Here is a 916,518-nt window from a genome sequence, read left to right on the forward strand (position 1 = left end):
CACCGTCAGCGATTGCGTACCGGCATTGCCGCCCATGGAGGCCACGATGGGCATCAGCACCGCCAGCGCCACAAATTCGGCAATCGTCGCCTCAAACTGGGCGATCACCAGCGAGGCCAGAATTGCGGTGGCGAGGTTCACCGCCAGCCAGGGAAAGCGCTGCTTGGTCGTGGCCATAACGCGGTCAGCAAGGCTGCCCTCGCCCACACCGGCCAGGCGCAGGATGTCTTCTTCGTGTTCTTCGTCCAGAACCACCATCGCGTCATCCATTGTGATGACACCCACCAGCCGTCCCTCATCGTCGACCACGGGGGCCGAAATCAGGTGGTATTGGTTGAAAGCATAGGCCACGTCTTCCTCGTCCTGATCGGCGGGAATGATCTGAAACGTTTCCTCGACGATATCACCCAGCGGCACCTCGCGTTTGGAGGACATGATGCGGCCAAGCGTGACATTGCCCACCGGATGTAACCGTGGGTCGACCAGAACGACATGGTAGAACTGATCCGGCAGATGATCCGATTCCCGCATGAAATCAATCGCCTGTCCCACCGTCCAGTGATCCGGGGCCATCACCACCTCGCGCTGCATCAGACGGCCGGCGGAATTCTCAGGATAGCTCAGCGATTGTTCGACCGCGACCCGGTCCGCATCTTCCAGCGTGTTGAGGATGGCCTCTTGCTGCGGCTCTTCCAGATCCTCCAGCAGGTCAACGACATCATCGCTTTCCAGATCACGCACCGCCTCAGCCAGAACCTGCGGCGCCAGCAGAGAAATAACCTCTTCGCGGATGCTCTCGTCCAGTTCCGACAGGATCTCGCCGTCGAATTCCCGGCCATAGAGGTGTATCAGCCGCCCTCGCTCAGAGGCGCTGATCTGTTCCAGAAGGTCAGCGATGTCGGCCGCATGCAGTGGCTCCATCAGCGCGGTCAGCTGCGCCTGATCCTCCGCCTCCACCGCATCCAAGATCTGGGTGACCCGTTTGCGGTCCAGCTCGTAAGCATCCTCAGACGTGGACTCAACTGGCTCCTGGTGGTCATCTGCAATCATCTGAGGCCCCTTTTCGCGCTTGCTTCTGGAATAAAAGAAGCAGTTACCGAAAAACAATGACAATGACGTAATTTACCGCCGATGATGCTGCGCGTATCCTGTGGACCGCAGTTTGGCAAGAAAGGACCGCGTCTTATGCAGGCAGACTATATCTTACGAGGACAGGTTCTTTCGTTTACAGACACCCCCTTTGAGGGTGACAGCCCTGAGGCGGCGGCTGAGCTGCATGAGGCGGTCGCCATCGGTGGTGGCAAGGTGCTGGAATTGGGCACATGGGAGGGCCTGCGCAAGGCCCATCCGGCGGCAGAGTTGGTGGACCACGGCGACCGGCTTATCCTGGCGGGGTTTGTCGATGCTCATGTGCATTTCCCCCAGACCGCGATTATTGCCAGTTGGGGCAAGCGGCTGATTGACTGGCTGAACAGCTATACCTTTCCCGAGGAGATGCGGTTTGGTGATCGGTCTTATGCAGATGAGATCGCCGGACGATATCTGGATCTGACCCGCGCCAATGGCACCACCACGATGTGCAGCTATTGCACCATCCATCCCGAAAGCGTGGATGCGTTTTTCACCGCCGCGCAGGCACGTGGGCAACGGGTTGTTGCGGGCAAGACCTGCATGGATCGCAACGCCCCCGACGGGCTGCGCGACACCGCGCAATCGGCCCATGACGACAGTGCCGCGCTGATTGGCCGCTGGCACGGGGTCGACCGGTTGTCCTATGCGATCACGCCACGGTTCTCTCCCACCTCGACACCCGAACAGCTGGAGGCGATGGGCGCGCTTTGGGCCGATCATCCGGACTGCCTGATGCAGACCCATCTGAGCGAGCAGACGGATGAGATTGCCTGGGTGAAATCGCTGTTTCCCGAGGCGCGGGATTATCTGGACACCTATGAGCAATTTGGCCTGCTGGGCGCACGCGGTCTTTATGGGCACGCCATCCATCTGGAAGACCGCGAGCGCGCCCGGCTGCACGAGGTTGGCGCGGCGCTGGTGCATTGCCCGACCTCCAACACCTTCATCGGGTCTGGGCTGTTCGACATGGCCGGGCTGATGGCTGAGGGGCAACGCATTGGTCTCGCCACAGATACCGGTGGCGGCTCCAGTTTCTCGATGCTGCGCACCATGGCGGCGGCCTATGAGGTTGGTCAGCTGCGCGGCACGCCGCTGCATGCGGCACAATTGCTGTGGCTGGCCACGCAGGGCTCGGCCCGCGCGCTGCATATGGGAGACCAGATTGGCAATATCGCCCCAGGCATGGAGGCAGATCTGGTGGTGCTGGATCTGGCCTCAACCCCTGCCATTGCGCAGCGCAACGCCGGGGCGAAAGACCTCTGGGAGGCGGTTTTTGCCACCATCATGATGGGCGATGACCGGGCGGTTGCCGAGGTCTGGATCAATGGCGCGCGCGGCTGAACCGTGCAGCAACAGGACGTCAAAGCGACGGAGGCGCTGACGCGCCTCTGCCTCCGGCTGGGATCTTTGTGCCTGAAGATAGGGGCCGCCCTGTCGCCGATTTGGTCAGCTGCGTAAGGCCAGTACCGTCAGGCCAGTAGCATCAGCCGTGTGGTGGCTTTTTGGTGCCGTTCCAGGAGCCCCGGCAGATCCATGGTCGCCAAGTTGCTATCGCGGATGATCTGACGCCCCTCGACGAAGAGATGTTTCACCTGTGCAGGCCCTGCCAGCAACAGTGCTGCCGGATCCCAGCTGCCGCTTGAGGCAACGCCGGTTACGTCCCAGATGGCGATATCGGCGCGTTTGCCCACCGCAAGCTGTCCCACATCGGGCCGACCCAGCACCTCTGCCCCGCCGCGCGTGGCGATTTCCAACGCTTCATAGGCGCTCATGGCATCGGCGCCCTGCGCGACCCGTTGCAAAAGCATGGCCTGACGCGCCTCACTGATCAGGCTGGCCATATCATTGCTGGCCGATCCATCCACGCCCAGTCCGACCGGCACCCGCGCATCGCGCATGGCGCGCAGTGGCGCGATACCGCTGCCAAGACGGCAGTTGGAACAGGGGCAATGGGCCACGCCGGTCCGGGTCCGGGCAAAGAGGTCAATCTCCTCAGCATCCAGTTTCACACAATGGGCATGCCAGACATCGGGGCCAGTCCAGCCCAGATCCTCGGCGTATTGGCCAGGGCGACAGCCGAACTGCGCCAGCGAATAGGCGATATCCTCGTCGTTTTCGGCCAGATGGGTGTGCAGCATCACCCCCTTGTCCCGCGCCAGAAGCGCGCTGTCGCGCATCAGTTCGCGGCTGACGGAAAATGGAGAACAGGGCGCCAGCGCCACCCGGCACATGGATCCTTCGGCGGGGTCGTGGAACCGGTCAACCACCCGGATCATATCGTCGAGAATGGCGCGCTCATCCTCGACCAGGCTGTCCGGCGGCAGGCCACCCGCGCTTTCGCCGATGCTCATGGCGCCACGGGTCGGCTGGAAACGCAGGCCAATGTCACCTGCGGCCTCAATCGTGTCCTCAAGCCTGCTGCCATTGGGATAAAGGTAGAGATGATCAGACGTGAGCGTGCAGCCCGAGAAGGCCAGCTCCACCAAACCCAGCTGGGCGGAGACATGGATGTCATCCGGCGTGAAGGCGGACCAGATCGGATAGAGCCGTTTCAGCCAGCCAAACAGCAACGCATCCTGCGCACCCGGCACCGCGCGGGTCAGGTTCTGATAGAGATGGTGGTGGGTGTTCACCAGACCGGGCGTCACCACACAGCCCTTGCCGCTGATCACCTCGCCACTTGTGGTCAGATCGCTGCCAATCTCAGCAATCACCCCATTGCGAATGCGCAGATCCGCATGGATCAGCTTGCGCCGCTGATCATCCATAGTCAGCGCAATATCAATATCTTGGATCAGAATTTCAGGCACAGGTCACACTCCATCAGGCTGCCCATTTCGGTGAAGTGTGAAGACGCGCCGACAGAATAAGGGCAAAGGACTCGGCGCGTTGGAATTGTTTAACTGATTATTTGCAGGCAGTTCAAGCGGTTTGCTGGATGAGTGCAAGCGCTGCGGCATGCAGCTCTGGCGTGGCGGCTGCAAGCACCTGTCCGCCCTCATGCGCCGGGTGACCCTGCCAGTTGGTCACCACCCCGCCCGCCGCCTGTATAACCGCAATTGGCGCCTGAATGTCATAGGCGTTGAGACCTGCCTCAATCACCAGATCACATTGCCCGGCCGCCAGCAGCGCATAGGCGTAACAATCCATACCGTAGCGGGTGAGGCGCACCTGAGATGAAACCCGCTGGAAGGCGGCGCGTTCGGCCTCGGTGCCGACTTCTGGGAATGTGGTGAACAGCGTTGCCTCGGACAGGCTGCGGGTGGCGCGCGTGACAAGTGCGCTGTGACCGAGCGGACCAGTCAGACTGGCTCCTTCTGGCGTGCCGATAAAGCGCTCGCCGATATAAGGCTGATCGACGATACCCAGAAACGGACCATCTGCATCCCCCAGCGCGATCAGCACCCCCCAAGTTGGGGTACCACTGATAAAGCCGCGGGTGCCGTCAATCGGATCAAGAACCCAGGTACGACCAGACTGGCCGTGTGTTTCGCCAAATTCCTCGCCAAGGATGCTGTCCTCGGGGCGCAGTTCGGCAAGTACGGACCGCATCGCCTGTTCGGCAGCGCGATCAGCAATGGTGACAGGATCAAAACCAGCGTCCAGCTTATTGTCGGATTGCAGCCCGGCTGAACGAAAATGTGGCAAGATGGCCTGGCGTGCAGCATCGGCCATCCGATGGGCAACCTCCAGATCTGAAAACGCGGCTGAAGTCATACCCAGATGGGTGACATTCAACCGCGCATATTTCAAGCCCCAAGCCCCCACTTGGGGCCGGAATATCAGGCTGCGTCGCTGAGCACGCGCGCCAGCTCAAACAGGCGGCGGCGCTGGTTCTCAGGGATAGCATAGTAGGAGCGCACCAGATCCAGCGCTTCCTTGTCGCCCATCAGATCATCCGGCACCTGAGATTTGCCCGAGGCCGCATCCGCAGCACCCTCGTCCTGCAGACCTTCGAAAAAGAAGCTGACAGGCACGCCAAGCGCGTCCGAGATATCCCAGAGCCGGGAGGCGCTGACCCGGTTTGCACCGGTTTCGTATTTCTGAATTTGCTGGAATTTGATTCCAACCAGCTCTGCGAGCTGTTGTTGCGTCATGCCGATGAGCCACCGGCGATGCCGGATACGTTTCCCCACGTGCACGTCCACTGGATGAGCCATGCGTTTCTCCTAAAGATTTAAAAACTGGGCGCCACCCTGGCCGTTTTTTTCAACCCCCGCTCCCTCGGCAGATGCCGCATGAGCCCAATGTTGCAAAAAACCCGAAAGTCCCCCTCAAAACGAACAAGGCGTTCCCATTGGCGTCGAGTGTACGACCTTAACGGTTGAATTCAAGCCATCGCTCTCGCCGTGCTGCGTGTCTACAGAGCAAACGCATGATTTCATACGCCAAATTTATTTCACTTTTTTGCATGTTTTACTGATGTTCCGCACCTCCCCATAAATAGTGAGGTGCTTCTCATGCGAATCTGGCATGGTTTCAAGGTCTCGAATCATCTTACCCCATGCCACATATGGAAAAATAATATGCGCGCCTACCGTGTTAACGAATTCAATATTGCTCCGACTATCGCGCTAGTTGACATGGCTTCACCCAAGCGCGGGGAAGTTGCAGTGGAAATACACGCCTGCGGGTTGAACTTTGCCGATCTCCTTCTGCTTTCTGGTCGTTATCAGGATACCCCTGCCCTCCCCTTTACGCCGGGCCTGGAATTGGCAGGCGTAATACAGGCGATAGGCCCTGATGTTGACGGGTTGGCAATTGGCGACCGGGTGGCCGTATTTTCTGGTCAGGGCGGGTTGGCCGAAGCCGGCGTGTTTCCAGCAGATCGTGTGGCACGGATCCCGGACGAGATGTCCTTTGTCGATGCGGCGGCGTTTCAGATCGCCTATGGCACGGGCCTGGTTGCGCTGGACCATTGCGCGCGGTTGCAACCGGAAGAGACACTGTTGGTCACAGGAGCCGCCGGCGGCGTTGGACTGACGGCGGTAGAAATCGGCAAACGGATGGGGGCGCGGGTCATTGCCCATGCACGCGGCGCTGAAAAGCTGGCTGTCGCCCAAGCTGCTGGCGCTGATCATCTGATCGATGCCAGCGAAGATCTGCGTCAGGCAGTCAAAGATCTGGGGGGCGCTGATGTGGTCTATGACGCCATTGGCGGCGAGGTCTGGAAAGCCGCTTTTCGCGCCACCAACCCCGGCGGGCGACTGCTGCCTATTGGCTTTGCCGGAGGTGAGGTGCCACAGATCCCGGCCAATCACTTACTGGTCAAAAACCTCAGTGTGATCGGATTCTATTTTGGCGGCTACCTGAAGAGCCACCCGTTGGTGGTGCGGGGTGCAATTGAACGGCTGATTGGTTGGTACAAGGACGGATCACTTCGTCCACATGTCAGCCATGTTTTGCCACTGGACCAGACCGACGCGGCCCTTGAGTTGCTGCGCAGTCGCAAGGCCACAGGTAAGGTAGTGATCACCCTACGGGCGTGAACGGGGCGAGGTGCCAGATCGCCACGCCAGACTTATCGCCACTCAGGGATTACACAAGCATATAGGCGGCGATCTCTGTGCCCCCGCCTCTTTATCCGTCGGGATCGGCGCCAACCCCCGCGGCTGGGGTTAAGCAGCCGTCCAATGTGACTGAGCAGCTGCCAGCGGAGCGCTGATATTCTGAAAGGCCTTGCGTACCAGAAAGGCCAGCTCGCTCACCATAGGCGACCCCGAGGTCTCTGCGCCATAGAGATTGATCAGCTGCACCGGCAGTTCGGGCAGGTTGCCCGCGTGGTCGATCTGCACCAGATGCGGCGGCTCGGTGCCCTCTATCATGGTGTGGATCGCCAAATCCGCGCTCACCGTCGCTTCGATGGTGCGGTCGCTGTCGGTCTCGACCACCATGTCCCAGGCAATTCCAGCGACATCCAGCGCCCCAACCACCTTGGGGCGGAAGGTGCAGTAGCGGCCAAACGCCAGTTTAAGCGGACGTTGCCGCCAGGCCGACCCATTCGGGGCACCAATCCAGCACAGCGGACGTTCGGCCAGCGTTTCTCCATTTTCAGAGGTGGTGGTTTCGGTGGTCAGGATCAGATCACATTCGCCGCGCGAAAACTGTTCCTTCAACGAGCGGGTAAAGCTTGAGATCAACTGCACCTTCACCCGTGGAAAAGACGCGTTGAAACGTTGCAGCACCTGCGGGATGGCCGGGTAGACAATATCATGTGGCACACCAAGGACGATTTCGCCTTCATAGGCCTGATCCGTCAGACGCCCAATCACCTCGTCATTCAGGGCAACCATGCGTCGCGCATAGGCCAAGAGCTGCTCTCCAGAGGCGGTAAGCGCAATGGTGCGGCCAGAGCGGTCCAGCAGTTGCAGGCCAAGCAACTCTTCCAGACGCTTAAGCTGCATCGACACCGCAGATTGGGTCAGATGCAGAAACCCAGCAGCGCGGGTAACACCGCCATTGTCAGCGACCGCCACAAACGACCGCAGCGTGGTGATATCCAAATTTCGCATCATCACACTCCTTGATGATTGAGATCATAAACATTCGTTTTCAATATCAAACACAGCAAGGCATATATATCAACATAATTGATAGCAAAGCGATCCATCATCAGCGATCCAGAAAAGGACACAAAATATGACCTATATGGACAACAGCCTCTGCTCCAGCGCCTGCAGCACCCCCACCCCGCGCCGTTCAGTTTTTGCCGCCATTGGACAGCGCCTGGCAATTCGCCGCGAACGTCGGATGCTGGCGCAGCTAGACCAGAGCGCCCTCAACGACATGGGTATTAGCAAGGATGCGGCAGACGTCGAATCCCGGCGCAAAATTTGGGACGCACCAAGCAACTGGAGTCGCTAAACAAAACGGCACCAAAAAAATCTTGCGCCTTGTGCAAGCTACCAAAAAGGTCCGCTAAGCGGGCCTTTTTTGGATGCGCCCCCCTTCCCGAGGTCGGGCCATTGGCCTGGCGATTGCTGCGGCACAACAGGGTCGCCCGGTATCTCTTTAATCTCCCGCTCTAACATCCGACCGATAGCCCCTCGTGAAATCTACGGTCTGAAGATTTCGCGCACATAGAATTCTTTGAAGTTAAAGCGATAGCGATGCTATTGGACAATAGATTTTCACATTTGCGTCAGCGGATTACACATGCAGCCCCGAAGATTTTTCTCGCACTGGTTCTTACTCTCGTGTCCACGACGGCTTCAACAGCGCAAAACAAGTATGATGCTTTCTGGGGCCAGTTCATGGCGGCAGCCTTGATTGCAGATACTTGCAGGGGTGTACAAAGGTCTTCAGGCCATGGTGCTGTATCCATCGGTGTCGCCAGTGATGGTTTGCGCGAGCAGCGGCTACTGCGTGTACTCTACTACGGAAACGAAAAAAAGCTGACACACTTGGGGCATACAACCCTGGCCATGAGCAACGTAAGCACTGACGAACCGCAAAACCTGTGCCGCTTTGCGCGCAAAGTTGCACGCACGGATGACAAAATCGGCCGTTTTCTGAGAGTGAATTGAAAACACAGCCGTCGATTCACGCCGGGATACAACCGAAAGTTCCAGCGGCCTGCCGCTCATACAATTTGAACCAAGAAAATCCGCTCTGCTTAAGAGCCGCGTGGGTATTCACCCCTTTTGAAAACGCGCGGCCCTGCCGCTTACTCTCGCGGAACGTCAGCCGGGTTTGGCCCGTAGCCGAAGGCAGACCCAACCTTAAGGCATATTTGTCGACAACCGTGCCAAATCTTTGATCTTCAGCCCAGACTTGCCGCGCCCCTTACAGGCCCTCTTGGCTTTCCCAGTCGATTTCTGGCTGTTGACCGATAAGGCCATACGGGTTGTGATCACCGTCATTGATGTAATAGCCAAACCGGATCTCATCAAAATCAACCGTCTGGCGGATGCCCGGCATTTGAAAGATACGACGGGTAAATTGCCACAAGTTTGGATACTCCACCAATCTTTTGCGTGTGCAGCGAAAATGTGTTGCGTAGACAGTGTCAAACCGTACGAGCGTTGCAAAAAGCCTGATATCAGCTTGCGTGAGCGCGTCTCCGAATAGGAACGGCTGCCCATCCAGCCGGGTTTCCAACTGATCGAGCGTGTCAAACACAGTGTTGACCGCCTGATCATACTCATCCTGTCTCTGCGATTTTCCAGCCCGATAGACCGCATTGGACAACCCATCAAAGATATACTGTTTCAGCTCGGTGATTTCGGAGTGCAGCTGTGCTGGGCAGAGGTCAATATGCGCGCTTAATACATCGAATGCCGCCATGATATCTGCGGAGGAGTTTGAAAGAATGTTGCCCAGTTTTGCATCCCACAGCACGGGAACCGTTGAACGGCCCGTATAAGTGGCGATCGTTGATGTATAGAACTGATGCACATGTTGAAATTCGGAACGATTGGGAAGTGGTCCACCGGGCAAAAGCCCATATCCTTCGCGTCGCGGCCCACCGGCCCATTGAATATCCACGGTATCCATCAGCCCGCCAAGAACCAGCGCTATAACCGCACCATGTGACCACGGGCAGCTTGCTGACGCGATCAGAAAGAATCGGTCACGTTCTGTGCCAATCTGCTCCAGGACCTGCGCGTCAATCGACGTCGGGAGGGCACTTTGCTCGCGACGGTACATGCCTAACACCATAGATTGATCGGCAGCATCGTCCCATTTTCCGTCGATCAACATGCCCATATGTCTAAATACCCCTGTATGTTTCGGTGCACGTTATCAGTGCGTCGTTGCGACTGAAAGCAGCCGTCCGCACAGCCGCAGCGCCATGCCGTATTATCTGCACAACCGGCCCGGCCAATTGCGATCACAAACATCCTGCACATATCTGAGCCCATTCCAGCCGGGCACGTCGCTGATGACACCAGCCCGCATCATCGGTGATTGTGGCCTTCGGCGGCCAACATCCTCCCCATCCGACATTTTTTGTCGATAATAGCGCCGAAACTTCAATCTACAGGCTTGAACCGCGCCCCTGTTCACCCGATATTTGCAGGGAACGGCAGTTCTCTGCACCCAGTGGGGCAACTGCGCGAGGGAGCTTTCAAGACGGAGACCATGATACATGGCACAGTTTGACACCATCCGGTCCGCAGCAGGCGCACGCTCTGCCGAGATCGATGCGGGCCTGCGCGCCCACATGAACAAGGTCTACGGCACCATGGCCGTGGGCACATTCATCACCTTTCTGGCAGCCTGGGCCATCTCCGGCCTGGCCGTCACCACCGACCCTGCGAATGCCGCCGCTCAGCTGAGCGCTGACAAATATCTGACAAGCCTTGGCTACGCGCTCTATGGGTCGCCCCTGAAATGGGTGATCATGTTCGCGCCGCTGGCCTTTGTGTTCGGCATCAGTGCAGGCATCAACCGCATGTCTGCCGCCACCGCTCAACTGGTGTTCTATGTCTTTGCCACCGTGATGGGGCTGTCGATCAGCTCCATCTTCCTGGTGTTCACAGGGCAGTCGATTATTCAGGTGTTCCTGATCACCTCTATTGCCTTTGCGGGTCTGTCACTGGTTGGTTACACCACCAAGAAAGACCTCTCCGGCATGGGCACCTTCTTGATCATGGGGCTGATCGGTCTGATCGTAGCCTCGATCGTCAATATGTTCCTGGCGTCTTCTGCCATGGCATTTGCGATTTCGGTTATCGGCGTGCTGATCTTTGCCGGTCTCACCGCCTATGACACCCAGCGGATCAAGAATGAGTATCTGCAGCACGCCCACATGGGCGACCAGGAATGGCTTGGCAAAGCTGCCATCATGGGCGCACTGAGCCTCTATCTGGACTTCATCAATATGTTCATGATGCTGCTCCAACTGCTTGGAAACCGCGAATAACGCACCTTTTTCCAAACTTAAGCACGACCGGGGCGGATCATCACGATCCGCCCTTTTTCTTTGTGCAGTGTCAGCCTTCGATGCGCCACACTGCACAACACCCATGTTATTGATTTGAGACCCTTATGGATTTGATCGACATTCCCCCAACCGACGCCCATCGCCTGGTGCCGCTGCTGCAAAAGCTGCAGGCGCTGCATGTGACCCACCAGCCAGGCCGCTATGCAGCCAACCCCAGCGATGCCGCCCTGACCAACTGGCTGGGGGATTGGCTCACAGACGAGAGCCTGACCGCACGCGCTGCTGTCAGCCCGACAGGCGCTATCATGGGCTACATCATCTATGGGATCGAAGAGCGCCCAGCCCTCCCCGTGCGCCGCGCTGAGACCCGCGCCATGCTGCATCATATCGCTGTCGCGGACAGCTGGCAGCGAATGGGGGTGGGAACAGCCCTGATTGCGGAAATGAAGCGCGCTGTAAACGCGCAGGGCATCAACATTATTGCCACCACATACGCGCCGTTTAATACCGCCTCGGCCGCACTGATGGCGCGCATGGGGTTACGGCCAGTCATGACAACGGCAGAGTGGCGCGGCGAGTCATAGCACTGAGCAGGGCTGTCGCACGCCCTGACACCCCCAACCGAGAACAGCTCAACAGGGTGCCAGCCCAGTTCCTGAATATCCTATAGAAAAGCAGGAGGCAGCCCCACCGCTGCCTCCTGCCCTGGCGGCTCCCCCGAGCCAGCCGACGGTGCTGTAAGAACCTGAGACCAGCGCTTCTGGCTTGGCGTCTCGGGCCCACTCTCACCCACTTCTAAGGACCCTATGTCGGGGTCAAATGTGGCAATTTCAGGCCGCAACGACGCTGTGCAGGTGATTTCGTTTACCAAATTTTCATAAAATTTGCATGTTCAACACAGCACAGCCCCACAAAATACAGCCCCAGCCAAACGAAAAAGGGCCGCACTATGGTGCGACCCTTCTAGTCAACTGTCCCGAATACCGGGTGATATCGCGGCGCAAGGCTGCGCGATATCGAGAGGCTTATTTGATTTTGCCTTCTTTGTACTCAACGTGCTTGCGCACGACCGGGTCATACTTACGCACAACCATTTTCTCGGTCATGGTGCGTGCGTTTTTCTTGGTCACGTAGAAGTGGCCCGTGCCCGCGGTCGAGTTCAGGCGGATCTTGATTGTGGTCGGCTTCGCCATGGTATTCTCCTGCGTCCGAAAAGGCAGGGGCCTCTCGGTAAATTCCTATATGAGGGTGCGCTTTTACCTGCACCACCCCGCGAGTCAATAGGATTCGAGGGGTTAATTTGCGCAGAGGGCCTGTAAGCCGGATTTTGTTCCAGGGCCAAGGCCCCTTCGACGACCATTCATCTAGGATGCACATTGCTGCGCACCTCCAGCTGCCAACCCGACCCCTCTTGGCCAAAACATGCCTAGCGGCGGTATCGGCTTGCGCCGACCGGCCCGCGCGGGGGTCCTATTTGGCATTGCTCCCGGTGGGGCTTGCCATGCCGCCCCTGTTGCCAGCGGCGCGGTGGGCTCTTACCCCACCGTTTCACCCTTACCCGCATGGGATCACCTGACAGGCAGGCGCACGCGGGCGGTCTGTTTTCTGTGGCGCTCTCCGTCAGATCGCTCTGCCCGGGCGTTACCCGGCACCGTCGTTTTGTAGAGTCCGGACTTTCCTCGTGACGCCTTGCGGCCTCCCGCGGCCATCCAGCCCTCTGCGCCCTGATCGCCTAGAAACAACCGCGTCCCGCGTCAAGCAGATTGTGCCCCGTAAGAACGAAGATGGAGCGTTGCCCCTCTTGCCCCCCTCAGGGGCGGGACCAAGTCACCCCAGGATATTTTCGCCAGAAGATGGCCAGAAGATGGGCGGAGCAAGAATTACCTTTAGGGGTTGTCAGGCCAGAGCAGTTGCACATCCGCCTCGCTCAATGGTCCACGTTGCCAGGCGCGAAACCTCAGACGCACCGCTTGCAGCAATGTGTTGTCATCGACATCTGCAGTAAAGCCGCGTGCCCGCGCAAGGGTGCGAAAGCGGTCCATCCGCGCGCCGGACGCCTGCGCGATGGGAGGCGCAGCCCCCGTGACCTCCGGCACAGGCGCCGCCAGTCCTTGCCGCGCCAGACGCGCCCAGTCAAAACGCGGGCCGGGATCAGATTTGCGGCCGGGCGCCATGCAGGAATGACCGATCACCCCTGTCGGTGAGATATTCCAACGTTGCAGGATAGCGCTCAGGAGCGTTTCCAATCGGGTCATCTGCGGCGCGGAGAACGGATGATTGCCACGATTGTCGAGTTCGATACCGATGGAGCGGGAGTTGATATCTGTCTGCCCACACCATTCGCCCGCACCCGCGTGCCAGGCGCGGTCGGCCTCGCGTACCATTTGCCAAAGCGTACCATCGCCGCCAATCAGATAATGGGCCGAAACCTCCCACTGAGGATCACACAGACGCCCGAGCGCGGCTGCGGAGCTGTCCATCGCGGTGTAGTGCAGCACAACAAGATGCGGTCTCAGCCCATCGCGACGTGCACCGAAATTTGGGCTGGGATGCCAGATGGCGCCCTGCCTTTTTTGATGTTTTGGAGATGCCTGGGACATGAGGCGGCTCTGGCCTCAGTTCTGCACAGCCAGTCGATAAGGGGCCGGATCCCAGCCACAGGCATAGCCGTCGCCATCCGGGTCCAGCGCCTTGCGGTCGCGTTTGGGGCCACCGGCCTCAAGAAAGGCAATTTGGGCCAATTCAGGCGATGCATACCCTGCGCAATTGCGCGACGACCGTGCGGCCAGATTGATGCCCGAGCGGGAATAGATGCGCTGTCCGCGCGGGTTGGAAGTGCTCAGCGCGTAACGCACGATATTGGGGTCCTGGCTGCCGCTGCGGGTGGGCACCGCGGTCGGGTTGACCACCTGATACTGGGACCGTTGACGCGCCAAACGCTCGGCGTCGCTTTCGATGCTTTGACGCGAGGCGACGGCATCAAAATCATTCTCATCCGAAATGCCTGGATTGCCGACAATTGCTGGGGCCGGATTCGATGGGCTGGCCTCAATCGGGGCGCTGCCGGAATTGCCGCTTGCCGCTGCCAGAGCTGCCGCCGTTTCACGGGCGATGTCATCACCGCTGCCAGAGGTGACAGGCGATGAACTGCCAAAGTTCCCCGCCCCAGTGGTACGGGCTGCCACACGCGGTGCAGGTTGCACGCTGCGTGGCAATGGTTCACTGGCGACGCGCGCCGGTGGCACAAGCGGATCGCCGTTGATTGTGGTGCCCGATGCGGGGGCACCATCAAAGGGGCTGGAGCCAAATCCCGCTTCAGGCCCGCTTTCGGGAACCTGTGGCTGGCACGCGGCCAGCAGAACAAGGCTGCTGGTCGCCAAGATGGACCGAAATACACGCATGATCACCACCTGTTGGTTCTGCTCAGATCAGAACTGGGTCTACCACCATTGACCGGGCTTGGCCACAAAGCCAGCCGCCCCTTCCAGCGCATAGGCCGTATTCAGCAGATCGCCCTCTTCCCACGGACGACCAATCAGCTGAAGACCCAGCGGCAGCCCCTTGGCGTCGATACCAGTCGGGACCGAAATGCCGGGCAGACCGGCGAGGTTCACGGTGACGGTAAAGACGTCATTGAGATACATCTGCACCGGGTCAGCATCGGTCATCTCACCCAGACCAAAGGCCGAAGACGGTGTCGCAGGTGTCAGGATGGCATCGATACCCTGGGCGAACACATTTTCGAAGTCTTTCTTGATCAGGGTACGTACCTTGCGCGCGCGATTGTAGTAGGCGTCGTAGAACCCCGCAGACAGCACATAGGTGCCGACCATCACGCGGCGCTGCACCTCATGGCCGAACCCAGCCGCGCGGGTCTTTTCATACATTTCGGTGATGCCATCGCCACCTTCCAGCGTTGCGCGCTGACCGTAGCGCACGCCGTCGTAGCGTGCGAGATTCGACGAGGCCTCCGCCGGGGCGATCACGTAATAAGCGGGCAGCGCGTATTTGGTATGCGGTAGAGAGATATCAATGATCTCGGCACCGGCAGCGCGCAGCATCTCGGCGCCTTCTGACCACAGCTTCTCGATCTCACCCGGCATACCATCCATGCGGTATTCGCGGGGGATGCCGATTTTCTTGCCCTTGACGTCGCCTGTCAGCATCGCCTCAAAATTCGACACAGCCAGATCGGCGCTGGTGCTGTCCTTGGGGTCATGACCACACATGGTTTCCAGCATCATCGCTGCATCGCGCACCGATTTGGTCATCGGACCGGCCTGATCCAGTGAGGAGGCAAAGGCCACCACACCCCAGCGCGAGCAGCGACCGTAGGTGGGTTTGATGCCGGTGATGCCGGTAAAGGCCGCAGGCTGGCGAATCGAACCACCGGTGTCGGTGCCGGTTGCCGCCAGACAGAGATCCGCCGCAACAGCCGCAGCAGACCCGCCGGACGACCCGCCGGGTGTCAGTGCCGAGTCGTCATTGCCGCGCCGCCAGGGGCTGACAACATCGCCGTAGGCCGATGTCTCATTCGATGAGCCCATGGCAAATTCATCCATGTTCAGCTTGCCCAGCATGACCGAACCCGCATCCGCCAGCTGCTGCGAAACAGTGGATTCATATTCGGGCTTGAATCCGTCTAGGATCTTGGACGCCGCCTGCGAGGGTACTCCCTTGGTACAAAACAGATCCTTGATCCCAATCGGCAGGCCACACATAGCAGGCGCGTCACCGGCCTGAATGCGGACATCCGCAGCCTTGGCGCGTTCCATCGCCAGCTCAGGTGTCTTGTGCACAAATGCATTGAGCGCATCTGCCGCGTCAATCGCCTTGAGACAGGCTTCGGTCAGCTCAACCGATGTGGTTTCGCCCTTGCGCAGCGCATCGCGGGCTTCGGACAATGTGAGTTTGTTCAGTTCAGTCATGTCTTATTCAACCACCTTGGGCACTGCAAAAAAGCCTTCGCGGGCATCGGGGGCATTGGCCAGGATTTTGTCCTGCTGGCCGCCATCCGTAACCTCATCTACCCGGCGTTTAAGACGTTGGGGCGTGACCGAGGTCATCGGCTCCACGCCGTCTACGTCCACCTCATTCAGCTGTTCAATAAAGCCAAGGATCGTGTTGAACTCATCTGCCAGTGCAGGCAGCGCGTCCTCTTCGACCTTGATACGGGCCAGTTTGGCCACTTTGGCGGCGGTGCTTTGGTCAATCGACATGGAAACCCTCATCTCGTGTTAGCACGCATTTACCGCTGCACTGCCGTCGCCGCAAGCCTATGGGCGCGCTAATCACAGTTTGCAGAGGTCAACCTGTAGATTTTCCCCGATGCTGCGCTAGGCTATAGCAAAGAACAAAAGCAGCGAAGCAGGAGAGACACACGATGCGGATCATCTGGCTGGGACACGGCAGTTTTCGTATTGAGACGGAGGAGCAGGTGCTACTGATCGACCCATGGTTAACCGGCAACCCGATGCTGGACTATGGCCAACAGGACGCTGCTGTAACAGGTGCAACGCATATCGTCCTCACGCATGCGCATTTTGATCACGTCATCGACGTATTGGCGCTGGCGCGGCGGCTGGATGTGCCGATCGTTGGTCAATATGATCTGATGGGCGTCTGGGGTGAGACTGAAGATGTGACCACCATCGGTTTCAACAAGGGGGGCACGGTCAATTTGGACGGGCCACGCCTGGCCATGGTGCCTGCATCACATAGTTCGACCTTTACCACGCAGGAAGGATTGCGCACCGGCGGCACCGAGGTGGGGTATATGCTGATGAGCGAGGGGCGCATTCTGTATATTTCAGGCGACACCGGGATAATGGCCGATATGGACTGGATGGGGGATTACTACAAACCGGATATCGGCATTATCAGCGCAGGCGGGCATTTCACCATGGATATGGCGCAGGTTGCCTATGCAGCGAAACGCTACTTCGACTTTAAGACACTGATCCCGTGCCATTACCGCACCTTCCCGATCCTGGAGCAAAGCGCGGCCAGCCTGGCAGAGGCGCTGCCTGATGTGCAAGTGATCGAACCGCAGGTATTGGAAGCCATCACCCTTTAATCGAGTGCGTCGGCCTAGTCCATAAACTGCCACGCAGATCCGGTCTGGCCGGGTGCCGCGCTGCCGCTAAATGGCGGTGCGGTTAGGCGGTGCGGTTAGCATGAGTAAAATCAATATGCCGTGGAGATCCCCCGTCAGCCAACTGCGGGCGAGGTGAAACCGGCACGGGCCTCGGCGGCCTTGATCCGGCAGATGCAGCCAGTCGCGTGATCATTGACCAACCCCATGGCCTGCATGAAAGCGAACATGGTAGTGGGGCCGACAAATTTCCAGCCGCGTTTCTTCAGCTCTTTTGACAGGGCGATTGACTGCGGCGTGACAGATGCCGTTTGCGGCGGCACTTGTTCATCCGGTCCGGGTTCATAGCGCCAGAAAAACGCCGCCAGAGATCCTTCGACCTCGACCATCTCGGCGGCGCGTTTTGCGTTATTGATCACCGCTTCGATCTTTCCACGGTGGCGTATGATGCCTGCATCTTGCAGCAGACGGTCCACATCCTGCGCGCCAAATTCAGCTATGCGGCTCCAGTCGAAGCCGTGAAAAGCGACTCGGAAATTCTCGCGTTTGGCCAGGATGGTTCGCCAGCTGAGACCGGACTGAAAACTCTCCAGACAGATCTTCTCAAATAGGCGCTTATCATCTGCTACGGGATAGCCCCATTCGTCATCGTGATACGGTAAAAATTCCGGGACAGACCCGGCCCAACCACAGCGCAACTGCCCGTCGGGTGCCAAAAACTCCGTGCTCATGACCGACCGTCCTCATCTCATTATGGTGCCAGACCGTCACGCTACGGGCGAGACCATAACCGGGTCAAGCACCACCGGAGCGGCGCGTGCCAAAGAAGTCCTTGAGCAGGGTTTCGGCTGCACTGGCGCTGATCCCCTCATAGACCTCGGGCGTGTGATGGGCTTGCGGATGGGAGAACACACAGGCCCCATGGGCGACACCGCCGGATTTCGGATCCGAGGCACCGTAGTAAACGCGGCCAATGCGGGCGGCGGCAAGGGCGGCGGCACACATCGCGCAGGGTTCCAGCGTCACATAAAGATCATAGCCAGTCAGCCGCTCCGATCCCGCAGCGGCACAGGCCTCACGGATCACCAACACCTCGGCATGGGCAGTCGGGTCGCTCAGCTCGCGGGTGCGATTTCCAGCCCTGGCAGCGATTTGACCGTCCGGGGCGATCAGTACGGCACCCACGGGCACCTCGCCACGCGCGGCGGCGGCGCGGGCCTCGGTAAGGGCTATATCCATGTATGAACGAAATGGCATGCTCTCTCCCTGCCCCAGAATGGGAGCTTTCGCAACTGCGTGGAATGATCTATGGCCTCAGTATGAGCAAAACACCATCTTCCCCCAAAGGCCAGCGCCCCGGCACGGCCAAACCAGCCCGCAACACACGCCCTGCTTCGGCAAAGGCAGGCAAGACGTCGGCTGACACGCCCGCCACCGGTGATGGCCCCGAAGGCGACCGCATCGCCAAGGTTCTGTCGCGCGCAGGCGTTGCGTCGCGGCGCGAGGCCGAGCGGATGATCGCCGAAGGGCGCGTTGCGGTGAACGGCAAGGTCATCGACAGCCCGGCGCTGAACGTGGTGCTGGGCAAGGATCGGATCGTGGTGGATGGCAACCCGATGCAGGATCCCGAACCGCCGCGCCTATGGATGTACCACAAACCCTCAGGTCTGGTGACCACGACAAATGATGAGCTGGACCGCCGGACAATCTTTGACGCCCTGCCGGAGGATATGCCGCGCGTGATGACTGTAGGTCGGCTTGACCTCAATTCAGAGGGACTGCTGCTTCTGACCAACGATGGCGGCATCAAGCGCCAGCTCGAGCTGCCGTCTACTGGCTGGCTGCGCCGCTACCGCGTGCGTATCAACGGCCGCCCAAAAGACACCGATTTCGAGCCATTGCGTCAGGGTTTGGTGATCGAGGGAGAGCGCTTTCAGCCGATGACCGTGGCGCTGGATCGCCAGCAAGGCGCAAACGCCTGGCTGACAATTGGCCTGCGCGAAGGCAAAAACCGCGAGATCCGCCGCGCCATCGAAGACATTGGTTTTACCGTGAACCGCCTGCTGCGCCTGTCTTACGGCCCCTTCCAGCTGGGCAATCTGAAGCCGGGCGAGGTCGAAGAACTGCGCCCACGCGTGGTGCGGGATCAGCTCGGACTTGCCGCCCCAGAAACTGAAGAAGACGAAAAACCCAAGCGCCCTGTGCGTCAACGCCCCGGTGCGGGCAAACCCGGCCCGAAGCCAGGTGCCAAACCAGATTTCAAATCAGGCGGTAAGCCGGGCGGAAAACCAAGTGGGAAACCGTCAGGTCGCTCCTTTGGCTCCGCTGATAGGTCGAGCGAGAAGCCCGGCGACCGGTCTGGAGCCCGCCCTGCTGGCAAACCCGGCGGAAAATTTGCAGGCAAAGGTAAAGCATCTGATCGGTTTGCCGGAAAATCCGAAGGTAAGCCCACGGGCCGGACCGCTGATCGCACGTCAGACAGACCTGGTGGCAAACCCGCAGGCAAATTCGGAAGCAAACCGGGTGGCAAACCCGGCAGCAAGTTCGGCGGCAAACCCTCTGGTGGCGGCACGGGTCGCGATGGCGGTCGGGACACGGGTCGAGGACCCACGCCACGCAGTGGTGGTAAACCGCCGCGCCGCTAAGCCGCTCGCGACACGAAGTTGCGTCCACGATTTCAGAGTTCCCCCTAGCAAGATGACGCTGCATATCCTAAGTTTCCAATTGCTTGCAGCGCTCATATTGGGGGAACAGACGTGCAGAAACTCGCCTTTGTGGCCTTGTTGATCCTGATGATTGGCCTGGCAACCGGCTGGCTGGTCGGAGGCTGACCCCATGGCACAACGTTTTGGCGGCAAATACAGCCCTGATGGCCGCGACACCGGGGCAGATGAATCTCCCACCTCCGGGAACACCACCTCCAGCGCCAACAGCTATCGCAGCGCCAAAGTTGATCCAGTCGGCATGCGCGCCAATCTGATGGCACTGCCTGCGGGGCTGGTGGCCCTGATGTCTGTCTTCTCGGATGCGGCTGGTCTGGCGTTTGGCTTGCTTGCCGCAGCGACGTGGGCCGGATCAGCCTATCTGCTGCGCGATGGCCTGCGGGCTGAAGCCGCCTATAATGATCGCAAAGTTGCCCGCCGCCCTGCCCTGCCACGCAAGATCCTGGCGGCGTTACTCTGCGGTACCGGTGCCTTGTTTGCTGTCTGGCGGCAGGACCCCGGCGCACTCAGCGCGCTGATTTATGCCGCTGCGGCGATTGGCCTGCATCTGGCGGCCTTTGGCCTTGATCCCCTGCGGGGCAAGGGCACTGAAGGCATTGATGATTTCCAGCGTGACCGCGTTGCCCGTGTTGTGGACGAAGCCGAAACCTATCTCTCCGCAATGCAGGATGCCGCCCTGCGCGCCCGCGACCGCAAAGTCGAGCAGCAGGTTGAGGCCTTTCAGGAGGTGGCACGCGACCTCTTTCGTACAGTTGAGGAAGACCCCCGCGATCTGACCGGCGCGCGGCGCTACCTCACCATCTATTTGATGGGCGCGCGCGATGCGACCATCAAATTCGCCGATATTTATACCCGCAGTGGCGACACTCAGGCCCGGCAGGATTTTCTAGCCCTGCTGACTGACCTGGAACAGAACTTCGCCGCCCGCACCCGTAAGATGCTGATGGAGGATCGCACCGATCTAACCGTTGAAATCGACGTGCTGCGGGATCGTTTGCAGCGCGAGGGCGTTCATCTGGACACCCGCTGACACAGCCATAAGGAATTTGCACATGTCCGAGACCATTCAGAAAAAGGCCGCCAAAGAGACCCAGCTGATCTCAGAGGTCACCGCCATCACCCTTCCCGAACCGATGGCCGAAGTCCAGCCGCTGGAACAGGCCGATGCGGCGACCAGTGCCGATATCCGCGAGCGGATGGCGCAGATTGACATGTCAGACAGCAACTCGATCATCAACTTCGGTTCTGGCGCACAGACCGAATTGCAAGTGATCAGCCAAGCAATGCTGACCGATGTACGCAACAAGGATGTCGGCCCCGCCGGTGACAGCCTGCGCAATATTGTGACCACCATCCGCGGTTTTTCCGTGTCGGAACTGGATGTGCGCCGCAAGCGCAGTTTCTGGGAGCGTCTGCTGGGTCGCGCCGCGCCTTTCGCCAAATTCACCGCCCGATTTGAGGATGTGCAGGGCCAGATCGACCGGATTACCGATAATCTCCTTAGTCATGAGCATCAGCTGCTCAAGGATATCAAATCGCTGGATCTGCTCTATGCCAAAACGCTGAGCTTCTATGATGAGCTGGCGCTTTATATCGCCGCTGGTGAGGCCAAGCTGGCCGAGCTGGATGCCAATGAGATCCCCGCCCTGGAAGCCGCTGTCGCCGCCGCGGCTGAGAGCGACCAGGTGATGCGCGCGCAGGAGTTGCGCGACATGCGCGCCGCCCGCGACGATCTGGAGCGCCGGGTGCATGATCTGAAACTGACCCGTCAGGTCACCATGCAGTCGCTGCCCTCAATCCGTCTGGTGCAGGAAAACGACAAATCCCTGGTGACCAAGATCAACTCAACGCTGGTGAACACCGTGCCACTTTGGGAGACCCAGCTGGCGCAGGCTGTCACCATCCAGCGCTCTGCCGAGGCGGCGGCTGCCGTGCGCGATGCCAATGACCTGACAAATGAGCTGTTGACCTCCAACGCCGCCAACCTGCGCGAAACCAACAAGGTGATCCGTCAGGAAATGGAGCGCGGCGTTTTCGACATCGAAGCAGTGAAGCAGGCCAATGCCGATCTGATCGGCACCATTCAGGAAAGCCTGCAAATCGCCGATGACGGCAAGGCCAAACGCGCCGCAGCTGAGGTAGACCTGAAGAAGATGGAAGCAGAATTGCGCGACACGCTGGCCGCAGCCAAGGCGCGTCGAGACGGTGTTGGCGATACAGCAGCTACGGCGGTCCCCGGCACCGCATGAGCAAGGCCCACACAATATCGCAGCATCGCCCCCGGCGGCGGCTGATCCCGGCGCTGGTCGGCCCCCTCATCGGGGCCGCCCTGCTTATGGGGTGTGATCCATTGGCAGAACGCACGTCGCTGGTGCCGCCAACGCGCCCTGCCAACCTGCCCCCGCAGCCCAAACCGCCCTCTGACGAGAGCCAGCGCTTGGCTCGCTACTACGGCGCCTTACAGCAGGATCTGCTGACCCGTGGGCTATTGCGGACGGATGGTGGCGGACCCGAGACCCCCTATGATGCAGATGATCTGCGCAGGAACTTTGAGCAGATCGCCTTTTATGACGAATACGGCAGCGGCAATCTGCGCACCTCCGGCGCGCTGGGACGGTGGGACGGGCCGGTACGACTGAGGGCCGACTTCGGCCCCTCGGTCGGCGCCGAACAGCAGCAGAAAGACCGCTCAACGTTGGAGGCATATGCCGCCCGTCTGACCCGTATCACCGGTCATCCGATCAGTACGACAACCAGCCGCGCACGCGCCAATTTCAACGTGATCTTCGCTGGTGCTGATGACAGTGCCTATGTTGCCGGGCGGGTGCGGGACATCCTGCCGTCGATCAGCGACGCCGACCTTCAGGTCTTCTCCAACCCGCCGCAAAGCTATTATTGTCTGGTGCGCGCTGGCGGGCTGCAAGCGGATCCCTCCTCCTATATGCGCGGAGTGGCTCTTATCCGCGCGGAACACCCCGATCTGGCCCGCCGGAGCTGTATCCACGAGGAAATCGCTCAGGGCCTTGGCCTGCGCAACGACAGTCCGCACGCGCGTCCCTCAATCTTCAACGATGACGACGAATTTGCGCTGCTCACCAGCCAGGACGAAAAGCTTCTGCAGATCCTGTATGATCCACGTCTGCGCCCCGGCATGTCCGCCGATGAGGCCCGCCCGATCGTGCAAACAATCGCCTATGATATCATGGGGGAACCGCAGTAGCGGCCCCGCATTTGCCGACCCTGATGCTCTGGCATCGCCGAACAAGGATGAAGACAATGGGTATTTTTGACTTTCTCAAGGGAGAGTTCATCGACGTCATCCACTGGACCGACGACACCAATGACACGCTGGTCTGGCGCTTTGAGCGCGAAGGCCATGCGATCAAATACGGCGCCAAGCTGACGGTCCGCGAAGGTCAGGCGGCGGTCTTTGTCCATGAGGGTCAGCTGGCGGATGTCTTCACCCCCGGTCTCTACATGCTGGAGACCAACAATATGCCGATCATGACGACGTTGCAGCATTGGGACCACGGGTTTCAGTCGCCGTTCAAATCCGAGATCTATTTCGTCGACACCACCCGGTTCAATGATCTGAAATGGGGTACCAAGAACCCGATCATGGCGCGGGACCCGGAGTTCGGTCCCGTTCGCTTGCGTGCCTTTGGCACCTATAGCATCCGGGTGGTGGACCCGGCCCGGTTCCTGACCGAGATCGTCGGCACCGATGGTGAATTCACCATGGATGAAATCTCCTTCCAGATCCGCAACATTATCGTTCAACAGGCGAGCCGGGTGCTGGCAGGGTCCGGCATCCCGGTGCTGGACATGGCGGCGAATACTGCGGATCTGGGCAAGCTGGTCGCAGCAGAGATTTCCGCAACGGTTGCAGACTACGGCATCGCGATCCCGGAGCTTTATATCGAGAACATCTCGCTGCCCGCCGCGGTCGAACAGGCGCTGGACAAGCGCACCCAGATGGGGATCGTCGGTGATCTTGGCCGCTACACGCAGTTCTCTGCCGCCGAGGCGATGACCGCCGCAGCCCAGACGCCCAACAGCGGCATGGGGGCTGGTATGGGCATGGGAATGGGCATGGCGATGGCCCAACAGATGGCGCAGATGGCGCAGATGGCGCAACCGGGTGCCGCCGGTCAGGCAGCGGGTCAGCCCGCCGGTCCTTGGGGCGCACGCCCCGCACCCGCTGCCCCGCAAACCGCACCGATGACCGCCCCGGTGGCCCCGCCGCCGCCGCCGGTGGAACACGTCTGGCACATCGCCGAGAATGGACAGACCACCGGCCCCTTCTCCAAAGCACGCCTTGGTCGGATGGCGCAGGAGGGCGGGTTGCGCCGGGACAGCCTGGTTTGGACCCCGGGTCAGGACGGCTGGAAGACAGCTGGCGATGTGCTGGAACTGGCGCAGCTCTTTACCATCCTGCCCCCACCACCGCCTCCGCCCCCTCCTGCGGGTTGACATGAAACCGACCCAAGGGCGCTGTGATCATCGGCGCCCTTTCTCACGACCGACGCAGCCTCCTTGCCACGAAGGATTAAGCAGTCATGATCCGACGCAGTGCGCTCAAATGGCTCCGCTGGCTGAGCCTCGCTCTTATTGCCTACTTCTACCTGGTGGAGCCGGAGGAAAACAGCGCAGCCCCTGGGCTGGCGTTGGCCACCTATGCCGGGGTTGGGTTGATCCTAGCGCTGGTCGTGCTGATCTTGATCGCAATCTATCTGCGCAATGGGTTGGCCGGGCGCGCCGGTCCCAAACTGCCCGGCTGGGCCAAGCGGTTCCATGGGCTGAACCATCGTGTTCTGCAAATCGGCCTGCCGATTATGGTTGCAACCGGCGCGCTGGCCGGGATGCTGGCGTCCTTTGCGATCCGTGCTTTTGGGGTTGTGCCGATCAACCCTGCGGCGGGCAGCCGCAACCTGCATGAACTGGCTGAAGACCTGCATGAAATCGCCTTTGATGCGCTGCTCATCGTCATTGTGCTGCACGGGGTCTTTCATCTTTGGCGTCATTTCCTGTTGAAGGACAACGCCCGGCGCATCATGGTGCCGAAACTGCTACACAAGTATCTCTGAGGCTCCCCCGTGACCCAACCCCCACCGCCGCCACCCGGCCCGCTCACTGCCGTGCCCCCTGCGTCCTCCGGCGCCCACGCTCAGTCGGCAGAACACCGGTTCCCTTGCGAACAATGCGGCGCAGACTATCGTTATGACCCGCAGAACGGCACGCTGACCTGCGATCATTGCGGCCATCAGGAAACCATACGTTCCGGTCCCTGGCGCGGTGGCAGTCTGCGCGAGTTGGATTTCGATACCGCGCTATCATCCGGTCTGGCCGAGGCCGACATGGAAGAAACCCGTGTTCTGCGCTGCCCCAATTGCGCCGCACAGGTGGAGCTGGACCCAAAGGACCACGCCGGCGAATGTCCCTTCTGCGCCACGCCCATGGTCACGGATACCGGCACCCATCGCCATATCAAGCCGAAGGGTGTCCTTCCCTTCGCTTTTGACGAGCGCAGCGCCCATAAGGCCATGTCAGACTGGCTGGGTCAGCTGTGGTTCGCCCCAAACGGCCTGCAACAATACGCCCGCAAGGGGCGGCGCATGGACGGAATTTATGTGCCTTATTGGACCTTCGATGCCGAAACCCGATCACAATATCGCGGTCAGCGTGGCACGGTCTACTATGTCACCGAAACTGTCGTGGTTGATGGCAAACGCCAGTCCCGGCAGGTGCCCAAAGTGCGTTGGCGACCAGTCTCAGGGCGGGTACAGCGGTTTTTCGATGATGTGCTGGTGCTGGCCTCCAAAAGCCTGCCGAAAAAGAACACCGACGCGCTGGAACCCTGGGATCTGTCCGCGCTGGAACCTTATCAGCCGCAGTATCTGGCCGGGTTCCGGGCCGAGGCCTACGCGGTGGAGCTGGCCGATGGTTACAGCGAGGCAAACGCGCGGATGAGCCGGGTGATCGAACGCGATGTGCGTTTTGACATCGGCGGTGACCGGCAACGCATTGAATTTATTGACAGCAATTTCTCCGACATCACGTTCAAACATGTGCTGCTGCCCGTCTGGCTCGCGGCCTATAAGTATCGGGGCAAAACCTACCGGTTTGTGGTCAACGGACAATCGGGCCGGGTGCAGGGGGAACGTCCTTATTCCGCGTGGAAGATTGCAACAGCCGTTATCCTGGCACTGATCCTTGGCGGCGCTGTGGCGTATTTCGGATCACGTTGACAGCCAAGGCTCGCCCTCATTTCCACTTACTGATGTCAGAAACCAAGGATCTGCCATGACCACTCTGCCCGCGCTTGATGCCCTGTTCAGTCAGCGCCACAGCTGTCGTGCCTTTCGACCCGACCCGGTGCCACGCGCGGTGATCGAGGATATTCTGCGCTGTGCACAGAAAGTCCCGTCCTGGTGCAATGCCCAGCCCTGGCAGGTGACCCTGTTCAGCGGTGCGGCCACCAACGCGCTGCGCTCCGCTTTGATGGAGGCGGTCATGAAAGACCCCGTTGCACCGGATCTGCCCTTTCCTGAACGCTACAGCGACGAATACAAAACCCGCCGTCAGGCTTGCGGTTGGGCCTTATATGAGGCCGTAGGTGTCGAACGCGGTGATCGCGCCGCATCTCACCAGCAGATTATGCGCAATTTCACCCTGTTTGACGCCCCCCATTGTGCCATTCTGACCAGTCCCAAGGAGCTTGGCCCTTATGGCGCGCTGGATTGCGGCGGGTTCGTCACTGGCTTCACGCTGGCCGCAACAGCTGCCGGTGTGGCCACCATCGCGCAGGCTGCGGTCGCCACATATGCGCCGATGCTGCATCAGTTCTGCGATATACCGGAGGATCGCAATATCCTTTGTGCGCTGTCCTTCGGCTACGGCGATCCTGATCACCTTACCAATCAGTTTCGGACGGAGCGCGCTGAGTTAGATGAGTTTATCAGCTGGCGTAACTGACGCGGCTGACCACCGAATAGGAGAGATCATGCGGGCCTTGATACAACGCGTTTCTGAAGCCTCTGTCAGTGTTGACGGTGAGACCACCGGCGATATCGGCCCCGGTCTATTGATCCTGATCTGCGCCATGGAGGGTGACAGCGAGGCACAGGCGGATCAGATGGCGACCAAGATCAGCAAGCTGCGGATTTTTCGTGATGAGGCGGGCAAGATGAACCGCTCGGTCAAGGATATTGGCGGCAGCGCGCTGGTGGTGAGCCAGTTCACCCTTGCTGCCGACACCCGTCGGGGCAACCGCCCCGGATTTTCCAATGCCGCCGCGCCTGAACTGGGCCGTGCGCTTTATACCCGGTTTGCCGATCAGCTTGCCGCGCTGGACGTACCGGTGGCGCGCGGATCGTTTGGTGCGGATATGCAGGTTGCCCTGGTCAATTCCGGCCCAGTGACCATCTGGATGGATAGCGCCGACTGGTGATCTTGCGCAGGCTGTTGATGTCGCGTTTCGTCAGGTCTTAAACAGTACTTTCGACCCGATCTCCGCCACCCAAATCGCGGCGAAGGTCTAAAAATCCGACATTGTGTCGTCTGCCCGTCCCGGCCGACAAACCCGATACACGCACAGGTTTTGGCCAAAAATATGCTGATTTCTGCTAGCCATTGGCGAATACTTCGCTGTGAGCGGGATAATATTTGGTCTCTGATCCGGGAGGCTTTTTTCCACATATTGTCCCGCCAAGCATTCACTTCCCACCAAATACGACATAGCAGTCGCAAAAGACGACGGGATCGCCGTCTCTTGATGACTTTGCCGCCCCCGCTGGTGCCAAAAAGGACGCTAATAAGGGTTGCGAGGTCGCATCAAATGCGCAAACCTTGAATGACAATTCAAGAAATGACGTGTTCAGCGTCTAAATACGACAGGGAGTCCGCAATGAAAGACCAACTTGATTTCATGACGCAAAGCGTCACCTCCGGTAAAATGACCCGGCGTGAATTCATGGGCAAAACCGCAGCACTGGGGATCAGCGCCGCTGTTGCAGGCAGCATGTTTGCCCGCGCAGCTGAGGCCGCAGGCCCGGTCAAAGGGGGCACGCTGAAGCTGGGTTCCATCGGCGGTGGCAGCACCGACTCGCTGGATCCGGCCGTGGCCGCCAGCCAGGTGCCTTACCACAATCTCTATCAATTTGGTGAGAACCTGGTGAATGTGACGCCTGAGGGCGGTATTGAAAACCGCGTCGCTGAAAGCGTTGAAGCCAGCGCCGACGCCAAGACCTGGACCTTCAAGATCCGCAAGGGCGTTGAGTTCCACAACGGCAAGCCGGTGACGGCTGAGGATGTGATGCGCACCATGGAGCGCCACTCCAACGAGGACAGTAAATCCGGTGCCCTGGGCATTATGCGCGGTATCGAAAGCATGAAGGCAGATGGTGACAACTTCATCGTTGAGCTGACCACACCTAATGCGGACCTGCCCTATCTGATGGCCGATTATCACCTGATGATCCAGCCCGATGGCGGCTTTGACAACCCGGCGGCAGGAATCGGCTCTGGCGCCTATATGCTGGAAGCGAATGAGCCCGGCGTGCGCCACATGTGGAAGAAAAACCCCAACTACTGGGATGACACCCGCGGCCACGTTGATGAGGTCGAGATCGTTGTGATCAACGATGCAACCGCCCGTATGGCGGCGCTGCAGTCTGGTCAGGTCCACATCGTCAACCGTGTTGAACCAAAGGTTGCAGGTCTGCTGGACCGCGCGCCGAACCTCACCGTGCGCAATGCCGCAGGTCCGGGTCACTATGTGTTCATCATGCATTGCGACACAGCGCCGTTCGACAACAACGAACTGCGCCTGGCACTGAAATACGCTATCAACCGCGAAGAAATGGTCGACAAAGTGCTGCGCGGCTACGGCTCTGTCGGCAACGACATGCCTGTCAACGCAGCCTACCCGCTGTTTGACGACAGCATTCCGCAGCGCCCGTTTGATCCGGCCAAGGCGGCTGAGCACTACAAGAAATCCGGGCACGACGGCAGCCCGATCACCCTGCGGGTGTCAGATGTTGCCTTTCCCGGTGCTCTGGACGCAGCACAGCTGTTCCAGCAGTCGGCCAATGCCGCCGGTATCCCGCTGGAACTGAAACGCGAGCCCGGTGATGGCTACTGGTCGGAAGTCTGGAATGCACAGCCCTTCTGCGCCTCCTACTGGGGTGGCCGTCCCGTGCAGGATCAAATGTATTCGACCGCTTATCTGTCGACCGCAGACTGGAACGACACCCGCTTCAAGCGCGAAGACTTTGACAAGCTGTTGTTTGCCGCCCGCGGCGAGCTGGACGAAGCCAAGCGCAAAGCGCTCTACAGCCAGATGGGCATGATGGTGCGCGACGAAGGTGGTCTGATCTGCCCGATGTTCAACGACTTCATCGAAGCGACCAGCAGCAAGGTTCAGGGTTGGGTGGTGGATTCCACCGGCGACACCATGGCCGGCAAGTGGTCGCATAAGTGCTGGTTGGCCTGATAGAGGTCTATGCCATGCACCCCGTCGTAAAACTTGTGTCCCAGCGCCTAGCGCTGGGATTAATACTCTTGATTGCCGCATCCGTGCTCATTTTTATGGGCACATTGATCCTGCCCGGCGATGTGGCGCAGTCCATTCTGGGCCAGTCGGCCACCCCTGAGGCGCTCGCCAATCTGCGCGAAGAGCTGGGCCTGAATGAACCTGCGATACTGCGCTATTTCGACTGGCTGTTCGGCGCCCTGCAGGGCGATTTGGGCACCGCTCTGACCAATGGTCAGGACATTGCAACCAGCATCGGTCGCCGCCTTGGCAATACCCTGTTTCTGGCATTCTGGGCCGCCGTGATCTCGGTTCCGCTGGCAATCTTTCTGGGCCTTCTGGCGGTGCGCTACCGCGACCGTTGGCCTGACAAACTGATCTCGGCCGTGACTCTGGCCTCGATCTCTATCCCGGAATTCCTGATTGGCTATCTGCTGATCTATTTCGTTGCCGTGCAGTTGGGTTGGTTCAGCTCAGTCGCGATGATCAATGATTCCATGAGCTTGCTGGAAAAACTCAACGCCATTGCCCTGCCCGTCGCGGTTCTGACGCTGGTGGTTCTGGCGCATATGATGCGCATGACGCGGGCCGCGATCCTCAATGTGATGCAATCGGCCTATATTGAGACCGCAGAACTGAAGGGCCTCAGCACATTTAAGGTGATTGCCCGCCATGCGTTCCCTAACGCCATTGCACCAATCGTCAACGTGGTGATGCTGAACCTCGCCTATCTGGTGGTGGGCGTCGTGGTGATCGAAGTGGTCTTTGTCTACCCCGGTATGGGGCAGTATCTGGTCGACCATGTGTCCAAGCGTGACGTGCCGGTGGTGCAGGCCTGCGGTCTGATTTTTGCGGCGGTCTATATCGTTCTGAACATGATCGCCGATATTGTGGCCATCCTGTCCAACCCGCGTCTGAGGCATCCGAAATGAAGAATATCCCTATCTCTGCAATGATTGGGCTGTTGTTCACGGCCCTCTATTTTCTCATGGCGATCTTTGCCCCGCTGCTGGCCCCCTATGGCGTCGGCGAGGTGGTCGGAGATGTGTGGGAAATTTCCGCACTTAGCTATTATCTTTCTCCAGTCTCTTACTTCTTTTCGGAAGTTTGGTACTTCATCTCGACTTGGCCCTGGAACTGGGCCCACTTTCCGCTGCAACACTTTGCGGAGAACACCTTTATTGGAACGCCCGGTGATTATTGGCTGGGCACCGATAACATCGGTCGCGATCTTCTCAGCCGAATGATCTACGGCGGGCGGACGACCATCTTCATCGCGACAGCGGCCACCATTCTGTCCTTTACCACGGGATCAATCCTGGGTTTCTTTGCTGCCGTCTCCGGCGGCTGGGTGGATCAGGTGATGTCGCGGCTGGTCGATCTGGTGATGTCGATCCCAACGCTGATTTTTGCCCTTGTGGTGCTGTCAGTGATGCCAGTCACCGTGCCAGTGCTGATCGTGGTCATGGGGCTGCTGGACTCCACGCGTGTCTATCGTCTCGCCCGTGCGGTTGCGGTCGATATTGAGGTGATGGACTACGTCGAGGCGGCCCGTCTGCGTGGTGAGAAAACCGTCTGGATCATCTTCCGTGAGATCCTGCCCAATGCATTGTCACCACTGGTGGCCGAAATGGGTCTGCGGTTCATCTTTATGGTGCTGTTTGTCTCGACCCTGTCGTTCCTTGGCCTTGGCGTGCAACCTCCCGAAGCAGACTGGGGCGGGATCGTGAAGGAAAACAAGGAAGGCATTGTCTATGGAATCCCGGCGGCTCTGCTGCCTGCCATCGCCATCGCCACCCTTGCGATCTCGGTCAACCTTGTCGCGGACTGGGTCCTGAACCGCACAACATCACTGAAAGGAGGCCGCGGATGAGCGAACCTCTCGTGAAAGTGCGCGATCTCAAGATCGGCGCAACTGTCTACCCGCCGGGTGAAAAGCCCCACGACATCGAGATCGTGCATGGTGTCAGTTTTGATCTGCAACCGGGCAAGGTGCTGGGGCTGATCGGGGAATCCGGCGCGGGTAAATCCACCATCGGTCTGGCCTCCATGGCCTATGGCCGCGGTGGAGTCAAAATCACCGGCGGCGAGGTCTGGGTGAACGGTCGCGATATCCTGCAATCCAAACTGCGCGATATCCGCCGTCTGCGCGGCGGCGAGGTCACCTATGTCTCGCAATCGGCGGCGGCCTCGTTCAACCCAGCCAAGAAAATCATGGAACAAGTGATCGAAGCAGCGGTTGAGCAGGGCAAGTTCTCCAAAAAGGACGCCGAGGCGCGCGCGCGCGCGCTCTTTGCCAAGCTGGGTCTGCCTGATCCTGACAATATCGGCGAGCGGTACCCGCATCAGGTCTCCGGCGGGCAGCTGCAACGCTGCATGACCGCGCTGGCGCTCTGCCCGGAGCCGGATCTGGTGGTGTTTGACGAACCGACCACGGCGCTGGATGTGACCACACAGATCGAGGTGCTGATGGCGATCAAGGAAGCCATCCGCGACACCGGTGTCGCCGCGCTCTATATCACCCACGACCTCGCGGTTGTGGCGCAGGTGAGCGACGACATCATGGTGCTGCGCCATGGCAATATGGTGGAATACGGCCCCGTTGATCAGATCATCAACGCACCGCAGGAGGAGTATACTCAGGCCCTGGTCTCGGTCCGCTCCATCACCCATGAGGAGAAGGCCCCCACCCCGGAGCCGGTGCTCAGCGTGCGCAATATCACCGCGCGCTACAAGGGCACCAAATTCGACGTGCTGCACAATGTGAACGTTGATCTGCACCCTGGTCAGACACTGGCCGTGGTCGGGGAATCCGGCTCTGGGAAATCGACACTCGCACGGGTGATCACCGGCCTCTTGCCGCCGCGCGAGGGCGAGATCGAGTTCGCAGGGCGTACCCTGTCCTCCGATCTGGCGGGGCGCAGCCGCGAAGACCTGCGCGAGTTGCAGATGATCTACCAGATGGCAGATGTGGCCATGAACCCGCGCCAGACCGTCGGCACCATCATCGGGCGCCCGCTGGAGTTCTACTTCGGCATGAAAGGTGCGGAGAAGCGCAAGCGGATCATTGAGCTGCTGGATGAGATCGAACTGGGCGAAAGCTTCATGGATCGCTACCCGGCAGAGCTGTCGGGTGGGCAGAAACAGCGTGTCTGCATTGCCCGCGCTCTGGCCGCCAAACCGAAGATGATCATCTGCGACGAGGTCACCTCGGCGCTGGATCCGCTGGTGGCAGACGGCATCCTCAAGCTGTTGCTGGAACTGCAGAAGATCGAGAATGTCGCCTTCCTGTTCATCACCCATGACCTCGCCACAGTGCGGGCGATTTCGGACAATATCGCGGTGATGTATCAGGGCCGCGTGCAACGCTATGGCGGCAAGACCGAGGTGCTGTCGCCGCCCTTCGACGATTACACCGATCTGTTGCTTAGCTCGGTACCGGAAATGCGTCTGGGCTGGCTGGAAGAGGTCATCGCCAACCGCAAGATGGAAAGCGCCGGCAACTAGCAAGCAGGCAGCGCATATCATCCCCCGTCGCAGGCGACTGCGACGGAACGCTCTCAAAGGCGGTCGCAGGAACACTCCTCACGACCGCCTTTTTAACTCACCTTTACAAGACCCTGGGTTCTGCGATGGACAACAAACTTCTCCTCATCATCTTGGACGGCGTCCCCTGGCGCAATTTCCGTCGGCTGTTTGGCAATCTCGAAGGCTGGGTTGACAGCGGCGAGGCATGGGTCTGGAAACATCGGGCGGTGCTGCCGTCGATTTCCGCCAGCTGCTATGCCTCGATCCACACCGGCGTGGTCCCGGCCGAGCATGGCTGCACCGGCAATGGCAATGTCTTTCGTCTGGGGCACAAGGATGTATTCAGTCAGGTGCGCGACGGCGGCGGCGTGACCGGTGCGGTCGCGCATAGCTTCTGGTCCTCGTTCTTCAATCGCCATCCCTATGATCCGGTGCGCGATGTGGAATATGACGAACCCGAAAGCGCCACCATCAATCATGGGCGGTTTCATTCCATGACCGGCTACGGATTGGTGAACCAGATGACGCCGTCCGATGTGGATCTGTTTGGCACGCTGACCAATCTTTGCCTGCGCTTTGGCCTCAACTACGGCATGCTGCACACCTGCACGCTGGATTGCATGGGGCACCGGTTCTTTCACGACTGTCAGGAGATGGATCACGCCTGTTTCGTGATGGACGAGATGCTGGCCCCGTTCATTATAAAATGGCGCGAAATGGGCTATGAGATCATCGTTACCGCAGATCATGGCCAGGATGAGCGCGGGCACCACGGCGGGCGCAGCCCCCTGCAACAGGAAACCGCGCTCTATTATTTTGGCGATGCGACAGGCCCCGCAGAGGATGTGGTAATTGATCAGCTGCAACTGGCCCCCACCATTCTCAGCCGTCTCGGTGCGCCAATTGCCGACACGATGAAGGCAAAATCTTTCCTCAGCTGAGGATCCGTGGCAGGCTTCTTTGGGTGATCAATATATCCGCCCGACAGGAGCCTGCCATGACCCGACGTTGCCTTGCCCTGATACTGCTGCTTCTGCCACTGCCTGCATTGGCGCAGGACGGCTGCGACGATCTATGGTTTACCCGAAACCTGATCATGGACCGGGCGGGCTATTGCTTTGGGTCGACACTGGGGCAAAGCGTCTTTGACAATAGCGACTGTCTGGGAAAATCGGTTGTGCTTGATCCACACAGCAATCGACAGGTGCAGGAAATCCGGGGGCTAGAGCAATTTCACGGCTGCAAGGTCAATACCAAGCGCCGTCAACTGACGCTTAATGACACCCACCTGCGCCGCCTGCTTGTCGATCTGCCGATCCGGGATGAGTTTGAAAGCGCCTGCCTCGGCTGGCTGGGGACGCCGGTCCCGCTTTACTCGGGTCACAGCGCGGGGACCGCCCGCATTGGACTGATCCAACCCGGCGATGTCATTGGTTATTCCCATCTTCCGGTGGGTAACTGGTCCTATGTGACCACCCACACGAGCAACTGGCGCGTCAAGAGCGGGGGATGGTATGATCGCAGTGCCGCACCCGAACAATGCCGTGACTTTGCAGGCTAGGGCTGGCGTCACTCATAAGGCCAGAGCCCCTGCCCCAACGCTTCCACGGCCACGGAAATCCGCTCAAAACTGTCGCGGGCGCGGCCAACGCTGTGGCGGGCGCGTAGGTAGCCATGGACCAGCCCTGGCTCATTGATCCAATGCGCCTTGCCCCCTGCAGCCAAAATCTTGTCGCGGTAGTGGCGGGAGTCATCCCGCACCGGATCGCAATCAGCGGTGACCAGCACCGTGGCGGGCAGCCCGGCGAAATCACTGTCCGACAGCGGGGCCATGGTCGGGTCTGGTACATCGCCCGCGCCATCAGGACGGCGAATATCACCATAGAACAGAAGATCATCCCGCGTCAGCATCGGGGCTTGGGCGTGCTCAAGATACGAGCCTTCGTCTATATCACCGCCAAAGGCCCCATAGATCAGCACCTGACCGACCAGCCCCGTGAGCCGTCCACGGGCATGATGTGCCACCGCAGCGCAGAGATTAGCACCGGCGCTGTCCCCGGCCAGGACCAGATCGCCATCGAAGCTGGCAGAGATCCACTGACAGACTGCCCAGGCATCTTCAAAGGCCGCAGGATGCAGGTGTTCGGGAGACAGCCGGTAGTCCACAGCGACCACGCGATAACCGGTTTGCGCGCAAAGCTCGGCACAGACATCATCATGGCTGTCCAGCCCGCCAACCACGAACCCGCCGCCATGACAGAACATTACCGTACAGCTGGGCTCTCCAGCGGTGTAAATGCGCACCGGGACGGCACCGACCAGACGATCCTCGCAGCTGACACTATCAGGACGCGCGGCGCGAAACTCAGCGGCCATGGCGTTGTAGACCTCTCGCTGCTGTTCGATAGTCAGATCAACGGCATCATCTGGATAACACTCACCTGTTTTTTTGATAAAGGCCCAGGTTTCTTCGTCGATCAGCCGTTCGTAATTCATCTTGCCCGTTCCCTGTGTCGTAGTGCGTCGGATGAGCCTAGCAGCGCGGCGGTCAAAAACCATGCCCCACAATTGAAAAAAGCGCCCCAGTAGGGCGCTTTCCTAGTCTCGCTGAACAGCCAAGGCCGAGGGCATGTGATCATGCCTTGGGCATAGGTTCCCATGGACGGGTAAAGACGCCCAGTACATCGGAAATGTCCGAGGCCTTGGCGCCGTTTTCTTCAACCTGCGCGACCAGTCCACGGCCCTTGTCATCGACCACATGTTCGACACGGGCGGGCAAACCAGCCTTCAGCAGTGCGTCGTTATAGATCCGGGTAATCGCATTCTTGCGCAGATCCGGTTTGAAGACCTTGCCCACAGCCGTTTTCGGGAGCTCGTCCATCACAGTTACATGTTTGGGGATCGCAGCCCGCTCATGTACGTGAATTTGGCAATAAGCCAGAAGCTCGTCAGGCGTCACAGTTGCGCCGTCCACCAGTTCGACAAAGGCGCAGGGCACCTCGCCTGCATGGGCATCCGGCTGGCCGATAGCGCCGGCAAAGGCCACGGCCTCATGCCCCAATAGCGCCTCTTCGATCTCGGCCGGGTCGATATTGTGACCACCGCGAATGATCAGATCCTTGGCACGACCGGTGATCCAGAGATACCCGTCGCTGTCCAGCTTCCCAAGGTCGCCGGTGCGCAGATGCGTGCCTTGATAGAACAACCCTTCGTTCTTCTCGACCTCTGTATAGGTATGACCGGCATAGACACCGGGGCTGGAGATGCAGATCTCGCCGATCTCATCCACGCCCAGTTCTACGGTTCCCTCGTCGGTGCCCTTGACGATTTTCACATCGGTATAGGGCAGTGGAATGCCGATGGATCCAATTTTCTTTTCACCCAACACCGGGTTGCAGGACACCAGACATGTGGCCTCGGTCAGGCCATAGCCCTCAACGATTTTCACACCCGTTGCTTCTTCGAACCGCCTGAACAGTTCCACCGGCAGCGGCGCGGACCCGGAAAAGGCGGTTTTCACGGTTGAGACATCCGCATCAACGGGCCGCTGCATCTTGGCAGAGATCGCCGTGGGCACTGTAATGATAAAGGAAATCTTCCACCGTTCGACCAGCTTCCAGAAATTGTCGAACACCCCCTCGCCGCGATATCCCTGTGGGGTCGGGAACACCACATGCGCGCCAGACGCAACAGCCGCCATCAGGATCACATGGCAGGCAAAGACATGGAACAGCGGCAACGGACACATGATGTTGTCTTCGGCAGTGAACAGCAGTTTGCTGCCCAACCAGCCGTTGTAGTTCATGCCAGAATAGGTGTGCTGCGCCACCTTGGGCATGCCGGTGGTGCCGCCGGTGTGGAAATAGCAGGCCACCCGGTCGCTGTCGGAATCCGCAAAGGTCAGCTCGGTGGGATGTTTGCGCAGCTCGCGGTTGAAGTTTTTGTAATTCGCATGTGCCAGTTTGTCCTTGCCCTCAAGCTTGGGGCGGATCAGGGGCACAATCCAGGATTTTGGCGGTGTCAGATAACGGTTGAGGTCGATTTCCAGAACCGTATGCACCTTGGGCGCATGGCGCACGGCTTCAGCGACCTTTTGTGCCACATCGGTCTTGGGAAAGGGTTTCAGCGTCACCACGACCTTCGCCCCGGTTTCGCGCAGGATCGAGGCGATCTGTTCTGGCTCAAGCAATGGGTTAATAGGATTGGCAATACCCGCAACGGCGCCGCCCAGAAGGGTCACAACCGTTTCGTTGCAGTTGGGCAGAATATAGGCCACCACATCCTTTTCGCCGATGCCCATTGAACGGAACATATTCGCCGCTTGGGTCACCTTGTCTTTCAACTGGCGCCAGGTCAGGGTCTCAGCCTTATCGGTCGGACCGGAAAAGATCTGATAACTTATTGCCTTGTTGTCGGGAAACTTCCCGGCCGTACGGGACAACAGCCCGTATAGCGTTGTCGGCATATTCCGTTGCCCGAAAGGCATCTCATTCACTAGTGCCAAGCAGTCCGCGGCCGTGGCAAATCCCATTGGTTTCCTCCCCTAGTCCCCTTGTGCCGGGGAATTTCAGTTAACACAAAATGATTTGAAACGGCCCGTCGTGCAAGCGCGCCGACAGGGTCACGTCAAGGAAGCCTGCGCTTTGACGCAGCGACATTTGACAGTTTTCAACCTTGAAGCCGAATTTCTGAGCGTTTGAGGCCGGTATTGCCTATTCTGCCGCCATTCCGTCGGTGAACTGCAAACGCGCCAAGCGGGCGTAAAGACCGTCCTCGGCAACCAGCTGATCATGGGTGCCGGTGGCGATGATGCGCCCCTCTTCCATGACCACGATGCGGTCAGCCTTTTTCACGGTCGCCAGACGATGCGCCACGATGAGTGTGGTCCGGCCTTGGCTCAGCTCGTCCACGGCGGCCTGCACCAGACGTTCGCTTTCGGCGTCAAGCGCAGAGGTCGCCTCGTCCAGCAGCAGCACCGGCGCGTCACGCAGGATGGCACGCGCGATGGCGATCCGCTGTTTCTGGCCACCCGACAGCATCACACCGCGCTCGCCAACCTGGCTGTCATAGCCTTCGGGTAGCGCAGAAATGAAGTCATGGGCGGCAGCGGCCCTGGCAGCGGCCTCAACCTCGGCATCACTGGCACCGGGACGGCCAAAGCGAATGTTGTCACGCGCGGACAGCGCAAAGATCACCGGATCCTGCGGCACCAGCGCGATATGCTGGCGGAAGTCATCCCGTTGCAGATCCCGCAGCGGCCTACCATCCAGGCAAACAGCACCAGACGTCGGATCGTAAAACCGCTGGATCATCTGAATTATTGTTGTCTTGCCTGCACCAGACGGCCCGACAAAGGCAACTGTTTCACCTGGCTGCACGGTAAGCGAAACATCCACCAACGCCGGGATCTGTGGGCGTGCGGGATAGCGGAACGACACATCGTCAAAGCGGATTTCGCCGCGCACCGGGGCTGCCAATGCGCGTGGGGCATAAGGGTCCTGAACCTGATCCACCGCTGTCAGCAACTCAACCAAACGCTCAGTCGCGCCTGCGGCCCGTTGCAATTCACTCCAGATCTCAGACAGCGCGGCCACGGATCCTGCCACCAGCACCGCATAGATCACGAATTGCACCAATGTGCCTTCGCTCATGATACCGGCACGCACGTCATTGGCGCCCATCCACAACACACCAACCACCCCGGAGAACACTAGGAAGATCACGATGACGGTCAGAAAGGCGCGCGTCTGGATACGTCGCATCGACACGTCAAAGGCGGTTTCGGTCATACGCGCAAACTCACCCCGGCTTGCGGTCTCATGGGTGTAGGCTTGTACGGTCTGCACCGCGCCCAGCGCCTCGCCCGCCTTGCCGGACGAGGCGGCGATCCAGTCCTGGTTTTCCTTGCTGATGACACGAAGGCGTCGGCCGAGAAGCAAGATCGGCACAATCACCGCAGGTACGATCAACAGCACAAGGCTGGTCAATTTGGCCGAGGTCAGAAGCATCAGCACCAAACCACCACTGAAGATCAGCATATTGCGTAGCGCGATTGACACCGATGAGCCAAGCACCGACTGTATCAAGGTGGTGTCAGTGGTGATCCGGCTCAGCACTTCGCCGGTCATAACCTGTTCAAAAAAGGCAGGGCTCATGCCGATGACACGGTCAAACACCGCCTTGCGGATATCCGCAACCACCCGTTCACCCAACCGGGTCACCAGCGCATATCGCAGACCAGTGCCCAGGGCGAGCAGCGCCGCAATCACAAGAGCCGCCCCAAAATACTGGTTAAGCAAAGCGGTTTCGGAGATGCGGAAATTATCAACCACCCGGCGCACAGCGAGCGGCAATGTCAGCGACAGCGCAGCAGTCAGCACCAGCGCCAGCGTGGCCGAAGCCATCAGCAGGCGATAGGGGCGCATGAATGGCCAAAGGGCGGAGAGAACACTTATCTTACGTGATGTCTTACGCTCTTCATCCGCAGTCGGGACCGCTTGATTGCCCGCCATATCAGCTCCTTCGATCTTGCTATTCCGCAAGATCATCGCCCTGCGCATCGCCAAGGTTCATGACTGGGCAAACCTTTGGCGTCAAGCGCACAGGCACCACAGCGCCCCAGTCAAACCGCCGCATTGCATGCGCTTTGTACTGGCTCGCAACCCAGGACCTGGGCAACAGAGCGTTAAACTGGAGATATCCCTGAGCGGGCAGCAGGGGTCCGGCCCAACACTTAAGTAACTGATATTTAATATAATTAAATCGTGTGGCGTTTTGTGTGGCGACGTATTTTCTGAGCTTTGCTATATTCCGTAGCACTGATCTCTGGACGAAACTTGAGAACAGCTCGCGACATGCGCGAGACGAACTCGGCTTCCGCTCGAAATCCGGGTAATCCTAAGATAGCAGTTCCTGCTCGTCACGCCACTCAACCAATTGTTTTTGTATCGTTTTTCCACCCCAAGACGCGTCATCAGTTCAGCCAAAGCGTATGTCTTCAATCTGACCCAGACGCCCGCAAACTGTGCATCGCGCGCGGGCACAAAGAGGGGCAGGATCAGCTGTGTAAGACACCTCTATCGTCCCAACATGACCGCAGACACACCACATATGCATAACCTCTGGCATCCCATCACCTCCATTGGAGGTTAGGAACATAGCGCGAACATGTTGTAAAATTCAAGCTTTGGCCTATCGTGTTGCACTGACCCCATTTTGGTAAGAGGTACATGCTTCATGTGCGGAAGATTTGGCAGACCAGATCTGGCGTGGCGACAGTTGTACTAGATGGAGCGCCGTTTTTCTCGGCCCGCCTATACCGGTGCGCGATCCAAATGCGATTGAGCTATCAGCGAGCTGGAATGTAAAGCCCACCCAAGTGGTGGACATCGCCTATCTGAACGGCGACCAGCTGTTCAGTACAACAGCCCGCTGGTGGTTCGTGCCAAGCTGGCACCGCGGCGGTGTAAAGGGTTGGAAACGCACCGCCCTTAACGCCAAGATTGAGACAGCGGCCAGCCTGCCGAATTTTCGCAATGCATGGAAGTCACAGCAAAGAATCATCCCGGCTGCAGGTTACTATGAATGGACTGGACCCAAAGGGTCCAAAAAACTGGACCTGTCGCGGTTTGATGGCGGCCCGGGTGCTCGTTTAAGCCACCTTTTGTTCGAATGCGACCGGGCTTTTCCGGCCCAGTGCTGAGTATCGGCGTCGCGGATTGTAGAAGCCGTTGATGTATTCAAAGATCGCCATCTCGGCTTGCCTGCGGGTGTCCCATGATCTTCGCCAGATCAATTCTGCCTTGATGGTTTTGAAGAACGTCTCGACCACTGCTCGGCAGGCGATTTGCAGTGCAAATCTGCCGAGAGGGGCCGCATTATCGTAGCAGTTTCCTGTCCCGCTCATCGATACCTTGAACCCGTTTTGGCGCAGGATCTTCTGATCGTCGTGAGAACAGTATTGCGATCCACGATCCGTGTGGTGAATGCAGCCTTTTGGCGGTGACCGGAATGCGATGGCCATCCACCGCCCGGCAGTGGTTTGCCTGCAAACCATGAGAGGGATCAGCGCCCGGATCGCCAGATCCCGTTTCATTCGATTACTCACCGCCCAGCCGATGACTTGCCTGGAATGCAGGTCCAGAATCACTGCGAGATACAGCCAGCCTTCACGGGGCCAGATATAGCTGATGTCACCGGCCCATTTCTGGTTCGGCTGATCAGCCGTGACGTCCCGATCCAGCAGGTTGGGCGCGATATTGAATTTATGATCACTATCCCCTCTCGGCAGATTGCTTTGCAATCGCCTTCTGGGCAATGGTCGTCACCTTGTGTTTGCGCGTTCTGACAACAGATATGCCGTTCTGGCGCATTAGGCGGCCCACCACTGCCCGGCAGGCGATTGCAAAGCATTCTGCCGAGAGGGGCGACGGTGCCCGATATCCAGACCTATCTCTTTCAGCTCCTCCGTCATCCGTGGCCTGCCACAGCTGCCCAAGCTGAGGCGCAACTGTTCCTTGATATGCGCCAGTGCCACCAAAGCACTGCGCTGTCTGCAGCTGGTCGGACGGCTGCGGAAGGCCCGCAAACCGCGCGGACCAACATCCATGACATCACACAGCCGGTGGGCGGGAAAGCTGTCGCGGTGTTCCTCCCCTTCCGGGACATTGCTACGCAATGCCCTGCCGGGCAGTGGATGAACCTGAACCTCATGGCCTTTGGCCCGCGAAGAACTGCGTTGCCTTCATCGGGAAAACAGTCCCCCGGACTGTTTTCTGGTCCTCTTCAGTTTAAGATCTCCCTCTCCTCCTTGAGAATGCGGTTCTCACGTCGAAGCCGGTCATTCTCTTGGACCAGGCTCAAATCCTCGTGCGACACTACATCCGTGTCCCGGTGTGCCGTGATCCATTTGTTAAGCGTTGACAGGCCAACACCAGGATCATCAGCAACCTGCTTGCGGTTAAGCCCGCTGGTCAGCGCTCTTCGCAACCGCATCAGCTCGGAATTCGTCCGTCCGGTTCGTGCCCATACCTCGTCTCCTTTGGTGCAGTAAATGCGATCAAAGGGCCGGCATCAAACCGCGACAGGTACAGACCTGCCTGGGACGCAATCGAAGCCAACCTCAAAAACCTGCCGGGCAACAGGCGTGGCGCTTTGCCCCAGACACGACGGAGCGTTTCGAGGGTGAGAATGATTTTACAGCCCGCGCTTTGAAAGATACGCAATACCTGTCGCGTATCGCTCGCGGTTATCTTGATGCGCTCTATGACGGGGTAGACGGCAAAAGCCACGTCTGGGTTGTGCCCGGCCGCCTGACCGAAAGGCTGCGCCGCCATTGGGGGTTGAACAGCCTGCTGCCCGACAAGGATGGCGCGGTCAAATCCAAGAACCGCACCGATCACCGCCACCATGCAATCGATGCCGCCGTTGTTGCGGCCACGGATCGCTCCTTGATCAAGCGGATCAGCCAGATGGCGCAAAAAGACGAAGTGAACGGCGCCGAAGATGTCGCCCGCTCCGTTCGCCCCCCATGGGAGGGATTCCGTGCCGATATAGAAGCGCAACTGAACCGCATCATCGTTAGCCACCGCGCCGATCACGGGCGCATCGATCTGGCAGCACGCAAGGCCGGACGGGACAGTACTTCGGGGCAGCTGCACAACGATACCGCCTATGGGGTGGGCGAAGGCAGTTCAGTCGTCAGCCGCAAACCGCTCCTGTCGCTTAGCTTGCCCCGATTCTCGCCAAGCCTTTAGGCCATCGTTTTTATTGGGGCAGGCATCGCGATGCCTGCCCCAAGTCTATTAGGCAGCTTCGGTTCTTGAGGAAGCTTTGGCACGCGCCAAAATGCCCAACACGACCACAGATCCGACAGCAATCGCGATCAGGTTGTTGGAAATCAAAACAAGCCCTGCCATTGTCAGCAGCACCTTTTCGAAAAGGACCAGCTCCCGCTTCCAGAACCCGATGTAAGCCGCCGACAACGCAAGGATCGCGAGGATACCGCTGGTCAGGGCCAAGACAAATTCCAGCGGTGAGAAATCGACAAACAGCAGGCTTGGTGCATAGATGAACATGAAAGGCACCAGGGCCTTGCCCATCGACAGCCTGAACGCTGTTGTGCCTGTACGCATGGGATCTGCGCGTGAAAGGCCCGCGGCGGCATAGGCTGCAAGGGCAACAGGTGGCGTCACATCCGCAAGCACGCCGAAGTAGAACACAAAGAAGTGGGTTGCGATCAGCGGCACATCGAACTCTGTCAGGGCGGGGGCCGCGATGGAGGCCAGAATGATGTAGGTTGGCGTGGTCGGAATGCCCGCCCCCATCAAGATACAGGCGATGGCTACGAAGAAGAGCCCGAAGAACAGCGCGATGGATTTTTCCGACAGCAGCCCCGTAAAGTCGAGCGCGGTAACAAACGCGGCCAGATCATAAGCCAGCTGCACAACCGCGGCCGAGAACTTGAACCCCAGTCCAGTGAGCGTCGTGACCCCCAGAAGGAAGCCGACGCAGGCACAGGCGGCGCCGATGGCCAGGGCGAATTTGGCGCCGTCCTCGAAACCGATAACCAGCCGTTTCGGCGTCAGCACGGTGTCCAGATCCATATCACGGTTGCCCATCTTATGCGCCACCAGCGGGATATAGGAGAAGCCGATGGTCAGCAGAATGCCCCAGAAGGCAGCCAGAAACGGGGTGTACTGCATCAGCAACAGTGCCACCATGACCCCTAATGGAACCAGCAGGTGCCAGGACCGCTTTAGGACCTGAGCCATTTGCGGGATTTTGTCGGCAGACATGCCCGCCAGACCCAGCCGTTTGGATTCCAGATGCACCATCAGCAGGATGGCCAGATAGTGAAAGGCCGCCGGAATGATCGCGATCAGAATGATCTCGTTATAGGGCACGCCCAGCATTTCGGTCATGACAAATGCCGAAGCGCCCATGATCGGCGGCGTGACCTGCCCGCCACAGGATGCCGAGGCCTCGACAGCACCGGCAAAGCGGCCCGAGAACCCCATTTTCTTCATCAGCGGAATGGTGAAGGCGCCGGTTGTGACCGTATTGGCAATCGGCGAGCCTGAAATCATGCCAAAGAAACCGGACGACACGACCGAGACTTTTGCGCTGCCGCCCGAATGCCGGCCTGCGATGATCGTTGCCAGATCGATGAACAGCTGTCCCAGGCCGCTCATCTGGGCGAGAATGCCAAACAGGACGAAGTGGAACACATAGGTCGCAACCACACCAACGGCTACACCGTAGATGCCCTCGGTACCGACAAAGAGGTGATTGATAATGCGATCAATCCCATAACCGCGGTGCGCCAGAATGCCAGGCATATAGGGGCCGAACATGGCGTACAGAATGCAAAATGCGCCGATATAGGCCAGTGTCGGACCCATGGTGCGGCGGGTGGCTTCGAGCGTCATAACGATGGCAATCAGGCCCATCATGTATTCCTGTGGGCGCGGATCGCCTACATTCACGATGAAGATGTCCTTGAAAAACACCGCCAGATAGGCCGAGAACCCCGCCCCGAGCGCGGCAAACAGCCAGTCGCGCAGCGCAATCCGGCCCGGTTTTGCCCCCTTGCCGTTTATGGGTAGAGTCAGGGCCGCCAGCGCGACCATCCCGGCGCTGAAAATATAGGTCGACGGGGTTGGCGGCAGTTGATCAAACAGATCAAAGATCAGGAACAGATAGAACGCGGCGAAAACGATAGATGTCCGCCACATGGCCGGGGTCGGCGCGGCGCGTTTGCGCGGGAACACCAGAAACACCAGGCCCATCACGAATGCAAGGTGGACGGTACGGTGCATGACCTCGTTCAGCAGGCCAAAGCCAGCTGTATAAAGGTGGAACAGAGAAAGGACGACAGAGGTGACTGTCACAAGAACTGCGATGGGGCCGGCAATGTCGCGGAAATTTGACTCCGAGTCGAACTCCTTGATCATCGCCTCGATTTCGTCGGGCGACAGGGCTTGCTCGGCGTCAGCCTGCACTGTTTTCCCATGTTGTTGTGACATAAACTAGTCTCCCCGCTTCCCGCAGATTTGGAGGCCAATCGATTTGGCATCTAAATCAGCAAGTGTGATTGTCTGATCCGCTATGTGCAGCGTATTGAGATATTCGCGCTGTATCCGCAGCTGTATCCGATCAAACTGCCTGTCCATTTCCAGAACGAACTTGCCGTTTTCAAAACGCCAGCCGGTTTCGCCGACATCGCCTGCAAATGATGGAAGCCCGGCGCCATGCGCTTCGAAAACTTCCGCAACCTGATGAATTCCGGCCGGTCTTAATTCGTAAATATCAACGACCGGTGTGAGTGACACCGAATGCAGAAACGATAACGAAAAAGCCCCGGATTGGCCCGGTGCATATCTTGCCAGTTCTGTATCGGTATAGCCCTTGTAGATGCACAGATTATCACCGGCTGCTTCACTCGCGGCCGCATGCGGCAACAGGAGAAGGCCCGCTGCGAAAGCGAGCCTCCAGGTGCCAAGTGTATGAGCGTTACTGCCCAACACCGATTTCTTGATAGTATTTGGCCGCACCGGGGTGGACCGGGATGGACACACTCTGCAGTGCAGTCTCAGCAGCGATTTCGCGGCCTTTCGGGTGCACTTTGCCCAGTGTCTCGGTGTTTTCATACAGAGCTTTGGTGACGGCATAAATAATGTCTTCGGACACATCCGCGTGGGTCGCCCAGATTGCGCGGACCGCCAGTGTTTCCACATCAGTGTCCACCCCTTTGTACGATCCGGCAGGCAGGATCGAGCTGACATAATAGGGCTGTGTTTCCTGAAGCTTGGCAATGGCAGGCCCGGTCAGCGGCACGATGCGGATCTCATGGCCATTGGCCAATTCGGTCACCGAAGAGGTCGGCGCACCGGCGGTGATCAGCGAAGCGTCCAGGTTGCCGTCTTTGATCTTCTCAACCGATTGCGAGAAAGAGGAATAATCTTCGGACACATCTTCACGCGACATGCCATGGGCCTCGATCAGATCGCCCAGCAGCTGCCACTGGCCAGAACCCGGCGAACCGGAAGAAATCGACTTTCCGACCAGATCTTCGAACTTTTCAATGCCGGAATCCGCGCGCACAACCAGCTGCACGGTTTCCGGATACAGGGCGCCGATCGCGCGGATGTTCTCGATTTTGCCATCTTCAAACTGGCCGGTGCCTTTGTAGGCCGCGTCCAGAATGTCTGCGGCGGCGAAGGCGCTTTCGATTTCACCGCGGCTCAGCAGTTTGGTGTTTGCAACAGACGCGTTGCCGGTTTCCGCGGTTGCCGACAGCTTGGTATCCGGCAGTTCAGCGGTGTTCGAGATCAGCTGAGCAAGCATGCCGCCAAGCGGATAATAGGTGCCGCCGGTACCGCCGGTCGCAATGCCGAAGAAAGAGCGCGACTGCGCCATGGCTGCCTGACCGGAAAGCCCAGCCAAGGGCAACGCAGCTGCTGAAAGCATAAGAGTTCTGCGAGTGAGCATATTGTCCTCCTGTTGATGCCAACCGGGATTCATCTCGCGACCCGGCATGCAGATCATTGACTCAATCAGTTTTAAATGTCAAAGATGATTTTCAATATTAAAAAGAGTGGGCCATGGCGACTCCAGATCTGATGACATTCGTAGCGGGATCCACGCCTGTTTTGCTGAATGTGCCGCATGCCGGAACATTGCTGCCTGGCGAGGTCAAAAGCCGGTTGCGAGAAGACGCGCTGGAGTTGAAGGACACGGATTGGCATATGGATCAGCTGGCGCTGCCCTGCGCCGATCTGGGCGTCAGCATCCTGGCAGCGGATTATTCACGTTATGTTGTGGATCTGAACCGCTCCGCCGAAGACATGCCTCTTTATTCAGGGCCGACAACCGGTCTGGTGTCGCAAATCGACTTTGATGGCTGCCCGCTGTATCTGGAAGGCCAGGAACCGGACACAGATGATACGGAGGCGCGCATCCAGTCCTACTGGGCGCCTTATCATCAGGCATTGAATGCCGAGATTCAGCGGATCAAGGCGCAGTTCGGCATATGTGTTCTGGTTGACCTGCATTCCATCCGGTCACAGGTTCCCAGACTGTTTGACGGCGTACTACCGGACTTCAATCTGGGAACCAACAGCGGCGCCAGCACCGCCGCCCGCTTTGAATCCTGCGCTGAAAAATTCCTTCAGTCAGCCAGCTACAGCTTTGTGAAAAACGGCCGCTTCAAAGGCGGTTACATTACCAGGCATTACGGGCGGCCCAGCCAGAATGTTCACGCTTTGCAACTTGAGATCGCGCAGGCGACATATATGCGGGAGTACGCTCCGTGGGATCTGGTGGACAACAAGGCGAACAAACTGAAGATCGCGATCAAGGGCCTGGTTTCCGCGTTACTGCACGAGCTTGACACCACCGCCTGACCGCTGCCCGAGTCAGCCCTGACGCGGCCGCCCTGCGCAGAGACACACAGCCCACTGCTCCGGCACTGGAACAAAGGAAGACAAATGATGACGGGTTTTCATTTCAAGCAAGCGCTGACAGACCAGGGCTGGAAAAAGAACGTATCAGCAACGGTTTCGGGCGTCGGCACATTCGAAACGCTGGTTCAGGATGACAACCCGAACGGCTATCCGGTGATTGAAAACCCGGTTGTGCCCGGGATGCCGAACCTGCACAGCCACTCCTTCCAGTACGCCATGGCCGGTCTGTCCGAGGTGCGCCGCAATCCGGTCGACAGCTTCTGGTCCTGGCGCGAGATGATGTATCGTTTTGCGCATAGCGTATCGCCGGAAGATTTGCAGGCCATCACAGCAAAGCTGTACATGGACCTGCTGAAGGGCGGCTATACCGAAGTCGTTGAATTCCACTATCTGCACAACGATCTGGATGGCAGCTTTTACGCGCGACCAGAGGAACTCTCTGCCGCGGTGATATCCGCAGCAGAACAGACCGGGCTTGGCCTGACACATCTTCCGGTATTTTACGCGCATGCGAACTTCGGCGGTGTTTCCCCGCAGGATGCGCAGCGGCGCTTTATCAACTCGCGCGATCAATACGCCCTGCTGATCGAGTCCTTGAAACTGCAGCAGGAAAATCACAACCTAGGTATTGCACCGCATTCGCTGCGGGCTGTCACCGAAGAGGAAATGACCTGGCTGATGGAGCTTCGGCGGGATCTACTGCCGGGCTGCCCGGTTCACATCCATGTCGCGGAACAGACCAAGGAAGTAGACGACAGCCTCGCCCATAGCGGCAAACGCTCTGTGACTGCCCTCATGGATCAGGCGCCGGTGGATGAGGCATGGTGCCTGATCCACTCTACCCATCTTGATGACAGCGAAGTTGCGGCTATCGCCGCTTCCGGGGCAACCGTGGGCCTGTGCCCACTGACCGAATCGAACCTTGGCGATGGAATTTTCCGTGCTGTCGATTTTCTGACCGCGGATGGCCACTTTGGCATTGGGTCCGACAGCAATATTTGCACCCAACCCATGCAGGAGCTGCGCACACTGGAATACAGCCAGCGACTGTTGCACCGCCAACGCAATATCCTTTGCTCTGAACACCTGCCGAATGTCGGCAGCTATCTATGGCAAAAGGCAGCCCATGGTGGGGCGCGGGCCGCCGGGCGCGCTATTGGTCGCATTACTGAGGGCTGCCGCGCAGATTTTGTAGAACTTGGCTACAGCATCGACGGTATTATGGCAGCGGTGACACCAGAAGCGGTGCTGGACTTCCATATGTTTGCGGGGCAACAGGCCGAAATCTCAGGCGTGTATGTGGCGGGTCGTCAGATTATCCGCGATGGGCACCACCCCCACCAGGCCGCGATTGACGCCAGCTATGTTTCCACTATGCAGCGGCTGGCGCAAAAACTATGACTGGGGCATGACGAAAGACAAAAAATACCAATCGAACTCGCTGCTTCGGGGGTTGAAAATCCTCGAAGCCTTTGGCGCAGGCAGAGCGGAAATGACCCTCTCTCAGATTGCTGAGGAAATATCTGTCACCAGCTCCGCGGCCTTTCGATTTGTCCACACGTTGGAACAAGAGGGGTTTTTGATAAAAGATGAGAAATCCCGCAATTTCCGACTTGCTCCGCGCGTGATGGAGCTGGGCTACAGCTATATCAAATCCCTTGACCTGGGCGATGTGGCGGCGTTGCATGCACGTTCCCTGCGCGACATTTCGGGATTTTCCGTACATGTTGCGGTGCTTGAAAATACTGAAGCGGTCTACATTTACCGGGCGATGTCACCCAGCCCAATGGTTTCAAACATCCCCGTCGGCTCCCGCCTTCCGGCGTTTGCGACCTCTATGGGCCGCATCATGTTGGCAGACCTCAGCGATGCCGAACTGGATCGCAGGTATGAAGGCTATGCGTTTGAGAAGTTCACGGATGACACGATAGAAACTCTGTCGGAATTGAAGACCGCCCTAGCAGCAGATCGCAAGCGTGGCTACGTAGCACAAGCGTCGCAACTCGCAGAAGGTACGGTTGCCATTGCTGCGCCTATTTTTGACCGGTCAAAGCATGTAATCGGGGCAATTAACATTTCCGGGCACCGCAATCAGCTGCTTCCAACAGAGGGTCGGATCGAACAAGTGCGCAGTTGCGCATTGCGGATTTCAGAAATGCAATGAAGCGTTACCGAGAGCAGCCGTCTTCGCCGTAGCGTTCCCGTGCACGAAAACTCCTGTTTGCCGAACTTGCAAGAGCACATTTTGATGTATTCTCTTTTCGTGACCGAAGATGAAGCAGCCATTTGAGAAGACCGCAGCATTGGTCGACATTGGTCGAAATGGGCTCGCAGTCAGGTTTCGGTGTAGACCGTCGCCATCGCATCAAGCGCGAGACGTTTGGACAACCGGCATGACGCCCGCGCCGTGTTCGGTGATCAGCGCCGCGAGACGCACACGCTGAAAGACAAATCCAGCAAGGGCGGCAGCCGCGAACTGATCATCGACCCGGATGTACTGATGGACTTTCGGGACACTCCCTTTCCGTCCGAGACGTTCAGCCTGGTGGTTTTCGACCCACCGCACCTAATCGACTGCGGGCCAAAAAGCTGGCTTGCGCTGAAATACGAGAAGCTGCGCAACGACTGGCGCGATGACCTACGGCCGGGTTTGTGCGCGTACATTATCATGTTCGGATCACCAAACTGAAGAAGGTGCTCATGCAGCATGAGGGTGGCCGTCCGGCGAAGGCGCTCTGGTGTGGTTCCGATGCTGCCTGCTACGCTGCGATAGCAGCGTAGCGCCATGGCATGAGCTCGTTCAGGCGCGTGATCTTATGATCCGCGATCTGGGCCAGAACCCAGGCCATCCAGGCCTGCGGATCTACGCTGTTCATCTTGGCGGCTTTGCCTCGGCGACCAGCAGATCTGGCGCCTTTAGTGAGATATCGACCTCATTCCGCGGCTTGACCTCAGGAAACATCTTTGGACGCGCATTCTGAACCGATAGGTTCTGCCAACCAGCTTTACCCGCGTCATCACGCTCTCCAAACGCCCTTTGTGTGGCGATTTGCGGGGTGTTTCAATGCCTCATTGCGAGGCAACATTCTGACACTATGTTTTGCAACGATTTTAAATCCACAAAGGGAGGTTCACTGGAGCGGGTAGCGGGAATCGAACCCGCACCTTAAGCTTGGAAGGCTCTTATGATACCATTTCACCATACCCGCTCAGAGAATTTGGTCTATAAATCGGTGCTTTCCGAGCGTCAAGCGGTCGCGGATGGATTTTCCCATTTTTTCGCGCAAGGTCGGCCTCCGCCTGATTTCCGAATCGTCAGACATTCCTATCAACTGCCCAGAACGCGCCCGATCCAACTCTTGCGTGGCGCAGCATCGTTGTCCTCGCTTGCGACAGGTTCGTCTGCATCGTCGCTCGCGTCGTGCACAGTCTCGCCCTCGACCTCGCTCTGGAAACGTTCAAAAAACTGATCTGCCATTTTTTTGGCAAACCCGTCGATAATACGGCTGCCAAGCTGGGCCAACTTGCCACCGACCTTTGCCTCGACCTCGTAGGACAACAGGGTCTTACCGTCTTCAGCATCGCTCAGCGTCACATGGGCGTCCCCTTTGGCAAAGCCGGCAGCACCGCCTTTGCCCTCGCCACGCAGGGTCAGGCTATTGGGCGCGTCGAGATCAGACAGGGTGACGACGCCCCGAAATGTTGCTTTCACCGGGCCAACTTTCTGCACCACCACGGCGGAAAAGCCCTCCTCGGCTGAACCTTCCATCTCTTGGCAGCCTGGCACGGCATTCTTCAAAGTCTCGGCGTCCAACAACGCCTCCCAGACATCACTGCGTGGGGCATCTATTGTGCGGGTATCTGCAAGTTTCATCAGCGTGTCTTCCTTCTGCTGGCAGAGATAGTGGCGCTCTCTTGGCGAGCAACTTGGGTCTAAATTGCCCTACCCCGGCTGCTCTGGATATGCGACATTGGTTGCAGGCGCCAGGAACCGCAAGAGAGTCGACAGGACGGTCGCCGATCCAGGACGGCTCATCGTCTTAGACCTTTCGCCTATTGGCGCCAACGTATCTGCCCTGTTAGCATTGTTTAGGCAACTGGTCGTCCGAAATGCTCATACCCCTGTTGTTGTCGCACAAATGAACCTTTCGCAGGCGCAGGATCGACCTATGGCAAGTCTTTAGGAGTTTGATGTCACATCTGCCCACCCGCCCTCGCGATCCGCAAAACGCAGCTGTACGGTTTGTCAGCGCACTGATTGTCGAAGATCATCCGTTGTTTTGTGATGCTTTGGCGATGACATTGCGCGCAACCGTCGGGATTAGCAGTATTGCCACGGCCTCCTCGTTAGAGGCGGCCACTGTTGAAATCACAGAGAACCCGGCGCCAGATGTTGTAGTGCTGGATCTGAACCTGCCTGACGTACAGGGGCTGGACGGGCTGGTGCGGCTGCATACAGCAACGCCTGCGCCGATCCTTGTGGTGTCTTCCATGGCAGACAATCGCATCATCAGCGCTGCAATCCACGCAGGGGCTGCCGGATTTGTGCCCAAACATAGCCAGCGCGAGATCTATGCTTCTGCGTTCGAAGCCATTGCTCGGGATATCCCGTTTGTACCACCTGGCTATGATCTGCTGCAACAGGATACCGACGTGAATGATGCCGCAAGCCGCCTCTCGAAACTGACCAATCAACAGGGGCGGATCCTGCAACTGATCTGCGAGGGTAAGCTGAACAAGCAAATCGCCTATGATCTGTCGATTGCCGAAACGACGGTTAAGGCCCATGTCACTGCGATCATGCGCAAGCTAGGAGTTCAGAGCCGGACCCAAGCGGTTCTGATCGCAAAAGAAACCAGCTTTGCAAACGTCTTGCAAGACCTCGGCTGACCCGCCTACCATCCGGTATGAACGACGCAAAACGTCCCACCCAAGCCGACCCCATGCCTGCACCCGTCGGCGCATCCCCGAAAATGCGTGGATCAGCTATTGCGACGGCATTGAAACATGCGGATCGGATCACCCGCACCGGGTTTGCCGATGCACAGGATTTTGGTGCCCTCGACAGGCTGGCCGAAATGCTGGCGCCCCTGGACGAGCTGGAGCTGGTGATCCTGTTTGTCTCGCCGCTGGCTGACATAGACACACTCAGCGCCAATGCGGCGCGACAGCTTGCTCCGGCGCAGGTGGTCGGTTGCACCACGGCAGGCGAGATCGGGTCGAATGGGTATACCGACGGGGAAATCGTTGCCATTGGCCTGCCCCGCAGCCATTTCTGTGCCCGTGTCCTGCGCATTGACGATCTGGATCACTATGACGGTCAACAGCAGATCGACCAAATCATTCGCAATCGCAACGACATGGCACGGGAAACACCAGATTGGACGTCGGAATTTGCCTTTCTCCTCGTCGATGGGCTGTCGGTCAAAGAAGACGCACTGACAGCTGATCTGGCCCCCGGCCTCGGCCCGGTGCCGCTGTTTGGCGGGTCCGCGGGGGACGGGACCGATTTTGGGGCCACCTATGTGCTCTGCAATGGTATCGCCCGCCGGAACGCGGCTGTACTGTTACAGATCCGCAGCAACTGTCCGATCAAGGTTTTTAACACCGATCATCTGGTGCCCAGCACCCAGCGTATGGTTGTAACCGGTGCCAATCCGGCGCGGCGACTGGTGCATGAGATCAACGCCGAACCCGCAGCCCGTGAATATGCCCGGTTGCTGGGCAAAGACCCCGAGCAGTTGACCAGCTTTACCTTTGCTGCCCATCCACTGGTCGTGCGCATCGGCGGTCAGCACCATGTACGTGCGATCCAGCAGGTCGCCGAAAATGGCGATTTGGTGTTCTTTTCCGCCATTGACGAAGGCGTGGTGCTCACCCTTGCCGAGCCACTCGATATGATTGCGCATCTGGACCACGCCCTGACCGGGCTGAGCGCGCAACAAACCCCAGATGTGATCCTGGCCTGTGACTGCCTGCTCCGCCGAATGGAGGCCCAGCAAAAGCAGCTGACACCACAGATTTCAGCCCTACTGGCGGCACATCGGACTGTCGGATTTTGCACATACGGTGAACAGGTGAATTCCATCCACGTAAACCAGACCCTGACGGGTGTCGCGATCTATCCGCCCAGCGCGACAGACACGGGGCAACGGTCATGACGCAGGGCCTGATTGATCCAAACGACACGCTGGAACGGCAGAACGAAAAACTGCTGAAGATCGCCGCAACCCTGATGCGGCGCGTGGAACAAGACACCGATGCATCGGGCCTTGCCTATGCACAGTTTGAACGCGCCGTCCTGCTGGAAGAGGAAATCCGCACACGCACACGCGATCTGGAGCGGACGCTGGATTTGCTCAACCTATCCAATGCCAGACTTGCCGAGGCCAACCGAGAAACAGAAGCGGCCCGCGCCAATCTTGCCAATGCGATTGAGACCGTGCAGGAAGGCTTTGCCCTGTTTAGCCCGGCAGAGATTCTGGTGATGTGCAACAGCCGCTTTGGCATGCATATGGCCGATATCCGTGCAAAGCTTCGCCCTGGTCTGGCATTCGGCGCCTACGTAAAGTTGATCAGCAGTAGCAACGCCTTATCCCTGCCGACGGGCACAAACCCGGCCGATTGGGCCGCCCGGCGTATGGCGCGGCACCAGGATCGCAGCGTGATGTTCAATGTGCGCATGACAGGCAATCGTTGGGTCCAGGTCAGCGAACACCGCACGCCCGATGGCGGCACTGTCGTATTGCAGACCGATGTCACCGACATCATGCGTCTGCAACATCAAGAGCGCGAGCGGATCCTTGACGATCAGGCCCGACTGATCCGCGCCACACTGGAACATCTGAATCAGGGGGTCTGCATCTTTGATCGCGAAGCCCGTCTGGTTGGCTGGAACCGGCTGATGGGCGATCTGCTATCGATCCCGATTGGGCGATTTCATCTGGGTAGCCGTTTCCGAACAATCTTTGAGCGTCTGCGCAGCGATTTCACCTTTCACAGCCCTGAGATGGCCGACAGGGTGGAACATTGGGCGCGTGGCCAGACTTCAGAGCCACAAGACGGCCACACCCCCACGGCACGCGCGCCCTTGACCTTTGACATCCTACAAGGGGCGCAGCGCGTTCTGACCGTGTTTATGCAGGACATGCCCGACGGTGGTTTTGTCATCAGCTTTACGGATGTCACTGCCGAACGCCACGCCGCGCGTGCGATGAGCGAGGCTCGCGATACGCTGGAACAGCGAGTGCAGGAGCGCACCCTGGAACTGGAAGATGCTCTCCAAGCCGCCGAACGAGCCAATGCCTCCAAATCGCGCTTTGTAGCAGCCGCCTCTCACGACCTGTTACAGCCGCTGTCAGCCGCCAAGCTGTTTGTCGCGGCATTGGACGCAGAGCTGCCATCCGGCACCCCCCGTGACACCCTGTCGAAGGCCGCCAATGCTCTGGACAGCGTAGAGACCCTGCTGGCGGCGCTTCTTGATATCTCACGGTTGGATTCCGGCCGCGCCGAGGTCCATGTGGCACCAGTCGACCTAGATAAGCTGTTGGGGCAGCTGTACGACGAAATGCGCCCCATCGCCGAGGCAAAAGGTCTGTCCTTCCGGCTGCGGCGTAGCGGAACCACGGTGCTGAGCGATGTGACCTATCTCCGACGCATTCTGCAAAATCTGATTTCCAACGCGCTACGCTATACGACACGTGGCACTGTGTTGGTTGGGTTGCGCAAGCGCGCAGGCTCCGTCCGGGTTGAGGTCTGGGACAGCGGCCCCGGCATCGCCGAGGCTGATCGTGCTCGCATCTTTGCAGAGTTTCAACGTCTCAATGCCTCCGCCAGCGCCGCTGATGGTATGGGGCTGGGCCTTGCCATCGTCGAACGCGCCTGTGCGCTCTTGGGGCATCCGCTTACGCTGCGATCCCACGTCGGGCGTGGCACGGTTTTTGCCATTGATGTGCCGCGCACCACCGCCAGCGCGACAGTCACCGACACTGCGGCTGGGTCAATGTCCACACTGGTAAGACGCTCCGGCCAACACATGTCGCCACACATGCAACCTGACGACAACCTCCCTGCACGCCATCAGACCGCATCAGAACAGACCGATTTGAGGCAACTGATCGTGCTGATGATCATAAGTGATGCCGATCTTTGTCACGCCCTTACACTCACCCTGGAGCATTGGGGCATTGATGTTCTCCCCTGCAACACTGAAGATGAGGCCCGCGCGTTGCTGACAGAAATCGACGTCGCCCCCGATCTGGTCATGACCGATCTACACCTCAGCAATACTCACGGCGGTGCCACTGCCATTGTCAATCTGCGCCGCGACCTTGGTCCCCTGCCCGCCTGCCTGATCTCGGCCGACCGCAGTCCGAAAATCGCCAATCTGGCCGCAGATCTTGACGTCGCATTGTTCTACAAGCCTCTAGATCCCGATGATCTGTATGGTTTTCTGCAGGCCCGGCGAATGTCGTCCTTATGATCCGCGCATGGCATGAAATCATGAAACAGATCCGAGTTCTGCGGCCCTCCTAATGCTGCCCGGTGCAAAAGTGATCCATCGCTTATGGCCATTCGTAACGATATCGCATCCAAATGCACGATACGTGTCACCCTTCCATCTCTGCACTGCGCTGCCTCCATAGACTGAAAGCCGCCAAGTATGACCTATTCCAACCCTTCCCTTGGCCCGCGTCCTATCGCTGTGATCACCGCCCACGGGCAGCCCTCTGATCCAGAGCCACAGGAAATCGCCCTGGCAGATCTCGCGGTCGCAGTTGCAGAGCGGCTGCCCGATTGGGACATCCGTTCCGCCACTCTTGCGAGCCCTGGCCGGTTGGAGCAGATGACAGAACCCGGCGCGCTCATCTATCCGTTTTTCATGGCCCGTGGCTGGTTCACCGGCACCGTGCTGCCCCGCCGTTTGCAAGGGCATACTGCGCATGTGCTCATGCCCTTCGGCTTGGATCCCAATTTACCACAGCTGGCCTGCGATGCGCTGGAGGTTGCCTGCAAAGCCCGAGGTTGGTCACTGGCAGAGACCCGTATTCTGCTGGCGGCCCATGGGTCTGCACGCGGCCCCAAAGCCGCCGAGGCCGCTGAGTCGTTCGCCACTGATATGCGCCAACGCCTACCCGGCACATATTTGGCCACAGGCTATGTCGAAGAGGATCCCCGCATCGCCGATACCGCCCGCCTGTTCGAAGCCAAAGCACCACGGCTGCCAAGCCTATGCCTGCCCTTCTTTGCCCAAGCCGGCGAACATGTCCGCGATGACATCCCCGAGGCCCTCAATGAGGCGCACTTCACCGGAGAGACCCTACCCGTGCTCGGCGCCCTTCCCCGCGTACCTCAGCTGATCGCAAACGCTCTCATGACCACGGTGCGTGGGTCTAACATCGCTGCGACCAAACCGTCACACTAGCGATGACAGAGCGTACCAAACAACAACCAGCCCAATGACCTTTGCCAAAGTATCTTTGTTCAAACGGAGGTTGCGCCGAACGCAGCACCCACCAAGAGCACCACATACGGTGTCGGAAATTTTTCCGACTTTCCCGCCTGCTCCACGCAAGACACCTCTTGCGCCTCTCCCCCGCATGTGATTAATCACGCTCATACCACCAGGACGGCGAGTTGGCGGAGTGGTGACGCAGCGGATTGCAAATCCGTGTACACCGGTTCGATTCCGGTACTCGCCTCCACAAACCCCCCACCCACTTTCAACACATTGAAACAGTTGATTTTGTTGAGTTTATGCATACACTCAACTGCATGATGGACTATATTTCGGACACTACGACTGGTCTAGTTCGGCCAGAATACCATGCACCGACGCTTGTAAAGCTCAACGGCAAGGGTGGCATCTGGTATGTGTCTGTCACTATGCCCAAAGCCCTCCAAAAGGGAGCAATGCGGCAGGAAAAACGCTCTACTGGCACGACCGATAAACGGGCAGCTAAGACCAAAATTGCACCCTTAACCAATGAAATATATGCGAAATTTGATCGTGGCTTGGCTGCACTACACAACAGCTATGTCCAGGAGACGAACCAACCTGCATACACAAACACTATCGGTGACTTCACGAAGGTGTTTACGGCCGCCCCGTTCTTGATAAAGCAGCATGGCTTGGACAAAGACCCCGACCGAAAAATTACTAACCTGCTTCCTAGCTGGATCGTCTACCTGGAAGATACCAATCAAGGAAACCACAAGGAACGTACCTCGCGAAGGAGCAAACTCTTGGAGTTTGTTAGTGTTGTGGGAAACCTCCACGTCGAGGACATCAAGAAGCAGCACGGCTACCAGTACGAGAAGTGGTTGAATGACGAAGGTAAGGCGAACAGCACGGTGAGATCGCTGATAACGAAGGTTGGTGCATTTCTCACATGGTGCGAACAAGAGGACTTCATTGAAAACAACCCCTTCTACAACCTCAAACTTTCCCACTACGGCAAAGAGAGCCTTCCCTATTTGCCCTTCGATCTCGATGAACTTACCGCAATATTTGCTCAGGAAATGAACGATGCAGACCGACTGTGCCTGAGCATACTTGCTGTGACGGGTGCGAGGTTGGACGAAATTGCCCTCCTGGATTGGTCTCAGGTCAAGACCGAGTTTGGCATCACATTTATCGATCTAAGACCCGAAGAAGTGATCGTGAAGACTGATGGCTCACATCGCGTTGTCCCCATCCACCCAGCAGTTGCCGAAACTTTATGGTCAACGAAGAAATCCGAAACGGGGCGCATCTTCGACTACAAGATCGATGTGAACGGGAAGTCTCAGAATGACGCCAGCAAGACTCTGATGCCTTACATCAGGAACGTCACAAAGCATGATCGAAAAGTCGTGCATTCCTTACGCGGCACTTTCAAACAGATGTTGGAAAATGCGGGTATCACGCAAAGCATGGTCGAAAAGCTAGAATCGGGAGAGATTTCGCTGACGGAGATTGACCTCGCAATCCGAGAGAACAAGGTGGACAAACGTGTGAATGACAAGATCACTGGTCACTCCGCCCGTGATACAGCAGGGAAATACGGCTTCGGACCACTGCTGATCCCACGTGCCAACGCCGTATCGAAGATTGATGTTAGCTTCCTAGGCCCACATCATTGAGGCTCAGTTCGATAGTGACAGGAGTTCGACACTATCGAAAGCGAACGATTGTCGTATTGGATGTCTGAGTTCCTTTATCCAACACCTCGTATCGACATGTAACAGTCAGCACATTTGCCAGTGTTGTCGTGCAGGTCCAAGCGATCACCGATACAAAATCACTCTGCTGGTGCCAGCGTCGGTTGCGGTCTAGCACGACTCTTTCGTTTCTCACCCAGCATCAACGTGCCAGGGGTCACCACCAGTGTCAGGATCGTCGCAATCACAAGCCCACCTGCAATTGCCGATGACGGTTCGGTCCACCACTGCGTTGATGGTGCGCCGTAAACAACGTCACGTGTGAAGAAGTTCAGGTTCACCCCGATCACTATTGGAATGAGACCTAGTGCGGTCGTGACGGATGTCAGGATGACGGGACGTAGACGTTGTGCGCCTGTGCGTAAGCACGGATGGTCAAAGCATGAAGGATGTCGCAGACTTGTGCTGGCAAACTCGGAGAAGCAGGAGGCTATTCTTTGGAAGATTTCTTTAAGCCCAACGAAAAAATCCTGTGCGTAGAGCAAGAAACAGAGCGTGGGATCACGGGTTTTTTCAGATACTCACCAGACAGCATTGAGACCCAACTCACATCTTTTGATGGCTTTTTTCATCTCCCTGATCACGGCTGCATAACACTGCTGGCAGAAGACCTTCAATTCATCACTCTGTTCAACAGCTTTTCCAGTCCAGGGACTCGAACAAAGCACTCAGAACCTGAACAGCACAGTTATACTCAAAGGGTTCATTCGAACCTGGCGCTGGTCGGTCATAGCCCTTGGACGGAAGAGATGACGGTTAAGCAAGTTAGCTTCGAAGTGCCACACGCTCAGCGCATTCTTGAGAACAGTGAGTTCATTGAATTACTTGCAGGTCAAGAACGATACAGTGATATGGACCGTCGAGTTGTGCATACATCAGTGAATGGCGTCACCATATCGGTTTGGTATGCTGCACGTTATGGGTCGACTGGTGAATTTCCAACCGAGTGGGGGCCAAGGATCGAAGTCACATTCGATGAACCCAAGTCAGTGTATGATTTCACAGATGCATTGTTCTTTGTTACGTCATTCCTTTCATTCAACCTTGGCACTGATTTGCAATGGCAGGAAGCCAGCATCTCTCACATGGATGACGATGAGATCGACGCCGCAATCGCTGCCCAGTCATATGTTGGGCGACATCAAGCTATCTTTCTTTTGGGCGACAATGACCCTGAGATGCAGGGTAGCGGCAACTGGGGCAGCCCATGCCTCTGCTACAATGACAACGAGCGGGCAGTCTTTGGGGATTGCCTGAACAAATGGGTAGCACGTGCGCCCGAATGGAAGACCGCATATGGCCTCATGATGAACTTTCTTAGGCACAAAGGTACGATTGGGGCTGATCGGTTACTTGCGGCTTGCAAGTGTCTGGAACAGATTCCTGATACTCAAAGTCTGAAGGTTCTCGATGATAGCGACATTGACCAAGTGATCTCGGCAGCAGTAACTAAGGCCAACGATCTGGGGCATGGGAAATTAGGCGGACGAATCAGGTCATCCCTTCAACGAGTTGGCACCGAAGATCATGATGCGAGGTTTAGAAGGCTATACGCTGGCGCTCTGAACGGTCACAGGACTGTAAGGCCGTTCGACTCAGTCATATCGGACCTCAAGAACGCCATGCGCCTTCGCGGCCATGCAGCACATCGTGCCTTACACACCGATACTGACGCAGAATTTCAAACGTTGGCACGGGCGATCAGTTCAGTTGAGTGTCTGTGCTTTCTTCTGCTGGCAAAGGATTTGCCTCTATCTGCTGAGGGCAAGGAGCGAATGTTCCGCAATCCACTGGTCTCGGACTACATCACGTCGTTCTGATGGCAGTCTTGGTCTTGAGACATGATGTTGATATTGTGCCAAAGAGGCAGAAGCACACAATAATTGGGTACGAGTTTGACAGAAGAAGAACGACGACAGTATTTCCCTGGATTGTCAATGAGCGTTCAAAGTTGACCCGGTTTCAGCATTTAAAATTGACCCACCCCATGTGGCGCAAAGCCCCCAGGCGGGCCGCCCTCATATAGCGAGTCCGTCTGGGGGCTTTGCTTTCGGGACGGTTACTTTTCTCTGCGGCTTTTGCTCTGAGCAAAGCGATAGGACGTGTTGCCGGTTTCGATGATTGCGCAATGGTGGGTGACGCGATCCAGCAGCGCGGTGGTCATCTTGGCATCGCCAAAGACCGAGACCCACTCTCCGAACTCCAGGTTGGTGGTGATGATGACGCTGGTTTTCTCGTAGAGCTTGCTGATCAGATGGAACAGCAATGCTCCGCCAGACTTGGGGAACGGGATGTAGCCCAGCTCGTCGATGATGACGCAATCCAGAGCCGAGAGTTGCCGGATGATCTTCCCGGCATTGCCCTCGGCCTGTTCCTTGATCAGGGCGTTGATCAGATCGACGGCGTTGAAGAAGCGTGCCTTCTTGCCGTTGGTGATCAGGGTGGTGCCCAAAGCGATGGCGATATGGGTTTTGCCGGTGCCGGTTCCGCCCACCAGGATGAGGTTGTGCGCCTCTTGGGTGAACTGCCCTGTGCAGAACGGTTCGATCTGGGTCTGGGTGATGGCGGCAGCACCATAATCGAAGGTGGCGAAGTCCTTATGATGGGGGAACTTCGCGATCCTCATTTGATACTGGATAGAGCGCGCCCGCCGCTCTACAGTCTCCGCGTCGATCAGTTGCTTTATCGCTGTGGTCAGACTTGGTGGCTTGCGCGCGGACAGCAAATCATGTGCGCAAGCTGCCATTCCGTGCAACCTCAGGGCGGTCAGTTGGTCGATCAGGGCGTTCATGCGGCAACCTCCTCAGTCGAGCACAGGATCTCATAGCGCTTGCAGTCGGCCTCGGGTCGCAGGGTCAGTTGCGGATAGGCATAGGCTTCGCTGAGCGGCGTGATGACCGGCTCCACCAACTGGTTAATCAGGTTGATGATGGCGGGCAGGCGGAGGGTGTTTTGTGCCACGGCCAGTTCACAAGCCATCTCGACAACCTCGATCCCGTGATCCTGGACGAGCAGAAGCAGATCAACGAACTCCCGATCCCCGCCCTTGTCTGCCATGTAATGTTCCCTGATCTGGTGCATGGCCTCAGGCAGTTGCCAGTCCACGAAGGGTGCGCCATTGCGTAGGGCGCCGGGCTTGCGATCCAGCAGAGGAACATAGTGCCAGGGTTCAAAGTAGCTGACGTTGCGGGTGAAGCGGCGCTTATGCTCGGCGATGATATCCTGGCCCGACACCAGCATAATCCGGCCCGCATAAGCGCGCAGCGACACATGTTGACCGGCAAAGTGGGACGGGACGCTGTAGCGGTTGCTGGCATATTGAACCAGGCAAGTGGATCGGACACGAACCGTCTTCTCAACATAGCCGTCAAAAGGCCGACCCAAGGGGCGCAGCTCGGCGCGTTCGTCTTCGAACACCTCGGCAATCGTGCGATCCTGCTGTTCGGGATGGGGACGATTGGCCAGTTCTTCACAGCGCAGGCGCAACCAGTTGTTCAGCGCATCAAGATCTTCAAAGGCAGGCTTGGGCACAAACAACCGGCCGCGCAAAAACTGGACCTGGTTCTCGACCTGCCCCTTCTCCCAACCCGCTGCGGGCGTGCAGGCAACAGGTTCCATCACATAGTGGTTCATCAGAGCCAGGAACCGGGGATGGAATATCCGGTCCTTCGAGCGGGACACATAGGTCACCATGGTCTTGGGGTTATCAATGATCACCCGTCGTGGAACCCCGCCATAGAAAGACAGTGCCTGCACAAAAGCATCCAGAACCATCTCCTGGGCTTCGCCGGGATAGGCGATCACCAAAGGCTTGCGGCTGTGGCACAGGCGGAAATGGGCAACCTAGATCTTTTGTTCAACGCCGCCCAGGACAACCCGTTCTTCGCTCCAGTCAAACTGAAGGGCGTCACCAGCAGCAAAATGCAGGGGGATAAAAGCATCGCCAGAACCGGCGCCAGCCCGCTTCAGATCGCGGACAAATCGCTGAACTGGAGAATAGGACCCGGTGTAGCCTTCCACCACGAGCTGCTCATAAAGCTTCTGGGCCGTTCGCCGCTCCCGACGTGGTCGCTTCTGGTCCTGATCGAACAGTTCCTGAAGCCGGAGATCAAACCCGTTGCACAGTTTGTGCCGAACCGGTGGAGCCTGGCGCTGGTAGCTCGGCGGGCTCTCATCCTTCAAATACTTCTTGATCGTGTTGCGCGATAATCCCGTCGCCCGCGCAACAGACCGGATACTGCGCCCTTCAACCAGCACCCACAGACGGATCTTCGATACACTTTCCATCAATAACACCTGCTCTTTCCTCCGCACTTGAAGCGCGGATGTTAACGAAACAGGTGGGTCAATTTTACTCGCTCATAACCCACCTAAGTGGGTCAATTTCGCATGCCGATTCACAGCCTGGACGATCTGGAATGGCCTTGTTGCACAAATCGGTTTGGGGATTCACTGCGTGAATTCAGTGTGATAGCTGAAACAGCATGAGCAGTTGGGCCCCTACGAAATACAAGACCAGGAACTGGCCTTCGTAAAACACAGCACTAAAGCGGCGCGGATCGCTTTCGATTGGTTTGATCCCGAGATGGTCTGGGTGCCGCTGCCGAGCGGCAAGCGGGGCCGACAGCAGCAATTCAGCGACGCTGCGATCCAGACCTGCCTGACCTTGAAGATGTTGTTCGGCATGCCGCTGCGACAGACGACCGGATTTGGCGAAAGTCTGCTGCGGCTCGTTGGACTGGATTGGGCAGTGCCCGATTTCAGCACACTTTGCCGCCGTCAGAAGACACTGAACGTGAGCCTGCCGTATCGCGGTGGAACCGGCCCGCTGAACCTTCTTATCGATAGCACCGGCATCAAGGCCGAGGGTGAAGGGGAATGGAACGCCCGCAAGCATGGTGGCGCCAAATGCCGGATTTGGCGTAAGACACCCATGGGGATCGACAAAGTAACGCTGGAAGTTCGGGCGGCCGAGGTCACCACCAGTAATGTTGGTGATGCGCCGATGCTGCCGGAACTGCTCGCGCAAATGCCCCGACGCGATTGCTGCCCGTGGTGCCGGCGCCGTCATTCCGCCCCGCAAGAACGCCAAACTCTGAAAGCCCACAAGCGCCGGGGCCGCTGCCCGGAACGAAGCGGTCAACGCGTCGCGAGACCTGGCTCGCGCCCTGTGGCGGCGATGGAGCGGATACCACCGTAGAAGCCGTGTCGAGAGCAAGATGAACTGTGTGAAACTTCTTGGCCAGTCACTCATGGCACGCGACTTTGACAGACAAGTCGCGGAAGTCCAAATCCGCGGCGCCGCGCTCAATCGCTACACCGCTCCGGGCATACCAGTCACAGAGCCCGTAGGATAAGTCCGTCCGGGGAAAGGGTAAGCCTGCCCATCAACGGATTTGCGCAACAAAGCCCATAGCCGCCGTAACACAAGCCCGAAAACGCCCCGCGGGCTCTGGAAAAGCTACGGTCCAGCCAGATCCTGCTCAACCCGTTCATCAGTTTTCATAAGTATTTCCACTGCCAACTGCGGTTGGGAATATGCGATTGTCAGCAATCTCTAGTCGGTCATCATCGCGTTCTCAGGGTTCATTTCACCGGACCGCCGCTTATCGCTGCGGCGTCGTATGGCCTCATGACCGTGCTCGGTCGCCCCGTGTTATACTTACAGATCGGTCGGTTCTTGATCAAGCCCACCTACGCCGGATCTTCTTTGAGCCGAAACCGCTGAATCTTGCCAGTTTCGGTCTTGGGCAGTGCTTGGGTGAACTGGATGTCGCGCGGGTACTTATAGGGCGCAATAGCGGCCTTCACGTGATCCTGCAACAGATTGATCAATTCCGGCGACGCCGATTGCCCTTCGGCCAGAACGATATGGGCCTGAACGATTTCGCCACGTGCCTCATCTGCGGCGCCAATGACGGCGCATTCCGCGACGGCCGGATGAGCAAGCAGAGCTGCCTCCACCTCGGGACCAGCGATATTATACCCAGCAGAAACGATCATATCGTCATTGCGGGCGGCGAAATGCAGATAACCCTCTGCGTCCATCATGAAGCTATCGCCAGTGATGTTCCAGCCGTCCTGAACGTACTCTGTCTGACGCGCATCTGCCAGATAGCGGCAGCCTGTCGGCCCCTTCACCGCAAGCCTGCCGACCTCACCACGCGGCGTCTCAACGCCGTCCACATCCTGAACCCGCACCTGATAACCACGCACAGGTTTGCCGGTACAAGCCGGTCGGTGATCGTCGAACCGGTTAGAGATAAAGATATGCAGCATCTCGGTCGCTCCGATGCCGTCCAGCATCGGCTTACCGGTCTTTGCGATCCAGTCTTCATAAACTGGCGCAGGCAATGTCTCGCCCGCTGAAACCGCGGCACGCAGGGACGAAAGATCTGCCCCCTCTTCCATTGCATGCAACATGACGCGATAGGCAGTTGGCGCAGTCAAACAGACGGTGGCACGGTATTTCTCAATGATCTCAATCAGATTGGGCGGCGACGCATTCTCCAACAACGTTGCAGCCGCCCCAAACCGCAGCGGAAAGATCGCCAGTCCCCCCAGCCCAAAGGTAAAGGCCAGCGGCGGTGAGCCGACAAAAATATCCTGCGGCGTCACTCCCAGAACCGCGGCGGCATAGCCATCGGCAATCATCAACAGATCGCGATGAAAATGCATTGTCGCCTTGGGTGACCCTGTGGTGCCAGAAGTAAACCCCAACAGCGCCACATCATCCCGCCCGGTGGAGACGGCCTCATAGCTCACCGGTTTCTCCAGCGCCAGGCGATCCAGCTCGGCGTCATGATTGGACGTGCCGTCAAACCCGACAACAGAGGTCAGATAGGCGGATGTCTTGGCGCAAGACACCAGCGCATCCATCAGGCGGCTGTCACACAGCGCGTGGCTGATTTCGCCCTTATCGATGATCTTTGACAGCTCACCTGCACGCAGCATTGGCATGGTATTGACCACCACCGCCCCCGCCTTGGTCGCAGCAAGCCAGCAGGCCACCATCGCCGGGTTGTTGGCCGATCTGATCAGCACCCGGTTGCCCGGCTTCACGCCCATATCCTCGGTCAACACATGGGCCAGCCGGTTTGTCCAGTCACTCAGTTCCTTGTAGGTACGTCGACGACCATTGCCGATCAGCGCGGTGTTGTCGCCAAACCCTTTGGCAACCATGGCGTCGGTAAGCTCCACCGCCGCATTCAGGTGCTCGGGATAGTCGAACCCCTCCAGCAGGAACTCTGGCCACTGGTCTGTCGGCGGCAGGTTATCGCGGGTGAAACTGTCGATATGTGCGGTTGGACCCAACATGCTCTCAGTCTCCCTTTTGAAAAGCATTCAGCGCCTGGCGCGCGATGACAACGCGCTGCACATCCGACGCCCCCTCATAGATGCGCAGGGCACGAATATCGCGGTACAGTTCTTCCACTTTTTGCCCTCGACGGACACCATCCCCGCCATGTAGCTGCACCGCCCGATCAATGACTTTCTGCGCCTGATCGGTGGAAAACAGCTTGGCCATTGCAGCCTCACGAGTGATGCGGGCGGCGCCGCTGTCCTTGGCCCAGGCCGCGCGGTAAACAAGCAGCGCACTTGCATCCACATCCAGGGCCATATCGGCGATATGGCCCTGCACCATCTGCAAATCCGCCAAGGACGCGCCCTGCACATGGCGCTGTGTCACCCGCGCCAACGCCTCATCCAATGCCCGGCGTGCAAACCCCAACGCTGCTGCCGCCACGGTAGAACGGAACACATCCAGCACCGACATGGCTATTTTAAAGCCATCACCCGCCCCACCCAACCGGGCACTGCGCGGAATGCGACAATCGCTAAACCGCAAACGGGCCAGCGGGTGCGGCGCGATAGTCTCAAGCCGCTCCACCACCTCAAACCCCGGCAGCCCCGCAGGCACAACAAAAGCCGACAACCCCCTTGCCCCCGGCTCCTCGCCGGTACGGGCAAAGACGGTATAGACATCAGCGATTCCACCGTTGGAGATCCACGTCTTTTCACCGTTTAGCACATAGGTATCGCCGTCCAACTTTGCCGTCATGGTGGAATTGGCAACATCCGATCCCGATTGTGGCTCGGTCAGCGCAAAGGCGGCAATCGCCTTACCGCTGCGGGTCAGTGGCAACCACTCTGCCTGCTGCGCCTCATTGCCAAAGAGCGAGATCGCTCCAGTCCCAAGCCCCTGCATGGCAAAAGCAAAATCGGCGAGCCCATCATGGCGTGCCAGAGTCTCACGGATCAAACACAGCGTGCGCACATCCAGGCGCTCGCCCTGCGGGGCACCTGAATGTTGTGTCCAACCAACCTCACCCAACGCGGCAACCAGCCCCCGGCAGGCAGCATCGGTGTCGCTATGATCGACGTCTGCCAGCGCGCCTGCGGCCCAGATTTCAAGATCTGCGGCCAATGCGCGGTGGCGGTCCTCGAAAAATGGCCAGCTCAAAAACGTTCTATCCGCCATCTCGTTCCTCCCGGTATCAGGGCTGACCACCCTGTCATCTTTCCTCAAATACTCCCGCCGGAGGCTTCTGCGCCCTCCTCCGACGCACCGGCCCCCAAGGCGCGACTCAATCGCCCTCAAACAGCGGTTTTTCCTTTTTGACGAAGGCCTGATAGGCACGTTCGAAATCCGCCGTCTGCATACAGATGGCCTGCGCCTGCGCCTCGGCCTCAATGGCCTGCTCAATCGACATGGACCATTCCTGCACCAGCATTGTCTTAGTCATCATATGGCCAAAGTTCGGTCCCGCCGCGATCCGCTCGGCCCAGTTGTGCGCCTCGCCCATCAGCTCCGCAGATGAGACGAGCTTGTTATGGAACCCCCAGGCCACGCCTTCATCAGCGCTCATCGACCGTCCCGTATACAGCAGCTCAGCCGCCCGCCCCTGACCGATGATGCGGGGCAGAATAGCGCAGGCCCCCATGTCACAGCCCGCCAGACCCACGCGGGTGAACAAAAATGCCGTCTTGGTCTCAGGTGTCGCGATGCGCAGATCCGATGCCATGGCGATGATGGCGCCTGCGCCAACACAGACACCATCCAGTGCAGCAATAATCGGTTTGCCGCAATTGACCATCGCCTTTACCAGATCGCCGGTCATCCGGGTAAAGGCCAGCAGGTCCTTCATCGACATCTTGGTCAAAGGGCCAATGATATCATGTACATCGCCACCAGAACTGAAGTTGCCACCGTTGGGGGCAAAAATCACTGCCTTTACGTCATCATCATAATGAAGCGCGCGAAACCAGTCGCGCAACTCGGCGTAGCTGTCAAAGCTCAGAGGGTTCTTGCGGTCTGGCCGGTCCAGCGACACGGTCGCCACCCCGTCCTCAATGCTACACAGAAAGTACTTGGTATCCGTCGAAATCATCCGTCACGTCCTTCACTCTCAAGTTGCTTTGCCACCTTGTCCAGCGCATCAGACAAGGTCTGAACCTGCTCTTGCGGGACGGTGTCAAACATCTGGTCGATCCAACCCTCATGTGCGGCGGCCTGCCGGGCAAATTCCTCCACGCCCTCGTCCGTCAGCCGCACGCGGCTGGCGCGCCGGTCGCCTGGAACCTTTTCACGCTGCACATGACCATCATCGACTAGCCGCTCGACGATCCCCGTCACATTACCATTTGAAACTTTCAATACACCGGAGAGCTGGCTCATCTTCAGCCCATCTCGATGTTGGTTCAGGGCGGCCATCACGTCGAAACGCGGCAAAGTCGTGGTAAAGTCCTGACGCAAGCTCTCGCGGATTTCGCTTTCAACAGCACGGGTGGCCTTCAGGACTTTCAGCCACAGCCGCAGCCGGTCCTTGGAGCTGTCGGATTGCATCAGATCTCACCTCCGGTAATGGGCAGCGCGCTGCCGTTGATGGACGCCGCCGCAGATCCCGCCAGATACAGCGCCGCCTCGGCCACTTCTTCGGGCTGAATAAATCGGCCTTGCGGGTTGCCTGCACGCAGCGACTTTGCCGCCTGCTCCTCGCTCATGCCAGTGGTGCTGACTATGGTCCTGATCGACCGCTCCAGCAGCGGCGTATCTATAAAACCGGGGCACAGCGCATTCACCGTGATGCCCGTGCACGCCAGTTCCTGCGCCAATGCCCGGGTCAGCCCCAGCACCCCGTGTTTGGCTGCACAATAGCCCGAGACATACGGATACCCCTTCAATCCGGCGGTTGAGGCCACCGCGATCATCCGCCCCCAGCCCGCCGTCTTCATATCCGGCAGTACTGCTTGCCACAGGTTGAACACTCCCGACAGGTTGACCGACAGCGCGGCCTCAAAATCCGCCAGATCCATCTTGGCAAAGGGTTTGGACGGCGCCGCCCCCGCATTGGCAATCGCCACCGCAACCGGCCCGTTCTGCACCCGCGCTTGGTTCAACGCATCCTGAACAACCTTCGCATCCGTGACATCACAGATCAGCGGGGTCGCGCCTGTTTCGGCAGCGATTTCCTCCAGCGGATCCAACCGACGACCCAGCAGGCTAAGGTGCGCACCACGCGCAGCAAAGACCCGTGCCAGTGCGGCCCCAACGCCAGAGCCGCCGCCGGTAATCACCACATGTTTTCCCAATAGATCCTTTGACGGGCTCATGCGCGGATCACCTCTGCATCTCGATCGGCCAATCGCCAGGCCTGATCGCGCCCGGCCTGATAGGGCAGTGGCCATTCTGCATCACGATCACCAACACGGGTCGCCTCATGCAGCGTCCAGTAAGGATCCGCCAGATGTGGGCGCCCGATACACACCAGATCCGCGCGGCCTGCCATCAGGATGGAATTCGCGTGATCCGCCTCGTAGATATTGCCCACCGCCATGGTCGCGATTCCGGCATCATTGCGGATGCGGTCGGAGAACGGCGTCTGAAACATCCGCCCATAGACCGGTTTCGCCTCAACTGAAGTCTGACCGGCGGACACATCAATGATATCGGCTCCGACCGCCGTAAACGCCTGCGCGATCTCAACCGCCTCTTCCGGTGTGACGCCATCCTCTGCCACCCAATCGGTCGCAGAGATCCGCACTGACATCGGTTTTTGCGCGGGCCAGACCGCGCGCATTGCCTCGAACACCTCCAGCGGGTAGCGCAGCCGGTTTTCCAGGCTTCCGCCATAGGCGTCATCCCGAATGTTGGATTTAGGCGAAATAAAGGATGAAATCAGATAGCCATGCGCGGCATGAAGTTCGACCATGTCAAATCCAGCGCGATCAGCCATCTGCGCGGCTGCGACAAATTCCGCCTTGATCGCCGCCATTTCATCCCGCGTGATCTCTCGCGGAGCCGGGTTGTCCGGCGACCACGCAATGGCGGAGGCTGACACGGTCGGCCAGTTCCCATCAAGCAGTGGCGCGTCCATGGTTTCCCAGCCCAGTTGCGTCGATCCTTTACGTCCCGAATGGCCAATCTGGCAGCAGATCTTGGCCTCTGTCTCGGCATGAACAAAATCGGTCAACCGCGCCCAGGCAGCTTCATGCTCGGGCGCGTATAGCCCCGGACAGCCAAGGGTAATCCGTCCTTCGGCGCTGACGCAGGTCATTTCCGTATAAACCAGCCCTGCCCCGCCTTTGGCCCGTTCGCCATAGTGGATCAGATGCCAATCCGTCGGACTGCCATTCTTGGCCTTATATTGCGCCATCGGGGACACCACGATACGGTTCTTCAGCGCCATATCGCGCAGACGATAAGGCGCAAACATTGGCGCACGTACCGGCGCATCATGGCTGACACCCGCCCGCATTTGAAACCATTTTTCGGCTGATGCCAACCAGTCCGCGTCCCGCAAGCGTAGGTTTTCGTGGGAAATTCTCTGCGAGCGCGTCAGCAGCGAGTAGTTGAATTGTACCGGATCCATATCCAGATAGCGCTCAACGTCCTCAAACCACTCCAGCGAATTGCGCGCAGCGGATTGCAGGCGTAGCACATCCAGGCGGCGCTCTTCCTGATAGCGGGCAAAGGCCCGTTCCAGCGATGGTTCCGTGCTGATGAACTCGGCCAGTGCAATCGCGCTGTCAAAAGCCAACCGGGTACCTGACCCGATGGAAAAATGCGCCGTCGCCGACGCATCACCGAGCAACACGACGTTCTGATGATACCAGGTCTCGCAGAGCACCCGCGGGAAGTTGATCCAGACCGCCGAACCGCGCAGGTGGTCCGCATTGGAAATCAACGCATTTCCATCCAGATGATCGACAAAGATCTCCTCGCAGGTGCGCAGAATTTTGTCCTTGCTCATCCCTTCAAAGCCCCAGTTATTCCAGGTCTCGGCAGAGCATTCGACAATCACTGTCGCCGTGTCGGCATCAAATTGATAGGCATGGATCCACATCCAGCCATGCTGTGTTTTTTCAAAGATAAAGGTAAAGGCATCGTCGAATTTCTGCTTTGTGCCTAACCAGATGAACTTGCAGGGGCGTACATCGACATTGGGCTTGAAATGCTCGGCAAACTCGGACCGGACCGCAGAATTCAAACCATCACAAGCGACGACAAGATCGTAATCGCCCTGATAGGACGCAGCTGGACCGACGTTGGTTTCAAATTGCAGATCAATGCCCAGCTCACGGGCACGATCCTGCAAGATCACCAGCATCGCCTTGCGCCCGATCCCTGCAAACCCATGCCCACCTGAGACGGTCCGCGCGCCGCCATGCACCACGGCGATATCATCCCAATAGGCAAATTTATCGCGGATCTGCCCGGCACTGACGGGGTCGTTGCGCGATAGGTTATCAAGCGCGTCATCCGACAGCACGACCCCCCAGCCAAAGGTGTCATCGGGTTTGTTCCGCTCAAACACCGTGATCTCGGCGTCAGGCTGTCGCAATTTGGTCGAAATTGCAAAATAGAGGCCAGCCGGGCCGCCTCCTAAACAGGCGATTTTCATGATGCCGCTCCCCTATTGCTATCAGACCTGAGAACAGGATAATCCGATGCGCATAAACTTCAAGCTTAAAATTTTATACTTGAAGCTTTTACCAATATGCCTGATTTTCTCCGTTAAGGGAATATTCACCGAAACCTGAAAAACTGCGATCTGTGTCAGGATCCCCCCGGTTTCTCGGCGCCTATCGGTGCGCGGGCGACAAACCTGCTGATATACCAGCGCGTATTCTCTCTATATTTCAGATATCTAGGCGTCATAGTTGATGTTGAGAACTTATTAAACCCGCCCCATCCCCTCGCGAACAAGACCCCACTTAGTTAAATAATATCAATAACATACGTGTATTTCTAATACATCGTAACGCCTGTGGATAAGTCAGGGGGTAACCTAAGAACTCTCAACCATTACGCGACCGGACCACAAACCTCGCGAAATGTGAAATATTATCAGCATCCTGCAAGGGAATGTACGATTTTCGAAATTTTTACTAGATATTTTCAGGAGGAAAATCGCTATCCGTCAAACATGGGGTGCGATGATTTCGACAATTCGTCCACAGCCAACCACTCAAGGACGCCCATAGGCTGCAGTCCGCAGGCAGAGACAGCCGTAAAAAAACCGCGCGGAATAGGCCGCGCGGTCTTTGAATTCTGACCCTCGCTGTCTTGCGATATGTTCAGAGCTCTCGCAGATACTGCATCACCGCTGGGCGTACGGTTTGAACCCCGCGATGGCGTGCATCGGTGATGATTTTGCGCAACTCATTCAGGTCCACACGCATCAGCAGCGACTTTACCGGACCAACAGAAGCCGGACGCATCGACAGAACCCGAAGCCCCATGGCAGCAAGGCAGACGGCCTCAATCGGGCGCCCCGCATCCTCGCCACAAAAGCTGAGAGGTGTCCTGGAATTGTCGCAGCGTTCAACAATTTGCGCAATAAAGCTCAGGTAGCTGACATTCAGCGTGTCATAGCGTTTGCGCACCCGTTCATTCTCGCGGTCAGCGGCAAAAAAGAACTGCTTCAGATCATTGCCGCCAATGGACAGAAACTCCACCTCGTCAAAGAACTTTTGCGGCGCAAAGGCAAGTGATGGGGTCTCTAGCATCGCCCCCACCTCCAGCTTGGAGGGCAGCGCGTGACCAAGACGGCGCTCGCGTTCCAGCGTTTTTTCGACCTCAGCCTTGGCATCGCGGAACTCTTCGAACTGGGCCACAAAGGGGAACATCACCGTCAAGGGACGTCCGTTGGCGGCCCGGATCAACGCCTGCAACTGCATGCGCATCACACCAGGCTTGTCCAGTCCGACCCGGATTGCCCGCCAGCCAAGGGCTGGATTGGGTTCATCCGTGGGTTTCATATAGGGCAGCACCTTGTCCGAGCCGATGTCCAGCGTGCGAAACACCACCCGCTTGCCGCCCGCTGCATCCAGCACGCGCTGATACAACGCCACCAACTCTGAGCGTTTCGGCATCTGATTGCGAACCAGGAATTGCAATTCGGTGCGAAACAGGCCCACACCTTCGGCGCCGGAATTCTCCAGCGAAGGCAGATCCGCCATTAGCCCAGCATTCATCACCAAGTGGACGCGGGTGCCATCGCGGGTCAAAGCCTGCTTATCCCGAATTGACGCATACCGCTCCTGCGCTTTGGCCTGCATCGCGATTTTGTCACGAAAGGCGCTGACGACGGTATCATCGGGTCGCAAATGCACAACACCCTGTTCGCCATCCACCATGATGTGATCGCCATTCAGCGCCTCTGTGGTGATGCGTTTGGTATGGACGACCAGCGGAATGGCCAAGGCGCGGGCGATGATCGCGGCATGTGAGCCGACAGAGCCCTCCTCCAGCACGATGCCACGCAGATTGCGGCCATATTCCAGCAGCTCTCCCGGTCCGATGTTACGCGCGATCAGCACCGGATCTTCTGGCAGCTCGGCACCAGTTTCACTGCCCTGCCCGGTCAGAATGCGCAGCAGGCGGTTCGACAGATCATCAAGATCGCTAAGACGTTCGCGCAGATAGGCATCCTGCACCTGGCCCATCCGGGCACGCGCTTGGGATTGTTCTTTCTCCACAGCGGCTTCTGCACTCAAACCCCGGCCAATGTCCTCTTCCATCCGGCGCATCCAGCCCTTGGAATTGGCAAACATCCGGTAGGCTTCCAGCACCTGCAACTGTTCCTTGTCACCGGTCTGGGTAACCTCCAGCATTTTGTCCACACCGACGCGCAGCTCTTCAACCGCCTCATGCAGGCGCTCCAGCTCGCGGTGCGGGTCATCCGCAATTGGATTGGTGACCACAACGCGCGGTTCATGCAGCCAGACATGGCCCTCAACCGCGCCTTCCTGGGCGATTGTACCGCGCATCAGAACGGGCTGTTGGTGCAGCGGCGACAGGGCCGCGCCCTCGCCGACAAAGGCGCCAAGCTCGGTCATCTCAGCGATGACCATGGCAACCACCTCAAGTGCGTAAACCGCATCGGAAGAGAATTCGCGCCCCTCTTTTGATTGTACTACCAAAACGCCCAGCATTTCGCCAAGGCGCTGGATCGGCACTCCGAGGAAAGACGCATAGCGCTCTTCCCCGGTTTCCGGCATGTAACGGAACCCCTTGGCATTGGGGGCGTCAGGCGTGTTCACCACCTTGCCATAGCGCGCCACGCGGCCCACCAGCCCCTCGCCGATACGCATACGTGTCTGGTGAACGGACTCAAGGTTCAGACCCTGCGTCGCGCATAGCTCAAGCGTCTCGTCATCTCGAAACAGATAGACCGAACAGACCTCGCAGCGCATGCTGTCCGCAATAAGCTGGGTAATCTTGTCCAGCCGGGCCTGACCAGCATCATCGCCAGCCATCGCCTCGCGCAACCGCATCAATAGGTTGCGACTTTCGGATTCGCTTGTCTTCGCCATGGGGGCCGTTCACACAGGTTGTCGGTGTCAGGCGGTCAGGACCAGATCAGGCCGCCTTGTCCAATTCAAACGCATCATGCAGTGCTTGCACCGCAAGTTCCATGTATTTCCGGTCGATAAGCACCGAAATCTTGATTTCAGAGGTGGTGATGACTTTGATGTTAATGCCCTCATCCGACAGCACTTTGAACATCTTCGCCGCAACTCCAGATTGCGAACGCATGCCAATACCAACCACGGAGACCTTGGCAACGTCGCGGTCGGCCAGCAGTTCCGCGTAGTTCAGCTCGCCCTTCTCCTTGACCGCCTGCAATGCCTGTTCTGCACGCACAACCTGATCGGTCGGGCAGGAGAAGGTCATATCGGTGCGGCCTTCATCTGAGATATCCTGCACGATCATATCCACATTCACGCCCGCTTCGCTCAGCGCGGTGAAGATATGCGCCGCAATACCGGGACGGTCGGCAACCGATTGGACGGTCAGCTTGGCTTCGTCACGGGAATAGGCCACACCGGCCACAACATTGGATTCCATGATTTCCTCCTCGTCGCAGACCAGGGTTCCGGCCTCGTCCGATTGTTCCTCGAAACTGGACAGCACGCGCAGTTTCACCTTGTAACGCATCGCCAGCTCAACCGAGCGGGTCTGCAAAACCTTGGCGCCCAGCGACGCCAGCTCCAGCATTTCCTCAAAAGCGATCTTATCCAGTTTGCGCGCCTTGTCGCAAATCCGCGGGTCGGTGGTATAGACCCCGTCCACATCGGTGTAGATATCGCAGCGCTCAGCCTCAAACGCCGCGGCAAAGGCCACGGCAGTGGTGTCCGATCCCCCCCGGCCCAGCGTGGTGATGCGCCCCTCAGGGCTGATCCCCTGAAAACCCGCAACAACGGCCACACGCATACCTTCGCCGAACTTGGCGTTGATGTTTTCCGGCGGGATTTCCTCAATCCGCGCCTGGCTATGGGCGCTCGTGGTCTTCAGCGGCACCTGCCAGCCCTGCCAGCTGCGCGCCGGGATATCCATTTCCTGCAGGGTCAACGCCATCAGCCCGGCGGTGACATTCTCGCCAGAGGACACAACGGCATCATATTCGCGCGCATCAAACAGTGGCGAGGTCTCATTGACCCAGCCGACCAGCTCGTTGGTCTTGCCCGACATGGCAGAGACAATAACGATCACGTTATAGCCCTTGGCCACCTCGACGCCGACGCGTTTCGCCGCGCGGCGGATGCGGTCAGGATTGGCGACAGATGTGCCGCCGAATTTCATCACAAGAACGGGCATGGGGCAAAACTCTCCGTGCGCTTGCGGGTTTCAACTCCCCGCCTCTTATGCGAGCGGCCCCACAAGGGCAAGCCTGCGGATTGTAGCGATACATATAGATACGCCGGGGAAACACGCACTATTGATGCGTCAAAGCGGCGCGTTACAGACAATCTGCCTAGTTGCGCCAGAAACGGATGGTCAGAATGGCATAAACAGCCATCAGTTCCAGCCGACCGATCAGCATCGCCGCACTCAGGATCCACTTCGCCCCGTCGTTCAGCGTCGAGAAATTGCCCGAAGGCCCGATCCGGTCGCCCAGACCGGGACCGATATTGGCAACTGCCGTTGCCGCGCCTGACACAGCGGTCACAAAATCCAGTCCCGTCAGCGCCAGCGCCCAGGCCACAATGCCGAGCGTGACAACAAAGAACATAAAGAATGAGATCACCGAGCTCAGTACCTCGGTATCCACCGCCCGCCCCTGATAGCGCGGCACAAACACGCCATGCGGCGAATGAATACGCTGAATCTGCACCCGGATCGAAGCAAAGAGCAGCTGATAGCGGAAAATCTTGACCGAACAGGCAGTTGATCCCGCGCACCCGCCGATCAGCCCGACAAAGAAGAACAACGTCACAAGGAAACTGCCCCAGGTCATGTAGTCAACACTGGCATAGCCGGTGCCGGAAATGATGGAGGTGATATTGAACAGGGCTTCGCGCACCGCTTGTTCAGGATGGTGCGGAAAGATATAGACCAGCACGCAGGAGGTCACGATCACCAGAACAGCAATTGTCGCCAGAAACGCCTTGATCTGACTGTCGCGAAACAAGGGCTTGGATTGACCGTTTATCAGTTGCACATAGCGCACAAACGGCAATGCGGCGAGGATCATAAAAATGGATGCGGCATATTCCGGCGCGCCAGAGAATGCCCCGAACGAGGCGTCATAATTGGAAAACCCACCCGTTGAACTGGTGGTCAACGCGTGCACCAGCGCATCGAACGGTTCCAGTCCCAACAACATGTAAACCACCATGCACGCGATCGTCAGCCCCACATAGATCAACGAAATCTGCTTGGCGATCGCCTGGGCGCGAGGCAGAATTTTCCCCATGGTATCAAACGCTTCAGATCTGAAAATCTGCATGCCGCCGACCCGCAGCTCGGGCAAGAACACCATGGCGACAACAATAATGCCGATACCGCCCAGCCATTGCAGGATCCCCCTCCACAGCAACAAGCCGCGCGGCAAATCGTCAAGGCCGGAAATAACAGTAGACCCAGTGGTTGTGAGGCCGGACATGGCCTCGAAAAACGCATCGACAAAACGCAATTCAGTCCCGCCAAGCATTAAAGGGATCGCGCCAAACAACGGCAGCGCAACCCAGACAAGCGTGGTCAACAGAAATGTCTGTTGAATCGTCAGCCCTTCACGTACCCCATTGGCACAGCTCAACGCGATCAATCCACCGCCAAGAATGGTGATGACCCCGCTTTCCAGAAAGACAGGCCATTCCCCCTGCCCGTCGTATAAATCGACAGCCAGAGGAAACACCATGGTTGCCCCAAGAATGGCCACCAAAAGGCCAATGACATATCCAACCGGACGTAGATCCAACATTTGCGCAGCGTTGGCCTCCACCGGACGCGGTGTCAAGAGAGCGCGCGCGCTAGATGTTCTGCCGTTATTGTTTTGTCGGCTTCTTTGGCGTGGTCTTGGCGGTATCTGTGGCAGATTTGGCTGTGGCAGTCCCGCCACCCTGCCCGACCATCAGCGCCTGACTGCTGGTGCTGCTGGCCTGTTTGGCCCCCATCGACGAGGCCGCTTTCGATGCTGGTTTGGCGGTTTCTGCCTTGGGAGCTGCGGACTTGGGCTCCGCGCCCTGTTTAACTGGCATGGCCGCAGGCGTTGCCGGAGCACGGGTATTTTTTCGGGTCGAGGTCGCAGCCGTGGTCTCAGCATCGCCCGGGGTGCGTTTGCTCGCAAAATCAGATGCCGCAGCCGCGCTGGCCTTGGCTTGCCCCCTTGTGGATGCAGGTGTCGACTTGGCCGCTGACACCTGTGCGGAACGGGCGGGTTTGCGCGGCGCTTTACGACGGGGGGCTGGGGTTGTTTTGGCAGCAGCTGCCGGCGCGGGTTTGGCTGCTGGGGTAACACGCGTTTCTGGGCGGCTTGCGGGCATCATTTGGGCTCCGACCAAGTTCACACCAGACGACTTTGCCCCGGCGGCGAGCACCTGGCCCGCCAGTGTTATCTGCGCAGACGGCATCGCGCCCATCAAGGCAATTGCGCCGCGCCAGAACCGCATCTGTCGCCCAACAATCGTCCCTGCCAATTCCGCAGGTGTCCGGGGAAGGTCAGTGAAGTCAAGTAGAGGGATCATCAAAATCTCCTGTAAGGCGGATCGAACCGCCACGATATTGCCGCGCCCAGCATTGGGCCAAACCTGAACAACGGCCCAGATGCGCCGAGAACCAAAAAAGCACCGGCTGGTCATCCACCGTGCCAGACGCTCAATGCGCCTTGGCCAAGACCTCCGTTGCCTTTTGGATAGGGGCAATGCATATGCAATCACCCCTTCTGGTTGCAAGTTTACTTGATTCCTGCGGCATTGCAGCAAAAAAATGCCGCACCGCAGAAGTGTCCGTCAGACATAGAAAAACCGCCGCCCAAACGGGCGACGGTTTCTTATTTCATTCAATGTCCAGCACGTCTGCAGAGTCCGATTCTCAGCCTTGATGGATCAGGGTGGAAAACAGCTTGGGATCAATACTCCGCGTGGCAAAGGTCGCCCCCTGCGTCAGCACGCTAATCGCATCATGGCTGTGGAGGCTTTCCTGATGGCTGGCCACAACGCGAAAGTCACCGACCCGAGGATCCGATTGCAGCGCCTCACAGAACAGCCGCGCAGCATCTTCAACAAAGATCGGATTGGCGGCGTTTAACTCGGCAAAGGCCTGCTCGTCCTCGCGCTTGACCATGACCTGGGTTTCGGTCGGCACCGCGCAGCGACAATGGTCGATGACATCCTCAAACCACAGCACTGGCGCGCCCGGTTCCTGCACCAGAGAAATCCGTGCCACGGATCGCTGCGAATGCGGCGTGGCCAACTGCCCCCGTGAACTGCGCGCGTGTTCGCTCAACTCCAGCGAGCAGGGACAGGTCGAAGAATAAACATAATCGAGATGGATAATCTTCGTCCGCTCGCCGTCGTGATCCACAATTTCCAATGCGATGTCATAGTATTGATAGCCCGACAGTCCCGAGCGCAGGCTCTCAATCTTGACCGGAAACGAGAACCGCATCTGCAAACGGGCATCGACGCTTTCGAGATCGGTCAGATAGTCATCCAGCGCCGCTTCCATCACCTCAAAGCTAAAGGTCCGCTCGGCGTGTTTGTAGAACGACCGCATAATTCGGGACATGTTGATGCCCTTCTTGTCCGCCTCAAGGCTGACGGTGCCGGTCACGCTGGTTTCCAGCGTCAAATCTCCATTGTCACGGGTGTGAAAGCGAATCGGCAGGCGAAAGTTGGAAATCCCAACATGCTGGATCTGCTCATGCGCACCACGGATCAGACTAGAGGGACCGTTCTGCAGGTCCGGCAGGGTTGCGCGATAGTTGCTGTCAGCCACAAACCCCTCGGGGTAGTGCCGCGACAGATCGGGATAATTGCCGGCAGGTGCATCCGGGAGCAGCCGTGCAACCGCCGGGTTCAACTGGGCAATTTCGGTCTCGGTGGCCGCGCTGGCCCATTGGCGCAACAGGTCGAGCGCCTCTTCTGCATCCGCTCGATCAGGCGCCTTGGTCATACTACGCGAGTGAGAGTTCATGAAACAGAGACCTCCGCTGGCGCTGCCCATTATCAAGCAGCAGGTTTGGTTTTAGTCTGTTACGCAGCAGATCGCAAAACGGATCATTCAAAAGCGTCGTGTTATGCGCGAATACGGCGATTGACGCAGCAACATCCGGCGCATCAGGCAGAGAGGGGGCAAACCCTGCCCCTTCACCTTCGTTGATGCACCGAAACCGATTTATGATTCTGCCGCAGACAGCGCCTGGGTCAGATCCGCAATCAGATCCTCGGCATCCTCCAACCCGACGGAGAAACGCACCAGACCGGGCGTAATGCCCAACTCGTCCTTCAGGGCCTCTGACAGACGTTGATGGGTGGTGGTCGCCGGATGGGTGGCGATAGATTTCGCATCGCCGAGATTGTTGGAAATCACCGGAATGGTCAGCGCGTTCAGGAAGCGAAAGGCTGCATCCTTGCCGCCCTTCAGATCCAGCGAGAGCACAGTGCCGCCTTTGCCGCCCAGTTGCCGCTGCACCAGCGCGTGCTGGGCATGATCTTCCAGACCCGGGTACATCAGCCGACTGAGCGCCGGATGACCGCTCAGCGCCTGCGCCAGTTCCAGCGCGGTCTCCGCCTGGGCATTTACCCGCAGGGAAATCGTCTCCAGCCCCTTTAGCAGGGTCCAGGCGCTGAATGGGCTGAGGCTGCCGCCGGTGTGTTTCATGTAGGGTTCGACGGTGCCTCGGATGAAGTCACGCGTACCCAGAATGACACCGCCCAAGACCCGGCCCTGCCCGTCGATATGTTTGGTCGCAGAGTATATCACCACATCCGCGCCCTGTTCTATCGCGTTGGAGAAAACCGGTGTCGAGAACACATTGTCCACCACCACAGTGGCGCCGACCGCATGGGCCAGCTCTGCCACGGCAGCAATATCGATCACTTCCAACGTCGGATTGGACATGGATTCGAAAAACACCGCCTTGGTGTCCGACCGCAGCGCCGCCCGCCAAGCGTCAAGATCGGTGCCGTCAACAAATGTTACTTCAACCCCATAGCGGGTCAGGATATTCTCAAGGATATAGAGACAGGAGCCAAACAGCGCCTTGGCCGAAACCACATGGTCACCCGCCTTCAGCATCGAAGTAAGCGCGCCGTTGACCGCCGCCATGCCCGATGCGGTGGCAAAGGCATCTTCCGCCCCCTCCAGCGCGGCAATACGCTCTTCGAACATGGCCACCGTTGGGTTGCCGTAGCGGGCATAGATGAATTCATCCGGGCCGGTCTCGATGAACCGGGCCTCGGCCTGTTCGGCAGTGTCATAGACAAAACCCTGGGTCAGGTAGATCGCTTCGCTGACCTCATTGTACTGGCTGCGCCGGGTGCCGCTATGGACCAGTTTGGTGCGCTTGTTCCAGGTCTCGCTCATCTCATGTCTCCTTGCGCGTATTGCGCATTAAAAAACCCCCGTTCGGCCAAGCGAAAGGGGGTCCTTCACATCCTGACCTCTTTAGCGGGATTGTTTTACGTGGCCCGCAATCCGGTAACAAATCGCCACGATATATATGTCTCGGATACGCCCAAACCGCCTTTCGGTCAAGACCACAGCACCCCAGGAACGCGGTTGGCGTTCGCTTTCACATCACGTCCGCGTGCGCAGTTATCAAAGGCGACAGCATGCTTGCGACATGCGACATCGGTGGTCCGCATGGGGCGCAGGCCGCCGCTCACTCGGCGTCGTCAACCTCGGCATCCGGCAGCGCATAGGCCTGAAACACCCGCGCCTGCGTCATGAAGAAGGCAAACATCGCCAGCGACAGGCCAAAGGTTTTGAAGTAGACCCAAGTGTCGGTGCTCTGAGTACGCCAAATCAGCTCGTTCGCGACTGCCAGCGCAAAGAAGAATACGCAGAGCCTGCGAGTCAGGATCATCCAACCTGCGTCCTGCAACGGCATAAGCTCTTCAATCATCAGCTTGAGATAGCTCTGCCCCTTTAGCAGACCAACCCCCAGCGCACTGCCAAGCGTCACATAGAGGATTGTCGGCTTCATCTTGAAAAACCGCTCATCATTGAACCAAACCGACAGTCCGCCGAACAGGATCACGATCACCAGCGTGCCGATCTGCATCTTGGAGATATGGCCAGTGAGCCGCCACAGAGCCAGGCTGGACAGCACCATCAGCGGAATGAACGCGGCCGTCACAACAATAAAGCCTTTGTATTCCTGCCCGCCGATCATCAACAACTCATCGCGCAGCCGCAGATACCCGACGAAGAACAGCACCAAGGGGCCAAATTCCAGCACCATCTTGAGGGTTGGGTTGATCGGTTGTCCCGCCATTTCTAATCCTGCCGTTCCTGTCTGTTGCCAGCGGTTCCCGCCAGCGCCTGTTGCGCGAAATCTGCGACCTAGCCGCCGATCTCCACTATCACGGCCCCCAGCGCGATCAAAGCCATCAGCGCAATCCGGCGTGGACCAACCGTTTCCTTTAGCACCAGCCAGCCGATCAGGGCGGCAAAGACGGTCGAGGTTTCGCGCAGCACCGCCGCCTCGCCCACCTTGTCCAGCCGGGTGGCAAGCATCACGGCACCAAAGGAGCCAAAGGCGATCACACCGCCGAGCAGACCCTTCGCCATCAAAGGCCCGGGGTCAGGGCGCGGCGTCATCGTCCGCCAGCGCATATAGGCATAAGGCGGCATCGCCAGCCCGTCGATGAAGAAGAACCACGCAAGAAAAGTAAAAGGATCCGCGGTCGCCCGTATGCCATAGGCATCATAGGTGGTGTAGAGAGCCACCAATACGCCGGTGGCCACCGCCAGCGCCAACGCGCTGCCAAGAGTGTCGCGATTGTGGGTCAGGTTGCGAAAGTTATAGAGCGCCAGACCAAAGATACCTGCCAGCAAAACTGCAACTCCAAACCACTGCACGGGCAAGAACCGCTCGTCAAACAGCACAGTGGCGCCAATCACCGTGAACAAGGGCCCGGTGCCGCGCACCACCGGATAGACCACAGTATAGCTGCCCTTACTGTAGGCCAGCCCCTGAAGAATTTTGTAAACCACATGGATCAACCAGACGGCAGCAAAGATTGGCCACATGTGCGGTTCCGGCCAGGGCACGACGAACAACGCCAGTGGCATCGCCATCATCCCGTAGGAAAAATCAATTGCCCCGCGCGACAGCCAAGGGTCATATCGCCCCTTCTGCAAGGCGCCAAACACCGCGTGCAGCACCGCCGCCAGCACTGCCAGCACCAACGCGGCATGATGCCCCGCCTCCGTGCCTTCCAATGAGATCAGCCAATCGCTCACACAAATAACCTTTGTACAATGACGAAAGGCCGGGGGGCGCCCCTGAACCCCCGAGGGTTATGCGTAAGATATTGCCTCTATTTTCTTCTCTGACAGAATGCAAGCCGTCGGTTTCTCTGGACGGCCATCCGGGAGCTGGTGGCGGGCGGGCCTCCCCGAGGGATCACCCAATCTGCGGTCGCAAGATATCTTTCTACCTGTCAGATCTGCCCGGCCATCCAAACGGTAGAAGGGCCTTCGCTGCGTAATGCGTGAGCTGGCAAGACACGGAACAAGCTGCCCTTCGTAATCTTCAGCTAAATGACTGGTTTCACTAGATGAAAGTAACCGCAGACCCCGTGACTTCACTTATGATACTGCCAGTGCTCACTGCTGAGTATCGAGACCGAGGCGGTCGCGTAAGTTCGTCAATTTGACGGCACACCCAATTTCTCGCTTCCAAAGTTTTTAACGACTGCGACAAGGCGCGATCCGTTATCGGTGCAAGGTCTCGTTTGATCTCTATAAAGTGGCGCGGGGTGTGAAGTGATGCCAAAACGGGAAGCGTCCACGAACGACGAAGCAGGCCTTGATCTTCTTCTTTCGAAACGCGGTTGATTTGGCTGGCGAGTTTGGCGGCAGATATTCCCATTTGGGTAAGCCGGAACTCTGGACGCAATGGATGGCCATGGCCAGGGTTTCGTTCGACCAATCCTATTGTGATCAGATGATCCATACTTTGTACGAAAGCGGTCCTGCCAGCACCGGTTGCGGCCAGCAGTGAGGCTTGCCGACCTGGAATGCCAGCGTGAAGATGCGCAAGGATTGGTAAAGCCCAAGCTCTTGAAGTGATGTTGACAAACAAACCAATGTACATAAAGTATAGTTACTATACATTGAAATATAAGGGAAGCCTATGTCACTCATTTCAGTAGATAAAACGATTACCATTGCGATGTCGGTGAAAGATCGGCACGCCAGCGCGAAGTGGTACCAACGCATGTTAGGTTTTGCGCTGCTTTACCATGCTGATGAGGCAGGATGGTCCGAGATGCAGACAAACACACCCGGTGTTGCAATCGGTTTTGGTGAACATACCAAACCCGTGCCGGGAAATTGTGTTCCCGTTTTTGGGATCGCCGATTTGGATACTGCAAGGCAAAAGCTGGAACAGGCCGAAGTAAAGTTCGATGGTGACACTGACATTGTCGAAGGCATGGTCAAAACCGCAACATTTTACGATCCAGACGGCAATGCGCTGATGCTTGCTGAGGATTTGACTGGCTAGGCCGCATAATGCGCGGATTGATTGTCGCTGCTACGTCTCATGTGCTTATGGCCAGGCTGCAGTTACCGAACCTTTCAGGGAGGTCACCATTGCAGTTCCCGTGATGTCCATTGACGATGCGGAACCTTGGTATTTCAATTTATTTGGCTCGGGTGTTGAGGTTTTTCACCCGGTTCCTGGCGTTGTAGAGTTGTTTCAAATCTATGAAGCCGGCGAACAGCAAGCAGCTGGAAACATCGTGCGGTTTTTTAGTCGGTGACATCGAAGAAACTCAGCGCGCAGGATCCGATGCATTTGACGCTCGCAGCCTGATTTTGCCACGCGCGGCATGACGGGCCGCTTTGATGAATCCGCAAGGGCATTGAGCAGTCCAATACTTAAGGTCTCCACGGGCAATGCCCTTGCTACCGCAGCATGAAAGTGTTGACCGGACTCACACGTTAAATATCTTCAGCCAGAAGGCGCCATCATAGATTGGGGATCAGGATTTCTCCAGACCGGTCAGCGCGGCGGCGAATTCGTCGGGATCGAAGGGAGCCAGATCGTCGATCTGCTCACCTACGCCAATGGCATGGATTGGCAGGCCAAAGCGGTCTGCCAGCGCCACCAGAACACCCCCTTTGGCAGTGCCGTCCAGTTTGGTCATCACCAACCCCGACACATCAGCCAGTTTCTGGAAGGTATCGACCTGATTCAGCGCGTTTTGTCCGGTGGTGGCATCCAGAACCAAGAGCGTATTATGCGGCGCGCTGGGGTCTTTTTTCTGGATCACCCGCACGATTTTTGCCAGTTCTTCCATCAGATCCGCGCGATTTTGCAGACGCCCTGCGGTGTCGATCATCAACAGATCTGCGCCGTCCTCCTGGGCACGCGTCATCGCATCAAAGGCCAGGCTAGCCGGGTCAGACCCCTCGGGCGCGGTCAGCACCGGCACCCCTGCACGGTCCCCCCAGACCTGTAGCTGTTCAACGGCGGCCGCACGAAAGGTGTCGCCCGCCGCGATCACAACCTTCTTGCCTGCCGCCTTGAACTGACTGGCCAATTTGCCGATAGTCGTGGTCTTGCCAGATCCGTTGACGCCAACCACCAGCACCACTTGCGGACGTTTCTCATAGATCGGCATCGGGCGTGCGACAGGTTCCATGATCCGGGCCACCTCGGCGGCCAGAAGTTCCTTGATCTCGCGGGTAGAAAGACGTTTTCCAAAACGCCCCTCCGCCATATTGGCGGTGACGCGCAACGCGGTGTTCACGCCCATATCGGCACCAACCAACAGATCCTCCAGCTGTTCCAGCATCTCGTCATCCAAGGCCCGACGTGGTTCATCAACCTTGCCGCGCCCGATCAAACGCCCAAGGAGTCCGGGCGATGCGGGGGCCGGAGCAGGCTCTGCCGCGGCGACGGGCTTCAGAGCAGGTTTGGCGATGGGTTGGGCCGGGCTGGTGGAGGGGGTCGGCGCCTCTTTGGCTTGTTCGGCAGGCTGTGTGATCGGCGTGTCAGCAGGCGCATCGTTTGGCGCGGATTCTGGTGTCGGCGTGGGTTCGGGGGCCAGATCCGGCGTGAGTTCAGGCTCTGCCGCGGCTGTCGCAGCGGCCTCCTCGACGATGGCATCCAGCCCTTCCTCAAGCTTTGTTGACGACTTGAACAGCCGATCCTTCAGTTTTGAGAAAAACGCCATCTCGGCCTCCGCATACAGGTTCTTCGCGAGTTATCACGCGGACACCTAATGCGGTTTTACGGCAAGTGCAAAGCACCTGACGTGCGGATTCCCTGAGAACAGCGCTCAGCCTCCGTAAAATGCCAGCAAAAACCCCACCTGTGCCCCCCAATAGAGCGGCCAAACCACATATGGTGTAATCCGGCGTGCGGGATGGTCCTGATCCAGCACAAAGGTTTCAAATGCGAGCACTATGTCCGAGGCCATAAACGCAATCGCCGCAGGCAGAACCAGCGCCAGCCCCACAACAGCGCCCCCCAATGGCAAAGTCAGTGCCGCCAGCCCCATGCCGATGATAATCGGCACATAGGCCAGCATCGGCGTCTTAAGCGCACCTGCACGCGGTGCCAGCAGCCGAACCATCGCCAGACCGGCCAACACCAGCACCGCCACCCCAAAGATCTGCGGCATCTGCGTTAGCCGCGCAACGTCGCTCAGGTTCTGACCAAGAAACAGCCAAATATAGACCAGATGCCCCGCAGCAAAGGCACCGACCCCCCCCATGAACGCGCCCTCTCCATCGCGCGAGAGACAGAAATCCCCCACCGCACAAAGGCCAAGCGCCACGACCAGCAGCACTGGCCCACCACCCAGCCAGGCAACAATCGCCAAAAGAAACACCGCTCCGGTCTTGGTCACGCTGCGCAGTGGGCCGGGCGCACGCGCGGTCAATCCAAGATAAACCAGTGCAAACAGAGCCGCGATCAGGATCAAGATATCCCCGAATGGGCTGCCACCAATATCAATCATGCTGCTCTCTCCCCCGCATAGGGCGCTGGTCTGTGCCAGGTCCCATGCGCAGTGTTGCCCGCACGCGCCTGCGTGGTCAAAGGTGACGCCGCGAGAGGCAGAGCAACAGCGCGAGAGGCAGAGCAACAGACTGCCACGTGCCCGCCGCTTTGCGGTCCGTTGTCGGCACCGCAGTCACACTCGGAAACATTGGTCACAGCCGCGCTGCTCTGGCACAATTGGCATATGCAGATTTTTGGGTCGATTCTTATTGTGGTCCTATCCGGTGGTCTGGTCCAGGCCGGGGCGCCGCTTACGGCAGATCAGTTTGATCGCTACACGCAGGGGCGCACGCTATTTTATGGCTTTGACGGGGTGCCCTACGGGGTGGAGCGCTACCTGCCGGGCCGCCGGGTGATCTGGTCGTTTCTGGACGGGCAATGCCAGGATGGCGAATGGTACCCTCAGGCCGATCAGATCTGCTTTGTCTATGATGAGATCGGCACGCCACAATGCTGGCAGTTTTCCGTAGGAGACAGCGGGTTGATTGCCCAGTTTGACGGAGACCCCGAGGCAACTGAACTGTATGAGGCCGAAGAACTGGGCGAAGAGATGCTCTGCCTTGGTCCGAAAATTGGTGTCTGAACGGATAAACTGGACAGGGCCAGATCTGCTATAGGATCGGCCCTATCTGCCACCTGTCCGCAGCTTCGGTATTAGAACAGAGATCCCTGATCGTCGGCACTTGGCTTTGCGTTATCTGGCGTGTTTTCCTGCGGCTTTGCCGCCTGTGCCTTGCGTCTGGGCCGCGCGTCAGCACCTGCATCCATTGGGGTGACATCAATCTTTGCATCGGCAAATTCAATTTGCAGGTGGCTTTGCGATGCCGCATCAGCGGCGCAGGTAATCACCCCGTCCGCACCATGGACCACCGCATAGCCACGATCCAAAGTCGCCTTGTAGCTGAGAATCTCAAGCTGACGGCCACTGGACTCAAGCGATTTTCGATAGCGGTCCAACCGTTGTGTCTGTCCGTTGTCCAACCGTTGCGCCAATTGCGCCAGCCGATCCTGCTGCCTAGCAAGCCCTTGTTGTATGGGGCGAATGTTCAGACGCGATGACAAGTTGCGCAGCTGGTCGCCGCGTGCCTGTACCAATTGTCGCAGAGTCGCCGGGCGCAGACTGGCGGCGGTTTCGCTCAGCCGCAGACGACGGCGATCGACACCCCGGATCAGCGCATCCGGCAGCCGGTCGGCAATCCGGTCCAATCGTTGCCGCGGGGTCTCTAGCAATGTGTCAGGCCGTGGCAGCGCGCGCGACAGATCATTCAACCGTTGGCGACGCATCTGTACGGCCTGCCCTGCCGAGCGCACCAACCGTGCCCCCTGCCCCTCGGTCCAGCCCAGCAGCTCCAGCCGCACAGGTACCGCCAGTTCTGCCGCCGCCGTAGGGGTCGGCGCGCGCCGGTCAGAGACGAAATCAATCAACGTGGTATCCGTTTCATGTCCCACTGCCGAGATCAGCGGAATGTCCGAAGCCGCCACAGCGCGGGCCACGATTTCCTCATTGAACCCCCAGAGATCCTCAATCGAGCCACCGCCACGGGCGACGATGATCAGATCAGGGCGCGGCAGCGCACCGCCCGGCGTCAGCGCATTAAAGCCGTTGATGGCGCGGGACACCTCGGCCGCAGAGCTTTGCCCCTGAACCGCGACCGGCCAGACCAGAACCTTGCGCGGGAAGCGGTCGCGCAGACGATGCAGAATATCGCGGATCACCGCCCCTGAGGGCGAGGTCACGACACCAACGATCTGCGGCAGGTAGGGCAGCGGTTTCTTGCGTTCAGACGCAAACAACCCCTCGGCTTCCAGCTGCTTCTTGCGTTTTTCCAACAGCGCCATCAGCGCGCCCTGCCCCGCAACCGCGACCTCTTCGACGTTCATATTGTATTTCGACTGCGCCGGGAACGCGGTCAGGCGGCCGGTGACAACCACCTCCAGACCTTCCTCCGGCACCACGGACAATCCGGCGATCTGCCCTTTCCAGGTGGTGCAGGCCAGAACCGACCGGTCGTCCTTGATGTCGTAGTAAAGATGGCCGGAGCGCGCCTTGAACACGCGGCCCACCTCGCCTTTTACCCGGATCCGTCCAAAACTACCCTCCAACGTGCGTTTCACCTCTCCCGAGATCTCTGAAACGGTGAATTCAGGAGCATTCTGCCCCGGCTGATTGTCCGGGGTTGGATCGTCAAACAGGTCGGACATTGCGGGGCTGCTCTCCTGCGGCTTGAGGCTGGTCTTGTTTTGAAGTCGCGCGCAGCATAGAACCCGCCGCAAGCAAGGCAAGCCCCGGCATTTCATGCGGGCTGCTGTGGCGCAGGCAGATCGGAGAATACGGACATGAACATCCTCATCCTCGGCAGCGGCGGGCGGGAACATGCGCTCGCATGGGCCGTGATGCAAAACCCCAAATGCGACAAACTGATTGTGGCACCGGGCAATGCAGGCATCGCGCAGATCGCTGATTGCGCAACGTTGGATATCGAAAACGGCGGGGCGGTGGCCAACTTCGCAGAAGAAAACGCCATCGACTTTGTGATCGTCGGCCCAGAGGCTCCGTTGGCATCAGGCGTGGCGGATCGCCTGCGCGAGGCGGGTCTGCTGGTCTTTGGCCCTTCGGAAGCGGCAGCGCGGCTGGAAGCGTCCAAAAGCTTTACCAAGGAAGTCTGCGACGCGGCCAATGCCCCCACCGCAGGTTACGGCCATTTTACCGACGCCGGGGCCGCCAAAGCCCATGTGCGCAAACACGGCGCCCCAACGGTGGTAAAGGCGGACGGTCTGGCCGCGGGCAAAGGCGTGATCATCGCCATGAGCGAAGATGAGGCCATCGCGGCCATCGACGACATGTTTGGCGGCGCCTTTGGCGGTGCCGGCGCCGAGGTGGTGATCGAAGAGTTCATGGAAGGGGAAGAGGCCTCGCTTTTTGTGCTGGTCGATGGCGAAGATGTGCTGGCAATCGGTTCAGCCCAGGATCACAAACGTGTCGGCGAAGGCGACACCGGCCCCAATACCGGCGGCATGGGGGCCTATTCCCCCGCCCCGGTTCTGACAGCCGAAATTGAGGCCCGCGCGATGGAAGAGATCGTAAAGCCGACGATGAAGGTGATGTCAGACCGCGGCATGCCCTATCAGGGCGTGCTATATGCCGGTCTGATGATCAAGGATGGTTTGCCGCGACTGGTGGAATACAACGTCCGCTTTGGCGACCCGGAATGCCAGGTGCTGATGATGCGACTGGGTGCGCAGGCGCTGGACCTGATGCAGGCCGCCGCCGAAGGTCGCCTGGCAGAGGCACAGGTGAACTGGGCGGATGATCATGCGATCACCGTTGTGATGGCGGCCAATGGCTATCCCGGTGCTTATGAAAAAGGCACCGAGATCAAGGGCCTGAACAGCCTGCCTGAGGACAGCAGCAATATGGTGTTCCATGCCGGCACCAAACGCGAGACCGGCAAAGTACTGGCCACCGGGGGCCGCGTGTTGAATGTGACTGCCCGTGGGGACACCCTGCAAGAGGCCCGCAACCGCGCCTACGCGATGGTTGATCAGATCGACTGGTCTGAAGGGTTTCACCGCCGCGATATCGGCTGGCGCGCACTGGATTGACACGGCGACATCGCTGGGAATGCCACAACAGCAGGCGGCGGCTCCCGCCTGCTTGCCCTCCATCAATGATAGAGCCGTGCAGTTGGGCATGGCCGCGCGCTGCGCGCCCGGCCGTGGCTCTGCGTTCAGCCGCCCATAGGTCAGAGCCGCTCAAGGCCAGAAACTCTGTGTGATAGGGATCCGAATGCGTCATAGATTATGGCGCGAGCGCGACCAAGCTGCCGTTTTCGGCCACGCGATGCCCCCGGATCACCGTTAGGCTGTCCCTGCCACCTTCAAGAACGGAGCCAACCTCGATGATCCTGCGCGACAAACCCGGCCTGATGCAGCTGCTCTTTGCGCTGCGTGGCTCTGTGCTTCCGCGTATCCTGCCACGTATCCTTGGGCTGTCTGCGCTCTCCGCCGTTGTGCTTTGGATTGATGTCAGCGTAATACGCCTGCCCCATACCAACGCCGCGCCATTCGCAGTCTTTGGCATCGCACTTTCGCTGTTTCTGGGGTTTCGCAACAACGCAGCCTATGATCGTTGGTGGGAGGGGCGCAAGCTCTGGGGGCAATTGGTTGCGGATCTGCGCAGCCTCAGCCGCGAGGTCGACCTGTTTGTCGGCGACGCCAATAGCCGCCAACGGATCCTACGGCTGGCACTGGGCTTTTTGCATCTGCACCGGATCAGCCTGCGCAAGGTGGACGACACCTCAGCTGTGATCAATTGGACAGGCACAGATTTCTCTACCGCACCCCACCCGCCCTGCGCCGCCCTGGATGCGCTGACAGCAAAGGTCGCGGACAAGTCCGACGACGGCTTTGCCCGCAAGGCGCTTGGCGAACGTATTGCCAGCATCACCTTGGCACAGGCCGGTTGCGAACGCATCGCCACCACGCCATTGCCATACGTCTATTCGCTGTTGGTGTTCCGCACGACCTATCTCTATTGCTTGCTGTTGCCCTTTGCGCTGATCGACGGGGCTGGCTGGTTGACGCCGATTTTTGTTGGCATCGTGGCCTATGTGTTCTTTGGCCTTGCCGAGGTCACGGAAGAACTGTCGCACCCTTTTGCTGAGACAGGCAACGGTCTGCCGTTGGATGCCATATGCCGCACAGTAGAACGCGCCATCGCCCCCAAGCTGGGACTGGAGGCCCCGCCGCCGTTGCACCCCGTGGACTATTACCTTTCATAGGGTTGGAGCCACTGGAGCATCTTTCTCTCTCACCTGACGTACGACAGCGAGCCCGTTAGAACAGGGCAAAAATCGGATCAGAGAACCCCGTTGCCGTCAGATCACTATTCAATTCGCTCAGCAGTAGGAAACGATTGCGGAATTCATCCAGCTTATCTGCCTCTAGCAGGTCGGCAGGGTGGGTCGTGCCAAAAGAGGCAAAAGCGCGGTCTTTCATCTCGGTCACCTGGCGGTCCACGCTCAGCTGCCCAAAACTGGATGGCAACCCAAGCGCGGTCTCAAAAAACGACTTAAGCGGCGGCGACCCAATGATACCGAACCAATGGGCGTCTTCACTGCCACCGGCATCCGCGATCGATTGCAGCTCGCGTTCGAAGGCGAGAGCAAGGCGCATGTTCGGATCACTTTCTCCGATGGCGATTTCAAAATTCTGATCCTTGTAGAGGCCCGCAATTTCCTCGGCAAAGCCTGGCGGATAGGTCCGGTCACTGCCGCCTGGGTTAAAGGCAAAAGCACTCGCCATCGCCTTAAGCTTTGGATCGCGGTGCAAATTCGCATAGGATATTTCAGACGACAGATCCGATTCAAAGGCCCGGATCATCACATTGAAATCCAGGGCGCGTTCATTGATGTTAAATACATCAAGTCCAGCCTCAAATGCATCAAAATCAAAGACATACTGACGCGGATTTTCATAGCCTGCCAGTTTTCCATCGACTTCATCTGCCAGCACCTTCATCTTGCTTGGCGCTGTCGGCCATTCATTCTGAAAAGCCTCGGCAAAGTCGTAATACGCAAGATTGCTGGGCTGGTTCACAAAGGAATTCGGGTCCGACAGGTCCGATTCCAGCACCTGACGCAGATAATCCTCGCCTGGATTGCTGACATTGAACTGATCCAAGGCCTCTTCCAGCAATTCTGAATGCTCAAACAGCTCTTCCGGGGTCGAGAAACCATCGATGTCAGGCACACCAAAGCCAAAGGCCCGCGACATAGCCAGATACCGGGGATCTTCCTGCTGATTCACAGGCGATGCCGCGTCATAGGGGTTGGATTCCAGCATCCGCTTTAGAAAAATAGGGTTGGTGTAAGTCAGATCGAAGCTCTCGATCATCGCATTCAGCAGGTCATCATTTCCCAGCAGCTCATCCGCGTTGGCCGGGCCTTCGCCATCGTTCAAGGCTTTGAATTCCCCGACCAGTGCCTCCATGCTGCTGGTGTATTCCGGGGGCTGGTTAAATTTGAATTGGCTGGCAAAATCCGCAAGGCGCGTATCGCTCAGACGGTTCACAAAAGAATCCTGATCGGTCAGATCTGATTCCAGAACCCGCATCAAAAAGAACTCGTTGCCGGCGTATTTTTGCAAGCCAAATTCATTCAGCGCCTGGTTCAACAGCGTGGGTTTCGACAGCAGATCCTCAGCGCTGGTCACATCGGCATAGGGTTTTTCTGCACTTGCACTTGGCAGTTGAGGGCCGTCTTCACTGCCAAAACCAAAGGTCTGCGCCATGCCAAGGTAGCGGCTGTCATTCAGTCGGTTGGCAAAGGACGTCGGCTCAGACAGATCCGACTCCAGCACTTTTTTGATAAAGGCACGGTTGCCGATATCCTCTTCCAGGCCAAAAGCCCCAAGCGCGACCTTCAGGACATTGTAGTTGTCCAGCAGTTGATCGGCGGTCTCGATGCTTTCGATCTTCTGCGAAAAATCCTTCACAGCCCGGTCAAGTATCGGAGACTTATCGAAAATCTTCTGTTGCTGGTCGCGGGTCCGATCCAGAAAATTCCATCCGGCAATCCCGGTTCCCAGCACATAGGGTGAAAAGGTCACGCGCCTGTCTCCTGCTTGCAAACGGGTCCCGCCGGGGCAATCCGGGCGGAGTCTCTGACAAGAGCATACGGCCAAAGTGGTGAACAAATCTCCAACACACGCAGGTTACACCACTGCGTTTAGACAGAAAATGAGCGCAAATTTATCTATGGATGCATACACCAGCGCCCGACGGGACGTAGCGCGCAATCCGGTCGGGCTGTTCATCGCGCAGGATGGCATCAACCCCCGCGTGACGCAGGGAGCGGGGCCAGGCAGGCGTCATCAGACACCGCGCAGCCCCACTCAACCCTCATCAGATCTGTTTTTCGGGCATATGCACCACCAGACCGTTCAGATCATCGCTAACCTTGATCTGGCAGGTCAGACGCGAGCGGGCGGGATCCGGCTCATAGGCGAAGTCAAGCATATCCTCTTCCATGTCGTCCTTCGCCGGCAGTTTCTCAACCCATGCGGCATCGACATAGACATGGCAGGTCGAACAGGCGCAGGCGCCGCCGCAATCTGCCTCGATCCCCGGAATATTGTTGTCCCGCGCGCCTTCCATCACGGTCAGACCGTTGGCCACGTCCACAACGTGTTCGGCACCATTGTGTTCGACATATGTGATCTTTGCCATCTTCAGCTGCATCCTTTTTCGCGTTGCGTCCGAGGTTGTAGCCAACCACTGTCAACCGCGCCAGTCCGAAACTGCCGACCCCGGAAAACTCGTCGAAAAAGACCCGTCAAAACTGCATTTGTACCACTTCAGACGTATGTTGCGCCAACTTGAGCAGGCAACGGGGGTTCGCGCGTCTTCTTTCCACGGTCGCATCTTGGCGCGCCTACAACTGGGCTTTGCGCCAGACCGCGAATTGCAGTACCCTGATGCAGGATTGTGCGCCTTTGGAGGCATATGTCGCGGCATCACGGCTGCCAATACGACGACACGGGGACTTTGTTCATGGATGAGCTTTTGCGCCTTCGACGGGCCTGGCTTGCGCTGGGGTGTCTGGCGGTGCTGTCGGCCTGCATTGAGCCGCAATCTGGGCCCGCCGCACAGGTCTCGCGCGCGCAATCCGCACCTGCGGCTCCCCCCGGCGCACCACCCGGCAGTTGCTGGAGCACCCATACAACGCCCGCCGTGATCGAAACCGTCACCGTGCAGGTGATGACGCGCCCCGCCATGACCGCCGCAGACGGCACGGTCCTGCGGCCAGCGCGCTTTCGCCGCGAGACCCGGCAGAATATCGTGCGCCCGCGCCGGGAGAGCTGGTTTGAAACGCCCTGCCCCGTCGATATGACACCGCAATTTGTCGGCTCAGTTCAGCGCGCCTTAGCGGTGCGCGGTCATTACGATGGCGAAATCACCGGTGTTTTGGACGCGCCCACCCGTACCGCGGTGCGGAAATTTCAGGAACAGGATGGCTTTGCCAATGACGACTTGTCGCTGGTCAGCGCCCGCAAACTGGGGTTGGTCGCCATTGAACACTGAAACACACCGCTATCGCCGCAACCAGATTGCAGGCCTGACATGAGCCCGCTGCCACCGGCCTCCGGCACGCCTATCAGGGCTTCTGGCGTTGCCCCTGGTACCGCGCGTTCCGCTGCCCGGCGCAAATGGTTGCTGCCGGATCGCGGTTTCCTCTCCGGCGCCTCTGATCGTTTGCTGGAAATGTTGGACAGCCAGGCCAGCGAGGTGCTCTTGCAGGCCGGCGAAGAGCTGTTTGAACAGGGGGACGAGGGCGACGCACTTTATGCAATTGTCAGCGGCGCGGTGGAATTTTCCACGCTGTCAGCAGCGGGGCGGAAACTATCGCTCGACATTATGCGCCCCGGTGCAGTTTTTGGCGAGATTGCGCTGTTTGATCCTGGCCCGCGGACAGCCACCGCAACGGCGCTGGAACCCAGCCGCCTGCGCCGCTTGCGCAGCGGCGATGTGCTGGCAAAACTCCAGCACCACCCCGCCTTGGCGGGCGACCTGTTGCGACTTGCAGGTCAGCGGATGCGCTGGATGAACACACAGTATAGCGAACAGGTTTTCCTGCCAATGCCGGTGCGACTGGCGCGTAAATTGCTGTACCTTACCACCGATGGCGGCGATGGCCGGTTGTCCCTGTCCCAAAGCGAGCTGGCCGAATTTGTCGGCGCCACCCGCGAGGCGGTTTCAAAAACCTTGTCGCAATGGAAACGCAGCGATGTGATCGACATCAGCCGCGGCGGTCTCACGATCCGCGACCGCGCCGCGCTGCGTCTGCTGGCGGATCCAGATCTCGGCTGATCCCGACTGTTGGGAAACGTCAGGCCGACGCAAATGCGGATAAACCCACCTCAATTGTGAACTGGGTTACAGACCCGCTCCATCGCAGTGGGGCATGATCGACACAGGCCGCCGTTATCCGTTCCATCCCAACGGTTGCCTGTCCCATCCAGAGCCATGTGTCACGGCACATGGCTCGACGGGACCCTGGAAATCCGCCGGGTGCAACCGGGGATCATCTGCGCCATCTGGGGCGGCGGAAATCTGTGAACAGCTCGTTGGATCGAACAGAAGGTGCCTGGAGGTGCCTGGGGTCATTGGACCCATGTATTGACGCCTCCCGTCGGCGTGAGTCCGTGACACGCCGAACCAAAGGCTGGGGGCAATTTGGCCGCCCTGTCCGATCCACGCAAAAGGGCCGGGCATCCAGCCCGGCCCTTTTGTTATGGCTTCATAGTGTCATGGCGGCATCTCTGTCGGACAGATCAGACCAAGACTACAGGTTGCGCAGCGTTCAAGTGCATAGGCCGCCGGCTGTCCCGGCAGCCCTGCCTTCACTCACCCAGATTCAGCGCCACAAAGCGCGGCTCACCGCCACGACGTACAAGCAGCAGCAATGACTTGCGGCCTGCTTCCTTGGCGTCTGAAATCCGCGACTCCAGCTCACTGATCGAGGTCAGTTTCTGCTGGCCTGCTTCGGTGATCAGATCGCCTGCACGCATGCCTTTTTCCCAAGCTTCCGACGTGTCATCCACCGAGGTGATCACCAGACCATCCATGCCATCCGGCACGTTCAGATCGCTGCGCTGATCGTCATTCAGACGGCTGACCGTCAGGCCCAGCAGCTCTTTTTCGCTGGTTTCCGGCGCTTTGTCATCGCCACCTCCAGGTGTGCTCTGACGCTGTGCATCTTCGCGACGACCCAAAGTCACGCGCAGAGTTTCGGTCTTGCCCTCACGAAAAACCCGCACGCGCACTGCTTTGCCAACTTCGGTATTGCCGACCTGCCGTACCAATGCACGGGTGTCTTTTACGTCGACCCCGTCAAAGGACAGGATCACATCGCCTGCCAGCAGACCAGCGGCCTTGGCCGGGCCTTCGGGCACATCAGTGACCAACGCGCCTTTGGCACTGTCCAGACCCATCGCCTCTGCCACGTCTTTGGTCACGTCCTGAATGCGCACGCCTAACCAGCCGCGGCGGGTTTCACCGAATTCCTTCAGCTGCGTCACAACTTTGCTGACCACATTGGACGCCATGGAAAACCCAATCCCGATGGAGCCGCCATTGGGCGACAGGATCGCAGTGTTCACACCAACAACCTGACCATCCATGTTGAACAGCGGCCCGCCAGAATTACCCCGGTTGATCGCTGCATCGGTCTGGATGTAATCGTCATAAGACCCCGACAATTCGCGGTTGCGCGCCGAGACGATCCCGGCGGAGAGCGAAAACCCCTGTCCCAATGGATTGCCCATCGCAACAACCCAGTCGCCTACACGGGCCAGATCGCTGTCGCCAAACTTGACAAATGTCAGCGGCATCGGGGCTTCGACCTTCAGAAGCGCAATGTCGGTGTTGGGATCGGTGCCCACGACCTTGGCCGGCAGCGGCACTGCGGGCTGGCCTTCACCGGGGAAAAACTCAATCTCGATCTCATCCGCTTCTTCGATGACGTGATTGTTTGTGACGATATAGCCGTCCTCCGAGATCACAAAACCGGATCCCAACGCCGAGGACCGGCGCGGACGGTCACCCTGATCACCGTTGCGATCCTGAAATTCGCGAAAGAAATCCTCAAACGGCGAGCCTTCAGGCACGATGCCCTGCGGACCAGAGCGCCCTTCGACCACCGTAGTCGTGGTGATATTCACCACCGCGCGGCTGACTTTGTCGGCCAGTGGGGCCAGACTCTCGGGGCGGGCCTGCGCAATGGCCACCTGCGCCAGCACCATCAGGGTGCTGACCATGGCCAGCCAGAACAGACGCCACTGCGTTGTCTGGCGCACGGGTTGCCGCGCGAGCGCTGGGGCGCTGCTGATTTTATTTTTCATTGCCTGTGGCTGCACGAAACTACTCCTTAGTTGTCGCCATATTCCATGTCCTGAGGCGGGGCCTGCGCGGGCGGGCATCTCAGAAACCGCTGAGGACGATGTGCTGTAATGTAGTCTTTCCAATTCGCGTCACAACAAATGTTGCACGTATTCAATTCGAAGTGAAACCCGGTGAGCGGCCGCTTAGGAACACGTCGACAAGAAAGGGGCCGGCACAATGGCCAGCCCCCCGTCTGTTTTTACTCAGACACACACGCAGAAGATCTGCGGCGAGGATCATTGCTGCGCAGCCGCCGCCGGTTTGCCGTTCGAGGATTTCAGGTAGTTGAAAAACTCATTGTCGGGCGACAGAACCATTGTGGAGTTGCCAGCCTTCAACGCAGTCGCATAAGCATTCAGCGAGCGGTAAAATTCAAAGAACTCCGGGTCCGCGCCATAAGCTTCGGCAAAGATCGCGTTGCGTTCCGCATCCGATTCACCACGGATGATCTCTGCTTCACGCTGCGCTTCGGACACCAGCTCGACCACAGTCCGGTCAGCTTGCGCCCGGATCCGCTGGGCCGCCTCATTACCACGGGCACGCTCGTCGGTGGCTTCACGCACACGTTCAGCCCGCATCCGCTGGAAGGTTGCATCAAGGTTTTCCGTCGGCAGGTCGGTCCGCTTCAGGCGCACGTCAATAACCGTGATGCCCAGTGCTAGGGCATCTGCAATGGCGCCATTGCGGATCCGCAACATCAGCGCGGCCCGGTCCGACGACAGGATGTCATTGGAGCTGACGGAGCCGAGAATCTCACGCGTTTGCGCGCGCAGAATCGAGTCAAGACGATTTTCCGCCGTTGCGATACCGCCTGCACCAACAGCCTGACGGAACCGGTTCACATCCGTGATCCGGTAGCGGGCAAAGGCGTCGACCACCAGACGGCGATCGTCCGACGGGGTGATTTCCAGCGGGTCAATATCACGGCTCAGGATACGGTCATCATACCGGACAACTTCCTGAATCAGCGGAATTTTGAACGCCAGACCCGGATCTTCCTTAACGGAAACAACCCGACCGAACTGCAGAACCAGCGCTTTTTCGCGCTCATCAACGATGAACACTGATGACAGTGCCGTAATGGCGACGATCACCAGCGCGGGCAGCAAAAGAGTTGTCTTACGCATCAGTTGCTTCCTCCACGGCGCAGTTCATTCAGCGGCAGGTATGGTACCACGCCCTGACCTTCGCCCGATTGCTCATCGAGGATGATCTTGTCAACGCGGCCAAGCACCTCTTCCATTGTCTCCAGATAGAGACGTTTGCGGGTCACTTCTGGGGCCTTTTGGTATTCTGTCAGAACCGCGCTGAAACGGCTGGCTTCACCCTGGGCTCCGTTCACGACACGTGCGCGATACCCTTCGGCTTTTTCCAGCAATTCAGCCGCCTGGCCACGGGCCTCAGCCAAGGCATTGTTGGCATAGGCGTCGGCTTCGTTCTGGCGGCGGTCACGTTCTTGCTCAGCGGCCTGAACATCACGGAAAGCCGCGATCACCGATGCCGGCGGATCCGCCTTGTCAAAGTTCACACGGATGATGTTGATACCGCTGTCATAATCATCCAGCGTGAACTGGATCAGATCCTGCAACCGCGAGGCAATGGCACCGCGATCCCGGTTCAGGATCGGCGCCAGTTCGGATTGGGCAATAATTTCGCGCATAGCCGATTCCGACACCGCACGAATGGTGGTCCGCGCATCACGAAGGTTGAACAGGAACTGCGCCGGATCATTGATGTTCCACACAACCTGAAAGTCGATATCGACAATATTCTCGTCACCCGTCAGCATCAGACCAGCGTCTGAACTCAGACCGCCACCAACACCGATGTCTTCAGTCTGTTCACGGGTCACCGGCAGGATTTCCTTGGTCACCAAGGGCCAAGGCGCAAAGTTGAGGCCCGGCTGCCCGGTGGAGGAATATTCGCCCAGGAACAGCTCGACCGACTGTTCTTCCGGCTTTACTGTGTAAAAGCTGGCAAAAGCCCAGAAGCCGACCGCAACCAACGCGGCCAGACCAACAGTGCCCTTAGTCAGCTGTGGACCGCCACCGCCGCCCCCAGAACCACCACGGCCACCGCCACCAGTGCCACCACCGCGACCGCCCATCAGCACCCGCAGCTGTTCCTGGCCTTTTTTCACCAGTTCGTCGATCTCAGGGATCTGACCATCATCCGGGCGACGTCCGCCCCCCCGGTTGTCATCACCGCCCTGGTTGTTGTTGCCTCTGTCGCCTGAGCCGCCAGAAGAGCCACCGCCCCCCCAGGGGCCACCATTATTGCCCGCCATATGTGTCCAATCCCTATCCTGCCGCCCATCGCGGCTTGTTGTTGCTACCTGTGGTTTCTTGCTGAAAAATCAAGCCGTCCGCACAGGTGTCTTCATCGTGACCAGCTCTTCCGACATGGTCGGATGCACCGCCACGGTGCGATCAAAGTCTTCTTTTGTTGCGCCCATTTTTACAGCGATACCCGCAAGCTGGATCATTTCGCCCGCACCAGGGGCGACAATATGACATCCCAGAACCTTGCGCGTCGCCTTGGAGACGATCAGCTTCATCAACACCCGCTGTGCGCGCCCCGCAAAAGCCTGCTGCATCGGCTTGAAGGAGGTCGCATAGACCTCGATCTCTTCCTGCTCCGCCGCGGCTTCTTCGCTGAGACCTACAGTGCCCATCTCAGGCTGGGTAAAGATCGCAGTCGGGATCAGTTCATGATCGGGGCTGGTCGGGTTGCCCGCAAACACCGTCTCGACAAAGGCCATCCCTTCGCGAATGGCAACCGGCGTCAGGTTCACCCGGTTGGTCACATCCCCCACCGCATAGACCGACGGCACGCCGGTCTGGCTGTACTGATCCACTACAATGGCCCCAGCGCGGTCGCGCTCAATGCCCAGTTCCTCAAGGCCGAGGCCATCGGCATTGGGGCTGCGACCGGTGGCGAACATCACCTGATCGAACAGGTTTTCATCCCCATTGGTGGCCTTCACCCAGATCTTGTCGCCCTCTTTACGCATCTCCAGCACATTGGTGCCCAGATGTAGATCCACACCGGATTGGCACATCTCCTCAGAGATCAGCCCACGCGCCTCATCGTCGAAACCGCGCAGGATCTGCGCACCGCGATAATACTGCGTGGTCTTGACCCCCAACCCGTTCATGATGCCGGCAAATTCACAGGCGATATAGCCGCCGCCGACAATCAGCATGGTCTCGGGCAGTTTTTCCAGATGGAAGATCTCATTGGAGGTGATGGCCAGTTCCGAGCCGGGAAACTCCGGCGTCACCGGCCAGCCGCCGGTTGCGATCAGGATATGTTTCGCGGTCTTGCGGGTGCCATCGGCCAGTTCAACCGTATGGGCATCCGCCAGTTTGGCACGCTGATCAAAGGTCTCAACCGAATTGTTCTCCAGAATGCCGCGATAGATACCTTCCAGCCGGTCCAGCTCGGCGTGCAGCTTGGTCTTGAAGCGGTCCCAGTCAAAGCTGCCGGGCGACAGATCCCAGCCATAGGCCTGCGCGTCCTCAACCATACCTGCGTATTCGCTGGCAAACACCATGAGCTTTTTCGGCACGCAGCCCCGGATCACGCAGGTGCCGCCATAGCGGTCTTCCTCCGCCAGCGCCACCTTGACGCCGCGCTGTGCTGCCACCCGCGCCGCACGCACCCCACCGGAACCGCCGCCGATGACAAAGAGATCGTAATCAAAGCTCATGTTAGTCGCCCTTCTCATATCTTGCGCGAGGTATCACATAGCGCAGAGGTAATTGCCAGTCTCGCAGGTGGGGGTGCGGTGGCCGGTTTATAATGCCAAGCGTGGTTTAGTCGCGAAACCGTGAAGGGCGCGTGAAGAAGCAAGGGCGGGATCACTCTGCTGCCCCATGTACCACGAGCGTGAACCCTTCCTGTTCAGTAGGATAGGTAAAATGCTTGCTGAACGCGTGAAACTGCGCTTCGGTTGCCGCAAAGGGATGCACGCCCCCGGCGTTGCGCAGGCGGAGCCGCGCCAGACATAGATCATCTGGCACATCCAAGACATGCAGCTGATGCGCTGCGCCGGTCTGGTCAATCAAACTGCGCATCCACACACGGGTTTCGACAGTATTCGCGGGAAAGTCCAGGACAACCGAAACTCCGGCCTGCAAAAGCGATGCAACATGCGGCGCCATGATCCCGCGCAGCTTTGCCGCGCAGCGTACGTAATCCTGAGGCGACGACATCTGATCGGCAAACAAAGCATGCAGCCAGTCATCCTCGACCAGCTGGATTGTCCCTTGATCCGCAGCCAACCGCGCGGCCAGCGTGGATTTCCCGGCGGCAATTTTCCCGCACAGCATGTGCAAGGTCGGTGTCGAAGACGTGGGTTGGAATGGAGACATGGGCACCTCAAGCAAGGCTAAGGCGGGCTAGCCCACCTCAATCATTCAGATCCGTGAACAGGTTTTCGGTCTCGACAAAATCCAGCTGGTCGGTTTCCACCGTGCCCTCATTGATGTCGCGCACCTCAACCTTGCCATCGCCATAGCCCACCACAACGGTGTCACAGATGTCGATGAACAGCCCGTTCTCTACCACACCGGGGATCTGGTTCAGCACCAGCGCCATCTGCCGGACATTGCCGATGCGGTTGAGATGCAGATCCAGAATGTGGTTGCCTTCATCGGTCACCAGTGCTGCATCGCCGTTCATCCGCAGCGTGGTCTTGCGGCCCATGACCTCCATCGCCACCAAAGTCTCCTCCAGCAGCGCCTGCGTGGTCTGCCAGCCAAAGGGGATCACCTCTACCGGCAGCGGGAAGGCCCCCAGGCTCTCGACCTCCTTGGCCTTGTCGGCAATCACCACCATCCGGTCCGAGGCTGTGGCAACAATTTTCTCCTGCAACAGCGCCCCACCGCCGCCCTTGATCAGATTCAGGTCGCGGTCAAATTCATCCGCACCATCAATGGTCAGATCCAGCCATTTCGCCTCATCCAGCGTTTGAATTTCAATCCCCACCTCGCGGGCCAACTCTGCCGTGCGGCTAGACGTCGGCACGCCTTTGATGCGCAGCCCGTCGTTTTGCACCATCTCGCCCAGGCAGCGCACCAGCCAGGCAGCGGTGGATCCGGTCCCCAACCCTACCCGCATGCCATCTTCGACCATGTCTGCGGCGCGTTTGGCGGCAACAAATTTAGCCCTGTCGATGGGTGACAATTCCCCTGCCATGGTGGTGACTCCCTGCTCATGTTCAGTATGGTATAAGCCTATTCATCCGCCGGCGCGAGGGGCAGACCTCATCTGCTGGGGGGATTTTACGGCCTGGTCTTATCATTGCCGTTACTTGCGTTTCACCACCTCGGCAGGATCCACTGGGCGATGCGCTGCCACCGTTTGCGCAAACTGCGTGTTTCCTATTGGAAACGTCGGAAACGGGCGTTACCCATGCCCGTACAGCCCCTATATGCTAAGTCCATGACAGATCTTTATCGCCTGCACTACGCCCCAGACAACGCCTCGTTGGTGATCCGGCTCGCGTTGGAAGAGATGGGCCTACCCTATGAAACCGCGCTGGTGGATCGCCGCGCTGGTGCGCAGCATGGAGCCGCCTATCGTGCGCTCAATCCCGGCGGTTTGATTCCGGTGCTGGAAACGCCCGATGGTGCAATCTTTGAAACCGCCGCGATCCTGTTGTGGCTGGGCGACCGCCACCCGGACACAGGTCTGGTTTCTACGGTAACCTCCCCGCTGCGCGCCGCCTTTCTGAAATGGCTGTTCTTCGCCTCAAACACGCTGCACGCCGATCTGCGAATGCTGTTCTATCCGCGAAAATACATCGGTGACAATCTGACCCAGCAAGGCCAGCTCCAGGCCACCCTGCGCGACCGGCTCCAAACCCATCTGCACAGTCTGGAGACCGCAGCTGCGGATCAACCTGAACTGTTTATAGCGGCTGCAGACAGTCACGATACCAATCGACCAACCGCGCTGACGCTTTACCTAGCTTGTATGATGCGCTGGATGGCACTTTATCCCAGCAACAGCGATCGCAGCTGGTTCCGCCTCGCCGATACACCGCATCTGGCCCGCCTGCTGGCCCAGCTGGAGACCCGCGCCAGCACCAGCAGCGCCTGTCAGGCCGAAGGTCTGGGCACAACCCCGTTCACACAGCCACATCTCGCCTATCCGCCAGAAGGATCAGCCATCTAATGTTTCTCTCCGTCTTCGACATGTTCAAAGTGGGCATTGGCCCGTCCTCCTCGCACACCATGGGGCCGATGGTGGCCGCCGCAAAGTTCCTCGATATGATGCGCGCATCACCCTTCGAATTTCACGGTTTGCGCGCCTCGCTGCATGGCTCGCTCGCCTTTACCGGCGTTGGCCACGCCACTGACCGCGCCACCATTCTGGGCCTCGCAGGCTATGTGCCGGAAACCTATGACGACGCCAAAGCGCAGGTCACCCTTGCTGAGATCGAGGCCAGCGGCACTGTCAGCCCCGAGGGGCTGGGCACGCTGACCTTTGTGCCAAAAACCGATCTGGTATTCGACTACGATCACACGCTGGACGGTCACGCAAATGGCATGATTTTGATGGCAACCGATGCGCAGGGCGACGTCATTCTGCGGCAGGTCTATTACTCGATCGGTGGTGGTTTTGTCGTGACAGAGGAAGAGCTGGCTGCCGGCAAGGCAACCGACGAAGGCGACCCTGTGCCCTTCCCATTCAAATCTGCCAATGAAATGCTCGAAATGGCGAAATCCAGCGGTAAGAACATCGCGCAGATGAAACGCGCCAATGAAATCGCCCGCGGTTGCGAGGTTAGCCTCTCCAAAGGCACCGCCCGTATCTGGCAGGTGATGAACGACTGTATCAACCGCGGGCTGGAGCGTGACGGCATCCTGCCGGGTGGCCTGAATGTGCGCCGCCGGGCTAAGGGCATCCACGACGCTCTGCTTGCTGAGCGCGGCATGAACCTGAATGCGCCCCACACCATCAACGACTGGATGAGCGTTTATGCGATGGCGGTGAACGAAGAAAACGCTGCCGGTGGTCAGGTGGTAACCGCGCCAACCAATGGCGCTGCCGGCACTCTGCCCGCAGTGATTCGTTACTATCTCGACCATGTGCCGGGCGCATCGGAAAGCCACGTCGAGGATTTCCTGCTGACCGCGGCCGCCATCGCGGGTCTTGTGAAATACAACGCGTCAATTTCGGGTGCCGAGGCTGGTTGTCAGGCTGAAGTTGGATCAGCCGCCGCCATGTCCGCTGCGGGTCTCTGCGCGGTGATGGGCGGCACGCCTGAACAGGTGGAAAACGCCGCCGAAATCGCGCTGGAGCATCACCTCGGCATGACCTGCGATCCGGTCAAGGGCCTGGTGCAGGTCCCCTGCATCGAGCGCAACGGCCTGGCGGCGATCAAGGCCGTCTCCGCCGCATCACTGGCCCTGCGCGGCGATGGCCAGCATTTCGTGCCACTGGATGCCTGCATTGAAACCATGCGCCAGACTGGTGCTGATATGCACGACAAATACAAAGAAACCTCGCTCGGCGGTCTGGCAGTCAACGTGCCGAACTGCTGAGCACACGGCTCTTCTCTCTGGCGGGGCGTACGGCACACACGTCCCGCCAAATCCCAATCGCAACCCCTGCTTGCATCCCCCTGCCCCCGCGCCTAGCGTGGCGGCATGACACATGACCGCCCCTCTCTTGGTATCCTGCTCATGCTTGGATTCTGCATCGTCGCCCCCCTGGGTGATGCCGTGGCCAAGCTGTTGGGCGCACATATTCCCCTCGGACAGATGCTGTTTGTCCGCTTTGCCGCGCAGGTTCTGCTGCTGGCACCGCTCATCTGGGCCACCGGGCGGCTATGGCGGATGCAGGGACGGGTGCTCTGGCTGACCTTCCTGCGCACATTGCTGCATATTGCTGGTATCGGTGCGATGTTCACCGGACTCAAATATCTGCCGCTGGCGGATGCGGTGGCGATTGCCTTTGTCATGCCCTTCATCATGCTGCTGTTGGGCAAATATGTCCTTAAGGAAGAGGTCGGTCTGGTGCGGCTGTTGGCCTGTATCGTCGGCTTTGGCGGCACGCTTCTGGTCATTCAGCCCAGCTTTGCGGCCGTCGGCCTGCACGCGCTCTGGCCGCTGATGGTGGCAGTGGTCTTTGCGCTGTTCATGTTGGTCACCCGCCAAATCGCCAAGGACACCGACCCGGTTGGCCTGCAGGCGGTCTCTGGCACCATGGCCTGTGTGATGCTGGCACCGGTGCTGCTGCTTGGTCAGATCGTCGATATCCCGGCGCTTTCACTGGTGACACCGACGCCGGATCAATGGGCGTTGCTTGTTGCGATTGGCAGTCTTGGCACTGCAGCCCATCTGTTGATGACCTGGAGCCTGCGCTACGCCCCCGCCGCCACGCTGGCCTCAATGCAGTACCTGGAAATCCCGGTGGCCGCGCTTATTGGTTGGTGGATCTTTGCGGATCTGCCAAATGGCATTGCCGCGATTGGCATCGTGATCACCATGACGGCTGGCCTGTTTGTGATCCTGCGTGAACGGCAGATCCAATCCCGCAAGGCAGCCCAGGATCGGGCCAGCCTGTTGACCGAAGAGCCGCCTTTGGCACCGGAACAGGCCCCGGTCTAACGCTTCCGGTCTAACAGCCGCGTCGGCTCAGCGTTACGCCATCAAGGCCGCAACAACCATCCCCAACCGCGCGCGCGGCAGAAGAACCAGCATCCCCGGCCCGTCAGCGCGCAGCCGCACCGGCCCTGTCGCACGGTTTGACGTCCCGATCCGCGCCATCGGATCCAGATGCAGGCCTTTAATGGGCCATTCCAACCCCTCTGACCAGCCGGTCACGGGCTGCATCGGAAACAGCGACACCAGCTCGCCCGCGTCCAGCGACAGTCCAACCTCGCCGCGCAGATGAAACACTACCTCTTGTGGCCCTAGCAGCACACAGGGGCTGGGATGGGGTTGAACCAAAGTGTTGAACGCGGCCAGCTGATGATCCAGCCGCCCACCCAAAAAGCCAACGCCCAACACCACCGGCGCCGCTATCATCCGCAGCGCCTTGTCAAAATCCGTGGTCGTTTGTTCGGTCACGTGATGCAACACATTGGGCGGCAATTCGGCCTGCACATCCGGCGCCAGACTGTCCAGATCCCCAATGACCGCAACTGGGCTATGCCCGCCCTCCAGCGCCACCCGCGCGCCACCATCCGCCGCCACCAATGTGGGCGCCAATGCCAGCGACATCTCCAGATCGCCGGGATCAATCGCCCCTGCGCCAACCAATGTCACCGGCTTAAGTCGTTCAACAATCAGTTCTTTCATGCCAAGATTACTCGCAGAAAAGGAAACAGACCACAATCTGAACACAAAATGATACGATCAATGGCACGGATTCGGGCGGAATTTGACCCCCTACGCCATCAGTGTGCATGGCAATGACTTTGGCGAGGACACCTATCCGATGGTACAAAATAACAAGGTTCTGACGGTCTCATACGGGACTTTTTCCTGCACATTGGAAGGGTTCGACGATTCATTTGGCACGATGAAGGCGATTGCAGAGTATTTCCGTGATCTGGCTTCGGATGACCGGTATTTCGGGGCCGAACCACCGCAGCCCGACGCAGAGATGCTGGCCCGCATCGCCCAGCGCGAAGTCGCCCGCCAAGTCGAGGCCCGCACTAGCGCCGATGGTATCCACCTGCGGGCGGCCACCTTGTCAGCGCCAGATTCGACGCCAGAGACCGTGCAGCCACGGCAACCAACCCCCGGCACACCGGAGCGCCACCGCGCAACAGGCGCGTTGTCCTCGCCCGAAGCCGCCGCCCCGGTGTCCGCCGCAGAACCGACAGAAACTGTGGCACCTGCCGCCGAACCCGCGCAGTCCCCCGCCCCCAAACCGCTGGCCCAGGTTGCACTGCAGCCGATCCGCCAGTCCGCCCCCGCCGCGATCAAAGCTCCCAAACATTTTGTGGTGCCAGCACCGGGCACGGCACCCGACACCACCGAAACAACGACCCAGCCGATTGCCAAGCCGACAGAAACCACCCCCCCTGTTGCGGAGGTGGCAGCGCAGCGCGACGAGAAATCCGCAACAGCCGAGAGCATCGCCGCCAAGCTGCGCCGGATCCGCGCTGTTGTGGCTCAAACCCCAACCGATGAATTCAACGAAGATCAGCATGCCGAACAGGTGCGCGAAGACGCCGTAAAAGAGATCACCAACGCATTGTCTGCGGATCACGACGCGGTCGGGGTCGATCAGCAGGATCTTGACGAAGATCAGCGCGACAGTGATGAGGCGATTGCCGATGCATTGAACCGCCTCGACCTTGGCGGCAGTGCACCCGCCCCGGTTCCAAATGTTCCCGAAGGAGCTGTGGAGTTCTTTGCCGACAGTGCCGCGCCAAAGACCAAGGAAGACGCCCTCGACGACCAGCCTGATCAGGACGAAACAGCGGACCGGCTCACCGAGGTCGCCGCGGACGACGACAGTTCGCAACTCGCCCCCCAATCCGACGACGCACAATCTGATGATCCGGTACAGGACACCGCCGCAGCCCTACCAAAAGACGAGGATCCACAACCGCGCAAGCGTGGTCGGGTGCTGCGTGTCAAACGCCGCGAGTTTGATGCCGCCATGGCCAAAGGCAACCTGGAAGAAGTGAGTGACACTGCCCAGGGCGCGACAAAGGCCAGCACCACCGAAGAGGCAACTCCCCAGCAAGACGTCACAAAAGACAGCCCCCTCACCGAGACTGCTCCGCGTCAGCCCGCGGTCAAAAGCAGCCTGTCCCCCGATGACGAGGCAGAACTGCTGGCAGAGCTGGCCGCCGTCGAGGCCGATTTGCTCGGCACCGATCATTATGACGAGATGGCCGACGATTTCGACGATGACGACGACCTGCAGCTTGACGCCGAAACCGCGCCGGCAGCTGCCGCTCTCCACGCACCAGTCCAGACGCCCGCGCCGGCTTCCCAGGCCACCAAACCAATCAGCACCCCAGCCGAGGCTGCGGCCTCTGTCGCGCCGCAAGCCCGCGACAAACGCGGGGCCACCAGCACCGCAGACAGTGATATCGCCCGGTTGATGGCTGCCACCGACGAACGTTTGGATGATCCGGAAAATACCACCTCTCGCGAAACCTACAGCCAATTGCGCGCCGTCATGGCCGCAGCCTCGGCGGAACGTTCGGCCGGTGGCGCCTTGGAAAACAACGACGACGCACAGGTCTACCGCGATGATCTGGCCAGCGTCGTGCGCCCGCGCCGCCCCGAAGCCCGTGCGGCGTCGGCAGAAGGCGCGGATCAGCGCCCTGCCAAACCCGCTAGCCGCCCGGCGCCTCTGAAACTGGTGCAGGAACAGCGCATTGACGACGCCGATACCGGGTCCGCAACCCCGGTTCGCCCGCGCCGGGTCTCTGCCGCCATATTGGCCGAGGACACCCCCCGCGACGCCGACGGCGAGGGTGGTTTCACCGCCTATGTCGAAAAGACAGGGGCCGTCGAACTGTCGGAATTATTGGAAGCCGCCGCCGCATATATGAGTTTTGTGGAACGCCGCGATCATTTCTCGCGCCCGCAACTGATGAACAAGGTGCGCGGTGTCGACGGGGCCGAGTTCAACCGCGAAGACGGGCTGCGCAGCTTTGGCCAGCTGCTGCGCGAAGGCAAGATCGAGCGCGCCGACAACGGCCGCTTTACCGCCTCAGGTCAGATTGGTTTTCAGCCCGGCAATCGCGCCGCAGGCTAAGCTCAATCAAAATCGACAAAAAAAGGCGGCCCGGCGAGGCCGCCTTTTTTGTCATGTGCAGACCAGACCGGTCGTCACCTTTCCAGAAATACTCCGGGGTGAATTGACCGCCAGGTCAAGAGGGGCAGCGCCCCTCCTTCCTTAGCCCTGATCCTGATCCGGGTCGTTCGGATCCGCCTTGCCGACACCGCGAAAGACAAATTTGAACGGCAGCACCCAAAGCACCCCCAGAACAATATAGACCAGCAGCTCCACCAGCAGTGACGGGCGATCCAGCCAGCTGATGACTGTCACCGCCGCAACAATGTACAGCGGCATCCCAATCAGCAGGATCACCAGCGCCCAGCGCCGCCGGGCTTTGTAGCTCAGGCCACCTTCGTCAGACATCAGTCGGCAAAGGGATCGGTCACCAGAATGGTGTCGTCCCGCTCCGGGCTGGTGGACAAAAGCGCAACCGGGCAGTCGATCAGCTCTTCCACCCGTTTGACATATTTGATCGCATTGGCCGGCAGATCATTCCAGCTGCGCGCGCCTTCGGTGCTCTCGCTCCAGCCCGGCATCTCTTCATAGATGGGGGTGCAGCGCGACTGCTGGTCAGCCGCAGTGGGCAGATAGTCCAGACGGGTGCCATCCAGCTCATAGCCGACACAGATCTTCAGCGTTTCAAACCCATCCAACACGTCTAGCTTGGTCAGCGAGATACCTGTAATGCCAGAGGTCGCACAGGTCTGGCGCACAAGGCAGGCATCAAACCAGCCACAGCGCCGCTGACGGCCGGTGGTGGTGCCAAATTCATGGCCCCGCGTGCCCAGACGCTCGCCATCAACATCCGGGGTGCCATCCGCATTCAGCAGCTCGGTCGGGAACGGGCCTTCACCGACGCGGGTGGTATAGGCCTTCACGATGCCCAGCACATAGTCAATGGAGCCGGGACCAATACCAACACCCGTGGCCGCCTGACCGGCAATCACGTTAGAGGAGGTCACAAACGGATAGGTGCCGAAATCAATATCCAAGAGCGCGCCCTGCGCGCCTTCGAACAGGATCCGCTTACCGGCTTTGCGTTTCTCATTCAGCACTTTCCACACCGGCGCGGCAAATGGCAGAATCTCGGTGGCAATGCCTTTCAGCTGTTCAATCAGCCCATCACGGTCCACGGCTTCGATGCCCAGACCTTTGCGCAGCGGATCATGGTGCTGCAGCGCACGATCAACACGGGCGATAAGCGTCGCCTCGTCGGCCAGATCCGCGACGCGGATCGCGCGGCGGCCGACTTTGTCCTCATAGGCCGGGCCGATGCCGCGACCGGTGGTGCCGATCTTGGTGCCCTTAGAGGCCGCTTCTTCGCGGGCGCGGTCCAGCTCGCCGTGCAGCGGCAGGATCAGCGGTGTGTTTTCTGCAATCATCAGCGTTGCAGGCGAGATATCAACGCCCTGCGCCTGAACGGTCGCGATCTCTTTCATCAGGTGCCAAGGGTCCAGAACCACGCCATTGCCAATGACCGAAAGCTTGCCACCGCGCACCACACCCGAAGGCAGCGCATGCAGTTTGTAGACCTTGCTGTCAATCACCAGCGTATGACCGGCGTTATGGCCACCTTGGAAACGTGCAATGATATCAGCGCGTTCGCTGAGCCAATCCACAATCTTGCCTTTACCTTCGTCACCCCATTGGGCGCCGACTACCACGACATTGGCCATCTCAGGTCCTCTGTATGCTGGTTGAAACCGACGCTCCGTATAACGAGACCGCGCAGACAGGGGAACCGGTTTTTCGCCGCAGGGGCGGGAATCCACGGCAAAGACCCACACTATTCGTCGAAAATGAGCGATCCAGCCCGCCACTCCACGCCGCCTCGCTTGGCTGTCCTGCACCACTGGCCAGCGCAGAGCCGTTGCGGCCCCTCCGCACGCCGTCTTCACCCGTTCCGGCCCAGGATATGGCAGTCTGGCAGCTGATCGATCATCCCCGCGCGCCGGGTTACTTAAGCCTTTCGCGCCCAAGACCACAGGAGACCGGCCCCGATCCAACCGGGGGCGCGTCAGGATATCCTGCCTGCGCAGGCCCCTTTGGCCTGTCCACCTCCCCGGCGGCGCCGCCCCCTTGTCTTAGGCTCCCGCATTGCAGTCGTAAAAAAGGATAAAACGAGCCAAGCCAGATCTAAAACAGACAGATTTATGAGACAAAAACCATGCGCCTCACCGCGTCTCTGCGCCTAGCCGTCGTCGTGCAAATGCACCGGGGCGCCATGGGGCGTGGACAAATAGGCCGCCTCCCAGCGCGCACGCATGGCCTCGGCATCGGCAGGCGCAACCCGCCCGGTGTCCGCCAGAAACATCTCCAGCGTTTCCAGCCAGGCGGCAAAGTAATCCGCGCCGCCGTTCAGATCCTTCGCCAACCCGTGACGGCGCAGGGTTGTTGAAAACCGCCCCACCCAGTCGCCCCAGGAAAACGCCCCGTTTTCATTCAGATGCACCGTCAGCGCAAAGACCTGCGCGTGCCAGGGCTGATCAAAGGCCGGTTCCGGGCGCTTTGCCGTCGGTGTGTCGAATGCGCTCATACCGGCTCCAGATAGCTTTGCCAGAGATCAAGCACCACCTCATCGCGCGGATGCTCCGGCGCGCTCCACAGCTCCATTGCCGGGAAAACCACCGCATAAAGCGGCTCGGGTGCCTCCCCCAACCCATGCGCGGCACTGTCCGGCAGAACATGACTGCCATGCAGCCGCAGGATTTGCCCCTTGGCCCCCACCGCATAAGTTGGCAGCCGGGTGTGCCCCCCTGCCACCAGCCGGTTGCCACCGGGGCGACGACAGCGCACCGCATCACCGGGGGCAAAGTTGGGCATGATTGTGCTGGGTCGATCCGCCGGACCACCTCTGGCCAGCGCTGCGGCGACCTCCTGTGCTTGCAGCGCGCGGGCCGCGAGCGGGTGCGGGGCCGCCACCTCTGCGCCCGTGCCTTCTTTTTGACGGCCACCCCCTGCCTCAGCCGCAACCAGATCCGCGCGGCTCAGCACCCCCTTTTCCACCAACAGCGTCACCAGACCCGCCAGCCATTTCTCGTAGTAGGAAAATCGCGTGTAATCCAATGGCGCCAAGCGCTCGCGGGCATGACGCGAGGTGTCGATATTCCACTGTCCCAACGCGCCGCTGGTGAGCGTTATCGCCAGCGCACGCGCATGCCAATCTTCGGCAAAAACCGGGGCATCCTGCGGTTCAGGCTTCACCGGCCCATCGCCGAATCGTCCCCCCATGTCATGGAGCCGGCTCATCTTGGCACCTCTGGGATATCTGTGCCGATCATACTGTCGCGGCTGACCAATGCCGCCAGCGCATCCTCGCTCAGCCCTTCGCTGCCTTTGGGCCGCATTGGCAGTACCAGATAGCGCACTTCGGCGGTCGAATCCCAAACCCGCACAGATGTGCCTTCGGGCAGGATAACGCCGAACTCCGCCAGCACCCGGCGCGGCTCGCGCACGGCGCGGGACCGATAGGCGTCCGATTTATACCACCCCGGCGGAATGCCGAGCAGCGGCCACGGATAACAGCTGCACAAGGTACAAACGACCATATTGTGCTGCTCGGGCGTGTTCTCGACCACCACCATATGCTCACCCTGGCGCCCGTAGTAGCCAAGCCCTGCCAGCACCGGATCGGCATCGGCCAGCAGCGCGGCCTTGAATTCTGGATCGCTCCACGCCCGTGCCACCACACGCGCGCCATTCGCAGGACCGATGCGGTTTTGATAGGTGTCGATGATCTCGTCCAGGGCGGCGGGATCAATCAGCCCCTTCTGGGTCAGAACCGTCTCCAGCGCCTTCACGCGCAAGGCAGGGTCCGGGGGCAAGAGGCTATGCGGGGCGTCAGCATGATCATGGGGCATGGCGCGAGACTGCCCGCAGCCACACAGATCTGTCCAGTCAAAATCCGTCACGCATGCGATCAGCAGATCTGATGCTATTTGTCGGCATCCCTTCCCGATTATTGGCACCCTTGCTGACGTCTCTCTTCGCGCGTGTGAGTCCTGCGCTGTTTTTCGCAGATTTAATACGCCCCGAATGGTCGCATTTCCGCGTTCTCCGTGCTTCGGCAAACTGAGCCCTTGCCCCCCAGAGCAATCTTCCCTATTTACCGCCCGATACTCAGCCAACCGCCGTAGGATCCTATGGAAAACGTCGTACTTATTATCCATCTTCTTCTGGCCCTGGGGCTGATCGCCGTTGTTCTGTTGCAGCGCTCCGAAGGCGGAGGTCTGGGCATGGGCGGCGGTGGTGGCGGTGCCATGTCCGGTCGTGCGGCAGCCACCGCAATGAGCAAGATCACTTGGGTCCTGGCTGTGGCTTTTATCGGCACCTCGATCACCCTCACCATCCTGTCGGCACAGAAATCCGCAGGTTCTTCGGTTGCTGATCGCCTGAGCGCCCCTGCGGCCGACGGTGCGGCAGATACCCCCGACGCCCCGCTGGGCAGCGACCTGCTGCCGCCGGTTCAGGGTGACAATGCGCCGCTGGTTCCCAGCGCGGACTAAATCTGGCCAATAGGTCGGGACAGATAGGTCCCACCCGGCACATCCAATACGTCCGGGCAGATCCACCTAAGACAACTGCGTCTGACGCAGGATTCGCAAGAATCCACAACACTTAGAATGAACAAAAGCAGCCGTAACAGCATCTTGCGGCTTGCTTGCGCATTTTGCGCGAATCCTTTATACGTAAAGCCCCGTGATGCTGCGGTTTCTGCAACCGTCGGGCAGCTGAATTCTGACTTCTCACGGGGGCAGCCGAACACTCATGGCGCGTTTCATTTTCATTACTGGCGGTGTTGTATCATCACTGGGCAAAGGGCTGGCATCCGCCGCTCTCGGGGCACTTTTGCAGGCCCGCGGCTATTCCGTCCGCCTGCGCAAACTGGACCCCTATCTGAACGTCGATCCGGGCACGATGAGCCCGTTCGAACATGGCGAGGTCTTTGTCACCGATGATGGTGCCGAAACCGATCTCGATCTTGGGCATTACGAACGCTTTACCGGCGTTGCGGCCCGCAAAACCGACTCGGTCTCCTCTGGGCGGATCTACTCCAACGTGCTGGAGAAAGAACGCCGCGGGGACTACCTTGGCAAGACCATTCAGGTCATCCCGCATGTGACCAACGAAATCAAAGACTTCATCTCAATCGAAGAGGATGAGGTGGATTTCATGCTCTGCGAGATTGGCGGCACCGTTGGCGATATCGAAGGTCTGCCCTTCTTTGAAGCCATTCGCCAATTTGCCAATGACAAGGCGCGTGGTCAGTGTATTTTCATGCATCTCACCCTGCTGCCCTATATCAAGGCCTCCGGCGAGCTGAAGACCAAACCGACCCAGCACTCGGTCAAAGAGCTGCGCTCCATCGGGCTGGCACCGGATATTCTGGTCTGCCGTTCCGAAGGACCGATCCCCGTCAAGGAACGCGAAAAACTGGCGCTGTTCTGCAATGTGCGCGCCGATAGCGTGATTGCCGCACAGGATCTGAAATCCATCTACGAGGCCCCTCTGGCCTATCACCGCGAAGGTCTCGATCAGGCGGTTCTGGATGCCTTTGGCATCGCCCCCGCCCCCAAACCCAAACTGACCCGCTGGGAAGATGTGGCCGACCGTATCTATAACCCCGAAGGCGAAGTCAAAATCGCCATCGTGGGCAAATACACCCAGCTGGAAGACGCCTACAAATCCATCGCCGAGGCGCTGACCCATGGCGGCATGTCGAACCGCGTGAAGGTCAAGATCGAATGGGTCGACGCCGAGCTGTTCGACAAGGAAGATGCCGCCCCCTACCTGCAGGGCTATAACGCCATTCTGGTCCCCGGCGGCTTTGGCGAGCGCGGCACCGAAGGCAAGATCAAAGCCGCACAATATGCCCGTGAGCAAAAGCTGCCCTATCTGGGCATCTGCCTGGGCATGCAAATGGCGGTGATTGAGGCGGCGCGCAATGTTGCTGGCATCGCCGAAGCTGGCTCCGAAGAGTTTGACCACGAGGCGGGCAAGAAACGCTTTGAACCGGTGGTCTATCACCTGAAAGAATGGGTGCAGGGCAACCACAAGGTCAGCCGCAAGGCAGATGACGACAAGGGCGGCACCATGCGTCTGGGGTCGTACAACGCCACTCTGACCGAAGGTTCCAAAGTGGCCGAGGTCTATGGCACCACCCAAATCGAAGAACGCCATCGTCACCGCTATGAGGTCGACACCAAATACCGCGAACAGCTCGAGGCCTGCGGCCTCAAGTTCTCCGGTATGTCTCCCGATGGCCGCCTGCCCGAGATCGTCGAATGGTCTGATCATCCCTGGTTCATCGGTGTGCAGTTCCACCCGGAACTGAAATCGAAACCGTTTGATCCGCACCCGCTGTTCGACGATTTTGTCCGCGCCGCCAAGGAAGCCTCGCGTCTGGTCTGACACCCGACATTTCAGGCGCCACATATCATTACACCTTCAAAAGGCGGGCCCACACGGCCTGCCTTTTTTCCTGCCCACGCGCCACAGCGTGCTCTTGGCAATCGCAGCGTCCACCCACCTGCACAGATTTGCTCAGGACCGCAGCTTCTGACCATTGTTAGCGTAGGCGTTAGCGCAACCACCTGATGCTAATAGTTGTTTCCTGCCACAGGCGCGGTATAGACGGGGCCAGACAGACAATCCCTTTTCGTGGAGACCCGACATATGGCGCAAGAAACCTCGACCCAGACCGCACAGCTTGATCGTATCGCAAACGGCAAGGGCTTCATCGCGGCGCTTGATCAGTCCGGCGGCTCCACCCCCAAAGCGCTGGCGCTTTATGGTGTGACCGAAGACGCCTATGGCAATGATGACGAGATGTTCGGCGAGATCCAGAAAATGCGCGCCCGCATCATCACTGCGCCCGATTTCAACAGCGACAAGATCCTTGGCGCGATCCTGTTTGAAAAAACCATGGATGCGGCGATCGACGGCACGCCTGTCCCTGCCTACCTGTGGGACAACTGCGGCGTTGTGCCCTTCCTCAAGGTGGACAAGGGTCTCGCGGACGAGGCCGACGACGCCCAGACCATGAAACCGATGCCTGATCTCGATGCGCTGCTGTCGCGCGCCGTTCAGGCCGGGATCTTTGGCACCAAAATGCGTTCGGTCATCAAAGGCGCCAATGCCACCGGTATCAACAATGTTGTCAGCCAGCAGTTCATCGTTGGCCGCCAGATTGCCGCCGCCGACCTGTTGCCGATCATCGAGCCGGAGGTGGACATCAATTCCGCCACCAAAGCCGAAGCCGAAGCGCTGCTGAAAGACGCGATTCTGGCCGAGCTGAACGCCCTGCCCGCAGACACCAAAGTGGCGCTAAAGCTGACCATCCCGACCGAGGCCGGTCTTTATGACGATCTTGCGGCCCATGCCAATGTGGTGCGCGTCGTGGCCCTGTCCGGCGGCTACACCACCGATGATGCCTGCGAAAAGCTGGCGAAGAACAGCACCATGATCGCCTCTTTCAGCCGTGCCCTGACCGAAGGCCTGAATGTCGCCATGAGCGATGACGATTATAATGGTGCACTTGGCTCCAACATCGACAAGATCTATCGCGCCTCTATTCAAGGCGCGCTATCCAAGACATAAGGGGTGGGGCGTTTTGCGCCCTGCCCTTTTTTATGCCCTACGCTTACTCAGGCCCCCAGGGTGCCCGCGTCTTGAATAGACTGGTGGATGATCCCAAAAGCCTTAGCTGCCGCGTTTGTCTCCATCCCGCCAAAGGCAAGTCTCAGCGCCTGGGGCACTGCTGCGGTGGTGGCAAAAGCATCCGCACCGGACAGTGACAGCCCTTGTGATTTGAGCCGCGTTACAATCGGCTCTGCCCTGCCTCCCGCCGACAGGGGTACCCAGGCAAAGCCTGCATTGGGATGTGACAGAACCAGCATCGTGCCGAAGGCGGCGCGCAGCAGCTGCTGACGCGCGGCCCCGTCCTGCCGCCGGGTGTCCTGAGACTGCGCCAGCGTACCGTCGGTAATCCAGCCCGTGACCAGCGCGGAAATCAGCGCAGGTGCGTTCCAGGTGGTGGCCCGGATCGCCTCGATCAACCGCGGGCAGTGGCGGGCCGCCGCGATGACATACCCCAGCCGTAGCCCGGTCGCGAGGCTCTTGGAAAAGCCGCCAATATGCACCGTACGCTCGGGGGCGAGTGCGCAGAGACTGGGCGGCGGATCACATTCCAGAAACGCATAGGCCGCGTCTTCGATGATCAGCAGATCATGTTTTCGCGCGACCTCAATGATCCGCAGGCGGGTCGGCAGATCCATCACCGTGCCCAGCGGGTTCTGGACCGTCGGCATCAGATAGACCGCGCGGACTGGCCGGGTTTTGCAAGCGGCGTCCAGCCTGTCCGGGTCCATCACGCCCCCCGCCCCGTCGACCGCCAGCAGATCAATCCCCTGAAGCGCCGCCAGTGATTTGAACCCCGGATAGGTCAGCGGATCAGCCGCGACAATATCCCCGTGTTTCAATAGGCCAAGCAGCGTGACTGTCAGACCGTGCTGGCCACCGGATGTCACCAACAGGTGGTCTGGGTCAATCGCGCCCAACGTCCCTTCCAGCCAACCGGCCATGATCCGGCGTTCATGGGGGCGGCCACCATGGGGCTGATAGCGCAGCATCGCCTCAATATCACCCGTCAAGGCCAATCGCCGCAAACCAGCGCGCAGCATCTCTGCGTCCCCGGTGGCAGAGGGCATGTTGAACACCAGATCAACCTGCCCGTCCGGTGCCGTCTGCTGCATCCCAATCGTCAGCGGGATTTCCATGTCGCGCACAAAGGTGCCGCGCCCCGCCTCCCCCACCACGATGCCCCGGCGCTCCAGCTCACCATAGGTGCGCGTTGCGGTGGCAAGGGCCACACCAAACTGCGTCGCAAAGGCGCGGTGCGTCGGCAGCCGTGTACCGGGGGCCAGCTTGCCGTTTTCTATCGCTGCCGCAATTTGGTCCGCAAGGGCCAGGTAACGGGGTTTGGCCATCGTGCAACTGTACCTATGACAATATTAAAATTGTGATGTGCAATATGTCATGACATTTCGGGTCAAAGTCAATCTTTGAGGTCCCGCAATGATCCCAACCCTTTCCGCCGCCCTGCTTGCCTTGGGTCTGTTCACCGTGACATTTGCTGTGAACTTGCAAGCGCCGCTTTATGATGCCTATGCCGCCGAAAGCGGGGTCGGTGCGACAGCGGTGACCATCGCCTTTGCCGCCTATGCTGGGGGGCTGATGCCAACGCTGGTATTTCTGGGCGGGCTGTCGGATCGTATCGGGCGGCGTCTGCCGATTGCGGTCGCACTGTTGCTTGGCGTTGTGGCGACCGGTGTTCTGGTGCTCTGGCCCAGCTGGAGCAGCCTTGTCCTTGCGCGCGTGCTGCTAGGCGTGGGCACTGGTCTCGCCACCACGGCCGGTACCGCTTACATGGCCGAAATTCTGGGCAGCCAGCGGGCCAGAACCGCAGCGCTGATCACCACATCTGCAACCTCGCTTGGCTTTGGGGGCGGTGCCTTGGCAACCGGCGTCAGTCTTGGCCTTCAGGGGCCAACACCGCTGCCCGCCAGCTACATTGCGCTGTTTATCCTTGCCCCGCTGCTGGCGGTGATCGCGTTCAGGCTGCCACCTGTGGATCAGCCAAAATTGGTCTCGCTGCTGCGGTTGCCCGCCTTTCCACAAAACACGTGGGTGTTTGGGGTGGCCATGGCGCTGGCATGGTCAACCACAGGCATGACCATAGCCGTGGTCCCGCTGGAGCTGGCAGCAAATGATCTGGGCAGCTGGACCGGTCTTGTAATCTTTCTGGCGATTTTTGTCGGCTTTCTCTGTCAGCCGCTTGCCAGGCGTTTGACCAATCCGCAGTCGCTTGCGGTTGGGTTCGCGCTGATCCCGCTTGGCTTTGCCGTGCTTCTGGCGGGCGTTTGGTTCAAATTTCTGGCACTTGTACTGATCGGCACCTGCATCACCAGCGCGGCCAGCTATGGGTTTACCTATCTCGCTGCGCTGGCCGAAGTGTCGCTGCACGCGCCGGATGATCGCGCCCGGGCCACCGCCGGGCTGTTTGTCTACGCCTATTGCGGGTTCTCACTGCCCGTGATCGCAAGTGGGGCCTTGGCCGATCTGATTGGCCTGCCCTATGCCATGCTGATTTTCGGCGCGATACAGATCCTGGCGACGGTCATCATAGTGACCCTATGGTGGCGCCAGTCGATTGCGCAACAGCGCCGCGCAATGCGATCATGCGGCAGCGCCGGCGACCGATTGGCACCAGGTGCCTGAGAACCAGAACAAGTAGAACGCGATGTACGACCCCAAAGGAAATGCCAAGGATAAGGCTGTTCAGCCGGTTGAGTTTGTCGAGGCGGAGCCGCCCGCGCATCTGCGTGGCATTGTGCACCGGTTTCTGGAGCTGAAAACCACGGACCTGCTGGACGACGACTACCGCTTTCATGCGCTGCCCGATGCCTGCGCCTATGTGGTCTTTGATCAGTTGAACCGCGACATAACCGGCGTCTCCAAGCTGCGGGCAGAATCCGAGGAATTCAACCTCGGGCGTCAGTTTCACTTTGTGAATATCCGTTTTCTGCCCGGCGTCTGGCAGTCCAATCAAGCAGAGCCGTCTTATGGAATGGTGAACGCACCGTACCTCGGTGAGCTGCCGTTGGCCGTGTTGAACCGGGGTCTGGCCGGGCTCTCCTTTGCCGAACAACAGCCGCTGCTTGTGGGGCTGGTAGAGCAGCTGGTCGACCAGCGCATTGTTCAGGTAAACCCGGTCACCGACAGGATCTTTCAACATCTGGATCAGATCAACTCTGTCGCTGAGATGGCCGACGTCTGTGGTCTCTCTGCGCGGCAATTGCAACGGACGCTGAAACGCAGCACCGGCTTTGCGCCACATGATTTCCTGAAAGTGCTGCGGCTTCAGCAATCACTGAACGGCAGCGACACCTGGTCCTATGCTGATCAGTCCCATTTCATCCACTCGTTCCGCAAGGCCACCGGATATACCCCCGGACGTTACGCGCGCAAATTCGATGTCTGATATCTACAATACCCGTATCCTGCGGCCTGCTAAACCAGTGGCATAACGACAGCCAGAGGAATGCAGCATGACCAAGATGAACGCAGTTGGATGGTTTGATATCTATGTGGATGACATGGATCGGGCGGTAGCCTTTTATGAAACCGTGCTTGGCACCAAGCTGGAAGCGATGGGCGACCCGACGGGTGAGGCGCAGATGATGAGCTTTCCGACCGAGATGAACGCCTATGGCGCAGGCGGGGCACTGAACAAATCACCCCATGCAGGGCCGGGGATGGGCGGAACTGTGATTTATTTCCTGGCCCAGGATTGCGCCGAGGAGGAATCGCGCGTGGCCGGGGCGGGCGGCGCGGTGATACAGCCGAAATTCTCAATCGGGGAATATGGCTTTGTCACCCTGTGCAAGGACACCGAAGGCAACCTGTTTGGCATCAGTTCGATGTCATAAGATTGATGTGTGCCTGGGCCGGTCTTGCTATGGACCGGCCCCAGGCTGCGCGCGCCTGGTTAAACACTGGCTTGCTTAAAGACCGGCCTACTTGAAGACTGGCGCGCGTTTCTGCATCTGGGCGGCGACCACCTCCATCTGCTCGGGCTTGCCGATCAGGCCAACCTGTACGCGGGATTCCTCCAGCAGCACCTCGGCGCGGTCCGTGCTGGTCTCGGCTGTCTCAATCAGCGATTTCGCCGCGCGGATAGCGGCGGGGCTTTGGCCTGCAATCACGGTCGCCAGCTCATGGGCGCGGGCGATGGGATCTTCGGCCAGCTCCGTAACCAGCCCCCAGTCCAGCGCCTGCGGCGCTGACACTTTCTCCGCCGTGTAGGTCAGCCGCCGCAGCACATCGGACCGCAACAGTTGCGGCAGCAGCACCATGCCGCCCATATCCGGCACAATCCCCCATTTCATCTCCATCACTGAAAACCGCGCATCGGGCGCAGCAATGCGGATATCTGCGCCCAGCGCCAGTTGCAGCCCGCCGCCAAAGGCGACGCCATTGATCGCCGCAATCACCGGCATCGGCAGGCGACGCCAGACCATTGCCACCTGCTGCACCTGATTGGCATCACCGTGAGAGCGGCTCATCAGCCACTCTTCGGGGTTTTTCAGCCCCATCTGGGCAAAGCTCATCAGATCCAGCCCGGCGCAGAACGCCTTGCCCTCTCCCGAGAGCACAACCACCCGCGCCTTGCTGTCCATCAGGCTTTCGCCTGCGGCGATGATCTCTTCGATCATCTGACTGTCCAGCGCGTTCATCTTGTCGCCGCGGGTCAGCGTCACCCGTGCGATGTGGTCTTCGATCTCTACCGATACCCGTGCCATGTCGGCCCCCTCTTTCTCGGACATTCTCTTGGCCGCAGACTGCCCCGGATCCCCGGCCCGCGCCAGCGTAACGCCGGGGCAAAGCGGCAGGCTGTCACCTGCGCTTGCCCGAGAGGGTCCGATCACGTTATCTGCCCCCATGACACAGCCACGCTACACCCCGCTTGCCCAATCCCTCCCCGCTTCGGTTCCCTTTGTCGGGCCGGAAACCCAGGAACGCCAGCGCGGCGCGCCGTTTGCCGCACGGTTGGGCGCAAATGAGAATATCTTTGGCCCCTCACCCAAGGCGATTGCGGCCATGCAGGGCTCGCTGGGCGAAATCTGGAAATACGGCGACGCCGAGAGCCACGACCTGCGCGCGGCACTGGCAGCGCACCACAGCGTTGCACCGGAAAACATCATGATTGGCGAGGGCATCGACGGGCTGCTGGGCTATCTGGTGCGGCTGCTGATTGGCGACGGCGATGCGGTGGTCACCTCGCTTGGCGCCTATCCGACCTTCAACTACCATGTCGCGGGCTTTGGCGGCGTGTTGCATACCGTCCCCTACAAGGACGACCACGAAGACCCCGCCGCGCTCTTTGCCAGGGCGGCGGAGGTGGACGCCAAACTGGTCTACCTCGCCAATCCCGACAATCCGATGGGCAGCTGGCACAGCGGCGCCGATCTGCTGGCGGCGATGGATGCCCTGCCAGAGGGCTGCCTGCTGCTGCTGGACGAGGCCTATATCGACTGCGCCCCCGACCGCACCGCCCTGCCCATCGACATCAGTGATCCGCGCGTGATTCGTACGCGGACGTTTTCCAAGGCCTATGGCATGGCCGGGGCGCGGGTGGGCTACGTGCTGGCAGAGGCGGAACTGATCGCCGCCTTTAACAAAGTGCGCAACCATTTCGGCATGAACCGCACCGCCCAGATCGGCGCACTTGCAGCCCTGCAGGATCAGGCGTGGCTGGCTGAGGTTCTGGACCGCATCAGCACCGCGCGCGACCGGATTGCGCAGATTGCCCGCGACAACGGGCTAACGCCCCTGCCCTCGGCCACCAATTTCGTGGCCATCGACTGTGGCAGCGACGGCGCGTTTGCCAAATCGGTGCTGGAGGATCTGGTGGACCAGGGCGTATTCGTGCGGATGCCTTTTGCTGCGCCGCAAAACCGTTGCATCCGCGTCAGCTGCGGGCCGGAGGATCAACTGGACGCCTTTGCCCGCGCGCTGCCCATCGCGCTGGAGCGGGCGCGCAACGGCTGAGACGGAGCGCAAGGCCTGCTGCGGATCACCCGCAGCAGCTCCCTCTCTCTGATGTTTCTGCAACAGATGCCGCGCCAGCCCCGGCGATCACCTGTGAGGCCGCCTCTAGCGCGCCGGATCCATGCGGGATCTCCAGCGCCTTCAACCCGGCATCAACCCCGCCCAGCAACCCCATGATCATCTGACCGCTCACATGGCCCATATGGCCCAGCCGCAAAAACCCATGCCACTCCGGGCTGTTCGGCGGCGCCATGCCAAGGCCAATGCCCAGCGTCAGACCCAGGGTCTGCTCCACCCACGTGCGCAGTCGGGTGGCGTCATCCCCGCCCAGATGCAACGAGGTCACCGCGTTGGAGCGTAAAGCCACATCCTGCACATTCATCCGAAGCGGACCGCCCGCGCCCCAAGCGTCACAGGCCGCCCAGATCGCGCGCGCCAGATGATGATGCCGCGCCCAGACGGCCTCCATCCCCTCCGCGTGGATCAGATCCAGCGCCGCCCGCAGACCATAAAGGTGATGCGTCGGCGCGGTGCCGCCAAAATACTGGTAGAATTCTTCGGGGTTGGCGCGCGGCTCCCAGTCCCAATAGCGGCTGACCCGTGGCAGGCGGGCACGCGCCTCGGCGGCCTTGGGGCTGAAGAACACAAACCCCATGCCGGCAGGGACCATCAGCCCCTTTTGGCAGGCGGCGACCATTACATCGACGCCCCAGGCGTCCATCTCAAACCGGTCACAGCCCAGCGAGGCGATGCAATCGGCCATCAACAATGCGGGGTGATCGCAGGCATCCAGCGCTGCACGCATCGCGGCCACATCGTTGCGGATAGAGCTGGAGGTATCGACATGCACCGCCAGCACCGCCTTGATCCGATGCGCGGTATCTGCCGCCAGATGGCTGGCGATCTGGTCCATGTCCCAGGGCGCGCCGGTGCCGAAATCCAATAGCTCAACTTTGATCCCCAGCGCCTCGGCCATTTCAGACCAGCCAATGGCAAAGCGCCCCGAGGACGCCACCAGCACGGTGTCGCCGGGCTGCAAAGTGTTCTGCAACGCCGCCTCCCAGGCGCCATGGCCGTTGGAGATATAGATCGCCACATGATGCTCCGTCCGCGCAACACGGCGCAGATCGGGAATCAGCGTGGCGGTCATCTCGACCAGCTCGCCCGCGTATATATTGGGAGAGGGACGGTGCATGGCCTGCAACACAGCGTCCGGAATGACCGAAGGTCCGGGGATCGCCAGATATCCGCGCCCGGCGGCAAGGGAAACATCCGCTGTCATTCTGCACTCCTGTGTTGAGGCTCTGCCCTGATGTTGGTGGACTGTGGCGCGGGCACGCCGGGGCCGCAACCCCTTGCAAAGCCTGCCTTGTAGGATTTGATGCATGCTGCGCAACGGCTGTCGTTCCGACGCCGAGCATGGCAGCAAAAGCGGCGCTACGCTTGCACCTTGGGTCCCAGCTGCTTAAATGGCGCAGGCCTGACGCGGATGTCAGTGCCAGAAAAAACCACATCGGTTGTGCCCCTTGCCCAAGACTGACCCCAAGACGACGCCTCACTCCCCTTCGCAGGCTGCCCCTGTTGAAGGCGCGGAAACTATGCCCGCCTCTGCCGCTGCTGCGATGCCCCCAGTGATGGGACCATCCCCGGAAGCCACGCCAAAACCCAAGCCGGAACATATGTCATCGCGCGAGTTGCTGGGATGGCTGTGGCGGGGATATCTGCGCCACTACATGGGCCTGTTGGGGCTGGCGGTTATGTTCATGTTGATCGAGGGTGGCACCGTTGGTGGCCTCAGCTACATGATGCAGCCAATGTTCGATCTGGTGTTTGTCGCAGGCAATACCACTGCGCTGTTCTGGGTCAGCCTGGCGTTTCTGATCATCTTTTCCATGCGGGGGCTGTCCAGTGTCTGCCAGAAGGTGATCCTCAGCAAGATTTCCCAGACCTCTGCTGCGCATATGCGCAAAGATATGCTGGCGCGGCTGATCCGGCAGGACCCCTCGTTTCATCAGGTGAACCCGCCCGGTTTTCTGATCCAGCGGGTCCAAAGCGATGTGATGGCGATCAATTCGGTCTGGCAGGCGCTGATCACCGGTGCTGGCCGCGATGTCACGCAGATGGTGGCCGTTCTGGCAGTGGCGATCAGCGTTGACTGGCGCTGGACCGCGATCATGTTGATTGGCCTGCCGATGCTGCTGTTGCCGCTGGCCGCCGTACAGCGCTATGTGCGGCGCAAGGCCTCGCAGGCACGGGATCTGGGCGCGTCGCTCTCCACCCGGCTGGATGAGATTTTTCACGGCATCGTGCCGATCAAACTGAACAATCTTGAAGACTATCAGACCGACCGGTTTGGCAATCACATGGACCAATTTGTCCGCTCCGAAGTGCGTGCGTCCTTTGGCGTGGCCTCCACCACCGGCATGATCGACATTATGGCCGGGTTGGGCGTGATGGGTGTGGTGCTTTATGGCGGTGCCGAGATCATCGAAGGCACCAAAACCGTGGGCGAGTTCATGAGCTTTTTCACCGCCATCGGTCTGGCGTTTGATCCGATGCGCCGGTTGGCCTCGATCAGCGGCACCTGGCAGGCGGCTGCGGCGGCCATGGAACGCATCAAAGAGCTGATGGACGCCCCGATCAAGCTGGTGTCGCCCGCGAACCCGGTGGCCGCCCCCATCGGTCTGCCTGAGGTGGCACTGACGGATGTGACCCTGCGCTATGGCGACTCGGATGTGTTGCGCCAGCTGTCGCTGGTGGCAGAGGCCGGCAAGACCACAGCATTGGTAGGCGCCTCCGGTGCCGGAAAGTCCACCATTTTCAACCTGCTGACCCGGTTGGTGGACCCGCAGGAGGGATCTGTCACCGTCGGTGGTGTTGCGGTGCGGGAACTGGATCTGGACGATCTGCGTGGATTGTTTTCCGTGGTGACTCAAGAGGCGCTGCTGTTCGACGAGACCCTGCGCGAGAATGTTCTGCTGGGGCGTACCGACGTCAGCGAAGAGCGGCTGCAAGAGGTTTTGGACGCCTCGCATGTTGCGGACTTCCTGCCGAAACTGGCCAATGGGCTGGACACGCTGGTGGGTCCGCGTGGCTCGGCCCTGTCCGGTGGCCAGCGCCAGCGGGTGGTGATTGCCCGCGCGTTGCTGCGCGACACACCGATCCTGCTGCTGGACGAGGCGACCTCGGCGCTGGATGCGCAATCTGAAAAGGTGGTGCAACAGGCGCTGGAGAAACTCTCTGGCGGGCGCACCACGCTGGTGATCGCGCACCGGCTGTCGACCATCCGCAACGCAGACAAAATCGTGGTGATGGAACGCGGTCAGGTGATGGACCACGGCACCCATGAAGAGCTGCTGGAACGCGGCGGCATCTATGCCGATCTCTACCGGCTGCAGTTTCAGGACGGTAAGACACTGGTGGACCGCCAGGGTGTTGCTGCACAGGCGCCCAGACAGTTCAGCGAAGGGGGCGACCAGCCCCGTTGGTTCCAGAAACTGGCCCGCCGCATGTTTGGCTAAGCCTTGCCCACCTCGCGACCTACATTGCCTAAGAGATCCTTCAGGAGCCTGACCTATGAGCAACCGCCGCATTTTGCGCCTCTCCGGGGCTGATACCCGCGATTTCCTTCAGGGGCTGATCACCAATGATGTCGCCAAGGTCGATCAAGGGCTGGTCTATGCCGCGATGCTGACCCCCCAAGGCAAATATCTGGCGGATTTTTTTGTCGCCGCTGATGGCGATGATCTGCTGGTGGACGTGGACGAAAGCCTGGCCGCCAGTCTGGCCAAACGGCTGACCATGTACCGGCTGCGCGCCAAAGTGACCATTGCAGAGACCGATCTGGCCGTCCGCCGGGGCACCGGACCTGCGCCTGAGGGCGCGCTGGCGGATCCGCGCCACCCGGATCTGGGCTGGCGGATGTATGATGCACAGCCGGGGGATGACGGCAGCGACTGGGACGCCATCCGCGTGGCGCATTGCATCCCCGAAACCGGCATCGAACTTGGACCGGACAGCTACATCTTGGAGGCCGGGTTTGAACGCTTGAACGGCGTCGATTTCCGCAAAGGCTGCTATGTCGGCCAAGAGGTCACCGCCCGGATGAAGCACAAGACCACCCTGCGCAAGGGGCTGGCCACCGTCACTGTTGCGGGTGAGGCCCCCATCGGAACCGAGATCCGCCGCGCCGACAAACCCGTCGGCACGCTGTTCACCCAAGCCGGAGATCAGGCCATCGCCTATCTGCGATTCGACCGCGCCGGGGCGGATATGTGTGCGCAAAACGCGCGGATTGACTGGCAGGTTAAGACCTGAGGCAATCCTGTGGCGGCACCCTCGATTTGTGACGCGACGTCACTGCGGGTGACGACGGCGGCTCCGGTATGTCTGAGGCATCATTTTCACGAGGATTTTCAGATGCGACTGCTTCCCTGCCTTACGCTCATGCTGCTGCCCCTGCCCGCTCTCGCCAGTGATTATTGGGAATATCAAAACTGGTCCGTAGCCGCCAATATCCGCGTTACCGAGCAGCATGATTGGCGTGATTGCACCGCCTGGACCGGTGGTGACGGGCAGCCTCTTTTGCGTATGTCAGTCACCCAAGGCGACGTCGGCCCGCCGGAAACCTACCCGCAGCTGGAACTGTTTGAGAGCGCCCCGCGCCACTATCCGACACAGGTACAGAATGGTCAGGCGATCGGATTTGTGATCGACCGGGAAGCCGTGTTCTACGGTGTTGCCAATGGTGAGATCAACGATGAAGGCCTCGCTGAGGCCAGCGCGCAAGTCCGCTGGATGGACGCGCTGAACAGCATTCTGTGGATGCAGAACGGTCAGCGGATGGAGGTGCGCACGGTGGTGCCCTACGCTGCGGGCGAGATGGTTCTGGACGCGTCTCTGGCCGGATTTACTGCCGCCTACGGCAAGATGATGGATGAATGCGGCCACAGTCTGGAACTGCGGCAGCTCGAAATCGACTACAACTGAGCGGTTTCCCATCCTCTATACAGCAACAAAAAACCCCCGCAGCCTGACTGCGGGGGTTTTTCGTATTTGGATATGTTGGCGCTAACTACTTATGCGCGCTCAGAATATTCCATGGTCTCGGTGTTGACGATGATCATCTCGTCCTGACCAACGAAGGGCGGCACCATGACCTTCACGCCATTATCAAGGATCGCCGGCTTGAAAGAGTTGGCCGCAGTCTGACCTTTGACGACCGGCTCGGTTTCGACAATCTTGCAGGTGACTTTCTGTGGCACGGTGGCGTTCAACGCTTCGTCGTCATGGAATTCCACAACGATGGTCATGCCATCCTGCAGGAACGGACGGCGGTCGCCCAGAAGCTCTGCGGGCAGTTCAATCTGCTCGTAGGTTTCAGCATCCATGAATACCAGCATGCCGTCGCTCTCGTAGAGGAACTGCTGATCTTTCTGCTCCAGACGGACCTTCTCGACCTTGTCGGCGGAGCGGAAACGCTCGTTCAGTTTGGAGCCGTTGCGCAGGTTGCGCATCTCGACCTGAGCAAAGGCGCCGCCCTTGCCGGGCTTGACGTGATCGACTTTTACAGCGGCCCACAGACCGCCATTGTGCTCGAGAACATTGCCGGGGCGGATCTCGTTACCGTTGATTTTGGGCATGACAAAAATCCCTCTCGGGTGGTTGATGAACTGTTAACCGCCCCTATATCTGGCAGGAAGTTGGCTGGCAAGGCAACGATATGTCGTGTGACGGGCCGAAGAGCTATGCAAATTGCGCATAAAAGATATGCACAAGCAGGCTATCCGAATCGTCACAATTCCGCCATAAGGAGCGCCACGCCGAAATTGCAATAGCAAGAACATAAAGGAAGCAGGATGCGAGATTTCGTTGACGGCACCGCATACAATAACGAGCAAGGCAACCGGGCACGCAAGCTGTTTGCTGCGGTGGTATTGGCCGCGCTGGACGATGCGATTGCTGATGACAAGAAATACGGTAACGGCCCCGAGCAAATCGCCCGGTGGGCACGGTCGCGCGATGGGCGCGAGGTGTTGAGCTGTGCAGGCATCGACCCCAACGAACGTGTGGTCGGCGGCCTGATGGATTTTGTTGGCCGGGGTGTGCGCACCTCTGTTGCACTGTCGCGCGAAGAGAGCGAACGTCGCAATGCGGCGCAGGCTGAAGCGGCCTGATCAGACCTGCCAGTCTGATTGACAGCATACCGTTTAAGAAAAGCGCGTCCTGGGGGGCGCGTTTTTTCTTTTTGAGATGGCGGTTTCTGCGCCGAATAGGCCGCTCGCCGGGCTTTTCAGAGCGGGAAAAATCCGCCATGGCTGAGAATTGAGAGACCAAACCACCTATAGCGGGAAAGAGGTGCCATGACAGCACGGGCGATCATGATCCAGGGCACCGGCAGCAATGTCGGCAAATCAATGATCGTCGCCGGGTTGGCGCGCGCTTTTGTGCGGCGCGGTCTGTCGGTTGCCCCGTTCAAGCCGCAGAACATGTCCAATAATGCGGCCGTGACGCCCGAAGGCGGCGAGATTGGCCGTGCGCAGGCGTTGCAGGCGCGAGCAGCCATGCGCCCGCCCCATACAGATATGAATCCTGTTCTGCTGAAGCCCGAGAGCGAGACCGGCGCGCAGGTGATAGTACAGGGCAAGCGTCGTGGCACCCAGGCGGCAGGATCCTTCATGCGCGATAAGACCGGCCTGTTGGAAGCGGCATTGGAGAGTTTTCACAGGCTGGCCGCGGATGTGGATCTGGTCCTGATCGAAGGTGCAGGCTCCCCCGCCGAGACCAACCTGCGCAAGAATGACATCGCCAATATGGGATTTGCCTGTGCGGCAGAGGTGCCGGTGGTGCTGGTGGGTGATATCCACCGTGGCGGTGTGATTGCGCAGATCGTCGGCACCCACACCGTGCTGGAGTCGCAGGATCTGGCGCGGATCAAGGGCTTTGCCGTCAACCGCTTTCGCGGCGACCGCAGCCTGTTTGATGCCGGTCGGGATGATATCGCAGCGCGTACTGGCTGGCCATCGATGGGGGTGATCCCGTGGTTCTGGGATGCCTGGAAGCTGCCGGCTGAGGATATGATGGATATCGCCTCTCGTCCCGGTGGTGGCTGCAAAATCGTGGTGCCGCAGCTGGAGCGGATGGCGAATTTCGACGATCTCGACCCACTGGCAGCTGAGCCCAATGTCACGGTGGACATCGTGCCCGCGGGTCGTGCCCTGCCCGGCAATGCGGATTTGGTGCTGATCCCCGGCAGCAAATCCACCATTGGTGATCTGACGTATTTGCGGGCCCAAGGCTGGGACATTGATATCCTCGCCCATCACCGGCGCGGTGGCCATGTCATCGGGCTGTGCGGCGGCTATCAGATGCTGGGGCAGACCATTGATGATCCTGAGGGTGTAGATGGCCGACCTGGTAAGGTGGCCGGACTGGGCCTACTGGATGTGCATACGGTGATGGCGGGCCAAAAACGGGTGACGCTGACCGACGCCGTGACCCGCGATGGCAATCTGCCGGTCAGCGGTTACGAGATCCACATGGGCCGCACCAGCGGTGTCGATTGTGATCGGGCCTGGCTGCGCATCGATGGGCGTCTTGAGGGCGCAGTGTCGCCGGATGGGCGCGTGCGGGGATCATACCTGCATGGGGTGTTCAGCTCGGATGCCTTCCGGGCGTCGGTCCTCTCCGAACTGGGGCACGAGAGCGTCGCAGGCTATGACGACGGGGTAGAGGCGACGCTGGATGCGCTAGCAGATCACCTTGAGGACTGTATGGATCTGGATTCGTTGTTGGCGCTGGCAGAGCCTGTGAAGGGTACAGCAGAGACCTGAACTGCCCCTGTTGGGGCAATGGGCCCGCTTCTGGATGGGGGCACCCTACCTGAGAAAAGTCCCCCTTCACCCAGCCGTCACAACAGGTTCAGAGCAGATCCCGTGCGGATAAGGCGCGGTGGATTTCGCGGCGCACCAGTTTGCGGACATTGCGGGTGATCCGTTCCCCAAGCGCACCCTGCAATTCTTCGCGCACGATTTCAGAAACCAGCTCGCGCAGGCTGTCCTCGTCCAGAAAACTATCGTCGCCGCTCAGGGTCTCTAGCACCGTGTCAGTTACCGGACTATTGGCCATATCGGCCACGGCATCCGCTGCTGTCTCTGCGAGGCTGTTACGTGCGCGTGATGTTTCGACCTCTGGCGTCTCATTGGATGACACCTCCGGGGCGGTCATCCGCTCATTCTCGTCGGTGGCAGGCGTTGCCACAGCCGCACCGGGCTGTTCAACGGCTATCGCATCACCTGTTGGTTCCGCATCCGCAGACATCTGTGGGGCGCTATGACTGGGTGCCTCAGCGATTTGCTCCGCCGCAGCCTCAGGAGCCGTGTCCCCGGCTTCGCCCATGTCTTCCGGGTGGTCGTCCTCCCAGGCGAGGGTTTCAAGATCGCTGCCGGCATAAGGCGTATCGCGGGAACCGTCCGGCTCCCAAAGCATGGGACGCGCGGCGTTTGCAGCCTCCATTTCAGCCAGTTTTTGCACCACGGCCCCGACTTTAGGATTAAGCTGTGACACCACCCTGGAGGGCGGAACAACAGTGTCAGCGGTTTGCCCCTCCGGCGCTACGACGGAGGCGGCTTCATAGAGCGTCGCGTCTGGGTTGGTCCACGGCGCATCGCCGTTCTGCGCAACCTCTGGAGACGCAGGAACAGTGTCGGCAGCTGTCGCGTTCTGCTTATCCGGCGCGATGTCTGCGGGACACTCGACCGCAATGGCCTGCGCAGGGGCGTCCGCCGACGCGGCATCCGCAGCGGTGGATGCTGCAAGACCGTTGAAAAAGGCCAGATCCTCATGCCCCGGATCATTGTCATGCAAGGCAATACCCTGTGCGATCCGGTCCTCAGGATCGTCCCAGAATTCAATAGCATCTGCAGCCAACAAAGCTTCGAACTGCGTCTTGGCCGTGGTCAGCGAAGTTTCATTCGTATTGGGACCCAGGTCAGCGGATCGGCCATCAACTGGGGCCTCCGCCGGGGTGACAGCTGGCATATCCGAATGCCGGGAATTTGACGCCTGCGCCTGCTCGTGTGGTGCCTGATCAACTGCGGTCTGGTCAATTTCGGTCTGGTCAACAGGCACCAGCTTACTCTCAGGCACCCGCAGTGCCGGTGTCAGCACAAGCCGTGTCACCGGCTGGGTGCCTTTTGTTATGCCATTACGGGTGCTGGGGCTGGCGTGTCGGGGTTGGCCGATCTGCGCGGCCAATGCCGCCTGAACGTCCGTGCCGGACTGTGCGGATGCCACACGGCTGTCTTCGCTCACCAGACGGCGAATCGACGACAGGACGTCTTCAATTTCAGCTTGGGTCACCGGTTCGGACATTTTTCTTATCACTCTTGCCTCTGGCGAAGAGTGTAGCGATCTGTCTGCCTCCAGACAACCGTGTGAATTAAGTGGTTTTTAAGGAGGCCCACGCAGGCGGACCCCCTAGAACTGTCTGTGCGAGGCCTTAATTTTTGCCAAGCGCGCGCATGACCCGATCCAGATCCTTGCTGCGCTTGCTCACATGGGCGGGCGCATCTTTGACCAGATTGTAGTAGAGCGTCGGATCATAGATTTCCACAGCCAGACCAAGATGTTCTGCAGTCAAAAGACCTTGTGACTGTAGCAGCGCATAGGCGGCCAAAGCCTGATTTGCGCGCGACTGGACACGTGCGGTCTGGGCGTTCAGCAGCTCCTGCTCTGCCTCCAGCACATCCAGCGTGGTGCGGGCCCCCAAGGTGGCTTCCTCCCGGATACCATCAAAGGCGACGCGGGCTGCGCGAACCTGTTCGTTGGACGACACGAGGCTGGCACGTGCGGTTTCCAAGGCCACAAAGGCGGCGGAGACATCCTGTGTCACCGCACGTTGAGTGGTGATCAACTGACCGCGTTCAGCCTGCAACCGTGCAATGCTGGCACGCCGCGCCGAAGCCAGAGATCCACCCGAATACAAGCGCTGCGACAGGGTCACACTTGCGCCGGAGGTGTCCCGCGTGCCGGGCCCGCTGGCATCCGACGCATGGGTGGCATTGGCCCGTAGGGTAACCGACGGCCCGAGATTGCGACTGTTGCTTTGGGAAGCAAAATCCGCAGCCTTTACCGCATGTTGCTGAGACAACAGGCTTGGATGATTGCGCATGGCAATGGATTCGGCTGACTGCAATGAGGCCACGCGCTGCGGCAGTGGTGGCTGGCCTGCGATGGGCCCCGGCGCGCTGCCGACAGCCTGAATATAGGTTGCTCTGGCGTTGCGCAGATCACCTTGGCTCTCGATCAGGTTGGCCTGCGCCCCGGCGACCCGGCTTTCGGCGAGCGCCACATCCGTGCGGGTAACCTCACCCACCTCAAAGCGGTCATTGGCAGCACGCAGTTCCTCGCGCAGGAGACGCAGGTTGTTGCTGCGCAATGCGACGGTGTCTTGCTGCAGCAGGACGTTGACATAGGCCTGAACGGCGGAAAACAGCACCTGCTGCTCGATATCGATCAATGCCTGACGCGTGGCCAGTACAGTTTCCTGTGCCGCCAATTGGCTGAGCCGGGAAACACCGTTGTCAAACAGCAGCCAAGACACATCAATTCCGGTGGACAACGTCGAATCGTGGTTCGACGTCGCAATCGTTCCGTTGCCGTTGCGCACATATTGGCGTTCTGCCCGCGCGACCCAGTCCACGACAGGGCGCAACCGCGCCACTGCGGCGGCAACGTTTTCGTCCTGCGCCCTTAGCAAAGCCCGGTTCTGTTCCAGCAGTCCGCTCGTCTTGTAGGCGCCGATCATGGCATCGGAGAGATTGTCGGCAGCCGCCTGTTTCGCCCCCCCCAGCAGCATCGCTGCGCTGCCGGCGAAGACGAAGGCCTTGAACAGGTTTGCCGTCAGTTTTTTGCGCATCTTTAGCCTCATGTGGTCCGGCCCACCGACGCGGCAGTGCCGTTCTGCTCTTTGGCGCTGCGTTTCTTCAGGCGCCTGTCTGTTACGACCCGTCCCATCAGAAACGGTACGGGTCAATGTCTCGCGCTCTTGTCGATCAGAGCGCAAATTCTGCGGCGGCGTTGAAGCCGGGCAGTACGGGCGCGCCAGCATTGAACGCCAGCCGCCAGGAGATATGCCCGTCGTTCTTATAGCCGACTTTGACCTCTCCAAGCGCGCCGGACATGAAGATCGCAACCACACGGCCGCCATCCTTCAGCTGTGCCAGCAGCGCATCCGGCAGGGTTTCCACCCCGCCTTCGATCATCATGACATCATAGGGGCCATGTTCTGCCGCACCCTCAGTCAGCGGGCCGATGTGAACAATCGCATTGTCGGCGGCAACCGCTGAGAGCTGTTCCTGCGCATCAGCCGCCAGAGACTCGTCTTCCTCAACCCCGATCACCATCTGCGCGACACGTGCAACAACTGCGGTAGAGTAGCCAAGCCCGCAAGCCACATCCAGCACCAGCTCATCCGGCTGCACGTCAATGGCATCCAGGATTTTGGCCAAGGTGCGCGGCTCTAGCAGGACGCGGTTGGGCGCGATATCCAGATTGCCATCCGCATAAGCGGCCTCCCGCTGCGCATCGGCAACAAAGGCCTCTCGCGGCACAGCAAGCATGGCTTCGATGATCGGAAACTTGGTGACATCCGATGGGCGGATCTGCGTGTCGACCATCATGCGGCGACGTTCGGCAAAGTCAGTCATATGCTAAACTCATCTGTTCAGTCTGTTGGCTTGGTTGTGCCACATCCAAGACAGGGCGGCAACGGGCGCAAGTGCATTTCTGTGTCAGCTGTGGCGGCTGAGCCGGCTATTTCTTTTTCACAAATTTGGTGAGGATCACGATGCGCTGCCCGTCGACCCGGCCTTCGATGTGGTCGGAGTTGTCCGCTACCAGTGAGATATTGCGCACAGCCGTGCCGCGTTTGGCGGTAAATCCAGCGCCCTTGACCGGCAGATCCTTGATCAGCACCACGGAATCGCCAGATGCCAGCGGCGCACCATTGCTGTCGCGATGATCGCTGATGGTCGGCGCAGCATCGACCCAGGCGCGGGTCTCATCATCCAGCCACAGCTGGTCCCACAGATCGCGCGCCCAGTCGTGGTCCGACAACCGGGCCAACAGTCGCGCTGCCAGCACCTGCACCGCAGGCGTTTCAGACCACATGGCCGACGACAGGCAGCGCATGTGGTTGGGATCAGGCCTGCCTGCAACCTGATCGGTGCAGACACTGCACAATGCGATCTCGGTCGCCGCATCAAGACCCGCAGGGGCACCGGTCACCTCATAAGGGGTTAGCGGCGTTTCGGCGGCACAAAGGGCGCAGGACATCGGCAAAGCTCCATCAGGACAGGGTTGCCCCTGCTTTAGGGGAGCGGACCGACAAAGAAAAGCGCCCGCGTGGAGGACGCGGGCGAGTTGGGGCGCAACATGGAGACGTGCTGCGGGTCCACAGGGGTCTCTGGATAGGGTTTAAGCGGCGCAACAAGGTCAGGGTCGGCTTGGAGGGTGTTTAAACCCCTGCCCTGCGTTCATGTGCCTGCTGAGAGCAGGGCCAGACTAGCCCGAACAGGATGCACAGAATGGCGTGGTTGGATGGTCAGACAGATGGCTGTCGGTGATCCGATCGCCGCAGATCTGGCAATAGCCATAGGATCCTTCGTCGACACGGGCGAGCGCGCAGTCGATATCGCGGCGCAATTCCAGCCACTTGCGGTTCAATGCCGCGTCGCTGGGCTGCGCGATGACGCGGGCCTCTGTCGGTTGTGCAACAACAAGAGCACTGCGACGGGATTTCAGCGGCACGATATTGGCGGCAGCCCCGGCAGACGGCCGGGCAGCGGGCAGGCCGTTGCGAAGATGCGTCAGAATGTCTTTGTGAGCGGCGTGGTTCATTGAGAGGTCCTCCCCGGATCTGCGACACGTTCCGCTGACGCGCCATTTGGCAGGGCACGTCAGGTCCGACTCAACCTATGAGGTTTTCAAACGGGGCGAAACTCGCTGGATATGGGGGATGGGGTCGGTGCGGGCGGTGGTCTGCCGGGGCGATGGCGGGTCGTGAAAATGCCGCCGATATATCGCCCCGCAAACCACTGGAACGCGCGCCGCGCGCTTGCTATCTGTCGGGCAAGATCGACCACGGGAGACATGAGATGATCCGAACCGCCCTCACCACGCTTGCCCTGACCGGCGCATTGTTTGGCCTGACCGCCTGCGAAACCACCAAAGGCGCCGGCCGCGACATTTCCAAAGCCGGCCAGGCGATCAGCGGCGCCGCACAGGACGTGCAGAACAGCCTCTGACCTTGTTACGGTTGTGGGGAAGAGAGGAACCGTCTGGCCCGAGGGGCTGGGCGGTTTTTTGTTGGCTCGCCGGGGTCGTGTGACATCGCAAAGGGGGCGTATCTGGCGCTTGGGGGGGTGGTGCGAAGCGCCCTCCCCCGTTTGCCAAAGGCAAACCTGCGCTGTGTTCGAGTGATTTCCTCGGACCAGAGTGAAAACCACAAAGGGTAGCGCCTGACCCTGGGTGGGTGCAAACCGCCCTCCCGTGGGGAGGGTCGGGCGCTGCCCGGTCTCGCGACCGGGCGGTACGCAAGCAGTCACAAAGAACCCGTTCGCAGAAAACCTTCCACACTTGCAAAACATACGCTTTTTACACCGATCCTTTCCTTCACTTTTTGTGCGAGCTTTGAGATGCCCTTAATACATGCGTCAATTTTTTCCTCGTCAGAAAGATCAATAGACATGGAGACCAAAGTGCCCTTTATGTTGCACTCAAATTCCTCGAAGGTGTTTGGCTTAATTAATAATGCATGCCCTTCCGACGCCAAGAAAAAGTGGCCCAACTCGCCGAAAAGTTGGTGAGCAAAGAAAAGTCCAAACCCAGCGTTATCCCACACCGACTTTTGATGTGCTTTCTTCTTCTTGTGACGCCAGGCCTTAGACGAAATCCCAGGCATCAAGCTATAGTACAAGGCCTCTCGGTTGTTTTCTGGATGTGTGTACTTGCTAGCACCCAAGGATTTTTCGATCCCCACCCCTCTGTCAGCGATACAAATTTCTACTATGTCCCTCTGGCGCCAATATTGCGCACAAAAAACAGCAGAATCTGCCTCGCCGTGCTCGAAAGTGTTTCGAAAAATCTCACAAAACGATCTCGCAACAACTGACCTCAGACTGTCACTCTTCCCTTGGGACACGATTTGCGCAATATCTTCACAGCGCTCCTGAATTGCGTCACCTAGCGCGAAATCCATATCAACTGCGCGATCTTCAAGAGCTTCGCGAGTCATTACGCTCATTGGAATGTAAGTCTGCCCGCCGAACGCTCCTTTAGGATAAGGCCGCCCTTTTAAGCTGAGTGCATCCGAAAAGCCGAGGTTATTCGCGTAGTCATGTCCCGCCAATCCGGTATAAAGCACCTTTTCGTCGGAGTGTTTTCTTGCGCGCTGCCGACACACTTTTGCGAGAAATATCATAGCCGTAGGCGTAAAGAACCTTACAGGGCGTGTATCTATGCGAAAGTTCTCGCCGTACCCCAACGCGTCGATTTGGCAAGAAAACTCAGCGAGTGCCTTTGGATTACACTCACGCGGAAATCTGATCGAAAAGGTCACGCAGAAGAACTCCAGAAGGAGAAAGAGAAAATTTCTCCCCGCACTCAACCACCACCAGTGACGCTCTTCAAGGGGTTACGCCTTGCCAGAAATTTCTCACGAAGCATTTTCTTCACTTTGTGTGGAAGAAATTTAACAAATCGCATCGCCCGTGGGGGCGGATCGGACGCTGCCCGGCCTTTCGGCCGGGCGGGGCATTGGATAGGCCGGAAACAGAAAACGGGGCCGAGGCCCCGTGTTGCTAGCGTTTGAATAGGTCGCGTTTCCGGCGCAGAACGCCGGGGTGCGGGCACGCAATTGGCTGCGCCAACCGCTTTCGCCCGCGCGCCTTGAAAATGGCCAGCTTTAGCTGTCCATTTTGAGGGCGGAAATAAACGCCTCTTGCGGAATATCAACCTTGCCGAACTGGCGCATCTTCTTCTTGCCCGCTTTCTGCTTGTCCAGCAGTTTCCGCTTACGTGTGGCGTCGCCGCCGTAGCATTTGGCGGTCACGTCCTTGCGCAGGGCAGAGAGGGTTTCGCGCGCGATCACCTTGCCGCCGATGGCGGCCTGGATCGGGATCTTGAACATGTGGCGCGGGATCAGGTCCTTGAGCTTTTCGCACATGGCACGGCCACGCATCTCGGCCCGGTCGCGGTGCACCATCATCGACAGCGCATCCACCGGCTCGTCATTGACCAGCACCGACATTTTGACCAGCGCATCCTCGCGGTAGCCGGTCATCTGGTAGTCGAAGGAGGCATAGCCCTTGGTCACCGATTTCAGACGGTCGTAGAAGTCAAACACCACCTCGTTCAGCGGCAGGTCATAGACCACCATGGCGCGGGAGCCGGCGTAGGTCAGGTCTTCCTGAATGCCGCGACGATCCTGACACAGCTTCAGCACGTCGCCGAGATATTCATCCGGCACCAGAATGGTCGCCTTGATGCGGGGTTCCTGCAGGTGGTCGACCTTGGACATATCGGGCATGTCAGCAGGGTTGTGCAGCTCAATCATTTCGTCCGCTTCGCCGTCCTTGCCCTTCATATAGACGTGGTAGACCACGGAGGGCGCGGTGGTGATGAGTTCGATGTTATATTCGCGCTCAATCCGGTCGCGGATCACCTCAAGGTGCAAGAGGCCGAGGAAGCCGCAGCGGAAACCAAAGCCAAGTGCGGCGGAGGTTTCCATTTCAAAGGAGAACGACGCGTCATTCAACGCCAGCTTGTCGATGGCGTCGCGCAGGTCTTCAAATTCGGCCGAGTCCACCGGGAAGAGGCCACAGAACACCACCGGTTGCGCAGGTTTAAAGCCCGGCAGCGCGACCTCGGTGCCGTTGCGGTCATTGGTAATGGTGTCGCCGACGCGGGTGTCGCGCACCTGTTTGATGGACGCAGTGAGGAAGCCGATTTCGCCCGGTTCCAGCTGGTCCACCACCTGCATGGCAGGGCGGAACACACCGATACGGTCCACGTGGTGCAGGGTGTTGTTCGACATGAACTTCACCCGCATACCCTTTTTCAAGACGCCATCCATAATCCGCACCAGAACGATCACGCCGAGATAGGCGTCATACCAACTGTCCACCAGCATCGCCTTCAGCGGTGCGTCGCGGGTGCCGGTTGGGGCCGGAAGGGTCTTGACAATAGCCTCCAGCGTCTCGCGGATGCCCTGCCCGGTTTTGGCGGAGACCCGGATCGCCTCGGAGGCGTCGATGCCGATCACATCCTCGATCTGTTCGGCGACGCGGTCACAGTCGGAGGCCGGCAGGTCGATCTTGTTCAGGACGGGCACGATTTCATGGTCCGCGTCCAGCGCGTGATAGACATTGGCCAGCGTCTGCGCCTCCACCCCTTGCGAGCTGTCGACCACCAGAAGCGAGCCTTCGACCGCGCGCATGGAGCGGGAGACCTCATAGGCGAAATCGACGTGACCGGGGGTGTCGATCAGGTTCAGGACATAGGTCTCACCATCATCGGCGGTGTAGTCGATGCGGACGGTGTTGGCCTTGATGGTGATGCCGCGCTCGCGCTCGATATCCATGGAGTCGAGCAGCTGCTCCTTCATATCGCGGTCCTCCACCGTTCCGGTCTCCTGGATGAGCCGGTCAGCGAGGGTGGATTTGCCATGGTCGATATGGGCGACGATGGAGAAATTGCGGATGTGAGCGAGGTCTGTCATGCAAGGGGATATGATTTGGTTTTAGGGTTTGGTCAAGGTGGGATAGCTTCTGATGCAAAAGGTACATTTTGGAATGGCAGCTCCAACACATGCGTGACTTGAAACAGGCAGACGCAGAACTTTGGGAGACAATTCCTGAAGATACTATGGCAGTTATCGCGGCTCGAACCGCACTACGATTGTTGCCTAATACTTCCTTCGGAAAACTCTCCCGAAATCCGGCGCTCAATATTACCCACGATTTTCGACAGGTGTTGATCCAAGTAGTGAGCTTAGTAAAAGAATCGGGAGCCACCGCTAGCAAGGCACAACTAGAATTGGTGCGTGCCACCTTGCGAGGCACCATCGATGTGGTCGATGAGCTTAAGCACAAAGCCCCATACTACGCAGCAAAGTCTGCGGCAGCAGTAACGGTCGCTGATGCCGCCCATTTTGCCGTAAGCGCACAGCAGGCGGCCAAGGCAGCCGACATCTCAGAACAGGTCAGCAGCTCTATTGTTGACCTCGCTCTCGAGGACGGCAGAGTGGAACAACAGAAGGGGCTAACGGATTGTTTTGCAAAACCCTTGCTTCCTTCTACTGCCACATATTTATTGAATTTCTGGGAAGAAACTCGAGCCAGTATTTCGGGCTCATCCACGGCCTTCTCTTTCTGGCGCGACTGGTACCAAGGTTTCCTCGACGGCAAACCCCTTGACTGGGACCTCCAGCACCGCGTTGCCCTGATTGACGATACGTTCTGGGACGCAGGCCCCGAAGCCGTTGCCGCCGAGATCGAGCGGATCAGGGCTGAATTCAGCAGACAGCCATCGGGTGAGGACAGGTTCCCCAAGCACGAACCCAAATCGGTAAGCCACTTATTCGATAACCGGGTTATTGCCTCCGCAAGTCTGCAAGGCCTCGCCGAGCAGGTCACTCATAGTATCGAACGCTTTCACGCAGAAACCGGTGCCAACGCGCTTCCTGAAGCGCTGGAACCTCTGACAGCTTTGCCCGCTTTGCTGCTCGCAGTGAACTCGACAATTCAAAAGGCCCCGCACGAGGGAATCATTCCGAGCGAAACGGAGGATCAGCTGCGGGCAGAGATTGGCCGCCTGAATGCAAAAGTCGCTCAACTTCAAGAAGAACTACGGCAAGCGAGCGATTCAAAACCCTCAGTTTTTTCCGATGCCTTCAAGAAACAACTGGGCACAAGCTTGGGCGACTGGAAACTGTATGCGGCACTTTGCACGGGCATCTGGTTCGTGAGTGGAGACATCGAAGGCATGCAGCGGCGTCTGGAGGACATCTCTCATTATCGGGACATGATTTTTGGAGAGGTTTCTTCACCTAGCGGAGCCGCTCTAACTCACTCAACGGCAGAAATAGAAGCCGCCATAGAAATCTAGCCACCTGCCGACCGCAAGGCCAAACCGCGCTTGCCCTCCCCGCACCGCCAAAACGCCGCAAATTCGTCTGGCCTCCTGCGGGAAGGCTAAAAATACGCTATACTGCGACCATTCCGCGAGACGCGCGCCCCCGCTGCGGGGGATCTCACTGCTCAGGAGGACACCGAAATGGATACCATCAGAACTGCCGAATATGCCCGTGCGCTTTACTCGGCGCATGGGGACAAGGCCGAGGCCGAAGTGGCGCAGAAGATGCGGCGCTGTCAGAAGGCTGGCAAAACCGCCGAGGCGGAGGACTGGAAGTCCGTGCGCCAGATGATCCTGTCCCTGCGCGGGCCAAATCAGTCCTGACGCCCGCCGCGGCCTGCCCTCCCTTTGCGCCCGTCCCCGGCACCTGGCACTACGCCCGCCCCTGCGGGGCGCAGGACGGGCCAGTGCTGCGCGGCTCTGTCTGGCTGCGGCAAACGCCTATTGGCGGGTTTCCGCCGAGGGTAAAACAAGCGTTTACCTAGATTGAAAGCTCCCGCCGCTTGCGCCATAGTCCCGGCAATCGCGGGCAACAGACCCGCTGAGATCAGAGCACTTGCAGACTACTAGGGACAATGACGATGAAGCTATTGCTGACCGCCACGCTTTGCGCCGTGATGATCACCGGGGCAATGCCCGCAGCAGCCGGGGCTGGCGTGATCGAGAAAGCCTGCCGCCAATCGGACCGCACCGCCGCCTCACCCTCGCTCTGCCGCTGTATCCAATCGGTGGCCAATGCCAGCCTGAACCGCAGCGAGCGCAAGACCGTGTCGAAATGGTTCAGCGATCCGCATCAGGCCCAAGTGGTGCGCCAGTCGAGCCGCAGCGCGGACGAACGGCTGTGGAAGCGTTACAAATCCTTTGGCGAGAATGCCGCACGCGTTTGCAGCTGATCAGGAGACCGGCGGGCTGGTGCGATAGCGCCCCCTCTTTGCCCGGATGAAATCGCATATAACACCAACGCGGACCGCAGCTGAGTAGACGATCCGCATCGCCCCTCCTCTTTCCCATCGACGGGACGCAGACCCGCGCCCGCAACATCAGGCAGGACCGCAGATATGTTGATGAAAGGGGTGACGCTGCGCGGGCTTGAGGTGTTCGAAGCGCTGGCCAAAACCGGATCTGTAGCGCAAACCGCCGCGCTCACCGGGCTGAGCCAGCCTGCGGTCAGCCAGCAGCTGCGCAATCTGGAAAGCGCACTGGGGGCGGAACTGGTCAACCATGGTCGCCGCCCGATGGTGCTGACGCCTGCCGGGCGCAATTTTCTGGCCAGAACAGAGGCGGTGCTGACCGAGCTGCGGCTGGCGCAGAGCGAATTGAGCGTGGTTGATCTCAACCACCTGTCGACGCTGTCAATCGGGCTGATTGACGATTTCGACAATGATCTGACCCCGCGTCTGGCGACCACTCTGGCCGAGAGCCTGGTCAATTGCCGCTTCAAGATGATCACCGCCTCCAGCCACGACATTCTGGACGCGCTGGACGCGCGCGAGCTGCATATCGCGGTGGCGGCCACCTCTGGCGCCCTGCGCGAGGGGATCACCGAATACCCGCTGGTGCAGGATCCCTTCATGCTGGTGGCACCGCGCGGCATGTTACGCAAACCAGAGGCGGAGATGGATATTCTCAATGCACTGCCGTTCCTGCGGTATGAGGGCAGCCAGTTGATTTCGCAGCAGATCGAGGCGCATCTGGCGCGGCAGAAACTGCTGTTTGAGGAACGGTTTGAGATCGGCTCCCATCTGTCACTGATGGCGCTGGTGGCCCGCCGGATCGGCTGGGCGATCACCACGCCGCTGGGCTATATGCGGGCGGCGCGGTTCCATGACGAGATTGAGGCCTTCCCGCTGCCCTTTGGCGCGTTTTCGCGGCGGATTTCGCTGTTTTCCAGCGCCGATTGGGCCGACCGGGTGCCGCGCGATGTGGCGCAGACCATGCGGCGGCTGGTACAGGGGCATATGATTGATCCTGCCGTACAGCGCCTGCCCTGGCTGGCGGGCGATCTGAAAGTGCTGGAAGATCAAAGCCCCGGCTGACGTCAGCGCCTAGCGCAGCGTCTTGGCCAGACCACCCGCGGCGGCTTCGATCAGATCAAGGCAACCATCGAAATCGCGGGTATAATAGGGATCCGGCACGTGATCGGCGCCCTGCCCCGGCGCGTAATCGGTGAACAGCTTGACTGGCGTCGTGGCCCCCTCCGGGCGCTGCGCTTCGATATTCGCCAGATTTTCCCCATCCATTGCGATGATCAGATCAAAGCGGGCGAAATCCTGCGGGGTGAACTGGCGCGCGCGCAGGTCTGAGAGGTCTAGTCCGCGCGCCTTAGCTGCGGCCTGCATCGCACCATAGGGCGGTGACCCCACATGATAGCTGGCAGTACCGGCGCTGTCGGTTTCCACCTCCGGGCACAGCGCACGGAAAACGCCTTCAGCCGCCGGAGAGCGGCAGATATTGCCGAGACAGACAAAGAGGATGTTTTGCGCCATGATCAGTGCCTTTCGAGATCGCGCCGCCATCCGGCGCCAATTGAGAGATGTACCGTAACGCGGCTGCGGCAAAAGAAAATGGCCAACCCGTGCAGCAGATATGCGCGGATTGGCCAAAGGTTAACTAATCTGGTTGCAGATCAGATGGACGATCAGTGGGAGTGTTTCATCGCGCCGTGATCGGGCTTGCGCTCCAGATCGACGGGGACGGTCACGGTGACCTCACCGGCCTTCTCGAACACCAGCGTCAGGTCGATGGCGTCACCATGGTCCAGCGATTTGGTCAGCCCCATCAGCATCACGTGGTCGCCGCCACGCTGCAGCATATGGGTGTCGCCTGCGGGAATGGCAAAGCCTTCCTCGACGTGCAGCATCTGCATGACACCGTTTTCGCCTTCTTTATGGGTGTGCAGCTGCACCATCTTGGCTGCATCGCTGCGCGCGTCGACTAGCCGGTCATCACTGTCGGTGGCGTTTTCGATCATCATGAAGGCAGCGCCGCTCTTGGCCGCCTTGGAGGACACGCGCGCATAGGAATCCGTCACGGTGACGTCAGCGGCAAAGCCCGCAGTGGCAAAGCTGAGGGCGGCGAAGGTGGCGGCGATCGTGGTCTTGAAGGTCATGGTCTTTGATCCTTGATACGTAGACTTTGGAATTTGGGTAAGAAACAGCGCGGTCATACCGCGCGGGAACGTCCCAGTTCCGGCGGCCCACGGGCAAAGGCGGCCAGCCGCACCACGGGCCGGATCTCAGTGCGCTGCGCTATGTATCGCGGCAGCTGTTGCGGCAGGGTGCTGTGCCCCAAGACAGGCAACGCCAGACCCAGGTCCGAGACGAAGGTCAGACACTCGTGACACTCCATCGGCGGCGACACCGGCTGGCCGTCGCTGTCGATATAGACCATCACCGGACCAGTGCCGGTGCAGATCACCATCTGCCCCGCAGCATCGCGCATACCCGCCTGAGCGCTGATACCCGTGAGGGCCATCAGCACGGTCAGGGCAAGCGCCAGATATGACCGAAGAAAATTCATCCTAGGGCGAGATATGCGCCTGTGGCCACGCCGCCGCAAGGCGAAAAAGCGACGCAGGCAAAGGCACATGCAACGGTCAGTTCCGCCCCTGCCCCATCGACAAAAAGAAAACGCCGCGCATGAGGTCATGCACGACGTTTTTAAATTCTGAACCCTACCCTTCGTGGGCCGGGTTTGGCGATCAGGCCTCGGCGGCTTGTGCCTTAGCGATCTCTTTCTTGACCTTCAGCGCGGTGTTGGACAGCTCGTCGTCTTTGGCTTTGGCCAGAAACGCGTCCAGACCACCACGGTGATCAACGGTGCGCAGCGCGGCGGCCGAGATGCGCAGCTTGATGCCACGGTTCAGAGTCTCGGACTGCAGCGTAACGTCGTTCAGGTTCGGCAGAAAGCGACGCTTGGTTTTGTTGTTGGCGTGGCTGACATTGTTGCCAGTCATCGGGCCTTTTCCGGTCAATTCGCAACGGCGCGACATAGGTTCATCCTTCGTATCTGGGGCGCCCGTTGATCATGGTTCGAAACGAGCACCAAATTACAAGGGGCGCGGCCATTGGCTGCGCCCGAAAACTGGTTGGATGCGTTTAGGAGGAATCGCGTGCAGGGTCAAGCCATATGAAACGGATTTATGGGACAACCTGTGCACAACCCCCTAACGGGCTATTTCCGCATCCAAGGTTCGCGCCCTTTTAGCCTGTTGGCTGGTCGAAATCCAGCACCGATCGGGCGTTATTTACAAGGGGGCCCTGCGATCCAGATGATCCGCCCCACCTGTGCCGTGCGATCAGCCTACCCCCAGCCCCGCCAACATGTCCTGTGCCGCAGCGGCTGGGGTCAGGCGGCCTGCGGCGACGTCTTCGGACAGATCGGCCATGCGGCTTTGCGCCCAGCGCGTCTCCAGCCGGGCCAGTAGCGCCTGACGCACGTCTTCCCCAAACCAGTAGCGGGCCTGTTCGCCGCGCCGCCGCTGCCAGTGGCCGTTTTCACGCCGCCAGTCGGCCAGCGTCTGCATGTCGTCCCAGGCGGTTTCCAACCCGTCACGGGTGGCGGCGGAAACCATCAGCGCCTTGGGGTAGCCATCGGGGTCCTGCGGGCGTTTGCGCAGCAGCCGCAGAGCGCCGGCATAATCGGCGCAGGTGCGGGTTGCGGCGGGCTTCAGATCGCCATCGGCCTTGTTCACCAGAATGATGTCGGCCATCTCCATGATGCCCCGTTTGACGCCCTGCAATTCATCGCCACCCGCCGGGGCCAGCAGCAAGAGAAACAGATCGGACATTTCCGAGACCACGGTTTCGGACTGGCCGACGCCCACAGTTTCAATCAGCACCACGTCAAATCCCGCCGCCTCGCACAGCGTCACCGCCTCGCGCGAGCGGCGCCCGACGCCGCCCAGATGGGTCTGGCTTGGCGAGGGGCGGATAAAGGCGTTTTTTTCGCGGCTGAGGTGTTCCATCCGGGTCTTATCGCCCAGAATCGACCCGCCAGAGCGCGTCGAACTGGGATCCACCGCCAGCACCGCAACACGCAAACCCGCCGCGATCAGCATCATGCCAAAGCTTTCTATAAAGGTGGATTTCCCCACCCCCGGCGTGCCGGACAGGCCGATGCGCAGCGATTGGCGGTTCTCGCGGGCCAGCAAGTCCAACAGGCGGGTGGTGGCCGCGCGGTGATCGGCGCGCCCGCTTTCGACCAGGGTGATGGCGCGGGCAAGCGCCCGGCGTTCGCCATTCAGGATGCGGGTGGCCAGATCGTCAATATCCGGCACGGCACCCCGCGCGGCACCTGTGGGTTTGTCTGCTGCTGACATATCGGCCTCTCCCGCTCCCATCTGCCTGTCGCGCATTGATGGCGCAGCCGGACGGCGATTGTCCAGAGAGCATACGTCGCAGGTGAACAAAGCCGATGCGGTCGGCGCTGGACCAGACCCGCGCCATTGGCGATAAGGCGGCATGACCAGATTGCCCATTGATGACGCCCTGCCCGAATTGATTGCTGCTCTGCAACGCCAGAAACGCGCCGTGTTGCAGGCCCCGCCGGGGGCAGGCAAGACCACGCGGGTGCCTTTGGCGATGCTGGAGGCGGGGCTGTTTGCAGGCCGTATCCTCATGCTGGAGCCGCGCCGACTGGCCGCGCGCGCCGCTGCCGAACGCATGGCCGACACATTGGGCGAGCCGGTCGGGCAGACCGTGGGCTACCGGATCAGGGGTGAGGCGAAGGTCAGCGCCGAGACGCGGATCGAGGTTGTCACCGAAGGTATCCTGACGCGGATACTGCAATCGGACCCCGACCTGCCCGGCGTTGGCGCAGTGATTTTTGATGAATTCCACGAACGGTCTCTTAATGCCGATTTTGGTCTGGCGCTCTGTCTGGAGGTGGCCGGCGCCCTGCGCGACGATCTGATCCTGCTGGCCATGTCCGCCACGTTGGACGCCGCCCCAGTCGCCGAATTGATGGAGGCGCCACTGGTAACCTCCGAGGGGCGCAGCTACCCGGTTGAGACCCGCTGGCTGGACACTCCCCTGCCCGCCGACAGCCGAAGCGGGCGCGGCCCAAGGCGGCTGGATGCGCTGGTCGATCTGGTGCTGCGCGCCGAAGCCGAAAGCCGCCCCGCAGGATCGGGCGGCAGAGGCGGGTCCGAGGCCAAGGGCGGCGGCATTCTGGTGTTCCTCCCCGGCGAGGGCGAAATCCGCAAGGCGGCCGCCGCACTGGCTGGCCGGTTGCCGGGGGATTGCGTGGTCCGCCCACTGTTTGGTGCCCTGCCCTTTGCTGAGCAGCGCGCGGCGATCCAGCCGGACCCTGTGGCGCGCAAAATCGTGCTGGCGACCTCCATTGCGGAAACCTCGCTCACCATTCAGGACATTCGCGTGGTGGTGGATATGGGGCTGGCAAGGCGCAGCCGGTTCGACCCCGGTTCCGGCATGTCGCGGCTGGTCACCGAACGTGTGACCCGCGCCGAGGCCACCCAGCGACAGGGCCGTGCCGGCCGGGTGGCAGCGGGGGTCGGCTACCGGCTGTGGACCAAGGGCGAAGACGGGGCGCTGGCTGCGTTTCCGCCACCGGAAATTCAGGCCGCTGACCTCACATCACTGGCGCTGGAACTGGCGCTTTGGGGGGCGGGTCCGGATGATCTGCCGTTTCTGACGCCACCGCCCGAAGGCGCGCTAAAGGAGGCGCAGGCGTTGCTGCGGATGCTGGGCGCACTGGATGGCGAGGCGCGGATCACCTCCCATGGCAAGGCGCTGGCCAAATTGCCCCTGCACCCGCGTCTGGGGCATATGCTGGCGCGATTTGGCACCGATGCAGCACCGCTGGCGGCCCTGCTGGCGGAACGCGATCCCTTGCGTGGCGCGCCGGTGGAACTGGCGCTGCGACTGGAGGCCCTGCGGGACGCAAAGGGGTTTCAGCGCCGCCGGAGGTATCAGCTGAATGTCCCCACGCTGGAGCGTATCAAGGGAGAGGCCAAGCGACTGGCGCGACAGGCCCCTCGTGGCACCCCCTCAGTTTCAGCGAGTGCTGCTGTGATGGCCGCCGCCGCCTACCCCGACAGGATCGGACAGCGCCGCAAGGGCGATGCGCCGCGCTATGTGCTGTCCGGTGGCAAGGGCGCGGTGCTGCCGCCAGAGGACAGCCTGGCCGCCACGCCGTTTCTGGTGGGGCTCGACAGTGACGGCAACCCGCGTGAGGCGCGGTTGCGGCTGGCCACGCCGATCACCCTGTCAGAGCTGCGCAGCGAATTTTCCGATCAGATCAAACCACAGCTGACCTGTACCTGGTCCAAACGTGACCGCCGTGTTGTGGCGCGTCGCCAGAAGTGTCTGGGCGCCATCGTGCTGGAAGATCACATATGGAAGGATGTCCCGGCCGAGACCGTGGCCACCGCCATGCTGGAGGGGGTGCGCGAGCTGGGTCTGCGGCTGGGCGGCGCCGCTGCACGGTTTGTCGCGCGGGTGCGATTGTTGCAGGCGGACGGCGAGGATCTGCCAGATTTCAGCGAAGAGGCTTTGTTGGCGTCACTGGAAGATTGGCTGCTGCCGATGCTGGACGGGGTGCGCAGCGCCGAGGATTGGAAACGCTTTGACCTGCTGCCCGCGCTGCGCACGGCGCTCAGCTGGGAGCAGACGCAGCGGCTGGATCAGCTGGCGCCGCCGCATTTTACCACGCCGCTGGGGCGCAAAGTGCCGATTGACTACGCAGAGGAAGTGCCGGAGATTTCCGTCAGGTTGCAAGAGATGTTTGGGGTCACCCGCCATCCGACGGTAGGTGGCGTGGCGCTGAAGGTCTCCTTGCTGTCGCCGGCGCAGCGACCGATCCAGATCACCCGCGATCTGCCCGGTTTCTGGTCCGGATCATATGCCGATGTGCGCAAGGATATGCGCGCCCAATACCCCAAACACCCCTGGCCCGAAGACCCCACGCAGGCGGATCCCACATTGCGGGCGAAACCACGCAAATAGCCCAGAACGACGCCAAACCGCATAATTTCCCCGCAAAATCACGGTTTTTTGCGCAAAAATGGTCATATCCGGCCATCTTCATAGGCGGCCCCCTCTTGTATTCCTGCCATGACATGCCAAAATTATACCAAAGCAAAAATGCGCCCGGCATTCATGATCGGCGCTAGAAAGCTGAGCAGCAATGAAACATATCATGTCCAGTGCCTGGGAGGAGTATCTCCGGCCAATGTTCTTTCGTCCCAAACGGCTGCAAGTCGCCGTGATGTGCTATCGCAATGGCACTGAGGGGAAAGACGTTCTCATGATCACCAGTCGCGGCACCGGTCGCTGGATTGTGCCCAAGGGCTGGCCCATCAAGGGCAAAAACGGCCCGCAGTCGGCACTGCAGGAAGCCTGGGAAGAGGCCGGCGTGCGCGATGCCCGGATTGAGGGCGAACCGGTCGGCACCTATGAATACGTGAAATTGCAGGACAATGGCACCAAAGAGGTGGTTCACACTCTGGTCTATAAGGCCGAAGTAACGGAATTGGCCGACGACTACCCCGAGCAGGCCGAACGAACACGGAAATGGATGTCACCCAAGGCCGCGGCAGAACTGGTTGCGGAACCGGAACTGGGCGATTTACTGCGCCAATTGTAACAGATTCATGATGAAAATATGACAAACCCCTTGCATGGCGGCAGAGGGGGAGCTAGGCGCGTGCGCAACTTTTGAATCGGGATCGATACAATGAGCGACGCACCGCAGCGACCGCAGTGGAAGACACTGGACCGGGATCTTAACCGGATTTCTCAACTTGAACTGGCGACATCCTATGTGTCACGCCCGCTGGTTGCCCCCGGCATCGCGCTGGTCTTCATCGCCCTCGCCGGTGTTGGTGCTGCAGTGTTCCTAGGCTCGGCGCCGTCAAACTTCGTGGTGATCGCCGCGGCGGCATTTGGCGCATACATGGCGCTGAACATCGGTGCCAATGACGTGGCCAACAACATGGGTCCTGCGGTGGGTGCCAATGCGCTGACCATGGGCGGGGCCATCGTGATTGCTGCCTTGGCCGAAAGTGCCGGTGCGCTGCTGGCGGGCGGCGATGTGGTCTCCACCATCTCCAAGGGCATCATTGATCCTGCAGGCGTTGCCAGCTCCGAAGTGTTCATCTGGGCCATGATGGCGGCGCTGATTTCTTCGGCGCTGTGGGTGAACCTCGCGACATGGATCGGCGCGCCTGTCTCAACCACCCATTCGGTTGTGGGCGGTGTCATGGGGGCAGGCATTGCCGCTGCCGGGTTTGGTGCTGTGAACTGGCCCACGATGAGCAAAATCGCCGCCAGCTGGGTCATCTCCCCCGTGCTGGGCGGGCTGATCGCGGCTGGATTCCTCGCCTTTATCAAGGCTAAAATCATCTATCAGGATGACAAGATCGCCGCCGCGCGCCGCTGGGTGCCGGTGCTGGTCGGCATCATGGCAGGGGCGTTTGCATCTTATCTGGCGCTAAAGGGCCTGAAGCGGATCATCAAGATTGACCTGGAAATTGCGCTGCTGATCGGTGCCGCGGTTGGCGGGCTATCCTATGTGGTGACCGCGCCGCTGATCAAGCGTCAATCCGAGGGTATGGAGAACCGCAACAAATCGCTGAAAGTGCTGTTCTCGATCCCACTGGTGATTTCTGCCGCGCTTCTGTCGTTTGCTCATGGCGCCAATGATGTGGCCAATGCGGTGGGTCCGCTGGCAGCGATTGTGCATACCACCGAGTTTGGCGATATCGCCTCCAAGGTGGCGATCCCGACCTGGGTCATGGTGATCGGGGCCTTTGGCATCTCATTCGGCCTGTTCCTGTTCGGCCCCAAGCTGATCCGCATGGTTGGCAGCCAGATCACCAAACTGAACCCCATGCGCGCCTATTGTGTGTCGCTGTCCGCCGCGATCACCGTGATTGTGGCAAGCTGGCTGGGTCTGCCCGTGTCCTCCACCCATATTGCGGTGGGGGCTGTGTTTGGCGTGGGCTTCTTCCGTGAATGGCATATGGAGCGCCGCCTGAAGCGCAGCTCGGCTACGCAGCCTGAAACCAAGCGGATTGCACCGGAAGAGCGCCGTCGTCGCAAGCTGGTGCGCCGCAGCCATTTCATGACAATTGCTGCTGCCTGGGTGATCACCGTGCCAGCCGCCGCCTTGCTGTCGGGCTGTGTCTTCTTAGCGTTGACCGCGATCGCCATGTGATCCCGGCCCCGCCCTGAAGCCCTGTCCTGAAATAGAAAAACCGCCGCATCCTGACCGGGTGCGGCGGTTTTTTGTTGGCCTACTCGCGGGCTGAGGAGGGTGGTTCAGGCGCCGAGGCAGTAGCGCATGATTGCCTTTTGCGCATGCAGACGGTTTTCCGCCTCGTCAAAGATCACCGACTGCGGGCCGTCCATCACGGCGGAGGTGACCTCTTCCTCGCGGTGGGCCGGCAGGCAGTGCATGAAAAGCGCGTCGGGTTTGGCGTGAGCCATCAGCGCGTCATTCACCTGATAGCCGCGCAGCATGTTGTGGCGGCGCTCCTTGGAGGACTGGCTGTCGTGCATTGAAACCCATGTATCGGCCACCACCAGATCAGCGCCCTCAACCGCTTTGGCAGCGTCGCGTTCGATGATCACCTGTGAACCTGCCTTGCGCGCAAGACCGATGAACTCAGGCTCCGGATCGAGCTGCGCCGGGCCGGTGAAGGTGAGATCAAAGCCAAACTGCGCGGCGGCATGCAGAAAAGAGGCGCAGACATTGTTACCATCCCCGCACCAGACGACTTTCTTGCCCTTGATGGGGCCGCGATGTTCCTCATAGGTGAGGACATCGGCCATGATCTGACAGGGATGGGTGCGATCGGTCAGGCCGTTGATCACCGGCACTGAGGCATATTCGGCCATCTCAGTCAGCACGGTTTCATCAAAAGTTCGGATCATGATCATGTCGACATAACGGCTGAGCACGCGGGCGGTGTCGGCGATGGTTTCGCCATGGCCCAGCTGCATGTCATTTCCCGACAGCACCATGGTCTGGCCGCCCATCTGGCGCACGCCGACGTCAAAGGACACGCGGGTCCGGGTGGAGGGTTTTTCAAAAATCAACGCCACCATGCGGTCTTTCAGCGGCTGGTCGTCATCAAGCGCGGCCTTGGGGCGGCCAAAGCGGGCCTGTTTGGTGGCGCTGGCCTGATCAATGATCGCCCGCAGATCGGTGGCATCGGTTTTATGGATATCGAGGAAATGGTTCATATCGAACGTCGCTTTCGTTGTACTTGTGTCGTGCCGAAGGCTGTTGCCGTTAAGCGCGCGCGGGGGCCAGCCCCCGCACCCCCGGAGTATTTCTGGAAAGATGACGCCTCAGGCGTCCGCTTTGGCCTCCAGCAATGTGGCGGCCTGATCTAGCCGGGTGAAGGCCTCGGCGATATCCTCATCGGTGAGGGTCAGCGGCGGCAGCAGGCGGACCACATTGTCGGCGGCGGGCACGGTGACCACTTCGGCCTCATAGCCTGCGGCAACCACATCGGTATTTGCAGCGGCACATTTCAGGCCCAGCATCAGGCCAGACCCACGCACCGCCTCAAAGACCTGCGGATGAGCGGCCACCAGCCCTTCGAGTTTCTGGCGCAGGAGACCGGCCTTGCGGCTCACCTCCGCAAGGAACTCCGGGTCGGTGACATGATCCATCACCGCGCAGCCCACCGCACAGCCCAAGGGGTTGCCGCCATAGGTGGAGCCATGGGTGCCGGCGGTCATGCCAGAGGCGGCGTCTTCGGTGGCAAGCACTGCCCCCAGAGGAAAACCACCGCCAATGCCCTTGGCCACCATCATAATGTCCGGCGTGATGCCTGCCCATTCATGAGCAAACAGCTTGCCGGTCCTGCCCACCCCGCATTGCACCTCATCAAGGATCAGCAACAGGCCGTGCTCATCGCAGATCTGGCGCAGCGCCTTCAGTTCTGCATCGGGCACCGGGCGGATGCCGCCCTCGCCCTGCACCGGCTCAATCAGGATGGCGGCAGTCTGGTCACTGATGGCATCGGTCACACCGTCCAGATCGCCGAACATCAGATGTTTGAACCCCGGCAGCATGGGTCCAAAGCCAGCGGTCATTTTTTCAGAGCCGGCGGCAGAGATCCCGGCCGAGGAGCGACCGTGGAATGAGCCGGAGAAGGTCAGGATCTCCACCCGCTCGGGCTGGCCTTTGTCGTGGAAATACTTCCGCGCCATCTTCACCGCCAGTTCGCAGGACTCTGTGCCGGAGTTGGTGAAAAACACCGTATCGGCAAAGCTGTGCTCCACCAGCCGATCCGCCAGCGCCTGTTGCTGCGGGATGTGGTAGAGATTGGAGACATGCCAGAGGGTTTCGGCCTGATCGGTCAGCGCCTTCACCAGGGTCGGATGGGCATGACCCAACGCATTCACCGCAATGCCCGCTGCCAGATCCAGAAAACGTCGCCCGTCAGCCTCGATCAGCCAGGCGCCTTCGCCCTTCACGAAACTGAGGGGCGCACGATTATAAGTGGGCAGAACGGACGGGATCATCGGGATCTTCCTTTTGGACATGTTGGGCCAAGCAGTGACGCAGCCGGGCCGCAGGGTCAACGATATTGGAGAAGTTGGAGGTGCCGCAACAGGGCACAGGTGATCGGGGCCGGATTACGCGTTGTGGCGTCGGCGTCGCAGCAGGGTGAGATGTGCAGCGGTGATCATGCTTGCGTCCATAACGGAGGTTTTGGGAAAAGAAAAGACCGTTTGTCGGAATGGTTGGTCAATTCGAAGGTGTCAGCTGTTGTAATCGCCAGATGCGCCAGCCAGTTCATACACGATGCCCCCTCTGGTGGCTTGCTTTTGGTGGCAGCAACGGGCAGTGCTGGCAGGATGATCAATACCCGTCAGAACCCCGCCCTCGCCGCTGCGCTGATCCTGCTTGCTACGGTATTTATCGCAGGCACCACGCTGGTCGCCAAAGCGCTTGGCACAGAGGCTCTGGGGGCCCCGCTGCATCCGCTGCAGATCAGTTTTGGCCGGTTCGTTTTTGCGTTTTTGGCGATCAGCACCCTGGTTGCGCTGCGGCGCCCCCGGTTTACCGCGCCGCATTGGGGGCTGCATCTGGGGCGCACCAGTTTTGGCTGGATGGGGGTGACGCTGATGTTTGCCGCCGTTGCCTATATCCCGCTGGCCGATGCCACCGCGATCACCTTTCTGAACCCGGTCTTTGGCATGCTGCTGGCGATCCCCCTGCTGGGCGAAACGGTTGGGCGCTGGCGTTGGGCGGCGGCGGCGATTGCGCTTCTGGGGGCGATGGTTCTGCTGCGTCCCACCCCTGCCAGTTTTCAGCCCGCAAGCCTGCTGGCGCTGGCGGCGGCTGCGGTGATGGGGCTGGAGCTGATTTTTATCAAACGGTTGGCCGGGCGGGAGAAGCCGTTGCAGATCCTGTGGTTCAACAATCTGCTTGGGTCAGTGATTGCCAGCGTTGCGGTGATGGCAGTCTGGCAGTCACCGACAGCCGAGCAATGGGCGCTGATGGTCGCACTGGGTTCCATGATGGCCTGTGCGCAGGGCTGTTTCATCAATGGAATGGCGCGGGCGGATGCGTCTTTTGTTGCGCCGTTCAGCTACGCAACACTGATTTTTGCGGCCCTGTATGATTTTGCCATATTTGCCGAAGCACCAGATGGGATCACTGCCACCGGGGCAGCAATCATTCTGGCTGGGGCGGCGCTATTGGCCTGGCGTGAGGGGCGGCAGCGACCGCCAACCCTGCATGTGGATCCGGGCGCGCAAGCGGATCAGGATTTGAGCCGATAGCCGCTGCGCAGCATCAGCCAGGCCAACAGGCAGATGGCAAGGCTGGACAGGCTACAGATCACCAAACCCAGAACCGGGGAGCTGTCAGAGGTGCCGATCACCCCGAATCGCACCCCGTCGATCAGGTAAAAGACCGGATTCAAATGCGACAGCAGCCGTAGCACCGGCGGCAAGGCGTCGACCGAATAGAACGTGCCCGACAGAAATGCGAGCGGGGTCACGATGAAATTTGTGATCGCCGCCATCTGGTCAAATTTCTCCGCAAAGACACCAGCAACAATGCCCAGCCCGCCCAGAAACAACGCGCCCAGCACAACAAACAACAGCACCAGCAACGGGTGTTCCGGCACCACGCCAAGCACCAGCATAAGGCCCGTGCCGATCCCCAAAGCAACCAGCACACCACGTGCAACCGCCCCTGCAAGATAGCCCAACAGGATTTCAAACCCCGACAGAGGCGGCATCAATGTATCAACGATATTGCCCTGCACCTTGGTGATGACAATTGACGAGGAGGTATTGGCAAACGCGTTCTGAATAACGGTCATCATCATGATACCTGGTGCCAGAAAAACGATAAATGGCACGCCCATAACGGCACCACGGCCCGGACCTATGGCAATATTGAAGATCATCAGAAACAGTGCAGCAGTCACCATGGGCGCCAGAAGTGTCTGGGTCCAGACCACCAGAAAGCGGGTGATCTCGCGTCGTGCCAGGGTCTGCAGTCCCAGCCAATTCACCCGTCCAAAACGCCGTTGACCCAAGGCGACGCCGCCTGGGTTCTGAGCCATGTGCCGTGGGGTATCCTGTGCCATGTCGCGCCTCTTTGACGATGTTGCTGAACAAAACCATTGCAGATGCCTGGTGCTTGTTTCGCCTCAAACCATGGCCGTCCGTGCGGGGCAAGCAGCTTTCGCCGCGGAAGCTCTGCTGTCAGCAAGCGCAAGACGCTCTTGTAACTCGGCACGCAGTGATTAGAATAGGGGCTTGTTACGGAATTCGATGGCGGCCGCAGGATCCTGGGGCCGCTTTTAGCTTGGAAAGGCAACAGATGTCCTGGACAGACGAGCGCGTCGAACTGCTCAAGAAAATGTGGGGCGAAGGGCAATCAGCAAGCCAGATCGCCAAAGAACTGGGCGGCGTGACCCGGAACGCCGTTATTGGCAAGGTGCATCGCCTGGGACTGTCCAACCGCAATAGCGGTACGGCCAAACCCGCAGCCGAGCCCAAGGAAAAACCCGCGGCGGCGCCAAAACCAACGCCAGCCGCTGCAGCGGCTCCGGCCAAGCCCAAACCGCAGCCCAAAACCGAACCGGCCCGCCCGGTGACGCCTGAGCCTGCGGCCTCTGCCGAAGGTCGTCCGGCCACGCCTGCGCGCCGCCAGATCATTCCTGCCGGCCAGCCGCTGCCGCCGCAGCCCTCGGCCAATGAAATCAGCCCCGAAGCGCTGGCCAAGGTCAATGAAATCGAGAAAAAGGCCAAGCGGCTTACATTGATGGAGCTGACAGAACGGACCTGCAAATGGCCCGTGGGTGACCCCGCGACCGAGGATTTCTGGTTCTGCGGCCTGCCCGTTCAGCAAGGCAAACCCTATTGCGACGCGCATGTCGGCGTGGCTTTCCAGCCAATGAGCGCGCGGCGCGACCGCAAACGGTAATCTGCACTCGCCAGCTATTGCGACGACCCGAAGTATTTCGATCATAGAAAACAGCGCCACGGATTACTCCGGGGCGCTGTTCTCATGTGGAACTGCGCCGATATCAGCGTTGAGTTCTTAGAGGCGGGAACCGGTACAGGAGGACGCGTTGGCAAAACCGCCCTCCCCCATTTCAATTGTGCTCAGCCCCTTGGGCCCAGTAGTTCACGATCAGCCTTTTTCTGGGGCTGTAGAGGTAAAATTCGGGATCGGGCTGTCAGACGCATTCGCAGGCTCAATCTCGGGCCAGTTGCCCTCGGCCAGGTTGAGATTGCCAGGGATGTCTTCTTCCCAGAAGCCGACAACGTTCTTGGTGATGTTCAAATACAGTTTGTCGTCAACGATACGCCACAGGTTGGGATTGCCCGGAACCTTGCCACCTTTGGAAACCCCATAGGCGCAGTGGCCATCATATTGTGGTGCGTAAAAATCAGGGTTGGCCGCAAATTTATCGCGGTTCTCAGCGCTGGAGAAGGCAAAGGTTGAGCCGTTGAAATCGGCGGTGAAATCCGCGTTGCCCGGAACTGCGGCGGGCTGAGCGGTGCCGACCGGGTTCTGCGCCAGATCACGGTAAGCCACAACATCATAGCCGGAAACGGCAAAGCCGGTGGTATCGACATATTGATCCCCGGCAAATGCGGGCAGACCAAAGGAGGCGGCAGCAAGGGCGGCGAAGAGAACGCGTTTCATAGACTATCCTTTTTATAGAACCGAGAGACACACACTCGGGGGAGGGGCTGGCACGGCCGTATGGGTCGGGCTGGCTAAACAATATGCAGATCTGCCACAAAGCGAAGAGGGTCTCACGGGGCTGTGTCCAATGCTGAGCAGCTGTGATCTGAGGCCCGGGTTTGTTACAAGGGACAGCATCTCGCGCACGGTGGTCAAGAAAAAGTGTATGCCGCAGACCTTCCAGTCATTGGAATTTTGCGCAGCCCGCTTATGTTTTGCAGGATACCGCGTTGCCTCCCAGCCTGGAGTGGTGCGCCATTGTCGCCCGACACATTCAAAAACCCTTTAAAAATAAGGCCAACAGATGAGTGACACAACCTACACCCCGCCGAAAGTCTGGACCTGGGAACAGGAAAGCGGCGGCCGCTTTGCCGCGATCAACCGCCCTATCGCCGGTGCAACCCAAGACAAAGAGCTGCCAGTGGGTGCGCATCCCTATCAGCTTTATTCGCTGGCCACACCCAATGGGGTGAAGGTCACGGTGATGCTGGAAGAGCTGCTGGCCGCAGGTCACACGGGCGCAGAATATGACGCCTGGCTGATCAATATCGGTGAGGGCGACCAGTTTGGTTCTGGCTTTGTGGATGTGAATCCCAATTCCAAGATCCCGGCGCTGATGGACCGCAGCGGCGACGCGCCGGTGCGGGTGTTTGAATCCGGCTCCATCTTGCTGCATCTGGCCGAGAAATTTGACGCCTTCCTGCCCAAGGAAGGTGCCGCCCGCACCGAAGTGATGAACTGGCTGTTCTGGCAGATGGGCAGCGCGCCTTATCTGGGCGGCGGGTTTGGCCATTTCTATGCCTATGCGCCAGAGAAATACGAATATCCGATCAATCGTTTTTCGATGGAGGCCAAACGTCAGCTGGACGTGCTGGACCGGCAGCTGGCCGAGACCCGCTTTATCGCTGGTGAGGAATACTCCATCGCCGATATGGCAATCTGGGCCTGGTATGGTCAGCTGGTTCTGGGGCGTCTTTACGAGGCGGCGGAATTCCTGGACGTCGAGAGCTACACCCATGTGGTTCGTTGGGCGACGGAAATTGATGCCCGTCCGGCCGTGTCGCGGGGTCGTATGGTGAATCGCGCCTTTGGCGAGCTGCACACACAGCTGCGCGAACGTCATGATGCGTCCGATTTCGAGACCAAGACACAGGACAAGCTGGAACCGGCCGAAGCCGACAGCTAATCCGGTTTAGGCCAATTCATACGGTCCAAATCCATGCACATCGCGGCTTAGGTCAGGTCGCGATGTTGCGTTTTGCAAGGCCCGCTACAGCGCTTAAATCAGCCGTGGGGGCTTGTCAGGGTCGCGTCCTGGGGCAGATGGCCCCTGCCCCAGCTGCTCGGACGGTTGTGGCAAATCGAAGCGAAGCCCGGCCTGTGCCAAACGCGCAGCAATCGCGTCGCTGCTGGCAAAGAACCCCACGTCCAATGCCCCTGCTTCGACGCCGGAAAAGGTCAGCGCCTCGCCCACCGCCTTGGCCAATGCGGGTTGCGCGGCGTCTTTTGCGCCAACAAACCCTAATAGATGCCCCTGACCGCCACCGCGATAATGCAGCGCAACCAGATAGGCCGATTGAGCCAGCCCCACTGCGGTCGCAAGTTTGGTGTCCAGTGCGGTGATCAGCACCTCTGGCAAGCCCTTAGGCGCGGTGACGGCTTCGATGTCGGCATCAACCTCATCCGGGGTATGCCCCAATGTCTGGTGCAGCCAGACAAGTGCCTCTGCCGGGATCAGAATCGCCGATGGGGCCACATCAAGGTTTACGCCGAGACCGATGGTCTGCCCCGTGTCCTGCCCCGCAAGCATCTGCACTACCACCCGGCCCGACAGCGCCGCATAAGGCACACTGCGACCTGCAAACTCGGCCAGCCTGTCCTCGCGGTCGAAAACCAGCGCAAAAACACCATCCGGTGTGTCAAACAGTTCCGGCGAAATGTGATCCCCCTCCGCCTCTTTGGCGAGCAGAAGGAACAATTCGCTATCAGCCAGCCGCTCGTAGAACCGCAACCGGGCGGCATCGTCGTGCGGGGCCGCCAGCATCGCGGCATGGCTGGTATCAAGTGGCGTCATCTCGGTCATGTGATCAGCTCCTGAACCCGGGCGCGCAAAACCGGCAGCAGGTCGGTCTCAAACCAGGGGTTGCGTTTCAGCCATGCGGTATTGCGCCAGGACGGATGTGGCAAGGGAAAGTCCTGCGGCGCGTGGTCCTGCCACCCCTCGACCCGCGCCTGAACCGGCATTTTGCCACCCAGATGATACGTCTGCGCATAGGCGCCGACCAGCACCCGCAGGCGAATATTCGGCAGTCCGGGCATAATTTGACCATGCCATGTCGTGCGACAGATCGCAGGCGGCGGCAGATCTGCCTTTTTCGGGGAATACCCCGGAAAACAGAAGGCCATCGGTACGATGGCTACCAGGGACTGGTCGTAAAATTGCGCCTCACTCAGGCCCAGCCAATCGCGCAGGCGATCCCCGGACGGATCGGTAAAGGGACGACCGCTGTCGTGAACACGCGCGCCCGGCGCCTGCCCAGCAATCAGAATGCGGGCCGGGCTGTCAAACCAGACAACGGGGCGCGGCGCATGACCGGTCACCGTCGCGGCAAATCGGTCAGCACAGAGGCGACAAGCCCTGATCCGCTGCTTCAGATCACCGGCACTGGTCATATCTGGCTCCTGCCTCCTGTCTTTTCTGGCCATCGCGAGACCTTAGTTTCCAACCGCACTCTGCCCGTTGAGGCCCAATCTGCCGTTTTTCGGCAGATCACAACCCGGTCAAAGCAACGTCATATGGTTACGGCACCGTTGATAAAGCCTATAACATTTGGACATAATATGGTCCAAATAGCCGCCTAAGTTGTTAACACAAATCTGTTAGTGCAGACATAAGGCCGTCGGGATCAGCCTGGCGCATCATGAGGATCACAGGCCCCCGAACGGGGTCGAGAGCAGCACCGGAACCCGCGATGCTTGAGTTTGAAAATGTGAGCAAGTCCTTCTGGACCGGCACCCAACGCAAGGTGATCCTTGATCGGGTGTCCTTTCGCGTTGAACTGGGAAAATCTATGGGCGTGCTGGCCCCCAATGGCACCGGAAAAACCACGCTGATCAATATGATGGCAGGACTCGAAAAACCCGATGAGGGCGAAATTCGCCGCACCAGCCGTATCTCATTTCCGCTGGGGTTCATGGGCGGCGTTATCAATCGGCTGTCGGCCTTGGCGAATGCACGCTACATTGCGAATCTCTATGGCCTGGACCCCGACTATGTCGAGGCTTACTGCCGCTGGCTCTGTGGCTTGGGGGAATATTTTGACCAGCCTGTTGGCACCTATTCGTCGGGCATGCGGGCGCGGTTCAGTTTTTCGCTGATGCTGGCGCTGGACTTTGACATCTTCCTCATCGATGAGGGGATGCCGAGCACCACGGATGTGGAGTTCAACCGCAAAGCCGGGTCCATTCTGGAGGAGCGGTTGCAAACCACAACGATCATCATGGTCTCGCACCAACCTAAGACACTGGAAAAATTTGTACGCTCGGCAGCGGTGCTGGTAGACGGCCAGTTGCAAATGTTTGAAACCTTGGAAGAAGCGAAGCAGCTCTATGACTACCAAACCCAAGGCTAAGAAGTTTCGTGTTCGGCGCAGCGGTGGCGCAGCGGCCCAGCCCGCAGCCGCACGCCCCGTGCCACCGCCAAGCGCCGCTGATGCGTCTCTTGCCGCCCCGACCACGGAGACTGCGACAGCCGCAGAGAAGGCTGATACCGTAGGGACTGTTTCCGAGGCGGCTGGGAACCGCAGGACGCCACCTGCCAATGAAGCCATTTCCATCAAGGAACCCCCAAAATCAAAGACCAGCAAACTCTCCACCGATCTGGATGAAATCCGCAAGGAAGGGCTGACTGGTCGCCAGCTACGTCTGGCCCGCCGGGTCGCCCAAAAACACAACCTGGCCGCCACATCGGATTTCGACGCCGTGCGCCAACTGCGACGGAAGGGCATTGATCCGTTTCAGCGCGCCAATATGCTGGAACTGGTGGTACAACCCAACACGGCCCAGCCGGAGGGTGCCCCCCCTGCGCCGGGCGGCGTACAGCTGCCGCAGACAGTGCCGGTCGACAAGGTTTCTCTGCCCTCGACAGAGTTGAGCCCCACAGAACGGCGCAACCGTGAAATTCGGGAAATCCAACGCGATATCGCACGCCGTCGGCGCCGCAAACTGGTGCTTCTTGCGGCACGGCTTGCGTTTTTCGTCATGATGCCAACCACACTGGCCGGATATTATTTTTATGCTGTCGCCACACCCATGTATGCTGCCAAGTCTGAGTTTCTTGTGCTCAAGGCCGACAGCTCGGGCGGCGGCGGTGGCCTCGGCGGGTTGCTCAGCGGCACCCAGTTTGCAACCAGCCAGGATTCCATCGCAGTACAAAGCTATCTTCAATCAAAGGAGGCCATGCTGCGCCTGGACCAGGAAATCGGCTTCAAATCGCATTTCACCCAAGAGTGGATCGACCCAATCCAGCGGTTGAATGAAAACCCGACCAATGAAGAAGCCTATAAGACCTATTCCCGCAACGTGAAGATCGGATATGATCCAACCGAAGGTGTGGTCCGCATGGAGGTCTCCGCCGCAGACCCCGAGGTCTCGGCACAATTTTCGCGCAGGCTGATTAGCTATGCGCAGGAAAAGGTCAATCATCTCTCTGAACAGAAACGGGACGACCAAGTGGGCGACGCTGAAATCGCGCTGGAAATGGCCGAAGGAAAACGCCGCAGTGCTCAGGAGAAACTGGTCGAACTGCAACAACGTGGCACCGTTCTTGACCCCGAAGGCGTGATCCTCTCGCTGCGTTCGCAGATAAGCACCTTTGAAATCCAGCGTCAGGAAAAAGAGCTGGAGCTGGCCGCTTTACAGGACAACACTCGCCCCAATCAGGCCAAGGTGGACGGTGCAAAGGCGGACATAGCTCGACTGAACAGTCTTATTCAGCGACTGAACGACCGCATGGTGGACGCCTCGGCAGGCGAAAACTCGCTGGCCAGCCTCACGGTACAGATTCAGATGGCGCAGGCTGATCTGGCGACCCGTGACCTGATGTTGCAATCGGCGCTGCAACAGGTCGAACAGACCCGGATGGAAGCCAACCGCCAAGTACGCTACCTGACCACAGCGGTGGAACCTGTTCCCAGCCAAGAAGCGACCTATCCCCGCCGATTTGAAAATACGATTTTGGCATTCCTGATCTTTTCCGGTATCTACCTGATGTGCTCGCTTACTGCGTCCATCCTCCGAGAACAGGTTTCGTCATAACGCCATGAAAAATATCTCCGTCGCCGACCTCAGCATCGGCAATGACCGCCCGCTGACCCTCATCGCTGGCCCTTGCCAGCTGGAAAGCCTGGATCACGCACGTATGATCGCGGGTCAGATGAAAGAGGCCTGCGCCCAATTTGGTGCGCAATATGTCTTCAAGGCGTCCTACGATAAGGCCAATCGCACCTCTCTCTCCGGCAAACGTGGGCTGGGCGTGGACGAGGGGCTGAAGGTCCTCCAAACCATTGCCAAGGAATTCGATGTTCCGGTTCTGACAGATGTCCACACCGAGGCGCAATGTGCAGTCGCGGCTGAGGCCGTGGATATCCTGCAGATCCCCGCCTTTCTGTGCCGCCAGACCGATATGCTGCTGGCCGCAGGCAACACCGGCAAGGCCGTGAACATCAAGAAAGGTCAGTTTTTGGCGCCTTGGGACATGGCCAATGTGGTCGCCAAGGTGGAAAGCACCGGCAATCAAAACATCCTGCTGACCGAACGTGGCACCTCCTTTGGCTATAACACGCTGGTGGCGGACATGCGGTCCCTGCCGCAGATGGCCCAAGATGGCTATCCGGTGGTGATGGATGCAACCCATTCCGTGCAGCAGCCCGGCGGCAAGGGCGGCTCCACCGGTGGACAGCGCGAATTTGCGCCGCTGATGGCGCGTGCGGCGGTGTCGCTTGGTATCGCCTCGGTCTTCATTGAAACCCACGAAGATCCGGACAATGCCCCCAGCGACGGGCCGAACATGATCTATCTGGACCAGATGCCAAAACTGATCGAGAGCCTGATGCGCTTTGATGCGCTGGCCAAGGCCGACCCTATCCGCATCTGATCGACAAGAGAGCGTAATCCCATGACCAAACCCATCCCCGAGGTGCGCCCGAACACCTGGAGCTTTCTGCGCGATCCGATGATCACGCCCACCGGTTTTCGCGAATATGACGCGCGCTGGAAATACCCTGAGGAAATCAACCTGCCCGGCATGACCGCGCTGGGGCTGGGACTGGGCACCCAGATGCACAAGCGTGGCATCCCGCCGGTGATCGCAGTGGCGAATGATTACCGCGACTATTCGGTTGCCATCAAACACGCGCTGATCATCGGCCTGATGCAGGCGGGTATCGAAGTGCGCGATATCGGCCCGGCCCTGTCACCCATGGCCTATTTCGCCCAGTTCCATCTGGATGTGCCTGCCGTCGCCATGGTCACCGCCAGCCACAACCCCAACGGCTGGACCGGGGTCAAGATGGGCTTTGAACGCCCGCTGACCCACGGCCCGGACGAAATGGGCGAGCTGCGGGACATTGTCCTGAATGGTGAGGGCGTGGCCCGTCCTGGCGGTTCCTATCAGTTCGTGGATGGAGTGAAAGAGGCCTATCTGGATGATCTGGTTGGCGATTTCAAAATGTCCCGCCCGCTGAAGGTGGTCTGCGCCACCGGCAATGGCACCGCCTCAGCCTTTGCGCCGGAGCTGTTCGCACGCATGGGCGTTGAGGTGGTCGATAGCCACAACGCGCTGGACTATACCTTCCCGCACTACAACCCGAACCCCGAAGCCATGGAAATGCTGCACGATATGTCCGACAGCGTGAAGGCCTCGGGCGCAGATATGGCGCTAGGCTTTGATGGCGATGGCGATCGCTGCGGCGTGGTGGATGATGAGGGCGAAGAGATCTTTGCCGATAAGGTTGGCGTCATCATGGCGCGGGATCTGAGCAAGCTTTACCCGAATTCGACCTTTGTCGCGGATGTGAAATCTACCGGGCTGTTTGCCTCGGATCCCGAGCTGAAGGCCAATGGCGTGACGGCGGATTACTGGAAAACCGGTCACAGCCACATGAAACGACGGGTAAAAGAAATCGGTGCGCTGGCAGGGTTTGAAAAATCCGGACATTATTTCCTCGCTGAACCTGTAGGCCGTGGCTACGACTGTGGCATGCGCGTGGCGGTCGAGATCTGCAAACTGATGGACCGCAACCCCCACAAGAGCATGTCCGACCTGAGGAAAGCGCTGCCCAAGACCTGGGCGACCCCGACCATGTCGCCCTATTGTGCCGATACCGAGAAATACACCGTGCTGGAGCGCCTGGTGGCAAAGCTGGTCGCCAAGGCTAAGGCTGGCGAGACGCTGGCAGGTCGCCCCATTAAGGAGGTCGTCACAGTGAATGGTGCGCGTGTGATCCTCGACAACGGCTCCTGGGGGCTGGTGCGGGCCTCGTCCAATACGCCCAACCTCGTGGTGGTCTGCGAAAGCAGCGAGAGCGAGGCGGAACTGCGTGAGATCTTTGCCGAGATTGACGCGGTGATCCGCACCGAACCGCTGGTTGGTGACTACGATCAGACCTTCTGATCATTCCGACTGTTGACGTAGAAACGCCCGCCATTGGCGGGCGTTTTCTGTTGTAGCGCACTGTGGGATCTGGCCACTAGAGTCTGGCGGCTGGATCAATCGCCGCCGAGAAGCCGCAGCAGCTGATCCTTGGCCTCTTTCTCAATCCGGTCGCGGATGGCCTCATTGATGTCCTGCTCTGGCGCGATCTCTGTATCCAGCTCTTCGCTCAACTTCTCGCGCAGGCGATCTTTGGCCTGTTGTTCCACCGCGTCGATTTCCGGCTCCAGCGCGCGTTTCAGGTCCGGACGGATCTTAGGATCGTTCCATGGGCCGGTGATCACCACGGGGATCGACAGACGGGTGCTGCCATCGCCACGTTGCAGGCTGGGGGTAAAGAGATAGTCCAGATCCTGCGCCCCAAGCCCGATGCGTCCCTCCCCCTCGGCGCGCAAGCCGCGCAGGGTCAGGAGCAGATCATTATTGGTCAGATTGCCGCCTGCCATCGTGTAGCTGGCGGTCAGCTGATCAAACACCGTGCTGCCACCATTACCACTGCCGCTGCGCATCAGCTGCTCCAGATCAAACCCGGTAAAGAAGCCCTTGCCGACCTCCAGCCACCCTTTGCCGCTAAGCGAAGACATGATCTCTGCCACCGAATTGCCGACACCCAGATACTCCAGCTCGCCCAAAGCCTCGCCATTGAGGCGATCATATCCCATGGTCTGCCCCAGCGCCTGTTCCAGCCGGATGTTCTGAAAGCTCAGCTTGCCACCGACCGACAGTCCATTGCGGTTATTGACCACCAATTGCCCCTGCAGCTGACCGTCGAACACGGTTGCAGGTTGCAATTTCAGAACCGCACGGGAATTGTCCAGTGACAGGTCCAGCTTGCTGGGCCCCAACCGGACCGATCCGGTTTCGACTGCCTGCACATCCAAGGCAATCTCGGTGTTCAAGGCAGCCAGCCAGCCAAAGTCCATACGCTCACGCGACCAGCCATCGCTGACCGGATCGTCCCCAGTCCCAGCCGCTGCAGCGGAGGGCAGATCAGCGTCACCGGATGGCAGCAACGCCGACAGATCCAGCTGGTCACCGCTCAGCCGCGCGGTCACTTTGGGCACATCACCAAGGGTGACATCCGCAGCTCCACGCAGCTTGTTGGAATCGGCCTCAAGCGTCAGATCGCGCAGCGCCAAACGTCCATCGGTGGTGTAAGTGAGGTCAGACCCAATCAGCCAGGTCTTCACCGCAGGGACATCAGTTCCCTGCGCTGCACCTAGAACTGCCAGACTGCGCGCCAGATTGGTGCTTTGGCCGGTGATCCGTCCGGTTGCAGCACCGGCGGTATTCGCCCGGCCGTCAAAACGCAGGACTGTATCCGCTGCTGTCACAGATGCCCCAACAGAGGAAACCTGCCCTGCCAGAAACGCCTCGAACGTGCCAATCTCCGCTTCGATCTGCACCGGATCGCCTGCCGGTCGCAGGGTGATATCGGCAACCACAGTGCCTGTGGGATCCGGCCACTGCAGCGCCAGGTCGACCTGTTTCATTTCAACCGGTGTCTCGCCATGGGGGGCGTAGCGCAATGTGGCTCCGGTGAGGTTCAGCGCCTCGATGCTGATCGGCAAGCTGTCCATGCCCCCGGATGTGGGCGCGGTCGATGCAACCTCTGACGCTGCGTCCGCAGGCTCCAGCACCCAGTTGCCCGTACCGTCGGCGCGAGTACTAAGGCTCAGTTGCGGCAACACCGCCGACAACTCTGTTACCCGCACCTTGCCTTGCAACAGATCCGCCGCTGCCACACCAATGGTCAGCCGTTCTGCGGTCAACATCGGCTCTGGTCCAGCCCAAGGGGCGTTGGACAGGGCAACACGATCAGCCTTGACCCCCAGCGTCGGCCAAAGCGTATAGCCGACACGACCACCAAAGGTAATTTTCCGCCCGGTCTGGGCTTCAATCTGCGTGGCCGCAAGCTGCGCCAGTTTTTCCCCCGGCAGCAACAGCAAGCCCGCCACGAGCAAAACCACCGCCACCACCAGCGCCATCCCAATCCGCATCAGCAACCGCATCTATCGTCTCCCTGCTCATACCCGTCGCCGGTCCGGCGGGGCACCCCAATCCCTGCGAACCCTTCTTCAGGCCCTGTTTCCCGGCAGATTAACGCCCCTGCGGCGGCGTGCAATGCGCAAACGGGCTAGGCAGCGCCCCTTGCGCGTACTATATGCCCGGCCATGACACAGACACCCGGTTCCACCAATCCGCCCAGCCTTCGCCCCGATCTTGCGCCCAAGCCCCGGCTTGGCGATGCGCCCCGTGACGGGCAGCCAACCCTTGGCATGGTGTCACTGGGCTGTCCCAAGGCGCTGGTCGATAGCGAGCGGATCCTGACGCGCCTGCGCGCCGAGGGCTATGGCGTGTCACCCGATTATGCCGGAGCCGATGCGGTGATCGTCAACACCTGCGGCTTTCTCGACAGTGCCAAAGCCGAGAGCCTGGAGGCCATTGGCGAGGCGCTGAAGGAAAACGGCAAGGTGATTGTCACCGGCTGTCTGGGCGCTGAACCGGACTATATCCGCGCGCATCATCCGCGTATTCTAGCGGTGACCGGCCCGCATCAATATGAGCAGGTGCTGGATGCGGTGCATGCCGCTGTGCCGCCCTCGCCCAACCCCTACGTAGATCTGCTGCCCGCTGCGGGCGTCAAGCTGACGCCGCGCCATTTCAGCTATCTAAAGATCTCCGAGGGCTGCAATCACAAGTGCAAATTCTGCATCATCCCCGACATGCGCGGCAAACTGGCGTCCCGGCCCGCCCATGCGATTTTGCGCGAGGCGGAGAAACTGGTGGATGCCGGCGTGCGCGAGTTGTTGGTGATTTCGCAGGATACCTCTGCCTATGGGCTGGATCGCAAATATGATGTGAATCCTTGGAAAGACGGCGACGTGCGCAGCCACATTCAGGATCTCAGCCGTGAGCTGGGCCGATTGGCCCCCGCGGATGAGCTGTGGGTGCGGCTGCACTATGTCTATCCCTACCCTTATGTGCGCGATCTAATCCCGTTGATGGCGGACCCGAACAATGCGCTGCTGCCCTATCTGGACATCCCGTTTCAACACGCTCACCCCGATGTGCTGCGCCGCATGGCACGGCCTGCCGCTGCAGCCAAAACACTGGATGAAATCCGCGCCTGGCGCGCGACCTGCCCCGATATCACCCTGCGCTCTACCTTTATCGTTGGTTTTCCCGGCGAGACGGAGGCCGAGTTCCAGCATCTGCTCGACTGGATGGACGAGGCGCAGCTGGATCGCGTTGGCTGTTTTAAATATGAGAACGTCGATGGTGCTCGGTCGAACGATCTGGCCGATCACGTGCCGGAAGAGATCAAGCAACAGCGCTGGGAGCGCTTTATGGAAAAGGCACAGGCGATTTCCGAAGCGAAGCTAGAGGCCAAAGTCGGCCAGACCCTTCAGGTGATCGTGGATGACATCGACGAAGACGGCATCGCCACCTGCCGCACCAAAGCCGACGCGCCAGAGATCGACGGCAACCTGTTCATTGACGAAAGCACCGACGGGTTGCAGGTCGGCGAGTTGGTCACCGTTGAAGTTGATGAGGCGGGGGAGTATGATTTGTGGGGAAAACGTACTTAACCCACTAGGATCGTAATTGAAAAAGCTCTTTGAAGGCCTTCTGAGAAATCCGGCCGCGACCGCATTCTTCGGTTGCATGATAGGAATCTCTTTCATGAGTTTGTTAGGGTCTAGCTTTGACGAGAATATAGTCAGATATGGAACCTATGGCCTTTCCATCCTTGTAGCATTGTTCGCATCAGCAGTCGCACTGGCTGGGGTTTTTGCAAATATCGACAGCCAAGCAACCCGGTTTTCAATTGAAAGAAGTGCCACGCAGAAGGCTGCTAAAGCGTTATTGCCAATTGCTCTTTCTCGTTTTGACGAAGTTTGCGAAAAGGCAGTCGACATAGCTCTAAGCGACGATACGGTTTTTGCCGATCCAAAGAATGCTGTTGAAGTCCGAGAGGCCTTGGAGATCGGCGACGAGACCGTTCGAATATTGAAAGAGTGCATCGAATACTCTGATGAGGTCACTCAAGAATGGCTCACAATTATTTTTGCACGCTATCAAGTTGCCAGTTCTCGCCTGTTAGGTAGTGTAGCCGACCCAAGCAGAGTAATCACAAATCATACGCGAGGGAGCCATGCATACGATTGGGAGGTCATTCGTGCGATCCTAAATCACTTGTTTTCATTCGCACGTGGGCAAGAAGACGCCCCAAGCGACAAGATAGATCTTGAAACTATTGCGATTTCCTCACTTCATCCCATGTTGGGAACATCAAGATGTAATGCTGCACAGGAGAGAATACGTCATTTTAGAGCTCGCCTGAATGACGGCAATCTTGAGGACTTTCGTAGTTTGAATTAGTGGAAATCGAATAGCGTACTGTGCGCCTTCGTCCCCCCCAAAAATAATCCCCCCTAGTAATCCAGGTAGTGGCTTTGGATGGTTGCGGGGTATGTGTCCTTCTCGCCGTTCTTTTGAACCACATAGAACAGAAACTGTGGGCTGTCGTAGCGGTGTTCGGCGCCGCGGCGGTTGACTGCGGGGTCGGTGATGTCTCGCGGGGCCTCCCGGCTGGTTCGGTTGAACGTACAGCATTTTAGCACGTCATAGCCCAGCGTCGCCGACCAGTAGCGCCAGGGGATATCGGGGCCGACCTGATAGAACCCATGGCCAAACCAGCCGTCCGTTCCCACACAGGAAATAAAGATCCCGTCATCTTTGAGCATATGGTGGATGTTGCGAAAAGAGGACGCGATATCAAAGACGTGCTCGGTGGTGCCCCCGTCATAGATGACGTCGAACTTTTTGCGCAGGGACCCGTCAATTGGTTCTGACAGGTCATGGATATATTGCGCGCCCTCAATGGCCGAGAAATCCAGGCTTTCCAGCGCGGGCCAGCCGATGGTCTTGAGAAAGGACTCGCAGAACTGATCGTCCTGAAAAAGGTCGTCCTCACTCGCGACAATGCCCTGTTTTGCAAGCTGCTCTATCAGTCGGCTTTTCCAGTTCGGGCGAAAGTGCATTTTCTGCCGTCCCAACATGATGCCATTCTTTTTACCTTCCAGAAATGGCGTGGACCGTGCCATTTGGATGGCGATATTAATGCTGATGCCCATGTTGGTGCTGTGCCTCCTGCCCGGGGGAGCCTCTTTGAAGCCGGGTTAATCCCGCCTCTTTGCTGCCGGTATTCCTGTCAGGTTGAGCTATGCATGCCCGCAGGCACGTTGACAAGCGCGGCGCCGAATGTGCCGTCAGGCGCAGCGGAAAGAACCGCCTGGATTGCCCCGGCTTGCCGATCGTCGGATTCAATCGCGCAGCTGCACCAGCGCTGCGGCGTTGCGACAATCCGGCATTGGGCCGACGGCTGCACCCCCATTCTGGGTCTCTTGCTGTGGCAATTCAGATTTGGCCAGAAACTGCTGACAACGCAGCATCTCGGCACAGCCACGGCAACGGGTGATCATGGCGGCCCATTCCGGTTGGCCAATCCGACCCGTGGCAAAGGCACAGGTAAGATCAACGCCAGACGCCTGCCCCATCCGTGCCATCAGCCGCATATGCTGAAGCGGATCCCCCAATCGCTGCATGTCGCCCCCCCCCTTGTCTGTTACCAGAAGTTTTTCAGTGCTGTTCTTCGTTCAGGTAGGATAGCAAATCACGGTTACGGCAGAAATCCGGTGCCTCAGAACCTGGGCGCAGGCCTTTGGCCAACCATTTGTGACAGGCCGCGACACCGCCACAGCGGGTGCAGCGCAGCACCGCTTCGCCGATTTCATCGACCCGCAAACGACCCGAAATCGCCTCGTCCTGAAGGTCCAGACCAACGGTTTCGGCCATGCGGTCAAACAGAGCGGCGTGGGTTTTCAGATCGGCTTGGCTGGTCATCGCGCTATCCCTTTTTTGAATCATTCATTCTGGGGACAGCTTAGTCGCAGGTTGGGAATACAGATTTGATGCAGGTCAAACGGCAGGCAATCAGGCAGGGTGCTGGCCGCCCGCCCCAAGGTAGGCGCGTACGGCGTCCTGAACCCGGCGAAAACGGTCGCCGCCCAGTTTCTTGTTACCATACCAGCGAGTAACAATGATCACGTGATCTCGCAGGCCTTCGCGCTCCATCATGCGCAGGATCACCATGCCAGCCCCGCTTTCGCCATCATCCGCCTTGAGCCCGCCTGTCGGCAATTGCGCAGCCCAAGTGTTGTGGGTTGCCTTGGCATAAGCGCGGTCAGATTTCAGAGCCGCCAGCACGGCGTCGATCTGTTGTCTACTTGTGACCTCTGCGCCGCTTACTGCATAGCGCGAGCCACGGTCGGTCAGAACCACGCCCATCTGCCGGAGCGAGGCAACAGCTTGATCTGTACCGCTCAATTCAGATTGTATTTCTGAATGGTCTGGCTCACCACCCGCACCCGATCCGGGTTGGCGGGATGGCTGCCCAGGAACTTGTCGCCTGGATCAGGCAGACGGTTGAAGAACTTCACCCCGACACTGGGGCGGTAGCCAGCCTTATGGGTGATGATCGTGCCCAGTTCATCCGCTTCCAGCTCAAAATTCTTAGAATAGGTGCGCGCGCCAACGATCGCGCCCAGATCCTGCGCCCGGCCAATATCCGCAGCACTTGCACCGGACACACTGGCCAAGCCGGCCAATAGGATGGACCCCGCAACTGCGCTTTGCTGTTTGCGTGCCAAATGACCGCGAATGTGATGGGCAGCCTCATGCGACATGACAAAGGCGAGCTCGTCCCGGTTGGCAATCTGTCCCAGCATCCGCTGCGTAAAGGTGATCACCGGGCGGCCAGAGCGGTCCTGGCTTTGGTAGGCATTGGGCGGGGCATTGGGGTTCGGATCAACGCGGATCAGAAAATCGCAGTTCAATCCGGGCGCCCGCGCGCGACATTCGCGTTCAGATACCGGTTCCACCACACGCGTGACCGCCGCGAAGGCGCTGCGACCTTGCGCCGGGGTCATGCCTTGGACCGCAGGACCCGTAGGCCGTGGCGGCGTAGCGGAACCCGTCTCAACCGCGACATCGCACGCCGCCAGACCCGTGGTGACCGAAAATCCCATCAACAGCAACAACCGACGCATGACATCTCCTCTGCTTTGCGACCGCAACCCTACCGCGACAGCATATGCAGGATCAATCGCATGAAGCACAGATGGCTGCAATGTGTCGCAAGAATACGTGATGCGACAAACCCTTGTCAGTGACAGCCCGCGAGTGGCAAGCTGAGATCATGTTTACCATCGAGCATGAATTTGACGCCACTGTCGTAACCCTTGTCGATGACGAGGCCGCCCCGTTGATGGAAGATGTTGCCATCAATCTTTTTGCAGAATGTGTTACGGTCGAACAATTGGACCCACGCACCGATCAAGTGCTGAGGATCACCCTGTCCCACAGTCAGGTGCGCGACCTAGCCGCCGCACTAGACCTTCCCGAGGGGATCTATCGTTTTGCCCGCGAGGATGAGCCTGTGGCAAAGACCTAACACTCATCCAACACAGATGGGCCATGGGTGATGATGGTCTGGCCTCCAGAGCGGCAGTCAGTCAGCACCGATAGGCAAAGACCTTGTCGCGCCCGGTGGCCCCGCGCAGCAATGTAAGGTCCGACGGCGCAATCCGCATCGCTGTGGCCAAAAGCGCGCGAACGGCGGCATTTGCCTTGCCGTTTTCCGGCGCGACCGTCACCGTGATCTTCAGCACCATGCTGTTCTGCACGTCCGCAGCTGATGGGGCTGCAAAGACAATCGCATTGCGCGCCGCTTTGGGGGTGACCCGGACGGTGATTTCGGTCCCCGCAACCGCCAGATGTCTCAGATCAGGGAGGTCTCTATTCTTTGGCTTGCCCATTTGCATAGTGATGGCCGGGATCTGATACGAAATCCATAGACTCTACCGGTCTGGGCGGGATATTTCCTGCAAAACACCTCGCACGTGGATCGTGTTGCCGCCAGCCAGTCTGCCAGCAAACAACATTGCCGGTTCCATGCCCCCTTGAAAATCGGCGCCTCTCTGCCGAAATTGACGGTAGATGTAAAAAGGTTTCACATATGCCCCTTCGCAATGATGCTGCCCTCGAGTTTCTTTTGTCGCGCCGGTCTCGCCCAGCCAAAACGCTGATGGCCCCTGCCCCCAGCCGTGACGAGCTGATGCCGCTGCTCACCGCCGCTGCGCGCACACCCGATCACGGCAAACTGGAACCCTGGAGGTTCATCGTGATCGAGACACCCGCGATGGTGCGATTGGCTGAACTGACCACCAAAGCGGGTGAACGCCTGAGCAAATCGCCCGAAGATATCGCCAAGGGGCGCAGCCAGTTTAAGCTGGGCCAATTGGCTGTCGCCGTAGTCGAGGTCCAGAAGGACAGTCCCAAGGTCCCCGCAATCGAACAGACCTATTCTGCGGGGGCCGTCTGCCTGGCTTTGTTGAATGCGGCACTGGCGGCAGGCTGGGGGGCAAACTGGCTGTCTGGATGGGTCAGCCACGATGCAGAGTTCTGCGCCGAAGCCTTTGGTCTGGCTTCCCATGAACGCATCGCTGGCCTGATCCATATCGCAACTGAGGCCAGCCCCCCGCCAGAACGTCCCCGCCCCGACCTAGCCGCCCTGACAACATGGATGGCGACATGATCCTGAATGATTTCCTAAAGGCGCTAGGCCAGACCGGAGACCCCCGGTTTCGCAAGGTGCTGTTGCTGGGCATTGGCCTGACCCTCGCCCTGCTGGTGGTCACCTATGCGGCATTTTTGGCGTTGATCCAATGGCTGGTTGGTCCCGATGCAATACTGCCCCTGATCGGCCCGGTGACCTGGATTGACGACCTCCTGTCGATCACCTCGCTGCTGCTGATGATTGTTCTGTCAGTGTTTCTGATGGTGCCCGTCGCCTCTGCCATCACCTCTATGTTCCTGGATGAGGTGGCACAGGCCGTGGAGGATCGCCATTATCCCGGTCTGCCGTTGGCGTCCAAAACTCCGTTCTGGGAAGGGGTCCGCGACACTGTGAATTTTCTTGGGGTTCTGGTTGCCGCCAATGTTCTGGCGCTGGTGCTATATGTGGTGTTTGCCCCCTTTGCGCTGTTTATCTTCTGGGGGCTGAACGGGTTTTTGCTTGGGCGGGAATATTTCACCCTTGCCGCCGCGCGTCGGGTGGGCCTGCCCGAGGCAAAGCGCCTGCGCCGCAAGCATCTTGTCACCATCTGGCTGGCTGGGGTGTTGATGGCGATGCCGCTGTCTATCCCGCTTGTGAATCTGGTGATCCCCATTATGGGGGCGGCGACCTTTACCCATCTGTTTCACCGGCTGACCCAACAGCAAATGCCCGTCAGATAACCGACCCATCGTCAGAATAAAAACAGGCGGTGCATATGCGCCGCCTGTTCCAAAATCAAAGTGGTTGTCGCGCCCGCGCTTACTCCGGGTCGGGCAGCCGATCAAGCCAGTCGAAATCATTGACCGAAATCCAGCCGCCGAGGATGATCGTGGCGATGATCCCCCAGATGACTGCTGCGGCAATGGTGGTGATCACGGCCTTCTGCTTTAGATAGTGCTGTTCTGGCGCGCCCGCGTGGGTGCCGGGGACGATTTCGCCACGGTCGCCCTGGGTTTGAATTCTGATCGGGATCACGATCAGAAAGGTCATGAACCAGATCACCGCATAAAGTACCAAACCGGATGTAACGCCCATGATGCCTGTCCTTCTAGTGCCCTTGCCCCACAAGTGCGGGATAGAGGGCAGATAGCGTCAAACCTGTTCCAATTCCACCAGGCAGCCGTTGAAATCCTTTGGATGCAGGAAAAGAACTGGTTTGCCGTGGGCACCGATCTTGGGCTCGCCCGAGCCAAGCACCCGTGCGCCTTCGGCCTTCATCCGGTCGCGGGCTGCAAGGATATCGTCGACCTCATAGCAGATGTGGTGAATACCACCAGCTGGGTTCTTTTCCAGAAACCCCATGATCGGAGAGTTTTCACCCAACGGATAGAGCAGTTCAATTTTGGTGTTGGGCAGGTCGATGAACACCACCGTAACGCCGTGGTCTGGCTCATCCTGGGGTGCCCCAACCGTCGCACCCAAGGTGTTACGATACTGCGCAGATGCGGCATCAAGGTCGGGTACGGCGATTGCGACGTGGTTGAGGCGGCCAATCATTTTTGCAGTCTCCTGAGTGATCTGTTGGTGATGACTTATCAAAGACTCGAACCGTGCGGGCAAGTGCGCCAATCCGCGCGGCAGAAAATTCCCGGTGAAAACGCTTCGTTTCATAGATTTATCAAAGTTATTTCGATTCAACCTATAGGCGCCATCGGCCGTTAACCGCCTGTTAGCCCCGTTTCCCTAGCGTTGAGTCGTATCCAGTCAGGAGCCTTAGCCATGGACGATTCGGAACTGTTTGCTGCCGCCCACCGCCTGCCCACCACCAAACGACCTTTGTTGGGGCTGACGATCCTTGTGGTGGAAGACAGCCGATACGCCTGCGAGGCGATGCGATTGCTTTGCCTGCGCAGCGGGGCACGGATCCGGCGCGCGGATTGTCTGAAGTCCGCACACCGCCACCTGAAGGTCTATCGTCCGTCTGTAGTCATCGCCGACCTTGGCCTGCCAGATGGATCCGGTGCGGATCTGATTCGTGCGATGGCCGAAGCCTCCCCGCGTGTTGGTGTTATCCTTGGCATATCCGGAGATGAGGCCGGCGAAACAAGGGCGATGGAGGCTGGCGCTGATGGTTTTCTGGCCAAGCCGATCACCTCGCTGGCCGCGTTTCAATCGGCAATCTTGTCCCGCCTGCCCGCCGACCGGCAATTGTCCGGCCCAAATGAGCTGAGCGATGAGGTGATCGAACCTGATCTTTTGGCATTCCAGGATGACATGTCCCACGCCGCCGAGGTCTTGAACGAGGCCGAAGAAGGACAGACGTTAGACTATGTGGCGCAATTTCTAGGCGGTGTCGCCCGCAGCGTTGGCGATTCCCTCCTGGCCGGCGCGGCCGCAGAACTTGCAGATGCGCGGAACTCTGGACGACCCGTTGCCGCCGTTGCGGCCCGGGTAGCCGGTCTGGTGCAGGAACGTTTAAAACAGAAGGTCGCTATCTGAGATGATCGAAGTTGTTCTTGTCGCCTCTGCCACGCTGGGGATTGTGCTGTATCTTCAGGCCCGGTTTTCTGCCCGTGAAATTCGCCGCAACCGCGACCGCAGCATAGCATCTATGGTGATCTTGGATCGCAGCAGCCGCTAATCACGATCGCGGATTGCACCTTTGATGGGGGCCGAGATTTTACACGGACACCTCTCTCTGTCGCCGTCTGCCGTGTCACAGGCGTAGCAAGCCGGGGTCAGTGGTCATCTCGACCCCAGGGAAAATCACATTCGCGATGTCCTGATGTCTAACGCCAATCATGCCCCGCATGATCCACCCCACCTGCGCCCGCACATCACCCGTCGGCATCAGATCACGGCGATCAAACAGCGCGGCCTCGTCCAGCCCAGGCCAGTGACCATGGACCCGGCCACCCCGGATCGCCCCGCCCGCCAGCACCATCGCCCCCCCAGTACCGTGGTCAGTTCCCCCAGTGCCATTCTCCCGCGCGGTGCGGCCAAATTCCGTCATCGCCACCACAGCGGTCTTATCCCAGATCCCCGCCCCCAGCCCGGCCTTCAGTGTCAGGATTGTATCGGAGAGCCGCCCTAGCGCCCGTGTCAGCGCCCCGGTCTGGCGATTGTGGGTATCCCAGCCATTGATGGAGAAGGCCGCAATTCTGGTATCACCTCGCAGTTGCGTCGCGGCATAATCCGCGATCCGCTGGTGAGGACGCGATCGTTTCCCGCGGCGCGCCGCATTTGCAGCATTGTCTCTTGCGTCACGCGCCAGATCCAGCGCCTCGCCCAACGCGGCATGAAATAGCGGATCCTGTTCCATCATCAGACCTGCCAGACGCTCAGCCTGCGGGCTGAGCGCAATCTGTGCATCCGGCGACCAATCCGAGACCGGAGCAGAGCCCTGCAAAAGTTTCATATCGCCCTGCCCAATGGCAAAGGCCGTTCTGGCCTCGACTCCCGGCGTGACCTGCAGAAGTCTGTTCAACCAGCCATCACGGCGCTCATGCAGGCCCGGCGTGCCTGCTTCCAGCAAATCCTGACCGTCAAAGTGGCTGCGTTTGTTCCGGTAAGGCGTCGACACCGCATGCACAAAGCCCAGCTGTTGCGCCTGCCAGAGCGGCATCAGCGGTGCCAAGGCCGGATGCAGTGCGAAATACCCGTCAAGGTCCAACGCCCCGTTTTGCGGCCCGCCAAGAAGGCTGGATCGTAGACCAGCATAGGCAGGGTCGCCATAGGGCTGCACCACGTCAAGCGCGTCCATCCCGCCGCGCAGAATAATCACCACCAACCTGCTGTCCCACGGGGCCGCAGCAAAGCTGACCGGAGTCAGGAGCGGGCTGGCCGCCAAGGAACAGCCCACAAGCCCGGAGCGGGTCAGAAAGCTGCGCCTAGAATAGGCTTTGGCGCTGGATGAGGCGTGCTTGGTCATCATCATATCCTCTCAACGGCGCTGGAAGGTCGGTGAGGCCAGGATCAAACCCACGGCCTCTCGCTCGGTTTCGGCGGCTGTTGCGACAAAACGCAGCTGTGCATTGGACCGGGTGCCCAGCGCAGTCTCCAGCATCGCCAGCGGCGCTGGGAGCCGCTCCATAAGACGCGCAGGCACAGCCATGCACCAGCGCATGCGTTCGGCCAGTGCCTGCGGCGTGATCCAGTCGCCATCCGCCTCGGACCAGCCATCAGGGCCATTGGAGAACTCCCAGCGCTGCCCCATCCGCTGCATCGGACGCAGGAATAAGCGATGCACCTGTTTACGATTTAGCCCGCGCAGCGCCGCAGCGGGCACCCCAAGTGCGCGACAGGCGGAGGCCAGATAGGCAAAGGGCGGTTTGACGTTGCGCAGCTCAAAGACCCAGGCGGCGGGGTGCTCCAGCAGAGCAGCATAGACCTGCATCAGATCACCCGAGGTTTCGCGGTACCGGGCAGTCAGATGCGCCACCAGATCAGGGTCCGGCGTATCGCTGGTGAAATGAACAGCCAGTTTATACGCAAGGTGGCTGGCGGTTGCAGGATGTCGCGCCAAATCGCGCAGGGCATCTTGGATAGCCTCGAACCCCGCATCGTCACCACCGTAGCTTTGGCCCATCACTGTCTCTGGGCCGGGTTCAGCATGGCCGGATGAAAATCTGAACCCATCCTTCAGATTGTAGGTCATGCCCGTGAACAGCTCGGCCAGTTGACGAACGTCCTGTTGTGTATAGGGGCCATCGACCCCCAATGTGTGCAACTCCAGCACTTCGCGGGCAAGGTTTTCATTCAGGCCAACCTCCAGGCCACGGCGGCTGGCTAGCCGTTTGGCGCGACGGCTGTTTGGCCCGGTGGAACGGTGCTGATCAAGATAATGCAGCATCAGCGGGTTGGTGACCGCAGCAATCAGCAGGTCCTCAAACCGCGCCGCGATATTAGGGCGAACGGCAGTTTCCACATAGGGCGTCGCACCATAGCGCAGCGCGGCGATCTTGCCCTGCGCGGTAAAGTGATCAGCCCAGAACAGCGTCACCCGTTCGCGAAACCCATCGGGCGTGGTCACACAGCGCAGCAAACGTTGGATGAACCAGTCCGCCTGATGATCGCGCATCAACGCACGCTGCTGGTTCAGCGCCTTGTCCCGCGCCGCAAACTGCGGGGTGTCAACCGCCTGCTTGCGCGCCCGCCGGGCCGCCGAATAGGCACGCGCATCGGCAAACACGCCGTCGAATCCTGGGATCGGCCAGTCCTGCGCCGCCTGATCAACCTTCAGCAAGCCGTTCAACATAGCTGTCGCGTCGCGCATGGGCACATGGCTTGGGGACAGCCCGCAGCCAAATCGGATTTCTGCCAACTGGGGATCAAATGCCATCGTCTCGGACCCTTTGAATGCCACAATTACCCGCAGCAGGGGCAATCTGGGGACACTTTGGCATATGACCATTGCCCCGGCCACGAGGCAAGAGCATGGCGGCTTCCCCCAAGGTGCCAGACAGATAATACGCGGCAACCCGCCTGCTCCGGTGCCAGCGGCAAAAAACCCGAGGCGGTCCGCCCCGGGTTTTCATTCGTTTCTTCAGAGATGCAATGACGACCTTTGCTTACTAGTCCTGCGGGATCACGCGCAGCCCCAGCTCCATCAGCTGATCGCTCATCGGCTCGGACGGCGCTGACATCATCAGATCTTCGGCGCGCTGGTTCATCGGGAACATGATCACCTCGCGGATGTTGGCCTCGTCGGCCAAGAGCATCACCATACGGTCGATGCCGGCCGCGCAGCCCCCGTGCGGCGGGGCGCCGTATTGGAACGCATTGACCATGCCACCAAAACGCTTTTCAACTTCTTCCTTGCCGTAGCCCGCAATTTCAAAGGCCTTGAACATAATCTCCGGCTTGTGGTTCCGGATCGCGCCCGAGACCAGCTCATAGCCGTTGCAAGCCAGATCGTACTGATAGCCTTTGACCGCCAGCGGATCGGACAGCAGCGCGTCCATGCCACCCTGCGGCATCGAGAACGGGTTGTGCTCGAAATCGATCTTGCCGGTTTCCTCGTCCTTCTCGTAGATCGGGAAATCCACGATCCAGCAGAAGGCAAAGCGGTCTTTGTCGGTCAGACCCAGCTCTTCGCCAATCACGGTGCGGGCGCGGCCTGCAACGCTTTCGAAGGTCTTTGGCTTACCACCGAGGAAGAACGCCGCATCGCCCACGCCGAGACCCAGCTGCTGGCGAATGGCTTCGGTGCGCTCGGGGCCGATATTCTTGGCCAGCGGACCTGCCGCTTCCATGCCTTCGCCCTGATCACGCCAGAAGATATAGCCCATGCCCGGCAGGCCTTCGCCCTGAGCGAATTTGTTCATCCGGTCGCAGAACTTGCGGCTGCCACCTTTGGGGGCCGGGATCGCGCGGATTTCAGTACCTTCGTTTTCCAGAAGATTCGCAAAGATCGCAAAACCAGACCCACGGAAATGCTCGGAGCAGTCCTGCATCTTGATCGGGTTGCGCAGGTCCGGCTTGTCGGTGCCGTACCATTTGGCGGCATCCTTATAGGAGATCTGCGGCCATTCACTGTCGACCTTGCGGCCTTTCCCGAACTCCTCAAACACGCCCTGCATCACCGGCTGGATGGTGTCGAACACATCCTGCTGGGTGACAAAGGACATCTCCAGGTCGAGCTGGTAGAAATCGGTGGGCGAGCGGTCGGCGCGCGGATCTTCATCGCGGAAACAGGGCGCGATCTGGAAGTATTTATCAAAACCCGAGACCATCATCAGCTGTTTGAACTGCTGCGGCGCCTGCGGCAGGGCGTAGAACTTGCCCGGATGCAGACGCGACGGCACCAGGAAGTCACGCGCGCCTTCGGGGCTGGAGGCTGTGATGATCGGGGTCTGAAATTCGTTGAACCCCTTGTCCCACATACGCTTGCGGATCGAAGCGACCATGTTGGAGCGCAAGAGCATGTTCTTCTGCATCTTCTCACGACGCAGGTCGAGATAGCGATAGCGCAGACGGGTTTCTTCCGGGTATTCCTGTTCGCCGAACACCATCAGCGGCAGCTCTTCGGATTTGCCGAGCACTTCGATGTCACGGATGAAGACTTCGATCTCACCGGTGGGGATCTTGTCGTTCACAAGGCTCTCGTCGCGCGCCTTCACGTTGCCATCAATGCGGATACACCATTCGGAGCGCACCTTCTCGATCTCGGCAAACACCGGGCTGTCCGGGTCAGCCATGACCTGGGTGACGCCGTAATGATCACGCAGGTCGATGAACAGAAGGCCGCCGTGATCGCGCACCCGGTGGACCCAGCCCGACAGGCGGACGGTCTCACCGACGTTGGATTTGTTGAGTTCGGCGCAGGTATGGCTGCGATAGTCGTGCATGGGGTGACCTTTCGTTATACCGGTCACATGACCGGGCGGGCCGTCAATCAGGAGATGCGCCAGAACGGCGCGGAATTCGTCCGGGGTGGTACACTAGGTTGCGGCGGCGTTGTCAAGCAAACTGGGTGATTTCCACGTGGTCTGACGCCTGAAACCCCCAGTTCCCCGCTATACCAGCCGTGCCGGGATCAGCCCCCGCAGGGAGTTGCCCATATGGATGGCTTTTGCCTCCATCAGGTCCTCAAGCCGCAGCACCGCTTCTTTACAGTGACCGTTTTCCAGCATCCCCTGCCGCAGGATCCCCGGCAGCAAACCGCAGCTGAGCCGCGGCGTCACCACCTGCCCGTCCGCGCGGGTCACGAAAATATTGGTGATGGTGCCCTCGCAAATCGCGCCGTGCTCATTCAGGAACAGCAGTTCATCCACGCCTTCCGGCAGGTTTGCCCGAGCGGCATCGTAGAGCGCGCGGCGGGTAGTTTTGTGCTGCAGCCAAATATCTCCCGCATCCAGCTGGGTCTTCGCAATGCCCATACGCCATTGCGACGGTGACGGACCAAGCAGCGCTTTGACCAGCGCCAGCTGCCCATCCACGCCCAACGTGAGCCGACAGCGCAGCGGTGCTGTGCCCGTCACCTCAGCCAATATACGCGCGGCCTCCTCAGCATCGAAGGCAAGGTCAAACGCTGCCGCGCTGCGCGCCATCCGGGCCAGATGCTGCGACAGATGCCGGAACCCCTGCCCCGGATGCCAGCCCAGCGTCTCGATCAGGCGGAAAGCGGGATCGTTCTGGATGGCGTCACGTGGGCGAACCGGGCTTTCCATAGCGCTTCCTCATATTCGGATTCTGCGGTGCTGTCCCAGACCACGCCGCCGCCCACATTGAGCGTCGCGCGGCTGTCTTCCAGCATCAGCGTGCGGATGGCCACGTTGAATTCGGACGATCCATCCGGTGCCGCCCAGCCGATAGTACCGCAGTAGATATCACGCGCCCAGGGTTCCAGGTCCGCCAAAATCTCCATCGAACGAATTTTCGGCGCGCCGGTGATGGACCCGCAAGGGAACAGCGCCGAAAATATCTCTGCCAACCCGACGTCGGGGCGCAATCTGGCGCGCACCATGGAAACCATCTGATGCACCGTCGCGTAGCTCTCGACCGCAAACAGTTCGGGCACATGGACCGAGCCGGTCTGTGCCACGCGGGAAATGTCATTGCGCAAGAGATCAACGATCATCAGGTTTTCAGCGCGGTTTTTCTCATCCTGGCGCAGGAAGTCGCGGCGGCGGGCGTCCTCCACCGGATCGGCGCTGCGCGGCTGGGTGCCTTTCATCGGGCGGGTTTCAATCACGCCGTCAGAATCGGTGCGGAAGAACAGCTCGGGCGAGCGCGATAACAGATCCGGCAACCCGTCCTGTTCGATCAGGGCGCCGTAGCCAACGGCCTGTCTGGCTTCCAATACGGCATAGAGGTTTTCAGTGGCGCCATAGGCACCAGCATCAATCGGAAAGGTCAGATTGGCCTGATAGATGTCGCCCTTGCCGATGTTGTGGTTAACCTCGGCGAAGGCCTGAGCGTAACGTTCATAGGTCCAGCGGGGGGTGGTGCCCTCAAGACCCGCATCGCCTGCAGGCAGATCCGGCGACGCCCACCCGCCCCCGCAGGAGGGCGCTTCGTAAACCCCGAAACAGATCAGCGGCAGCCGCCGCGCCTTTGGCATTCGGCTCGCCAGTTTTGGCTCCAGTGCATAGCCCAGCTCATACGATGCATAGCCGGCCAGCCAATGGCCCGCGTCGCGCACCATATCCAGTGCAGCCAAGGCGGCGGGCACGTCGTCCGGCCCGTCCGCGCGAATGATGCGCAGCGGGGTATCAAAACATGTACCGGCCCCCTTTGGCCCCTGATCAAAGCGAATCCGCACGTCTGCCTGCTCCGTATCTCTAGCCTCTCCACATATATCCGTTCGCTATGCGAACAAAAGGCATGGATGCGGCATTTCCAATTCGGTTTCCGATCCCCCTTGAACCTTTCGGTGCGGTGCCTATAACGCAGGACAATTTGGGCGCACGGGGGTGCCCATGACTCGCGCAAATCAGAGGGATTCAGGCCATGCCGAAAAGAACCGATATCCAATCGATCATGATCATTGGTGCGGGGCCGATCATCATTGGCCAAGCCTGTGAGTTTGACTACTCCGGCGCGCAGGCCTGCAAGGCACTTCGCGAAGAGGGCTACCGGGTCATTCTGGTGAATTCGAACCCGGCGACGATCATGACTGATCCGGGTCTGGCGGATGCCACCTACATCGAGCCGATCACACCGGAAGTGGTTGCCAAGATCATCGAAAAAGAACGCCCCGACGCGCTGCTGCCGACGATGGGCGGGCAGACCGGCCTGAACACCGCGCTGGCGCTGGAAGAGATGGGCGTGCTGGCCAAATTCGACGTTGAGATGATCGGTGCGAAGCGCGAAGCCATTGAAATGGCAGAAGACCGCAAGCTGTTCCGCGAAGCGATGGATCGGCTTGGACTGGAGAACCCCCGCGCCACAATCATTACTGCGCCGAAGAAAGATAACGGCAATGCCGATCTGGACGCAGGTGTTCAGATGGCGCTGGACGAGTTGGAAGACATCGGCCTGCCCGCAATCATTCGCCCGGCCTTTACCCTTGGCGGGACCGGCGGTGGGGTCGCGTATAATCGCGAAGACTACATCCACTTCTGCCGCACTGGCATGGATGCATCGCCGGTCAATCAGATCCTTGTGGATGAGAGCCTGCTGGGTTGGAAAGAGTACGAAATGGAGGTGGTGCGCGACACCGCCGACAACGCGATTATCGTCTGCTCGATCGAGAACATTGACCCGATGGGCGTCCATACCGGTGATTCGATCACCGTGGCCCCCGCGCTGACCCTGACCGATAAAGAATACCAGATGATGCGTTCGGCCTCGATTGCGGTGCTGCGCGAGATTGGCGTGGAAACCGGCGGGTCCAACGTGCAATGGGCCGTAAACCCTGCCGATGGCCGTATGGTGGTGATCGAGATGAACCCGCGCGTCAGCCGCTCCTCGGCGCTGGCCTCCAAGGCGACCGGCTTCCCGATTGCCAAGATCGCCGCCAAGCTGGCGGTTGGTTTCACACTGGACGAGCTGGACAATGACATCACCGGCGTGACCCCGGCGTCGTTTGAGCCGACGATTGACTATGTCGTCACCAAGATCCCGCGCTTTGCCTTTGAGAAATTTGCAGGCTCAGAGCCCTATCTGACAACGGCGATGAAATCCGTGGGCGAAACCATGGCCATTGGCCGCACCATCCATGAGAGCCTGCAAAAAGCACTGGCGTCGATGGAAACTGGGCTCACCGGCTTTGACGAGGTCGCTATTCCCGGCGCCGAAGATGGCACCGATGGCAAGGCTGCGGTGATCAAGGCGATCAGCAAACAAACCCCGGACCGGATGCGCACCATTGCCCAGGCAATGCGTCACGGCCTGTCCGACGAAGACATCCACGCGGTCACCAAATTTGATCCGTGGTTTCTGGCCCGTATCCGCGAAATCGTTGAGGCAGAGACAAAGATCCGCGCCGAAGGCCTGCCGCAGGACGAACATGGTCTGCGCGCGATCAAGATGCTGGGCTTTACCGACGCGCGTCTTGCCATGCTCACCGATCAGCGTGAAGGCGATATCCGCGCCGCCCGCCGTGCGCTGGGTGTCAATGCCGTATTCAAACGCATCGACACCTGTGCCGCCGAGTTTGAGGCGCAGACCCCCTATATGTATTCCACCTACGAGGCTCCAGCCTTTGGCGATGTGGAATGTGAAGCGCGCCCTTCGGACAAGAAAAAAGTCGTCATCCTCGGCGGCGGCCCGAATCGGATTGGTCAGGGGATCGAGTTTGACTATTGCTGCTGTCATGCCTGTTTTGCGCTGACGGACGCGGGTTATGAAACCATCATGATCAACTGTAACCCGGAAACAGTGTCGACTGACTATGACACCTCTGACCGGCTGTATTTCGAACCGCTGACGTTTGAACATGTGATGGAAATCCTGCGCGTGGAGCTGGAAAACGGCACCCTGCACGGCGTGATCGTACAGTTTGGTGGCCAGACCCCGCTGAAGCTGGCCAATGCGCTGGAACAGGAAGGCATCCCGATCCTCGGCACCTCGCCCGACGCGATCGATCTGGCCGAAGACCGCGAACGGTTCCAGGCGCTGGTCAACCAGCTGGGCCTCAAGCAGCCGCATAACGGCATTGCCTCCACAGATGCGCAAGCGCTTGAAATTGCGGAAGAGATCGGCTTCCCTCTGGTGATCCGCCCGTCTTACGTTCTGGGTGGCCGCGCGATGGAGATCGTGCGCGATATGGACCAGCTGAGGCGCTATATCGCCGAGGCGGTTGTGGTCTCCGGGGACAGTCCGGTTCTGCTCGACAGCTATCTCTCTGGCGCGGTGGAACTGGACGTAGACGCTATCTGCGACGGCACTGATGTGCATGTGGCAGGCATCATGCAGCATATTGAAGAAGCTGGCGTTCACTCTGGTGACAGCGCCTGCTCGCTGCCGCCCTATTCGCTGTCGAAAGAGGTAATTGCAGAGGTCAAAACCCAGACCAACGCATTAGCCAAGGCGCTCAACGTGGTCGGCCTGATGAACATCCAGTTCGCGGTTAAACCCGATGCCGACGGCAAGGATGTGATCTATCTGATCGAAGTGAACCCGCGCGCCTCGCGTACGGTTCCGTTTGTGGCGAAATCCACCGACAGCGCCATCGCCTCCATCGCCGCGCGTGTCATGGCGGGTGAGCCATTGTCGAATTTCCCGACGCGCGCGCCCTATGAGCCAGACGCAGGCTACGATGTGAACACACCAATGGCAGATCCGATGACGCTCGCGGACCCGGATATGCCCTGGTTCTCGGTCAAAGAGGCGGTGCTGCCCTTCGCCCGGTTCCCGGGTGTTGACACGCTGCTGGGGCCGGAGATGCGCTCCACCGGCGAGGTCATGGGCTGGGATCGCAGCTTTGCCCGCGCCTTCCTGAAGGCACAGATGGGCGCCGGGATGGTGCTGCCCTCCGAAGGGCGCGCGTTTATCTCGATCAAGGATGCTGACAAAGGCACGTTGATGCTGGAAGCTGCAAATATACTGGTTGAACAGGGCTTTACTCTGGTGGCCACGCGCGGCACCCAGAGCTGGCTAGAAGAGCACAATGTGCCCTGCGAGCTGGTCAACAAGGTCTATGAAGGGCGTCCACATGTTGTCGACATGCTAAAAGACGGCCATGTGCAGCTCTTGATGAACACCACCGAGGGTGCACAGGCGGTCGAGGACAGCAAAGAGATGCGCTCTGTCGCGCTATACGACAAGATCCCCTATTTCACCACGGCTGCGGGCTCCAACGCCGCCGCACGCGCGATCAAGGCACAGGCCGAGGGCGACGTCGAGGTGAAGAGCCTCCAGGGGTAAGGCATCTCAGTTTTCTTGACGGGTGGACCAATGAACGACAGGCCTCGGCGTATTGCCGGGGCCTGTCTTTTTATCGACATCAGAAATCGCGGCATCAACCCGAGCAGAGCAGGTCCGCAATGGCGCTGTGGTCATTCGACCGGCGTGATGTTGGCGGCTGGAACAGGATGAGAGCCTTACCTGTGTCACAGCAAAGATCCTGATAGGGGCGCACCAGTCGATGTGCCGCCAGCGCGTCAGCCACCAGGCTGTGATGCCCCATCAAAACGCCCGCGCCAGCCTCAGCCTCCTGCATCGCAAGACTGTAGAGAGAATAGCGCGGCCCGCCCTGAGCATCATCCAGCGCCACACCTGCGGCCGTGGCCCAATTTGACCAATCCAAAGCCCAGGATTGATCTTGTAACAATGCGACGTCATTCAAATCCCGAGGTGTATTCAGCTGCTCTGCCAAGCACGGTGCACAGACCGGATAGATCGTGTCAGATCCAAGGTTGATACACTCGGCATCGCTGCAATCGTGAGGCGCAAAGAATAGCGCGAAATCAAACAGTTCTCGCGCCAGGTTGGGTGGCGTTTCCAGAGCTGTAACTGAGATTTTCAAATCAGGCATCAGGCCCCGGAGCCGCCTCAGCCGCGACGGCAACCACAGCTGCGCAATGCACGGCAGCGTAGCGATATGCAGGGTCCGACTGGGACGCAAGCTGTGCAGGATCTGGGTTGCCGCACCCATTGCATCAAAAGCAGCGATAAAGCTGGGCAGCAATGCACGCCCTGCCGCCGTCAGCACCACCCCTTGTGGGTTGCGTCGAAAAAGCGGTGTACCGACCCAGCCCTCCAGAGCCTTGACCTGCTGTGACACCGCCCCCGCGCTAACACCAAGTTCATCAGCGGCGGCAACAAAACTCTGAAGCCGGGCGGCGGCCTCAAACGCCCGCATGGCGGTCATCGGTGGCCCTTTTGGTCTGCTCGGGGCAACTGCCATGATCGATCTCCTTCGGCGCCAAGGCTTAGGTTTTCTAACCCAAGTTTTAGCAAATCTGATTTGTCGCGCCACTCCGAATGATCGCAAACTGTCTTTAGACAAGGGAGAAAACCATGACTATTGCCCATAAAACCTGGCTTCCCGAGCCTTGCGCCCAGCGCGTCTCGCAGATCGAAGACGACATCGCCTCGGCCAGCTCAGATATATTACTAGGCCGGATCCAGCATCTGACCGAAACCAATCGTGTGATTCACGAAGAAGAGTGCTTCAACCTCAACCCTGCGACCAACGTCATGAACCCCAAGGCAGAGGCGCTTTTGGCGTCCGGGCTCGGCTCCCGCCCGTCGCTGGGGTATCCGGGTGATAAATACGAAATGGGACTGGAAGCGATTGAAGAGATAGAGGTGATTGCCGCACAGCTGGCCGGTGAGATCTTTGATGCAGATTATGCCGAAATTCGCGTCCCCTCCGGGGCCTTGGCCAATCTCTATGGGTTTATGGCGACCTGCCAACCGGGCGACACCATCATTGCACCGCCAGCCTCAATCGGGGGGCATGTGACCCACCATGCCACAGGCTGTGCCGGGTTGTATGGCTTGCGCTGTCTCGAAGCGCCAGTACTGGCAGATGGCTACACCGTGGATATGGGCGGGTTGCGGCAGCTGGCGCGACAGGAACGCCCCAAGTTGATCACAATTGGTGGTAGCCTCAATCTGTTTGAACATCCCGTCGCCGGGGTGCGCGCCATCGCGGATGAAGTGGGTGCCAAGGTGATGTTCGACGCCGCACATCAATGCGGTATTATTGCGGGCAAAGCCTGGTCGGATCCGCTCGCGGAAGGGGCTCACTTCATGACCATGAGCACCTACAAGAGCCTTGGCGGCCCTGCCGGTGGCCTGATCGTGACCAATGATGCCAGCATGGCCAAAGCGCTGGACGCAATCGCCTTTCCCGGCATGACGGCGAACTTCGACGTAGCAAAATCCGCGGCACTTGCCGTGACCATGCTGGACTGGCGTGATTTTGGTCGCGCCTATGCGGTCGAGATGATCGCTATGGCACAGGCCCTGTCTGCGGCTCTTGAAGGCGAAGGTGTGAAGCTGTTCAAAACCGCTGAAGGCGTCACCAATTCGCATCAGTTTGCGGTGCTTGCAGCCCCCTACGGCGGCGGTCAGGCGGCGTCCAAACTATTGCGCAAAGGCGGCTTTCTCGCCAGTGGCATCGGCCTGCCGCTGGAATCAGTTGCCGGTGACATGAATGGGTTGCGACTTGGCACACCAGAACTGGTCCGCTGGGGCATGACTGCTAAGGATGCAGCCCCTCTGGCAAGTCTGATTGCACAAGCGCTGCAGGGAAAGCCGGTCACCGCCGAAGTTGCCAACTGGCGCAGATCTTTTGACCGGCTGCATTTTGTCCACTGACATCCGGGTAAGCGCACCGGCAAAACAAAAGCCCCGGAGTCTATCCTCCGGGGCTTCTTGCTGATCAGGCCATGCCCGCCCCCCGGAACGCTTTTGTGGGAAACGGAGCGGGAGCTGGGCAGGCCGTTTTCAGCCCGCGCGGCGCATCAGCGACCGCAGCGTTCGATCAAAGGTTGCGGCCAGCGACACCCGCTTGCGGCCGATCTGGGCCTTGGCCGAGATCACAGAAACCAACATTGGTGCCTGTCCCGGACGCATTTGCAGGACCGGAGAGCCAGAGGCCCCGAATTCGACGCGACAAGACGTTACAAGCGTTTCACTTCTGGTTGACAGTATCCGGCACCCTTTTTCACGAGCAGGACGGGTTGACTGGTTTACGCTATAAGACAGCACATCTACGCTTTCGCCAGGTGTTGGTGCTGCGGCCAGCGCAAAGGGGCGGATCTGACTGCCAGCAATTGGACGATCCAACCGCAAGACTGCAATATCGCTGCCCGCTTCGCTGCGGCTGGACCATTTGTGTTGGTAGCCGGGGTGAATCACTGCCTTGACCACACGGCGAGATGCTTTGGAGCGGCGGCCATTCAAGCCCGCTTCAAACTTAATGTTGCGCGGATTGACGGCCTGTCCTGTTTGCGGATTGAACAGACAATGTGCAGCGGTCAACACCAGGTTGGGTGCAATAAGACTGCCGGTGCACATATTGCGCCCCGCGATATTGAGTCGTCCGACGGCTTCCCAGCCCTGCACCGCCCTGACCCCGGCAGATTGCGCCTCAACAGGCATGCTAGAGGTTGTACTTAAGATAAAGGCGGCGGCGATAATTCCGATAATGCGTTTCATGGTTCACTCCATTTTTCCCACATCTCCATCATCGGGGTCAGCTGCGGCTGGAATGCGGCTTGGAGTAGTACGGGTCTGTCAGAAACACGGGCAGAATGTGACGTGATTAACATTGGGTTAACACCAGCCGGTCTCGCTGCCTCGCAAAAGACAAACCTCTATATTTTCCTTAACAGGTCTGAACGTTTTTAGAAAAAATCACCTTAAACACCTGAAAAAATGTCTCTTTTCCAGCAAGTATTTGAACGGATATTTTCCTTACCACAGTGGATCTCGGCCCAATTCTGGCAAGAAACATGGATGATTAAGGCGGAATTGGGTCCATGATATCCGCGAATTAGGCGAATCCGGGAGATTGAATACGGCGCTAAATCTTAAGGCCTGCAGACATGTCTATGGCTTGGCATCTCTCAGGAGATCCGCGCCGTCAATTCCTATTTCGACCTTAACCTGTGCGTGGCATCTCAAAGCTAAGCGCGGAATTTTACAACCTTAGCATTATCACCTCTGTAGCATTGTCTCTGTGGCGCACAAAAAAAGCCCCGGCTTTGAAACCGGGGCTTTCTTCAGATCAAGTAGCGATAGGTTCAGGCAACGATGGCCTGTTCGCGTTTCTCTTCCCGACCAAAAAAGATCAGGTAGAAGACCGGTGCAGCCACCAATGTCAGCACGGTTGCAAAGGCCAGACCGCCCATGATGGTGATTGCCATCGACACAAAGAACGCATCCGTCAGCAACGGCGCCATCCCCAAAATGGTTGTGACCGCCGCCAACATCACTGGGCGCAAACGCGAAACTGAGGCTTCGACGATGGCTTCCCGCAGCGGCCTGCCTTCGGCACGGACCAGGTCAATCTCCTCGACCAGCACAATGCCGTTCTTGATGAGCATCCCGGAAAGGCTGAGAAGGCCCAGAAGCGCTGTAAAGGTAAACGGCATCCCTGTCCCCAGCAAACCAATCACCACACCATTCACAGACATCGGCACGAGGAGCCAGATGATGATCGGCTGGCGGATCGCGTTGAACAGCAGAACAGAAATCAGCACCATGATGAGGATTGTCACCGGCAGCTGCTTGCCCAGGCTTGCGTTGGCATCGGCAGAGTTTTCATGCTCGCCTCCCCATTCCATCGTGTAGCCCGGCGGCATCTGCATCTCTTCGATGCTGGATTTCACCTTGGAGAAGACACTGGCCGCCGTAAGATCCGCCGGGATATCGGCCCCCACGGTCAATGTTGGGACCCGATCCCGGCGATGGACAAGGGTGTTCTCCAACACCACATCAACACCATCAATCATCTGCTCCAGCGGCACGAACTTTCCGGCCGCTTCAGAAAAGACCAACTGATCCATCATGTTATAGTCGCCGTCCTCGGCCCGGCGAATGATGATCGGGATCAGGCGATCCCGTTCACGGAACACCCCCGCCCGCAAACCATCGGTCGAAAACAGCAACGCATCAGCAATGGATTCGCGGGTGACACCGGCTGTTTGGGCGCGGTCTGTGGCGTAGATGGGCTTCAGGGTAATCTCCTGCTCGCGCCAATCCTGACGCACGCTCAGGATATCGGGCGTGGCATCGCGCAGGCGCTGCATCGCCTCTTCGCCCAATTGGCGTAGAACCTGCGGATCAGGCCCGGCAAACCGCACCTCAATTGGAGCCCCCCCACCGGGACCAAAGACCAACCGCTTGGTGCGGAACTCGCCCTCAGGAAAGCGACCCTGGCCAAAGATTTCCAGATCTGACTGAAGCGCCGGGATCTCTTCTAGGCTCGTCGCCCGGATGATGAGATGGCCGTAGCTGGGGTTTGGATCCTCGGAATCATAGGTCAGCATGAAACGCGTGGCCCCCTGTCCGACAAATGTAGCGACCGTTTCCACGTCGCTCCGTTCGGCCAGCCAATCCTCGAAGACACGCATGTGCTCGGCTGTCGTGGTAATCGATGTACCCTGAGGCAGCTTATAGTTTACAAAGAACAGCGGCGTGTTGGAGTTAGGGAAGAACTGCTGTTTCACTTGCCCAAACCCAATGAAGCACAGCACCGTGACCGCCAGAAGGCCCGGCACTACAAACCACCGCAGCTTGAGCGAGAGGCGCAGGATGCTGCCATACGTGCGGAACAGCAGCCCGGAATAGGCATCGTGATCATCGCCGCTGCCCTGCTTAAAGAAGTAATGTCCCAACAGTGGCGTTGCCGTCAACGCCAGCAACCAGCTGAGCAACAGTGAAATGGCAATCACTGCAAACAGCGAGAACATGAATTCACCCGTGGAATCCGGGCTAAGCCCGATACCGGCGAAGGCCATGATACCGATAACCGTCGCACCCAAGAGCGGGATCTGAGTCTTGGCGGCAGCCTCATGCGCAGCCTCGCGCGATGTTCGCCCGCGGGCCATAGAGATCTGCATCCCCTCGGCAACCACGATTGCATTGTCCACCAGCATCCCCATAGCGATGATCAGCGCCCCAAGGGAAATTCGTTCCATCTCAATGGAGAAAAAGTTCATGAACATCAGCGTGCCGACAACGGTCAGCAAAAGTGTGGCACCGACAACTATGGCGGCACGCCAGCCCATAAAGATTGCAAGCACAAGCACAACGATGCTAACCGACATTGCAAGGTTCAGCAGGAATGCGTTAGAAGCCTCATCCACAACAACGTGCTGTTGATATATCGGCTTCAGCTCCACACCATAGGGGATCTGGCTGTCCAGTTCAGCAAGACGGGCATCAACCCGCTGGCCAACCTCAACGATGTTCTCGGTCGCAAGACCAGCGATCCCCATGGTGAAGGCCTCAATCCCATCAAAGCGAATGATCTGAGACGGATTATCCGTGCGCCCGCGGTGCACATCGGCCATGTCGATAACGTTGACCACCTCGCCCTGCGATCCAACGGTCAGGCCCGCAATCTCTGTTACCGAGTCCGAGCCCTCAGGCGCGCTGAGCCGGGTCTGTGCTGGCCCGCTGTCGAGCTGACCGGCAGAGCGTACCGAGTTGGCCGTAGCAAGCGCATTCGCTACGGCATTGATCGGGATGTTCTGATTGACCGTGATCGCCATCTTCGGCTCAACAAAGATCGCTTCTTCTGGCAAGCCCGCAATTTCGACGTCAGCGACGCCGTCTACCGCAAGGAGTTCACGACGCAGGAACGTGGCCAACTCATGGCGTTCGGCATCGGTGTAGCCCTCTGCGGTCACTGCGTAGAACACACCAAACACATCGCCAAACCCGTCGTTCACAAAGGGGGTGCTGACCCCGTCGGGCAGATTGCGCGCAGCATCGTCAATCTTGGTGCGCAATTTGGTCCAGAGGGCCGGTAGCTCGGTGCCATCAAAAGTGTCCTGCATCTCGACATCGATGCGCGACAGCCCCGGTTGGTTCATGGAGGTGATCTGCTTCACCTCACCCATTTTCTGAATCGCAGATTCCAGCGGTTCAGACACTTCCAATGCCACCTGTTCAGCACTGGCGCCGGGGTATTGGGTAATGACCACTGCTTGTTTGATGGTGAAGGCCGGATCTTCGAGCCGTCCAAGGTTCAGGAATCCCCAGATCCCGCCAAACAAGGCGGCAAGCATGATGATCCACGTATAAAGCGGTCGATTGATCGACCCGCGTGCAATGTCCATGAGATCCGCCCTCAGTTGGTAAAGCCGGTGAAGCGGCGCACGGCCTCTCCGTCCGAAAGTGCGCCACCACCTGTCAGAACGATTTCTTCGCCGCCCTCAAGGCCCGCGGTGATTTCGATCTCGCCACTATCGGTGGGTGTGACGTCCACCTTGGTCCAAGTGATCGTGCCCTCGTCCGCGCCCTTGGGCGTGAACAGCATAACACCGGTGTCGCCATTGGTGGCCGGGACGATCGCCGTGGTCGGCACTACAATTGCTGACATGCCGGTATCGACAGTGACCCGCACGGTGGTCGAGGCCCCGGGAAAGATCTGGCGGTCTTTGGGCGGGTCCAGGCGGAAAGTCACGCGGTAAGTCTGGCCGACGCTGCTGGCCTCCGCGTCGAATTCCAAAATTTCCAGCGGGTAGGAACTTTGACTACCCGGAAAGGTTGCCGCAATGGTGAGCGCGTCGTTGTCTTCGCCTTGTTGAAAGAGCACCTCGGGCACATCAACCTCAATATGCAGCTCAGACATATCATGCAGACGCACGATAGGCGCGCCCGCACTGACGGTGCTGAACACAGCCACCTCGCGGCTGGACACCAACGCGTCAAACGGCGCGTTCAGCGTTGCGTGTTCCAGCGCGTAATCGGCATCACGCAGCGCAATCCGGGTCAGCCCAGCCTGTGTTTCGGCATCGTCGATGGAAACTTGGCTGACGGTCCCCGTCAATTTTTCCAGACGGGTCACAGTGCGATCAGCTTGCTCTTTTTGCAGGCGTGCCTGGTCCAGCTTCAACTCAAACGGTTCCAGATCGAGTTCTGCAATCAATGCCCCCTGAGGCACAATAGCCCCTTCGGTCACTGGGAATTTGACCACCTGGCCCCCAACCTGAAATGCCAGATCGACGGTTTCCTTGGCCGCAACCTGACCATAGAATTCACGGTGTATCGGCTTGGCACCGGATTGGGTTTCCATTAGTTTGACCGGCTTCAGAACATCCTGCGCAACGGCAGGCGTCGCTCCCAAAGCAAGCGCGGCAATCATGGCCAGCACTCTCGAACTCAGCTGCATAAGTTACTCCTTCCGAAGCGGATCCGCGTCCGCCCTTAACACATTGTCATGGATTTTGGCCGACAGGGCCGCAAATTGTTGAATTTCTTCTGGGTCGAGACCAGAAATCCGCTGAAACAGCTCTGACATAGCCTCGACCAGCCGGTCACGTTTGGCATCACCCTCTGGTGTCAGGGTCAGCAACCAGGCCCGCCTGTCCTGAGGATCGCGGCGGCGTGTGATCAAGCCCTGCGTCTCTAGCCGATCTGCAGCGGTCGTCACCGATGATGGCACCGTCTGCAACATGCGGGCGAGCTCTCCCATCCGGCAAGGCGTGCGAAGCCGCGCCAGCAGATGGCATTCAAGGCGGCTCAGTTCTGGCAGGTTGACGGTGTCCTCGATGCAGGCATCGACGCGCCAATAGAGCGCAAAAACACCCATCATCGCGCAAACCTCTGGGCGTGGTGCTGTCTGTTCCCTGTCGGGATCACTATCGGGATTTCGAATCATATAGCCACCGTCTTTGATGCGGATATATTTCAAAATCCGAACTATTCAAGCAGGGAAGGATTTTTATCCGCCGCCATATATCCCGCACTGCTTGACGTAAGGGCGACCCAGGGCCTGCGGACAGGGCGCGGACTTGACCTTGCGGGGCGAAGATGCCCACATATGCGGCACTTTGAAAACCACCCGAAGGTCCAGCTCATGCATATACCAGCCATCACAGGCACGGGCGTCTTTACCCCGTCACAGACGATCACAAACGCAGAGCTGGTCATAGCCTTTAATGCCTATGCTGATAAGGTAAATGCCGAAAACGCAGAGGCGATTGCAGCGGGCGATATGGATCCTCTGGCGCATTCTTCGGAAGACTTCATCCTGAAGGCCTCTGGCATCGAGCAGCGTTACGTGATGGACAAAAGCGGTGTTCTGGATCCTGAGGTGATGCACCCGCTGCTGCGCCAGCGCGGTGATGATGAGCCTTCGATCATGGCAGAGATGGCGCTGGATGCCGCGAAAAAGGCACTGGCGCAGGCGGGAAAGACCGCTGCGGACGTGGATGCAGTGATCTGCGCGGCCTCTAATATGGAACGCGCCTACCCTGCGCTGGCAATCGAAATTCAGGACCTGCTTGGCATCAAGGGCTTTGCCTTCGACATGAACGTCGCTTGCTCGTCGGCCACTTTTGGCATTCAGGCGGCAGCCGATATGGTGCGCTCGGGTTCCATCCGTTCGGCGCTGGTGGTGAACCCCGAAATCTGTTCGGGCCATCTGGAGTGGCGCGACCGCGATTGTCATTTCATCTTTGGCGATGTGGCGACGGCGGCCCTGATCGAGCGCAGCGAAGACGCAACCGGGCCGTCTTTTGAAATCCTCTCAACCCGCTGTGCCACCAGCTTCTCCAACAATATCCGCAACAACAATGGATACCTGCGGCGCTCTCGCCCGGATGGTGTTGAGGATCGCCGCGACATGCAGTTCATGCAGAACGGGCGCAAAGTGTTCAAGGAGGTGCTGCCGATGGTCAGCCAGCATATCGCTGAGCATATGGAGGCTGAAGGGGTTTCAAACACAGATCTGAAACGGCTTTGGCTGCATCAAGCCAACAAGACGATGAATGATTTTATCGGCAAAAAAGTGTTGGGGCGTACGCCGGAGGCTGGTGAACAGCCCAACATCCTGCAGGACTATGCCAATACATCCTCAGCCGGGTCGATCATCGCCTTCTCCAAGTACTCCGATGATCTGTCGACCGGGGATCTCGGACTGATCTGCTCGTTTGGGGCGGGCTATTCCGTGGGTTCGGTGATCCTGCGCCGCGTTGCCTGAGGCTTCGCAGTCTCGCCTGAGTACAGAACATGAGCCATAGAAAAGGGCCTGCCGAGTGTGGCAGGCCCAGTTTTATAACGGAGAGTCTGACGGTCCGGGCTATTTCTGTGATACCCGCTGATGCACGGCCTCAACGTCCTCAACCCGTTCTGAATAGCGGTCGACCAGATAGTCCTTGCGGCCACGGGTCAGCCAGGTGAATTTCACCAGCTCTTCCATCACGTCGACAACGCGGCGATAGAACGGCCCGTCAGGCAGTCGCTCACCTTCGCCAAATTCCAGCCAGGCTCTGGGAATGGAGGACTGATTGGGAATGGTGATCATCCGCATCCAGCGCCCCAGAATCCGCATCTGATTGACCGCGTTGAAGGATTGCGACCCGCCGGAAACCTGCATCACCGCCAGCGTCTTGCCCTGGGTGGTGCGAATACCGCCCTTAAGCGACAGCGGCAGCCAATCAATCTGTGTCTTCATGATGCCGGTCATCGCACCGTGGCGTTCCGGGCTGGACCAGACCATGCCTTCGCACCAGACAGCCAGATCGCGCAGTTCGCTCACCTTAGGGTGGTCCTCGGATCCGGCGTCATCAGGCAGCGGCAGGCCGCTGGGGTCAAAAATCCGCGTCTCACAGCCCAATGCGCGCAGGATCCGCGCAGCCTCCTCGGCCGCCTTGCGTGAATAGCTCACCGACCGCAACGACCCGTAAAGGAGCAGAATGCGCGGCGGATGTTGAGGATCGTCGATTGCCGCGAGGCTGATAACGTCGATCTGTGGCAGTGACACAGCAATAAGGGCCGGCATCTCGTCAGTCCCGCCCCCTGTTGATCCAAATGAACCAGTCATCGGTTTCTTAGCAACTCTCTTCTTCCAGATGCAGCTTCATGTCGAGCAACACCTGCTGTAACAAAACGGTTTCCCGCAGCAAACGCTTGGCTTCGTTGATGGTGATGATCCCATCCGCCATCGCTTCCTGATATTCGCTCATCAAGGTGGCGAAGCGCTGGCTCAGCGCAATCACGTCGGCATTGACACCTCCTGTCCGTGCCACAGATGCGGCACTGGCCTCACAATACGACAAGGTGATGTTCTTCAGATCCGCCAGCCCCGAAGTCACATGCGGATATGAGGCTGCGGCCTCCAGTTTGGCGACGGCATCGACCGGCATGAACCGATCGGTGTGTTCAGCATTATCGGAGTAATACCGCCCCAATGTCGCCTTGGATTTTCCTGTGATCTGGCATGCAGCCTCGATCCCCACATCCTTGACCAGCGCCTCGGTGTGTTTTTTTAGATAAGTACCTATGTCTGCCATATATTTCTACCTGCATATGACCGCTGCCCCACTGGGGAAGAAACGCGTTAATTTCCCATTCACGACTATTAAAGGAAATGAGATGCTATTTCTATCCCTTAAGGTTTTTGGGGACTTACAATGCTTAGCCTTGTCACTGACCTGTGCGATGCGTTGGGAGTGGAGGCGTGTTCCGTAAGTCTTCACTGGCGGGCAATTATGGTCCAGTTTGCGCCCTGCCGCCGTTGTCGTTTGGTTCGTTTCTCGGGTTGTTTCGCCTCGAACCGGCATCGGCGTGCAGGGGGCTTCATTTGTGATACACAGCAAACCTATACCACGTATGACGTCGGGTGGATTCCCTACGCGACACTGCGAAAAAACCATTTCCTCCGCCGCCTGCTGCGGCTACATCAGCCCCATGGCTAAGCTTTACTTTCATTATTCGACTATGAACGCCGGCAAATCGACGGTGCTTTTGCAAGCCTCGCATAACTACCGCGAGAACGACATGGACACCTATCTTCTGACGGCAGCGCTAGATGATCGCGCGGGTCAGGGTCGGATCGCCTCACGGATCGGCATCGGTGCCGAGGCAGACATGTTCGGCCCAAGCGAAGATCTCTTTGCCAAGGTCTCTGCGCGACTAGACAAAGGCGACGTTGCCAGCATCTTTGTGGATGAGGCGCAGTTCCTGTCTCCCGATCAGGTCTGGCAACTGGCGCGGGTCGTCGATGATCTGCGAGTGCCGGTTCTCTGCTACGGACTGCGGGTAGATTTTCAGGGCAAACTGTTTCCCGGCTCTGCCACATTGCTGGCGTTGGCCGATGAAATGCGCGAAGTGCGGACCATCTGCCACTGCGGAAAAAAGGCAACCATGGTGATCCGTCAGGATGAAAGCGGACAGACCATCAAAGAGGGCGCACAGGTGCAGATCGGCGGCAATGAAACCTATCTGTCCCTCTGCCGTCGCCATTGGCGCAAAGCCATGGGCGATGTGCCTACCGACCCGTCGTCCTGATCCGGGCATGGTGTTCTCCGCACCCGTTTCAAGGTCACGACAGGACAGGCCATGACCCATCTGTCGTAGTACGAACCGTTCAAACCGGCGAAATCAGTGGTTTCCCAGCTAGGAAGGCGGTCACATTGTCCAGCGCGAGATGGCCCATATTGCTGCGCACTTCCTCTGTCGCGGTGCCAAGATGCGGCAACAGTGTGACCTGCTCCATATGTCGCAGGGCGTCGGGCACTTTGGGTTCGCATTCATAGACATCAAGGCCCGCGCCTGCGATTTCACGCTTCTCAAGTGCCGCAATCAATGCCGCCTCGTCCACGACTTCCCCACGGGCAATATTGATCAGCAGTGCACTCGGGCGCATTGCAGCCAGCACATCCCGATTGATCAGGTGCCGGGTGTCCGCACCGCCGGGTACTGCCAGGACCAGCACATCAACCGCGGCAGCAAGCGCTGTCAGGCTCTGGGCACGTTGCACTGGAAAGCCCGGCGATTTGTCGCCGCGCGCTAGGTAACTGACTGACATGCCAAACCCATAATGACAGCGCCGCGCAATGGCCGCGCCGATACGGCCAAACCCCACAACACCCACATGTTTGCCGGTCAGATGCATTCCCAGCATCTGCGTCGGATGCCAGCCCTGCCAGGCCCCTGAGCGCACCAGGCGCTCTCCTTCGCCGGCGCGACGGGCGGTCATCAGCATCAGTGTCAGCGCGATATCTGCCGTCGCATCCGTCACAGCACCAGGAGTATTGCTGACAGCAAGCCCTGCGGACCGGGCGACCGCCACGTCGATATGGTTGAAGCCAACACCAAAATTGGCCAGCAGTTTGCATCGGGGTGCTGTCACGCTGACAAAGGTTGCCGCATCAAACTGGTCGCCAAGCGTCGGCACAACGACATCAAACTCTGCCAGTGCCCGGTGGCGTTCCTCTGCGGTCAGCGGCGAGGTGTCATCGCGGATTTCCACGTCGAACTCAGCGCGCGCGCGGCTCTCCACCTCTGCCGTCATAGGGCGGGTGATCCAGAGCTTCCCGCTCAATGCATCCGCCCCCCAAGTGGCACGGCACCGTCCGGACCGATCAATACGATCTCGCCGCTATCATCCGGCAGACCAAGGACCAGGACCTCGGACATGAACTTGCCAATCTGGCGAGGTGGAAAATTCACCACCGCCATCACCTGTTTGCCGATCAAGCGTTCGGGGATGTAATGCGCCGTCACTTGAGCCGATGTTTTCTTGATGCCAATTTCATCGCCGAAATCCACCCACATCTTGATCGCAGGTTTGCGGGCTTCGGGATAATCCTCAGCACGCACGACTTCGCCCACGCGCACATCGACTTTCAGAAAATCATCAAAACTGATGTCAGCCACGAGAGAGTTCCTTTGATCTATTGGTTGCCGCTGCAACAGCGCGGCGCATCAACGCAGGGAAACCCTCTGCCTCATCCATCAGGACTTCAAGCGCGGCCTGAGTGGTGCCGTTCGGGCTGGTAACATTAACACGCAACTGCGACGGCGTTTCCTCTGCTTCCTCGGCCAGCGCGCCGGCACCTGCAACGGTGGCCTTGGCCAGCTGCATAGCCAGATCAGCGGGCAGACCTTCGGCTTCTCCGGCGGCAGCCAGTGCCTCTATCAAGTGAAAAACATATGCGGGGCCGGACCCGCTAACACCCGTCACGGCATCCATCTGCGCCTCGCGTTCCAGACGCACAGTCTGGCCGATGGCCTGCAACAGCGCGTCGGCCCGTGTCACATGCGCATCTGACGCGATCCGATTACCAATGATTGCGGTGATCCCACGCCCCACGGCGGCAGGTGTGTTGGGCATTGCGCGTATGATCGGCGTCTTTGCTCCCAAAAGCGTCTCGTAGGTTGCGATTGACGTGCCAGCGGCAACTGAGATGAACAGCGTCTCCCCATTGCCAAGACGCTGCAATTGCGGCAGTGCCTCGCCCATCATTTGCGGTTTTACCGCGATCAGGACAATACCCGGCGCCTCACCTGGTGTTTCCGGCAGCGGAACGTTGATCTTTACACCAGTCTGGCGCACCCAATCGGATGGGTTCGGGTCAATGACCCAGACTAAACCGGGCGGCACGCCCTGATCCAGCCAACCAGCCAGCATCGCTGACCCCATCTTTCCACACCCTAGCAGCGCTATGCCGCGTGCGGCAATCTCGGATACCAGCATCCCTCTCCCCTACCCTGAATGAAATCGGTTCGGGGAGAAGGTTTACGCGCGCCCGTAGGCCTCTGCAATGGCGACCTGAAGCGCATCACGCGGGGATTGCCCGCCCCACACCATCAACTGGATGGCCGGATAGTAGCGCTCGCAATTGGCGACGGCGGAATTGATCATCGTGTCGATCTGCTCCGGGCTTGCGACCTGCCCACCGGTAAGCACCAGCCCATAGCGAAACAGCATCAGCTTGTGGTCAGGCCAGAAGGTAAAGCCACCGGCCCAGCACTGATCATTCATCTCGTTGATCAGCTCATAAAGCCGCGGCAGCTGTTCCTTTGGCGGTTCCATCTCAAAGCTGCATACCATGCGCAGAGTTTCTTCATAGCCGGACCACGCAAGTGTCAGCGAATAGGTTCGCCATTGGCCCTCAACTGCCATGGCGATCTGATCGTCGCCAATCCGGTCAAAGTCCCAATCGTGGTCCGAGGCCAGATGTTCAACGATATCGATAGGGTGAATTTCGTCTTCCAGAAAGTGTTCGGAAAGAGCCATGTTGCCACCTCTCTGATCTCTAGCAAAAGAGCTGCGGGACAGCCCCAATTGCTAGCGGCCTGCTCAATAAGGAGAGGAGAGTTCCCTCATCTCCTACTAGATATGGTGGCGGCACCAAGCCAGTCTGGCAACCCTTTATTTGGGGATAACTGCAATAAGTTGTGGACGAACGGCAATGAGCCTCAAAATATCGTGATACTGCGGCGAGCAGCGTCAGAGCCCGGCGACGGCCCACAAACATCCTTCACGGGCACGACGTGAATGCAAAACGGCCCGCTGTCCAAACAGGACAACAGGCCGTTGCATGTTGCAAAATTGATAGGTTGACCCCAGATCTTTAGCCTATCGACCTGACCGTTCCGTTCACGACGTCTTGCTGGCATCCATTGCGTCAAGCCGGGCTTTTAGGGCCTCATTCTCTTCGCGGGCCTTCTGGGCCATGGCACGTACGGCGTCAAATTCTTCGCGGGTGACAAAGTCGCGATCAGCCAGCCAGCGGTCGATCAAACCTTTCATCGCGGTCTCAGCTTCTTCTCGCGCCCCGTGGGCGACCCCCATGGCGTTGGTCATCAGCTGAGAAATATCATCCATGATCTTGTTGCGCGTCTGCATTGTCTTCTCCATGTCTGCCTTGCCCCCTATATGGGCATCAACACGTACGGCGGCAAGCCGTTGACACCGCAGCCCCAGCAAAGGCATTGACGGCATATGCACGCATTCCTCATCCAGTTTCCCGATCTGTCACCCGAAATCTTTGCCATCAGTCTGTTTGGCAATCAATTCGCCCTGCGCTGGTATGCGCTGGCGTATATTGTCGGCATCATCATTGCCTGGCGTCTTGCCGTCGCCGCATTGCGCCGCGCCCCATTATGGCCTGATGCGCAACCACCGATGAAGGCGGTGCAGGTCGAGGATCTGCTGACCTGGATCATTCTGGGTGTCATTCTGGGCGGACGGCTGGGCTATGTGATGTTCTATCAGCCCGGCTACTACCTGCAAAACCCGTCCGAGATCCTGCGGATCTGGCAGGGCGGCATGGCGTTTCATGGTGGGCTTCTGGGGGTTATCGTAGCAACTTGGATCTACGCGCTGCGCCACCAGATCCCGCGTTTGCAGATTGCCGATCTGGTCGCCCATTCGGTGCCGCCGGGGTTGCTATTGGGGCGGCTGGCCAATTTCAACAACGCCGAGTTATGGGGGCGGTCAACAGATCTGCCTTGGGGCGTGGCGTTCCCCGGTCAGGCGGCCCAATCCTGCGGCCAAGCGCTAGGAGAGCTCTGCGCGCGCCATCCTTCGCAGCTATATGAGGCGATGCTGGAGGGGGTAGCCTTGGGGGCTGTGATCCTGTGGCTGGTCTATAGGCGCGGAGCATTGCGCCACCCCGGACGTGTCACCGGCGTATTCCTGGCAGGCTATGGCGTCGCGCGTTTCCTGGTGGAGTTTGTCCGCCAGCCGGATGCGCAATTTGTGAGCATCGACAACCCCTTGGGGCTCGCTTGGCATATCGGTGGCTACGGCCTGACCATGGGGCAGATGCTGTCACTACCGATGTTGGCGATTGGTCTGTTTCTGGTTCTGCGCAGTCGCCGCCTGGCTGGGGTTCTGGCATGAGCATAAGCAACCACATCATCGCCCGCATCCGGGCTGAGGGGCCGATTTCTGTTGCGGATTACATGGCCGATGCGCTGCTGCATCCGACCTATGGCTACTACACCACCCGCGATCCGCTGGGGGTAAAAGGTGATTTCACCACCGCTCCGGAAATCAGCCAGATGTTTGGCGAATTGATTGGCCTGTCGCTGGCGCAATGCTGGCTGGACCAGGGTACACCACCGACATTCACACTGGCAGAGCTAGGCCCCGGGCGCGGCACGCTAATGTCGGATATCCTGCGCGCCACCAGACAGGTACCCGGGTTTCACGACGCGATGCAGATCTCGTTGCTGGAAGCCTCTCCCACCTTGCGCGCCAAACAGGCAGAGCTACTTAAGGATCACGCCCCGGTTTGGCACGATGACATTACAGACTTGCCCGAACACCCGCTCTATCTGGTGGCGAATGAGTTTTTTGATGCGCTCCCCGTTCGGCAATTTCTGAGGGATGGCGCAGGCTGGCGAGAGAAATCGGTCGGGCTGGAGGGTGATGTCCTGAAGTTCGGTCTTGGTCCTGCAATGCCGCAGCCTGCCCTTGCCCACCGGCTAGAGGACACCAAGGACGGTGATCTGGTCGAACTTTGCGAAACGGCGCAACCATTGATCGCGACGATTGCCCAGCGCATCGCAACCCATGGCGGCGCGGCGCTGATCGTAGATTATGGCGATTGGCGGTCCCTTGGGGACACCTTACAGGCGCTGCGTGCCCATGCGCAAAGCGATCCGCTACAAGATCCAGGCACCGCAGATCTGACAACCCATGTAGATTTCGAAGCCCTGGCACTGGCGGCAAAAGCCACTGGCTGCGCCTATAGTCGGCTAACCCCGCAGGGCGTGTTCCTCGAACGGCTTGGCATCACTAATCGGGCACAGACACTTGCCGCAACACTGGAAGGCGATGCACTACAATCCTTGATTGAAGCACATCGACGGTTGACGCATCCTGAGGAAATGGGAAACCTGTTCAAAGTCCTTGCGCTTTTCCCAGCGCAGATCCAACCGCCACCGGGATTGAACGCATGACGCTGGAAATTCTTACCTCTGATCTTCTCAGCCCCGTACGTCACGGTTTTTTCACCAGACGAGGCGGCGCATCTTCCGGTATTTTTGCCGGGCTGAACTGCGGGCTTGGCTCGTCTGACCAGCGCGAGGCAGTGCAAATCAACCGCGCACGTGTCGCCACGGCGATGGAGGTGCCACAGACAGCATTGGCCCGCGTCAATCAGGTACATTCCGCCGATGTATTGACCATCAGCGATCCAGACCAGGCGGATATTCAGGGGGATCTTCGCGCCGATGCCATGGTCACAAATGCCCCAGACGTGGCGCTGTCGATCCTGACAGCAGACTGCCAGCCTGTGCTATTCAGCGACCCAGAGGCGCAGGTAATTGGTGCGGCACATGCAGGCTGGCGCGGCGCGCTCGACGGGGTCCTAGAGACAACGTTGGCGGCGATGGAATCCTTGGGTGCCAACCGTCAGAACATCTGCGCCGTTATCGGCCCTTCGATTTCGCAGCGCGCGTATGAAGTTGGACCAGAGTTCTTTGACGATTTTATGACGCAGGACACGAAGAACGCCCGTTTCTTTGCCAATGGTGAAGGCGATCGCTATCTGTTCGACCTGCCTGCACTGGGCCTGCACAAGCTGCGCAGCGCCGGCGTGGGCAAAGCAACATGGACAGGGCATTGCACGTATTCCGACCCGGATCGGTTCTATTCCTTCCGGCGGGCGACGCATCAGAAACAGGCTGACTATGGCCGCTTGATTTCCTGTATCCGTCTATAGAAATTGTATAATTCGACCTGCCAAGCTGTTTTAGTCCGGATCGGGTAGGTGCCAAACGCGCGACGCACTGCGTCGCATTAAAGCCCGCCTCCCAGTGAATTTCACAGATCGGCCACATTGGTGGCGCATTGCCACGCGACAAATGACGGGAACACGGTGCAGACAACAGGATGTTGCCCCACCCCGACAGGAGACGCCTCATGAAATCGAAATCGCGCTTCATAAAATCCATTGTGGCCGCCGCCAAGACAGAAGAGGTCCACCTGCCCTGGACCCGTGGCACCCAGCGGAAAACTGCACTCCTGATCCGCCACAACACAGCCCCGCGTCAGGTGCAGGCAAAAAGCGCCTGATATATATCCGCACCCCCGGGCAACCTGCGGACCATTAGGGACCTGTCTGACATCATCCACCAATGTTGCGGCTTGATGGGGGGCCTCTGCCCAGGACCACACCCCGCCCGAATGCCCCCTGTGGCCACAGGGCCCTGACACCGTGCGTCGTACGGCGGCAGAGCCTAACAGGGAACCAATCCGCTCCGGCGCGCTTTCTGCTCATCGCGTTGTTTGGGGCTTTGTGACAGTACAGTTATGAAAGAGGCAAGGTAGCCATGACCATACCACAGTCGTTGCAACGCGCAGCTGCCAATGCGATTGAAGCCAACGCTCTGCTAAAAGACCCCGCCGACCGGCGCAGCGAGGTACGTCCGCAATTGCGTCGCTACGACGTGACCAGCTTGTTGCCCAACGGCAATATCGTCGATACCCGTCACGTCGCCCCGTCACTGCCCCTGTTCGAAGAGGCGTTTACCGCCTTTTGCCGCGGATCTCTGGTTGAAACATCTAGTGGCCCTATAGCCATCGAAGACCTGTTGCCCGGTGACGCATTGATCACCGCCGAAGGTGAGGCCCTGCCGCTTCTGTGGAAAGGGTGTACCAGCCTTGTGCCCGCTCGCGCGACCCAGAACGGGCGCAGCCATCGGCTGACCAGCTTCACCGCCGACAGCCTGGGCGAAGCCAAACCGATGTCCTCGGTGGTCGCAGGCCCGTCCGCGCGGGTGCTGCAACGCGCGCCCTTGCCGGGTATCCAGCTTGAACACGAGGCGGCCCTTGTGCCGGTGCAGCAGTATCAAGACGGGATGAGCATTGTCGAGACCGCGCCACCCACCGCCGTTAATCTCTATCACCTTTGCCTGTCGCGCCATGCGGTGATCAACGTCGGAGGCCTGCCATTTGAAACCTACCACCCCGGCCCAGATGCGCTGAAACTGGTCAGCCATGCAATCCGCACGCTCTATCTGAATCTGTTTTCGCATGTCGATTCGGTGGCGGGCTTTGGCCCGTTGACCTATCCGCGCATCGAATTGCAGGATCCCGATCTGCTCTGAGCTGACCCAGACGGGGCAGCGCCCAGCCCTCCGTCGAACATAAACCAGCCAAATGAAAAAGGCGCCCACATCACGCGGCGCCTTTGTCATTTTTTGGGGGAATGGTCTAAACCTTGGTCAGGCCTCACGGGCCAGCCGTTGTTCCAGTACGTCAAACGGCACTCCCGGTTCATCCTTAGCCCCGCGGATCACCAATGAGGTCTTGACGCTGGCCACATTGGGCGTGGTCAGCAGATCACTGGTCAGAAAACTTTGAAAGGTGCTCAGATCAGGAGAAACGCACTTCAGGATGAAATCCACTTCGCCATTCAGCATATGACACTCCCGCACCAGCGGCCATTCGCGGCACTTCGCCTCAAATGCGCTGAGTTCTGACTCGGCTTGGCTCTCCAGACCAACCATGGCAAAAACCTGCACTTCAAACCCCAACTCGCGGGCATTGACCTCAGCATGATACCCACGGATCAACCCCGCCTCTTCCAGCGAGCGCACTCGGCGTAGACAGGGAGGGGCAGAGATGCCCACGCGCTTGGCCAGTTCGACATTGGTCATGCGACCGTCGGCCTGCAATTCCGACAAAATCTTGCGATCAATCGGATCAAGGCGTGTTGTGACCATCTGGGAACTCCTGTTGAAATTTGCGTTTGTTATACCAGTATCCGCGAGGCGCGCAATATTGTTTCATACCTGCGCAACAATCTTTGCAATCCACGGCGTCGTGCCTCAGCATCTTAGCTGAGCGGGTCACAATTCACGGTAATGGTGTTTGCCCAACGCAGGGCTTTAAGACGTCGCCGGGTGCAGTTATATGCATTGCATGACGGCGGCAAGACCGCCCTTTCATCGACTGGGGATATGAGATGAGCGATACGCGCCACACCAAGGTTCTGATCATCGGGTCCGGCCCGGCCGGCTACACCGCAGGCGTTTATGCCAGCCGCGCTATGCTGGAACCCATCCTGGTTCAGGGCATTGAGCCGGGCGGCCAGCTGACCACCACCACCGAGGTTGAAAACTGGCCCGGCGATACCGAGGTTCAGGGCCCGGATCTCATGGTACGGATGCAGGATCATGCCAAGGCCATGGGATGCGAGATCATCGGTGATATCATTACGTCGCTCGACACCAGCACGCGGCCCTTTGTCGCCAAGGCTGACAGCGGCACCACCTTTACCGCAGATGCCGTCATTCTTGCGACCGGTGCCCGCGCCAAATGGCTTGGGTTGCCCTCGGAAGAGAAATTCAAGGGCTTTGGCGTTTCAGCCTGCGCAACATGCGACGGCTTTTTCTACCGCGGCCAAGAGATCGTCGTGATCGGTGGCGGCAACACCGCCGTTGAGGAGGCGCTGTTTCTGACCAATTTTGCGTCGAAAGTCACCCTGATCCATCGCCGTGATGAGCTGCGCGCAGAAAAGATCCTTCAAGATCGGCTGATGAAAAACGAAAAGATCGAAACGCTGTGGTTCCACCAGCTGGAAGAGGTGGTCGGCACCGAAAATCCTCTGGGCGTCGAAGGCGTCCGGGTCAAGAATGTCAAAACCGGTGAGATCAATGAAATCGCCTGTAAAGGCGTGTTTGTCGCCATCGGCCATGCCCCGGCAAACGAACTGGTGAAGGACGTGTTGGAGCTGCATAACGGAGGCTATGTCTCTGTGAACCCCGGCACCACGGAAACCTCGATCCCCGGTATCTTTGCTGCGGGCGACCTGACCGATCACAAATACCGTCAGGCCGTCACCTCTGCCGGTATGGGCTGCATGGCGGCCCTCGACGCAGAGCGTTTTCTCGCCGAACAGGACTAGTTGGCGAACAGCGCCAATACCCTCAACATTTCAATATCGACGGGCGGCCAAACAGGTCGCCCGTTCGCATTTGGACGACGGCAGAAACCCCGCCCACCAGAATTCTGCGAATACCCGCATTTGCGGTCCATTGGGCCACAGTCAGGCGGATAATTGGCACGAATGATCCTTTTTGCGCTCATCACCTGGCGCAAACCTAGACAAGCTGCGCAAGCCCGCGCTATTGCGCCGCCTAAATGCGCCCGCTCCTGGGTGTTTTGCGCAAGCAACGAGAGATTTGACATGACAATGCTGAGCAATTTGGCTCCGATCCCGGAGCTCTATGTATCTTATGACTCCGCCCAGAAGCTGAAAATCGAAGCTGGTAATCTTAAAAGCCACGACCTGAGCCCACGCCAGATCTGTGATCTGGAGCTATTGATGAACGGTGGTTTTAATCCGCTCAAGGGATTCCTGTCGGAAGCGGATTACAACGGTGTTGTTGAGAACATGCGGATGGCCGATGGGTCGCTCTGGCCGATGCCGATTACGCTGGATGTGTCCGAAGATTTTGCCGCCTCGCTGGAAATCGGCGAAGACATCGCGCTGCGTGATCAGGAGGGCGTGATCCTCGGGACCATGACAGTGACCGACCGTTGGGAGCCGAACAAATCCCGCGAAGCGGAAAAGGTATTCGGTGCTGATGACGACGCGCATCCGGCAGTCAACTACCTGCACAATCAGGCAGGCAAGATCTACCTGGGTGGCCCGGTCACCGGCATTCAGCAGCCCGTACACTATGATTTCCGTGGTCGTCGCGACACCCCGAACGAACTGCGCGCTTATTTCCGCAAGCTGGGCTGGCGCCGTATCGTGGCCTTCCAGACCCGTAACCCGCTGCACCGTGCGCATCAGGAACTGACCTTCCGCGCCGCGCGTGAGGCTCAGGCCAACCTGCTGATCCACCCGGTCGTTGGCATGACCAAACCCGGCGATGTTGATCACTTCACCCGCGTGCGCTGCTATGAGGCGGTGCTGGACAAATACCCGGCCGCCACCACCTCTATGTCGCTGCTCAATCTGGCGATGCGCATGGCAGGCCCACGCGAAGCGGTCTGGCACGGCTTGATCCGCAAGAACCATGGCTGCACCCACTTCATCGTTGGGCGTGACCACGCAGGCCCCGGCAAGAATTCGGCTGGTGAGGATTTCTACGGCGCCTATGACGCGCAGGACCTGTTCCGTGAGCATCAGGAAGAAATCGGCATTGAAATGGTCGACTTCAAACATATGGTCTATGTGCAAGAGCGCGCCCAATATGAACCGAATGACGAGATCGAAGATCGTGACAACGTCACCATCCTGAATATCTCCGGCACAGAACTGCGCCGCCGTCTGGCCGAAGGCCTGGAAATCCCTGAGTGGTTCTCCTTCCCCGAGGTGGTGAATGAGCTGCGCAAGACCAAGCCGCCGCGCTCCAAGCAGGGTTTCACCGTGTTCTTTACCGGCTTCTCCGGCTCCGGCAAATCCACCATCGCGAACGCGCTGATGGTTAAGCTGATGGAAATGGGCGGCCGCCCTGTCACACTTCTGGACGGTGATATCGTGCGGAAAAACCTCAGCTCGGAGCTGGGCTTCTCGAAAGAGCACCGCGATCTGAACATCCGCCGCATCGGCTATGTGGCGTCCGAGATCACCAAGAACGGTGGTATCGCCATCTGTGCCCCGATCGCGCCCTATGCCACCACCCGCCGCGCCGTGCGTGAGGATGTGGAAGAGTTTGGCGCCTTTCTTGAGGTCCATGTTGCCACCTCCATCGAGGAATGCGAACGCCGTGACCGGAAGGGTCTATATAAACTGGCTCGTGAAGGTAAGATTAAGGAATTCACCGGCATCTCTGACCCCTATGATGTTCCGGCTGACCCTGAATTGCGGGTCGAGACCGAGAATGTCGACGTAGACAACTGCGCGCATCAGGTTCTGCTGAAGCTGGAAAACATGGGCCTGATTGCAGGCTGATACGTTTCAGATCAAAAAATAAAGAAAGGCCGCCAAATGTAAGGGCGGCCTTTTTCGTTGTCGTGCGCAAGTCGCCAATGAGCTACGATCAAAGCGTCGTCAATAAAATTTCTACGGCACGCTGTTCAAGCTGGCCTAGGTACGCGGCCTGTTCCTTGATCGCGCGCAACCCAGGCAGACGCAACGCGTAGTCCTCAGCCGAGATCTGAGCGATTGCCGCATGGATCTCATCTTCACTACCACACGTCATCATCGCGCCGGGAGCGAGGAAATCACCTATGTTCGGACATCCCCAGTAGATTGGTACGGTTTCACAGAGGATTGCGTCGATCAGCTTTTCAGAAAAGTAATTTCGCTCGCGCACATTCTCGATCACCACGCTATAGCGGTAAGGTGCCAAACCGTCGGCCTTGGCCTGAAATGGACGATACCCGCGCCCCAGGATATCTACCTCTGGCCTGTTGGCCTGAAGATGAGCAGCGATCTCATGGCGCAGCTTGTGGCCCGGGTGGTCTCGCTTGGCCGACGCAATGAGCGACAGATCGGCCTGTTTCTGAGGTCTGAGCGCGGCCCAGTCCTGCACCCAGGTCGTACCAAAGGGTAGGAACGCCCCATTTCCAATTCGGATCAGAAGGTTCTCATCATAGCTGAAAACACGGTGAAACCGGCGCCAGGTCCAAGGCAACAGCCGATGGTGCACTGCCGACATGATCTTAGGCTCCATTACCATGATGGAAATCCGGGCACGGCATGGCCAACGCCATTGCACATGCATTCCGGTCTTTGCCCAGACAATCAAATGGTCCTGCACGCCAAGATCTGCGATACGCCCGCCTGCCAGTTCCGGTGGGCAGCCCAAAGGCCAATGCAACGTAGAGAGGCTTTGGTTGGCGAAATCGCGGTTCAGCTTGGCACCATAGGGTGCAACCGCAATTGCAGGTTCACGCATCACTCCCAAGCCTTCTTCAGTCGGCGTTTGGCAAATCAACTGTGCCGCGCATCAGGACAAAACCCTTGCCTGCAACACGAATTCCGCTGGGAGCCTCAGCAGGCCCCACTCGGCTGACAACTGCCTGACCCGGACGCCCCATCCCATGGCCCTGTTCCGCGATGAAGGTCTCTGTGTTCATCAGACCATGGCGCCACAGATAAGCGGCCATTGCTCCGGTTGCCGATCCGGTAAAAGGATCTTCTGGTGGGCTGGGTGGTGCCATCAACAGGCGTGAAAACGTATCGCCCTCCTCTGTCGCACCACCAAGCGTGACAATAAACGGCTCCATCACGTCGATCCCGTCGGCATCCAATACCGTTCCCAGGTCCGCAAGCGCCGTCAGGTCCAGGGTTGCGGCCTCCAACGCGGCGCGATCCTTTAGAACGGTGATGCAGAATGGTAGCCCTGTTGAAACCAGCTGTGGTTGCCCCAGTATCGCCTCTACCGGCAAAGAGATGGCCGCCGCGACAAGCGCAGGATCGGGCCTGGCCCCGAACGTCGGGGCGACCTGCGTCATCTCAATCATGTCACCTGCAACCGTCACCCGAACCAGTCCCGCTCCGGTTTCAAGTGTGATCGCGTTCCCTGTCATCAGCCCGCGATCGCGCAATGCCGCAACGGTTGCAATAGTCGGGTGACCTGCAAATGGAATCTCACGACTGGCTAGAAAATAACGCACGCGCAGATCAGCGGTTTCAGACGAGCCGGTAAAGGTACATTCGACCAGAGAGGTTTCGCGCACATAGGCCATACACACCTCATCCGAGAGCTCTGCCCCCCCGTGAACGACGGCACAGCCATTCCCACCAAAGGCGCGAGCCGAGAACGCATCCACCCAGTCAAAGTCATACCGCATCGCGCGCGCTCCCACACAGCATAGTTACCTTGAGTGATAGGGAAACCATGCCATGCGACACATCGCAAGGGTCATTGCCTTGAGAGATAAATGTTATCTTTGTCTGCGGCGCGGCGACCATCCTGTCAGATCATCGGATCCAAGCACGCGGTCCTCACAGGGACAGGGGCGCCGTCATGGGCGCCCCTGGAATAAATTTCGTACATCAGTCATGAGATGCAGCCCAGAAATGGCGTCGCATCTTGGCACAGGGATGTTAATGAACCGCGACCGGCGCGTAATCATGCTGGCGCGCCAGAACAAACGCCATCTTGCGGTCACTGACCAGCGCGAGCTGTTCTCCGGCGGCGTCATGCACTGCATATAGCTGCTTGCGCCCGTCGGCCCCGGCCTGCACTTCGGCGGGGAGATCGGCAACATCAACCGCTTTGACGTACACAATGCGGCTGTTCGCATCGTTGAACTGATAGGCTGTATGCATATGTCTTACCCCTTTTTGATATTGATCGTCTGAACAACAGTTTCCGGCCGCGAACGGGTCAGATCGACGTGCAACAAGCCATTTTCCATAATCGCCTCGCCCACCTCGACACCATCTGCCAATACAAACATGCGCTGAAACTGGCGCGCGGCAATGCCCCGGTGCAAAAACACCCGACCATCGCTGTCATCGCTTTGGCGCCCCCGGATGACCAACTGCCGGTCCTCAACGGTGATTGCCAGATCCGCCTCACCAAACCCCGCAACCGCAAGGGTGATACGGTAGGAATGATCAGAGGTTTGTTCAATATTATAAGGAGGATAGCCTTCGTTCCCGGATTTGGCCGAGCGTTCCAATAGGCGTTCCAATTGCTCAAATCCCAACATATGCGGATATGAGCCAAGCGTGAGTTTAGACACAGGTTTCGTCCTTGATTCTAAAGCGACGTATGGTAGCGGCCCCATTATGGCGACCGCTTTCCTAAGAATATGGGTGTTTTATGTGTTTTCACAAGTCCAACACACGGCAGTGCTGGCGTGAAAGCCTCTAAAAGCGTAATATTCGCCAAGTCTTAACCCGCCAGCTGACGAGTCGCCAATGAACGCACCAACCGATATCTCCATGAAAAATGATGACGTTTTGCAGGTGGAGCTGGAGGTATTTCGCAGGCAGCACCGTGATCTGGACGAGGCGATCACTGCGCTGCAAGAGCGCGGCACCAGCGATCAGCTGACCATAAGACGGTTGAAAAAGCAAAAGCTGACCCTCAAGGACAAGATTGCGCTGATTGAGGACCGGTTGACCCCGGATATCATCGCCTGATCCCCAATCACAACCATCGCGCCCCACAGCTCCAATGCCGCATTGCGTGATGCGGATGGTGCTCTATATTGCGCGCTTCCTCCAACCCAGCGGGTTCGCAGGCCCGCGGCATGACAGGATCTGAGCCTATGCCAGAGCATTTCGCCGACATCAAAGTTGGCATCATCATGGGCAGCCAGTCAGACTGGCCCACCCTGAAAGAGGCCGCCACCCTATTGGATGAATTGGGTGTCCCCTATGAGGCCAAGATTGTTTCGGCCCACCGAACCCCCGATCGACTGTGGAGCTACGGCAAATCCGCCGCTGGGCGTGGTTTGCAGGTGATCATCGCTGGCGCCGGCGGGGCCGCACATTTACCCGGTATGGTTGCCTCCAAGACACGTGTACCAGTGGTTGGCGTGCCGGTTCAGACACGCGCGCTGTCAGGTGTTGATTCACTATATTCGATTGTCCAGATGCCCAAAGGTTTCCCTGTGGCGACCATGGCGATCGGTGCCGCGGGTGCCGCCAACGCGGGCCTGATGGCGGCGGGCATTCTGGCGCTACAGGATCCGGCACTTGCACAACGACTGGACGATTGGCGCGCGGCGCTGTCGGCCTCTATCCCAGAGGAACCTATTGATGACTAATGCGCTCTCTTCAGGTGCCACCATCGGCATTCTTGGCGGCGGTCAGTTGGGGCGGATGCTCTCTGTCGCGGCGTCACGTCTGGGGTTCAAAACACATATCTTTGAGCCAAGCGCCAATCCCCCTGCCGCAGATGTCGCGCATCAGGTAACGACCGCCAGCTACGAGAATGCCGACGCCCTGGCGGCCTTTGCCGCCTCCGTCGATGTGATTACCTATGAGTTCGAGAACATCCCGACCTCGGCGCTGGACGTGCTGGAACAACACAAGCCGATCCGCCCTGGTCGCGAGGCGCTGCGCATCAGTCAGGACCGGTTGACCGAAAAAACGTTTCTGCAGGATCTGGGACTAAAGACCGCCCCCTTTGCCGATATTTCGGATCAAGCCAGCCTGGATGCTGCGATCGAGACCATTGGGGCAGCTTCAATCCTGAAAACCCGCCGTTTTGGGTATGATGGCAAAGGGCAGGCCCGGATTAAGGCGCGCGAGGATGCCGCACAGGCGCTTAGCGAAATGGCGGGTGCGCCTGCGTTGCTGGAGGGGTTTGTCACTTTCAGTCATGAGATTTCAGTGATTGCCGCCCGTGGCATCAGCGGAGAAATCGCCTGTTTCGATCCCGGTGAAAATATCCATCGTGACGGGATCCTGCACACCACTACCGTTCCAGCCCGGCTCAGCGCCGGTCAGCGCATGGACGCAGTGCTCATGGCAGGCAAGATATTGAATGCACTGGAGTATGTCGGTGTGTTGGGCGTGGAGCTGTTTGTGACACCCCAAGGGCTAGTTGTGAATGAAATCGCACCGCGCGTTCACAACTCGGGTCACTGGACCCAAAACGGTTGCGCGGTAGATCAGTTCGAACAACACATTCGCGCGGTCGCCGGCTGGGGGCTTGGCGATGGTCAGCGGCACTCGGATGTGGTGATGGAGAATCTGATCGGCAATGATATGGAGCGTGTTGCCAGCCTTGCCGCCGAACGAAACACCGCGCTGCATCTCTATGGCAAGGCGGAGGCCAAGCCAGGCCGCAAGATGGGGCATGTGAACCGGGTGCAACAACCGCAGAGTTGAGAGAATGAAGCTCTGCCCCAAACCCCGGAATATTTTCAACCAGAAGATGCGGCAGAGCAGAAAAAGCGGCCCTACCTGTTGTGCTGCTCTGCCAAGAAAACCATTTGACCTGATGTGCGGAGCGATATGTGCTGTCAGTTGATATCGCGCTACGGCCTCAGCCTAGAAACCGCGCCGCCACGTCACCATTCATATAACTGACCCGCCCGGCCGAGAGTGTCGCCGCTACCCGGTCATCTGCATCAAGAACCACCACATCAGCCCTTTTGCCCGGCTCCAGCCTGCCGCGATCCGTCAGCCCCAACACGCGGGCGGGGCCGTCGGAGACCAGCCCCCAGGCCTGTTCGATAGGCAGCAGCCCCGATTTTGCAAGCATCAGAGCGGCACGGCGCGGGCTTGGATAATGATAGTCTGAGGCCAGCGCGTCACAGAGGCCCATTGCAATCAGGTCAAGCGCCGAGGCATTGCCCTTGTGCGAGCCACCACGCACCACATTGGGCGAGCCAAGGATCACATGATCCCCCGCCCCCTGTGCCGCCTCTGCCGCCTTAAGTGTTTCGGGAAATTCGGAAATTCGCACGCCACGATTGCGCCAGATCGCACGCCCGTCACCCGTCTGATCGTCATGACTACCGAGGCGTACCCCGGCCTCTGTCAGGACCGCCGCCAGCTGGTCCAGCAATTCCGGGACTTCGGTACGCCGGGCGTGCATGTCCTTCAGCATCTGCCAGTGCGCCTCAGGGTTGCGGCCTGCCTTCAGTGCCTGTCCCGTCAGGCGGGGCGGCTTTTTACCCGCAGCCAGCCGGTCATGCGGCAAATGGTCATTGAACACCACATAGGGCACTTGCCACGCCGCAATCTGCGCGGGCAGTGTCTCGTAGGCCTCTGTCAGGTGGATTTCAAAACGGAGCTGTGGGATGAGATCCGTCACCACACGTGATCGCGCCGATTTGATCCCATCGAACACCTTGGCGGCAAACTCCGGTCCGCGCAGCCCGCCTTCCCACGAGATGAACTGCGCCAAAACGCCTGTGGTGATCCCATTGGCTGCAAGCTCGGCCTCAGCGGCAATGATGCCCTCGCCCATCTGTTTCATGGCGCCACGCCGGGGGGCCAGATGCCGCTCGAACCCGTCGCCGTGGCAATCAATTATTCCCGGCATCACACGATAGCCTGACAGATCAATCTGGCGGCCGCTTTCGAAGGGCTGGATATCCCCGCCACCTAGCGCCAGCGCCCCGCCAATCTCAACCCCATCGGGACGCAGAATGTCGGCGCCAACCAGTGTCATCTCCAGAGAACTCATTCCTGTGCCTCGCCTGCTGTCTGGCCCGAATCCTGACGGCATCGCCCATTCGCGCAGGCCTCGTCAATACTGCCGGTCACCGAATCCAGCCACGTGATCGACGGATCAAACCGCCCCGTCTCAAAAAAATGCAACACCTGGGCGATGACCTGCGGATTGTTCATCATGAATGTATGAGTCACTGGCAGCGTAATATGCGCCTGCATGCCCATAACCTTGGTGCTCTCAACCGAAACTTTGCCGTCATCAGCCCCTGGAATAAGCGCTGAAAACACCGGGTTCAGCGACAGGTCCCCTGCAATGACACCAACCGGATAACTGACGGGCGGCAACCTGTTTGGCAGGCTGTCCTCGCCCGTGCCAAGTTGCAGCCCGGCCGGCCCGTTCAGCAGGCCAAAGACCTCCCAATCCCCCAGTTCATCCACCAATTCACTGCCGTGATTGGGCGGCGCAAGCATAACGATACGGCCCAACGCCTCGGGTCGTGCGTCCTGCAACCAGTGGCGCAATAATATGCCCCCCATAGAATGGGTTACGAAATGTATGTGGTCCTCTGGCCCCATTGCAGCCCGGCACTGCGTGATGGCAGGGGGCAGCGTTTCTGTCGCAAGATCCGCAACAGGCTTGTCCGTCGAAGGATAGCCCGGCATCACAACATCGACGCCGCGCGCCTCCAACACCTGTCCAAGCACAGCGAGCGAAGTTTCACTGCGGGCCAAGCCATGCAGCAGAATGGCGCAATCCGCCTGAGCCAGCCCGGGAAGTGCAACCAAACCAATGAGCCAGAAAACGCGTCGCAAATATCTATGAAGTATCTTTTTCATAGCGCAGAGATAGTCCCAAATTGCAATCACCGGAACCCCTGACGCCGCCGGAGCTCTGCCAGACAGATCCAACCAACCGACGCCTGGCGTCAGCTGTTCCGGGCTACCGCAACGCGCTGGCGTGTCGGCGCCGACTGAACCACAACCGCAATCCCGCCAAGTACCGCAATGGACCCGATCATTAGACGCAGGCCTATCGCCTCGCCCAAGATGACGGCACCGGCAAGGATTGCAATGATTGGCACGCTCAGCTGGATCGTGGCGGCCACCGCAGGGGTCAGCTGGGGCAGCACCCGGTACCATAGCGCATAGCCAAGACCGGATGTAACCGCACCGGAAAGCACCGCCAGAGCAATTCCGGGCTTCGTAACAAGGGTTCCACCGCCAAGGATCAGAACGACCGGCATCATCATCAGCGTCGCGGCGGCAAAGTTGACAGCCGTGGCGGCCACCGGGGCTTTGGCTCCGCGCCCAAGCAGGCTGTACGCCGCCCAGCCAAGCCCGCCCAGCGCCATCAACAGCGACGCCCCCAAAGGTGCTGTGGTGTCGCCGTCAGGCCAAACCACAACCGCCAACCCAATCAGCGCAACCGTGGCACCGCCAATCTGCCCCGCGGCGATCGGACTACCGCGCAGGCTGCCCCATAGAAACATTGACACCTGTACCACACCGAACAGGATCAACGCGCCCAGTCCGGCATCGAGATCCTGATAGGCCACCGAAAATCCGACCATATAGACCGTGAGGGCAAAGCCACCCCACAACGTCTGCAACAGGTCCCGGCGCAGCGACACCTGGCGCAGCACACATAAGGCGATCAGCGTCACAGCGCCTGAAAACAATCGCAATATGCCGAACCCGGTGGCGTCCATATAGCCCAGCCCAATGGCCCAGCGCCCCAGAATGGAATTCGCCGCAAAGGCCAGCATGGTGAGAGAGACAAGAAAAATCAAACGCATAGGGGCCAGATACCCTGCCTCATTGCAACCTGCTAATGAATTCTTTGTGTCAAGAATGGCACCAAGGGTATCATGACAAAGCGAAAAGGGGCCACCCGAAGGCAGCCCCAATGTCGTGTCGTCATTAGCGGTGTGGTTATCGGCAGATCGACATGAATGCCAAATCGCCGGTCACCTCATCACAAATCCCGATGGGATTTGTGATTACATCATGCCGCCCATGCCGCCCATGCCGCCCATGTCGGGCATGCCGCCGCCGGCAGCTGCGCCGTCTTTGGCGGGCTTGTCGGCAACCATGGCTTCTGTGGTGATCAGCAGACCGGCAACCGAAGCTGCGTCTTCCAGAGCGGTACGCGCCACTTTGGCCGGATCGATCACACCAAAGGCGAACATATCGCCATATTCTTCGGTCTGAGCGTTGAAGCCAAAGTTGTTGTCGGAGCTTTCGCGGACCTTGCCGGCCACAACAGCACCGTCGACACCGGCGTTCTCAGCGATCTGGCGCAGAGGCGCTTCGATTGCTTTACGCACGATCACGATACCAGCGTTCTGGTCTGCGTTGGCGCCTTCGAGGCCTTCCAGCGCTTTGCCGGCCTGAACCAGAGCAACACCACCGCCAACGATCACGCCTTCCTGCACAGCTGCGCGGGTTGCGTTCAGAGCATCGTCAACACGGTCTTTGCGCTCTTTCACTTCAACTTCGGTCATGCCGCCAACGCGGATTACAGCAACACCACCTGCCAGTTTGGCAACGCGCTCTTGCAGCTTTTCACGGTCGTAGTCAGACGTGGTCTCTTCGATCTGAGCGCGGATCTGGGATACGCGTGCTTCGATCTCTGCTTTTTCGCCTGCACCGTCGACGATGGTGGTTTCGTCTTTGGTGATTTCGATCTTCTTGGCAGTGCCCAGCATGTCCATGGTCACGGACTCAAGCTTCATACCCAGATCTTCGGAGATCACCTGGCCACCGGTCAGGATTGCGATGTCCTGCAGCATGGCCTTACGACGGTCGCCAAAACCAGGTGCCTTGACAGCAGCAATTTTCAGGCCGCCGCGCAGTTTGTTGACAACCAGAGTTGCCAGCGCTTCGCCTTCAACGTCTTCTGCAATGATCAGAAGCGGCTTCTGCGACTGGATCACCTGCTCCAGCAGCGGCACCATGGCCTGCAGCGAGGAGAGTTTCTTTTCGTGCAGCAGGATCATGCAGTCTTCGAGATCTGCAATCATCTTGTCGGCGTTGGTCACGAAATAGGGCGACAGGTAGCCGCGGTCGAACTGCATGCCTTCGACAACAGTGGTCTCGGTTTCCAGACCCTTGTTTTCTTCGACGGTGATCACGCCTTCGTTGCCGACTTTCTGCATCGCGTCAGCAATCTGCTGGCCGATTTCAGCTTCGCCGTTGGCAGAAATGGTGCCGACCTGTGCGACTTCAGCGGAGTCTTTGACTTCGCGGGCCATTGCCTTGATGCTTTCGACCACTTTGGCCGTTGCCAGGTCGATGCCGCGCTTCAGATCCATCGGGTTCAGGCCAGCAGCAACCTGCTTCAGGCCTTCTTTAACGATCGCCTGTGCCAGAACGGTGGCAGTGGTGGTACCGTCACCGGCTTCGTCGTTGGTGCGGGAAGCAACTTCCTTCACCATCTGGGCGCCCATGTTTTCGAACTTGTCTTCCAGTTCGATTTCTTTGGCAACCGATACACCGTCTTTGGTGATGCGCGGTGCGCCAAAGGATTTGTCCAGAACCACGTTGCGGCCTTTGGGGCCCAGAGTCACTTTCACAGCATCAGCCAGAATGTTGACGCCGTTCAGCATACGGTTGCGGGCATCGGTGTCGAATTTGACGTCCTTAGCAGCCATTGTTTACTCTCCTAGAGAAATTCGTGTGTTTAAGCGAGGGATGGGATCAGAGTAGAGCTCAAGAAAAATCCTGATGCTTACTCGATGATGCCCATGATGTCGCTTTCTTTCATCATCAGCAGCTCTTCGCCGTCGACGGTGACCTCAGTGCCGGACCATTTGCCAAACAGGATCTTGTCGCCTGCAGAAACAGCCATCGCGATCAGCTCGCCGCTGTCCTTGCGTGCGCCTTCGCCGGTTGCGACCACTTGGCCTTCGCTTGGCTTTTCCTTGGCGGAATCAGGGATGATCAGACCACCAGCGGTTTTTTCTTCGCTTTCGGTGCGACGGACCAGCACGCGGTCATGAAGCGGTTTCAATGCCATCTTTGTAGCTCCTTAAAGGCTCAAAGGTTGTTGTCTCGCCCTCCACTCCCCGCGGAGGGTGTTAGCACTCAAGACTACTGAGTGCTAACGATGGAATAGCTAGGCAGACCATCGGGCTCTGTCAACAGGTTGGTTGGGAAATTTTGCGGCAATATTTTACCCACAGCGGTCTGTCGACTGAGATCAGATGGCAGCAAGATCGTCTGGTGGCAAACTGGCCGATGCAGCGGGTTCCCAGCTGTAGGCCCAATGGGTCAGCCCGGCCTGCCCTGTCTCGGTCAGTTGATAGATCCCTGTCGCAACCCTCTCGAACCAACCATAGTGATTGCTAGACATGATTCGTGTCGCCTGCGGCACCTGTGCGCCCTTCGCCACCATTGCCCCTTTGGTTGCGCCATGGTCAGCCAGGTAAGCTGCACAGCGCAGTGCATCCTGACGATAAGCCGTGACAATACCGTGCCGCGTGGCACCACCGGCATTCGGGTCGCCCTGAAGCCGCTGAAACTCGCGCAGCAGCCGCGTCTGTTTTTTTGCCGACTTGCGCGGTGCATAAGGACCCGGATCGCAATGCACCTCAGTACGGCCATCCGGCAGCACAGTGATCAACCCCAGTCCTAACCGGCGACAAAGCGACAGATTGTCCTTGAGCATCCGTCGGGCCTGCCGCCCCTCAGGACGAGACACCGCAACATAGACAAGGTCACTGATCCCCAGCCGTGTTATGGCCTGGTGAAACAAAGACAGGGAAAACCGCAGCTTCAGCTCGACAATCACCGGCGGCTCATCTCCGCGACAGGCAACAACGTCGGCTGCACCGACCTCGCCTTTGACTGTATATCCCTGTGCTTCCAGCAACATCTTCACAGGAGGGTAGAGCTGATCTTCACGGTTCATGGTCAAAGCATATCGTGCAGCGTTAATGAGTGAAACCAACAAGCAGAAGCGGAAGAGACGTTGAACGCAGAAACACGCCCGTGACCGATATTGAGCATCCCTCGCTGAACCGTGCTCATCACCTGTCGCAAGACAGGTCTGCGCAGTTCACATAGCTGGGGGTTCAGCGACATCGGGCCGGGGTGACAAGCCCTGCAGCCCCGCCTATAAGACGCGCAAAATGCCTGCTATGCATAGGACTGTACTAATGACGACCTTCGTTTTCGGCCATAAATCCCCTGACACTGACTCGACCGGCTCTGCCATCGTCTGGGCTTGGTATCTGACCAACATCAAAGGCATCGACGCCGCCCCCAAACTGCTGGGTGAGCCGAATACCGAAGCCGCTTTCATGCTGCAACATTGGGGTTTGGACAAACCTGAAATCATCGCCGACGTTGCCAATGATCAACCAGTTGTGATCGTGGACACCAACAATCCGGCCGAGCTGCCCGCCAATATCAACGGTGCGGACATCCAAGCGATCATCGACCACCACAAGCTGGTCGGCGGCCTGGAGACGAAAGGCCCGATCGATATCCGCATCGAGCCTTTGGCCTGTACTGCAACCATCATGTGGAAGATGATCGGCAAGGATCTGGCCCAAGCTCCGCGTGACATAAAAGGCGCGATGCTGACCTGCATCCTGAGCGACACGCTGGAATTCCGCTCGCCCACCACCACCGATGAGGACAAAGCCATCGCTTACAGCCTGGCCGAGGATCTGGGCATTGATATCGCGGCATATGCTGCGGATATGTTCGCGGCGAAATCAGATGTTTCCGCATTTTCCGACGCCGAGCTGCTACGGATGGATTCCAAGGAATACGCCGTAGACGGCACCAAATTTCGGGTGTCCGTCCTGGAAACCACGGCTCCTGCCGTTGTTCTGGACCGCAAGGCATCACTGATGGACACGATGACCACCGTCGCAAGTGAAGACGGTGTTGATCAGGTTCTGCTGTTTGTTGTCGATATCCTGAAGGAAGAGGCAACGCTGCTCGTGCCCAACGATCTGGTCAAAACCCTCGCGGCAAAGAGCTTTGACGCAACCGCCGAAGGCGACACCGTGGTGCTGCCCGGCGTGATGAGCCGAAAGAAGCAAATCATCCCCAACCTAAAGGTCTAAGGCAGGCGTTCTGTACACCCGTCTGGGGCAATTGACAGCGGGCCTCTCCTGAGGCCCGCTATTCGTTTATAACGAAAACATATGTGCATCTTCCAAGGCAGCACGGATCCAGTTCAGGCTGAATCATCTCACGCTTAAGCAAAGTTTGCGAGCGCCTTGTCTTCTAGCCAGTTTTCATCTTCTGCGGCGCGACCTCCAGCAGCCGATGCCTTGGGACTAGCCGTTCCATGGTGGTCCCACTCGTCAATGCCGTCACCTCCGGCAGAACCATGGGCAGTGACCTCATTATAGTCCTCCCAACGCTCCTCACCCGAAACATCTGTCACTGCATCCATTGCGGCCTCCTGCGCGGGCGAAGGTTCTGATATGCCCTCCCCCGATAGCAGCACAAATTGACTGACGATCTGGTTCAACCCGTATGTTTCACTGTTCATTTTGACGATGGCGGAACCGGATTCTTCAACCATAGCAGCGTTCTGCTGCGTCACGGTGTCCAGCTGTGCGACACCGATGTTGATCTCGCTGAGCCCCTGAGCCTGCTCGCCGGATTCCGACGAAATCCCGGAAACCAGCGTGGCGATATTGACCACCTCGCCAACAACCTGAGTCAGGGCTTTACCTGCGCTATCGACTTTCTCGACACCCTCTTCCACGGTCTTGGTGCTTGCGGAGATCAGGGATTTGATCTCATTAGCGGCATCAGATGACCGCTGCGCAAGCGCGCGCACTTCGGACGCGACAACTGCGAAACCACGTCCGACCTCACCCGCGCGCGCGGCCTCGACCCCGGCGTTCAGCGCCAATAGATTTGTCTGGAACGCGATGTCGTCAATCACGCCAATGATCTGTGAAATCTGACCCGAGGAGCGTTCGATCTCATTCATGGCCTCAATCGCGCCTTCGACAACACGCCCACTATTTTCGACATCTGCACGAGCTGACGCCACAGCATTCTCGACTTCTTTCGCGTTCTTGGCCGAATTGCTCACGCTAACGGTCATTTCTTCAAGAGCAGCAGCTGTCTCTTCCAGTGTCGCGGCCTGGGATTCGGTGCGGGCAGACATATCGTCTGAGCCGGTGCGGATCTCATCGGATTGCTTTTGGATCGCTCCACTCGCTTTGACCACCTGTGCCATGACTTCGTTCAGCTTATCAACGGTCTCATTGTAGTTTAGCCGCAGTGGATCATAGTCTTCGCCAAAGCTCTCGGAGATAAGATCACTAAAATCGCCGGACGCAAGCCGCTGCAAACCCTGACGCAGACGGTCGATCACTTGCTCGCTTTCGGCGCGCAATGCGTTCTGTTTTTCCAGTTCGTTCAGAACGCGCCCCGACACCCGGTCAATATCGCGCGCGATCTCGCCAAAATCATCTCCACGCATCCGCGCTTCGACCTTCAGGTCGAAATCGCCCGCAGCGACTTCACTCAATGCTTCGCGCATCCGGCCAATCGGACGGACAATGTTAAGTGTCATTTTGCGGGCATTGTAGAGAGTAACCAGTACCAGCAGCGCAGATGTGCCAAGCAGGGTGTAGAGCAACGCCATATCATGCGCCCGCGCCGCCTCCGCCGTTTCAACCGCAGCCTTTTCAATCCAGTCACTCAACGGATGCAGTTTTTTATTGAGCGCCATGTAGCTATTTTGAAATGCACCGAGCTCCACCTCCGCGGCGACCGGATCAGTGATTCCCAGTTCCGCCAGCGCAGCGCTTTGCGTTAGAAATGCGTCCACTTCAGGTACCATCCCCTGAACCTGGGCCAATGCTTGCGGCGGCAGCGCGTCGCCTTTCAGCAATTCCAGGTTTGACCGGAGCTCTTCGCCCGCCTCAGAAATCCTTAGTCGTAGCTTTTCCTTTTCGGCGGCGGTCGCTCTGTCCCCTCTAAGAACAAGATAGACGATCTCTGCGTGTATTTCTTCATGTAGCAGGTCGACCTTTAGTTCATGGCGCACGGTCTTTGTTATATCAATCTGGCGCTCCAGTTCCAGTTCGCTCTGCCACAGACTGTAAACCGATATCAAAGCAAGTACCAAAATCGTAAATACTGATACTGCACCCGAAATAACAAATCGGGTTTTTGTGGACATAGTTCGAAACATTATCGCACACCTCAAGGTTGAAACTCTCCTTTGTTCTACGCCTCGGTTGTTAAAAAACTGGAAATAGGCGGATCTGGCCAAATCTCACCGGCTCTGGCATAGCTTGGGCAACCGAAATCCTATGCGAAAGACCAGCCCATGACCCAGATCATTTCATCCCTCGCAGAGGTCTCAAATCAGTACAAAGCCCTGTTCGTTGATTTGTGGGGCTGCGTCCACAATGGCATCACTGCCTATCCCGAAGCCGTCTCTGCCCTACAGGAGTATCGCGCAACGGGTGGCATTGTCGTGCTGCTGACCAATTCCCCCAAGCCACGCGCCGGGGTTGCTGACCAGTTGGGTGATTTTGGTGTGCCAACCGATGCCTATGACACAATCGCCACTTCTGGCGACTCTGCGCGGGCCGCAATGTTCAGCGGCGCTGTCGGGCGCAAGGTCTACTTCATAGGAGAATGGGAGCGCGACGCCGGGTTCTTTGAACCGCTCAAGATGATCCAAGACCCGCTTAATATTACTCGCGTCCCTCTTAAGGAAGCCGAGGGCATCGTCTGCTGTGGGCCTTTTGACACGATGGCCGATCCGGATGTGAACCGGCCGGATTTTCTGTACGCTAAGCAGATGGGGCTGAAACTGCTCTGCGCAAACCCCGATATTGTCGTCGACCGGGGCGAAACCCGTGAATGGTGTGCCGGTGCGCTGGCGCGACTTTACACTGAGATGGGCGGAGAGAGTCTCTATTTTGGCAAACCGCATCCGCCGATCTATGATCTTGCACGGCGCCGTCTGGCAGAACTGGGCCAGGACATCGCCGACCGCGACATTCTGGCGATTGGCGATGGCCCCCATACGGATATCTCCGGTGCCATGGGCGAGGGTCTGGACTCACTCTTCATCACAGGTGGACTTGCAGCAAAAGAGACGAAAACGGCTCTCCAACCGGACGAAAGCGCGCTAAACATCTATCTTGAAAAGGAAAAATCGACGCCAACCTATGCTATCGGCAAATTGCGGTAACACAGAAAAGGCTTGCTTTTCTGCGATTGCGAAGTAATAAAGTTGCCGTAACAAGTTATGATTTGTCCGATTATTTCCTCGCCGCGCGCTTCTTGGCCAGTGGCGGGAAGCATTCACTGCAAGTCAATGGCAACTGGGAGAGGCACATGTTGGACAATTTTCCACGCGGCACCATCTGCATCGAAGACATCGAGATGGGGATGGTGCGCTACCTTCGCAAAGTGGTGACGGACAAGGACATCGAGATGTTCGCCGAGGTCTCAACCGACCACAATCCAGTGCATCTGGATGAGGATTACGCTCGGGACACCATGTTTCAGGGGCGCATCGCCCATGGGATGCTGACAGCCGGGCTGATCTCTGCGGTGATCGGCGAACAGCTGCCCGGCCATGGCACGATATACATGAGCCAGTCGCTGAAATTCCTAGCCCCTGTGCGTCCCGGCGATCTGGTCCTGGCCGAGGTCGAAGTCACTGGTATTGAAATCGACAAACGCCGGGTCAGACTGGACTGCCGTTGCATGGTGGATGGCAAGAAGGTTCTTGTTGGCGAGGCAACGGTCATGGCCCCCTCGCGCAAGTTCGACTGAGCATCTGACGCCAAGCCTTGGCATGGCTCTTGCAAGCGCGCCCCGGCGCGGCTAGGCAGTGGCCATGCGCATTATCCGTGACTTTCAATTCGTAGATCCAAACGATCGTGGGGCCTCAGTCGCCATCGGCAATTTCGATGGGGTCCACCGCGGCCATCAATCGGTGATCGATCTGGCCCGAGATGCAATGCCTGATGCGCCCTTGGGTGTCATGACCTTTGAGCCACATCCACGGGAATTCTTTGCCCCTGACGCCCCGCCCTTCCGGCTGATGTCAGCGGAAGCGCGCGCTTCGCGGCTGGAAAAATTGGGAGTCGAACAGCTCTACCAGCTGAACTTCAACGCAGCATTGTCCGGGCTTCCGCCCGAGGGATTTGCCCGTAAGGTGATCGCCGATGGTCTGGGTCTGCGCCATGTTGTTGTGGGTTCCGATTTCTGCTTTGGCAAAGGACGGGCCGGCACTGCAGAAGATCTGCGCCGCTTTGGCGCTGAAATGGGATTTGGCGTGACCATCGCACCGCTGATGGAATATTCAGAGGACACCGTGTCTTCTACCGCAATCCGCAGCGCGCTTAGCGACGGTCGTCCGCGCGACGCGGCAAATATGCTCGGCCATTGGCATCGGATCGAAGGCGAGGTCATCGGTGGCGAACAGCGAGGTCGCGAGTTGGGCTATCCCACTGCAAACATGTCCATCGACGGGCTGCATCAACCTGCGTTTGGTGTCTATGCGGTGCTGGTGGACATATTGGATGGCCCACATCAGGGCAGCTACCAAGGCGCGGCCTCCATAGGGGTCCGCCCGATGTTTGACGGCAGCCACCCCAATATCGAGACCTTCCTGTTTGATTTCACCGGCAATCTCTACGGCGCGACGTTGTCGGTTGGGCTCGTCGAGTACCTGCGCCCGGAACTGAAATTTGACGGGCTGGACGGGCTGCTGGAACAGATGGATACCGATTGCAACCAAGCCCGCAGTATTCTGGGTGCGCTATGAGCGATGGGATCAATCGCAATGGGTTGGCCAATCGGTTCTGGGACAAGAAACCCCTGACCAAGCTGAGCAATCGCGAGTGGGAAGCGCTCTGTGACGGCTGTGGCAAATGCTGCCTCAACAAGCTGGAAGACGAGGATAGCGGCGAGGTTGCCCTCACCCGTGTTGCCTGCCGCCTTCTGGATGATGCCACCTGCCGCTGTGCCCACTACGAGAACCGCCATCAATTTGTGCCAGAATGTATTGTGCTGAAGCCGGACAATCTGGACACGCACGCCTATTGGATGCCGCAGACCTGCGCCTATCGGCTGTTGTGGGAAGGAAAGCCCCTGCCCGACTGGCACCCGTTAATCACCGGTGATCCTGCTAGCGTGCATACTGCTGGCGTCTCGGTGCGTGGTTGGACAGTATCGGAATTCGACACGCCCGAAGAAGAATGGGAAGAGCATATTATCGAGGAGCCGCTTTAAATGCATTTTGCCTCTGACAACTCCGGCCCGGCCAATCCTGAAATCCTCGCGGCCCTTGCGGCGGCGAATACAGGCTATGCCATGGGTTATGGTGCGGATCTTGAAATGGCAAAGGTCACCGCCCGCATTCGCGAGATCTTTGAAGCACCGGAAGCCGCGGTCTATCTGGTCGCCACGGGCACCGCGGCCAATGTGCTGGCGCTGTCAACACTGTCGCAACCGTGGCAGACACTGTTTTGCAGCGCCCCCGCCCATATCAATATGGACGAATGCAACGCGCCGGAGTTCTACACCGGCGGCGCAAAGCTGACACTGGTCACCGGCAACGACAAAATGACCCCGGATGATCTGCGCGCGGCAGTCGAGGGCGAGGAAACCCGTGGTGTGCACGGTCCCCAGCGCGGCCCGGTGTCGATCACCCAGGTTACGGAATTCGGCACGATCTATTCGCTGGACGAACTCCGCGCGCTTTGTGACGTGGCAAAATCCTACGGGCTGCCTGTTCATCTGGATGGAGCCCGCTTTACCAATGCCATGGTTTCGCTCGCCTGCACTCCGGCGGAGATGACCTGGAAGGCTGGCGTGGATGCGGTGTCCTTTGGCGGCACAAAAAATGGCTGCTTGGGGGTTGAGGCGGTGATCTTCTTTGATCCGGCCAAGGCACAGGAATTTGAGTACCGCCGCAAACGTGGCGCGCATCTGTTCTCTAAACACCGGTACCTGTCGGCGCAGATGTTCGCCTATCTCAGTGATGATCTCTGGCTGAGCAATGCCCGCACAGCCAATGCCAAAGCCGCACGTCTGGCCGAGGGGTTGCACAGTGCGGGGGCCACGTTCAGTCATACGCCACAGGCAAATATGATCTTTGCAGCGCTGCCCCGAGCCACCCATCAGAAGCTGTTTGATGCGGGCGCGATCTACCATCTTTGGGATGGCGGCCTTGAGGGACCGCCTGAAGAAGAAATCACAGCACGGTTTGTCTGTGACTGGTCGATCAGCAACGATGAGATCGACGCCTTTGTGGCGCTAATCTAAGCACATCGTGAGTGCACTGCGGCCCGTGTCGCCGTTAAAAGGCACCGGCCGCAACGGGCGCGGTGGTGAGTATCGTATCTCGGCTCAAGAAATGCCGAGCTATACCGGCCGCAAAATCTGTTTTGCGAAAGCCCACACCAACGATCCGCGTCACAGAGTCGATACCCGCCACATCCCGCAAAATGACACCACGGTGGACGTCAGCATGTGACATTGGCATCAGCGCGATGCCCAAACCCGCCGCCACCAAATCCATCAGCTGCGCATCATGTGTGGCGCTTGCAGCCACAATCATTCCTGCGGGAGCATCGGCCCGTTGCAGCCCAGTCAGGAATTGATCGGCGCTGGGGCAATAGGGGCGTGCGATGATCGCCTGCCCGGCCAGATCCGCGAGCGTCAACGACCCCGCTGCAAGTAGCGCGTGCCCCTGTGGCAGACCCACGCCGTAACGGTCTTGCCAAAGCGGATTAAACCCGCAACCACGTGGCAGGCAGCCTTTGTCACAGAACAGCAGATCGGCCTGCGTTAGATCATCGGTAAACTGGAACTGTACTCTTGCCTCGGCCATTCGGATCCGCGCCAGCCCCGCATCAAAGGGCGCCATAAACACGTCAGGGGCGCAATAAACCCGCGCGATCTGTGTCACATGCCCCTTCAACCGCGCCTCTAGCCGGTTGACCTGTGCCAACACCCCTCCGGCTTGCTGATACAATTCCTGCCCCAGTGGCGTGGGTGTCAGCCCATCGCGACTGCGCCGAAACAGAACACCACCATAATGCCCCTCCAGCCGCGCAATAGCAGCCGAAACAGAGGGTTGGCGTACATCGCAGGCGCGCGCAGCAGCACTGAAGGTACCCAATTCGTAGGCAGCTCGAAAGTAGCGAAGAGGTGTAAGATCATCCATAGCTGATAACTATACTAGAAATAGGTACTACAGCAATTCCCTATATTTCTTGTTTCTGTAATCTTCGGCTCATAATCCAATAGGAGAAAGCTATGACTGCGTCCAACCTTGCCACCGTGACCGATACCCAACCTGTAATTGAGCAACTGCTGCGATTGTTTGAAGCCGGCGATCCCGCGCTGATGGGGCTCATTGCAGCTGACATCGACTTTCGCATCGACCATTACCGCGACAGCGCCGGTGTCGACATCAGCTGGCAACAGGCCACGGACATCGAAGGCTTTGGGGTGATCCTGTCACGGCTTGGGCCGGAGGTGTTTCCACAGGGCACCAAAATCGTCGGGCTAAACTCACAGGATCTGGGCGATGGCTGGTACAACACCCGCTTTCATCAACGCTATCACTACGCGGTGCGTGACCGCATGGTGGAAAGCGTCACCTTCATCTTGTCGCATCAGGCGGATGGCAAAATTGACTATTTTCGCGAAACCGTCACCACGGTGAACGATATCTGATCCCACGATCTCGCCCCAGGACCCTCAAAAACGCAAAGCCGAGGCGCAGTGCCGCCTCGGCTTTCTATGGTCAGACAGCCCCGCGAGGGACATGATGGCTAGCTTAGACCTCAGCTGGTGCCGGTACGACCTCCGGCCAGAACCCCTGCAGCAGCGCGGCGGTTTCAGCAGGATGGGTGATCGGCAGCATATGTCCGGCGCTGTCAATTCGGCGGCAAGTCACATCCGGCAGCCGTGCAGCCAACGCACGAATGACCTCGTGCATAATAGGTTGGCTCTTGCCGCCATCAATCAACAGACAGGGCATCGTCACGCGCGCCAGCCCCTCCGGCGTCAGCACCCCCAGCATATCCTCATAGACTTGTGTATCGCAGGCCATCACGGCTGGAAAACTGCGCACCATAGCGTCCCGGGCGCTTTCAGGCAGATCGTGCCATTTCGGATGGCCTGCCCCCCACGCCCGATTGAACAACCGTGTCGCCTGTTCAACGTCGCCAGCAAGATAGGTTTCACGCACGATCTTATGTTCGCGACGCAATTGCTCCAGCGCTTGCGGGTCAGCATTGCCGTCAGCTGTCGCCAGCGAAAAGAATACCGGCTCAACCATAACCAGCGACCGCACCAGCTCAGGCTGCATCTGCGCCATTGCAAAAGCGACAGTGGCACCAAACGAATGGCCGATCAGATCAATCGGACCGTCTTTGGCGAGGTTCTCGGCCTCAATCAGAGCCAGCCCCGCCTCGGCGTTCCGCAATTGCAGAAGGCCGTCGCCGTCCCAGTCCGGGCTACGACCATGTGATAGCATATCAAAACTGGAGAGGGTCACCTGCGGGTCAAGAACAGAGGCCAAGCCACGCCAAGCGCCTGAATGCGCCAGCGAACAATGTACGCCCAGCACGCACCTTGAGCCCTGCCCATAGCTGCGCGTGAAAACAGGTTGCGCCAGCCCTGACGCGAGTTCAGTCATCACCGCCGCCCATCGTGCGCATTGCGCCACCTTCAACCCCAATCATCCGCATCTGACCGGCACCGCAACCGCAACGGGTACCCCCAGATCTATCCCTCGCCACCATGGGCCCATTCTCCCGCATTAAATCTAGGCGCGAAGGTATGCCCATGCTAAGCGGGGTTCAACATCACGAATCTGTCACACTGCCATTGCTGCCTGGGGATATCAGCCAATGCCGACCTTGAACGAACCTAAGCTTATTGCTGGGAACGCCAATCTTCCGCTTGCCGAAACCATTACCCGCCGCATGTCGATGCACCGCGGTGTTGACCAGGGCCTCGTCGATGCCCGTGTCGAACGGTTTAACGACGGTGAGATCTTTGTCGAAGTCTACGAGAACGTTCGTGGCGAAGACATGTTCATCATTCAGCCGACATCAAATCCGGCCAACGACAACCTGATGGAACTGCTGATCATCGCCGACGCCCTGCGCCGGTCCTCAGCCCAGCGTATCACTGCTGTGATCCCCTATTTTGGCTATGCCCGACAGGATCGCCGCACCAAGGCCCGGACGCCGATTTCGGCCAAATTGGTCGCGAATATGCTGACAGGTGCAGGTATCGAACGGGTGCTGACCATGGACCTGCACGCAGCGCAGATTCAGGGCTTCTTTGATATTCCGGTGGATAATCTCTATGCCTCGCCGATCTTTGCATTGGATGTGAAGAACCAGTTCAAAGACAACATGGGCGATCTGATGGTTGTGTCGCCAGACGTCGGCGGCGTGGCCCGTGCACGCGAGCTGGCCAAGCGGATCAATGCACCGCTCTCGATCGTGGACAAACGCCGCGAAAAGGCAGGCGAAGTGGCCGAGATGACTGTGATTGGCGATGTGACCGATAAGATCTGTCTCATCATCGACGACATGTGCGACACCGCCGGCACCCTCTGCAAGGCCGCTCAGGTCCTGCTCGACAATGGCGCCAAGGAAGTCCACGCCTATATCACACACGGCGTGATGAGCGGTCCTGCAGTGGAGCGCGTCAGCAATTCGGTGATGAAGTCGCTGGTGCTGACCGATACCATTCAGCCCACCGAAGCGGTTCTCGGCGCGCCGAACATCCGCATCCTGCCGACCGCTCCCCTGTTCACTCAGGCGATCCTTAACATTTGGCACGGCACCTCGGTGTCGTCACTGTTTGAGGACAAGACTCTGGTGCCGATCTACGAGTCGCTGTCGCGCAACGGCTAAGTCCCGCGCCTACCAGCACTGAGAAATTCAACCCCACGCCCGACACCTGGTGCGTGGGGTTTTTCGTGATCCGCCCTCCTGTGTCACCGACACCGTGCATTTGCTAGGCTGTGACGACACATCGAAAAGCGGGAGAGTGCAACATGGAAGACTATCAAGGCAGCTGCCTGTGTGGTGCAATCAGGATCACCACGTCAGGCCCACCGCTGAGGGTTGGCATCTGCCACTGTCGGGACTGCCGCAAACATCACGGGGCGCTGTTCTATGCGGCGGCCATATTTCCTGCGCCCGCGGTCACTATAGATGGTATCCCAAACCAATATGCCGGGCGCCATTTCTGCCCTACGTGCGGATCCTCGATCTTTGCCCAAACTGGGGGTGAAATCGAAATCCATCTGGGTAGCCTGGACAGCACCGACGGCCTCATCCCTAGTTATGAGAGCTGGTGCTTGCGTCGTGAAGCCTGGCTACCGGATTTGCCCGGCATGATCCGCTATGAACGCGACAGACACACTACGGAAGAGGTTGATCCCTAGGCGACCAACGGCGAGGCACAGAGCGAGCGCCCCCATACTCATTACGGGATGTCCCAGTCGTCCGCATAAGACAACGTGCCAATCGCCAGCCAAGCGGCGCGGATACGGGCAATACGGCTATCATTCCAGGTCCGAAACACCACCTCGAATCCCTCGACAGTGATATTTTCTGCGACCAACTCAGCACGGAGAGCGGCCCCGGAATCGATATCCATCAGAGAGCTGGACACATGGACCGCCGGCAGCGCTGCAAAGGATTCAGAAAACCGGACCGCGCGACGACGTTCACGTGGCCCGGCACCGGTCCACATGTTGCCGCCGTTTTCAAACTCCGAGAAGATTTCAATGTCACCCTGATCAATCCCCAGACGGGGGCTTTGTAGCCGCTTCATGCTGTTCGTCACATCCGTCGGGATGCCCCTGCCCTATCCGTTGCACTCACCTGTCGGGGCTGGTTCGCGCCGATCAGCAACAACTATCCTGCCTCCTTGACAGGATGTCAAAAAGCAAAACCGGCCCACAAGGGGCCGGTTTCAGGAACTCAAGCAAATCTCTGAAAAATCAAAGGCTCATATGGGTGCCCAGGGCTTCCATATCGGCCAGTAGCTTGGCTGCGTCTTCAACCAGACCATGTGGTTGATCAGTTTCCTGCACGGTCTTGTAGGTTGTGCGGGCTTCTTCAATCAGCTCGTCCAGATGCGCGCGTGTCAGCTGGTCCATTGGAATTGCCTTTTCAGCAAGGACAGACAGACCGTCAGTGCCAATCTCAGCAAAGCCACCAGTGACCAGATATTCCGATGTGCCTTGCGGGCCTTCGGCCCGCAGGACACCCGGACGCAACGTCGTGATGGTCGGCGCATGATTGGCCATAGCCGTCATGTCACCTTCCGCGCCGGGGATCATTACCGCGGTCACCGGGAGCGACGCCAGGCGGCGCTCCGGGCTTACGAGGTCGAATTGCATCGTCTCAGCCATCAGGGCCCTCCTTAGGCCGCGTCAGCAGCCATTTTCTCGGCTTTTTCAATCACCTCTTCGATGCCGCCAACCATGTAGAAGGCGCCTTCGGGCAGGTGATCGTATTCGCCAGCCACAACAGCTTTGAACGACTTGACTGTATCCTCAAGCGGAACCTGCTTGCCGTCTGCACCGGTGAAGACCTTTGCAACGTCGAACGGCTGAGAGAGGAAACGCTGGATTTTACGCGCACGGGTCACGGTCAGCTTATCCTCTTCGGACAGTTCGTCCATGCCGAGGATCGCGATGATGTCCTGCAGCGACTTATAGCGCTGAAGGATCTGCTGAACGTCAGACGCCACGGCATAGTGCTCCTCGCCAACGATGGAGGGATCCATCAGACGCGACGTGGAGTCGAGCGGGTCAACAGCCGGGTAAATACCCAGTTCCGAGATCGAACGGTTAAGAACGGTGGTCGCGTCCAGGTGGGCAAAGGTGGTTGCCGGTGCCGGGTCGGTAAGGTCATCCGCGGGAACATACACAGCCTGGATCGAGGTGATCGAGCCGTTCTTGGTCGAGGTAATACGTTCCTGCATCGCACCCATGTCGGTCGCCAGTGTCGGCTGGTAGCCCACCGCCGAAGGAATACGACCCAAGAGAGCCGACACCTCGGAACCCGCTTGAGTAAAGCGGAAGATGTTGTCAACGAAGAACAGAACGTCGGTGCCGGACTGGTCACGGAACTGTTCCGCCAGGGTCAGACCGGTCAGAGCAACACGGGCACGCGCACCCGGAGGCTCGTTCATCTGGCCATAGACCAGGGCCACCTGAGATTCTTCCAGGTTATCGGGCTTGATAACGTTGGATTCGATCATCTCGTGGTAAAGGTCGTTGCCCTCACGGGTCCGCTCACCAACACCGGCGAACACGGAGAAGCCCGAGTGCACTTTTGCGATGTTGTTGATCAGTTCCATGATGAGAACGGTTTTACCAACGCCGGCACCGCCGAACAGACCAATTTTACCACCCTTGGCGTAGGGAGCCAAAAGGTCGATCACCTTGATGCCGGTGACCAGCACTTCGGATTCGGTGGACTGATCGCTGAATTCGGGGGCAGGCTGGTGGATAGCGCGGGTTTCCGCGGCGTTCACCGGGCCCTGCTCGTCCACGGGCTCGCCCACGACGTTCAGAATACGGCCCAGCGTCGCGTTGCCGACGGGGATCGAGATTGGTGCGCCGGTGTCGGCTACGGCCTGACCGCGAACCAGACCTTCGGTCGCGTCCATCGCGATGGTACGGACAGTGTTTTCACCCAGGTGCTGGGCAACTTCCAGAACCAGTGTCTTGCCATTGTTGTCGGTGGTCAGCGCGTTCAAGATCGCCGGCAGGTGGCCGTCGAATTGCACGTCCACAACGGCGCCGATGATCTGGGTCACCTTGCCTTTTGCATTTGCCATGTTTCGTCTCCGGTTTTCTTTTAGAGCGCCTCAGCGCCCGAAATAATTTCAATCAGCTCGTTGGTGATCACGGCCTGACGCGAGCGGTTGAACTCGATGGTCAGTTTGTCGATCATCTCACCCGCATTGCGAGTGGCGTTGTCCATCGCGCTCATCCGGGCACCTTGTTCGGACGCCCCGTTTTCCAGCAACGCTGCAAAGATCTGTGTCGCAACGCCGCGCGGCAGCAGATCGGCCAGAATGGCCTCTTCGCTGGGCTCGTAGTCATAAACGGCAGAGCTGGTTGCAGCTTCGTCTTCATTGGTCTCGAACGACGCCGGAATCACCTGCTGCGCTGTCGGCACCTGGGTTACAACGTTCACGAATTTCGCATAGAAGAGCGTGGCTACGTCGAATTCGCCGGTGTCAAAGCGGGACAGAACATCCTTGGCGATGTCTTGCGCATTGACATAGCCAAGGCGCTTAACTTCGCTCAGATCCACGTGACCGACAAAATACTGACCGAGGTCGCGCTTCATGGCGTCCCGGCCTTTTTTGCCGACGGTCAGGATCTTGACAGTCTTGCCTGCCGCCAAAAGTTCTTTGACCTTCAGGCGTGCCAGCTTGGCGATGTTCGAGTTGAAGCCGCCGCACAAACCACGTTCCGCGGTAAGTACGACCAGAAGCTGCACCTGATCGCTGCCAGTGCCCGCAAGGAGCTTCGGCGCAGTGTCGCTCTGGCCGACAGACGCCGCAAGCCCGGACATCACGGCATTGAACCGTTCAGCATAGGGGCGTGCGTCTTCGGCAGCTTCCTGGGCGCGGCGAAGTTTCGCCGCGGCCACCATTTGCATGGCTTTTGTGATCTTCCGAGTGTTCTTCACACTCTGGATCCGGTTTTTTAAGTCCTTGAGAGAAGGCATGTGCTGTCTCTCTCCTTATGCGAAGTCTGCGGCAAATTCGTCCAGCACTGCCTTCATCTTCTCAACCGGCTCGCCCTTTTTGAATTTAGGGTCTGCGTCGGTGATCCACTGCAGGAAGTCGGCCTTCTTGGTGCGCAGGAAGTTCAGCAGTTCAGCTTCAAAACGGCCAACTTGCTTCAGGTCTACTTTATCGAGGTAACCATTGGTGCCCGCATAGATGATGCAGACAATCTCAGAGTTGGTCAGCGGCGAATACTGCGGCTGTTTCATCAGCTCGGTCAGACGCGCACCACGGGCCAGCAGCTGCTGGGTGGCTGTATCCAGGTCGGAACCGAACTGAGCGAAGGCTGCCATTTCGCGGTACTGCGCGAGGGACAGTTTCACGGGACCCGCAACAGAGGACATCGCATCTGTTTGCGCCGAGGAGCCAACACGCGAAACCGACAGGCCAGTGTTCACAGCGGGGCGGATGCCCTGATAGAACAGTTCGGTTTCAAGGAAGATCTGACCGTCGGTGATCGAGATCACGTTGGTCGGAATAAACGCAGACACGTCACCGCCTTGGGTTTCAATGATCGGCAGAGCAGTCAGCGAACCGGAACCGAAGTCTTCGTTCAGTTTGGCTGAACGTTCCAGCAGACGGGAGTGCAGATAGAAAACGTCACCAGGATAAGCTTCGCGGCCCGGTGGGCGACGCAGAAGCAGGGACATCTGACGATAGGCCACAGCCTGTTTGGAAAGGTCATCATAGATGATCAGCGCGTGCTTGCCGCTGTCGCGGAAGTATTCGGCCATTGCGGTCGCAGCGTAAGGTGCCAGGAACTGCATCGGAGCCGGTTCAGACGCGGTTGCAGCAACCACGATGGAATATGCCATTGCACCGGTTTCTTCCAGCTTCTTCACCAGCTGGGCTACGGTCGAGCGCTTCTGGCCGATCGCAACATAGACACAGTACAGTTTTTTGGATTCATCATCACCAGCGGCGTCGTTGTAGACTTTCTGGTTCAGGATGGCGTCCAGAGCAACGGCTGTTTTACCGGTCTGACGGTCGCCAATGATCAGCTCTCGCTGGCCACGGCCAATCGGGATCATCGCGTCAACGGACTTGAGGCCGGTTGCCATCGGTTCATGAACCGATTTACGCGGGATAATGCCGGGGGCTTTTACATCCGCAACCTTGCGTTCCTTGGCATTGATCGGACCTTTGCCATCCAGCGGGTTGCCCAGACCATCAACAACGCGGCCCAGCAGCTCGGGGCCGGCGGGAACGTCCACGATGGAGTTGGTGCGCTTGACGGTGTCACCTTCTTTGATGTCACGGTCAGAGCCGAAAATCACGATGCCGACGTTGTCGGCTTCGAGGTTCAGCGCCATGCCCATGATGCCGCCGGGGAATTCGACCATCTCACCGGCCTGGACATTGTCGAGACCGTAGACGCGGGCAATACCGTCACCAACGGACAGCACGCGGCCAATTTCTGCCACCTCAGCTTCTTGACCAAAATTCTTGATCTGGTCTTTCAGGATCGCAGAAATTTCTGCTGCTTGGATACCCATTTATCCGACCTCTTTCATTGCGTTCTGTAGGGAGTTGAGCTTGGAGCGGATCGAGTTGTCGATCATCTTGGAGCCCACTTTAACAACAAGACCGCCAATGATGCTCTCATCGACGGTTGCATTGATCACGACCTTTTTCCCGGTGCGCTCGGCCAGTGTCTTGGCCAGCTTTTCGCTCTGGGTCTTGGTCAGCGCCTTGGCCGATGTGACATCGGCGGTTATCTCACCACGGGTTTCGGCCAGGCGTGCGCGCAGGGCGTCAAGCAACGCAGGCACCACAAACAGGCGGCGCTTTTCGGCCATCAGCGTCAATGCATTGGCGAGAACCGGGGCCAGGCCCATTTTCTTGCTGACAGCAGTGATCGCGGCCCCCTGCTCCTGACGCGACACCAATGGCGACGTGATCAGGGAGCGGAGATCTTCACTATCCGCCAGAGCGGCGGACAGATCGTTGATGCTGGTTTCAAGGCTATCAAGCGCCTTGCTCTCTTCGGCGATCTCAAAGATCGCGGTGGCATAGCGCGCGGCAATGCCTGCAGAGATCGAAGCTGGTTCGGACACGTCCACCCTTCCGATATTGGCCCCGGTTGGCTTACCTTATGTTAGGAGGCGTCCGGGGGCGTGAGGTCTCCCCACAATTTGGTGGGGCGTCAAAATCAGCGTGGATGTAGCAGAGCGTTGGCAACCTATCAACTGCCTTGGATCGCAAGCCCAAAAAGGAAGTATCAAGCGTTTTCAATTGTTTAAGCGATAACCTGCCTGGAACCTTCAGAACATGCGTCAAAAAAACCAACTTTAGAGGTCAATTTTGCGATTCCAAATCAGCGAAATTTGCAGTTTGGAGCGGGAAAATCCTCAAAACTGTCGAATATGGGCTGCGAAAGCGCGATTTTGGGCACTCACAGGGAATCAAGCCCAAGTTCAAGGCCAACCTCTTCACCCGACATCACGTTACAAGGCAGTCGAAGTTTAAGAACCGCCTATTTTGCGCTCTGTGTCCAGTCCGTTGGGCATGCTACGCAGCGACGTAGTTAGCAGCTATACCGCCACCCATACAAGGATGCACAAATATGGGCGGCAGGGGTCCTGTTTGACCTACGTCACACAGGCTCCGGCATCGGATTTGACAGCCCCTCCAACACGCGGATCGGGTTGGGCGGGCGCAAGCGCATCATCTCGCCCTTTTGCGGATGGGTCTGCTTGCTGACCTCTACCAAAAACACGCCGCCGCCCAGCATCGCCGGTAGCCGGTCCCCCAGTCGTTCAAACAGCCGTCCCGATTTCAGCCAGAAACGCCGCTGACTCGGCGGCAGATAGAGCGCTGCAGAATGCCGCACAACGGTGAACTGATGCAACCGCAGCTGATTTTCCACCTGGCTCAACGTGTAGGGCCGTCCAAATCCAAACGGGGTCACGTCCGACCGCGCCCAAAGCCCAGCGCGGTTGGGCACCACAAAAACCGCACGCCCCCCCGGCCCCAGCACCCGCCAGCACTCCTCCAGCAGATGGGACGGGCGATCAGACGTCTCCAGACCGTGCAAAAGTACGAGCCGGTCCACATGCCCGGTCTCAATAGGCCAGGCCGTTTCCTCGCACAGGACCGAGACATTGGGCATTCCGGCCGGCCATTGCATCACCCCCTGCGGGCCCGGCATCAGCGCAATCACGCGGCGCGCGTCTGGCAGATAGGGGCGCAACAAAGGTGCAGCAAAGCCAAAACCGGCAACGGTTTGACCTGCGGCCTCGGGCCACAAGTCCAGCAATCGCCCACGGATTGACGCCTGCGCGGCGCGACCCAGAGTGCTGCGATAATAGAAATTCCTCAGATCCTGAACATCAAGATGCATTGCGGGCGTCCGTTGCTTGGGCCAATCTGAGGCCAGTCGCCGTCAGTTTACCCATCGAGAAGCGAATGACCATGCCCCTTGAATTTGTCACCCTGCCCTGCCTTTCAGATAACTATGCCTTTTTGCTGCACAATGCCGAAACCGGTCGCACCGCGCTTGTGGACGCGCCCGAAGCCGATGCCATCAAGACCGAGCTGGAGCGCCGTGGCTGGGGGCTGGATCAGATTCTGCTGACCCATCATCACTGGGACCATATTGATGGGGTGGCAGATCTGCGCGCGGCCTACAATCCTCAGATCATTGGTGCTAGCGCTGATGCCCACCGCCTACCGGATTTGGATGTTGCGGTCGCCGAGGGCGATACTTTTGATTGTTTGGGCGAAAATGTCGGTGTCCTTGACGTCTCAGGCCACACCGTTGGTCACATCGCCTTTCACTTTCCCAGTTCTGCAGCGGTGTTCACAGCCGACAGTCTGATGGCGCTGGGATGCGGTCGGCTGTTTGAGGGTCACCCGGATCAGATGTGGCAGAGCATGCAAAAACTGGCCGCGCTCCCCGCTGGCACCACGGTCTATTCCGGCCATGAATATACGCAGTCCAACGCCCGCTTCGCCCTGACTATAGAACCCGGCAACCCTGCCCTGCAAAACCGCGCCGCTGCGATTGACGCCGCCCGCGCCGAGGCGCGTCCGACAGTGCCGTCGCTGCTGCAAGAAGAGTTGGACACCAATCCGTTTCTACGCGCGCATCTTGACAGCGTTAAGGCCGCCCTAGGTATGGCTGACGCCCCTGCCGCCGAGGTCTTTGCCGAAATCCGGACGCGAAAGGACAGATTTTGAGCGGCTAATCCCCTCTTTCACGGCACAGTCACGATAAATGTGACAACAAATTGCAAGAAAGATCTTGAAGACGAGCACGTATCAACCAAACTCTAATACTATCAGGACATGGTTGGACTGTGGAAGGCTAGGCATCCGTCCCGCAGCCTCACCGCCAACCCAAGACCAAGAGGAGCACGCCCGTGCCTTCATTCTCGAGCACTTTGGAACAAGCCATTCACGCCGCGCTCGCGCTGGCCAACGAACGGCGTCACGAATTCGCAACCCTAGAACACCTGCTGCTCGCGCTGCTGGACGAGCCCGAAGCGGCGCGCGTCATGCGTGCCTGCAGTGTGGACCTTACTGAATTGCGTGCGACACTTGTCGAATTTGTCGATGAGGACCTCGCCAATCTGGTCACAGACATCGACGGCTCCGAAGCGGTGCCGACGGCCGCATTCCAGCGCGTGATCCAACGCGCTGCCATCCATGTTCAAAGCTCTGGCCGCACTGAGGTGACTGGTGCCAATGTTCTGGTGGCAATCTTTGCCGAACGTGAAAGCGATGCGGCCTACTTCCTACAGGATCAGGACATGACCCGCTATGACGCGGTGAATTTCATCGCCCATGGCGTTGCAAAGGATCCTGCGTTCGGCGAGGCGCGGCATGTCTCCGGTTCACCAGAAGTGGAAGACGAACCACAACCCACCACCGAGGGTGACAAGAAAGAGAGCGCGCTGGCGAAATACTGTGTTGATCTCAATGACAAATCCCGTGAGGGCGATATTGACCCGCTGATCGGGCGCAGCCACGAGGTAGAGCGTTGCATTCAGGTGCTGTGCCGCCGCCGCAAGAACAATCCGCTTTTGGTGGGTGACCCTGGTGTTGGTAAAACAGCTATCGCTGAGGGCCTTGCTCGGAAAATCGTTGCCGGTGAAACACCTGAAGTTTTGTCCAAGACCACGATCTACTCTCTCGACATGGGGGCGCTTCTTGCTGGCACCCGCTATCGTGGCGATTTTGAAGAACGACTGAAGGCCGTCGTGACCGAGTTGGAAGATCATCCTGACGCGGTGCTGTTCATTGACGAAATCCACACTGTGATTGGCGCTGGTGCCACCTCTGGCGGCGCGATGGATGCCTCCAATCTCTTGAAGCCGGCGCTTCAGGGCGGCAAGCTGCGCACCATGGGATCAACCACTTACAAGGAATTCCGTCAGCATTTTGAAAAAGACCGGGCGCTTGCGCGCAGGTTCCAGAAAATCGATGTTAACGAACCCTCTGTCGAGGATTCCATTGAGATCCTAAAAGGGCTCAAGCCATATTTCGAAGACCACCACGGCATCCGTTTTACCAGCGATGCGATCAAATCCGCGGTCGAACTTGCGGCGCGTTACATAAATGATCGCAAGCTGCCGGACAAGGCTATCGACGTGATCGACGAAGCGGGAGCCGCACAGCATCTGGTCGTCGAAAGCAAGCGTCGCAAGACCATTGGCGTCAAGGAAATCGAGGCCGTTGTTGCCAAGATTGCCCGCATCCCACCCAAAAGTGTCTCCAAGGACGACGCCGAGGTTCTGAAGGATCTGGAGCGGTCGCTGAAACGCGTGGTCTTTGGTCAGGATGCTGCAATTGATGCGCTCTCCAGCGCGATCAAACTGGCACGCGCCGGCCTGCGCGAACCGGAAAAACCGATCGGCAACTACCTCTTTGCAGGTCCCACAGGCGTCGGCAAAACCGAGGTCGCCAAGCAATTGGCCGATACTCTTGGTGTCGAATTGCTGCGCTTTGATATGTCGGAGTATATGGAGAAACACGCGGTCTCCCGTCTGATTGGTGCGCCTCCGGGCTATGTCGGTTTTGATCAGGGAGGCCTCTTGACCGATGGCGTTGATCAACACCCCCATTGTGTGCTGCTGCTGGATGAGATCGAAAAAGCCCATCCGGATGTCTTCAACATCCTGTTGCAGGTCATGGACAATGGCCAGTTGACCGACCACAACGGACGAACTGTGAATTTCCGTAACGTTGTGCTGATCATGACATCCAACGCCGGCGCGTCGGAACAGGCAAAAGCCGCCATCGGCTTTGGTCGCGACCGCCGCGAAGGCGAGGACACAGCCGCGATTGAACGCACCTTTACGCCAGAGTTCCGCAACCGTCTGGACGCGGTCATCTCCTTTGCTCCGCTGCCCAAAGAGGTCATCCTCCAGGTCGTCGAGAAGTTCGTTCTGCAACTGGAAGCCCAGCTAATGGATCGGAATGTCTCGATCGAATTGACCCGCAAAGCAGCTGAATGGCTCGCTGACAAAGGCTATGATGATCGCATGGGTGCACGCCCCTTGGGTCGCGTCATTCAAGAGTACATCAAAAAGCCGCTCGCCGAGGAATTGCTGTTCGGCAAGCTCGCCAAGGGTGGGCTGGTCAAGGTTGGCATCAAAGATGGCAAGTTGGATCTACGGATCGAAGGCCCTGCTAAGCCACGCATATCGGGAGATAAACCGCCCCTTCTCACGGCAGAGTAACCCCATGCGGCTGTTGCCTCTGGCATTGATCACCTCGCTCGCCGCACCTGTCGCGGCGAGCGAACTCGTTCTGGATTGGCCAATTGACTGCACGTTGGGAGATAGCTGTCAGATCCAGCAATACGTGGACCGTGACCCAGGTCCTGCCACTCAGGACTTCAGCTGTAGTCAACTGACCTACGATGGCCATAAAGGCACTGATATCGCCCTGCCCTATCTCAGCGACATGGTCACAGGCGTTGCTGTCCTTGCCGCCGCTGATGGCATTGTTGCAGGCAGTCGGGACGGTATGGTGGACCGCTATTCAATCGGATCGAGCGACCCGACCATCGACGGACGCGAGTGCGGAAATGGTGTTCTGTTGCGCCACGAAGACGGCTGGGAAACCCAGTATTGTCACATGAAGCGCGACTCCATTCTGGTTCGCTCCGGTGACAAGGTTACGGCGGGCACCCCATTGGGCGAGGTTGGCCTATCTGGCAACACGCAATTTCCGCACCTGCATCTTAGCGTACGCAAAGACGGCCTGACCGTGGACCCCTTCGCCCCTGATATGGGACAGAGTTGCGGATCGGATAACGCCTCACCGCTTTGGGCCGACGCAATTCCCTATCAGCCTGGCGGTTTTCTGGGTAGCGGCTTTTCAACCCAAGTTCCAAAATTTGGCGCGATCAAAGCAGGCGCTGCTGATCAGTCCCCGCTGCAAGCCGGCGCAAATGCAATTGTGTTCTGGGCCTATGCTTTCGGCAGTCGAAGTGGCGATCAGCTAAACCTGCGCATAGATGGCCCTGACGGATCCATTCTGGACCAGACCGAACTGTTGGAGAAGCAGCAAGCGCAGCTCTTTCGGGCCGCAGGCAAGCGGATCCGTGGCATTGGGCTGAAGCCGGGGCTATACACAGCAAGGGCAAGCTTGATACGCGACGGACAGCTCATCGATGATCAGCGCGCAAAAATGATCGTCGAATAAGCAACGACTTAGGTCTTGCATGGCAAGTCGTGCAAAAAACTTGGCAATCCATTCTTCCAACCTCTAAGGTGCAACCACGGTCGGCAGACACCGAGGCGTCGCTGTTCCCTGCGGGGAGAGCTAAATCTGCCAAAATTTCGAACGGTTTCCATTGCAGATGGCGCCGCGTCGTCAAGACAGCGACCAACGACCTAGACGGGCGCCGATTGGATGCAATATGACCCGAGCTCCGCTTTCCCTACAGATCGATGATCTGTCAAACTTTGCCCGTATGCTTTCGAAACAGCTTGGCACAGTAAGCCCGTCTCATCTGGCTTTGTTGAATATGCTGGCCCGAGCGGCTGGTTTTCAAAACGTCCAGCATCACCGCGCGGTTCAGGCTGCTGCGATCCGGTTGGCCCAAGGTGACACCGCGCGCGCTGCGCTCCCGCCGGTAGATCATCGTTTGATCGAACGGACATTGGCGCAGTTCGGCCGCGATGGCCGTCTACTGCGGTGGCCTTCCAAACGTTCTGTCCAGACCCTGGCGCTATTTGGTCTATGGACCCTGTTTCCAGCCAGGACAGCGCTATCGGAAACCGAGGTCAACAAAATCCTGATCGCCGAACACGTATTCAACGACCCTGCAACCCTGCGCCGAAGCATGATCTCTTGCGGACTGATGACCCGGCAGCGCGATGGCACGAACTATAAACGCATCGAACAGCAGCCAACGAACGAGGCCAAAGCGTTGATATCTCGCCTCAGCTCGCTGCGGGCGCAGCGCATAGAAAATATAGCAGCTTCAGCGCGTCACAACGGTTGAACAGAAGACTGCCCAGGCGATCAGCGTTCGGTGAATTTCAACTCAATTCGGCGATTCTGTGCACGGGCCACAGCGGTCTGGGCCGGGTTCACCGGTTGGTATTCACCGAACCCATTGGCCGCAAGCCGTTCGGGTGGTATGCTCAAGGCCTGCACCATATACCGAACGACGGATAGTGCACGTCCCTGGCTCAACTCCCAGTTATCGGCAAACTTTGGATGCCCCAGCAGTTCGGTGTCATCTGTGTGTCCATCAACGCGAATGACCCAATTTATCTCAGGTGGTATGGCTGCTGCGACGGTTTGCAGGATCGTGGCAACCTTGGCGATTTCGGCACGCCCAGCGGGCGAAAGCCGGGCACTGGCCGGGGCGAACAGTACCTCTGATGCAAAAACAAAGCGGTCCCCTTCGATCCGAACGCCGTCTTGAGCGCCAAGCACATCCCGCAGTCGGCCAAAAAATTCAGAACGATATTGCTCCAGATCCTGCGCCTTTGTGCTCAATTGTTCGGTCTCCGCCTGCAAACGTTTGCGCTCGGCTTCCTCCAGGAGACGGCGGCGACGTTCTTCGGCGGCGGCACGTGCCAAAGCAGCATTCAGATCCTGTCCCAGATTCTGCATCTGTACTGATTGCGCCACATCACGCGCCTTGTAGTCATCCAGAAGGGCCTGCAGACCGCCAAGCTGTTCGCGCAGGGCCGCGACCTGCTGATTCAAGAGCGCGGTCTGGCGCTGCGCCTCTTCTGAAATCGCTTTTTCGCTGCTCAGGCTCTCGCGGGCCTGCGCCAATAGCGCTGCGCGTTGTTCCGCCAGACTGGCCAGTTCTGCGGCTTCTGTCTCGCGGTTTTCACCAGCACTCAGGGCGGCAAGCAGTCTTTGCTGCAAAACCTCGCGGTCTGCGGCTGCGGCATTGGCCTGCTCCAGCTTGTTCAATGCCTCGAGTAATCTCTGCTCTGTATCGGCCTGCACGGTGGCTGCACGCTGCAATTCACCTTGTGTCGTGGCACTGCTGCTGCGCAGGCTTTCCAATTCAGCCCGCAACGCTGCAATCTGCGCATCTGCACCGGTCTGCGTTTCCTCCATCTGTGCCAAGACACGGGTCAATCGTTCTGCAAGAGCATCCCGTTCCAGACTTGCGGCCTTGGCCACATCCAGCGCATCAAGCACCTCTACAAGGCGCGCGTCCAATTGCGTTTTTGCGGTTTCCGCAGCGGCAAGCAATGTCAGCGTGTCCTCGGCGGCCTGCCGTTGTTCCTCTAGTGCAAGGGTCATCGCCGTCAGCTCTGCATCAGCATCTTGCAGCCTGTTGCGCAGCGCCTCGGCAGCCGCCGCTTCGGCAAGGCGATCAGCCTCGACGGTGGTCAGGTCCTGTTGCAGGTCAGAAACAATCGCCGTTGCATCAGCATTCTGCGTTTCCAGATCGGCCACCAACGCCTCAAGAGCTGTGCGTTTGGCCGCAGCAAGACGCGCCGCTTCGGTCTGGGCATCGATCTCTTCACGGCTGGCCGCAAGCGCCTGCGACAGCGTATCACGCTGTCCTTCCAACTCTGCCTGTGTAGCCTGCAACGTCTCGCGCTCTGCCGTAAGTTCGCCAATGGTCGCTTCGGCTTGCTGCTGCTGAAGCAGCAATTGCGCCAGCTGCGCTTCAAAATCGCTTATCTCGCCTCTGGCGGCGGTCAACTCGGCCTCTGCTGCATCCAATGCGCCCTGTGTCGTGCCCAATGTTGCAGACAGCGCGCCCAATCGCGCCTGCAACTGACTGTTGGCGCGTTCCTCAAGGCCCAACGCATCGGCCAGAGCCCCTACCTCATTTGCCAGGTCATCCAGCTGGCTTTCCTGGCCCGAAATCGTCTCGCGCAGAACAAACTGGACGACCATGAAGATGGTCAATAGGAACATCAGGACCAACAACAGCCCCGTCATCGCATCAACAAATCCCGGCCAGATAGAGGCCTGGAAGCGCTGTCCTGTGCGACGTGAAAGGGCCATGGCTTACTCCTCGTGGCCGCGCGGGGAGCGTCCCAACCCCTGCGGCCTCGCAAAAGCTCTGACCAGTAGGTCAATATCCTTGCGCAGCTCGGAGAGGCTTTCCTGACGGCCGGCAGAGATTTCCTCCAGGATACGCAGCATCTGTACATCAATGGACCGCAAGCGCATCCTGCTCTCGGCATCCAACCCGCTGTCGCCATGTGCGCGCATCAATTCGGTCAGCGCCTCTTGGCCGATGGCCACCCGCTCAAGCGCACGCGTAGTGCCTTCGGTTTGGTCCTGGCGGCGGTTCATGTCAGTGATTGCATCGACCAATGCCGACAGCTTTTGATCGACCTCTGCCCGCGCTTCAGAGGATTGCAAGAACATTGCCTGCAAGCCATCCATTTGCTCGGTCATCGTATCCAAGACGCCGGTGAATGCACTGTGTTCACCACTACCGCCCTCTTCTCCTGACGAGAAGCTTACGCGGGTAAAGGATGACAGCCATTCCTCCAGCTCGCGGTAGAACCGGTTCTGCCCATGACCTGCGAACAGCTCCAGCAGACCAACGATCAATGATCCGGCCAACCCCAGAAGCGAGGAAGCAAAGGCAACCCCCATGCCGCCCAACTGCGCCTCAAGCCCTGTCATCAGGCGATTAAACACTGCAATGCCTTCCTCGCCCTCTTGCGGCGCAAGGCTGCGGATGGTGTCGACGACGGCAGGAACAGTTGTGGCAAGCCCATAGAATGTGCCCAAGAGGCCAAGGAAAATTAGAAGGTTGACAATATAGCGTGTAATTTCACGCTCTTCGTCGATCCGGGTGGCGACGGAGTCCAGAATAGAGCGTGTAGAAGACGAGCCAAGCTGCATCCGCGCGCCCCGCGACCGCAGCAACGAGGCGAGCGGCGCCAGCATCGAAGGGGGGCGATCATCTTCTTTAGTGACGCCTGCCGCAAACCCTTCGATCCAGCGTACCGATCCGATGAGCTGCAGAACCTGCCAGAAACAGGCCAGCACACCGAAAACAAAAACCAGAAAGATGAAGCCGTTGAGCCATGGATTAGCCTCGAACACCGGCAGCACACGTGGAAGTGCGACAAACGCTCCGAACGCTGACAGCCCAAGCGCGATCAACATCATGATGATCTGGCGTACCGGTTGAGAAAACTGCGGCCTGCTTTCGCGGTCTGGCTGCGCCATGGTCTGTGGCTCCTGACACTTTATTGGTGTTCTTCCAGAACCAGAGCCTATAGCCAAAACCTCAAAAGAGCCAAGGCTTTATGACGCGAGATCTCGCACCCGTGCCGACAGCCAATCCAGATCTGCATCGCGCAGGCCAATCTCGGCCAGATGTTCGGCAGTATTGAAGAGATACTCAGTGTTCGGTCCCCGTCCGCCAACCGCCTCGGCGATGATCCGCGCCTGTGTCTCCAGGCTGATGCCACCGCAATATTGGTCATGATGCGGGTCGATCACATAGGTAACGGCTGTCACCTCGGTACCATTGGCCAGCTGTACAATCAGATCCCGTTCTACATAAGCCGAGGAGATCAGTTCCCGCGCGCGCAATTCTTGTAGCGTTTGTTCCTCATGGCCAGTCTCCACAGCCAGCGCGATACCAGTACAGGCAGCGCCTTCGATGGCATCCAATGCCAGCACAAGCCCGGGTTTCTCTTCGCTCCCGCGATGATGGATGGACTTCATGCAAAAGGACCGGGCATAGCCCGGCAATGTCGCAACCTCTCGCTGGGCCACCGGGAAACCCGGGTTCCACAACAACGATCCGTATCCAAATACCCACATGGTCATGACGCTGGCCCTTTTTTGATCGCGGCCTATAAACATCAATTCCAACGTCCAGAAAAGAGGCCGAATGATGATCCGATGGACAAAACTGCTACTTATCGTGGCTTGCCTATGGAGTATCTATTGGGGCGTAGCCGCATGGGGGCTGCATAGGGGGGTCGACAGCTGGTTTGCCGAGCAGCAAAGACAGGGCTGGCAGGCCGAACACGCTGGCGTCAACATCTCTGGCTTTCCGCTGCGCCATACCCACCGGATCACCGCCCCTGTCCTCGCTGATCCTGGCACCGGAACTGCGTGGCGGGCGGGCTGGCTTGAGCTGAGCAGCCCGGCAATTTGGCCAGGTCATCTGACCGTGCACCTACCGGATACACCGCAACGGGTGTCCTATTTCGACGATACTGCCGTTGTTCAGGCAGACGGATTCGAGGTAGATCTGCAACTTGCACCGGGGCTGGCGCTTGAGGTTGAACGACTGCAACTGGTGGCAGAGGCTTGGAGCATTCAAAGCGAGACCCTCACCGAGCTGGGCGGTCAGCAGCTATCACTAGGGATGGTCCAGACGGATCAACCAGAACTCTACCAGATCACCGGCAAAGCCATAGGCGTGTCGCCCAGCGCGCTGCTGCGGCAGCGTTTGGCGGCGGCAGATGGGTTACCTGAGCGACTAGAGACGGTTGCGGTTGATATGACTGTACGCTTTGACGCGAGCTGGGATCGCAATGCGATTGAGCTGCGACGCCCGCAGCCGCGCCAGATAACGCTCCAACTCGCCGAGGCACGTTGGGGGCCAATGCGGATCAAAGCAACCGGCACGCTGAACGTTGACGAAACCGGCCTTCCAGAGGGCGAGCTAGCCTTGCAGGTCGAGAACTGGCAGGACATTTTGCGAATGGCAGAGACCACCGGTGCGCTGCCGTCCAAGGCACGCGCGGGCATCGAACGGGTGTTGCGGGTTTTAGCCGGGCTTGGCGGCAACCACCGGGATCTGGATCTGACGCTGACGCTGTCATCTGGCTATATCGCGCTTGGTCCGTTGCCGTTGGGCCCTGCGCCCCGGATCATTCTGCGTTAACGGCAGTAGGGTCCACCCCGATGGCGCGCAACATCCAGATGGAAATGATCCAGATGATAACGATCTGAGAGCGGACCCAAAACAGTGCCAAATGGCCCGCAAGCTCCCTTCCATATTTTGCGGAGCTCTTTGCGTGTCGCGCGTGCAGTCCAGCCTTTTAAAACGGTGACAACCTTGCCGCTCTCCAACACAAAGGCCGAGATATCAATTGCCTTGCCGCGTCCGTGTTCAGAAATCTTGGCACCTGGGCGGTTGTTACGTGTCCGGCAGGAATAATGTGCTGCAACGCGCAGAGCCACCACAGGATCGCGGCGGCCAAAGGCTTTGACCACATCGCGGTCGACCCATTTTTTGAGCGCGCGCGCGGTTTCACATGTCATCACCGACCGCTGGCTGAGCGTTATCCCGGAAACCGAGCGAACCTTGACCGCATTTTTGGCACCACATCCATTCAGCCGACCTGGCACGGTTCCGACTTTGCTGCCCTGAATGTCGATGTCGCCGCAAACCGATGTCTTGCGGCGCTTGCGTTTACCGAACAGGATCTTTTCGGCCAGATCATCCGGGCGCAGAAGAGGGCGCAACGAATCTTGAGGACCAGCCGTCATATACGGCAGTGACAGGGTTGCCACTGCAATGGCCTGTTGTGATACAGGACGCAGCTGCGGGCGCAGATCTACTGTCGCGACAAGCGGGGCAGTGGCAGGTGTCAGCGGCGTTGTGAGAGTTGCGTCTGGACGTGCATTGGGACGCAAAGATCGGTCAGGCGCACTGGTGGCAGATGCCCCCGCGCTGACAGCAATCAGACCGAACAATACGCCGGCAGTAGCGATAGCAATCAGCGGTGATTGGCGGCGGTGCTTCATGGTTTTGTCTCGCGGCCAAAGTTCGGTGCCGCCGTGTCCTGGCCCGCCTCAATAATGCCCCGGCGGATGGCGCGGGTGCGTGTGAAATACTGGTGCAGGTGCTCACCATCGCCGGTTCGGATCGCCCGTTGTAGCGCAAACAACTCCTCGGTAAAGCGGCCCAGGATCTCTAGTGTTGCATCCTTATTTGTCAGGAACACATCACGCCACATTGTCGGATCCGATGCCGCGATGCGGGTAAAATCCCGAAAACCGGCCGCAGAATATTTGATCACCTCGCTATCGGTGACCCGCCGCAAATCGTCCGCGACGCCAACCATTGTGTAGGCGATCAGATGCGGCGCATGCGAGGTTACAGCCAAGACCAAATCGTGATGATCGGCGTCCATCTCATCGACATTTGCACCCATGCCTTCCCACAGCTTACGCAGACGATCGACCGGGGCACGGGCGCTGCCCTCGACGGGAACCAGCAGACACCAGCGATTGTCGTACAGTTCCGCAAAGCCTGCCTCTGGCCCCGAATGTTCGGTCCCCGCCAGCGGGTGGGCCGGGACGAAATGAACACCTTCAGGGATCTGAGGTAACACCGTATCAATCACATGGCGTTTAACCGATCCGACGTCAGATACAGTGGCGCCGGGTTTCAGAACCGGCGTGATCTCGGCCATCACAGCCCCCATGGCACCAACAGGCACACAGAGCACGACAAGGTCCGCATCCCTCGCGGCATCTGCCGCCGTATCGCAGACTCGGTCACAGAGGTTGATGCTGCGTGCCGTTTCGCGGGTTTCGGCGCTGCGCGCATAACCAGTGATCTCAGTCGCCAGCCCGCCTCGACGGATCGCATGTGCCATAGAGGATGCAATCAGGCCAAGGCCAATCAGCGCAATGCGGTTGTAGACCGGCGCGCTCATGCCTGACCATCCTTGAACGCTTTCACGGCTGAAACCAACTGCTTGCAGCTGGTTTCGTCACCCACGGTGATCCTAAGGGCTGAAGGCAACTTATATCCGGTCACCCGACGTACGATCAGCCCGCGTGATTGCAAGAACGCATCACAGGCCCCGGCCTCTTTATCGCTGGCAAACCGAGCAAGGATGAAATTGGCGCAGGATGTGTCGGATGGTACGCCCAGCTCAGCCAGTGCCTCTGACATCCAGCCACGCCATTTGGCGTTTTCGTGGCGACAATGCTCGACATATGCGGTGTCGCGCACAGCGGCTTCTGCGCCCGCCAAGGCGGTCGAAGACAGATTGAATGGGCCACGGACACGGTTCAGCACATCAATGATGGGCTTGGCAGCATAGCCCCAGCCGACCCGCGCGCCGCCCAACCCGTAGATCTTAGAGAACGTGCGCGTCATCACCACGTTGTCGCGGCTGGCCACCAACGCGGCACCGGCGTCGTAGCCTTCGACATACTCAGCATAGGCCCCATCCAGCACCAGCAGCGCCCCCCTGGGCAGACCATCTGCCAGTCGGGCCAGGTCGGCCATACCGATCATGGTGCCGGTGGGATTGTTGGGGTTGGCGATAAACAGCAGGCGCGTGCGATCCGTGCATCCTGCAAGCAGCGCATCCACATCGGTGACGCGTTCGCGTTCTGCCACCTCAACCGGGGTTGCCCCGGCGGCCAATGCGCTGATCCGATACATGGCAAAACCATGTTCGGTGAACAAAACCTCATCGCCCGGTCCGGCATAAGCCTGACAAAGGAATGTGATGATCTCGTCGCTGCCGGCACCGCAGATGATCTGCTCCATTGGCAGGCCGTAGACGTCGGCAATCGCCTGTCTCAGGAAGCTATGGTCAGAACTGGGATATCGATGCATCTGAGAGACCGCCGCCTGCATCGCCTCAACGGCCTTTGGGCTTGGCCCCAGCGGATTTTCATTGGAGGAGAGCTTGGTCACATTGCTCATCCCCTTCACATGGGCAGCCCCGCCCTCATAGAGAGCGATGTCCATAATGCCAGGCTGCGGCGCGATGTGGGTCATGATAGATGCTCCTTGATGCCGCTTCGTAATAACCACCTCTGCGGCAATGGGAAAGCGGCAAGACGTCCCGCCCCTCAACACATCCATCTTTGCGCATGCGCCGGTGCAACAGAGAGTGATTGAACTCCCGTTTGTCCCCTGCCTATGATGGCGCCATGACGCATAAGCTAGACCACATCGACCTTGCGCTCCTGCGCGCCTTGCAGCGCGATGCGAGCCTGTCTCAACGCGATCTGGCGGAACAGGTTGGCCTGTCGCAAAACGCCTGCTGGCGGCGGCTGAAGATGCTAAACGAGAGTGGGCTGATGCAAGGCACCACCGCGCGGCTGGACCGCAAACAACTGGGGTTGGATCTGGTGGTGTTTGTGATGCTGCGCACGCGGCACCATTCGGCGGACTGGTTGCAGACCTTTCGCAGGCATGTGCTGACCATCCCCGAAGTTATGGATTTTCACCGTATTGGCGGTGACTACGACTACCAGTTAAAGGTAGTGACCGAAGATATGGCGAGCTACGATAAGGTCTACCAGCGCCTGATCGAAGGGGTTGAACTGGACAGCGTGACCTCATATTTCGCAATGGAAACCATAGCGGAGGGTCGTCCGCTGCCACTATAGCCGCGAACGCCTCTATCTTTTCCATGCCCTTTGCCGCTTAGACAAGAACGCTTACCGACCAAACGCCTTGTTCGGCATCCAGGTAACGCGGCTGCCCTTCGGCCCCATCCGCATGTGCAGGCAGGATGTATTCAGGCGCTGAAAATAGAGCACCTGGATCGGGTACCAGCCAGCCTTTGGCACTTCGACCTTCTGGGCAAAGGTCTCCTGACAGGTTTGGCGACCGTCGAATTTGCCGACAACCCTGCCTCCGATCACAGCACGCATACCGTCATTCGTCAGAAAATCGATGGTGTAAATCCCCGGCGCATCAAATTTGACATAGCCGCGGATACTAGCCGCCACATTTTCCGACCGTTTAGAAGTCAGCGCATTCTGTCCAATGCTGGTGTCACGATAATCAAGCCCCTTGAGAGGGGGCCCGACCTCGGCCCCGGCCTCCAACGCCTTGGCGGCACCTCGCAACGTTTTGACGTCATCCGGATAGGCATAACGCACTGACAAGCCGGATTTCAGGCCTTTTGGCTGTGGATCTGCCGGTGTCAGACGAAGGGGCGCCGCCCAACTGAGCGTCGCGGTCAGGGTCGCCATTGCGGCCAACCCCAGAATACGGGTGAAGTTCATATGTCTACCTTCCTGTTCATCGCCTCTGAACGGGCGCCTGATGGCAGGATAGGTGTACGAGCGATGTCCTGACAATCCTTAATCCGGCAAACGAGATTCGCGCGTTGGCGGCACCGGCAGCACGGCATCTACAAAACAAAAAAGGGGCCGCCCAATGACAGCCCCTTTGTTTCCGTCCTGATAGGATGGAAATTAGTTCTTGGCGTAGAATTCGACGACCAGATTCGGTTCCATAACAACCGGGTACGGCACGTCGGACAGGCCCGGTGCGCGCACGAAGGTCGCGGTCATTTTGGAGTGGTCGGCTTCGACGTAGTCAGGAACATCACGCTCAGCCAGCTGGACAGCTTCCAGCAGCGCAGTCATCTGCTTGGACTTCTCGCGAACCTCGATCACGTCGCCTTCCTTAACGCGGTAGGAAGGGATGTTGACGCGCTTGCCGTTGACCAGAACGTGACCGTGGTTCACGAACTGACGGGCAGCAAAGACGGTTGCGACGAACTTGGCGCGGTACACAACCGCGTCCAGGCGGCGCTCCAGCAGACCAATGAGGTTTTCACCGGTGTCGCCTTTTACACGCTCAGCTTCGGCGTAGATGCGGCGGAACTGCTTTTCGGTCAGGTCGCCATAGTAGCCTTTGAGCTTCTGCTTGGCACGCAGCTGGATACCGAAATCGGACAGTTTGCCCTTGCGACGCTGACCGTGCTGGCCGGGGCCGTATTCACGACGGTTCACCGGGGACTTCGGACGGCCCCAGATGTTTTCGCCCATACGGCGGTCAATTTTGTACTTGGCAGACGTGCGTTTGGTCACGGCTGATCTCCTTCAGTTAATATCGCAACCAAATGGCTGCATCGAAGGGCGTTGTCCTCTTGCTCCGCATCGCGATGGATCTGCTGATCTGTTCGCTCGTCGGGCATGACAGGCTGTCCCTTGCGGGAGCCGCCAACACCAATGAAGCCGCGTGTATAGACGAGGGCTGGAGAGAGTCAACCAGCTTTTCCTGTGCTATGTCCTGCTCCGAAAAACAGGGCAATATCCAAGGTTCCACACCCTTGGATCCGCAACGGATTAGGCGGCTGCGTGACGCAGGATTGCGGCCTCCGGCTGGCTGAGATTGCGCCGTGCAAAATCGCCATATCGCATCGGATCCACCTCCAGATCCGGCAGCACCTGCAACAGGCGCGTCCGGTCTTCACAGCGCAGCGCACTCAGCGCGGCCTGGGCCGGATGAAAACTCTCCGTCTCCACCCCATTCGCCCAAAGCACCTGATGATGCGAGAGTAACAGATGGATATAGGTGACCTCGCGCAACTGGGTATCGACGGCAATACCGCGCCCGTTGATCAGATCACGCGCCGCAACCAGCACCTCGGACGTGTTGAACAGGTTTTGCACATGCGCACCCTTCAGCAACATTCTATGGCTCGGGGACACCAGCAAATCAGCATCCGGCCGCTGCATGCCAAGCGCGCCGCCCCTGATCCGCACCGGACGCAGCTCAGGAGTCACAAACAGGCGCGCGCCCGTCATGCGCCGTGCGCCAATCCACTGGATCTGCTGTGCACCGCTGTCGCGGGTCTGGATCCAGTCACCTTCTTGCAGCTGTTCTACAGGCACCCCTCCCGCCGGTGTCCGCAACATTGTGCCGGGGGTAAAACAGATCACGCCGCTGTTCGACGTCATGCCCCCCCTATCGCAGCCGCCCAACCGCACATCCACAACCCAAAGATCCGTATCGCTCGGCGGTCGGCAATCCACAAACATCAACAGGGGACGCTGCCCCGCCCCCACCTCGATCAAGGTTACAGTGTAGTTGCGCAGCCCATCGGTGACGACAAAATGACGATCCCTCAGCACGGTTTCAACGCCACCGTGCTCCGTCCGCATCGCGGGGCCGTTCGTGTCCTGCGCCCCCGGATCAACGGCAAGCCCGACCAACCGGCGAACGCTGCGCGCCGCGCTGCGCCGCAAATCGCGCTCCCCGTCACTTTGATCAAGCTGCAAGAGATTGCCAGGACCATCGACACGCAATGGTGCACCGGACCATCGCCAACTGGCACCGGTGGCCAATGCCGCGACGAGCGCGCCAGGTAGACCGTCCACCTCTGTCTGCCCCCACGAAATAACATAGGTGCCTCGAAAGCCTGTTTGCATTTGCTCGACTGCCTGTCTGTGGCGGTTTTGTTGTTAAGCCAACGTTAGCAGAACCAACGCCAACGCAAAACCCACCCGGCCTAAGCAAACAAGTGAAAACCACGGCGCAAGAGTAGCAAATCTTCAGATGAAATTTCCACATTTGTTTCCATCAAGAATGTTTCTGAGCTCACCGCAAGTCAATCAGTTCAGAATGGAATAGTCTTCGTAGAACCTTGGCGGTCAAAACCCTCGCACGACGTGCTCCCCTTGGAGCCCGCGCTTATTAGTTCGCCCTCCTCGTTTTGGATCGGCGTCCCTGGACCTGTCGCGGTTTGATGTCGGCCCTTTGATAGCATTTACTGCACCAAAGGAGACGAAGTATGGGCACGAACCGGACGGACGAATTCCGAGCTGATGCGGTTGCGAATAGCGCTGACCAGCGGGCTTACACGCAAGCAGTTTGCTGATGATCCTGGTGTTGGCCTGTCAACGCTTAACAAATGGATCACGGCACACCGGGACACGGATGTAGTGTCGCACGAGGATTTGAGCCTGGTCCAAGAGAATGACCGGCTTCGACGTGAGAACCGCATTCTCAAGGAGGAGAGGGAGATCTTAAACTGAAGAGGACCAGAAAACAGTCCGGGGGACTGTTTTCCCGATGAAGGCAACGCAGTTCTTCGCGGGCCAAAGGCCATGAGGTTCAGGTTCATCCACTGCCCGGCAGGGCATTGCGTAGCAATGTCCCGGAAGGGGAGGAACACCGCGACAGCTTTCCCACCCACCGGCTGTGTGATGTCATGGATGTTGGTCCGCGCGGTCTGCGGGCCTTCCGCAGCCGTCCGGCCAGCTGCAGACAGCGCAGTGATCTGGTGGCACTGGCGCATATCAAGGAACAGTTGCGCCTCAGCTTGGGCAGCTATGGCAGGCCACGGATGACGGAGGAGCTGAAAGAGATTGGTCTGGATATCGGGCACCGTCGCCCCTCTCGGCAGAATGCTTTGCAATCGCCTGCCGGGCAGTGGTGGGCCGCCTAATGCGCCAGAACGGCATATCTGTTGTCAGAACGCGCAAGCACAAGGTGACATCAGCTATATCTGGCCCCGTGAAGGCTGGCTGTATCTCGCAGTGATTCTGGACCTGCATTCCAGGCAAGTCATCGGCTGGGCGGTGAGTAATCGAATGAAACGGGATCTGGCGATCCGGGCGCTGATCCCTCTCATGGTTTGCAGGCAAACCACTGCCGGGCGGTGGATGGCCATCGCATTCCGGTCACCGCCAAAAGGCTGCATTCACCACACGGATCGTGGATCGCAATACTGTTCTAACGACTGAGCCTCCCCCAAAGAAGTGGTCCGCCCCTATGATTAGAAAACGGAGGACCATAGATGGCGACGAAGAGACCCAAGCCTGAAGAGATTGTCGTGAAGTTACGGCAGGTTGAAGTTCTGATGGGGCAAGGCATGCCCCGCATAGATGCGATCCGGCAGATCGGCGTTACGGAACAGACCTACTATCGCTGGAAGAAGAAGTACGGCGGAATGGGCACAGAACAACTCAAGGAGCTGAAGCGGCTCCAGAAAGAGAACGAGCGTCTTCGCCGGGCCGTCTCGGATCTGACATTGGACCAATTGATCCTGTCGGAAGCCGCTCGGGGAAACTTCTGAGCCCTTCGCGTCGTCGCGCCTGCATCGAATTGGTTCGCAGCAAGATGAAGGTTTCGGAGCGTCGCGTTTGTCGTGTTTTGGGCCAACATCGATCCACACAGCGGCGAGTGCCGCAGGGACGTGCTGACGAGGAGCGCTTGGTCGCGAACATGATCGAGCTGACCCGCCAGTACGGCCGATATGGCTATCGACGGGTTGCTGCCCTGCTGAGAGATGCAGGCTGGCAAGTGAATGACAAACGTGTCGAACGCCTGTGGCGACGTGAGGGGCTCTAAGTGCCTATGAAACAACCGAAGAAAGGGCGACTGTGGCTGAACGACGGATCATGTGTCCGGCTGCGTCCCGAGTATCGTAATCATGCCTGGTCGTACGACTTCGTACATCACCGAACCGATGATGGCAGGGCTTTCAGGACATTGAACATTCTGGACGAACACAGTCGGGAGTGTCTGGCGATCCGGGTGAAGCGGAAACTGAACTCTACAGAGGTCATCGATGCGCTGACCGACCTGTTTATCCTGCGTGGCGTGCCTGTTTACATTCGCTCGGACAACGGCCCAGAATTTATCGCCGAGGCCGTCAGAGACTGGATCAAAGCTGTGGGAGCAAAGACCGCGTATATCGAGCCAGGTTCGCCTTGGGAGAACGGATTTTGCGAGAGCTTCAACGGGCGCATGCGCGACGAACTGCTGAACGGGGACGTTTTCTATTCCCTGCGAGAGGCTCAAATCATCATCGAAGGCTGGAGAAGGCACTACAACACCAAGCGACCACACAGTGCCCTGGGCTACCGCCCACCTGCGCCCGAGGCCGTCATCCCGATGGACCAGAGGCCAACCATGCACTAACTTTCAAATTGGACCACTCAAGTGGGGCCGCTCACTAGTCACCAGATTAAATCATCGAGAATCGAACCTCGACGGCAAGGAATGTCCGGTAAGGGGAGTGCGAGCTTAGCATTTGGAGCCCATGCTTGAGGTCAGCAAAGGGCCGTTAACTTCCGCCATATTGGCTGCTGCATCTGTGCTTCTGTAATTTTTCGTGTGGCGAGCGGGCTTCGCGCCCTTCCAGGCGTTGCGTTTCGGTCACGGTGCCAAACGTATCCCTGTTTGCATCCGTGGTGCTTGCATCACGGCATATTCCAAACGCAGAGAGCCACCCTGAGGTGGCCATAAGCATCTGTTATTTCTGTGTAGATTTGGTTGCGGGAGTAGGATTTGAACCTACGACCTTCAGGTTATGAGAGCGCTTAGGGCGTCTCGCACCCTCTGCCCCGACTTGCGCCTGCCTACCCTATCTTATTGATTTCGCTCATTTTTCGTTGACGTCAAACTTCACCGGCTTCTACCTCTTACGCCAAGACATGCGTTCATTTGCTTCCACAGTGCTTCCACGGAAGCGGAGCAGAGAGGAGACCAAAATGCCAAAACTGACGAAACGAACCGTCGAAGCCCTCATGCCAGAGGCTAAGGATTACTTCCTCTGGGACAGCCAGATTGCGGGTTTCGGCGTCCGGGTCATGCCCTCCGGCGCGAAGACCTATCAGGCCCAATATCGCAAGGGGGGCAGAACCCGGCGCGTATCGGTTGGGCGGCATGGCAAAATCACCGTTGATGAAGCCCGAAAGCTGGCCAAGGAGATCATGGGGCAGGTTGCCAAGGGCGAGAACCCCGCCGAAGAGATCTCACAGCACCGCAAAGCCCCCACCGTGGCTGCGCTCTGTGAGCGCTTTTTTGAGGCCCACGCCAAAGAACGATGCAAGCCTTCCACCCAAAAGGAATATCGACGCGCCATCGATCTGTTTATCGTACCCGCACTGGGGAGCTTTAAGGTCGTAGACGTCGAGCGCCGGGACATTGCCGAGTTACACCATAAACTCCGCGACAAACCCTATCAGGCAAATCGGACGCTGGGCGTTCTGTCGAAGATGTTCAATCTGGCCGAGATCTGGGGCCTGCGCCCGGACGGCTCTAATCCCTGCCGCCATGTCCCGAAGTACCGCGAAGTGAAGCGGGAACGCTTCTTGAGCCAATCGGAGCTGCAACGGTTGGGGCAGGTTCTGACCGAAGTGGAGCGCGAAGGCAGCGAGACGCCGCATATGGTCGCGGCATTCCGGCTGTTGATCCTGACCGGTTGCCGGTTGGGCGAGATCCAAACTTTGAAATGGGACTACATCACCATCAACGGCATGGAGCTACCGGACAGCAAGACCGGGGCGCGGCGCATCCCCCTGCCTCAACCGGCGCGGGATGTGCTGGCGCGCCTGCCGCGCACCCCCGGCAACCCTTACGTAATCGAAGGGAAACTCCCCGGCCAATATGCCACCGACCTGCAACACCCATGGCGGCGCATCCGCGACCGGGCGGGCCTCTCTGGCGTGCGCATTCATGACCTGCGCCATACCTATGCATCGAATGCGGTCTCTGCCGGAATGCCGATCCAGATGGTCGGGCGCTTGCTGGGCCATACCCAGATCCAAACCACAATGCGCTACGCCCATCTGGCAGATGATCCCGTCCGACAAGCCGCAGAAGAAAACGCCGCGCGTTTGGGGTCTATGGTCGGTGATATCCGGCGTCCGAGGTTGCGGGCCGTGTAACGGCACGTAACGATACGTACGGAGCTTGGCCCGCGCCCGGCCCCCTACGTTACGTAGGGCTATGTTATGTATACGTAGGCATTGACCCGGCTGATGTGCGTTACGTTACATTACGTAGGAAGGTTGCAGCCTCTAACGACCACCTTTTTCCTATGTAACCTATTACTAAAACGCCCAGACTGAAATTCAGACAAAGACATAAGAGTTCCACATGACCATTTCTCTCCTGCCCCTTTGGGAACGCGGCGTGCGCCTGAACCACGCACCCTATTCCTTCGCTCCAAAAGCCGAAAAAGAAGAACACCAGCGTTTGCACAAAGAGTCTGCCATCGAAGCGATGGCGGCATCCGTAGAGAATTTAAAAGCGCAGGGCCGGACTGGCCCGAGTGTGTTTCAAGAAGCGATGGCGGGACCGCAAAAGATCCTTTCCGCGCGGGCTGAATGGGATGATCGGATGCGCAAGTTCATCCTGCATCACCTGACGCATGGTAACCTATTTGCCTATGGGTTCGAACCGCCCCGCAAAATGGACAGCCAGCCCGTCGAGATCCCCGCATCCTATTGGAACGGGCGTGTCCAGTGGGACAAGGCCAGCCTGTCATCGCAAGGACTTGAACTTATTGAGATATGCGTTGTTTCTCGCCAACTTCGCGACAGTATTCTCAACGTAGCCAATGAAGACCAGACCGGACCACAAGCGGCTGGCCGCCCCACGGTTGGACCAGCCATCAAGGCCGCATTCAAATCCCTTCAAGAGGCAGGAGAAATCGACATCAACGCCTCCCAGCAATCCCATTATCCAAAGGTACGAAGATGGCTGGAACAGAATGCCACGAACCTCAGCGTGCCTCCGAGTGAGATTGCAGGCAAGACCATTCACAAGCACTTTTCCCCTCTTTTCAAAGAGTTGAGAGAAAGTCTCTAATCTATAAATCCTCATCGAATTTATAGAACTATTTAGAGATTTCGATCTGGGCGAAGACAGGAGCATCAAAACAACACACAGGAGTTTACGATGCTCAACACGACTACGCCCACCCCGACCAATGCCCCAACACTGGATTATCTGGACGGGTTTATCGACGAACGCACAGCGGCGGACTTCCTCTGCCAGAGCGTGCGCACCATCCAAAAATGGCGCGTCACCGGATACGGCCCGAAGTTCTACAAGTCGGGCCGCTCCGTGCGCTATCGCCGCCGCGACCTGCTGGAATGGGCAGAAGGCCGCCGCCACGACAGCACCAGCAGCTACAGCGCCGTATGAGTTTTGCCCGCGTCGGGGTTGGCAGCGCCACGCGGGATTTTGGGGCCGGACGGCTTCCAACAGGGCGCGGGCGAAACAGTCTCGCGCCCTTTCTTCATTCAGATACAGGACAAACCACCATGGCAAATCAGCCAGCACAGAAATTCAAGATCGGCCTTGTTACGGCCACCGTTTGGCAAAATGACGGGTTCTATTCCGTTGACATGTCGCGCAGCTACAAGACCGACACCGGCGAGTGGCGCAATACAGGCAGTTTCCACCATTCCGACCTTCTCAATCTGGCCAAATGCGCGGAACGCGCCGAGATCTGGATTGGCCGTCAAATAACTTCAAAGTGATCCAGCGCCGGGCCATGCCCGGCCCCAAAACAAATGCTGCCCCGCCGGAGGCAGTAAGGGGGTCAAAGACCCCCGACCCTTTTCCCAACATCTCGACAGACACGGCGGCAAGATGGGCCGCGCGGGAGGGGGGTCTTGTAACACCCCCCTCCACGAATACGAAAGCGAAGGCCAGCGCAAATGGAAGCGGATATCCTGCATTCGGGTTTTGATGGGCTTAAATTCACTGTCGAGACCGATATCCCGCCCGAGCTACGCAACGCGCTGGCAGAGGCCAAAGCGCAGGCAATTCAAACCAACGCTGAAACCGTTCTAGAATTCGGCTCTGTGGCCCTCTCAGTGCGCCGCACAGGCGGTTCGGCCTTTTCTGCCCATACCGGAGAGTATGGGGCCGAGTGGTACTTTCTCGACCCGGAAAACCGCCCTGCAAACAATCCCGGCATCACCGTGGACTTTCGCGCCTTCCTGCTGGCCACTGGCGGGCTGGACGCCGCAGAGAAACACTTTCGCACTTGCATGGGTGCCTTCGGCATTCGTTATGCCGATCACCTGCTGCGCGTGACCCGCGTGGATTATGCCATCGACTTTCTGGCCCCGTGGTGTGAACCTGACAGAGAGGCTTTGGTGGTGCCACCCGGCACCCGTATTCAGGAACACACCGGCATTGATGAAACAGAAACCCATGCGACAGGCGCGCGCGTCACCGGCCTGCGCGCCGGGGCAGTCGCCAACCGGCAATTGGTGATCTACGACAAACGCCAAGAGGTCATTCAGAAGGGCAAGCTGGGCTGGCTGACGATCTGGAACGACGCCCGCGCCCAATTGAACCGCCCGCCCTTGGATCTCGCCGACCGGCTGGCCAGCCAAGTCTGGCGGTTCGAATTACGTATGGGGTCCAAGCAACTCCGCAACCGTTGGGAAATGCGAAGCTGGCAAGACCTGCGCGATATGGTCGGGGATGCTTACGCCGAGTTCTGCGAAAAGATCCGCTACACCTGCCCCACCACCGACAGTAACCGCGCCCGCTGGCCCACGCACGACCTCTGGCGCGAGGTCGCCAGCGTCATCGCCAATGACCTGCAAGAGAACTGCTCTGGCGTCCTGCCCAGCGACGTGATCGAGACCAACCGCGCCGAACACATGCGGATGCTGGACCGGCAAATCCTCGGTCTTCTGGTGTCCCGCGCGGCGGCCTCAGAGGTCCAGCCGCACGAGTTTGCGGAGTTTCTGGACGGGCATATTGAGGCGATCCGGCGTATGTCCGACGAACACCCCACGCCGCTGGCAGAGCGCATCGGCAAGGCGGCGGCGCGGTATCGGTTTAAGTAATATCGGGCGGATTGCGGACATTCGCTGCAAGTGCTCGGTCTGCGCCTCGGAACCGCGAAAGCGGCAATTCAAAGACCGAATGCCCCAGTCTCCCGTGCTGCGCCGTCCACCAAGGGCAGCAATGCGCAGCAAGCGGACTTTGCAAGATTTAGCCAGCGGACCAAACTCGCCATCGGCTCCATCTGCAAGGTGTTTCGATGCACCCGGTCAACTGGTTACTCGTGGCAGCCGCTAAAGCCAGAAAAATAGAGGTGACCCGCATTGCCAACATCAGGTGCACATTTGTGGGGCGTGCAAATCGGAGGGGTCATACGCTTGCAGAATTTTGTAGCCGCGCATCGATAATCTCAATATCTGGCGCAAAAAGACCTTCTGCCTTTCGCTTGTTCTTTAAAGCCAGAAGATCGTTAAGTTTTTCATCGTGACCGCCTAAGTCGAAGACCAAGAAAATTGCAGCCGCAGTTTCTTCCGCCTCGGCATAAAGGCGCAACTGCTTCTCATAGCCTTTCTTGAGGTCGTTGTTCGACAGTTTGATCTCAACCAGAAGCCTTTCGCTAAATCCAGTTGAAAACTTGAAGTCAACGGGGCCGTAGTCTGTCTCGGCCTCTGGGATAATGTCGATCTTTTGCGCCTTGCAGAATGCATAAGCCACGCAGAAGAACAGCTTCTGTGCGGCTTTTTCACCCCTGAGCTTCCCTTTTGCGTACAGTTCTGAGGCGTAGCGTCTCTTCTCAAACAAGAAACGAACGTTTTCGATGCACGTGTCAGCACATTCTCGCAGTTTTTCCGGACCGGTCTTCTTCGGCGCCCATTCCTCGAATGGTTTCAACTCAATCAGTTGGTGTGCCAGTTGACGCCAAAACAACTCTCCTTTGGGATCGGTTCCAAAGTCATACGGCGCATCTGCAGCAAGACGAAGAAGCCTTAAGAATTCTTGGAAGCGTTCTTTGTCATGAGTATAGAACTCTTTGGTTTCGGCTTTTTGCTGTTTTGACTTTTGTTGCCAAAGGTTTGCGATGTGGTAACTCAGTATTTCTCGGTGTTCGTCGTTGTCCTTGATGGCCTTGCTTACGTCCGCCCAGTCTGCCGCAAGAGGAAGGTCCCTTAGAATGTCCTTTGGAACTAGCAAAATAGGGCCGTCTTCTGTGAGGTAAGGATTTGGTATCAATGTGCCAGAAATGTTTCCGCCGTTCTTTAGTTTGATGTCATATCTCTTGGCAGTGACCCCCAAATCATTGGCCAACTCCTCGTTGAATTTAACAATCTGCCCAGAAATGATGTGGCATGTCATATCGCTAATTCGGTCTGGCCCTATGCCCTCTTCAAAAACTGAAAGTGCGGTAAAGAGGTCTGGGTCTTGCACTCCAATGCCAATGACTTCTATTGCGGAGGCGAGAAGAGCTTTAGTAGTTTTCTCGCCAGAACCTGCGCCCCGGTCCCCACCATATCCGAGCTTGGTCCATCCATATTCAGGGAAGGACAACTTCTTGAACGCCGCCTTCCAAGGTTTGTCACCTTCGCTTTTTATTACGGAAACCAGCTTGATAACTTGCTCAAAATATTTATCAAAGGCGTCCGCAGCATCTTTCGAAAAAATCGCGATCTTCGACTTTCGAAGCAACAAAGGATCAACGAAAACAAGAATGTCCGCTGCTAATGTTGGGTTTAGAACCCCTAAATTTTCAAGCTTCTTGGGGTCAATTCCATACTCGTCTGACAAGCGTATTAGATTGTTTATTTTGGCCAATTTTAAAATACCTTCATCGAAATGGAGCACCCAAGGATGACTTCCTTGCTTTGATTTGTCTTCTCGAAGCGGCTTTTCAGCCATAGCAAGTATGAGGTTGGGTCTTTGAAAAGCGGATGTCAACGCAGCATGAGCCGACACCGGATCCCGACCGTAGTACATTGTCTCAACCGCACTATCCCCAGTTTCCATCGATAACGCTTTGTATGCCGACTGCGAAGGTGATTATACCTGCGGTGAACGAGCCGTTGCCGCCATTTCTCTCGGGGCGTCGTATTTTGGCTAACTCGACCCCTGATGTATGCTTTGGGCTGGAACCGGTCTTCCGGTTGGTCGCGCCGTAGCCTGCAAAGGTCAAGTATTGCGAGCCGCGCCGCCGCAAGTTCGGTTTGAGCCCAGACTTTCCGATGTCTCGTCATACCCGAACCACAACTGTCCACAAAAAAGCGGACGTGCATTCTCGTCGCAGCAAAAGCGGGCAGTTGGCAAGCTACACGTCCAAAAGAAAAAACCCGTCGCTTTATGCGCCGGGCTTTCCTATGTTCTTCGTGCTATGAGGGGAGGCAAGAAGCCCGCGAACTCAAAGCTCGTACTCTGTATATTACTTGAGAGAACTTTTGTCAATGCATCCACCGTTCACGGCCGATGAACTGCACCACCTTCCTAACGTTCTTTCCGCTCCTAGGTTTGCAACGTATTTACAGGAAAAAGCCAATGACCGCAGGGCAGCCCTAGACCTCTATCACTGGAACCTGCAGGTTTCAGCAGCCTTCATGGTGCCATTGCATGTGATGGAGGTCTCCCTTCGCAATGGGGTTTCTGCAGGCATTGAGGGTGTGCATGGAGGCATGTGGCCATGGACGAATGGTTTCATAATCTCTCTGACCAATCCTTCTCCACCATCTTATAGCCCGAAGAAAGATCTTAACCGATGTGCTCATGCTGAGCCAACCACTGGAAAAGTCATCGCAGAACTCAAGCTTGCCTTTTGGGAGAAGATGTTAACAAAACGCCACCACGGCAGGATTTGGCAGCATCTTTTTTTCACCTCTTTTCCTGATGCGCCTCGCGGCGGTGGGGCATCGCAGCGAAGATCTGAGCTGCGATCTGACGTCGAAGAGGTGCGCAAGCTACGAAACCGGATCGCTCACCACGAGCCGGTTTTCTCTCGTAATCTTCATGAGGATTTGGAACGAATAATGCGCTGTATCGAATGGCGCAATTCCACTTCACGCAATTGGGTCGCGTCTATCGAAACCGTAAGTTCCCTTCTGGCGATTCGTCCATGAGCTGAGATCGTAAGGTTGCCATGGACCTTGTTGCGCCTTGATCGAGGGCAAATTCGCAATCCATGTGAGGCTAAGAGAATGTCTGTAAAGTCCCGTACTGCCGACCTTCATCCTCCGAAAATGCTGCACGAGGGACGAATGGCCGGTCTGGTGGAGCTGCACCGCAGCGCTCGGCCATGGCGCGAAAGTCGGCTTTGGGCCGTTTCTACCGCGCGGCTTAGTTTTGAGCGAATTCATCGCAGAGCTGCAGTGTTTCGATGTCATTCGCGCGGCACATGTCCGTGTTGCCTTTTGGCGACACCCTCAATCCGCTCCGTTTGTTTCCACAGTGCTTCCACGGATCTCGAGGCGGAAACGCAAGAAGCGCCCGATGGGGCGCTAGTGGCTTGATATTACTTGTGTTATTTGGTTGCGGGAGTAGGATTTGAACCTACGACCTTCAGGTTATGAGCCTGACGAGCTACCGGGCTGCTCCATCCCGCGACAGTTTGGTTGGGCTATTGCTTACGCTATTTGAGCCCATTTGTTTGTCCTATCGCTGATCGTTGCGGTTGAGGACTATTGCAGTATTGCGGGTAGCACTACTGCGTTTCCCCTTCAGGGTTATTTGGTCTGAAGGGTATTCTTTAGTAGTATCGTTTTAGAGTTATGGATTTTACTAGGTTTGGCGGTGACCTACTCTCCCACGCCTTAAGACGCAGTACCATCGGCGCAACAGTGCTTAACTTCCGGGTTCGGGATGGGACCGGGTGTTTCACTTGCGCTATGACCACCAAACCGAGAAAAATCCATTTTTCGACGATCTATTATGAGATCGTCGAGATACAATCGACATGAAGTCCAAGTTTTGTGTTTTGCTTTTGGTTCTTGTGTCACTGTCTGTTACTGGAACAGATCAAGCCTATCGGGCGATTAGTACCGGTCAACTGAATGCATTGCTGCACTTACATCTCCGGCCTATTGACGAGGTGGTCTACCTCGGCCCTCAGGGATACCTTGTTTTGAGGGGGGCTTCCCGCTTAGATGCCTTCAGCGGTTATCCTGTCCGATCATAGCTACCCAGCACTGCTATTGGCATAACAACTGGTCCACCAGTGGATCGTTCACCCCGGTCCTCTCGTACTAGGGGCAACTCCTCTCAAGTATCCTACACCCACGGCAGATAGGGACCGAACTGTCTCACGACGTTCTAAACCCAGCTCACGTACCTCTTTAAACGGCGAACAGCCGTACCCTTGGGACCTGCTCCAGCCCCAGGATGAGATGAGCCGACATCGAGGTGCCAAACACTGCCGTCGATATGGACTCTTGGGCAGTATCAGCCTGTTATCCCCGGCGTACCTTTTATCCGTTGAGCGATGGCCCTCCCACTTGGGACCACCGGATCACTATGGCCGACTTTCGTCTCTGCTCGACTTGTCAGTCTCGCAGTCAGGCTGGCTTCTGCCATTGCACTCAACGAGCGATTTCCGACCGCTCTGAGCCAACCTTCGCGCGCCTCCGTTACGCTTTAGGAGGCGACCGCCCCAGTCAAACTACCCGCCACGCAGGGTCCCGGATCCGGATAACGGACCGCGGTTAGATATCAAGAGTGCGAAGGGTGGTATCTCAAGGGAGGCTCCACCGGAACTAGCGTTCCGATATCGATGCCTACCACCTATCCTGCACGTCACAATCCTGATACCAGTGCGAAGCTGTAGTAAAGGTGCACGGGGTCTTTCCGTCTAACCGCGGGAAGCCTGCATCTTGACAGGCAATTCAATTTCGCTGAGTCGATGTTGGAGACAGCGGGGAAGTCGTTACGCCATTCGTGCAGGTCGGAACTTACCCGACAAGGAATTTCGCTACCTTAGGACCGTTATAGTTACGGCCGCCGTTTACCTGGGCTTCAATTCGGAGCTCTCACCCCTCCTTTTAACCTTCAGGCACCGGGCAGGCGTCAGACCCTATACGTCGTCTTGCGACTTCGCAGAGCCCTGTGTTTTTAATAAACAGTCGCCACCCCCTGGTTTGTGCCCCCAGCTCCAAGTTGCCTTGGAACTGGGCCTCCTTCTCGCGAACTTACGGAGGTATTTTGCCGAGTTCCTTCAACATCGTTCTCTCAAGCGCCTTGGTATTCTCTACCAGTCCACCTGTGTCGGTTTAGGGTACGGTCTCATGGAGGGCTATTTCCAGGAACTGATCAGCAGCCCATTCAATCCGATAAGGATGAACTACCTTCACAATCCGTCACATCCTCCTGGCCTAGGAATATTAACCTAGTTCCCATCGTCTACGCATTTCTGCCTCGACTTAGGGGCCGGCTTACCCTGCTCAGATTAGCTTTAAGCAGGAACCCTTGGACTTTCGGCGAGAGTGTCTCTCACACTCTTTGTCGCTACTCATGTCATCATTCTCGCTAGTGATCTCTCCACGGGATCGCTCACGCGCCCGCTTCATCGAAAGCCTCGCGTCTCCAATGTGCCCGAGGACACTAAGGAGACATGAGACTATGTCACACTACGCTCTGCTACCATGCACTATGTGCATCCTAAGCTTCGGCTCATGGCTTGAGCCCCGTTACATCTTCGCCGCAGGACGTCTTAATTAGACCAGTGAGCTGTTACGCTATCTTTAAAGGATGGCTGCTTCTAAGCCAACCTCCTGGTTGTTTTGGACATCCCACCTGCTTTCCCACTTAGCCATGAATTAGGGGCCTTAGCTGTAGGTCAGGGTTGTTTCCCTCTCCACTACGGACGTTAGCATCCGCAGTGTGTCTGCCATCTAGTACTCCCGGGTATTCGGAGTTTGGTTAGGATCAGTAAGCCTGTGGGGCCCCATTACCCATCCAGTGCTCTACCCCCCGGGGTATTCGGATGACGCTCTACCTAAATAGATTTCGCAGAGAACCAGCTATCTCCGAGTTTGATTGGCCTTTCACCCCTAGGCACAGCTCATCCCGATCTTTTTCAACAGATGTGGGTTCGGTCCTCCAGTGCATGTTACTGCACCTTCAACCTGGCCATGCCTAGATCACTCGGTTTCGGGTCTGATCCCACAAACTCATTCGCCCTATTAAGACTCGCTTTCGCTGCGCCTACACCTAACGGCTTAAGCTTGCTTGTGAGACCAAGTCGATGACCCATTATACAAAAGGTACGCTGTCAGCCCTCAAGGGGCCTCCAACTGATTGTAGGCGTTCGGTTTCAGGTACTGTTTCACTCCCCTCGTCGGGGTGCTTTTCACCTTTCCCTCACGGTACTGGTTCGCTATCGGTCAGTAAGGAGTACTTAGCCTTCGAAGGTGGTCCTCCGATCTTCAGACAGGATTTCACGTGTCCCGCCCTACTTAATACGTCCTATCATGCTTCATATACGGGGCTATCACCCACTATGGCTGTGCTTCCCAACACATTCTATTCACACTCAAGGCTCGGCTGGTCCCCGTTCGCTCGCCGCTACTAGGGGAGTATCATATTGATTTCCTTTCCTCCGGGTACTTAGATGTTTCAGTTCCCCGGGTTTGCTCTTAAAACCCTATGTATTCAGGTCTTAAGTACCTGATTAAGCTCATTATTGATGTCCTACCGCTTCGCTACTTGAGGACAGGCCTCTCATAGCAAACTGCAGAGTCACAATAACAAACTGTCAGGTGGGTTCCCCCATTCGGAAATTCATGGATCAAAGCTTATTCTCAGCTCCCCATGACTTATCGCAGAGTATCACGTCCTTCATCGCCTCTTACTGCCAAGGCATCCACCAAACGCCCTTCTCGCGCTTGATCTGGTCCAGAAAAAGACAGTGACCTGCCACGCCGCAGAAGCTGGTAAGAAACTACGGCTTTATTCTGAACCAAAAGCATTACTTTCCCGCTCACTTCATAAGAAGTGAACAATGGCTCATAAACCTTGCGGAATATGAACCGGGTTAGTGTACTTGACTTGGACAACACTGTGGTTTCAATCCGGCAGACCTTCGCGCGCCCGAGGAAAAGGGCGGAATGCAAAGGCTCGCATCAGACCACCGAAGCAGTCATCAGCACCAAACTGAGGTCGATCCCTTACGCGGGTGACCAACAGTGTTGTTGATTGTATCTCTCTAAACGATGTCAATGTGATCAACCTTCCCGAAGGAACATCGATCCGGTCCGATTGGACGGTTAAACATCACAGGATGCTTAACGATCAAATCGTATACTGAAGAATGGTGGGTCGAGGAGGACTTGAACCTCCGACCTCACGCTTATCAGGCGTGCGCTCTAACCACCTGAGCTACCGACCCATTCTATGTAGGGCCTTCGCATGAGTGGTGGAGCCTAGGAGGATCGAACTCCTGACCTCCTGAATGCAAATCAGGCGCTCTCCCAGCTGAGCTAAGGCCCCTTGCTGATCCTGCCAAAGGGCAAAATCATGACAGTTCTGAAGAGATATGAGGACGGCCTGGTCCGGATGTGATCAGTTTTGATTACTGATCTTATGCTAAGTGTATCACGAGACAGAGCAAGCTCTGATCTAGCTAGATACATCCTTAGAAAGGAGGTGATCCAGCCGCAGGTTCCCCTACGGCTACCTTGTTACGACTTCACCCCAGTCGCTGAGCTCACCGTGGTCCGCTGCCCCCTCCGAAAAGGTTGGCGCACGGCCTTCGGGTAAACCCAACTCCCATGGTGTGACGGGCGGTGTGTACAAGGCCCGGGAACGTATTCACCGCGTCATGCTGTTACGCGATTACTAGCGATTCCGACTTCATGGGGTCGAGTTGCAGACCCCAATCCGAACTGAGACAGTTTTTTGGGATTAACCCATTGTCACTGCCATTGTAGCACGTGTGTAGCCCAACCCGTAAGGGCCATGAGGACTTGACGTCATCCACACCTTCCTCCCGCTTATCACGGGCAGTTTCCCTAGAGTGCCCAGCCGAACTGCTGGCAACTAAGGATGTGGGTTGCGCTCGTTGCCGGACTTAACCGAACATCTCACGACACGAGCTGACGACAGCCATGCAGCACCTGTCACTAGGTCACCGAAGTGAAAGCCAAATCTCTCTGGCGGTCCTAGGATGTCAAGGGTTGGTAAGGTTCTGCGCGTTGCTTCGAATTAAACCACATGCTCCACCGCTTGTGCGGGCCCCCGTCAATTCCTTTGAGTTTTAATCTTGCGACCGTACTCCCCAGGCGGAATGCTTAATCCGTTAGGTGTGTCACCGACAAGCATGCTTGCCGACGACTGGCATTCATCGTTTACGGTGTGGACTACCAGGGTATCTAATCCTGTTTGCTCCCCACACTTTCGCACCTCAGCGTCAGTATCGAGCCAGTGAGCCGCCTTCGCCACTGGTGTTCCTCCGAATATCTACGAATTTCACCTCTACACTCGGAATTCCACTCACCTCTCTCGAACTCAAGACCAGGAGTTTACAAGGCAGTTCCAGGGTTGAGCCCTGGGATTTCACCCTATACTTTCTGATCCGCCTACGTGCGCTTTACGCCCAGTAATTCCGAACAACGCTAACCCCCTCCGTATTACCGCGGCTGCTGGCACGGAGTTAGCCGGGGTTTCTTTACCAGATACTGTCATTATCATCTCTGGCGAAAGAGCTTTACGACCCTAAGGCCTTCATCACTCACGCGGCATGGCTGGATCAGGCTTGCGCCCATTGTCCAAGATTCCCCACTGCTGCCTCCCGTAGGAGTCTGGGCCGTGTCTCAGTCCCAGTGTTGCTGATCATCCTCTAAAACCAGCTATAGATCGTAGACTTGGTAGGCCGTTACCCCACCAACTATCTAATCTAACGCGGGCCGATCCTTCTCCGATAAATCTTTCCCCCGAAGGGCGTATAAGGTATTACTCACCGTTTCCAGTGGCTATTCCTTAGAGAAGGGCACGTTCCCACGCGTTACTAACCCGTCCGCCGCTCACTCCGAAGAGTGCGCTCGACTTGCATGTGTTAGGCCTGCCGCCAGCGTTCGTTCTGAGCCAGGATCAAACTCTCAAGTTGAAACGCACTTACATGCGTATCCTTGACGTTCGAACCTCTGCACATCTTTGAATGTCCTACCGCTAACGCTACTTGAGGACGGGCCTCAAACAGCACGGCTTCGAACCCGGCTAGGAACTCGAAACGAACATCCAACATTCTCTGTTTCTCGTGCTTCAGTACCAAAGGTACAGAAAGCCGACAAACAGTGAAGCTGACACTTTATTATCGCGCAACCACATCGCTACTAGAGCGAAAGGCCTTGCTAAAAGCGTTGATATGAAGAGGTTGATCCATCGAATGAACCAAACCGCCCACATATCTCTTCAGATTTCATCAATGTCAAAGAGCATACACCAAGAGACAATAACCAACAGATGCGCCACTCTCATGACGCGCCCGCCAACCAAATCTCCAAAATGTCCACCGTCTCTCCGATGTGTCCGACCGTCTCTCCAGCCCGTCCCAGCGTCTCTCCGCCGCGTTTCCCGTCCAATCCAGCGTCGCCGCCGTCCCGTCCAGTGTGTCCCCGTAGCGCCTCAGCGCCGCCGGTGAAGGGGGTTCTAAGGCGAGTTACACAAAGCCGCAATACCAAAATGATGGAAAAGCGAAGTTTTCGAAAACAAAAACATGAAACACAACAAATACAGATACTTACACGACAACAAAGTCAACAAAACTGACCCGTATTCCACCCAAACCCCGGACAATCCCCCCAACAACCCAACCAGAAAACCACTTACCCACAGGCAACCCTGACATATCCACAACCCAACACCCCAAATCATCACCAAACACCTCAGGAATCACACCAAAAAACCAACACACCCCACTTGCCTCACCAACAAGTCAGACCAAAAACAGAAAAGACTGGAAATGCGCCCTGCCCGACCCGCTCTTGTTTCCAACACTGCAATGGCCACGCCCGCGCCGGGCGCCAGCCCGGCGCTACGAAACAAAACGGGCGCGGAACCCCTGGTTCCGCGCCCGTTTTGTTACCTCTGTCAGCTATGCTGGTTCACTCGGCTGCGATCTGTCCTTCGATCTTTTCAACCTTCACCGCCGAGAATTTGAACTCGGGGATCTTGCCATAGGGGTCCAGCGCCGGATTGGTCAGGATATTGGCAGCAGCCTCCACATAGGCGAAGGGCACAAACACCATATCCTCGGCGATGGCCCGGTCGGCCCGCGCCATGATCTCGATCGAGCCACGGCGTGTTGACAGGCGCACCATTTCACCCGGCTCAACGCCCATCAGTTTCAGCGTGCGCGGGTTGAGCGAGCAGTTCGCCTCCGGCTCCACCGCATCCAGAACCAATGACCGGCGGGTCATCGAGCCGGTGTGCCAATGCTCCAGCTGGCGGCCCGTGGTCATGATCATCGGGTAGTCCGCATCCGGCGCCTCATCCGGCGGGATCACCGATGCCGGGGTGAAACGGGCGCGGCCCTCGGGACGCGGGAAGCCATCGCCGAACACAATCGCCTGACCGGGGTCGGTCTCATGCAGCGACGGATAGGTGATGGTCTCGGTCTCCAGACGCTCCCAGGTGATGTTGTTCAGGGACTTCATATTCAGCTTCATCTCGTTAAAGACTTCGCTGACATCCTTGTAATCCCACGGCAGACCAATGCGCCGCGCCAGCTCAACCGTCACCTTCCAGTCCTCGCGCGCCTCACCCGGAGGGGCCACAGCAGGACGCACCCGCTGTACCTGGCGGTTGGTGTTCGACACAGTGCCGTTCTTTTCATACAGCGCCGAAGCCGGCAGGATGATGTCGGCATAGTTCGCCGTTTCGGTCAGGAAGATGTCCTGCACGATCATCAGCTCCAGCTTGGCAAAGGCATCGCGCGCGTGATCGGCATTCGGATCGGACATCGCCGGGTTTTCACCTTGGATGTACATGCCCTTGATGTTGCCAGCATAGGCCTGGTCGACGATCTCCGTCACGGTCAGGCCCTTCTCATTCGAGAAGTCGCCGCCGCCCCAGACATCGGTGAAGCTCTTGCGGACATCATCCGATGTCACGGTCTGATAATCCGGCAGGAACATCGGGATCAGGCCCGCGTCGGATGCGCCCTGCACGTTGTTCTGGCCGCGCAGCGGGTGCAGGCCTGCACCCGGCTTGCCCACGTTGCCGGTCATCAGCGCCAGCGAAATCAGGCAGCGTGAATTATCCGTGCCGTGGATGTGCTGGGAGATGCCCATGCCCCAGAAGATCAGCCCTGCATTGGCATTGGCAAAGATCCGGGCAACACGGCGCAGCTGGTCTGGTTCGATGCCGCAGATCTCCGACATCTTCTCGGGTGTGAACTGCTTCAGATGCTCTTTTTCAGCTTCCCAGTTCTCGGTCCAGCGGTGGATGTACTGGCTGTCATAGAGCTCTTCCTCGACGATCACATGCATGATCGCGTTGAGCATCGACACATCCGCGCCCGGGCGGAACTGCAGCATCTCGGTCGCAAAGCGACGCATGCCGACACCGCGCGGGTCCATCACAATCAGCTTGCCGCCGCGTTTGGTGAACTGCTTGAAGTAGGTCGCAGCCACCGGGTGGTTTTCGATCGGGTTGGAGCCGATGATGATCGCCACATCCGCGTTCTCAATCTCGTTGAAGGTCGCGGTCACCGCACCGGAGCCGACGTTTTCAATCAGCGCCGCAACAGACGATGCGTGGCACAAACGGGTGCAGTGGTCGACGTTGTTGTGCTTGAAGCCCTGACGGATGAACTTCTGGAAGAGGTAGGCCTCTTCATTGGTGCATTTCGCCGAGCCGAAACCGGCAACCGATTTCGGGTCTTCGTCCCGCAAGCGCATCAGCTCCTTGCCCGCCAGATCCATCGCCTCTTCCCAGGTTGCTTCGCGGAAATGGGTCGAGAGGTTGCCCGGATCGACATTCAGGCCTTTTGCGGGCGCATCATCGCGGCGGATCAGCGGTTTGGTCAGCCGGTGCGGGTGATGGATGTAGTCAAAGCCAAAGCGCCCCTTCACACACAGGCGGCCCTCGTTGGCCGGGCCATTGATGCCCTCAACGTGCTTGACCTTGCCGTCCTTGACCTTCAGTGACACTTTGCAGCCGACACCGCAGAACGGGCAGACACTTTCGGTCTCGGAATCATAATCCTTGCTGTCACCAACCTGATTGTCGTCCATCACGGTCGCGGGCATCAGCGCCCCGGTCGGGCAGGCCTGCACGCATTCACCGCAGGCCACACAGGAGGACGCGCCCATCGGGTCAGCAATGTCAAACACCGGATAGGCATCATGGCCGCGACCAGCCATGCCGATCACGTCATTCACCTGCACTTCGCGGCAGGCCCGCACGCAAAGGTTACAGGAAATACAGGCGTCCAGATTGACCTTCATCGCCACATGGCTGTCATCCAGCAGCGGGATACGGTCCTTTTCCAACTTCGGAAAGCGCGACTCTGAAACCCCGTTCAGCTCCGCCATATCCCACAGATGGGAAGACTTATCGCGCGCCTCTTCCTGCTTCGGCTGGTCCGCAACCAAGAGTTCCATCACCATCTTGCGGGCACTTTCCGCGCGCGCGTTATTGGTGGTGACAACCATGCCTTCAGCGGGTTCCCGGATACAGGAGGCCGCCAGCGTGCGCTCGCCCTCGATCTCGACCATACAAGCCCGGCAATTGCCGTCCGGACGGTAACCCGGTTGCGGCTTGTGGCAAAGATGCGGGATCTTTAGTCCGCGGCCGTTGGCAACTTCCCAGATGGTCAGGCCTGCGTCTGCCGTGACCTGTTCGCCATCGAGTGTGAAAGTGATTTTATCGCTCATGGCTTATACCTCCTCGGGGAAGTGTTTGATGGTCAGACGGATCGGATTGGGCGCTGCCTGCCCCAGACCGCAGATCGAGGTATCAACCATCGCTGTGCTCAACTCTTCCAGCAGACCCTGATCCCACGTCTTTTCGCCCATCAGCTTCACGGCTTTTTCGCAGCCCACCCGGCAGGGGGTGCACTGTCCGCAGCTCTCATCCTCGAAAAAGCGCAGCATGTTCAGCGCGGCGTCGCGGGCCGAGTCCTTGTCGGACAGAACCACAACCGCGGCAGACCCGATGAAGGTGCCATGCGGCTGCAGCGTGTCAAAGTCGAGCGGGATGTCATGCATCGACGCAGGCAGCAGGCCCGAGGACGGGCCGCCCGGCTGATAGGCTTTGAAGGCGTGGCCATCCAGCATGCCGCCGCTGGCCTCGATAACGTCGGTGATGGTGGAGCCGGCGGGCAGCAGGTGCACGCCCGGGTTCTTCACCCGGCCCGACACTGAATAGCTGCGCAGCCCTTTGCGGCCGTTTTTCTCAACCGAGTTCAGGCATTCCGGCCCTTCGCGGTTGATCTTGCAGACCCAGTAGAGGGTTTCGACGTTATGCACGAGGGTCGGACGGCCGAAAACACCCACCTGCGCCACAAAGGGCGGACGATGGCGCGGCTCGCCGCGTTTGCCTTCGATCGACTCGATCATCGCGCTTTCTTCACCGCAGATATAGGCCCCTGCCCCACGGCGCAGGTCAATGTAGCCCGCCTCAACGATGCCCACCTCTTCCAGCGCGCTGATCTCGCGGCGCAGGATTTCCAGAACTGCCGGGTATTCGTCGCGCATATAGATAAAGGCTTTCTCGGCCTCGACCGCCCAGGCGGCAATCAACATCCCCTCAAGGAAGACATGCGGCGTGCGCTCCAGATAGTAGCGATCCTTGAAGGTGCCCGGCTCGCCTTCGTCGCCATTCACGGCAAGATAACGCGGGCCTTCATTGGCGCGCACAAAGCCCCATTTGGTGCCGGACGGAAAACCAGCGCCGCCCAGACCGCGCAGACCGGCTTCTTTGACCTTGGCCTGAACCGCTTCCCAGTCGCCATTCGCACGCAGGTCTTTCAACGTCGCATAGCCGCCGTCCGCCTCATAGGCGGCAAAGGTTTCATACGCGGGGATATGCGCGTGGGTGTCATCTGCCGCAATCGCCGCCTGCACCTTCTCGGGTGTCGCGTGGTCGATGTGGTTGTGGCCAATTTCCAGCACCGGCGCCGTGTCGCAGCGGCCCATGCAGGGCGCGCGCAGCACGCGGACCTGACTTGCATCCAAACCGTCTTCCAACGCCTTTTGCAGCGCTTCGGCCCCCGCCAGCTCGCAGGACAGCGAGTCGCAAACCCGGATGGTCAGCGCCGGTGGCGGTGTCTCGCCTTCGCGCACCACATCGAAATGGGCGTAGAAACTCGCAACCTCATAGATCTCCGCCTGCCCGGTGCGCAGCTCCTCAGCGAGGGCGCGAATATGGGCCGCGCTGAGGCAGCCGTATTTATCCTGAATGAGATGCAGGAATTCGATCAGCAAATCCCGATTGCGGGGCTGGTCACCAATCAGGTCCAGAACCTCGTTATGCGCCTGATCCTCCAGCTGTCGGCCCTTGGGGGTTTTGCGCCCCTTGCCTTTGCCAGATTTCCACACGCCCTTGCTATTGTCCAAAGGTGCCACAATGACCTCCACTTCGCGTCGCCAGTTAAGGCGGCATTCCATTGAAGAAGCCTATCGTCAAATCGGAAATTTCGAAGGTACGATAACGAACGCTTATTGCACGAAATCGTCAACCACCGCCCGCAGGGCCTGCACCGTGGTCAAAGCAGGCTGCCGGTCCAGCGTCACCATTGCAATCGGTTTGGTTGGGGCCGGGTCTGTCAGCGGCAGCACCGTTGTCCCGTCCAGCGTACCAAGCGCCTCGACAAGCGCCTGCGGCAGGATTGTTGCAACTGATCCCGCTCGCGCCATCACCATCGCCGCCATGAACCCGCTGGATTCAGAACGCACCTCAGGCCGCAGCCCCTGATCGGCAAAGATCCGATCCAGAATACGCCGGTTCTGCATTTGCGGCTCCAACAGGCTCAGCGGCAGATCCGCCGCCTCCGCCCAGGTGATGCCCTCAGCGCCCGCGGGACGCTCCGCCACCATAGCCGCTGGCGCGACCAGAACATATGTCTCTTCATAAAGCGGCTGAATGCTCACCTGATCCGAGCCCAGACTGTCCTGATAAGTCACGCCGGCATCAATAGTACCATCAAACAGCCGTTGCTGGATCGCAAGCGAGCTGAGGACCTCAATCCGGGCAAGGACGCGATGATGTTTCAAATGCAGCTGATCGACAATCTGAGCGGCATAGGCAGTGGCCGTCGGCACCACTCCAAGAACCAGCATTCCCGTTACCTCGCCCCTTGCGGCAGCAACCTCTTGCTCCAGCGCCTTGGCATCATCTAGGATCGACCGAGCCCGGCGCACGATCATCAACCCCTCCTCTGTCAGCCCTTGAAACCGGTTTCCACGGCGCACGATGGACACACCCAAGCGGTCTTCTAGATTGCGGATCCGCATGGAAAACGCAGGCTGAGACATCCCACAGTCCTGCGCGGCCTTGGCAAAATGGCGGTGACGCGCCAAAGCGCTCATCAATCTAAGATCTTTGAGTTCGATCACCGCTATTCGTCCTTGTCGCTGTAAGGGCACCGTCAAGCACCGTACACCGTGCGCATCAACATCACCATTTGGTGGACCGCAGTCCGGCATAATCCGATGTACAAGATACCCCGCAACGAACAGCCCACACGACCGGAGATGCGCATAAATAGGGTTCGTAACCGGCACCTAAGCCGATTGTTGATTTAGGTCTGTCGCTGCGCCGTCGCGGAACGCGCAATACCGTCATAGATCCCAGTCAAGATGTTCAGCACACGAGTGGCTTCGCCGACGCGTTTTTCCACACCCGGCACCTGTTCCAAAGCCTGCAACAGCAGCTTGCGGCGCTCCGCATCAAAAGCCGCAGTCACCTGCAAGCCTTCGTCGGTGGCGGAATATGTCACCCCGCCACGGCCAGATCCTGTTTTGCGGATCAAGCCAGACGACGCAAGCTTGCGCAGGGAGTATTGGATATTTGGGACATCATCGCGGTTGGTCACCCGCGCCAGCTCTTTGATGGTCTTGGGCCGGTCGTTCATGCGGATCACATTCAACAAGGTGATCTCAGGGCCAGAGGCCGACAGGCTGGACACCAGCCCAAGGCATTCAGACTGCCATCTCGCGAACCCCTCAAAGGTGCGCATCAGTGCAAACTCGAAATCGCTGAGGTCTTCTTCAACCCCAACGTGGCCGCTGTGGTCAGCCTCTCCTGCGCGGGCTGTCTCTATTGATCTAGAAAAAGTATCCAATAATCGTCTCCTTCATTCAGCGGCGAAATACGCCTCCGCTGGCGACGAAACAGGCTGTCAAGGTGTTTCGTGTGCATTCGTTCCCCATTTCGCCACCACGCCCCTTAGTAAATATCCTGTGATAGGTTTCAACCCGTCCGTGCGATGCGGCGACGGTTTCCTTGCCGCGAATTCCGCCAAGAGACTGGAGAATCAATGGAAAATAAAATTTCAATCAAATTCACCATTCTGCATCCAAAATATTAAATAGATAAAAAATCGCCTTAAAGTAGTATTGTGGCATCTTTACGCGTCAACGAACCCAATACGAAAATGTAACGAACCGAGCCTTGTTCGCACATTTCCCAACGGAGCCCACCGAGAAACCGCTGGCAAATCATAAGCTTACACTACAGAAAATCCGTGATCCCTATCACCAAATTCAGGATCAAACCTATTATCATCATTTATCCTAGCTCCTGAACGCCATTAATTTAGCGGTAAGCCCAACTGCTTATTCTCCTCCGCGAATGTGTGCAGCCACACATGTCATGAAGCGGGGGCATAGTTTGGAACGACGGATGAAGATCAGCGTGGTCATCACGCGGACACCAGCAGTGGCGGTAAAGATCATTCGCACGGCGGCTGTGCGCCTGCGAGGTGTACAAACTATTTGGGCATCCGTCATGTCATTCGCAGCGAACGCGAGCCTACCTCCGGCATTTCAGAAATCTGAGATGCATCATGATATGCTGGGTAGAATATCCAGATCGCCGCGACCGCTCGTTTTGCGGGCAAATAATGTTATTGATTTTCTCAATTGGGGCAACGCATTACCGCGTTTTCTTGAACACGGCGCCCGACACTCGTCAGCCCTGCGCCACAGTGTGTACGCCATGTCACCGCCCCCAATCGGGCATGGTTTCGATAATCTGCCAATTCTGGTTGTTGTGCCCCCCCATCGCCCCGCGCGCAGCGGGCCGATGGGGGGGGCATGGGAATATCTGGCGGGTCAAACTCTGAAGAAGTGCAGCCACATTTCCCGGTTGCCAAGTGGGGGCTGTCGGCATTGATCCGACACAAATACTGACCGCGCGCCCATCCAGCGTGACGGTGATTGAAAGGTGCTGAAATGAAATTCCGTAATCCCGCAAGCAAAGTCCTAAACCGGCTTTCAGTCTTTGCAAAATGCAGCTTGCTCATCGCCACCTCTACGTTGGTGGTGACAATGTTCCTAACTTGGGAAAACCAAAAGATCCTTGGCGAGGCCGTCGACAGCGGCGTGAGGACCTTGGCAGAAGGTGTCACCGTAACAGTTGCCGCGCGTAGTGGCGGCGCTATTCGATTTGGCGACACCGAACGATTGGAAGACGATCTGACGTCACTCATCGAGCTCTCCAACGGCCGTTCGACCCACGGGATAGCAATCAGCTCCAAGGGTAAAACAGTGGCCTCCACCGGCACCGCAAGCGAAGCAGAAATCGCCGAGCTGACACTCGTCGCGCAGAAAGCGATGGAAACCGGAAAAATGGAATACAGTGAAAACGGCTATCTGGTTGCCGCGCCGGCTTCCGCGGGTGCTGCCGGTACCGTCATTGTCGGCGCGGTGGGGATGGTCTGGTCGCCGGATGTGGCATTTGCGGAGGTCGCGCCCAATCAGCTTTTGTCGTTCCTGGCCGCCGGCGCAGCCTTTGTCGTCATGCTGGGGCTGTCTGTCTTGGCCCTGCGCTCGATGATGTCCCGGCCATTGGGCAATGTTGCGACCGCAATCAACAGGCTCGCCGATGGCAACTATGAACATGACACAGAGCACCAGTCACGTGGCGATGAAATCGGCCTGATCGCCCGCCACATCGAGGCGCTAAAATCTCAGCTATCAGTCGCCCGTGCCGTGGAAAAACAGCGACACACTGCCCAGGCTGCTCAAAAAGTCGTGGTAGAGCGTCTGAACGATGGGCTTCGGGCCCTCTCGGAGGGCGATCTATCCCAAACCATTGATGACGAATTCTCCGAAAACTACGAAAGCCTGCGCCAGAATTTTAACAATACTGTCAATAAGATGGTTGGTATTATCGACGCCGTAATCGAGAACTCCTCTCGCATTCGTGCCAGCGCCGAAGAAATAAGCCAGTCCTCAGGCGATCTATCGCAGCGCACCGAATCTCAGGCAGCAACTCTGGAAGAGACCGCCGCCGCCATGGAAGAGCTTACAGTGAGTGTGAAGTCGGCCGCCGACGGTGCGCGTGAGGTCGAAGGTATCGTATCCGAAGCCAAGGAAACCGCAGTCAGCAGCGGCAAAGTGGTGACACGGGCCGTCGACGCAATGTCAAAGATTGAACAGTCATCCGAAAAAATCTCACAGATCATTTCGGTGATTGATGACATTTCGTTCCAGACCAACCTCCTCGCCCTGAATGCCGGTGTCGAAGCTGCCCGCGCCGGCGAAGCAGGACGCGGTTTCGCGGTTGTTGCCTCGGAAGTACGCGCCCTGGCGCAGCGGTCTTCGCAGGCCGCTCAGGAAATCAAGGCCTTGATCAGCGAAAGCACCGGTCATGTGGGAGACGGCGTTGATCTTGTTGGCCGCGCCGGCGAGGAGCTGAAACAGATCATTGAACGGGTCGCCACGATTTCCGGCCATGTGAGTGGGATCGCAACAGGCGCACAGGAACAATCCACGACATTGGCTGAAATCAATACCGGGGTTACGCAGCTAGACCAGGTAACTCAGCACAATGCGGCGATGGTTGAAGAATCCACAGCAGCGAGTCAGATCTTGCGAAACGACGCCAACGAGCTGTCACGTCAGGTATCGGTCTTCAAGACCCGAAAGTCAGCTGGCAATGTCGTTCCAATGGCATCTGGCTCCCTGTCCTCTGCTGCACCGCGCCCTGTCAACGCCCCCCCCGTACCGTCGGCACATGGCGACAACGATGGTTTCCTTGAGGCCAGTCCAACACAGGCCGTCGTCGGTTGGGAAGATTTCTAACAAAGACCAGAAATCCTGATGGAAACGGCGCACTCACAGGTGTGCCGTTTCCAGGGGCGCTCAGTCAGATGATATAACTGGTCGAGCGACATTGTGGTCGCCGCCTTACACCGCGCCTAAACACCCCGTTCGCGGGGTATGACACCACGCAGGTCGCGGCCACGGCGGCTGGCGGCTTTGACTCCTGCGTGTTTCAGGGTGATGCCGATGGGCAAAGCAGGACGGCAACGTCAAAAGGCCACTAAGACAGATGCCGAGGTATTTGCGGATTTAGGGGGTTGGTTCGGAGAACAGCCTCACACGCTCAAACGCAACCAGAAGAAACTTACCGAATACCCCTGTCGCATGTTTGGCTTGGACAACAAAAAGATGCGGCCAGTCTCGCGCCGCATTGGGAAGAATGCCGTCAGCGCATCGTCGTCCAAGAAACATGTCTCGTCCGCAATGATCGTGTCTGCGGTCATGACGCGCGCTTGATCGGTTGCCGGGACAACGATGATCCGCCAGCCATGCGATGGGTGTGCCTCAAGCTCTGTTTGCGTCTGCCGCACGATGGGCGGGCAGAATGGATCAGTGTTTTTGAATTCCAGAATGCGCCGGAACAACTCAGTTGATTATCTCAGGCTGGGCGCGGTCAGAATCACTGTCTTGCCGACAGAGAAATCTGTCATACCCAAGGCCAAGTTCGCGACCAACCTGACCGTCCACGTGTCCCTCGCGGAATCGAAAGAGCGGGTCACGCTGCGCCGTATCCTGAATGAGGTCGTCGAAGAAGTCCCGGAGGCGATCACGTCGAACGCCCAGACGGTCGCGCTGCTCGTGTGCCGTCAAACGGGCAAGCGTGGCCGACAACTGAGTTTCAGCGACGCGGCGATCCAGACCTGTCTGACTATGAAGGTGTTGTTTGGCCTGCCGTTGCGGCAAACGACGGGGTTTGTACAAAGCCTGCTGAAGCTAGTCGGCTTGGACTGGACGGTGCCTGGCTTCAGTACCCTGTGCCGCCGTCAACGAACGCTGAACGTGAGCATCCCCCATCGTGGCGGTGCGGGTCCGCTGAACCTTCTAATCGACAGCACTGGTATCAAGGCCGAAAGTGAAGGCGAATGGAATGCCCGCACGCACGGCGGTGCGAAACGGCGGATCTGGCGCCAGGTACATACCGGGGTCGACGAGGAAACGCTTGAGGTCCGGGCGGTCGAGATCACTGGAAGTCGAGATCACGGGCAGCAACATTGGTGACGCGCCCGTATTGCCAGAACTGCGGGACCAGATCCCGCCTGATCAGGAGATCGGCAGGGTCATCGCCGACGGCGCCTATGACACCCGAAAGTGCCACGACGCAATTGCTGCTCGAAACGCCGCCGCCGTCATCCCGCCCCGCAAAAACGCCAAGCCATGGAAGCCGACGAGCCCGGGCGCCGTCGCACGCAACGAAGCTCTGCGGGCCTCAAAGTACTTAGGCCGCGCTATCTGGCGACGATGGAGCGATCATCACTGCCGGAGCCGTGTCGAGTCCAAGATGAACTGCATCAAGCTGCTTGATCAGTCATTGATGGCTCGAGACTTCGATCGCCAGGTCGCGGAGCTGCAAGTCCGTATCGCCGTGCTGAACGGCTACACCGCGCTTGGCATACCCGCCACAGTGGCCGCAGGTTAAATCCGTCCGGGGAAAGGGGAAGTCCGGACCTCAGCCGATTTGTGCAACAAGGCCAATGCGGACCATCAATGTATTCGAATGGCAATGTGGACCAAGGACCATTTCAACATGGTCCACAATCCGTATTTTCACAGGGATATCAATACGCTGGAAAGTAGATGGTGCCCCCACACGGACTCGAACCGCGGACCTACTGATTACAAATCAGTTGCTCTACCAGCTGAGCTATAGGGGCCTTGCGCAGCGGAATAACGATTCACGCATAGGGGTGCAAGACGAAAAATGCAGGTAGGCACGAAGTTTTGTATCGCGCATTGTGCTGATCCCTGCGCCAAGCAGATCGGAAGATCCACGCCAACAGGTCAGACGCCCCTTGGGTCGACCCCGGCCAGGCTAAAAAATCTTTCAAACATCTGTTTTTTATAGCTTTTCTTGACAAAACCACGTCAGGCGATGAAACGAGCCAAGAGGCCGACGTCACCAGGCGGGTCAAAGCTATTCTGGCGACGGCGACCGAGATATGTCATCAAGAAGCTCACACACATTTCGAGACCGGGCGTAGTGACGATGATCACCCCCGCCCCTACTTGCCACAGATCGAAAGCCGCTGCATGGCCAACACCCCATTCAACATCATGATTGTCGGACAGGCCGGTAGGCTACAATTTGAGGCGGTATTGTTTGCGGCGTCTCTGCGCCACTACGCGCCCAGTTTCACCGGACGCTTGTATGTCGCGGAACCTCAGCCTGGGGCCAATTGGGAGAAAGACCCAAGCATTCACAACAAGGCGGTCCTTGAGACGCTGCGGGACCTGAAGGCAGAGATCTTGCCGTTTCAGTCACACGCCTTTGGTCAGAGCTATCCCTATGGCAATAAAATCGAGGCACTGCTGGCCATGCCGGCGGGGGAACCCTTTGTTTTTTTCGATACCGATACACTGATCACCGGTCCGATCGACCAGGTTCCGTTTGATTTTGCGCGCCCTTCCGCGTCGCTGCGTCGCGAAGGGACATGGCCTAAACCGACATTATACGGCCCTGACATGACGGAAATCTGGCGCGCATTATATGATCGGTTCGGTTTGAATTTCGACAGCAGTCTCGACCTCAATCAGCCGAAAAACTACTGGCAGCGATACCTCTATTTCAATGCAGGGTATTTTTACGGGACGTGCCCGCATGTCTTTGGCACGCGATTTCTGAGCTACGCCACGTCGATCCGCGACGATCTCCCTCGCGCATTGGTCGGGCAATCGTTGGATCCCTGGCTCGACCAGATTGCCCTCCCGCTGGTTGTTCACAGTCTGGGCGGCGGGCGCAATACCCTGCCTCACGGATATCTGGATGGGGTTACAAGCTGCCATTACCGCAATTTCCCATTGCTCTATGCCCGCGAGAGTGACGCAGTCGTTACAGCGCTAGAAACAGTTGCCCGCCCCAACAAGATCAAAAAGGTGCTAAAGCTCTATGAGCCTATGAAGCGCATGATCTATCAGGGTCGCGGTGCCAAGGTACGTGCGATGTTTGATCGCAATAATCTGCCCCGCAAAGAGCAGGCGCTACGCAATCGCATCAAATCTGCTGGGTACTGGCTGCGGTAATCTGCCGTGATAGCTGAGACCATGCTTTGGTCCTTCGCAGGCCTGATCGTCGAGATTCACCGCAGCCATAGCTCCGGTGCCAAATTGCGCCTTGCCTTACGTCGCGCAGCAGAGTGTTCTACCCGGCAACAACAATTCGACTACCAAGAGGAGCATCTCCAATGTCTGAAGCGGCAAACTACGGGTTCGACACACTTCAAATCCACGCGGGCGCTAGGCCCGATCCGGCAACTGGCGCACGACAAACGCCAATTTATCAAACCACGGCGTATGTGTTCCGAGATGCCGATCACGCCGCCGCCCTGTTCAACCTGCAAGAGGTTGGATTTATCTATTCGCGTCTGACCAATCCAACGGTTGCAGTTCTGCAGGAACGCATTGCGACGCTTGAGGGCGGTGTAGGCGCTGTCTGCTGCTCGTCCGGTCACGCGGCACAGATCATGGCGCTGTTCCCGCTAATGGAACCCGGCCGAAATGTCGTCGCATCAACCCGGCTCTATGGTGGCACAGTCACCCAATTCAGCCAGACCATCAAACGCTTTGGCTGGTCAGCGAAATTTGTAGATTTTGACGACCCCGAAGCGGTCGCAGCCGCCATTGACGACGATACGCGCGCAGTATTCGGGGAATCCGTTGCGAACCCCGGTGGCTACGTAACCGATATCCGCTCGATTGCTGATGTGACCGATGCTGCCGGTATCCCGCTGATCATCGACAACACCTCGGCCACACCATATCTCTGCAATCCAATTGCGCATGGCGCGACATTGGTTGTGCATTCCACCACAAAATACCTGACCGGAAATGGCACTGTGACAGGTGGCGTGATCGTGGATTCAGGCCAGTTCGACTGGTCCGCAAATGACAAATTCCCGTCGCTGTCGCAGCCCGAGCCCGCCTATCACGGACTGAAGTTTCACGAGACCTTTGGTGGGCTGGCATTCACCTTCCACGGCATCGCCATTGGCCTGCGCGATCTAGGGATGACCATGAACCCGCAGGCAGCGCATTATACGCTGATGGGGATTGAGACGCTCAGCCTACGCATGGAGCGTCACTGCGAGAACGCAAAAACCGTCGCGGCTTGGCTCGAGCAGGATCCGCGTGTTGACTATGTGACCTATGCAGGCCTGCCCTCCTCACCTTATCATCAGCGCGCTGAGAAACATTATCCCAAAGGCACCGGTGGGCTGTTCACCTTTGCAGTGAAGGGTGGCTACGATGCCTGCGTCAAACTGGTGAATTCACTGGAAATCTTCAGCCATGTGGCCAACCTTGGTGACACCCGGTCTCTGATCATCCATTCGGCCTCGACGACACACCGTCAGCTAACGCCGGAACAGCAAGAGGCCGCAGGCGCGGGTGCGAACGTTGTTCGTATATCAATTGGTATCGAGAACGCAGATGATCTGATCGCCGACCTGGATCAGGGTCTGGCGAAGACCGTTGATTAAACGCCTCAACCGTTGAAATATAAAAAAGGCCGGGAAGAACCCGGCCTTTTATCCAAGCCGAATGTCGGCCACGCCCCCTAAAGGCGGGCTTCGACGGTTTGAGGTTCAATCGCCTTCAGACGGCGCGATTTCGTAGACTACCGACACGCTATGACCAAAAGTCAGCTCGCCTGCCTCAATCGGCATAGGCGCACTTCGGGCCATTTCCATCGCCATCATCGGCTGGCCACCACCTGCGTCACGATCATGGATCGAGCGTACGGGTCCCAAGGTCACCCCAGCCGCTTCGGCCAGCTGGGTCGCTTTTCGCAACGCATCCTTTACCGCCGCCCCTCGGATCTGATCCTGTACCTGGGCCGGATCGGCCACGCCAAAGCTAAGCCCACGGAAATCATTTGCGCCAACTTTCAGGACTTGGTCCAACACCTCGCCCAGCCGTTCCAGATCATGGATCCGCAGAGCAAGCGTATTGGAGGCCGAAAAGCCGGTAATCTTGCGTCTGCCGTTCTCATAACTGCGATCCTGTGACCACACAGGATTGAGCGAAATCTGCCGTGTCTGCATATCTTCTGCTGCAATGCCAGCAGCGCGCAATTCGTCCACCACGGCCACCATCTTGGTCGACACCGCTGACATCGCCAATGCGGCCTCGTTCGCCTCTTCGGTAACACCAAGTGTGATTGTCGCAAGTGTTGGGGTCACCGCGATCTGCGCCTCACCGGTTACTGAAATCTGACGGTCCATACGAATTTCATCTGCATAGCTCAGCCCCGTTGTCAGTATAACGGTAAGCACTGACGCAAAAATATGTCTGGCTCTCATGAAACTGCTCCTTTTTCTGAGGTCTTACATGGGGATGGCAAAGGACCGCTTGCAAGGGGGAATTAGTGTCTTTTCCTTTCCCTCGCGATCGGTCTGCCCTATGGTCTGCGACAAGATCGCCTCGCCCCGCGTGGTATAGGCACAATTGAGTTGAAGGCGTGTTGGCATCATGAAACCGGGGTTTGCACTCTCATTTTCCTCCCACGGCGTCAGCCTATTGCAGCGTGCCGCCGGGGGATGGCGCCAGATTGGCACCGTATCGCTGGATGTCGAGGATCTTGGCGCCGCCTTGGCGGATCTGCGCCAATTGGGCGAAACCTATGCGAACGGCCCCATCGCCTGCAAACTGATCATTCCCAATGACCAGATCCGTTACCTGAGCCTAGATACTGGCACGAGTGATGCCGCAGGCCGTCGCGCTGCTGCTGAACGAGGCCTCGACGGCGCCACCCCCTACCGGGTCGACGAGCTGTCCTTTGACCTGAGCGAAGACGGCGCGCAGACCCATGTCGCAGCTGTCGCTCATGAAACGCTGCAAGAGGCTGAAGACTTTGCATTACTGCATGGGTTTCTTCCTGTCAGCTTTGTAGCCACACCTGGAAATATGGATTTTCTTGGCGAGCCGTTCTTTGGATCGTCACAGACCCTGCTGCAATCCGGAGAAACGCCGGTAGAACCCGATGGGGTTGCCGTGGTAGATATCGGACCCGCAGATCCACCTGCAGAGATCGAAGAGCCCGCAGACGTCGGCGACATTGCTCCCCCTGACGCGACAAGTGACACACCCAAACTCAGCGTCGAAGCCGTCACCATCAGCACAACGGATGGCGGTCAAGCAGACGAACCCAAAGACAGCTTATTGGATTTGGCGGACGATCAGGAGGATCCTACGCACGCGCAGGTCGCAGCTGACGACACTCTTGCTGACGTCAGCGCCGATCCAGACGGATATGCCCAGCCGCGCGCCGCTGCCTCATCGCTACAAAAGGATGAGCAAAAGACTGCCTCCGCATTAACGACATCAACGCCTACCGGATTTTCCACCCGGCGGCGTAAAGAAGGTCCAGCCCCACTTGTGGCACCCGTAAGTGCCCAAGCAGATCCAAAACCGATCGTCACGGCCACGGCATCTGTGGCAATCTCCTCCAACACCTCCGAAGACGGCAAACATACCGTTACCGCTGCCCCAGCGCCGGATGGCAAGCCGACAGCTTCTGACAGTCGACGTGTGGTCCCCCACGCGGCTCTGGGTGCAATTTCACTCTCCGATACTGCGCCCGCCATAGGTGCTAACGCAGCCAAAGCTCGGCCCCCTAAACTATCTGCGAAGTCACTTGGCGCGCCAAAGGGAATGATCCCTCCTGCGCCGAAACACTCTGGAGCAACTCCAGTTCTACCGCGTGACGGACTGGAAGAAATTTCCCTGCCCGACACGCCCTCTGACAAGAAATCCCTGCATGAGGCAGGCAAGGCTGCCCTACTGGCTGGAGTCGCGAAACAAAACGTTGGCGGCAAACCGCGTTTTCTAGGTCTCGCATTGATGGCGGGTCTGCTCATTTTTATGGCGATTGTTGCGGCTTGGGCGATACTTGCCGGGCAGCAGACGCGCAACGCCGTCAGTGAGGATGCGACGGCCCCCGTGGGCGCAGAGGTCATAATCGAACCGGGCGAGATTGCCCCTCAGGTCAGTGCTATTCCTGATCAGCCCGATGACGGCACGCTGCTTCCGCCAGAAACCGTCGAGGACGCCCTGTCAAGCACGGACACCGCAGTGCTGGATGCGCTGCGCATTGACGAAGGAATAAGCCCTGCGACGGGGCAACCTCTCAGCGAGGACCTCGATGCTGCGGAACTGGTACCCGAAATTGACCCTGAAACAGACGTTGGCCAACAGCAAGCGGAGCAGGACACCCCGCTGACCCGCGCGGCGCAATATGCTGCCACAGGCATATGGCAGCATGCCCCTGATACTCCTGCCACGCCAAGTGCGGACAGTCTGGACACACTTTATGTGGCATCAATAGATCCGACCGATATCTCCGAAGATGCAATCGCATTGCCAGCGCAGGACAGGTTTGCGACTGATCTTGAATTGGGGGCTGTCAGCACGCCAACAGCCGCTGGACAACAGTTTCAGCTCGACGCGCGGGGATTGGTTGAGGCCACGCCCGAAGGGACACTGAACCCTGATGGGATCATGGTGTTCCTAGGTCGCCCGGAAAAGGTTCCACCGCCTACGCCAGCCCGTCCAGACCCCCAGGTTGCCGCCGCAGCCGAGGAAGACGCCCGCCAGGCCATCCTGTCCGAATTGCGTCCGAAGCGACGACCGGAGAACTTGGTAGAGCAGAACGAGCGCGCCCAGCTTGGCGGATTGAGCCGGGCAGAACTGGGTGCCTTGCGTCCACGACCACGCCCAGCAGGCTTGAAGCCTCCAGAGGAAAACAGCCTTCCGGCAACTGCACAGGCCATTGCACAATCGGTTATACCACGGGCACGCCCGGCCAATTTCGCCAATCTGGTGGATCGTGCGCAACGCAATCGGCAGCGCAACGCAGAACCAAGCATCGCCGAGGCCGTTGCCAGCGCCGCACCACCACGCAGCGTAACACCGCGCATACCATCCAGCGCCTCGGTTGCCCGGCAAGCCACTGTCGACAATGCCATAAACCTGCGGCGCGTCAATCTAATCGGTGTCTATGGCACACCGTCAAACCGCCGCGCGCTGATCCTGATGCCAAATGGGCGCTACAAAAAGGTAAAGGTCGGTGACAGGATTGATGGCGGTCGTGTGGTTGCAATCGGTGACAGCCAATTGCAATATCAAAAGGGCAATCGCAACCTCACTCTCAAAATTCCCAGCGGATAAAATTACCCGGCACATTTGGCGGTCGTCTCGACAATTCCAGCTTAACGGAAAAAAACCGGGCCCATCACAGGTCCGGTTTCTTGTTCTTCAAATGTTGTGACTGGAGTTTATTCAGCGGCCTCAATTTCACCATTGGCGATCTGTTCACGCTCGATAGACTCAAACAGCGCCTTGAAGTTACCTTCGCCAAAGCCGTCGTCGCCTTTACGCTGGATGAACTCAAAGAAAATTGGTCCGATCACGGTTTTGGAGAAAATCTGCAAGAGAATTTTGGTCTCGCCGCCATCAACAACGCCTTCACCATCAATCAGGATGCCATGCTTCTGCATCCGGTCCAAAGGCTCATCATGGCCAACAACGCGATTGTGGCTCATCTCATAATAGCTGGCAGGCGGGGCGGGCATGAATTTGATGCCCCGTTCCGAAATCTCATCCGTGGCACCATATATATCTTCTGAGCCAACTGCGATGTGCTGGATGCCCTCGCCGTTATACTTCTTGAGATAGGATACGATCTGTCCTGTCTCGCCACGATCCTCGTTGATTGGAATGCGGATCCGCCCACAAGGCGAAGTCAATGCGCGGCTTAGCAAACCTGTGAACTTGCCCTCAATGTCAAAGAAACGGATTTCCTTGAAATTGAAGAGATCGCCGTAGAAACGGAACCATTTGTCCATGTTGCCCTTGAACACATTGTGGGTCAGGTGATCGAGATAGTAAAAGCCCACGCCGCGCGGTTTTGACTGCTTGAGCCACTCGAACTCAGTATTGTAGGGCGATGTGTCAAAATATTGGTCGATGAAGTACAGAATCGACCCCCCAATCCCCTTGATCGCAGGCACATCCATGGTTTTGTCATCGGCGTCATAGGGTTCGGCCCCTTTTGAAACAGCATGTTCAAATGCCTTCTGAGCATCTACCACACGCCAGCCCATAGATGGCGCGCAAGGTCCGTGATCGGCCACGAATTTCTCGGCAAAGCTGCCTTTTTCGGCGTTCAGGATATAGGTGATATCTCCCTGCTGCCAAAGCTCGATCCCGGGCTTGGTCTTATGACGCGCCACCAGTTCATACCCCATTCTGGTGAACAGATCGCGAAGTTCCTGCGGTTCTGGATGGGCGAATTCGACGAATTCAAACCCATCAGTGCCAGCGGGGTTCTCGGCGCTGATAACGGACTTCGGGGCATTGTGCGGAAACGGACCCATGTGGCTTTCTCCTGATAGGGAACAGTGTGGCTGCATGTAGAATACCGCATCTGAAATGCTTGTTTCGCGCATAGTTGGGCGTATACCCTCGCCTAGATGCGTGACATTCGCGCAATTGTGAGCATTACCATGAAAGCCCCGCACATGCTTGATATCGTTGACCAGAAATTGCTCTCCGCACTCCAGAAAGATGCGCATTTGACCGCACAGCAGCTTGGCGAGATTCTCAACCTCTCGGCCAGTCAGGCGGGGCGGCGCAGGCAACGTTTGGAGGCCGAAGGGTATATTCGCAGTTACGAAGCACGCCTCGATCCTGACAAGTTGGGGTTGAGTGTTCAGGGATTTGTGCAGGTGCATCTGGAAAGTCACGGACCTGAGCAATCTGAGCGATTCGCCCGCCTCGTACGCACACGCCCTGAGATCACCTCGGCTTGGACAATGACTGGTGAAGCCGACTATTTACTTAGGGTTTTCTGTGCCGATCTCCCTGCTTTAAACAGGCTTTTGCATGAAATTCTGCTGCCTCATCCGACTGTGTCGCGTGTTCAAAGTCAGATTGTGATGGCACAATTAAAAAGCGATGGGCCACTCCCGACTTAAGGTTCCGTGAACACTCGTGCGTTATACAAACTGGGCACAGATTAAGAGAGTGGATAGAAACCGTGTCCTTTGTAGATCGTCGTATTGAAAGCCGCCCCTCCCGCGGCGAGGCTCCTTTTGCGCTGAATGAAGTGTTCTTCTCGCGCACCGACAGTCGCGGTGTGATTATGGCCGGCAACTATGTGTTCCGCCGGGTTTCCAACTATGACTGGGCGGAACTGCTTGGCGCGCCACATCGCACCATTCGTCATCCAGATATGCCCAAGGGCGTTTTCCAATTGTTCTGGGACACCATCAAAAGCGGCCAAACCATGGGCGCCTACGTAAAGAACAAGTCAAAGGACGGGTTGTACTATTGGGTCTATGCTGTCGTTATTCCCTGCGGTGAGGGCTATCTGTCCGCCCGTATAAAACCTAGCAGCAAGATGTTCGATGATGTGCGTGCGCTCTATGCCAAACTGCTCACCGCAGAACAGGACGAGGGACTAACACCTGCCGAAAGCGCCGAACGGTTAAAGCGCTGGATCACCGAGCATGGCTATGACAATTATCGCCAATTCGCCACTAAAGCGATGAGCGAAGAGTTGATCGCGCGGGATGTCGGACTGGAAAACGAACCCGATCAGATGATCGTCGATCTGTGTAAGATGCTAGGCAACGCCAAGACGCTGGTGGGCGAGACCGAAGGTCTGATCAAAGACTTTGACGCCATGCACACCATTCCACACAATCTGCGGGTCATTGCCTCCAGGATCGAGCCTTCGGGCGGTCCGGTCACAGTGTTGTCGCAGAACTACGGCGCGATGTCTCGCGAGATGTCCGATTGGTTTGCCGCACACGTCATGGGAAAGGATAGCAACTTTGCGGTGATCGAAACCGCTGTCGACGACTCACTCTTTGTCGAGTGTATGGTTCGCGTCTTGAAGGAATGCGATATCCAGCTGCAAAAAGAACGCCGCAGTCTTGGCGAAGTTGACATGCAAGGTGAACGCGATGTGCTGGCACAGTTGGTGGCAGAACAGCTCGAACGCGCAGGTAAGGGGCTAGACCAGGTGGAGCGAGAAGCCTCGCGTATCATGCACGCCTGCCAAGTGATGCATCGGCATTTCCTCGGCCTCAGCTCGACCCGCGTTCTGTGTAAGATCGAAAGCGCACGTCTACCAGAATCCGGCGAAACACTGTCCGACATCATTGATCAGTTGGGCGTCTTTCAGGAACGCATTTCGCAACGTCTGGAGCGAATTGCTAAACTCAGCAACGAGATTCGCTCTCTCGAACACTAAGTGTCCAAGTTAAACACCCGAAGGGAGGCGTGTCCTCTCTTCGCTCACGCATGACGTCTGTGTTTGGATTTTCCAGCCGACCTGAAATCATGGGTCTTTGTGAGTCGCAGACGTAATCCTGAGGACGTCACATCCGAAGTCCACTAGGCGACATCTGAACGTCCTTGGCTCCTTCAGCATGTTACTCGTTGCCAACCCGCGCGCCGCTTGCGATACCAAAACATATGGACGCATTTCTTTATCAAGCAACGATCTACCTTGCCGCAGCAGTGATCGCAGTGCCTATAGCCGCACGTTTGGGTCTTGGATCCGTTCTGGGTTATCTCGCAGCTGGAATCATCATTGGACCCGTTTTGGGATTGGTCGGAAGTGAAGCCGAAGATCTCAGGCACTTTGCCGAATTCGGCGTGGTTATGATGCTGTTTTTGATCGGGCTGGAATTGGAACCACGCGCGCTCTGGGCGATGCGCCACAAGTTGCTGGGTCTTGGCGGATTACAAATTCTTGTCAGCACATTGGCCTTGATGGGCGCGGCGATGCTGGCTGGTGAGACCTGGCAAGTGGGTCTGGCTGTTGGCCTTGCACTCTCACTCTCGTCAACAGCAATCGTGTTGCAGACCCTTTCAGAAAAAGGGTTGATGCGGACCGGTGGCGGACGGGCAACCTTCTCGGTCCTACTTACACAGGACATCGCTGTCATTCCTATCTTGGCTCTCTTGCCCCTGCTGGCCGTTCAGCATGGCGCTCAGATCATTGGTGATGGCTCAATCGTGCGCACCGCAGAAGAGGCCCACGCGACCACCAGCCATGCGACCCTGTCGCTCGTCGAAGGGTTGCCGGGCTGGGCGGTCACGCTGGTCACCCTTGCGGCCATCGCCTCCATCGTATTGGCCGGCGTCTACTTGGCACGACCAGTGTTCCGTTTCATCCATGCCTCGAATCTGCGCGAGATGTATACGGCCCTTGCCTTGATGATCGTCGTTGGTATTTCATTCCTGATGACACTGGTCGGCCTGTCACCGGCCCTTGGTGCCTTTCTGGCCGGCGTGGTGCTGGCAAACAGCGAATTCCGGCACGAGCTGGAAAGCGACCTCAATCCCTTCAAAGGGTTGCTGCTGGGGTTGTTTTTCATCACCGTCGGCGCAGGCATCAACTACCGTCTTTTCCTAGCTGAACCCGGTGATCTGATCGGCCTCGCCCTTCTTGTTATTCTGGCCAAAGGGACAGTTCTTTACTTCGTGGGCAAGGCATTTGGCCTCAAGAAACGCGACCACTGGCTGTTCACGCTGGGCCTGGCCCAAGCTGGTGAGTTTGGCTTTGTGCTGCTGGCTTTTTCGCGCCAGCTGAATGTCGTGCCGCCTGAGCTGTCAGAAAAGCTGCTGCTGGTGATCGCCCTGTCGATGCTGATCACCCCACTTCTGTTCATACTCTATGATCTCCTATCGAAATACGCAAAAGACAGTCCCAAAGAGCATGTCGCCGACGAGATTGACGAAGAGGGGCCGGTGATTATTGCAGGCATTGGCCGCTTTGGGCAGATCGTCAATCGTCTGGTGCGGGCAAGCGGCTTCAACACCGTGGTTCTCGACAGCAATATGGCGTCGGTGCAGTTGATGCGGCGTTTCGGAGTAAAGAGCTTTCTTGGCGACCCCACCCGACCAGAGCTTCTTAAGGCCGCCGGAATCGCCAAGGCCAAAGTGCTTGTCGTCGCGCTCGATGATCGCGAGGCCGCGCTAAGACTGGTGGCCCATGCGCGCAGGAACCATCCCGACCTGCACATCATTGCCCGTGCCTTTGACCGCAACCATGTGTTCGAACTTTACAAGGCTGGCGCAAATGACATCGTCCGCGAAATGTTCGACAGCTCACTTCGGGCTGGACGGTATGTATTGGAGCAGATCGGCCTCAGCGAATACGAAGCGGCCCAGGCCGAACAGACCTTTTACGCACATGACCGTCACACCGTTCGCGAATTGGCCAGCCTTTGGATACCTGGGACCCCTGCCAGCGAAAACCCGGCGTATATCGCACGTGCCCGCGAACTGGAGAAGGATCTGGAAACTGCGCTTCTAGATTTAGCCGAGGCCAAGAAAGCTTCTGACCAGAAATCAGCCTAGCGCCATCTATGGCCGACAGGAAAATTGGCTGGTAGGCCTCAAACACGCCAGACCGTCTCTCACCGCCTGTTTCCGCAGCTCTAGCTACCGGTAACGCCTGCCTCTTCAAAGGTTGCCATCCCACTGTGGCAGGCAATAGCAGCACGCAATATCTGGATCGCCAATGCGGCACCAGAGCCTTCGCCCAAGCGCAGGTCCAGCGACAAGAAGGGCGGCTTGCCAAGATGTGTCAGCAAGGCAGCATGGGCGCTCTCAGCGCTTTGGTGCCCTGCCACGACATGATCCAGTGCGGAGGGATGTGTCCGCATCAGACAGGCCGCTGCAGCACAGCAGATGAACCCGTCCAAAATGACCGGAATGCGCATCATGCGTGCTGCGGTCATTGCCCCCGCCATCGCCGCGATCTCGCGCCCGCCAAGTCGGCGCAATGCCTCAAGACCGTCGGTGATCACAGATCCATGCAACGCAATGCCTTCGGCAACAACGCGTGTCTTGTTGGCAAGACCAGTATCATCAACCCCGGTACCCCGCCCAGTCCAGTCGCCAGCCTCACCACCAAATAGCGCACAGGCAAGTGCAGCTGCGGGCGTTGTGTTACCGATGCCCATTTCACCGACAACCAATAGGTCTGATGATGGATCTACGGATTTCCAGCCAGTTTGCAACGCGCTCAGCAGCTCTGCATTGCTCATCGCCGCTTCCTGGGTAAAGTCCTTGGTTGGGTGTTCGAAATCAAGGCTGTGAACGTCCAGCCGGGCGCCAGCCAGCTTAGACAGCTGATTGATCGCCGCACCGCCATGTTTGAAATTGGCGACCATCTGCGCCGTCACTTCACTGGGAAAAGCAGAGACCCCCTGCTGGACGATCCCATGGTTGCCGGCAAAGACGATCACCTGTGGCGCGCGGATAACCGGGCGATCGCTTCCCCGCCAACTGCTGTACCAAATCGCTAGATCTTCTAACCGCCCGAGGGAGCCCGGCGGTTTGGTCAATTGGCTATTGCGCTGCGCGGCGGCAGTTTCAGCCTGCTCGTCCACACCCGGTGCCTGCGCCATCTGCGCGCGGAAGTGATCAAGTGAGAAGAGCGGTGACAGCATTGCAAAGCCTCATTGCATCGAAGGGGTCGTCGCAGGTAAAGCGGATCATCCGTATGTACCGGTTCATCTTGACACCGCAAGCCCTCCGAGAGGTCCACAAATGCGAAAAAACGACATATCTGGTGTAGATTTCTTGCTTGTGTTGATCTTACTGACACGATTGCCACTTCCACGACTGGATACACGACAATTCGCGCGGCATGCGCACGCGGTTTGGGCCTTTCCAATTGCCGGTTTGGCTGTTGCGGTCCCGGCTTGCCTCATTGCGCAGGTCTCTTTGTGGACTGGTTTGGAATCACTGACAACAGCCGGGCTTGCAATTGGTGTGCAGATTCTGCTGACCGGCGCGATGCATGAAGACGGGCTTGCAGATACGGCAGATGGTTTTTGGGGCGGGTTCGACCGCGCCCGGCGGCTCGACATCATGAAGGATAGCCATATCGGCACCTATGGCGTGCTTGCGCTGATCGTTACGGTCGGTCTGCGCTGGGTGACCTATGCCAGTATCATAACAACTGCAGGACCTTGGGCTCTGGTGCCACTTGCGATGCTAAGTCGCGCCATGATGCCTGTCATCATGACCGTCTTGCCCAATGCACGTGGAAGCGGCCTGTCACAATCTGTCGGTCGCCCGACACCTCGCAACTGCGCGCTTGGCTTGGGGCTTGCGGCAGCAGGTGCTGTGTTGATCTTAGGTTGGGTATCGTTTGGTGTGATACTGGCAATGGCAGGTGCTACGGTTTCGCTCGCCGTGGCGGCGCGGGTCAAGATTGGTGGGCAAACAGGCGACGTCCTGGGAGCGACACAGCAGCTTAGCGAACTGGCCGGACTGCTGATGGTTGCTGCACTGATTGCGTGACTATCGACACGCCTATTCCACACCGCTGGTCCGGATCTTCAGAGGCCCGCCACAGTGCTTGCAATGCACCGCGTCAACATCGTGCCGGGTCAGACCACATTGCCCGCAGGTATAGCGTACCCTCTGCGGATTAAAGATCGCCTGTGCCAAACGCACAAACAACGTCACCCCAACCACCATCACAAAGACAGAGAATGTCTTACCCGCAGGCGTGGCCATGGTGATGTCGCCAAAGCCTGTGGTGGTCAGCGTCGCTACGGTAAAGTAGAGCGCGTCAATATAGGGATATTCGCTGCCCGAACTGTCCATGAAAAACACCAACACTGTTATCGAGGTCGCGAAGACAAAGATGAACAGATTTATTCCTGCAATGATTGCATCCTCGTGCCGCCGGAAGAACCGACTATCTCGCCGCAGATCCTGTAACAAATGGTAGGAATGGATTAGGCGCAATCCCCGCAGGATCCGTAAGAAGGCCAGACCACCGGGCAGGATCGTCTCCAGCAGCAGGGACAGAAGCACGACAAAATCTGCCAGCGTATAGATGCGCCAGAATAGCTTGCGCCGGTTGCTGCTGATCCAGAAACGAGCGGCCAGATCCAAAGCGATCACAAGCCCGATAAACCAGCTAATGGCAATCAGCTCTGGCCCATGAGGAATATGGGCCGTGGACATAAAAAACAGAATGCTGACTGCATCAAACGCGGTCAGACCATATCGAAACCAAATAGAGGCGCTGTCGCTCCCGCGATAAAGATCCTTCAGGCGGGTTTTCAACTCAGGCATATGTGGTTCTCTGCTGTCTGTGATCGTTTTGACGATGTACCCTAATCCCAGGTCTTCGCAACCATCAGTGACCCGTCACTTGACAGGGGCCATTCAAAACAAAAAAGAGGCTGCACCATACGGAACAGCCTCTTTGTAGATTTGTGTAATTAACCGCTGTCAGGCAGCACGAGAGGTCAGGACCTCATCCACCTGCTTGGCAGCAGAGATCTCATCGCCACCGGAAACGGCTGCCACTTCGCGTGTCAGACGTTCCAATGCAGCCTCGTAGAGCTGACGTTCAGAATAGCTTTGCTCGCGCTGATCATCCGTACGATGCAGGTCGCGGACCACCTCAGCGATAGAGATGAGATCACCGGAGTTGATCTTTTGCTCATATTCCTGGGCGCGACGCGACCACATGGCGCGCTTAACCTTAGCCTTGCCCTTAAGGGTGGTCATCGCCTTGGCGATCACATCCGGAGAACTCAGCGAACGCATACCGATTTCGGTTGCTTTATTGGTCGGCACCCGCAGGGTCATCTTGTCCTTTTCAAAGGTGATCACAAACAGTTCCAGCGTGAAGCCGGCCACTTCCTGCTCCTCGATCGAGAGGATCTGCCCCACACCATGGGCCGGATACACAACATAGTCATCGGGGCGGAATTCAGGCTTCTTCGATTTGGTCATACAGGTCTTTCCTCGCTATGTGCCGACGCCTCCGCCGACAAGGCTGCTTCAAAGTCCATCCGCGCAATGATCAAGTGATCCGCACCGGCAGACATGTCGCAGAAAAACCGCCAAAAGAACCGTGCGACGCAAGGCGCACGATCAAGGCGGACATCCGTTGATTGGTCATTTGCTGATTCAGCATATCACATTTTTTGCCCTACAAAAAGGCAAGCACCCGGCAAACCTGAGCACGAAAAGCTCCGACATCGCACAGAACTGCAAAAACACATCATTTTCTGTGTTTGCTTGATGGTCATGCGATGCAGGTCAAGCCTGAGTCGCACCCCGAGGACAGAGATAGCCTATTCACCACACCAGTCAGACTGTTACAGGCCTATCAGCCGCCTTCGCCAGGTGCCTCGGAGAAATATTTCTCCAGCTTGCCCTCTTCACCGTCACGCTCTTCGGCATCAGGAAGCGGATCTTTCTTGGATACAATGACTGGCCACATCTCGGAATACTTGCGATTGAACTCGACCCATTTGTCCATATCTGGCTCGGTATCAGGACGGATCGCATCGGCCGGGCATTCCGGCTCGCAGACGCCGCAATCAATGCATTCATCCGGATGGATCACAAGGGTGTTTTCGCCCTCGTAGAAGCAATCGACCGGGCAGACTTCGACGCAGTCGGTGTATTTGCAGGCAATGCAGTTGTCCGTAACGACATAAGTCATGATAGCCGAGTCCCGTAGCTGTTTGACAACTAGCTAATTCACCGCGCCGTCGGCTTCAAGATGTCAAAACGCGCCATCCCGACGACTAAGATCAAGCGCCCTGCGCTCTTTCTTGTCCGGGCGACCTTTTCCCTCATAGCGCGGATTACGCGGTACAGGGTCCTGCTTTTCGGTCATATCAAAGTACAGGGCCTGAGCTTCGGGTGCTGGTCCACGCCGCGTGCCCAAGGCCTCAATCCGCACCATTCGAACAATACGACCTTGGGGAAAGGTCAGAACATCACCCAAAGTGACGTTCTGAGCCGGTTTTGAGATCTTGCTGCCATTCAGGCGAAGATGACCGCCGCTGACAAGTTTGGCAGACAGGCTGCGGGTCTTGAAGAACCGCGCCTGCCACAACCATTTGTCAATTCTGATCTTCTCGTCCATTGGCATCTAGGATCGGTTAATCGCCCTGCTTCAGCCCCATAAGTGCTGCGGCAAAGGGATTGTCTGGATCGATCTGCTTTTCCTTCTTCGGCGGTCGGGCGGAATAAGTCTTGCCACCCTGATCCTGACGGGGCCCACCCTTTTTACCGGGTTTGCCGTCACGACCGCCTGGCTTGCCACCACGGGGTTTGCCCTTGCCGCGCGGGGCGTCGCCACCCCGTTTGGCGCCGGAACGTTCACCCTCAGTGCCAGCATCCTGACCACGGCGCCCACCATTGCGGTTGCCGCCAGTCTTGCGCGCACGGCCCCAAGTGAAGGTATAGAACACCTCCATCTCCAGCTCTTCGACCTTGGCGTCAGCGGGTTCACCCACCGGCGTCTCGATCTCGGCGGTTTCGGGGATGGGGTCCACAGCAACCGCGTCGGCCAGCGTCTCAGCTACAGGCGCTACGCCTGCATCCTCGATATCTGCAACCTCTGCTGGCACCTCCACAGGTGCCCCAGTATCAGCGGCATCAGCTTCAGTTGTTGCAGCCGTATCAGCTTCATCGGGTGCGGCAGCAGGTGTGTTCTCAATCTGCGCGGCGGCGTCCATCACAGGCACATCCGCGTCGGGTGCACTGGTCTCGGTGACCACTGCATCGACCGGTTTGGCCTTTGCGCGCTCAGCCTTGTCAGCCTGATAGCCGAGCCCCTGCATCAGATCTGCAAACTGCTCTAGCGTCATGCCGGTGATCGACAGCATATCGGCCTTGGCTTCAAACCCGCCGCGGCTGTCTTCGGCGCGCAGCATATCGGCCAACCGTTCGAGCATATCAATGCGAATCATCCGCTCGCCTGCATCACGATAGCCACACATGGTATCGTAACCCTGTGGTGCATCCTTGATCACCGGCACAGTCACCAGACCGGCAGGCGGCGCGTCGGGGAATTCGCTCAGGCCACCGTACAGAGCCCAGAGTACCAGACGCAAACGGGTTGGTGCTGGCTTCAGCAGCAGCGGCATAAAGATGGTGAACTGACCAAAGCGGATGCCATGCTTGCGCAGCGCACCGCGGGCATCCTGATCGAGATCTTTCACCTCTTGTGCGACAGCTCCGCGCGGCAAAAGGCCAAGTCCCTCGACCATACGGAACGCAAAACCACGGGCAAGGCCGGTCAGCTCTTCGTCGCGCTGCAGATTGAGCAGCGGCTCAAACAGCGCATTGACCTTGCGAGAGATGAAATGCTGCAGGCGGCGTTCGACTTTCTGAGCAACGTCTGCCCCAGCAGCGTCATCCACAAAAACCTCGATGCGTGGATTCAGCGGATCTGCGCCGGCCACCAATTTGCCGACAGCATGTTCGCCCCACATCAGGCCGCCCTGATCGGTAAAATCAATTTCAGTATCCGGCGCGTTGTAGAAACGGTCAGCCCGGAGATGGAAATGCGGTGCGAGTGCTTGCAGGGACGCAGATTTCAACGCCTTTGCCTCGGCGCCCTGAGCGCCTTTGTCCGGCGAGAACCGGAACCCTTCAAGACGACCAACGAATTCTCCTTCGACGGTCACTTCACCCTTGTCATTCACTTCGGCCAAAAGGGCCTCCTTCTGTTTGAGCCGGCGCAAAAGCACGGACGTGCGCCGGTCCACAAATCGCTGAGTCAGACGTTCGTGCAAGGCGTCCGACAATCTGTCTTCTACAGCGCGCGTCTCCCCGCGCCAATGACTTTCATCACGAACCCAGCCGTTCCTTTGCGCGACATAGGTCCAAGTCCGGATAAAGGACAAACGTTTCGACAATGCGTCAATGTCGCCATCAACCCTATCGATCCTTTTTATCTGCCGCGCCAGCCAATCGTCCGGCACCACCCCAGGACCATGCAGATACTGGAACAATACGCCCAAAAGCCCAGAATGTTCCGACTGCGAGATCCCCCGAAAGTCGGGAACCCGGCAGATATCCCATAGCAAACGTACCGACGGGGCATTCGTCGTGCGCGCCAGAACCTCCCCCTGCTGAGAAAGCGATTTCAGCGCGATCAGATCGTCGGCCTCGCGGGCCCGGATAAGATTTGGATTCTGCGACGCTGATTCGAGCGAGCGGATCAACGCCTCTACCGTGCCGAATTGCAGCGCCGAGGATCGCCAGTTCAGCTTTTTCAACGGCGTGAAACGATGCTCCATAATGGCCTGCGCCACGCCGTCGTCCAGCGGTGGCGCATCGCCTGTGACGCCAAAGCTGCCGTGGCTCATGCCCCGGCCTGCCCGTCCGGCAATCTGGGCCAGCTCATTCGGGGCCAGCTGTCGCATACGTCGGCCATCGAATTTGGCCAACGACGAGAATGCGACGTGATCAATATCAAGGTTCAGCCCCATGCCAATGGCGTCGGTTGCCACCAGATAATCAACTTCACCGTTCTGATAGAGTTCGACCTGCGCGTTGCGTGTGCGTGGGCTGAGCGCCCCCATGACAACGGCGGCGCCCCCCTTCTGGCGGCGGATCAACTCTGCAATGGCATAGACGTTGTCGATAGAGAACCCGACGATGGCAGTACGGGCAGGCATCCGGCTGATTTTTTTGGAACCCGCATAGACCAGATCCGACAGTCGCTCGCGGCGCACGAACTGGACACCGGGGACCAGCTCAGCGATAGGTCCGCGCATGGTGTCAGCCCCCAGAAACAGCGTCTCCTGCGTTCCACGCGCACGCAGCAACCGATCGGTAAAAACATGACCTCGCTCTGGATCGGCGCAGAGCTGGATCTCATCCACAGCGAGGAAATCGCACCCCATTCCTTCGGGCATCGCCTCAACCGTGCAGATCCAATATTTCGCACGGGGCGGAACAATGCGTTCCTCGCCAGTGACCAGCGCCACCACCGAAGGCCCACGTACCGCCACCACCTTGTCATAGACCTCGCGTGCGAGCAGACGCAGCGGAAACCCCATGACACCGGTGCGGTGTCCCAGCATCCGCTCGATTGCGTAGTGGGTTTTACCGGTATTCGTTGGCCCCAGAACGGCCACGATCCGGGAGCCCCCGGAAATCTGCGTGCCTGTCATGATATTGTCCCCACGCCCGAACCGAGCCTTGTGTTCCGTCCTAAAGCTCTTTGCCTTCGACCTGACTCTTCAGTCGATCCAGCGCGTTGGTTATCCCCTCGTGGTGCGGATGTATAGCCTCCGCCCTCTGGTAGGCCTCATAGGCGTTTTGCGGATCATTGAACTGTTCAAACATCGCCCCCAGCGCATAAATCGCATTGTAATCATTGGGGTTCAGCATCAGCGTCCGCTCTAGATCTGCAACCGCGGGTCCAAACAGCCCGGCAGTGAAATAGGCTCGTGCGCGCTCATACCAGCCCATTGCGAAATCCGGCGCATGATCCGTCAGCGCCGTAAGATGCTCGATGGCAATCTGGGTATCTCCTCGGTCTAGCGCGTCAACGCCCCTTTTCATCAATAGATCCATCGCGGCAGAGCCGCTTTTGCCCCAAAGCGCCTGAAGCGCGCGGTCCAGCCCGATCGCGTCACTTGGATCAGCTATGGAGAGCGCAGTCAGCAACCCCGCCTCATCCTGCGGCATTTCCGCTTGAACCTGCAAAGGCACGGAAAACAGGACTGTCAAAGACGTTGCCGCCACGATAGCTTTGAGCTTGGAGAATTTTGCAACCATGATGCGTTGAGTGTAACCGCGCAGCCTGCGTTTTCCAGAGCGGTGAGGCTTTCCCTCACATAAAAGTGCTGGCTGCGGCCCAAATATGAGGACTCAACATGAGCGAAACGCTGACTCAAGCGGCAGAAACGCTGAACGCAAAAATGGACGGCGGCTTTGACGGCTCCGCCAAATTCGACATCACAGGCATGGGCACCATCATGCTGGACCAGAGCGGCGCCCGCGTCGCAGACGAAGAAGCAGAGGTCACTATGACCGCCGATGCGGAAACGTTTCAGTCCATCATCGAAGGTGAGATGAACCCAACTACAGCCTTTATGAGCGGCAAACTGACCATCGACGGTGACATGGGTACCGCGATGAAACTGGCATCGGCAATGGCCTGATGGATGCGCACCTGATGGATCTGACCCCTGCCCCCTTCTTTGCCGATATCGCGCAGGGACCAGATGGCGGCCAGGCTCATTGGGTGACCACCAGCGATGGCCTGCGCATCCGCGTGGGCCATTGGCGACCGGAGGGCGTTAGCAAGGGAACACTGCTGCTGTTCCCCGGACGCACCGAATATATCGAAAAATACGGCGCCGCCGCCAAGGATATGGCCAAGCGGGGCTATGCCACGCTGGCCGTGGACTGGCGCGGTCAGGGGTTGGCAGATCGGATGCTGCCGGAACGTCTATTGGGTCATGTGGTTGCCTTTCGCGATTTCCAAAAGGATGTTGAGGCCACCGTGGATTTGGCCGAACGGCTGGCGCTGCCAAAACCTTGGTTTGTTCTCGGGCATTCTATGGGTGGCGCCATCGGGTTACGCGCCGTAATGGCGGGGCTTTCGGTCAAGGCCTGCGTATTTACCGCACCTATGTGGGGCATTCAGATTCCCCGCGCCCTGCGTCCGCTTGCACGGGTGCTCAGCTCCATGGGTAGCCGGTTTGGTATCAGTGCGATGCGCACCCCCACCACCACATTGGCCCCCTATGTGCAGGCCAGCCCTTTTGAGGGTAATTCACTTACAAATGATGCGCAGATGTATCGACTGATGCAGGACCAGCTAGAGGCACAGCCCGATCTCTCGCTTGGCGGGCCAACCGTGCAATGGCTCGGCGAAAGCCTGCGAGAATGCGCCGCGCTGGCCGCCATGCCATCCCCGGCCCTGCCCTGCATCACCTTCCTCGGCACACAAGAGCAGATCGTCAATACCGCCGCTATTCATGATCGTATGGCCCGGTGGCCCGGTGGCGAATTGGAAATGGTCGAGTGCGCCCAGCATGAGGTCCTGATGGAGGGACCAGAGACCCGGCGCATGGTGTTTGACAAAGTCGCACGGCTGTTTGACCAATACTGCAACTAAGCACTGACGACATACCCCTGCATGCCCCTCAGCGCGCCCGCAAAACAGCGGGACAGAAATTGGCGCCCCGCCTTGGCACGTTGCTTGTGATCTGCCCCCCTCACGCTTAGATGTCGGCTAGACACATAACAGCCTGAGGTACCCTGATGTTCACAGTCCCCTTCCTTGACCGCGACCTACTGCGAGACGTCAATGCCAATGCCGCAGGCGGCTCCGGGCCGGATGGGCTGGGCAATCTGCCCGAATGGGACCTCAGCGATCTCTACACGTCTGAAAACGCCGCCGAACTTGATCGTGATCTGGCCTGGCTAGAAAGCGAATGCGCTAGCTTTGCCGCCGACTACGAAAACAAGCTCGCTAATCTGGATGCCGAAAGCTTGCTAGCCTGCGTTCTGCGCAATGAGAAAATCAACAGCATCGCCGGGCGCATCATGTCGTATGCGGGCCTGCGCTACTACCAGCTGACCACGGATGCGGAACGGGCCAAATTCATGTCCGACATGCAGGAGAAGATCACCATCTTCACCACGCCGCTGGTGTTCTTCACGCTGGAAATCAACCGGATTGACGACGCCACGCTAGAGGCGCATTTCGCAGCCAATACAGATCTGGCGCGCTACAAGCCTATCTTTGATCGCATCCGCGCGATGAAGCCTTATCAGCTGTCGGATGAGCTGGAGAAATTCCTCCATGATCTGGGCGTGGTGGGCGATGCCTGGGAACGGCTGTTTGACGAAACCATCGCGGGCCTCATCTTCACCGTGAATGGAGAAGAGTTGAACATTGAGGGCACGCTGAACCTGCTGACGGAACAGGATCGCAGCAAACGCGAGGCGGCGGCGCGCGAGCTGGCCCGGGTCTTTTCTGACAACATCAAGATCTTTGCCCGCGTCCATAATACCCAAGCCAAGGAAAAGGAAATCCTTGACCGCTGGCGGGGGATGCCGTCACCGCAGATGGGTCGCCACCTGTCCAACCACGTTGAACCCGAAGTGGTCGAGGCCCTGCGAGAAGCGGTTGTTGCGGCCTACCCCAAACTGTCGCATCGTTACTATGAACTGAAGCGCAGATGGCTGGGGCTGGACCGGATGCAGGTCTGGGACCGAAACGCGCCGTTGCCGATGGAGACCACCCGCACCGTCAACTGGGATGAAGCGCGCAAGATGGTAATGGACGCCTATAGCGCCTTTGACCCGCGCATGGGCGATCTGGCCGAGCCGTTTTTTGACAAGGGCTGGATCGACGCGGCAGTGAAACCGGGCAAGGCACCCGGTGCCTTCGCCCACCCTACCGTCACCGATGTGCATCCCTATGTGATGCTGAACTACCTCGGCAAACCGCGCGATGTGATGACCCTGGCGCACGAGCTGGGCCACGGCGTGCATCAGGTACTGGCGGCAGATCAGGGCGAGATGCTGTCGTCGACACCGCTGACACTGGCTGAGACAGCCTCGGTCTTTGGCGAGATGTTGACCTTCCGTAAGATGCTGGAAAACGCCAAGGACAAGAACGAGCGCAAAATTCTGCTGGCGGGCAAGGTCGAGGACATGATCAACACCGTCGTGCGCCAGATCGCGTTTTATGATTTTGAGTGCAAACTGCACGCCGCCCGCGCCGAGGGTGAGCTGACCCCCGATGACATCAACGCCCTATGGATGTCAGTACAAGCCGAAAGCCTGGGCGAGGCCTTTGATTTCATGGAAGGATACGAGACCTTCTGGACCTATGTACCGCATTTTGTGCACTCCCCTTTCTACGTCTACGCTTACGCATTTGGGGACGGGCTGGTGAACGCGCTCTACTCGGTCTACGCAGAAGGGGCCGAAGGGTTCGAGGATAAGTACTTCGACATGTTAAAGGCCGGGGGCTCCAAGCACCATAAGGAACTGTTGGCACCATTTGGTCTGGATGCAAGTGATCCGACTTTCTGGGATAAGGGGCTCAGCATGATTTCCAGTATGATCGACGAGTTGGAGTCGATGGAGGACTGATCCTAAATTAGTACGTGGCAAACCAATTAAAGGGGCGTGACCGGCAGGTTGCGCCCTTCTCCGTGTCTACTACGCCCTTTTTCAAAGCGATTACTTCAGCTGACTGTCCTTGCTGCCGCGACGGTTAATGCCGCCGCGCGCATTGTAGGCGCTGTCGCGATCCTGCTGACACTCAATACAGAGCTTTACGCCGGGGATAGCCCTGCGACGTGGCTCTGGGATTGGCTCTTCGCAATCGGCGCAATGGGTCAGGCTCTCGCCCATCGGGCCACGGCGCGCTTTCAATCGTGCCAACTCGTCGCTGATCGAGGCTTCGATTTGCTCACTCACGGCGCCGTCGCGGGCCCATCCTCCAGCCATGACATTTCTCCCTTTGGTCGAAGCAAGGTAGCATATTTGCCCCACGTTGTCAGAAGACAACGCAGACCTCCCCGACCGGGTTCCGACCTTGCCTCGTGCGCCGCGATATGCCGATCAGCCCATGGGGCGTGGGAACAAAAGTCGCAGGCCATTCATTGAGTATGCAACGGCGGTTCTTCGCTGCCAGTTGATGTCTAGCGCGCCGTACTTGCAGAACCTATGATTCTAAGGAGCCATTCATGCTGACAATTCATTGCCTTGGCCACTCTCGTGCCATCCGCCTCATCTGGCTGATGGAAGACCTGGGGCAGCCCTACGATATGGTTTTTTACGAGCGCACCGACAATTTTCGAGCACCGGATAGCTTGGCCAAAGTCCATCCTCTGGGCAAATCACCCGTGATCGAAGACGGGCATATCAAGATTGCAGAATCCGCAACCTGCCTGCGGTATCTGACGAAACGCTTTGACGACAACACCCACGTCCCACCCGCCGACACCGCCGAGGCGCTGCGCCATGAGGAACTGCTCGATTATGTCGAAAGCTCCTTTGCAGAGGTGGCGATGGGCGTGTTACTGCCTGCGCTGCGTGGAAAGCAGGCAGATGATAATGCCGAACAGGCCATGACTGCACATCTTAGCTATCTGACACGCCAGCTGCCTGAAGAGGGCTTGCTGTTTTCGGATAGCCCGACGCTGGCTGACATCCAGTTTTCCTACATCCTCGCTAATCTATCCGCCATTGGTGCCCTAAAAGAAGCGCCGCGCGTTGCCAGGTACTGGGACGATATTCAAAAACAGCCTGGATGTCAGGCGGCTGTGGCCAAGGCAGGACCGATGGCGCCATCGTTTTAGACCTCTCAACGCGCCTCTTCCACGTGACCATTTCAGGAGCCTAATATGAAAATTCTTGTCGCCGGTGCCACCGGCAAAACTGGCCGTCGTCTGGTCGAAAAACTGCATCGCCTTGGCCATCAACCCATCGCTCTGGTTCGCGAAAGCTCTGACACCAGCACATTGTCACGTGGAACGCTCACGCGACACGGTGATCTTACCGATTTGCCGCAGGACGTCTGCAAGGATTGTGACAGCGTTATCTTCGCCGCCGGGTCAGGTGGCGATACCAGCGCCGAAATGACCGACAAAATCGACCGTGATGGAGCCAAACGACTGGTGGATCTCGCCAAACAATCCGGGGTTTCACGTTTTGTAATGCTTAGCACTGTGGGCGCAGGGGATCCCGACCCAGAGAGCGAGCTGGCGCATTATCTTCAGGCCAAGCATGAGGCGGATGAGCATCTTAAACGCTCGGGGCTTGATTATGCAATCCTACGCCCGGTCCGCCTGACCGAAGGCGATGGCACCGGCAAGGTTCAGTTCGGCGAAAATGTCCACCCTGACGCAGTGGCCGCGCGCGGTGATGTCGCCGCAGCTTTGGCCGATGCAGTCTGCAACCCCAATTGGAGCGGCAAAGCACAACTGATGCAGTCGCTCTAGGGTTCTGGCCGACCAGGTAAGCTCCGGCGTGGTTCACGCCTGAGCTTATCATTTGGCGCTGCTGTTGAGAGGAAACATCCCGACAACTCACCACGTGACCGACCTCAGCGCAGACGCTGTTCGCTCTGCCCATCAAAGAAGTAGGCCTTTGTGTCATCAAAGTCTAACGTCACTGCGGTGCCTTCTGGCAGCGCCTCATCCCCACGGGTTTCAACAATTATTTTCTCTCCGGTGCTGCTGCGTAGATAGTCATAGGACACCCCACCCAGCCGTTCCCGCAGCTCTAGGATCAGGCTGCTATCACCGGCCTCAACCGTCAGATGCTGTGGACGGATCCCAACCAACACAGTCGCCCCTTCCTTCGGCAACACGACGGATGTCCGTACCCGCCGGTTTTCCAGCGCAGGGACGACGATCACGCCACCCGCAACCTGACCTTTCAAAAAATTCATACTGGGAGAGCCGATAAAACCGGCAACAAAACGGTTGTCGGGGTCAGCGTACAGATCCATCGGGCTGCCGACCTGCTCGACCCGACCGGCCCGCAGCACAACAATTTTATCCGCCAGCGTCATCGCCTCGACCTGATCATGGGTCACATAGATCATGGTGGCACCGATTTCCTTGTGCAGGCGCGCGATCTCGACCCGCATGTCAACGCGCAGCTCAGCATCAAGATTGGAGAGCGGCTCGTCGAACAAAAACACCTCCGGGCCGCGCACTATCGCCCGCCCTATGGCAACCCGCTGACGCTGACCGCCAGACAGGGCTTTCGGCTTGCGCTTGAGGTAATCATCCAGCTTCAGGATCCGGCTCGCTTCATCGACCTTTGCCTTAATCGCGGCCTTAGGGTGGCCGTTCATCTTGAGCCCGAACCCCATGTTTTCCTCAACAGTCATATGGGGGTAGAGCGCATAGGACTGAAACACCATCGCGACACCACGATCCGCGGCATCCAGCCCCGTCACGTCGCGGTCGCCAATGTGAATCTGTCCGCTGCTGGTCTCCTCCAGCCCAGCGATCATCCGCAACAATGTGGATTTTCCACAGCCCGAGGGACCGACAAAGACGCAGAATTCGCCATCCCTGATGGATAGATCCACATCATGGATCACTTGAACATCGCCATATTTTTTGACGGCCTTGGCCAATGTGACCCCTGTCATTCGTCTTCTCCCTAAGATTAACTCGGAAATTGCCAGGTCTCGGCTGCGGTTGCGATTTCTTGCGCGGCCTTTACCAGTGCCGGACGCAGATTGCTTAGCGCATCCAGCGACTGCCGCTGGCGCGAGGATGTGATCGACAAACCGCCCATCACCTTGCCCGCCGCCGACAGGATCGGGACTGCGATGCAGATGATGCCGGGCTCGTGCTCTTCGCGGTCAAAGGCGACGCCGTCGCGGCGGATCTCTGCCAGCTCAGCCATCAGTGCTTCGGGGGTGGACAGCGTCTGGGGCGTATGAGCAAAAAACGCCTGTCGGCGGATCGCATCGGCCTGCGCCTCCGCTGACAGATACGCGATCATCGCCTTACCGACACCAGTACAGTAGCCAGGTCCGATCTTGCCCGCCTGACTGAACATTTCGATTGGTGTTTCGGCGTTGCGTTTATCAACATAGAGCACCTGGCCGCGATCCAGCTGCGCCAGATGGATGGTCTCTCCGACGTCTGCTGATAGCTGGTCAAGACAAGGCCGCGCGACCGGGGCCAGCGCGCTTTGCCGCCATGCGGCATGGGCCAGCCGCACCAACCGCAGGCCCGGTGCATAGGTCTGCTGGGTATCATCATAGGACAGCATGCCTTGATTTGTCAGTGTCTGGACCAGCCGATACAGGGTCGCCTTGGGATGATCCGATATCGCCAGTACCTCGCCAAACCGCATGGGACGGCCCGCCTCGGCAATTTGATCCAGCACCGCCAGCGCCTTGCCGACTGTACCATCTGCCTCTCGCGCGTTGGGCGCCATCTTTGCCATCGCTATCCTTTCTCGTCCATGCCGGGATGGACGTAACTGTTGACATCCTTAGCCGAGGCCGCTCATAGTTTCAATAGTTGGAATTTGGTTCCAATATATGAAACAAAACTATAAGCGTCAATCGGGAGGACGTCATGACTAAACTGAAAGGAACGGTCGCGGGGCTGGCATTGGGCCTTGGCCTTGTGACCTCAGCACAGGCCGAACTCAGCGGCACGCTCAAGATTTTTTCGGACATGTCCAATCCTGCGCCCCGCGCAGTGATGGAACAGATGGCAGAAGATTTTGACGCCATGCACCCTAACCTGTCGGTTGAGCTGACCGTCATCGACCGCGAAGCCTACAAGACCCAGATCCGCAACTTCCTGACTGCAAATGCACCGGATGTGGCCAACTGGTACGCGGCGAACCGTATGCGGCCCTATGTATCTGCGGGCCTGTTTGAGGATGTCAGCGATTTATGGGCCGAACCTGCGATCGCGGATGCGCTGGCCTCGACCAAGGGCGCAATGACGCTGGATGGCAAACAATGGGGCGTGCCCTATACCTACTATCAGTGGGGCGTTTACTACCGCGAAGACATCTACAACGAATTGGGCCTGGAAGAGCCCACCGACTGGGAGAGCTTTAAGTCCAACTGCCAGAAGATCTTGGATTCCGGTCGAAAATGCTTCACCATCGGGTCAAAGTTCCTATGGACTGCAGGCGGCTGGTTTGACTATCTGAACATGCGGACCAACGGCTATGACTTCCACATGGCGCTGACCAATGGCGAAGTTGCTTGGACTGACGACCGCGTCAAACAGACTTTTGCCAACTGGCGCGAACTGATCGACATGGGTGCGTTCATCGACAACCACCAGTCGTATAGCTGGCAAGAAGCCCTGCCGTTTATGGTAAAAGGCGAGGCCGCAGCCTATCTGATGGGCAACTTTGCCGTCGCCCCGCTGCGCGAGGCCGGCCTTAGCAATGACCAGCTGGATTTCTATCAGTTCCCGACTATCAACCCCGACGTAGAACGGGCCGAAGACGCCCCTACGGACACGTTCCACATCCCAGCGGGCGCGCAGAACAAAGAAGCCGCGCGAGAATTTTTGCGGTTTGTCGTCTCGGCCGACAACCAGACCAAGATCAATGGCGGTAACGCACTTGGTCAATTGCCGGTGAATTCTGGCTCTTCGGTAGATGACGACGAGATGCTGAACCAGGGCTTTGAGATGCTCTCGTCCAACTCACCCGGTGGCATCGCGCAGTTCTTTGACCGCGACGCTCCGGCAGAAATGGCCTCCATCGCGATGGAAGGCTTTCAGGAATTCATGGTGTTCCCGGACAATCTGGACGACATCCTAAGCCGTTTGGAGAAAGCACGCGAGCGGGTTTACTAACCCCCGCTTCGCCATTTTGACAGCAAGGCCGGTTCATCTTATCGGCCTTGCAATGCTTCGATGCCAGATCGCGTAGCATTGCGGGTATCGGTACCCGCTGCACAGCCCGCAGCCCCCCGCGGCAAGACCAACAAGGGAGATCTCCTGTGGCTAAGACCAACCTCGCCCCAGAAATCGGACCGACTGCCAGATCGCGCGGTTCCAGCGATAGCTGGCTGCGGCGCAATCGCCAAACCCTCGCACCGTGGCTGTTCCTTGCGCCCGGCGTGATCTTCTTTCTGTTCTACGTGATCTTCCCAATTCTTCAGAGCTTCAACCTCTCGTTCTACCGCTGGGACGGTCTGGGTGATCCACAGTTCATCGGCATGGACAACTACCGCGAGCTGATGGACGATCGCGCCTTCGAAGTCTCTATGTGGAACAACCTCAAGTGGCTGCTTCTCTATCTATTGGCCATCCCAGCGGGGCTATTCATCGCACTGTTCCTAAATCAGACAGTGACAGGTATTCGCCTTTATAAATCTTTGTTTTTCTTTCCTTTTGTGATCAGTCAGGTTGTTGTTGGCCTGGTGTTCAGCTGGTTCTACGACCCCACCTTTGGTTTGTTAAATCAGGTGTTGGGCTGGGTTGGGCTGGGCCCCTTGAACGTCCTTGGGGATCCGACACTGGTGACTTATGGCATCATTGCCGCAGGGCTGTGGCCGCAAACGGCTTATTGCATGATCCTGTATCTGACCGGCCTGAATGCCGTTGATCCAGAACAGGTAGAAGCGGCGCGGCTGGACGGCGCAAAAGGCGCCAAAATGCTCTGGTATGTCATCATTCCGCAACTGAGACCGGCAACTTTTGTGGCCTTTGTTGTGACCATTATTGGCGCGCTGCGCAGTTTTGATCTGATTTCCATCATGACCAACGGCGGGCCCTTCGGTTCCAGCCGGGTGTTGTCTTTCTATATGTTTGAAAAAGCTCTGTCAGAATATGGCTTTCGCATGGGATATGGCGCCGCCATCGCGGTGGTGCTGTTTTTGATCATGCTCTGCTTCATCGCTTACTTCCTGTGGTCCATGTACCAAGATGATAAAGGTGCGCGCTGATGTTTCCTAAACCTATTCAAAACAGCTCTCGCGGGTGGCAGGCCACATATCAAGCGCTGGTGCCCGCCGCATTGATCCTATGGTTGTTGCCGTTGATTGCGGTGGCGATTTTTTCCGTCAAGCCAGACGTGGATTTCACCACCGGAAACTACTGGGGAATGCCCAGCTCGTTTGAGGGCGCCAGCAACTATGGCAAAGTCTTCTTCGGGTCCGACATGCCGCGATATCTCATGAACTCGGTCCTGATCACGGTTCCGACCGTCATTGGCGCGGTAGCCCTGTCCTGCATGACCGGCTTCGCCCTAGGGGTTTATAAGTTTCGCGGCAATCTGTTGCTGTTCTTCATGTTTGTCGCTGGGAATTTCGTTCCGTTCCAGATTTTGATGGTTCCGGTGCGGGATCTGACACTGGACCTGGGGCTTTACAACACCAAGACCGGCCTTGTGCTGTTCCACATCGCCTTTCAAACAGGGTTCTGCACACTGTTCATGCGAAACTTTATCCGCGCTCTGCCGTTTGAGCTCATCGAGGCCGCACGGGTCGAGGGCGTCGCGGAGTGGCGGATCTTCTGGTATGTGGTTCTGCCCCTGATGAAGCCAGCGATTGCCGCTCTCGCGGTGCTGATCTTCACTTTCATCTGGAATGACTACTTTTGGGCCGTGGTACTGACGCAAGGTGCCGAGAGCCAGCCGGTGACCGCCGGGATCACCAGCTTCAACGCGCAATATCGGGCCGCCTACCATTTGATGAGCGCAGGCAGTATCGTCGCCGCCCTTCCGCCCGTTGCGATGTTCTTCCTGATGCAGCGCCATTTCATCGCAGGGCTAACGCTAGGAGCGGTGAAGTGACCAGCCGAAAGCAAGACGATATCCGCAGCTGGGCGCTTCAGGATCAACGACAAAGCCTGATCCTTGCCGCCCGCGGCAACCAGCTGGCAGAGGTGATCTATTGGGGGCCCCGATTGCCAGACGGGACTGATCTGACCGCCCTCGCCGCTGCCACTTGTATGGATGTAACCGGTGGCATGCTGGACGCAGTCCCGCCCCTGTCCATCTGCCCCGAGGCACGTCGCACCTTCCCCGGTCAGCCCGGACTTTCAATTGTCGATACAGATGGCGCTCCGATTCTGCCGCGCTTTGCCTTTCTACGGGCCGAGGAGGGCAACAATGCCATCACTCTGCGCTACCGTGATGAAGACATTGGGATAAGCTACGGTGCAACGTTTGAACTGACACCTAGCACCGGCATAATCCGCATGCAGGCCTCATTACAGTCAGACAATCCTATCCACCTTCCGTGGCTATCGGCTCCGGTGCTGCCTGCGCCGCAGAACAGCGATGATATCATCGACTTTCACGGTCGCTGGATTGGTGAATTCCAGATTTCCCGCACCCCCTGGAGCGCTGGCGCACGGTTGCGGGACAATCCTACGGGGCGCACCAGCCACGAACATTTCCCCGGCCTGATCGTGCCCTGCAATGGTGCCACAAATACTCAAGGGGTGGCCTATGCCTTTCACTATGGCTGGTCCGGTGGCCATCGGATGCTGGCCGAAGAACTGCCAGATGGACGTCGCCAAATCCAATTTGGCCATGCCAGTGGCAGTCGCAGAGCCCTTGGTACCTGCTTTGAGACCGCGCCGTTATATGTCGCGTTCTCCGATCAGGGTATGAACGGCTGCGCTGTCGCGTTCCAACGTCACCTGCGGGACGAAATCCTTGAGGCCCCGCGTCCGGACCGCCCGCGGCCTGTGCACTACAATTGCTGGGAGGCCGTTTATTTCGGCCACGAACACGATACCCTATGCGATATTGCCAGCCGCGCCGCGGATCTCGGCGCTGAACGCTTCGTGCTGGATGACGGCTGGTTTGGCAAACGCGACGATGACACCACGTCCCTTGGCGACTGGACAATCGACGAACGTAAGTATCCCGATGGCCTGATGCCCCTAATCGAACATGTCCACGCAGAGGGTATGACATTCGGTATTTGGTTTGAGCCAGAGATGGTTAACCCGGAGAGTGATCTGTTCCGTGCCCACCCGGATTGGATGCTGGGCGACAGGGATCAGATTTTGGGCCGCCAACAGTTGGTGCTGAATATCGCAATGCCGGAGGTGCGGGACTACCTTTACGAGCGTATCGCGGCAATGCTGGCGCATCATCCGATCGACTATGTCAAATGGGACCATAATCGCGTCCTGCCAGAACCCGACTGCGCCCAGGCAAAGGCGGCCTATGCGCTCTTTGACAGGCTGCGCGCCGGTTTTCCTGAGGTAGAGTTTGAAAGTTGCTCTTCCGGTGGAGGGCGGATTGATTTTGGTATCCTGTCACGCACGCATCGCGTCTGGCTGTCTGATAGCAACGATCCGATTGAACGGCTGCGTATCCAGCATGAGGCTGCGCTGTTTTTGCCAATGGTCGTCACCGGTAGCCATGTTGGCCCACGCCAATGCCATACGTCTGGTCGCGCCACTGACATCCGTTTGCGCGCCTGGGTCGCAGCACAGCGCCATATGGGGTTTGAGATGGACCCGCGCGAACTGACCGAGGAAGAGACTAAGGTCCTGCAGCACGTCACAAGCTGGTGGAAGGATAACCGCAATTGGATGGCCCGCGCCGATATCCTGCGGCTGGACAGTGACGATCCGGCAGTGATTGCGGAACTGCAACGTGCCGAAGGGGGCCGCCAATTCGTGGTCTTTGCAGGGCTAGTTGCCCCAAGCACCCAGATTCTGCCACGACCCCTGCGTTTAACCGGATTGGAGCCTGACGCCAGCTATTTGATTACGCTTCATAATCGAGACGATACACCTGCGCTTTCACGTGGAACGCCGCTTCTGAAAACCGAGGCCGTAACTCTCAGCGGTCAGTATTTGATGCATTATGGGATCACCCTCCCGTGGAGTTTTCCACAGTCGATCTGGGTGATCGAAGGAACACGCCAATGACCAAAGACAGACGAAACCGCGCCTGGTACGGCAAACTCGATAAAGACGGCTTTATTCATCGCAGCTGGATGAAAAACCAGGGCTTTCCAGATCATGCCTTTGACGGCCGACCGATCATCGGTATCTGCAACACGTGGTCTGAACTCACGCCGTGCAACAGCGGCTTGCGAGATTTGGCCGAAGGCGTGAAGCGCGGCGTTTGGGAAGCGGGCGGGTTTCCCGTGGAATTCCCGGTGATGTCCCTGGGCGAGACGCAGATGAAACCGACCGCCATGCTGTTTCGCAACCTGCTTGCCATGGATGTCGAAGAGTCGATCCGCGCCTATGGCATCGACGGCGTTGTCCTGCTGGGGGGCTGTGACAAGACGACACCGGGTCAGTTGATGGGAGCAGCGTCTGTTGATTTACCGGCAATTGTTGTCAGCTCAGGCCCAATGCTGAACGGCAAATGGCAGGGCAAGGACATCGGCTCTGGAACCGATGTTTGGAAATTCTCCGAAGCGGTGCGCGCGGGCGAGATGACGTTACAGGATTTCATGGCAGCAGAATCTGGTATGAGCCGTTCCAAGGGGGTGTGCATGACAATGGGGACCGCCTCCACCATGGCTTCTCTGGTTGAGGCCATGGGCATGAGCCTGCCGACAAATGCCGCCCTGCCCGCCGTTGACGCCCGTCGCATGGCTCTGGCGCATCTGACGGGAAAACGGATCGTCGAGATGGTCGAAGAAGAGCTGAAACCATCGGACATCCTGACACGCGACGCTTTCATCAACGCCATTATGGCAAATGCCGCTGTCGGTGGATCAACCAATGCGGTTGTGCATCTGCTGGCGTTGGCAGGCCGTGTGGGGGTTGAACTGACGCTGGATGATTTTAATCTGGGTAGCGACATCCCGCTGCTGGTGAATTGCATGCCCTCAGGTAAATACCTGATGGAAGATTTCTGTTATGCGGGCGGAATGCCTGTTGTGCTGCGACAATTGGCGGAAACAGGACATTTACGACCAAACACAACCGTGCTCGGCGGCGATATCAGGGCCTATACCGACGGTGCCGAATGTTTCAACGGTGATGTCATCAAGAGCTTTGCCGATCCGGTCAAACCGGCGGCCGGGTTGCGGGTGCTACGCGGAAATCTGGCCCCGAACGGGGCGATCGTCAAACCCTCGGCGGCGACCGATCATCTCTTGGAACATGAAGGCGAGGCTTATGTCTTTGACACCATCGAAGACATGAAAGCCAACATTGACCGCGACGATCTGCCGGTCACCAAGGACAGCATTCTGGTGCTGAAAGGTGTTGGCCCCAAAGGCTATCCCGGCATGCCCGAGGTCGGCAATATGCCGATCCCTCGCAAGCTGGTCCGCGACGGGGTGCGTGATATGATCCGTATTTCTGACGGGCGCATGTCGGGTACCGCCTTTGGCACCGTCATCCTGCATGTCTCGCCAGAATCTCAGGCAGGTGGCCCATTGGGGCTGGTGCAGACTGGCGACCGGATCCGCGTCAGCGCCAGTGCTGGCAGCCTTGACCTGCTGGTTGCAGAAGAAGAGCTGCAAGCGCGCCGCCGCGCCTGGCTGCCTGAACCGCCACATTACACGCGCGGCTATGCCAAACTCTATGTCGACAGCGTGCTTCAGGCCGAACAGGGCGCGGATCTCGATTTTCTTGTGGGCAAAGACACCCGCCCCGTCACACGAGAGAGCCATTGATGACCGATACGGCAACCTTCCCCGATCTCAACGGGGCCTCCGTTTTTATCACCGGTGGCGGATCCGGCATTGGCGCCGCCCTGACAGAAGGATTTTTGCGTCAAGGGGCCAAGGTCGCATTTGTCGGCCGCTCTGATGCGTCCGCATTTGTGGATCAGATGGAGACACAGACCGGAAACCGCCCGCTGTTCATTCGCTGCGACATCACCAACGTTTCTGCGTTGAGGACGGCGATTGATCAGGCGGCGCAGACGCATGGGCCGATTACTGCTCTGGTCAACAACGCCGCCAATGATCAGCGTCACGCAACACTGGAGGTGGAAGAGGAGTTCTGGGACTGGGCGCAGGCAATCAACCTCAAAGCCTATTTCTTTGCCTGTCAGGCGGTATTGCCAGGGATGCAGGCGGCAGGCGGCGGTGCCATCGTGAACTTCACGTCGATCAGCTACATGATGGGCAACAGCGGCTACCCCGCCTACACTACTGCCAATGCCGGGTTGAACGGCTTAACCCGCAGTCTCGCAAGGGAATTTGGTCCCGACCGTGTGCGCGTGAATGCACTGGCACCCGGATGGGTGCTAACCGAAAAGCAGCTTGATAAATGGGCAACGCCCGACGCGCTCGCCGCACATCTTGAGCGACAATGTCTGAAGGATCACCTTTCTCCACAGGACATCGTGGCGTCCGCGCTGTTCCTTGCCTCTGCCAGCAGCCGAATGATCACCGGCCAGACTCTGGTCGTGGACGGCGGCGTTGTGGTGACGGGATGACTCGGCAGATAGGTCCCGAAACCGGTACAGGTGGCCCAGCAGGGCCGCTAGCTTGGATCGCTGCCGACTGGGGCACAACCCAGCTGCGGCTGTGGTTGCTGGACGATCAAAATCGGGTGTTGCATCGTATCAAGTCGGACAAAGGCATGTCCCAGCTGACGCCAGACACCTATGAGCCGACCCTGCTAGAGTTGCTGGCAACTCACCTGCCCTCTCTGGGAAACGATAAACAGGACGCGATTTCTGTGATTTGCTGCGGAATGGTCGGCTCGCGTCAAGGCTGGGCGGAGGCCCCTTATTCTACGGCCCCCTGCCCACCACCTGGAATTGATCAGGCAACCCTCGCCCCGATACGGGATCCGCGCCTGACGGTGTATCTGCTACCGGGCATCAAGACCCTCACCCCAGCAGACGTCATGCGTGGCGAGGAAACACAAATTGCCGGCTTCCTCGCGCAAGAGGCGGTTAGTGGTAGCGACCATACCCAGCTGATATGCCTGCCCGGCACCCACAGCAAATGGGCCCGCCTTCAGGACGGGCAAGTCACCCGTTTTACCACCTTCATGACAGGGGAGGTTTTTGCCCTGCTACAAGGCCATTCGGTGCTGCGGCACTGCGTGGCTGATACGGGCTGGGACGACGATGCCTTTGCCACAGCCCTAAGCGAGGCGCTTTCCAACCCGGCCCAAACCGTCGCGTCGCTGTTTCGAATCCGGGCTGATGCCTTACTGTCAGATCAAAGCGAGGAGACCGCACGCGCGCGTCTATCCGGACTGTTGATCGGGGCTGAGCTGGCGGCCACCCGTCACGACTGGACAACTCACCCCATGACCATTTTGGGCACCGAGCAATTGGCGCGCCGCTATGAACAGGCCCTCCTGCTGCAAGGCTGTAAGCCCCGACGCGTTGATGCTGAAACACTGACACTCGCGGGGCTCTGCGCCGCGCGCGCCCATCTGCGAAAGAACCTCTCGCCATGAACCGAAATATTATTGCCATCCTCCGAGGCCTGCATCCCGAAGAGGCACGCCCCATAACCGATACGTTGATCGACGCAGGCATCACCCGGATTGAAGTACCGCTGAACTCTCCCGATCCGTTTGACAGCATTGCCGCCATGCTGGAGCAGGCCGAAGGCCGCGCCACAATTGGCGCTGGTACGGTGCTGGACACGGATGCAGTTGCGCGGCTGGCAGGCATGGGCGCGCAGATGGTGGTCTCACCTGACTGCAATCCGGATGTGATCCGCGCAACCAAGGCTGCAGGAATATTGTCCTACCCAGGCGTATTCACTGCGAGCGAATGTTTCGCAGCATTGCGTGCGGGCGCGGATGGGCTGAAGTTCTTCCCGGCCTTCAAACTGGGGCTTGATGGGTTTTCGGCCCTAAAAGCTGTCCTGCCAACAGACGCCGAAACCTACGCGGTCGGCGGTGTTGGCCCGGATGATTTTGCAGCCTGGCAGCGGGCTGGGATCACCGGCTTTGGTCTTGGCGCATCGCTTTATGCACCGGGCCGCTCAACGCTGGATGTGGCGCGTCTCGCAGCCGAAATCGTCGCGGCCTACGATGAGGCCTTTGATGACCAGTGATCCATTCTGCCACCCTCAAGCGGCAGAGATCTTTAGCGAGACCTGCTGCACCCTCGGCGAGGGGCCGCTCTGGCATCCGACCCGCAATCAACTGTTCTGGTTCGATATCATTGAGAAGCGCCTGTTGACCGTACAAGACGGAGCAGAACAAAGCTGGCAATTCGACGAATGCGTCTCCGCCGCAGGCTGGGTCGATGAGATGACGCTGATCATCGCCAGCGCATCAGCGCTCTGGCAGTTTGACATCGCAACCGGCGCGCGGGCGCACATCGTGGATCTGGAGGCTGACCAAACTCTGACTCGTTCCAACGACGGGCGCGCCGATCCGTGGGGCGGGTTCTGGATCGGCACCATGGGTTACAATGCTGAACCGGGGCTGGGTGCGATCTATCGCTACTATCACGGTGAGCTGCGCCGCATCGTGGCGGATCAGACGATCACCAACGCGATCTGTTTCGCGCCTAACCGATCCTGTGCCTATTTCACCGACACAACGACCGGTAAAATCATGCGCCAGCCGCTGGCTGCGGGTGATGGCTGGCCCATTGGGACAGCCGATGTATTTCTTGACCTGAGCGGGAAAGATTTTGGCCCCGATGGTGCGATCGTGGACACAATCGGACGGTTCTGGAACGCGCAATGGGGGGCAAGCCGCGTGGCCGTCTACGGCGCAGACGGAACGCTGGAAGAGATCTACCCGGTCCCGACATCCCAAGCATCCTGCCCAGCTTTAGGCGGCGCAGATTTCTCCCGCTTGTTCATCACCACCGCTGCAGAGGGGTTGGACGATCCCGATGCAGGCAGAACGTATCACATCCAAACCACGGCCAAGGGCCAGCGCGAGCATCGCGTCATTTTGTGAGGACCTTATGCAGCGCACGCTTGGCACCTGCTATTACCCCGAACATTGGCCGGAAGAAATCTGGCAAGAGGACGCCGCACGCATGGTCGAGGTCGGGCTTACATGGGTGCGGATTGGTGAATTCGCTTGGTCCCGTATCGAACCCACCTCAGGCGACCTGCGTTGGGACTGGCTGGACCGCGCTATTGATACGCTGGTTTCTGCGGGACTGAAAGTTATTCTAGGCACACCAACCGCAACACCGCCACGCTGGATATTGGATAGACACCCGGACATGTTGGCGCTGGATGCCGAGGGCCGACCGCGCGGGTTCGGCTCGCGCCGACATTATTGTTTCAGTCACGAGGGTTACCGCGCTGAATGCCGTCGAATTGTAACCCTGATTGCCGAACGTTACGGCCCTGGTGACCGTATCGCAGCCTGGCAGACGGACAATGAATATGGCTGCCATGACACCACGATCAGCTATTCGCCTGCCGCGCAGCTGGCCTTTTGCAAATGGCTGGAGCAACGCTATGACGGCGATATATCTGCGCTGAATATCGCGTGGGGGAATGTGTTCTGGTCCATGGACTATAACCGCTTTGACCAGATTGCATTGCCAAATCTGACCGTAACAGAACCCAATCCTGCTCACGTTCAGGCGTTCCGGCGGTTTTCTTCCGATCAGGTAGTGGCCTTCAATCGCGATCAGGCCCGCATTTTGCGGACGCATTCCCGCGCACCAATTGCCCATAACTACATGGGTCGTGTCACCGATTTTGATCACTACAAGACCGGTGACGACCTCGATATCGCCAGTTGGGACAGTTATCCACTAGGATTTCTTGAAGACCGCGTTGGCGCCAGCGCTGAAGATCAACGGCGCTATGCCCGCCAAGGCGATCCCGATTTCCAAGCTTTTCATCACGATCTTTATCGCGCTGTGGGGCGAGGGCGTTGGTGGGTTATGGAACAGCAACCCGGACCAGTAAACTGGGCACCCTACAACCCGGCCCCCCTGCCTGGAATGGTGCGGTTCTGGACTTGGGAAGCCTTTGCTCATGGGGCCGAGGCCGTTTGCTATTTCCGTTGGCGACAGGCTCCCTTTGCACAGGAACAAATGCACGCTGGGATGCTGCGTCCTGACAGTGTGCCCGCCCAAGCATTCGCAGAGGCACAGCAAGTCTCTGAAGAACTGGCAACAACACCAGACGTGCAGCACACACAGGCGCCTGTGGCACTGATCTTTGACTATGACGCCGAATGGGCTTGGCAGACCCAGCCCCATGGCGCGGGGCTGAGTTACTTCAACCTGGTGCTTGACCACTACCGCGCCCTGAGGCGGGCCGGTCTATCTGTGGATATTGCCGCGCCTACTCGGCGTGATTTTGCGGGCTACAATCTGATCCTTGCACCCGGACTCATGCATCTGGCCCAACCCCTGCGTGACGCGCTCACCCAGACCTCTGCGATCATTCTCTATGGTCCACGTACGGGTGTCCGCAACGAGGAATTTTCCATTCCTGTGCCGCTCCCGCCAGGCCTGACTGGACTGGATTTACGCGTCATCGCAACCGAAAGCCTGCGACCCGATATGTCGGTACCGCTTGCCCCCCCGACACAGGGTAACATCAAAGGTTATGTTGAAACCTTGGAAGGCTCGGCCAAGGCCCTATTGCGTGACACTTCCGGAAAAAAAGTTGCCGTCACCTCCGGTCGTCAAATTTATTGTGGCGGGTGGCTGGACGCGACGGGATTGGATCATCTGATCGCGTTGCTATGCGCACAGGCGGGCTTGGCCACCAGATCGCTGCCTGAAGGCGTGCGAATACGACAGACCGAAACCGAGGAGTTCTGGTTTAACCACAACGCAACACCAATCAAAACCGAGGTTGGTACGCTGCCAGCCGCATGTGTCTTGCGGCGGCGGCTTACACGTTAGGTCCTAGCGTTATCACCAGCGTCGCCTCTGACATTATTGATCATTACGCGTTCAGCAATATCAGGATGATCGAGATCTGCTCAGCAAAACTTTGAAGTGTCTCGCGCCGCTCAAAGACGGTTTAGGGCAATGGGGAAAACAGACAACCGCCCGAACCAAACGATCTGGGCGGTTGCCTTATCTGTCTCTCTCACTCATTCTTCAGTCAAACAGTGCCGCCCAGGCTTCCCTCCAATGTGGCCAGTTCTTGCCCGCCGGCCATTAGATCTTGCAGCTCTTCCGGGGTGATTTCACCGCGCCGCGCAGTGCCGAGGGTTTGACCCCGGTTCAGTACGGTAAATCGATCCCCCACCGCCATCGCGTGGCGCACGTTGTGGGTGATAAAGACCACCGCGACGCCCTGCTTGCGGACCTTGTCGATGGTGGCCAGAACATTTGCGGTTTGGCGCACGCCCAAAGCCGATGTCGGCTCGTCCAGAATCAACACCTTGGCACCGAAGTGGACAGCACGAGCGATCGCGACGGTCTGCCGTTCACCACCAGACAGGGTGCCGACGGCCTGATCCGGCCCCCGCAGATTGATGCCCATTTTACGCATCTCAGTCATGGTAATCCGATTGGCATAGTCGTGATCGAACAGTTTCAAGGGCCCGATCTTGCGGATCGGCTCGTTGCCCATGAAGAAGTTACGACTGACTGACATTAAAGGGATCATCGCAAGATGTTGGTGAACCGTAGCAATCCCCGCAGTGATCGCATCGCGCGGATCCGCAAAATGCATCGGCTGACCTTCGAACAGGATCTCGCCTTTGGTGGGTTTATGCACCCCTGACATTGTCTTGATGAAAGTGGATTTTCCAGCGCCATTATCGCCCAGCAGGCAATGGCACTCGCCCGGAAACACATCAACAGAGACGCCAGCCAAAGCTATCACACTGCCAAAGTGCTTCTCGATGCCCTGCATCCGAACCAGCGGAGTTTGTGTAGCAATCATATCAACGCTCCCCTGTGATAACACGGCGGATGTAGGTATTGAGGATCACCGCGAACAGCAGGATCAGACCCAGGAACACACGAAAGAGCGAGCTTTCGACCCCAGCAAAGAACAGCCCTTGCTGAACCACGCCAAAAATCAACGCGCCCAGTGCTGCCCCCACAACTGACCCATAGCCACCGGTTAGCAAGGCACCGCCGATCACCACGGCAATGATGGCCTCGAATTCTTTCAGCAAGCCGCGGTCCGAACCGGCACCACCAAATTCCATGACCTGACAAGTGGCAAAAACGGTCGCGCAGAAGGCCGTGAACATAAACATCAGAATCTTGACGCGGTTCACCGGCACGCCGGAATTGCGCGCGGCCTCAGCATCGCCGCCAGCTGCAAAAATCCAGTTGCCAAACCGTGTCTTGGTCAGGATCACATGGCCGACGATGACCAACAGGATTGCCCAGACAATCAGCATTGGCAACCCATCGACCACCGGCTGCCCCTTGCGGGTGCCGCGTTCAAAAACAGCAATCCAACCATTGTCGCCAAACCACTGGAACAGGCCTGTCAGGATCTTACCTCCAAACAATGAAGCCAGCCAATCACCTTCGGCAGCGTCAGCCACACCACCGATAATAGTTTTACGTTCAATGGTTTGTGGCAGATAGATAGCAAAGCCACGCAGGATGAAGAGAAACGCAAGCGTCACGATAAAACTGGGCAGACCCGTGCGCACCACAATAAATCCGTTCAGCGCACCGATGGCTGTCGCGATCGCAAAGGTTACCAGAATAGCCAACCAGACCGGCCAGCCCAGCGTTACGCTGAAAATGGCGATCAACATTCCCGCAAAGCCAATCATAGAGCCGACAGATAGGTCGAATTCGCCAGCAATCATCAGCAGGCAGGCTCCAACCGCGATGATCATGAATTGCGCCGAAATCTGGCTCCAGTTCATCACACCCTGACTGTTGAACATGCCACTATCACCGGCAAAGATCAGGAACATGGCAAAGACGGCGATAGTTCCGATGATCCCGCCCAATTCTGGTCGGATCATCGCCTCGCGGAACTTCGAACGGTTCTTGATCCGCTCATCGTCCGCAAATTGGGTTTGTGCGTCAGACATAGTGCTCTCTCTGAAAAAAGGGCGGCCAATTTACACCGACCGCCCACCCATGGGGGAGATGATTACCGGTACTCGCCCGCGAACTGTTCGACCTTTTCCAGGCCGTCCTTGGTTACAAAACCAGGGCCAGAGTTGATATTGTTGCCAGGCAGCACGCCATAGCGGTGGTAGTTGGTCAGAACCACAACCGGCAGATATGCTTGCAGGAAAGGCTGCTGATCGATACCCCAGTTAATGACACCGGATTTCAGACCTTTGACGATCTCCTCGCCCAGATCGAAGGTACCAAAGTAGATATCACCAGCCATCCCATTTTCATCCAACGCCAGCATGGTCGGATCTGCTGAGGTCGGCCCAAGGGTCAGGATCGCGTCGGTTTCGGGGTTGGTATTCAGATATGCCAGAACACGGTTCTTGATCTCGGCTGGATCCTGACCACTGTCGATCATTTGGTCACCCAGCTCAACGCCAAGCCCGTCGGCGAAACCTTGGCAGCGTTCTGTCGAAGACGGCGAGCTGATGTAGTGATTCACACAGAGAAAGCTGCCTACGCCATCGGCCTTGGCACGCATACCCGCCGCATGGCCTGCGTCATACTCCGGCTGACCAACATACATCAGCGCCCCAACTTCGCGGGCCTGATCCGGGGTGCCGGAGTTCATGATGATAACGTCAACACCGCTGTCGACCGCTGCGCGGATCGGGCCGGACAGCACCTCATAGTCGGACAGGGTGGTGATGATGCCGTTGGGACCTGATGCCGCGGCCTGTTCGATGATGCGGGCCATATCTGCCAGGTCACCGGTCGGCGGGTTGCGGTACTCCACCTCGACGTTCATCTGCTCACCAGCCAGGGCAATGCCATTTTTGATGGTGTTCCACCAGCTGTCACTGTCAGGCGCGTGGCTAACCAGGATGTATTTCTCGCCTTCGGCAGAGGCAGTCGTTGCTACCATCAGCGGTGCTGCAGCAACTGTTGTCGCCAGCATGAATGTCTTGAAAATTGACGTCATTCTTTCCTCCCAAAGTTTTTCGTCGTGACCGCGTCCGGGCGCTCCCCTCTGCGTCGAACAAGAGGTAATCACGAATCGAATAATTTTGCAACCGGTTGCAAAATGTGACACCATTTTTTCTGCTGAACTCTGACGAAATCCGCGATAGGTAGTCTGACCCGGCACGCAGCCGGTTGCGATATGAGCGGACGGGCCCGATATCGGCCCCGACAAAGGGAAGACCTGACATGGCTGTAACGCTGAAAGATGTGGCAGAACGAGCCCAAGTATCGCGATCTGCGGTATCACGGACCTTCACCGATGGGGCGTCGGTCTCGGAAAAGATGCGGCGCAAAGTCGAAAAAGCTGCACAAGAGCTTGGCTATAGTCCCAATGCGCTGGCCTCGTCGCTAACAACCGGGCGCACCAAACTGATAGGCTTGGTCTCCAACAACTTTCACAACCCGATCTTCCTTGAGGTCTTTGACCGGTTCACCCGCCGCCTGCAGGATCGCGGCCTGCGGCCACTGCTGGTGAACCTCTCCGATGAAACGGATCCGGAAAACTCGGTGCGGATGCTGCGACAGTATTCCGTGGATGGTGTCGTTGTAGCCTCATCCACTCTCCCGCCGGGATTTGCCAAGGCGTTTCGCGATGCTGGCGTGCCTGTGGTCCACAGTTTTGGCCGCTCGTCCTCCACCCCGCAGGTACATGTTGTGGGGATCGACAACGTCGAATGTGGCCGGATAGCCGCACGCACCCTTGTCGCGCGCGGCTATCGCAGACTGGCCTTCATGGGCGGCCCCCAAACAGCCACCTCGACCCAGGATCGCTACAAAGGGTTCACAAGTGAGATGGACGCCCACCCAGAGATCGTAATTTCTGCAAGTTTTGCAGAGGATTATTCATTCGATGCCGGCCGTCGAGAAATGTTGCGCCTGTTGCAGAGCGCGCCCGCCGAAGCCTATTTCTGCGGCGATGACGTTTTGTCGATCGGCGCCCTTAGCGCTATCCGCGAGCAAGGTTTACAAGTACCAAACGACATTGGCGTTATTGGTCTCAACGACATGGAAATGGCCGGCTGGGAGAGCATCGATCTCACCACGATTCATCAACCAATCGAACAGATCGTCAATTCCTCAATCGAGTTGGTTGTCGCCATGCTGGACGACCCCGAACGTTATCCCGAGGCGCGTATTTTTCCATGCCATGTGGTGGAGCGCGGAACGCTGCGGCCGTAAAAACCTTGAACCACCGGCAAAGAAGAAGGGCGCCAGATGCCGACGCCCCTGCTTCAGGCCAACGCCTCAATCAGCGAAACATCGGCGGGCGGGCATCAACCCACGCACCGTCTGTGGCCCCGCTTTCAGCGACCGCAAAAACCGCCGCCATTGACCGCAACCCGTCCTCGGCCCGCGGGTATAGGTCGGCGGCGGGATCCATCGAGCGTCCCACTTTGTCGGCCCTGATCGCCTCAGCCAAGTCGCTATAAATATTTGCAAATGCCAAAGGCATCCCTTCGGCGTGGCCAACTGTGACACGACTGGTGCGATCGGCCTCTGGGCTGAGGTTGCCCTCGCCACGTTCGATCACCTGCAACCGCTCACCAAGGGGCATCCAATAAAGCTGGTTTGGCTGCTCCTGAGACCAACGAAGACCACCTGTCTCACCAAACACCTGCAAGGTCAGCCCGTGCTGGCGTCCGATCGCCACCGACGAGGTCCAGAGCCGCCCGACGGTGCCGCCATCAAAGCGCATATTGACCATGGCGTCGTCTTCCAGAACCCGGCTGTCGATACAGCTGACTGTATCTGCTGACAGGCGTTCCAGCTCCTGACCAATGACAAAACTCGCCATATGCAGCGCGTGAATACCACAATCAGCGAATTGGGCAGAGACTCCGGCCTGCGCGGGATCGTAGCGCCAACGCACCCGCGGATTGTCTGCATCAGCCGCGTCCGCATGGTGGCCGTGGGCGAATTCAGCCTTCACAAGCCGGATTTTGCCAAGGTCGCCACGCGCGACCATCGCCTTCATATGACGGACAAGCGAATAGCCGGAATAGCCATAGTTCACGGCGCAGATCTTTCCCTGCGCCTTGGCGATATTGACGATTTCCTCGCCTTCTTCCACGGTCATTGTCATCGGCTTTTCGCAGAGCACATGAAAGCCAGCTTCCAGAAACCTCTTGGTGATCTCAAAGTGCGTGGCATTGGGCGTAGCCACAGTCACCAGATCAACCCGGTCGTCGCGGTTGCGCTCCCCCTCCAGCATCTCCTGCCAGTCACCATAGGCGCGATCCGCCGCAAGCCCCAGCCGCTGACCATAAGCGCGCCCCTCTTCTGGACGGTGGTCCAAGGCCGCTGCCACGAATTCAAATGCACCATCCAGTCCTGCGCCCAGACGATGAGCTGGTCCGATCTGGCTGCCTTCGCCGCCGCCGATCATACCCCATTTCAGTTTTGTCATGGTGTTGTTCCCTAGTTGAAACCGATAGATTCGAGGTATTCGCGATTGGCCCGCGCATCACCAATGGGGTCAGGATCCAGCGTCGGATCGCAATCCTGCTCCACCGTGCACCAGCCGGAAAATTCAGCATCAACAAGCAGTTGCCGAACGGCTGGGAAATCCACATCCCCCTCGCCGAGATTGCAGAAAATCCCCTGCCCACAGGCATCGTAGAAATTTGTCCGCTTGGCGATCACATCTGCCTTCACCTTGGGATCAATATCCTTGAAGTGCATATAGCTGATACGGTCCATATGCCGTTTCACAAAGGCAACCGGGTCAAATCCGGCATAGGAATGGTGGCCTGTATCGAAACAAATCTTCAGGATCTTGTCGTCAACTTCATCCAGCAAACGCTCCAGCTCCGGCTCAAAATCCATGAACCCCGCAGCATGGGCATGGATGCCGACAGTCAGACCGTATTCCTCGGTCCCGATCTGGGCTACTGTGGCCAGCCGGTCGCGGAATGCCGACCATTCTGCTTGGCTCATCTGTTCAGCTTCCGATGCGCGACCAGCGGTCGGCGCACGGCGGGGCGAGATGGAGTCGATCAGAACCAAATGCTCTGCTCCATGCGCCTTCAGCGCCTTGCAGGTACGATGTGCCCCGTCCAGGACGTCGTCCCATTGATCAGGATCATGGAACGCCCGGAACACCACGCCGCCGATCAACTCCAGATCATGCTCGGCCAGCGCATCCCGCAGAATTGCGGGATCTTCGGGCATGTAGCCCACAGGGCCCAACTCAATCCCCTTGTAGCCAGCTTCGGCGCAATCCTTCAGAACGCTGCGCCAGTCCGGGTTACGGGGATCCTGTGCAAACTCTACCCCCCAGGAACATGGGGCATTGCCAATTCTGATCGTCATTTTTCAGTGCTTTCTTAAATGCTTAGAACGTGGATACGGTTTGCCAGGCCCGCGCTTCAGAGGCGGCCATGGCAGCAGCAATCACCTGGTTTACGACCATACCATCCTCAAATGTCGGCCAGACCGGTGTCTGTGTTTCAATTGCGCGCAGGAAATCGCGCGCCTCGATCAGGATCTGATCCTGATAACCGGTGCCGTGCCCCGGCCCCTGGCAAAATGGCAGATAGTCGGGATGCGCAGGGCCAGTCAGGATCTTACGAAAACCGCGCGTGGCCTCGTCGCCCTCGCTGAGATAGAGCCAAAGCGCGTTCTGATCCTCTTGATCGAACCGGATCGCACCTTTTGTTCCCGTAATTTCATAGGCATAGCCCATCTTGCGACCTGTCGCGATGCGGCTAAAGAACATCTGCCCCATCGCCCCATTGGCAAAACGGCACATCATCTGCCCCTGGTCGTCATTGGTGACACGGCCACCGGGGCGGTCCATATGAACGGTCTCAACCTCTGCGATGAGTTCCGCGATCGGCCCGATCAGCGCCATCGCACCATTGATCATATGCGGCGCCAGATCGCCCATGGTCCCATTGGCTTCGCCCTCCGTGCGCCATGTCGCGGGGGCATCCGGGTCGGCATAGAAATCTTCGGTATGCTCGCCACGAAACCAGGTCACCTCTCCGATCAGGCCATCTGCAATCAGCTGACGCGCATATTGGCTGGCAGGGGTTCGAATGTAGTTGAACCCGACCATATTGGGGCATCCCGACGCCTCCGCCGCTGCCACCATGGCACGACTGTCAGCCAGTGATGCGCCCAGCGGCTTTTCGCAAAAAACGGGTTTGCCAAGCGCAAAGGCCGCCTCGGCCACGACGCGATGAGTCTGCTGTGGAGATGCGATGACGATCGCCTCAACCTTGGGGTCGTTGACCAGCAGCTGCCAGTCGTCTGTTGCGCGTTGAAACCCATAGGCCCGCCGGTACCGCTCTGCACTGGCGGGGGTCGTGGCGCAGACCATTTCCAGACGCGGGCGCAAAGCGGTGTCGAACACAGCGCCCACTGCGGCCATGGCGACGGCATGCGCTTTGCCCATGTAGCCCCCGCCGAGAATTCCGATGCCGATTTCGGTCATTCTGGCCTCCCAACCTATCAAATTCAATTTGCAACCGGTTGCAAAACTTGTATCTTGGGATTCGACATCTCGCAAGATCAAATCGACCCGACCACAGACCATCCCAGGGATCCCTGCTTATGACGACGCCGCCGAAAACGATAAAACTGACCACCGCCCAGGCCATCATCCGATGGCTGTCAAATCAGTTCATTGAGATTGACGGCGAGGAGTTACGCCTGTGCGGAGGTGGCTTCGGCATCTTTGGCCACGGCAATGTGACCTGCCTTGGCGAAGCGCTCTATGAGGCACGTGATGCGCTGCCGCTGTATCGGGGGCAAAACGAACAAAGCATGGGCTTTGCCGCAGCCGGATATGCCAAGCAGTGGCTGCGCCAGCGATTCATGTTCTGCACAGCCAGTGCCGGCCCGGGCACATCAAACCTCCTCACCTCTGCGGCGCTGGCCCATGCCAACCGCTTGCCGATGTTGATGCTCTGTGGCGATACCTTTCTTACCCGTCTGCCGGATCCGGTCTTGCAGCAGATGGAGAATTTCAACGATCCGACCTTTGGCGTGAACGATGCCTTCAAGCCCGTGTCGCGCTACTGGGATCGCATCACCCATCCGGCGCAGATTATTCAATCGCTGCCCGCCGCGATTGCCACCATGCTGGATCCCGGCGATTGCGGCCCCGCCTTCCTTGGCCTGCCGCAGGACGTGCAGGGGTGGACCTATGACTACCCCGAGGTTTTCTTTGAGAAGAAAATCCATCGCATTCGCCGCCTTACTCCAGATGCTTCCGAGATTGCAGAAGCTGCTGCCGCGCTGCGTGGCGCCAAACGGCCGATGATCATCGCAGGCGGCGGTGTGCAATACAGCCGCGCCGTGGTCGAGCTGACCAGCTTTGCCGAAACACATCAGATCCCGGTTGTTGAAACCATCGCCGGTCGCGCCAACCTGCGTGACACCCATCCACTCAATATCGGTCCCATCGGAGTCACCGGATCGGACAGCGCCAATGCGATCGCCGCTGAGGCAGATGTGATCCTTGCGGTTGGCACACGGTTGCAGGATTTTACCACCGGATCCTGGACCGCCTTTGCGCAGGATGCCCAGTTCATCTCGATCAATGCGGCCCGCCACGACGCAGGCAAACACCGCGCGTTGCCGGTTGTCGGCGACGCCCAGCGCGGGCTTCTGGAACTTGGCGCCGCAAGCGGTGACTACAAGGCCCCTGACAGTTGGGTCGCCCGTGCTCAGGAGAGCCGCCGTAACTGGGTGGCCTATGTCGCAGACAACGTCTCTTACGGGGACAACCGGCCCAATTCCTATGCACAGGCCATCGGTGTTGTGAACGCGCTCTGCAATCCGAAAGACCGTGTGGTCGCGGCGGCTGGCGGGCTTCCGGCGGAAGTCACCGCCAATTGGCGCACATTGGAGCCCGGCACCGTCGATGTGGAGTTCGGCTTCTCCTGCATGGGCTACGAAATTGCCGGCGCCTGGGGAGCACGCATCGCCCAGGCCGAACGCGAGCCTGAGCGCGACACCATCGTCTTTGTCGGCGACGGCTCCTACATGATGCTGAATTCGGATATCTACTCCAGTGTTCTCAGCCGCAAAAAGCTGATCATTCTGGTCCTGGACAACGGCGGCTTTGCCGTCATCAACAAGCTGCAGAACAACACCGGCAACACGAGTTTCAACAACCTGCTCGAGGATTGCCCCACCATTCCCGAGGCCTTCGGCGTTGATTTTGTCGCCCATGCGTCCTCAATGGGGGCACTCACCGAAACTGTCGCAAATCCCGCAGAGCTAGGCGAGGCGTTCAAACGCGCGCAAAGCAACGATCGGACAACCGTCATCGTGATGAAGGTTGACGCCTATGAAGGCTGGACCACCGAAGGCCACGCTTGGTGGGAGGTTGGCACGCCACATATCACCAACGACCCCAAAGTGAAGGAAGCCCATGTCGATTGGGAATCCAGCCGTAGTAAGCAGCGGCGGGGCGTATGATGGGTCAGCCAAGCAAGGCCCGCTCAGACCTGGCCGGCCGCAATTTTTTAGTCATAGGTCGGGTCGGCATGGACCTGTGCCCGACCCCTGCTGGCACTGCCACCGCTGATGCACAGGACATGATGGTCGCCATGGGCGGCAGCGGCGCCAATATCGCGGCAGGTTTGGTCAAAATGGGGTGCAGTGCCGCATTGGTCACCAGCGTTTCTGATGATGCGGTGGGGTGGTACTGCCTCAACCAGCTGGATAACTACGGTGTTGACCGGACTCACGTGAAACGCATCACCGGTGAATATCGAACCTCGCTTGCGGTCTATGAAAGCCGGGTGGAGGATCACCAGAGCGTCATCTATCGCAACAATGCCGCCGATTTCCAGATGACCGTCGCAGATGTGGAGGCGGTGGACTACAGCCAATACAGCGCGCTGATCACAGCCGGGACGGTTTTTGCAGCCGAGCCATCACGCAGCGCCACCTTCCGCGCCTTTGAACTGGCGCGCGCGGCCGGGCTGCCGATCATCTTTGATGTGGACTACCGCCCTTACAGCTGGCCCTCGCCTGAGGTTGCGGCGGATGTCCTGTCTCGCGCCGGCGCCATGTCCGATATCATTGTCGGCAATGATGAGGAATTCGGCTTTATGGCCGGTGGCATCGACAAAGGCCTCGCCAAAGCTCGCACACTGGCGGAAACCAGCGCCTCTGTCGTGGTCTACAAGATGGGCCCCAAGGGCGCCGTCACCTTTGCCGATGGGCAGGAAATCCGCACCGGCATCTATCCCGTTAACGCACTAAAACCAACCGGCGCCGGCGACAGTTTCATGGCCGGTTTTCTCGCCTCACTCTCCGAAGGGCGTCCGATGAAGGATGCCATTCTGCGCGGCTCAGCCTGTGCCTCCGTCGTGGTGGCCAAACCCGGCTGCGCCCCCGCCATGCCCGACCTTGCCGCGCTGGAGGCGTTTCTTGCAAGGCACCCCGGCGCCACCGAAATTTGAAAGGACCCGCAAATGCATATCGCCCCTCATGACAACCAGAACAAAGCCATTGTCGATGCTGACAACGCGCTTGTTCCGCTGAACTATTTCAACATCGTCAAACTGACCAAGGGCCAGACCTTTGAATATCAGGTGCCCGGCTATGAGACCTGCATCGTTCCCGCGACTGGCACTGTAGATATTGAGATCGAAGGCCTGAGCTACGCGGGCGTCGGCAACCGAACCGCCGACGTCTGGGATGGTGAGCCGGAAGGCGTCTATATTCCCGTCGGGGCCAAGGTGACCATCACCTGCACAACAGATGCGACCGAGACCTTCATCGCCGGGGCCAAATACGACAAGGTGCTGGAACCTTTTGACGTGCGCGCAGGCGGCATCGACAAGGTCCAATACGGTTCTGACGACACCAAGACCCACCGCAAAATCAAACACATCCTTGGCCAGAAACAACATGACAAGGTCGGTCGTTTGCTGGTGTCTGAACTGTTTACCGTGGGCCAGGGTGGCTGGTCCGGCTTTCCGGCGCACAAGCACGACACCGATCGCAAGGATGCGGATGGCAACATCATTGAAACGCGCCACGACGAAACCTATAACTTCCGCTTCCGTCCCAACCACGGCTCTGGCGTGCAGATCCTGCAACGCGAAGAGGGCAAGCCGGGGGACGCGTACCAGTTGATGGATGGCTCCACGATCATGATCGACAAGGGCTATCACCCCTGCGCCGTGATGCCAGGATATGAGATGTATTATTTCACCATCCTTGGCGGTCTGAGCCAGCGCAGCCTGATCCAGTATTTCCAGCCGACCCATGCCTATCAGGTCGAAACGATCCCCGGCATCAAAGACATGGTGGCCAAGTTTAAATGACCATTGCAACTCTGGCTGAGGTCCTACAACCGGCCCTGCGCGATAGGTACGCCGTCGCGGGACTGGTCACACTGGGATGGGAAGATATGCGCGCCTATGTGGCTGCTGCTGAAGCCGAAGGCGTGCCGGTCATCCTGCAGGCCGGCCCGTCCTGCCGCGCCCATACGCCGCTACCGATCCTGGGCAAGATGTTCCGCCATCTGGCCGAAAGCGCATCGGTCCCAGTGGTCGCCCATCTCGACCATGGCTACACGGCTGAGGACTGCCGCATTGCCATCGACAGCGGCTTTACCTCTGTAATGTTCGATGGCTCGCGCAATGCTTTAGACGACAACATCGCTGAAACCGCCGCTATCGTCGGTATGGCACATGCCGCAGGCGTGTCTTGCGAGGGAGAGATCGGCTTTGTCGGCTACTCAGGCGGCGAAGGATCCGCAGGTACCGACCCGGAGGAGGCACGGAAATTCGCACAGGAAACAGGCGTTGATGCCATGGCGATCTCGGTCGGCAATGTGCATCTGCAACAGGACAAGGAAGGCGGCCTCGATATCGACCGCATCCGCGCCATTGAAGCTATCACCGAGGTGCCGCTGGTGATCCACGGCGGCTCCGGCGTGCCGGTGCCGCAGCGCAGGATGCTGGCCCGCGAGTCGCGTATCTGCAAATTCAATATCGGCACCGAGTTGCGCATGGTCTTTGGAGCAGCGATGCGCGATGCGGTGAATAGTGATCCGGACCGCTTCGACAGGGTAAGCATCCTGTCCGAGACCCATGATCCAGTCGTTGCTGCGGCGCGCAGCGTTCTTCGCGCCTTCAAGGGAGAGACACAATGTTGAATATCGGCCTTCTGGGCTGCGGACGCATCGGGCAGGTCCATGCGCGATCTGTGGGGCAATTGGACGGGGTGCGCGTCACTGCGGTTGCCGACGCGATGCCGGATGCCGCGAATGCGCTGGCCAGCAAGATCGGCGCGGATGTGCGCGAAGCCTCTGCCCTGATCACCAGCGCGGACGTCGACGCGGTGGTGATCGGCACTCCGACTGATACGCATTACGACCTGATCCATCAGGCCGCTGCCGCAGGTAAGGCAATATTCTGCGAGAAGCCCGTCGATATGTCCGCTGACCGCATTCGCGATTGCCAAACGGCAGTGACAGAGGCTGGTGTTGCCTTCCTCACAGCGTTCAACCGTCGCTTCGATCCCAATTTTGCCAATCTGCAACAGCGCCTGCGGGCAGGCGAGATCGGTGATGTGGAGATCGTCTCGATCCTGTCACGCGATCCCTCTCCACCGCCGATCAGCTATATTAAAACTTCAGGCGGACTGTTCCGGGACATGATGATCCATGATTTCGACATGGCGCGCTTCCTATTGGCCGAGGAACCCGTACAGGTCTTCGCGGTTGGCTCAGCGCTGGTCGATCCCGCCATTGGCGAAGCAGGCGATGTGGACACAGCCGCCGTTACGCTCACCACGGCCAGCGGAAAGATTTGCCAGATCTCCAACTCTCGGCGGGCCACATACGGCTACGACCAACGGGTGGAGGTACATGGCTCCAAGGGGATGCTCCGTGCGGCGAACATGCTGGAAAACACAGTAGAAGTAGCCGGAACCACCGGTTTTCAGACAGCCCCTGCGCAGCACTTCTTTCTTGAGCGCTATGAAGCAGCCTATCGCAACGAGATGGCGCGATTTGTCGAAGCCGTACAAACAGGCAACACCCCCTCCCCCAGCATCGACGACGGGCTGCGCGCCCAGATGTTGGCCGATGCCGCCGCCAAATCGCTTGAGACGGGGGCACCGGTCGCGTTGTAAGCGATCAGATCCTTATGCCTGGCGGCGCAAGTCCTGTGCCGCCAGTGCCTTGTTGAAACGCTCGGATGTCCAACCCTCGGTAAGGGCCTGATGAAACAGCCCGGCCTGTGTTTGTGGGGCCAAACCGCCCACCGGCGGGTCCCGGTCCAGATTGGTTGGAAAAGAATACCCCTCTGCGCAGGCTGCAATTGCTGCGGCCTGATCAGGCTCACTCATGACTGCTTCACGCTTCAGTTTGACCAGTGCCGGGAAAAGCCGTTCTGACATGCCGCGCCGATCCACGGTCTCCATAGCGCGCCCAAAGGCAGACGAGACCTGCAACAGGTTCGCCATACGCTGAATTTCCTCCGAGCGGTTCTCACCAGCGGCATGAAACAAGGCCGGATTGAAAAACACCACGTCCCCCTTGGCCAGAGGCAACTGCACGCAACGTTCCTCGAAATAGGCTCGGAAGTCCGCGCGCCGCCACGCTGCGTAGCCCGCACGGTATTGTTGCGAAAACGGCAACAGCTTGGTGGGGCCGCTCTCCACCGGCATATCGGTATGGGCCACCGCCCCCTGCAGCGTCAGGACCGGCGATAGGTCATGCACATGGGCCGGATACTGCGCGGAGGTTTCCGCTGATTGAAAGCCCAGATGATAGTCACGATGCGCCTGCTGCGCGGCACCGCCCGGCCGCACCAGATTGATCTGCGCTGTCATCTGGTAGTTCGGCCCCAGCCAAGCCTCGCAAACAGCTGCGATAGATGCGTTACAAAAATAGCGGGCGAACACATCTGGTGCCGCCTCGCAGAGCTTTTGCAACGCATTCCAAATCCGGTCATTTGCCCCTGTGGTAGCAAAGTGATCTGCGCCCCCGCCGGTTGCGGCTTTCTCGTCTGCGATGATACGATTATAGATGACGCTGGCGGCATCAATCGGCGCGAGATCCTGAAAGGCCTGCCGTAAGACCAGAACACCTGCCCCATATCGCAGCCCATACGCCCATTCTGCCATCAACCGTTGGCGCGCGCGGACATCGCTCAGCGTCTCGCCCAGCGCGGCCATGTCATAGATCGGGATATTCTTCTTAATCTTGCTGGCCAGCGGAACTTGGTCGGGCGTCAGTTCCCGTTCAACCAGCGCAGCGAAATCACTCAGCTCGCATCCTTCGGGGTCAAAATAGGCCTGCTCCATCGGTGTAACAGCAACTGTCATCGTGGTCTCCTCTCTGCCGTGCATTTTGCTATGAGGAGAGATTGCCAGGGCGGGCGCTTGTGGTCAGCGCGCAAATCCATCAAAAATACATCAATGAGTCATCCTTTTCCGATCAAGGATATCGCCCGGCAATCCGGGCTGAGCACGGCAACTGTGGACCGTGTCCTGAACGAACGCGCCAATGTCAGCCCCCGCAGCCGGGCCCGTGTAAGCGCAGCCATCGCCGAACTGGAGGGGCAGGAACAACAACTCTCAGCACGTGGGCGGCGGCTTTATTTCGACGTCCTGGTGGAAGCGCCCGAACGGTTCAGCCGAGAAATTCGACACGCGACTGAGGCGGTCCTGCCCACCATTGGCCCGGCGGTGATCCACGCGCGCTATAGTTTTCGCCAGATCATGTCCGCGCCTGACTGCGTTGCTCTGCTTCGGCAGATCGTCAAACGTGGCAGTCACGGGGTGGTGCTGAAGGTGCGGGATCTGCCTGAGATCACCGCAATGGTCGCTGAATTGGACAGTAGGGGCATTCCGGTTGTCTGCGCCTTTACCGATCTGCCAAGAAGTGCTCGCCGCGCCTATTGCGGCCCGGACAACTACGCGGCCGGCCAGTCGGCAGCCTATATGATCGACAAATGTCTGCCGGGAAGTTCACCGCCCGGGGCAACCATCTTGACCACACTCAGCCAATTGGCCTTTCACGGCGAGGCTCAAAGGCGACGCGGCTTCCTCAGGTTGATGTCAGAGCGCCGCCCTGATCTGCGGCTGATGACAGTTGCAGCCGGGGCCGGGCTTGCGCTTGAGACCCGAGCGGTGCTGCAGGAGAAGCTGTCCGCTCCGGGCCTTGGACCGATACTGGGCGTCTATTCCATGGGCGGGGCCAATCGCGCCATATTGGAACTTCTGAAGAGTTATGACCACTTCCCCCGCGCCTATGTCGCCCATGATCTGGATAGCGAGAACCGAACACTTTTGCGGCAGGGATATATCACCGTTGCCTTGCAGCACGACATTGCCAGCGACATGCGCAATGCCTTCCTCAGCTTGCTCTACGCCAACCAGATCCTGAAAGCACCGCCCGTCGCGACTCAGAGCCGCATGTCCATGGTCACGCCCTTTGATTGTGCTGAAAACTGATCGGGGCACGCTGTTTCTGCGCGGATCACCCCTCAGAAATAAAATCGCCATCTGGCGGGTTTCGGTGGCGCTAAGCCGCATATGACCTTTTGAATACTCACTCCAACTGGGGACCTGTCAGAGCTGCGCGCCGAACAGCTGTTTTTCACTTCAAGAACTGCAATTTTTGTTCCTCTTTGCCGTCGTTCTTGGAATGCTCCTCCAATCAGCCAACAGGGAGAGCGGCATGAAAGTAGGATTTATCGGTCTGGGGAACGTGGGCGGCAAGCTGAGCGGCAGCCTCTTGCGCAACGGTATTAACCTCAGCGTCTATGACCTGAACGAGGCGCTAGTGGCGCAAGTCGCAAAACGGGGCGCGACAGCGGCGGAGGGCCCTGCGCAGCTGATGGAAACCTGCGACGTGGTAATCACTTGCCTGCCGTCACCTGCGTCCTCCGATCAGGTCATGCAACAGATGCTACCAGAGATTGGGCCCGGCAAAATCTGGATGGAGATGTCCACCACAGATGAGGCCGAGGTCAAACGCCTTGGCGCCATGGTCGAACAGGCAGGTGGAACCGCTGTAGACAGCCCCGTATCCGGTGGCTGCCACCGGGCGGACACCGGCAATATCTCGATTTTTGCCGGCTGCGACCGTGAGACCTTTGACCGGATCGCGCCGCTGCTGAAAACCATGGGGCGACGTATCCTGCACACAGGGCCAATCGGCTCAGCCTCGGTCCTGAAGGTGATCACCAACTATCTGGCAACCGCCAATCTTCTGACCTGCTGCGAGGCTTTGGTGACCGCAAAGGCCGCCGGAATGGATCTCAACACCGCCTATGAGGCGATCAAGATTTCCTCCGGCACCTCCTTTGTGCATGAAACCGAAAGCCAGGTGATCCTGAACGGATCCCGCGATATTTCTTTCACCATGGATCTGGTCTCAAAGGATATCGGCCTGTTCCAAGCCGTCGCCGATCGCCATAATGTTCCGTTGGAGATCAACCCATTGATGATCAAGATCTTCAAAGATGGCGAAGAGCGCTTTGGCAGCCGTGAACTGTCGCCAAACATTATCAAACGCTTGGAGGAGGCCACGGGTCTGGATATTACGGCACCCGGTTTCCCACCTGAAATGACCGATGACGAGCCTGAAGAACCCGGTTACGAAGTCGTGCCAACGGGTCGCGAAACCGCATTCAACTAAGCGGAGCTGGTTTCTTTGCCAAACGCGGCGGCGGTGTCCAATCGTCGTCGCGCATCACACGGTCCGCAACTACCCAATCTGCCCTCCTCTGACAGGTCACTGAGATGGGGCGCGCAGTCAAAACCCTTGCCAGATCTAATTTTCCCGAATTACGATACAAATGTCCGAATTATGGGAATCACATGCAGGACCGTCAAATCCTCCTTCTTGAAGCGGTTGCAGCGGCAGCCAATCCAGTAAGCGCAAGCGAACTGGCCAAGATGACGGCAACCCCTCGTGCCAGCCTCTATCGCCATATTGCGGCACTGCTGGACTGCGGGTTTCTGGAGGAGACCGAGACCGGCAACCGCTACGTGCTGGGGATGCGGTTCATCAAGATCGCACTGACCGGGAAATCCGACACCCATGTCATCAATGCCGTCTCCGCCGTGTTGCAACGCATCGTGAAAGAGCTTGATGAAACCGCGTTTCTGGCCCGGTATCGCGGCGGGCGCGTGGATCTGATTCACACGCAAATCCCGTCTGATCCGTCTGTGCCCTATATCTATCCCGGTTTGGGTGCGCGCCCGGTGCATGCCTGCTCATCTGCCAAGGCAATTGCCGCCTTTCTCGCGCCAGAATTGCAGGGCGAAATCATTGATGCACTGCCCATGCGTTTTACGCCGCAGACCCAAACCGATCCCGATCAGATTGCCCGCGAGTTGCAGCGGGTCCGTCGCGATGGATATGCCACCTGCGACGGCGAAATTGATGTCGGTGTCACCAGCATCGCCGTGCCGATCATTGTGGATCGTCTCGGCGCTATTTTTTCCATGGGGGTGGTCGGACCATCCGGCCGCATCACCCCGGCTATTCATAACCGTATACTGCCATCTTTGACACAAGAAGCCATTCACGCTGCGGCGGCCATTCAGCATTGTTCGGTCGTTGACGCAGAAACAACCAATGCCAATTCACTGGCGGCTGCAAATGAAAGGGCCAGCCAAACGCACTAAACACGTTAAAGGGAGAGAGAACATGAACAGAAGAGAATTCGGCGGATTGACCGCTGCTACTGCACTGGCCATGGCTGGTCCGTTTCGCGCCTTTGCTGATGAGACCTGCCAATCACCCTATATGCCCAAGATTACCGGCCAAGAAGAATTCGTCTACGTCTGGACCCTCGGGGTTGAGGGGATGGGAGACGAGCAAGACAAAATGGTGACGGTTGACCTGCGCCCCGGTTCCCCAACCCGCGGAGAGGTCATACACAGTCTCTCGGTTGGTGGTCGGAACGAAGCCCATCACGGCGGGTTCTCCGCAGATCGGCGCTATTTCTGGACCGGCGGACTTGATACCAACCGCATCTTTATCTTCGACATTCACAGCGATCCTGCCGCCCCCAAGCTGCACAAGGTGATTGAGACCTTCGTCACAGATTCTGGCGGCGTTGTTGGTCCGCACACGTTCTTTGCCCTGCCCGGCAGCATGATGATCACCGGACTCAGCAATCAAGACGACCACGGTGGCCGCACGGCGCTGGTCGAATATAATGATGACGGAGATTATGTCGCCACCTACTGGATGCCCACAGCTGATGACATGCAGGGCGCGGTCGCTGTTGATGGTGCCGTGGCGGATGGCTACGGCTATGATATTCGCGCGCTGATCCGCAAGAATATCATGCTCACCTCATCCTTTACCGGCTGGTCCAACTACATGATGGATTTCGGTCAGATGTTGCAGGACGCCGAGGCGATGAAACGTTTTGGCAACAGCATGGTGCTCTGGGATCTGCACACCCGGCAGCCGCGCAAGGTGTTCAACGTCCCCGGCGCGCCGCTCGAAGTGCGCTTCCCCTGGGGGCCAAATGCCAATTATGCTTTCTCGACCACAGCACTCACCTCGCAGCTTTGGCTCATCTATGAAGATGACCATGGTGAGTGGCAGGCCAAATCGGTGGCAGACATCGGCAACCCAGAGGATATCCCGCTGCCGGTCGATATCTCGATCGCGGCCGACGATCAGACGCTTTGGGTCAATTCTTTCATGGATGGCAAAACCCGGCTGTTTGATATCTCAGACCCCCACCACCCCTCGCAGATCTACGAAAAGACCATCGACCGGCAGGTTAATATGGTCAGTCAAAGCTGGGATGGGAAACGTGTCTATTTCTCGTCTTCGCTGCTCGCCAATTGGGACAAAAAAGGCGACGACGATGTGCAGTATCTGAGGGCCTACAACTGGGACGGCAAAGAGTTAGTCGAGGATTTCAACATCGACTTCTATGCCGCGGGCCTAGGACGGGCGCATATCATGCGTTTTGGCAGCTCGGCGCTCTACTCGGCGTGAGCTCTTCGCAAGGGTCCGACCGGCCAAAATGGCAGTCGGACCCAGCCCTCCCGTTTCGGGTTTGCCAAACTTTCCGGTCTAGATGTCACGCGTCCGGGCTGGGGCTTGGCACCTGCCAATCACTGGAGACTGAACATGCGCAAAATACCAATGGCTGTTTCCGTGACCTGCGCCGCAGCACTGTTGAGCGGCGTCATGGCCTTAGCGGGAACATGGCATCCGGCGGATCTGCTGGCGCGGCTCACCCCTGCCGCCATGCGATCCCCCCTAGCACCGTTCTCTGCAGTCTTCCCCACGGACCCCGCATTTCAGTTCACCCCACCCGAACCGGGATCCTACGCGTTGAACCGGTTCAAACCGGCCCCAAACGGCGCGGTATTGACCACTGATGGGTCATCTTTCCAATTGCACGACCTGTTTGATGGCAAGATCACATTGGTCAGTTTTGTCTACCTGACCTGTGGCGATGTGAACGGATGTCCGCTGGCGTTTTCCACCCTTTATGACATTCATGACGCCAGTGCACAGCTGCCGGGCCTGCGCGACGATGTTCAACTGATGACCATCAGCTTTGACCCGGAACGCGACACCATCGAGGCAATTGCAGCCTTCAGCCATCCGGTCACCAGCGATCCTGCCAGCGCATTGAAACTGGACTGGCAAGTGCTGACCACCGCCGATACGGCCAGCCTGCAACCTCTGCTCGATGGATTTGGCCAGGTCGTAGATCGTGGTGGTGCGGACGATCAGATCAGCCACCTGCTGCGAATGTATCTGGTGGATCGCAGCGGCATGATCCGCAACGTCTATGGGCTGGGCCTGATTGATCCGCGCCTGCTGATGGGCGATGTCGAAACGCTTCTGCTAGAGGAACAGGGCGCGTGATCCGGACGTGGTTGCCCCTTGTCCCGTGGTTCCAGCAAGGCTGCGCGTTGGCGCTTCTGCTTGGGCTGTTTGTGATGCATCCCCCGCAAGCCCGCGCCCAGAGTGCGGGGGCCGCGCCGATACAGATCTCACCCGCGACATGCTCGCAGCCATCAACGGGGCTGGATTGGGCTGAAATAGCAGCGCGCCGCAGTCTGATGCCGCAACTGGGTCTGCCACCGCTAAGGCATCCCAAAGACAACCCGCCATCCGCCGCCCGGATCGCCTTAGGGCGGCAGATCTTTTTTGACCGCGCGCTGTCGATCAACAACACTATGTCTTGCGCCATGTGTCACGTGCCGGAACAAGGATTTGCCAATTGGGAACTGGCGACTTCGGTTGGGGTGGAGGGGCGCAGCGTCAAACGCAATGCCCCCAGCCTAATTAACGTAGGCCTGCTTAAGCCGCTGTTTCATGATGGTCGCGACACAGCACTTGAGACGCAATTCATCGGCCCACTGACCGCTCGAAATGAGATGGCCAATCCCTCTGCCGGGCGTGTGGTCGCCTACCTCAACCAACACCCGGATTACGTAATCGCCTTTGAGACAGCGTTCAATGCCGGTGCATCGCTTGATCGTATCGGCATGGCCCTTGGCGCCTATCAACGCTCGTTAACACTGGGCAACAGCCCATTTGATCGCTGGTACTATGGCGACGACAAGACGGCGATTAATGAGAGCGCCAAGCGCGGCTTCGATCTGTTCCGCACCAAGGCTGGCTGTGCCTCCTGTCACACATTTGGTGCGGATCACGCGCTGTTCACTGACGAGGAGTTTCACGACACAGGTTATGGCCAGATGCGCGAGATGGCCCGACAGTCTCCGCCAGAAACACTACCTGTTCAGGTAGCGCCCGGCGTTGTTCATCAGGTCGATTTCGCGCTCGTTCGCACGGTCAGTGCCCCGCGAGAAGCCGATCTTGGGCGCTATGAGGTCACAGAAGACACGGCCGACCGCTGGCGGTTTCGCACCCCAACCCTGCGCAACCTTGCTGTGACACCACCCTATATGCACGACGGGAGCTTTGGAACGTTGGACGAGGTGGTCGACTTCTACAATCACGGCGGACCGGAACTGCCCGGACAAGATGCGCGCATCCGTCCCTTGTATCTTTCAACAGCAGAGAAGACCGATCTTGTTGCATTTCTGATGTCGCTGACCTCATCAGAACTTGGGTGCCTTGTTGCGGAAGCGCGGCAATAGGGACCCATGCCGAGATTCAGATAAGCATACCAGCGGGACAAATGAGAACACAGATCCGCCATCTGTGTCACGCGGGCATCGATGCAAGACCAAGGCTTGGGTAATCTGTCCCGATGAGCGATGTCATCTCTGATCTTCTGAACATGATGCGCGTGCGTGGCACCGCCAATATCTGCAAAAACATCAGACCGCCTTGGGGGATGCAGGTGGATCAGGCTGGCAATCTCAGCCGCTCTCACCTGATCCTCTCAGGCTCCACCTGGATTGAGCTGACCGATACCCAGACCCGCGCCCAGTTGCAGGCTGGGGATTTCGTGTTGGTTCTGAACGGTCGCGCGCATTTGCTGACTGACCGGCCCAGCGGCACGCCCCCGACCCGGCATGCGATCCTCGCGCTCAACATTCCACCATCATTTGAAAGCGCAGCAACGGGTCAGCACCAAACTCAACTGCTCTGTGGGTACTTTCAGATCACACAGAGCGCCCCTCCTGCCCTGACAGACCGCCTGCGAGATTTGCTGATCATGCGGCGCGGCAGCGACACCGAAGCCGCACGCACAAGGCTGACCATTGAGATGCTCACCCAAGAACTGAATCTCGCCAAGCCATTTACGCTTGCCATCCTTGATCGGCTTACCGAAACCCTGAGTTTTTGTGCCATGCGGCACTGGCTGCGCAGTGCTATGGCCCCAGGTGAAGCACTACATGCGCTGGCCGATACCAAGCTGCAAACGGCGCTGATTGCGTTCCATGCTGATCCTGTCGCGGCCTGGACGGTTGCAGAGCAGGCCCGTGTCAGCGGTCAATCCCGCACCGCCTTTGCCACGCACTTCAAGGCGGCAACCGGACTAAGCCCGATCGCCTATGTGTCGCGCTGGCGGATTGAGATGGCACGCCGTCTGCTTGCCGACAGTGACGGTCGCTGGATCAAATTGCCGAACACGCTGGCTATGGTGACACCAACGCCTTTAGTCGGGCCTCCAAGCGGGCACCAGGATCCGCGCCCGGTAGCTTTCGTCGCAGGCCACGCAGCTGACCGCCTCACTCCAGGTGGTAGCCGCGAAACTCTTTGACCGTGGACACTGCCAACAGCGTTTTCATCTGCGCAACCGACGGGATTTCCGACAGCCGGTTGCGATAGAGGTTCTCATAGGTTTCGGTGTTGCTGGCGGCCACCCGCATCAGGTAGTCGAACTCTCCCGAAATCAGATGACATTCCAGCACTTCGGGCATATGAGCGATCGCAGTTTCAAAGGCATGAATGCTCTCTCTTTGCTGGCTGACCAACTTAATCTCGATAAAGATTTGTAGCTCGAGCCCCACCTTCTTGCGATTAAGCCGTGCGGCATATCCTTCAATCATACCGTTGGCCTCCATCATCTTGACACGCCGATGACAGGCAGACAAAGACAGACCTACTTTTTCTGATAGGCGGGCCATTGATATCTGGCCGTTCTGTTGGAGGGCGGAAAGAATTCGAGAATCCAGAACGTCCATCGGAAATTTTCCTAGTTGATATTCGCAATACGCACATTTTTCCGAAATTTTCCCAAAACACAAGGAAATCGAGAACCTTTCCTATCAACAACGTCATAAAATTGAGACACTTCGTCACAGGGATGACGTAAACAAGGGAGGGGCAGATGGCCTCAAAAATCGTAGTTGGCTACGACGGCAGCACGAGCGCACGGACCGCGCTCAACTTTGCGCTGGACGTGGCGAAGGCACAGGGCGGCAGCATTGTTGTCGCGCATGTCTTGGAATGGTCTCCGTATTCTTTTCTATCCGCAGCGGAGCTGGCAGAGCGCCACAAGCGCCGCACGGAAGAGCTGGAGCGCGCCGAAACAGCCCTGATCCAGCCTCTGCTTAAGGCTCTTGAAACCAGCGGCGTCAGCGTCACGGCTTCGGTAAAATACGGCAATATCGCCGAGGTGTTGGTGGCAATTGCAAAGTCCGAAGGTGCCAATCACATCGTCATAGGTCGCACCGGCCATTCCGCGCTGTCGTCGCGGTTGTTTGGCTCGGTTGCGGGCAACCTTGCGCAGGCTGCGCCGGTTCCGGTCACCATTGTCCCATAACTGATCAACAGGGGTCATCATGAACATTTTTTCCAAAGCGGCAGCGCTGGCCGTCCCCGGCGTCCTAGGGCTGTCGGGTCCGCTCATGGCGCAGACCATCGACCAGCAGGTCAATGATCTGTTTGCCAGCTCGACAGGCTGGTTCGTCAATTTCATCTTTAGTCCGTTTCCCGGCACCAGCTTTCCCTGGATCGTCGCCTGGCTGGTGGTCGCCGCGACAATTTTCACCGTCTATTTCGGACTGATACAATTCCGGGCCTTCCCGCACTCGATCTCGTTGGTCAAGGGTGACTATTCCGACCCGAATGATGCGGGCGAGGTCAGCCATTTTCAGGCACTTGCGACCGCCCTGTCTGGCACCGTTGGCCTTGGTAATATTGCAGGTGTTGCAGTTGCAGTCGGCATTGGTGGTCCGGGTGCAACTTTCTGGATGATCCTCGCTGGTCTGATGGGCATGGCCTCGAAATTCACAGAATGTACGCTGGGGGTGAAATACCGCAACGAATATGCTGATGGCACCGTCTCGGGTGGTCCGATGTACTACATGACCAAAGGGTTTACCGAACGCGGTCTGCCGGGCGGTAAATTCATGGCGGTCCTGTTCTCGATTTTCTGTATCCTCGGCGCCTTTGGCGGCGGCAACATGTTCCAGGCCAATCAGGCACATGCGCAGCTGACAAATGTTCTCGGCGATTATCCCGGTTGGATCACCGGCGTCATCTTTGCCGGTGTGGTTTTTGCCGTGATCATCGGTGGCCTGAAATCCATCGCCAGTGTCACCGAAAAGGTGGTGCCGTTCATGGGTGTCCTCTATGTGCTGACCGCACTTGTGATCATCTTGCTGAACTTTGACAAAATCGGCTGGGCCTTTGGCCAGATCTTCGACGGGGCCTTTACCGGTCTCGGCGTTGCAGGCGGCATGGTCGGGGCCCTGATTCAAGGCTTCAAGCGCGCGGCCTTCTCCAACGAGGCGGGCGTTGGCTCGGCCGCAATCGCACACTCAGCGGTGCGGACGAAAGAGCCGATCACCGAAGGTTTCGTGTCACTGCTGGAACCTTTCATCGATACCGTGGTTATCTGTACGATGACAGCGCTGGTGATCATCATCACAGGTCAGCTGGTCAGCGATCCTGAAACCGGTCTCTATGTGCTGAACGAAGCGGGCAGCGCCATCCAGACCGTCGATGGAAACTCCGGCGTGGCGCTGACCTCTGCGGCGTTCTCCTCCTCATTTGGCTGGTTCAAATACATCCTGGCCATTGCGGTGATCCTGTTTGCTTTCTCGACGATGATCAGCTGGTCCTATTATGGCCTCAAGGCCTGGACCTTCCTGTTTGGTGAAGGCAAGACCACTGAACTGGTGTTCAAAGTGATCTTCTGCCTGTTTGTCATCATCGGTGCCGCAGCCAGCCTGGGTCCGGTCATCGACTTCTCCGACGCAGCGATCTTTGCCATGGCAGTGGTCAATATCGTGGCACTCTACTTCCTGATGCCCATCGTCAAAGGCGAGCTAAACAGCTACATGGCGCGCCTGAAAACCGGCGAAATCAAAAAATACCAGTAACGAAATCGACCCGGCTGCGAATAGTGGCCGGGTCCTCCTCCCCTGTTGGGGTCTTACCTGATATTGCCACGTCCTGAGGACAACAGCACACGTGCCTCGTGGCTGCGCAGGGATCGCCGCGCCGTTGGGAAGGCGCGCCCCATGCTCTCCAGCTCCGGGAACAGATGGCACAACTCGGACCTCTGGGCCGCATCCATACCCGACAGCGTCAAATCGCCAGGCTGAAAGCTCTCGCTCCAGGCCCCGTCCACACAGACAATTTCATGCTGATCAAACAGCAGATGGATGTAAGTTACATCCATCGTCCGTGCGCGGCGGATATCGCGATCATTGAGCAGATGCACCGCCGCCACCAACACCTCGTTTGACCCGAACAGCAATTCGGCGCGGCTTCCGGTCAGCATCATCCGGTGCTGCGGTGACACCATAAGATCCCGGTTCGGCACAAGTTCGCCACCATCAGAACCCAGTGCGCCTGCTTCGATGAGGATGGGCTGGAACTGCGGGCGCCGTGCCAGATCAGCATTGGTTACAATCCGGCGCGCGGTCCAGCGCAAGGTCTGCGGTCCGCCATCGCGCGTCACCACCCGGTCGCCCACTTCAAGCGCTTCCACCGGCACCGCACCGCCGGGAGTCAAAACAAGGCTGCCCGGTGTAAAACAGGGAATGACTTCTTCGATATCGGAGAACGTCAGCCTGCTGACAAAGTCCCCCTGGTCATTTCGGACCTCAACCCGTCCGTCTTCCCGGTCGGCGCTGGTGTAGATCACACGCGTGCCGCCCAGCGCGCGCAGCTCACTGATATCTAGGCGATCATAGTCATCGCCACCTTCGCCGCCATCAACGACGTCTCCGGCCCCACCAACAAACAAATCCCGATCGTCGTCACCGTAGAGGCTGTCAGCGCCGGTTCCGCCGATCAGCGTATCAGCCCCGCTCCCACCTTCGATGACATCATCTTCGCTGCCGCCATCAAGCGAGTCATCACCCGCGCCCCCACTCAGCCGGTCATATCCCTCGCCCCCCAGCAGCGTGTCATTTCCAACGCCGCTGTTCATCACATCGTCGCCGCGACCGCCTTCCCCGTAGAAGGATGATCCGGCGGAGCTCCCGTCCAGAAAATCATTGCCATCGTCGAGGAAAATGCGATCGGAATCCTCATAGACGCCGATGAAGGCCAGATCGTCACCGTCGCCGCCGTGGATCTCATCATTGCCCTGGCTGCCCGCCAGAATATCGTTCCCGGCGCCGCCCCAGACGGTATCCGTTCCCATGCTGCCGATCAGCGTATCGTTGCCGCCTTCGCCATAGATCAGGTCATCCTGATCACGGCCGAAGACATGATCGTCCCCCTCACCGGCATAAATCAGGTCATTGCCATATAGCCCTTCGAGCCGATCATTGCCGTCGCCTCCATAGAGCGTGTCGTCGCCGTAGCCTGCGGTAATGGTATCGTCGCCATCGCCACCCAAGAGAAGGTCGTTATCGTCGCCACTGCTTAGTGAGTCATTACCTGCGCCACCTTCCAGCGTGTCGCGTCCTGCGCCGCCCTCAAGCGTGTCGCCGTCAATTCCGCCTTGCAGCAGGTCATTGCCAGCCCCGCCTTGCAGCAGATCACGCCCGCCACCGCCGGAGAGCGTGTCGTTGCCCGCGCCACCTTCGACGGAATCATCGCCTGTACCAGCATCAACGAAGTCGTCCCCCTCACCGGCGAGAACCGTATCGTTGCCGCCCCCGGCCACGATCACATCATCCTGAGAGCCGTCAGCTGCATCCCCGCTGTCGACACGATCCCCTTCGGGGTCGCCCAGATAATCGATATCGATCCGCTCGCCTGCATCCGTGCCTTCCACGACATAGTCGAGTGCGGGCGGAATTGAGAAGGTGAAGTCCGAAAGCCCGGCACCACCGGAGATCGACGCATCGCTGCCATTGTCAAAAGTCACATCCAGCTGCGAAATCGGCCCGTCAATCGCGACGCCGATATTGGCAGCTGTGCTGCCCTCCCCTTCGATGGAGACCGTCCCGTCAGCATTGATCGTCACCTGATGGTGGGTCACCCCGGTCAGTCCCGCAATGACCTGTGCCGCAGGGATCAGAACGCCGCTGGCATCCAGAACCCGCAGGGTGAATTTGTCGTCATGGGAGCTGCCGTTAGAATTCACATGCTGCAGGTCGAACCGAAGATCGCTCACCGGATTGGAGAAACCATAGCTTGCTGTAATCGGCTCGCTGACACCAAAGGCACCGAAATCGGACACTTGGTAGCCGCTCTGGGAGCTGTCCCAGCTGCCCGGTGTGAAGACCCCGGTCACGATGGTGGAGTTACCGCCTTCGCTCAGCGTTGTTGAACCGTTCTGCGCAGCACCGTTGGCGCCGGTCAACCAGATCGCATTGTCAAGAGTGGCCATGTCTCATGTCTACCTTGTACCTAACACTCACCCCCGCAGTGACAAAGCCTGCGGACACCTCACCGCCGCCCCTTCCAAAGGAGCCGTCTGACATGTTGTGTCGTTCCACGACGCAATCAGCCGCTTGGCGCATAGGTCACAACACATCCCTTACGGAACGATTAACCCGCAAAGACGCCCGACGCGGGACCACTCTGGGGTCGACGCAAGTCCATTTTGCGTTGAGAATGTGGCGAAGGACGCAACCAGCAGCAGCCTCAAAGGTGGCTCGACGGACCTACCCCTCGAATTTACAACGCAAAATCAATAGCCCTAGCCGCAAAAACCGGACTAAACTGCCACCAGGCAGCGCGCGGGTGCCCGCGTTTGCTGCTCAATAACAAAGTGGTTCGTTAACAGGGACAAGTAGCATGCTTCAGGAATTCAAAGACTTCATTGCCAAGGGCAATGTGATGGACATGGCCGTCGGCATCATCATCGGCGCAGCCTTTACGGCAATCGTCAAAAGCATGGTCAGCGACCTGATCAATCCGATCATCGGTGTCTTTACCGGCGGCGTCGATTTCACCAATTCTTATCTCGTACTGGCGGGCACTGTCCCTGAAGGCGCCAGCCTCGAGGCGGCACGAGAAGCCGGAGCTGCCGTTTTTGCCCACGGTGCCTTTTTGATGGCCGTCATCAATTTCCTGATCATCGCTTTCGTGGTGTTCATGCTCGTGCGCTATGTCAACCGCCTCAAAGACGCGGCCTTCCAGCAGGAAGAAACCGCCCCGGCCGAGGAGGCACCCGCGGGACCAAGCGAGCTGGATGTCTTGTTGGAAATCCGCGACTCTCTCAAGCGCTGATCTGACTTCAAAAAGGTCTCGGGTTCCACTCATCACGCAGCTGGATTAAGCCCCGTAGCCAGCCCCAGCGACACCTTGTCACTGGGGCGTCATCAATGATGCGTGACACTTACAAGGATTAATCGAGATCATGGAACAATTGATCGAACAGGCGGGCGCCCTTTGGCCTTTGCTCATCAGCGCCGCCAAAGCGCTGATCGTTCTGGTGCTCGGCTGGATCGCAGCTGGCCTTATCAGCAGTGCGGTGCGCCGTCGCATCAACGCGATGCCCCATCTGGATCAGACATTGGGCAATTTCGCCGCCAGCGTCATCCGCTGGGTTTTGCTGGCGATTGTGCTGGTGGCCATTCTGGGGATTTTCGGCATCGAGGCCACCAGCCTAGTGGCCATGCTTGGCGCGGCTACGCTGGCAATCGGTCTCGCCCTGCAAGGCACATTAAGCGATCTTGCCGCGGGTGTCATGTTGGTGCTGTTCCGCCCCTATAAGCTGGGCCAATATGTTGATATCGGCGGCACGTCGGGCACCGTGGTGGACCTGAACTTGTTTATCACCGAGTTGGTGACACCTGATAACGTTCAAATCATCGTACCCAACGGGCAAGCCTGGGGGGCGATCATCACCAACTATTCGGCGCATGCCACCCGTCGGGTCGATATGGTGTTCGGCATTGACTATGGTGACAGCGCAGATGCGGCCAAGGCTATCATCCTGCGTCTGGCCGAGGCAGATTCCCGCGTTATGTCAGATCCTGCACCGTGGGTTCGGGTGACAAATCTTGGTGACAGCTCCGTCGATTTGACCACCCGACTGTGGTGCAAGGCCGCTGACTATTGGGAGCTGAAGTTTGCAATGACACAAGCAGTCAAGGAAGCCTTCGACAACGAAGGTATCTCTATCCCCTATCCGCATAGTGTGGAAATCAAGAAAGAGGCCTAAGCTACTGACGCAGCCCCACCAGATTGGGTGGGGCTGCATTTACAGATGGATAGCTGCTAGCTGTCAGCGGGCAATCTCCCGCGCCATTACCAGGGTCGGGTCACCTTTATAGCGCGCCTCATAGCTTGGCAGATACCCGAATTTAGCCGCAATCCGCAACGACGCAGCATTATCCGGATCCAATAGGCACATAGTCCGCGTCCAGTTGGTTTCCTCTTCTGCCCATTGATGAATACGCTGAACCGCTTCTGTTGCCAGTCCTTTCCCATGCTCGGCAGGCATCAACCCCCACCCGGCCTCAGGCACAGATCCCAGCGGCGGGTCGATATCTCGCTGATAATCGGCAAAACCGATGGCCCCCACATAGCGACCATCGTCGCGCGCAGTGACCGCCCAATAGCCAAACCTCAGCGCTTCCCAATGTCCGATGTAGCGCAGCAGACGGGTCCAGGTTTCCTCGCGACTGGCGGGTTTGCCAGTTGTGTGTTTGATCACCACCGGATCTATCCAAAGATTGAACAGCGCGTCGAAGTCCCCCACCTCATGCGGACGCAAGACCAGACGTTCCGTGGCAAGCGTTGGTCCCGTCACTCAGGGAGGCCCCCAGTCAACACATAGCGCAGGATTTCGACCACCTGACGCGGCTCTGATGCCACTGCTAGGGCGGCGGCGTGCACCTCTTTCAACGCGTGCTGGTGATCATCCTGCGACAAGACGATCAGTGATTTACCAAGCGCCGCTGCGTAACCTGCATCAAAGGCAGCGTTCCACTGTTTGTACTTCTCGCCAAAGCGAACCACGACGACATCAGCATCGGCCAGACCTTTGCGGGTACGGATTGCATTGATCTTGGCTCCCTTGTGATCGTGCCAATACTTGTTCGTCTCCGCTCCCAGAATTGCCGCACCACAGTCATCGCTGGCACCGTGGTCGGTGACAGGACTGGAAAAACGTACATCCAAACCGGCGGCACCCTCAATGATCTGTTCGCGCCAATCCGTATGAATTTCGCCCGAGAGATAAACGTTCAACGTCACGATATGTCCTTTTCTGCGCCTACCAACTGGATTGGACCAATTTTGGCCACCTCCTCGCGGTTGCTGCTCTCAATATACGCCCCTGCTGCAGCTCCAGCAAAAACCGCCGGGTCAGCAAACAGGCAGAGTATTCACCAGCAGGCGCAGTTCGTCCACCGCTTCGCTTAGTCTCGTCGGGCGACCAGATAGCGACCGGGGGTGGAGGCTGGATAATTGCCGGTTTCAATAATCTCGAATCCAGCCCGTTCCACGGCCGCCTCTAGCTCTGCCACGCTCAGGAAATTCACGCAGTTCGGTGCCATTCCGACCAGGCGCATCAGTGGGATAATCACCGAGAACATCCAATATTTGAAACTGCCCCGTGCCTCTCCCAGACAGGGTGTCTTGGAAATAAACAGCTTACCATGTGGCAGCCGTTCTGCCACGGCGGCAAATGTCGCGTCCATATCAGGCACCAAATGCAACAGATTAAAGGCCATCACTACATCAAATGGGCCCTTGGGCACCGTTTCGCTGCTACAGCACTGAAAGAAAACGTTGTGCACGCTCGCCTGCTCAGCCCGCTGCCGCCCAATCCCGAGCATTCCCTCAGAAAAATCTGTTGCGGTGATATCCGCCACGGCTTCGGCTAATGTGATGGCGGTTGAGCCAGTCCCACAGCCCATTTCCAGTACCCGGTCATGTGACCCCAGATATGATCTCGTGCGCTCTAATGTGTAGCGATAGGCCTCTTTATCCCGGATTGCCGATTTGGCGTATTTCGGGGCAATTTTGTTCCAAAAACGGATATCACTGGTCATCGTACAGCTCCTTGGTTGACCAAAGAATACCCATGCAAGAACCACAGATAAATTGCTGAAATTCGCAAGCTCGTTATACATATCTGCATGAATAACGCTGATTGGAATCATATTCGCGCCTTTCTCGCGACGGCTGAGACCGGCTCTCTCTCGGCGGGGGCCCGCAGGTTAGGCCTGACACAACCCACGTTATCCCGGCAGGTGGCCGCGCTTGAGGCGAAGCTGGGCGTGCTGCTGTTTGAACGACTGGGCAGGTCCCTTGTGCTGACCGAAGCTGGCCACGATTTGTGCAACCATGGCCGAAAGATGGGAGAGGCTGCTGAGGCTCTGGCCCTTGCTGCCACCGGACAGGCCCAGTCGATCGAGGGCACGGTGCGGATCACTGCCAGCGACGTGATGTCGGCTTATGTTCTGCCACCGGTGCTGTACCAATTGCGACAGCGCGCACCCCGGCTGACCATTGATGTGGTAGCCGCCGATGACATCCGTGACCTAATGCGACGTGAGGCGGATATTGCTATCCGCCATGTCCGCCCTGAGCAGCCAGAGCTGATCGCCAGACTGGTGCAAGAAGGACACGCGTATTTCTATGCCGCCACCAGCTATCTGGAACGTCAAGGTCGCCCGTCATCGGTACGGGATCTATCGCGGCATGATTTTGTCGGGTTCGCCGATGTAGGCCGCTCTATCGAGTTTGTAGCACCACTTGGCATCCATCTGACGGCGGATAATTTTCAGATAAAATCCAGCAGCGGACTGGTGTCCTGGGAACTGGTCAAACAGGGATTTGGTGTCAGTCCCATGATGGAAGATGTCGCGCGCGTCACACCGGGGATTGAACGAATTCTACCCAAGCTGGCCCCAATCACCTTTCCCATCTGGCTAACCACACACCGCGAACTGCACACAAGCCGACGCATTCGGATTGTCTTTGATCTTTTGGCCGAATTCTTTGCCCAAAAATGAAAACGCGCCCGAGCCGGACGCGTTTATCAAAATCCTGACCGAGGCAAATTAGCAGCCCTCGGATGGCAAGATCAGCCCCGCAAGGTGCCACCTGTCGCCTTAGTAACCTTGGCAATGATCTTGTCGCTCACCCCTTCGATGTCCTTTTCGGTCAGGGTTTTTTCGGTGGGCTGAAGACGAACAGTAATGGCCAAGGATTTATTCCCCTCGCCCAGGCTGCCGCCGATGAACTCGTCAAAGACACGTACGTCATTGATCAACGCCTTGTCGGCCCCTGCTGCTGCATTGACCAGCGTCAACGCCTCGACATCATCCGCCACAACAAAGGCAAAGTCACGCTCTACCGCTTGCAGATCGCTTTGAGCCAATGCGCCCCGATTGGCCCCGGATTTACGTGGCATCGGAACCTCATCCGGCCAGATCGTAAAGCCAACAGCAGATCCCTTGATCCCCATTTCAGACAGAACTTTTGGATGCAGTTCACCAAAGACACCAAGCACCTTTTTCGGGCCAAGGCAGATCTTGCCATGACGACCGGGGTGCCACCAGGATTGCGCACCACGTAGGATCTGCACTTTGGCAGGGGCGCCGATTGCAGCCAGAACCGCCTCGATGTCGGCTTTGGCATCAAAGGTATCAACCGCGCGGCTGGCGCCATGGACATCCTTGGGACCGGTACGACCCACCAGCAGGCCGGAGATCAGATTGTGCTGTTCACCTGGCTCTCCCCCGTGGAAGGCCGGGCCAACCTCAAACAGGGCCAGATCCATGAAGCCACGCGCCTGATTGCGCGCAGCCGCCTGCAACAATCCGGGCAACAGCGCCGGGCGCATATGGGACATTTCCGAAGAAATCGGATTGGCCAGCATGGTGGCATCGTCGCCGCCACCAAACAGCGCCGCTGAGGCCTGATCAATGAAGCTATAGCTGACGATTTCATTGTAACCGAGGCTGGCACAGGTGCGCCGCGCAATCTGCTGGCGACGCTGTTGCGGAGTCATCACGGGTGCCGGGATGCCCTGTGTCAGCCGTGGTAGCGGTTTGCCTTCCAACTTGGTCAAAGATGCAATGCGGGCCACTTCCTCGACCAGATCTGCTTCGCCCAATACATCAGGGCGCCAGCTGGGAACATGGGCCAGATTGCCCTCCAGACGAAAGCCAAGGCGGGTCAGGGTCTGACGCTGCTCGGATTCGGGGATATCCATGCCCACCAACGACTTTACCCGCTCGGGGTTCAACTTATACGACCGTGCATAATCCGGCACCGCACCCGCAACAACCACGTTAGAGGGTTCACCGCCACAGAGGTCAAGGATCATGCGGGTTGCATGATCAAGCCCTGCACGGGTGTATTCCGGGTCAACACCGCGTTCAAACCGGTAACGCGCATCAGAATTGATTTTCAGCGCGCGGCCCGTAGTTGCGATTTGCACATGATCCCAAAATGCGCTCTCCAGAAACACATCCGTGGTTGCCTCGGTACAGCCTGTATCTGCACCACCCATGATGCCAGCAATGCTCTCGGCGCCATTGTCATCCGAGATCACCATATGCCCGGCGGCGAGCGTGTATTCTTTCTCATCCAGCGCGGTCAGCATTTCGCCGCCTGCTGCGCGGTGAACGCGCAAATTGCCAGAGACTTTGGCGGCATCAAACACATGCAGCGGGCGGTTCTGATCAAAGGTGTAATAGTTGGTGATATCCACCAGGGTTGAGATCGGGCGCAGGCCAATCGCAGTCAGACGGTCCTGCAACCACTGTGGGCTGGGGCCATTCTTGACACCACGGATCAGGCGACCCGTGAACAGCGGACAGCCATCCAGCGTGTCCTGCGCGATCTCGACCTTGATCGGGCTCTCGTAGCCGCCATCGACGGCTTCGATTTCAAGCGGTTTCAGCCTGCCAAGGCCACGTGCGGCCAGGTCGCGCGCGATACCCCGCACGCCAAGCGCATCCGGGCGGTTCGGGGTGATTGCGATTTCAATTACGGTGTCGACCTTGGCAGGGTCGTTTACCGCAAGCCAATCAACAAAACGGTCCCCCACATTGCCCGAGGGCAGTTCGATAATGCCGTCATGTTCATCCGACAGCTCCAGCTCCCGTTCGGAGGCCATCATGCCATAGCTTTCAACACCGCGGATCTTGCCCACGCCAATGGTGATGTCGAGACCAGGGATGTACATACCCGGTTTACAGACCACAACGGTGATGCCTTCGCGGGCATTGGGCGCACCGCAGATGATCTGCATCTCACCTTCGTCGGTGTCGACTTTGCACACCCGCAGCTTGTCTGCGTCCGGGTGTTTCTCGGCGTGTTTCACATAGCCAAGGGTAAACGACTTCAGCCGGTCCGCAGGGTTCGAAATACCTTCGACCTCAAGCCCGAGATCGGTCAATGTTTCGGTGATGTCCTCGACAGACGCATCAGTGTCGAGGTGGTCTTTCAGCCAAGAAAGAGTGAATTTCATCGGTCCGGTTTCCTATGGCAAGCCACGCATGTTTCAGCAGGCAATGACAAAGATTTCCCGTATGTGCAAGCCTTGGGACCAGAGAGACCCTAAGGATAGCTAGGGGTGAGACCCAAAAGCTCGTCCAATTGCCGTCCGATCCAACCATGTGGAATGAAATGGCCGCCTGGGTGCAGGTCCAGCACCACAGTTCCTCGATCACATCCCCAGTCAGTGCGCGAAAGCGTCAGAAAACTGCGCGCCTGCCAGTCGCCCCGCACCGCGCCATTCCTGGGGCAGCCCAACTGCCTGCGCCATAGGGCAACGGGATAGGTCCTGTCCCCTCCTTGTCCCATCGGGAAATCCATGACGGTGTCCGCCAATCCGTGTACGTGGCGCACTTCTGCGGGGGCCTCAGGACAGGTCTCGGATTGATCAATACTGCCTGCCACTGCCAAGAGCGCCGCAATCCCGTCACCACTGTGACAGACATAACGCCACGCCATCGCAGAGCCGTAGGAATAGCCAGAAACAAAGATACGCGCAGCATCGACAGGGTAGCGTCTGGCCACATCCTCCAGCACCGCATCGGCAAAGGGCACGTCCTCGGTGCTTGCGGCCCAGAAGTTCCAACTCTTGCCACGACCGTTTGGAGTCACCAACAAGACGCCGCGCCGTTTGGCCGAGGCCCCTACCCGATCAGAGCGCTGCGCATGTTTTCCCGTCCGCGACCACCCGTGAAAGTGCAGCAAAACCGGTAAAGGCGAGACGCCGTTCCAGCCATCGGGCTCCATCACGTGATAGCTACGCTCACCCAGCGTACAGGCGACCTCCGCACCACAGGGATCTTCATTTGCCTGCCATGGCCCCATGGCAGCGGCCGCAGTAGCGGCAAGGTAAGCGGTTGAAAGCAGGAGAAGAGAACGTGTCATAAACGGGAGACTAGCCGACACCGCCCCCCTGTCACGTCACATGTTTGTGGGGCGGCCAATACACTCTGTGGCCAAAAAAATTTTGGATCCCGCCTATTGGGGAGAAAGGGCCAAGTATTGCATCACCAGCACGGTCAAAATAGCAGTAAAAACTGGTAGGAAAATGGATGAAAACACCTTGTCAAACTGGCGCGCCAACCACCGGAAAGCCTGTTTGTAAAACGTGTTGTTTCTATATTCTTGCAGCCACATATGGCCTCGATAAGTCAACTGCAGATTCGAAACACCGTCTTTCGTAAAATCGCCATTTACCAACTCTTCGTCGCGCATGAGCCCGAGTAGGAAATCACGCTCTGCAATCGTAATGCTCAACTTCTCTTCTGTAGTGTCCCTACTTGGCTCCATAGTTGAGTAACGCGCATCTAATTTTTTTAAGCCATCATCAAAAGAGGCTCCGGACAAATCCGAAGCCTCAATAAACTCCATTATGCGGAGAAATTTCTTCTCATCCAATCTTACCTACTCAGACCACCGTGCAGTGTCGGCACATCCAGGCATTGGAACCCATAATGGCGCAACCAGCGCAGGTCGCTGTCAAAGAAGGCCCGCAGATCGGGGATGCCGTATTTCAGCATTGCAATCCGGTCGATCCCGACACCGAAGGCAAAGCCCTGATAAACATCAGGGTCAATCCCACCGGCGGCGATCACCTTGGGGTGCACCATGCCGGAACCGAGGATCTCCAGCCAGTCGTCGCCCTCACCGATTTTCAGCGTGCCGTCTTTCCAAGAGCAGCGAATATCAACCTCTGCCGACGGCTCGGTAAAGGGGAAATGCGAGGCCCGGAACCGCAGGTCGACGCTGTCCACCTCGAAGTAGGATTTCACGAACTCTTCCAGCACCCATTTCAGGTTCGCCATCGAGATGTCCTTATCGAGGGCGAGGCCTTCGACCTGGTGGAACATCGGGGTGTGGGTCTGGTCATAATCAGCGCGATAGACACCGCCCGGACAGATGATACGCAGCGGCGCGCCCATCTTCTCCATCGACCGGATCTGCACCGGCGACGTATGGGTGCGCAGCACATGTGGCGGGCGGTCATCCCCCTCAGCGCGGTGCATATAGAACGTGTCCATCTCAGCCCGCGCTGGGTGATGACCCGGAATGTTCAGCGCATCGAAATTGTACCAGTCGGTATCAATGCGCGGGCCTTCGGCAACGGAAAACCCCAGCTCGGCAAAAATCGCCGTCAGCTCTTCGCTGGCCTGGCTGATCGGATGCAGCGTGCCGTTGCGGGTCGGGCGGGTCGGCAGCGTGACATCCAGCCATTCGGTCCGCAGACGTGCGTCCAGCGCGGCATCTGCAAGCCCTGCTTTTTTCGCAGACAGTGCTGCGTTAATCTCGTCCTTCAGCGCATTGAGAGCCGGCCCCGCGACCTGGCGCTCTTCGGGCGTCATCTTACCCAGTTCGCGCATCTTGAGGCTGACTTCGCCTTTTTTACCAACAGCTGCGACCCGGATGGCCTCCAGCGCGTTCTCATCGGCAGCATCGGCGATCTGCCCGAGATATTTTGCTTTAAGATCGTCCATGACGGTCCCCTGAATAATGCTGCCGCTCTGCTATCACAGCAGAGGCTGAAAGCAAGCATTTGCACCGGCTCTCAGCCAATCAGAACACAATCGCGACAATCCGGCAGCCCCAACGCACACCCGACGCCACTGACGGGACGAAAGGGGCAAACATGGTGCGACATGCAAAACGGGCCGCTCTTTCCAGAGCGGCCCGCTTGTGATCTTCCTGTGCCTAAACTTAGGCAGCCAGAGCGCTTTGTGCTTGCTTCACGATAGCACCGAAGGCTTCGGGTTCGTGGACGGCCAGATCGGCCAGCACTTTGCGGTCCACTTCGATACCGGCCAGGGTCAGGCCGTTGATGAAGCGGGAATAGGTCAGAGCCTCGTCGTGGCTACGCACAGCTGCGTTGATCCGCTGGATCCACAGCGCGCGGAAATTCCGCTTGCGGTTCTTACGGTCGCGGGTTGCATACTGGTTCGCCTTATCGACGGCCTGGCGGGCAACCTTGAAGGTATTCTTGCGGCGGCCGTAATAACCTTTGGCTGCCTTGATAACCTTCTTGTGACGGGCGTGAGTGACGGTACCACCTTTAACGCGGGACATATCTCAATCTCCTCTTAGCGGTCGTAGGGCATGAAGCCCTTGACGATCTTTGCGTCGGGTGCCGACAGGGTTGTAGTGCCGCGGGCGTCGCGGATGAACTTGCGGGTCCGTTTGATCATGCCGTGGCGCTTGCCGGCCTGACCTGCAAGAACCTTGCCGGTCGCGGTCACTTTGAAGCGCTTTTTGGCGCTCGATTTTGTCTTCATTTTGGGCATTTCCGTCTCCTTCAATGCGGGTTCGGTCTATGCGCGACTCGGCATGCCACTCTGGGCCGGCCACGCGAACAGGGCTGCCGTTTACGCAAGCCCGGCTATAAGGGCAAGCAGATTCTTCACCTGAGACACCAAGATCCCGCATTCAGGTCTGACAAGGCCGGATGCGGCAACCAACCAACAGATACGGTCAAGTAAACCGACCAATTACCCGGAAAATTGCCTTGGGAATATCCTCAATCTGATAGCCCCCGGATTTGGTGCTAAAAGCATAGAGAAGCAAGCCAACCGCAAAGACAAGAAAAACCGCCGACACCCGAGGGGCGCGGCGGTCGCTTGCGGCAGACAAAAGAGCAGGGATTGCCAGAAAGGCGAGCAAGAGCCCAAGCACCAGTGCCAGATCCGTATCCATCACGCGCGTCCTTTTGAGAAGAGACGCGATTAGGTTACTCCGGGTCGGTGCTGTAGATCAAACGTTCATCACAGGGTGCAACACGCAGGATGTTGGTCGTACCCGGAACATTGAAGGGCACACCAGCCGTCACAACGATCTGATCCGTCTCCCCTGCGAAACCACCGGCCCGCGCGGCACGTGCCGCACCGACCACAGCGCCCTTGAACCGTTCCTGATCCGGCGTCACCACACAGTTACAGCCCCAGCTCAGCGCCAAACGACGCGCGGTTCGATGCAGCGGCGTCAGCGCGATAATCGGCACGCCTGGTCGTTCACGTGCGGTTAGCAGCGCGGTTGTGCCACTCTGGGTGTAGCAGCAGATTGCCTTGATTTCGGTTTTCTCTGCAATCTCGCGCGCAGCCGCCACGATAGCATCGGCAACGGTGTCACCCTTGGCCGTTCGAGACGCGGTGATGATCTGACGATAGGTGGGATCCATCTCTACCTCAGTGGCGACATTGTCCATCGTCTGCACCGCTTCGATGGGATACTGGCCAGCTGCAGATTCCGCGCTCAGCATGATCGCGTCAGTGCCTTCATAGATGGCGGTCGCCACATCAGAAACCTCGGCGCGGGTCGGCATCGGGCTTTCGATCATGCTCTCCAGCATCTGTGTCGCCACAATCACCGGTTTGGCCGCAGCACGGCAGCGGCGAACCAAACGCTTTTGGATTGGCGGCACTGCGGACACAGGCAGTTCCACACCCAGATCCCCACGCGCCACCATGATCCCGTCAGAGGCATCCAAAATTTCATCGAAATTGTCGACGGCTGCGGGTTTTTCGATTTTCGACAGCACAGCGGCGCGGCCATCTGCCAGACCGCGTGCTTCGAACACGTCCTTGGCGCGTTGGACAAAAGACAGCGCCAGCCAATCCACGCCAAGAGCGCAGACAAATTCCAGGTCCCCGCGATCCTTTTCGGACAGCGCAGCAAGCGGCAGCACAACATCAGGGACATTCACGCCCTTGCGGTTGGAGATGGTTCCGCCGGTGGTCACAGTACAATTAGCAAAATCATTACCGCACGTCTCAACCTTGAGACGGATCTTGCCATCGTTGACCAACAGATGGGCGCCGGGCTCCAGGGCCTCAAAAATCTCGGGATGCGGCAGGCAGACGCGGTTCAGGTCACCCTCGGCCTTGTCCAAGTCCAGACGGAAGGACGCGCCTTCGACCAGTTCTTCCGACCCCTTGGCAAAAACGCCGACGCGTAGTTTCGGTCCCTGAAGATCGGCAAGGATCGCGATAGAGCTATCAAGATCAGCCTCCACCTTACGGATGATGGCGTGTTTGGACGCGATCTCTTCGTGGCTGCCATGCGACATGTTCAAGCGAAAGACATCGGCACCCGCCTCATGCAGCGCACGAATGGTCTCGTAGGTCTCGGACGCCGGCCCAAGGGTGGCAACAATCTTTACATTGCGCGATCTTCTCATGGGGTCATCCTCTTCATCGTCTGAAACTTTGTTATCGCAAACATTGCTGCGGCGCTTATCGCCTAATTCCCATTTTGCCGCAACTCCCCTAACGCTTCATCATCAAATGGCGACAGCCAGATGACATATACACCATTCTTTCAGCACGGGACTGATCGCCCTGCTCGCTGATTGATCAGTTGCGATCACGCCTCCGATATCCTGCGACCTTTTGTAAACGGAGGTGACCTGGGCCTGCGGCCAAAGTTTATGGCGCGACAGGCTGAGTTGCCCAGCCCCGGTGCAACTGGTAATCACACACGTGTTTTCACAGATGGAGCCCGACATGGATAAGCAGACCCAGATCGAACTCGAAGCAGCCGCCTTTCGTCGGCTACGTCAGCATCTGATGGAAGACCGCACCGACGTTCAGAATATCGACATGATGAACCTAACCGGGTTCTGCCGCAATTGCCTGTCACGCTGGTATCAGGAAGCCGCCAATGAGCGCGGCATCGAGATGGGCAAATCTGAGGCGCGCGAGAGCTTCTACGGCATGACCATGGACGAATGGAAAGCCAAGTACCAGAGCGACGCCTCTACCGAGAAACAGGCCGCATTCAAAACGGCTTTTGAGGAAAACGTCGGCAGGAAACCTGAGTAACCGTAACGGCATAGCTGGCACAGCATCAGCCCCATGAACGCCTCCTACACGGGGCGTTCATTTTGTGTGCATATTGACTGCGAGATCTTAAAGGCCGCGCGACTGCGTTAGATCACACCGATTTCGGCAAGGGCCTGTGAAAGCTCGGGCGGTAGCGGCTTTTCGGCCGCACGTCCCTTTGACAGATCCGGCGGCGTGTCTTCAGGCTTTAGATAGCGCCAGCCCTGAAAAGCTCGCCGAATTGCGATCTGGGTACGATGAATCTCAGGCTCTAGCACGATGGCACAGCGGCGGATACCGTCGCCGCCCATCACCTCGTCAAGACGCAGAATGCGTTGACGACATTGGATTTGTCCTTTGATTACCCAATAGATCGACCCACCATTGACGACCTCTGGCTCGCGCTTGGGCCACATGCGTGTCACATGGCGCGGCAAGCCTTCCGGCAATTGCTTACGATACTCCGTCTGCCAGGCCTCAAGCCCGTCAACGGTTTCCGTTCCAACAGAAAGTTTCACAAGGTTGATATAGTTATCCACAAGATGCCCACAGAGTCGTCCAGATGTTGAACACCATATTGTAGGTCCGACTGGCAGATCGACAAGGTGTTGTGTTACGATAGTGATAATTTTCGTCTTCAACGCGGATTCATCGTTGAGGATATCCGCGCGGCTGGTGTAGTCAGGCCGCCACCTTAGCCACGACCGACCACAGGGATTCGCCATATGACCCGCTTTGCCGCCCCGATTGCCGAACAAATCTGGGATATGAAATATCGCTTTAAACAGGCCGATGGCACCCCCATCGACCAGACTGTTGAAGACAGCTGGCGGCGCATTGCGCGCGATCTGGCGCGGGCCGAAACAGACCCCAAAACCTGGGAAGACAAATTCTACAGCGCGCTGGAGGATTTTCAGTATCTGCCCGCAGGTCGCATCACCGCAGGTGCTGGTACCGCGCGCCAGGTGACCCTGTTCAACTGCTTTGTCATGGGCACTGTGCCCGACAGCATGGCGGGCATCTTTGACATGCTGAAAGAGGCCGCGCTGACAATGCAGCAGGGCGGCGGCATCGGGTATGATTTCTCTACCATTCGTCCGCGTGGCGCCGATGTGAAAGGCGTCGCTGCAGACGCCTCTGGCCCGCTGTCCTTCATGGACGTGTGGGACGCCATGTGCCGCACCATCATGTCGGCAGGCTCTCGTCGCGGCGCGATGATGGCGACCATGCGCTGCGATCACCCCGACATCGAGGCCTTTATCACCGCGAAATCCGACCCGGCCCGCCTGCGCATGTTCAACATGTCCGTGCTGGTCACCGATCCGTTTATGGAAGCGGTGAAGGCCGATGGATCTTGGGAACTAGTGTTCGATAACAAGGTCTACCAAACCGTGCAGGCGCGGGATCTGTGGAATAAGATCATGCAGGCGACCTATGATTACGCAGAACCCGGCGTGATCTTTATCGACCGCATCAACAAGGCCAACAACCTGTCTTACGTGGAACAGATCGCGGCCACCAACCCCTGCGGCGAACAGCCCCTACCCCCCTATGGCGCCTGCCTTCTCGGCTCCATCAACCTGGCACGTCTGGTCAAGAACCCGTTCGAGAAAGACTCTGAGCTGGACCCACAGGCCCTAAAGGACTTGGTCGCGACCGCGGTTCGGATGATGGACAACGTTGTGGACGTGTCAAAATTCCCGCTGGAGGCTCAGGCTCAAGAAGCCCAGAATAAGCGCCGTATTGGCCTTGGCGTGACCGGCCTTGCCGATGCGCTCTTGATGCTTGGTCTGCGCTACGGCTCGGACGAAGCCGCGCGACAGACCGAACACTGGCTGCACGCGATCGCCCGCGCGGCCTATTTGGCCTCGGTGGATCTGGCCAAGGAAAAAGGCGCGTTCCCGGTGTTCGACGCCGAAGCCTATCTGGCATCCGGCACCATGATGGACATGGACGCAGATGTCCGTGACGCAATCCGCGAGCATGGCATCCGCAACGCGCTGCTGACCTCCATCGCACCCACCGGCACCATTTCGCTCTATGCTGGCAATGTGTCCTCAGGCATCGAACCGGTCTTTGCCTACGCCTATACGCGCAAGGTTCTGCAAAAAGACGGATCGCGTACAGAAGAGGAAGTGGTGGATTACGCAGTGCAAATGTGGCGCGACAAGTTTGGCGACAAGGAACTACCCGACTATTTCGTCAACGCCCAGACCCTGCCCCCCTCCGACCACGTAAAGATGCAGGCCGCGGCCCAGAAATGGATCGACTCCTCCATCTCCAAGACCATCAACTGCCCCGAAGACATCTCCTTTGACAGCTTCAAAGACGTCTACATGCAGGCATGGGATCTGGGCTGCAAAGGCTGCACCACCTACCGGCCCAACGACGTGACCGGTTCGGTCCTGACGGTAAGCGAAAGCTCTGACAAGGCCCCCGGTGAAACAGCGGATGCACCACACGAAAGTGATATGGATGAGAACGGGGCAGAAGTGGTCTATATGTCCGAGCCGCTGGATCGTCCACAAAGCCTCGAAGGTCACACCTACAAGCTGAAGTGGCCCGATTCCGAGCACGCGATCTACCTCACCATCAACGACATCATCATCAACGGCCACCGCCGCCCGTTCGAGGTCTTCATCAACTCCAAGAATATGGAGCACTACGCCTGGACGCTGGCCCTGACCCGCATGATCTCAGCCGTGTTCCGTCGCGGTGGCGATGTGTCCTTTGTCGTGGAAGAGCTGAAAGCGGTCTTCGATCCCCGCGGCGGCGCTTGGGTGCAAGGAAAGTACATCCCCTCCATCCTCGCAGCGATCGGCGGCGTGATCGAAACCCATATGATCGCCACCGGGTTCCTGGAGGGCGAAGGCATGGGCCTGAAATCCGATCCCAAGGCCGAGGTGGTCTCCCTCAACGCCCCGCGCAGCAAGCCCTGCCCAAGCTGCGGCCAGTATGATCTGCAAATGATCGAAGGCTGCATGACTTGCCGCAGCTGCGGCCACAGCAAATGCGGGTAATTTCTGGGTAGGAGCTGTTGTTGTCGATGCGGCCATAGTTATGCCAAAACCCCCGATTTTGTTTGCCACGAAGCGGGGTTAGTTTTGCCGTAGGTGCCTAACGCACTGAATCGAAATGGTTTTGGCCGAATGGATAATTTGGCCAAAACAGACCTAAAAAGCGTGAATTGGCAGGGCAAGAGGCAGTGGGCATCGAGTAGATGGCCGTGTCAGTGTACCGTAAACAGCAGTGACTGGGGTAAATGGCTGCAAGTTTTTGTCGCGTAAATGCCTCATATACTCTGACCGCTGCCTTCCCTCCTGATTTCCAGATCTTGCGCGGGCCCTCTTGTGAGGCCGCGAAGATCCGGAAACTCCGGTTGTCAATGAGCGTTCAAAGTTGACCCGGTTTCAGCATTTAAAATTGACCCACCCCATGTGGCGCAAAGCCCCCAGGCGGGCCGCCCTCATATAGCGAGTCCGTCTGGGGGCTTTGCTTTCGGGACGGTTACTTTTCTCTGCGGCTTTTGCTCTGAGCAAAGCGATAGGACGTGTTGCCGGTTTCGATGATTGCGCAATGGTGGGTGACGCGATCCAGCAGCGCGGTGGTCATCTTGGCATCGCCAAAGACCGAGACCCACTCTCCGAACTCCAGGTTGGTGGTGATGATGACGCTGGTTTTCTCGTAGAGCTTGCTGATCAGATGGAACAGCAATGCTCCGCCAGACTTGGGGAACGGGATGTAGCCCAGCTCGTCGATGATGACGCAATCCAGAGCCGAGAGTTGCCGGATGATCTTCCCGGCATTGCCCTCGGCCTGTTCCTTGATCAGGGCGTTGATCAGATCGACGGCGTTGAAGAAGCGTGCCTTCTTGCCGTTGGTGATCAGGGTGGTGCCCAAAGCGATGGCGATATGGGTTTTGCCGGTGCCGGTTCCGCCCACCAGGATGAGGTTGTGCGCCTCTTGGGTGAACTGCCCTGTGCAGAACGGTTCGATCTGGGTCTGGGTGATGGCGGCAGCACCATAATCGAAGGTGGCGAAGTCCTTATGATGGGGGAACTTCGCGATCCTCATTTGATACTGGATAGAGCGCGCCCGCCGCTCTACAGTCTCCGCGTCGATCAGTTGCTTTATCGCTGTGGTCAGACTTGGTGGCTTGCGCGCGGACAGCAAATCATGTGCGCAAGCTGCCATTCCGTGCAACCTCAGGGCGGTCAGTTGGTCGATCAGGGCGTTCATGCGGCAACCTCCTCAGTCGAGCACAGGATCTCATAGCGCTTGCAGTCGGCCTCGGGTCGCAGGGTCAGTTGCGGATAGGCATAGGCTTCGCTGAGCGGCGTGATGACCGGCTCCACCAACTGGTTAATCAGGTTGATGATGGCGGGCAGGCGGAGGGTGTTTTGTGCCACGGCCAGTTCACAAGCCATCTCGACAACCTCGATCCCGTGATCCTGGACGAGCAGAAGCAGATCAACGAACTCCCGATCCCCGCCCTTGTCTGCCATGTAATGTTCCCTGATCTGGTGCATGGCCTCAGGCAGTTGCCAGTCCACGAAGGGTGCGCCATTGCGTAGGGCGCCGGGCTTGCGATCCAGCAGAGGAACATAGTGCCAGGGTTCAAAGTAGCTGACGTTGCGGGTGAAGCGGCGCTTATGCTCGGCGATGATATCCTGGCCCGACACCAGCATAATCCGGCCCGCATAAGCGCGCAGCGACACATGTTGACCGGCAAAGTGGGACGGGACGCTGTAGCGGTTGCTGGCATATTGAACCAGGCAAGTGGATCGGACACGAACCGTCTTCTCAACATAGCCGTCAAAAGGCCGACCCAAGGGGCGCAGCTCGGCGCGTTCGTCTTCGAACACCTCGGCAATCGTGCGATCCTGCTGTTCGGGATGGGGACGATTGGCCAGTTCTTCACAGCGCAGGCGCAACCAGTTGTTCAGCGCATCAAGATCTTCAAAGGCAGGCTTGGGCACAAACAACCGGCCGCGCAAAAACTGGACCTGGTTCTCGACCTGCCCCTTCTCCCAACCCGCTGCGGGCGTGCAGGCAACAGGTTCCATCACATAGTGGTTCATCAGAGCCAGGAACCGGGGATGGAATATCCGGTCCTTCGAGCGGGACACATAGGTCACCATGGTCTTGGGGTTATCAATGATCACCCGTCGTGGAACCCCGCCATAGAAAGACAGTGCCTGCACAAAAGCATCCAGAACCATCTCCTGGGCTTCGCCGGGATAGGCGATCACCAAAGGCTTGCGGCTGTGGCACAGGCGGAAATGGGCAACCTAGATCTTTTGTTCAACGCCGCCCAGGACAACCCGTTCTTCGCTCCAGTCAAACTGAAGGGCGTCACCAGCAGCAAAATGCAGGGGGATAAAAGCATCGCCAGAACCGGCGCCAGCCCGCTTCAGATCGCGGACAAATCGCTGAACTGGAGAATAGGACCCGGTGTAGCCTTCCACCACGAGCTGCTCATAAAGCTTCTGGGCCGTTCGCCGCTCCCGACGTGGTCGCTTCTGGTCCTGATCGAACAGTTCCTGAAGCCGGAGATCAAACCCGTTGCACAGTTTGTGCCGAACCGGTGGAGCCTGGCGCTGGTAGCTCGGCGGGCTCTCATCCTTCAAATACTTCTTGATCGTGTTGCGCGATAATCCCGTCGCCCGCGCAACAGACCGGATACTGCGCCCTTCAACCAGCACCCACAGACGGATCTTCGATACACTTTCCATCAATAACACCTGCTCTTTCCTCCGCACTTGAAGCGCGGATGTTAACGAAACAGGTGGGTCAATTTTACTCGCTCATAACCCACCTAAGTGGGTCAATTTCGCATGCCGATTCACACGCTAGCCGCACCAAAACTCTCGCGTACATTGCTGGCGGCCAAATGCCGCTTCAGATTTTCGCGGCTGCTGCGAACTTTTCAGGCTGGTGAGTGTTGAAGCACTAGGTCGCTAGGTCCTATACAGATAGGGGGCGTCTAGGGGGTGAAATTTTAGATTTAGAACAGTACGCTAAGTTAAAAACAATCATGGTTGGCATTGATGGCAAGTTCAGCTTTTTTCTTTACGGGTAAGGATCCAATACGCTTAGCTGAGGCCGAGCTAAAAGAGTACTATCGCTCTAGGCTTGCGGTCATTGAAGTCGCTCCGGATGACAGTTGTAGGGTTCACTTTTGGGTGCCGAAGAGTGCTTTGGGACCCAAATGGTATACCTACGGGCCGGTAAGTATTTGCTTCTTATCAAATCAAACGGGCCAAAGGATTCTTGATGCAGGCGAAGCTATCCATATTATTGATGAAAGCACCAAAAAAACAGCCTTTGTTGACGTAAGCTCAAATGATCTAGGAGTTTCATTCGTCACGATGGGACTTTCGGCCATGGATTATCGTGCGCTGGTTGACCATCTTGGCAGTCACCATGCTTTGGAGGCTTTACTCACAGTTAACGACATCATTTCATTGAAAGAATATCGGCCAAATAACCCAGAAATCAAAAATCACCGCCTTAGGAAGAGAGTGCTAAAGTCCCTGATTAGGCGGACTGAACAATCGTTTCTTTTAGAAAATGGTATCGAAATACTAAAGGAAAACGAGCGTGCGTCGATTGACGCTGCACGCCCCGAGTTTAGGTGTGGATTCCGGTTACGGGACGGTAGGGAATATTCATTCGATTTTAGATTCGGTTTGACTACGGATTTGGGGCAGCGGATTGCAGTTCTAATCGGGGAGAATGGTTCAGGGAAAACTCAAACTTTACGGCATATCGCCAAAATGGCGCTAGGTGCTCTTTCGGACGACTGGCGCGGCAATTTTATACCAAGCAGAATTATTGGTTTTTACTCAGGTCATAGGGTCTCAAAGGTTTTCCCACCGCAGACACTAAAGCGAATGATATCTGGGTATAAGATATACAATATGGCTGACGAGGCCGGGCGGTCGTCAGCCAGCCTAATTGATACTTTATTGGAAATGATTGGTTCGGACGCTAGGGTAGCTGACACAACTCGGTTTGAAATATTACTTGATAGTCTGGACCAAGCTCGAAAGAAACGCCCTATCTCCATTTTCCATGAAATACATGGCCCGATTGATGTGTCGAAAATTCGTCCAGCACACATGGGTGATGGTAACGTTGTTTTCGTCACGCGAACCGATGGTCAAGTCCAAGAAGATATCTCTGATTTTAAGGAATCAATAGATCGTTCGAAGGGCGTGTTCGGTAGGGAACCAGACGATCTAAGTTCCGGTGAAGAAGCCTATATACGGTTTTGCATCTTTTCCTCCGCTTATACCGAAAATGGATCTTTAATTTTGCTGGATGAGCCAGAAGTGTTTTTGCACCCTCAATTTATCGATGCATTGATGGGTTCTCTGCACAGAGTCTTAGAATTGACGGGATCAGTTGCCGTAGTTGCCACCCACTCGGCCTATGTTGTCCGTTGTGTGCAAGAAGAGATGGTTCATATCATTAGGAACGGCGCAGAAAGTGTTGTTGACGGTAGAGTGGGCGTCCAAAAAACAAGGATGAAGACATTCGGAGCCGATGTCGGCTTAATTTCTCTTTTTGTTTTTGGCGAAGACGAAATGGAAACTACCGAAAACCGTGCTCTCAGTCACATTTCAAGAACCGGTCAGGGCGTCTCATCTCTTAAGTCGCTCGTATCAGAAGATTTGATTTCTAAGATTGTAAACAAAAATGAAGAAGATTGATAAGCCGCATGACAGCGGCTCGGCCAGTCTATGTGCAGCCAGTAGAAACAAGAAACTAAGAAAAACGTACCCAAATCTTCTCAGGCTCGGATTGCGTACGGAGCGCCTGGCTCAGCACTACGATGCTGCGGGCGGAGACCCGAACATTGTAAGGTCTAATCGCATTTCTGCTAAAGAGAAACAGGCCGTTCTTGACCTGTATGAATCGCCTCCTAAAGGAATGGGCTACATTGGAGAGCTTCGGGATTCACTGGCTGGGGAAACGTGCCCAATGTGCGGGGGATACAATCCAACCGAACTTGACCACTATTTAACGAAAAAAAAGTACCCAGAGTACGCATGCGTTTCATATAATCTTGTACCAGCTTGCTCCTGCAATCGAATGCGCGGTGAGAGATTATTTGATCAAGTAACTCATGCAAGGGTTCTTCATCCCTACTACGATGATTGCATGGTAGAGCCTTTGATCGATCTAAAATTTAACCCGAACGACACTCCACCGCTTTTTACGATCAACTATACGATTTCAGCCTCCAATCCAAATTACAACAACGTCAAATTTCATGTAGACAACATAGTTCTTAGGACCAACTTCTTAACGCATATTGGAAAGAGATGGGGACGCTTGAAGGCTCAACCCGATGCGATTCTTCCTAAGCATAGGGACTACCGGGCTAGCCGCGACGAATTTCACTCATACTTGATTGAGCTTAGTGATGGGAAATCTGCTGAGACAGGCCCAAATTCTTGGGCAGCGATTTTCTTTCGCTCAATCTCGAGGCGAAGTGTTTCAGACTGGATCTTTGATAACTGCTAGGCCTTTAGATCAATTTTAGGGTGGTAGAGAATATCTGCCTGTGTTGCGAGGAAGAAAACTCTATTGCAACGGGGGCACTGTGTTTAATTTTCAATGGGCTTCGTACGTAGGTTCAATGTATATGCTACAGGCTGGCAGGAACAGGAACCAGCAACGTTCTACACTTGGTGCTTTGTGAAGGTGAATGTTACCGGCTTGCATCCCTGGCTCGGACCTTCGGAACCTTCACCGCGATCGACCCGATCCCGGTCTGCACGACGCGTTCCTGGTGGTATCCTCGGCCTACAACTGCGGCGCGGCCATTGGCTGTGCGTCGGAAGGCAAACTCAGCGAGAAAGGCGTCGCGTTCGGCTTCGACGGCAGTCTGCAGGGAGTCCCGAGCGCTTTTGCGCAAGAGATCTGTCAGCGGCTCTGTGGCCGCGTCTCGACCGGTGAAATCAATGATGGTAGCCTCACTCGTGATAGTGGTGCTCCTTGGGTTGGTGGTTCGTGTCGCAACAACAGACCAACCAGATGCACCGCCGTCATTCAAACCGCCTGAATACCAGATTCACTAATAGCTCACTTCGTTTCAGGGTATTGTTCGAGAATTTCATCCGGGGTGAATTTAACAGCGTGTGGGGGCTTGGGAGAACGAAGAATTGAAGCAACGATCAACGATCAATGAGTTGCGACAAGAGTGGCATCGGATTGGACAAGGCGATGAAGCGTCATTGAAGGTGCTTCACTCGAAGATCGTAGATGTTGCCATAGCGACGAAAGAGCCTCTACCCCATGCTCTCATACATTTGAGAGGACAGACCCAGGCGCGGCTTTATGAGTTTATACCAAGTCTGTCTTCTTTGAGGGATGCCTGTGCCGACCTTCGGCGGGCCTACCAGTATGCAATGGCGACAGATGATCCGCAGGAACAGCAATACCTGCGCGACCTGATTGTCGCCTTGTCTCGATTTGGCGAGCAGACCTCCGATGCCAATCTGTTGCAGGAGGTTGTTGATCTCAGCAGTGCATTTGAACCCTTTGATGCAACTACCGCGACCATCGCCAACGCAAAGGCCGTGGCAAGTCTTTGGCTGGGTTCCGTGTCTGGAGATAGTCAAATTGTGGAACGGGCCTGTCGAGAGTTGCAGGCATTGTTGAAGGACCCAAAGCTTGACGACCAGGCAAGGTCTCAAACTATCCAGAACACCTCCATCTTGTTGCTTGAAAATGCGAGGCATAACCGTTCTGAGCGCGTTTTCAGGGAGTTAGTTGATGTGCTCACACGGCCCAACTCTCACCTTCGGAAATCTCAAGTCACGATCGGCACAGCCAAACTCGAACTTGCGCAACTGACAGGTGACAGAAAAACGCTTGGAGAAGCAATTGAGCATTTCAATTCGGCCCTGTCATCCAGCGCCTTGTCTGCTAAAGACCGATCCCAAATTCTCCACTCACTGGGTCAAACCCATTTTTTGACCGGCAAACTGTCAAAGGAGCCGCAGAGCTTCAAGGATGCGGTCGGCAGTCTTACCGACGCTGTGGAGCTATTGGGTGAAACAACACTGGACGATGCTCGTCTTGCCCGGTTGAAGGCGGACCTCGGAGCATACACTCTTGCGCTCGCTTGGACGATTGGCGACGGGGCCTTGGCGAAGGAAGCCGCCGATCACTATCAGGCCGCCCGAGTGATGATCGGTCTCGAGAAAGCGCCCTATCTGTATGCTAGGGTCAGTCTCGGTCTCTTTGAACTTCATTACCGCATGAAGCACTGGGAACACGCCACAAATGTTGGCTTTGAGATTCTGGATGCTTTTGAGCGAATACAAAGCAATCCGCGTCTGACATCTGGCATCAACGACTTCGGCCCGCGCGCTCTAAGTGGTTTTGGCGACAAGCTCGCAGCCTGCCTGATCCTTTCCGACAGGCCGAGTGAAGCGGCATTCCAACTGGATAAGCTCCGCGGACGCCGCATCGCTCTGTCGAAACTCAGACGCCAATCGACAGGAGACGAAGACCCGGAACTGATCAAACTTCGGACGAAACTAGATTTGGCAATAAAGGACGGAGACGACAGAGAGTGTCGCATTGCTTGGGAGGATTATCTAACCAAGCGCCGCGAGCTCAGATTTGATTTAGTTGATCGAGAACTTCGGGAATTCTTCGAAGCTCCCGCAAATACAGATGATGGAACCTTTGTTCATCTGACCTTTTCGATTTTCGGTTCGCATGCCCTCATACGGCCACTTTCACAATCTGAGTGGATAACAATCCCACTTCCGAAATCCGCACTCCCAACCATCAATAGTCTATTGACCTCCAGCGATGATTCCCTCAGCTGGCAAGCAGCCTATGGCGCTCTGCTTGAGAACCCAGACACACAAGGGGAGCCTTTCGAATGCTGGAACCGTGTTGTTGAACGAGCCAGAGCCGAAATAGGTCATCATGTTCTGGGCCCGATTCATCAGGGTCTGATTGCGAATGGTATCAAACCTGGAGGAAGACTGATTATGAGTGTTCCGGGCGAGTTCGCCAAGCTCCCATTTGCCTCCGCAAAACTTGACGAAGACCTGACGATGGATGGAGCATGGGCGTTTTCCATTGCGCCGTCGCTGGCGACACTTGGGTCTGTGCCTGACAACTACCAACGCGGTTTTGCATGTGTTTCGCCAAATTTGAAAAGAGACACCAATCTCCCAGATTTGCCGTTTGCCGGGCACGAATCCAAAGCTTTGGCGCGTACAAATCCCCAAGCAAGGATAATCGATGGTTCCTCAGCGACCCCAACCGCCGTTCTGGAAGCCTTCAAGTCCCAACAAATTGTCCATCTCGCCTGCCATTCCCGATATGGCGGGCACAACGATACCGGCATCTTTTTGGCGGATGGTGAATTTCTGTCTCTTCGACGAATGGTCGCTGTGGGTCACCAACAACTCCAGACCAGTTTAGTGGTGCTTTCGGCCTGCGAAGCTGGACTTGTCGGATTAACATCGGATCGAGATGAGTATGTTGGGTTGCCGGGGACGTTGCTGGAGCTTGGCGTCACCGGAGTTGTGGCACCGCTTTGGCCTGTTCACGACGATGCAGCCCTCGTCTTTTCAGATCATTTCTATCGATGCTTGTTCGGTCCTACTGGCGCAACAGCGATGTCGCCGGTGCAAGCCCTGTCAGGAGCAAAACAGTTCTTACGTGACGCGACTTGGAAGACGCTCACCGAAGACCATTATTTGGAGGCCTCCATGTATAGTTCATCAGCACCTCGGCTTCGACGTATCGACAAAACCTTGACGCCTGCGGAAAGTGGGGCACCGTCCTCATTGGAGGAGAAACCATTCGCCCATCCGCATCATTGGTCAGGCTGGACACTTTGGGGCCGTTAAACCACTTGATAGGCACATGTAGCGACCAAAACAGAATCTAGTTCCGAAGAAATAAGATCACACAAATCTGTGGTTTGTTTAGCCGAAAGAAGCCCGTCCTCTGGTAGGCTCCCTGTTTTGAGAAGCGCCAAAAGTCGATGATCGAAAGGTTTCCGAGACAAGACAACGTACATATCAAACGTGTTGGCGGGTCCCGAAACCGCATACTCTATGTCAACAGAAGCGACACGTTCTGTCTGTTCAAGGCCCAATTTGATCGGGACTTGATGATCAACACCACTTCCCTCCAGAGCCCCAAATACTTGCCAGTCCCCCGCGCGCCGGTCGAATTCCAATGCCATCAGATAGCCTTTCAACAAGACTTCTTCAGCCAGGTAAGTACAGACAATCTGCATATGTGAACCGATGGAGAGCTGGTTCTCGACGGTTTCCTTTGAAATCCGGCGTAAACCCGGACGATCGGTCGTCGGACGTCTTCTAATTTCTGCTCTGAAGCTATCGCCAGTCAGATTTGCCTCGAGCAAAGCTTTCAGATCTGACCCTTCCAGGCCATCAATCTCGCTTTCCCACACGTTCGCATCCGCCAAAAAGGCTGGTTGTGACAAGCCAACCTGACCTGCTCGGCTTGCCTGAAAAAGTGCTATCGCGAACCGTTCGTTGGATGGCCGTCGCCCATCGAACTTCAAACGAAAATCATCGATTTCCGGTGTTTCAACCGGATCAATTGCTCGCATTTCGACGCACAATTCTCCGGGGGTCATCCGATAAGAAGGACACCGATCCCAAAAGAGTTCCAAACGTGCTTTCCAGTCAATTTTGAGGGTGTTTTTTGCTGGTCTCCCCACTTTTTTGCCTTCCTGTCAGTTTCTGTCAATTCTTGTAAAGCCCTGAAATAAATAAAAAATCCGATCTGTCTTTCCGTCAGGCAATGCTGCTTGGCCTTAACCGGAAAGGCAAATCATGCGTACCAACAATACCGATACCTTTGCTCAAAGTCACGAGCTCCAAGAAAAAGGTAGAGAGCAACTCTTTGGCAAAAAGAAGCTAATTTTGGGAGTTTCAAGAACAGGGGCCAAGTTCACCCCGAAGAACCACAAGGACACCGGAGACCGCGTTTTCGATGCAATCAATTCTGGTGATTTGATCGACGTGGAACGGGAGCGGATCAAGGCCGAACTCAAAGCACTCAAGTCTCTCGATGTAAAATACATCCATGAACACGCCCGTAATCCTGTTACCCACGAGCAGAGCGCTGACACGAGTCTCTATCAAAGCTTCTCAAAGCTCGCGAGATCCGTCGATCCAAGCGCCATGCTGAGCTTCGGCGCAAGCCGAAACGGTACCGAGATTTCAGCAGTGATCAAGGATGGAGGAGAACTTGCCCGAACGCGACACGCAGGGCTTTCCATAGCCGATGGTGGTGCAGAATTTGTGACCTCTCAAGCTGCGATCGAACTCCAGATTGTAACCGATCTTGAGCGCCAGGGATTTGTTCAGATAGACCATGCTTCCGGTGACTGGAAATTGCTCCGTGATTTCAAGGAATACGTTCCAAGCGGTAGTATTGAGGGCGCAAAGCTGGAAGTTCATTCAACGACTGGCGGTGGCAATTACGGTGCATCATCAGCATCGGTCCAAATGGACACTCTCCATTGGAGTATTGCACGACGTCGAGAGTTGGGTTTGCCATTCGAAGTTGAGTGGGTACAACATGGACGCAGCTCGCTTCTGACTTGGTTTCTTATTCATGGCTTGGAAGATGGACTTGGTTCTGTCGGTCGATTGAATATCACAATTCTCTTTGGGTTCTCGCCACGATTGCCATTCCCAAAGCGCTATGCTGATTTCAAACGAGTTGTTGATGCGGCCCGTAGCGTCTCGTTAGCTCGGAACGGTCAAGATCGCGTACGTCTAAAGGTGTCAGTGTCAGTTGGGGCTGCAGTCTTACCACAACACGCCTTGGAGCAGGTCTGCACGATGGATGTTGGCCCAATGAAGGGACAGCTCTTGCAGCCCGTGGATAGGCTTACCGGCTATGCAGCGATGCCTGACAGCGGAGTAGACATCCTAAGGGTTGGTATGGAGGACACTCCCTATATGGTGGACCGCGCGAGAAATGTTGTTCCAACAACGAACAGCCAGCTTGCAGAGCGCGCGCGCGGTTTTCTTGAGACATGTGGGGCAAACGTTGTGACCAATGAGCGGGTGTTGAAAAACTTCAGCCGGATTTGATTAGAAAATTATCGCGACGGGCATACTGGTGCCCGTCGCATATCTGCCGGAAGCCCCTTGGATGATCCGTCGTGATCAAATCCGCTAAAGCGTTTCGGTTTTAACCTGATGCGTCAACGGCGGAGTAAAATCCGGCCACGTGGCGGCGCAAAACCAGACCAGTGGCGGCGCGCCACGCGCCATGGCCCATTGGCCGACGGGGACAATTCCGTGACAGGTGATCAGATGGTGGCGTCTGTCTTGCGAGCGCGGCTTTGACCGAGCCGATAGCTGTCGCCGTTCACCTCGAGGATGTTGACGTGGTGGGTCAACCGGTACAGTAGCGCCTTTCTTTGCGTTTGGAGCTCTTGGTCTTGCAAGGCTAGGGCGCACGGGGCACCATGCTGCGACCACGCCGTATTCCCTGAAGCCGACGTTCGTTTCTCCTGCCGCAGGGGAAAATATGGGCTCTCTTCCTCTGTTCGCTACAATCTGTACCAATGACTGCTATCATGTGCTGCGTGGTCTGGAATAGAAGCCTGGCTGCTTTGCTCAGCTGCTGGTCGGGCTTTGCATCAGTCAGTAAGCGTGTGAAAGTCGTTATCATGGCCAATGCTGCATCTTTGTCTTTACCAACCTGTTTCAATCAGGTCGACCCACTGAGCGACAATCTTAGGTTCATCGCTGTGGACGTCGAGACTGCCGGTTACGATATCGCGAGCATCTGTCAAATCGGCCTCGCTTTTGTTGGGTTTGACTGCTCGATTGTAACTTATAGTGCATACATCGATCCCTGCACGCCATTCGCTGCAGGCAATACCCGATTGCATGGCATTGATGCTGCAACTGTCAAAAACGCCCCCAAATTTGCAGAAGTATTGCCAGACCTGCGTCCGGTTCTAGAAGCATATCCGCTTGTTCAACATAGTCGATACGATGAGAAAGCCTTTGACGCGGCATGCCGATTAGCGGGATTTCAAGTGTTGAAGTCGGTATGGTCAGACAGCGTTGCCATCGCTCGCCAAGCGTGGCCGGAGTTGCGGGGCAATGGTGGGCATGGACTGGCCAATCTCAAAGAGGTGTTAGGGCTTCAATTCAAACACCATGATGCTGGGGAAGATGCACGTGCTGCGGCTGAAGTTACATTGAAGGCTGAAGCATCAATGGGGCAAAAAATTAGGCTACTGAATGCCTCACAGCAGTTGGTCTTTGATTTTCAGTGATGCGAGAGGGCGCCCTCGTGGGCCGTAAGGCCTCAACACAACCATCAGCTCAAACTGAGGGCTCAAAATTCAAGAGAAACCGTACATAGGTTCAATGTACATGCTATGTGTATTTTATGGACACCAAAGAGTAACATTCAAGGGTGGGTCTCGGTTAAGGCTATGATTTGCAAGTCAAAAGTATTTACCAAATGGGCAAACTATGGGTCATTTTACAGTGTGGCGTTTCACGCGACATGACCTAACCGTTTCAATAGGTCATTTTTGGCCGGTGATATAAGAAAACGGCCTCGGATTTCTTCCGGGGCCTTTCTCCTGTCTAGCTGAGTTGACGAATGGCGATAGCGCTGCTGGTACATTGTGGCCACCAAGAAGTGGAGATGAGACAGAAACCCGGAACCAAGCAGAGCCAGGGCGAGAAAGTCGTAAAAGACATTCGTCGCGCGACGCGCAAACAGTACTCTGCGGAACAGAAGGTCACCAGTAAGTCGGGCAAGAAACATCCGTATTATCTCTGTCACGCCAAAGGCTGCCCAAGCTATCGCAGGTAGATCCGTCGTGATGTGCTGGAAGGTGAGTTTGATACTTTGATGCGAAGCCTCAAGTCATCTGAGGGCATGCTTGCAGTGACCACAAAGATGTTCAAGAACGCTTGGGGGCAACGTGCGGGGTAAATGGAGGCTGACAAGCGTTTGATCCGAACGGAGCGCAACCAACTGGCAAAGAAAATCGAAGGCCTATTGTGTCAATGAGCGTTCAAAGTTGACCCGGTTTCAGCATTTAAAATTGACCCACCCCATGTGGCGCAAAGCCCCCAGGCGGGCCGCCCTCATATAGCGAGTCCGTCTGGGGGCTTTGCTTTCGGGACGGTTACTTTTCTCTGCGGCTTTTGCTCTGAGCAAAGCGATAGGACGTGTTGCCGGTTTCGATGATTGCGCAATGGTGGGTGACGCGATCCAGCAGCGCGGTGGTCATCTTGGCATCGCCAAAGACCGAGACCCACTCTCCGAACTCCAGGTTGGTGGTGATGATGACGCTGGTTTTCTCGTAGAGCTTGCTGATCAGATGGAACAGCAATGCTCCGCCAGACTTGGGGAACGGGATGTAGCCCAGCTCGTCGATGATGACGCAATCCAGAGCCGAGAGTTGCCGGATGATCTTCCCGGCATTGCCCTCGGCCTGTTCCTTGATCAGGGCGTTGATCAGATCGACGGCGTTGAAGAAGCGTGCCTTCTTGCCGTTGGTGATCAGGGTGGTGCCCAAAGCGATGGCGATATGGGTTTTGCCGGTGCCGGTTCCGCCCACCAGGATGAGGTTGTGCGCCTCTTGGGTGAACTGCCCTGTGCAGAACGGTTCGATCTGGGTCTGGGTGATGGCGGCAGCACCATAATCGAAGGTGGCGAAGTCCTTATGATGGGGGAACTTCGCGATCCTCATTTGATACTGGATAGAGCGCGCCCGCCGCTCTACAGTCTCCGCGTCGATCAGTTGCTTTATCGCTGTGGTCAGACTTGGTGGCTTGCGCGCGGACAGCAAATCATGTGCGCAAGCTGCCATTCCGTGCAACCTCAGGGCGGTCAGTTGGTCGATCAGGGCGTTCATGCGGCAACCTCCTCAGTCGAGCACAGGATCTCATAGCGCTTGCAGTCGGCCTCGGGTCGCAGGGTCAGTTGCGGATAGGCATAGGCTTCGCTGAGCGGCGTGATGACCGGCTCCACCAACTGGTTAATCAGGTTGATGATGGCGGGCAGGCGGAGGGTGTTTTGTGCCACGGCCAGTTCACAAGCCATCTCGACAACCTCGATCCCGTGATCCTGGACGAGCAGAAGCAGATCAACGAACTCCCGATCCCCGCCCTTGTCTGCCATGTAATGTTCCCTGATCTGGTGCATGGCCTCAGGCAGTTGCCAGTCCACGAAGGGTGCGCCATTGCGTAGGGCGCCGGGCTTGCGATCCAGCAGAGGAACATAGTGCCAGGGTTCAAAGTAGCTGACGTTGCGGGTGAAGCGGCGCTTATGCTCGGCGATGATATCCTGGCCCGACACCAGCATAATCCGGCCCGCATAAGCGCGCAGCGACACATGTTGACCGGCAAAGTGGGACGGGACGCTGTAGCGGTTGCTGGCATATTGAACCAGGCAAGTGGATCGGACACGAACCGTCTTCTCAACATAGCCGTCAAAAGGCCGACCCAAGGGGCGCAGCTCGGCGCGTTCGTCTTCGAACACCTCGGCAATCGTGCGATCCTGCTGTTCGGGATGGGGACGATTGGCCAGTTCTTCACAGCGCAGGCGCAACCAGGTGTTCAGCGCATCAAGATCTTCAAAGGCAGGCTTGGGCACAAACAACCGGCCGCGCAAAAACTGGACCTGGTTCTCGACCTGCCCCTTCTCCCAACCCGCTGCGGGCGTGCAGGCAACAGGTTCCATCACATAGTGGTTCATCAGAGCCAGGAACCGGGGATGGAATATCCGGTCCTTCGAGCGGGACACATAGGTCACCATGGTCTTGGGGTTATCAATGATCACCCGTCGTGGAACCCCGCCATAGAAAGACAGTGCCTGCACAAAAGCATCCAGAACCATCTCCTGGGCTTCGCCGGGATAGGCGATCACCAAAGGCTTGCGGCTGTGGCACAGGCGGAAATGGGCAACCTAGATCTTTTGTTCAACGCCGCCCAGGACAACCCGTTCTTCGCTCCAGTCAAACTGAAGGGCGTCACCAGCAGCAAAATGCAGGGGGATAAAAGCATCGCCAGAACCGGCGCCAGCCCGCTTCAGATCGCGGACAAATCGCTGAACTGGAGAATAGGACCCGGTGTAGCCTTCCACCACGAGCTGCTCATAAAGCTTCTGGGCCGTTCGCCGCTCCCGACGTGGTCGCTTCTGGTCCTGATCGAACAGTTCCTGAAGCCGGAGATCAAACCCGTTGCACAGTTTGTGCCGAACCGGTGGAGCCTGGCGCTGGTAGCTCGGCGGGCTCTCATCCTTCAAATACTTCTTGATCGTGTTGCGCGATAATCCCGTCGCCCGCGCAACAGACCGGATACTGCGCCCTTCAACCAGCACCCACAGACGGATCTTCGATACACTTTCCATCAATAACACCTGCTCTTTCCTCCGCACTTGAAGCGCGGATGTTAACGAAACAGGTGGGTCAATTTTACTCGCTCATAACCCACCTAAGTGGGTCAATTTCGCATGCCGATTCACAGCCTATTGGACCGTGTTGTGGACGCCGACACCCCAACCCTGATCAAAGCCTACGAGAAGCGGATCGAAAAGATGGAGCGTGAGAAGCTGATCTTGGACGAAAAACTGCAAAACAATGGAAAGCCGATGCACACGTTCGACAAAATGTTCGAACACGCCCTACAATTCCTGTCAAACCCTTTGGAACTTTGGAAAAGTAGCAATTTGATTGCCTAAAGAACTGTCCTGAGGTTGGTCTTTGCAGAGCAAATTACCTTTGCGCAAAATGAAGGGCTTCGAACACCAAAAACCACCTTGCCATTCAAGGTGTTAGAGGGAATTTCTTACCAAAAGAAGATAATGGCGGGGAGACAGGGATTCGAACCCTGGGAACGCTCTCACGTTCAACGGTTTTCAAGACCGCCGCATTCGACCACTCTGCCACCTCCCCGGTCGGCGCCGGGTTTAGGCGCTGGTTGCCCGTCTGGCAAGAGGGAATTGCACCCCATTCCGTTTCACAGTGCCCATCGCCTATCCCTGATGCCATGCGCCGCGTGCTGAACGCGACGGGCTGTCACGCGGATCTGCGATATCCGAAAACTTGCCGAGCGGGCGGTGGCAGGGTTTCCTTGCGTTGGCGTGGCGGCTATGCTGCGCCCATCATAAGCGCGCCGGAACAACCGGTACAGAAACAGCTGACGCCGGACCAAACGGCACGGAGCGCAGGACGGCGCGCATAAGAAGGCGCAAAGCGCCGTCAAATACGGGCAAGGAAGCACACATGGTTCACGCTATGTCGACAGGGAAACACCGCGCCAGAGGCCAGCAGTCATCGCGCCGGGGCCTACGGCTTGCGGCGGCGCTGACCGGGCTGATGATCCTCGGCGCCTGCGAAGAGGGCCCTGGATTGGCCTTCCTCAAACCAAAGCCACAGGAAGACGGCGCCGTTACCCCCTCCAGCAGCACCCGCCTGGTCGAACGCGAAGTAGAGGCACCGGAGGTGTTTCAGGTGACCGAAGCAGGCCTGTGGGATGGGCGCCCCTCGCTGGGCGGGGTCTGGGTGGCGCATCCGGATGCCGAAGATCCAGAACAGGTGATCATCCGCAATCAGGCCAATGGCAAATTTGTGATCGGTGCGCTGTTCCGGCGTGAGCGGGAAATTCCCGGTCCCCGGCTGCAGGTGTCCTCCGATGCGTCCGAGGCTCTGGGCATGTTGGCGGGCGCACCGGTTGAACTGAATGTAACCGCGCTGCGCCGCGAAAAAGTCGCCGACCCGGAACAACCTGCGGACGTCATCCTTGAGGAGACCGATGTCGCCCTTGCCGATGGCGGCAATATCGACACGCAGCCCTTGGACCCGATTGCAGGTGCAGCGGCGGCCATTGACGCTGCGGCCCCGACCGCTGTTGCGCCTGCGCAGGCAGCCGCGCCCGCAGTGACCACCACGGCAACCAAGGCAGCGGTAGCCAGCTCCTCGCTGAGCAAACCCTATATCCAGATCGGCATTTTCAGTGTTGAGGCCAATGCCAAACGCACCGCCGATCAGATGCGCAATGCCGGGCTTGTGCCCTCAGTCCTGTCCCAGTCCAGCAACGGCAAACCGTTCTGGCGGGTGCTGGTCGGGCCGGCTCAATCGAAATCCGAACGCAGTCAGCTGCTGAAGAGCGTCAAGGCCGTCGGCTTCTCCGATGCCTATGCGGTCACCAATTGACCTCGCTTGTGCGGCTCTGCCTGACGTGACCAACCGGAAAGACGCTTCTGCCATGACCTTTCTCCCCTCTCCGCTTCGCTCTGCTTTGAAACTGACATGTGCGGCTGGCCTGTTGGTCAGCCTCTCGGCGCTGTCGGCTGTGGCCTTTGATACCCGCGCGCGCGCCGCCTATGTGCTGGATCAGGAGACCGATACGGTGCTGCTGGCCAAGAACGCCGATCTGGCGCTGCCGCCTGCGTCGATGTCGAAGCTGATGACGCTTTATGTGGCGTTTGAGGCGATCCGAGATGGCCGCCTGACGCTGGATGAGCGGTTGCCGGTCAGCGAACACGCCATGAGCTATAAAGGCTCGACCATGTTCCTCAACACCCAGGACCGGGTCCGGGTGGAAGATCTCTTGCGCGGGATTATCGTGCTGTCGGGCAATGACGCCTGCGTGGTGCTGGCCGAAGCGTTGAGCCCGGATGGCACCGAGGCGGGGTTTGCCCGCTACATGACCAAACGAGCGCAGGAAATGGGGATGGAGAACTCCACCTTTGCCAATTCCAACGGCTGGCCCGCCGCCGGACACCGTATGTCGGTGGAGGATCTGGCGATCCTTGCGGAGAAGCTGATCGAGGATTTCCCGCAGTATTACCCGCTGTTTGCCGAGCGGGAGTTTGAATTTGATGGCCGCGCGCCCTCCAATGTGCGCAACCGCAACCCACTGCTGGGTCTGGGCATCGGCGCGGATGGTCTGAAGACCGGTCACACATCCGAGGCGGGCTATGGTCTGGTGGGATCTGCCGCACAGGGTGACCGGCGGGTGATTTTTGTGATCACCGGTTTGGACAGCACCACCGCCCGCGCAGAGGAGGCTGAGGCCCTGGTTAACTGGTCGTTTCGCCAATTTGCCAAAAAAACGGTGGCTAAAGCGGGTGTTCCGGTCGCAGAAGCCGAGGTCTGGCGCGGGGCAGAGGCAACCGTAGGGCTGGTGCCTGCCGAAGATCTGAACGTGTTGTTGCCCGCGCTTGCCGGTCGCGAAATCACCGGTGAGGTGGTCTATACCGGGCCAATTGATGCGCCCATTGAGAAGGGCCAGAAACTGGCCGAACTGGTGCTGCAACCGGATGAGCTGCCGGAGGTGCGCCTGCCGCTGGTGGCGGAAAAGGACATTCCGACCGGCGGCTTTCCAGTGCGGGTGAAAACCGCAGCGCAGGTGCTGGTGAAACGTTTCATCAGCGGGCCTGAGGCCAGCCAGTGACACCGGCCAATACCGGCGCCGCTGCGGACGGCGCAACCCCCTATCCTGGCCTGTTCGTCACCTTTGAGGGCATCGACGGCTCCGGCAAATCGACGCAATGCCGACTGCTGGCCGAATCGCTACAGGCGCAGGGGATTGAGGTTGTCCTGACCCGTGAACCGGGCGGATCAGATGGCGCGGAGGAAATCCGCCGTCTGGTGCTGGAGGGAGACCCCGACCGCTGGTCTGCGGAGACCGAGCTGCTGCTGTTCACCGCCGCGCGGCGCGACCATATGGAACGGCGGATCCTGCCTGCGCTGGCCGCGGGCAAGGTGGTGGTCTGTGATCGCTTTGCCGATAGCACCCGGATGTATCAGGGGCTGTCGCGCGGGGATCTGCGCGCCAGCGTCGATCAGCTGCATCGCCTGATGATTGGCCATGAACCGGACCTGACCATCCTGATCGACATGGACCCGGCCAAGGGGCTGGCGCGGGCCAAGGGCCGTCAGGGCAGCGAAGAGCGGTTCGAGGATTTTGGTCTGGATCTGCAACAGCGGATGCGCGCAGGCTTTCTGGAGCTGGCTGCGGAGTTTTCCGACCGGTTTCGTGTGATCGACGGGGATCGCCAGATGGATAGCGTCGCACGCGATGTGTTAGAGGTTGTCTCCACCGCCCTGCCCGCGTCCGATGGGGGCCTCGGCGCATGAGCAAGGATGACGCCCCTCTGCGCGCAGATCAGACAGCAGGCGCGCCCCATCCGCGCGAGACGCTGCAACTGTTCGGACAAGCGCAGGCAGAGCAGGATTTCCTGACCGCCTTCAACTCGGACCGCCTGCATCACGGCTGGCTGCTGACCGGCCCGCAGGGCGTGGGCAAGGCAACGCTGGCCTGGCGCATTGCGGCGTTTCTGCTGTCGCAACCGCCTGCGGAGGATGCGGGGCTGTTTGGCGCGCCCCCGCCTGCCACCTCGCTTGATATCGGGATGGATCATCCGGTGATGCACCGCATTCAGGCGTTGGCGGAGCCGGGGCTGGCGTCGATTACCCGCAGCATTAACGACAAGGGCAAGCTGCGCGATCAGATCGTGGTTGATGACATTCGCGCGCTGAACAAATTCTTTGGCCTGTCAGCCACCGACGGCGGACGTCGGGTGGTGATTGTTGATGCCGCAGACGAGATGAACACCAGTGCGGCCAATGCGCTGCTGAAGATGCTGGAAGAGCCGCCTGCCCGCACCACCCTGCTGTTGGTGTCACATCAGCCCTCGCGACTGTTGCCGACGATCCGTTCGCGCTGTCGGCTGTTGCGGTTCGCGCCGCTGAGCCCTGAGGATATGCAGGCGGCCCTGACGCAGGCAGGGGCTGAGCTGCCCAAGCAAGCCGATCATCTGGCCGCACTGGCCAATGGCTCTGTCGGGGCGGCGTTGCGGCTGCTGAACCTTGGTGGTTTGCAGGCCTATAGCGATGTGGTGCGGCTGTTGGACAGTATGCCCCGGCTGGATCGACAGCGCGCCATGACGCTGGCGGAACAGGCCGCAGCGCGAGGAGGTGCCGATAAATTTGAGCTGCTGCTCACCCTGATTGATACTGCGCTGGCGCGGCTGGCACGCACCGGGGCCACCGGAATGCCGCCGCAGCCCGAAGCTGCCCCGCAGGAGGCAGCGGTGCTGTCGCGGCTTTCACCGACGCCGCAAAAGGCGCGTGCCTGGGCGGATCTGGCAGCGCAGGTGACAGCCCGGATGCGCCACGGTCAGGCGGTGAACCTTGACCCCGCAGCACTTGTCCTAGATACGGTTTTCAAGATGCAGGACACTGCGGCGCGCTGATCCGGGCCACCGGACCGCTTCGCAGGACGCGACAGAGAGCAGTTATGACCGAGAGCCTTTCCCCCATGCCCCCGTCCATTACGGACAGCCATTGCCATCTGGATTTTCCCGATTTCGAGGGTGAGCTGGACGCGCTGATTGCGCGGGCAGCTGAGGCCGGTGTGACCCGCATGGTCACCATCTGCACCAAACTGCGCAATGAACCCACCGTGCGTGCCATCGCCGAGGCGCATGCGCCGATCTTCTATGCGGCGGGCACCCACCCGATGAGTGCCGCAGACGAACCGCTGGTCTCAGTGGACGAGCTGGTGGCGCTGGCGCAGCATCCGAAATTTGTCGGCATTGGCGAGACCGGACTGGATTATCACTATACCGCCGACAGTGCAGAGGTGCAGAAGACCTCGCTCAGAACCCATATTACGGCGGCGCGGGAAACCGGCCTGCCGCTGATCATCCACGCCCGCGCGGCGGATGACGATATGGCGATGATCCTGCGCGATGAAATGGCCAAGGGCGCCTATTCCTGTGTGATGCACTGTTTCTCCTCCTCGCCTGAACTGGCACGGGCGGCGCTGGATCTGGGGTTCTACCTGTCGATGTCGGGCATCGCCGCCTTTCCCAAGAGCCAGGAACTGCGCGATATCTTTGCCACCGCCCCGATGGAGCGGATTCTGGTGGAAACTGACGCGCCCTATTTGGCACCGCCGCCCTATCGTGGCAAACGCAATGAGCCGGCCTATACCGCGCACACCGCCCGCGTGGGCGCAGAGGTGTTTGATGTGGGTTACGCCGATTTCGCCGCCCAGACACAGGCCAATTTTGACCGGCTGTTCTGGAAGGCTGCCAAATATGAGGCCGCCGCCTGATGGGCGTGCTGCGCTTTACCATTCTGGGCTGCGGTTCCTCCGGTGGGGTGCCGCGACTGGGCGGGCATTGGGGCGATTGCGACCCGGACAATCCCCGCAACCGCCGCCGCCGCTGCTCGCTGCTGGTAGAGCGGGACGGTCCCGAGGGCACCACGACGGTGCTGATTGACACCTCCCCCGATATGCGCAGTCAGTTGCTGGACACCGGCACCGGGCGGCTGGACGGGGTGGTCTATACCCATTCCCACGCCGATCATGTGCATGGCATTGATGATTTGCGGATGATCGTCTTCAACATGCGCGACCGCATTCCGGTCTATGCGGATGGTGATACCCAAAACGCGCTGCTGTCGCGGTTCGGCTATGCCTTTGTGCAGCCCGCAGGCTCCCCCTATCCGCCCATTCTCGACCTGCGCAGTATTGACGGTCCGCTGACGATTTCTGGCCCCGGTGGCGATATCATCCTGCGCCCGTTTGAGGTCAACCACGGCTCCATGGATGCGCTGGGGTTCCGAATTGGCGATCTGGCCTATCTGCCGGATGTGGCCAAGATCCCTGACAGCGCGCTGGCGGAATTGCAGGATCTGAACTGCTGGATCCTTGATGCGCTGCGCCGCAAGCCGCATCCCACCCATCTATCGCTGGACGAGGCGCTGGAGTGGATCGAACGGATGGCCCCAAAGCGCGCGGTGCTGACCAATATGCACATTGATCTGGATTATGCGCAGGTCGCCGCTGAGACCCCTGATCACATTGATCCCGCCTATGACGGGATGGTGATCGAATACCCGATCTGAGCCGCCACATAAGGCGCCCGCGACCCCGCCCACAGGAAGGCACATCATGTTTCAGAGCTTGATTGATGTCATCCTGCCGGTGTTTCTGGTCATCGGTGCGGGCTATGTCGCCACCCGTCGCGGGTATTTTCAGGCCAGCCATGTCGATGGGCTGATGAAATTCACCCAGAGCTTTGCCATCCCCTGCCTATTGTTTCGCGCGATTGCGACGCTGGACCTGTCGGCGAGTTTTGATCCGCGCCTGCTGATCAGTTTCTACACCGGTGCCGCGATCTGTTTCTGTCTGGGGATGGCCGGTGCGCGGCTGATTTTCAAACGCGACTGGGAGGATTGCGTGGCCATAGGCTTTTGCTGCCTGTTCTCCAATTCGGTGCTGCTGGGCCTGCCGATCACGGAACGCGCCTATGGGGCCGACAATCTGACCGGCAACTACGCGATCATCGCCTTTCACTCGCCGTTTTGCTACGGGCTGGGGATCACTGTGATGGAGATCGTGCGCAACAAGGGTGCGGGCGGTATCGCTACGGTGAAATCGGTGTTCAGCGCCATGTTCAAGAATGTGCTGATCCTTGGCATCGCTCTGGGGTTTGTGGTGAACTTCTCGGGCCTGTGGATCCCGCAGGCGGTGGATGAGGCGCTGTCGCTGGTCATTCGCGCGGCGCTGCCAACGGCGCTGTTTGCGCTGGGGGGCGTGCTGGTGCAATACCGCCCGGAAGGCGACCTGCGCACCATCGGCTTTGTCTGCGCAATCTCATTGATGGTGCATCCGGCGCTGGTCTGGAGCATGGGCAGCGCCTTGAAGGTGCAGCCGGATCTGTTCCGCTCTGCGGTGCTGAATGCCGCGATGGCGCCAGGGTTCAACGCCTATATCTTTGCAAACATGTATGGGCGCGCGAAACGGGTGGCGGCGTCCTCGGTGCTGATTGCCACGGGATCCTGTATCCTGACGGTCTGGCTCTGGCTCTTGATCCTGGGCTGAGCCACGAAAAAGGGGCGCCGCAGCGCCCCCGTGATCTGTTTCCATGGCGACGATCAATCGCCGTCTGCCACCCCGCGCTGGCGCAGCCGCGCACGGCGGGCACGGTAGCTGGGCAGGATCACCAGAAGGGCCGCCAGCCCCAGCAGGCCGATGGTCATCGGGCGCTCCATCAGAAAGCCCAGCCCATCATAGAGCTGCATCGAGCGGGAGAAGTTATCCTCCAGCATTGAGCCCAAAATGAAGCCGATCAGCAGGGGCGCGAGCGGATAGTCGGCAAAGCGCAGCACCGTGGCACAAATCCCCAGACCCACAAGGATCAGCAGTTCGGTCGCATTGTTCTGCCCGATATAGGCCCCCATCAACGTGAAGAAGAATATGAAGGGGATCAGATAGTTGCGCGGCACCGCCAGCACCTTGGCGATATAGGGGATCAGCGGCAGGTTCAGAACCAGAAGGATCAGATTGCCGACATACATGGAGATGATCACGGCCCAGAAGATCTCCGGCTCATCCACCATCAGGCGCGGCCCGGGCGAGACATTGAGCGCGATCAGCGCGCCCAGCAGGATCGCCGTGGTGCCGGAGCCGGGAATGCCCAGCGTCAGCAACGGCACAAAGGAGCCTGTGCAGGCGGCATTATTGGCGCTTTCCGGCGCGGCGAGGCCTTTGATGGCACCCTTGCCGAATTCTTTCTGCTCCTCCTTCGGGGCGATATTGCGCTCCACCGCATAACCAAGGAAGGAGGCGATGGTGGCCCCGGCACCCGGCAGCACGCCGATCAGGAAGCCCTGAATCGACTGGCGGCCAATCACCGGCGCGATGGATTTCGCCTCCGCCCTGGTGATGCGCAGATCCTTGATCTCATTGCTGCCACCTTCGGTCTTGGAGCGGCCAGGATCCAGCACCAGATACAGCGCCTCTGGCAGGGCAAACATCGCCATGGCCAAGGTGATGAAGCCAAACCCAGATTGCAGGTCCATGATGCCCATGGTGAAGCGAGGCATATTGAACAGCGCACCCTCACCTACCGTGGCCATGATCAGGCCAAGCACGGTCATCAGCAGGGCCTTCACCACCTGACCGGTGCCTGCAAAGGCGGCGATGGCAGAAAGCCCCACCACCATCAGCGCGAAATATTCGGCGGAGTGAAACAGCAGGGCGACACTGGCCAGCGCGGGGGCGAAGATCATCAGCAGGATCGCGCCAATGCTGCCACCGCAGAAGGACGAAATCGCCGCCACGGTCAGCGCCTTACCCGCCTTGCCCTGTCGCGCCAGCGGATAGCCATCGAAGGACGTCGCCACGGTTGAGGCCACGCCCGGCGCATTGATCAGGATGGAGGAGGTGGAGCCGCCAAAGATGGCGCCATAATAGACCCCCGCCAGCAGGATCAGCGCAGCAGAAGGATCACCGATGGAAATCGCCACCGGGATCATGATGGAAATGATGCTCATCGGGCCAAGACCCGGCAACATGCCGATGAAGGTGCCGATGAGGCAGCCGCCGATCACCATCAGGAGGTTACTAAAGGAAAAGGCCGTGCTGAGGCCAATCAGAATACCGTCCAGCATATCAGCCCCCAGTCCCCATGAAGAAGGGCAGCGGGCGCAGGTAGATACCCAGCACCTGCTGCACCAGATACCAGACCACACCCGCCGCCAGAACAGCGATAGGGATCAGGATATGCAGCTTGCGTTCGCCAAGGATCATGGCGCTGATCACCAGAAATGCGACGGTAGAAATCAGGAAGCCAACCGGACGAAGCGCCAGCGCGTAGATCACCATCATCGCCAAAAGTGCGGTGGCCTGACCCAGCTTGTAGTCCAGCAGGCGGCGGTAATCGATGTCGCCGGCCTTTGGGCCCGCATCGGCTTTCTGCGGCGACAACAGGATGATCAGCGCGCAGATCACCGCCATGACAGACAATCCCTTGGGAAAGGTGCTGGGCCAGATGGCATTGAATTTCATGAACGGCGGTAGCCCTTCGTCCATAGTGAAAAAGGCCGTGTAGCCATAGGCGAGGCTGATCATGAGAATGACCAGCGCGATCCATCGGTCGAGCGCCATTGGGCTCTCCCCCCTTTGGTGAGATATGTTCAGAGTGAAACCTGAGCGGCGGCGCGACCTCCTCCCGAAGATGCGCGCCAGCGGTTTCTGTCGTCAGAGGCATGGCGCCCGGCACCTCTCGGACCGGACGCCTGTCTGCTCTGCCAGACTTAGAGGAAGCCGAGTTCCTGCATCAGGCTTTTGATGACCTCTTCCTGACCTTCCAGGAAGCTGACGAAATCATCACCGCTGTTGTGGATGTTGACCCACCCGTTGCGGGCGCGGACCTCTTCCCATTCGGGGGTGTCATACATCTTGGCCAGAGCGGCGCGGTAGGCGTTGACCTTTTCCTCTGGCAGGCCGGGTGCGCCAAAGAAACCGCGCCAGTTGACGAAGGTTGCGTCGATCCCCTGTTCTTTCATCGTGGGGGCGTCTGCATAGGCGGGCACGCGGTCCTCGGCGGTGACGCCAATGATTTTCACCTCGCCTGCGTTGGCCAAATCAATCGCCTCGGAGAAGCCGGTGGAGAGTGCTGCGATTTCACCGGAGAGAAGGGCGGCCATGGCAACCCCGCCTGCATCATAGGGGATGTATTTCACCGCTGTTGGCTCTTCGCCTGCGGCCTTCATCACCATTGCGGCGACCAGATGATCCATGCCACCGGGAACCGAGCCACCGCCGATGGCGGTCTTGCGCGGATCGGCCTGATAGGCCGCGATCAGATCGGACATGGAGTTGATCGGGCTGTCCTTGCCCACCACGATGGCCGCGTAATCGCCAATGGTGCCTGCGACCATGGTGAGGTCACGGAAGTTATGCGGGAAGACACCGGTCAGCGAGCGGATCACAATCGGGGTGGAGTTCACCATCAGGGTGCCGTGATTGCTCTCGGCGTTTTCGATCAGATAGCCGATCGCCTTGCCACCGCCACCGCCGGACATGTTTTCAAAGGAGGCATTGCCCACAAGGCCCGCCTTGGTCAGCGCCTCACCGGTGCCGCGCGCGGTGCCGTCCCAGCCGCCGCCTGCGCCGCCGGGGATCAGAAAGTGGATGCTGTCCACCATCTCATCCGCAGAAACCGGCGCAGCAAAGGCCAGTGTCGCAGCGGTCACCGCCATCAGGGCGCGCCGGGTCAAAGTCGTTTTCATCTGTTTGTCCTCCCATTTGACAAATGGCGGCTTGGCCGCTCATGACTGAAGGGGAACACGTCAAGCTGACACAAACCTGTCACACTCAATTTCACAGTCGCCCACCCGCCCTATTTATGGATAGATCCCGATGCGTTTCCTGCTGGTCGAAGACAACCTGAGCCTGGCCTCTGCTGTCGAGGACCGGCTGCGGATGGATGGCCATGTGGTGGATCATGCCCCGGATCTGGCGGTCGCGGATGACTATGCGGCGACGGCGGATTACGATTTGATTTTGTTGGATATTATGCTGCCCGACGGGGACGGCCGCAGCTTTCTTAAGTCTCATCGCAACCGTGAGGGCACAACGCCGGTGATCGTGCTGACTGCGCGATCCGAGGTGTCGGACCGGGTGGGCGTGCTGGATCTGGGCGCGGATGATTACATCACCAAACCCTTTGATTTTTCCGAACTGGAAGCGCGCTGCCGGGCCGTGTTGCGGCGCCATGGTGGCGGCAGTTCCAACCAGAAACGATTCGGCGCGCTGGTGTTTGATCCCTTGGCGGGCACGCTGGTGGTGGGCGACAAAACCGTCTCCCTGCGCAACAAGGAGCTGCGGCTGCTGGAAATTTTCATCAATGCGCCGGACAGGATTTTTTCCAAATCGAAACTGGTGGACCGGCTGTTTTCCTATGAGGAAGACGTCTCGGAAAATGCGATTGAGGTCTATGTGGCACGGCTGCGCAAACATCTGGCCGGGGCGGATGTGGAAATCACCACGGTGCGCGGGCTGGGCTACCGGATGTCGCTTGCATGAGCCGCGCGCTGCCGACCAGCGGGTCAATCCGGCGGCGGTTGACGTTGCAACTGGTGGGCAGCGCCGCCTTTCTCGCCTCGCTGTTGTTCTTCATCGTGTTGGTCTTCACCCGGGATGTGTCGCAGCGCACCCATGACAGCATTCTTCAGGCCTCGGCCACGTCGATTATGGACTCGGTGTCTGTACGGTCGGGCGACGTAACGGTCGATATCCCCTACTCGGCGCTGTCGATGCTGGGCAATGTCAGCGATGATCGGGTGTTTTATCGGGTCGCACAAAATGACCGCCTGCTCACTGGCTACGGCGACCTGCCGCTGCCTGATCTGCTGCCCCAGCGAGGGCAGCCGCGATTTGATACTGCGCCCTACAAAGGCGATAGTATCCGCATGGTGACGCTGGCGCGGCGGGTGTCGCTGAACGGTCAGGTCTCCGATGTGGTGATTTCCGTGGCGCAGACCCGCGAAGGGCAGTCGGCGCAATTGGCGGAGCTGACGCGCACCGCGCTACAGCTTGGTCTGGGGTTTTTCATGATTGCAGCGTTTTTGGCAATCTGGGCAGCACAGTCCAGTATTCGACCGCTTGCCGAACTGGCCGAGGCTGTGTCGCGCCGTGGACCGAAGGATCTGCGCCCGGTGCGCCGCCCAGTGCCGTCGGAGATGATCCCGCTGGTGACATCGCTCAACCGGTTTATTGAGCGGTTGCGGATTTCCCTCTCTCGGTCCGAAGATTTCATCGCCGAGGCGGCCCACCGGGTGCGCACACCGCTGGCCACGGTGCGCGCGCAGGCGGAGATCACATTGAGGCGGGTTGAGCGGGACGAAAACCGCGCCTCGCTGCGCGAGATGATCCGCGCGATTGACGAAAGCTCCCGCGCGGCGGGGCAGTTGCTGGATCACGCGATGGTGACATTTCGCACCGACAGCCTGCTGCGTGAGGAGGTGGATCTGGGTGCGCTATCGCGCGATCTGCTGAACCGGCTGCGCCCTATTGCGGAGCTGAAAGATATTGCGCTGCATTCCGACCTGCCGCAGACGCCGCCCCTGTCCGGCGATCCGATCCTGATCCAGAACGCGGTGCGCAACCTTTTGGACAATGCGATCAAATATGCCCCTGCCGAGAGCGACATTCAGGTGATCCTGCGCAAGGAGGGCGCAGAGCTGCGGCTCAGCATCATTGATGAGGCGGGCGGGTTTCCCAGCGGCGATACCGAGGCCCTGACGGCGCGGTTTGCGCGGGGTGCCAATGCCGAAGGGACGATTGGCTCGGGCCTTGGGCTTACGATTGCGCGTGAAGTTGTGGAGGCCCATGGCGGGCGCCTGACCATCGCGCCGAGCCAGGCCACCAGCGGGCCACCGGCTGCATCTCCAAGACGGGAGGGATCATGCGTTTCCTTATGCTTTCCAGTGCTTTGACAGGCCTGATCCGCGCAGCCTGTCTGGTGGCCCTGACCCTTGTTCTGCCAGCGTTCGCAGCGCAGGCGTTTGAGGTGGAGGATCGGCGCCGGTTCGGCCCCGCCGCCGGTGAGGCGAGCGCGGAAATCCTACGGGTTCTGTCCACCACGGACACCGATCTGTTGGCCCCGCTGGTCGAGAGCTTTCTGCGCACCCGACCCACGGTGGTGGTGGACTATGTGTCGGTCAGCAGTTCAGAGCTGATGCGCGCGGTGGTGGAGGAAGGCCCGGCTTTTGATCTTGCTGTATCCTCGGCGCTGGATCTGCAGACCAAGCTTGCCAATGATGGGTACACCCGCGCGCATTCCCCCGCTGGGCGGCTGAAAATCCCGGATTGGGCGGTCTGGCGCGATCATGTCTTTGCCTTCTCGCAGGAGCCTGCGTCGATCGTGTTGTCGCCCGCCGCCTTTGACGGGCTGGAGATGCCGCGCAGCCGTCAGGCGCTGATGTCGCTCTTGCGCCGCTACCCCAACCGGTTTCGGGGGCGCATCGGCACATATGATGTTGAGAAAAGCGGGCTTGGCTATTTGTTTGCCACCCAGGATCTGCGCACCTCAGAGAGTTTCTGGCGGATGATGGAAATTTTCGGCAGCCTTGATTTGCGGCTCTATTGCTGCTCCGGCGAGATGATCGAGGCGGTGTCGCGCGGGGAACTGGCCATCGCCTACAACGTGCTGGGCAGCTATGCCCGTGCGCGGGACGATCTGGCGGAGCGGATCGAGATCGTCGATCCGCAGGACTATACCAATATGATGCTGCGCACGGCTGTCGTGTTGAGAGGGGCGGAGCGCCCGGATCTGGCGGGGGCATTCATCGACCACCTTTTGCGGGCCGCTTGGGGCAACGGGCGCGATCCGGACTACCCTTTCCCGCGCTACGCCACCGCCGAGACCAACCCCACCGCCGCCTTGCGCCCGATCCAGATGGGACCGGGGCTGTTGGTGTTTCTCGACCGGCTGAAACGGGCGCGGTTCCTTGAGGAATGGCGCAGCACCGTCTTGCAGAAGTAGCGCGAGCGCTTAGCGATAGAGCAGCGACTGGCCGTTGTGAAAGAGATGCAGCTTGGCCGGGTCAGCGTAGAGCCGCACAGAGGAGCCGCGCAGCCCCTTGTGAATGCCGGGCAGCTTGGCAATCAGCGGGTCCTTCCCCTCGCCCGCCGCGATGTAGAGCACGGTGACCTCGCCCAGGGCCTCCACAATATCGACACGGCTGTCAATCAGCGCGCCGCCTGTGCCTGTTTCCACCAGATCCTCTGGCCGCACGCCGACATTCACGGCGAGGCCCTGATCGGCGTCGGTCGTGGGGATATCGGCCATGACCTCCTCGCCGCTGTTGAGCCGCACGGTGGTGCGTGGGCCGGTGGCAATCACGCTGCCGGGGATCAGGTTCATGGCAGGTGAGCCGATGAACTGGGCGACAAATTCATTTTCGGGTCGCTGATACAGGTCCAGCGGGGTGCCCACCTGTGCGATGCCTTTGTCGGCCAGAACCACAATACGGCTGGCCAGCGTCATCGCCTCCACCTGATCATGTGTCACATAGATCATGGTGCTGTCCGGCATCGCCTCTTTCAGCTGGGCGATTTCGATGCGGGTGGCGACCCGCAGCGCCGCGTCCAGATTTGAGAGTGGTTCATCAAAGAGATAGACCTTCGGATCGCGCACGATAGAGCGGCCGATGGCAACCCGCTGCCGCTGCCCGCCCGACAGCGCCTTGGGCAGGCGGTCGAGATAAGGCTCCAGCTGCAGGATCTTGGCGGCACGGTCGATGGCGGCGTCGATCTCGTCCTTGCTTTTCTTCGCGATCTTCAGCGCAAAGGCCATGTTGTCGCGGACGGTCATATGCGGATAGAGCGCGTAGGATTGAAACACCATCGCGATGCCCCGCTGGGCGGGCGGAATGTCATTCATCACCGCATCGTCGATTTCCAGCGTGCCGCCGCTGATCCGTTCCAGCCCCGCGATCATCCGCAGCAAGGTGGATTTGCCGCAGCCGGAAGGGCCGACAAAGACGATCAGCTCCCCCTGTTTGATATCGAGGTTGATGTCTCTCAGAACCTCGACGCCGCCCCCGTAGGTTTTGGCCACATTGGTCAATTTCAGGTTTGCCATCTACTGGTCCCTCCCCTGCTCGTCGTTTCTGTCAGCCCCGCACCGCAAGGCAGGCCTGCCACGGTGCCAGCGCAACGCGCCCGCCATTCGGTGGTAGATCGGCCAAGGCGATGTCGGTGTCGGGCTTCTGCCATGTGCCCTGCGGCAGGGTGATCTCTGCCGGGATGTCCCCCAGATTGAAGGCACAGAAGATCACCTCATCGCGGTCCTGACGGGTGAAGAAGGCGACATTGCCCTCTGCCCGCAGCTGATCATGGGTGCCCACCGCCAGCGCCGGATGCGCCTTGCGCAGGGCGATGGCGCGGCGGTAGTGGTGCAGCATGGCGTCCGGGTCGGCCTCCTGACTGGCCACGCTCAGATTCAGATGTTCGGGCGAGACGGGCAGCCATGGCTTGCCCTCGCTGAAGCCGCCCGCGCCATTCGACGGCTCCCAGACCATGGGCGTACGGCAGCCATCGCGCCCTTTGAATTCGGGCCAGAACTCAATGCCATAAGGATCCTGTAGGTCTTCAAAGGCAATATCTGCCTCCGGCAGGCCCAGTTCCTCACCCTGATAGATGCAGGTGGTGCCGCGCAGGCACATCATCATCGTGTTGAACAGGCGCTGTGCCGCCGGGTTGAGACCCCAGCGGCTGCTGTGGCGGATCACATCGTGGTTGGAAAACGCCCAGCAGGCCCAGCCATTTGCGGCAACGCGATCCACCTCGGCAAAAACCTCGGCCAGCCGGGAGGCCGTCAGCACATCCTTGGCCAGAAGTTCGAAGGCATAGCACATATGAACACCGGTGTTGGCCGCCGTGTAGCTGCCCATGATCTCAAGGCCGCGCTGCGCATCGCCCACCTCGCCCACGGCTGCCTTGGCCGGGTATTCATCCAGAAGCGCGCGGAACCGGCCCAGGAAGGCGAGGTTTTCCGACTGGTTCTTGGAATAGAGATGTTCCTGGTGATTATAGGGGTTCACCGAGGGGGCGATGGTAGCGTTGCGTTGCTCCGGCGGCAGGGCCGGGTTCGAGCGCAGCTCTGCATCGTGGTAGTAGAAGTTGATCGTATCAAGGCGAAAGCCATCAACGCCGCGCTCCAGCCAGAAGCGGGTCACATCCAGCAGCGCGTCCTGCACGGCGGGGCAGTGGAAGTTCAGATCCGGTTGCGAGACAAGGAAGTTGTGCAGGTAATACTGCTCACGCCGGGGATCCCACTGCCAGGCAGAGCCGCCAAATATCGACAGCCAGTTGTTGGGCGGCGTGCCATCGGGTTGCGGGTCGGCCCAGACGTACCAATCGGCGCGGGCATTGTCGCGGCTCTGACGGCTTTCACCAAACCATGCGTGCTGGTCAGAGGTATGCGACAGCACCAGATCAATCATCACCCGCAGGCCCAAACGGTGGGCGGCGGCGACCAGCTGGTCAAAGTCGGACAGGCTGCCAAACATCGGGTCGACGTCGCAATAATCCGAAACGTCATAGCCAAAATCCTTCATCGGGGAGGTGAAGAACGGCGAAATCCAGATCGCGTCCACCCCAAGCGATGCGATATGCGGCAGGCGCTCGGTGATGCCCCGAAGGTCACCGATGCCGTCGCCGTTGCTGTCCTGATAGCTGCGTGGGTAGATCTGATAGATCACCGCACCACGCCACCAATCGGGGTCAGCGGCGAGAAGCTGTGCCGGGTCGAGTTGAGCTTGAGCGTTCATGGCAGTTTTTCCATAGTCTTAGAATAAGGGCAGCGCCGGTGTGATCCGGCCTGCGGATCAGATCACTTGATCGAGCCTGCAAGGAGGCCACGGACGAGGTATTTTTGCATCGCAAAGAAGACGGCGAGCGGCACCGCAATCGAGACGAAAGCGGAGGTGGCGAGGATCTCCCAATTGCCGCCACGGGTGCCCAGCAGTTCAACAATCTGCTTGGTCATCACCGTGGTTTCTCCGGTTGCGTCGATCAGGAACACCATCGCCACCAGAAGGTCATTCCAGGTCCACAGGAACTGGAAAATCGCAAAGGAGGCCAGCGCCGGGAACGACAAGGGCAGGATGATGCGCACAAAAATCATGAAATCGGTGGCGCCATCGACGCGGGCGTTTTCAATGATGTCGCGGGGAATGCCGACCATGTAGTTGCGCAAAAGGTAGATCGCGAGCGGCAGGCCAAAACCGGTGTGCGCCATCCAGACACCGATGTAGCCCTTGCCGATGCCGATTTCATTGTGGAACTTCAGCAGCGGGATCAGGGCCAGTTGTAAGGGGACCACCAGCAGGCCGACGATAGCCGCCACCAGAAGGGCGCGGCCCGGAAACTCCATCCACGCCAGCGCATAGGCGGCAAAGGCCGCGACGAGGATCGGGATGATGGTGGCCGGGATGGTGACGGTCAGCGTGTTGAAAAACGCCTTTGCCATATTGTCTGTCGCATTGCCGGACACCAGCACGGTTTCATAGTTCTCCAGCGTGAATTCCGGCGGCACGGTTGCGGTGACGAACACACGGGGGCCGCGTTTACCACTGATTTCCTCTGTGCTTTCCAACCTGTAGGCGCCATCTGCCGCAACCATCAGGGTGCCGCCACGGCGCAGCTCTGCGCTGATGCCGGGTTCATAGGCCGCAGGGTCGCGCGCAGAGGTGCCCCAAGCAGAAATCTCGCTGCTGGTGCCTTCGGCAAAAAGACGCCCCTCAATCACATAGAGGTCGCCCTCCTGCACCTGTGCGCTGGGTGGATCGGTGCGCAGGGTCAGGTTCTGCTCGCTTGGGAACATCGCACGCCACCAACCGCTGGTCGCGATCTGGTCCGAGGTGCGGAAGGACGACACCAAGAGGCCCAGCGTCGGGAACAGCCACAGCCCCACAAGCAGCACCACAGACAGGCGCAAGGCCCAGATCAGCGCGGGTTTTTCTCCGGCAATAACAGTCATCGCGGTCTCCTCAGCGCATTTCGCGGCGGGCGTTATAGACGTTCCAGACCAGTATCGGCAGCACCAGCAGCATGATGACCATGGCGCTGGCAGAGCCGACGCCCCAGTCATTGGCGCGGAACAGTTTGTCGTACATGTAGTTGGCCAGGACCTGCGTCTCCCACTGGCCGTTGGTCATGGCAAAGACGATGTCAAAGACCTTGAGCACGACGATGGTTATGGTGGTCCAGACCACGACGATGGTGTCCATGATCTGCGGTACCTTGATCTTGAAGAAGATCTGAAACGGCCCGGCCCCATCCACGATGGCGGCCTCCACGGTTTCTTCCGGGATGCCGCGCAGGGCTGCCGACAGGATCACCATGGCAAAGCCGGTCTGGATCCAGATCAGCACCATCATCAGAAAGAAGCTGTTCCAAAACGGAATTGTCAGCCACTGCATCGGCCCGTCGCCGCCGAAATAGATGTAGAGCGCGTTCAGAACGCCGATCTGGTCGGTGCCTTCGGGTCGCGCGTCATAGACCAGTTTCCAGATCACCGCAGCGCCGACGAATGAAATCGCCATCGGCATGAAGATCAGCGATTTAGCGATATTGCCCCAGGCCAGCCTGTCCGTCAGCTGTGCGGCCAGCAGACCAAAGGCGGTTGAGGCCGCAGGCACGACAAGGAGCCACAGGAAGTTGTTCTGAAGCGCCTCCCAAAATTTCGCCTCCGCCAGCATCTGCTGATAGTTGGCAAGACCGACAAATTCCGACCCGCCACCGGGAACCCGTTCGGTGACCGACAGGCGCAGTGTTTCAACCACCGGATAGGCCAGATAAAGCCCCAGCGCGAGCAATGCGGGAAAGAGGAACAGCCAGGGCCGGATCATATTGGCGCGACGGATGTTGCGGGCGATATGCGCGCCGCGCGCTGGAAAGATCACCCGGTCCAGCACGAGATTGGAAAAATAGAAATAGCCGACACACCCTCCGACGCCAAAGGCGATTGTGAGCAGTCCCTGAATGGCTGGATGCATGGTATATCTCCCTTGGTGGTGGAGCGTGGCGCCGGACAGGCGTCCGGCAGGTCACGGGGTCGCGCAGATGGGCGTGTCACGGGGGGCGAAAACAGCGATGACACGGGAGCGATGATGCGGGTCGGCCCATCGGGGCCGACCCACCCCTATCGATGACTTACTTCAGAGCATCCCAGGAGGACTGGATCTCTGCTGCGACCTCTTCAGCCGGGGTGCCGCCAGCATAGCCGACCATACCGGTCCAGAAGGATCCCGCGCCTACTCCACCCGGCATCAGGTCAGATGCGTCAAAGCGGAAGGTATCGGCAGAGAGCAGGATCTCCCCCATCTTCTTCAGCGTGTCGGTGGCATAGACATCGGTGTTCACGCCCTTATGCGGGGTCAGGAAGCCCTGTTGCGCCATCCAGACCTCATGTCCGATGGGGGATTTCAGGAACTCCATCAATGCGCGCGCGCCCTTGCTGTCGTTGGTGATTGACCACAGGGTACCAGCGCCCAGAACCGGGCTGCCCAGATCCTTTTCCGCGTAGGCCGGGAAGTAGAAGAAATCTGCGTCCAGACCCACTTCGGTTCCTTCTGGGAAGAACGCCGGGATAAACGACGCCTGACGGTGCATCAGACATTGCGGCGGGCTGGCGAACAGGCCTTTGGGGCTATCGCGGAAATCGGTGGAGGCCACGGCGCCCGCACCACCCGAGACGTAATCGTCATTGCGGGCGAAATATCCGAACTCCTCGATGGCATTCACAACACGCGGATCGGTGAAGGGGATTTCATTGCTGACCCATTGATCATAAACGCCCGGATCCTGGGTGCGCAGAATCATGTCCTCAACCCAGTCGGTTGCAGGCCAGCCAGTGGCACCACCAGACCCCAGGCCGATGCACCAAGGCGTGTTGCCATCGGCGACCATCTGATCGGTCAATGCCTTCAGCTCCTCCATCGACTGGGGGATGTCATAGCCGAAATCTTCAAATGTTTCAGGTACGTACCAGACAAGGGATTTGACATCCACCTTGTAGAACAGGCCAAAGACATCGTCATTGCCATCCGGCCCCGTGAAGGTGCTGAGATCAACCCAGGAGTCACCGGCGGCATAGTTTTCACGGACCCAATCGGCGGTCTCGCTGCCCAGCGGCGCGATAAAGCCGCGTGCTGCCATGTCCGACACAAGACCCGGCTGCGGGAAGACGGCGACGTTGGGCGCGGAGCCTGCCTCTGCATCGACGACGATCTGCTGCTCAAAACTGTCAGAGCCAGTGTAACGCACATCCGCGCCGGTGGCTTCGGCGAAATATGCCAGGACCTTTTCCACAAGCTCCTGATCCGGGCCAAGCCAGGGGCCGAAAACCGTAACCTGCTCCCCCGAAAGATCAGTTGCCTTCAGCGCCTCGAAGCTCTCCCAGTTAAACTCTCCCTCGCCGACCGGAAAGGTCAGCGCGCCTTCGGCCTGCGCAAGACCAGCAGACAGGGCCAAGACGCCGGCTGCTGCCAAAAGACTGCGTTTCATGATGTTTCCTCCCGAGTGTTCAACGCGCCTGCCGTTTGTCACGGTTTCAAAGTTTTCAAAGCGCTTTGGATTTCAGCAAAATCCCGGATTCGGATGGAACTGTCAACAATTTCCCGTCCGAACACCAAACAACTATAAAAAACACGGGACTTGCCAGCCTGTCCCCTGCCCTGCCATAACTGCGCAGATGGCCCGTGGTTGCCCGGGGTGTAGACATTGAAATCAAAGCGCTTTGGAGTTTTCTGCGAATGAACCTGAAGGAACTGGCCGCCTATCTGAACCTGTCGCAAACGACAGTGAGCCGTGCGCTCAACGGCTTTCCCGAGGTGAGCGAAGCAACCCGTAAGCGCGTCGCAGCCGCCGCAGAGCAACACAACTACCGCCCCAACACCCGCGCCAAAGCGCTGGCCACAGGGCGCGCAATGGCGATTGGTCACGTGATCCCGTTGTCGTCGCAGCATGAGATGGTGAACCCAATCTTCGGCGACTTCATCGCAGGTGCCGGCGAGAGCTACGCCGCGGCCGGCTATGACATGGTGTTGTCGCTGGTTGAGGATAAGAAGCAGGAGAAAGCCTATCGCGAGATGGCCTCCAAACGGAATGTTGACGGCATCGTTCTGCATGCGCCGCGCATGTCGGATCCCCGGATCGGACTGTTGCGTGAAATCGGCCTGCCCTTTGCAGTGCATGGACGCGCCTCTGACGTAGAAGGCGATTATTGCTGGCTGGATGTGAACAACAAAAGCGCTTTTGACCGGGCGACGCGGTTTCTTATCGACCTTGGGCACCGGCGGATCTGTCTGGTGAACGGGTTGGAGAGCATGGATTTCGCCTGGCGCCGTCGGGCGGGCTATGAATACGCGTTAAAGGCGGCAGGCCTGCCGCTGGATCCCGCGCTAATGTATGCGGAGGAAATGACCGAGAGCTATGGCTATCGCACTGTTGTGAAAACCCAGGCGATGATAGATCCGCCCACCGCCTATCTGGTGTCGTCGATCATCCCCGCCATGGGGGTGCGCCGCGCGATTGAGGATTCAGGGCGTCAGATGGGGCGCGAGATTTCGGTGATCACCCATGACGATGACCTGTCCTATCTGCGCAACGGCGATGAGGTGCCGCAATTCACCGCCACTGTGTCCTCCGTACAGGAGGCAGGCCGCCAACTGGCCAATCTGCTGTTGGACCAGATCCGCAATCCCGGCCTGCCGCTTCCGACCCGTCTGCTTGAAGCGCAGCTGACCGTTGGCCGCTCGACCGGTCCTGCGCCCTCTCCTCGCTGATTGATCCCCCCGACAGGAGCCCCTGGCCATGTTCCGCAACAGCCGCGCTGATTTTCCCAAAGAGTTTCTTTTTGGCACTGCCACCTCTGCCTATCAGATCGAAGGTCACGGATTTGGCGGTGCTGGGCTCACCCATTGGGACAGTTTCGCCGCCACCCCCGGCAACGTCGTGCGCGCCGAACATGGCGGGCGGGCCTGCGACCACTACCACCGTTACGCCAAGGATCTTGATCTGGCGGCGGCTGCCGGGTTCGATTGCTATCGATTTTCGACCAGCTGGGCGCGGGTCATGCCAGAGGGGCGCGGCGCGCCGAACCCTGAGGGGCTTGATTTCTATGACCGGCTAACAGACGCGATGCTGGAACGCGGGCTGAAGCCCTGCGTGACGCTGTACCACTGGGAACTGCCACAGGCCCTGGCGGATCTGGGCGGCTGGCGCAACGGCGAGATTGCCAAGTGGTTTGGCGATTATACCGAGATCATCATGAGCCGGATCGGTGACCGGATGTATTCTGCTGCCCCGATCAATGAGCCGTGGTGCGTAGGCTGGCTGTCACATTTCCTTGGCCATCACGCGCCGGGTCTGCGGGATATTCGCGCCACCGCGCGAGCGATGCACCATGTGATGCTGGCCCATGGCACTGCCATTCAGGCGATGCGCGCCCTCGGCATGGGCAATCTGGGTGGCGTGTTCAATCTGGAATGGGCCACGCCCGTTGATGACAGCGCAGCCGCGCAGCAGGCCGCCGCGCGCTATGATGCGATCTACAACGGCTTTTTCCTTGGCGGTGCCTTTCACGGACGCTACCCGGATCTGGCGCTGGAAGGGTTGGAGCCGCATCTGCCACAGGGCTGGCAGGATGATTTTGCCACCATCACCGCGCCCGTCGACTGGTGCGGGCTGAACTACTATACGCGCAAACAGATTGCCCCTGACGCAGGCCCATGGCCGCAGTATGCCGAGGTGGATGGCCCGCTGCCCAAAACGCAGATGGGCTGGGAAATCTATCCGCAGGGGCTGTATGATTTCCTGACACGGACAGCGCGCGATTATACGGGTGATTTGCCGCTGATTGTGACGGAAAACGGCATGGCCAATGCGGATGTTGTGTCTGAGGGCGGGGTGGAGGATATGGCGCGCATCACCTTTGTCGATGACCACCTCGACGCCGTACGTCGCGCGATTGCCGATGGCGTGCCCGTACAGGGTTATTTCCTATGGTCGCTGCTGGACAACTACGAATGGGCGCTGGGATATGAAAAACGCTTTGGCCTGGTGCATGTGGATTTTGAAACGCTGAAACGCACACCCAAGGCGTCTTATCATGCGTTGCGATCTGCGCTTACGAGCGCATCTAAATAAGAGCGGTGCAGGAGCACTGGCGTCAGTCCGCCAGCCGCCCTGCCAATCGGTTCAGCACGGTGAGGCATTGTGAGAGCTGATCGAGCGTCAGGTATTCATCCGCCTTATGCGCCTGCGCAATGGATCCGGGGCCGCAGACGACCACATCCATGCCAAGCTCCTGAAACAACCCGGCCTCGGTGCAGAAGGGCACCAGCTCAGCAGCGTTGGTGCCAAGCAGATCCGCCATGAGGTTACGGGCCTCATTTTGGCTGGTAGGAGTGAGACCGGCCACCTCGCCCACCACCTCAGTCTCAATGCTGGCCTCCGGGTAGATCGCCTGCATCGCGGGCAAGAGAGTGTCGCGGCAATAGCGCGCCATCGTGTCCTTGACATGATCCGCGTCCGAGGGCTGCACCGGTCGCATCTCCCAATCCACCTGCGCCTTTGACGCGATAACATTATGGGCGCTGCCGCCGTTGAGGGCGCCGATGTTCAGCGTCGTCCAGGGCGGGTCAAAGCGGCTGTCCGGTGGGGTACGCTGTTGCAGATCGCCACGCAGATCCAGCAGGCGGCTCACATAACGCGCGGCATATTCCACCGCATTGACGCCCCGCCCCGGATCGGAGCCGTGCCCCTCAAGCCCCTGAAACCTTGTGCTGTATTCGTGGCAGCCTTTGTGCCCTTCGACGACGCGCATGCTGGTGGGTTCGCCGATAAGTGCCAGTCGTGGTTTCAGCTCGCGCTCGCGCAGGGCCTGCACCAGATGACCGGCACCAATGCAGCCCACCTCTTCATCATAGGTGAAGGCGAAATGGATCGGGCGGCGGCTAATTTGCGCGGCGAACTCTGGCGCCATGGCAAGTGTCGCGGCAATAAACCCCTTCATGTCGCAGGTGCCCCGGCCGTAGAGCCGCCCATCCCGTTCCACCATTGCAAAAGGATCGCTGGTCCAGTCCTGATCGGTCACCGGCACCACGTCACTGTGGCCCGACAACACAATCCCGCCATCAGCGTCCGGGCCAAGCGTGGCGAAGAGATTTGCCTTCTGCCCGCTGGCATCAAACATCACATCGACCCGCGCGCCGCAGTCCTCAAGCCGGTTGGCCAGATAGGCGATCATCTCCAGATTGCTGTCGGCAGAGACCGTGGGATAGGCGATGAGATCCGATAGAATGCCGGTGGTCTGCTCCATCATCCCGTCACCCCTTCACGAAGAGTTTGCGCTCAATAGAGCAGAGCGGCTCAGCAGCGCCTGTGTCGCGGATCAGCAGGGTTTCGGTGGTCTCCAGCCCCCATGTATCCATCCAGAGGGCCGGCATGAAATGGAACACCATGCCGGGTTGCAGCACAGTTGTATCCTCGCTGCGGATCGACGCCGTGCGCTCCCCCCAATCCGGCGGATAGGACAGGCCAACCGGGTAGCCCATGCGGCCCGAACGCTCGATACCGTGTTTGGCCATCACCGCCATGAAGGCATTGGCAATATCGCAGGTGCGATTGCCCGCGCGGGCCGCCTCGATCCCGGCGGCGATGCCTTCGATCTGCGCCGCCTCAATCCGCAACATCTCTTCTGACGGGGTGCCTAGAAACACAGTCCGTGACAGCGGCGCGTGGTAGCGGCGATAGCAGCCGGAGAGTTCGAAAAAGGTTGCCTCGCCCTGCCGCATCGGGGTGCCGTCCCAGGTCAGATGCGCCGCTGTCGCATCTAGCCCGGACGGGGTCAGCGGCACAATGGCCGGGTAATCGCCCCAATCGCCCTCCACACCGGTCACACCGGCATGCAGGATATCGGCCACCAGATCGTTTTTGCGCACACCGGGCGCGGCCCGTTCGATGGCGGTCTGGATCACCTTATCGGTGATCCGCGCGGCCTTGCGCATAAAGCCCAGCTCTGCATCGGATTTGGTCAACCGCTGCCAGTTGACCAAGGCCGTTGCCTCCGCCAGTGTCGCCTCCGGGAGGGCGGCCGTCAGCACCGCATGGGCCTTTGCCGAGTAGTAGTAATTCTCCATCTCGACCCCGATCCGGGCGCGTTCCAGCCCGAGAGCGCGCAGATGCCCGGCAAGATCCTGCATCGGATGTCGGTCGGTTGATTGGACATAGTGGTCGCCATAGCCCAGCAGCCTGTCCTGCGGCATCCAGCAGGTGCGGCGGGCGCCCATCATATCCATATGCCGCCCCCACCAGATCGGATCGCCGTCCCTCGGGATGATCACCCCCTGATGCACGTAGAACGACCAGCCATCGTAGCCGGCAAGCCAGGCCTGATTGGACGGATCGGTGACAAAGAGCGCGTCCAGCCCGGCATCGGCCATGGCCGCGCGCGTTTTGGCCAAGCGCTGCTGGTACTCGGATCGTTCAAACGGGATGTTTGGATTTGTCATTGTTGCATCCTTCGTCAACCAAGAACCGCGGTGACCGCCCGATGGGTGGCGGAGACCACCCGGTCGGCCTCATCCTGTGTCAGGCAGAAGGGGGGCGCAAAGCCCAGGATATCCCCCTGAGGCATGGCCCGCGCGATCACGCTGTCCTGCTCCAGCAATTTGGCTGCGATCTGCGGGCCGATCTTATCACTGGCGTCAAACAGGCGGTGGTTGTCCCGATCCGCCACGAATTCCACCGCGCAGAGCATCCCCTCGCCCCGTACATCCCCGACATTCGGGTGATCGCCGAGGGCCTTGCGCATCTCACCATTGAGATAACTGCCAACGGTCGCCGCGTTTTCCACAAGACCAAGCTGGTCAATCAGTTTGAGGTTGGCCACCCCGGCAGCGGCCCCGATAGGATGCGCCGAATAGGTCCAGCCATGGCCAATCGGGCCGTTCTCATCCGTGCCGCGTTCCAGCACCTGCCACATCTTTTCCGACACGATAGAACCGGACAGCGGTGCATAGGCCGAGGTCAGCCCCTTGGCGATGGTGATAAGATCGGGTCGCATGCCGTAGTGATCAGAGCCGAACATCGTGCCCAACCGACCAAAACCGGTCACCACCTCATCTGCGACCAGCAGGATATCATGCCGTTCAAGCACCGCCTGAATGGCGGGCCAGTATCCTGCGGGCGGCGGGACGATGCCCCCAGTGCCCAGAACAGGCTCACCTATAAAGGCTGCGATGGTATCAGCCCCTTCGCGCGCAATCAGCGCCTCCAGCTCGGCCACGCAATGGGCAACGAAGTCTGCCTCGCTCTGGCTGAGGTCTTCACGGCGGAAATAATACGGGGCCTCGGTATGGACCACCTGCGCCAAGGGCAGATCGAACTTGTTATGGAACAGCTCCAACCCGGTCAGCGACCCGGTCATCAACCCCGACCCGTGATAGCCCCGCCAGCGCGAGATGATCTTTTTCTTTTCCGGGCGGCCGAGGATGTTGTTGTAATACCAGATCAGCTTGATGTTGGTTTCATTGGCATCCGACCCCGAGAGACCGAAGTAGACCTTCGACATATGGTCGGGGGCGCGGTCGAGGATCATCTTTGCCAGGGTGATTGAGGCCTCGGTGCCATGCCCGACGTAAGAATGATAATAGGCCAGCTCGCGGGCCTGATCGGCAATGGCCTCGGCGATTTCAGGACGGCCATAGCCGACGTTCACGCAGTAAAGCCCGGCAAAGGCATCCAGCAGCCGATTGCCGTCGCGGTCCTCAATGTGGCAGCCGCTGCCGCCGGTCATCACGCGCTGTGGCAAATTTCCGCGAGCGAATTCCGCGAGATGCGTTGAAGGGTGGAAAAAACAGTCGCGATCCCACTGGTCGAGTTGGTCGTTACGTAGCATATGTGCTCACTCCTTGGCTGTGGCGGCGCGCCGCCTGAGGTCAAATGAAGGGAGCCAGTTGCACGCGACAGACCAAGAGGTGGTCCGTTTTTGAGCAGAAAAGGCTCCGCTCACCCGGACAGCAGCGCGCAATGCCTTTATTGCCAGGGTCGTACAGCAGTTGGAGCACGGCTGGTCTGCCGCTGGCAACTGATTTCTTCGCCGTCCTGTTGGATAATCCGCAACGGGCCCCAAGGCAGCTTTGGCTTTGCCCAAAGTGAAGTTTCCGCCCTGCGCAGCACTTTGCCATGGGAGGCACCGGGGTTGAGCCGTGTGGAGCGTGTCGTCGCCTTCCTTGAGGATCTGCCGATTACCCAAGGTTCCCTTGCCGGAACAAAATTGCAGATCCGCGATTGGCAGCGCGATTTTCTGGAAGCCATCTATGCTGAAGACGAAACCGGACGCCGCCCGGTTCGTACCGCTGTTACGTCGATGGCGCGCAAGAACGGCAAAACGCAGCTGGTCGCCGGTCTGGGTCTCTGCCACCTTCTAGGCCCTGAAGCCGAAGGGCGGGGCGAGGTCTACGCCGCGGCGAATGACAAGGCACAGGCGGGCAAGACATTTTCAGAAATGGTCGCGATCCTAGACGAGCACCCCGAACTGGACGCCCGCGTCAACGTGATCAAATTCAGCAAACGGATTGAGGTTCTGAGCGGTCATGGCAAAGGGTCCATCTTCCAAGCCCTCTCTGCCGACGCCAGCACCAAACAGGGGCTTTCCCCCAGCTTCACCATTTATGACGAACTCGGCACCGCCCCCAAGCGCAGTGCATCATGAGTGCTCTTGTGAGCGAGAAAGGCCTAATCTGGAACTCATTGGCACCGGCCTCCGCCAACTCAGTAGCACCATGTTTGCGCAGCCCGTGGGCACGGCACTTATCTGGCAAACCGGCCGCAACGCATTGATCACGAAACCAGTTTCAGAAGCTCTCAACAGTGTAGGTTTTGCCGTTGCTATGTGTGAGAAAAACACTTGCATCAGGTGGGACCTGGACGATCTCAGCAACGAGATTTGGCATATACGCCAAGGGCATTTCGGTATCTTGACCTGTCTTGCCTCGGCGATAGTAGATCACATCACCTTTGATGTTGTGTCGCCCCATTCCGCAAGCATCTTGCCGAGCTGCGCCTGTCGCTTGGACCTGTCGCGGTTTGATGCCGGCCCGGGTGCTCGTTTAAGCCACCTTTTGTTCGAATGCGACCGGGCTTTTCCGGCCCAGTGCTGAGTGGCGGCGTCGCGGATTGTAGAAGCCGTTGATGTATTCAAAGATCGCCATCTCGGCTTGCCTGCGGGTGTCCCATGATCTTCGCCAGATCAATTCTGCCTTGATGGTTTTGAAGAACGTCTCGACCACTGCTCGGCAGGCGATTTGCAGTGCAAATCTGCCGAGAGGGGCCGCATTATCGTAGCAGTTTCCTGTCCCGCTCATCGATACCTTGAACCCGTTTTGGCGCAGGATCTTCTGATCGTCGTGAGAACAGTATTGCGATCCACGATCCGTGTGGTGAATGCAGCCTTTTGGCGGTGACCGGAATGCGATGGCCATCCACCGCCCGGCAGTGGTTTGCCTGCAAACCATGAGAGGGATCAGCGCCCGGATCGCCAGATCCCGTTTCATTCGATTACTCACCGCCCAGCCGATGACTTGCCTGGAATGCAGGTCCAGAATCACTGCGAGATACAGCCAGCCTTCACGGGGCCAGATATAGCTGATGTCACCGGCCCATTTCTGGTTCGGCTGATCAGCCGTGACGTCCCGATCCAGCAGGTTGGGCGCGATATTGAATTTATGATCACTATCCCCTCTCGGCAGATTGCTTTGCAATCGCCTTCTGGGCAATGGTCGTCACCTTGTGTTTGCGCGTTCTGACAACAGATATGCCGTTCTGGCGCATTAGGCGGCCCACCACTGCCCGGCAGGCGATTGCAAAGCATTCTGCCGAGAGGGGCGACGGTGCCCGATATCCAGACCTATCTCTTTCAGCTCCTCCGTCATCCGTGGCCTGCCACAGCTGCCCAAGCTGAGGCGCAACTGTTCCTTGATATGCGCCAGTGCCACCAAAGCACTGCGCTGTCTGCAGCTGGTCGGACGGCTGCGGAAGGCCCGCAAACCGCGCGGACCAACATCCATGACATCACACAGCCGGTGGGCGGGAAAGCTGTCGCGGTGTTCCTCCCCTTCCGGGACATTGCTACGCAATGCCCTGCCGGGCAGTGGATGAACCTGAACCTCATGGCCTTTGGCCCGCGAAGAACTGCGTTGCCTTCATCGGGAAAACAGTCCCCCGGACTGTTTTCTGGTCCTCTTCAGTTTAAGATCTCCCTCTCCTCCTTGAAAATGCGGTTCTCGCGCCGAAGCCGGTCATTCTCTTGGACCAGGCTCAAATCCTCGTGCGACACCACATCCGTGTCCCGGGGTGCCGTGATCCATTTGTTAAGCGTTGACAGGCCAACACCAGGATCATCAGCAAACTGCTTGCGGTTAAGCCCGCTGGTCAGCGCTATTCGCAACCGCATCAGCTCGGAATTCGTCCGTCCGGTTCGTGCCCATACTTCGTCTCCTTTGGTGCAGTAAATGCTATCAAAGGGCCGGCATCAAACCGCGACAGGTCCAGCTAGCATCAACTCCAACGCTATTCGCCATTATTTTCGACCTCCCGCTCACCCAGCACAGTCATGTTCAACGGCGACAGATATTCATTGCCTCCCTCAATCTCGCTCATGTTTTCCCATGCGCGGATCTCATTTGGGCTAAGCCAGCCCCATTCTCGGTCAATGCGATATGCTTCGTAGCGGGCCTTGATATCGCCACGCATGAGGCCTGCCAGATCGTGTTCGACGAAGAACCGTTTGCGGCCCTCAACGGTCAGCAAGGCTGCATCCATGGCCTGCTCGATGTGACGCGCCATTGGGGCAAGGCAGCGAACCACGAGGGCGCGGCTTTCGCCATCAACATTCGAATAGGCGGCGTTGTCAGTGATGCCGACAACAGTCGGCGGCACACTGAAAGTGCGGGCCACGTCGATATTGGACAGTTTGCGACTGTCCAGAAACTCAGCGTCCTTTGCCGTGATAGACAGGCTTTTCCAATCCACCCCACCATCCAGAACCAAAATGCCGGAGGTTTCGACTTGGCCTTCCACGCGGTCGCGCAGGATCTGCAATGCGTCAGCCTTTTTATCGCCCCCGATTGACTGAGGAAAAACCAACGCTCCTTCGGCCCGGAATGCACGACTGGCCTGCCGAGTGGCTTGATCCTGTTGTGTCAACGCCAGTGAGAAGCTTTCGCGCGCAAGCTGGATAGGCGACACGTCCATGGCACCGTCTTTGCCGAGGCGGTAGCGCAGGCGGCCATTCTCCAGCCGCTCAACGGCGACATTGGAGGGATGTAACGGATAGAGGGCGATCACTTGGCCACGGGCATTCGTCTCGATCCGGGCAAAAGCGTGGCCGTTGGTCAGCAGCGAGGCCATCAGAAATTCACACCCCTCAAAGGCAGCCATTTGATCGTTGAAACGGTCATGCAAAACACTGTGGAAAGGATGGTTAGCCGCCCGATCACGCCCGGCGTTTGCACTGCGAAAGGTGCATCGGCACGGCAGCCAAGTTCTGACTGATGACGGAAATGCAGGCCTGCGCTACCGCCAGACCAGAGGCCCGGTTAGGATCAACAATTCCGGTGCCATTGGTCCGCTGCCCCAGAAATTCCGCCAAGCTGGGACCAGAGGTGGCAACGGCGTCGCGTGTTTCACGGCCAAGGATGCGGGAAAGGAAGCTCATTTTTGCAACTCCAAAACCCGTAAGCGGCGCGCAGCCGCATCACGAAAAAGGAAGGAATCCACCAGCTCAGACAGGACCGCATGGTCACTTGCCGCCTGTGTGCTGATCACGCAAAGCAACGGGTTGTCCCGCGCACCCATGGCCGTGTCCAGCGCCTCGTATAGGTCGCGCTATGTTCGTGCGGCTCAGAGAAAAAAGTTAGCGTCCGACGCACTGGCCCTTGCACGTACTGAAAATATGTCCAACCATTTCCGAATGGTTGGACAAATCAACTGCTCAAGATACTGAAAACAAGGTGAAATAATGGAGTGCTGGCGATCCCTGAAGGACTCGAACCCTCAACCTGCTGATTAGAAGTCAGCTGCTCTATCCAGTTGAGCTAAGGGACCGCTGAGGCCAGTTATGACAGGACACCCCAAAGGGTCAAGCCGCGGCAGACAGGTCCAGGCGCATAAAAATCGACCAGGGGTCTTTTGCGTAGCCTTCAAAGGGTGGGCATTCGACAAACCCGTAGTGCTCATAGAGCTTGCGGGCCGGTTCGAAATCGCTGGTAGAGCCGGTTTCGAGACAGATCGCAGTGGCGCCATGCTCGGTCGCGTAACTGAGCAGGAACTCCAGCATCATACGCCCTGCCCCGCTGCCGCGGGCCTCAGATAGGGTATGCATCGACTTCAATTCCCGCGCGCCGTCGCGCAACTGTTTCAGCGCGCCCATGGCAATCGCTGTCCCCTCCTGGCGGAGCAGGAAAAACGCCACATCATCCCCATCCAACCCACCACCATCCAACGCATGACAGCTTTCTTCCGGGGACTGTGACGCCATCTGCTCCAGGTGGCGTTTGATCAGGGCTGCAGCCTCTGGTTCTGTTGCACTGGCACGCGAAATCACGAAACCGAGGGTCATGGAACAGCCGTATCCTCTTTGTCATGCGGCACCCAAATCACCCGAACGCCAGATCCAGTCCGCACCCTTGCGGAAAATCGGCAAGGGTTCAAGCCGTGCGCGCCCCGTATCAGACACAGTTTACGAAAAGCTGACACCGATAATTAGCCTGCTGCCCCCTTCACCATGGCTTTCGCAACCGGCTTTACGGTTTGTTAGATGCGTCTGAGGGATAGTCCGGTCAATCGCATTTGCTTCAAATAGGGAAAAATAAAAATTGCCGGAAAAACAATCGCCCAATCCAGTTCATGAGCTTCATTATCAAGGCGCTGAAAAGCTGGTTCAGCGCGCAAAATCGGAATCTCTGGGCGATGGCGGCCTGCGCACATCACAGCTTCTCTGCGAAGCTCTTGTCCTTGATCCGCACCACCACGAAGCACAGGTCCTACAGGAACGATTGCACCAGACTTTTGTCCCTCGCTGGCATTTCCCTATGCTGGCAGACAAGGCCCGCAACAGCGCTTATGCCATGGCCATCGCAGCCAAGGTCAAGCCGGGTGATGTGGTGCTGGATATCGGGTGCGGCGCGGGCCTGACAGCCATGCTGGCTGCGCGCGCGGGTGCACAACACGTCTACACCTGCGAGCAGCAACCGCTGATCGCCCAGGCGGCACAGCGTGTGATTGAACAAAACGGCCTGAGCGATCGCATCACCGTTCTCCCAAAATGGTCGCACAATATCGTCGTCGGCGTGGACATGCCGGAACCAGCAGATGTAGTGATTTCTGAAATCGTTGATACCGTTTTGCTTGGCGAAGGCGCGCTTGATACGCTCAGCCACGCGATGGCGGTGCTTGCAAAACCTGATGCGCGGGCGATCCCAGAACGCGGCACGCTGATGGCCCAGCTGGTCGAAAGCGAAAAACTGATGAACCTTTGGCAGCCACAACAGGCAGAGGGGTTTGATCTGTGCGCCTTCCATCATCTTGCAAATGTCGCACAGATCACGCCCAGCGATTTCGCCACCTGCGGGCTTCGGCCATTGGGGCCGACAACGGATCTGTTTCAGTTTGATTTCACCAGACCAAACACACATCCGGCCCGCACAACTGAGAACCTGATTTGTACCGGAGCCGGCACCGTACATGCAGTTTTTGTCAGCTTCGAAATGGATCTTGCGCCCGGTATCCAGCTGACAAATGGGCTCTACTCTGACGGCCATTGGGGGCGTACTGCGATTCTGCTAAACGATCCTATGCACGCCAGGCCGGGCGACCATCTGACAATCACCGCACAACATGATGCGTCAAACCTGAGTGTGTCGATCCACGAGTGCCCAGCCGACACGGAAGAGGCCAATGTCGCAGCCCTGTGGATGAACCCCGCGTGGACACCGAACCGGCCGTATTACGAAGGCACCGCTATTCCCGTCACGGACCGCCCACTTTGGAACCCGCCAGAGGTTCAAACGGTTGAGCCTCAGAGAAACCCTTATCATTAGTGCGGCTGGGGCCACCAAGACAGCCCCTGAACGAAACCAGAAAGATATGGCGCGTGCTCAACTATCGCGTCCTATCTGTCGACCCATGACTTTATAGGCGACCGGAACGACCGGCATAACGATCCTGCTGAAAGACAAGGCCGCCGAACGGTCCAACATGCCGCGTGACATAAGACGCAAGCGTCGCGAAAGCGTATTTTGGACCAAGAGCCAGACAGGGCCAGCAGGAACATGCTGCACCATTCGCCAAAGCGCCAGACCTGCACCCCAATACCGTTGATGCGACGCAGGACCGCTAATTGGCATCGGGCGACCGGCAGGCCGGTCGACGATCACATTCTCCTGAAGGCACTCTCATTCCTGTGCTGCGTTCCAGCAAGATATCTGCTCTGCCACGGTCAAGAGATGGTCATCGAGCCCCTTCCCCGTCAGGCGTTTGCGCGGTTTCAGGTCGTGGTCGCCATCCTCCAGCCAGAACATCTCGACTGAGGGTGAAAGGGGATAGTTTGCGACCTCCTCTCGCGTCCCGAACGGATCTCGGGTGCCTTGGCAGATCAGCGTCGGGCAATTGAGTTTGGCAAGATGATCGAAGCGCGTCGTTCCCGGTTTTTTAGGTACGTGGAAAGGAAAGCCAAGGCAGACCAACCCCGTGATCCGTCCTGCGTCGTAGAGATCCTGCGCGATCAAGCTGGCGACACGGCCGCCCATGCTTTTGCCACCGATGAGTAGCGGTGCGTCGCTGGCGAGGGCGTCAATGGCCGCGAGATACTCTGGCGTATAGGTCTCGGCACGCGCCGGGGGACGCCTGGAACCGCCGATACGGCGGGCGGCCATGTAACTGAACTCAAAGCGGGCGACGCGAAACCCCCGGTTCGCCAGCGCGTCGGCAGTAGTGGTCATCCATGGCGTATCCATGGCGGCACCAGCCCCATGCGCCAAAAGGATAGTGGTGCGACCGGGTTCATCCCCGTTCAGTAGAAAATTCATGGGATGCTCCAGATACAGTAAAGGCGCCCAGTGGGCGCCTTACATATAGAAGAAATCTTGGTACCGCGAAATCTTAGCACCGCTTCCCGAAACACCTCTCCGCAACATCACACCCGCATCACACCCTCAATGGGTCCAAGGGGCACGCCGGTTGGTCGCGAAATTCTCGCCGTAACCACCAGCGCGCAGGTTTGCCTTGCGCGATTTGGGTTCGGTCACAGTGGCGTCAATCCCGTGGGCCTCGGCGTATTCCAGTGCCGCTTCTTTGGTGTCGAACCGCAGGCGCACCTGGCTTTGGGTATCCTGCGAGGAAGTCCAGCCCATCAACGGGTCAACTTCCCGCGCGCTGGTGGAAACGAAATCCAGAACCCACTTTCGGGTCTTTGCCATACCAGAGGTCATGGCGTTTTTGGCTGGCCGATAAATCCGCGCTCGCATCGCAGTCTCCTCGAAAATCTCTGCTCCCTATATGCGCCGAACCCTGCGCACGGGCAAGGTGGCAAATGCGGCAGATTGCTCAGACCTGCCCGGAAAACCGCGTCTTTTCCCCAGTTTGCCTCCGGCTTTATGCGTGCAACAGGGCTTTGCCACAAAATCCCTCTTGAATAAGAACAAAAACGGACCAATCTCTGCCCCTAGCAGGAGAGAGCCACAATGCCATACGCCCATTCCGACAAGTCCATGCCCATGATGGCCGACCGCGCCCCTCAGCACCGGCCCAAACTGGAAGGCGGTCGGGAATTCACCATGCACACAGAATTTGACCCGGCAGGAGATCAGCCCACTGCGATCAAAGAATTGTCCGCAGGTGTTTTGGACGGCGAACGCAATCAGGTGCTGCTGGGGGCGACCGGAACGGGCAAGACATTCACCATGGCCAAGGTGATCGAGGAAACCCAGCGCCCGGCCATCATTCTGGCACCGAACAAGACGCTGGCCGCGCAATTGTACGGCGAATTCAAAGGCTTCTTCCCCGACAACTCGGTCGAATACTTCGTCTCCTTCTACGACTATTACCAGCCAGAGGCCTATGTCGCGCGCTCCGATACCTATATCGAGAAGGAAAGCCAGATCAACGAGCAGATCGACCGGATGCGCCACTCTGCCACCCGATCGCTGCTGGAACGGGATGATGTGATCATCATCGCCTCTGTAAGCTGCATCTACGGTATCGGCTCAGTCGAGACTTATTCAGCGATGACCCAGGACCTGAAGGTGGGCGATGAATATGATCAACGCCAGGTGATGGCGGATCTGGTCGCTCAACAGTACAAGCGCAATGATCAGGCCTTTCAGCGCGGCAGCTTCCGGGTGCGGGGCGATTCGCTGGAGATCTTCCCCGCCCACCTGGAGGACCGCGCCTGGCGGCTGTCCTTTTTTGGCGAAGAGCTGGAAGGCATCACCGAATTCGACCCGCTCACCGGCGAGAAAACCGGCACCTTCGACCAGATCCGCGTCTATGCGAATTCCCACTATGTGACGCCGAAGCCGACGCTGAAACAGGCGGTCATTTCGATCAAGGAAGAGCTGAAAATGCGGCTCGACCAATTGGTCGGTGAGGGCAAACTGCTTGAGGCCCAGCGATTGGAACAGCGCACCAATTTCGACATCGAAATGCTGGAGGCCACCGGTCATTGCAACGGGATTGAGAACTATTCGCGCTATCTGACCGGCCGCGCGCCCGGCGAACCGCCCCCCACCCTGTTTGAATTCATCCCTGACAATGCCATTGTTTTTGCAGATGAATCCCATGTTTCGGTGCCCCAGATCGGCGGTATGTACAAAGGCGACCATCGGCGCAAATTCACGCTGGCCGAACATGGTTTCCGCCTGCCATCGTGCATGGACAACCGCCCTCTTAAGTTCGAGGAATGGGATGCAATGCGCCCGCAATCGGTGTTTGTCTCAGCGACCCCATCAAAGTGGGAGATCGAACAATCCGGCGGCGTCTTTGCTGAACAGGTGATCCGCCCCACTGGCCTGTTGGACCCGCAGGTCGAAATCCGCCCGGTGGAAATGCAGGTCGACGATCTTCTGGACGAGGTGCGCAAAGTGTCGGCTGAAGGCTTTCGCACGCTGGTCACCACATTGACCAAACGCATGGCCGAGGATCTGACCGAATACATGCATGAACAGGGGATCAAGGTCCGCTACATGCACTCCGACATCGACACGCTAGAGCGGATCGAAATCCTGCGCGACCTGCGCCTCGGCGCCTTTGACGTGCTGATCGGCATCAACTTGCTGCGTGAGGGCCTCGACATCCCGGAATGCGGGTTGGTCGCCATTCTGGATGCCGACAAGGAGGGTTTCCTGCGTTCTGAAACCTCGCTGATCCAGACCATCGGCCGCGCCGCGCGTAATGCCGACGGCCGCGTCATCATGTATGCCGACCGGATCACCGGTTCTATGGAACGCGCGCTTGGCGAAACCAACCGCCGCCGTGACAAGCAGATCGCCTACAACGAAGAACACGGTATCACCCCCTCGACGGTGAAGAAGAACGTCGAGGATGTTCTGGCCGGCCTTTATAAGGGCGATGTGGACATGAATCGCGTCACAGCCAACATCGACAAGCCGATGCATGGTGCCAATCTGGAAGCCCACCTGACGGGTCTGCGCGAACAGATGCGCAAAGCTGCCGAGAACCTTGAGTTTGAGGAAGCTGCCCGCCTGCGTGACGAAGTCAAGCGGTTGGAAGCCGTTGATCTGGCTATCTCCGACGACCCGTTGGCACGCCAGTCTGCTATCGAAGCGGCGTCAGATGCCGCCGTGAAATCGCGGGGCCGCTCCAGCGCAGGCAAGGCCGGGACACGGGCCTATCGCGGCAAATCGCAGAAGAAGTTTTCATAGATGCCTTTTGCACATTTTTCGGCAGCCTAGGTCAGGCAAACAACATCTAAACACAAATCAGCCCCCCGCGTACCGCGGGAGGCTGATGCGCCCTGGAGCAGGTCGCGAAACAGTTTAGTTGGATTCCGAAGCGACTTCGTCGGCAGCGTCTTCCGGCGGGGTCACCTTAAGGCCAGGAACTGAGATTTCAGTTTCTTCCATGCTCACGTCAACCTCAGGAACCTTCACGGTTGCGGTCTCTTCGGTGATGGAAATGGAGCCAACCTCAGCATCGAACTTTGGCAGGTTGCCGCCCTCTACGCTGACGTCGACGTCAGGCAGGCTTGCCTCTTCGGTCTGATCAACGTCGATCATGTAAATACCCGCAACGATGGCGAGAACTGCGACAACACCAAGAATAATCCCAGAAGTGGCTTTCATGACGTGTTCCTTTCCAATTGTTGTGCACCTCGTTGGTGCGTCGAGATGGAAACGACTCGTATCGGGAAAAGGTTCCAACAAATTTTCAGGGAACCTTTTGCGGCGTTAAGTGGTTAATCCACCAGAAAACAATAATTGGAGAGAAAAAATGGGTTACAGTCTTCTTGGTCTACTTATTCTAGTCGCTGACATCTATGCGATTTATCAAGTGCTGACATCCAGCGCATCGACCGCTGCGAAAGTGATCTGGACCCTTGTTATTCTTGTCCTGCCGGTCATCGGCCTGATCGCATGGTTGATTGCCGGCCCTCGCGGCGGCAAAGCTCATATCTAACAACACTTTAGCTACCAACTGACAACAAAAGACCTCCGGGCCACATCCTTGGCTCGGAGGTCTTTTTGCGATGAAGTGCCCCACGTTGCCGACCGCAATTCAGATCAGCAACACAAGGCCTTTCTTTCAATCTTAGAAATCAAACAGGTCCTCGAGAAAACCGCCCCGTTTTTTCTTGTAGCGTTTCTCGGATTCATATTTGTCAGACTTGTATTTTTCTGGCCGATAGTCATCCCGGCGCGCTTGCTGTGCTGGTGACGCCTGCACGGGTTGCGCTGAGCGTTCGATAATCTTGTCCAATTCGCCCCGGTCCAGCCAGACGCCCCGGCATTGCGGGCAGTAATCAATCTCTACACCGGCGCGGTCGGTCATAACCAGCTGGGCACCATCAATCGGACATTGCATATCTTTCTCCTCACAGAACGCTGTTGCGATTTATCTGGGGGCGACCTTTGCCGCACACAAGTCCGCAGGCGCAGATTTGCCCACCCTGCGTCAAAAAGCCGAAACCTCAGCGCACCACATGCACCGCGCAATCGGCATGACGCACGACCTGTGTCGCAGTCGAGCCAAGCAGCAGATCCTGCATGCCCGGTCGATGCGAGGCGATGATGATCAGATCGGGCGAATGGGCCTCGGCCCAGTCCAGAATCCCGCGACCAGAATGCCCATCGACCAGCACGCCCTTGGCATTGGGCAAGGATTTTGCCAGCTCGTCCAGTTCGGTCTGAAGCGCGATACGCGTAGCATCAAGGTAATCGACCGGCATGTAAGAGATCGCATAAACCGGGACCTGTTCCACCACATGCAACAGGGTGACCTGCGCCTCGGGCGTGCCCAGCAATCCGGCCAGTTTGATCGGTGCGCTGATGTCACGATCCGGATCAAATGAAATCGGCACGAGAATGTTATTGTACATTTTTCTCTCCTCTATCTGCAGCGCACGCATCTTGCGACAGTCCCTATGTGTCCGCCTTGATCAAGATCAGCCACCCACAGATGGGAAACGCGCCACAGATCAAAAGGTTGCGGCGACCTCATACATCACCGGTTCAAAGCTGCGGCAGAGCTCATTGATCTTGCGATTGCGGTTGCGCATCTCGGCACTGCGCAACATGGCCATAAAATCCTCGCGCCGACGCCACTGGGAATAATTGGCAATCCGCGTCTGAGCGTCGTTCACATGCAGCCCGGCGGAAATGAACCCCGGCTGATGAGAGATAAACTCGGCATAGGCCTCTGTCAGGGCGTCCAGAAGATCCTGGCAGGTGCCCGGTGTCATCTCGAATGTGGTGATGACAGTTTGGGTTTCGGTGTTGGTCGCGATCGTCGGCATGGCTTCCTCCGTTGTCCGGGTCCAGCCTACGCCGGTTTGGCGAAATCCGGCAGAGATTTTTGCCACACTGGGCGGCCAGCCTGCTGTTCCATAAAAAGAGTGGTCAAAAATATAAACAACTTTAAGGTGTTTATATGTCTCATCACTTCGCCCGTCTTCTGGCTCTGATCCTGGCCTGTCTGATGCCTTTGGCGCCGGTCTTTGCCGGGGCGTGGTTACAGCAAAAGGGACAGGGGTTCAGTGCAACCAGCCTGACCCTGCGGCGGGATCTGGCCGCGATAAAGGGGCTGGACGCAGAGCAACGCATCCCGGCGGAGTTCGGCTATTACGGTGAATACGGGTTACATCGGCGTTGGACCGTTGGAGTAGATCTGAACCTGAGCCGGGGCAGCTCCGCCCATGCGCTGCTGTTCGTGCGCCATCCCCTGCCCCGACTGGGGCCTGCCAATACGGCGGTGGAACTGGCGTTGGGGCTGAACCAGAGCAGCGCGGTCTGGGCGCCAATGCAGCGGCTGACGCTGTCATACGGGCGCGGCTTTGACACCTGGTGGCGCGACCGGCCGCTTTCGGGATGGGTGGCGTTGGATCTGGGCCATGAATGGCGCAGCAAGGGGCTGGAGCAGACCTGGAAACTGGATGCCACATTCGGGCTGAACCGCCCCGGCAAATTGGCGCCGCTGTTGCAGGTGGAAACCAGTAAAACGGCTGGGGCCTCGCTCTCCGTTGCGGTCACCCCCAGTCTGCGGGTGCCACTGGCGCGTCACTTTGGAAAGGACGCGCCAGAGCTGGTGATCGGCCTACAACACAAGCAGACCGAGACCCGGTCGCTGGGGATCAAACTGGCGATCTGGCACCGGTTCTGACCCCCGCCTGCGCGTGTCTAAGCGAGGGTTATTTGTCCACCCGCACCGTAACCTGTACAGTGCCGCGCACCGCGTCGGGCCAGACCAGCTGCACCTGATCGCGACGGCTGCCAACCCGCAGTTTGGTGTGCGGCATGGCGTGGCGATCAGCACCGCCGCTGACCTCCACCGGGCCAATCGCGATGACGCTGTCGACCCCCCGCGCCTGCCCGCGGAACGGCAGCGCATCATCGGTGTCGACGGTCCAGGTCTTGGCCGTACTGCCCTGCACATGTTCAATCCTCAGCGGATTGGCGACGGCGGCTGAGACATTGTGATAGGTGTTGCCCTCGTAAAAGATGCTCTTGGAGCGGCTGAAATCGAGATCCGCAAAACTAGTGTCGACCCGTTCGGCCCGGTCGATCGAGCCATTGATGGAGCGGAATTTATTCCCCGACACCGTCATCCCATTGAGGAAATGGCCGCTGCCATAGGGTTTGACCACGATGTAGCTGAACCAGCGCGCCACATCACCAGAGAGGAACACATTGTCGGTGATCGACAGCGCGCTGAAGGAAAAGCCACTGCTGAAATCGGGCCGCGCATCGCGTTCATTGGTCCATTCGAAAAAGCAGTTGTCGATGTAATTGTCCGACACGGTGGAGGCGCAATTGGTGCTGGTCAGGATCAGCCCGGCGGTGCGGCTGCCATCAGCGACGGTATCGCCCTGAAAGAAGTGGTTGCCGGTCACCGTCTGGTTTTGCCCGCCCAGAAGGGCGAAATGGCGGAACTTGGTCGCACGGTTGTTGCGCAGCTTGGCGTCATTGGCATTCACATTCAGCGCGATGGACTGGCGCGCGGAGACATTCAGCGGCTCCTCATCGGAGAGGAACTGGCAATTGTCCACCAGAATGCCCTGACAGCCCGACCCGATGGAGGTGAGGCCGCGATTGAGGGGACGCGAGATGAAACAGTGATCAAGGCTGAACACCGTGCCCGCAGGCGCAAGACGGATCCCGCTACAACGGCCCGCGCATTGGATATCCACCTCGGTCATGCCGAACTTGCTGAGCGCACTGAAACCACTGAAATCCAGCATGTATTTGAAGTCACGAAAGGTGAATTGCTGGGTGCCAACCGCATCATAAAGCGGCGCGGTCAGAGTCAGTTCCCGTGCGCCTACGTTTTTGGCCCGAACGTAGATCTCGCGCCCGACGCCGCTGCCTTCGACCAGCGCGCCAACGGGGATATTGGCGATATTGGCGACATTGGTCAGCTTGCGCGAGTCGCTGGTGCTATAGGTTGCCTGAGCAGTGATGGTATCGGTGTCCCAGGCGGCATTGGCGGCAGCCTCCAGCTGGCCGTTGCGGATCACCCGGCGGGTGGCATAGCTGGTTTTGTTGGGCACCGCCGCCTGCATATCGACCGACCCGCGCAGGGTCACCTTGCGCCCGCACAGATCAAGCGATTCATGGTCGGCGTTGTTCAGAAGCGCCTGAAACGCCTTCTTGAACCCCAGTTCCTCATCCCCGAAGGCGGCAGCATAGCTGGGGAAATCGAAATTGCGGGTCAGCAGCAGCATTCGGTTCGTAGGCATACGGACGGTGCCCTCAAACCGGACCTCGTGGTTCATGGAGACCGTGCTGGCAAGGAAGAACTCCCCTGCAGGAACCAGCACACGGCGGCCAGCGGCGGCGGCATCTGCGGCCTCAAACGCGGCAGTATTGTCGGTGCTGCCATCGCCGACGGCGCCATAATCCGTCACATCCACCAGGCTGATCATGTCGCGCAGGAACACGCCAGTTACATCGCGCACCTCGATATCCTCGATCCGCACCACGCCGCCGTTTGCCCCGATCAGATCCAGCCCCACATGGGCAAAGCGCGCGGCGCGGCCCCAGGGCATATCGACGCCATTGCGGCTGCCGGTGCCGACAATGGCCGAGACCTCGACCACCTCGCCGTAGGTGGAGAGGCTGGTGCCCGGCCCGGTTTCCACCACGCCGCCCAGATGGCCGCCGCCGGACTGCCCAGCCCAGGCCGCGATGCGCACGGTGGGCAGGGCACCGCTGACCGCCTTCACCTTTGCGGTGATCTGCAGATAGCATCCGGGCGTCAGCATGGTGCGCGTCATATTGCGCAGCTTCTGCACCGAGGTGTTTTTTTGCAGCTCCAGACAGCCGCCGAAATCGGCGTCCGCCGCGACAAAGGCCGCATTGGCCGCCCCCTGATAGGTGTCCGACCCCGGTGTGCCATTGCCGCTGGACCAGTTGTTCAGCCCCTCAGCAAAGGCCGGGGGCATCAGCTCTACGCCGTCAGTGATCGCTATGTTCATCAGTCACCCTTTCCAAAACCGCCGTTTCCGGCTGATCAGGCCGCAGCCCGGTTCAATCAGGGAAAGGGTTATACCGGGCGGGATTTAACGCGCTGTCAGAGGGGCGTTCGCCGGGTGTGCACCACCCGGCCTCTCAGAGCCGCCCGCCGGATAGTCGGGACAAGTGGTCAGGTCAGGCGGTGGGGGCCTCTGCGGTCAGCAGCTGGACGGCATTGATTTTCCAGCCCGCCCCGGTCTCAACCATCTGATAATCAAGGAGATGTACGCGCCCCTCTGGGTCGGTGATCATCACCCGCTGCCACAGGCCGCCCGCAACAGTGCGCAGGTCCAGATAGCGCACCTCATCCGGTTGCCAGACCATGGGGTAGCCGGACTGCACCATGGCCGCAAACCGCTCAGAGCTGCCAAACAGCCCTTGGATCATCGGGGACGCATGGGCAAAGGCAGCCTCCGCATCGCCGCGCAGGAAGGCGGCGATCTGATCGTGGATCACCCCGGTAATGGCCGTATCCCGCCCCTCGGCAGAGGCGGAAACAGGCAGCGCCATCATGGCGACGCAGATACTCATCAACATAAACTTGCGCATAAAAGATCTCCCTTGATGAGAGATCAGCTAGGCCGCCGCCTGCACCCGTCAATTCACGTGGAGCAAACGGAGCCTCCCCCGCAACGGAAAAGGGCACCCGTCGGGGCGCCCTTTTCACATGTTTTCCTGTCGTGCAGCGGTCGGTCAGACCAGCTCACCTGCCAGCGCCTGATCAATCAGCTTGATGGTGTCCTCAACCCCATACAGGGCGATGAACCCGCCAAACCGCGGACCTTGGGAGGCGCCCAGAAGCACCTCGTAGATCGCCGAGAACCAGGCCCGCAGCGGTTCAAACCCGTGGATCTTGCCGATGGCAAAGACGACGGATTGCAGGAATTCCTCATCCGTGAAATCCGCCTCGGGCAGCGGATCAGTGTTGCCTGCGATTTCGTTCTTCTTGGCAATGGCCGCGAGGGCCGCATCCGAAGATTTCAGCGCATCTGCCAGATCCTGAAGCGCCCCGCGCTCCTGATCGGTGGGCAGGCGATAGGTCTTCTCCGGTTTCACGAAGTCATTGAAATAGGCCACAGCAAAGCCTGCCGCCTGATCCATTGTCGGATTGCTTTCGGGCGTCGCAGCAGGGGCGTATTTATTGATGAACCCCCAGAGCGTTTCCTTGTCTTCTGCGTTGGATACGCTGGCAATATTCAACAGCATCGCGAACGGCACCACCATATCCGACTGCGGCACGTCACCACCGTGGATGTGCCAGACCGGGTTATTGAGCTGTGCCTTCAGGTCCTGGCCATGATAGGCGCGCAGCTGCTGGTGGTATTCGTCCACCGCCTTGGGGATCACATCGAAATGCATCCGCTTGGCGGTTTTGGGCTTCTGGTACATGAAATAGGCCAGACTCTCGGTCGAGGCATAGGTCAGCCATTCGTCGATCGAGATGCCGTTGCCGGAGGTTTTCGAGATCTTCTGACCGTTGGCGTCCAGAAACAGCTCATAGGTGAAATGCTCCGGCGGGCGGTGGCCCAGCACCCGGCAGATGCCGTCATAGATCGGCGTATTGGTGGAATGGTCCTTGCCGTACATCTCAAAATCGACGCCCAGCGCGGCCCAGCGGGCGCCAAAATCCGGCTTCCACTGCAGCTTCACATTGCCGCCGGTCACCGGCAGGGTCCATTCGCGGCCGTCTTCGTCGTCAAAGGTGACGGTATAGGTCTCGGCGCAGACCTTCTTCATCGGCACGTACAGAACACGGCCGGTTTCCGGGTGGATCGGCAGGAAGATCGAATAGGTCTGGCGGCGTTCTTCGCGTAGGGACTTCAGCATGATCGCCATGACGTCGTCGTATTTGTCAACGGCGCGTTTCAGCACCTCGTCGAACTGGCCGGATTGGTAGAACTCCTGGGCCGAGTAGAATTCATACTCAAAGCCAAAGGTATCGAGGAACCGGCGCAGCATGGCGTTGTTGTGGTGGCCAAAGCTTTCGTGCGTGCCAAAAGGATCGGGAACGCTGGTCAGCGGCTTTTGCAGATAGTCCTGCAGGCTTTCGGCGTTGGGGACATTGCCCGGCACCTTGCGCATCCCGTCCAGATCGTCCGAGAAGCAGATCAGCTTCGTCGGGATGTCGGAAATCACCTCAAAGGCGGTCTTGATCATCGTGGTGCGGGCGACCTCGCCGAAGGTGCCGATATGCGGCAGACCCGAGGGGCCGTAGCCGGTTTCAAACAGAACATAGCCCTTCTCCGGCGCGCCCTTGGCATAACGTTTGAGAACCCGGCGGGCTTCTTCAAACGGCCAGGCTTTGCTCTTCAGAGCTTCTTCGCGCAGATCAGACATTGTTTTCTCCATCGGCAACCGGGCACTGCTCCGGTCGGGCTGCCTGCCGCCACGGGTGGTGCCGCTATGGGCGGCAATATTACGGGCGGCAAACCACTGCCGGGCACCCCATGCACCCGGTCGGCCTCACCTATGGCGGCAGGCGAAATGAGTCAAGAAACAGCAGCCCTGACACCCCTTCCGTGCCGGTGCCTGCGGCGGAATATGCACGATGACGTATTGTCCCGTTGATCGGGGTCGACACGATGCCTATTCTTCTATGCAGAACACATGCCAATTTACTGGATTTCATAATGAACACCCAAACCGCCCATCCCTTTACCCCGCAGGATTGCCTTGTTGCGCTGATGGTGGCGGTGTCGGCCTCGGATGAGAATATCCGCACCGCAGAACTGGTGAAGATCCAGTCGGCGGTGAACATGCTGCCCGTGTTTGCCGATTACGATATTGACCGGGTCAATCGCACCTCGCAGACGGTGTTTGACCTGTTCGAACAAGAAGACGGGCTGGACGCGCTGTTTGGGCTGATCCGTGAGGATCTGCCGGAGCGCCTGTTTGAGACCGCTTATGCGCTGGCCTGCGATGTGGCTGCCGCCGATGGCAGCCTCGCGGAGTCTGAACTGCGGCTTTTGGAAGAGATCCGTTACGAGCTGAACATCGACCGGCTGCACGCTGCCGCCATCGAACGCGGGGCTCGCGCCCGGCATATGGTCTGACGCCAACGTTTCCAATGCTGTCTCAAGGATGAATATCCGCCATATCTGATTGAGCGGCATTGGGACGATTCCATAGGTTGCCTTTGAAAGAGGGGTCTCTGTCTGAGGCCCCTCTTGCGTATCTACGGCACATTTATCATAAAAGTTTCATTATTTCAGAAGCTTACGCATCACGACCACAACTCACTTGACACAGGTCATTTTAGTTCGTTCCATTACCGAACTAAAGGAGTTGAATGCGTGATCGGATCAAAAAAACTCTCTCGCCAGTTCTCAAGAAGCGCGATCATGCAGGCAATCGTGGCTTCTGCGCCGATCTCGCGTGCCAGCCTCGCCAAAGAAGTCGGCCTGTCAAAGCAGACAGTTTCCGAAATTGTTTATGACCTTCAATCCGAAGGCTGGATCACCGAAACCGGTCGGACCTCGGGACACGTCGGGCGCACGGCCACGACCTATCAACTTGTACCGGACGCGGCCTTCGTTTGCGGCGTTGATCTAGGGGGCACCAAGGTGCGGGCGGCGATCATTGATCTGTCGTGTCGCGTGGTGTCCGAACTGACCGAAATGACCGATCCCCGCGGCGGCGCTGACGTCGCGCGCCAGATTGGGAATCTCTGCAAGCGTGCGGCCAAGGTCGCTAACATCGAATGGTCGCGGGTCATGTTTGCAGCCGTTGGTGTTCCCGGTGTGCCCGATCAAAACACCGGATCAGTCAAAATGGCCCCAAACATCAGCGCCATCGGAGAGATCGATTTTGTCGCCGAGCTAGAGAGCGAGCTTGGGTTCGAGGTTCAGGTTGAAAATGATGTAAACCTCGCCGCTATCGGAGAGCATTGGAGCGGTTGCGCCTCGGAGGTCGACAATATGGCCTTTATCTCGCTTGGGACAGGCATCGGTGCGGGCATAATTGTAAGGGGTCACATCGTCCACGGTGCAACGGGGGCCGCGGGCGAACTGGGCTTCCTGCCCTTTGGCGCTGACCCATTCGATCCAGCATCGCTGCGAACCGGCGCCTTCGAGCGACAAGCCGGATCGTTCGGGATGATCAACCGGTATGCCGAGCTCTCGGGAACAAAAGTTGATGTTCGACAGCTTTTTGAACTGGCGCAGGTGGGCGACGCCAAGGCCGAAACCGTTCTTGACGAAACCGCCCGCCTGGTTGCCCGCCTGATCGCGACCGTTGGTGCAATGGTGGACCCGTCAATGGTTGTCATCGGCGGGTCAATCGGCCATCGCCCCGAGTTTCTTACACGCATTGAAGTCGCGCTTGCCGCCTGCTTTCCCAACCCGATTGCCATTCGTCAGTCGGAGCTTGGTGAACATGCGGCACTTGTTGGGGGCGCAGCGGTCGGGCTTTCACACCTTCATCAATCCGTTTTTGCGGCTGGCCTAGGGGCCATCGCGTTCGATTTGCCGCAACTCTGCGCGCCCAATTGGGAGGGCGTGGCATGATCATAGCGAATGAATGGGCAGAAAAACTGGATGCCGCACTGGACAAGGCAAAAGCCATTGCACTTTTGAAAGGCGCGGTTGCGCGCAATAGCATCACCGGCAACGAAGCTAATTTTACCGCGTTCCTAAATGATGAGATGCTTAAGCGGGGCTGTTCCCCACAAACGGAAGAGTTTTTACCGGGTCGGCCAAATATCTGGGGCGCACGGACCGGGACTGGCACTGGCAAGGGCAAACGCCTCCAATTCATTGGCCACACCGACACTGTTCACGTCGAGGGCTGGAGCGCGCATTGGGCGGGCACCTCTCGTGAGGACCCGTTTGGCGGTGCCATCGTTGACGATGCGATGTGGGGGCGAGGTGTCACCGATTTGAAAGGCGGTATCTGCGCAGCCTTGTCTGCGCTAGACCTGTTGGACACTGCTGGCATTTCTTTGACTGGCGATGTGGCATTTGCATTTGTTGGCGATGAGGAAAGCGGCGAGGATGGAAGCGGCGTCAGTGCCGGGATAGATCACTGGACGCGCAAGGTGCAAAGCGGTGAGATCGCCCGCCCGGACTTTGCAATCTATGTCGAACCAACCAACCTGTCGGTCTATGCGGCGCAAATCGGGTTTTTCATCGCAGACGTGACCGTGTCCGGGCGGTCTGCCTATTTCGGGCGTCCTGACCTGGGACTGGACGCGTTGAAAGCAACACATTCGATCCTTGCAAAAGTTTGGCAACATGCCGAAACCCGGCAATCGCTGACACCCCACCCTCTGACCGGGCAATCCTCTGTTCTGGTGACCGGCTTGCAGGGCGGCGGATACATCGCTGTGCCGGGCGAGTGCCGTTTCTCGGTCATTGGCTCGCTTCGGCCAGGTGATACAATCGACCAAGCAGTTGCGGAGTTTGAAGCTGCGGTACGGGCCGCGCCAAATGAGGACGGCATCGAAATTGACATTCGCTATCCTGCCGGACGCGACCACCCCCGCGGCGGAACAGCCGCAGAAATTTCCACCACTCTGCCCGAAATTGATCTGCTGATCAGCACGATATCCAGCGCAAAACCCAAACTGGGGCACATCAGCGGTGCACCGTTCTGGTCAGAAAGTTCATTTCTGATCAACAAGCTGGGTGTGCCAACAGTCTATTGCGCGCCGGGCGATATCGCCTGCTGCCACACGCCGCAAGAGCATCTTTCACTTGAGGAATACTTCACCGCGATCCGCGCGTATGCCCGTTTCATGGTGGCCTATTGCGGAACGTCAGAAACCTGAAGAACAACTGGGAGAGAAACAATGAAACTAACCAAGTTACTTACCACCGGTGCTGCCGTTCTAGCGCTCTCATCCGTGGCAACATTTGCCCAGACCATCGGGCCGCAAGGTGAAACAGCGACACCGACTTCGCAGGTTACGGTCTCAGACGCGCTTGCGGCCAGGCTTCAAGGCCAGGGGCATACCGCCGCACTGCTCTGGCACGATCAATCGGATTTTGTGAATGCCGTGACGGCTGGCGCCACCGACGAATTTACCCGCCTTGGTATCGAAGTTGTGACAACAACATCTGCGGCATTTGACGCTGCCAAGCAACGCAGTGACATTGAAACCGCGCTGGCGCGTTCGCCCGACATCATTCTGTCGCTCCCCTTGGATCCGGTAACCTCCGCAGCCGCATTTCAGGAAGCCCGCGCAGAAAATGTGGCGCTGGTCTTCCTGTCAAACTTGCCAGCGGGCTTCGAGCATCCCACCGATTATGCAGCAATTGTTACCGACGATCTGTTTCAGATGGGCAAGCAAGCCGCAGACGCCCTGGCCGCGGCGATTGATGACAAAGGCACGGTCGGCTGGATTTTCCATGACGCGCAATACTACGTTACCAATCAGCGCGACAACGCCTTTAAGACCACGATCGAAACGAACTATCCGAATATTGAAATCGTGGCTGAGGCAGGCATCAGCGATCCCGCACGCGCCGAGGAAATCGCCAACGCCATGCTGCTGCGCAACCCTGACTTGTCAGGCATCTTTGTTACCTGGGCTGGCCCTGCCGAGGGCGTTCTTGCAGCCCTGCGCGCCAATGGAAACACCGACACCAAGATCGTCACCCTTGACCTGAGCGAGCCGATTGCGCTCGACATGGTCAAGGGTGGCAACGTTGCCGCAATCGTGGCGGATGAAGCCTATGAGCTTGGCCGTGCCATGGCCGCTGCCGGCGCACGCCAGCTAGCCGGTGAGGAAACCCCACCGTTTGTTGTTGCCCCCGCCGTGACCGTGACCGCCAACAATGTTTCCGAAGGCTGGATGCAGTCTTTGAACATCAACGCGCCGACCAGCGTGACCGGGAACTAAAGCCCGCATCGGCGGGGCCGATCTCGTCCCGCCGGACGCTTAACATCCTTGGTCACTGCGGCCAGAAAGATACTTATCGCGCAACAGGAGGGCCGGATGTCGCTTGCCTCAATTGTCCGCAAGTACGACTTGCAGAACTACATCGTCTATCTCGGTTTCATCGCTATCTTTCTGTTTTTCGCCGTGACGCTTCGCGATGCAGGGTTCACATCCACCCGCAACCTGACCAACATCATCCTGCAAACCGCGCCGGCAACCATCATGGCCATCGGTCTGGTCTTTGCACTTTCCGCAGGCGAGATTGATCTGTCATTTGGGTCTGCCGTTGCGGTTTCGGCGCTGTCGGCCGCTGTTGTCATGCAGGTCATGCCGATGCCGCTGGCAGTCCTGGCAGGTCTGGGCGCGGGATTGGCCATCGGTGCAGTCAACGGCGTGCTTGTCGCCTGGCTACGGCTGCCGTCCTTCCTGGTGACATTGGCAACGCTAGGGCTCTTTGCTGGTGTTGCAAGAACCATGACCGACCTGCGTTCGATCCCGGTAACAAATGACACGTTCACCGGGATCTTCGGCTCCGGCAAGTTATTCGGTGTGCCATCACTGGTGTGGTGGACAATCATCGGCGTCGCTGTCGGCCATGTGATTTACTGCCATACCCGGTTTGGGGCACATGTCCTGGCCACCGGGGACAACGCCCGTGCTGCACAGGTGTCCGGCATCAAGGTAGCGCGCGTGCGCTTTCTTGTGCTGACGATCTGCGGTGGATGCGCCGGCCTTGCAGGTCTGCTTTATGCAGGACGCTTGCAGGCCGCAAAATATACGCTTGGGGAAACTGATCTCATGATCGTTATCGCGGCTGTCATCGTCGGTGGCACCGCCCTGAACGGCGGCAAAGGGTCAGTCATCGGCGCGCTCATCGGCGCGCTATTGATGGGCATGCTCAGCAATGGGTTGATCCTGATGGGGCTGCAAGTGTCCGACCAGATGATCGTGCGCGGTCTTATCATCCTCATCGCTGTCGCCGCATCGCTGCGCGACACCTCACACTAACGGAGGCCACCCATGTTTCTTGATCTCCTCACCCGCCGCAATCCCGCGCTAATAGAAGCAGCAATCCTGCTTCATCAAAACGGAAAGCTACCCACCAACTGCTATGTCCTTGATCTGGACACCGTAGAGGACAATGCCCGTGTGTTCGCTGAAAACGCCAATGCACTGGGCCTGAAGACGTTTGCCATGACAAAGCAGGTCGGTCGGCATTCAGGGTTCTGTCAGGCGGTCATGCGCGGCGGGATCCCCCGTGCTGTCGCCGTAGACATGGCCTGTGCCGTGGCCTGCGAACGGGCAGGTCTGAAGGTCGGGCACCTTGGCCACCTGGTGCAAATTCCGCGCAATGAGGCCGATCTTGCTGCCACTCACATTGCTCCCGACTACTGGACCGTGTTCAACGATGACAAGGCAGATGAGGCCGCAACAGCCGCACATAGGGCAGGTCGCGACCAAGCCCTAATGGCGCGGATCCAGACCACCGATGACATCTTCTACCGGGGGCACGAGGGCGGGTTTGATGCCGCCGCCATCCTTGACGTCGCCGACCGGATGGATGCCCGCGATGGTGCGCATTTTGCAGGCATCACGACCTTCCCTGCGCTCTTATTCGATCAGGACACCCGCAAGGTGAGGCCGACCCCAAACCTGTCCACACTGAACCGCGCCGCCGAAGCCCTTGCCAAGGCCGGGCGCAGCGGCATTGAAATCAACGCCCCCGGTACAACGTCATCAGCAGTGCTGCCCGCTCTGGCAGAGGCAGGTGCCACCCAGTGCGAACCCGGAAATGGCCTGCATGGCACAACCCCGCTGCACGCGGTTGAGGACCTGCCGGAACGGCCAGCCGTCGCCTATCTGACCGAAGTGTCGCATTCCCATGCCGACAGGGCGTATTGCTTCGGGGGCGGGCTTTATATTGACCCGGTTTTTCCTGAGTATGACGTGCAGGCAATTGTCGGTCGTGACCCATCTCAGACAACTCGGCGGTCTGTCGAAATTCCCGACAGCCAGTCCATCGACTACTACGGCATGATTGACAGCGCTGGCCCATCCGCCCCGCAGGCCGGCGATAGCGTTGTCTTTGGCTTTCGGGGGCAGGCCTTTGTGACCCGTGCCTATGTCGCGGGCATCTCGGGCATCGCCAGCGGCGCGCCAACCGTCACAACAATCGAGAACATATTCGGCCAGCGCGAAGCCTGGCCCGACCTAAGGTGACCCGCATGACAAACGCCACCCTTGCCCTGAAAGGCATCCACAAAGTGTTCGGCGGAGTGGTCGCGATCGAGAATTTTTCGCTCGACCTATACCCCGGCGAAATCGTCGCCCTTGTCGGGGATAACGGGGCTGGAAAATCGACCCTGATCAAGATCGTTTCAGGCGTTCACAGACCAACATCCGGGTCAATCCGGCTGGATGGCCGCGAAACCAGTTTCGCAGATGCATCCGGCGCACGCGAAGCCGGGATCGAAGTTGTTTATCAAGATCTTGCCCTTGCGGACCAACAACCGGTTTACATGAACATGTTTTTGGGGCGCGAGCTGACCAAGGGGCCACTCGGCCTATTGGACAAGCGCAAGATGATGGAAGACACACAAACCTTGGTCGATGAGCTTGACGTCCGCATCCCCTCAGCGCGTGCGACCATTCGCGACCTCTCTGGTGGCCAGAGGCAGGGCATTGCGATTGCGCGTGCGACGCATTGGGCCAGCAAATTGATCCTTCTGGATGAACCAACGGCCGCGCTTGGCGTTGCCGAAACCGCGCGAGTCGAAGAGCTGGTGCTGTCACTTCGCGCGCGCAACATTGCCATTCTCATCGTCAGTCACAGCCTGGATCAGGTGTTCCGCCTGTCCGACCGCGTCTGTGTGCTGCGCCGGGGCCAGCAGATCGGCGTACGTGAGACGGCAAAAACCGACAAAAACGAAATTATCGCCATGATCACCGGACTTCAGACCTAATCAAAGTCATCATTCGACCAAGTACAAAGCAGGTTGCCGCCTGACCTAGGCCTATATCTCTGGACGCTATCGTCTGAGGCGTGATCCCGGGTTTGCTACGCCATCGCTGTTGCCTGTCAGCTGCCGTACACCTGCCCCCAACGCTCGATCAGTTTTTGTTGCACCTGTTTGGCCCGGCGGTTCCAGGACTTCGCGCCTTTTGGCCGCTCCCGGTCGGCACGCGAAATTCGTGATCGTGCGTTCTGGTCGGCGCTGAAGATCGCAAACGCCAGCACTGTGCCGTCCGCCGCCGTCATAAACCCCCCAAGGCCCGAGACAAAGTTCAGCGTACCCGTTTTTGCCGCAACCTTGATCGGATGAGTTTTCAAAACACGCCCCTTGCTGTCACGCATCGGAAAGGCCTTGAGCAGCGGTTTCAACCGCCCGTCGCGATAGGATGCAATCAGCGCGCTAACCATATCATCCGGTGTTACCCGAGAGTCCTCTCCCAGGCCGGAGTGATCCACCAATCGGGTGTTCTTCATCCCATAGGTGCCGGCCGCCCAGCGGTTCATCTCGGCGGCAGAGTCGCGCAGACTGCGGGGCCGCCCGCCGCGTGCCTGCGTCGCGGCCAGTCCAATCATTTCGGCCATAAGGTTGTTGGAATATTTCAGCGTTGCTTTCAACATCAGGTCCAACGGCGGGCTGTTGTGATGGGCCACGACCTGACCCGAAGGGCGCGACTTGGCCATCTTTGGTTTGCCAAGCTTGATACCATTGGCGCGTGCCATGGTGCGAAAGACATCCGCCGCATAGGCCCCCGGATGGCGCACCGGCAACCAACGCGCCCCCCCTTTGCCCAGCGCCTTGCTGGCCACTGTCCAGTTGTCGACATCGTTCCGCTCGGCGTAGCTATAGACCGGCAGGCTGCGCTGCGCGATCTTCATGGTGGCCACCGCCACTTCTGGGCGGTATTTCTTGGTGCGGGCGTCCATCGTCACCGCCCAGCTCTGCCCCGCGCGTTTCCACTCAAAATGCACCCGATTGTAGTTGAGCGCGAGCCCCGAAATCGCCGGGCTATAGCCGACATGATCAGGTTGGCCCGGATCAATCGTCTTGATCTGCGGCAAAGCCCCGTCCCAAACCCGGTAAGCCCCGCGCACCTCGCGGATACCCGAAGTTTTCAACGCCTTTGCCAATTTTGCCAGATTATCAGTGTTCAGCATCGGGTCGCCACCGCCCACCAACACCAGATCGCCAGACAGCACACCGCCGCTAATTCCGCCGGTCGCGACAATCTGCGTGGTAAAGCGATGGTCCGGCCCCAGCGCATCCAGCGCATAAAGCGCAGTCAGAGCCTTAGCAACACTGGCAGGCGGCAGGCCAGCGCTGGCGCCTTCAGCTTCCAGCCGCAAACCGGTTTTCACATCGGCCACGGCGCAGGCAACCTTACCAGACAGACCCGCACGGGACAGCAGACCCTTCAGCCCGCCACCAGCGCTGATCAGGCTCGCCGGATCGCGCGCCAGTGGGCGCAGCGATATGGCTGGCGCATTGGCCAAAGCGGTATTCGCCGCCACAGAGGCAAGGCTGGTGGTCAGAAAAAATCGTCGCGAAATCATATTAGCAATAGTCTACCCAAAACCCCTACAATTCTGCAAACGTGCCACAGGTTTTTGTGACGCATGCTGGCGGACATATGGCCGCTTTTCTTCTCCATGGCTGCCTGCTACCGCTGGCGCAATGGTACGGGCAGTCATGATCATGTTTGTCGCCATGTCAATGATCCCTGCCGGGGACCTTTGCGGGAAACTGCTCACATCGGGCGGTCTGGCGACACCGGGATTTGTGGCGTGGTCGCGGTTTGCAATCGGCACAGTATTGGTGCTGCCCTTTGCCTGGCGCGGGGCGTGGCCGCTGTTTGCCGACTGGCGGCTATGGCTGCGGGCCGCCCTGCTCAGCGGTGGCATCCTGTCTATCCAAATCGCCCTGCAAACCGAACCCCTCGCCAATGTCTTTGCTGCTTTCTTTGTCGGGCCGATTGTCAGCTATGTACTGTCGATGCTGCTGCTACGTGAACCCGCCACCACCCTGCGTAGCTTATTGATGGCGCTGGGGTTCTGTGGCGTATTGCTGGTGGTGCGCCCCGGTCTTGGCGGCTCGGCCAATCTGGTCTGGGCGGTGCTGGCAGGCGTGTTCTATGGCGGGTTCCTGACGACGTCGCGCTGGCTATCGCATCTGGGCACACCCTTGCAGCTGAGCCTAACCCAGCTGTTAATCAGCGCCCTGCTGACACTGCCACTTGGTCTTACCGCGCTGCCCGCCCCCAGCCTCAGTACCGCAGCACTGACCTTTGGCAGTGCCGGGTTTTCAATGCTGGGCAATCTGCTGCTGCTCTTTGCCTATGCGCAGGCACCGGCCTCACGGCTGGCACCGCTGGTGTATTTCCAGTTGATTGCGGCCGTATCACTGGGATGGTGGGCCTTTGATCAATGGCCCGACGCGCTGACCTGGATCGGTCTAGGCATTGTGGTCAGCGCGGGCCTTCTATCAGCGCGGCTGCGCCGCTGACCAATCGCCCCGCGCCCGGATCTCGGTTGAGCTGGCATTGACCATCGGCACATTTACGAAACACCACGCCGGAGTCGTAGCGCGGGCCAAAAGACGGCTCTGCCCGCCCTTCAGCCGGTATGGTGCATATAGCCGCGCCGCAGGGGACAGCCGCGCCGAGATCCGGTCACCGGGCCGCGCCAACACCCCCACGGGCACCGTCTCAAGGATCTGCTGCCAGTCTTTCCAGCGATGAAACTCAGCCAGATTGTCCGCCCCCATCAGCCATACAAACCGCACACCCGGATGCTGCTTGCGCAGGATGCACAGGGTTTCTGCGGTGTAGCGCGTGCCAAGCTGGGCCTCGATCCCGCTGATCTGCACGCGGGGGTGATCCATTAGGTCCTGCGCCGCCGCGATCCGCCGCTCCAAGAGGGCTGGCGGATGCGCCTTCAGCGGATTACCCGGCGAGACCAACCAGACCAGCTGATCCAGCCCGAACCGCTTTAACGCCGCAAGCGAAATCGCCCGGTGCCCCTCGTGCGGTGGATCAAAGGACCCCCCCAGCAGACCAACAGTGGTTCCAGGCGGAATATGTGACAAGCGATGCATCATAACCGCCTTGATGCACAGAGTTGCAGGTGAGATCAATCAGGTGTTGTGGACCGACGAAGAACAGTTTGAGATCATCCCGCCTGCCCGCCCTGCTTGCATCGGCACCTCGCGGCTTTCCAACCTGAAGGCCTGCCGCGCGCGCATCGGGGACATGCGCGCATGGGCCGACACAGCTTCCTTTTCTGTCTGACGGGGTAGCGCGCTGCCGCCCAGGCAACTAGGGGCGCTGCCCCTCGGCCATATGGCCTCACCCCGGAGTATTTGAAGAAAGGTGACGGGTTGCACCGCCTGTCATCTTTCCCAAAATACTCTGGGGTCCGGGGCAAAGCCCCGGCGATTAAAGATCCGACAGGCCGTCCCTCAGGGACGTCACGTGCGTCAGGCCGCGATGGGCAGACCCTCAAAAAGCCCCCGCCCCGCATCCCGCATTGCCCCCGCCTCCCCCATCCGCTATCACACCAGCCAGCAAATTCCCCCCTTAACGGAGCTGTCTCATGGCTGCCTATCAATACGTCTACCACATGCAGGGGGTCTCCAAGACCTATCCCGGTGGCAAGAAATGCTTTGAAAACATCCACCTGTCCTTTCTCCCCGGTGTGAAAATCGGTGTCGTCGGCGTCAACGGCGCCGGTAAATCCACCCTGATGAAGATCATGGCCGGGCTGGATACAGATTTCACCGGTGAGGCCTGGGCGGCTGAGGGAGCCAAAGTCGGCTATCTGCCGCAGGAGCCGAAGCTGGACGAAAGCCTGACTGTGCGTGAAAACGTCATGCTGGGTGTCAAAGCCAAGAAAGACAAGGTCGATCGTTTCAACCAGATCGCGGTCGAGATGGCCGAGAACTACACCGATGAGCTGATGGAAGAGATGACCGCGCTGCAAGACAGCATCGATGCGGAAAACCTCTGGGATCTGGACAGCCAGATCGACATCTCGATGGAGGCGCTGCGCTGCCCGCCGGATGATGCTGAAATCGCCAACCTGTCGGGCGGTGAACGCCGCCGAGTAGCCCTGTGCAAGCTGTTGCTGGAAGCGCCGGAAATGCTACTGCTTGACGAACCGACCAACCACCTTGATGCCGAGACCATCGCCTGGCTGCAGCAGCACCTGATTGACTACAAGGGCACCATCCTCTGCGTCACTCACGACCGCTATTTCCTGGACGATATCACCAGCTGGATCCTTGAACTGGATCGCGGCAAGGGCATCCCATACGAAGGCAACTACTCTGCCTGGCTGGAGCAAAAGGCCAAGCGCCTTGAGCAGGAAGCGCGCGAAGACAAATCCAAGCAGAAGACGCTGGAACGCGAGTTGGAATGGATGCGTCAAGGTGCCAAGGCGCGGCAGGCCAAATCCAAGGCCCGGATCAACGCCTATAATGATCTGGCCAGCCAATCCGAGCGCGAGAAACTGACCCGCGCCCAGATCGTCATCCCCAACGGCCCGCGTCTGGGGTCCAAGGTGATCGACGTCGAAGGCATCTCCAAACACTACGGCGACAAGCAGCTGGTTGAACGCCTGTCCTTTGATCTGCCCCCTGGCGGCATTGTCGGCGTGATCGGCCCTAACGGCGCCGGTAAATCCACCCTGTTCCGCATGCTGACCGGCCAGGAACAGCCCGACGCAGGCACCGTCACCTATGGCGACACCGTGAAGCTGTCTTATGTCGATCAGTCGCGCGATGATCTGAAAGACAATGAAACCGTCTGGGAGGCCATTTCCGGTGGTGCCGAGATCATCGAGCTCGGCGATGCGCAGGTCAATTCCCGCGCCTATTGCTCCTCGTTCAACTTCAAAGGTGGCGATCAGCAGAAACCGCTGAACCTGCTGTCGGGCGGTGAACGTAACCGGGTCCATATGGCGCGGTTGCTGAAAGAGGGCGGCAACGTGCTCCTGCTCGACGAACCGACCAACGATCTGGACGTCGAAACCCTGCGGGCGCTAGAAGATGCGCTGGTCGACTTTGCCGGCTGCGCCGTGGTGATCTCGCACGACCGTTTCTTCCTCGACCGGATTTGCACCCATATGCTGGCGTTTGAAGGCGATGCCCATGTGGAGTGGTTCGAGGGCAATTTTGAGGACTACGAGGAAGACAAAAAGCGCCGTCTGGGAGCCGACGCGCTGGAACCCAAGCGGTTGAAGCACAAGAAGTTTGTGCGGTGATTTGAGGGGCTTCAAGGTGGCGGCTTGAACGTCGCCACCTTGTGTCTTGAGGTAGCGGCTAATTTAGCTTTCCATAATTACTCTCGCCGCCAGATCGACGGCTTGCTCGTACCTTTTATGGGATGAAAAACGCTCGTAATGATTGGGTGCAAGCCGTTCATACAAAGCATGATTTCCTGGGTGAACATCTGTCGAATCGATCTCACCTCTCAAGAGCAATCCAGAAATACTGTCTTTCAAAGGTGAACTACCTCGGCTTCGGTTCAGGTTGGCTCCGCTTTCCATCGCCATTTCGTGAACATATGAGGCTAGAGAGTTGAGGGTACGTCTAGTTTCTCTCATTTCCTCTCGAATAAACTCGGTTTCTGAGACTTCTCTAGTTTCGATCCCTGCGACTTCGAACTTTCCAAAATGTTTCAGAAATGTTGTATAATCTGCCGCTGCAGAGGCTTTGACAGTAGCCACAATTTTCTTCGACAAATCGATTTTGAACTGTTGAATAACAGAGTAACGAAGATCTCTAGGGTATTCCAAATGTTCAATTGGTGAGGTGTCGAAGCTATAAGAGGTTTTATCGTCTTTTAGCACGATTGCAGGCTTGTCAAAAGCCAAACGAAGTCCGAGTTCAAACATGACATTCGCATTTTTAGCACTCACGTCGCACACAACGATTTCGCAATCGTATAGGTTCTGTACAATCCTCTGCTGGATGACCCCTACGTCGTCGGGCTGACTGACTAACTTCGCTTCATAGCCTGCCTTGTCCGCCGCTTCGGAAATTACCCCTAAGACATCCGTCCAGTGAGCCGAAGTACACCCGTCGATATCAGAAATTGGCATAACAATGCCGCAAATTGGCCGTGGAGATTCTTCAGCGCCACTCGTAGCCTTGCCATTCTCTGAAATTGCTTTTTTTGACATATTTCTCTCAAATATTGCTCGTCATACAGTTGCACATCTCAACCTATACCTACACCCGTTTCAATAACTAACTTTCTCAGGGACTAAATATGAGCGCACGATGCAAATGAGGTCGATGTCATTGCCGCCGCATGTGTTCAAAGCATGAAAGAAATCAGGTATAGCCTTCACTTGTCAGATGGACGAATGGAGCGACTCGAGACATCAGAGCTGCGTCGTCGCGAGCTTCTATGGAAAACCTGCTGCCCCTCTTCCCCCTTTGCCACCCAATCGGCATAATTTGAACAAAATCATCGCTAGTCTTTAACCATACTCTAACGATGCCCCCTGCGAGAACCGCGTGGGGGACGGGCCAGAGAAAGGGCAGAGCATGGCAGGGATTGGTATTCTGGTAGGCGTCATTGGCGGGCTGAATGCGGCCATTCTGGGTTATACGCTGATTGGATTGTCCTTCGGGATGAGCCTGCTGCTCTATCCGCTGATTGGTGTGCCGTCGGCTTTGGTCGCGATTGTTTTGCTATGGATGCAGAAAACTGCCCGTGAAGCAATGGCGCAGGATCCGCAGGAGGATTACGGCCATCATCCGCATCAAGGGGTTTCGCATAAACCAGCGCGGGCCTGATACGGGCCAGTATTGAGGCCCGACACCTTAGGTCTCTGCATTGTCAACACGCTGCACTGCGGTGCGGTTCCTGCCATTCTGATGTACGGCTGCATCAAAAAACAGCTCAGACACCGATATTGTCACCCAACTGACCATTAGAGGTATTGATTGCACGGCCTACTTTTGGTCAGCTCCCTAACATGTGTAGTGAGGGTGCGATGGCTTGGTTGGCGATGTTAACAAGTGCGGGCGTGATGATGCTTGCAGCTGTGATAGGTCATGTGGTGTACGCCCTCCCCATTTGGGGGTTATTGCTGCTTTATTCATCCCTGGGTGGCGCGCTTGGTCTGACGCTGACAGTTGCGCTCATGCTGAAAAACGGCGGGTTTTCGCGCAGTGATCCGACTGAAAATTCACAGGATTAGACAAATTTTAGGTTTCGCGACCCAGGCGCTGTACCCGGATAAATCTGATATATTGACTTTATATCAAACCCTTATGAGCATGACATCAATAAGACACGGCAGATAGGTCGTGTCGGGTTAACCAAAAATAAGGAAAATTTGATCTATTCTGCGCGTGACGAAAGAGTTGCGATCCGCCCTAAATATTGTAGATTAAATTCAGCTCAACTCAGAGGGGAAGCGAATGGCTTGGTTAGGGATTATTGTCGGAACCTTTGCAGGGATCTTCTCTGCCGTGGCCGCCTATACCCTCTTTGCCCTACCCCTTTGGTACAGCCTGATGCTCTATCCCACCGTCGGGACAACAAGCGCGGTTTTGACGATTTTGGTTATGATCCACCTGCCGCCCGGATTAGGCCCAATGGCGCAGCCGCACCGGGATGAGCTTCGCCGCACCGCCTGAGGCGACCCCCTCAGCAAGTTTCTGCCTTGACCGGGACGGCCCTATCTTTACCCTTTGGCCCAGCTGACGATCTGCCCTGCCCGCATAGCGCCGGCTTGTCGTTTCTGCTCTTTGCCACGGGCAAAGCGCACCAGCGTCGGGATCCCCTTGATGCGGTAACGCGCGCCGGTGGACTGATGGGTCTGAGTATTCAGCTTGACCAGCCGCACCTGCCCCTTCAGTGATTTTGCCGCCTTGGCAAAATCCGGCGCCATCATCTTGCAGGGGCCACACCAAGGCGCCCAGAAATCCACCACCAGCGGCAGATCATCCTGTGCCGCAGCCTTTTGCAGGGTGGCGGGTTCAACATCAATCGGCCCGGCCGGAATCAGCGCCGCACCACAGGTGCCGCATTTGGGACCCGCGGCCAGGCGGTCCTCCGGCACGCGGTTCAGCTGCGCACAACTAAGGCAGGTCAGGGTCTTTGCGCCCATATCGTGGTCTCTCCTTGCAGAAGGTCGCCGTTGCGACCTGCCCCCGATATACGTGACATTGCGCGCGGGACAAGAGCCATGCAGCGGCTGTGAGAGACCTGCGCCCAGAGCACACGGCCCTAGAAGGTGAGCTTCGCGCCCAGAATGATACTATGGGACTGCACGCCGGCATCGCCCGTACGCCGGGGCAGGATCAGCGGCACAAACCCATCGTTGAACAGGTATTCTGCGCCCAATGTGACATTGGGGGCCACCGCAACCTCCATCCCCAGAATGACCTGCGACATCGATTCCCATTCGGTGCCCGATGCCCCCTGCCGCCCGTGACTGGCAGACAGCGAATAGACCGCAGGACGTCCCAGAAACTCACTCCGGTAGCGCCCCTGAAGCGTCAGCGCGCTGACCTTATGGTCGGTGGCAGGCCAGCGGTCGGTAGTTTGGGTGAATTCGGCCATGACGTCAAAACGCTCTCCGCTGAGGGTGGCGTGGACATCCCATGCACCGTTCCAGCCGCGATCAATGCCGCTGCCGGGCGGATGATGGGCGATGGCGCTGTCGTAGATCGTCCCGCGTAGAAAACCGGCCCCCAGTTTCAGCCCCATCCCATTGGCCAGCGGAATACGATGGGCCGCGTTCAGCGCATAATTGGTGTAGTGGTCATCGTTCTTCGGGCTGCTGATCACCCGATTGCCGCGATGGTTGCGGATGATCGACAACGCCAGCTCGGTGCGATCCGTAATATAGCCGATCTCAATCAGCGGATCCTTGGTCTGGGCCCAAAAATAGTGGCTGCTATGGGTGTGTGTGAAGGGCGCGTAGCTGGCGAAATTGCCGAAGTTCACGGTCTTGCGCCCCACCGCCACATAGAAGGGAGAGCGGTCCAGGTCGCCGATTGCCAGCCAGGCCTTGCGCAGTTGGATATCATTCTGGCCGGGATATTCGACCTCGGTATATTCGCCCTGCACCACCGCTGTCAGCAAAGGTGTCGTGGCGGTGGCGATGAGCGAGATATCATTGATGACCCCATAGGTGTCAGAGGTGCCGCTGGTGTGGGTGGGCGGCAACCGCGACAGGATCGGAAACTTGCCGGGCGTATTGGTGTTCTCATAGATCACCGTGCCTAAGAAGCGCCCGCCAAAGGTGATTTTGTTGATCCCCAGCTGCCCGGACTGCCGCGCCCGCAAGGCGATGGCGACCTTGTTGGTCACATCCTCCTGCCGGTCCAACATCCGTTCCGAATACCGCAGTGAGGTTGCGAGAAAACCGACGCCCTCCTGTGCCTCGCCCGTGTGGGCTGCGGTCATGCCCACAGCCATCGTCAGCGCGGCCAATACCGCGCGCCCCCCAAATGAAACAGTCACAATCGTTACTCCAGTATATGACCCCCGACAGACCACCAGCCGTGCTGCGCACAACACCCGGCCGATCTCAGACAGGGTCAATCCGGTTGCAGGCCAAACAGGCCCAACACCAAACCGCTAGAAAATAACGCGTACCCCCGTGCGACCTTGCCGGTGGAACTGCCCCCGCAGCTGTGCCGGAAATACCGTCGCCAATCGCTGAAATCCGCCGAAACTGGCGGTGGATCAGAAACGCGATCCAATCACAGAGTATCACAGCTTCGTGATCTGACGAAGCCTGATCTGCTAAGGAGACAGCGTCCTGACTGCGGGCACCTGTTGCGCTGACGTCGCGCAGGCGGCGTTGCAACGGATCCGCACCGGGCCACCTATTGACCGGATCGGCACTCCACCGCAGACTGACTGCATCTGTTCCAAAACCGAAAGAGCCTCGCATGTTGTCACGCCGCGCCTTTCTGGCCAGCTCTACCGCAGCCTCGCTCTGGCCCCAGATCGGGTCAGCCGAAACGGTCTTTGACCCCACGCCGCAAGAGGTCCGCATCAAGAAGGAATTCGCCCCCGGGCAGATCCTTGTGCTGCCGCGATCCTACTACCTTTATTACGTAACCGAGCCGCGACGGGCGCGCCGCTACGGGGTTGGCGTCGGGCGCGCAGGGCTAGAGTTCACTGGCACGGCGCTGATCCAAGTTAAAAAGGAATGGCCGACCTGGCGTCCCACCAATGAGATGATCGAGCGTGACCCGCGCGCATATGCACGCTTTGTTGACAATAAATATGTGCAACCGGGTGGCGCTGATAATCCGCTTGGCGCACGCGCGCTTTATCTGTTTCAGAACGGCGTGGACACGTATTTCCGCATCCACGGCACCAATCAGCCGCAAACGATTGGCCATTCCGTTTCCAACGGGTGCATCCGTATGCTGAACGAACATGTTGTCGATCTGTACGAGCGGGTGCCAGTGGGCACCGTGGTGACGGTGCTCTGAGCGGCGCATAGCCGCACCGGGGCCAGATACGGCATAAGGCCGCCAAAGCAGAGCCGAGCATTGCCAATGCGATGCTCAGCCTGCACAACTCGCAGACAACCGTCACTATAACACTTGCACCCAAGGGATATTGGCGACAAGATTGTCACCGCAACGTTATGCAGAACTCATTGCTGTCCCCGGAGGCTCGGTCATGAATACGCAATGGCATTGCCGGGCTGTCGCATGTCGCGGACAGAGAATTGAGTAAAGACTAGGAGAATAAGACGATGGCCACAGGCACCGTCAAATGGTTCAACACCACTAAAGGTTTCGGTTTTATTGCACCCGACTCGGGCGGCAGCGATGTGTTTGTACACATTTCCGCTGTTGAGCGGTCCGGACTCACCGGTCTTGCTGACAATCAGAAAGTGACCTACGAACTGCAGCCCGGCCGTGACGGTCGCGAGTCTGCCGTTGATATCCAACTGGCCTAACCGCCAGAAATTAACAAGATCAGCTGTCGGCCCCCTTTCGGGGCCGTCTTTCGTTCTAACACACGCAACTTCCACACCTCTGTTTGGTTCAGAAGACTCGCGTGGGCACAATGACCCGCCATATTACTGTGACCTAGGGACGCGCCTGTGCGATCAGTTCCAGTATTTTGGGTCCGATAGCAGCGATATTCAGCGCCACCCCTTTTGCATTGGGATGGATGCCATCATCCTGCAAATACACGCCTGCCGCCTGCGGGTCATTGCCGGTTTTCGCTCGCATCCCCGCAAGGCTGTCCGCATGCAAAAGCACGCCGAATTCCGCTGCAAGTTCTGGAAAGATCGCGTCGAACTCTGCTTTGTAGTCAGCGCCATAGTTGCCGGGTGCCTGTATCCCGACCAGCAGAACCGGCACGGATGTTTCCTTGGCAACCTCCAAAATACGGGTCAGATTGGCGCGGCTCTCTGCCGGGGCGACACCGCGCAACAGATCGTTGCCGCCCAATGCAACGACCAGCGCATCCGGCCCATCGGCAAGCGTCCATTGAATGCGTGCCGCGCCGCCTGCGGTGGTATCACCCGACACACCGGCGTTGATAAGTTGCGCATCGGCGTCGTTGATATCCAGCCAGTCCTGCAACTGTGGCACCCAGCCCTGCCCCTGCGGCAGACCATAGCCCTGCACCAGACTGTCACCAAGGGCGGCGATCCGCACTGGTTCGGCCTGCGCAATCGCCGCAGTTAATATAAAAATCAATCCTGCCATCATCTTGCGCATTGGCGTAAAGGCTCCATATCGAGAGATGTCCCAAAGAAGGCGCGGTTCATTATGCAGTCCAGCACGATCTCACATTCCGATCCCATCTTGAACCTCCAACATGCGTCTTTGTCGCTGGTTGGCAATACCGGGCCGGTGGAAATCCTGCATGATATTTCGCTAGAGGTGCGAACGGGCGAGACACTGGGCTTGATCGGCCCCTCCGGATCCGGGAAATCCTCGCTACTGATGGTCATGGGCGGGCTGGAGCAGGCCACAGGCGGTACGGTATCGGCGCTTGGTCAAGACCTCACCGCCATGGATGAGGACGCGCTGGCCAGGTTTCGTCGCGACAATATGGGTGTCGTCTTCCAGAGCTTTCATCTGATCCCGACGATGACGGCACTGGAAAACATCGCCACTCCGCTGGAACTCGCCGGGCACAAGCATGCCTTTGAACGCGCTCAGGCAGAGTTGGAGGCCGTCGGCCTGGGTCACCGGGCCGGACATTTCCCGGCGCAGATGTCGGGCGGCGAGCAGCAGCGCGTCGCATTGGCGCGCGCCCTGGTCACCCGCCCTCGCATTCTGTTGGCAGATGAGCCGACCGGAAACCTAGATGCCACAAACGGGGACGCGATCATGGAACTGCTGTTTGATCTGCGTGATCGCTATGGTGCGACGTTGATTATGGTCACCCATGCGCCCGAATTGGCAGCACGCTGCGACCGGGTGATCCATCTGCGTGACGGTCGCCTGGACCAAACCACCACACGTGAGGCCGCAGAATGAACATCAGCGCGTGGTCGCTGGCAAGCCGCTTCGCCGCCCGTGAGTTGCGTGGCGGTTTACGGGGGTTTCGTGTCTTCCTCATTTGCCTGGCCCTTGGCGTGGCAGTCATTGCCGGCATCGGGTCACTGCGCTCGGCCATTGAAACGGGTCTCAGTGACGAAGGTGCCGTTCTGCTGGGTGGTGACGCACAACTGGGCTTTACCTACCGCCGCGCCAATGACGATGAACGGCGCTGGATGGCCGAACACGCCATCACGCAATCAGAGGTCATCGATTTTCGCTCTATGGCAGTGGTTGGCGAGGAACGCGCCCTGACGCAGGTGAAGGCCATCGACAACGCCTACCCGTTGGTCGGCACCGTGCGACTGGCACCAGATATCCCCCTTGGTCAGGCGCTCGACGGCGCAGATGGGGTGCCCGGCGGCGTGATGCAGCGGGTGCTTGCAGACAGGCTGGGCCTCACTATCGGGGATCAATTCACCCTTGGCACGCAGAGCTTTGCCCTGACTGCAATACTGGAGAACGAGCCCGACGCTGCCAGTGCGGGCTTCACCCTTGGCCCGCGCACCATTGTACGGACCAAGGCTCTGGCCCAGTCGGGTCTTTTGCAACCCGGCACCTTGTTTTCCAGCAAATACCGGCTGACGTTGCCTGCGGACACCGATCTGGATCAGTTGCAAGCCCGTGCCGAAGCAAATTTTGATGCCAGCGGCATGCGCTGGGCCGACGCACGCAATGGGGCACCAGGAATTGCCAGGTTTGTTGACCGTCTGGCCGGGTTTCTGGTGTTGGTTGGCCTGTCCGGCTTGGCGGTTGGCGGAATCGGCGTATCTGCTGCGGTGCGCGCCTATTTGGTCGGCAAGACCACTACAATTGCCACCCTGCGTACATTGGGAGCGGACCGTGCCACGATTTTTCTGACTTATTTCATCCAAATCGGCGCGCTGGCTATCCTTGGCGTTGCAATTGGCCTGCTAATTGGCGGGCTGGCCCCTGTCTTGCTTGGCCCGTTGATCGCGGCGCAGCTGCCGTTTCCGGCCGTCTTCGGCCTTTCTATTCCCGCCCTCAGCGAGGCCGCGCTCTATGGTCTTTTGACCGCCTTTATCTTTGCCCTGTGGCCGCTGGCCCGCGCCGAGAGAATCCGCGCCGCCGCGTTGTTTCGCGACGCATTGGACAGCCGCAGCCGTTGGCCCGCGCCCCGCTATGTCGTTGCAACCGCCGTATCTGTTGCCCTGCTTATCGCAGCGGCAGCCGTGTTCAGCGGCGCTGTTACACTGACGCTCTGGACTGCGGGCGGTTTGATCGGCGCACTGGCTGTTCTGCTGGTGGCCGCGCTTGTGCTTGGCTGGATTGCCCGGCGTGCAGCACCGCTCACGCGTGGGTATCCAGCCCTCCGCTGGGCATTGTCCGCGATAGGGACATCGCGGGATGGGGCGGTACCAACCGTGTTGGCACTTGGACTGGGTCTAACGGTGCTGGCCGCCATTGGGCAGGTTGATGGCAACATGCGGCGTGCGATTGTAGGTAATCTGCCGGATCTTGCGCCCTCCTATTTCTTTGTCGACATACAGCGCGACCAGATGCCCGACTTCTTGGCCCGCGTACAGGAAGACCCGGCTGTGGAGCGGGTGGACAGTGCGCCGATGCTGCGCGCGATCCTCACCACCATCAACGACAGGCCCGCGACCGAGGTTGCAGGGGATCACTGGGTCGTGCGCGGAGATCGCGGCATCACCTATGCTGCGGCTCAACCTGAAACGACGCGCATTGTCGCCGGAGAGTGGTGGCCCGAGGATTATACCGGATCGCCCCAGGTCAGTTTTGCCCGCGAAGAGGCGGAAGAACTGGGGATTGGTATCGGTGACACGCTGACCATCAATGTGTTGGGCCGCGATATCACCGCAACAATCACCAGCCTGCGCGAAGTTGATTTCTCTACCGCGGGCATGGGCTTTGTCATGGTGCTGAACGAAAGCGCGCTTGCCGGGGCACCCCATAGTTTCATTGCCACTGTCTATGCAGAACAGGAGGCCGAAGCGCAGATCCTGCGGGACCTGGCCCGTGCAATGCCCAATATCACCGCAATCCGTGTCCGCGACGCATTGGACCGGGTGTCTGATCTCCTGCGGCAGCTGGCCTCTGCCACCGCATATGGTGCCGCTGCGACATTGCTGACCGGCTTTATGGTGCTGATCGGAACCGCTGCTGCTGGCGAACCGGCCCGTCGCTATGAAGCCGCCGTTCTGAAAACGCTGGGTGCACCGCGCAGGCAGATCCTTGTTAGCTTTGCCCTGCGATCCGTGTTTCTGGGAGCCGGGGCAGGGTTGGTCGCATTGATTGCTGGAATGACAGGCGCCTGGGCCATCAACACTTATGTGTTTGAGAGCGATTATCAGGTGATCTGGAGCAATGCACTGGCGATCATCAGCGGTGGTATCCTGACAACGCTGCTGGCCGGGCTGGTGTTTGCCTGGCGCCCCCTACAAGTGCGCCCCGCCCGCATCCTGAGGGCGCGGGACTGATCCCCGCGTCTGCCCCGATCGGTCATCCGCCAGAAGTTCGTCAGCTCGCGCGCTGCATACATCCGGCTGAGGGCGGTGCCTCAAACAATGCAAACAGCGCATCATTGTCACACACCAGTGCCTCTAGCGTGATTCCGTCCAGCGAGGCGTAAAACGCCTGCGCCGCATCCGTCAGCGCCACCCGCAACCGGCAGGCAGAGACCAGCGGACAGGTGTTGTCTGCATCGGCAAAACACTCGACCATCGGGACCGTGCCTTCAACCGCGCGAAACACGTCTCCAACACCAATCTTATCGGCGGATCTGCCCAGTGACATGCCGCCGTTGCGGCCACGTTGCGTGTGCAGATATCCAAGCTGCGCCAATTGGTTGATCACTTGGGCCAAATGGTTCTCCGAGATATTGCAGCGCACAGCGATTTCAGATTTGGTGACCAGGCGATCCGCATTGGCCGCACAATACATCAACAGCCGTACCGCTATATTTGTCCGTTTTGTAATCCGCATGGCTGGCCCTCCGAAACGCCCTCTGTGCAAGACAAGATGACATAAGGGCGCAAAGGGCTCTTTGACATGTATCAAAACCACAATAGGTCAGGCATGAAAATGCCGCGGCCGCCAACAGGATCGCACTCAAGATCCCTGACAGGAGAAACACATGCCCGCCCCTTTCTTTTTTGGCTATGGCAGTCTGGTCAACACGCGCACCCATGACTACGGCGAGGCGCGCGCCGCGCAGCTGTCTGGCTGGCGGCGTGCCTGGGTGCACACCGATCTGCGTCCGGTTGCCTTTCTCAGCGCAGTGCCCTGCCCTGACAGTCAGATTGACGGGCTGATCGCTGCGGTGCCCGATGCCGATTGGGCTGCACTGGATGATCGCGAATTTGCCTATGACCGACTGCCTGCCAATGGGGCGGTGCGTCACGACCTGGCCAGTGATACCGATATTGCCGTCTATGCGGTTCCTGCGACCAGCCAGCGGCAGGCCAGCCAGCGCCACCCGATCCTGCTCAGCTATCTTGATGTGGTGATCCAGGGGTATCTGGATGTGTTTGGCCCTGACGGTGTTGAGACGTTTGTCACCAGCACCGATGGCTGGGATGCGCCGATCCTGAATGACCGAGATGCACCCCGGTATCCGCGCCACCAGATCCTGCGGGCGGACGAACGCGATCTGGTCGACCAGCATCTGCGCGCGCTGGGTGTCGACTTGATTGCGGCCCCAGCATGATTTCGAGAACGCTTCTATATGTCCAGCGGATCACCCGGCAGCTGTGGTTCCGGGTGGTCCTGCTGTCAGCCTGTTCGCTGCTAGCACTGGCCATTGCACCCTGGCTGACGCCATTCATTCCCGAAGACCTGGGCGAACGTTTTGGGCGGCAGGCCGCGTTGCCAGTGCTGACCATCCTTGCCTCTGGTATGTTGGCGGTGACCACCTTTTCTCTTAACGTCATGGTCTCGGCCTATCGGACCGCTGCGGGCACCGCCACACCCCGCGTCTATCGGCTGTTGCTAGAGGACACGATCACCCAAAGCGTGCTGGCCACATTTGTGGGCGGGTTTGTCTTTAGCCTGAGCGCGGTGATCCTGTTTCGCGCCGGGTTTTACTCTGAAGATGCAGCCATCGTTGTCTTTGCCATCACGGTTGGGGTGGTGGCGCTGATCGTCGGGGCGATCTTGCGCTGGATCGACCATCTGTCAGGCCTAGGCAGCATGGACCACACCCTGCGCCTCATTGAAGAGCGCAGCCGCATCAGCCTGTGCCAACGCGCCGAGGCGCCTTGTCTTGGGGCTTGCCTGGCCGAGGAGAGTCATGATCTTGGCGACGGTACAGTGCCCATCCCCGCACAGGCCAGCGGGTTTGTCCGCTTTGTCGATGTGGCGCAGCTTCAGACCCTCGCGAAGGAGGCTGATACCAAAATTGTCATCACGCGCACACCGGGAAAATTTGTGCTACGCGGCCGTCCCGTTGCCTATGCCGTGAATGTGGATAATGACGTCTGTAAGGCGGCCAGTGACGCGATCGAAATCGGGGATGTGCGCAGCTTCGATCAGGATCCATCCTTTGGTCTCACGCTGCTGGCAGAAACCGCACAAAGAGCATTGTCCCCCGGTGTAAACGATCCAGGCACCGCGCTGGAGGTGATGGGACGGCTGGAACGTCTGCTATGGGAGAACACCCCCAGCGACCGGGACAGCCCGCGTGCAGATGCATCGTTTGATCGCATATTTCTCCCCCCCGTCACAGCCAGCCAGCTGCTGAATTGCGCCTTCCCGCCAATCGCCCAATCGGGCGCCGATGATCCAAGCGTCATGGGCTGGATGGACAACGCTCTGGCCGCGCTTGGTCAGCATCCAAACCCAGAGATGGCCACGGCAGCACAGGAAATGCGTAATCAACTCCAAGCAAGCGATGGTTAGCGGCGACGGTTAAAAAAGGGCGGCCTCCCGCGGAGCCGCCCCTTTTTTAATCAATCACATGCCTTGCATCTGCAAGCGGGCGCATTAGCTCCGCGCGCGTACAGTTTGCATCAACGCGAGCAGCGCTGACATATCCGGTCCGCGCTCCATTCCGGTGACAGCCTTGCGCAGCGGCATGAACAGCCCCTTACCCTTGCGACCGGTCTTTTCCTTGACCTCGGCGGTCCATTTACCCCAGCTTTCGCTGTTGTAGGGACCTTCGGGCAGCAACGCCATTGCCTCAGCGATGAACTCTTTGTCTTCGTCCGCGATCAGCGGCTCAGCACCATCGCGGCACAATTCCCACCAGCCAGCCAGATCCTTGAGCGTGGTGACATTTTCCTTGGCCACATCCCAGAACGCCGCCTGTTTTTCAGCCGGGACACCCAACACATCCACATGCGCCTGCACGGAGGACAGCGGCAGCATCTGCAAATAGCGGGCCGTCAGCGGATAGACATCCTGCACGTCGAATTTGGTCGGAGCCGCGCCAAAGCGGTTGATGTCAAAGCCATCAATCAGCTCAGCCATCTCGGTGCGCAGCTCTATCGGGTCGGAAGAGCCAAGCCGCGCCATCAGGCTCAGCAGCGCCATCGGCTCTACCCCTGCCTCGCGCAGGTCACGCAGAGCAAGCGTGCCAAGACGCTTGGAGAGCGCCTCGCCCTGTGGGCCAGTCAACAGCGAGTGGTGGGCAAATGACGGCACCGCGCCGCCCAGCGCCTGAATAATCTGGATCTGGGTCGCCGTGTTGGTCACGTGATCAGAACCACGCACAACATTTGTCACCCCCATTTCGGTGTCATCAACAACCGAGGCCAGCGTGTAAAGAAACTGGCCGTCGCCACGGATCAACACCGGATCCGACACCGACGCCGCATCAATGGAGATCTCGCCAAGAATACCGTCGGCCCATTCGATCCGCTGATGGTCCAGCTTGAAACGCCAGACACCATCGCCGCGCTCAGCGCGCAGTGCGGCTTTTTCGTCTTCAGTCAGGGACAGCCCCGCGCGGTCATAGACCGGTGGCTTGCCCATGTTCAGCTGTTTCTTGCGCTTCAGGTCCAGCTCGACCGGGGTCTCAAACGCCTCGTAGAAACGGCCGATTTCGCGCAGTTTTTCCGCGGCGGCGACATAGCGGTCGAGGCGCTCGGATTGGCGCTCTACCCGGTCCCAGGTCAGGCCCAGCCATTCCAGATCCTGCTTGATGGCATCGACATATTCTTCTTTCGACCGCTCTGGGTCGGTGTCATCAATGCGCAGGATAAAGCTGCCGCCGGCCTTGCGGGCGATCAGGTAATTCATCAGCGCAGTGCGCAGGTTGCCTACATGGATATAACCCGTGGGCGATGGGGCAAATCGGGTGGTTGTCATCACAAGTCTCCTGTTGCCCTGCCCCATGTCACATGGGGGCCGTTTTGTCCAGTTGCGGCACGGGCGCGACCATCAATCCAAAGTCATTTCAAACTGTTCATGTTTTTCGCCGACCGGATTAGGGTTCCTTCAGACTTCCTGTGTCAGCCTGTCGCAGCGCAAGAATAAGTTGGTACGAAACAATGGGGTCTCCCGTGAACAAAGTGGTCCCGAGCCAGGTGATGCAGGCAGGCGGCCTGCCGGAACCCTCGCATGCTCGGCTCATGGATGTGCTGAACAAGCTGGACCAGGGTGTCATGGTCTGGACAGAGGACGGGCTTTGCCAGGTCTTCAATGAACGTCTGCTCACGCTGCTGGAGGTTCAGAACGGTGACATCTATCCCGGTTACTCACGCGAGGCGTTTTTTGCCACCGCCGTGCGGCTCGGCCATGTCACCGAAGATAGTGCCGATCAGGCCAGATTGGATTTCGCCTCTGACAAGGAGCGGTTCTCGGCCACGCGTGTCATGCCATCCGGGCGGCGCTTGCAGATCGACACGCGGCGCCTGTCGACCGGCGGCTTTGTCTCTTGCTATACCGATGTCACCTTGATCGAGCGGACGGCGCGCGATTTGACCAAGGCCCGCCAAGCTGCCGAAGAGGCCGAGCTGACCGCGCTCAAAACACTCGCCGCAGAGAAATCCTGGCGAGAAGAGGCGCGCCTGCTGTCCGAACTGGATGAATGGCTGCACTCCTGCAAATCCCAGGAAGAGCTGTTTCGCATTGTCAGCACCTTTATGGCGCGACTGTTTCCACAGTCGCAGGGGGAGCTGTACATCTATTCAAACTCGCGCGATGTGCTGGATGGCAAATGCCATTGGGGTGGCGGCGACCTACATGATCATATATTTCCCGATGCCTGCTGGGCGCTGCGACGCGGACGGCAATATCTCTACTCGGCCGATAAGATCGTCTTCACCTGTACCCATGTTGAGGAACAGTCGCCCAACAGCAGCCACGAGGATTATGTCTGCTTCCCGGTGGTTGCCCATGGCAATACTGTTGGCCTTTTGCATATCAAATTCGCCCCGGAAAGCGACCCAAAACGCAAGATCGCCCTGCACCGGTTGGCTCTGCGCTGCGGCGAACATATCTCGCTCGCTGTGGCCAATGTGCGGCTGCGCGACGAATTGCATGACCAATCGACCCGTGATCCACTTACCGGGGTCTACAACCGGCGCTATTTCTTAGGTGAGCTGCGCAATGCGGTGGCGCTGGCCGACCGGCGCGCCAGCCAGGTGGGGTTGCTCAGCTTTGATGCGGATCGGTTCAAGACCTTTAACGACACGCACGGGCATGACGCCGGCGATATGGTGCTGCGCGCCATCGGTGACACATTGAAGGATCTGTTCTGCAAGGACGAGGTCTGCTGCCGCATGGGCGGTGAGGAATTTGCCGTATTCCTGCCCGACACCGACAAGGAACAGGCGCTTCATATCGGCGAGGCCCTGCGCTGCGCGATGGAGGACATTACCCTGCGTTACGGCTCGGGCAACCTGCCACGGGTCACCGTCTCGATCGGGGTTGCCAGCTTTCCAGAAGATGGGGTGCTGCCGCAGGATCTGATGCTTGCAGCCGACCGGGCGCTGTATGCGGCGAAACATGCCGGACGCAACTGTGTGATGGACAGCCAGGACACCGATCCCACTGGCGGACCATTTTCCGACACCTGAGACATACCCCGAGCACCGTACCAGGTTTCGAACGTGCTACAACATTTGAGGTAACACATTCGATTGGGAGCATAAAAAGGCTATTTCGGCCTCAGCCAGGATCGCGCCAGCGGTTCACAATGGGATAGCGCCGGTCCAGCCAGAACGCCCGTGGCGTCAGCCGAGCGCCGGGGGCCGACTGGAAGCGTTTGTATTCGCTGATATAAATCAAGTGCTCTACACGTTTGGCATTCTCCCGCGAGAACCCTGCCGCGATGCAATCAGCAATAGACCCCTCCTGATCGACCAGAATCTCCAGCAGCGCATCCAGTTCCGGATAATCCGGCAGGCTGTCACTGTCCTTTTGATCATCGCGTAGCTCGGCACTGGGCGGCTTGTCGATCACATTGGGGCGGATCACCTCGCCCTCCGGTCCCATCATCCAGTCGCGGTGATTGGCGTTGCGCCAGCGACAGGTCTCAAACACGCGGGTTTTGTAGAGATCCTTGATTGGGTTGTAGCCGCCCGCCATATCGCCATAGATCGTCGCATAGCCGACCGCGACCTCGGATTTATTGCCGGTGGTCAGCAGCATCTCGCCAAATTTGTTGGACATTGCCATCAGCAGGAGCCCCCGCAGGCGAGACTGGATGTTTTCCTCGGTCAGCCCCTCGTCCAGACCTGCAAACAGCGGCGCCAACGTGTTGGTGATTGCAGCGCGCCCCTCGGCAATCGGAACATAATCGTAATGCACACCCAGCGCCTTGGCCACGGCTTCGGCATCGTCTAGGGACTCTTGCGAGGTATATTCGGACGGCAGCATTACGCAGCGCACATTCTCTGCCCCCAGCGCATCCACCGCGATGGCGGCGACAATGGCGGAATCAACCCCGCCTGAGAGACCCAGTAGCACCTTCTTGAAGCCGGTCTTGCGCATGTAATCCCGCAGAGCCAGCGTCATGACGTGGTAGTCCTGCTCCCATTCATCCGGCAGCGAAGCCTTGGCACCCTCCACCGCGCGCCAGCCCTGTGCGGTGCGTTCCAGATCAAGGTGCTGTATCGCCTCGTCAAAGACCGGCATTTGAACCGCCAGCGCACCACCCGGGTTCAGCACAAACGAACCACCATCAAAGACCTGATCATCCTGACCGCCCACCATATTGAGGTAGATCACCGGCAGATCCGTCTCAACCGAACGCGCCACCATGTGATTGAACCGCACATCCATCTTGTTGCGGTAGTAAGGTGATCCATTGGGGATCAGCAGAAACTCTGCCCCGGTTTCCGCCAGTGTTTCAGCAACGTCCTCAAACCAGCCATCCTCGCAGATGGGGCTACCGATCCGGGTGTTGCCAACCGCATATGGCCCGCCCAGGGGGCCGGCATCAAAGATTCGCACCTCATCAAACACGGTGGCATTGGGCAAATGGTGCTTCAGCACCTGCGTGGTGATCTTACCGCCCTTCAGGATCAGATAGGCGTTGAACAATTTGCCATCTGCGACCCAGGGGCTGCCAATGGCCAGTGCCGGACCATCGGCGCAATCGGCGGCCAACCGCTCAACTTCGGCAATAGCGGATTGATGGAAAATCGGCTTTTGCACCAGATCCTGAGTATTGTAGCCGGTGATGAACATTTCTGGCAAAGCGACCAGATCGGCCCCTGCCTCACGACCTGCCCCCCAGGCCTCGCGGGCCTTGTTTGCATTGCCTGACAGATCCCCGACAGTGGGGTTCAACTGCGCCAGTGTTACGCGGAAACGATCAGCCATCCTGCTTGCGCCCTTCGATAATCCTGTCTTCTGCCATTAAACAGATAGCGCGCGAAGGGAAAGACCACTGCGGCAAAAGACATTGCGACGGCGGCAGCTGTGGCATAGTTTCCTGTCAAACCGATCATCAGGCCCGCATCCCGGCTCTCCCTATGGCAAGCAGATTTTTCATGACCCGTTTCACGACCGCCGCTCTTTTGACCTCTGCCCTGGCGCTTGGCGTTGCCGGGATTGGCAGTCCGGTCCTGGCCCAGGATGGCAAAGTCCTGACCACGCAGGACGAAATCGGCGGCATCTACGAGGGCACTTTTCGCGGCGGGCTGCAACATGGCACTGGCACCTACAAGCTGCCGAACGGCTATGAATACACTGGCGACTGGGTTGATGGTGAGGTGCGCGGCCGCGGCGTGGCGCGGTTCCCCAACGGATCTATCTATGAGGGCGAGTTCGTCAAAGGCAAACCCGAAGGCGCAGGCAAGATCACCTTTGCCGATGGCGGCACCTACGATGGTGAATGGTCCGACGGGATCATCAGCGGTCAAGGCGTCGCGGTCTATGCAAACGGCGCGCGCTACGAGGGTGGGTTTCGCGATGCCAAGCACCACGGCAAGGGCGTCATGCGAAATCCAGGCGGTTACGAGTACGACGGCGACTGGGTTGATGGCCGCAAGGAAGGCGCGGGCAAGATCACCTATCCCGACGGCGCCACCTATGAGGGCGAGATCCGCAATGGGCAGCTCGACGGCATCGGAAAGCTGATCATGCCCGACGGGCTGGTCTACGAGGGCGACTGGGCCGCGAACCAGATGGATGGTACCGGCGTGCTGACCCAGCCAAATGGCGACATCTACGAGGGCCCGCTGGCAGCCGGCCGCCGTCAGGGCGAAGGCAAACAGATCCATGCCAATGGCGATGTTTACATCGGCAATTTCGAGGATGACTTGCGCCACGGCGAAGGCACCTTCACCAAGACCGATGGCTACGTCTACACCGGCGAATGGCTGGCAGGTCAGATCGAGGGCAAAGGCCGCGTTACCTACCCCGACGGTTCGGTCTACGAGGGGCAGTTCCGCGATGATCTCGCGGATGGGGTCGGGAAAATCACCTATCCCGATGGCTCCACCTACGAAGGCGACTGGGTGGCCGGCGTGATCGAAGGCAGCGGCACAACCAGCTACCCCAATGGGCTGGTCTATACCGGTGAGTTCAAGAACGCCAAAAACCACGGTCAGGGCATCATGACCTATCCGGACGGCTATCGCTACGAAGGCGGCTGGAAAGACGGTCAGCGTGATGGTGATGCGGTTGTGACCTATCCCGATGGTTCGGTCTACACGGGCAGTTTTGCCAATAGCCAGCGTCATGGCACTGGAAAAATTGTGATGACAGATGGCTTCAGTTATGAGGGCGACTGGACCGAGGGCAAAATCAGCGGCACCGGTGTTGCCACCTATGCAAATGGCGATATCTACGAGGGCAGCTTCCTCAATTCCAAACGTCAGGGCCCCGGCGTGATGCGCTATGCCAGCGGACAAGAGGCCGAAGGCACCTGGGAAAACGGCGCGCTGAAAAACACCGGCGCCGCGGCACCAGACAGCACCGATGGCGCTGCGGCTGACACACCGTCCGCCGAGGGCGATACTGACGGCAACGCCAGCAACTGATCACGCCTGATGTGATGGGTTCCTTTGCGCCTCGAAATGAATTGGCAGGGTTTCTGACCCAAGGCACCTGACAGACTGCACATGATGGCGGGCCGGTCTGTTGCAATTGCCTGCCTCTCCCCAACTTTGGCCCTGCCCCGCCAATTTCTGTCTTCCCATTCGTCTTAGGCTCTGTATAACTCTGCATCATGACTTTGCGCGCTGATATCCCTTGCTTTGCTACCGCCCCGCGCGGTGCAGACCTGCGCGCCCTACTGATCCTAGTCCGCCTCTGAGCGTGCCATCCGGCGCGCCCGCTCAGAGGAGGAGGCTTGCGCGCCAAGGATTGGATTTTAGGACAGACAAGAAAGATACCACCATGACAACTGCACCTGACAAAGATCGCGTCTGGATCTTCGACACCACTTTGCGTGACGGCGAGCAGAGCCCCGGCGCAACCATGACCCATGACGAAAAGCTCGAGATTGCCGAGCTGCTGGACGATATGGGCGTCGATATCATCGAAGCCGGGTTTCCGATTGCCTCCGAGGGCGATTTCAAAGCGGTCAGCGAAATCGCCGAACGGTCCCGCAACTCGGTCATCTGTGGCCTCGCTCGGGCCAATTTCAAAGATATCGACCGCTGCGCCGAAGCGGTGAAGAACGCCGCCCAGCCGCGAATCCATACCTTTATAGGCACCTCAGAATTGCACCGCGCCATCCCCAACCTCACCAAGGATGAGATGGCCGAGAAGATCCACGAGACGGTCACACATGCCCGCAATCTGGTCGACAACGTGCAGTGGTCGCCAATGGATGCCACACGTACCGAATGGGATTACCTCTGCCGGGTGATCGAGATCGCCATCAAGGCAGGTGCCAGCACCATCAATATCCCCGACACCGTCGGCTATACCGCCCCGATGGAGAGCGCGGATTTGATCAAGCGCCTGATCGAAACCGTACCCGGCGCCGATGATGTGATCTTTGCCACCCATTGTCACAATGACCTTGGCATGGCGACGGCGAACTCTCTGGCGGCGGTTGCAGGTGGCGCGCGGCAGATTGAATGCACCATAAACGGGCTCGGCGAACGCGCAGGCAACACCGCGTTGGAAGAGGTCGTCATGGCGCTGAAAGTGCGCAATGACATCATGCCTTGGAAAACGGGCATCGACACCCGGAAAATCATGCATATCTCGCGACGGGTCGCGACGGTCTCGGGCTTCAATGTGCAGTTCAATAAGGCCATCGTCGGCAAGAACGCTTTTGCCCATGAAAGCGGCATCCATCAGGATGGCATGCTGAAGAATAAAGAAACCTTTGAGATCATGCGCCCAGAGGACGTCGGTCTCTCTGGCACCTCCCTGCCCCTTGGCAAGCATTCCGGCCGCGCGGCCTTGCGTGACAAGCTGGGTCAGCTTGGGTTTGAGGTCGGTGACAACCAGCTGAAGGACCTGTTTGTCCGCTTCAAGGAGCTGGCTGATCGCAAGAAAGAAGTGTTCGATGACGACATCATCGCGCTGATGCGGTCGGGCGAGGACGCGGAAAACGATTTCCTGCAAATCGTCTCGATGAAAGTCGTTTGCGGCACCGGCGGCCCGGCAGAGGCCACGGTTGAAATGGAAATTGACGGCACCGACAATAGCGCAACCATGTCTGGTGATGGTCCTGTGGATGCCGCGTTCTGCGCCATCCGCGCGCTCTACCCAACCGAGGCGCATTTGCAGCTCTATCAGGTGCATGCCGTGACCGAGGGCACTGACGCGCAAGCGACTGTCTCTGTGCGTTTGGAAGAGGACGGGATTATCGCAACCGGTGAATCCTCCAACACCGATACGGTTGTTGCCTCGGCCAAGGCTTATGTGAACGCGTTGAACCGCCTGATCGTGCGGCGCGGTAAATTCGGCGAAGGTGCCGATGCGCGCGAGATTTCCTACAAGGATATCACCTGATCCCCGGTCAGGGACTAACGCCTTAGACCCACCAATGGCCACCCTTCGGGGTGGCCTTATTCATTCCAAGCGTCAGCTGGCGCGGGTTCTTAGCCCAACTTTGCAAACAGCCTGGTCAGCCGCGCGGCCTCTTCTTCGGTGCCATAGGGCGCATTCACGATAAACATACCTGAGCCGACCATCCGGTGCCCCTCGCGTGCGGGCGGAAAGCGAACCTCATGGCGCAGCGCGCCGGGCAGATCTTGCGCCTCCAGCGCCGAGAGCATGGTTTTGTGCGGGCCATCGGTCAGAATCGGGTACCACAGCGCAATCACACCGACATTCCACTTGCGGTGCATCTTGGCAATATGACCGGGAATCTGCGCATAGTCGCGCTTCACCTCATAGCTGGGGTCAATCAGCATCAGGCCACGACGCGGGGTCGGTGGCAGCAATGACTGCGCCAACTCAAACCCATCCTGCTGATGCACATTTACGCCCCGACCCAGCCCATGCGGCCGCAGCGCCTGACGCAGGGCGGCGTTTTCCTGCGGGTGCAGTTCGGCAAAATGCAAGGCATCAGTGCCACGCAGCAAATGCGCCGCCACCAGCGGAGAGCCTGGATAAGCCATATCGCCATTGGCCTCACGTGTTTTGGCAATCGCCGTGGCCAGCGGATGATCCTCGGACAGCAGCGACTTGCCCAACAGGCGGCTGATTCCGGCCTTGGCCTCACCGGTTTTCACCGCCTCTGCGGCGTCCAGCTGATAGAGCCCGCGTCCGGCGTGGGTCTCGATATAGCTGAGCGGCTTATCTTTGCGGGTCAGGTATTCCAGCATCCGCGCAAGAAGCGCGTGTTTCTGGACATCGGCCAGATTGCCAGCGTGATAGATGTGTTGATAGGACAGCATCCCAGCCCTCTAGCGTCAAACGCGCCTGGACAAAAGCCCCCACGCCAAGACGTCACGATCAGGTACGCGGCGCAGTTTTCCAAAGGGCACCCGACGTAGGTGGCGAAAAGGCGCCTTTTGATCCGAATCCGCCCTTTCGCCACCTCTCAGCGCTGCTTATAAGACATAAAGCCCGCTTTCAGTAGAGTCGCGGGGCAGGTGGCAGTTTTACAGGGTCATATATATGTCAATCTTCGGAAATCTTGGCGGGTTGTTCTCGTCTGATATGGCAATCGACCTCGGCACGGCGAACACGCTGGTGTATGTCAAGGGTCGTGGTGTCATCCTCTCGGAACCGTCGGTTGTCGCCTATCACGTCAAGGATGGTGTGAAAAAAGTTCTGGCCGTTGGCGAAGATGCCAAGCTGATGCTGGGTCGGACCCCCGGCTCCATCGAAGCCATCCGACCGATGCGCGAAGGTGTTATTGCCGACTTTGATACCGCCGAAGAAATGATCAAGCATTTCATCCGCAAGGTTCACAAACGCTCCACCTTCTCAAAACCCAAGATCATCGTCTGTGTACCGCATGGGGCCACCCCAGTTGAAAAACGCGCGATCCGTCAGTCGGTTCTATCCGCAGGGGCGCGCCGCGCCGGCCTTATTGCCGAGCCGATTGCCGCCGCCATCGGGGCTGGCATGCCGATCACCGACCCCACCGGCAACATGGTTGTCGACATCGGCGGCGGCACGACTGAGGTTGCGGTTCTGTCGCTGGGCGATATCGTCTACGCGCGCTCGGTCCGCGTTGGTGGCGACCGGATGGACGAAGCGATCATCAACTACCTGCGCCGTCAGCAGAACCTCCTGGTGGGTGAAGCCACGGCAGAACGTATCAAGACCTCTATCGGCACCGCCCGGATGCCTGACGACGGCCGTGGCCAGTCGATGCAGATCCGTGGCCGTGACCTTTTGAATGGTGTTCCCAAGGAAATCGAAGTGAGCCAGGCGCAGATCGCAGAGGCGCTCGCCGAGCCGGTGCAGCAGATCTGTGAAGCCGTGATGACCGCGCTGGAAACAACGCCCCCGGATCTGGCCGCCGACATCGTGGATCGTGGCGTCATGCTGACAGGTGGCGGTGCGCTGCTTGGGGATCTGGATTTGGCGCTGCGCGAACAGACCGGACTGGCTGTCTCTATCGCTGATGAGAGCCTGAACTGTGTGGCGCTTGGCACCGGCAAGGCCCTAGAATACGAAAAGCAGCTGGCACACGCCATCGACTACGACAGCTGAGCCGCTCGGCCATCGCTAAGGTGGCCAGCGCCCGGCGCCGGGAAGGAGTCCCTTGGCCAAAGATCGGTCCCAGCGTGATGATTACGCCGCCCCGCTGCGCCGCCTGCTGACCGGGGTGGTCTGCCTGTGCTTGCTGGCCATCTTTCTGATCTGGCGTATCGACAGCCCGCGCGTCGAACGGTTTCGCGCCCAGGTTATTGACGCGGTGGTCCCCAGCATGGGCTGGGCCATGGTCCCTGTCGAAGGTGCAATCAACCTGGTTCGCGATTTCCAGAGCTATCAGCGTCTTGCCGATCAGAACCGCGAACTCCGGTCCGAACTGCGCCAGATGAGCGCCTGGAAAGAAGCTGCGTTGCAGCTGGAGCAGGAAAACGCCCGACTGCTGGATCTGAACAATGTGCGGCTAGACCCCCGTCTTACCTATGTGACCGGTGTGGTGATGGCAGACAGCGGATCACCGTTTCGTCAATCAGTCATCCTGAACGTTGGCGCCCGCGACGGGGTCCGGGATGGCTGGGCCGCGATGGATGGCATTGGCCTTGTCGGGCGTATTTCCGGCACAGGTCAGGATACCTCGCGGGTGATCCTGCTGACCGATGCCGCAAGCGCCGTGCCGGCTCTGATCCAACCCTCAGGCCAAAGCACGTTGATTGCAGGTGACAACAGCCCGGCGCCGGTGATCGACTTCCTTGAAAACCCGGATCTGGTGCGCCCGGGCGACCGGGTAGTGACCTCAGGCGATGGCAATGTGTTTCCCGCAGGTCTGCTGATCGGGCAAGTCACACAAGACCGCTTTGGCCGCCTACGGGTGCGCCTGTCGGCGGACTACGAGCGGCTGGAATTCTTGCGTGTACTGCGCCACCACGGTTCAGAGGTGATCAAAGATCCGGGTGGTCTGGTGGTCCCTGCTCCTGGAGTCACTATTCCGCAGCCCCGTCCAGAAGGGCTGGGAGAGAATGCCGCGGCGGAGACTGACGATGGCTGATATCTCCCCGGCGCGGATCTGGGTTATGCGGGCAGCCTTTCCCGGTCTTGCCTTGGTGATCATGTTTTTCCACCTGCTGCCGCTCGACACGTTGCCGCCCCGCTGGGCACCGCCGGACCTGCTGTTGGCGCTGGTGATGGCCTGGGCCGTACGACGCCCCGACTACGTGCCAACCCTGTCCATCGCGTTGACCTTCTTGATGGCCGACCTGCTGTTTCAACGCCCTCCGGGGCTGATGGCATTCTTGGTGGTGCTGGCCTGTAGCTTTCTCAAATCGCAGGTGCAGCCCCATCGCGAAACCGCATTCGTCGGCGAATGGATCACGGTGGCCGTAGCGGTGACTGCTGTCACCCTGCTCAACCGGCTGATCCTTGCGGTGCTGGGGGTTGTACAGCCATCACTGGGGTTGATTCTGATCCAGATGGTGGCAACATTGCTGATATATCCGCTGGTCGCTGTTACCAGCCAAAGCCTGCTTGGGGTGCGCAAGCTCTCCCCCGCCGAGGCAGAAGCCCTGGGAAGCCGCTGATGAAACGCAACGTCAAAGACGTCGAAGCCTCACACCGAAAGCTCAGCCGCCGTGCGCTGCTGCTGGGTGGTTTGCAATTGACCTTTGCCGGTGCTCTGGCCATGCGGATGCGTCACCTCCAGGTCGATCAAGCCGATCAGTTTCGCCTGCTGGCGGAAGAAAACCGGATCAATATCCGTCTGATCCCCCCCGCCCGCGGCCAGATCTATGACCGCAATGGCACAATATTGGCGCAAAACTCACAGTCCTACCGGATCACCATTGTGCCCGAGGATGCAGGCGACGTGGGTGAGGTTATCGACAAGCTGTCGCGGCTGCTCTCTCTCGACCCCGAAGACATCGAACGCGCCCTGGCAGAGATGCGCCGTTCGCCGCCATTTCTGCCCATCACTCTGGCAGATCAGATCAGCTGGGACGATATTTCCAAGGTGGCGGTGAATGCCCCGGCCCTGCCCGGTATCACACCCGAGGTTGGATTGACCCGCGTCTACCCCCAGAGAGAGGACTTTGCCCATGTCGTGGGCTATGTCGGGCCGGTTTCGGACTATGACCTCAGCAAGCTGACAGACCCGGAACCCATTCTGCGCATCCCCCGGTTTCAGATCGGCAAGGTCGGGTTTGAGGCAAAGGTTGAACAAGATCTGCGCGGCAAGGCCGGCGCCAAGCGGGTGGAGGTCAACGCCACCGGCCGCGTCATGCGTGAACTGGACCGCCGCGAGGGCGAAGCCGGTGCCGATATGCAGCTGACCGTAGATGCAGATCTGCAATATTACACGCAGGCCCGGTTGGGCAATGAAAGTGCCAGCGCCGTCGTCATCGACTGCGAAAGCGGCGATGTACGGGCCATTGTGTCGTCGCCCAGCTTTGATCCCAACCTGTTTGTGCGCGGTATTTCTGTGGCGGACTACCGGACATTGACGGAAGATCCCTATCGCCCGCTCGCCAATAAGTCTGTGCAGGGCACCTATCCGCCGGGATCGACCTTCAAGATGATCACCGCGCTGGCAGCGCTGGAAGAAGGGCTGATCGGCACCGAGGAAACCGTCTGGTGCCCCGGCCATCTGGAGGTCTCGGGCCGTCGCTTTCACTGCTGGAAGCGGGCCGGCCACGGGCATGTCGATCTCAACACCTCGCTCAAGAGTTCGTGCGATGTCTATTATTACGATCTCGCCATCAAGGTTGGGATCGACAAGATATCTGCAATGGCAAAACGCTTTGGCCTTGGGGTGCGTCACGATCTGCCGATGTCCGCCGTGGCACGCGGAATTGCCCCGAATAAAGAATGGAAATCCAAAACTTATGGCCAGGATTGGCTGGTCGGCGACACTGTGAACTCGTCGATTGGGCAGGGGTATCTGCTGGCATCACCGATGCAATTGGCCGTGATGACCGCACGGCTGGCAAGCGGGCGTTCCATTACGCCGCGCCTGCTGAAATCCATCGACGGCGTGGAACAGCCCAGCGGCGCAGGTGAACCTCTGGGGATCAATGAAAACAATCTGCGCACCATCCGCCGAGGCATGTATTCCGTCAGCAACGAACGACGCGGCACCGGCTACCGCTCCCGGATCATCGCGGACGGCATGCGTATGGCGGGCAAAAGCGGCACCAGTCAGGTCCGCAACATCACCGCCGCCGAACGGGCCGCCGGGGTGATCCGCAACGAGGATCTGCCGTGGGAACGCCGCGACCATGCGCTGTTTGTGGCCTATGCACCGGTTGAGGACCCGAAATTCGCCGTGGCAGTCGTCGTGGAACATGGTGGCGGCGGCTCTAAGGCCGCCGCCCCTATCGCGCGCGATGTTCTGTTGCAGGCGCTCTATGATGGGGCACCGCCATTGGATGCCTACCCCAAGAAGGACCGCAGCCGCATCCAGGCCCAGCAGGAACGGATGGAGCGGGAACGCAGCCAGCGCGCCCGCAATACAGATAGCGGTCAGGCATGAGCGTCATTGATACAAGGCTACCGCGATGAGCTATCTTGCAAATAATGCGCAGTCGGTGCCGACTGGCCTGCGCAAGATTCTCTATCTCAACTGGCCGCTGACTCTGCTGTTGGCCAGCGTCGCCAGCGTCGGGTTTTTGATGCTCTACTCGGTAGCTGGCGGCAGTTTCACGCCTTGGGTTGAACCGCAGGTCAAACGCTTTGTACTGGGCTTGTCGGTGATGCTGGTGGTTGCCATGATCCCAATCTGGTTCTGGCGCAATGTTTCGGTGGTGGCTTATCTTGTGTCAGTGATGCTGCTGATCGCGGTCGAATTTTTTGGTACGGTCGGCATGGGCGCGCAGCGCTGGATTGATATTGGTTTCATGCGGTTGCAACCCTCCGAACTGATGAAAATCACGCTGGTGATGCTGCTCGCGGCCTATTACGACTGGCTGCCGCCCGAACGATCCTCGCGGCTGCAATGGGTGATCCTGCCGGTGATCATGATCCTGTTTCCCACATTTCTGGTATTGCGCCAGCCGGATCTTGGCACCTCCATCCTGCTCATGGCGGCAGGCGGCGGCGTGATGTTTCTGGCGGGCGTTCACTGGGCCTATTTTGCCGCCGTGATCGGGGCCGCTGTCGGGCTGGTCACCGCTGTCTTCAAAAGCCGGGGCACCGATTGGCAGTTGCTCAAGGATTACCAATACCGCCGCATTGACACCTTTCTAGACCCCTCGCAGGACCCGCTTGGCGCTGGCTATCACATCACCCAGTCCAAAATCGCGTTGGGATCCGGCGGTTGGACCGGACGCGGTTTCATGCAGGGCACCCAGTCGCGGCTGAACTTCCTGCCCGAAAAACACACCGATTTCATCTTCACCACCCTGGCCGAGGAGTTTGGCTTTATCGGCGGCGTCTCCCTGTTGGGAATCTATATGCTGATCATCATCTTCTGCGTTGTCGCGGCACTCGCGGCAAAGGATCGGTTTTCATCGCTTGTTACCCTGGGCGTGGCGATCACCTTTTTTCTGTTCTTTGCCGTAAATATGTCGATGGTGATGGGACTCGCCCCCGTTGTGGGCGTGCCCTTGCCGATGGTGTCCTACGGGGGATCGGCGATGCTGGTGCTGATGGCCGCCTTTGGTCTGGTGCAAAGCGCCAATATTCATCGACCGCGCTAGCCACCCGGTAGCAACGCGCCCATCAGCAACCGTGTCAGCGCGCTTTCTGCGTCGCGCTGATGCAGAATTACGCCCAACCGTCGGACCTCGCCATTGAACGGGGTGAACCGCAGACCTCGAAAACGGCTAAGCCCCTCCCAACGCGGCAACACCGCCTGGCCAGTGCCTTCCTCCACCATCTGCGCGATCAGTTCTAGCGCGTCCAGTTCCGCCAGGATTTCCGGCGCAGGGACCTCTGCACACAGCACCTGCCAACATTGCGCACCACCCCAGGCATCGCGGCTATAGACCAGATACGGTGACGCCGCCGCGCTGTGGCTCTTTGCTTGCAATAGGCCGATGGGCTGGCGGGCGATCTCTCTGAATACATAGGATTTGGGAACGGCAAACGGCGGCTCGACCAGAATCGCGGCGTCAATCTGTCCGTGTTCCATAGCTCCGTACAGCGCATCCGACGTGCCTGGAACCAGATGCAGCGCCACCTCGGGTGCGGCCTGTTGCAGATGCCGCAGGATATGGCCGGCATAGTCGCCCATTGCCGTCGATACTGCCCCCAGGCGTAACCGCCCGGTCAAAGAGGCCCCGCGTAGTTCGCCCCGCATATCGGCCTCGCTCCGCAGTATGTCGCGCATCTTGGGCAACAGGCGGCGACATTCAGCGGTGGGCTGCATAACGCGCCCGGCCCGGCGCAACAGGTCAACCCCCACATCAGCCTGCAATGCAGCAATCCGCTGCGCCACCGCTGATGCGGTGACTCCCTCGCGGCGGGCAGCCGCCGCAAGGGAGCCTTCTTCGACCACCGCGACAAGGCTGGAGAGAAATCTTGTATCCATAGATATCCTTATGTCTGAAACAAGAAAAACAAGCTACCCTTTGCCTGCTTTGCCGCCTATCCCTAGGGCAACAGATCACAGGGAGCAGACCGATGAGCATCTTTCACCTCGCCTATCACGTCGATGATCTCGACAGGGCACGCGGCTTTTATGGTGGCCTGCTGGGCTGTCAGGAAGGGCGCAGCACCGATACATGGGTCGATTTCAACTTCTTCGGCCACCAGATTTCGCTGCACCTCGGGCCGGTCTTTGCCACCGCGAATACCGGCAAGGTCGGCGACCACATGGTTCCGATGCCCCATCTGGGTGTGATCCTGGCACAGGACGAATGGCGCGCGTTGGCGGATCGGCTTGAACGCGCAGAGCTAGAGTTCACCATCGCCCCCACCACCCGGTTTGCAGGCGAGCCGGGCGAGCAGAGCACGATGTTCTTCCATGACCCTGCCGGCAACCCGATCGAAATCAAGGGCTTCGCGGATATGGCCGGAGTGTTTGCGACATGATTAATGTTCAGTTTGCCGCCCTGCCTGAACGCTGGGCCGCCTATGAGGCGCCTTTGCGCGCTGCCTTTGCGGATGCCGGGCTAGAGGTCGATCTGCGTCTTGATCACACCCCGGATGAGGTGGACTATGTGGTCTATGCCCCCAATTCCGATCTGCAGGATTTCACCCCCTACACCCGCTGCAAGGCGGTGCTCAGCCTCTGGGCCGGGGTGGAGAAAATCGTCGGCAACCGAACCCTGACCATGCCGCTCTGCCGGATGGTCGACCCCGGTCTGACCGCAGGCATGGTGGAATGGGTCACCGGTCATGTGCTGCGCTATCACCTCGATATCGACCGCACGATCCACACACAGGACCGCTGGGCCCCGGTAGTCCCCCCGCTTGCCGAAGAACGCCCGGTGACGGTTCTAGGTCTTGGCGCGCTGGGGCAGGCCTGTGCCAGCATGCTGGCAACACTGGGCTTTCCGGTCACCGGCTGGTCGCGATCTGAGAAATCAATCGACGGCATCACCTGCCGCCATGGCGATGCAGGCCTGCGCGACGCGCTGGCGATGGCAGAAATCGTCGTTTTGCTGCTGCCAGACACCCCCGCGACCGAGAATACGCTCAACAGCGACACCCTCTCCCTGCTGCCCAAATGGGCGTGCATCATCAACCCCGGTCGCGGTCCCCTGATCGACGATGACGCCCTTCTGGCCGCGCTCGACAGGGGTCAGATCGACCATGCAACGCTCGATGTCTTCCGCGTTGAGCCACTGCCGATGGAGCACCGCTACTGGACCCACCCCAATGTGACCGTGACACCGCATATCGCGGCAGAAACACGCCCCCTCACCGCCGCCCGCGTCATTGCTGAGAATATCCGCCGGGGTGAGGCTGATGACGCCTTCCTGCATCAGGTGGATCGCACCCTCGGGTACTAGCCCCAGATATGCGGCGGATAGGACTTAACGATCTGCAACCACTGCGCACGCCGCGCTCAGGATTGGTTCAGACCGCTGTGTCAGACTGGCCCCAATCGCGATTGCAGGATCCGGGTCTGGCACCCCGGCTCCGACCAGGAACCGGGCCCCAACCTCTGGGGTCGTGCAGAGAATTTGAGCACGCGGGCCATCAACCCGTCCTCCTCCGCCCCCCCGTGGCGGCGCCGTCCACTATGTGTCGCAACCATGCGGTTGCAGACCAAGATCCAAATCAACTTATGATAGATTAATCCAGCCCCAGAGCCACCCCGGACAGCCACAGGCTGCACCGGTAAATCCGCGCGTCTTACAGATCGGACCGCCCCATCCCAATCCGCCCGACAGCCCAGTAAACCCTGTTGCAGAGCGGTAGTTTTCAAAACTTGAAGACTGGCGCGCCCAGCTTGCCCTCTCTCAGAATACAGCCCTTCGTGCCCCGGACCGGATGATAACAGCATCGACACGGCATTTTGCGGAATTGCTGCTAGCCAGATGCCAGATAGCTGCGCTACGGTCCTTGAAAAAACTATAAAACAGGGACGGAACACATGAACAATCGCTTAAGGAAGATCACCATCGTCGGTGGCGGCACGGCGGGGTGGATGACGGCGCTGATCCTGGAGACAGAACTCTCCCGTACGTCAGCGCCCAAGGACCGGCCAAAGATCTGCCTGATCGAAAGCCCGAATATCGCCACCGTCGGAGTGGGCGAGGCAACCGTGCCGCGGATGCCCAAAACCCTCCGTCAGGCCGGCATCTCAGAGCGCGCCTTTTTCCGTGAGACCAACGCCTCGTTCAAGCTGGGGGTAAAGTTCTGCAACTGGAACAAGGATGCCGAGGGCAATCGCATCGACTACGTGAATCCCTTTGCCCATGGTCAACTTCTGGACGGGCTGGAGCCTGCCGAATACTTCCTGCGCTTTGGCAATGGGGATCGCGACTACACTCAGTCCATCGCCCCCCATGATGATCTGGGCCGTCTGTGCAAAGGGGCGCGTCCCTTGGGCCAACCGGAATTTGAACAGCGCTTTGGCTATGCCTACCATCTGGACGCGGTGAAATTTGCAGGCATGCTCACCAAGGTTTGTACCAAGCACGGCGTGGAGCATATCCAGGATGAGGTGACATCGGTTGAACTGGATGAGCAGGGCAATGTCAGCCATCTGATGCTGGAGCAGCGCGGTCGCCACGATATAGAGATGGTCATCGACTGCACCGGCTTCCGCGGACTGATCATCAATCAGGCGCTGGGTGAGCCGTTTATGGATTACTCCGACTACCTGCCCAATGACCGCGCTATGGCGTTGCAGATCGAACATCCCGACCCGGAAAAGATCGAAAGCCTCACGCGCTCCACCGCCCTTGGCGCCGGTTGGACCTGGCGGGTGCCGCTTTATAACCGGGTCGGCACCGGCTATGTGTTCTCCTCCGCCCATCGCACCGATGATCAGGCCGCAGATGAATACCTTGAATGGCTTGGGGACAGCGGCAAAGGGGCGACCCCGCGCATCATCCCCATGCGGATCGGGCGGGTGCGCAATGCCTGGGTAAAGAACTGTGTGGCCATCGGTCTGTCCGGCGGGTTTATCGAGCCGCTGGAAAGTACCGCAATCCATATGATTGATCACGCGGTGCGCTGGCTCACCGAACATATGCCGACGCGCGACATCGCCCCATCCCTGCGCACCCGCTACAACCGGCAGATGGACAAACTCTATGACGAGGTTCTGGAGTTCATCTGCCTGCACTACCGGCTGGGCAACCGCACCGACGACCAGTATTGGATCGACGCCCGCACCGAGATGAAGATCCCAGATCGCCTGGCCGAAAACCTTGAACTCTGGCAGCACCGGCTGCCGATGCCCCATGATATTGAGTTCGCGACCCTGTTTGACTACCGCGTCTATCAGACCGTGCTTCTGGGCAAACAAGTCTATGATACGGGCTATGGTTCCGGCATCCGGGACCGCCTGCGCCCTCTGAAGAAACCGATCTGGTTCCAATGGTGGAAGGGTGCAAAAGTGGATCTTACTAGGATTCTCAATACGATGCCGGATCACAAAACGTTGTTGCGCGACATCCGCGGAGAGTTGGGCCAAAAGAGCTTTGGCATGGCGGCAGCAGTAAAACCAACGGTCCCAATGCCCGATGCCCCGCAGGTGCACTGGGCCATCCAGAACATGCCAAGCCACAACGAAATCCAGAGCGGTGAAAAGGATTTGCAACTGTTCTAGCGCGCGTCTGCAACCCTCTCGGCAACGGTCGAAAGAGCTGCATCCACCTCAAACAAGCAAGGGCAGACGCCTGACGCCTGCCCTTGCTAATGCCTGATCAAACAGACGCGGATTACTTTGCGGCCAATCCGCGCCCTTTCAGCAGGGCATCGACACCCGGCAGGCGACCCCGGAACGCGGTATACAACTCAGCCGGATCGCGGGACCCGCCGGTAGAGAGGATATGCGCTTCCAACGCCGCTGCGCGCTCAGGATCAAACGCACCATTTGCCTCTTCAAAGGCCTCAAAGGCATCAGCATCCATCACCTCGGACCACATGTAGCTGTAGTAGCCCGATGAATAGCCGTCACCGGAGAACACATGGGCAAAATGCGGGGTGGCGTGGCGCATGGTGATTGCCTTCGGCATGCCGAGCTGGTCCAGCACTTCGCGCTGTTTCGCCATCGGATCCTTGGGCGCAGGCCCGTCATGAAAGGCCAGATCCACCAGTGCGGAAGCGACATATTCAACTGTCTGGAACCCCATATCAAAGGTCGAGGCCGCCAGCACCCGGTCGCGCATCTCCACCGGCATCGGCTTGCCGGTGTCGGCATGGGTTGCGAATGTGCCCAGAACTTCCGGCACATCCAGCCAGTGCTCGTACAGTTGCGAGGGCAGCTCCACAAAGTCGCGCGCTACGGAGGTACCGGAGATGCTCTCATACGTTACATTCGACAGCATCTGGTGCAGCGCATGGCCAAATTCATGGAACAACGTGCGCGCATCATCATATGACAGCAGTGCCGGATCGCCCTTGGCAAAGTTGCACACGTTGATCACAATCGGGGTCTGGACCTCGGGGAATTTTGCCTGACTGCGCATGGCCGAACACCAGGCACCTGATCGTTTGGAGCCACGCGCAAAGTAGTCACCAATGAAAACCGCCACATGCGCGCCATTCCGGGTCACCTCCCAGGCGCGGCAATCCGCATGGTAAAGCGGCACATCCAGCGGGGTAAACTCCAGCCCGAACAGCCGGGTTGCGCAGTCAAACGACGCCTCGATCATGCGGTCCAGCTGGAAATAGGGCTTCAGCTCCGCCTCATCGAGATCATGCTCTGCCTTGCGCCGTTTCTCCGCGTAGTAGCGCCAGTCCCAGGGTTCCAGATCGCCATTGACGCCATCGGTCTGCATCATCTTGGTCAGCACCCAGGCATCCGCCTCCGCCTGCGCCTTGGCCGGCTCCCACACCTGCATCAGCAGATCGCGCACCGCAGCCGGAGTCTTGGCCATCTCGGTTTCCAATTTGTAGGCTGCGAAATTTTCATAGCCGAGCAGTTTGGCGCGCTCTTCGCGCAGGGCCAGAATTTCGGCAGCGATTTCGCGATTATCACTGTCGCCCTCATTGGCCCCACGTGCAGCCCAGGCCTCGAATGCCGTCTTGCGCAGGTCGCGGCGGGGGGAAAACTGCAAAAACGGTGTGATGAGCGACCGCGAAAGCGTCACAACCGGCCCCTCAAGGCCCTTCTCCTTGCCTGCGGCGTGGGCAGCATCGACCACAAACTGCGGCAGTCCGGTCAGGTCGTCTTCGCCCAGTTCCATGTACCACTCACGCTCATCCGCCAGCAGATTCTGGGTAAAGTTTGTTCCAAGTGTGGCAAGCTGCGATTTGATTGCCTGCATGCGCGCATCCTCATCGCCTTCCAGCGCGGCACCTCCGCGAACAAAGCCGCGATGGGTCAACATCAGAACGCGCTGTTGCTCCTCGCTCAAATCAAGCGTGTCACGCTGATCCCACACAGATTTGACGCGGGCATACAGTGCCTTATTTGCTGTAATGGCAGAGAAATGTGCCGCAAGTTTAGGTGAGAAATCGCGCTGAAGCGCTTCACGCTCGGCATTACTGTCAGCACCGGCGACTGTATAAAATACCGACAACACCTGTTCCAACTCGGGGCATGGAGTTTCCAGCGCTTCGATCACATTGTGAAAAGTCGGTGCCTCCTCCGAGGTGGCCATGGCATCAATCTGCACGTTATGCGCAGCCAAGGCGGCGTCCAAAGCCGGGGCAAAATCACGATCTTTGATCTGATCAAACGGCGCGATTTCAAATTGTGTGTCCCAATGAGACAACAGCGGATTGGTCATGGCAAATCTCCTTTATGAGGAAGCTATGCCCGCCCCTGCCCGCCGTCCAGAGCCACACTCAAGAGAATTTCAACGATTGCGGCCGGGGCCTGCCCGTTAACGCCGTTCCTCGCGGCGGCGCAGGTGTTTTTCCAGCCGTCTCAATGCCAGAGACAGGCCAATGGTCAGGGTCAGATAGATCAACGCCACCACATTGTAGGTCTCGAAATAGCGGAAATTGCCCACCGCCGTCAGCTTGCCCAGCTGCGTGACATCAGCAACGCCCAGTACCGACACCAATGAACTGTCCTTGACCAAAGCAACAAAATCATTGCCCAGTGGCGGCAGGATCGTGCGGATCGCCTGTGGAAAAACCACCAAGCGAAACCGCTGCCACCGGCTGAGTCCCAGCGCCTTGGCCGCCTCGATCTGGCCGGGATCCACTGATTGCAGACCAGCGCGAAACACCTCGGAGATGAAGGCGGAATAAGCAATCATCAGCGCAATAATGGCACGCCACAACAGTGGAAAGTTGCGTGTGCGGATTGGATCAAGCCCGATGTGGTCCCCCAGCCAATTGCGCAGTTCCACCAATGCCGGGGCCAACACAAAGGCCACATACAGCAGCAACACAATGATGGGGATGCCGCGCACCACCTCGATGTAGAACCGCGCGGTCTGGCGGACCACGATCCAGCGCGACCCTGCCGCCATCGCCAGACCAAGCCCCAGTGCCGAGGCCAGAAAAAAGCTGACCAGAGTAACAACCACCGTCAGCTGCACCCCCCGCATCAGCGTGCTGAGGATGTTGAAATAAAGATCATCGGCCACAACCCGCCAGCCAAGATACCCCCCGATCAGCAGCACAGCGGCCAGCCACCAGGGAAAATCCTGTTTGTTGCCGGACCCCGGTCTTGGTCTTGGTGCCTGTTCGCTCATCACTGCCCCTTGATACAGAAATCCCCGGCTGGTGAAGCCGGGGACAGGTCTTGCGTCATCGTCTGGGATCAGCCGCCAAGTTTATACTCAAGGAACCACTTGGTGTTTAGCGCCTCTAGCGTGCCATCTGCCGCCATGGATGCAATGGCCGCATTGATAGGTGCCACCAGTTCGCTGTCCTTTGGGAAGATGAACCCAAAATCCTCGGTCCCCAGCGGCTCACCCACGATTTTCAGCGCTCCATCAGAGGCCTGCACATAGCCGTTGGCGGCGGTGCTGTCAGACAGCGCCAGATCGACATCCCCCGTGCGCAAGGCCTGAATAGCCGCGCCAAAGGTTTCAAACAGCTTGATCCTCGGATTGGCCTCGTCACCATCCAGAATATCGTAAACCGTCACATAAAATGGCGTGGTGCCGGGCTGCGCACCCGCCAGCAGATCAGTATCAGCGGCAAATCCCTTGGCGTCATCAAATCGCGTTTCGTCACCCGCCACGATCATCCGCATCTGCGAGGTCAGATAGCTGTCGGAGAAGTCCACCTTTTCCTTGCGGTCATCGCGGATGGTTATGCCGGTCATGCCCATATCGTACTGACCGTCGCTGACCGCGGGGATCATCGCGTCCCAGCTGGTGGTTTCATAGACGACGGTGATGTTGATCCGCGCGGCGATCTCGGCCATTGCATCATATTCCCAGCCGATTGCATTACCGCTGGACGGTTCGACAAATTGCAGTGGTGGATAGGCGTTCTCCACCGAAACCACGACTTCGCGCGCCTCCAGGTCCGGCAGATCCGCAGCCAGCGCGCCGGTTGCAAATACCGACAGCCCGATGGTCGCCGCCGTTGCCAGTTGAACCGCCTGTTTCTGAGCTTTCTGTGTCATCTTCATTCTCCCCCTTGGTGATTGCGTTGTTCTCATTCCCTGTCGTCAGCTGCCCGCTTACCCTACCTTCTTAGGCTGCGTTACCGCCGCACCGCCTGCGCAGACCGGGCAATCCGGTTGCGCGCGCAGGCTGATCTTGCGGCTGTCTGAATATAACCCGTCGTAGATCAACATCTCGCCGCGCAGAACTGCCCCAGCGCCACTGATTTCCTTGACCGCCTCTAGCGCCATCATAGCGCCAATCACGCCGGGCAATGGACCAACAACGCCTGCCTCGGAACAACTGGGCGCCAGTCCGGGCGCTGGCACCTCGGGAAATATACATTGATAGCAGGGACCATCAACAGCCGGATGAAACAGGGAAATCTGCCCCTCCCATTGCGATAAAGCGCCTGATATCAAAGGCTTGCCCAAGGCCACAGCAATGCGGTTGGCCAGATAGCGGGTGTCGAAATTGTCGCTGCCATCCAGAATTAAGTCATACTCAGCAAAGAGATCCGCAGCGATGTCGTCGGTCAGGCGACGATGATAGGGCCGTACCGTGACATAGGGATTTTGCGCCTCCATAGCCGATTTGGCCGAAAACACCTTGGGCCGCCCGATATCGTCATCCCGGTGAATGACCTGGCGCTGAAGATTGGCATTCTCAACCGCGTCATCGTCAATCACCCCGATGGTGCCAACACCCGCCGCCGCCAGATATTGCAACGCAGGCGCACCAAGCCCGCCGGCGCCGATCACAAGAACCCGCGCCCTGCGCAGTTTTTTCTGCCCCGGTCCACCCAGCTCCCGCAAGACAATATGGCGGGCGTAACGTTCCAGTTCGGTTTCGGAGAATTTATCAGATTTTGCCTTGGCCGCAGGCGTTGCATCTGCCGCTGGCTGGGCACGACGGCGCAGCGACCTGAGGCCCTGCCGATAGACCAGCACCAACACCACAGCACCGGCCAGCATCAGCCAGGGCGCAACAGACCCGCCCGTGGCCTGACGCAGGTTGGCCCCCTCTGGCAGGGTCAGATGGATCGCCAGCAGCGCCAGATAGAGAACGGCCAGCAGCACGCGCCGCAGCCGACGGTCAAAGCCGACAAAACCGCCGCCCCACCAGATCACGGCTGCTAGAAAGACCACCGCAATCATCAGCTTTGCCCCGTCGAGCCGAAGCCACCAGTGCCACGCGCGCTGTCGGACAGCGCATCGACACGCCGGAACCTGGCCTGCACCACCGGGGCCACAACCATCTGGGCAATACGGTCACCATGCGCGATGGTATAGGGCGCATCGCCTGCGTTCATCATAATCACCCCCAAAGGGCCGCGATAATCGCTGTCGATCGTGCCGGGCGCATTGGGCAATGTGATGCCATGTTTCAGCGCCAGGCCCGAGCGGGGGCGGATCTGCACCTCGTAACCCTGTGGGATCTCCAACCGCAGCCCTGTCGCCACCAGCACCCGCGCCCCCGGCTGCAAGGTGAGACTGCCGCGATCTGGCAGGTTGGCGCGCAAATCCGCGCCTGCGGCCTCAGCAGTCTGGTAGGCGGGCAATGGGACATCATGATCGGCGCCATCGTCATATATCACTTGAATATCAACCATCTGCACGTGACCCCTTGGTCCTTGTCATTGTTTTCTCCGATGCCTTTGTCTAGTCAGTCAAGGCTGCCGCAATACGGTCGGCCAATTGGCGGGCCACAGTATCCTTCCCCATGCGGGGCCAGCTCTCTGCGCCTTGATCGGAGATCAGCACAACCGCGTTTTCGCTGCCCCCCATGATACCCGTCGCCGGGGAGACATCATTGGCCACGATCCAGTCACAGCCCTTGCGCAGCCGCTTGGCGGTCGCGTTTTCCACCACATCATTGGTTTCTGCCGCAAACCCCACAACAAGTCTCGGCCGCCCCTCATCCAGATGCGACACGGTTTTGAGGATGTCCGAATTTTCGGCAAATTCCATCTCCGGCAGGCCATCCTTCGATTTCTTCAGCTTGCGATCAGAGGCGCTGGTGACCCGCCAATCGGCCACAGCAGCGGCAAAGACTCCGGCATCCGCAGGCAGGGCGGCGTTCACCGCGTCGGCCATCTCCTGCGCGGTCTCCACTGCCACCACCTCAACCCCGTCGGGCGGCGCGACGCTGGCAGGGCCTGTGATGAAGACCACCTCAGCGCCCAGATCGCGCAGAGCACGGGCCAGCGCTGTGCCCTGCGCCCCGGACGAACGGTTGGCGATGTAGCGCACCGGGTCGATGGGCTCATGTGTCGGACCAGAGGTCACAACGATGCGGCGACCGGACAGCGGACCAACCGTCAGACGCGCCGTGATAGCGGCCACAATCGCCACAGGCTCTGCCAGGCGACCGGGGCCAAACTCGCCACAGGCCATGCCGCCCTCATCGGGGCCGACGCATGTGATGCCATCCTCCAGCAGTATCTCAAGATTGCGCTGGGTCGCGGGGTGCTGCCACATACGCACGTTCATCGCAGGCGCCAGCAAAACTGGCGTATCGGTTGCCAGCAGCAGGGTTGAGGCCAGATCATTGGCGTGACCATTGGCCATCTTGGCCATCAGGTCTGCGGTCGCCGGGGCAACCACCAAGAGATCGGCGCTGCGGGACAGCTGGATATGGCCCATTTCAGCCTCAGCTGTCAGATCAAACAGATCCCGATGCACCGCCTGCCCGGCCAGCGCCGAGACTGACAAAGGGGTCACAAATTCCTCGCCAGCCTTGGTCAGTACCGGCACCACTTCGGCGCCCTGATCCTGTAGACGGCGGATCAGCTCCAGCGATTTATAGGCGGCAATCCCGCCGCCGATGATAAGGAGAATACGTTTGTTCGCCAGCATTTGCCCATCCTTGCCGCAGGTCCCGGAAAACTCTACTGCGCCACGCCGCCAGTGTGAAACGGTTTTCGGCGTCCCGTTGTCTGCCGCCGGAACACGGTTGCTATTGGAACGTCAGACAGGGATCCGGGCGGCTGATGGCAACCGTGTCCAGAACCACATTGAACTCACCCGCGATCTGGCTGTCTTCGGACTGGCCAAGGGCCGCAATACGCAGATCAGGACGCACCTGGCGCAGCGCCACCGGAGCGCCACGATCCAGCCGTGCGTGCCCATTGCCTGTGATGACAACAACAGGACCCTTGGATCTGTCATAATCTGGCTGCTGCAGTGCAATCACAACGGCCCGAGCCAGCGCCGCGTCCCGCAGTCGCTGCAAATTGACCAGCACCGGCAGCATTTCAGGTGGCATGGCGTTGCAATGATTGGCCAGCTGATCCGCCTCCCGCTGGGATTGCTGCGCCTCTGGCAGCGGATCCGTCAGGCCATATTGCGCCGCGTCCGGGCCGAAAAAGGCAGCCACCCCAATCTCCATCGCGCGGCGGGTGTCCGCGCGGGGCACCAAGGCCCCGACGTGCGCGGCCCCGTGGCCCGCCGCAAAAACCGGCTGGTAGAGTGCGAAATCCGGCCAGCCGGACTGCGCCCAGTCCAGCGCCTCCGCCAATGCAGGACCATCCCGCAACAGATCCGGGGTCAGTCCGGCAGCCTGCGCCGGGGTGATCATTTCCCAAACTACGGCAGCCGGCGCTAGCGCGGCGATCAACTCCGCCTGAACCTGATGATGGGCCGGATTGTCATGCGCCTCTCCCAGAAACACCACATCCGCGTCCGTGAGCCGTGGCACCAAGTCTAAAACGGAGGTCGCTGCCGTCGCTGTCTGGGCGGTCTGGCTGACCGGTTGATCTGCGCGGGCGGTACCGATGATTGCGGCGGCAGAGACAAGGCCGACGAGGGCCGTGAGGCGTAGCGCCGCCGCGCAGATGAAAAAGGCGCGTCCGGTATTGGGCGCGCCTTTGCTGATAAAATTACTATGGTTTGTCATAAGAGAAAGTTTTGAACTTCCCGTGAGCATGTTTCAAGCGATTTGCGCATTTTCTGAAACGCCCCGGCCTCAAGCTGGCGCACCCGCTCCTTGGACAAATCCAGCTCATTGCCAAGGCTTTCCAATGTGCGTGGTTTTTCCCGTAGCTTGCGTTCGGTGATGATAAAACGCTCACGCTCGTTCAGGGCCTGCATCGCCTCGACCAGCCAATCCCGCAGTTGCCGAGTGTCGTGGCTTTCCTCGACCAATTCAGCAGCCTGTGCGCTGTCATCTTCCAACGCTTCAATCCACTCCCGCCCCTCGTCTTCGGAAGATTGCACGGCATTCAGCGAGAAATCCGACCCGGCCAATCGCCCATCCATCATCTGCACATCCCGCAGCGGTACCCCGATTTCGGTGGCGATCTGCTGATGCAGCTGATGCTTGTCCAGCCGCGCACCGTCAGATTGTGCCTGGCGCTCCAGCTGCGCCTGCACCCGACGCATATTAAAGAACAAAGATTTCTGAGAGGAGGTCGATCCGGTCCGCACCATCGACCAATTGCGCATCACATAATCCTGAATGGAGGCTTTGATCCACCAAACCGCGTAGGTGGAAAAGCGCACCCCCCGGTCCGGATCGAATTTATCAGCAGCCTTCATCAGGCCCAAACCGGCCTCCTGGATGAGATCATTCATCGGCGCACCATAGCGCCGGAACTTTGACGCCATAGAGATCGCAAGGCGCATATAGGCGTTGATCAACCGGTGCAGCGCCTGCACGTCACGTTCATCCCGCCAGGCATAAGCCAGTTGCAGCTCCGTCTCTGCATCCAGTAATTCCGCCTTCATTGCCCGCTTGGGCAACGGGTTTTCGATCATGGTATCAAGTGCCATTTTTCTTCCCCGTAGATGATTTTAATCTATTTACGCGCTGCATGCGCGTTTGGATCATTCCGCCGTGGCAAAAATCCCAAATTATTGTATTCGGGACTATTGGGGGCCAGCCTGTCTGGTAAGAACGTGCGCCAAAATATGGCTGTGACCGGCTTATCGGGGTGCCATCAGGTCTTTGAAATTGGCGCAACCGCGTGGCGGTTGACGCGCTCTTAACGTGAACACATCTTGTGTTGCGCTGCACCCGTGGCTACCCACATACGCAACCGTCGATAGGATCAGGATAATAAAAGTGCCGTCTAAAGTCACATTCATTCTGGGCGGTGCCGCGTCGGGCAAATCGGCCTATGCCGAGAAACTCTGCGTAAACTCTCGTAAAGACAGAATATATCTGGCCACTTCACAAGTGTTTGATACCGAGATGCGCGCCAAGATTGACCGCCACCTGGTCCAGCGTGGCCCCGGTTGGACCACATATGAGGCCCCGATGGAGCTCGCGTCAGTGCTCGACTCGCTGAACGAGACCCAAATCTGTCTCCTGGACTGCGCAACCATGTGGCTCAGCAATCAGATGCTGGCCGAGGCCGATCTTAACACCGCACAGGACGTGCTGTTGGCGGCGCTGGAGCGTTGCACGGCTGACGTGGTCGTCGTGTCCAACGAGGTTGGTCATGGCATCGTGCCGGACAATGCGCTGGCGCGCCAATTTCGAGAGGCGCAGGGGCGATTGAACATCGCCCTGGCACAGATCGCCCCCACAGTGATCCAGGTGACCGCAGGGCTGCCGCGCGCGCTGAAAGGACAGCTATGACCGCAGATGCAATCACCCGCCTGTTTCTGGTCCGCCACGGTCCGACCCATGCCAAATCAATGGTGGGCTGGTCTGATCTGCCCGCAGATCTGTCCGACACCGCCGCGCTGGACCGGCTGCATGGATATCTGCCCCCTGAGGCGCTGGTGGTGTCATCAGATCTCAGCCGGGCACGTGACACTGCCACAGCCATTGGCCGCGATCGGCAGCGGCTTAAGGACCATCCTGACCTGCGCGAGATCCATTTTGGCGCTTGGGAGTTGCGCAGCTGGAGCGAGATCGACGCCGAAGACCCCGACCGCATCCGCGCCTATTGGGAAACCCCCGGCGATGTGACCCCGCCCGGCGGCGAAAGCTGGAACCAGGTCTGCGCGCGGGTAAATGGCGCCATCAATGGGCTGATCGACACCCATCGCGGGCGCAATCTGATTGTGGTGGGCCATTTTGGCCAGATCCTGACACAGATCCAGCGGGCCGAGCGGCTGACTGCTGAGGAGGCCTTCTCGCACCGGATCGACAATCTGTCGGTCACGGAACTCACCCATCAGGGGACTGATTGGGAACAGGGGTGGGGCTGCGGTAAAATCAATCACATTTCGTGATTTATTACCTCACAAATATTACCTTTGGGAATGACCCGTGACGCGCTAGCCTCGCGTCATGACATATCAACTCTATATCGGTGATCGCAAGTATTCCAGCTGGTCGTTGCGCGGCTGGCTGATGCTGGAAAAATTCAACCTGCCCCATGAGGTCTCCTTGATTGAGATGTTTTCGGGCACCATGAAGGACAGAATGGCGGCGCTGGCGCCTGCGCGGCTGCTGCCCACGCTGCAACTCCCCGATGGGACAGTGATTGGCGAGACCGTCGCCATTGCGGAGACACTGGCAGAGCGCCACCCCGAGGCAGGCATGTGGCCCGAGGATTCGCGCCAGCGCGCTACCGCGCGGTGGTTGATGGCCGAGATGGCGTCAGGCTTTGGCGCCTTGCGCAGTGCTTGCCCAATGCAATTGGCGCATATCTATCAAGGGTTTGAACCATCAAACGCTGTTCTGGCAGATCTGAAGCGGATTGAAACGCTGTTTGCCCACGCACGCGATGTGTCCGGCAGCAAGGATGGCTGGCTCTTTGGCAGCTATTCCATTGCGGATGCGTTCTATGCGCCGGTTGCCGCGCGCATTGTCGGGTTTGACCTGCCGATATCGGACGAGATGCGCGCCTATTGCCATTTGACGCTGTCCGATCCGGTGCTACGCCGCTGGCAGGCGCAGATCGACGAAGTCGCCTATGCAGCGGATCCCTATCCCATCGACCTGCCACACAAGCCTTGGCAACTGGCCTGAGCGAATCCGGTGAATGCCTCGGGCTTTAGGTGAATAAAACGTAAAAACCCGTGGCCGTTAACGACTCCGAAACCACGTTCACCAAGCATCTCTCCCCACCCATAGCGGAAAGGGGAGAGATGATTTCGCGCGCGTATACCGTTGCCTTTCAAGGCATTGAGGCCCGCCCGGTTGAGGTGCAATGCGCTGTCGCACCCGGCTTGCCTGCCTTTTCCATCGTAGGTCTACCGGACAAGGCAGTCAGCGAGGCGCGTGAACGGGTGCGCTCCGCCCTTGCGATCATGTCGATCGCCCTGCCCTCGCGCCGGATCACGGTCAACCTGTCGCCTGCGGATCTGCCCAAGGAGGGTAGCCATTTTGACCTGCCCATTGCGCTGGCGCTGCTGGCAGCGATTGAGATTATTCCGGCAGAAGCAGCATCAGAGACCATTGCCCTTGGCGAACTGTCCCTTGACGGCAGCCTTGTGCCGGTGGTGGGCGCCCTGCCCGCAGCCATGGCCGCTGCCAGCGAGGGGCGGAGGCTGCTCTGCCCCAGAGCCTCGGGCGCCGAGGCCGCCTGGGTCAGTGATGCAACCGTGATTGGCGCCAGCGGGCTGTCAGACGTCGTGCGGCATTTCACGGGGCAAATGGTGATCACGCCTGCCGAACCCGGTGAGGTCATCGACATCCCCGCTACAAAGGACTTGCGCGATGTGAAAGGACAGGAGCGGGCCAAACGCGCGCTTGAGATTGCTGCCGCCGGGCGACACCATCTGTTTATGGTGGGGGCACCGGGATCGGGCAAATCCATGCTGGCTGCGCGACTGCCGTCGATTCTGCCGGTTCTAACGCCAGCCGAGGCGCTGGAAACCTCAATGATCCAGTCCCTGTGCGGATTGATCGACGAAGGGGGCATTTGTCGCAATCGGCCATACCGGGAACCCCATCACACCGCGTCGATGGCAGCCATCGTTGGCGGTGGCAGGCGAGCACAACCCGGCGAGATCAGCCTGGCCCATAACGGGGTCTTGTTTCTGGATGAGTTACCAGAGTTCAGCCGTGCTGTGCTGGAAACCCTGCGCCAACCGCTGGAAACCGGCCATGTGAATGTGGCGCGTGCAAATGCCCATGTCAGCTACCCCAGCCGTTTCATGCTGGTGGCCGCTGCCAACCCCTGCAAATGCGGTGCCTTGAGCGATCCCAGCCGCGCCTGTGCCCGCGCGCCGCAATGTTCGGCGGATTATCTGGGACGCATTTCCGGCCCGTTGATCGACCGGTTTGATCTGCGAGTCGATGTGCCGCCTGTTGGGTTCGCCGATCTGGATCTGCCCAGTGCGGGCGAAACATCTGATCAGATCGCCCTAAGGGTGGCCATCGCCCGCGAGGTTCAGGCCAGCCGCTACCGTGATCATCCGGGGCTGCGCCAGAACGCTGATGCCGAGGGGCAGCTGCTGGAAGATATAGCGCCCCCCGATACCGAGAGCCGCACGCTGTTGTTACAAGCGGCAGAGCGGTTTGGACTGACCGCGCGCGGCTATCACCGAGTATTGCGTGTGGCCCGCACCATTGCGGACCTAGAGGGGGCGGAAGAGGTCCGCCGCCCCCATTTTGCAGAGGCGCTCAGCTTTCGTATTGCCGCCTGAGCGGGTTTTCTCAGCTGATAGCTCAGAGCTTGGATTCGATCGCCTGCCAGATCTTTTCGGCGATATTCACCCCATCAAAGCGCTCCAGCTCCTGAATGCCGGTGGGTGAGGTCACGTTGATCTCGGTCAGGTAGTCGCCGATCACATCGATCCCGACGAAGACCTGGCCCTTTTCACGCAGCAAGGGCCCGATGGCGCCGCAAATCTCGCGATCCCGGTCGCTAAGGCTGATTTTCTCGGGTCGGCCACCGACGTGCATGTTGGAGCGGGTTTCGCCCGCTGCTGGCACGCGGTTGATCGCGCCGACCGGCTCGCCATCGACCAGGATCACCCGTTTGTCACCATTCGACACGTCAGGCAGAAATTTCTGCACGATCAGCGGCTCGCGGCTGAAACCGGTGAACAGCTCATGCAGCGAGGTCAAGTTCCGGTCATTGGCGTCGAGCCTGAACACACCGGCCCCGCCATTGCCATAGAGCGGCTTCAGGATGATGTCGCCGTGTTTCTCCTTGAACGCCTTGATGGTCTCCAGATCGCGGGCGACGGTGGTTGGCGGTGTCAGTTCGGGGAAATCCAGAACTAGCAGTTTTTCCGGGTAGTTGCGGACCCAAAACGGATCATTGACCACCAGCGCCTGGCCCTTCAGGCGGTCCAGCAAATGTGTGGAGGTGATGTAATGCATGTCAAAGGGCGGATCCTGACGCAGCCAGACCACGTCAAAGTCGCTCAGATCCACTTCGCGGCGCGGGCCGAGTTCCGCCGGGCTGCCAGCAACGCGCTGGACTGTCATATCATGGCCGCGCGCGGTAATGCGCCCCTCCTGATAGGCGAGCTGGTCGGGGCTGTAGAAAAACAGCTCATGCCCGCGTGCCTGCGCTTCCTCCGCGAGGCGGAAGCTGCTGTCGGCGTTGATGTCAACGTCGGTGATCGGATCCATTTGAAAGGCGATTTTCATTATGTCAGTCCCTCATGACATGGGCAAAATGACATGGGCAAACCGCCCACGCCGAATACATGGCCCAGCTTGGCGGCGGGTTCAATGGCCGAACTGATCAACCTTGGCCATATGCGTTTTCGATCACCTCAACTTTACCGATCCCATCCACCAAAGCGATATCCAGCCGCGACTCGGTCAATTGCCCAGCCGGTTCACCTGCCAGGAACTGCGCAGCGCTGGCCATCATCCGCTGCATTTGGGCCGCGCTGATCCGGGCCAGAGCCTGATCACGGCTGGCGCTGTGTTTAACTTCGACAAAAACAACCATTGCCCCTTGCCGCAGGATAAGATCGATCTCGGCGCCGCCGCCACGCCAGCGACGGGCGGCGACGCAGTACCCCGCACGTTCGTAATACTGTGCCACCAGATCCTCGGCGGCGAGACCTGCATGATAGGATTTTGAGCCCCGCAACGCGCGGGCAGTGGGTTGCTTGGATTGGTTATCCTGCGACCCAGACACGATCAATCTTCATCCTTGGCAATATCCAGCGCCAGTTGATAGATCTTGCGCCGGGGCAGATTGTGCGCTTCAGCCACCATGGCGGCGGCGTCTTTGACCGAGTTGCCCTTGAGCGCGGCGCGCAGATCGCTGTCCAGATCGCCATCGCTTACGGTGGTGCCGCGGTTGCGATCAACCAATACAACGATCTCTCCCTTCACGGGCGCATGCTCCAGGCCATCCGCCAAAACCGCAAGGCTGTCCCGGCGCACTTCCTCGAATTTCTTGGTCAGCTCCCGGCACAGGGCGGCAGAACGTTCCCCCAGAACATCCGCCATGTCCCGCAGCGATGCTGCGATCCGTTTTGGGGATTCGTAGAACACCAGCGTGCCCGGCACCGCTGCCAGCTCCTCCAGCCGTTTGCGGCGCGCGCCGCTGGCGTTGGGAAGAAAGCCTGCAAAGAAAAACGCATCCGTCGGCAAGCCAGCCAATGTCAGCGCCGCCAAGGCCGCAGAGGCCCCCGGCGCGACGGTAACAAGATGCCCGGCCTCGGCGGCGGCGCGGCTGAGGTCATAGCCTGGATCGGCAATAAGCGGCATTCCTGCCTCAGAGGCGTAGGCGACCGACTGCCCATCTTGCAGCGCATCCAGCAAACGGCCGCGCGCGCCTGCGCCACTGTGATCGTGATAGGCCACAATCTGCCGCCCATTGAGCGGAACACCGTGAATTTCCATCAGCTTACGCAACGACCTCGTGTCCTCGGCGGCGATCAAGTCAGCAGAGGCCAGCACGTCAAGCGCCCGCAGAGTAATGTCTCGGGCTGTGCCGATGGGTGTTGCGACAAAGTAGAGGCCGCTTGGCAAATGGACGATCTTGTGATTCACGCTGGACCCGCCTTGTTGGTCGTTTATGATCCCTGAGGTACCAACACGGCGTACGCCGCCGGACAAGGGAGTTTCAAGTCCAATATGTTTGCTGTTTTTCAACACGCCCGCAAGGCGGCAATGACCGCTGCTACCGTGGTTTCGACGCTGGCATTGGCCGCCTGTGACACCTTGCCGACCAGCAGCGGCCCATCGATCAACACATCAAAGCCGGTGCCGGTTGCCCTTTTGGTCCCGCGCGGGTCGGCCCAGCATGGCGATGCCGTGCTGGCCAAGAGCCTTGAGAACGCCGCCCGGATGGCCATCGCCGACCTGAACGGGGTCAAAATCGATTTGCGTGTCTATGACACTGCCGGTAGCCCGCAACAGGCCGCAACCGCCGCGACAACGGCGATCAATGATGGCGCGCGCATTATCCTTGGGCCGGTCTATGCCGAAGCCGCCAACGCCGCAGGTCTGGCCGCCGCAAAGCGCAATGTGAACGTCATGGCGTTTTCCAACAACACCGCGATTGCCGGCGGGAACGTGTTCATCCTAGGCCCGACCTTTGACAATACCGCGCGCCGACTGACCCAATATGCCGCGCGCCAAGGCAAGGATGACATCCTAGTGGTCAGCGGCAGCGACCCTGCCGGTCAGGCGGGCCGTGTCGCCATTGAACGCGCCGCCGGTCAGAGCGGTGCCCGCATCAGCGGGGCTGTCAGCTACGAGTTGTCGCAGCAAGGTGTGATCAATGCGATTCCAACCATTCGCTCTGCTGTGGCCAGCAATGGTGTCGATGCCGTGTTCATGACAGCAACCACCGCCGGTGCGCTGCCCTTGCTGACACAGCTGATGCCAGAGGCCGGTGTGAACCCCGAAACAACTCAATACATCGGTCTGACGCGCTGGGATATCCCCGCACAAACACTGTCACTGCCGGGTGTACAGGGCGGCTGGTTTGCGCTGCCCGACACCAATCGCTCGCAGCAATTCCGCAGCCGCTATCAGGCCAGCTATGGGGCCGCGCCGCACCCCATCGGTGGGCTTGCCTATGACGGGATCGCCGCGATTGGCGCATTGGTCAGTGCAGGGAAATCCGACGCGCTGACCGGCGCGGCATTGACCCGTGGCAACGGCTTCCAAGGCACCGGCGGTATTTTCCGCCTGCGCCCTGATGGCACCAATGAACGCGGCCTCGCGGTTGCGACAATCCAAGAACAGAAGGTTGTGGTTATTGACCCAGCTCCCAGTAGCTTCGCCGGTGCCGGATTCTGATCCGGCACTACCGGACACCGTTCATCTACCACCATTGCTGGGGCCGCTGATCTGCGACCCCGGCAAAATTTTTGATGCCACTGCGGTGCGGGCCGAAATCACGGCCCTGTCGCAAACCTGCCAGGCCGGAGAGCTTCGCTCTGGCGTCGTCAAAATCCTGCGTGCGGCCAACAAAGCCGGGCGTGCAACCATCGCCGAGGCCTTTGCCGAGGAGCCTTTTGCGGCGCGCGCGCTGACCCGTTCTTATGTCTATTTAACCGATGGTCTGGTCACAGCCGCGCATTACACCGCCACAAGCCTGTTGCACCCGCTGTCAAACCCGACCCAGGGCGAACGGATCGCATTGATCGCGGTCGGTGGCTATGGCCGGGGCGAAATGGCTCCGCATTCCGACGTGGATCTGTTGTTCCTGACGCCCTACAAGATCACCGCCTGGGCCGAGAGCGCGATTGAATCGATGCTCTATATTCTGTGGGATCTACGTCTGAAAGTCGGTCATTCCAGCCGCACCATCCGCGATTGCATCCGCTTGGGCGGCGAAGATTTTACCATCCGCACCGCCATGCTGGAACAACGTTTTTTGGTCGGCGACGCCGGGCTGGCCGCTGATCTGGATCGCCGCCTGAATGCGGAGCTGTTCAGCAAAGACGCCCGCGATTTTGTTGAGGCAAAACTGGCCGAACGCGACGCACGACACCTGAAACAGGGCGAGCGTTATGTCGTGGAGCCGAACGTCAAAGAGGGCAAGGGCGGCCTGCGCGATCTGCAATCGCTTTATTGGATCGCCAAATATCTCTACCAGGTGCAAGACGTCGCCGAACTGGTGCCTATGGGGCTGTTCAGCCCGGAAGAGTTGGATTCCTTTGCCAAGGCAGAGAACTTCCTTTGGGCCGTACGGGCGCATCTGCATCTGCTGACCAACCGCGCCACCGAACAGCTGAACTTTGACCTGCAGGTCGAGGTGGCAGATCGTATGGGCTACGAGGACCGCGCCGGGCGCCGGGCGGTTGAAGTTTTCATGCAGGAGTATTTCCGTCATGCCACCAAAGTGGGCGATGTGACGCGGATTTTCCTGACCAAGCTGGAGGCCACGCACCAGAAAAGCGAACCTCTGCTGGAGCGGATCTTTCGCCGTCGCCCACGGGTGAAACCCGGCTACGCCGTGATCCACAATCGACTGGATGTCGCCGATCCCGAAGCCTTCTGCGCGGATAAGCTGAACCTGTTGCGGATCTTTGAGGAAGCGCTGCGGACGGGGATGCTGATCCATCCCGATGCCATGCGGCTGGTGACGGCCAGCCTGCATCTGGTGGATGATGAGATGCGCAACGACAAAGAAGCACGGCGCATTTTCCTTGATCTGCTGCTGAAACATGGCAACCCCGAACGCGCCTTGCGACGGATGAACGAACTGGGGGTGCTCAGCGCCTTTGTGCCAGAGTTCGAGCCGATCGTGGCGATGATGCAGTTCAACATGTATCACTCTTACACGGTGGATGAGCACACCATTCAGGTGATCTCCAACTATGCTGCCATCGAACGTGGCGAGCTGGAGGATGAGCTGCCATTGTCATCCACTGTGATCCGCAAAGGAGTCAATCGCAAGGTTCTGATGGTGGCGATGCTGCTGCATGACATCGGCAAGGGGCGCGAGCAGGATCATTCGATCCTTGGCGCCCAGATTGTTCGCCGTGTGGCGCCCCGGCTGGGCCTGAACAAGAGCGAATGCGAGACTGTCGAATGGCTGGTGCGCTATCACTTGTTGATGTCGGATATGGCACAGAAACGCGACATTGCCGACCCGCGCACAGTGCGCGGTTTCGCCAAGGCGGTGAAGACGATCAAGCGCCTGGACCTGCTGTTGCTGCTGACGGTCTGCGACATTCGCGGTGTTGGCCCGGATACCTGGAACAACTGGAAGGCGGCGCTGCTGCGCGCGCTTTATAACCAGACCCGCGAGGCGTTAGAAAACGGCATGGAGGCGCTGAACCGCGCCCACCGTGGCACCGAGGCCAAGAAGGCCCTGCGCGCCGCCCTGCCTGATTGGTCCAAGGCCGACCTGAAGGTGGAAACCGGACGACATTACGATCCTTATTGGCAGGGTCTTCATGTCACCGCGCATATAGATTTTGCCGAGATGTTGCGCGAGCTGACGGACCGTGACGACCCCGGTAAGGTGATCATTCGCCTGCACCCGGATGAGGACCGCGACGCCACACGCGCCTGTTTTTCCATGGCGGATCACCCCGGCATCTTTGCCCGCATTGCCGGCGCGCTGGCCTTGGTGGGCGCGAATGTTGTTGATGCGCGGTCATATACGACCAAGGACGGGTACGTCACGGATGCCTTCTGGATTCAGGATTCCGAAGGTCACCCCTATGAGGCCGAGCGCCTGCCCCGCCTGCGCGAGATGATCCACAAGACCCTTAAGGGTGAGGTGATCACCGGCGATGCGCTGAAATCGCGCGACAAGATCAAGAAGCGCGAGCGCGCCTTTAATGTGCCAACACATATCACGTTTGATAACGACGGCTCGGAAATCTACACAATCATCGAAGTGGATACGCGCGATCGGCCGGGCCTGCTGTATGATCTGGCGCGCACGCTAGCGGGGGCCAATATCTATATCGCCAATGCGGTCATCGCCACCTATGGCGAGCAGGTGGTCGATGCGTTCTATGTGAAGGATATGTTCGGGTTGAAATACTATTCCGAGGCCAAGCAGAAATCACTGGAGGCCAAGCTGCGCAGTGCCATCGCAGAAGGGGCAAAGCGGGCCGGAACATGAAGCCGATCAAACTGCTGTCAGGCTTTCTCACCGTCGGTTTCTGGACGCTGGCGAGCCGCATTCTGGGGTTTCTGCGCGAAATCCTGATCACCGCCTATATTGGCCCCGGTCCGCTGATGGATGCCTTTGTGGCGGCGTTCCGGCTGCCCAACATGTTCCGCCGTTTCTTTGCCGAGGGGGCGTTCAACGCAGCCTTTGTGCCGATGTTTGCCAAGCGGCTGGAGAGCGGCGAGGATCCGCAGGGCTTTGCACAGGAAGCGTTCAACCTGCTGGCCATCACGGTTCTGCTGCTGGTCGGGCTTGGCATGGTGTTCATGCCCGCACTGGTCTGGGCCACGGCGGGCGGTTTTGTGGGCGATGCGCGGTTTGATCTGGCGGTGGGCTACGGGCAGATCGTCTTTCCCTATATTCTATGCATGTCGCTGGCGGCGCTGTTTTCCGGTGTGCTGAATGCCACCGGGCGGTTTGCGGCGGCGGCGGCGGCGCCTGTCTTGCTCAACATCTTTGCCTGCGCCGCCATGGTGGCAGGCGCTGTTTTGGGCGGCGAGGTCATAAGTTGGCTGGTCTGGACCATCCCGGTGGCCGGTGTCGCGCAGTTGGCGCTGGTGTGGATCGCCGCCAGCCGGACCGGTATACGCCTGCGCCCCGGCCTGCCCCGTTGGACGCCGCAGATGAAAAACCTCGTCCGTGTGGCGCTGCCGGCGGCACTGGCTATGGGGGTCACGCAGATCAATCTGGTGGTCGGGCAGCAGGTGGCCTCTGACATTGAAAACGCGGTGAGCTGGTTGTTTGTGGCGGATCGCCTGTATCAGCTGCCGCTGGGGGTCGTTGGCATTGCAATCGGCATCGTGCTGTTGCCGGATCTGTCGCGCCGCCTGCGGGCGGGAGATGACGCGGGCGCACGCGATGCGTTCTCCCGTGCCGGCGAATTCTCACTGCTGCTCACGCTGCCCTCAACTGCGGCTTTTCTTGCCGTTCCGTTGGTTCTTGTGTCAGTCCTATATGAACGCGGCGCGACTGGTGCCGATGACGTGGCCGCCATTGCCTTGGCAGTTGCCATCTATGGCGCTGGCCTGCCCGCATTTGTGCTGCAAAAGGTGCTGCAGCCGCTGTTCTTTGCCCGCGAGGATACGCGCTCACCGTTTCGCTACGCAGTGGTGGCGATGGTGATCAATGCGGTGCTGGCTTTTGGCCTGAAACCCTATCTGGGCTGGATCGCCCCTGCCATCGCAGCGACTGTGGCGGGCTGGACCATGGTCGCCTGCCTGTGGCTGGGCGCACGCCGCATGGGAGAGGTCGCGCGGTTCGACCAGCGGTTCTACGACCGGAGCCTGCGCATTCTCACCGCCTCCGCCATCATGGGCGCTGTGCTCTTTGGTGTGGTGCAGCAGTTTGGCTGGCTGTTCTACCTGCCCAGCTGGCGCTATCTGGCGCTGTTAGGGCTGATCGTGCTGGGCGCGGTGGTCTATTTCGGCGTCGGCCAGATCATCGGCGCGGTGCGCCTGGCGGATCTGAGACGTTCTGTACGTCGGGGCGGTGCTGGCATGGGGTGAGGGGTTGGGGGAGTGGCCATGGCTGAACGTGGTGCCAATGTGGACGTCCATGCCGTGAGCCGATCTAACTAACGAAGCCAAACGCCTGTAGTTAGGCACTGCATTTCCGTATCTAGTCTCAAACGAGTGGTACCTCAGTAGGGTTCAAAATCGACTTTTGAAGGGACGGATTTTCACAGCTATTCGAACTCCAAGACTATTGAGTCAGAAACGTGATGATACGAAGGTTCTGCTGTCGAATTTGACCAACACAACTCCGTCGAATGACCAAGGCAACCTTGCCGTGACCAACTCTGATCGAGTTCCATCCTCGCAAACCCAGAGCTATGAAACGACAGAGAATTCGCACTTGGTTGCAGAACTTTGGGGCGCGACATACGTTATTATTCCCCTTTGAAGCGAGAAAGTCGCACCATCCGTTGATGTCATTTGAGGTATTGCCGAGCACCCGGTCAGACAAACGGCTGACGTTATCATCCGAACCATTCTAGACTTGAACATGACGCTGTGACCTCGGCAGTTATCAGTGGAATATCTTTTTGACTGTTCACCTCCCCCTCACTCCCGGCGTATGCGGTTGCGGATGCGGGCCCAGCCGCCGGGGGCGAGGAAGAAGGACAGGCCAAAGCCGGTGGCAAAACCGCAAAGGTCAGCGACCCAGTCAAGGGTGCCGCCGAACAGCAGGCCAAACAGCAGCTGGATCCCCATCAGAAAAGCAATCAGCGTGAAGGCACGGCTTTGCTGGGCGCCGACCAGCGATAATTGCCGCCACAGGATATAGGTAAAGGCCCCGATCAGCCCATAGACCGCAGGAAAGCCACCGATCAGTGGCACCGATGACTGGGTCAGCAGCGCATAGCCCACAGCACCGCCAACGCCGGAGACCAGAAACACCAGCACCATGGCCAGATCACCAAAGATTTCGGCCACCATCTTGCCCATGGCGAGGACGAAAACACAGACAAACAGCGTCTGGGTGAAGGCGATATGCACAAAGGGATAGGAGACAAAGCGGATCAGATGCTCTGGCGGCCATTGCCCGGTCTCCCACATCCACCAAAAGATATCGGAAGAGAACGAATAGGTCTGGATCGCCTCCAGCCGCCAGCCCACCGCCTCAGGCCCGCCAAAGATCCCGCGCGCGCCAAGCGAAAACCCGGCTTCAATCCCCATGATGATCAGTACAAGCGCCACCACAACCGGCGGCAGCGGGTTCACCGGAGATGGTTCTTTTTGGTAGTCCATTGTGATCTTGCTCCTGCTTGCCTGCTCTGCCGCCCTGCCCGGTTGATCCGCGCGCGGTTGACGATGGTTCCCGCCATGGTTAAGCCAGCGAGGATCCTAATTCCAGACGGGAGTTTCTTGATGACCGAGACCACATTCACGCCACGCGTGTTTTCCGGCATCCAGCCATCGGGCAATCTGCACCTTGGCAACTATCTTGGCGCGCTGAAGCGGTTCGTGGACTGGCAGGCCAAGGACGTGGAGAGCATCTACTGCATGGTAGACATGCACGCGATCACCGTCTGGCAAGATCCTGCGGATCTTAAAAAATCCACCCGCGAGCTTTGTGCCGGGTTCATCGCTGCCGGCCTGGATCCGGAACAGTCGATCCTGATCAACCAGAGCCAGGTGCCCGAGCATGCACAGCTGGCTTGGATCTTCAACTGCGTTGCCCGCATGGGCTGGATGCAACGGATGACCCAGTGGAAGGACAAGGCCGGGAAGAATGCGCAGAACGCCTCGCTTGGTCTGTTTGCGTATCCGGCGCTGATGGCGGCGGACATTCTGGTCTACCACGCCACCCATGTGCCCGTGGGCGAAGATCAAAAGCAGCATCTTGAACTCACCCGCGACATCGCGATGAAGTTCAATCACGACTACGGCGTCGATTTCTTTCCGGTGACCGAACCGGTGATCGAAGGCGCGGCCACACGCGTCATGTCGCTGCGGGACGGGTCGAAGAAAATGTCGAAATCGGATGCGTCTGATGCCAGCCGCATCAATCTGACGGATGATGCCGACACCATCGCCAAGAAAATCCGCAAGGCCAAGACCGACCCTGACGCCCTGCCCTCAGAAGCTGAAGGGCTCGAGGGGCGGCCCGAGGCACGCAATTTGGTCAACATCTATGCTGCGATGTCAGAAAAAACGGTGGATCAGGTGCTCGCCGATGTCGGTGGTAAGGCGTTTTCCGAATTCAAACCGATGCTGGCCGACCTGTCGGTTTCAAAAATGGCACCGATCACCACGGAAATGGCCCGTTTGATGCAGCATCAGGACGAAATCGACAAGATTCTTGCACGCGGTTCAGAGCGTGCCCGAGAAATCACAGCCCCCATTCTTCGCAAGACTTATGATATTGTGGGCATGGTGGCTCCAGCCGCTTTATGATATCAAGCGGTACGAGCCCGCACCCTGCGGGTAGATAGATACTGGAGAATTCGGATGGCCAATGGCACCGTGAAATGGTTCAACGCAACAAAAGGCTACGGCTTTATCGAGCCCGAGTCTGGCGGCAAAGACGTGTTTGTACACATCTCTGCGGTTGAACGATCGGGCCTTAATGGTTTGAACGACAACCAAAAAGTTTCCTACGAGCTGGAAACTGGTCGTGACGGCAAGCAGTCCGCAGGCGCGCTGGAACTGCTGTAAGGATCGCGGCGCGGGTTTTCCGCGCCCATTCTACTAAAGACATTCTGACCACAGCTTTCTGTGGGTAGAATCACCCTAAGGCCGCCCGTTTCAGGCGGCCTTTTGCATGTCTGGGGTAAATTCTTTTGCCGGTGCCAGAGACCGCTGCAACCGGAGTGACCCGGTCGGCCAACTACAGCGATCGGATGCCGTTCATGGTCAGATCCGCCACCATCTGCGCGTAATCTTCACGCGCCTCAGATCCGGCGCCGGAATTCCACATGTAATACCAGTTCAGCATACCGAAGACCGACATCGTGGCGGCGCGCAGCTTCGCCGGATCCTTGGCGATGCCCTCGTCCGCGACCCCGGCAAGCGCGCCACTGACCAGTTGCACCAGTTCGCGTTGATAGGCGCGCAGCAGTTTTTGCTGCTCTTCCGGCAGGGCTCCCATGGCGCTGATCTGAACCTGATGCTCGTGGTCGGCACCCTGATAGGCCAGCAGGATTTCCGAGACGATGCGGCGCAGCCGCTGGTCAGGGGAAAGCGCGCTGACGTCCACACTGCAGACCCGATCGCGCAGATCGCTCAGATAGGTATCAAGGACGCCGAACAATACGGCATCCTTGCTGTCGTAATAGTGGTAGATATTGGCCTTGGAGATCCCGCATTCCCGCGCCAGCTGGGTCATCGACGCGCGGTCAAACCCCTGTTCGGCAAAGACTTTGGCCGCAGACTTCAGGATCTGGGCGCGTTTCTCATCGTGGTCTTTTGCAATGGTGCGGGCCAAGCGGGTTACTCCTTGCTGCGGTTGTCGACAACGCGCTTGGCCTTGCCCTGGCTGCGCTCCACCGATCCCGGCTCGCCGACTATGATCTCGGTCGAGACGCCAACCATATCCTTGATCCGCTTGGTTAGCATCCGGGCCGCGGCGGTTTTGCTCAGTTCATCCGTGGCGTCCGGATTGGCCTCCACAAAGACCCGCATCGCATCCATACGACCGGATTTATAAAGCTCGATCTGGTAGTACGGCGCGAGGCCACCGGTGGCCAGCAGCTGCTCCTCCACCTGGCTGGGGAAGACGTTTACGCCGCGCAGGATGATCATGTCATCGCTGCGGCCGGTGATCTTCTCCATCCGCCGCATCGAGCGCGCGGTGCCCGGCAACAGTCGGGTCAGGTCGCGGGTGCGGTAGCGCACCATTGGCAGGCCTTCCTTGGTGAGCGTGGTGAACACCAGCTCGCCCAGCTCGCCATCCGGCAGCACCTCGCCAGTCTGCGGGTCGATGATTTCGGGCAGGAAGTGGTCCTCCCAGATCACCGGGCCATCCTTGGTCTCCACGCATTCATTGGCCACACCCGGCCCCATGATCTCGGACAGGCCGTAGATATCAACCGCATGCATGTCAAAGGCCGCCTCGACCTCTTTGCGCATCGCATCTGTCCAGGGTTCGGCGCCGAATACGCCAACCTTCAGCGAACAGTCGCGCGGGTCCATGCCAACCTTGTGGTACTGCTCCAGGATGTTGAGCATGTAAGAGGGCGTCACCATGATGCCGTCGGGTTGGAAGTCGGTGATCAGGCCCACCTGCTTCTCGGTTTGGCCGCCAGACATAGGCACCACCGTCGCACCAAGGCGCTCAATCCCGTAATGCGCACCCAGCCCCCCGGTGAACAGCCCGTAGCCATAGGCGTTATGCACCATGTCGCCCTTGCGCAGGCCCGAGGCGCGCAAAGACCGCGCCACCAGATCCGCCCAATTGCTGATATCATTGGCGGTGTAACCGACAACGGTCGGCTTGCCGGTGGTGCCGGAGGACGCATGCAGGCGCATGATCTCACTGCGTGGCACCGCGAACAGGCCAAAGGGGTAGTTGTCACGCAGGTCATTTTTATAGGTGAAGGGAAACTTGGCCAGATCGGACAGCTGTTGCAGGTCGTCCGGGTGCACGCCGACGTCGTCGAAGCGCTGCTTGTACATCGGCACGTTGTCATAGGCGTGGCGCAGCGACCATTTAAGTCGATCCAGCTGCAGGGCGCGGATTTCGTCGATGGAGGCAATCTCAATCGGATCGAGATCCGCCTTGTTTGGGGTCAGGTCTTTCATGGCGTCCTCCACATCTTGCCTTTGCAAAACAGCTTATTCATCAAACAACTGGCCCTTTATCGCGCGGGAGAAGCCCCGGAATTCAGCGATCCGCTGACCGTCCTGATTGGTCACTGTCACGTCATAAATACCGCTGCGTCCGGTCAGTGAGACCTCATGCGCCGTGGCAATCAACCGATCCCCCAGCCGCCCCGGTGCGGTAAAGCTGATCACGTTGTGCTGCGCCACGGTCGCCTGATTACGGCTGTTGCAGGCAAAGGCAAAGGCGCTGTCGGCCAGCATGAAGGTCACGCCGCCATGGCAGATGCCATGGCCGTTGCAATGATGCTGGGCCACGGTCAGCTCCAGCGTGGCCTCCCCTTCGGCCACATGGGTGACCTCCATGCCCGCCCATTTGGAGGCGTGGTCGTCCGCCCACATGGCGGCAGCGGATTTTTCTGCGCGGTCTTTTGGAGTCATGGTCATTTGCCCTTGAACGCAGGGGCGCGTTTTTCGAGGAAGCTGGCAACGCCCTCGGCGTAATCCGCGCTCTCTCCACAGGTTTTCATGGCGCCCGCCTCGACCTCCAGTTGCTCGGCGAGCGTGTTGACGGCGGCGGCCTGAATCGTCTGTTTGGTCAGGCCAAGGCCCAGAGTTGGTCCGTTTGCGAGTTTCTCGGCCATGGCGCGCGCCTCTGTCATCAGACCCTCATCCGGCAATGCCTTCCAGATCAGGCCCCAGTCCTCGGCCTTCTTCGCGGGCAGCGGCTCGGCTGTCAGCGCCAGCCCTTTGGCGCGGGCCTCGCCCAGCAGCCGCGGCAGATGCCAGCTGCCGCCGGTGTCCGGGATCAGGCCGACCTTGGAAAACGACTGGATGAACTTGGCGCTCTCCGCTGCGAGGACCACATCGCAGGCCAGCGCCAGATTGGCCCCGGCCCCGGCCGCGACACCGTTCACCGCGCAGATCACCGGAAAATTCAGCGAGCGGATGAGGTTTACAAGCGGCGCGTATAAGGTGCGGACGGTATGACCAAGGTCCGGTGGGCCGTCCATCTCACGCGGATCGCGGTCGCCCAGATCCTGCCCGGCGCAGAAGCCGCGACCGGCCCCGGTCAGCAGCACTGCACGCGCGCCACCATCGCGGGCCGCTTCAAGGGCTGCGCGCAGCGCGTGGTGCATCTCCTCGGTGAAACTGTTCAACCGGTCCGGACGGTTCAGGGTGATTTCCACCCATGTCCCGTGATCCTCCACCAACAGCGTCTCTGACATCGCCGCGCCTCCCCTCGTGCATCTGTTAACAAAGACCTTGCATAAACCGACCGGTTGGTCAATATATTTGCGACTTCTCATATTCAGACCGTGCAGTCCCCGGTCCAGACGCAAAGGAACCCGCCCATGAGCCTTCTTGATGTTTCCAGCTTTGCCGCTGGCCAATGGATTGCACCGGGTGCGGGTGCACGCAGCATCGCCAGTGCAATCACAGGTGCGCCGCTTGCTCAGGCGGGCAATGACGCGCTGGATGTGCAGGGGATGCTGGACTATGCCCGCACAGTGGGCGGCCCCTCCTTGCGCAAACTGACCTTCCATGATCGCGCCCGGATGCTGAAGGCCCTGGCGGGGCATCTGAACACACACAAACAGGCGCTTTATGATCTGTCGTTCGACACTGGCGCCACGCAGGCCGACCATGTGATCGATATCGACGGCGGCATCGGCACCATGTTTGTCTTCGCCTCCAAAGGGCGACGCGAAATGCCCGATGCGCATGTCTATCTGGACGGCGATCTGGAACAGCTGTCCCGCGACGGCAGTTTTTTGGGGCAGCATATCTGCACCCCATTGCAAGGGGTTGCCGTACATATCAACGCCTTCAACTTCCCGGTCTGGGGGATGCTGGAAAAACTGGCACCGACCCTGCTGGCCGGTGTTCCGGCCATTGTAAAACCAGCCACGGCCACCTGCTATGTCACCGAACTGACGGTGCGACTGATGCTGGAGTCCGGGATTCTGCCGGAGGGTGCGCTGCAACTTGTGTCAGGTGGGATTGGCGACATGCTGGACCATCTGACCATGCAGGATGTGGTGAGTTTCACCGGCTCTGCACAGACCGCGCTGAAACTGCGCGCCAACCCGGTGATTCTGAAGAATTCCATTCGGTTTGTCGCAGAACAGGACAGTCTGAATGCCTCGATCCTTGGCCCGGATGCGGTAGCCGGTACGCCGGAATTTGATCTGTTCGTCAAGGAAGTCAGCCGCGAAATGACCACCAAGGCGGGGCAGAAATGTACCGCCATCCGCCGCATCATTGCACCACAAGCGCAAGTGGACGCCGTGATCAGCGCGCTGTCGGAACGCTTGGCAAAAACCACAATCGGCGACCCGCGCCTGGAGAACACACGCATGGGCGCGCTGGTGTCCGGCAGCCAAAAGCGGGACGTTTTGGAAAAGGCGGCAATCCTCGCACAAGAGGCCGAACGGGTTTACGGCGACCCCAGCAATTTTGCGGTTGAAGGCGCTGATGCGGAAAAGGGTGCTTTTGTGCCCCCGATGCTGTTTCACTGCACCAACCCGGACAAAGCCATGCGGGTGCATGATACCGAAGCGTTCGGCCCGGTCTCCACGATCATGGGTTACCGCGATCTGGACCACGCTATCACGCTTGCCAATCGCGGCGAAGGGTCACTGGTGGCCTCGGTCATCACTCATGACGCAGAGGTGGCGCGCGATGTGGCGCTGGGATCCGGCGCCTTTCACGGGCGGCTCTATTTCAACAACCGCGATTCGATGAAGGAATCCACCGGCCATGGATCCCCCCTGCCCCATATGGTGCATGGCGGACCGGGTCGTGCTGGTGGCGGCGAGGAGCTGGGCGGCGTGCGTGGTGTAAAACACTATATGCAACGCACCGCCATTCAGGGTTCGCCCGATATTCTGTCGGCGATTGGCGCAAAATGGGTGCCCGGTGGCACGGAAATCGTGGCCAAGGTGCATCCCTTCACCCGCCAGTTTGGCGACCTGGCGTTGGGCGAAACCCTATACAGCGACGCCCGCACCATCACTTTGGACGACATCGAAACGTTTGCCCATTTCACGGGCGATACATTTTACGCCCATATGGATGATGCCGCTGCTGCGCGAAACCCGTTCTTCCCCGGTCGTGTGGCCCATGGTTATCTGCTGATCAGCTTTGCTGCCGGTCTGTTTGTACAGCCAGACGAAGGCCCGGTACTCGCCAATACCGGGCTGGACAACCTGCGCTTTATGAAGCCTGTTTCAGCAGGCGACAGCATAAAGGTGCGCCTTACCGTGAAGAAAAAGACACCACGCAATGATGAGTATGGCGAGGTGCGCTGGCACGTCACCCTGACCAATCAGGATGATGAAATTGCCGCCGAATATGAGCTGCTGACGATGAACGCCTTCTGATCGGATTTTTACAGATCAGGTCGTCCGGTCTGGCCTAACCGGGTCGGGCGACTTATCTATTATGTATGACCGACGCGCAGACATCCTGGTTTAATACCGCCGTAACCGCCCTGAGCGACCCGCAAAATCAGCGGGTCTGGTCGATTATTGTGTCCCTGTTCGGGGATCTCGCGCAGCGCGACGGCGATAAGATCAGCGGTCGCGCCCTGACCCATATCATCACACCGATGGGCATCAAACCCGAGGCGATCCGCGTTGCCCTGCACCGTTTGCGCAAAGATGGCTGGATCGATAGCACCCGCTCTGGCCGGGCGTCGGTGCATTTCCTGACGGCATCGGGCCGCAGCCAGTCTGCGGCTGTCACGCCGCGCATCTATGCGCCCACAACGATTACACCTCAGGATTGGCACCTGCTGATCGCAGAGGACGGCAACAGCGGCACGCTTGATGCGCTGGTACAGCAGCCCAACTATGTCGCGGTCAACCGCACTACCGTCTTGGGACACGGACCTCTGCCGCGGGGCCGCTCTGATCTGTTGGTGGTCACAAAACCAGAGCTTAGCGCGCCGGACTGGCTGCGTGGACGGCTGTTCCCCGAGGACCTGAAACTGGCCTGTGCACGGCTTGACAGCACATTAAACGGCCTACAGCTGCCAAAGGCGACAGTGAAACCGGGGCTGGGCCCAGTTCAGATTGCAACATTGCGAACCCTGGTCGTGCACCGGTGGCGCCGTGTCGTGCTGCGCCACCCTGATCTGCCTGCCGCCTACCATCCCAGCGATTGGGTCGGCGAGCGCTGCCGCCACCGCGTCGCAGATCTGTTGCAGAACCTGCCTCGCCCTGTGCTTACCCAAACCGGCGACCTGTTGTCGGCCAACTCCGACTGAACATCTGAACGCCCAGTCATCAGGCGGTGTCGCGCCACCGAGGATGCGCTGGTGATTTTTCCTTTACAAACGCCAGTGGGAAATCTACGCCTAGCCCAAGATGGTTCCCAAGGCGCGAAAACGGCCAAGGGATGAAAAGGGAACGTGGTGTGGTGTAGCCAAAAGGCGCCAAATCCGCGACTGCCCCCGCAACTGTGAGCGGTGAGCGACCTCGATAGACCACTGGCCACTTGGGCCGGGAAGGCCGAGGCACGCAGCAACCCGCAAGTCAGGAGACCTGCCATCCACTGAGAACCTATTGACCGGACGGGGTGTTCCGGCGGGCAGGATGATATGGCCGTCTCTGTGACGTCCGGCTCCCCTCCCCCCGCAGCCTCGTCGACACGCGCGGAGGGCGCTATGGACGGGACAACACAGCACCGTATTCTGGTGTGCACATCCTGCAAGGGCATGGATCCGGACCGCCGTCCGGGGCCGGAGCTGATTGCCGACTTGCGCGCGGCATTGGCAGGGCACGATGGTCCCCCTGTCGAGGTCGCGGGCGTCGCCTGCATGGCCGGCTGTCGCCATCCCTGTACAGTCGGATTTCAGGCCGAGGGCAAAGCAAGTTATGTTTTCGGTGGCCTCACGCCCGGCGACGATATTGCCGACATCCTGACATTTACCAACCTGTACCAGATGCTGGCCGACGGCTGGTGCAGCTCGGTTGACCGACCGGGCAAGCTGCGGCGCAATACGCTGTCGCGCATCCCGGCCTTTGCGCCCGCCGGTCCTGCGGCGTCCCAGGTCGTGGCCGAGACCGCAAATGTCCCTCGTTCTGTTGAGCCTGCCGAATGACTGCCGCATCGGTCACCGTCACGGATATCAGTTGGGCGCCAGGACGCACCGCGCCTCTGATCCTGCAACCGACCAGTTTTCATCTGGAGGCGGGCTGCGTGCTGGGTATTGTAGGTCCGAATGGTGCCGGAAAATCCACACTTCTGCGGGTGATCTACCGCTACAATGCGCCGCGTACGGGGCGTGTTCTGGTTGGTGACAGCGACATCTGGAGCCTGCCGCCAAAATCCGCAGCCCGCCGTGTCGCAGCCGTGCTTCAGGAACAACCGACGGACTTTGCCTTGACCGTGGCCGAGATTGTCGCCCTTGGACGCGCGCCGCATCGTTCTGGCTTTGCTACCCCTGGTGCCCGCGACGCGGCGATCATTGACCACATGCTCAACCGGCTGGAGCTGCACCATATGGCCAACCGCGCCTTTGGCACCCTGTCAGGCGGCGAACGCCAGCGTGTCATGGTGGCCCGCGCTCTGGCGCAGGAACCTGCACTGTTGATCCTGGATGAGCCGACAAACCACTTGGACATTCGCCATCAGCTGGATGTCCTACAACTGATCCGAGACCTAGATGTGACCATCATCACCAGCCTGCATGATCTTAATATTGCAGCGCAGATTTGTGATCAGGTGCTGCTGATGTCAAACGGCCAATCACTGGCCTGCGGCCCGCCTGATGAGGTGCTGCGCGAAGAGACCGTAAGCACAGTCTTTAGCGTCGCAGCCCGACGTGAAACTTTGTCCCCTTCGGGTCAGGATCACCTGACCTTTCACCTACCAACCCAATAAGGAATACTCGCGATTATGACGACCCGCATGTCCGCGATGACGCATCTGTTTGCTGCCAGCGTTCTGGCCACCTCCTTGGCCTCGATGGCCCAGGCTGAAACCACCGTGCAAAGCTGCAACCGCAGCGTCAGCTTTGACGCGCCGCCCCAGCGCGCTGTCTCCAATGACGTCAATCTGACCGAAATGATGCTGGCCCTGGGACTGGCGGATCGCATGGTGGGCTATACCGGCATTTCCGGCTGGAAGACGCTGGACCCGGTGATGCGCGCAGGCGTTGCCCAATTGCCGGAATTGTCGGCCAAATACCCCTCCAAAGAGGTGCTGATCGGGGCCGATGCAGATTTCTTTTTTGCGGGCTGGAACTACGGCATGAAAGTAGGCGGAGCAGTCACCCCCGAAACCCTCTCTCCATTTGATATCAAAGTCTATGAGCTGACTGAAAGCTGCATCCACATCGGTGAAAAACCCAAAGTCAGTATGGACGACATGTACAATGACCTGCTGAACTTGGGCCGCATTTTTGCCGTTGAAGACACCGCGGAGGCGCTGGTTGCCGGCTACAAGGACGAGCTGGCCGCCTTTGCTAAAACCCGCCCCGAAGCCACCGATCCGTTGCGGGTTTTTGTCTATGACAGCGGCGAGGACACGCCCTTCACCGCAGGCAAATACGCCATGCCCACCGCGTTGATCGAGGCGGCGGGCGGCAGCAACATCATGGAAGATCTGGGAAAAAGCTGGGCCACTGTGACCTGGGAAGCCGTAGTGGAGCGCAATCCCGAGGTGATCGCGATCGTGAACTACGGGTCGGTCACTGCTGAAGAGAAACGCGCCTTCATGCGCAACAACCCGGCCTTTGCAGAGATCGACGCGGTGAAGAACGACCGTTTCGTGACCCTTGAGTATGTCGAAGCCACGCCAGGCCCGCGCAACATCCGCGCGATCAAGACGTTGGCAACCAGCTTTGACGCGGCGCGCAAGGATGCGGTAAGCAACTGATATGTCCACCGCTCACGCACATCCCGCATCTGAGCCACGCCTCAGCGCGTGCGCCCGGCGGCGCCTGCGCGGGCGGCTGGCCTGGATCCTGAGCGGGGCCGTTCTGACGGCCCTGACCCTGTCGATTGCCGTCTCTGTTGGAGCGGTCGGTATTCCCCTGACTGCCGTCTGGGGCATTATCGTCAGCAAACTGGCCCCGGGGCTAGAGAGCTGGTTCACGACAGATTGGAGCAAGGGGCAGGCTGCGATTGTCTGGGATATCCGTTTTCCGCGGGCCCTTCTTGCCATGATGGTTGGGGCGGGCCTAGCCATGGTGGGCGCCAGCCTTCAGGCCGTGACGCGAAATCCACTGGCCGATCCTCATCTGTTGGGGATTTCAGCGGGCGGAGCCTTTGGTGCGATCTTGGCGCTTTTGCATACCGGGTTGTTTCTGGGCCTTTTGACAGTACCGCTGTTGGCCTTTGCAGGCGCATTGGGCGCAACGGCGCTGGTGCTGGCCGTTTCGCGCTTTGCCGAGGCCACCACAGCAGATCGGCTGGTGCTGGTTGGTGTCGCGGTGTCTTTTGTCGTCATGGCAGGGGCCAATGTGCTAATCTTCCTCGGCGATCCACGTGCTACCCATACTGTGGTCTTTTGGATGCTGGGCGGGCTTGGGCTCGCGCAATGGAGCCATCTGATCTACCCGCTTGTGGTGCTGGTTCTTTGCGGCGGCTGGTTGTGGACAAAGGCCGGCGATTTCAATGCGATGACCGTTGGCGATGAAACCGCAACAACACTTGGGATCCCGGTTGCACGGTTCAGACTGATCACCTTTACCATCGGTGCCTTGATCACCGGGGTGATGGTCGCCTTTTCCGGTATGATCGGTTTTGTCGGGCTGATTGTGCCGCATATCGCCCGGTTGATCGTGGGCGGCGATCACCGGCGTGTACTGCCCGCATCGGCGTTGATCGGCGGTTTGTTCCTGGTGGCGGCTGATATCTTGGCGCGTACGTTAATGGCACCTGAGGATATGCCGATCGGTTTGGTCACCGGACTGGTGGGCGGCGTGTTCTTCATCTGGCTGCTGCGGCGGCGCTAGGCCTGCCGCGACAACAGATGATTTAGGCCCCCGCAGCATATCGGGGGCCTCCTGCAGTTGCGGACGTCAGGCAGCAGCCACCACAATCATCTCGACCAGCAGTTCGGGCCGTGCCAGCTTGGCTTCGCCGCAGGCCCGCGCCGGAGCCGCACCCTCAGGCACCCAGGCATCCCAAACCTCGTTCATCGCCGTAAAATTGGCCATATCGGAGAGCCAGATCGTGCATTGGAGCATGCGGGATTTGTCACTGCCTGCCTCGGCCAGAAGGGCGTCTATCTTATCGAGGCAATCCTGCGTCTGCTGGGCAATGCTGGCCCCGGCGGTGCCGACCTGACCACAGAGGTAGATGGTATCGCCATGCTTGACGATTTTGCTCATGCGGGTGCCGGTATGGTGGCGTTCGATCTGTGTCATATGATCCTCATGCAATGACGGCCACGCCGGAGGGCGGGTCTGCATCAGGGATATCGGTCCGGCCGTGGCATGGCAATGCACCCTGAGACGGACATCAGCTGCCAGCAATTCACCGGCAACAAGCCGTTCAAATACCGCACAAATTTTGATATTTGAATTCATCCTTGCCGAAAAGAGAAGCGCCCCCCTATAGTTTCCCCTGCGGAACATATGGCGCGTATTGCCGGGCTCACGACCGAGCCCCTAGCGTCGACGACACGCGGGCACGACCGGCGACGTTCCAAAAGAGCCTGCAACACCGCAGGGCCATCGACAGGGGGAAATGACATGACACCGACCAAGACCCGCGCGCGGATGTCGCGCCGCCAATTTCTGCTCAGCTGCGCGGCTGGCGCGCTGACCGTTTCGCTTGGCGCGACACTGCCCCATCAGGCCGCCGCAGCCGATCCGATCAAGGTTGCAGGCATCTACACCGTGCCCGTCGAACAGCAATGGGTCAGCCGGATCCATGTTGCCGCCCTCGCCGCCAAGGACCGTGGCGACATCACCTATATGTTCTCTGAGAACACTTCGAACACCGATTATCCGCGGGTGATGCGTGAATATGCCGAGCAGGGCCACAAACTGATCATCGGCGAGATATTCGGCGTGGAGGCTGAGGCCCGCGAAGTGGTCGCAGATTATCCCGATGTCGCCTTCTTGATGGGCTCTTCCTTCAAAGAAGACCCGGCGCTGCCCAATCTGGCGGTGTTTGACAATTATATTCAGGATGCATCCTACCTGTCTGGCATTGTGGCCGGTGCCATGTCCGAGAGTGGCAATATCGGCATGGTTGGTGGCTTTCCCATTCCTGAGGTCAACCGCTTGATGCATGCCTTCATGGCGGGCGCGCGGGAGATGAATCCCGATATCACGTTCCAGGTCTCCTTCATCGGCAGCTGGTTCGATCCGCCCAAGGCCAAGGAAACCGCCTTTGCGATGATCGAGAACGGTGCTGATATGCTTTATGCAGAACGCTTTGGCGTATCAGACGCTGCCAAGGAAAAGGGCGTTCTGGCCATCGGCAATGTGATCGACACACAAGGCGACTACCCCGACACTGTGGCGGCCTCGGCCCTATGGCATTTTGAGCCAACTTTGAATGCCGCGATTGCCAAGGTACGGGATGGCAGCTTCACTGCGGCAGACTATGGCGTCTATTCCTTCATGAAGGAAGGTGGCGCATCACTGGCACCTTTTGGCACCTTTGAGGGGAAGATTCCGCAGAAAGCGCTGGATCTGATCGCCAGCCGCACCGCAGCCATCAAGGATGGCTCCTACGAGGTGGAAATCAACGACGCTGAGCCTGCGTCCTCCTGACGGGAGGCCGCCAATGGCGTCCGATAAAATGGCACAGGCACCGGGTCTCACCCCGGTGCTGCGCCTTCTGAACATCACCAAATGCTTTGGCAGTGTCACCGCGAACGATGACGTGAGCTTTGACCTGTTTCCGGGCGAAGTCATTGCCTTGCTTGGGGAAAACGGCGCGGGCAAGACCACGCTGATGAATATTCTGTTTGGTCAGTATATGGCCAATTCAGGCGGCGTGGAGCTGTTCGGCGCCCCCCTGCCGCCCGGTGCGCCGCGCGCGGCCCTGGATGGTGGCGTCGGCATGGTGCATCAGCATTTCACATTGGCGGACAATCTGACGGTCTGGGAGAATATCACCCTTGGTGTAGAGCCGCTGCTGGGCCTCGGCCTGCGGGCAGGACCGGCCAAGGCCCGCATCCGGGCGCTGGCCGAACAGTTTCACCTGAAGGTCGATCCCAACGCGAAGGTGTCGCGACTCACCGTTGGCGAACGTCAGCGGGTCGAGATCCTGAAGGCACTGTACCGGGACGCACGGATCCTCATTCTGGACGAACCCACAGCGGTCCTGACGCCGCAGGAGGCCGATGCGCTGTTTGCCACCCTGCGCGAAGCCATCAACCGGGGGTTGTCCGTGATCTTCATCTCGCATAAACTACATGAGGTGATGGCAATTTCCGACCGGGTTCTGGTGCTACGCCACGGCAAGTTGGTTGCCGAACGGCAGACCGCTGACACCAACCGGGATGAGCTGGCCGCCCTGATGGTTGGTGCCGATTTGGTGCCAGCAAAGTTCGCCGCCAACGCCCCCGGCCCTGCCCTGTTGCAGTTGCGCGATGTCACCACGCCCAGCGCTGCGGCCAGCCCCGGTTTGCAGCATGTCTCACTTGATCTGGCGGCGGGTCAGATCACCGGATTGGCCGGGGTGTCCGGCAATGGTCAGGCGGCGCTGTCTGATCTGGTCTCGGGCCTGATCACGCCGCAGTCCGGCAGTCTGACACTGAATGGCACAAATCCATCCGGCTGGTCGCCCCGTCAGGCAATCACCGCCGGGATCGCCCGCATTCCTGAAGATCGCCACAAGACAGGCACCATCGCGGATTTTGATCTGACGGAGAATGCGATCCTTGAAACCTATGCCACCCGCTTCAGCCACCGGGGCTGGCTCGACTGGCGGGCCGCGCGTGACTTCGCCAAGACCGTGATCGCAGGCTATGACGTGCGCTGTCCCGGCCCGGACACCCGCATCCGACTGCTGTCCGGCGGTAATATGCAAAAGCTGATCCTTGGCCGCGTGCTGGAACAATCGCCGCAGATCATCCTGGCCAACCAGCCAGTGCGCGGGTTGGATATCGGTGCAGTCACCTATGTACATGAACAGCTGGCCAAAGCCTGCGCACGTGGGGCGGCGGTTCTGCTGATTTCCGAGGATCTGGACGAGATAATGCAGCTTTCTGATGTGATCCATGTGATCAGCGAAGGACGCCTTAGCCCCGGGTTCACCCGAGGTTCTAAACAGCCAGAAGAACTGGGGGCCTGGATGGCTGGTCATGGCTTTGACACCCCACAGACGGAGGATGGCCATGCGGCTTGAACCGATTGCCGCACCGAGCTGGCAGCGGCGGCTGATGCCGCCTGCGCTGGCGCTGCTGGCGACCTTTGCCCTTGCCGCGCTGCTGGCACAGATCGCGGGCGGAGAGCCGCTGTCGATTTTTGGCCTGATCCTGACTGGGGCGTTTGGGTCGAAATTTGCGCTGCTTGAGACGCTGAACCGGGCCACCCCGTTGATTTTTACCGGCCTCGCTATTGCCGTCGCCTTTCGTGCCAAGCTCTGGAATATCGGAGCCGAGGCGCAGCTTTATGCGGGGGCTGTGATCACCGTTGTTCTCGGCACCGGCGCGCTGAACCTGCCTGCGCCGCTGTTGCTGCCTCTGCTCGGCGCGGCGGCGCTGATCGCGGGGGCGGTGCTGCTGCTGGGGCCTGCGCTGTTGAAGACACGGCTGGGGGTGGATGAGGTGGTTACAACGCTGCTGTTCAACTTCATATTCCTGTTGTTCGTCTCCTACCTTCTGGAAGGGCCGCTGAAGGATCCGATGGGCATGGGTTGGCCAAAATCACCACGGCTGAGCGCCGACGCGCGGCTCCCCCGCGTGGTGGACGGGCTGCGGCTGCACTGGGGGTTTGCGCTGGCGCTTATTTCGGCTTTGGTGATCTGGGTGATCAACACCCGCACCACGCTGGGCTATGAGATGCGCGCAGTTGGCCAGAATGCCGAAGCCGCGCGATTTGCGGGCATCCCAGTCACAAAGGTGATCCTGAAAACCGCGCTGTTGTCTGGCGGTCTGGCCGGATTGGCGGGCTATTCCGAAGTATCAGGCCTGAAAGGGGCGCTGACGCTCGATCTGAGCCCCGGTTTTGGCTACACGGGCATCGTTGTGGCCATGCTGGCGCTGCTGCATCCAATTGGCGTGGTTTTTGCAGCGCTGTTCGTCGCCGCGATATTTGTCGGGGCGGACAGTATGAGCCGGGCCGCAGGTGTTCCCAGCTATCTGGCCGATATCATGTTGGCCTCTGCCCTGCTGCTGATGGTGCTGGCGATCCTTCTGAGCAAATTCCGGCTGCGGAGGGACTGAGATGGATATCCTCGAAATCCTGCTTTCTGCCAGCTTCTGGGCCGCCGCGATCCGCATCGCCTCGCCGCTGATCTTTGCCACGTTGGGAGAGCTGATCTGCGAACGGGCCGGCGTGCTGAACCTCGGGATTGAGGGGATCATGGTCGCTGGCGCCTTTTCCGGCTGGATCGCGGTCTGGGCCGGGCTGCCGCTCTGGGGCGGGGTTGGTGTGGCCCTGCTGACCGGCATGGGTTTTGGTCTGCTGCATGCGACGCTCAGCGTGCCGTTTGGGTTGTCGCAACATGTGGTGGGCATCGGGCTGACACTGCTGGCCACCTCGCTGACCTTTTACACTTACCGCGTGGTGCTGCCGGAGGTGTCATCGCCGCCTAAGATCGAAGCCTTCCAACCCTATGAGATCCCGTTTTTATCAGATCTGCCGCTACTCGGCCCGGCGCTGTTTTCCCAAACACCGCTGACCTATGCCGCCTTTGTGCTGGCAGCACTCTGCGCCTACACGCTGTATCGCACGCCGCTGGGGCTGGCGGTGCGGGCCGCAGGCGAGAACCCATCGGCAGTGGCCGCTCAGGGGCTGTCCGTGACCGCGATCCGCATGGGCGCGGTGGTCGTCGGTAGCGGGTTTATGGCGGTTGGCGGCGCGTTCCTGACGCTCTCGGCCTTTGACAGTTTCTTTTTCGATATGGTGAACGGGCGCGGCTGGATCTGCATTGCGCTGGTTGTCTTTGGCGCGTGGCGACCGGGCAAGGCGGTGCTGGGCGCCATCCTCTTTGCCGCCTTTGATGCGCTGCAAATCCGCCTGCAACAAACCGGGATCGGCGCGGTGGTGCCTTATCAGCTGTTTCTGATGCTGCCCTATATTCTATCGATACTGGCGCTGATCCTGATGTCGCGCCGCGCCGAGGTGCCCGCCGCGCTGATGGTGCCATTCAACAAGGGAGAAAGATGATGTTGGACCTGTTGATCAAGGGCGGCACCCTGCCCGATGGCTCGGTCGCGGATATCGGCATCACTGGTGACACGATCACCGAGGTGGCCCCCTCCATTGACGCGACAGCCGGGGAGACCATCGAGGCCAGCGGTGATCTGGTCGCGCCGCCCTTTGTCGATCCGCATTTCCATATGGATGCGACGCTGTCCTATGGGCTGCCGCGGGTCAATGCCTCTGGCACGCTCCTGGAGGGGATCAGCCTATGGGGGGAGCTGCGCGAGGAGGCCAGTGTCGACGATATGGTCAGCCGCGCGCTGACCTATTGCGACTGGGCGGCCAGCATGGGGTTGCTGGCAATCCGCACCCATGTCGATACCACCGCCGATCACCTGCGGGGCGTGACCGCGATGCTGGAGGTCCGCGAGGCCGTGAAGGAGTATATCGATCTGCAATTGGTCGCCTTTCCGCAGGACGGGTTGTACCGGGCGGAAAACGGGCGTGAAAATCTGATCCGCGCACTGGATATGGGCGTCGATGTGGTTGGCGGCATCCCGCATTTCGAACGCAGCATGCAGGATGGCGCGGACTCTCTGCGTGACCTTTGCAAGATTGCGGCGGATCGGGGGCTACAGGTCGACATCCATTGTGACGAAACCGATGATCCGCTGTCGCGCCACATCGAAACCCTGGCGCAGGAAACCCAGCGCCACGGGTTGCAGGGACGGGTTGCGGGCAGTCACCTGACCTCCATGCACTCGATGGACAATTACTACGTCTCAAAGCTGTTGCCGCTGATTGCCGAGGCCGGGATTGCGGCCATCCCCAATCCGCTGATTAATATCGTCTTGCAGGGGCGGCATGACAGTTTTCCCAAACGGCGCGGGCTGACCCGGGTGAAGGAATTGCTGGCCCATGGCGTCACGGTGGGCTGGGGGCAGGATTGCGTTCTGGATCCGTGGTACAGCTTCGGCACCGGGGACATGCTGGATGTCGCCTTCATGGGGATGCATGTCGCGCAAATGACCCACCCGGATGAGATGGCCCATTGTTTCACCATGGTAACCGAGAGCAATGCCGCCATCATGGGGCTGGACGGCTATGGCCTGAAGAAAGGCGATCGCGCGTCTCTCGTGGTGCTGGATGCCGCCACCCCGACCGAGGCACTGCGGCTGCGGCCTGCGCGCCTTGCCGTCGTGACCAAGGGCAAGGTGATCAGCCGGAGCGCGCGCGGCGATGCGGATATATCCATCCCCGGCCGCCCGGCACAGGTACGGCGGCGCCATCAGATGCCCGGATGACCTGACATCAGATCAACAGATACGGCAGGCCAACCCCCGCCGCCGTCAGTAACAGCAGGGCTACCAGCATCACCAACCCGTCGCGGGTCAACATCGCAACGGCGAGGCTGCTGACCACAATCCCCAGCGTCGAGGAGCTGAACGGCACCAGCTCGAGAAAGGGCATCGCCAGCCCGCAAAGCGCGCAGATGACCCGTGGGATTGTCAGAAAAGGCTGCCGGAGCAGCATTTTGACACGGGCCTCCGTGTGGCGATCCAGAAACCGCGCCATGCGGCGCATCGGCCCCAAGACCTTTCGCGCGCGGTCAGAGGAGACGCGCTGCCTGCGAAGCCAATCCGGCAACCAAAGATGATCACGGCCTAGTGTCATCTGCGCCGCAATCAGAAAGATCAACATCCCGCAAACCGTAGAGAACAACGGCACCCCGCTGAGCGGTGAAACAACCGCCATGGCCGGCAAGAGCAAGGTGGCTGACATCGAAGAATGGCCGAGATCCTCAACCACGTCGGCAACGCTGATGCTGTCCTCCTCCAACAGCTCAGTTGTGGCCTCAATCATCTCTCCCACCGGGTGATCCTGCGTTGTCATATGTGTCTGTCTCCTATCGGTCCGGCCATCGGCACACTGTGTCCTACCGTGCCAAACGCCTGTGACAGTGCTGCGGTTCCTGGGCTTGCACGGCAATTGTCCGGGTGGGCCACAACCCCGGCTTAACGACAGTAAATAATTTTCTTGGTCCCTCAGCCGCTTTAGCGGGAACCCATCAGCCGGATAGAACGTTGTCCCAGCGAAACCCCGTAACGAGACGGGGCAGGCTCCACCTGATCGGAGCCGTCCAGGGCTGCGACCGGGCTTAAGCCCGCGCCCTACTAAAACCGGGGCCGTTTCGGCCTGACCAAAATGGCCCCGTGCCGTCAAACAAAAGGAAACTGAAATGCGACTGATAATTGCCGCTCTTGCCCTGGCCGGTCTGGCCGCCTGCGAAACCACCGAAGGTTTTGGTCGCGATGTCTCTGACCTTGGCGACGCGATCACAGAAGAATCGCAAGAAGCACAGTAAACACACCCCTTTATGAACACCCCGTCAGAGCGCTCTGACGGGGTGCTTTTGTCTGAAATAGGCATAGTTCCGGCGAACAGAACAACCATGACCGGTGTTGACCTTCGTTGCCACAGCACGGAACCGTGGCAGCGGATGGCGCACCCTGTTTGACATGCCATTCAACAGTCAATCATGTACCAAAGACCGCCCACTGAGTTTTTGACCGAGGATGCTGATGCCCCACTGCCCTGCCCGCGAAAATCTATCGGCGCCCATCCGGGGGCAACACATATCGGCACTCCATAATGTATTGCGCTGCCTACTGGTTGTATTGACCCTGACACTGGGCCTCATCTTGCCTCAGGGCCTGATCGCACAGAGCACCAGCGAGCCTGTGCAGACCAACAATGCCATTCAGCTGGACAGTAAGGCTGCTCCTGACACCCAGATCCGCCGCCGCATCGTTGAACTGCTGGGAGAGATCGAAGGTTTTGACAAGATTGGTGTCGGTGTGTCCAGCGGGGTCGTGACGCTATCTGGCGAGGTTCTGGACAATCCACGCCAGACTCAGCTGACAACTATGATCGAACGTATCGACGGCGTTGTTGCGATCGAAAATCAAACCGTGGTGAATGGGCGGCTGGAAGAACGGCTCGACTCGGCGTTTTCGCGACTGAAGGAACGCAGTCGCAATATCATCGCCAATGCGCCGATCTTCTTTGTTGCGATGCTGGTTTTCGTGATGATCTCCGCATTTGGCTGGCTGGTCACCACCCGGTTGCGGATCTGGCAACGTCTGGCACCCAATTCGTTCATCGCAGAGGTCTACAGCGCGGTTGCGCGGATCGCCTTCATCATTCTTGGCCTTGTCGTAGCGTTGGACATCCTGAATGCGACAGCGCTGTTGGGCGCTGTGCTTGGCGCGGCAGGTGTGGCAGGTTTGGCCGTGGGTTTTGCGGTGCGTGACACGGTTGAAAATTTCATTGCGTCCATCCTACTCAGCCTGCGGCAACCGTTTCGTCCCAACGATTTTGTTGAGATCGCCGGCGACATGGGAACGGTGGCGCGGCTTACCTCCCGCGCGACCATCCTGATTTCCCGCGAGGGCAACCATATTCGCATCCCCAATGCCACCGTGTTCAAGGGAAGGATCGTCAACTATACCCGCGACGCCAATCGCCGGTTCGAGTTTCAGCTAGGCGTGGATGCGGACGCCGATCTGGCCGCCGCATTGTCCATCGCAGTGGAAGCGCTGCAATCCCTACCTTTCGTACTGCGCGACCCCTCGGTAGGAGCCTGGGTCGAGGAGGTCGGCGATTCCAATGTGATCCTGACCTTTACGGGCTGGGTCGATCAGACCCGCAGCAGTTTTCAAAAGGCGCGTGGAGAGGCGATCCGCACTGCCAAGACAGCGCTGGAGAGCAACGGGTTTGGGCTGCCAGAACCAATCTATCGCCTGCGTGTCGATGCCAGTACCGCCGCCACCCTGCTGCCTGTGTCAGATCAGCCCAGTCAACAGTCCCCTGCCCCGGAACCACGCCGTGTCCCCGACGCCGCAGAAACACCACTGCCTGCGGCCTCAGATCCAGGGCGAGTAGAAGATGCCAATGAAGAGGCCGCTGCGCGCGAGCGCAATGCCCCGGATGGCGGTGGCGACTTGCTAAGCGAAGGCCAGAACGCCGAGTGATCGTCGACCCGGCCCAAATACGAATAAGGAACATCGTCGCGAAGCGCGGCGATAGCTCATAAAGAAGAGGAGTATTGAACATGGTAGAATATGCAGGGATCGGGGGGCTGATCGCCCTTGCTCTGACAATCTGGGCCATTGTCTCGGTTATCGGATCCAACGCCAGCACCGGGAAGAAGGTGATTTGGGTGGTTTTCGTTCTCGTCCTGCCGATCCTAGGCTTTATCTGCTGGTTCCTGTTCGGCCCCCGCGCAAAATCGCGACACGCTTGATCCAGCCATATTCAGTGAAATAACCGCCGCCCTACAGGGGATAGGGCGGCTGGTTTATCGGTTTCGTGCGTCACGTTTATAACGTATCGGATCAGGTATTCAGCTGAAGCACATGATGCACGCCGACATTCGGGTGCCCTTCACTGTCACTCATGCTGGCCCGCAAGAGTTTCAGTCCAACCAGAACTGCATTGCCTTGCGATGCCCAGACCGCGGCCTCGCGCGGGGTCATCTTCATCAATGTCACCTTTGGGTCATCGCGCCCCTTCTCAAACCAGGCCCCTACTGCAAAGCTCCACAGCTCGTCGAGTTTCTCCGGGTCGTTGGTCACCTCTAGTGGGCCGCGCACACTTGCGTGGTAGTCCTGACCATCTGATACGAAGGTAAGCTGTGCGTCCGCGCCCAGGCCGGTGGCTCTGACCAAATCACTGTCGGACGAACTGATGAACCAGATCGCGCCATTTTCATGGTCCGCAAAATGAGTCATCGGCTGTGGATGTTGGTCACTGTCACGCACCGCAAGCATGCAAGTGCGGCGCTTTTCCAACTGGTACCAGAGCTGTGATGTGGCTTCCTGTGATGTTTCAGTTTGTCGTGCCAAGAGAAAAATCCTTTGCTGTCAATGTAATGTGCAATGTCACATGATGGGCCCGCGCAGTCGGCCTGTGACCATGTGCTCTGCGGTCAAACAGAGGCGAAAAACTTGTCTAGCTCTCGCTCTGCGTCCTCACGAGCCTTGCCGTACTTCGTCTGCAACAGTCCAATCAGCTGCTCGCGCTCACCTTTGGCTTCCTCAACCTCATCATCGGTCAGCTCACCATAGGCTTCATGGAATTTACCCTTCAGGGTCGCCCAGTTTCCTTCGATTTGGTCCCGGTTCATATCGCTCTCCTGTATTTGTAGCTCTGTCACCAAACCAACGTGTTCGCCCCCACCCAGTTCCCGAAATTCTGAACTTGCCTTTCCGATGCGACAGACCAGGCAGCTGGTTGGGTACATTCGCAACCGTAACCAAAGGAAACATTCAGACGCGCCCTGAAATGGCGGAACCATCCGCCACAGGCCGCGTTGAGACCCTGAGCCATCCAAACAGAACAGGAGAGGCAAATGACCAACGACGCCAATACCACCCGCCCCATTGAGCGGGCGAAACATCACGCAGCTGAACTGACCGAACAGGCGCAGGACAGTCTGCGCAGCGAAGCCCGTGCCCGCGCCAAGCAAGTCCAAAGCCATGCCGCAGGCGAAGCAGAGAGTGTTGCGCGTGCAGCCGACGCAGCCGCATCCGAGTTGCCGCAGGGATCATTGCAGGCGCAGGCCACACAACAGTTGGCGCAGGGGTTAGAGCAAGTTGCCGAGACGATCCGCACAGCTGATCTCGAAAAAGTTCTGCGCGACACCGGCAATTTTGCGCGCAAAAATCCGATGCTGTTTCTTGGCGGCGCAGCCCTTTTAGGATTTGCGGCCACCCGCTTCCTGAAATCTTCTTCCGAAGACAGACGACAGGCGTCAGGCGTCGCCCAGGATCTTAGCGATGATCCTTGGGACGCTTATGAGGCAGGCAACGGGCCCCCCGCTTCCGATAGCGACTACAGCCGGGATGCAACCCCGCAGCAAACAACCCAACAAACAACATTGGGCACCGCGCCGGGAACAACGCGGAGGGTCTCGTGATGGATGGTCAGAATACTGCCGCCAGCCCGTCAGAGGCGCCAGGTCTGTTTGTGACGGTGCTCAAACAGATGTCGCAATTGCTTCAGGACGAAGTACGGCTTGCACGCGCGGAGATTTCGCAAAACCTGTCGCGTGCAGGCGTTGCCGTCGCCATGGTTGCCGTTGGTGCGGTTCTGGCGATCGTCGGCCTGCACGTATTGGCCGCAGCGCTGGTGGCTATGATCGCCGCTCTTGGACTGAGTGTCGGGACCGCCGCGTTGATCGTTGGTGGCCCACTGGTCGCCTTGGCCGTCGGACTGGTGATGTTGGGTGTCAATCGCTTGTCGCCATCAGCGCTGATGCCGGACCGCAGTCTTCGCAATATGCAACGCGACCTCAAGACTTTGAAGGAGACCACCCATCATGTCTGATGAAACCGACCTGAACACACTTGAAACCGATGTTGCCCGCGACCGTGTGGCACTGTCGAAATCCCTTGATACGCTGGCCAGCAGCCTGTCACCGGACCGGATCGCGGCGCAGGTCTCTGCGACGACCTCCCACTATGGCGGGGAGATTTCCGAGCAGCTTTGGTCGACGGCGCGGCAGAATCCGGCAGCGCTGGCGCTGGTGGGGACCGGTATTGCGCTGTTGGTGTCGGGCGCTGGCCAACGCCGCCCAGCCCCATCCGGTCCGGCTGCACAGTCGAATGCGACGGCCCATGGCACCGCGACAGAGCTGGCGGCCCGACCCAATACGCAGACCGCGGCAGAGACAGGCCCCAGCGCCAGACGCCTGCGCGCGATGCTGGATCACGGGTTGGACAAACTGCCACCCAAGGCACGGAAACAAATCCGTAAAGGTCGCCTTGCAGCCATCGAGATACAGGAAGATCTGGAACGCCGTGCCGCCCGGTTAAGCCGCGCATCACAGGATGGTATTGCCGCACAGCCGCTGGTCGCCGGTGGGCTGGCCTTTGGTCTGGGGGCGATTGTCGCAGCTCTGCTGCCGCAGACACGACAGGAGGATGCGCTGCTTGGAGAAAAACGCGACGCGTTGATGGCCGAGGCGCGTGAAACCATGCAACAGGAGCTGCGCAAGCTTGCCGACAAAGGTGAAACCGCGCTCCATGATCAGGTGAACAAAGGCCGCGACGCCTTGCACGCCTCGCTGACTTGATATCTCGATCCCGCCCCTGGCCAACCTGGCCGGGGGCATTTTGTAAGCAAGGCCTATACTATGCTGAATTCGATGCTGTCCGACCGTGCTATCCGCATCATGCTTGTCATTTTGACAACACTCGCGCTTTGCCTTGCACTTTATGTCTCAAAATCGGTGATGGCACCGGCGGTCTTTGCCGTGGTGGTTGGAATCGTCGTATCACCCATTGCCGACAGGTTACATCGCATTGGAGTGGCGCGGGTCCTCATTGCCAGCAGCCTATTGCTGTTCTCCTGTGCCATCATCGTGCTGCTGTTTCTGTCACTGGAACCGCTGATCTCTAGCGTGGTAGAGGACCTGCCGAAAATCAAACGCGAGATCAAGAGTTGGGTCTACATGCTGTCAGGTCTGCTGCGTGGGATCGAAGCCATCAGCCAAGAGATCGAAGAGACCGTGGGCAGTGGCGCTGGCGCGCAGGATCTGGCAACCGGCTTTCCCACATTGATGGATGCGCTGTGGGTCGCGCCCAATTTTGGCGCGCAGGTGTTTATATTTATCGGCACCCTGTTTTTCTTTGTCCTGACGCGCAACGATATTTATGCAGCTGCCGGCCCGCTGGGCAAGCGGCTCTACCGGGCGGAGCATGACGTCGCCCGCTATTTTGCGGCCGTCACTATGGTAAACGCAGGTCTCGGCCTTGCCACCGCGATCGGCCTGGCTGCCATCGGAATCGAAAGTGCCTGGATTTGGGGCCTAGCGGCAATGCTGTTGAATTTCGTGCTGTACCTGGGACCGCTGGTGATGATCGCAGGGCTCACATTTGTTGGTATGACCCAGCTGGGCGGTGCAGCGGCGGTGATGCCCCCTGCGCTGTTCCTTGCACTCAATATCACCGAGGCGCAATTTGTGACCCCCAGCATTGTTGGGCATCATCTGCACATCAGCCCACTTGTGGTCTTTCTAGCTATTGTCTTTGGCTTGTGGATATGGGGTCCGGTTGGCGCAATTGTCGCTTTGCCAGCACTGCTCTGGGCGGGGCAGCTGCTGCGGACCGCCTCGGCAGAGCCGAAAATGAATGAAACGCCCGTTGCGTGAATTCGCCCGTTGATGGCATCCTAGACAAGGCCCTGCGATCACACCACGTCTTCGGTAGCGCCTGGCAGGCTCTGGTGCAGATCATCCATCTTGGTTGGGTCGTGCGGCACCAGAAAGCCTGTTCGTTTTTCAGGCAGGCGCAGGCCATTTCGGGCAATTTCATCCGACCACCAACCCGAAGCAGTCGCCAACTGGCGACCTTCGTTAGGCAAATGTTGCGCATCCCACCAATGGCCGCACATCGCCTGCCAGACTTTGCGAACCCGTGCGCGCTCGGTCACGCGCAACGCAACTTCGGTATCCCAGCGCATGGACCGGCCGTTCATGTTCGCTGACCCGACCATCGCAAATGTATCATCCGTGATCAGTACCTTGCTATGAACGTATATCACCGGAGAGCCTGCCAGAACCGATGGCGACTCACGGTCGGCCATAATGGGTTGCACCGGACTGGCAATCACAGCACGTGAGCCAAACGCCCCCTGAACCGTCTCCAGAGCTCGCGCCTGCAATGCCATACCATAACGTGCATCCAGATCGCGATTTCCTTCAAAGGCAACATCATCGGGCAACGCTGGCAGAACCAGAACAAGGCCCAGATCCGGGTTGCGTTTGGCAGCGGCCGCCAAACCTTCGGCCAGGACACTGGACCGCAGGAACTGGGTTTCCAGATAGATCAGACGCTCTGCGCGCTCAAAGGCGGCCAGATAATCCTCTTCGATTTCACGCAGCACGGTGCGTGGCGACAGCGCCCAGAAGCCAAAACGGCGCGGCGCTGACAGAGTTCGGCGGATCCGCTTTCCCTCAGGCGGGGGCGCCTTACCTGCGACATACCGCTGAAAATTGCGCAGATAATGGGCTGCCTCCTTGGCCTCTGGACCGCTGACCAGCAGCTGAACATCCGCCCAGGTTTGAGGTGAGGACACCGCATGCTCCATGGTGTCACAGCGCCGATTGTTGAGATCCAACCCGCCGACGTACAGCAGGCGATCATCAATCACTGCGACCTTTTGGTGGTGGGTCACGGGCCGCACCTCGGGCAGAAGCGCTTCGCCCGTTTTTTCACGCGCGGCTTTGTAACGAGAGGTCGCGATTTCATTTTGCTTCTTGCGCAAAAATGGCCCAAATACCAGCCGTGGCAGCAGACCCGCGCGCGCCGGATGTAATGCGCCCTCAACCGTCAGTTTTCCGACGGTAATATCGGTTTCGCGGCGCTGCAGGCGGATGGCAATCTCTTCGGCCTGCGCGACCGACCGGTTGGTTTTCTGATGCAGCTCCTGCCCCATCACCGGGTCAAAATCACTGATGGTCAGATGAAAATCAACGCCACGCGCCACCACATGTTCGACCAGATCGCTCCAGGTCTCGCCAATTTCGCACGCCTCTGGACTGAGCAGCCGCGTGGAGAAATCAAAGATACGAAAGCTGGCCAATACATGTGTCTTAGCGCTCAGAACCGCCCGCTCGAACGCAGGCCACGCCTGCGCCGCCGTTACAAGAACCTCAAAGATATCAGGATCGTTGTCATCACCCGGTGCTACGGAGGTCCGCATGGTCTTCAGTATCCTTTTGTTCCGCAGTTGCTGTTTCAACTAAACCGCTGCGATGCGGAAAAATAACTTCATAGGTGAATCGGGTCTCTGTTTCAGTCGTTTTGTCCGTGCCCTCAAGTTGGGCGACGAATGCCCTGATAAGACGGGCACCCAAGCCACTGCTAAACTTCCGCTCTTCGCGCCCCTGCTGATCAAGAGGGTCAAGATCGTTGGAAATTTCAAGCCGACAGTCATTATCGTCGAGCCGGTCCAAAACAACTGCCACGACACATTGTCCATCCCCGGATTGGCTGACGTATTTTACCGCATTTGTCAGCGTCTCCGCCACAAGCATCGACAGGTTCACCGCATCATCCTGATTGAGCTGCACCGACGTCAACTGTGTCGTGATCGCAACCGGGTGATTGGCGCCGAGAGACATCGCGCCGATCTCTTTGGCCAGCGCTGTAATCAACTCAGCTGCATCAACTGTCGTTACATCCGGGTTGGTATTGAGCGTGCGATGGATCGCTGCCAAACCACGGACCCGACGCTGGAGCTGGGCCAACACGTTACGCGCCTCTTCCGATCGGGCAGAGCGGGCCTGCATATTCATGATAGAGGCGATTAGCTGGAGATTATTCTTTACCCGGTGGTGAATTTCCCGCAGCAGAACGGTCTTTTCGCGCAGATCAATCTCGCGGCGTTGCTCTGCCTTGCTGAGTATTGCCACCATGCGATTAAACGACTGCTGGGCCTCTGCAAATTCGCGCGGCGGGTTGATCAGCTCCAACTGGGCCTGTTCGCGTTCCCCAAGAGCATAGCGCCGCATCGCTATCCGAAGTGCGCTTAGGTGGCGAATGACCAGGCGGTGCAAGCCAAATACGCCAACCGCCATGCCTGCAAGCCACATCAGTATCGGAAAGGCCAGCGTGAACGCCAAGCCGCCGGCACCGGTGGTCATCTTGGCAGCTTCAGCAGGCCAGCTGCCAACAACCGCGACTTGCCCGGGAATAATCTCGCTCACAGCAAAGAAGCGTTCTTCCTGTGATTTTGAGGTCGCAAAGAATGTCTGCCCTGCAAGCGCCCACAGTTCAGCGCGATCTGGCACCTGCGGCATGATCAGGCCCGCCTGCGCCATAGGTTCGGATGACGACAGGATAACGCCATCCCCGTCGATTGTCGCAAAACGGATCCCTTCCGATTCCCAGCTGCTGGTGTAAAACGCGCTGGTCAACCGATTGGGGATCGCAAGCGTCAGATACCCGAGCAACGTGTCATTATCGCGGACAGGTATGGTCAGGGACAGTTCGAACCCGCCATCACCATTCAGGCTGCGCCCGACGCCAAACACCGGCGTTTCCCGCGCCAAGGCTTTTTGGAAAAACGGTGCGCTTGCAATATTCCCGCTGACACCTTTTGAACTGCAAACCAGATCACCGTTGGCGGTCGCAAAACCGGCGAAGGAATAGTTTGCCTGCCCTTTTAGAAAGGCCTGCATGACTGCGTCGCAGGCTGCGGTCTGATCTCGCAGCGGTAGGATCGCCGCTGCAAGCGCAGAAGCGGCTCCTTTGGTGTGTTGCAGCAACTCCCGCTCGCCCAACGCGGCACGTTCCGTACGTCCCAGAATGGCCACGCGAGACAGGCGAGCAGCCTCATCTATAACAGAATGGGTTTGATAGATGGCAATCATACCCAATGGCAACAAAGCCAAGGTGATGAGTGCGGCGAGCCTGATGAACAGACCGCCAGCCAGCGCTCGCCCCACCCTCATTTTATGCCACGCTTTGTTGCGACACGATGCCCGCAGTCACGGTGTCGGTCAGTTCAATCGGGTCGTCTTCATCCAGCATCATCAGTTCCGTGAGACGTGCGCGCCCCCGATTAACGCGGCTCTTTATGGTGCCGACTTTGACGCCACAGGTTTCAGCCGCCTCTTCATAAGAAAAGCCACCGGCCCCAACCAGCACTAGCGCCTCGCGCTGTTCATCATTCAACTGTTCAAAGGCGATGTTGAAATCCCGCATATTCAGACGCCCGTCATGGTCAGGCTTCTGCGACAGCTGTTCTGACAGAACGCCATCGGCATCCTCGACCTCGCGCCGACGCTTTCGGCGCAGCGAATAATACGTGTTGCGCAGAATGGTAAACAGCCAGGCCCGCATGTTGGAGCCTTCTTCAAATTTATCTATGTTGGTCCACGCCTTAACCAAGGTATCTTGTACCAGATCATCGGCCATGGCGGTGTTTCGGGTCAGGCTGATGGCAAATGCACGCATCGCACCTAAGTGATCGACCAGTTCGTCTCTTGGATCACTCATCAGGAGTTGCCCTTATCGTCACCGGACTGTCCAGTCGGCGATACACCTTTTGCCTTAAGCTGGTCCAGCAGATCCGCGAACCGATCAGGGATCGGCTCTGACGCAAGCGTGTCGAATGCTCGTCTGAGATTGCTGTCGATCTCACGCTCGACCGTGCCGCCACTTTTTCTTGTTGCTTTGTGCTTTTCCATACGATCCAACTATTTTTTCCGCGCACTCTGGAACCAAACGCCAGAACCAAGCGTATGGTTCCATATGTAGTCAAAAAAAAAGGGACACATCAATGACCGCCCCGACGGGAGAAGTTCTTGCTAATCAGATTGGGTCTAACCTGCCCTTCCTGCGCCGTTACGCCCGTGCGCTGACAGGTAGTCAGACCAGCGGTGACACCTATGCCCTTGCCACTTTGGAAGCGATCCTGGCCGAACCTGATCGTTTCGAAGCGGATCTGAAGGCCAAGGTGGCTCTGTTCCGGGCCTTTCATGTCATCTGGAGTTCTAGTGGAGCACCAGTGGAGCTGGACCAGCCAGATAGCGGTTTGGAAAATCAAGCACAAAAACATCTGCGCGCGCTGACCCCAAACACCCGAGAGGCATTGCTGCTTCATACAATCGAAGATTTTTCAGCAGCTGAGGTCGGCCAGATCATGGATCTGCCAACGGAAGAAGCCAGTGAGCTGGTCAAAATCGCTTATCAGGAAATGACCAAATCCACTTCTGGCCGGATCATGATCATCGAAGATGAGGCGATCATCTCAATGGATCTGGAGGGCATCGTAGGTGATATGGGGCACCGCGTGACCGGAATTGCCCGCACCGAAGATGCGGCGCTGAAACTAGCCCAGCAGGAAACGCCTGATCTTATTCTGTCCGACATCCAGCTGGCTGATAATTCCAGTGGAATCGATGCGGTAAACAGAATTCTGACAGATCATTTTGAATGTCCGGTCATCTTCATCACAGCCTTCCCCGAGCGTCTGCTGACAGGTGAAGGGCCAGAGCCTGCGTTCCTAATCTCCAAACCCTATACCGAGGATCAGGTGCGCTCGGCCGTAAGCCAGGCTATGTTCTTCTCCTCGACTGAAACGCTAAAGGTCTAAACCCCTTCAGTTCCTAAGAACGAAAAGCCTCTGGACCGGCCCGAAATTTTTTGACTGGGGCGCATTTAAAATTTGAACGCGCGCCGGTCAGGTCATCCCTCGCGCTTTGGCAGTTCCCCCGGATCTGGGTGGTGTAACCGCCGCTGCCCAGTCGGTGGGTCACTCCGGTGATCGACCAGAGCGGCGGGATACTGGGGCGCAGTCCGACAACCAGGGCCTGACCCTCAGCCCGCAGGATCGGATCGCCAACCAGAATGAGGCTAATTGAGTGCCCAGCACGGGTCTGTTTATCAAGTTTGGATTTGGCCGCCCGCTGGGCGGCTTCTTCCGTTCTATAGGGATGGGTCATCTCATAGGCGGGTGATCCCTCGCCCCCGGTCACCGTCTTTTTCTCCCCCAGCTTCTTATCGTGCCAGATGGCTTTCACACCTTTGTATGCGGTGGCCTTGTCCTTGCTGACGCGGCAGCCGGGCATCAGCTGGGACTTGAACACCCAGATTTGCGGCAGGACCACCGTGCCACTGGCGGATTTGCCCTTCTCCCTTGCCGATGAACAGCAAGCCGCCCTCTTTGACCGACACGATGGCGTCATATTCCTGGCCGATCCGGGCCAGAAAATTGAGGTCGCTTTCGGCTCGTTGGGCCAGATACTCATGTTTGATGCCATTGAGGCGCTCGGCCACCTTGGGTGCCCGCTTATCCTGTGATCAGAAGATGAAATCCCTGCTGGCCCGCTATGGCACCGGCATCCGCCCCGGTTGGGTCAGCGAGGACCTCGCAACGGCTCAGAGACGAGACAAAGACGAGGCCCTTGCCCTCTGTCTGCGCTGCAATCAGCTCCTGGCGATCCTTCGGCTCGCCCTCTTTGTACTAGCTCAGAGGCAGGTCAATATGGCCATCACCAATCGCTTTCCGCACGGGATTATCACTCCCCCCAAAGAAGGCATGGGAGGGGGAAGCCGAGGAAATCAGAGCAAGAAATGGGATTTTCTTTCGCATTCGTTGTCGCCGAACAAAATGCGTGCACATGTTCTGCTGCAACTCATGAGCGAGTGCTATCTTTGCAGTGACAACACTCGGCATGCCCCGATCCAGATTGACCTTTCCAATGGGGAGCCAACCAGCATCGGGCGGGTGGTGGCCTAAATGCACGAATGGTGAGAGGATTTGTTTCCGCATCTGGCATCATGCGGCAATCAACGGCAGTCATAAAATCTATTTTGCGCCGCAGCGCCCGAAGGGTGGAAAGAACCGCCCAATTGGGTTTGCCAGTAAACACAGGGCTTTCACGATACACCCGAAGGCCACGTTCAAATTTGCCCTGTGCTCACCCTTCCAATTAATTCCGATCCCCCCGGCGCCTGTTTCAGGCGGCTTTTTTACATGTGAACGCATAATCGCGCTGCGATCAGCCCTTGGCAATGGCGCGCAACATCCAGGCCGCCTGTTCGTGGAATGCCGACCGTGCCGTTGCCAGATCCTCGGTCACGATGTCCTTACGCTCGCTTGCCACCTCGGCCAGCGCGTGCAAACGATGGGCCACGCGTTCATGGCTTGCTGCCAGATCCTCGACCATCTCAGCCGCACTGAGGTCACCGGATTTGTCTTCCAACTTAGAGCGACTGACAATATCTGCGAGGCTGGACGGGGCCAGATGGCCAAGGGCGCGGATGCGTTCTGCCAGCTCATCCGTGGCGGCAAACATGTTTTCATATTGCTCTTCGGTCAGCTTGTGCACCGAATAAAACGCAGGTCCCTCGACGTTCCAGTGATAGGCGTGGGTCTTAAACACAAGGCGATAGGTATCTGCGAGCACATCAGCCAGACCGCTGGCAATTACCGAGGTGTCACGAACACCTGTGGATACGTCGTCACGGCTGGGCACAACAGAAAGCGCTTCACTCATTTCATCTTCTCCATATCTGTTTCGGTATCGCTGACCCAACGTACGCCCCCGTCAGAGGTTCCAAATAATCGTGGACGGTTTTTCAAGACTTTCCCGAAACAACATTAGGAGATGGGTCGCATTACCTGCGTCGAAATGATTTTTTCGGGCAACTCGTATAAAAAAACCGGTGGAAGTTCATACCTCCACCCGCGTTATAGCTGGATCATCTGTGTTACCTGCCCCTGACCACCCGCACGACCATCGCGATAGCAAACAGCAGGATGAAGACAAAGAACAGGATCTGCGCGATCCCGGCAGACGCCGACGCCACGCCACCAAAGCCGAACAGGCCAGCGATGACTGCGACGACAAAGAATAACAAAGCCCAGTAGAGCATAGTCGTCTCCTTGTGGAATATTATGTTGTGATACCCTCCCAACTCGACCCGGGAGGTGATGGTTCCATGGAACTTTCGCAGCTCGGCTAACGTTGGTTAGTGGAAAGGAGACCCGATTATGACCGCGACCCAAACACAGACCGAGACAAAGAAATCAACTGCGACACAGCGTGCGCAAAGCAAATCCGCCGAGGCGAAGCAACCGGTGACCGAAAAGGTAAAAGAGGTTGGCGAACAGCTCGAGGATATGGCCGTCCGCAATGCGCAGGCAGTCCGCGAAATCGCCACTGAAGGCGCCAAGAATACCTCTCAGGCGATCACCGATATGGCTTCTCAGGGCGAGGAATTTGTAAAGAAGAACCCCGCTCTTGCTGTCGCTGGTGCGCTCGGCGTTGGTGTTTTGATCGGCCTCGCCGTGCGGGGCCGATACTAAGAACTGATATTCGTCTTCATCACGAAAATGGGGGGGCCAAGCAGCCTCCCATTTTCTTACCCGGGCATCATATCGAATGTTCAGCCAAGAGAGGCCCACGACCATTCAATCCGCTGATAAATCAAGTAAACTTTCGAAATAGGCGTGTGGTGTCAAAAATCGTGTCCAACTTTTCGTAGCGCGCGCGGGTCTCGTCCCATCGCTCTTCCTGCGCGGCGGAGATCATCGCCTCCAGCAGCATCATTGTTGAAATATTGGAATCCCAGGCTGATGGGATTTCAACCCAACAATTGAACGTATGTGCCGCAACCGAGCCGATCGGGCTGGACCACTGATCGGTGATCAGGATGACCTTCACCCCCCGTTCCGACGCCAGTTCAGCCAGACGTTGTAGATTGGTTTCATATCGGCGGACATCGAACATCAACAATGTGTCCCCTTCCACCATGTCTAACACATAATGCGGCCAGGTCGCGGACGAGGACGTCATATGTGTCACCCGCTGCCGTATCGCCTGGAAATGGGTGAACGCATAGTCAGCCAATGCCCGTGTGATGCGCCCACCGACGACGTATAGCCGCCCTTCGGTATTCGCCAGCTGGCGTACGGCCGCATCGAACTGTTCTGAATCCACATTGGAAAAGGTCTGACTGAGGTTGTCAGTTACCGCCTGTGCAAATCTGTTCAGAAGATGCCCTTCTGGCGCTTCTGACGCCCAGTTCGCCCGACGCTGGGTTGGTCCAGACCCTTTCGCCTCAAGTTCTTTCAGCAACGCCTGATGAAACTGCGGATATCCTTTGAACCCCAGTTTCTGCACCATTCGGGCCACCGTCGGTGTCGAGACCTCAGCATTGGCGGCAACGATGGTGATTGAGGCCAGACCCGCCGCCGGATAATTCGCCAGCAATGCATTGGCAAACTTGCGTTCGGCCTGCGTCAGACTCGCATATTGCTCTCGGATGAGTTCTCGCACGGTGGCGGGCGGTTTTGTCACAGTCCGGCTATCCCTTTGCTTTGCCTGCAATTTAAGCACAGCTTGTCAAGCTGCGCCATCCCCACCGCAGGTGATGAAATCAGTTCTGAAAATATATTGACACAAAAAGCCGTACGTGAAAACATTTTTCCAAAATCAGGGAGTACCCAATGTCACTGAGCGATTCCAACGCTCCATCTACCGCCGCATCAGACCTGCCCAACCGGGCGGTGGAGATCTGGAATGCCGACGGGACCGGAAATGTGCTGGTGCTGTGCGAACATGCCAGCAACCACATCCCGGCGCGGTATGATGGGCTTGGCCTGTCAGCTGACGACCGCGCCAGCCATGCAGCTTGGGATCCTGGCGCTTTGGCCGTGGCCAAAGGGCTATCGGCGGCGCTTGATTCCCCATTGGTGGCAAGCCGGGTGTCGCGACTGGTCTATGACTGTAACCGCCCACCTGAAGCCCCCAGCGCCATGCCTGCCAAATCCGAGCTGATCGACGTGCCTGGCAATTGCAACCTTGATGCTGCGATGCGTGAAGAACGGGTGCGATCGGTCTATCTTCCGTTTTGCGACGCAGTGGCAAAGGTGATTTCAGACCGCAAGGCGGCAGGTCGCGAGACGGTGCTGGTGACCATTCACAGTTTTACACCTGTCTACTATGGCACGTCCCGCAGCGTCGAAATCGGTATTCTACACGATGATGATAGCCGGTTGGCTGACGCGATGCTGAACGCTGCCTCAGCCCTGCCGCACCGGCAAATCGACCGCAACGAACCCTATGGCCCGCAAGACGGGGTGACCCATTCTCTGGTGCTGCATGGGCAGAACAATCGCCTGGCCAATGTGATGATCGAGGTCCGCAACGATCTGTTACAGACCCCGGAGCAGGAGGCTGCCATGACCGAAGAGCTGTTGAGCCTCTTGCGACCTGCATTGCAGGACATCGCCGCGAAAGGGGGCATTCATGCCTAATGTCATCAAAGGATATGTCCGCGCGATTGACGCAATGAACCGCCTGATCGGGCGGTTTGCAATGTATCTGATCTTTGTGCTCGTGGGCGTGCTTCTGTGGTCCTCGATCTCCAAGACCTTTTTCAATCCGTCACTCTGGACGCTGGAAACCGCGCAGTTTGTGATGGTGGCCTACTACATCCTTGGCGGGCCCTACTCGATCCAGATGGGCAGCAACGTCCGCATGGATCTGTTCTACGGGTCCTGGTCGCTGAAGACCAAAGCCTGGGTCGATGCCTTCACCGTCCTGTTCCTGATGTTCTATCTCGGTGTGCTGTTCTACGGCGCGGTCAGCTCCACCGCCTATTCGCTGGGCTATTTCGGGCTTGAGCCGTTCCAGTTTTTCGGCGACTTGCTGAAAACCCTGGTGACTGATGGCCTTGACGCGGCCAGTACTAAACTTGGCTATCTGGAACGCAGTTCCACCGCCTGGCGCCCGTTCATGTGGCCCATCAAAACCATCCTCTGTTTCGGCGTCTTTTTGATGCTGCTGCAATGCCTTGCTGAATTGTTCCGTGATCTCGGACGCCTTCGCGGAGACGACTTCTAATGCCCTATGAACTCATCGCTATTGTGATGTTTGCCGGCATGATGCTGATGCTGATGACCGGCCAGCGCGTGTTTGGTGCCATCGGATTTGTCGGTGCCCTTGCGGGCATGCTTCTGTGGGGCACCGGCGGCAGTGAAATCCCCTTCTCCGCTGCCATGAAGCTGATGAAATGGTATCCGCTGCTGACGCTGCCAATGTTCATTTTCATGGGCTATGTGCTGTCTGAATCGAAGATCGCCGATGATCTCTACCGGATGTTTCACGTGTGGATGGGCCCGGTCAAAGGCGGACTTGCAATTGGCACAATCGGCCTGATGGTCCTGGTCTCTGCGATGAACGGCCTTTCGGTTGCCGGTATGGCCATCGGTGCCACCATCGCCCTGCCCGAATTACTGCGCCGCGGGTACGATAAGACGCTGGTCACCGGCACCATTCAGGCGGGGTCTTCGCTGGGTATCCTGGTGCCGCCGTCGGTGGTTCTGGTGCTATATGCGATGATCGCACGCCAGCCGGTGGGGCAGCTGTGGCTTGCCGGTGTGGTGCCGGGCTTGCTGATGGCCGCGATGTTCATCATCTACATCTATCTGCGCGCCCGGATGCAGCCGCACCTCGGCCCGGCGATGAGCCCAGAAGATCTGGCCGAATATGACCGTATTAGCGACCATCCGCTACGCCTGAACTATGTGGTTTTAGGATTATTGGTGTTGGTGCCGCTGTCGGTGAAACTTGGGCTGATCGAGGCTAAACCGGCGATGGGCGTCGCTCTGATCGGTGCTGTTCTGGCCTTTGTCACGCGCGGCATACCGGCGCTTTATCATGACGTCTTCATGAAGGAGAAATACCGGCTGCTGTTCTCTGGCGTGCTGCCGTTGGCGATCTTTGCCACCATGATGATACCCTTCGTGAATGGCTGGACCTCGCTTGTCGAAAGCTCGGCCATCGGGGCGATGACCGCCTTTGTCGCCGCCGCTCTGAAGGGGCGCATGAACAAGGTGGTCTTTGAAACCTCCGTCCGCTCAACCCTTGGGATTTCCTGCATGTTCATGTGGATCATCCTGGCGGCACTTGGCTTTGGCGCGATCTTTGATGGCCTGGGCGCGGTGAAGGCGATCGAGGATCTGTTCACCACACAGCTGGGCCTGTCGCCTTGGATGATTCTGATCCTGATGCAGTTGAGCTTCATCGTGATGGGCACGTTCTTGGATGACACCGCCATGCTCGTCATCGTGGCGCCGCTTTATGTCCCGCTGGTCGGTGCGTTGGGGTTCGATCTGATCTGGTACGGCGTGCTCTATACCATCACGACCCAGATCGCCTATATGACGCCGCCTTTTGGCTACAATCTGTTCCTGATGCGGGCCATGGCACCGCCGGAAATCGGGCTGAAAGACATCTATGTTTCGATCATCCCCTTTGCCGCCGTCATGGTCGTGGCTCTGGTCCTGGTGATGATCTTTCCGCAGATCGCGCTGTGGCTGCCGGAATATGTTTACGGAAAATAACCCTTAGAAGAGCCCCGCAAGGGGGCCGAACAACCAACAACGGAGAAGAGACATGACAACAAGACGTAAGTTTATTCAGACCGCCGGCGTCGGCGCCATTGCGGCCCCACTGGCAACACCAGCTCTGGCCCAGTCCAAGATCACATGGCGTATGCAGACCTATGCCGGTGCGGCGCTGGCGGAACATGTGGTGAAACCCGCCATCGACATGTTCAACAAGATCGCAGGCGACCGCATGCAGATCGAGTTGTACTATGCCGACCAGCTGGTCCCGACCGGTGAGCTGTTCCGCGCCATGCAGCGTGGCACCATTGATGCGGTGCAGTCCGATGATGACTCCATGGCCTCGCCCACCGATGTCACCGTCTTTGGCGGCTACTTCCCCTTTGCCTCGCGCTACTCGCTCGATGTGCCAGTGCTGTTCAACCAATACGGCCTGAACGAGATCTGGGATGAAGAATATTCCAAAGTCGGCGTCAAACACATCTCTGCTGGCGCATGGGATCCCTGCCATTTTGCCACCAAAGATCCGATCCGCAGTCTGGCAGATCTGAAAGGTAAGCGTGTCTTCACCTTCCCGACAGCCGGTCGCTTCCTAAGCCAATTCGGCGTCGTGCCGGTGACCCTGCCGTGGGAAGACATCGAAGTCGCCATGCAGACCGGTGAACTTGATGGGATCGCATGGTCAGGCATCACCGAGGATTACACAGTCGGCTGGGCTGATGTGACCAACTACTTCTTGACCAACAATATTTCGGGTGCATGGGCTGGGTCCTTCTTTGCCAATCAGGGCCGTTGGAACGAGCTGCCAGAAGATCTGCAAACGCTGTTCCGTGTCTGCTGTGACCAGTCGCACTACTACCGTCAGTGGTGGTATTGGGGCGGCGAGGCAGACCTGCGCGTCAACGGTCCGAAGATGGAGCTGACCACAATTCCCGATGAAGAATGGGCCACCGTTGAGGATGCCGCCCATAAATTCTGGGATGAGGTCGCAGCCGAGAGCCCGACCAAGGCGCGTGTTGTCGAAATTATCAAGAAGTACAACGCAGACATGCAGAAAGCAGGCCGCCCCTACCGCTACGGCTAAGCCATGACGAAAAACAGAGTTTGGCCCGCGAGAGGTGGGCCAAACTTCTTTCCAAGGAATTTGCCCGACTTTGTGTAAAAGTTGTGGCCTCAGAACACAAAGGGCTGCTCATGCTCTCCTTCGATACGCTCAAAGACCAAGTTGCCGACGGCACAGTTGATACAGTTCTTGTGTGCCTTGTGGACATGCAGGGGCGCCTTATGGGCAAACGCTTTCACGCCAAGCATTTTGTGAATGGCGCATGGGAAGAAACCCATTGCTGCAACTACCTTCTCGCCACCGACCTGGAAATGGCGACGCCGGACGGCTACGCCTCGACCAGCTGGGAAAACGGCTATGGCGATTACGTCATGAAGCCCGATCTTGAGACGCTGCGCCCTGTGCCCTGGCTGGAGGGCACGGTCATGGTGCTCTGCGATGTACTGGACCACAACACCCACAAAGAGGTGCCCCATTCGCCGCGCTCCATCCTGAAGCGCCAGATCGCCCGCCTGACCGAAATGGGCTTTGATGCGATGATGGCCACAGAGCTGGAGTTCTTTCTCTTTGAAAAGAGCTTTGACGAGGTGCGTAAATCTGGCTTCCGCGATTTGGCCCCGATTTCTGGCTACAACGAAGACTACAACATTATGCAGACCACCCGCGAAGAGCATGTGATGCGGCCGATCCGCAACCATCTCTATGACGCTGGCCTGCCGATCGAAAATTCCAAAGGCGAGGCAGAAACAGGTCAGGAAGAGCTGAACATCAAATATGCCCCAGCGCTGGATACGGCCGATTATCATACGATTGCCAAACATGCGATCAAAGAGATCGCGCATCAGAAAGGCCATGCCGCAACATTCCTGCCCAAGTGGCACCGCGACAAGGTCGGCTCTTCCAGCCACGTGCATCAGTCGCTCTGGAAGGATGGCAAACCCGCCTTTTATGACGAGACGGACGAGCTGGGCATGTCCGAGCTGATGAGGCACTATATGGCGGGTATGCTGAAATACGCACCGGACTACACCTATTTTCTGGCCCCCTATATCAACAGCTACAAACGGTTCATGAAGGGCAGCTTTGCCCCGACCCGGATCATTTGGTCGGTCGACAACCGCACCGCCGGGTTCCGGCTCTGTGGCGTAGGCAGCAAAGCCATTCGGGTCGAGTGCCGGGTTGGTGGCTCAGATCTTAACCCCTATCTGGCGATGGCCGCGCAGTTGGCTGCCGGGATCGCAGGTATTGAGGAAAAGCTGGAACTGGCCCCGCCCACCATTGGCGACGCTTACAAAGGCGACACCGGTATGATTCCAGCGACCCTGCGTGAATCACGCGATGCCTTGCACCAGTCCAAGCTGCTGCGTAACGCCTTTGGCGATGCAGTCGTAGATCACTATGCCCGCGCCGCTGAAGTCGAAATCGAAGATTTCGAACGTGCGGTCACCGACTACGAAATCGCCCGCGGGTTCGAGCGCGCCTAAGGCGAGCCGTATTTTTGGAAAGATGACGATGGGGCAAAGCCCCGTCAAACCAAGTGAGGAAGATTATGGGCCAGACCCTGAAATGTATCTCGCCGATCGACGGATCGGTCTATGCAGAGCGAGAGACACTGTCACCCGATGCAGCCTTTGAGGCGGCAGGCAAGGCTCGTACCGCGCAAACCGCATGGACGGCGCGCCCCTTGCAGGAGCGGATTGACCTCGTCATGGCCGGTGTTGCAGCGATCGGTACGATGAACGACGAGATCGTGCCCGAGCTGGCCCATATGATGGGCCGTCCCGTGCGTTACGGTGGTGAATTCGGCGGTTTCAACGAACGCGCCAGCCATATGGCAAAGATCGCCAGCGACTCTCTTCGCGATATCTCCGTGGGCGAAGATGAGAGTTTCAAACGCTATATCAAGCGCGTGCCTCATGGGGTTGTGTTGGTTGTGGCCCCTTGGAACTATCCCTATATGACGGCAATCAACACGGTGGCTCCGGCGCTGATCGCGGGCAACACCGTGGTACTGAAACATGCAACCCAGACACTGTTGGTTGGTGAACGCATGGCGCAGGCCTTCCAATCTGTCGGCGTTCCAGCAGATGTGTTCCAAAACGCGTTCCTCGACCATGACACGACATCAGATCTGATCGCCAAAAACGCGTTTGATTTTGTGAACTTCACCGGCTCCGTCGGTGGCGGTCAGGCGATGGAGCGTGCCGCCGCAGGCACCTTTACCGGTGTTGGCACCGAACTTGGCGGCAAGGATCCGGGTTATGTCATGGAAGACGCTGACGTGGATGCAGCAGTCGATACTCTGATTGACGGCGCGATGTTCAACGCAGGCCAGTGCTGCTGCGGAATTGAGCGGATCTACGTGCACGAAAGCCTCTATGAGGCTTTTGTGGAGAAAGCGATTGCCATCGTCAAAGGCTACAAGCTGGGCAACCCCCTTGAGCAGGACACAACCATGGGTCCGATGGCCAACGTCCGCTTTGCGAAGGAGGTCCGCGACCAGATCGCCGAAGCCGTCGAGGCAGGCGCCGTGGCACATATCGCGCCGATGCCTGCGGATGACGGTGGTGCCTACCTGACACCGCAGATCCTGACCAATGTCACACATGACATGCGGGTCATGCGCGACGAAAGCTTTGGCCCCGTCGTCGGCATCATGAAGGTTTCGTCGGATGAAGAGGCCATTGCCCTGATGAATGACAGCGAATTTGGTCTGACGGCCTCTCTCTGGACCGCCGACCTGGACCGTGCTCAGACTGTTGGTGATCAGATTGAAACCGGCACCGTGTTCATGAACCGAGCCGATTACCTTGATCCGGGTCTGTGCTGGACTGGCTGCAAGAACACTGGTCGCGGTGGCGGTCTGTCGGTCATTGGGTACCACAATCTGACCCGCCCGAAATCCTACCACCTGAAGAAGGTGACCGGCTAACCCTGTCACCTTTCTCCAAATACTCCGGGGGGCTTGCCGACAGGCAAGCGGGGGCAGCGCCCCCTCCCCCACATCATCACAGGAACACGCAAATGACTCTCGTTGGAAACTGGTCTTATCCAACCGCAATCAAATTCGGCGCTGGTCGGATCAAGGAACTGGCCGAGGCCTGCGCCACGGCTGGTATCAAAAAACCGCTGCTGGTCACTGATAAAGGGTTGGCCAATCTGCCTGTCACCCAATCCACGCTCGATATCATGGAAGCCGCAGGCCTTGGCCGCGGTATCTTCTCTGACGTTGACCCCAACCCGAATGAGAAAAATCTGGAGGCCGGTGTCGAGGCCTACAAGGCTGGCGGGCACGATGGCGTGATCGCATTCGGCGGCGGTTCGGGCCTTGATCTCGGCAAAATGGTTGCTTTCATGTGCGGGCAGAACCGCCCAGTCTGGGATTTTGAGGACATTGGCGACTGGTGGACACGTGCCGACGCTGACGCCATCGCGCCGATCATCGCTGTGCCGACCACGGCTGGCACCGGCTCCGAAGTGGGCCGCGCTTCCGTGATCACGGACAGCATCACCCATCAAAAGAAGATCATCTTTCACCCGAAGGTCCTGCCCACCGTGGTGATTTGTGATCCTGAGCTGACCGTGGGGATGCCCAAGTTCATCACCGCAGGCACTGGGCTGGATGCTTTTGCCCATTGCGTCGAGGCCTTCAGCAGCCCGCATTATCACCCGATGTCCCAGGGCATCGCGCTGGAAGGCATGCGTTTGGTCAAGGATTACCTGCCACGCGCCTATGCCGATGGCACCGACATTGAGGCCCGCGCCCAGATGATGTCCGCCGCCGCCATGGGGGCCACCGCATTCCAGAAAGGGCTGGGCGCGATCCACGCCATGAGCCACCCGATCGGGGCGCTCTTCAACACCCACCACGGCACAACCAACGCCGTCTGCATGCCCGCGGTGCTGGCCTTCAACGCGCCAGAGATCGCCGACCGCTTCAAGACCGCAGCAGATTATCTGGGCATCGACGGCGGCTTTGAGGGCGTCTGCGCCTATGTGCAGGAGCTGAACGACAGCCTCGGCATCCCACGCGGTCTCTCCCAGTTGGGTGTCACCGAAGCCGCCATTCCCGAACTTGTCAAAGGCGCCCTCATCGACCCATCCTGCGGCGGAAATCCCGTGGTTCTCGACCAAGAAAACCTAACCAAACTGTTCAAGGATGCCATGTGATCCACGCAGAGCATGTCTGCAATGAACCTGCGGCTGCGCTTGTACCGATCCCCGGCTAAGCGCAGCGCATAGATGACCCGGTGCGGTTTTGACGCAGCACAGGGCACATCAAGACTGCGGCCCCTCTCGAAGTTGAGAGGGGCCGCTTTTTTCAAATCCTATGGTCGGCTCAAACCTCAATCACACATGCCACAGTGACGGTCGACCATGCGCTGCACCATTGGGGCAAAATGCCAGAAATCAGGGGTTTCCATCCCTTCACGCTTACCCGCCTCATCAAGATAGCGCACTGCGATGATCTCTTTCAGGTTTGGATTGGCCTCAAACGCTGCGACTTCCTCCGCGTTCATCTGCCCGCCCTGCAGCTCCAGCGTATGGACGGACGCCGGGGAAAGCCGTTTGAAATACTCAGGTTTCGTCGCGCAGAGATACCGCTTGGCTGCGACATGATAGCGACAACAATCAGTGATCACGCTGGGAAAGAACCGCTCCAGCACCTCGGCCCCGGCGTCCTCATGATGTCGATCCTCGGTATCATCGGGATGGTAGGTGCCAAACTCGGACGTGAAATGGCCGATATCATGCAGCAGCGCGCCCACGATGATCTCTTCTGGCTGGCCGTTCTGCTCTGCGATGGTGGCGCCCTGCAGCATATGTTCGCCCATCGTCACCGGCTCGCCCAGATATTCCTCTCCGCCCCGCCGATCAAAAATAGATCCGAGGAAGGCGACAATTGTTTCCCGGTCCAGCGTGTCTGGCGGGACGTGCGTGGCTGCTGGCTGTGGCTGGCTGCTGGTCATTCTGCCGCCTCCACCAGCGCCTGACGTCGCCGCGCGTCATAAGCAGAGCGCAGCCCATCCTTGTCAGCATAACAGCCCTGCAGCCACCGCGTCCCCTCACCCGAGTAGCCCTTACGCGCGTGCAAGACGCGGGTGTTGTCCACTACAAAGGCCTCGCCGGGGTTTAAGCGGAAGGTCACTTCCATCGCAGTATCGTCAATAATCTCACCCAAGCGGCGATAGGCTGCATAATAAAGCGCCATTTTTTCAAACGGGACATCCTGCACCGCCGCCAGTGACCGGTTGTTGAAACGCACCCCGATCAGCTCCCCATCGGGGGCCAGTTCGATCATCGGACGGCGCGAGGTCAGGCAGACGTTCGCCTCACCCGCGTATTCAAACCGCGCGCAATGCTCTGCAAGAACGTTGAAATAGGCCTCATTCTCGGCCTTGAGGCGCAGCGCGGCGGCAAAGCCGTCCACCACCATGTTTTCACCCCCGGCAGCGGAGCTTTCGAGGCAGTAGAGCACCTGAATGGTTGGCACCGGATCGCGATAAGGATTGTCGGTATGCGCCTGCAAGCCCAGACCAGTGAAGGCGAGGTTGGTCGGGTTCACTTCGGTACGCACCTCAAAATGGCGCCCGTAGTTGGTCTCGCGGACATGTCCGAACAGATCGACCACGCGGAACAAAGCGCCATCTTCAACCGGGCCATTGACGATCTTGCCAAACCCGTAACGTGTCATCGCGCCCAACCAATCGTCCAGCGCGGTGCCGCCTGCCTCAAGAGCCGCGAAATCCCCCGTCGGCACGGACACCATCAGGGCGGCGTCCCAAGTCTCTACCCCGCCAGACAGCCAGCCCGGATCCGCAGTAATATCACGATCGTAGGCGTGGTTCTGAAGCCAGTTCAGATCATAAGTCACGGTCTTGTTCTCCGGCATAAACCGCAGCCAAAGGCCCCCGCCGCCCAAACTCGCCTCGGCGATTATTGTCTCAGCCGGGATATCGCGCAGTGCGATCAGGCGCTGGCCGTTGGCCTCTGCACGGGTTTCGGGATCGGGCGCATTGTCACGCAGCCAAATTGCGTGGAAGCGCAATCGCGATGCGCCAAGAGACAGGCTGAGGTAATCGCCCGCAGGAGCGACAGTAACAGACGGCATGGAATCCCCCATAGATTGGTCTGGTCGTTTCGGGTTTGAAACTTGTGTATATGCTGCCACCTCCGCTACATAATCTCAAATTAGGAATTACCGCACTAAGGCCCAGTATTGCTAATGCCAGATCGTAACAATTCATTGCCCCCCCTTGAATGGATCCGCGTTTTTGAGGCGGCGGCCCGTTGCGGCAGCTTCACCGCTGCGGCCGCTGAAACCGGGATCACCCAGTCGGCCGTGTCTCAACGCATCGCGCAGCTGGAAAAACGGTTGGGAACGACACTCTTTCACCGTCATCCACGCGCAATCACCCTGACCATAGAGGGAGAGGCCTGGCTCCCGCATGTAGGATCGGCGCTCGATACGCTGCGCGACAGTTCCCAAGCGCTGTTTGGCAGTGGGCGTAGGCCGCTGACAATTTCTGCCAGCCAGTCTGTGATTGATCTGTGGTTGACCCCCCGTCTCGCCGCGCTGACCGAGATTGCAGGTGGCCAACTTGCGGTGCAGACGATGGTTTTGGGCAGCCATGACGCGCCAGAGGACGATGTGATCCGCATTCGCTACGGGACCGGCGACTGGCCCCACCCATACAAGCTGCCCCTCTATCCAGAGAATATCGCGCCGATCGCGGCGCCTGCGCTGACTGCCCGCGGTGGCCATTGGAATGACTGGCCCCGGATCGCATGCTCCGGGCCCCGTCCCGGCTGGCCGGACTGGGTTGCGCGATTTGGCGGCGGAACCACCCCGGTTCCTCATCTGCGGTTTGATACTTTTCTCTCTGCCCTAGGTGCCGCACGGACAGGGTCAGGTGTGTTGCTAGGGTCACTGGCTCTGTGCCAAGACGATCTGGCAGCAGGACGGCTGGAGCACCTAGGGCCGGACTGCCTGGAACATCATGCCACCTATTGGATCATCGCCGGACAAGAGGCGCTGACCCGCGCACAATGGGCCGATCTAACAGACATTATTGCGTGACACCGTGCTCAACGCCCGCGCGCGCCCCTCCTGCTTTGACCGGTTGTTGATAAAACGGGCCTGCGAGAGTGGGACGATAGGGGCACGTTGCAGAGCCGAACCATAGAAAATCAAGTGATCAGAAAACGATTGGTCTGCCCCGCAACATCCGATCCGACAACGCAATTGAACCTCGTTTCACAGTCCAAAACCAGTTCACGCTACATTTACGATGGATCCGTTCCCCTTGTTATGGTTCTGGCAAAAAATACTTTATAGATAATATATCTCCTCTTATTGCCGCCGAAACACTTGCCAGAAATCGGAAAACCCCCATCGCCAGCATTGCGAAAGGCCAAAAAAAGACCTTAACAGCTTATGAACAGGTAATTTTCAGACCGGACAAAACACAACTCAAAGCTGCCTCCTTAAAGTCTTAACGACATCGGACAGGTGAATTAATCATTCGTTAGGGGTGAAGTGGCAATCTCTGGCCATAGTCTTTGGAAAGGGCGTCACTATGAATGGTACTGAGGTTACGATCGAGACTGGTCACACGACACCGCCCTCTGGCAACCTATGCGTCCTAGTTCTGGACGACAGTGAATTTGACCGCACTCGGATGCGGCGACTGATTGCTCAAGCCGATCGAACGGTCGAAGTGATCACATGTTCTGACATCCACGACTTTGAAAAAGCACTGGGCGAGAACGTCGTTGACCTATGTCTGGTCGACCACCATCTGCGCGATGCCTCTGGTCTGGACGCAGTTGCCGTTGTGAAAAAACAACTCATGTCCGAAGAGGTCCCGGTGGTCATGATCTCTGGTCGTGAGGACACCGAAGCCGTGGTCAGCTCGATACGCGCAGGCTGTGTCGACTACGTAGGCAAGGGCAATTTGACCGCCGAGAAACTGCATGGCGTCATTTACAACTCTATCGCCGAAACGTTTTCCAACCCGGCACTTAAATCAGAGGTGCAGGCGGCGACACGCAACGTGATACGTGGCATGGCCCAAGGCTGCATCAGCGAATTGCAGCCCAAGCTGCGCCGCATGTATCGCCAGATCTCATTTATCCGTGCTTGTCATGCTCAGGGGCTGACCCCATCGCCAGAAGCTCTGAACGAGATTGAGGATCACTGCCTGAATATTTGGCGCTTCTTTGACGAGATCGAGAGCTACAGCAACAACTTTAACGAGATCCGCCACTAAGGCGGGTCTTTCCCTTAAGTAGCAGGCTCAGGCGTTGCACTGGTAAATCACGGCAGTTACGCGTGCTTGCTGAAGAGAATACCCTGGGCCAGCGGTTCAAGGCGTGACCCCCGACATTTGACTTATCAGAGTGGCTGCGGCGCTTACAACGATGCTTATCGTATCTAGTGACTGTAGTGCGGCGTTCTCGGCCAGGGATGCAGGCTCTGTAACTCTCTACCTTTCAACGCCTTTCTAAACCAACCCTCATCATATTCTTGATCACCAAGTCGTCTATCGGCATCCGGTAAGCTGCTCACTTGCCCCCCCTACGCCGATGTTGGCGTTGACGTGATCGGAAGTTGCTGAGTGATTTAGCCGACGCCCGTCGTCGGCGCAGGGAGTGTGTAGCTTCGTCTGCATGCCACCCGTGGTTCGGCCAAACAGGCGGTCGCGCCTTTTGCTTACACCCGTCGATACTGGATGCTGCTCGTTGGGCTTTGTGGTGAGTGACATTGAGTAGGACCGTCACGAATGCGCCATGGTCTGCAGCCAGCCCGACCATCATTGGCCAAAGATACCGTCATCGCTCGTGCGCTTCCAACGGGTGCAGAGTAACTTGTGTGGGCAGTATACCACCGGCAAGCTAGGCGATGGTATACCCTCGCAATTGGAAAAGTTAACTCCGGTGAGAACACGCTTGCCATCTACGCGCGTCTTGCCGTGGAATTTGGGAAAAAGGGGTCACGACACTCCATCCCCGCGTTGGGCAACCTGAATAGATCAGACGTGGTCTCACATGTTTTTCCAAGACGTGAACGACGCTGTTCCAAGAACTTCATGGGGCCTCAGCTTAGCCGCGTGTGGGGTTGTTTCAAACAAATTCGGATCGTAGCTCCGTCCTGTTTGGTCCGGGGTGGCTGGGCTTCGGCGATACCGCCATAGCTGTCGGCAAGCCGCCGCAGGATTGCCAGCCCCATCCCGGCCCCACCAGTGTCTGCAGTCGAAAATTTGCTCATTGGATCAAAGACACGCTCCCGCTTATCAGCAGGCAAACCGATACCGTTGTCCCGTACCGTCAACTCCCATGTGCCATCTCGCAGCCGCCCGATCATCGCAATATGCACCGGGCCCGCATTATGCTTGACAGCATTTCCAACCAAAATCAGGAACATGGACATTAACGCATCCGCGTTCATTTCAATCTCAGCTGGCACAAAATGAGCGCGGACTCGGGTGCCATCAGGTAAGTCGAGTGCCGAAATCGCATGATCCAAACATGCCCGAATAGAAACCCTGGTGGTCTCACGGTACCCCGTCTTGGAGAATTGTGACAACTGATCAAGCATCATATTCAGTTTTACTGCATGGTGCTTAAGAAGCGCAAATGACTGCGCTGGAGCCTCGGGCAAGACTATCCCAACATCATTTAGATCTTCCTCAATCCAGTTGGGCAATTCCGCGATTGCCCGCACAGATCCGCGCAGGTCATGAACGATTTTATAGACAACCCCCATCATGGCCTGATCACGGGTTGCTTGGCTTATCGCCTTGTCTGGCGTCTCATGTTTCATCCGCAAGAGCCTTTCGGAGTTCGGAAGGATAGGTATCGCGCAATGCCTTCCAACGTCGCGATTGCACCTTGGCTCCGACACGATCTGTGGTGGCGCGCCAGGACTGTGCGACATTGTTTAGCGCGACCTGAGGTGTAACGTCGCCGCTCAACGCAGCCAGGAGCCAGTAAGATAGGGCATCAAAATACTCACTCCGCCGCGCCAGATAAAGATCGGGCATAGAAGAAAGCATGGCCTGTTCATGGATCCGCAGAAACTGCGCACCGTAGGCATCAACAATTGCAGGATCCTGGTACTGGTCAGCCCGGAACGGATCAAAGAAACCATTCTTTTGGGCAATCGCGGCCGCACCCACCTGTTGTGACACCGCATTCACACAGAAATTATACGCCATCTCAGGCTGCTGTGAGTTTTTGGCGACAACATAACTCCACCCCCAGTTAAAATACGCCATAGGGACATGAGTGTCATTGATGTCGCCACCGGGCAATGGCGCATTGATCAGATTGTCCCGCATCGCCGACCCTGGCTCATATAGGCTCTTTTGGGTACCACCCCAGCCGATGTTGGCGTAGATATCACCCTTCTTGTAGCGCGCCCAATTGCCAAACAGATCAAGATCGGCCCCAACCAGATGCGCAGCGGCGGCGATCATCTCCTCCAACACGGCCACGCCTTTGTCGCCATTGATCTGTGGTTCCATGTTTGGCGAGAACGGCCAAGCGCCCTTGGCATGAAACCGGGCCCACCACTCCCAGGCCACCTTGTCGGCGGTACGAAAGAGACACCCACCATAGCGCCCGGCGTCTGGCGCATGGAAAAACGCCATCTGGCGATCCAGCTCTGCCCAGGTCTGCGGTGTTCTAAGCGCATGGCCATTTTGGTCGGCATATCGCTCTGCCAGCTCAGGATTTTCGACAAACGCTTTGTTATAGAACATCAAAAACACATCGCCATCGGTTTGATATCCCCAAAGGCGGTTATCGAATATATCTCCGCTCGTGTACATCAACGCCTCTGACAGTCCCTGCGGCGCATATTCTTGCGCAAGGGCATCCAACGGCAAGATGGCATCAGCTTCGACCAGATCAGGAATACCAAAAGTGGCTGGCAGTGCGACATCAACGCCAAATTCCTGCAACATCGATTCCAGCGTCAATACGGCGTTAATCTCATCAGCGCCAACAATGACAAGCTCCGCACGGCACCCGCATATGATTTCAAAGCTCTCGACAACCGGGGCCAAATTCGCCTCTGCCCCTCGGGGTGTCAGGATCCGAAGTGGCCTGGGGTGTTTGATGTCAGTCGCTGCACCAGCTATCCTAGGCAGCGCCCCTCCTAGCCCCAGGGCCACCGTATGCGTCGTGAAGCTTCGTCTGGTAAACATTGGGATACTCGCCTGTGGCTTATGTTCGTCAACCTTATCTGCGCCCAGTTAACGGGTGGTAAACCTCTCAACCTTATGTTGAGTGCTGCAAACAGCCGAAGGGATCTGCGCAGTGTCGTTAACTTCTCGTCTCAGAGCATGTGTCGCTATATGCCTCGCGTCTATCTGCGTCGCGATGTACGCCAATTGGAACGACCTCAGTCGCATCGAGCGCAAGACCGAAAACCTCTCGGATCGAACTATCCCCCTTCTGGATAAGATTGCAGATCTGGGTGATCTGCAACATGGCCTGGAGGCGACGTTGGCCAGTGTCCAGCTGATTGACAGTCTTGACGGCCTCACCGCACTTGGCCGACGGGTTGAAAGCCTGTCACAATTGTTTCGTAAGAATTTCAGTGATCGTGACGGAACAATTGCCGAAGGACTCTCTCCTGATGATGCGGATGTCTTTTTACAGGTGGTAGAGGGTCGACAAGAGATTGTCTCCCAAAACAACGACATAAAGGCACTTGCTTCCCAAGCTCTTGATCAAATTTTGGCTTTGGAAAAATCCGTTCTTGTCGCCCAAATTGAATTTGGCAACCAACAACGTGAAACGGCGACCACCCAGCAAGAAAGCGGGCTGTCCTCCAAGGCTATAGATACAGCCAAGACTCTTGGTGAAATTTCCGGCAGCATCGCCTCCCTTGCCATTCTGACCCAAGATTTTTCGATTATTACTAGTGATACGCAGGTGATCGAGCGGCAACGACTGGTGGTGCAGGTTAACATTCTCGCGTCACGCCTGGCCCGACTGAGAAGTCTGAGTGCGCGCCGTGATATTGCCCGGCTTTTGGTTGGTTATCGTCACACGATGCTTGGTGAGAACGGGGTTATCGAGCGGTCATGGCGCATACAGGCGCTCCATCGTCATCAGATTGAACGCCATGAAGAAGCCGAAACGATCTTGAATCAGGTCGGCATCTGGACCCGATCCGGCACACTGCGCGCGGCCATGGAGTTCCGTCAAAGTGCCGCAGAAACCAGTCGCATCGTAGAGCGTATCCGGTTTGTCGATGTCGCCTTCAACATGTGCATGTTGCTGATTTCACTCGCCCTATTGTGGTTCATGATTGAGGTCCGAATGATCTCGCGCATTCAGCGTTTGACTCGCCATGTTCAACGTATGTCCCGCGGACATCTAGATGAATCCATTGACACCAGTGGATCGGATGAAATAGCAGAAATCGCCAAAGCGGTAGAAAAATCCCGCCTGACGTCCGCAGCACTTCAGCGCTCAAACGAAGAGCTGGAGAGATTTGCCTATGTGGCCGCACATGACCTACGGGCCCCTTTGCGGGCAATTTCTAACCTGATTGAGTGGACTGAAGAAGATTTCGCCACCGAAATGTCCAGCGAAGCGCAAAAGAACATCAGTTTAATCCGTAATCGGACTGACCGATTGTCCGGACATCTGTCCGCCCTGCTGGATTACGCGCGCGCGGGTCAAATCGATGGTGAACGTGGCGCTTTCAGCCTGAGCGGCTTTGCGGACGAACTACGGCTCTACTTTAACTCCAATCCTGACTTCGTGATCAAAGTAGAACAGGATTGCGGGCTCTTCGACGCTTATCTAACCCCGTTGAAGACGATTCTCATTAACTTGGTCAGCAACGCAACCAAGCATCACGACAAATCGTCGGGAACAGTTCGCATCAGCAGCGAACTATACCCGAACTATGTCGAGATTACCGTAGCGGATGATGGACCAGGCATTCAGAAACAGTATCAAGATCAGATATTTGTACTGTTTCAAACCCTAAAATCCCGCGACGAGGTCGAAGGGTCGGGTTTAGGTTTGGCCCTTGTCCAGAAGCTGGCACGTTCATTGGGCGGCAATGTATCTGTTGTATCTAACCCTGACGTGGCGCGCGGCACGGTGTTTACTGTGCGCCTGCCTCTCAATGCAAAAGCTACGAATACTCAGAATGATATCCAAGGATTGGCCGCATGAAAAATAAAGAATCCGTCACATTCCTGATCGTGGACGACGACGAAGTTGCCGTGATGGCGATCAAACGCGCACTGAACAAGCTCCGCTTGGTTAATCCGGTCGAAGTGGTGGGCGACGGGCAAGAGGCTCTCGACTTGCTGCGTGGCGTGAACTCTGCAGCATTGGAGCGCCCCTATATCATTCTATTGGACCTGAACATGCCACGCATGGGTGGGCTCGAGTTTCTGGCCGAAGTACGAGAAGATAAGGAATTGGCAAATTCGGTAATTTTCGTGCTGACAACCTCTGATGCGCCCTCTGATATTACCGTCGCATATGAACACAAGATCGCGGGCTATATTGTCAAGGAAAATGCCTACGATGCCGTAAAGTCAGCGGTAGAAATGCTCGGCGCCTATGTCGAGATTGTCTCGCTTGAAAACAGGTCTAAGTGACCCTCGACTTCTAAACCGGCGCTATCGTCACACACCGGTCACATTTGATGCGGCCATAGCTGCCTAGACAACATTTACTGCCCCAACGTAACCTCGCAAACAGAGCCGGACACCATAGCTATTGCAACGTCACTCGGGGAACATAGATCTACTCTCCGGGTGACAGCGCCGCTACACACAGCTGATGAAGCAGCCAACGCCTCGGGGCGAGCGTACGTTTGGGCAATACATTGCCTCAGGTTCAACATAAAACAATCGAGGCCCATTTCTGGCGACATCGCACTTCCCGAAGAAAGAGCGTTCAGGTGAGCTGATCCATCACAGAACATCAATCTGCTCGGACATTGCTCAGAGCGCCTTCTGCCATCCGTGTCACCGGACATCGCATAGAGGGGTACCATCAAGTCAGGATGAGGCCGTCACGAGAAATTTTCTAGCAAATATCGTGTGAAGTAAATGGTGCGGTCGAGAAGACTCGAACTTCCACGGGTGTTACCCCACAGCGACCTCAACGCTGCGCGTCTACCAATTCCGCCACGACCGCACTGTCTTGACTTGGTGTAGCGGCGTATAGACGAGCTGCGCGACGATGTGAAGATGAAAAATGCCGATATCATCGCCTTTTCCACACCGTTTCTGACAAAGAGGCCGGGATGTGACCCGGTCTCTCTCTAGATCAGCTCTCTCCTCACAAAATCAATCGGTTGAGAAGCTTGGCAACGCAGCCGCGGTGCTGGAAGCCGGAACAGGTTGTACCAAACCCCCGGTCAATCCCGCCGAGGCCGCCTTGATCAGCGCAATGCGTTCCGGCTGGCCTGGGGCAAAAACCGCGTCCGCGCCGCCGTCCAAAGCGGCAACTGCGGTCTGGTACCAAGACTGCGCTTGCTCCGGTGACTTTGCCACGCCAAAGCCCTGCGCCAGATGGTGGCCGATCAGCTCGCCATAGGGGCGCTGCCCGACACCCACCATGATCAACGCCGCGCCAAGGGCAACATCCATATTGTCACGACGATACCCGGAGAACAGGCAGATTCCGGCGGTGTTGGACAATTGCTCAATTGACATATTGGAGTGTAGAACGAATTTCTGCACCTCAGAGATCAGCGTCGCGCTGTCCGTCGTGCCAAGCTTGGCCAGATAAGGCTGTACAGCCGGGCCAAAGGCATCGCATTGGCTGTCGACCTGCGCCTGGCTCACGCCCTGCACCTTGGCGACCAGCGCCTCGCCTGTGTTGATCGCATAGGACCGCGTCAGGCAGAACTGTTCGCCCAGCGCCAGTTCAGGGTCGCGCAGATCCGCAACCGTCATATACCCCCCGTTGGAGCTGGTCAGCAGGCTGATTTTGCTACAATGGCTGGTAAGCGACGCGGATGTGGCGGCTGGTGCCGCTTGCTGGAACAGCTGGATCCCGGCAAGCCCCACGGGTACGGGAGCCGGTGCAGGCGCCGGAGCGACAGCCTGCGGCGCTGAGGCAAGCACGGTGCCTCCGGGTGCGGGCGTCTGTGTCGGCGTGGGTATTGCTCCGGCTTGAACAGTGCCACCAAGAGGTGCGTCACTCATCCGGCAGCTCCCCTGATGGCAAGAGAAATTTGCCGTAGTAACACCCCGCGCCATGAAATCATTGCGCTGATAGCCCTGCGGTGTGGATGCGAAAACCATCACCGAACAATGCGACGCCCCACACCAGAAGGAGCTTCCAGAGACCGATGTATCGATCATATAGTCGTTCTTGCCGTCGCCATTCAGGTCCGCCAGCTGCATAAAACCTGATCGCTGCAACAGCTGCTCGGCACTGGGATCGGCACTGGCAGCGATTTCGTCCACGGCTTCGCTGACTTCGCGCGGCAGGCCACCGTAGTTACCATAGCCCCCGGTGCTTGCGCTACGCGCGCCCGTTGCTTCATCCCGCCACGTGCGCAGCAAGCCACGCACACCGTTCGGACCTTGCATCGCCTTGATGACCTGAGGGCCGCCAATTTGGGCACGGCTGTAGGAGGACACAAGGAAATCCCGTTCATACTGGGTTAGCTGGCCTGTCGCCGGGAATCCCATATGCCCTTGGTACTGCGCCACCGCATTGCGGGATTTACGTCCCATCACACCGTCGGGTGATCCGGCGGGAAAACCAAAATAGTTGAGTGAGGTTTGCGTTTCGCGGTTCTGCGCGCGCGCTGGCGAATAGGTGCGTTTGCGGGTAACAGGTTGTTTACGCGCGCGATTTTTGTGGGCTTCATTGACGATCACACCGCCGATGATGCTACCAACAAGCGCCGCGCCAAGGTTATCCGCCACTGCAGGTGCTGCCCCCGAAGTTGCCAGAACTGATGCTGCTAATGTGGTTTTAAGTAATTTTGAGAACATAGTACGCGCCCCCCTATTGATGAAAACATGCAATCACGGTAGCGCACGACCCGCAGGGCAGGCCAGAAAATTCGGCGTTTCGCCCTATACTGGTTACAAAAGTCGTAACGGAGGACAATGCTGATGGTTGAATGGATCACCACTTCAGGGCTGACAGGCTATGACGACGCTGTTGCCTTCATGGAAGACCGCGCCGCAGGCATTGCGGCAGGCACCCACGAGGAATGCATCTGGCTGGTCGAGCATCCCCCGCTTTATACCGCCGGCACCTCGGCCCGGCCCGAAGACCTGACCGACCCTGAACGTTTCCCGGTTCACAGCAGCAAACGCGGCGGCCAATACACCTACCACGGCCCCGGCCAGCGCGTCGTTTACGTGATGCTTGACGTGGCCAAGCGTGGCCGCGACGTGCGCTGTTTTGTACGCCAACTGGAACGCTGGGTTATCTTGGCTCTGGATCGCTTCAATGTCACCGGCCATATCCGCGACGGCCGCGTCGGTGTGTGGGTCGAACGTGATGACAAGCCGCGTTTCGCCAATGGCGACAAAACCGAGGACAAGATTGCCGCGATTGGCATCCGCCTGCGCAAATGGGTGAGCTTTCACGGCATCTCGATCAATGTCGAACCGGATCTTAGCCATTTTGACGGCATCGTTCCCTGCGGCATCACGGATTTTGGCGTGACCAGCCTCGTCGACCTGGGGCTGCCGGTCACCATGACGGATGTGGATGTGGCGTTGCGGCAGTGTTTCGATGTGGCCTTTGCCGCTACGGACACTTGTCCCACGGATTGAATGTGCAACGGATTGCGGTCAAACGCTGAGCCGCGTTTTACGTCCTGCCCTGACGCAAGTCATCAATCGCGGCAAACACCAGTTCGGGTTGTGAATACAGGAGCATGGTCCCGGCGCGCTTGCTCACCCTGACCTGAAGATTGGCACCGCTACCAATCGCAGCCTGCAACTTGTCAGGCGGAGTCACCTTATCCTCGCCACCATGCAGATAGATGGTCGGAGCAGAGTTGGCGCTGTAGCGCATATCCCGTGCACGGACAGCAAGCCGCAGATCGGTTTCATAGCCGCCACGTCCCTGTTGCATCATCATGGCATGACTCTGGTTTAGCACTGCGCTCAGCGCTGGATCCGCCAGCAGCCTACGATCAGCACTGTCGCGGGCAATCTGGCGTGAAACCAGAACCTGCGGCCCTTTCTGGCGAACCGAGCGTGACCAGCTGCGCACCACCAGCGGCAACACCGCGCTTGCGTGCACAGCGCTTAGTGCCATGGCCCGTTGGTGGCCGCGCAGGGCCGCAGCATGGCCGACGCCGGACAGTGGCAATGTTGCACCAACACAGATCACCCCGCCCAGCCGGTCCCTCAGGCGACGCGCTGCCACCGCCGCAAACAAGCAACCGCTGCGATGGCCAAGCAAGATCGGTGCATCAAGCCCCTCGGCGTCCATCAGCGCCTCCAGCTGGGTTACAAACAAATCAATTGGATCGGCCTCTCGTGGCAGCCGATCAGAGGCGCCATAACCAAAGCGCAGCGGTGCAAACAGACGCAGGCCCCGCGCGCGCAGCCTATGCTGCAAGCGTTGGACCCCGGCGACCCCGTCAAAAATACCATGTACAAAGATCACCGGCCGCCCCTGCTCCGCACCAAAGCATAGGTAGCGCGACCGCAGGCCGGACGGTAAATCAAGCTTGTGTTGCAGCGGCAGGTCTGCGCCCGTCGCGATCTCTGTATCCCGTACTGTCTGCTTCATCAGATACGCCAGAAATCGCAGCATCTCAGGGCAGCTTGGCGCGCAGGTCTTGACGACCATGCGCCCCAGCACTGCCAGTTCAGGGCCACGCTGGCCCCCTGTCCCCAAACGCAACTCTACCCAGCCGTCGCCCGTCAGCAGACCTCGCAGCAGTGACATCTCATCCTGCTCAAACCCAAATCGTCTTGCCACGCGGCACGCGGCAGGATCGGACCATGCCGTCTGCAACCTTTCTATCAGGAATGCCGGTGTGGTTGGATCTCCCGTATGCGCAGGAGGCAAAGCCGCGCTCCCCCCTGTAACCTCGTTCCCCTGATCGGAGTCGATGAATGTACTGCAGTAGCCGGACAAACCCGCCCGACCACCAAGTGATTGACACATCAGCAAACTACCGTCGTCTTGCCTCAGAAGAGCGAGGGCCGGGCGCAGTACTGTCGGCGAAAAGAGATCTCGCCACTGTGGCAAAGCCGTGGCGTCCAGAGCCAACCTTTCAGAAATCCAAGAATCAGTTACCCGCCCGCTGGCAGGCCAGTTGCCTCCGGCGGCAAGGATATCCCCCTCGCGCGCAGTCAACAGCCAATCCGCAGCGCTACAGGGCAACACGTCCTGAAGATCCGGCCAGCATCCGTGGTTCTGAGCGGCAACAAGCCGGCTTCTAAGATAGAGTGCACGGCCAAAATGACGGGTGATCAGCGCCTGCCGGTCTGTTGCATCTTGTGGGGAAATTTCAGACCAGAGCCCCGGTTTACCTGAGGCCAATCTCAGTTCTGTGATGGGCTGCGCGCCTCCGTCAAACGCGGTATCCACAATTTCATCTGTGCTGGACCCAGTTGCGACACCAGCCAAATCATTGCACCCAGCCCGTTCAAGCCGGTCCCGCCATGCTCCGGCCTTAGCCGCACCCAACACAGAAACGTAGACGGCGGCGATCACCGTTTCGTCTGACAACCCATCTGGACCAATGATATCCTCTGCCGTTTTACCCACGGCCCCTCCTCAGCAACACACACACGCAAAACGCGCGCAACTTGCAAAAATCACAACAGGTAACACGCCTGCCGGTCATCGCAGCAGAACATGTGCATCCTGTGCAGGCAGACCTGTTCTCCTAGATCTGATCAACCCATGATGCAGTCACGCGCCCTGCTACAGACACGCGGCATTTTATTGACCGCGCCTCCTCCCCGAAACCGGCCTATCCCCTGTCACCGCAGCCAACGCGGCAGAACATTGCGCGGACCCTAGAATAAAGGGGTCACACTTATCAACACATTTTTCGCGCCAAGGTAGAGTGACGCGATATTCATCATATCGACGACGGCAGCCAAGCTTTACCAATCGCAGCGACGGGCACAACGACGTTGGTCCCGCCACATCATCTCAGCCAGCTTCGACAGCAGCGCGCATCTGGTCTGCGTGGGCTTTCAGCACACTGGGATTTGCCATGATGCCGGGCGGACGCACCGTGTCGCCGTCGCGACGGGGCAGTATATGAAAATGAAGATGAAACACCTCTTGGCCACCCGCAGCCTCGTTGAACTGCTGCACCGTGACCCCCTGGGCATCAAAAGCCCGCATCGCGATGTGGCTCATTTTCTGCGCTGTGGCCATTACGGCAGCCAACTGTTCTGGTGACGCATCCAGAAAGTTGCGGCAAGGCGTTTTGGGGATCACCAGCATGTGGCCATCAGACCGTGGCATAATATCCATGAACACCATCGTGTCGCTGTTTTCATAAACCTTGTGGGCAGGCAGCTCTCCACGAAGAATTTTTGCGAAGATATTGTTTGGATCGTAACGCGCCACTATCTGAACTCCGTAAGTCATCTGACGGTTTTGTGCGCCCACCCGGCATCTGGGTCAAGCGTACAGCGTCATTTTGATCAACATTTGGCACCTCTCTGTGGCCTGACCTCGTGAATTGCGCAGGTGTGGTTGCACAGACATAGGCCCGCTTACCGCACCTAGGGGCGGACCGTGCAGCCCCAAAGGGGCCTGCCCGCGACAATTATTCTTGATCCATATCAAACTCCGCCATTGAAGGCCTGCTACCGGCGAACTAAAACGCATGATGAGTCTAGGCCCACCGGAGACGGATTTGCAGGGCCTATCGTTATGCAACAGGAGGCACCTTAATGGCAGATGCAGCCATTCATGGTCACGGCCACGAAGACGAGCGCGGTTTCTTTACCCGCTGGTTCATGAGCACGAACCATAAGGATATCGGCATTCTCTACCTGATCGTTTCGGCGATCGTTGGTTTCATCTCCGTCGCGTTCACCGTTTACATGCGGCTTGAACTGATGGATCCCGGCGTTCAGTACATGTGCCTTGAAGGTGCACGTCTTATCGCAGACGCGTCCGCGGAATGTACCCCCAACGGGCACCTCTGGAACGTATTGATTACTGGTCACGGCATCCTGATGATGTTCTTCGTGGTCATCCCTGCCTTGTTCGGCGGGTTCGGCAACTACTTCATGCCGCTGCAAATTGGCGCGCCGGACATGGCGTTCCCGCGGATGAACAACCTGTCGTTCTGGATGTATGTCGCAGGCACATCTCTGGCGGTCGCGTCGGTACTTAGCCCCGGCGGTAATGACCAGCTTGGCTCTGGTGTTGGTTGGGTTCTCTACCCGCCACTGTCCACCAACGAAGGCGGCTTCTCGATGGATCTCGCAATCTTTGCGGTCCACGTATCCGGTGCCTCTTCGATCCTGGGTGCGATCAACATGATCACCACCTTCCTGAACATGCGTGCACCGGGCATGACCCTCTTCAAGGTGCCGCTGTTTAGCTGGTCGATCTTCGTCACCTCCTGGCTGATCCTCTTGTCTCTGCCGGTTCTGGCAGGCGCGATCACCATGTTGCTGATGGACCGCAACTTTGGGTTCACCTTCTTTGATCCTGCCGGCGGTGGCGACCCGATCCTGTATCAGCACATCCTGTGGTTCTTTGGCCACCCGGAAGTGTACATCGTGATCCTGCCGGGCTTCGGCATCATCTCTCACGTGATCGCGACCTTCGCGCGCAAGCCAGTCTTTGGCTACCTGCCGATGGTCTGGGCGATCATTGCGATTGGTGTTCTGGGCTTCGTCGTTTGGGCGCACCACATGTACACCGTCGGCATGTCGCTGAACCAGCAGGCCTACTTCATGCTGGCCACAATGGTCATCGCGGTTCCGACCGGGGTAAAAGTGTTCTCGTGGATCGCCACCATGTGGGGCGGCTCGATCGAGTTCAAGGCACCAATGATGTTTGCGTTCGGCTTCCTGTTCCTGTTCACCGTTGGTGGTGTGACCGGTGTGGTTCTGTCACAGGCATCCGTGGACCGTGCATATCACGACACCTACTATGTGGTTGCGCACTTCCACTACGTGATGTCGCTGGGTGCTGTCTTTGCGATCTTCTCGGGCGTGTATTTCTACTTCGGTAAAATGACTGGTCGTCAGTACAACGAGCTGGGCGCTCAGATCCACTTTTGGATGTTTTTCATCGGCGCCAACCTGACCTTCTTCCCGCAACACTTCCTCGGGCGTCAGGGCATGCCGCGTCGTTACATCGACTATCCAGAAGGTTTCGCATATTGGAACAAGATCTCGTCCTATGGCGCGTTCCTGTCCTTCGCTTCATTCATTCTGTTCTTTGGTGTTGTGATCTACTCGCTGCTGCGTGGCGCTCGCATCACCCAGAACAACTACTGGAACGAATATGCGGACACACTGGAGTGGACGCTGCCTTGCCCACCACCAGAGCATACCTTTGAAACCCTGCCCAAGCAGGAAGAATGGGATCGTTCCCACTCGCACTAAGGTACGCCTTGCATCTGACATGAGACAGGCCCCGGAGCAGCATGCGTCCGGGGCCTTTTTCTTGCGCCGCTAACAAGGCATCAGCACCCTAGACACGCGCGGTCACCACGCTAAATTTCCGCCATGCCGTATCACTGGATCACATCACAGTCCGACACCTGCCAAGAGCTGCATCTCTGGCCGCATCAGTCGCTGCCACCAGAAGGCTATGTCCGTTTTCTGGGCGCGCTAGCTGTGCTTATCACCATCCCGATGATCCCGCTTCTGGGCAGCGCCGCACTTTGGGGCGTGCTGCCCTTTGTGACGGCCACGCTGTTTGCGGTGAAATGGGCCCTGGATCGCAGCCGCCGTGATCGCCATGTGCTGGAGGTGCTGACGCTGGACCCGACTGAGGCGCATCTGGAGCGGATCAACCCCACCGGCAAGCGTCAAAGCTGGAGCTGCAACCGCTTCTGGACCAGAGTTGAGCTGCACGCAGATGATGGACCCGTCCCCAGCTATGTCACGCTGCGGGGCAGTGGCCGCGAAGTGGAGATCGGCGCTTTCCTCAGCGAGGACGAGCGCAAGGCGCTCTATGATGAATTGCAGACTGCGCTCAGCCGCACCTGAACACGCCTGTATCCGCAACAGCTTTGACTTTTATCGCGATGCCCATTATCAGGGTCGGATGTCCAATGCGTCTGCGCTCTTTTCGACTGTATATTATCCGCTGTTTACATAACGGCGGGCGCATTTTCATATCTTGATGTTCATCCCGTCGCGATCCGGCGGTCAGAGGCAACATCCCCAACATCCCATCGGTATCGCGGCCCAAGGCGGAGCCCGTTTCGATGTCCCTATCTGCTCAGTTTTCCTGTGTCGGCCTTATTGGCTTTGGCGCTTTTGGCAAGTTGATCGCCCACAATCTGGCCCCACATGTACCGCTCCGGGTCCACGACCCTGTTGCTCAACACGCCGCAGCTGAACCATCTCCGTCGTTGCGTCACACTTCTCTGGCCAAGGCAGCGGCCTGTCCGCTGGTGATCCTGGCCGTCCCGGTCAGCGCACTGGCCGCGCTCTGTCGCCAAATTTCCCCAGATTTGCGTCCCGGCACGGTGGTTATGGATGTCGGTTCAGTCAAACTAACTCCGTGTGAGACGATGCAGCAGCTCCTTCCCCCGGATGTGGAACTGCTGGGAAGCCATCCGCTTTTCGGCCCACAAAGCACCAAATCAGGCATCGCAGGACATAAGATCGCGCTCTGCCCGCTGCGCGGGAACAGCCATCGCCACATCGCCGCGCTGCTACGTCACCTCTTTGGCCTTAAGGTAATCACGACCACACCGGCAGACCATGACCGCGAACTGGCGATTGTTCAGGGGCTGACACACATGATTGCAAAAGTGCTGGACCAAATGACCCCCGGCAAGCTGGGCATGACCACCGCCAGTTTTGATCTGTTGCAGCAAGCAAGCCGTATGGTCAGCGGTGATTCACCCGGCGTGCTGGGCGCCATCCTGCGCGACAATCCCTTTGCCGCCGAGGTCCGTGACGATTTCCTGCGACGCGCAGCGCAGCTGGGGGCAATCGACAATAGCACCACCATGAGCCCCGCCAAAGAAAAAGACCCGCCAATGCTGGCAGGTCTCTGACATCATTCACCTCTGCCCGCCGAAAACCGGATCAGCAGTTGCCACCTTGGCAAAGCTGATCCTTCACCAATGGTCCGACTTTGCCAAAATCCATCTGACCGGTATATTTTCCCTTCAGCGCACCCATAACCTTGCCCATGTCGCGGATCGACTCAGCTCCGGTCTCTGCAACGGCAACCTGTACCGCCTTTGCGACCTCTTCGTCGCTCAGCTGTTTGGGGAGGAATTCTTCAATGATCGAAATCTCGCCCAGCTCGCGCTCGGCCAAGTCCAGACGTCCACCTTCTTCGTAGGCACGCGCGCTTTCGTTGCGCTGTTTGGTCATTTTCCCAAGGATCGCAAGGATTTCAGCATCTCCGATGCCAGCGCCTTCACCATCCACACGGCCAGCAATTTCGCGATCCTTGATCGCGGCATTGATCAGACGCAGGGTTGCCAGTCGGGCTGCTGCGCGGTCTTTCATGGCCTGTTTCAGGGCCTGATTGACCCGAGTTCGCGTATCCATATTTCTGTCCATTCCCACGGAGTCGGAACCAGATCTTTACCGAAAGTGGTAGTGCAATTCAAGTTGGCGCTCTGAGAATGACGCTGGGGCAAGCCGTTGCACAGCCATGGTACCGGCGCAGGCTTGACGCCTTGCGCCCCTACCCTTACATACCCGTGAATTTTGCCCATATTGGAGAGTCGCGCCATGGCCGATACCGTCCCACCCAAGCCCACCGCATGTTTGGCGCTTGCTGATGGCACCATCTTTTATGGAACCGGCTTTGGCGCCACCGGCGAGACCGTCGCCGAACTCTGCTTCAACACCGCCATGACCGGCTATCAAGAAATCATGACTGATCCCTCTTATGCCGGACAGATCGTGACGTTCACTTTCCCCCATATTGGCAACACCGGTGTCACCCCCGAGGACGACGAAACCGCTGATCCCGTTGCCGCTGGCATGGTGGTGAAATGGGACCCAACCCAGTCCTCCAACTGGCGCGCCACTGAAGAGCTGAAGACCTGGCTCACCCGCACCGGACGCATCGCCATCGGCGGTCTCGACACCCGTCGCCTGACCCGCGCCATCCGCCAACAGGGTGCCCCGCATGTGGCCCTGGCACACGATCCCGACGGCAATTTCGACATCGAGGCACTGGTCGCCAAGGCCCGCGAGTGGTCAGGCTTGGAAGGGCTGGATCTGGCAAAGGACGTTACCTGTGCCCAAAGCTATCGCTGGGACGAGATGCGGTGGGCTTGGCCCGACGGCTACAACTGCCAAAATGCCCCCAAGCACAAAGTGGTTGCCATAGATTATGGCGCCAAGCGCAACATCTTGCGCTGCCTTGCGTCGGCTGGCTGTGACGTCACCGTGCTGCCCGCTTCCGCAACCGCCGAAGATGTGCTGGCCCATACCCCCGATGGGGTGTTCCTGTCCAACGGACCCGGCGATCCTGCGGCCACCGGCGCCTACGCCGTGCCGATGATCAAGCAGATCCTCGACACCACGGACCTGCCCATGTTCGGTATCTGCCTTGGCCACCAGATGCTGGCGCTGGCGCTTGGCGGCAAGACCGTCAAAATGAACCACGGCCATCACGGTGCCAACCACCCGGTGAAGGAGAATGCCACCGGCAAGGTTGAAATCACCTCGATGAACCACGGGTTTGCCGTTGATGGTCAAAGCCTGCCGGACGGTGTCGAAGAAACCCATGTTTCGCTGTTCGATGGGTCCAATTGCGGCATTCGCATCTCCGATCGCCCGGTTTACTCGGTGCAGCACCACCCCGAGGCCAGCCCAGGTCCACAAGATAGCTTTTACCTGTTTGAACGCTTTTCCGAGGCCATGGACGCACGCAAATCTGCGTAATATCGCCCGCGCGAGATAAGCCTGCGCAAAAAATACCCTCCCCATGGCAGGGTTTTGCTATGGGGATCAAAGGCTTGCCAAAATAGACCGGCAAAATAACACTTGCCCGAATCCATGACCGCATAAACTGTGTAGTCATGGTTCAACACAACCTAACATTGATCGACTCCGCGCGGGCGCTTAAGCGGCGGGACCGTCAGACCTCATTTGAACGCCGTCTGGTTGAAGAGCACGCCGTCAGCAAGGATCACCTGATGCGGGCCTTGGTTCTGCGCCAGCATCAGCGGGCTCCGATTGACCAGATCCTAGTTTCCGAGGGTTGGGCCAGTCAGGAGCAGGTTCTGGATGCGCTGTCATCGCAACACGGGATGCAACAGGTTGATCTGGGCGGTCATCGTCCTCAGGCGCGTCTGCTCGCGCGCAAACCTGCTCAGTTCTGGCTCCGCTGCTGTGCGCTACCATACATGCAACTGGGCCAAACTGTTGTGGTGGCGATTGCGCATCCAGCTGCCTTTGCCGGGATAAAACGTGATCTAGAAGGAAGCTTTGCCGACATCCAACCCGTGATCGCCAGCGAGGCCCAGATCAACGCCTTGCTGATCGCGCATTTCCGCGAGGATCTGGCCCGCGAGGCCAGCACCCGCGTCCCGCTTGCCTACAGCTGTCGCACGTTGCGGCAGCCGACCTGGTTCAGTTGGCCGTTGTTATTTTTAGTCGCAGCCATCACCGCTGCGATCCTTGCCCCGCGTCTTGTATTTGCTGTGCTTTGCGGATTGGCGCTATTGACGCTGCTGCTGTTTACAGTGCTCAAATGCGCAGGGTTCCTGTCACATTTACAGGCCCAAAGGTCCGAGCGCGAACTAAGACGGCGGCAGAAACACGCCTCCAGCGTCGGGGCCCGTGTCGATCACGTCCCGGAAATGACACCGCCCCGGCGCCTGCCACATATTTCAATGCTGGTGCCGCTCTACAAAGAGGCCGAGATTGGCCGCGCCCTGCTCTGCCGCCTGTGCAAGCTGACCTACCCGCGCAGCCTTCTAGAGGTACTCTTGGTATTGGAAGAAGATGACGCTGTGACCCGCAATGCCATCCGCTGCGCCGATCTACCCGATTGGTTCAGGGTCATCGAAGTGCCTGCACATGGCGGGCTGACCACCAAACCGCGCGCAATGAACTACGCATTGAACTTCTGCCGAGGCGAGATCATTGGCGTCTGGGACGCCGAAGATGCCCCGAATCCCGATCAACTGGAACAGGTCGCCCAGGCCTTTGCTCAGGGGGACAATAACTTGGCTTGTCTTCAGGGGGCACTGGATTACTACAACCCCAGCCAAAACTGGATCGCCCGCTGTTTCACATTGGAATACGCCAGCTGGTTCCGCATCGTGTTGCCCGGCATCGCCCGATTGGGCCTTGTGGTACCGCTGGGTGGTACTACGCTTTTTATTCGCAAGGCTGTTCTCGAACAACTGGGTGGTTGGGACGCCCATAATGTGACCGAAGACGCAGACCTTGGTGTGCGGCTTTCTCGTCTCGGCTATCGCACGGACATGCTGCCAACCACCACCTATGAAGAGGCCAACTGCCGTCCCTGGCCATGGGTCAAACAACGGTCGCGCTGGCTCAAGGGATTCATGGTGACCTATCTGGTCCACATGCGGCGGCCCACGGTGCTGGCTCGGCAATTGGGTTGGCGGCAATTCCTTGGATTACAAGCGTTTTTTCTGGGCACCGTTGGGCAGTTTTTACTGGCGCCTTGCCTGTGGTCGTTCTGGCTGATCACCTTTGGTCTGTCACATCCAACGGCGCCGGTCCTGCCCGCAGGCGCGCCAATGGTCGCAGCAGCGGCGCTGGTGTTTTTTGAACTTTTGGGCGTTGTCATCGCCATCACCGCAGCATTTGCAAGTGGTCGGCGGCGGCTGGCGCTTTGGGCGCCCTGCATGCTGCTGTATTTCCCAATGGGGGTCATCGCCGTCTACAAAGCCCTGTATGAGCTGATCTTCAGACCGTTTTTCTGGGACAAGACGGCCCACGGCCACACACCGCATACCGACGCTGCGCAAGACACCCAACCGCGCATAGTGCCGGATCTCTAGCCCTTGCTGCGTTCGCCCGCGTCCTGCTTCAGACGTGTCATGAACGCAACCGAGATATGATCCTTCAGCGCGCGCCCTGCCGCCTCTTCATCGCGGCGTTCGATGGCGCTGACGATGTTTTTGTGTTCGGCCTGTGCAATCCGGCCCCGCCCCTCAGCCGCGAGTGATGTCGTCGCCATCAGCGCCATGGTGCGATGTACCAGATTCAGCTGTTGGACCAGATAGCGGTTGTGCGACGCTAGGTGGATCTGCTCGTGGAAACGACGATTGGCCTTGGCCAGCTCTGTCGGATTGTCGACGAAGGCATCGTCAGCGGCAACCATCTCTTGCAACACACGGACCTCTTCTTCGGTGGCGTGGCGTGCGGCAAGGCTGGCCGCAAGACCTTCCAGCTCCCGCCGCACCACATATAATTCCGCCATCTGATTGTGGTCCAGCGATGCCACGATCAGGGACCGCCCGTCCCGCTCCAGCAACGACTGTGTCTCCAGCCGCTGCAACGCCTCACGGATCGGGGTGCGGGACACGCCAAAGCGTTCGGCAAGGTCACTTTCCACCAGGCGGTCGCCGGGCCGATAAACCCCGACATCAATGGCTTCTAGGATCAGCGCATAGGCGTCCGTCTGGCTGGTGCTACGAGTCAGGCTCATGTCGATCCTTGGATTGGTCATCCCCGTTGTGTACAAGCCTCGCCCCTGTGCAATCAACCCCGGCACGTCGGCGCGGTTAAAATCCTCGCACCACAAACATTCGGCGCCCCTGTCGAAATCGGCGCCTGCAGAGATCCACCAACTGGCGGCAACAGTTGCAATCAAACATCAGACAGCCTAGGTCCTCGGTCATGGTAGCCCAATCTTTTTCCCACGTCCGTCATTGGGTGTTCGATCTCGACAACACCCTCTATCACCCGTCCGCTCGGCTCTTTGATCAGATCGAGATCAAGATGACGGACTATGTGATGACAGCTCTTGGCGTTGACAGGCTGCTCGCAAATAAGCTGCGCGATGATTATTGGCGCGACCATGGCACCACCCTGGCCGGGTTAATGGCGCATCACGACATCGACCCCGATCCGTTTCTGGTCGCTGTGCATGACATCAGCTTTGACGATCTGGAACCCGACGCGCTCTTGGCCGAGCGGATCCAAAACCTGCCTGGCAAGCGGATCATCTATACCAACGGCACTGCCCCTTATGCAGAACAGGTGCTGGCGGCACGCGGTTTGGACGGCTGTTTCGATGAAGTCTATGGGGTCGAGCACGCAAATTACCGCCCCAAGCCTGAGCGTCAGGCGTTTGACATCATCTTTGCCAAAGCCGGGGTCGAGCCTGAACAGGCCGCAATGTTCGAGGATGACCCGCGCAACCTTCAGGCGCCGCATAATCTGGGAATGCGCACCGTGCATGTGGCACCAACCGCGATCACCGGCGCGCATATCCATCACCACACAGATGATCTGACCCGCTTTCTCGGGCTGTTATAGTCCGAAACGGCACAGCCTCACGTTGGCTCTGCATTGTTGGCCGGATAGGATCGAGACTGCTGCGCTGCGCATCCTGTCGCACCCCTGTGGCGCGCCGCCGCACCGACCTTCTGCCAGAAAGCGTAAGGTATATATGGCAGTCATCAATGAAGCGACACGTGCACGGCCTTGCCAGTCCCCGCGCGGCGCTGAACACCCAAGTTTAGGATGACGCCTGATGAATGACCTGACGTTTGACGAGCACCAGCCCCGGACCGCTACCGCTGCCACGGCATCACCGCCACCGCGCACAGACAGCACGCAGGTAAACGCAACCAAAGCGCTCTTGGCAATCCTGTTCTACGTGCTGCTCTGGGGCCTCGCCGTTGCCATCTGGGGGCTGCCAGCGCTGTTCCTGCCAGCCGTGGCCAAAACAGGCATCATGTTTGTCCTGCTGGTGATGATCACGCGCGGCTAGGGCTGCTGCAACTGCGCACTCCCCCCCGCGAAAAAGGACAGTATGTCGCTTGTCATTCAGACCGGCACAGGCCTATCTCAATTGCAACGACGAAAGGCAGGTTCGATGGAAAATGGCTGTGATATTCTGATTTCTGGTGGCGGTATTGCAGGGCTGACCGCAGCGGCGACCTTTGGCGCAGCCGGGTTCAAGGTGATCTGTGTTGATCCCATGCCTCCGATCACCGGGCGCGATGACACAGGCGCCGATCTGCGCACCACAGCCATCCTGCAACCGGGCCGCGCGCTGTTGCAAGAGGCCGGAATCTGGGATCACCTGGACAGCCACGCAGCACCGCTGCGGGTCATGCGGATCATTGATGCCGGCGGGGACCTCTCTGAGCCGCGTGTGATCAAGGATTTCAACTCCGCCGATATCTCTGATCAGCCTTTTGGCTGGAACCTGCCCAACTGGCTGCTGCGGCGCGAATTGCTGACCCGGCTGAGCGAACTGGACACCGTCGATTTCCGCCCTGGCCTTGCCACAACTGGCCTGTTCACCCGGACCAGCACCGCTCAGGTCACCCTGAGCGACGGTGCCTGCATCACCGCCCGCCTCGTGCTGGCCTGTGACGGGCGCGACTCGCCTATGCGACGAGCGGCTGGCATCCCTGTGCGCACGACGCGCTACGGGCAAAAGGCACTGGCCTTTGCCGTGACCCACGACCTGCCCCACGAAAATGTTTCAACCGAAATCCACCGCTCCGGCGGGCCCTTCACCCTGGTGCCGCTGCCCGATCACAACGGCCGACCGTCCTCAGCCATTGTGTGGATGGAACGCGGTCCGCGCGCACAAGCGTTGCAAAGGATGGACACCGACGCTTTTGAAGAGGAAATGAACAGCCGCAGCTGCGGTGTGCTGGGCACGCTACGGCTCGCCTCACGCCGCAGTATATGGCCGATCATCAGCCAATCTGCACAGCGACTGAACGGCGAGCGACTTGCGCTAATGGCTGAGGCTGCCCATGTTGTGCCCCCCATCGGGGCGCAAGGGCTGAACATGTCGCTTGGCGATCTGCGCATATTGCTAGAGCTGGCCCAAGCCCGTTCCGAAGGGTTGGGAGACGCCACCATGCTGGACGCCTATCACAAGGCCCGCCACAGCGACATTCTGATGCGGGTCAAGGGAATCGATCTGCTGAACCGCACCTCCATGTTGGCACCACGCCCATTGCGTGATCTGCGCGCCTTTGGCCTGAACGCGCTTTATTCACTGGCACCGGTGCGCAAGACGCTGATGCAGATGGGGCTAGGCGTCAAATAAGAATGCAGACCCTAAGCCGCATCTTCAGGGGACATTGGCAGCTGATATGCTTGGCAGTGGTGATTGCCATCCTCTGGCCAACGCAGGCGGTGCTGCCGCTGCGGATCCTGACCGTTTTCCTCCACGAGCTGTCACATGCAGCGGCAACCCTGTTGACCGGTGGCGAGGTGGTTAGCCTGACCATTGATCCCAGCGAAGGCGGCATGGTGATCTCGCGTGGTGGCAACCGGTTCCTGACACTGACGGCAGGCTATACCGGATCGCTTGTCATCGGCTCGGCGCTCTTTGTGATTGCGCTGCGCACGGATTGGGACCGCACGGTCCTGGCGCTTTTTGGGGGCGTGACGCTGGCGGTTGCCGCAGTCTATATCCGCGATCTCTTTGCGCTTGGGTTTACCCTGGCAACTGGTGCCGCAATGCTGGCCGCTGCGCGATATTTCAGCCTCGCGGCCAATGACATGATCCTACGGGTGATCGGCATCAGCAGCATGATCTATGCCCCGCTCGACATCTACGACGATACAATCGCCCGCGCCTATCTGCGGTCAGACGCGCGAATGATGGCCGAAGAATTTGGCGGTGCAACAATGCTCTGGGGTGGTCTCTGGCTGACGATCAGCCTTGCAATGATCTGCGTCACCCTGCGCTACGGGCTGGGCCCCGCCAGCAATATCAGCTGGCGTAGCCTTAAACCCACGTCCTGACCTCAAGCGGATCAGAGAACCTGATCCACCACTTTGGTGAGCCGCGCTACCGTCGCCTCGACATTGTAGAGCTTATCCAGACCAAAAAGACCCAGCCGGAAGGTACTGAACCCGGCAGGCTCGTCACATTGCAGCGGCACGCCCGCCGCGATCTGAGTGCCCAGCGCCAGGAATTTCTTGCCGTTCTGCACATCCGGGTCGCTGGTATAGCTTACCACCACGCCCGGTGCGCCGTAGCCTTCGGCCGCAACCGAGATCACGCCCCGCTCCGCCAGCAGCTTGCGCACCCTATCGCCGAGCGCCCATTGCGCATCGCGCAGGCGATCGAACCCGTATTCTTTGGTCTCCAGCATGGTATCGCGGAACGTCCGCAGCGCATCCGTTGGCATTGTCGCGTGATAGGCATGACCGCCTGCCACATAGGCCTGCATGATCATGTGCCACTGTTTGAGATTGATCGCAAAACTGTCAGAGGTGGTGTGCTCCATTCGGTCCAGTGCCCGCTGTGACAGCATTACCAACCCGGCCGAAGGCGCAGCGCTCCAGCCTTTTTGTGGCGCTGAGATCAGCACGTCGACACCTGTCTTCACCATATCGATCCAGGCACAGCCCGATGCAATGCAGTCCAGCACCATCAACGCGCCCACGTCATGCGCAGCCGTGGCAAGGCTGCGGATATAGTCATCCGGCAGAATCACCCCGGCGGAGGTTTCCACATGCGGGGCGAATACCACATCCGGTTTTTGCTCATGGATGGCGGCGACCACCGCTTCGATCGGGGTCGGTGCAAAGGGGGATGGCGCAGTATTGCCGGTCTGGCGTGCCTTCATCACCCTCGCAGAGGCGGTGATACCGCCGGTTTCAAAAATCTGGCTCCAACGATAGGAAAACCAGCCGTTCCGAACCACCAGCGCATCAGCGCCCTGGGCGAATTGGCGCGCCACGGCCTCCATTGCAAAGGTACCGCCACCAGGCACCAAAGCAACAGCATCGGCATTATAGACCTCTTTCAACATGGCATTGATATCCAGCATCACCTGCTGAAACACCTGGGACATATGGTTAAGCGACCGGTCCGTAAACACCACCGAGAATTCATCCAGACCCTGTGGGTCAACACTATCCAATAGGGCCATGTCACACTCCTTGTTGTAGAAAAGGGCGAGCCGGACCCGCTGCCGGACACGCCGTTGTCACAAGTCTTGGCAGAGGCGCGCGCGCGTCTCAAGTCTGCGCTGATTGAAGGATTATCTGCAAAACCCGCATATTCCGGAGCCTTTGCCCTAGCCCAGCGGCCCCGGCCTGCGTTCCTCGCTCAGCAGCACATTTGCATCGACACTGCCCACGCCGGGCAGCGTCATCACCCGCCGCCGCAGCACCCGCTCAAAATCGGCAATGTCCCGGGCGGTGACCCGCAGGCGATAATCATACATGCCCAGAATATGTTCCACCGTCTGCACCTCGGGGATGGCCGACACCGCGCGTTCGAAATCTTCTAGGCTGACCCGCCCTTTGGTGGCCAGCTTGATGCCCAGAAATACAGTCACGCCAAAGCCCAGTTTGCCTGCATCCAGATCCAGTTTACGCCCGGTGATAATGCCTGCCTCCTGCAACCGGCGAATGCGGCGCCACGCGGCCGGCTGGCTAAGGCCCAGCTCGCGCCCCAAAGCCCCCGCCGTTTGCGTGGCATCCCGGCTGAGTGCGCGCAACAAGGCGTGATCTATCTCGTCTAACTGGATCATATCGGCAGCGCCTCGTCCGATTTGATCCGCGCCACATGCATCAGCGCCTCGATATCGGTGATATGCGGCAGTGTCAGGATCGCGGCGCGGTAAATTTGCTGATAATGCGGCATGTCCCGCGCAATCACCGAAAGCCGCACATCCACCTGCCCCAGAAAGGTCTGGATCTCCAGCACCTCAGGGATCTCGCGTGCGGCGGGAATAAACTCGTCAAAAGCCCGCGAATTGGTCTTGTCCAGCGTGATGCGTAGCGACACTTCCACCGCGTAGCCCAGGGCGCGCCAGTCAATCACTGCCCGCTGGCCGAGAATGACGCCCCCCTCGCGCAGCTTGTCCAGCCGCCGCGACAGCCGCGATGCGGTCAGGCCAAGGCGATCCCCCAGATCAGGCAGCGATTGTCCCGGATCTGCCTGAAGATGGCGAAGTATGCGTCGGTCAAGGTCATCAAGCATGAAATCTACACTATATAACGTTTTGGAGAATAACTATTGCGTATTTCGTAAGATATTCATTCACACTAGGCCTACTTCGCCCCCCAGAACACCCTATGATGCCCTCAAACACGAAACATAAGGACGATGATCATGCGTGTATACTATGACCGCGACTGCGACGTTAACCTGATCAAGGACAAGAAAGTGGCTATCCTGGGCTACGGCTCTCAGGGTCACGCCCACGCGCTGAACCTGCGCGATTCCGGCGCCAAGAACCTTGTTGTTGCGCTGCGCGAAGGCTCTGCCTCTGCCAAGAAAGCCGAAGGCGAAGGTCTTCAGGTCATGGGTATCGCCGAAGCCGCAGCCTGGTGTGACGTGATCATGTTCACCATGCCCGACGAACTGCAGGCCGAAACCTACAAGAAATACGTCCATGACAACATCAAGCCGGGCGCTGCGATTGCATTCGCCCACGGCCTGAACGTGCACTTTGGCCTGATTGAGCCGAAAGAAGGCGTTGACGTCATCATGATGGCCCCCAAAGGTCCTGGTCACACCGTACGCGGCGAATACACCAAAGGCGGCGGCGTGCCCTGCCTCGTGGCTGTTAACACCGACGCCACCGGCAAAGCGCTGGAAATCGGCCTGTCCTATTGCTCCGCCATCGGTGGCGGCCGCTCCGGCATCATCGAGACCAACTTCCGCGAAGAATGCGAAACCGATCTCTTTGGCGAGCAGGCCGTTCTGTGCGGTGGCATTGTTGAGCTGATCCGCTGCGGTTTTGAGACCCTGGTCGAAGCAGGCTACGCGCCTGAAATGGCCTATTTCGAATGCCTTCACGAAACCAAGCTGATCGTTGACCTGATCTACGAAGGCGGTATCGCCAACATGGATTACTCGATCTCCAACACCGCAGAATACGGCCAGTACGTCACCGGCCCGCGCATCCTGCCCTACGAGCAGACCAAGAAAGCCATGAAAGACGTCCTGACAGACATCCAGCAGGGCAAGTTCGTGCGCGACTTCATGCTGGAAAACGCTGTGGGCCAGCCCACAATCAAAGCGTCGCGTCGTGCCAACGACGAGCACCAGATCGAAGTGGTCGGCGGCAAGCTGCGCGATATGATGCCTTGGATCTCGGCTGGCAAAATGGTCGACAAAGAGAAAAACTAAGGCGCTTAGACTGGGGCGGCTAATCCGGCCACCCCAACCTTCGACAGCAGATTAAAGACGCGCCTCTCTGGCGCGTCTTTTTACGTTGAACAAACGCCGCACAGAGCCTGCGATATAGCTCTATGGCAGCGCTTACACTAAAGTTGCCGCATGCACCGTGCCGTAAACACACAACACCCTGAGATGATGGCCTTGGCCGAGCGCTACCGGCGGTTTGCTCGCATCGAAGCACATGGCGTGTCCCCTACCTATGCTTGGCTGGCAGAGACAATTGCCTCTTCGTCCCTCTGTCTCGATTTTCTAGTGCAACTGCCCGCACACAAGCGCCAACCTAACCTGTTTCTGGCCGCCCTTCGCAGCATCGACAACCTACCGACCTCGCCCGCAGAGCTGGACGCGCAATTAGAAGACCACGGTATCGCCATCGCAAGCCTGATGATGCAGCGAATGACGCAGACCAACGAACCCGGACGATGTGCGACTTTGCTTCCCTCCTTTGCCGGGATCGACGGGCCAATTGCCCTGCTGGAAATCGGCGCTTCCGCGGGTCTCTGCCTGCAACCCGACGCATATGGCTATGATTGGGGCACGGCGACGCTGCAACCCCTTGGTAACAATGCTGATGCGGCTCCCGTTTTTCACTGTCATGTGACAGGCAGCACACCGCTGCCAAAGGCACAACCCCAGGTGGTCTGGCGGGCTGGCCTTGACTGCAACCCGCTGGATGTCCGCTGTGAAAGCGACATGTCCTGGTTGCGGACGCTCGTCTGGCCAGAGCAAACAGAACGTCTTGCCAATCTCAATGCCGCGATCAACGTGGCCAGGCGCAAGCATCTGCACATCCACAAAGGAGATTTACGCCACGACCTCGCTGACCTGATGGCAGAGGCGCCGCGCGATGCAACTTTGGTGGTGTTTCACAGCGCCGTACTGACCTATGTTTCAGGCCAACGCGACCGCGAAGCGTTTGCCGATCAGATGCAGGCCTCGCAGGCCGTGTGGTTGAGCAACGAGAGCGCGCGCGTATTCCCACAATTTTCGCCACAGACCGGACAATCCCGAGATCACCTATTCCTACTGACGCAGAATGGCGTACCCGAGGCTTGGACCGGCCCCCATGGGCAGTCGCTCGATTGGGTCGCCCAATAGCCGCGATGCCGGTATGATCCACCGCGGGTATCACTTAGGCGTCAAAGGCCGCAATGTTTCGATAGATAACAAAGCAATTGCCATTGACCCAACGCGCGCGGCGGGGTCATGTCGCGCGGTGAACCGGCGGAGGACCCCATGCCCGACATCGCACCGCGCTACTGGCTGATGATCGCCATCCTTGGCTTGGTCTGGGGTGGGACATTCCTGCTGATCAAGCTTGCGCTAGAGGGCACAACACCCTTCTGGCTGGCGGCCAGCCGCATTGGGTTTGCGGCACTGCTGCTCAGCGCAATCTGGGGCGCGCGCGGGTTCAAGCTGTTCAAAGGCCAGACAAATTGGCCGTCGCTGATCGTCATTGGCATTCTCAGCACGTCACTGCCCTTCATGCTGATCTCTTGGGGGCAGCAGCATGTCTCGTCTGGCTTCACCGGCGTCAGCATGGCGGCGATCCCGCTGATGGTGCTGCCCTTGGCACATGTCTTCATCCCCGGAGAGCAATTGACCCTGCGTCGCCTTATCGGATTTGTCATCGGCTTTGCCGGGGTCGCGGTCCTGCTCGGCAGCAAGGCATTTGAAAGCAGCGGCGCCGCATTAGAGGCCTATGGCCGTGCCGCCTGCCTGGCGGCTGCGGCCTGTTATTCGATCAGCTCCATCCTGACCCGCCGCCTGCCACCAGCAGACCCATTGGGATTGGCCGCGATCATGCTGGTAATCGGCTCTGCCGTGATCATACCCACGGCCTGGCTCGCCGAAGGACCCTTGGTTATTCCGGACAACCGCACTCTTATGATTGCAGCGGTTTTGGGTCTGATCCCAACCGCTGCCGCCAATCTGCTGCGCGTTATCGTCGTCCGTGAAGCCGGGCCAACCTTCATGACCCTGACCAACTACCAGGTTCCCATCTGGGCCGTTGTTCTGGGGGCGATTTTCCTGGGCGAGGACCTGCCGCCGTCTATGATGCTGGCGATGCTGCTGATCCTCGGCGGCCTGTGCATCAGTCAGCTTGGCGCGTTGCGGCGGCTGTTTGCTGGCGTGCGCAACGGGTAGACCTGCGACAAAAGCATACCCGCCGCCGATGCAGGCCGCAGGTTGGTTTTACCGCTCCAGATACCAGGGGCGACGCCGGGTTATTCAGCGACAGCCGCCTCAACTGCAGCAACCACACGGTCCACCGCATCGGTCAGCACGGCGGCGTCTTCGCATTCCGCCATGACCCTAACCAGCGGTTCAGTGCCTGATTTTCGGATCAATAGGCGCCCCTGCCCGGCCAGAGATGTCTCTGCCGCCTTGATCGCATTCTGCACCTGATCAGTCTCCAGCGGTGCTTGCCCAGCCGCAAAGCGCACATTTTTCAGAAGCTGAGGCACCGGGGCGAATTGCTGCGACAGCTGCGAGGCCGGCCTGTCCGAGCGGATCATTTCGGCAAGAAAATGCAGCCCCGCCATCAGCCCATCGCCGGTTGTGGCATAATCCGACATCACGATATGGCCGGATTGCTCGCCGCCCAGATTGAACCCACCTTCGCGCATCCGCTCGACCACATAACGGTCACCGACGGCGGTCCGCTCCAGACCGATGCCGCGCGCATCAAGATGACGCTCTAGCCCGAGGTTCGACATAACCGTTGCCACCAGCGCATTGCCTGCCAGCAGACCGTCCTCGGCCCAGCGGGTCGCCAGCAGCGCCATCAGCTGATCGCCGTCGGCCACCCTGCCAGTTTCATCAATAATGATCACCCGGTCCGCATCACCGTCCAGACAGATGCCGACATGGGCCCCATGGGCCACCACTGTTTCAGCAGCGGTCCCCGGCTGTGTAGAACCGCAATCGCGATTGATATTGGTCCCATCAGGCGAGACGCCCACCGCAATGACATCGGCTCCCAATTCCCAAAGGATCTCTGGCGCGGCACGGTGGGCAGCGCCATTGGCGCAGTCGATCACCACTTTTAGCCCATCCAGGCGGATATCGCGGGGCAACGAACTTTTGACACGTTCACCATAGCGGAACCGCGCATCGTCGATCCGTTTGGCACGCCCGATGTTCTGCGCTTGCGCAGGCTCAACGCCCGCTTCAATCAGCGCCTCCAGCTCCATCTCGACAGTGTCGGACAGCTTGAACCCATCGGGGCCAAAGAATTTGATCCCATTGTCCGCCGCCGGATTGTGGCTGGCAGAGATCATCACCCCCAGGTCCGCCCGCATCGACCGTGTCATCAGGCCTACCGCCGGCGTCGGCACAGGGCCAAGCAACAGCACGTTCATACCCGTCGAGGTAAGCCCCGCCGTCAGTGCGCTTTCAAACATATACCCCGATAGGCGTGTGTCCTTGCCGATCACCACGCGGTGCACACCCGATGCGTCGCGGCGGAAATACCGGCCTACGGCCGCGCCGATACGCAGCGCCATATCTGCGGTCATGGGATGAGTATTGGCAGTGCCACGCACCCCATCGGTGCCAAAAAATTTGCGCATATCGGCCCTTTCGGTCGGGTTCTTATCTGACGGATTGCCACAGGCGAACCGCCTGCGCCGTCTCGGCAACATCATGCACCCGCAGGAATTGCACGCCTTGGGCCAATGCTGCAAGCCCTACTGCAATGGACCCCGGTGCACGGGCGGCAACATCCGGCGCATGGCCGATTTTCCCGATGAACCCTTTGCGCGAAACACCCAAAAGGATCGGACAGCCTAGCCCGTGAAATAAGCTGAGATTGCGCAATAGAACCAGATTATGCTCCAGCGTCTTGCCAAAACCGATGCCCGGATCAACCACGATCTGCTCACGTACCACACCAGTGTCTTCCAACCGGTCGATCTGCGTGCTCAGAAAATCATAGATATCCAGCAGTACATCTGCGTACTGCGGGTTTTCCTGCATGGTTTCAGGATCGCCCTGCGCATGCATAATGCACGCGGGCACTCCGGCCTGCGCGGTCAACGGTGCCAGCGCTGGATCAAAGGTGAAGCCGGACACATCATTGGTCAGGCTTGCACCAGCCTCCAGCGCCTCTGCCAGCACCACAGCCTTGCGGGTATCGATGGAAATCGGCACCTCCGACTTGGCCCGGATCGCGGCGATCACCGGCGCGGTGCGACGGATCTCCTCCTCCTCCGGCACGAGGGCGGCACCCGGACGGGTGGATTCGCCGCCGACATCAATGATGCTGGCCCCATCTGCCACCATCTGAAGCGCGGTATCGCAGGCAACGCTGACATCATTATGCTGACCACCATCAGAGAAACTGTCTGGCGTCACATTCAGGATACCCATGATCTGCGGCTGGGTCATGTCGAGACCTGCAATCGTAGCGCGACGGGCGGTCAGGCGATGCCGCACATGTTCGGGCAGCAGACCGGCAGGCATCACCCGCGGTGGGGCACCCCGCTCCAGGACTTCAACTTCGGTAAACCAGAGTGCGCCGCTGATCAGAGGCATCGCCCCCTCGGGACGGGCATCGCCATGTTGAACAAGCGGTCGGTAATAACTCACAGTTGCGTCTGCTCCACAGCCACGGCGCGCAAAGGCACCCCCGGATTTTCGGGCAGTGCCGCACCAATCACAATCATCTCACCGGCCTCAAACGTACCAGCAAACCACGCCGCCAGAGCCACGGCTTCGGACGGTGGCGCCGAGGGGCCATCTACCGCATCCAAAACGATTTTTGACGGCGCCCAAACGCAAATCTGCCCGTTTTTCATGGCCCAGTCCAGCTCTGTTCGCGTCGACACGACAACACAGCGGTCATCCTTTGCAGCCAGCCGCCATGCGTTCTGTTCGATGGACAAAAGATCAATCCGCCGCTGGGTCCATTTATGGCCCGTCTGCGGGGTTGCCATATCGTGTGCGCCAACACAAAGAATCAGCGGACGCTGACGGCATTGCATCTGATCGATCCAGGCCGCGAGGTTGTCACCGTCAATCGCCGCGTTGGAGAGGTACATCAGCCGTGGGTGCGGGCGCTCTTCGCTGTCCACATCGCTGGCAACCTGATCACGTGCGCGCACGATTTCGACGCCCAGCGCCCCCGGACCGCGATCCAGCTTTTCGATACGCACAAAGGCCCGCACGGCCTGCGGTTCCAGCAGGATACGCTCGGCGATACGCTCAGCCAGAGTTTCCAGAAGGTTCAGCCGCTCTTCCGATAGCTCATGCGCGATGGCCTCGCTCACACGGTCATAAGAGAGAATGCGATCCACATCATCATCCAGATCCGCAGGCAACGGAGCGATCTCGACCACAACATTAAAACAGATTCGCTGGGTGGTGCCACGCTCAGCCTGAAACGCGCCAATCTCCACCTCGACGATGTGGTCACGCAGGGAAATTCGGTCTAGCGTCCCTCGTGTGGCGGTGGCTTCCGACCGTTCTGACGGGTGCGCAAAGGCGAGACGAATTTCTGAAGACATAACGGTGGGGCCCCTGGACTGGCGGTTTGGCGGTGAGGTTCCAGCATAAATCTACGACGGCCGGATAACAGGCTTCCATGCGCCATACCAGTGGCCGAAAGCGGCGCTGACGGGCTTTCCTTGCCCGCCGCAGCCGCATCCTGCAACCCTCAGTTGTTCAACGCAGTCCGGAAACGATCATCACGATAGAACAGATGTACACCGATCCGCGCAGTCTTGGTAAAGCTCTTGCTCCAGCGCGGGCGCACGGCGGTGGTGTGATAATAGGTTGCCCCATCGGTGATGCCAGTTGTGGCGCCATCCATCACCAGGCGCGCAACTTTCGACACCCGTTCAAAAGCGGTCTTCTCACGGATCACTTCCTTATGACCATCGCAGGTATAGGTAAACTGGCATTGGTATTTGCGCCCGGTTCCCTGATTGATCACCCCGCACAGACTGTTGGGAAACTGCGCAGATTTCACACGGTTCATGATCACTTCGGCTACGGCAAACTGCCCCTTGACCGTCTCGCCACGTGCCTCAAAGTAGAGCGCCTCAGCCAGACAGGCAAAATTGTCGCCTCCCTTTGCAGCCGGAATCGTATCCAGCCAGCCTCGGGTGTATTTCACTTCGGTCGGCTTGGCCTTCTTGGCCGCACGATTGAAATTGAAAAAATGGTTCAAACGCCCGGTCGGTACGGCGTTCAATGTGGATTGTTCACGTTTGAACAAAGCGTCCAATCCGGAATCCGCATATACAACTTTGGCTGCCGCGAACACGGCAGCAAACACGGCAGCTACTGTCAAAATCTTCATTAGGGTATCCCCACTAGACAAGGTCGCGCACGGCCATCCCAACGTCACGCGATCGCACCTCCTAGTCGAAATCCCTGAAAACGTCCAGCGACAGGAGCGCGCACCCTGTGCACCCCTGGACAAGCGTCAAATCGCCCCTTCTCTTCGATCCCGTGAAACCCCCTTGTTTTCCTTAGGGTTTTACGGATTGGTGCGGTGAATCTCCGGTTTGGCTGGAAATCGCCAACTGCGCCGCAGCAAGCCGTGCGACGGGAACCCGAAACGGGGAACAGGAGACGTAATCGAACCCTGCCTCGCGACAAAACGCAATCGATTCGGGGTTGCCGCCATGCTCTCCGCAAATCGACAGAGTGATATCCGGGTTCTCCGCCCGGCCACGCTGAACACCCAGTTTCAGCAACTCCCCCACCCCGTCAGTATCCAGCACATGAAACGGATCTTCGGGAAAGACGCCTTGGTTGACATAGGCCGACATGAACCGGCCCGCATCGTCCCGCGACAATCCATAGGTCATCTGGGTCAGGTCATTGGTGCCGAAGCTGAGAAAGGAGGTATGGGGAGAAATCTCACCGGCGCGCAACGCAGCACGCGGTGTTTCGACCATGACGCCCAGACGATAAGTGAAATCCTCGCCGCGTTCGGCCTTCACCGCCAGAGCCACTGCATCAATACGGGCCTTGACCAGTTCCACCTCGCGTGCGGCCGACACCAGCGGGATCATGATCTCCGGCACCACCGGTGCACCCTCCTTGGAGGCGTCAAGCGTCGCCTCAAAGATGGCGCGCGCCTGCATGTCGTAGATCTCCGGCACAGTAACCCCCAGCCGAACGCCGCGCAGGCCGAGCATGGGGTTATATTCCTCCATCTCTTCAACCCGCCGAGTCACATCACTCACCGGGATGCCCAGCGCCTCTGACAACTCGCGCTGCCCGGTTGTGGAGGTCGGCAGAAATTCATGCAGCGGCGGGTCAAACAGCCGGATACAGACCGGCAACCCTTCCATGATGCGGAACAGCGCCTGAAAATCCTCGCGTTGTATTGGCAACAGCCGCGCCAGCACCGCCGCACGGCCATCCGAAGTTTCGGCAAAAATCATCTCGCGCATGACCGTTAACCGGCCGGGATCAAAGAACATATGCTCCGTCCGGCACAGTCCGATCCCCTGCGCGTTGAATTTACGCGCGGTCATGGCATCCTCGGGGGTGTCGGCATTGGCCCGAATATCAATGTCACGCACCGCATCTGCCCAGGTCAAAAGAGTCTGAAACGCGCCATCCTCAGCTGCTTCCATCATGTCCGGTTCGCCTGCCAGCACCTGACCGCTGCTGCCATCTATGGTGAGGATATCACCGCGGGTGAACAGGCGGCCATCGCCCGCCACCAGCTGCTTGCGCCGGGTGTGAAACTTCAAATTCGACGCCCCCACAATGCAGGGCAGCCCCAACCCCCGGCCAATCACCGCCGCATGGCTGGTGATACCGCCACGTTCCGTCAGAACCGCGGCGGCGGCATGCATACCGCGCACATCCTCGGGCGAGGTTTCGCGCCGCACCAGAATGCACGGCTCGCCGCGCGCGGCGCTGGCCTGTGCTTCGGCAGCGGTGAACACCAAACGGCCCGTCGCAGCACCAGGACTGGCAGCGATACCGCTGCCGATGACGTCGCGAGTTGCGCCGGGTGCCACCTGCCGGTGTAACAGCTCGGTCAGGATACGGGCGTCCACCCGCATTACCGCCTCTTGGCACGCAATGATACCATCCTCAGCCAGCGCCACCGCAATCCGCACCGCTGCCTGCGCCGAGCGGGTGACGCGCACCCCATCAAGAAGATGCACCGCCCCGCTTTCGATCACAAATTCCACCTGCATTTCCTCGCGCAGACGCTGCCGCATCAACCGCGCATGGGATTTCAGGTCGGCAAAGGCTTCCGGCGCCGATTCCTCCAGTGACGGCCCACGCGGATCCCGCTCCAGGTAAAGCGCCTCCGCACCCGCCCCCAGCGCATCACGCCCCTGGCTCTGGCTCAGGTAGCGCCCGGTGATCTGCGGCTGCCCGGTCTTGGTATTGACCAGCTGCAACACGCCCGAGCCGCATTCGCCCTGGCCAAAGCCGGGCACCATTTCCTGCACCACCAGCCCCAGCCCCGCATCCGCAGGCGCGCCCTTGGCCTGCCGCAACAGCCGGGCCGAGGTGCCTTCCCAGGCCCGCGCCATCGAACGCAGCACCGCCGCCAACTGTTCCGCCGGATCCTGCGGAAACGGCTCGTCGGTCTCGGCCTCATAGGCGTGCAGAACCTCGCTCAGCGCATCCGGGCCACCGTCTTCGACATCATCGAACACATCCGGGTCCAGCCGCGCCACATGCACGGCATAAGATTGCACAAACCGCAGATACAGCGCCGCCGCCCCATCGCGCCCCAGACTATCGCACAGGTCAACATACCGCGCGTCATTCATGCCGATGTTCAGGATCGCGCCGGGGCCGCCCCAATCAGGATCCTGCGACGATGGCCGCACACACAACAGCGCATCCGCCGGAAACGCCTCAACAATCGCTGCCATATCCGGCATCTCGCCCTGGGCAATACCATGCACCGCCTGAAACGACAGCGCCACGGTGCGCGGCACCGGCAGATCCAGTCGCACCAAACGCTGCAGACATTTCGCCCGTCCACCATGGGTGTGGTTGGCAATCGGCGCCACCGGCGTGATCAGCACGGAATCCGGCGTCTCATCGCGGGTGGGGCCTCCCATGTCTTGATCATGTTTCTGCACTGCGGCACCTTTCCTTTGCTATGCAGCATAGCCCTGTCGCCCGTTCCCGCAAGGAAAAGCACGTGGACAAAAAGGAGAAAACCGGGACGACCCTGCGATCGCCCCGGTTTCCAGATGTTTGCTGCCACGGGCTGCGCGGCTAAGTCGCGCCCCGTGGGGGAGATCAGCCTTCGATCCGGGTCAGATCGGCGACCTGACCGCAGACTTTGCGGATCTGGCTCAGCAGGTTCAGACGGTTGCGGCGCACCACCTCATTGTCAGAATTGACCTGCACCGCCTCAAAAAACGCATCCACGGGCGCGCGCAATGCGGCCATGCTGCCCATGGCAGCCGCGAAATCTTCGGCCCCGATGGCCGAAGAGATCGCCCCCTCGCTACTCGCCAACGCATCAAACAGGGCAATCTCGCTGTCATCCTCAGCGAATTTCTTGTCCGCGCCATAGGAATACTCGACCCCATCCTTCTCCTCGGCCTGCGCCAGAATATTGTTGGCCCGCTTGAAGCCCTGCAACAGGTTGGGGCCGTCGTCAGACGCCATGAAATCCTCCAGCGCACGCGCCCGTTTCACCAGCAGCGTCAGGTCATCATTGCCGTCCATCGCGATGCAGGCGTCGATCACGTCATGGCGGATACCCTGATCACGCAGGAAGACCTTGAGGCGGTCGTGGAAGAAGGAGAGGAGGTTAGGCAACCCAAACACTTCATTGAAAAAGTGCATGATAGAAACTACGCGCTTCAGCTCGTTGGATTGATCATCATCCAATCCAAGCTCCGCATACAACGCTCTTTCCCTCGAAGCACTTCCAGCCAAATCCCCTTCATGAATTTTGGAGTACTTCTCTCTAATGCGTTCTACGTCGACTTCCTTGATCCTCAGTGCTTTCGCAACTTCTTTGTCATGCGCGAAACCATCTGCAATACTTAATGTCGTTTGCTCATACATATGCGCTGCGAACCCCCAACGAAGCGCATCGTTCATATTGAGTTTCTTTTCATTCCCCAGCACCAGCCGGATCACCCCCAGCGCGGCGCGGCGCAAGGCGAAGGGGTCTTTTGACCCGGTCGGCTTTTCATCAATCGCCCAAAACCCAGTCAGCGTGTCCAGCTTGTCCGCCAGCGCCACAGCAACCGACACCGGCTCTGTCGGCACATCATCCGACGGGCCAAGCGGTGAGTAATGCGCTTCGCAGGCATTGGCGACGTCCTGTGGCAGGCCAGCCGCCTCCGCGTAGTAGCGGCCTATCAGGCCCTGCAACTCAGGGAACTCATAGACCATTTCGGAGCTGAGGTCGGCCTTGGCAACCCGTGCGGCCTGCTCTGCCAGATCGGCATCCGCGCCGACGACCGGCGCAATCTCGCGCGCCAGCGCGGCGATGCGGTCAATCCGTGCCGCCTGCGTGCCCAGCTTGTTGTGGAAGGTGACATTGCCCAGCTTCGCCACCCAAGGCTCAAACCCGTGTTCGGTGACCGTGCGCAGATCATTCTCCCAGAAGAACTTGGCATCGGCCAGACGCGCCGACAGCACCTTTTGATTGCCCGCAAGAATGGTCGCGCCATTGTCGGCGGTCTCACGGTTGGCGACGGTGATAAATTTCTCAATCCGCCCGGTCTTGGGATTGCGCACGGAGAAGAATTTCTGGTGTTCCTTCATCGAGGTCTGCAAAACCTCCGGCGGCAGGGCCAGAAACTCATCATCGATGGCACCCATCAGCACCACCGGCCATTCCACCAGACCGGCGACCTCCGCCAGTAGCCCCTTGTCCTCGACCACCTCCAGACCGCTGGCAAAGGCCTGATTGGTGGCCTCCTGCCAGATCGCCGCTTCCCGCTCCGCCGGGTCCAGCACCACATGGGCGCGCTTCAGCTTGGCGGCGTAATCGTCAAACCCGGTGACCGTGATCTGATCGGGCGCCATGAAACGGTGGCCGTAGGTGGTGTTGCCCGAGGCAATGCCGTCGATATCCAGCGGCACAACCTCAGCACCGTCTTCCTTGGACAGGATACAGAGGATCGACTGCAACGGACGCACCCAGCGCAAGCTGCCGGTGCCCCAGCGCATGGATTTCGACCAGGGGAAATTGCGGATGGTATCTTCCAGCACCTCGGCAATGATCTCTGCCGCCGGGCGGCCCGGCTTTTCGATGGTGGCGAAATAGACCGCCCCCTTCGGCGTGTCGCGCTCCTCCAGCTGATCACGGGTCAGGCCAGCCCCGCGCAGGAAACCTTCGATCGCCTTGTCCGGCGCGCCCACTTTCGGCCCTTTGCGCTCTTCGCGCACGGTTGGGGAATGCTCCAGCAGCCCCTCCATGGCCAGCGTCAGACGGCGCGGCGTCGACAGCGCGTGAGCGCCCGCATAGGTCAGACCCGCCTCGACCAGACCATCGGTCATACGCTTTTTCAGATCCTCAGCCGCACGCGCTTGCATACGGGCCGGGATTTCTTCGGAAAAGAGTTCAATCAGCAGATCGGGCATCGGGTGTCCTCAGAAATTCACAATCGCCTGGATGACGATGGCATTGGCGATATCAACAAAGAAGGCGGATACAAGGGGGAGCACAACAAAAGCAATAGGCGACGGCCCATAGCGTTTGGTCACGGCTGTCATATTGGCAATGGCCGTTGGGGTAGCGCCCAGCGCAAAGCCGCCAAAGCCGGCGGCCAACACAGCGGCGCGATAGCCCCGCCCCAAGAGCGGAAACAGCACGAACAGGACGAAGGCGACAGTGAACACGGTCTGCGCCAGCATAATCACTGCAATCGCCAGGCCCAGGCTGGAGAGTGTCCACAACTGCAGGCTCATCAGCGACATGGCGAGGAAGGCCCCGAGCGAGAACTCGGATATCAGCGCCAGCGCAGGTGTGCGCGCCACCAGGGCGGCATTTGGCATCAGAACCGTGCGCAGATTGGCCAGCACGATGCCCGCGATCAGGCAGGGCACAAACAGCGGCAGCTTCAGCCCAGCGGCGTCCAGCGCAAAGGAGGAGAAGTAGCCGATGATAATGGCTACATTCAGATGCAGCATCACCCGCATCAGGGACAGATGATCAATCGCAGGAACATCCGCGGCATCGTGGGCCAGACCCACGGTCGGCTCCTCATTCGGGCGCGCCGGGGTCAGCCCGTGGCGGTTGATCAGGAACCGCGCAACCGGCCCGCCAATCAAGGCCGCCAGCACCAGCCCCAGCGTGGCCACTGCAACGCCCAGCTCTGCCGCGCCAGTCAAACCGGTTTGCGCCGCCACATCCGGCGCCCAAGCAATTGCAGTGCCATGACCGCCAATCAGCGCAGCGGACCCGAACAGCACAGAGACCTGTAGCGGATAGCCAAATAGCAACGCGCCAGCTGCGCCAATCACATTCTGCGCCAGGATCGCAAGAAAGGTCAGGATCAACAGCAGCACCAGCGGGCGACCACCGGCCACCAGATCCGCCAATCGGGCATTCAAGCCAATGCCCGCAAAGAACAGCACCAACAGATAGTCACGCGTCGCCATTTCAAACGTAATCGCCCAACCACCGACACTATAGATGATCATCACGACCACAGCCGCCAACAGCCCACCGCTGACGGGTTCGGGAATATTGAACCGGCGCAAGACCGGGACACGTTCGTTAAGCCGCGCCCCAAGCAGGTAAACAGCAAATCCCAACGTCAGCGAGATAAAGTCCGGTATGTTGATCTGCGCATCCATATCGGGTGAGGGTCAGCCTTTCGCAGCCGGTCGTCTTGTGGGCATCAGCATATGCGGGCTGACAAAACCGTCGTGTCAGAAAAGACCGCACACGTCCGCCATGCGGTCTTTCCTATCAATCTCAGTTATTTTCACCAGCCTCGGGCCGGGGCGGGCATTCCTCGCCCACGACGGTGCCGTCATAGGCTTTCTGGCCGCAATCATTCAGCTCGTGCCAGACATAGCCGCGCCCATCATCGGTGACGGCCACGATCCGGTCTACACCGTACGAGATGTTCTTGGCCGACAAAAAGCTCTGCGCATGCCCATTCGCAAGCGCGGCCCCGATGGCGGCGGCATCAAAGCAGTCAAACCAGCCCGGCGCATTGCGTGGCTCTTTCTGTTCGGACAGGGTGAACACCTGTGCCAGCGCTTCTGGCGTCAGATCCGTGCGGAAACAGGCACGATATCGGATCGGCGAGCTGCCCGCGTCAATAGCCTCAAACCCGCTGTAGCGGATCGGCTTAGCTGTCTCCTCGCCCAGCGGCACCAGCATCACATCTCGGCCCGGTTGCAGCTCCACGTCTTCGTAAAAGCCGTAGATTTGCAGGTAATACATTGCCCCCCCGGCCAAAAGGCCCGAGAGGATAAGGATCAGCGAGAGAAACTTGCCCATGTCAGTGGACTCCTACTGGAAATCAGGCTGGAAACCGGGAGCGGATCAGACCGCGTGACCGCCGGCCTCGGTCAGGACAAAAGCATCGGCGCATTGTTTGGCGAGCGTCCGCACCCGGCCGATATAGGCCTGACGTTCGGTGACCGAAATCACGCCGCGCGCATCCAGCAGGTTAAAGACATGGCTTGCCTTGATGCATTGGTCATAAGCGGGGTGCGCCATGATGATGCGTTTGCCGGTCTTGGGGTCGATGTGCGCCTGCGCCAGAATGGCGGCGCATTCGGCTTCGGCCTCCTCAAAATGACGCAGCAGGACTTCGGTGTTGGCCACGTCAAAGTTCCAGCGCGCGTATTCTTCCTCGGTCTGCTTGAACACATCGCCATAGGTCATCGCGATTGGCGCATCCGGGTCGTTGAACGGCATGTCCATCACGTGATCAACGCCGAGGATATACATCGCCAGACGCTCCAGACCATAGGTCAGCTCGCCCGATACCGGATGGCAATCGTGGCCGCCAACCTGCTGGAAATACGTGAACTGCGAAACTTCCATACCATCGCACCATACTTCCCAGCCCAGCCCCCAGGCGCCCAGCGTCGGGCTTTCCCAGTCGTCCTCGACGAAACGGATATCGTGCATGTCCATATCAACGCCGATCGCTTCCAGCGAGCCGAGATACAGCTCTTGCAGGTTCGGCGGCGAGGGTTTGATCAGCACCTGATACTGGTAGTAGTGCTGCAACCGGTTGGGGTTTTCGCCATAGCGGCCATCGGTCGGACGGCGCGAGGGCTGCACATAGGCCGCGGCCCAGGCCTTGGACCCCAGCGAGCGCAGCGTGGTCGCCGGGTGGAAGGTGCCGGCGCCGACTTCCATGTCATACGGCTGCATCACCGCACAGCCCTTGGCGGCCCAGTAATTCTGGAGCCTCAGAATAATCTCTTGGAATGAGCGCGGGGCGCCTTTGGTGTCGGTCATGTTTCTTCCCTATGGGGGCAGCAAATCCGGGGTTCTTCCTATGCAAGCCCCGGCCTAGGGTCAACGGCGCATCGCAGCGCAGGCCGCTATGGCAACATAGAACAGCGCGCCATTCCCCGTCGATGCGGTCAGTCCCACGCCAAAGCCCGGATTTGGCATCAAACGCGTGGTTTTCCCCCTGCGAACAGGAGTTCCCTTTGCGCTGCGAAAGTGGTTATGTGCGCGCCAACAACAGATCACCCGGATAGAGGCCATTTGATGAAGACTTTGATAGCTACGCTGGCGCTTGCCCTGATGACGTTGGCATCCGCCTTTTCGGGCGTTGTTCATGCCCAGCAATCCTCGCAGGACACCGTCTGGATCCAGGTCGCCGCGCGCGCCTCGCTGCGAGAAGCCCAGGCCGAAGCGCAAAATTTCGCAGCACAGCTGCCGGATGTGTCGGGTTTTGCTCTTGGCGGTGGTTGGTACGGCATTGTGCTTGGCCCCTATGCGCGCACCGACGCAGACCGCGTATTGCAGGTCTACCGCGCCGAAGGTCAGATCCCGCGCGATAGCTTCATCGCCTTTGGCAACAATCTGGGCAATCAGTTCTACCCAACAGCGGCCACTGCAAACACCGAACCGCAGCCAACCGTCGACAGCCCGGTTCTGGAGCCCATTGACCCCGCGGTCGCAACCGAAGCGCCGACCGAACCAGTGCAAACCGCACTGCCCGATGAGACTCCGGCAGAGGCACGCCGCAGCGAATCCCGGCTGACCCGCGATGAACGCAAGGATCTGCAGATCGCGCTCAAGGCGGCCGGGTTCTACACCTCATCCATTGATGGTGCGTTTGGCCGGGGCACCCGCGGGTCGATGTCCGACTGGCAGACCGCGCGTGGCTATGCGCCCACCGGTGTATTGACCACCGCCCAGCGTCAAGCCTTGATGGATGAATACAACGCGCCGCTGATCTCAGTTGGGATGACAGCCGTGACCGACACCAAGGCCGGTATCGCGATGCAGATACCCGCTGCTGAGGTGACGTTTGACCGCTACGAATCTCCCTTCGCGCTTTACAAGAGCAGCGGCGATCTTGGCGCTCAGGTTCTGTTGATCAGCCAACCCGGCAATCAGCGCACGCTGTTTGGCCTCTATGACATCATGCAGACGCTGAAAATTGTGCCGCTGGACGGCCCCCGTCAGCGTAGCGGCAATAGCTTCACTCTTGAGGGGCGCGGCAATGGCATCGTCTCTTACACAGAGGCCCGCCTTGCCAACGGAGAGATCAAAGGCTTCACTCTGGTCTGGCCCATGGGCGACGATGACCGCCGCGCCCGCGTTCTGGCCGCAATGCAAGCCAGCTTTGCCCGCGTTGATGGTGTGCTTGACCCTGCCGCCGGTGCCGATGCACCGCAGAATGTCGATCTGGTCTCCGGTCTCGACGTGCGCAAACCGCGCCTGTCGCGCTCGGGCTTTTATGTCGATGCCAAGGGCAGCGTTGTGACCACTTCTGATGTGGTTGCTGGCTGCGCCCGCGTGACGCTGGATCATGAATATCAGGCCGAGGTTGCCTTTAACGACAGCGCTGCGGGGATTGCCGTGTTGCGCCCGGTTGAGCCGCTCGCTCCAATGGCCGTTGCCAATCTCGCCAGCGCCTCTGCGCGCCTCCAGTCCGATATCGCCGTGTCCGGTTTTTCCTATGAGGGCGTTCTGGGCGCTCCCAGCCTCAGCTGGGGCAGCCTGCAGGATGTGAAGGACCTCAGCGGCAACGCAGGTGTCTCGCGTTTGCAACTGACCAGCCAGCCGGGTGATGCAGGCGGTCCGGTGCTGACCACTGATGGCGCCGTCCAAGGCATGTTGCTGAGCCAGAACATAGGTGCCAACCAGCTGCCCGACGGAGTCAGCTTCGCCGCCAACGCCGATAGCCTGCGCAGTGCTCTGAGCACCGCCGGGGTGACCGCCACAGACGCCAGCGCCGGGGCCACGGCCCTGCCCGTTGGTGCCCTCACCCGTCAGGCCAGCGGTATGACCGTATTGGTCAGCTGCTGGGAGTGATCAGCCGCTGCCACGGCACTCCAAAAATCAACAAAGGCCGGAGCATCTGCTCCGGCCTTTGTCGTATATCCAGATACGCCTGCGCAATGGCGTATGCGGCGTGGATCAATAGGCTTGGATGCGGCCATCCCAACCGTGGAAACAGCCGGTCGTTTCCGTGCTCAGTACATCAAACTCATGCATCAGGCCCGCCACCGATTCCTCGACCGAGATCTCGCCGTCCTGCCCGCCCATATCGGTGCGCACCCAGCCCGGATGATAGATGCCGACAGCGATCCCCTCAGGCAGTAGATCCGTCGCCAGATTGCGCCCGATGCTCAGCGCCGCCGCCTTGGAGGCGCGATAGGCATAGCTGCCGCCGGGCGCGCGGGCGTGGCTCGCCATCTGCGAGGAAATGATGGCGATCTTCGGATCCGCCGCCAACCGCAGGTTCGGCAACAGCGCCTGCACCGTCAGGAAGACACCGGTGACATTGGCCGCCAGCGTCTTGCCCCAAACCTCAGCCGAATAATCCTCCAGCGCCATCGATTTATCGAGATAGACCCCGGCATTGCAGACCAGAAGATCCACCGGACGCCCCTTCAGCTGCGCGGCAAACCGCGCCTGCTGACCGGGATCAGTCACATCCAGTCGCACACCAGAGGAATGATCGCGCGAGGTGCCGGTCACCTCGTGCCCCTCCTCCCGCAGCTTGGCCACCAATTCACGGCCAATGCCCCGGCTGGTTCCTGTCACGACGACATGCATAAACGGTCTTCCTTCAATTGGTTTTTCTATTGGGTCGAAATGGCAAGGGCAGCACCGGTACGCCCTCCTCGATCAGGGCCTTGGCCTCCTCTGGCTTGGCCTCGCCGTGGATCGCCCGCTCTGGCGCATCGCCCAGATGCATGGCCCGTGCTTCACTGGCAAAATCCTTGCCCACGTAATCTGAATTTTTCTCAATTTTGCGACGCATCTCTGCCATCGCTGTCTCCAGCTCTCCCGAAGGAGTGCTCAGCGCGCCGACGCCCGGTTTGGTCGCAGGGGGTGTGGTGTTCACCGCCACAGCAGCACCTGCGGGATTTGATGATGCCTTATCAGCGCTCGGCGGGGTTGAATCAGCCTCCCCCACCGATGACACGGCCGTGCGTCCCGGGCGTACCCGTGGTGCCATAATCGCCTTTTCTACCAGACTGGACCCACATTGCACGCAGGCAACCATTCCCGCCGCTGCCAGCTTATCAAAAGCGGCAGCCGACTGGAACCAGCTGTCAAAGCTGTGCCCGTCTGCGCATTTCAGAGCGTATTGTATCATGGTCACCACTCTTATCAGGAGGGGATGATTAAATCTGCAATCCCCATAAGTTCAAGGGCAGAAGCACCGCCCCGACCAGATCACCCTTATGGAACCCCTTACCGCGGGGCCAGCAGGCGATCCTGCAAGCGCTGCACCAGAACCTCATGCGGTTGATCCGCCGCAACAGCAAGACGGCGCAGACCGAAATGAACCCGCGCCATTTCCTGATAGTAGCCCGCATAGACAAAATTGGTCGTGGCCCCGGCGACGGCCCCCAGAACCGGAACCGTCTGTGTTGCCAGTTTCTGCCCCAGAACCACGCTCAGCCGTGGGGCGATCTGTGCAATCATCTTTTGTAAAGCTCCGCCAGTCAGCCCCAGGCGCAGCGTCAAAAAGCCTAGGTCAGCACCGTCATCCGACGCCAGTGGTCCTGCGGCTGCAAAGACACGGATGCAGTCAAACCGGACATTCTCCGCCTCAGGGTCAAAGCCTTCCTCGGCAGCCACACCCTGAATGCTGCGCAACAGGAATGCGGTGGTGGCGGGCAGCTCGACCAACGCCCCGGGCAAGCCACCCAGACCGCCAGCGGCACCCATGGCGGCACTGACCGCGCGATTCACGCCCGCAGGCTGGTCCGGCACCACGCGCCGCGATCCGTTTGCGCCCTGCATCGCCAGCAAAAGCGCCTGTTGCGTTGCACTGTCCAACCCATTGCGCACCGGTGCGGGCAGCTTGTCCAGCAAGCTGTCTGCGGATCCGCCAAGCAGGTTCAGGATCTGGATGCCCAACCCCCCCGCCGCGCGATAGCGTTTGGCCAGCGTCTCCAGTTCTGCCTCCACGGCAGCCGCGTCCAGTGGTTTTGTCAGCGCAGTATCAGGCGTCAGAGTCTCGGTCATCGCATACCCTCATGTTCATAAAAACATTTGTCTTGCTGCCGCGTATTTCAAGGTTCGCCGCCGTGCCAGCACCGACACCGACCAGTCACGCGAGGCCTTTCACACCCGATAATTTCACGATGGGGTGTGCACACCCCGCCAGCGCTGAACCGCGCCGCTTATCCCCGCCCAGCCACCTGGCACAAGATCCAGCCCCAACACCCGATCCGGGTTCGTCGGTGGCGGCATGGCAACGCCAACTAGCGCCGAGAACCCAAACCGCGCATAATAGGGGGCGTCCCCCACCAGCAGCACACGCGACCACCCGGTTTCTGCCGCCTTGGCAAGGCTGTCGCGGATCAGCGCACCGCCCAATCCCTCCCCCTGATGGGTTGGGTGCACTGCAACCGGGCCCAACAGCAAAGCAGGCATTTGCCCCGTGCCAATCTGCACCGGCCAGAATCGGATCGCACCGGCCAGAATACCGTCTGCATCCCGCGCCACCTGGCTCAGCCCGCTGACCGGGGGCACCCCCTCTCGCAGGCGATAGGACGACAACGCCTCGCGACCCGGCGCAAAACACAGATCATATAGCGCCTCGACCTCCCAGCGGTCTTCGGGCTGCTCTGCCTTCAGTTCAATCACGCCGCCCTGCCTCCACGCCCGTCGCCGTCCTGCTGACACTGATCATCACTGCCGCACCTGCGGGCTTTGTCCCACAGCGCGCGGCAATCTCTCCCGGCAGGCTGGTCATCGGCCTAACACGGGCGTAAGCCTTGGGCAAACCCCGGCGACCGGATCAGCGAGCAAAACCAGCGCGCTACCGCCCCCGCCACGATATTGGAGACCCGCAGATGTTCTATCGCCCCGAAGATGGCCACGGCCTGCCGCACAACCCATTCAACGCCATTGTGACCCCGCGCCCCATCGGCTGGATCTCGTCGCGCGGGGCGGACGGCGGCAACAATCTCGCGCCCTATTCCTTTTTCAACGCGGTCGCCTATGAACCGCCGCAGGTGATGTTTGCCTCCACCTCCGCCAAGGCGGATCGCGACGGTACCAAGGACAGCGTCGCCAACATTGAAGAGACCGGCGTATTCTGTGTCAATGTGGTGTCCTATGCGCTGCGGGATGCGATGAACGCCAGCTCCGCACCGCTGCCAAAGGACATCAATGAATTCGAACATGCGGGACTTGAGATGGCCGATTGCGAGACCATCAGCTGTGGCCGTGTCGCCGCCGCCCCCGCCGCGCTGGAATGCAAACTGACGCAGATCGTGACCCTGCCCGGTGCTGCCAACAAGGTGGTGTTCGGCGAGGTGGTCGGCGTCCATCTGGATGACAGCTGCCTGAACGACGGCAGTTTTGATGTCACCCGGTTCCAGCCGCTGGCACGCCTTGGCTATCGCGACTACTCTGTTGTCCGAGATCTGTTTTCCCTCACCCGTCCGGATGAATGAGGCCCCGATATGCCGTTACCTGATCCAAAGAAACGCAATCCGATCACCCTGCCCGATGGCAGCGCCCATGCCGGTACCGTGATGCTGGCCGAGGCGATTGATCACCCGAATTTCAGCGCCGGTGCCTTTACCTATGCCTCCGCCTTTGAGCCGCCATCGGACTGGGCCATGTGTCTCGCGCCCTATCTGTTTGCCGGGTCGCGTGAACGGGTGGTGATTGGCAAATTCTGCCAGATTGCCGAAGGCGTGCGGTTCATCACCGCCTCAGCCAATCACGCGCAAGACGGCCTCAGCTGTTATCCCTTTCCGGTGTTTGATCACACCCAGATGACCGGGTTTCAACCCGATACCCGCGATACTATCGTGGGCAATGATGTCTGGATCGGCTACGGCGCAATGATCCTGCCCGGAGCCCGCGTTGGTGATGGCGCCATCATCGGCGCTGGTGCGGTGGTGCGGGGGTCTATCCCACCCTACGCCATCGTCACCGGCAACCCCGGCACCGTCCACAGCTACCGCTTCTCCAAGCCGCAGATTGCCCGGCTGCTGTCGTTGAAGTGGTGGGACTGGCCCGTCGATTTGATCAGCCGCGCCGAACCTGCCCTGCTGGCCGGGGATCTGGATATGCTGGAAACGCTGGCACCGGATTGATCCCTGCCCCACCAGATATGTCAAAACCGTCAAGACATCATAAAAATCCCGCGACACCGATAGGGTCGCGGGATTCATTTTAAGGCATCAATTTTGCGGCTTAGTGCCCGCCCAGAATCCCGGTTTTGACCGAGTAATCCACAGCGATCTCATAGTCCGGGTCATCGTCACTATCGACCATCAGATGCCCCGCCTTGGTCAGCAGCTGATGACAATCACGGCTCAGATGGCGCAGAACAATTGTCTTGCCCTCTGCCTCGTAACGACCCGCCAGTGTTTCGATCGCTTGCAGCGCGGATTGATCCACCACCCGGCTGCGGGCAAAATCCACGATCACGTGATCTGGGTCATTCGCCACATCGAACAGCTCAATAAACCCATCGGTGGAGCCAAAAAACAGCGGTCCCTCGATCTCGTAAACCTTGGCGCCCTTGTCGCTCTCGGACTCGCGGGTATAGGCGTGAATGCGGCGCGCATTGTTCCAGGCATAAGCCAGGGCTGAGACGATCACACCCACAACCACCGCAATCGCCAGGTCGGTCATCACCGTCACCACGGTCACCAGAACGATGACAAAGGCATCCATCAAGGGCACTTTGGTCATCACCTTGAAGCTGTTCCAGGCAAAGGTGCCGATCACCACCATGAACATCACGCCCACCAGTGCGGCCAGCGGGATCTGTTCAATCAATGGCGAGGCGACAACGATGAACGCCAGCAGGAACAGCGCCGCGGCAATGCCCGCGATCCGCGTCCGGCCACCGGATTTCACGTTGATCATCGACTGGCCGATCATCGCACAGCCGCCCATGCCGCCAAAGAACCCCGTCACCACATTCGACGCGCCCTGCGCGATGCATTCCTGGCTGGCCCCCCCGCGCTTGCCGGTGATTTCGCCCACCAGGTTCAGCGTCAGCAGGCTCTCGATCAGGCCAATCGCTGCCAGGATCACCGCATAGGGCAGGATAATCCACAGCGTCTCCAGCGTGAACGGCGCCAGTGCAGTGCCATAGAGCCCTTCACCGGTGCCAAACGGATTGTGGAAGGACGGCAAACCACCCTTGATCGAGGCCATATCACCAACGGTTGGCACGTTAATGCCAAAAACAATGACCAACGCCGCGACAATACCAATACCAGCCAGCGGCGCCGGAATGATCGCGGTGATCTTGGGCGTGCCCCAAATGATCAGCATGGTCAGCCCCACCAGACCCAGCATCATCACCAATTGTGAATTGGCCAACCAGGCGTCTGTGTTATCCGGATCCTTGAACTGGGTCAGCTGCGCCAGAAAGATCACAATCGCCAGACCGTTCACAAAGCCCAGCATCACCGGATGCGGCACCAGGCGGATAAACTTGCCCCAATGCATCACTCCCGCGATGATCTGCAAAATCCCCATCAGCACCACGGTGGCAAAGAGGTACTCAACCCCGTGCTGTGCGACCAACGCCACCATAACAACAGCCAGCGCTCCGGTCGCGCCCGAGATCATGCCAGGCCGTCCACCAAAAACCGCAGTAATCAGCCCGACCATAAAGGCCGCATATAGCCCGACCAGCGGATGCACACCCGCGACAAAGGCAAAGGCCACCGCCTCCGGCACCAAGGCCAGCGCGACGGTCAGGCCGGACAACAGCTCCGTGCGCACCCGAGAGACGGTAAAGCCCTCATCCTGCATGATGGAAAGATTGGGCGGTGAAATCTGCTTGGCGAGCGTCGCCATAATGCCGCGTGTCATGGGGTCACCTGTGATCGGGAAAGGGTCATGTTAGCGCCGCCCCTAGCGGAATTCCGCCATTGGGGCAAGGGCACGGCCCTTTGCGCCGCTTTCCTATGAGGTTCAGCCGCTGATTGGGTCAACCCTCCTGCCCAATTGTTTCGCACGCGAAACATTGCGGCAGCGCTGCTGACATTAAGCTTAAGAGATTGGTAACACTTAGCCACTCGCCCCACCTTGATTTGCCGGTGTTTTCACGAAACTGTCGCGTCATTGCACCCAAAGGATTTGACATGCTGCGATTTCAGAGCTGGGAAGAGATTGAGCCAACAGCCACCGAGGCGGAGCGAAAGCTGAAAGCGGCGGTGGAAGCGGGAGAATTCTGCCGCTGCGGCCCCGATGGTCAAACACCACCAGAGCCAGACGACTGGTCAAACCTTCCATCTGCGCGGCACATCCGCGCCGATGTGCTGCGGTTTTTCCTGTTGGGTGGCTGTACTGATGCCACTGTCACGGAAATCGGCGTTCTGCTTACGGGGGCATTTGTCAGTGGCGAACTGTCTTTAATAGACTGTGAAGTCGCACGGAATTTAATGTTTCACAATTGCGTATTCCAACATGGCATCTACGCCACCCGCTGCACCGCATTGAAAAACGTCGCGCTGGTCTCCTGCAAACTGCCGTATCTTGAAGCTGCCGGCCTCAAAACCGGTGGCCAGCTGTCCTGCATCGGCACAGAGTTCAAGAACGAGGACGAGATCGCACTGGACCTCCAGGGTGCTGATATTGGCCATGACCTATTCCTCCGCTCTGCGAAAATCTTCGGCGAAGCGGATCTGAATGGCCTCAAAACCGGTGGCCAGCTGTCCTGCATCGGCACAGAGTTCAAGAACAAGGACGGAAAGGCGCTGAACCTCCAAAACGCGGATATTGGCCAGAGCCTATTCCTCTCCTCTGCAAAAATCTTCGGCGAAGCGTATCTGATTGGCCTCAAAACCGGTGGCCATCTCGACTGCACCGCCGCCGAGTTCCAGAACAAGGACGGAAGGGCGCTGAACCTCCAAAACGCCAATATTGCAAGAGGCTTCATCTTCCGAGACCAGACCGCTGTCCAAGGCGTCGTAGATCTCAACGCAGCAAGATGCGGCGAACTTGTTGATGATCCCGACTGCTGGCCAGACGATGCGCAAAACGGTGAAAACCTCATCCTTGACGGCTTCACCTATCACCGCATCTTCGGCCCCACCGATGCCCGTACCCGGCTCAACTGGCTGGCCCGTGGTGACACCTGGCGTGGTGAATTCTTCCCTCAGCCCTACAAACAACTCGCCAAGGTTCTGCACGATATGGGGCATGAGACGGATGCAACCAAGGTCCGGGTCGCACTCGGAAAAAAGCTGCGACACCACGCCCGCAAAGAGCGCATTGCAAACGCCAAACACCCCATTCAACGCCTGTGGGCCATGGCAACAACGCCCGCCCTTTTGATCTGGCACAGCCTCTCCCTGCTCTTGACGGGCCATGGTTTTCGCCCAGAACGCAGCCTGATCGCCTTGGTGCTTCTGTGGGGTCTCGCCACCCTCCCCGCCCACCTCGCCTGGGAGGAAGGCAGCTTTGCCCCCAATTCGGCCGTTGCGCTACAATCAGGGGGCTGGGCGACATACCACGCAGACGATAACCACCCACCTCATCCCAACCCAGCCAAGGACTGGAGCCTGACCTCCACCATTGGCCGCGACTGGGAAAGCTTCAATCGCTATGCCTATGCGGCAGATCTTGTCGTCCCTATCATTGACCTAGGCCAGACCGATGCTTGGGCGCCCTCCACCACCCGCGGGCCATGGGGCTGGCATCTCTGGTGGGCGCGCTGGGTGTTCACGCTGGCGGGCTGGATTGTTACCGCCCTTGGCGCGGCGGCTTTGACCGGGATCATCCGGCGCGAGTGACCGCCGCCTGTCATCTTTCCCAAAATACTCTCGCCGAAGGCCTTGATCCCGCCCATTGGGCGGTATCAATCACATCAGCGCGGTGCCGCCCATTGGGCGGTATCAATCAATTTCCCCCCGGACGCTTGTCAAACCAGCTCCGGCTCAGGCACAACCAAGTGAGCAGCACAAGGGACAGATCACGTGACACAGGATACAATGATTGCGGTTATCGGCGGCTCGGGCCTCTATGACATCGACGGGCTGCAAAACGCCGAATGGGTCACAGTGGAAACGCCCTGGGGGGCGCCCTCAGATCAGATCCTGACCGGCGACCTCGATGGCGTGAAAATGGCGTTTCTGCCCCGTCACGGGCGCGGCCATGTGCATTCCCCGACCAAGGTTCCCTATCGCGCCAATATCGACGCGCTGAAACGTCTTGGCGTCACAGATGTCTTCTCCATCTCCGCCTGCGGCTCCTTCCGCGAGAACATGGCTCCGGGGGATTTTGTTATTGTTGACCAGTTCATCGACCGCACATTTGCGCGCGATAAGAGCTTCTTCGGCACCGGCTGTGTGGCCCATGTGAGCGTGGCGCACCCGACCTGCGAGCGCCTGTCCGATGCGGCAGAGAGCGCCGCCAGAGATGCCGGCATCAAAGTGCATCGCGGCGGCACCTATCTGTGTATGGAGGGGCCGCAGTTCTCCTCCATGGCGGAAAGCAAAATGTACCGCAGCTGGGGCTGTGACGTGATTGGCATGACCAATATGCCCGAGGCGAAACTGGCCCGCGAGGCTGAACTTTGCTATGCCTCCATCGCCATGGTGACGGATTTCGACAGCTGGCACCCCGAACATGGCGCGGTGGAGATCACTGACATCATCGCCACCCTCACCGGCAACTCCGCCAAGGGCCGCGCGCTGGTACAGCGCCTGCCAGCCCTGCTGGGCCAGACCCGCGCCGCCTGCCCGCACGGCTGCGATACCGCGCTGGAACATGCCATCATGACCGCCCCGGAAAAACGCAGCGCCGCCCTAGTGGCCAAACTGGATGCCGTCGCAGGTCGCGTTCTGGGCTAGGCTCACCGCGATGGGGGCGCGCGGCTGGTTCCGAAAGGTCACAGCCATGCCCCGTAACCGTGCCATCTGCGCCCCAGACTTGCCTGCATCCCCGGCATCGGCGACATATTCCAGGTCCCGCTGCCCGCACCGGTCGCAGGTGACACAGATAGACACCCAGACGACCACAAAGGGGACCCCCTATGGCCCGCAAGACCGCTGTCAAAGATTACATCCGCACCATCGTAGATTTCCCTCACGAGGGCATCATGTTCCGCGATGTCACCACGCTTTTTGCCGACCCGCGCGGGTTTCGCATGGCCATCGACCAGATGTTGCACCCCTACGCAGGCGAGCAGATCGACAAGGTTGTGGGGCTTGAGGCGCGCGGCTTCATCCTTGGTGGGGCCATTGCCCATCAGCTAAGCGTTGGCTTTGTACCGATCCGCAAAAAGGGCAAGCTGCCCGGCACCACCATCAGCCAGGAGTACAAACTGGAATACGGCGAGGCGATCATGGAAATCCATGACGACGCCATCCAGCCCGGCGAAAAGATCCTTGTTGTCGATGACCTTCTTGCCACCGGCGGCACTGCGGCGGCCGGCATCAAGCTGATCGAGCGACTGGGCGGCGAAATTGTCTCTTGTGCCTTTATCATCGACCTGCCGGAATTGGGCGGACGCAAAGTGCTTGAGGATCTTGGCATGGATGTCACCGTGCTCTGCGAGTTCGAGGGCGCCTGAGCCCCTGCAACTGGGGCTGGGTCACCTCTTTATGATCGAAAGATCGCCCTTTTCAATCACATAAATGTGAGTGGAATTTCTGCAAGCGCGCGGCTTAGGCGGCGCGCTTTTTTTGTCAACTTGCGCCCGGCGAAAACCCGCCAGATCCAAACCGCAATCCTCGCCGTAACCCCCTCAATGCCAGCTTGGGCATGCAAATCAAAACAGAGGAATGTACTCATGATCCGCAAGACACTTCTGACCGCTGCCGCCACTCTCGCTCTGACCACCTCCGCCTTTGCGGGTGGCCATGCCAAGGACATCGTCGACACCGCGGCGGGGGCTGGGGATTTCTCGACACTGGTTGCTGCGGTGCAGGCCGCTGGTCTGGTTGAGACCCTCAAAGGCGACGGCCCCTTTACCGTCTTTGCCCCGACCGATGCCGCCTTTGCCGCCCTGCCCGCAGGCACAGTCGATGAGCTTCTGAAGCCGGAGAACAAGGATAAGCTGATCGAAATCCTGACCTACCACGTGGTTCCCGGCAAGGTGATGTCCGGTGATCTGGTCGATGATATGAAAGCCGCGACCGTTCAGGGTAGCGAAGTCACCATTGATCTGGACAGCGGCGTGATGGTTGACGAGGCAACGGTCACAACGGCTGATATCGAGGCTGAAAACGGCGTGATCCACGTCATCGACACCGTTATCATGCCCTAAGTTTCAGGCGGGTGGCCAGCGAAGCGGTTCGCGCGGCCCCCACCCCTGAGTGGCGCGCCCGTTCCTGTGGTCTTTTTCCTTTCGGACCAAAGGCAGGGGCTGTGGCCACGGTCGGCAGCGACGGCCCGAGATACCGCTGCCGACAAAATCTGCGGCGATTGACACCCCTGCCGTCCCTCTCCCCTCTTGGAAGGGGTGAAAACCGTTGCAGCGTGTCGGCGCGTCTCATAGCGTGCCGACATGTCTACATCCGCAATCCTCGACAGCCGTTATTCCTGGACCAGGCTTCTGGTGACACTGGCCATTGCCACAGTGGCCAATGTCGGCATGTGGGCGGTGATTGTGGTGATGCCTGCGGTCGAGGTCGAATTCGGCGCCGATCGCGCTGCGGCCTCTCTTCCCTATACATTGACGATGATCGGCTTTGCCGTGGGCAATCTGGTGATTGGCCGGCTGGTCGACCGGTTTGGCATCACGCTGGCGCTCTGCGCAGCGGCACTGCTCAGCGCGATCAGCTACGGGTTGGCGATGCTGGCGCCGGATATGATCTGGCTGTCGGCAGCGCATCTGTTTCTGGGGCTGGGCACGGCGGCCGGATTTGGGCCGCTGATTGCCGATATCTCCCACTGGTTTCAACGACGGCGCGGCATAGCGGTGGCACTGGTCGCCAGCGGCAATTACCTCTCCGGTGCGATCTGGCCCACGGCGCTGGCCGGAATGCTGGCCGAAAGCGGGTGGCGCAGCGTCTATGCCACCCTTGCCGGGGTCACGCTGCTGGTGGTGATCCCGCTGTCGGTGGTCTTGCGACGCCGCATCGCATTCGACGCGCAGGGCGACAGCGCGGCGGTTTCCGCCAGCAATGCCGCACGGGTGGGGCTCTCTCCGCGTCAATTGCAATGGATATTGGGGTTGGCAGGCATCGGCTGCTGCGTCGCTATGTCGATGCCCCAAGTTCATATCGTCGCCTATTGCGTTGGCCTTGGCTATGGCCCGACGGTGGGGGCTGAGATGCTGTCGCTGATGTTGCTGGGCGGCGTGGTCAGCCGGGTGATTTCTGGTCTGGTCGCGGATCGGTTCGGCGGCGTGCGCACACTGCTGGTGGGGTCCATCCTGCAATGTATCGCACTGTTTCTATACCTGCCCTATGACGGCATGGTCTCGCTTTATCTGGTCAGCGCCATCTTCGGGCTGGCACAGGGCGGGATCGTCCCCAGCTATGCACTGGTGGTGCGGGAATATATGCCCCCGCAGGAGGCAGGCACCCGCGTGGGTTTCGTGATGATGATGACCATCCTCGGCATGGCCCTGGGGGGATGGATGTCGGGCTGGATCTACGACGTCAGCGGATCCTATCAGCTGGCCTTTGTGAACGGCATCTTCTGGAACGGGCTGAATATCGCGATCATGGTGCTGCTGCTGATGCGCAGCCGACCGGCGCGGCCCCGGATGCAGCCAGCCTGAGCCACCTTACCTGTCCTACCCGTCCTTAGTCGGCGAGTGGCACCACGGCGCCGGGGTTCATGATACCGTGCGGATCCAGCGCCTGTTTGATCGCCTGCATCGCCGCCAGTTTCACCGGATCACCATAGCGCTGCAGATCCGCCACCTTCAGCCGTCCGATGCCATGTTCAGCACTGACCGAGCCGTCGTATTCATGGGTCAGATCATGCACGCAACGCTTCACGTCATCTCTCAGATGCTCATAAGCTCTACGGTCCTTCCCTTGCGCGGGAAAGACGTTGTAGTGCAAATTACCATCGCCCAGATGACCAAAGCAATTGATCCGCATATCCCCCAGCGCTGCCAGACGCTTGCCACCCTCGACAATGAAATCGGGAATACGTGAAATCGGGACCGATATATCGTGACTAGAGACCGAGCCGATGCGGCGGTTGCCCTCGGGGATATGCTCGCGCACCGACCACAGCGCCTGCCGCTGCGCCTCTGACTGGGCGATAACGCCATCGGCGCAAAGCCCGGCCTCAAGTGCGCTCTCGAACACTGCCGCCAGCGCCTCCGCCGGGCTGCGCCCCCAGGGCAGACCAAGATCAATCAGCACGCACCAGTCCGGCAGATCGTCAAAGGGCAGGCGCAGATCCGGCAGGGTTTCGCGCAGGAACTCCAACCCCTGCCGGTGGATCAGTTCAAAGGCGCTGATTGTCTCGCCCAGTTGATCACGGGCCATTGCCAAAAGGTCAATCGCTGCCGCCGGGGAGGCCACCGTCAGAATCGCGGTGCCCTCTTCCGCCGGGATCGGCGAAAGCTTCAACGAGGCGGCGGTGATGATGCCCAGCGTGCCCTCGGCCCCGATCAGCAGGTTTCGCAGATCATACCCAGTGTTGTCCTTGCGCAGACGGCTCAGCCCCTGCCAGATCTCACCATTGGGCAGCACCGCCTCCAGCCCCAGACAGAGATCGCGGGCGTTGCCGTAGCGCAGAACATTGACGCCACCGGCATTGGTGGCCAGCGTGCCGCCGATGCGCGCGGTTCCCTCTGCGGCCAGTGACAGCGGGAACAGTCGACCCGCCTCCGTAGCGGCGCGTTGTACGTCAGCCAAGATCATGCCCGCCTCAACCGCGATAACGTTCTCCTGCGGGTAAACTTCGCGCAGGGCGGTCATGCGCTCCAGCGAGATCACCAGCGGTGCCGGCCCCTCCGCGCCCATGATCTGCCCGCCAACAAGCCCGGTGCCGCCGCCGTAGGGCACCACCGGCACACGGGCGGCATGGGCCGCGCGCAGCAGCGTGGCGACTTCTTCGGTGCTGCGCGGCAGGGCAATGACACCCGCCTGCCCGTGATAGCGGCCGCGCGGTTCTTGCAGATACCGGGGGTCCGCCGGGCGCAGAGTATCTGCAGGCAGCAACGCGCGCAGATGATCGACAAAACCGGTGTCCGCAGGGTTCAGGGTCATGCGCGTCTCTCCTATTGTCGTGATATGCAATCGACCGCACCCATTGGGCGTCAGGCTTGCCCGACCTGCGTGCGGCCGCGCCGATCATGGCGCAACGAAGCATATAGGACATGTGTCCGCCAGCGCCCGTTGATTTGCAAATAAGATTGAGCCACGCCCTCATATTTGAAGCCGGCACTCTCCAATAGCCCACGGGAGGCGGCGTTTTCCGGCAAACACGCCGCCTCGATCCGGCTCAGATCCAGCTTGGTAAAGGCGTGATGCACCACCGCCCCGATCGCCTCGCGCATATACCCATGCCGGGCAAAGGGCTGACCGGTCCAATACCCCAGCGTGCCCGCCTGTGCAGGCCCGCGCCGGATATTGTCCAGCGTGATCGCCCCGACCAGCAGCTGATCGCTGCGCCGGATCAGAAACAGCGGCAGCGCCGAGCCAGAGCTGACCGCCCGGCGCGCCCAGTAAACCCGGTTGGTGAAGCTTTTGCGGCTCAGATGATCCGCGGCCCAGCTGGGCTCCCACGGGGTGAGATAGCCCTGGCTGTGCTGGCGCAACGCGGCCCAGTCGCGAAAATCCGCATGGATCGGCGGCCTGAGCGTCAGGCGTTCGGTCTCGATACGCACTTTGCGTCCGGTCAGCAGCATCAGGCCGCGCGCCTCTCCTGCAGAGCGGCCAGCGGGGCGGCATCGCCCACCGGACCATAGAGCGCCAGCGCCATAGACGCGCGGTGCGCCATATCCTCGGCCATGGCGCGCACATCGGCGGTGGTCACCGCATCAATCCGCGCCACGGTGTCCTCCAGTGGCGGCACCTCGTCCCAGATCTGCACCAGACGGGCCAGCCGTTCGGCGCGGTTGGTCGGGCTTTCCAGCCCCATCAGCATCCCCGCCTTCATCTGTGCGCGCGCACGATCCACCTCAGCGTCGCTCATGTCGCTGGCGGCACGCTTCATCTCGTCGATGGTGATGCCAGCCAATTCATCCAGCTGATCGCCGGACGTGCCCGCATAAAGCGTCAGCGTGCCGGTGTCGGCATAGGCACCGGTCTGGGCAAAGATCGTGTAGCACAGGCCGCGTTTTTCGCGCACCTCCTGGAACAGGCGGCTCGACATGCCGCCGCCCAGGGCGCTGGAGTAGATCTGCGCGGTATAGATCGCATCGTCGCGGTATCCCGGTCCCTCGAATGCCAGCGCGATATGGGCCTGTTCCAGCGCCTTCTCCTGCCGCGCCTCACCACCGGTGAAGGTTGCCGCCGCAGGCATAACCAGCGTCTTGGGGACCATGCTGCCGAACAGCTCTTCGGCCAGTTTCACGATTGTGTCATGGTCCACCGCACCGGAGGCGGCAAGGATCATCTGACCCGGTCCGTAGTGTTCACCGACAAACCGCTCCAGATCCTCACGGTCAAAGGCACGCACCCGCTCAGCCGGACCAAGGATGGTCCGCCCGATGGGTTGGTCATGATAGCTTTCTTCCTGCAGCCAATCGAAAATCACATCATCGGGCGTATCCAGCGCCTGACCGATTTCCTGCAAGATCACACCACGCTCAATTTCGATCTCGCGCGGGTCAAACACCGGGTTCAGCACGATGTCAGCCACGACATCCAACGCCAGCGGCACATCTTCCTGCAACACGCGGGCGTAATAGGCCGTCACCTCGCGGCTGGTGTAGGCGTTGATATAGCCTCCCACATCCTCAATCGCCTCGGCAATTTCCAGCGCGCTGCGCCGCTTGGTGCCTTTGAACGCCATATGCTCAAGAAAATGAGCGATCCCGTTCTGCTCAATCCGCTCGTTCCGCCCGCCTGCGGTCACCCAGACGCCGATGGCAGCAGATTGCAGCCCTGGCATGGTTTCGGTGACGATCCTGAACCCGTTGGCGAGTTGGTGTTGTTGAACTGTCAATGCGCGATGTGCTTTCTGATATGTGTCTCAAGAGTGGTCAGATCATTGGCGATCCGGGTCACCCGTTCCGATCTGTCATACAGATCTGCCATGCGCGGGGGAAGAGGCGGATGAATGCCGCTCGCCTCTTCTACCGCCGCCGGGAATTTCGCCGGATGCGCAGTGGCGAGCGTCACCATCGGAACCGATGTTTCACGTTGTTCGTTGGCAACCTTCACGCCGATGGCACTATGCGGGCAGAGCAGCTCACCCGAGGCGGCGCGTTCCGATTTGATGGTGGCGGAGGTTTCTTCTTCCGAGCAGCGGCCAGAGACATAGTGTTCCTGCAAGGCCTGCATGGCGCCTTGGCTCACCTCGAAACCACCCGACTTCAGCTCGTCCATCAGCTGGGCCACGGCGGCGCCGTCCTGCCCGTAGGCATAGAACAGCGCGCGTTCAAAGTTCGATGACACCTGAATGTCCATCGACGGCGAGATCGACGGAATGGTCTCGCCCTTGTGATAACCCTGGCCGCTCAGGCAGCGGTGCAGAATGTCGTTCTGATTGGTCGCCACCACCAGCTGGTCAATCGGCAGCCCCATCTGTTTGGCGATGAAGCCTGCGAAAATGTCACCGAAGTTGCCGGTCGGCACGGTAAAGCTCACCTTGCGCTCCGGCGCGCCCAGCGACACCGCAGAGGTGAAGTAATAGACCACCTGCGCCAGCACGCGGGCAAAATTGATGGAGTTCACACCGGCCAGACGGACCTCATCGCGGAAGTCAAAGTCGTTGAACATATCCTTCAGCGCGGCCTGACAATCGTCGAAATCGCCATCCACCGCCAGCGCATGTACATTGGCATCAGTCGGCGTGGTCATCTGGCGGCGCTGAACCTCGGACACTCGCCCATGCGGATAAAGGATGAAGACATTGACCGCATCCAAACCACCAAAGGCCTGAATCGCCGCAGAGCCGGTGTCGCCGGAGGTGGCCCCCACGATGGTCACGCTTTCGCCGCGTCGCTTCAGCGCGGTTTCAAACAGCTGGCCGATCAGCTGCATGGCAAAATCCTTGAACGCCAGCGTCGGGCCGTGGAACAGCTCCAGCAGGAAATGGTTCGGCGCCAGTTGCACCAGCGGCGCGCGCGCGGCATGGCCAAAGCCGTCATAGGCCCGGGCGATGATGCCGCGGAATTCCTCGTCCGTGAAGCAATCGCCAAGGAACGGGCGCATCACGCGAAACGCGACCTCCTCATAGGAGAGACCGGCAAGGGCCGCGATCTCATCCTTGGACATGGTCGGAATTTCGGCCGGAACATAAAGCCCGCCGTCACGGGCAAGCCCGGTCAGCATGGCGTCTTCAAAGGTCAGCTCGGGCGCCTGGCCCCGGGTCGAGATATATTTCATCGCTTCAGCCTTCGGATTTTGGGCGCGAGCGCCATAGGAAATAGGTGGTCATAGCGGCCCAGATAAAGGCCAGCGAAAACCACGTGATCACGTATTGCAAGTGATTGTTCTGGATGCCTGCGGTGGTCACCGGCTGCGGTGTCACATCTGCGTCGGCAGAGGCGCTGCGGGCCACGATCAGCACCGGTTCGGTGCCCAGCCGTTCGGCCATATAAGACACATCGCGCGCATAGAGGATATTGGTATCGACCTCGGGCGGCGGGGTGGTCCAGTCGCCCTCATCCGGCCACAGGAGGTTGCCGGTGATTGAGGTGGCGCCGGTGGCACGCGCGCGCTCCTTGCCGGCGGCGGGAACAAATCCACGGTCCAACAGCACCCGGCGGCCATCTTCCGTCAGAAAGGGTGCGATGATACGGTAGCCGGTCTCCGCCTCTTTGGTGACCCAGAAGACATGCAGCTCGCCCTCATCGATCTCACCTGCGACAGTGACGGCACGGTAGCGGTCCCGATCCTCGGTGGGGGATTGCGGCAGGGCAACAGGGGTCGCGGCGATGCGGGTTGTGATGGTCTGTAGAAGATCCGCTTTCCACGCCAGCCGTTGTATCTGCCAGATCCCCAGCGCCAACAGCGCCGCAAGGCCCAGTCCGCCAACCAGGGAAAGAAAGATCAACCGCCGCATCACGCTGTCCTTGCGAATGAGAAAGCGCGCGGAGCATGGCTCCGCGCGCTGCATGTCTTACGGTGTCAGGTCGGGATTCGAAACCACAAACCTGTACCCCTTACAATTCGGCTGCGCCTTAGTGCGCCAGACCTGCGGTGCCCCAGACGTAAACCGCCACAAAGAGGAACAGCCAGACCACGTCAACAAAGTGCCAGTACCAGGCAGCGGCCTCAAAACCGACGTGCTGCTCGGGGGTAAAGTCGCCCTTCATCGCACGTATCAGACAGACCGTCAGGAAGATGGTGCCAAGAACCACGTGGAAACCGTGGAAACCGGTGGCCATGAAGAAGTTCGAATAGAACTCATCGCCGCCAAATTCCCAGCCTTCGTGCAGTAGGTGAATGTATTCATAGGCCTGAAGACCAGTGAAAAAGACACCCAGTACGATACCGATTGCCAGACCCTGAACAAGCGCCTTGCGGTCGTTGTTGTGCACCAGCGCATGGTGCGCCCAGGTCACCGCACAGCCGGACAACAGCAGCACCAGCGTGTTGATCAGCGGCAGGTGGAACGCATCAACCGGATAAATGCTCGGCGCAACGTACTCGGTGCCGATATAGGTCTCCATCGGGTAGATCGCATGTTTGAAGAACGACCAGAACCAGGCGAAGAAGAACATCACCTCGGACATGACGAACAGGATGAACCCATAGCGCAGGCCAATGCGGACAACCGCTGTGTGGTCCCCCTGACGGGCCTCGGCCACAACTTCGGCCCACCAAGCGTAGGCTGCATAGAGAACCATGACGAGGCCGCCCCAGAACGCCCAAGCTGTGATGCCATGCATCCACAGAACCGCGCCAAACAGCATGATAAATGCGCCGACAGAGCTGAGCAGAGGCCAGATCGACGGCGGTAGAATATGATAGTCGTGATTTTTAGCGTGCGCCATTTAAGTGTCCCTCACCAAAGCGGCCTAGTTCGTATTTGTGCCTGCCCCGGCTGTATCACCGGTTTCAAGGGCGGCATACCCTTCTGGCAGATCGATTTCGTAGAATGTGTACGACAGCGTGATCGTATGCACGTACTTTCCGTCCCGATCCTCGACAATTTCCGGATCGACAAAAAAGGTCACAGGCATTTCCACCCGCTCCCCCGGTTGCAACACCTGCTCCTCAAAACAGAAACAGGCAATTTTCTCAAAGAACGCCCCGGCAGAATAGGGCGTCACGTTATAGGACGCCTGACCCGCAACGGGGCGGTCGGTGGGGTTGTAGGCCTCGTAGAAGGCCAGACCCGTCTCGCCGATCTTGATCTCCATCTCGCGCTCCACCGGGGTGAACTCCCACGGCATGTCGCGTTCTTTGGAGGCGTCAAAGCGCACGGTGATGGTTTGATCCAGAACCGTGTCGGATCCCTTGTCGGCAACGCCCGTCACACCACCAAAGCCCGTGACCCGGCAGAACCAGTCGTAGAATGGCACCGAGGCCCAGGCGAGCCCGCCCATCAGGACAACAACACCAACCAGCTGTACGACGGTTTTCTGTGGTCCCTGCAATGCCATCAGTTCTGTTCCTCGGTCTGTTCCACAGCCGCGGCAGTGTTGGGGAATTTGAACCCTGCCGATGTGACCTTGACGATTGTCAGCGCCAGAACCAGCACCACAAAAGACCCCAGCAGAACCCCAACGCCAAGGTTGCGACCCTTCCGTCTCTGGTGCAGCTCATGCTCTTTGCGCAGGCTCATATTACCAGCCTCCCAATCCGTAGGGTTTCAGAACCGCCTCAGCAAGGATCGCGCCAAAATGCAGGAAGAGATACAGCAGCGACAGCTTGAAGAAGCTGCGCTCAGCCTTGAAGTTGTCGGCCTCGCTGTCGTCTTCATCGCGGCGCGAAATCTTCCACGCGCCATGCAAGAACAGCGCGTTCAGCACCAGCGCCACCATCAGATAGATCGGGCCACCGACGCCAGAAAATGCGGTGCCGACGGCCAGCACCGCCAGAAGGCCCGTGTAGACAAGGATATGTTTGCGGGTCGAGCGGCGACCATGGGTCACGGTCAGCATCGGCACGCCCGCATCGTCGTAGTCGGAGCGCATGAACAGCGCCAGTGCCCAGAAATGCGGCGGCGTCCACATGAACGTCAGGGCAAACATCAGCCAGGGTTCAACCGCCATACTGCCGGTTGCGGCGATCCAGCCAATGACCGGCGGAAAGGCCCCCGCAGCACCACCAATGACGATGTTCTGCGGCGTCGCGCGTTTCAGCCACATGGTATAGACAACCACATAGAAGAAAATGGTAAAGGCCAGGAACGCCCCGGCAAACACATTGGTCGCCAGCGCCAGCATGATCACCGACAGGCCTGACAATGCCAGCCCCAGCGACAGCGCCTCACCCGCCTCGACCTTGCCTGCGGGAATCGGACGGCCTTTGGTGCGTTTCATCACCCGGTCAATATCCGCATCCCACCACATGTTCAGTGCGCCAGAAGCGCCACCACCGATGGCAATAAACAAAATAGCGCTAAAACCAATGACCGGATGCACACCAACCGGCGCGGCCAGCAGGCCAACCAGCGCCGTGAACACCACAAGGGACATCACACGCGGTTTGAGCAGGGCAAAGTAGTCCCCGAACTCCGCGTCCCCCTGCTGGACGGTGCTTGCGTTGATGCTTGCGTCAGTCATGGTGCACTCTTTTGATCATCAGCTGTCTTTAGCGAAAGCGGGCCCGCATCACCTGCGCGGCCCGATCCGTTTTCACGTGATAGCTAGGTGGCCCTTGCCCAAAGGCAAGCGCCGGTCGTATCGCTCAGTTGGAGGCGACCTGGTAGGGCTGGGGCAGACCGGCATATTCTTCGATCGCGCCTTCCAGCCAGGCGTCATAGGCCTCTTGGCTGACCACTTTCACAGTGATCGGCATGTAGGCATGGTCCTTGCCGCACAGCTCGGAACACTGACCAAAGTAGATGCCTTCCTTGTCAGCCTTGAACCACAGTTCCGCCAGACGACCAGGAACCGCGTCCTGCTTTACGCCAAAGGCCGGGATGGTCCAGGAGTGGATCACATCCGCACCGGTCACCTGCATCACGACGGTCTTGCCAACGGGCACGACAACTGACGTGGTGGTAGCAAGCAGGAATTCATCCTCATTGAAGCCGGCATCAACCAGCTTTTTGCGCATGGCGTCGTCCAGAACAAAGGGCGTTACATCAGCATCCTCTGCACGCTCATCTTCATCTAGGGAAGCAGGACTACCTATCAAGTAGCTGTCAAATCCAAAGCCGTGATCGACATACTCATAGCCCCAGTACCACTGGTAGCCGGTCACCTTGATGGTGATGTCACCTTCGGGGATTTCCTGCTGACGGAACAGCTCCGGCAGCGAGAAGGAGCCGATGAACACCAGAATGACAATCGGAACCACGGTCCATGCAATTTCAATCGGCGTATTGTGGGTAAAGGAGGCCGCAGTCGGGTTTGCCCGGCGGTTGAACCGCAGGATTGCATAGAGCAGCAGCCCGGCAACGAACACACAGACGACGGTAATGATCACCAAGATCATCCAGTCCAGAGAATGGATACCTTCGGCAAGCTCTGTCGCTGCAGGCTGAAAGCCAAGGCCGCCGTTGGTCGGCTTACCAATGGTTTCCAGACCTTCTTGCGCGATAGCTGGAAGGCTCGAAAGGCCCGAAAAAAGGCCTGAAAGCATCAAAGCGTTCTTCATGTCATGTCCTGATCAGTTGATCGGTAGATCGAGTTGTTCCTGCGCCGACGTCCTATGTCGAAACTTTGATTCCACAAAACGCGCCGGACCCGTTGTCTTTGACGCTGCTAAAAATCATATTCCATCGTGCAGTTAAAGAGGAATGCTCGCGTCAAAGCGTCGCTTTCTTGATTTAGATCAAAAAAACCGAGGTCAAACCATGGATACCGCAGCCTTCCGCCCATTTGAAACCACCCTGCCCGAGGACGAGGCCCTGGCGGTGCTGCGTCAGGCACTGGCCGGGGCAGATGATGGAGAGATCTTTGTCGAGCGGCGCAAATCGGAGGCGCTGGTGTTCGATGACGGGCGGCTGCGCAATGCCAGCTATGATGCCGCCGAAGGATTTGGCCTGCGTGCGGTCAACGGCGAGGTCGCCGGATACGCCCATTCCACTGATGTCTCTATCGCCGGGCTAAAACGCGCTGCTGAAACCGCGCGTTTGGCGGTCGGCGATGGCGGCGGCACCATGGCCCCGCCCCCGATCCGCACCAATACCCGGCTTTATACCGACGACGACCCCATTGGCGCCATGCCCTTTGCCGTCAAGGTTGAAACCCTGCGCGAGATTGACGCCTTTGCCCGTGCGCAGGACTCGCGGGTCGTGCAGGTCTCGGCAATGCTGGCGGCCTCTCTGCAAGAGGTGGAGATCCTGCGCGCCGATGGCACCCGCGTGCGCGATGTGCGCCCGATGACCCGGCTGAATGTGTCGGTGATCGTCGAACGGGACGGCCGCCGCGAGGGCGGATCGGCTGGCGGTGGCGGACGTGTGGGGCTGGACGGTCTGGTGGATCCCGCTGATTGGCAGAACAAGGTCCGCGAAGCGCTGCGCATCGCCTGCGTCAACCTCGAGGCCGTGCCCGCCCCAGCCGGAGAGATGGACGTGGTGCTTGGCCCCGGCTGGCCCGGCATTCTGCTGCACGAGGCCATCGGCCACGGGTTAGAAGGCGATTTCAACCGCAAGGGGTCTTCGGCCTTTGCCGGGCTGATGGGCCAGCAGATCGCCGCCAAAGGCGTCACGGTTCTGGACGATGGCACCATCCCGGATCGGCGCGGCTCTATCACCATTGATGACGAGGGCACGCCCAGCCAGAAAACCACCCTGATCGAGGACGGCAAACTGGTTGGATTTATGCAGGACCGTCAAAATGCCCGGCTGATGGGCGTCGCCAGCACCGGTAATGGCCGCCGCGAAAGCTATGCGCATGCGCCGATGCCGCGGATGACCAATACTTATATGCTGGGCGGTGATGCCAACCCCGATGATTTGGTTGCCTCCATCAAGGATGGCATCTGGGCCGTAGGCTTTGGGGGCGGTCAGGTTGATATCACCAACGGCAAATTTGTGTTCTCCTGCACCGAGGCCTACCGCGTGAAAGACGGCAAGGTCGGCGCGCCGGTCAAAGGTGCCACGCTGATTGGCGATGGGGCCACCGCGCTGAACAAGATCCGCGCGCTTGGCAATGACATGGCACTGGACCCCGGCATGGGCAATTGTGGCAAGCAGGGCCAGTGGGTACCTGTCGGAGTGGGACAGCCCACAGTCCTGATGGGCGGGCTGACGGTTGGTGGTTCCGCAACCTGAAATCCCCTGCCACCGCCACCTGGCCACCTCGCGAAATCCGCTTGCGGGATTCGCACATCAGAATCGCCGCCGTATTGCTGCCTGAACGCTAAAGGCCCGATTCGGCGGCGTTTTTCGCTGGCTTTACGGTTTGACAGCAACCCGCCATCGGCCGCCCCTTTGCGATGATCTTTTCCCGAAAATTTAAAGCGACAATTTTTCGCTTACGGTAGAATAAGTTAGAGTTGAGTTTGTTAAAATATTTCCTTTAATTCTTCATGTTCATTACCTGTTAACCACTCAAGCCGTAATCATAGTCTTGCAACAAGGCGGAGCACAGGATGACCGAAGAAGCAAATTCTTCCACTCACCCCCCACTCCCACCCACCACGGAAGATACACGGATTTCCTGGCTCCGTCTTTTGCGCTCAAGACGTGTTGGCGCGGTGACGTTTCACCGTCTCCTCGCGAAATATGGATCAGCGCAGAACGCGCTATCCGCGTTGCCTGAAATGGCACGCGCCGCTGGCGTAAAAGGGTATGAAATATGCTCTGTCGATGCGGCACTCGCCGAAATCAAGGCCGCAGAAGCCGCAGGTGCGCGGCTTTTGTGCTTTGATGAGGCAGGCTACCCGCCATACTTGACTGATCTGCGTGACGCCCCGCCTATCCTGTGGACCGTGGGCGATCTGGCGCGGCTGACCCAACCCACCATCGCTATTGTGGGGGCCCGCAACGCCTCCTCGCTTGGGGTGCGGATGGCGCGTGCGCTCGCCCGTGATCTGGGCGAGGCAGGTTATACCGTGATCTCGGGCCTTGCGCGCGGCATAGATACTGCCGCCCATATGGCTGCGGTGCCCACCGGCACCTGTGCGGTCATGGCCGGAGGCGTCGATGTGATCTATCCGGCGGAAAACACGCGCCTGGCTGGCGAGATTGCCGAAAAGGGTGTGATGATTTCGGAACACCCGCCGGGACTGTCGCCACAGGCGCGCCACTTCCCCGCCCGAAACCGCATCATTGCAGGCATTGCACAGGCCGTTGTGGTGGTCGAAGGTGCCGCGAAATCAGGCTCGCTGATCACTGCGCGCGATGCGCTGGACCTGGGCCGTGATGTGATGGCGGTGCCTGGCCATCCCTTTGATGCCCGCGCCGCAGGCTGCAACATGCTGATCCGCGATGGTGCCCAGCTGGTGCGCAGCGCCCAGGATGTGATCGACGCGCTGCCCCCCATGGATCTGTCGGATCGCATCGTAGAGGACAAACAAGCCGCCTTGATGACAGCGCCTGCTCAGACGCTTGCCGATTTGCCGCCGCCACCGCCCGAACGGCGCAGCCTGCGCGACACCGCCGCGCTGCACCAGCGCATCCTCGACCGGCTTGGCCCCTCGCCCACCGCCGAAGATCAATTGATCCGAGATCTTGCGGTCACATCGCGCGATTTGTCGCCTGTACTGACCGATCTGGAGATGTCCGGCGCGGTGGCCCGCGAACCGGGCGGCCTGCTGATCCGCGGGGAATTCGCGCCCGCCTCGCCCCTATCGTCAACCATTGGGCCCGCGCCCAAAACCCTGCGCTGATTGACGCAACAGCGCGCAGTCAATCGAAGCTGGATTGACAATCTCCCCTTGCACCCCACATGTTGCCCCGCCATAGAGCGCCCGCAATCCGCCCCATAGAGGTTTACGAATTTATGCCCGTTGTTGTTGTAGAATCCCCAGCTAAAGCCAAGACAATCAACAAATATCTCGGCTCTGACTACACGGTTCTGGCATCCTATGGCCACGTCCGGGATTTGCCGCCCAAAGACGGTTCTGTCGACACCGAAGACGATTTTGCAATGACTTGGGAAATCGGCGCGGACAGCCGCAAACACGTTAAGGCCATCGCCGACGCGCTCAAAGACGACAACGCATTGATCCTCGCAACTGACCCTGATCGCGAAGGCGAGGCGATCAGTTGGCACCTGCAAGAGGCGCTGACCAAGCGCCGTTCGATCAAGAAGGACACCGCCGTCAGCCGCGTGACCTTCAACGCGATTACCAAGGAAGCCGTGGCCGAGGCGATGAAGAACCCTCGCCAGGTGGACATGCCGCTGGTCGAGGCCTATCTGGCCCGTCGCGCGCTGGACTACCTTGTCGGGTTCAACCTGTCGCCGGTGTTGTGGCGCAAGCTGCCCGGCGCCCGCTCTGCCGGGCGGGTGCAATCGGTTTGCCTGCGCCTGATCGTTGAGCGGGAACTGGAAATCGAAGCCTTCAATCCGCAGGAATACTGGTCCGTAAAGGCCAGCCTCGCGACGCCGCGCGGGCAGGAATTCGAAGCCCGTCTGACAGTATTGGGCGGCGATAAGCTGGACAAGTACAGCCTTGCCAACTCCACCGCAGCCGAACTGGCCGTTCAGGCGGTCGCCAGCCGCGATATGGTGGTGCAATCGGTTGAGGCAAAACCCGCCTCCCGCAACCCCTCCGCGCCGTTTATGACATCGACCCTGCAACAGGAAGCCAGCCGTAAATTCGGTATGGGTGCCAAGCAGTGTATGAACGCCGCACAGCGTCTCTATGAGGCCGGCTACATCACCTATATGCGAACCGACGGCATCGACATGGCGCCAGAGGCCGTCCAGGAAGCCCGCGCCGAAATCGCAAACCGCTATGGTAGCGAATACGTGCCGGGATCGCCGCGCATCTACAAGAACAAGGCCAAGAACGCACAAGAGGCGCATGAATGTATCCGCCCCACCGAAATGGGACGCGACGCCAAAAGCCTGAAAGTCTCAGAAGATGATCAGCGCAAACTTTATGACCTGATCTGGAAACGCACCCTTGCCTGTCAGATGGAGGGTGCACGGCTGGAGCGCACCACGGTTGATATCGGATCAAATGACGGTCAGGTGGTGCTGCGCGCCACCGGTCAGGTGATGTTGTTCGACGGCTTCCTGCGGGTCTATGAAGAGGGCCGCGACGATGTTGTTGATGAAGACGACAAACGCCTGCCGCAGATCATGCAGGGTGAGGCGCTGAAATTTGCAGCGTCGCTCACCGCTCAGGCGGACAAGGCCGATGCCGGTGCCGCTATCCTGTCAGATGACAAGGCGGTTCTGGGCCTGCAACACCACACCCAGCCGCCACCCCGCTTTACCGAGGCGACATTGGTCAAACGCATGGAAGAGCTGGGCATTGGCCGCCCTTCGACCTACGCCTCTGTGATCACCACGATTCAGGATCGCGAATATGTCCGCAAGGACAAGAACCGCCTGTTCCCCGAGGACAAAGGCCGCATCGTCACCATCTTCCTGCTGAATTTCTTCCGCACCTATGTCGGTTATGAATTCACCGCCAATCTGGAAGGCGAGCTGGATGACGTCAGCGCCGGCCAGCGCGACTACAAGGATATCCTGAGCAAGTTCTGGCGCGACTTCTCTGCCGCAATCTCTGAAACCTCCGATCTGCGCATCACCGAAGTGCTGGATGTGCTGGATGACGCCTTGGCACCGCAGCTCTACCCGCCACGCGAAGATGGGTCCGATCCGCGCATCTGCCCCAAATGCGGTGCAGGCCAGCTGCACCTCAAGACATCGCGCACAGGCGGGTTTGTCGGCTGCGGCAACTACCCCGAATGCAACTACACCCGCCCCATCGCGGGCGAAGGTGCCGAAGGTTATGAAAAGGTTCTGGGCGAAGACGAGGGTGACGAAATTCACCTGAAATCCGGTCGTTTCGGTCCCTATGTGCAACGCGGCGAAGCCACGCCAGAGAACAAGAAACCGCCACGCTCCTCGCTGCCCAAGCAGGGTCGGGATTTCCTGCCGGGCTGGGGTCCGAACGAGATTGGCCTGGAACAGGCCGTGACTCTGCTCACCCTTCCGCGTGAGGTTGGCGCCCATTCCGAAGGCGGTGTGGTCCTGGCCAATCTGGGCCGCTTTGGCCCCTATATTGCGCATCAAAAACCCGACGAGGAAAAGCCGGTTTACGTGAACCTCAAGGAAACGCTCGACGTCTTTGAGATTGGCATGAACCGTGCGGTGGAAATGCTGGCCGAGAAACGCGCCAACCCCGGTCGCGGACGCCGCGCCGCGGCCAAAGCGCTGAAAGAGCTGGGCGATCACCCCGAAAGCGGCGGCGCCATCAGCATCATGGACGGGCGTTACGGGCCTTATGTCAAATGGGAGAAGGTGAACGCCACCCTGCCCAAGGACGTTGAGCCGAAGGATGTCACGGTCGAGATGGCCGTACAGCTGATTACCGAAAAGGCTGGTAAATCCGGTGCCAAAAAGAAGGCTCCGGCAAAGAAGGCAGCCGCGAAGAAGGCTCCGGCCAAGAAAACCGCCGCGAAAAAACCCGCTGCCAAAAAGAAGGCAGAGACCAGCAGCGACGACGGCTGACCGCTTGCTGCCTTGAATCTGTCGCGACGGCATTGGTCTGACACCAGTGACCGTCGCGCCCGGCCTCCTGAACCCGCCCCTGAACGAAACACTCCCGCCCGGTCATCCCCGTCTTGCGACGGGTCTCGACCCGTTGGGCATGGCGCCGCTGACGCGGCGTGCTGTGTCGCCCTATCCGGCGCCCTGCGCCCCCGTCCGTAGAAATACCTGTCTTTCTCCGTATCGTTGACTCTGCCCCCGGCGGACGTCAGAACTTTGCCAACCTGCTGATGATCATGGGAGATGGATATGAAAAAGGTTTATGCCAACGCTGCCGAGGCGCTGGACGGTCTGCTGCACGATGGCATGTTCATCGCCGCAGGCGGGTTCGGGCTCTGCGGTATTCCGGAACTGCTGCTTGACGCGATCAAGGACGCAGGCACCAAGGATTTGACCTTTGCCTCCAACAATGCGGGCGTCGATGATTTTGGCATCGGCATTCTGCTGCAAACCAAGCAGGTGAAGAAAATGATCTCCTCTTATGTAGGGGAGAACGCCGAATTCATGCGCCAATATCTCTCCGGCGAGTTGGAGCTGGAATTCAACCCGCAAGGCACATTGGCCGAGCGTATGCGCGCCGGCGGTGCGGGCATTCCCGGCTTTTTCACCAAAACCGGCGTGGGCACCGTGATTGCCGAGGGCAAGATGGAGAAGCAATTCCCCACCGGTCCTGATGGCGCCATGCAGGACTACATCATGGAAGAGGGCATCTTTGCTGACCTCGCCATCGTGAAGGCCTGGAAAGCGGATGAAACCGGCAATCTGGTGTTCCGTAAAACCGCCCGCAACTTTAACGCGCCCGCCGCAACCTGCGGCAAGATCTGCGTTGCCGAGGTTGAGGAAATCGTCCCCGTCGGCAGCCTCGACCCGGATACGATCCACCTGCCCGGCATCTATGTGCATCGCATCATTCAAGGCGATCACGAGAAACGCATCGAACAGCGCACCACGCGCCCCGCAGCACAGTAAGGAGACCGCGACATGGCATGGGACCGCAATCAAATGGCCGCCCGCGCGGCGCAGGAGCTGCAGGACGGCTGGTATGTGAATCTTGGCATCGGCATTCCGACGCTGGTCAGCAACCACATCCCCGAAGGCGTCAATGTAACGCTGCAATCAGAGAACGGCATGCTGGGCATGGGGCCCTTCCCGATTGAGGGCGAAGAGGATGCCGACCTAATCAACGCCGGCAAGCAGACCATCACCGAACTGCCCCAGACCGCGTATTTCGACAGCGCGCAGTCCTTCGCGATGATCCGCGGCGGCAAGATCGCCATGGCGATCCTCGGCGCGATGGAAGTGGCCGAAAACGGCGATCTGGCGAACTGGATGATCCCCGGCAAGCTGGTCAAAGGCATGGGCGGCGCGATGGATCTGGTCGCAGGCGTCGGCCGTGTGGTTGTGGTCATGGACCACACCAACAAACACGGCGACAGCAAGGTGCTGACAGACTGCACCCTGCCGCTGACCGGCAAGGGCGTCGTAGACCGCATCATCACCAACCTTGGCGTGCTGGATGTGGTCGAAGGCGGTCTGAAGATCGTCGAGACCGCCGAGGGCGTCAGCGAGGATGAGCTGCGCGCCGCAACACAAGCGACCATCATCAACTGATTGCCGTAAGACACCGCGCAATTGAAACGGCCCGCCAGACAATCTGACGGGCCGTTTTTTCATTCTACACGCCGGCAAGCTGATCTTGTGGCGGCAAATTTGGTCGCCCCCGTGGCCGCAATGAAGACCACAACGGCAATTCCGCCGGGTTCAGGATCTCATACATATAGACGCGTTTGTCGTACCAGTTGACGCTCATCTCGCGGCTCTCTTCGAACACCAGCACACAATAGCTGTCACTGGCCAGATCGCAGCTGTCGCGTCCCAGCACGGTCACAACAACCGGATCAACGAGATGGCGCTTGAACAGCACCTGCGCCTTCACCGTCTTGCCCGACAGATGCAGCGCACCGGCAAACAGCGCCACCGCCAACAGAATATGGCCATAGCCGGAAAAATTGCTGAGCGGATTGGCATTTGCCAGCCCCGGACCAAAGGCCACAAAGATCAGCCGCCCGAAAAAACCAACGAATGCGATGGTGCCGAACATGACAATATTGTCAGTCACCGCATGTGACCCCGCAGCCAATGCCGTCGGATCAATCCCTAAATCCAATGCCTGTCTCCATAATTTACTTCAGGTAGAATACCCCCGTCGTAAATCAGCCAAATCGGGCGAAAAAATGATCCCGGCAGTCAGGTCACGACAATTTTCCGAAAGACTGCGAGAGTTTCAGATCCCCTAGATCTGCGTCTACTTCATCTGGCGAAAGACACAGCCATCGGTGATCAGTTCCGGTGGTGTCATACACAGACCGCGCGCCACCTGAAACGCCGCCAGCACCTTGGGCACGTAATCGCGCGTCTCAGCAAAGGGCGGCACGCCCGCGTGGCTGCGCACGGACCCCTCGCCTGCATTATACCCTGCCAGCACCAGAATCGGATCGTGGTTGAACTCTCCCATCAGCCAGTTGAGGTATTTCACGCCCCCCGCGATGTTCTCGCCACTGTCCAGGGCGTCACTGACTCCGAACCGCGCCGCTGTGTCCGGCATCAGCTGCATCAATCCTTGCGCGCCCGCGCCGCTGATGGCCTCGGCCTTGCCAGCCGATTCCACCGCGATCACCGCCAATACCAATGCGGGCGAGACGTCAGTCCCCACACTGGCGGTCAGGATCTGCACACCGCGCGCGCTGGCAATATCCTGCAACAGCTGCAAACGCGGCGCCGCCACCGGGGTGTCCCCATCCAGCGCCCGCAGCGCTTGGGCAAGCCGTCCCGGACCGCTGTCCGCCAGTTTGTCAGAGATGTCTTGCCAGAACCCGGTATAGCGACCCGTCTGTGTCGCTGTTGCCGGGGCCTCTTCCCCTGACACAGGCGCAGTAGGCGCTACCGCGGTTGGTTCGATTTGAATAGTGATGCGCTGCTTGGCACCTGGTTTAGGTGGCCGTATCCGCTTTGCCTCAAATTTGGGGAAGGGCGCCGGAGCCGCCTTGCTTGTTTCCTGCGCGCCGCTCTTTCCTGCACCGCCACCCCAGACAGCGATTGAGACGGCCAGTATTATCGCCACCCCACTGCGCAACCACTGCCTCGCAGCAGCGCATCCGCCGACTCGGAGTTTTATCCGCTGTCCCACCAATGCACGGCAGGCCAAACGGCCAGAAATGGATCGCCAAAGACTCATCGGGCTGCTCTGCCTCTGTTTTTCGCCGCCGAGGCTCGCTGAAGCGGCGGCAAAAATCCAGTTTTGCTGCCTAGATTCTGGCAGATTTGCCATATTTACCAAGATCTGCCGCCCCAAAGCCACGGATATTGATAAGAAGTGAAATTAATAACTCTTTCAATTCAGCACCTTACCCAAATCATTGGCGAAAAGTTAAAGTAGGGCAAATGAGTCCGTGTTTCAGCCCAAATCCTGCCACGCTCCGCTGGCTATATAGCTTCACACCAAGTCGAACAGAGCCGAGCAGGAGAGAGCAGGCTCACAAAGGTACGGCAAGGTCGAAACACACTTTTTAGATCCTTTGGAGGGACGAACCATGATCAAATTCATCAAAAACTTCCGTAAAGACGACTCTGGCGCCGTGACCGTTGACTGGGTTGTTCTGACCGCTGCTGTGGCCGCTCTGGCAGGTGTTGTTTACACCTCGATCGAAACCGGCGCGTCGAACCTGACATCCGCGACCGGCTCCTACATGGGCACCAAAGGTCCGTCCGACTCCTAAGTCGCTTTTGACCTGAAGAGTTTGAGGGCCGCGCCTTTTGCCTAAGGCGCGGCCCTTTGCCCAAGGAACCTTCGGTTAGCGAGGTCCACTATGAACACGTTCAAGCATTTTATTGCCAGAGACGACGGCGCAGTCACCGTTGACTGGGTGGTTCTGACCGCTGCGATCGTCGGCTTGGTTGTTCTCATCGCCGCCTCGATGGAGGATGGCGCATTGGGACTGGCCGACATGCTGGCAGCCTATATGACCAATTGGTCATTCAGCTGATCAGGACGCCGCACCGCGACGTCTTGGCCGCCTGCCCTATGGGCGGTGATGGCAGCAACGGGTCAGAATGCCCGGTTCAGGCAACGGTTTGATCGACCCAGGCACCGGTGTTGCATCCGCAACGCCGGCTGCAACTGATGAGAGGTATCATTATGCGTGCAGTATTCGGACTTGTCCTCATTGTCGGAGTCGCCCTCGCCGGGGGGGCTGTGATGATGGCCAAGAACTATATCACCGCTTACCAAAACGAACTCGCCCGTGAGCGCGCCTCGCGGGGAGAGAATATTCCGCTGGTCGATGTCTTTATCGCCAACGATCAGCTGAAGTATGGCGAACGTCTGACCCGAGACAGCGTGCGGTCCGTGCGCTGGCCTGAAAACGCCATTCCCGAAGGCGCGTTTCTGACCATGGATGCGCTGTTTCCGCCGCAATACCCCGATGATCTTCGCGTGGTGCTGCGCCGTATGGAAAAAGACGAGGCAATCCTCGCCGTCAAAGTTACAAAACCCGGTGAAGACGCAGGCATCACTTCGCGTCTGGCCAAAGGCATGCGTGCCTTTGCAATCCGGGTTGATGTGTCCTCTGGCGTGTCCGGCTTTCTGCGTCCCGGTGACCATGTGGATGTCTACTGGACCGGTTCGGTGCAGGACCAAAGCGGGGGTCGCAACGGCGAATTCACCCGTCTGATCCAAACCAATATCGAATTGATTGCCGTCGACCAAAGCGCCGGTGGAAATCTTGACGGCGCGGTCATCGCCCGGACGGTCACCGCCGCAGTGCGCCCCGAACAGGTCGCAGCCCTTGCGCAGGCCCAGACCACTGGCCGGTTGTCCCTTGCTCTGGTGGGCGCGGGCGATGACACAGTTGCCTCGGTGATTGAGGTCGATCAGCGGAGCCTTTTGGGCCTTGGCGCCATTGAGGCCCCGCAACAGATCGAACAAGAAAAAGTCTGCACCATCCGCACCCGTCGTGGTGCCGAGGTGGTCGAAATTCCGATCCCCTGCACAAACTGACCCGTCGCATGGGTTTCCTGCAAAGTTTTCAGATGGATGACATATCAAACACCGCCCGTCCGTGGGCGGTGTTTTTGCGTGATTGTTGCCAACACCCCACAGGTGAACCGGTGTAGCTGCACCCCGGAAGCCTTTGATTCTTGCAAAAATTCGCCGATGCGCGCAGAGTGGCGCAAAGAATGGGCAAAAAGACCCAGTATTGAGGCGTGATCGGAAAGGCAGGTCACATGGCTTTTAGACGGTATGTTGCGGCGGCCCTGACGGGGCTTTCGCTGGTGTGTTTCCCGGTTGCAGATGCGGCCTGGGCGAATGGCTTGCGCGTGGTCAAAAAGGGCACCGCCGCCAATCTTGAGGTGCCGATGAACCGGGCGGTGGTGGTCGAAAGCGACGTGCCCTTCTCTGAACTCAGCATCGCAAACCCCAGCATCGCCGATATCTCCTCGCTTTCGGATCGCACCATCTACGTATTGGGCAAATCGCCGGGTCTGACGACGCTGACCCTGCTGGATGCCTCTGGCCGTTTGATCACCAATGTCGATGTCCGCGTCGCCGCTGATGTCAGCGAGTTCAAGGAACGCCTGCGGCAGATCCTGCCCGGCGAAAAGATTGAAGTGCGTACCGCCAATGACGGCATCGTGCTGTCCGGTGTTGTGTCCAGCTCCTCTCGTCTGCAACGTGCATTGGACCTGGCCGAACGCTACGCCCCCGAACGGGTCAGCAACCTGATGTCTGTGGGCGGTGTGCAACAGGTCATGCTCAAGGTGCGCTTTGCAGAAATGCAACGCACCGTCTCGAAATCGCTCAGCGCCTCGCTGGGGGTGAAGGGTGGCAACAGTGTCGGCGTCAATGGCGGCACCAGCACCCTCAACACCCAGGGCGCGCTGACAAACAGCCTGTCCGGCAATATCCCTGCTGGCAACGACAACACCGGCGCCTTTGTCTTTGGGTTCAACGCCGGGGCCTTTCAGGTGAACCTCCTGCTGGAGGCGTTGGAACAGAAGGGCGTCGTCCGCACGCTGGCCGAACCCAATCTCTCTGCCCTGTCCGGCCAAGAGGCCAAATTCCTCGCCGGGGGCGAATATCCCATCCCCGTCGCACAGGAAGACGGCATCATTACAATTGAGTTCAAACCTTTCGGGATCGAACTGAACTTTGTGCCACGGGTGGTGGATGCCGATGTTATCAATCTCGAAATGAAGGCTGCGGTTTCGGCCATTGACCCCACCAATTCGATTGAACTGAATGGCCTCAGCATCGCTGCTTTCTCGCGGCGCGAGACCTCTACCACCGTGGAGCTACGAGATGGTGAGAGCTTTGCAATCGCTGGTCTGATCCGCGATGAATTCCGCGACAGCTCCTCGCAGCTGCCCTGGATCGGCGATGTGCCGGTGCTGGGCTCGCTGTTCCGCAGCGCCAACTACCAGCGCGCGCAGACCGAACTGGTGATCATCGTCAGCGCCCATCTGGTGACGCCGACACGCGGCGAGGCGCTAAGCCTGCCCACCGACCGTATCCGTCCCCCAAGCGAGAGCGAATTGTTCCTGATGGGCCGGGTTGCCAAGGGCCAAAAAGGCCCCGCCAGCGAAGTTGCCAAGCAGGACTTCAACGGCTCTTACGGCTATGTGATGGATTGAGCAGAGGGATATGGGGCAGATGATCAAATACGCAGCACTGATTGGCCTGTCCCTGACAGCGGCCGCCTGTGAATATGAAGCCGGCGAACCGCTGGATCGCTCGGTCTTTGGCAATGCCACCAATTCCAACGCAGCTGTAATGGCGGGCGAACGGGATTTCGCGATCCAGCTGGCGACCCGTTTTGCCGAGGAAGTGCCGACCACCATCACCTTTGCCTTTGACAGCGCCCAGCTGGATGGCAACGCCCGTGCCGTGCTGGATCAGCAGGCTCATTGGATCCGGCAGTTCCCCGAGGTGCGATTCCGTGTCTTTGGCCATACCGACGCCGTCGGCTCTGCCAGTTACAACAAATCACTTGGCCTCCGCCGCGCCCGCGCGGCAGTAAACTATCTTGTGTCGCGCGGCATCAGCCGCAGCCGCCTGCAGGCTGTCGTCTCCTTCGGCGAGACTCAGCCCCTGATTCCGACGTCTGACCGCGAACGCCGCAACCGACGCACCGTGACCGAGGTCAGCGGCTTCCTAAAGCGTCATCCCACTGTTTTGGATGGAAAATACGCACAGGTCATCTACCGAGAATACATCGAAAGCGCCGTACCGCGGACCTCGCTGACCAGCGAACGCTCAATCAAAACAACGCTCGAATAAGCGTGGCTAAACAGGGATAACTACAGTTAACCCTGTTTAGCCCTCATTAAGAATACCCCACAAATGGGCGGCCTTGGCCCCAATCTCGCCCAGATCTTCCCCGACATTGTTCTCAAGAGGTAATGTGTGTCCAAATGCCGGATGCATGTACTTGCGTGACCGGCCACATGGCGACACGCCCCGAGAGAAGGATAACGGTGATGAGCAGCGGAATGCCGCAGACAGAAGTGAATGCGATTGTTGCCTGTACGATCAGTCGGGATGTGCAGAACTTCGACCTTCTGATCGAAGACATGGAAGCCGTGATGGGGGAATCCTGGGGCGACCTTGGCTTTAACGAAGCGCTCGCCTTCTTCAACCAAAGCGAAGCCGAGGCGCTGGAGTTTGTCGCCCTCGCCCTGGACAGCGGCGACGAGGACAACCTGCCGCTGATGGGCACCATCATCACCGAGGCAAAATCCCGCAATATTAAGGTGATCTTGATCGCCGAGGACGTGACCCCGGCAGCCCTACACAACTTGCTGCGTCAGGGTGCAGACGAATTCATCCCCTATCCGCTGCCCGAGGGTGAGCTGCAAGCCGCCATCGAACGGCTGCGCCTGGCCGAGGCAGAGCGCACTGCCGAACCCCAGCACGCCCTCAAGACCGGCAGCCAGCGCGATGGCGCGGTCATTGTCTGTCATGGTCTTGCCGGTGGCAGCGGCTCGACCACGCTGGCCGTAAATCTCGCCTGGGAACTGGCACAGCTCTCCACCAGCGAGACACCCCGTGTCTGTCTCCTCGATTTCGATCTGCAATATGGATCGGTTGCGACCTATCTTGACCTGCCCCGCCGCGAGGTGGTGATGGAAATGCTGAGCGAGACGGAAAATCTCGACGAAGACATCTTTGGTCAGGCGTTGGTCACCTATGAGGACAAGCTACAAGTGCTGACCGCCCCCGTGGATATGATTCCGCTGGAGTTCATCACACCCGAAGACATCGAACGGGTGGTGACGCTGGCGCGCAGCCATTTTGATTTTGTGGTCATCGACATGCCCCACACACTGGTGCAATGGTCCGAGACCGTTCTGAATATGGCGCATGTATACTTCTCCATGGTGGAGCTGGACATGCGGTCGGCGCAGAATGCGCTGCGCCTGAAACGGGCGCTGCAATCCGAGGACCTGCCGTTTGAAAAACTGCGGTTTGCGCTGAACCGGGCCCCGAAATTTACGGACCTAAGCGGCAAGAGCCGCGTGAAACGCATGGCGGAATCCTTGGGCATTTCCATAGACCTGCAACTGCCCGATGGCGGCAAACAGGTTGCGCAGGCCTGCGATCATGGCACCCCCTTGGCCAATTCGACCGCCAAGAACCCGCTGCGCAAGGAAATTCTGAAACTGGCCCAATCGTTGCATGACCTTGGTCAAAGCGACGCGGCTGCGGCCTGAACCCAGATTTAACCAGGGGCGTTCTTTCCATGTTCTCCAAGTACAAAAAACAATCCGCCACGCCGCGCGCTGTCGCGCAATCGACCCCCGTGGCCGGCCCGAAAAAAGCCCCTGCCCCAGCGGCGTCTCCGGCGGCATCCATGCGCAAACCGACAAGTGGCAAGGCCGCAGAGGCCGCGCCCGGAGACAAGGAACGCAAGCGCAAGGAGCGGATGGGCGAGATCAAGATCCAGCTGCACCGAGAGCTGCTGGACAATCTGAATCTCGCGGCATTGGAACGCGCCAGCGAGGCCGAGCTGCGTGCCGAGATTTCCTCTATCGCCACCGAAATTCTTGAGGAGAAAGGCATCGTTCTCAACCGTGAGGACCGCCAGACCCTGACCAAGGAACTCTATGACGAGGTCACCGGCCTGGGCCCACTGGAAACCCTGCTTCAGGACGACACCGTCAACGATATTCTGGTGAACGGTCCGCATCAGGTCTTTGTTGAGCGCGACGGCAAGCTGCAAATGTCGGACGTCACCTTCAAGGATGAAAAGCACCTGATGCGGATCATCGACAAGATCGTCTCCGCCGTGGGCCGCCGCGTCGATGAAAGCAACCCTTACGTGGACGCCCGTCTCGCCGACGGCTCGCGCTTTAACGCGATGGTGCCGCCGGTGGCCGTGGATGGCTCGCTGGTCTCGATCCGTAAATTCAAGAAGGACAAGCTGGGCATTGACGATCTGGTCAACTTCGGCGCCTTCACCGAAGAGATGGCCGCCTATCTTCAGGCCGCTGTCTCCACCCGCCTGAACGTCATCGTCTCCGGTGGTACCGGCTCTGGTAAAACCACCACCCTCAACGCGCTGTCATCCTTCATCGACAATGCCGAACGCATCCTCACCATCGAGGATACAGCGGAACTTCAGCTGCAACAGACCCATGTGGGCCGGATGGAAAGCCGCCCGCCCAACGTCGAGGGTCGCGGTGAGGTTTCCCCCCGCGACTGTCTGAAAAACGCCCTGCGGATGCGCCCGGACCGGATCATCGTGGGCGAGACCCGCGGCGAGGAGGTCATCGACATGTTGCAGGCGATGAACACCGGCCACGACGGGTCCATGACCACGATCCACGCCAACTCTGCCCGCGACGGTATCTCGCGTCTGGAAAACATGATCGCCATGGCCGGCATCGAAATGCCGATCAAGGCGGTGCGCAGCCAGATCGCCAGCGCGGTCAACATCATCGTGCAGGCCTCGCGTCTGCAGGACGGCTCCCGCCGCATGACCTCCATCACCGAAATCACCGGTATGGAAGGCGATGTGATCTCCATGCAGGAAATCTTCCGCTTCCAGCGCGTCGGCCTCACGCCGGAGAACAAGATCATCGGCCATTTCACCGCCACCGGCGTGCGCAGCCACTACTCCGAGCGGTTCCGCCTCTGGGGGTATGATCTGCCGTCCGCGATCTATGAACCCACCGTGATGGAGGCGCGCTGATGCAACTGAGTGCAGAACCAATCATCTATGGTCTGATCTTCATCGGCGTCTTGGTGCTGGTCGAAGGTCTCTATCTGGTGACATTTGGCAAATCCATCAGCCTCAACAGCCGCGTCAACCGCCGCCTGGAGATGATGGACAAAGGCGGCAATCGCGAACAGGTGCTGGAACAGCTGCGCAAGGAAATGCGCCAGCACATGAGCACCAAGTCGATCCCGCTCTATTCTCTTCTGGCCGAACGCGCGCAGAAGGCCGCCATCGCCTTCTCACCGCGCCAGCTGATCCTGATCATGGGCGGCGTCGCCGCCATCGCCTTCGTTGGCCTCAGCGTTGGCACCAGCGCCGAACTGCCGCTGCGCCTGCTGGCCTCGGTGATCATCGGCGTCGGTGCCGTGTTCTTTTGGGTCAACAAAAAAGCCGCCAAACGCATGGCCATGATCGAAGAACAGCTGCCCGATGCGGTCGAACTGATGGTGCGCTCCCTGCGCGTCGGCCATCCGTTTTCCTCCGCCGTGCAGATCGTCGCCAATGAGGTCGAGGATCCGCTGGCCACCGAATTTGGCGTCATCGCCGACGAAAGCGCTTATGGCCGCGATGTGGGCGAGGCGCTGAAAGAAATGGCCGAACGGCTGGACATGCAGGACATGCGCTTCCTCGCCGTCGCGGTGACCATCCAGCAGCAATCGGGCGGTAACCTCGCCGAGGTGCTGGCCGGTCTGGCCAAGGTGATCCGCGCCCGCTTCCGCCTGTTCCGCCGTGTAAAGGCCATCACCGCCGAGGCGCAGTGGTCCGGCAAGTTCCTTTCCGGCTTTCCGCTGTTCTGTCTGGGCGGCATTCTGGCCAAGGATCCCGGCTATTATGACAGCGTGATAGACCATCCCTGGTTCATCCCCGCCTGCTTTGTTGTCGGCGCCATGCTGACCGTCAATCTCTTTGTCATGCGCATGCTGACAAACATCAAGGTGTGAGGCAAAACCCATGACATCCCTAAGCGATATCAATGACCTGCTAGTGACACACCTCGGCCCCTTCGGCCCGCTTCTGGTGGTTGGGCTGATCGGCCTCTTCATGATCCTGCTGGCGATCCCGCTGCTGCTGAACCAGCCTGAGGATCCGCTGAAAAAGCTGCAAAAAAGCATGTCGGCCAGCACCCAGACCAAACCCAAAAAGGAACGCCTGCGGCAGGCCGATCGCAACGAACAGCTGCAAAAATTCGCCTCCTTTCTGGAACCACAGGACGCCGCCGAACTCTCCAAGATGGAGCTGAAACTGCGTCAGGCCGGCTACCAGTCCAAGGATTCGGTGCGCTTCTTCCACTTTGCCCAGTTCGCGCTGGGGCTGATCGGTCTCGCCTTGGGCCTGTTCTATGTCTACGTGCTGAATGCGGACATGGAGTATGACAGCCAGCAGATGGTGATCCGCATCATCGGCCCCGGTGCCGCCGCCTATATGCTGCCGAAATACTGGATCACCCGCCGCATCGAAGAGCGCAAACAAGAGATCACCTCCGGTTTCCCCGATGCGCTCGACATGATGCTGGTCTGTGTTGAGGCAGGCCAGTCGCTGGATCAGGCCATCGTGCGCGTCGCCAAGGAACTCCATGCCTCCTACCCTGCTCTGGCGGAGGAATTCGACGTTGTCGCCCAGGAGATGAAAGCCGGTAAGGACAAAGACAAGGTCATGCGCGACATGGGCACCCGTTGCGGCGTGCAGGATGTGTCATCCTTTGTCACCGTGATGATCCAATCGGCCACCTTCGGCACCTCGATTGCTGAGGCACTGCGGGTCTATGCTGGCGAAATGCGGGACAAACGGGTGATGCGCGCCGAAGAGGCCGCAAACAAGTTGCCAACCAAAATGACCCTTGCCACAATGACCCTTACGGTGCCGCCGCTGCTGATCATTCTGGTCGGACCTTCGGCGCAGGGCATCGCCAATCTGGGCAATATGAGCAAATAACACATGATGACATTGGGTTGGGGCCTCCCCTCCCGTCTCTGTCGACTGATCACCGCCACCCTCGCGCTTGCGTTGGTGGCGGCTTGCATGTCGTCGGGCGGCAAACCGGATCCGAAGGATCCTCTGGGCGGTCCGGCCTTGCCCGGTGTCGATCCCCGTGGAACCGCCGAAAGCGGCCTCATTGTCGGCCACCGGCTGATGGCCGCGGCGGAATATGAGCTGGCGCTGGATGCCTTCACCCGTGCCGCACTAGAGGACGGGCTGAGCGCCGAGGTGCTCTCTGGGCTGGGCACCGCCAATCTGGGACTGGGGCGTCTGGGGCAGGCCGAAACCCATCTGCGCCGCGCGGTGGAGCGTGACCCCGACTGGCCAGCCGCGATGAACAACCTCGGCGTGGTGCTGATGGAACGGCAGAAATACCCCGAGGCTGAGCAGATCCTGCGCCGCGCCTTCGCGCTTGATAATGGCGAAAGTGACGCAATCCGCGAAAATTTCCGCCTTGCCCTCGCAAAACTTGACCAGAGCACGCATAGTGATCCGCAACAAAAAGGCTACGCATTGGTGCAACGCGGCGGGGGCAGTTACCTGATTCGCACGTCCCGGTGACGCAAGGCCTAGAGGCAGAGCAGCACAGAGGACGCAAAAAATGCGCCAGCAGATTTTCGTATCCGCATGTCTGGTCGGTGGGCTTGTCCTGTCGGCCTGCGCCAAGGACGACACCGAAGCCGTGGACCGCGCCTTTCAGGAGGTGAACGTGGTCGACGAGAGTAATCTCAACGATGTGATGCTGACGGTTGCCGACCCGAATGAGGCCGTCACCTATTTCCAGCGCACCGTAAAATCCGCCCCCGAGCGGATCGACCTCAACCGCGGACTGGCGCTCTCGCTGATCCGCGCCAAGCGCAACACCGAGGCGGTCACCGCCTGGAAAAAGGTCGTCTCCCTCCCCGAGGCCACCGATGCTGACCGCGTCGAACTGGCCGATGCGCTGATCCGCACCAGCAATTGGGACGAGGCCAAGGCTACGCTCGACAAGGTGCCGCCCACCCACGAGACCTTCAAACGCTATCGGCTGGAGGCGATGGTGGCCGATTCCGAGCAGAATTGGAAACGCTCCGACAGCTTTTACCAGACCGCTGTTGGCCTCACCACGCAGCCCGCCCGCGTGATGAACAACTGGGGTTACTCCAAACTGACCCGTGGCGATTATGCCGAGGCCGAGCGCCTGTTCGGCGACGCCATCCGTCAGGATCAATCACTGTTCACCGCCAAGAACAATCTGGTGCTGGCCCGTGGCGCACAGCGCAACTACACCCTGCCGGTGATCCCGATGGACCAAAGCGAACGCGCCCAGCTGTTGCACACGCTGGCGCTATCAGCTGTGAAACAGGGCGACGTCCAGACCGGCGAAAGCCTGCTGCGTCAGGCGATCTCTACCCATCCGCAGCATTTCGATGCCGCCGCCCGCGCGCTTGCTGCGCTGGAAAACGGCTAACCACCGGAGCCTGCTGTCCATGTTGATCTCGGCCCATGTCGCCCTGTGGTTTCTGCCCTTCGTTGTGCCCCTCTGCTGTGTGGTCGCGCTCAATGACCTGCGCCATATGCGAATCCCCAACTGGACGATGGATCTTCTCGGTGCGATCTTTGTGATTGTCGGCCCCTTCCTGATGAGCTGGACGGACTATGGCTGGCAGTTGCTGCATCTGCCCATCGGCATCGGCCTTGGTTTCCTGTGCTACAGCGCGGGCATGGTCGGGGCGGGGGACGCCAAATTTGCCGGTGCCGCAGCCCCCTTTGTGGTCTTTGGCGATCTTTCCGTGGTGGTGATCATCTTCTCCGCCATGCTGCTGGCTGGGTTCCTGACGCATCGTATTGCCAAATACACCCCCCTGCGCCGTCTCGCCCCCCATTGGAAGAGCTGGGATGTTGGCAGCAAATTCCCGATGGGCCTCTGCCTTGGCGGCACCTTGGTATTCTATCTGGTCCTGGGCAGCCAGCTGGGCCAGACCGCCCCCGTCTGAGACGTCTCAGACCAGATCGGATCTGCCTGACAATTTTCTAAAATGCGTGACATGTGATCTGCCGCTTCGCGGAAATGCACCAGCTTTGCCCCGCTTGTGCCACAGTGCTGAATAAACTCTTGCCTGGAACACCCGCGCGCCATCCGGCGTGCCCTTGTGCAACCGAGACAGGCAGGCCGCAGCATGAATATGGAAACCTCCGCCGTAATGGCGCCCCCCTCTCCGCGCGGGCTGGAGCAAATGCAGCTCCCCATGGTGATGATGCGGGATATCCTGCTGAAAACGATCTTTCGCAAGACCTGCGAAAACGTCAGCGAAATCGCCGCCGCAATCTGCCTGCCGATCCCGGTGACACAGGAACTGGTGGATATTGCCCGCGAACAGAAACTGCTGGAGGCCACCGGTACACTGAACGCCAACAGCGGCAACGAAATGGGCTATCAGCTGACCGAAGCAGGCAAGGCCCGCGCGCTGGATGCTCTCAGCCAGTCGGAGTACTACGGCGCCATGCCGGTGCCGCTGGACATCTACCGCGAGCAGGTCAAACGCCAGTCGATCCGCAATATTCTGGTCACCCGTCAGCAGCTTTTGGGCGCGATGGGGCATCTGGTGCTGCCCGACAGCCTGCTGGACCACCTTGGCCCCGCCGTCAGCGCCGGTCGCTCCATCCTGATGTATGGCCCACCCGGCAACGGTAAATCCTCCATCTCCAACGGCATCCGCGACGCGCTGGGGGACCATGTCTATGTGCCCCGCGCCATCGAATATGCAGGTCAGGTGATCACGGTCTATGATCCCATCGTGCACACCGCCGTGCCCTTGCCAGAGGACGACCCCAACAGCCTGCGCCGTGCGCGCCGCTTTGACAGCCGCTATGTGATGTGTGAACGCCCCACTGTCGTGACCGGGGGTGAGCTGTCCCTGTCGATGCTGGATCTGGTCTACAACCCCACTGCGCGCACCTATCAGGCACCGCTACAGCTGAAATCCACCGGCGGCATCTTCATCGTCGATGACCTTGGCCGGCAGGCGGAATCACCGCAGGCGCTGGTCAACCGCTGGATCGTGCCGCTGGAAGAGGGCCGCGATATCCTCTCCCTGCAATCGGGCGAGAAATTCGAGGTGCCGTTTGACACGCTGGTGATTTTCTCCACCAACTTCCACCCCAATGAAATCTTCGATCAGGCCGCTCTGCGTCGGATCTTCTTCAAGATCAAAATCGACGGCCCGGATCAGGAAAACTTCCTCAAAATCTTTGCAATGGTAGCGCAGAAGAAAGGCATCCCCCTCGATGAGGCCGCGCTGGTCCACCTCTTGAAACGCAAATACCCGACCATCGACAATATCTACGCCAATTATCAACCGGTCTTCCTGATCGACCAGATGAAGGCGATCTGCGATTTCGAAGGCATCCCCTACCAGATGTCTCCGGACCTCATCGACCGCGCCTGGGCCAATATGTTCGTGAAGGACGAACACATCGTCAAATGAGCCACCCCAAAGTTTTTTAAAACTTTGGCCAGAACTTTTAGAAAACTTCTGCCACCGCGCCTACATAAGTCGGATGAGCAGGCTTCCCGATGTCATCACGGATTGGTTCAGCACCCGTGGCTGGACCATCCATCCCCACCAGCAAGAGATGCTGGACCGTGCCGGGGAGCCGGCCACCCTGCTGATTGCCCCCACCGGCGGCGGCAAGACCATGGCCGGCTTCCTGCCGACGCTGGCCGATCTTGCCACCGGCGACCATCAGGGGCTGCACACCCTCTATGTCTCACCGCTGAAGGCACTGGCGGCCGATATCAAACGCAACCTGCGCACCCCGGTTGACGACATCGGCCTGCCCATCCGCATTGATGACCGCACCGGTGACACCCCCGCCAGCCGAAAGCGCCGCCAGCGCGCCGATCCCCCCCACATTCTGCTCACCACGCCAGAAAGCCTCGCCCTGCTCACCTCTTACGAGGACGCGCCGCGCATGTTTGCGGGGCTGAAACGGGTGGTGCTGGATGAAATCCACGCCCTCGCCGACAGCAAACGCGGCGATCAACTGATGCTCGCCCTGACCCGACTACAGGCGATCTGTCCCGACATGCGCCGCGTCGGCCTTTCGGCCACCGTCGATGACCCCGCCGCCATCGCGCAATATCTGGCCCGCCACCCGGACCCCTGTGATATCGTGCTGGCCGATCCCGGCCCCGCCCCCGACATCCGGATGCTGAACACGGACGCGGCTCCGCCCTGGGCTGGCGGCGGCGCGGCCCATGCCATCCCTGCCGTGCTGGAACAGATCAAAGCGCACAGGACCACGCTGATCTTTCACAACACCCGCGCCCAGGCCGAAATCTTCTTTCGCAATCTCTGGCTCGCCAATGAGGACGGCCTGCCGATTGGCATCCACCACGGCTCGCTTGATCGAGTGCAGCGCGACCGGGTGGAGGCGGCAATGGTCCGCGGCGATCTGCGCGCGGTCGTCTGCACCGGCTCGCTTGATCTGGGCATCGACTGGGGGGATGTGGATCTGGTGATCCAGATCGGCGCGCCAAAAAACGTCAAGCGACTGGTGCAGCGCATCGGACGCGCCAACCACCGCTACAACGCCCCCTCCAAGGCGCTGCTGGTGCCCGCCAACCGGTTTGAGGTGGTGGAATGCCGCGCCGCCCTTGAGGCGGTTGAGGCAGGCACGCTGGACGGATCGCCACGCTCCCCCGGCCCCCGCGACGTCCTGTGTCAGCACATCCTGATCCGCGCGTGCGCCGGTCCCTTTGCTGCCGATGATCTGTTTGCTGAGGTTACCGGCGCTGGCGCCTATGCCAGCCTCACCCGCGCAGAGTTCGACGCCTGCCTCGACTTCTGTGCCACCGGTGGCTACGCGCTTCGGGTCTATGACCAATGGCAGCGGCTGCTGCAGCGCCCCGACGGGCTGTGGCAGCTGCGCGACCCCCGCGCCGCCCGCCGCATCCGCATGAACATTGGCACCATTCAGGACGCCGATCTGTTGAAGGTCAGGCTCAAACGCAGCCGTGGTGGCAAACCGCTGGGGGAAATTGAGGAAGCCTTTGCCGCCACCCTCACACCCGGAGATACCTTTCTCATCGGCGGGCAGGTGGTACGCTATGAATCTTTGCGTGAAATGACGGTGGAGGTCAGTCGCAATGCCAGCAAGACGCCCAAGGTGGCGGTCTTCTCCGGCACCAAATTTGCCACCTCAACCCAGCTCAGCACCCGCATTCTGGATATCCTGCAACGCGACAGCTGGCCGGATCTGCCGCCCCATACCGCCAACTGGCTGGCGTTGCAGCGTCAGGTCTCTGAGATGCCGCGCCGGGGCCAGCTGCTGTTGGAGAGCTTTCCCTTCCGGGGGCGCGAATATCTCTGCGTCTATGGCTTTGCCGGGCGCAACGCGATGCAGACGCTGGGCCTTTTGCTGACCAAGCGCATGGAAGAGCTGTCTCTCGACCCGCTGGGCTTTGTTGCCACCGATTATGCCACGCTGATCTGGGGTCTCAGCCCGGTTGACGACCCCGCCCCCCTGTTCGACCCGGACAAACTGCGCGCCGGTCTCGATGGCTGGCTGGCGGACAACGCGGTGATGAAACGCAGCTTTCGCGCCGTGGCCAATATCGCAGGCCTCATCGAACGCAACACCCCCGGCCAGCGCAAGAACGGCCGTCAGGCGACGTTCTCCTCTGACATCCTCTACGACACCCTGCGCAAATATGATCCCGATCACCTGCTTCTGGACATCACGCGGCAGGAGGCGCTTGGCGGTTTGGTGGATTTCGGCCGCATTGAGGAGATGCTGGCGCGCACCAAGGGCCGCACCACCCTCAACCGCCTGACGCGGATCTCCCCCCTTGCAGCCCCCCTGCTGCTTGAGGTCGGCAAGGTCCCGGTAAAAGGCGCGGCACAGGAAAAACTGCTGCAACGCGAGACCGAGGACCTGATGCGGAGTGCCGGGCTGGCCGAGCTGACGCCACCGCAGGAACCGGACCTCTGACAGCGGTAGGCGGGACTTGCACCCGCCCGCAAAACCAGCGATCAGACCCATGATGGCCGGCTATGATTTCTCCCTCGCAGGCGAGCGCCTCACAGCACTTGGATCCGGCGCGCTCTGGTGGCAGACGCGCGGGCTACTTTGCGTCGCCGATTTGCATCTAGGGAAATCCGAACGCCAGCTCAGGCGCGGCGGCACCGCCCTGCCCCCCTATGAGACCCGCGATACGCTGGACCGCCTTGCAGCGGTGATCGAGCAGACGCAGCCGGAGATGGTCGTCTGTCTGGGCGACAGTTTCGACGATGACGCCGCCGCTGCCGCGCTGTCGCCGACGGATCGCGCGCGCCTTGAGCAGCTTATTACCGCCACCCGCTGGGTCTGGATCACCGGCAATCATGATCCCGCCCCGACCGGGCTGGCAGGGGCCGCGCTGGACAGCCTGACCCTTGGCCCGCTGCTGTTTCGCCACATCGCTGACTCGGCATTTACCAGCCACCCCGACAAAGACGCCACCGCCGAAATCTCCGGGCATTACCACCCGAAGGCCCGCCTGCGCGGCAGCGCCCGACCGGCGTTTCTGGCCGATCACCAGCGGCTGATCCTGCCCGCCTTCGGCACCTATACCGGCGGCCTTTGCACCACCCATAGCGCGCTGCGGGATCTGATGTCACCGCGCGCCCTCGCGATCCTCACCGGGCCACGCGCCCTGCCCTGCCCGATGCCGCGCTGACAGCCACCACAGCATACATCATGCCACAGCGTCACATCCCCACCACGGCCTCCGCCGTCTATGCTGGGGCAAATGGGAAAGGGACAGCTATGATCGAACAGCGCATCCGCAACAGTTTTGCCAGACAGACCATGATGCAAACGCTGGGCGCAGAAATCGCAGAGGTCGGCGAAGGCACCGTCACCCTCACCGCGCCGATCTTACCGGGCAGCCGCCAGCAGCATGGCGTTGCCCATGCCGCCCTCAGCTTTGCCATTGGTGACAGCGCCGCGGGCTACGCCGCGCTGACCCTGATGCCGCAGGATAGCGAGGTCATGACAGCAGAGATGAAGATCAACCTCCTCGCACCGGGTGCGGGCGATCTGCTGCGCGCCACCGGCAAGGTCATCAAACCCGGCCGCCGCCTGATCATCGTCACCGCCGAAGTCCATGCCATCACCGGCGAAGATGAGAAACTGATCGCCCTTCTGCAGGGCACAATGGTGCCAGTGACGGTCTAAGCGCCACTACCCGTCACCTTTTCACCTTTCTAAAAATACTCCCGCCGGAGGCATCCGACGGGAGTATCAAACGTTACCGTTGTGGTTTTGCGCGGGATCTACGCAGTCAGGCCTTCCGGCTCTGCCAGCCCATTGGCGCGGCAGCAGGCGGTCACCGTGTTGGCCAGCAGGCAGGCAATGGTCATCGGACCAACGCCGCCGGGCACCGGGGTGATCGCGCCTGCGCGCTCGGCGCAGCTGGCGTAATCCACATCACCCACCAGCTTCATCTTGCCGTCGCCCTTTTCAGGCGCGGGGATACGGTTGATGCCCACGTCGATCACGGTGGCGCCTTCCTTGATCCAATCGCCCGGCACCATTTCAGGGCGGCCAACAGCAGCAACGACGATATCCGCGCGGCGGACAACATCCGGCAGATCCTTGGTGCGGGAATGCGCGATTGTCACGGTGCAGCTATCGCCCAAGAGCAGCTGCGCCATCGGCTTACCGACAATGTTCGACCGGCCAATCACAACCGCGTCCATGCCCGACAGCGAGCCGTGATAGTCGCGCAGCATCATCAGGCAGCCCAGCGGCGTGCAGGGCACCATGCTCTTTTGACCTGTGCCCAGCAGACCCACGTTGGAGATATGGAACCCGTCCACGTCTTTCTCCGGCGCGATAGAGTTGATGATCAGATCTTCGTTCAAATGGCCGGGCAGCGGCAGCTGAACCAGAATGCCATGAACGCTGGGATCGTTGTTCAGCTTGTCAACCACCGCCAGCAGATTCGCCTCAGAGGTATCGGCGTCCAGCTTATGCTCGTAGGAATTCATGCCGACTTCGACGGTCTGCTTGCCCTTGGAGCGCACATAGACCTGGCTTGCAGGGTCTTCGCCCACCAGCACCACGGCCAGGCCGGGGGTGATGTCGTGCTCTTCCTTCAGCCGGGCCACGTGGCCTGCCACTTTTTCACGCACGGTGGCGGCAAAGGCCTTCCCGTCGATGATATTCGCTGCCATTGCTTTTGTCCTCTTGCTGCGCGCCACATGGGCTGCGCGTTACTCCTCGCGGATCACCCGTGCCTCACGGGCAATCGACCATTCTACCAGCTGGCGCCACAAGCTCTCGACCAGATCAGGGTCTAGCCCCGCAGCGCTGGCCGTGGTCCGGGCGTTTGCAACCACCTCTTCGACGCGGGCCGGAATGCGCGCAGGCCAGTTGTTGGCCGTCTTCAACGCAATCGCGCGGTCGATATAGCCCGCCCGTTCGGCCAGCAGCGCAATCAGATCCCGGTCCAGCCTGTCGATCTGCTGCCGCAGTGCTGGCATATCAGCACAGTCTTGTGGCGGGTGTCGGTCAGTCATCTTCAAACTCCTGCGGCCCGGGGAGGCTCCCCGGGCCGCAGATTGCCTATTTCAGGCCTTAGAACAAGCCTTCGATCTGGCCATCGTCGTTCAGGCGGATGCTTTCCGACGCAGGTTTGCGTGGCAGACCCGGCATGGTCATGATCTCGCCGCAGACTGCGACGATGAAACCAGCGCCCGCCGACAAGCGCACTTCGCGAACCGGGACCGAATGGCCGGTTGGTGCGCCACGCAGGGACGGATCGGTAGAGAAAGAATACTGGGTTTTCGCCATACAGACCGGCAGGTTGCCGTAGCCCGCCTCTTCCCATTCTTTCAGCTGGTTGCGGATCTTATTGTCGGCCAGAACCTCGTCAGCACGATAGATGCGCTTGGCAATGGTTTCGATCTTCTCAAACAGCGGCATGTCGTCGGGATAGATCGGTGCAAAGTTGGCCGAGCCACCTTCGATGATTTCCACGACTTTTTCGGCCAGCGGTGCAGAACCTTCCGACCCCAATTCCCAATGGCGCGACAGAACCGCTTCAACACCATGGGTGGCGGCGTAGGCTTTGACAGCGTCGACTTCCGCATCGGTGTCGGTCACGAAGTGGTTGATTGCGACAACAACCGGCACACCAAAGGATTTGATGTTCTCGATGTGGCGACCAAGGTTGGCACAGCCGGAGTTCACGGCGTCGACGTTTTCAGCGCCCAGATCCGCCTTGGCCACACCGCCGTTCATCTTCATCGCACGCACGGTGGCAACCAGCACAACCGCGGACGGTGCGATGCCTGCCTTGCGGCATTTGATGTTCATGAACTTCTCAGCACCAAGATCCGCACCAAAGCCTGCTTCGGTGACGACATAGTCGGCCACTTTCAGCGCGGTTTTGGTTGCAATCACCGAGTTACAGCCGTGGGCGATGTTCGCGAACGGACCACCGTGCACAAACGCCGGGTTGTTTTCCAGGGTCTGCACCAGGTTCGGCTGCATTGCGTCTTTCAACAGAACGGTCATTGCGCCTTCTGCCTTGATGTCGCGGCAGTAAACCGGGGTTTTGTCGCGGCGGTAGGCCACGATGATGTCGCCCAGACGCTTTTCCAGATCCTTCAGGTCGTTGGCAAGGCACAGGATCGCCATGACTTCGGACGCCACGGTGATGTCAAAGCCGGTTTCGCGCGGGAAGCCGTTGGACACACCGCCCAAAGATGCCGTGATCTGACGCAGGGCGCGGTCGTTCATGTCGACCACACGACGCCATGCAACGCGACGGATGTCGATTTCGCACTCATTGCCCCAGTAGATGTGGTTGTCAATCATCGCCGACAGCAGCGAGTGGGCAGAGGTGATGGCGTGAAAGTCGCCGGTGAAGTGGAGGTTCATTTCCTCCATCGGAACAACCTGTGCGTAACCACCGCCTGCGGCGCCACCCTTCATACCGAAGTTCGGGCCGAGGCTCGCTTCGCGGATACAGATCATCGCGTTTTTGCCGATGCGGTTCAGGCCATCGCCCAGACCCACGGTGGTGGTCGTCTTGCCTTCGCCCGCCGGGGTCGGGTTGATCGCGGTCACCAGGATCAGCTTGCCGTCGTCCTTCGACTGCACCGAGTTGATGAACTCCTGGCTCACCTTCGCCTTGTCGTGGCCATAGGGCAGCAGATCGTCGCTGGAGATGCCGATCTTGGCACCGATTTCCTGAATCGGACGCTTCTGCGCCTCGCGGGCGATTTCGATGTCACTCTTGTAGCTCATGGCCGGGTTCCTGAATTGTGAGGTCGCAGGGATTGGCACAGAGGTGCCGGTTTCCCGCAAGACTTAGCTCTTCTGCGACATTCCATGCGCGTGATTTCCGACATGATCAGGCATTGAAGCGGCGTTCATTCACGCTAGGGCAGCCAAAGGTTGCCGATTGTGCCGCCCTGACGTCTATCCGCAACCAAGTCCGCGCGACTCAGGGGGCCCAGGCTGGTTGATCGGGCACAAACAGGCGCAGGCTTTCGCCCGCTTTCAACACGCCGGGCCGTTCCACCCAGGCCATCACCCCACGCCGGTGGGTTGCGGCAGGTTTGAATTTCGGACCAAAGCCCTTGTGATCCTTCTCGATTTCCTTCGCCGGGAATATGCAGGGCCGGTTTTCGATATCCACCGTCAGGGTCACCCCATCCGGCCCCTGCAACCGGCTGGAAGGCGGCAAATGTGTCAGGTCAGGAATGCCGCGCAGCACCAAGGTCGCGCCCAGATGCACCGGATCCAAGTGATCCATCCCCATATCAGCCGCAATCAATGCCAGTTCCTCCTCGGACAGGATGCTGATCTGCCGCAGATTGCGAATTTCCGTGCCCTCTGGATACAAGTTGCGCACCCGCACACAGGACGCGCGCAAGGTGCCTTCGTGACGTTCACCGGCGATGCCTTCAAAGGTGAAATTGAGCTGTTCCTGACGCTCGGAGCGCAAACCACCGGTCACCTCTGGAACATAGCCCATCCAGGTGACCTCGCCCTGAAATTCCGTTTCGCGCATGACCGGCATCGGGCCTCTCCCTTGGTAAATGATATCCTTGATCGCGCGCAGCATAGGAGCGAAATCAGTGCCTGACCAGCCTGCACCGAGCGTCCGGCATCGGGGTGTCATCTGTCCGTCAAACTATTGCTGCCAAAGACAAAAAAACCCGGTCACCACTTGGGTAACCGGGTTTGATATCATTCATCTTGCCTAGGCGGCCTTCAGGAGGACGGCTCTGGCTCCATGCCATCATCCGACAGGGTTTTCTTGGGCTTGGCTTTTGGGATCGCGGTGACAGAGGCGTTACCGGCATCGGCATCATCGTCCTCGTCTTCGCCCGCCTGTGGCGGTTCGCCCTTCATGACGCGCTTGATCTCATCGCCGGTCAGGGTCTCATATTCCAAAAGGCCCTGCGCCAGACGCTCCCATTCCTCGTTCTTGTCCTTGAGGATCTGCAACGCCTGCTCATAGCCTTCCTGAATGAAGCGTTTCACCTCATCCTCGATCAGCTCTTTGGTGTTGGCAGAGACCGAGAAACCACCGGTGTTGCCCGAATAGCCTTCATGGGCCTCGGCGTAGTCGATATTGCCGACCTTATCCGACATGCCCCAACGCAGCACCATCGCCCGTGCCAGCTGGCTGGCCTGCTGGATATCACCAGCCGGACCGTTCGAAACGTGATCTTCACCGTATTTGATCACCTCGGCGGCTTTGCCCGCCATGGTCATCGCCAGCTTTTGCTTACATTCATCACGGTGATAGTTGAGACGGTCCATTTCCGGCAGTGACACAACCATCCCCAACGCACCACCACGCGGAATGATGGTCGCCTTATAGACAGGATCGCACAGCGGCAGCGCCATACCCACAACGGCATGACCCGATTCATGATAGGCGGTTTTTTCTTTCTGGTCCTGGGTCAGCACCATAGACCGGCGCTCTGCCCCCATCATCACCTTATCCTTGGCCGATTCGAAATCTTCCATGGTGACAAAGCGGCGGCCGACACGGGCGGCCATCAATGCCGCCTCATTGACCAGATTGGCCAGATCCGCGCCAGAGAAACCCGGCGTGCCGCGGGCAATGATCCGCAGATCAACGTCGGGGCCAAGCGGGGTTTTGCGGGCATGGACGCCGAGAATCTTCTCGCGGCCTTTGATGTCGGGGTTGCCCACGGTGACGTTGCGGTCGAACCGGCCCGGACGCAGCAAGGCAGGGTCCAGAACGTCCTTGCGGTTTGTGGCCGCCAGAATGATCACGCCTTCGTTGGCCTCAAAGCCATCCATTTCGACCAGCAGCTGGTTCAGCGTCTGCTCGCGTTCGTCATTGCCGCCGCCGTAACCGGCACCACGATGGCGACCCACGGCGTCGATCTCGTCGATGAACACAATGCAGGGCGCGTTTTTCTTCGCCTGCTCAAACATGTCGCGCACACGGGAGGCACCCACGCCGACGAACATCTCGACAAAATCAGAGCCGGAAATCGTGAAGAACGGCACCCCTGCCTCACCGGCAATGGCCCGCGCCAGCAGCGTTTTACCAGTGCCCGGAGGGCCTACCAGCAGCGCGCCCTTGGGGATCTTGCCGCCCAGACGCGAGAATTTCTGCGGGTTGCGCAGGAATTCAACGATCTCTTCCAGCTCTTCTTTCGCCTCATCAATGCCGGCAACATCATCAAAGGTCACGCGACCGTGCTTTTCGGTCAGCATCTTGGCCTTTGACTTGCCAAAGCCCATGGCACCACCTTTGCCGCCGCCCTGCATCCGGTTCATGAAATAGATCCAGACACCGATCAGCAGCAGGAATGGCAGCAGCGTCAGCAGGAATGACTGGAACCCGGATTGTTGCTGCTTTTCAGCCCGCACCGGAATGTTGTTGTCGATCAACAGCGAGGTCACCTCGGCGTCGCCGGGTTTGATGGTCATAAAGTTCTGGCCATCTGACGTCGTATAACGGACCTGTTCGCCATCCAGCGTGACGGTGCTGACATTGCCGTTTTCAACCGCGCTGACAAAGTCAGAAAAAGTCCTCTCGCGGCTCTGCATCGTGCTGCCGGAGCCACTGAACAAGTTGAACAGCGCCAAGACGAGCACAAACAGAACAACCCAAAAGGCGATATTGCGTACGTTGCCCAAGGAAAGTCTCCCAATATTCGAGGCGGACCTGGCAGGCCGCCTTCGTTGCCTCTAAAATAGGGATACTTCAGTGAGGTTCAATGCGATAAAAGGGCTGTGAAGAACTCTTCGCTGTTCTGGACCAGTTCTGCAGACCATCCATTGCCATTTCCCGCCAATGGCGCGGCAATCAGCGTGCCCTCGTTCCAGATTGCTGGCGTGGCCTCCAGAACCGCTGCCGGCGTCTTTGTGCTGCGCCAGTCCGGGCATTGTTTCAAGCCCTCCGGCCCAAGCGCGCGAATTTCATGACCTTTGACATCACCGCCGAACACCCGCCAACGTCCATCCCAAATTTTGCCCGGCGCTGTCACTGTCTCGGACACGGGCTTAAATTCGCGGCAAACCCATGTGCGCCGGTTCCGGGTGACGATACGGCACCCCCCCAGTGTGAAGGATCCACCAAGGCGCACAGCGTCCTTGGCCTGGGCCATCGGCTCGCGCCGGGGCGGGTACACCGCCCCGCTGACCCATTGCACAGCCCGCACCACAAGCCGGTGCGCAATTTCATCCGGCAGGGTGCGAAACTGACGTTGGTCCATCAAAATGCTGCCATCGCGCACCTCGGCCATCTCTCGCGCGGCGAGAAACGTATACCAATCCAGGGCTTCACGGGCCGAACCCATATTGCGCGCCACCGCCGCCAGACGGTCCACTGTCAATCCCAGCGGTGCCAGCGCATCCATGGCTTGGCGCACGCGCACCCGTTCAAACCGCATATCCTCGTTGCTGGGATCCTCGACCCAGCAAAGATCGCGCGCACGCAGATAGCTCCGCAATTCCTCGCGGGTGACCTCCAGCAGAGGGCGCAACAATGTGATGCCATCCAACGCCCGACTGCGTGGCATTGCCGCCAGCCCAGACACGCCAGAGGCACGCCCAAGCCGCATCAGCAGCGTTTCTGCCTGATCGTCAGCCGTATGCCCCAGCACCAGTACAGACACATCATTCAGGCGCGCCCAAGAGGTCAGTAGCGTATAGCGGGCATTGCGGGCCTGTTCCTGCAAGTTTCCCGTCTGTCCGGCAATTGGACGGTCACACCATTGCAGGACATCATGCGCCAGCCCCAGTTTTGCCGCCTCAGCGGCCACCATCCGGGCCTCTTCGCCGGAGGTTGGGCGCAGACCGTGATCCACCGTCGCCACACAGATTTCGACCCCGATATCAGCAAAACACTCGTGCAGCAGATGCAAGAGCGCCATCGAATCGCCCCCGCCAGACACCGCAACACCCAGGCGCGTCGGCAGGGCAGATCGAAACTGCTCTTGCACAATGGCATGGATATCCCGGCCCGGCAGTGTCAATTACAGGCCAGCTTCGCGCGCTCTGCTTCGGCTGCGGCAGCTTCTGCGGCAGCAGGGAACCGGCTGCCAACTTCGGACAATGTCACGCAGGCCTGACTGGTCTGCCCCAGGCGCCCCAATGCAGCCCCCAGTTCAAACAGCGCTTTGGGGGCCGTGTCGCCACCCGAATTACCCGAAAAGGACGCCAGATAGGCCCGCGCCGCCTCGCGGGTGTCACCCAACCCGTCCAGCGCCTTGCCGCGATTGTATTCCACGGCGGCCGCCAGCGGACTGCCGGGATAGGCTTGGGTAAAGGCCGCGAATTTCTCAGCCGCTTCCTGATAGGCACCGCTGTCCAACGCCGCTTTGGCCGCGTCGAAATCTGCCTGTTCGCCCACGGCCAGCTCAGATGTGGTATCAACCGATGGTGCCTGCGTTGCTGGCAGGGCAACGCCGCCGGCTGCGGGCAGATCACCGCCCCCCAGCGTGCTGGTTTCCCCCAGTTGCGAGAGATCGCCGCCTTCCAGCTCGACCAGGCGAAACTCCAGATCGCCAATCCGGTTGGTGCCATCCTGCACCACGCGGTCCACGCGGTAAGACAGCTGTTCGGTCTGGGCGGTAAGGCGCTGCAACTCCGCCTCGATGGCACCGACACGGTCCAGCACGCTGTCGCCCGCGACTTGGGTCTGCGGGCTGCCCGTGGTGGACATCTCCCGCTTCAATCGCTGGATTTCGACGTGCAGCACCGTCAGCTCCTGACGAATATCGGCAAGGGTCTGCTGATCCTGTGCCCGCGCCACAACAGGCGGCAGGGCCAAGGTCAGCGCAAGGGCGGCAATCGTAAGGGGACGCAGTTGCATGATCGCTTACCCCGTCAGGCCACCCGCCAGCACGGTGACCGCGCGACGGTTCTTGGCATAGCAGGCCTCATTAGAGCAGATCTCCAGCGGGCGCTCCTTGCCAAAGCTGACAACCTTCAGCCGGTGACCCGCCACCCCTTGCGACAGCAGGTATTCCCGTGCCGCATTGGCACGACGCGCACCCAGGGCAAGGTTGTACTCACGGGTGCCCTGCTCATCCGCATGGCCTTCGATCGTGACGACATAGTCAGGGTTCGCGGTCAGCCAGCGCGCCTGCCCCTGCAACACAACCTCGGCTGTATCTGACAGAGTGGACTGGTCAACCAGGAACAGCACCCGGTCGCCGACCTCCTGCTGGAAGTAGGCGGGACTACTGGGATCCAGCTGGCCCGCAGTGCCAGTCCCGGCGCCAGAGCCCGGACCGCCTGCACCGGCACCCGCTGAATCATCCCAAGGATTGCCCGTACAGGCCGCCAGCCCCAATGCCGCTGCCACCAGCATCGCTTTTGTCACACCGCTCATGATATCCGCCTCGTCCCGTTTTCGTTTCCTGCACCAGATTTATCACAGGCCCGGTGCTGTTGCCACTTTGGTCTTACTCATCCTGAGGCGCGCCCGACCGATCCGGCGGGCGCGCACGCCTTAGTTCTGCAAGGGGGACCACGCCGGATCCGACGCCCCATCCGGGGTGCGCACCGGTTTCAGGTTTCGCCCCGAGACATCTACCGAATAGAGCAGCGCCCGGCCACTGGCCCCCTGGGTTTCGCGGGTGAACATAATCACCCGGCCATTGGGCGACCAGGTTGGCCCCTCATCCAGAAAGGATGCCGTCAGCAGGCGCTCCTCGCTGCCATCGGTGCGCATTACGCCGATGTGGAACCGGCCTTTGTTTTGCTTGGTAAAGGCCACCATATCGCCGCGCGGTGACCAGACCGGGGTGCCATAGCGCCCAGCCCCAAAGCTGATCCGGCGGGCCTCGCCCCCGGTGGTCGCCATCACATAGAGCTGTGGCGCACCGGAGCGGTCACTTTCAAACACGATCTGGCTGCCATCGGGCGAGAAGGACGGTGCCGTCTCAATCGAGGGGGCGCTGGTCAGACGGCTGCGCGCGCCGGTTTCAATATCCATAGTGAAAATATCGGTATTGCCACCCTGCGACTGCGAATAGACCACCGTCCGCCCATCAGGTGCAAACCGTGGTGCAAAGCTCATGATGCCGTCATCCGCCGACAATACCCGGCGTTGCACCTTGCCCACATCCAGCACATGGATCTGCGGGAAACCGCTCTCATAGCTGGTGTAGAGCACCCGGTCGCCATTGGGCGAAAACCGCGGCGCGAGCACGATAGACGCGCTATTGGTCAGATACTGCACATTGGCACCATCATAATCCATCACCGCCAGGCGCTTGCGCCGATCATTCTTCGGCCCGCTTTCGGAGACGAACACCACCCGGCTGTCAAAATAACCGCTCTCACCGGTGATGCGGCTGTAGATCACATCCGCCACCTTATGCGCCATGCGCCGCCAGCCATCGGTGGTTCCAGAGAATTGCAGCCCGGTGCCAAGCTCCTTCTCCGCAAAGACATCATGTCCACGGAACCGCACTGTCAGCCGATTGCCATTAACGCTGAGCGCGCCGGTGATCAGCGCCTGCGCATTCACAGCCTTCCAGTCGGCATAGGACACCGCAGCGTCAAAATCGGTAACTTTGGAGATATGGGCCGAGGCCGGGACCTCACGGAACAGGCCGGTGCCGCTCAGATCCGCGGCTATCACCCGCGAAATATCGCGCGCCAGTTCAGCCGCAGCAGGGGTTTCGGGCACAAAGCCGGGCACCGCATAGGGCAAGGGTTCGATCACCCCGTCGGTGATTTCGATTCTGAGCGGGCCATCCTGTGCCTGCGCAGGCACAACCGGTGCTATCACCGCCGCTCCCAGCAGGGTCGCGCCCATCACGAGCGTTGCCAGATATGTCCTCATTTGATCCGCATCCTTTCGGGATTGAAGGTCATTTCGATATTACGCCATTGGGCATATTTGTCAGACGGAAGTTGGAAGCCGCGCGCCCCGCAGCGCAAAATCGCCCGTCGTGCCGCGCCAAAGGCCTGATTGGCCGCCGATCCTGACCCACCGGTGCTGGACAGCATCCGAATGCTGCCCTCTTCCGGCCGGCCATCCTGTGTCAGTGCGACCGAGACCACCACGGTGGTGCGCAGCGCCTCCGATGACAGCGAGCCGACGTTCCAGCATTGCTGCACCGCAACCCGCAATGCGTCCTTCTCTCCGCTGGTCAGCGGCGGGCCGGAGGGCTCCGGCGCTTCCACCTCGCCGCCGCCGGCGAGAGCTGCGGCCAAAGCATCCTCCACCGCGTCCGCGCGGTCTGGGGTCGGGGCTATTTCAGGTTCAGCCGCGGCGGGCTCCGGTTCGGGCTGCGCCGCCGGTTCAGGGCGATCAGGTCGCCGCCTCGGACGCAAGGACTGCGCGGGGGCCGCACTGGCCACCTGATCGGTCTCGGCCTCGACCTCCTCGGTCACGATCCGGTCATTGGCCGCCGCTTCGGCGGTGGCCTGCTGGGATTCCTGTGCGGGTTCGGTCCCGACGTCATCGGACACCTCGGGCTGCGCCACATCAGCAATCTGGGTGTCCGGTTCAGGTGGTGCAACAGGTGTTGGTGCAACCCGGTCAACCGGACGCAACTGTGGGCGTTCGGTCAGCTGGGGTGTCACGCTGGTGCTATCCGGCACATCCGGTGGCGATGGCGCGGCCACCGGTGGCGTCGGTTCAACCGGCTGCGGTTCGGGTCGCTCGCTCAGCTCGACATCCGGCTCAGGCACGCTTACAGGCTCGGGCTGGGTGATCTGCGGCTCTGGATCCGGCTCGGGCGTTGGCGTCACCTCTGGTCGAGGCTCCGGTTCGGGCTGGGTCAGATCACCTGCGGAATCCGCCACAACTGGCGCGGCGCGCTGCTGGCTCAGCTTGGCAAACTCCTCCGAACTGATCAGCGCCACATCCTGCACCGCAAGCGGCAAGGGTTCAGACGGAAACCAGGCGCCGAACACAACCCAGCCCGCCAGCAGTGCGTGACCTGCAACAGAGATCTTGGTTCCGGTTTGCACACCCGTGCCCCGCCTATTGTCCGGTATCGTCGACGGCCCGCCCGTCAAGGCTCGGGCCACCTACATCGGTCACCAGTCCAACGCTGGAAAACCCACCCGCGTTCAAGGCCCCCATCACCTGCATCACCGCCTCGTAAGGAATCGCCCCATCGGCACGCAGGAACACCTGATCCGAAGACCGCTCCGCCGCGATGGCGCGCAGTTTGGCGATCAGCTCATCCGGGGCCACGGCAGTGGTCTGGATCTGGATCTCGCCGCTGGCGGTCATGGTCACGGTCAGCGGTTCTTCCTCATCACCCGGCAAGGCCCCGGCGGCGGTCTTTGGCAGTTCCACCGGCACACCAACCGTCATCAACGGGGCGGCCACCATAAAGATGATCAGTAGCACCAGCATCACATCGACAAAGGGCGTGACGTTGATTTCCGCCATCGGCCGCGCACGGCTGCGCCGCCGTCCCCGGCGTCGCCCGTTGGCCGCATTGGGTTGAACCGAGGCGCCCATGGATCAGGAATCCAGCTGGCGGCTGAGGATGGTGGAAAACTCATCGGCAAAGGCTTCGTAGCTGCCGATAATCCGGTCACTGTCCGCGCTCAGCTTGTTGTAGAAAATCACCGCAGGGATCGCCGCCAGAAGCCCCAGACCGGTCGCCATCAGCGCCTCGGCAATGCCCGGCGCCACAACAGCGAGGTTGGTGTTCTGCTGCTCCGCAATCTCAATAAAGGCGGTCATGATGCCCCAGACGGTGCCGAACAGCCCGACAAACGGCGCGGTGGACCCAACAGTGGCCAGGATCGACAGACCGCTCTGGACATGTTCGCTTTCCTTGGCGATGGCGACATCCATCGACCGTTCAATCCGCGCCTGCGCGCCGGCAATCAGCGCCCCGTCGGTGCGGTGACTGCGCCGCCATTCGGTCATGCCAGCGGCAAAGATCCGTTGCGACTGCCCCTTGGGCTGCGGGCCGATCTGATCGAACAGACCGTCCAGCGGCTCTCCTGACCAGAAGGCACGGTCGAACTCCGCTGCCTCACGCCGGGCAAGGCGGTAATTGATCAGTTTCTGCAAGATGATCGCCCAGGACCAAACGGAGGCGACGACCAGCATCAGCATCACCAATTTGACCGTCAGGGTTGCCCGCGCGAATAGCCCCCACATGGAGAAATCAATCTCCTGCGCCAACGCCAGAGTTTCTGCTTCCATGGACCTGCTCTATGTTTTTGGTCGTTTTTCAGCCGTTTCCCGGCTTTCATTTGGCAAAAGGCTATCGCAGTTCAAGGCCAAAAGCCAATGAAACAGCTGTGAGAGCAGCAATTGTTACAGCAATGCGCGAATCTCTGCCGGAAGGCGGATGGGCGCGCCACTCTCTGCATTGACGCAAACCACGGTGACGATGGCGCGAAACAGCTCAGTCTCGCCGCGAAACACCTGCTGCGACATCGTGAGCCGCGCTGGTGTCACCTTCTGCACCTCGGTCTCGATCCGCAGCTCCTCGTCGAATTTGGCAGGGGCGAGGTAATCCGCCTCAATCCGGCGCACCACCCAGATCAGCCCGGCGTCGCGCATTGCGTTCTGATCATTGCCAAGGTTGCGGACCCAGTCGCTGCGCGCCCGTTCGATAAACCGCAGATAATTGGCGTGATAGACAATCCCGCCCATGTCGGTGTCTTCGTAATATACCCGAACCGGAAAGCGGTGGATCATTTGTCTGGGCCTTTCTGGCGACGGCTCAATGCGTGGTCGGGGCGGCGTCATCTGTGGGCGGCGTCACCGGCGCCTGAAGCCGCGCAAACAGGCGCAGCGCATGGGAGCTGTCGGCGGCAGCAACCGGCATCATCCGATCATAAGCGGCCGCAATCACCCCGGCAATCTCGGGCCGCAGAATGGTGGCGCCGGTGTCCGGCAACACCGCCAGCGGCGAGGTTTCGGCAAAGGCGCTGTCGCCCCAGGTCAGCACCGCCTGCACCGCCTGCGTCAGGGCCAGGGTTTCTGCGGGCAGCCTGGCCATGTCACCCGACATGCGCAGGAAGGCAAAACAGGCCTGGATGCCGCCCTGATCGTCAAACCGAAAGGCGCGGTACTGGCTGGCATCCGCCTGTTTCAGACGCGCCACCAGCGGATCAAGATCCGGAATCAACCGGCCAAGGTCCGGCACCTCCAACAGCTCGTCCCAATCACGGAAAAAGAACAGCATCAGATTGGCGCCCAGCTCAGGGTCGGTCTCCGTCATCTGGTGTCCCGCCAGCGTCACAACCGCCTCCAGCGCGCCCTTGACGGTTTTCAGCGTCTCATCCTCAACCCCAAAGACGATCGGCGCAATCGGCCGCCCCCAGCGGGCAAAGGCATAAGAGCCGTCCGCGCGACTAAACAGGGCTTCGATCTCGGCTGGGGTCATCATGCGGTTCTCTACTCAGACTGTGGTCTTGAAAGGGCTTAATGCCCGCTCACGGGATCAACGGCAAGGGTTGCGACTGGGGATCGCCGTGCATCTTCTGGCCTGAAAGATCCCCGCCGGAGGCCGCGCCGCGTCTCGCGCGGCGCCCTGATCTCGTTCGCATAGGGAATGTCAGCACCACTGACCAAATGTTTCGCACGCGAAACATACGCTAAAATTGACTCTAATTCTTCAAACCCATTTTAACGCTTTCAGGCTGTTTTGACGCCAACCCGCACGCATGATGACGCGGGGCCACATCAGATGGCGCCCTATAGCAATAGGTCGCCCTGACCGCGTGGCGGCGTCAGTCCAAGGTGGGTCCAGGCCTTATGCGCCAGCATTCGGCCGCGCGGTGTGCGCTGGATCAGCCCCTGTTGCAGCAGGTAAGGTTCAATCACCTCCTCCAGCGCGTCGCGGCTTTCGCTCAGTGCCGCTGACATGGTTTCGATCCCCACGGGTCCGCCGCCATAGTTCTCTGCCACCATCCTCAGATAGCGTCGGTCGGCGCCGTCCAGCCCCAACTGATCCACCCCCAACCGCGTCAGCGCGCCATCGGCCAGCTCCCGGGTGATGGTGCCATCGCCCTCGACAACCGCGAAGTCCACGACGCGGCGCAGGAGCCGTCCGGCGATCCTGGGTGTGCCGCGGGCGCGCCGCGCGATCTCGCGGGCGCCGTCGTCATCGGCGGGAGCCCCCAGCTTGCGGGCATTGCGGCTGACAATCTCAAACAGCTCATCAATGGTGTAGAATTGCAACCGCGTCGGGATGCCAAAGCGGTCGCGCAGCGGTGTCGTGAGCAGGCCCATGCGGGTGGTGGCACCAACAAGGGTGAAGGGCTGCAATTCAATCCGCACAGTGCGCGCGGCAGGACCTTCGCCGATCACCAGATCCAGCTCGAAATCCTCCATCGCCGGGTATAGCACCTCCTCCACCGCCGGGTTCAGCCGGTGGATTTCGTCGATGAACAGCACGTCGCGGGATTCCAGATTGGTGAGGATCGCCGCCAGATCGCCGGCCTTGGCCAGAACTGGCCCGGAGGTCATGCGAAAGTTCACGCCCAGTTCGCGGGCGACGATCTGCGCCAGCGTGGTTTTGCCCAAACCGGGGGGACCATGAAACAGCGTGTGGTCCATCGCCTCGCCCCGACGGCGGGCGCTCTCGATGAACACACGCAGATTGGCGCGGGCCTCGGCCTGACCGATGAATTCGCCCAGCCCCTGCGGGCGCAGGGCACGGTCGTTTTCGGCGGCGCTGTCTTCGGGCAGAGGCGTGGGGCGCAGGGTGGGATCGGCGTCAATCATGGTACCGCTTTCTCGCATATGCTTTGTCCGGCTGAAGGCCGGGCAGCGCCCGACCCTCCCCACGGGAGGGCGCTTCGCACCCACCCAGGCTCAGGCGCTGCCCTTTCTGTGTCATCATCACCCTTTCGGCGCCAGAAGACGCAGGGCGGCGCGGATCAGCTCTGCCTCATTGGCGTCGGGGTAGGTTGCAGCGGCCTCTGCCACGGCAGCGGCGGCATCCGACGGGCCATATCCCAGATTTCCAAGCGCAGAGAGCGCCCCCGCAGAGGCGGCGGCGGCGCCGGAGGGGGCCTTTGGCGGTGCCTTGCGGGGCGTCTTACCGGTCTCCACCGGCTCGGCCGGTTCCACCACATCCAGTCCGGGGCCGTCCATGGCATCGGCGATGGTGCCGCCCATGGCCATCACACCCGGTGCCTTGTCCTTCAGATCCAACACTATGCGCTGCGCCGTTTTTGGACCAACGCCTTTGGCCGCCTTCACGGTCGCCCAGTCACCAAGAGCAATGGCGCGGCTGACGCCTTCAGGGCCAAGCGCGCCAAGGATCGCCAGTGAGACCTTGGCCCCAACCCCCTGCACCGAGGTCAGCAGGCGGTGCCATTCCTTTTCCATCAACGAGGGAAAGCCATAGAGCTGCATCAGATCCTCGCGCACCACCATATCGGTATAAAGTGCCACCGCCTCTCCCGTGCCGGGGAGCGTGGCCATCGTGCGGTCGGAGCAATAGACGATATAGCCGACGCCGCGCACATCGATCAGCACATGATCGCTGCTGCGGTATTCCAGTCGTCCGGTGAGTTTTCCGATCACGCGCGCTTCTCCTTCAGCTGGCGTTGTTGCGTGCCCCCATAAAACGCATGACAGATGGCAATGGCCAGAGCATCTGCCGCATCGGCGTTCTTGGGCAGGCAGCCGGGCAGCTGAAGTTTCACCATGTGGAGGATCTGCTCCTTGGCCGCATGACCCACGCCGACCACAGTTTTCTTGACGCGGTTCGGCGCGTATTCACCCACCGGCAGACCGGCCTGCGCCAATGTCATCAGGGCTACGCCACGGGCCTGACCCAGTTTCAGCGTGCCCGCACCATCTTTGTTCACGAAGGTCTGTTCGATGGCGGCCTGATCGGGACGGTAGGCCGCGATCACTTCGATCACCTGATTGTGGAGCGACAACAGCCGTTCGCCCAGATCATCGCCATCGGAGGTGCAGACGCCATTTGCGACATGGCTGAGACGGGTGCCATGTGATTCGATCACCCCCCAACCGAGGTTCCGCAACCCCGGATCGATGCCCAATATTCGCATGTCTGCCCTATCCCTACCCGATGTGGAGGTGTAATTTTCCTCAGGATTAGCACAAAAGGCGAACATGTCCAATCGCTTTGCTGGCCCGCATTCTGTGCCCTGCAGGGATGCCGCGCGGCACCTGTGGCGCAAAAACCTACAAATCCTGTTCTGAAAACGACCCTCTTCCGAGGCGAAACCGACATTCCTTTCGAACAGCTAAAAATGCATCCAATTCCCTTGTTTATATGGACAATCAGCCATGCGTTTTTCGCATATGACACATGCAATTTCAGCGATTGTCAGGGTCAATTCACATGACTAAGTGCCGTCCATCGCCGCAACGCGGTTCACTGAATTCAACCTCCGAAAGGACGAGGACATGGCTGCTTTTGACACCACCCGCCCCACCTATGGCACCAGCAGCCTGTTTGGCCGCTTTAGCGCCATGACCGCCAGCCTGCTGGCGGCAATCGTCGACTGGAACGATGCCCGCGCGACCCGCCAGACCCTGGGTCAGCTGAACGACCGGGAACTGGCCGACATTGGCCTGTGCCGCGCAGACATCGACCGTATTGCCGAGGGTAAGCCCGTCTTCTGAGATAGGCTGCTGTCCCGGCACCGCCGGGGGCTACAGATCACCTGACATATGAAAAACGCCGCCTCCAGACGGAGCGCGGCGTTTTCTATAGGTCTGGTTTGCAGATCTGCGCCTAGGCGACACCCTGCTGCGTCGGACATGACTGCGCGACCGTTTTATGTCGGATGCCCCCCAGCGCCCGACATCTGGCCCGCCAGCCTGCCCCCCTACCGCAGCACAGGCCCGATCTTCTCGGCCAGGAACTGCGACACGGGATCCCGCTGCATCACAAATGCACCGGCTTTCTCCAGCCCGGTTCCTGCCCGCAGCTGATCGACACGGAAGTCGTAGCTGCCAAATCCCAGCGCCGCCATCAAGAACCCCTTGAACAGCAGAAACGCCGCGACAAACAAGATCAGTGACCGACCGGAAATCCGCGATTGCACCCGTCGCGGCGCGACGACGATCAACCCATCCGGGCCCACCTTCGCAGTATAACCGCGCGACATGGCCCCGTGTTTGCGTTCCAATCGGTCAAGCCGAGCGTAGAAATTGTTACTCTGTTCACCCATACCCAACACCCTGCAATGGCTCCCACCATCCACATCTTAATGTTTAGGTAGGGAATGGGACCATTTTGGGGCGGGTCGTTAAAATGCTCAACAAACTTGAACGATTCAGCCCGTTTTCTGCAAAAGCAGCGTCGTCCAGTCACCAATCTCACTGCGCTGCACCAGATTGATGCCATTCTGTGCATAAACGCCCTGCACTTCATCGGCCTGTTCATTGAGAAGACCGGAGAGAATCGCATAGCCATCGCTGCGCAGATGGGCCGCTACATCCGGGGCCAATGCAACCAGAGGGCCCTTCAGGATATTGGCGAAGATCAGGTCATAGGGCGCGGCCTCGGCCAGGGCCGGGGCGTCAAAGCCCGCCGCTTCCAGACATTGCACACGGCCTTCCATGTCGTTGGCCTTCAGATTGGCCTCTGCCACGTCAACGGCAACCTGATCAATATCGCTGGCCAGAAGCTGCCCGTCCCAGACCCGCGCAGCCGCCATCGCCAGCACCGCTGTGCCGCAGCCGATATCGGCGACTTTTTCGCCGACGAAGCCATCTTCGATCAGCTTGTCCAGCGCCTTCAGGCAGCCCAGGGTGGTGCCGTGGTGACCCGTGCCAAAGGCCATCGCCGCCTCAATCAGAAGAGGAATGCGGTCGGCAGGCAGTTTGTCGGCATCATGGCTGCCATAGACAAAGAAACGACCGGCTTCGACCGGAGCCAATTCGCGGCGCACATGGGCAACCCAGTCGGTTTCCGGCAGTTCGGAGATCACAAAGGGCTGAGCATCGAACATGGTCGCCAGCAGCGCCAGACCGGCCTCATCCGGGGTCTCGGTGAAATAGCCGCCAACCTCCCACAGGCCGGAGCCGTCTTCGACCTCAAACACGCCAAGGCCGGTGGGCTCGGGCGTCAGACGCTCCATCGCCGCGCCAAGCGCTTCGGCGGGGGCTTTTCCGGTCAGGGTGGTCAGGGCGGTGAAGGTGGGCATGGCGGTCTCCGGGCAAAGGTTGCACAGCGCCTAGGCCCGTCGGCGGCGCAGGTCAAGAGCCGTGGCCGCGGCCCCGTATTGGGACAGGGCCAGCGGCCTGCGCGTTATTCTGCCGGGGCGGTGCCCTGCCATTTCGAAAATATGGTCTCATTGCCCGGTTCGGGGTGGCGCGGGATCAACAATGACAACGTCAGCGAGATCAGCGCCATACAGGCCGCCAGTGCAAAGACCGCAGCCGGAGAAACCACCCACAGCAAGCCCAGCGTCACCGGCAGCACCACGGCGGCAATATGATTGATGGTGAAGGCCACGGCAGCTGTCGGCGCAATGTCCGACGGGTCGGCGATTTTCTGGAAATAGGTTTTCAGCGCCAGTGCCAGACCGAACAGGATATGATCCACCACATAGAGCGTGCCTGCCAGCACCACGCCCCAGCTGAACCAATAGAGCCCGCCGTAAGCAGCAAAGACCAGCGCAAGCCCGGTGTATTCAAAGATTAGCGTCCGGCGTTCACCAAAGCGGGCCACAGCACGCCCAAGCAGCGGTGCGGCGATCATGTTGATCATCAGGTTGATCAGATAAAGACTGGTCAGCTCATGCACCGCAAAGCCGAATTTCTCCACCATCATGAAGCCTGCAAAGACCACGAAGATCTGCCGCCGCGCACCGGCCATGAACTGCAACGCATAATAGAGCCAATAGCGGCGGCGCAGGATCAGGCGTTTGGTCTGTGGATGCGGGGCATCGAATTGCGGATAGGCCAGCAGGCAGAAGATCGCCAGAACCGTGGTGGTGCCCCCTGCCAGCAGGAAGACAATATTATAGGTGAGGCCCAGCGGTTCCCACAGCAGCGCGATCAGGCTGTAGACCACCAGCGTTGCCGCCGATCCCGCCGCCACCAGCCAGCCCAGGATCTGCGGCGCGCGCAGCTTTGGCAGCCATTGCAATTGCAGCGATTGGTTGACCGTCTCATAGTAATGAAACCCGATGGAGCTGAGCAGCGTGATCGTGAGCAGCCCGCCAAGGCTGGGGAACCAGGCGGTGACGGCCGTGGCCACGCCCAGCATCATCAAGGAGACCAGCCCCAGCACCTGTTCGCGCACAAACAGGATCACCGCAATCACACCAATGGCCAGAAATCCCGGAATCTCGCGCACCGTATGCAGCAGGCCAATGTCTGCCCCGTCGAAATTTGCAGCCTCAATGACGAAATTGTTCAGCAGCGCGCTCCAGGTGTTGAAGGCGATGGGCATGGTCAGAGCCATCACAAACAACAGCGTCGTGGGGCGGCGCCAGAGCGGCAGGGAAGCGGCGGCTTCGGTGGGGACAGGTTTGAACATGCTCCAGCAGATACGCCCATCCGGCACATCAGGCGAGAGAAAAAGCGCGCCGCACATCTGATCTGCATCAATGCACGGAGCAGCTCGGCCTCATATTCAGATTTCCGAATGATAACGAGAGGCTGATGCGATGCCGGAACTGGTTGAGATCATGGACTGGGCAGGCGAGCCGGCGACAGCGGCGTTGCTAGGCCTGCTGACCGGGGGGATCTTTGGTGTCGCGGCGCAGCGGTCGCGGTTTTGCCTGCGGGCGGCAACCGTGGAATTTGCCCGTGGCCATCTGGGAAACCGGGTGGCGGTCTGGCTTCTGACCTTTTCCACCGCGCTGGTCTGGGTGCAGGCCGGGCGGCTGCTGGGCTGGATTGACACCGATGAGGCGCGGATGATGGCGGTGCCCGGCAGTTGGTCGGGGGCCATCATCGGCGGGCTGATCTTTGGCGTTGGTATGGTGCTGGCGCGGGGCTGTTCGGGGCGGCTTTTGGTGCTGGCGGCGACCGGCAATCTGCGCAGCGTGGTCTCCGGGCTGATTTTTGCGGTGGTCGCACAAATGAGCCTCGCCGGGTATCTGGCACCGCTGCGCGATTATCTGGCCGGTCTCTGGATCACCCCCGGCGGGCGCAATCTGGATCTGCTGACAGCGCTGAGCCTGCCGGATTGGTCCGGGTTGGCGTTGGGGCTGGGCATGGCCGCTCTCGCGCTTGGGGTCGCGTTGCACAACCGCATCGGGGCGGCGCGGCTGATCTTTGCCTCTGGTGTCGGCTTTGCGGTGGCGCTTGGCTGGGCGCTGACATCGGCGCTGGCACAGGTGGCCTTTGATCCGGTGCAGATCGAAAGCGTGACCTTTACTGGCCCTTCGGCGCGTATGTTGATGTTCTTTCTGGATCGCGCCTCGGTGCTGGAATTTGATATCGGGCTGGTGGCCGGGGTGTTTGGTGGCGCGATGCTGGCGGCGGCTTTGGCGGGCAAGATGCGCATTCAGGCCTTCGATGGGGCGGCAACCATGCGCAAGGCAATGATCGGCGCGGCGCTGATGGGATTTGGCGGGATGCTGGCCGGCGGCTGTGCCATCGGGGCTGGCGTTACCGGGGGATCAATCTTCGCGGGCACCGCCTGGCTGGCGCTGTTTTCGATGTGGGTCGGGGCGGTGCTGACAGATCTGCTGGTGGACCAGCGCGGCGTGACGGCACCCGCTTAGACAGGTCGGGCGCCAAACCCCTGCGGTGATTTATCTGTCCTGTCTTTTCTACCGGGCTTCAGAAGAAATTCTGCGGATCAATATCGACCGACAGACGCAGATCCCCCTTGAGACGCGCCGGTTTGATCCAGCGGGCAATGGCGTCTTGCAGGGGTGTGCCCTTACTGGCCTTGATCAACAGTCGCACCCGGTGGCGACCGCGGATGCGGGCAATTGGCGCCGGGGCCGGGCCAAAGACCTGCGCGCCGATCTGGCGCAACGGCCCATCGTTGCGCGCAAGGGCCATCCCCAGATCCATAACCGCAGGCAGCTCCGGCCCGGACAGCACGATACCTGCCATGCGCCCATAAGGCGGCACGCCTGCGGCCTGGCGTTCGGCGGCTTCAGCGCGCCAGAAGGCTTCCTCATCCCCCGACAGAATTGCGCGAATGACCGGGTGTTCCGGCTGGAAGGTCTGCATCAGCGCCTCGCCCGGTTTATCGGCCCGCCCGGCCCGCCCTGCGACCTGCCGCATCAGCTGAAAGGTGCGCTCTGCCGCGCGCAGGTCGGACCCTTGCAGGCCAAGATCCGCGTCGATCACACCAACCAGTGTGAGCAGGGGGAAGTTATGCCCCTTGGCCACCAGCTGGGTGCCAAGGATAATGTCAGCCTCGCCTGCGGCGATCTCCTCGATCCGTTGTTTCAGGGCGCGGGCTGAGGCAAAGAGGTCAGACGACAGCACCGCAATTCGGGCCTCTGGGAACAGCGCGGCAGTTTCCTCACCCAGCCGTTCGATGCCGGGACCGACGGGGGCCATCTTGCCCTCGACCTGACAGGTCGGGCAGGCGTCCGGTACCGGTTTGGTCTCGCCGCATTGGTGGCACATCAGCCGTTTCATGAAGCGGTGTTCGACCATGCGGGAATCGCAGTGGTCGCAGGTCACATGGCCGCCGCAGGCGCGGCAGATGGTGACGGGCGCAAAGCCCCGGCGATTGAGAAACAGCAGCGATTGTTCACCCCGTTCGATCCGCGCAGTCATCGCCTGCTTCAGTGTTGGCGAGATCCAGGTCGACGCGGGAAGTTTTTCCGCACGCATATCAATCGCGCGCATCTCTGGCAGAACGGCCGACCCAAATCGTGCTGCGAGATTGAGCCGTTTGTATTTGCCCGCCTCAGCATTGGCCCAGGTTTCCAAGCTGGGCGTTGCTGAGGCCAACACCACCTGCGCCGAACACATCGCTGCGCGCAGCACCGCCATATCGCGGGCATTATAACAGACGCCTTCGTCCTGTTTGTAGGAGGTGTCATGTTCCTCATCCACGATGATGAGGCCGAGATTCTGATAGGGCAGGAACAGGGCCGAGCGCGCGCCGATCACCAGCTGCGCCTTGCCTTGCCCGACCATGCGCCAGACCCGGCGGCGTTCGGTCATGGTCGCGCCGGAGTGCCATTCCGCGGGCGTCGCACCAAAGCGCTGTTCGACCCGTTTCAGAAATTCTGCCGTGAGCGCGATTTCCGGCAACAGCACCAGCGCCTGACGCCCTGCACGCAAGGTGGCGGCGACCGCCTCCAGATAGACCTCGGTCTTGCCCGAACCCGTCACGCCTTTCAGGAGGGTGGTGCCATAGCGGCCACCGGCAACCGCCTCGCCCAGAGTGTTGGCCGCGGCGGCCTGATCCTCGGTCAGGGTCTTGCCGGGGAGATCCGGGTCCAGTCGGGGATAGGGCAGATCACGGGGGGCTTCTTCCTCGCGCAGGGCGCCTTGTTTCACCAGTCCTTTGACCACCGAAGAGGTAACGCCTGCCAGATCGGCCAGTTCCTTGGCGGTGAAGGCCAGGCCGCCGAATTCCTCCACTGCGGCAAGGACACGGGTGCGGGCATCGGTCATGCGATCTGGCAGCCCACTGCCCAGCCGCAGCACCTTGCGCATGGAGACGGGATCCGACAGGCCCGGCGCGCGGGTGGCCAGCCGCAGCATCGCCGGCAGAGGGGTCAGCGTGTAGTCGGCAGATTTGCTCAGGAACTGGCGCATCTCATCGCGCATCGGGGCCACATCCAGCACCCGATTCACCGGGCGCAGTTTGGCCGAATCGAAGTCACCCGCCCCCGGCCCCCAGATCACCCCGAGGACACGGCGCGGGCCCAGCGGCACCTCGACATAGGCACCCAGATGACAGCCGCCTTCGGGGGCGCGGTAGTCCAGAACGCGGTCCAGCGGCTGTGTTGTCAGCACGCCAACCCGTTCGCCTTCGTTGAAAAATGCCTGCTCCTGCACGCGGTCTGCCTCTTTTGCCCGGTGGGGATGATGACCCCCAAAGCGATGCCCTGCAATCGACGCCGGGCGCACGGGGGGTTTTTAAAGCCCGTCCCATCAGGTAAAGGCTAGCGCAATCAAGGCCAACCCATCCAGAGGACCCTAGCCGATGAAATTTTTTGTAGACACCGCCGAAATCGATGCCATTGCCGAGCTGAACGATCTGGGCATGGTGGATGGTGTGACCACCAACCCGTCGCTGATCAAGAAATCCGGTCGTGATATCATCGAAGTGACCAAAGAAATCTGTGATCTGGTCGATGGTCCGGTCTCTGCCGAGGTGACCGCAACCGACGCCGAGACCATGATCGCCGAAGGCCGCAAGCTGGTTGAGATCGCCGAAAACATCGCCGTCAAAGTGCCGCTGACCTGGGACGGTCTGAAGGCCTGCAAAACCCTGACCGACGATGGCCATATGGTGAATGTGACCCTGTGCTTCTCTGCCAATCAGGCGCTTCTGGCGGCCAAGGCTGGCGCGACCTTCATCTCCCCCTTCATTGGCCGTCTGGACGATATAAACCTGGATGGCATGGATCTGATCGCGGACATCCGCACCATCTATGACAACTACGGGTTTGAGACCGAGATCCTCGCCGCCTCTATCCGCAGCGCCAACCACGTGCTGGAAAGCGCGCGCATCGGTGCTGATGTGATCACCGCGCCGCCCGCCGTGATCAAAGGCATGATCAACCACCCGCTGACCGACAAGGGTCTGGATGCCTTCCTCGCCGACATCAAGGCCGCGAACATCAAGATTCTGTAAGCCGCAGGGCACCGGACAGGTTTCAGGAGGGGCGGCCCGGCGGGCGGCCCCTTTTTCGTTGACTGAGGCCCTCTCCCCGGTACAGGCGACGGTGCGCCGGTGGCGGGGAATTTTTTGCCACCCCTGCGCGAAACCCGTGTTATAACACCGTCAAAACCCATCAGAGGTCACAAAGAGCAGAACATGAGCACGACGGCAGAACTGGAAGACAATTTGCGCCAGGCGATCCTGGCCAAACCCGACGCCCTATTGGAAGATCAAAGCGTGATGAGCGCGCTGGTTAGCGCCAATGAGCGCGCGATGGGGTCCAATATTGTGGACCTGCGCGGCATCGCGATGGAGCGGATGGAGGCCCGGCTGGACCGGCTGGAGGACACCCATCGCTCTGTAATTGCCGCAGCTTATGAAAATCTTGCCGGGACCAATCAGATCCACCGTGCTGTGTTGCGGCTGCTGGATCCGATGGATTTTGAGAGCTATCTCGGCAACCTCGGTGGTGAGCTGGCGGAGATCTTGCGGGTGGATGCGGTGACGCTGGTGCTGGAATCGGCGCAGCCCGAACAGGATGCTGCCGTGCAGCGCATGGATCAGGTGCTAAAGGTGGTCGAGCCGGGCTTTGTGGAGCAATATATCAATTCACAGCGCAGTGGCCCCGATCGTCAGGTCACCCTGCGCCAGATGCAGTCTGGCAATGCCCGCACCCATGGGGCTAAGGCTGATTTCATCCGGTCCGAGGCCTGTCTGAAACTGGAACTGGGCGAAGGCCGCCTGCCCGGTCTGCTGGTTCTGGGGTCCGAGGACCCGCATCAGTTCACCCCGCAGCATGGCACCGATCTGCTGGCGTTTTTTGCCGGCGTCTTTGAGCGGTCGATGCGCCACTGGTTGTCGTGACGACACCAGCCACAACGCTGATCTCCCCGGCCTGCCGGGACTCGCTGGAGCAGTGGCTGGCTGGTCTGGCCGCGCTTCAGGGGGCAGCTGAGAACACCGTCACCGCCTATCGCGGCGATGTGGTGGAGTTTCTCGCATTTATGACCCAGCATTTTGGCGGCCCGCAGGGGCTGGGGGCGCTGGCGGAGATTTCCACCGGTGATATGCGCGCCTGGATGGCGGCCACCCGCGCCACAGGCACCGGGGCGCGGTCATTGGCGCGCAAGCTATCGGCGGTCAAAAGTTTTTATACCTGGCTGGCTGAACGGCAGGGGTTTGAGCCCACGGCCGTCTTGTCGGCGCGCAGTCCCAAGTTTCAGAAAAAACTGCCCCGCCCGCTGGCGCAGGATGCCGCGCGGGCGGTGATCGAGACGGTGGAGTTTCAGTCCACCACCGATTGGGTGGCAGCGCGCGATGTGGCGGTGGTGACTCTGCTCTACGGCTGTGGCTTGCGAATCTCCGAAGCACTGGGGCTGACTGGGGCAGACGCGCCGCTGCCGGCGGTGCTGCGGATCACCGGCAAGGGCGGCAAGGAACGGATCGTGCCGGTGCTGCCCACCGCGCGCGCGGCGGTGGATCGGTATCTGCGGCTCTGCCCGCATCCGCAGGAGCGGGACGCACCGTTGTTTCGCGGTGTCCGTGGCGGGGCGCTGAATGCGCGGCTTATTCGCAGCGCCATGGCACAGGCGCGCGCCCAGCTGGGACTGCCTGCAAGTGCCACACCACATGCGTTGCGCCACAGCTTTGCCACCCATCTGCTGGAAGCAGGCGGCGATCTGCGCGCCATCCAGGAACTACTCGGCCATGCCTCGCTGTCGACAACGCAGGCCTATACGGCAGTGGACACAGCGCATCTGATGGATGTCTACAATCGCGCCCATCCAAAAGCGTAAGACCTGCGCAAAATGCGCGATCAACGGGCAGAGTTTAACCCCGCGGTAAGAGCGATGCACGAAATTACTGGCGTCAAATCCAGAAGGACCCCCAGTGATGAGTATCGTCTCCCAAAGCCACACGACAGAAACCGCGCCGCTTGGTGCGCCCTATAATCCCGCCAACCGCAGTGCCGCCAATGCCAGCACATCCGATATCGGAGATGTGGATTTCAGCCAATTCTACGAACAGCTTCTGGCAGATCTCGACAGTGACGGCGACCGCCAGATTTCCGATCAGGAATGGGCCAGTTATCGCGCAAGCAAGGCTGCGCGCGGTGAATACATCGCCAGCCCCGGATCAGATACTGCCAGCGATGCCCCGCAGGTGGTGGACAGCCGCACCCTAACCGAAACCCTGTTTCGCGCCGCATTTACGGATGACGCACAGGACGATTGAACCAGATCAGATCACGGGGGAGTGCCCCCAGCCAGGACGCCAGAAACCGGATAGGTGGCTTTGATCGTTGCGACGGGGCCACTGCCCTGCCAAGGTGCCCCGCTGCCCCCGTGGCTGACACAGCGCCCTTACAAAGCGCAACGCCGCATTGTTCATAGATCTGACACCAAGGGACAGACAAAAAGCCGCCCAGTGCCAAGCGAAATTGGCATTGCAGGCTTGCGGGGCCGGGGGAAAATTGCCATCAGGGCATATGACCCCTCAGTTTCGCGCCCTCTCCGTTCATTTGCTGACCGCCACCGGTGCAGTGTTTGCAATTCTGGCCATGCTGGCCGCCGCTGATGCCAAATGGAGCCTGATGTTTGTCTGGCTTGTTGTGGCCTTTGCCGTGGACGGAGTCGATGGCCCGCTGGCGCGTCACTATGAGGTGAAACGCTACGCGCCGGAATTTGATGGCGTGTTGCTGGACCTGATCATTGATTACCTCACCTATGTGTTCATTCCGGCCTTTGCGTTGTTCAAATCCGGGTTGATGGCGGGCTGGACTGGCTGGGTGGCGCTGATCGTGATCACCTTTGCCAGCGCGTTGTATTTCGCCGACACCCGGATGAAAACCAAGGACAATTCTTTCTCTGGCTTCCCCGGCTGCTGGAACATGCTGGTGCTGGTCATCTTTGCGCTGGAGCCGAGCCATTGGACCAGCCTGGTGCTGGTGACGCTGCTGTCTGTCGCCATGTTCCTGCCGCTGAAGTTCATCCACCCCGTGCGCACCGAGCGCTGGCGCAAACTGTCGTTGCCGATGGCGCTGGCCTGGACCTTCTTTGCCGGATGGGCAGCCTGGGTGGATTTTCATCCCGAGAGCTGGGCACATTGGGGGCTGGTTCTGACCTCTATCTATTTGATCTTTGTCGGCATCGCCCAGCAGATCGTTCCAGAACGCCAAAGCTGATGACGGGCGTCAAAAACAGCTGACACGAGCCCCCGCGGCCATCGGATTTATCGCTCTGAAGTCGGATCCGCCCGAGGCCACGGGCACTAGCCCAATACGCGTGGGCATGCGAACCGCCATCTGCCGCTTTACCCTTCCGTCGCGTAGGCCTATAAGGCCCCCATGTCCCATGTTGCGGCCATCATTATTCGAATTATATCCCCGGCGCTCTGACCACGTGAGCCGCCGGGCAAAGGTGCTTGAGCCATCGCACCGAACCGAATATCCCAAAACACGACCAGATCATCCAAAGGACGCTGCACATGTGTGCCGACACGCCTCAGACGCCTGAGTACAAAGACACCCTCAATCTGCCCAAAACCGATTTCCCGATGCGCGCGGGCCTTCCCAAGCGGGAGCCGGGCTGGCTGGAGCGTTGGGCCCAGATTGGCGTCTATGACAAACTCCGCGAAAAGGCCGCCGCCGCCAAGGGCACCGATGTGGAACGCAAGCCCTTCACCCTGCACGATGGCCCCCCTTACGCCAACGGTCACCTGCACATCGGCCACGCGCTGAACAAGACGATCAAGGACATGATCGTGCGCTCGCACCAGATGATGGGCTTTGATGCGCGCTACGTGCCGGGCTGGGATTGCCACGGCCTGCCGATCGAATGGAAGATCGAAGAGCAGTACCGCAAGAAGGGCAAGAACAAGGACGAAGTGCCGGTTGTTGACTTCCGTCAGGAATGCCGGGCCTTTGCCGATGAATGGGTTGGCATCCAGCGCGAAGAATTCAAGCGTCTGGGCATCACCGGCAATTGGGATGATCCGTACCTCACCATGAACTACCACGCCGAGGCGGTGATCGCGGGGGAGTTCCAGAAATTCCTGATGAACGGCACGCTCTATCAGGGCTCCAAGCCCGTGATGTGGTCGCCGGTAGAGAAAACCGCCCTGGCCGAGGCCGAGATCGAATATCACGACCACAAGTCCCACACCATCTGGGTGCCTTTTGGCTTTGCTGGTGCAACCGGTGATCTGGCCGAAGCCCGCGTTGTGATCTGGACCACCACCCCCTGGACCATCCCCTCGAACAAGGCCGTCGCCTTCAACCCGAAGGTCGCCTATGGCCTCTACCGCGTCGACGCCACGCAGGAAGAGAGCTGGACCAAACCGGGTGAGCTGTATCTCTTTGCCGATGCGCTGGCCGCAGACGCGCTGGAGAAATCCCGCGTGACCGAATTCACCAAAGTCCGCGATGTGGAGGCCTCTGAACTCGATGGCTTGACCCTGAACCATCCGTTCAAGGGCATCGAGGGCGCGAACGGCTTCTGGGATTACGACGTACCGATGATCGACGGCGACCACGTCACCGATGATGCGGGCACCGGTTTCGTGCACACCGCGCCCAGCCATGGTGCGGATGACTACGAGTGTTTCGTGGCGCGCAACTGGATCGACCGGATGACCCATAACGTGGGCGAAGAATCCGAGTTCCTGCCGCATGTGCCGTTCTTTGCGGGCCTTCAGGTCTTTGACAAGAAGGGCAAGGAAGGCAAAGCCAACACCGCTGTGATCGCCAAGCTGGTCGAGGCCGGTGGCATCATCGCCCGGGGCCGCGTCACCCATAGCTACCCGCATTCCTGGCGCTCCAAGGCGCCAATTGTGTTCCGCAACACGCCGCAGTGGTTTGCCTCCGTCGACCGCGAGCTGGACGACGGCATGGGCGAGATGGGCGACACCATCCGCACCCGCGCGCTCAATTCCATCGACCAGCTGGTGCAGTGGACCCCGCAGACCGGTCGGAACCGTCTCTATTCCATGATCGAAAGCCGCCCGGATTGGGTGCTGTCGCGTCAGCGTGCCTGGGGCGTGCCGCTCACCTGCTTCACCAAGAAGGGCGTGCTGCCGACTGATCCCGATTTCCTGTTGCGCAACGAGGAACTGAACACCCGCATCGTGGCCGCGTTCGAGGAACATGGCGCCGATGTCTGGTACACCGATGGCTTCAAGGACAAGATGCTCGACGGCATCGTGCCCCCCGACGACTACGATCAGGTGTTTGATGTGCTGGACGTGTGGTTCGACAGTGGCTCCACCCACGCTTTTGTGTTGCGCGACCGCGAAGACGGCACCGAGGATGGCATCGCCGATGTCTACATGGAAGGCACCGACCAGCACCGTGGTTGGTTCCACTCTTCCCTTTTGCAGGCCTGTGGCACCAAAGGCCGCGCGCCCTATCGCAACGTGGTCACCCATGGCTTCACGCTGGACGAGAAGGGCAACAAGATGTCCAAATCGCTCGGCAACACCATCGTGCCCGAGAAAATCGTCCAGCAGTATGGCGCCGATATCCTGCGTCTCTGGGTGGCCCAGACCGACTACACCGCCGACCAGCGCATCGGGCCGGAGATCCTGAAAGGCGTCGCCGATGGCTATCGCCGCCTGCGCAATACCATGCGCTACATGCTCGGCAGCCTTGCGGATTTCTCCGAGGATCAGCGCGTGGATCCGGCGGATATGCCGGAGTTGGAACAATGGGTTCTGCATCGTCTGGCCGAGCTGGATCATAAGGTCCGCACCGGCTATCAGGCCTATGATTTTCAGGGCGTGTTCTCTGCGGTGTTCAACTTTGCCACGGTGGATCTGTCGGCTTTCTACTTCGATGTCCGCAAGGATGCGCTTTATTGCGATGGTGACACACTGAACGCGCGTGCGGCCCGTACCGTGCTGGATATCCTGTTCCACCGCCTGACAACCTGGCTGGCGCCGATCCTGGTCTTCACCATGGAAGAGGTCTGGCTGGAACGCTTCCCCGGTGAAGACAGCTCACTGCATTTGCAGGACATTCCCGCGACCCCGGCGGATTGGCTGAATGAGCCGCTGGCCGCGAAATGGGCCAAGGTCCGTCAGGCCCGCCGCGTCGTCACCGCCGCCCTTGAGGTGCAGCGCGTGGACAAGGTGATCGGTGCCTCGCTGGAGGCCGCGCCGGTGGTGCATGTGCGCGATCCGGAGGTGCTGGAGGCGCTGAAATCGGTGAATTTTGCTGATGTCTGCATCACCTCCGATATCGCCCTCAGCGGCGATCCTGCCCCGGCGGAAGCCTTCCGCATGCCCGAGGTCGATGGCGTGTCGGTGGTGTTTGAGAAGGCCGATGGCGACAAATGCCAGCGCTGCTGGAAAATCCTGCCCGATGTGGGCAACCACAGCCACGCGGGCGTCTGCGGGCGCTGCGATACGGCGCTGAGCTAAGACAGGGATCCGTCCAGGTGGGCAGCCGGTGCTGCCCCGGACAGCGGTGATCTCAGATCCCCAACGGGATCTGCGCGCCGCCCACCCCTCGATGGGGCGGGCGGCGCGCTTCTTTTGACGTCTTTGACGGGGGTATTCTGTCAAAGAACGCCGGCGGTTTTCTGGTCAGCGCGAGGGAGGCGATCCGGGCCGGATCAGCCGATCACCCGCAGCGCTGCGCGATATTTGTTCTGGGCAATCACTTCGCTGGCTGGAAGCGGCCCGGCGTGGCAACCCGATTGCAGATCCTGCAGGGTCTGTTGCACCACGGTGCGCAGATGCTGGGTGCCGGCAGCCATCAGACTTCCGCCCTCACGGGTTCCGGTTATGGCTGCCTGCTGGGACACGGCCTTGGCCGTCTTGGCCAGGGAGGCCGCAGTTTCCAGCCCGCCCGGCAGCGTTCCGGTCTGCTGGGCCTGCGCCTGTTTCGTCGCCGCCTGCCCACTCATGTGGCCATTCAGCATGCGGTAAACGCTGATATTTCCTTGGGTGGTGATATGCATGGCGACTGACCTTCTTCATAACTTGAGACCCAGTTTTACTAAAATTTAGTGCAATTGCATGGGCACCTGAGGTTAGCCGACCCTGCCGAAGGCATAGCCTCCTATCCCAAAGGTTAGGTCCAGCGGCCGGATCGAGGTTCCGCCTTGACGCTGAGCAGGATCCAGCAGACGCTGGCCAAGGTGTGACAGCATCAAGCGTAAGGACCACCGGACCCGTGCAGCCCCCTGAAACCGCGACCCAACAGATGGCAGAGGCCAGTCTTGAAACACCTGTCGGCACGCTGTGCGTGGGGGAGCAGGATGGCGCCATTGTTCGCCTGACGTGGCAGGCCGCGCCGACCGGCGCATCGGGCTCGGCCCTGACGGCTGAGGCTCTGGCCCAGTTGCGCGCCTATTTCGCCCATGAGCTGACCGCTTTCGACCTGCCGCTGGCGGTCGCGGGCAGCGATTTTCAGCGCGCGGTCTGCGCCGCCATGTCGGCAATCCCGCTTGGCGAAACCCGCACCTATGGCGACATCGCAAAGGAGCTCGGCGCAGCAGCCCAGCCCGTTGGCAACGCCTGTGGCGCCAATCCGATCCCGGTGATCATCCCCTGCCACCGGGTGCTTGGCGCCTCAGGTCTCGGGGGATTTTCCGGCGCGGGCGGGGTTGAGACAAAGGTGGCGTTGCTGCGCCACGAAGGGGCGGCAGGGTTGTTGATCTGATCCACCGGATGCCGGACAGACGCTGCGCGGATCCGCGGCACGACCCGAACAATTGGTCGCAGCGCAGAAGCGGTCCGGCGGGTGTACGATGCTGGGCAATCTGGTGTAGGGCAACGCCCAAAAGGTGACTTCTGACATGACCCAATTGCCCCTCGCCCGGTTTGACATCACGGCAGAACAAATCGCCTATGTGGTGGATGTGTTCTATGCCCGCGTGCGTGTGCATCAGGTGTTAGGACCCGTGTTTTCTGCCCATGTCGAAGACTGGCCAGAGCATGAAGAGAAGATCACCCGGTTCTGGTGCAATGCGATCCTGCGGGAGAAATGTTACAGCGGCAATCCGATGCGGGTGCATGTCAGCCGACCGGACGTGAAGGCAGAGCATTTTCCGATCTGGCTGGGGCTGTTTCACGAGGTCCTGCAAGCCGAATTGCCAGAGCTGACCGCCCGGCAATGGGGCGCACTGGCGGATCGCATTGGCGAGGGGTTTCGCACCGGCATCGTCGCCATGCGCCAGCCCAAGGACGCGCCGCCGAAGTTGTTCTGACCCAACTGCAGGCTGGTGACATCGGGTTGATGCCGCTATTTGTCCTTTGAAAACAAACCTGTCAGGGCACTCTGGATCACCTTTCGGGTGCTGGGCTTGTGTCCTTTGGAGAAAACCATCGGGCGGCAAACCTCCATCGCGGCGATGCCGACGCGCGCCGAAAGCGCGCCGTTCACCAGACCTTCGCCAAAGCGGCGCGACAGTTTGGACAGGATCGAGCCGCCCAGTACCGGCTCAAGCAGATCATCGCCCACCGCCACAGCGCCAGTGGTCACCAGATGCGCCAGCACCGCTCTGGTGAGCCGCCAAGAGCTGAAAAAACCCGAACGCCCGCCATAGATCTCGGCGATCCGACGGATCATCCGCAAGGAGGTAAAAAGCGCCGTCACCACATCGGCCAGCGCCAGCGGCACCAGCGCGGTGACTGTGGCGACCTGACGCGCGCCGCCTTCGACCACCCGCCGCGCACGGACGTCCAGTGGGGCGAGCAACTCGGTCTCGGCCAGATGCAACAGCGCATCGGCGTCCATGATGTCGCCCTTACGCTCACCCAGCCGGGCAAGGCCCCAGCTCAGATCCTTGCGTCCGTGGTAAAAGCGCTCCAACCCCGCAACGTAGCGGCGCGCGGCCTTCAGATCAGCAGTGGCATCGGCCGTCTGGCCCGCCGCTGGATCCGCTGCCAGTAACGGCTGACTATTGCGCAGCGTTTCCACACGGCGCAGGCGCGACAGCGCCGCAAGTTCACGCAGAACCATCAATAGCGCCAACACCAAGGCGACAGCAAATCCCACCGTGATGGCCCACCCCAGCAGCGGAACGCGGTCGATCAGGCCAGTGGTGAAATCCCAGGCCGCGACAGAGACAACGGCGCCAATAAGGGCTGTTAGAGAAGCCCAGAACCAGCGCACCAGACGCGAGGGTCGCCGGTTTACCAGCTCTGCTGCCTGCGCCAGCGCGGGTTGCGGCAGATCCCCGGTTGCGCCATCCAGATCCGGCACAGGCGGTGCTGTGGCCACATCCGGCGAGGCGTCCGCCACGCTGGTGTCGCTCAGATCAAAAAGCACAGCATCCTTGCGGGTCATGCGGAATCCTTTGGCGGGTTGGACTGAGTGGTGGGAGTTGTCGCCGTAGGTTTAGATGCGGGTTTCGGCGCAGGTTCCGGCGCGGGCCAGACATATCGCATATCTGGCAGCTGCTCATTGTTGCCGGCACCATCGGTACGGCGTTCTTCGACGAACCCTTCGCGCAGGTAGAACCGCTGCGCGCCCTCATTGGCCTGAAAGGTCCACAGATGCAGCGGTGACTGCACGGATTTGGCATAGTCCAGCAACGCCCTCCCAAGCCCCTGCCCCCGTGCCGTATCACGAATATAGAGCGCGCAGACCTCGGCTTCATCGCGGGCGAGGAACCCCTCCACGCGCCCTGCAATCTGCGCCACAGTGACCCAGCCGCGGTCAATCATGATGCCGCAGAAGTTGATCGCCTCGGCGCCCGTATGCTGCTTGGGCATCCAGGGGGTCTCGACTTCAAACCCGTGCAGGATTTCGGCGATCTTACCCGCGTCTGTGCTGCGGGCGGGACGTAGAATATGGGTCATAGGCGATCTCCGATCAGAAATTCCGCTGCCCGGTCCAGGCGGATATGAGGCGGGCCATCGCCGGGGCGCAGAGTCAGCGGTGCAGGCGCAAAGGCCATTGCCTGATACTCTCCGTCAAGCCAGCTTGCGGCGCCTTGGCGGGCGGGTGTCAGCAGGTGCGAAGGGTCTGCGGGCAGCGCACCGGGGTAAAAGGCAGCAGGTTTTCCATTGTTCAGAAGCGTGCCACGCACGCAAGGAAGATCGGTGCCGCTATGGCTGCGCATTTCCTCGGTTGTGGCGCGGAGTGCGGCGAGGGACAACGCTGCTGTTTCTGCCCCGGCAAAGCGGGCGCGGTCGCGGGCATCGCGGGTCAGCGCCTCAATGATCGCAGTCAGCTGCGGGTGTTGCTGGTGATGAAGATGGTCCGCCTTGGTCGCGGCAAAGAGGATCTTCTCCACCCGCTTGCCGCGCAGGACCTGGCGCAGGAAACCATTGCGACCGGGGCGAAAGGCGGCAAGTATATCAGTCATCGCATGGCGCAGATCCTCTACCGCGCGGGGGCCGGAATGGATGGCGCTAAGTGCATCGACCAGAACCACCTGCCGGTCAATGCGGGCGAAGTGATCGCGAAAGAAGGGTTTGACGACCTTGGATTTATAGGCTTCAAAGCGGCGCTCCATCTCGCGGTGAAGCGAGCGGCGCGGGGCGCTGGCCGACAACGGGATGGGCGCAAAGGTCAGCACCGGTGAACCCGCCAGATCCCCCGGCAGCAGAAACCGCCCCGGCGTGCAATCATAATACCCATCACCGCGCGCGGCCTGAAGATACGCCGCAAAAGCCGCCGCAAGATCCTGTGCACGCGGTTCATCATGGGGGGCTGTCGCGTCCACCTTCTGTGCCAAATCCAAAAAGGCCTGCGCTTGCGACCTGCCCCGGATGCGGGTCAGCACCTCGTCGCACCATTGGGCATAGGTCTTGTCCAGCAACGCCAGATCCAGCAGCCATTCGCCGGGATAGTCCACGATATCCAGGTGCAGCGTGCGCGGACCTTGCAAGCCAGAGAGCAACCCATTTGGCTGAACCTTCAGGCTGAGCCGCAGTTCTGAAACCGCGCGGGTGCTATCGGGCCAAAAGGGGCGCGGGCCGGTGAGGGCCGCGAGATGGTTTTCATAATCAAAACGCGGCACGGTATCGTCGGGTTGCGGTTGCAGAAAGGCCGTGTCGATCCGCCCTTCGCGCGCCGCTGCAAGCTGTACCATCCGCCCCCGGTTCATCAGATTGGCCACCAGAGAGGTGATGAACACCGTCTTGCCTGCACGGGCAAGACCCGTGACGCCAAGCCGGATCGACGGCTCAAACAGGCTCTCCGAGAGCGAGGCCCCCGCCCCCTCGACGCTGCGCAAGACCCCGTCTGCCAATGATGAAAGTCCCAAGTAATCGCCTCGCGCTGCTGACCTGTCCTGCGGCCATGTAATGTGGATCAGGTGACGCCGTCATATTGGTGCGGCCCATTGGATCCTCTTTGGTTTTCACCAAGATAGGCGCTGGCCCGGTCCGATACCACCCTAGAGCAGCCCCGCAATGAACGCGCAAAGCACAAGGTCTGACCGCCTGGGGGACTTGTGCCGCCGCTGTCGGCAGGATAATTGCCCCGCCATGCCGCGTTTTGCTTTAAAAGTCGAATACCATGGGGCGCCCTTTGCCGGATGGCAGCGCCAGAAAGATCAGCCCTCGGTTCAGGGTGCGATCGAGGATGCGCTTGCGCGGTTGGAACCCGGCCCGCACACCATCGCGGCAGCGGGGCGCACCGACACCGGCGTGCACGGTTTGGGTCAGGTTGCCCATTGCGATATGGCCAAGGAGTGGGACCCTTTCCGTCTGTCCGAGGCCCTGAACTTTCACCTAAAGCCTGCACCGGTCGCCATTGTGGCCTGTGCCCGCGTCGAAGACGATTGGCACGCGCGGTTTTCAGCGGTCGAGCGGCAGTATCTGTTCCGCATTCTGATCCGCCGTGCACCTGCAACCCATGATGCGGGCCAGGTTTGGCAACTGGGCCATGATCTGGACGCCGAAGCCATGCAGGAAGGGGCCAACCACCTGATGGGTCAGCATGATTTCACCACCTTCCGCTCGTCTATCTGTCAGGCGGCCAGCCCGTTGAAAACGCTGGACGAGTTGCGGGTGGAGCGTGTGCAGGGGTTTTCCGGGCCAGAAATACATTTCCACGTGCGGGCGCGATCCTTTCTGCACAACCAAGTCCGCAGCTTTGTCGGCACGCTGGAGCGGGTTGGGGCGGGGACCTGGGATCCTGCCGACGTCAAAACCGCGCTGGACGCACAGAACCGCGCGGCCTGTGGGCCGGTGTGCCCCGGTCATGGGCTTTATCTGGCACGGGTCGGCTATCCGGATGATCCTTTTGACGGACCCCGTGCATCCTGAGCATTACAAAAATAGTTTCTCCACAAGATATTGTTTTTAAAACTTTAAATGTGAAAAATCGCGTTTCACCGTGCTTATCTCTGTTTTTTTCAATACCTAGGGGAACCATCTTCCGCATCTCGCGTTACTCAATGAGTAAGAGTTTTATCCAGCGGGCGGTAAGATGGAAAACGACATGGATCTTCTTGGCAATTTGCTACGGCATTCATCACTGCCGCTGTCACTTCTTGATCCCGGCAAAGATGAGATTGAGCTGACCTTCGTTAACAAGGCGTTCGAAAAGATGACCGGTTACCGGCGACAGGATTTAATTGACCGGCCCTGCCCCCTATTTCAGGGACCTACGATTGACGGGAACGCGGTCAGCGATTTGAAAATAGCCCGCGATGAAGGTAAACGCGTTTCACGGGTGTTCTGGGTCACGACTGCGGACGGAGAGCCTTTCGAATGTCTGACCTACATTGATCCGATTGAGGTTTCTCCTGGTGTAGTTGTGATGCTCGGCTGCCACTTTGCTCTGTCACCGGCCCTGTCAAAAGCACCTCGAACCGGTCATTTCGCAAACGGATCCTTCTTACCGTCCGAGTTGCCCGCGCCAACTGGAGAGAATGCTATAAATGTCGGAGAGAACCGCAACTCGGAGATACTGAATTTCGAGGACAGCAAAGACGAGCTGCTTGATTACGCGCGTAAGGCGCTGCTGCGCTGCATTGAGATGCGTCGTAACACGCTCTACAGTCGGATTGATCTCTACTTCAACCGCCGTCGTGGCAATTTAATGGGTGGGCAACCCGACGATATTGATGCAGCAGCCATGGCCCGTGACCCGCTGCTGGGGCGCCGGGGAAATCAGGCCTGATGGCCTGATCCGATCTATTGCCCGCCCAGCAATGTTAGGCGATATCTCAAAGCAAGATCAGCCGCGACCGCGATAGGGCGGCACACCCTGATCCGGGATCCAGACGCCGTCTGGCATCGGACCGGTTTGCCAGAAGACATCAATCGGAATGCCGCCGCGCGGATACCAGTAGCCGCCGATGCGTAGCCACTGCGGGTCAAGAAAATCAGCAAGGCGGCGGGCGATCGAAACGGTGCAATCCTCGTGGAATGCGCCGTGGTTGCGGAAGGATCCAAGAAACAGTTTCAGCGATTTGCTCTCGACCAGCCAAGGGCCGGGTACATAGTCGATAACCAGATGGGCGAAATCAGGCTGGCCGGTCATCGGGCACAGCGATGTAAACTCTGGCGCGGTAAAGCGCACATTATACGCAACATCGGCCTGCGGGTTTGGCACCCGTTCCAGCTCTGCCTCATCGGGGTTGGACGGCATAACGGTAGCGCCGCCCAGTTGTTTGAGATTCTTGTAGATATCGTCGCTCATCAAATTTTCCCTAAGATCGTGGAGGTGTTCAGACGCCGCGTTTGTTGCCCCAGACCAACACATGCAGCTGCGGCAGCACACGAGGGGCGAACCACAGGTCACCGGTCACTTTTTCAATCAACCAGTGCAGACGTTCCGTTGCGGCGACAAGATCCACCGCCACATCTGGATCAACCTCGGGGTTGCCCGGTTGCAGGTAAAGCGGCAGGTCGGGCAGCCGTTTGGCAACTGCCCGCGCCCAATCGTAATCCCGATCATCAAAGATGACGATTTTCACCACAACCTGACCGCAGCCCTTGGCCGCACTTAGACAATGATCGAATTTTTGCCAATCAACGCGGTGACCGCTGGAGGGCGGTTTGGGGCTAAGCACAAGCGTATCCAGATCCGCAAACCAGGGCTGCCTGATCGACCCTTGGGTTTCACAGGCAAAGCGATACCCTTCGGCCTTGCCCTTGGCGATCAGTGGCGCAAAATTCTGAATTGCCGGGTTGCCGCCTGACAGGGAGATCGTAAGCGGCTGCCCTCCGCTGAGGCGCGTGACGTCCTGCCAGATCTGACTGGTGGTCATGGGGGCCCAGCTTTCGCGAAAGCGGCTGTCCACGGCATGCAGGCTGTCACACCAGCTGCACCGGTAGTCACACCCGCCCGCACGAACAAAAACCGTTGGTTCCCCGATCAGCGCGCCCTCGCCTTGAATGGTCGGGCCAAAGATTTCCGCGATGCGCAACATCGTCCCAGCCCGCGCCATTGGTTTCAGAGCGCTGCCCGGTACATCTGCCTCAATCGGTGCCCGTGTTGCCGTCGGGGCTTGGCTGTGTATCATGGTCGATATTCCGCCCATGTTTTGGGGGTTTCCGAGATACGCACCGCTGTTGTTTCTGGCCAGCGCGCGGCACACCAATCGTAGAAATGACGCGCCATGTTTTCCGCCGTAGACGGTCCGTCCATCACATCATTTAGGTGACGGTGGTCAAATGTGCCGTCGATGTAATTCTTCAGCGGAGCCAATTCATGATAGTCGCGAACGAACCCGTCGCTGTTCAGCTTGGCCCCCGCCAATTCAACAATAACGATGTAATTGTGCCCATGCAGGCGTGCGCATTGATGATCATCCGGCAGATGGGTCAGCTGATGCGATGCGGAGAAATGGAATTCCTTAGTGATCCGATACATCAGGCGGCCCCTTCTTTGGTGGCGGTCAGCCAGAACTCAGGATCATCGTAGATGGTGGGATCGGTGACGCCCGCCAGATGAAATGCCTCGCGCCGCTCGACGCAGGTGCCGCAGCGTCCGCAATGGTGGGCACCGCCTTTGTAGCAGGACCAGGTTTCGGCAAAGGGCGTATTGACCCGCGCGCCCTCGAGCACGATATCGCCTTTGGAGCGGTCCACGAAGGGCGTGACCAGTGCCACATCCGCATAGCCGTCCAGCGCCTGCCGTTGCATCTGGTCAAACGCTTTAGTGAAGGCCGGGCGGCAGTCCGGGTAGATGAAATGATCACCGCCGTGCACCGCTGTTGCAACAGCGGTGTCGCCCTTGGAAGCCGCAATCCCATAGGCGATGGTCAGCATGATGGCATTGCGGTTGGGCACCACGGTAACCTTCATGGTTTCTTCCGCGTAGTGCCCGTCCGGCACGTCGATATCATCCGTTAGTGCCGAGCCGCTGAGCGCCGCACCGACAGAGCGCATATCAATGATGTCATGCGGAACGCCGAGCCGTTGCCCGCAAGCAGCGGCATAATCAAGTTCCTTGCGATGGCGTTGACCATAGTCAAAAGACACCAAACGCGACAGCTGCCCTTGGGCTGCCAAAACATGGGCGAGGGATACCGAATCCAATCCGCCAGAGCAGATGACTAGTGTTTTCAATTTTTCAGTCCTTGTTTTGATGTCCGGGTAGGCTGCGACCGGAAAGGCGTGCGTATAGCGAGCAGAATTAACCTTTGCAAGATCATGTCTGACGATTGCCGCAACGTAAAGAACCCCTGCTGATTGAGGCGTCAGCAGGGGTTCTTTTTTAAATTAACTATTTATTTTTAATAGAAAATTATCGAACTTCAGTCACTAGAGTGACCTCTAAGAACTGCCCATTGGCTTGGCACGCTATTGAGGTTTGAGAAAATTGACACCCCTAGCTCACCGAGGCGTTAACCAAGATCTTCCTGCGTGTAGGCCTTTAGTTCTGCGCGGGCGACCTGACGGCGATGCACCGCATCAGGACCATCAGCCAGCCGCAGGGTGCGCACATGGGTCCAGGCCTGGGCCAGCGGCGTGTCCTGACTAACCCCCTGCCCGCCATGCATCTGCACCGCCTCATCAATAACTTTCAGCGCGACCCGAGGGGCGATAACCTTGATCTGGCTGATCCAAGGGGCAGCTGCGCGGGCGTCGCCCTGATCCATATACCATGCCGCCTTAAGGCACAGGAGACGTGCCATTTCTATCTCCATCCGGCATTCGGCGATGATATCGTAATTGGCACCAAGCTGCGCCAAGGGCTTGCCGAACGCCTCGCGACGCAGGGACCGGCGGCACATTTGTTCCAACGCGATTTCTGCCTGACCAATGGCGCGCATACAGTGGTGAATGCGCCCCGGCCCGAGACGGCCCTGGGCGATCTCAAACCCGCGGCCTTCGCCGAGCAGGATATTCATAGTCGGCACGCGGACGTTGGAAAAGCGGATGTGCATATGCCCATGCGGGGCATCGTCGTGGCCATAGACCTCCATCGGGCGCAACACTTCGATCCCCGGCGTATCAGCGGGCACGACAATCATCGACTGGCGTTTGTGCTTGGGCAGGCTGGCATCGCCGGTGCGCACCATGACAATGTAGACCTTGCAGCGCGGATCACCCGCCCCTGAGGCCCACCATTTTTCACCGTTCAGCACATAATCCTCACCGTCGCGCACACAAGACATCGCCACGTTGGTCGCATCAGAGCTGGCCACGTCAGGCTCTGTCATCAGATAGGCAGACCGGATCTCGCCCGCCAGCAAGGGGGCCAGCCACTGTTGTTTCATCGCTTCGGTGCCGTAGCGCTCAAACACCTCCATATTGCCGGTGTCCGGCGCAGAGCAGTTGAAGACTTCCGCCCCGAGTGGGGTCTTGCCCATTTCCTCGGCGAAATAGGCATATTCTACGGTGGTGAGACCAAAGCCCTTGTCACTGTCCGTCAACCAGAAATTCCACAGGCCCTCCGCTTTCGCCTTGGCTTTCAGCCCTTCCAGTATCTCAGCCTGACGGTCGGTGTATTGCCAGCGGTCATCTTTGCCGATCTCAGCGTGATACGCATCTTCCAGCGGCATGATCTCGTCGCGGATCATTGTCGCCACCCGGTCCAGCAGGGCGCGGGTTTCGCTCCGCATTCCGAAGTTCATGTCCATGCCTGCGCCTTTTTGGTTGCTGTTGTCAGATGCAGCATGGCGCGGGGCTGGCGGCGCTGTCCAGCCGGGTGACGGGACGTCACAGCAACAAAGACCGGATTGCCGCAACAAAGTGCAGCAGGGCAGGCATCCTCAGGCCGTGGGTCTGGCAGAGGTCGTTGCATATGCCCCGCCTGACGCAGCGGTCGGCGGGGCAAAGGGATCAGCTGATGAAAGCTTTGTAGCCAGCGTCGTCCATGTAGTCATCCATCGGAGACAGATCAGCGGGCTTGATCTTAAAGAACCAGGCATCGCCCTGCGGATCGTCATTGATCTTGCCGGGATTGTCGACCAGCGCCTCGTTGACCTCGACGATTTCACCGTCCAGTGGCGCCAGAATATCGGACGCTGCCTTGACGGATTCGATCACCACAATCTCGTCATCCTTTGACACCTCGGTGCCAACTTCGGGCAACTCTACAAAGACCACATCACCCAGCTGCTCGGCCGCGTGACTGGTGATGCCCACTGTGATCAGGTCGTCGCCGTCGGGCAGCAGCCATTCGTGTTCTTCGGTGTATTTCATCTGTTTCTTCCTTTAGGAATGGGCGCGGGGGTCAGCGCCCGTATGTGGCCACCACAACGGGTGGCCAAGGTTTCGTATTCATAATGGTGATCTATTGCGGCGGACACACGCAACCGGATCGCCGTGACGCGAACAGCATTGGCCAGCCCTGTGAAAAGACGGCCATGACATTTTCGGTTTTTGCGTGGTCTTAGCAACCATGCCGATCCGTCCCATATATTCAGGGCCGGTCCGATCAAGATGATGACTGGTCCCGGCATCAAATCCCTACGCAGGCCAAGCCTGCGCAGTGTGATGCCCCCTCTGTCCCTTTGCCTGAGATCGTTATCCCTTCGGCGCCCTGCGGTGGTCAGGATCTCTCCAGAGTGCGTTACGTTTACGGTCCCTTGTGCCTGAGAGTTTCCGGGGCGGTTGCTCCTTCGGCACCAGTGTCGGGGGGTAAATCCCGCCGCAATGGTTCTCCCGCATACGCCTGTATACGCTACCAATATCGCTAATTTCGTTCAAGCTGCAATCGGCGTCAGTGCGGTTTCAAAACGTAGCACAATCGCCCTGTCTGACAATAAGTGTGCCCCACAAAATGGGCTATAAGCATCAGTAAAGGTTGAAATACTCCGCCTGTTCCCATTCACTGACGGTGTCGAGATAGCGCGACCACTCGACCTCTTTCAAATGTGCGAGATAGTCCACGACATCATCCCCCAACGCAGTGCGAAACAGGTCTGAGGCCGTAAAGGCCGCAAGCGCCTGACCAAGCGAACGAGGCAGTTTGGCCGCGTCGTCTGAATAGGGTGACACTGTCGGCGCAGGGGCACGACGCCCGCTGACCAGCCCCTCGCTGCCAGCGATAATCTGCGCGGCCAGTGCAAAATACGGATTGGCCGAACTGTCGGGTGCACGGTTTTCGATGCGACTGGTGACATCCCCCGGGCGCATCAGCCCGCGCAGCATAGCACCGCGATTGTCTTCGCCCCACTGCACCCGGTTGGGCGCCAGCTGGAACGGAAGGTAGCGTTTGTAGCTGTTGACCGTGGGCGCAACCAAAAGCGACGCGGCCTCGGCGTGGGCCAGCAGCCCCGCCATCCAACTGCTGGCCTCTGGTGTCAATTCGCCTGCAACCTCGGGCATGAACAGATTGCGGCCCGTGGCCCCGTCGAGCAGCGATTGATGGATATGCCAACCATTCGCCATGGCGTGGTCCTGTCGCGGCTTGGCCATGAAACTTGCGTGCAAGCCCCGCGCCGTACAGACCTCCTTGACCATGGTGCGGAACATCATCATCGCATCGGCCTGCGTCATTGGGTCGGCAGGATCAAAGGTAAACTCGAACTGGCTGGGGCCCATTTCGATTTCCACGCTGCGCACCGGTAGGCCCAGCGCCTGCGCGTGTCGCCGCAACGTATCGAGGATTTCCTCGGCCTCGCTGTAACGGGTTTCGGTCAGATACTGGTAACCCTGGATCAGGTTACGCGTTTCAATCGGGGCCCCTGGCATACCCGACTGCCCATGCGCCAGAGCCGGGTCCACACGCTCAAAAATCTGAAACTCCACCTCCAGTCCGACCACGGCTTCCAGCCCCTGTTCGGCCAGCGTGGCCATCGCCCGGTCCAGTATATGCGCCGAGCCGAAAGGCACCACCGCGCCATCGTAAAAGGCGACGTGACAAAATACCCAAGCAGAATGCGGCGACCAGGGCAGTATTCGGAACGTCTCGGGCCGGGGGACCAGCAACACGTCGCTTGCCCCCTGCATCGGGGTGACGACGTCCTCGGGGTTTTCGCTCCAGACCGGGAAGGCCGTCCGGTGGGCTGTGTCCTTTAGCAGCAGCGTCGAAGGCATGGCAATGCCCTGCTCAAACAGTGCCCGCAGACCTGAGGCCATCAGCGTCTTGCCCCGCAGAATACCGTGCTGATCGGCAAAGAGCACCCGCACGGTTTCCAGGCCCGCTGCCTCTGCCTGAGCGATCACCGCCTCGCCTGACTGGCATGCCTGCTCTGCGAGCAACCCTTTGCGCGCAAGCGCTCCCTTATGAAGAGACGTCGTCATTCTGTGATCGTGCCCTTATGTTGTCTGTCGGCTTGAGTGTTGTCAGTCTGTGCCCGCTTGGTGTTCTGTACTGTCGCCCCTGATATCACCGCTTTTGCATTAGAGGGTAAAAGGAACGCGGCGTCTTAAATTATGCAAATGCATAATTTAAGCTTGAACTAAAAAACCAGTTCAGGTCCAGTCCCTTATCAAATGCGATGCAGAAAAACGGCGGCGTACCTTCAGATTGCTGCGCATGGCTGAAAACACAAATAGATGTGCCACCCATGGTGGCAGAGCGGGACAACAAGAGAGCGACACATACGCGGGACTGGCTGGATGACATCTGGTCGTCGCACATATAACCGTATGTTGGATCCAATATAACCATTTGGTCTGTGTCAAATGAGGCCCCTGCCATGAGATTGCGGAAGAGACGATGAGTGAGCAAGACCGAAATATTTCCTCCAGCTTTGCCAAAGGACTGGCTGTTCTGGCCGTGTTTGACGCGGCCACACCAACGCTGACACTGGCAGAGATTGCGCGGCGCACCGGGCAGGATCGCGCCACCGCACGGCGCGGGGCGCTGACTCTGGTGCAGGCAGGATACCTGCGCCAGCAGGGGCGTGTGCTGTCGTTGACACCGCAAGTGCTGGCGCTGTCGGGCGGCTTTCTTCAGGCCAATCAGTTTGGTCGCAAGGTGCAGCCGGTGCTGAACAGGCATGCGCGCAGCCTAGGGGCAGAGATCACGCTGGCCACCCTTGATCAGAACCGCGTGCTGCTGCTGGCACAATCCACTGTGGAACATGCGCCGGTCACCTATGGGTTTACGGCTGGGGCCCATATCCCGCTGGTTCACACCAGCCTGGGCCGGATGCTGATGGGCTGCCTGCCCGCCGAGATCGCCGTCGATGCGTTGTCGAGCGCCAAGATCCCGCGTCATACCGAACAGTCACTGATCAAGGTCGACCAGATCCTAGAGCGCATCTCAGCGGCCCGCCAACAGGGATACGCCGTGACCGATAGTGAGTTTGAAACCGGGATCATTGGCTATGCAGTGCCAGTATCGCGCCCGGATCAGCGGCCAATCGTCGTGGGCAGCTCAGCGCCGCGTGGACTGAACCCTGAGCAAGACACCGAAGCCTCCCTGCGGGCGCTGCAACTTTGCGCGGCAGAGCTGCGCCAGAGCCAGGCATTGGCGGATCTGTAGCCTCTCGGAAGTGCGGGCAGTCCGATATTCAAAATTTCGCGAAGGATGTTATCCCAAGCGCCCCCCTTGGAGTGCCACCGGCAAGTCCGCATAAATGCAAGGTGCATCATGAAAGGACCGCCGATGACCGCGCCGCGCTATTTCACCCCCAAAGGGGGCCATCCCGGTCAGGAGCAACTGCTGACCGACCGCGCCATGTTCACCGATGCCTATGCGGTGATCCCCAAGGGCACGATGCGTGATATTACCACGTCGTTCCTGCCGGGCTGGACGGGTATGCGCATGTGGGTCATTGCGCGACCGCTCAGCGGGTTTGCCGAGACGTTTTCACAATACATCGTCGAGCTGCAACCGGGCGGCGGATCTGATCTGCCCGAACATGATGACGCCGCACAATCGGTGCTGTTTGTCACCGAGGGCCGGTTGGGTCTGACAGTTGCGGGCGCACAGCATGTTCTGGAACCGGGCGGCTATGCCTATATTCCCGCTGGTGCCGACTGGTCCCTGCACAATAGCAGCGAGACGGCGGCCGGGTTCCATTGGATCCGCAAACGCTGGCAGACCGCGCCGGGTGTTGAAAAGCCCACGCCCCTGATTGCCAATGAACGCGATATCGCGCCGACAGTGATGCCCGACACCGAGGGTCGCTGGGCCACGACGCGCTTTGTCGACCCCAGCGATCTGTCCCATGACATGCATGTCACCATTGTCACCTTTGAGCCGGGTGGGGTGATCCCTTTCCCCGAAACCCATGTGATGGAACACGGGCTGTTTGTGCTGGAAGGCAAAGCCGTCTATCGGCTCAACCAGGATTGGGTCGAGGTCGAGGCCGGCGATTTCATGTGGTTGCGCGCCTTCTGCCCGCAGGCCTGTTATGCCGGGGGTCCGGGGCGTTTTCGCTACCTGCTCTACAAAGATGTGAACCGTCACATGCCCCTCAGCCCGCCACGCTGACCAGAGGTGAAAAGATGGGGCGGTGCACGCGTCGCCTCATGTCCAATTTGACAAAAATACCTTGCCTGCCCCGCCTTGCCAGATCGCGAGGACAGGTTAAGCTTGAGAGACCTCAAACTGTGCCGTGGACTGCGCGACGCCCCCGTGACCAAAGATGGAAATCAAATGCCCCTGCCGACCTTTGTAATTTCTAACAGCCCGACCGGTCAGCCGCGCTCGATCCCCCGCACTACATTGGGTGCCGCAATCTGTGCCCTGACGCTGACCCTTGGCGCGGTGCTGCCCGGACCCGCTGCGCGGGCCGGTGATATGAAACATGTCGGCGAGGTAAAAAGCGTTCATGTGCTGGGCCGGACCTGGCATGTCGCCGCATTGGAGGCCGACGAGGGCGCGCGCCTGAAGACACCGCGCTATACTGCCGTGCGTCAGAACGCGGAACTGGATGCCTTTCGCCCGCCTGCCGTGCTGAGCGCGAAACAGGCCGTGCGCGCGTTTCACGCAGCAACAGGCTGTCGTGCCAACATATCCACCATGGTGCGATCCATAGATGGTACGTATATCGCGCAGCTTGTCTGCCGCTGACCCTCGCATCCACCGGCACGCTGAATTGAAACACCGCGCAGGCAATTGTGACCGAAACCATGGCACAATTGCCGTTGTGGCGGATTGAGCCATCAGGTGCGCCCTGTCATAGCTTGGGCATGAAACTTGCAATCAATGGATTCGGCCGCATCGGCCGCGCTATTCTGCGCCAGATCCTGACATCGCCACGCGGTGACGGGATTGAGATTGCGCGGATCAACGATATCGCGCCTTTGGACATGTGCGCTTATTTGTTTCAATACGATAGCACCTATGGTCCCTACCCCAGCGCAGTCACCGCAGAGGGCGACAGCCTGCTTATTGCAGGCCGCCGCATCCCATTTAGCCAGACGGCAGATCTTAGCACACTGAACCTACGTGGCGTGGATGTGGTGCTGGAATGTACCGGCATCGCGCGGACGTCAGATGTGGCGGAACGCGGCCTGGCTGCGGGCGCACGCAAGGTGCTGATCTCTGGCCCCTCGCCGGCTGCTGAACAGACCGTTGTTCTGGGTGCGAATGAGACGGATCTGGGTGCGGCCAAGATCATCTCCAATGCGTCCTGCACCACCAATGGGCTGGCGCCTCTGGTCAAGCTGCTGGACGCCCTGAGGGGGATTGATAGCGGTCATATGACCACGATCCATTGCTACACAAATTCGCAGCCGATGGTCGATGCACCACGCGGTGACTTTGCCCGTTCCCGCGCCGGGGCGCTGTCAATGGTGCCGACCACCACCTCGGCGATGCATTTGATCGACGAGGTCTTGCCGCATCTGGCAGGCCGCATTAGCGGCGCTGCAGTGCGGGTACCAACGGCCAGTGTGTCGGCGGTGGATCTGGTGGTCACGACACAGCAATCAATGGCGCTGGATTTTGCCGAAACCACTCTACGCAACGCCGTCGGTGCCTCGGCGGTGTTGGGATGGACCGACCATCCGCTGGTGTCCTCGGACCTGCGCGCCCGACCTGAATCGCTGATCCTTGCGGGCCCGGAAACCCGTCGGGTGGGCGATCATCAGCTGCGGGTCTTTGGCTGGTATGACAATGAATGGGGCTTTTCAGCGCGGATGCTGGATATGGCCCGATTGATGGCGGCGCGGACCTGATTGCGAGCCTGTGCCCGTCACCATTAGCAAAGGGCCGCGCATGTCTGCTGCGGCCCCTGCTCATTTCAAGATCAAGATCTTAAACCAGTTGCAGGACTATTCTCCCGGCAGGCTTCCACGGCCCTGGCCCGACAGCCCACCCGAGACCTCCTCGGTCGACTCGCTGGCCAGCTCGGTTGGCAGCAACAGGTTCAGCACCACCGCGATCAGCGCCGCCGGCAAGAGACCCGAGGTCATCAGCACCCGCAGTGTATCTGGCAGATGCTGTACCGCACCGGGCTCCAGCTGGAGCCCAAGACCTACGGAGAGCGAAATCGCAAAGATCACCATATTACGGCGGTTCCAGTCCACATCCGACAGCATCGAAATACCCGCTGCGACAACCATGCCAAACATGACAATAACGCCGCCGCCCAACACCTCGATCGGGATGGTACGGATGATCGCGCCAACCTTCGGCACCAACCCGCAAAGGATCAGGAACAGCGCCCCGATGGTCACGACATGGCGGCTCATGACGCCGGTCATGGCGATCAACCCAACGTTCTGGCTGAAGGAGGTGTTGGGCAGTCCGCCAAAGATGCCTGCCACGGCAGATCCGACACCATCGGCGTAGGTCGCGCCAGAAATTTCGGCATCCGTCGCCTCGCGCCCAGCGCCACCACGGGTGATCCCGCTGACGTCGCCTACGGTTTCCACTGCAGACACCAGCCCCATCAGGCAAAAGCCGACGATGGCGGCAAAGGTGAACTCGATCCCGTATTTGAACGGCATTGGCAGGGCAAAGGCACTGGCGCGCGACCAGCTGGTGCCAATCGCCTCAAATGTGACCATGCCCATCATCAGCGCGTAGAGATAGCCAACAATCAGGCCCAGCAGCACGGCCGAGATCGACAGCATACCACGGGCAAAAAACTTGAGCCCCAGCGTGACGATGATGACCACCAATGCGGCTGACCAGTTGAGCAACGAACCATATTCCGGCGTGCCGATGGCTGGAACACCGCCGGCGGCGTATTGGATGCCGACCTTGACCAAAGCCAGGCCGATCATGGTGACCACCAACCCGGTGACCAGCGGTGGTAATGCAAAGCGGATGCGGCCAATCACCAACCCTAAGGCTGCGTGAAAGATCCCACCGACAAGAACACCGCCAAACAGCGCCGCCAGCCCATCAACGCCCTTGCCTGCGACCAGCGGAATCATGATCGGCAAAAAGGCAAAACTGGTGCCCTGCACAATCGGCAGTGCCGCCCCGACCGGGCCAAGGGTCACCGTCTGCAACAGAGTGGCGACACCGGCAAACAACATCGACATCTGGATCAGATACAGCAGCTCCGGGAAATCAGGCGAGTTTGAGCCAAAGCCAAACCCCGCAGCGCCGGCCACGATGATGGCCGGTGTGACGTTGGAGACAAACATTGCCAGCACGTGCTGAATGCCCAGTGGCACCGCCTTTGCCAGTGGTGGCGTATAATTTGGATCGCGCAGCTGGGCTGGCGTTCCGATCGACCCGTCGGCCATGGTTTAGTCCCTCTCTGTTATGGTTACATCATTTATTATCTGTTGGTCTTGGTCGGTGGTACGATGGCGATCTCGTTTTGCGGAGCACCTGTTCGTCAAAGAAAAAGGCGCATGACCCGATGGGGGCGGCGCCTTTTGTAATGGGTCAGGGTCGGATCACCTGATAGGGAGCATCGAACCAATGTTCTTCTAGGTTTGCCCCGTCTCCGATGCGGTCAACAACCGCAAACAGCCCCGGTGCATGCAGCGGTGTCAGGACCCCATGCCAACTGCCGCGATGAAAATTGATCGCCTGTCCCGGCTCTGTTTCAAACGCCAAAGGCAGGCCCGGCGCGCCGTCGCAATCGGGGGCAACAATCACCAGAAAGCCATGATCGCTCATTGGGATAAAGGCCTGACTGCCGTCCGGGTGACGTTCGACCATCAGCAGTGGCATAGGCAGGGCGCGCGGCTCAGCGTTGAACAGGCTCAGCCCGGCACGACCTGCGTTAAAATCCAAGGTGGCCCGGTCATGATATCGCCCGCAAAGGCCCTGATTGATGATCTTGTCAGGCGCGCCGTGACAATCAAGCAGATCACCAAAAGGGGCAAACGCCTCGGCAGAGATGGGCTGGATATTGATCGTCTTCATCGGTCGGCCTCACGCGCGCTTGGGCGGTTCATTGCAAGAGATCCCTGAGCCGGAATTCCGCGATGCGTTCGACCTGACGGCAGGCTTCGGCAAATTCGCGATCTCGATCATTGCCGATGCGCTGCTCAAAAGCAGCAAGGATCGACGCCTTATCATGATCGCGCACCGCAATGATGAAGGGGAAGCCGTGTTTTTCCACATAGGACGTGTTCAATTGCGTAAAATGTGCGCGTTCTTTGTCTGTCAGCGCATCCAGCCCGGCCGAGGCCTGTTCATTGGTGCTCTCGGCCGTCAGCCGCTTGGCCGCTGCCAATTTGCCTGCCAGATCCGGATGTGCGGTCAGTACACCCAGCCGCTCTGCCTCGCTTGCGGTGCGGAAAACCCGACAGAGCGCATTGTGCACCCCGGCTGCGCGATCATGGGCCGGGCCCAGTTCCAACCCATGCGCCCGTTCGGCGATCCAGGGAGAATGTTCAAAAATACCGCCAAAGACCGTCACAAAGCGGTCCTGCGCCATCTGGCTGGGCCGTTCGCGACGCTGATGTGGGTGGGTTTTGGTCCAATGGTCGGCAATATCAATGCGGCGCGGGCACCAGACATTTTCAAAACTCTGGATATAGTCGATGAACCGCTTCAGCCCCGCCGCCTTGCCCGGACGGCCAATCAGACGGCAATGCAACCCGATCGACATCATTTTGGGCGCGCCCGCCTCGCCTTCGGCGTGGAGCAGGTCAAACGCGTCCTTCAAGTACTGATAGAATTGCTCGCCTGTGATGTAACCGGGGGCCGTGGCAAAGCGCATGTCGTTGGCTTCCAGCGTATAGGGAATGATCAGTTGATCGCGGTCGCCTACCTCCAACCAATAGGGCAGATCATCGTCATAGGTGTCAGAGATATAGTCGAATCCGCCTTCTTCAGCCACCAGACGGACGGTGTTTTCACTACAGCGTCCAGTGTACCAGCCCCGCGGGCGCGTGCCGACAACCTCGGTATGCAGGCGGATCGCCTCGGCAATCGCTGCGCGCTCATCCTTTTCGGGCATGTCCTTGTGTTCGACCCATTTCAGCCCGTGCGAGGCAATCTCCCAGTCGGCGGCCTTCATAGCGGCGACCTGTTCTGGGGACCGCGCCAACGCGCTGGCAACGCCGTAGATGGTGAGCGGGATATTGGCGGCGGTGAACATACGGTGCAGTCGCCAGAACCCGGCCCGTGCGCCATAATCGTAGATCGATTCCATATTCCAATGCCGTTGCCCCGACCAAGAGGCTGCGCCTGCGATATCGGAAAGAAACGCCTCAGAGCCTGCATCGCCATGCAGGATGTTGTTTTCGCCGCCCTCTTCGTAGTTCAGCACGAATTGCACCGCAATTTTTGCCCCACCGGGCCACGCAGCATCGGGCGGCATTGCACCATGGCCAATCATGTTGCGGGGGTATCTCTTCATTGCGCAAGCGCCTCTTTCCAAACAACTGTCTGTCATTACTATGGCAGAAGAGCTGCGCGATTTTTCAAATTTTCCCGAATACACTATCAGATCTGACAGGTTTGCAGCACCTGCCCCTATCGGGCAGAGGTAGCTCTACAGCAGGAGGACGACAAAATGAGCTATGGAACCGAAGCCGGGTATCTCACCACACATGTTCTGGACACGGCGCGCGGCTGCCCTGCCGCTGGGCTGCCGATCCGGCTCTATCGGCTGGACGCAGGCGGACGCACAGAGATGGCCAAAATGCTGACCAATGCAGATGGGCGTACGGACACCCCGATCCTGCCCAAGAAGGACTTTGTGACCGGCACATATGAATTGGTGTTTGAAGCTGGGGAATATCTGCGCGCCAGTGGACAGGCCTCGGGCGAGGTGCTGTTTCTGGACGACGTGCCGATCCGGTTTGGCATCACAGACGAAAGCGCGCATTACCATGTGCCGCTGCTGCTGTCGCCCTTTGGCTATTCCACCTATCGCGGCAGCTGACCGCGTCGCCGCCCGGTGACGCCTGGACCCGGGATGCCGTCTGGGCGCGTGGTCAGGCGTGCACGGTCAGGGGCGACTAGCTGGCGGGACTAACAGGCGCTGCGCCACCAGCCTCGCGCAGGCGGGTGGCCAGCTGGCTGGTCATATAGTCCATGAACAACCGTGTCTTGGGGTCCTGGTGGCGCCGATGCGTGTAAAGGCAGGCCAGTTGCACAGGCACAGGCGGTGTCGCTACGGCCACAGGCACCAGACGCCCGGCGGCAAGATGGTCGGCCACCTCGAAGGTCGGCTTTAGCACGATCCCCTCGCCCGCCAGCGCCCAATCGGTCAACACATCGCCATCGTCACATTCATAGCGCCCGCTCACCGCATAGCGCTGCGGCCCGTCGCTGGTCTGCAAAAGCCACTGAAACTCGCTCGCACCGGGATAGCGCAAGTTCAGACAGTCGTGGCCATCACGCAGCAATGCGGCGCCGTCCTCTGGCATACCCCGTCTGACTACATAATCGGGTGCGGCACAAAGCACGCGCTGGCAATCGGCGATTTTGCGGATGCGCAGGTTGCTGTCCTCGGGCTGACCAAGGAAGAACGCCAGATCCAGCCCCTCGCTGGTCAAGTCAACAGCACGGTCAGACAGGCGTAGGCGCAGATTGATCTCTGGGTAGTCTGACAGGAACTGCGGGACCTCAGGTGCCAGCAATCGCCGCCCAAGCCCCAGAGGTGCCGCCACAAAAAGGGTCCCACGGGGCGTATCGGTCAGATGCATCACCTTTGCCTCGGCCACATCGACCGCGTCCAGCACCGCAACAGCCCCATCGTAGAAGGCTCGCCCCTGCTCGGTTGCCGTCAGATTGCGGGTGGTGCGCTGGAACAGGCGCACGCCGAGGTATTCCTCCAGCTGCGATATCCGCGCCGAGGTCACCGCAGGCGACACCCGCAGATCACGGCCCGCCGCCGACATAGAGCCGAGTTCGTAGACCCGGACAAAGGTGCGGATATTGTCGAGATAAGACATGACAGAGGCCTGCGATTGTTCCAGAATTTTTGATACAGTTTGGCAGTATATGGGAATACCGAATAAACCCCGCTTTGCCTAGTCTGACCGGACCCGCATCGGATGAGCTGTCTGTGACACCATTCCCCGGCTGCCGGTGACGAATTCTAACCCATGCCCCGGCACCCCCTGCCGCATTGGGCGACAAAGGACCGGATCTGAATGTTTGAGCTGTTGATGATGTGGGATTGGCTGGGTTTTGCCATTCGTTGGCTGCATGTGATCACCGCAATCGCCTGGATCGGTTCTTCGTTTTACTTCATCGCGCTGGATCTGGGCCTGCGCAAGGCCCCGGACCTGCCGGTTGGGGCGCATGGTGAGGAATGGCAGGTTCACGGGGGCGGGTTTTATCATGTCCGCAAATACCTCGTGGCGCCGGCCGAAATGCCCGACCACCTGACCTGGTTCAAATGGGAAAGCTATTCGACTTGGCTGTCGGGTTTTGCTCTGTTGATGTTGGTCTATTGGGTCGGCGGAGAGCTCTATCTGATTGATCAGTCCAAGGCAGATCTGGCGCTCTGGCAGGGGATCCTGATCTCTGCCGCGACGCTATCAATTGGCTGGCTGGTCTATGACCGGCTGTGCAAATCAGGCCTTGCCGAGCGTCCAACCCTGCTAATGGTGCTATTGTTTGTGATGCTGGTCGCGATGGGCTGGGGGCTCAATCAGGTGTTCACCGGCCGCGCCATGATGCTGCATCTGGGCGCCTTCACCGCCACGATCATGACCGCCAATGTGTTTTTCATCATCATGCCCAACCAGCGCATTGTGGTAAAAGATTTGCAGGAAGGCCGCACACCGGACGCCAAATACGGCAAGATCGCCAAGCTGCGCTCGACCCACAACAACTATCTGACGCTGCCGGTGGTGTTCCTGATGCTGTCGAACCACTACCCGCTGGCCTTTGCCAGTGAATACAACTGGCTGATCGCCGCGCTGGTGTTCTTGATGGGCGTCACCATCCGGCATTACTTCAACACGCGCCATGCCCGCGGCGGGAATCCCACTTGGACCTGGCTCGCCACGGCGCTGCTGTTTCTGGGTGTGATCATCCTCTCCTCGCTGGGGCTTGAGCATGAGGGCGATGATGCGCGGGAAGAAGCGGCGCTGAGCGGTACTGCGCTGGCAATGGCCAACACCGAAGGCTTTGAGCAGGTCCATGAAATCGTCATGGGGCGGTGCAGCATGTGCCACGCGCGAGAGCCGTTCTGGGATGGCATCCGCACCGCACCCAAGGGTGTGCTGCTGGAAACAGAGGGGGATGTGGCCCGCCGCGCGCACGAGATCTATCTGCAGGCAGGTGTGACCCATGCGATGCCCCCTGCCAATGTCACCTATATGGAACCTGAAGATCGCGCCGCGATCCGTCGTTGGTTCCGCGCAACGCAGATGTAAAGCCACGCAGCTGTCAAAGTGTTGAACAGCAAAACATGCGGGAACTCTTTCAGCCGGATTGACGTTTCACCCCGGATTGCGCCTATGTTAGGTCTGATCCCGGTCCAAACGTCTTTGGCTGTGCAATAATGCGCGCACGAGGCCGGCGGACGCCCTTGCACACCGCCCGGAGCGCCCATGTCCCGTTACCGACCCATCCGACACCGCTCATTGCTTCAATGCCACGCCAAGGCGACAGGTTTCTTACTGCGTGGTCTGCCCTATCGGATGGCCATTATGGCGATCCTCTTCTTGGGTGCGGGGAACGCAGCGATGGCCGCCGACACCCGGCTGACAGCGCCCGGATCCGATGGCGATCTGCGCGATCTCTTGCAGGATGCCTCGGCCACGCTGTCCGCCAGTGCACGGGGTGAGACTGGCGTGCAGCCGCTGCTGGCGGCGGCGCTGTCGGACTATCGTACGCTGGTGCAGGTGCTCTATGATCAGGGCTATTTCTCGCCCGTGGTGCAAATCCGTATGGACGGGCGCGAGGCGGCCCGCATCCAGCCTTTGAACCTGCCGCCCGAAATCAAATCCATCGACATCACAGTCAAAGCCGGACCAAAGTTCACCTTTGGCACCGCTGAGCTTGGCCCGCTCCCGCCCAAACGCGAGGTGGAAATCCCAGAGGACTTTGCGGCCGGACGTACAGCCACCACCGCCGTTCTTCGTGATGCCGCCAATGCCGGCGTCGACAATTGGCGCTATGCCGGCCACCCGCAGGCCGATGTGGGCAGCCAGTCGATTACGGCAAACCATCTGGAGGCCAGGCTAAACGCCAGCCTGCGCATTGCCCCCGGCCCACAATTGCGTTTTGGCGCGTTGAAGTTGGCCAACCCCTCTGCGGTCCGCGCCGAGGCCATCCAGCGGATCGCAGGTTTCCCCACTGGCGAGGTATTTCACCCTGATCTGCTGTCGAAATCTTCCACCCGCCTGCGACGCACGGGTGCCTTCTCGTCGGTTGTCATCCGCCCTGCCAAAACAGCCAACGCCGATGGCACATTGGACTATACCGCCACCATTGAGGACATGCCGCCGCGGCGGCTGACCTTTGGTGCGGAACTCAGCTCCTCAGACGGGCTGGAGGTCAGCACCACTTGGATGCATCGTAATCTGTTTGGCGGCGCGGAACGGCTACGGTTTGAAGCACGTCTGTCCGGTATCGGCAGCGCAAATGATCTTGACGGACGCGTGGCACTGCGCCTGGACCGCCCTGCCGCCTTTGGCCCCGACGATAGCCTGTTCTACCTTCTGGAGGCTGAACGGCTTGACGAAGAGCATTACACAGCAACCCGCGGTCTGGGGGGCATCGGTGTGCGCAGGGTCTATTCCAACCAACTGTTTGCCGAGGCGGCCGTCGGCTTTGACAGCACTTTGGCCGAAGATGTTTTTGGCAAGCGGCGGTTCAAATATCTGGCGGGATATTTGCGCGCCGAATACGATGGACGCGACAGCAGTTTAAGCGCGACCAGCGGTTACTATCTTGACGCCCGCGCAGTGCCCTTTATCGGGCTTGATGGCAGCAAGTCGGGGCTGCAACTGAAATTCGATGGGCGTGCCTACAAGGGGTTTGGGCCAGATGACCGCATCGTACTGGCCGGACGCCTGCAACTGGGATCTGTAATTGGCCCGTCACTGTCCGAAATTTCACCGACGCTGTTGTTCTATTCCGGCGGTGCCGGGTCTGTGCGCGGACAGGAATTCCAATCTCTTGGCGTGCCTGCCGGGGGCGGCACTGCAGGTGGGCGCGGCTACCTGGCCCTATCCGGCGAGGTGCGCGGCCGCATCAGTGAAAAGTTCACTCTTGTCGGCTTTTACGACGTCGGACTGGTGGACGCTGACAGTTTTGTCTCATCAGATTCGGCCCGCCATGCAGGCGCTGGCGTCGGGGTGCGCTATGATGTGGCCGGTATCGGTGCGATCCGCTTTGACCTCGCTTACCCCGTGGACGGCGGCAGTGAGGATGGTCTGCAATTTTACATCGGCATAGGACAAGCATTTTGAAACGGTTTCTCTCAGCTCTTCGCCCTGCCGCCCTGCTGTCCCCCCTGCTGGTCGCCACGACGCTGGTGATCCCCGCGTCTGGTATCCATGCGCAAGACAGCAGCGAGGCCGGCGGGCTGCTGGTCGATTTCCTGGAGGATACGCTGTCAGGCGACAGTCGGGCGATCCGCGTCACTGGCTTGGAGGGCGCGTTGTCCTCGCAGGCGACGCTGGAAAAGCTGACGGTGGCCGATAGCGACGGGATCTGGCTGACGATTGAAGGCGCTGAACTGGACTGGAACCGTCTTGGACTGCTGCGCGGTGCCTTTTCTGTCAACACGCTGAAGGCCGACCGCATTCATATCGAACGTGCGCCTGCCGCACCGCTGGAAGATCCCAACCTCCCGACCCCCGAAGCAGCGCCTTTCCAGCTGCCCGAGCTGCCTGTTTCAATCACCTTGGGAGAGATCAAGGTTGGACGCCTGACACTGGGGCAGGATCTGGTCGGTGTCGCGGCGGTTCTCAGCCTTGATGGATCACTTTCCCTTGCCAATGGAACCCTGGACAGTGCGCTACAGATCGCACGACTGGACCGCGACAGTGACACGCTAACGCTGGCCGCCGGGTTTGCCAATGAAACTGGCAATATCACCGTCGACATGCTGCTGAAGGAAGATGACGGCGGTTTGGTCAGCACCGCACTGGACTTGCCGGGTGGCCCGGATATTGAACTGGCATTGCAGGGCAATGGTCCGGTCAATGATTTTAAGGCCGAACTGGCGCTACAAACGGATGGTAGCCAGCGTCTGGGTGGCACGCTTGTGCTGGCTGCAACCGAGGCTGCACCCACCGATCCAGCAGATGGCAGCCGCCCCATCGGTTTTCGCGCCGATCTGACAGGCGACATCACCGAACTGGTCGAACCGGTTTACCAGCCGTTCTTCGGCCCCGATATGCAGGCACGGTTGCGTGGCCAAACCCGCGCGACAGGCGGCGTGGTGATTGAGGATCTGGCGCTCAGCACGCAAGCGCTGGATCTCTCTGGCCAATTGCAGATGGCAGCGGGTGGCCTATTGGAAAGCGCGGATTTGACCGCCGATATCACCCCACCACTGGGCCAAGAGGCGGTTGTTCTACCCGTCGCCGGCGGCTCGACCACGGTGACCGACCTCTCGCTGCATGTGCAGAAACCCACCGGCAGCAACTGGACCGTCACCGCAGTCATGAAGCGGCTGAACAACCCCGCCCTGCGCATCTCTCGCGCCGAATTGGACATGACGGGGACGCTGGATCAAAATCGCGGGTTTGCATTGGACGGTCAAATCGCCGCTGCGCTAACCGGCTTTGTGCCCACGGATCCTGCACTCGCAGAAGCACTCGGCGCGGCCATTACGTTTGATGGGCAGGTCACGACCGATGGGCCCGGTGCCCTGCGCGTTACTGATATGCTGCTTCTTGGGACAGATTATGGTGCCACTGGCGAATTGACCGTAGAAGGGCTGGAAAGCGGGTTGCGGGTAGCTGCCGATATCGAGGCAAACGCACAGAATCTGGCGCGGTTCTCGACGCTGGCCGGCCGGCCGCTGGCGGGACGTATGACAGCGACTGCCGCAGGCTCTGCCACGCCACTGTCCGGCGCATTCGACATTAACCTGTCAATGCTCGGGGAGGATCTTTCTGCCGGGCTAAAGCCGGTGGATGATTTGATCGGCGGCACCACATCGCTGGCGCTGAAGGCTGCGCGGGACGAAAGCGGGCTGCGGATCGACCGCTTTGCGCTGGACGGCAAGGCCATGTCGGCCAAGGCGAATGGCCAGCTGGGCAGCACCCGTGGCCAACTTAGCCTAGAAGCAACCTTGAAGCAGTTGGAGAAAATTCTGCCACAGGCCCCCGGCGCCCTAGAATTTTCCGCGAATGTCACGCGAGACAATCAGATCTTTTCCGGCATGGCCGAGTTGCGCGGACCAAAGTCCTCGCTGGCACAGCTGACCGGCGCGATGAACATGAACGGCGATGGCGACTTTGACGTCGATGCCGCGATCAACGCGCTGGAACGGTTTGTGCCCACGCTCGCAGGATCGCTGACCGCAAAGGGGAGCGCCAGTCGGCGCGCCGGGGTGTGGAATTTCGACGGCGTGGCCAAGGGACCTGCGGGGATCTCTGCCGATCTGGACGGGACCGTGTCTGAAAACAAGGGCGATGCCGACATTACTTTTGACGCACTGATCGCCGAGGTACAGCGATTTGTGCCCGAATTGTCGGGGCGGTTGACGGCCGAGGGCACCGCCCGCCGCCGCGCTGGCGTCTGGCAGATCGCCAGTCGCGCCGTTGGGCCAGCCGGTGTCACCAGCACCGTCAACGGCAGCTGGGACGAATTGCAAGGCCGCGCTGATATTGATGCCAAGGGACAATTGCGGCTGGAAGGGATCAACCCCTTTATCACGCCCAATCTGGTGCGCGGCCCGGCGCAGTTCGACCTGTCGCTACGAGGGGAGCCATCGCTGGCCAATCTCAGCGGTCAGATCCGCACCAGTGGCGCATCGCTGGCCATCCCGGCTGCGGCACAACGGCTTGATGCGATCAACGCAACCGTCTCTATTGCGCGGTCTAGAGCCAATATTCAGCTAACAGCGCAGCCCCGCGACGGCGGGCAGATCCGTGTGAACGGCCCAGTTGCGCTGATCGCGCCCTTTGATGCCCAGCTTCAAATCGCATTGGCAGATGTCATCCTGAGCGATCAGCTGTCCTACGATACCCGTCTGTCCGGCGCGCTGACGCTGGCGGGCGGTTTGACCCGGACCAATCGGCTGAGCGGGCGTATCGACGTGGGCGAGACCAACATCAATCTTGCCACTGCCGGCGGATCGGTAACCGCCGCGCCCATTCCTGAAATCCGCCATACAGGCGAGCCTTCGGACGTACGTCGCACCCGCGCCCGGGCCGGGCTGATCAACACGGGCAGTGGTGCAAACGGCGGCAGGGGTCGTACCCTGCTGGATGTGTTGATCAGCGCTCCGAACCGAATTTTTGCACGAGGACGCGGCGTGCGGGCCGAGTTGGGCGGGCAGATCCAGCTGCGCGGCAGCACCGCCAACCTTGCCCCTGCGGGCCAGATCAGCCTGATCCGAGGCACATTTGACATTCTGGGCCGCAGGCTGGATCTCGACGAGGGGCGGATCACCATGCAGGGCGATTTGCGCCCCTACCTTCTGCTACGCTCGTCTTCTTCCACCTCTGGCGGCAGCGCAACATTGGAGATCTCTGGTTTGATCGACAGCCCAGAGATCAAAGTGACGTCAGACCCTGAACGGCCCAGCGAAGAGGCGCTGGCCTTGCTGTTGTTTGGCGACAATATTCAGGATCTATCACCTTTGGCACTGGCCCGATTGGCCGGATCTGTTGCCACCCTCAGCGGCCGCGGCAGCAATCGCGCAGAAAACAAGTTGCGCGACGAAACCGGTGCCAGCAATGTCGAGCTGGGATTGGGCGCCGGCTTACTGGATATCGGCGGCTATGTGTCTGAGAACGTCTATACCGATTTCAACGTCAACACCCGAGGCGAAAGCGAGCTGAGCATCAATCTGGACGTCAGCAAGAGCCTGACCGTCACTGGTAAAGTAGATGGCGAGGGTGAAACCGGCCTGGGCCTGTTCTTCAAGCGGGACTACTGACACACGTCCCAGACCCAGTCGGCTATCTGATCGGCATTTTTGCAGAACTCGCTGTTGAGGCCTGTCTCCCGCTTTCCCCTCCGAACTTTAGGCGACGCGGATGATCTCGGCAGTGCCGCGTGCGAGGATCGCGGCATGGCAGCGTCGCGTGTCATAGGCGCCATCCACTGCCCGGCAGGGCATCACACAGTGATGTCCCGAGAGGGGGCAAGCAGGTTCAGCGGCCCACCGGCGCGGCGATATCGGATCTGGACGGCCAGCGTAGAGAAATCCGGAACGGGCCAGTCCAGACCCGCCAGGTGCAAAAGGCTGGTGCCCCTCCCGACGGTCTGCCGGAGGGGCAGCTTGAACAGAACCTTGATCGACAGGCAAACTGGATCGCCGCACCCGAGAAGACCGCAGGGCGGCCGGGGCTGCCATCCTGCGGCGCGAGCCAGATCATCTCGTTGTCCAACCAGATCAGAAGCGACCCGCGCTTTCTGAGCGCATCGTTCTAGCTGGACCAATGCGTCGTACGGTAGCGGCCAAGTGCGGGCTTGTTCATCTGCCCTGTCTAGCCGCATGGATTCGTATTGTGAATCCTTAGCACTCAGAGTGCTGCAACAACGCCATCAGAACCACAAAACAAGTTTTGGATCACGCGCTGATCGACGAAACAAAGGCCCTGTATTTTTACCCGGCCTTTATTAACACGATATCCATATATGCTAATTTACTATTCAGCGTTCGTATTCTCAACAGTTCTTCTGATATGCCTCAATTTATATCGATGTATTATACTGTGAGGGCCAAACCACGACCTTCCTGAAACACATTTTCCTGAGGATGCGTCAAATTGATGAAACCAAGGCGCGGCCTTTGTGCCGCCACGATGTAATAGAAGCTTTAACACCTCTGTCCCTGCAATACCGGCACAAAGAGTGATCCCCATTGGCGTCGACGGAGCTTTTTGGGCTTTGAAGTCGATAAATGACGGATCTACCAAAAAGGATCGATGCAATCCTTTTGGGCTAAGACCAAGCAGGAAACGAATGTAATCATCGTCATCATTGTGTTCTGAAAACCCGAAATATTCTTCAAACGACTGGCTCTGCGGTGTGAAGATCAACCAGGCGCATCCTGTGCCAACTGGAGCTGCGGTGATCGCAGGGATGCCACGGCGTCTGGCCTCAGCAAACAATGCACGGCGGACCTCCAGTGCGAAAAAGTCGATGGAGTCGACGTAGATGTCCGCCCCGTCCAGGAATTTGGAAACCGTATCAGATGTGATCGCTTGGTCCCAGCTTTCGATCTTGATCTCGGGGTTGATGTCCAGAAGATGTTCGGCAATCACCTGCTGTTTTGGACGCCCAAGATTGGACATGGTTGCGCAGAACTGTCGGTTGAAATTGGCCAAGTCAAAATGATCGAAATCCGCAAGCTGAAAGGCTCCGACCCCGAGGCGCGCAAGGGTTATTGCGTGGGCGCCTCCGACGCCGCCTAGCCCGCAGATCGCGACTTTCTTATCACGCAAAACTTGTTGTTCTTCGCGCGTGATCCATCCAAGGGTTCGGGAGAACGCCTCTTCGTATGAGAACGTTTTGGAAGGCGTAGTATCTTCTTCAATCTGTTGAAAAATCATAATTAACCCAATCAATGTAGAAAATGGAGGGTGCTCACATCAGCAAGAGAGAGCTCGGATCAAATCGCGTATCTGGTTTCTCTTTCGAGAGCCTGCCGATCCAGTGGCCATGTCTCACCATTGTCAGTGATATAGCGCCAGACCTCGACGTTCTTATCAAACAGCTCTGCCAGCAGAGCGGGAAGTTCACGATATATCGGCACTCTGATACCGCGATGATCAATGCGCACACCGATATCATGATAGCGAAAACCAGATCGAGACAGCATGCGCTGCAAACCGGGGGCAACGGTCATGATCACTGTATCAACATCATCATATGCAATCGCCCGCATGATCCCGCGAACCAGAGCCAACGCAGGGAAAATGCCGGTCGCAAGATCCGCACGGCTCACCTTGGTCGCCGAATGCTCTCTCGAAAGCGTAAACCGGGATATCTCGATAAGTTTTCCTTTGGTCCAATGCCGACGCATATGCTTTTGAAACCTGTCGGACCTCTCAAAAGACGGGAATTGCGGATCCTTGGCTTCAAAGCTTTGATAGAGAATGCGGACAGTCCCCACTGGGTCACCAGTTCTTTGGTCTTCTAGTAGGATATGGACGGCACTGTCATCATATTGATCCCGTTCAAGCCCGTCTGGAAATTGTTCTAACGCTTCCCACGATCTATTCACGCAGTATTCCTGATACCTCAAACGCATGCAGGTTCTGATATCATCAATCGTTCTGCAAGTACGTGGGTTTAGAGTTGGAAATAAATCCACATGTTTATGTCTTCTACCAATTTCAGCGGTTCTTACGAATTCCATATATCCCATGTGTTTCTCCAAGGGGTTAGGTGAATACACATTTATGGTTTAATAATTTATTTACGATCAACGCTTTGTTAACAACTAAAATACTAAAAATTTAGTTGTATAGGGCAATGACGTCTCGCACGATTCATGCATGTGCAAGGCGAGAGGGTATCTGCTCCGATAGGGAAATCGTTCTGCGGCAGGTGCCACAGATGCCGTGTTCGGACCATGGCCGCCATCTGTCACAGCTCAGGTCGGACCAACAAGCCGTCCATGCTCACACCCTTTGTCTTGTTGCGACCATCACCGCATTAACGACCATCACCGCATTAAAAAGGCCCCGGCGTTATGCGCCGGGGCCTTATGGTAAGGTTTCAAGGCCGTTCTGGGTGTTAGCCAGCACCGCCTGCGACATCAATGGCAAAGCGCGCCGCCCCACTGACGCCTGCGGCGTCATCAGTGATCAGCCACAGCGGCGTGGTCTCACAGCGGCTCTGCACGCCAGTGGCAGGTTGCAGGAAACTGTTCAAAAAGTCCTCGCGCGCAGGGGTCCCCAAAACACCCCGTGCCACGCTGCCGGCAAAGAAAATCCCCTGCCCCGGCATATAGGTCGGCACCAGCTCACGGGCGAAGTGACCCAACAGACGCGCCCAAGAGGTCACGGTATGGGCCGCCGCGCTTGTACTGTCGTCCTGATAGGCCGCCACAATCTGTGCGCCGCCCTCGGCTGCGACGCCGTGTAACGCCTGATGATAGCGCACCAGTCCACGACCCGAAAACAGATCCTCATTGGTGGCAAATTCGCCGATTTTATCCCCCAACAGCGCTGCCAGATCCCTGGCGACAGGGGCCGACAGGCTGGTATGGCCCATCTCGGCCTCGGCGGTGTGGCCATCAACGGATAGCGAGACATTGAACCCAGTGCCGATCCCGGCGACCAGCGCCTGCTTGCCCCGCTGATGACCAGCACGCAGCGACGACAGCTGACCGGGGATCAAGGCAGGCAAGGAATGGCCCAACGCCGCCAGATCATTGATCACATCCACTCGTGCATTTTCACCCAATTGCAGCTGCTGTGCCAGGCCAGCCGTCGTACCGTGCCAATTCCGATTGGTCAGCTGGTATTCATCGCCGTAGACAGGCCCTGCCACAGCGATACATGCCCCCGCCAGCGACGGCAGGTCTGGTTGCGCACAATAGGCCGCCAGCACGTCGTCCAGACTCGAGAAACTGTCGTTGGCAAAGCTCTGCAACGCAGTGACACCGATTTCAGGACCGGCAAGCGCCAACCGCGTGTTACTGCCGCCCACGTCGCCAACCAGCACTGTTATGTCCGTGCTCATGTGCTCTGCCTTTCTGATGTCGAATTTGGCGAGACACTGCCGTATTCGATGGCTAAATGCAATTGGAGCTGCGCGGATTGTTTAGGCGCTAACATAACTCATACACCTTGCCAGATGGGCATGTTTTTGCGCAACTTGTGCCAATCGATCAGGAAACACGATGACAGGCACAGATGACGGCGCGCAGCATCCGCAGGAAAATCGCACCCGCCCGCGCGGCAACGGCGTAGCCGCGCGCCTGTCGGGCCTGTGGGACCGGTATGTGGCCCTGCCTGGCGACCGGTTACGGTTCAGCGCCTCCGTGCGCCATATCTCTGGTCCGCGCCAACCTAAGTCCACGCCGGATGCGGTTACGGTGATCGCATTAGTGCGTGACGGGGCCTATTATCTGGATGTGTTTCTGAGCCACTACCGCGCCCTTGGGGTTACGCATTTTGTGTTCTGCGACACCGGTTCAGCAGATGGGACGCTGGCACGGCTGGCGGCGGAACCTGATGTCACCGTGTTGCAATCCTTGCTGCCCTGGGGCCGGTTTGAAAACATGTTCCGTGGCTATGCCGCCCGGAGGTTCTGTCAGGACCGCTGGTGTCTTTTTGCTGACATGGACGAGATCCTGGAGTTTGAGGGGCAGAACGCGGCCGGATTGCCTGGATTGATCACCTATCTCGAGCGTCACGGGTATACTGCTATGATGGCGCAAATGCTGGAGATGTTTCCCAATGCCCCGCTCACCACAGTGGCGGATCTGTCTTATCGCGCTGTTCAGGATCAATTCTGCCACTATGACATCACAGCGGTGCGCGCCCTGCCTTACGACAGCAAAGCGACAGGGCTGTCGTATTTCCTGCAACAGAATGAACTGCCAGACACAGCAGAGCCAAAAATGCAGTTTGATGGCATTCGTGGTGCCGTTTTTGGCGAGCGTTGCTGCCTTAGCAAGCATCCTCTGGTTCATATTGGTGAGGGGGTTGCTCCGGCGGTTCATCCGCATCTGTCCACGGGTGTCCGGGTTGCAGATGTCATGGCCGTTCTGAAACACTACAAATTCGCCAACAACGCCCTGGCCAGAGACCGTGCATCCCAGTCGAGCGAGGCCATTCCACATGGCGAAGATGCGCTGCGTGTGGCCGGATTTTCCGCCGATCCCGATCTATCGCTTTGGTCCACTGCGGCGCAGGTCTATGAGGGTCCGGCGCTGTTGCGCGCGCAGGGATTTGTGCAACTGGCCCCTCGCTATCTGAAGGAAATCACATAATGAATGGTGACCGAGACGCAGCGGCCCCGCCCGTCTCCGCGACGCCCTATGTCGACGCCGTCGTAATCGGCCGGAACGAGGGCGCACGATTGGTCAGCTGCCTGCGCAGTTTGCAAGGGCAGGTGCGGCAGGTGATCTACGTTGACAGCGGCTCGACCGACGGATCTGTAGCAGCGGCAGAGGCCTTGGGCGCGCATGCGATCTCGCTTGATATGAGCGAAGGTTTCACCGCCGCCCGCGCCCGCAACGCAGGTCTCGCACATCTGGCGGGGGATTGCACCTATGTGCAATTGGTGGACGCCGACTGCGATGTCGCTGTCGGCTGGATTCCTCTCGCCAAGTCTCGGCTGGAGGCAGATGCAAAGCTGGCCGTCGCCTGTGGCCGTCGCCGTGAACGCCATCCCGAAGCGTCGATTTACAATCAGCTTTGCGATCACGAATGGAATACGCCAATTGGCCCGACCAAGGCCTGCGGTGGCGACGCCCTGATGCGGCTGGCGGCCCTGAAGGAGGTCGGCGGATATCGCAACGACCTGATTGCTGGCGAAGAACCGGAGCTGTGCCTGCGTCTCGCACGGGCCAGTTGGGGCATTTGGCGGCTGGATGCAGAGATGACCCTGCATGACGCGCAAATGTACCGGTTTTCGCAATGGTGGCAACGCAGCCGTCGTGCTGGTTTTGCCTTTGCAGAGGGTGCAGCGCTGCATGGAACCGCGCCTGAGCGTCATTGGGTTGCAGAAACCCGGCGGGCATTGATTTGGGGCGCGGGATTGCCATTGGGTATTTTGTTGTTGGCCCTGATGTTTACCAGCTGGGCCTTGCTTCTGGCACTGATCTATCCGGCGCAATGGCTGCGCCTGTCGCGCCGAATGGGGGTGACGCGCGCGCTCTATTCGGTGCTTGGCAAATTTGCCGAGGCACAGGGCGCGCTTGAATTCCACTGGCTGCGCCTTCGTGGCCGCAACCGTGGTCTGCTGGAATACAAATGATCCCACGTGAATACGGGCTTGGGCCGTTTCAGGGGTGACGCAAGCGCAGTGCATGCAATAGCTGCCCCGGCAGGATCGCAAGACAGCGCAAATAGCGTGGCCCAAGCCTGCGCGGACTGCTGAGCGCCCGCCACAGCCATTCAAGCGCCAGTTTGCGAACCCATTCCGGCGCACGTTTCTGATGACCCCCCAGAAAATCCAAGCCAGCCCCAACAGAGGCAAACCCCACCTCTGGCGCAAGAGCCCGGCCACGGGCCGCCATGGCTTCCTGCTTGGGGGCCCCAAGAGCCAGGAAGCAGAGGCCGATCTGTCGGCGTCCAAGTTCTGACAGGATTTTCGCCGCCTCCTCTCCACTGGGATCAAACACCCCAGACGGCGCGTGACACCAGGCGACCTCCAATCCGGGCACCTCAGCGATAAGCGCCTCGGACGCATCCTTGAGGGCCTTATCAGTGCTGCCCACCAATGCGATTGGCACCCCGGCGCGCGCCGCCCAGCGGCACAAGGGCACGACCATGTCCGACCCCGGCATCAGTTCCACTGGCCGCTGTGCAAGCTGCGACAGCCAGACAATTGGCCGCCCGTCTGCCACGACAAAATCCTGCGCCGCGTACGCCTTAAGAAAGTCACCAGAGGCCCGCATCTTTACCAGGTGGTCGAGGTTCACTGTCGCCAGCGCAAAGCCGCGCCGGGTCTGAAAATGCCCCATCACAGCCTGCTCTAGCCGGGCGGCATCGGCTATATTCACCTCGATCCGCACATCATCAATTTCAAAATACACGTCTACCCCCTCATGCCCCGTCCAGCGCTGCCCATGTGCCACCCCTCTTCGATCACACGGCCTTGCGTCTCATTCAAGAGTTTACCTCAGACGACGAATGCGGGCGACATTGGGCGGATCTAAAGCTAAGCTTATGACCACGAGGGGCAAAAAAGAACGTAGGACCCGCAATCAATGCCAAATGCACTGGCATATCTGATGCTGATCGCCTGGCCGGTGATCGCGTATCATCTGTTTCGGCGTCTGCCGCTGCAACAGGCGATTTTATGGTGTGTGATCGGCGGCTATCTGTTTCTACCGCCGTTGGCCGTATTCGACCTGCCGCTGGTCCCAGACATGGACAAGGATTCCATTCCCGCGGTCGTGGCCTTTGTGATCTGTGTCTACGTACTGGGCCACAAGGTGGAGATCTGGCCACGCCATCCCGCAATGCGGGCACTGGTGGCGATATTTCTGGGCTCTGTCATCGCGACGGTTATGACCAACGGCGATCCGATTGTGTTCCGCGTAATTGAAAACGCCGAACCCATCGTTTTCCCCACCTATGCGTTGCCCGGTTTGCGGTGGCGCGATCTTGGGTCGGTGATGATCAACCAGTTCATCGTTCTTCTGCCCTTCTTTCTGGCGCGACGATACTTGTCGCATCCTGACCAACAGCGTCAGTTGGTTATAGTGCTGATGGTGGCTGGGCTGGTATACTCGATCCCCTCGCTGATCGAGGTGCGTTTTAGCCCGCAGGTCAATACCTGGATCTATGGTTTCTTCCAGCATGACTTTAGCCAAACCATGCGGCAAGGCGGGTTCCGGCCCATCGTATTCCTGCCCCACAGCCTGTGGCTGGCGCTGTTCATGCTGATGTCGGTACTGGCAGCAACTGCGCTCGCCCGTAGTTCAAAAGCTCCGGACCAACGGCGTTTCGCAATGGCCGCCCTCTATCTTTTTGGGGTGTTGATCCTATGCAAGAGCATCGCATCGCTGGTCTATGGCCTTGTGTTTACGCCCTTTGTGGCAATGGCCTCATATCGGATGCAGATGCGTCTGGCTCTGATCCTGGGGGTCATTGCCATTGTCTATCCCATGTTGCGCAACCTTGATTTGGTGCCGGTGGATGCCATTCTGGCACAGGCACAGGCCTTTAGCCCTGAACGTGCACACTCATTGGGGTTTCGCTTTACCAATGAGGCCCTAATGCTGGATCGCACAGCTGAGAAACCCTGGTTCGGCTGGGGCGGCTGGGGCCGCAATCTGGTGCGTAATCTGGAAAGCGGAGAAATCGAGTCCATTCCAGACGGGCGTTGGATTCTGGTGTTCGGCACCTTTGGCTGGGTGGGCTACATTGCTGAAATGGGCCTGCTCGCCGGACCGTTGGTGCTGCTGTGGCAACAGATCCGCAAACATGCCGCCGCTACGCTTTCTCCCTTTGCCGCGCCGTTGGCGTTGATGCTGGCGGCCACTTTGGTCGATATGCTTTTGAACGCCACACTGACACCCGTGACCTGGCTCTGTGCGGGATCGGTGCTAGGCTACGCTGAGCGGTTGCGATACCCCGGTCTCTTCACGCCCAAACGGCAATTGTTCGATGGCAATCAGGCGCTGGCCACTGCGCCACCGCCACGCAAACGGCGCAGCGTGCTATGATGCCGCATTATTTTCGCAATTTTGGCAGGATTGGACACAATCCGTCCCTAACGATACCGTATATCTTTTGCAGGGTTCACATTGCGAACAGGGTTTTCCGTCGGCTTGGGGGCCAGCGGGCGAACGCCCTTTTCACAGATTGGGGACCAATTCTTGCCACTGTTGCAGGACCACCCGAATAGGGCGGTCAGTATTGTTAATTGGTTGGGGCTATGTCCGGTGCTGCATTCAGGGCCGGGCACATGATTTGAGGACGATTGGGGCAATTGAAGACATCTGGGAACACCACGGATCGCACTCCGTTCGATGCCTCGCGGTACAGCGGGGATATCGCCATTGTGGGTATGTCACTCTGCGTGCCGGGTGCCCAGTCTCCCGGCGCATTCTGGCAAAATCTGCGCGACGGCGTGGAATCCATCCACCCCGTCAGCGAAACCGATCTGCTGGCCGCTGGTGAAGATGCAGACACAATTTCCGATCCCAACTATGTGGCAGCAACAGCTGCACTAGATGGGTATGCGGAGTTTGACGCCGATTTTTTTGGTTTCAGCCCGAAGGAAGCCGCGATCCTTGACCCCCAACACCGCAAATTTCTGGAGGTTGCCTGGAACGCGATGGAGGATGCCGGTCATCCCCCCGAGAGTCTTGACGGTCCGATCGGGGTCTATGCCGGCTGCGGCATGGGAAGTTATTTCTACTTCAACATCTGCTCCAACAAGTCGCTGGTCGATGATGTGGGTATGTTCCTGCTGCGCCATACTGGCAACGACAAGGATTTCCTGTCCACCCGCGTCAGCCATGTGTTCAATCTAAAAGGCCCGTCGGTGAACATTCAGACCGCCTGCTCAACCTCGCTGGTGGCAGTGCATTACGCCAGCAAGGCGCTGCGCGAGGGCGAGTGTGAGATGGCCCTTGCCGGAGGCGTCACGATTGAGCTGCCGCAGGGCCGGGGCTACCTGTTCAAGGAGAACGAAATCCTGTCACCGGACGGCCACTGCCATGCGTTTGACCACCGTGCGCAGGGGACCGTTTTTGGCTCCGGCGCGGGGGCGGTTGCATTGCGCCGTCTGGAGGATGCGCTGGCGGATGGCGATCACATCTGGGCCGTCATCAAGGGTTCGGCGATCAACAATGACGGCGCCGACAAGGCCGGCTATCTGGCCCCTTCGGTTGAGGGGCAGGCCAGCGCCGTGCGACAGGCGCTGCGCGCCGCCAAGACCCCGACGGATACCATCGACTATGTCGAATGCCACGGCACCGGAACCTATCTGGGTGACCCGATTGAGGTCACGGCCCTGACCGAGGCCTACCGTGAGACCACGTCGGCGGTCGGCTATTGCCGCATCGGCTCGGTCAAAACCAATATCGGGCATCTGGATACGGCCGCCGGTGTGGCCGGGCTGATCAAGACAACGCTCGCGCTGCATCATGGCCAGATCCCGCCCAGCCTCGGCTATGAGGCTCCGAACCCTGCGATTGACTTCGAGACCTCGCCTTTTGTGGTCAATGACCACTTGCGCGACTGGACCTCTGCCAAAGGCCCCCGCCGTGCTGCGATCAATGCGCTGGGGGTCGGCGGTACCAACGCCCATGTGGTTCTGGAACAGGCCAGCGCCCGCCCAGCCCCAGAAGAAAGTGACTTTCCATTCCAGGTCTTATGCCTCTCTGGTCATTCCAAGGCGGCGCTGAATGCCAACTCCGCCGCGCTCGCAGCACATCTGCGTGCCAATCCTGAATCACCGCTGGAGGATGTTGCCTATACTCTGAAAGAAGGTCGGCGTGGTTTTGGCAAACGGCGGGTGCTGGTGGCAGAAACCACCGCAGAGGCCGCTAATCTGCTGGAGGCCGGTGATCCACGTCGGGTATTTGATCATGACAGCGCCGGTGCGGAACCCGAAGTTGTCTTCATGTTCCCCGGCGGTGGCGCGCAGTATGCCGGCATGGCGCGGGATCTCTATGAAACTGAACCGGTTTTCGCCGATTGGATGGACCGGGGGTTGGATCACCTTCAGGCGCAGCTTGATTACGATATTCGTGCGCTGTGGCTGCCGGAACCGGGCGACGAGGACGCCGCCAATGCAAGGTTGAAACAGCCATCGGTGCAGCTGCCGCTGATCATGATCGTGGAGTTTGCACTGGCGCAACTGTGGATCAGCTGGGGCGTACGCCCCGCCGCGCTGGTTGGTCACTCCATGGGGGAGAACACCGCAGCCTGTCTGGCCGGAGTACTGTCGTTTGAGGATTGCATCGATTTGGTGCTGCTGCGTGGGCGTTTGTTTGACAAAGTGCCTGCCGGTGGGATGCTGTCGATTTCTCTCCCGCTTGAGGAGGTGGAGGCCCGGCTTACCGCCGATCTGGACATCGCCAGCGTCAATGCGCCGCGATTGACCGCCGTGTCCGGTCCACAAGACGCCCTTGATGCGCTATCGGCCACGCTCACCGCAGATGAAATCGATCACCAGCGCATTCAGATCGACATTGCCGCCCACAGCCGGATGTTAGAGGGCATTCTGGATGAGTATCGCCAATTCCTGCGCGGCTTGTCCCTGTCCGCACCCGGTCGTCCGATCCTGTCAAACCGCAGCGGTCAGATCCTGACCGACGCCGAGGCAACCAACCCAGACTATTGGGTCAGCCAGCTGCGCAATACGGTGATGTTTGCCGCCTGCATCGACCATCTGGCCGAGACACCAAACCGGATCTATCTGGAGGTCGGCCCCGGCAAGGCGCTGTCCTCGCTGGCGCAGATGGCCCCGGCGATCAAACCCGGTCAGGTGCTCAGCTCACTACGTCACCCCGATCAGGACATGGCCGATGATGCCTATTTCTTTGGCGTGATTGGGCGTCTCTGGGCCTGTGGGCTTGATGCGGACTGGGATCAGATCTGGGGAGATGCCCGCCGTCAGCGCCTGCCCCTGCCAACCTATGCGTTTCAGCGCAGCCGCTATTTCATCGAACCCGCCAAAGACAACATGCCAGAGCAGGCGCAGATCGCCCCCGCACGCCATGACAACCTTGCCGACTGGGGCTATCGCCCAAGCTGGCGACCAGCGCTGGCGAACTGCGACCTGGATGTCGAGAGCGAGCTGGGTCAACAGCCGGAAACCTGGCTGCTGTTCGAGGATGACACCGGGCTGTGTGCCGATCTGGCCCCACGGCTAGAACAGGCAGGCCATAGGGTGGTACGGGTGGCCCCTGGCGACACCTATGCACAGCTGAGCGAGACCCGCTATATGCTGGCCCCCGAACAGGGGCGCGCGGGCTATGATGCGCTACTAGCCGATCTGGCGCTGGCGGATCTGCTGCCCAGTCGTATCGGCCACTTCTGGCTGGTCACTGAGGGCGAGAGCTTCCGTCCCGGCGCTTCCTTCTTTGATCGCAATCTGGAAATGGGCTTTTATGCGCTGACCGCGTTGGGGCAGGCGCTGGCACAGATCGACCTGCCGCATCCGCTACATCTGGTTGTCTTTACCACCGGAGCAGCGCAGCTGCGGGGCGAACCCCTGCCCTACCCGGAAAAGGCAATGATTGCCGGTCCCGTCGGGGTACTACCGCGCGAAATTCCCGGTCTCAGCTGCGCCACGGTTGATATCGAGCTGCCGCAGCGCGCCACGGGTCTGCGTCGCTGGCTCTCTGATCCGGCGCCGCTTGATCTCAGCACCCGCCTGCTAGAGGACTTGATGGCGGATCCATCGAATGAAATCGCGCTCTGGCGTGGCGATAAGCGCTATGGGCTACGCTGGCGTATGCAACCGCTGCCAGAGACACCTGAGGGCACCAAGACAGTGCCACAGTTCCGCAAGGGTGGCACCTACCTGATCACCGGTGGGTACGGTGGTATCGGACGCACTATCGCGGCCGATCTGATGCAGACGTATGACGCCAATGTCGTGCTGGTCTCGCGCGGCGGGTTGCCACCGCGCAATAACTGGGAAAGCTATCTGAACCGCCACAGCCCGGCCAATACAACCGCGCAACGCATCCGCGCGGTGATGGCACTTGACGCAATCGGCAAGGGCCGAGTGTTGCCGCTGGCCGCGGATGTCTGCAACAGCGAGCAAATGCGCGCCGCTGTTGCAACGGCTGAGGAGACTTTTGGCCCGATCACCGGCGTTATTCACGGTGCCGGGCAGATCAACGATGCGCCGGTTCTGGCCAAAACAGAGGAAGATATTGCCCAAGTCCTCGCCCCAAAGGTCAGCGGGCTGAGAGTTCTCGACGCCATCTTCGGCGCGGGTCAGCTGGAGTTGATGGTGCTGTTTTCCTCCTCTTCAACGGTGACGCGCCCGATTGGCCAGGTGGACTATGTCGCGGCCAATGAATACCTCAACGCCTTTGCCAAACATCGCACGGCTCTCTCCTCACCGGATCAGAGCACACATGTAGTCGCTGTCGACTGGGGTGTCTGGGCGGACGTCGGGATGGCGGCAGAGGCCCTCGGCGCACACCAGCCCGAGGCGGGCAGCGACCCCATCCCCTGCGATCAACCGCTGTTTGACAGCCGCCAATTTGCCCATGACGGCAGCTTGCTGTTTCACCGCCGATTGACCCGTGATCAGTGGGTTCTGGATGACCACCGCACCAGGGATGGCACCGCGCTGATCCCCGGTACTGGTTATATCGAATATGCCGCTGAGGCGCTGGCAGAGTTGGGTCATGACGCGCCTTTCGCGCTGCGCGATCTCTATTTCCTGCGACCTCTGGTGGTCACGGGAACACCTTGCGATATGATAGTCCGGTTGACCCCGGTGGAACGCGGCTATGACTTTGCGGTCTACAGCCGCACCGCGGAAGGCTATGCGCTGCATGTACAGGCGCTGCTGGACACCGATATCGACGGGGGCAAACCTGCGCCGGTCGATATCGCTGAGCTGAGGCTCCGCATGCCAGAGGTATCGGTGGCCACCCCCGCAGAACGACTGAAAACACCGCAGGAAGCGCATCTGAAATTCGGTCCTCGCTGGCATGTTCTGGAAGAGATACGCCACGGTGCTGCAGAAGGTCTTGCCCAGCTGAAACTGCCGCAGATTGCCGAGAAAGACGGAACACTGCTGCCCCCCGGGCTGATGGATCTGGCCACCGGCTGGGCCATTGATCTGGCCCCGGCCTATCGGGGCACCGCGCTTTGGGTGCCGGTATCCTATGACAGCATCCAGATCTTTGCCCCGCTGCCCATTGACCTGCTGAGCCATATGCGGCTGGTCGACAGCACCGCAAGTAGCGCACGGTTTGACATCACGCTGGCGGCAGCTGATGGCACTGTTGTGGCAGAAATCCGTGGGTTTCAAATGCAGCAGCTGCCCGGCGCGACCAATCTGGCCCCGGCAGAGGGCGCAGACGCCAGCGCTGAGGATCTGGGCCTGACCACCCCCGGCAGTGCGCAGCCCTTGTCACCGGAGGAACGTCGCCTTCACCGCAATATCGCCCAGGGGATCCGCGCCGAGGACGGCCCCGAGGCGCTGCGCCGTGCGCTTGCCACCGGGCTGTCGCAGGTGGTGGTCTCTTCGCTGGCGCTGCCGGATCTGATTGCACAGGCCGATCAACCACCGCCGCAGAATGCCGATACCAGCCAGAGCTTTGAGCGACCACAACTGGACACCGATTACCTTGCCCCGCGCAATGCCGTGGAGGAAGACATCGCCGCTCAGTTCGCGCGCCTCCTTGGAGTGGCGCAGGTTGGGGTTGAGGACAGTTTCTTTGACCTCGGCGGTCATTCCCTGATCGCGGTCCGGCTTTTTGCGCAGATCAAGCGCAGCTTTGGCGTTGATCTGGCGATCTCCACCCTGTTTGAGGCCCCCTCGGTTGCCAAGCTGGCAGAGCTGGTGATTGCGCGCACTGGTGGCGGTCTCACCACCGAGACCCCGGTTGAGGCCACAGGCGACACAACGGCTGAGGCCCCCAGCTACACCCATCTGGTCCAGCTGCATCCCGGTGATGGCACCGGGCGGCGGCCATTCTTCCTGGTGGCGGGCATGTTTGGCAATGTGCTGAACCTGCGCCATCTGGCGCTGATGGTTGGGAAGGACCGCCCCGTTTACGGGCTGCAGGCCCGCGGCCTGATCGGTGAGGATGCGCCACATGACCGTTTGGACGAGGCCGCACGCGATTATCTTGTGGAAATCCGCAGCGTCCAGCCCGACGGCCCTTATCTGCTGGGCGGGTTCTCCGGCGGCGGGCTGACCGCCTACGAGATGGCCCAGCAATTGCAGGCCGAGGGTGAAGAGACTGCCGCGCTGATCCTTTTGGACACGCCGCTGCCGCTGCGCCCGGACCTGTCGCGCCGCGACAAGGTGCGGATCAAATGGGCCGAACTGCGCAGCAAGGGGATCGGCTACCTGGGCGAATGGATCGGCAATCGTATCGCCTGGGAGATCGAGAAACGCCGCTATGCTGCCAGCGGCGACAGCGCAGCGCCAGTGTTCAACAACCGCAAGGTCGAACTGGCCTTCCGCGCCGCTCTGCCCGCTTATGACCTGCAGCCTTGGTCCGGGCCACTGACGCTGTTCCGCCCGCCGCTGGACCGGCACTGGCAGGTCTCTGCCGGGAATTGGGTTAGCCGCGAGCGGGAATATGTCTTTGATGACAACGACTGGACCCGCTGGGCCCCCGCCGTTGAGGTGGTCGAGGTCCCCGGCGATCACGACAGTATGGTTCTGGTGCCCAATGTCAGTGTGCTGGCTGGAGAAGTGAAGGCGCGACTGGATGCCGCCGACGCCGCAGCGCTGGCCCACAGCACCGCGGAGGCGGCAGAATGACCAACGCCACCGCCCCCTTCGCCGCGCAGCCTGTAGACGCCTCCTCGGGCGGTACAAATGCGCGCATTCTGACCATCATCCTGAACTACAAAACGCCTCAGATGACGCTGGACTGCGCCGCTGCCGCGCTGGAGCAGATGGAAGAGCTGCCCGGTGAAGTGGTGATCATCGATAACGGCTCCGCCGATGGCTCTTATGAGCAGCTGCTCACGGCGGTGCAGGCGCGCGGCTGGCTCGACAGCGGCCGCCTGCGTCTGATCGCCAGCGACCGCAACGGCGGGTTTGGCGCGGGCATGAATATTGGGCTTCGCCTTGGCCTGTCCGATGGCAGCGCCCCGGAGTTCTACTACCTGCTGAACTCGGATGCCTTTGTGCAACCGGGTGCGATCCGCGCGTTGCGAGATTTTCTGCAAGCGACCCCCGGCGCCGGTCTGGTCGGCTCTTATGTGCGCGGCACCGATGGGACGCCCCATTGTACCGCCTTTCGCTTTCCCACCATCGCGGGGGAGTTTGAATCCTCGGTTCGGACCGGCATTGTGACGCGCCTGCTGAAAGATGCCGTGGTGCCGATGGAGATCCCCACCACGCCGACACAGTTGGATTGGACCGCTGGTGCCAGTCTGATGATCCGCCGCGAGGTGATTGATGCGGTGGGCGGGTTTGACGAGACGTTCTTTCTCTACTTTGAGGAAACCGAGCTGTGCCACCGTGCCGCCCGCGCTGGCTGGAGCACGCATTACCTGCCGGAAAGCGAGGTGGCCCATGTGGGATCCGCCTCAACCGGGATGAAAGACTGGCAGCGCACCCCGCAATACTGGTTCGACAGCCGGTTGCATTACTTTCTCAGCACCCATGGGCGGGCCTATACGGTCGGAGCCACACTGGCGCTGATCAGTGGCAGCCTGCTCTATGGGCTGCGGCGGCTGGTATCGGACAAACCTGCCTCCGATCCACCCTATTTTCTGCGGGATCTGATCGTTCATCATAGCCGCGCGATCTTTCGCCGCCGAAAAAACCAACCTATGGAACCGCGCCAGACCCCGTCTCAACCGGAGGAGCAGAAATGACCCCATTCTCCTGTATCGTTCTTGGCAATGAATCGCTGCTTGTTGCCTGCGCGGACACATTGCTGGCCCGCAGTCACAGCATTGCCGCCGTGGTTACAAAAGACGCCGAAATCCGCCAGTGGGCCGCTGACAAGAGCCTGACTGTGCTTGAAGACGCGCGCGATTTTGACGGATCCGTGGACTGGCTGCTGTCCATCGCCAACCTTGAGATCATCCCCGACAGCGTGCTGGCCCGCGCGAGCAAGGGCGGCGTCAATTTTCACGACGGTCCGCTGCCACGTTATGCCGGCCTCAATACACCGAACTGGGCCTTGATCGAAGGGGCCACGGAGTATGGCATCACCTGGCACATGATTGAGGGCGGCGTGGATGAGGGTGATATCCTCGCCCAGCGCCTGTTTGCGATTGCCGGGGATGAGACGGCCTATAGTCTCAACGCCAAATGCTATGCCGCCGCGATGGATAGTTTCGCCGATGTGCTGGGGCAATTGGAAACCGGCACGCTGGCGCGGCAGGCGCAGGATTTCAGCACCCGCAAACTCTATACACGCGCTGACCGTCCCGAAGCGGGCGCACTGCTGGATCTGGCGCAGCCCGCAGCTGATTTGCACCAGCTGGTGCGCGCCCTTGATTTCAACGGGTACTGGAACCCGCTTTGTGCTGCGAAAATACAGCTAGGCAAAGATGGCGCGGCAGCGGTGGCGCTGATCGGAGCGACTGAAGTTGCGGAAGGATCCGGCGCGCCGGGCACCGTGCTGGCTGTGGACGACACGACGGTGACACTGGCCTGCGGCGACGGTGCGCTTCGGCTTGACGGGTTGCACTACAGCGACGGGCGCCCGATCCGCGCCACTGATCATGTTCAAACGGGGGATATTCTACCGTCCCCTGATGCAGCAGCCCGCAGCGATTTGACCCGGCGACTGGCCGCGACGCAGGCCAGCGAGGGTAAATGGCGCAAGGCGCTGGCGGCCCTGCCCGCTGTGGATCTGCCCTTGGCAGGTCCGGCAGCTGATGGCGCCGCGGAAATCAACCACCTCACGCTCTCCCACAATGCGACCCTGACAGAGGTCGATGTGCTGAGCATCGCCCTTGCCCTCACGCTATCCAGCACCGGGGCGGAGGCTGCCGGGATCGCGCTCAGCACCGACGCACTACAGGAGGCTGCCATCGCCGGGATGATCTGTGACTGGGTGCCGGTGCAGGCCCGCCGCGATGCACCCCTTGACGATTTGCGATCCCGGTTGACTGCGGAGTTGGACAGCACCCGCAACAGCGGTGGATTTGCGGCCGATCTGATCGCCCGCGCGCCGGAGCTGCGACAGACCGGGGGCAGCGGCCTCTGCCCGGATATCGGCTGCATGCTGGGGCGCGCGCAACATATCGAAAGATGTGCGGCGACCCTTTCCCTGACAGAGGGCGCGCTGGCCCTGCATATCGATACAGGCCGACTGGATGCGCAAGCTGCTGAGCTGCTGATGGGCCGGGTCGAAATGCTGGCCAATGTGCTGGCCTCGGCGTCCGGTGGCACCATCGCAGATCTACCCGTCCTGCCAGAGGCCGAACGGCGGCAGATGTTGGTGAACTGGAACAGCACCGCCCGTTCCGCCACCGGGCAAAGCACCATACCGGCGGAGTTTGCGGCACAGGTTGCACGAACCCCGGAGGCCACGGCGCTGGTTTATGAGGGTGAGAGCCTGACCTATGCCGAGCTCTCTGCGCAGGTTGATGACCTGGCTGCCATCCTGCATGACCGCGGCGTGGCACCGGGCAGCCATGTCGGCATCTATCTGGGGCGCGGGCCTGATCTGGTGATTGCCGCCCTCGCCACGATGGCGGCGGGCGGGGCTTATGTACCGCTGGATCCCGCCTATCCGGCGGATCGCATTGCACATTTCATCACCGACAGCGCCGCAAGCGTGATCCTGACCGACAGCGGACACCGGGACCAGCTGCCGACCACACTGTCAGCCGATATCCTGTGCCTTGACGCCCTGCCCGAGGTCTCCGCCGTAGCTGAGACGTCTGCCACAGCGCCCGGCCCACAGGATCTGGCCTATCTGATCTACACGTCCGGCTCCACCGGCACGCCCAAAGGCGTGATGGTCCGCCATGGCAATGTTGCGAATTTCTTTGCCGCCATGGATGACCGCATCCCGCATCAGCCGGGGGACTGCTGGCTGGCGGTGACAAGCCTGTCGTTCGACATCTCCGTGCTGGAACTGTTCTGGACCTTGTCGCGCGGCTTCAAACTGGTGCTGTCCAGTGATGAGGCGCGGTTGCAGCTGTCCAATGGCCCGGTTGCCACCAGTGATCGCGGCATGGATTTCAACCTGTTTTACTGGGGCAACGACGATGGTCCCGGCCCCCGCAAATATGAACTGCTGCTGGAGGGCGCGAAATTCGCCGATCAGCATGGGTTCAATGCGGTCTGGACACCGGAGCGGCATTTCCACGCCTTTGGCGGCCCCTATCCGAACCCGGCGGTGACCGGCGCGGCGGTGGCTGCGGTCACGAAAAATATCGGCGTGCGCGCGGGATCCTGCGTGGCGCCGCTGCACCACCCGGCCCGCATTGCCGAGGAATGGTCGGTGATCGACAATCTGACAGATGGGCGCGCGGGTATAGGCTTTGCCTCTGGCTGGCAACCGGATGATTTCATCCTGCGCCCCGAAAACACCCCCCCCGCCAATAAGCCTGCGCTGTTCGAGGCCATTGAGACGGTGCGGAAACTCTGGCGTGGAGAGGAGGTCGCCTTCCCGCGCAAGGACGGTGGTGAACATGCGGTCCTGACGCAGCCGCGCCCTGTGTCAAAGGAGCTGCCGGTCTGGGTCACCACGGCGGGCAATCCCGAAACCTGGCGCGAGGCGGGCAGTATCGGGGCCAACGTTCTGACCCATCTGCTGGGACAAAGCATTGAGGAGGTCGCGGGCAAAATCACCATCTATCATGCTGCCCTGCGCGCCGCCGGTCACGACCCGCGCGATCACAAGGTGACGCTGATGCTACACAGCTATCTGGCCGACACCCGCGAAGGCGCGCGCGCCACAGCCCGAGAACCGATGAAGGATTACCTGCGCGCGGCGGCTGGCCTGATCAAGCAATACGCCTGGGCCTTTCCGGCCTTCAAGAAACCTGAAGGGGTGAAAAACCCGTTTGAGATGGACCTCGGCATGCTGTCGGAAGAAGAGCTGGAGGCCATTCTGGACTTCGCCTTTGAGCGGTATTTTGAGGATTCTGGCCTGTTTGGCACCATTGCGGATGCCCTGCAGCGGGTGGAGCAGCTCAAGCAGATCGGCGTTGATGAGATTGCCTGCCTGATCGACTATGGCATCGCGCCGGAGATCGTGCTGGAGGGGCTGAAACCCCTTGCAGAGGTGCTGCGCCTTGCCAACGCCCCGCAGGAACTGGCGGCGGAGGATGTCTCGCTTGCGGCGCAAATCCTGCGTCACGGCGTCACCCATATGCAATGCACCCCGTCGATGGCCCGGATGATCAACGCGGACGCCGATGCGAGCCCGGTGCTGGGGCGGCTTTCGCATCTGTTGATCGGCGGGGAGGCGCTGCCGGGCGATCTGGTGGCCAGCCTGCGCGCGACAACCCGTGCCGAAATCCACAATATGTATGGACCGACGGAGACAACGATCTGGTCGACCATGCAAACCCTCGCGAACGAGCCGACAGGCACGGCGCAGATCGGTGCGCCGATTGCTAATACGACTGTTTATGTCGTCGATGACAGCCAGACCCCGCAGCCAGTTGGTGTGCCCGGCGAATTGCTGATCGGCGGCGCCGGTGTAACCGCTGGTTACTGGCAGCGCCCAGATCTCACGGCGGAGCGTTTCATTCCTGATCCCTTTGCCGATGCGGGGACGCATGTGCCCTCAACCCACCTATACCGCACGGGAGATCTGGTGCGCTGGCGTGGTGACGGTCAGCTGGAATTCCTGGGCCGCAGCGATCATCAGGTCAAAATTCGCGGCCAGCGGATCGAACTGGGCGAAATCGAGGCCGCGCTGACGGCGATGGTCGGCATCACGGGGGCCGTGGTCATCGCCCGCGAAACCGCAGGTGACACCCGCCTGATCGCCTATGTAACCGGGCCTATGGTACCGGATCAGGCGGCGCTGAAGGCAGCGCTCACGCAACAACTGGCTGCTGTCATGGTGCCGAGCCATATCGAACATCTCGACGCCTTCCCGCTGACCCCAAACAAGAAGATAGACCGCAAGGCACTGCCGGACCCCAAACCGGTACAGATTTCCGCGCCCGCCTCCGACGCGCCGCTCAGCGCCGGGGCACAGAGCAAGATTGCCGAAATCTGGAGTGGCATCCTTGGCATCAGTGGCATTGGGGCTGACGACAATTTCTTCACCCTTGGCGGGCATTCACTGCTGGCGGTGCAGGCCCATCGCGACATCCGCAGCACACTGGAGGTCGCAAAACTGTCGATCACAGACATCTTCCGCTTCCCCACCCTGTCGGGACTGGCAAATCACATTGAGACGCTAAACGGTGGTGGCAGCCGCGAAGACACCACAAACGCCCCGGCTGTGGATGCCGCCGCGAAATCCGACATGATGTCGAAACGCCGCGCCATGCGCGCAAATCGCAAGGCCCGCGACGGATGAGCGTCGCCGCCCTGTCACCCAACACCCGATACCGGGCACTGATCCGACCCCTGTTTGCAGAAACCGTTGCGGTTGAGGTCTGCGATCCACAAGGCACGCCACCAGCCCCCTTTATGGAAGAAGCGGCCTGCCTGTCACCAAACGCTGTCGAGAAACGGCGCCGCGAATTTGCGGCGGGCCGCGCTGCGGCCCACCACGCGATGGAGACACTGGGGCTATCTGCATGCGCCATCCCTGTTGGTCCCAAACGTGCGCCAGTCTGGCCTACCGGGGTCGTGGGGTCTATCAGCCATTGTCATAGTATTGCCGTGGCTGTGGTCGCCCATCCCCAGGACATGCACGGGCTGGGCGTTGATGTGGAAGAGGATGTACCCCTGTCAGAGAACTTAATCCCGCAGATATGCCGCCCCGCAGAACGCGACTGGCTTAGCAGGCAGGACAATCCCGGTCAGCTTGCCAAAGTGATATTCTCCGCCAAGGAAGCCGCGTATAAATGCCAGTATCGCTTAAGCGAATGTTTCTTTGGCTTTGACGGGATGGAACTGGACATGGAGCTGGCACAAACCCCAGAACGAACCAGCGGGCGTTTCAGCGCGCGGTTCACAGCTGATCAGCTGCCGTTTTGCCGGGGCGACACCATCGAAGGCTGCTTTGTCATCGGAGAGGGGCTGATCGCAACTGCAGCGCAGCTGCCACAGGTGCGATGATCGCGCGTCGTGGTTTTCTTGCTCTGCTAACGTTGCTGCCGTTTGGTGCGCGGGCGACACCGTTTGCAGTGCCGCAACTTGCAGCCCCCGCTGGACCGATGCAGATCTATCACCTCGGCCATTCACTGGTTGGGGCCGACATGCCGCATATGGTGAGTCAATTGGCGCCGTACGGACATCGCTACAATGCACAACTTGGATCAGGCACATCTTTGCAGGATCATTGGGAGCCGGATCTAGACATCCTCCACTTTGACAAGGTGAATCACGCCCCGGTTTGGCGGGACGCGCGCGAAGCTGTTGGATCGGGCGACTATGACGCAGTAATCCTGACAGAGATGGTCGAGCTACGCGATGCGATCCGGTATTTCAAAGGCGCGCGCTATTTTCGTCGCTGGGCCGATCTGGCCCGCGATGGCGCGCCGGAAACGCGGATCTATCTTTATGAGACCTGGCACCCGCTGGACATCGCTGATGGCTGGCTGTCGCGGATTGACGGGGATCTGGATCAGCTGTGGCTCGGCGGGCTGGCCGGGTCTGACAGCCGCCGCAACCCGAAGCGCCTCGCCTATCTGATCCCTGCCGGACAGGTGATGGCAGCGGTTGTCCGCGCTGCTGAGGCCGGACAGATCGACGGTTTGACCCACCGCGAAGACCTCTTTGCCCGCACCGATGAGGGCGCGCTGGATCAGATTCATATCAACGATCTGGGGGCCTATATTGTGGCGCTGACCCATGTCAGCGTTCTCTATCACCTGAACCCAACCGGCCTGCCGCATCAGCTGACACGCGCCGATGGCACCACCGCCTACGCACTTAGCGCGAAAGCCGCACGTCAGGTGCAAGGAATCGTCTGGCAGGTGGTTACCGCCCAGCCGCGAACCGGGGTGTCACAATGACCCTCGCGGAGCTGGTGGGCAGTGTTGTGATGGTAGGGCATTCGCTGTTTGGGCCTGACAATCCAACCATGCTGCAACATATGTTGGCGCAACAGGCAGGTATCCCCGCGGGTCAGAACATCACGGTTGAGGCGCAGATTATCAATGGCGCACCGCTCAGTTATAATTGGGACCATGCAGATCAGGCTGAGGGCATCAATGCCCGCGCCCGGCTGACCCAGCCAGCTGACGCCCTGATCGTGACCGAAGCGATCCCTTTGGAAAACCATCTGAAGTGGAGCAACACCGAAGGCGCGTTGGCGAACTTCTACCAGCTCGCCATAAACACCAACCCTGAGGTCGAGGTCTACCTACAGGAAACCTGGCACAGTCTCAGCAGTGGTACCGGGGTCGACGTTCCCTTTGACACGGGCGCGGTGTTGCCTTGGCGTGATCGTTTGGCGGCGGACCTCCCCCGTTGGCAGGGAGTCGTCGATGCAGTGAACCGCAAGACCGGCGGCGATATCAAACTGATCAAGGCCGGGCAGGCGATGGCGCGTTTGGATGACGCAATTCAGGCAGGAACTGTGCCCGGTTTAACGAATATCCGCGACGTTTTTGCAGATGATATTCACCCCAATGATCTGGGCTTCTATTTCATTTCTGCTCTGCAATATGCGGTCCTGTCAGGCCAATCCCCGATCGGCTTGCCGCACAGGCTAAAATCCCAATGGGGTAAGTCCTACAACGTGTCCTCACCCGCGCTGGCCCGGCGTTTACAGGACATCGCCTGGGATGCCGCCCAAGACCGGGAATTGCGCACCGCCCTCCCCGCAGATCCGCTGCCGCTCCCCACCGACCCGCTGCTGCCCGCCTTGAATGCGCCTGCTCTAGCCAATCAAACAGCGCCTACATCTGCGGGCAGCTTAGTACAAACCGAACATGCGGATGTCCCTAGACAGCCAATTGCGATGAACCTCGCCGCTATCGCGGATTGGAGCCCGCAGGCGCCTTTTCTGGATCACTTCAAAACTGCGCGGCCCTGGATCGGCCACATGGCAGGGCAATGGGGGGGCGCGGATTATTCGGATTTGGCGGCGGCGGGTTATCTTGATCCCGACGGCTGGCCGACCGCCATTCCCCCGGAACTCGGCTCGGTTGGGACGCTGATCCTGACTGACCTACCTGTCGAGGCGACCTCTCTGGCCGGCCGCTATGTGCTGACATTCGAGGGCGATGGCATCGTGGAAGTTACTGGCCGCGCGCGAAATATCCGCTACGGCAAGAATGAGATCCGCTTTGATTATACCCCCGGTCCCGGCGCGGTTGAAATCCGCATTCAGCGCAGCGACCGAACGGGCACCGGCGACTATGTCCGCCAAATTGCGGTGGTGATGGAACGACATCTGGCGCTGTGGCAGCGGGGCGCGCTGTTCAACCCCGATTGGACGGCGCGACTGGAAGGATTTGCAGCATTGCGGTTCATGGACTGGATGGCCACCAATGACAGCACCCAGATCGGCTGGGAAGATCGCCCACGGCCGCAAGACTACAGCTGGGCCACAAAGGGCGTGCCACCAGAGGTGATGGTGGCGCTTGTCAATCAGCTGGGGACAGCACCTTGGTTCACACTGCCGCATATGGCGGACGATATCTATATTCGCAATTACGCGCGGTTGGTCCATGAACAGCTAAATCCCGATCTGACGGCCTATGTGGAATACTCCAACGAGGTCTGGAACTGGCAGTTCGAACAGGCTGTCTGGGCAGATGAGCAGGCGCGCGCACGCTGGGGGGGCGCGGACCTGTGGATGCAGTATTATGGCGGGCGTGCAGCCGAGGTCGCCGCCATCTGGACAGACGTGTTTGGCGATCAGGCCAAGGATCGGCTGGTGCGCGTCATCTCGACCCAGACCGGCTGGCTTGGACTGGAAGAGCAGATCCTGACAGCCCCATTGTGGACCGCCGAAGATCCCAGGCGCCGCGCCCCGGCGTACAGTTTTGATGCCTATGCGGTCACCGGTTATTTCGGCGGCATTCTTGGTCTGCCGGAGCGGGCTCCGACGCTGCGCGCGTGGATCGCGCAAAGCCGTGAACAGGCTCAGGTCGCAGCCTCCGAGAAGGGATTGCACGGACCGGCGGCGGCAGAATTCGTCGCGGCTCATCAGTATGATGCTGCCAGCGCCCTGGCCGAAGCCGAGCTGCGCGATGGATTGGTGTCGGGCAGTTCCGACGACACAATCAGCGACCTTCTCGGCCGGGTGCTGCCTTATCACGCCAAAGTCGCGGAGACCCACGGACTTGATCTGATCATGTATGAAGGTGGCAGCCATGTGGTCGGGCTTGGCGCGATGGTTGATGATGATATGCTCACCGAATTTTTCAGCCATTTCAACTATACCGAGGACATGGGCGGACTGTACCGTAGCCTGCTGAAAGGCTGGCCTGCACTGGGCGGAAACCTGTTCACCGCCTATTCAGATGTCTCCACCCCCGGCAAATGGGGCAGTTGGGGCAGCTTGCGCACGCTGAGCGATGATAACCCGCGCTGGCGCGCACTGGAGGCCGCGAAATGACCCCCCGCCTGAGCGTGCTGATCCCCGCACACAATGAGGCGGGTTATATCGGGCCGTGTCTGCATGCGCTATTTGCCAGCGATCCCCTGCCCGGTAACGCCACTGGCGAGGTGCTGGTGATCGCCAACGCCTGCAACGACACCACTGTCGCAGAGGCCCGCGCCGTGGCGGTGCCGTCCGGATGGATCTGCGTGGTAATCTCGCGCGCCGAGGGCGGCAAGATCGGCGCGCTACAGGCCGCAGACGCGCGCGCCAAAGGTCGGGTCCGGGTCTATCTTGACGCAGATGTCACAGTCTCGCCCCCCCTGATGGCCCAGATTTGCGTCGTGTTGGACAGTGAACAACCGCTCTATGCCAGTGGGTCGCCCCAGCTCTCTTATGCCAAAAGCGTAATCAGCCGCCTTTACGGGCGGTTCTGGACAACGCTGCCTTTTGTACGCGAGGGGGTGCCAGGGTTTGGGATCTTTGCGATGAACGCCGCAGGGCGCACGCGTTGGGGAGCTTGGCCGGATATCATCGCGGATGACATCTACGCCCGTCTCAGCTTTGCCCCGGCAGAGCGGATCCGCCTGGAGGCCGCCTACAGCTGGCCCTTGGTAGAGGGATTCCGCAATCTGGTTCGTGTTCGTCGCCGCCAGAATGCCGGAGTAACCGAGATCGCCGCACGTTTTCCCGAGCTGCTGAAGAATGAAGACGTCACACGACCCGGTGCCAGCGGCATTCTGACCCGCGCGCTGCGCGATCCTGCAGGTTTCTTGACTTATGCGGCGGTTACGCTCGTCGTTAAATCCCAGCTGTTTCGCGACCGAGATAACAACCGCTGGACGCGCGGACGCTAGGGCCTAGTGGTTTTCAATCGCGGCGCGGAAATGATCCGCCAGCTTGGCCGCCTCAATATCGCTATCGTGACGTTCAAGAACGCGGGTGCGGCCTGCCTGCCCCATGGCCATCAGCGTGGTATGGGGCGTTGCCGCCAAATCGCGGATCGCTTGTGCCAGAATTTCAGGATCACCAGCGGGAACCAACCAGCCTGTTTCACCGGGGATCACCAATTCCGGCGTGCCTGCGATATAGGTTGCGATCACCGGGCGGGCAGTGGCCATGGCCTCCATCACCACCATCGGCAGGCCTTCGGCAAAAGACGGCATCACCAGTGCCTGCGCGCGCGCGAGTTCCGTGCGGACCTCGGCCTCGGCCAGCCAACCGGTCAGCGTGACATGCGAGTCCAACCCATGGGCCGCAATAGCCGCCTCCAGATCCGGGCGCATCTCGCCATCGCCGATCAGCGCGAGATGCAGATCTGGATGATCCGCAACCAGCCGCGCCATAGCTTGGATCAGAACCATCTGGCCCTTTTGTTCAACGAACCTGCCAATCGCAGCAATCCGCAACGGCCCATCGGGCAGTGGTGCCGGATCGGCAAAGCGCGCAGGCTCAATCCCGCAATGTACAACTTTCAAGCGATCCCAGCTGCCAAAAGCGGCCCATCGGCTAAGCTGGCTGCGCCCAAAGCTGCTGATCGTCACAGCAAATGCAGCGTGATCAACCTTTTCGCCCAGTGACAGGGTCTGCGGCGCGTCGAATTCCTCTGGTCCGTGGGTGGTAAAGCTGTAGCTCGGCGCGCCCAGTTCATGCGCCAGCAGTGCCACAGTGGTGGCATTGGTGCCAAAATGGGCATGCAGGTGCTCTATCCCTTGTTTCATGGCGTATTCTGCAACATAGGCAGCCTCTGCCAGATAGATCAGGTGACGCAGGCGACCAACCTGAGATCTCCCGCCCAGACGCCACGCCATGTGCAGGGCCGACACCATACGTCGCGGTGCCCGTCCTGCCGCCCGCAACAGTGCACCTGCGAGATACACCCCTCCTGCGTCCAACACGTAAGAGGTCCGCGCCTGTTCTTGCTGATCGCCGGGATCCACCAGAGAGACATTGGGCCGCCGCATGGCAATCCTATGGATTTCAAGGCCCTGACGCTCAAGCGCCAGTACTTCGCGCCGGATGAAACTATGCGAGGGCTGCGGGTAGGTGTTTAGGATATATGCAATTTTCACGAGGACGACGGCCCATTTTATGCAACAGTTATCGCAGGCTATCGTTAGTTGCGACGCTTGCCCAGCATTGCCGCCAAGGTGCCGCGGAATTGACGCCTTTTGGGAGCAGTATCGCAGATGTGTCGCAAAACCTCGGGAGATTTGATGCAGCAGGTTCTGTCCCTATTCCAAGGCGAAAGCCTCGCTGCGCGGGTGCTGCGGTCGGCCTCATGGCTGATGATTGGCTATGGTGGCAGTCAGGCGCTGCGACTCGCGGCGAATCTGATTATGACCCGACTGCTGTTTCCCGAAGCTTTTGGTCTGATGGCACTGGTCAGCGTGGTGACCACCGGGCTGGCGCTGTTTTCGGACATGGGCATCGGTCCCTCCATCGCACAAAGCCAACGCGGCGATGATCCTGATTTTCTAGACACTGCATGGAGCGTGCAGGTGGTGCGGGGCTTTGCCTTGTGGGGGATGACGCTGCTGCTGGCCTGGCCCATCTCGCAATTTTATGGCGCGCAAGAATTGCTGTGGTATCTGCCAATTGCCGGCGTCGCGCTTGCGATCAATGGTTTTGACCCGATCCGGGTTGAGACAGCGCACAGACATCTGCTGGTCGGGCGTTTGACCGCGCTGGAATTGATTAGCCAGGCTATCGGCGTTGGCGCTATGGTGCTGCTGGCCTGGATCACACAATCGGTTCTGGCGCTGGTGCTGGGCAGCGTATTGCAAGCAGGGGCCTTTTTGTTGTTGGTTCACCTGAAATTGCCGGGACGCCGCAGCCAGTTCCGCTGGGAAACCAAAGCCCTAAGGGAATTGCTGCATTTCGGGAAATGGATTTTTCTTTCGACCGCGTTCTGGTTCCTGACCTCGCAAGGGGACCGCGCAATCCTGGGTAAATTTGTGCCTTTAGAAGTGCTGGGCGTTTACAACATCGGGTTCTTTCTGGCCAGTTTCCCGATGGCCCTGGGGCACGCTGTGAACCAACGGCTGATGATCCCCGTCTATCGAGACAAGCCTGCCCATATAGATCGGCGATATCGCCGCAAGCAGCGCCAGTTACGGACAGGCTTGACCGCGATGATCTTGTCGATGCTACTGGGCATGGCATGGGTCGGCCCGTGGCTCGTCGATTTTCTCTATGATGCACGCTATGTTTTCGCTGGCCCCATGGTGGTGCTGATTGCGCTGGCAATGGTGCCAGCGGTGATTACCATGACCTACGATCAGGCAGCGTTGGCCGCAGGCGACAGCCGATCGTTTTTTGTCTTTACCGCAACGCGCGCACTTGTCCAAACCGGGCTGTTTCTCACGGGCGTAATTCTGTTTGGCCTGACCGGTGGCATCGCCGCGCTCGCATTTGCGATGGTTGTGGCCTATCCCGTATTGGTCTGGCTGGCTTGCAAGCACCGTGTTTGGGATCCGCTTCACGACGCGGTTTTTATCTTACTGGCGCTGGCCGTTGGGCTGTCTGCGATCTGGTGGCATTGGGCCCGCCTGACAGAGATGATGACCGCAGTGGGCTAGACGCAATCAGTGGCCTCGCTCTCATCCGCTGGTTTCCGTTCCAGACGCTGGTCGTCGGGTGAACGCCGTGACCAGACGCGCAAACACCCCGCGCCGCTTTGGTTTTGTATCAAGATAAGGGATTGCAACCACCGGCGTCAGGCCGGTTTCACGCTCCATCTGGGCAACACTGCGCAGTACCGGGCGCCGCAACTCCAATAGAAACGCAATGCCGAGAGCCAAACCAAGGCTGGCAACACCGCCCATCAGCGCCTTTTTCTTGCGGGCGCCCGTGACCGGGTAGTCCGGCAGCGGTGCAGGTTCGATCACGGTAAGGCGCTCTGACTGGCGCGAAGATTCCAGTCGGAACCCGACTTCTGCTTCCGTCCGGCGCTGTGAGATCACTTCTAGCTCGCTTTGCAGCTGGTCCATCTTGCGTTCATAGGCCCCCAGCTGTCGCTCCACCTCCGGTGTTGTTTGCAACGAAAGCTCAAGCGCGCGACGCCGGTTGAGCAACAATTCACGCTGCGCTTCTAATGTAGCCAGCTTTTCCTCGAACACTTGCAGCATCCGCTGGGCTGTGGCCTGCCGTTGGGTCGACGCTGTCTGATCTGCTTGACGGCGCAATTCGATCTGCTCTCGCTCGATCTCAATCAGGCCGGTGTTGAGGGTCGAAATCTCATCTCGCCGCATTTCAATCCCGCCAGGTAGTGCCACATTGTTGGCGTTGCGATAGGCGGTAACCTCATTTTCCAAGGTCGCGACCTCTTCACTCAGCGCGGCTTCCTTGTCGGCAAAGAATGTCAGCGTTTCTCGGGCTTGTTCAATACGGGAACTCTGGCTCAACTCAATGGTACGGTTCGCAAACTCGCTCGCCACGGCCTGCGCCTGCTCTGGCGTGGGCATCAGCGCAGAGATTGTCAGAACTGAAATCGTGCCGTCATCTGCAAACCCCTCGCGCGCGGCAGCAACCCCAGTGAGCGAAACAGATTCCCGCAGCAGGGCCACCTGCTCGGACGGCACCAGCCCAGGTAGATCGGTGTAGAGACCAAATTTTTCGATAATCTCCAGCACAGAGCCCCGCGCCATCAAACGCTGTTCAATCAGCTGCAACCGCCGGGCAGAGGACCCATCCACAGTCGATTTGGCCAGCTCATCCGCGATTTTGGGTCGAGTAATCTGCAACACGGCCGAGCTTTCGTAAGAATGCTGCTGCTTGGCCGCCACCCAGAGCGATACCATTGCCCCCAAGAGAATGACCCAAAAGATCACCGACGCGCGGCGGCGCAGCATATCCAAAATGTCATCCAGCGTACGGATCGGTCCCATGTATCGGCTCGTCAATAATTATGGAGATGTCGTGGTTTGGTCGCTTTGCGGTCGGATTATGGACGCGTGTGGATCATTGACCATATTGCAACAACCCAGCGCCGCGCGCACGGTTCAGGCTTACCCCCAACAGTTGGGTCTGCCCCTCGAACATTTTTTCACAAGCCGCCAGATGAGCGGCGGTGGTACGGGTGCCGTCAGCGATCAGCAAAACCCCATCCACTTGCGGTAAGAACGCGGCAGTGTCGTCATGTTCGAGCACAGGTGGCAAGTCGAACAATGTCACATCAGCGCCGGTGCTCAGAACCATGTCATCAATGACACCGGCACAACGGCCATCATGCAAGATTTCCGCCGCATTGCGATCGGGCGCGGCAGTCAAGCCAACCGCCAGAGAGGCCGCCGGGCGAATAAGATGTTCCGGTAGCGACAGATCCCCGGAGAGAAAACCGGGCATGTCGCCGGATGGTGGCAGCTTCAGCGCCGAGGCAATGCCTGGCCGGCGAAAGTTCAAATCCATCAAGATCGTACGCGTACCCGGAACCCGCGCCATGCTGAGCGCAAGATTAACCGCCGAGAAGGTGGAGCCACAACCTGCCGTCGGAGCTGCGATTGCGACACGTTTCCAACCCTGGGCCTTTAGGCTGTGCAGCAGCCGTGTGCGCAGCAGATCAAAGGCATTGGCAGTTGGCGAGTTGCGAAAGAAATTGACAAGCGGGGAGCGCGCCGCCTGATGACCACGAATGTCCAGCGGCACCCTGTGCAGGCGTTCCCAGACCTCGGGTACGGTGGCAGGCAGGCGTTGCATCTGCGGTTCTGTGTTTGCAAGACCGTCGAGCTGCGATGTTTGCCGGGCCTCAGGACGACGGGCAAAGCGGTTGCGGTCATCATCCGCCGTCAAACGAGAGGCCAACTTGGCCGAGGATTTCGCCATCTCCTGCGCAGTTTCTTGGGTAACAGGGGCTGTCTGCGACGCAGAGTCACCCCGACCGGTCACAACAGTGTCGTGCTCTGCCCCCGGATCGTCGCGACCCTTGCGACGTCGAAATCTTTTGAAACCTTGTTGCGTCATCGCAAAGGGCTTGTCCCACTCCTGTTTCTGCGCAGACCTAAGCGGGACATCCGATCCAGTCACCAAGTCTTTCATGGAACCCCCTCGCAGTTCTACCACGTTCGGCAAGACCCGCCTATAGCCCGACAATCACACTTAGCACAGGGCGAGTTAATATCCGGTGCCCCGCAGGACAACCCCGACAGTCCGCCATAGCAAACCCAGATCGGCACGCAGTGACAGATCTCTCTGGTAGCTGGCATCCGCGCGACAACGCATGGCAAAACTACTCTCATTGCGCAATGAAACCTGCCACAGGCCGGTAATTCCGGGTTTGAGGTCAAAATAGGCCGTGGCATCACCATAGAGCGGCAGCTGATCAGGCATCATCGGGCGCGGCCCAACCAAGCTCATCTGACCCATCAATACGTTCCAAAGCTGGGGCAGTTCGTCCAGCGAGGTCGTGCGCAGGAATCGTCCGACCGGGGTGATACGCGGGTCGTTTTTCAGCTTTTGGGTTTCATCCCATTCACGGCGCAGCGCAGGATCCCGTGCCAAGTGACTCTCCAGAAGTTGATCGGCGTTGCAGACCATGGTGCGTAACTTCAGAATGGAAAACAACCGGCCACGCTGTCCCAGACGGTCCTGAGTATAGAAGGGATTGCCGCCCTCATACATGAGCGCCAGCGCTGCCATCAGGATCAGCGGCAGAGAGATTGGCAGCGTCAGAAGCACAAGAACTATGTCCAGCAGACGCTTACCCAGATTTGCATAACCGCCATCCTTGCTGCAAACCGCCGATGCATCATGAGAGGCCGTGGCATAGCTATTCGCAAATCCACCATGCGCGAACCCCAAGGCTTGCGATGCGGGGTTGCGGTCTTGATTGCGGCGCTGATCGCGTACTTGGGCGTTCAAATTGGCGGCGCGGTGTCCAATCAACCAGCCCCCTCCAGCATCACCAAGTGGAAAGCCACTGTAGAGCGACGGCCAACGGGACCAGATCAAACGCTGATCTGGAGCAATCGGCGGCCGCGCGTGCCCCTCTTGTAAGAAATCCTTCATTTCCAACCCCAATCTGGAACCGCCCCCGCGGTCCTTTACCTTTGCGCTGAAACAACAGCGTCTTGATCCCACCGAAGCAGGCGTACTCGCACCAATTTGACTGTCCCGACACGGCAGCGCCTCGGGTCCAAAGTCCAAACAAGATCGATGGTTTTTACCAGTCGCACCCCCATGCGACTGGAACCTTCGTCCCAATCAAGCGGCCCTTTTTGAGCCAACTTCCAAACCGCACCTGCGGCAATTTCTTAATAAAGCAATTTTACACAAATCTCAGCAAAATCTGAAAGACGGCACAATTGACTAGGAATTCAGTAGATCAGGACGCCCTATAAGAAACAATTCCTCAAAAGGATAGGAATTGTCCTTGCGGACTACCCAAAAGTATAAGGAATCAACTGAGAATAATGGTAAAATTTGAGTCAAAGCCAGACACATGGAAATGCTTGCGTTAACCTTCGCGCCAACACCCCACATGCATTAACCAATATCCGGTAATGAAACCACCAGATTGTTCAGCCGCCAGAGCTGTAGCTCGCCTTGCTGCTGCACAGCATCCAAACCGGGGTCTGGCGTTGAACAACAGCCTAGAACTTGGCAAGGAGAGTGACGGACCCGGTGTTGGCTGACACAGCCCGCCCGCCCCAACATCAAGATAAAAAGGATCACGTTATGTGCGCTGCGTCTGCTGCCCAGAACTCCGCCCCCACCTCCGGCAAGCCCCGCGTCAAGTCTACCAAGTGGATCGCGGCCGACCATTCGAACGGGCGTATCTCGGCATGGTCCATGCAGGAAGTTGAAGCACAGCAGCATGTCTTTGCAAGCTCCGGCGCAGATATGATGTCGGATCTAGCCTTGCTGGTTGACCGCTTGCACGATTGCGGCCCCGACACGCCGATTTTGCTAAGCGACGACGGCCTGCGTGGAGGCGATAGCGGGACGTTGACGGTTCCAGCCAAGGCCTCCAACCTGCCCATGGGCGAGACAATGCTGAGTCGGCACCCACTTCGCTTGCTAGGAGGGTTATCGCAAGCCAATCCACGTGCGGTCATGCGGGGGGCCGCTAGCCGTATCGCCGGTTTCCTAAGCCTCAATCGCGACTGGGATGGGGTGGTTTGCGTGCCCGGAGAAACAACCCATTGGGCGCTTATTAGTGCTGATGAGATTGTGAGTTTTCAGAGTTTTCTGACAGCCGGGCTGTGGCGCAGCATCGCACCGCATATGTCTATTGACCCGGACGCGGAGATGGGCGCCCGGCAAACCGATGAATTGACCCAGGCGATGACGACAATCCAGTCAAAGCCTGAAACACTAGCTGCGCGGCTGGCCGAATTGCAGGCACAGCCAAGTGGCAACAGCACCGCACGGGCGACGCGTCTCTGGGGACTGCTGCTGGGGGCAGAACTGTCAGCGGCGCGGCCCTATTGGCTGGGGCAAAATATTGCGCTGATAGCCCCGCCCGCGTTGGATAACCTCTACAGCACTGCTCTTGGCCATCAGGGTATCTCGGTTACTCACACCGATGCGGATCGAATGGCCTTGGCCGGCCTGGTCAGCGCCTGGCGTGGCATGAGCGCCTGATGCAGCGCGCGCAGGGCGATCAAACGGCGGCTAGGGCAGCGGGTTGGTTTGAAATAAGCGGATCTTAAGTCCACCATGGGCGACTGGTGCGCCAAAAGGCTTAAACGGTAGGTTTGTTGCCTTGGCGAGAGATGTCTCGCTGGTCACAATCCCCACACGCCACCCTCTAAAGCGGGCCTTCAAAGTCTCCCCCAATGCCGCATAAAGCGCATAGAGCAGTTTCTTATTGCCAATGCGGGCTCCGTAAGGCGGGTTCACAATCACCAACCCCTTGGGTGCATCCGGGCCAAGATCCGGCGGCATCAGGTCACTCACCGCTTGCTGGGTGATCTCTACCAGATCGCCAACACCCGCGCGTTCGGCATTGGCAGAGGCCATTTCAACAGCACCAGTGTTACGATCGGAGCCAAAAAACCGTGCGGACACCGCGCGCGTTTTCTGTTCCGCGCGAAGGTCATCCCAAGCCGCAGCATCGAAATTTGCCAGCTGTTCAAACGCAAAACTACGGCTGCGGCCGGGAAAAAGGCCTTTGGCAATCTCAGCGGCCTCAATCACGAAGGTGCCCGAACCGCACATTGGATCCACCACCGGTTCTTGGCCGTCATAGCCGCAATCGCGTAAGAACAGCGCCGCCAGGTTCTCGCGCATGGGTGCCTTACCAACGGCGGTCTTGTGACCGCGCTTGTGCAACCCATCACCCGACGTATCGACGCTGAAGGTACATAGGTTGTCCTCGATCCGCAGTTTAACGGTTATGTCAGCTTCGGCGCTGATGGGCGCGCCCAGTTCTTCGGTAATGGCGCGTTCAATGCGCTGGGTCGCCGCCCCTGCGTGGTAGATCTTGGATTTCTTATTTGTGGTCGTCTCGACCCGGATCGGCACATCGGGACGTAGCACTTCGGACCATGGGAACTTGCGCGCACGCTTGTCCAGCTGGGCAAGGTGAAACGCCCGAAAGGACCCGATACGGGCCAGCACCCGCGCCGCGCCGCGCAGTTGCAAGTTCGCCCGCCAAACCGCATGCCAATCGCCCTCGAAAGAGACGCCGCCGGGCACGGTTTTGGTGCCGGAAAATCCAGCCTCCTCTGCTTCGCGTTGCAGGGTCTGCTCCATTCCAGGAGGGGCAGTCAGAAAGATCTCGAATGTGTCGCTTGTATCCATGTCATCTCCTTAGCGGCAAATATCATGATCAGCGACGGCAAATTTGGCCTACTACCCCGCGATTGACCAAGATCCAGACGTGCGCATCTGATCGTTCGGATCGCGCAGAACGCGAAAACACGGCAAGAATGCCGCGATGCAGCATAAATTCACACTGGAACGCCTCCGCGAAGCCCACCGGTAACGGAATTTTTTTCGATACAAAACAGGACACTACGCCAAACTAAAAAATTAGTTTGACAAGATAGACCCCGGTGTGGAACCTGTTTGTCAGCCAGGTGCCACGAGGTATGTCTGGCCATAATAAATCACTAGGGAGGAGAAAGATGCGTAAGTATCTTTTGTCCGCAGCCGCGGTTATTGCCGTGGTCGCGGGACAGGCAGCCTATGCCGATGAGGCAGCTGCCAAGAAATGGATCGACGAAGAGTTTCAACCCTCGGTTCTGACCAAGGAAGAACAGCTGTCGGAAATGCAGTGGTTCATTAAAGCGTCCGAACCGTTCTCGGGTATGGAAATCAACGTCCTGTCCGAAGGCATTCCGACGCATTCCTACGAATCCGAGGTCCTGACCAAAGCATTCGAGGAAATCACCGGCATCAAGGTGAACCATCAGATCCTCGGCGAGGGCGAAGTGGTTCAGGCCGTGCAGACCCAGATGCAGACCAAACGGAACCTGTATGACGCTTACGTCAACGACTCCGACCTGATTGGCACCCACTCGCGTCTGCAATTGGCTTACAACCTGACCGACATGATGGAAGGTGATTTCTTTGACGTCACCAACCCGGAACTCGATCTGGGTGACTTCATGGGCACGCAGTTCACGACCGGTCCCGATGGCGACCTGTATCAGCTGCCCGACCAGCAGTTCGCAAACCTCTACTGGTTCCGCAAGGACTGGTTTGACCGCGAAGACCTGCAAGCCGCGTTCAAGGAAAAATACGGCTACGATCTGGGCGTTCCGGTCAACTGGTCTGCATATGAAGACATCGCCGAATTCTTCTCGAACGACGTGAAAGAAATCGACGGTACCACAATCTTTGGTCACATGGATTATGGCAAACGCGCACCCGATCTGGGCTGGCGTATGACCGATGCCTGGCTGTCGATGGCTGGCGCTGGTTCGAAAGGTGAGCCGAACGGTGTGCCGATCGACGAATGGGGCATCCGCATGGAAGCGGATTCCTGTAACCCTGCCGGTGCAAGCGTGACCCGCGGTGGCGCTGCCAACGGTCCGGCTGCGGTCTATGCGATCCGCAAGTGGGATGAATGGCTGCGCAAATTTGCACCTCCCGGTGCCGCGTCCTATGACTTCTACCAGTCGCTGCCCGCTTTGGCACAGGGCAACGTGGCCCAGCAGATCTTCTGGTACACCGCCTTTACCGCCGACATGGTGAAGCCGAAGTCCGAAGGCAACAACACTGTCGACGACAGCGGCAATCCGCTGTGGCGGATGGCACCCAGTCCGCATGGTCCCTACTGGGAAGAAGGCCAGAAGGTTGGGTATCAGGACGTGGGTTCCTGGACGTTCCTGAAGTCCACTCCGGTTGATCGTGCTCAGGCGGCCTGGCTCTATGCTCAGTTTGTCGTGTCCAAGACCGTTGACGTGAAAAAATCTCATGTTGGTCTGACCTTCATTCGTGACAGCTCAGTTAATCATGAGAGCTTCACCGAGCGCGCACCCAAGCTGGGTGGTCTGGTCGAATTCTACCGGTCGCCTGACCGCGTAGCATGGTCCCCGACTGGCGTGAACGTGCCTGACTATCCGAAGCTGGCCCAGATCTGGTGGCAGCAAATCGGTGACGTCAACTCTGGCGCCTTCACACCGCAGGAAGCCATGAACCGTCTTGCCGAAGAAATGGACATCACCATGGCCCGTATGCAGCGCGCAGACGAGCAGGCGAATGTCTATGGTGGCTGCGGCCCGCGTCTGAACGAAGAGAAAGACGCAGAATGGTGGTATGCCAATGGCGGCGCCAAGCCGAAGCTGGAGAACGAGAAACCCGCAGGTCAGACCGTCAACTATGACGAACTGGTCGCCCGCTGGGCATCTGAGTAACCCCTCCTCCCCGTAGGGAGCGCCCGGATCCGTCCGCGGCGCTCCCCGCTTTCGCCCCGGAGCGTGGCTCGCCCTCTCCGGGGCAATTTTTTCCCCAAAATAGACCGCGCATGCCGCGCGCAACAGGCCGTCCGCCGGAAAGTCAAAGCAAGATGGCACTCGAACTCAGAAATGTGACCAAGCGCGTCGGCGCCCAGCTGCATATCAAGGAAACCTCCCTTGTGCTGGAGCCAGGTCACTTCAACGTCCTTTTGGGCGCCACCGGGTCAGGCAAGACCTCTCTCATCAAGATGATGGCAGGGCTGGACCCAATCGCCAGCGGGCAGGTTCTGATGGATGGTCAGGATGTGACTGCCCTAAGCACCCAGAAACGTAACATCAGCTTGGTGCATCAGTTTTTCATCAACTACCCGCATATGACCGTTTATGAGAACATCGCCTCGCCGCTGAAGGTCGCAGGTATGGCCAAGTCAGAAATCGCTGGTCGTGTGGAGGAAGCTGCGGATATTCTGCAACTTCGCCCGATGCTACATCGTCGCCCGCATGAATTGTCTGGTGGCCAGCAACAGCGGACGGCGCTCGCGAGAGCCATCGCCAAGGAAAGCCGTGCGGTGTTCCTGGATGAGCCGCTGGCCAACCTCGATTATAAACTGCGGGAAGAGCTGCGTGACCAGCTGCCCGAATTGTTCGCCGGACGTGGTGCCGTGGTGGTCTATGCGACCTCGGAACCCGAAGAGGCGCTGCTGCTTGGTGGCAAGACCGCGCTGATGCGTGATGGTCGGGTCAGCCAATTCGGCACCACCGCAGATATTTACCGCACCCCAGAAAATCTGGATGCCGCGCGGGTGTTTTCGGATCCACCGATCAACACTGCACCGATCATCAAAGAGGGCAATACCGCACGGCTTGGCCGTGATGTCAGCTGGCCACTGGTTGGCGCAGCTGCACACCTGACAGATGGTCCCTATACCATCGCGATCCGCCCCTATCACGTGCTGCCGACCCCCAGCCCCTCCACCACGGTGCAACTGTCTGGTCAGGTTCAGGTGACCGAACTGTCCGGTTCCGAAAGCAGCGCCCATTTCGACATGGGTCTGGATGCGGGCCACGGCAGCTGGGTCTCTCTTTCCGCAGGCGTACACCCCTATGAGGTGGGCGAACTGCATGACTTCTATATGGATCCCTCGGCGGCATATGTTTTTGCCCCTGATGGCTCCCGCGTGGCGTGAGGCGCAAATGGCAAAAATTACACTCTCAAAACTGCGGCACAGCTACGTGCCGAATCCCTCAAGCGAGTCTGACTACGCCTTGAAGGAAATTGATCTGGATTGGACTGATGGCGGTGCCTATGCGTTGCTTGGCCCATCCGGCTGTGGCAAATCCACGCTGCTGAACATTATCTCTGGCCTGCTTGTCCCATCCGAGGGTCAGATTCTGTTTGACGGCAAGGACGTCACCACGCTGCCGCCAGATCAGCGCAACATTGCGCAGGTGTTCCAGTTCCCGGTGATCTACGACACCATGACTGTCTATGACAATTTGGCCTTTCCGCTGCGCAATCGCGGCCGGGATGAGGCCATTGTCAAGGAACGCGTCATGGCCATCGCCGAGATGCTTGAGGTCACTAATCTGTTGACCATGCGGGCTGCTGGTCTGTCACCGGACAACAAGCAAAAGATCTCCATGGGGCGTGGCCTGGTCCGCGAGGACGTGAACGTTGTGATGTTCGATGAACCGCTGACCGTGATCGATCCGCATCTGAAGTGGAAACTGCGCTCAAAGCTGAAAGAGCTGCATCAACGCGTCAAAGCCACGATGATCTACGTGACCCATGACCAGACAGAGGCGCTGACCTTTGCCGATCAGGTTGTGGTAATGCAGGATGGCCTGGTGGTTCAGATCGGCACGCCGGTTGAACTGTTTGAACGCCCCGCGCATACGTTTGTCGGCCATTTCATCGGCTCACCGGGCATGAATGTGCTACCCTGTGAATTGCGCGCGGGCCAGCCCTATATCGGCACCCATCCGGTCGCATTGGAAGGGCCGATCAAAGGGGACGCCATAGGCAAGACCGAGGTCGGCATCCGGCCTGAATTTGTTTCCCTCGCCAATAGCGGCCTGCCCGCAACCGTGACCAAGGTTTCGGATGTTGGCCGCCACACCGTTGTCGAATGTGAAGCCGAAGGCCAGCGTATCAACGCCGTCATTGATGGTGTTGGTCCCGCAAAGGGCAGCGCAGTGCATCTGGCATTCCGCCAGGACCAGACCCGTCTCTATGTCGATGGCTGGATCGCAACAGAAGCTGCCCAATCTGCCACCGAGACCAAGACTGAGACCGAGGAGCAGGCACAATGAAAACCGAAAACCAAAAGGCGTGGTTCTTTGTCCTGCCTGTCCTTCTGCTCGTTGCCTTCAACGCGCTGATCCCTATGATGACCGTCGTCAACTACTCTGTTCAGGAGACATTCGGCGACAACGTCTTTTTCTGGCAGGGGCTGGACTGGTTCCAGCAGATCCTGAGGTCAGACCGGTTCCATGCGGCGCTTGGCCGTCAGTTCATGTTCACCTTCCTGATCCTGATCATTGAGGTGCCGCTGGGCATCGCGATCGCGCTGTCGATGCCGCGCAGCGGTTTCTGGGTGCCCGTCTGCCTGGTCACCATGGCATTGCCAATGCTGATCCCCTGGAACGTGGTTGGCGCAATGTGGAATATCTTTACGCTGCCCGATATCGGCCTGTTGGGATACTTCCTGAACCACACGCTCGGCATCAACTACGATATGACACAGGACCCAATTGCGGCCTGGGTGACCATTATCACGATGGATGTCTGGCACTGGACTTCGCTGGTTGTACTGCTGAGCTATGCAGGGCTCGTCTCGATTCCGGATGCCTATTATCAGGCGGCCAAGATCGACGGTGCCTCCAACTGGGCTGTGTTCCGCTTCATTCAGCTGCCTAAGATGAAGACCGTTCTGACCATCGCGATCCTACTGCGGTTCATGGACAGCTTTAACATCTACACGGAGCCTTTCGTACTAACGGGTGGTGGTCCAGGCAATTCGACCACGCTTTTGTCGATTGATCTCGTCAAGATCGCTCTTGGTCAGTTTGACCTCGGCCCCGCCGCTGCAATGTCGCTCATCTACTTTGCAATCACGCTTCTGGTCAGCTGGCTGTTCTACACCGTCATGACCAAAGACGATCAAAACTAAAGGAGGATACTTCGATGCAAAAACGTACCATCGTCCCCATCGTCTATATCCTGTTCCTCATGCTGCCAATCTATTGGCTGGTCGCGATGAGCTTTAAGACGACGAACGAAATCCTGTCCGGGTTCTCGCTGTTTCCGCAGACCTTCACGCTGGAAAACTATGCGACGATCTTCACCGATCCGAGCTGGTACTGGGGCTACATCAACTCGATCATCTACGTGTCGATCAACACGGTGATCTCTGTCGCTGTCGCCCTGCCTGCGGCCTATGCATTCTCGCGTTACCGCTTTCTGGGCGACAAGCAGCTGTTCTTCTGGCTGCTGACCAACCGGATGGCACCTGCTGCGGTTTTCGCTCTGCCGTTCTTCCAGCTTTATTCCGCTGTCGGCCTGTTCGACACCCATCTCGCTGTAGCGATGGCACACTGCCTGTTCAACATTCCGCTGGCGGTCTGGATTCTGGAAGGCTTCATGGGTGGCATCCCGAAGGAGCTGGATGAAACCGCCTATGTGGACGGCTATTCCTTCCCGCGCTTCTTTGCGACGATCTTCATCCCGTCAATCAAGGCAGGCGTCGGGGTGGCGGCTTTCTTCTGCTTCATGTTCTCCTGGGTAGAGCTGTTGCTGGCCAAGACATTGACCGCTGTTGCCGCAAAACCCATTGCGGCCACCATGACCAAAACCGCCTCAAGCGCTGGCTATGAGCTGGGCCTGCTGGCGGCCGCCGGTACGTTGACAATCATTCCGGGCGCGATCGTGATCTATTTCGTCCGCAACTACATCGCAAAAGGCTTTGCGATGGGGAGGGTATAATGCTGAGTTGGATGGCCTGGACCTGGCCCACCGCCTTTGTGTTCATCGGGATCTTTTCGGCGATCGCCGTAATGATCGTTTTGGAAATTCGCCAGCCCGGAGGTGACACCCGCAAGGGCGCGCTTGGGCTGGTCACCACCCGAGGCGACAGACTGTTCATCAGCCTGTTGGGGACATCCTATATCTTTCTGGCTTGGCTGGGATTGGTAGGGATGCCGCTCTGGTGGCCCTTGGGCCTGTCGGTTGGCTGGTTCATCTTCACCTTCTGGAAGGTGTAGTAGAAAACACATCGCGAAGGGCCCCACTCGGGCCCTTCGTCACATCTAAGCAGGGCATTTTTCAAGGAGGCTATGAACCGGGCGGGCCCCACTCTCTTAAAAAAATAGTTTTCCATAACCGCTGCTATCCCCTAGCATGATCAAAGCCCAAGAGGACCGGACACCACAGTGATGCGAAAGAAACAGGACAACCCGCTTTTGACCGAGGTTGAGCTCGAATTCATGACTGTTGTCTGGGAAACCGGCGGCGGTACGGTGCGTGATATTCTGGCTGAGCTGAACAAACGCCAGGAACGGGCGTATACATCGGTTGCAACCGTGCTGAAGATCATGGAACAAAAGGGCTTTCTGACCAGCGAAAGGGCTGACAGATCCTTGGTTTACCGCCCCGCTGTGCCGAAGGCCGATTATCAGAAAACCACACTCAAGAACCTTTCGAGCAAGCTCTTCAATGGTGCCCCGGCGGCTTTGGTAGCCCGGCTGGTGGACGATGAGGATGTCACCGACGATATGCTCGTGGAGATACGGGCGATGCTAAACGAAAGGTTGGGGGATGATGAACGCTGAGACTCTTCTGAACGCCTATATTGACCTGAATCTGCTGCTTATTGCTGGCATTGCGCTTTGGCTGACCCTGCGGGCAGTTCTGACTCGCAGCCGTTTAGGCCCCGCGTTCCGCCCGCAGCTGCGCCTGCTAAATGGCATGACGCTTTTGCTGACTTTGTCCCCGATGCTGGTGGTCGCACTGACAACCTATGTTGTGTCACAGCCACCGACCCTGTCGGACATGCTGGTGTCGCAATACCTGCAAGGGAACGTCAACATGAGCGCCACCCGGTTTGAGAGCATTCTGGGCTTGCGCGAGGATCTGCTACGCGCGCTGATGGCGCAAAGCAGCCATTGGGCACAGGCCGCCGTTGTGCTGCTAATCCTAGGCGCCGTGGCATCCGTTGCGATGATTGGTCTGGCGGCACTGCGTCTGCGCAATGCCCTGCGCGACGCTTATCTCTGGAAACACATTGGCCGCGTGCAGATCCGTATCAGCGACAAAAGCAAGGTCGCGTTTTCCACACGCGGGCTGTTTACTCGTTATGTTGTGCTCCCCTCGGCACTGGTGGCCAACCCATCGGACCTACGGCTGAGCGTGGCACATGAATTGCAGCATTTCCGGCAGCGTGATGTCGAATGCGAGTTTCTACTGGAGGCCCTGCGACCCGCCCTGTTCTGGAACCCAGCCTATCACCTGTGGCGTCGCGAAGTACGGATGCTGCGGGAGTTCGCCTGCGACCAGGCTCTGATCAGCCGCAGCCAGCGTGATGTGCGTGCCTATTGCGAATGTCTGATCCGCGCCTGCGCATTGGCTGCCAAGGATCCGATCCGTTTTGTCCAGCGCAGCCCGTCGGTGGCGCTTGTTGATCGTCGTGAAGTCCGTGGCGGCAGCATATTAGAGCGCCGCATCCGCGTGGTCACCGCGACCCAGCCACAGGATAGCCATCTGCTCAGTTGGATGGTCGTCTCTGCCATGCTTGCGACCGGGGTGATCAGCACTGCCTTGTTGATGCAGCGCCCAGGCGATTGGAGCCATGATCGCATTATGCTCTCGACCATCGTCAATCTTGAACGCATGGCCCATCGCAATGCTGTCACTGAAACCACGCAAACTGCTGTCACCGCATTGCAAAGCGGTTTCATGACACTCAGCAAGTAAGGCCTGCGCTCGCTCTGCCTATCGTGGACGGGACCCCGTGCGCCCCATGCGAGGACAGACAGGCCTCCGCCGATAGGTTGGCCCGACCCACCGTATTCCGGCCATCCGAGTAGCCTTTAGCCGTAAGCAGTCTCGGTGTTGCCGTCATCTGTAGACGGTCCCCAGTCAGTGCCTGTCGGCGCCACATCCCCACTGCCCAGCTGGAATCGAGAGACCACGCCGGTCAAAGCCTGCGCTTCATGTTGCAGCAGCTGGCTCGCGGCGGAGGCTTCTTCGGACATGGCCGCATTCTGCTGTGTGGTGCTATCCAGGCGGCCCATGGCGCCGTTGATTTTCTCCAGCCCGCTGGATTGCTTCTGTACGCCGTCCGCGATCTCAGTAATGAGATCGGACACATTGGTAACCTTTTCGATGATCCCGCTAAGGGCATCACCGGCACGGCCCACCATCGCGACGCCATTGGCCACATGTTCCTCACTGGCCGACGTCAACCTCTGGATCTGGCCTGCGGCCTTAGACGCCCGCATAGCAAGGGCGCGGACCTCGGAAGCCACCACCGCAAAACCGGCACCTGCTTCTCCCGCGCGGGCTGCTTCCACCCCAGCATTCAGCGCAAGGAGATTTGTCTGAAAGGCAATGTCATCGATCATATTGATAATCTGAGAAATTTGCGTGGAGGCGTCCTGAATCTGGTCCATTGCCTGTACTGCGGAGACCACAATGTGATTGCTGCGCTCTGCCTCATCTCGCGTGCCGCGCATAGTCTCGTCGACCTGGCACGCACGATCAGCAGTATTGCGAATGCTATTGGTGAGATCCTGCAAGGCAGATGCCGTCTCTTCCAGCGTGCCTGCCTGAGCTTCAGTGCGATGGGCCATCTCTTCGGCAGACGCGCGTTGTTCTTCTGAGAATTTATCGACGTTATGCGCCGCATCCACCACTTCAGACAGAGAGTCGCGCAGGTTGCCCAAACTGTGATTGAAGTTCTCGCGCAGGATTTCGTAGTGCGCGACAAAGGGCTCTTGGATATCGCAGGCCAGATTACCCCGCTGCAATGCAGCCAAGGCGCCGCTCATCTCTTCGACCACGGCGGCTGTCTGTTTGGCGGCCTGCTCTTCGCGTTCGGCAGCCGCGTCAGCGATCACCAGCTTGTCGCGGAAAGTATCGAGGCTGCGCGCCAAATCGCCCAATTCGTCACCACGGGCCCGGCCATTGATCTCGATTGCATAGTCTTCGTCTGCCAGGGCGTTTGTGGCCTCGCGCAGCGCCAGAATGGGCCTTGTCACGTGTCGCGCGGCCACGAAAGAAACGATAACTGCGATCATGACGGAGACGCCGATCATCAGCATTGCCAGAAGCCGTATTTTACGCACCTCAGCGAGGGCCTCATGTTCATCGGTTTGCAGCACCATCGACCAGTCGAACCCTTGGATCGACAGCGGCTTGACCAGAGCAATTACCTGCTCGCCGGAAACCGATGTGATGCCCTCGAACAGGCCAGACTCTCCCGCTGCTGCGGCAGCAATTTCAGGGCTGTCTGGTAGTGTATCACCGATGGAAAATTGCCCTTCGATCACAGAGGGGCTGTGGGCTGTACCGTCGCTACCAACAAGGAAGATATTTTGGTGACCGTCCGTATCCAGGTTGGAGGTCAACGCCGCAACGGCAGCAGCACCGGACAGTTGGACCGCCATGACGCCGATCACTTCTTTCTTTTTGTTGAAAACCGGCGCACCCAGGAAGGCACCGGCCATACCGCCACCGGGGGCATATGGGGCGAAATCGGCAGTAACGACCTCTCCGGCTTCGGCAGAGAGAGCAGCAGCAAAAACCTGGCCAAGGCCGCTTTCCGCATTCGGACCAGACCCAAATTGCTGAATGAAATCATCGCGTTTTTTTACGGAGTACAGCAGCTGTCCGGTTGCATCCAACAGGTACAGATCTTCATATCCGTTGACTTCCAGGGATTGCAGGAACGTCGGGTGGTAGGTCGCGTGGGACTGGCTGTAATAGGATCCGTCACCGGGATCCGTCAATGCGTGACGCTCATTGGCGGCGTTTGGGTTTTCCTCGATATAGTGACGACGCAAAAAGCCGACCGGCTCCTCTTCGATCATCTTGTAGACACGCTCAAAGTTGTTGATCGCGCGAAACACCGTCGGCTGGGATGTATTGACCGACAGATCTTTGCGCGCGGCTTCGATCATAAAGGTCAGCGCCTGCTCACCCGACCGCGCCGCAGTTTCCTTGGAGGCGTAGACGTAATCGCGAATGCTTTTTTCCGCCATTGAGTAGACTAGGAATGAGACTGTTACCAGAAACGTTGCGGTCAGAGCCACCATGATAAGTGGCAATTTAAGCTTGAGCGAGAGTTTCGGGGCCTTGAGCATGGCGCACATGTCTCCTTATTCATAGTGCCGATTCTGCCGCCATGCGGCCGAATACCACTAGAAATAGTCACGCAATTCCTTCTATTTCGTTCACGCACATTTTATGCAGTCCCATGTAAAAGCGGATCTACGCCCTATTACGGCCAAAGGGATAGCATCTTGGAGTGCACTCTGGTGCCAACTTAGAAGCGATCGGCGCCAAAGGGGCTCGTGTCTATGGCGGTTGCACGCGATTGCAATATGTCCGTCACCAATTCGGCAGTTGCAGCTGATTGGGTCAGCCCGACGTGACCATGACCAAACGCATAAATGACGCGCTTGTCACGCGCCGCGGGACCTATCACTGGCAGGCTGTCTGGCAGAGAAGGACGAAAGCCCATCCATTGGGTACCCTCTGCGGTGTCCAGCTCCGGCATAAAACGCGCCGCTTTGGACAGTAGTGTATTTGCGCGCTTGAAATTGGGGGCAAGTTTCAAACCGCCCAGTTCAACCGCGCCACCAACCCGCACACCACCGCGAATTCGGCTCACAACAAAACCATGCCTACAAAATGTAACATGGGTTCGCAAATCAAAGCAGCCAGCTGGCAACGTCGTATTGTAGCCCCGCTCGGTTTCAAGCGGCAGCTTTTCCCCCAGACGGTGTGCCAGTTGATGCGACCAGGCCCCTGCTGCCACCACCACCTGATCGGCCATGATTCTGTTACCAGTGGTGACAATCGTCACGCCTGCGTCACCGGATTCCAGATCACGCACGTCAGCACGGCGCAGTTGGCCACCACGTGCAAGGAAAGCCGTAAACAAATGCTCTACCCAAGCCTTGGGGTCACAAGTGTTCATCCAATCCGGGGTATAACCTGCATGCGTGAACCTTGGGCTAAGACCCGGTTGAATCTCAGCAATTTCCGCCGGGCTATGCATAAATGAGAATCGGATGCCGTGATCCTGCCGGAGCTGCCAGCCGCGCTGGCTCGCCGCGAATTCTGCCTCGGATTCATAGAGCTGTAGGGCACCATCCCGCTGCATCATCGACTCGCCCAGAGTGTCGGCAATTTGACGTTCGGTGGCCGCCTGGGCCAAATGCATCAACGACGCCTGCGCCTTAACAACAGAGTGATAGCGATCCTGCCAACTGGCCCGCCAGAAACGGATCAGCCAAGGGGTGAGCTGCAGAGCATAAGCGGGCGGCACTGAAAGGGGGCCAAGTGGGTCCAGTAACCAGGCTGGAGCCTTTTTCATGATGCCAGGCGTTGCCAGAGGTTCAAGATCCGTAAAAGCAAAGGCCCCGGCGTTGCCCGCAGATGCTTCGGCCGCTACGCCATCCCGGTCCAGAAGCACGACCTGCCCGCCATCTGGCGCTAGTTCGCTTTGCAGACGTAATGCTGTACTCACGCCGACAACGCCTGCACCGATAATGACTACCGTCTTTGCCATCTGCTCCGCCTTCGTGCTTGTGGCGAGGCTTTTGCCCCGCCACCTGACCGTCTTTACGCTAGGGTATAGGCGGTTTTTACCTTTGTATAAAACTCTTTTGCGTGGCTGCCTTGCTCACGTGCGCCAAGGCTGGACCCCTTGGTCCCGCCAAAGGGCACGTGATAGTCTACCCCGGCTGTCGGCAAGTTCACCATGGTCATTCCTGCCTCAACATTCGCTTTGAAATCCGTTGCGTATTTTAGCGATTTGGTACAGATGCCAGCGCTCAAACCAAAAGGCGAGTCATTAGCGACCATCAGGGCTTCTTCATAGTCCGCCACCCGAATGACCGAGGCGACGGGACCAAAGACCTCTTCCTGGTTGATCCGCATCCCATTTGTCGTTTCAGTCACCAAGGCAGGCGCCAGATAGAAGCCTTTGGTGCTGCGCTGAAGCGCCTGACCGCCCAATATACGCCCGCCTTCGCTACCCGCGATGTCGAGGTAGGACAGATCCTTTTTCAACTGACGCTCGTCCACAACCGGGCCGATTTGAGTGGTCTCGTCGAGGGCATTACCAACGCGCAAACCTGCCATCCGGTCACTGAGTGCAGCCACAAAACGGTCGTGGATGTCTGCGGTTACGATTAACCGTGATGATGCGGTGCAGCGCTGTCCGGTGGAGTAGAAGGCACCGTTGATACTGGCTTCGACGGCGATGTCGAGGTCGGCGTCATCCAGCACGACCATCGGGTTCTTGCCGCCCATTTCCAGCTGAAGCTTTTTGCGCTGCGCGCCGCAAGCCGCCGCTATGGCGCTGCCGGTTTGTACCGAACCGGTAAAGGAGAGCGCATCGACGTCGCAGCTCTCAACCAGACGCTTCCCGATCACGCTCCCTTGCCCGAAGACCATGTTGAACACGCCTTCTGGCAGGCCGGAGCGACTGATGATCTCTCCTAAGGCATAGGCGCAGCCAGGTGTCAGTTCAGCTGGTTTCAGAACAACAGCATTGCCGTAAGCGAGCGCTGGAGCGATTTTCCAGGCAGGGATCGCGATGGGAAAGTTCCAAGGGGTGATCAATCCAACAACGCCCATAGGTGACCGCGTCACCTCAACCCCGACCCCGGGACGCACAGACGCAAACATCTCTCCCGCCTGGCGCAGGGTCTCTCCTGCAAAGAACTTGAAGATCTGTCCGGCCCGTGCCGATTCACCGATACCTTCGGCCAGGGTCTTACCCTCTTCACGCGACAGCAGATGGCCCAGTTCAGCCTTGCGGGCCAGGATCTCGGTCCCGATCGCATCCAGCACATCAAACCGCTGTTGCGGTGTGCTTGCGGCCCAACCTGCGGCGGCCTCACGGGCGGCAGAAATGGCGCGGTCCATGTCCTCTGCCGGGCTGTCTGCGGCATAGCCGAGGACGTCGGATGTGTCGGATGGGTTGATATTGGCGCTGGCGGCAGTGGTTTCCGTCCAGCTGCCAGCGATCAGGTTTTTATATTCCATTACTGTACCTCTTGGGGGGTGATCCCTGCCCGATAAGGGTCAGCAGGGTCAAAGTTCAAAACAGTGTCACCGGTCACAAAGGCTTCGCCGGTGATTGTCGCAATCACTGCGGCATTAGGACCGCGACCGGGGCGGTAATGCAGCGTGTAGGTGCTGCCAATCACGCTTTCTTGGATCCATTGCACACCGGGTGCGAGATCGCCGTCTGCTGCCAGGCAAGCCAGTTTGGCAGCGCTGCCGGTGCCACAGGGCGATCTGTCATAGGCGGTGCCCGGACAGAGTACAAAATTGCGCCCGTGGCCAACGCTGGTCATGGGCGGTCCGACAAATTCAATGTGATCAATCATGGCGCCGTCGCGACCAGTGATCCCCTGATCGGCCAATGCCTTGCGTATAAGGACAGCACCCCGGGTCAGCACCTCAACATTAGCCAGCGTCAAGGGCGCCGGTATGACTGAGGTTAGGAAAAACCAGTTCCCACCCCAGGCAACGTCGCCGACAACCTGCCCTAGCCCCTGCACCTCAACCACCACACCGGCGCGATGGCGATCGCTTTCGACATTCTCAACTGCCGCTCGGGTCGGTGTCTGCAATTGCACGCCGACAGACCCAACCGGCGTCTCAATCCGGTGTTGCCCCAGATCAAGACGTCCCAGGTGATGCAGGCTAACAGCGGTGCCGATGGTGGCATGGCCACACATGCCCAAGGGGCCAACCGGATTGAAGTATATTACCCCGGCGGCAGAGGTCCGGTCGCTTGGAGGCACCAGCAATGCCCCGACCACCGCGTCATGGCCTCGTGGCTCAAGCAGCACCGACGCGCAAAAACTACGGTGATCGCAAAACAGCCGCTTCGCGCGTGCGGCCAGCGATCCAGTTCCAAGATCCGGCCCGCCCGATACTATCAGGCGAGTCGGTTCGCCGGCCGTATGGCTGTCGATTACGCGCATAGCGCCGCGACGTCGGACTGCTGTGTCCAATCCGCATACCAGCTACGGAACAATGCATATTGCGCCTCTACATAGGCCTGCTGGCTGGCACTCAGCTGATCGCTTTCGTTGAAATGCAACCGGTATTCGCTATCGCCATTCAGCACCATCAGATGTTTGTAGTAGAGCACCAGGTCCGCGCCTTCGTCGAAGGAAGAGAGCACCGCCAGCGCGGCTTCCAGCTCGCGGGCCTGACGCCGAGCAGTCGCATTGCCTTTGGCTGCCAGCTGACACAGCGACACAAGATGCAGGACTTCATCCGGCAGCGCATTGCCGATACCGGTGATTGCCCCCCCTGCCCCGCAATTCACATAGCCATGGAACACAGTGGTATCGACGCCAATCATCAGGGTTACACTGCTGTCCTGAGAGGTGATGTTTTCAGCTGCATAGCGCAGATCATCTGCGCCGCCGAATTCCTTGAAACCGACAAGATTAGGATGATCCCGGCGCAAGTCAAAGAACAGATCAGCGCGGGTGGCAAAACCATAATAAGGGCTGTTGTAGATCACGGCAGGCAGGGTTGGGGCGGCTGATAGAATGGCGGCAAAATGATCCCGCTGCGCGGCGACCGAGCTGCCCCGTGATAATACACGTGGAATCACCATAAGACCGCTGGCACCAATCTCGGCGGCATGGGCAGCATGGGCAGCGGCCTGAGCGGTGTTAACCGCGCCAGTCCCAACAATAGTTGGAACGCCCGCCGCCACCAGACGAGAGACGCCTTCCATCCGCTCAGCATCGGTAATCAGTGGCCAGTCGCCCATTGATCCACAATAGACAACAGCCGACATGCCTTTGGCGATCAACTCCCGGCCCTTGTTCACCAGAGCATCAAAATCTGGGCGACGGTCCGCCGTGCAGGGGGTCATCAAGGCCGGAATGCAGCCGGAGAATACGGGGTTTGTCATCTGGGGATCCTCTTCAGTGGATATGAACCCAAGCCCGAGAGCGTCTCGGCGCTGGTCTTAATTGCATAATACATATTGGATCCAATATTCAATATAAGAATTATCCCATCTTTCGCACCCGCTACGATCAAGGATATAACGTCCTCAAGGAGCACAGATATGAAGTTGAAATCCGTTGACATATCCAAGACCGCCTCCGCTTCGGCGATCGTCTTCGACGCCTTGCGTAAGGCCATTATCGAAGGTGATCTAAAAGAGGGCGAACCGCTGCGTCAGGATGAAATCGCACAGATGTTCAACACCAGTCGCATCCCCGTACGTGAGGCAATTTCGCGCCTGGAAGAACAGGGGTTGGTCAAGACGCAGCGTTACAAGGGCGCGGTCGTTTCCGGCCTGTCGGCGCAAGAGGCTCAGGAAATTTTCGATTTTCGGGCCGTGTTGGAATCAGAAGTGATCCGCCGTGCGGTTCCACATATGTCGCCTTCTTCATTGGCACAGGCCAAGGACTGCCTTGAGGCATTTTCGCAATCGGCCGACCCAATGACATGGGGAGAATTGAACCGCGACTTTCATTCGACACTCTATCGGGAAAGCGGATTGCAGTATCATATGGATGTGATCGACAATGCCATGGACCGTGTCGACAGCTACCTGCGTGCCCAGTTGGTCTTGTCAAATGGAAATGAGCGGGCCAATGCCGAACACTTGGCGATCTGGGAAGCCTGCGTCGCCGGTGACGCCGATCTCGCCGCATCACATACACGCGATCATATCACCGGAGCCTGTAATACACTTCTAGAGACGCTCAACTCGCTTGACTAAACGCTGCCCCCTTTGGGTCTGATGCACATCCGCCCCAAGTTATCAGACCACCAAGCGGATCCGTTATATGTGGATAGGCTCCAAGTCGTTGTTCAAGCATTCGACCACCTCTATCCGTGCAGGGCACCGCAGCAATTTGGCATATTTGTACTTGAATGCGCCGCCGGACAGGGCAACGACCTGTTCTGCAACCCAAGCCGGGTCTAGCATGTCTGACGTATCTTCCCCAGACTCACGCCAGAAGTTGGTGCGAATGCCAGACGGTGCAACAACAAGAACTTTGCCGATCCCCTCTCCCCGCACCAGCGCGGCAGCCAGCATCCCCAGTCCGGCCTTAGTGGCGCAATACGCAGGTTCCTGCCCGCGCGGTGTATACTGCGAGCTGGACGTTATCAGCATTAGCTTCAACGACCCGGACGCCTGCCGCACAAGACGCTGGATCAGCATCATCGGCGCAAGCAAACCAAGGTTCGTCATTTGCGCAAGCTCCGCATCCATCAGCGACCCGATTGAGCCACGCTGCAGATAGCCCGCGCAATAGACCAATGTCTGCACATCACCGACTTGCTGTACGAGCGCATCTAGCGCACAGGTCATCGCGCCAGCATCATCAGTGATCGACAGCGGGTGAAACTGTGCTCCTGCACAATTCGGATCGATGCGCCCGGTGATACTGACTCCGTGCCCCTCGCCGACATAGTGCCGCGCAAGGTTCAGCCCGACACCAGAACTGCCGCCAACGATGAGTATGTTTTTCTTCACGACATGCCCCTAACTCTGCCATTAGAACAACAGATAGCGCTGAAAATCCAAATGAGGTTTCAGTTGGAACACAAGGCTTGAATGCACAAACTGATCGACAGGATTTGCGCAAGTAACACAGTGATAAGTTGAGTAATGGCGGAGACGAAGTCCGCAGCATATATATTATATGACCCTGATTTAAATACTAAAAAATAGTTCTAGAAAGAATCGTACCACAAAAAATACCACACAAGGATCAAGTTCTGGTCATTCTCGGAGAAAGCGCAGGCCATGAATTCGGCAGGCGAAATCCCAGTTTTTGATAATCAACGGGCCCAAGCCATCCCGCGTAACTCCACAAGGTATGCAGGGTGGCATCTATGAGGCTCACTCAAAGAGGATCATACCTTGGCCAGCTTATCAATCAACTGATCCCGCATGTTCAGGCCATCATCCTCTTTGAGCGCCAGCAAGAACAGCCCTTTGCCATCGCTTACTTTTTCCCAAAGGCTACCAATAGCCATCTTGTCCTTGGTGTCTTGGTTGGTCCGCAGGTGTTCGCCTTTGTATTCAACAACAAGAATCTTCCCATCTTCCAGTTCTGCAACAAAGTCGGGATAGAACTTGCCCCCCGCCAATGGCAACCAGAACGCATTGGGATGCTTGGCCACATTCCTGATCCAGTGTTTCACCTTGGCGTTCGCATCCAAGAACATCGCGCATTGGAACTCTTCCCCATCTTCACCACGGCCATCAAATGCTGGCACTTGGTTTTTGCCTGTAAAATGTTTGCCAAAGACGGTGCGGCCTTGATACGTGCGGACCCCATCGAACATACCGTCAAAAAACCGGAACCCGTTTTCAAAACTCAGGCTTGGCGCGGCATCTGGTTGGAACAGTGACCCTTGATATACCTTGTTGCGCTCGATTGAGTAAATCTCGGACAAGCGGTCTTGCAAGCGGCGTGCCAGTACATATTGGCACCGCATGAGGGTCGAAAGTGTTATGCCTCTATCGTGGATCAAGTAAGCGACCACAGCAGACAGCCAGCTAACCAACTCCCCCTGTCCGATGTAGCGGTCGCGGACTTTGCGGTCTAACCACAGCACAAGCCCCTGCTCAGTCCAACCATCGACCCCAATGTCGAGCGACAACTGGTCCGTCTGGTCCTTGAGTTGCACTTGCAAACTGCCCTCATCCAGATCCACCTCGAACGTGTTGGCCACTTGGCGGATAGAAAATTGCCGCTCAGACAGCTGGTGCGAATGATCCTTGAGCGTCCAATCGTGGTACTCAATCAACAGATCGTTGTCGGCAAAGACAAACTCGTCCTGCACTTGGGCCAAAAGGCGTGGCACGATAAACTCTTCGCCGCGCTGGGCGGGTGACGCCTTGTCTTTATTAGCGGCTTTGAACTTTGCCAGCTCTTCCTTAAACCGTCCGTGGTGCTGGGCAGGCATCTGCTCAAAAATAGCCGTTTCTTGCGCAGGTGTCAGGAAGTCTCTCACTGTTACCTTGGCTTTGCCATGCTCATCGGGTGCAACTTTAATCTTGGTTGGCGCGGCACGCTCGATCCCCTTAATCTCTTCAACGGGTGCATCAATCGAAAGATCAAAGTTTGGCGTGGGACGTGGCTTGCGCCCGAACATACCGTCGAGCAATTCCGGCTGCGCGTGTTCGATGTTGTCGGCAACTTCACTTTCATCAAAGCCCATATCGACCAGCTTATCGACCAGCCCTTTGACCGCGTCTTGGAATGTGGGCGAGCTTAGGCAGGCATAGGACTTGTTGAGCATCGCGGACGTGCGGCGTGTAGCATAGGGCATCCGCAGCACGCGGCCCAATAGCTGTTCTGCATCGCCAGCCGTGCCGATGTTGGCCACAGAACAGAACACATAGGCGAAAGAACAATCCCACCCTTCCTTTAGCGCCTGCACCGTGATCACATAGTCGATCTCGCAAGCTGGGTCTTTGAGGTCGATCCCATCCAGTTCACGTTGCTTTCCCGTGACCACTGCAATCTTTTCTGGCGGGATGTTCTTCACCTCGACCAGATGATCGCGCAATGCGTCCACGTTGACAGGTTGATCCTTGTTCTGGGCTTGGAACAGGACAATAGGCCGGATGTAGTTATCGCGGTCCTTTTGCGCCTCTTCATTCAACTGGGCTTGGCGCAGGATCGCGCCATTAACAGCGGATTGCCACGATTCATGCTCTTCCAGCACCACGGGCATCTTGATCATCTGTTCGTCTTTAAGTTCCTGGGCCGTGACGGAATGCAGGATGTTCGACTTGTTCTTGGGCGTGGCGGTAAACTGGATGATCGCGGACGGATTGATCCTGCGCTGCATTTCATCCGCCAGCGAGGTCACAGCGTTATGCGCCTCATCCACGATCACCAACGGATTGTGAACGTGCATCAGGTTGGCGAATGAAAACCGGATATCGCCTTTGAACGGCCCGTCATCATTACGCTCCAGTCCCGGCGTGGCGGGGGATGTCTTGGCAAAATGCGGTTCTAGCATTTCGTGGTGCGCATAGACCTTGCGCCCGTTGGTGTTGGACACTTTGAGCGTTTGGACCGTGCCAACAAACACGCATAGCTTTGACGCCAGATCAGACGGGGTGACTTGGGTGAAGTCGGCAATGTCGAACACCCGTACGCGGCCCTCAAACGCCTCATCCAGCGCTTGGCGGTAGAAGTGGCGCGGGTCTTTGAGTGCCTCGACCGTTTGCCGCCGGATCGCATCGGATGGCACAAGCCACAGCACCACGGGATAGTCGCGCTCTAACCAATGGTCGCGGGCTTGGATGATCGTATGTGCGGCCAGCAACGTCTTACCGCCCCCCGTGGGCAGGCGCAGACAGGCATAGGGGACGCCTTCAAGCCCTTTGATCGCCTTGTAGGGTTTGGCATAGGCCTTAAGTCGCGCGGCCTGTTCTGGACTTTCAATAATTGCGTTGAACGCCGCCGCTGGATCGCCTTGCAAACGCGCATCCTTGAGGAAACGGGTCAGCACGTCGAGCGTGCCTTTCTGATAGTGCTTGAGCCTCATTTGCGAGCCCTCACGTCATAGGGTGTTTGCTTGAACACGATGTTCTCCGCGTCCAGTGAGGCATCGGCCAGCACCGTGCGTTCGCCGTAGATTGTCAGTGGCCCGTCAAAGCCACCCGCCGCATCGCGGATGATGGCCAGCGTTTTGCGGGTCAGCACGTTACCGCCGTTCACCGACTTGTCGCCAAGGATGCCATTGTAAAGCAGTGCAAAGCCGCGCCCGTCCTTCGCACCAAGGAAAGGAGAGAGCGGTTGGGGTTCAGTCCAAGGCTGTCCTGTTTCAGCAAACCAGATATGGGCGGCAAGCGTGGGGAAATGGATGTCAGGCTGGATTTGTCCTTCTTCCGTGAAAACTGGCGACCCGAGGCGATAGAAACGGAAACCACCGCCGCCCTGCCAGTTCCGCGCTGTGGAAATGCCGCCCTGTTCTCCATCTGTGACCTTTTGCAAACGCGGCGCGCAGTGGGTAACCGCATGGTCGCCCATCTCGATCCCGATATAACGCCGTCCCATTTTCTGGGCCACGGCGGCGGCGGTGCCAGAACCGAGGAAGGAGTCGAGCACGATGTCGCCGGGGTTGGTGGCGATATGGAGTACTTGTTGAAGAAGCTTCTCAGGTTTGGGTGTAACAAACAATTCGGGACCATCATCAGCTACGGCGCGAATTTCTTGCTTCGCCTCTGCATTTGTCCCGGCGTCCTGATAAGCCCAAAGAGTTGCAGGCACGATACCTTGTTTTGCTTCGGTTAGGAACTTTTTTACACGCGGGATTGAGTCCCCTCCTTTGCCCCACCAAATTCTATTGTCGTTATTCAATTCATGAAATTTTTGCTCGGATATTCTCCAGTAGGTACCACTTGGAGGGCGATGAATTCTTCCTGTCGGTGAACTGATGGAATAGCTTCCTAAACTATAGTAATTTCGGGCTTGAACTGCGTTTGTAGTCCAGGGGCCACGTGGATCATCATCTTGGTTCGAATAATTCCCCGCACTTTTTTCTGAGCGCGGCAATAGATTTCTCGACCAGTATTCACGGTTCTTCGCATAACAAAGAACATGATCGTGCATATCTGAAAGGTATTTTGCAGAATTTTTTACTGTATACAGCTTTTGCCAGATCACATTTGCTATGAAGCTTGACCGCCCAAAAACCTCATCCATCATGACCTTCAGATAGTGCCCCTCCCGGTCATCAATGCTCACCCAGATCGAGCCATCTTCCGCCAACAAATCCCGCAGCAGCTCCAGCCGGGGCCACATCATGGCCAGCCACTTGGAATGCTCCAGATTGTCGTCGTAATGCTCAAACGCCGATCCGGTGTTGTATGGCGGGTCGATATAGATGCACTTCACCTGACCGGCGTAATAGGGCAGCAGCGCTTTTAAGGCGTCCAGATTATCGCCCTGGATCAGCATGTTGCCGGTATCCCGGTCGCCATAGCCCAGCGCAGGGTCTTCTTCCAGCAGACGGTACGGCACCTTCTCCGCCGCCCGCACATCCTCATCCCGCGTCAACCACTGCAATGTCGGCATAGAGTGTCACCTTGAACTTGATCGCACCGACACATCGCCAGTCCATTTGACCGGACCCTAGCCAATGCCACGCACGCGCACAAATAGCTTTAGACGCACATTGGTTTTTTGTCTTCAAACTGCCCACGCATAAAATTGAATACCCGTGCCGGTCCTGAACGCCCGCCTCCAGACTTTGGCCCCCTCCACAAACGGTCCTATGCAGGTTTCAAGCGGTTGATCAGCTCTTCTTTGCGCTGCTTTGGAATGGGCAGGTAAGACCCCATCGTGACGGCCATATTCTCATGCCCGATGTTCATGCCCCACGCCTTGAACTCCTCCACTGTCTTGCAGCGGTCATTGGCCATCTTGATCAACGTGGTGCGGAAGGCGTGCGGCGTGTATTGCGGTAACTGCACCATTGCAAAGGCGTTGCGGATGATCTTATTAAGCGGCGTTGTCGTTGCGAACGGATCACGCGACAGCCCCATCTTTTGAAAGTCGCCCGTTTCCGCCAGTCCCATTTGCGCCTTGGGGAAAAGCGCATCGGTTGGGCCGAAAAACTTTTCTGTTCGTAAATATTCCACCCATGCCGTGAAACACTCAAGATAGGCAGGATCAACAGGCATAAATACGGTGTCGATGGGCTTGGCCGCTTTGGTGTTCACCTCACGCGGGTCTTGGAAAACCTTGCCATGGAAAAGGTCGATATGTTTAAGCCGTAATGACGCCACAGCCCCCACACGTGCCCCTGTGAGCATGAAGAAGGCAAAGAGCGACTTATCCCGCTTTTCAAACTCTGTAGCGCTGGGCATGGCTTGGAAAGCGTGAAACGCCGCCTCAGGTGACGCTGCTTCCTTGTCATTGGCGGTATGCGCAATCCTTGCCGACTTGCGGTTGTTGTTGAAATAGCGCGTGTCGCTATAGGTCAGCACCTTTTTGTAGCCCTGTTGCCCCGCAAGCCAATGAAAGAACTTGCGCACCAACGTTAGTGTTGCGTCCACTGTCGAATGGCTCAACGGTTGGCCGCGTTGGTTTTTTGCTTGGGAAAGATAGGTTTTGAATTTGGCTGCTTGCTCGATATGGAACCGCTTGAATGGCTTGAATCCTGTAGACTGCTCAAACTTGAGGATCGCCGCCAAAACCTTGTCAGTGGATTTTTCATCCAACCCGTCCGCTTCCTCTAGATAGAACACATATTTGCGCTTCATTCGTTCGTTTTCTTCAATCACTCGTCTCATCTTGGTGTCCGTTGCTTTTGAGGTTGTCTTGCGCCTAAATTTCCAGCTGTTCGGGCAGCCTGCTCAAAGTGTGGTTTTGAACTGGGCCTGAGGGGTTCGTATAGGCTCAAGACATGCCCTTAATCGTGATCTCGTAAATCTGACCAAATTTGACCAAGTCACCCTTGCCGACAAAACGCTGCAAGCCGCCCTCACAAGCCTCACACAGCCCTGTAAGTCGCCCTCTTGTGTCATTTACAGGGACGTAATCCACCATTCCCCACAGCGGCTTCTGAGGGGCTCTACACTTGAAACAGTACATTTGATCCAAGGCCATTTTGACCGACTTTTTTGCCTGCTTTTCGTCGATGTAGCGGATCAGTTCCGCGCCAAGAATGTAGTGAGGGGTACTTGCGGTCATTACGCTCAGCCCGCTGGATCGCCATAACCGCACCGTATGCGCGGTGACGCCCAGCGCCGCCCCTGCTTCATCATAACCATAGAGGCGATGTTTTTTAATCTTGCGCGTTGAAACGCGCTTGGCCATCAGGATTGCCCACCATTAGTAGGCTCAACACGCTGGGCATCTGCCCATGCATTCAAATCCTCTCCACGGTAGATGATCTTGCGGCCCAGCTTGTAAAACGCTGGCCCCATGCCCTTGTGACGCCACTGTGCGAGCTTGTCGCGATCACCGATAATTTCCAGCTCAGCGTCGCCTAGAACGTAGTTGCGGTTTTGCTCGAAGATGAGGACCATTCAGATTTCCTTTGTAGGTGTTGAATGGTTACCTCTTTTAGTCATTTATCTTGATTGTTGAACAGTTTTGATGAAGCGCCTAGCCCAAGTTGCCGTTTCCTTGAGGTAGCTAACTCACTTGGAAAAATGGTAAAACCACTTAGCCAGTTTTCGGGAAGAGCTCTCGGTAACGACTTTTGTACTTCGCCTCACTCGCATATGTGGTGAGGTACATTTCGACTTGACCTCTTCCTTGTGACCAGAGCGACGGGTTTTCTTTAGCCGCATCATCGACGGCGAGCTTAGCCACCTCAATTGGCTTCATGCGGGCTAGGACGGGGTTGCTTTCAACCAGCTGGGCCATACGTTCAAAGAGCTGATCAAGCCGTTGTGATTTTCGGTCTTTCGACTTCCCCATCTTACCACGATCTTTGTAGCTATTCTCATATTCACGAGCTTTACGTGCATCTGGTTCGAGTGAAACCAAGTTTTGCGCGCTGGAAAAGAGACGACCGACAGAATACCCTAGTTCGAATATGTTGAACGCATCAGCGTTGTCCCCAAAGTGGTCTTCAAAAATGCTTATGTGTTGAAGTGCCGCTGTCACGTCAATTTCAAGACGTGAATAATCTCGATCTTGATCAATTTCAGCCCCCTGAAGATGCAGTTCGTGTGCCATGTCACAAAGGTGCTTTAGCTCCAACTCGCAGTCCAAAGCGTTGTTGCTTAGAAGGTGATCTATACAGTTCTGGACACTGCCATAGAGCGCGTCAAAAAAGTCTTCACGTACCAAAAAACGGCGGATATTTCGACCTGATTGCCGCACTGCCATGATGTGCCCATCGAACTCTCCACTTATTGCAAAGAGCGCCACATCTGCCTTGGGCGATGCGATTGATAATGGCCCCAGTTCTGAGATTGCTTCGTACAACTCAGGAAACGTTTCATACATTTGCTCAACGGGATGACCTTCGCTGCGTGCAACCAACCGAAAAGATTCTTTGTGCTCAACCCAGTGAACAAGCTCAAGATTTTTGATCGTGCCTGAGCCGTCGTCGCACGCGCTGTCATCCTGTTTCAAATTGGATCACCTTGCCTTCACTTGCTGAAACGAATCTAGTCCAGCGTTCCATCAAAACGCGCCGTTTCTCCAGCAAGTCAGACCGTGCATAGGCTCTCTCGACGTCAGAGCCTACTTTATGAGCAAGGCTCATTTCTGCAACTTCACGCGAGACATTGGCAACCTCTGAGGCCCAATCGCGGAAAGTAGACCGAAAGCCGTGAACGGTAACGTCCTCGACCCCCATCCTGCGCAACAGCATCAACATCGCCATATTGGACAGAGGCTTGCGCCTTTTCTGGCCTTCAAACACAAATTCGGATTCCATCGCCTTTAACGGTTCGATGATCGCGAGCATTTCATCGGTCAAAGGTACGCGGTGATCATCGCCGGTTTTCATCCGTGCCGCTGGGCAGATCCAGAGGCGCGCTTCGAAATCCAGTTCCGTCCAGCGCGTTCCAAGCACTTCACCCGTGCGAGAGCCAGTCAAACAGGTGAACATCAGCGCCTTAGCAGCCATTGCGTTGCGCCCAGACAGATCCGCATAGAATGCTGGGATGTCTTGCCAGCGCATGGCATTGTGATGCTTTGGTTTTTTGACGACTTTGGGCAAGACGCCTGCATCTTTGATTGCTGTGACAGGATTTTCGCCGGATCGAAGGCCTTTTGATCTTGCTACGTCCAGCACGATTTTGAGCCGCTGTGCCAAGCGCCGTGCAGTTTCATGTTTTTCGGTCCAGATAGGCGAGAGGCACATGAGAACTTCTGGTTGGCCAATGCTATCGACGGGCATTCGCCCGATCTTGGGGAAGGCATAATCGCGCAGAGTGTTGATCCATTGCTGCCCATGTTTGGCGTTTTTCCAGGTCGGCATCCGATCAATATGCACTTGCTGGGCAATTTCTTCGAAGGTCGGAATTTCGCGCTGGGCGTTGAAGCGTGGGTTTAGTCCTTGTTTCGCCATCCGCCGATATTCCAAGGCGCGATCACGGGCCTGAGGTAGCGTGATGATATCAGCGCCGCCTAGTCCGAAATCCGTTCGCAGGGGCGCGCCCTTTTTGTTTTTTTGCCCTTTGACAACAACCCGAACAATCCAGCGGCGCGCGCCTGAGGGATCGACAACCAGATAGAGCCCGTTGCCGTCGCCATGCCGACCCGGTCCGAGGTTCTCGACCAGCTTCTTAGTCAGCTTCCCAGTGAGAACCGCCATACAACATACCACATTTTATACCACTTAAGGAAAGCATATGAGGTAGATCGAAAGAAATCCAACAAAAAGAAAGCTGCGCACAAGTGATGGATAAGAAACGAAAAAGACCGCCCAAAGCGACCTGTTCAATGCCAACAAAAAGGTATGGTGGCGGAGACGAAGGGATTCGAACCCTCGAGACCCTTCCGGGCCTACTCCCTTAGCAGGGGAGCGCCTTCGACCACTCGGCCACATCTCCGCTGACCCGTCTATCAGCGCAACCAAGTTAAGAACAAGGGTGAAATAGCGTTTTTTGGAAAAAATTTGCAGGACCGCAGGATGTGTTCGGCCACAAAGATCAACCCGCCGCATCAGTGTCGCGGCGGGTTGTTAGATGGTTGGCGTAGGCCCCGTTTTGAGCGCTGTGACAGCGACTGATCAGGGCAGAATGGCCAGGCGTTTCAGGAACAGCGCTTTCACGGCATCCGCATCGACTGCCATGTAGACATCAATCGGCTTGCGGCCACTCTTGGTGGAAAGGCGCGTTTCACCTGAGGTTTCCCCGTCGCAAGAAACCTCCATCGCGACCGAACGCGCTGTAAATAGTTCGGGGTGAGTGCAGGCGATAACCGCAGCGGGATCATGCAGCGAACAGCCGTCGAATTTCCCGACCGTCTCATAGAAGTGCAGATAGAAGACCGACATCTTCTGCAGCATGCCGCCCAGGTCCGGTGACTGCGCAGCAATCGCGGAGAAATCACCCTGGGTACACAGGATGCGATGGGTGACATCCAATCCGACCATCTCAACCTGCGCGCCGGATCCAAAGACCACATCGGCGGCATGGGGGTCATGATAGATATTGGCCTCGGCATGCGGGGTGATATTGCCCCCCTCCTCCAGCGAACCACCCATGATGACGATACGTTTCACGTTCTTGGCGAAATCTGCATCGCGTTGGATTGCATGGGCGATATTGGTCAGCGGGCCAATCGGACAGACCACCAGCTCTCCTTTGTGCTCGCGCGCCATGCGGATCAGAAAGTCAGCTGCGTCTTCGTCAAGCTGACTGCCTTTGGGGGTTTCCGCAGGAATATCGCCGAAACCCTCGGCGCCGTGCACATGAGCAGAGGGCGTGAAAGGCGGCAAAACCAGCGGGGTCTCGGCACCATGGGCAACCGGCACGTCCAGCTCTGCCGCTTCGAGCAGGCGCAAGGCATTGCGCGTAGCGGTCTTGGTCGTCACATTGCCAAAGATTGTGGTGAGACCCAATAGATCGATATCCGGGGCAGCCGCCGCGTAGAAAATCGCCATGGCATCGTCGATACCGGGATCTGTGTCGATTATGAGTTTGGTTGTCATTGTCATCCCTACGGCTAATCAATCGGCAGGGTCTAGCATTTCCGATAGCGGTAACTCAAGCCTGTGGTTTTCAGGAATAAGCTACAGCTGTATCAAGAAAATGCCCGCCTTCACAAAAGACGGGCATTTCAGTTGCGTCGTATGACTGGCGCAATCAGGTATTAAAGAGGAAGTGCAATACATCGCCGTCCTTCACGATATAGCTCTTGCCTTCGGCCCGCATCTTGCCCGCTTCCTTGGCGCCCTGCTCGCCGCCGGCCGCAATGTAATCGTCATAGGCAATGGTTTCGGCGCGGATGAAGCCCTTTTCGAAATCGCCATGGATGACGCCAGCGGCCTGCGGGGCAGCGGTACCGGAACGGATTGTCCAGGCACGCGCCTCCTTGGGGCCAACGGTGAAATAGGTTTCCAAGTGCAGCAGCTCATAGCCTGCACGGATCAGACGATCGAGACCGGCCTCAGCGAGACCCATTTCGGAGAGGAACATTTCTGCCTCTTCAGGTTCCAGCTGGCTTATCTCCTCTTCGATCTGGGCGGAGATAACGACATGAGAGTTGCCCTGCGCTGCGGCCATGTCAGCGACCTTGGCGGAGAATTCATTACCTTCGACGGATTCGGACTCGCCTACATTGCACACGTAAAGCACAGGTTTGGTGGTCAGGAGCTGCAACAGTTTCCATGCCTTGGCATCTTCCATGTCGACCTCGACAAGCCGCGCAGGTTTGCCATCTTCCAGCATCGCTTGGGCTTCGGCCAACAAGCGATCCTGTTGCTGGGCTTCCTTGTCATTGCCCTTCATCTTGCGCACCAAATTGGCGCGGCGTTTTTCAATACTTTCAAGATCGGCGAGCATCAACTCGGTCTCGATGGTCTCAGCATCTGCGACGGGGTCAACACGCCCATCCACATGGGTGACGTCACCGTCTTCGAAACAGCGCAGTACATGGGCAATAGCGTCGGTTTCGCGAATGTTAGCGAGGAACTGATTGCCCAGCCCCTCTCCCTTGGAGGCGCCTTTCACCAAACCCGCGATGTCAACAAATGTCATCCGGGTTGGGATAATCTGCTTAGACGTCGCAATCGCCGCCAATTTGTCCAGACGGGCGTCCGGCACACCCACTTCGCCCACGTTGGGTTCGATCGTGCAAAACGGAAAGTTCGCCGCCTGCGCCGATGCGGTTTTTGTCAATGCGTTGAACAGAGTCGATTTACCGACATTCGGCAGACCCACGATTCCCATTTTAAAGCCCATGTCGGCCTCCTGATGCCACTTGGGAGGTGCTTCTAGGCAGCATTTGGCTATGACGCAAGCGGCCATCGCCCGACATGCCTAAAGGCCGCCGTGCGTATTGCACATTAGGGCCGCAACCGGGCGTCCATGACGTTGGCCGGAAAACAAAAGCAGATTTTGTGCAACTATTTGGTGACAATTGCGTTCCTGTGACGGGATCGTGACCAGATAAGCCTGCTGCCTTATGGACTTTCTCCCAACTTATAGGATCATTTCAGCCAAGCTGACCAACACGAGATTATCATCATGAGCATTCGCACCTTCGTTACAGCAGCCTATATTGCCAGCGCGTTCACACTGGCCAGCGCACTGCCTGCTGCTGCACAAGACTGGATTTTTAGCGCAGGGTATTCAAGTTTTTCACGTGCAGGCGCTGAAGACAGTGCACTTGTCTCAGTCGAATATCAGCACGACGCCTTTTGGCAGCGCGGCAACTTTGACGCATTGTTCGGTGCCGCACTTGATGTGCAGACAACAGGTGATCTGTTCGTCGGCGCGGGCGTAGTTGGCAAATGGCAATTACGGCGAGGTTGGTTCATTGAGACCAGCGTCATGCCCGGAGCCTATGCGGAAAGCGTGAGACTGAATGACCTTGGCTCTACGTTTGAAATCCGCAGCGCATTGGCCGTTGGTAAGACTTTTGAGAACGGCCGGGCGCTATCGCTGGCGTTGACCCATAAATCCAATGCGTCGACGGCGGATATCAACCCCGGGGTAAATTCTCTGCTTCTGCGCTGGCATGTTCCATTCAAAGGCTGAGTGATACCGCAGGCTGATCCATCGCAGTAAGGCTGTGCACGGGATTGATTTCCGCCGAAACATTCGGCACACCGGGGCAGACACTCTTAAAAGGCCCGATCATGACCCGCATTGACGCCAAATTCGCTGACTTAAAAGCTGCCAATAAAAAGGCCTTTGTCGCCTATGTTATGGCGGGTGACCCTGATTTTGAAACCTCACTTGAGTTGATCAAAGGCCTGCCCGGCGCCGGTGTAGACGTGATCGAACTGGGCCTGCCCTTTACCGATCCAATGGCAGACGGTCCAACCATCCAGCTGGCAGGCCAGCGCGCCTTGGAAGCGGGCATGACGCTACAGCGTACTTTGGATCTTGCCCGTACCTTCCGCAAAGAAGACAACACTACGCCAATCGTGATGATGGGCTACTACAACCCAATCTACAGCCGGGGCGTCGAAACCTTTTTGAAGGATGCCAAAGAAGCCGGTATCGACGGTCTGATCGTTGTGGATCTGCCGCCCGAAGAAGACAGCGAACTCTGCCTGCCTGCACAGCAGGCCGGCCTGAATTTTATCCGGCTGGCCACCCCAACCACAGATGACAAGCGCCTGCCCCGTGTGCTGCAAAACACCTCAGGCTTTGTCTACTATGTGTCGATCACTGGGATTACCGGCGCCGCCGAGGCAGAAGCCACCAATGTCGGCCCAGAAGTGGCACGGATCAAAGCCAAGACCGATCTGCCTGTAATTGTCGGCTTTGGCATCAATACGCCGGAGAAATCAAAAGCCATCGCATCCGTTGCAGATGGCGCCGTGGTCGGCTCGGCGATTGTCAGCCAGATTGGCGCTGGCAAACCCGTGGGAGAGGTCCTCAGCTTCGTCAAGTCTCTCGCAGACGGTGCGCACTCCGCCTAACTCACTATTCAGCAAAGATCTTTGTAAAGGCCGCGCCGGATTGGTGCGGTCTTTTTGCTGTGTCAAAATCATGGATTGCGCTTTCGCCCTCCAATTGGTAAAAATTTATTACCAACTCAGGGTGAGGACAAAGCCGTGCCGGTCATTACCAATATCAACGATCTGAAACGCATCTACGAACGCCGCGTCCCGCAGATGTTCTATGACTATGCAGAAAGTGGTAGCTGGACCGAGCAGACCTTTCGCGACAATACCAACGACTTTGAAAAAATCCGCCTGCGCCAGCGGGTGGCCGTAGATATGGCTGGGCGCAGCACAGCCAGTCAGATGATTGGGCAGGACGTGTCGATGCCAGTCGCCCTCGCCCCGGTCGGCCTGATGGGAATGCAGCACGCCGATGGCGAGATCAAAGCCGCGCGCGCGGCCGAAGCCTTCAGTGTGCCCTTCACGCTGTCGACCATGTCCATCAACTCGATCGAGGAAGTGGCCGAAGCGACGACGCAACCTTTCTGGTTCCAGCTCTATACTATGAAGGACGAGGACTATGTGAGACGCCTGATTGCCCGCGCGAAGGCAGCAAAATGCTCGGCCCTGGTGATCACGCTGGACCTGCAGATCCTGGGACAACGCCACAAGGATCTGAAAAACGGCCTCTCCGCCCCGCCAAAGCTCACGCCCAAGACCATTGCCAACCTGATGACGAAATGGACATGGGGGCTGCAAATGCTGAGCGCCAAACGGCGCAACTTCGGCAATATCGTCGGCCATGTGGAGGGGATTTCCGATGCGTCCTCTCTTGGTGCCTGGACGGCGGAACAGTTTGACCCCTCGCTTGATTGGAGCAAAATCGCCAAGCTCATCGAACTCTGGGACGGCAAAGTCATTCTTAAGGGCATTCTGGATGTCGAAGATGCCAAAATGGCCGCCAAGCTTGGCGCGGATGCCATTGTAGTGTCCAACCATGGTGGCCGCCAACTCGACGGGGCGCTCAGCTCAATTCAGATGCTGCCCGCAATCATGGATGCGGTTGGTGATCAGATTGAGGTTCATCTGGACAGCGGTATTCGCTCTGGGCAGGACGTGCTGAAAGCTCTGGCGTTGGGGGCCAAGGGCACCATGATCGGACGCGCCTTTGTCTATGGGCTTGGTGCGATGGGCCAGGAGGGAGTGACACATGCGCTGGAGGTCCTGCACAAGGAGCTGGACACCACGATGGCGCTATGCGGAGAGAAATCCATCGCGGATCTTGGCCGCCACAACCTCTTGGTACCGGAAGATTTCGGCGGACGCTGGCAGGAATAGCAGACATCGCGGCAGCCCTCGTCGGGTTTGCGACTTGCAATAATGGGCAATACGGTCTATGCGCACGGCTTCACGCGGGGTGACAGCCTTGGAGGCACCCCCACTATCAAATTGGAGAATTATCATGGCTGGTCAGATTCCTGATCTTGTTTGCCAAGAACGTACGGGGTCGGGCAAGGGCGCCGCTCGTGCAGCACGTCGTGCTGGCATGGTTCCTGGTGTTGTATTTGGTGGCGATGCGGATCCCGTATCCATCCAGATCCCCTTCAACGAACTGCTGAAAAAACTGAAAGCCGGTCGCTTCAAGTCCACTCTGTGGAACCTGAAAGTGGAAGGCCAGGAAGACGTGCGCGTGATCTGCCGCGACGTTCAGCGTGACGTTGTCAAGGACCTGCCGACCCACTTCGACCTGATGCGCCTGCGTCGCACCTCGAAGGTGAACCTCTTCGTTCCTGTTGAGTTCATCAACGAAGAAGAAGCGCCCGGCATCAAGCGTGGCGGCGTTCTGACCGCCGTACGTCCCGAGGTAGAGCTGGTTGTGACCGCAGGTGACATCCCTGAGAAGCTGGTTGTTGACCTCGCAGGTCTGAACGTTGGCGACACCGTCACCATCTCGGCGATCAAGCTGCCTGAAGGTGCAAAGCCGACCATCGACCGTGACTTTGTTGTTGCAAACATCTCTGCCCCTTCCGGTCTGAAGTCTGCCGACAACGAAGCGTCTGACGACGAAGCGGAAGTCGCCGCAGAAGAATAAGCTCCAACCGTAAGGTTGAGTTTGAGAGCGAGGCCAGTCTTGGCCTCGCTTTTTTGTGACCACAACGGGAATTCAGCGGGAAGTTCTGGATTTTTCGCCACAAACGCGCGATGTAGCCATTTCATTATCATCCGACATTCCAAACACGCAGCGGAAACGCCCATGAAACTCATTGTTGGTCTTGGAAATCCCGGTGCGAAATACGCAGGCAACCGGCATAATATCGGCTTTATGGCCCTTGATCACATCGCCAGCGACCACGGCTGCACACCTTGGAAAACCAAGTTCCAAGCGCTGATCTCTGAGGGCGTTCTGGCGGGGAACAAGGTTCTGCTGCTGAAGCCACAGACCTTTATGAACCTATCCGGCCAATCCGTTGGCGAGGCAATGCGGTTTTACAAACTGACCCCTGATGATGTTATGGTACTACACGACGAGTTGGATCTTGCACCAGGTAAGGCACGCGTAAAGCACGGTGGTGGTCATGCCGGCCACAACGGCTTGCGCTCAATCCATTCGCATATTGGCGCCGACTATGGCCGTGTCCGCCTAGGCATCGGCCATCCTGGCCACAAGGACGCCGTCGCGGGCTATGTGCTGCGTGATTTTGCCAAGGCAGATGAAGCCTGGCTCGACGACCTGCTGCGCGGTATTTCCGATGGCGCGCCTCATCTTGCAGCGGGCGATGGCGGCAAATTCATGAACGCAGTCGCTCTGCGTGTGGCTCCGCCACGCAGTTCCGGCGCAAAACAAGCAGACGCCGGGTCAAGGTCTCCGTCCAAATCGGCCAGAGACGCCGCTGAAGGGCCTGCGTCCGACAGGCAGTCATCAGAGCAGTCTAAACCCGCTGAAGAGAGCAGAAAATCAGCAATTGAACGGCTGCTGAACAAGTTCAAGTAACCTAAGTTTCCGTTGCGTTGTATTTGCACGGACGGGCTCTGGCTGACTACTTTCAGCAGTGTCCGAGGAGGATATTATGCGTCGATTATTAAAGCTACTTTCCTATTTTTTCATTATTTTTCTAATCTGCTTTGCCGCCCTTGCCTATTGGCAGCGCGAAGCGCTCAGCCGACTAATCGCAGTCAACTCGCTGTTTGATGCGGATCGTATCGTATCGAATTTCTCAAATATGAACGCGGCCTTTCTGACCACGCCACTCGACCGTGGTGATGGGTCAATCAGTGCGCTACCAGTCGGCGTGGAAATGGCCCTTCCCGCCGGCACTCAGGATTGGATCACAGACCGTCGGGTCACGTCACTGCTGGTACTGAAAGGCGGGCAAGTCCGCCATGAGAGCTATTATCAAGGCACATATGCAGAGGATTTGCGCATTTCCTGGTCGATGGCCAAGAGCTATCTATCGGCGCTTTTGGGCGTCTTACTGCAGGAGGACAAAATCCACTCGCTCGACGATCTCGTTGTCGACTATGCACCACAACTTAGGGGCAGCGCCTATGAGACAGCGACCATCCGCAATGTTCTCAATATGGCGAGCGGGGTCAAATTCGATGAGGATTATCTAGACTACAATTCCGACATCAACCGGATGGGCCGTACCTTGGCCCTGGGGGGGACGCTCGATCAATTCGCCTCCGATTTGACCGAGACGATCGCACCACCGGGAGATGCCTGGCATTATGTCTCCATCGACACTCATGTCTTGGGCATGGTGATACGTGGTGCGACGGGTCGTGCTGTGCCTGAGCTGCTTTCGGAGAAAATCCTACAACATTTAGGTCTAGAGCAGGCGGGGTACTATCTCACGGATGGTGCGGGCGTTGCCTTTGTCCTTGGCGGGATCAATCAGACCACACGAGACTATGGCCGCTTCGGACTGATGATCGCGCAAAACGGTCGTTATAGTGGCAAGCAGGTGGTTCCACAGGCCTGGATTTCTGCCTCAACACGCCCGTCAGCCCCAACCAAGGCAGCTCAGATCGGCTATGGGTTTCAATGGTGGATCCCCAAGAACGCTGTTCCAGGGGAATTTCTGGCCAGAGGGGTCTACGGGCAATATATCTACATCAACCAAAGCCGTGACGTCGTGATTGTTGTAACAAGCACAGACCGAGGGTTTCGTAACCCCGGTGTTGCCGATGCAAACATCAGAATGCTTCGGAGATTGGCCAAGTCACTGTAGGATGAAATCATGGACCAAGACGAAAGCCTGAATGTCCACGGAGGGCCACTCGCCCCCTGTTCGACAACCCCAATGACCGGCTTCTTCCGAGACGGACATTGCAACACCTGCACAGAGGATCAGGGCAGCCATACCGTCTGTGCCATCATGACGGCTGAATTTCTGGCCTATTCCAAATATGTCGGTAACGACCTGTCCACTCCGCGCCCCGAATTTGGCTTTGCCGGGTTAAATGAAGGGGACAGTTGGTGTCTTTGCGCAGGGCGTTTTCTGCAGGCTGCGGACGAGGGTTGTGCACCGCAGGTTAATCTGGCCGCAACCCATCGGCGCGCCTTGGATATAGTGCCGTTAAGAGTATTGGAACAGTTCGGGCGTCCCCAAGATCAAGGGTAACCCACGTCTCGCACGGCCACAGTACATTAGAAGGCGCCCAGTATTACACCAGGCGCCTGTCTCATATCTAGAACCAGAGGGGTTAATCGCTGTCGCGACCCTCAGTATCGGACATATCAAAGCCGAGGTGACGTGCGACGGTGAAGATGTCTTTGTCGCCGCGACCACACATGTTCATCACAAGGATATGGTCATTAGGTAGCTCAGGCGCGATTTTCATAACATGAGCCAATGCGTGGCTTGGCTCCAGCGCCGGGATAATCCCCTCCAGCGCGCAGGACAGCTGGAACGCTTCCAACGCTTCTTTGTCGGTGATGGAGACATACTCGGCGCGCCCGATATCATTGAGCCAGGCATGTTCCGGACCGATACCGGGATAGTCGAGCCCGGCAGAGATCGAAAAGCCTTCGAGGATCTGGCCATCATCATCCTGCAACAGGTACGTGCGATTTCCGTGCAGAACGCCCGGCCGTCCCCCTGTCAGCGACGCACAATGCTGCATTTTTTCATCAACGCCTTTGCCGCCAGCCTCAACGCCGATGATATTCACCGATTTGTCGTCAAGGAAAGGGTAGAACAGCCCCATAGCGTTTGAACCACCACCAATCGCAGCGATCACGGTGTCGGGAAGACGGCCTTCACCTTCCTGCTCTGCAAGCTGCCAGCGAACCTCTTTGCCGATCACCGATTGGAAATCTCGTACCATCGCAGGATAGGGATGCGGGCCAGCCACTGTGCCGATGCAATAGAAGGTGTCATTCACGTTGGTCACCCAATCCCGCAGAGCGTCGTTCATCGCATCCTTCAGCGTCCCGCGACCTGAGGTGACCGGAATGACTTCGGCCCCCAGAAGGCGCATGCGGAAAACGTTGGGGGCCTGACGCTGCACATCATGCGCGCCCATATAGACCACACATTTCAAGCCGAATTTGGCACAGACCGTCGCAGTTGCCACACCGTGTTGGCCAGCGCCGGTTTCCGCGATAATCCGATCCTTGCCCATGCGGCGGGCCAGCAGGATCTGTCCTAGCACATTGTTGATCTTATGCGCGCCGGTATGGTTCAGCTCGTCACGCTTCAGATAGATCTTGGCTCCACCCAGATGGTCGGTCAGACGTTCGGCAAAATACAGCGGACTAGGGCGGCCAACATAGTTTTTCCAAAGGTCGTCCATCTCGGCCCAGAAGTTGGGGTCGTCCTTGGCGCGATCATATTCCTCTTCCAGGCTGAGGATCAGCGGCATCAATGTCTCGCTGACAAACCGCCCACCAAAAATACCGAACCGACCCTGTTCATCGGGGCCGTTCATAAAGCTGTTGAATAGATCTTCGGCCATGGTTCTTTCCTTCTTCGCGGCGCTCGATATGAGTATAGCGCGCCCAGCGCCGGGTAAAGAGAGGCGCTGCGGTTTATCCGAGATGTCTCGCAATGTCGCGGGCAGACGCCCCGTGTGCACAACGCCAAGTAAGGTGCTGATAATCAGCGTCGCGGAGTTCCTGCCGCCATACAAAAGGCTTTGATACGTGCCGGATCCTTATCGCCCGGCGTGCGCTCAGCACCGGAGGCCACGTCAACCTGCCGTGCGCCTGTCACCCGGATCGCTTCTGCGACATTTTCAGGGGTTAACCCGCCGGCCAGCATCCATGGAGTGCGCCAGTATTTTTTCTGCGCCAGCAACCGCCAGTCGAATACCACGCCATTTCCACCCGGCAATACCGCGTCTTTTGGAGCTTTGGCATCAACCAGAATCTGGTCCGCCACAGTTTCGTATGCCTCAATACGCTGGATATCTTCGGCGTTTGACACACCTAGAACTTTCATCACCGGCAAGCCATAGCGCGCCTTGACCTCTGCGACGCGCTCAGGGCTTTCTTGACCATGCAATTGCAACATATCCAAGGGCACGGCTGCATTGATAGCGTCCAATGTATCGTTGTCCGCATTGACTGTAAGTGCCACTTTACAGAGTCCCATGGGTGTCTCGGCGGCGAGCACAGCCGCCTCTTGAATGGTGACCGAGCGCGGCGACTTGGGGAAAAAGTTGAAACCAATGTAGGCCGCGCCTGCTTCGGCGGCAGCCGTAATATCCTGCTGCGTTTTCAGCCCGCAGATCTTAACCCGAATGTCCGACATATCTGTGTCAGCTCGCTTCATCCAGAATAGCAAGAACCTCGTCCTTGCCTTCGTGTTTCTGCTTTTTCAGGCGTGATACTTCACGCGAGAGTTTCCTGGCCTCACGCGCCTTGAGATCAGCCTCACGGCGATGCTTATGCTCGCGCAGCCATTCAATGACGAAGCCGATAATCAGACCAACTGCAATGCCACCCAGAACCACCACAAACAGTGGCAACGTGATCTGAAAATTATATCCCAGAAGTTCGGCAAAAGCTGTGGGCATCAGTTTGAGATCAACCAACCCACGGTTCGCCAAAGAAACCGAGATGAGGGCGATAGCAATCACCCCGAGATAGGCATAGCGAATATAACGCATCAGGCTTTTCCGTTCAGGCGGTCCCTCAAGAGTTTACCTGTCTTGAAGAACGGCACATGTTTTTCCTCAACATGGACCGTTTCACCGGTTCGAGGATTGCGACCAACCCGTGCGTCCCGCTGCTTCACTGAAAAGGCCCCAAAGCCTCGCAGCTCCACACGGTCGCCGCGCGCCATAGCGTCGGTCACCTCTTCGAACACCGTGTTCACGATCCGCTCCACATCACGCTGATACAGGTGCGGGTTTTCGTCTGCAATCTTCTGGATCAATTCCGAGCGGATCATTTCCCGGCCCTCCCAAGCCAAGCTAGGCACAGTTTCTATCCATCAACTATAGGTACAAAACCGCAGACCGGGAACAGTGGATACAGGGCCACGCCGCAAAATAAGTCAGTGTTTGCCTATCTTTAGGCGTGTAACCGCACTGTTCACCCGTATTGAAGCGGTTGTGTGGGCAAAATTCATCCGTAAGAAGCATCAGATGGCTTTGTGATTCGCACCGATGAAGGGCGTCGGCTTTATGTTCTTCACGGCCATCCGTGTGGGTGCACTCCCCTGCGACAAAAAGAAACGGCCCCACCCCAAAGGGCAGGACCGTTCAAAATCGTCAACCTAGGTTGGCTGCTGAAATCAGTCGCCTGTTTTCAGAGCTGCGCCCAGAATATCGCCGAGCGATGCGCCGGAATCCGAGGAGCCATACTGTTCGACGGCTTCTTTTTCTTCTGCAATTTCGCGTGCTTTGATCGACAGACCAAGACGGCGGGTTTTGCCGTCTACATTGGTCACGCGGACGTCAACCTTGTCACCAACCGAGAAACGCTCAGGGCGCTGTTCGGCACGGTCACGCGACAGATCGGAGCGGCGGATGAAGGACTTCATGCCTTCGTATTCCACTTCGATGCCGCCTTCTTCGATCGCTGTGACATTCACGGTCACGATGGAACCGCGTTTCACGCCGCCCACTGCTTCTGCGAATTTGTCGCCACCCAGCGCTTTGATGGACAGGGAGATGCGTTCTTTTTCAACATCCACTTCGGAGACAACGGCCGAAACCATATCGCCTTTGCGGTAGTTCTGGATCGCATCTTCGCCGCGCTCGTCCCAGCTGAGGTCCGAGAGGTGAACCATACCGTCGATGTCGCCGTCGAGACCAATGAACAGACCGAATTCGGTGATGTTCTTGACTTCGCCTTCGACCTCGGTGCCCTCGGGATTGGCTTCGGAGAAGACTTCCCACGGGTTGCGCATGGTCTGCTTGAGGCCCAGGGAAACGCGACGTTTGGCGCCATCGATTTCCAGAACCATGACGTCGACTTCCTGGCTGGTCGAAACGATCTTGCCGGGGTGAACGTTCTTTTTGGTCCAGGACATCTCAGACACGTGAACCAGACCTTCGACGCCAGGCTCCAGCTCAACAAATGCACCGTAATCGGTGATGTTGGTGACGCGACCCTTGTGGACCGATTCCAGCGGATACTTGGCACCAACCAGATCCCACGGATCTTCCTGCAGCTGCTTCATGCCGAGGGAGATACGGTGAGTTTCTTTGTTGATCTTGATGACCTGAACCTTGACGGTTTCGCCGATTGCCAGGATCTCAGAGGGGTGGTTCACACGGCGCCATGCCATATCGGTGACGTGCAGAAGGCCGTCAACACCGCCCAGGTCAACAAACGCACCGTATTCGGTGATGTTCTTGACCACACCGTCCACTGCCTGACCTTCGGACAGGTTGCCGATGACTTCGGCACGCTGTTCGGCGCGGGACTCTTCGAGGATTGCACGGCGGGACACCACGATGTTGCCACGACGACGGTCCATCTTCAGGATCTGGAACGGCTGCTTCAGACCCATCAACGGGCCAGCGTCGCGCACGGGGCGGACGTCAACCTGCGAACCGGGCAGGAATGCAACAGCGCCGCCCAGGTCGACAGTAAAGCCGCCTTTGACGCGACCGAAGATAGCACCCTCGACGCGCTGGTCGTCTGCGTATGCTTTTTCCAGGCGATCCCATGCTTCTTCGCGACGGGCCATCTCGCGGGAGATAACAGCTTCGCCACGGGCGTTCTCAGCAGCGCGCAGATAGACTTCTACTTCATCGCCAACAGAGATTTCGGGAGCTTCGCCTGGGTTTGCGAATTCTTTAAGCTCAACGCGGCCTTCCATCTTGTAGCCGACGTCGATGATGGCTTGGCCCGCTTCGATTGCGATGACCTTGCCTTTTACAACAGACCCTTCTTCGGGTGTGTCCATTTCGAAGCTTTCGTTCAGGAGGGCTTCGAATTCCTCCATCGATGTGTCTTGAGCCATGTGGTCTCAGGTGTCCTTTACAAATCGGTTTTATCTGGCCTAGCGGTTGTCTCCGCCGGTCTTGAAGATTGGTCCGTATGGGGCACAGCACATGCCGGTCTGATCAGACAAACACAAAGGGCCGAGGTATGCCCCGACCCTGCTCAGAATGCCGTCCGTGCGTTAACCGCCCCTATAGTGACAGCGCGTTGTGTATGCGGATTCCCACTGTGGTGCAAGGAAAACCGTCAGATCGTGCCTCAGCACGGTCCATTCGCTGCCCGCGGGACGATTGACGGGTTTGCTACCGACACCAAAATCACCCGTACGATCTGCATGGTATTCAGGACCCTCAACCATACCAACTGTATCTGCCACATCGTAATTTGATCTCATCAAAGCGAAACAACGACTTTGCACAGCAACCCGAAACAAACGGATGAGGACCACCATGAAAACCTTTATTCCAACCGCCTTGATAACCGCAGCGACCGTCGCCTCTGCCTTTGCTGCCGGTGAAATCAACGTCTCCAGCGGAATCTCAGCTGCTGGGCGACCCTTGCTGCGCACGGAGTCGATGTTGTGGCACTGGTGAATTTTTGAACTCCTGCCGATGGGTCTGCCAACTACTCTGCCACCTATGGCGATGCGTCCTACTATTTTGCCTCCCATAAAAACTTGGACACGTTCCAGGCCGACCCTACCAAATGCCTGCGACAGCACGGAGGGTTCTGCTCGTATGGCGTGTCCGTCGGCAAGAAGTTTGACGGCGACCCCGAACAGTTCTTGGTTCAGGATGGCCGACTGTTCCTGTTCCTAAACGCGGCGACCCGGGCGAAGTTTCTGGAAGATGTTGCTGCAACCGCCAATACCGCTGACTGCGAATGGTCACGGATTGAGCATATCGCGGCGGCTGAATTGTAGGCCATTCACAGCGTCTCGAATAATGGCGTCGGACGGCCGATCAACAGTGCAACCAACCCTTGCTTTTGCCCAAAGAGGCAAGGTGCCTGTCCTTGTTCCCTAATGCACCAGTTGGCACATCACCCCGAGCGGCGTCTTTGCCCGCGACCTCTGCCCCAGGTCGCGGGCCATTCATTTTATTGGGGTAGAGCTACCTGCGTGCCTCGATAGCCTTAATAGCCGTCGCGACCGCGGCTTCGACATTTAATACGCTGGTGTCGATCAGCACGGCATCCTGCGCCGGCTTCAACGGTGCTTCGGATCGATTCATATCGCGCGCATCACGGGCCTTCACGTCTTCCAGAACTTCGGCAAGTGTGTTTTCGCTACCTGCCGCAACCAGTTCCTGCCAGCGTCGCTTGGCGCGCACTTCGGCGCTGGCGGTGACGAACAATTTGACCTGTGCACGGGGGCAGATCACCGTACCGATGTCCCGCCCATCTAGCACGGCGCCGCCAGCCCGACGGGCAAAAGCACGCTGGAAATCGACCAATGCCGCCCGTACCTCTGCGATCACAGCCACTTTAGATGCGGCCTGCGCGACTTGGGCGGTGCGGAGTTCGGGGCGATCCAGATCCTCTGGCACAAGCGCAAGCGCTGCATCAATGGGTTTGTCACCCGCAAGCATTCGCGCGCCAACCGCGCGATAGAGCAGGCCGGTATCCAGATGAGCAAAGCCAAAATGCGCAGCAACCGCACGCGAGATTGTGCCCTTGCCTGCTGCGGCGGGGCCGTCAACTGCGACCGTAAAGCTCATGCCGAGGTCTCAAGCCGGGCCCCCAGCCCAGTCATCAGCGGGGTAAAAATCGGGAAGGATGTGGCAATCGGGGCGCCATCATCCACAGTCACGGGTTTCTGCGTACCCATGCCCATCACCATAAACGACATGGCAATCCGGTGATCCAAGAAACTCTCACAGGTGCCGCCGCCGGGCACCCCATCTGGGCCCAAACCTGTCACAGCCCACCAATCATCACCCTCTTCAATCATGACGCCATTAGCGCGCAATCCGCGCGCCATCGCGTCAATCCGATCGCTTTCCTTGACGCGCAATTCCTTGACCCCGGTCATCATCGTCTTGCCGGTGGCAAAGGATGCCACAACCGAAAGAACCGGGTATTCATCGATCATTGAAGCGGCGCGTTCCGGCGGGACGTCGATCCCCTTCATGTCGGGTGAGTAGCGCGCGCGTAGATCTGCGACCGGTTCGCCACCCTCTTCACGCATGTTTTCGAACGTCAGATCCGCGCCCATATCTTGCAGCGTTGTGAACAAACCGGCACGTGTCGGGTTCAGACCGATTCCAGGAACCAGCACATCCGAACCACGCGTAATCAAAGCCGCGCACACCGGGAAGGCCGCGCTGGAGGGATCACGCGGCACAGCGATCACCTGCGGTTTCAATTCGGGCTGACCGGTCAAGGTGATAACGCGCCCCTCATCGGTATCCTCTACCGTAATCTCTGCGCCGAATCCCGCGAGCATCCGCTCAGAATGATCTCGGGTTGCCTCTTTCTCGATCACCACAGTCTGTCCAGGGGCATTCAGTCCAGCCAGCAGCACTGCCGACTTCACCTGCGCCGAGGGTACCGGAACCGTGTAGCTCACCGGTGTCGGTTCGGCGGCACCAACGATTGTCATTGGTAAGCGACCGCCCGACCGGCCAACTGTCTGAGCACCAAACAGCGCCAGCGGATCAGTAACCCGCGCCATCGGACGCTTGTTGAGGCTGGCGTCGCCGGTAAAAGTCACCGTGATAGGCGAGGTTGCCATGACCCCCATGATCAGGCGCACACCGGTGCCGGAGTTGCCGCAGTCGATCACGTGATCCGGCTCAGCCAACCCACCTACGCCGACGCCATGCACAGACCAATTGCCGCCACCGTGGTTGATAACCTCTGCCCCCATGGCCTGCATTGCCTTGGCCGTATCCAATACATCTTCACCCTCGAGCAGGCCAGAAATCTTGGTCTCTCCTACGGCAAGCGCCCCAAGAATCAGCGAACGATGCGAGATCGACTTGTCACCCGGAACCTCGGCAATGCCGGTCAGCGGATCCGCGCGGTGCGAAGTCATCGGGATGGGCGTGCCGTGTCCAGACATGAGGAACCTTTCGAAATGCTAGCGTTCACAATTGGACCTACCCAATCGCTTGGTTTCGGTCCAGCGTGTTTTCCCATTCCCTCTATTCGCCGCGGGATATCGCGTGCTTTGCGGCGGGGCATCCTGCCTTACAGGCGGCGGAAGGTCATGTAATGCGGGGTGCGTCCCTCACGCAGGGCCTTTTGCTCGTATCGGGTCGAGATCCAATCCTCCCAAGCAACGCGCCAATCATCGGGACCTTCGGCCAGCCACTCAAACCCGGCCTGCGGCACCTCTTCCATGGTCTGGCGCACATAATCAGGGATATCCGTCGCCACGCGGAAAATCGCGCCTGGTTTCAGGCATTTCGCCAAAGGTGCGAGATGTTCTTGGGTTACGAAACGCCGTCGGTGGTGGCGTGCCTTCGGCCAAGGGTCTGGATAGAGCAGAAACGCGCGCGCGATCGAGTGTTCCGGCAGCACATCCATCAAGTCGCGGGCATCGCCGGGGTGGACCTTGATGTTGTCCGCCCCCGCACGGCGGATCTTGCCTAAGAGCATGGCGACGCCGTTGATGTAGGGCTCAGCCCCGATAATGCCAACGTCAGGATTCGATTTGGCCTGATGCACCAGATGTTCGCCACCGCCAAAACCAACCTCAAGCCAGACATCGCGCCCACCAAACATCACATCAAGATCCAGCAGCGTACGATCAGGATTTACATCCCAATCAACTGCGCCAGGGCTGAGCGATGCCAGATCCTCGTCCAGATACCGTTGTTGGCTGTCTTTCAGCTGTTTGCCTTTCAGTCGCCCATAAAAATTGCGCCAGGGCGCGCCGCTCTGATGTTTATCAACCGCGTTCGGCCGGCTATCGCCAGACGGCGCTTGGCTGGATTTATTGTCATCAGACATCGGGGCGACTTCCTATTGAGCATTCAAAACCTGGCCGCCCCTGTGCCCGATGCGCGCGCTTGGGTCAAGTCGGGGGTCCTGTGAACGGAGGCACAACCTCTACGGTTTTTCGCGCAACACACCAGCCGCCATTAACCGCAGCCGTGTCGGATACCAGACCTCTTCAGGGGCGGTTTTCAGCGTCTCAATCGCAAAAACAGGGTCTACGCCGTGACGCATCATATACTTCAAATGACGAAAAACTTCGGCCTGAGTATCGCGGTAAATCCATGTGCCAAACTCAAACGGCGTGGCCCAATTTTCATCCTTGCGCCACAGGCGATAGTAGCTCTGCACGGCTTTTGGTGACCAATCACGCTGATGGAATCCTATCCTGGATCCCAACGTCATCTGACGTTTTTGCCCAGCCAGGAAGACATCAACGCACGCGCTAACGCACTCTCCCACCACCCACGTATCAAGCGCGCGAGCCTCTACCAGTTCTGCGATTGCGCTGCCCGCGTAGACGCTACCACCGCCGCTGTTGAGCTGCACGCGCGTAATCGCCGGGTTTGACTCGAGGATGTTTTGGAACGCCTGAATGTCTTCGTCACCAATCTCTCCACCCCCATCATTGGAACTATCGCCTTTGCCCACCGATAGAAGATTGTCCGTGTCGTAGATCAGCGTCGTGCCGTCGACCATGAACTTGGCTGGCAATCCCTCTCGTGCGACTGCAGGAAACGCAACCATAGCTGTACATAACGCTAGCATGATCGCTAAGTATCGCTCAAGCGACAGGAGATGCGGGTACATGAAACGGGTTAAGACATAACCAAGCATGGGTCTTTCCACTGCAAGAAGTTGTTCTCCCCATACTGCCAGCAAAAAGGTCCATGTTCCAAGTTGTTAACTCAACACCCACGCTTTGGCCCAAAGCCAACAAAACAAGAAGGGCGAGAAAGCCCCCCCGCCCTTCAAAAAAATTCTAGGTTAAATCCGGCAGTCAGATCGCCTTAGTCAGTGCCTCGACCAAATCAGTTCGCTCCCAGCTGAAACCACCATCGGCATCCGGTTCGCGGCCAAAATGGCCGTAGGCGGCTGTACGTTCGTAGATCGGCTTGTTCAAACCAAGATGCTGGCGAATGCCACGGGGCGTTAGATCCATGATTTGATCAATGGCCGCCTCAATCTTGGCCGCATCCACATCACCTGTACCATGGGTATCTGCATAGATCGACAGCGGTTTGGCCACACCAATCGCATAAGACAGCTGGATGGTGCATTTGTCGGCGAGGCCGGACGCAACCACGTTCTTTGCCAGATAGCGCGCCGCATAGGCTGCCGAGCGGTCCACCTTGGTCGGATCTTTGCCGGAGAAGGCACCGCCACCATGTGGGGCCGCGCCACCATACGTATCCACAATGATCTTTCGCCCGGTCAGGCCGGCGTCGCCATCTGGACCGCCGATGACAAACTTACCAGTCGGGTTCACATGCCAGACGGTTTCATTGGTAAGCCAGCCCTCAGGCAACGTCTCACGGATATAGGGTTCGATGATCGCGCGAATATCATTCGAGCTAAGCGTCTCATCCAGATGTTGGGTGGACAGCACCAAGGAGCCGACGCGCACTGGTTTGCCGTTCTCATAGACCACCGATAGCTGGGATTTCGCATCCGGACCAAGCGCAGGTTCGGTCCCGTTCTTGCGCACCTCGGCCAGTCGACGCAGGATCGCGTGGCTATACTGGATTGGAGCCGGCATCAGGGCAGGTGTCTCATTTGTGGCAAAGCCAAACATGATACCCTGATCACCAGCGCCCTCTTCCTTGTCCGCAGCGGCATCTACGCCCTGTGCGATATGGGCAGACTGTTCGTGCAGAAGATTGGTAATTTCAACTGTTTCGTGATGAAACTTGTCCTGCTCATAGCCGATGTCTTTGATACAGGCGCGGGCGATCTCGTCGATGCGCCCCATATAGTCATGAAGTTTGTCCTGATCCGACAAACCCACTTCTCCGCCGATAACCACGCGGTTGGTGGTTGCAAAGGTTTCGGCCGCAACGCGAGCCTCAGGTTCTTCAGTCAGAAAGGCATCAAGAACAGCATCTGAAATCCGGTCACAGACCTTATCCGGGTGGCCCTCGGAAACGGATTCCGAAGTAAAAGTATAGTTCGTGCGGGTCATGAAAGGTGCTCCGTTGGGTTTCGCCTGCCACGCCAGGAAGCCGTTGTGGCAGTAATCGGACCGCAGTACGCGGGGAGACGTGTCTCGTCAATCTATAAAGCCTAGAGGTTAAGCAGCTATGACCGACGCGCAAGTAAAGCGCTGCGCCAGAGCGCCAGCGCACCCAGGCCGATGCAGAAAAGGAACACCCAAAGATCACCGCTACGCGAATATAGTGTCGGTGCAAGAGGCTGCGGCAATGCTGCATCCAGATAGCCCGCCTCGCCCAATGGCAGAGCATCCAGGACCCGACCATGCGGGTCAATCATCGCTGAGACACCGGTGTTGGCGACGCGCACCATCGGCAGCCCCTGCTCAATCGCACGCATTCTGGCCTGAACCAGATGCTGATAAGGGCCGGAATAGGTGCCGAACCACGCATCATTGGTGATCTGAATCAGCAAGTCCGGGCGCTCCGGTGCTGCATTGACGTCTTGAGGGAACACCGCCTCATAACAGATCAGTGGCAGCGCCTTACCCACCGGCAGATCCAGCAGACGTGGTCCCGGCCCGGCTGCATAGCCTGCCCCCGCCTGAGAAGCAAAGCCATGGATCCCAAAGCGCGCCATAAGGTTGCCAGCCGGGACGTATTCTCCAAACGGCACCAGATGCGCCTTGTCGTAGATCTGACTGGGCATTGCTGCCCCGTCCAAGACAATCGCCGAGTTGTAATACCGCCCGTCTCGACGGCGCTGGATGCCCAATAGGACCGGCGTGCCTCCTGCGGCGGCAACAATGTCATCCAGAATATCTTCGGCGTAGTTCAACATCAGCGGCACGGCGGTTTCGGGCCAGACGATCAGATCAGGTCGCGGTGCCGCCTGCGCAGGCGCGGCGCGGGTGTAGTCGATCTGACGCTCCACAAAAGACCAGCGAAGATCCGGGTGCCACTTCAGATTTTGCGGCGCATTTGGCTGGATCAGCCGCACCGCCTTGCCTGTGAACACAGGTTCAGGAACGACAGGCAACGCCGATACCAGAGCAACGGCTATGGCGCCCGGCACAACTGCCAGCGCTTTCATACGCGCATCAGTGACAAGCCCGAGCGGCACACAGGCCATTAGGGTCAGCAAGGCAACCCCATGCGGCCCAACCCACGGCAGAAGTTGCGCCATTGGGGTGTCGATCCAGAACTGCGCAAACCCGGCCCAAGGCAGACCAGTCAGCAGATAGGCACGAGCGAACTCTGCGAGAGACAAGAAAACAATCAGCAAAAGGCTGCGCCAAGCCCCACGCCCAATGCGCACGGCAAAGGAAACGGCCGCGGCCCAGAACAGCGCGAGCCCCGCCGCAAGCCCAACAACCGCAAACGGCGCCATCCAGGCATACCGGTCCGCATCAATCTGAAATGGTTCATAAATCCAGACCATGCCGACAGTAAAATATGCCGTACCCAGCAACCAACCATAGACTGCGCCTTGACGCGGGGTGGACAGCATTTGCAGGTGGTAGCCAACCAGCCCAAGGCACACAGGTACCAGCCAGAGGATGTGAAACGGTGCAAGCGCAAATGCGAGGGCCGCGCCAGACAGGATCGCACCAGCCAACCGAAGGACGCTCGGCGCCAGACCCAAGGCAATCTGCCGGGTGATCATCACCCGGCGACATCTGGCAGGCGGACCCGCAAACGCTTGATGCGGCGCGGATCAGCGTCCATCACTTCAAACTCTGGTCCGTCGGGATGCTGGATTACCTCGCCGCGCGCAGGAACACGACCCGAAAGCATGAACACCAACCCACCAAGAGAATCGATTTCCTCGCCGTCCACAGCATCGTGATTGGTAAGCGAGCGACCGATCTCATTTTCGAACTCATCCAGCGGCGTGCGCGCCTGTGCAATGTAGCAGCCTTGCTTCTCGCGAAACCAGGTCTGGTCTTCACCCGCGTCATGTTCGTCCTCAATCTCACCCACAACTTGTTCAATGAGGTCTTCGATGGTCAAAAGACCATCGACACCACCGTATTCATCAATAACGAGGGCCATATGGCGGCGCTCCGCCTGCATCTTGGTCAGCAGCACGCCGATAGGCATTGATGGCGGCACGAAGAGCAACGGGCGCACCATGCCTTCCAGGCCAAAATCAGCGTCTGTGCCATTGAAACCATGCATCAAGGCGAAATCCTTGAGATGGACAAATCCAATCGGCGTATCAAGCGTCCCCTCGTAGACCGGGATGCGCGTAAAACCGCTTTCGCGAAAGATCTGAACCAGGTCATCCTTGGGCGTAGACGCAGGAATCGCTACGATTTCAGCAGCGGGTATCGCAACGTCTTCAACCCGCATACGGCGAAGATTGATCATGCCATGCGGCTGATTCAGACGGTTGGCGTCTGAACTGGACACCACGTCTTCTTCGCTATCAGCCGGACTGAACGAACCAAAAATTCGCCCCAGGAACCCCGTCGATTGAGCGGTTGCCGCACTCTCGCCTGCACCGCTATTGTTCTTCAGCGCGCCCTGCGCTGCGTTAGAACTGCCGTCTATATCGTCCATCGTTCCTATCCGATACGCCCCTGATTGGGGCTGTCATCCAATGTATATGGGTCATCAATGCCCAGTTTGCCAAGTATCTGCACCTCAAGACCCTCCATTAGAGTGGCGTCCCGGTCACGAATGTGATCGTAACCCAAAAGATGCAACACTCCGTGAACGATCAAATGACGCAAGTGATCCGCCAGAGGTTTGCCTGCGTCTTTGGCCTCACGCAGGCAAGTTTCATAGGCAATTGCGATATCACCAAGCGGAATTTCGCCGGTAAAATCAGCTTCTGGCGGTAAGGGCGTGCCCCCCGGAGTTTCAGCCGCCAGATCTTCCGCCGGCCAGCTGAGCACGTTGGTTGGCTTGGCCTTTTGACGAAACTCCGCATTTAACTCCAGGATCCGGGCATCACTGCAAGCCAACAACGACAGCTCGCAGTCTTCAGGATCAAGGTCAAAATGTAACAAAGCCACACCAATCACCTGCGTAGCATGGGCCTCAAGACCGGCATACAGCCAGCGACTATCTTCAATTGTGATATCGATCGTCATGGGTGATGTTCCAGCGGCGGACAGCAAAGATGGGCGGGAGATCCGCCCGACCCTGCCGGTGCAATAGCAATTCAGACCGCCGCCCAAAACGATTGATCAGGCCAGCGGCTCATCCGCCTCATAGGCCTCAATGATGGCGGCGACAAGCGGATGCCGAACCACATCCCGCGAAGTGAAATAGTTAAAGCTGATCTTCGGGATCGCGTTCAGCAGGCGCTCTGCGTCAGCCAGGCCCGAAGACACCCCGCGAGGCAAGTCGACTTGGCTGCGATCTCCGGTGATAACCATACGCGACCCTTCGCCCAAGCGTGTCAAAAACATCTTCATCTGCATAGTTGTCGCGTTCTGCGCCTCGTCCAGCACAACAAAAGCATTGGACAGGGTTCGCCCCCGCATAAAGGCAAGCGGTGCGATCTCTATCTGCTTTTCTTCCAGCAGTTTGGCCAATTGCTTACCAGGCAGGAAATCGTTCAGCGCATCATACAGCGGCTGCATATAGGGATCGACCTTGTCCTTCATATCGCCGGGCAAATAGCCAAGCTTCTCACCCGCTTCAACGGCAGGGCGGCTCAGGATAATCTTGTCGACATGACCGGTGATGAACATGCTGACACCCACGGCAACAGCAAGATACGTTTTTCCGGTACCCGCAGGGCCGATGCCAAATGCCAGCTCGTTCTCAAACAGGGATTGGACATAGGCCTTTTGCGCGTCCGTACGCGGTTCAACCAGTTTCTTGCGGGTCTTTATCTCAACCTTGCCGCCACGAAACATTTCGAGCTGGTTGCCAGAACTTGCAGCGTCTTCCTGCCCCATACGCAGTTCGCGATCAATATCGCCGGTCTCGACACTGCGACCGGTTTCCAACCTGTCGTAAAGCGCGGCCAACACCGCAGCGGCCTGATCGCGCGGGCCCCCTTCGCCAAGGATAGACAATTGATTACCTCGGCGCACGATCTGCACCCCCAGCTTCTGCTCAAGCAGGGACAGGTTACGGTCATATTCGCCGCATAAATCTATCAGCAGTCGGTTGTCAGGAAATTCGAGCAGCGCCTCATGTGCGGCGTCCTGCTCTTGCGATGGGGTCAAAGTGCCAATGGCCAATACCGGTCTCCTGTCTTTGACGTTGCCCTTTCAGTGTGCCTCTCTGGCCGCTCTGGTGCAAGCTGTGCGTCAGCAATTTCACGCGATTGAAACAAAATGGCCGCCCGGGACGGACGGCCAATAAAAGTCGCAAGACGTAATCGTCGCTATCAAATCGGATCTTCGACACTGGATCCGGATTTGAATGGGCCGACGGCCGTGTTCGGTGGCGCCACACCGGAGCAGACCGGGCGACCATCTGGAGCCAAACGTTGCGACAGGTAACCTTCAACTCCGTCGTCAATGATCCAATGATCACACCCCGTGGGATCAACCCAAATCCCGGCCTTGAGTTGGGATAGATCTTTGCTATCGAAACCCCGGTCCACGGTCTTGTCGACCTTTTCACCGCAGGCCGAAAGGCCGGCAGCGATGGATAGACAAAGCGCAGCTTTGATGAATGTCATGACTGTGCTCCTCAACGTAGGCAGATGATTTCAACACGACGGTTCTGCGCCATGTTAGCCGCGGAATCATTCGGCACCCGCGGGTCACGCTCGCCGTAGCCGCGCGCCTCAAGAATGCGGGCGCCAACCGATTGACCGACTTTGGCAACTGAATTGGCCCGACGCTGGGACAGACGCATGTTGTATTCATCGGACGCCCGACTGTCGGTATGACCTGTGATGATGAACGCCCGCGCATCAGCGGTTTGAAAAAACTCACGCAGGCGTTGCTGACCCGCAGCCCCGATCCGGTGTTTGTTGGTGGCAAAGAACTGATCGCTGGGCATAACACCGCAGATATCACCACGGCGACACACCGGTCTGCCATCCCGGGTGACATGAGGGGTCATGAAACCTTCGGCACCATCATCCATCACCCAGTGTTCACAGCCATCGGGATCGACCCAGATTGTTGGCACGTAGCTTTGCCCAACCACAACCTGTAGGTCGCCAACTCCGGCATCCTGCGCCATCAGTGTGCTCGCGCCCAGGCCGACGGTTGCAACGACGGCTGCACATAGCCCGCCGATCTGTTTCATCTTTGATCTCAACACACCCAGTTTCCCCTTCACCAGCCGTTCGCAGGTATCGATTACACAGCCGCTAGGGCCTGCATACTTATCCTTGCCGCGATATTCGCAGGTATAGGGCGCAAATTGCAATCATTTGCTTAAGGAAATCAGAAGTTTCACACGATCTCGGCTTGGCAGGTCGGCAGTTAGACCACAGGGGGAAAACCGGTTGCCACCCGCGATCTACTTTTATTCGATCAGGGTCGCGGCAAGCGAGTTGGAACCGGAGGACAGGATCCGCACACGGGCCAGATCACCAATCGCACGATCGCAATCCGCCACATGAACCGCATGCAGATAATCGGATTTCCCCATCATTTGACCGGGCTGACGACCGGGCTTTTCGAACAGGACACCGACCTCACGGCCAACCATACTGTCCTGAATCTCGCGCTGTTGCCGGGTCAGCAGGGCCTGGAGCCGTTGCAGCCTGTCGTCGGCTGCGGCCGGATCCACCTGCGCGCGCTCGGCAGCCGGCGTGCCGGGACGTGTCGAGTATTTGAACGAATAGGCGGTTCCGTATTTGACTTGTTCAACCAGATCCAGCGTCGCCTGAAAGTCCTCTTCGGTCTCTTCTGGGAAGCCCACAATAAAGTCACCCGAGATTAGAATATCCGGACGCGCCTCACGGATCCGTTCGATTAGGCGCAAGTAGCTTTCAGCAGTGTGAGCGCGATTCATCCGCTTCAGAATCTTGTTCGACCCCGCCTGCACCGGCAGATGCAGATAGGGCATCAACTTATTACAGGTCCCATGCGCCTCGATCAGGTCGTCCTGCATGTCGTTCGGATGACTGGTGGTAAAGCGAATCCGCTCTAGCCCGTCGACCTTGTCCAGCTCCCAGATCAGCTGCGCCAGCGTCCAGTCACTACCATCGACACCGGCACCGTGATAGGCATTGACGTTCTGCCCCAGAAGCGTGATTTCGCGCACACCGCGCTCTACCAAGTCCCGCGCTTCGGTCAGGATACGATCGACCGGGCGACTGACCTCAGCACCGCGGGTATACGGAACGACACAGAAGGCACAGAATTTGTCGCAGCCTTCCTGAACTGTCAGAAAAGCAGTCGGGCCGCGCTTGGCCTTGGCACGGCCTTTCAGCTTCTCGAACTTGTCCTCTTCGGGGAAATCCGTGTCGAGCACCTTTTCCCCTTTGCGCGCCTTTGTTTCCATCTCGGGCAAGCGATGGTAGCTTTGCGGACCGACCACCAGATCAACCAACGGCTGGCGGCGCATGATCTCCTGCCCTTCGGCCTGAGCCACACAGCCCGCAACACCGATCTTCAGATCTGGGTTGGCCTCTTTCAGCCCTTTGAAACGCCCCAGCTCAGAATACACCTTTTCGGCAGCTTTTTCTCGAATATGGCAGGTGTTGAGCAGAATCATATCGGCATCATCCGCCGATTTGGTTTCTACGTAGCCCTGTCCACCCAATGCCTCAGCCATCCGTTCACTGTCATAGACGTTCATCTGACAGCCATAGGTTTTGATAAACAGCTTCTTCGGGGCGCTCATGGGGACAACCTTTCACCGGAGGGTCGCAACAGCAGCGTGGCATAGCCGCAAACGCCTCTGCTTGCAATGGCGGGTGGATTATCCGACTTTAGCAACAATCGCCAGCCACGGAATCTGGCGGAGCAGAGCAGGCCCAAAAAATGATGCATTCATCGCTGGAAGAATTCCTCGGCAGTATCCGCAAGAGTCTACAAAAGGGGCCGGTCGCGTTGATTTTTGTCGAGGACAGGATCGAAATAGCCACCACCCTGCGGCATCACCTAGATCTGGGATTCACCGAGATCGTCGCCCTTATGCCGGATGCCTTTGATATCCCATATGATCTGGAAGAGCGCGTCCATCGGGTGCCCTATGATTGCAGCAAACGCACGGCAGTGTTTGCTGCAATCAACAAGGTGATCGAAGCTGCCACGCCGGGATGCTGGCTTTACTACTGCTACAACGCCGAATATCTATTCTATCCGTTCTGCGAAACGCGAAGTGTGGGTGAATTGCTACGGTTCCATGCGGAAGAACGCCGCGACGCGATGCTCAACTACGTGATTGATCTTTATGCCGCCGATCTGGAAACCACGCCAAACGGCGTTTCGCTAGAAACCGCTCATCTGGACAAATCGGGCTATTATGCACAGGCCCGCACTGATCCTAAGACCGGGCATCCGCTGGACCGTCAGTTGGATTTCTATGGTGGTGTGCGCTGGCGATATGAGGAGCACATCCCTGTGGCAAGCCGCAAGATAGACCGGATTTCGCTCTTTCGTGCCAGACCGGATCTGAGCTTGTCAGAAGACCATCGTTTCAACAGAGCCGAATACAACACCTACGCTTGCCCATGGCATCACAATCTGACCGCCGCGATATGCTCATTCCGCACCGCCAAAGCGTTGAAGCGCAATCCAGGTTCGTCGTTTGAGATCGATAGTTTCTGCTGGCATAATTCCACGTCGTTTGACTGGCATTCGCGCCAGCTTCTGGATTTGGGATTGATGGAACCCGGACAGTGGTTTTGATGCCCCGAGCAATAGGCGTGCTCAGGGCATTGGTACATCATTAACAGATTGCGCTCATCGCTGGTACAGCACCGGGAACCAATCCTCGCGCAATATCTGACCAGGAACCATCTCGTGCCCGTGGTAGGGTGGTGAGGTGGGCCCTGGACGTTCGATGTACCGTGCATCATCTCCGACCAGACGCAGAGAGAAAGCGCGGCGGCGCGTCTCACTGGTGTTGGCTCGCGCCCCATGTAGAGTCCGGTAGTGAAAGGCAACGGCGTCACCCGGTTGCATGTCCCACTCACGGATGGTCATCCCCTCAGCATCTGGATCAGGGACGGGCATATATTGCCCTTCATCAGCAAAGAAATTTTCTTCCGACACCCAACGGGTCGGCACCACCTCTTTTTCCCAGCGGTGAGAGCCGGCAACGCAGCGCAGAGAAGCATCCGTGACTGGATCCAATGGCGACCAGAAGCTAACGGTCTGCTTGCCTTCCGTAAAATAATAGGGGCCATCCTGATGCCAAGGTGTCGCCATAGAGGTCCCTGGCTCTTTCACCAACACATGGTCATGAAACATTTGAACGCGGCTGGATTGCATCAGATCTGCGGCGACCTCTGCCACTGGCGACTTCTTGATCGCCTGCTCAAACTGCGGAATCCGTGTCCAGTTACAATAATCATCAAAAAACCGACCAGTCTGCCCCGCCTTTTCATTGTTTGATGCATAAGGTCCGGGATGGGCCATATTTGCCTCGACCCCATCACGCAGGATCTCAACCTGGTCGGCAAAAAGCCCCCGGATCAGCACGACCCCGTCGCGTTGAAACTGGTCAATGTGATCTTGGGTAATAAGCGGATGAACCATGATGCGTTTCCTTTGTTCTGACGCTCATATTCCATGCGCGTCCGCATTCCAGATGTCCCGACCTGACCAGGTGCGGTCGGCGCGGGCAGCTGGGTCCGATCTTGCGTTTAAGACCATCACATGTTCAAATAATATCTCACAATCGAAGTCATAGCTTGATGTTATACCTCACTCTCCGGCACTACGAATATGTTTGTGCGATTGCACAACACGGCAGTCTGTCTGCGGCGGCCGCTACAGCCCACGTCAGCCAGCCTGCGCTTTCGACAGCACTCGCCCGAATCGAGGCGCAGCTGGGCGAGACGCTGTTCCTGCGGCGACGTGGTGCCGCGGTGGTGTTAACACCTCAGGGACGCCGTTTTGCAGACGAGGCGCAGGCGCTGCTGGACCAGGCCGCCCGACTAGAGCGACACGGCGTCGATCATGTCGCCCGGCAACGGCTGACCTTGGGCTGCTTCAGCGATTTGGCCCCGTTCCTATTGGCACCGGCTTTGCAAAATCTTCGCAGGGCGCTGCCGGACATCGCTATCCAGTACCGGGTGGATCACTTTGAGCCGCTGATTGCCGACATGACTGCGGGCAATATAGATATCGCACTCAGTTACGATCTCGGCGTAGACGCAAGTTTTGCCCGACGAGAGGTCGCGCGCCGGTCGCCCGTTGCCTTGATGCCAGTGACACACCCGCTTGCAGGCCGTGATCAGCTGGCATTGTCAGACCTATCGGATCAGTCACTGATCCTGTCTGAGGAGGGGCTGTCAGTGCGCCATATGCTTGGGCTGTTCAAAGCCATCGGTGCCCTGCCTCGAGTGGCCCATCGTGCGGCCTCGGTCGAGCTGTTGCGCAGTTTGGCCGCCAATGGTGAAGGTGTTGGCATCACCTACAGTGCGCCGCCCGTGGCAATGTCCTACGATGGCAAACCCTTAGCTGCTATTCCGATTAGCGATATCGGTGCGAAAGAGCCGCTGGTCCTAATCAGCCACAGTGCCCCAGCAATGGACACCGTACACAAAAATGCACAAGATGCGATCGCCGAAGCGATCACCGCCTTAATCTAGCACCATAGCCATCATAAGATGGTCTGTACCTGGAAAGGCCTCGTACAAAATCAGATCTTGTATAGATCAAATTTTGCGCAGACGGATCACCACATCAACCGAAGCAATCTCAACCCCTTTGGGTGCCGCTGGTAGGCGCTGGATCACCAGTTGATCAGATGGCGCATCAGACAGGCGACCCTCGTCTTCCCAATAGAAATGGGGGTGGTCGTGGGTATTGGTGTCAAAATAGCTCTTGGATCCATCGACGGTGATTTCTTGCAACACGCCCGCTTCGCAAAAGGCCCGCAGCGTATTATAGACCGTCGCCAAAGAGACCGCGGCCCCTTTGTCCTTGGCCGCATCGAACAGGCTTTCGGCGGTGACATGACGGTGTCGACCATCGCCCACCAACAGCTCTGCCAACGCCACCCGTTGACGGGTCGGACGCAATCCGGCCGAAACCAGCCAGTCAGTAGCGATGTCTGCGGGTGTTGGCGTCATAAAGCAGGTCCTGCATAGCGTTGCTGGATGCATATATAGGCAGATATAGGCGCAGCATTCAATTCAATTTACGGGCCATCCAAGGCGGAGCAAAGCCTGTCACAGTTGAAAACCAGAAGGCAACAGCCCGGACAACACCTTAGCCGCTATGCCCGCAACCCTTGCAGGACAGTTGAAACGGGTGCTACAGGGGGCCAGATATGCGATGATAACATAGGCAGGAGAAGCGCCAGCATGGCCGATTACCCCAGCAGCTTTGACAAAGACGATTTGCTGAAATGCGCCAGAGGCGAGCTGTTCGGCCCCGGCAATGCACAGCTGCCTGCCCCACCTATGCTGATGATGGACCGGATTACCGACGTCTCAGCCGATGGTGGTGCCCATGGTAAAGGTCATATCGTCGCAGAATTCGATATCACACCAGATTTGTGGTTCTTTGACTGCCATTTCCCCGGCAACCCAATCATGCCCGGCTGTTTGGGTCTTGATGGCCTGTGGCAACTAACCGGCTTCAACCTGGGCTGGCGCGGCTGGCAAGGTCGCGGTTATGCACTCGGCGTCGGCGAGGTTAAATTGACCGGCATGGTCCGCCCTGATCGCAAGATGCTGACCTACAAGATCGATTTCACCAAAGCGATCCAGACGCGGCGCCTGACGATGGGTGTTGCGGATGGTATCGTCGAAGCGGATGGTGAAGTCATCTACCAGGTCAAGGACATGAAGGTGGCCCTCTCCGAGAGTTGATCCGCAGCTCCCCTGGCCCCTGAACTAGCATAGGAGTACGCAGTATGCGTCGCGTCGTCGTCACCGGTCTGGGCATTGTCTCGTCCATCGGAAACAATGCCGAAGAGGTTCTCGCCTCTCTCAAAACAGGTAAATCCGGCATTGAAGCCAGCCCTGAAATGACAGAGTATGGTTTTCGTAGCCAAGTTGCAGGCACCCTGAAGCTGAATGTGGCTGATCATGTCGACAAGCGCACCCTGCGCTTTATGGGCGCAGGGGCCGCCTATGCTCATATCGCGATGAGCCAGGCGATTGCCGACGCAGGTCTGTCCGATGAACAGATTGTCAACGAACGCACCGGTCTGATCGCGGGCTCTGGCGGCCCGTCGACATCGGCCATGCTAACCGCACATCAGACCGTCCTGAAGACCGGCGCAACCAAGCGCATCGGCCCCTTCGCCGTACCAAAGTGTATGTCCTCGACGATCTCTGCGAATCTTGCGACCGCATTCAAAATCAAGGGTATCAACTATTCGATCACCTCGGCCTGCTCCACTTCGCTGCACTGCATCGGCAATGCTGCTGAACAGATCATGATGGGCAAACAAGATGTGATGTTTGCAGGCGGCGGCGAGGAGCTGGACTGGACGCTGTCCTGTCTGTTTGATGCAATGGGCGCAATGTCCTCAAAATACAACGACACCCCCGAGAAAGCCTCTCGCGCGTTTGACGCGGACAGAGATGGTTTTGTGATCTCTGGAGGTGGCGGCATTGTGGTCCTGGAAGATCTGGATCATGCACTGGCGCGTGGTGCCAAGATTTACGCCGAGGTCACCGGCTTTGCCGCGACATCCGATGGCCACGACATGGTGGCCCCCTCAGGTGAGGGCGGCGAGCGCGCGATGCGTCTTGCTCTGCAATCCCTGCCCGAAGGCCGCAAGGTTGATTACATCAATGCCCATGGCACATCGACCCCGGTCGGCGACGTCGGTGAAGTCGAAGCAGCCCGCCGTGTCTTTGGTGCCGGTAACGTGCCACCGATCTCCTCGACAAAGTCGATGACCGGTCACGCACAGGGGGCCGCCGGCGCACTAGAAGCGATTTTCTGCCTTTTAATGCTGGACCAAGATTTCATCACCCCGTCAATCAACGTCGACACTCTGGCCGAAGGCATCGCGCCGGAAGAGGTCGCAACCCAGCTGGTGGAAAACGCCGGACTGGACAGTGTCATGACCAACAGCTTTGGCTTTGGCGGCACCAACGGCTCAATGGTTTTGAGCAAATACAAAGGATAACGGCTCATGTCAGAAGTATTGACGGGCAAACGTGGCCTGATCATGGGGGTCGCGAACGACCGCTCGATCGCATGGGGCATCGCCAAGGCTATGGCCGAAGCGGGGGCCGAACTGGCATTCACCTATCAGGGGGAGGCCTTTGGCAAACGATTGGAACCACTCGCACAAAGCGTCCACAGTGATTTCATGGTTGATGTTGATGTGACCAACGACGCATCGCTCGACGCAGCTTTCGAACAGTTGTCCGCACGCTGGGGCAGCATTGATTTTGTGGTCCACGCCATCGCCTATTCGGACAAGACCGAGTTAACCGGCCGGTTCCTTGATACCAGTCGCGAGAACTTCAAGAACTCGATGGACATCTCGGCCTACTCCTTTGTTGAGGTGGCCAGACGAGCTTATCCTATGATGAAGGAAAACGGTGGTACCTTGCTGACGTTGACCTATCAGGGATCCAACCGTGTCGTGCCGAACTACAACGTGATGGGCGTGGCCAAGGCTGCCTTGGAAAGCGCCACGCGCTATCTGGCAAATGACCTCGGCCCAGAGGGCATCCGCGTCAATGCGATCTCTCCCGGCCCGATGAAAACCTTGGCCGGTGCTGCCATTGGTGGCGCGCGCAAGACGTTCAAACACACAGATCAGAATGCCCCGATGCGTTCGAATGCAACACTGGAGGCTGTTGGCGGCACTGCTGTCTACCTGGCTTCGGACGCAGGAGCCTGCACAACCGGTGAAATCATCCGCGTTGATGGCGGCTTTCACGTGTTGGGCATGCCACAGCAGGATAATCTCTGACCCGCATCTCGCAGAACAGGCGGAAACAAAATGGGCACCCCGGTGGTGCCCTTTTTCATCAATTTAACGTGTCGTGGCGGATTCCGCCGCATCAAGCTCGGCAAACAACACATCCATCAGTTCGGCCGCCGGAAGGGCGCGAGCCCTCGCAGCCCCCTGCCCGGCCCACTGCGCGCCATAGCCCCAATCGCCTACAGATTTCGCGGCCGCGTTCAGCGCTTTGCCCGCGTCATAGGTGATAGGATATTCTGGGATATCCGCATCGGTGTTGGCCTGAGCCCACGCGGTGAACTTATTGGTCAGACAGCGCGCGGGCCTACCTGAAATCGCTGCTATCATTTCAGTCGTTGGTGCATCCGCTAACAGCGCCGCGCGATAGCCCGCGTCCGCACTGCTTTCTGGGCACGCGATAAAAGCGGTCCCCAGTTGGGCAGCCGTCGCGCCCGCTGCCAATGCTTGGGCGATATCCGCGCCCGTCATTATCCCCCCTGCTGCAATAAGCGGCAGGTCCGTGCATTCCACCAACTGGCGGATCAGTGGAATGGTGTTGAGCCGTGTATCAGGGCTGGCAGGGTCAAAGATCCCCCGATGTCCGCCTGCCTCCCAGCCTTGGGCAACGATCGCGTCAATCCCGGCAGCGACGAGCTGACCTGCTTCTTCCACCGACGTGGCCGTTGCAAAAAGCAGGCAGCCAACTTCCTGCAATTGCTCAATCACGTTCGTCTCTGGCAAACCAAAGTGAAAGCTGACCACCGCAGGTCGTTCTTTCACCAATAGGGCCTGCATATCGGTATCGACCACAAAACTTGTATAGATCTCGCGCAATTCCTGCGGAGGCACGCTGTTGTAACAATGAAAAATCGGCGAGAGCCGTTCCAGCCAAGCCGCCTCGACCACATCATCTGAGATCGCAGGCCTGTGGCAGAAGGCATTGATGTTTATAGGACGATCTGTGATCGCGCGGGTCTGGTGCAACATCTCAGCCGCCTGTTCGACGCTCGCAGCACCGATGCCAAGCGCGCCCAACCCACCGGCATTGCTGACCGCCGCCGCCATCTGCGGTGTGCTGACCCCCGCCATGGGGGATTGCAAAATCGGGGCCCTAAGCCCCAAACGCTCCACCAATGTCGCTGACCTTGATGCCATTTCATATGCTCCCGCCGTTTCTCAACCTACGGCAGAAGACCCGGTTTGGACAGGCGACGCAAGAGCACGTCGCCTGTGAACCAATCAGTTGATTGAGACCAGTTCGATATCAAAAATCAGATCTTTGCCCGCCAGCGGATGGTTGGCGTCCAGTGTAACGGTCGCCTCGGTCACCTCAACAACGGTCACCGGCAGAACTTCTCCGGTTGGGGCCTGCATCTGCAGCTGGGTGCCCACGGTCAGCGGGATGTCATCAGGGATACCTTCACGCGGAATGGTCTGGCGGGCTTCGTCATGGCTAGGGCCATACGCCTGGTCAGCAGCAATGTTCAGCGTCTTTTTCTCGCCAACCGACATACCCACGAGACCGGTGTCCATGCCGTCGATGACCTGGCCGGAACCAACTGTGAACTCAAGCGGCTCGCGCCCTTCGGAACTGTCAAAGACGCTGCCGTCTGTCAGCGTACCTGTATAATGGATACGCACGGTATCGCCGCTTTTTACCTCGGTCATGGGACCTCCAGTTGGGTAGAAGTTACAAAGCCGCGCACATTATAGAACACAATGGTGATGTAAACCCGATGGGGGCACACAGCGACATGCGGCCTGTATTCCAGCATGAGGCAATCGGATTGTGGCTGGAATTGACGCCTGCTTTGCGCCTAGGCTGAAACAACCACAGCACACCGGACGGGAGAGCCCATGGCAATCAGCACCTGTATCTTCGACGCGTACGGCACTTTGTTCGACGTCACTGCCGCAGCCCGCCAAGCCGCGCGCGAGCCGGAATTCCCGCATCTGGTGGACAATTGGGCCGAACTGGCAAATCACTGGCGGTTGAAGCAGCTGCAATACACTTGGCTGCGTGCCATAACCAAGGCCCATACAGATTTCTGGCAGGTCACCCAGGACGGGCTGGACTGGGCGATGGAGGCCACAGGCCTAAGCGGTGATCCGCAATTGCGCCAAAGATTGCTAGACCTCTACTGGCAGTTGAAAGCCTATGATGAGGTGCCAGAAATGCTGCGCGCGCTCAAAAACAATGGTCTGCAGACCGGAATCCTATCCAACGGCTCACCACAGATGCTGGACGGTGCGGTGCAATCCGCGGGACTAAGCAACTTGCTCGACGATGTGCTGTCGGTCGAAAGTGTCGGTATCTTCAAACCTGACGCGCAGGTTTACGACCTTGTCGGCAAACGTTTCGACTGCACACCCGATGAGGTGCTGTTCGTATCTTCAAACGGTTGGGATGCGGCTGGCGCGACCGGCTACGGATTTCAAACAGTCTGGGTCAACCGTAGCGGTGAACCGGTGGATCGTTTGCCATGGACACCGCATCATGTGTTGAACAACCTCAGGACAATTCCTGATCTGGTTAGCGGATAACTCCCTGTGCCCCTTTCCTCTCAACCGAATCTAGCACATTTCCGCACCTCAGACGGACTGACCCTAGCCTATGATGACACGCGCGTTGTTGGTGAAGCCTGGGAGCGGCGTGGACGTCCGCCCTTGCTCTGCCTTGCCGGATTGACGCGCGATGGCCGCGACTTTCGCTATCTGCGCCCTCACATCAAAGGTCACCGTGTGATCACACTAGACGCGCGTGGACGTGGGCAATCGCAATATGCACAGGACTATCACAGTTACAATGTCCCCCGCGAAGCGCAGGACGTGATTGAACTTCTGGATCATCTAGAGATCCCCAAGGTCACCGTGCTTGGCACCTCTCGCGGCGGATTGGTGGCAATGGTATTGGCGGCAACCGCCAAATCCCGCCTTTCCGGGGTAGTCTTAAACGACGTCGGGCCTGAGATCCCCAAGGATGGGATCAGCCGGATCATGGCCTATGTCGGCCATCGTCCGGCGACCAAAACACATGAAAAGGCAGCGCAGGTGCTTGCCCAACATATGGCCCTGGCCTTTCCAACTGTACCGCCAGGCCGGTGGCGCGAAGAAGTCGAAACTTTTTACGAACAGTCAGAAGATGGCCTTGCCTTACGCTATGATCCGCGGCTGCGTGATGCCCTATTGGCGCAGGCGAGTCACGGACCTCCGCCCGACCTCTGGCCGCTGTTCATGGCACTAGGAGAGCTGCCAAGCGGCATCATTCGGGGTGCCAATTCAGACATTCTCAGTCACGAAACATTTCAGGAAATGCGCCGCCGCCTGCCTGCGTTACTTGCCATCGAAGTTCCAAATCGTGGTCACGTTCCCTTCCTGGATGAGCCGCAATCCCTTGCTCTTGTTCACCGTATTCTGGAGTTGTCTACATGACGTCATTTCACGCCATCAAGGCCGCTGCCGACCGGTTGAAGGGTCACTCCCGCCTGACCCCTTTGCTGTCATCGCCATTTCTGGATGAGATCGCGGGCCGTCAGGTATTGGTCAAGGCTGAATGCCTGCAACACACCGGATCATTTAAATTCCGGGGCGGCTGGTCCGCGCTTTCAGCGCTGCCTGCTGAACAGCGAACACGTGGTGTATTGGCTTACTCCAGTGGCAATCACGCACAGGGCGTGGCGGCGGCGGCAGCAGCGCATGACACACCCGTGGTGATCCTGATGCCCGAGGACGCGCCTGCCATCAAGATCGCCAATACCCGTGCACTCGGCGCTGAGGTCGTGTTGTTCAACCGCGCGACCGACAATCGCGATGCCATCGGCGCTGAGCTGGCCGAGGGGCGTGGGCTTACATTGATCAAACCCTATGACGAGGCCGAGGTTATCGCGGGCCAAGGCACCGTTGGTTTGGAAATCGCATTCCAAGCCAAAGACTTGGGCGTGACAGAGGCCGATGTCCTGGTTTGTTGCGGCGGCGGTGGTCTGACTGCAGGGATTGCCTTGGCGCTGGAACAGGACGCGCCCCAGATGTGTGTTCACCCTTGCGAGCCTGAACACTTTGATGATGTCACACGTTCACTTGCGTCTGGCAAAATTTGCCACAACATCAGCACTGCAGGGTCGATCTGTGACGCAATCCTGACACCCGCGCCGGGTGAGATAACATTTCCGATCCTATCGCGCCTCTGCGGGCCCGGCATTGTCGTGACTGAAAACGAGGCCCTGCATGCCATGGCACTGGCATTCCTGCGGCTGAGAATCGTACTGGAGCCCGGCGGCGCGGTTGCGCTTGCGGCAGCGCTGTTTCATGCGGATCAACTAGATGGCCCGACATCCATAGCAGTGGCGACCGGTGGCAATGTTGACGCGACGGTCTTTACCGAAGCCCTGCGCCGCTTCGGTTAGAGAGCGGAATGTAGCCAAGGAACTATTCCCATGACAGACTTCACGATTGCATCCTTCAATGTGAAAAACCTGATTGGACCGGATCAGGAGTATTACAAGTTTCAGAACTATACGCCCGAGGAATACGCCTGGAAATCGGACTGGATGGCTGACCAGATGCTGACGCTGGACGCCGATGTTGTTGGGTTCCAGGAAATCTTTGACGAGGTCCCTCTGCGCGAGATCATCGCTGAAACCGACCGGCGCGGTATGGAGGCCAACGCAGCCAGCCTGCCAGACGTATCTAAGCGCTACCATCGCAAGGCAATTTTCCGCAAACTGGCCTATACGCCTTATACAGGCGCGGAGCTGGTCTTTGCTCCAAATGTGAACGACAGCGACATGCCCGGCAAACGGCGGCCCGGTCTTGCCATCCTGTCACGCTATGGGTTTGCAGAACCCGTTGAGGTTATTCAGGATCTAGCGCAACCCGTTGATATCCCGATGGCATGTCTGGGCGGTGATGACGACGCTGGTTACTATACGCTGCGCCGCCTGTCCCGGCCTATTATGAAGGCGCGTATTCCAGTGGGTGACCAGCTCATAACTGTCTTTAACTGCCATCTTAAGTCCAAGCTCGGTGAATTCATAACCCCACAGGGGGCGCCTTATGCACCAGAATCGGTGCTGACTGCCTATGATGCAAGCGGGCGCGCCTTGGGTGCATTGCGGGCCGCCCTTCGTCGCATGGCCGAGGCCTGGGTGTTGCGGCGCGCCGTTTTGGACGAACTGGAGCAAGGTCGGCCCGTCATGGTCCTGGGAGATTTCAACGATGGTGAACATGCTGTCAGTTCAGAGATCATCAGTGGCGAAACTCCGTTTCGAAATTATGCGTGGATGTTGCGTCACGACGCCAGCCACTCGGGTGATCGCTATTCAGCAAAGGAAGACGCCCAGATCCGCGACACGATCGACAGGCTACGTTTGCGCGCCGCCGAGAAGATGTTCCTCAAGAAATCTCTGAGAGATGTGGTCTACACGACCGCCTTTGGCGGCGTGCACGAGAGCATCGACCAAATCTATATGTCGCGCCATTTCGACCCTGACTGGAGCGGCTCCATTGGTGAAATGCAGTACTTCAGTGTGTTCAATGACCATTTGACTGACGGTAGCCATCCCGAGGCGCCCTATAACAAACTGGCCTCTGACCACGGTCAGATCATGGCCCATATGCATCTCTATGGCGGAAAATAGAGCCTGAATTTAGACAAAACCCGACCGAGTAGCCAGACTTTACCTCGTCTGATCGGCACCGTAATACTGCGCCCTGATCCAGACGTCATTGGGGAACCGCTATGCCACTTGCTGATCTGGGCGATGTCCAGCTGAACTATCAATTGGATGGAGATCCCACCGGGCGTCCACTGGTCTTTGCCAATTCTCTTGGTACTGATTTGCACCTCTGGGGCGCGGTGCTGGACCGGCTCCCCGGCGGCTTGCGGATAATTCGCTACGATTTGCGCGGGCACGGCCAGTCTTCGGCTCCGTCAGCGCCCTATACGATGGGCGCACTTATTCGCGATGCAGAGCGCCTGTTGGATCTGTTAGAAGTACGCGACTGCATCTTTGTCGGCCTGTCGATTGGCGGTATGATCGCACAAGGTCTTGCGGTTAAGCGATTGGACCTGATGCGCGGGCTGGTGCTGTCCAACACCGCAGCCAAGATCGGTACGGCTGCGAACTGGCGGCAGCGGATCGAGGCGATCCGACGGGATGGGCTAGAATCTGTCGCCGATAGCATCATGGAGCGCTGGTTCGCCCCTACATTTCGAAAATCACCGCAAATGCTTCAATGGCGCGATGGCTTGCTGCGCCAATCCATCGAAGGCTACATCGGCTGCTGCACCGCCATTGCCGGTACTGATTTTTACACACCGACAAGCGGTTTGCGCCTGCCGACGTTGGGGATTGCCGGATCCGACGACGGCGCAACCCCCGCCGATCTGGTCCGTGAAACCGTCGATCTGATCCCCGGCTCTAAATTCGAGGTGATCCGCCGCGCGGGACATCTGCCTTGCGTAGAACAACCCGATGCATTTGCGGACCAGCTGATCACATTTCTCAAAGAGGTCGGGCATATTGACTGACCTGTTGCTTGTCCACGGCTCGTGCCACGGGGCCTGGTGTTGGCGCGACTTGCTCCCTGAGCTATCAGTGCATGGTATTCGCGCGCGTACCATTGATCTGCCGGGTCATGATCAAACCCCCGGTGCCCCGCTGCGCGATCCTGCAACTATTACCCTGGCCGAAACAGCGGAGGCCATTGCTGAGGCAAGCAGACCGGAGACCATCGTCCTGGGCCATTCATGGGCAGGATATCCGATTACGGCGGCAGCCGATCTGGGGAAACAACTCCGCGGATTGATCTATCTTTGCGCCTATGTACCCAAGCCGGGTTTATCGATGATTGACATGCGCAAGGCAGGTCCGCGTCAAACTCTGACCGGCAGAACAGTCACATGCGCGAAGGGAGCAAGCTATCATTTCACCACCGACGCCGCGACTGACCTGCTCTATCCGGACTGCAAGGCAGAGACGGTCGATTATGCCCTAACGCGCCTTACAGCACAGCCCATCGGTCCACAGGACACCCCGCTGACACCCGGTACCGTGTGGCAAGAAACCCCCAAAGCCTATATCCGCAGCACCGAAGACCGTGTGATCCCACCGGAGTACCAAGCGCAGATGGTGGCCGGTTGGCCCAGAGATAGGGTATTGGATCTGCAAACCTCGCATTCGCCGTTCTTTGCCGCTCCGCAGCGGCTTGCAGGCATGATCGCAACCCTAACGAAAGATCTCTGATGGCCGCTTCTATCTTTGACAGTCAGCTCTACGCCACTCTGTTCCCCGCAGGCGACGTCGCCCGGCTGTTTTCTGACAGCGCTGAAATACGCGCCATGTTGCTGGTCGAAGGTGCGCTGGCCAAGGCGCAGGGGGCCATGGGTCTGATCCCAGAGGACAGCGCCGCCGCCATTGGGCGCGCCGTGATGGAAGTGGCTCTTGATCCCGGTGCGTTGACCCGCCAGACCGGCCAGAACGGCGTGCCAGTGCCCGGCCTTGTCGCGGCGCTTCGGCATGAAATGAACGCCCCTGAACATGCGCAATATGTCCATTGGGGCGCGACCTCGCAGGATATCATGGATAGCGCATTGATGCTGCGGTTGCGTCAGGTCCTGGGGCTGATTGAGGCAGATCTAGCAGCACTACTGGCCCAGCTTGCCACTCTTGCTGAATGTCACGCGAGCCTGCCTATGGCCGCCCGCACCTACGGGCAGTTTGCCACTCCAACAAGTTTTGGTGCGGTCGTGGCAGCCTGGGGACGGCCGGTCCTTTCACTTCTGGAGGAGTTGCCTCAGCTGCGTCAAACCTGTTTACTTGTCTCCCTCTCGGGTGCTGCGGGGACCGCCAATGCACTGGGGCAGAAAGCGTCCGCATTGCGAACCAAACTTGCCGAGGACCTGTCGCTGGTCGATCCCAGATACAGTTGGCATACAGACCGCACGCCTGTTCTACGCTTGGCAGATTGGTTCACCCGTGTGACTCTCGCGCTTGGCAAGCTGGGAACGGATTGTCAGGCCCTGCGGCAGACTGGAATTGAGGAAATCACCGCCACAGGCGCGGGGGCCTCCTCAACCATGCCGCAGAAACAAAACCCCGTCGCTGCGTCAGCGTTGATAGCACTGTCAACGCAGGCAGCCGCACAGTTGTCCGCGCTGCACGCCTCTGCCAGCCACCAACATCAGCGTGATGGCGCGCGCTGGTTCGGCGAATGGCTCAGCCTGCCGCAAATCGTATTCTGCGCAGCAGGTGCGTCCTCGATTGGCCGTGATCTAACCAAAGATCTGGCGCCGGATATGGACCGGATGGCTCTGGGTCTGACCGCTGCCAACGGCGTTTTGCATGCGGAAGCGTTGAGCTTTGCATTAGCACGAACAATGCGGCGCGCCGAGGCACAGTCAGCGGTCAAGGATCTCTGCAATGCCGCATCGGCCCAGGGGAAGACCCTGGATGTCTTGGCCGTTCAGACCTATCCAGATATGAATTTGACGGCTGTTTTCGACCCTACCCAACAATTGGGAGCGGCCCCGAGTGACGCACGTCAATTTGCCTCTGACGTTGCCGTCTATCAAGCCGCACACCCCAAACCCTGATCTGTTAGTTCACTCAGGCGCGCAGCAATACGATCAAATTGCGACGCAACGTTGGCGGTTTCAGACTTGCGGGCTCTCCCTGCCCGGTCCACCGTGTCCATAAACAGGGAGAATGAACCGGATGCCAACCATCAAAGCCGCCGTGTGCCACGCGTTTGGTGCCCCCCTGGTGATCGAGGATGTTATCCTCGCGCCTCCGCGCAGCGGAGAGGTCGAGGTTACGCTCGACGCTGTCGCCATCTGTCATAGCGATATCTCATATGCCGAAGGCGCCTGGGGTGGCTTTCTTCCCGCAGTATACGGCCATGAGGCAGCAGGTGTGATCAGCGCTGTCGGGGATGGCGTTCGGGGCTTTGCCCAAGGGGAGAGCGTGGTCGTAACTCTGATCCGGTCCTGCGGCAGTTGCCCTCGCTGTGCTGGCGGTACACCCACCCTATGCGAGACCCCCTACGATGCTATCAATGGCCCGCTGACCACCGCTGACGGCGCCCCGCTGATGCAGGCAATGGCCTGTGGCGCTTTTGCCGAACGGGTGGTTGTCGACCAGCGCCAGATCGTGAAAATTCCCGCTGAGATTGGCAAAGATGTCGCCGCTCTGATCTCTTGCGGTGTGATTACCGGCGTAGGGGCTGCGGTCAACGCCGCGCAGCTGCGCGCAGGACAGGATGTCGTGGTCATCGGCGCAGGCGGTGTCGGGCTAAATGCTATCCAAGGTGCCCGCATTGCAGGCGCACGCCGGATCGTTGCCGTAGACATGAGCGCCGAGAAGCTGGAGATCGCCAAAGAGTTCGGTGCGACCCATGGAGTTCTAGGCAACCTCGATGCTCCGTGGAAAGCGTCGTACAAGGCGCTTGGCGGCAAGGGGGCCGATGTGGTGTTAGTGACCGTCGGCGCGATTCCGGCCTATGAACAGGCCACACGCTATATAGGAACCGGCGGCCGCATGGTCATGATCGGCATGCCGCATTCCGGGGCAAAGGCGACCTATGAACCCGTGATAATGGCGGCCATAGGTCAAGGCATGATTGGCTCAAAAATGGGTGATGTAGTAATCCAGCGCGACATCCCTTGGATGGTGGATCTCTACCAACAAGGTCGGCTGAAGCTGGATGAATTGATTTCGGGCCGTTGGACCCTGGACGAAATCAACGCCGCCATTGCTGATACCAAGACCGGCTCGGCCAGGCGCAATGTGATCCTTTTTGATCGGTAGACCTTAGACCAGATATGAAAGACCTGACATGAAACTGCAAGACCTCGACATCATTGTCACGGCCCCACCGGCGCCCGGATGGGGTGGGCGTTATTGGATCCTGGTCAAGCTGACCACAGACACTGGCATCATCGGTTGGGGTGAATGCTATGCAGCGTCGATCGGTCCTGAGGCGATGACCCATGTGATCCGCGACGTGTTTGAGCGGCACATGCAAGGAGTATCCCCTGAGAACATCGAATTGATGTTCCGCCGCGCCTATTCTTCGGGCTTTACACAGCGTCCTGATTTGACGGTGATGGGTGCGTTCTCCGGGCTTGAGATTGCCTGCTGGGATATCCTCGGAAAAGACCGTGATCGTCCTGTTCACGCTATGCTTGGCGGGCGCATGAACGAGCGGCTGCGAGCCTATACCTATCTCTACCCGCAACCGCATCATGATATCGACGCGTTCTGGAACTCTCCCGACCTTGCGGCGGAGTCGGCAGTCGCGGCTGTAGAAAACGGCTATACGGCCGTCAAGTTTGACCCTGCAGGTCCCTATACGATGCGCGGCGGGCACATGCCTGCGCAATCCGACATCACGCAATCCGTTGCCTTTTGCCAAACCATTCGCGGGGCCATCGGAGATCGAGCGGATCTGCTGTTTGGCACCCATGGGCAGTTCACGCCGGCAGGCGCTATCCGGCTTGGCCAGGCACTTGAACCCTATCAACCTTTGTGGTTCGAAGAGCCAACACCACCTGATCTAATAGAAGACATGGCGCGTGTCGCAAAGCAGGTACGCATTCCTGTGGCGACAGGTGAACGTCTGACGACCAAGACAGAATTCGCCGCCGTGTTGCGCGCCGGAGCCGCCGAAATTCTGCAACCCGCCCTTGGGCGATCCGGTGGCATCTGGGAGACCAAGAAGATCGCCGCAATCGCCGAGGTCTTTGGCGCTCAGATGGCCCCACATCTCTATGCCGGGCCCGTGGAATGGGCGGCCAACATCCAATTGGCGGCATCAATTCCCAATCTGCTGATGATTGAGACTATCGAAACCCCCTTCCACATGGCGCTGATCAAACAGACCATTAGGGTCGAAAATGGCTATGTCATCCCGTCAGATGCCCCTGGTTTGGGGATCGATGTCGACGAAGACTTGGCGCGCGCGCACCCGTTTTCCGGGTCCGATCTTCATCTCAACATGCAAGACGCGCCTTGCAACTATGCTGAGGGAAACAGCTTTGTAGGGGGTGCCCCGCCGCTCAGCGAGTAGCTTACGCGCCCGCAGGGGCCTGCGGCAATCTTGGGCCAGGCAGCGCATCTGGCCCAACGGGAAGGGGCATTGTAAGGATTTTCCGACCGACCAACGGTGGAACGGGACTGCAATGCCTTTTTGCCAGCCCGCACATCCACTGACTGTCTGCTGCTGCGCAACCGCCGACGCAGAACCATGTCTCCATCAACTCGACACGTAGCCCGCCACGACCTGCAACAGTTTGAACGCGGTGGCGGCGTCGTTTTCCACAACGGCAAGAAACTCCTCTTCACCGATCCGCAGACAGGTCAGATCATTTTCTGCAATCATACTGAGCGCCCGGGGTTCCTTGCGGATCAGACCAAGCTCGCCGACCAATCGCCCCGGTCCAACCTTGACCACCAACTGATTGTTGCCCTCTTCCTTTGGCAGATAAAGGCCCGCTTCTCCTTCTAGAAGCATATAGGCACCATCGCTGGCCTCATCGTCTTTCAGGAACACGGTGTCGCCAGCCTTGGCCGTGTACCAACGTGCCCCAAACGCCAATAGCCGCAGCTGGCGTCGATTAAGCCCGCTAAATAACTCTGTCTGCTCTAGTGCTCTCAACTTCCGTGCGAGATCGGCGCTGCCGGCGCCATCACTTACGGCATCCGCAGCAGGCTCGTCGCTGACCAAGCGTCCCTGGCGCAGCTCGTAATAACGATCAAAGACCTCGGGGCTTTCAAAACTGCTGCCGAGATAAATCAACGTTGTATTTGGCAACATCTCTCGCAGGTTCTTATGGATCGCAATTCGCGTATCGAGATCGTAGCTGGACATGGCCGCATCCAAGATCAAAATGTCAGGACGCTTGATTGAAGCACGGGAAAACGCCAGCGGTTCGGCAAAGCTGGCCGCAAGACCCTGACCGCCCAGCGCAATGGGCAAGTCAAAAATAAGTTCGACCACGAGGTCCCGCACACCACTATCGGCCAGAACCTCTGACACCAGTTTTTGCACCTCGTCTGCACGCCCACCCGCCGTATCAGAGATTTTTCCGAACAGCGCATTTTCCAGAACAGTCAATCCCGGTGCGAATGTCGATTGATCTATGGGTTCGAAGATATCGTCCAAAGTTGCCATGAGTTGGGTTGAATGGCTTTTTCGGAACGCCAAAATTCGCGTCTCGATCTCGTCACTGAAGGCAGCGCCGATTTGCTCGGCTGAGATGCTGAAGGGCACAATCAACAGACTGGCCAATTCTTCATGGCTCAACCCGGTTGCGCCATGCTCACGCGCCTTGTCCACCAACGCAAGTGCGCTTTCATAGGCTGAAACCTCGAGTCCCAGTTTACGGAACAAGGGATGATCAGTGCCATCAATACCAAAGATCTGGCGCAGCATCTCCACGACATCACGGCTTAGCGCCACAAGATCATTGTCCAATTCGAGATCGCGCAGCTGATCCAGGAAATCGTCCTGACCTTGAAGCACGTCTTCGGTAATGCGGCTCTGTGTGGTCGCATAGAGCAAGTTTTCAGCCACCGGCAAAGCCGGGTTATAGCGGTCCGGAGCCAGGAAATGGACATAGGTATCCAACCCCGCATTGGCGATCGCCTCCTGCACTTTAGGGCGCAGATCAACCAATCGTTTGCCAAGTTCCTGATGACTGTCCGCGTCAAATCGCTGTTCCACCCCGCGACGGAACAATGCAGTATCCGAACCGATACCAGCCACCAGCCGCAGCCACCAATCACGTAGCTCTGCTTCACTGGAGAACCCTGCCAATGCCGGATCCAGCCATGAGGCGTCCAATGGGTCGGGGCTGTTTCCCGCCCTCTGGGCCACGTTATAGCGGCCTAAATCTTGAGTCTTTCCTAGCGGGCGATGCCGGATCGGCATCATTACGTTGTCGCCAAAGGAGCCTTGAAACAAGACAGGTCGCGATGTGGCATGGCCGATCCGTGCTGCAATGACCGCCTGATGGATCTGGCGCATATCTTCGCCCCCGATGCAGACCTGTCCGGTCGTGGGCAACAATTCTCGTGTCAGCAAGGCGGCAAGCGCGCGCCGGTCTTCTTCCGACGGGGCAGCAACGCCGATCACCTTACCCGCAGGGAACTGCGCATTAAGGTCTTCAAGAACAAGATTGCCGTCCGCGTCCCGGACATTCACGCCCTCTACAGAGATCTCTCCATTCAACCGCGCCAATTCCTCAGGTGCGCCCGTCATCAGTGTTTCATCGACCATACCCGGTGGGTCAAACCGTTCCAGGATTACGTCCCAACGCAGCGCCATATCCTGAGTCTGATTGTAGTAGGCCAGCAATTCCTTCCACGGAGAGGCCAAATCCTTATAGGCGGCAAGCGCCGCAACCAAAGCCCCAAGCGAGACCTTGCCCTCCAGCACCAGATATCCGCCCACCGCGTAGAACAGGAACGGGGTCAGTTGGGTGATGAAGTTGTTCAGAAACTTCATGAAGAATTTCTTCTGATAGATCTCAAACCGAATGTCATATAGCCAGCCAAGCCGGTTCGTGATCATGGCCATCCGGTAGCGCCAACCGCCATTGAGGCGCAGGGTTGATGCCCCTGCCGCGCTTTCGCCGATTTCAGAGGCGAGTGCCCGAATCTGACGAATACGCTTTTTGTTCAGCAAGTTGATTTGTCGCTGCAACATGGGAATCAGCCACCCCTGTAGCGGGATCAGCGCCACGGCGGCCAGGCCAAACCAAAGGTTCTGCATAAACAGAAAATAGAGGATCGTCAGCATCTGCCCGGCCTGTAACACCGGCTGGCTGACCGCATCTCCCATGAGCCCCCCCATCGGTTCACTTTCGGAGGTGATCATCGAAACCAACTCGCCCTGGCTTACCCGCTCGAAATACGGCTGCGGAAAACGCAGGACACGTGCGATCAGGCGATACCGAAACCGCCGCAACATCCGTTCGGCGAGAATACCCTTCATGGTGTTGATGCGCATCTTTAAGAGGCCATGCGCCAGCACCGCCAGAAGAAAGCCTCCACAAAGCAACCACAGATAGTGCAACTGGTTCAGCTCATAGCCGAACAGCTCAATCATGGAGGTCTGCGCGCCAATCGCATCATTGATGATCCGCTTAGGCAGTTCCAGCGTGAGATAGAGCAATGGAAACAAGCAGGCGGTAACAACCAGAAGAACCAGTTGGTCACGTTTGGAATATTTCCAAATAAACCGGAAAAGCGTGCGTTCTATGGGACGGCTCCGACATGGCTGACAACACGGAAACAGATCTTGATATGCCTAGCCCGGATTGCACGCTACAGGCAATGGCAAGACATACACCGACGCCCTACGTGACATCACAATCAGAGGTAAACTGACGGGGCGTCGTATGCATTCTGGTGACAGGGCATTTGCCAGCCCGGGAAAAATGCGTAAGGTTTTAGGGCCTGCGATACAATACGAGGTCAAACCTTTGTCAGAACACGTCGGATCTCTCTTGGGATTGCTCTGCCTGTTTCAGATCAAGCACATGTTTGCTGACTTTTACCTGCAAACGCCCAAGATGCTATCGGGGCGTGGGCAGTATCTACATGCTGGGCGCGCCCAGCATGCAGGCGTGCATGTGCTGGGATCAATCATCGCTTTTGTGATCATTGGCGCGCCAGTAGGATTTGTTCTGTTGATTTGCGTGTTAGAATGGATCGCACATTTTAACATCGACTATTGTAAGGCTTGCTATTCCGAACGCAAATCGCTCGCGCCCAATATGGCTGACTTCTGGCGCGCCATGGGAACCGATCAGGCATTGCACCAGCTGACCTATCTGGCCATGACTGCAGCCTGGGTGCATTTTGCACACGGATAATCTCGTTTGAGGTTGTGTCCTAAGGAACAACAGGTTCGTCCCGCTTGATGGTGCGCAGAACCACATTGGTCTGCGCACTGGCAACTGCTGTCAGACGAAAAAGAAAGTCCTCCAGGAACCTGTTATAAGCGTCAAGATCTGGTGCCAGAACACGTAGATGGTAATCCGACTGCCCGGTGGTGGCATAGCATTCCTGCACCAGACGGTTGGTCTCAACCGCGCGAATAAAATCAGCCAGCTTGTCACGATCATGCCGAGTCAAATGAACATGCACGATAGCATGAAACCCCAATCCCATCGCCGCTGCATTCACCACAGCACCGTAGCGCTCAATAATGCCTTCGTCCTCAAACGCGCGCACGCGGCGCCATAGGGCAGAGGCGGACATTCCGACAGCCTCGGCCAAATCCGCATTCGACATGCGCGCGTCTTGTTGCAGCAGTGTCAGGATGCGGCGGTCGCGATCATCAAGCTTCAACTCAGTCATGAATTAATTCTCCAGTATTTTGGCACATTCTGACGCTTTCATCCATAAAATCTGAATATACCAATACATCTGGCACATCACACCAAATTTAAAGGATTACCCTTTCTCCAAACAGCAGTGCGATTGCAAGGGATTTTCTCCATGACCCAGCTCAGCCATAAATTTCAAAGCTACCAACTGGATGACCGCTACGAGTTGACCAAAGGTCGTGTTTTTCTGACCGGCACCCAGGCCCTTGCACGGGTAATGTTGGATCAGGCGCGACGTGATCAGAACGCGGGACTGAACACGGCGGGCTTTGTCTCCGGCTACCGTGGCTCCCCTCTGGGCGGCGTGGATCTGGAATTCTGGCGCAGCCGCAAGCGGATGGACGCGCATAAGATCACCTTTATGCCCGCCGTGAACGAGGATCTAGGCGCCACCGCAGTCCTGGGCGCGCAGCAGGCGATCCTAGACCCACACTGCAAAGTCGAAGGTGTCTTTTCCATGTGGTACGGCAAGGGGCCGGGTGTTGACCGTTCGGGTGATGCGCTGAAACATGGCAACGCCTACGGATCCTCCGCAAAGGGCGGGGTTCTGGTTGTCGCGGGTGATGATCATGGCTGTGTGAGTTCGTCCATGCCGCACCAGTCTGATGTCGCCTTTATGTCCTGGTTCATGCCGGTGCTGAACCCTGCTGATGTGTCCGAGTTCCTGGAATTCGGCGAGTATGGTTTTGCTTTGTCGCGCTACTCCGGCACGTGGGTCGGGTTCAAGGCTGTGTCCGAAACCGTCGAAAGTGCACGCTCGGTTGAATTGCAACCCGATCGCAGTTTCACCTATCCCAACCTTCCAGGTTACCCCGGTGGGCTGCACATCCGACGGTCTGACCTGCCCTCGCCTGAGATTGAAACCCGCATTCACGCCAAGCTGCGTGCTGTGCGTGCCTTTGCCGAAGCCAACCCGATTGACACCCGCATCTATGACCTACCGCGGGCCAAATTTGGCTTTGTCACCACTGGCAAAGGCCATCTTGACCTAATGGAGGCGCTTCGGCTTCTAGGATTGGATGCCGATACCTGTAAGCGTCTTGGCATCGACATCTACAAGGTTGGTATGGTCTGGCCTCTTGCCCGTACCGAAGCGCTGCGTTTCATGAAGGGCAAGCAGGAGGTGATGGTTGTTGAAGAGAAACGCGGCATCATCGAGAGTCAGTTCAAAGAGTATTTTTACGACTGGCCCGGCGACAAACCAGAACGAATGGTGGGTAAGCACGACAGCAAAGGCAATCCACTGATCCCTTGGACGGGAGAGCTGTCGCCCCTGTTGCTGGTGCCAATTGTGGCCGAACGGCTAGACCGCTTCTTTCCGCAGGAGAACCTGCTCGACAGGGCGCGTGTGCTGACCGAACAGCCACCTAAGCTGCTGAATATACCAGGCGCCACCCGTACGCCCTATTTCTGCTCGGGCTGTCCGCACAACAGTTCAACCAAGTTGCCCGAGGGCAGTCAGGCAAACTCCGGCATTGGCTGCCACGTCATGGCCAGCTGGATGGACCGTGAGACCGCCGGTTACGCACAGATGGGAGGCGAAGGTGTGCCCTGGACCGTTGCCTCCAAATTCAACGGCGGCAAGCATGTGTTCCAGAACCTTGGCGAGGGCACATGGTATCATTCCGGCAGTCTTGCCATTCGTCAGGCGGTCGCCGTCGGCACCAATATCACCTATAAAATCCTGTATAACGACGCGGTCGCGATGACTGGCGGTCAACCGGTAGATGGCCCTGTCAGCGTCGTTGGCATCGCCCAAACCTGTCGTGCCGAAGGCGTTGATCGGATCGCGCTGGTTTCGGATGATATCGACAAATTCTCGGCCAGCGATTTTCCTGCAGGCACCAGTTTCCATGATCGCAGCGATCTTGACATGCTGCAACGCGAACTGCGCGACATACCCGGTGTCACCGTGCTGATCTATGAACAGACCTGCGCCACCGAAAAACGCCGCCGCCGCAAGCGTGGCACCATGGAAGACCCCAAGCGCTTCGCCTTCATCAACGACTTGGTCTGCGAGGGGTGTGGCGACTGCTCGGTTGAATCAAACTGTCTCAGTGTTGAACCGAAAGAGACACCATTCGGACGCAAGCGAAAAATCAACCTCTCAAGTTGCAACAAAGATTTTTCCTGTTTGAATGGCTTCTGCCCCAGCTTTGTCACCGTCGAAGGCGCCACGAGGCGCAAGAAGAAACTTGCTCAACTAGATGCGGCAGCCCTGACTGCTGATTTGCCCACGCCCGCCTTGCCCTCGTTGCAAGAACCCTTCGATCTGCTGGTCACGGGCGTCGGAGGCACCGGTGTAGTCACGGTCGGCGCGTTGATCACCATGGCCGCCCATCTAGAGGGCAAAGGCGCCAGCGTGCTTGATTTCACGGGCTTTGCGCAAAAATTTGGCACGGTTCTGGGCTACATCCGCTTGTCCAATACCCCGGCAGATCTCAATCAGGTGCGCATTGATCAACGCGGCGCTGATGCGGTGATTGGTTGTGACGTTGTGGTCAGTTCTGCACCCAAGGCTTCGGCCCATTATCGGCCCGGCACTAAGATAGTGTTGAACCGCGCTGAAATGCCCACCGGCGATCTGGTGTTGCGACGCGACGCCGACCTGAGGGTCAAGCTGCGCGAAACGTCTATCGCGGATTTAATCGGTGCGGAAAACCTATCCGGTTTCAATGCGAACGAAACCGCCGAAACCCTGCTTGGGGAGGCGGTTCTGGCCAATGTTATGATGCTGGGCTTTGCCTGGCAAAAAGGACTGGTCCCTGTCAGTATTGGCGCGCTCGATCAGGCCATCGTATTGAACGGTGTCGCCATCGACAAAAATCGACTCGCCTTTGCGATTGGCCGCGCCATGGCGCATAAACCGGACCGGCTATCTGCTCTCTACACAGAAGAGGACGCGCATACGGAAACCGTGGCAGAGTTGATCGACCGCCGCGCGACCTTCCTGACCGGATATCAGAATGTGGACTACGCCAAATCCTATACCAGCCAGCTAGAACAGCTTCGTGTGTCGCTCCCAGAGGACCGCTCTAATGATCTCATTGCTACGGCAGCGCGCGCTCTTTTCAAGCTGATGGCCTACAAAGATGAGTTCGAGGTTGCCCGCCTGCTCAGCGATGACACCTTCAAACACCAACTTGAGACAGAGTTCGATGGGGACTACCGGGTGAACTACCATCTCGCACCGCCACTCCTCAGCCGCAAGACCGACGCACGAGGTCGCCCGCGCAAGATGCAGTTTGGCGCGTGGATGCGCCCGGTATTGCGTCTGATGGCCAAGGGTCGCCGACTAAGAGGCAGCCGCTGGAACCCTTTTGGTCACCACGAAGAGGCTCGGCTGCACCGTGATCTACTGGCATGGTATCAGACCATCTTGACCGACGCGGCCAATCGCTATCATTCGGACAACCACGACGTCTGGCTGGCGGTTCTCAGCGCCCCGATGGAGATCCGCGGCTATGGTCCAGTGCGGATGGCTGCCGCAGAGAAAGCCAAGGCCCAGATGCGCGCGCGACTGGCAGGACTTTGACGCAATAATGTCGGATGATCATGGACGCCAATACTGCTTGGCGTAACTTGCAAACTCGGCCAGCTCTGCGGGGCTGGCCGCTTGACCAGTGAACACCTCCAGATAGGCATCTGTCATACTCAACCGCTGATCGTAATGTTCGTTCAGACCCGCCATGTCATACCCTAACTGCATGTAATACAGAACTTTTGCGCGGGTCAGCGCCTCGCGTTCGGCATAGTTGTAGCGCAGAAACATGGCTGTCAGAGCGTCGATTCGGCGACCATCGGACATGTCCAGAATATTCCGTACATGGCCAGATCTTCGTGCCCAGTCACGCACTGCAAAATCCAAGGCGGTGTTGAACAATTGTGGATTGGCCGTGCACCGGAAAACGTTCAGCACAGCTGCGGTAATGGTCTCTGCCGCAGCTTCTGCCTGTCCGATCATACCAGTGGTATTGGTCTGCTCCCACATAGTCAGCAACGCATCCAGCAGATCCTGCCGTGACTTGAAATACCAATAGAACGACGAGCGTGAGACACCCATTCTCTCTGCCAGCGCCAGTACTTTGACCTGCTCCACACCATCCGTGATAAGCACGTCCATCGCCACGTTCAGCCAATCGGCGCGTGTCACCTTAACATTGCCAATCAACGGTGTAGCATCGGGATTGTCGCGATGCAGGATGGGTTTGTCTGACATACTGTGCCTCTGGGCTGCGAGATCGAAGAAGCGCCCAAAGCGCCGCATCTGTCTCGCTAACCTGCCGGTGTTTGAACCCGCTGTCCATCCGTTCGGGACGGGGTTGTCAAAGCCGGGCGCTGGGCCGCTCCGCTATGCGGTCGTGCCACGCATGTGTCGCGGTACTGCTCTCAGGAATTCGCATTTTGATAACCCGCGCAAAATCAACAAAGACAAAAGCCGCAATATCAGCAAGGGTCAGGTGATCCAGCGCCACATAAGCACTTTGCTGAAGACGAGCCTCCAGCAGGTCAAAGAATTTCTTGGTGCGCGCACGCCCACGCTCGGCCAGTTCGGGCAGCTGCGCATAATTTTCCGGGCCAGGGATGGCACGATGAGCGAACGCCGGATGACTGTTGCGCAGCGCTTCGCCAATGGGCAGACCACCCTGAGCTTCCACAATAGCATGCCACATCAATACCTGCCCCTTCTCGGCGGGTGTGCGCCCCATCAAGGGCGGGTCCGGGTGCAATGCCTCCAGATAGGCCGCGATACCCAAGTTCTCAGTCAGCGTCAGGCCGTCGTCCGTCACCAATACCGGAATAGTGGCACGTGGATTGATCGACCGAAACGCTTCGGATAATTGCTCTCCCTTAGCGATGGAGATGTCGCGGGTTTCTATTTGCAGGCCCTTTTCCGCAATGAACATCCGTGCGCGTCTTGGGTTCGGCGCAGTGCTGCAATCGTAAAAAATCATATCCCAACCTCTCGTCTGACCTGCGCAGCCTGCGCACACATCAGCCTAGGTCCGGTCGTCGTTCCAGCGCCAGACAAACCCCACGTCGCAACGACACGCACACATGCCTAGGATAAACTATAGGCTCAGCTGATCCGTTGATAGATATAGCAACGGCCGGGGACAGCTCCGTCAGGCAGAGGTTGCTCTTCCAATGCGTCAAAATACATCCGATCCGACGACACCATCAGCCCCCCGACTGACAACAGCGGCTCCACCAACGGCGAAACCATCCGGGCAAACATGTCGTTCTTTTCCCTGCTGTGCCCGCCCAGGTCGGCATGGATCAGGCTAGCGCCGACAGGAAACCGCGAACATGCAGCGGGTAGCGTGTCGCGAACATCACCCAAAATAGTCAGCTCTTCAGCCGGGGTGCTATCGGGATGCGAGGCGACAGCGCGTTCAAACACGTAAATGTCGCGGTCGCGGATACGTTCGCGCATGTGGTGAAACGTACGCCCGTTGCCCAGGCCCAATTCAAACACCGGCTCAGCGCGTCCCGCTGTCTTGGCGATTGCTGCATCCAGACAGGCGCGCTGCGATACCATACGGTCGATGAACAAATCCAGCCGGGTGGTGGTGCGTTGCTCGCTCATGGCTTTTTCCCTCGGGGTGACTGGTGGCGGCGAAGTCTGCCTGTTGCGATAGCTCTGACAGAGATTGTCGTGAATGTGTAGTATGCACAGACTATGCATCACCTACACGCAATACGAGATCACGGGCCTCTCGGGCGCTCAATTTTTCGACAGTGATCTTTATGGGATCGAAATGGGATTTGACTATTGCCCTAATGGCGCGCGACAGTAGGCGAAAAAAACAGGGGATATGTAACCGCGATGCCAGCGTCTCAACAGCTGGGCGGCTTAGGCTAAATGACGCCACTGCTGTCTGTCGAAAACCTTAGTATCGGCTTTGGCCGGGATGAATCTGTTGTACGGGACGTGAATTTTTCCGTCTCGCCAGGTGAAACCGTTGCGCTTGTTGGTGAAAGCGGATCTGGCAAGACCGTAACCTGCAGAGCTGTGCTGCGCATTCTGCCTAAGGCCGCCCAGATCCGATCCGGACAAATGATCTGGCGCGGGGTCAATGGTGGTGGCGAACGTGACCTGCGCACGCTGGGTGAACGGCAGATGCGTGACATTCGCGGCAATGAAATCGCGATGATCTTTCAGGAACCGATGCGATCTCTCTCGCCCTTGCACCGCATTGGCAACCAAGTCGCCGAAGTGCTTTGGTTACATGGCGGTAAAAGCGAACGCGCAGCCAAACGCGAGGTTCTAACCTGTTTTGAACGTGTCGGATTTCCCGACCCCGAACGCACGTACAAATCCTACCCGTTCGAGCTGTCCGGAGGCATGCGCCAACGCGCCATGATCGCGATGGCAATGGTGGCCAAACCGGATCTGTTGATCGCAGATGAACCCACCACCGCCCTAGATGTGACAACGCAGGCGCAGGTGTTGGGCCTGATGAAAGACCTGCAACGCGACACCGGCATGGCAATGATCCTGGTCACTCATGATCTGGGTGTCGTGGCAAATATGGCCGAGCAAGTTGTGGTCATGCACAAGGGCCGCGTCATGGAAGCCGGGAGCGCGAATGCCGTACTGGGCGCGCCAGCCCACCCTTATACGCAGGCTCTGTTCAAGGCAGCACCGGAAATCCCTGAGACCCCGGAACCCGTGTCGCCGGTTCCTCAGGCTGATATCATCCTTGAAATGCGCAACGTTTCAAAAACCTATGCACTGCGGGCGGGCAAGGGATGGTCGGCACCAACCTTGATCCACGCCTGCAAAGAGCTGAATCTGTCGCTGCCCCGTGGCAAGACGCTGGCCATCGTCGGGGAGAGCGGATCTGGGAAAACCACTGCGGCACGCATTGCGCTTGGCGCAGAGCCTCCAGATCTGGGCGGCGAGGTGTTGTTTCGTGCAACGAGCGAGGCCGCCCCAATTGCAGTGCACGATCTGGACCGGAGCGCGCGCAAGAAGTTTCAGCGCGCCGCGCAGATGGTGTTTCAGGACCCCTACTCTTCCCTTTCACCGCGTATGCGGATTCAAGACGCCATTGTTGAACCGTTAGAGATTCATGGTCTTGGCACCCGCAGCAGCCGTCGTGACCGCGCCGCTGAGATGCTGCGACTGGTGGGGCTGCAACCGGATATGCTACTTCGCTATCCGCATGCATTCTCCGGCGGCCAACGCCAGCGCCTGTCAATTGCACGGGCACTGATGCTGGACCCGGCGCTGATCGTTTGCGACGAGCCGACATCAGCATTGGATGTCTCGGTACAGGAACAGATCCTGCGTCTGTTAGAAGATATTCGTGATCAACAACAGCTGTCCTATCTCTTTATCAGTCATGATCTGGCAGTGGTGGCGCGGATCGCAGATGAAGTGGCCGTGATGCGTCGTGGTATGGTCGTTGAACAAGCCCCCCCAGAGACGCTGTTTTACAATCCACAGCACCCCTACACCAAGGCGCTGATCGCAGCTCAGCCAGAACCCAGCATCGCGCGCCCAATAGATCTAAAGCTGGTCGCTCAGGGCGCCGGATCACCCGACAGCTGGCCAGATCGTTTCAAATTCTCCGGCATCTCGGCCCCGCCACTGGTGCAAGTGGAGCCCGGACATAAGGTACGTTGTCATGTTTAATCTGCAAAGATCCTTCCTAGTACTGACAAGAAGCGCAATTTTGGGTCCTGTTATCTCATCTGCGATAGCGCTCTCTGCTATCGCAGCCCCTAATGCCCAAGAAAGTAACTTCTGGGCTCAGGAGGTCGAGGCTGGTGATCTGCCACCCGTCGGCCAGCGCCTGCCCGACATGCCGCTGGTGGTTGATCTTGATGTGAAAGGCCGCGAGGCAGGCACGCCAGGTGGCACGCTTAACACCATGGTGACCCGGTCCAAGGATATTCGCCAGATGGTGGTCTATGGCTACGCCCGGCTCGCCGGGTATGATGAAGACTACCACCTCCGACCCGATATCCTGCTTGGATTTGAGGTAGAGAACAATCGCCGCTTCACCCTGAATCTGCGCCCTGGTCATCGCTGGTCCAACGGTGATCCATTCACCGCTGCCGATTTCGAGTATTGGTGGAAAGATGTCGCAAACAATTTGCTGCTGAACCCCACCGGTGTTCCCGATTACTTGCGGGTCAATGGCGCCCTTCCCACGGTCAGCTTCCCCGATGAGACAACCGTGATCTATGAATGGGACGCTCCAAATCCCAGTTTCCTGCACAGCCTGGCCCAGGCAAGCCCTCCGTTTATTTATCGTCCATCGACCTATCTGAAACAGTTTCACGCAGACTACGCCGATCCAGAAAAGCTCGCTGAAGAGGTCGACTATGCCCGTGTTAAGAGCTGGGCCGCGCTGCACAACAAGCTCGACAATATGTACAAATTTGACAACCATGAGCTGCCAACGTTGCAGCCATGGATCAATGCCACCTCTGGCAAGAAGATCCGCCATCTCTTTGTGCGCAATCCCTACTACCACCGCATCGACAGCAATGGCGTGCAGCTGCCCTATATCGACACCGTCGAAATGGAGATTGTTGCCGGTGGGTTGGTCGCCGCCAAAGCAAACGCGGGCGAAGCTGATCTTCAGGCTCGCGGCCTCGGCTTTCGCGACATTCCAATCCTGCGCAAGGGCGAGAGCGACGGAGCAAACTACAAAACCTATCTTTGGGGAAATGGCACCGCATCGCAGATCGCCATCTATCCAAACCTAAACGTCAATGACGACCAGTGGCGCAGCTTACTGCGGGACACACGGGTTCGACGCGCCCTATCGGTTGCAATCAACCGCGCAGGCATCAACAAGGCGCTCTATTTCAAACTGGCCAAACCTGGTGCCATGACCGTATTGGAGGCCAGTCCATTTTTTGATCCCGCCCTGCGCAAAGCTTGGGCACAATATGATCCCGAGTTGGCCAACAAATTGCTCGACGAGGCCGGTCTCGACCAGCGCGATGGGTATGGCATTCGCAAGCTGCCAGATGGGCGCCCGATGGAGCTGGTGGTGGAAACAGCAGGCGAACGCCAAGAGGTCGAGAACGCGCTACAGATTATCTCAGATGACTGGCGCGATGTTGGCGTCAAACTGGTGATGCGCCCACTGGACCGCGATATTCTGCGCAACAGAGTGTTTTCAGGAACAACAATGGCCTCGGTCTGGTATGGCTGGGACAATGGCCTGCCGCAGATCTATACCTCTCCGGCCTATCTGGCGCCAACCGATCAAGTGTTTTTGTCTTGGCCCAAATGGGGACAATTCCACCAGACTGGCGGCGACGTTGGTGAAGCCCCGGATCTCGCCCCGGCCCAGCGGCTGTTGGAACTTTGGCACAGCTGGGAAGCTGCGGAAACAGATGAGGCGCGCACAGCGGTGTGGCAGGAAATGTTGAAGATCCATGCCGACGAGGTCTATGCAATTGGCCTGGTCGCTGCAGCACCGCAGCCTGTTGTCGTCAGCAAGCGCCTTCGCAATGTACCGGCCAAGGGCATCTGGGCTTGGGATCCGGGCGCGCATTTTGGCATCTACCGCCCGGATGAGTTCTTCTTCGAAGACGGCAAAGGTTGAGGGAACGCAATCTGATGGAGATCCTGCGCTACGCCATTTACCGATTTGGGACCATGCTGCTGACGCTGCTGGTGGTGTCGGTGCTTGTCTTTATCATCATCAATCTGCCACCGGGCGACTACCTGTCGAACCAAATTGCAGAGCTGCGGGCCTCTGGCCAGTCTTCAGGTGTGGCCAAGGCCGAATTCCTGCGCAAGGAATACGCCTTGGACCGCTCACTTTGGCAGCAATACATGATCTGGATGGGTTTCATGCCTGGTCCGCACGGGTTTTCCGGCATGATACAGGGCAATTTTGGCTGGTCTTTTGAATTTGATCGACCAGTCGCCGAGATTGTCGGCGAGAGCCTCTGGCTTACTGTGTTGGTCAATGTCGCGGCCGTATTGTTCGTCTACATGGTCGCGCTGCCGCTGGGTGTTCTGGCCGCTGCGCGGTCTAGGACTTGGGTCGACTATACATCAGCCTTTGTTGGCTATCTTGGTCTTGCTACGCCCAACTTCCTGCTGGCGCTGATCCTGTTCTACTATGGTCACAAGTACTTTGACCTGCCGATTGGTGGACTAATGGATCCGGCGATGGAGGGAGAACCGATGAGCTGGGACAAAGTGAAATCCATTCTGATCCACCTGATCGTCCCAACCTTTGTCATCGGCACCTCAGGGGCGTCTGCGATGATGCAACGACTACGGGCCAATATGCTAGACGAGTTGGGCAAGCCCTATGTTGAAACGGCAATCGCCAAGGGTATGGCGCCGGCCCGCATGCTGACCAAATACCCCCTGCGGGTGGCCTTCAATCCATTTGTCGCTGATATTGGCAATCTGCTGCCCGCGATGATTTCAGGCTCTGTTTTGGTGTCTGTCGTATTGGGCCTGCAAACCATCGGGCCGACACTTTTGACCGCGCTCAAAACACAAGACATGTTCCTTAGTGGGTTTGTCCTGATGTTCGTGGCTTTGCTCACCCTAATCGGCACGATGATTTCTGATGTGCTCTTGGTGATGCTGGACCCGCGCATCCGCTACGAGGAGCGCAAGAGATGAGCATTCAACACGACCACCACTATGTCGACGATCGCCCCTACGATCCCGATGCCGCACTGCGAGAACCGGAGCGTAAGGACCTGGATGCCTCAAATTGGGTGTTGATCTGGCGAAAGTTCAAGACACACAAGCTGGGGTTGGCCTCGGGTATCTTTCTGTTGATCTGCTATCTGCTCTTGCCAGTCATCGGCTTTGTCGCGCCCTATGGCCCGAATGATCGCGACAGCGAACATATCTATTCGCCACCGCAATCCGTTAATCTATTTCACGACGGCGGCCTGCGCGCGCCGTTCATCTACCCGATGACCTCCGAGGCCGATCTGGAGACCTTTCAGTGGGTATTCAAACCCGATCTGGAGAACCCGCAAGCACTCCGCTATTTCTGCGAGGGCGCGTCGTACAAAATTGCCGGTTTAATCCCTGCAGACACTCATCTGTTCTGTCCGCCTGAAGGCGCGACACTGTTCATTTGGGGATCGGACCGCCTTGGCCGTGATATTTTCAGCCGGATCCTCTATGGGGCTCAACTGTCTCTCACTGTAGGTCTGATCGGCATCACTGTGTCTTTTGTACTGGGGATCTTTTTTGGCTCTCTCGCCGGATATTTCGGCGGCAAGCTGGATTGGGTGATCAATCGCATGATCGAAATTCTGCGCTCACTGCCCGAATTGCCGCTTTGGCTTGCCCTCTCTGCCGCCGTGCCTTCGAATTGGTCCCCTGTTGCAGTGTTTTTTGTCATCTCGATCATACTTGGCATTTTGGATTGGCCCGGTTTGGCCCGCTCTGTCAGGGCCAAATTTCTGTCCTTACGCGAAGAGGAATATGTACGCGCGGCCGAGATGATGGGGGCATCCTCTGGCCGGGTGATCCGCAAACACCTGCTGCCGAACTTCATGTCACATCTCATCGCTTCGGCCGCGCTATCGATTCCCGCAATGATCCTTGGTGAGACCGCATTATCGTTTCTGGGTCTTGGCTTACGTGCCCCGGCGGTAAGCTGGGGGGTCATGCTGAATGATGCTCAGAACCTCGCCTCGATCGAGATCTACCCCTGGACTGCGATCCCCATGCTACCGATTATTATTGTGGTTCTGGCGTTCAATTTCCTTGGCGACGGTCTGCGCGATAGTCTGGATCCCTATCAACAATAGGCCTGCCCGCCGACTTACAACAACACTGGAGGCGACCATGCGCGATCTTCCCGACGGCAATGATTTTTGTTTGGCCCCAGGCAGGGGCTGGAGCAGCTGCTATGCAGTGGATGAACTGGCCCAGCGTTCGATCGCAGCAGTCGGCGTTGCGTTGGCGGATCTGATGGCTGCGCAGAACCTAACTGCCAGCCCTGCTCAGGTAACCGTTGATCAACGTCTCGCCGCACTCTGGTTTCGCTATAGTTTTCGCCCCCAAGGCTGGGAAATGCCAAACCTATGGGACCCGCTGGCAGGCGATTATCGTACCGCCGATGGGTGGATAAGGCTCCATACCAACCTGCGCCATCACCGGGACGCGGCGCTTGCGGCCTTGGACTGTCCAGCCGACCCCAGTGCCGTGCGCAACGCAGTCGCTCAGCTGTCAGGGCAGACATTGGAGCAGGCCGTTGTCGCAGCAGGCGGAGTCGCAGCCACTATGCGCACCCACGCCGACTGGCAGGTCCACCCCCAAGGTCAGGCCGTCGGGGCAGAGCCGTTGATCCAGTTTGACAGCCCTCGCCGGATTTATCTGCGCAAGCGGTCAATGGCAACGCGGGAACGTCCACTGGCGGGATTGCGAGTTCTGGACCTGACACGGGTGCTGGCAGGCCCTGTGGCGACACGAACACTTGCTGGGTTTGGCGCCACAGTTCTACGGATCGATCCGCCCAATTGGGATGAACCTGGCGTTCTACAGGACATCGCACTGGGAAAGCATATGGCGGCGCTGGACTTGCGTACATCGGATGGGCGCGACCGCTTCGAAACCCTCCTGTCAGAGACGGATGTATTGGTCCACGGCTACCGTCCCGGTGCGCTTGACGGGTTGGGTTACAGCAAGACAAAGCTACGCGAACTTGTACCGAACCTAGTTGACGTGCGTTTAAATGCATATGGCTGGACCGGCCCTTGGGCTCAACGCCGCGGCTTTGACAGTTTGGTCCAGATGAGCAGTGGTATTGCCGACAAAGGGCGCCATTGGGCAGAGGGTTATCCGTCACAGCTTAACCCTGACGCGAAACCTGTTCCGCTGCCGGTTCAAGCATTGGACCATGCAACCGGCTATCTAATGGCAGCAGCTGTACTGCATTCTTTGGCACAGGCAACCAGAGGTGAACCGGTTGCCGATGCCCACCTATCGCTCGCCCGCACGGCCAAGGCCTTAGCAGATCTGACAGAGCGCCAAGTCACTGGCAATGCAGCCCGCGCCGACAATCTGACCGGAGCAGTCAACAGTGACTATGAACCCATCCAAGAGGCGACGAGTTGGGGACCAGGGAACCGGTTGCTGCCACCATTATCACTTGGCACAACACAGATGCGTTGGGACCGGCCTGCCATGGCATCAGATACGGCAGAACCGGTCTGGAGCAACTGACGTATCAGCGATCGTCACCACCCCCATCGTTTACATCCATCAGATCCTCATCAATCGCGGCCTGAACCGCACCTGCGGCCAAATCCCGCTTTTCTTTAGGGGGCAGATCTGCCTGATCCTCGGCAAGGCGTACCGTCACCTCGCGGTGCGCAAACTTGATCCCTTCGCGCGCAAAAAGATCGCGGATGTCTTGGAAGACCTTTTTGCGCACCAACCACTGATCGCCGGGTTTTGTCATGAACTTCACCCGAATGATCATCGCAGAATCCTGCATTTCAATCACCCCTTGCGATTTCAGCGGTTGAATGAACGTGTCGCCGATCACCGGGTCACTTAAGAGTTCCTGGCCGAGGTTCTTAATCAGCTTGCGCACCTTCTCGACATCGGTGTCATAAGTCACACGCAGCGGCAGTTTCATCATCACCCAGTCACGAGAATAGTTTGTCAGAACACGGATTTCGCCAAAGGGGATCGTATGTAGCGCGCCTAGGTGGTGGCGCAGCTGGAAAGAACGAACCGAAATCCGTTCGACCGTGCCTTTGACATCACCGATGTCGATATATTCGCCTTTGCGAAACGCATCATCGACCAGAAAGAACGCACCAGAGAAGATGTCGCGCACCAACGTCTGCGAACCAAAGCCAACCGCCAGGCCAACAACACCAGCACCAGCGAACAACGGGCTGACATTGATGCCAAGCTCCATCAACACGATCAGGATGATCGAAACAACAACCACCGCAAGGATTGCCCCCCGGAACAATGGCAACAGAGTGGCCAACCGGCTTGCTCCGCCAGCGCCGCCCTCATCGCCCAACTCTCCCACCGGCATTTCACCGACCTCTTCATCGATCTTGCTGTCGATCCAGATTCTGGCAATGTGGTAGACGATATAGCCGATGAACAGGATCACGATCACATCGCTCATCCGGTCCAGGCGTGAATTTTCCATCCAGGCAGCTTCAGGATTCCAGATTGTGACCATGGCAAAGAAGCCAACGGTGAAGGCCAGAATACCCGCAATACGGCGCGCCAGATCTTCGAACGTGGCAATTGGGTGCCGTTGTTGAATCGGCGTTGGAGCATCCGATTCTCCTTCGGTATCGTTTTCGCCGTTCTCATCCGAGCTGCTGATAAGCACCCGTTTGTGCGCACGATTGAAGAACTTCTCGATCACGTAGTTGATGATCCCGTAGACCACGAGAATTGAGGTCAATACAGAATAGCTGCCCGCCATCAGCGGCAGTGACATATCCCGCTCGAGCACCAGGTCAAAGGCCAGTTCCAGCCAGCCAAAGACAATGTAGAGTATCAGTACCGGTGCCCAGGCTACGGACAGCAGGCGCACCAGCCAGGAACATGCCTCTGGTGGACGGCCTGCACGGATCGCGTTGGAAATGGCACGCGCGTTGATGACCACCATGAGCAAATTGCCCAATGTCCCGACCAGCGCCAGCACGCCATAGACCAGCGCATAAACATTATAGTTGAGCCCAAAGTCCCCGACCCAAGTGGCAAAGAGCACCGAACAGATATCATAAGTCGCCAGCGCTGAAGCCCAGATGTAGAGATGTCGCGCGTCCCTGTCAGAAAACACCGGGATCCGATATTGACGCAGATAGGGTGACAGCACCATGCGCCACAAGTCAGAGACAGACCGGGACAAAAAGAAAGCAGTATAAATGGCGGTGACTGTAAATTTCACCGACGCATTACCAGAGCTGCCAAAAATCAAATAGGAGGTCAGGAGCGCAAAAACCATTGCAAAGATGGTTCCACCCACTCCCATGATGAATCGGAACACCAGAAATGGCATCTTATCCTGATAGCCTTCAGGGTGTTCTTTGATACGGGAGACCACAAGTTTCTTGGCAATACGTTTACCATATATCTCAACCGACACCCAACGGCCGATAAACAGCAGAAAAAGGCTCCACCCAAGCACCTTTACATAGGTGATGATACGCCCGTCCGGGCTGGTCTGGCGCAGAATATACTGTACCTCAAAGATCGAATAGGGCATTGCCTCAAGCCGGCTTTTCAGCGCGCCGCCAAATTCGTCCACCTCAGACTGCGCCTTCATCAGCGCCGAGGCACCTTCCATCTGGTCGCTGGCAGGGATGGGTGTGGCGCCGTCCGGCGTCTCGCCTGGGGACACCAATTTACCGCGACCATCAACAATGATGACACCAACGCCGCTATCTGCGGCTTGCTCAATCGCCTTGGCAAGATTGTCACCAGCGTTCGTGACTGTGGACTGAGCCGACACATTTCCAGCATTGAAGACGGCCAAAGCCACCCCAAGTGCTATGAAAACAAGAAACTGCGATATCAGCCGCCACATATGCGCCACCCCATTAATTTGTAACCATTATTCAACCAAGGCCGCAAAACGCGGCAAATATCAAGTCTTTGCACCTGGAGACAGGACCCGAACCCGGATTATCATCGCTGCGCAGCGCTTGATTGCAACTTATGCCTCTGCGCGTTATAGAAAATTCAGCGTACCACCCCGGACGCAACGACAAGGCGACGCCGGTGGACGCCGTTTGCCGTCGTGCAAGTCTGGGATCTGACGCAACAATAATCTGTGCCTTGGCCCGTTGCGTGTCAGGCTGTGCAACCTGAGGCGACACTATGCTGAGGCGGACCCTAGCCGAGCCCACACGCAGACCCGCTCATCCTGCGGATGGCCAGGCCTGTTCAGTGTCCTGCACTCGTCGCCACGATGTTGCGGTTTTTGTGAACCATCTGTGCCGTACCTCACATCACTTGATCTGGTTACTAGCAAGTCCATGTCGATCGGCATGTTTCATTGCTGCTTTCTCGGTCACGCCAACCTCTTTTCATCAGATGCAGGCCCAGCCATGACAGCCAATGCCCCCCTAAAAGCGTCTCGCGGTGCGCGGGTCATGCTCTACAGCCACGACACGTTTGGCTTGGGCCATCTGCGCCGCTCCCGTGCGCTGGCAGGGGCCATCACGGCGGCAGATCCGACAGCTTCAGCCCTGATCCTTACTGGGTCTCCTGTTGCGGGTCGCTTTGCCTTTCCATCGCGGGTCGACCATGTGCGTCTGCCCGGTGTCATCAAGCGCTCAGACGGGTCATACGACTCGCGCACTATGGGTATGTCGATCGAAGAGACAACAACCCTGCGTGCTGGGCTGATCCGATCTACTGCTCGTCAATATGCGCCCGATGTATTGATAGTGGACAAGGAACCAACCGGCTTTCGTGGTGAGTTGTTGCCAACATTGGAAGAACTGCACGAAAAAGGCCAAACTCAGCAGATCCTTGGCCTGCGCGATGTGCTCGATGAACCTGATGTGCTGGCCGCTGAATGGACGCGCAAGGATGCCGTTGCCGCAACAGAACGCTTCTACGACGAGATTTGGGTCTACGGCGTGCGATCGGTCTACGACCCGACGGCTGGCCTCCCCATCAGCGCAGCGGCTCAGGCGCGCATGCATTGGACCGGCTACCTGCGGCGTGATCTGGGGGATCTGGGAACGCCGCCGGAACAGCCTTATGTGTTAATTACCCCCGGTGGCGGTGGCGATGGCGCGATGATGGTTGATCTTGTACTGACCGCGTATGAGCGCGATCCTGATCTGGCGCCCCGTGCAATGCTGGTCTACGGACCGTTCCTGTCCGGTGACACGCGGACCGAATTCGAAACACGTGTTGCCGCTCTGAATGGTCGGGTCACTGCAGTCGGCTTTGAATCAGAAATCGAAACCCTGTTTGCAGGCGCGCAAGGCGTGGTGTGCATGGGCGGCTACAACACCTTCTGCGAGGTATTGTCCTTTGACAAACCCGCCGTGATCGTGCCCCGTACTACGCCGCGTCTGGAACAGTGGATCCGGGCCAGTCGGGCCGAGGAATTGGGTCTTACTGCGATGCTGGACGAAACCCGTGACGGCTGGACACCAGAGGCGATGATCCGCGCGATCCGCGCCCTTGTCGATCAGCCACCACCCTCCGCTGCAATCCCGGACGGCCTGCTTGACGGGTTGGACTATGTTACCGACCGGGTTGAGGCGTTGCTACACGGCACTGCTGGAAAGGCTCTGTGATGACCGACGCTCTGCGCCCGCCGCTCGCTGTTGTGGTCAAGGGCTGGCCCCGTCTCTCGGAGACTTTTATCGCACAGGAATTGGTCGCGCTGGAAGCAGCAGGCCATAGTTTTGAGATCTGGTCTCTGCGTCATCCCACCGATGTGAAACGGCATCCCCTGCACGAGAAACTAACCGCTACAGTGCGCTATCTACCTGAATATCTCTATCAGGAACCCGACCGAGTGTGGGCGGCCCGAACACAGGCGCAAGCGATGCCGGGCTATCGTACCGCTTATCAGATCTGGCGCGATGACCTGCGCCGCGACCCAAGCCCCAATCGTATTCGCCGCTTTGGCCAGGCCTGTGTTCTGGCTGCTGAAATGCCGGATGAGGTGTTGGGCCTATATGCCCATTTTCTGCATACGCCATCATCTGTTGCGCGTTACGCTGCAATCATGCGCGGGCTGCCCTGGAGTTTTTCCGCCCACGCCAAGGATATCTGGACTTCACCCGATTGGGAGCTGAGAGAGAAGCTGTCGGCTGACCATCACGGCGCAGTTTTTGGCGCGACATGCACCGGTTTTGGTGCCAAGCATCTGCAAAATATAGCTGATCACAGCGACCGGGTCGATCTGATCTACCATGGGCTAGACCTGTCGCGTTTTCCATCGCCACCGCAACGCAAGTGGCGTGCGCCCGGTGATCCGCTGCACCTGATGTCGGTTGGCCGCCTCGTCGAAAAGAAGGGCTTTGACCGGCTGATTGCGGCGCTCGCCTTATTACCGCAGACATTAGACTGGCATTGGACCCATATCGGCGGCGGAGAGATGCGTGATCTGTTGCAAGGCATCGCCGAAGATGCGGGTGTCGGTGATCGTATCACCTGGCGTGGCGCCTGCGACCAGCCAGAGGTGATCACAGCTATGCGGGCCTGCGATCTGTTCGTATTGCCCAGCCGTATTGCCAAAGACGGCGATCGCGACGGGTTGCCCAACGTGTTGATGGAAGCGGCCTCACAACGCCTACCGATCCTCTCCACCTCTGTCTCTGCGATCCCGGAGTTCATTGATAACGGCACACATGGCCTGCTGAGCGATGACAGCCCCGAAGCCCTGGCAGAGGCGATCCTGATGCTAAGCCGGAACCCGGAAAAAGCCGCCAGTATGGCAGAGGCCGCACTAGGACGGCTGCGCAAGGATTTTGGCATGGACCCAGGCATCGCGCGCCTGTCAGAACGTCTGACTGCGATGATGCGTGGCGCATGAAGCCGGGCCACGGCCACCACATCGCGTTTTATGCCCCGATGAAATCGCCCCAGCATCCGGTTCCATCTGGGGATCGCGAAATGGCGCGCAACCTGATGGGATTGTTATCAAAGACGGGGGCTGAAGTGACCCTCATCACCGAGTTGCGGATCTACGACAAACTTGGAGATCCCAAACGGCAGAAGGTCATGCGGACCAAAGCCGCGCTTGAGGTTGACAGGCTCTGTGCCGAGCTTGCGGCCCTACCCGAGACCGAGCGTCCAGTGCTTTGGCTCACTTATCACAATTATTACAAGGCCCCCGACCTGATTGGACCCGAGGTCGCAGATCGCTTGGGCATTCCTTATGTTCAAATAGAATCTACTCGCGCAAAAAAACGGCTGATTGGCCCTTGGGCAGATTTTGCAAAGGCCGCACATGATGCGGCTGATGCGGCGGCGGTGATCTTCTATCTCACCTCTCAGGACCACGAAACGCTTCTGCGCGATCGTTGCGCTGAACAGCAGCTGATTCATCTCTCCCCTTTCCTGCCCGGCGGCACCCTGCCGACGGCAAGTGCACTCTCTGGTCCGATGCTAAGCGTTGGCATGATGCGGACGGGAGACAAGCTGGCGTCCTATCGTATTCTGGCAGCGGCGCTGGCTGAGATCCCCGCCACTTGGCAGCTGGAGATCGCAGGCGACGGTCCGGCCCGCGCAGAGGTTGAGGCCCTGATGGCTCCGTTTGGAAATCAGGTGCGCTTTTTAGGTCAATTGCAGGCTGACGCATTGACAGCCGCTTACCAACGGGCGTCGTTCTTTGTCTGGCCTGGTGTCAATGAAGCCTTTGGCATGGTCTATCTTGAGGCCCAATCCCATGGCCTCCCAGTACTGGCGCAAGACCGTCCGGGCCTGCGCGATGTGGTGGCCCCGTGGGAAGATGCTGATCTCTCGCCGACACCAGAGGTCGGCCCAACGGGCTTCGCCGCGGCGATGTCGAGGCTTTTGACCGACGCCGATTTGCTTCGTCGCCAAGCCTGCCGCGTCCGCACGCACATTACTGACCGACATCTTGCACCAGCAGCTGCAAAAACGCTCTGGTCTGCTCTCACCCCCTTGCTGGAGATCACCCCATGATCAGACTTGCCCTCTTGCGTCACGGCCATACCCACTGGAACCGGGCAGGTCGGATTCAAGGGCGTAGCGACATTGAGCTGGATGCCGCCGCGCGCTCCGAACTCGCGGCACAAACTCTGCCCGCCCCTTGGGATTGTGCCGATCTCTGGTCCAGCCCGCTGAAGCGTGCCGCCGAGACGGCACAACTGATTGCTGGTCACGCCCCCCTGGCGGCACCAGAACTGATCGAAATGAACTGGGGCGATTGGGAGGGTCAGCTCGGTGTCGACCTAAAAGCGGATCCTAGCAGTGGTTTTCGCGATATCGAGCATTGGGGCTGGGATTATCGCCCCCCTGGCGGCGAAAGTCCGCAAGAGGTCTGGGATCGCATTGCTCCCTGGCTGGACCGTTTGACCGATGACACGGTGGCGGTTTGCCATATTGGCATCATGCGCATGATACTGGCGCGGGCTCATGGATGGGATTTTGATGGGCCCGCCCCGTTTCAGATCAAACGCAATCGGCTATTTGTGGTCGAAGTGCACGGTGATGAGCTACACGCGCTTCCAGATCCCATACGTCTTGCAAGGCGGGATCTTGCATGAAAGTTCTCATTGCAGTCACACATCTCCTTGGCACCGGGCATTTATCACGCGCGCTGACGTTGGGCCGCGCTTTTGCGATGGCGGGGCACCCGGTGTCTGTCGTCTCCGGTGGCGGAGAGGCACAGCACTTGGATCAAAGTGGTGTCGAATTGATGCAGCTACCCCCTTTGCGGTCCGACGGGGTCGATTTTTCCCGACTGCTGACACCTGACGGTGCTGTGGCCGATGATGCCTATTTCGACGACCGCATCTTCCAACTGTGCAACTGTCTGCGCGACATGCAGCCTGATGTACTAATCACGGAACTCTACCCCTTTGGCCGACGCAGCCTACGACGCGAATTTATCGCGTTGCTGGCTGCGGCCAAGTCTCTGCCTCGGCGCCCGGTCATCCTCTCGTCGATCCGCGACATCCTTGCGCCGCCGTCGACGCCCAAAAAGGCAAACGAAGCCGAAGCCGCTCTGGCAGCCCACTACGACGGAGTCTTGGTGCATTCCGACCCGCAGGCCACACAGCTTGCGACGTCTTGGCCGGTTACGCCTGCACTATCAAAAATGTTGCGCTACACCGGTTATGTCGCGCCGCAGGTTCCGGATCCCCATCCTCAGGGGCTTGGACAGGGCGAAATACTGGTCAGTGGCGGTGGTGGCAGTGTTGGTGACGCGCTCTATCGCACAGCGGTTGCAGCGGCACAGCTACGTCCAGGTATGCGCTGGCGCATTCTGGTCGGCGGTCGCGATGCAAGGGCTCGCATTGCAGCCTTAAAAACCTCCAAGTCTCCTGCGGTGCTGGAACCTGCGCGTCCCGATTTTCGCCAGATGTTGGACGGTGCTGCGGCGTCTGTCAGCATGTGCGGCTACAACACCGCGTTGGATCTGTTACAAACCGGGGTGCCCGCCGTCATTGTGCCATTCGATGCCGGCAAGGAGGTCGAGCAGTCCCTACGGGCCAACAGCCTGACCCAGCTGAACGGGATCGCCGCAATCACATCTGCGGAGCTGACCCCTGAACGGCTCTGCGCAGCGGTAGATCAAGTCATTGCAGCCCCACAGCGACCAACCGACAGCTTCCGATTTGACGGCGCCGCACGAACGGTAGAGATTGCCCACGACATGGCAAAGGAGCGCGCATGACCCCCGATTGGACTGCATTGGACAAGGAACTTGCCCGTTGGCAGGACGAAGGATTGATCCTGCCAGTATGGTGGCGGGATGATGATGCGATTGCGCCCACAGCACATTTGGACCGATTGACCAACCTGTCAGAGCGGTTGGCCCTACCCGCCCATCTTGCAATCGTAGCGCGGGATGCGACGCATGAGCTGGCCAAACAGGTGACAGCGACAGATACTCTGGTTCCTGTTGTCCATGGCTGGGCGCATCAGAACCACGCCCCCGCACAAGAGAAAAAAACCGAATTTGGCAGCCATCGGCCAATTGACGACGTGCTGGTCGATGCCGAAAACGGGCTGTCCAGGATGCGCGAGATGTTTGGCGACGATCTGCGTCCGATGTTTGTGCCCCCATGGAACCGCATTGCACCAGAGCTAGAGCCTTGGCTTGCTGGTATCGGCTTCACCGCCCTTTCGACATTCACGCCACGGCAACGCGCAAAGGCCGCGCCGGGATTGTGGCAGATAAACACACATCTCGATCCGATTGATTGGAGGGGAGCGCGCGCTCTGGTGCCGCCCACTTTGTTACTGTCTCAGGTCGTTACTCAGCTTGCTGCACGCCGAAAGGGCAACGCCGATGTTGCCGAACCCTACGGCATCCTGACCCACCATCTGGTTCAGGACGATGCGACCTGGGGGTTTTGCGAAGACCTAATGCGCCGCCTCTTGGACGGCCCTGGGCGCGCATGGGTATTCGACGAAAGGATTATCTGAATGAGCCGATTGGATTCCATGCTGCGCCGCCTGACTGCGCAGCGGGATGGATTGAACTGGGCCGCCGAGCAGGTCGGTAGCTTGAACGGTGACGTTCTTGACATTGGCCTTGGCAACGGGCGCACCTATGATCATCTGCGCGAAACCCTGCCACATCGACGGGTGCGCGTCATTGACCGGGTGTTGCAATGCCATCCATCCTGCGTCCCGCCCGCGGCGGATTTTCTGCAAGGCGAAGCCCGCCCAATGCTGGAACAGTTGGCCCACGATGCGCCGTCCATTGTACTGGCACATTATGATCTTGGCTTTGGCGTCAAGGAACAGGACGTGGCAGAGGCCGCAGCCCTGTCGCCAATTATCGCCGCTGTAATGGTGCCCGGCGGGATAGTCGTCTCAGGCCAACCGCTCGTCGGTTTTGTCGAGCTTGCAGGCCCTGAAGGCATTCCACCCGGTCGTTATCTGTTTTATCGGGCCTAAAAAGCCACAGCCAAGAACCTTCAACAGAATACAATAAAGCCCCGGCATGATGAGCCGGGGCTTTATCTTCTAAGCTTCCGCCATCAGGCTACACGGCGGCCGCGCGACCAGACCGATGACAGGGCTGGTACGCCCGCACGCATACGGAAGCGGATCAGATCAGCACGCTTGCCAATTTCAACCGAACCGCGATCCGTCAGATTTACGGCCGCTGCCGGAGAGGAAGTGACCGTCGCCAACCCGCGTGCCATATCGCCCCAAATTTCGCCCAGCTGTGCTGCTGCCAACAGCAGAGCCGCTGGCACATAGTCAGAAGACAGAATATCCAGCAGCTCCAGCTCTGCCAGGTCTTTTGCAGCGACATTGCCGGAGTGGGAACCACCCCGGATCAGGTTCGGCGCTCCCATCATGACCTTGATTCCATGTTCGCGGCAGGCCCGCGCAGCCTCAACCGTAGTCGGAAACTCTGCCAGATGGATACCGTGACCCGCTGACACCGCCACTTGATCAGATGTCGTGTCATCATGGCTGGCAAGAACCGCACCAAAGCGGCGTGCAGCTTTCACAGCCTCTATCTCATGCAAGTCACCATATTCATCGCGCATCCGTTTCAACCCTGCCACATGGGCCGCAAAACCCGCATCGTCAAAGCCGTGTTTGCCCTTCACATAAGCTTCGAGCTTGGACATGTCACGAAACTGCCGCTGGCCAGGCGTGTGGTCCATCAACGACACCAGCCCAACCCGATCAGCATCGCCAAACTCATCCAGTTCCTGCACCAGAGTTTCTGAACACACCTCTGCCCTAAGATGAAGAAAATGGCTGATCTTCAACGCATTCTGTGTGCGCAGATCCAACAGCTCGGTAGCGAGGCTACGGGCATATTGACCATAACGCGCCTCCTTGGCCTTGATAGACCCGACACGCATCGCGTCAAACACTGTGGTGATACCGGTGCCGGCCAGTTCTGCATCATGGGCGATGATCGCGGCGGCGTGGGGCCAGTCAACCTTGGGCCTTGGCTGGATGTGCCGCTCAAGATTATCCGTGTGTAACTCGATCAGCCCAGGGCAAAGAAAATCACCCTCAAAGTTGATCGCGCCAGTGGGCACAGACGTGCCATCAGCGATATCGGTGATGATGCCCCCGGATAATGTGACCAAACCGGTGCGGGTTTCGCCCGGCAGAACAAGGGTGGCATTGGCAAGGATCAAAGGTTCTGTCATCTGAGCTTCACATGGTTTGAGGTATAGAACAGGCCACGCATAGGAGGCCAATGTGACATTCACGCGATACGCGATCTACTACGTGCCCGCTGAACAAGCGGAATGGAGCCGTTTTGGCGCGCATTGGTTGGGCTGGGATCTTGCGCATGGGCGCGCGCTGCCCCACCCCGAAGCTACCGGGCTTGATATCGCCAGGATCACTGCGGCGCCGCGCAAGTACGGCCTGCATGCGACCATCAAGCCGCCGTTTCGCCTTGCTGAAGGGGCAACGGCCGCGGCGCTGACCGAATGTTTCGCCAGTTTCGCAGCACAGGCTGTCCCGGTGGGGTTTGATGGGCTGGCGCTGACACGCATGGGGCGTTTTTTGGCGCTGTGCCCAACCGGCGATCAGCTGGGTCTGAACCGGCTCGCCTTTGACTGCGTGCGCAGCCTTGATGATTTTCGTGCCCCGGCTCCAGAGGTCGAGTTGGACAAGCGCCGCGCCGCTGGTCTCAGCCCGGCTCAGGAACAGGCGCTGGTGACCTGGGGCTACCCGTACGTCGGCGATAGCTTCCGCTTTCATATCACCCTGACCGGCAAATGCCCGAAGCCCCAGTTGCCGGAGATCGAGACAGTGTTGCAAGAGCGACTTTTGCCGCTGCTGCCCGCGCCCTTGGAGATCGCCGATCTGGCGCTGGTTGGCGAGGATCAGGAGGGGCGATTTCATCTGATCCAACGTCACGCCCTCACTGGTTGAAGCCAAGGCAATAGGGCCGCTTCGGCGGCAACTACTGCGGTTTGCAGATCACCGCTATTGTCAACCTCCACCACATGGGCCAGCCCCGCAGGCAACGGGGTCCCCGCGCGGGCAAGCCGACGCTCGACCTCGGCAGTATCCTCGCGCCCGCGCGCGCTGAGCCGTGCAGCCAATGCTTCAGGCTTTGCGGTCACCGACAAAACAACAAGATCCCCGAATACAGCCTGCGCTTCTAGCAAGACCTTGCGAGACAGATTCACCAAGACCCCAGATGCCTCTCGTCGCGCAGTCTCAATCTGCTGTGGGATGGCATAGAAAAGCCCATGCGCCGCCCAGTGCAGTGCGAAGCTGCGCTCAGCGCAGAGATCAGCAAACTCCACTTCGCTGACTGCCTCATAATCTTCGCCACCCAGCTCAGGCGCTCGCGTGATAACCCGACGCTGTTTTAACAGCCCGGCATGCCGCTGCATGAGCGCGTCCATCAAGCTGTCTTTACCAACGCCAGAGGGTCCGACAACAGCAATCACTGGCGCTTTCTGTGGCGAACGGCTCATGCCACCGCACGCGGGGTAAAGGTTGAGACGTCAACGAACCGATCACAGACCTGCGCACGCGCGGATTCATCATGGAAAATTCCGATGATCGCAGCCCCCCGCGCCTTGGCCTGTGCGATCAGGCCCAGAACTGTTGCCCGATTTTTGGCATCCAAGCTGGCCGTCGGCTCATCCAGCAGCAGTGCCGGATAGCTGTGGGCGAAACCACGGGCAATGTTCACCCGCTGTTGCTCGCCGCCGGAAAATGTCGTCGGGCTGAGCTGCCACAGACGTTCAGGAATGTTCAGCCCAGCAAGCAATGTCGCCGCCCGGTCACGGGCTGCATCCTGCTCGACGCCAACTGCCAGCAGCGGCTCTGCCACAACATCCAACGTCGGCACACGTGGCACGACACGCAGAAACTGACTGACGTATCCCAGGGTCTCGCGACGCAAGGCCAGAATGTCACGTGGCGTTGCCTGCGCCACATCCACGTCGCCGACCATAATCCGGCCGGATGCTGCAAGGTAATTACCGTAAACCACGCGCATTAGGGTCGATTTCCCGGCACCGGATGCACCGGTTAGGCCGATGCACTCACCCGGCTCGACCTTCAGCGTCGCGCCTTCCATTACCGGGATGACGGCGGCCCCCTGATTGTGCAGGGTGAAGCTTTTGCTCACGTTTTGAAGTTCAATCATCTCTGATCCCTCAGACCTGGAGAACGCTGGAGACCAGCAATTGAGTGTAGGCGTGCTGGGGGTCGTCCAGCACCTGATCGGTCAGGCCGGTTTCAACCACATGACCGTCCTTCATCACCATCAGCCTATCTGCCAAAAGGCGCACAACAGCCAGATCGTGGGTGACAATGATGGCGCTGAGACCCATCTCCCGCACGAGACCACGCAAGAGGTCCAGCAGACGTGCCTGAACGGAAACATCCAGACCTCCGGTCGGTTCGTCCATGAAGACCAGCCGGGGCCCGGTGACCAAATTGCGGGCGATCTGAAGGCGCTGCTGCATACCACCGGAAAACGCAGAAGGCCGGTCATCGATACGTGACTCTGAAATTTCTACACGGCCCAGCCAATCAGCGGCCCGCGCCCGGATGTCTCCATAGTGACGATCCCCCACAGCCATCAGCCGCTCGCCAATGTTGCCGCCTGCCGAGACCGACATGCGCAGCCCGTCGCGGGCATGCTGATGCACAAACGCCCAATCGGTGCGTGACAGCATCCGGCGTGCAGGCTCTGACATCGTAACGGTGTCCACCGGTCCGTCCGCGCGGGTGTCAAAGATCACCTCACCCCGATCCGGCATCAGATGTCCGGCCATGCTATTGAGCAGCGTCGACTTGCCGGATCCACTCTCGCCCACGATGCCCATAACCTCACCGGGATATAAGTCAAAGCTGACATCTGTGCAGCCAATCCGTGCGCCATACATCTTGGCCAGGTTCTTTACTTGCAACAAAGGCGTCATTACGCGGCTTCCTCACTCAGGCGGCCAATATGGCCTGCGTCACGCCGGGATCGGCAATAATCCGTGTCAGAGCAGACAAACATCCGGTTGCCCGCATCATCCAGAATCACCTCATCCAGATAGCTGTCCTCTGCCGCGCAGAGATCGCAGGGATGATCAGCCTTGCTGGCCTCGAACGGGTAGTCCTCGAAATCAAGAGAGACCACTTCGGTATAAGGCGGCACCGCATAGATGCGCTGTTCACGCCCCGCGCCAAACAGCTGGATCGCTGCCATGTTCATCTTGGGATTGTCGAATTTCGGAATGGGGGACGGGTCCATGACATAGCGACCAGCCACTTTCACCGGATAGGCATAGGACGTCGCAATGGCACCGTGCTGGCTGATGTCTTCATAAAGTTTCACGTGCATCAATCCGTATTCCTGCAAGCTGTGCATCTTGCGGGTTTCGGTTTCGCGCGGCTCTAAAAAGCGCAACGGCTCCGGGATCGGGACCTGATAGACAAGGATCTGATCCTCGCTCAGATTCGCTTCTGGAATCCGGTGGCGGGTCTGAATGATGCTGGCCTTTGCGGTTTCCTCGGTGGTGGCCACGCCCGCTGTGTTTTCAAAGAACTTGCGGATCGACACCGCGTTGGTGGTGTCGTCGGCCCCTTGGTCGATCACTTTCAGCGTGTCGTCCGGCGTCAGCGTGGCCGCCGACACCTGCACGCCGCCAGTGCCCCAGCCATAAGGCATCGGCATTTCGCGGCTGGCAAAAGGCACCTGATAGCCCGGCACCGCCAGCCCTTTGAGGATCGCCCGGCGGATCATCCGCTTGGTCTGCTCGTCGAGATATGCAAAGTTGTAGTCAGACATGAAATGCCCTCTCAGCCCCGGGCTGGAAACCCATCAGGAGGTTACTTTGGACGCTTTGATTGCGGCAGCTGTTGCTTTTGTCGTGTTCGCCGCGTTTGATAGCTTCGGAATCGACTTCCAAAAGCTCAGTGAACGCGGTGATACAGACACGGGTAACGGGGGTGACTGAACTCATTCCGCAGCCTCCCGTGCCGAAAGAGTTTCTGCCAGCTCAGTTGCTTCGCGGCGCAGTTTGCGGACCAGCTCCAGCTCGGACTGAAAGTCCACATAGTGCGGCAGCTTGATGTGCTCCAGAAAACCGGTGGCCTGAATATTATCGGCGTGGCTTAGGACAAATTCCTCGTCCTGTGCGGCGGCGCCAAGGTTGTCCTCGCCCAGCTCCTCCCATCGCAGGGCGCGATCGACCAGCGCCATAGCGATGGATTTACGCTCTGACTGACCGAACACCAGACCATAGCCGCGGGTGAACTGCGGCGGCACCGTTTTCGAGCCCTTGAACTGGTTCACTGTCTCACACTCGGTCAGCTCCACCTCGCCAATCTCGATGGCGAAACCAAGTTCGGGGATCTCCATCTCGACCGGTACGGTGCCGATGCGCAGCTCGCCCACAAAGGCGTGGTTGCGTGCGTATCCGCGTTGAGTCGAATAGGCCATGCCTAGGATGAACCCTTCATCCCCGCGCGTCAGCGACTGCAATCGCACTGCGCGTCCTGCCGGGAACGACATCGGCTGCCGTGTCAGATCACCGGGTTCGGCGTCGCATCGCGGTTCCTGTTCGATAATGTCCTCATCATCCAGAAATGACAGAATATGCGGTGTCTCCTCCTGGCGTGGCTCGCCCTCGGCGGCCTTGGGCACTGCATCTTCGCCCTCTTCTGCGGCCAATTTGAAATCCAGCAGCCGGTGAGTGTAGTCGAAGGTTGGGCCAAGCACCTGCCCCCCGGGGGCATCCTTGAACGTCGCCGAAATCCGGCGATCACAGGCCATGCGACTGGTCTCTATCGGTTCGGATGCGCCCAAACGGGGCAACGTGGTACGGTAGGCTCGGACCAGAAAAATCGCCTCGATCAGATCACCACGGGCCTGTTTGATCGCCAGCGCCGCCAGATCAGGATCGTAGAGAGATCCTTCCGCCATCACCCGGTTTACAGCGAGGCTTAGCTGTTCGCGGATCTGTGCCAAGCTGAGTGCCGCGATACTGACATCACCGCGACGCTCTTCCGCCAACCAGCCATGGGCATTGTCGATGGCACGTTCACCACCCTTTACAGCAACATACATAGTCAGCTCTCCTCGCTTGATAGGCAGGTGATCTGGCTTGACCGGGGCAACGCCGCGATCTGGGTGCCTGCGGTAAAATAGGTATCAAACCCAAGCGGAAAGAGGCTCGCGTTCGCCTGAAACGGAGCGATGTCCGGTAAAGCTGCCTTAGCGGTTTCCTTAATTCCCGGTCCGCGCATCAGCGCGTTAGCCTGGTCAAAACCCACCACTTCCACGATCAACGTAGCAGAGCGGTCGGGATACTCCGCCGTTCCGATACGGTAGGCGTCATAGGGCGCCAATGCGGCCCAACCGCCAAGGGCGAAATCAGCCTCTGCCGCAGTCACAATGGGCGCGCCAGTATGAAAGGTGATCCAATCGCGCAAAGCAGGTCGGTCCACGTCCGCTGCCAGATAGAGCCCAGTTTCTGGATCACAGAGCGTGAGCAGCAAGCTGCCCGCAGCCTCCGACACCCCTTCGGGCGGGGTTCCACCGGAGATATCGCAAAGCGTACCCGGACGTGCCATGGCCGTCATCGCGGCCCGAAAGGCATGCGCAGATTGAATCGCAGGCGTTACAAAACCACCCGCGAAATGAGAGCTTTGGAGCTGCGCAGACATCAGTCTTCCCCTCGCACCATGGTGAAAAAATCCACTTTCGTGGCGGCGGCCTTCGCCGCGCGGCGGGTTTGCTCGGCCTGTTTGTCCGCTTGCAACGGTGTCAGAACGGCTTGGCGAAGCCCATCGGCAGCTTCGGTCTGCATCAATGCATCAATCTTGGCGGCGATCTCTGCTTTGGTCTTGCTGCGGCCCTGCACATAACCGTGGCCCACGGTGCCATCGGCGAGTGTCAGCGCGCAACGGGTGACGGTCATCTCGCCCAGATTGAACGGAGCACCGCTAGCCCCCATTCGCCCACGCACCATGACGCCACCCGCCTCTGGTGCACGCAGCCAGTCGTGATCAGGGTTTTTCCCGTATCGCTGCCACAAATCCTGCAGGGCGCTTTCCTTGGCGGTGGCGAGCAGGCTCATCCAGCCCTTGCGGGTATCAATCCCGTTTTGGGCCCTATCAACCGTAGTATTATCGCTGTTCATTGCTTCAAAGCCTCTTGGCCGGATTGTCTACATAAACTATACAACTAGACAAATGTTATCCGAGTCGCCCCATGCGGCGCAACGGCAACCTTGTGAAAGTTTCGTGACATGGCGCGCACCCCAATTTGGAAATCCATTGCAATCGCTTTGACAGACGACATCGCACAGGGCCGCTATCGGACCGGTGACAAGCTACCGCCTGAGATCCAGCTGGCCAGTCGGTTCGGCGTCAACCGTCACACGGTGCGACGCGCCCTTGCAGAGATGGCAGAGCAAAGTCTTGTCCACGCGCGCCGGGGTGCCGGTGTCTTTGTCGCTGCCCGCCCAACTGACTACCCAATTGGCAAGCGGGTTCGTTTCCACCAAAATCTGGCCCGCCTTGGCCGCATCCCTGCAAAGAAAATCCTGACACTGGAAACCCGCGCCGCTGGCAAAAGAGAGGCGGAGGCTCTCGGGTTGGATCTTGGCGCCACAGTCCATGTCTATAACGGGTTATCGCTCGCAGATGACCAACCCATCGCTCTGTTCCAGAGCATCTTTCCCGCTGATCCGCTGCCAGATCTGCTCGACGCCCTAGCAGAGACGCATTCTGTTACCGAAGCTCTTCATCGATGTGGTGTAGCCGACTTCACCCGCATTGAAACGCGCATCACAGCAAAGCTGGCTACAGCGACACAAGCGCTGCATCTGCAACTGTCAGAAGGCAGCCCCATCCTGCGGACAACCGGGATAAATGCCGCCCCCGGAGGACAACCGGTGGAATTCGGGCGCACTTGGTTTGCGGGGGATCGCGTGACACTGACAGTCAGTGACGACAACGACGGTTGATCCGCTGCACTCCACTCTGCTTGTCAAAGGTTCGCCGGGTTTGGATATCACGCGTATTTTTCCAGAAATGCTTCCGCGCTCAGCGTACGAAAGTCGGGAACCGCGTCTCTCAGTCGTGCGCTCTCCCAATGCCACCAGCCCAGTTCCATCATCTGCTCGGCAACGGCCTCGGTCAGGCGACGGCGGATCAGCTGCGCGGTATTGCCACCAACAATCGTGTATGGGGCGACATCCTTGGTTACCACGGCCCCGGACGCCACAACCGCGCCGTGGCCAATGGTCACGTCGGGCTTGATCAGCGCACCATGCCCAATCCAGGTGTCGTTTCCTATCTCTGCCCTGCGACTGGCCCGGTGGTCAAACCAATTGGCATCGTCGTCGACATCGTCCCAATAGCTTGATGAGCGGTACAGGAAATGATGCAGCGACGCTTTGTCCAGCGGATGATCCGTTGCACCAATTCGCACAGCGCTGGCAATATTAGAAAATTTACCGATCTCGGTATTAGCGATATCGCAGTTGCGGTCACAATAACTGTAGTCCCCGAAACGACTGTTGAGCACGCGGCTGTCTGCACCGATCTCTACATAGGTTCCAAAGCTACTGTTGGTGATCTTACAATTCGGATGCAGGGCAGGCTGATTAACTGAAAGACGCGGCATGTTGGGGCTTTCGCAAGATCATGGTCGGCAAGGGACGAATATGGTCAGCAACCATAGGCATCCAATGGGCCTATGGTTGCTTGGTTACAGCAGGGAGATAGCCTGCGGTTCAGGGCAGTAGCATCACGGCCCCGTTGCGGCGTGCTTTGCGGCCCGGCTCACCCTTGATCAGGCGACGACGGAGCCAGCCGGACATCCAATCCATCAGCATCACCATCAGGATGATCAGCACAATGTAATAGGCGACTTCTTCCCAATCCTTCTGGGTAATGATGGCTTGCGTCAGCAGAAGGCCAATCCCACCCCCGGTAATTGCACCAATGATGGTTGCGCTACGAGTGTTGGATTCAAGGAAATAAAGCAGCTGACTTAGCAACACCGGAGTGATCTGCGGGATCACACCAAAGCGATAGCGCTGCGCCGGTTTTGCCCCAGTGGAAGCAACGCCTTCGATCTGCTTCTGATCAACATTCTCAAGCGCTTCGGAGAATATTTTGCCAAAGGTGCCTGTGTCTGTCACCAGAATTGCCAGCGCGCCGGTCAACGGCCCGGGGCCAAAGGCACGGGCCAGGACCACTGTCCAAATCAGCGAGTCAACGCCCCTCACAAAGTCAAAAAAGCGTCTAGTGGCGAAACGCACGCTGCGCAGTGGCATGAAGTTGCGGGTCGCAGCAAAGGCCAGCGGCAGCGCAATGAGACCAGCCCCCATAGTGCCAAGGAAAGCCATGAGAAGTGTTTCGAAAATCGCCCAGGCCACATCCTGGTGTCGCCACATCTTGTTGGTCCAGAAGTCGTGGAATATCGCGCCGACTTCACCCGTTGCTGCCAGCGTCATCAGTTTTCCGATGCCCACACCGTGATAAGGGCTGTCGAGCGTAAAGAAGAACAACTCCCATCCCGCAAAGTAACGAAACACCTCCGACCGGTTCCGCGTGACGGTCAAACGTCCGGCGTCGGTGGTGACCGCCAAACGGTTCTTGGAGGCACTGATCCAATCGGGCAGTTCACCTGTCGGGAATTCAGCCTGCACTCCTGCCGTCTTGCTGGGCGTGGCCCGAATAGTGCCATAGCCCGGTATATCAAACTCAACCGTTTCAGGTCCAAAACGGACTTGATGGCCGTCTTCTAAGTCAATCACGGTTACAGCGTCGGGCGCAGCAGCCAGACTGACCCACTCCGGCGACTGGCCTTCGGGATAAGCGCCCTTGCGTTCCCCCTCGACGGAAACGCTGACGGTTCCATCGCGGTTATCGCGGGTCACATGGGTCTTGTAGCTATAGCTGTCCGCCACCAACGTGCGGGCGTTTTGCGGGTTCATCCGCTCTGCCAGCCCCATGACGTCGAAGGACACAAACACATAGGCAAGATAGGCCAATACGAACAGCGGCAACACAAAGCTGAACATGCGCTTGCGCACGAACAGCCGTTCCATATCCAGTTTACGCAAGGTTGGCGGAACCGTGGTGTCAAATGTGGTCATAGCTTTGCTCCATGGGTCAGCCGATCACGCAGCTTGCCGGAAAATTGGTCGACCAAAACAATCGTAAGGAACAACAAGAGAAAAATAGCAGCAGCCTCGTCGTAGCGCCCCTGCCCCCAGGACATGGCATTACGGAGTTCGTATCCAATGCCACCGGCGCCGACGAACCCAAGGATTGCAGAAGCGCGAATGTTGATTTCGAACCGCAAGAGCGCGTAGCTCACATAGTTCGGCCCGACCTGAGGAAAGACACCCAGCACCATACGTTGCGCCCAGCCTGCGCCAACCGACGCCAGCCCTTCGACCGGCTTGAGTGATGCGTTCTCGTTGACCTCAGAAAACAGTTTTCCCAAGGCACCCGCTGTGTGAATGGCAATGGCAATCATTGCGGGCACGGGGCCACCGCCCAAGAGGAAGATCAACACCAGAGCAATCACAATCTCAGGGATGGCGCGAAAGATATCAAGAAGACGGCGGAACAACGGAATTAGCGCAGGCCAGCGTGCCAATCCGCGTGTCGCCAACAGCGATAGAACGGTCCCAAACAACGCACCGATCAACGTCGCCGCTGCCGCAATGTTCAGGGTTTCAACCAGTGCCGGGAAGAAATGCACCAGATGCTCGGGCAGAAGGGAGATTTTTTCCACCGCTTCTGAAAGGACCTCAGCCGGATAGTCAAAAACATGGGTGATCCCATTCCAGAAAGATCCAGCGTTGCGATCATCCGCAACCCGAAATCCGGCGGCCATCATTGCGACGAAAACCGCCAACAATACCCCGCCATATAGGCGTTTTCGCTGTATCAGCGCCGTGTAGTCCGCCTGTATGTCGGCCACCGTGGGCGCCGAGGCTGTTGCATCTGTCATCTATTGGATCCTGCATCGTCAGGGATAGCCACGTTTGAAATATGCCAAAGGCTGCGTGTCAGTATTGCTGACAAATCTGGCTTGCGACAATCGAACATGGTGGTCAAAAAATGGCGGGGCTCGGTACTTTCGTTCCGAACCCCGCACGCTTTGGTGCTAAAATCAATTGGACTTCAATTTGCGCGCTTCAATGATCACCTCATAGGCTTCGTGAGTGATCGGCATGAAGCCTTTGGCTTCGCCTGCGGCAACCCCGTAGAAGCATTCTTCGTCCATGGACTGCAGAGATGCCATCAAGCCGGTCATCTTGAGCTTGACGTCTTCGGGCAGTTCAGTACGCAGAACGACCGGACCTTCGGGGATTGGCTTGGACTGCCAGATCTGCACCAGATCGTTCATATCAACAAGACCGGCATCTACTGCACGTCGCAGCGCGCCGGAATTGAAACCATCTTCCCATTCGCCCAGACCGTCAGCCCAGCTGACGCCGGCGTCGACATCGCCATTGGCAACCGCAACGATGGTCTGCTCGTGGCCACCAGTGAATTTCACTTCTCCGAAAAAATCACCGGACGTCATGGTTGCCCCTGTCGCTTCGGGGATTTCAATCGACGGGATCAGAAAGCCAGAGGTGGAGTTCGGATCGCCGAAACCAAAAGTCTTGCCTTGCATCTGGTCAAGCGAGGTGATGCCGCTGTCCTTGCGAGCAAAGCCTATGGAGTAGTAGCCGTAACCGCCGTCGTTGTTCACTTTTACCAAGATCGGCTCAACCGCCGCAGGATCGCTGAGGTAGGTCTTTGCATAACCAGAAGCACCCAGCCACGCCATGTCGATGGTACCGCCCAGCAGGCCCTGGATCACGCCGTTATAGTCGGCTGGTGCAAACAGCTTGGTCTCAACACCCAGCAGGTCTTCGGTTTTCTGACGCAGGCACTCGTTGTTGTTCAAACGGTCCTGTGCGTTCTCACCACCCAGAATGCCGATGCGGAACTCTTTGATCTCGGCAGTGTCAGCCATAACCGGAGCGGTCAGGGCTGTGGTGGCCAGAACGGCAGCAAAAAGATGTTTCATTATCAGTCTCTCTCTTTGGTCATCCCGGCACAGCAGCGTCCGGGTTTGGAATGGAAAAGGGTTCAGACCGCAGCAGTCGGCGCTCGGCGCGGCTTGGTACGATTCAGGGTCTCGATCTCCGTAGAGGTCGCCGCTTCGGAAAAATCAGCCCCAGCCCCGTAGATCTCGCGGGCAACACCTGTGGTTAGCTGCTCTGGCAGGCCGTCAAAGACGATCCGCCCGTCACGCATTCCCACGACCCGGTCGCAATAGCGCCGCGCAGTATCAAGCGTGTGAAGGTTGGCAATCACCGTGCGCCCGTCTTCCTCGTGGATGCGGCGCAGGGCCTCCATCACGGTTTGGGCATTCATCGGATCAAGTGAGGCAATCGGTTCATCCGCAAGGATGATGCTTGGATCCTGCATCAGAGCGCGCGCAATTGCGACCCTTTGCTGCTGCCCGCCTGACAATGCTTCAGCGCGCTTTGCCGCGTGCTCAGCAATGCCAAGACGGTCAAGAATATCGATGGCGCGGTGAATGTCGTCCATCGGGTAGAGGTTGAACAATGTTGCCAGCGTGGAGCGACGATTGAGCGTTCCGTGCAACACGTTGGACACGACATCCATGCGCGGCACCAGATTGAATTGCTGAAAGATCATCGCGCAATCGGACTGCCAGGCACGCTTTTCTTTGCCGCGCAGCTGCGTCACGTCCCGCCCTTCGAACAGGATGCGTCCTTCGCTAGCATCCCCCAAACGGTTGATCATGCGCAGCAGCGTGGATTTACCAGCGCCGGACCGGCCGATAATTCCAATCATGCAAGGCTTGTCGATATCCAGCGTTGCGGTATCCACCGCAATTTTGTCGCCGAATCTCTTGGTCAGTTTGTCAATTCGCAGCACTTGAGGCTCCCGTCTCTTTACGGGACTGCTTAAGGAGCCTGATCAAAACTTGTGTGTCATCGGGGTGAAGGTTTTGTAACGGTGCAAACGATAGAGGATGTGCCCCTCTAGGCGCGCGGGTCACAAGCCGCTATATGGCGGCGCAACGCTGTCCATCGAACCAAGGAACTGCTGCCATGTCTTTCGACCGCAACATCAAGATCGCGCCCTCGATCCTCTCGGCTGACTTTGCCAATTTCGGCCAAGAGATCCAGGCTATTGAAGCCCAGGGGGCCGACTGGGTCCACATTGATGTGATGGATGGGCATTTTGTTCCGAACCTTACCTTCGGACCGATGGCCGTGAAGGCGTTCCGCCCGCACGTAAAAACCGTGATGGATGTACACCTGATGATTGCGCCGGTTGATCCCTATATCGACGCCTATGCAGACGCGGGTGCCGATGTGTTAACCGCGCACATCGAAGCCGGACCCCATATCCACCGCACGCTGCAAGCAATTCGTGGTGCAGGTATGAAAGCCGGTATCGCCCTCAACCCCGGCACCCCTGCCGAGGCAGTTGCCCATTTGCTGGACCTGACAGATCTGGTCTGTGTGATGACCGTAAATCCCGGCTTCGGCGGCCAGAAGTTTATCGACATGAGCAGCAAGATTCGCAACTTGCGTGCCATGATCGGCGATCGTCCAATCCATATTGAGATTGACGGAGGTGTGGACCCGACCACAGCTCCCCTAGTCGTAGAAGCGGGCGCAGATGTGCTGGTTGCGGGTTCGGCCGTTTTCAAAGGTGGATCAGTGGACAGCCCCGAGGTCTATGGCGAAAATATGCGCAAAATCCGTAGTGCCACGCAAGGTGTCTGGGCCTAACACGCCGGCCAGTGGACACTCCCGTCCGATCACAGCCCGCTGAAATCGTTTGACCAAGCGCCGCGCAACGCGTGGCGCGGTCACGCATTCTTTAGGCTATCACGCAAATTGATCTGCAAAATGAGCCAAGAGCCGGTGTTTCAGAATCTTTCCGGTGGGCGCGGCTGGCAAACTTTCTGCCAGAATGATGCGCGCCGGGCGCTTGTAGCCTGCCAGCTGGCCAGCGGCAAAGCGGCGTAAATCTGCCGGATCCGGCCAGTCTCCGGCCGCGACTTGAACAAAGGCGACGACTTCCTCATCGCCCTTGATCGCACGACCGACAACAGCCGATTGGATAACCTGCGGATGGGCATTTAATGCAGCCTCGACCTCGGGCGGGAAAACGTTGAACCCGCCGTGGATGATCAGCTCCTTGGACCGGCCATCGATGTGGAGGAACCCTGCCGCATCAAACCGCCCCATGTCGCCGCTGCGCAACCAACCCTCAGCATCCAAAACAGACGCCGTGGCCTCCGCATTTCGGAAATAGCCTAACATGACATTACGGCCACGCAGACAGACTTCGCCCAACCCGCTGCCGCCACCGCCTACACTCTCGTCCAACCGCAGCTCTACCCCTGGCAGCGGCGGCCCAACGGACGTATCAGGATCGCCGATCTCGTTTCGTGTCGCACAAATCCCAGCAGTTGCCTCGGTCATGCCGTACCCGTTTTGCAACGCAACACCATAGAAACTCTCAGCGCGGCGCTTCCAATCAGGATCCAGAGGGGCCGCCCCGGATGAGACGTAGCGCAAATCCGGGCTTCCCAGTTGCTCCAACCCCTTTTCCTTGGCGTATTGCATCACTAGCGCATGCATTTGTGGCACCGCAGACACCAGGGTGATCCCTGATCGCAGCGCATGATAGTAACGTTCAGCGCTAAACCGCGCTTCCAGTCGGACCTCGGCACCAATCATCACAGAAGCCGTCAGGACCGAGGCCAAACCAAACACATGACTGAGCGGTAGCACACCATAAACTATGTCTGCAGCACCCATACGCCTCAACTTCGCTGAAGCACCGCCGCCAAAGATCAAGTTGTCATGACTTAGCATCACGCCCTTTGGATCGCCTGTCGTGCCAGTTGTATAAAGAAGTACGGCCAGCTCCTGTGAAACCGGATCCTTTTCTGCTGAGCCAGGCTTTTGACTTTCGAGTACTGCCAACTGGCCGAAGGCACCGGATATCACTCTGGCATCCAGTCGGTCGGCATGGCACGCAGCGTCCTTTGAGTCCGCAGCTGTCAGAAGAACTACTTTTGGAGCAGCATGGTCCAGAATGCGGTCAACCTCTGGCGCCTGCATCCGAGCATTTACTGGTACAACCACAGCCCCTAATTGCGAGGTCGCGAATAGGGCCGCCACAGTGGCGCAGGCGTTTTCACAAACCACCATAACCCGGTCCCCCGGCTGAACATCCGCCGCCGTGAGGTACCTGCCTAAATCGTCACAGGCCAAGGAGAGATCACGGTAAGTCCAGCACGTACCCCCGCTATCGCTCAAGGCCGGAGCATCCGGCCGGGCACGAGCATGATGATCAAGGTAGTCGTGCCAAAGAGTCATTGTTCATTTCCCTATTGCCCACCAGATAAAGAGGATTTCCCAGGACCATGCCCGAGACGCCACTATCCGCGTATTCGTTTAAAAACACCACTTGCTGTCGCCAGCAGCTGACCATCGTAGCCCATCAATTTACCAGAAACATACGCCAGGGACGCGCCTCCCCCGGTCGCCTGCGCCGTTGCCTCCACGCCGCCGGAGCGGGCCGCGGCAACGTAGGATAAGGTCAGTGAAACTGTCACAACTGGCGGGTGCGCCGCAGCGTCGAAATACTGCGACGCGGTGTTGCCGCAAACCACATCCATCAGCATCGCGACAATGCCACCATGCAACAGCCCATTCCGGTTGAGATGCTGAGGAGCAAGATCCAATACGACACGGCAAGCGCCGGATTGCCCGTCGATTTCCGTGCGATAACCGACAAGTTGCTGACAGCCGGGGTCGTCGATAATACGCGTAGAACAATCCTCAGCCTCGGGAGGCATGCCAGTTCCGATCACACCGCGACCGGCATTCGGATCAGGCCGCCGACAGGTCAATAAACCGCTCCAACTGAGTATCGGCGTCGCCGAACCTATGCTCTGCTAGGATGATCCGCTTGACGATATGAGCCAATTCATACTCAGCTGTCATCGCGATTCCTCCGTGCAGCTGGATCGATTCTTCTGCAATGCGGCGTCCCGTGCGGCCAACTAGGTTGCGGGCTGCTGCAATGTGGCGATCGCGCATATGTGGCAGGTCTTCAAGGTGACCAGCCGCATTGATCACCGCTGAACGTGCCTGCTCCACCTCGATCAGCATCTCAGCCACGCGATGTTGCAGGGCTTGAAAGCTGCCAATCAGACGTCCGAACTGCTGTCGGGTGGTCAGATAGTCCATCGTAAGCCGTGTCGCGGTTTCCATCGCGCCTAGCGTTTCCGCAGCCAATGCCACCTCGGCGCGTGCGAGGGCTGTCTCGATCCGATTGGCGGCCTGTCCAGCCGTCCCTAGCCGAGTCGATTGCGACAGACGAACGCCATCCAGATCCACCTCTGCCGCGCGCCCACCGGCCATCAACGCACTGCCGCGCAGTCTCACGCCTGCGATAGCCGGGTCGATCAGAAATAGCGACAGGCCATCGCGATCCCCTGCCGCACCAGTTTCACGGGCTGATACAATCAGCTGATCAGCGGCTTCGGCATTGATCACCACGGATTTACGCCCGGTCAGAACAACCTCATCACCCTCTGCGACAGCCCGCGTTTCAACCCAGCAGCGTTCATACCTGCTGGAGGGTTCTCCGTGGGCAAAGGCCAATTGCTGCTCACCCGCGATTAATTGATCTAACAATTTCTGTTCACGCGCCGTCGGCGCGCCGTCAAGCCCCGCGAGAAGGCTGCCGCAGAGAACAGCACAATCCAATACAGGTTCCACAACTCCGGCGCGGCCCAGTTCCTCAAACACCGTGGAGATATCGAATCCGGCACCGCCATAGCCGCCGACCTCTGGCGCCAATAGGGCACCGATCATGCCGAGTTCTGCCAGTTGTTGCCAAATTGTAGCGGAATACCCCAACGGGCTGCTCAGGGTGTCGTTATGCAGGGCAACCGAATAGCGGTCGGACAAGAACCGGCGCAGGCTATCTTGCAACATCTGACGTTCTTCAGTCAGCTGAAAATTCATGCCCGTCCTCCCAGTGCAGCCTTGGCGATAATGTTCTTCTGGATCTCGTTTGAACCGCCAAAGATAGATAGCTTGCGATTGTTGAAGTACTGGGCTGCCACAGCCTCTGTCCCTTCGGGTGGCGCAAGCGCGCTGTTGTCGCCGATCACTGCTTCAGAGGCAAAGGGTAAGGCATAGGCCCCAGCTGCACGACGGGCGAGATCGTTGATTTCCTGCCGGATTTCGGTCCCCTTCACCTTAAGCATAGAACTCTCAATGCCAGGCGCATGCCCTTCAGCAGCGGCGGCAATAATGCGAAGATTGGTGGTTGCCATGGCCATTAGGTCAATTTCCACCTGCGCCAGTCTGGCGGCGAAATGCGGGTTTTCGATCAATGGCCGACCGCGGTGCATTTGCTGGCGTGCCAACCGTTTCACTGCTTCCAATCCTGCCTGACTGAACCCCACTCCAGCAATGTTGGTGCGTTCATGGGTCAGCAGGTATTTCGCGTAGGTCCAGCCTTTGTTTTCTTCGCCGACCAGGTTTTCCGCAGGTACGTGCACATCCGTGAACCAAACTTCGTTCACTTCATGTGTTCCATCCAGCAAGATGATGGGTCTCACCTCGATGCCTGGCGTATCCATGTCTATCAGCAGAAAGGAAATGCCTTCCTGCTGCTTGGCATTTGGATCAGTCCGAACAAGGCAGAATATCCAGTTGGCGTACTGACCAAGCGTGGTCCAGGTTTTCTGTCCATTGACAACATAGTGATCGCCGTCTCGCACCGCGCGAGTGCGCAGGCTGGCGAGGTCCGACCCCGCTCCCGGTTCCGAATATCCCTGACACCACCAATGTTCCCCTGAAAGGATCTTGGGTAGGAAGTGGTTTCGTTGAACATCAGAGCCGAATTTTTGCAACACAGGTGCCAGCATCGTTAAACCAAAGGGCACAACACGCGGTGCATGGGCGCGACAGCATTCTTCTTCAAAGATATGTCTCTGGACTGCGTTCCAGCCACAGCCGCCGTATGTGTCGGGCCAGGTGGGTGCCAACCAGCCCCTGCCATGCAGGATGCGATGCCAGCGATCATGATCGTCCTTGCTAAGGGTGCGCCCAATTCGGACAGACTCTGACAGATCCTTAGGCAACTGCGTCTTCAGAAATTCACGTACCTGCTCACGAAAAGCCAATTCCTCGGTCGAGTAATTCAGATCCATATACCACGCACCTCCCCGTGCTGTTTGGCTCTTCTTGCCTGACGCCTGCTCCTCTCTCTCGGAAAAGGCTCAGACCGCAGCCCAAATTTGCGTGCGGTCTCTGTTTTCAGTAAACCTCGAACAGGCCCGCAGCCCCCATACCGCCACCGATACACATGGTCGCCACGCCAAGCTTCGCCCCGCGACGACGCCCTTCGCGCAACAGGTGTCCAACCATGCGCGTGCCGGTCATGCCAAAAGGATGACCAATCGCGATCGACCCGCCGTTCACGTTGCAGATATCATCTGCGATCCCAAGTTGGTCGCGACAATAAAGCGCCTGACTGGCAAATGCCTCGTTCAGCTCCCACAGGTCGATGTCTGCGACGCTCAGCCCGTGGCGCTCCAACAGGCGGGCCACCGCATATATCGGGCCAATGCCCATTTCATCAGGCGCACAGCCTGCAACACAAAATCCTCGAAACGCACCCAACGGCTCAAGCCCACGTCGGCTGGCTTCGCTGGCCTCCATCATCACAACCGCTGCCGCCCCGTCAGAGAGCTGGCTTGCGTTGCCTGCGGTAACGTATCTGCCTGCGCCACGGACAGGCTCCAATCCTGCAAGCCCATCAAGTGTGGTCTGGGGGCGATTGCATTCGTCGCGATCCACAATCACTTCACGAGTGCTGATTTCGCCGGTCTCTTTATCCTTGATGGCCATCACCGCTTTCAGCGGTACGATTTCGTCGTCGAACACACCTGCCGCCTGCGCCGCGGCAATCCGCTGCTGACTACGCAGACCATAAGCATCCTGTGCGTCCCGACGAATACCATAGCGGTCGGCGACGACATCAGCGGTGTCGATCATCGCCATGTAAACATCCGGCTTGTATTCCTGCAGCCAGGGATCCTGGATCTGCATCACATTGGGCTGCACCATGGATATGCTCTCGACCCCGCCCGCGACCATCGGCCCTGCGCCTTCGGCAGTGATTTGCTGCGCGGCCAAGGCGATGGTCTGAAGCCCCGAAGCACAAAACCGGTTGACGGTCATACCGGCCACAGTCTGAGGCAGCCCAGCACGCAGCGCGATCTGGCGACCAATGTTGTGACCGGTCGCCCCTTCCGGAAAACCACACCCAATGATGCAATCCTCAATCGCTCCGCCCTCGAGCCCCGCCCGTTCAACAGCTGCGGCAACCACGTGGCCACCCAATGTTGCACCATGAGTCTGGTTAAAGGATCCACGAAAGGATTTGGCCAACCCCGTACGGGCGGCTGAAACTATGACGGCTTGCTTCATATCACTGCCCCGCGTTGTTCAGATCATCAAAGCTGCGCCCATCCGCAACAAGCTCTTCCAGCAGGGGGGCTGGTTGCCAGAAAAACGCGTCTTCCTTCGCGTAGCGCCGAATATCCTTCAAGATACCATCCAGCCCTTGCAGGTCCGCCCATTTTAGCGGCCCGCCCCAAAATCGCGGGAAGCCGTAGCCGAACAACAGCACCATATCCACGTCCAGCGGACGCCGCGCGATACCTTCGCCGACCACTTTGGCAGCCTCATTGACCATAGCGCACATGTAGCGACGCAAGACCTCGTCATTGGCAAAGACCTGTGGTGTTACCCCCTGATCGCGCTGGTCTCGCTCGATGTACTCCGCCACCTGCGGATTAGGCGCGCCGCCGCGCTTGCCCTTTTCATAGACATAAAAGCCTTTGCCCGTCTTCTGTCCAAAATCTCCCGCCTCGCAGAGCATATCAGAGAAACACACCACGCGTTCCTTGGGATCACGTGTCGGCGCGCGGCGCTTGCGTGCGGCCCAGCCAATGTCCAACCCAGCAAGATCGGCCACCGCAAAGGGTCCCATGGCAAAGCCGAACCCTGTCATAACCTTGTCGATCTGGTAGGGAGATGCACCGTCCAACACCATATAATCAGCCGCCTTACGATAGCTGTTCATGATCCTGTTGCCGATAAATCCATCACAAACGCCGGATCGCACTGATGTTTTCTTGAGCCGCTTGCCTAACGCAAATCCAGTAGCCACCACATCCGGTGCTGTTTGATCTGCAACAACCACCTCGAGCAGCTTCATGACATGCGCGGGTGAGAAGAAATGCAGCCCGATCACATCGGTGGGTCGGCTGGTGGCAGCGGCGATTTCGTTTATATCCAAATAAGACGTATTGCTGGCGAGGATCGCACCTGGTTTGCAATTTGCATCCAGCGCGGCAAAGACCTCGCGCTTAACATCCATATCCTCGAACACCGCCTCAACGACAAGATCAGCCTTTGAAAGGGCTGCATAATCTGTCGCCAGCGTCAGCGGGTCTGACATCATGGCATCGAATTGCGCTTGATCAATCTTGCCGCGTTTCAGCGCCCCTTTGAGATTGTCTTCAATCCGACCTCGCGCAACCGCGGCAGCTTGGTCATCACGTTCGATGAGCACAACAGCAAGGTCCGACAACAGCGCAGCGGTTGCAATACCAGCCCCCATAGTGCCGCCACCGATGACGCCCATCGATATCACGTCGCGCGGCATCACATCGGCCAGCTCAGGCAGTTTACTCACCGCGCGTTCGGAAAAGAACGCGTGGATCAAGCCCTGCCGTTGCTCGCTTTCCATCAACTCCATGAACAGTTCGCGTTCGCGGCGCACCCCATCCAGAAAACTCGGCGCTTCACAGGCGGCCTGCACGGCGCGCACTGCAATTGCAGGCGACAGCTGGCCCCGGCCGCGCGCCAGCACCTTGTCGTATATTGCGTCGAAATCCACGGGCTCTGGTGCGGACATGTCACAGAGAGGTCGGCGCGGAGCGTTCTGCTCCAGCAGTTCGCGGGTATAAGTGAGACCGATCTCGCGCGGGCTGCCTTCTGCGATACGGTCGATGACACCTTTATCAAAGGCTTCGGCTGCCGCCACATGGCGACCGGTCGTAATCATCTCCAAAGCCGTTTCTGTCCCTGCAATGCGGGGCAGACGTTGGGTCCCACCTGCGCCCGGCATGATACCCAAATTCACCTCGGGCAAGCCCATCTTGGCACTTGGCACCGCGATCCGGTAATGCGAGGACAGCGCAACCTCCAGCCCGCCGCCCAGCGCCGCACCATGCAGAGACGAAACAACAAGCAATTGTGCTGCTTCGATCCGGTTGCACAGATCTGGCAATCCAGGGTCCTGCATTGGTTGCCCGAACTCGCGGATATCAGCCCCGGCGAAATAGGTTCTCCCCTCGCCATAGATCAGTACAGCGCGCGCGCCCTCGTTCTCGGCCCGTTCAATCCCGGCCAAAAGCCCGCGCCGCACATCAATCCCCAGCGCGTTGACCGGTGGGTTCTGCGCACTGAGCACAGCGATATCACCGATGCGTTCATAAACAATGGCCTCAGTCATGGGTCTTTCCTCTTCATGCGGACTGAACAGACCAGGGTCGCAACACCGTCGCAAGACCAGGATCACGTCCGCCAGTTGCGTTGGCCTCGTGCCCGGAAACACAAACACCAGCAGCCTTGACACTTTCGCAATGCAGAACAGCATTCCGCAAAATTGACCCTAACCCTAGATCCGGGTCGTATAGCTGACAAGGCCCAACATGCCGTGCGTGCAGCCGACTTGCCAAGCATTCGGCGTCTAGCGTGTTACGTGACGGTGCGTCTCTATCCCCGATGGCCCGGATCTCATGACCCCGGCTTTGGAACCTGGCGGCGATAGGCCTCGGTCAGTGTCTCATCGACCTCAGCAGCCTCGTAGACACCAAGCAGAATTCCCTTACGCGCCGATTTACCCCGGCGCGCGGCAATCTGGGCATCCGACAATGTGACCCGCTGTGACATACGCACCCCCCATGCCAATAGGCGATTGTACATCAGGTCGATCACCTCCTGATGCGCATCGGTTTTGGCAAGGTCGACCAGCTCATCTGGGTCATTTTGAAGATCAAACAGCATTGGCCGCAAACCACCTTCGGCGTGCATGAATTTCCACCGGTCATCAACCACCATGAAAAGCCGCGCGTCTTTCGGGTCCAACCCCAGCTCCTCCGATAGTGGCAGCGTAGCATAGTCAAATTCGGCAATCGCATGGTCGCGCCAGTCAATTGGCTCGCCATGCAGGAGTGGCATCAATGATCGCCCCTCAAGAATATGCGGTGCGGGTTCTCCCCCCGCGATCTCCAGAAACGTTGGCAACAAATCAATTGATTCAATCAACGCATCACAGATTGTTCCACGTGTGGCATCCGCTGCGCTGCGCGGGTCATAGACAATCAACGGCACTTTGATCGACGGCTCATGAAAAAGGTTTTTTTCTCCCAGCCAGTGATCCCCAAGGTAGTCACCATGATCTGAGGTGAGCACAATCATAGTGTCTTTCAGGCGGCCCGTAGCTTCCAACCATCCGAATAGATGCCCCATCTGGTCGTCGGCCTGTTTGATCAGCCCCATATAGGCCGGGATCACCTTTTGGCGGACGTCCTCACGAGAAAAGGCTCGGCCAATCTGATTGTTCATCATACCCGCAAAAACCGGATGTGCATCGGTCCGTTCAGCGTCACGGCGGACAGCGGGCAACACATGTTCGGGACCATACATATCGTGATATGGCGCAGGTACGATATAGGGCCAATGAGGTTTGATGTAACTCAGGTGCGCGCACCAAGGTTGATCATCACGTCGCTCTACTGTCTCGATGAAACGCATCGCCTCACGGGTAAGCCAAGGAGTCTCGCTGTCTTCTTCGGCAATGTTAGCCGGTTGGTCAGCGTTGACCATGAACCAGCCCGAAGCGATATCCTCTCCTATTGCCCCTGCATTGGCAAAATCGCCCCAGGGGTTGTTACCGGGGTAGCCTTTGGACTTCAGGTATTCGTTATATGGGCTGCGCTTGGAGTCGTAGAACCCGTCCGGCCCCTCTGCCCAAAGACCATCATCGCGCACAAACGGATCAAAACCACATTCAGATTGCCGAACGCCGATCACGCTGTCGGGCACCAGGCCCAGACGTTGCATGCCATCTGCATCTGCAACCATATGTGTCTTGCCAATCAAGTGGCAACTCATCCCGGCTTTGCGCAGATGGTCTCCCATTGTCCATTCACCAACCCGCAGTGGGTAACCATTGAACTGCACTCCATGACTGGAAGGGTAGCGCCCAGTATAACTAGACATCCGCGAAGAACCGCAGGTAGGGGATTGCACATAAGCCCGCGTAAACCGCACACCGCGCGCAGCGAGCGCATCTATATGCGGTGTTTTCAGATGTGGATGACCGGCGCAGCTCAGGTAATCGAACCGCAGCTGATCAAACATAATGTAGAGAATATTCATTCGTCCCCCTAACGAAACGAGCACATATGCGTCCCGTCGCCCAGCGCAGGTCTCGTGGTAGTCAACATGTAAACTGTTTTGAACGCCAGCCTAAATCCCGCGAGTATCAAGCCCAAACATGGTGAGAAGCCGCACGCGGTGCTCGCTGGAGAAGCGCCTTTTTTACATTTGCGCCTGGCAAACTATTTATTAGTTACAGGTTTTTCCCATCAAGTGAATTTTGGTTACATATACCTTGATACGAATCGCCCAACCGCATATTACCGACTATATGGTCGGCTTATTTCTTGCCGCTATGAGGAGACGCACTGCCCATGGACGCTTTTATCTGCGACGCAACCCGCACCCCGATCGGACGCTATGGCGGCGCCCTGAGTCAGGTGCGGACCGACGATTTGGCATCCCTGCCGATTGCAGCGCTGATCGCGCGCAACCCGGATGTCGACTGGGGCAGCCTTGATGATGTGATCTATGGCGATGCTAACCAGGCAGGTGAAAGCAACCGCAACGTCGCGCGGATGGCAGCGCTTCTCGCTGGGCTTCCAACATCAGTGCCGGGCACAACGATCAATCGGCTGTGCGCATCTGGCATGGATGCGGTGGGTATGGCTGCACGCGGTTTGCGCGCCGGAGACTATGATCTGGCCATTGCTGGCGGTGTCGAGAGCATGAGCCGCGCGCCCTTTGTGATGCCAAAGGCCACCAGTGCCTTTACCCGCGCCAACGCGGTCTATGACACGACCATTGGCTGGCGTTTCGTGAACCCCAAAATGGAAAAGATGTACGGCACCGACTCGATGCCGCAAACCGCAGACAATGTCGCTGAAGACTACGGTGTCAGCCGCGAAGATCAGGATGCCTTTGCGGCGCGTAGCCAGGCTCGGTGGGCTGCCGCGCAGCAGGCAGGTGTTTTCAAACAGGAAATCACGCCAGTTTCCATTCCCCAGCGCAACGGCGACAATCTGATTGTAAACACAGACGAACACCCCCGCCCCGGAACATCAGCAGAGAAGCTATCCAGCCTGAGAGGCGTCAATGGAGCGGAGAAGACCGTAACTGCGGGCAATGCTTCTGGTGTCAACGACGGCGCCGCAGCGATTCTGATGGCCAGCGCCCATGCGGCCAAAACCAACGGGCTGACACCGATCGCGCGTGTAGTAGGCATGGCGGCGGCTGGCGTTGAGCCGCGCGTGATGGGCATCGGCCCGGTACCGGCCACTCGCAAAGTGCTGGAGCGTGCAGGCCTCAGCATTGAACAAATGGATGTAATTGAGTTGAACGAAGCCTTTGCATCCCAGGGGCTCGCCACATTGCGCGAACTTGGCATCGCTGATGATGCACCCCATGTTAACCCCAATGGCGGCGCCATCGCATTGGGGCACCCCTTGGGAATGTCCGGTGCGCGATTGGTTCTGACAGCGGCCTACCACTTACAACGCAGCGGCGGACGCTATGCATTGTGCACCATGTGCGTTGGGGTCGGCCAAGGCACAGCCCTGGTCCTCGAACGGGTCTAACCTGCAACAAATAAAGCCTGACGCCCAGATCTGGGTCAGACATTTGGAGAGATTGGAGTTCTGACTATGTATGCACAGATGGTAAAAGCCACCGGCTCTGACGTGAAATCGCTGGAAGATATGACGGACGAAGAACGCGCCTTTCAGGAGCGGATCGACCGGGATGAAAAAATCGAACCTAAGGAATGGATGCCCGAAGGGTATCGCAAGACGCTGATCCGCCAGATTGGTCAACATGCGCATTCCGAGATCGTCGGCCAGCTGCCCGAAGGTAACTGGATCACCCGCGCCCCGACGCTGGAGCGAAAGGCGATACTGCTGGCCAAAGTGCAGGATGAAGCAGGCCATGGTCTGTACCTTTACTGCGCGGCAGAAACTCTGGGCGTATCCCGCGATGAACTGACCGAGATGTTGCTGGATGGGCGTATGAAGTACTCTTCTATCTTCAACTATCCGACGCTGACATGGGCAGATATGGGCGCTGTCGGCTGGCTGGTTGATGGCGCGGCAATCATGAATCAGGTGCCGCTGCAACGCACCTCTTATGGCCCGTACGCCCGCGCAATGGTCCGCATTTGCAAAGAAGAGAGCTTTCACCAGAGGCAAGGGTATGATGCCATCCGCAAGATGGCCGAGGGCACACCAGCCCAAAAGAAGATGGCGCAGGATGCGCTGAACCGGTTCTGGTACCCCTCGCTGATGATGTTTGGTCCCTCCGACAAGGATTCTGTGCATTCAGCGCAATCGATGGCCTGGAAGATCAAGATGAACACTAATGACGAGCTGCGTCAGAAGTTTGTCGATCAGACTGTGCCTCAGGCAGAATACCTAGGCCTGACCGTTCCAGATCCCGATCTAAAATGGAACGAGGACCGTGGGCACTATGATTTCTCCCAGCCTGACTGGTCCGAGTTCTTCGACGTGTTGAAAGGTAACGGCCCTTGTAACGTCGATCGCCTTGCCGCGCGTAACAAGGCCTGGGACGATGGCAGATGGGTCCGCGATGGGCTGATGGCCCATGCCCAGAAGAAATCCGCGCGAAAACACGCAGCCGAATAACCCCAAGCATTCCAGCCCTGACCGCTGTCATCGTCGGCGCGGCGGCCCCCTCAGCCAGGAGGAAATGAGACATGAAAAACGAATGGCCCCTTTGGGAGATCTTCATCCGTGGCCAGCATGGCCTGAGCCATCGCCACGTGGGCTCACTGCATGCGCCTGACGCAGAGATGGCCATCAAGAACGCCCGAGATGTTTACACCCGCCGCAATGAAGGTGTGTCGATCTGGGTGGTCGAAGCCAATCACATCGCCGCTTCCTCGCCCAGTGACAAAGGTCCACTTTATGAGCCGTCAGAGAGCAAGGTCTACCGCCACCCAACCTTCTTCGACATTCCGGATGAAGTGGGGGCAATGTGATGGCTGCAGCGCTTAGCCAGAATGAAGCCTTCCTGCAGTTCCTGCTGCGAATGGGCGACAACACCCTAATCCTTGGCCATCGGGTCAGCGAGTGGTGTGGCCTCGCACCCGTTCTGGAAGAGGATATCGCGCTGGCCAACACCGCGCTGGATCTGATCGGCCAGACCCAGATGTGGCTTGGTCTCGCTGCCGAAGTTCAGGGAGACGGAAAATCTGCGGACGACCTCGCCTTTCTCCGCGATGCTTGGGATTTCCGCAATGTGCTGCTTGTCGAGATGCCCAATGGCAACTTTGGCCGGACCTTGATGCGCCAGTTCCTGTTCGATGCCTGGCACTCGATCCAGCTCGGCCGGTTGATGACCTCAAGCGACGCACGCGTCGCGGCCATTGCCGAAAAGGCCAGCAAGGAAGTTGCTTACCACCTGGAACGGTCGGCTGAAACAATTGTTGGGCTGGGCGACGGCACCGATGAAAGCCACGACCGGATGCAGGCGGCCCTAGATTACCTCTGGCCATACGTGGGTGAGATGTTCCAATCCGATGACATCGACGCAAAAATGGTAACGGCGGGTATCGCGGCCGACCCAGCCTCGCTGCGCGAGGAGTTCGACACATTGGTCACCCGCATCCTTACAAATGCAACGCTGACCATCCCGGAAAGCCGCTTTGGCCACAAAGGCGGGAGAACAGGTCAAATGCACAGCGAGCATCTAGGCCACATGCTGGCGCAGATGCAATGGCTGCAACGCGCCTATCCCGGAGCGCAATGGTAACGCGTAACGGGCGGGGCGCATTTGTTGCCCCCACTTTGCCAGACATCCGCGCCGCAGCCCAGCCAATGAGGTGGCTTACATGAGCCAGACAAGAGACCGACCCAGCCTGGAGAAAATTTGGGAATGGCTTGATAGCATACCGGATCCCGAGATACCGGTCATTTCGCTGGTGGACCTTGGCATCATCAGAGATGTGGGTTGGAACGACGAGACATTGATTGTCACTGTCACCCCGACCTATTCCGGGTGTCCGGCAACTGCTGTGATCGCCATGGATATCGAAACTGCGCTACGCGGATACGGAATCGGGAAACTGGAGCTGAAAACGCAGATCTCTCCGGCCTGGACCACCGATTGGCTGTCTGAAAAGGGTCGCACCCAGTTGGAAGAATACGGTATTGCGCCGCCTCAGGCAGCAGGCGGCCCAGACAAATGTCCACGTTGTGGCAGCCACTCCGTTACCAAAGTCAGCCAGTTCGGCTCGACCCCTTGCAAGGCACACTGGCGCTGTCAGGACTGCCTGGAACCCTTTGACTATTTCAAGTGCATCTGAGGAGAGCCCCATGGCGCGCTTTCACGACCTGGAAGTAACCGACGTCCGCAAAACCATCCGCGATGCGGTGGTTGTATCGCTAAAGCCTGTGAACGGTGCCGCAGCAGAGTTCGATTTCACCCAAGGACAGTATCTGACCTTTCGCCGTGATTTCGACGGTGAGGAGGTACGCCGCAGCTACTCCATATGTGCAGGCAAGGACGACGGCATCCTTCAGGTCGGCATCAAACGTGTAAATGGTGGCGCCTTTTCGACTTGGGCCAATACCGAGCTGCAAACAGGCGACACCCTGCAAGCGATGCCCCCAATGGGCACCTTCTTTACGCCGCTGGATGCTGCTGCAGCCAAAACCTATCTCGGCTTTGCGGGCGGGTCGGGCATCACGCCGGTTCTCTCGATTCTCAAAACCACTCTGGCTGCGGAACCGCAGGCCTCCTTTACGCTGGTCTATGCCAATCGGGGCGTTAACACGATCATGTTCCGCGAAGAGCTGGAGGATCTGAAGAACCTATATATGGGGCGTTTCAACGTGATCCACATATTGGAGAGCGATGCACAAGACATCGACCTGTTCACCGGCTTGGTGACCGAGGAGAAATGTGCGCAACTCTTCGAGCGGTGGATCGACGTAAAGTCAGTTGATACAGCGTTCATCTGCGGACCAGAGCCGATGATGCTAGGCATCGCCAGTGCCCTACGCTCAGCTGGTTTAACGGACAACCAGATCAAGTTTGAACTTTTTGCTTCGGCTCAACCGGGCCGTGCCAAGCGCGATGTATCTGCGCAGACCGCATCGGATAGCGATCATCAGACCACCCTGCGGGTTACCCTGGATGGGGCCACACAGACGGTTGAAATGCGCAAGGACGCAACGGTACTTGATGCAGCTTTGGACAATGCGATGGATGCCCCTTATGCCTGCAAGGCAGGCGTCTGCTCCACCTGTCGATGCAAGGTGATCGAAGGTGAGGTAGAGATGATCGCGAACCATGCGCTAGAGGACTACGAGGTCGAAAAGGGTTATGTACTGTCCTGTCAGGCCTACCCGGTCAGTGACCGCGTGGTGGTGGACTACGACCAATAGCCCGCTAGGTACAGCGCAACCGCAACGACAAGAGGGACATATCGAGATGAGCGATGAGATGAGCATTGAGGGCTATCTGGCAGCAGGTGGCGTTCTCAGCAATCCAACCAATGTCCCCCCACGCTATCGCGCCGAGCTGATGAAGATCATGGCCAGTTTTGTCGATAGCGCGCTGGCTGGCGCTGCCGGGTTTGTCGACATCATCAACGAGGGACCCGGCATCAAATCACGGATGGCCGCCGCTCGGATCGTGCTGGAGAAGACCTCCAACGCCGACAAGGTTCTTCAGGTTATGGGTGATTTCGGCGCCGACACCGAACGCTATGTGGACCACCACCCTTGGACTGCACGGCTCGCGCGTGAAGAGGCGTTTGACCAAGGTCATTCCAAACACGACAGGCGGTTGGCCGTGTTCAACTACCCGCTGGAAGGCTGGGCAGATGCCGTGGTAATGAACCTGTTGATGGGGCGTGCAGTCGCCGTGCAGCTGGCGGAACTTTCGCTGGTCTCTTATCAGCCTCTCGCCGAAGCCTTTCGTACCATTGCCCCGATAGAGGCACATCACGGTCGTCTCGCACATGAAGGCCTGTCACGACTGGTACAGGAGGGCGATATCGGTATGTTGCAGGATTCTATAGAATATTGGTGGCCGCGGGTCGCCATCAGTTTTGGCACGGATACCCCCGAGAAATTCGACGCTCTCTGCGCTTTTGGACTGCGCCATCGCAGCAACGCGGAACTGCGTGCCCGCTGGCAAAGCGAAATGCGTGCTGTCCTGCGCGAGCTGGGCTTGGACGCACCCGAAATAGCCTGATCCAGCTCCTTTTGCCCATCGGTAATGCCCCAGGTGCGCGTCCAGCTGGAAACCAGGAAAAGGTCTGGACGACTGACCCATTGCGTCCTAGGGTCAACCAATTCCAGCACATCTAATATGACGAGGCCCGGCATGGCGATCAGCAAAACCATTCGCACCTATTTCAACGGTAGCTGGCACGATGGTGATGTCGCGATCATGCATGCCGCAGATCATGCGGCCTGGCTTGGGTCCTCTGTCTTTGATGGCGCACGGCTGTTTGATGGTGTGACGCCCGATCTTGATCTGCATTGCGCCCGCGCCAATGCCTCTACCTATGCGTTGATGATGGCGCCAACCATATCTGTCGATGACATGGTCGGCATAGCACAGGAAGGGTTGGCGCAGTTCGCGCCCGGCTCCGCCGTTTATATCCGCCCCATGTACTGGGCCACCGGAGGCGACTCCACCATGATCGCCCCAGAACCAGATAGCACCCAATTCGCGCTCTGCCTTGAGGAAATCCCGATGGCAGCCGCCTCCGCCTCGGCAACCTTGACACGCACCTCTTTCCGCAGACCTGTATTGGAAAGCGCGGTTGTAAATGCCAAGGCTGGCTGTCTCTACCCGAACAACGCCCGTATGTTGCGCGAAGCACACGCCAAAGGATTCAGCAACGCTCTTGCCCTAGACGCAATGGGAAATGTCGCCGAAACAGCCACCGCCAATATCTTTATGGTGCGCGACGGCGAGGTCTTCACCCCGATTGCCAATGGCACCTTTCTCGCAGGCATAACCCGCGCCCGCCACATCGCCAATCTACGCGCAGATGGAGTCACCGTTCATGAAGCCGTTCTAGGCTACAAGGATTTTGAAGAGGCCGATGAGGTCTTTATGTCCGGCAATATGAGCAAGGTCACGCCCGTGACTGCCTTTGATGACCGCCAGTACAAGATTGGGCCCATCGCCAAACGCGCCCGCCAGCTTTACTGGGATTGGGCGACGAGCATGCGCGATTAATCACGCAGACATAACGCCGCGCGCAGATCTATTGCACCACAGGATCGCTTGCGCCATGATCCAACCCGAACAACCAGAGGATCAGTATGCGCAAATTTCTTGTGGTATTGGATGACAGCCGAGAATGCCTGAATGCGATGCGTTTTGCTGCTATGCGCGCCGCTAAAACGGGTGGCGGGGTTGAGATCCTGTCTGTGATTCCGCCAGATGAGTTCAACCACTGGATTGGTGTCGGCGAGGTCATGCGAGAAGAGGCGCGCGAGCGAATTCATGCTCATTTCGAGGTTTTCGCCAAATGGATGCGGGACCGCCAAGGCATTGAACCCAAATTGGTCATTCGCGAGGGCGAAGCAGTGCCGGAAATCATTGCCCAAATCGATTCCGATCCCGAAATCGGTGTTCTGGTGCTTGGAGCTGGAGATGATCGCAAGGGGCCCGGCCCCTTGGTCACTCAGCTGAGCCGGTCTTCCGGCAGCCTTCCGGTCCCGATCACCATCGTACCCGGTGATCTTTCAAAAGAAAAACTGGAAGCGATCACCTGATCGCTATCAGCCTGCCAGTACGATTCAGACTTTGGCCCGATGCCCGGCTTGGAACGAAAAATGCCAGCCCAGCCAGACGCAGCTCATGTTTGAATCGCATTTAGAATCGTTCCAAATCTTGACTTAAGCGGGCCGGAGGCCCATATCTCTGCCACGCTTTAAGGAGGCCCGACATGTTCATTCAGACCGAATCCACGCCTAACCCGGCGACGCTGAAATTCCTGCCGGGCCAGACCGTACTTGAAATGGGCACCGCCGATTTCCCGACTCAGGACACCGCAGGCAGTTCACCGCTGGCGCAGCGCATCTTTGCAGTGTCCGGTGTGTCTGGCGTCTTTTTCGGCAATGACTTCGTCACCGTAACCAAGACTGATGCGGTTGAATGGGATCACATCAAACCCGCCATTCTTGGGGCGGTTATGGAGCATTATCAATCCGGCCAGCCGGTGATCTCCGAAGGTGGCGAACAGAATTCCGGTCACGCGGAACATACCGGTGAAGATGGTGAAATTGTCAATCAAATCAAAGAATTACTGGATAGTCGCGTCCGCCCTGCAGTGGCCCAGGATGGTGGTGATATTACCTTCCACGGCTTTGATCGCGGCGTGGTTTATCTGCATATGCAAGGGGCCTGCGCTGGCTGCCCGTCTTCGACCCTGACGCTGAAGATGGGGATCGAGAACCTGCTGCGCCACTACATTCCCGAGGTCACTGAGGTGCGTCCCGTTGCCGTCTGACGTCCTCATTCTAGGATTTGATACATCGGCCGCGCATTGCGCGGCCGCTTTGTTGCGGGGCGATGCCATTGTCGCCCAAACCTGCGAAGAAATGGCACGCGGACAGGCTGAAAGGCTGCTGCCCCTGCTGGAAGAGGTGCTTGCGGAGGGTGGCGCAAGCTGGAGCGACCTTGATGCCATGGGGGTCGGCATCGGTCCTGGCAATTTCACAGGCATCCGCATCGCAGTGTCTGCCGCACGCGGGCTTGCGGTTGGCCTCGGCGTTCCAGCAGTTGGCGTTTCAGGTTTTGACGCACGTGCCAAGAACGGTACGCTAGCAGCAATCCCGGCCCCCCGCGAGCACGTCTACGCGACCCCCCCAGGTGAGGATCCCCGTCTCATGCCCTTGGATGAGGCTAAGGAAATCGCCGCAACACACGGTTTGACCCTAGCGGCTGAGACTACGCCGCCCGGTATTGCCGAGGCCATCGCTCGTGTAGCCGCCGGGCGCTTCCAAAGCGAAACCAAAGCCCCGGCCCCGCTATACCTGCGGGCTGCGGATGCCGCACCTGCCAGGGATGCACCGCCGACACTTATCGATGGTTAATGTACTGACACCTGACCAGATGGCCGCTACCCATGCCGCAGCCTTCACGCAGTCCCGCCCCTGGTCTGCATGGGAATTCTCAGGTTTGCTTGACAGCCCGTTCACCTATGCGATCGGGGACCAACGCAGCTTTGCTCTGGGTCGTGTCGTCGCCGGAGAGGCTGAACTTCTGACCATCGCCACCCATCCGGACCATCAACGGCAGGGATTGGGAAAATCCGCTTTGCTGAAATGGATGAGTGAGGCAATTGCCCGCTTTGCAACCGACGGGTTTCTTGATGTCGCATCAGACAACCAGGCTGCGCAGGCGCTCTACCGTTCGCATGGATTCGCCGAAGCGGGTCGGCGGACAGGTTACTATCCGCGCCAGAATGCAGCAGCAGTGGACGCAGTGCTTATGTGCGTCAACTTACGCAAGGCCCAAAGCGCCGAATAACACCAAAAGGTCAAAAAACGGTTGACCCTCTGCGTTGGCTACGGCCTAAATTGTCGCACCTTTTTAAAACCACATGGGTTGGGGCGGTCAAACCGGCCGCAACAAGAACAACAAATTGGGAGTACCCCTATGACCCTGATGAAATCCCTGATGAGCGCCGCGGCGGCCGTGGCGCTGACAGCGGGTGCCGCATTGGCAGAACCCGCGCTGATCTTTGACCTAGGCGGCAAGTTCGACAAGTCTTTCAATGAGGCCGCATTTGCTGGCGCGCAGCGTTGGGCTGAAGAAACTGGCGAAAGCTTCCGCGAAATCGAACTGCAATCCGAAGCCCAGCGTGAACAGGCTCTGCGCCGGTTTGCAGAGGCCGGATCCAACCCGATCGTGATGGCTGGCTTTGCCTTTGCAGATGCTCTGGGCCAGGTCGCTGCTGATTACCCGGATACCAAATTTGTCATCATTGACATGGTTGTTGATGCGCCGAACGTCCGGTCCGTAGTCTTCAACGAGCACGAAGGCTCTTACCTCGTCGGTATGCTGGCTGCCAAAGCTTCAAAGTCCGGCACCGTTGGCTTCATTGGCGGTATGGACATCCCCTTGATCCGTAAATTCGCATGCGGCTACGCCGAAGGTGTGAAAGCTGCGAACCCAGACGCGACTGTCATTGCAAACATGACGGGCACAACCCCGGCAGCATGGAACGACCCGGTTAAAGGCTCTGAGCTGACAAAAGCACAGATCAGCCAGGGCGCCGATGTTGTCTATGCTGCAGCTGGAGGCACCGGTGTTGGCGTCCTGCAAACCGCTGCGGACGAGGGTATCCTGTCGATTGGCGTGGACAGCAACCAGAACCACCTGCATCCCGGCAAGGTTCTCACGTCCATGACCAAGCGCGTTGACAACGCCGTATTCGAAGCCTTCACTGATGGCGTAGATCTGAAAACCGGCTTCAGCGTCATGGGCCTGTCCAATGGCGGCGTCGGCTTTGCCGTTGATGACAACAATGCGTCGCTGATCAGCGACGATATGCAGGCAGCAGCCGACGAAGCTGCGGCAAAGATTGCCACAGGCGAAATCACTGTGCATGATTATATGTCTGACGATAGCTGCCCGGTCCTATCTTTCTAAGAACTAGAACTGCCTCCCGGCCCATCAAGACCATAATGTTGTTGTGATGGTGACCGGGGTTTTCACATTGCCCGGAGGCTGCGCCTTTGCCGCCTCCGGGTTTGATTTTTCTTAGGTTAACCAAAATGCACATGTTAACGGCCAACGGTCTTGTCTGAAGCTGTGCCAAATAACCTGGACAAATCGGGATAAATTAAGGGGAGCCCGAATGACGGCACCAGCAATTGAACTAAAAGGCATTTCCAAAGCCTTTGGCCCCGTTCAGGCCAATAAGGACATCTCGATCCGTGTTTCCCCTGGCACGATTCATGGGATAATCGGCGAAAACGGCGCTGGCAAATCGACTCTGATGAGCATCCTCTACGGGTTTTATAAGGCCGACAAAGGCGAAGTTTGGATTCACGGGAAACGGACGGAGATCCCGGACAGCCAGGCGGCCATCTCAGCGGGCATCGGCATGGTTTTCCAGCACTTCAAGCTGGTCGAGAATTTCACCGTTTTGGAGAACATCATCCTTGGCGCTGAAGATGGTGGACTGTTGAAGCCCTCGCTGAGCAAAGCGCGCAAGTCGTTGAAAGAGCTAGCCGCTGAATATGAGCTGAACGTTGACCCCGATGCACGTATCGACGAAATCGGCGTGGGCATGCAGCAACGTGTCGAGATCTTGAAGGCGTTGTACCGGCAGGCCGACATTCTGATCCTGGACGAGCCGACCGGTGTTTTGACTCCGGCAGAGGCGGATCAATTGTTCCGCATACTTGACCGGCTGCGCGCCGAAGGGAAAACGATCATCCTGATCACCCACAAACTGCGCGAAATCATGGAGTATACCGATACTGTCTCGGTGATGCGCCGTGGCGAGATGACCGCCACAGTGAAAACCGCCGAAACCAGCCCCGAACATCTGGCCGAGTTGATGGTCGGCCGCAAAGTACTGCTGCGTGTCGACAAGGTTCCCGCAACTCCCGGCAAGCCTATCCTTGAGATTGAGAAGTTGAGTGTGGTGGACGAAGCCGGTGTTGCGCGGGTCAAGAACATTGATCTCACGGTGCGTGCCGGTGAAATCCTTGGCATCGCAGGCGTGGCCGGCAATGGCCAATCCGAACTGATGGAAGTGCTGGGTGGCATGCGCGAGGGGCAGGGAACCATTCGCCTGAACGGTCGGCCTCTGCCCTTGTCCGGTACCGGATCTGACGCACGTGCCCGCCGCGCTGCCCATGTAGCACATGTCCCAGAGGACCGTCAGCGTGAGGGTCTGATCATGGATTTCCACGCGTGGGAGAACGTGGCCTTCGGCTACCATCATGCTTCAGAATACCAGCGTGGCATCCTAATGGATAACGCCGCCCTACGCGCCGATACCGAAGCCAAAATGGCCAAGTTCGATGTGCGCCCGCCTGATCCTTGGCTTGCTGCTAAGAATTTCTCTGGTGGCAACCAGCAAAAGATCGTTGTTGCCCGTGAGATTGAGCGGAACCCGGATCTGCTGCTGATTGGCCAGCCGACACGTGGTGTAGACATCGGCGCGATTGAGTTCATTCACAAACAAATCGTGGAACTGCGCGATCAAGGCAAAGCAATCCTTCTGGTGTCGGTTGAGTTGGAAGAGATCCTATCGCTCGCCGACCGTGTTGCAGTGATGTTTGACGGAATGATCATGGGCGAGCGCCCCGCTGATCAGACCAATGAGAAAGAGCTGGGCCTTTTGATGGCCGGCGTCGCGGGGGAGGCCGCGTAAATGGATAAGATGCCTAAATGGGCCGATGTCGTACTGATCCCGCTGATCAGTCTCATGTTGGCCGCTATTCTGTCTGCTCTGGTGATCCTGGGCATTGGCGAAGACCCGATTGCTGCGGTCAAATTGATGGTCTCTGGCGCACTGGGGTCCACCTACGGCTGGGGCTATACGCTCTATTATGCCACCAATTTCCTGTTCACTGGCCTTGCAGTCTCAGTGGCCTTTCATGCCCGGATGTTTAATATTGGCGGTGAAGGTCAGGCGATGCTTGGTGGACTTGGTGTCGCCCTGGTCTGTCTCTACATTCCTTGGCCACATTGGTCTCTGGCGCTGATTTTTGCCAGCCTTGGTGCTGCGGTTTTTGGCGCGGCTTGGGCGGCAATTCCAGCCTATCTACAAGCCAAACGCGGCAGCCATATTGTAATCACCACCATCATGTTCAACTTCATCGCAGCTGCGGTACTTAACTACGTGCTGGTGAATCTGCTGCGCCCCGAAGGCTCGATGGACCCGGCAACGGCCCGATTTGCGGAAACTGTACATCTACCCTCCCTGCATGAGCTGCTCGCGCCGCTTGGCATCGAGTTTTCAAAGGCCGCGCCGGCGAATGTCAGCTTTGTTGTGGCAATTGCTGCCTGCGTCGCAGTCTGGCTGCTGATATGGCGCACCAAGCTGGGCTATGAAATCCGGGCCTATGGAAATTCCGAACATGGCGCGCTGTATGCCGGTATTTCTCCTGTTAAGATCACCATGATCGCAATGCTAATTTCTGGCGGTCTGGCCGGTATGATGGCGACCAACAATGTGATGGGAGAAGCAGAGCGCCTCGTGCTGAACTCTACCGAAGGTGCGGGCTTTATCGGTATTGCTGTCGCCCTGATGGGACGAAGCCATCCTTTTGGTGTATTCCTTGCGGCCATCCTGTTCGGATTTCTTTATCAGGGCGGCGCAGAGCTGGCGCTATGGACCAGCATCCCACGTGAGTTAATCGTGGTTATCCAAGCGTTGGTCATCCTGTTTACGGGCGCCTTGGACAATATGGTACGAGGCCCGCTTGAACGGATCTTCCTCGCCATTCGCCGGGAGAAAGCATGATGGATTTCCTGACTCTGATCCAAGTGCTGGACAGCACCGTTCGCCTTGCGACTCCGCTGCTGCTGGCCTGTCTTGCTGGCCTTTTCTCTGAACGTGCCGGCGTCTTTGATATCGGCCTTGAAGGCAAAATGCTGATGGCGGCGTTCTTCTCCGCTGCTGTTGCCGCCACGACTGGAAATGTCTGGCTGGGCCTTTTGGCTGGCATTGCCTCTTCTCTGGTTTTGAGCGGCCTACACGGGATTGCCTCGATCACCTTTCGAGGCAATCAGCTGATCTCGGGTGTTGCGATCAACTTCCTTGCCGCGGGCATGACCGTGCTGATCGCACAGGATTGGTTCCAGCAGGGTGGTCGCACACCGTCACTGTTCTCAGGCGGACGGTTTGAGCCGCTAAACCTGCCTTTTTCTGATTCCGTGGCAGATGTCCCGATTCTGGGGCCAATCTACAGCGAGCTACTGTCCGGCCATTCAGTGCTGGTCTATCTGGCGTTTCTCGCCGTGCCCGCGACCGCGTGGGTGTTGTTTGGTACCCGGTTTGGTCTGCGTCTACGTGCGGTCGGGGAAAACCCCGCAGCCGTGGACACCGCAGGGGTTTCAGTCGTTGGTCTGCGCTATGCCGCTGTGATGATCTGCGGTCTGCTCTGCGGTATTGCCGGCGCTTATTTGGCAACCGCCCTTCAGGCGGGCTTTGTGAAAGATATGACGGCCGGTCGGGGCTTCATTGCGCTGGCCGCGCTAATCTTTGCGAAATGGCGGCCTTGGCACGCGCTTGGCGCATGCCTGCTGTTTGGCTTGCTGCAAGCGGTGGCGTTGCGTTTCCAGAATATCGAGATCGGCTCATTTGTGATCCCGGTGCAGATGATGGATGCGCTGCCCTACATCCTGACCGTGGTTATCCTTGCAGGTTTCGTCGGCAAGGCCATCCCGCCAAAAGCCGGCGGCGAACCTTATGTGAAAGAACGTTAACTCACGTTTCTCGCCGGCGTGGCCTGACAGCAGGTTCAGTACAGATCAGCAACCGCCCGGCCCGCGCCGGGCGGTCTCTACTTCTGGCCAGTCAATTCACCATTGGATGCGGTGTTTGGCGGCGATCCGTGCCCATCAGCCTCTTGGCACAACTGTATCGCGCAACTTCATAGGTCCAGTTTCCCAATCAACGTCGGTCCTGTTTTCTGCGCAGCGGCATCGACAGTTGATTTTATTTAAGTGCTGCGGTCTAACACTGATATGCAGATTTATCTTCCCATTGCCGAGGTATCGGTTAACGCATTCCTACTCTTGGGGCTTGGCGGCATGGTCGGCATTCTTTCGGGTATGTTTGGTGTTGGCGGTGGCTTTCTCATGACACCACTGCTGTTCTTCATTGGCATCCCGCCTGCCGTTGCTGTCGCGACCGAGGCAAACCAGATCGTTGCCTCATCTTTTTCAGGAGTTCTGGCACATTTCAGACGCCGAACCGTAGATATTAAGATGGGTTTAGTCTTACAGGCCGGCGGGCTTGTGGGTGCGGGTCTTGGCGTCATAGTTTTCAACTACTTGAAGAGTGTCGGGCAAGTCGATCTTCTGGTCAAACTCTGCTACGTCGTTTTCCTCGGTGTCGTTGGGGGCCTAATGTTCGTCGAGAGCCTCAACGCTCTCAGAAAATCACGCAAGAGCAACGGGACTTCTCCTCCAACACGCCGCCAGCGTGGTTGGATCCACGCTCTGCCGTTTAAGATGCGGTTCCGAACTTCGGGCCTGTATATCTCGGTTATACCGCCTTTGCTTGTTGGGGTTGCCGTTGGTATTCTTGCGGCCATAATGGGCGTTGGTGGCGGTTTTATCATGGTTCCTGCCATGATTTATCTGTTGGGCATGCCAACCAAGGTTGTGGTCGGGACATCGCTGTTTCAGATCATTTTGGTGACCGGCTTTACAACCATGCTACACGCAACCACCAACTATACAGTAGACATCGTGCTCGCAGTCCTGCTGCTTATTGGCGGTGTCATTGGCGCCCAGATTGGCACCCGCATAGGCGTCTACCTAAAGGCCGAACAGCTGCGTATCCTTCTCGCTCTGATGGTGCTGGTGGTCTGTCTTAAACTCGGCCTCGACCTACTTCTCATGCCGACTGAGCTTTACTCCTTAGGCAGCGAAGGGGGGCATTGAGATGTCTTCGCTCTTAGTGCCAGTGATCAAGTATCGACTATTTCGCGCCGGCTGCGCTGTGCTTTTTCTTGCAATGCCCTTGGCCTTCTCCGCAAATTTGGCGCAAGCTCAAGGCAGTCTGACGGACAGCGAACCACCCACGGTCCCCCGCGAGGAGGTCGTTCTTGGCTTAAGCCAGGATCGCGTTGCCATCACCGCCGATTTCGATGGTTCCGAAATCCTGATCTTTGGCGCCGTCAAACGCGAAGCGCCTATTCCGCAGGATGATCCGCTTGAAGTCATTGTCGCCATTTCCGGCCCGGCCTCCCCTGTCATGGTCCGCCGTAAGGAAAAGAAGTTGGGCATTTGGGTCAACACCGACAGCGTTCTGGTGGATTCGGCCCCCAGCTTCTACGCGGTCGCAACAAGTGCGCCGTTTGACCAAGTTTTGAACGACACAGAGGATTTGAGATACCGTGTCTCTGTGGGCCGGGCCATCCGTTCAGTCGGAGCAGGTATGCATATCCGGGGTGCGCAGCAGTTTGCCGAAGCTGTGATGCGGATTCGTGCTGACAACGGCCTCTACTCTCTCCGGGAAAACACGGTCGCGGTCGATCAGCAGACGCTCTTTCGCACGGCAATTGAAATGCCTTCTGACGTCACTGAAGGTGCCTATCGGACGCGGATCCTCCTAACTCGCGGTGGAACGGTTGTTGCGCAATATGAGACCACTATTGACGTAGGAAAGGTAGGGCTGGAGCGCTTTCTCTATGCGCTCTCGCGGGAACAGCCCTTCCTTTACGGTTTGATGTCGCTGGCCATCGCCATTGCCGCTGGGTGGGGTGCCTCTGCTGCCTTCCGTCTTCTGCGCAACAGCTGACCCTGCGACGCACTGGCGGTCAATGGAACTCAGCCACGGCCAATGTAAGGCATTTTGGTCGCCATCACTGTCATGAATTGGACATTCGCTTCTAGCGGCAGTTTCGCCATATGTAGCACCGACCGGGCCGCGTCCTCTACCGCAAAGGTTTCCATCGGGCGCGCGCTCGGATCAGCCTCGGCCTGCCGTTCGCTCAGATCTGCAACCATCGGCGTACGCGCATTCCCGATATCAATCTGCCCGCAAGCGATGTTAAAGGCGCGCCCATCAAGCGACAGGCTGCGGGTAAGGCCGGTAATCGCTGCTTTGGTCGCTGTATAGGGCACCGACTGAGGGCGAGGTACATGGGCCGCAATTGATCCGTTGTTGATGATCCGACCGCCTTGTGGCGACTGTTTTCGCATCTGAGCGAAGGCCGCGCGTGCGGCAAGAAACATCCCATTCAGGTTCACATTCACAGCAGCGAACCAATCTTCCAGCGAGATTTCGTCAATTGTCCCCGCCGGAGTAAAGATGCCAGCATTGTTGAACAGAACATCCAGCCGCGTCACGCGCGCCGCAAACAGATCCACTGCGCGGTTTATGGCCACCGGGTCTGTCACATCGGCGGACAGTATATGCGCGCTGCTGCGCCCTTGTGCGACCTCGTCCAGCTTTTCCACTCGGCGCGCCAGCAGGCCTACCTGCCACCCTTCGTCCAGAAACAGTTCAGCCACAGCGCGACCAATGCCGGAACTTGCTCCGGTGATCAGAATACTGCGCTGCTGTTGGGGTTCGGTGCGGCTCATACCGGGCTTTCCTCTTGCATTTCCAAGGTCAAAGCGCTGGCAGGCGCTGCACGCAGGTCGTCCACCTGCAGCGGACCATTGGGCTTCGCAAGACGGTTACGCACCACCCATATAAGCCGTTCCTGCGCGCGTGTAATCGCGACATAAGCGAGGCGTTTCCACAGGGGTTGGCCTGCCTCCACCCGCCCCATACGGGCTGCGGCATAGATATCGGGGGCGAATACTTGCGCCGTCGGCCATTGTGAGCCTTGCGCTTTGTGGATCGTCACAGCTGCGCCATGCAGAAACGCAGCCCCCATCCGCGCGGCAAAGGGAATGAAGGGTTCCTCTTCATCCGGTTTTTCAATCTTCACAATAGAAGCGGCAGACACCTGCGGATCCTCTGCACCCATCACATGCAGGCGCGAGAAACCTGGTTTGCGACCGGGTCCGAGGTAGATCACCTGCGCGCCTTTAATCAAACCCCGCGCCTCCAGATCCAGACGTTTCTTACGGTGTTTCATTGGCAGCTCAATCCCGTCGCAGACCAACGGCTCACCTGCCAAAAGGCTGTCCTCCGGTGCGCCGTGAACGTTGCGAAACGCATTGATCAGTCGAATGCGGGTGTTGTTGCGCCAAACAAGTACCGGTGAGCGCGCCATAAGGTCGACCTCGACCCGCTGCCCCCAGACGACGCGCTCGTCAGTCTTGGAAATCTCCTCAACCATGTGTTCAAACGCCTCGAATCCAACCGCCGGATCGGCAAGCGCATGCGCGAGATCCAAGATAGGATTGCCTGCCTCCTGCCGATGGATGCGGTTCAGAACCAGTTTGCGATCTTCAGGCAGGGTCTCAAACACCATCGCCCCTGATTGATTCACAGGCGCCAGCTGAGCGGGGTCGCCAAACAGCAAAAGAGTTGGAAAAATCTCTTTCAGATCCTGAAACTGGCGATCATCCAGCATCGAAGCTTCGTCAATGAAGCCGATGTCCAGTGGCTCCTCCCGCCGTTTCCAGCCCGTGATAAAATCCGACCCACGCAGACCTGCAACCGCAAGAGCGCCCGGTATGGATTTGTTGCGCTCATAGAACGCCTTTGCACGCGCAAGGGCTTCTTCTGTCAAGCCTTCGATCTCTGGCTCGTCCCCAGTACCGGTCAGCCACTCGGCAATTCGTTCATACTCAGGATCATATACTGGCGTGTATAGGATCCGGTGGATCGTCGTAGCAGGCACACCGCGCAAACGTAGCACACTCGCGGCCTTGTTGGTTGGCGCCAAGATCGCAAGCGTTCGGCGGTCTTCGCTTTTCTTGCGACTTTCGTAGTCGCCAGAAACCACTTCGACGCCTGCGTCTTCCAGAGCCTTGTAAAGCTCGGCAAGCAGCAATGTCTTGCCCGAACCCGCCTTCCCGACAACAGCCATAGCGCCACCGTCACCGCGTGGCGGATGCAACAGATCTGCTTCCAGATCGACCCCTGCCTCATGCAGAAGGGCGGCGACGCGATCAAAGGCAACCGCTTGATCGTCGGAGAATTCAATAGGTGCTGCGCTCATGGCGCGACCCTATAGGCGCGGGGCTAGCTGCACCAGAGCAGACCGCCCCGCATCCGGCGGTTTCGCCTCACCCTGTCAACGCAACTGGACCTAGGCGCCCCGCCCCACCAAACGAACGGTCGAACCATAGCGTCGACAGTTCGGTCTGAATGCCTGCCCGCTCAGCAACACGATGGTACGCCTCTGTGGAATAGTCCCACAAGCCGAGACAGATCCGATCCCGCCCTTCGCCCATGGTTCCGACAATTTCGGGGCTAAACCCAAGAGAACGGTAGATCCGCACCATCCTTCGATCAAAGACACCTGCGAAATGGGCGATGTTGAAGTTCCGCATGATCTCCAGTCCACCAAGGGTTAAAGCCCCGGCAACATTGCCACTAGCGTCACGGGACAGGCAGAAGCGGGTGCATTCCCAGATCAGAGGGCTGCTGATCGCGTCCTCCCCCGTCAGCTCAGGAAAGACATCGTTTACCATGATGGGGCCAGTGGATGGCAGAAACCGCATTGAGCCACCATGACTGCCATCGGGTTGCTCCCAAATCACATAGAGCGGATCCAGCGCATCATATTCGTCGCGCTCTTCGCCGTGACCATCAACCGACACATCCCAGCCGAGCCGTGTCTTGAACTGATCTGCACGATCTACAAACATTGAATGAGCCAACTCACGGTGCTGGTTCAGGTCGTGTGCATATACATAACGAAGCATAATTAGTCCCCTTTAGATAGAAAAGTGGGACCAGATTACGACCAGAAGAGATTCTCAACTATAAGGTTAATGAATGCTAATCGCTTCAACACCTTAGATGATGATGAGCCCAAGACTCAGGGCGCGGGCGATAGCATGGGTGGTATTGATAGCTCCCAATTTGAAGCGCGCGCTCTCAATATAGACTCGCAATGTATGTTCTGAGATGGTCAGTGTCTTAGCCACCTGCGCGCGACTGTAACCCATTGCGAGCAGGGTCAGCGCGTCGATCTCTCGCGGTGACAAGGGCTGCACATGTTCAGGACTGCGGTCCGGCTCGAACTCCAACGCCTTGCGATTGAAGTAGTGGCCAATCAGTATCAGATCCCGGCTGTGTTTGTCCGTAAATCCGGCCCAGGTTTCATCATCACAGTTATGACTAACCGTGAACAAGGCAAACTGTCCATTCGGCCCACGGATCGGAATTGAGTATCCTTGGTTCCCGACGTCATGGGCCATTGCATCCTGAAGAAATTCACGTGCCGGCTTGGAGCTCCAATCCAACCGCCGCCAATCCACTGGGTGAAATCGCTGATAGCAGCCGATGATCACCGGATCGACACGCACATAGGATTTTTCCTGATAGCGTTCGATCCAGTCCTGCGAGTAGGTGCCAAAGTGATAGTGATCCCCTGCGCTATCAACCCAATGATACATCGCATGGTCGACCTCAAATGTGTCGCACACTCTCTGAATGATCTCTTGCAAGCCATCAACCGTAGTTGTGGCGTCCAGCACCTCGAGGATCAGATCAAGATTTACTTTGGTTGCCATGAACCGCCTGATTTCTCACTTTATCGCCGCGCAGCCCCTCTGCGCCATCAAGGATGGAGGCATAATTTGCATCCCGTTCCCAGACGTCTATGTGCCGCGATCGCCGATGCAGCGTCAACGGAAAGACCTCATAATGAACATGTTTTTATTCGCTACAAGTTTATCTAGCACGTGGTATCACATTGTCTGCCCTACAATGCCAGACAGCTTCAATCCCCGCCATCCTGTACGTCCACACCAAGCGGAAACCAGCAAGCCAACTTAATGTACAAAAAAACGCCAGTCGCAGCATGCGACTGGCGGGAAAAACGCTGATTACCGGCTAATGTCTTAGCCTGCCAGGACATCCTCCAATGTGCGCAGACCGGTGCGCGGAGCTTGAACCAGAACAGACATATTGCCTGGCTTATGTTCATTCCGCAGCATCTTCATATGTGCCTCTGGTAGGTCCGACCAAGAAAACACCTCAGACATGCAAGGGTCCAAGCGACGCTCCACCATCAGCTTGTTGGCAGCCGCCGCCTGCTTCAGATGCGCAAAATGTGATCCCTGAAGACGCTTTTGGTGCATCCACATATACCGCACATCAAAGGTTAGATTGTAGCCTGTGGTGCCCGCACAGATCACGACCATGCCGCCCTTTTTGCAAACGAATGTCGAAACCGGAAAGGTGCTCTCGCCGGGATGTTCAAACACCATATCCACATTCACACCCTTACCGGTGATATCCCAGATCGCTTTACCGAATTTACGGGCTTCCTTGAACCAGGCTGCGTACTCTGGGGTGTTCACTGTCGGCATCTGCCCCCAGCAGTTAAAATCTTTGCGGTTGATAACGCCCTTGGCCCCGAGCCCCATTACGAAATCACGTTTGCTCTCGTCCGAGATCACCCCGATCGCGTTGGCACCTGCCGTGTTGATCAACTGGATCGCATAAGAGCCAAGACCACCCGACGCGCCCCAGACCAGAACGTTCTGACCCGGCTTCAAATCATGCGGCTCGTGGCCGAACAGCATTCGATACGCGGTGGCCAATGTAAGTGTGTAACAGGCGCTTTCTTCCCATGTCAGATGTTTGGGACGCGGCATCAGCTGCTGTGACTGAACATTTGTGAACTGCGCAAAGGATCCGTCAGGGGTCTCATAGCCCCAAATCCGCTGGCTTGGAGAATACATCGGATCGCCGCCGTTGCACTCCTCATCATCGCCATCATCCTGGTTGCAGTGAATCACCACTTCGTCGCCAACTTTCCAGCGCTTTACCTTGTCCCCTACCGCCCACACGATGCCCGAGGCATCAGAACCGGCAATATGGAACGGGGCTCCATGGCCGTCAAAGGGGCTGATCGGCGTGCCAAGCGCGGCCCAAACGCCGTTGTAGTTCACACCCGCAGCCATCACAAGAACCAGCACATCGTGGCTGTCCAGCTTGGGCACATCAACAACCTCCTGAACCATCGCTGTATCCGGGTTGCCGTGGCGCTCCTTGCGGATGGTCCAAGCGTACATTTTCTGCGGCACATACCCCATCGGGGGCAGCTCACCAATCTCATAGAGCTCTTTTTCAGGGGCCTCGTAGGAGAGGGCGCCGTTTTGCGTATCCAAAGCCATGCTGGCCTCCATTTATTCCGCTGTTTGCCGCAATGCAGAATCACGGCTGCTATCTAGGGAATAGAATTCGACAAGCAAGAATGCAACAACATTTACTCATTTTAGGTAATTTTATGACCCAGCAGATGCAGAAAAACTATTCGCCGTTGCAGCATTATTCGGCTGTGAAGGTAGGTCACCTGATGGCGAAGGGATCAGATGACGGATCGAATTCGCGTAATACATCAGGAGCTCGTGCTGGTTTGCCACGATGCGGTATTGGCCACCCTGCTGATGCACTATTCCCCTCACTACCAGTTGGCGCAGGCCTACATCTGCCGCGTATCCACGGCTGTCTCGTGGCGTGTGGACATGAGCAAATGGCATCTGTGCCAGAAGGTCATCCATCGCATGTTCTATTGCGGATCGGCTAAGCGGCCGTGCGCCATCTGACGCACGCACCAAAGCCGCCGCGACCAGGGCAACAGGCAAGACGGGAACACATTCACCGATCCGCCGCATCAATTCCTCTGCCAGCACCGTTGGCGTGTTTTCTCCTTCCTCGCGCAGGAAAAAACCCCGAAAACTGAGGGGGCGACCAAAGCTAACGGCAGCATAGCCGAACCGCTGATAACGCCCGGTCATCCAGAGCCAAAGTTGGCGCGCGATACGAATTGCCACAACATGGATCGGGGCGCGGAACCGGCGTTCACCGGATTGCGCCGCAGAGGTCAGAATTTTATCCTCCAGCACCCGATCATAGTTCAACGCAACCGGCACAAAAACCACATCACGACCGCTGTCTTCCTGCGCAACCTGCCCGTCCACAATATACTTCAGCAATCCCAGCTTCGGCTCCGCCAAGGAACCATCTAGACTTAGGCCGCCTTCAGGAAATATCGCCTGGGTGACACCGTTTTGAGTAGCAAGACGTACATAGGTTGCCAGCACACGGCGATAGAGATCATTTCTGGATTTACGACGGATGAAGTAGGCCCCCATCGCGCGGATCAATCGCGACAATGGCCAGACCCGCGCCCACTCCCCAACAGCATATGACAAAGCTGAGCGATCCGCGGCCAGATAGGTGATCAACACGTAGTCCATATTGGAACGGTGGTTCATGACAAAGACCACAGTGGCCTCAGGGTCGATCGCCTTCAGGGCCGTCTCGTCGATGTATCCCAAGCGGACCCGATAGATGGCATTGGACAAAAACCGTGCCAAACGGATTGCGATACTGAAATAGGCAACTGCCGAAAACGACGGAACAATCTCACGGGCATAGCGCCGGGCTTCTTCGAAGGCGACGTTTTCAGGAATGCCCTGCGCCCGGGCATGATCCGCCATCGCCTGCGCTACTTGGGGGTCATAGATCAGCCGCTGGATCATGTCGTATCTTCGCGCCAGCTTGAAAGGTTGGATCGGCCGTTCAAGCCGCTGGTTCAATCGCGCAACGGCCCGTTCCAGGCGACGTCGAAAGAACCATCGTACGGACGGGAACAAAAAATGCGAGGCAAAGGTGACCGCAGCAAACAGCACGATCAGCACAAAAAGCCACATTGGGAGTTCGACGGTCTGCGTCATCACCTTGGACCCTTGCCCAAGCCAGACAGCTTTACAAGCCCCTTGCCCGCTCAGGTCGTCCGCCAGCCGCACCGCGCCGTTGTCCGATCGGCACCTAAGCATATCAAAGCAACAGGTGTCATTCGTACACAGCGGGATCAGGTTCAGATTTGCTGAAATGCCGCAACGCAGCGAATTGACACCGGCTAATAATTGCTATTTAGATCATCAAAGCGAAATATAATTACCGAAACACCGAAAAGAGGCCGATAATGCCGCAGACGCAAAAAGACCGCCCCTGGCTGATCCGCACCTATGCCGGCCATTCGACTGCCAGTGCTTCTAACGCACTCTATCGCAGCAACCTGGCCAAAGGCCAAACCGGCCTCAGCGTGGCCTTCGACCTGCCCACACAGACAGGTTATGACAGCGACCATATTCTGGCGCGCGGCGAGGTTGGCAAGGTCGGTGTACCCATTTGCCATTTGGGTGACATGCGGAGCCTGTTTGACCAGATCCCATTGGAGCAGATGAACACCTCGATGACGATCAACGCCACGGCACCCTGGCTGCTGTCTCTCTATATTGCAGTGGCAGAGGAACAGGGGGCCGACATTTCGCAACTGCAAGGCACCGTACAGAACGACCTGATCAAGGAATACCTGAGCCGCGGCACCTATATTTGCCCCCCCGGTCCCAGTCTCAAGATGATCGCGGATGTGGCAGAGTACTGCTATTCCAATGTTCCCAAATGGAACCCGATGAATGTCTGTTCCTATCATCTGCAAGAAGCCGGTGCGACGCCCGAGCAAGAGCTGGCCTTCGCCCTGGCCACGGCACAAGCCGTATTGGATGCCCTGAGGCCACGCGTCCCTGCAGAAGATTTTCCGGCGCTGGTCGGGCGCATTTCCTTTTTTGTAAACGCAGGCATCCGGTTTGTCACGGAGATGTGTAAGATGCGCGCCTTTGTCGATCTCTGGGACGAGATCTGCGAAACTCGCTACGGCGTCAGCGAAGCCAAATATCGCCGTTTCCGCTATGGAGTGCAGGTGAATTCTCTGGGGCTTACAGAACAGCAGCCTGAGAACAATGTCTACCGCATCCTGATCGAAATGCTCGCGGTCACATTGTCCAAGAAAGCCCGTGCCCGTGCCGTGCAATTGCCCGCCTGGAACGAGGCACTCGGTCTGCCGCGCCCTTGGGATCAGCAGTGGTCCATGCGCATGCAGCAAATTCTGGCGTATGAGACAGATCTTCTGGAATACGGTGATCTTTTTGACGGTAACCCCGTGGTAGATGCCAAAGTCGAGGCGCTGAAAGATGGCGCGCGAGCCGAGTTGGCAACCCTTGACAGCATGGGCGGTGCGGTTGCTGCGATCGACTATATGAAGGGACGGCTGGTGGACTCCAACGCGGAACGTCTGAACCGGATTGAGCGCAACGAAACCGTCGTCGTCGGCGTCAACAAATGGACCGAAGGGGAGCCCTCTCCTCTCCAGACGGAAGACGGCGGCATCATGGTGGTGGATCCGGCCGTAGAGCACGAACAAATAGGTCGCCTAAATAACTGGCGCCAAGAACGCAACGTAAAGGCTGTGGAGCAGGCGCTGACAAATCTGCGCAATGCGGCGCAGCAAGGAGACAACATCATGCCACCCTCCATCGCGGCCGCAAAGGTAGGGGTGACGACGGGGGAATGGGCCGAGGAAATGCGCAAAGTATACGGCACCTATCGTGGGCCAACCGGGGTATCTGGCGCTGTCTCCAATCAGACACAAGGACTGGATGAGCTGCGCGAAAAGGTGAATGCTGTTAGTGATCAACTGGGGCGCCGTTTGAAGTTTCTGGTCGGCAAACCCGGCCTTGATGGTCATTCCAATGGTGCAGAACAGATTGCCTTCCGCGCCCGCGACTGCGGCATGGACATCACCTATGACGGCATCCGCATGACGCCCGAAGAACTTGTTGCCACAGCAATCGCGGATGATGCGCATGTGGTGGGTATGTCGATACTGTCCGGCAGTCACCTCCCCCTGATTGAGGAATTGATGGGGCGTATGCACAACGCTGGTCTATCCCATGTACCTGTTATCGTCGGGGGAATCATTCCCGACGATGATGCGGCTTTGCTTAAAAAAATGGGTGTAGCGCGTGTTTATACACCCAAGGATTTTGAGCTTAACGCAATCATGGGGGATATTGTTGAACTTGCGAAACAACCGGAAACGGCGGCGCATTAGCGGATTTCCGCAAATACCAATAAGTATCGCAAATTTACTGATGAAATAGTCAGAGAAATAGCGTCATAAATGAATGCACATCGACAAATCACGAAGTGCATTCATTTATGGAGAAGAAAATGACCGTTGACCTCACATCGATGTCGCGAAAAGAGCTTTTGGAATTGCAGACGGGCGTCGAAAAAGCACTAAAGGACGCAGAGCAGCGTGAGCGTATCGAAGCGCTTAAAGCGGCGGAAGAAGCTGCCGCAAGATTTGGTTTTTCTCTGGACGAGATTGCTGGCAGTGGTCGGACCACCACAAAGAAAACTAAAGCCGCTCCGAAATACCGCAACCCTCAGAACCCAGAAGAAACCTGGACGGGCCGGGGTCGCAAACCCCATTGGGTGCACGCAGCGCTAACGTCGGGTGTTGATATTTCCGACTTGGAAATCTGAATTCCAATAGTTGAGGATTTAGAATGACTGTTCATATCGGAGCCACCAAAGGCGACATTGCCGAAACAGTTTTGTTGCCAGGGGATCCCTATCGCGCAAAATGGGCAGCTGAGACATTTTTGCAGGATGTACGCCTCGTAAATGAGGTACGCGGCATGCTGGGATACACCGGCACCTGGAACGGCCACCCTGTCACCGTTCAAGGCAGCGGTATGGGAATGCCCTCGCTGTCGATCTACGTCAATGAATTGATCCGCGATTATGGTGCAAAAACACTGATCCGCATCGGCTCTTGTGGTGGGATGCAGGATAAGGTGAAAATCCGCGATGTCATCCTTGCAATGACGGCGACAACGCTCAGCTCACCATCGCGCGGGATTTTTAAGGAAGTGAATTACGCGCCCTGCGCCGATTGGTCTCTCCTTCAGGCAGCAGTAAAGGCCGCTGAAACCCGATCGCTCAACCCGCATGTCGGCGGCATCTATTCCTCTGATGTCTTTTACGATGAACGCCCAGACCTAAACGAACAGATGGTTCGGCACGGGATTTTGGGTGTCGAGATGGAGGCAGCAGAGCTTTATACTCTGGCGGCACGCTATGATTGTCGTGCACTGGCGGTGCTGACCGTGTCCGATCACCTCGGCACCGGCGAGGCGCTGCCCTCGGATCAGCGCGAGCGCAGCTTTGGTGACATGGTTGAAATCGCTCTTGAAGCGGCTATTGCTTAAGCAGTTGGAATCGAAGCACAAGCAATGAGAAAAGGCAGTGCAGACCGGGCTGCCTTTTCTCCTTTCAACCCGATTATCTTTCAGCCGCGTCCATGGCTGCGATTATAGCCATTCTGCTTCGGCGACTGCCAACCAGAGAGCGCCTCGGTTTCAGGCGCGAACACCTCAACCAGCAGAGGGTGGCAGCGGGCGGTATCACTGGTGTGCTCAGCTCCACAATCTCCACCCGGACAGGCACTAAGCGCACCAAGCAGATCGATTTCTGCAAAGAACTCCAGATAATCTCCCGGCCGTACCGGGCTTGCCTTCATGAAGTACTGACCCGTGTTGCGGGTAAATCCAGTGCACATAAAGACGTTCAAAACATCATGTATATGCGGTTCAGCCTCTGAGAGAGACATCCCCAAGTGATCCGCTAAAGCGCGGGTCAGATTGGAATGGCAACAATGATGATAGTGTTCACCTGATAGCAGATTTCCGGTGTAGGGGTCACAGCGGGTGCCAATAACATCGTGAACCGATCCACCATATTGATCTATGCCATACCAGCCCAGCGTATCAGAAATTATGGTCGCCATCGGACGCAGGTGCGGCAGGCTGCTCCATAGCTGTTCCCCTGTTGTGACATGGGTGCCATGCAGCGCCCGTGTCTTGCCCGAAAAGAACCGCTCGCTAAGATCGTTCATGTTCCACAGGTTGAGATCACCCACCTGAGGCCCCTCAACCGACGTGATCCGAAAAAACTGACCCGCAGGCACGGTAAAACAGGAAGCTTCTCGAGGCTTCACCAGAACCTCATCCATTTTTTGCGCCGTTTCGCGCGCTGCCTGATAGGTGGCCAGGTTCGGTTGAGGCAATGTTTCATTAGGATAACAGATAACCGGCGCAACCGCGCGCCGGCGGTCGGCATCTGCTGGAGTTGGCGTGTTCACCTGGGATGATGGGATCTCGGACATGGCGCAAACCTTCCTATTGTTTGCGCCATCAAAACCCGAGTTACCGGTGGGAACAAGCTGTTGTTCCACACCCTACCCTGTTCGCCGATCAAACCCACGAGATCAGATCACCACCACATCAAGCGGTGGGAACCCGTTAAAGCCGACAGAAGCATAGGTCGTTGTATAGGCACCACAGGAATGGATCACCACACGGTCGCCTGACTTCAGCTCCAGCGGCATTTGATACAGCTGCTTTTCATAAAGCACATCAGCACTGTCACAAGACGGGCCTGCCAGGATGCAAGGACCGGCCTGCTCATCGCTATGATCTGTGGTGATCCGGTAGCGGATCGCTTCGTCCATAGTCTCCGCCAAACCCGAGAATTTGCCGATGTCCAGATAAACCCAGCGATGCAGATCATTCGCATCCTTGCGTGACACAAGTAACACTTCTGCTGCAATTGCGCCGGCCTCGGCCACCAGACCGCGGCCCGGCTCGGCCATGATCTCGACTGCGTCGGGGAAGCGAGCGTTGACCAATGCCATGACCTCTTGCGCATAGCGGTTGGGTTCCATCACTTCGCTGCCATAACTGGCCGGGAAGCCCCCACCAATGTTCAACAGCGTCAACGCATGACTCCCGGCCTTGGCCATCTGCCAGACTTTGGCCACCTGATCCAATGTGTCTGCCCACATCTGTGGCTCACGGGTTTGCGAGCCGACGTGGAATGACAGCCCAGATACCACCAAGCCCAGTTCACGGGCACGGTCCATTAGACTAAGCGCCATCGTGGCGGAGCACCCAAATTTTCGGCTGAGAGGCCAGTCGGCCCCGGTCGCCTCGACCAGCAAGCGGATGCAGACACGGGCCCCTGGTGCATGTACGGCCATTTTGTCCAGCTCGGCCAAGGCATCAACCGCGAAATGGGTGATCCCGATCTCATGGGCAAAGGCGATATCGGCAGGCCGTTTGATCGTGTTGCCAAAAGAAATCTGGCTAGGTTTTGCACCTGCCGCCAGACACATCTCGATCTCTGCGCGACTAGCAGCGTCAAAATTCGCCCCCATACGGGTCAACCGGCGCAGAATCTGCGGCTCCGGATTGGCTTTCACGGCGTAGTGGATGCGGGCACGTCCCAGGCCTTGAGCCAGGGCGACGTATTGCCGGGCAACGGCTTGGCTGTCGATCACCAGTGTCGGACGGTCAAACGCATTCTGTGCAATGTACAACAGGTGGCGCGAAACGGGGACAATAGAATTACGACGGGCAAGTTGCCCGGTTACGTTTGCGTTCATGGTCATCTCCAAAAGACCCGGCCATCTATGACCGCTCACTTCAATCAGAGACGTTACCGTCGCTACGTAACCATGGGGGAGAACCCTTGGGACAGAGGCGCGTGCGTTGGCGTCTATGCGCCATATCCACCAAAGCCCTGAGTCGATCAAGTGTTATTTACGCTTAATCCGTCAACTTATACGTAATTTTAACCCTTACTGAATCAACGCAGATTTTCATCATTGAGGGCAAGGTTTGCCACTATCTGGTGTCCCCATCTGGCGCGCCGAACCGAAGGCAGGTCGACGGTACTGCCGCTCCCAGCTGAACAGCGCCGCAGGCGGCACAGCGCCACTGGTCTGCTGCCCGTTCCTGCCGCCACCGGCAGTGACGGCTAAGGTTTGAGGTTTTGTGACGCCAGAGAAAATAACCAAAGACGCCCATCAAAAGAAGCAGGATCAACACTGGCATGCCATCTGTCTACCCTTCGGCCATCGCAATCGCAATCACAGCAAATATCTTACTGCGTTACCTAAGGTTAGGCCGCAGCATAATAATCTACAGCACCCTCGGTCGATGTAACCGCATCCGGAGAGAGCTGGCTTAAGCGTGGTTCCGGAGTATAGTAAGCCCAGGCTTGATCCAGATGGGCAAGCGCCTCTGCAGCACAGTTAGCGGATAAGATTGTTGAAACACATGCGACGACCGAACTGGTCTGTCTTGCTGGTTGGTGGGTCATTTGATCGCTCCTGCTCAGGATGAGTATCTCTCCCTCTTTCTCAAATGTAGCCCCTCGCGTCACCTTGCACACCACGCATCTGAGCAACGACGCCATGCGCCCTGCGCAACCCGTTCGAGCGCAGGCAAGCGCTACGGAAACCGCACTTACCCCAACATCAGATTTCCAGCCAATCCCAGCGCAAAACCAGCAACAGCCCCAAGTGCCGACCAGTTGCAGCCAGAAGTATGGGCCTTGGGCGCGATATCCTGAAACAGCAAATACAGGATGCCCCCAGCGGCAAATATCATAATACCCCCAAGTAGTTCAGGCAGGTTCGCCATCCAGGCAAGCCCGATCAATGCACATATCGGGCCCAGCGCAGCCAACCCCAGAAACACCAGTAGTAGATGCCAAATTGGTCGATCATCGTGCCACAACTCCCTGAACGCAGCGAAGCCCTCGGGCAAGTTTTGCAGGAAAATCATAATCGCTAGTAAAGTAGCAGTTGCACGGTCATGAACAAGCATGGCTCCCAGCGCCAGCGCCTCGGGCAGAAAATCCAGCACCATCGCGAGCAGCAACGCACCGCTACCGCCAACCCGGTCCATGATTGTATCAACCCAGGCGAAAAATACCCCACCTGCCACCAACAGTCCCAACGCCAGTGCTGGCGACAGGGCCTTTGCCCCTTCAGGGACAAGCACCAACGCGACAGCGGACAGCAAAGCGCCACCACCAAACGCCGTCACCGCATGAAGAACCCCATCGCGCAGCTTGGCGTTACGAATATGCACCCAGCGCGCCAAAAGACCACCAAGCGGCATCGAGAGACCAGCAAAACCAGCCAGTAATATCGCTGTCACATAGGGTGTCATTGTAGCATGGTTATGCAGGTCGGGATGCTGTTTCAACCCGTACCAACGGCCACAATAAAAATCGCCGCCCGAAGTTAGCGGGCGGCGACATTCCAGGGCTGTCAGGTCATCAAGTTAAACCGCGCGTTCGACCATCATCTGTTTGATGTGCGAAATTGCCTTTGCGGGGTTCAGGCCCTTTGGGCATGTCTTTGCGCAGTTCATGATGGTGTGGCACCGGTAGAGTTTGAAGGGGTCTTCCAGCTCGTCCAGACGCTCGGGCGTGGCCTCATCCCGGCTATCGATGATCCAGCGATATGCGTGCAGCAAAGCGGCTGGCCCAAGATAGCGATCACCGTTCCACCAATAACTTGGGCAGGACGTCGAACAGGACGCGCACATCACGCACTCATATAGGCCATCCAGTTTCTTGCGATCCTCGATAGACTGCTTCCACTCCTTGGCGGGACGGTTGGTTTTGGTCTCCAGCCACGGCATGATAGAGGCATGCTGCGCATAGAAATGCGTCAGGTCGGGAATGAGGTCCTTCACCACCGGCATATGCGGCAGCGGGTAGATCTTCACATCGCCCTTAACCTCATCCAGGCCATAAATGCAGGCCAGCGTATTGATCCCGTCGATGTTCATCGCGCAAGATCCACAAATGCCCTCACGGCAAGAGCGGCGGAAGGTCAATGTCGGATCAATCTCATTTTTGATCTTGATGAGCGCGTCCAGAATCATCGGTCCGCATTTGTCCATATCGACAAAATAGGTATCCACCTGCGGGTTCTTGCCGTCATCCGGATTCCAGCGATAGATGCTGAATTTGCGCACATTGGTTGCGCCTTCGGGCTTGGGCCAGGTTTTACCCGTGGTGATCTTGGAATTTTTCGGAAGTGCGAATTCGACCATAGATCGTTCTCCTTGCTTAGCTGCCCGCCAACCGCAGGCACGTGGCGCTGCGACGGCAGGAGATCGGTGAGCTCGTCCCGGCAATTCGGCCGGATCGAGGGTCTGTCGAAGAGGCAACCACAAGGGTCGCAATGGCATCAGCGAAGAGACAGGTGACTGCAATCATTCCAAGCCCCCCGCTGCAAAAGGTGTGTGTACAGCAAGCTTGGACAACTGCACTGCATCCTGCGGAAACTGACGTTCGAGACAGGCACAAAGCGCATCATCACGGGCAGCCAAATGCAGGATCGCCTGATACTCAGGATCCTCTGCCATCTGCTGCCAACGCTGATCACTTGCCAGATCAGCCCCCTCGTTTGTGAAGGGTTCAAACGATGACCCGCCACCATAGGGCTGGATCGCACCAAGCGAATTGTCGAGGCATGGCAGACCAAGCGCGGACAGGCAATCTGCGCGATAGGCTGCATCGCTGATCCAATCGTCGTAGCAGATCAAAGTGAGTGCCAGCGCCTCTGCATCAGTGGCCAGCTCCAGCATCCTGCGATAGCTGTCGATGGCCCGCAGAACCACCGAACCGCGATGGGCCAGGGTGACGCCAGAGTTACGCTGTAGTTTTTTCAACAGGGACGCGGACCAGTTCAAGAAACCGCGGATAAGCAGAATGTCACCATTCAGCAGAGACTCATCCAGATTTCCAGATAAAGGCCGGTCGATACTGAAATCGGACGGGACCGCGTCCTCATACGAGATCAATAGCAGCCCGCCCTGCTTCATCTTCGCACCAAGCGCCGCCAAATCGCTGCCGTCCTGCCGCGAGAGACGCTGAGCATCATGCTCCACACCACGATGATTAAGAAGCGGCATCCGGCCCGGTTTGCAATTGTTGAAGAACAGTGCTTTGCCAGCCGGGGCATTGCGCTGCAACCAATTGGCAATCGCGTGATTGCCCGAACGGCGCATACCGAACAAACGCAACGCAACATCGGGCTGCCATTCAAGCTCGGGCCAACGCCGGGACGGCGCCATGCCGACCTTATTCGATGGCACCGAAGAGGTTTGCTCAACAACCATCATAGCCGTCCTCGCAAACTGAAAACTGCATCCTGGTCACGGCTCTGCGGCCCCCAACGCCGGAGGCCGCATGCCACGAAATATGACAAGATGCGCAGCATCACGCTCTTAGAAAGTCCGTGCCTTGGGCGCGATCTTCTGTTCGCTGATACCACCCTCTGCCTCGGTGGTGAGACGATCGGTTATGACTGGGCGATAGGTCAGATCCACCTTATTCCCATCAACACGGCTCACGGTGTGAACACGCCATTTTTCATCGTCGCGGGTTGTAAAATCCTCATGCGCATGGGCGCCACGGCTTTCCTCGCGCGCCTCGGCACCGACGATGGTTGCCAACGCGTTGGGCATCAGGTTGGTCAGCTCCAGCGTTTCCATCAGGTCCGAGTTCCAGACCAGCGAACGGTCTGTCACAGCAAGGTCGTCTAATTTGGCCGCAATTGCGGTCATCTTGGTCACCCCTTCGGCCATAGTCTCCGACGTCCGGAACACCGCTGCGTCGCCCTGCATCGTGCGCTGCATTTCAAGGCGTAGATCTGCGGTTGAGATACTGCCCTTAGCATGACGCAGCCCGTCGAAACGATCAAAGGCCTTGTCGATCTGGGACTGGTTCAGCACCGGATTGGCACTGCCGGCGTCCACAACCTTACCCGCACGAATTGCAGCTGCACGGCCAAAGACCACAAGGTCAATCAACGAGTTGGAGCCCAGACGGTTGGCACCATGAACCGAAGCACAGCCAGCCTCGCCCACGGCCATGAGGCCTGGCACCACAGCGGTTGGATCATCGGCGGTTGGGTTCAGCACCTCCCCCCAGTAGTTGGTGGGGATACCGCCCATGTTGTAGTGGACGGTCGGCAGAACCGGGATCGGCTCCTTGGTCACATCCACACCGGCGAAGATCTTTGCAGACTCCGAAATCCCCGGCAGCCGTTCCGCCAGCGCTTCGGATGGTAGGTGGCTGAGGTTCAGGTGAATGTGATCACCATGCTCCCCGACGCCGCGCCCTTCGCGGATTTCCATGGTCATCGAACGCGAAACATAGTCACGCGGCGCCAGATCCTTATACTGGGGCGCATAGCGCTCCATAAACCGTTCGCCTTCGGAGTTGGTCAGATATCCGCCTTCGCCGCGCGCGCCTTCGGTGATCAAGCAGCCTGAGCCATAGATGCCGGTCGGGTGGAACTGAACAAATTCCATATCCTGCAATGCAAGGCCTGCGCGGGCCACCATGCCGCCACCGTCACCGGTGCAGGTATGCGCAGAGGTCGCGGAAAAATAAGCACGGCCATAACCACCCGTCGCCAGCACCACCATCTTGGCGTTGAAGACATGCATAGTGCCGTCATCCAGTTTCCAACAGACTACACCCTGGCACTGACCTTCATCGGACATGATCAGGTCGATGGCGAAATACTCGACATAGAACTCTGCATTGTTCTTCAGCGACTGTCCGTAAAGCGTGTGCAGGATCGCATGGCCGGTCCGGTCGGCGGCCGCACAGGTCCGCTGTACAGCGGGGCCTTCGCCAAACTCTGTGGTGTGGCCACCAAACGGACGCTGGTAGATCTTGCCTTCTTCGGTCCGCGAGAACGGCACGCCATAGTGCTCCAACTCATAAACCGCTTTCGGCGCTTCACGGGCCAAATATTCCATCGCATCGGTGTCGCCCAGCCAGTCAGAACCTTTGACGGTGTCATACATGTGCCACTGCCAGTGATCCGGGCCCATGTTGGAAAGCGATGCCGCGATGCCACCCTGCGCCGCCACAGTGTGAGAGCGGGTTGGGAACACCTTGGTCACACAGGCGGTTCGCAGCCCCTGTTCCGCCATGCCAAGCGTCGCCCGCAAACCTGCACCGCCTGCGCCTACAACAACGACGTCGTATTCGTGGGTTTCATATTCATATGCTGCTGTCATCGTTTTTTCCTTACCGCGCATATTCTAAAGGGCGAGTTTAACTAGGGCGAACAGACCCGCCGCGATCAGAGTGTAGGAAAAAGCAGCAACAATAATGAGAGCCAGCTTTTCCGCAACGCCGTGCATGTAATCCTCAATCGCAGCGTTTGCTTCATGCAACAGGTGCAATGTGATCACGATCAGGCTCAGCGCCATAACGATGGTCGGGAAGGGACGTGAAAAATAGGCAAAAACTTCTGCTTGGGTGCCCCCCAGCCCATAGCCAAACGTGAAGATAAAGAGAGGAACTATGGGGACCAGAAGGATCGAGCTGACCATCATTTGCCAGTGATGACGTGTTCCGGATCGCCCTGCACCCAGCCCTTGGGCTCGTTTGCGGTCAGTCAGATATTTCATCAGCTCGCTCCTTACACCAGTACGACGGTGACTACGGTCAGGATTGTGGCGCCAATAAACATGCCCAAGCCCATCTTTTCGGAAATGCTAACCTCTAGTAGGTAGCCAAAATCCCAGATCACGTGACGTAGCCTGCCAAGCATGTGATACCATAGGGCCCAGGTCGCACCGAGCAGAACCAGATCACCCAGCCAACTCCGCAGAATACCGTCAATAATGACAAAAGCACCTTCAGAGGTTGCCGCGGCCAAAAGCCACCAAACCACCAGCAGAGTAAGGACAAGCAATGCAATCCCGGTGACACGGACCATGATCGACGACATAGAAGTCATCTGTGGGCGATAGATCGACAAATGTGGCGAGAGCGGGCGGTTGCCCCGATTTACATCGGCCATGTTGGCTCCTTTCCGGTTAGCTGACGACGTTTTAGCGGTTTTTTGCGTCCTGTCACGTAAACGAGCGATAAAAGTATGCAGTTATTTATTGGAACGCAGCGAAAACAGAGATATGTGATCACAGCTTTCCATTAAGTGATCACAAAATAGGATATCTTAGATTCCTTACAGAATCACATGGTGTTCGCAAATTTATTGCAGCGTTGGAACGAAGCTGTGCAAACCCGCGTTTTGCTGGGCCACCTCACGCAGCAGCTTTTTGCGGATGGCCTGCGGGTAATCTTCGAATCTGGCAGCGGTCTGTACAAAAGCGCCCGGACCATGGATCACCTGCTCAAAGAAATAAGCTGTGAGGTCCGGCTCGCTCTCTTCAATAGCTAGGGCGTTGACAGTAACACCGGCTGCACTGAGTGCGCCGCGAATGGCGATTGGCTCGATCCCCTCATTAGAAGGTCCGTCCCCCGAGACATCAATGACCCGACGACGACAGCTGGGTACTTGGTCAAACTGCGCCAGGGCGAGTTGCAGCGCCTCGCCAATACCAGTTGCATAATTACGCCAAGGGCGTGGCGCAGTGGCGATCTCTGCCGCCAATTGATCGATGGAACGGAAGTCGGTTGTACTGCGCCAGTCCAGCGTCAGATCCTGCCGCCCGCTACCGGACCATTGGATCAACGCCACCCGCGCCTGTGCCCGAACCAAAGCCTCGGCCACGACACCATCGCGCAGAGCAGTAGCCAGCCCTTCCATCTGGGTTCGATATTCCTCGACATCAACACTGCCCGAGACATCTACGGCAAGTACCAGAGCCAAATCGCAAGCGCGCGCCGGTGTCGACACCTGGACAATAAGCGTGAAAACCAACAGTCGGAAAATCTGCATATGGCTAGCTTAACTAAAACCGAACCGCGGCCCTATTGTTTTTCTCGTGATCGGTTTTGATCCGCAAACAATATCTCCATCGGTGCCCAGTGAGACAGCGGGCGACGGCTAAGACGATCATAGGCAAACCAGTTACCGCCTCCAGCAGGCTGGTCCCACAGTCGGTCAATTTCTAGCCCGGCCAGCGCACAATAAAGCAATGTCCCAACAGCGCCATGACCACAGATGATTAACGCACGCCCTTCGTGAGCTGCCTCTGCGGAGAGCGCCTCGCGTAGAATGCGGGCCTGTGCAGCTTGCGCTGTCTCCCAACCGCGGACTGATCGCGTAGGGCTGGCAAAAAACGCGTCCGCTTGCCGCTCAAACGCGTCCGGCGGCAGAAACCCGGTACTGCTGCGATCATTCTCATGGGTGTGGGGGCGCTGCTCAAGGTCCACGCCCAGCGCATTGGCCAGCGGTGTGGCAGTCTCAATCGCTTTGCGCTCTGCACTACAAACCATTGCAACAGGACAAGTCGACGACAGATCCGCAACACGTTTCGCTAGCAGATCAACGCGTTCTGACCCCAATGGGGACAAACGCCACTCGGTCACCTCAACCTGCGGGTCCACAACAACTTGAGGATGGGTGATGTAGATCGCCGTCTGTGGAGTCAGTTGCATGGCCCGGCCTCTCTGCCACTGCGTTAGAGCGGCATTAGGGCCCAATAGTCGAGATCCAGCAAGACCTCTGAGCGATATTTTCCGTCCTCACCCTTGAGCTGGAAGGGCGCGCCACCGCTGGTCGCCACCAGCCGCAACCGGATAGCGCCAACACCGGGCGCGCTAGTCTCAGCCTTATCCAACACTTCGGACCAGGCACGGATCGTCATGCCGGCCGTACATGGGTTAGCATGCGCGCCGCCGTTCAGCCCGACAATCATCTGTGCATTAGCAAGACCATTAAACGACAAAGCTCGCGCCATAGAGATCACATGACCACCATAGATCAGCCGGGTCCCATCCGGGCGCGCAGTGGTATCAAAATGGACCTTCGCTGTATTCTGCCAAAGCCGCGTCGCCAGCATATGCTCAGCTTCCTCGATCGTGACACCGTCGATGTGGTCAATCTGTTCCCCCACCGCATAGTCGCCCCAGCGATGCGCCTCCCCCGCCAGAGCGAAATCATAACCGGAGAAATCCAGCCCATTGGGAATGACCAGATCCTCAGCCGGGATCACCTTGGCGAGTTCGGGAATACAGGTTTCGGGCGCGGGCGCCTCCAGATCGCCTTTTCGCACCATAACCCAGCGCACATAGTCCAGCACGCAGTCGTCACGCTGGTTGAGGCCACGTGTGCGGACATAGACCACACCTGATTTGCCGTTGGAATTCTGCTTGACCCCGATCACTTCACTCTCAGCGCGCAGGGTATCACCAGCGTAGACCGGCAGATGCCAGCGTCCTTCGGCATAGCCAAGGTTTGCCACCGCATTCAACGAAACATCCGGAACGGTCTTTCCAAAGACCATGTGGAACGCCGCCAGATCCTCAAGCGGCGCGCCCGCCAGACCACATCCACGCGCAAATTCATCCGAGGAGTAGAGCGCATGCCGCGCCGGGTAGAGCGCGTGATACAATGCGCGCTCCCCCCCCGAGACAGTGCGCGGCACCGCATGATGCAGCACATCGCCAACGGCATAATCCTCAAAGAAGCGGCCCGGAGTAGTCTTGGCCATTAGTGTTCTCCCAGTTTGGTGTCAGGGGTGTAGGTGCCGGGCACCTCTTTCACCACAGATTGACCGCAGCGCATGATCCCCTTCACGGGGTCGAAAGTCTGGGTTGGGCTGCCGTAGAGCTCCCACCCTTTGTTCAGCGCGTCGGTCACCTTGTGGCAGAAGGCTGACGTGTCGTCCTCAGACAGAAATCGATAAAGCTTCATCAGTGATCACCCCGGAAACGGCGAGGGGCCCACAAGCCCGTGGACATAGCCGATCACGCCGAGAAGCACGATCGAAGCAAAGAAGAACATGCCGTCCTTGGCAAGACGGCCCTTTGGGTTTGCTGTCCAGACTGGCTCGGCGCGGTTGATCACAATCATTTCTGCCAACGTCCAGATCAGCATGCTCCCAAAGAGCACAAAGGACGCCGGATCCCAGTTTACCAGCAGATGTGCGACCGCCCACATCGCAACGCCTAACAACATCGGGTGGCGGAGTTTGTAAAACAGCGCGCCTTTGCTGGGGCCAGGGCTGGTGAAGTAAAGTGCCAGCAGCATCAATGTGTTATTGATATGCGTAAAGAACGGCGGCGGCAGGGCCAGATCGAAGGATTCGGCACTGCGGTACCCGACAACCATCAGAACCACACTCGCCAACAGAACAAGCGCAATCAGCCCCTTGCCACGATCGCCAAGAGCAGCGCGTGCATCAGGCGCCAAACGTTTGAAAAAATGGGCGCCCCACCAAATCAGGATGCCTAGAAGCAATAGTGCCATGTCAGTCTCCCAAAGAATTATGACTGAGCCAACGCCTAGGCTGAAACCGCTGCGATTGCATCCGCTTTTGCAAGAATTTCACGGGCGGTGGCCACGTGCAAATTCTCGACGATCTTGCCATCCACGACAGCGACCCCCTGCCCCTCTGCCTCTGCGGCATCAAAGGCGGCAATCTGACGTCGTGCGAGGTCAATCTCGTCCTCGGAGGGGGCGAAGGCGGAATTTGCCACATCCACCTGCGCCGGGTGGATCAATGTCTTACCATCAAACCCCATGTCACGGCCCTGGCCGCACTCGGCTTCCAGCCCTTCGGCATCCTTGAAGGCGTTGTAGACCCCGTCGACAATTATGATGCCTTCCGCCTTGGCCGCCAGCAAACACTGGCCAAGCCCCGCCATCAGCGGCAAGCGATCCGGGCGGAACCGGGTCTGCAACTCTTTCGCCAGATCATTTGTCCCCATGACCATACCTTGCAATAGCGGATGCGCGGCGATGGCCGCGGCGTTCAACATGCCGCGTGGCGTTTCCATCATCGCCCACAACGGCTTATCTCCCGTGATTGCTGCCAGGGCGTCCAGATCTACTGGAGAGGACACTTTGGGTAGCAAGATCGCATCACAGTCCATCTTGGCCGCTGCGGCGGCATCCGCGTGTCCCCATTCGGTATCCAATCCGTTGATCCGAACGATCTTTATCCGCGCACCATAGCCATTTTCGCGCAGCGCCTCTTCCAACGTTTGGCGGGCGTTCACTTTTTCCTCGGCTGAGACCGCATCCTCCAGGTCAAAAATGATCGCATCCACCCGCAGGCTGCGCGCCTTGTCCAAAGCACGCAGTTTGGATCCAGGGATATAGAGAACCGAACGATAGGGGCGGGCACGTGGATCCATGGCTGATCTCCTGAGTCATTTTGTTGCGCAAACGGCTACATAATCGAAAGGAAGCTTTCAAGAGAAATGATGCCGCAGCGCAGAATGCCCATGCCTGCAAACCATGCCTACGTGCGAAATAAGCGACCAAATCTTTAAAATCATTTGTAAAATAAGATCAGAACGGAGTGTTAAGGGGTTGTCAGCTTATATTAGGCAATCTTTTGGAACCGGATGAGGATTGAATCAAAACGGGTTATCCCATTCGGGAGCGGGCAAATCGCTCGCTGTAGTGATGACGCGATACCGGTGCAGCATACGGCCTTTACGGGGTTCAACTGACTTAACCCGCAGGGCACCCCCGCATCCGGATCTTCTGGAAAGGGTAAAACCCATGTTGAAGACGACGTTCAAAGGAACATTTGTGAAAAGCGCGGCCCTCTGCGTCACTTTGGCCTCGGCCAATTTGATTGCACTGCCTGCAGTAGCACAGACCAGCAACAGCTGTGCGCCCCGTGAACAGGTGGTTAAGCGGCTCGCAGAACGATACGGCGAAAGCCGCCAGAGTATCGGGATCGGCCAACGCGGCGTGGTGATGGAGACTTTTGCCTCTGAAGAGAGCGGCAGCTGGACCATTACTGTCACAACCCCGGGTGGGGTTACCTGTCTTGTGGCCTCTGGTCAGGCCTATGAATTCCTGGCCGAGGCCCTACCAGTCACTGACAGTGACGCCTGAGCAGAGCAAGGCGTCACTGTCAGTGACTACAACAATGGAGGGGGAGGCTCTGCCTGGTCATGACCCGCAATGCTACCTGACCTCTTGATACCGCCCTGCGTTCACATCACGCCATCCCAAATCAGTTTGGCACCGGTCGTCAGCAACAACACATAAGTGAGGCCAAAAAATAGCCGTTCGGGCACGCGATGATGCAGCACGACGCCGATCCATGTCCCAATCAGTGCAAAAGGAGCCAGCATCAGGTCCAGCGTGAGCGATTCGGGCGTTACCAATCCTAGCGCGGCATAGGGTAGGAATTTCGCAGCGTTGAGAACGCTAAAGACCAGCACTGTGGAGGCTTGATATTCTGTCTTGGTCATATTGCGCCCCAAGAGATATACCGCTGCAGGCGGCCCGCCCGCATGGCTCACGAAACTGGTGAAACCCGCAGCAACGCCGGCCAACACGCCGATCACGTCAGCCTTGTCGCGCGGCTCCGCCAATCGTGCGCGCAGCCCCGCCGACAGCTGCCACAGAACAAAGCCAACCGCCACCACACCAATCAGCACCCGCATCACATCCGCGTTCACCGACTGATAAAATACCGCGCCCAATGCCACACCTGGCAATCCGCCCAGCAACAAAAGCAACGATTCTCGCATTCGCCAACACCTCCAGTAGGGGCGCAACGAAGCGGCATCAATCAGCATCAGCAATGGCAGCATAAAGGCAAGCGCCACTCCCGGCTCCACAATCAGAGCGAGAATCGCAGAAGATGCAAAAGCCGCGCCCGACCCAAAGCCACCTTTGGAGACCCCAGCGAAGGTGACCGCCACCATAGCCACCAGAAAAAACATCAACGTGATCTCCGGCATCAGGGAAAGCCCTCTAAGCCACTCAAATGTCGTCTGTTTAGACCTTATTGCCGGATTTGAACAGGCTGTGGCAAATTCTCCTAATGGCGCTGACATCTTGCACGAGGCAACGTAACCCCTTAGTCCTCCCCGCAATTACAACCGGACCGGAGAGATATTCCAATGGCTCGACCCAAAATCGCCCTAATCGGCGCAGGTCAGATCGGCGGCACACTTGCCCACCTCGCAGCTCTGAAAGAACTCGGCGATGTCGTCCTGTTTGACATTGCCGAAGGCATCCCCGAAGGCAAGGCGCTCGACATCGCAGAATCCGGCCCCTCGGAAAGCTTTGATGCCAACCTGACCGGCACCCAGTCCTACGAGGATATTGCAGGCGCCGACGTCTGCATCGTCACCGCAGGTGTCCCGCGCAAACCCGGCATGAGCCGCGATGACCTTCTGGGCATCAACCTCAAGGTCATGAAATCCGTCGGTGAGGGCATCCGTGACCACGCCCCTGATGCGTTCGTGATCTGCATCACCAACCCGCTGGACGCGATGGTCTGGGCTTTGCGCGAATTCTCTGGCCTACCCCATGCCAAAGTATGTGGCATGGCGGGTGTTCTGGATAGCGCACGCTTCCGTCACTTCCTGGCCGACGAATTCAAAGTCTCCATGAAAGACGTGACAGCATTTGTTCTGGGCGGTCATGGCGACACCATGGTACCGCTGACCCGCTACTCCACCGTGGCCGGCATCCCTCTGCCTGATCTGGTCAAGATGGGCTGGACCAGCCAAGAGAAGCTGGACGCAATTGTCCAGCGCACCCGTGACGGTGGCGCAGAAATCGTTGGCCTGCTGAAAACTGGCTCTGCCTTCTACGCGCCCGCAACCTCCGCAATTGAGATGGCCGAAGCCTACCTCAAGGATCAGAAACGCGTACTGCCTTGTGCAGCCTATGTTGACGGTCCACTCGGCCTGAACGGCATGTATGTCGGTGTTCCAACTGTCATCGGCGCTGGCGGCATCGAACGCGTAATCGACATCAAGATGACCTCGGACGAGCAGACCATGTTCGACAACTCTGTCAATGCAGTCAAAGGGCTGGTCGAAGCCTGCAAAGGTATCGACGGTTCGCTGGCGTAAGCCTTCGATACGACATGACGACGAAAGGCCTGCCAGTTTGGCAGGCCTTTTTTGTTGAGAAATTGTGTCAGGCGTCACCCCAAACGCTTCAGAACAAAATCCGCGCGCGCTGTAACGTCAGTCTTCGGCAGGATGATCACCTCATACCCAAGCGCACTATAAGCTGCATACAATCTGTCATATTCCTCAAGCGCATCCGCAAACCCATGCTGTCGTTCGGCCTCCTGAACATAGATTTCGGGCCATGGTGGGGTTAGGAACACAACGGCATGGTAGGTGTCGGCCCCAATCAACGTATCAGCAATGGGCACCTCCGCTGCCCACTCCAAGGCAACGGCCGCATCAATCAGTCCCCGATCAAAAAACACCCAACCGCCCAAGTCCCGCGCGCTTTGACGATCCCGCCGGGCCTGTTCAATCGCACGGTGGGCAAAGGCCTCAAGGCTGACCCATGGCAGTGCTCGACCATCACCACAGCTTTCTTCAATGACGATACCACGGCCCGGCTCCGGCACGGTATTGAATCCACGACGTCCTAGTTCTCGCAACAGCGTAGATTTGCCCCCTCCAGAACATCCAGATAGCACAACATGGCATTTTTTGCTCTTATCCTGCACGATGCGTGCCCTGGCGACCTGTTGGCAAACGGCTCGATCTAGCTCTGCGCTGAACGTCCGTATTAAGTCCGCATGCACTGATGCAGAAAGACAATGACAAGGCACCGCCGCGTTGAACAACACGCTGACCTATTGCCGCAATTGCATCAAGGACAGTCGGAGTTGGTCTGAACATATGACATCGAATCAACACCGTTCACCTTTCATAAATTTGTGATCACACGCTGGAAAACCGTGATCACAAAATCAACAAATCTTCGGGATTTCTTTACCAGCTGTAAGAAAACCCTTTAAACATTGGCGCTATGACGGCGTATTAGTTCAAGATAATTGCAGCCAGACGGGACAGTTTCAGATGAACATCCACGAATATCAGGCCAAGGCCCTCCTCCGCAGCTACGGCGCGCCGGTTTCGGACGGGCGTGTGGTACTCAAGGCGGAAGACGCCAAAACCGCAGCAGGTGAGCTGGACGGCCCGCTCTGGGTGGTCAAAGCCCAGATCCACGCTGGTGGTCGCGGCAAAGGCTCCTTTAAGGAAGCCGACGCCGGTGAAAAAGGCGGCGTGCGCCTGACCAAATCAGTCGAAGAAGCCGCTGACGAAGCCAAGAAAATGCTGGGCCGCACCCTCGTGACCCATCAGACCGGCCCCGCCGGTAAGCAGGTGAACCGCATCTACATCGAGGCAGGCTCCGGCATTCAGACCGAACTTTATCTCGCGCTGCTGGTGGATCGCCAAACCTCGCGCATCTCCTTTGTCTGCTCCACCGAGGGCGGCATGGACATCGAGGAAGTCGCAGAAGCCACCCCCGAGAAAATCCTGTCCTTCTCTGTTGATCCGGCAACTGGCTATCAGGCGTTCCACGGCCGCCGCGTCGCTTTCTCGCTCGGTCTTGAAGGCGCACAGGTCAAGCAATGCGTGAAGCTGATGGGTCAACTCTACAAGGCATTTGTCGAAAAAGACATGGAAATGCTGGAAATCAACCCGCTGATCGTCTCCGACAGCGGCGATCTGAAGGTGCTGGATGCCAAGGTCGGCTTTGACGGCAACGCGGTCTACCGCCACGCTGACATCTCCGAACTGCGCGACACCACCGAGGAAGACCCCAAGGAGCTGGAAGCCTCCAAATACGATCTGAACTACATCGCTCTGGACGGTGAAATCGGCTGCATGGTGAACGGTGCAGGTCTGGCGATGGCCACCATGGACATCATCAAACTCTACGGCGCTGAGCCTGCGAACTTCCTCGATGTGGGCGGCGGCGCCACCAAGGAGAAAGTGACCGAGGCGTTCAAGATCATCACCTCTGACCCGAACGTCAAAGGCATCCTGGTCAACATCTTCGGCGGCATCATGCGCTGCGACGTCATCGCCGAGGGCGTGGTCGCCGCGGTGAAGGAAGTCGGCCTGAAGGTACCGCTGGTTGTTCGCCTCGAAGGCACCAACGTGGAAGCCGGCAAAGACATCATCAACACCTCCGGTCTTGATGTGATCGCAGCCGACAACCTGTCCGACGGCGCCGAGAAAATCGTGAAAGCGGTTAAGGGTTAAGAAAGTTGAAAAACGTCGTTTTAGTTGCACTTTTGGCTCTGACGGTTTCGGCTTGTCAATCAACCGAGACCACTCAGATTGAGACACGCCCGCAGACTACACTGCAGCAATCTGCCCATGCCCAACCAGGATCACAAGCTGTGAGCCCGGCGATTGCGACAGCAATGTTCAGCAAAATGTGTGGGGGCGAACGATCTAATGTTGCCACACAAGCTGCAAAGCTGGGTTTTGTTCAACATTCGACTTTTAAGACTTACTATCACCCAAAACTGAACCTCTCTGTGAAACTACGAGATGGCGAATGCTCCATGGTGTTCGCCTCAGACGCAAATCCTCAGAAACTCCACCAGGCGTTTAGGGCAAACGAGAGCCAAATCGGCAAGACGACCTTTCAACCGTCGCTGATTGCTACAAGCACTCCCCATTACAACGTCCGCGTCGGAAACAGCTGACAAATCAAGGAGACTCCTAAAATGGCAGTCCTCATCGACGAAAACACCAAGGTCATCTGTCAGGGCTTTACCGGCTCGCAGGGCACCTTTCACTCTGAACAGGCCATTGCCTATGGCACCAAAATGGTCGGCGGCGTGACCCCCGGCAAGGGTGGCCAGACCCACCTGAACCTGCCGGTTTTCAACTCCGTACATGAAGCCAAGCACGTGACCGAAGCCAACGCCTCTGTGATCTACGTGCCGCCCCCCTTCGCAGCTGACTCCATCCTTGAGGCCATCGACGCCGAGATGGAGCTGATTGTCTGCATCACCGAAGGCATCCCGGTGCTGGACATGATGAAGGTGAAGCGCGCGCTGGAAGACAGCAAATCGCGTCTGATCGGCCCGAACTGCCCCGGCGTGATCACGCCTGATGCCTGCAAGATCGGCATCATGCCCGGCCACATCCACAAACGTGGCTCGGTCGGTGTTGTGTCCCGCTCGGGCACCCTGACCTATGAGGCGGTGAAGCAGACCGCAGACATCGGTCTGGGCCAGTCCACCGCTGTCGGCATCGGCGGCGACCCGATCAAGGGCACCGAACACATCGACGTGCTGGACATGTTCCTGAACGATGATGAAACCCAGTCGATCATCATGATCGGTGAAATCGGTGGCTCCGCTGAAGAAGAAGCCGCAGAATTCATCGCCGAGCAGAAGAAAAAAGGCCGCTGGAAGCCCATCGCAGGCTTTATCGCAGGTCGCACCGCCCCTCCCGGCCGTCGCATGGGCCACGCCGGTGCGATCGTTGCCGGTGGCAAAGGTGGTGCCGAAGACAAGATCGAAGCGATGAAATCCGCTGGCATCGTTGTCGCCGACAGCCCCGCCACACTGGGCGAGGCCGTGCTGAAGGCCATCGGCAAGTAATGCCTCAGGCGACCGCATATGGCGAAAGCCACTCTCACCGGGGCAGTTCTGCTGCCTCTGCCCCGGTGCAGAGCGCTCTTTTTGGGCGCTCTTTTCAACTTTCTTTGGATCCTTTCGCTGATGCGACCGTTGATATGCACTGCCGGTCACATCTGCTGCAGGATTCTGCATAGGTTTTACTCTTCCGAAACGCCTTCTGATCAGGCTGCCAGCCATGACCCAAGGTCGCAAAAAACCGGTCCCAACCCGCAAGAGGTACTTTCATGACCGACCAGAGCCCTAATGATCTCTTCCATGCCTCCTCCTTCATGCAGGGGCACAATGCGGAGTATCTGGAGCAGCTCTATGCCCAATACGCCAATGACCCCAATGCGGTGGACGCGGCCTGGGCCGAATTTTTCCGCCAGATGGGGGATGCTGATCTCGACGTAAAGGCCGAGGCCGCAGGCCCCTCATGGGCACGTCCAGACTGGCCGCCTGCTCCGAACGACGATCTGACCGGCGCCTTAACCGGTGAATGGCCCGCTCCGGCGGAAACCAAAAGCGCTGGCAAAAAGATTAAGGACAAGGCCGCCGCCAAGGGTGTCGAGGTGACCGACGATCAGATCCAGCGCGCCGTACTGGACTCGATCCGCGCACTGATGCTGATCCGGGCCTACCGGATCCGAGGACATCTGGCTGCCAATTTAGACCCGCTCGGCATGCGCGAAGGCAGCTCTCATCCAGAGCTGGATCCGCGCACCTATGGGTTTGCCGAAGCCGACATGGATCGCCCGATCTTTATCGACAATGTTCTGGGGCTTCAGGTTGCTTCGATGCGCCAGATCGTGGACATCGTAAAGCGCACCTATTGCGGCACCTTTGCACTGCAATACATGCATATCTCTGATCCCGAACAGGCCAGCTGGCTCAAAGAACGGATCGAAGGTTACGATAAAGAAATCCGCTTTACCCGCGAAGGTCGCAAGGCGATCCTCAACAAGATGGTTGAGGCCGAGGGCTTCGAAAAATTCCTGCACGTCAAATACATGGGCACAAAACGCTTTGGCCTGGACGGCGGCGAAAGTCTGATCCCGGCGATGGAGCAGATCATCAAGCGCGGTGGCGCGCTGGGGATCCGCGATATCGTCATCGGCATGCCGCACCGCGGTCGCCTGTCGGTGCTCGCCAATGTGATGCAGAAGCCGTACAAGGCCATTTTCAACGAATTCCAAGGCGGCAGCTTTAAGCCTGAGGATGTCGATGGGTCGGGCGATGTGAAATATCACCTCGGCGCGTCCTCGGATCGCGAATTTGATGGCAACTCCGTGCACTTGTCGCTAACCGCCAACCCCTCACATCTTGAGGCCGTGAACCCGGTTGTTCTCGGTAAGGTGCGGGCGAAGCAGGATCAGCTGAAAGATGCGGATCGCAGCCAAGTCCTGCCAATCCTTCTGCACGGCGACGCGGCTTTTGCAGGCCAAGGTGTCGTGGCTGAGTGTTTTGCCCTATCAGGTCTGCGCGGTCACAAGGCAGGCGGCACGATGCATATCGTCGTGAACAACCAGATCGGCTTTACCACTGCGCCGCATTTCTCCCGCTCCTCACCCTACCCGACCGACAACGCGCTGGTGGTTGAGGCGCCGATTTTCCACGTCAACGGTGACGACCCTGAAGCCGTGGTTCATGCAGCAAAGGTTGCGATCGAATTCCGCCAAAAATTCCACAAGGACGTTGTTCTAGATATCTTCTGCTATCGCAGGTTTGGTCACAACGAAGGCGACGAGCCCATGTTCACCAACCCGCTGATGTACAAGAAAATCAAGGGTCACAAGACCACGCTGTCGCTTTATACAGAACGACTGGTGAAAGACGGGCTTATTCCCGAGGGCGAGATTGAGGATATGAAAGCCTCTTTCCAGGCACGCCTGAACGAGGAATTTGAAGCTGGAAAGAATTTCAAGCCGAACAAGGCCGACTGGCTGGACGGGCGCTGGTCCCATCTCGACAAACAGAAAGAGGATTACCAGCGTGGCAAGACCTCTGTGTCGCCAGAAACCTTTAAGGAGGTTGGTACCGCTCTCAGCCGCGCGCCAGATGGGTTCCCGGTTCACAAAACCATCGGCCGGTTTCTGGATTCGCGCGCCAAAATGGTTGAAACTGGCGAAGGAATCGACTGGGCCACAGGCGAAGCCCTCGCTTTTGGCTCGCTCTTGACTGAAGGTTATCCAGTTCGTCTTTCGGGTCAGGATGCGACCCGCGGCACGTTCTCGCAGCGCCACTCCGGTGTCGTTAATCAGAACACCGAGGAACGCTATTATCCGCTGAACAACATCCGCAGCGGCCAATCTCAGTACGAGGTGATCGATTCTGCCCTGTCCGAATACGCGGTACTCGGGTTCGAGTATGGGTATTCACTCGCCGAGCCCAACGCGCTGACACTTTGGGAAGCCCAGTTTGGTGATTTCGCAAATGGTGCGCAGATCATGTTTGATCAGTTTATCTCGTCAGGTGAGAGCAAATGGCTGCGCATGTCGGGCTTGGTGTGCCTGCTACCTCATGGGTTTGAAGGCCAGGGTCCGGAGCACTCCTCCGCCCGCCTGGAACGCTTCCTGCAGATGTGTGGTCAGGACAATTGGATTGTCGCAAACTGCACAACACCTGCCAACTACTTCCACATTTTGCGCCGCCAACTACACCGCACGTTCCGCAAGCCGCTCATTATGATGACGCCAAAGTCGCTGCTGCGACACAAGTTGGCAGTCAGCAAGGCCGAAGAATTCACCACCGGCTCCAGCTTCCACCGCGTTCTCTGGGATGATGCCCAGCATGGCAATTCCGACACAAAACTGGTCGACGATGACCAGATCAAGCGCGTCGTTCTCTGCTCTGGCAAGGTCTACTATGATCTTCTGGAAGAACGTGATGCCCGCGGTCTTGATGACGTCTACCTAATGCGGGTGGAACAATATTATCCGTTCCCAGCCATCTCCATGGTCAAGGAACTCAGCCGTTTCAAGCATGCCGAAATCGTTTGGTGCCAGGAAGAACCTAAAAATCAGGGGGCCTGGACGTTTATCGAGCCGAACATCGAGTGGGTACTGACCCGTATCGGTGCCAAGAACAGCCGCCCGATCTATGTCGGCCGCGCCACATCGGCCTCGCCCGCAACGGGTTTGGCCAGCGAACACAAAGCCCAACAAGCTGCGCTCGTCAACGAAGCGCTGAGCATCAAAGGATAACACCCTATGACCACCGAAGTTCGCGTGCCCACCCTGGGCGAATCCGTGACTGAAGCCACCGTCGCCACCTGGTTCAAGAAGCCCGGCGATGTTGTGGCCGCTGATGAAATGCTCTGCGAGCTGGAGACCGACAAGGTCACCGTAGAGGTCCCCGCCCCGGCTGCTGGCACCTTGGGCGAAATCGTTGCCGCCGAAGGTGAGACCGTTGGCGTTGACGCGCTGCTGGCCACCATCGCTGAAGGGGCATCAGGAAGCGCGCCCGCCGCCGCCTCCAAGGCAGAGGCAACCCCAACCGCCGACGCTGACCACAGCGCTGGCAACAGCACGGATGTAATGGTTCCCACGCTTGGCGAATCCGTCAGCGAAGCGACTGTTTCAACCTGGTTCAAAAAGGTTGGCGACAGCGTTGCGCAGGATGAAATGCTGTGCGAATTGGAAACCGACAAAGTCTCCGTCGAGGTACCTTCCCCTGTTGCAGGTGTCCTAACAGAGATCACCGCCGCCGAAGGCAGCACCGTCGATGCGACTGCCAAATTGGGTGTGATCTCAGGTGGCGAAGCAGGCGCCGTAACGCCTACGCCCACCAAAGGCGAAACCGCAGGTGGGGCGCAATATACCACGCCCCCCGCAGGCCAGGGCGGTCCGGCCAAGGATATCGCCAATGCGCCGTCGGCCGAGAAGGCGATGGCTGAGGCCGGTCTCTCTGCAGATCAGGTGCAAGGCAGCGGCCGCGATGGCCGTATCATGAAGGATGACGTCGCCCGTGCCGTGGCAGCTGCCGCAGCTGCACCAGCTGCCAGCACTTCGGCCCCAGCAGCGGCCGCACCTGTGCGTGCGCCGGTTGCTGCAGATGACGCCGCCCGTGAAGAGCGCGTGAAAATGACACGCCTGCGCCAGACAATCGCCAAGCGTCTGAAGGACAGTCAAAACACCGCTGCGATGCTCACCACCTACAACGAGGTCGACATGACTGAGGTGATGGCCCTGCGCAACGAGTACAAGGATCTGTTCCTGAAAAAGCACGGTGTGAAACTGGGCTTCATGTCCTTCTTCACCAAGGCCTGCTGCCATGCGCTGAACGAGGTCCCCGAGGTCAATGCCGAGATCGATGGCACCGACATCGTCTACAAGAACTTCGTCCACATGGGCATTGCTGCTGGCACGCCCACAGGCCTGGTTGTGCCGGTGATCCGCGACGCCGATGCGATGTCCTTTGCCGAGATCGAAAAGGCAATTGCCGAGAAAGGCGCCCGCGCCCGCGACGGCAAACTGTCGATGGCAGAGATGCAGGGCGGCACCTTCACCATCTCCAACGGTGGTGTCTACGGCTCGCTGATGTCCTCGCCCATCCTGAACCCACCGCAATCCGGCATCCTGGGCATGCACAAGATCCAGGACCGCCCGATGGCGATCAACGGCAAGGTTGAGATCCGCCCGATGATGTATCTGGCACTGTCCTATGACCACCGCATCGTCGACGGCAAAGGTGCTGTGACCTTCCTCGTGCGCGTCAAGGAAGCGCTGGAAGACCCCCGCCGCCTGCTGATGGATCTGTAATCTTGTCCAAACCAATCAGTATTTGGATTATCTCGGTTTTAACTTGGCTCATATCGCTAGCCTCGGTCCAAAACCTTGTTCAAATACTGATTGGTTGGCCATCACAACAAGATCATGTGTTTCGCGTGGAAGCCATTTTTCTGTCCTCGCTTATGAGCTTTCTCATGTTCGGTATGTGGGGATTACTCACATTCCGAGAGTCTGCAAAAGCGGTTTATGCCGGTTGCTCTACAGTCTTGTTTCTCGTTTGCCTCTTCGCGTTGAGTAGCATTAAACCTGCTTTTTTCGCTGAACCTGCGTACGTCGACACGTTCTATGTTCGGCCAGTGCAGTTCGCTGTCTGGCTCACCATTGTCAGCTTTTTGGTCGCAATGACGGGTTGGAAGCTTAATCGCCAATGACGTCTCCTCAACCAGATACAGAGATACGCGCCGAACTTGTCCGACTGACCGAAGGTCTGGACTACTATCGCGCGTGGTGGATTGCACAACTGGAGGCAACGCTCCCAGCGGGAGAAACGCTGGACCTCAACACCGTTGTGGTACCTGGAAGTGACTTCCTCGATATTTATGATCAGCAGTCTCGCAAAGGCGCCCGTAAGCAAATTCTAGAGGAGGTACAAAGTTGGTACGCCCACGCTGCAAATGCAATTTCATGATATTATGAAGTCAGGCCACCAAGAGATTAATCAGGAAACAAAGGCCTTTCTCGCTCGATTTCGCACGGATATGGGCTTTGATTTCTTCGCGACATCGGGCCTGATACGCATGACAATGAACAAAGCTATAAAGCGCGGCAGGCTTGCCAATGATGTGGAGTGATACATGCTTGAGAAATTTATGGTGGACGGTACACCGAGCGACTTCACTCCCAAAGAGATTGCCCCGATCCGACTGCTGATGAAAGTCTATAAAGAATCAAAATGACCGCAGAACTCACCGCCCTCACCCTCGCCGCGCTTCTGCAAGCGCTTCAGTTTTGCGCATATGCCATCACGGCAAATCGCCAACTGGATCCGAAAATAGCACTTGGCCCACGCGACACGCCGGTCACCCTGACAGGTACAGCCGGACGCTTCAAACGTGCGATGGAAAACCATTTCGAAGGGCTGATCCTGTTCACCATCGCCTGCGGCGTGGTGGTGATCAGCGATCAATCGACGGGCTTCACCGCAGGCTGTGCCTGGGTCTATCTTTGCGCCCGGGTGCTCTACGTGCCGGCTTACGCCTTGGGCTGGACCCCTGGCCGCTCGATCATCTGGTTTGTCGGCTTTTTTGCCACCGTCTTTATGTTGATCGCAGCGCTGGTATGAGCCGTCACCTTTCCCAAATACTCCGGGGGAGGCCCGCAAGGGCCGGGGGCAGAGCCCCTTTTCCCCATGACCTTAATCGCTAACCCCTCAAGGAGCACATCAATATGGCATCCTATGACGTGATCGTAATCGGCGCCGGCCCCGGTGGCTATGTCTGCGCCATCCGCTGCGCACAGCTGGGCCTCAAGACCGCAGTGGTCGAGGGCCGCGAAACCCTCGGCGGTACCTGCCTCAACGTCGGCTGTATCCCCTCAAAGGCCCTGTTGCACTCGACCCATCTGCTGCATGAAGCGGAACATAACTTCGCCCATATGGGTCTGAAGGGCAAAAGCCCCTCGGTCGACTGGGCGCAGATGAAATCCTACAAGGAAGAGGTCATCGGCCAGAACACCGGCGGCATCGAGTTTCTGTTCAAGAAGAACAAGATCGACTGGATCAAGGGCTGGGCCTCCATCCCCGAGGCTGGCAAGGTCAAGGTGGGCGATGACACCCATGAGGCCAAGAACATCGTGATTGCCTCCGGCTCGGTGCCCTCCTCGCTGCCAGGCGTCGAGGTCGACAACGCCAAGGGGATTGTAGTGGACAGCACCGGCGCGCTGGACCTGCCCAAGATCCCAAAGAAAATGGTCGTAATCGGTGCCGGCGTCATCGGGCTGGAACTGGGGTCGGTCTATGCACGTCTCGGGTCTGACGTGACCGTGGTTGAATATATGGACGCCGTTTGCCCCGGCATGGACAAAGATGTTCAGCGCAGCTTCAAGCGGATCCTTGAAAAACAGGGTCTGAACTTCATCATGGGGGCTGCGGTACAGGAGGTTGAAACCTCCAAGACCAAAGCAAAGGTGAAGTACCAGCCGAAAAAAGGCGGCGATGACGAAGTGATCGATGCCGATGTGGTGTTGGTCGCCACCGGTCGCAAGCCCTACGCTGAGGGGCTGGGCCTTGATGCTCTGGGTGTCAAGATGACCGAGCGCGGCCAGATCGCAACCGACGCCCATTGGGCCGCGAATGTCAAAGGTGTCTATGCCATCGGTGACGTTATCGAGGGGCCGATGCTGGCCCATAAGGCCGAAGATGAAGGAATGGCGGTGGCCGAGGTGATTGCGGGCAAACATGGCCACGTCAACTACGGCGTGATCCCCGGCGTGGTCTACACCACACCCGAGGTGGCCACCGTGGGCCAGACCGAAGATGCGCTGAAGGCCGAAGGTCGCAAGATCAAGACCGGCAAGTTCATGTTCATGGGCAACGCCCGCGCCAAGGCCGTGCATCAGGCCGAAGGCGGCTTCGTAAAGTTGATTGCGGACAAGGAAACCGATCGTATTCTAGGCGCATCAATCATCGGTCCAGCAGCTGGCGACCTAATCCACGAAATCTGTGTAGCGATGGAATTCGGCGCTTCCGCCGAGGATCTGGCCCTCACTTGCCATGCGCATCCAACCTACTCCGAAGCCGTCCGCGAAGCGGCACTGGCCTGCGGCGACGGCCCGATCCACAGCTAACTTTGCCAATTGGGAAACGGCATGTATCACGCTGCCAGTCCCTACTAGATATGATACTTACACCAATACGGCCCACTCATTGGTGGGCCGTATTCTCTTGAAACGGAGCCTATGCTATGAGCGTCAGCCTGCAAGTGATCTACCCTGCCTCTGCCGAGGCGATTTTTGACTACGACTATTATGAAAACACTCATCTGCCCCTTGTCGAAGAACATTGGGGAGAGCTGATGGAAACCGTCGAGGCATCGCGCGGCATCGCGGGTGGGCCTGACGTACCTGCGCCCTATCTGCTGATCGCAACGATCACCTTTGCTGATATGGACACGCTGGACATGGCAATGGGTGAAAAAGGCGGTCCCATAATTGATGACGTCATCAATTTCACCAATGTGCAACCACAGATCTTGGTCGGCCAGGTCTTGATGAGCTGATCAAGACAAAGGTATTTTTGGTGGCGCTGAACGCAGGCCACCCTGCTACCACATCGTTTCGGCAGCGCGCGGAGCCCAAGCCTCATCATAGGTCGCTCCGCCCTCTTCGCCCGCAGTTTGTTCCGCAAGAATCTCTCCCATAGAGGGCAGAGCGTCGCTATCGTCACCCGCGGACCAGGTCCCTGCGCGCATCAGGGCGCGCGCGCATTGACTGTATATTTCGTCAATTGCGATGACAATAACTGTACGGGGTTGTTTGCCATTCTTGTCGAAACGCTCCAGCACATGGGCGTCCGCCGTGATTTGTGCGCGGCCATTCACCCGCACAACATTGTTTGAACCGGGCACAAGGAACATGAGCGATACGCGAGGATCGCGGACGATGTTGCGCAGGCTGTCAATGCGGTTGTTCCCACGCCAATCCGGCAGGGCCAGCGTGCCCGGGTTCAATTCCAACACAACCGGACCATCGTCGCCGCGTGGACTATCATCCGTGCCTTCGGGACCAACCGTCGCCAACATGCACAGACGTGACGCCATGATCCACTGACTATAGAGCGGTGTCATTTGTCGCGCCACTTTGCGTATAGAGGGTGCCCCCGGTGTCCCGTAAAGTGCCTCTAGCTGTTCAACCGTGTTGAGAAATTCCATCGCGCGTGAACCCCGCTTCCTGCATCAACTTATCAGAATGTGACTCGACCTGTTCTTCCAGCGTTGCCATGAATGCATTGCGTTCCAAGCCGGGCGCGATAGAGGGTAAGAACTCCACCACGGCCAGACCCGGCTTACGCAGAATGCCCGTACGAGGCCAGAACAGGCCGACATTTGTGGCGGCAGGCACGCAAGGCTGCTCAAGCGCTGCATAAAGAACGCCGGTACCGATCTTATAAGGTTTGTCAGCCCCAGGCGCGACGCGTGTCCCCTGCGGGTAAATCACCAACTGGCCCGGATCGGAAAACTCGGCCGCGACGTCTTTAACCATTCGAGCAATGGCATTGCCCTTTTTCCCGCGGTTCACCGGCACACAGCCAAGCCGCTTGGCATAGATACCAATGATCGGTGTCCACAACAGTTCTCGCTTCATGATGAACTTGGCAGCCGGCGTTGCGTGAAAGATAATCAGAATATCAAGAAAACTCTGATGTTTGGCCGCGATGATGACCTCTTCGGTCGGGATTGGTCCACGTACCTCGGTGCGTAGCCCCAGCATCCAGCGGGCGCACCACAGAACATAGCCTGCATAGGTCCGGCACGCCATCCGCGCGCCCCGTGGCGAGACCAGCGCCCAAGGAGCAAAGACTAACCCAAAGACGGCCATCATCACATAGATCTGAACCATAAACACGGCCGAGAGCAGCCATCGAAATGCAGTTTTCACGCCAAATCTCCAAGACGTTTGTTGGCCGCACGCGTTGTTGCGGCAAAGGCGACGAGCGCACCAAGCACAGGAATGCACAGCGGCAGGAGCCAGCTCCAGCCCTGAAAGCCCAAACCGGTCAGAAACCCACCCTCGCGTGAGGCTTCGGGCATCAGCCACACCCCGATCATGCCTAGGGCAACACCCACTGCAGCCCCCAGAAGGGCGCGCAGAGTAAATCGGCGGATAAAGGCCTGCGCAATGTAGGTATCCAAGGCTCCGACCAGTCGTAGCACTTCGATCACCTGAGAATTGGCCGCTAGTGCTGCATTTGCCGCAAGAGTTATCATCGCTGCCGTGGCCCCACCGATCAACAGGATCGACACCCAGGCCAGTCGGCGCAAGGCCTGTGCCGCGTCCACAAGAGGCGCACGCCAGCGGGTGTGATCATCAAGGATTGCGCCCGGAACTTCAGCCTGAAGCCGCAAACGCAAACCAACCGCATCATAACCCGGATCATCTTCGATCACCTCAATCAGTTGCGGAATGGGCAGCGTATCCAGCGGCAGCTCAGTCCCAAACCAGGGCGTCAGCAGGGCTGCCTGCTCCTCGCGGCTCAGCGCGCGGACAGAGGCAACACCTGGGGTCTGTTCCAGAATGCTCAGTGCCGCCTCGGTCTGCGCAACACGCTGTTCCGCCGGGGCATTGATGCGCAGCGTTGCGGCGCGCGCCAGCTCTTCTGCCCAGCGATCCGCCAATCGACCAGAGGCCAGCGACAGGGCCAGCGCAAAAACGGCCAAAAAGGCCATTGCACCCGACACAAACAAAGTGAGCTGTGCTGTAAACCCACTCGGCGGCACCACCCGGTCGGCCTGAGCATCACCGACGATGAGATTGCGGAGACGGGACAGGTTCATAGGTCCACCCCCGCCTGCTGAAGCTGCCGGTTCGAAATCCGCAGAACCCGTGCTTGCACCTGTTTTTTGGCGGCTCGGATCAGCGACAAATCATGGGTGGCTACTAGGACGGTTTTGCCCATGTGATTCAACTCGACAAGCAGTTGTAACAGCCGCTGCGACATTTCCCAGTCAACATTGCCGGTTGGCTCATCCGCGATGATCACATCGGGCGACAGGATCACCGAACGGGCCAACGCCGCGCGTTGGCGTTCACCACCGGAAAGCTCCGGCGGCCTCGCATGGGCGCGATCTGAAAGACCAACCCAACTCAGCAGTTCGTTCAAATTCGCCTCTTCCTGATCAATATCTCGGCCCGATACTGTCAGAGGCAAAGCGATATTCTCGATCACCGACAGATGGTCAAGAAATCGGCAATCCTGATGAACAACACCGACGCGACGGCGTAGATACGCCATCTGATCGCGATCCAACCCATTGATATCCATGTTAAACGCCCGCGCCCGGCCAGAGGTTGGCGTTAGCGCCCCATAGCACAGCTTCAGCAGCGTAGTCTTGCCCGCGCCGGATGGCCCGGTCAGGAAATGGAACGAGCCCGGCGCAAGCTGCACCGACACCTCGTTCAGCAGTTCCCCGCCGCCGTAGTTGTACCCCACATTGTCCAGCTCGATCACGGCGGTCCCCTTTTGGTCCCCGGTGTTTTGCCCGACTGAGCGCGCAGTTTCAATGGTTCGCGCTGTTGCCATCCCGCCCCGGCCCGTTTTGCATGACAGGTCCCGCGCGATTGGCTCTTTCGTGGAAAGACGGAACTGCCTATGATTATTCAACAATCACCCGCCGACAGCCGCCCGGACCCCCCCGGAGCCACCTTAGGTCCCAAGGAGTGACCCATGCGACTGACATGTCCGAACTGTGCTGCCCAGTATGAGGTGCCGGATGATGTGATCCCGGATGAAGGGCGCGATGTCCAGTGCTCAAACTGCGGTCAAACCTGGTTTCAGGCTGGCCACGCGGTCACATCACAGGATGATATTGATCCCAATCTGCCTTCAGCCGATGCTTCAGAGGCGGATCATCTGACGGATCCTTCCACAACCATAAGTGACGACGACCACGCAATCGCTCATGATACAACGCCTGCACAGGATGAGGACCCACAGAACAGTCACCCAGAAGTAGCAGCGCAAGCGCGGGGTCTGGATCCTTCAATCAGCGATATCCTGCGTGAAGAGGCCCAACGCGAGGCCAGCCTGCGTGCCGCAGAGGCGGGCAGCCTGCAGACGCAAACCGATCTCGGGTTGGATTCACTCCCCGAAGACGAATCCGCACGGCGGGCCCGCGAAGCGCGCGAACAGATGGCGCGTATGAGGGGGGAAGACCCCCAACAACTGGCAACATCAGAGACCGAGTCCCGCCGCGGGCTCCTGCCCAATATAGACGAAATCAATTCCACCTTGCGATCAGGTGGTGACATACCTGCTGCGGCAATCGCCCCGCCGACAGATGCCGCACCGCCCAAGAAAAAGCGGAACTTCACCCGCGGTTTCGCCTTTGCACTACTGATCGCGCTGGCACTGGCCATGGCCTATGACAACGCTCCATTGATTGCACAGAAACTGCCGCAGGCGGATCCCTACCTCAGCAGCTATGTTGCCAAAGTGGATGCCGCACGACTGTGGTTAGATACCAAGGTCCGCGCATTCACCGTGCAGCAATAAGATAATGTATCGGCGCAATGCTTCGTACCGAAATTGGGTGTCAGACTGTATTTTGATGGATCAAAACCGGTCGAGGAGCCGCTCAAGATAGTTGCGTTCAGTGTCGCTGCGGTTGCGCTCACCGGCCCGGCGGCGGATTTCCTCCAGCAGGTCCCATGCACGACGATAGGCCTGGCCTTCACTGAACTGGCCATCGGAAACTCCACCGTCCCCCTGTTCGCCATTGCGCCGTCCCAGCGGATCCATGCGACTGCCCTGCGCCGACGTATTGGCACGCCCCTGACCCTGCTGTTGTCCCGGTTGCTGCTGTTCCGCCATCGCTTCACCAAGAGCACGCATCCCTTCACGCAACGCCTCCATCGCGTCGGACTGGCGGTCAATAGCCTCGGCCAGATCCCCCTGGCGCAGCGCATCCTCGGCACCATCCATAGCTCGACCAGCATCTTCCAGCGCATCGCGCGTCGCTTCTCCGCCGTCACCGCCGCTAAGGGGCAGGCCGTCGCGTTGCGCCTGCAGCTGATCCCGTAGGGCTTGCTGGCGATCTGCGAGAGAGCCGCCCAAGCCCCGTTCGCCGCCTTGTTGCCCACTTGGTTGTCCGTCTGCACCGCCCCTCTGAGCGGTACCAGTGTCAGGGGAGCGCTGCCCCTGCCCACTTTGGCCCGATTGCCGGTTGCCACTGGGGTCGCCAGATCCGGGGCGATCACCTTTGCCACCCTGGTTGCCCTGACCGCCCTCGTGCGACTGCCCACGCCCAAGACCGCCGTTGCGGCCCTCGTTGCCCTGATTTTCGCCGCGACGGGCGCCGGGATTGAACTGCTCCTGCAAATTACGAAATGCCTGATCAGACAGCCCTTGCTGTTCTCGCAGAGTTTCGGCCAGCCCTTCCATGCTCTGCTCACCCGGGTCCCCATTCTGACCTGGCTGACCTTCGGTGACGCGCATGTTTTCCATCATCTGCTGGAACTCACGCAGCGCCTGTTCAGCCTCTGCCATTCGGCCCTGCTCCATCAAGTCCTGAATGCGATCCATCATCGCTTGCAGGTCCTGTTGCGTTAGCTGCATCGCGTTTTCATCCGCCCCCCCCTGCTGTTCGCCCTGCTCTCCCTGTTGCTGCGCCTGCCGCTGCAGTTGGCGCAAATAGTCTTGCGTCGCGTCGCGCAGTTGCTGCATCAGACGGGAAATTTCTTCCTCAGTAGCACCATCGCGCATTGCCTGGCTCAACTGTTCCTCGGCGCGCTGCATCCGCGCTAACGCGTCACCGACATCTCCGTCTTCCAGCTGAATCGCCAGTTGCCAGAGCGCCTCTGCCAGCTCTTCCTGCACTTCGGCACTCAAACTGCCATTGGCACTGTGCTGCTCAAGCCGTCGTAGAATTGTTCGCAAGCGAAGGTAATCGCCACGATCATGGAATACCTCAGCCGGGTAATGGGACAATGCCCGCAAAACCTGTGCCACACGCGGTGCATTGACCCGTGCCCAAAGGAGATCCCGTCGCTGTTCAGCCACTGCCGCCGCCATGGGATCAAAGAACCGGCGTGTCACAAGAGATGATGACAGCGGTTCTGACAAAGTGCGTTGACCCGCCGCATCCTGTGCCGTCATCCGGTAGGTGACCGGCATATTCGCCCAGGCATGCTTCGCAAAGGCATCAATCATCTGCTCGTCAAAGGCACGGCGATCCCCACTGAGCGGCAGTGATAAATCCAGCACAATTGGGTCCCGTGGATCGGGCTGGGCCACAAGGCCATGTCGCCGCACAAGCGCCTCCATGTCGAGCGAGATTTCGACTTGACCGTCCACTACACCATAGTCATCGCTCGCGGTATAAGTCAGCGTTGTGGTATCGTCGGCTTCCAATGTCGGATCACCTATGATGGCAATCGTGGGGGGGAGATCCGCGACCAGACGTATATCCCAACTGCGCCCACCCACGCCATTGATCGCTATAGTGCCATCTTCGGTGATCATGAAACTCTGCTCTGAATCTGCAGCCGAAGGCAGATCCCCGGTTCGCCCCGATACGGTTTCATCCAGCGTCAGATCACCGACCTCACCGTAGAACCGCAGGGTTAAACGGCTATTCTCTGGTAGGCTCAGCACTTCATCGGTTTGATCATTCAAATATAACACCGGCAGACCGGTGTAGCGCGGCGGCTCAACCCAGCCCTCCCATGTTGGCCCAGCAGTGGCCGCCACAGCGCCAGGAGCCAGCTCTCCCAGCGTGCCTGCGCGCCATATAGACCCGAACAGCATCGCCACCGCCAGTGCCAAAACGGCCAGATAACGCAGCGCAAATGGGTCTGCCCGGGCGACCGAGAGATCGGGTTTCGGGGCAACAGCAGTGGCTGCGCGCGCCTGCATCCGCTGCAAATGCGCGCGCCACAAGACCTGTGACGCCGGATCATCAGATCCAATTGCCTGCGCATCCAGCAGCGCTGCAATCGGATGGCCGGGCAGCGTCACATCTAACCTGGCTAGAGCATCGGCGGCGCGCGGGAAACGAAAGCGCCAGAAGCCAAAACCCAGTGCAGCAAGAACGGCAAGTACCAAAAGCACAGCTCCGGCCCAGACCAATTCAACAGGCAGCTGTTCATGCAAGCCAAGCATCACGGCCGCCAGCGCCAACATTACCAGCGATACAAGCGGCCAGAACGTCTGCACCAACCGTTCCGCCAGCAGGCCCAGCCAGGTCAGCCGCAGAGGCCAGCGTAGGGCCGCCAGACGTGGGTCCAAGAACCCTAGGTCACCTGGTGTAACGGCAGTTTTGCATGGTGAATCCCCTCCCCCTTGTCCACGATCTGACCCGCCCGGCGGGCCGAGCGCGTCAGACGGTCGTGTATCAGCCTTGCGGCGAAACTCAGGGTCGTTGGCCATGGCGGCGGCGCCTCCGGTCAGCTCTGCGCCGCGTCAGATGCCGCGAAACCCGTCAGAGCCACTTAGGGATGGTATCGCGGTTTATCATTTCGTCAAAGTCCGGACGTCGGCGGATAACCGCGAATTGATCCCCGTTAACCAGCACCTCTGGGATCAACGGACGAGAATTGTATTCGCTGGACATCACCGCACCATAGGCCCCGGCACTGCGGAAAGCGACGAGATCCCCCGATTCGAGCGACGGCATATCGCGATGGCGTGCAAATGTGTCCCCGCTTTCGCACACAGGGCCGACAATATCGTAGGGACGCTGTTCCTGCCCGGCCTGCGGCTCCACCACCGGCACGATATCATGATAGGCCTCATACATGGCAGGGCGGATCAGATCATTCATAGCCCCGTCAATGATCAGAAAATCACGATCTTCGCCGGATTTAACATAGATCACTTTGCTGACCATGATCCCTGCGTTCCCGGCGATCAACCGACCCGGTTCAATCTCGATTTCGCACCCCAGATGCCCAAGCGTGCGCTGCACCATAGCGCCGTATTCGACCGGCAAAGGTGGCGTATCGTTGGAACGGGTATAAGGAATGCCCAGACCGCCCCCCAGATCCAACCGGTGAATGTCATGGCCATCTGCACGCAACTGTTCGGTCAGCTCTGCGACTTTGGAGTACGCCAACTCAAACGGCTCCAGCTCAGTCAGCTGCGAGCCGATATGAACGTCGATACCGATGACCTTGAGCCCCGGCAGACTAGCGGCGCGTGCATAGACGTCGCGAGCCCGGGCAATCGGAATACCAAATTTGTTTTCCGACTTTCCGGTAGCAATCTTTGCATGGGTCTTGGCATCGACATCGGGATTCACCCGCACGGTGATCGGGGCGACAAGGCCCAGCTCCACTGCAACAGCGTTGATCACATCCATTTCAGGTTCGGATTCCACGTTGAACTGGCGGATGCCACCGCTGAGTGCGATGCGAATTTCGTCCTGAGTTTTACCAACACCAGAAAACACAATCTTGTCGCCGGGCACACCCGCAGCTTTGGCGCGCAGATATTCGCCTTGGCTGACCACATCCATACCGGCACCGGCCTGTGCCAGCGTTTTGAGGATCGCCTGATTACTAGCCGCCTTCATCGCGTAACAAACCAGGTGATCCATCCCCTTCAATGCATCGTCAAAGAGGTGAAAATGGCGCAGCAGCGTCGCTGTAGAATAGAGGTAAAACGGAGTGCCCACGGCGGCCGCAATCTCGGCCACCGGCACGTCTTCGGCGTAAAGCGCGCCGTCGCGGTAGAGAAAATGATCCATAGGTCGCGCTTAGACCAGAACCGGGGCGCGGATCAAATGATTCCGCAGTTAATCACACACCAAGGTACACGCTGAGCGGCCCCTTGTGCAGGCCTAAGCTACCGCCTGCATGTACACCGCTATTGGACACCCCAACCCCAGCGTTCAGTGATGGGCGTACCGGTTCGCCATCAACTCCACAGGCTGCAAGACCCACACACGCGGCGAGCACAAAAAGAACAGCAATCATTTTCTGCATGTCAGGCCCTTTCGAATTGGGCGGTTGCGGCCGGGTTGGCAGATCGCCGCCGCCCGAATTGCGACCAATCAGCTCGCCAGAATGCTCTGCCAGCGTGCGACCTGCGCGAGCACCTGCTTTGGTGCGGTACCGCCATAAGACATACGTGAGTTTACCGAGTTTTCGACGCCAAGCACAGTAAAGATATCTTCGGTGATGCCGCCGTGGACGCCTTGCATATCCTCGAGCGACAGGTCTGGCAGGTCACAACCACGGCTTTCGGCCATGGCAACCAGCGTGCCGGTTACATGATGCGCATCGCGGAACGGTACCTTCAGCACCCGCACCATCCAGTCGGCAAGGTCGGTTGCCGTGGAAAAGCCAGAGCCGGCAGCCGTGGCAAGGCTTTCGCGGTTGGCGGTCATATCCTTGACCATGCCTTCCATCGCGGCCAGCGCCAGCATCCAGTTGTCAGCGGCGTCAAAGACCTGTTCCTTGTCTTCCTGCATGTCCTTGGAATAGGCCAGCGGTAGCCCCTTCATCACCATCATCAACGCGGTATTGGCACCAAAAATCCGGCCCACCTTGGCGCGGATCAGCTCGGCTGCGTCGGGGTTCTTCTTCTGCGGCATGATCGACGAACCCGTGGAGAAACGGTCAGACAGGGTCACAAAGCGGAACTGCGCCGAGGACCAGATCACCAGCTCTTCGGCAAAGCGGGATAGATGAATGGCGCTGATCGAGGCCACACTCAGAAATTCGAGCGCAAAATCGCGGTCGCTGACTGCGTCCAGCGAGTTGGCCGCCGGGCGGTCAAAGCCCAGCGCCGATGCCGTCATCTCCCGGTCGATTGGAAAGGATGTGCCGGCCAGCGCCGCCGCGCCCAGAGGCGATTCGTTCATGCGTTTGCGTGCGTCGCGCACGCGGGACAAATCGCGGCCGAACATCTCCACATAAGCCATCATGTGGTGTCCCCAGGTCACCGGCTGCGCGGTCTGCAAATGGGTAAAGCCCGGCATCACCCAATCGGCGCCCGCCTCGGCCTGCGACAGAAGCGCACGGATCAGCGCCAAAAGACCCGATTCAGCCGCGTCCAGCTGATCACGCACCCAGAGTTTGAAATCGGTCGCCACCTGGTCATTGCGGCTGCGGCCCGTGTGCAGACGGCCTGCAGGCTCTCCGATGACCTCTTTCAGACAGGCCTCCACATTCATATGGATGTCTTCCAGTGCCGTCGAAAACTGGAATGTTCCGCCCTCGATCTCTGACAAGACCGTGAGCAGCCCTTCCCGAATGGCCTCGGCATCATTATCCGTAATAACGCCTGTTGCGGCCAACATCGCCGCATGGGCCCTGGAACCTGCGATGTCTTGTGTTGCCATCCGCTTGTCGAACCCGATCGAAGCATTAATTGCTTCCATGATCGCGTCCGGGCCAGCGGCAAAGCGGCCGCCCCACATCTGGTTCGAGGATTGATCTGTCATGGTGTGGAACCCCGGAGATAATATGCGTCTGTTTCGTCAGCTTTCCCTTTATATGGCCCTGACCTTGGGTGCAAATGCAGCCTTTGCGATTGACCCTGCCACGCTTGAGACTCTGCGTGACGGGGATATGAAGAAACTCGTGGTGCACACGGCGCCGCAGCCTGTGTCTGGTGCCGCATTTCAGCTGGCCGACGATGCTGGCACGGCAACGCTTGCCGACTATAAGGGCAAGATCGTGCTACTGAATTTCTGGGCCACATGGTGTGCCCCTTGCCGCGCGGAAATGCCAATGCTGTCCGAACTGCAAACTGAGCTTGGCGGCGACGACTTCGAGGTCCTGACCTTGGCGACCGGGCGGAACTCACCCACCGGGATACAGAAATTCTTTGACGAGACGGGAATCGACAATCTGCCGCGACATCAGGATCCCAAACAGGCCGTGGCACGCGAGATGGCCATCCTAGGCCTGCCGATCACAGTATTGCTGGATCGGGAAGGCGCGGAAATCGCACGGCTGCGCGGCGATGCCGAATGGAACTCCGAGAGTGCCAAATCCATTATCAGGGCGCTCATAGAGGCAAAGTGATCGCCTCGCAGGCCCCGCCTCGCGACGCACGCCGCCAACTTCAGGACCGCTAGTAAGCGCCGGTTGCGAGGCTAGGCGACCCTATTGCCCAGATACCCTGTCAAAGGTTGACCCCACGCCACCTTTGACAGACCAATTCCTCTCCCGTCAATCTGCAGGCAGGGAGAACGTGATGCCGCTGGAAATCTTGGTGGCGATGGTGCTGATCGGCACTCTCGCTATTGCCATCCTGCTACATATGACGGGGCGTTCGGCCCCGGTGCTGATGACGCAAGAGCGCGCTGCGCAGGCGTGGCATCGTCATGATCCTGACAGTCGGATCCTGAAGACACTGCCAAGTACTAATCGTCGCGCGGCCCTGATTGAGACCAATGCCGGGCTTGGCCTGGTTTGGTGCTTTGGCGCGGACACCATCGCGCGCCCACTTCTTGGCTCACACCTTACCAATCACCCTAAAGGCTTGCGCGTCAGCTTTGCCGATTTCGCCACACCGTCGGTGCTGCTGCACCTGACCGAGGTGGAAAAAGTCGAATGGCGTCAACACATCAGCGCCGCCCGACCAACCAACCCTTCGGCGGCAATAGAACAGACGGGACAGACGCATGCCTGACACGATTTCCTACCCAGATGTTACACAATGGGCGGTCCCGTTTTTTATTGCTGCCATCCTGGCCGAATTTCTGTGGATTGCGATCAAGGGACGCGGAGGACGGTATGAAACACGCGACGCCGTGACCTCTTTGGTGATGGGCGCGGGCAGCGTGGCGTCAGGCATCGCGCTTGGGTTCATTGCTTGGGCGTTCTTCATGCTGTTGTGGCAAGTCAGCCCCTTAAATCTGGGCACTTCGGTCTGGGCCATATTGCTGTGCTTCGTGCTGGACGACCTACGGTATTACTGGGTTCATCGCTTCGGACATCGGATCCGTTGGATTTGGGCCAGCCACGTCAATCACCACTCCAGCCAGCACTACAATCTAACCACTGCACTGCGACAGACCTGGACCGGAGCATTCACCTTCATGATGGTCGTGCGTGCGCCGCTGGTGCTGCTGGGATTCCACCCGGCCATAGTACTTTTTGTCGGTGGCATCAATCTGGTCTATCAGTTCTGGATCCACACCGAGGCCATAGGCCGTATGCCCCGCTGGTTCGAATCTGTGATGAACACGCCCAGCCACCACCGCGCCCATCACGGACGCAATCCGCGCTATCTGGATTGCAATTACGCTGGCGTCTTTATCATCTGGGACAAGATATTTGGTACCTTTGTCCCTGAACAGGATCACGACAGGCCTGACTATGGGCTGGTGCACAATATTGGTACCTTCAACCCGCTGCGGGTCGCGTTCCATGAATGGGTCAGCATTTTCAAGGATGTGACCAAACCCGGCCTGACAATACGGCAGCGCTTTCTCTACGCTGTTGCCCCACCGGGCTACAGTCATGACGGCAGCCGTGACAGTTCTGAGACGATCCGCGCCAAACACCTGAAACGACACCCCGAAGATGTTGGCAGCGCAGGTTTTGACAGGCCCTAGCAGCCTGTCACGGCCTTCATCTAAAGTTCTATCTTTAATTAAAGCGCAACCCTTTTGCGCCAGGGTCTAGTCTGACCCATATTGATCGAACGACGTCAGCGCCAAGGGACCAATCCGTGAAGAAAAAGCATAAGGTTATGGCCGACATGCCAGAGGGGGGCGACAACCCGCTGACCTCTGCTGTTGTAACACGTGATCGCTCTACCCTCGATATGGTCAGCGACGCGATTCGCCATAACCAAACAATGCTTGCCTATCAGCCGATCATGCAGGCTATGCCACCGCAGGGTGTCGCCTTTTACGAGGGGTATATTCGGGTGCTGGATGCCACAGGCCGGGTCATCCCAGCACGCGATTTTATGCCTCTGGTTGAGGACAAGGAAGAAGGGCGCGAACTGGACTGTCTTGCGCTAGAGCATGGGTTGAAAGCACTGGCCCGCAGCCCGAACATCCGCCTTTCCGTCAACATGTCTGCACGCTCCATCGGCTACCAACGCTGGCTGCGGGTACTGGATCAGTATCTGAAAAAGGATGCAACACTTGGCGAGCGGCTGGTACTGGAGATCACGGAAGCCTCTGCTATGGCGACGCCAGAGCTGGTCATCGACTTCATGGACCGAATGCAAAAGCATGGCATCGCTTTTGCCCTCGACAACTTTGGTGCCGGGGCAACCGCTGTCAGCTACTTTCGGCAATTTTTCTTTGATGCGGTGAAAATCGACGGACAGTTCATTCGCGCCATCCATGCCAGCCATGACAACCAGGCAGTTGCGCGCGCACTTGTCGGGATCGCCAAGCAGTTCGACATGTTAGTGGTGGCCGAATCGGTCGAAAGCCCCGCAGATGCCGAATTCTTGATTTCCATCGGTGTTGACTGCCTGCAGGGGTATCTGTTTGGCGCGCCATCGGTCAGCCCGCCCTGGCTGGAAGATCTGCGCACGAAAAACCGCGCCTCCTAATTCATTCCAAATTGCACGTCCTAGCTGGTTTTGTACGGCTCGCTGAATGCGCTGTTGCCCCTGCATCTGAGATCGCTCTGTGTCTGCATGCAATGATTGCTTGGCAAAGCACCGGCCCTGTCACAATATGATTTCAATAGAATAGATTGACACGGGCTCTGCCTGTGGGACACCTTGCGTGTGCTGCACGTGCAGAGAAACACACGGCCTTTTTCAGAAAAGGCAGGGGGATCCCGGTTGCTGCAGCTGCGAAATGCGGACTGCGCGGTTGGCCTCCCGGGACTATGAATGGCAGAGGACCCTAACTGATGACCAATGTTGTAATCGCATCCGCCGCACGCACCGCCGTCGGCAGTTTTGGCGGCGCATTCGCCAATACCCCCGCCCATGATCTAGGCACGGCTGTGCTGGAGGCCGTTGTTGCGCGGGCCGGGATCGACAAATCCGAAGTTTCCGAAACAATTCTGGGTCAGGTACTAACTGCGGCACAAGGCCAAAACCCTGCACGCCAAGCTCATATCAACGCCGGACTGCCGCAGGAATCCTCGGCTTGGGGGATCAACCAGGTTTGCGGCTCCGGCTTGCGTGCTGTTGCACTTGGGGCGCAGCACATCCAATTGGGTGACGCCTCTGTCGTCTGCGCTGGCGGTCAGGAAAACATGACACTCTCGCCCCACGCCGCAAATCTACGCGCCGGTCACAAGATGGGCGACATGAGCTACATCGACACCATGATCCGCGACGGGTTGTGGGACGCCTTCAACGGCTACCACATGGGTCAAACCGCCGAGAATGTTGCCGACAAATGGCAAATCTCGCGTGAAATGCAGGATGAGTTTGCGGTAGCCAGTCAGAACAAGGCCGAAGCCGCACAAAAGGCTGGTAAATTTGCGGATGAAATCGCGGCCTTCACTGTGAAAACGCGCAAAGGCGACATCATCGTCGATCAGGACGAATACATCCGCCATGGTGCCACCATGGCGGCGATGCAGAAGTTGCGCCCAGCCTTTGCCAAGGACGGTTCAGTCACCGCCGCCAACGCTTCCGGCCTGAACGATGGCGCTGCGGCGACACTACTGATGAGCGCGGACGACGCCGAAAAGCGTGGCATCGAGCCGCTGGCCCGCATTGCATCCTACGCCACAGCCGGTCTCGATCCGTCAATCATGGGCGTCGGCCCAATCTACGCATCCCGTCGCGCTTTGGATAAGGCGGGTTGGAGTGTTAGCGACTTGGATCTTGTCGAAGCAAACGAAGCCTTTGCCGCGCAGGCCTGTGCTGTCAACAAAGACATGGGTTGGGATCCAGAGATCGTAAACGTAAACGGGGGCGCCATCGCGATCGGCCACCCCATCGGCGCCTCAGGTTGCCGTGTTCTGAACACGCTGCTCTTCGAAATGAAGCGGCGCGGCGCCAAAAAAGGACTGGCAACCCTGTGCATTGGCGGTGGTATGGGCGTTGCAATGTGTGTGGAGCGTCCCTGAGCGGTATAGCTCGGAACATATCTAAGGGCGCCGCTGTGGCGCCCTTTTCTATATCCGGCCTTTTTACGCTGTCTTTGCGGAATAGCATAACGCGACGTTGAGTTGGAAATCGGCTCAAACGGACACTTTCACCACGTAATATAATTGCGGAATTGAAAACAAAATAGTAGCAAGATTACCAAGTCAAAAACGGAGGACTTTTCCATGGCACGTAATGCACTCGTCACCGGCGGCTCTCGCGGCATCGGCGCAGCAATTTCCCAAGCGCTCAAGGCCGAAGGTTACTCTGTGGCTGCGACCTACGCCGGAAACGATGAAGCCGCAGCAAAATTTACCGAAGCAACCGGCATCAAAACCTACAAGTGGAACGTCGCCAACTATGAGGAAAGTGCGGCCGGTATCGCCAAGGTCGAAGAAGACCTTGGCCCGATCGACATCGTCGTTGCCAATGCCGGCATCACCCGCGATGCACCATTCCACAAGATGACACCGCAGCAGTGGCAGGAGGTCATCGACACCAACTTAACCGGCGTGTTCAACACGGTTCACCCAATCTGGCCAGGGATGCGCGAACGCAAATTTGGCCGCATTATCGTGATCTCTTCTATCAACGGCCAAAAAGGCCAGTTTGCGCAGGTAAACTATGCTGCGACCAAGGCAGGCGACCTAGGTATCGTCAAATCTCTGGCACAGGAAGGCGCGCGCGCGGGCATCACCGCCAACGCCATCTGCCCAGGCTATATCGCCACCGAAATGGTCATGGCGGTGCCGGAAAAGGTCCGCGAGTCCATTATCGGCCAGATTCCCGCAGGTCGGTTGGGCGAGCCAGAAGAAATTGCGCGCTGTGTAGCCTTCTTGGCCTCTGAAGATTCAGGGTTCATCAACGGCTCGACCATTTCAGCCAATGGCGCCCAGTTTTTTGTCTAAGGCTTCAAATCAATAAACGGCAAGGGCCGGTCCATTGGACCGGCCCTTTTCCTATCCCGTAAGGACACGCGCGCTATGCCCAGCGGGAAATTTCTGTCCGCAATATTTTTGCACGGCGAGAGACAAAGATGCTTGCCCAAATCGCCCGAAGGACCTGACCGCGCTCTTCATGTGCGCGCAGCATGGCCTGCTTCACGGTAGCATTGGCTGAATATTCCATTTGTCCGGCCTCCATTCAGATCAGCGGTGTTAACTTGGCTTCAACATGAACCTTTGAATGACCACTGACAAACGAGACTTTTCAACTGTTCAGTTAAGTATTACTTATGCAATATGTCTGACCGCCTTCCCCCGCTGACCGCACTGCGCGCATTCGAAGCCGCAGCCCGTCATATGTCCTTTGCCCGCGCCGCACAGGAATTGAATGTCACCCCAGCTGCGCTGTCTTTTCAGATCAAGTCCCTCGAAGAGCATCTGGGCGCACCTGTGTTTCGACGCCTGAACCGCGCAGTCGAGCTGACGGCCGCAGGCATCGCGCTTGCCCCCGGCGCATCGGATGGCTTTCAGGCGCTGACCGCAGCCTGGCGCGCGGCGATCCGCCTGCAGGATGACGGCGCCCTAACCGTAACCGCAGGCCCCGCCTTTACAGCAAAATGGCTGGCACCCAGGTTTTATGAATTCGCCCGCGCCCATCCCGAAATTGATCTGAGGTTTTCTGCCAGCCTGCGCAGGGTTGATCTGATGCGCGACGATGTGGATGTCGCAATCCGTTTTGGCTATGGCCCGTATCCGGACGTCTATTCGATGCCGCTTCCGGTCGAATGGGTCATGCCTGTCATGACACCCGATATGGCTCGGCAGTATCCAACAGTTGCCGCCCTGAAAGGCGCGCCGCTTATCCATGATGATTCTCTGAATTTCATGTCTCCATTACTGGACTGGGCAGCTTGGTTCCAAATGATGGGTGAGGACTTTGCCCCAACCCACGGAGCAAGGTTCAGCAACGCAGATCACGCGGTTGACGCGGCCCTCGCAGGGGCAGGCGTGGTGCTGGGGCGGCGTGCCCTCGTGGTCAAGGATTTAGACGAAGGCCGATTGGTCGCGCCATTCCGCACGGCATTAACGGGGAAGGCGCGTTTCAGTTTCCTCTGTCAGAAAGGGGCAGAACGACGCCCCCAAATCATCGCGTTCCGCGACTGGATACTGGCCGAGATTGAAAAGACCGCTCCGGTTTCCGAAGGGCTGACCATCATCCCGGTTGAGACCCTCGCATGACTCGAAATCGCGCAACGGCAATTGGCTTTATCGCCGTTCTGTTATGGTCTCTGCTTGCTGTATTGACTGTAGGCACCGCGCCGGCACCCCCCCTATTGCTGAATGCACTGTGCTTCACAATTGGCGGCTCATTAGGGCTGATTTGGTGTTGGCGCAGCGGTGGGCTGGCCTCGCTTCGCGCCGTGTCATGGAAAGTGTATCTCTTTGGCAGTCTCGGGCTCTTTGGTTATCACGCGCTCTATTTCTCTGCGCTGCGGCTTGCGCCTGCTGCAGAGGCAGGGTTGATCGCTTATCTCTGGCCACTGTTGATCGTACTGTTTTCCGGCCTCTTGCCAGGTGAAACCCTACGCACCGGGCACCTATTGGGCGCAGTTTTAGGGTTTGCCGGGGCTACAACCATCATCACTGGCGGTGGCGCCGAATTTGATGCCTCTGCCCTGCCGGGTTACGGACTGGCCCTACTTTGTGCCCTGACGTGGTCTGGATACTCCGTACTGGCACGTCGGCTGGGCACTGCCCCCACCAGCACGGTTGCTGTTTTTTGCTTAATCACTGCTGCTGCCTCTTGGGGATTACATTTCACACTGGAGGAAAGCCGATGGCCGCTTGGCGTCAGTGGCTGGGGTGCGACGCTCGCGCTGGGTCTGGGGCCCGTTGGTCTGGCGTTCTATGTATGGGATATCGGGGTGAAGCAGGGCGATATACAAATGCTAGGCACCAGCTCCTATGCCGCACCGCTGTTATCGACGGTCATATTGGTACTTGTGGGCATTGCAGCGCCGTCATGGACACTGGCGATTGCGGCGTGCCTCATAACAGGTGGTGCATTGCTCGCCGCCCGCGCAAGCAGCCAAGTGTAGAAGCCCGCAACCCACCAATGCAACAAAGGGTCACCAGCAGCGCTGATGACCCCCTGACATCCTGACAACGTCTTGACTTCAAATACCGATATCGCAGCGGTGGGGCCGCAACACTCAGATCCGGGTCTTTCTCAGACGGCGTATTCTTCCGTCGAGAGACGTTCGATTTCTTCTTTCAGTTTCAGTTTTTGTTTCTTCATCGACGCGATACGCAGCCCATCAGTGGCGGGCGAGCGTTGGGCGTGTTCGACTTCCATGCTCAGATGCTCGTGCTTTTTCTTTAGTTCGGTCAGATGCGAGCTGAGGCTCATTTCATTCCTCCTCCTTTGAGCGTGTTGCGTACAGAAAGAGTGGAGCACAAGAATATTGCCCTGTCACGCTGCAGAAGCATATATTTTGTCATGAAACCGTCATTTCGGCATGGACCCGCCGAAGGAAAGTCGATTTTCCGCGACCTGACCTTAAATGTCAGCCGGGCCACGGCAGCGCCGCCGCCTCGCGCAAAACCGCCCTGATCTCGGCGCGGTAGTTCTCGCCATCCCGCAGATGCGATACGCCTTCGTGCAGGATCATAGGCGCGTGAAGCTTGAAGCCAGCACGCCCCCCCTTCCGTGCCCGCAGGATCACCAGCTCAGCGTCACGACCAACGCGCGCAGCCAATGGCAGCACCTCAAGTGAGCCAAGCCGCCCCAGACACGCGCTTAGCATCTCCGGCAGACGATCAGCCCGCTGGATCATGTGCAGATAGCCCTTGTGCGCCAACCGTCGGGCCGCTGTGTCGAGCCACAGGTTCAGCTCTGTTGCGCCACCAAGAGAAATTTGCCGACCCACGTCCTGAGCCGGACTATGGGCACCGGCACGATAATAGGGCGGGTTTGCGATCACATGATCAAATTGCATCTGACGCAAATCGACGGGGAGTGCCGCCAGATCAGCTTCAACCACCGTCATTTCGACTGCGTTCTGCGCGGCATTGCGTCGCGCCAGATCGGCGTAGTCCGGTTGCAACTCCACTCCGGTAAGGCGCAGATCACGTATTCGCGCTGCCAAACAGAGAAGCGCCTGTCCACCACCACAGCCCAGCTCTAGCACCCGCGCGCCCGGTTCAGCTGGTACCGCTGCCGCCAGCAACACCGGGTCAACACCGGCGCGATAACCCTGTTTTGGCTGCAATAGCCGAACCTGACCGCCTAGGAAGTCATCCAGGCTGAGTGACGCGTCTTCAAACCCCGCCATCAGCGCAGCGGGATCTCATTATCAAGCATAACCCGTTCTGCTGCAGCGTGGTCAGCTGTCCGCACCATCAACCGGCGCGGAAAAATCCCAATGCCCCCTTCAAGGATGCTCATATTTACGTCCATTTGAAAGCAGTCTATATCCTCACCCTCAAGAAGGGCGGTGGCAAAGGCCATGATGGTTGGGTCGGTGCTGCGTAAAAGTTCCTTCATAGGGATGGATCTAAGGGCAAGGCCTGCGCCTTGTCGAGCCTTGCAAGCGGGAAAACGATGAATCAAGTCCTGACGCAAAAGCCGCATGACATGCTGGCCGCGACACTCAGCAACGAAATGGCAGCGGTGAATACGCTGATCCAGACCCGAATGGCCTCGGAGCATGCACCACGCATTCCCGAAGTCACCGCACATCTGGTCGAGGCCGGCGGCAAGCGCCTACGCCCGATGCTGACGCTCGCGACAGCCCGTCTGTGTGGCTACAGCGGCGATAACCACGTAAAACTGGCAGCTACAGTAGAATTCATTCATACCGCGACCCTGCTGCACGATGATGTGGTGGACGAAAGCGGTCAACGCCGTGGACGGCCAACCGCAAACTTGCTTTGGGACAACAAAAGCTCCGTCTTGGTTGGCGACTACCTGTTTGCCCGCAGTTTCCAACTGATGGTTGAGACCGGTTCGCTTCGGGTCCTGGATATCCTGGCCAATGCATCGGCCACTATTGCCGAGGGCGAAGTGCTGCAAATGACAGCGGCCAGCGATCTGGCAACGGATGAAGCCATCTACCTACAGGTCGTCAGAGGTAAGACTGCGGCCTTGTTTTCGGCCGCTACCCAGGCGGGTGGTGTCATCGCAGGTGCACCCGAAACACAGGTTGATGCGCTGTTTGCCTATGGCGATGCGCTTGGTGTTGCCTTTCAGATCGCCGATGATCTGTTGGACTATCAAGGCGACAGTACGGCAACTGGTAAAAATGTTGGTGACGATTTCCGCGAACGCAAGCTGACCCTGCCGGTGATCAAAGCGGTGGCACAAGCAACCGCGGAAGAGCGCGCCTTTTGGATGCGTACCATCGAAAAGGGCCGCCAAGATGAGGGCGACCTAAATCATGCGCTGGCCCTGATGGATAAATACGACACGCTGAGCGCAACGCGCCGTGATGCCATGGAATGGGTGACCAAGGCGCAGGATGCGTTGACCGCCTTGCCTAACGATCCGATCCGCCAAATGCTGCACGATCTGGCAGACTACGTGGTCGCGCGGCTCGCCTGATCTTACGATATGGCTGCAGTCCCTTCGATCCAGACGGCTCTGCGGCTATCGTAGAAGCATTCCAGATTGCACCCACCAGTCAGGGCGCGCCTCCGTCAGACGCGCCGCTTCTTTCTGGGCCACCTCTTTGCTCTCAAACAGGGCGTAGCAGGTCGCGCCGGACCCTGACATGGCTGAGAATATCGCCTCTGTGCTGGCAAGCGCTTGCAAGACATCCTCAATCACTGGCTGAATACTGATCGCTGGTGCCTCAAGATCGTTGCGTTGTGTTCTTAGCCAATCGGCGAGATCCCGTGCTGCCCCCCAAGTTGGAAGCACGTCTGGCATGGGCGGATTGTCGCGCCGACCCAGCGCTCGAAAGATCGCTGGTGTGGCCACCGATACACCAGGGTTTACCAGCATGATGGCACAATCAGGTATACTCGCAACCGGTACAATCTGCTCTCCTATGCCTTGCATGCGTTGTGGACTAGGCCGCATGCAAACCGGAAGGTCGGCCCCAAGCACAA

General features: G+C 58.6%; 836 protein-coding genes, 10 tRNA genes, 3 rRNA genes, 1 other RNA gene, 12 pseudogenes and 4 riboswitches (2 of these 866 running past the window's edge). Of the genes and pseudogenes, 423 read left to right on the forward strand and 439 right to left on the reverse strand.

Annotated elements, in window-relative coordinates:
- Positions 1-1,050: the 5' portion of a magnesium transporter gene (gene mgtE / locus PhaeoP97_RS10595; protein WP_072505030.1), read on the reverse strand. 339 nt of this gene lie to the left of the window's left edge; only the first 1,050 of its 1,389 coding nucleotides appear in the window; it begins with the start codon at positions 1,048-1,050; its stop codon lies beyond the left edge, outside the window.
- 135 nt (positions 1,051-1,185) lie between these two features.
- Here mgtE and guaD point away from each other — a divergent pair, with 135 nt between their 5' ends.
- Positions 1,186-2,472, forward strand: coding sequence for a guanine deaminase (guaD, locus tag PhaeoP97_RS10600; RefSeq protein WP_072506422.1), 1,287 nt, complete (start codon positions 1,186-1,188; stop codon positions 2,470-2,472).
- A gap of 128 nt (positions 2,473-2,600) precedes the next feature.
- Here guaD and PhaeoP97_RS10605 read toward each other — a convergent pair whose 3' ends face one another.
- The 3 genes from PhaeoP97_RS10605 to PhaeoP97_RS10615 form a co-directional block, all read right to left on the reverse strand.
- Positions 2,601-3,941, reverse strand: a complete 1,341-nt coding sequence (locus tag PhaeoP97_RS10605) for an 8-oxoguanine deaminase (RefSeq protein WP_072505031.1) — start codon at positions 3,939-3,941, stop codon at positions 2,601-2,603.
- Positions 3,942-4,053: 112 nt separating this feature from the next.
- The gene (gene hisN / locus PhaeoP97_RS10610; RefSeq protein WP_420849008.1) at positions 4,054-4,806 is read right to left on the reverse strand and encodes a histidinol-phosphatase; all 753 of its coding nucleotides are present in this window, start codon (positions 4,804-4,806) and stop codon (positions 4,054-4,056) included.
- 107 nt (positions 4,807-4,913) lie between these two features.
- Positions 4,914-5,291 carry a helix-turn-helix domain-containing protein gene (locus tag PhaeoP97_RS10615; RefSeq protein ID WP_072505032.1) on the reverse strand — a complete coding sequence of 126 codons (378 nt, stop codon included), beginning with the start codon at positions 5,289-5,291 and terminating at the stop codon, positions 4,914-4,916.
- Between the two features lie 366 nt (positions 5,292-5,657).
- Here PhaeoP97_RS10615 and PhaeoP97_RS10620 point away from each other — a divergent pair, with 366 nt between their 5' ends.
- Complete coding sequence (locus tag PhaeoP97_RS10620; protein WP_072505033.1) at positions 5,658-6,620, forward strand: NADPH:quinone oxidoreductase family protein; 963 nt, start codon at positions 5,658-5,660, stop codon at positions 6,618-6,620.
- A gap of 129 nt (positions 6,621-6,749) precedes the next feature.
- Here PhaeoP97_RS10620 and PhaeoP97_RS10625 read toward each other — a convergent pair whose 3' ends face one another.
- Positions 6,750-7,643 (reverse strand): LysR family transcriptional regulator, encoded by an 894-nt coding sequence (locus PhaeoP97_RS10625; protein WP_072506424.1) that lies wholly within the window; start codon positions 7,641-7,643, stop codon positions 6,750-6,752.
- Positions 7,644-7,770: 127 nt separating this feature from the next.
- Here PhaeoP97_RS10625 and PhaeoP97_RS10630 point away from each other — a divergent pair, with 127 nt between their 5' ends.
- A complete protein-coding gene (locus PhaeoP97_RS10630; RefSeq protein ID WP_072505034.1) occupies positions 7,771-7,995 on the forward strand; it encodes a DUF1127 domain-containing protein in 225 nt (74 codons plus the stop codon).
- Between the two features lie 245 nt (positions 7,996-8,240).
- Positions 8,241-8,657, forward strand: coding sequence for a hypothetical protein (locus tag PhaeoP97_RS10635; protein WP_237028926.1), 417 nt, complete (start codon positions 8,241-8,243; stop codon positions 8,655-8,657).
- 259 nt (positions 8,658-8,916) lie between these two features.
- Here the strand turns inward: PhaeoP97_RS10635 and PhaeoP97_RS10640 are convergent, their stop codons facing one another.
- Complete coding sequence (locus tag PhaeoP97_RS10640; protein ID WP_072505035.1) at positions 8,917-9,840, reverse strand: glutathione S-transferase C-terminal domain-containing protein; 924 nt, start codon at positions 9,838-9,840, stop codon at positions 8,917-8,919.
- A gap of 382 nt (positions 9,841-10,222) precedes the next feature.
- Here PhaeoP97_RS10640 and PhaeoP97_RS10645 point away from each other — a divergent pair, with 382 nt between their 5' ends.
- Both PhaeoP97_RS10645 and PhaeoP97_RS10650 read left to right on the forward strand, forming a co-directional pair.
- Positions 10,223-10,999 carry a Bax inhibitor-1/YccA family protein gene (locus tag PhaeoP97_RS10645; protein WP_072505036.1) on the forward strand — a complete coding sequence of 259 codons (777 nt, stop codon included), beginning with the start codon at positions 10,223-10,225 and terminating at the stop codon, positions 10,997-10,999.
- A 125-nt stretch (positions 11,000-11,124) separates the two neighbouring features.
- Entirely contained in the window at positions 11,125-11,604 is a 480-nt protein-coding gene (locus PhaeoP97_RS10650; RefSeq protein ID WP_072505037.1) for a GNAT family N-acetyltransferase, read from the forward strand.
- A 441-nt stretch (positions 11,605-12,045) separates the two neighbouring features.
- Here the strand turns inward: PhaeoP97_RS10650 and rpmG are convergent, their stop codons facing one another.
- From rpmG to gatC, 6 genes are all read right to left on the reverse strand, one after another.
- A complete protein-coding gene (rpmG, locus tag PhaeoP97_RS10655; RefSeq protein ID WP_007814563.1) occupies positions 12,046-12,213 on the reverse strand; it encodes a 50S ribosomal protein L33 in 168 nt (55 codons plus the stop codon).
- Positions 12,214-12,320: 107 nt separating this feature from the next.
- An RNA gene (rnpB, locus tag PhaeoP97_RS10660) (RNase P RNA component class A) lies at positions 12,321-12,741 on the reverse strand.
- 165 nt (positions 12,742-12,906) lie between these two features.
- Positions 12,907-13,620, reverse strand: a complete 714-nt coding sequence (locus tag PhaeoP97_RS10665) for an N-acetylmuramoyl-L-alanine amidase (protein WP_072505038.1) — start codon at positions 13,618-13,620, stop codon at positions 12,907-12,909.
- A gap of 15 nt (positions 13,621-13,635) precedes the next feature.
- The gene (locus PhaeoP97_RS10670) at positions 13,636-14,421 is read right to left on the reverse strand and encodes a hypothetical protein (protein WP_072506426.1); all 786 of its coding nucleotides are present in this window, start codon (positions 14,419-14,421) and stop codon (positions 13,636-13,638) included.
- A gap of 39 nt (positions 14,422-14,460) precedes the next feature.
- On the reverse strand, positions 14,461-15,948 hold the full coding sequence (gene gatA, locus PhaeoP97_RS10675) for an Asp-tRNA(Asn)/Glu-tRNA(Gln) amidotransferase subunit GatA (RefSeq protein WP_072505039.1): 1,488 nt from the start codon (positions 15,946-15,948) through the stop codon (positions 14,461-14,463).
- A 3-nt stretch (positions 15,949-15,951) separates the two neighbouring features.
- The gene (gene gatC, locus PhaeoP97_RS10680; RefSeq protein WP_072505040.1) at positions 15,952-16,239 is read right to left on the reverse strand and encodes an Asp-tRNA(Asn)/Glu-tRNA(Gln) amidotransferase subunit GatC; all 288 of its coding nucleotides are present in this window, start codon (positions 16,237-16,239) and stop codon (positions 15,952-15,954) included.
- 164 nt (positions 16,240-16,403) lie between these two features.
- On the opposite strand from gatC, the gene PhaeoP97_RS10685 reads away from it, so the two are divergent.
- Complete coding sequence (locus tag PhaeoP97_RS10685) at positions 16,404-17,096, forward strand: metal-dependent hydrolase (protein WP_072505041.1); 693 nt, start codon at positions 16,404-16,406, stop codon at positions 17,094-17,096.
- Between the two features lie 134 nt (positions 17,097-17,230).
- Here PhaeoP97_RS10685 and PhaeoP97_RS10690 read toward each other — a convergent pair whose 3' ends face one another.
- Together PhaeoP97_RS10690 and PhaeoP97_RS10695 are read right to left on the reverse strand one after the other, a co-directional pair.
- Positions 17,231-17,845, reverse strand: coding sequence for a DNA-3-methyladenine glycosylase I (locus tag PhaeoP97_RS10690; protein ID WP_072505042.1), 615 nt, complete (start codon positions 17,843-17,845; stop codon positions 17,231-17,233).
- A gap of 64 nt (positions 17,846-17,909) precedes the next feature.
- Positions 17,910-18,371, reverse strand: coding sequence for a nucleoside deaminase (locus PhaeoP97_RS10695; protein WP_072505043.1), 462 nt, complete (start codon positions 18,369-18,371; stop codon positions 17,910-17,912).
- Positions 18,372-18,433: 62 nt separating this feature from the next.
- Between PhaeoP97_RS10695 and PhaeoP97_RS10700 the strand changes: the two genes are divergently transcribed.
- From PhaeoP97_RS10700 to PhaeoP97_RS10770, 15 genes are all read left to right on the forward strand, one after another.
- Complete coding sequence (locus PhaeoP97_RS10700) at positions 18,434-19,759, forward strand: pseudouridine synthase (RefSeq protein ID WP_072506427.1); 1,326 nt, start codon at positions 18,434-18,436, stop codon at positions 19,757-19,759.
- 190 nt (positions 19,760-19,949) lie between these two features.
- Positions 19,950-20,867: a 5-bromo-4-chloroindolyl phosphate hydrolysis family protein gene (locus PhaeoP97_RS10705; RefSeq protein ID WP_072506428.1), complete on the forward strand. Its 918-nt coding sequence runs from the start codon at positions 19,950-19,952 to the stop codon at positions 20,865-20,867.
- Between the two features lie 22 nt (positions 20,868-20,889).
- Positions 20,890-22,086, forward strand: a complete 1,197-nt coding sequence (locus tag PhaeoP97_RS10710) for a toxic anion resistance protein (protein WP_072505044.1) — start codon at positions 20,890-20,892, stop codon at positions 22,084-22,086.
- Positions 22,087-22,172: 86 nt separating this feature from the next.
- Positions 22,173-23,057, forward strand: a complete 885-nt coding sequence (locus tag PhaeoP97_RS10715; protein WP_072506429.1) for a DUF2927 domain-containing protein — start codon at positions 22,173-22,175, stop codon at positions 23,055-23,057.
- 56 nt (positions 23,058-23,113) lie between these two features.
- The gene (locus tag PhaeoP97_RS10720) at positions 23,114-24,310 is read left to right on the forward strand and encodes an SPFH domain-containing protein (RefSeq protein ID WP_072505045.1); all 1,197 of its coding nucleotides are present in this window, start codon (positions 23,114-23,116) and stop codon (positions 24,308-24,310) included.
- Positions 24,311-24,396: 86 nt separating this feature from the next.
- The gene (locus tag PhaeoP97_RS10725; RefSeq protein WP_072505046.1) at positions 24,397-24,924 is read left to right on the forward strand and encodes a cytochrome b/b6 domain-containing protein; all 528 of its coding nucleotides are present in this window, start codon (positions 24,397-24,399) and stop codon (positions 24,922-24,924) included.
- 9 nt (positions 24,925-24,933) lie between these two features.
- Positions 24,934-26,085 carry a TFIIB-type zinc finger domain-containing protein gene (locus PhaeoP97_RS10730; RefSeq protein WP_083570358.1) on the forward strand — a complete coding sequence of 384 codons (1,152 nt, stop codon included), beginning with the start codon at positions 24,934-24,936 and terminating at the stop codon, positions 26,083-26,085.
- A 55-nt stretch (positions 26,086-26,140) separates the two neighbouring features.
- Entirely contained in the window at positions 26,141-26,812 is a 672-nt protein-coding gene (locus PhaeoP97_RS10735) for a nitroreductase (RefSeq protein WP_072505047.1), read from the forward strand.
- Positions 26,813-26,840: 28 nt separating this feature from the next.
- Complete coding sequence (dtd, locus tag PhaeoP97_RS10740; protein ID WP_072505048.1) at positions 26,841-27,287, forward strand: D-aminoacyl-tRNA deacylase; 447 nt, start codon at positions 26,841-26,843, stop codon at positions 27,285-27,287.
- 456 nt (positions 27,288-27,743) lie between these two features.
- Entirely contained in the window at positions 27,744-29,330 is a 1,587-nt protein-coding gene (locus tag PhaeoP97_RS10745) for an ABC transporter substrate-binding protein (protein WP_072505049.1), read from the forward strand.
- A gap of 14 nt (positions 29,331-29,344) precedes the next feature.
- Entirely contained in the window at positions 29,345-30,301 is a 957-nt protein-coding gene (locus tag PhaeoP97_RS10750) for an ABC transporter permease (RefSeq protein WP_072506431.1), read from the forward strand.
- On the forward strand, positions 30,298-31,242 hold the full coding sequence (locus PhaeoP97_RS10755; RefSeq protein ID WP_072505050.1) for an ABC transporter permease: 945 nt from the start codon (positions 30,298-30,300) through the stop codon (positions 31,240-31,242). The genes PhaeoP97_RS10750 and PhaeoP97_RS10755 overlap by 4 nt, the downstream gene beginning before the upstream one ends.
- The gene (locus tag PhaeoP97_RS10760) at positions 31,239-32,876 is read left to right on the forward strand and encodes an ABC transporter ATP-binding protein (protein ID WP_014880512.1); all 1,638 of its coding nucleotides are present in this window, start codon (positions 31,239-31,241) and stop codon (positions 32,874-32,876) included. Before PhaeoP97_RS10755 ends, PhaeoP97_RS10760 begins: the two co-directional genes overlap by 4 nt.
- A gap of 125 nt (positions 32,877-33,001) precedes the next feature.
- The gene (locus tag PhaeoP97_RS10765; RefSeq protein WP_072505051.1) at positions 33,002-33,838 is read left to right on the forward strand and encodes an alkaline phosphatase family protein; all 837 of its coding nucleotides are present in this window, start codon (positions 33,002-33,004) and stop codon (positions 33,836-33,838) included.
- A 56-nt stretch (positions 33,839-33,894) separates the two neighbouring features.
- The gene (locus PhaeoP97_RS10770; protein ID WP_072505052.1) at positions 33,895-34,458 is read left to right on the forward strand and encodes a DUF4453 domain-containing protein; all 564 of its coding nucleotides are present in this window, start codon (positions 33,895-33,897) and stop codon (positions 34,456-34,458) included.
- A gap of 8 nt (positions 34,459-34,466) precedes the next feature.
- Here the strand turns inward: PhaeoP97_RS10770 and PhaeoP97_RS10775 are convergent, their stop codons facing one another.
- The 3 genes from PhaeoP97_RS10775 to PhaeoP97_RS10785 form a co-directional block, all read right to left on the reverse strand.
- Entirely contained in the window at positions 34,467-35,393 is a 927-nt protein-coding gene (locus tag PhaeoP97_RS10775; RefSeq protein WP_072505053.1) for an alpha/beta hydrolase, read from the reverse strand.
- A gap of 139 nt (positions 35,394-35,532) precedes the next feature.
- Entirely contained in the window at positions 35,533-37,428 is a 1,896-nt protein-coding gene (locus PhaeoP97_RS10780; protein WP_072505054.1) for an acyl-CoA synthetase, read from the reverse strand.
- A gap of 181 nt (positions 37,429-37,609) precedes the next feature.
- A complete protein-coding gene (locus PhaeoP97_RS10785) occupies positions 37,610-39,409 on the reverse strand; it encodes an ABC transporter transmembrane domain-containing protein (protein WP_072506432.1) in 1,800 nt (599 codons plus the stop codon).
- A gap of 737 nt (positions 39,410-40,146) precedes the next feature.
- Between PhaeoP97_RS10785 and PhaeoP97_RS10790 the strand changes: the two genes are divergently transcribed.
- Positions 40,147-40,599 carry an SOS response-associated peptidase family protein gene (locus PhaeoP97_RS10790; RefSeq protein ID WP_083570360.1) on the forward strand — a complete coding sequence of 151 codons (453 nt, stop codon included), beginning with the start codon at positions 40,147-40,149 and terminating at the stop codon, positions 40,597-40,599.
- Here PhaeoP97_RS10790 and PhaeoP97_RS20090 read toward each other — a convergent pair.
- Positions 40,549-41,925 (reverse strand): annotated as a pseudogene (locus PhaeoP97_RS20090) (IS3 family transposase). The gene PhaeoP97_RS10790 and the pseudogene PhaeoP97_RS20090 sit on opposite strands and share 51 nt — an antisense overlap.
- A gap of 181 nt (positions 41,926-42,106) precedes the next feature.
- Here PhaeoP97_RS20090 and cas9 point away from each other — a divergent pair.
- Complete coding sequence (gene cas9, locus PhaeoP97_RS10810; protein WP_072505057.1) at positions 42,107-42,652, forward strand: type II CRISPR RNA-guided endonuclease Cas9; 546 nt, start codon at positions 42,107-42,109, stop codon at positions 42,650-42,652.
- Positions 42,653-42,700: 48 nt separating this feature from the next.
- On the opposite strand, the gene PhaeoP97_RS10815 is transcribed toward cas9, so the two are convergent.
- Genes PhaeoP97_RS10815 through PhaeoP97_RS10825 form a run of 3 tightly spaced genes read right to left on the reverse strand, consistent with a single transcriptional unit; the run spans position 42,701 to position 46,388 of the window.
- Positions 42,701-44,923 carry a TRAP transporter permease gene (locus PhaeoP97_RS10815; RefSeq protein WP_072505058.1) on the reverse strand — a complete coding sequence of 741 codons (2,223 nt, stop codon included), beginning with the start codon at positions 44,921-44,923 and terminating at the stop codon, positions 42,701-42,703.
- A 3-nt stretch (positions 44,924-44,926) separates the two neighbouring features.
- Positions 44,927-45,421 (reverse strand): DUF1850 domain-containing protein, encoded by a 495-nt coding sequence (locus PhaeoP97_RS10820; protein ID WP_157891246.1) that lies wholly within the window; start codon positions 45,419-45,421, stop codon positions 44,927-44,929.
- Positions 45,411-46,388: a TAXI family TRAP transporter solute-binding subunit gene (locus PhaeoP97_RS10825; RefSeq protein ID WP_072506433.1), complete on the reverse strand. Its 978-nt coding sequence runs from the start codon at positions 46,386-46,388 to the stop codon at positions 45,411-45,413. Before PhaeoP97_RS10825 ends, PhaeoP97_RS10820 begins: the two co-directional genes overlap by 11 nt.
- A 113-nt stretch (positions 46,389-46,501) precedes the next feature.
- Here PhaeoP97_RS10825 and hutG point away from each other — a divergent pair, with 113 nt between their 5' ends.
- The 4 genes from hutG (at position 46,502) to PhaeoP97_RS10845 (ending at position 50,051) form a co-directional block, all read left to right on the forward strand.
- Positions 46,502-47,302, forward strand: a complete 801-nt coding sequence (gene hutG / locus PhaeoP97_RS10830) for an N-formylglutamate deformylase (RefSeq protein ID WP_072505060.1) — start codon at positions 46,502-46,504, stop codon at positions 47,300-47,302.
- A gap of 87 nt (positions 47,303-47,389) precedes the next feature.
- The gene (locus PhaeoP97_RS10835) at positions 47,390-48,763 is read left to right on the forward strand and encodes a formimidoylglutamate deiminase (RefSeq protein ID WP_072506434.1); all 1,374 of its coding nucleotides are present in this window, start codon (positions 47,390-47,392) and stop codon (positions 48,761-48,763) included.
- Positions 48,687-49,526 carry an IclR family transcriptional regulator gene (locus PhaeoP97_RS10840; RefSeq protein WP_217525904.1) on the forward strand — a complete coding sequence of 280 codons (840 nt, stop codon included), beginning with the start codon at positions 48,687-48,689 and terminating at the stop codon, positions 49,524-49,526. The genes PhaeoP97_RS10835 and PhaeoP97_RS10840 overlap by 77 nt, the downstream gene beginning before the upstream one ends.
- A gap of 216 nt (positions 49,527-49,742) precedes the next feature.
- Positions 49,743-50,051, forward strand: a complete 309-nt coding sequence (locus PhaeoP97_RS10845; RefSeq protein ID WP_072505062.1) for a hypothetical protein — start codon at positions 49,743-49,745, stop codon at positions 50,049-50,051.
- A 70-nt stretch (positions 50,052-50,121) separates the two neighbouring features.
- On the opposite strand, the gene PhaeoP97_RS10850 is transcribed toward PhaeoP97_RS10845, so the two are convergent.
- The 3 genes from PhaeoP97_RS10850 to PhaeoP97_RS10860 form a co-directional block, all read right to left on the reverse strand.
- Positions 50,122-50,238 (reverse strand): transposase domain-containing protein, encoded by a 117-nt coding sequence (locus PhaeoP97_RS10850; protein WP_420848979.1) that lies wholly within the window; start codon positions 50,236-50,238, stop codon positions 50,122-50,124.
- Between the two features lie 259 nt (positions 50,239-50,497).
- A tRNA-Gly gene (locus PhaeoP97_RS10855) sits at positions 50,498-50,571 on the reverse strand.
- 119 nt (positions 50,572-50,690) lie between these two features.
- A complete protein-coding gene (locus PhaeoP97_RS10860; RefSeq protein ID WP_072505063.1) occupies positions 50,691-51,236 on the reverse strand; it encodes an SRPBCC family protein in 546 nt (181 codons plus the stop codon).
- Positions 51,237-51,553: 317 nt separating this feature from the next.
- On the opposite strand from PhaeoP97_RS10860, the gene PhaeoP97_RS10865 reads away from it, so the two are divergent.
- The 6 genes from PhaeoP97_RS10865 to PhaeoP97_RS10890 all read left to right on the forward strand — a co-directional run bounded on the left by PhaeoP97_RS10865 (position 51,554) and on the right by PhaeoP97_RS10890 (position 58,486).
- Positions 51,554-52,252: a response regulator transcription factor gene (locus tag PhaeoP97_RS10865; RefSeq protein ID WP_072505064.1), complete on the forward strand. Its 699-nt coding sequence runs from the start codon at positions 51,554-51,556 to the stop codon at positions 52,250-52,252.
- A gap of 53 nt (positions 52,253-52,305) precedes the next feature.
- The gene (locus PhaeoP97_RS10870; RefSeq protein WP_237028927.1) at positions 52,306-53,523 is read left to right on the forward strand and encodes an FIST N-terminal domain-containing protein; all 1,218 of its coding nucleotides are present in this window, start codon (positions 52,306-52,308) and stop codon (positions 53,521-53,523) included.
- Positions 53,520-55,844, forward strand: a complete 2,325-nt coding sequence (locus tag PhaeoP97_RS10875; RefSeq protein ID WP_072505066.1) for a hybrid sensor histidine kinase/response regulator — start codon at positions 53,520-53,522, stop codon at positions 55,842-55,844. The genes PhaeoP97_RS10870 and PhaeoP97_RS10875 overlap by 4 nt, the downstream gene beginning before the upstream one ends.
- Before the next feature lie 180 nt (positions 55,845-56,024).
- Positions 56,025-56,786, forward strand: coding sequence for a CbiX/SirB N-terminal domain-containing protein (locus PhaeoP97_RS10880; protein WP_072505067.1), 762 nt, complete (start codon positions 56,025-56,027; stop codon positions 56,784-56,786).
- A 206-nt stretch (positions 56,787-56,992) separates the two neighbouring features.
- Positions 56,993-57,066 (forward strand) — tRNA-Cys (locus PhaeoP97_RS10885).
- Positions 57,067-57,136: 70 nt separating this feature from the next.
- Positions 57,137-58,486, forward strand: a complete 1,350-nt coding sequence (locus PhaeoP97_RS10890; RefSeq protein WP_192849656.1) for a tyrosine-type recombinase/integrase — start codon at positions 57,137-57,139, stop codon at positions 58,484-58,486.
- A gap of 158 nt (positions 58,487-58,644) precedes the next feature.
- On the opposite strand, the pseudogene PhaeoP97_RS20635 reads toward PhaeoP97_RS10890, so the two are convergent.
- A pseudogene (locus PhaeoP97_RS20635) lies at positions 58,645-58,929 on the reverse strand (hypothetical protein); the annotation flags it as partial.
- A 72-nt stretch (positions 58,930-59,001) separates the two neighbouring features.
- Between PhaeoP97_RS20635 and PhaeoP97_RS10900 the strand changes: the two are divergent.
- On the forward strand, positions 59,002-60,384 hold the full coding sequence (locus tag PhaeoP97_RS10900) for an ApeA N-terminal domain 1-containing protein (RefSeq protein WP_157891247.1): 1,383 nt from the start codon (positions 59,002-59,004) through the stop codon (positions 60,382-60,384).
- A 239-nt stretch (positions 60,385-60,623) separates the two neighbouring features.
- Here the strand turns inward: PhaeoP97_RS10900 and istB (PhaeoP97_RS10905) are convergent, their stop codons facing one another.
- Genes istB (PhaeoP97_RS10905) through PhaeoP97_RS20510 form a run of 3 tightly spaced genes read right to left on the reverse strand, consistent with a single transcriptional unit; the run spans position 60,624 to position 62,851 of the window.
- Positions 60,624-61,355, reverse strand: a complete 732-nt coding sequence (gene istB, locus PhaeoP97_RS10905; protein WP_072503358.1) for an IS21-like element helper ATPase IstB — start codon at positions 61,353-61,355, stop codon at positions 60,624-60,626.
- Positions 61,352-62,368, reverse strand: a complete 1,017-nt coding sequence (locus PhaeoP97_RS10910) for a Mu transposase domain-containing protein (protein WP_237029020.1) — start codon at positions 62,366-62,368, stop codon at positions 61,352-61,354. The genes istB (PhaeoP97_RS10905) and PhaeoP97_RS10910 overlap by 4 nt, the downstream gene beginning before the upstream one ends.
- A gap of 39 nt (positions 62,369-62,407) precedes the next feature.
- Entirely contained in the window at positions 62,408-62,851 is a 444-nt protein-coding gene (locus tag PhaeoP97_RS20510) for a hypothetical protein (protein WP_217525901.1), read from the reverse strand.
- 197 nt (positions 62,852-63,048) lie between these two features.
- Here PhaeoP97_RS20510 and PhaeoP97_RS10915 point away from each other — a divergent pair.
- A pseudogene (locus PhaeoP97_RS10915) lies at positions 63,049-63,921 on the forward strand (IS5 family transposase).
- 337 nt (positions 63,922-64,258) lie between these two features.
- Here PhaeoP97_RS10915 and PhaeoP97_RS10920 read toward each other — a convergent pair.
- The 15 genes from PhaeoP97_RS10920 to PhaeoP97_RS10990 all read right to left on the reverse strand — a co-directional run bounded on the left by PhaeoP97_RS10920 (position 64,259) and on the right by PhaeoP97_RS10990 (position 83,622).
- Positions 64,259-65,881 (reverse strand): AMP-binding protein, encoded by a 1,623-nt coding sequence (locus PhaeoP97_RS10920; RefSeq protein ID WP_072505070.1) that lies wholly within the window; start codon positions 65,879-65,881, stop codon positions 64,259-64,261.
- Between the two features lie 4 nt (positions 65,882-65,885).
- Positions 65,886-67,046, reverse strand: a complete 1,161-nt coding sequence (locus PhaeoP97_RS10925; RefSeq protein ID WP_072505071.1) for an acyl-CoA dehydrogenase family protein — start codon at positions 67,044-67,046, stop codon at positions 65,886-65,888.
- A gap of 106 nt (positions 67,047-67,152) precedes the next feature.
- Positions 67,153-67,956: an enoyl-CoA hydratase family protein gene (locus PhaeoP97_RS10930; protein WP_072505072.1), complete on the reverse strand. Its 804-nt coding sequence runs from the start codon at positions 67,954-67,956 to the stop codon at positions 67,153-67,155.
- A complete protein-coding gene (locus PhaeoP97_RS10935) occupies positions 67,953-68,411 on the reverse strand; it encodes a MarR family winged helix-turn-helix transcriptional regulator (protein ID WP_072505073.1) in 459 nt (152 codons plus the stop codon). Before PhaeoP97_RS10935 ends, PhaeoP97_RS10930 begins: the two co-directional genes overlap by 4 nt.
- Entirely contained in the window at positions 68,411-69,178 is a 768-nt protein-coding gene (locus PhaeoP97_RS10940; protein ID WP_072505074.1) for an SDR family NAD(P)-dependent oxidoreductase, read from the reverse strand. Before PhaeoP97_RS10940 ends, PhaeoP97_RS10935 begins: the two co-directional genes overlap by 1 nt.
- The gene (locus PhaeoP97_RS10945; RefSeq protein WP_072505075.1) at positions 69,175-71,469 is read right to left on the reverse strand and encodes a bifunctional salicylyl-CoA 5-hydroxylase/oxidoreductase; all 2,295 of its coding nucleotides are present in this window, start codon (positions 71,467-71,469) and stop codon (positions 69,175-69,177) included. Before PhaeoP97_RS10945 ends, PhaeoP97_RS10940 begins: the two co-directional genes overlap by 4 nt.
- A gap of 676 nt (positions 71,470-72,145) precedes the next feature.
- The gene (gene ptsP, locus PhaeoP97_RS10950) at positions 72,146-74,386 is read right to left on the reverse strand and encodes a phosphoenolpyruvate--protein phosphotransferase (protein ID WP_072505076.1); all 2,241 of its coding nucleotides are present in this window, start codon (positions 74,384-74,386) and stop codon (positions 72,146-72,148) included.
- Between the two features lie 46 nt (positions 74,387-74,432).
- The gene (locus tag PhaeoP97_RS10955) at positions 74,433-75,671 is read right to left on the reverse strand and encodes an aspartate kinase (RefSeq protein ID WP_072505077.1); all 1,239 of its coding nucleotides are present in this window, start codon (positions 75,669-75,671) and stop codon (positions 74,433-74,435) included.
- A gap of 157 nt (positions 75,672-75,828) precedes the next feature.
- On the reverse strand, positions 75,829-77,277 hold the full coding sequence (locus tag PhaeoP97_RS10960) for a TrkH family potassium uptake protein (RefSeq protein ID WP_072506435.1): 1,449 nt from the start codon (positions 77,275-77,277) through the stop codon (positions 75,829-75,831).
- Positions 77,278-77,341: 64 nt separating this feature from the next.
- Complete coding sequence (locus PhaeoP97_RS10965) at positions 77,342-78,040, reverse strand: hypothetical protein (RefSeq protein ID WP_072506436.1); 699 nt, start codon at positions 78,038-78,040, stop codon at positions 77,342-77,344.
- Positions 78,041-78,386: 346 nt separating this feature from the next.
- Positions 78,387-79,490, reverse strand: coding sequence for a GTP cyclohydrolase FolE2 (gene folE2 / locus PhaeoP97_RS10970; protein ID WP_072505078.1), 1,104 nt, complete (start codon positions 79,488-79,490; stop codon positions 78,387-78,389).
- A gap of 201 nt (positions 79,491-79,691) precedes the next feature.
- Positions 79,692-80,882, reverse strand: a complete 1,191-nt coding sequence (gene metZ / locus PhaeoP97_RS10975) for an O-succinylhomoserine sulfhydrylase (RefSeq protein WP_072505079.1) — start codon at positions 80,880-80,882, stop codon at positions 79,692-79,694.
- A 60-nt stretch (positions 80,883-80,942) separates the two neighbouring features.
- Positions 80,943-81,021: riboswitch (SAM riboswitch) on the reverse strand.
- A 159-nt stretch (positions 81,022-81,180) separates the two neighbouring features.
- On the reverse strand, positions 81,181-81,795 hold the full coding sequence (locus PhaeoP97_RS10980; RefSeq protein WP_072505080.1) for an inner membrane-spanning protein YciB: 615 nt from the start codon (positions 81,793-81,795) through the stop codon (positions 81,181-81,183).
- 68 nt (positions 81,796-81,863) lie between these two features.
- Positions 81,864-82,766: an EamA family transporter gene (locus PhaeoP97_RS10985; RefSeq protein ID WP_072505081.1), complete on the reverse strand. Its 903-nt coding sequence runs from the start codon at positions 82,764-82,766 to the stop codon at positions 81,864-81,866.
- Between the two features lie 313 nt (positions 82,767-83,079).
- Positions 83,080-83,622: a winged helix-turn-helix transcriptional regulator gene (locus PhaeoP97_RS10990; protein WP_072505082.1), complete on the reverse strand. Its 543-nt coding sequence runs from the start codon at positions 83,620-83,622 to the stop codon at positions 83,080-83,082.
- A 39-nt stretch (positions 83,623-83,661) separates the two neighbouring features.
- Between PhaeoP97_RS10990 and PhaeoP97_RS10995 the strand changes: the two genes are divergently transcribed.
- Positions 83,662-84,033: a VOC family protein gene (locus tag PhaeoP97_RS10995; RefSeq protein WP_072505083.1), complete on the forward strand. Its 372-nt coding sequence runs from the start codon at positions 83,662-83,664 to the stop codon at positions 84,031-84,033.
- A gap of 103 nt (positions 84,034-84,136) precedes the next feature.
- Positions 84,137-84,292: a hypothetical protein gene (locus PhaeoP97_RS20305; RefSeq protein WP_157891248.1), complete on the forward strand. Its 156-nt coding sequence runs from the start codon at positions 84,137-84,139 to the stop codon at positions 84,290-84,292.
- 222 nt (positions 84,293-84,514) lie between these two features.
- Here PhaeoP97_RS20305 and ftsY read toward each other — a convergent pair whose 3' ends face one another.
- Together ftsY and PhaeoP97_RS11005 are read right to left on the reverse strand one after the other, a co-directional pair.
- A complete protein-coding gene (gene ftsY, locus PhaeoP97_RS11000) occupies positions 84,515-85,711 on the reverse strand; it encodes a signal recognition particle-docking protein FtsY (RefSeq protein WP_072505084.1) in 1,197 nt (398 codons plus the stop codon).
- Between the two features lie 105 nt (positions 85,712-85,816).
- The gene (locus tag PhaeoP97_RS11005; protein WP_072505085.1) at positions 85,817-86,500 is read right to left on the reverse strand and encodes a lysoplasmalogenase; all 684 of its coding nucleotides are present in this window, start codon (positions 86,498-86,500) and stop codon (positions 85,817-85,819) included.
- A 225-nt stretch (positions 86,501-86,725) separates the two neighbouring features.
- Between PhaeoP97_RS11005 and PhaeoP97_RS11010 the strand changes: the two genes are divergently transcribed.
- The gene (locus PhaeoP97_RS11010; protein WP_072506437.1) at positions 86,726-87,124 is read left to right on the forward strand and encodes a hypothetical protein; all 399 of its coding nucleotides are present in this window, start codon (positions 86,726-86,728) and stop codon (positions 87,122-87,124) included.
- Between the two features lie 71 nt (positions 87,125-87,195).
- Here PhaeoP97_RS11010 and xseA read toward each other — a convergent pair whose 3' ends face one another.
- Positions 87,196-88,743, reverse strand: a complete 1,548-nt coding sequence (gene xseA / locus PhaeoP97_RS11015; RefSeq protein WP_072505086.1) for an exodeoxyribonuclease VII large subunit — start codon at positions 88,741-88,743, stop codon at positions 87,196-87,198.
- Between the two features lie 135 nt (positions 88,744-88,878).
- Here xseA and purD point away from each other — a divergent pair, with 135 nt between their 5' ends.
- On the forward strand, positions 88,879-90,144 hold the full coding sequence (purD, locus tag PhaeoP97_RS11020) for a phosphoribosylamine--glycine ligase (protein WP_072505087.1): 1,266 nt from the start codon (positions 88,879-88,881) through the stop codon (positions 90,142-90,144).
- A gap of 296 nt (positions 90,145-90,440) precedes the next feature.
- Positions 90,441-91,322, forward strand: a complete 882-nt coding sequence (locus tag PhaeoP97_RS11025; protein WP_072505088.1) for a bestrophin family protein — start codon at positions 90,441-90,443, stop codon at positions 91,320-91,322.
- A gap of 55 nt (positions 91,323-91,377) precedes the next feature.
- On the opposite strand, the gene PhaeoP97_RS11030 is transcribed toward PhaeoP97_RS11025, so the two are convergent.
- On the reverse strand, positions 91,378-93,150 hold the full coding sequence (locus tag PhaeoP97_RS11030) for a DUF1217 domain-containing protein (protein WP_072505089.1): 1,773 nt from the start codon (positions 93,148-93,150) through the stop codon (positions 91,378-91,380).
- 295 nt (positions 93,151-93,445) lie between these two features.
- Entirely contained in the window at positions 93,446-93,769 is a 324-nt protein-coding gene (locus PhaeoP97_RS11035; RefSeq protein ID WP_072506438.1) for a 2Fe-2S iron-sulfur cluster-binding protein, read from the reverse strand.
- 324 nt (positions 93,770-94,093) lie between these two features.
- On the opposite strand from PhaeoP97_RS11035, the gene PhaeoP97_RS11040 reads away from it, so the two are divergent.
- Together PhaeoP97_RS11040 and PhaeoP97_RS11045 are read left to right on the forward strand one after the other, a co-directional pair.
- Complete coding sequence (locus PhaeoP97_RS11040) at positions 94,094-94,624, forward strand: peptidoglycan-binding domain-containing protein (protein WP_072506439.1); 531 nt, start codon at positions 94,094-94,096, stop codon at positions 94,622-94,624.
- 39 nt (positions 94,625-94,663) lie between these two features.
- On the forward strand, positions 94,664-95,410 hold the full coding sequence (locus tag PhaeoP97_RS11045) for a Crp/Fnr family transcriptional regulator (RefSeq protein ID WP_420848980.1): 747 nt from the start codon (positions 94,664-94,666) through the stop codon (positions 95,408-95,410).
- Positions 95,411-95,943: 533 nt separating this feature from the next.
- On the opposite strand, the gene PhaeoP97_RS11050 is transcribed toward PhaeoP97_RS11045, so the two are convergent.
- From PhaeoP97_RS11050 to rpiA, 6 genes are all read right to left on the reverse strand, one after another.
- Positions 95,944-97,443: a Do family serine endopeptidase gene (locus PhaeoP97_RS11050; RefSeq protein ID WP_237028928.1), complete on the reverse strand. Its 1,500-nt coding sequence runs from the start codon at positions 97,441-97,443 to the stop codon at positions 95,944-95,946.
- A 276-nt stretch (positions 97,444-97,719) separates the two neighbouring features.
- Positions 97,720-98,610, reverse strand: a complete 891-nt coding sequence (gene hflC, locus PhaeoP97_RS11055) for a protease modulator HflC (protein ID WP_072505091.1) — start codon at positions 98,608-98,610, stop codon at positions 97,720-97,722.
- Positions 98,610-99,770, reverse strand: a complete 1,161-nt coding sequence (gene hflK / locus PhaeoP97_RS11060; RefSeq protein ID WP_072505092.1) for an FtsH protease activity modulator HflK — start codon at positions 99,768-99,770, stop codon at positions 98,610-98,612. Before hflK ends, hflC begins: the two co-directional genes overlap by 1 nt.
- 69 nt (positions 99,771-99,839) lie before the next feature.
- Positions 99,840-101,195, reverse strand: a complete 1,356-nt coding sequence (gor, locus tag PhaeoP97_RS11065) for a glutathione-disulfide reductase (protein ID WP_072505093.1) — start codon at positions 101,193-101,195, stop codon at positions 99,840-99,842.
- A gap of 151 nt (positions 101,196-101,346) precedes the next feature.
- Positions 101,347-101,859: a P-loop nucleotide/nucleoside kinase family protein gene (locus tag PhaeoP97_RS11070; protein ID WP_083570370.1), complete on the reverse strand. Its 513-nt coding sequence runs from the start codon at positions 101,857-101,859 to the stop codon at positions 101,347-101,349.
- Positions 101,860-101,896: 37 nt separating this feature from the next.
- The gene (gene rpiA, locus PhaeoP97_RS11075) at positions 101,897-102,685 is read right to left on the reverse strand and encodes a ribose-5-phosphate isomerase RpiA (protein ID WP_072505095.1); all 789 of its coding nucleotides are present in this window, start codon (positions 102,683-102,685) and stop codon (positions 101,897-101,899) included.
- 246 nt (positions 102,686-102,931) lie between these two features.
- On the opposite strand from rpiA, the gene PhaeoP97_RS11080 reads away from it, so the two are divergent.
- The 3 genes from PhaeoP97_RS11080 (at position 102,932) to PhaeoP97_RS11090 (ending at position 106,107) form a co-directional block, all read left to right on the forward strand.
- On the forward strand, positions 102,932-103,666 hold the full coding sequence (locus PhaeoP97_RS11080; RefSeq protein WP_072505096.1) for a glutathione S-transferase family protein: 735 nt from the start codon (positions 102,932-102,934) through the stop codon (positions 103,664-103,666).
- Positions 103,666-105,039 (forward strand): L-serine ammonia-lyase, encoded by a 1,374-nt coding sequence (locus PhaeoP97_RS11085; RefSeq protein ID WP_072505097.1) that lies wholly within the window; start codon positions 103,666-103,668, stop codon positions 105,037-105,039. Before PhaeoP97_RS11080 ends, PhaeoP97_RS11085 begins: the two co-directional genes overlap by 1 nt.
- Positions 105,040-105,144: 105 nt before the next feature.
- Positions 105,145-106,107, forward strand: coding sequence for a DMT family transporter (locus PhaeoP97_RS11090; RefSeq protein WP_072505098.1), 963 nt, complete (start codon positions 105,145-105,147; stop codon positions 106,105-106,107).
- A 33-nt stretch (positions 106,108-106,140) separates the two neighbouring features.
- Here PhaeoP97_RS11090 and PhaeoP97_RS11095 read toward each other — a convergent pair whose 3' ends face one another.
- Positions 106,141-106,800, reverse strand: a complete 660-nt coding sequence (locus PhaeoP97_RS11095) for a thiamine diphosphokinase (protein ID WP_072505099.1) — start codon at positions 106,798-106,800, stop codon at positions 106,141-106,143.
- Positions 106,801-106,939: 139 nt separating this feature from the next.
- On the opposite strand from PhaeoP97_RS11095, the gene PhaeoP97_RS11100 reads away from it, so the two are divergent.
- Positions 106,940-109,228 (forward strand): chemotaxis protein CheA, encoded by a 2,289-nt coding sequence (locus PhaeoP97_RS11100; RefSeq protein ID WP_072506441.1) that lies wholly within the window; start codon positions 106,940-106,942, stop codon positions 109,226-109,228.
- A gap of 141 nt (positions 109,229-109,369) precedes the next feature.
- Here PhaeoP97_RS11100 and PhaeoP97_RS11105 read toward each other — a convergent pair whose 3' ends face one another.
- From PhaeoP97_RS11105 to nthA, 5 genes are all read right to left on the reverse strand, one after another.
- Complete coding sequence (locus PhaeoP97_RS11105; RefSeq protein ID WP_072505100.1) at positions 109,370-109,615, reverse strand: DUF2842 domain-containing protein; 246 nt, start codon at positions 109,613-109,615, stop codon at positions 109,370-109,372.
- Positions 109,615-110,928 carry an adenylosuccinate synthase gene (locus PhaeoP97_RS11110; protein ID WP_072505101.1) on the reverse strand — a complete coding sequence of 438 codons (1,314 nt, stop codon included), beginning with the start codon at positions 110,926-110,928 and terminating at the stop codon, positions 109,615-109,617. Before PhaeoP97_RS11110 ends, PhaeoP97_RS11105 begins: the two co-directional genes overlap by 1 nt.
- Before the next feature lie 515 nt (positions 110,929-111,443).
- Complete coding sequence (locus tag PhaeoP97_RS11115) at positions 111,444-111,788, reverse strand: nitrile hydratase accessory protein (protein WP_072505102.1); 345 nt, start codon at positions 111,786-111,788, stop codon at positions 111,444-111,446.
- Positions 111,785-112,501, reverse strand: coding sequence for a nitrile hydratase subunit beta (nthB, locus tag PhaeoP97_RS11120; protein WP_072505103.1), 717 nt, complete (start codon positions 112,499-112,501; stop codon positions 111,785-111,787). The genes PhaeoP97_RS11115 and nthB overlap by 4 nt, the downstream gene beginning before the upstream one ends.
- Complete coding sequence (nthA, locus tag PhaeoP97_RS11125; RefSeq protein WP_072505104.1) at positions 112,498-113,112, reverse strand: nitrile hydratase subunit alpha; 615 nt, start codon at positions 113,110-113,112, stop codon at positions 112,498-112,500. The genes nthB and nthA overlap by 4 nt, the downstream gene beginning before the upstream one ends.
- Before the next feature lie 282 nt (positions 113,113-113,394).
- On the opposite strand from nthA, the gene secG reads away from it, so the two are divergent.
- From secG to PhaeoP97_RS11140, 3 genes are all read left to right on the forward strand, one after another.
- Complete coding sequence (gene secG, locus PhaeoP97_RS11130; protein WP_072505105.1) at positions 113,395-113,757, forward strand: preprotein translocase subunit SecG; 363 nt, start codon at positions 113,395-113,397, stop codon at positions 113,755-113,757.
- Positions 113,758-114,019: 262 nt separating this feature from the next.
- Complete coding sequence (locus PhaeoP97_RS11135) at positions 114,020-115,663, forward strand: CTP synthase (protein ID WP_072505106.1); 1,644 nt, start codon at positions 114,020-114,022, stop codon at positions 115,661-115,663.
- Between the two features lie 264 nt (positions 115,664-115,927).
- Positions 115,928-116,851 carry a fructose bisphosphate aldolase gene (locus PhaeoP97_RS11140; protein ID WP_072505107.1) on the forward strand — a complete coding sequence of 308 codons (924 nt, stop codon included), beginning with the start codon at positions 115,928-115,930 and terminating at the stop codon, positions 116,849-116,851.
- Positions 116,852-116,898: 47 nt separating this feature from the next.
- Here PhaeoP97_RS11140 and PhaeoP97_RS11145 read toward each other — a convergent pair whose 3' ends face one another.
- Positions 116,899-118,239, reverse strand: coding sequence for an aminotransferase-like domain-containing protein (locus tag PhaeoP97_RS11145; protein ID WP_072505108.1), 1,341 nt, complete (start codon positions 118,237-118,239; stop codon positions 116,899-116,901).
- 88 nt (positions 118,240-118,327) lie between these two features.
- On the opposite strand from PhaeoP97_RS11145, the gene PhaeoP97_RS11150 reads away from it, so the two are divergent.
- From PhaeoP97_RS11150 to PhaeoP97_RS11160, 3 genes are all read left to right on the forward strand, one after another.
- Positions 118,328-119,530 carry an MFS transporter gene (locus tag PhaeoP97_RS11150; protein ID WP_072505109.1) on the forward strand — a complete coding sequence of 401 codons (1,203 nt, stop codon included), beginning with the start codon at positions 118,328-118,330 and terminating at the stop codon, positions 119,528-119,530.
- 22 nt (positions 119,531-119,552) lie between these two features.
- Complete coding sequence (locus PhaeoP97_RS11155) at positions 119,553-120,293, forward strand: helix-turn-helix domain-containing protein (RefSeq protein ID WP_072505110.1); 741 nt, start codon at positions 119,553-119,555, stop codon at positions 120,291-120,293.
- Between the two features lie 67 nt (positions 120,294-120,360).
- The gene (locus PhaeoP97_RS11160) at positions 120,361-120,741 is read left to right on the forward strand and encodes a VOC family protein (RefSeq protein ID WP_072505111.1); all 381 of its coding nucleotides are present in this window, start codon (positions 120,361-120,363) and stop codon (positions 120,739-120,741) included.
- Positions 120,742-120,828: 87 nt separating this feature from the next.
- Here the strand turns inward: PhaeoP97_RS11160 and PhaeoP97_RS11165 are convergent, their stop codons facing one another.
- Positions 120,829-121,614 (reverse strand): crotonase/enoyl-CoA hydratase family protein, encoded by a 786-nt coding sequence (locus PhaeoP97_RS11165; RefSeq protein WP_072506442.1) that lies wholly within the window; start codon positions 121,612-121,614, stop codon positions 120,829-120,831.
- A gap of 139 nt (positions 121,615-121,753) precedes the next feature.
- Here PhaeoP97_RS11165 and PhaeoP97_RS11170 point away from each other — a divergent pair, with 139 nt between their 5' ends.
- Positions 121,754-122,863, forward strand: coding sequence for a pyridoxal phosphate-dependent aminotransferase (locus PhaeoP97_RS11170; RefSeq protein ID WP_072505112.1), 1,110 nt, complete (start codon positions 121,754-121,756; stop codon positions 122,861-122,863).
- 25 nt (positions 122,864-122,888) lie between these two features.
- Here PhaeoP97_RS11170 and PhaeoP97_RS11175 read toward each other — a convergent pair whose 3' ends face one another.
- Entirely contained in the window at positions 122,889-124,145 is a 1,257-nt protein-coding gene (locus tag PhaeoP97_RS11175) for a pyridoxal-phosphate-dependent aminotransferase family protein (RefSeq protein WP_072505113.1), read from the reverse strand.
- A 397-nt stretch (positions 124,146-124,542) separates the two neighbouring features.
- Here PhaeoP97_RS11175 and PhaeoP97_RS11180 point away from each other — a divergent pair, with 397 nt between their 5' ends.
- The 3 genes from PhaeoP97_RS11180 to PhaeoP97_RS11190 all read left to right on the forward strand — a co-directional run bounded on the left by PhaeoP97_RS11180 (position 124,543) and on the right by PhaeoP97_RS11190 (position 127,852).
- Positions 124,543-126,384: an ABC transporter ATP-binding protein gene (locus PhaeoP97_RS11180; RefSeq protein WP_192849710.1), complete on the forward strand. Its 1,842-nt coding sequence runs from the start codon at positions 124,543-124,545 to the stop codon at positions 126,382-126,384.
- A gap of 55 nt (positions 126,385-126,439) precedes the next feature.
- On the forward strand, positions 126,440-127,180 hold the full coding sequence (gene ygfZ / locus PhaeoP97_RS11185) for a CAF17-like 4Fe-4S cluster assembly/insertion protein YgfZ (protein ID WP_072505115.1): 741 nt from the start codon (positions 126,440-126,442) through the stop codon (positions 127,178-127,180).
- Between the two features lie 102 nt (positions 127,181-127,282).
- Entirely contained in the window at positions 127,283-127,852 is a 570-nt protein-coding gene (locus PhaeoP97_RS11190) for a hypothetical protein (RefSeq protein ID WP_072505116.1), read from the forward strand.
- An 89-nt stretch (positions 127,853-127,941) separates the two neighbouring features.
- Here PhaeoP97_RS11190 and efp read toward each other — a convergent pair whose 3' ends face one another.
- On the reverse strand, positions 127,942-128,505 hold the full coding sequence (efp, locus tag PhaeoP97_RS11195; RefSeq protein WP_040174033.1) for an elongation factor P: 564 nt from the start codon (positions 128,503-128,505) through the stop codon (positions 127,942-127,944).
- A 216-nt stretch (positions 128,506-128,721) separates the two neighbouring features.
- Here efp and PhaeoP97_RS11200 point away from each other — a divergent pair, with 216 nt between their 5' ends.
- Both PhaeoP97_RS11200 and PhaeoP97_RS11205 read left to right on the forward strand, forming a co-directional pair.
- Entirely contained in the window at positions 128,722-129,039 is a 318-nt protein-coding gene (locus PhaeoP97_RS11200; protein WP_009811619.1) for a DUF6280 family protein, read from the forward strand.
- A 186-nt stretch (positions 129,040-129,225) separates the two neighbouring features.
- Positions 129,226-130,695 (forward strand): cobyric acid synthase, encoded by a 1,470-nt coding sequence (locus PhaeoP97_RS11205; protein WP_072505117.1) that lies wholly within the window; start codon positions 129,226-129,228, stop codon positions 130,693-130,695.
- 88 nt (positions 130,696-130,783) lie between these two features.
- Here PhaeoP97_RS11205 and PhaeoP97_RS11210 read toward each other — a convergent pair whose 3' ends face one another.
- The 5 genes from PhaeoP97_RS11210 to PhaeoP97_RS11230 all read right to left on the reverse strand — a co-directional run bounded on the left by PhaeoP97_RS11210 (position 130,784) and on the right by PhaeoP97_RS11230 (position 135,763).
- The gene (locus tag PhaeoP97_RS11210) at positions 130,784-132,235 is read right to left on the reverse strand and encodes a hypothetical protein (RefSeq protein WP_072505118.1); all 1,452 of its coding nucleotides are present in this window, start codon (positions 132,233-132,235) and stop codon (positions 130,784-130,786) included.
- A gap of 127 nt (positions 132,236-132,362) precedes the next feature.
- Positions 132,363-133,781: a TolC family outer membrane protein gene (locus tag PhaeoP97_RS11215; protein ID WP_072505119.1), complete on the reverse strand. Its 1,419-nt coding sequence runs from the start codon at positions 133,779-133,781 to the stop codon at positions 132,363-132,365.
- Between the two features lie 136 nt (positions 133,782-133,917).
- Positions 133,918-134,571 carry a protein-L-isoaspartate O-methyltransferase family protein gene (locus PhaeoP97_RS11220; protein ID WP_072505120.1) on the reverse strand — a complete coding sequence of 218 codons (654 nt, stop codon included), beginning with the start codon at positions 134,569-134,571 and terminating at the stop codon, positions 133,918-133,920.
- 106 nt (positions 134,572-134,677) lie between these two features.
- Positions 134,678-135,199 carry a PhnA domain-containing protein gene (locus tag PhaeoP97_RS11225; RefSeq protein ID WP_072505121.1) on the reverse strand — a complete coding sequence of 174 codons (522 nt, stop codon included), beginning with the start codon at positions 135,197-135,199 and terminating at the stop codon, positions 134,678-134,680.
- A gap of 228 nt (positions 135,200-135,427) precedes the next feature.
- Entirely contained in the window at positions 135,428-135,763 is a 336-nt protein-coding gene (locus PhaeoP97_RS11230) for a TraR/DksA family transcriptional regulator (protein ID WP_072505122.1), read from the reverse strand.
- Between the two features lie 257 nt (positions 135,764-136,020).
- Between PhaeoP97_RS11230 and PhaeoP97_RS11235 the strand changes: the two genes are divergently transcribed.
- Positions 136,021-136,170: an entericidin A/B family lipoprotein gene (locus PhaeoP97_RS11235; protein ID WP_072506443.1), complete on the forward strand. Its 150-nt coding sequence runs from the start codon at positions 136,021-136,023 to the stop codon at positions 136,168-136,170.
- Between the two features lie 296 nt (positions 136,171-136,466).
- Here PhaeoP97_RS11235 and PhaeoP97_RS11240 read toward each other — a convergent pair whose 3' ends face one another.
- Together PhaeoP97_RS11240 and lepA are read right to left on the reverse strand one after the other, a co-directional pair.
- Positions 136,467-137,483 carry a hypothetical protein gene (locus PhaeoP97_RS11240; RefSeq protein WP_157891249.1) on the reverse strand — a complete coding sequence of 339 codons (1,017 nt, stop codon included), beginning with the start codon at positions 137,481-137,483 and terminating at the stop codon, positions 136,467-136,469.
- 345 nt (positions 137,484-137,828) lie between these two features.
- Complete coding sequence (gene lepA / locus PhaeoP97_RS11245; protein ID WP_072505124.1) at positions 137,829-139,643, reverse strand: translation elongation factor 4; 1,815 nt, start codon at positions 139,641-139,643, stop codon at positions 137,829-137,831.
- 89 nt (positions 139,644-139,732) lie between these two features.
- Between lepA and PhaeoP97_RS11250 the strand changes: the two genes are divergently transcribed.
- The 4 genes from PhaeoP97_RS11250 (at position 139,733) to PhaeoP97_RS11265 (ending at position 143,094) form a co-directional block, all read left to right on the forward strand.
- On the forward strand, positions 139,733-141,031 hold the full coding sequence (locus tag PhaeoP97_RS11250; protein WP_072505125.1) for a hypothetical protein: 1,299 nt from the start codon (positions 139,733-139,735) through the stop codon (positions 141,029-141,031).
- A 168-nt stretch (positions 141,032-141,199) separates the two neighbouring features.
- Entirely contained in the window at positions 141,200-141,382 is a 183-nt protein-coding gene (locus tag PhaeoP97_RS11255; protein ID WP_014880689.1) for a hypothetical protein, read from the forward strand.
- A 257-nt stretch (positions 141,383-141,639) separates the two neighbouring features.
- Positions 141,640-141,951 carry a hypothetical protein gene (locus tag PhaeoP97_RS11260; protein WP_072506444.1) on the forward strand — a complete coding sequence of 104 codons (312 nt, stop codon included), beginning with the start codon at positions 141,640-141,642 and terminating at the stop codon, positions 141,949-141,951.
- Between the two features lie 165 nt (positions 141,952-142,116).
- Positions 142,117-143,094 (forward strand): LysR family transcriptional regulator, encoded by a 978-nt coding sequence (locus PhaeoP97_RS11265; RefSeq protein WP_072505126.1) that lies wholly within the window; start codon positions 142,117-142,119, stop codon positions 143,092-143,094.
- Between the two features lie 9 nt (positions 143,095-143,103).
- On the opposite strand, the gene PhaeoP97_RS11270 is transcribed toward PhaeoP97_RS11265, so the two are convergent.
- The 5 genes from PhaeoP97_RS11270 to meaB all read right to left on the reverse strand — a co-directional run bounded on the left by PhaeoP97_RS11270 (position 143,104) and on the right by meaB (position 146,378).
- Positions 143,104-143,544, reverse strand: a complete 441-nt coding sequence (locus tag PhaeoP97_RS11270; RefSeq protein ID WP_072506445.1) for a low molecular weight protein-tyrosine-phosphatase — start codon at positions 143,542-143,544, stop codon at positions 143,104-143,106.
- 152 nt (positions 143,545-143,696) lie between these two features.
- The gene (locus tag PhaeoP97_RS11275; protein ID WP_072505127.1) at positions 143,697-144,167 is read right to left on the reverse strand and encodes a copper chaperone PCu(A)C; all 471 of its coding nucleotides are present in this window, start codon (positions 144,165-144,167) and stop codon (positions 143,697-143,699) included.
- Positions 144,168-144,220: 53 nt separating this feature from the next.
- Positions 144,221-144,577: a hypothetical protein gene (locus tag PhaeoP97_RS11280; protein ID WP_237028930.1), complete on the reverse strand. Its 357-nt coding sequence runs from the start codon at positions 144,575-144,577 to the stop codon at positions 144,221-144,223.
- Positions 144,578-144,758: 181 nt separating this feature from the next.
- Complete coding sequence (gene rpmB / locus PhaeoP97_RS11285) at positions 144,759-145,049, reverse strand: 50S ribosomal protein L28 (RefSeq protein WP_014875324.1); 291 nt, start codon at positions 145,047-145,049, stop codon at positions 144,759-144,761.
- Between the two features lie 306 nt (positions 145,050-145,355).
- Positions 145,356-146,378 carry a methylmalonyl Co-A mutase-associated GTPase MeaB gene (gene meaB / locus PhaeoP97_RS11290; protein WP_072506446.1) on the reverse strand — a complete coding sequence of 341 codons (1,023 nt, stop codon included), beginning with the start codon at positions 146,376-146,378 and terminating at the stop codon, positions 145,356-145,358.
- 142 nt (positions 146,379-146,520) lie between these two features.
- Here meaB and hrpB point away from each other — a divergent pair, with 142 nt between their 5' ends.
- From hrpB to PhaeoP97_RS11305, 3 genes are all read left to right on the forward strand, one after another.
- Positions 146,521-149,025, forward strand: coding sequence for an ATP-dependent helicase HrpB (gene hrpB / locus PhaeoP97_RS11295; protein ID WP_072505129.1), 2,505 nt, complete (start codon positions 146,521-146,523; stop codon positions 149,023-149,025).
- 181 nt (positions 149,026-149,206) lie between these two features.
- A complete protein-coding gene (locus PhaeoP97_RS11300) occupies positions 149,207-149,665 on the forward strand; it encodes an NUDIX hydrolase (RefSeq protein ID WP_072505130.1) in 459 nt (152 codons plus the stop codon).
- Between the two features lie 90 nt (positions 149,666-149,755).
- Positions 149,756-151,237 carry an inorganic phosphate transporter gene (locus tag PhaeoP97_RS11305; RefSeq protein WP_072505131.1) on the forward strand — a complete coding sequence of 494 codons (1,482 nt, stop codon included), beginning with the start codon at positions 149,756-149,758 and terminating at the stop codon, positions 151,235-151,237.
- A 104-nt stretch (positions 151,238-151,341) separates the two neighbouring features.
- Here the strand turns inward: PhaeoP97_RS11305 and argF are convergent, their stop codons facing one another.
- Both argF and PhaeoP97_RS11315 read right to left on the reverse strand, forming a co-directional pair.
- On the reverse strand, positions 151,342-152,268 hold the full coding sequence (argF, locus tag PhaeoP97_RS11310) for an ornithine carbamoyltransferase (protein WP_072505132.1): 927 nt from the start codon (positions 152,266-152,268) through the stop codon (positions 151,342-151,344).
- A gap of 108 nt (positions 152,269-152,376) precedes the next feature.
- Positions 152,377-153,561, reverse strand: a complete 1,185-nt coding sequence (locus PhaeoP97_RS11315; RefSeq protein WP_072505133.1) for an aspartate aminotransferase family protein — start codon at positions 153,559-153,561, stop codon at positions 152,377-152,379.
- A 336-nt stretch (positions 153,562-153,897) separates the two neighbouring features.
- Here PhaeoP97_RS11315 and PhaeoP97_RS11320 point away from each other — a divergent pair, with 336 nt between their 5' ends.
- Positions 153,898-154,827, forward strand: a complete 930-nt coding sequence (locus PhaeoP97_RS11320) for a DMT family transporter (RefSeq protein ID WP_072506447.1) — start codon at positions 153,898-153,900, stop codon at positions 154,825-154,827.
- Here the strand turns inward: PhaeoP97_RS11320 and PhaeoP97_RS11325 are convergent.
- Positions 154,809-155,645: an ABC transporter permease gene (locus PhaeoP97_RS11325; protein ID WP_072505134.1), complete on the reverse strand. Its 837-nt coding sequence runs from the start codon at positions 155,643-155,645 to the stop codon at positions 154,809-154,811. The two genes, PhaeoP97_RS11320 and PhaeoP97_RS11325, sit on opposite strands and share 19 nt — an antisense overlap.
- 236 nt (positions 155,646-155,881) lie before the next feature.
- Between PhaeoP97_RS11325 and PhaeoP97_RS11330 the strand changes: the two genes are divergently transcribed.
- A complete protein-coding gene (locus tag PhaeoP97_RS11330; RefSeq protein WP_072505135.1) occupies positions 155,882-156,487 on the forward strand; it encodes a GcrA family cell cycle regulator in 606 nt (201 codons plus the stop codon).
- 210 nt (positions 156,488-156,697) lie between these two features.
- On the opposite strand, the gene PhaeoP97_RS11335 is transcribed toward PhaeoP97_RS11330, so the two are convergent.
- Positions 156,698-157,216: a YHS domain-containing (seleno)protein gene (locus PhaeoP97_RS11335; protein ID WP_072505136.1), complete on the reverse strand. Its 519-nt coding sequence runs from the start codon at positions 157,214-157,216 to the stop codon at positions 156,698-156,700.
- A 346-nt stretch (positions 157,217-157,562) separates the two neighbouring features.
- Between PhaeoP97_RS11335 and yghU the strand changes: the two genes are divergently transcribed.
- Positions 157,563-158,444, forward strand: a complete 882-nt coding sequence (gene yghU / locus PhaeoP97_RS11340; RefSeq protein WP_072505137.1) for a glutathione-dependent disulfide-bond oxidoreductase — start codon at positions 157,563-157,565, stop codon at positions 158,442-158,444.
- A 93-nt stretch (positions 158,445-158,537) separates the two neighbouring features.
- Here yghU and PhaeoP97_RS11345 read toward each other — a convergent pair whose 3' ends face one another.
- Positions 158,538-159,341: an SseB family protein gene (locus PhaeoP97_RS11345; RefSeq protein WP_072505138.1), complete on the reverse strand. Its 804-nt coding sequence runs from the start codon at positions 159,339-159,341 to the stop codon at positions 158,538-158,540.
- Entirely contained in the window at positions 159,338-159,931 is a 594-nt protein-coding gene (locus tag PhaeoP97_RS11350; RefSeq protein WP_072505139.1) for a uracil-DNA glycosylase family protein, read from the reverse strand. Before PhaeoP97_RS11350 ends, PhaeoP97_RS11345 begins: the two co-directional genes overlap by 4 nt.
- A 299-nt stretch (positions 159,932-160,230) precedes the next feature.
- On the opposite strand from PhaeoP97_RS11350, the gene PhaeoP97_RS11355 reads away from it, so the two are divergent.
- The 4 genes from PhaeoP97_RS11355 to PhaeoP97_RS11370 are packed head-to-tail and all read left to right on the forward strand — an operon-like array spanning position 160,231 to position 164,930.
- On the forward strand, positions 160,231-160,890 hold the full coding sequence (locus PhaeoP97_RS11355; protein WP_072505140.1) for an ABC transporter ATP-binding protein: 660 nt from the start codon (positions 160,231-160,233) through the stop codon (positions 160,888-160,890).
- Positions 160,868-162,574, forward strand: a complete 1,707-nt coding sequence (locus PhaeoP97_RS11360) for a KpsE/RkpR family capsule polysaccharide export protein (protein WP_072505141.1) — start codon at positions 160,868-160,870, stop codon at positions 162,572-162,574. The genes PhaeoP97_RS11355 and PhaeoP97_RS11360 overlap by 23 nt, the downstream gene beginning before the upstream one ends.
- Positions 162,575-162,578: 4 nt before the next feature.
- A complete protein-coding gene (gene kdsA, locus PhaeoP97_RS11365; protein WP_072505142.1) occupies positions 162,579-163,412 on the forward strand; it encodes a 3-deoxy-8-phosphooctulonate synthase in 834 nt (277 codons plus the stop codon).
- A gap of 21 nt (positions 163,413-163,433) precedes the next feature.
- The gene (locus PhaeoP97_RS11370) at positions 163,434-164,930 is read left to right on the forward strand and encodes a phosphomannomutase/phosphoglucomutase (RefSeq protein ID WP_072505143.1); all 1,497 of its coding nucleotides are present in this window, start codon (positions 163,434-163,436) and stop codon (positions 164,928-164,930) included.
- A 95-nt stretch (positions 164,931-165,025) separates the two neighbouring features.
- Here the strand turns inward: PhaeoP97_RS11370 and PhaeoP97_RS11375 are convergent, their stop codons facing one another.
- Entirely contained in the window at positions 165,026-166,981 is a 1,956-nt protein-coding gene (locus PhaeoP97_RS11375) for an AsmA family protein (protein ID WP_072505144.1), read from the reverse strand.
- Positions 166,982-167,143: 162 nt separating this feature from the next.
- Here PhaeoP97_RS11375 and rimO point away from each other — a divergent pair, with 162 nt between their 5' ends.
- Together rimO and PhaeoP97_RS11385 are read left to right on the forward strand one after the other, a co-directional pair.
- Positions 167,144-168,562, forward strand: coding sequence for a 30S ribosomal protein S12 methylthiotransferase RimO (rimO, locus tag PhaeoP97_RS11380; RefSeq protein WP_072505145.1), 1,419 nt, complete (start codon positions 167,144-167,146; stop codon positions 168,560-168,562).
- Positions 168,563-168,578: 16 nt separating this feature from the next.
- Positions 168,579-169,355, forward strand: a complete 777-nt coding sequence (locus PhaeoP97_RS11385; RefSeq protein ID WP_157891250.1) for a hypothetical protein — start codon at positions 168,579-168,581, stop codon at positions 169,353-169,355.
- 53 nt (positions 169,356-169,408) lie between these two features.
- Here the strand turns inward: PhaeoP97_RS11385 and PhaeoP97_RS11390 are convergent, their stop codons facing one another.
- The 5 genes from PhaeoP97_RS11390 to PhaeoP97_RS11410 form a co-directional block, all read right to left on the reverse strand.
- Positions 169,409-170,110 carry a class I SAM-dependent methyltransferase gene (locus PhaeoP97_RS11390; protein WP_072505147.1) on the reverse strand — a complete coding sequence of 234 codons (702 nt, stop codon included), beginning with the start codon at positions 170,108-170,110 and terminating at the stop codon, positions 169,409-169,411.
- A 189-nt stretch (positions 170,111-170,299) separates the two neighbouring features.
- Complete coding sequence (locus PhaeoP97_RS11395; protein ID WP_072505148.1) at positions 170,300-170,581, reverse strand: DUF6455 family protein; 282 nt, start codon at positions 170,579-170,581, stop codon at positions 170,300-170,302.
- A gap of 34 nt (positions 170,582-170,615) precedes the next feature.
- Positions 170,616-170,879, reverse strand: a complete 264-nt coding sequence (locus PhaeoP97_RS11400) for a DUF6455 family protein (protein ID WP_072505149.1) — start codon at positions 170,877-170,879, stop codon at positions 170,616-170,618.
- 90 nt (positions 170,880-170,969) lie between these two features.
- Positions 170,970-171,323, reverse strand: a complete 354-nt coding sequence (locus PhaeoP97_RS11405; RefSeq protein ID WP_072506448.1) for a YigZ family protein — start codon at positions 171,321-171,323, stop codon at positions 170,970-170,972.
- Positions 171,324-171,358: 35 nt separating this feature from the next.
- The gene (locus PhaeoP97_RS11410; RefSeq protein ID WP_072505150.1) at positions 171,359-172,084 is read right to left on the reverse strand and encodes a M48 family metalloprotease; all 726 of its coding nucleotides are present in this window, start codon (positions 172,082-172,084) and stop codon (positions 171,359-171,361) included.
- 149 nt (positions 172,085-172,233) lie between these two features.
- Between PhaeoP97_RS11410 and PhaeoP97_RS11415 the strand changes: the two genes are divergently transcribed.
- Positions 172,234-172,488 (forward strand): hypothetical protein, encoded by a 255-nt coding sequence (locus PhaeoP97_RS11415; protein ID WP_072505151.1) that lies wholly within the window; start codon positions 172,234-172,236, stop codon positions 172,486-172,488.
- Positions 172,489-172,549: 61 nt separating this feature from the next.
- On the opposite strand, the gene PhaeoP97_RS11420 is transcribed toward PhaeoP97_RS11415, so the two are convergent.
- Positions 172,550-172,852, reverse strand: a complete 303-nt coding sequence (locus PhaeoP97_RS11420; protein WP_072506449.1) for a DUF167 domain-containing protein — start codon at positions 172,850-172,852, stop codon at positions 172,550-172,552.
- Positions 172,853-173,052: 200 nt separating this feature from the next.
- Here PhaeoP97_RS11420 and PhaeoP97_RS11425 point away from each other — a divergent pair, with 200 nt between their 5' ends.
- Together PhaeoP97_RS11425 and PhaeoP97_RS11430 are read left to right on the forward strand one after the other, a co-directional pair.
- Positions 173,053-173,631, forward strand: a complete 579-nt coding sequence (locus PhaeoP97_RS11425; RefSeq protein ID WP_072505152.1) for a nitroreductase family protein — start codon at positions 173,053-173,055, stop codon at positions 173,629-173,631.
- Complete coding sequence (locus PhaeoP97_RS11430; protein ID WP_072506450.1) at positions 173,628-174,332, forward strand: EI24 domain-containing protein; 705 nt, start codon at positions 173,628-173,630, stop codon at positions 174,330-174,332. Before PhaeoP97_RS11425 ends, PhaeoP97_RS11430 begins: the two co-directional genes overlap by 4 nt.
- Before the next feature lie 79 nt (positions 174,333-174,411).
- Here the strand turns inward: PhaeoP97_RS11430 and PhaeoP97_RS11435 are convergent, their stop codons facing one another.
- A complete protein-coding gene (locus tag PhaeoP97_RS11435) occupies positions 174,412-174,687 on the reverse strand; it encodes a DUF1467 family protein (RefSeq protein WP_072505153.1) in 276 nt (91 codons plus the stop codon).
- Positions 174,688-174,744: 57 nt separating this feature from the next.
- Positions 174,745-175,149 (reverse strand): methylmalonyl-CoA epimerase, encoded by a 405-nt coding sequence (gene mce, locus PhaeoP97_RS11440; RefSeq protein ID WP_072506451.1) that lies wholly within the window; start codon positions 175,147-175,149, stop codon positions 174,745-174,747.
- A gap of 222 nt (positions 175,150-175,371) precedes the next feature.
- Here mce and PhaeoP97_RS11445 point away from each other — a divergent pair, with 222 nt between their 5' ends.
- Both PhaeoP97_RS11445 and PhaeoP97_RS20310 read left to right on the forward strand, forming a co-directional pair.
- A complete protein-coding gene (locus PhaeoP97_RS11445; RefSeq protein ID WP_072505154.1) occupies positions 175,372-176,091 on the forward strand; it encodes a response regulator in 720 nt (239 codons plus the stop codon).
- Between the two features lies 1 nt (position 176,092).
- Complete coding sequence (locus PhaeoP97_RS20310) at positions 176,093-176,233, forward strand: hypothetical protein (protein WP_157891251.1); 141 nt, start codon at positions 176,093-176,095, stop codon at positions 176,231-176,233.
- Between the two features lie 75 nt (positions 176,234-176,308).
- Here the strand turns inward: PhaeoP97_RS20310 and PhaeoP97_RS11450 are convergent, their stop codons facing one another.
- The 5 genes from PhaeoP97_RS11450 to PhaeoP97_RS11470 all read right to left on the reverse strand — a co-directional run bounded on the left by PhaeoP97_RS11450 (position 176,309) and on the right by PhaeoP97_RS11470 (position 182,857).
- Complete coding sequence (locus PhaeoP97_RS11450; RefSeq protein WP_072506452.1) at positions 176,309-177,523, reverse strand: DUF1501 domain-containing protein; 1,215 nt, start codon at positions 177,521-177,523, stop codon at positions 176,309-176,311.
- A gap of 12 nt (positions 177,524-177,535) precedes the next feature.
- Complete coding sequence (locus PhaeoP97_RS11455) at positions 177,536-178,933, reverse strand: DUF1800 domain-containing protein (protein ID WP_072505155.1); 1,398 nt, start codon at positions 178,931-178,933, stop codon at positions 177,536-177,538.
- 232 nt (positions 178,934-179,165) lie between these two features.
- Positions 179,166-180,941, reverse strand: a complete 1,776-nt coding sequence (gene aspS / locus PhaeoP97_RS11460) for an aspartate--tRNA ligase (protein ID WP_072505156.1) — start codon at positions 180,939-180,941, stop codon at positions 179,166-179,168.
- A 168-nt stretch (positions 180,942-181,109) separates the two neighbouring features.
- Complete coding sequence (locus PhaeoP97_RS11465; protein WP_072505157.1) at positions 181,110-181,763, reverse strand: aminotransferase class IV family protein; 654 nt, start codon at positions 181,761-181,763, stop codon at positions 181,110-181,112.
- Positions 181,706-182,857 (reverse strand): aminodeoxychorismate synthase component I, encoded by a 1,152-nt coding sequence (locus PhaeoP97_RS11470; RefSeq protein WP_072505158.1) that lies wholly within the window; start codon positions 182,855-182,857, stop codon positions 181,706-181,708. Before PhaeoP97_RS11470 ends, PhaeoP97_RS11465 begins: the two co-directional genes overlap by 58 nt.
- A gap of 188 nt (positions 182,858-183,045) precedes the next feature.
- Here PhaeoP97_RS11470 and carB point away from each other — a divergent pair, with 188 nt between their 5' ends.
- Positions 183,046-186,405 (forward strand): carbamoyl-phosphate synthase large subunit, encoded by a 3,360-nt coding sequence (gene carB / locus PhaeoP97_RS11475; protein WP_072505159.1) that lies wholly within the window; start codon positions 183,046-183,048, stop codon positions 186,403-186,405.
- Between the two features lie 94 nt (positions 186,406-186,499).
- Here the strand turns inward: carB and PhaeoP97_RS11480 are convergent, their stop codons facing one another.
- The gene (locus PhaeoP97_RS11480; protein WP_072505160.1) at positions 186,500-187,387 is read right to left on the reverse strand and encodes a LysR family transcriptional regulator; all 888 of its coding nucleotides are present in this window, start codon (positions 187,385-187,387) and stop codon (positions 186,500-186,502) included.
- Positions 187,388-187,500: 113 nt separating this feature from the next.
- Here PhaeoP97_RS11480 and PhaeoP97_RS11485 point away from each other — a divergent pair, with 113 nt between their 5' ends.
- The gene (locus PhaeoP97_RS11485) at positions 187,501-188,808 is read left to right on the forward strand and encodes a serine hydroxymethyltransferase (protein ID WP_072505161.1); all 1,308 of its coding nucleotides are present in this window, start codon (positions 187,501-187,503) and stop codon (positions 188,806-188,808) included.
- Between the two features lie 129 nt (positions 188,809-188,937).
- On the opposite strand, the gene PhaeoP97_RS11490 is transcribed toward PhaeoP97_RS11485, so the two are convergent.
- The 4 genes from PhaeoP97_RS11490 to PhaeoP97_RS11505 form a co-directional block, all read right to left on the reverse strand.
- Positions 188,938-189,651, reverse strand: a complete 714-nt coding sequence (locus PhaeoP97_RS11490) for a trypsin-like serine peptidase (protein WP_072505162.1) — start codon at positions 189,649-189,651, stop codon at positions 188,938-188,940.
- 587 nt (positions 189,652-190,238) lie between these two features.
- Positions 190,239-193,283 (reverse strand): efflux RND transporter permease subunit, encoded by a 3,045-nt coding sequence (locus PhaeoP97_RS11495; protein ID WP_072505163.1) that lies wholly within the window; start codon positions 193,281-193,283, stop codon positions 190,239-190,241.
- An 11-nt stretch (positions 193,284-193,294) separates the two neighbouring features.
- The gene (locus PhaeoP97_RS11500) at positions 193,295-194,338 is read right to left on the reverse strand and encodes an efflux RND transporter periplasmic adaptor subunit (RefSeq protein WP_072505164.1); all 1,044 of its coding nucleotides are present in this window, start codon (positions 194,336-194,338) and stop codon (positions 193,295-193,297) included.
- Between the two features lie 3 nt (positions 194,339-194,341).
- Entirely contained in the window at positions 194,342-194,827 is a 486-nt protein-coding gene (locus tag PhaeoP97_RS11505; RefSeq protein ID WP_072506453.1) for a MarR family winged helix-turn-helix transcriptional regulator, read from the reverse strand.
- A gap of 198 nt (positions 194,828-195,025) precedes the next feature.
- On the opposite strand from PhaeoP97_RS11505, the gene PhaeoP97_RS11510 reads away from it, so the two are divergent.
- Positions 195,026-196,150, forward strand: a complete 1,125-nt coding sequence (locus PhaeoP97_RS11510; RefSeq protein WP_072505165.1) for a beta-ketoacyl-ACP synthase III — start codon at positions 195,026-195,028, stop codon at positions 196,148-196,150.
- A gap of 99 nt (positions 196,151-196,249) precedes the next feature.
- On the opposite strand, the gene arsH is transcribed toward PhaeoP97_RS11510, so the two are convergent.
- Both arsH and PhaeoP97_RS11520 read right to left on the reverse strand, forming a co-directional pair.
- The gene (gene arsH, locus PhaeoP97_RS11515; protein ID WP_096740475.1) at positions 196,250-196,951 is read right to left on the reverse strand and encodes an arsenical resistance protein ArsH; all 702 of its coding nucleotides are present in this window, start codon (positions 196,949-196,951) and stop codon (positions 196,250-196,252) included.
- Between the two features lie 49 nt (positions 196,952-197,000).
- A complete protein-coding gene (locus PhaeoP97_RS11520; RefSeq protein WP_072505167.1) occupies positions 197,001-197,462 on the reverse strand; it encodes a hypothetical protein in 462 nt (153 codons plus the stop codon).
- Positions 197,463-197,859: 397 nt separating this feature from the next.
- On the opposite strand from PhaeoP97_RS11520, the gene PhaeoP97_RS11525 reads away from it, so the two are divergent.
- Positions 197,860-198,459 (forward strand): thymidine kinase, encoded by a 600-nt coding sequence (locus PhaeoP97_RS11525; RefSeq protein ID WP_072505168.1) that lies wholly within the window; start codon positions 197,860-197,862, stop codon positions 198,457-198,459.
- 79 nt (positions 198,460-198,538) lie between these two features.
- Here the strand turns inward: PhaeoP97_RS11525 and PhaeoP97_RS11530 are convergent, their stop codons facing one another.
- The 5 genes from PhaeoP97_RS11530 to PhaeoP97_RS11550 all read right to left on the reverse strand — a co-directional run bounded on the left by PhaeoP97_RS11530 (position 198,539) and on the right by PhaeoP97_RS11550 (position 201,805).
- The gene (locus PhaeoP97_RS11530) at positions 198,539-199,465 is read right to left on the reverse strand and encodes a 2-hydroxyacid dehydrogenase (RefSeq protein ID WP_192849711.1); all 927 of its coding nucleotides are present in this window, start codon (positions 199,463-199,465) and stop codon (positions 198,539-198,541) included.
- Between the two features lie 26 nt (positions 199,466-199,491).
- Positions 199,492-199,830, reverse strand: coding sequence for a tRNA-binding protein (locus PhaeoP97_RS11535; RefSeq protein WP_072505170.1), 339 nt, complete (start codon positions 199,828-199,830; stop codon positions 199,492-199,494).
- On the reverse strand, positions 199,823-200,650 hold the full coding sequence (gene proC / locus PhaeoP97_RS11540; RefSeq protein ID WP_072505171.1) for a pyrroline-5-carboxylate reductase: 828 nt from the start codon (positions 200,648-200,650) through the stop codon (positions 199,823-199,825). Before proC ends, PhaeoP97_RS11535 begins: the two co-directional genes overlap by 8 nt.
- Positions 200,651-200,692: 42 nt before the next feature.
- Complete coding sequence (locus PhaeoP97_RS11545) at positions 200,693-201,193, reverse strand: type III secretion system chaperone family protein (protein ID WP_072505172.1); 501 nt, start codon at positions 201,191-201,193, stop codon at positions 200,693-200,695.
- 363 nt (positions 201,194-201,556) lie between these two features.
- Complete coding sequence (locus tag PhaeoP97_RS11550; RefSeq protein ID WP_072506454.1) at positions 201,557-201,805, reverse strand: accessory factor UbiK family protein; 249 nt, start codon at positions 201,803-201,805, stop codon at positions 201,557-201,559.
- Positions 201,806-201,901: 96 nt separating this feature from the next.
- Between PhaeoP97_RS11550 and lgt the strand changes: the two genes are divergently transcribed.
- The 5 genes from lgt to PhaeoP97_RS11570 all read left to right on the forward strand — a co-directional run bounded on the left by lgt (position 201,902) and on the right by PhaeoP97_RS11570 (position 206,019).
- Positions 201,902-202,804, forward strand: a complete 903-nt coding sequence (gene lgt, locus PhaeoP97_RS11555) for a prolipoprotein diacylglyceryl transferase (RefSeq protein WP_072505173.1) — start codon at positions 201,902-201,904, stop codon at positions 202,802-202,804.
- Positions 202,801-203,868 (forward strand): class I SAM-dependent methyltransferase, encoded by a 1,068-nt coding sequence (locus PhaeoP97_RS11560; RefSeq protein WP_072505174.1) that lies wholly within the window; start codon positions 202,801-202,803, stop codon positions 203,866-203,868. The genes lgt and PhaeoP97_RS11560 overlap by 4 nt, the downstream gene beginning before the upstream one ends.
- Positions 203,865-204,632 carry a peptidoglycan editing factor PgeF gene (gene pgeF, locus PhaeoP97_RS11565; protein WP_072505175.1) on the forward strand — a complete coding sequence of 256 codons (768 nt, stop codon included), beginning with the start codon at positions 203,865-203,867 and terminating at the stop codon, positions 204,630-204,632. Before PhaeoP97_RS11560 ends, pgeF begins: the two co-directional genes overlap by 4 nt.
- A 200-nt stretch (positions 204,633-204,832) precedes the next feature.
- Complete coding sequence (locus tag PhaeoP97_RS20315; protein WP_157891252.1) at positions 204,833-204,985, forward strand: hypothetical protein; 153 nt, start codon at positions 204,833-204,835, stop codon at positions 204,983-204,985.
- A gap of 257 nt (positions 204,986-205,242) precedes the next feature.
- Positions 205,243-206,019: a Hint domain-containing protein gene (locus PhaeoP97_RS11570; protein ID WP_072505176.1), complete on the forward strand. Its 777-nt coding sequence runs from the start codon at positions 205,243-205,245 to the stop codon at positions 206,017-206,019.
- A 117-nt stretch (positions 206,020-206,136) separates the two neighbouring features.
- Here PhaeoP97_RS11570 and PhaeoP97_RS11575 read toward each other — a convergent pair whose 3' ends face one another.
- Positions 206,137-206,637, reverse strand: coding sequence for an Lrp/AsnC family transcriptional regulator (locus tag PhaeoP97_RS11575; protein WP_072505177.1), 501 nt, complete (start codon positions 206,635-206,637; stop codon positions 206,137-206,139).
- Positions 206,638-206,879: 242 nt separating this feature from the next.
- On the opposite strand from PhaeoP97_RS11575, the gene trxB reads away from it, so the two are divergent.
- Together trxB and PhaeoP97_RS11585 are read left to right on the forward strand one after the other, a co-directional pair.
- On the forward strand, positions 206,880-207,821 hold the full coding sequence (gene trxB / locus PhaeoP97_RS11580) for a thioredoxin-disulfide reductase (RefSeq protein ID WP_072505178.1): 942 nt from the start codon (positions 206,880-206,882) through the stop codon (positions 207,819-207,821).
- Between the two features lie 282 nt (positions 207,822-208,103).
- Positions 208,104-209,819 (forward strand): bifunctional sulfate adenylyltransferase/adenylylsulfate kinase, encoded by a 1,716-nt coding sequence (locus PhaeoP97_RS11585; protein ID WP_072506455.1) that lies wholly within the window; start codon positions 208,104-208,106, stop codon positions 209,817-209,819.
- A gap of 88 nt (positions 209,820-209,907) precedes the next feature.
- On the opposite strand, the gene PhaeoP97_RS11590 is transcribed toward PhaeoP97_RS11585, so the two are convergent.
- The 4 genes from PhaeoP97_RS11590 to PhaeoP97_RS11605 all read right to left on the reverse strand — a co-directional run bounded on the left by PhaeoP97_RS11590 (position 209,908) and on the right by PhaeoP97_RS11605 (position 212,566).
- Complete coding sequence (locus PhaeoP97_RS11590; protein WP_192849657.1) at positions 209,908-210,768, reverse strand: glycosyltransferase family 10 domain-containing protein; 861 nt, start codon at positions 210,766-210,768, stop codon at positions 209,908-209,910.
- A gap of 16 nt (positions 210,769-210,784) precedes the next feature.
- Positions 210,785-211,666, reverse strand: a complete 882-nt coding sequence (locus PhaeoP97_RS11595; protein WP_072505180.1) for a PhzF family phenazine biosynthesis protein — start codon at positions 211,664-211,666, stop codon at positions 210,785-210,787.
- A 256-nt stretch (positions 211,667-211,922) separates the two neighbouring features.
- A complete protein-coding gene (locus PhaeoP97_RS11600) occupies positions 211,923-212,147 on the reverse strand; it encodes a DUF1150 family protein (protein ID WP_072505181.1) in 225 nt (74 codons plus the stop codon).
- 5 nt (positions 212,148-212,152) lie between these two features.
- Positions 212,153-212,566, reverse strand: a complete 414-nt coding sequence (locus tag PhaeoP97_RS11605) for an Hsp20 family protein (RefSeq protein ID WP_072505182.1) — start codon at positions 212,564-212,566, stop codon at positions 212,153-212,155.
- A gap of 178 nt (positions 212,567-212,744) precedes the next feature.
- Between PhaeoP97_RS11605 and PhaeoP97_RS11610 the strand changes: the two genes are divergently transcribed.
- The 3 genes from PhaeoP97_RS11610 to PhaeoP97_RS11620 all read left to right on the forward strand — a co-directional run bounded on the left by PhaeoP97_RS11610 (position 212,745) and on the right by PhaeoP97_RS11620 (position 214,667).
- Complete coding sequence (locus tag PhaeoP97_RS11610) at positions 212,745-212,969, forward strand: YdcH family protein (protein WP_072505183.1); 225 nt, start codon at positions 212,745-212,747, stop codon at positions 212,967-212,969.
- Positions 212,970-213,097: 128 nt separating this feature from the next.
- A complete protein-coding gene (gene purE / locus PhaeoP97_RS11615; RefSeq protein ID WP_072505184.1) occupies positions 213,098-213,598 on the forward strand; it encodes a 5-(carboxyamino)imidazole ribonucleotide mutase in 501 nt (166 codons plus the stop codon).
- Positions 213,591-214,667, forward strand: coding sequence for a 5-(carboxyamino)imidazole ribonucleotide synthase (locus PhaeoP97_RS11620; protein ID WP_072505185.1), 1,077 nt, complete (start codon positions 213,591-213,593; stop codon positions 214,665-214,667). Before purE ends, PhaeoP97_RS11620 begins: the two co-directional genes overlap by 8 nt.
- Positions 214,668-214,824: 157 nt before the next feature.
- Here the strand turns inward: PhaeoP97_RS11620 and PhaeoP97_RS11625 are convergent, their stop codons facing one another.
- The 6 genes from PhaeoP97_RS11625 to PhaeoP97_RS11650 form a co-directional block, all read right to left on the reverse strand.
- Entirely contained in the window at positions 214,825-215,973 is a 1,149-nt protein-coding gene (locus tag PhaeoP97_RS11625) for an alpha-D-ribose 1-methylphosphonate 5-triphosphate diphosphatase (protein WP_072505186.1), read from the reverse strand.
- Positions 215,970-216,797 (reverse strand): alpha/beta fold hydrolase, encoded by an 828-nt coding sequence (locus tag PhaeoP97_RS11630; protein WP_096740457.1) that lies wholly within the window; start codon positions 216,795-216,797, stop codon positions 215,970-215,972. The genes PhaeoP97_RS11625 and PhaeoP97_RS11630 overlap by 4 nt, the downstream gene beginning before the upstream one ends.
- A gap of 89 nt (positions 216,798-216,886) precedes the next feature.
- On the reverse strand, positions 216,887-217,756 hold the full coding sequence (locus PhaeoP97_RS11635; RefSeq protein WP_072505188.1) for a DMT family transporter: 870 nt from the start codon (positions 217,754-217,756) through the stop codon (positions 216,887-216,889).
- A gap of 204 nt (positions 217,757-217,960) precedes the next feature.
- Positions 217,961-219,613, reverse strand: coding sequence for a chaperonin GroEL (groL, locus tag PhaeoP97_RS11640; protein WP_072505189.1), 1,653 nt, complete (start codon positions 219,611-219,613; stop codon positions 217,961-217,963).
- A 77-nt stretch (positions 219,614-219,690) separates the two neighbouring features.
- Entirely contained in the window at positions 219,691-219,978 is a 288-nt protein-coding gene (locus tag PhaeoP97_RS11645; RefSeq protein WP_014875397.1) for a co-chaperone GroES, read from the reverse strand.
- Between the two features lie 183 nt (positions 219,979-220,161).
- Positions 220,162-220,872, reverse strand: a complete 711-nt coding sequence (locus PhaeoP97_RS11650; RefSeq protein ID WP_072505190.1) for a DUF2161 domain-containing phosphodiesterase — start codon at positions 220,870-220,872, stop codon at positions 220,162-220,164.
- Between the two features lie 247 nt (positions 220,873-221,119).
- Here PhaeoP97_RS11650 and PhaeoP97_RS11655 point away from each other — a divergent pair, with 247 nt between their 5' ends.
- Positions 221,120-222,040 (forward strand): manganese-dependent inorganic pyrophosphatase, encoded by a 921-nt coding sequence (locus PhaeoP97_RS11655; RefSeq protein ID WP_072505191.1) that lies wholly within the window; start codon positions 221,120-221,122, stop codon positions 222,038-222,040.
- 134 nt (positions 222,041-222,174) lie between these two features.
- On the opposite strand, the gene PhaeoP97_RS11660 is transcribed toward PhaeoP97_RS11655, so the two are convergent.
- Entirely contained in the window at positions 222,175-224,139 is a 1,965-nt protein-coding gene (locus PhaeoP97_RS11660; RefSeq protein ID WP_072505192.1) for a methyl-accepting chemotaxis protein, read from the reverse strand.
- Positions 224,140-224,277: 138 nt separating this feature from the next.
- Here PhaeoP97_RS11660 and PhaeoP97_RS11665 point away from each other — a divergent pair, with 138 nt between their 5' ends.
- From PhaeoP97_RS11665 to PhaeoP97_RS11685, 5 genes are all read left to right on the forward strand, one after another.
- Positions 224,278-225,153 (forward strand): TIGR01459 family HAD-type hydrolase, encoded by an 876-nt coding sequence (locus PhaeoP97_RS11665; protein ID WP_072505193.1) that lies wholly within the window; start codon positions 224,278-224,280, stop codon positions 225,151-225,153.
- A 146-nt stretch (positions 225,154-225,299) separates the two neighbouring features.
- Positions 225,300-225,743, forward strand: a complete 444-nt coding sequence (locus PhaeoP97_RS11670) for a MaoC family dehydratase (RefSeq protein ID WP_072505194.1) — start codon at positions 225,300-225,302, stop codon at positions 225,741-225,743.
- Between the two features lie 64 nt (positions 225,744-225,807).
- Positions 225,808-226,740 (forward strand): bifunctional riboflavin kinase/FAD synthetase, encoded by a 933-nt coding sequence (locus tag PhaeoP97_RS11675; protein WP_072505195.1) that lies wholly within the window; start codon positions 225,808-225,810, stop codon positions 226,738-226,740.
- The gene (locus tag PhaeoP97_RS11680) at positions 226,737-227,207 is read left to right on the forward strand and encodes a YcgN family cysteine cluster protein (RefSeq protein WP_072505196.1); all 471 of its coding nucleotides are present in this window, start codon (positions 226,737-226,739) and stop codon (positions 227,205-227,207) included. Before PhaeoP97_RS11675 ends, PhaeoP97_RS11680 begins: the two co-directional genes overlap by 4 nt.
- Positions 227,208-228,242, forward strand: coding sequence for a threonine aldolase family protein (locus PhaeoP97_RS11685; RefSeq protein WP_072505197.1), 1,035 nt, complete (start codon positions 227,208-227,210; stop codon positions 228,240-228,242).
- Between the two features lie 34 nt (positions 228,243-228,276).
- On the opposite strand, the gene PhaeoP97_RS11690 is transcribed toward PhaeoP97_RS11685, so the two are convergent.
- Entirely contained in the window at positions 228,277-229,146 is an 870-nt protein-coding gene (locus tag PhaeoP97_RS11690) for a LysR family transcriptional regulator (protein WP_072505198.1), read from the reverse strand.
- 92 nt (positions 229,147-229,238) lie between these two features.
- Between PhaeoP97_RS11690 and PhaeoP97_RS11695 the strand changes: the two genes are divergently transcribed.
- Positions 229,239-229,661: a hypothetical protein gene (locus tag PhaeoP97_RS11695; protein ID WP_072505199.1), complete on the forward strand. Its 423-nt coding sequence runs from the start codon at positions 229,239-229,241 to the stop codon at positions 229,659-229,661.
- Between the two features lie 103 nt (positions 229,662-229,764).
- On the opposite strand, the gene PhaeoP97_RS11700 is transcribed toward PhaeoP97_RS11695, so the two are convergent.
- Complete coding sequence (locus tag PhaeoP97_RS11700; RefSeq protein WP_072505200.1) at positions 229,765-230,628, reverse strand: alpha/beta fold hydrolase; 864 nt, start codon at positions 230,626-230,628, stop codon at positions 229,765-229,767.
- A 214-nt stretch (positions 230,629-230,842) separates the two neighbouring features.
- Here PhaeoP97_RS11700 and PhaeoP97_RS11705 point away from each other — a divergent pair, with 214 nt between their 5' ends.
- Positions 230,843-231,862 carry a ribose-phosphate pyrophosphokinase gene (locus PhaeoP97_RS11705; RefSeq protein ID WP_072505201.1) on the forward strand — a complete coding sequence of 340 codons (1,020 nt, stop codon included), beginning with the start codon at positions 230,843-230,845 and terminating at the stop codon, positions 231,860-231,862.
- Positions 231,863-232,005: 143 nt separating this feature from the next.
- Complete coding sequence (locus PhaeoP97_RS11710; protein WP_072505202.1) at positions 232,006-232,398, forward strand: GFA family protein; 393 nt, start codon at positions 232,006-232,008, stop codon at positions 232,396-232,398.
- Positions 232,399-232,439: 41 nt separating this feature from the next.
- Here the strand turns inward: PhaeoP97_RS11710 and PhaeoP97_RS11715 are convergent, their stop codons facing one another.
- The 7 genes from PhaeoP97_RS11715 to PhaeoP97_RS11745 all read right to left on the reverse strand — a co-directional run bounded on the left by PhaeoP97_RS11715 (position 232,440) and on the right by PhaeoP97_RS11745 (position 239,115).
- Positions 232,440-232,790: an H-type lectin domain-containing protein gene (locus tag PhaeoP97_RS11715; protein WP_072505203.1), complete on the reverse strand. Its 351-nt coding sequence runs from the start codon at positions 232,788-232,790 to the stop codon at positions 232,440-232,442.
- A 169-nt stretch (positions 232,791-232,959) separates the two neighbouring features.
- Positions 232,960-233,373 (reverse strand): F0F1 ATP synthase subunit epsilon, encoded by a 414-nt coding sequence (locus PhaeoP97_RS11720; protein WP_072505204.1) that lies wholly within the window; start codon positions 233,371-233,373, stop codon positions 232,960-232,962.
- Between the two features lie 11 nt (positions 233,374-233,384).
- Complete coding sequence (gene atpD, locus PhaeoP97_RS11725; protein ID WP_072505205.1) at positions 233,385-234,809, reverse strand: F0F1 ATP synthase subunit beta; 1,425 nt, start codon at positions 234,807-234,809, stop codon at positions 233,385-233,387.
- 20 nt (positions 234,810-234,829) lie between these two features.
- Positions 234,830-235,711: a F0F1 ATP synthase subunit gamma gene (locus PhaeoP97_RS11730; protein WP_072505206.1), complete on the reverse strand. Its 882-nt coding sequence runs from the start codon at positions 235,709-235,711 to the stop codon at positions 234,830-234,832.
- Positions 235,712-235,726: 15 nt separating this feature from the next.
- Entirely contained in the window at positions 235,727-237,268 is a 1,542-nt protein-coding gene (gene atpA / locus PhaeoP97_RS11735) for a F0F1 ATP synthase subunit alpha (protein ID WP_072505207.1), read from the reverse strand.
- Positions 237,269-237,829 carry a F0F1 ATP synthase subunit delta gene (locus PhaeoP97_RS11740; RefSeq protein ID WP_072506456.1) on the reverse strand — a complete coding sequence of 187 codons (561 nt, stop codon included), beginning with the start codon at positions 237,827-237,829 and terminating at the stop codon, positions 237,269-237,271.
- A gap of 539 nt (positions 237,830-238,368) precedes the next feature.
- Positions 238,369-239,115, reverse strand: a complete 747-nt coding sequence (locus tag PhaeoP97_RS11745; protein ID WP_072505208.1) for a class I SAM-dependent methyltransferase — start codon at positions 239,113-239,115, stop codon at positions 238,369-238,371.
- Between the two features lie 65 nt (positions 239,116-239,180).
- Between PhaeoP97_RS11745 and gloB the strand changes: the two genes are divergently transcribed.
- From gloB to PhaeoP97_RS11765, 4 genes are all read left to right on the forward strand, one after another.
- Positions 239,181-239,954: a hydroxyacylglutathione hydrolase gene (gene gloB, locus PhaeoP97_RS11750; protein ID WP_072505209.1), complete on the forward strand. Its 774-nt coding sequence runs from the start codon at positions 239,181-239,183 to the stop codon at positions 239,952-239,954.
- Positions 239,955-240,136: 182 nt separating this feature from the next.
- Complete coding sequence (gene clpA, locus PhaeoP97_RS11755) at positions 240,137-242,458, forward strand: ATP-dependent Clp protease ATP-binding subunit ClpA (RefSeq protein WP_072505210.1); 2,322 nt, start codon at positions 240,137-240,139, stop codon at positions 242,456-242,458.
- A 4-nt stretch (positions 242,459-242,462) separates the two neighbouring features.
- Complete coding sequence (locus tag PhaeoP97_RS11760) at positions 242,463-243,428, forward strand: M23 family metallopeptidase (protein WP_072505211.1); 966 nt, start codon at positions 242,463-242,465, stop codon at positions 243,426-243,428.
- A gap of 217 nt (positions 243,429-243,645) precedes the next feature.
- On the forward strand, positions 243,646-244,233 hold the full coding sequence (locus PhaeoP97_RS11765; RefSeq protein ID WP_072505212.1) for a DUF2087 domain-containing protein: 588 nt from the start codon (positions 243,646-243,648) through the stop codon (positions 244,231-244,233).
- A 20-nt stretch (positions 244,234-244,253) separates the two neighbouring features.
- Here PhaeoP97_RS11765 and PhaeoP97_RS11770 read toward each other — a convergent pair whose 3' ends face one another.
- From PhaeoP97_RS11770 to PhaeoP97_RS11780, 3 genes are all read right to left on the reverse strand, one after another.
- On the reverse strand, positions 244,254-246,221 hold the full coding sequence (locus PhaeoP97_RS11770) for a peptidoglycan -binding protein (RefSeq protein ID WP_072505213.1): 1,968 nt from the start codon (positions 246,219-246,221) through the stop codon (positions 244,254-244,256).
- Between the two features lie 3 nt (positions 246,222-246,224).
- Entirely contained in the window at positions 246,225-247,406 is a 1,182-nt protein-coding gene (locus PhaeoP97_RS11775; protein WP_072505214.1) for a biopolymer transporter ExbB, read from the reverse strand.
- A gap of 78 nt (positions 247,407-247,484) precedes the next feature.
- Complete coding sequence (locus tag PhaeoP97_RS11780; protein ID WP_072505215.1) at positions 247,485-248,015, reverse strand: gamma-glutamylcyclotransferase; 531 nt, start codon at positions 248,013-248,015, stop codon at positions 247,485-247,487.
- 67 nt (positions 248,016-248,082) lie between these two features.
- On the opposite strand from PhaeoP97_RS11780, the gene PhaeoP97_RS11785 reads away from it, so the two are divergent.
- Positions 248,083-249,084 carry a DUF2125 domain-containing protein gene (locus PhaeoP97_RS11785; protein WP_237028932.1) on the forward strand — a complete coding sequence of 334 codons (1,002 nt, stop codon included), beginning with the start codon at positions 248,083-248,085 and terminating at the stop codon, positions 249,082-249,084.
- Here PhaeoP97_RS11785 and PhaeoP97_RS11790 read toward each other — a convergent pair.
- The 3 genes from PhaeoP97_RS11790 to hisC are packed head-to-tail and all read right to left on the reverse strand — an operon-like array spanning position 249,081 to position 251,949.
- Entirely contained in the window at positions 249,081-249,950 is an 870-nt protein-coding gene (locus PhaeoP97_RS11790; protein WP_072505217.1) for an extensin-like domain-containing protein, read from the reverse strand. The genes PhaeoP97_RS11785 and PhaeoP97_RS11790 overlap by 4 nt on opposite strands.
- The gene (locus PhaeoP97_RS11795) at positions 249,947-250,867 is read right to left on the reverse strand and encodes a prephenate/arogenate dehydrogenase family protein (RefSeq protein WP_072505218.1); all 921 of its coding nucleotides are present in this window, start codon (positions 250,865-250,867) and stop codon (positions 249,947-249,949) included. The genes PhaeoP97_RS11790 and PhaeoP97_RS11795 overlap by 4 nt, the downstream gene beginning before the upstream one ends.
- On the reverse strand, positions 250,864-251,949 hold the full coding sequence (gene hisC / locus PhaeoP97_RS11800; RefSeq protein ID WP_072505219.1) for a histidinol-phosphate transaminase: 1,086 nt from the start codon (positions 251,947-251,949) through the stop codon (positions 250,864-250,866). Before hisC ends, PhaeoP97_RS11795 begins: the two co-directional genes overlap by 4 nt.
- Before the next feature lie 155 nt (positions 251,950-252,104).
- Between hisC and PhaeoP97_RS11805 the strand changes: the two genes are divergently transcribed.
- Complete coding sequence (locus PhaeoP97_RS11805) at positions 252,105-252,566, forward strand: Lrp/AsnC family transcriptional regulator (RefSeq protein ID WP_072506457.1); 462 nt, start codon at positions 252,105-252,107, stop codon at positions 252,564-252,566.
- Between the two features lie 51 nt (positions 252,567-252,617).
- On the opposite strand, the gene PhaeoP97_RS11810 is transcribed toward PhaeoP97_RS11805, so the two are convergent.
- The 3 genes from PhaeoP97_RS11810 to PhaeoP97_RS11820 all read right to left on the reverse strand — a co-directional run bounded on the left by PhaeoP97_RS11810 (position 252,618) and on the right by PhaeoP97_RS11820 (position 255,347).
- Positions 252,618-253,190: a PA14 domain-containing protein gene (locus PhaeoP97_RS11810; protein WP_072505220.1), complete on the reverse strand. Its 573-nt coding sequence runs from the start codon at positions 253,188-253,190 to the stop codon at positions 252,618-252,620.
- A 192-nt stretch (positions 253,191-253,382) separates the two neighbouring features.
- A complete protein-coding gene (gene rpsD, locus PhaeoP97_RS11815) occupies positions 253,383-254,003 on the reverse strand; it encodes a 30S ribosomal protein S4 (protein WP_072505221.1) in 621 nt (206 codons plus the stop codon).
- 258 nt (positions 254,004-254,261) lie between these two features.
- On the reverse strand, positions 254,262-255,347 hold the full coding sequence (locus tag PhaeoP97_RS11820; protein WP_072505222.1) for a Hint domain-containing protein: 1,086 nt from the start codon (positions 255,345-255,347) through the stop codon (positions 254,262-254,264).
- Positions 255,348-255,709: 362 nt separating this feature from the next.
- On the opposite strand from PhaeoP97_RS11820, the pseudogene PhaeoP97_RS20095 reads away from it, so the two are divergent.
- The 7 genes and pseudogenes from PhaeoP97_RS20095 to PhaeoP97_RS11870 form a co-directional block, all read left to right on the forward strand.
- Positions 255,710-256,661 (forward strand): annotated as a pseudogene (locus PhaeoP97_RS20095) (DDE-type integrase/transposase/recombinase); the annotation flags it as partial.
- 56 nt (positions 256,662-256,717) lie between these two features.
- Positions 256,718-257,844: pseudogene (locus tag PhaeoP97_RS11845) on the forward strand (IS3 family transposase).
- 572 nt (positions 257,845-258,416) lie between these two features.
- On the forward strand, positions 258,417-259,595 hold the full coding sequence (locus PhaeoP97_RS11850) for a site-specific integrase (protein WP_072505226.1): 1,179 nt from the start codon (positions 258,417-258,419) through the stop codon (positions 259,593-259,595).
- A gap of 211 nt (positions 259,596-259,806) precedes the next feature.
- Positions 259,807-260,520 (forward strand): hypothetical protein, encoded by a 714-nt coding sequence (locus PhaeoP97_RS11855; protein ID WP_072505227.1) that lies wholly within the window; start codon positions 259,807-259,809, stop codon positions 260,518-260,520.
- Positions 260,521-260,610: 90 nt separating this feature from the next.
- A complete protein-coding gene (locus PhaeoP97_RS11860; protein WP_083570373.1) occupies positions 260,611-260,859 on the forward strand; it encodes a helix-turn-helix transcriptional regulator in 249 nt (82 codons plus the stop codon).
- A 119-nt stretch (positions 260,860-260,978) separates the two neighbouring features.
- The gene (locus PhaeoP97_RS11865; protein ID WP_072505228.1) at positions 260,979-261,197 is read left to right on the forward strand and encodes a hypothetical protein; all 219 of its coding nucleotides are present in this window, start codon (positions 260,979-260,981) and stop codon (positions 261,195-261,197) included.
- Between the two features lie 180 nt (positions 261,198-261,377).
- Complete coding sequence (locus tag PhaeoP97_RS11870) at positions 261,378-262,526, forward strand: hypothetical protein (RefSeq protein WP_072505229.1); 1,149 nt, start codon at positions 261,378-261,380, stop codon at positions 262,524-262,526.
- Between the two features lie 307 nt (positions 262,527-262,833).
- Here the strand turns inward: PhaeoP97_RS11870 and PhaeoP97_RS11875 are convergent, their stop codons facing one another.
- Positions 262,834-264,465, reverse strand: a complete 1,632-nt coding sequence (locus tag PhaeoP97_RS11875) for a hypothetical protein (protein WP_157891253.1) — start codon at positions 264,463-264,465, stop codon at positions 262,834-262,836.
- A 431-nt stretch (positions 264,466-264,896) separates the two neighbouring features.
- On the opposite strand from PhaeoP97_RS11875, the gene PhaeoP97_RS11880 reads away from it, so the two are divergent.
- Complete coding sequence (locus PhaeoP97_RS11880) at positions 264,897-265,562, forward strand: hypothetical protein (protein WP_072505231.1); 666 nt, start codon at positions 264,897-264,899, stop codon at positions 265,560-265,562.
- 406 nt (positions 265,563-265,968) lie between these two features.
- Here PhaeoP97_RS11880 and PhaeoP97_RS11885 read toward each other — a convergent pair.
- The 10 genes from PhaeoP97_RS11885 to PhaeoP97_RS11930 form a co-directional block, all read right to left on the reverse strand.
- Positions 265,969-266,045: transfer RNA gene (locus PhaeoP97_RS11885), tRNA-Met, on the reverse strand.
- 179 nt (positions 266,046-266,224) lie between these two features.
- Positions 266,225-266,339 (reverse strand): 5S ribosomal RNA (gene rrf, locus PhaeoP97_RS11890).
- A gap of 114 nt (positions 266,340-266,453) precedes the next feature.
- Positions 266,454-269,324 (reverse strand): 23S ribosomal RNA (locus tag PhaeoP97_RS11895).
- A 420-nt stretch (positions 269,325-269,744) separates the two neighbouring features.
- A tRNA-Ile gene (locus PhaeoP97_RS11900) sits at positions 269,745-269,821 on the reverse strand.
- A gap of 25 nt (positions 269,822-269,846) precedes the next feature.
- Positions 269,847-269,922, reverse strand: a tRNA-Ala gene (locus PhaeoP97_RS11905).
- A 149-nt stretch (positions 269,923-270,071) separates the two neighbouring features.
- Positions 270,072-271,537, reverse strand: a 16S ribosomal RNA gene (locus PhaeoP97_RS11910).
- The 16S, 23S and 5S rRNA genes sit together here with 3 tRNA genes alongside, the layout of an rRNA operon.
- Positions 271,538-272,534: 997 nt before the next feature.
- On the reverse strand, positions 272,535-275,309 hold the full coding sequence (fdhF, locus tag PhaeoP97_RS11915) for a formate dehydrogenase subunit alpha (protein WP_072505232.1): 2,775 nt from the start codon (positions 275,307-275,309) through the stop codon (positions 272,535-272,537).
- A 3-nt stretch (positions 275,310-275,312) separates the two neighbouring features.
- Positions 275,313-277,043 carry an NAD(P)H-dependent oxidoreductase subunit E gene (locus PhaeoP97_RS11920; RefSeq protein ID WP_072505233.1) on the reverse strand — a complete coding sequence of 577 codons (1,731 nt, stop codon included), beginning with the start codon at positions 277,041-277,043 and terminating at the stop codon, positions 275,313-275,315.
- A gap of 51 nt (positions 277,044-277,094) precedes the next feature.
- Positions 277,095-277,991, reverse strand: a complete 897-nt coding sequence (locus PhaeoP97_RS11925) for a LysR family transcriptional regulator (protein ID WP_072505234.1) — start codon at positions 277,989-277,991, stop codon at positions 277,095-277,097.
- A gap of 185 nt (positions 277,992-278,176) precedes the next feature.
- The gene (locus tag PhaeoP97_RS11930; protein WP_072505235.1) at positions 278,177-278,719 is read right to left on the reverse strand and encodes a winged helix DNA-binding protein; all 543 of its coding nucleotides are present in this window, start codon (positions 278,717-278,719) and stop codon (positions 278,177-278,179) included.
- A gap of 1,111 nt (positions 278,720-279,830) precedes the next feature.
- Here PhaeoP97_RS11930 and PhaeoP97_RS11935 point away from each other — a divergent pair.
- Positions 279,831-281,684, forward strand: a complete 1,854-nt coding sequence (locus PhaeoP97_RS11935) for a methyl-accepting chemotaxis protein (RefSeq protein ID WP_072505236.1) — start codon at positions 279,831-279,833, stop codon at positions 281,682-281,684.
- Positions 281,685-282,515: 831 nt separating this feature from the next.
- Positions 282,516-283,341 (forward strand): annotated as a pseudogene (locus PhaeoP97_RS11945) (IS5 family transposase); the annotation flags it as partial.
- A gap of 159 nt (positions 283,342-283,500) precedes the next feature.
- Here the strand turns inward: PhaeoP97_RS11945 and PhaeoP97_RS11950 are convergent.
- Positions 283,501-283,576: transfer RNA gene (locus tag PhaeoP97_RS11950), tRNA-Thr, on the reverse strand.
- A 376-nt stretch (positions 283,577-283,952) separates the two neighbouring features.
- On the opposite strand from PhaeoP97_RS11950, the gene PhaeoP97_RS11955 reads away from it, so the two are divergent.
- Positions 283,953-284,942, forward strand: a complete 990-nt coding sequence (locus tag PhaeoP97_RS11955) for a hypothetical protein (RefSeq protein ID WP_072505238.1) — start codon at positions 283,953-283,955, stop codon at positions 284,940-284,942.
- 161 nt (positions 284,943-285,103) lie between these two features.
- Positions 285,104-286,396, forward strand: coding sequence for an O-acetylhomoserine aminocarboxypropyltransferase/cysteine synthase family protein (locus PhaeoP97_RS11960; protein ID WP_072505239.1), 1,293 nt, complete (start codon positions 285,104-285,106; stop codon positions 286,394-286,396).
- Positions 286,397-286,501: 105 nt separating this feature from the next.
- Here the strand turns inward: PhaeoP97_RS11960 and PhaeoP97_RS11965 are convergent, their stop codons facing one another.
- The gene (locus PhaeoP97_RS11965; protein ID WP_072505240.1) at positions 286,502-287,218 is read right to left on the reverse strand and encodes an SIMPL domain-containing protein; all 717 of its coding nucleotides are present in this window, start codon (positions 287,216-287,218) and stop codon (positions 286,502-286,504) included.
- Positions 287,219-287,387: 169 nt separating this feature from the next.
- Here PhaeoP97_RS11965 and PhaeoP97_RS11970 point away from each other — a divergent pair, with 169 nt between their 5' ends.
- On the forward strand, positions 287,388-290,084 hold the full coding sequence (locus PhaeoP97_RS11970) for a hypothetical protein (protein ID WP_072505241.1): 2,697 nt from the start codon (positions 287,388-287,390) through the stop codon (positions 290,082-290,084).
- 107 nt (positions 290,085-290,191) lie between these two features.
- Here the strand turns inward: PhaeoP97_RS11970 and hppD are convergent, their stop codons facing one another.
- Positions 290,192-291,292 (reverse strand): 4-hydroxyphenylpyruvate dioxygenase, encoded by a 1,101-nt coding sequence (hppD, locus tag PhaeoP97_RS11975; RefSeq protein WP_072505242.1) that lies wholly within the window; start codon positions 291,290-291,292, stop codon positions 290,192-290,194.
- A 144-nt stretch (positions 291,293-291,436) separates the two neighbouring features.
- Here hppD and PhaeoP97_RS11980 point away from each other — a divergent pair, with 144 nt between their 5' ends.
- The 3 genes from PhaeoP97_RS11980 (at position 291,437) to PhaeoP97_RS11990 (ending at position 295,292) form a co-directional block, all read left to right on the forward strand.
- Positions 291,437-291,892: an Lrp/AsnC family transcriptional regulator gene (locus tag PhaeoP97_RS11980; RefSeq protein ID WP_072505243.1), complete on the forward strand. Its 456-nt coding sequence runs from the start codon at positions 291,437-291,439 to the stop codon at positions 291,890-291,892.
- Positions 291,893-291,954: 62 nt separating this feature from the next.
- Positions 291,955-293,175 (forward strand): PAS domain-containing protein, encoded by a 1,221-nt coding sequence (locus tag PhaeoP97_RS11985; protein ID WP_072505244.1) that lies wholly within the window; start codon positions 291,955-291,957, stop codon positions 293,173-293,175.
- A gap of 224 nt (positions 293,176-293,399) precedes the next feature.
- Entirely contained in the window at positions 293,400-295,292 is a 1,893-nt protein-coding gene (locus PhaeoP97_RS11990) for a monovalent cation:proton antiporter-2 (CPA2) family protein (protein ID WP_072505245.1), read from the forward strand.
- 80 nt (positions 295,293-295,372) lie between these two features.
- Here the strand turns inward: PhaeoP97_RS11990 and cobT are convergent, their stop codons facing one another.
- A complete protein-coding gene (gene cobT / locus PhaeoP97_RS11995) occupies positions 295,373-296,389 on the reverse strand; it encodes a nicotinate-nucleotide--dimethylbenzimidazole phosphoribosyltransferase (RefSeq protein ID WP_072505246.1) in 1,017 nt (338 codons plus the stop codon).
- 100 nt (positions 296,390-296,489) lie between these two features.
- On the opposite strand from cobT, the gene PhaeoP97_RS12000 reads away from it, so the two are divergent.
- On the forward strand, positions 296,490-297,248 hold the full coding sequence (locus PhaeoP97_RS12000) for an adenosylcobinamide-GDP ribazoletransferase (protein ID WP_072505247.1): 759 nt from the start codon (positions 296,490-296,492) through the stop codon (positions 297,246-297,248).
- Between the two features lie 12 nt (positions 297,249-297,260).
- Here the strand turns inward: PhaeoP97_RS12000 and PhaeoP97_RS12005 are convergent, their stop codons facing one another.
- From PhaeoP97_RS12005 to PhaeoP97_RS12030, 6 genes are all read right to left on the reverse strand, one after another.
- Complete coding sequence (locus tag PhaeoP97_RS12005) at positions 297,261-298,034, reverse strand: potassium channel family protein (protein ID WP_072505248.1); 774 nt, start codon at positions 298,032-298,034, stop codon at positions 297,261-297,263.
- Positions 298,035-298,193: 159 nt separating this feature from the next.
- Positions 298,194-298,703 carry a CarD family transcriptional regulator gene (locus PhaeoP97_RS12010; RefSeq protein WP_072505249.1) on the reverse strand — a complete coding sequence of 170 codons (510 nt, stop codon included), beginning with the start codon at positions 298,701-298,703 and terminating at the stop codon, positions 298,194-298,196.
- Between the two features lie 379 nt (positions 298,704-299,082).
- Positions 299,083-299,421 carry a ferredoxin FdxA gene (fdxA, locus tag PhaeoP97_RS12015; RefSeq protein ID WP_008559821.1) on the reverse strand — a complete coding sequence of 113 codons (339 nt, stop codon included), beginning with the start codon at positions 299,419-299,421 and terminating at the stop codon, positions 299,083-299,085.
- 63 nt (positions 299,422-299,484) lie between these two features.
- Positions 299,485-299,856, reverse strand: coding sequence for an RNA-binding S4 domain-containing protein (locus tag PhaeoP97_RS12020; protein WP_420848981.1), 372 nt, complete (start codon positions 299,854-299,856; stop codon positions 299,485-299,487).
- 10 nt (positions 299,857-299,866) lie between these two features.
- Positions 299,867-302,893: a helicase-related protein gene (locus tag PhaeoP97_RS12025; protein ID WP_072505251.1), complete on the reverse strand. Its 3,027-nt coding sequence runs from the start codon at positions 302,891-302,893 to the stop codon at positions 299,867-299,869.
- A 40-nt stretch (positions 302,894-302,933) separates the two neighbouring features.
- Positions 302,934-303,503: a tetratricopeptide repeat protein gene (locus tag PhaeoP97_RS12030; protein ID WP_072505252.1), complete on the reverse strand. Its 570-nt coding sequence runs from the start codon at positions 303,501-303,503 to the stop codon at positions 302,934-302,936.
- Positions 303,504-303,601: 98 nt separating this feature from the next.
- On the opposite strand from PhaeoP97_RS12030, the gene PhaeoP97_RS12035 reads away from it, so the two are divergent.
- From PhaeoP97_RS12035 to PhaeoP97_RS12045, 3 genes are all read left to right on the forward strand, one after another.
- Positions 303,602-303,889 (forward strand): SCP2 sterol-binding domain-containing protein, encoded by a 288-nt coding sequence (locus tag PhaeoP97_RS12035; protein ID WP_072505253.1) that lies wholly within the window; start codon positions 303,602-303,604, stop codon positions 303,887-303,889.
- On the forward strand, positions 303,889-304,851 hold the full coding sequence (locus tag PhaeoP97_RS12040) for an alpha/beta hydrolase (protein WP_072505254.1): 963 nt from the start codon (positions 303,889-303,891) through the stop codon (positions 304,849-304,851). The genes PhaeoP97_RS12035 and PhaeoP97_RS12040 overlap by 1 nt, the downstream gene beginning before the upstream one ends.
- Positions 304,852-304,997: 146 nt before the next feature.
- On the forward strand, positions 304,998-306,842 hold the full coding sequence (locus tag PhaeoP97_RS12045; protein WP_072505255.1) for a M3 family oligoendopeptidase: 1,845 nt from the start codon (positions 304,998-305,000) through the stop codon (positions 306,840-306,842).
- 90 nt (positions 306,843-306,932) lie between these two features.
- Here the strand turns inward: PhaeoP97_RS12045 and PhaeoP97_RS12050 are convergent, their stop codons facing one another.
- The gene (locus PhaeoP97_RS12050; RefSeq protein WP_072505256.1) at positions 306,933-307,202 is read right to left on the reverse strand and encodes a DksA/TraR family C4-type zinc finger protein; all 270 of its coding nucleotides are present in this window, start codon (positions 307,200-307,202) and stop codon (positions 306,933-306,935) included.
- Between the two features lie 239 nt (positions 307,203-307,441).
- Here PhaeoP97_RS12050 and PhaeoP97_RS12055 point away from each other — a divergent pair, with 239 nt between their 5' ends.
- On the forward strand, positions 307,442-308,056 hold the full coding sequence (locus tag PhaeoP97_RS12055) for a glutathione S-transferase family protein (protein ID WP_072505257.1): 615 nt from the start codon (positions 307,442-307,444) through the stop codon (positions 308,054-308,056).
- Positions 308,057-308,101: 45 nt separating this feature from the next.
- Entirely contained in the window at positions 308,102-308,698 is a 597-nt protein-coding gene (locus PhaeoP97_RS12060) for an SDR family oxidoreductase (protein ID WP_072505258.1), read from the forward strand.
- Between the two features lie 104 nt (positions 308,699-308,802).
- On the opposite strand, the gene PhaeoP97_RS12065 is transcribed toward PhaeoP97_RS12060, so the two are convergent.
- Positions 308,803-309,864 carry an ABC transporter ATP-binding protein gene (locus PhaeoP97_RS12065; RefSeq protein WP_072505259.1) on the reverse strand — a complete coding sequence of 354 codons (1,062 nt, stop codon included), beginning with the start codon at positions 309,862-309,864 and terminating at the stop codon, positions 308,803-308,805.
- Between the two features lie 17 nt (positions 309,865-309,881).
- The gene (locus tag PhaeoP97_RS12070) at positions 309,882-310,673 is read right to left on the reverse strand and encodes an IclR family transcriptional regulator (protein ID WP_072505260.1); all 792 of its coding nucleotides are present in this window, start codon (positions 310,671-310,673) and stop codon (positions 309,882-309,884) included.
- A gap of 134 nt (positions 310,674-310,807) precedes the next feature.
- Between PhaeoP97_RS12070 and PhaeoP97_RS12075 the strand changes: the two genes are divergently transcribed.
- From PhaeoP97_RS12075 to PhaeoP97_RS12120, 10 genes are all read left to right on the forward strand, one after another.
- Entirely contained in the window at positions 310,808-312,058 is a 1,251-nt protein-coding gene (locus PhaeoP97_RS12075) for an ABC transporter substrate-binding protein (protein ID WP_072505261.1), read from the forward strand.
- Between the two features lie 146 nt (positions 312,059-312,204).
- The gene (locus tag PhaeoP97_RS12080; RefSeq protein ID WP_072505262.1) at positions 312,205-313,152 is read left to right on the forward strand and encodes a carbohydrate ABC transporter permease; all 948 of its coding nucleotides are present in this window, start codon (positions 312,205-312,207) and stop codon (positions 313,150-313,152) included.
- Positions 313,152-314,000: a carbohydrate ABC transporter permease gene (locus PhaeoP97_RS12085; protein ID WP_072505263.1), complete on the forward strand. Its 849-nt coding sequence runs from the start codon at positions 313,152-313,154 to the stop codon at positions 313,998-314,000. The genes PhaeoP97_RS12080 and PhaeoP97_RS12085 overlap by 1 nt, the downstream gene beginning before the upstream one ends.
- A complete protein-coding gene (locus tag PhaeoP97_RS12090; protein ID WP_083570375.1) occupies positions 313,997-316,102 on the forward strand; it encodes an alpha-galactosidase in 2,106 nt (701 codons plus the stop codon). The genes PhaeoP97_RS12085 and PhaeoP97_RS12090 overlap by 4 nt, the downstream gene beginning before the upstream one ends.
- A complete protein-coding gene (locus PhaeoP97_RS12095; RefSeq protein ID WP_072505264.1) occupies positions 316,099-317,814 on the forward strand; it encodes an IlvD/Edd family dehydratase in 1,716 nt (571 codons plus the stop codon). The genes PhaeoP97_RS12090 and PhaeoP97_RS12095 overlap by 4 nt, the downstream gene beginning before the upstream one ends.
- Complete coding sequence (locus PhaeoP97_RS12100; RefSeq protein WP_072505265.1) at positions 317,814-318,584, forward strand: SDR family NAD(P)-dependent oxidoreductase; 771 nt, start codon at positions 317,814-317,816, stop codon at positions 318,582-318,584. The genes PhaeoP97_RS12095 and PhaeoP97_RS12100 overlap by 1 nt, the downstream gene beginning before the upstream one ends.
- Positions 318,581-319,564, forward strand: coding sequence for a 2-dehydro-3-deoxygalactonokinase (locus tag PhaeoP97_RS12105; RefSeq protein ID WP_072505266.1), 984 nt, complete (start codon positions 318,581-318,583; stop codon positions 319,562-319,564). Before PhaeoP97_RS12100 ends, PhaeoP97_RS12105 begins: the two co-directional genes overlap by 4 nt.
- Entirely contained in the window at positions 319,561-320,172 is a 612-nt protein-coding gene (locus PhaeoP97_RS12110; RefSeq protein WP_072505267.1) for a 2-dehydro-3-deoxy-6-phosphogalactonate aldolase, read from the forward strand. Before PhaeoP97_RS12105 ends, PhaeoP97_RS12110 begins: the two co-directional genes overlap by 4 nt.
- Positions 320,162-321,034, forward strand: coding sequence for an SMP-30/gluconolactonase/LRE family protein (locus PhaeoP97_RS12115; RefSeq protein ID WP_072505268.1), 873 nt, complete (start codon positions 320,162-320,164; stop codon positions 321,032-321,034). The genes PhaeoP97_RS12110 and PhaeoP97_RS12115 overlap by 11 nt, the downstream gene beginning before the upstream one ends.
- Before the next feature lie 7 nt (positions 321,035-321,041).
- A complete protein-coding gene (locus PhaeoP97_RS12120; RefSeq protein WP_072505269.1) occupies positions 321,042-322,958 on the forward strand; it encodes a beta-galactosidase in 1,917 nt (638 codons plus the stop codon).
- A 205-nt stretch (positions 322,959-323,163) separates the two neighbouring features.
- On the opposite strand, the gene PhaeoP97_RS12125 is transcribed toward PhaeoP97_RS12120, so the two are convergent.
- The 3 genes from PhaeoP97_RS12125 to PhaeoP97_RS12135 form a co-directional block, all read right to left on the reverse strand.
- The gene (locus PhaeoP97_RS12125) at positions 323,164-323,952 is read right to left on the reverse strand and encodes an ATP-binding cassette domain-containing protein (protein WP_072505270.1); all 789 of its coding nucleotides are present in this window, start codon (positions 323,950-323,952) and stop codon (positions 323,164-323,166) included.
- A gap of 1 nt (position 323,953) precedes the next feature.
- Positions 323,954-325,075 carry an ABC transporter permease gene (locus tag PhaeoP97_RS12130; RefSeq protein WP_072505271.1) on the reverse strand — a complete coding sequence of 374 codons (1,122 nt, stop codon included), beginning with the start codon at positions 325,073-325,075 and terminating at the stop codon, positions 323,954-323,956.
- A 62-nt stretch (positions 325,076-325,137) separates the two neighbouring features.
- Positions 325,138-326,088, reverse strand: a complete 951-nt coding sequence (locus tag PhaeoP97_RS12135; protein WP_072505272.1) for a sugar ABC transporter substrate-binding protein — start codon at positions 326,086-326,088, stop codon at positions 325,138-325,140.
- A 227-nt stretch (positions 326,089-326,315) separates the two neighbouring features.
- Here PhaeoP97_RS12135 and PhaeoP97_RS12140 point away from each other — a divergent pair, with 227 nt between their 5' ends.
- Positions 326,316-327,308 (forward strand): LacI family DNA-binding transcriptional regulator, encoded by a 993-nt coding sequence (locus PhaeoP97_RS12140; protein WP_072505273.1) that lies wholly within the window; start codon positions 326,316-326,318, stop codon positions 327,306-327,308.
- Positions 327,309-327,378: 70 nt separating this feature from the next.
- Here PhaeoP97_RS12140 and PhaeoP97_RS12145 read toward each other — a convergent pair whose 3' ends face one another.
- The 3 genes from PhaeoP97_RS12145 to PhaeoP97_RS12155 are packed head-to-tail and all read right to left on the reverse strand — an operon-like array spanning position 327,379 to position 330,567.
- On the reverse strand, positions 327,379-328,536 hold the full coding sequence (locus PhaeoP97_RS12145; RefSeq protein WP_072505274.1) for a Gfo/Idh/MocA family protein: 1,158 nt from the start codon (positions 328,534-328,536) through the stop codon (positions 327,379-327,381).
- 11 nt (positions 328,537-328,547) lie between these two features.
- Positions 328,548-329,441, reverse strand: a complete 894-nt coding sequence (locus tag PhaeoP97_RS12150) for a sugar phosphate isomerase/epimerase family protein (RefSeq protein ID WP_072505275.1) — start codon at positions 329,439-329,441, stop codon at positions 328,548-328,550.
- A 22-nt stretch (positions 329,442-329,463) separates the two neighbouring features.
- Positions 329,464-330,567 carry a Gfo/Idh/MocA family protein gene (locus PhaeoP97_RS12155; RefSeq protein WP_192849658.1) on the reverse strand — a complete coding sequence of 368 codons (1,104 nt, stop codon included), beginning with the start codon at positions 330,565-330,567 and terminating at the stop codon, positions 329,464-329,466.
- A gap of 119 nt (positions 330,568-330,686) precedes the next feature.
- Here PhaeoP97_RS12155 and iolD point away from each other — a divergent pair, with 119 nt between their 5' ends.
- From iolD to iolG, 5 genes are read left to right on the forward strand one after another with little or no spacing between them, the layout of a single operon-like run.
- A complete protein-coding gene (gene iolD / locus PhaeoP97_RS12160) occupies positions 330,687-332,561 on the forward strand; it encodes a 3D-(3,5/4)-trihydroxycyclohexane-1,2-dione acylhydrolase (decyclizing) (RefSeq protein ID WP_072505277.1) in 1,875 nt (624 codons plus the stop codon).
- Positions 332,561-333,553, forward strand: coding sequence for a 5-dehydro-2-deoxygluconokinase (gene iolC, locus PhaeoP97_RS12165; RefSeq protein ID WP_072506460.1), 993 nt, complete (start codon positions 332,561-332,563; stop codon positions 333,551-333,553). Before iolD ends, iolC begins: the two co-directional genes overlap by 1 nt.
- A 12-nt stretch (positions 333,554-333,565) precedes the next feature.
- Positions 333,566-334,423, forward strand: a complete 858-nt coding sequence (locus tag PhaeoP97_RS12170) for a 5-deoxy-glucuronate isomerase (protein ID WP_072505278.1) — start codon at positions 333,566-333,568, stop codon at positions 334,421-334,423.
- Complete coding sequence (locus PhaeoP97_RS12175; protein ID WP_072505279.1) at positions 334,420-335,259, forward strand: class II fructose-bisphosphate aldolase; 840 nt, start codon at positions 334,420-334,422, stop codon at positions 335,257-335,259. The genes PhaeoP97_RS12170 and PhaeoP97_RS12175 overlap by 4 nt, the downstream gene beginning before the upstream one ends.
- The gene (gene iolG, locus PhaeoP97_RS12180; RefSeq protein WP_072505280.1) at positions 335,253-336,239 is read left to right on the forward strand and encodes an inositol 2-dehydrogenase; all 987 of its coding nucleotides are present in this window, start codon (positions 335,253-335,255) and stop codon (positions 336,237-336,239) included. The genes PhaeoP97_RS12175 and iolG overlap by 7 nt, the downstream gene beginning before the upstream one ends.
- 12 nt (positions 336,240-336,251) lie before the next feature.
- Here the strand turns inward: iolG and PhaeoP97_RS12185 are convergent, their stop codons facing one another.
- Positions 336,252-337,436 carry a phytanoyl-CoA dioxygenase family protein gene (locus PhaeoP97_RS12185; protein ID WP_072505281.1) on the reverse strand — a complete coding sequence of 395 codons (1,185 nt, stop codon included), beginning with the start codon at positions 337,434-337,436 and terminating at the stop codon, positions 336,252-336,254.
- A 93-nt stretch (positions 337,437-337,529) separates the two neighbouring features.
- Between PhaeoP97_RS12185 and PhaeoP97_RS12190 the strand changes: the two genes are divergently transcribed.
- The 7 genes from PhaeoP97_RS12190 (at position 337,530) to PhaeoP97_RS12220 (ending at position 345,289) form a co-directional block, all read left to right on the forward strand.
- On the forward strand, positions 337,530-338,567 hold the full coding sequence (locus PhaeoP97_RS12190; protein ID WP_237028933.1) for a LacI family DNA-binding transcriptional regulator: 1,038 nt from the start codon (positions 337,530-337,532) through the stop codon (positions 338,565-338,567).
- 226 nt (positions 338,568-338,793) lie between these two features.
- Positions 338,794-339,756: an NAD(P)-dependent oxidoreductase gene (locus PhaeoP97_RS12195; protein WP_072505283.1), complete on the forward strand. Its 963-nt coding sequence runs from the start codon at positions 338,794-338,796 to the stop codon at positions 339,754-339,756.
- Between the two features lie 182 nt (positions 339,757-339,938).
- Positions 339,939-340,751, forward strand: a complete 813-nt coding sequence (locus tag PhaeoP97_RS12200) for an IclR family transcriptional regulator (RefSeq protein WP_072505284.1) — start codon at positions 339,939-339,941, stop codon at positions 340,749-340,751.
- Between the two features lie 22 nt (positions 340,752-340,773).
- A complete protein-coding gene (gene mtoX, locus PhaeoP97_RS12205; RefSeq protein ID WP_072505285.1) occupies positions 340,774-342,087 on the forward strand; it encodes a methanethiol oxidase in 1,314 nt (437 codons plus the stop codon).
- A gap of 135 nt (positions 342,088-342,222) precedes the next feature.
- Positions 342,223-342,972 carry an SCO family protein gene (locus tag PhaeoP97_RS12210; protein ID WP_072505286.1) on the forward strand — a complete coding sequence of 250 codons (750 nt, stop codon included), beginning with the start codon at positions 342,223-342,225 and terminating at the stop codon, positions 342,970-342,972.
- Positions 342,969-344,216, forward strand: coding sequence for a cytochrome-c peroxidase (locus tag PhaeoP97_RS12215; RefSeq protein WP_237028934.1), 1,248 nt, complete (start codon positions 342,969-342,971; stop codon positions 344,214-344,216). Before PhaeoP97_RS12210 ends, PhaeoP97_RS12215 begins: the two co-directional genes overlap by 4 nt.
- A gap of 113 nt (positions 344,217-344,329) precedes the next feature.
- Complete coding sequence (locus PhaeoP97_RS12220) at positions 344,330-345,289, forward strand: AraC family transcriptional regulator (RefSeq protein ID WP_072505287.1); 960 nt, start codon at positions 344,330-344,332, stop codon at positions 345,287-345,289.
- Here PhaeoP97_RS12220 and PhaeoP97_RS12225 read toward each other — a convergent pair.
- Positions 345,258-345,578: an Lrp/AsnC family transcriptional regulator gene (locus PhaeoP97_RS12225; protein WP_237029024.1), complete on the reverse strand. Its 321-nt coding sequence runs from the start codon at positions 345,576-345,578 to the stop codon at positions 345,258-345,260. The genes PhaeoP97_RS12220 and PhaeoP97_RS12225 overlap by 32 nt on opposite strands.
- 51 nt (positions 345,579-345,629) lie before the next feature.
- A pseudogene (locus PhaeoP97_RS20855) lies at positions 345,630-345,713 on the reverse strand (AsnC family transcriptional regulator); the annotation flags it as partial.
- Between the two features lie 146 nt (positions 345,714-345,859).
- On the opposite strand from PhaeoP97_RS20855, the gene PhaeoP97_RS12230 reads away from it, so the two are divergent.
- A complete protein-coding gene (locus PhaeoP97_RS12230; protein ID WP_072505289.1) occupies positions 345,860-346,294 on the forward strand; it encodes a universal stress protein in 435 nt (144 codons plus the stop codon).
- A 19-nt stretch (positions 346,295-346,313) separates the two neighbouring features.
- Positions 346,314-347,858: an alanine/glycine:cation symporter family protein gene (locus PhaeoP97_RS12235; RefSeq protein ID WP_072505290.1), complete on the forward strand. Its 1,545-nt coding sequence runs from the start codon at positions 346,314-346,316 to the stop codon at positions 347,856-347,858.
- Between the two features lie 53 nt (positions 347,859-347,911).
- Here PhaeoP97_RS12235 and PhaeoP97_RS12240 read toward each other — a convergent pair whose 3' ends face one another.
- On the reverse strand, positions 347,912-350,269 hold the full coding sequence (locus tag PhaeoP97_RS12240) for a Hint domain-containing protein (protein WP_072505291.1): 2,358 nt from the start codon (positions 350,267-350,269) through the stop codon (positions 347,912-347,914).
- A 410-nt stretch (positions 350,270-350,679) separates the two neighbouring features.
- Here PhaeoP97_RS12240 and mscL point away from each other — a divergent pair, with 410 nt between their 5' ends.
- Together mscL and PhaeoP97_RS12250 are read left to right on the forward strand one after the other, a co-directional pair.
- A complete protein-coding gene (gene mscL / locus PhaeoP97_RS12245) occupies positions 350,680-351,114 on the forward strand; it encodes a large conductance mechanosensitive channel protein MscL (protein WP_072505292.1) in 435 nt (144 codons plus the stop codon).
- 130 nt (positions 351,115-351,244) lie between these two features.
- Entirely contained in the window at positions 351,245-352,051 is an 807-nt protein-coding gene (locus tag PhaeoP97_RS12250; RefSeq protein WP_072505293.1) for a mechanosensitive ion channel family protein, read from the forward strand.
- Positions 352,052-352,114: 63 nt separating this feature from the next.
- Here the strand turns inward: PhaeoP97_RS12250 and PhaeoP97_RS12255 are convergent, their stop codons facing one another.
- The 3 genes from PhaeoP97_RS12255 to PhaeoP97_RS12265 all read right to left on the reverse strand — a co-directional run bounded on the left by PhaeoP97_RS12255 (position 352,115) and on the right by PhaeoP97_RS12265 (position 353,888).
- Positions 352,115-352,642, reverse strand: a complete 528-nt coding sequence (locus tag PhaeoP97_RS12255; protein WP_072505294.1) for a GNAT family N-acetyltransferase — start codon at positions 352,640-352,642, stop codon at positions 352,115-352,117.
- On the reverse strand, positions 352,639-353,088 hold the full coding sequence (locus tag PhaeoP97_RS12260; RefSeq protein ID WP_072505295.1) for a YtoQ family protein: 450 nt from the start codon (positions 353,086-353,088) through the stop codon (positions 352,639-352,641). The genes PhaeoP97_RS12255 and PhaeoP97_RS12260 overlap by 4 nt, the downstream gene beginning before the upstream one ends.
- Before the next feature lie 164 nt (positions 353,089-353,252).
- Positions 353,253-353,888, reverse strand: coding sequence for a class I SAM-dependent methyltransferase (locus PhaeoP97_RS12265; protein ID WP_072505296.1), 636 nt, complete (start codon positions 353,886-353,888; stop codon positions 353,253-353,255).
- 87 nt (positions 353,889-353,975) lie between these two features.
- Here PhaeoP97_RS12265 and PhaeoP97_RS12270 point away from each other — a divergent pair, with 87 nt between their 5' ends.
- A complete protein-coding gene (locus PhaeoP97_RS12270; RefSeq protein WP_072505297.1) occupies positions 353,976-354,854 on the forward strand; it encodes a LysR family transcriptional regulator in 879 nt (292 codons plus the stop codon).
- Positions 354,855-354,925: 71 nt separating this feature from the next.
- Here the strand turns inward: PhaeoP97_RS12270 and pheT are convergent, their stop codons facing one another.
- The 8 genes from pheT to pyk form a co-directional block, all read right to left on the reverse strand.
- Positions 354,926-357,322: a phenylalanine--tRNA ligase subunit beta gene (pheT, locus tag PhaeoP97_RS12275; protein WP_072505298.1), complete on the reverse strand. Its 2,397-nt coding sequence runs from the start codon at positions 357,320-357,322 to the stop codon at positions 354,926-354,928.
- A gap of 89 nt (positions 357,323-357,411) precedes the next feature.
- Complete coding sequence (locus PhaeoP97_RS12280) at positions 357,412-358,233, reverse strand: CE1 family esterase (protein ID WP_072505299.1); 822 nt, start codon at positions 358,231-358,233, stop codon at positions 357,412-357,414.
- Between the two features lie 93 nt (positions 358,234-358,326).
- On the reverse strand, positions 358,327-358,746 hold the full coding sequence (locus tag PhaeoP97_RS12285) for a hypothetical protein (protein ID WP_157891255.1): 420 nt from the start codon (positions 358,744-358,746) through the stop codon (positions 358,327-358,329).
- A 2-nt stretch (positions 358,747-358,748) separates the two neighbouring features.
- Positions 358,749-359,822 (reverse strand): phenylalanine--tRNA ligase subunit alpha, encoded by a 1,074-nt coding sequence (gene pheS, locus PhaeoP97_RS12290; protein WP_072505301.1) that lies wholly within the window; start codon positions 359,820-359,822, stop codon positions 358,749-358,751.
- A gap of 220 nt (positions 359,823-360,042) precedes the next feature.
- On the reverse strand, positions 360,043-360,408 hold the full coding sequence (gene rplT, locus PhaeoP97_RS12295) for a 50S ribosomal protein L20 (protein ID WP_072505302.1): 366 nt from the start codon (positions 360,406-360,408) through the stop codon (positions 360,043-360,045).
- A gap of 14 nt (positions 360,409-360,422) precedes the next feature.
- Complete coding sequence (gene rpmI / locus PhaeoP97_RS12300) at positions 360,423-360,623, reverse strand: 50S ribosomal protein L35 (protein ID WP_014873788.1); 201 nt, start codon at positions 360,621-360,623, stop codon at positions 360,423-360,425.
- A gap of 187 nt (positions 360,624-360,810) precedes the next feature.
- A complete protein-coding gene (locus tag PhaeoP97_RS12305; protein WP_072505303.1) occupies positions 360,811-361,032 on the reverse strand; it encodes a hypothetical protein in 222 nt (73 codons plus the stop codon).
- A gap of 34 nt (positions 361,033-361,066) precedes the next feature.
- Positions 361,067-362,512, reverse strand: a complete 1,446-nt coding sequence (pyk, locus tag PhaeoP97_RS12310; RefSeq protein WP_072505304.1) for a pyruvate kinase — start codon at positions 362,510-362,512, stop codon at positions 361,067-361,069.
- A gap of 325 nt (positions 362,513-362,837) precedes the next feature.
- Here pyk and PhaeoP97_RS12315 point away from each other — a divergent pair, with 325 nt between their 5' ends.
- Positions 362,838-363,155, forward strand: coding sequence for a DUF1244 domain-containing protein (locus PhaeoP97_RS12315; protein ID WP_072506462.1), 318 nt, complete (start codon positions 362,838-362,840; stop codon positions 363,153-363,155).
- Positions 363,156-363,262: 107 nt separating this feature from the next.
- Here the strand turns inward: PhaeoP97_RS12315 and PhaeoP97_RS12320 are convergent, their stop codons facing one another.
- Positions 363,263-363,694, reverse strand: a complete 432-nt coding sequence (locus PhaeoP97_RS12320) for a DUF1489 family protein (protein WP_072505305.1) — start codon at positions 363,692-363,694, stop codon at positions 363,263-363,265.
- A 186-nt stretch (positions 363,695-363,880) separates the two neighbouring features.
- On the opposite strand from PhaeoP97_RS12320, the gene PhaeoP97_RS12325 reads away from it, so the two are divergent.
- Complete coding sequence (locus tag PhaeoP97_RS12325) at positions 363,881-366,175, forward strand: adenosylcobalamin-dependent ribonucleoside-diphosphate reductase (protein ID WP_072505306.1); 2,295 nt, start codon at positions 363,881-363,883, stop codon at positions 366,173-366,175.
- Positions 366,176-366,662: 487 nt separating this feature from the next.
- Here PhaeoP97_RS12325 and istB (PhaeoP97_RS12330) read toward each other — a convergent pair whose 3' ends face one another.
- The 3 genes from istB (PhaeoP97_RS12330) to PhaeoP97_RS20515 are packed head-to-tail and all read right to left on the reverse strand — an operon-like array spanning position 366,663 to position 368,890.
- The gene (gene istB, locus PhaeoP97_RS12330; protein WP_072503358.1) at positions 366,663-367,394 is read right to left on the reverse strand and encodes an IS21-like element helper ATPase IstB; all 732 of its coding nucleotides are present in this window, start codon (positions 367,392-367,394) and stop codon (positions 366,663-366,665) included.
- Positions 367,391-368,407 carry a Mu transposase domain-containing protein gene (locus PhaeoP97_RS12335; RefSeq protein WP_237029020.1) on the reverse strand — a complete coding sequence of 339 codons (1,017 nt, stop codon included), beginning with the start codon at positions 368,405-368,407 and terminating at the stop codon, positions 367,391-367,393. The genes istB (PhaeoP97_RS12330) and PhaeoP97_RS12335 overlap by 4 nt, the downstream gene beginning before the upstream one ends.
- A gap of 39 nt (positions 368,408-368,446) precedes the next feature.
- Complete coding sequence (locus PhaeoP97_RS20515) at positions 368,447-368,890, reverse strand: hypothetical protein (RefSeq protein WP_217525901.1); 444 nt, start codon at positions 368,888-368,890, stop codon at positions 368,447-368,449.
- Positions 368,891-369,205: 315 nt separating this feature from the next.
- On the opposite strand from PhaeoP97_RS20515, the gene PhaeoP97_RS12340 reads away from it, so the two are divergent.
- The 3 genes from PhaeoP97_RS12340 to PhaeoP97_RS12350 all read left to right on the forward strand — a co-directional run bounded on the left by PhaeoP97_RS12340 (position 369,206) and on the right by PhaeoP97_RS12350 (position 375,049).
- Complete coding sequence (locus tag PhaeoP97_RS12340) at positions 369,206-370,873, forward strand: AAA family ATPase (protein WP_072505307.1); 1,668 nt, start codon at positions 369,206-369,208, stop codon at positions 370,871-370,873.
- Positions 370,860-371,690 carry a hypothetical protein gene (locus PhaeoP97_RS20325; RefSeq protein ID WP_157891256.1) on the forward strand — a complete coding sequence of 277 codons (831 nt, stop codon included), beginning with the start codon at positions 370,860-370,862 and terminating at the stop codon, positions 371,688-371,690. Before PhaeoP97_RS12340 ends, PhaeoP97_RS20325 begins: the two co-directional genes overlap by 14 nt.
- A gap of 887 nt (positions 371,691-372,577) precedes the next feature.
- Complete coding sequence (locus PhaeoP97_RS12350) at positions 372,578-375,049, forward strand: CHAT domain-containing protein (protein ID WP_072505309.1); 2,472 nt, start codon at positions 372,578-372,580, stop codon at positions 375,047-375,049.
- On the opposite strand, the gene PhaeoP97_RS12355 is transcribed toward PhaeoP97_RS12350, so the two are convergent.
- Positions 375,046-375,894: a hypothetical protein gene (locus PhaeoP97_RS12355; RefSeq protein WP_157891258.1), complete on the reverse strand. Its 849-nt coding sequence runs from the start codon at positions 375,892-375,894 to the stop codon at positions 375,046-375,048. The two genes, PhaeoP97_RS12350 and PhaeoP97_RS12355, sit on opposite strands and share 4 nt — an antisense overlap.
- Before the next feature lie 115 nt (positions 375,895-376,009).
- Between PhaeoP97_RS12355 and PhaeoP97_RS12360 the strand changes: the two genes are divergently transcribed.
- Complete coding sequence (locus PhaeoP97_RS12360; protein WP_072505311.1) at positions 376,010-377,281, forward strand: hypothetical protein; 1,272 nt, start codon at positions 376,010-376,012, stop codon at positions 377,279-377,281.
- Between the two features lie 221 nt (positions 377,282-377,502).
- On the opposite strand, the pseudogene PhaeoP97_RS20520 reads toward PhaeoP97_RS12360, so the two are convergent.
- A pseudogene (locus tag PhaeoP97_RS20520) lies at positions 377,503-377,607 on the reverse strand (ATP-binding protein); the annotation flags it as partial.
- A gap of 258 nt (positions 377,608-377,865) precedes the next feature.
- Here PhaeoP97_RS20520 and PhaeoP97_RS12370 point away from each other — a divergent pair.
- Together PhaeoP97_RS12370 and PhaeoP97_RS20330 are read left to right on the forward strand one after the other, a co-directional pair.
- Complete coding sequence (locus PhaeoP97_RS12370; protein WP_083570377.1) at positions 377,866-378,483, forward strand: exonuclease domain-containing protein; 618 nt, start codon at positions 377,866-377,868, stop codon at positions 378,481-378,483.
- Positions 378,484-378,863: 380 nt separating this feature from the next.
- Positions 378,864-379,034 (forward strand): hypothetical protein, encoded by a 171-nt coding sequence (locus tag PhaeoP97_RS20330; RefSeq protein ID WP_157891259.1) that lies wholly within the window; start codon positions 378,864-378,866, stop codon positions 379,032-379,034.
- A 319-nt stretch (positions 379,035-379,353) separates the two neighbouring features.
- Here PhaeoP97_RS20330 and istB (PhaeoP97_RS12380) read toward each other — a convergent pair whose 3' ends face one another.
- Genes istB (PhaeoP97_RS12380) through PhaeoP97_RS20525 form a run of 3 tightly spaced genes read right to left on the reverse strand, consistent with a single transcriptional unit; the run spans position 379,354 to position 381,581 of the window.
- Complete coding sequence (istB, locus tag PhaeoP97_RS12380; protein WP_072503358.1) at positions 379,354-380,085, reverse strand: IS21-like element helper ATPase IstB; 732 nt, start codon at positions 380,083-380,085, stop codon at positions 379,354-379,356.
- The gene (locus PhaeoP97_RS12385; RefSeq protein ID WP_237029005.1) at positions 380,082-381,098 is read right to left on the reverse strand and encodes a Mu transposase domain-containing protein; all 1,017 of its coding nucleotides are present in this window, start codon (positions 381,096-381,098) and stop codon (positions 380,082-380,084) included. Before PhaeoP97_RS12385 ends, istB (PhaeoP97_RS12380) begins: the two co-directional genes overlap by 4 nt.
- A gap of 39 nt (positions 381,099-381,137) precedes the next feature.
- Positions 381,138-381,581, reverse strand: coding sequence for a hypothetical protein (locus PhaeoP97_RS20525; RefSeq protein WP_217525901.1), 444 nt, complete (start codon positions 381,579-381,581; stop codon positions 381,138-381,140).
- A 102-nt stretch (positions 381,582-381,683) separates the two neighbouring features.
- On the opposite strand from PhaeoP97_RS20525, the gene PhaeoP97_RS12390 reads away from it, so the two are divergent.
- A complete protein-coding gene (locus PhaeoP97_RS12390; protein ID WP_157891260.1) occupies positions 381,684-381,911 on the forward strand; it encodes a hypothetical protein in 228 nt (75 codons plus the stop codon).
- Between the two features lie 124 nt (positions 381,912-382,035).
- Here the strand turns inward: PhaeoP97_RS12390 and PhaeoP97_RS12395 are convergent.
- Positions 382,036-382,125, reverse strand: a tRNA-Ser gene (locus PhaeoP97_RS12395).
- A gap of 330 nt (positions 382,126-382,455) precedes the next feature.
- Between PhaeoP97_RS12395 and PhaeoP97_RS12400 the strand changes: the two genes are divergently transcribed.
- From PhaeoP97_RS12400 to PhaeoP97_RS12430, 7 genes are read left to right on the forward strand one after another with little or no spacing between them, the layout of a single operon-like run.
- On the forward strand, positions 382,456-383,385 hold the full coding sequence (locus PhaeoP97_RS12400) for an SPOR domain-containing protein (protein ID WP_072505315.1): 930 nt from the start codon (positions 382,456-382,458) through the stop codon (positions 383,383-383,385).
- A gap of 52 nt (positions 383,386-383,437) precedes the next feature.
- On the forward strand, positions 383,438-384,628 hold the full coding sequence (locus PhaeoP97_RS12405) for a D-alanyl-D-alanine carboxypeptidase family protein (protein ID WP_072505316.1): 1,191 nt from the start codon (positions 383,438-383,440) through the stop codon (positions 384,626-384,628).
- Positions 384,625-385,314 carry a dTMP kinase gene (gene tmk, locus PhaeoP97_RS12410; RefSeq protein WP_072505317.1) on the forward strand — a complete coding sequence of 230 codons (690 nt, stop codon included), beginning with the start codon at positions 384,625-384,627 and terminating at the stop codon, positions 385,312-385,314. The genes PhaeoP97_RS12405 and tmk overlap by 4 nt, the downstream gene beginning before the upstream one ends.
- Entirely contained in the window at positions 385,311-386,432 is a 1,122-nt protein-coding gene (locus PhaeoP97_RS12415; protein ID WP_072505318.1) for a DNA polymerase III subunit delta', read from the forward strand. Before tmk ends, PhaeoP97_RS12415 begins: the two co-directional genes overlap by 4 nt.
- Before the next feature lie 44 nt (positions 386,433-386,476).
- The gene (locus PhaeoP97_RS12420) at positions 386,477-387,298 is read left to right on the forward strand and encodes a TatD family hydrolase (protein WP_072505319.1); all 822 of its coding nucleotides are present in this window, start codon (positions 386,477-386,479) and stop codon (positions 387,296-387,298) included.
- Positions 387,298-388,095, forward strand: coding sequence for an MBL fold metallo-hydrolase (locus PhaeoP97_RS12425; protein WP_072505320.1), 798 nt, complete (start codon positions 387,298-387,300; stop codon positions 388,093-388,095). Before PhaeoP97_RS12420 ends, PhaeoP97_RS12425 begins: the two co-directional genes overlap by 1 nt.
- A 46-nt stretch (positions 388,096-388,141) precedes the next feature.
- A complete protein-coding gene (locus PhaeoP97_RS12430) occupies positions 388,142-389,074 on the forward strand; it encodes an AEC family transporter (RefSeq protein WP_072505321.1) in 933 nt (310 codons plus the stop codon).
- Positions 389,075-389,127: 53 nt separating this feature from the next.
- On the opposite strand, the gene PhaeoP97_RS12435 is transcribed toward PhaeoP97_RS12430, so the two are convergent.
- The 3 genes from PhaeoP97_RS12435 to PhaeoP97_RS12445 form a co-directional block, all read right to left on the reverse strand.
- Positions 389,128-390,645 carry a tripartite tricarboxylate transporter permease gene (locus tag PhaeoP97_RS12435; RefSeq protein WP_072505322.1) on the reverse strand — a complete coding sequence of 506 codons (1,518 nt, stop codon included), beginning with the start codon at positions 390,643-390,645 and terminating at the stop codon, positions 389,128-389,130.
- A gap of 1 nt (position 390,646) precedes the next feature.
- Positions 390,647-391,141, reverse strand: coding sequence for a tripartite tricarboxylate transporter TctB family protein (locus PhaeoP97_RS12440; protein WP_072505323.1), 495 nt, complete (start codon positions 391,139-391,141; stop codon positions 390,647-390,649).
- 149 nt (positions 391,142-391,290) lie between these two features.
- Positions 391,291-392,268: a Bug family tripartite tricarboxylate transporter substrate binding protein gene (locus PhaeoP97_RS12445; protein ID WP_072505324.1), complete on the reverse strand. Its 978-nt coding sequence runs from the start codon at positions 392,266-392,268 to the stop codon at positions 391,291-391,293.
- A gap of 130 nt (positions 392,269-392,398) precedes the next feature.
- On the opposite strand from PhaeoP97_RS12445, the gene PhaeoP97_RS12450 reads away from it, so the two are divergent.
- Genes PhaeoP97_RS12450 through PhaeoP97_RS12460 form a run of 3 tightly spaced genes read left to right on the forward strand, consistent with a single transcriptional unit; the run spans position 392,399 to position 395,525 of the window.
- Positions 392,399-393,064: a response regulator transcription factor gene (locus tag PhaeoP97_RS12450; RefSeq protein WP_072505325.1), complete on the forward strand. Its 666-nt coding sequence runs from the start codon at positions 392,399-392,401 to the stop codon at positions 393,062-393,064.
- A complete protein-coding gene (locus tag PhaeoP97_RS12455) occupies positions 393,061-394,476 on the forward strand; it encodes a sensor histidine kinase (RefSeq protein ID WP_072505326.1) in 1,416 nt (471 codons plus the stop codon). The genes PhaeoP97_RS12450 and PhaeoP97_RS12455 overlap by 4 nt, the downstream gene beginning before the upstream one ends.
- Positions 394,446-395,525 carry an ABC transporter substrate-binding protein gene (locus PhaeoP97_RS12460; protein ID WP_072505327.1) on the forward strand — a complete coding sequence of 360 codons (1,080 nt, stop codon included), beginning with the start codon at positions 394,446-394,448 and terminating at the stop codon, positions 395,523-395,525. The genes PhaeoP97_RS12455 and PhaeoP97_RS12460 overlap by 31 nt, the downstream gene beginning before the upstream one ends.
- A gap of 9 nt (positions 395,526-395,534) precedes the next feature.
- Here the strand turns inward: PhaeoP97_RS12460 and PhaeoP97_RS12465 are convergent, their stop codons facing one another.
- The 5 genes from PhaeoP97_RS12465 to PhaeoP97_RS12485 all read right to left on the reverse strand — a co-directional run bounded on the left by PhaeoP97_RS12465 (position 395,535) and on the right by PhaeoP97_RS12485 (position 402,055).
- The gene (locus PhaeoP97_RS12465; protein ID WP_072505328.1) at positions 395,535-396,626 is read right to left on the reverse strand and encodes an ABC transporter ATP-binding protein; all 1,092 of its coding nucleotides are present in this window, start codon (positions 396,624-396,626) and stop codon (positions 395,535-395,537) included.
- A gap of 31 nt (positions 396,627-396,657) precedes the next feature.
- The gene (locus tag PhaeoP97_RS12470; protein WP_072505329.1) at positions 396,658-398,316 is read right to left on the reverse strand and encodes an alpha-glucosidase; all 1,659 of its coding nucleotides are present in this window, start codon (positions 398,314-398,316) and stop codon (positions 396,658-396,660) included.
- Between the two features lie 62 nt (positions 398,317-398,378).
- Positions 398,379-399,527, reverse strand: a complete 1,149-nt coding sequence (locus PhaeoP97_RS12475) for a carbohydrate ABC transporter permease (RefSeq protein ID WP_072505330.1) — start codon at positions 399,525-399,527, stop codon at positions 398,379-398,381.
- A 10-nt stretch (positions 399,528-399,537) separates the two neighbouring features.
- Entirely contained in the window at positions 399,538-400,545 is a 1,008-nt protein-coding gene (locus tag PhaeoP97_RS12480; protein WP_072505331.1) for a carbohydrate ABC transporter permease, read from the reverse strand.
- Between the two features lie 157 nt (positions 400,546-400,702).
- The gene (locus PhaeoP97_RS12485) at positions 400,703-402,055 is read right to left on the reverse strand and encodes an ABC transporter substrate-binding protein (protein WP_072505332.1); all 1,353 of its coding nucleotides are present in this window, start codon (positions 402,053-402,055) and stop codon (positions 400,703-400,705) included.
- A gap of 248 nt (positions 402,056-402,303) precedes the next feature.
- On the opposite strand from PhaeoP97_RS12485, the gene PhaeoP97_RS12490 reads away from it, so the two are divergent.
- Both PhaeoP97_RS12490 and PhaeoP97_RS12495 read left to right on the forward strand, forming a co-directional pair.
- The gene (locus PhaeoP97_RS12490) at positions 402,304-403,335 is read left to right on the forward strand and encodes a LacI family DNA-binding transcriptional regulator (RefSeq protein WP_072505333.1); all 1,032 of its coding nucleotides are present in this window, start codon (positions 402,304-402,306) and stop codon (positions 403,333-403,335) included.
- 28 nt (positions 403,336-403,363) lie between these two features.
- Positions 403,364-404,698 (forward strand): GH1 family beta-glucosidase, encoded by a 1,335-nt coding sequence (locus tag PhaeoP97_RS12495; RefSeq protein ID WP_072505334.1) that lies wholly within the window; start codon positions 403,364-403,366, stop codon positions 404,696-404,698.
- 22 nt (positions 404,699-404,720) lie between these two features.
- Here PhaeoP97_RS12495 and argE read toward each other — a convergent pair whose 3' ends face one another.
- Genes argE through PhaeoP97_RS12510 form a run of 3 tightly spaced genes read right to left on the reverse strand, consistent with a single transcriptional unit; the run spans position 404,721 to position 408,452 of the window.
- Positions 404,721-405,875, reverse strand: coding sequence for an acetylornithine deacetylase (gene argE, locus PhaeoP97_RS12500; protein ID WP_072505335.1), 1,155 nt, complete (start codon positions 405,873-405,875; stop codon positions 404,721-404,723).
- 4 nt (positions 405,876-405,879) lie between these two features.
- Positions 405,880-407,064 carry a M24 family metallopeptidase gene (locus PhaeoP97_RS12505; RefSeq protein WP_072505336.1) on the reverse strand — a complete coding sequence of 395 codons (1,185 nt, stop codon included), beginning with the start codon at positions 407,062-407,064 and terminating at the stop codon, positions 405,880-405,882.
- A 14-nt stretch (positions 407,065-407,078) separates the two neighbouring features.
- Positions 407,079-408,452, reverse strand: coding sequence for an aspartate aminotransferase family protein (locus tag PhaeoP97_RS12510; protein ID WP_072505337.1), 1,374 nt, complete (start codon positions 408,450-408,452; stop codon positions 407,079-407,081).
- Between the two features lie 312 nt (positions 408,453-408,764).
- On the opposite strand from PhaeoP97_RS12510, the gene PhaeoP97_RS12515 reads away from it, so the two are divergent.
- On the forward strand, positions 408,765-409,268 hold the full coding sequence (locus PhaeoP97_RS12515; protein WP_237029025.1) for a terminase large subunit domain-containing protein: 504 nt from the start codon (positions 408,765-408,767) through the stop codon (positions 409,266-409,268).
- A gap of 397 nt (positions 409,269-409,665) precedes the next feature.
- On the opposite strand, the pseudogene PhaeoP97_RS20100 reads toward PhaeoP97_RS12515, so the two are convergent.
- The 5 genes and pseudogenes from PhaeoP97_RS20100 to PhaeoP97_RS12555 form a co-directional block, all read right to left on the reverse strand.
- Positions 409,666-411,042: pseudogene (locus PhaeoP97_RS20100) on the reverse strand (IS3 family transposase).
- An 82-nt stretch (positions 411,043-411,124) separates the two neighbouring features.
- Entirely contained in the window at positions 411,125-412,018 is an 894-nt protein-coding gene (locus tag PhaeoP97_RS12540; protein WP_072505340.1) for a phage portal protein, read from the reverse strand.
- 31 nt (positions 412,019-412,049) lie between these two features.
- Positions 412,050-412,271 carry a hypothetical protein gene (locus PhaeoP97_RS12545; protein WP_072505341.1) on the reverse strand — a complete coding sequence of 74 codons (222 nt, stop codon included), beginning with the start codon at positions 412,269-412,271 and terminating at the stop codon, positions 412,050-412,052.
- Positions 412,272-412,583: 312 nt separating this feature from the next.
- Positions 412,584-412,660: transfer RNA gene (locus PhaeoP97_RS12550), tRNA-Arg, on the reverse strand.
- Positions 412,661-412,694: 34 nt separating this feature from the next.
- Positions 412,695-413,174 (reverse strand): GNAT family N-acetyltransferase, encoded by a 480-nt coding sequence (locus tag PhaeoP97_RS12555; RefSeq protein WP_072505342.1) that lies wholly within the window; start codon positions 413,172-413,174, stop codon positions 412,695-412,697.
- A gap of 256 nt (positions 413,175-413,430) precedes the next feature.
- Between PhaeoP97_RS12555 and PhaeoP97_RS12560 the strand changes: the two genes are divergently transcribed.
- Positions 413,431-414,654, forward strand: coding sequence for a class I SAM-dependent methyltransferase (locus PhaeoP97_RS12560; protein ID WP_083570381.1), 1,224 nt, complete (start codon positions 413,431-413,433; stop codon positions 414,652-414,654).
- Positions 414,655-415,008: 354 nt separating this feature from the next.
- Here PhaeoP97_RS12560 and PhaeoP97_RS12565 read toward each other — a convergent pair whose 3' ends face one another.
- Positions 415,009-415,641: an alpha/beta family hydrolase gene (locus PhaeoP97_RS12565; RefSeq protein WP_072505343.1), complete on the reverse strand. Its 633-nt coding sequence runs from the start codon at positions 415,639-415,641 to the stop codon at positions 415,009-415,011.
- 126 nt (positions 415,642-415,767) lie between these two features.
- Positions 415,768-416,079: an ETC complex I subunit gene (locus PhaeoP97_RS12570; RefSeq protein WP_072505344.1), complete on the reverse strand. Its 312-nt coding sequence runs from the start codon at positions 416,077-416,079 to the stop codon at positions 415,768-415,770.
- Positions 416,080-416,295: 216 nt separating this feature from the next.
- Here PhaeoP97_RS12570 and uvrB point away from each other — a divergent pair, with 216 nt between their 5' ends.
- Positions 416,296-418,494: an excinuclease ABC subunit UvrB gene (gene uvrB / locus PhaeoP97_RS12575; RefSeq protein ID WP_072505345.1), complete on the forward strand. Its 2,199-nt coding sequence runs from the start codon at positions 416,296-416,298 to the stop codon at positions 418,492-418,494.
- 114 nt (positions 418,495-418,608) lie between these two features.
- Here the strand turns inward: uvrB and PhaeoP97_RS12580 are convergent, their stop codons facing one another.
- On the reverse strand, positions 418,609-418,914 hold the full coding sequence (locus PhaeoP97_RS12580; RefSeq protein ID WP_072505346.1) for a hypothetical protein: 306 nt from the start codon (positions 418,912-418,914) through the stop codon (positions 418,609-418,611).
- Between the two features lie 148 nt (positions 418,915-419,062).
- Here PhaeoP97_RS12580 and PhaeoP97_RS12585 point away from each other — a divergent pair, with 148 nt between their 5' ends.
- Positions 419,063-419,248, forward strand: coding sequence for a PLD nuclease N-terminal domain-containing protein (locus PhaeoP97_RS12585; protein WP_072505347.1), 186 nt, complete (start codon positions 419,063-419,065; stop codon positions 419,246-419,248).
- Between the two features lie 132 nt (positions 419,249-419,380).
- Here PhaeoP97_RS12585 and PhaeoP97_RS12590 read toward each other — a convergent pair whose 3' ends face one another.
- The 3 genes from PhaeoP97_RS12590 to PhaeoP97_RS12600 all read right to left on the reverse strand — a co-directional run bounded on the left by PhaeoP97_RS12590 (position 419,381) and on the right by PhaeoP97_RS12600 (position 420,584).
- Positions 419,381-419,653, reverse strand: coding sequence for a TFIIB-type zinc ribbon-containing protein (locus PhaeoP97_RS12590; protein ID WP_072505348.1), 273 nt, complete (start codon positions 419,651-419,653; stop codon positions 419,381-419,383).
- Positions 419,654-419,759: 106 nt separating this feature from the next.
- Entirely contained in the window at positions 419,760-420,167 is a 408-nt protein-coding gene (locus PhaeoP97_RS12595) for a universal stress protein (RefSeq protein ID WP_072505349.1), read from the reverse strand.
- A gap of 99 nt (positions 420,168-420,266) precedes the next feature.
- On the reverse strand, positions 420,267-420,584 hold the full coding sequence (locus PhaeoP97_RS12600) for an antibiotic biosynthesis monooxygenase family protein (protein WP_014875520.1): 318 nt from the start codon (positions 420,582-420,584) through the stop codon (positions 420,267-420,269).
- 134 nt (positions 420,585-420,718) lie between these two features.
- On the opposite strand from PhaeoP97_RS12600, the gene PhaeoP97_RS12605 reads away from it, so the two are divergent.
- Positions 420,719-421,447 carry a hypothetical protein gene (locus tag PhaeoP97_RS12605; protein ID WP_237028935.1) on the forward strand — a complete coding sequence of 243 codons (729 nt, stop codon included), beginning with the start codon at positions 420,719-420,721 and terminating at the stop codon, positions 421,445-421,447.
- A gap of 28 nt (positions 421,448-421,475) precedes the next feature.
- Here the strand turns inward: PhaeoP97_RS12605 and PhaeoP97_RS12610 are convergent, their stop codons facing one another.
- The 3 genes from PhaeoP97_RS12610 to PhaeoP97_RS12620 all read right to left on the reverse strand — a co-directional run bounded on the left by PhaeoP97_RS12610 (position 421,476) and on the right by PhaeoP97_RS12620 (position 426,135).
- A complete protein-coding gene (locus tag PhaeoP97_RS12610; RefSeq protein ID WP_072505350.1) occupies positions 421,476-423,761 on the reverse strand; it encodes a glycosyl hydrolase family 28-related protein in 2,286 nt (761 codons plus the stop codon).
- 172 nt (positions 423,762-423,933) lie between these two features.
- A complete protein-coding gene (locus tag PhaeoP97_RS12615) occupies positions 423,934-424,347 on the reverse strand; it encodes a DUF4864 domain-containing protein (protein ID WP_072505351.1) in 414 nt (137 codons plus the stop codon).
- Between the two features lie 144 nt (positions 424,348-424,491).
- On the reverse strand, positions 424,492-426,135 hold the full coding sequence (locus PhaeoP97_RS12620; protein ID WP_072505352.1) for a lysine--tRNA ligase: 1,644 nt from the start codon (positions 426,133-426,135) through the stop codon (positions 424,492-424,494).
- Between the two features lie 293 nt (positions 426,136-426,428).
- On the opposite strand from PhaeoP97_RS12620, the gene PhaeoP97_RS12625 reads away from it, so the two are divergent.
- The 7 genes from PhaeoP97_RS12625 to PhaeoP97_RS12655 all read left to right on the forward strand — a co-directional run bounded on the left by PhaeoP97_RS12625 (position 426,429) and on the right by PhaeoP97_RS12655 (position 433,641).
- On the forward strand, positions 426,429-426,851 hold the full coding sequence (locus PhaeoP97_RS12625; protein WP_014875525.1) for a tellurite resistance TerB family protein: 423 nt from the start codon (positions 426,429-426,431) through the stop codon (positions 426,849-426,851).
- 114 nt (positions 426,852-426,965) lie between these two features.
- The gene (locus tag PhaeoP97_RS12630; RefSeq protein WP_237028936.1) at positions 426,966-428,303 is read left to right on the forward strand and encodes an ROK family transcriptional regulator; all 1,338 of its coding nucleotides are present in this window, start codon (positions 426,966-426,968) and stop codon (positions 428,301-428,303) included.
- The gene (locus PhaeoP97_RS12635) at positions 428,300-429,565 is read left to right on the forward strand and encodes a M20 family metallopeptidase (RefSeq protein ID WP_072505354.1); all 1,266 of its coding nucleotides are present in this window, start codon (positions 428,300-428,302) and stop codon (positions 429,563-429,565) included. Before PhaeoP97_RS12630 ends, PhaeoP97_RS12635 begins: the two co-directional genes overlap by 4 nt.
- Positions 429,566-429,586: 21 nt before the next feature.
- Positions 429,587-430,639: a substrate-binding domain-containing protein gene (locus tag PhaeoP97_RS12640; RefSeq protein ID WP_072505355.1), complete on the forward strand. Its 1,053-nt coding sequence runs from the start codon at positions 429,587-429,589 to the stop codon at positions 430,637-430,639.
- 96 nt (positions 430,640-430,735) lie between these two features.
- Positions 430,736-431,686, forward strand: a complete 951-nt coding sequence (locus tag PhaeoP97_RS12645) for an ABC transporter permease (RefSeq protein ID WP_072505356.1) — start codon at positions 430,736-430,738, stop codon at positions 431,684-431,686.
- 12 nt (positions 431,687-431,698) lie between these two features.
- A complete protein-coding gene (locus PhaeoP97_RS12650) occupies positions 431,699-432,898 on the forward strand; it encodes an alanine racemase (protein WP_072505357.1) in 1,200 nt (399 codons plus the stop codon).
- A 5-nt stretch (positions 432,899-432,903) separates the two neighbouring features.
- Positions 432,904-433,641 carry an ATP-binding cassette domain-containing protein gene (locus tag PhaeoP97_RS12655; protein ID WP_072505358.1) on the forward strand — a complete coding sequence of 246 codons (738 nt, stop codon included), beginning with the start codon at positions 432,904-432,906 and terminating at the stop codon, positions 433,639-433,641.
- Between the two features lie 116 nt (positions 433,642-433,757).
- Here PhaeoP97_RS12655 and dacB read toward each other — a convergent pair whose 3' ends face one another.
- Positions 433,758-435,242: a D-alanyl-D-alanine carboxypeptidase/D-alanyl-D-alanine endopeptidase gene (dacB, locus tag PhaeoP97_RS12660; RefSeq protein WP_072505359.1), complete on the reverse strand. Its 1,485-nt coding sequence runs from the start codon at positions 435,240-435,242 to the stop codon at positions 433,758-433,760.
- A gap of 142 nt (positions 435,243-435,384) precedes the next feature.
- On the opposite strand from dacB, the gene PhaeoP97_RS12665 reads away from it, so the two are divergent.
- Positions 435,385-436,191, forward strand: coding sequence for a DMT family transporter (locus PhaeoP97_RS12665; protein ID WP_237029026.1), 807 nt, complete (start codon positions 435,385-435,387; stop codon positions 436,189-436,191).
- Here PhaeoP97_RS12665 and PhaeoP97_RS12670 read toward each other — a convergent pair.
- Positions 436,171-436,785, reverse strand: a complete 615-nt coding sequence (locus PhaeoP97_RS12670) for a nicotinate-nucleotide adenylyltransferase (RefSeq protein ID WP_072505361.1) — start codon at positions 436,783-436,785, stop codon at positions 436,171-436,173. The two genes, PhaeoP97_RS12665 and PhaeoP97_RS12670, sit on opposite strands and share 21 nt — an antisense overlap.
- 10 nt (positions 436,786-436,795) lie before the next feature.
- Here PhaeoP97_RS12670 and PhaeoP97_RS12675 point away from each other — a divergent pair, with 10 nt between their 5' ends.
- Together PhaeoP97_RS12675 and ettA are read left to right on the forward strand one after the other, a co-directional pair.
- Positions 436,796-436,975 (forward strand): hypothetical protein, encoded by a 180-nt coding sequence (locus tag PhaeoP97_RS12675; protein ID WP_072505362.1) that lies wholly within the window; start codon positions 436,796-436,798, stop codon positions 436,973-436,975.
- Positions 436,976-437,279: 304 nt separating this feature from the next.
- Entirely contained in the window at positions 437,280-438,947 is a 1,668-nt protein-coding gene (gene ettA / locus PhaeoP97_RS12680) for an energy-dependent translational throttle protein EttA (RefSeq protein ID WP_072505363.1), read from the forward strand.
- 63 nt (positions 438,948-439,010) lie between these two features.
- Here ettA and PhaeoP97_RS12685 read toward each other — a convergent pair whose 3' ends face one another.
- Positions 439,011-439,868, reverse strand: coding sequence for a hypothetical protein (locus PhaeoP97_RS12685; protein WP_072505364.1), 858 nt, complete (start codon positions 439,866-439,868; stop codon positions 439,011-439,013).
- A gap of 370 nt (positions 439,869-440,238) precedes the next feature.
- Between PhaeoP97_RS12685 and PhaeoP97_RS12690 the strand changes: the two genes are divergently transcribed.
- Together PhaeoP97_RS12690 and PhaeoP97_RS12700 are read left to right on the forward strand one after the other, a co-directional pair.
- Complete coding sequence (locus tag PhaeoP97_RS12690; protein WP_072505365.1) at positions 440,239-440,490, forward strand: hypothetical protein; 252 nt, start codon at positions 440,239-440,241, stop codon at positions 440,488-440,490.
- Positions 440,491-441,120: 630 nt separating this feature from the next.
- The gene (locus PhaeoP97_RS12700) at positions 441,121-441,339 is read left to right on the forward strand and encodes a hypothetical protein (protein WP_072505367.1); all 219 of its coding nucleotides are present in this window, start codon (positions 441,121-441,123) and stop codon (positions 441,337-441,339) included.
- 47 nt (positions 441,340-441,386) lie between these two features.
- On the opposite strand, the gene trxC is transcribed toward PhaeoP97_RS12700, so the two are convergent.
- Positions 441,387-441,812: a thioredoxin TrxC gene (gene trxC, locus PhaeoP97_RS12705; RefSeq protein WP_072505368.1), complete on the reverse strand. Its 426-nt coding sequence runs from the start codon at positions 441,810-441,812 to the stop codon at positions 441,387-441,389.
- 119 nt (positions 441,813-441,931) lie between these two features.
- Positions 441,932-443,173, reverse strand: a complete 1,242-nt coding sequence (locus tag PhaeoP97_RS12710; RefSeq protein WP_072506465.1) for a hypothetical protein — start codon at positions 443,171-443,173, stop codon at positions 441,932-441,934.
- Between the two features lie 434 nt (positions 443,174-443,607).
- Between PhaeoP97_RS12710 and PhaeoP97_RS12715 the strand changes: the two genes are divergently transcribed.
- Together PhaeoP97_RS12715 and PhaeoP97_RS12720 are read left to right on the forward strand one after the other, a co-directional pair.
- On the forward strand, positions 443,608-444,159 hold the full coding sequence (locus tag PhaeoP97_RS12715) for a L,D-transpeptidase (protein WP_072505369.1): 552 nt from the start codon (positions 443,608-443,610) through the stop codon (positions 444,157-444,159).
- 269 nt (positions 444,160-444,428) lie between these two features.
- Positions 444,429-444,635: a cold-shock protein gene (locus PhaeoP97_RS12720; protein ID WP_072505370.1), complete on the forward strand. Its 207-nt coding sequence runs from the start codon at positions 444,429-444,431 to the stop codon at positions 444,633-444,635.
- A gap of 133 nt (positions 444,636-444,768) precedes the next feature.
- Here PhaeoP97_RS12720 and PhaeoP97_RS12725 read toward each other — a convergent pair whose 3' ends face one another.
- Entirely contained in the window at positions 444,769-445,410 is a 642-nt protein-coding gene (locus PhaeoP97_RS12725; protein WP_072505371.1) for an arylesterase, read from the reverse strand.
- A gap of 51 nt (positions 445,411-445,461) precedes the next feature.
- Between PhaeoP97_RS12725 and PhaeoP97_RS12730 the strand changes: the two genes are divergently transcribed.
- A complete protein-coding gene (locus tag PhaeoP97_RS12730) occupies positions 445,462-446,178 on the forward strand; it encodes an ABC transporter ATP-binding protein (protein WP_072505372.1) in 717 nt (238 codons plus the stop codon).
- Positions 446,175-448,700, forward strand: a complete 2,526-nt coding sequence (locus PhaeoP97_RS12735; protein WP_072505373.1) for an ABC transporter permease — start codon at positions 446,175-446,177, stop codon at positions 448,698-448,700. Before PhaeoP97_RS12730 ends, PhaeoP97_RS12735 begins: the two co-directional genes overlap by 4 nt.
- A gap of 40 nt (positions 448,701-448,740) precedes the next feature.
- Here the strand turns inward: PhaeoP97_RS12735 and PhaeoP97_RS12740 are convergent, their stop codons facing one another.
- Complete coding sequence (locus PhaeoP97_RS12740; protein WP_072505374.1) at positions 448,741-449,205, reverse strand: RrF2 family transcriptional regulator; 465 nt, start codon at positions 449,203-449,205, stop codon at positions 448,741-448,743.
- A gap of 151 nt (positions 449,206-449,356) precedes the next feature.
- Between PhaeoP97_RS12740 and PhaeoP97_RS12745 the strand changes: the two genes are divergently transcribed.
- Both PhaeoP97_RS12745 and PhaeoP97_RS12750 read left to right on the forward strand, forming a co-directional pair.
- A complete protein-coding gene (locus PhaeoP97_RS12745; protein WP_072505375.1) occupies positions 449,357-449,929 on the forward strand; it encodes a gamma-glutamylcyclotransferase family protein in 573 nt (190 codons plus the stop codon).
- The gene (locus PhaeoP97_RS12750) at positions 449,926-451,119 is read left to right on the forward strand and encodes a DUF2254 domain-containing protein (protein ID WP_072505376.1); all 1,194 of its coding nucleotides are present in this window, start codon (positions 449,926-449,928) and stop codon (positions 451,117-451,119) included. The genes PhaeoP97_RS12745 and PhaeoP97_RS12750 overlap by 4 nt, the downstream gene beginning before the upstream one ends.
- An 84-nt stretch (positions 451,120-451,203) precedes the next feature.
- Here the strand turns inward: PhaeoP97_RS12750 and gltX are convergent, their stop codons facing one another.
- On the reverse strand, positions 451,204-452,529 hold the full coding sequence (gene gltX, locus PhaeoP97_RS12755) for a glutamate--tRNA ligase (RefSeq protein WP_072505377.1): 1,326 nt from the start codon (positions 452,527-452,529) through the stop codon (positions 451,204-451,206).
- A 194-nt stretch (positions 452,530-452,723) separates the two neighbouring features.
- Here gltX and PhaeoP97_RS12760 point away from each other — a divergent pair, with 194 nt between their 5' ends.
- On the forward strand, positions 452,724-454,241 hold the full coding sequence (locus PhaeoP97_RS12760; protein ID WP_237028937.1) for a sensor domain-containing diguanylate cyclase: 1,518 nt from the start codon (positions 452,724-452,726) through the stop codon (positions 454,239-454,241).
- Positions 454,242-454,332: 91 nt separating this feature from the next.
- Here the strand turns inward: PhaeoP97_RS12760 and PhaeoP97_RS12765 are convergent, their stop codons facing one another.
- Complete coding sequence (locus tag PhaeoP97_RS12765; RefSeq protein ID WP_072505379.1) at positions 454,333-455,991, reverse strand: NAD+ synthase; 1,659 nt, start codon at positions 455,989-455,991, stop codon at positions 454,333-454,335.
- A gap of 170 nt (positions 455,992-456,161) precedes the next feature.
- On the opposite strand from PhaeoP97_RS12765, the gene PhaeoP97_RS12770 reads away from it, so the two are divergent.
- Positions 456,162-457,655: an MORN repeat-containing protein gene (locus tag PhaeoP97_RS12770; protein ID WP_192849659.1), complete on the forward strand. Its 1,494-nt coding sequence runs from the start codon at positions 456,162-456,164 to the stop codon at positions 457,653-457,655.
- A gap of 358 nt (positions 457,656-458,013) precedes the next feature.
- A complete protein-coding gene (locus PhaeoP97_RS12775; protein ID WP_072505381.1) occupies positions 458,014-459,588 on the forward strand; it encodes a 2-isopropylmalate synthase in 1,575 nt (524 codons plus the stop codon).
- A gap of 89 nt (positions 459,589-459,677) precedes the next feature.
- Here the strand turns inward: PhaeoP97_RS12775 and PhaeoP97_RS12780 are convergent, their stop codons facing one another.
- Positions 459,678-460,478, reverse strand: a complete 801-nt coding sequence (locus tag PhaeoP97_RS12780) for a 23S rRNA (adenine(2030)-N(6))-methyltransferase RlmJ (protein ID WP_072505382.1) — start codon at positions 460,476-460,478, stop codon at positions 459,678-459,680.
- Positions 460,479-460,701: 223 nt separating this feature from the next.
- Here PhaeoP97_RS12780 and PhaeoP97_RS12785 point away from each other — a divergent pair, with 223 nt between their 5' ends.
- From PhaeoP97_RS12785 to rodA, 5 genes are read left to right on the forward strand one after another with little or no spacing between them, the layout of a single operon-like run.
- Positions 460,702-461,748, forward strand: coding sequence for a rod shape-determining protein (locus tag PhaeoP97_RS12785; protein ID WP_072505383.1), 1,047 nt, complete (start codon positions 460,702-460,704; stop codon positions 461,746-461,748).
- 52 nt (positions 461,749-461,800) lie between these two features.
- The gene (gene mreC, locus PhaeoP97_RS12790; protein ID WP_072505384.1) at positions 461,801-462,733 is read left to right on the forward strand and encodes a rod shape-determining protein MreC; all 933 of its coding nucleotides are present in this window, start codon (positions 461,801-461,803) and stop codon (positions 462,731-462,733) included.
- Positions 462,726-463,262, forward strand: a complete 537-nt coding sequence (mreD, locus tag PhaeoP97_RS12795; protein WP_072505385.1) for a rod shape-determining protein MreD — start codon at positions 462,726-462,728, stop codon at positions 463,260-463,262. Before mreC ends, mreD begins: the two co-directional genes overlap by 8 nt.
- Positions 463,262-465,208, forward strand: a complete 1,947-nt coding sequence (gene mrdA, locus PhaeoP97_RS12800) for a penicillin-binding protein 2 (protein ID WP_072505386.1) — start codon at positions 463,262-463,264, stop codon at positions 465,206-465,208. The genes mreD and mrdA overlap by 1 nt, the downstream gene beginning before the upstream one ends.
- 25 nt (positions 465,209-465,233) lie before the next feature.
- The gene (rodA, locus tag PhaeoP97_RS12805) at positions 465,234-466,373 is read left to right on the forward strand and encodes a rod shape-determining protein RodA (protein WP_072505387.1); all 1,140 of its coding nucleotides are present in this window, start codon (positions 465,234-465,236) and stop codon (positions 466,371-466,373) included.
- Here rodA and PhaeoP97_RS12810 read toward each other — a convergent pair.
- Positions 466,370-467,206 carry a LysR family transcriptional regulator gene (locus PhaeoP97_RS12810; RefSeq protein WP_072505388.1) on the reverse strand — a complete coding sequence of 279 codons (837 nt, stop codon included), beginning with the start codon at positions 467,204-467,206 and terminating at the stop codon, positions 466,370-466,372. The two genes, rodA and PhaeoP97_RS12810, sit on opposite strands and share 4 nt — an antisense overlap.
- A 92-nt stretch (positions 467,207-467,298) precedes the next feature.
- Here PhaeoP97_RS12810 and PhaeoP97_RS12815 point away from each other — a divergent pair, with 92 nt between their 5' ends.
- From PhaeoP97_RS12815 to PhaeoP97_RS12825, 3 genes are all read left to right on the forward strand, one after another.
- Entirely contained in the window at positions 467,299-467,709 is a 411-nt protein-coding gene (locus PhaeoP97_RS12815) for a VOC family protein (protein WP_072505389.1), read from the forward strand.
- Entirely contained in the window at positions 467,706-468,632 is a 927-nt protein-coding gene (locus PhaeoP97_RS12820) for a 2-hydroxyacid dehydrogenase (RefSeq protein ID WP_072505390.1), read from the forward strand. The genes PhaeoP97_RS12815 and PhaeoP97_RS12820 overlap by 4 nt, the downstream gene beginning before the upstream one ends.
- A 587-nt stretch (positions 468,633-469,219) precedes the next feature.
- Complete coding sequence (locus PhaeoP97_RS12825) at positions 469,220-470,905, forward strand: tryptophan halogenase family protein (protein ID WP_072505391.1); 1,686 nt, start codon at positions 469,220-469,222, stop codon at positions 470,903-470,905.
- A gap of 112 nt (positions 470,906-471,017) precedes the next feature.
- Here the strand turns inward: PhaeoP97_RS12825 and PhaeoP97_RS12830 are convergent, their stop codons facing one another.
- From PhaeoP97_RS12830 to PhaeoP97_RS12865, 8 genes are all read right to left on the reverse strand, one after another.
- Positions 471,018-473,033, reverse strand: coding sequence for a M3 family metallopeptidase (locus PhaeoP97_RS12830; RefSeq protein ID WP_072505392.1), 2,016 nt, complete (start codon positions 473,031-473,033; stop codon positions 471,018-471,020).
- Between the two features lie 96 nt (positions 473,034-473,129).
- The gene (locus tag PhaeoP97_RS12835; RefSeq protein WP_072505393.1) at positions 473,130-473,951 is read right to left on the reverse strand and encodes an amino acid ABC transporter permease; all 822 of its coding nucleotides are present in this window, start codon (positions 473,949-473,951) and stop codon (positions 473,130-473,132) included.
- Positions 473,952-474,019: 68 nt separating this feature from the next.
- Positions 474,020-474,835 (reverse strand): transporter substrate-binding domain-containing protein, encoded by an 816-nt coding sequence (locus PhaeoP97_RS12840; protein WP_072506466.1) that lies wholly within the window; start codon positions 474,833-474,835, stop codon positions 474,020-474,022.
- A gap of 57 nt (positions 474,836-474,892) precedes the next feature.
- Positions 474,893-475,972, reverse strand: a complete 1,080-nt coding sequence (locus tag PhaeoP97_RS12845; protein WP_072505394.1) for a HesA/MoeB/ThiF family protein — start codon at positions 475,970-475,972, stop codon at positions 474,893-474,895.
- Complete coding sequence (gene dut, locus PhaeoP97_RS12850) at positions 475,972-476,427, reverse strand: dUTP diphosphatase (RefSeq protein WP_072505395.1); 456 nt, start codon at positions 476,425-476,427, stop codon at positions 475,972-475,974. The genes PhaeoP97_RS12845 and dut overlap by 1 nt, the downstream gene beginning before the upstream one ends.
- Before the next feature lie 49 nt (positions 476,428-476,476).
- Positions 476,477-477,673 carry a bifunctional phosphopantothenoylcysteine decarboxylase/phosphopantothenate--cysteine ligase CoaBC gene (gene coaBC / locus PhaeoP97_RS12855; RefSeq protein WP_072505396.1) on the reverse strand — a complete coding sequence of 399 codons (1,197 nt, stop codon included), beginning with the start codon at positions 477,671-477,673 and terminating at the stop codon, positions 476,477-476,479.
- 100 nt (positions 477,674-477,773) lie between these two features.
- A complete protein-coding gene (locus PhaeoP97_RS12860) occupies positions 477,774-478,712 on the reverse strand; it encodes a ChaN family lipoprotein (RefSeq protein ID WP_072505397.1) in 939 nt (312 codons plus the stop codon).
- Positions 478,709-479,587 (reverse strand): RNA polymerase factor sigma-32, encoded by an 879-nt coding sequence (locus PhaeoP97_RS12865; RefSeq protein ID WP_014880877.1) that lies wholly within the window; start codon positions 479,585-479,587, stop codon positions 478,709-478,711. Before PhaeoP97_RS12865 ends, PhaeoP97_RS12860 begins: the two co-directional genes overlap by 4 nt.
- A gap of 292 nt (positions 479,588-479,879) precedes the next feature.
- Between PhaeoP97_RS12865 and cobU the strand changes: the two genes are divergently transcribed.
- The 4 genes from cobU (at position 479,880) to PhaeoP97_RS12885 (ending at position 483,364) form a co-directional block, all read left to right on the forward strand.
- A complete protein-coding gene (gene cobU, locus PhaeoP97_RS12870) occupies positions 479,880-480,398 on the forward strand; it encodes a bifunctional adenosylcobinamide kinase/adenosylcobinamide-phosphate guanylyltransferase (RefSeq protein WP_072505398.1) in 519 nt (172 codons plus the stop codon).
- On the forward strand, positions 480,395-481,000 hold the full coding sequence (locus PhaeoP97_RS12875) for a histidine phosphatase family protein (RefSeq protein ID WP_072505399.1): 606 nt from the start codon (positions 480,395-480,397) through the stop codon (positions 480,998-481,000). The genes cobU and PhaeoP97_RS12875 overlap by 4 nt, the downstream gene beginning before the upstream one ends.
- 58 nt (positions 481,001-481,058) lie before the next feature.
- Positions 481,059-481,742 carry a glutathione S-transferase gene (locus tag PhaeoP97_RS12880; RefSeq protein WP_072505400.1) on the forward strand — a complete coding sequence of 228 codons (684 nt, stop codon included), beginning with the start codon at positions 481,059-481,061 and terminating at the stop codon, positions 481,740-481,742.
- A gap of 119 nt (positions 481,743-481,861) precedes the next feature.
- Positions 481,862-483,364: a YifB family Mg chelatase-like AAA ATPase gene (locus PhaeoP97_RS12885; RefSeq protein WP_072505401.1), complete on the forward strand. Its 1,503-nt coding sequence runs from the start codon at positions 481,862-481,864 to the stop codon at positions 483,362-483,364.
- A 22-nt stretch (positions 483,365-483,386) separates the two neighbouring features.
- On the opposite strand, the gene gshB is transcribed toward PhaeoP97_RS12885, so the two are convergent.
- The 3 genes from gshB to rsmI all read right to left on the reverse strand — a co-directional run bounded on the left by gshB (position 483,387) and on the right by rsmI (position 485,684).
- On the reverse strand, positions 483,387-484,319 hold the full coding sequence (gshB, locus tag PhaeoP97_RS12890; protein WP_072505402.1) for a glutathione synthase: 933 nt from the start codon (positions 484,317-484,319) through the stop codon (positions 483,387-483,389).
- A gap of 97 nt (positions 484,320-484,416) precedes the next feature.
- Complete coding sequence (locus PhaeoP97_RS12895) at positions 484,417-484,773, reverse strand: YraN family protein (protein ID WP_072506467.1); 357 nt, start codon at positions 484,771-484,773, stop codon at positions 484,417-484,419.
- 50 nt (positions 484,774-484,823) lie between these two features.
- Positions 484,824-485,684 carry a 16S rRNA (cytidine(1402)-2'-O)-methyltransferase gene (gene rsmI / locus PhaeoP97_RS12900; RefSeq protein ID WP_072506468.1) on the reverse strand — a complete coding sequence of 287 codons (861 nt, stop codon included), beginning with the start codon at positions 485,682-485,684 and terminating at the stop codon, positions 484,824-484,826.
- An 84-nt stretch (positions 485,685-485,768) separates the two neighbouring features.
- Between rsmI and PhaeoP97_RS12905 the strand changes: the two genes are divergently transcribed.
- Genes PhaeoP97_RS12905 through murJ form a run of 3 tightly spaced genes read left to right on the forward strand, consistent with a single transcriptional unit; the run spans position 485,769 to position 491,282 of the window.
- Positions 485,769-486,941 (forward strand): penicillin-binding protein activator, encoded by a 1,173-nt coding sequence (locus PhaeoP97_RS12905; RefSeq protein WP_072505403.1) that lies wholly within the window; start codon positions 485,769-485,771, stop codon positions 486,939-486,941.
- Entirely contained in the window at positions 486,901-489,729 is a 2,829-nt protein-coding gene (locus PhaeoP97_RS12910) for a [protein-PII] uridylyltransferase (RefSeq protein ID WP_192849660.1), read from the forward strand. The genes PhaeoP97_RS12905 and PhaeoP97_RS12910 overlap by 41 nt, the downstream gene beginning before the upstream one ends.
- Entirely contained in the window at positions 489,726-491,282 is a 1,557-nt protein-coding gene (murJ, locus tag PhaeoP97_RS12915) for a murein biosynthesis integral membrane protein MurJ (RefSeq protein WP_072505405.1), read from the forward strand. The genes PhaeoP97_RS12910 and murJ overlap by 4 nt, the downstream gene beginning before the upstream one ends.
- Positions 491,283-491,840: 558 nt before the next feature.
- Here the strand turns inward: murJ and PhaeoP97_RS12920 are convergent.
- Positions 491,841-492,527, reverse strand: coding sequence for a rhomboid family intramembrane serine protease (locus PhaeoP97_RS12920; RefSeq protein ID WP_072505406.1), 687 nt, complete (start codon positions 492,525-492,527; stop codon positions 491,841-491,843).
- A 120-nt stretch (positions 492,528-492,647) separates the two neighbouring features.
- On the opposite strand from PhaeoP97_RS12920, the gene trpS reads away from it, so the two are divergent.
- Together trpS and PhaeoP97_RS12930 are read left to right on the forward strand one after the other, a co-directional pair.
- Entirely contained in the window at positions 492,648-493,676 is a 1,029-nt protein-coding gene (trpS, locus tag PhaeoP97_RS12925; RefSeq protein ID WP_072505407.1) for a tryptophan--tRNA ligase, read from the forward strand.
- 54 nt (positions 493,677-493,730) lie between these two features.
- Complete coding sequence (locus PhaeoP97_RS12930; RefSeq protein ID WP_072505408.1) at positions 493,731-493,937, forward strand: cold-shock protein; 207 nt, start codon at positions 493,731-493,733, stop codon at positions 493,935-493,937.
- A gap of 172 nt (positions 493,938-494,109) precedes the next feature.
- Here the strand turns inward: PhaeoP97_RS12930 and PhaeoP97_RS12935 are convergent, their stop codons facing one another.
- From PhaeoP97_RS12935 to paaG, 4 genes are read right to left on the reverse strand one after another with little or no spacing between them, the layout of a single operon-like run.
- Positions 494,110-494,706 (reverse strand): TetR/AcrR family transcriptional regulator, encoded by a 597-nt coding sequence (locus PhaeoP97_RS12935; protein WP_072505409.1) that lies wholly within the window; start codon positions 494,704-494,706, stop codon positions 494,110-494,112.
- Positions 494,707-494,711: 5 nt separating this feature from the next.
- Positions 494,712-496,022: a phenylacetate--CoA ligase PaaK gene (paaK, locus tag PhaeoP97_RS12940; protein WP_072505410.1), complete on the reverse strand. Its 1,311-nt coding sequence runs from the start codon at positions 496,020-496,022 to the stop codon at positions 494,712-494,714.
- Between the two features lie 33 nt (positions 496,023-496,055).
- The gene (gene paaI, locus PhaeoP97_RS12945; protein WP_072506469.1) at positions 496,056-496,481 is read right to left on the reverse strand and encodes a hydroxyphenylacetyl-CoA thioesterase PaaI; all 426 of its coding nucleotides are present in this window, start codon (positions 496,479-496,481) and stop codon (positions 496,056-496,058) included.
- Positions 496,482-496,483: 2 nt separating this feature from the next.
- Positions 496,484-497,269, reverse strand: a complete 786-nt coding sequence (gene paaG / locus PhaeoP97_RS12950) for a 2-(1,2-epoxy-1,2-dihydrophenyl)acetyl-CoA isomerase PaaG (RefSeq protein WP_072505411.1) — start codon at positions 497,267-497,269, stop codon at positions 496,484-496,486.
- A 126-nt stretch (positions 497,270-497,395) separates the two neighbouring features.
- Between paaG and paaZ the strand changes: the two genes are divergently transcribed.
- The 6 genes from paaZ (at position 497,396) to PhaeoP97_RS12980 (ending at position 504,009) form a co-directional block, all read left to right on the forward strand.
- Positions 497,396-499,426, forward strand: coding sequence for a phenylacetic acid degradation bifunctional protein PaaZ (gene paaZ, locus PhaeoP97_RS12955; protein WP_072505412.1), 2,031 nt, complete (start codon positions 497,396-497,398; stop codon positions 499,424-499,426).
- A gap of 65 nt (positions 499,427-499,491) precedes the next feature.
- Entirely contained in the window at positions 499,492-500,313 is an 822-nt protein-coding gene (locus tag PhaeoP97_RS12960) for a PaaX family transcriptional regulator C-terminal domain-containing protein (protein WP_072505413.1), read from the forward strand.
- Between the two features lie 86 nt (positions 500,314-500,399).
- Positions 500,400-500,612, forward strand: a riboswitch (cobalamin riboswitch).
- Positions 500,613-500,712: 100 nt separating this feature from the next.
- Positions 500,713-501,150, forward strand: coding sequence for a DUF1636 family protein (locus PhaeoP97_RS12965; RefSeq protein WP_072505414.1), 438 nt, complete (start codon positions 500,713-500,715; stop codon positions 501,148-501,150).
- Entirely contained in the window at positions 501,147-501,932 is a 786-nt protein-coding gene (locus tag PhaeoP97_RS12970; protein ID WP_072505415.1) for an ABC transporter ATP-binding protein, read from the forward strand. Before PhaeoP97_RS12965 ends, PhaeoP97_RS12970 begins: the two co-directional genes overlap by 4 nt.
- 15 nt (positions 501,933-501,947) lie before the next feature.
- On the forward strand, positions 501,948-502,928 hold the full coding sequence (locus PhaeoP97_RS12975; protein WP_072505416.1) for an ABC transporter substrate-binding protein: 981 nt from the start codon (positions 501,948-501,950) through the stop codon (positions 502,926-502,928).
- Position 502,929: 1 nt separating this feature from the next.
- Positions 502,930-504,009 (forward strand): FecCD family ABC transporter permease, encoded by a 1,080-nt coding sequence (locus PhaeoP97_RS12980; RefSeq protein WP_072505417.1) that lies wholly within the window; start codon positions 502,930-502,932, stop codon positions 504,007-504,009.
- Between the two features lie 66 nt (positions 504,010-504,075).
- On the opposite strand, the gene PhaeoP97_RS12985 is transcribed toward PhaeoP97_RS12980, so the two are convergent.
- Positions 504,076-504,423: a RidA family protein gene (locus tag PhaeoP97_RS12985; RefSeq protein ID WP_014880899.1), complete on the reverse strand. Its 348-nt coding sequence runs from the start codon at positions 504,421-504,423 to the stop codon at positions 504,076-504,078.
- A gap of 327 nt (positions 504,424-504,750) precedes the next feature.
- Between PhaeoP97_RS12985 and PhaeoP97_RS12990 the strand changes: the two genes are divergently transcribed.
- The 5 genes from PhaeoP97_RS12990 to PhaeoP97_RS13010 are packed head-to-tail and all read left to right on the forward strand — an operon-like array spanning position 504,751 to position 510,629.
- A complete protein-coding gene (locus tag PhaeoP97_RS12990; protein WP_072505418.1) occupies positions 504,751-505,782 on the forward strand; it encodes a BMP family protein in 1,032 nt (343 codons plus the stop codon).
- Positions 505,783-505,795: 13 nt separating this feature from the next.
- Positions 505,796-507,364, forward strand: a complete 1,569-nt coding sequence (locus tag PhaeoP97_RS12995) for an ABC transporter ATP-binding protein (RefSeq protein WP_072505419.1) — start codon at positions 505,796-505,798, stop codon at positions 507,362-507,364.
- Positions 507,354-508,403, forward strand: coding sequence for an ABC transporter permease (locus tag PhaeoP97_RS13000; RefSeq protein WP_014880902.1), 1,050 nt, complete (start codon positions 507,354-507,356; stop codon positions 508,401-508,403). Before PhaeoP97_RS12995 ends, PhaeoP97_RS13000 begins: the two co-directional genes overlap by 11 nt.
- 1 nt (position 508,404) lies before the next feature.
- Positions 508,405-509,349, forward strand: a complete 945-nt coding sequence (locus PhaeoP97_RS13005; protein WP_072505420.1) for an ABC transporter permease — start codon at positions 508,405-508,407, stop codon at positions 509,347-509,349.
- A complete protein-coding gene (locus tag PhaeoP97_RS13010) occupies positions 509,349-510,629 on the forward strand; it encodes an amidohydrolase family protein (RefSeq protein WP_192849714.1) in 1,281 nt (426 codons plus the stop codon). The genes PhaeoP97_RS13005 and PhaeoP97_RS13010 overlap by 1 nt, the downstream gene beginning before the upstream one ends.
- Positions 510,630-510,636: 7 nt before the next feature.
- On the opposite strand, the gene PhaeoP97_RS13015 is transcribed toward PhaeoP97_RS13010, so the two are convergent.
- Positions 510,637-511,218 carry an exopolysaccharide biosynthesis protein gene (locus PhaeoP97_RS13015; protein WP_072505422.1) on the reverse strand — a complete coding sequence of 194 codons (582 nt, stop codon included), beginning with the start codon at positions 511,216-511,218 and terminating at the stop codon, positions 510,637-510,639.
- Between the two features lie 346 nt (positions 511,219-511,564).
- On the opposite strand from PhaeoP97_RS13015, the gene PhaeoP97_RS13020 reads away from it, so the two are divergent.
- The 3 genes from PhaeoP97_RS13020 (at position 511,565) to PhaeoP97_RS13030 (ending at position 513,631) form a co-directional block, all read left to right on the forward strand.
- Complete coding sequence (locus PhaeoP97_RS13020) at positions 511,565-511,690, forward strand: entericidin A/B family lipoprotein (RefSeq protein WP_072505423.1); 126 nt, start codon at positions 511,565-511,567, stop codon at positions 511,688-511,690.
- A 313-nt stretch (positions 511,691-512,003) separates the two neighbouring features.
- A complete protein-coding gene (locus PhaeoP97_RS13025; protein ID WP_237028938.1) occupies positions 512,004-513,359 on the forward strand; it encodes a mechanosensitive ion channel domain-containing protein in 1,356 nt (451 codons plus the stop codon).
- Positions 513,360-513,439: 80 nt separating this feature from the next.
- Positions 513,440-513,631, forward strand: coding sequence for a PLD nuclease N-terminal domain-containing protein (locus PhaeoP97_RS13030; protein ID WP_072505424.1), 192 nt, complete (start codon positions 513,440-513,442; stop codon positions 513,629-513,631).
- A gap of 91 nt (positions 513,632-513,722) precedes the next feature.
- Here PhaeoP97_RS13030 and PhaeoP97_RS13035 read toward each other — a convergent pair whose 3' ends face one another.
- The gene (locus PhaeoP97_RS13035) at positions 513,723-514,232 is read right to left on the reverse strand and encodes a pyridoxamine 5'-phosphate oxidase family protein (protein ID WP_072505425.1); all 510 of its coding nucleotides are present in this window, start codon (positions 514,230-514,232) and stop codon (positions 513,723-513,725) included.
- An 83-nt stretch (positions 514,233-514,315) separates the two neighbouring features.
- Positions 514,316-514,513 carry a CsbD family protein gene (locus PhaeoP97_RS13040; protein ID WP_072505426.1) on the reverse strand — a complete coding sequence of 66 codons (198 nt, stop codon included), beginning with the start codon at positions 514,511-514,513 and terminating at the stop codon, positions 514,316-514,318.
- Between the two features lie 225 nt (positions 514,514-514,738).
- Here PhaeoP97_RS13040 and PhaeoP97_RS13045 point away from each other — a divergent pair, with 225 nt between their 5' ends.
- From PhaeoP97_RS13045 to PhaeoP97_RS13060, 4 genes are read left to right on the forward strand one after another with little or no spacing between them, the layout of a single operon-like run.
- Entirely contained in the window at positions 514,739-515,305 is a 567-nt protein-coding gene (locus PhaeoP97_RS13045; protein WP_072505427.1) for a hypothetical protein, read from the forward strand.
- Positions 515,305-515,715, forward strand: coding sequence for a phage holin family protein (locus PhaeoP97_RS13050; RefSeq protein ID WP_072505428.1), 411 nt, complete (start codon positions 515,305-515,307; stop codon positions 515,713-515,715). Before PhaeoP97_RS13045 ends, PhaeoP97_RS13050 begins: the two co-directional genes overlap by 1 nt.
- Entirely contained in the window at positions 515,708-516,463 is a 756-nt protein-coding gene (locus PhaeoP97_RS13055; protein ID WP_072505429.1) for a hypothetical protein, read from the forward strand. Before PhaeoP97_RS13050 ends, PhaeoP97_RS13055 begins: the two co-directional genes overlap by 8 nt.
- 60 nt (positions 516,464-516,523) lie before the next feature.
- Positions 516,524-517,540, forward strand: a complete 1,017-nt coding sequence (locus PhaeoP97_RS13060) for an AI-2E family transporter (protein WP_072505430.1) — start codon at positions 516,524-516,526, stop codon at positions 517,538-517,540.
- Positions 517,541-517,578: 38 nt separating this feature from the next.
- Here the strand turns inward: PhaeoP97_RS13060 and PhaeoP97_RS13065 are convergent, their stop codons facing one another.
- From PhaeoP97_RS13065 to PhaeoP97_RS13080, 4 genes are read right to left on the reverse strand one after another with little or no spacing between them, the layout of a single operon-like run.
- The gene (locus PhaeoP97_RS13065) at positions 517,579-519,093 is read right to left on the reverse strand and encodes a phospholipase D family protein (protein WP_072505431.1); all 1,515 of its coding nucleotides are present in this window, start codon (positions 519,091-519,093) and stop codon (positions 517,579-517,581) included.
- Positions 519,068-520,846, reverse strand: a complete 1,779-nt coding sequence (locus tag PhaeoP97_RS13070) for a sensor histidine kinase (RefSeq protein WP_072505432.1) — start codon at positions 520,844-520,846, stop codon at positions 519,068-519,070. The genes PhaeoP97_RS13065 and PhaeoP97_RS13070 overlap by 26 nt, the downstream gene beginning before the upstream one ends.
- Position 520,847: 1 nt before the next feature.
- Positions 520,848-521,393: an RNA polymerase sigma factor gene (locus tag PhaeoP97_RS13075; RefSeq protein ID WP_072505433.1), complete on the reverse strand. Its 546-nt coding sequence runs from the start codon at positions 521,391-521,393 to the stop codon at positions 520,848-520,850.
- Positions 521,393-521,584, reverse strand: coding sequence for a NepR family anti-sigma factor (locus PhaeoP97_RS13080; RefSeq protein WP_072505434.1), 192 nt, complete (start codon positions 521,582-521,584; stop codon positions 521,393-521,395). Before PhaeoP97_RS13080 ends, PhaeoP97_RS13075 begins: the two co-directional genes overlap by 1 nt.
- A 92-nt stretch (positions 521,585-521,676) precedes the next feature.
- Between PhaeoP97_RS13080 and PhaeoP97_RS13085 the strand changes: the two genes are divergently transcribed.
- Together PhaeoP97_RS13085 and PhaeoP97_RS20335 are read left to right on the forward strand one after the other, a co-directional pair.
- A complete protein-coding gene (locus tag PhaeoP97_RS13085) occupies positions 521,677-522,492 on the forward strand; it encodes a response regulator (protein WP_072505435.1) in 816 nt (271 codons plus the stop codon).
- A 106-nt stretch (positions 522,493-522,598) separates the two neighbouring features.
- Entirely contained in the window at positions 522,599-522,760 is a 162-nt protein-coding gene (locus PhaeoP97_RS20335; RefSeq protein ID WP_157891261.1) for a hypothetical protein, read from the forward strand.
- A 136-nt stretch (positions 522,761-522,896) separates the two neighbouring features.
- Here PhaeoP97_RS20335 and PhaeoP97_RS20340 read toward each other — a convergent pair whose 3' ends face one another.
- Complete coding sequence (locus tag PhaeoP97_RS20340; protein ID WP_157891229.1) at positions 522,897-523,175, reverse strand: hypothetical protein; 279 nt, start codon at positions 523,173-523,175, stop codon at positions 522,897-522,899.
- Positions 523,176-523,206: 31 nt separating this feature from the next.
- On the opposite strand from PhaeoP97_RS20340, the gene PhaeoP97_RS13100 reads away from it, so the two are divergent.
- Positions 523,207-523,638: a hypothetical protein gene (locus PhaeoP97_RS13100; protein WP_072505437.1), complete on the forward strand. Its 432-nt coding sequence runs from the start codon at positions 523,207-523,209 to the stop codon at positions 523,636-523,638.
- 262 nt (positions 523,639-523,900) lie between these two features.
- Here PhaeoP97_RS13100 and PhaeoP97_RS13105 read toward each other — a convergent pair whose 3' ends face one another.
- Entirely contained in the window at positions 523,901-524,398 is a 498-nt protein-coding gene (locus PhaeoP97_RS13105) for a Dps family protein (protein ID WP_072505438.1), read from the reverse strand.
- A 214-nt stretch (positions 524,399-524,612) separates the two neighbouring features.
- Entirely contained in the window at positions 524,613-524,777 is a 165-nt protein-coding gene (locus PhaeoP97_RS13110) for a DUF1328 domain-containing protein (RefSeq protein WP_072505439.1), read from the reverse strand.
- A gap of 118 nt (positions 524,778-524,895) precedes the next feature.
- Here PhaeoP97_RS13110 and PhaeoP97_RS13115 point away from each other — a divergent pair, with 118 nt between their 5' ends.
- Positions 524,896-525,210, forward strand: a complete 315-nt coding sequence (locus PhaeoP97_RS13115) for a hypothetical protein (protein ID WP_072505440.1) — start codon at positions 524,896-524,898, stop codon at positions 525,208-525,210.
- Positions 525,211-525,331: 121 nt separating this feature from the next.
- Here PhaeoP97_RS13115 and PhaeoP97_RS13120 read toward each other — a convergent pair whose 3' ends face one another.
- The gene (locus PhaeoP97_RS13120) at positions 525,332-526,204 is read right to left on the reverse strand and encodes a MurR/RpiR family transcriptional regulator (protein ID WP_072505441.1); all 873 of its coding nucleotides are present in this window, start codon (positions 526,202-526,204) and stop codon (positions 525,332-525,334) included.
- A gap of 149 nt (positions 526,205-526,353) precedes the next feature.
- On the opposite strand from PhaeoP97_RS13120, the gene PhaeoP97_RS13125 reads away from it, so the two are divergent.
- The 7 genes from PhaeoP97_RS13125 to PhaeoP97_RS13155 all read left to right on the forward strand — a co-directional run bounded on the left by PhaeoP97_RS13125 (position 526,354) and on the right by PhaeoP97_RS13155 (position 534,490).
- Entirely contained in the window at positions 526,354-527,163 is an 810-nt protein-coding gene (locus tag PhaeoP97_RS13125) for an N-formylglutamate amidohydrolase (protein ID WP_072505442.1), read from the forward strand.
- Positions 527,156-527,752, forward strand: coding sequence for a TRAP transporter small permease subunit (locus PhaeoP97_RS13130; protein WP_072505443.1), 597 nt, complete (start codon positions 527,156-527,158; stop codon positions 527,750-527,752). Before PhaeoP97_RS13125 ends, PhaeoP97_RS13130 begins: the two co-directional genes overlap by 8 nt.
- Entirely contained in the window at positions 527,752-529,254 is a 1,503-nt protein-coding gene (locus PhaeoP97_RS13135; RefSeq protein ID WP_072505444.1) for a TRAP transporter large permease, read from the forward strand. Before PhaeoP97_RS13130 ends, PhaeoP97_RS13135 begins: the two co-directional genes overlap by 1 nt.
- Positions 529,255-529,306: 52 nt before the next feature.
- Positions 529,307-530,341: a TRAP transporter substrate-binding protein gene (locus tag PhaeoP97_RS13140; RefSeq protein WP_072505445.1), complete on the forward strand. Its 1,035-nt coding sequence runs from the start codon at positions 529,307-529,309 to the stop codon at positions 530,339-530,341.
- Between the two features lie 110 nt (positions 530,342-530,451).
- Positions 530,452-531,804 (forward strand): glutamine synthetase family protein, encoded by a 1,353-nt coding sequence (locus tag PhaeoP97_RS13145; RefSeq protein ID WP_072505446.1) that lies wholly within the window; start codon positions 530,452-530,454, stop codon positions 531,802-531,804.
- A 65-nt stretch (positions 531,805-531,869) separates the two neighbouring features.
- Positions 531,870-533,252, forward strand: a complete 1,383-nt coding sequence (locus tag PhaeoP97_RS13150; protein ID WP_072505447.1) for an aldehyde dehydrogenase family protein — start codon at positions 531,870-531,872, stop codon at positions 533,250-533,252.
- A 92-nt stretch (positions 533,253-533,344) separates the two neighbouring features.
- Positions 533,345-534,490, forward strand: coding sequence for an iron-containing alcohol dehydrogenase (locus PhaeoP97_RS13155; protein WP_072505448.1), 1,146 nt, complete (start codon positions 533,345-533,347; stop codon positions 534,488-534,490).
- A gap of 176 nt (positions 534,491-534,666) precedes the next feature.
- Here the strand turns inward: PhaeoP97_RS13155 and tmpB are convergent, their stop codons facing one another.
- Both tmpB and tmpA read right to left on the reverse strand, forming a co-directional pair.
- Complete coding sequence (gene tmpB / locus PhaeoP97_RS13160) at positions 534,667-535,290, reverse strand: (R)-1-hydroxy-2-trimethylaminoethylphosphonate oxygenase (protein WP_072505449.1); 624 nt, start codon at positions 535,288-535,290, stop codon at positions 534,667-534,669.
- Positions 535,287-536,432 carry a 2-trimethylaminoethylphosphonate dioxygenase gene (gene tmpA, locus PhaeoP97_RS13165; protein WP_072506471.1) on the reverse strand — a complete coding sequence of 382 codons (1,146 nt, stop codon included), beginning with the start codon at positions 536,430-536,432 and terminating at the stop codon, positions 535,287-535,289. The genes tmpB and tmpA overlap by 4 nt, the downstream gene beginning before the upstream one ends.
- Positions 536,433-536,546: 114 nt before the next feature.
- On the opposite strand from tmpA, the gene PhaeoP97_RS13170 reads away from it, so the two are divergent.
- Positions 536,547-537,401: a LysR family transcriptional regulator gene (locus tag PhaeoP97_RS13170; protein ID WP_072505450.1), complete on the forward strand. Its 855-nt coding sequence runs from the start codon at positions 536,547-536,549 to the stop codon at positions 537,399-537,401.
- Between the two features lie 499 nt (positions 537,402-537,900).
- Positions 537,901-538,593 (forward strand): response regulator, encoded by a 693-nt coding sequence (locus PhaeoP97_RS13175; protein ID WP_072505451.1) that lies wholly within the window; start codon positions 537,901-537,903, stop codon positions 538,591-538,593.
- On the opposite strand, the pseudogene PhaeoP97_RS20910 reads toward PhaeoP97_RS13175, so the two are convergent.
- From PhaeoP97_RS20910 to PhaeoP97_RS13185, 3 genes and pseudogenes are all read right to left on the reverse strand, one after another.
- Positions 538,574-539,316: pseudogene (locus PhaeoP97_RS20910) on the reverse strand (hypothetical protein); the annotation flags it as partial. The gene PhaeoP97_RS13175 and the pseudogene PhaeoP97_RS20910 sit on opposite strands and share 20 nt — an antisense overlap.
- Before the next feature lie 104 nt (positions 539,317-539,420).
- Positions 539,421-540,146, reverse strand: coding sequence for an ATP-binding protein (locus PhaeoP97_RS13180; protein WP_072505452.1), 726 nt, complete (start codon positions 540,144-540,146; stop codon positions 539,421-539,423).
- The gene (locus tag PhaeoP97_RS13185) at positions 540,136-541,392 is read right to left on the reverse strand and encodes an extracellular solute-binding protein (protein WP_237028939.1); all 1,257 of its coding nucleotides are present in this window, start codon (positions 541,390-541,392) and stop codon (positions 540,136-540,138) included. Before PhaeoP97_RS13185 ends, PhaeoP97_RS13180 begins: the two co-directional genes overlap by 11 nt.
- 316 nt (positions 541,393-541,708) lie before the next feature.
- Between PhaeoP97_RS13185 and PhaeoP97_RS13190 the strand changes: the two genes are divergently transcribed.
- Positions 541,709-543,526, forward strand: coding sequence for a sensor histidine kinase (locus tag PhaeoP97_RS13190; protein ID WP_237028940.1), 1,818 nt, complete (start codon positions 541,709-541,711; stop codon positions 543,524-543,526).
- The gene (locus tag PhaeoP97_RS13195) at positions 543,523-543,960 is read left to right on the forward strand and encodes a response regulator (protein WP_072505454.1); all 438 of its coding nucleotides are present in this window, start codon (positions 543,523-543,525) and stop codon (positions 543,958-543,960) included. Before PhaeoP97_RS13190 ends, PhaeoP97_RS13195 begins: the two co-directional genes overlap by 4 nt.
- 457 nt (positions 543,961-544,417) lie before the next feature.
- On the opposite strand, the gene PhaeoP97_RS13200 is transcribed toward PhaeoP97_RS13195, so the two are convergent.
- Positions 544,418-544,504 (reverse strand) — tRNA-Leu (locus PhaeoP97_RS13200).
- 152 nt (positions 544,505-544,656) lie between these two features.
- Complete coding sequence (locus PhaeoP97_RS13205; RefSeq protein ID WP_072505455.1) at positions 544,657-546,321, reverse strand: peptidoglycan-binding domain-containing protein; 1,665 nt, start codon at positions 546,319-546,321, stop codon at positions 544,657-544,659.
- A gap of 123 nt (positions 546,322-546,444) precedes the next feature.
- On the opposite strand from PhaeoP97_RS13205, the gene lipB reads away from it, so the two are divergent.
- Positions 546,445-547,116, forward strand: coding sequence for a lipoyl(octanoyl) transferase LipB (gene lipB, locus PhaeoP97_RS13210; protein WP_072506473.1), 672 nt, complete (start codon positions 546,445-546,447; stop codon positions 547,114-547,116).
- A 37-nt stretch (positions 547,117-547,153) separates the two neighbouring features.
- Here lipB and PhaeoP97_RS13215 read toward each other — a convergent pair whose 3' ends face one another.
- A complete protein-coding gene (locus tag PhaeoP97_RS13215; protein WP_072505456.1) occupies positions 547,154-549,073 on the reverse strand; it encodes an alpha/beta fold hydrolase in 1,920 nt (639 codons plus the stop codon).
- Between the two features lie 393 nt (positions 549,074-549,466).
- Entirely contained in the window at positions 549,467-549,892 is a 426-nt protein-coding gene (locus PhaeoP97_RS13220; RefSeq protein ID WP_072505457.1) for an HIT family protein, read from the reverse strand.
- Positions 549,893-550,221: 329 nt separating this feature from the next.
- On the opposite strand from PhaeoP97_RS13220, the gene ctaD reads away from it, so the two are divergent.
- From ctaD to PhaeoP97_RS13235, 3 genes are all read left to right on the forward strand, one after another.
- Positions 550,222-551,895 carry a cytochrome c oxidase subunit I gene (ctaD, locus tag PhaeoP97_RS13225; protein ID WP_072505458.1) on the forward strand — a complete coding sequence of 558 codons (1,674 nt, stop codon included), beginning with the start codon at positions 550,222-550,224 and terminating at the stop codon, positions 551,893-551,895.
- Between the two features lie 123 nt (positions 551,896-552,018).
- The gene (locus tag PhaeoP97_RS13230) at positions 552,019-552,504 is read left to right on the forward strand and encodes a DUF2244 domain-containing protein (protein ID WP_072505459.1); all 486 of its coding nucleotides are present in this window, start codon (positions 552,019-552,021) and stop codon (positions 552,502-552,504) included.
- A gap of 221 nt (positions 552,505-552,725) precedes the next feature.
- Entirely contained in the window at positions 552,726-553,526 is an 801-nt protein-coding gene (locus PhaeoP97_RS13235; protein WP_072505460.1) for a prephenate dehydrogenase, read from the forward strand.
- A 31-nt stretch (positions 553,527-553,557) separates the two neighbouring features.
- Here the strand turns inward: PhaeoP97_RS13235 and PhaeoP97_RS13240 are convergent, their stop codons facing one another.
- On the reverse strand, positions 553,558-554,031 hold the full coding sequence (locus PhaeoP97_RS13240; protein ID WP_072505461.1) for a GatB/YqeY domain-containing protein: 474 nt from the start codon (positions 554,029-554,031) through the stop codon (positions 553,558-553,560).
- 186 nt (positions 554,032-554,217) lie between these two features.
- Here PhaeoP97_RS13240 and carA point away from each other — a divergent pair, with 186 nt between their 5' ends.
- Positions 554,218-555,381 carry a glutamine-hydrolyzing carbamoyl-phosphate synthase small subunit gene (carA, locus tag PhaeoP97_RS13245; RefSeq protein ID WP_072505462.1) on the forward strand — a complete coding sequence of 388 codons (1,164 nt, stop codon included), beginning with the start codon at positions 554,218-554,220 and terminating at the stop codon, positions 555,379-555,381.
- Between the two features lie 137 nt (positions 555,382-555,518).
- Positions 555,519-557,477, forward strand: coding sequence for a glycosyltransferase (locus tag PhaeoP97_RS13250; protein WP_096740458.1), 1,959 nt, complete (start codon positions 555,519-555,521; stop codon positions 557,475-557,477).
- On the opposite strand, the gene PhaeoP97_RS13255 is transcribed toward PhaeoP97_RS13250, so the two are convergent.
- Positions 557,474-558,127 (reverse strand): GntR family transcriptional regulator, encoded by a 654-nt coding sequence (locus PhaeoP97_RS13255; RefSeq protein WP_072506475.1) that lies wholly within the window; start codon positions 558,125-558,127, stop codon positions 557,474-557,476. The genes PhaeoP97_RS13250 and PhaeoP97_RS13255 overlap by 4 nt on opposite strands.
- 191 nt (positions 558,128-558,318) lie before the next feature.
- Between PhaeoP97_RS13255 and PhaeoP97_RS13260 the strand changes: the two genes are divergently transcribed.
- From PhaeoP97_RS13260 to PhaeoP97_RS13275, 4 genes are all read left to right on the forward strand, one after another.
- Positions 558,319-558,960 (forward strand): pyrimidine 5'-nucleotidase, encoded by a 642-nt coding sequence (locus PhaeoP97_RS13260; RefSeq protein WP_072505463.1) that lies wholly within the window; start codon positions 558,319-558,321, stop codon positions 558,958-558,960.
- Between the two features lie 217 nt (positions 558,961-559,177).
- Complete coding sequence (locus tag PhaeoP97_RS13265) at positions 559,178-559,417, forward strand: hypothetical protein (RefSeq protein ID WP_072505464.1); 240 nt, start codon at positions 559,178-559,180, stop codon at positions 559,415-559,417.
- 105 nt (positions 559,418-559,522) lie between these two features.
- Positions 559,523-560,719 (forward strand): UbiH/UbiF family hydroxylase, encoded by a 1,197-nt coding sequence (locus tag PhaeoP97_RS13270; protein ID WP_072506476.1) that lies wholly within the window; start codon positions 559,523-559,525, stop codon positions 560,717-560,719.
- Positions 560,720-560,721: 2 nt separating this feature from the next.
- Entirely contained in the window at positions 560,722-561,423 is a 702-nt protein-coding gene (locus PhaeoP97_RS13275; protein ID WP_072505465.1) for a M50 family metallopeptidase, read from the forward strand.
- 11 nt (positions 561,424-561,434) lie between these two features.
- Here PhaeoP97_RS13275 and PhaeoP97_RS13280 read toward each other — a convergent pair whose 3' ends face one another.
- The 3 genes from PhaeoP97_RS13280 to PhaeoP97_RS13290 form a co-directional block, all read right to left on the reverse strand.
- A complete protein-coding gene (locus PhaeoP97_RS13280; RefSeq protein WP_072505466.1) occupies positions 561,435-562,559 on the reverse strand; it encodes an aminotransferase class V-fold PLP-dependent enzyme in 1,125 nt (374 codons plus the stop codon).
- 147 nt (positions 562,560-562,706) lie between these two features.
- A complete protein-coding gene (locus tag PhaeoP97_RS13285; RefSeq protein WP_072505467.1) occupies positions 562,707-563,165 on the reverse strand; it encodes an Lrp/AsnC family transcriptional regulator in 459 nt (152 codons plus the stop codon).
- Positions 563,162-563,617, reverse strand: a complete 456-nt coding sequence (locus PhaeoP97_RS13290) for an Lrp/AsnC family transcriptional regulator (RefSeq protein ID WP_072505468.1) — start codon at positions 563,615-563,617, stop codon at positions 563,162-563,164. The genes PhaeoP97_RS13285 and PhaeoP97_RS13290 overlap by 4 nt, the downstream gene beginning before the upstream one ends.
- Before the next feature lie 132 nt (positions 563,618-563,749).
- Here PhaeoP97_RS13290 and ilvC point away from each other — a divergent pair, with 132 nt between their 5' ends.
- From ilvC to PhaeoP97_RS13305, 3 genes are all read left to right on the forward strand, one after another.
- A complete protein-coding gene (ilvC, locus tag PhaeoP97_RS13295; protein ID WP_072506477.1) occupies positions 563,750-564,772 on the forward strand; it encodes a ketol-acid reductoisomerase in 1,023 nt (340 codons plus the stop codon).
- A gap of 150 nt (positions 564,773-564,922) precedes the next feature.
- The gene (locus PhaeoP97_RS13300; RefSeq protein ID WP_237028941.1) at positions 564,923-565,921 is read left to right on the forward strand and encodes a DUF2332 domain-containing protein; all 999 of its coding nucleotides are present in this window, start codon (positions 564,923-564,925) and stop codon (positions 565,919-565,921) included.
- 138 nt (positions 565,922-566,059) lie between these two features.
- Positions 566,060-566,971, forward strand: a complete 912-nt coding sequence (locus tag PhaeoP97_RS13305; protein ID WP_072506478.1) for a DMT family transporter — start codon at positions 566,060-566,062, stop codon at positions 566,969-566,971.
- 80 nt (positions 566,972-567,051) lie between these two features.
- On the opposite strand, the gene glmM is transcribed toward PhaeoP97_RS13305, so the two are convergent.
- The 9 genes from glmM to PhaeoP97_RS13350 form a co-directional block, all read right to left on the reverse strand.
- The gene (gene glmM / locus PhaeoP97_RS13310; protein WP_072505470.1) at positions 567,052-568,398 is read right to left on the reverse strand and encodes a phosphoglucosamine mutase; all 1,347 of its coding nucleotides are present in this window, start codon (positions 568,396-568,398) and stop codon (positions 567,052-567,054) included.
- Positions 568,399-568,420: 22 nt separating this feature from the next.
- The gene (gene folP, locus PhaeoP97_RS13315; RefSeq protein ID WP_072505471.1) at positions 568,421-569,416 is read right to left on the reverse strand and encodes a dihydropteroate synthase; all 996 of its coding nucleotides are present in this window, start codon (positions 569,414-569,416) and stop codon (positions 568,421-568,423) included.
- Positions 569,413-570,333, reverse strand: coding sequence for a dihydroneopterin aldolase (locus tag PhaeoP97_RS13320; protein ID WP_072505472.1), 921 nt, complete (start codon positions 570,331-570,333; stop codon positions 569,413-569,415). The genes folP and PhaeoP97_RS13320 overlap by 4 nt, the downstream gene beginning before the upstream one ends.
- Before the next feature lie 149 nt (positions 570,334-570,482).
- Positions 570,483-571,130 carry a cell wall hydrolase gene (locus PhaeoP97_RS13325; protein WP_072505473.1) on the reverse strand — a complete coding sequence of 216 codons (648 nt, stop codon included), beginning with the start codon at positions 571,128-571,130 and terminating at the stop codon, positions 570,483-570,485.
- Between the two features lie 172 nt (positions 571,131-571,302).
- Positions 571,303-573,882, reverse strand: coding sequence for a putative PEP-binding protein (locus tag PhaeoP97_RS13330; protein ID WP_072506479.1), 2,580 nt, complete (start codon positions 573,880-573,882; stop codon positions 571,303-571,305).
- A 184-nt stretch (positions 573,883-574,066) separates the two neighbouring features.
- Complete coding sequence (glyS, locus tag PhaeoP97_RS13335; RefSeq protein ID WP_072505474.1) at positions 574,067-576,376, reverse strand: glycine--tRNA ligase subunit beta; 2,310 nt, start codon at positions 576,374-576,376, stop codon at positions 574,067-574,069.
- A gap of 9 nt (positions 576,377-576,385) precedes the next feature.
- Complete coding sequence (gene gltS / locus PhaeoP97_RS13340) at positions 576,386-577,594, reverse strand: sodium/glutamate symporter (RefSeq protein ID WP_072505475.1); 1,209 nt, start codon at positions 577,592-577,594, stop codon at positions 576,386-576,388.
- Between the two features lie 121 nt (positions 577,595-577,715).
- The gene (locus tag PhaeoP97_RS13345; protein ID WP_072505476.1) at positions 577,716-578,249 is read right to left on the reverse strand and encodes a DUF6446 family protein; all 534 of its coding nucleotides are present in this window, start codon (positions 578,247-578,249) and stop codon (positions 577,716-577,718) included.
- Between the two features lie 45 nt (positions 578,250-578,294).
- Positions 578,295-579,224: a glycine--tRNA ligase subunit alpha gene (locus tag PhaeoP97_RS13350; protein WP_072505477.1), complete on the reverse strand. Its 930-nt coding sequence runs from the start codon at positions 579,222-579,224 to the stop codon at positions 578,295-578,297.
- 258 nt (positions 579,225-579,482) lie between these two features.
- Between PhaeoP97_RS13350 and PhaeoP97_RS13355 the strand changes: the two genes are divergently transcribed.
- Positions 579,483-581,261: a trypsin-like peptidase domain-containing protein gene (locus PhaeoP97_RS13355; RefSeq protein WP_072505478.1), complete on the forward strand. Its 1,779-nt coding sequence runs from the start codon at positions 579,483-579,485 to the stop codon at positions 581,259-581,261.
- Between the two features lie 105 nt (positions 581,262-581,366).
- Here PhaeoP97_RS13355 and PhaeoP97_RS13360 read toward each other — a convergent pair whose 3' ends face one another.
- The 4 genes from PhaeoP97_RS13360 to PhaeoP97_RS13375 all read right to left on the reverse strand — a co-directional run bounded on the left by PhaeoP97_RS13360 (position 581,367) and on the right by PhaeoP97_RS13375 (position 584,057).
- Positions 581,367-582,008, reverse strand: coding sequence for an SDR family oxidoreductase (locus PhaeoP97_RS13360; RefSeq protein WP_072505479.1), 642 nt, complete (start codon positions 582,006-582,008; stop codon positions 581,367-581,369).
- 13 nt (positions 582,009-582,021) lie between these two features.
- Complete coding sequence (locus PhaeoP97_RS13365; protein WP_072505480.1) at positions 582,022-582,555, reverse strand: DUF1178 family protein; 534 nt, start codon at positions 582,553-582,555, stop codon at positions 582,022-582,024.
- 98 nt (positions 582,556-582,653) lie between these two features.
- Positions 582,654-583,433, reverse strand: coding sequence for an EcsC family protein (locus PhaeoP97_RS13370; RefSeq protein ID WP_072505481.1), 780 nt, complete (start codon positions 583,431-583,433; stop codon positions 582,654-582,656).
- Positions 583,434-583,547: 114 nt separating this feature from the next.
- A complete protein-coding gene (locus tag PhaeoP97_RS13375; protein ID WP_072505482.1) occupies positions 583,548-584,057 on the reverse strand; it encodes a GNAT family N-acetyltransferase in 510 nt (169 codons plus the stop codon).
- A gap of 209 nt (positions 584,058-584,266) precedes the next feature.
- Here PhaeoP97_RS13375 and PhaeoP97_RS13380 point away from each other — a divergent pair, with 209 nt between their 5' ends.
- Together PhaeoP97_RS13380 and PhaeoP97_RS13385 are read left to right on the forward strand one after the other, a co-directional pair.
- Positions 584,267-584,872, forward strand: a complete 606-nt coding sequence (locus PhaeoP97_RS13380; protein ID WP_072505483.1) for a flavin reductase family protein — start codon at positions 584,267-584,269, stop codon at positions 584,870-584,872.
- A gap of 9 nt (positions 584,873-584,881) precedes the next feature.
- Entirely contained in the window at positions 584,882-585,523 is a 642-nt protein-coding gene (locus PhaeoP97_RS13385) for a CatB-related O-acetyltransferase (protein ID WP_072505484.1), read from the forward strand.
- Positions 585,524-585,623: 100 nt separating this feature from the next.
- Here the strand turns inward: PhaeoP97_RS13385 and PhaeoP97_RS13390 are convergent, their stop codons facing one another.
- Entirely contained in the window at positions 585,624-587,264 is a 1,641-nt protein-coding gene (locus PhaeoP97_RS13390; RefSeq protein WP_072505485.1) for a SulP family inorganic anion transporter, read from the reverse strand.
- Positions 587,265-587,536: 272 nt separating this feature from the next.
- On the opposite strand from PhaeoP97_RS13390, the gene PhaeoP97_RS13395 reads away from it, so the two are divergent.
- From PhaeoP97_RS13395 to PhaeoP97_RS13415, 5 genes are all read left to right on the forward strand, one after another.
- On the forward strand, positions 587,537-589,189 hold the full coding sequence (locus PhaeoP97_RS13395) for a hypothetical protein (RefSeq protein WP_072505486.1): 1,653 nt from the start codon (positions 587,537-587,539) through the stop codon (positions 589,187-589,189).
- Between the two features lie 183 nt (positions 589,190-589,372).
- The gene (locus tag PhaeoP97_RS13400) at positions 589,373-590,248 is read left to right on the forward strand and encodes an S-methyl-5'-thioadenosine phosphorylase (RefSeq protein ID WP_237028942.1); all 876 of its coding nucleotides are present in this window, start codon (positions 589,373-589,375) and stop codon (positions 590,246-590,248) included.
- A gap of 182 nt (positions 590,249-590,430) precedes the next feature.
- Positions 590,431-590,970 (forward strand): adenine phosphoribosyltransferase, encoded by a 540-nt coding sequence (locus tag PhaeoP97_RS13405; protein WP_014879272.1) that lies wholly within the window; start codon positions 590,431-590,433, stop codon positions 590,968-590,970.
- 219 nt (positions 590,971-591,189) lie between these two features.
- The gene (locus PhaeoP97_RS13410) at positions 591,190-591,666 is read left to right on the forward strand and encodes a fasciclin domain-containing protein (RefSeq protein ID WP_072505488.1); all 477 of its coding nucleotides are present in this window, start codon (positions 591,190-591,192) and stop codon (positions 591,664-591,666) included.
- A 240-nt stretch (positions 591,667-591,906) separates the two neighbouring features.
- Complete coding sequence (locus PhaeoP97_RS13415) at positions 591,907-593,127, forward strand: MFS transporter (RefSeq protein WP_072505489.1); 1,221 nt, start codon at positions 591,907-591,909, stop codon at positions 593,125-593,127.
- Between the two features lie 25 nt (positions 593,128-593,152).
- Here the strand turns inward: PhaeoP97_RS13415 and PhaeoP97_RS13420 are convergent, their stop codons facing one another.
- The 10 genes from PhaeoP97_RS13420 to coxB all read right to left on the reverse strand — a co-directional run bounded on the left by PhaeoP97_RS13420 (position 593,153) and on the right by coxB (position 602,254).
- Entirely contained in the window at positions 593,153-594,577 is a 1,425-nt protein-coding gene (locus PhaeoP97_RS13420; RefSeq protein WP_072505490.1) for an FAD-binding oxidoreductase, read from the reverse strand.
- Positions 594,578-594,627: 50 nt separating this feature from the next.
- Positions 594,628-595,218 carry a GNAT family N-acetyltransferase gene (locus PhaeoP97_RS13425; protein ID WP_024098231.1) on the reverse strand — a complete coding sequence of 197 codons (591 nt, stop codon included), beginning with the start codon at positions 595,216-595,218 and terminating at the stop codon, positions 594,628-594,630.
- Positions 595,218-596,480, reverse strand: a complete 1,263-nt coding sequence (locus PhaeoP97_RS13430) for a M16 family metallopeptidase (protein WP_072505491.1) — start codon at positions 596,478-596,480, stop codon at positions 595,218-595,220. The genes PhaeoP97_RS13425 and PhaeoP97_RS13430 overlap by 1 nt, the downstream gene beginning before the upstream one ends.
- Complete coding sequence (gene thrC / locus PhaeoP97_RS13435; protein WP_072505492.1) at positions 596,477-597,865, reverse strand: threonine synthase; 1,389 nt, start codon at positions 597,863-597,865, stop codon at positions 596,477-596,479. The genes PhaeoP97_RS13430 and thrC overlap by 4 nt, the downstream gene beginning before the upstream one ends.
- Positions 597,866-597,869: 4 nt before the next feature.
- A complete protein-coding gene (locus PhaeoP97_RS13440) occupies positions 597,870-598,544 on the reverse strand; it encodes an SURF1 family protein (protein WP_072506480.1) in 675 nt (224 codons plus the stop codon).
- A 118-nt stretch (positions 598,545-598,662) separates the two neighbouring features.
- Positions 598,663-599,478, reverse strand: a complete 816-nt coding sequence (locus tag PhaeoP97_RS13445; RefSeq protein WP_072505493.1) for a cytochrome c oxidase subunit 3 — start codon at positions 599,476-599,478, stop codon at positions 598,663-598,665.
- Between the two features lie 24 nt (positions 599,479-599,502).
- Positions 599,503-600,090 (reverse strand): cytochrome c oxidase assembly protein, encoded by a 588-nt coding sequence (locus tag PhaeoP97_RS13450; protein WP_072505494.1) that lies wholly within the window; start codon positions 600,088-600,090, stop codon positions 599,503-599,505.
- The gene (locus tag PhaeoP97_RS13455) at positions 600,090-600,272 is read right to left on the reverse strand and encodes a cytochrome C oxidase assembly protein (RefSeq protein ID WP_072505495.1); all 183 of its coding nucleotides are present in this window, start codon (positions 600,270-600,272) and stop codon (positions 600,090-600,092) included. Before PhaeoP97_RS13455 ends, PhaeoP97_RS13450 begins: the two co-directional genes overlap by 1 nt.
- Before the next feature lies 1 nt (position 600,273).
- Entirely contained in the window at positions 600,274-601,215 is a 942-nt protein-coding gene (gene cyoE, locus PhaeoP97_RS13460) for a heme o synthase (protein ID WP_072505496.1), read from the reverse strand.
- A 124-nt stretch (positions 601,216-601,339) separates the two neighbouring features.
- Positions 601,340-602,254, reverse strand: a complete 915-nt coding sequence (coxB, locus tag PhaeoP97_RS13465; protein ID WP_072505497.1) for a cytochrome c oxidase subunit II — start codon at positions 602,252-602,254, stop codon at positions 601,340-601,342.
- A 199-nt stretch (positions 602,255-602,453) separates the two neighbouring features.
- On the opposite strand from coxB, the gene tldD reads away from it, so the two are divergent.
- The 5 genes from tldD (at position 602,454) to PhaeoP97_RS13490 (ending at position 609,885) form a co-directional block, all read left to right on the forward strand.
- Positions 602,454-603,875, forward strand: coding sequence for a metalloprotease TldD (gene tldD / locus PhaeoP97_RS13470; RefSeq protein WP_072505498.1), 1,422 nt, complete (start codon positions 602,454-602,456; stop codon positions 603,873-603,875).
- A gap of 320 nt (positions 603,876-604,195) precedes the next feature.
- Complete coding sequence (gene dprA / locus PhaeoP97_RS13475; protein WP_072505499.1) at positions 604,196-605,434, forward strand: DNA-processing protein DprA; 1,239 nt, start codon at positions 604,196-604,198, stop codon at positions 605,432-605,434.
- Between the two features lie 113 nt (positions 605,435-605,547).
- On the forward strand, positions 605,548-608,235 hold the full coding sequence (gene topA, locus PhaeoP97_RS13480; protein ID WP_072505500.1) for a type I DNA topoisomerase: 2,688 nt from the start codon (positions 605,548-605,550) through the stop codon (positions 608,233-608,235).
- A 288-nt stretch (positions 608,236-608,523) separates the two neighbouring features.
- Complete coding sequence (locus PhaeoP97_RS13485) at positions 608,524-609,243, forward strand: CoA transferase subunit A (RefSeq protein WP_072506481.1); 720 nt, start codon at positions 608,524-608,526, stop codon at positions 609,241-609,243.
- A gap of 12 nt (positions 609,244-609,255) precedes the next feature.
- Positions 609,256-609,885, forward strand: coding sequence for a 3-oxoacid CoA-transferase subunit B (locus PhaeoP97_RS13490; RefSeq protein ID WP_072505501.1), 630 nt, complete (start codon positions 609,256-609,258; stop codon positions 609,883-609,885).
- Between the two features lie 64 nt (positions 609,886-609,949).
- Here PhaeoP97_RS13490 and PhaeoP97_RS13495 read toward each other — a convergent pair whose 3' ends face one another.
- Entirely contained in the window at positions 609,950-610,441 is a 492-nt protein-coding gene (locus PhaeoP97_RS13495) for a hypothetical protein (RefSeq protein ID WP_072505502.1), read from the reverse strand.
- A gap of 138 nt (positions 610,442-610,579) precedes the next feature.
- Entirely contained in the window at positions 610,580-611,509 is a 930-nt protein-coding gene (locus tag PhaeoP97_RS13500; RefSeq protein ID WP_072506482.1) for a lytic transglycosylase domain-containing protein, read from the reverse strand.
- Positions 611,510-611,864: 355 nt separating this feature from the next.
- On the opposite strand from PhaeoP97_RS13500, the gene PhaeoP97_RS13505 reads away from it, so the two are divergent.
- The 16 genes from PhaeoP97_RS13505 to PhaeoP97_RS13575 all read left to right on the forward strand — a co-directional run bounded on the left by PhaeoP97_RS13505 (position 611,865) and on the right by PhaeoP97_RS13575 (position 627,731).
- Positions 611,865-612,050, forward strand: a complete 186-nt coding sequence (locus PhaeoP97_RS13505; protein ID WP_072505503.1) for a hypothetical protein — start codon at positions 611,865-611,867, stop codon at positions 612,048-612,050.
- Between the two features lie 90 nt (positions 612,051-612,140).
- The gene (locus tag PhaeoP97_RS20445; protein ID WP_192849661.1) at positions 612,141-612,317 is read left to right on the forward strand and encodes a hypothetical protein; all 177 of its coding nucleotides are present in this window, start codon (positions 612,141-612,143) and stop codon (positions 612,315-612,317) included.
- A gap of 152 nt (positions 612,318-612,469) precedes the next feature.
- Entirely contained in the window at positions 612,470-613,330 is an 861-nt protein-coding gene (cpaB, locus tag PhaeoP97_RS13510; protein ID WP_072505504.1) for a Flp pilus assembly protein CpaB, read from the forward strand.
- 227 nt (positions 613,331-613,557) lie between these two features.
- The gene (locus tag PhaeoP97_RS13515; RefSeq protein ID WP_072505505.1) at positions 613,558-614,964 is read left to right on the forward strand and encodes a type II and III secretion system protein family protein; all 1,407 of its coding nucleotides are present in this window, start codon (positions 613,558-613,560) and stop codon (positions 614,962-614,964) included.
- 19 nt (positions 614,965-614,983) lie between these two features.
- On the forward strand, positions 614,984-615,610 hold the full coding sequence (locus PhaeoP97_RS13520) for an OmpA family protein (RefSeq protein WP_072506483.1): 627 nt from the start codon (positions 614,984-614,986) through the stop codon (positions 615,608-615,610).
- Between the two features lie 200 nt (positions 615,611-615,810).
- Positions 615,811-617,043 carry a CpaE/TadZ family protein gene (locus tag PhaeoP97_RS13525; RefSeq protein ID WP_072505506.1) on the forward strand — a complete coding sequence of 411 codons (1,233 nt, stop codon included), beginning with the start codon at positions 615,811-615,813 and terminating at the stop codon, positions 617,041-617,043.
- Between the two features lie 29 nt (positions 617,044-617,072).
- A complete protein-coding gene (locus PhaeoP97_RS13530) occupies positions 617,073-618,524 on the forward strand; it encodes a TadA family conjugal transfer-associated ATPase (protein ID WP_072505507.1) in 1,452 nt (483 codons plus the stop codon).
- Complete coding sequence (locus PhaeoP97_RS13535; protein WP_072505508.1) at positions 618,524-619,492, forward strand: type II secretion system F family protein; 969 nt, start codon at positions 618,524-618,526, stop codon at positions 619,490-619,492. The genes PhaeoP97_RS13530 and PhaeoP97_RS13535 overlap by 1 nt, the downstream gene beginning before the upstream one ends.
- 10 nt (positions 619,493-619,502) lie before the next feature.
- Complete coding sequence (locus tag PhaeoP97_RS13540; RefSeq protein WP_072505509.1) at positions 619,503-620,483, forward strand: type II secretion system F family protein; 981 nt, start codon at positions 619,503-619,505, stop codon at positions 620,481-620,483.
- Between the two features lie 3 nt (positions 620,484-620,486).
- On the forward strand, positions 620,487-621,089 hold the full coding sequence (locus PhaeoP97_RS13545; protein WP_072505510.1) for a tetratricopeptide repeat protein: 603 nt from the start codon (positions 620,487-620,489) through the stop codon (positions 621,087-621,089).
- Between the two features lie 40 nt (positions 621,090-621,129).
- Positions 621,130-621,978: a tetratricopeptide repeat protein gene (locus PhaeoP97_RS13550; protein WP_027247930.1), complete on the forward strand. Its 849-nt coding sequence runs from the start codon at positions 621,130-621,132 to the stop codon at positions 621,976-621,978.
- A 19-nt stretch (positions 621,979-621,997) separates the two neighbouring features.
- Positions 621,998-622,504 carry an A24 family peptidase gene (locus tag PhaeoP97_RS13555; RefSeq protein WP_072506484.1) on the forward strand — a complete coding sequence of 169 codons (507 nt, stop codon included), beginning with the start codon at positions 621,998-622,000 and terminating at the stop codon, positions 622,502-622,504.
- 183 nt (positions 622,505-622,687) lie between these two features.
- Entirely contained in the window at positions 622,688-623,995 is a 1,308-nt protein-coding gene (locus PhaeoP97_RS13560; RefSeq protein WP_072505511.1) for an ATPase, read from the forward strand.
- A gap of 73 nt (positions 623,996-624,068) precedes the next feature.
- Complete coding sequence (locus PhaeoP97_RS13565) at positions 624,069-626,504, forward strand: ligase-associated DNA damage response DEXH box helicase (RefSeq protein ID WP_072505512.1); 2,436 nt, start codon at positions 624,069-624,071, stop codon at positions 626,502-626,504.
- Positions 626,505-626,556: 52 nt separating this feature from the next.
- The gene (gene pdeM, locus PhaeoP97_RS13570) at positions 626,557-627,231 is read left to right on the forward strand and encodes a ligase-associated DNA damage response endonuclease PdeM (protein ID WP_072506485.1); all 675 of its coding nucleotides are present in this window, start codon (positions 626,557-626,559) and stop codon (positions 627,229-627,231) included.
- Positions 627,232-627,320: 89 nt separating this feature from the next.
- Positions 627,321-627,731, forward strand: coding sequence for a PaaI family thioesterase (locus PhaeoP97_RS13575; RefSeq protein WP_072505513.1), 411 nt, complete (start codon positions 627,321-627,323; stop codon positions 627,729-627,731).
- A gap of 98 nt (positions 627,732-627,829) precedes the next feature.
- Here the strand turns inward: PhaeoP97_RS13575 and folD are convergent, their stop codons facing one another.
- The 17 genes from folD to ruvC all read right to left on the reverse strand — a co-directional run bounded on the left by folD (position 627,830) and on the right by ruvC (position 644,033).
- Positions 627,830-628,732, reverse strand: coding sequence for a bifunctional methylenetetrahydrofolate dehydrogenase/methenyltetrahydrofolate cyclohydrolase FolD (gene folD, locus PhaeoP97_RS13580; protein WP_072505514.1), 903 nt, complete (start codon positions 628,730-628,732; stop codon positions 627,830-627,832).
- A gap of 39 nt (positions 628,733-628,771) precedes the next feature.
- Entirely contained in the window at positions 628,772-629,077 is a 306-nt protein-coding gene (locus tag PhaeoP97_RS13585; protein WP_014873697.1) for a chorismate mutase, read from the reverse strand.
- 58 nt (positions 629,078-629,135) lie between these two features.
- Entirely contained in the window at positions 629,136-630,812 is a 1,677-nt protein-coding gene (locus PhaeoP97_RS13590) for a formate--tetrahydrofolate ligase (protein WP_072505515.1), read from the reverse strand.
- Positions 630,813-631,011: 199 nt separating this feature from the next.
- Positions 631,012-631,590, reverse strand: a complete 579-nt coding sequence (locus PhaeoP97_RS13595; protein WP_072506486.1) for an MOSC domain-containing protein — start codon at positions 631,588-631,590, stop codon at positions 631,012-631,014.
- A 194-nt stretch (positions 631,591-631,784) separates the two neighbouring features.
- The gene (gene ftsH, locus PhaeoP97_RS13600; RefSeq protein WP_072505516.1) at positions 631,785-633,698 is read right to left on the reverse strand and encodes an ATP-dependent zinc metalloprotease FtsH; all 1,914 of its coding nucleotides are present in this window, start codon (positions 633,696-633,698) and stop codon (positions 631,785-631,787) included.
- 77 nt (positions 633,699-633,775) lie between these two features.
- A complete protein-coding gene (tilS, locus tag PhaeoP97_RS13605) occupies positions 633,776-634,936 on the reverse strand; it encodes a tRNA lysidine(34) synthetase TilS (protein WP_237029027.1) in 1,161 nt (386 codons plus the stop codon).
- 98 nt (positions 634,937-635,034) lie between these two features.
- On the reverse strand, positions 635,035-635,877 hold the full coding sequence (gene ybgF, locus PhaeoP97_RS13610) for a tol-pal system protein YbgF (RefSeq protein WP_072505518.1): 843 nt from the start codon (positions 635,875-635,877) through the stop codon (positions 635,035-635,037).
- Between the two features lie 6 nt (positions 635,878-635,883).
- Complete coding sequence (pal, locus tag PhaeoP97_RS13615) at positions 635,884-636,399, reverse strand: peptidoglycan-associated lipoprotein Pal (RefSeq protein WP_072505519.1); 516 nt, start codon at positions 636,397-636,399, stop codon at positions 635,884-635,886.
- Between the two features lie 120 nt (positions 636,400-636,519).
- Positions 636,520-637,860 (reverse strand): Tol-Pal system beta propeller repeat protein TolB, encoded by a 1,341-nt coding sequence (gene tolB, locus PhaeoP97_RS13620; protein ID WP_072505520.1) that lies wholly within the window; start codon positions 637,858-637,860, stop codon positions 636,520-636,522.
- A complete protein-coding gene (locus PhaeoP97_RS13625) occupies positions 637,857-638,996 on the reverse strand; it encodes an energy transducer TonB (RefSeq protein ID WP_072505521.1) in 1,140 nt (379 codons plus the stop codon). Before PhaeoP97_RS13625 ends, tolB begins: the two co-directional genes overlap by 4 nt.
- A 13-nt stretch (positions 638,997-639,009) precedes the next feature.
- Positions 639,010-639,498: a protein TolR gene (gene tolR / locus PhaeoP97_RS13630; protein WP_027247938.1), complete on the reverse strand. Its 489-nt coding sequence runs from the start codon at positions 639,496-639,498 to the stop codon at positions 639,010-639,012.
- 3 nt (positions 639,499-639,501) lie between these two features.
- Positions 639,502-640,197 (reverse strand): protein TolQ, encoded by a 696-nt coding sequence (gene tolQ, locus PhaeoP97_RS13635; protein ID WP_027247939.1) that lies wholly within the window; start codon positions 640,195-640,197, stop codon positions 639,502-639,504.
- Positions 640,198-640,311: 114 nt separating this feature from the next.
- A complete protein-coding gene (gene ybgC / locus PhaeoP97_RS13640; protein WP_040181885.1) occupies positions 640,312-640,698 on the reverse strand; it encodes a tol-pal system-associated acyl-CoA thioesterase in 387 nt (128 codons plus the stop codon).
- A 25-nt stretch (positions 640,699-640,723) separates the two neighbouring features.
- On the reverse strand, positions 640,724-641,392 hold the full coding sequence (locus tag PhaeoP97_RS13645; protein WP_072505522.1) for a hypothetical protein: 669 nt from the start codon (positions 641,390-641,392) through the stop codon (positions 640,724-640,726).
- Positions 641,393-641,700: 308 nt separating this feature from the next.
- On the reverse strand, positions 641,701-642,732 hold the full coding sequence (ruvB, locus tag PhaeoP97_RS13650) for a Holliday junction branch migration DNA helicase RuvB (RefSeq protein ID WP_027247941.1): 1,032 nt from the start codon (positions 642,730-642,732) through the stop codon (positions 641,701-641,703).
- A 117-nt stretch (positions 642,733-642,849) separates the two neighbouring features.
- On the reverse strand, positions 642,850-643,539 hold the full coding sequence (ruvA, locus tag PhaeoP97_RS13655) for a Holliday junction branch migration protein RuvA (RefSeq protein WP_072505523.1): 690 nt from the start codon (positions 643,537-643,539) through the stop codon (positions 642,850-642,852).
- The gene (gene ruvC / locus PhaeoP97_RS13660) at positions 643,536-644,033 is read right to left on the reverse strand and encodes a crossover junction endodeoxyribonuclease RuvC (protein WP_014873682.1); all 498 of its coding nucleotides are present in this window, start codon (positions 644,031-644,033) and stop codon (positions 643,536-643,538) included. The genes ruvA and ruvC overlap by 4 nt, the downstream gene beginning before the upstream one ends.
- Positions 644,034-644,394: 361 nt before the next feature.
- Here ruvC and PhaeoP97_RS13665 point away from each other — a divergent pair, with 361 nt between their 5' ends.
- Positions 644,395-644,613: a DUF1127 domain-containing protein gene (locus PhaeoP97_RS13665; protein WP_072506487.1), complete on the forward strand. Its 219-nt coding sequence runs from the start codon at positions 644,395-644,397 to the stop codon at positions 644,611-644,613.
- A 206-nt stretch (positions 644,614-644,819) separates the two neighbouring features.
- Here PhaeoP97_RS13665 and PhaeoP97_RS13670 read toward each other — a convergent pair whose 3' ends face one another.
- From PhaeoP97_RS13670 to PhaeoP97_RS13680, 3 genes are all read right to left on the reverse strand, one after another.
- Entirely contained in the window at positions 644,820-645,164 is a 345-nt protein-coding gene (locus tag PhaeoP97_RS13670) for a hypothetical protein (RefSeq protein WP_072505524.1), read from the reverse strand.
- Between the two features lie 105 nt (positions 645,165-645,269).
- A complete protein-coding gene (locus PhaeoP97_RS13675; RefSeq protein ID WP_072505525.1) occupies positions 645,270-646,142 on the reverse strand; it encodes a 50S ribosomal protein L11 methyltransferase in 873 nt (290 codons plus the stop codon).
- Between the two features lie 104 nt (positions 646,143-646,246).
- Positions 646,247-647,482, reverse strand: a complete 1,236-nt coding sequence (locus PhaeoP97_RS13680; RefSeq protein ID WP_072506488.1) for an MFS transporter — start codon at positions 647,480-647,482, stop codon at positions 646,247-646,249.
- Positions 647,483-647,612: 130 nt separating this feature from the next.
- Between PhaeoP97_RS13680 and PhaeoP97_RS13685 the strand changes: the two genes are divergently transcribed.
- Complete coding sequence (locus PhaeoP97_RS13685; protein ID WP_072505526.1) at positions 647,613-648,677, forward strand: YeeE/YedE family protein; 1,065 nt, start codon at positions 647,613-647,615, stop codon at positions 648,675-648,677.
- A gap of 58 nt (positions 648,678-648,735) precedes the next feature.
- Here PhaeoP97_RS13685 and PhaeoP97_RS13690 read toward each other — a convergent pair whose 3' ends face one another.
- Positions 648,736-650,931, reverse strand: a complete 2,196-nt coding sequence (locus PhaeoP97_RS13690) for a primosomal protein N' (protein ID WP_072506489.1) — start codon at positions 650,929-650,931, stop codon at positions 648,736-648,738.
- Between the two features lie 148 nt (positions 650,932-651,079).
- Here PhaeoP97_RS13690 and fsa point away from each other — a divergent pair, with 148 nt between their 5' ends.
- The 6 genes from fsa (at position 651,080) to ileS (ending at position 658,177) form a co-directional block, all read left to right on the forward strand.
- Positions 651,080-651,733: a fructose-6-phosphate aldolase gene (fsa, locus tag PhaeoP97_RS13695; RefSeq protein WP_072505527.1), complete on the forward strand. Its 654-nt coding sequence runs from the start codon at positions 651,080-651,082 to the stop codon at positions 651,731-651,733.
- Between the two features lie 183 nt (positions 651,734-651,916).
- On the forward strand, positions 651,917-652,624 hold the full coding sequence (locus PhaeoP97_RS13700) for a DUF484 family protein (RefSeq protein WP_072505528.1): 708 nt from the start codon (positions 651,917-651,919) through the stop codon (positions 652,622-652,624).
- Positions 652,621-653,556, forward strand: a complete 936-nt coding sequence (locus PhaeoP97_RS13705; protein ID WP_072505529.1) for a tyrosine recombinase XerC — start codon at positions 652,621-652,623, stop codon at positions 653,554-653,556. Before PhaeoP97_RS13700 ends, PhaeoP97_RS13705 begins: the two co-directional genes overlap by 4 nt.
- Positions 653,557-653,653: 97 nt before the next feature.
- On the forward strand, positions 653,654-653,995 hold the full coding sequence (locus tag PhaeoP97_RS13710; RefSeq protein WP_072505530.1) for a hypothetical protein: 342 nt from the start codon (positions 653,654-653,656) through the stop codon (positions 653,993-653,995).
- Positions 653,996-654,248: 253 nt separating this feature from the next.
- Positions 654,249-654,944, forward strand: a complete 696-nt coding sequence (locus PhaeoP97_RS13715; protein WP_072505531.1) for a CDP-alcohol phosphatidyltransferase family protein — start codon at positions 654,249-654,251, stop codon at positions 654,942-654,944.
- A 302-nt stretch (positions 654,945-655,246) separates the two neighbouring features.
- Positions 655,247-658,177 carry an isoleucine--tRNA ligase gene (gene ileS, locus PhaeoP97_RS13720; protein ID WP_072505532.1) on the forward strand — a complete coding sequence of 977 codons (2,931 nt, stop codon included), beginning with the start codon at positions 655,247-655,249 and terminating at the stop codon, positions 658,175-658,177.
- A 194-nt stretch (positions 658,178-658,371) separates the two neighbouring features.
- Here ileS and PhaeoP97_RS13725 read toward each other — a convergent pair whose 3' ends face one another.
- Positions 658,372-658,719, reverse strand: a complete 348-nt coding sequence (locus tag PhaeoP97_RS13725) for a hypothetical protein (protein WP_072505533.1) — start codon at positions 658,717-658,719, stop codon at positions 658,372-658,374.
- A gap of 245 nt (positions 658,720-658,964) precedes the next feature.
- Between PhaeoP97_RS13725 and PhaeoP97_RS13730 the strand changes: the two genes are divergently transcribed.
- Positions 658,965-659,423: a methylated-DNA--[protein]-cysteine S-methyltransferase gene (locus tag PhaeoP97_RS13730; protein ID WP_072505534.1), complete on the forward strand. Its 459-nt coding sequence runs from the start codon at positions 658,965-658,967 to the stop codon at positions 659,421-659,423.
- A 136-nt stretch (positions 659,424-659,559) separates the two neighbouring features.
- The gene (locus PhaeoP97_RS13735) at positions 659,560-659,970 is read left to right on the forward strand and encodes a group III truncated hemoglobin (RefSeq protein WP_072505535.1); all 411 of its coding nucleotides are present in this window, start codon (positions 659,560-659,562) and stop codon (positions 659,968-659,970) included.
- A gap of 35 nt (positions 659,971-660,005) precedes the next feature.
- Here the strand turns inward: PhaeoP97_RS13735 and PhaeoP97_RS13740 are convergent, their stop codons facing one another.
- The 3 genes from PhaeoP97_RS13740 to PhaeoP97_RS13750 are packed head-to-tail and all read right to left on the reverse strand — an operon-like array spanning position 660,006 to position 662,979.
- Positions 660,006-661,052 (reverse strand): YcjF family protein, encoded by a 1,047-nt coding sequence (locus PhaeoP97_RS13740; protein WP_072505536.1) that lies wholly within the window; start codon positions 661,050-661,052, stop codon positions 660,006-660,008.
- A complete protein-coding gene (locus tag PhaeoP97_RS13745; protein ID WP_072505537.1) occupies positions 661,049-661,567 on the reverse strand; it encodes a GNAT family N-acetyltransferase in 519 nt (172 codons plus the stop codon). The genes PhaeoP97_RS13740 and PhaeoP97_RS13745 overlap by 4 nt, the downstream gene beginning before the upstream one ends.
- Positions 661,564-662,979: a YcjX family GTP-binding protein gene (locus PhaeoP97_RS13750; protein ID WP_072505538.1), complete on the reverse strand. Its 1,416-nt coding sequence runs from the start codon at positions 662,977-662,979 to the stop codon at positions 661,564-661,566. The genes PhaeoP97_RS13745 and PhaeoP97_RS13750 overlap by 4 nt, the downstream gene beginning before the upstream one ends.
- A gap of 223 nt (positions 662,980-663,202) precedes the next feature.
- On the opposite strand from PhaeoP97_RS13750, the gene truA reads away from it, so the two are divergent.
- Together truA and PhaeoP97_RS13760 are read left to right on the forward strand one after the other, a co-directional pair.
- Positions 663,203-663,985 (forward strand): tRNA pseudouridine(38-40) synthase TruA, encoded by a 783-nt coding sequence (gene truA, locus PhaeoP97_RS13755; protein ID WP_072505539.1) that lies wholly within the window; start codon positions 663,203-663,205, stop codon positions 663,983-663,985.
- 175 nt (positions 663,986-664,160) lie between these two features.
- Entirely contained in the window at positions 664,161-664,844 is a 684-nt protein-coding gene (locus PhaeoP97_RS13760) for a PAS domain-containing protein (protein WP_072505540.1), read from the forward strand.
- 57 nt (positions 664,845-664,901) lie between these two features.
- Here PhaeoP97_RS13760 and queF read toward each other — a convergent pair whose 3' ends face one another.
- From queF to PhaeoP97_RS13795, 7 genes are all read right to left on the reverse strand, one after another.
- Positions 664,902-665,366: a preQ(1) synthase gene (gene queF / locus PhaeoP97_RS13765; protein WP_072505541.1), complete on the reverse strand. Its 465-nt coding sequence runs from the start codon at positions 665,364-665,366 to the stop codon at positions 664,902-664,904.
- A gap of 28 nt (positions 665,367-665,394) precedes the next feature.
- Complete coding sequence (queE, locus tag PhaeoP97_RS13770) at positions 665,395-666,117, reverse strand: 7-carboxy-7-deazaguanine synthase QueE (RefSeq protein WP_072506490.1); 723 nt, start codon at positions 666,115-666,117, stop codon at positions 665,395-665,397.
- Positions 666,118-666,188: 71 nt separating this feature from the next.
- Positions 666,189-666,542 (reverse strand): 6-carboxytetrahydropterin synthase QueD, encoded by a 354-nt coding sequence (gene queD, locus PhaeoP97_RS13775; protein WP_072505542.1) that lies wholly within the window; start codon positions 666,540-666,542, stop codon positions 666,189-666,191.
- Entirely contained in the window at positions 666,542-667,240 is a 699-nt protein-coding gene (gene queC / locus PhaeoP97_RS13780) for a 7-cyano-7-deazaguanine synthase QueC (protein WP_072505543.1), read from the reverse strand. Before queC ends, queD begins: the two co-directional genes overlap by 1 nt.
- A gap of 278 nt (positions 667,241-667,518) precedes the next feature.
- A complete protein-coding gene (locus PhaeoP97_RS13785; RefSeq protein WP_072505544.1) occupies positions 667,519-668,757 on the reverse strand; it encodes an acyl-CoA dehydrogenase family protein in 1,239 nt (412 codons plus the stop codon).
- 202 nt (positions 668,758-668,959) lie between these two features.
- Positions 668,960-669,322, reverse strand: a complete 363-nt coding sequence (gcvH, locus tag PhaeoP97_RS13790) for a glycine cleavage system protein GcvH (protein WP_072505545.1) — start codon at positions 669,320-669,322, stop codon at positions 668,960-668,962.
- Positions 669,323-669,615: 293 nt separating this feature from the next.
- A riboswitch (glycine riboswitch) is annotated at positions 669,616-669,696 on the reverse strand.
- Between the two features lie 220 nt (positions 669,697-669,916).
- Positions 669,917-671,368, reverse strand: coding sequence for a glutamine synthetase family protein (locus PhaeoP97_RS13795; RefSeq protein WP_072505546.1), 1,452 nt, complete (start codon positions 671,366-671,368; stop codon positions 669,917-669,919).
- 418 nt (positions 671,369-671,786) lie between these two features.
- Here PhaeoP97_RS13795 and PhaeoP97_RS13800 point away from each other — a divergent pair, with 418 nt between their 5' ends.
- The 4 genes from PhaeoP97_RS13800 (at position 671,787) to PhaeoP97_RS13815 (ending at position 675,202) form a co-directional block, all read left to right on the forward strand.
- On the forward strand, positions 671,787-672,557 hold the full coding sequence (locus tag PhaeoP97_RS13800; RefSeq protein WP_072505547.1) for an IclR family transcriptional regulator domain-containing protein: 771 nt from the start codon (positions 671,787-671,789) through the stop codon (positions 672,555-672,557).
- Between the two features lie 123 nt (positions 672,558-672,680).
- The gene (locus tag PhaeoP97_RS13805; protein WP_072505548.1) at positions 672,681-673,511 is read left to right on the forward strand and encodes a bifunctional allantoicase/(S)-ureidoglycine aminohydrolase; all 831 of its coding nucleotides are present in this window, start codon (positions 672,681-672,683) and stop codon (positions 673,509-673,511) included.
- 165 nt (positions 673,512-673,676) lie between these two features.
- Complete coding sequence (locus tag PhaeoP97_RS13810) at positions 673,677-674,093, forward strand: hypothetical protein (protein ID WP_072505549.1); 417 nt, start codon at positions 673,677-673,679, stop codon at positions 674,091-674,093.
- A gap of 119 nt (positions 674,094-674,212) precedes the next feature.
- Positions 674,213-675,202: a type I glyceraldehyde-3-phosphate dehydrogenase gene (locus PhaeoP97_RS13815; protein WP_192849662.1), complete on the forward strand. Its 990-nt coding sequence runs from the start codon at positions 674,213-674,215 to the stop codon at positions 675,200-675,202.
- A 96-nt stretch (positions 675,203-675,298) separates the two neighbouring features.
- On the opposite strand, the gene PhaeoP97_RS13820 is transcribed toward PhaeoP97_RS13815, so the two are convergent.
- From PhaeoP97_RS13820 to puuE, 3 genes are all read right to left on the reverse strand, one after another.
- Positions 675,299-676,726 (reverse strand): uracil-xanthine permease family protein, encoded by a 1,428-nt coding sequence (locus PhaeoP97_RS13820; protein WP_072505551.1) that lies wholly within the window; start codon positions 676,724-676,726, stop codon positions 675,299-675,301.
- Between the two features lie 145 nt (positions 676,727-676,871).
- Positions 676,872-677,357: an ureidoglycolate lyase gene (locus PhaeoP97_RS13825; RefSeq protein ID WP_072505552.1), complete on the reverse strand. Its 486-nt coding sequence runs from the start codon at positions 677,355-677,357 to the stop codon at positions 676,872-676,874.
- A gap of 28 nt (positions 677,358-677,385) precedes the next feature.
- Positions 677,386-678,801 carry an allantoinase PuuE gene (puuE, locus tag PhaeoP97_RS13830; protein ID WP_072505553.1) on the reverse strand — a complete coding sequence of 472 codons (1,416 nt, stop codon included), beginning with the start codon at positions 678,799-678,801 and terminating at the stop codon, positions 677,386-677,388.
- Between the two features lie 156 nt (positions 678,802-678,957).
- On the opposite strand from puuE, the gene uraH reads away from it, so the two are divergent.
- Positions 678,958-679,329: a hydroxyisourate hydrolase gene (gene uraH, locus PhaeoP97_RS13835; protein WP_072505554.1), complete on the forward strand. Its 372-nt coding sequence runs from the start codon at positions 678,958-678,960 to the stop codon at positions 679,327-679,329.
- A 76-nt stretch (positions 679,330-679,405) separates the two neighbouring features.
- On the opposite strand, the gene PhaeoP97_RS13840 is transcribed toward uraH, so the two are convergent.
- Positions 679,406-680,344, reverse strand: a complete 939-nt coding sequence (locus PhaeoP97_RS13840) for a LysR family transcriptional regulator (protein ID WP_072505555.1) — start codon at positions 680,342-680,344, stop codon at positions 679,406-679,408.
- Positions 680,345-680,545: 201 nt separating this feature from the next.
- Here PhaeoP97_RS13840 and PhaeoP97_RS13845 point away from each other — a divergent pair, with 201 nt between their 5' ends.
- The 3 genes from PhaeoP97_RS13845 to PhaeoP97_RS13855 all read left to right on the forward strand — a co-directional run bounded on the left by PhaeoP97_RS13845 (position 680,546) and on the right by PhaeoP97_RS13855 (position 687,471).
- Complete coding sequence (locus PhaeoP97_RS13845; protein WP_072505556.1) at positions 680,546-681,778, forward strand: urate hydroxylase PuuD; 1,233 nt, start codon at positions 680,546-680,548, stop codon at positions 681,776-681,778.
- Between the two features lie 267 nt (positions 681,779-682,045).
- Positions 682,046-683,821 (forward strand): autotransporter assembly complex protein TamA, encoded by a 1,776-nt coding sequence (locus tag PhaeoP97_RS13850; protein WP_072505557.1) that lies wholly within the window; start codon positions 682,046-682,048, stop codon positions 683,819-683,821.
- Entirely contained in the window at positions 683,818-687,471 is a 3,654-nt protein-coding gene (locus PhaeoP97_RS13855; RefSeq protein ID WP_072505558.1) for a translocation/assembly module TamB domain-containing protein, read from the forward strand. Before PhaeoP97_RS13850 ends, PhaeoP97_RS13855 begins: the two co-directional genes overlap by 4 nt.
- Before the next feature lie 191 nt (positions 687,472-687,662).
- Here the strand turns inward: PhaeoP97_RS13855 and PhaeoP97_RS20105 are convergent.
- From PhaeoP97_RS20105 to PhaeoP97_RS13880, 4 genes and pseudogenes are all read right to left on the reverse strand, one after another.
- Positions 687,663-688,015, reverse strand: a pseudogene (locus PhaeoP97_RS20105) (transposase); the annotation flags it as partial.
- A gap of 171 nt (positions 688,016-688,186) precedes the next feature.
- Entirely contained in the window at positions 688,187-689,092 is a 906-nt protein-coding gene (locus tag PhaeoP97_RS13870; protein ID WP_072505559.1) for a ThiF family adenylyltransferase, read from the reverse strand.
- A gap of 59 nt (positions 689,093-689,151) precedes the next feature.
- Positions 689,152-689,910 (reverse strand): PEP-CTERM/exosortase system-associated acyltransferase, encoded by a 759-nt coding sequence (locus PhaeoP97_RS13875; RefSeq protein ID WP_083570386.1) that lies wholly within the window; start codon positions 689,908-689,910, stop codon positions 689,152-689,154.
- Between the two features lie 371 nt (positions 689,911-690,281).
- Positions 690,282-691,232 (reverse strand): glucokinase, encoded by a 951-nt coding sequence (locus PhaeoP97_RS13880; protein ID WP_072505561.1) that lies wholly within the window; start codon positions 691,230-691,232, stop codon positions 690,282-690,284.
- A gap of 160 nt (positions 691,233-691,392) precedes the next feature.
- Between PhaeoP97_RS13880 and PhaeoP97_RS13885 the strand changes: the two genes are divergently transcribed.
- Both PhaeoP97_RS13885 and PhaeoP97_RS13890 read left to right on the forward strand, forming a co-directional pair.
- The gene (locus PhaeoP97_RS13885) at positions 691,393-692,487 is read left to right on the forward strand and encodes a glycosyltransferase family 2 protein (protein ID WP_072505562.1); all 1,095 of its coding nucleotides are present in this window, start codon (positions 691,393-691,395) and stop codon (positions 692,485-692,487) included.
- Complete coding sequence (locus PhaeoP97_RS13890; protein ID WP_072505563.1) at positions 692,487-693,476, forward strand: glycosyltransferase family 2 protein; 990 nt, start codon at positions 692,487-692,489, stop codon at positions 693,474-693,476. The genes PhaeoP97_RS13885 and PhaeoP97_RS13890 overlap by 1 nt, the downstream gene beginning before the upstream one ends.
- 28 nt (positions 693,477-693,504) lie before the next feature.
- Here the strand turns inward: PhaeoP97_RS13890 and PhaeoP97_RS13895 are convergent, their stop codons facing one another.
- On the reverse strand, positions 693,505-694,257 hold the full coding sequence (locus PhaeoP97_RS13895) for a WecB/TagA/CpsF family glycosyltransferase (protein WP_072505564.1): 753 nt from the start codon (positions 694,255-694,257) through the stop codon (positions 693,505-693,507).
- Between the two features lie 174 nt (positions 694,258-694,431).
- On the opposite strand from PhaeoP97_RS13895, the gene PhaeoP97_RS13900 reads away from it, so the two are divergent.
- From PhaeoP97_RS13900 to PhaeoP97_RS13935, 8 genes are all read left to right on the forward strand, one after another.
- On the forward strand, positions 694,432-695,895 hold the full coding sequence (locus tag PhaeoP97_RS13900) for a hypothetical protein (protein WP_072505565.1): 1,464 nt from the start codon (positions 694,432-694,434) through the stop codon (positions 695,893-695,895).
- A 266-nt stretch (positions 695,896-696,161) separates the two neighbouring features.
- Positions 696,162-702,650, forward strand: coding sequence for a type I polyketide synthase (locus PhaeoP97_RS13905; RefSeq protein ID WP_072506492.1), 6,489 nt, complete (start codon positions 696,162-696,164; stop codon positions 702,648-702,650).
- Positions 702,647-703,717, forward strand: coding sequence for a glycosyltransferase family 2 protein (locus tag PhaeoP97_RS13910; RefSeq protein WP_072505566.1), 1,071 nt, complete (start codon positions 702,647-702,649; stop codon positions 703,715-703,717). The genes PhaeoP97_RS13905 and PhaeoP97_RS13910 overlap by 4 nt, the downstream gene beginning before the upstream one ends.
- A complete protein-coding gene (locus PhaeoP97_RS13915) occupies positions 703,714-708,348 on the forward strand; it encodes a MupA/Atu3671 family FMN-dependent luciferase-like monooxygenase (RefSeq protein WP_072505567.1) in 4,635 nt (1,544 codons plus the stop codon). The genes PhaeoP97_RS13910 and PhaeoP97_RS13915 overlap by 4 nt, the downstream gene beginning before the upstream one ends.
- Positions 708,345-709,055: a 4'-phosphopantetheinyl transferase family protein gene (locus tag PhaeoP97_RS13920; protein WP_072505568.1), complete on the forward strand. Its 711-nt coding sequence runs from the start codon at positions 708,345-708,347 to the stop codon at positions 709,053-709,055. Before PhaeoP97_RS13915 ends, PhaeoP97_RS13920 begins: the two co-directional genes overlap by 4 nt.
- Entirely contained in the window at positions 709,052-709,954 is a 903-nt protein-coding gene (locus PhaeoP97_RS13925; RefSeq protein ID WP_072505569.1) for a hypothetical protein, read from the forward strand. The genes PhaeoP97_RS13920 and PhaeoP97_RS13925 overlap by 4 nt, the downstream gene beginning before the upstream one ends.
- Positions 709,951-712,509, forward strand: coding sequence for a hypothetical protein (locus PhaeoP97_RS13930; RefSeq protein ID WP_072505570.1), 2,559 nt, complete (start codon positions 709,951-709,953; stop codon positions 712,507-712,509). Before PhaeoP97_RS13925 ends, PhaeoP97_RS13930 begins: the two co-directional genes overlap by 4 nt.
- Positions 712,506-713,348 carry a glycosyltransferase family 2 protein gene (locus PhaeoP97_RS13935; RefSeq protein ID WP_072505571.1) on the forward strand — a complete coding sequence of 281 codons (843 nt, stop codon included), beginning with the start codon at positions 712,506-712,508 and terminating at the stop codon, positions 713,346-713,348. Before PhaeoP97_RS13930 ends, PhaeoP97_RS13935 begins: the two co-directional genes overlap by 4 nt.
- Before the next feature lie 3 nt (positions 713,349-713,351).
- Here the strand turns inward: PhaeoP97_RS13935 and PhaeoP97_RS13940 are convergent, their stop codons facing one another.
- Entirely contained in the window at positions 713,352-714,563 is a 1,212-nt protein-coding gene (locus PhaeoP97_RS13940; RefSeq protein WP_072505572.1) for a glycosyltransferase, read from the reverse strand.
- Between the two features lie 144 nt (positions 714,564-714,707).
- Between PhaeoP97_RS13940 and PhaeoP97_RS13945 the strand changes: the two genes are divergently transcribed.
- Positions 714,708-716,072, forward strand: coding sequence for an oligosaccharide flippase family protein (locus PhaeoP97_RS13945; protein WP_072505573.1), 1,365 nt, complete (start codon positions 714,708-714,710; stop codon positions 716,070-716,072).
- Positions 716,073-716,093: 21 nt separating this feature from the next.
- Here the strand turns inward: PhaeoP97_RS13945 and PhaeoP97_RS13950 are convergent, their stop codons facing one another.
- The 3 genes from PhaeoP97_RS13950 to PhaeoP97_RS13960 form a co-directional block, all read right to left on the reverse strand.
- Positions 716,094-717,380, reverse strand: coding sequence for a GumC family protein (locus PhaeoP97_RS13950; protein WP_072505574.1), 1,287 nt, complete (start codon positions 717,378-717,380; stop codon positions 716,094-716,096).
- Positions 717,381-717,453: 73 nt separating this feature from the next.
- Entirely contained in the window at positions 717,454-718,527 is a 1,074-nt protein-coding gene (locus PhaeoP97_RS13955; RefSeq protein ID WP_072505575.1) for a CpsD/CapB family tyrosine-protein kinase, read from the reverse strand.
- A 75-nt stretch (positions 718,528-718,602) separates the two neighbouring features.
- On the reverse strand, positions 718,603-719,496 hold the full coding sequence (locus PhaeoP97_RS13960) for a sugar transferase (RefSeq protein ID WP_237028943.1): 894 nt from the start codon (positions 719,494-719,496) through the stop codon (positions 718,603-718,605).
- 669 nt (positions 719,497-720,165) lie between these two features.
- Here PhaeoP97_RS13960 and PhaeoP97_RS13965 point away from each other — a divergent pair.
- A complete protein-coding gene (locus PhaeoP97_RS13965) occupies positions 720,166-721,074 on the forward strand; it encodes a 2-dehydro-3-deoxygalactonokinase (RefSeq protein ID WP_072506493.1) in 909 nt (302 codons plus the stop codon).
- A gap of 30 nt (positions 721,075-721,104) precedes the next feature.
- Here PhaeoP97_RS13965 and PhaeoP97_RS13970 read toward each other — a convergent pair whose 3' ends face one another.
- Positions 721,105-722,235, reverse strand: a complete 1,131-nt coding sequence (locus tag PhaeoP97_RS13970) for a THUMP domain-containing class I SAM-dependent RNA methyltransferase (protein ID WP_072505576.1) — start codon at positions 722,233-722,235, stop codon at positions 721,105-721,107.
- Between the two features lie 326 nt (positions 722,236-722,561).
- Between PhaeoP97_RS13970 and PhaeoP97_RS13975 the strand changes: the two genes are divergently transcribed.
- The 8 genes from PhaeoP97_RS13975 to PhaeoP97_RS14010 all read left to right on the forward strand — a co-directional run bounded on the left by PhaeoP97_RS13975 (position 722,562) and on the right by PhaeoP97_RS14010 (position 730,308).
- Entirely contained in the window at positions 722,562-724,295 is a 1,734-nt protein-coding gene (locus PhaeoP97_RS13975; protein WP_072505577.1) for an ABC transporter substrate-binding protein, read from the forward strand.
- Positions 724,296-724,447: 152 nt separating this feature from the next.
- Complete coding sequence (locus PhaeoP97_RS13980; RefSeq protein WP_072506494.1) at positions 724,448-725,524, forward strand: ABC transporter ATP-binding protein; 1,077 nt, start codon at positions 724,448-724,450, stop codon at positions 725,522-725,524.
- Between the two features lie 7 nt (positions 725,525-725,531).
- The gene (locus PhaeoP97_RS13985; RefSeq protein WP_072505578.1) at positions 725,532-726,650 is read left to right on the forward strand and encodes an ABC transporter ATP-binding protein; all 1,119 of its coding nucleotides are present in this window, start codon (positions 725,532-725,534) and stop codon (positions 726,648-726,650) included.
- Positions 726,647-727,510, forward strand: a complete 864-nt coding sequence (locus tag PhaeoP97_RS13990; RefSeq protein WP_072505579.1) for a carbohydrate ABC transporter permease — start codon at positions 726,647-726,649, stop codon at positions 727,508-727,510. Before PhaeoP97_RS13985 ends, PhaeoP97_RS13990 begins: the two co-directional genes overlap by 4 nt.
- A 14-nt stretch (positions 727,511-727,524) precedes the next feature.
- Positions 727,525-728,322, forward strand: coding sequence for a carbohydrate ABC transporter permease (locus tag PhaeoP97_RS13995; protein WP_072505580.1), 798 nt, complete (start codon positions 727,525-727,527; stop codon positions 728,320-728,322).
- Positions 728,322-728,600 (forward strand): DUF2160 domain-containing protein, encoded by a 279-nt coding sequence (locus PhaeoP97_RS14000; protein ID WP_072505581.1) that lies wholly within the window; start codon positions 728,322-728,324, stop codon positions 728,598-728,600. The genes PhaeoP97_RS13995 and PhaeoP97_RS14000 overlap by 1 nt, the downstream gene beginning before the upstream one ends.
- Positions 728,601-728,771: 171 nt before the next feature.
- Entirely contained in the window at positions 728,772-729,167 is a 396-nt protein-coding gene (locus PhaeoP97_RS14005; RefSeq protein ID WP_072505582.1) for a BlaI/MecI/CopY family transcriptional regulator, read from the forward strand.
- Positions 729,157-730,308, forward strand: coding sequence for a M56 family metallopeptidase (locus PhaeoP97_RS14010; RefSeq protein ID WP_072506495.1), 1,152 nt, complete (start codon positions 729,157-729,159; stop codon positions 730,306-730,308). Before PhaeoP97_RS14005 ends, PhaeoP97_RS14010 begins: the two co-directional genes overlap by 11 nt.
- A 116-nt stretch (positions 730,309-730,424) precedes the next feature.
- Here the strand turns inward: PhaeoP97_RS14010 and PhaeoP97_RS14015 are convergent, their stop codons facing one another.
- The 5 genes from PhaeoP97_RS14015 to PhaeoP97_RS14035 form a co-directional block, all read right to left on the reverse strand.
- Complete coding sequence (locus PhaeoP97_RS14015) at positions 730,425-732,707, reverse strand: methyl-accepting chemotaxis protein (protein WP_072505583.1); 2,283 nt, start codon at positions 732,705-732,707, stop codon at positions 730,425-730,427.
- Positions 732,708-732,880: 173 nt separating this feature from the next.
- Positions 732,881-734,131 carry an NAD(P)/FAD-dependent oxidoreductase gene (locus PhaeoP97_RS14020; protein ID WP_072505584.1) on the reverse strand — a complete coding sequence of 417 codons (1,251 nt, stop codon included), beginning with the start codon at positions 734,129-734,131 and terminating at the stop codon, positions 732,881-732,883.
- Between the two features lie 53 nt (positions 734,132-734,184).
- Complete coding sequence (locus tag PhaeoP97_RS14025; protein WP_072505585.1) at positions 734,185-735,615, reverse strand: aldehyde dehydrogenase family protein; 1,431 nt, start codon at positions 735,613-735,615, stop codon at positions 734,185-734,187.
- Complete coding sequence (locus tag PhaeoP97_RS14030; protein ID WP_072505586.1) at positions 735,615-736,565, reverse strand: proline racemase family protein; 951 nt, start codon at positions 736,563-736,565, stop codon at positions 735,615-735,617. Before PhaeoP97_RS14030 ends, PhaeoP97_RS14025 begins: the two co-directional genes overlap by 1 nt.
- Positions 736,556-737,515 carry a dihydrodipicolinate synthase family protein gene (locus PhaeoP97_RS14035; RefSeq protein ID WP_072505587.1) on the reverse strand — a complete coding sequence of 320 codons (960 nt, stop codon included), beginning with the start codon at positions 737,513-737,515 and terminating at the stop codon, positions 736,556-736,558. Before PhaeoP97_RS14035 ends, PhaeoP97_RS14030 begins: the two co-directional genes overlap by 10 nt.
- Positions 737,516-737,674: 159 nt before the next feature.
- Here PhaeoP97_RS14035 and PhaeoP97_RS14040 point away from each other — a divergent pair, with 159 nt between their 5' ends.
- Entirely contained in the window at positions 737,675-738,337 is a 663-nt protein-coding gene (locus PhaeoP97_RS14040; protein ID WP_072505588.1) for a GntR family transcriptional regulator, read from the forward strand.
- A gap of 63 nt (positions 738,338-738,400) precedes the next feature.
- Here PhaeoP97_RS14040 and PhaeoP97_RS14045 read toward each other — a convergent pair whose 3' ends face one another.
- The 11 genes from PhaeoP97_RS14045 to ychF all read right to left on the reverse strand — a co-directional run bounded on the left by PhaeoP97_RS14045 (position 738,401) and on the right by ychF (position 750,469).
- A complete protein-coding gene (locus PhaeoP97_RS14045; RefSeq protein WP_072505589.1) occupies positions 738,401-739,099 on the reverse strand; it encodes an SDR family NAD(P)-dependent oxidoreductase in 699 nt (232 codons plus the stop codon).
- A 383-nt stretch (positions 739,100-739,482) separates the two neighbouring features.
- A complete protein-coding gene (locus PhaeoP97_RS14050) occupies positions 739,483-742,137 on the reverse strand; it encodes a DEAD/DEAH box helicase (protein WP_072505590.1) in 2,655 nt (884 codons plus the stop codon).
- Positions 742,134-743,669, reverse strand: a complete 1,536-nt coding sequence (locus PhaeoP97_RS14055) for a site-specific DNA-methyltransferase (protein WP_072505591.1) — start codon at positions 743,667-743,669, stop codon at positions 742,134-742,136. Before PhaeoP97_RS14055 ends, PhaeoP97_RS14050 begins: the two co-directional genes overlap by 4 nt.
- Positions 743,670-743,866: 197 nt before the next feature.
- Complete coding sequence (locus tag PhaeoP97_RS14060) at positions 743,867-744,889, reverse strand: site-specific integrase (protein WP_072505592.1); 1,023 nt, start codon at positions 744,887-744,889, stop codon at positions 743,867-743,869.
- A 106-nt stretch (positions 744,890-744,995) separates the two neighbouring features.
- On the reverse strand, positions 744,996-745,415 hold the full coding sequence (locus PhaeoP97_RS14065; RefSeq protein ID WP_072505593.1) for a hypothetical protein: 420 nt from the start codon (positions 745,413-745,415) through the stop codon (positions 744,996-744,998).
- Positions 745,415-745,627, reverse strand: coding sequence for a MerR family transcriptional regulator (locus tag PhaeoP97_RS14070; RefSeq protein ID WP_072505594.1), 213 nt, complete (start codon positions 745,625-745,627; stop codon positions 745,415-745,417). Before PhaeoP97_RS14070 ends, PhaeoP97_RS14065 begins: the two co-directional genes overlap by 1 nt.
- A gap of 139 nt (positions 745,628-745,766) precedes the next feature.
- Positions 745,767-746,687, reverse strand: a complete 921-nt coding sequence (locus PhaeoP97_RS14075) for a hypothetical protein (protein WP_072505595.1) — start codon at positions 746,685-746,687, stop codon at positions 745,767-745,769.
- Positions 746,674-747,876, reverse strand: coding sequence for a tyrosine-type recombinase/integrase (locus PhaeoP97_RS14080; RefSeq protein ID WP_072505596.1), 1,203 nt, complete (start codon positions 747,874-747,876; stop codon positions 746,674-746,676). Before PhaeoP97_RS14080 ends, PhaeoP97_RS14075 begins: the two co-directional genes overlap by 14 nt.
- Positions 747,877-748,024: 148 nt before the next feature.
- Positions 748,025-748,114: transfer RNA gene (locus tag PhaeoP97_RS14085), tRNA-Ser, on the reverse strand.
- 179 nt (positions 748,115-748,293) lie between these two features.
- Positions 748,294-749,217: a nucleoside hydrolase gene (locus PhaeoP97_RS14090; protein ID WP_072506496.1), complete on the reverse strand. Its 924-nt coding sequence runs from the start codon at positions 749,215-749,217 to the stop codon at positions 748,294-748,296.
- 154 nt (positions 749,218-749,371) lie between these two features.
- Entirely contained in the window at positions 749,372-750,469 is a 1,098-nt protein-coding gene (gene ychF, locus PhaeoP97_RS14095) for a redox-regulated ATPase YchF (protein WP_072505597.1), read from the reverse strand.
- A gap of 285 nt (positions 750,470-750,754) precedes the next feature.
- Here ychF and PhaeoP97_RS14100 point away from each other — a divergent pair, with 285 nt between their 5' ends.
- The 7 genes from PhaeoP97_RS14100 to PhaeoP97_RS14130 all read left to right on the forward strand — a co-directional run bounded on the left by PhaeoP97_RS14100 (position 750,755) and on the right by PhaeoP97_RS14130 (position 756,749).
- Complete coding sequence (locus tag PhaeoP97_RS14100) at positions 750,755-751,267, forward strand: acyloxyacyl hydrolase (protein WP_072505598.1); 513 nt, start codon at positions 750,755-750,757, stop codon at positions 751,265-751,267.
- A gap of 101 nt (positions 751,268-751,368) precedes the next feature.
- Positions 751,369-752,160: a tryptophan synthase subunit alpha gene (trpA, locus tag PhaeoP97_RS14105; protein ID WP_072505599.1), complete on the forward strand. Its 792-nt coding sequence runs from the start codon at positions 751,369-751,371 to the stop codon at positions 752,158-752,160.
- Between the two features lie 135 nt (positions 752,161-752,295).
- A complete protein-coding gene (locus PhaeoP97_RS14110; protein WP_072505600.1) occupies positions 752,296-753,462 on the forward strand; it encodes an alpha-hydroxy acid oxidase in 1,167 nt (388 codons plus the stop codon).
- A 124-nt stretch (positions 753,463-753,586) separates the two neighbouring features.
- On the forward strand, positions 753,587-754,216 hold the full coding sequence (locus tag PhaeoP97_RS14115; RefSeq protein WP_072505601.1) for a 50S ribosomal protein L25/general stress protein Ctc: 630 nt from the start codon (positions 753,587-753,589) through the stop codon (positions 754,214-754,216).
- Between the two features lie 162 nt (positions 754,217-754,378).
- Positions 754,379-755,116 (forward strand): aminoacyl-tRNA hydrolase, encoded by a 738-nt coding sequence (gene pth, locus PhaeoP97_RS14120; protein WP_072505602.1) that lies wholly within the window; start codon positions 754,379-754,381, stop codon positions 755,114-755,116.
- Positions 755,117-755,192: 76 nt separating this feature from the next.
- The gene (locus tag PhaeoP97_RS14125) at positions 755,193-756,356 is read left to right on the forward strand and encodes a serine hydrolase domain-containing protein (RefSeq protein WP_072505603.1); all 1,164 of its coding nucleotides are present in this window, start codon (positions 755,193-755,195) and stop codon (positions 756,354-756,356) included.
- 9 nt (positions 756,357-756,365) lie between these two features.
- Positions 756,366-756,749, forward strand: coding sequence for a DUF2237 family protein (locus tag PhaeoP97_RS14130; RefSeq protein ID WP_072505604.1), 384 nt, complete (start codon positions 756,366-756,368; stop codon positions 756,747-756,749).
- 82 nt (positions 756,750-756,831) lie between these two features.
- On the opposite strand, the gene trpB is transcribed toward PhaeoP97_RS14130, so the two are convergent.
- From trpB to rpsA, 5 genes are all read right to left on the reverse strand, one after another.
- On the reverse strand, positions 756,832-758,085 hold the full coding sequence (trpB, locus tag PhaeoP97_RS14135) for a tryptophan synthase subunit beta (protein ID WP_072505605.1): 1,254 nt from the start codon (positions 758,083-758,085) through the stop codon (positions 756,832-756,834).
- A gap of 143 nt (positions 758,086-758,228) precedes the next feature.
- A complete protein-coding gene (locus PhaeoP97_RS14140) occupies positions 758,229-758,882 on the reverse strand; it encodes a phosphoribosylanthranilate isomerase (protein WP_072505606.1) in 654 nt (217 codons plus the stop codon).
- Positions 758,883-758,889: 7 nt separating this feature from the next.
- Complete coding sequence (locus tag PhaeoP97_RS14145) at positions 758,890-759,240, reverse strand: lipopolysaccharide assembly protein LapA domain-containing protein (protein WP_072505607.1); 351 nt, start codon at positions 759,238-759,240, stop codon at positions 758,890-758,892.
- A complete protein-coding gene (gene ihfB, locus PhaeoP97_RS14150) occupies positions 759,240-759,524 on the reverse strand; it encodes an integration host factor subunit beta (protein ID WP_008560927.1) in 285 nt (94 codons plus the stop codon). The genes PhaeoP97_RS14145 and ihfB overlap by 1 nt, the downstream gene beginning before the upstream one ends.
- 345 nt (positions 759,525-759,869) lie before the next feature.
- A complete protein-coding gene (gene rpsA / locus PhaeoP97_RS14155; protein ID WP_072505608.1) occupies positions 759,870-761,549 on the reverse strand; it encodes a 30S ribosomal protein S1 in 1,680 nt (559 codons plus the stop codon).
- Positions 761,550-761,979: 430 nt separating this feature from the next.
- On the opposite strand from rpsA, the gene PhaeoP97_RS20645 reads away from it, so the two are divergent.
- On the forward strand, positions 761,980-762,123 hold the full coding sequence (locus tag PhaeoP97_RS20645) for a hypothetical protein (RefSeq protein WP_237028944.1): 144 nt from the start codon (positions 761,980-761,982) through the stop codon (positions 762,121-762,123).
- Positions 762,124-762,194: 71 nt separating this feature from the next.
- A pseudogene (locus PhaeoP97_RS20650) lies at positions 762,195-762,452 on the forward strand (YHS domain-containing (seleno)protein); the annotation flags it as partial.
- Positions 762,453-762,642: 190 nt separating this feature from the next.
- On the opposite strand, the gene cmk reads toward PhaeoP97_RS20650, so the two are convergent.
- The 12 genes from cmk to miaB all read right to left on the reverse strand — a co-directional run bounded on the left by cmk (position 762,643) and on the right by miaB (position 774,399).
- On the reverse strand, positions 762,643-763,248 hold the full coding sequence (gene cmk, locus PhaeoP97_RS14165) for a (d)CMP kinase (protein WP_072505609.1): 606 nt from the start codon (positions 763,246-763,248) through the stop codon (positions 762,643-762,645).
- A complete protein-coding gene (gene aroA / locus PhaeoP97_RS14170) occupies positions 763,245-764,594 on the reverse strand; it encodes a 3-phosphoshikimate 1-carboxyvinyltransferase (RefSeq protein ID WP_072505610.1) in 1,350 nt (449 codons plus the stop codon). Before aroA ends, cmk begins: the two co-directional genes overlap by 4 nt.
- A 128-nt stretch (positions 764,595-764,722) precedes the next feature.
- The gene (gene trmB / locus PhaeoP97_RS14175; RefSeq protein ID WP_072505611.1) at positions 764,723-765,487 is read right to left on the reverse strand and encodes a tRNA (guanine(46)-N(7))-methyltransferase TrmB; all 765 of its coding nucleotides are present in this window, start codon (positions 765,485-765,487) and stop codon (positions 764,723-764,725) included.
- A 99-nt stretch (positions 765,488-765,586) separates the two neighbouring features.
- Positions 765,587-766,240: a COG3904 family protein gene (locus PhaeoP97_RS14180; protein WP_096740479.1), complete on the reverse strand. Its 654-nt coding sequence runs from the start codon at positions 766,238-766,240 to the stop codon at positions 765,587-765,589.
- Between the two features lie 232 nt (positions 766,241-766,472).
- Entirely contained in the window at positions 766,473-767,654 is a 1,182-nt protein-coding gene (metK, locus tag PhaeoP97_RS14185) for a methionine adenosyltransferase (RefSeq protein WP_072505612.1), read from the reverse strand.
- A 6-nt stretch (positions 767,655-767,660) separates the two neighbouring features.
- Positions 767,661-767,709: riboswitch (SAM-SAH riboswitch) on the reverse strand.
- A gap of 61 nt (positions 767,710-767,770) precedes the next feature.
- On the reverse strand, positions 767,771-769,288 hold the full coding sequence (gene lnt / locus PhaeoP97_RS14190) for an apolipoprotein N-acyltransferase (RefSeq protein WP_072505613.1): 1,518 nt from the start codon (positions 769,286-769,288) through the stop codon (positions 767,771-767,773).
- Positions 769,288-770,187: a hemolysin family protein gene (locus PhaeoP97_RS14195; protein ID WP_072505614.1), complete on the reverse strand. Its 900-nt coding sequence runs from the start codon at positions 770,185-770,187 to the stop codon at positions 769,288-769,290. The genes lnt and PhaeoP97_RS14195 overlap by 1 nt, the downstream gene beginning before the upstream one ends.
- A gap of 5 nt (positions 770,188-770,192) precedes the next feature.
- Positions 770,193-770,723 carry an rRNA maturation RNase YbeY gene (gene ybeY / locus PhaeoP97_RS14200; RefSeq protein ID WP_072505615.1) on the reverse strand — a complete coding sequence of 177 codons (531 nt, stop codon included), beginning with the start codon at positions 770,721-770,723 and terminating at the stop codon, positions 770,193-770,195.
- 96 nt (positions 770,724-770,819) lie between these two features.
- Entirely contained in the window at positions 770,820-771,827 is a 1,008-nt protein-coding gene (locus PhaeoP97_RS14205; RefSeq protein ID WP_072505616.1) for a PhoH family protein, read from the reverse strand.
- Positions 771,828-771,976: 149 nt separating this feature from the next.
- Positions 771,977-772,273, reverse strand: a complete 297-nt coding sequence (locus PhaeoP97_RS14210; protein ID WP_096740459.1) for a hypothetical protein — start codon at positions 772,271-772,273, stop codon at positions 771,977-771,979.
- 11 nt (positions 772,274-772,284) lie between these two features.
- Positions 772,285-772,851: an OmpA family protein gene (locus tag PhaeoP97_RS14215; RefSeq protein WP_072506499.1), complete on the reverse strand. Its 567-nt coding sequence runs from the start codon at positions 772,849-772,851 to the stop codon at positions 772,285-772,287.
- Positions 772,852-773,073: 222 nt separating this feature from the next.
- A complete protein-coding gene (miaB, locus tag PhaeoP97_RS14220) occupies positions 773,074-774,399 on the reverse strand; it encodes a tRNA (N6-isopentenyl adenosine(37)-C2)-methylthiotransferase MiaB (protein WP_072505617.1) in 1,326 nt (441 codons plus the stop codon).
- A gap of 140 nt (positions 774,400-774,539) precedes the next feature.
- Here miaB and PhaeoP97_RS14225 point away from each other — a divergent pair, with 140 nt between their 5' ends.
- Positions 774,540-775,409 carry a glycosyltransferase family 2 protein gene (locus PhaeoP97_RS14225; RefSeq protein WP_072505618.1) on the forward strand — a complete coding sequence of 290 codons (870 nt, stop codon included), beginning with the start codon at positions 774,540-774,542 and terminating at the stop codon, positions 775,407-775,409.
- Between the two features lie 54 nt (positions 775,410-775,463).
- Here PhaeoP97_RS14225 and PhaeoP97_RS14230 read toward each other — a convergent pair whose 3' ends face one another.
- Positions 775,464-776,261: a phytanoyl-CoA dioxygenase family protein gene (locus tag PhaeoP97_RS14230; RefSeq protein WP_072505619.1), complete on the reverse strand. Its 798-nt coding sequence runs from the start codon at positions 776,259-776,261 to the stop codon at positions 775,464-775,466.
- Positions 776,262-776,419: 158 nt separating this feature from the next.
- On the opposite strand from PhaeoP97_RS14230, the gene PhaeoP97_RS14235 reads away from it, so the two are divergent.
- Complete coding sequence (locus PhaeoP97_RS14235) at positions 776,420-777,319, forward strand: LysR family transcriptional regulator (RefSeq protein ID WP_072505620.1); 900 nt, start codon at positions 776,420-776,422, stop codon at positions 777,317-777,319.
- Positions 777,320-777,385: 66 nt separating this feature from the next.
- On the opposite strand, the gene irrA is transcribed toward PhaeoP97_RS14235, so the two are convergent.
- Positions 777,386-777,802: an iron response transcriptional regulator IrrA gene (gene irrA, locus PhaeoP97_RS14240; RefSeq protein ID WP_072505621.1), complete on the reverse strand. Its 417-nt coding sequence runs from the start codon at positions 777,800-777,802 to the stop codon at positions 777,386-777,388.
- A gap of 234 nt (positions 777,803-778,036) precedes the next feature.
- On the opposite strand from irrA, the gene fabA reads away from it, so the two are divergent.
- Genes fabA through PhaeoP97_RS14255 form a run of 3 tightly spaced genes read left to right on the forward strand, consistent with a single transcriptional unit; the run spans position 778,037 to position 780,618 of the window.
- On the forward strand, positions 778,037-778,546 hold the full coding sequence (gene fabA / locus PhaeoP97_RS14245; RefSeq protein ID WP_072505622.1) for a bifunctional 3-hydroxydecanoyl-ACP dehydratase/trans-2-decenoyl-ACP isomerase: 510 nt from the start codon (positions 778,037-778,039) through the stop codon (positions 778,544-778,546).
- A 44-nt stretch (positions 778,547-778,590) separates the two neighbouring features.
- The gene (fabB, locus tag PhaeoP97_RS14250; RefSeq protein ID WP_072505623.1) at positions 778,591-779,820 is read left to right on the forward strand and encodes a beta-ketoacyl-ACP synthase I; all 1,230 of its coding nucleotides are present in this window, start codon (positions 778,591-778,593) and stop codon (positions 779,818-779,820) included.
- A 6-nt stretch (positions 779,821-779,826) separates the two neighbouring features.
- Positions 779,827-780,618: an enoyl-ACP reductase FabI gene (locus tag PhaeoP97_RS14255; RefSeq protein ID WP_072505624.1), complete on the forward strand. Its 792-nt coding sequence runs from the start codon at positions 779,827-779,829 to the stop codon at positions 780,616-780,618.
- Positions 780,619-780,681: 63 nt separating this feature from the next.
- Here the strand turns inward: PhaeoP97_RS14255 and PhaeoP97_RS14260 are convergent, their stop codons facing one another.
- A complete protein-coding gene (locus tag PhaeoP97_RS14260; protein WP_072505625.1) occupies positions 780,682-781,764 on the reverse strand; it encodes an NAD(P)H-dependent flavin oxidoreductase in 1,083 nt (360 codons plus the stop codon).
- An 84-nt stretch (positions 781,765-781,848) separates the two neighbouring features.
- The gene (locus PhaeoP97_RS14265; protein ID WP_072505626.1) at positions 781,849-782,277 is read right to left on the reverse strand and encodes an FKBP-type peptidyl-prolyl cis-trans isomerase; all 429 of its coding nucleotides are present in this window, start codon (positions 782,275-782,277) and stop codon (positions 781,849-781,851) included.
- 189 nt (positions 782,278-782,466) lie between these two features.
- Between PhaeoP97_RS14265 and PhaeoP97_RS14270 the strand changes: the two genes are divergently transcribed.
- From PhaeoP97_RS14270 to PhaeoP97_RS14310, 9 genes are all read left to right on the forward strand, one after another.
- On the forward strand, positions 782,467-783,153 hold the full coding sequence (locus tag PhaeoP97_RS14270; protein WP_072505627.1) for a haloacid dehalogenase type II: 687 nt from the start codon (positions 782,467-782,469) through the stop codon (positions 783,151-783,153).
- Positions 783,154-783,159: 6 nt separating this feature from the next.
- On the forward strand, positions 783,160-784,041 hold the full coding sequence (locus PhaeoP97_RS14275; RefSeq protein WP_072505628.1) for an alpha/beta fold hydrolase: 882 nt from the start codon (positions 783,160-783,162) through the stop codon (positions 784,039-784,041).
- Complete coding sequence (locus PhaeoP97_RS14280; protein ID WP_072505629.1) at positions 784,038-785,012, forward strand: threonine ammonia-lyase; 975 nt, start codon at positions 784,038-784,040, stop codon at positions 785,010-785,012. Before PhaeoP97_RS14275 ends, PhaeoP97_RS14280 begins: the two co-directional genes overlap by 4 nt.
- Before the next feature lie 30 nt (positions 785,013-785,042).
- Positions 785,043-786,245 carry an endonuclease/exonuclease/phosphatase family protein gene (locus tag PhaeoP97_RS14285; protein ID WP_072505630.1) on the forward strand — a complete coding sequence of 401 codons (1,203 nt, stop codon included), beginning with the start codon at positions 785,043-785,045 and terminating at the stop codon, positions 786,243-786,245.
- 101 nt (positions 786,246-786,346) lie between these two features.
- Positions 786,347-787,138, forward strand: a complete 792-nt coding sequence (gene pcaD / locus PhaeoP97_RS14290) for a 3-oxoadipate enol-lactonase (protein ID WP_072505631.1) — start codon at positions 786,347-786,349, stop codon at positions 787,136-787,138.
- On the forward strand, positions 787,131-787,853 hold the full coding sequence (locus tag PhaeoP97_RS14295; RefSeq protein ID WP_072505632.1) for an alpha/beta fold hydrolase: 723 nt from the start codon (positions 787,131-787,133) through the stop codon (positions 787,851-787,853). The genes pcaD and PhaeoP97_RS14295 overlap by 8 nt, the downstream gene beginning before the upstream one ends.
- Positions 787,853-789,202 carry a lyase family protein gene (locus PhaeoP97_RS14300; RefSeq protein ID WP_072505633.1) on the forward strand — a complete coding sequence of 450 codons (1,350 nt, stop codon included), beginning with the start codon at positions 787,853-787,855 and terminating at the stop codon, positions 789,200-789,202. The genes PhaeoP97_RS14295 and PhaeoP97_RS14300 overlap by 1 nt, the downstream gene beginning before the upstream one ends.
- 121 nt (positions 789,203-789,323) lie before the next feature.
- Positions 789,324-790,415, forward strand: coding sequence for a Zn-dependent alcohol dehydrogenase (locus tag PhaeoP97_RS14305; protein WP_072505634.1), 1,092 nt, complete (start codon positions 789,324-789,326; stop codon positions 790,413-790,415).
- 28 nt (positions 790,416-790,443) lie between these two features.
- Entirely contained in the window at positions 790,444-791,676 is a 1,233-nt protein-coding gene (locus tag PhaeoP97_RS14310) for a mandelate racemase/muconate lactonizing enzyme family protein (protein WP_072505635.1), read from the forward strand.
- Between the two features lie 186 nt (positions 791,677-791,862).
- Here the strand turns inward: PhaeoP97_RS14310 and PhaeoP97_RS14315 are convergent, their stop codons facing one another.
- Positions 791,863-794,820, reverse strand: coding sequence for a cyclic nucleotide-binding domain-containing protein (locus tag PhaeoP97_RS14315; RefSeq protein ID WP_072505636.1), 2,958 nt, complete (start codon positions 794,818-794,820; stop codon positions 791,863-791,865).
- A 229-nt stretch (positions 794,821-795,049) separates the two neighbouring features.
- Between PhaeoP97_RS14315 and PhaeoP97_RS14320 the strand changes: the two genes are divergently transcribed.
- Positions 795,050-795,487 (forward strand): DUF3307 domain-containing protein, encoded by a 438-nt coding sequence (locus tag PhaeoP97_RS14320; protein ID WP_420848987.1) that lies wholly within the window; start codon positions 795,050-795,052, stop codon positions 795,485-795,487.
- A 19-nt stretch (positions 795,488-795,506) separates the two neighbouring features.
- Here the strand turns inward: PhaeoP97_RS14320 and PhaeoP97_RS14325 are convergent, their stop codons facing one another.
- A complete protein-coding gene (locus tag PhaeoP97_RS14325; protein WP_072505637.1) occupies positions 795,507-795,974 on the reverse strand; it encodes an Lrp/AsnC family transcriptional regulator in 468 nt (155 codons plus the stop codon).
- Positions 795,975-796,115: 141 nt separating this feature from the next.
- On the opposite strand from PhaeoP97_RS14325, the gene PhaeoP97_RS14330 reads away from it, so the two are divergent.
- On the forward strand, positions 796,116-799,538 hold the full coding sequence (locus tag PhaeoP97_RS14330) for an indolepyruvate ferredoxin oxidoreductase family protein (protein ID WP_072505638.1): 3,423 nt from the start codon (positions 796,116-796,118) through the stop codon (positions 799,536-799,538).
- Positions 799,539-799,556: 18 nt separating this feature from the next.
- On the opposite strand, the gene PhaeoP97_RS14335 is transcribed toward PhaeoP97_RS14330, so the two are convergent.
- From PhaeoP97_RS14335 to PhaeoP97_RS14345, 3 genes are all read right to left on the reverse strand, one after another.
- The gene (locus PhaeoP97_RS14335) at positions 799,557-800,222 is read right to left on the reverse strand and encodes a TetR/AcrR family transcriptional regulator (protein WP_072506501.1); all 666 of its coding nucleotides are present in this window, start codon (positions 800,220-800,222) and stop codon (positions 799,557-799,559) included.
- A 106-nt stretch (positions 800,223-800,328) separates the two neighbouring features.
- A complete protein-coding gene (locus PhaeoP97_RS14340) occupies positions 800,329-800,958 on the reverse strand; it encodes a glutathione S-transferase family protein (RefSeq protein WP_072505639.1) in 630 nt (209 codons plus the stop codon).
- Positions 800,959-801,083: 125 nt separating this feature from the next.
- Positions 801,084-801,593 (reverse strand): class I SAM-dependent methyltransferase, encoded by a 510-nt coding sequence (locus tag PhaeoP97_RS14345; RefSeq protein ID WP_072505640.1) that lies wholly within the window; start codon positions 801,591-801,593, stop codon positions 801,084-801,086.
- Positions 801,594-801,869: 276 nt separating this feature from the next.
- Between PhaeoP97_RS14345 and PhaeoP97_RS14350 the strand changes: the two genes are divergently transcribed.
- Genes PhaeoP97_RS14350 through PhaeoP97_RS14370 form a run of 5 tightly spaced genes read left to right on the forward strand, consistent with a single transcriptional unit; the run spans position 801,870 to position 809,192 of the window.
- On the forward strand, positions 801,870-803,648 hold the full coding sequence (locus PhaeoP97_RS14350; protein ID WP_072505641.1) for an ABC transporter ATP-binding protein: 1,779 nt from the start codon (positions 801,870-801,872) through the stop codon (positions 803,646-803,648).
- Positions 803,641-805,581, forward strand: a complete 1,941-nt coding sequence (locus tag PhaeoP97_RS14355; RefSeq protein ID WP_072505642.1) for an ABC transporter substrate-binding protein — start codon at positions 803,641-803,643, stop codon at positions 805,579-805,581. The genes PhaeoP97_RS14350 and PhaeoP97_RS14355 overlap by 8 nt, the downstream gene beginning before the upstream one ends.
- A 14-nt stretch (positions 805,582-805,595) precedes the next feature.
- The gene (locus tag PhaeoP97_RS14360; RefSeq protein ID WP_072505643.1) at positions 805,596-806,624 is read left to right on the forward strand and encodes an ABC transporter permease; all 1,029 of its coding nucleotides are present in this window, start codon (positions 805,596-805,598) and stop codon (positions 806,622-806,624) included.
- A complete protein-coding gene (locus PhaeoP97_RS14365; protein ID WP_072505644.1) occupies positions 806,621-807,775 on the forward strand; it encodes an ABC transporter permease in 1,155 nt (384 codons plus the stop codon). Before PhaeoP97_RS14360 ends, PhaeoP97_RS14365 begins: the two co-directional genes overlap by 4 nt.
- 37 nt (positions 807,776-807,812) lie before the next feature.
- Complete coding sequence (locus PhaeoP97_RS14370) at positions 807,813-809,192, forward strand: CoA transferase (protein WP_072505645.1); 1,380 nt, start codon at positions 807,813-807,815, stop codon at positions 809,190-809,192.
- Positions 809,193-809,196: 4 nt separating this feature from the next.
- On the opposite strand, the gene PhaeoP97_RS14375 is transcribed toward PhaeoP97_RS14370, so the two are convergent.
- The gene (locus PhaeoP97_RS14375) at positions 809,197-811,536 is read right to left on the reverse strand and encodes a mechanosensitive ion channel domain-containing protein (protein ID WP_072505646.1); all 2,340 of its coding nucleotides are present in this window, start codon (positions 811,534-811,536) and stop codon (positions 809,197-809,199) included.
- A gap of 523 nt (positions 811,537-812,059) precedes the next feature.
- Here PhaeoP97_RS14375 and PhaeoP97_RS14380 point away from each other — a divergent pair.
- From PhaeoP97_RS14380 to PhaeoP97_RS14410, 7 genes are read left to right on the forward strand one after another with little or no spacing between them, the layout of a single operon-like run.
- Complete coding sequence (locus PhaeoP97_RS14380) at positions 812,060-813,268, forward strand: glycosyltransferase family protein (protein WP_072506502.1); 1,209 nt, start codon at positions 812,060-812,062, stop codon at positions 813,266-813,268.
- The gene (locus tag PhaeoP97_RS14385; protein WP_072505647.1) at positions 813,268-814,515 is read left to right on the forward strand and encodes a glycosyltransferase family 4 protein; all 1,248 of its coding nucleotides are present in this window, start codon (positions 813,268-813,270) and stop codon (positions 814,513-814,515) included. The genes PhaeoP97_RS14380 and PhaeoP97_RS14385 overlap by 1 nt, the downstream gene beginning before the upstream one ends.
- Positions 814,512-815,630, forward strand: a complete 1,119-nt coding sequence (locus tag PhaeoP97_RS14390) for a glycosyltransferase family 4 protein (protein ID WP_237028946.1) — start codon at positions 814,512-814,514, stop codon at positions 815,628-815,630. Before PhaeoP97_RS14385 ends, PhaeoP97_RS14390 begins: the two co-directional genes overlap by 4 nt.
- Complete coding sequence (locus tag PhaeoP97_RS14395; protein WP_072505648.1) at positions 815,627-816,214, forward strand: histidine phosphatase family protein; 588 nt, start codon at positions 815,627-815,629, stop codon at positions 816,212-816,214. Before PhaeoP97_RS14390 ends, PhaeoP97_RS14395 begins: the two co-directional genes overlap by 4 nt.
- A complete protein-coding gene (locus PhaeoP97_RS14400; protein ID WP_072505649.1) occupies positions 816,211-817,347 on the forward strand; it encodes a glycosyltransferase family protein in 1,137 nt (378 codons plus the stop codon). Before PhaeoP97_RS14395 ends, PhaeoP97_RS14400 begins: the two co-directional genes overlap by 4 nt.
- Positions 817,344-818,102: a polysaccharide deacetylase family protein gene (locus PhaeoP97_RS14405; protein WP_072505650.1), complete on the forward strand. Its 759-nt coding sequence runs from the start codon at positions 817,344-817,346 to the stop codon at positions 818,100-818,102. Before PhaeoP97_RS14400 ends, PhaeoP97_RS14405 begins: the two co-directional genes overlap by 4 nt.
- On the forward strand, positions 818,103-818,579 hold the full coding sequence (locus PhaeoP97_RS14410; protein WP_072505651.1) for a class I SAM-dependent methyltransferase: 477 nt from the start codon (positions 818,103-818,105) through the stop codon (positions 818,577-818,579). It begins immediately after the preceding gene.
- Positions 818,580-818,662: 83 nt separating this feature from the next.
- On the opposite strand, the gene PhaeoP97_RS14415 is transcribed toward PhaeoP97_RS14410, so the two are convergent.
- Positions 818,663-819,805 carry an alpha-D-ribose 1-methylphosphonate 5-triphosphate diphosphatase gene (locus PhaeoP97_RS14415; RefSeq protein ID WP_072505652.1) on the reverse strand — a complete coding sequence of 381 codons (1,143 nt, stop codon included), beginning with the start codon at positions 819,803-819,805 and terminating at the stop codon, positions 818,663-818,665.
- Positions 819,806-819,857: 52 nt separating this feature from the next.
- On the opposite strand from PhaeoP97_RS14415, the gene PhaeoP97_RS14420 reads away from it, so the two are divergent.
- Entirely contained in the window at positions 819,858-820,541 is a 684-nt protein-coding gene (locus PhaeoP97_RS14420; RefSeq protein WP_072505653.1) for a DUF1045 domain-containing protein, read from the forward strand.
- Here PhaeoP97_RS14420 and phnN read toward each other — a convergent pair.
- The 4 genes from phnN to PhaeoP97_RS14440 are packed head-to-tail and all read right to left on the reverse strand — an operon-like array spanning position 820,523 to position 823,413.
- The gene (gene phnN, locus PhaeoP97_RS14425; RefSeq protein ID WP_072505654.1) at positions 820,523-821,095 is read right to left on the reverse strand and encodes a phosphonate metabolism protein/1,5-bisphosphokinase (PRPP-forming) PhnN; all 573 of its coding nucleotides are present in this window, start codon (positions 821,093-821,095) and stop codon (positions 820,523-820,525) included. The genes PhaeoP97_RS14420 and phnN overlap by 19 nt on opposite strands.
- Positions 821,092-821,775 carry a phosphonate C-P lyase system protein PhnL gene (gene phnL / locus PhaeoP97_RS14430; protein WP_072505655.1) on the reverse strand — a complete coding sequence of 228 codons (684 nt, stop codon included), beginning with the start codon at positions 821,773-821,775 and terminating at the stop codon, positions 821,092-821,094. Before phnL ends, phnN begins: the two co-directional genes overlap by 4 nt.
- A gap of 10 nt (positions 821,776-821,785) precedes the next feature.
- Entirely contained in the window at positions 821,786-822,556 is a 771-nt protein-coding gene (phnK, locus tag PhaeoP97_RS14435) for a phosphonate C-P lyase system protein PhnK (protein WP_072505656.1), read from the reverse strand.
- Positions 822,556-823,413: an alpha-D-ribose 1-methylphosphonate 5-phosphate C-P-lyase PhnJ gene (locus PhaeoP97_RS14440; protein ID WP_072505657.1), complete on the reverse strand. Its 858-nt coding sequence runs from the start codon at positions 823,411-823,413 to the stop codon at positions 822,556-822,558. Before PhaeoP97_RS14440 ends, phnK begins: the two co-directional genes overlap by 1 nt.
- Before the next feature lie 46 nt (positions 823,414-823,459).
- On the opposite strand from PhaeoP97_RS14440, the gene PhaeoP97_RS20805 reads away from it, so the two are divergent.
- Positions 823,460-823,582, forward strand: a complete 123-nt coding sequence (locus PhaeoP97_RS20805) for a hypothetical protein (protein ID WP_257786525.1) — start codon at positions 823,460-823,462, stop codon at positions 823,580-823,582.
- 2 nt (positions 823,583-823,584) lie between these two features.
- Here the strand turns inward: PhaeoP97_RS20805 and PhaeoP97_RS14445 are convergent, their stop codons facing one another.
- The 3 genes from PhaeoP97_RS14445 to phnG are packed head-to-tail and all read right to left on the reverse strand — an operon-like array spanning position 823,585 to position 825,769.
- Complete coding sequence (locus PhaeoP97_RS14445; RefSeq protein WP_072505658.1) at positions 823,585-824,694, reverse strand: carbon-phosphorus lyase complex subunit; 1,110 nt, start codon at positions 824,692-824,694, stop codon at positions 823,585-823,587.
- A gap of 2 nt (positions 824,695-824,696) precedes the next feature.
- On the reverse strand, positions 824,697-825,293 hold the full coding sequence (phnH, locus tag PhaeoP97_RS14450) for a phosphonate C-P lyase system protein PhnH (protein ID WP_072505659.1): 597 nt from the start codon (positions 825,291-825,293) through the stop codon (positions 824,697-824,699).
- Positions 825,293-825,769, reverse strand: a complete 477-nt coding sequence (gene phnG, locus PhaeoP97_RS14455) for a phosphonate C-P lyase system protein PhnG (RefSeq protein WP_072505660.1) — start codon at positions 825,767-825,769, stop codon at positions 825,293-825,295. Before phnG ends, phnH begins: the two co-directional genes overlap by 1 nt.
- Before the next feature lie 108 nt (positions 825,770-825,877).
- On the opposite strand from phnG, the gene phnF reads away from it, so the two are divergent.
- Complete coding sequence (gene phnF, locus PhaeoP97_RS14460) at positions 825,878-826,597, forward strand: phosphonate metabolism transcriptional regulator PhnF (protein WP_072505661.1); 720 nt, start codon at positions 825,878-825,880, stop codon at positions 826,595-826,597.
- A gap of 47 nt (positions 826,598-826,644) precedes the next feature.
- Here phnF and PhaeoP97_RS14465 read toward each other — a convergent pair whose 3' ends face one another.
- The 5 genes from PhaeoP97_RS14465 to phnC form a co-directional block, all read right to left on the reverse strand.
- Positions 826,645-827,259 (reverse strand): LbetaH domain-containing protein, encoded by a 615-nt coding sequence (locus tag PhaeoP97_RS14465; RefSeq protein ID WP_072505662.1) that lies wholly within the window; start codon positions 827,257-827,259, stop codon positions 826,645-826,647.
- Between the two features lie 109 nt (positions 827,260-827,368).
- On the reverse strand, positions 827,369-828,739 hold the full coding sequence (phnE, locus tag PhaeoP97_RS14470) for a phosphonate ABC transporter, permease protein PhnE (protein WP_072505663.1): 1,371 nt from the start codon (positions 828,737-828,739) through the stop codon (positions 827,369-827,371).
- Positions 828,736-829,605, reverse strand: a complete 870-nt coding sequence (gene phnE / locus PhaeoP97_RS14475) for a phosphonate ABC transporter, permease protein PhnE (protein ID WP_072505664.1) — start codon at positions 829,603-829,605, stop codon at positions 828,736-828,738. Before phnE (PhaeoP97_RS14475) ends, phnE (PhaeoP97_RS14470) begins: the two co-directional genes overlap by 4 nt.
- A 162-nt stretch (positions 829,606-829,767) precedes the next feature.
- Positions 829,768-830,676 (reverse strand): phosphonate ABC transporter substrate-binding protein, encoded by a 909-nt coding sequence (gene phnD / locus PhaeoP97_RS14480; RefSeq protein ID WP_072505665.1) that lies wholly within the window; start codon positions 830,674-830,676, stop codon positions 829,768-829,770.
- Positions 830,677-830,738: 62 nt separating this feature from the next.
- On the reverse strand, positions 830,739-831,557 hold the full coding sequence (gene phnC / locus PhaeoP97_RS14485) for a phosphonate ABC transporter ATP-binding protein (RefSeq protein WP_072505666.1): 819 nt from the start codon (positions 831,555-831,557) through the stop codon (positions 830,739-830,741).
- Positions 831,558-831,733: 176 nt separating this feature from the next.
- On the opposite strand from phnC, the gene rpe reads away from it, so the two are divergent.
- Positions 831,734-832,423 carry a ribulose-phosphate 3-epimerase gene (gene rpe / locus PhaeoP97_RS14490; protein ID WP_072505667.1) on the forward strand — a complete coding sequence of 230 codons (690 nt, stop codon included), beginning with the start codon at positions 831,734-831,736 and terminating at the stop codon, positions 832,421-832,423.
- Positions 832,424-832,522: 99 nt separating this feature from the next.
- Here rpe and PhaeoP97_RS14495 read toward each other — a convergent pair whose 3' ends face one another.
- From PhaeoP97_RS14495 to PhaeoP97_RS14525, 7 genes are all read right to left on the reverse strand, one after another.
- Complete coding sequence (locus PhaeoP97_RS14495; protein WP_072505668.1) at positions 832,523-834,025, reverse strand: class I adenylate-forming enzyme family protein; 1,503 nt, start codon at positions 834,023-834,025, stop codon at positions 832,523-832,525.
- Positions 834,026-834,087: 62 nt separating this feature from the next.
- A complete protein-coding gene (locus PhaeoP97_RS14500) occupies positions 834,088-834,561 on the reverse strand; it encodes a PaaI family thioesterase (protein WP_420848989.1) in 474 nt (157 codons plus the stop codon).
- Positions 834,542-835,684, reverse strand: coding sequence for an acyl-CoA dehydrogenase family protein (locus PhaeoP97_RS14505; RefSeq protein ID WP_072505669.1), 1,143 nt, complete (start codon positions 835,682-835,684; stop codon positions 834,542-834,544). The genes PhaeoP97_RS14500 and PhaeoP97_RS14505 overlap by 20 nt, the downstream gene beginning before the upstream one ends.
- The gene (locus PhaeoP97_RS14510; protein WP_072505670.1) at positions 835,681-836,880 is read right to left on the reverse strand and encodes an acyl-CoA dehydrogenase family protein; all 1,200 of its coding nucleotides are present in this window, start codon (positions 836,878-836,880) and stop codon (positions 835,681-835,683) included. The genes PhaeoP97_RS14505 and PhaeoP97_RS14510 overlap by 4 nt, the downstream gene beginning before the upstream one ends.
- Before the next feature lie 106 nt (positions 836,881-836,986).
- The gene (locus PhaeoP97_RS14515) at positions 836,987-838,162 is read right to left on the reverse strand and encodes an acetyl-CoA C-acyltransferase (RefSeq protein ID WP_072505671.1); all 1,176 of its coding nucleotides are present in this window, start codon (positions 838,160-838,162) and stop codon (positions 836,987-836,989) included.
- Between the two features lies 1 nt (position 838,163).
- Complete coding sequence (locus PhaeoP97_RS14520; RefSeq protein ID WP_072505672.1) at positions 838,164-840,257, reverse strand: 3-hydroxyacyl-CoA dehydrogenase NAD-binding domain-containing protein; 2,094 nt, start codon at positions 840,255-840,257, stop codon at positions 838,164-838,166.
- Positions 840,258-840,541: 284 nt separating this feature from the next.
- On the reverse strand, positions 840,542-842,188 hold the full coding sequence (locus PhaeoP97_RS14525; RefSeq protein WP_072505673.1) for a sulfatase-like hydrolase/transferase: 1,647 nt from the start codon (positions 842,186-842,188) through the stop codon (positions 840,542-840,544).
- Positions 842,189-842,502: 314 nt separating this feature from the next.
- Between PhaeoP97_RS14525 and pcaF the strand changes: the two genes are divergently transcribed.
- From pcaF to PhaeoP97_RS14615, 18 genes are all read left to right on the forward strand, one after another.
- Positions 842,503-843,705: a 3-oxoadipyl-CoA thiolase gene (gene pcaF, locus PhaeoP97_RS14530; RefSeq protein WP_072505674.1), complete on the forward strand. Its 1,203-nt coding sequence runs from the start codon at positions 842,503-842,505 to the stop codon at positions 843,703-843,705.
- Between the two features lie 66 nt (positions 843,706-843,771).
- Positions 843,772-844,764, forward strand: coding sequence for a 1,2-phenylacetyl-CoA epoxidase subunit PaaA (gene paaA, locus PhaeoP97_RS14535; RefSeq protein ID WP_072505675.1), 993 nt, complete (start codon positions 843,772-843,774; stop codon positions 844,762-844,764).
- A gap of 71 nt (positions 844,765-844,835) precedes the next feature.
- The gene (gene paaB, locus PhaeoP97_RS14540) at positions 844,836-845,120 is read left to right on the forward strand and encodes a 1,2-phenylacetyl-CoA epoxidase subunit PaaB (RefSeq protein ID WP_072505676.1); all 285 of its coding nucleotides are present in this window, start codon (positions 844,836-844,838) and stop codon (positions 845,118-845,120) included.
- The gene (paaC, locus tag PhaeoP97_RS14545) at positions 845,120-845,893 is read left to right on the forward strand and encodes a 1,2-phenylacetyl-CoA epoxidase subunit PaaC (protein WP_072505677.1); all 774 of its coding nucleotides are present in this window, start codon (positions 845,120-845,122) and stop codon (positions 845,891-845,893) included. The genes paaB and paaC overlap by 1 nt, the downstream gene beginning before the upstream one ends.
- Positions 845,894-845,972: 79 nt before the next feature.
- Positions 845,973-846,446 (forward strand): 1,2-phenylacetyl-CoA epoxidase subunit PaaD, encoded by a 474-nt coding sequence (gene paaD, locus PhaeoP97_RS14550; RefSeq protein ID WP_072505678.1) that lies wholly within the window; start codon positions 845,973-845,975, stop codon positions 846,444-846,446.
- A gap of 10 nt (positions 846,447-846,456) precedes the next feature.
- Positions 846,457-847,530 carry a 1,2-phenylacetyl-CoA epoxidase subunit PaaE gene (paaE, locus tag PhaeoP97_RS14555; RefSeq protein ID WP_072505679.1) on the forward strand — a complete coding sequence of 358 codons (1,074 nt, stop codon included), beginning with the start codon at positions 846,457-846,459 and terminating at the stop codon, positions 847,528-847,530.
- 46 nt (positions 847,531-847,576) lie between these two features.
- Entirely contained in the window at positions 847,577-848,344 is a 768-nt protein-coding gene (locus tag PhaeoP97_RS14560) for a Phenylacetic acid catabolic protein (RefSeq protein WP_072505680.1), read from the forward strand.
- A 132-nt stretch (positions 848,345-848,476) separates the two neighbouring features.
- On the forward strand, positions 848,477-849,343 hold the full coding sequence (locus PhaeoP97_RS14565; RefSeq protein ID WP_072505681.1) for a branched-chain amino acid aminotransferase: 867 nt from the start codon (positions 848,477-848,479) through the stop codon (positions 849,341-849,343).
- An 86-nt stretch (positions 849,344-849,429) separates the two neighbouring features.
- Positions 849,430-849,885, forward strand: a complete 456-nt coding sequence (locus PhaeoP97_RS14570) for a universal stress protein (protein WP_072505682.1) — start codon at positions 849,430-849,432, stop codon at positions 849,883-849,885.
- Positions 849,886-850,058: 173 nt separating this feature from the next.
- Positions 850,059-850,622 (forward strand): NifU family protein, encoded by a 564-nt coding sequence (locus PhaeoP97_RS14575; protein ID WP_072505683.1) that lies wholly within the window; start codon positions 850,059-850,061, stop codon positions 850,620-850,622.
- Positions 850,612-851,208, forward strand: coding sequence for a tRNA (adenosine(37)-N6)-threonylcarbamoyltransferase complex dimerization subunit type 1 TsaB (gene tsaB / locus PhaeoP97_RS14580; RefSeq protein WP_072505684.1), 597 nt, complete (start codon positions 850,612-850,614; stop codon positions 851,206-851,208). Before PhaeoP97_RS14575 ends, tsaB begins: the two co-directional genes overlap by 11 nt.
- Complete coding sequence (locus PhaeoP97_RS14585; protein WP_072505685.1) at positions 851,201-851,644, forward strand: GNAT family N-acetyltransferase; 444 nt, start codon at positions 851,201-851,203, stop codon at positions 851,642-851,644. The genes tsaB and PhaeoP97_RS14585 overlap by 8 nt, the downstream gene beginning before the upstream one ends.
- Positions 851,645-851,773: 129 nt before the next feature.
- Positions 851,774-852,769, forward strand: coding sequence for a BMP family lipoprotein (locus tag PhaeoP97_RS14590; protein ID WP_072505686.1), 996 nt, complete (start codon positions 851,774-851,776; stop codon positions 852,767-852,769).
- A gap of 208 nt (positions 852,770-852,977) precedes the next feature.
- On the forward strand, positions 852,978-854,507 hold the full coding sequence (locus PhaeoP97_RS14595) for an ABC transporter ATP-binding protein (protein ID WP_072505687.1): 1,530 nt from the start codon (positions 852,978-852,980) through the stop codon (positions 854,505-854,507).
- Positions 854,508-855,602 (forward strand): ABC transporter permease, encoded by a 1,095-nt coding sequence (locus PhaeoP97_RS14600; RefSeq protein WP_072505688.1) that lies wholly within the window; start codon positions 854,508-854,510, stop codon positions 855,600-855,602.
- Positions 855,602-856,567: an ABC transporter permease gene (locus tag PhaeoP97_RS14605; protein WP_072505689.1), complete on the forward strand. Its 966-nt coding sequence runs from the start codon at positions 855,602-855,604 to the stop codon at positions 856,565-856,567. Before PhaeoP97_RS14600 ends, PhaeoP97_RS14605 begins: the two co-directional genes overlap by 1 nt.
- 261 nt (positions 856,568-856,828) lie before the next feature.
- Positions 856,829-857,752: a sulfite exporter TauE/SafE family protein gene (locus PhaeoP97_RS14610; RefSeq protein WP_072505690.1), complete on the forward strand. Its 924-nt coding sequence runs from the start codon at positions 856,829-856,831 to the stop codon at positions 857,750-857,752.
- Position 857,753: 1 nt separating this feature from the next.
- Entirely contained in the window at positions 857,754-858,611 is an 858-nt protein-coding gene (locus tag PhaeoP97_RS14615; RefSeq protein WP_420848990.1) for a TIGR02186 family protein, read from the forward strand.
- Positions 858,612-858,640: 29 nt separating this feature from the next.
- Here PhaeoP97_RS14615 and PhaeoP97_RS14620 read toward each other — a convergent pair whose 3' ends face one another.
- From PhaeoP97_RS14620 to PhaeoP97_RS14645, 6 genes are all read right to left on the reverse strand, one after another.
- Entirely contained in the window at positions 858,641-859,399 is a 759-nt protein-coding gene (locus tag PhaeoP97_RS14620; protein ID WP_072505691.1) for an SDR family oxidoreductase, read from the reverse strand.
- A complete protein-coding gene (locus tag PhaeoP97_RS14625) occupies positions 859,396-860,934 on the reverse strand; it encodes an AAA family ATPase (RefSeq protein WP_072505692.1) in 1,539 nt (512 codons plus the stop codon). Before PhaeoP97_RS14625 ends, PhaeoP97_RS14620 begins: the two co-directional genes overlap by 4 nt.
- 67 nt (positions 860,935-861,001) lie before the next feature.
- Positions 861,002-861,643 carry an acyl-homoserine-lactone synthase gene (locus PhaeoP97_RS14630; protein ID WP_072505693.1) on the reverse strand — a complete coding sequence of 214 codons (642 nt, stop codon included), beginning with the start codon at positions 861,641-861,643 and terminating at the stop codon, positions 861,002-861,004.
- Positions 861,644-861,736: 93 nt separating this feature from the next.
- On the reverse strand, positions 861,737-862,456 hold the full coding sequence (locus tag PhaeoP97_RS14635; protein ID WP_072505694.1) for a helix-turn-helix transcriptional regulator: 720 nt from the start codon (positions 862,454-862,456) through the stop codon (positions 861,737-861,739).
- A gap of 330 nt (positions 862,457-862,786) precedes the next feature.
- On the reverse strand, positions 862,787-864,067 hold the full coding sequence (gene ccrA, locus PhaeoP97_RS14640) for a crotonyl-CoA carboxylase/reductase (RefSeq protein ID WP_072506506.1): 1,281 nt from the start codon (positions 864,065-864,067) through the stop codon (positions 862,787-862,789).
- A 111-nt stretch (positions 864,068-864,178) separates the two neighbouring features.
- On the reverse strand, positions 864,179-865,633 hold the full coding sequence (locus PhaeoP97_RS14645; RefSeq protein ID WP_072506507.1) for a 1-acyl-sn-glycerol-3-phosphate acyltransferase: 1,455 nt from the start codon (positions 865,631-865,633) through the stop codon (positions 864,179-864,181).
- Positions 865,634-865,884: 251 nt separating this feature from the next.
- On the opposite strand from PhaeoP97_RS14645, the gene PhaeoP97_RS14650 reads away from it, so the two are divergent.
- The 3 genes from PhaeoP97_RS14650 (at position 865,885) to deoD (ending at position 869,017) form a co-directional block, all read left to right on the forward strand.
- Positions 865,885-867,852: a protein meaA gene (locus PhaeoP97_RS14650; RefSeq protein WP_072505695.1), complete on the forward strand. Its 1,968-nt coding sequence runs from the start codon at positions 865,885-865,887 to the stop codon at positions 867,850-867,852.
- A gap of 119 nt (positions 867,853-867,971) precedes the next feature.
- Entirely contained in the window at positions 867,972-868,289 is a 318-nt protein-coding gene (locus PhaeoP97_RS14655; RefSeq protein WP_072505696.1) for an H-NS histone family protein, read from the forward strand.
- A gap of 23 nt (positions 868,290-868,312) precedes the next feature.
- A complete protein-coding gene (gene deoD / locus PhaeoP97_RS14660; RefSeq protein WP_072505697.1) occupies positions 868,313-869,017 on the forward strand; it encodes a purine-nucleoside phosphorylase in 705 nt (234 codons plus the stop codon).
- An 80-nt stretch (positions 869,018-869,097) separates the two neighbouring features.
- Here deoD and PhaeoP97_RS14665 read toward each other — a convergent pair whose 3' ends face one another.
- From PhaeoP97_RS14665 to PhaeoP97_RS14740, 14 genes are all read right to left on the reverse strand, one after another.
- Positions 869,098-869,973 (reverse strand): urea carboxylase-associated family protein, encoded by an 876-nt coding sequence (locus tag PhaeoP97_RS14665; protein WP_072505698.1) that lies wholly within the window; start codon positions 869,971-869,973, stop codon positions 869,098-869,100.
- Positions 869,974-870,075: 102 nt separating this feature from the next.
- Positions 870,076-871,257, reverse strand: coding sequence for a type III PLP-dependent enzyme (locus PhaeoP97_RS14670; RefSeq protein WP_072505699.1), 1,182 nt, complete (start codon positions 871,255-871,257; stop codon positions 870,076-870,078).
- Between the two features lie 859 nt (positions 871,258-872,116).
- A complete protein-coding gene (locus tag PhaeoP97_RS14685; protein WP_338048656.1) occupies positions 872,117-872,815 on the reverse strand; it encodes a ZIP family metal transporter in 699 nt (232 codons plus the stop codon).
- 126 nt (positions 872,816-872,941) lie between these two features.
- Entirely contained in the window at positions 872,942-873,721 is a 780-nt protein-coding gene (locus tag PhaeoP97_RS14690; protein ID WP_072505702.1) for a succinate dehydrogenase iron-sulfur subunit, read from the reverse strand.
- Between the two features lie 162 nt (positions 873,722-873,883).
- Positions 873,884-874,792, reverse strand: coding sequence for a hypothetical protein (locus tag PhaeoP97_RS14695; RefSeq protein WP_237028947.1), 909 nt, complete (start codon positions 874,790-874,792; stop codon positions 873,884-873,886).
- 108 nt (positions 874,793-874,900) lie between these two features.
- Positions 874,901-876,709 carry a succinate dehydrogenase flavoprotein subunit gene (sdhA, locus tag PhaeoP97_RS14700; protein ID WP_072505704.1) on the reverse strand — a complete coding sequence of 603 codons (1,809 nt, stop codon included), beginning with the start codon at positions 876,707-876,709 and terminating at the stop codon, positions 874,901-874,903.
- A 24-nt stretch (positions 876,710-876,733) separates the two neighbouring features.
- Positions 876,734-877,105 (reverse strand): succinate dehydrogenase, hydrophobic membrane anchor protein, encoded by a 372-nt coding sequence (locus PhaeoP97_RS14705; RefSeq protein WP_072505705.1) that lies wholly within the window; start codon positions 877,103-877,105, stop codon positions 876,734-876,736.
- A gap of 11 nt (positions 877,106-877,116) precedes the next feature.
- On the reverse strand, positions 877,117-877,500 hold the full coding sequence (sdhC, locus tag PhaeoP97_RS14710; protein WP_072505706.1) for a succinate dehydrogenase, cytochrome b556 subunit: 384 nt from the start codon (positions 877,498-877,500) through the stop codon (positions 877,117-877,119).
- A gap of 192 nt (positions 877,501-877,692) precedes the next feature.
- Positions 877,693-878,382 carry a DUF1194 domain-containing protein gene (locus PhaeoP97_RS14715; protein ID WP_072505707.1) on the reverse strand — a complete coding sequence of 230 codons (690 nt, stop codon included), beginning with the start codon at positions 878,380-878,382 and terminating at the stop codon, positions 877,693-877,695.
- A 32-nt stretch (positions 878,383-878,414) separates the two neighbouring features.
- On the reverse strand, positions 878,415-879,044 hold the full coding sequence (locus PhaeoP97_RS14720) for a histidine phosphatase family protein (RefSeq protein WP_072505708.1): 630 nt from the start codon (positions 879,042-879,044) through the stop codon (positions 878,415-878,417).
- 23 nt (positions 879,045-879,067) lie between these two features.
- Complete coding sequence (locus PhaeoP97_RS14725) at positions 879,068-880,099, reverse strand: MaoC family dehydratase (protein ID WP_072505709.1); 1,032 nt, start codon at positions 880,097-880,099, stop codon at positions 879,068-879,070.
- Positions 880,099-880,302, reverse strand: a complete 204-nt coding sequence (locus PhaeoP97_RS14730) for a DUF1737 domain-containing protein (protein WP_014873472.1) — start codon at positions 880,300-880,302, stop codon at positions 880,099-880,101. The genes PhaeoP97_RS14725 and PhaeoP97_RS14730 overlap by 1 nt, the downstream gene beginning before the upstream one ends.
- 6 nt (positions 880,303-880,308) lie before the next feature.
- Complete coding sequence (locus PhaeoP97_RS14735) at positions 880,309-880,857, reverse strand: NnrU family protein (protein WP_072505710.1); 549 nt, start codon at positions 880,855-880,857, stop codon at positions 880,309-880,311.
- 35 nt (positions 880,858-880,892) lie between these two features.
- On the reverse strand, positions 880,893-881,747 hold the full coding sequence (locus PhaeoP97_RS14740) for an HpcH/HpaI aldolase/citrate lyase family protein (protein ID WP_072505711.1): 855 nt from the start codon (positions 881,745-881,747) through the stop codon (positions 880,893-880,895).
- A gap of 373 nt (positions 881,748-882,120) precedes the next feature.
- Here PhaeoP97_RS14740 and PhaeoP97_RS14745 point away from each other — a divergent pair, with 373 nt between their 5' ends.
- Positions 882,121-882,462: a hypothetical protein gene (locus PhaeoP97_RS14745; protein WP_096740460.1), complete on the forward strand. Its 342-nt coding sequence runs from the start codon at positions 882,121-882,123 to the stop codon at positions 882,460-882,462.
- Between the two features lie 101 nt (positions 882,463-882,563).
- Here PhaeoP97_RS14745 and PhaeoP97_RS14750 read toward each other — a convergent pair whose 3' ends face one another.
- On the reverse strand, positions 882,564-883,319 hold the full coding sequence (locus PhaeoP97_RS14750; RefSeq protein ID WP_072505712.1) for a sulfite exporter TauE/SafE family protein: 756 nt from the start codon (positions 883,317-883,319) through the stop codon (positions 882,564-882,566).
- Positions 883,320-883,481: 162 nt separating this feature from the next.
- On the opposite strand from PhaeoP97_RS14750, the gene mdh reads away from it, so the two are divergent.
- Positions 883,482-884,444 carry a malate dehydrogenase gene (mdh, locus tag PhaeoP97_RS14755; protein ID WP_072505713.1) on the forward strand — a complete coding sequence of 321 codons (963 nt, stop codon included), beginning with the start codon at positions 883,482-883,484 and terminating at the stop codon, positions 884,442-884,444.
- A 74-nt stretch (positions 884,445-884,518) separates the two neighbouring features.
- Here the strand turns inward: mdh and PhaeoP97_RS14760 are convergent, their stop codons facing one another.
- Positions 884,519-885,061, reverse strand: coding sequence for an AAA family ATPase (locus PhaeoP97_RS14760; protein WP_072505714.1), 543 nt, complete (start codon positions 885,059-885,061; stop codon positions 884,519-884,521).
- A gap of 355 nt (positions 885,062-885,416) precedes the next feature.
- On the opposite strand from PhaeoP97_RS14760, the gene sucC reads away from it, so the two are divergent.
- The 9 genes from sucC (at position 885,417) to PhaeoP97_RS14805 (ending at position 895,991) form a co-directional block, all read left to right on the forward strand.
- Positions 885,417-886,610: an ADP-forming succinate--CoA ligase subunit beta gene (sucC, locus tag PhaeoP97_RS14765; protein ID WP_072505715.1), complete on the forward strand. Its 1,194-nt coding sequence runs from the start codon at positions 885,417-885,419 to the stop codon at positions 886,608-886,610.
- Between the two features lie 5 nt (positions 886,611-886,615).
- Entirely contained in the window at positions 886,616-887,062 is a 447-nt protein-coding gene (locus tag PhaeoP97_RS20345; protein ID WP_157891262.1) for a hypothetical protein, read from the forward strand.
- A 21-nt stretch (positions 887,063-887,083) separates the two neighbouring features.
- Positions 887,084-887,968, forward strand: a complete 885-nt coding sequence (gene sucD / locus PhaeoP97_RS14770; protein WP_014873464.1) for a succinate--CoA ligase subunit alpha — start codon at positions 887,084-887,086, stop codon at positions 887,966-887,968.
- Positions 887,969-888,231: 263 nt separating this feature from the next.
- Positions 888,232-891,189 carry a 2-oxoglutarate dehydrogenase E1 component gene (locus tag PhaeoP97_RS14775; RefSeq protein WP_072505716.1) on the forward strand — a complete coding sequence of 986 codons (2,958 nt, stop codon included), beginning with the start codon at positions 888,232-888,234 and terminating at the stop codon, positions 891,187-891,189.
- A 6-nt stretch (positions 891,190-891,195) separates the two neighbouring features.
- Positions 891,196-892,746 carry a 2-oxoglutarate dehydrogenase complex dihydrolipoyllysine-residue succinyltransferase gene (gene odhB, locus PhaeoP97_RS14780; RefSeq protein WP_072505717.1) on the forward strand — a complete coding sequence of 517 codons (1,551 nt, stop codon included), beginning with the start codon at positions 891,196-891,198 and terminating at the stop codon, positions 892,744-892,746.
- A 397-nt stretch (positions 892,747-893,143) separates the two neighbouring features.
- Positions 893,144-893,404 carry a hypothetical protein gene (locus PhaeoP97_RS20655; protein ID WP_237028948.1) on the forward strand — a complete coding sequence of 87 codons (261 nt, stop codon included), beginning with the start codon at positions 893,144-893,146 and terminating at the stop codon, positions 893,402-893,404.
- Between the two features lie 264 nt (positions 893,405-893,668).
- The gene (locus tag PhaeoP97_RS14795; RefSeq protein WP_072505719.1) at positions 893,669-894,058 is read left to right on the forward strand and encodes an MAPEG family protein; all 390 of its coding nucleotides are present in this window, start codon (positions 893,669-893,671) and stop codon (positions 894,056-894,058) included.
- A gap of 104 nt (positions 894,059-894,162) precedes the next feature.
- On the forward strand, positions 894,163-895,560 hold the full coding sequence (gene lpdA, locus PhaeoP97_RS14800) for a dihydrolipoyl dehydrogenase (protein WP_072505720.1): 1,398 nt from the start codon (positions 894,163-894,165) through the stop codon (positions 895,558-895,560).
- 116 nt (positions 895,561-895,676) lie between these two features.
- Positions 895,677-895,991: an EthD family reductase gene (locus PhaeoP97_RS14805; RefSeq protein ID WP_072505721.1), complete on the forward strand. Its 315-nt coding sequence runs from the start codon at positions 895,677-895,679 to the stop codon at positions 895,989-895,991.
- Between the two features lie 45 nt (positions 895,992-896,036).
- Here PhaeoP97_RS14805 and PhaeoP97_RS14810 read toward each other — a convergent pair whose 3' ends face one another.
- From PhaeoP97_RS14810 to PhaeoP97_RS14825, 4 genes are read right to left on the reverse strand one after another with little or no spacing between them, the layout of a single operon-like run.
- The gene (locus PhaeoP97_RS14810; protein WP_072505722.1) at positions 896,037-896,642 is read right to left on the reverse strand and encodes a pyridoxamine 5'-phosphate oxidase family protein; all 606 of its coding nucleotides are present in this window, start codon (positions 896,640-896,642) and stop codon (positions 896,037-896,039) included.
- Positions 896,620-897,369, reverse strand: a complete 750-nt coding sequence (locus PhaeoP97_RS14815; RefSeq protein WP_072505723.1) for a lysophospholipid acyltransferase family protein — start codon at positions 897,367-897,369, stop codon at positions 896,620-896,622. Before PhaeoP97_RS14815 ends, PhaeoP97_RS14810 begins: the two co-directional genes overlap by 23 nt.
- Entirely contained in the window at positions 897,366-898,265 is a 900-nt protein-coding gene (locus PhaeoP97_RS14820) for a cell division protein FtsX (RefSeq protein WP_072505724.1), read from the reverse strand. The genes PhaeoP97_RS14815 and PhaeoP97_RS14820 overlap by 4 nt, the downstream gene beginning before the upstream one ends.
- Positions 898,262-898,939, reverse strand: coding sequence for a cell division ATP-binding protein FtsE (locus PhaeoP97_RS14825; protein WP_072506510.1), 678 nt, complete (start codon positions 898,937-898,939; stop codon positions 898,262-898,264). The genes PhaeoP97_RS14820 and PhaeoP97_RS14825 overlap by 4 nt, the downstream gene beginning before the upstream one ends.
- A gap of 216 nt (positions 898,940-899,155) precedes the next feature.
- Between PhaeoP97_RS14825 and PhaeoP97_RS14830 the strand changes: the two genes are divergently transcribed.
- Positions 899,156-899,983, forward strand: coding sequence for a zinc-ribbon domain-containing protein (locus PhaeoP97_RS14830; RefSeq protein ID WP_072505725.1), 828 nt, complete (start codon positions 899,156-899,158; stop codon positions 899,981-899,983).
- 60 nt (positions 899,984-900,043) lie between these two features.
- On the opposite strand, the gene PhaeoP97_RS14835 is transcribed toward PhaeoP97_RS14830, so the two are convergent.
- The 3 genes from PhaeoP97_RS14835 to argH form a co-directional block, all read right to left on the reverse strand.
- On the reverse strand, positions 900,044-902,857 hold the full coding sequence (locus PhaeoP97_RS14835) for a DUF4175 domain-containing protein (RefSeq protein ID WP_072505726.1): 2,814 nt from the start codon (positions 902,855-902,857) through the stop codon (positions 900,044-900,046).
- 52 nt (positions 902,858-902,909) lie between these two features.
- The gene (lysA, locus tag PhaeoP97_RS14840; protein WP_072505727.1) at positions 902,910-904,175 is read right to left on the reverse strand and encodes a diaminopimelate decarboxylase; all 1,266 of its coding nucleotides are present in this window, start codon (positions 904,173-904,175) and stop codon (positions 902,910-902,912) included.
- 306 nt (positions 904,176-904,481) lie between these two features.
- Complete coding sequence (gene argH / locus PhaeoP97_RS14850) at positions 904,482-905,876, reverse strand: argininosuccinate lyase (protein ID WP_072505729.1); 1,395 nt, start codon at positions 905,874-905,876, stop codon at positions 904,482-904,484.
- Between the two features lie 22 nt (positions 905,877-905,898).
- Between argH and PhaeoP97_RS14855 the strand changes: the two genes are divergently transcribed.
- From PhaeoP97_RS14855 to yddG, 8 genes are all read left to right on the forward strand, one after another.
- Positions 905,899-906,462: a TlpA disulfide reductase family protein gene (locus tag PhaeoP97_RS14855; RefSeq protein ID WP_192849664.1), complete on the forward strand. Its 564-nt coding sequence runs from the start codon at positions 905,899-905,901 to the stop codon at positions 906,460-906,462.
- 172 nt (positions 906,463-906,634) lie between these two features.
- Positions 906,635-907,072 carry a hypothetical protein gene (locus PhaeoP97_RS14860; protein WP_072505731.1) on the forward strand — a complete coding sequence of 146 codons (438 nt, stop codon included), beginning with the start codon at positions 906,635-906,637 and terminating at the stop codon, positions 907,070-907,072.
- A complete protein-coding gene (locus PhaeoP97_RS14865; protein WP_072505732.1) occupies positions 907,065-908,000 on the forward strand; it encodes a sterol desaturase family protein in 936 nt (311 codons plus the stop codon). Before PhaeoP97_RS14860 ends, PhaeoP97_RS14865 begins: the two co-directional genes overlap by 8 nt.
- A gap of 116 nt (positions 908,001-908,116) precedes the next feature.
- Positions 908,117-908,959, forward strand: a complete 843-nt coding sequence (locus PhaeoP97_RS14870) for an EAL domain-containing protein (RefSeq protein ID WP_072505733.1) — start codon at positions 908,117-908,119, stop codon at positions 908,957-908,959.
- A 308-nt stretch (positions 908,960-909,267) separates the two neighbouring features.
- Entirely contained in the window at positions 909,268-910,443 is a 1,176-nt protein-coding gene (locus tag PhaeoP97_RS14875; protein WP_072505734.1) for an acetyl-CoA C-acetyltransferase, read from the forward strand.
- A 204-nt stretch (positions 910,444-910,647) separates the two neighbouring features.
- Entirely contained in the window at positions 910,648-911,370 is a 723-nt protein-coding gene (gene phbB, locus PhaeoP97_RS14880) for an acetoacetyl-CoA reductase (protein WP_072505735.1), read from the forward strand.
- A 333-nt stretch (positions 911,371-911,703) separates the two neighbouring features.
- Complete coding sequence (locus tag PhaeoP97_RS14885) at positions 911,704-912,645, forward strand: transcriptional regulator GcvA (RefSeq protein ID WP_072505736.1); 942 nt, start codon at positions 911,704-911,706, stop codon at positions 912,643-912,645.
- Positions 912,642-913,505, forward strand: coding sequence for an aromatic amino acid exporter YddG (yddG, locus tag PhaeoP97_RS14890; protein ID WP_072505737.1), 864 nt, complete (start codon positions 912,642-912,644; stop codon positions 913,503-913,505). Before PhaeoP97_RS14885 ends, yddG begins: the two co-directional genes overlap by 4 nt.
- 131 nt (positions 913,506-913,636) lie before the next feature.
- On the opposite strand, the gene PhaeoP97_RS14895 is transcribed toward yddG, so the two are convergent.
- The 3 genes from PhaeoP97_RS14895 to PhaeoP97_RS14905 all read right to left on the reverse strand — a co-directional run bounded on the left by PhaeoP97_RS14895 (position 913,637) and on the right by PhaeoP97_RS14905 (position 914,953).
- A complete protein-coding gene (locus tag PhaeoP97_RS14895; RefSeq protein WP_072505738.1) occupies positions 913,637-913,816 on the reverse strand; it encodes a YdcH family protein in 180 nt (59 codons plus the stop codon).
- A gap of 157 nt (positions 913,817-913,973) precedes the next feature.
- The gene (locus tag PhaeoP97_RS14900; protein WP_072505739.1) at positions 913,974-914,741 is read right to left on the reverse strand and encodes a tRNA1(Val) (adenine(37)-N6)-methyltransferase; all 768 of its coding nucleotides are present in this window, start codon (positions 914,739-914,741) and stop codon (positions 913,974-913,976) included.
- Positions 914,741-914,953 (reverse strand): putative signal transducing protein, encoded by a 213-nt coding sequence (locus PhaeoP97_RS14905; protein ID WP_072505740.1) that lies wholly within the window; start codon positions 914,951-914,953, stop codon positions 914,741-914,743. The genes PhaeoP97_RS14900 and PhaeoP97_RS14905 overlap by 1 nt, the downstream gene beginning before the upstream one ends.
- Before the next feature lie 57 nt (positions 914,954-915,010).
- Here PhaeoP97_RS14905 and PhaeoP97_RS14910 point away from each other — a divergent pair, with 57 nt between their 5' ends.
- A complete protein-coding gene (locus PhaeoP97_RS14910) occupies positions 915,011-916,009 on the forward strand; it encodes a polyprenyl synthetase family protein (RefSeq protein WP_072505741.1) in 999 nt (332 codons plus the stop codon).
- Positions 916,010-916,054: 45 nt separating this feature from the next.
- Here PhaeoP97_RS14910 and PhaeoP97_RS14915 read toward each other — a convergent pair whose 3' ends face one another.
- Positions 916,055-916,518 carry the 3' portion of a 4-(cytidine 5'-diphospho)-2-C-methyl-D-erythritol kinase gene (locus tag PhaeoP97_RS14915; protein WP_072505742.1) on the reverse strand. It continues 373 nt past the right edge of the window, so only the last 464 of its 837 coding nucleotides appear in the window; its start codon lies beyond the right edge, outside the window; the stop codon is at positions 916,055-916,057.

The organism is Phaeobacter porticola, from assembly GCF_001888185.1.
In the GTDB taxonomy this organism is placed as follows: Bacteria; Pseudomonadota; Alphaproteobacteria; order Rhodobacterales; family Rhodobacteraceae; genus Phaeobacter; species Phaeobacter porticola.

Coding starts and splice junctions, on each gene's coding strand:
- guaD (WP_072506422.1), top strand. CDS start 1,186: ATGCAGGCAGACTATATCTTACGAGGACAGGTTCTTTCGTTTACAGAC.
- hisN (WP_420849008.1), bottom strand. CDS start 4,806: ATGGCCGATGCTGCACGCCAGGCCATCTTGCCACATTTTCGTTCAGCC.
- PhaeoP97_RS10615 (WP_072505032.1), bottom strand. CDS start 5,291: ATGGCTCATCCAGTGGACGTGCACGTGGGGAAACGTATCCGGCATCGC.
- PhaeoP97_RS10620 (WP_072505033.1), top strand. CDS start 5,658: ATGCGCGCCTACCGTGTTAACGAATTCAATATTGCTCCGACTATCGCG.
- PhaeoP97_RS10625 (WP_072506424.1), bottom strand. CDS start 7,643: ATGCGAAATTTGGATATCACCACGCTGCGGTCGTTTGTGGCGGTCGCT.
- PhaeoP97_RS10630 (WP_072505034.1), top strand. CDS start 7,771: ATGACCTATATGGACAACAGCCTCTGCTCCAGCGCCTGCAGCACCCCC.
- PhaeoP97_RS10635 (WP_237028926.1), top strand. CDS start 8,241: ATGCTATTGGACAATAGATTTTCACATTTGCGTCAGCGGATTACACAT.
- PhaeoP97_RS10640 (WP_072505035.1), bottom strand. CDS start 9,840: ATGGGCATGTTGATCGACGGAAAATGGGACGATGCTGCCGATCAATCT.
- PhaeoP97_RS10645 (WP_072505036.1), top strand. CDS start 10,223: ATGGCACAGTTTGACACCATCCGGTCCGCAGCAGGCGCACGCTCTGCC.
- PhaeoP97_RS10650 (WP_072505037.1), top strand. CDS start 11,125: ATGGATTTGATCGACATTCCCCCAACCGACGCCCATCGCCTGGTGCCG.
- rpmG (WP_007814563.1), bottom strand. CDS start 12,213: ATGGCGAAGCCGACCACAATCAAGATCCGCCTGAACTCGACCGCGGGC.
- PhaeoP97_RS10665 (WP_072505038.1), bottom strand. CDS start 13,620: ATGTCCCAGGCATCTCCAAAACATCAAAAAAGGCAGGGCGCCATCTGG.
- PhaeoP97_RS10670 (WP_072506426.1), bottom strand. CDS start 14,421: ATGCGTGTATTTCGGTCCATCTTGGCGACCAGCAGCCTTGTTCTGCTG.
- gatA (WP_072505039.1), bottom strand. CDS start 15,948: ATGACTGAACTGAACAAACTCACATTGTCCGAAGCCCGCGATGCGCTG.
- gatC (WP_072505040.1), bottom strand. CDS start 16,239: ATGTCGATTGACCAAAGCACCGCCGCCAAAGTGGCCAAACTGGCCCGT.
- PhaeoP97_RS10685 (WP_072505041.1), top strand. CDS start 16,404: ATGCGGATCATCTGGCTGGGACACGGCAGTTTTCGTATTGAGACGGAG.
- PhaeoP97_RS10690 (WP_072505042.1), bottom strand. CDS start 17,845: ATGAGCACGGAGTTTTTGGCACCCGACGGGCAGTTGCGCTGTGGTTGG.
- PhaeoP97_RS10695 (WP_072505043.1), bottom strand. CDS start 18,371: ATGCCATTTCGTTCATACATGGATATAGCCCTTACCGAGGCCCGCGCC.
- PhaeoP97_RS10700 (WP_072506427.1), top strand. CDS start 18,434: ATGAGCAAAACACCATCTTCCCCCAAAGGCCAGCGCCCCGGCACGGCC.
- PhaeoP97_RS10705 (WP_072506428.1), top strand. CDS start 19,950: ATGGCACAACGTTTTGGCGGCAAATACAGCCCTGATGGCCGCGACACC.
- PhaeoP97_RS10710 (WP_072505044.1), top strand. CDS start 20,890: ATGTCCGAGACCATTCAGAAAAAGGCCGCCAAAGAGACCCAGCTGATC.
- PhaeoP97_RS10715 (WP_072506429.1), top strand. CDS start 22,173: ATGGGGTGTGATCCATTGGCAGAACGCACGTCGCTGGTGCCGCCAACG.
- PhaeoP97_RS10720 (WP_072505045.1), top strand. CDS start 23,114: ATGGGTATTTTTGACTTTCTCAAGGGAGAGTTCATCGACGTCATCCAC.
- PhaeoP97_RS10725 (WP_072505046.1), top strand. CDS start 24,397: ATGATCCGACGCAGTGCGCTCAAATGGCTCCGCTGGCTGAGCCTCGCT.
- PhaeoP97_RS10735 (WP_072505047.1), top strand. CDS start 26,141: ATGACCACTCTGCCCGCGCTTGATGCCCTGTTCAGTCAGCGCCACAGC.
- dtd (WP_072505048.1), top strand. CDS start 26,841: ATGCGGGCCTTGATACAACGCGTTTCTGAAGCCTCTGTCAGTGTTGAC.
- PhaeoP97_RS10745 (WP_072505049.1), top strand. CDS start 27,744: ATGAAAGACCAACTTGATTTCATGACGCAAAGCGTCACCTCCGGTAAA.
- PhaeoP97_RS10750 (WP_072506431.1), top strand. CDS start 29,345: ATGCACCCCGTCGTAAAACTTGTGTCCCAGCGCCTAGCGCTGGGATTA.
- PhaeoP97_RS10755 (WP_072505050.1), top strand. CDS start 30,298: ATGAAGAATATCCCTATCTCTGCAATGATTGGGCTGTTGTTCACGGCC.
- PhaeoP97_RS10760 (WP_014880512.1), top strand. CDS start 31,239: ATGAGCGAACCTCTCGTGAAAGTGCGCGATCTCAAGATCGGCGCAACT.
- PhaeoP97_RS10765 (WP_072505051.1), top strand. CDS start 33,002: ATGGACAACAAACTTCTCCTCATCATCTTGGACGGCGTCCCCTGGCGC.
- PhaeoP97_RS10770 (WP_072505052.1), top strand. CDS start 33,895: ATGACCCGACGTTGCCTTGCCCTGATACTGCTGCTTCTGCCACTGCCT.
- PhaeoP97_RS10775 (WP_072505053.1), bottom strand. CDS start 35,393: ATGAATTACGAACGGCTGATCGACGAAGAAACCTGGGCCTTTATCAAA.
- PhaeoP97_RS10780 (WP_072505054.1), bottom strand. CDS start 37,428: ATGGGATTTGCCACGGCCGCGGACTGCTTGGCACTAGTGAATGAGATG.
- PhaeoP97_RS10785 (WP_072506432.1), bottom strand. CDS start 39,409: ATGGCGGGCAATCAAGCGGTCCCGACTGCGGATGAAGAGCGTAAGACA.
- PhaeoP97_RS10815 (WP_072505058.1), bottom strand. CDS start 44,923: ATGTCACAACAACATGGGAAAACAGTGCAGGCTGACGCCGAGCAAGCC.
- PhaeoP97_RS10825 (WP_072506433.1), bottom strand. CDS start 46,388: ATGCTCACTCGCAGAACTCTTATGCTTTCAGCAGCTGCGTTGCCCTTG.
- hutG (WP_072505060.1), top strand. CDS start 46,502: ATGGCGACTCCAGATCTGATGACATTCGTAGCGGGATCCACGCCTGTT.
- PhaeoP97_RS10835 (WP_072506434.1), top strand. CDS start 47,390: ATGACGGGTTTTCATTTCAAGCAAGCGCTGACAGACCAGGGCTGGAAA.
- PhaeoP97_RS10840 (WP_217525904.1), top strand. CDS start 48,687: ATGGGCACCACCCCCACCAGGCCGCGATTGACGCCAGCTATGTTTCCA.
- PhaeoP97_RS10850 (WP_420848979.1), bottom strand. CDS start 50,238: ATGAACAGCGTAGATCCGCAGGCCTGGATGGCCTGGGTTCTGGCCCAG.
- PhaeoP97_RS10860 (WP_072505063.1), bottom strand. CDS start 51,236: ATGAAACTTGCAGATACCCGCACAATAGATGCCCCACGCAGTGATGTC.
- PhaeoP97_RS10865 (WP_072505064.1), top strand. CDS start 51,554: ATGTCACATCTGCCCACCCGCCCTCGCGATCCGCAAAACGCAGCTGTA.
- PhaeoP97_RS10870 (WP_237028927.1), top strand. CDS start 52,306: ATGCCTGCACCCGTCGGCGCATCCCCGAAAATGCGTGGATCAGCTATT.
- PhaeoP97_RS10875 (WP_072505066.1), top strand. CDS start 53,520: ATGACGCAGGGCCTGATTGATCCAAACGACACGCTGGAACGGCAGAAC.
- PhaeoP97_RS10880 (WP_072505067.1), top strand. CDS start 56,025: ATGACCTATTCCAACCCTTCCCTTGGCCCGCGTCCTATCGCTGTGATC.
- PhaeoP97_RS10890 (WP_192849656.1), top strand. CDS start 57,137: ATGATGGACTATATTTCGGACACTACGACTGGTCTAGTTCGGCCAGAA.
- istB (WP_072503358.1), bottom strand. CDS start 61,355: ATGAACGCCCTGATCGACCAACTGACCGCCCTGAGGTTGCACGGAATG.
- PhaeoP97_RS20510 (WP_217525901.1), bottom strand. CDS start 62,851: ATGGAAAGTGTATCGAAGATCCGTCTGTGGGTGCTGGTTGAAGGGCGC.
- PhaeoP97_RS10920 (WP_072505070.1), bottom strand. CDS start 65,881: ATGTTGGGTCCAACCGCACATATCGACAGTTTCACCCGCGATAACCTG.
- PhaeoP97_RS10925 (WP_072505071.1), bottom strand. CDS start 67,046: ATGGCGGATAGAACGTTTTTGAGCTGGCCATTTTTCGAGGACCGCCAC.
- PhaeoP97_RS10930 (WP_072505072.1), bottom strand. CDS start 67,956: ATGATTTCGACGGATACCAAGTACTTTCTGTGTAGCATTGAGGACGGG.
- PhaeoP97_RS10935 (WP_072505073.1), bottom strand. CDS start 68,411: ATGCAATCCGACAGCTCCAAGGACCGGCTGCGGCTGTGGCTGAAAGTC.
- PhaeoP97_RS10940 (WP_072505074.1), bottom strand. CDS start 69,178: ATGAGCCCGTCAAAGGATCTATTGGGAAAACATGTGGTGATTACCGGC.
- PhaeoP97_RS10945 (WP_072505075.1), bottom strand. CDS start 71,469: ATGAAAATCGCCTGTTTAGGAGGCGGCCCGGCTGGCCTCTATTTTGCA.
- ptsP (WP_072505076.1), bottom strand. CDS start 74,386: ATGGCGAAGACAAGCGAATCCGAAAGTCGCAACCTATTGATGCGGTTG.
- PhaeoP97_RS10955 (WP_072505077.1), bottom strand. CDS start 75,671: ATGCCCGTTCTTGTGATGAAATTCGGCGGCACATCTGTCGCCAATCCT.
- PhaeoP97_RS10960 (WP_072506435.1), bottom strand. CDS start 77,277: ATGTTGGATCTACGTCCGGTTGGATATGTCATTGGCCTTTTGGTGGCC.
- PhaeoP97_RS10965 (WP_072506436.1), bottom strand. CDS start 78,040: ATGATCCCTCTACTTGACTTCACTGACCTTCCCCGGACACCTGCGGAA.
- folE2 (WP_072505078.1), bottom strand. CDS start 79,490: ATGAACTCTCACTCGCGTAGTATGACCAAGGCGCCTGATCGAGCGGAT.
- metZ (WP_072505079.1), bottom strand. CDS start 80,882: ATGAGCGAGACCTGGAACAAGCGCACCAAACTGGTCCATAGCGGCACC.
- PhaeoP97_RS10980 (WP_072505080.1), bottom strand. CDS start 81,795: ATGGCGGGACAACCGATCAACCCAACCCTCAAGATGGTGCTGGAATTT.
- PhaeoP97_RS10990 (WP_072505082.1), bottom strand. CDS start 83,622: ATGTACATTGGTTTGTTTGTCAACATCACTTCAAGAGCTTGGGCTTTA.
- PhaeoP97_RS10995 (WP_072505083.1), top strand. CDS start 83,662: ATGTCACTCATTTCAGTAGATAAAACGATTACCATTGCGATGTCGGTG.
- PhaeoP97_RS20305 (WP_157891248.1), top strand. CDS start 84,137: ATGTCCATTGACGATGCGGAACCTTGGTATTTCAATTTATTTGGCTCG.
- ftsY (WP_072505084.1), bottom strand. CDS start 85,711: ATGGCGTTTTTCTCAAAACTGAAGGATCGGCTGTTCAAGTCGTCAACA.
- PhaeoP97_RS11005 (WP_072505085.1), bottom strand. CDS start 86,500: ATGATTGATATTGGTGGCAGCCCATTCGGGGATATCTTGATCCTGATC.
- PhaeoP97_RS11010 (WP_072506437.1), top strand. CDS start 86,726: ATGCAGATTTTTGGGTCGATTCTTATTGTGGTCCTATCCGGTGGTCTG.
- xseA (WP_072505086.1), bottom strand. CDS start 88,743: ATGTCCGACCTGTTTGACGATCCAACCCCGGACAATCAGCCGGGGCAG.
- purD (WP_072505087.1), top strand. CDS start 88,879: ATGAACATCCTCATCCTCGGCAGCGGCGGGCGGGAACATGCGCTCGCA.
- PhaeoP97_RS11025 (WP_072505088.1), top strand. CDS start 90,441: ATGATCCTGCGCGACAAACCCGGCCTGATGCAGCTGCTCTTTGCGCTG.
- PhaeoP97_RS11035 (WP_072506438.1), bottom strand. CDS start 93,769: ATGGCAAAGATCACATATGTCGAACACAATGGTGCCGAACACGTTGTG.
- PhaeoP97_RS11040 (WP_072506439.1), top strand. CDS start 94,094: ATGGATGAGCTTTTGCGCCTTCGACGGGCCTGGCTTGCGCTGGGGTGT.
- PhaeoP97_RS11045 (WP_420848980.1), top strand. CDS start 94,664: ATGAGCCCGCTGCCACCGGCCTCCGGCACGCCTATCAGGGCTTCTGGC.
- PhaeoP97_RS11050 (WP_237028928.1), bottom strand. CDS start 97,443: ATGAAAAATAAAATCAGCAGCGCCCCAGCGCTCGCGCGGCAACCCGTG.
- hflC (WP_072505091.1), bottom strand. CDS start 98,610: ATGCGTAAGACAACTCTTTTGCTGCCCGCGCTGGTGATCGTCGCCATT.
- hflK (WP_072505092.1), bottom strand. CDS start 99,770: ATGGCGGGCAATAATGGTGGCCCCTGGGGGGGCGGTGGCTCTTCTGGC.
- gor (WP_072505093.1), bottom strand. CDS start 101,195: ATGAGCTTTGATTACGATCTCTTTGTCATCGGCGGCGGTTCCGGTGGG.
- PhaeoP97_RS11070 (WP_083570370.1), bottom strand. CDS start 101,859: ATGTCTCCATTCCAACCCACGTCTTCGACACCGACCTTGCACATGCTG.
- rpiA (WP_072505095.1), bottom strand. CDS start 102,685: ATGGCAGGGGAATTGTCACCCATCGACAGGGCTAAATTTGTTGCCGCC.
- PhaeoP97_RS11080 (WP_072505096.1), top strand. CDS start 102,932: ATGACAGATCTTTATCGCCTGCACTACGCCCCAGACAACGCCTCGTTG.
- PhaeoP97_RS11085 (WP_072505097.1), top strand. CDS start 103,666: ATGTTTCTCTCCGTCTTCGACATGTTCAAAGTGGGCATTGGCCCGTCC.
- PhaeoP97_RS11090 (WP_072505098.1), top strand. CDS start 105,145: ATGACACATGACCGCCCCTCTCTTGGTATCCTGCTCATGCTTGGATTC.
- PhaeoP97_RS11095 (WP_072505099.1), bottom strand. CDS start 106,800: ATGAAAGAACTGATTGTTGAACGACTTAAGCCGGTGACATTGGTTGGC.
- PhaeoP97_RS11100 (WP_072506441.1), top strand. CDS start 106,940: ATGGTACAAAATAACAAGGTTCTGACGGTCTCATACGGGACTTTTTCC.
- PhaeoP97_RS11105 (WP_072505100.1), bottom strand. CDS start 109,615: ATGTCTGACGAAGGTGGCCTGAGCTACAAAGCCCGGCGGCGCTGGGCG.
- PhaeoP97_RS11110 (WP_072505101.1), bottom strand. CDS start 110,928: ATGGCCAATGTCGTGGTAGTCGGCGCCCAATGGGGTGACGAAGGTAAA.
- PhaeoP97_RS11115 (WP_072505102.1), bottom strand. CDS start 111,788: ATGAGCGCATTCGACACACCGACGGCAAAGCGCCCGGAACCGGCCTTT.
- nthB (WP_072505103.1), bottom strand. CDS start 112,501: ATGAGCCGGCTCCATGACATGGGGGGACGATTCGGCGATGGGCCGGTG.
- nthA (WP_072505104.1), bottom strand. CDS start 113,112: ATGCCCCATGATCATGCTGACGCCCCGCATAGCCTCTTGCCCCCGGAC.
- secG (WP_072505105.1), top strand. CDS start 113,395: ATGGAAAACGTCGTACTTATTATCCATCTTCTTCTGGCCCTGGGGCTG.
- PhaeoP97_RS11135 (WP_072505106.1), top strand. CDS start 114,020: ATGGCGCGTTTCATTTTCATTACTGGCGGTGTTGTATCATCACTGGGC.
- PhaeoP97_RS11140 (WP_072505107.1), top strand. CDS start 115,928: ATGGCGCAAGAAACCTCGACCCAGACCGCACAGCTTGATCGTATCGCA.
- PhaeoP97_RS11145 (WP_072505108.1), bottom strand. CDS start 118,239: ATGGCCAAACCCCGTTACCTGGCCCTTGCGGACCAAATTGCGGCAGCG.
- PhaeoP97_RS11150 (WP_072505109.1), top strand. CDS start 118,328: ATGATCCCAACCCTTTCCGCCGCCCTGCTTGCCTTGGGTCTGTTCACC.
- PhaeoP97_RS11155 (WP_072505110.1), top strand. CDS start 119,553: ATGTACGACCCCAAAGGAAATGCCAAGGATAAGGCTGTTCAGCCGGTT.
- PhaeoP97_RS11160 (WP_072505111.1), top strand. CDS start 120,361: ATGACCAAGATGAACGCAGTTGGATGGTTTGATATCTATGTGGATGAC.
- PhaeoP97_RS11165 (WP_072506442.1), bottom strand. CDS start 121,614: ATGGCACGGGTATCGGTAGAGATCGAAGACCACATCGCACGGGTGACG.
- PhaeoP97_RS11170 (WP_072505112.1), top strand. CDS start 121,754: ATGACACAGCCACGCTACACCCCGCTTGCCCAATCCCTCCCCGCTTCG.
- PhaeoP97_RS11175 (WP_072505113.1), bottom strand. CDS start 124,145: ATGACAGCGGATGTTTCCCTTGCCGCCGGGCGCGGATATCTGGCGATC.
- PhaeoP97_RS11180 (WP_192849710.1), top strand. CDS start 124,543: ATGTCATCGCGCGAGTTGCTGGGATGGCTGTGGCGGGGATATCTGCGC.
- ygfZ (WP_072505115.1), top strand. CDS start 126,440: ATGAGCAACCGCCGCATTTTGCGCCTCTCCGGGGCTGATACCCGCGAT.
- PhaeoP97_RS11190 (WP_072505116.1), top strand. CDS start 127,283: ATGCGACTGCTTCCCTGCCTTACGCTCATGCTGCTGCCCCTGCCCGCT.
- efp (WP_040174033.1), bottom strand. CDS start 128,505: ATGCCCAAAATCAACGGTAACGAGATCCGCCCCGGCAATGTTCTCGAG.
- PhaeoP97_RS11200 (WP_009811619.1), top strand. CDS start 128,722: ATGCGAGATTTCGTTGACGGCACCGCATACAATAACGAGCAAGGCAAC.
- PhaeoP97_RS11205 (WP_072505117.1), top strand. CDS start 129,226: ATGACAGCACGGGCGATCATGATCCAGGGCACCGGCAGCAATGTCGGC.
- PhaeoP97_RS11210 (WP_072505118.1), bottom strand. CDS start 132,235: ATGTCCGAACCGGTGACCCAAGCTGAAATTGAAGACGTCCTGTCGTCG.
- PhaeoP97_RS11215 (WP_072505119.1), bottom strand. CDS start 133,781: ATGCGCAAAAAACTGACGGCAAACCTGTTCAAGGCCTTCGTCTTCGCC.
- PhaeoP97_RS11220 (WP_072505120.1), bottom strand. CDS start 134,571: ATGACTGACTTTGCCGAACGTCGCCGCATGATGGTCGACACGCAGATC.
- PhaeoP97_RS11225 (WP_072505121.1), bottom strand. CDS start 135,199: ATGTCCTGCGCCCTTTGTGCCGCCGAAACGCCGCTAACCCCTTATGAG.
- PhaeoP97_RS11230 (WP_072505122.1), bottom strand. CDS start 135,763: ATGAACCACGCCGCTCACAAAGACATTCTGACGCATCTTCGCAACGGC.
- PhaeoP97_RS11235 (WP_072506443.1), top strand. CDS start 136,021: ATGATCCGAACCGCCCTCACCACGCTTGCCCTGACCGGCGCATTGTTT.
- lepA (WP_072505124.1), bottom strand. CDS start 139,643: ATGACAGACCTCGCTCACATCCGCAATTTCTCCATCGTCGCCCATATC.
- PhaeoP97_RS11250 (WP_072505125.1), top strand. CDS start 139,733: ATGCGTGACTTGAAACAGGCAGACGCAGAACTTTGGGAGACAATTCCT.
- PhaeoP97_RS11255 (WP_014880689.1), top strand. CDS start 141,200: ATGGATACCATCAGAACTGCCGAATATGCCCGTGCGCTTTACTCGGCG.
- PhaeoP97_RS11260 (WP_072506444.1), top strand. CDS start 141,640: ATGAAGCTATTGCTGACCGCCACGCTTTGCGCCGTGATGATCACCGGG.
- PhaeoP97_RS11265 (WP_072505126.1), top strand. CDS start 142,117: ATGTTGATGAAAGGGGTGACGCTGCGCGGGCTTGAGGTGTTCGAAGCG.
- PhaeoP97_RS11270 (WP_072506445.1), bottom strand. CDS start 143,544: ATGGCGCAAAACATCCTCTTTGTCTGTCTCGGCAATATCTGCCGCTCT.
- PhaeoP97_RS11275 (WP_072505127.1), bottom strand. CDS start 144,167: ATGACCTTCAAGACCACGATCGCCGCCACCTTCGCCGCCCTCAGCTTT.
- PhaeoP97_RS11280 (WP_237028930.1), bottom strand. CDS start 144,577: ATGAATTTTCTTCGGTCATATCTGGCGCTTGCCCTGACCGTGCTGATG.
- rpmB (WP_014875324.1), bottom strand. CDS start 145,049: ATGTCGCGCCGTTGCGAATTGACCGGAAAAGGCCCGATGACTGGCAAC.
- meaB (WP_072506446.1), bottom strand. CDS start 146,378: ATGTCAGCAGCAGACAAACCCACAGGTGCCGCGCGGGGTGCCGTGCCG.
- hrpB (WP_072505129.1), top strand. CDS start 146,521: ATGACCAGATTGCCCATTGATGACGCCCTGCCCGAATTGATTGCTGCT.
- PhaeoP97_RS11300 (WP_072505130.1), top strand. CDS start 149,207: ATGAAACATATCATGTCCAGTGCCTGGGAGGAGTATCTCCGGCCAATG.
- PhaeoP97_RS11305 (WP_072505131.1), top strand. CDS start 149,756: ATGAGCGACGCACCGCAGCGACCGCAGTGGAAGACACTGGACCGGGAT.
- argF (WP_072505132.1), bottom strand. CDS start 152,268: ATGAACCATTTCCTCGATATCCATAAAACCGATGCCACCGATCTGCGG.
- PhaeoP97_RS11315 (WP_072505133.1), bottom strand. CDS start 153,561: ATGATCCCGTCCGTTCTGCCCACTTATAATCGTGCGCCCCTCAGTTTC.
- PhaeoP97_RS11320 (WP_072506447.1), top strand. CDS start 153,898: ATGATCAATACCCGTCAGAACCCCGCCCTCGCCGCTGCGCTGATCCTG.
- PhaeoP97_RS11325 (WP_072505134.1), bottom strand. CDS start 155,645: ATGGCACAGGATACCCCACGGCACATGGCTCAGAACCCAGGCGGCGTC.
- PhaeoP97_RS11330 (WP_072505135.1), top strand. CDS start 155,882: ATGTCCTGGACAGACGAGCGCGTCGAACTGCTCAAGAAAATGTGGGGC.
- PhaeoP97_RS11335 (WP_072505136.1), bottom strand. CDS start 157,216: ATGAAACGCGTTCTCTTCGCCGCCCTTGCTGCCGCCTCCTTTGGTCTG.
- yghU (WP_072505137.1), top strand. CDS start 157,563: ATGAGTGACACAACCTACACCCCGCCGAAAGTCTGGACCTGGGAACAG.
- PhaeoP97_RS11345 (WP_072505138.1), bottom strand. CDS start 159,341: ATGACCGAGATGACGCCACTTGATACCAGCCATGCCGCGATGCTGGCG.
- PhaeoP97_RS11350 (WP_072505139.1), bottom strand. CDS start 159,931: ATGACCAGTGCCGGTGATCTGAAGCAGCGGATCAGGGCTTGTCGCCTC.
- PhaeoP97_RS11355 (WP_072505140.1), top strand. CDS start 160,231: ATGCTTGAGTTTGAAAATGTGAGCAAGTCCTTCTGGACCGGCACCCAA.
- PhaeoP97_RS11360 (WP_072505141.1), top strand. CDS start 160,868: ATGACTACCAAACCCAAGGCTAAGAAGTTTCGTGTTCGGCGCAGCGGT.
- kdsA (WP_072505142.1), top strand. CDS start 162,579: ATGAAAAATATCTCCGTCGCCGACCTCAGCATCGGCAATGACCGCCCG.
- PhaeoP97_RS11370 (WP_072505143.1), top strand. CDS start 163,434: ATGACCAAACCCATCCCCGAGGTGCGCCCGAACACCTGGAGCTTTCTG.
- PhaeoP97_RS11375 (WP_072505144.1), bottom strand. CDS start 166,981: ATGCGGTTGCTGATGCGGATTGGGATGGCGCTGGTGGTGGCGGTGGTT.
- rimO (WP_072505145.1), top strand. CDS start 167,144: ATGACACAGACACCCGGTTCCACCAATCCGCCCAGCCTTCGCCCCGAT.
- PhaeoP97_RS11390 (WP_072505147.1), bottom strand. CDS start 170,110: ATGGGCATCAGCATTAATATCGCCATCCAAATGGCACGGTCCACGCCA.
- PhaeoP97_RS11395 (WP_072505148.1), bottom strand. CDS start 170,581: ATGCAGCGATTGGGGGATCCGCTTCAGCATATGCGGCTGATGGCACGG.
- PhaeoP97_RS11400 (WP_072505149.1), bottom strand. CDS start 170,879: ATGACCAGCCAAGCCGATCTGAAAACCCACGCCGCTCTGTTTGACCGC.
- PhaeoP97_RS11405 (WP_072506448.1), bottom strand. CDS start 171,323: ATGGGCGTGGTTCTGACCGACCGTGGCTCGCGCTATGCAGTAAGCGGC.
- PhaeoP97_RS11410 (WP_072505150.1), bottom strand. CDS start 172,084: ATGCGTCGGTTGTTGCTGTTGATGGGATTTTCGGTCACCACGGGTCTG.
- PhaeoP97_RS11415 (WP_072505151.1), top strand. CDS start 172,234: ATGTTTACCATCGAGCATGAATTTGACGCCACTGTCGTAACCCTTGTC.
- PhaeoP97_RS11420 (WP_072506449.1), bottom strand. CDS start 172,852: ATGGGCAAGCCAAAGAATAGAGACCTCCCTGATCTGAGACATCTGGCG.
- PhaeoP97_RS11425 (WP_072505152.1), top strand. CDS start 173,053: ATGCCCCTTCGCAATGATGCTGCCCTCGAGTTTCTTTTGTCGCGCCGG.
- PhaeoP97_RS11430 (WP_072506450.1), top strand. CDS start 173,628: ATGATCCTGAATGATTTCCTAAAGGCGCTAGGCCAGACCGGAGACCCC.
- PhaeoP97_RS11435 (WP_072505153.1), bottom strand. CDS start 174,687: ATGGGCGTTACATCCGGTTTGGTACTTTATGCGGTGATCTGGTTCATG.
- mce (WP_072506451.1), bottom strand. CDS start 175,149: ATGATTGGCCGCCTCAACCACGTCGCAATCGCCGTACCCGACCTTGAT.
- PhaeoP97_RS11445 (WP_072505154.1), top strand. CDS start 175,372: ATGGACGATTCGGAACTGTTTGCTGCCGCCCACCGCCTGCCCACCACC.
- PhaeoP97_RS20310 (WP_157891251.1), top strand. CDS start 176,093: ATGATCGAAGTTGTTCTTGTCGCCTCTGCCACGCTGGGGATTGTGCTG.
- PhaeoP97_RS11450 (WP_072506452.1), bottom strand. CDS start 177,523: ATGACCAAGCACGCCTCATCCAGCGCCAAAGCCTATTCTAGGCGCAGC.
- PhaeoP97_RS11455 (WP_072505155.1), bottom strand. CDS start 178,933: ATGGCATTTGATCCCCAGTTGGCAGAAATCCGATTTGGCTGCGGGCTG.
- aspS (WP_072505156.1), bottom strand. CDS start 180,941: ATGCACGACTATCGCAGCCATACCTGCGCCGAACTCAACAAATCCAAC.
- PhaeoP97_RS11465 (WP_072505157.1), bottom strand. CDS start 181,763: ATGGAAAGCCCGGTTCGCCCACGTGACGCCATCCAGAACGATCCCGCT.
- carB (WP_072505159.1), top strand. CDS start 183,046: ATGCCGAAAAGAACCGATATCCAATCGATCATGATCATTGGTGCGGGG.
- PhaeoP97_RS11480 (WP_072505160.1), bottom strand. CDS start 187,387: ATGGCAGTTGCCCCGAGCAGACCAAAAGGGCCACCGATGACCGCCATG.
- PhaeoP97_RS11485 (WP_072505161.1), top strand. CDS start 187,501: ATGACTATTGCCCATAAAACCTGGCTTCCCGAGCCTTGCGCCCAGCGC.
- PhaeoP97_RS11490 (WP_072505162.1), bottom strand. CDS start 189,651: ATGAAACGCATTATCGGAATTATCGCCGCCGCCTTTATCTTAAGTACA.
- PhaeoP97_RS11495 (WP_072505163.1), bottom strand. CDS start 193,283: ATGGACATTGCACGCGGGTCGATCAATCGACCGCTTTATACGTGGATC.
- PhaeoP97_RS11500 (WP_072505164.1), bottom strand. CDS start 194,338: ATGCAGCTGAGTTCGAGAGTGCTGGCCATGATTGCCGCGCTTGCTTTG.
- PhaeoP97_RS11505 (WP_072506453.1), bottom strand. CDS start 194,827: ATGATTCGAAATCCCGATAGTGATCCCGACAGGGAACAGACAGCACCA.
- PhaeoP97_RS11510 (WP_072505165.1), top strand. CDS start 195,026: ATGCATATACCAGCCATCACAGGCACGGGCGTCTTTACCCCGTCACAG.
- arsH (WP_096740475.1), bottom strand. CDS start 196,951: ATGCCGGCCCTTATTGCTGTGTCACTGCCACAGATCGACGTTATCAGC.
- PhaeoP97_RS11520 (WP_072505167.1), bottom strand. CDS start 197,462: ATGGCAGACATAGGTACTTATCTAAAAAAACACACCGAGGCGCTGGTC.
- PhaeoP97_RS11525 (WP_072505168.1), top strand. CDS start 197,860: ATGGCTAAGCTTTACTTTCATTATTCGACTATGAACGCCGGCAAATCG.
- PhaeoP97_RS11530 (WP_192849711.1), bottom strand. CDS start 199,465: ATGACGGCAGAGGTGGAGAGCCGCGCGCGCGCTGAGTTCGACGTGGAA.
- proC (WP_072505171.1), bottom strand. CDS start 200,650: ATGCTGGTATCCGAGATTGCCGCACGCGGCATAGCGCTGCTAGGGTGT.
- PhaeoP97_RS11545 (WP_072505172.1), bottom strand. CDS start 201,193: ATGGCTCTTTCCGAACACTTTCTGGAAGACGAAATTCACCCTATCGAT.
- PhaeoP97_RS11550 (WP_072506454.1), bottom strand. CDS start 201,805: ATGCAGACGCGCAACAAGATCATGGATGATATTTCTCAGCTGATGACC.
- lgt (WP_072505173.1), top strand. CDS start 201,902: ATGCACGCATTCCTCATCCAGTTTCCCGATCTGTCACCCGAAATCTTT.
- PhaeoP97_RS11560 (WP_072505174.1), top strand. CDS start 202,801: ATGAGCATAAGCAACCACATCATCGCCCGCATCCGGGCTGAGGGGCCG.
- pgeF (WP_072505175.1), top strand. CDS start 203,865: ATGACGCTGGAAATTCTTACCTCTGATCTTCTCAGCCCCGTACGTCAC.
- PhaeoP97_RS20315 (WP_157891252.1), top strand. CDS start 204,833: ATGAAATCGAAATCGCGCTTCATAAAATCCATTGTGGCCGCCGCCAAG.
- PhaeoP97_RS11570 (WP_072505176.1), top strand. CDS start 205,243: ATGACCATACCACAGTCGTTGCAACGCGCAGCTGCCAATGCGATTGAA.
- PhaeoP97_RS11575 (WP_072505177.1), bottom strand. CDS start 206,637: ATGGTCACAACACGCCTTGATCCGATTGATCGCAAGATTTTGTCGGAA.
- trxB (WP_072505178.1), top strand. CDS start 206,880: ATGAGCGATACGCGCCACACCAAGGTTCTGATCATCGGGTCCGGCCCG.
- PhaeoP97_RS11585 (WP_072506455.1), top strand. CDS start 208,104: ATGACAATGCTGAGCAATTTGGCTCCGATCCCGGAGCTCTATGTATCT.
- PhaeoP97_RS11590 (WP_192849657.1), bottom strand. CDS start 210,768: ATGCGTGAACCTGCAATTGCGGTTGCACCCTATGGTGCCAAGCTGAAC.
- PhaeoP97_RS11595 (WP_072505180.1), bottom strand. CDS start 211,666: ATGCGGTATGACTTTGACTGGGTGGATGCGTTCTCGGCTCGCGCCTTT.
- PhaeoP97_RS11600 (WP_072505181.1), bottom strand. CDS start 212,147: ATGCATACAGCCTATCAGTTCAACGATGCGAACAGCCGCATTGTGTAC.
- PhaeoP97_RS11610 (WP_072505183.1), top strand. CDS start 212,745: ATGAACGCACCAACCGATATCTCCATGAAAAATGATGACGTTTTGCAG.
- purE (WP_072505184.1), top strand. CDS start 213,098: ATGCCAGAGCATTTCGCCGACATCAAAGTTGGCATCATCATGGGCAGC.
- PhaeoP97_RS11620 (WP_072505185.1), top strand. CDS start 213,591: ATGACTAATGCGCTCTCTTCAGGTGCCACCATCGGCATTCTTGGCGGC.
- PhaeoP97_RS11625 (WP_072505186.1), bottom strand. CDS start 215,973: ATGAGTTCTCTGGAGATGACACTGGTTGGCGCCGACATTCTGCGTCCC.
- PhaeoP97_RS11630 (WP_096740457.1), bottom strand. CDS start 216,797: ATGAAAAAGATACTTCATAGATATTTGCGACGCGTTTTCTGGCTCATT.
- PhaeoP97_RS11635 (WP_072505188.1), bottom strand. CDS start 217,756: ATGCGTTTGATTTTTCTTGTCTCTCTCACCATGCTGGCCTTTGCGGCG.
- groL (WP_072505189.1), bottom strand. CDS start 219,613: ATGGCTGCTAAGGACGTCAAATTCGACACCGATGCCCGCAACCGTATG.
- PhaeoP97_RS11645 (WP_014875397.1), bottom strand. CDS start 219,978: ATGGCATTGAAACCGCTTCATGACCGCGTGCTGGTCCGTCGCACCGAA.
- PhaeoP97_RS11650 (WP_072505190.1), bottom strand. CDS start 220,872: ATGAACCGTGAAGATCAGCTCTACCCTCCTGTGAAGATGTTGCTGGAA.
- PhaeoP97_RS11655 (WP_072505191.1), top strand. CDS start 221,120: ATGACGACCTTCGTTTTCGGCCATAAATCCCCTGACACTGACTCGACC.
- PhaeoP97_RS11660 (WP_072505192.1), bottom strand. CDS start 224,139: ATGTTTCGAACTATGTCCACAAAAACCCGATTTGTTATTTCGGGTGCA.
- PhaeoP97_RS11665 (WP_072505193.1), top strand. CDS start 224,278: ATGACCCAGATCATTTCATCCCTCGCAGAGGTCTCAAATCAGTACAAA.
- PhaeoP97_RS11670 (WP_072505194.1), top strand. CDS start 225,300: ATGTTGGACAATTTTCCACGCGGCACCATCTGCATCGAAGACATCGAG.
- PhaeoP97_RS11675 (WP_072505195.1), top strand. CDS start 225,808: ATGCGCATTATCCGTGACTTTCAATTCGTAGATCCAAACGATCGTGGG.
- PhaeoP97_RS11680 (WP_072505196.1), top strand. CDS start 226,737: ATGAGCGATGGGATCAATCGCAATGGGTTGGCCAATCGGTTCTGGGAC.
- PhaeoP97_RS11685 (WP_072505197.1), top strand. CDS start 227,208: ATGCATTTTGCCTCTGACAACTCCGGCCCGGCCAATCCTGAAATCCTC.
- PhaeoP97_RS11690 (WP_072505198.1), bottom strand. CDS start 229,146: ATGGATGATCTTACACCTCTTCGCTACTTTCGAGCTGCCTACGAATTG.
- PhaeoP97_RS11695 (WP_072505199.1), top strand. CDS start 229,239: ATGACTGCGTCCAACCTTGCCACCGTGACCGATACCCAACCTGTAATT.
- PhaeoP97_RS11700 (WP_072505200.1), bottom strand. CDS start 230,628: ATGACTGAACTCGCGTCAGGGCTGGCGCAACCTGTTTTCACGCGCAGC.
- PhaeoP97_RS11705 (WP_072505201.1), top strand. CDS start 230,843: ATGCCGACCTTGAACGAACCTAAGCTTATTGCTGGGAACGCCAATCTT.
- PhaeoP97_RS11710 (WP_072505202.1), top strand. CDS start 232,006: ATGGAAGACTATCAAGGCAGCTGCCTGTGTGGTGCAATCAGGATCACC.
- PhaeoP97_RS11715 (WP_072505203.1), bottom strand. CDS start 232,790: ATGAAGCGGCTACAAAGCCCCCGTCTGGGGATTGATCAGGGTGACATT.
- PhaeoP97_RS11720 (WP_072505204.1), bottom strand. CDS start 233,373: ATGGCTGAGACGATGCAATTCGACCTCGTAAGCCCGGAGCGCCGCCTG.
- atpD (WP_072505205.1), bottom strand. CDS start 234,809: ATGGCAAATGCAAAAGGCAAGGTGACCCAGATCATCGGCGCCGTTGTG.
- PhaeoP97_RS11730 (WP_072505206.1), bottom strand. CDS start 235,711: ATGCCTTCTCTCAAGGACTTAAAAAACCGGATCCAGAGTGTGAAGAAC.
- atpA (WP_072505207.1), bottom strand. CDS start 237,268: ATGGGTATCCAAGCAGCAGAAATTTCTGCGATCCTGAAAGACCAGATC.
- PhaeoP97_RS11745 (WP_072505208.1), bottom strand. CDS start 239,115: ATGCATCTTGATGTTCAGGATCTGAGGAATTTCTATTATCGCAGCACT.
- gloB (WP_072505209.1), top strand. CDS start 239,181: ATGACCATGCCCCTTGAATTTGTCACCCTGCCCTGCCTTTCAGATAAC.
- PhaeoP97_RS11760 (WP_072505211.1), top strand. CDS start 242,463: ATGCGGCTGTTGCCTCTGGCATTGATCACCTCGCTCGCCGCACCTGTC.
- PhaeoP97_RS11765 (WP_072505212.1), top strand. CDS start 243,646: ATGACCCGAGCTCCGCTTTCCCTACAGATCGATGATCTGTCAAACTTT.
- PhaeoP97_RS11770 (WP_072505213.1), bottom strand. CDS start 246,221: ATGGCCCTTTCACGTCGCACAGGACAGCGCTTCCAGGCCTCTATCTGG.
- PhaeoP97_RS11775 (WP_072505214.1), bottom strand. CDS start 247,406: ATGGCGCAGCCAGACCGCGAAAGCAGGCCGCAGTTTTCTCAACCGGTA.
- PhaeoP97_RS11780 (WP_072505215.1), bottom strand. CDS start 248,015: ATGACCATGTGGGTATTTGGATACGGATCGTTGTTGTGGAACCCGGGT.
- PhaeoP97_RS11785 (WP_237028932.1), top strand. CDS start 248,083: ATGATCCGATGGACAAAACTGCTACTTATCGTGGCTTGCCTATGGAGT.
- PhaeoP97_RS11790 (WP_072505217.1), bottom strand. CDS start 249,950: ATGAAGCACCGCCGCCAATCACCGCTGATTGCTATCGCTACTGCCGGC.
- PhaeoP97_RS11795 (WP_072505218.1), bottom strand. CDS start 250,867: ATGAGCGCGCCGGTCTACAACCGCATTGCGCTGATTGGCCTTGGCCTG.
- hisC (WP_072505219.1), bottom strand. CDS start 251,949: ATGACCCACATCGCGCCGCAGCCTGGCATTATGGACATCGCTCTCTAT.
- PhaeoP97_RS11805 (WP_072506457.1), top strand. CDS start 252,105: ATGACGCATAAGCTAGACCACATCGACCTTGCGCTCCTGCGCGCCTTG.
- PhaeoP97_RS11810 (WP_072505220.1), bottom strand. CDS start 253,190: ATGAACTTCACCCGTATTCTGGGGTTGGCCGCAATGGCGACCCTGACC.
- PhaeoP97_RS11820 (WP_072505222.1), bottom strand. CDS start 255,347: ATGCAAACAGGCTTTCGAGGCACCTATGTTATTTCGTGGGGGCAGACA.
- PhaeoP97_RS11850 (WP_072505226.1), top strand. CDS start 258,417: ATGCCAAAACTGACGAAACGAACCGTCGAAGCCCTCATGCCAGAGGCT.
- PhaeoP97_RS11855 (WP_072505227.1), top strand. CDS start 259,807: ATGACCATTTCTCTCCTGCCCCTTTGGGAACGCGGCGTGCGCCTGAAC.
- PhaeoP97_RS11860 (WP_083570373.1), top strand. CDS start 260,611: ATGCTCAACACGACTACGCCCACCCCGACCAATGCCCCAACACTGGAT.
- PhaeoP97_RS11865 (WP_072505228.1), top strand. CDS start 260,979: ATGGCAAATCAGCCAGCACAGAAATTCAAGATCGGCCTTGTTACGGCC.
- PhaeoP97_RS11870 (WP_072505229.1), top strand. CDS start 261,378: ATGGAAGCGGATATCCTGCATTCGGGTTTTGATGGGCTTAAATTCACT.
- PhaeoP97_RS11875 (WP_157891253.1), bottom strand. CDS start 264,465: ATGGAAACTGGGGATAGTGCGGTTGAGACAATGTACTACGGTCGGGAT.
- PhaeoP97_RS11880 (WP_072505231.1), top strand. CDS start 264,897: ATGCATCCACCGTTCACGGCCGATGAACTGCACCACCTTCCTAACGTT.
- fdhF (WP_072505232.1), bottom strand. CDS start 275,309: ATGAGCGATAAAATCACTTTCACACTCGATGGCGAACAGGTCACGGCA.
- PhaeoP97_RS11920 (WP_072505233.1), bottom strand. CDS start 277,043: ATGGAATGCCGCCTTAACTGGCGACGCGAAGTGGAGGTCATTGTGGCA.
- PhaeoP97_RS11935 (WP_072505236.1), top strand. CDS start 279,831: ATGAAATTCCGTAATCCCGCAAGCAAAGTCCTAAACCGGCTTTCAGTC.
- PhaeoP97_RS11955 (WP_072505238.1), top strand. CDS start 283,953: ATGGCCAACACCCCATTCAACATCATGATTGTCGGACAGGCCGGTAGG.
- PhaeoP97_RS11960 (WP_072505239.1), top strand. CDS start 285,104: ATGTCTGAAGCGGCAAACTACGGGTTCGACACACTTCAAATCCACGCG.
- PhaeoP97_RS11965 (WP_072505240.1), bottom strand. CDS start 287,218: ATGAGAGCCAGACATATTTTTGCGTCAGTGCTTACCGTTATACTGACA.
- PhaeoP97_RS11970 (WP_072505241.1), top strand. CDS start 287,388: ATGAAACCGGGGTTTGCACTCTCATTTTCCTCCCACGGCGTCAGCCTA.
- hppD (WP_072505242.1), bottom strand. CDS start 291,292: ATGGGTCCGTTTCCGCACAATGCCCCGAAGTCCGTTATCAGCGCCGAG.
- PhaeoP97_RS11980 (WP_072505243.1), top strand. CDS start 291,437: ATGCTTGATATCGTTGACCAGAAATTGCTCTCCGCACTCCAGAAAGAT.
- PhaeoP97_RS11990 (WP_072505245.1), top strand. CDS start 293,400: ATGGACGCATTTCTTTATCAAGCAACGATCTACCTTGCCGCAGCAGTG.
- cobT (WP_072505246.1), bottom strand. CDS start 296,389: ATGCTGTCACCGCTCTTCTCACTTGATCACTTCCGCGCGCAGATGGCG.
- PhaeoP97_RS12000 (WP_072505247.1), top strand. CDS start 296,490: ATGCGAAAAAACGACATATCTGGTGTAGATTTCTTGCTTGTGTTGATC.
- PhaeoP97_RS12005 (WP_072505248.1), bottom strand. CDS start 298,034: ATGCCTGAGTTGAAAACCCGCCTGAAGGATCTTTATCGCGGGAGCGAC.
- PhaeoP97_RS12010 (WP_072505249.1), bottom strand. CDS start 298,703: ATGACCAAATCGAAGAAGCCTGAATTCCGCCCCGATGACTATGTTGTG.
- fdxA (WP_008559821.1), bottom strand. CDS start 299,421: ATGACTTATGTCGTTACGGACAACTGCATTGCCTGCAAATACACCGAC.
- PhaeoP97_RS12020 (WP_420848981.1), bottom strand. CDS start 299,856: ATGCCAATGGACGAGAAGATCAGAATTGACAAATGGTTGTGGCAGGCG.
- PhaeoP97_RS12025 (WP_072505251.1), bottom strand. CDS start 302,893: ATGACAGGCACGCAGATTTCCGGGGGCTCCCGGATCGTGGCCGTTCTG.
- PhaeoP97_RS12030 (WP_072505252.1), bottom strand. CDS start 303,503: ATGGTTGCAAAATTCTCCAAGCTCAAAGCTATCGTGGCGGCAACGTCT.
- PhaeoP97_RS12035 (WP_072505253.1), top strand. CDS start 303,602: ATGAGCGAAACGCTGACTCAAGCGGCAGAAACGCTGAACGCAAAAATG.
- PhaeoP97_RS12040 (WP_072505254.1), top strand. CDS start 303,889: ATGGATGCGCACCTGATGGATCTGACCCCTGCCCCCTTCTTTGCCGAT.
- PhaeoP97_RS12045 (WP_072505255.1), top strand. CDS start 304,998: ATGTTCACAGTCCCCTTCCTTGACCGCGACCTACTGCGAGACGTCAAT.
- PhaeoP97_RS12050 (WP_072505256.1), bottom strand. CDS start 307,202: ATGGCTGGAGGATGGGCCCGCGACGGCGCCGTGAGTGAGCAAATCGAA.
- PhaeoP97_RS12055 (WP_072505257.1), top strand. CDS start 307,442: ATGCTGACAATTCATTGCCTTGGCCACTCTCGTGCCATCCGCCTCATC.
- PhaeoP97_RS12060 (WP_072505258.1), top strand. CDS start 308,102: ATGAAAATTCTTGTCGCCGGTGCCACCGGCAAAACTGGCCGTCGTCTG.
- PhaeoP97_RS12065 (WP_072505259.1), bottom strand. CDS start 309,864: ATGACAGGGGTCACATTGGCCAAGGCCGTCAAAAAATATGGCGATGTT.
- PhaeoP97_RS12070 (WP_072505260.1), bottom strand. CDS start 310,673: ATGGCAAAGATGGCGCCCAACGCGCGAGAGGCAGATGGTACAGTCGGC.
- PhaeoP97_RS12075 (WP_072505261.1), top strand. CDS start 310,808: ATGACTAAACTGAAAGGAACGGTCGCGGGGCTGGCATTGGGCCTTGGC.
- PhaeoP97_RS12085 (WP_072505263.1), top strand. CDS start 313,152: ATGTTTCCTAAACCTATTCAAAACAGCTCTCGCGGGTGGCAGGCCACA.
- PhaeoP97_RS12095 (WP_072505264.1), top strand. CDS start 316,099: ATGACCAAAGACAGACGAAACCGCGCCTGGTACGGCAAACTCGATAAA.
- PhaeoP97_RS12100 (WP_072505265.1), top strand. CDS start 317,814: ATGACCGATACGGCAACCTTCCCCGATCTCAACGGGGCCTCCGTTTTT.
- PhaeoP97_RS12105 (WP_072505266.1), top strand. CDS start 318,581: ATGACTCGGCAGATAGGTCCCGAAACCGGTACAGGTGGCCCAGCAGGG.
- PhaeoP97_RS12110 (WP_072505267.1), top strand. CDS start 319,561: ATGAACCGAAATATTATTGCCATCCTCCGAGGCCTGCATCCCGAAGAG.
- PhaeoP97_RS12115 (WP_072505268.1), top strand. CDS start 320,162: ATGACCAGTGATCCATTCTGCCACCCTCAAGCGGCAGAGATCTTTAGC.
- PhaeoP97_RS12120 (WP_072505269.1), top strand. CDS start 321,042: ATGCAGCGCACGCTTGGCACCTGCTATTACCCCGAACATTGGCCGGAA.
- PhaeoP97_RS12125 (WP_072505270.1), bottom strand. CDS start 323,952: ATGATTGCTACACAAACTCCGCTGGTTCGGATGCAGGGCATCGAGAAG.
- PhaeoP97_RS12130 (WP_072505271.1), bottom strand. CDS start 325,075: ATGTCTGACGCACAAACCCAATTTGCGGACGATGAGCGGATCAAGAAC.
- PhaeoP97_RS12135 (WP_072505272.1), bottom strand. CDS start 326,088: ATGACGTCAATTTTCAAGACATTCATGCTGGCGACAACAGTTGCTGCA.
- PhaeoP97_RS12140 (WP_072505273.1), top strand. CDS start 326,316: ATGGCTGTAACGCTGAAAGATGTGGCAGAACGAGCCCAAGTATCGCGA.
- PhaeoP97_RS12145 (WP_072505274.1), bottom strand. CDS start 328,536: ATGACAAAACTGAAATGGGGTATGATCGGCGGCGGCGAAGGCAGCCAG.
- PhaeoP97_RS12150 (WP_072505275.1), bottom strand. CDS start 329,441: ATGACGATCAGAATTGGCAATGCCCCATGTTCCTGGGGGGTAGAGTTT.
- PhaeoP97_RS12155 (WP_192849658.1), bottom strand. CDS start 330,567: ATGACCGAAATCGGCATCGGAATTCTCGGCGGGGGCTACATGGGCAAA.
- iolD (WP_072505277.1), top strand. CDS start 330,687: ATGACGACGCCGCCGAAAACGATAAAACTGACCACCGCCCAGGCCATC.
- iolC (WP_072506460.1), top strand. CDS start 332,561: ATGGGTCAGCCAAGCAAGGCCCGCTCAGACCTGGCCGGCCGCAATTTT.
- PhaeoP97_RS12170 (WP_072505278.1), top strand. CDS start 333,566: ATGCATATCGCCCCTCATGACAACCAGAACAAAGCCATTGTCGATGCT.
- PhaeoP97_RS12175 (WP_072505279.1), top strand. CDS start 334,420: ATGACCATTGCAACTCTGGCTGAGGTCCTACAACCGGCCCTGCGCGAT.
- iolG (WP_072505280.1), top strand. CDS start 335,253: ATGTTGAATATCGGCCTTCTGGGCTGCGGACGCATCGGGCAGGTCCAT.
- PhaeoP97_RS12185 (WP_072505281.1), bottom strand. CDS start 337,436: ATGACAGTTGCTGTTACACCGATGGAGCAGGCCTATTTTGACCCCGAA.
- PhaeoP97_RS12190 (WP_237028933.1), top strand. CDS start 337,530: ATGAGTCATCCTTTTCCGATCAAGGATATCGCCCGGCAATCCGGGCTG.
- PhaeoP97_RS12195 (WP_072505283.1), top strand. CDS start 338,794: ATGAAAGTAGGATTTATCGGTCTGGGGAACGTGGGCGGCAAGCTGAGC.
- PhaeoP97_RS12200 (WP_072505284.1), top strand. CDS start 339,939: ATGCAGGACCGTCAAATCCTCCTTCTTGAAGCGGTTGCAGCGGCAGCC.
- mtoX (WP_072505285.1), top strand. CDS start 340,774: ATGAACAGAAGAGAATTCGGCGGATTGACCGCTGCTACTGCACTGGCC.
- PhaeoP97_RS12210 (WP_072505286.1), top strand. CDS start 342,223: ATGCGCAAAATACCAATGGCTGTTTCCGTGACCTGCGCCGCAGCACTG.
- PhaeoP97_RS12220 (WP_072505287.1), top strand. CDS start 344,330: ATGAGCGATGTCATCTCTGATCTTCTGAACATGATGCGCGTGCGTGGC.
- PhaeoP97_RS12225 (WP_237029024.1), bottom strand. CDS start 345,578: ATGATTGAAGGATATGCCGCACGGCTTAATCGCAAGAAGGTGGGGCTC.
- PhaeoP97_RS12230 (WP_072505289.1), top strand. CDS start 345,860: ATGGCCTCAAAAATCGTAGTTGGCTACGACGGCAGCACGAGCGCACGG.
- PhaeoP97_RS12235 (WP_072505290.1), top strand. CDS start 346,314: ATGAACATTTTTTCCAAAGCGGCAGCGCTGGCCGTCCCCGGCGTCCTA.
- PhaeoP97_RS12240 (WP_072505291.1), bottom strand. CDS start 350,269: ATGGCCACTCTTGACAATGCGATCTGGTTGACCGGCGCCAACGGTGCT.
- mscL (WP_072505292.1), top strand. CDS start 350,680: ATGCTTCAGGAATTCAAAGACTTCATTGCCAAGGGCAATGTGATGGAC.
- PhaeoP97_RS12250 (WP_072505293.1), top strand. CDS start 351,245: ATGGAACAATTGATCGAACAGGCGGGCGCCCTTTGGCCTTTGCTCATC.
- PhaeoP97_RS12265 (WP_072505296.1), bottom strand. CDS start 353,888: ATGACCAGTGATATCCGTTTTTGGAACAAAATTGCCCCGAAATACGCC.
- PhaeoP97_RS12270 (WP_072505297.1), top strand. CDS start 353,976: ATGAATAACGCTGATTGGAATCATATTCGCGCCTTTCTCGCGACGGCT.
- pheT (WP_072505298.1), bottom strand. CDS start 357,322: ATGAAATTCACTCTTTCTTGGCTGAAAGACCACCTCGACACTGATGCG.
- PhaeoP97_RS12280 (WP_072505299.1), bottom strand. CDS start 358,233: ATGACACGTTCTCTTCTCCTGCTTTCAACCGCTTACCTTGCCGCTACT.
- pheS (WP_072505301.1), bottom strand. CDS start 359,822: ATGGACGATCTTAAAGCAAAATATCTCGGGCAGATCGCCGATGCTGCC.
- rplT (WP_072505302.1), bottom strand. CDS start 360,408: ATGTCCCGCGTTAAAGGTGGTACCGTCACTCACGCCCGTCACAAGAAG.
- rpmI (WP_014873788.1), bottom strand. CDS start 360,623: ATGCCCAAAATGAAGACAAAATCGAGCGCCAAAAAGCGCTTCAAAGTG.
- PhaeoP97_RS12305 (WP_072505303.1), bottom strand. CDS start 361,032: ATGGATACGGATCTGGCACTGGTGCTTGGGCTCTTGCTCGCCTTTCTG.
- pyk (WP_072505304.1), bottom strand. CDS start 362,512: ATGAGAAGATCGCGCAATGTAAAGATTGTTGCCACCCTTGGGCCGGCG.
- PhaeoP97_RS12315 (WP_072506462.1), top strand. CDS start 362,838: ATGGATAAGCAGACCCAGATCGAACTCGAAGCAGCCGCCTTTCGTCGG.
- PhaeoP97_RS12325 (WP_072505306.1), top strand. CDS start 363,881: ATGACCCGCTTTGCCGCCCCGATTGCCGAACAAATCTGGGATATGAAA.
- istB (WP_072503358.1), bottom strand. CDS start 367,394: ATGAACGCCCTGATCGACCAACTGACCGCCCTGAGGTTGCACGGAATG.
- PhaeoP97_RS20515 (WP_217525901.1), bottom strand. CDS start 368,890: ATGGAAAGTGTATCGAAGATCCGTCTGTGGGTGCTGGTTGAAGGGCGC.
- PhaeoP97_RS12340 (WP_072505307.1), top strand. CDS start 369,206: ATGGCAAGTTCAGCTTTTTTCTTTACGGGTAAGGATCCAATACGCTTA.
- PhaeoP97_RS20325 (WP_157891256.1), top strand. CDS start 370,860: ATGAAGAAGATTGATAAGCCGCATGACAGCGGCTCGGCCAGTCTATGT.
- PhaeoP97_RS12350 (WP_072505309.1), top strand. CDS start 372,578: ATGGCGACAGATGATCCGCAGGAACAGCAATACCTGCGCGACCTGATT.
- PhaeoP97_RS12360 (WP_072505311.1), top strand. CDS start 376,010: ATGCGTACCAACAATACCGATACCTTTGCTCAAAGTCACGAGCTCCAA.
- PhaeoP97_RS12370 (WP_083570377.1), top strand. CDS start 377,866: ATGGCCAATGCTGCATCTTTGTCTTTACCAACCTGTTTCAATCAGGTC.
- PhaeoP97_RS20330 (WP_157891259.1), top strand. CDS start 378,864: ATGAGACAGAAACCCGGAACCAAGCAGAGCCAGGGCGAGAAAGTCGTA.
- istB (WP_072503358.1), bottom strand. CDS start 380,085: ATGAACGCCCTGATCGACCAACTGACCGCCCTGAGGTTGCACGGAATG.
- PhaeoP97_RS20525 (WP_217525901.1), bottom strand. CDS start 381,581: ATGGAAAGTGTATCGAAGATCCGTCTGTGGGTGCTGGTTGAAGGGCGC.
- PhaeoP97_RS12390 (WP_157891260.1), top strand. CDS start 381,684: ATGCCGATTCACAGCCTATTGGACCGTGTTGTGGACGCCGACACCCCA.
- PhaeoP97_RS12400 (WP_072505315.1), top strand. CDS start 382,456: ATGGTTCACGCTATGTCGACAGGGAAACACCGCGCCAGAGGCCAGCAG.
- PhaeoP97_RS12405 (WP_072505316.1), top strand. CDS start 383,438: ATGACCTTTCTCCCCTCTCCGCTTCGCTCTGCTTTGAAACTGACATGT.
- PhaeoP97_RS12415 (WP_072505318.1), top strand. CDS start 385,311: ATGAGCAAGGATGACGCCCCTCTGCGCGCAGATCAGACAGCAGGCGCG.
- PhaeoP97_RS12420 (WP_072505319.1), top strand. CDS start 386,477: ATGACCGAGAGCCTTTCCCCCATGCCCCCGTCCATTACGGACAGCCAT.
- PhaeoP97_RS12425 (WP_072505320.1), top strand. CDS start 387,298: ATGGGCGTGCTGCGCTTTACCATTCTGGGCTGCGGTTCCTCCGGTGGG.
- PhaeoP97_RS12430 (WP_072505321.1), top strand. CDS start 388,142: ATGTTTCAGAGCTTGATTGATGTCATCCTGCCGGTGTTTCTGGTCATC.
- PhaeoP97_RS12435 (WP_072505322.1), bottom strand. CDS start 390,645: ATGCTGGACGGTATTCTGATTGGCCTCAGCACGGCCTTTTCCTTTAGT.
- PhaeoP97_RS12440 (WP_072505323.1), bottom strand. CDS start 391,141: ATGGCGCTCGACCGATGGATCGCGCTGGTCATTCTCATGATCAGCCTC.
- PhaeoP97_RS12445 (WP_072505324.1), bottom strand. CDS start 392,268: ATGAAAACGACTTTGACCCGGCGCGCCCTGATGGCGGTGACCGCTGCG.
- PhaeoP97_RS12450 (WP_072505325.1), top strand. CDS start 392,399: ATGCGTTTCCTGCTGGTCGAAGACAACCTGAGCCTGGCCTCTGCTGTC.
- PhaeoP97_RS12455 (WP_072505326.1), top strand. CDS start 393,061: ATGAGCCGCGCGCTGCCGACCAGCGGGTCAATCCGGCGGCGGTTGACG.
- PhaeoP97_RS12460 (WP_072505327.1), top strand. CDS start 394,446: ATGCGTTTCCTTATGCTTTCCAGTGCTTTGACAGGCCTGATCCGCGCA.
- PhaeoP97_RS12465 (WP_072505328.1), bottom strand. CDS start 396,626: ATGGCAAACCTGAAATTGACCAATGTGGCCAAAACCTACGGGGGCGGC.
- PhaeoP97_RS12470 (WP_072505329.1), bottom strand. CDS start 398,316: ATGAACGCTCAAGCTCAACTCGACCCGGCACAGCTTCTCGCCGCTGAC.
- PhaeoP97_RS12475 (WP_072505330.1), bottom strand. CDS start 399,527: ATGACTGTTATTGCCGGAGAAAAACCCGCGCTGATCTGGGCCTTGCGC.
- PhaeoP97_RS12480 (WP_072505331.1), bottom strand. CDS start 400,545: ATGCATCCAGCCATTCAGGGACTGCTCACAATCGCCTTTGGCGTCGGA.
- PhaeoP97_RS12485 (WP_072505332.1), bottom strand. CDS start 402,055: ATGAAACGCAGTCTTTTGGCAGCAGCCGGCGTCTTGGCCCTGTCTGCT.
- PhaeoP97_RS12490 (WP_072505333.1), top strand. CDS start 402,304: ATGAACCTGAAGGAACTGGCCGCCTATCTGAACCTGTCGCAAACGACA.
- PhaeoP97_RS12495 (WP_072505334.1), top strand. CDS start 403,364: ATGTTCCGCAACAGCCGCGCTGATTTTCCCAAAGAGTTTCTTTTTGGC.
- argE (WP_072505335.1), bottom strand. CDS start 405,875: ATGATGGAGCAGACCACCGGCATTCTATCGGATCTCATCGCCTATCCC.
- PhaeoP97_RS12505 (WP_072505336.1), bottom strand. CDS start 407,064: ATGACAAATCCAAACATCCCGTTTGAACGATCCGAGTACCAGCAGCGC.
- PhaeoP97_RS12510 (WP_072505337.1), bottom strand. CDS start 408,452: ATGCTACGTAACGACCAACTCGACCAGTGGGATCGCGACTGTTTTTTC.
- PhaeoP97_RS12545 (WP_072505341.1), bottom strand. CDS start 412,271: ATGAGCTTCCTTTCCCGCATCCTTGGCCGTGAAACACGCGACGCCGTT.
- PhaeoP97_RS12555 (WP_072505342.1), bottom strand. CDS start 413,174: ATGACCCTCGGTTTCGTGATTTCGCGTGCCAGTGCAACAGAACCAGAG.
- PhaeoP97_RS12565 (WP_072505343.1), bottom strand. CDS start 415,641: ATGAATTTTCTACTGAACGGGGATGAACCCGGTCGCACCACTATCCTT.
- PhaeoP97_RS12570 (WP_072505344.1), bottom strand. CDS start 416,079: ATGCGAGCGCGGATTTATCGGCCAGCCAAAAACGCCATGACCTCTGGT.
- uvrB (WP_072505345.1), top strand. CDS start 416,296: ATGCCATACGCCCATTCCGACAAGTCCATGCCCATGATGGCCGACCGC.
- PhaeoP97_RS12580 (WP_072505346.1), bottom strand. CDS start 418,914: ATGAAAGCCACTTCTGGGATTATTCTTGGTGTTGTCGCAGTTCTCGCC.
- PhaeoP97_RS12585 (WP_072505347.1), top strand. CDS start 419,063: ATGGGTTACAGTCTTCTTGGTCTACTTATTCTAGTCGCTGACATCTAT.
- PhaeoP97_RS12590 (WP_072505348.1), bottom strand. CDS start 419,653: ATGCAATGTCCGATTGATGGTGCCCAGCTGGTTATGACCGACCGCGCC.
- PhaeoP97_RS12595 (WP_072505349.1), bottom strand. CDS start 420,167: ATGTACAATAACATTCTCGTGCCGATTTCATTTGATCCGGATCGTGAC.
- PhaeoP97_RS12600 (WP_014875520.1), bottom strand. CDS start 420,584: ATGCCGACGATCGCGACCAACACCGAAACCCAAACTGTCATCACCACA.
- PhaeoP97_RS12605 (WP_237028935.1), top strand. CDS start 420,719: ATGTCTCATCACTTCGCCCGTCTTCTGGCTCTGATCCTGGCCTGTCTG.
- PhaeoP97_RS12610 (WP_072505350.1), bottom strand. CDS start 423,761: ATGAACATAGCGATCACTGACGGCGTAGAGCTGATGCCCCCGGCCTTT.
- PhaeoP97_RS12615 (WP_072505351.1), bottom strand. CDS start 424,347: ATGCGCAAGTTTATGTTGATGAGTATCTGCGTCGCCATGATGGCGCTG.
- PhaeoP97_RS12620 (WP_072505352.1), bottom strand. CDS start 426,135: ATGTCTGATCTGCGCGAAGAAGCTCTGAAGAGCAAAGCCTGGCCGTTT.
- PhaeoP97_RS12625 (WP_014875525.1), top strand. CDS start 426,429: ATGAACACCCAAACCGCCCATCCCTTTACCCCGCAGGATTGCCTTGTT.
- PhaeoP97_RS12635 (WP_072505354.1), top strand. CDS start 428,300: ATGATCATAGCGAATGAATGGGCAGAAAAACTGGATGCCGCACTGGAC.
- PhaeoP97_RS12640 (WP_072505355.1), top strand. CDS start 429,587: ATGAAACTAACCAAGTTACTTACCACCGGTGCTGCCGTTCTAGCGCTC.
- PhaeoP97_RS12645 (WP_072505356.1), top strand. CDS start 430,736: ATGTCGCTTGCCTCAATTGTCCGCAAGTACGACTTGCAGAACTACATC.
- PhaeoP97_RS12650 (WP_072505357.1), top strand. CDS start 431,699: ATGTTTCTTGATCTCCTCACCCGCCGCAATCCCGCGCTAATAGAAGCA.
- PhaeoP97_RS12655 (WP_072505358.1), top strand. CDS start 432,904: ATGACAAACGCCACCCTTGCCCTGAAAGGCATCCACAAAGTGTTCGGC.
- dacB (WP_072505359.1), bottom strand. CDS start 435,242: ATGATTTCGCGACGATTTTTTCTGACCACCAGCCTTGCCTCTGTGGCG.
- PhaeoP97_RS12665 (WP_237029026.1), top strand. CDS start 435,385: ATGTTTGTCGCCATGTCAATGATCCCTGCCGGGGACCTTTGCGGGAAA.
- PhaeoP97_RS12670 (WP_072505361.1), bottom strand. CDS start 436,785: ATGATGCATCGCTTGTCACATATTCCGCCTGGAACCACTGTTGGTCTG.
- PhaeoP97_RS12675 (WP_072505362.1), top strand. CDS start 436,796: ATGCACAGAGTTGCAGGTGAGATCAATCAGGTGTTGTGGACCGACGAA.
- ettA (WP_072505363.1), top strand. CDS start 437,280: ATGGCTGCCTATCAATACGTCTACCACATGCAGGGGGTCTCCAAGACC.
- PhaeoP97_RS12685 (WP_072505364.1), bottom strand. CDS start 439,868: ATGTCAAAAAAAGCAATTTCAGAGAATGGCAAGGCTACGAGTGGCGCT.
- PhaeoP97_RS12690 (WP_072505365.1), top strand. CDS start 440,239: ATGGCAGGGATTGGTATTCTGGTAGGCGTCATTGGCGGGCTGAATGCG.
- PhaeoP97_RS12700 (WP_072505367.1), top strand. CDS start 441,121: ATGGCTTGGTTAGGGATTATTGTCGGAACCTTTGCAGGGATCTTCTCT.
- trxC (WP_072505368.1), bottom strand. CDS start 441,812: ATGGGCGCAAAGACCCTGACCTGCCTTAGTTGTGCGCAGCTGAACCGC.
- PhaeoP97_RS12715 (WP_072505369.1), top strand. CDS start 443,608: ATGTTGTCACGCCGCGCCTTTCTGGCCAGCTCTACCGCAGCCTCGCTC.
- PhaeoP97_RS12720 (WP_072505370.1), top strand. CDS start 444,429: ATGGCCACAGGCACCGTCAAATGGTTCAACACCACTAAAGGTTTCGGT.
- PhaeoP97_RS12725 (WP_072505371.1), bottom strand. CDS start 445,410: ATGCGCAAGATGATGGCAGGATTGATTTTTATATTAACTGCGGCGATT.
- PhaeoP97_RS12730 (WP_072505372.1), top strand. CDS start 445,462: ATGCAGTCCAGCACGATCTCACATTCCGATCCCATCTTGAACCTCCAA.
- PhaeoP97_RS12735 (WP_072505373.1), top strand. CDS start 446,175: ATGAACATCAGCGCGTGGTCGCTGGCAAGCCGCTTCGCCGCCCGTGAG.
- PhaeoP97_RS12740 (WP_072505374.1), bottom strand. CDS start 449,205: ATGCGGATTACAAAACGGACAAATATAGCGGTACGGCTGTTGATGTAT.
- PhaeoP97_RS12745 (WP_072505375.1), top strand. CDS start 449,357: ATGCCCGCCCCTTTCTTTTTTGGCTATGGCAGTCTGGTCAACACGCGC.
- PhaeoP97_RS12750 (WP_072505376.1), top strand. CDS start 449,926: ATGATTTCGAGAACGCTTCTATATGTCCAGCGGATCACCCGGCAGCTG.
- gltX (WP_072505377.1), bottom strand. CDS start 452,529: ATGACAACCACCCGATTTGCCCCATCGCCCACGGGTTATATCCATGTA.
- PhaeoP97_RS12765 (WP_072505379.1), bottom strand. CDS start 455,991: ATGGCTGATCGTTTCCGCGTAACACTGGCGCAGTTGAACCCCACTGTC.
- PhaeoP97_RS12770 (WP_192849659.1), top strand. CDS start 456,162: ATGACCCGTTTCACGACCGCCGCTCTTTTGACCTCTGCCCTGGCGCTT.
- PhaeoP97_RS12775 (WP_072505381.1), top strand. CDS start 458,014: ATGACAACTGCACCTGACAAAGATCGCGTCTGGATCTTCGACACCACT.
- PhaeoP97_RS12780 (WP_072505382.1), bottom strand. CDS start 460,478: ATGCTGTCCTATCAACACATCTATCACGCTGGCAATCTGGCCGATGTC.
- PhaeoP97_RS12785 (WP_072505383.1), top strand. CDS start 460,702: ATGTCAATCTTCGGAAATCTTGGCGGGTTGTTCTCGTCTGATATGGCA.
- mreD (WP_072505385.1), top strand. CDS start 462,726: ATGGCTGATATCTCCCCGGCGCGGATCTGGGTTATGCGGGCAGCCTTT.
- mrdA (WP_072505386.1), top strand. CDS start 463,262: ATGAAACGCAACGTCAAAGACGTCGAAGCCTCACACCGAAAGCTCAGC.
- rodA (WP_072505387.1), top strand. CDS start 465,234: ATGAGCTATCTTGCAAATAATGCGCAGTCGGTGCCGACTGGCCTGCGC.
- PhaeoP97_RS12810 (WP_072505388.1), bottom strand. CDS start 467,206: ATGGATACAAGATTTCTCTCCAGCCTTGTCGCGGTGGTCGAAGAAGGC.
- PhaeoP97_RS12815 (WP_072505389.1), top strand. CDS start 467,299: ATGAGCATCTTTCACCTCGCCTATCACGTCGATGATCTCGACAGGGCA.
- PhaeoP97_RS12820 (WP_072505390.1), top strand. CDS start 467,706: ATGATTAATGTTCAGTTTGCCGCCCTGCCTGAACGCTGGGCCGCCTAT.
- PhaeoP97_RS12825 (WP_072505391.1), top strand. CDS start 469,220: ATGAACAATCGCTTAAGGAAGATCACCATCGTCGGTGGCGGCACGGCG.
- PhaeoP97_RS12830 (WP_072505392.1), bottom strand. CDS start 473,033: ATGACCAATCCGCTGTTGTCTCATTGGGACACACAATTTGAAATCGCG.
- PhaeoP97_RS12835 (WP_072505393.1), bottom strand. CDS start 473,951: ATGAGCGAACAGGCACCAAGACCAAGACCGGGGTCCGGCAACAAACAG.
- PhaeoP97_RS12840 (WP_072506466.1), bottom strand. CDS start 474,835: ATGACACAGAAAGCTCAGAAACAGGCGGTTCAACTGGCAACGGCGGCG.
- PhaeoP97_RS12845 (WP_072505394.1), bottom strand. CDS start 475,972: ATGATTGCGGTGGTCTTTCTAGCAGCCGTGATCTGGTGGGGCGGCGGT.
- dut (WP_072505395.1), bottom strand. CDS start 476,427: ATGGTTGATATTCAAGTGATATATGACGATGGCGCCGATCATGATGTC.
- coaBC (WP_072505396.1), bottom strand. CDS start 477,673: ATGCTGGCGAACAAACGTATTCTCCTTATCATCGGCGGCGGGATTGCC.
- PhaeoP97_RS12860 (WP_072505397.1), bottom strand. CDS start 478,712: ATGACAAACCATAGTAATTTTATCAGCAAAGGCGCGCCCAATACCGGA.
- PhaeoP97_RS12865 (WP_014880877.1), bottom strand. CDS start 479,587: ATGGCACTTGATACCATGATCGAAAACCCGTTGCCCAAGCGGGCAATG.
- PhaeoP97_RS12875 (WP_072505399.1), top strand. CDS start 480,395: ATGACCGCAGATGCAATCACCCGCCTGTTTCTGGTCCGCCACGGTCCG.
- PhaeoP97_RS12880 (WP_072505400.1), top strand. CDS start 481,059: ATGACATATCAACTCTATATCGGTGATCGCAAGTATTCCAGCTGGTCG.
- PhaeoP97_RS12885 (WP_072505401.1), top strand. CDS start 481,862: ATGATTTCGCGCGCGTATACCGTTGCCTTTCAAGGCATTGAGGCCCGC.
- gshB (WP_072505402.1), bottom strand. CDS start 484,319: ATGAAAATCGCCTTTCAAATGGATCCGATCACCGACGTTGACATCAAC.
- PhaeoP97_RS12905 (WP_072505403.1), top strand. CDS start 485,769: ATGTTTGCTGTTTTTCAACACGCCCGCAAGGCGGCAATGACCGCTGCT.
- murJ (WP_072505405.1), top strand. CDS start 489,726: ATGAAGCCGATCAAACTGCTGTCAGGCTTTCTCACCGTCGGTTTCTGG.
- PhaeoP97_RS12920 (WP_072505406.1), bottom strand. CDS start 492,527: ATGGACTACCAAAAAGAACCATCTCCGGTGAACCCGCTGCCGCCGGTT.
- trpS (WP_072505407.1), top strand. CDS start 492,648: ATGACCGAGACCACATTCACGCCACGCGTGTTTTCCGGCATCCAGCCA.
- PhaeoP97_RS12930 (WP_072505408.1), top strand. CDS start 493,731: ATGGCCAATGGCACCGTGAAATGGTTCAACGCAACAAAAGGCTACGGC.
- paaK (WP_072505410.1), bottom strand. CDS start 496,022: ATGAAAGACCTGACCCCAAACAAGGCGGATCTCGATCCGATTGAGATT.
- paaI (WP_072506469.1), bottom strand. CDS start 496,481: ATGACTCCAAAAGACCGCGCAGAAAAATCCGCTGCCGCCATGTGGGCG.
- paaG (WP_072505411.1), bottom strand. CDS start 497,269: ATGTCAGAGACGCTGTTGGTGGAGGATCACGGGACATGGGTGGAAATC.
- paaZ (WP_072505412.1), top strand. CDS start 497,396: ATGAGCCTTCTTGATGTTTCCAGCTTTGCCGCTGGCCAATGGATTGCA.
- PhaeoP97_RS12960 (WP_072505413.1), top strand. CDS start 499,492: ATGACCGACGCGCAGACATCCTGGTTTAATACCGCCGTAACCGCCCTG.
- PhaeoP97_RS12965 (WP_072505414.1), top strand. CDS start 500,713: ATGGACGGGACAACACAGCACCGTATTCTGGTGTGCACATCCTGCAAG.
- PhaeoP97_RS12970 (WP_072505415.1), top strand. CDS start 501,147: ATGACTGCCGCATCGGTCACCGTCACGGATATCAGTTGGGCGCCAGGA.
- PhaeoP97_RS12975 (WP_072505416.1), top strand. CDS start 501,948: ATGACGACCCGCATGTCCGCGATGACGCATCTGTTTGCTGCCAGCGTT.
- PhaeoP97_RS12980 (WP_072505417.1), top strand. CDS start 502,930: ATGTCCACCGCTCACGCACATCCCGCATCTGAGCCACGCCTCAGCGCG.
- PhaeoP97_RS12985 (WP_014880899.1), bottom strand. CDS start 504,423: ATGACACAGATCGAACGCCACCATACCGGCACCCGCATGAGCAAAATC.
- PhaeoP97_RS12990 (WP_072505418.1), top strand. CDS start 504,751: ATGACACCGACCAAGACCCGCGCGCGGATGTCGCGCCGCCAATTTCTG.
- PhaeoP97_RS12995 (WP_072505419.1), top strand. CDS start 505,796: ATGGCGTCCGATAAAATGGCACAGGCACCGGGTCTCACCCCGGTGCTG.
- PhaeoP97_RS13000 (WP_014880902.1), top strand. CDS start 507,354: ATGCGGCTTGAACCGATTGCCGCACCGAGCTGGCAGCGGCGGCTGATG.
- PhaeoP97_RS13005 (WP_072505420.1), top strand. CDS start 508,405: ATGGATATCCTCGAAATCCTGCTTTCTGCCAGCTTCTGGGCCGCCGCG.
- PhaeoP97_RS13010 (WP_192849714.1), top strand. CDS start 509,349: ATGTTGGACCTGTTGATCAAGGGCGGCACCCTGCCCGATGGCTCGGTC.
- PhaeoP97_RS13015 (WP_072505422.1), bottom strand. CDS start 511,218: ATGACAACGCAGGATCACCCGGTGGGAGAGATGATTGAGGCCACAACT.
- PhaeoP97_RS13020 (WP_072505423.1), top strand. CDS start 511,565: ATGCGACTGATAATTGCCGCTCTTGCCCTGGCCGGTCTGGCCGCCTGC.
- PhaeoP97_RS13030 (WP_072505424.1), top strand. CDS start 513,440: ATGGTAGAATATGCAGGGATCGGGGGGCTGATCGCCCTTGCTCTGACA.
- PhaeoP97_RS13040 (WP_072505426.1), bottom strand. CDS start 514,513: ATGAACCGGGACCAAATCGAAGGAAACTGGGCGACCCTGAAGGGTAAA.
- PhaeoP97_RS13045 (WP_072505427.1), top strand. CDS start 514,739: ATGACCAACGACGCCAATACCACCCGCCCCATTGAGCGGGCGAAACAT.
- PhaeoP97_RS13050 (WP_072505428.1), top strand. CDS start 515,305: ATGGATGGTCAGAATACTGCCGCCAGCCCGTCAGAGGCGCCAGGTCTG.
- PhaeoP97_RS13055 (WP_072505429.1), top strand. CDS start 515,708: ATGTCTGATGAAACCGACCTGAACACACTTGAAACCGATGTTGCCCGC.
- PhaeoP97_RS13060 (WP_072505430.1), top strand. CDS start 516,524: ATGCTGAATTCGATGCTGTCCGACCGTGCTATCCGCATCATGCTTGTC.
- PhaeoP97_RS13065 (WP_072505431.1), bottom strand. CDS start 519,093: ATGCGGACCTCCGTAGCACCGGGTGATGACAACGATCCTGATATCTTT.
- PhaeoP97_RS13070 (WP_072505432.1), bottom strand. CDS start 520,846: ATGAGGGTGGGGCGAGCGCTGGCTGGCGGTCTGTTCATCAGGCTCGCC.
- PhaeoP97_RS13075 (WP_072505433.1), bottom strand. CDS start 521,393: ATGAGTGATCCAAGAGACGAACTGGTCGATCACTTAGGTGCGATGCGT.
- PhaeoP97_RS13080 (WP_072505434.1), bottom strand. CDS start 521,584: ATGGAAAAGCACAAAGCAACAAGAAAAAGTGGCGGCACGGTCGAGCGT.
- PhaeoP97_RS13085 (WP_072505435.1), top strand. CDS start 521,677: ATGACCGCCCCGACGGGAGAAGTTCTTGCTAATCAGATTGGGTCTAAC.
- PhaeoP97_RS13100 (WP_072505437.1), top strand. CDS start 523,207: ATGAAATCCCTGCTGGCCCGCTATGGCACCGGCATCCGCCCCGGTTGG.
- PhaeoP97_RS13105 (WP_072505438.1), bottom strand. CDS start 524,398: ATGAGTGAAGCGCTTTCTGTTGTGCCCAGCCGTGACGACGTATCCACA.
- PhaeoP97_RS13110 (WP_072505439.1), bottom strand. CDS start 524,777: ATGCTCTACTGGGCTTTGTTATTCTTTGTCGTCGCAGTCATCGCTGGC.
- PhaeoP97_RS13115 (WP_072505440.1), top strand. CDS start 524,896: ATGACCGCGACCCAAACACAGACCGAGACAAAGAAATCAACTGCGACA.
- PhaeoP97_RS13125 (WP_072505442.1), top strand. CDS start 526,354: ATGTCACTGAGCGATTCCAACGCTCCATCTACCGCCGCATCAGACCTG.
- PhaeoP97_RS13130 (WP_072505443.1), top strand. CDS start 527,156: ATGCCTAATGTCATCAAAGGATATGTCCGCGCGATTGACGCAATGAAC.
- PhaeoP97_RS13135 (WP_072505444.1), top strand. CDS start 527,752: ATGCCCTATGAACTCATCGCTATTGTGATGTTTGCCGGCATGATGCTG.
- PhaeoP97_RS13140 (WP_072505445.1), top strand. CDS start 529,307: ATGACAACAAGACGTAAGTTTATTCAGACCGCCGGCGTCGGCGCCATT.
- PhaeoP97_RS13145 (WP_072505446.1), top strand. CDS start 530,452: ATGCTCTCCTTCGATACGCTCAAAGACCAAGTTGCCGACGGCACAGTT.
- PhaeoP97_RS13150 (WP_072505447.1), top strand. CDS start 531,870: ATGGGCCAGACCCTGAAATGTATCTCGCCGATCGACGGATCGGTCTAT.
- PhaeoP97_RS13155 (WP_072505448.1), top strand. CDS start 533,345: ATGACTCTCGTTGGAAACTGGTCTTATCCAACCGCAATCAAATTCGGC.
- tmpB (WP_072505449.1), bottom strand. CDS start 535,290: ATGACCAGCAGCCAGCCACAGCCAGCAGCCACGCACGTCCCGCCAGAC.
- tmpA (WP_072506471.1), bottom strand. CDS start 536,432: ATGCCGTCTGTTACTGTCGCTCCTGCGGGCGATTACCTCAGCCTGTCT.
- PhaeoP97_RS13170 (WP_072505450.1), top strand. CDS start 536,547: ATGCCAGATCGTAACAATTCATTGCCCCCCCTTGAATGGATCCGCGTT.
- PhaeoP97_RS13175 (WP_072505451.1), top strand. CDS start 537,901: ATGAATGGTACTGAGGTTACGATCGAGACTGGTCACACGACACCGCCC.
- PhaeoP97_RS13180 (WP_072505452.1), bottom strand. CDS start 540,146: ATGAAACATGAGACGCCAGACAAGGCGATAAGCCAAGCAACCCGTGAT.
- PhaeoP97_RS13190 (WP_237028940.1), top strand. CDS start 541,709: ATGTACGCCAATTGGAACGACCTCAGTCGCATCGAGCGCAAGACCGAA.
- PhaeoP97_RS13195 (WP_072505454.1), top strand. CDS start 543,523: ATGAAAAATAAAGAATCCGTCACATTCCTGATCGTGGACGACGACGAA.
- PhaeoP97_RS13205 (WP_072505455.1), bottom strand. CDS start 546,321: ATGTTCTCAAAATTACTTAAAACCACATTAGCAGCATCAGTTCTGGCA.
- lipB (WP_072506473.1), top strand. CDS start 546,445: ATGGTTGAATGGATCACCACTTCAGGGCTGACAGGCTATGACGACGCT.
- ctaD (WP_072505458.1), top strand. CDS start 550,222: ATGGCAGATGCAGCCATTCATGGTCACGGCCACGAAGACGAGCGCGGT.
- PhaeoP97_RS13230 (WP_072505459.1), top strand. CDS start 552,019: ATGCCGTATCACTGGATCACATCACAGTCCGACACCTGCCAAGAGCTG.
- PhaeoP97_RS13235 (WP_072505460.1), top strand. CDS start 552,726: ATGTCCCTATCTGCTCAGTTTTCCTGTGTCGGCCTTATTGGCTTTGGC.
- PhaeoP97_RS13240 (WP_072505461.1), bottom strand. CDS start 554,031: ATGGATACGCGAACTCGGGTCAATCAGGCCCTGAAACAGGCCATGAAA.
- carA (WP_072505462.1), top strand. CDS start 554,218: ATGGCCGATACCGTCCCACCCAAGCCCACCGCATGTTTGGCGCTTGCT.
- PhaeoP97_RS13250 (WP_096740458.1), top strand. CDS start 555,519: ATGGTTCAACACAACCTAACATTGATCGACTCCGCGCGGGCGCTTAAG.
- PhaeoP97_RS13255 (WP_072506475.1), bottom strand. CDS start 558,127: ATGAGCCTGACTCGTAGCACCAGCCAGACGGACGCCTATGCGCTGATC.
- PhaeoP97_RS13260 (WP_072505463.1), top strand. CDS start 558,319: ATGGTAGCCCAATCTTTTTCCCACGTCCGTCATTGGGTGTTCGATCTC.
- PhaeoP97_RS13265 (WP_072505464.1), top strand. CDS start 559,178: ATGAATGACCTGACGTTTGACGAGCACCAGCCCCGGACCGCTACCGCT.
- PhaeoP97_RS13270 (WP_072506476.1), top strand. CDS start 559,523: ATGGAAAATGGCTGTGATATTCTGATTTCTGGTGGCGGTATTGCAGGG.
- PhaeoP97_RS13275 (WP_072505465.1), top strand. CDS start 560,722: ATGCAGACCCTAAGCCGCATCTTCAGGGGACATTGGCAGCTGATATGC.
- PhaeoP97_RS13280 (WP_072505466.1), bottom strand. CDS start 562,559: ATGGCCCTATTGGATAGTGTTGACCCACAGGGTCTGGATGAATTCTCG.
- PhaeoP97_RS13285 (WP_072505467.1), bottom strand. CDS start 563,165: ATGATCCAGTTAGACGAGATAGATCACGCCTTGTTGCGCGCACTCAGC.
- PhaeoP97_RS13290 (WP_072505468.1), bottom strand. CDS start 563,617: ATGCTTGATGACCTTGACCGACGCATACTTCGCCATCTTCAGGCAGAT.
- ilvC (WP_072506477.1), top strand. CDS start 563,750: ATGCGTGTATACTATGACCGCGACTGCGACGTTAACCTGATCAAGGAC.
- PhaeoP97_RS13300 (WP_237028941.1), top strand. CDS start 564,923: ATGCACCGTGCCGTAAACACACAACACCCTGAGATGATGGCCTTGGCC.
- PhaeoP97_RS13305 (WP_072506478.1), top strand. CDS start 566,060: ATGCCCGACATCGCACCGCGCTACTGGCTGATGATCGCCATCCTTGGC.
- glmM (WP_072505470.1), bottom strand. CDS start 568,398: ATGCGCAAATTTTTTGGCACCGATGGGGTGCGTGGCACTGCCAATACT.
- PhaeoP97_RS13320 (WP_072505472.1), bottom strand. CDS start 570,333: ATGTCTTCAGAAATTCGTCTCGCCTTTGCGCACCCGTCAGAACGGTCG.
- PhaeoP97_RS13325 (WP_072505473.1), bottom strand. CDS start 571,130: ATGAAGATTTTGACAGTAGCTGCCGTGTTTGCTGCCGTGTTCGCGGCA.
- PhaeoP97_RS13330 (WP_072506479.1), bottom strand. CDS start 573,882: ATGGGAGGCCCCACCCGCGATGAGACGCCGGATTCCGTGCTGATCACG.
- glyS (WP_072505474.1), bottom strand. CDS start 576,376: ATGCCCGATCTGCTGATTGAACTCTTTTCCGAAGAAATCCCGGCCCGT.
- gltS (WP_072505475.1), bottom strand. CDS start 577,594: ATGGATGCGCAGATCAACATACCGGACTTTATCTCGCTGACGTTGGGA.
- PhaeoP97_RS13345 (WP_072505476.1), bottom strand. CDS start 578,249: ATGGGCAAGTTTCTCTCGCTGATCCTTATCCTCTCGGGCCTTTTGGCC.
- PhaeoP97_RS13350 (WP_072505477.1), bottom strand. CDS start 579,224: ATGACCGACACCAAAGGCGCCCCGCGCTCATTCCAAGAGATTATTCTG.
- PhaeoP97_RS13355 (WP_072505478.1), top strand. CDS start 579,483: ATGAAGACTTTGATAGCTACGCTGGCGCTTGCCCTGATGACGTTGGCA.
- PhaeoP97_RS13360 (WP_072505479.1), bottom strand. CDS start 582,008: ATGCATGTCGTCGTGACAGGAACCAGCCGGGGCATTGGCCGTGAATTG.
- PhaeoP97_RS13365 (WP_072505480.1), bottom strand. CDS start 582,555: ATGATACAATACGCTCTGAAATGCGCAGACGGGCACAGCTTTGACAGC.
- PhaeoP97_RS13370 (WP_072505481.1), bottom strand. CDS start 583,433: ATGACCGAGACTCTGACGCCTGATACTGCGCTGACAAAACCACTGGAC.
- PhaeoP97_RS13380 (WP_072505483.1), top strand. CDS start 584,267: ATGTTCTATCGCCCCGAAGATGGCCACGGCCTGCCGCACAACCCATTC.
- PhaeoP97_RS13385 (WP_072505484.1), top strand. CDS start 584,882: ATGCCGTTACCTGATCCAAAGAAACGCAATCCGATCACCCTGCCCGAT.
- PhaeoP97_RS13390 (WP_072505485.1), bottom strand. CDS start 587,264: ATGACACGCGGCATTATGGCGACGCTCGCCAAGCAGATTTCACCGCCC.
- PhaeoP97_RS13395 (WP_072505486.1), top strand. CDS start 587,537: ATGCTGCGATTTCAGAGCTGGGAAGAGATTGAGCCAACAGCCACCGAG.
- PhaeoP97_RS13405 (WP_014879272.1), top strand. CDS start 590,431: ATGGCCCGCAAGACCGCTGTCAAAGATTACATCCGCACCATCGTAGAT.
- PhaeoP97_RS13410 (WP_072505488.1), top strand. CDS start 591,190: ATGATCCGCAAGACACTTCTGACCGCTGCCGCCACTCTCGCTCTGACC.
- PhaeoP97_RS13415 (WP_072505489.1), top strand. CDS start 591,907: ATGTCTACATCCGCAATCCTCGACAGCCGTTATTCCTGGACCAGGCTT.
- PhaeoP97_RS13420 (WP_072505490.1), bottom strand. CDS start 594,577: ATGACCCTGAACCCTGCGGACACCGGTTTTGTCGATCATCTGCGCGCG.
- PhaeoP97_RS13425 (WP_024098231.1), bottom strand. CDS start 595,218: ATGCTGCTGACCGGACGCAAAGTGCGTATCGAGACCGAACGCCTGACG.
- thrC (WP_072505492.1), bottom strand. CDS start 597,865: ATGAAATATATCTCGACCCGGGGCCAGGCGCCCGAGCTGACCTTTGAA.
- PhaeoP97_RS13440 (WP_072506480.1), bottom strand. CDS start 598,544: ATGCGGCGGTTGATCTTTCTTTCCCTGGTTGGCGGACTGGGCCTTGCG.
- PhaeoP97_RS13445 (WP_072505493.1), bottom strand. CDS start 599,478: ATGGCGCACGCTAAAAATCACGACTATCATATTCTACCGCCGTCGATC.
- PhaeoP97_RS13450 (WP_072505494.1), bottom strand. CDS start 600,090: ATGGCATTGCAGGGACCACAGAAAACCGTCGTACAGCTGGTTGGTGTT.
- PhaeoP97_RS13455 (WP_072505495.1), bottom strand. CDS start 600,272: ATGAGCCTGCGCAAAGAGCATGAGCTGCACCAGAGACGGAAGGGTCGC.
- cyoE (WP_072505496.1), bottom strand. CDS start 601,215: ATGACTGACGCAAGCATCAACGCAAGCACCGTCCAGCAGGGGGACGCG.
- coxB (WP_072505497.1), bottom strand. CDS start 602,254: ATGAAGAACGCTTTGATGCTTTCAGGCCTTTTTTCGGGCCTTTCGAGC.
- tldD (WP_072505498.1), top strand. CDS start 602,454: ATGGATACCGCAGCCTTCCGCCCATTTGAAACCACCCTGCCCGAGGAC.
- dprA (WP_072505499.1), top strand. CDS start 604,196: ATGACCGAAGAAGCAAATTCTTCCACTCACCCCCCACTCCCACCCACC.
- topA (WP_072505500.1), top strand. CDS start 605,548: ATGCCCGTTGTTGTTGTAGAATCCCCAGCTAAAGCCAAGACAATCAAC.
- PhaeoP97_RS13485 (WP_072506481.1), top strand. CDS start 608,524: ATGAAAAAGGTTTATGCCAACGCTGCCGAGGCGCTGGACGGTCTGCTG.
- PhaeoP97_RS13490 (WP_072505501.1), top strand. CDS start 609,256: ATGGCATGGGACCGCAATCAAATGGCCGCCCGCGCGGCGCAGGAGCTG.
- PhaeoP97_RS13500 (WP_072506482.1), bottom strand. CDS start 611,509: ATGAGTCTTTGGCGATCCATTTCTGGCCGTTTGGCCTGCCGTGCATTG.
- PhaeoP97_RS13505 (WP_072505503.1), top strand. CDS start 611,865: ATGATCAAATTCATCAAAAACTTCCGTAAAGACGACTCTGGCGCCGTG.
- PhaeoP97_RS20445 (WP_192849661.1), top strand. CDS start 612,141: ATGAACACGTTCAAGCATTTTATTGCCAGAGACGACGGCGCAGTCACC.
- cpaB (WP_072505504.1), top strand. CDS start 612,470: ATGCGTGCAGTATTCGGACTTGTCCTCATTGTCGGAGTCGCCCTCGCC.
- PhaeoP97_RS13515 (WP_072505505.1), top strand. CDS start 613,558: ATGGCTTTTAGACGGTATGTTGCGGCGGCCCTGACGGGGCTTTCGCTG.
- PhaeoP97_RS13520 (WP_072506483.1), top strand. CDS start 614,984: ATGATCAAATACGCAGCACTGATTGGCCTGTCCCTGACAGCGGCCGCC.
- PhaeoP97_RS13525 (WP_072505506.1), top strand. CDS start 615,811: ATGAGCAGCGGAATGCCGCAGACAGAAGTGAATGCGATTGTTGCCTGT.
- PhaeoP97_RS13530 (WP_072505507.1), top strand. CDS start 617,073: ATGTTCTCCAAGTACAAAAAACAATCCGCCACGCCGCGCGCTGTCGCG.
- PhaeoP97_RS13535 (WP_072505508.1), top strand. CDS start 618,524: ATGCAACTGAGTGCAGAACCAATCATCTATGGTCTGATCTTCATCGGC.
- PhaeoP97_RS13540 (WP_072505509.1), top strand. CDS start 619,503: ATGACATCCCTAAGCGATATCAATGACCTGCTAGTGACACACCTCGGC.
- PhaeoP97_RS13545 (WP_072505510.1), top strand. CDS start 620,487: ATGATGACATTGGGTTGGGGCCTCCCCTCCCGTCTCTGTCGACTGATC.
- PhaeoP97_RS13550 (WP_027247930.1), top strand. CDS start 621,130: ATGCGCCAGCAGATTTTCGTATCCGCATGTCTGGTCGGTGGGCTTGTC.
- PhaeoP97_RS13555 (WP_072506484.1), top strand. CDS start 621,998: ATGTTGATCTCGGCCCATGTCGCCCTGTGGTTTCTGCCCTTCGTTGTG.
- PhaeoP97_RS13560 (WP_072505511.1), top strand. CDS start 622,688: ATGAATATGGAAACCTCCGCCGTAATGGCGCCCCCCTCTCCGCGCGGG.
- PhaeoP97_RS13565 (WP_072505512.1), top strand. CDS start 624,069: ATGAGCAGGCTTCCCGATGTCATCACGGATTGGTTCAGCACCCGTGGC.
- pdeM (WP_072506485.1), top strand. CDS start 626,557: ATGGCCGGCTATGATTTCTCCCTCGCAGGCGAGCGCCTCACAGCACTT.
- PhaeoP97_RS13575 (WP_072505513.1), top strand. CDS start 627,321: ATGATCGAACAGCGCATCCGCAACAGTTTTGCCAGACAGACCATGATG.
- folD (WP_072505514.1), bottom strand. CDS start 628,732: ATGGCAGCGAATATCATCGACGGGAAGGCCTTTGCCGCCACCGTGCGT.
- PhaeoP97_RS13585 (WP_014873697.1), bottom strand. CDS start 629,077: ATGACTGACCGACACCCGCCACAAGACTGTGCTGATATGCCAGCACTG.
- PhaeoP97_RS13590 (WP_072505515.1), bottom strand. CDS start 630,812: ATGAGCTACAAGAGTGACATCGAAATCGCCCGCGAGGCGCAGAAGCGT.
- PhaeoP97_RS13595 (WP_072506486.1), bottom strand. CDS start 631,590: ATGCCGGTCATGCGCGAAACGGAATTTCAGGGCGAGGTCACCTGGATG.
- tilS (WP_237029027.1), bottom strand. CDS start 634,936: ATGGCGCTCTTGCATCTGCTGCACGAGTGTTTTGCTGATATCGGGGTC.
- ybgF (WP_072505518.1), bottom strand. CDS start 635,877: ATGCAACTGCGTCCCCTTACGATTGCCGCCCTTGCGCTGACCTTGGCC.
- pal (WP_072505519.1), bottom strand. CDS start 636,399: ATGAGCGGTGTGACAAAAGCGATGCTGGTGGCAGCGGCATTGGGGCTG.
- tolB (WP_072505520.1), bottom strand. CDS start 637,860: ATGAGGACATATCTGGCAACGCTCGTGATGGGCGCGACCCTGCTGGGA.
- tolR (WP_027247938.1), bottom strand. CDS start 639,498: ATGGGCGCCTCGGTTCAACCCAATGCGGCCAACGGGCGACGCCGGGGA.
- tolQ (WP_027247939.1), bottom strand. CDS start 640,197: ATGGAAGCAGAAACTCTGGCGTTGGCGCAGGAGATTGATTTCTCCATG.
- ybgC (WP_040181885.1), bottom strand. CDS start 640,698: ATGATCCACCGCTTTCCGGTTCGGGTATATTACGAAGACACCGACATG.
- PhaeoP97_RS13645 (WP_072505522.1), bottom strand. CDS start 641,392: ATGATGACCCCAGCCGAGATCGAAGCCCTGTTTAGTCGCGCGGACGGC.
- ruvB (WP_027247941.1), bottom strand. CDS start 642,732: ATGATTGACGCCGATCCCACCCTGCGCCCCACGCCTCTGCCCGAAGAC.
- ruvC (WP_014873682.1), bottom strand. CDS start 644,033: ATGCGAATATTGGGCATCGATCCGGGGTTGCGGAACCTCGGTTGGGGG.
- PhaeoP97_RS13665 (WP_072506487.1), top strand. CDS start 644,395: ATGGCTGCTTTTGACACCACCCGCCCCACCTATGGCACCAGCAGCCTG.
- PhaeoP97_RS13670 (WP_072505524.1), bottom strand. CDS start 645,164: ATGGGTGAACAGAGTAACAATTTCTACGCTCGGCTTGACCGATTGGAA.
- PhaeoP97_RS13675 (WP_072505525.1), bottom strand. CDS start 646,142: ATGCCCACCTTCACCGCCCTGACCACCCTGACCGGAAAAGCCCCCGCC.
- PhaeoP97_RS13680 (WP_072506488.1), bottom strand. CDS start 647,482: ATGTTCAAACCTGTCCCCACCGAAGCCGCCGCTTCCCTGCCGCTCTGG.
- PhaeoP97_RS13685 (WP_072505526.1), top strand. CDS start 647,613: ATGCCGGAACTGGTTGAGATCATGGACTGGGCAGGCGAGCCGGCGACA.
- fsa (WP_072505527.1), top strand. CDS start 651,080: ATGAAATTTTTTGTAGACACCGCCGAAATCGATGCCATTGCCGAGCTG.
- PhaeoP97_RS13700 (WP_072505528.1), top strand. CDS start 651,917: ATGAGCACGACGGCAGAACTGGAAGACAATTTGCGCCAGGCGATCCTG.
- PhaeoP97_RS13710 (WP_072505530.1), top strand. CDS start 653,654: ATGAGTATCGTCTCCCAAAGCCACACGACAGAAACCGCGCCGCTTGGT.
- PhaeoP97_RS13715 (WP_072505531.1), top strand. CDS start 654,249: ATGACCCCTCAGTTTCGCGCCCTCTCCGTTCATTTGCTGACCGCCACC.
- ileS (WP_072505532.1), top strand. CDS start 655,247: ATGTGTGCCGACACGCCTCAGACGCCTGAGTACAAAGACACCCTCAAT.
- PhaeoP97_RS13725 (WP_072505533.1), bottom strand. CDS start 658,719: ATGCATATCACCACCCAAGGAAATATCAGCGTTTACCGCATGCTGAAT.
- PhaeoP97_RS13730 (WP_072505534.1), top strand. CDS start 658,965: ATGGCAGAGGCCAGTCTTGAAACACCTGTCGGCACGCTGTGCGTGGGG.
- PhaeoP97_RS13735 (WP_072505535.1), top strand. CDS start 659,560: ATGACCCAATTGCCCCTCGCCCGGTTTGACATCACGGCAGAACAAATC.
- PhaeoP97_RS13740 (WP_072505536.1), bottom strand. CDS start 661,052: ATGACCCGCAAGGATGCTGTGCTTTTTGATCTGAGCGACACCAGCGTG.
- PhaeoP97_RS13745 (WP_072505537.1), bottom strand. CDS start 661,567: ATGACCCATATTCTACGTCCCGCCCGCAGCACAGACGCGGGTAAGATC.
- truA (WP_072505539.1), top strand. CDS start 663,203: ATGCCGCGTTTTGCTTTAAAAGTCGAATACCATGGGGCGCCCTTTGCC.
- PhaeoP97_RS13760 (WP_072505540.1), top strand. CDS start 664,161: ATGGATCTTCTTGGCAATTTGCTACGGCATTCATCACTGCCGCTGTCA.
- queF (WP_072505541.1), bottom strand. CDS start 665,366: ATGAGCGACGATATCTACAAGAATCTCAAACAACTGGGCGGCGCTACC.
- queE (WP_072506490.1), bottom strand. CDS start 666,117: ATGGCGCGGGCTGGGACGATGTTGCGCATCGCGGAAATCTTTGGCCCG.
- queD (WP_072505542.1), bottom strand. CDS start 666,542: ATGTATCGGATCACTAAGGAATTCCATTTCTCCGCATCGCATCAGCTG.
- PhaeoP97_RS13785 (WP_072505544.1), bottom strand. CDS start 668,757: ATGGACATGAACTTCGGAATGCGGAGCGAAACCCGCGCCCTGCTGGAC.
- gcvH (WP_072505545.1), bottom strand. CDS start 669,322: ATGAAATACACCGAAGAACACGAATGGCTGCTGCCCGACGGCGACGAC.
- PhaeoP97_RS13795 (WP_072505546.1), bottom strand. CDS start 671,368: ATGACGACGTCTCTTCATAAGGGAGCGCTTGCGCGCAAAGGGTTGCTC.
- PhaeoP97_RS13800 (WP_072505547.1), top strand. CDS start 671,787: ATGAGTGAGCAAGACCGAAATATTTCCTCCAGCTTTGCCAAAGGACTG.
- PhaeoP97_RS13805 (WP_072505548.1), top strand. CDS start 672,681: ATGACCGCGCCGCGCTATTTCACCCCCAAAGGGGGCCATCCCGGTCAG.
- PhaeoP97_RS13810 (WP_072505549.1), top strand. CDS start 673,677: ATGCCCCTGCCGACCTTTGTAATTTCTAACAGCCCGACCGGTCAGCCG.
- PhaeoP97_RS13815 (WP_192849662.1), top strand. CDS start 674,213: ATGAAACTTGCAATCAATGGATTCGGCCGCATCGGCCGCGCTATTCTG.
- PhaeoP97_RS13820 (WP_072505551.1), bottom strand. CDS start 676,726: ATGGCCGACGGGTCGATCGGAACGCCAGCCCAGCTGCGCGATCCAAAT.
- PhaeoP97_RS13825 (WP_072505552.1), bottom strand. CDS start 677,357: ATGAAGACGATCAATATCCAGCCCATCTCTGCCGAGGCGTTTGCCCCT.
- puuE (WP_072505553.1), bottom strand. CDS start 678,801: ATGAAGAGATACCCCCGCAACATGATTGGCCATGGTGCAATGCCGCCC.
- uraH (WP_072505554.1), top strand. CDS start 678,958: ATGAGCTATGGAACCGAAGCCGGGTATCTCACCACACATGTTCTGGAC.
- PhaeoP97_RS13840 (WP_072505555.1), bottom strand. CDS start 680,344: ATGTCTTATCTCGACAATATCCGCACCTTTGTCCGGGTCTACGAACTC.
- PhaeoP97_RS13845 (WP_072505556.1), top strand. CDS start 680,546: ATGTTTGAGCTGTTGATGATGTGGGATTGGCTGGGTTTTGCCATTCGT.
- PhaeoP97_RS13850 (WP_072505557.1), top strand. CDS start 682,046: ATGGCCATTATGGCGATCCTCTTCTTGGGTGCGGGGAACGCAGCGATG.
- PhaeoP97_RS13870 (WP_072505559.1), bottom strand. CDS start 689,092: ATGATTTTTCAACAGATTGAAGAAGATACTACGCCTTCCAAAACGTTC.
- PhaeoP97_RS13875 (WP_083570386.1), bottom strand. CDS start 689,910: ATGGGATATATGGAATTCGTAAGAACCGCTGAAATTGGTAGAAGACAT.
- PhaeoP97_RS13880 (WP_072505561.1), bottom strand. CDS start 691,232: ATGAGCACGGACATAACAGTGCTGGTTGGCGACGTGGGCGGCAGTAAC.
- PhaeoP97_RS13885 (WP_072505562.1), top strand. CDS start 691,393: ATGACAGGCACAGATGACGGCGCGCAGCATCCGCAGGAAAATCGCACC.
- PhaeoP97_RS13890 (WP_072505563.1), top strand. CDS start 692,487: ATGAATGGTGACCGAGACGCAGCGGCCCCGCCCGTCTCCGCGACGCCC.
- PhaeoP97_RS13900 (WP_072505565.1), top strand. CDS start 694,432: ATGCCAAATGCACTGGCATATCTGATGCTGATCGCCTGGCCGGTGATC.
- PhaeoP97_RS13910 (WP_072505566.1), top strand. CDS start 702,647: ATGACCAACGCCACCGCCCCCTTCGCCGCGCAGCCTGTAGACGCCTCC.
- PhaeoP97_RS13915 (WP_072505567.1), top strand. CDS start 703,714: ATGACCCCATTCTCCTGTATCGTTCTTGGCAATGAATCGCTGCTTGTT.
- PhaeoP97_RS13920 (WP_072505568.1), top strand. CDS start 708,345: ATGAGCGTCGCCGCCCTGTCACCCAACACCCGATACCGGGCACTGATC.
- PhaeoP97_RS13925 (WP_072505569.1), top strand. CDS start 709,052: ATGATCGCGCGTCGTGGTTTTCTTGCTCTGCTAACGTTGCTGCCGTTT.
- PhaeoP97_RS13930 (WP_072505570.1), top strand. CDS start 709,951: ATGACCCTCGCGGAGCTGGTGGGCAGTGTTGTGATGGTAGGGCATTCG.
- PhaeoP97_RS13935 (WP_072505571.1), top strand. CDS start 712,506: ATGACCCCCCGCCTGAGCGTGCTGATCCCCGCACACAATGAGGCGGGT.
- PhaeoP97_RS13945 (WP_072505573.1), top strand. CDS start 714,708: ATGCAGCAGGTTCTGTCCCTATTCCAAGGCGAAAGCCTCGCTGCGCGG.
- PhaeoP97_RS13950 (WP_072505574.1), bottom strand. CDS start 717,380: ATGGGACCGATCCGTACGCTGGATGACATTTTGGATATGCTGCGCCGC.
- PhaeoP97_RS13955 (WP_072505575.1), bottom strand. CDS start 718,527: ATGAAAGACTTGGTGACTGGATCGGATGTCCCGCTTAGGTCTGCGCAG.
- PhaeoP97_RS13960 (WP_237028943.1), bottom strand. CDS start 719,496: ATGAAGGATTTCTTACAAGAGGGGCACGCGCGGCCGCCGATTGCTCCA.
- PhaeoP97_RS13965 (WP_072506493.1), top strand. CDS start 720,166: ATGTGCGCTGCGTCTGCTGCCCAGAACTCCGCCCCCACCTCCGGCAAG.
- PhaeoP97_RS13970 (WP_072505576.1), bottom strand. CDS start 722,235: ATGGATACAAGCGACACATTCGAGATCTTTCTGACTGCCCCTCCTGGA.
- PhaeoP97_RS13975 (WP_072505577.1), top strand. CDS start 722,562: ATGCGTAAGTATCTTTTGTCCGCAGCCGCGGTTATTGCCGTGGTCGCG.
- PhaeoP97_RS13980 (WP_072506494.1), top strand. CDS start 724,448: ATGGCACTCGAACTCAGAAATGTGACCAAGCGCGTCGGCGCCCAGCTG.
- PhaeoP97_RS13985 (WP_072505578.1), top strand. CDS start 725,532: ATGGCAAAAATTACACTCTCAAAACTGCGGCACAGCTACGTGCCGAAT.
- PhaeoP97_RS13990 (WP_072505579.1), top strand. CDS start 726,647: ATGAAAACCGAAAACCAAAAGGCGTGGTTCTTTGTCCTGCCTGTCCTT.
- PhaeoP97_RS13995 (WP_072505580.1), top strand. CDS start 727,525: ATGCAAAAACGTACCATCGTCCCCATCGTCTATATCCTGTTCCTCATG.
- PhaeoP97_RS14000 (WP_072505581.1), top strand. CDS start 728,322: ATGCTGAGTTGGATGGCCTGGACCTGGCCCACCGCCTTTGTGTTCATC.
- PhaeoP97_RS14005 (WP_072505582.1), top strand. CDS start 728,772: ATGCGAAAGAAACAGGACAACCCGCTTTTGACCGAGGTTGAGCTCGAA.
- PhaeoP97_RS14010 (WP_072506495.1), top strand. CDS start 729,157: ATGAACGCTGAGACTCTTCTGAACGCCTATATTGACCTGAATCTGCTG.
- PhaeoP97_RS14015 (WP_072505583.1), bottom strand. CDS start 732,707: ATGTGCGCCATGCTCAAGGCCCCGAAACTCTCGCTCAAGCTTAAATTG.
- PhaeoP97_RS14020 (WP_072505584.1), bottom strand. CDS start 734,131: ATGGCAAAGACGGTAGTCATTATCGGTGCAGGCGTTGTCGGCGTGAGT.
- PhaeoP97_RS14025 (WP_072505585.1), bottom strand. CDS start 735,615: ATGGAATATAAAAACCTGATCGCTGGCAGCTGGACGGAAACCACTGCC.
- PhaeoP97_RS14030 (WP_072505586.1), bottom strand. CDS start 736,565: ATGCGCGTAATCGACAGCCATACGGCCGGCGAACCGACTCGCCTGATA.
- PhaeoP97_RS14035 (WP_072505587.1), bottom strand. CDS start 737,515: ATGACAAACCCCGTATTCTCCGGCTGCATTCCGGCCTTGATGACCCCC.
- PhaeoP97_RS14040 (WP_072505588.1), top strand. CDS start 737,675: ATGAAGTTGAAATCCGTTGACATATCCAAGACCGCCTCCGCTTCGGCG.
- PhaeoP97_RS14050 (WP_072505590.1), bottom strand. CDS start 742,137: ATGAGGCTCAAGCACTATCAGAAAGGCACGCTCGACGTGCTGACCCGT.
- PhaeoP97_RS14055 (WP_072505591.1), bottom strand. CDS start 743,669: ATGCCGACATTGCAGTGGTTGACGCGGGATGAGGATGTGCGGGCGGCG.
- PhaeoP97_RS14060 (WP_072505592.1), bottom strand. CDS start 744,889: ATGAGACGAGTGATTGAAGAAAACGAACGAATGAAGCGCAAATATGTG.
- PhaeoP97_RS14065 (WP_072505593.1), bottom strand. CDS start 745,415: ATGGCCAAGCGCGTTTCAACGCGCAAGATTAAAAAACATCGCCTCTAT.
- PhaeoP97_RS14070 (WP_072505594.1), bottom strand. CDS start 745,627: ATGGTCCTCATCTTCGAGCAAAACCGCAACTACGTTCTAGGCGACGCT.
- PhaeoP97_RS14080 (WP_072505596.1), bottom strand. CDS start 747,876: ATGGCGGTTCTCACTGGGAAGCTGACTAAGAAGCTGGTCGAGAACCTC.
- PhaeoP97_RS14090 (WP_072506496.1), bottom strand. CDS start 749,217: ATGACAACCAAACTCATAATCGACACAGATCCCGGTATCGACGATGCC.
- ychF (WP_072505597.1), bottom strand. CDS start 750,469: ATGGGCTTTAAAATGGGAATCGTGGGTCTGCCGAATGTCGGTAAATCG.
- PhaeoP97_RS14100 (WP_072505598.1), top strand. CDS start 750,755: ATGAGCATTCGCACCTTCGTTACAGCAGCCTATATTGCCAGCGCGTTC.
- trpA (WP_072505599.1), top strand. CDS start 751,369: ATGACCCGCATTGACGCCAAATTCGCTGACTTAAAAGCTGCCAATAAA.
- PhaeoP97_RS14115 (WP_072505601.1), top strand. CDS start 753,587: ATGGCTGGTCAGATTCCTGATCTTGTTTGCCAAGAACGTACGGGGTCG.
- pth (WP_072505602.1), top strand. CDS start 754,379: ATGAAACTCATTGTTGGTCTTGGAAATCCCGGTGCGAAATACGCAGGC.
- PhaeoP97_RS14125 (WP_072505603.1), top strand. CDS start 755,193: ATGCGTCGATTATTAAAGCTACTTTCCTATTTTTTCATTATTTTTCTA.
- PhaeoP97_RS14130 (WP_072505604.1), top strand. CDS start 756,366: ATGGACCAAGACGAAAGCCTGAATGTCCACGGAGGGCCACTCGCCCCC.
- trpB (WP_072505605.1), bottom strand. CDS start 758,085: ATGGCCGAAGATCTATTCAACAGCTTTATGAACGGCCCCGATGAACAG.
- PhaeoP97_RS14140 (WP_072505606.1), bottom strand. CDS start 758,882: ATGTCGGACATTCGGGTTAAGATCTGCGGGCTGAAAACGCAGCAGGAT.
- PhaeoP97_RS14145 (WP_072505607.1), bottom strand. CDS start 759,240: ATGCGTTATATTCGCTATGCCTATCTCGGGGTGATTGCTATCGCCCTC.
- ihfB (WP_008560927.1), bottom strand. CDS start 759,524: ATGATCCGCTCGGAATTGATCCAGAAGATTGCAGACGAAAACCCGCAC.
- rpsA (WP_072505608.1), bottom strand. CDS start 761,549: ATGGCTCAAGACACATCGATGGAGGAATTCGAAGCCCTCCTGAACGAA.
- PhaeoP97_RS20645 (WP_237028944.1), top strand. CDS start 761,980: ATGAAAACCTTTATTCCAACCGCCTTGATAACCGCAGCGACCGTCGCC.
- cmk (WP_072505609.1), bottom strand. CDS start 763,248: ATGAGCTTTACGGTCGCAGTTGACGGCCCCGCCGCAGCAGGCAAGGGC.
- aroA (WP_072505610.1), bottom strand. CDS start 764,594: ATGTCTGGACACGGCACGCCCATCCCGATGACTTCGCACCGCGCGGAT.
- trmB (WP_072505611.1), bottom strand. CDS start 765,487: ATGTCTGATGACAATAAATCCAGCCAAGCGCCGTCTGGCGATAGCCGG.
- PhaeoP97_RS14180 (WP_096740479.1), bottom strand. CDS start 766,240: ATGCTAGCGTTATGTACAGCTATGGTTGCGTTTCCTGCAGTCGCACGA.
- metK (WP_072505612.1), bottom strand. CDS start 767,654: ATGACCCGCACGAACTATACTTTTACTTCGGAATCCGTTTCCGAGGGC.
- lnt (WP_072505613.1), bottom strand. CDS start 769,288: ATGATCACCCGGCAGATTGCCTTGGGTCTGGCGCCGAGCGTCCTTCGG.
- PhaeoP97_RS14195 (WP_072505614.1), bottom strand. CDS start 770,187: ATGGACGATATAGACGGCAGTTCTAACGCAGCGCAGGGCGCGCTGAAG.
- ybeY (WP_072505615.1), bottom strand. CDS start 770,723: ATGACGATCGATATCACAATTGAAGATAGTCGCTGGCTGTATGCCGGT.
- PhaeoP97_RS14210 (WP_096740459.1), bottom strand. CDS start 772,273: ATGACATTCATCAAAGCTGCGCTTTGTCTATCCATCGCTGCCGGCCTT.
- PhaeoP97_RS14215 (WP_072506499.1), bottom strand. CDS start 772,851: ATGAAACAGATCGGCGGGCTATGTGCAGCCGTCGTTGCAACCGTCGGC.
- miaB (WP_072505617.1), bottom strand. CDS start 774,399: ATGAGCGCCCCGAAGAAGCTGTTTATCAAAACCTATGGCTGTCAGATG.
- PhaeoP97_RS14225 (WP_072505618.1), top strand. CDS start 774,540: ATGATGCATTCATCGCTGGAAGAATTCCTCGGCAGTATCCGCAAGAGT.
- PhaeoP97_RS14230 (WP_072505619.1), bottom strand. CDS start 776,261: ATGGTTCATCCGCTTATTACCCAAGATCACATTGACCAGTTTCAACGC.
- PhaeoP97_RS14235 (WP_072505620.1), top strand. CDS start 776,420: ATGTTATACCTCACTCTCCGGCACTACGAATATGTTTGTGCGATTGCA.
- irrA (WP_072505621.1), bottom strand. CDS start 777,802: ATGACGCCAACACCCGCAGACATCGCTACTGACTGGCTGGTTTCGGCC.
- fabA (WP_072505622.1), top strand. CDS start 778,037: ATGGCCGATTACCCCAGCAGCTTTGACAAAGACGATTTGCTGAAATGC.
- fabB (WP_072505623.1), top strand. CDS start 778,591: ATGCGTCGCGTCGTCGTCACCGGTCTGGGCATTGTCTCGTCCATCGGA.
- PhaeoP97_RS14255 (WP_072505624.1), top strand. CDS start 779,827: ATGTCAGAAGTATTGACGGGCAAACGTGGCCTGATCATGGGGGTCGCG.
- PhaeoP97_RS14260 (WP_072505625.1), bottom strand. CDS start 781,764: ATGGCATCAAGGTCAGCGACATTGGTGGAGCGTTTGGGGCTTAGGGCC.
- PhaeoP97_RS14265 (WP_072505626.1), bottom strand. CDS start 782,277: ATGACCGAGGTAAAAAGCGGCGATACCGTGCGTATCCATTATACAGGT.
- PhaeoP97_RS14270 (WP_072505627.1), top strand. CDS start 782,467: ATGGCAATCAGCACCTGTATCTTCGACGCGTACGGCACTTTGTTCGAC.
- PhaeoP97_RS14280 (WP_072505629.1), top strand. CDS start 784,038: ATGACGTCATTTCACGCCATCAAGGCCGCTGCCGACCGGTTGAAGGGT.
- PhaeoP97_RS14285 (WP_072505630.1), top strand. CDS start 785,043: ATGACAGACTTCACGATTGCATCCTTCAATGTGAAAAACCTGATTGGA.
- pcaD (WP_072505631.1), top strand. CDS start 786,347: ATGCCACTTGCTGATCTGGGCGATGTCCAGCTGAACTATCAATTGGAT.
- PhaeoP97_RS14300 (WP_072505633.1), top strand. CDS start 787,853: ATGGCCGCTTCTATCTTTGACAGTCAGCTCTACGCCACTCTGTTCCCC.
- PhaeoP97_RS14305 (WP_072505634.1), top strand. CDS start 789,324: ATGCCAACCATCAAAGCCGCCGTGTGCCACGCGTTTGGTGCCCCCCTG.
- PhaeoP97_RS14310 (WP_072505635.1), top strand. CDS start 790,444: ATGAAACTGCAAGACCTCGACATCATTGTCACGGCCCCACCGGCGCCC.
- PhaeoP97_RS14320 (WP_420848987.1), top strand. CDS start 795,050: ATGCGTAAGGTTTTAGGGCCTGCGATACAATACGAGGTCAAACCTTTG.
- PhaeoP97_RS14325 (WP_072505637.1), bottom strand. CDS start 795,974: ATGACTGAGTTGAAGCTTGATGATCGCGACCGCCGCATCCTGACACTG.
- PhaeoP97_RS14330 (WP_072505638.1), top strand. CDS start 796,116: ATGACCCAGCTCAGCCATAAATTTCAAAGCTACCAACTGGATGACCGC.
- PhaeoP97_RS14335 (WP_072506501.1), bottom strand. CDS start 800,222: ATGTCAGACAAACCCATCCTGCATCGCGACAATCCCGATGCTACACCG.
- PhaeoP97_RS14340 (WP_072505639.1), bottom strand. CDS start 800,958: ATGATTTTTTACGATTGCAGCACTGCGCCGAACCCAAGACGCGCACGG.
- PhaeoP97_RS14345 (WP_072505640.1), bottom strand. CDS start 801,593: ATGAGCGAGCAACGCACCACCACCCGGCTGGATTTGTTCATCGACCGT.
- PhaeoP97_RS14350 (WP_072505641.1), top strand. CDS start 801,870: ATGACGCCACTGCTGTCTGTCGAAAACCTTAGTATCGGCTTTGGCCGG.
- PhaeoP97_RS14355 (WP_072505642.1), top strand. CDS start 803,641: ATGTTTAATCTGCAAAGATCCTTCCTAGTACTGACAAGAAGCGCAATT.
- PhaeoP97_RS14360 (WP_072505643.1), top strand. CDS start 805,596: ATGGAGATCCTGCGCTACGCCATTTACCGATTTGGGACCATGCTGCTG.
- PhaeoP97_RS14365 (WP_072505644.1), top strand. CDS start 806,621: ATGAGCATTCAACACGACCACCACTATGTCGACGATCGCCCCTACGAT.
- PhaeoP97_RS14370 (WP_072505645.1), top strand. CDS start 807,813: ATGCGCGATCTTCCCGACGGCAATGATTTTTGTTTGGCCCCAGGCAGG.
- PhaeoP97_RS14375 (WP_072505646.1), bottom strand. CDS start 811,536: ATGTGGCGGCTGATATCGCAGTTTCTTGTTTTCATAGCACTTGGGGTG.
- PhaeoP97_RS14380 (WP_072506502.1), top strand. CDS start 812,060: ATGACAGCCAATGCCCCCCTAAAAGCGTCTCGCGGTGCGCGGGTCATG.
- PhaeoP97_RS14385 (WP_072505647.1), top strand. CDS start 813,268: ATGACCGACGCTCTGCGCCCGCCGCTCGCTGTTGTGGTCAAGGGCTGG.
- PhaeoP97_RS14390 (WP_237028946.1), top strand. CDS start 814,512: ATGAAGCCGGGCCACGGCCACCACATCGCGTTTTATGCCCCGATGAAA.
- PhaeoP97_RS14395 (WP_072505648.1), top strand. CDS start 815,627: ATGATCAGACTTGCCCTCTTGCGTCACGGCCATACCCACTGGAACCGG.
- PhaeoP97_RS14400 (WP_072505649.1), top strand. CDS start 816,211: ATGAAAGTTCTCATTGCAGTCACACATCTCCTTGGCACCGGGCATTTA.
- PhaeoP97_RS14405 (WP_072505650.1), top strand. CDS start 817,344: ATGACCCCCGATTGGACTGCATTGGACAAGGAACTTGCCCGTTGGCAG.
- PhaeoP97_RS14410 (WP_072505651.1), top strand. CDS start 818,103: ATGAGCCGATTGGATTCCATGCTGCGCCGCCTGACTGCGCAGCGGGAT.
- PhaeoP97_RS14415 (WP_072505652.1), bottom strand. CDS start 819,805: ATGACAGAACCTTTGATCCTTGCCAATGCCACCCTTGTTCTGCCGGGC.
- phnN (WP_072505654.1), bottom strand. CDS start 821,095: ATGAGCCGTTCGCCACAGAAAGCGCCAGTGATTGCTGTTGTCGGACCC.
- phnL (WP_072505655.1), bottom strand. CDS start 821,775: ATGATTGAACTTCAAAACGTGAGCAAAAGCTTCACCCTGCACAATCAG.
- phnK (WP_072505656.1), bottom strand. CDS start 822,556: ATGACGCCTTTGTTGCAAGTAAAGAACCTGGCCAAGATGTATGGCGCA.
- PhaeoP97_RS14440 (WP_072505657.1), bottom strand. CDS start 823,413: ATGTCTGACTACAACTTTGCATATCTCGACGAGCAGACCAAGCGGATG.
- PhaeoP97_RS14445 (WP_072505658.1), bottom strand. CDS start 824,694: ATGTATGTTGCTGTAAAGGGTGGTGAACGTGCCATCGACAATGCCCAT.
- phnH (WP_072505659.1), bottom strand. CDS start 825,293: ATGTCTGCGCAGCTCCAAAGCTCTCATTTCGCGGGTGGTTTTGTAACG.
- phnG (WP_072505660.1), bottom strand. CDS start 825,769: ATGAACAGCGATAATACTACGGTTGATAGGGCCCAAAACGGGATTGAT.
- phnF (WP_072505661.1), top strand. CDS start 825,878: ATGGCGCGCACCCCAATTTGGAAATCCATTGCAATCGCTTTGACAGAC.
- PhaeoP97_RS14465 (WP_072505662.1), bottom strand. CDS start 827,259: ATGCCGCGTCTTTCAGTTAATCAGCCTGCCCTGCATCCGAATTGTAAG.
- phnE (WP_072505663.1), bottom strand. CDS start 828,739: ATGACCACATTTGACACCACGGTTCCGCCAACCTTGCGTAAACTGGAT.
- phnE (WP_072505664.1), bottom strand. CDS start 829,605: ATGACAGATGCAACAGCCTCGGCGCCCACGGTGGCCGACATACAGGCG.
- phnD (WP_072505665.1), bottom strand. CDS start 830,676: ATGAAACATCTTTTTGCTGCCGTTCTGGCCACCACAGCCCTGACCGCT.
- rpe (WP_072505667.1), top strand. CDS start 831,734: ATGTCTTTCGACCGCAACATCAAGATCGCGCCCTCGATCCTCTCGGCT.
- PhaeoP97_RS14495 (WP_072505668.1), bottom strand. CDS start 834,025: ATGACTCTTTGGCACGACTACCTTGATCATCATGCTCGTGCCCGGCCG.
- PhaeoP97_RS14505 (WP_072505669.1), bottom strand. CDS start 835,684: ATGAATTTTCAGCTGACTGAAGAACGTCAGATGTTGCAAGATAGCCTG.
- PhaeoP97_RS14510 (WP_072505670.1), bottom strand. CDS start 836,880: ATGGATCTGAATTACTCGACCGAGGAATTGGCTTTTCGTGAGCAGGTA.
- PhaeoP97_RS14515 (WP_072505671.1), bottom strand. CDS start 838,162: ATGAAGCAAGCCGTCATAGTTTCAGCCGCCCGTACGGGGTTGGCCAAA.
- PhaeoP97_RS14520 (WP_072505672.1), bottom strand. CDS start 840,257: ATGACTGAGGCCATTGTTTATGAACGCATCGGTGATATCGCTGTGCTC.
- PhaeoP97_RS14525 (WP_072505673.1), bottom strand. CDS start 842,188: ATGAATATTCTCTACATTATGTTTGATCAGCTGCGGTTCGATTACCTG.
- pcaF (WP_072505674.1), top strand. CDS start 842,503: ATGGACGCTTTTATCTGCGACGCAACCCGCACCCCGATCGGACGCTAT.
- paaA (WP_072505675.1), top strand. CDS start 843,772: ATGTATGCACAGATGGTAAAAGCCACCGGCTCTGACGTGAAATCGCTG.
- paaB (WP_072505676.1), top strand. CDS start 844,836: ATGAAAAACGAATGGCCCCTTTGGGAGATCTTCATCCGTGGCCAGCAT.
- paaC (WP_072505677.1), top strand. CDS start 845,120: ATGGCTGCAGCGCTTAGCCAGAATGAAGCCTTCCTGCAGTTCCTGCTG.
- paaD (WP_072505678.1), top strand. CDS start 845,973: ATGAGCCAGACAAGAGACCGACCCAGCCTGGAGAAAATTTGGGAATGG.
- paaE (WP_072505679.1), top strand. CDS start 846,457: ATGGCGCGCTTTCACGACCTGGAAGTAACCGACGTCCGCAAAACCATC.
- PhaeoP97_RS14560 (WP_072505680.1), top strand. CDS start 847,577: ATGAGCGATGAGATGAGCATTGAGGGCTATCTGGCAGCAGGTGGCGTT.
- PhaeoP97_RS14565 (WP_072505681.1), top strand. CDS start 848,477: ATGGCGATCAGCAAAACCATTCGCACCTATTTCAACGGTAGCTGGCAC.
- PhaeoP97_RS14570 (WP_072505682.1), top strand. CDS start 849,430: ATGCGCAAATTTCTTGTGGTATTGGATGACAGCCGAGAATGCCTGAAT.
- PhaeoP97_RS14575 (WP_072505683.1), top strand. CDS start 850,059: ATGTTCATTCAGACCGAATCCACGCCTAACCCGGCGACGCTGAAATTC.
- PhaeoP97_RS14585 (WP_072505685.1), top strand. CDS start 851,201: ATGGTTAATGTACTGACACCTGACCAGATGGCCGCTACCCATGCCGCA.
- PhaeoP97_RS14590 (WP_072505686.1), top strand. CDS start 851,774: ATGACCCTGATGAAATCCCTGATGAGCGCCGCGGCGGCCGTGGCGCTG.
- PhaeoP97_RS14595 (WP_072505687.1), top strand. CDS start 852,978: ATGACGGCACCAGCAATTGAACTAAAAGGCATTTCCAAAGCCTTTGGC.
- PhaeoP97_RS14600 (WP_072505688.1), top strand. CDS start 854,508: ATGGATAAGATGCCTAAATGGGCCGATGTCGTACTGATCCCGCTGATC.
- PhaeoP97_RS14605 (WP_072505689.1), top strand. CDS start 855,602: ATGGATTTCCTGACTCTGATCCAAGTGCTGGACAGCACCGTTCGCCTT.
- PhaeoP97_RS14610 (WP_072505690.1), top strand. CDS start 856,829: ATGCAGATTTATCTTCCCATTGCCGAGGTATCGGTTAACGCATTCCTA.
- PhaeoP97_RS14615 (WP_420848990.1), top strand. CDS start 857,754: ATGTCTTCGCTCTTAGTGCCAGTGATCAAGTATCGACTATTTCGCGCC.
- PhaeoP97_RS14620 (WP_072505691.1), bottom strand. CDS start 859,399: ATGAGCCGCACCGAACCCCAACAGCAGCGCAGTATTCTGATCACCGGA.
- PhaeoP97_RS14625 (WP_072505692.1), bottom strand. CDS start 860,934: ATGAGCGCAGCACCTATTGAATTCTCCGACGATCAAGCGGTTGCCTTT.
- PhaeoP97_RS14630 (WP_072505693.1), bottom strand. CDS start 861,643: ATGCTTCGTTATGTATATGCACACGACCTGAACCAGCACCGTGAGTTG.
- PhaeoP97_RS14635 (WP_072505694.1), bottom strand. CDS start 862,456: ATGGCAACCAAAGTAAATCTTGATCTGATCCTCGAGGTGCTGGACGCC.
- ccrA (WP_072506506.1), bottom strand. CDS start 864,067: ATGGCTTTGGATACGCAAAACGGCGCCCTCTCCTACGAGGCCCCTGAA.
- PhaeoP97_RS14645 (WP_072506507.1), bottom strand. CDS start 865,633: ATGACGCAGACCGTCGAACTCCCAATGTGGCTTTTTGTGCTGATCGTG.
- PhaeoP97_RS14650 (WP_072505695.1), top strand. CDS start 865,885: ATGCCGCAGACGCAAAAAGACCGCCCCTGGCTGATCCGCACCTATGCC.
- PhaeoP97_RS14655 (WP_072505696.1), top strand. CDS start 867,972: ATGACCGTTGACCTCACATCGATGTCGCGAAAAGAGCTTTTGGAATTG.
- deoD (WP_072505697.1), top strand. CDS start 868,313: ATGACTGTTCATATCGGAGCCACCAAAGGCGACATTGCCGAAACAGTT.
- PhaeoP97_RS14665 (WP_072505698.1), bottom strand. CDS start 869,973: ATGTCCGAGATCCCATCATCCCAGGTGAACACGCCAACTCCAGCAGAT.
- PhaeoP97_RS14670 (WP_072505699.1), bottom strand. CDS start 871,257: ATGACCATGAACGCAAACGTAACCGGGCAACTTGCCCGTCGTAATTCT.
- PhaeoP97_RS14690 (WP_072505702.1), bottom strand. CDS start 873,721: ATGGTCGAATTCGCACTTCCGAAAAATTCCAAGATCACCACGGGTAAA.
- PhaeoP97_RS14695 (WP_237028947.1), bottom strand. CDS start 874,792: ATGGTTGTTGAGCAAACCTCTTCGGTGCCATCGAATAAGGTCGGCATG.
- sdhA (WP_072505704.1), bottom strand. CDS start 876,709: ATGACAGCAGCATATGAATATGAAACCCACGAATACGACGTCGTTGTT.
- PhaeoP97_RS14705 (WP_072505705.1), bottom strand. CDS start 877,105: ATGAAATATCTGACTGACCGCAAACGAGCCCAAGGGCTGGGTGCAGGG.
- sdhC (WP_072505706.1), bottom strand. CDS start 877,500: ATGGCCGATGTAAATCGGGGCAACCGCCCGCTCTCGCCACATTTGTCG.
- PhaeoP97_RS14715 (WP_072505707.1), bottom strand. CDS start 878,382: ATGCAGATTTTCCGACTGTTGGTTTTCACGCTTATTGTCCAGGTGTCG.
- PhaeoP97_RS14720 (WP_072505708.1), bottom strand. CDS start 879,044: ATGCAACTGACTCCACAGACGGCGATCTACATCACCCATCCTCAAGTT.
- PhaeoP97_RS14725 (WP_072505709.1), bottom strand. CDS start 880,099: ATGGCCAAGACTACTCCGGGCCGCTTCTTTGAGGATTATGCCGTTGGC.
- PhaeoP97_RS14730 (WP_014873472.1), bottom strand. CDS start 880,302: ATGAAGCTTTATCGATTTCTGTCTGAGGACGACACGTCAGCCTTCTGC.
- PhaeoP97_RS14735 (WP_072505710.1), bottom strand. CDS start 880,857: ATGGCACTATTGCTTCTAGGCATCCTGATTTGGTGGGGCGCCCATTTT.
- PhaeoP97_RS14740 (WP_072505711.1), bottom strand. CDS start 881,747: ATGGATCCACGTGCCCGCCCCTATCGTTCGGTTCTCTATATCCCTGGA.
- PhaeoP97_RS14745 (WP_096740460.1), top strand. CDS start 882,121: ATGTTGAAGACGACGTTCAAAGGAACATTTGTGAAAAGCGCGGCCCTC.
- PhaeoP97_RS14750 (WP_072505712.1), bottom strand. CDS start 883,319: ATGCCGGAGATCACGTTGATGTTTTTTCTGGTGGCTATGGTGGCGGTC.
- mdh (WP_072505713.1), top strand. CDS start 883,482: ATGGCTCGACCCAAAATCGCCCTAATCGGCGCAGGTCAGATCGGCGGC.
- sucC (WP_072505715.1), top strand. CDS start 885,417: ATGAACATCCACGAATATCAGGCCAAGGCCCTCCTCCGCAGCTACGGC.
- sucD (WP_014873464.1), top strand. CDS start 887,084: ATGGCAGTCCTCATCGACGAAAACACCAAGGTCATCTGTCAGGGCTTT.
- PhaeoP97_RS14775 (WP_072505716.1), top strand. CDS start 888,232: ATGACCGACCAGAGCCCTAATGATCTCTTCCATGCCTCCTCCTTCATG.
- odhB (WP_072505717.1), top strand. CDS start 891,196: ATGACCACCGAAGTTCGCGTGCCCACCCTGGGCGAATCCGTGACTGAA.
- PhaeoP97_RS20655 (WP_237028948.1), top strand. CDS start 893,144: ATGACGTCTCCTCAACCAGATACAGAGATACGCGCCGAACTTGTCCGA.
- PhaeoP97_RS14795 (WP_072505719.1), top strand. CDS start 893,669: ATGACCGCAGAACTCACCGCCCTCACCCTCGCCGCGCTTCTGCAAGCG.
- lpdA (WP_072505720.1), top strand. CDS start 894,163: ATGGCATCCTATGACGTGATCGTAATCGGCGCCGGCCCCGGTGGCTAT.
- PhaeoP97_RS14805 (WP_072505721.1), top strand. CDS start 895,677: ATGAGCGTCAGCCTGCAAGTGATCTACCCTGCCTCTGCCGAGGCGATT.
- PhaeoP97_RS14810 (WP_072505722.1), bottom strand. CDS start 896,642: ATGGAATTTCTCAACACGGTTGAACAGCTAGAGGCACTTTACGGGACA.
- PhaeoP97_RS14820 (WP_072505724.1), bottom strand. CDS start 898,265: ATGAACCTGTCCCGTCTCCGCAATCTCATCGTCGGTGATGCTCAGGCC.
- PhaeoP97_RS14830 (WP_072505725.1), top strand. CDS start 899,156: ATGCGACTGACATGTCCGAACTGTGCTGCCCAGTATGAGGTGCCGGAT.
- PhaeoP97_RS14835 (WP_072505726.1), bottom strand. CDS start 902,857: ATGGCCAACGACCCTGAGTTTCGCCGCAAGGCTGATACACGACCGTCT.
- lysA (WP_072505727.1), bottom strand. CDS start 904,175: ATGGATCATTTTCTCTACCGCGACGGCGCGCTTTACGCCGAAGACGTG.
- argH (WP_072505729.1), bottom strand. CDS start 905,876: ATGACAGATCAATCCTCGAACCAGATGTGGGGCGGCCGCTTTGCCGCT.
- PhaeoP97_RS14855 (WP_192849664.1), top strand. CDS start 905,899: ATGCGTCTGTTTCGTCAGCTTTCCCTTTATATGGCCCTGACCTTGGGT.
- PhaeoP97_RS14860 (WP_072505731.1), top strand. CDS start 906,635: ATGCCGCTGGAAATCTTGGTGGCGATGGTGCTGATCGGCACTCTCGCT.
- PhaeoP97_RS14865 (WP_072505732.1), top strand. CDS start 907,065: ATGCCTGACACGATTTCCTACCCAGATGTTACACAATGGGCGGTCCCG.
- PhaeoP97_RS14875 (WP_072505734.1), top strand. CDS start 909,268: ATGACCAATGTTGTAATCGCATCCGCCGCACGCACCGCCGTCGGCAGT.
- phbB (WP_072505735.1), top strand. CDS start 910,648: ATGGCACGTAATGCACTCGTCACCGGCGGCTCTCGCGGCATCGGCGCA.
- PhaeoP97_RS14885 (WP_072505736.1), top strand. CDS start 911,704: ATGTCTGACCGCCTTCCCCCGCTGACCGCACTGCGCGCATTCGAAGCC.
- yddG (WP_072505737.1), top strand. CDS start 912,642: ATGACTCGAAATCGCGCAACGGCAATTGGCTTTATCGCCGTTCTGTTA.
- PhaeoP97_RS14895 (WP_072505738.1), bottom strand. CDS start 913,816: ATGAGCCTCAGCTCGCATCTGACCGAACTAAAGAAAAAGCACGAGCAT.
- PhaeoP97_RS14900 (WP_072505739.1), bottom strand. CDS start 914,741: ATGGCGGGGTTTGAAGACGCGTCACTCAGCCTGGATGACTTCCTAGGC.
- PhaeoP97_RS14905 (WP_072505740.1), bottom strand. CDS start 914,953: ATGAAGGAACTTTTACGCAGCACCGACCCAACCATCATGGCCTTTGCC.
- PhaeoP97_RS14910 (WP_072505741.1), top strand. CDS start 915,011: ATGAATCAAGTCCTGACGCAAAAGCCGCATGACATGCTGGCCGCGACA.